Source organism: Micromonospora sp. CA-248212 (genome assembly GCF_050948405.1).
Taxonomy (GTDB): Bacteria; Actinomycetota; Actinomycetes; order Mycobacteriales; family Micromonosporaceae; genus Micromonospora.
The window spans coordinates 1025106-1925462 of record NZ_CP192023.1; the positions used below are offsets into that span (position 1 = coordinate 1025106).

915 protein-coding genes, 8 tRNA genes, 1 other RNA gene, 15 pseudogenes and 1 riboswitch (2 of these 940 running past the window's edge) are annotated in these 900357 nt (G+C 71.6%); of the genes and pseudogenes, 501 read left to right on the forward strand and 438 right to left on the reverse strand.

Annotated elements, in window-relative coordinates:
• A pseudogene (locus ACQP03_RS04835) lies at positions 1-2097 on the reverse strand (SCO7613 C-terminal domain-containing membrane protein); it reaches 2812 nt to the left of the window's first position.
• A gap of 149 nt (positions 2098-2246) precedes the next feature.
• Positions 2247-3674 carry a UDP-glucose dehydrogenase family protein gene (locus ACQP03_RS04840; RefSeq protein ID WP_355048810.1) on the reverse strand — a complete coding sequence of 476 codons (1428 nt, stop codon included), beginning with the start codon at positions 3672-3674 and terminating at the stop codon, positions 2247-2249.
• 250 nt (positions 3675-3924) lie between these two features.
• Here ACQP03_RS04840 and ACQP03_RS04845 point away from each other — a divergent pair, with 250 nt between their 5' ends.
• Entirely contained in the window at positions 3925-5094 is a 1170-nt protein-coding gene (locus tag ACQP03_RS04845; protein WP_357397684.1) for an acyl-CoA dehydrogenase family protein, read from the forward strand.
• A gap of 171 nt (positions 5095-5265) precedes the next feature.
• Here ACQP03_RS04845 and ACQP03_RS04850 read toward each other — a convergent pair whose 3' ends face one another.
• From ACQP03_RS04850 to ACQP03_RS04860, 3 genes are read right to left on the reverse strand one after another with little or no spacing between them, the layout of a single operon-like run.
• Positions 5266-7176 (reverse strand): EAL domain-containing protein, encoded by a 1911-nt coding sequence (locus ACQP03_RS04850; protein WP_357130016.1) that lies wholly within the window; start codon positions 7174-7176, stop codon positions 5266-5268.
• Entirely contained in the window at positions 7173-7751 is a 579-nt protein-coding gene (locus ACQP03_RS04855; protein WP_357130014.1) for an RNA polymerase sigma factor, read from the reverse strand. Before ACQP03_RS04855 ends, ACQP03_RS04850 begins: the two co-directional genes overlap by 4 nt.
• On the reverse strand, positions 7748-7987 hold the full coding sequence (locus ACQP03_RS04860; protein WP_357130011.1) for a hypothetical protein: 240 nt from the start codon (positions 7985-7987) through the stop codon (positions 7748-7750). Before ACQP03_RS04860 ends, ACQP03_RS04855 begins: the two co-directional genes overlap by 4 nt.
• A 335-nt stretch (positions 7988-8322) precedes the next feature.
• On the opposite strand from ACQP03_RS04860, the pseudogene ACQP03_RS04865 reads away from it, so the two are divergent.
• Both ACQP03_RS04865 and ACQP03_RS04870 read left to right on the forward strand, forming a co-directional pair.
• Positions 8323-8430, forward strand: a pseudogene (locus ACQP03_RS04865) (acyl-CoA dehydrogenase family protein); the annotation flags it as partial.
• A gap of 160 nt (positions 8431-8590) precedes the next feature.
• Positions 8591-9040, forward strand: a complete 450-nt coding sequence (locus ACQP03_RS04870) for a hypothetical protein (RefSeq protein ID WP_357130005.1) — start codon at positions 8591-8593, stop codon at positions 9038-9040.
• A gap of 79 nt (positions 9041-9119) precedes the next feature.
• Here the strand turns inward: ACQP03_RS04870 and ACQP03_RS04875 are convergent, their stop codons facing one another.
• A complete protein-coding gene (locus tag ACQP03_RS04875) occupies positions 9120-10310 on the reverse strand; it encodes a hypothetical protein (protein WP_433460367.1) in 1191 nt (396 codons plus the stop codon).
• Positions 10311-10721: 411 nt separating this feature from the next.
• On the opposite strand from ACQP03_RS04875, the gene ACQP03_RS04880 reads away from it, so the two are divergent.
• Positions 10722-11942: a multidrug effflux MFS transporter gene (locus ACQP03_RS04880; protein ID WP_433461133.1), complete on the forward strand. Its 1221-nt coding sequence runs from the start codon at positions 10722-10724 to the stop codon at positions 11940-11942.
• Between the two features lie 53 nt (positions 11943-11995).
• Here ACQP03_RS04880 and ACQP03_RS04885 read toward each other — a convergent pair whose 3' ends face one another.
• Positions 11996-12661, reverse strand: coding sequence for a hypothetical protein (locus ACQP03_RS04885; protein WP_357129996.1), 666 nt, complete (start codon positions 12659-12661; stop codon positions 11996-11998).
• Between the two features lie 23 nt (positions 12662-12684).
• Here ACQP03_RS04885 and ACQP03_RS04890 point away from each other — a divergent pair, with 23 nt between their 5' ends.
• Together ACQP03_RS04890 and ACQP03_RS04895 are read left to right on the forward strand one after the other, a co-directional pair.
• The gene (locus tag ACQP03_RS04890; RefSeq protein WP_355048801.1) at positions 12685-13203 is read left to right on the forward strand and encodes an acyl-CoA thioesterase; all 519 of its coding nucleotides are present in this window, start codon (positions 12685-12687) and stop codon (positions 13201-13203) included.
• A 197-nt stretch (positions 13204-13400) separates the two neighbouring features.
• Entirely contained in the window at positions 13401-15371 is a 1971-nt protein-coding gene (locus ACQP03_RS04895) for an acetoacetate--CoA ligase (protein WP_357129992.1), read from the forward strand.
• 317 nt (positions 15372-15688) lie between these two features.
• Here ACQP03_RS04895 and ACQP03_RS04900 read toward each other — a convergent pair whose 3' ends face one another.
• A complete protein-coding gene (locus ACQP03_RS04900) occupies positions 15689-16378 on the reverse strand; it encodes a TIGR03089 family protein (RefSeq protein WP_433460370.1) in 690 nt (229 codons plus the stop codon).
• 152 nt (positions 16379-16530) lie between these two features.
• Here ACQP03_RS04900 and ACQP03_RS04905 point away from each other — a divergent pair, with 152 nt between their 5' ends.
• Entirely contained in the window at positions 16531-17676 is a 1146-nt protein-coding gene (locus ACQP03_RS04905) for a glycosyltransferase family 4 protein (protein ID WP_357129986.1), read from the forward strand.
• 64 nt (positions 17677-17740) lie between these two features.
• Positions 17741-18832 (forward strand): mannose-1-phosphate guanylyltransferase, encoded by a 1092-nt coding sequence (locus ACQP03_RS04910; protein ID WP_357129983.1) that lies wholly within the window; start codon positions 17741-17743, stop codon positions 18830-18832.
• Between the two features lie 49 nt (positions 18833-18881).
• On the opposite strand, the gene ACQP03_RS04915 is transcribed toward ACQP03_RS04910, so the two are convergent.
• The gene (locus tag ACQP03_RS04915; RefSeq protein WP_396832711.1) at positions 18882-19466 is read right to left on the reverse strand and encodes an NUDIX hydrolase; all 585 of its coding nucleotides are present in this window, start codon (positions 19464-19466) and stop codon (positions 18882-18884) included.
• 338 nt (positions 19467-19804) lie between these two features.
• Here ACQP03_RS04915 and ACQP03_RS04920 point away from each other — a divergent pair, with 338 nt between their 5' ends.
• A complete protein-coding gene (locus tag ACQP03_RS04920) occupies positions 19805-20803 on the forward strand; it encodes an ArsR/SmtB family transcription factor (RefSeq protein ID WP_357129977.1) in 999 nt (332 codons plus the stop codon).
• Between the two features lie 122 nt (positions 20804-20925).
• On the opposite strand, the gene ACQP03_RS04925 is transcribed toward ACQP03_RS04920, so the two are convergent.
• Together ACQP03_RS04925 and cofD are read right to left on the reverse strand one after the other, a co-directional pair.
• Entirely contained in the window at positions 20926-22014 is a 1089-nt protein-coding gene (locus tag ACQP03_RS04925; RefSeq protein WP_357129974.1) for a coenzyme F420-0:L-glutamate ligase, read from the reverse strand.
• Positions 22011-22982 carry a 2-phospho-L-lactate transferase gene (cofD, locus tag ACQP03_RS04930; RefSeq protein ID WP_357129971.1) on the reverse strand — a complete coding sequence of 324 codons (972 nt, stop codon included), beginning with the start codon at positions 22980-22982 and terminating at the stop codon, positions 22011-22013. The genes ACQP03_RS04925 and cofD overlap by 4 nt, the downstream gene beginning before the upstream one ends.
• Before the next feature lie 98 nt (positions 22983-23080).
• On the opposite strand from cofD, the gene ACQP03_RS04935 reads away from it, so the two are divergent.
• The 6 genes from ACQP03_RS04935 (at position 23081) to ACQP03_RS04960 (ending at position 29928) form a co-directional block, all read left to right on the forward strand.
• Positions 23081-24169, forward strand: coding sequence for a hypothetical protein (locus ACQP03_RS04935; RefSeq protein WP_433460374.1), 1089 nt, complete (start codon positions 23081-23083; stop codon positions 24167-24169).
• Between the two features lie 246 nt (positions 24170-24415).
• Positions 24416-26959, forward strand: a complete 2544-nt coding sequence (locus tag ACQP03_RS04940; protein WP_433460376.1) for a bifunctional FO biosynthesis protein CofGH — start codon at positions 24416-24418, stop codon at positions 26957-26959.
• A gap of 158 nt (positions 26960-27117) precedes the next feature.
• Positions 27118-27396 carry a hypothetical protein gene (locus ACQP03_RS04945; RefSeq protein WP_357129962.1) on the forward strand — a complete coding sequence of 93 codons (279 nt, stop codon included), beginning with the start codon at positions 27118-27120 and terminating at the stop codon, positions 27394-27396.
• Positions 27397-27467: 71 nt separating this feature from the next.
• Entirely contained in the window at positions 27468-28862 is a 1395-nt protein-coding gene (locus ACQP03_RS04950; RefSeq protein ID WP_357174882.1) for a DUF4331 domain-containing protein, read from the forward strand.
• Positions 28863-28882: 20 nt separating this feature from the next.
• On the forward strand, positions 28883-29212 hold the full coding sequence (locus ACQP03_RS04955) for a phospholipase (RefSeq protein WP_357129956.1): 330 nt from the start codon (positions 28883-28885) through the stop codon (positions 29210-29212).
• 458 nt (positions 29213-29670) lie between these two features.
• Entirely contained in the window at positions 29671-29928 is a 258-nt protein-coding gene (locus ACQP03_RS04960) for a WhiB family transcriptional regulator (protein ID WP_007455784.1), read from the forward strand.
• 52 nt (positions 29929-29980) lie between these two features.
• On the opposite strand, the gene ACQP03_RS04965 is transcribed toward ACQP03_RS04960, so the two are convergent.
• Complete coding sequence (locus ACQP03_RS04965) at positions 29981-30430, reverse strand: metallopeptidase family protein (protein ID WP_007455785.1); 450 nt, start codon at positions 30428-30430, stop codon at positions 29981-29983.
• A gap of 153 nt (positions 30431-30583) precedes the next feature.
• Between ACQP03_RS04965 and ACQP03_RS04970 the strand changes: the two genes are divergently transcribed.
• The gene (locus tag ACQP03_RS04970) at positions 30584-30952 is read left to right on the forward strand and encodes a DUF3499 domain-containing protein (protein ID WP_355239687.1); all 369 of its coding nucleotides are present in this window, start codon (positions 30584-30586) and stop codon (positions 30950-30952) included.
• A 10-nt stretch (positions 30953-30962) separates the two neighbouring features.
• Here the strand turns inward: ACQP03_RS04970 and ACQP03_RS04975 are convergent, their stop codons facing one another.
• From ACQP03_RS04975 to ACQP03_RS04985, 3 genes are all read right to left on the reverse strand, one after another.
• Entirely contained in the window at positions 30963-32357 is a 1395-nt protein-coding gene (locus ACQP03_RS04975; RefSeq protein WP_357129953.1) for an NAD(P)/FAD-dependent oxidoreductase, read from the reverse strand.
• The gene (locus ACQP03_RS04980) at positions 32342-33688 is read right to left on the reverse strand and encodes an aspartate aminotransferase family protein (protein ID WP_357129950.1); all 1347 of its coding nucleotides are present in this window, start codon (positions 33686-33688) and stop codon (positions 32342-32344) included. Before ACQP03_RS04980 ends, ACQP03_RS04975 begins: the two co-directional genes overlap by 16 nt.
• Before the next feature lie 269 nt (positions 33689-33957).
• Positions 33958-34470, reverse strand: coding sequence for an Lrp/AsnC family transcriptional regulator (locus tag ACQP03_RS04985; protein ID WP_355053574.1), 513 nt, complete (start codon positions 34468-34470; stop codon positions 33958-33960).
• Positions 34471-34684: 214 nt separating this feature from the next.
• On the opposite strand from ACQP03_RS04985, the gene ACQP03_RS04990 reads away from it, so the two are divergent.
• The 8 genes from ACQP03_RS04990 to ACQP03_RS05025 all read left to right on the forward strand — a co-directional run bounded on the left by ACQP03_RS04990 (position 34685) and on the right by ACQP03_RS05025 (position 43676).
• The gene (locus ACQP03_RS04990; RefSeq protein ID WP_357129945.1) at positions 34685-35869 is read left to right on the forward strand and encodes a polyamine ABC transporter substrate-binding protein; all 1185 of its coding nucleotides are present in this window, start codon (positions 34685-34687) and stop codon (positions 35867-35869) included.
• Positions 35870-35874: 5 nt separating this feature from the next.
• Positions 35875-37026 carry an ABC transporter ATP-binding protein gene (locus ACQP03_RS04995; RefSeq protein ID WP_357174875.1) on the forward strand — a complete coding sequence of 384 codons (1152 nt, stop codon included), beginning with the start codon at positions 35875-35877 and terminating at the stop codon, positions 37024-37026.
• Positions 37023-37931 (forward strand): ABC transporter permease, encoded by a 909-nt coding sequence (locus ACQP03_RS05000; RefSeq protein WP_357174871.1) that lies wholly within the window; start codon positions 37023-37025, stop codon positions 37929-37931. Before ACQP03_RS04995 ends, ACQP03_RS05000 begins: the two co-directional genes overlap by 4 nt.
• A complete protein-coding gene (locus tag ACQP03_RS05005) occupies positions 37928-38764 on the forward strand; it encodes an ABC transporter permease (protein ID WP_357129936.1) in 837 nt (278 codons plus the stop codon). The genes ACQP03_RS05000 and ACQP03_RS05005 overlap by 4 nt, the downstream gene beginning before the upstream one ends.
• Positions 38761-40323: an NAD(P)/FAD-dependent oxidoreductase gene (locus ACQP03_RS05010; RefSeq protein WP_363660149.1), complete on the forward strand. Its 1563-nt coding sequence runs from the start codon at positions 38761-38763 to the stop codon at positions 40321-40323. The genes ACQP03_RS05005 and ACQP03_RS05010 overlap by 4 nt, the downstream gene beginning before the upstream one ends.
• Entirely contained in the window at positions 40323-41513 is a 1191-nt protein-coding gene (locus ACQP03_RS05015; RefSeq protein ID WP_357129930.1) for a saccharopine dehydrogenase family protein, read from the forward strand. Before ACQP03_RS05010 ends, ACQP03_RS05015 begins: the two co-directional genes overlap by 1 nt.
• Before the next feature lie 409 nt (positions 41514-41922).
• Entirely contained in the window at positions 41923-42774 is an 852-nt protein-coding gene (locus tag ACQP03_RS05020; protein ID WP_363660148.1) for a hypothetical protein, read from the forward strand.
• Positions 42775-43010: 236 nt separating this feature from the next.
• Positions 43011-43676, forward strand: a complete 666-nt coding sequence (locus tag ACQP03_RS05025) for a hypothetical protein (protein ID WP_357129925.1) — start codon at positions 43011-43013, stop codon at positions 43674-43676.
• 40 nt (positions 43677-43716) lie between these two features.
• Here ACQP03_RS05025 and gabT read toward each other — a convergent pair whose 3' ends face one another.
• Positions 43717-44988: a 4-aminobutyrate--2-oxoglutarate transaminase gene (gabT, locus tag ACQP03_RS05030; protein ID WP_363660147.1), complete on the reverse strand. Its 1272-nt coding sequence runs from the start codon at positions 44986-44988 to the stop codon at positions 43717-43719.
• 3 nt (positions 44989-44991) lie between these two features.
• Positions 44992-46428 carry a gamma-aminobutyraldehyde dehydrogenase gene (locus ACQP03_RS05035; RefSeq protein ID WP_433460384.1) on the reverse strand — a complete coding sequence of 479 codons (1437 nt, stop codon included), beginning with the start codon at positions 46426-46428 and terminating at the stop codon, positions 44992-44994.
• A gap of 142 nt (positions 46429-46570) precedes the next feature.
• On the opposite strand from ACQP03_RS05035, the gene ACQP03_RS05040 reads away from it, so the two are divergent.
• On the forward strand, positions 46571-48010 hold the full coding sequence (locus ACQP03_RS05040; protein ID WP_357129916.1) for an aldehyde dehydrogenase family protein: 1440 nt from the start codon (positions 46571-46573) through the stop codon (positions 48008-48010).
• Here ACQP03_RS05040 and ACQP03_RS05045 read toward each other — a convergent pair.
• Positions 48007-49242 carry an SUKH-3 domain-containing protein gene (locus ACQP03_RS05045; protein WP_357394364.1) on the reverse strand — a complete coding sequence of 412 codons (1236 nt, stop codon included), beginning with the start codon at positions 49240-49242 and terminating at the stop codon, positions 48007-48009. The genes ACQP03_RS05040 and ACQP03_RS05045 overlap by 4 nt on opposite strands.
• A 78-nt stretch (positions 49243-49320) precedes the next feature.
• Here ACQP03_RS05045 and ACQP03_RS05050 point away from each other — a divergent pair, with 78 nt between their 5' ends.
• Positions 49321-49743, forward strand: a complete 423-nt coding sequence (locus ACQP03_RS05050; RefSeq protein WP_357174850.1) for a YbaB/EbfC family nucleoid-associated protein — start codon at positions 49321-49323, stop codon at positions 49741-49743.
• Positions 49740-50072 (forward strand): hypothetical protein, encoded by a 333-nt coding sequence (locus ACQP03_RS05055; protein WP_357129907.1) that lies wholly within the window; start codon positions 49740-49742, stop codon positions 50070-50072. The genes ACQP03_RS05050 and ACQP03_RS05055 overlap by 4 nt, the downstream gene beginning before the upstream one ends.
• 511 nt (positions 50073-50583) lie before the next feature.
• Here ACQP03_RS05055 and ACQP03_RS05060 read toward each other — a convergent pair.
• Positions 50584-51069, reverse strand: coding sequence for a hypothetical protein (locus tag ACQP03_RS05060; protein ID WP_433460387.1), 486 nt, complete (start codon positions 51067-51069; stop codon positions 50584-50586).
• Positions 51070-51694: 625 nt separating this feature from the next.
• On the opposite strand from ACQP03_RS05060, the gene ACQP03_RS05065 reads away from it, so the two are divergent.
• The 6 genes from ACQP03_RS05065 to ACQP03_RS05090 all read left to right on the forward strand — a co-directional run bounded on the left by ACQP03_RS05065 (position 51695) and on the right by ACQP03_RS05090 (position 56658).
• Positions 51695-54175: a toxin glutamine deamidase domain-containing protein gene (locus ACQP03_RS05065; RefSeq protein WP_433460389.1), complete on the forward strand. Its 2481-nt coding sequence runs from the start codon at positions 51695-51697 to the stop codon at positions 54173-54175.
• On the forward strand, positions 54147-54437 hold the full coding sequence (locus ACQP03_RS05070) for a hypothetical protein (protein ID WP_357394360.1): 291 nt from the start codon (positions 54147-54149) through the stop codon (positions 54435-54437). Before ACQP03_RS05065 ends, ACQP03_RS05070 begins: the two co-directional genes overlap by 29 nt.
• 116 nt (positions 54438-54553) lie before the next feature.
• Entirely contained in the window at positions 54554-54934 is a 381-nt protein-coding gene (locus tag ACQP03_RS05075) for a hypothetical protein (RefSeq protein ID WP_357394357.1), read from the forward strand.
• Positions 54935-55073: 139 nt separating this feature from the next.
• Positions 55074-55667, forward strand: coding sequence for a DinB family protein (locus ACQP03_RS05080; protein ID WP_357129898.1), 594 nt, complete (start codon positions 55074-55076; stop codon positions 55665-55667).
• Positions 55667-56323, forward strand: a complete 657-nt coding sequence (locus ACQP03_RS05085; protein ID WP_357174844.1) for a tetratricopeptide repeat protein — start codon at positions 55667-55669, stop codon at positions 56321-56323. The genes ACQP03_RS05080 and ACQP03_RS05085 overlap by 1 nt, the downstream gene beginning before the upstream one ends.
• Before the next feature lie 83 nt (positions 56324-56406).
• Positions 56407-56658, forward strand: a complete 252-nt coding sequence (locus tag ACQP03_RS05090; RefSeq protein WP_357129892.1) for a hypothetical protein — start codon at positions 56407-56409, stop codon at positions 56656-56658.
• Here the strand turns inward: ACQP03_RS05090 and ACQP03_RS05095 are convergent.
• The gene (locus tag ACQP03_RS05095) at positions 56655-56792 is read right to left on the reverse strand and encodes a hypothetical protein (protein WP_363660145.1); all 138 of its coding nucleotides are present in this window, start codon (positions 56790-56792) and stop codon (positions 56655-56657) included. The two genes, ACQP03_RS05090 and ACQP03_RS05095, sit on opposite strands and share 4 nt — an antisense overlap.
• Before the next feature lie 28 nt (positions 56793-56820).
• On the opposite strand from ACQP03_RS05095, the gene ACQP03_RS05100 reads away from it, so the two are divergent.
• The 8 genes from ACQP03_RS05100 to ahcY all read left to right on the forward strand — a co-directional run bounded on the left by ACQP03_RS05100 (position 56821) and on the right by ahcY (position 65529).
• Entirely contained in the window at positions 56821-57474 is a 654-nt protein-coding gene (locus ACQP03_RS05100) for an endonuclease V (protein ID WP_396832639.1), read from the forward strand.
• A gap of 105 nt (positions 57475-57579) precedes the next feature.
• Positions 57580-58638: a hypothetical protein gene (locus ACQP03_RS05105; RefSeq protein WP_433460393.1), complete on the forward strand. Its 1059-nt coding sequence runs from the start codon at positions 57580-57582 to the stop codon at positions 58636-58638.
• A gap of 69 nt (positions 58639-58707) precedes the next feature.
• Positions 58708-60093, forward strand: coding sequence for a phosphomannomutase/phosphoglucomutase (locus tag ACQP03_RS05110; RefSeq protein WP_357129880.1), 1386 nt, complete (start codon positions 58708-58710; stop codon positions 60091-60093).
• Between the two features lie 60 nt (positions 60094-60153).
• Positions 60154-60339 carry a Trm112 family protein gene (locus ACQP03_RS05115; RefSeq protein ID WP_363660144.1) on the forward strand — a complete coding sequence of 62 codons (186 nt, stop codon included), beginning with the start codon at positions 60154-60156 and terminating at the stop codon, positions 60337-60339.
• Positions 60336-61532 carry an SIS domain-containing protein gene (locus tag ACQP03_RS05120; RefSeq protein ID WP_357129876.1) on the forward strand — a complete coding sequence of 399 codons (1197 nt, stop codon included), beginning with the start codon at positions 60336-60338 and terminating at the stop codon, positions 61530-61532. The genes ACQP03_RS05115 and ACQP03_RS05120 overlap by 4 nt, the downstream gene beginning before the upstream one ends.
• 58 nt (positions 61533-61590) lie before the next feature.
• Positions 61591-62598: a cation diffusion facilitator family transporter gene (locus ACQP03_RS05125; RefSeq protein ID WP_357129874.1), complete on the forward strand. Its 1008-nt coding sequence runs from the start codon at positions 61591-61593 to the stop codon at positions 62596-62598.
• Positions 62599-62602: 4 nt separating this feature from the next.
• Complete coding sequence (gene manA / locus ACQP03_RS05130; RefSeq protein ID WP_433460396.1) at positions 62603-63766, forward strand: mannose-6-phosphate isomerase, class I; 1164 nt, start codon at positions 62603-62605, stop codon at positions 63764-63766.
• Positions 63767-64029: 263 nt separating this feature from the next.
• Positions 64030-65529: an adenosylhomocysteinase gene (gene ahcY / locus ACQP03_RS05135; protein WP_433460398.1), complete on the forward strand. Its 1500-nt coding sequence runs from the start codon at positions 64030-64032 to the stop codon at positions 65527-65529.
• A 449-nt stretch (positions 65530-65978) separates the two neighbouring features.
• Here the strand turns inward: ahcY and ACQP03_RS05140 are convergent, their stop codons facing one another.
• Positions 65979-66128 (reverse strand): hypothetical protein, encoded by a 150-nt coding sequence (locus ACQP03_RS05140; protein WP_357134730.1) that lies wholly within the window; start codon positions 66126-66128, stop codon positions 65979-65981.
• 169 nt (positions 66129-66297) lie between these two features.
• Here ACQP03_RS05140 and efeU point away from each other — a divergent pair, with 169 nt between their 5' ends.
• From efeU to hpf, 8 genes are all read left to right on the forward strand, one after another.
• The gene (gene efeU / locus ACQP03_RS05145) at positions 66298-67284 is read left to right on the forward strand and encodes an iron uptake transporter permease EfeU (RefSeq protein WP_357134731.1); all 987 of its coding nucleotides are present in this window, start codon (positions 66298-66300) and stop codon (positions 67282-67284) included.
• A gap of 23 nt (positions 67285-67307) precedes the next feature.
• A complete protein-coding gene (efeO, locus tag ACQP03_RS05150) occupies positions 67308-68441 on the forward strand; it encodes an iron uptake system protein EfeO (protein ID WP_357134733.1) in 1134 nt (377 codons plus the stop codon).
• 25 nt (positions 68442-68466) lie between these two features.
• Positions 68467-69744 carry an iron uptake transporter deferrochelatase/peroxidase subunit gene (gene efeB / locus ACQP03_RS05155; RefSeq protein ID WP_357172804.1) on the forward strand — a complete coding sequence of 426 codons (1278 nt, stop codon included), beginning with the start codon at positions 68467-68469 and terminating at the stop codon, positions 69742-69744.
• 121 nt (positions 69745-69865) lie between these two features.
• Positions 69866-70555, forward strand: coding sequence for an MtrAB system response regulator MtrA (gene mtrA / locus ACQP03_RS05160; protein WP_355052014.1), 690 nt, complete (start codon positions 69866-69868; stop codon positions 70553-70555).
• Positions 70556-70567: 12 nt separating this feature from the next.
• Positions 70568-72319 (forward strand): MtrAB system histidine kinase MtrB, encoded by a 1752-nt coding sequence (gene mtrB, locus ACQP03_RS05165; RefSeq protein WP_357172807.1) that lies wholly within the window; start codon positions 70568-70570, stop codon positions 72317-72319.
• Positions 72316-74133, forward strand: coding sequence for an LpqB family beta-propeller domain-containing protein (locus tag ACQP03_RS05170; RefSeq protein WP_357134739.1), 1818 nt, complete (start codon positions 72316-72318; stop codon positions 74131-74133). Before mtrB ends, ACQP03_RS05170 begins: the two co-directional genes overlap by 4 nt.
• A gap of 4 nt (positions 74134-74137) precedes the next feature.
• On the forward strand, positions 74138-74845 hold the full coding sequence (locus ACQP03_RS05175; protein ID WP_363660142.1) for a ComF family protein: 708 nt from the start codon (positions 74138-74140) through the stop codon (positions 74843-74845).
• A gap of 247 nt (positions 74846-75092) precedes the next feature.
• Complete coding sequence (hpf, locus tag ACQP03_RS05180; RefSeq protein WP_357134743.1) at positions 75093-75719, forward strand: ribosome hibernation-promoting factor, HPF/YfiA family; 627 nt, start codon at positions 75093-75095, stop codon at positions 75717-75719.
• 62 nt (positions 75720-75781) lie between these two features.
• On the opposite strand, the gene ACQP03_RS05185 is transcribed toward hpf, so the two are convergent.
• Together ACQP03_RS05185 and ACQP03_RS05190 are read right to left on the reverse strand one after the other, a co-directional pair.
• The gene (locus ACQP03_RS05185) at positions 75782-76897 is read right to left on the reverse strand and encodes a GNAT family N-acetyltransferase (protein ID WP_433460404.1); all 1116 of its coding nucleotides are present in this window, start codon (positions 76895-76897) and stop codon (positions 75782-75784) included.
• Complete coding sequence (locus ACQP03_RS05190) at positions 76894-78045, reverse strand: GNAT family N-acetyltransferase (protein ID WP_357134747.1); 1152 nt, start codon at positions 78043-78045, stop codon at positions 76894-76896. Before ACQP03_RS05190 ends, ACQP03_RS05185 begins: the two co-directional genes overlap by 4 nt.
• A gap of 168 nt (positions 78046-78213) precedes the next feature.
• On the opposite strand from ACQP03_RS05190, the gene secA reads away from it, so the two are divergent.
• Positions 78214-81141 (forward strand): preprotein translocase subunit SecA, encoded by a 2928-nt coding sequence (secA, locus tag ACQP03_RS05195; protein WP_433460406.1) that lies wholly within the window; start codon positions 78214-78216, stop codon positions 81139-81141.
• A 169-nt stretch (positions 81142-81310) separates the two neighbouring features.
• Here secA and ACQP03_RS05200 read toward each other — a convergent pair whose 3' ends face one another.
• On the reverse strand, positions 81311-81892 hold the full coding sequence (locus ACQP03_RS05200) for an Rv3235 family protein (RefSeq protein ID WP_357134751.1): 582 nt from the start codon (positions 81890-81892) through the stop codon (positions 81311-81313).
• Positions 81893-82105: 213 nt separating this feature from the next.
• Positions 82106-82333 carry a helix-turn-helix transcriptional regulator gene (locus ACQP03_RS05205; RefSeq protein WP_357134753.1) on the reverse strand — a complete coding sequence of 76 codons (228 nt, stop codon included), beginning with the start codon at positions 82331-82333 and terminating at the stop codon, positions 82106-82108.
• Between the two features lie 203 nt (positions 82334-82536).
• Here ACQP03_RS05205 and ACQP03_RS05210 point away from each other — a divergent pair, with 203 nt between their 5' ends.
• The gene (locus tag ACQP03_RS05210) at positions 82537-83046 is read left to right on the forward strand and encodes a DUF6912 family protein (RefSeq protein ID WP_357134755.1); all 510 of its coding nucleotides are present in this window, start codon (positions 82537-82539) and stop codon (positions 83044-83046) included.
• A gap of 15 nt (positions 83047-83061) precedes the next feature.
• On the opposite strand, the gene ACQP03_RS05215 is transcribed toward ACQP03_RS05210, so the two are convergent.
• The gene (locus ACQP03_RS05215) at positions 83062-84153 is read right to left on the reverse strand and encodes a hypothetical protein (protein WP_357394338.1); all 1092 of its coding nucleotides are present in this window, start codon (positions 84151-84153) and stop codon (positions 83062-83064) included.
• 717 nt (positions 84154-84870) lie between these two features.
• Between ACQP03_RS05215 and pruA the strand changes: the two genes are divergently transcribed.
• From pruA to ACQP03_RS05265, 10 genes are all read left to right on the forward strand, one after another.
• Positions 84871-86499 (forward strand): L-glutamate gamma-semialdehyde dehydrogenase, encoded by a 1629-nt coding sequence (gene pruA / locus ACQP03_RS05220; RefSeq protein WP_357134758.1) that lies wholly within the window; start codon positions 84871-84873, stop codon positions 86497-86499.
• Between the two features lie 177 nt (positions 86500-86676).
• Positions 86677-87192 (forward strand): PadR family transcriptional regulator, encoded by a 516-nt coding sequence (locus ACQP03_RS05225; protein ID WP_266249116.1) that lies wholly within the window; start codon positions 86677-86679, stop codon positions 87190-87192.
• Between the two features lie 118 nt (positions 87193-87310).
• Positions 87311-88432 carry a peptide chain release factor 2 gene (gene prfB, locus ACQP03_RS05230; protein ID WP_357134759.1) on the forward strand — a complete coding sequence of 374 codons (1122 nt, stop codon included), beginning with the start codon at positions 87311-87313 and terminating at the stop codon, positions 88430-88432.
• Positions 88433-88550: 118 nt separating this feature from the next.
• Positions 88551-89231: a cell division ATP-binding protein FtsE gene (ftsE, locus tag ACQP03_RS05235; protein ID WP_007455859.1), complete on the forward strand. Its 681-nt coding sequence runs from the start codon at positions 88551-88553 to the stop codon at positions 89229-89231.
• 68 nt (positions 89232-89299) lie between these two features.
• Complete coding sequence (gene ftsX / locus ACQP03_RS05240; RefSeq protein WP_355052001.1) at positions 89300-90175, forward strand: permease-like cell division protein FtsX; 876 nt, start codon at positions 89300-89302, stop codon at positions 90173-90175.
• A gap of 304 nt (positions 90176-90479) precedes the next feature.
• On the forward strand, positions 90480-90959 hold the full coding sequence (gene smpB / locus ACQP03_RS05245) for an SsrA-binding protein SmpB (RefSeq protein ID WP_124775313.1): 480 nt from the start codon (positions 90480-90482) through the stop codon (positions 90957-90959).
• Between the two features lie 104 nt (positions 90960-91063).
• Positions 91064-91439: a transfer-messenger RNA gene (gene ssrA, locus ACQP03_RS05250) on the forward strand.
• 83 nt (positions 91440-91522) lie between these two features.
• Positions 91523-92155, forward strand: coding sequence for a hypothetical protein (locus tag ACQP03_RS05255; RefSeq protein ID WP_357172819.1), 633 nt, complete (start codon positions 91523-91525; stop codon positions 92153-92155).
• Between the two features lie 155 nt (positions 92156-92310).
• Entirely contained in the window at positions 92311-92784 is a 474-nt protein-coding gene (locus ACQP03_RS05260; protein ID WP_357172821.1) for a hypothetical protein, read from the forward strand.
• A 44-nt stretch (positions 92785-92828) separates the two neighbouring features.
• On the forward strand, positions 92829-93788 hold the full coding sequence (locus ACQP03_RS05265; RefSeq protein WP_357128004.1) for a hypothetical protein: 960 nt from the start codon (positions 92829-92831) through the stop codon (positions 93786-93788).
• An 18-nt stretch (positions 93789-93806) separates the two neighbouring features.
• On the opposite strand, the gene mdlC is transcribed toward ACQP03_RS05265, so the two are convergent.
• Positions 93807-95402 carry a benzoylformate decarboxylase gene (gene mdlC, locus ACQP03_RS05270; RefSeq protein ID WP_357396069.1) on the reverse strand — a complete coding sequence of 532 codons (1596 nt, stop codon included), beginning with the start codon at positions 95400-95402 and terminating at the stop codon, positions 93807-93809.
• A gap of 123 nt (positions 95403-95525) precedes the next feature.
• On the reverse strand, positions 95526-96326 hold the full coding sequence (locus ACQP03_RS05275; RefSeq protein ID WP_357127998.1) for an S-methyl-5'-thioadenosine phosphorylase: 801 nt from the start codon (positions 96324-96326) through the stop codon (positions 95526-95528).
• Between the two features lie 172 nt (positions 96327-96498).
• On the opposite strand from ACQP03_RS05275, the gene ACQP03_RS05280 reads away from it, so the two are divergent.
• Together ACQP03_RS05280 and ACQP03_RS05285 are read left to right on the forward strand one after the other, a co-directional pair.
• Complete coding sequence (locus ACQP03_RS05280; RefSeq protein WP_357127995.1) at positions 96499-97089, forward strand: YqgE/AlgH family protein; 591 nt, start codon at positions 96499-96501, stop codon at positions 97087-97089.
• Between the two features lie 87 nt (positions 97090-97176).
• Positions 97177-97249: transfer RNA gene (locus ACQP03_RS05285), tRNA-Ala, on the forward strand.
• A 41-nt stretch (positions 97250-97290) separates the two neighbouring features.
• On the opposite strand, the gene ACQP03_RS05290 is transcribed toward ACQP03_RS05285, so the two are convergent.
• The 7 genes from ACQP03_RS05290 to ACQP03_RS05320 all read right to left on the reverse strand — a co-directional run bounded on the left by ACQP03_RS05290 (position 97291) and on the right by ACQP03_RS05320 (position 105837).
• Positions 97291-98544 (reverse strand): sensor histidine kinase, encoded by a 1254-nt coding sequence (locus ACQP03_RS05290; protein ID WP_357396064.1) that lies wholly within the window; start codon positions 98542-98544, stop codon positions 97291-97293.
• Positions 98541-99197, reverse strand: a complete 657-nt coding sequence (locus ACQP03_RS05295) for a response regulator transcription factor (protein WP_357127985.1) — start codon at positions 99195-99197, stop codon at positions 98541-98543. Before ACQP03_RS05295 ends, ACQP03_RS05290 begins: the two co-directional genes overlap by 4 nt.
• 70 nt (positions 99198-99267) lie before the next feature.
• Complete coding sequence (locus tag ACQP03_RS05300; RefSeq protein ID WP_357127982.1) at positions 99268-100527, reverse strand: cation:proton antiporter; 1260 nt, start codon at positions 100525-100527, stop codon at positions 99268-99270.
• On the reverse strand, positions 100524-101768 hold the full coding sequence (locus ACQP03_RS05305; RefSeq protein ID WP_357396060.1) for a cytochrome P450: 1245 nt from the start codon (positions 101766-101768) through the stop codon (positions 100524-100526). Before ACQP03_RS05305 ends, ACQP03_RS05300 begins: the two co-directional genes overlap by 4 nt.
• 5 nt (positions 101769-101773) lie before the next feature.
• Complete coding sequence (locus ACQP03_RS05310) at positions 101774-102763, reverse strand: alpha-hydroxy acid oxidase (protein ID WP_357127976.1); 990 nt, start codon at positions 102761-102763, stop codon at positions 101774-101776.
• Position 102764: 1 nt separating this feature from the next.
• Positions 102765-104327 (reverse strand): FAD-dependent oxidoreductase, encoded by a 1563-nt coding sequence (locus ACQP03_RS05315; RefSeq protein ID WP_357128044.1) that lies wholly within the window; start codon positions 104325-104327, stop codon positions 102765-102767.
• Positions 104320-105837, reverse strand: a complete 1518-nt coding sequence (locus ACQP03_RS05320; RefSeq protein ID WP_433460416.1) for an aromatic amino acid ammonia-lyase — start codon at positions 105835-105837, stop codon at positions 104320-104322. The genes ACQP03_RS05315 and ACQP03_RS05320 overlap by 8 nt, the downstream gene beginning before the upstream one ends.
• Positions 105838-105900: 63 nt before the next feature.
• Between ACQP03_RS05320 and ACQP03_RS05325 the strand changes: the two genes are divergently transcribed.
• Complete coding sequence (locus tag ACQP03_RS05325) at positions 105901-107439, forward strand: NAD(P)-binding domain-containing protein (RefSeq protein WP_357172830.1); 1539 nt, start codon at positions 105901-105903, stop codon at positions 107437-107439.
• Positions 107429-108811, forward strand: coding sequence for a class I adenylate-forming enzyme family protein (locus ACQP03_RS05330; protein WP_357127967.1), 1383 nt, complete (start codon positions 107429-107431; stop codon positions 108809-108811). Before ACQP03_RS05325 ends, ACQP03_RS05330 begins: the two co-directional genes overlap by 11 nt.
• A gap of 56 nt (positions 108812-108867) precedes the next feature.
• Here ACQP03_RS05330 and ACQP03_RS05335 read toward each other — a convergent pair whose 3' ends face one another.
• Both ACQP03_RS05335 and ACQP03_RS05340 read right to left on the reverse strand, forming a co-directional pair.
• Positions 108868-110166, reverse strand: a complete 1299-nt coding sequence (locus ACQP03_RS05335; protein ID WP_433460419.1) for a hypothetical protein — start codon at positions 110164-110166, stop codon at positions 108868-108870.
• A 150-nt stretch (positions 110167-110316) separates the two neighbouring features.
• Entirely contained in the window at positions 110317-110439 is a 123-nt protein-coding gene (locus ACQP03_RS05340; protein ID WP_030490864.1) for a 50S ribosomal protein L36, read from the reverse strand.
• A gap of 139 nt (positions 110440-110578) precedes the next feature.
• Between ACQP03_RS05340 and ACQP03_RS05345 the strand changes: the two genes are divergently transcribed.
• Positions 110579-111481 carry a lytic polysaccharide monooxygenase auxiliary activity family 9 protein gene (locus ACQP03_RS05345; protein ID WP_357127960.1) on the forward strand — a complete coding sequence of 301 codons (903 nt, stop codon included), beginning with the start codon at positions 110579-110581 and terminating at the stop codon, positions 111479-111481.
• 24 nt (positions 111482-111505) lie between these two features.
• Here the strand turns inward: ACQP03_RS05345 and mgrA are convergent, their stop codons facing one another.
• Entirely contained in the window at positions 111506-112501 is a 996-nt protein-coding gene (mgrA, locus tag ACQP03_RS05350; protein WP_357127957.1) for an L-glyceraldehyde 3-phosphate reductase, read from the reverse strand.
• A gap of 103 nt (positions 112502-112604) precedes the next feature.
• On the opposite strand from mgrA, the gene ACQP03_RS05355 reads away from it, so the two are divergent.
• The 7 genes from ACQP03_RS05355 to ACQP03_RS05385 all read left to right on the forward strand — a co-directional run bounded on the left by ACQP03_RS05355 (position 112605) and on the right by ACQP03_RS05385 (position 120351).
• A complete protein-coding gene (locus tag ACQP03_RS05355; RefSeq protein ID WP_357127954.1) occupies positions 112605-113102 on the forward strand; it encodes a hemerythrin domain-containing protein in 498 nt (165 codons plus the stop codon).
• A gap of 55 nt (positions 113103-113157) precedes the next feature.
• On the forward strand, positions 113158-114402 hold the full coding sequence (locus ACQP03_RS05360) for a histidine kinase (protein WP_357127951.1): 1245 nt from the start codon (positions 113158-113160) through the stop codon (positions 114400-114402).
• Positions 114399-115049, forward strand: a complete 651-nt coding sequence (locus tag ACQP03_RS05365) for a response regulator transcription factor (protein WP_357172851.1) — start codon at positions 114399-114401, stop codon at positions 115047-115049. Before ACQP03_RS05360 ends, ACQP03_RS05365 begins: the two co-directional genes overlap by 4 nt.
• 125 nt (positions 115050-115174) lie before the next feature.
• A complete protein-coding gene (locus ACQP03_RS05370) occupies positions 115175-116251 on the forward strand; it encodes a hypothetical protein (protein WP_357127945.1) in 1077 nt (358 codons plus the stop codon).
• Between the two features lie 66 nt (positions 116252-116317).
• Positions 116318-117814, forward strand: coding sequence for a sigma 54-interacting transcriptional regulator (locus ACQP03_RS05375; protein WP_357172853.1), 1497 nt, complete (start codon positions 116318-116320; stop codon positions 117812-117814).
• A 2-nt stretch (positions 117815-117816) separates the two neighbouring features.
• Positions 117817-119769, forward strand: coding sequence for a vWA domain-containing protein (locus tag ACQP03_RS05380; RefSeq protein ID WP_357127939.1), 1953 nt, complete (start codon positions 117817-117819; stop codon positions 119767-119769).
• Positions 119770-119847: 78 nt separating this feature from the next.
• Complete coding sequence (locus ACQP03_RS05385; protein WP_396832650.1) at positions 119848-120351, forward strand: hypothetical protein; 504 nt, start codon at positions 119848-119850, stop codon at positions 120349-120351.
• Between the two features lie 97 nt (positions 120352-120448).
• Here the strand turns inward: ACQP03_RS05385 and ACQP03_RS05390 are convergent, their stop codons facing one another.
• On the reverse strand, positions 120449-121438 hold the full coding sequence (locus ACQP03_RS05390) for a GlxA family transcriptional regulator (protein ID WP_357172856.1): 990 nt from the start codon (positions 121436-121438) through the stop codon (positions 120449-120451).
• Positions 121439-121457: 19 nt separating this feature from the next.
• Between ACQP03_RS05390 and ACQP03_RS05395 the strand changes: the two genes are divergently transcribed.
• Entirely contained in the window at positions 121458-122813 is a 1356-nt protein-coding gene (locus ACQP03_RS05395; protein WP_357127932.1) for an MFS transporter, read from the forward strand.
• On the opposite strand, the gene ACQP03_RS05400 is transcribed toward ACQP03_RS05395, so the two are convergent.
• Both ACQP03_RS05400 and ACQP03_RS05405 read right to left on the reverse strand, forming a co-directional pair.
• Positions 122810-123520, reverse strand: a complete 711-nt coding sequence (locus ACQP03_RS05400; RefSeq protein ID WP_357396035.1) for an RICIN domain-containing protein — start codon at positions 123518-123520, stop codon at positions 122810-122812. The genes ACQP03_RS05395 and ACQP03_RS05400 overlap by 4 nt on opposite strands.
• A gap of 62 nt (positions 123521-123582) precedes the next feature.
• On the reverse strand, positions 123583-124053 hold the full coding sequence (locus tag ACQP03_RS05405) for an aminoacyl-tRNA deacylase (RefSeq protein WP_357127927.1): 471 nt from the start codon (positions 124051-124053) through the stop codon (positions 123583-123585).
• 93 nt (positions 124054-124146) lie between these two features.
• Here ACQP03_RS05405 and ACQP03_RS05410 point away from each other — a divergent pair, with 93 nt between their 5' ends.
• From ACQP03_RS05410 to ACQP03_RS05425, 4 genes are all read left to right on the forward strand, one after another.
• Positions 124147-125544, forward strand: a complete 1398-nt coding sequence (locus ACQP03_RS05410) for an FAD-binding oxidoreductase (RefSeq protein WP_357172862.1) — start codon at positions 124147-124149, stop codon at positions 125542-125544.
• Positions 125541-126884 (forward strand): class I SAM-dependent methyltransferase, encoded by a 1344-nt coding sequence (locus ACQP03_RS05415; RefSeq protein WP_357172865.1) that lies wholly within the window; start codon positions 125541-125543, stop codon positions 126882-126884. Before ACQP03_RS05410 ends, ACQP03_RS05415 begins: the two co-directional genes overlap by 4 nt.
• A 134-nt stretch (positions 126885-127018) precedes the next feature.
• Positions 127019-127576 (forward strand): helix-turn-helix domain-containing protein, encoded by a 558-nt coding sequence (locus ACQP03_RS05420; protein WP_355051970.1) that lies wholly within the window; start codon positions 127019-127021, stop codon positions 127574-127576.
• Complete coding sequence (locus ACQP03_RS05425; RefSeq protein ID WP_357172868.1) at positions 127569-128438, forward strand: SRPBCC family protein; 870 nt, start codon at positions 127569-127571, stop codon at positions 128436-128438. Before ACQP03_RS05420 ends, ACQP03_RS05425 begins: the two co-directional genes overlap by 8 nt.
• 117 nt (positions 128439-128555) lie before the next feature.
• On the opposite strand, the gene ACQP03_RS05430 is transcribed toward ACQP03_RS05425, so the two are convergent.
• A complete protein-coding gene (locus ACQP03_RS05430) occupies positions 128556-128873 on the reverse strand; it encodes a helix-turn-helix domain-containing protein (RefSeq protein ID WP_357172870.1) in 318 nt (105 codons plus the stop codon).
• On the reverse strand, positions 128870-129235 hold the full coding sequence (locus tag ACQP03_RS05435; RefSeq protein ID WP_357172872.1) for a type II toxin-antitoxin system RelE/ParE family toxin: 366 nt from the start codon (positions 129233-129235) through the stop codon (positions 128870-128872). The genes ACQP03_RS05430 and ACQP03_RS05435 overlap by 4 nt, the downstream gene beginning before the upstream one ends.
• A 98-nt stretch (positions 129236-129333) precedes the next feature.
• Here ACQP03_RS05435 and ACQP03_RS05440 point away from each other — a divergent pair, with 98 nt between their 5' ends.
• From ACQP03_RS05440 to ACQP03_RS05450, 3 genes are all read left to right on the forward strand, one after another.
• Complete coding sequence (locus ACQP03_RS05440; RefSeq protein WP_355232752.1) at positions 129334-129567, forward strand: zinc-ribbon domain-containing protein; 234 nt, start codon at positions 129334-129336, stop codon at positions 129565-129567.
• A 349-nt stretch (positions 129568-129916) separates the two neighbouring features.
• Positions 129917-132172, forward strand: coding sequence for a putative bifunctional diguanylate cyclase/phosphodiesterase (locus ACQP03_RS05445; RefSeq protein WP_357396019.1), 2256 nt, complete (start codon positions 129917-129919; stop codon positions 132170-132172).
• A gap of 50 nt (positions 132173-132222) precedes the next feature.
• The gene (locus tag ACQP03_RS05450) at positions 132223-132981 is read left to right on the forward strand and encodes a MerR family transcriptional regulator (protein WP_357396016.1); all 759 of its coding nucleotides are present in this window, start codon (positions 132223-132225) and stop codon (positions 132979-132981) included.
• A gap of 7 nt (positions 132982-132988) precedes the next feature.
• On the opposite strand, the gene ACQP03_RS05455 is transcribed toward ACQP03_RS05450, so the two are convergent.
• On the reverse strand, positions 132989-134404 hold the full coding sequence (locus ACQP03_RS05455) for a serine hydrolase (RefSeq protein ID WP_357396015.1): 1416 nt from the start codon (positions 134402-134404) through the stop codon (positions 132989-132991).
• Positions 134405-134850: 446 nt separating this feature from the next.
• Positions 134851-136401 carry a gluconokinase gene (locus ACQP03_RS05460; RefSeq protein ID WP_357172884.1) on the reverse strand — a complete coding sequence of 517 codons (1551 nt, stop codon included), beginning with the start codon at positions 136399-136401 and terminating at the stop codon, positions 134851-134853.
• A gap of 138 nt (positions 136402-136539) precedes the next feature.
• On the opposite strand from ACQP03_RS05460, the gene ACQP03_RS05465 reads away from it, so the two are divergent.
• The 6 genes from ACQP03_RS05465 to ACQP03_RS05490 all read left to right on the forward strand — a co-directional run bounded on the left by ACQP03_RS05465 (position 136540) and on the right by ACQP03_RS05490 (position 142096).
• Positions 136540-137688, forward strand: a complete 1149-nt coding sequence (locus tag ACQP03_RS05465) for a hypothetical protein (protein WP_357396010.1) — start codon at positions 136540-136542, stop codon at positions 137686-137688.
• 45 nt (positions 137689-137733) lie between these two features.
• A complete protein-coding gene (locus ACQP03_RS05470) occupies positions 137734-138279 on the forward strand; it encodes a WapI family immunity protein (protein ID WP_357127897.1) in 546 nt (181 codons plus the stop codon).
• Positions 138280-138318: 39 nt separating this feature from the next.
• On the forward strand, positions 138319-139068 hold the full coding sequence (locus ACQP03_RS05475; protein ID WP_357396007.1) for a MarR family transcriptional regulator: 750 nt from the start codon (positions 138319-138321) through the stop codon (positions 139066-139068).
• Positions 139065-139463, forward strand: coding sequence for a VOC family protein (locus ACQP03_RS05480; RefSeq protein ID WP_357172897.1), 399 nt, complete (start codon positions 139065-139067; stop codon positions 139461-139463). Before ACQP03_RS05475 ends, ACQP03_RS05480 begins: the two co-directional genes overlap by 4 nt.
• Before the next feature lie 129 nt (positions 139464-139592).
• Entirely contained in the window at positions 139593-140723 is a 1131-nt protein-coding gene (locus ACQP03_RS05485; RefSeq protein WP_357396003.1) for an epoxide hydrolase family protein, read from the forward strand.
• Positions 140724-140890: 167 nt separating this feature from the next.
• Positions 140891-142096, forward strand: a complete 1206-nt coding sequence (locus ACQP03_RS05490; protein WP_433460431.1) for a hypothetical protein — start codon at positions 140891-140893, stop codon at positions 142094-142096.
• A gap of 30 nt (positions 142097-142126) precedes the next feature.
• Here the strand turns inward: ACQP03_RS05490 and ACQP03_RS05495 are convergent, their stop codons facing one another.
• Positions 142127-142564: a VOC family protein gene (locus tag ACQP03_RS05495; RefSeq protein ID WP_357127883.1), complete on the reverse strand. Its 438-nt coding sequence runs from the start codon at positions 142562-142564 to the stop codon at positions 142127-142129.
• Between the two features lie 108 nt (positions 142565-142672).
• On the opposite strand from ACQP03_RS05495, the gene ACQP03_RS05500 reads away from it, so the two are divergent.
• Together ACQP03_RS05500 and ACQP03_RS05505 are read left to right on the forward strand one after the other, a co-directional pair.
• Positions 142673-143068, forward strand: coding sequence for a type II toxin-antitoxin system RelE/ParE family toxin (locus tag ACQP03_RS05500; protein WP_433460433.1), 396 nt, complete (start codon positions 142673-142675; stop codon positions 143066-143068).
• Positions 143065-143364: a helix-turn-helix domain-containing protein gene (locus ACQP03_RS05505; protein ID WP_357127877.1), complete on the forward strand. Its 300-nt coding sequence runs from the start codon at positions 143065-143067 to the stop codon at positions 143362-143364. Before ACQP03_RS05500 ends, ACQP03_RS05505 begins: the two co-directional genes overlap by 4 nt.
• Before the next feature lie 17 nt (positions 143365-143381).
• On the opposite strand, the gene ACQP03_RS05510 is transcribed toward ACQP03_RS05505, so the two are convergent.
• The 4 genes from ACQP03_RS05510 to ACQP03_RS05525 form a co-directional block, all read right to left on the reverse strand.
• A complete protein-coding gene (locus ACQP03_RS05510; protein ID WP_433460435.1) occupies positions 143382-146465 on the reverse strand; it encodes a DUF3427 domain-containing protein in 3084 nt (1027 codons plus the stop codon).
• Between the two features lie 106 nt (positions 146466-146571).
• Positions 146572-147075, reverse strand: a complete 504-nt coding sequence (locus ACQP03_RS05515) for a flavoprotein (protein ID WP_357172916.1) — start codon at positions 147073-147075, stop codon at positions 146572-146574.
• 84 nt (positions 147076-147159) lie between these two features.
• Positions 147160-147699, reverse strand: coding sequence for an isochorismatase family cysteine hydrolase (locus tag ACQP03_RS05520; protein ID WP_357172919.1), 540 nt, complete (start codon positions 147697-147699; stop codon positions 147160-147162).
• The gene (locus ACQP03_RS05525; protein ID WP_433460438.1) at positions 147696-148796 is read right to left on the reverse strand and encodes a helix-turn-helix domain-containing protein; all 1101 of its coding nucleotides are present in this window, start codon (positions 148794-148796) and stop codon (positions 147696-147698) included. Before ACQP03_RS05525 ends, ACQP03_RS05520 begins: the two co-directional genes overlap by 4 nt.
• A 285-nt stretch (positions 148797-149081) precedes the next feature.
• Here ACQP03_RS05525 and ACQP03_RS05530 point away from each other — a divergent pair, with 285 nt between their 5' ends.
• Positions 149082-150212: an FAD-binding oxidoreductase gene (locus tag ACQP03_RS05530; RefSeq protein ID WP_433460440.1), complete on the forward strand. Its 1131-nt coding sequence runs from the start codon at positions 149082-149084 to the stop codon at positions 150210-150212.
• 98 nt (positions 150213-150310) lie between these two features.
• Here ACQP03_RS05530 and ACQP03_RS05535 read toward each other — a convergent pair whose 3' ends face one another.
• Positions 150311-151189 carry a fibronectin type III domain-containing protein gene (locus ACQP03_RS05535; RefSeq protein ID WP_357395982.1) on the reverse strand — a complete coding sequence of 293 codons (879 nt, stop codon included), beginning with the start codon at positions 151187-151189 and terminating at the stop codon, positions 150311-150313.
• Between the two features lie 130 nt (positions 151190-151319).
• Between ACQP03_RS05535 and ACQP03_RS05540 the strand changes: the two genes are divergently transcribed.
• The 3 genes and pseudogenes from ACQP03_RS05540 to ACQP03_RS05550 form a co-directional block, all read left to right on the forward strand.
• A complete protein-coding gene (locus ACQP03_RS05540) occupies positions 151320-151667 on the forward strand; it encodes a beta/gamma crystallin domain-containing protein (protein WP_357127850.1) in 348 nt (115 codons plus the stop codon).
• A 215-nt stretch (positions 151668-151882) separates the two neighbouring features.
• The gene (locus tag ACQP03_RS05545) at positions 151883-152788 is read left to right on the forward strand and encodes a hypothetical protein (RefSeq protein ID WP_357395978.1); all 906 of its coding nucleotides are present in this window, start codon (positions 151883-151885) and stop codon (positions 152786-152788) included.
• 137 nt (positions 152789-152925) lie between these two features.
• Positions 152926-153060: pseudogene (locus tag ACQP03_RS05550) on the forward strand (hypothetical protein); the annotation flags it as partial.
• Between the two features lie 91 nt (positions 153061-153151).
• On the opposite strand, the gene ACQP03_RS05555 reads toward ACQP03_RS05550, so the two are convergent.
• The 5 genes from ACQP03_RS05555 to ACQP03_RS05575 form a co-directional block, all read right to left on the reverse strand.
• On the reverse strand, positions 153152-153520 hold the full coding sequence (locus ACQP03_RS05555; protein WP_357395976.1) for a DUF4180 domain-containing protein: 369 nt from the start codon (positions 153518-153520) through the stop codon (positions 153152-153154).
• On the reverse strand, positions 153513-153962 hold the full coding sequence (locus ACQP03_RS05560; RefSeq protein ID WP_357172940.1) for a helix-turn-helix domain-containing protein: 450 nt from the start codon (positions 153960-153962) through the stop codon (positions 153513-153515). Before ACQP03_RS05560 ends, ACQP03_RS05555 begins: the two co-directional genes overlap by 8 nt.
• Positions 153963-154070: 108 nt before the next feature.
• Positions 154071-155852, reverse strand: a complete 1782-nt coding sequence (locus tag ACQP03_RS05565) for an ABC transporter permease (RefSeq protein WP_363661172.1) — start codon at positions 155850-155852, stop codon at positions 154071-154073.
• A 1-nt stretch (position 155853) separates the two neighbouring features.
• The gene (locus ACQP03_RS05570) at positions 155854-156567 is read right to left on the reverse strand and encodes an ABC transporter ATP-binding protein (protein ID WP_357127835.1); all 714 of its coding nucleotides are present in this window, start codon (positions 156565-156567) and stop codon (positions 155854-155856) included.
• Positions 156564-157103, reverse strand: a complete 540-nt coding sequence (locus tag ACQP03_RS05575; protein WP_363661173.1) for a PadR family transcriptional regulator — start codon at positions 157101-157103, stop codon at positions 156564-156566. The genes ACQP03_RS05570 and ACQP03_RS05575 overlap by 4 nt, the downstream gene beginning before the upstream one ends.
• Positions 157104-157207: 104 nt before the next feature.
• On the opposite strand from ACQP03_RS05575, the gene ACQP03_RS05580 reads away from it, so the two are divergent.
• Positions 157208-160609, forward strand: a complete 3402-nt coding sequence (locus ACQP03_RS05580; protein WP_363661174.1) for an ATP-binding protein — start codon at positions 157208-157210, stop codon at positions 160607-160609.
• 196 nt (positions 160610-160805) lie between these two features.
• Here ACQP03_RS05580 and ACQP03_RS05585 read toward each other — a convergent pair whose 3' ends face one another.
• The 3 genes from ACQP03_RS05585 to ACQP03_RS05595 all read right to left on the reverse strand — a co-directional run bounded on the left by ACQP03_RS05585 (position 160806) and on the right by ACQP03_RS05595 (position 164347).
• The gene (locus ACQP03_RS05585) at positions 160806-162092 is read right to left on the reverse strand and encodes an IS256 family transposase (RefSeq protein WP_357175977.1); all 1287 of its coding nucleotides are present in this window, start codon (positions 162090-162092) and stop codon (positions 160806-160808) included.
• A 381-nt stretch (positions 162093-162473) separates the two neighbouring features.
• On the reverse strand, positions 162474-163337 hold the full coding sequence (locus tag ACQP03_RS05590) for an ABC transporter permease (protein ID WP_357398770.1): 864 nt from the start codon (positions 163335-163337) through the stop codon (positions 162474-162476).
• On the reverse strand, positions 163334-164347 hold the full coding sequence (locus tag ACQP03_RS05595; RefSeq protein ID WP_363661175.1) for an ATP-binding cassette domain-containing protein: 1014 nt from the start codon (positions 164345-164347) through the stop codon (positions 163334-163336). The genes ACQP03_RS05590 and ACQP03_RS05595 overlap by 4 nt, the downstream gene beginning before the upstream one ends.
• Positions 164348-164521: 174 nt before the next feature.
• Between ACQP03_RS05595 and ACQP03_RS05600 the strand changes: the two genes are divergently transcribed.
• Entirely contained in the window at positions 164522-165037 is a 516-nt protein-coding gene (locus ACQP03_RS05600; protein WP_357127820.1) for a GNAT family N-acetyltransferase, read from the forward strand.
• 24 nt (positions 165038-165061) lie between these two features.
• On the opposite strand, the gene ACQP03_RS05605 is transcribed toward ACQP03_RS05600, so the two are convergent.
• Together ACQP03_RS05605 and ACQP03_RS05610 are read right to left on the reverse strand one after the other, a co-directional pair.
• Positions 165062-166048: an aldo/keto reductase gene (locus ACQP03_RS05605; RefSeq protein ID WP_363661176.1), complete on the reverse strand. Its 987-nt coding sequence runs from the start codon at positions 166046-166048 to the stop codon at positions 165062-165064.
• 83 nt (positions 166049-166131) lie between these two features.
• The gene (locus tag ACQP03_RS05610) at positions 166132-166884 is read right to left on the reverse strand and encodes an SDR family oxidoreductase (protein ID WP_357127814.1); all 753 of its coding nucleotides are present in this window, start codon (positions 166882-166884) and stop codon (positions 166132-166134) included.
• 102 nt (positions 166885-166986) lie between these two features.
• On the opposite strand from ACQP03_RS05610, the gene ACQP03_RS05615 reads away from it, so the two are divergent.
• Entirely contained in the window at positions 166987-167829 is an 843-nt protein-coding gene (locus ACQP03_RS05615; RefSeq protein ID WP_357127811.1) for a helix-turn-helix transcriptional regulator, read from the forward strand.
• A gap of 57 nt (positions 167830-167886) precedes the next feature.
• Here ACQP03_RS05615 and ACQP03_RS05620 read toward each other — a convergent pair whose 3' ends face one another.
• Both ACQP03_RS05620 and ACQP03_RS05625 read right to left on the reverse strand, forming a co-directional pair.
• Positions 167887-168738: an aldo/keto reductase gene (locus tag ACQP03_RS05620; protein ID WP_396832669.1), complete on the reverse strand. Its 852-nt coding sequence runs from the start codon at positions 168736-168738 to the stop codon at positions 167887-167889.
• Between the two features lie 95 nt (positions 168739-168833).
• Positions 168834-169793, reverse strand: coding sequence for a LysR family transcriptional regulator (locus tag ACQP03_RS05625; RefSeq protein ID WP_357127805.1), 960 nt, complete (start codon positions 169791-169793; stop codon positions 168834-168836).
• A gap of 48 nt (positions 169794-169841) precedes the next feature.
• On the opposite strand from ACQP03_RS05625, the gene ACQP03_RS05630 reads away from it, so the two are divergent.
• Together ACQP03_RS05630 and ACQP03_RS05635 are read left to right on the forward strand one after the other, a co-directional pair.
• Positions 169842-170726, forward strand: coding sequence for a serine hydrolase (locus ACQP03_RS05630; protein WP_357127802.1), 885 nt, complete (start codon positions 169842-169844; stop codon positions 170724-170726).
• A 152-nt stretch (positions 170727-170878) separates the two neighbouring features.
• Positions 170879-171853 carry an MBL fold metallo-hydrolase gene (locus ACQP03_RS05635; protein ID WP_363661178.1) on the forward strand — a complete coding sequence of 325 codons (975 nt, stop codon included), beginning with the start codon at positions 170879-170881 and terminating at the stop codon, positions 171851-171853.
• Between the two features lie 33 nt (positions 171854-171886).
• Here the strand turns inward: ACQP03_RS05635 and ACQP03_RS05640 are convergent, their stop codons facing one another.
• Complete coding sequence (locus tag ACQP03_RS05640; protein ID WP_363661179.1) at positions 171887-172426, reverse strand: DUF1697 domain-containing protein; 540 nt, start codon at positions 172424-172426, stop codon at positions 171887-171889.
• 146 nt (positions 172427-172572) lie between these two features.
• On the opposite strand from ACQP03_RS05640, the gene ACQP03_RS05645 reads away from it, so the two are divergent.
• Positions 172573-173859, forward strand: coding sequence for a hypothetical protein (locus tag ACQP03_RS05645; RefSeq protein WP_363661180.1), 1287 nt, complete (start codon positions 172573-172575; stop codon positions 173857-173859).
• A gap of 68 nt (positions 173860-173927) precedes the next feature.
• Here ACQP03_RS05645 and ACQP03_RS05650 read toward each other — a convergent pair whose 3' ends face one another.
• From ACQP03_RS05650 to ACQP03_RS05665, 4 genes are read right to left on the reverse strand one after another with little or no spacing between them, the layout of a single operon-like run.
• Positions 173928-174491, reverse strand: a complete 564-nt coding sequence (locus ACQP03_RS05650) for an SOUL family heme-binding protein (RefSeq protein WP_357172968.1) — start codon at positions 174489-174491, stop codon at positions 173928-173930.
• Positions 174492-174522: 31 nt separating this feature from the next.
• Entirely contained in the window at positions 174523-175260 is a 738-nt protein-coding gene (locus ACQP03_RS05655) for a YqeB family protein (RefSeq protein ID WP_363661181.1), read from the reverse strand.
• A 2-nt stretch (positions 175261-175262) separates the two neighbouring features.
• A complete protein-coding gene (locus ACQP03_RS05660) occupies positions 175263-176063 on the reverse strand; it encodes an ABC transporter permease (protein WP_357127784.1) in 801 nt (266 codons plus the stop codon).
• Entirely contained in the window at positions 176060-176956 is an 897-nt protein-coding gene (locus tag ACQP03_RS05665) for an ABC transporter ATP-binding protein (protein WP_357127781.1), read from the reverse strand. Before ACQP03_RS05665 ends, ACQP03_RS05660 begins: the two co-directional genes overlap by 4 nt.
• A 132-nt stretch (positions 176957-177088) precedes the next feature.
• Between ACQP03_RS05665 and ACQP03_RS05670 the strand changes: the two genes are divergently transcribed.
• The 4 genes from ACQP03_RS05670 to ACQP03_RS05685 all read left to right on the forward strand — a co-directional run bounded on the left by ACQP03_RS05670 (position 177089) and on the right by ACQP03_RS05685 (position 181179).
• The gene (locus ACQP03_RS05670; RefSeq protein ID WP_363661182.1) at positions 177089-178348 is read left to right on the forward strand and encodes a sensor histidine kinase; all 1260 of its coding nucleotides are present in this window, start codon (positions 177089-177091) and stop codon (positions 178346-178348) included.
• The gene (locus tag ACQP03_RS05675; RefSeq protein WP_363661184.1) at positions 178327-179094 is read left to right on the forward strand and encodes a response regulator transcription factor; all 768 of its coding nucleotides are present in this window, start codon (positions 178327-178329) and stop codon (positions 179092-179094) included. The genes ACQP03_RS05670 and ACQP03_RS05675 overlap by 22 nt, the downstream gene beginning before the upstream one ends.
• Positions 179095-179186: 92 nt before the next feature.
• Positions 179187-180599 (forward strand): ATP-binding protein, encoded by a 1413-nt coding sequence (locus ACQP03_RS05680; protein ID WP_357127775.1) that lies wholly within the window; start codon positions 179187-179189, stop codon positions 180597-180599.
• Between the two features lie 88 nt (positions 180600-180687).
• Positions 180688-181179, forward strand: coding sequence for a hypothetical protein (locus tag ACQP03_RS05685; protein WP_357127772.1), 492 nt, complete (start codon positions 180688-180690; stop codon positions 181177-181179).
• A gap of 102 nt (positions 181180-181281) precedes the next feature.
• On the opposite strand, the gene ACQP03_RS05690 is transcribed toward ACQP03_RS05685, so the two are convergent.
• Complete coding sequence (locus ACQP03_RS05690) at positions 181282-182070, reverse strand: D-Ala-D-Ala carboxypeptidase family metallohydrolase (protein WP_357127769.1); 789 nt, start codon at positions 182068-182070, stop codon at positions 181282-181284.
• A gap of 304 nt (positions 182071-182374) precedes the next feature.
• On the opposite strand from ACQP03_RS05690, the gene ACQP03_RS05695 reads away from it, so the two are divergent.
• Together ACQP03_RS05695 and ACQP03_RS05700 are read left to right on the forward strand one after the other, a co-directional pair.
• Positions 182375-183013: a DUF6642 family protein gene (locus tag ACQP03_RS05695; protein ID WP_357127766.1), complete on the forward strand. Its 639-nt coding sequence runs from the start codon at positions 182375-182377 to the stop codon at positions 183011-183013.
• 62 nt (positions 183014-183075) lie between these two features.
• Positions 183076-183540 (forward strand): PPOX class F420-dependent oxidoreductase, encoded by a 465-nt coding sequence (locus ACQP03_RS05700; RefSeq protein ID WP_357393636.1) that lies wholly within the window; start codon positions 183076-183078, stop codon positions 183538-183540.
• Positions 183541-183993: 453 nt separating this feature from the next.
• On the opposite strand, the gene ACQP03_RS05705 is transcribed toward ACQP03_RS05700, so the two are convergent.
• Positions 183994-184635: an NAD(P)-dependent oxidoreductase gene (locus tag ACQP03_RS05705; RefSeq protein ID WP_357127760.1), complete on the reverse strand. Its 642-nt coding sequence runs from the start codon at positions 184633-184635 to the stop codon at positions 183994-183996.
• A 133-nt stretch (positions 184636-184768) separates the two neighbouring features.
• On the opposite strand from ACQP03_RS05705, the gene ACQP03_RS05710 reads away from it, so the two are divergent.
• Entirely contained in the window at positions 184769-185815 is a 1047-nt protein-coding gene (locus ACQP03_RS05710) for a hypothetical protein (protein ID WP_433460453.1), read from the forward strand.
• A gap of 45 nt (positions 185816-185860) precedes the next feature.
• Here the strand turns inward: ACQP03_RS05710 and ACQP03_RS05715 are convergent, their stop codons facing one another.
• Positions 185861-187093 carry a serine hydrolase domain-containing protein gene (locus tag ACQP03_RS05715; RefSeq protein WP_357127754.1) on the reverse strand — a complete coding sequence of 411 codons (1233 nt, stop codon included), beginning with the start codon at positions 187091-187093 and terminating at the stop codon, positions 185861-185863.
• A gap of 83 nt (positions 187094-187176) precedes the next feature.
• Here ACQP03_RS05715 and ACQP03_RS05720 point away from each other — a divergent pair, with 83 nt between their 5' ends.
• The 3 genes from ACQP03_RS05720 (at position 187177) to ACQP03_RS05730 (ending at position 189322) form a co-directional block, all read left to right on the forward strand.
• Complete coding sequence (locus tag ACQP03_RS05720; protein ID WP_357127751.1) at positions 187177-187770, forward strand: pentapeptide repeat-containing protein; 594 nt, start codon at positions 187177-187179, stop codon at positions 187768-187770.
• A gap of 176 nt (positions 187771-187946) precedes the next feature.
• Positions 187947-188912 carry a hypothetical protein gene (locus ACQP03_RS05725; RefSeq protein WP_357127748.1) on the forward strand — a complete coding sequence of 322 codons (966 nt, stop codon included), beginning with the start codon at positions 187947-187949 and terminating at the stop codon, positions 188910-188912.
• Between the two features lie 86 nt (positions 188913-188998).
• On the forward strand, positions 188999-189322 hold the full coding sequence (locus tag ACQP03_RS05730) for a hypothetical protein (protein ID WP_357393640.1): 324 nt from the start codon (positions 188999-189001) through the stop codon (positions 189320-189322).
• Positions 189323-189353: 31 nt separating this feature from the next.
• Here ACQP03_RS05730 and ACQP03_RS05735 read toward each other — a convergent pair whose 3' ends face one another.
• Positions 189354-190088: an MIP/aquaporin family protein gene (locus ACQP03_RS05735; RefSeq protein WP_357127742.1), complete on the reverse strand. Its 735-nt coding sequence runs from the start codon at positions 190086-190088 to the stop codon at positions 189354-189356.
• Between the two features lie 275 nt (positions 190089-190363).
• On the opposite strand from ACQP03_RS05735, the gene ACQP03_RS05740 reads away from it, so the two are divergent.
• Positions 190364-190645: an adhesin gene (locus ACQP03_RS05740; RefSeq protein ID WP_357127739.1), complete on the forward strand. Its 282-nt coding sequence runs from the start codon at positions 190364-190366 to the stop codon at positions 190643-190645.
• Positions 190646-190651: 6 nt separating this feature from the next.
• Here the strand turns inward: ACQP03_RS05740 and ACQP03_RS05745 are convergent, their stop codons facing one another.
• A complete protein-coding gene (locus ACQP03_RS05745; RefSeq protein WP_433460457.1) occupies positions 190652-191695 on the reverse strand; it encodes a beta family protein in 1044 nt (347 codons plus the stop codon).
• A gap of 119 nt (positions 191696-191814) precedes the next feature.
• On the opposite strand from ACQP03_RS05745, the gene ACQP03_RS05750 reads away from it, so the two are divergent.
• The 4 genes from ACQP03_RS05750 to ACQP03_RS05765 all read left to right on the forward strand — a co-directional run bounded on the left by ACQP03_RS05750 (position 191815) and on the right by ACQP03_RS05765 (position 196780).
• Positions 191815-192708, forward strand: a complete 894-nt coding sequence (locus ACQP03_RS05750; protein ID WP_363660976.1) for a sulfotransferase domain-containing protein — start codon at positions 191815-191817, stop codon at positions 192706-192708.
• A gap of 245 nt (positions 192709-192953) precedes the next feature.
• Positions 192954-193346: a cupin domain-containing protein gene (locus tag ACQP03_RS05755; protein WP_355051904.1), complete on the forward strand. Its 393-nt coding sequence runs from the start codon at positions 192954-192956 to the stop codon at positions 193344-193346.
• Between the two features lie 42 nt (positions 193347-193388).
• Positions 193389-195185: a glycoside hydrolase family 15 protein gene (locus ACQP03_RS05760; protein ID WP_363660977.1), complete on the forward strand. Its 1797-nt coding sequence runs from the start codon at positions 193389-193391 to the stop codon at positions 195183-195185.
• A 245-nt stretch (positions 195186-195430) separates the two neighbouring features.
• On the forward strand, positions 195431-196780 hold the full coding sequence (locus ACQP03_RS05765) for a pectate lyase (protein ID WP_357127727.1): 1350 nt from the start codon (positions 195431-195433) through the stop codon (positions 196778-196780).
• A 40-nt stretch (positions 196781-196820) separates the two neighbouring features.
• Here ACQP03_RS05765 and ACQP03_RS05770 read toward each other — a convergent pair whose 3' ends face one another.
• Together ACQP03_RS05770 and ACQP03_RS05775 are read right to left on the reverse strand one after the other, a co-directional pair.
• Positions 196821-198011, reverse strand: coding sequence for a threonine synthase (locus tag ACQP03_RS05770; RefSeq protein WP_357173007.1), 1191 nt, complete (start codon positions 198009-198011; stop codon positions 196821-196823).
• 14 nt (positions 198012-198025) lie between these two features.
• Positions 198026-199075: a DNA polymerase ligase N-terminal domain-containing protein gene (locus ACQP03_RS05775; RefSeq protein ID WP_357173009.1), complete on the reverse strand. Its 1050-nt coding sequence runs from the start codon at positions 199073-199075 to the stop codon at positions 198026-198028.
• Positions 199076-199169: 94 nt separating this feature from the next.
• Here ACQP03_RS05775 and ACQP03_RS05780 point away from each other — a divergent pair, with 94 nt between their 5' ends.
• The 3 genes from ACQP03_RS05780 (at position 199170) to ACQP03_RS05790 (ending at position 201205) form a co-directional block, all read left to right on the forward strand.
• Positions 199170-199958, forward strand: a complete 789-nt coding sequence (locus tag ACQP03_RS05780) for an aldo/keto reductase (protein ID WP_433460461.1) — start codon at positions 199170-199172, stop codon at positions 199956-199958.
• Positions 199959-200084: 126 nt separating this feature from the next.
• Complete coding sequence (locus tag ACQP03_RS05785) at positions 200085-200240, forward strand: hypothetical protein (protein WP_357173011.1); 156 nt, start codon at positions 200085-200087, stop codon at positions 200238-200240.
• A complete protein-coding gene (locus tag ACQP03_RS05790) occupies positions 200240-201205 on the forward strand; it encodes an N-acetylmuramoyl-L-alanine amidase (RefSeq protein WP_357393650.1) in 966 nt (321 codons plus the stop codon). The genes ACQP03_RS05785 and ACQP03_RS05790 overlap by 1 nt, the downstream gene beginning before the upstream one ends.
• 103 nt (positions 201206-201308) lie before the next feature.
• On the opposite strand, the gene ACQP03_RS05795 is transcribed toward ACQP03_RS05790, so the two are convergent.
• Positions 201309-202805 (reverse strand): SulP family inorganic anion transporter, encoded by a 1497-nt coding sequence (locus ACQP03_RS05795; protein ID WP_433460463.1) that lies wholly within the window; start codon positions 202803-202805, stop codon positions 201309-201311.
• A gap of 155 nt (positions 202806-202960) precedes the next feature.
• Positions 202961-204085: a GH12 family glycosyl hydrolase domain-containing protein gene (locus tag ACQP03_RS05800; RefSeq protein ID WP_357127709.1), complete on the reverse strand. Its 1125-nt coding sequence runs from the start codon at positions 204083-204085 to the stop codon at positions 202961-202963.
• Positions 204086-204383: 298 nt separating this feature from the next.
• Here ACQP03_RS05800 and ACQP03_RS05805 point away from each other — a divergent pair, with 298 nt between their 5' ends.
• Together ACQP03_RS05805 and ctaD are read left to right on the forward strand one after the other, a co-directional pair.
• Positions 204384-205490: an FAD-dependent monooxygenase gene (locus tag ACQP03_RS05805; protein ID WP_357173024.1), complete on the forward strand. Its 1107-nt coding sequence runs from the start codon at positions 204384-204386 to the stop codon at positions 205488-205490.
• A gap of 130 nt (positions 205491-205620) precedes the next feature.
• Positions 205621-207378: an aa3-type cytochrome oxidase subunit I gene (gene ctaD / locus ACQP03_RS05810; RefSeq protein WP_357127703.1), complete on the forward strand. Its 1758-nt coding sequence runs from the start codon at positions 205621-205623 to the stop codon at positions 207376-207378.
• Between the two features lie 475 nt (positions 207379-207853).
• Here ctaD and ACQP03_RS05815 read toward each other — a convergent pair.
• The 4 genes and pseudogenes from ACQP03_RS05815 to ACQP03_RS05830 all read right to left on the reverse strand — a co-directional run bounded on the left by ACQP03_RS05815 (position 207854) and on the right by ACQP03_RS05830 (position 213739).
• Positions 207854-209104, reverse strand: a pseudogene (locus ACQP03_RS05815) (MFS transporter).
• 40 nt (positions 209105-209144) lie between these two features.
• Positions 209145-209726: a nicotinamidase gene (locus ACQP03_RS05820; RefSeq protein WP_357173027.1), complete on the reverse strand. Its 582-nt coding sequence runs from the start codon at positions 209724-209726 to the stop codon at positions 209145-209147.
• Positions 209727-209757: 31 nt separating this feature from the next.
• Positions 209758-211044: a nicotinate phosphoribosyltransferase gene (locus ACQP03_RS05825; RefSeq protein ID WP_357127698.1), complete on the reverse strand. Its 1287-nt coding sequence runs from the start codon at positions 211042-211044 to the stop codon at positions 209758-209760.
• 16 nt (positions 211045-211060) lie between these two features.
• Positions 211061-213739, reverse strand: coding sequence for a LuxR C-terminal-related transcriptional regulator (locus ACQP03_RS05830; protein ID WP_357127695.1), 2679 nt, complete (start codon positions 213737-213739; stop codon positions 211061-211063).
• A 197-nt stretch (positions 213740-213936) separates the two neighbouring features.
• Here ACQP03_RS05830 and ACQP03_RS05835 point away from each other — a divergent pair, with 197 nt between their 5' ends.
• The 12 genes from ACQP03_RS05835 (at position 213937) to rdgB (ending at position 223234) form a co-directional block, all read left to right on the forward strand.
• The gene (locus ACQP03_RS05835; protein WP_433460467.1) at positions 213937-214626 is read left to right on the forward strand and encodes a hypothetical protein; all 690 of its coding nucleotides are present in this window, start codon (positions 213937-213939) and stop codon (positions 214624-214626) included.
• Positions 214608-215486, forward strand: coding sequence for a hypothetical protein (locus tag ACQP03_RS05840; RefSeq protein ID WP_433460469.1), 879 nt, complete (start codon positions 214608-214610; stop codon positions 215484-215486). Before ACQP03_RS05835 ends, ACQP03_RS05840 begins: the two co-directional genes overlap by 19 nt.
• 148 nt (positions 215487-215634) lie before the next feature.
• Positions 215635-215925, forward strand: a complete 291-nt coding sequence (clpS, locus tag ACQP03_RS05845) for an ATP-dependent Clp protease adapter ClpS (RefSeq protein WP_039905549.1) — start codon at positions 215635-215637, stop codon at positions 215923-215925.
• Between the two features lie 61 nt (positions 215926-215986).
• Positions 215987-216481 (forward strand): DUF2017 domain-containing protein, encoded by a 495-nt coding sequence (locus ACQP03_RS05850; RefSeq protein ID WP_357128035.1) that lies wholly within the window; start codon positions 215987-215989, stop codon positions 216479-216481.
• 52 nt (positions 216482-216533) lie between these two features.
• Positions 216534-217022, forward strand: coding sequence for a M67 family metallopeptidase (locus ACQP03_RS05855; protein ID WP_357127689.1), 489 nt, complete (start codon positions 216534-216536; stop codon positions 217020-217022).
• A 66-nt stretch (positions 217023-217088) separates the two neighbouring features.
• Entirely contained in the window at positions 217089-217484 is a 396-nt protein-coding gene (locus tag ACQP03_RS05860) for a MoaD/ThiS family protein (RefSeq protein ID WP_357127686.1), read from the forward strand.
• Positions 217485-217495: 11 nt separating this feature from the next.
• Complete coding sequence (locus ACQP03_RS05865) at positions 217496-218461, forward strand: PLP-dependent cysteine synthase family protein (RefSeq protein ID WP_357127683.1); 966 nt, start codon at positions 217496-217498, stop codon at positions 218459-218461.
• 226 nt (positions 218462-218687) lie between these two features.
• Positions 218688-219431, forward strand: coding sequence for an MBL fold metallo-hydrolase (locus ACQP03_RS05870; RefSeq protein ID WP_357393656.1), 744 nt, complete (start codon positions 218688-218690; stop codon positions 219429-219431).
• A gap of 139 nt (positions 219432-219570) precedes the next feature.
• A complete protein-coding gene (locus ACQP03_RS05875) occupies positions 219571-220716 on the forward strand; it encodes a glycosyltransferase family 4 protein (protein ID WP_357393658.1) in 1146 nt (381 codons plus the stop codon).
• Positions 220713-221882 (forward strand): glycosyltransferase, encoded by a 1170-nt coding sequence (locus tag ACQP03_RS05880; RefSeq protein WP_357393660.1) that lies wholly within the window; start codon positions 220713-220715, stop codon positions 221880-221882. The genes ACQP03_RS05875 and ACQP03_RS05880 overlap by 4 nt, the downstream gene beginning before the upstream one ends.
• A 9-nt stretch (positions 221883-221891) precedes the next feature.
• Positions 221892-222620 (forward strand): ribonuclease PH, encoded by a 729-nt coding sequence (gene rph, locus ACQP03_RS05885; RefSeq protein ID WP_357127672.1) that lies wholly within the window; start codon positions 221892-221894, stop codon positions 222618-222620.
• Positions 222617-223234 carry an RdgB/HAM1 family non-canonical purine NTP pyrophosphatase gene (rdgB, locus tag ACQP03_RS05890; RefSeq protein WP_355052054.1) on the forward strand — a complete coding sequence of 206 codons (618 nt, stop codon included), beginning with the start codon at positions 222617-222619 and terminating at the stop codon, positions 223232-223234. Before rph ends, rdgB begins: the two co-directional genes overlap by 4 nt.
• A 61-nt stretch (positions 223235-223295) precedes the next feature.
• On the opposite strand, the gene hutH is transcribed toward rdgB, so the two are convergent.
• The 6 genes from hutH to ACQP03_RS05920 are packed head-to-tail and all read right to left on the reverse strand — an operon-like array spanning position 223296 to position 231108.
• A complete protein-coding gene (gene hutH / locus ACQP03_RS05895) occupies positions 223296-224834 on the reverse strand; it encodes a histidine ammonia-lyase (protein ID WP_357127669.1) in 1539 nt (512 codons plus the stop codon).
• Positions 224831-226015: an imidazolonepropionase gene (gene hutI / locus ACQP03_RS05900; protein WP_357173046.1), complete on the reverse strand. Its 1185-nt coding sequence runs from the start codon at positions 226013-226015 to the stop codon at positions 224831-224833. The genes hutH and hutI overlap by 4 nt, the downstream gene beginning before the upstream one ends.
• Entirely contained in the window at positions 226012-227379 is a 1368-nt protein-coding gene (locus ACQP03_RS05905) for a formimidoylglutamate deiminase (protein ID WP_357173049.1), read from the reverse strand. Before ACQP03_RS05905 ends, hutI begins: the two co-directional genes overlap by 4 nt.
• Positions 227370-228590 (reverse strand): allantoate amidohydrolase, encoded by a 1221-nt coding sequence (locus ACQP03_RS05910; RefSeq protein ID WP_357173052.1) that lies wholly within the window; start codon positions 228588-228590, stop codon positions 227370-227372. The genes ACQP03_RS05905 and ACQP03_RS05910 overlap by 10 nt, the downstream gene beginning before the upstream one ends.
• A gap of 11 nt (positions 228591-228601) precedes the next feature.
• Positions 228602-230251, reverse strand: coding sequence for a urocanate hydratase (gene hutU, locus ACQP03_RS05915; RefSeq protein WP_396832680.1), 1650 nt, complete (start codon positions 230249-230251; stop codon positions 228602-228604).
• 14 nt (positions 230252-230265) lie between these two features.
• Complete coding sequence (locus ACQP03_RS05920; protein ID WP_357173055.1) at positions 230266-231108, reverse strand: MurR/RpiR family transcriptional regulator; 843 nt, start codon at positions 231106-231108, stop codon at positions 230266-230268.
• A gap of 126 nt (positions 231109-231234) precedes the next feature.
• On the opposite strand from ACQP03_RS05920, the gene ACQP03_RS05925 reads away from it, so the two are divergent.
• Together ACQP03_RS05925 and ACQP03_RS05930 are read left to right on the forward strand one after the other, a co-directional pair.
• Positions 231235-231948: a hypothetical protein gene (locus ACQP03_RS05925; protein WP_433460476.1), complete on the forward strand. Its 714-nt coding sequence runs from the start codon at positions 231235-231237 to the stop codon at positions 231946-231948.
• On the forward strand, positions 231894-232532 hold the full coding sequence (locus ACQP03_RS05930; protein ID WP_433460478.1) for a hypothetical protein: 639 nt from the start codon (positions 231894-231896) through the stop codon (positions 232530-232532). The genes ACQP03_RS05925 and ACQP03_RS05930 overlap by 55 nt, the downstream gene beginning before the upstream one ends.
• 7 nt (positions 232533-232539) lie before the next feature.
• Here ACQP03_RS05930 and ACQP03_RS05935 read toward each other — a convergent pair whose 3' ends face one another.
• The 9 genes from ACQP03_RS05935 to ACQP03_RS05975 form a co-directional block, all read right to left on the reverse strand.
• A complete protein-coding gene (locus ACQP03_RS05935) occupies positions 232540-234567 on the reverse strand; it encodes a DUF7657 domain-containing protein (protein WP_433461134.1) in 2028 nt (675 codons plus the stop codon).
• A gap of 16 nt (positions 234568-234583) precedes the next feature.
• Entirely contained in the window at positions 234584-235453 is an 870-nt protein-coding gene (locus tag ACQP03_RS05940; protein ID WP_433460480.1) for a glycosyltransferase family 2 protein, read from the reverse strand.
• Positions 235453-236364 carry a glycosyltransferase family 2 protein gene (locus ACQP03_RS05945; protein WP_357127643.1) on the reverse strand — a complete coding sequence of 304 codons (912 nt, stop codon included), beginning with the start codon at positions 236362-236364 and terminating at the stop codon, positions 235453-235455. Before ACQP03_RS05945 ends, ACQP03_RS05940 begins: the two co-directional genes overlap by 1 nt.
• Complete coding sequence (locus ACQP03_RS05950) at positions 236352-237821, reverse strand: hypothetical protein (protein ID WP_357127640.1); 1470 nt, start codon at positions 237819-237821, stop codon at positions 236352-236354. Before ACQP03_RS05950 ends, ACQP03_RS05945 begins: the two co-directional genes overlap by 13 nt.
• Complete coding sequence (locus tag ACQP03_RS05955) at positions 237818-238912, reverse strand: glycosyltransferase family 4 protein (RefSeq protein ID WP_357173058.1); 1095 nt, start codon at positions 238910-238912, stop codon at positions 237818-237820. The genes ACQP03_RS05950 and ACQP03_RS05955 overlap by 4 nt, the downstream gene beginning before the upstream one ends.
• Entirely contained in the window at positions 238909-239703 is a 795-nt protein-coding gene (locus tag ACQP03_RS05960) for a glycosyltransferase (protein WP_433460483.1), read from the reverse strand. Before ACQP03_RS05960 ends, ACQP03_RS05955 begins: the two co-directional genes overlap by 4 nt.
• A 58-nt stretch (positions 239704-239761) precedes the next feature.
• Positions 239762-241033 (reverse strand): hypothetical protein, encoded by a 1272-nt coding sequence (locus ACQP03_RS05965; protein ID WP_357127634.1) that lies wholly within the window; start codon positions 241031-241033, stop codon positions 239762-239764.
• 138 nt (positions 241034-241171) lie between these two features.
• Positions 241172-242476 carry a sugar transferase gene (locus tag ACQP03_RS05970; protein WP_357128029.1) on the reverse strand — a complete coding sequence of 435 codons (1305 nt, stop codon included), beginning with the start codon at positions 242474-242476 and terminating at the stop codon, positions 241172-241174.
• Between the two features lie 317 nt (positions 242477-242793).
• Entirely contained in the window at positions 242794-243870 is a 1077-nt protein-coding gene (locus ACQP03_RS05975) for an LCP family protein (RefSeq protein ID WP_357173064.1), read from the reverse strand.
• A 215-nt stretch (positions 243871-244085) separates the two neighbouring features.
• Here ACQP03_RS05975 and ACQP03_RS05980 point away from each other — a divergent pair, with 215 nt between their 5' ends.
• Both ACQP03_RS05980 and ACQP03_RS05985 read left to right on the forward strand, forming a co-directional pair.
• Entirely contained in the window at positions 244086-244904 is an 819-nt protein-coding gene (locus tag ACQP03_RS05980) for an MOSC domain-containing protein (RefSeq protein WP_357173067.1), read from the forward strand.
• A gap of 96 nt (positions 244905-245000) precedes the next feature.
• Complete coding sequence (locus tag ACQP03_RS05985; RefSeq protein WP_357127625.1) at positions 245001-246035, forward strand: expansin EXLX1 family cellulose-binding protein; 1035 nt, start codon at positions 245001-245003, stop codon at positions 246033-246035.
• Positions 246036-246058: 23 nt separating this feature from the next.
• Here ACQP03_RS05985 and ACQP03_RS05990 read toward each other — a convergent pair whose 3' ends face one another.
• From ACQP03_RS05990 to bcp, 4 genes are all read right to left on the reverse strand, one after another.
• Positions 246059-246595 carry a GNAT family N-acetyltransferase gene (locus ACQP03_RS05990; RefSeq protein ID WP_396832682.1) on the reverse strand — a complete coding sequence of 179 codons (537 nt, stop codon included), beginning with the start codon at positions 246593-246595 and terminating at the stop codon, positions 246059-246061.
• Positions 246596-246656: 61 nt separating this feature from the next.
• Positions 246657-246730 (reverse strand) — tRNA-Leu (locus ACQP03_RS05995).
• A complete protein-coding gene (locus tag ACQP03_RS06000) occupies positions 246721-247317 on the reverse strand; it encodes an HNH endonuclease signature motif containing protein (protein WP_357127619.1) in 597 nt (198 codons plus the stop codon). Before ACQP03_RS06000 ends, ACQP03_RS05995 begins: the two co-directional genes overlap by 10 nt.
• A 31-nt stretch (positions 247318-247348) precedes the next feature.
• Positions 247349-247825, reverse strand: coding sequence for a thioredoxin-dependent thiol peroxidase (gene bcp / locus ACQP03_RS06005; RefSeq protein WP_357173073.1), 477 nt, complete (start codon positions 247823-247825; stop codon positions 247349-247351).
• A 232-nt stretch (positions 247826-248057) separates the two neighbouring features.
• Here bcp and ACQP03_RS06010 point away from each other — a divergent pair, with 232 nt between their 5' ends.
• From ACQP03_RS06010 to ACQP03_RS06025, 4 genes are read left to right on the forward strand one after another with little or no spacing between them, the layout of a single operon-like run.
• Entirely contained in the window at positions 248058-248777 is a 720-nt protein-coding gene (locus ACQP03_RS06010) for an energy-coupling factor ABC transporter permease (RefSeq protein WP_357127613.1), read from the forward strand.
• Positions 248774-249193 carry a PDGLE domain-containing protein gene (locus ACQP03_RS06015; protein ID WP_357127610.1) on the forward strand — a complete coding sequence of 140 codons (420 nt, stop codon included), beginning with the start codon at positions 248774-248776 and terminating at the stop codon, positions 249191-249193. Before ACQP03_RS06010 ends, ACQP03_RS06015 begins: the two co-directional genes overlap by 4 nt.
• Positions 249194-249207: 14 nt before the next feature.
• Entirely contained in the window at positions 249208-249978 is a 771-nt protein-coding gene (gene cbiQ, locus ACQP03_RS06020) for a cobalt ECF transporter T component CbiQ (protein ID WP_357127607.1), read from the forward strand.
• Complete coding sequence (locus ACQP03_RS06025) at positions 249975-250733, forward strand: energy-coupling factor ABC transporter ATP-binding protein (protein ID WP_433460489.1); 759 nt, start codon at positions 249975-249977, stop codon at positions 250731-250733. Before cbiQ ends, ACQP03_RS06025 begins: the two co-directional genes overlap by 4 nt.
• A gap of 96 nt (positions 250734-250829) precedes the next feature.
• On the opposite strand, the gene ACQP03_RS06030 is transcribed toward ACQP03_RS06025, so the two are convergent.
• The 4 genes from ACQP03_RS06030 to ACQP03_RS06045 are packed head-to-tail and all read right to left on the reverse strand — an operon-like array spanning position 250830 to position 253762.
• On the reverse strand, positions 250830-251909 hold the full coding sequence (locus tag ACQP03_RS06030; RefSeq protein WP_433460491.1) for a hypothetical protein: 1080 nt from the start codon (positions 251907-251909) through the stop codon (positions 250830-250832).
• Positions 251906-252622, reverse strand: coding sequence for a DsbA family protein (locus ACQP03_RS06035; RefSeq protein ID WP_357127599.1), 717 nt, complete (start codon positions 252620-252622; stop codon positions 251906-251908). Before ACQP03_RS06035 ends, ACQP03_RS06030 begins: the two co-directional genes overlap by 4 nt.
• Positions 252615-253139 carry a MauE/DoxX family redox-associated membrane protein gene (locus ACQP03_RS06040; RefSeq protein WP_357127596.1) on the reverse strand — a complete coding sequence of 175 codons (525 nt, stop codon included), beginning with the start codon at positions 253137-253139 and terminating at the stop codon, positions 252615-252617. The genes ACQP03_RS06035 and ACQP03_RS06040 overlap by 8 nt, the downstream gene beginning before the upstream one ends.
• Before the next feature lie 32 nt (positions 253140-253171).
• On the reverse strand, positions 253172-253762 hold the full coding sequence (locus tag ACQP03_RS06045; RefSeq protein ID WP_357127593.1) for a sigma-70 family RNA polymerase sigma factor: 591 nt from the start codon (positions 253760-253762) through the stop codon (positions 253172-253174).
• Between the two features lie 202 nt (positions 253763-253964).
• Here ACQP03_RS06045 and ACQP03_RS06050 point away from each other — a divergent pair, with 202 nt between their 5' ends.
• The 3 genes from ACQP03_RS06050 to ACQP03_RS06060 all read left to right on the forward strand — a co-directional run bounded on the left by ACQP03_RS06050 (position 253965) and on the right by ACQP03_RS06060 (position 257400).
• The gene (locus tag ACQP03_RS06050; protein ID WP_357173082.1) at positions 253965-255629 is read left to right on the forward strand and encodes a copper resistance CopC/CopD family protein; all 1665 of its coding nucleotides are present in this window, start codon (positions 253965-253967) and stop codon (positions 255627-255629) included.
• A gap of 17 nt (positions 255630-255646) precedes the next feature.
• Positions 255647-256378 (forward strand): YcnI family copper-binding membrane protein, encoded by a 732-nt coding sequence (locus ACQP03_RS06055; protein WP_357173085.1) that lies wholly within the window; start codon positions 255647-255649, stop codon positions 256376-256378.
• Between the two features lie 149 nt (positions 256379-256527).
• Positions 256528-257400, forward strand: coding sequence for a hypothetical protein (locus ACQP03_RS06060; protein ID WP_396832714.1), 873 nt, complete (start codon positions 256528-256530; stop codon positions 257398-257400).
• 111 nt (positions 257401-257511) lie between these two features.
• On the opposite strand, the gene ACQP03_RS06065 is transcribed toward ACQP03_RS06060, so the two are convergent.
• Entirely contained in the window at positions 257512-258789 is a 1278-nt protein-coding gene (locus ACQP03_RS06065; protein ID WP_433460495.1) for a glycosyltransferase 87 family protein, read from the reverse strand.
• Positions 258790-258895: 106 nt separating this feature from the next.
• Here ACQP03_RS06065 and orn point away from each other — a divergent pair, with 106 nt between their 5' ends.
• Positions 258896-259453, forward strand: a complete 558-nt coding sequence (orn, locus tag ACQP03_RS06070) for an oligoribonuclease (protein ID WP_234581559.1) — start codon at positions 258896-258898, stop codon at positions 259451-259453.
• A 108-nt stretch (positions 259454-259561) separates the two neighbouring features.
• Positions 259562-259637 (forward strand) — tRNA-His (locus ACQP03_RS06075).
• A gap of 145 nt (positions 259638-259782) precedes the next feature.
• Here the strand turns inward: ACQP03_RS06075 and ACQP03_RS06080 are convergent.
• Both ACQP03_RS06080 and ACQP03_RS06085 read right to left on the reverse strand, forming a co-directional pair.
• Positions 259783-261066, reverse strand: a complete 1284-nt coding sequence (locus tag ACQP03_RS06080; RefSeq protein WP_357173087.1) for a L,D-transpeptidase — start codon at positions 261064-261066, stop codon at positions 259783-259785.
• 249 nt (positions 261067-261315) lie between these two features.
• Positions 261316-262587 (reverse strand): L,D-transpeptidase, encoded by a 1272-nt coding sequence (locus ACQP03_RS06085; protein ID WP_357393682.1) that lies wholly within the window; start codon positions 262585-262587, stop codon positions 261316-261318.
• A 188-nt stretch (positions 262588-262775) separates the two neighbouring features.
• Here ACQP03_RS06085 and ACQP03_RS06090 point away from each other — a divergent pair.
• Together ACQP03_RS06090 and ACQP03_RS06095 are read left to right on the forward strand one after the other, a co-directional pair.
• Positions 262776-262851 (forward strand) — tRNA-Lys (locus ACQP03_RS06090).
• Between the two features lie 221 nt (positions 262852-263072).
• Positions 263073-263303 carry a DUF4326 domain-containing protein gene (locus tag ACQP03_RS06095; RefSeq protein WP_433460498.1) on the forward strand — a complete coding sequence of 77 codons (231 nt, stop codon included), beginning with the start codon at positions 263073-263075 and terminating at the stop codon, positions 263301-263303.
• Here ACQP03_RS06095 and ACQP03_RS06100 read toward each other — a convergent pair.
• Complete coding sequence (locus ACQP03_RS06100) at positions 263293-264162, reverse strand: hypothetical protein (RefSeq protein WP_357127572.1); 870 nt, start codon at positions 264160-264162, stop codon at positions 263293-263295. The two genes, ACQP03_RS06095 and ACQP03_RS06100, sit on opposite strands and share 11 nt — an antisense overlap.
• 172 nt (positions 264163-264334) lie before the next feature.
• On the opposite strand from ACQP03_RS06100, the gene ACQP03_RS06105 reads away from it, so the two are divergent.
• Both ACQP03_RS06105 and ACQP03_RS06110 read left to right on the forward strand, forming a co-directional pair.
• A complete protein-coding gene (locus ACQP03_RS06105) occupies positions 264335-264865 on the forward strand; it encodes a helix-turn-helix domain-containing protein (RefSeq protein WP_357173093.1) in 531 nt (176 codons plus the stop codon).
• Between the two features lie 4 nt (positions 264866-264869).
• On the forward strand, positions 264870-265517 hold the full coding sequence (locus tag ACQP03_RS06110) for a PIN domain-containing protein (protein WP_357173096.1): 648 nt from the start codon (positions 264870-264872) through the stop codon (positions 265515-265517).
• 25 nt (positions 265518-265542) lie between these two features.
• Here the strand turns inward: ACQP03_RS06110 and ACQP03_RS06115 are convergent, their stop codons facing one another.
• Positions 265543-266748 (reverse strand): DUF418 domain-containing protein, encoded by a 1206-nt coding sequence (locus tag ACQP03_RS06115; protein WP_357173099.1) that lies wholly within the window; start codon positions 266746-266748, stop codon positions 265543-265545.
• 167 nt (positions 266749-266915) lie between these two features.
• On the opposite strand from ACQP03_RS06115, the gene ACQP03_RS06120 reads away from it, so the two are divergent.
• Together ACQP03_RS06120 and ACQP03_RS06125 are read left to right on the forward strand one after the other, a co-directional pair.
• On the forward strand, positions 266916-269981 hold the full coding sequence (locus tag ACQP03_RS06120) for a VWD domain-containing protein (RefSeq protein WP_433460502.1): 3066 nt from the start codon (positions 266916-266918) through the stop codon (positions 269979-269981).
• A gap of 128 nt (positions 269982-270109) precedes the next feature.
• Positions 270110-270667, forward strand: coding sequence for a hypothetical protein (locus ACQP03_RS06125; protein ID WP_357393688.1), 558 nt, complete (start codon positions 270110-270112; stop codon positions 270665-270667).
• A 65-nt stretch (positions 270668-270732) separates the two neighbouring features.
• Here ACQP03_RS06125 and ACQP03_RS06130 read toward each other — a convergent pair whose 3' ends face one another.
• Positions 270733-272391, reverse strand: coding sequence for a Na+/H+ antiporter (locus ACQP03_RS06130; protein WP_433461135.1), 1659 nt, complete (start codon positions 272389-272391; stop codon positions 270733-270735).
• Between the two features lie 299 nt (positions 272392-272690).
• Here ACQP03_RS06130 and ACQP03_RS06135 point away from each other — a divergent pair, with 299 nt between their 5' ends.
• Entirely contained in the window at positions 272691-275675 is a 2985-nt protein-coding gene (locus tag ACQP03_RS06135; RefSeq protein WP_433460504.1) for a glycoside hydrolase family 3 C-terminal domain-containing protein, read from the forward strand.
• A gap of 325 nt (positions 275676-276000) precedes the next feature.
• Positions 276001-278691 (forward strand): RICIN domain-containing protein, encoded by a 2691-nt coding sequence (locus ACQP03_RS06140; RefSeq protein WP_357173109.1) that lies wholly within the window; start codon positions 276001-276003, stop codon positions 278689-278691.
• 210 nt (positions 278692-278901) lie between these two features.
• Here ACQP03_RS06140 and ACQP03_RS06145 read toward each other — a convergent pair whose 3' ends face one another.
• The gene (locus ACQP03_RS06145; protein WP_433460506.1) at positions 278902-280092 is read right to left on the reverse strand and encodes a DUF1996 domain-containing protein; all 1191 of its coding nucleotides are present in this window, start codon (positions 280090-280092) and stop codon (positions 278902-278904) included.
• A gap of 154 nt (positions 280093-280246) precedes the next feature.
• Between ACQP03_RS06145 and ACQP03_RS06150 the strand changes: the two genes are divergently transcribed.
• Positions 280247-280543, forward strand: coding sequence for a DUF6582 domain-containing protein (locus tag ACQP03_RS06150; protein ID WP_357173115.1), 297 nt, complete (start codon positions 280247-280249; stop codon positions 280541-280543).
• 67 nt (positions 280544-280610) lie between these two features.
• Positions 280611-280686: transfer RNA gene (locus ACQP03_RS06155), tRNA-Lys, on the forward strand.
• A gap of 417 nt (positions 280687-281103) precedes the next feature.
• On the opposite strand, the gene ACQP03_RS06160 is transcribed toward ACQP03_RS06155, so the two are convergent.
• On the reverse strand, positions 281104-282342 hold the full coding sequence (locus tag ACQP03_RS06160) for a hypothetical protein (protein WP_363661408.1): 1239 nt from the start codon (positions 282340-282342) through the stop codon (positions 281104-281106).
• 168 nt (positions 282343-282510) lie between these two features.
• Here ACQP03_RS06160 and ACQP03_RS06165 point away from each other — a divergent pair, with 168 nt between their 5' ends.
• On the forward strand, positions 282511-283077 hold the full coding sequence (locus tag ACQP03_RS06165; RefSeq protein ID WP_357173121.1) for a hypothetical protein: 567 nt from the start codon (positions 282511-282513) through the stop codon (positions 283075-283077).
• 321 nt (positions 283078-283398) lie between these two features.
• Positions 283399-284073, forward strand: coding sequence for a YdcF family protein (locus ACQP03_RS06170; protein ID WP_357127539.1), 675 nt, complete (start codon positions 283399-283401; stop codon positions 284071-284073).
• Between the two features lie 6 nt (positions 284074-284079).
• Here the strand turns inward: ACQP03_RS06170 and ACQP03_RS06175 are convergent, their stop codons facing one another.
• A complete protein-coding gene (locus tag ACQP03_RS06175) occupies positions 284080-285306 on the reverse strand; it encodes a helix-turn-helix domain-containing protein (RefSeq protein ID WP_363661407.1) in 1227 nt (408 codons plus the stop codon).
• A 370-nt stretch (positions 285307-285676) separates the two neighbouring features.
• On the opposite strand from ACQP03_RS06175, the gene amcA (ACQP03_RS06180) reads away from it, so the two are divergent.
• The 6 genes from amcA (ACQP03_RS06180) to ACQP03_RS06205 all read left to right on the forward strand — a co-directional run bounded on the left by amcA (ACQP03_RS06180) (position 285677) and on the right by ACQP03_RS06205 (position 288807).
• A complete protein-coding gene (gene amcA / locus ACQP03_RS06180) occupies positions 285677-285841 on the forward strand; it encodes a multiple cyclophane-containing RiPP AmcA (protein WP_196921378.1) in 165 nt (54 codons plus the stop codon).
• Positions 285838-286185 (forward strand): hypothetical protein, encoded by a 348-nt coding sequence (locus ACQP03_RS06185; RefSeq protein WP_357127532.1) that lies wholly within the window; start codon positions 285838-285840, stop codon positions 286183-286185. Before amcA (ACQP03_RS06180) ends, ACQP03_RS06185 begins: the two co-directional genes overlap by 4 nt.
• Complete coding sequence (gene amcB / locus ACQP03_RS06190) at positions 286182-287318, forward strand: cyclophane-forming radical SAM peptide maturase AmcB (RefSeq protein WP_357127529.1); 1137 nt, start codon at positions 286182-286184, stop codon at positions 287316-287318. The genes ACQP03_RS06185 and amcB overlap by 4 nt, the downstream gene beginning before the upstream one ends.
• On the forward strand, positions 287315-287497 hold the full coding sequence (amcA, locus tag ACQP03_RS06195; protein ID WP_357127526.1) for a multiple cyclophane-containing RiPP AmcA: 183 nt from the start codon (positions 287315-287317) through the stop codon (positions 287495-287497). The genes amcB and amcA (ACQP03_RS06195) overlap by 4 nt, the downstream gene beginning before the upstream one ends.
• A 62-nt stretch (positions 287498-287559) precedes the next feature.
• Positions 287560-288222 (forward strand): pentapeptide repeat-containing protein, encoded by a 663-nt coding sequence (locus ACQP03_RS06200; RefSeq protein WP_357127523.1) that lies wholly within the window; start codon positions 287560-287562, stop codon positions 288220-288222.
• Between the two features lie 15 nt (positions 288223-288237).
• Positions 288238-288807 carry a kinase gene (locus ACQP03_RS06205; protein ID WP_357127520.1) on the forward strand — a complete coding sequence of 190 codons (570 nt, stop codon included), beginning with the start codon at positions 288238-288240 and terminating at the stop codon, positions 288805-288807.
• 17 nt (positions 288808-288824) lie between these two features.
• Here the strand turns inward: ACQP03_RS06205 and ACQP03_RS06210 are convergent, their stop codons facing one another.
• Complete coding sequence (locus ACQP03_RS06210; protein ID WP_433460511.1) at positions 288825-289274, reverse strand: hypothetical protein; 450 nt, start codon at positions 289272-289274, stop codon at positions 288825-288827.
• A 119-nt stretch (positions 289275-289393) separates the two neighbouring features.
• Between ACQP03_RS06210 and ACQP03_RS06215 the strand changes: the two genes are divergently transcribed.
• Positions 289394-290635 carry an FUSC family protein gene (locus tag ACQP03_RS06215; RefSeq protein WP_357173129.1) on the forward strand — a complete coding sequence of 414 codons (1242 nt, stop codon included), beginning with the start codon at positions 289394-289396 and terminating at the stop codon, positions 290633-290635.
• Here ACQP03_RS06215 and ACQP03_RS06220 read toward each other — a convergent pair.
• Positions 290618-291043: a VOC family protein gene (locus tag ACQP03_RS06220; RefSeq protein ID WP_357127512.1), complete on the reverse strand. Its 426-nt coding sequence runs from the start codon at positions 291041-291043 to the stop codon at positions 290618-290620. The two genes, ACQP03_RS06215 and ACQP03_RS06220, sit on opposite strands and share 18 nt — an antisense overlap.
• Before the next feature lie 136 nt (positions 291044-291179).
• On the opposite strand from ACQP03_RS06220, the gene ACQP03_RS06225 reads away from it, so the two are divergent.
• Positions 291180-293012 carry a glycoside hydrolase family 15 protein gene (locus ACQP03_RS06225; protein ID WP_357127508.1) on the forward strand — a complete coding sequence of 611 codons (1833 nt, stop codon included), beginning with the start codon at positions 291180-291182 and terminating at the stop codon, positions 293010-293012.
• Between the two features lie 9 nt (positions 293013-293021).
• On the opposite strand, the gene ACQP03_RS06230 is transcribed toward ACQP03_RS06225, so the two are convergent.
• The gene (locus ACQP03_RS06230; protein ID WP_357128023.1) at positions 293022-293837 is read right to left on the reverse strand and encodes a DUF72 domain-containing protein; all 816 of its coding nucleotides are present in this window, start codon (positions 293835-293837) and stop codon (positions 293022-293024) included.
• Positions 293838-293969: 132 nt separating this feature from the next.
• On the opposite strand from ACQP03_RS06230, the gene ACQP03_RS06235 reads away from it, so the two are divergent.
• The gene (locus tag ACQP03_RS06235) at positions 293970-294701 is read left to right on the forward strand and encodes a Clp protease N-terminal domain-containing protein (protein ID WP_357127506.1); all 732 of its coding nucleotides are present in this window, start codon (positions 293970-293972) and stop codon (positions 294699-294701) included.
• Between the two features lie 9 nt (positions 294702-294710).
• On the opposite strand, the gene ACQP03_RS06240 is transcribed toward ACQP03_RS06235, so the two are convergent.
• On the reverse strand, positions 294711-295229 hold the full coding sequence (locus ACQP03_RS06240; RefSeq protein WP_124771885.1) for a hypothetical protein: 519 nt from the start codon (positions 295227-295229) through the stop codon (positions 294711-294713).
• A gap of 136 nt (positions 295230-295365) precedes the next feature.
• A complete protein-coding gene (locus ACQP03_RS06245) occupies positions 295366-295551 on the reverse strand; it encodes a DNA repair protein (RefSeq protein ID WP_357127501.1) in 186 nt (61 codons plus the stop codon).
• 170 nt (positions 295552-295721) lie between these two features.
• On the opposite strand from ACQP03_RS06245, the gene ACQP03_RS06250 reads away from it, so the two are divergent.
• Complete coding sequence (locus ACQP03_RS06250) at positions 295722-296384, forward strand: GNAT family N-acetyltransferase (protein ID WP_357127498.1); 663 nt, start codon at positions 295722-295724, stop codon at positions 296382-296384.
• Positions 296385-296619: 235 nt separating this feature from the next.
• On the opposite strand, the gene ACQP03_RS06255 is transcribed toward ACQP03_RS06250, so the two are convergent.
• Positions 296620-298074, reverse strand: a complete 1455-nt coding sequence (locus ACQP03_RS06255; protein WP_433460516.1) for a glycoside hydrolase family 3 protein — start codon at positions 298072-298074, stop codon at positions 296620-296622.
• A gap of 165 nt (positions 298075-298239) precedes the next feature.
• On the opposite strand from ACQP03_RS06255, the gene ACQP03_RS06260 reads away from it, so the two are divergent.
• Positions 298240-299415 (forward strand): ROK family transcriptional regulator, encoded by a 1176-nt coding sequence (locus ACQP03_RS06260; protein WP_357127492.1) that lies wholly within the window; start codon positions 298240-298242, stop codon positions 299413-299415.
• Positions 299416-299499: 84 nt separating this feature from the next.
• Here ACQP03_RS06260 and ACQP03_RS06265 read toward each other — a convergent pair whose 3' ends face one another.
• The gene (locus ACQP03_RS06265; RefSeq protein ID WP_357127490.1) at positions 299500-300513 is read right to left on the reverse strand and encodes an ABC transporter permease subunit; all 1014 of its coding nucleotides are present in this window, start codon (positions 300511-300513) and stop codon (positions 299500-299502) included.
• On the reverse strand, positions 300510-301520 hold the full coding sequence (locus ACQP03_RS06270) for an ABC transporter ATP-binding protein (RefSeq protein WP_433460519.1): 1011 nt from the start codon (positions 301518-301520) through the stop codon (positions 300510-300512). The genes ACQP03_RS06265 and ACQP03_RS06270 overlap by 4 nt, the downstream gene beginning before the upstream one ends.
• A 131-nt stretch (positions 301521-301651) precedes the next feature.
• On the opposite strand from ACQP03_RS06270, the gene ACQP03_RS06275 reads away from it, so the two are divergent.
• Together ACQP03_RS06275 and ACQP03_RS06280 are read left to right on the forward strand one after the other, a co-directional pair.
• Positions 301652-302494, forward strand: a complete 843-nt coding sequence (locus ACQP03_RS06275) for an ABC transporter ATP-binding protein (protein ID WP_355052121.1) — start codon at positions 301652-301654, stop codon at positions 302492-302494.
• A 10-nt stretch (positions 302495-302504) separates the two neighbouring features.
• Positions 302505-303398, forward strand: a complete 894-nt coding sequence (locus tag ACQP03_RS06280; RefSeq protein ID WP_433461136.1) for a ribokinase — start codon at positions 302505-302507, stop codon at positions 303396-303398.
• A gap of 17 nt (positions 303399-303415) precedes the next feature.
• Here the strand turns inward: ACQP03_RS06280 and ACQP03_RS06285 are convergent, their stop codons facing one another.
• Positions 303416-304144, reverse strand: coding sequence for a hypothetical protein (locus ACQP03_RS06285; protein WP_357127484.1), 729 nt, complete (start codon positions 304142-304144; stop codon positions 303416-303418).
• A gap of 90 nt (positions 304145-304234) precedes the next feature.
• Here ACQP03_RS06285 and ACQP03_RS06290 point away from each other — a divergent pair, with 90 nt between their 5' ends.
• A complete protein-coding gene (locus ACQP03_RS06290) occupies positions 304235-305815 on the forward strand; it encodes a dienelactone hydrolase family protein (protein WP_357127481.1) in 1581 nt (526 codons plus the stop codon).
• Positions 305816-305829: 14 nt separating this feature from the next.
• On the opposite strand, the gene ACQP03_RS06295 is transcribed toward ACQP03_RS06290, so the two are convergent.
• The 3 genes from ACQP03_RS06295 to ACQP03_RS06305 form a co-directional block, all read right to left on the reverse strand.
• Positions 305830-306201 (reverse strand): DoxX family protein, encoded by a 372-nt coding sequence (locus ACQP03_RS06295; RefSeq protein ID WP_357127477.1) that lies wholly within the window; start codon positions 306199-306201, stop codon positions 305830-305832.
• Positions 306198-306680 (reverse strand): DUF6232 family protein, encoded by a 483-nt coding sequence (locus tag ACQP03_RS06300; RefSeq protein ID WP_357127474.1) that lies wholly within the window; start codon positions 306678-306680, stop codon positions 306198-306200. Before ACQP03_RS06300 ends, ACQP03_RS06295 begins: the two co-directional genes overlap by 4 nt.
• A gap of 189 nt (positions 306681-306869) precedes the next feature.
• On the reverse strand, positions 306870-307349 hold the full coding sequence (locus tag ACQP03_RS06305; protein ID WP_357127471.1) for a DUF6232 family protein: 480 nt from the start codon (positions 307347-307349) through the stop codon (positions 306870-306872).
• A gap of 98 nt (positions 307350-307447) precedes the next feature.
• On the opposite strand from ACQP03_RS06305, the gene ACQP03_RS06310 reads away from it, so the two are divergent.
• Both ACQP03_RS06310 and ACQP03_RS06315 read left to right on the forward strand, forming a co-directional pair.
• On the forward strand, positions 307448-308221 hold the full coding sequence (locus ACQP03_RS06310; protein ID WP_357127468.1) for an enoyl-CoA hydratase-related protein: 774 nt from the start codon (positions 307448-307450) through the stop codon (positions 308219-308221).
• Between the two features lie 93 nt (positions 308222-308314).
• Positions 308315-309937, forward strand: a complete 1623-nt coding sequence (locus tag ACQP03_RS06315; protein ID WP_357127465.1) for an acetolactate synthase — start codon at positions 308315-308317, stop codon at positions 309935-309937.
• A gap of 48 nt (positions 309938-309985) precedes the next feature.
• On the opposite strand, the gene ACQP03_RS06320 is transcribed toward ACQP03_RS06315, so the two are convergent.
• Genes ACQP03_RS06320 through ACQP03_RS06330 form a run of 3 tightly spaced genes read right to left on the reverse strand, consistent with a single transcriptional unit; the run spans position 309986 to position 311124 of the window.
• On the reverse strand, positions 309986-310402 hold the full coding sequence (locus ACQP03_RS06320) for a PLD nuclease N-terminal domain-containing protein (protein WP_357394078.1): 417 nt from the start codon (positions 310400-310402) through the stop codon (positions 309986-309988).
• Positions 310403-310429: 27 nt separating this feature from the next.
• Positions 310430-310735, reverse strand: coding sequence for a DUF202 domain-containing protein (locus ACQP03_RS06325; RefSeq protein ID WP_357394076.1), 306 nt, complete (start codon positions 310733-310735; stop codon positions 310430-310432).
• Positions 310732-311124: a YidH family protein gene (locus ACQP03_RS06330; protein WP_357127456.1), complete on the reverse strand. Its 393-nt coding sequence runs from the start codon at positions 311122-311124 to the stop codon at positions 310732-310734. Before ACQP03_RS06330 ends, ACQP03_RS06325 begins: the two co-directional genes overlap by 4 nt.
• A 42-nt stretch (positions 311125-311166) precedes the next feature.
• On the opposite strand from ACQP03_RS06330, the gene ACQP03_RS06335 reads away from it, so the two are divergent.
• The 4 genes from ACQP03_RS06335 to ACQP03_RS06350 all read left to right on the forward strand — a co-directional run bounded on the left by ACQP03_RS06335 (position 311167) and on the right by ACQP03_RS06350 (position 314315).
• Positions 311167-311964: a GNAT family N-acetyltransferase gene (locus tag ACQP03_RS06335; RefSeq protein WP_363661404.1), complete on the forward strand. Its 798-nt coding sequence runs from the start codon at positions 311167-311169 to the stop codon at positions 311962-311964.
• 2 nt (positions 311965-311966) lie between these two features.
• Positions 311967-312374 (forward strand): hypothetical protein, encoded by a 408-nt coding sequence (locus ACQP03_RS06340; protein ID WP_357127450.1) that lies wholly within the window; start codon positions 311967-311969, stop codon positions 312372-312374.
• Between the two features lie 187 nt (positions 312375-312561).
• Positions 312562-313341 (forward strand): electron transfer flavoprotein subunit beta/FixA family protein, encoded by a 780-nt coding sequence (locus tag ACQP03_RS06345; protein WP_357127448.1) that lies wholly within the window; start codon positions 312562-312564, stop codon positions 313339-313341.
• A 14-nt stretch (positions 313342-313355) separates the two neighbouring features.
• On the forward strand, positions 313356-314315 hold the full coding sequence (locus ACQP03_RS06350) for an electron transfer flavoprotein subunit alpha/FixB family protein (protein ID WP_363661403.1): 960 nt from the start codon (positions 313356-313358) through the stop codon (positions 314313-314315).
• Between the two features lie 96 nt (positions 314316-314411).
• Here the strand turns inward: ACQP03_RS06350 and ACQP03_RS06355 are convergent, their stop codons facing one another.
• Positions 314412-315239 carry an anti-sigma factor gene (locus ACQP03_RS06355; protein ID WP_357128016.1) on the reverse strand — a complete coding sequence of 276 codons (828 nt, stop codon included), beginning with the start codon at positions 315237-315239 and terminating at the stop codon, positions 314412-314414.
• The gene (locus ACQP03_RS06360; protein ID WP_357127442.1) at positions 315193-315795 is read right to left on the reverse strand and encodes an RNA polymerase sigma factor; all 603 of its coding nucleotides are present in this window, start codon (positions 315793-315795) and stop codon (positions 315193-315195) included. The genes ACQP03_RS06355 and ACQP03_RS06360 overlap by 47 nt, the downstream gene beginning before the upstream one ends.
• 230 nt (positions 315796-316025) lie before the next feature.
• Here ACQP03_RS06360 and ACQP03_RS06365 point away from each other — a divergent pair, with 230 nt between their 5' ends.
• From ACQP03_RS06365 to ACQP03_RS06395, 7 genes are all read left to right on the forward strand, one after another.
• Complete coding sequence (locus tag ACQP03_RS06365; RefSeq protein ID WP_357127439.1) at positions 316026-316856, forward strand: DUF4397 domain-containing protein; 831 nt, start codon at positions 316026-316028, stop codon at positions 316854-316856.
• A complete protein-coding gene (locus ACQP03_RS06370; protein ID WP_433460528.1) occupies positions 316853-317503 on the forward strand; it encodes a class F sortase in 651 nt (216 codons plus the stop codon). The genes ACQP03_RS06365 and ACQP03_RS06370 overlap by 4 nt, the downstream gene beginning before the upstream one ends.
• 107 nt (positions 317504-317610) lie before the next feature.
• The gene (locus ACQP03_RS06375) at positions 317611-318786 is read left to right on the forward strand and encodes a cysteine desulfurase family protein (RefSeq protein ID WP_357173172.1); all 1176 of its coding nucleotides are present in this window, start codon (positions 317611-317613) and stop codon (positions 318784-318786) included.
• Positions 318787-318967: 181 nt separating this feature from the next.
• A complete protein-coding gene (gene mnmA, locus ACQP03_RS06380) occupies positions 318968-320041 on the forward strand; it encodes a tRNA 2-thiouridine(34) synthase MnmA (RefSeq protein ID WP_433460530.1) in 1074 nt (357 codons plus the stop codon).
• Positions 320042-320184: 143 nt separating this feature from the next.
• Positions 320185-321189: a methionine synthase gene (locus ACQP03_RS06385; protein ID WP_433460532.1), complete on the forward strand. Its 1005-nt coding sequence runs from the start codon at positions 320185-320187 to the stop codon at positions 321187-321189.
• 37 nt (positions 321190-321226) lie between these two features.
• A complete protein-coding gene (locus ACQP03_RS06390) occupies positions 321227-321595 on the forward strand; it encodes a VOC family protein (protein ID WP_357127423.1) in 369 nt (122 codons plus the stop codon).
• 31 nt (positions 321596-321626) lie between these two features.
• Positions 321627-322640, forward strand: coding sequence for an ADP-ribosylglycohydrolase family protein (locus ACQP03_RS06395; protein ID WP_357127420.1), 1014 nt, complete (start codon positions 321627-321629; stop codon positions 322638-322640).
• A gap of 156 nt (positions 322641-322796) precedes the next feature.
• On the opposite strand, the gene ACQP03_RS06400 is transcribed toward ACQP03_RS06395, so the two are convergent.
• Positions 322797-323342, reverse strand: a complete 546-nt coding sequence (locus ACQP03_RS06400) for a type II toxin-antitoxin system PemK/MazF family toxin (RefSeq protein WP_357127417.1) — start codon at positions 323340-323342, stop codon at positions 322797-322799.
• 758 nt (positions 323343-324100) lie between these two features.
• Between ACQP03_RS06400 and ligA the strand changes: the two genes are divergently transcribed.
• From ligA to ACQP03_RS06430, 6 genes are all read left to right on the forward strand, one after another.
• Positions 324101-326236 carry an NAD-dependent DNA ligase LigA gene (ligA, locus tag ACQP03_RS06405; protein ID WP_357127414.1) on the forward strand — a complete coding sequence of 712 codons (2136 nt, stop codon included), beginning with the start codon at positions 324101-324103 and terminating at the stop codon, positions 326234-326236.
• A gap of 153 nt (positions 326237-326389) precedes the next feature.
• A complete protein-coding gene (locus ACQP03_RS06410; RefSeq protein ID WP_433460535.1) occupies positions 326390-329254 on the forward strand; it encodes an EAL domain-containing protein in 2865 nt (954 codons plus the stop codon).
• A 123-nt stretch (positions 329255-329377) separates the two neighbouring features.
• Positions 329378-329683, forward strand: a complete 306-nt coding sequence (gene gatC, locus ACQP03_RS06415; RefSeq protein WP_355052147.1) for an Asp-tRNA(Asn)/Glu-tRNA(Gln) amidotransferase subunit GatC — start codon at positions 329378-329380, stop codon at positions 329681-329683.
• Between the two features lie 76 nt (positions 329684-329759).
• Positions 329760-331235, forward strand: a complete 1476-nt coding sequence (gene gatA / locus ACQP03_RS06420) for an Asp-tRNA(Asn)/Glu-tRNA(Gln) amidotransferase subunit GatA (protein ID WP_357394067.1) — start codon at positions 329760-329762, stop codon at positions 331233-331235.
• Between the two features lie 13 nt (positions 331236-331248).
• Positions 331249-332748 (forward strand): Asp-tRNA(Asn)/Glu-tRNA(Gln) amidotransferase subunit GatB, encoded by a 1500-nt coding sequence (gatB, locus tag ACQP03_RS06425; RefSeq protein WP_357127405.1) that lies wholly within the window; start codon positions 331249-331251, stop codon positions 332746-332748.
• Between the two features lie 115 nt (positions 332749-332863).
• The gene (locus ACQP03_RS06430) at positions 332864-335221 is read left to right on the forward strand and encodes a transketolase-like TK C-terminal-containing protein (protein ID WP_433460538.1); all 2358 of its coding nucleotides are present in this window, start codon (positions 332864-332866) and stop codon (positions 335219-335221) included.
• Positions 335222-335227: 6 nt separating this feature from the next.
• On the opposite strand, the gene ACQP03_RS06435 is transcribed toward ACQP03_RS06430, so the two are convergent.
• The 3 genes from ACQP03_RS06435 to ACQP03_RS06445 all read right to left on the reverse strand — a co-directional run bounded on the left by ACQP03_RS06435 (position 335228) and on the right by ACQP03_RS06445 (position 339898).
• Positions 335228-336799: a metallophosphoesterase gene (locus tag ACQP03_RS06435; protein WP_433460540.1), complete on the reverse strand. Its 1572-nt coding sequence runs from the start codon at positions 336797-336799 to the stop codon at positions 335228-335230.
• Between the two features lie 61 nt (positions 336800-336860).
• Positions 336861-338033: a PQQ-dependent sugar dehydrogenase gene (locus ACQP03_RS06440; protein WP_433460542.1), complete on the reverse strand. Its 1173-nt coding sequence runs from the start codon at positions 338031-338033 to the stop codon at positions 336861-336863.
• Between the two features lie 47 nt (positions 338034-338080).
• The gene (locus ACQP03_RS06445) at positions 338081-339898 is read right to left on the reverse strand and encodes a SpoIIE family protein phosphatase (RefSeq protein WP_433460544.1); all 1818 of its coding nucleotides are present in this window, start codon (positions 339896-339898) and stop codon (positions 338081-338083) included.
• 157 nt (positions 339899-340055) lie between these two features.
• Between ACQP03_RS06445 and ACQP03_RS06450 the strand changes: the two genes are divergently transcribed.
• The gene (locus ACQP03_RS06450) at positions 340056-340982 is read left to right on the forward strand and encodes a 2-hydroxyacid dehydrogenase (RefSeq protein ID WP_357173195.1); all 927 of its coding nucleotides are present in this window, start codon (positions 340056-340058) and stop codon (positions 340980-340982) included.
• A 24-nt stretch (positions 340983-341006) separates the two neighbouring features.
• Here ACQP03_RS06450 and ACQP03_RS06455 read toward each other — a convergent pair whose 3' ends face one another.
• Positions 341007-341399 (reverse strand): PH domain-containing protein, encoded by a 393-nt coding sequence (locus ACQP03_RS06455; protein WP_357127387.1) that lies wholly within the window; start codon positions 341397-341399, stop codon positions 341007-341009.
• Between the two features lie 251 nt (positions 341400-341650).
• Between ACQP03_RS06455 and ACQP03_RS06460 the strand changes: the two genes are divergently transcribed.
• The gene (locus tag ACQP03_RS06460) at positions 341651-343996 is read left to right on the forward strand and encodes a GGDEF domain-containing phosphodiesterase (RefSeq protein WP_357127384.1); all 2346 of its coding nucleotides are present in this window, start codon (positions 341651-341653) and stop codon (positions 343994-343996) included.
• 9 nt (positions 343997-344005) lie between these two features.
• Here the strand turns inward: ACQP03_RS06460 and ACQP03_RS06465 are convergent, their stop codons facing one another.
• Positions 344006-345025: a LacI family DNA-binding transcriptional regulator gene (locus ACQP03_RS06465; protein ID WP_357127381.1), complete on the reverse strand. Its 1020-nt coding sequence runs from the start codon at positions 345023-345025 to the stop codon at positions 344006-344008.
• Between the two features lie 151 nt (positions 345026-345176).
• Between ACQP03_RS06465 and ACQP03_RS06470 the strand changes: the two genes are divergently transcribed.
• The 4 genes from ACQP03_RS06470 (at position 345177) to ACQP03_RS06485 (ending at position 352443) form a co-directional block, all read left to right on the forward strand.
• Positions 345177-347615: a glycoside hydrolase family 2 protein gene (locus ACQP03_RS06470; protein ID WP_363661150.1), complete on the forward strand. Its 2439-nt coding sequence runs from the start codon at positions 345177-345179 to the stop codon at positions 347613-347615.
• A gap of 236 nt (positions 347616-347851) precedes the next feature.
• Positions 347852-349207 carry a tetratricopeptide repeat protein gene (locus ACQP03_RS06475; RefSeq protein WP_433460548.1) on the forward strand — a complete coding sequence of 452 codons (1356 nt, stop codon included), beginning with the start codon at positions 347852-347854 and terminating at the stop codon, positions 349205-349207.
• Positions 349208-349240: 33 nt separating this feature from the next.
• The gene (locus ACQP03_RS06480) at positions 349241-351502 is read left to right on the forward strand and encodes a CHAT domain-containing protein (RefSeq protein WP_433460550.1); all 2262 of its coding nucleotides are present in this window, start codon (positions 349241-349243) and stop codon (positions 351500-351502) included.
• Positions 351499-352443 carry a tetratricopeptide repeat protein gene (locus tag ACQP03_RS06485; protein WP_357394062.1) on the forward strand — a complete coding sequence of 315 codons (945 nt, stop codon included), beginning with the start codon at positions 351499-351501 and terminating at the stop codon, positions 352441-352443. Before ACQP03_RS06480 ends, ACQP03_RS06485 begins: the two co-directional genes overlap by 4 nt.
• A gap of 146 nt (positions 352444-352589) precedes the next feature.
• Here the strand turns inward: ACQP03_RS06485 and ilvD are convergent, their stop codons facing one another.
• Complete coding sequence (gene ilvD, locus ACQP03_RS06490; protein WP_357173218.1) at positions 352590-354437, reverse strand: dihydroxy-acid dehydratase; 1848 nt, start codon at positions 354435-354437, stop codon at positions 352590-352592.
• Positions 354438-354567: 130 nt separating this feature from the next.
• On the opposite strand from ilvD, the gene ACQP03_RS06495 reads away from it, so the two are divergent.
• The 5 genes from ACQP03_RS06495 to serA all read left to right on the forward strand — a co-directional run bounded on the left by ACQP03_RS06495 (position 354568) and on the right by serA (position 362644).
• Complete coding sequence (locus ACQP03_RS06495) at positions 354568-356922, forward strand: putative bifunctional diguanylate cyclase/phosphodiesterase (RefSeq protein WP_396833116.1); 2355 nt, start codon at positions 354568-354570, stop codon at positions 356920-356922.
• A gap of 189 nt (positions 356923-357111) precedes the next feature.
• Entirely contained in the window at positions 357112-358992 is a 1881-nt protein-coding gene (locus ACQP03_RS06500; RefSeq protein WP_357127363.1) for an acetolactate synthase large subunit, read from the forward strand.
• A 67-nt stretch (positions 358993-359059) separates the two neighbouring features.
• On the forward strand, positions 359060-359575 hold the full coding sequence (gene ilvN / locus ACQP03_RS06505) for an acetolactate synthase small subunit (RefSeq protein ID WP_355052170.1): 516 nt from the start codon (positions 359060-359062) through the stop codon (positions 359573-359575).
• Between the two features lie 56 nt (positions 359576-359631).
• Complete coding sequence (gene ilvC, locus ACQP03_RS06510) at positions 359632-360645, forward strand: ketol-acid reductoisomerase (RefSeq protein ID WP_357127359.1); 1014 nt, start codon at positions 359632-359634, stop codon at positions 360643-360645.
• A 400-nt stretch (positions 360646-361045) separates the two neighbouring features.
• The gene (gene serA, locus ACQP03_RS06515) at positions 361046-362644 is read left to right on the forward strand and encodes a phosphoglycerate dehydrogenase (RefSeq protein WP_357127356.1); all 1599 of its coding nucleotides are present in this window, start codon (positions 361046-361048) and stop codon (positions 362642-362644) included.
• 112 nt (positions 362645-362756) lie between these two features.
• Here the strand turns inward: serA and ACQP03_RS06520 are convergent, their stop codons facing one another.
• Positions 362757-363113 (reverse strand): hypothetical protein, encoded by a 357-nt coding sequence (locus ACQP03_RS06520; RefSeq protein WP_357127353.1) that lies wholly within the window; start codon positions 363111-363113, stop codon positions 362757-362759.
• Between the two features lie 357 nt (positions 363114-363470).
• Here ACQP03_RS06520 and ACQP03_RS06525 point away from each other — a divergent pair, with 357 nt between their 5' ends.
• The gene (locus tag ACQP03_RS06525) at positions 363471-364493 is read left to right on the forward strand and encodes a hypothetical protein (protein ID WP_433460554.1); all 1023 of its coding nucleotides are present in this window, start codon (positions 363471-363473) and stop codon (positions 364491-364493) included.
• Positions 364494-364663: 170 nt separating this feature from the next.
• Here ACQP03_RS06525 and ACQP03_RS06530 read toward each other — a convergent pair whose 3' ends face one another.
• A complete protein-coding gene (locus ACQP03_RS06530) occupies positions 364664-365506 on the reverse strand; it encodes an FAD:protein FMN transferase (RefSeq protein ID WP_357131255.1) in 843 nt (280 codons plus the stop codon).
• A 224-nt stretch (positions 365507-365730) separates the two neighbouring features.
• On the opposite strand from ACQP03_RS06530, the gene ACQP03_RS06535 reads away from it, so the two are divergent.
• Positions 365731-366762, forward strand: coding sequence for a 3-isopropylmalate dehydrogenase (locus tag ACQP03_RS06535; protein WP_357399338.1), 1032 nt, complete (start codon positions 365731-365733; stop codon positions 366760-366762).
• 164 nt (positions 366763-366926) lie between these two features.
• Complete coding sequence (locus tag ACQP03_RS06540; protein ID WP_357131249.1) at positions 366927-368024, forward strand: branched-chain amino acid aminotransferase; 1098 nt, start codon at positions 366927-366929, stop codon at positions 368022-368024.
• Positions 368025-368085: 61 nt separating this feature from the next.
• On the opposite strand, the gene ACQP03_RS06545 is transcribed toward ACQP03_RS06540, so the two are convergent.
• The 3 genes from ACQP03_RS06545 to ACQP03_RS06555 form a co-directional block, all read right to left on the reverse strand.
• Positions 368086-368832 (reverse strand): tyrosine-protein phosphatase, encoded by a 747-nt coding sequence (locus tag ACQP03_RS06545; protein WP_357392960.1) that lies wholly within the window; start codon positions 368830-368832, stop codon positions 368086-368088.
• Between the two features lie 56 nt (positions 368833-368888).
• Positions 368889-369347 carry a PRC-barrel domain containing protein gene (locus ACQP03_RS06550; protein WP_357131243.1) on the reverse strand — a complete coding sequence of 153 codons (459 nt, stop codon included), beginning with the start codon at positions 369345-369347 and terminating at the stop codon, positions 368889-368891.
• Between the two features lie 129 nt (positions 369348-369476).
• Positions 369477-370007, reverse strand: coding sequence for a carboxymuconolactone decarboxylase family protein (locus ACQP03_RS06555; RefSeq protein WP_357392962.1), 531 nt, complete (start codon positions 370005-370007; stop codon positions 369477-369479).
• Between the two features lie 246 nt (positions 370008-370253).
• On the opposite strand from ACQP03_RS06555, the gene cimA reads away from it, so the two are divergent.
• Positions 370254-371837 (forward strand): citramalate synthase, encoded by a 1584-nt coding sequence (cimA, locus tag ACQP03_RS06560; protein ID WP_357392964.1) that lies wholly within the window; start codon positions 370254-370256, stop codon positions 371835-371837.
• A 162-nt stretch (positions 371838-371999) separates the two neighbouring features.
• Here the strand turns inward: cimA and ACQP03_RS06565 are convergent, their stop codons facing one another.
• Positions 372000-373001: an endonuclease/exonuclease/phosphatase family protein gene (locus ACQP03_RS06565; protein ID WP_363661323.1), complete on the reverse strand. Its 1002-nt coding sequence runs from the start codon at positions 372999-373001 to the stop codon at positions 372000-372002.
• Positions 373002-373296: 295 nt separating this feature from the next.
• Between ACQP03_RS06565 and ACQP03_RS06570 the strand changes: the two genes are divergently transcribed.
• The 9 genes from ACQP03_RS06570 (at position 373297) to ACQP03_RS06610 (ending at position 380595) form a co-directional block, all read left to right on the forward strand.
• Positions 373297-373806: a hypothetical protein gene (locus tag ACQP03_RS06570; RefSeq protein WP_357392968.1), complete on the forward strand. Its 510-nt coding sequence runs from the start codon at positions 373297-373299 to the stop codon at positions 373804-373806.
• Positions 373807-374037: 231 nt separating this feature from the next.
• Positions 374038-375087: an AAA family ATPase gene (locus ACQP03_RS06575; RefSeq protein ID WP_357131229.1), complete on the forward strand. Its 1050-nt coding sequence runs from the start codon at positions 374038-374040 to the stop codon at positions 375085-375087.
• On the forward strand, positions 375084-376109 hold the full coding sequence (locus tag ACQP03_RS06580) for a DUF58 domain-containing protein (RefSeq protein WP_357131226.1): 1026 nt from the start codon (positions 375084-375086) through the stop codon (positions 376107-376109). Before ACQP03_RS06575 ends, ACQP03_RS06580 begins: the two co-directional genes overlap by 4 nt.
• Complete coding sequence (locus ACQP03_RS06585; RefSeq protein WP_357131223.1) at positions 376106-377065, forward strand: VWA domain-containing protein; 960 nt, start codon at positions 376106-376108, stop codon at positions 377063-377065. Before ACQP03_RS06580 ends, ACQP03_RS06585 begins: the two co-directional genes overlap by 4 nt.
• 34 nt (positions 377066-377099) lie before the next feature.
• The gene (locus ACQP03_RS06590; protein WP_357131220.1) at positions 377100-377960 is read left to right on the forward strand and encodes a S1C family serine protease; all 861 of its coding nucleotides are present in this window, start codon (positions 377100-377102) and stop codon (positions 377958-377960) included.
• Positions 377961-378059: 99 nt separating this feature from the next.
• The gene (locus ACQP03_RS06595) at positions 378060-378356 is read left to right on the forward strand and encodes a hypothetical protein (RefSeq protein ID WP_357131218.1); all 297 of its coding nucleotides are present in this window, start codon (positions 378060-378062) and stop codon (positions 378354-378356) included.
• A 34-nt stretch (positions 378357-378390) separates the two neighbouring features.
• On the forward strand, positions 378391-378816 hold the full coding sequence (gene arfB, locus ACQP03_RS06600; RefSeq protein ID WP_357131213.1) for an alternative ribosome rescue aminoacyl-tRNA hydrolase ArfB: 426 nt from the start codon (positions 378391-378393) through the stop codon (positions 378814-378816).
• 112 nt (positions 378817-378928) lie between these two features.
• On the forward strand, positions 378929-379927 hold the full coding sequence (locus ACQP03_RS06605; RefSeq protein ID WP_363661324.1) for an aldo/keto reductase: 999 nt from the start codon (positions 378929-378931) through the stop codon (positions 379925-379927).
• Between the two features lie 74 nt (positions 379928-380001).
• Positions 380002-380595 (forward strand): TetR family transcriptional regulator, encoded by a 594-nt coding sequence (locus ACQP03_RS06610; RefSeq protein WP_363661325.1) that lies wholly within the window; start codon positions 380002-380004, stop codon positions 380593-380595.
• An 8-nt stretch (positions 380596-380603) separates the two neighbouring features.
• On the opposite strand, the gene ACQP03_RS06615 is transcribed toward ACQP03_RS06610, so the two are convergent.
• On the reverse strand, positions 380604-381467 hold the full coding sequence (locus ACQP03_RS06615) for a 3-methyladenine DNA glycosylase (protein ID WP_357173239.1): 864 nt from the start codon (positions 381465-381467) through the stop codon (positions 380604-380606).
• Between the two features lie 34 nt (positions 381468-381501).
• Entirely contained in the window at positions 381502-382983 is a 1482-nt protein-coding gene (locus ACQP03_RS06620; protein ID WP_433460565.1) for a hypothetical protein, read from the reverse strand.
• A 174-nt stretch (positions 382984-383157) separates the two neighbouring features.
• Between ACQP03_RS06620 and ACQP03_RS06625 the strand changes: the two genes are divergently transcribed.
• The 4 genes from ACQP03_RS06625 (at position 383158) to ACQP03_RS06640 (ending at position 384699) form a co-directional block, all read left to right on the forward strand.
• A complete protein-coding gene (locus ACQP03_RS06625) occupies positions 383158-383961 on the forward strand; it encodes a fumarylacetoacetate hydrolase family protein (RefSeq protein WP_357131201.1) in 804 nt (267 codons plus the stop codon).
• Positions 383962-384069: 108 nt separating this feature from the next.
• Positions 384070-384141, forward strand: a tRNA-Gln gene (locus ACQP03_RS06630).
• 135 nt (positions 384142-384276) lie between these two features.
• A tRNA-Glu gene (locus ACQP03_RS06635) sits at positions 384277-384349 on the forward strand.
• A gap of 277 nt (positions 384350-384626) precedes the next feature.
• A tRNA-Glu gene (locus ACQP03_RS06640) sits at positions 384627-384699 on the forward strand.
• Between the two features lie 494 nt (positions 384700-385193).
• Here the strand turns inward: ACQP03_RS06640 and ACQP03_RS06645 are convergent.
• A complete protein-coding gene (locus tag ACQP03_RS06645) occupies positions 385194-385880 on the reverse strand; it encodes an IclR family transcriptional regulator (protein ID WP_091671614.1) in 687 nt (228 codons plus the stop codon).
• Positions 385881-385929: 49 nt separating this feature from the next.
• Here ACQP03_RS06645 and leuC point away from each other — a divergent pair, with 49 nt between their 5' ends.
• The 4 genes from leuC to ACQP03_RS06665 all read left to right on the forward strand — a co-directional run bounded on the left by leuC (position 385930) and on the right by ACQP03_RS06665 (position 391062).
• Complete coding sequence (gene leuC / locus ACQP03_RS06650) at positions 385930-387375, forward strand: 3-isopropylmalate dehydratase large subunit (protein ID WP_357131196.1); 1446 nt, start codon at positions 385930-385932, stop codon at positions 387373-387375.
• Between the two features lie 14 nt (positions 387376-387389).
• On the forward strand, positions 387390-387977 hold the full coding sequence (gene leuD, locus ACQP03_RS06655) for a 3-isopropylmalate dehydratase small subunit (protein WP_357392976.1): 588 nt from the start codon (positions 387390-387392) through the stop codon (positions 387975-387977).
• A 171-nt stretch (positions 387978-388148) separates the two neighbouring features.
• Complete coding sequence (locus ACQP03_RS06660) at positions 388149-388820, forward strand: HU family DNA-binding protein (protein WP_357131190.1); 672 nt, start codon at positions 388149-388151, stop codon at positions 388818-388820.
• Positions 388821-388965: 145 nt separating this feature from the next.
• Complete coding sequence (locus ACQP03_RS06665; protein ID WP_433460569.1) at positions 388966-391062, forward strand: endonuclease/exonuclease/phosphatase family protein; 2097 nt, start codon at positions 388966-388968, stop codon at positions 391060-391062.
• Between the two features lie 168 nt (positions 391063-391230).
• Here the strand turns inward: ACQP03_RS06665 and ACQP03_RS06670 are convergent, their stop codons facing one another.
• The 5 genes and pseudogenes from ACQP03_RS06670 to cofC form a co-directional block, all read right to left on the reverse strand.
• Positions 391231-392109, reverse strand: a complete 879-nt coding sequence (locus tag ACQP03_RS06670) for an NUDIX hydrolase (RefSeq protein ID WP_433460571.1) — start codon at positions 392107-392109, stop codon at positions 391231-391233.
• Positions 392097-393617 carry a CHAD domain-containing protein gene (locus tag ACQP03_RS06675; protein ID WP_396833108.1) on the reverse strand — a complete coding sequence of 507 codons (1521 nt, stop codon included), beginning with the start codon at positions 393615-393617 and terminating at the stop codon, positions 392097-392099. Before ACQP03_RS06675 ends, ACQP03_RS06670 begins: the two co-directional genes overlap by 13 nt.
• A gap of 24 nt (positions 393618-393641) precedes the next feature.
• Positions 393642-395987, reverse strand: coding sequence for an RNA degradosome polyphosphate kinase (locus tag ACQP03_RS06680; protein ID WP_357131178.1), 2346 nt, complete (start codon positions 395985-395987; stop codon positions 393642-393644).
• 54 nt (positions 395988-396041) lie between these two features.
• Positions 396042-396239, reverse strand: a complete 198-nt coding sequence (locus ACQP03_RS06685) for a cold-shock protein (protein ID WP_007456426.1) — start codon at positions 396237-396239, stop codon at positions 396042-396044.
• 23 nt (positions 396240-396262) lie between these two features.
• Positions 396263-396936 (reverse strand): annotated as a pseudogene (gene cofC / locus ACQP03_RS06690) (2-phospho-L-lactate guanylyltransferase).
• Positions 396937-397064: 128 nt separating this feature from the next.
• Between cofC and ACQP03_RS06695 the strand changes: the two are divergent.
• The 5 genes from ACQP03_RS06695 to ACQP03_RS06715 all read left to right on the forward strand — a co-directional run bounded on the left by ACQP03_RS06695 (position 397065) and on the right by ACQP03_RS06715 (position 401978).
• On the forward strand, positions 397065-397799 hold the full coding sequence (locus tag ACQP03_RS06695; protein WP_357131171.1) for a lysophospholipid acyltransferase family protein: 735 nt from the start codon (positions 397065-397067) through the stop codon (positions 397797-397799).
• The gene (locus ACQP03_RS06700) at positions 397796-398803 is read left to right on the forward strand and encodes an NAD(P)H-dependent glycerol-3-phosphate dehydrogenase (protein ID WP_357131168.1); all 1008 of its coding nucleotides are present in this window, start codon (positions 397796-397798) and stop codon (positions 398801-398803) included. The genes ACQP03_RS06695 and ACQP03_RS06700 overlap by 4 nt, the downstream gene beginning before the upstream one ends.
• Before the next feature lie 7 nt (positions 398804-398810).
• Complete coding sequence (locus tag ACQP03_RS06705) at positions 398811-399929, forward strand: cystathionine gamma-lyase (protein ID WP_433460575.1); 1119 nt, start codon at positions 398811-398813, stop codon at positions 399927-399929.
• The gene (locus tag ACQP03_RS06710) at positions 399930-400715 is read left to right on the forward strand and encodes a putative protein N(5)-glutamine methyltransferase (RefSeq protein WP_433460577.1); all 786 of its coding nucleotides are present in this window, start codon (positions 399930-399932) and stop codon (positions 400713-400715) included.
• Between the two features lie 213 nt (positions 400716-400928).
• Positions 400929-401978: an ROK family protein gene (locus ACQP03_RS06715; RefSeq protein WP_357392988.1), complete on the forward strand. Its 1050-nt coding sequence runs from the start codon at positions 400929-400931 to the stop codon at positions 401976-401978.
• Between the two features lie 72 nt (positions 401979-402050).
• On the opposite strand, the gene ACQP03_RS06720 is transcribed toward ACQP03_RS06715, so the two are convergent.
• Together ACQP03_RS06720 and ACQP03_RS06725 are read right to left on the reverse strand one after the other, a co-directional pair.
• The gene (locus ACQP03_RS06720) at positions 402051-402251 is read right to left on the reverse strand and encodes a DUF397 domain-containing protein (protein ID WP_357131155.1); all 201 of its coding nucleotides are present in this window, start codon (positions 402249-402251) and stop codon (positions 402051-402053) included.
• Positions 402252-402258: 7 nt separating this feature from the next.
• Positions 402259-403104 (reverse strand): helix-turn-helix domain-containing protein, encoded by an 846-nt coding sequence (locus ACQP03_RS06725; protein ID WP_357392990.1) that lies wholly within the window; start codon positions 403102-403104, stop codon positions 402259-402261.
• Between the two features lie 274 nt (positions 403105-403378).
• Here ACQP03_RS06725 and ACQP03_RS06730 point away from each other — a divergent pair, with 274 nt between their 5' ends.
• Both ACQP03_RS06730 and ACQP03_RS06735 read left to right on the forward strand, forming a co-directional pair.
• Entirely contained in the window at positions 403379-403597 is a 219-nt protein-coding gene (locus tag ACQP03_RS06730; RefSeq protein WP_088946586.1) for a hypothetical protein, read from the forward strand.
• Between the two features lie 171 nt (positions 403598-403768).
• Entirely contained in the window at positions 403769-404869 is a 1101-nt protein-coding gene (locus ACQP03_RS06735; protein ID WP_357131149.1) for a D-alanine--D-alanine ligase family protein, read from the forward strand.
• A gap of 52 nt (positions 404870-404921) precedes the next feature.
• On the opposite strand, the gene ACQP03_RS06740 is transcribed toward ACQP03_RS06735, so the two are convergent.
• Positions 404922-405602, reverse strand: coding sequence for a DUF3515 family protein (locus ACQP03_RS06740; RefSeq protein ID WP_357131146.1), 681 nt, complete (start codon positions 405600-405602; stop codon positions 404922-404924).
• A gap of 9 nt (positions 405603-405611) precedes the next feature.
• A complete protein-coding gene (locus ACQP03_RS06745) occupies positions 405612-405845 on the reverse strand; it encodes an Lrp/AsnC ligand binding domain-containing protein (protein WP_007456453.1) in 234 nt (77 codons plus the stop codon).
• A gap of 153 nt (positions 405846-405998) precedes the next feature.
• On the opposite strand from ACQP03_RS06745, the gene ACQP03_RS06750 reads away from it, so the two are divergent.
• Together ACQP03_RS06750 and ACQP03_RS06755 are read left to right on the forward strand one after the other, a co-directional pair.
• Positions 405999-406931 (forward strand): thiamine-phosphate kinase, encoded by a 933-nt coding sequence (locus ACQP03_RS06750; protein ID WP_357131270.1) that lies wholly within the window; start codon positions 405999-406001, stop codon positions 406929-406931.
• A 29-nt stretch (positions 406932-406960) separates the two neighbouring features.
• On the forward strand, positions 406961-407422 hold the full coding sequence (locus ACQP03_RS06755) for a GNAT family N-acetyltransferase (protein WP_357173250.1): 462 nt from the start codon (positions 406961-406963) through the stop codon (positions 407420-407422).
• A 93-nt stretch (positions 407423-407515) separates the two neighbouring features.
• Here ACQP03_RS06755 and rpmB read toward each other — a convergent pair whose 3' ends face one another.
• Positions 407516-407707 (reverse strand): 50S ribosomal protein L28, encoded by a 192-nt coding sequence (gene rpmB, locus ACQP03_RS06760; RefSeq protein WP_091671657.1) that lies wholly within the window; start codon positions 407705-407707, stop codon positions 407516-407518.
• Between the two features lie 303 nt (positions 407708-408010).
• On the opposite strand from rpmB, the gene ACQP03_RS06765 reads away from it, so the two are divergent.
• Together ACQP03_RS06765 and recG are read left to right on the forward strand one after the other, a co-directional pair.
• Positions 408011-409624 carry a DAK2 domain-containing protein gene (locus ACQP03_RS06765; RefSeq protein WP_396833113.1) on the forward strand — a complete coding sequence of 538 codons (1614 nt, stop codon included), beginning with the start codon at positions 408011-408013 and terminating at the stop codon, positions 409622-409624.
• Entirely contained in the window at positions 409621-411819 is a 2199-nt protein-coding gene (recG, locus tag ACQP03_RS06770; RefSeq protein ID WP_396833114.1) for an ATP-dependent DNA helicase RecG, read from the forward strand. Before ACQP03_RS06765 ends, recG begins: the two co-directional genes overlap by 4 nt.
• 2 nt (positions 411820-411821) lie before the next feature.
• Here recG and ACQP03_RS06775 read toward each other — a convergent pair whose 3' ends face one another.
• Positions 411822-412079, reverse strand: a complete 258-nt coding sequence (locus ACQP03_RS06775) for a flavin reductase (protein ID WP_363661332.1) — start codon at positions 412077-412079, stop codon at positions 411822-411824.
• A gap of 249 nt (positions 412080-412328) precedes the next feature.
• Between ACQP03_RS06775 and ACQP03_RS06780 the strand changes: the two genes are divergently transcribed.
• On the forward strand, positions 412329-413051 hold the full coding sequence (locus tag ACQP03_RS06780) for an XRE family transcriptional regulator (RefSeq protein ID WP_357131267.1): 723 nt from the start codon (positions 412329-412331) through the stop codon (positions 413049-413051).
• Positions 413048-413521, forward strand: coding sequence for an NUDIX domain-containing protein (locus tag ACQP03_RS06785; protein ID WP_357131132.1), 474 nt, complete (start codon positions 413048-413050; stop codon positions 413519-413521). The genes ACQP03_RS06780 and ACQP03_RS06785 overlap by 4 nt, the downstream gene beginning before the upstream one ends.
• A 145-nt stretch (positions 413522-413666) precedes the next feature.
• Here ACQP03_RS06785 and ACQP03_RS06790 read toward each other — a convergent pair whose 3' ends face one another.
• On the reverse strand, positions 413667-415181 hold the full coding sequence (locus tag ACQP03_RS06790) for a cell wall anchor protein (protein ID WP_357131129.1): 1515 nt from the start codon (positions 415179-415181) through the stop codon (positions 413667-413669).
• 306 nt (positions 415182-415487) lie between these two features.
• Between ACQP03_RS06790 and rsmD the strand changes: the two genes are divergently transcribed.
• From rsmD to ACQP03_RS06835, 9 genes and pseudogenes are all read left to right on the forward strand, one after another.
• Complete coding sequence (rsmD, locus tag ACQP03_RS06795; protein ID WP_357131126.1) at positions 415488-416051, forward strand: 16S rRNA (guanine(966)-N(2))-methyltransferase RsmD; 564 nt, start codon at positions 415488-415490, stop codon at positions 416049-416051.
• Positions 416048-416536 (forward strand): pantetheine-phosphate adenylyltransferase, encoded by a 489-nt coding sequence (coaD, locus tag ACQP03_RS06800; protein WP_357131123.1) that lies wholly within the window; start codon positions 416048-416050, stop codon positions 416534-416536. The genes rsmD and coaD overlap by 4 nt, the downstream gene beginning before the upstream one ends.
• A 247-nt stretch (positions 416537-416783) precedes the next feature.
• Positions 416784-417281, forward strand: a complete 498-nt coding sequence (locus ACQP03_RS06805; RefSeq protein WP_234590503.1) for a hypothetical protein — start codon at positions 416784-416786, stop codon at positions 417279-417281.
• A gap of 111 nt (positions 417282-417392) precedes the next feature.
• Positions 417393-417956: a YceD family protein gene (locus tag ACQP03_RS06810; protein ID WP_355051548.1), complete on the forward strand. Its 564-nt coding sequence runs from the start codon at positions 417393-417395 to the stop codon at positions 417954-417956.
• Positions 417957-417961: 5 nt separating this feature from the next.
• Entirely contained in the window at positions 417962-418135 is a 174-nt protein-coding gene (gene rpmF, locus ACQP03_RS06815; protein ID WP_030335284.1) for a 50S ribosomal protein L32, read from the forward strand.
• Positions 418136-418246: 111 nt separating this feature from the next.
• The gene (locus tag ACQP03_RS06820; protein WP_357131119.1) at positions 418247-419233 is read left to right on the forward strand and encodes a phosphate acyltransferase PlsX; all 987 of its coding nucleotides are present in this window, start codon (positions 418247-418249) and stop codon (positions 419231-419233) included.
• Positions 419230-419946: pseudogene (gene rnc, locus ACQP03_RS06825) on the forward strand (ribonuclease III); the annotation flags it as partial. The gene ACQP03_RS06820 and the pseudogene rnc, both read left to right, overlap by 4 nt.
• A gap of 187 nt (positions 419947-420133) precedes the next feature.
• Positions 420134-420991 (forward strand): bifunctional DNA-formamidopyrimidine glycosylase/DNA-(apurinic or apyrimidinic site) lyase, encoded by an 858-nt coding sequence (mutM, locus tag ACQP03_RS06830; RefSeq protein WP_357393009.1) that lies wholly within the window; start codon positions 420134-420136, stop codon positions 420989-420991.
• Positions 420992-421212: 221 nt separating this feature from the next.
• A complete protein-coding gene (locus ACQP03_RS06835) occupies positions 421213-423432 on the forward strand; it encodes an MMPL family transporter (RefSeq protein WP_357173258.1) in 2220 nt (739 codons plus the stop codon).
• Positions 423433-423512: 80 nt separating this feature from the next.
• Here ACQP03_RS06835 and ACQP03_RS06840 read toward each other — a convergent pair whose 3' ends face one another.
• Both ACQP03_RS06840 and ACQP03_RS06845 read right to left on the reverse strand, forming a co-directional pair.
• Positions 423513-424355 (reverse strand): endo alpha-1,4 polygalactosaminidase, encoded by an 843-nt coding sequence (locus ACQP03_RS06840; protein WP_357131107.1) that lies wholly within the window; start codon positions 424353-424355, stop codon positions 423513-423515.
• 110 nt (positions 424356-424465) lie between these two features.
• Positions 424466-425557, reverse strand: coding sequence for a CAP domain-containing protein (locus tag ACQP03_RS06845; RefSeq protein ID WP_433460586.1), 1092 nt, complete (start codon positions 425555-425557; stop codon positions 424466-424468).
• Positions 425558-425931: 374 nt separating this feature from the next.
• Between ACQP03_RS06845 and ACQP03_RS06850 the strand changes: the two genes are divergently transcribed.
• The 5 genes from ACQP03_RS06850 to ACQP03_RS06870 all read left to right on the forward strand — a co-directional run bounded on the left by ACQP03_RS06850 (position 425932) and on the right by ACQP03_RS06870 (position 433259).
• On the forward strand, positions 425932-426126 hold the full coding sequence (locus ACQP03_RS06850) for a hypothetical protein (protein WP_007456482.1): 195 nt from the start codon (positions 425932-425934) through the stop codon (positions 426124-426126).
• 372 nt (positions 426127-426498) lie between these two features.
• Positions 426499-430113 (forward strand): chromosome segregation protein SMC, encoded by a 3615-nt coding sequence (smc, locus tag ACQP03_RS06855; protein WP_357173264.1) that lies wholly within the window; start codon positions 426499-426501, stop codon positions 430111-430113.
• Positions 430113-430733: an HAD family hydrolase gene (locus ACQP03_RS06860; RefSeq protein WP_357131098.1), complete on the forward strand. Its 621-nt coding sequence runs from the start codon at positions 430113-430115 to the stop codon at positions 430731-430733. The genes smc and ACQP03_RS06860 overlap by 1 nt, the downstream gene beginning before the upstream one ends.
• 313 nt (positions 430734-431046) lie before the next feature.
• Positions 431047-432102 carry a hypothetical protein gene (locus tag ACQP03_RS06865; protein WP_363660826.1) on the forward strand — a complete coding sequence of 352 codons (1056 nt, stop codon included), beginning with the start codon at positions 431047-431049 and terminating at the stop codon, positions 432100-432102.
• Positions 432103-432113: 11 nt separating this feature from the next.
• The gene (locus ACQP03_RS06870) at positions 432114-433259 is read left to right on the forward strand and encodes a hypothetical protein (protein WP_363660827.1); all 1146 of its coding nucleotides are present in this window, start codon (positions 432114-432116) and stop codon (positions 433257-433259) included.
• Positions 433260-433503: 244 nt separating this feature from the next.
• Here the strand turns inward: ACQP03_RS06870 and ACQP03_RS06875 are convergent, their stop codons facing one another.
• The 5 genes from ACQP03_RS06875 to ACQP03_RS06895 all read right to left on the reverse strand — a co-directional run bounded on the left by ACQP03_RS06875 (position 433504) and on the right by ACQP03_RS06895 (position 438447).
• Positions 433504-434025, reverse strand: coding sequence for a DinB family protein (locus ACQP03_RS06875; protein WP_357131092.1), 522 nt, complete (start codon positions 434023-434025; stop codon positions 433504-433506).
• 45 nt (positions 434026-434070) lie between these two features.
• A complete protein-coding gene (locus ACQP03_RS06880; protein WP_355051558.1) occupies positions 434071-434565 on the reverse strand; it encodes a universal stress protein in 495 nt (164 codons plus the stop codon).
• 9 nt (positions 434566-434574) lie between these two features.
• Positions 434575-436185, reverse strand: coding sequence for an MDR family MFS transporter (locus ACQP03_RS06885; protein ID WP_357131089.1), 1611 nt, complete (start codon positions 436183-436185; stop codon positions 434575-434577).
• An 82-nt stretch (positions 436186-436267) separates the two neighbouring features.
• A complete protein-coding gene (locus ACQP03_RS06890; protein ID WP_357131086.1) occupies positions 436268-436708 on the reverse strand; it encodes a MarR family winged helix-turn-helix transcriptional regulator in 441 nt (146 codons plus the stop codon).
• A 26-nt stretch (positions 436709-436734) separates the two neighbouring features.
• Positions 436735-438447 (reverse strand): alkaline phosphatase D family protein, encoded by a 1713-nt coding sequence (locus ACQP03_RS06895; RefSeq protein ID WP_363660828.1) that lies wholly within the window; start codon positions 438445-438447, stop codon positions 436735-436737.
• A gap of 83 nt (positions 438448-438530) precedes the next feature.
• Here ACQP03_RS06895 and ftsY point away from each other — a divergent pair, with 83 nt between their 5' ends.
• From ftsY to ACQP03_RS07000, 21 genes are all read left to right on the forward strand, one after another.
• A complete protein-coding gene (ftsY, locus tag ACQP03_RS06900; protein ID WP_357131081.1) occupies positions 438531-439712 on the forward strand; it encodes a signal recognition particle-docking protein FtsY in 1182 nt (393 codons plus the stop codon).
• Positions 439713-439718: 6 nt separating this feature from the next.
• Positions 439719-440582: an aminoglycoside phosphotransferase family protein gene (locus ACQP03_RS06905; protein WP_357131078.1), complete on the forward strand. Its 864-nt coding sequence runs from the start codon at positions 439719-439721 to the stop codon at positions 440580-440582.
• Positions 440583-440857: 275 nt separating this feature from the next.
• A complete protein-coding gene (locus ACQP03_RS06910; RefSeq protein WP_357131075.1) occupies positions 440858-442267 on the forward strand; it encodes an ammonium transporter in 1410 nt (469 codons plus the stop codon).
• 25 nt (positions 442268-442292) lie between these two features.
• Positions 442293-442631, forward strand: coding sequence for a P-II family nitrogen regulator (locus tag ACQP03_RS06915; protein ID WP_007456507.1), 339 nt, complete (start codon positions 442293-442295; stop codon positions 442629-442631).
• A 17-nt stretch (positions 442632-442648) separates the two neighbouring features.
• Positions 442649-444925, forward strand: coding sequence for a [protein-PII] uridylyltransferase (locus tag ACQP03_RS06920; RefSeq protein ID WP_357173280.1), 2277 nt, complete (start codon positions 442649-442651; stop codon positions 444923-444925).
• A 513-nt stretch (positions 444926-445438) separates the two neighbouring features.
• Entirely contained in the window at positions 445439-446617 is a 1179-nt protein-coding gene (locus ACQP03_RS06925; protein WP_357131069.1) for a sensor histidine kinase, read from the forward strand.
• Positions 446614-447270 (forward strand): response regulator transcription factor, encoded by a 657-nt coding sequence (locus tag ACQP03_RS06930; RefSeq protein ID WP_357131066.1) that lies wholly within the window; start codon positions 446614-446616, stop codon positions 447268-447270. The genes ACQP03_RS06925 and ACQP03_RS06930 overlap by 4 nt, the downstream gene beginning before the upstream one ends.
• A gap of 109 nt (positions 447271-447379) precedes the next feature.
• Positions 447380-448933, forward strand: coding sequence for a signal recognition particle protein (gene ffh, locus ACQP03_RS06935; protein ID WP_357131063.1), 1554 nt, complete (start codon positions 447380-447382; stop codon positions 448931-448933).
• Positions 448934-449012: 79 nt separating this feature from the next.
• Positions 449013-450092: an amidohydrolase family protein gene (locus ACQP03_RS06940; protein ID WP_433460594.1), complete on the forward strand. Its 1080-nt coding sequence runs from the start codon at positions 449013-449015 to the stop codon at positions 450090-450092.
• Positions 450093-450585: 493 nt separating this feature from the next.
• Entirely contained in the window at positions 450586-451992 is a 1407-nt protein-coding gene (gene proS / locus ACQP03_RS06945; RefSeq protein ID WP_357131057.1) for a proline--tRNA ligase, read from the forward strand.
• Between the two features lie 74 nt (positions 451993-452066).
• The gene (locus tag ACQP03_RS06950) at positions 452067-452714 is read left to right on the forward strand and encodes a DUF402 domain-containing protein (RefSeq protein ID WP_357131054.1); all 648 of its coding nucleotides are present in this window, start codon (positions 452067-452069) and stop codon (positions 452712-452714) included.
• 230 nt (positions 452715-452944) lie between these two features.
• Positions 452945-453415 (forward strand): 30S ribosomal protein S16, encoded by a 471-nt coding sequence (gene rpsP / locus ACQP03_RS06955; RefSeq protein ID WP_355051573.1) that lies wholly within the window; start codon positions 452945-452947, stop codon positions 453413-453415.
• A 1-nt stretch (position 453416) separates the two neighbouring features.
• Positions 453417-453650: an RNA-binding protein gene (locus tag ACQP03_RS06960; protein WP_013284588.1), complete on the forward strand. Its 234-nt coding sequence runs from the start codon at positions 453417-453419 to the stop codon at positions 453648-453650.
• Complete coding sequence (gene rimM / locus ACQP03_RS06965) at positions 453650-454207, forward strand: ribosome maturation factor RimM (RefSeq protein ID WP_357131050.1); 558 nt, start codon at positions 453650-453652, stop codon at positions 454205-454207. The genes ACQP03_RS06960 and rimM overlap by 1 nt, the downstream gene beginning before the upstream one ends.
• An 11-nt stretch (positions 454208-454218) precedes the next feature.
• Positions 454219-454992 carry a tRNA (guanosine(37)-N1)-methyltransferase TrmD gene (gene trmD / locus ACQP03_RS06970; RefSeq protein WP_357173285.1) on the forward strand — a complete coding sequence of 258 codons (774 nt, stop codon included), beginning with the start codon at positions 454219-454221 and terminating at the stop codon, positions 454990-454992.
• A 143-nt stretch (positions 454993-455135) separates the two neighbouring features.
• A complete protein-coding gene (gene rplS, locus ACQP03_RS06975) occupies positions 455136-455492 on the forward strand; it encodes a 50S ribosomal protein L19 (RefSeq protein WP_030335223.1) in 357 nt (118 codons plus the stop codon).
• A 181-nt stretch (positions 455493-455673) separates the two neighbouring features.
• Positions 455674-456543 carry a signal peptidase I gene (gene lepB / locus ACQP03_RS06980; RefSeq protein WP_355051576.1) on the forward strand — a complete coding sequence of 290 codons (870 nt, stop codon included), beginning with the start codon at positions 455674-455676 and terminating at the stop codon, positions 456541-456543.
• Between the two features lie 10 nt (positions 456544-456553).
• Entirely contained in the window at positions 456554-457189 is a 636-nt protein-coding gene (gene lepB, locus ACQP03_RS06985) for a signal peptidase I (protein WP_357131043.1), read from the forward strand.
• 55 nt (positions 457190-457244) lie between these two features.
• The gene (locus tag ACQP03_RS06990; protein ID WP_396833371.1) at positions 457245-457760 is read left to right on the forward strand and encodes an NUDIX hydrolase; all 516 of its coding nucleotides are present in this window, start codon (positions 457245-457247) and stop codon (positions 457758-457760) included.
• Complete coding sequence (locus tag ACQP03_RS06995; protein WP_396833364.1) at positions 457754-458566, forward strand: ribonuclease HII; 813 nt, start codon at positions 457754-457756, stop codon at positions 458564-458566. Before ACQP03_RS06990 ends, ACQP03_RS06995 begins: the two co-directional genes overlap by 7 nt.
• The gene (locus tag ACQP03_RS07000) at positions 458563-458886 is read left to right on the forward strand and encodes a DUF2469 domain-containing protein (RefSeq protein ID WP_018218957.1); all 324 of its coding nucleotides are present in this window, start codon (positions 458563-458565) and stop codon (positions 458884-458886) included. The genes ACQP03_RS06995 and ACQP03_RS07000 overlap by 4 nt, the downstream gene beginning before the upstream one ends.
• Before the next feature lie 36 nt (positions 458887-458922).
• Here ACQP03_RS07000 and ACQP03_RS07005 read toward each other — a convergent pair whose 3' ends face one another.
• On the reverse strand, positions 458923-460083 hold the full coding sequence (locus ACQP03_RS07005; protein ID WP_433460599.1) for a sulfite oxidase: 1161 nt from the start codon (positions 460081-460083) through the stop codon (positions 458923-458925).
• A gap of 412 nt (positions 460084-460495) precedes the next feature.
• Between ACQP03_RS07005 and ACQP03_RS07010 the strand changes: the two genes are divergently transcribed.
• The 3 genes from ACQP03_RS07010 to ACQP03_RS07020 all read left to right on the forward strand — a co-directional run bounded on the left by ACQP03_RS07010 (position 460496) and on the right by ACQP03_RS07020 (position 469925).
• Positions 460496-468565 carry a LamG-like jellyroll fold domain-containing protein gene (locus ACQP03_RS07010; RefSeq protein WP_433461138.1) on the forward strand — a complete coding sequence of 2690 codons (8070 nt, stop codon included), beginning with the start codon at positions 460496-460498 and terminating at the stop codon, positions 468563-468565.
• Positions 468566-468598: 33 nt separating this feature from the next.
• Positions 468599-469045, forward strand: a complete 447-nt coding sequence (locus ACQP03_RS07015) for a DUF4240 domain-containing protein (RefSeq protein WP_357131033.1) — start codon at positions 468599-468601, stop codon at positions 469043-469045.
• Between the two features lie 202 nt (positions 469046-469247).
• Entirely contained in the window at positions 469248-469925 is a 678-nt protein-coding gene (locus ACQP03_RS07020; protein ID WP_363660831.1) for a M23 family metallopeptidase, read from the forward strand.
• Here the strand turns inward: ACQP03_RS07020 and ACQP03_RS07025 are convergent.
• From ACQP03_RS07025 to ACQP03_RS07120, 20 genes and pseudogenes are all read right to left on the reverse strand, one after another.
• The gene (locus tag ACQP03_RS07025; RefSeq protein WP_433460600.1) at positions 469846-471027 is read right to left on the reverse strand and encodes an aminotransferase class V-fold PLP-dependent enzyme; all 1182 of its coding nucleotides are present in this window, start codon (positions 471025-471027) and stop codon (positions 469846-469848) included. The two genes, ACQP03_RS07020 and ACQP03_RS07025, sit on opposite strands and share 80 nt — an antisense overlap.
• Positions 471028-471071: 44 nt before the next feature.
• Complete coding sequence (locus tag ACQP03_RS07030) at positions 471072-472115, reverse strand: tyrosine recombinase XerC (RefSeq protein WP_433460601.1); 1044 nt, start codon at positions 472113-472115, stop codon at positions 471072-471074.
• A 128-nt stretch (positions 472116-472243) separates the two neighbouring features.
• Positions 472244-473440: a DNA-processing protein DprA gene (gene dprA / locus ACQP03_RS07035; RefSeq protein ID WP_433460602.1), complete on the reverse strand. Its 1197-nt coding sequence runs from the start codon at positions 473438-473440 to the stop codon at positions 472244-472246.
• Positions 473437-473901 (reverse strand): annotated as a pseudogene (locus ACQP03_RS07040) (ATP-binding protein); the annotation flags it as partial. The pseudogene ACQP03_RS07040 and the gene dprA, both read right to left, overlap by 4 nt.
• An 88-nt stretch (positions 473902-473989) precedes the next feature.
• Positions 473990-474418 carry a hypothetical protein gene (locus ACQP03_RS07045; protein WP_433460603.1) on the reverse strand — a complete coding sequence of 143 codons (429 nt, stop codon included), beginning with the start codon at positions 474416-474418 and terminating at the stop codon, positions 473990-473992.
• Between the two features lie 521 nt (positions 474419-474939).
• Positions 474940-475386, reverse strand: a complete 447-nt coding sequence (locus ACQP03_RS07050; protein ID WP_357131015.1) for a winged helix-turn-helix domain-containing protein — start codon at positions 475384-475386, stop codon at positions 474940-474942.
• 413 nt (positions 475387-475799) lie between these two features.
• Positions 475800-476015: a hypothetical protein gene (locus ACQP03_RS07055; protein WP_433460604.1), complete on the reverse strand. Its 216-nt coding sequence runs from the start codon at positions 476013-476015 to the stop codon at positions 475800-475802.
• On the reverse strand, positions 476012-476338 hold the full coding sequence (locus ACQP03_RS07060; RefSeq protein WP_357131009.1) for a hypothetical protein: 327 nt from the start codon (positions 476336-476338) through the stop codon (positions 476012-476014). Before ACQP03_RS07060 ends, ACQP03_RS07055 begins: the two co-directional genes overlap by 4 nt.
• 20 nt (positions 476339-476358) lie before the next feature.
• The gene (locus ACQP03_RS07065) at positions 476359-476730 is read right to left on the reverse strand and encodes a hypothetical protein (protein WP_357131006.1); all 372 of its coding nucleotides are present in this window, start codon (positions 476728-476730) and stop codon (positions 476359-476361) included.
• Positions 476727-477011, reverse strand: coding sequence for a hypothetical protein (locus ACQP03_RS07070; protein ID WP_357131003.1), 285 nt, complete (start codon positions 477009-477011; stop codon positions 476727-476729). Before ACQP03_RS07070 ends, ACQP03_RS07065 begins: the two co-directional genes overlap by 4 nt.
• 98 nt (positions 477012-477109) lie before the next feature.
• Positions 477110-477751, reverse strand: a complete 642-nt coding sequence (locus ACQP03_RS07075; protein ID WP_357131000.1) for a hypothetical protein — start codon at positions 477749-477751, stop codon at positions 477110-477112.
• 72 nt (positions 477752-477823) lie between these two features.
• Positions 477824-478339, reverse strand: coding sequence for a hypothetical protein (locus ACQP03_RS07080; RefSeq protein WP_433460605.1), 516 nt, complete (start codon positions 478337-478339; stop codon positions 477824-477826).
• 43 nt (positions 478340-478382) lie between these two features.
• Complete coding sequence (locus ACQP03_RS07085) at positions 478383-478715, reverse strand: hypothetical protein (protein ID WP_357130994.1); 333 nt, start codon at positions 478713-478715, stop codon at positions 478383-478385.
• A 17-nt stretch (positions 478716-478732) separates the two neighbouring features.
• Positions 478733-478978: a hypothetical protein gene (locus ACQP03_RS07090; protein WP_357130991.1), complete on the reverse strand. Its 246-nt coding sequence runs from the start codon at positions 478976-478978 to the stop codon at positions 478733-478735.
• Positions 478972-479178 (reverse strand): hypothetical protein, encoded by a 207-nt coding sequence (locus ACQP03_RS07095; protein WP_357130988.1) that lies wholly within the window; start codon positions 479176-479178, stop codon positions 478972-478974. The genes ACQP03_RS07090 and ACQP03_RS07095 overlap by 7 nt, the downstream gene beginning before the upstream one ends.
• 183 nt (positions 479179-479361) lie before the next feature.
• Complete coding sequence (locus ACQP03_RS07100; RefSeq protein ID WP_433460606.1) at positions 479362-479814, reverse strand: hypothetical protein; 453 nt, start codon at positions 479812-479814, stop codon at positions 479362-479364.
• A gap of 3 nt (positions 479815-479817) precedes the next feature.
• Positions 479818-480636, reverse strand: a complete 819-nt coding sequence (locus ACQP03_RS07105; RefSeq protein WP_357130982.1) for a hypothetical protein — start codon at positions 480634-480636, stop codon at positions 479818-479820.
• A gap of 2 nt (positions 480637-480638) precedes the next feature.
• A complete protein-coding gene (locus tag ACQP03_RS07110) occupies positions 480639-480884 on the reverse strand; it encodes a hypothetical protein (protein WP_433460607.1) in 246 nt (81 codons plus the stop codon).
• A gap of 112 nt (positions 480885-480996) precedes the next feature.
• Positions 480997-481266: a hypothetical protein gene (locus ACQP03_RS07115; RefSeq protein ID WP_433460608.1), complete on the reverse strand. Its 270-nt coding sequence runs from the start codon at positions 481264-481266 to the stop codon at positions 480997-480999.
• 1 nt (position 481267) lies between these two features.
• Positions 481268-481471: a hypothetical protein gene (locus ACQP03_RS07120; RefSeq protein ID WP_433460609.1), complete on the reverse strand. Its 204-nt coding sequence runs from the start codon at positions 481469-481471 to the stop codon at positions 481268-481270.
• 91 nt (positions 481472-481562) lie between these two features.
• On the opposite strand from ACQP03_RS07120, the gene ACQP03_RS07125 reads away from it, so the two are divergent.
• Positions 481563-481796 carry a hypothetical protein gene (locus tag ACQP03_RS07125; RefSeq protein WP_433460610.1) on the forward strand — a complete coding sequence of 78 codons (234 nt, stop codon included), beginning with the start codon at positions 481563-481565 and terminating at the stop codon, positions 481794-481796.
• A 58-nt stretch (positions 481797-481854) separates the two neighbouring features.
• Entirely contained in the window at positions 481855-482325 is a 471-nt protein-coding gene (locus tag ACQP03_RS07130; RefSeq protein WP_433460611.1) for a hypothetical protein, read from the forward strand.
• Positions 482326-482399: 74 nt separating this feature from the next.
• Here ACQP03_RS07130 and ACQP03_RS07135 read toward each other — a convergent pair whose 3' ends face one another.
• From ACQP03_RS07135 to ACQP03_RS07285, 31 genes are all read right to left on the reverse strand, one after another.
• Positions 482400-482789 carry a hypothetical protein gene (locus ACQP03_RS07135; protein WP_433460612.1) on the reverse strand — a complete coding sequence of 130 codons (390 nt, stop codon included), beginning with the start codon at positions 482787-482789 and terminating at the stop codon, positions 482400-482402.
• A 20-nt stretch (positions 482790-482809) separates the two neighbouring features.
• Complete coding sequence (locus ACQP03_RS07140; RefSeq protein ID WP_433460613.1) at positions 482810-483103, reverse strand: hypothetical protein; 294 nt, start codon at positions 483101-483103, stop codon at positions 482810-482812.
• On the reverse strand, positions 483096-483638 hold the full coding sequence (locus tag ACQP03_RS07145; RefSeq protein ID WP_433460614.1) for a Panacea domain-containing protein: 543 nt from the start codon (positions 483636-483638) through the stop codon (positions 483096-483098). The genes ACQP03_RS07140 and ACQP03_RS07145 overlap by 8 nt, the downstream gene beginning before the upstream one ends.
• 70 nt (positions 483639-483708) lie before the next feature.
• Positions 483709-483906 (reverse strand): hypothetical protein, encoded by a 198-nt coding sequence (locus tag ACQP03_RS07150; RefSeq protein WP_433460615.1) that lies wholly within the window; start codon positions 483904-483906, stop codon positions 483709-483711.
• A gap of 63 nt (positions 483907-483969) precedes the next feature.
• Positions 483970-484497, reverse strand: a complete 528-nt coding sequence (locus tag ACQP03_RS07155) for a hypothetical protein (protein WP_433460616.1) — start codon at positions 484495-484497, stop codon at positions 483970-483972.
• Between the two features lie 35 nt (positions 484498-484532).
• Positions 484533-485132, reverse strand: a complete 600-nt coding sequence (locus ACQP03_RS07160) for an endonuclease domain-containing protein (protein WP_433460617.1) — start codon at positions 485130-485132, stop codon at positions 484533-484535.
• Entirely contained in the window at positions 485129-485776 is a 648-nt protein-coding gene (locus ACQP03_RS07165) for a helix-turn-helix domain-containing protein (RefSeq protein ID WP_357130945.1), read from the reverse strand. Before ACQP03_RS07165 ends, ACQP03_RS07160 begins: the two co-directional genes overlap by 4 nt.
• Positions 485777-485866: 90 nt before the next feature.
• Positions 485867-486064, reverse strand: a complete 198-nt coding sequence (locus ACQP03_RS07170) for a hypothetical protein (RefSeq protein ID WP_433460618.1) — start codon at positions 486062-486064, stop codon at positions 485867-485869.
• Between the two features lie 62 nt (positions 486065-486126).
• Positions 486127-486522 (reverse strand): hypothetical protein, encoded by a 396-nt coding sequence (locus tag ACQP03_RS07175; RefSeq protein WP_433460619.1) that lies wholly within the window; start codon positions 486520-486522, stop codon positions 486127-486129.
• A gap of 323 nt (positions 486523-486845) precedes the next feature.
• Entirely contained in the window at positions 486846-487028 is a 183-nt protein-coding gene (locus ACQP03_RS07180) for a hypothetical protein (RefSeq protein ID WP_433460620.1), read from the reverse strand.
• Positions 487021-487467 (reverse strand): hypothetical protein, encoded by a 447-nt coding sequence (locus ACQP03_RS07185; RefSeq protein ID WP_433460621.1) that lies wholly within the window; start codon positions 487465-487467, stop codon positions 487021-487023. Before ACQP03_RS07185 ends, ACQP03_RS07180 begins: the two co-directional genes overlap by 8 nt.
• Complete coding sequence (locus tag ACQP03_RS07190; RefSeq protein WP_433460622.1) at positions 487464-487781, reverse strand: hypothetical protein; 318 nt, start codon at positions 487779-487781, stop codon at positions 487464-487466. The genes ACQP03_RS07185 and ACQP03_RS07190 overlap by 4 nt, the downstream gene beginning before the upstream one ends.
• A complete protein-coding gene (locus ACQP03_RS07195; RefSeq protein WP_433460623.1) occupies positions 487778-487939 on the reverse strand; it encodes a hypothetical protein in 162 nt (53 codons plus the stop codon). The genes ACQP03_RS07190 and ACQP03_RS07195 overlap by 4 nt, the downstream gene beginning before the upstream one ends.
• Positions 487936-488115: a hypothetical protein gene (locus ACQP03_RS07200; RefSeq protein WP_433460624.1), complete on the reverse strand. Its 180-nt coding sequence runs from the start codon at positions 488113-488115 to the stop codon at positions 487936-487938. The genes ACQP03_RS07195 and ACQP03_RS07200 overlap by 4 nt, the downstream gene beginning before the upstream one ends.
• 28 nt (positions 488116-488143) lie before the next feature.
• Positions 488144-488446 (reverse strand): hypothetical protein, encoded by a 303-nt coding sequence (locus tag ACQP03_RS07205; protein WP_433460625.1) that lies wholly within the window; start codon positions 488444-488446, stop codon positions 488144-488146.
• A 165-nt stretch (positions 488447-488611) separates the two neighbouring features.
• Positions 488612-488824, reverse strand: coding sequence for a hypothetical protein (locus ACQP03_RS07210; protein WP_433460626.1), 213 nt, complete (start codon positions 488822-488824; stop codon positions 488612-488614).
• Between the two features lie 513 nt (positions 488825-489337).
• On the reverse strand, positions 489338-489595 hold the full coding sequence (locus ACQP03_RS07215; protein ID WP_433460627.1) for a hypothetical protein: 258 nt from the start codon (positions 489593-489595) through the stop codon (positions 489338-489340).
• Positions 489592-490002, reverse strand: a complete 411-nt coding sequence (locus tag ACQP03_RS07220) for a hypothetical protein (protein ID WP_433460628.1) — start codon at positions 490000-490002, stop codon at positions 489592-489594. The genes ACQP03_RS07215 and ACQP03_RS07220 overlap by 4 nt, the downstream gene beginning before the upstream one ends.
• Positions 489999-490421 carry a hypothetical protein gene (locus ACQP03_RS07225; RefSeq protein ID WP_357130915.1) on the reverse strand — a complete coding sequence of 141 codons (423 nt, stop codon included), beginning with the start codon at positions 490419-490421 and terminating at the stop codon, positions 489999-490001. Before ACQP03_RS07225 ends, ACQP03_RS07220 begins: the two co-directional genes overlap by 4 nt.
• On the reverse strand, positions 490418-490666 hold the full coding sequence (locus ACQP03_RS07230) for a hypothetical protein (protein ID WP_357130912.1): 249 nt from the start codon (positions 490664-490666) through the stop codon (positions 490418-490420). Before ACQP03_RS07230 ends, ACQP03_RS07225 begins: the two co-directional genes overlap by 4 nt.
• Before the next feature lie 15 nt (positions 490667-490681).
• Positions 490682-491026, reverse strand: coding sequence for a hypothetical protein (locus ACQP03_RS07235; RefSeq protein WP_357130909.1), 345 nt, complete (start codon positions 491024-491026; stop codon positions 490682-490684).
• 16 nt (positions 491027-491042) lie between these two features.
• Entirely contained in the window at positions 491043-491336 is a 294-nt protein-coding gene (locus ACQP03_RS07240; protein ID WP_433460629.1) for a hypothetical protein, read from the reverse strand.
• The gene (locus ACQP03_RS07245; protein ID WP_433460630.1) at positions 491333-491566 is read right to left on the reverse strand and encodes a hypothetical protein; all 234 of its coding nucleotides are present in this window, start codon (positions 491564-491566) and stop codon (positions 491333-491335) included. The genes ACQP03_RS07240 and ACQP03_RS07245 overlap by 4 nt, the downstream gene beginning before the upstream one ends.
• Positions 491563-491889 (reverse strand): hypothetical protein, encoded by a 327-nt coding sequence (locus ACQP03_RS07250; RefSeq protein ID WP_433460631.1) that lies wholly within the window; start codon positions 491887-491889, stop codon positions 491563-491565. The genes ACQP03_RS07245 and ACQP03_RS07250 overlap by 4 nt, the downstream gene beginning before the upstream one ends.
• Before the next feature lie 2 nt (positions 491890-491891).
• Positions 491892-492134, reverse strand: a complete 243-nt coding sequence (locus ACQP03_RS07255; protein WP_433460632.1) for a hypothetical protein — start codon at positions 492132-492134, stop codon at positions 491892-491894.
• Positions 492135-492155: 21 nt separating this feature from the next.
• Entirely contained in the window at positions 492156-492467 is a 312-nt protein-coding gene (locus tag ACQP03_RS07260) for a hypothetical protein (protein ID WP_433460633.1), read from the reverse strand.
• Positions 492464-492760: a hypothetical protein gene (locus ACQP03_RS07265; protein WP_433460634.1), complete on the reverse strand. Its 297-nt coding sequence runs from the start codon at positions 492758-492760 to the stop codon at positions 492464-492466. The genes ACQP03_RS07260 and ACQP03_RS07265 overlap by 4 nt, the downstream gene beginning before the upstream one ends.
• A 23-nt stretch (positions 492761-492783) precedes the next feature.
• Entirely contained in the window at positions 492784-493188 is a 405-nt protein-coding gene (locus ACQP03_RS07270) for a hypothetical protein (protein ID WP_433460635.1), read from the reverse strand.
• Between the two features lie 98 nt (positions 493189-493286).
• Entirely contained in the window at positions 493287-494147 is an 861-nt protein-coding gene (locus tag ACQP03_RS07275; protein WP_433460636.1) for a hypothetical protein, read from the reverse strand.
• Between the two features lie 28 nt (positions 494148-494175).
• Positions 494176-494991: a hypothetical protein gene (locus ACQP03_RS07280; protein ID WP_433460637.1), complete on the reverse strand. Its 816-nt coding sequence runs from the start codon at positions 494989-494991 to the stop codon at positions 494176-494178.
• A 204-nt stretch (positions 494992-495195) separates the two neighbouring features.
• Complete coding sequence (locus tag ACQP03_RS07285; RefSeq protein WP_433460638.1) at positions 495196-495420, reverse strand: hypothetical protein; 225 nt, start codon at positions 495418-495420, stop codon at positions 495196-495198.
• Between the two features lie 191 nt (positions 495421-495611).
• Between ACQP03_RS07285 and ACQP03_RS07290 the strand changes: the two genes are divergently transcribed.
• The 31 genes from ACQP03_RS07290 to ACQP03_RS07440 all read left to right on the forward strand — a co-directional run bounded on the left by ACQP03_RS07290 (position 495612) and on the right by ACQP03_RS07440 (position 505544).
• Complete coding sequence (locus ACQP03_RS07290) at positions 495612-496067, forward strand: hypothetical protein (protein ID WP_433460639.1); 456 nt, start codon at positions 495612-495614, stop codon at positions 496065-496067.
• Positions 496067-496243 (forward strand): hypothetical protein, encoded by a 177-nt coding sequence (locus tag ACQP03_RS07295; protein WP_433460640.1) that lies wholly within the window; start codon positions 496067-496069, stop codon positions 496241-496243. Before ACQP03_RS07290 ends, ACQP03_RS07295 begins: the two co-directional genes overlap by 1 nt.
• Complete coding sequence (locus tag ACQP03_RS07300; RefSeq protein WP_433460641.1) at positions 496240-496440, forward strand: hypothetical protein; 201 nt, start codon at positions 496240-496242, stop codon at positions 496438-496440. The genes ACQP03_RS07295 and ACQP03_RS07300 overlap by 4 nt, the downstream gene beginning before the upstream one ends.
• The gene (locus ACQP03_RS07305; protein WP_433460642.1) at positions 496437-496592 is read left to right on the forward strand and encodes a hypothetical protein; all 156 of its coding nucleotides are present in this window, start codon (positions 496437-496439) and stop codon (positions 496590-496592) included. The genes ACQP03_RS07300 and ACQP03_RS07305 overlap by 4 nt, the downstream gene beginning before the upstream one ends.
• Complete coding sequence (locus tag ACQP03_RS07310) at positions 496589-496966, forward strand: hypothetical protein (protein ID WP_433460643.1); 378 nt, start codon at positions 496589-496591, stop codon at positions 496964-496966. The genes ACQP03_RS07305 and ACQP03_RS07310 overlap by 4 nt, the downstream gene beginning before the upstream one ends.
• Positions 496963-497109, forward strand: coding sequence for a hypothetical protein (locus ACQP03_RS07315; RefSeq protein ID WP_357130851.1), 147 nt, complete (start codon positions 496963-496965; stop codon positions 497107-497109). The genes ACQP03_RS07310 and ACQP03_RS07315 overlap by 4 nt, the downstream gene beginning before the upstream one ends.
• Before the next feature lie 81 nt (positions 497110-497190).
• The gene (locus tag ACQP03_RS07320) at positions 497191-497364 is read left to right on the forward strand and encodes a hypothetical protein (protein ID WP_433460644.1); all 174 of its coding nucleotides are present in this window, start codon (positions 497191-497193) and stop codon (positions 497362-497364) included.
• Entirely contained in the window at positions 497364-497630 is a 267-nt protein-coding gene (locus tag ACQP03_RS07325; protein ID WP_433460645.1) for a hypothetical protein, read from the forward strand. Before ACQP03_RS07320 ends, ACQP03_RS07325 begins: the two co-directional genes overlap by 1 nt.
• Before the next feature lie 95 nt (positions 497631-497725).
• The gene (locus ACQP03_RS07330) at positions 497726-497923 is read left to right on the forward strand and encodes a hypothetical protein (RefSeq protein WP_357130842.1); all 198 of its coding nucleotides are present in this window, start codon (positions 497726-497728) and stop codon (positions 497921-497923) included.
• Positions 497923-498108, forward strand: coding sequence for a hypothetical protein (locus ACQP03_RS07335; RefSeq protein WP_357130839.1), 186 nt, complete (start codon positions 497923-497925; stop codon positions 498106-498108). The genes ACQP03_RS07330 and ACQP03_RS07335 overlap by 1 nt, the downstream gene beginning before the upstream one ends.
• 3 nt (positions 498109-498111) lie before the next feature.
• The gene (locus ACQP03_RS07340; protein WP_433460646.1) at positions 498112-498531 is read left to right on the forward strand and encodes a hypothetical protein; all 420 of its coding nucleotides are present in this window, start codon (positions 498112-498114) and stop codon (positions 498529-498531) included.
• Positions 498532-498653: 122 nt separating this feature from the next.
• On the forward strand, positions 498654-498848 hold the full coding sequence (locus ACQP03_RS07345) for a hypothetical protein (RefSeq protein ID WP_433460647.1): 195 nt from the start codon (positions 498654-498656) through the stop codon (positions 498846-498848).
• Positions 498845-499018 (forward strand): hypothetical protein, encoded by a 174-nt coding sequence (locus tag ACQP03_RS07350; protein WP_433460648.1) that lies wholly within the window; start codon positions 498845-498847, stop codon positions 499016-499018. The genes ACQP03_RS07345 and ACQP03_RS07350 overlap by 4 nt, the downstream gene beginning before the upstream one ends.
• Entirely contained in the window at positions 499015-499197 is a 183-nt protein-coding gene (locus tag ACQP03_RS07355) for a hypothetical protein (RefSeq protein ID WP_433460649.1), read from the forward strand. The genes ACQP03_RS07350 and ACQP03_RS07355 overlap by 4 nt, the downstream gene beginning before the upstream one ends.
• Positions 499198-499355: 158 nt before the next feature.
• Positions 499356-499613 (forward strand): hypothetical protein, encoded by a 258-nt coding sequence (locus ACQP03_RS07360; RefSeq protein ID WP_433460650.1) that lies wholly within the window; start codon positions 499356-499358, stop codon positions 499611-499613.
• An 8-nt stretch (positions 499614-499621) separates the two neighbouring features.
• Positions 499622-499939 carry a hypothetical protein gene (locus tag ACQP03_RS07365; RefSeq protein ID WP_433460651.1) on the forward strand — a complete coding sequence of 106 codons (318 nt, stop codon included), beginning with the start codon at positions 499622-499624 and terminating at the stop codon, positions 499937-499939.
• A gap of 89 nt (positions 499940-500028) precedes the next feature.
• On the forward strand, positions 500029-500592 hold the full coding sequence (locus ACQP03_RS07370; RefSeq protein ID WP_433460652.1) for a hypothetical protein: 564 nt from the start codon (positions 500029-500031) through the stop codon (positions 500590-500592).
• Positions 500593-500696: 104 nt separating this feature from the next.
• Positions 500697-500900 carry a hypothetical protein gene (locus ACQP03_RS07375; protein ID WP_433460653.1) on the forward strand — a complete coding sequence of 68 codons (204 nt, stop codon included), beginning with the start codon at positions 500697-500699 and terminating at the stop codon, positions 500898-500900.
• A 223-nt stretch (positions 500901-501123) separates the two neighbouring features.
• Positions 501124-501633 carry a hypothetical protein gene (locus ACQP03_RS07380; protein ID WP_433460654.1) on the forward strand — a complete coding sequence of 170 codons (510 nt, stop codon included), beginning with the start codon at positions 501124-501126 and terminating at the stop codon, positions 501631-501633.
• A gap of 98 nt (positions 501634-501731) precedes the next feature.
• Entirely contained in the window at positions 501732-501938 is a 207-nt protein-coding gene (locus ACQP03_RS07385; protein WP_433460655.1) for a hypothetical protein, read from the forward strand.
• A 95-nt stretch (positions 501939-502033) separates the two neighbouring features.
• Complete coding sequence (locus tag ACQP03_RS07390) at positions 502034-502231, forward strand: hypothetical protein (protein WP_433460656.1); 198 nt, start codon at positions 502034-502036, stop codon at positions 502229-502231.
• A gap of 46 nt (positions 502232-502277) precedes the next feature.
• Entirely contained in the window at positions 502278-502592 is a 315-nt protein-coding gene (locus tag ACQP03_RS07395) for a hypothetical protein (RefSeq protein ID WP_433460657.1), read from the forward strand.
• A complete protein-coding gene (locus tag ACQP03_RS07400; protein ID WP_433460658.1) occupies positions 502589-502834 on the forward strand; it encodes a hypothetical protein in 246 nt (81 codons plus the stop codon). The genes ACQP03_RS07395 and ACQP03_RS07400 overlap by 4 nt, the downstream gene beginning before the upstream one ends.
• Positions 502835-503046: 212 nt before the next feature.
• Positions 503047-503232 (forward strand): hypothetical protein, encoded by a 186-nt coding sequence (locus ACQP03_RS07405; RefSeq protein WP_433460659.1) that lies wholly within the window; start codon positions 503047-503049, stop codon positions 503230-503232.
• Positions 503225-503491, forward strand: coding sequence for a hypothetical protein (locus ACQP03_RS07410; RefSeq protein ID WP_433460660.1), 267 nt, complete (start codon positions 503225-503227; stop codon positions 503489-503491). The genes ACQP03_RS07405 and ACQP03_RS07410 overlap by 8 nt, the downstream gene beginning before the upstream one ends.
• Positions 503484-503888, forward strand: coding sequence for a hypothetical protein (locus ACQP03_RS07415; protein ID WP_433460661.1), 405 nt, complete (start codon positions 503484-503486; stop codon positions 503886-503888). The genes ACQP03_RS07410 and ACQP03_RS07415 overlap by 8 nt, the downstream gene beginning before the upstream one ends.
• Positions 503889-504153: 265 nt before the next feature.
• Positions 504154-504543: a hypothetical protein gene (locus tag ACQP03_RS07420; protein WP_433460662.1), complete on the forward strand. Its 390-nt coding sequence runs from the start codon at positions 504154-504156 to the stop codon at positions 504541-504543.
• Positions 504544-504545: 2 nt separating this feature from the next.
• Positions 504546-504809, forward strand: coding sequence for a hypothetical protein (locus tag ACQP03_RS07425; protein ID WP_433460663.1), 264 nt, complete (start codon positions 504546-504548; stop codon positions 504807-504809).
• Complete coding sequence (locus tag ACQP03_RS07430) at positions 504806-505066, forward strand: hypothetical protein (protein WP_433460664.1); 261 nt, start codon at positions 504806-504808, stop codon at positions 505064-505066. Before ACQP03_RS07425 ends, ACQP03_RS07430 begins: the two co-directional genes overlap by 4 nt.
• The gene (locus ACQP03_RS07435) at positions 505063-505368 is read left to right on the forward strand and encodes a hypothetical protein (RefSeq protein ID WP_357130782.1); all 306 of its coding nucleotides are present in this window, start codon (positions 505063-505065) and stop codon (positions 505366-505368) included. Before ACQP03_RS07430 ends, ACQP03_RS07435 begins: the two co-directional genes overlap by 4 nt.
• A complete protein-coding gene (locus tag ACQP03_RS07440) occupies positions 505365-505544 on the forward strand; it encodes a hypothetical protein (RefSeq protein ID WP_357130779.1) in 180 nt (59 codons plus the stop codon). Before ACQP03_RS07435 ends, ACQP03_RS07440 begins: the two co-directional genes overlap by 4 nt.
• A gap of 31 nt (positions 505545-505575) precedes the next feature.
• On the opposite strand, the gene ACQP03_RS07445 is transcribed toward ACQP03_RS07440, so the two are convergent.
• Positions 505576-505773 (reverse strand): hypothetical protein, encoded by a 198-nt coding sequence (locus ACQP03_RS07445; protein ID WP_433460665.1) that lies wholly within the window; start codon positions 505771-505773, stop codon positions 505576-505578.
• 252 nt (positions 505774-506025) lie between these two features.
• On the reverse strand, positions 506026-506790 hold the full coding sequence (locus ACQP03_RS07450; RefSeq protein ID WP_357130770.1) for a GntR family transcriptional regulator: 765 nt from the start codon (positions 506788-506790) through the stop codon (positions 506026-506028).
• Positions 506791-506901: 111 nt separating this feature from the next.
• Between ACQP03_RS07450 and ACQP03_RS07455 the strand changes: the two genes are divergently transcribed.
• From ACQP03_RS07455 to ACQP03_RS07535, 17 genes are all read left to right on the forward strand, one after another.
• A complete protein-coding gene (locus tag ACQP03_RS07455) occupies positions 506902-508770 on the forward strand; it encodes a DUF2637 domain-containing protein (RefSeq protein WP_433460666.1) in 1869 nt (622 codons plus the stop codon).
• Between the two features lie 95 nt (positions 508771-508865).
• Positions 508866-509207, forward strand: coding sequence for a hypothetical protein (locus ACQP03_RS07460; protein WP_433460667.1), 342 nt, complete (start codon positions 508866-508868; stop codon positions 509205-509207).
• 29 nt (positions 509208-509236) lie between these two features.
• Positions 509237-509494, forward strand: a complete 258-nt coding sequence (locus tag ACQP03_RS07465) for a hypothetical protein (protein ID WP_433460668.1) — start codon at positions 509237-509239, stop codon at positions 509492-509494.
• A complete protein-coding gene (locus ACQP03_RS07470; protein WP_433460669.1) occupies positions 509494-509706 on the forward strand; it encodes a hypothetical protein in 213 nt (70 codons plus the stop codon). Before ACQP03_RS07465 ends, ACQP03_RS07470 begins: the two co-directional genes overlap by 1 nt.
• A gap of 140 nt (positions 509707-509846) precedes the next feature.
• Positions 509847-510128 carry a hypothetical protein gene (locus ACQP03_RS07475; RefSeq protein ID WP_433460670.1) on the forward strand — a complete coding sequence of 94 codons (282 nt, stop codon included), beginning with the start codon at positions 509847-509849 and terminating at the stop codon, positions 510126-510128.
• The gene (locus ACQP03_RS07480) at positions 510125-510412 is read left to right on the forward strand and encodes a hypothetical protein (RefSeq protein WP_357130752.1); all 288 of its coding nucleotides are present in this window, start codon (positions 510125-510127) and stop codon (positions 510410-510412) included. Before ACQP03_RS07475 ends, ACQP03_RS07480 begins: the two co-directional genes overlap by 4 nt.
• 20 nt (positions 510413-510432) lie before the next feature.
• Positions 510433-510855, forward strand: coding sequence for a hypothetical protein (locus ACQP03_RS07485; RefSeq protein ID WP_357130749.1), 423 nt, complete (start codon positions 510433-510435; stop codon positions 510853-510855).
• A gap of 3 nt (positions 510856-510858) precedes the next feature.
• A complete protein-coding gene (locus ACQP03_RS07490; RefSeq protein WP_433460671.1) occupies positions 510859-512793 on the forward strand; it encodes a hypothetical protein in 1935 nt (644 codons plus the stop codon).
• Between the two features lie 89 nt (positions 512794-512882).
• Positions 512883-515324, forward strand: coding sequence for a hypothetical protein (locus ACQP03_RS07495; RefSeq protein WP_433460672.1), 2442 nt, complete (start codon positions 512883-512885; stop codon positions 515322-515324).
• Complete coding sequence (locus tag ACQP03_RS07500) at positions 515321-515968, forward strand: hypothetical protein (RefSeq protein WP_433460673.1); 648 nt, start codon at positions 515321-515323, stop codon at positions 515966-515968. The genes ACQP03_RS07495 and ACQP03_RS07500 overlap by 4 nt, the downstream gene beginning before the upstream one ends.
• On the forward strand, positions 515965-516288 hold the full coding sequence (locus tag ACQP03_RS07505; RefSeq protein ID WP_433460674.1) for a hypothetical protein: 324 nt from the start codon (positions 515965-515967) through the stop codon (positions 516286-516288). The genes ACQP03_RS07500 and ACQP03_RS07505 overlap by 4 nt, the downstream gene beginning before the upstream one ends.
• A 234-nt stretch (positions 516289-516522) precedes the next feature.
• Positions 516523-516828, forward strand: coding sequence for a hypothetical protein (locus tag ACQP03_RS07510; protein ID WP_433460675.1), 306 nt, complete (start codon positions 516523-516525; stop codon positions 516826-516828).
• A gap of 66 nt (positions 516829-516894) precedes the next feature.
• Positions 516895-517338 (forward strand): helix-turn-helix domain-containing protein, encoded by a 444-nt coding sequence (locus tag ACQP03_RS07515; protein ID WP_433460676.1) that lies wholly within the window; start codon positions 516895-516897, stop codon positions 517336-517338.
• Positions 517339-517506: 168 nt separating this feature from the next.
• Positions 517507-518709, forward strand: coding sequence for a helix-turn-helix domain-containing protein (locus tag ACQP03_RS07520; RefSeq protein WP_433460677.1), 1203 nt, complete (start codon positions 517507-517509; stop codon positions 518707-518709).
• Between the two features lie 332 nt (positions 518710-519041).
• Positions 519042-519284, forward strand: a complete 243-nt coding sequence (locus ACQP03_RS07525) for a hypothetical protein (protein WP_433460678.1) — start codon at positions 519042-519044, stop codon at positions 519282-519284.
• A gap of 101 nt (positions 519285-519385) precedes the next feature.
• On the forward strand, positions 519386-519514 hold the full coding sequence (locus ACQP03_RS07530) for a hypothetical protein (protein ID WP_433460679.1): 129 nt from the start codon (positions 519386-519388) through the stop codon (positions 519512-519514).
• Entirely contained in the window at positions 519511-519705 is a 195-nt protein-coding gene (locus tag ACQP03_RS07535; RefSeq protein ID WP_433460680.1) for a DUF397 domain-containing protein, read from the forward strand. The genes ACQP03_RS07530 and ACQP03_RS07535 overlap by 4 nt, the downstream gene beginning before the upstream one ends.
• Positions 519706-519946: 241 nt before the next feature.
• Here ACQP03_RS07535 and ACQP03_RS07540 read toward each other — a convergent pair whose 3' ends face one another.
• The 4 genes from ACQP03_RS07540 to ACQP03_RS07555 all read right to left on the reverse strand — a co-directional run bounded on the left by ACQP03_RS07540 (position 519947) and on the right by ACQP03_RS07555 (position 521383).
• Complete coding sequence (locus ACQP03_RS07540) at positions 519947-520120, reverse strand: hypothetical protein (protein ID WP_433460681.1); 174 nt, start codon at positions 520118-520120, stop codon at positions 519947-519949.
• Positions 520121-520364: 244 nt separating this feature from the next.
• Positions 520365-520643 (reverse strand): hypothetical protein, encoded by a 279-nt coding sequence (locus ACQP03_RS07545; RefSeq protein ID WP_433460682.1) that lies wholly within the window; start codon positions 520641-520643, stop codon positions 520365-520367.
• A complete protein-coding gene (locus ACQP03_RS07550; RefSeq protein WP_433460683.1) occupies positions 520643-521026 on the reverse strand; it encodes a hypothetical protein in 384 nt (127 codons plus the stop codon). The genes ACQP03_RS07545 and ACQP03_RS07550 overlap by 1 nt, the downstream gene beginning before the upstream one ends.
• 9 nt (positions 521027-521035) lie before the next feature.
• Positions 521036-521383: a hypothetical protein gene (locus ACQP03_RS07555; protein ID WP_357130719.1), complete on the reverse strand. Its 348-nt coding sequence runs from the start codon at positions 521381-521383 to the stop codon at positions 521036-521038.
• Between the two features lie 89 nt (positions 521384-521472).
• On the opposite strand from ACQP03_RS07555, the gene ACQP03_RS07560 reads away from it, so the two are divergent.
• Positions 521473-521799: a hypothetical protein gene (locus ACQP03_RS07560; protein ID WP_433460684.1), complete on the forward strand. Its 327-nt coding sequence runs from the start codon at positions 521473-521475 to the stop codon at positions 521797-521799.
• On the opposite strand, the gene ACQP03_RS07565 is transcribed toward ACQP03_RS07560, so the two are convergent.
• The 4 genes from ACQP03_RS07565 to ACQP03_RS07580 all read right to left on the reverse strand — a co-directional run bounded on the left by ACQP03_RS07565 (position 521796) and on the right by ACQP03_RS07580 (position 524148).
• Positions 521796-522287, reverse strand: a complete 492-nt coding sequence (locus ACQP03_RS07565) for a hypothetical protein (protein WP_357130713.1) — start codon at positions 522285-522287, stop codon at positions 521796-521798. The genes ACQP03_RS07560 and ACQP03_RS07565 overlap by 4 nt on opposite strands.
• 112 nt (positions 522288-522399) lie before the next feature.
• Positions 522400-522684, reverse strand: a complete 285-nt coding sequence (locus ACQP03_RS07570; RefSeq protein ID WP_357130710.1) for a hypothetical protein — start codon at positions 522682-522684, stop codon at positions 522400-522402.
• A gap of 29 nt (positions 522685-522713) precedes the next feature.
• Positions 522714-523604 carry a hypothetical protein gene (locus tag ACQP03_RS07575; protein WP_433460685.1) on the reverse strand — a complete coding sequence of 297 codons (891 nt, stop codon included), beginning with the start codon at positions 523602-523604 and terminating at the stop codon, positions 522714-522716.
• Positions 523605-523617: 13 nt separating this feature from the next.
• On the reverse strand, positions 523618-524148 hold the full coding sequence (locus tag ACQP03_RS07580) for a hypothetical protein (protein WP_357130704.1): 531 nt from the start codon (positions 524146-524148) through the stop codon (positions 523618-523620).
• Between the two features lie 68 nt (positions 524149-524216).
• Between ACQP03_RS07580 and ACQP03_RS07585 the strand changes: the two genes are divergently transcribed.
• Positions 524217-524753 carry a DUF3152 domain-containing protein gene (locus tag ACQP03_RS07585; RefSeq protein WP_433460686.1) on the forward strand — a complete coding sequence of 179 codons (537 nt, stop codon included), beginning with the start codon at positions 524217-524219 and terminating at the stop codon, positions 524751-524753.
• Here the strand turns inward: ACQP03_RS07585 and ACQP03_RS07590 are convergent.
• Together ACQP03_RS07590 and ACQP03_RS07595 are read right to left on the reverse strand one after the other, a co-directional pair.
• Positions 524750-525484: a hypothetical protein gene (locus ACQP03_RS07590; protein WP_433460687.1), complete on the reverse strand. Its 735-nt coding sequence runs from the start codon at positions 525482-525484 to the stop codon at positions 524750-524752. The two genes, ACQP03_RS07585 and ACQP03_RS07590, sit on opposite strands and share 4 nt — an antisense overlap.
• A 2-nt stretch (positions 525485-525486) precedes the next feature.
• Positions 525487-526608: a DUF5047 domain-containing protein gene (locus tag ACQP03_RS07595; RefSeq protein WP_433460688.1), complete on the reverse strand. Its 1122-nt coding sequence runs from the start codon at positions 526606-526608 to the stop codon at positions 525487-525489.
• A gap of 26 nt (positions 526609-526634) precedes the next feature.
• Between ACQP03_RS07595 and ACQP03_RS07600 the strand changes: the two genes are divergently transcribed.
• Positions 526635-526862: a hypothetical protein gene (locus ACQP03_RS07600; RefSeq protein WP_433460689.1), complete on the forward strand. Its 228-nt coding sequence runs from the start codon at positions 526635-526637 to the stop codon at positions 526860-526862.
• A 14-nt stretch (positions 526863-526876) separates the two neighbouring features.
• Here the strand turns inward: ACQP03_RS07600 and ACQP03_RS07605 are convergent, their stop codons facing one another.
• From ACQP03_RS07605 to ACQP03_RS07690, 18 genes are all read right to left on the reverse strand, one after another.
• The gene (locus ACQP03_RS07605; protein ID WP_433460690.1) at positions 526877-528289 is read right to left on the reverse strand and encodes a hypothetical protein; all 1413 of its coding nucleotides are present in this window, start codon (positions 528287-528289) and stop codon (positions 526877-526879) included.
• A gap of 17 nt (positions 528290-528306) precedes the next feature.
• Entirely contained in the window at positions 528307-529323 is a 1017-nt protein-coding gene (locus ACQP03_RS07610) for a hypothetical protein (protein ID WP_433460691.1), read from the reverse strand.
• Between the two features lie 3 nt (positions 529324-529326).
• Entirely contained in the window at positions 529327-532992 is a 3666-nt protein-coding gene (locus ACQP03_RS07615) for a hypothetical protein (protein ID WP_433460692.1), read from the reverse strand.
• A gap of 33 nt (positions 532993-533025) precedes the next feature.
• Positions 533026-533334 (reverse strand): hypothetical protein, encoded by a 309-nt coding sequence (locus ACQP03_RS07620; RefSeq protein ID WP_357130680.1) that lies wholly within the window; start codon positions 533332-533334, stop codon positions 533026-533028.
• A 101-nt stretch (positions 533335-533435) separates the two neighbouring features.
• The gene (locus tag ACQP03_RS07625) at positions 533436-533993 is read right to left on the reverse strand and encodes a hypothetical protein (RefSeq protein ID WP_357130678.1); all 558 of its coding nucleotides are present in this window, start codon (positions 533991-533993) and stop codon (positions 533436-533438) included.
• Complete coding sequence (locus ACQP03_RS07630; protein WP_357130675.1) at positions 533990-534199, reverse strand: hypothetical protein; 210 nt, start codon at positions 534197-534199, stop codon at positions 533990-533992. Before ACQP03_RS07630 ends, ACQP03_RS07625 begins: the two co-directional genes overlap by 4 nt.
• A 100-nt stretch (positions 534200-534299) precedes the next feature.
• Positions 534300-534797, reverse strand: coding sequence for a hypothetical protein (locus ACQP03_RS07635; RefSeq protein WP_357130672.1), 498 nt, complete (start codon positions 534795-534797; stop codon positions 534300-534302).
• Positions 534794-535120: a hypothetical protein gene (locus ACQP03_RS07640; protein WP_433460693.1), complete on the reverse strand. Its 327-nt coding sequence runs from the start codon at positions 535118-535120 to the stop codon at positions 534794-534796. Before ACQP03_RS07640 ends, ACQP03_RS07635 begins: the two co-directional genes overlap by 4 nt.
• Before the next feature lie 28 nt (positions 535121-535148).
• Positions 535149-535472, reverse strand: a complete 324-nt coding sequence (locus tag ACQP03_RS07645) for a hypothetical protein (RefSeq protein WP_357130666.1) — start codon at positions 535470-535472, stop codon at positions 535149-535151.
• The gene (locus tag ACQP03_RS07650; protein WP_433460694.1) at positions 535465-535911 is read right to left on the reverse strand and encodes a hypothetical protein; all 447 of its coding nucleotides are present in this window, start codon (positions 535909-535911) and stop codon (positions 535465-535467) included. The genes ACQP03_RS07645 and ACQP03_RS07650 overlap by 8 nt, the downstream gene beginning before the upstream one ends.
• Positions 535904-536257, reverse strand: a complete 354-nt coding sequence (locus tag ACQP03_RS07655; RefSeq protein WP_433460695.1) for a hypothetical protein — start codon at positions 536255-536257, stop codon at positions 535904-535906. Before ACQP03_RS07655 ends, ACQP03_RS07650 begins: the two co-directional genes overlap by 8 nt.
• Positions 536258-536268: 11 nt before the next feature.
• The gene (locus ACQP03_RS07660) at positions 536269-536697 is read right to left on the reverse strand and encodes a DUF6093 family protein (protein WP_433460696.1); all 429 of its coding nucleotides are present in this window, start codon (positions 536695-536697) and stop codon (positions 536269-536271) included.
• A gap of 14 nt (positions 536698-536711) precedes the next feature.
• Positions 536712-537122 carry a hypothetical protein gene (locus tag ACQP03_RS07665; RefSeq protein WP_433460697.1) on the reverse strand — a complete coding sequence of 137 codons (411 nt, stop codon included), beginning with the start codon at positions 537120-537122 and terminating at the stop codon, positions 536712-536714.
• Positions 537123-537133: 11 nt separating this feature from the next.
• The gene (locus ACQP03_RS07670; protein WP_433460698.1) at positions 537134-539422 is read right to left on the reverse strand and encodes a glycosyl hydrolase family 28-related protein; all 2289 of its coding nucleotides are present in this window, start codon (positions 539420-539422) and stop codon (positions 537134-537136) included.
• Between the two features lie 32 nt (positions 539423-539454).
• Positions 539455-539940 (reverse strand): hypothetical protein, encoded by a 486-nt coding sequence (locus tag ACQP03_RS07675; protein ID WP_433460699.1) that lies wholly within the window; start codon positions 539938-539940, stop codon positions 539455-539457.
• Between the two features lie 74 nt (positions 539941-540014).
• Positions 540015-540287 (reverse strand): hypothetical protein, encoded by a 273-nt coding sequence (locus tag ACQP03_RS07680; RefSeq protein WP_433460700.1) that lies wholly within the window; start codon positions 540285-540287, stop codon positions 540015-540017.
• Between the two features lie 73 nt (positions 540288-540360).
• A complete protein-coding gene (locus ACQP03_RS07685) occupies positions 540361-540906 on the reverse strand; it encodes a hypothetical protein (protein ID WP_433460701.1) in 546 nt (181 codons plus the stop codon).
• Position 540907: 1 nt separating this feature from the next.
• Entirely contained in the window at positions 540908-541843 is a 936-nt protein-coding gene (locus ACQP03_RS07690) for a hypothetical protein (protein ID WP_433460702.1), read from the reverse strand.
• A 116-nt stretch (positions 541844-541959) separates the two neighbouring features.
• On the opposite strand from ACQP03_RS07690, the gene ACQP03_RS07695 reads away from it, so the two are divergent.
• Positions 541960-543168 (forward strand): RNA-guided endonuclease InsQ/TnpB family protein, encoded by a 1209-nt coding sequence (locus tag ACQP03_RS07695; protein ID WP_433460703.1) that lies wholly within the window; start codon positions 541960-541962, stop codon positions 543166-543168.
• Here ACQP03_RS07695 and ACQP03_RS07700 read toward each other — a convergent pair.
• The 30 genes from ACQP03_RS07700 to ACQP03_RS07845 all read right to left on the reverse strand — a co-directional run bounded on the left by ACQP03_RS07700 (position 543149) and on the right by ACQP03_RS07845 (position 562946).
• Positions 543149-543508 carry a capsid cement protein gene (locus ACQP03_RS07700; RefSeq protein WP_433460704.1) on the reverse strand — a complete coding sequence of 120 codons (360 nt, stop codon included), beginning with the start codon at positions 543506-543508 and terminating at the stop codon, positions 543149-543151. The two genes, ACQP03_RS07695 and ACQP03_RS07700, sit on opposite strands and share 20 nt — an antisense overlap.
• Before the next feature lie 2 nt (positions 543509-543510).
• On the reverse strand, positions 543511-545703 hold the full coding sequence (locus ACQP03_RS07705; RefSeq protein ID WP_433460705.1) for a phage protease: 2193 nt from the start codon (positions 545701-545703) through the stop codon (positions 543511-543513).
• The gene (locus tag ACQP03_RS07710; protein WP_433460706.1) at positions 545703-545969 is read right to left on the reverse strand and encodes a hypothetical protein; all 267 of its coding nucleotides are present in this window, start codon (positions 545967-545969) and stop codon (positions 545703-545705) included. The genes ACQP03_RS07705 and ACQP03_RS07710 overlap by 1 nt, the downstream gene beginning before the upstream one ends.
• Positions 545970-545990: 21 nt before the next feature.
• On the reverse strand, positions 545991-548012 hold the full coding sequence (locus tag ACQP03_RS07715) for a phage portal protein family protein (RefSeq protein ID WP_433460707.1): 2022 nt from the start codon (positions 548010-548012) through the stop codon (positions 545991-545993).
• Between the two features lie 14 nt (positions 548013-548026).
• Entirely contained in the window at positions 548027-550066 is a 2040-nt protein-coding gene (locus ACQP03_RS07720) for a hypothetical protein (protein ID WP_433460708.1), read from the reverse strand.
• A 13-nt stretch (positions 550067-550079) separates the two neighbouring features.
• On the reverse strand, positions 550080-550673 hold the full coding sequence (locus tag ACQP03_RS07725) for an HGGxSTG domain-containing protein (protein WP_433460709.1): 594 nt from the start codon (positions 550671-550673) through the stop codon (positions 550080-550082).
• A 101-nt stretch (positions 550674-550774) separates the two neighbouring features.
• On the reverse strand, positions 550775-551116 hold the full coding sequence (locus tag ACQP03_RS07730) for a hypothetical protein (protein WP_433460710.1): 342 nt from the start codon (positions 551114-551116) through the stop codon (positions 550775-550777).
• A complete protein-coding gene (locus ACQP03_RS07735; RefSeq protein ID WP_433460711.1) occupies positions 551113-551325 on the reverse strand; it encodes a hypothetical protein in 213 nt (70 codons plus the stop codon). Before ACQP03_RS07735 ends, ACQP03_RS07730 begins: the two co-directional genes overlap by 4 nt.
• Positions 551322-551525: a hypothetical protein gene (locus tag ACQP03_RS07740; protein WP_433460712.1), complete on the reverse strand. Its 204-nt coding sequence runs from the start codon at positions 551523-551525 to the stop codon at positions 551322-551324. Before ACQP03_RS07740 ends, ACQP03_RS07735 begins: the two co-directional genes overlap by 4 nt.
• 2 nt (positions 551526-551527) lie before the next feature.
• Positions 551528-551836, reverse strand: coding sequence for a hypothetical protein (locus ACQP03_RS07745; RefSeq protein WP_433460713.1), 309 nt, complete (start codon positions 551834-551836; stop codon positions 551528-551530).
• Positions 551837-551972: 136 nt separating this feature from the next.
• Positions 551973-553079 (reverse strand): hypothetical protein, encoded by a 1107-nt coding sequence (locus ACQP03_RS07750; protein ID WP_433460714.1) that lies wholly within the window; start codon positions 553077-553079, stop codon positions 551973-551975.
• Positions 553080-553397: 318 nt separating this feature from the next.
• Positions 553398-553853, reverse strand: a complete 456-nt coding sequence (locus ACQP03_RS07755) for a DUF6221 family protein (protein WP_433460715.1) — start codon at positions 553851-553853, stop codon at positions 553398-553400.
• 144 nt (positions 553854-553997) lie between these two features.
• The gene (locus ACQP03_RS07760; RefSeq protein WP_357130613.1) at positions 553998-554318 is read right to left on the reverse strand and encodes a hypothetical protein; all 321 of its coding nucleotides are present in this window, start codon (positions 554316-554318) and stop codon (positions 553998-554000) included.
• Positions 554315-554698: a hypothetical protein gene (locus tag ACQP03_RS07765; protein WP_357130610.1), complete on the reverse strand. Its 384-nt coding sequence runs from the start codon at positions 554696-554698 to the stop codon at positions 554315-554317. Before ACQP03_RS07765 ends, ACQP03_RS07760 begins: the two co-directional genes overlap by 4 nt.
• Positions 554699-554724: 26 nt before the next feature.
• Complete coding sequence (locus ACQP03_RS07770) at positions 554725-554991, reverse strand: hypothetical protein (RefSeq protein WP_357130607.1); 267 nt, start codon at positions 554989-554991, stop codon at positions 554725-554727.
• Positions 554988-555323: a hypothetical protein gene (locus ACQP03_RS07775; protein WP_357130604.1), complete on the reverse strand. Its 336-nt coding sequence runs from the start codon at positions 555321-555323 to the stop codon at positions 554988-554990. Before ACQP03_RS07775 ends, ACQP03_RS07770 begins: the two co-directional genes overlap by 4 nt.
• On the reverse strand, positions 555320-555730 hold the full coding sequence (locus ACQP03_RS07780) for a DUF6085 family protein (RefSeq protein ID WP_357130601.1): 411 nt from the start codon (positions 555728-555730) through the stop codon (positions 555320-555322). Before ACQP03_RS07780 ends, ACQP03_RS07775 begins: the two co-directional genes overlap by 4 nt.
• Positions 555727-556128, reverse strand: coding sequence for a hypothetical protein (locus ACQP03_RS07785; protein WP_357130598.1), 402 nt, complete (start codon positions 556126-556128; stop codon positions 555727-555729). Before ACQP03_RS07785 ends, ACQP03_RS07780 begins: the two co-directional genes overlap by 4 nt.
• Positions 556125-556490, reverse strand: coding sequence for a hypothetical protein (locus ACQP03_RS07790; protein ID WP_357130595.1), 366 nt, complete (start codon positions 556488-556490; stop codon positions 556125-556127). The genes ACQP03_RS07785 and ACQP03_RS07790 overlap by 4 nt, the downstream gene beginning before the upstream one ends.
• 4 nt (positions 556491-556494) lie before the next feature.
• The gene (locus ACQP03_RS07795) at positions 556495-556851 is read right to left on the reverse strand and encodes a hypothetical protein (RefSeq protein WP_357130592.1); all 357 of its coding nucleotides are present in this window, start codon (positions 556849-556851) and stop codon (positions 556495-556497) included.
• A complete protein-coding gene (locus tag ACQP03_RS07800) occupies positions 556848-557138 on the reverse strand; it encodes a hypothetical protein (RefSeq protein ID WP_357130590.1) in 291 nt (96 codons plus the stop codon). Before ACQP03_RS07800 ends, ACQP03_RS07795 begins: the two co-directional genes overlap by 4 nt.
• Positions 557135-557566, reverse strand: coding sequence for a hypothetical protein (locus tag ACQP03_RS07805; RefSeq protein WP_357130587.1), 432 nt, complete (start codon positions 557564-557566; stop codon positions 557135-557137). Before ACQP03_RS07805 ends, ACQP03_RS07800 begins: the two co-directional genes overlap by 4 nt.
• 11 nt (positions 557567-557577) lie before the next feature.
• Positions 557578-558192 (reverse strand): hypothetical protein, encoded by a 615-nt coding sequence (locus ACQP03_RS07810; RefSeq protein ID WP_357130584.1) that lies wholly within the window; start codon positions 558190-558192, stop codon positions 557578-557580.
• The gene (locus tag ACQP03_RS07815; RefSeq protein ID WP_357130581.1) at positions 558189-559226 is read right to left on the reverse strand and encodes a hypothetical protein; all 1038 of its coding nucleotides are present in this window, start codon (positions 559224-559226) and stop codon (positions 558189-558191) included. Before ACQP03_RS07815 ends, ACQP03_RS07810 begins: the two co-directional genes overlap by 4 nt.
• Positions 559226-559567, reverse strand: coding sequence for a hypothetical protein (locus ACQP03_RS07820; protein ID WP_357130578.1), 342 nt, complete (start codon positions 559565-559567; stop codon positions 559226-559228). Before ACQP03_RS07820 ends, ACQP03_RS07815 begins: the two co-directional genes overlap by 1 nt.
• A complete protein-coding gene (locus ACQP03_RS07825; protein WP_357130575.1) occupies positions 559564-559761 on the reverse strand; it encodes a hypothetical protein in 198 nt (65 codons plus the stop codon). Before ACQP03_RS07825 ends, ACQP03_RS07820 begins: the two co-directional genes overlap by 4 nt.
• Entirely contained in the window at positions 559758-559976 is a 219-nt protein-coding gene (locus ACQP03_RS07830; protein ID WP_357130572.1) for a hypothetical protein, read from the reverse strand. The genes ACQP03_RS07825 and ACQP03_RS07830 overlap by 4 nt, the downstream gene beginning before the upstream one ends.
• A 5-nt stretch (positions 559977-559981) precedes the next feature.
• A complete protein-coding gene (locus ACQP03_RS07835) occupies positions 559982-561334 on the reverse strand; it encodes a replicative DNA helicase (protein ID WP_433460716.1) in 1353 nt (450 codons plus the stop codon).
• Positions 561331-562002 carry an ATP-binding protein gene (locus ACQP03_RS07840; protein ID WP_433460717.1) on the reverse strand — a complete coding sequence of 224 codons (672 nt, stop codon included), beginning with the start codon at positions 562000-562002 and terminating at the stop codon, positions 561331-561333. Before ACQP03_RS07840 ends, ACQP03_RS07835 begins: the two co-directional genes overlap by 4 nt.
• A 14-nt stretch (positions 562003-562016) precedes the next feature.
• Positions 562017-562946, reverse strand: coding sequence for a hypothetical protein (locus ACQP03_RS07845; RefSeq protein ID WP_433460718.1), 930 nt, complete (start codon positions 562944-562946; stop codon positions 562017-562019).
• 164 nt (positions 562947-563110) lie between these two features.
• Between ACQP03_RS07845 and ACQP03_RS07850 the strand changes: the two genes are divergently transcribed.
• Complete coding sequence (locus ACQP03_RS07850) at positions 563111-563359, forward strand: hypothetical protein (protein ID WP_433460719.1); 249 nt, start codon at positions 563111-563113, stop codon at positions 563357-563359.
• Positions 563360-563579: 220 nt separating this feature from the next.
• Here ACQP03_RS07850 and ACQP03_RS07855 read toward each other — a convergent pair whose 3' ends face one another.
• The 30 genes from ACQP03_RS07855 to ACQP03_RS08000 all read right to left on the reverse strand — a co-directional run bounded on the left by ACQP03_RS07855 (position 563580) and on the right by ACQP03_RS08000 (position 578262).
• Positions 563580-564374: a hypothetical protein gene (locus ACQP03_RS07855; RefSeq protein WP_433460720.1), complete on the reverse strand. Its 795-nt coding sequence runs from the start codon at positions 564372-564374 to the stop codon at positions 563580-563582.
• Positions 564374-564595 carry a hypothetical protein gene (locus ACQP03_RS07860; protein WP_433460721.1) on the reverse strand — a complete coding sequence of 74 codons (222 nt, stop codon included), beginning with the start codon at positions 564593-564595 and terminating at the stop codon, positions 564374-564376. The genes ACQP03_RS07855 and ACQP03_RS07860 overlap by 1 nt, the downstream gene beginning before the upstream one ends.
• A gap of 199 nt (positions 564596-564794) precedes the next feature.
• Entirely contained in the window at positions 564795-565115 is a 321-nt protein-coding gene (locus tag ACQP03_RS07865) for a hypothetical protein (RefSeq protein ID WP_433460722.1), read from the reverse strand.
• Positions 565112-565759, reverse strand: coding sequence for a WhiB family transcriptional regulator (locus ACQP03_RS07870; protein ID WP_433460723.1), 648 nt, complete (start codon positions 565757-565759; stop codon positions 565112-565114). Before ACQP03_RS07870 ends, ACQP03_RS07865 begins: the two co-directional genes overlap by 4 nt.
• Positions 565756-566889 carry a DNA polymerase III subunit beta gene (dnaN, locus tag ACQP03_RS07875; RefSeq protein ID WP_433460724.1) on the reverse strand — a complete coding sequence of 378 codons (1134 nt, stop codon included), beginning with the start codon at positions 566887-566889 and terminating at the stop codon, positions 565756-565758. The genes ACQP03_RS07870 and dnaN overlap by 4 nt, the downstream gene beginning before the upstream one ends.
• A complete protein-coding gene (locus ACQP03_RS07880; RefSeq protein WP_357130538.1) occupies positions 566886-567023 on the reverse strand; it encodes a hypothetical protein in 138 nt (45 codons plus the stop codon). Before ACQP03_RS07880 ends, dnaN begins: the two co-directional genes overlap by 4 nt.
• Positions 567020-567574 carry a helix-turn-helix domain-containing protein gene (locus ACQP03_RS07885; RefSeq protein WP_357130535.1) on the reverse strand — a complete coding sequence of 185 codons (555 nt, stop codon included), beginning with the start codon at positions 567572-567574 and terminating at the stop codon, positions 567020-567022. The genes ACQP03_RS07880 and ACQP03_RS07885 overlap by 4 nt, the downstream gene beginning before the upstream one ends.
• Positions 567556-568095: a helix-turn-helix domain-containing protein gene (locus tag ACQP03_RS07890; protein ID WP_357130532.1), complete on the reverse strand. Its 540-nt coding sequence runs from the start codon at positions 568093-568095 to the stop codon at positions 567556-567558. Before ACQP03_RS07890 ends, ACQP03_RS07885 begins: the two co-directional genes overlap by 19 nt.
• Positions 568092-568400 (reverse strand): WhiB family transcriptional regulator, encoded by a 309-nt coding sequence (locus ACQP03_RS07895; RefSeq protein WP_433460725.1) that lies wholly within the window; start codon positions 568398-568400, stop codon positions 568092-568094. The genes ACQP03_RS07890 and ACQP03_RS07895 overlap by 4 nt, the downstream gene beginning before the upstream one ends.
• Positions 568397-569131 carry a hypothetical protein gene (locus ACQP03_RS07900; protein ID WP_357130529.1) on the reverse strand — a complete coding sequence of 245 codons (735 nt, stop codon included), beginning with the start codon at positions 569129-569131 and terminating at the stop codon, positions 568397-568399. Before ACQP03_RS07900 ends, ACQP03_RS07895 begins: the two co-directional genes overlap by 4 nt.
• Entirely contained in the window at positions 569121-569363 is a 243-nt protein-coding gene (locus tag ACQP03_RS07905; protein WP_357130526.1) for a hypothetical protein, read from the reverse strand. Before ACQP03_RS07905 ends, ACQP03_RS07900 begins: the two co-directional genes overlap by 11 nt.
• Positions 569353-569718 (reverse strand): hypothetical protein, encoded by a 366-nt coding sequence (locus tag ACQP03_RS07910; protein WP_357130523.1) that lies wholly within the window; start codon positions 569716-569718, stop codon positions 569353-569355. The genes ACQP03_RS07905 and ACQP03_RS07910 overlap by 11 nt, the downstream gene beginning before the upstream one ends.
• Complete coding sequence (locus tag ACQP03_RS07915; RefSeq protein WP_357130520.1) at positions 569715-570032, reverse strand: DUF4031 domain-containing protein; 318 nt, start codon at positions 570030-570032, stop codon at positions 569715-569717. The genes ACQP03_RS07910 and ACQP03_RS07915 overlap by 4 nt, the downstream gene beginning before the upstream one ends.
• Complete coding sequence (locus ACQP03_RS07920) at positions 570029-570256, reverse strand: hypothetical protein (RefSeq protein WP_357130516.1); 228 nt, start codon at positions 570254-570256, stop codon at positions 570029-570031. The genes ACQP03_RS07915 and ACQP03_RS07920 overlap by 4 nt, the downstream gene beginning before the upstream one ends.
• On the reverse strand, positions 570253-570621 hold the full coding sequence (locus ACQP03_RS07925; RefSeq protein WP_433460726.1) for a hypothetical protein: 369 nt from the start codon (positions 570619-570621) through the stop codon (positions 570253-570255). The genes ACQP03_RS07920 and ACQP03_RS07925 overlap by 4 nt, the downstream gene beginning before the upstream one ends.
• On the reverse strand, positions 570621-570995 hold the full coding sequence (locus ACQP03_RS07930; protein ID WP_433460727.1) for a hypothetical protein: 375 nt from the start codon (positions 570993-570995) through the stop codon (positions 570621-570623). Before ACQP03_RS07930 ends, ACQP03_RS07925 begins: the two co-directional genes overlap by 1 nt.
• The gene (locus ACQP03_RS07935; protein WP_433460728.1) at positions 570995-571474 is read right to left on the reverse strand and encodes a hypothetical protein; all 480 of its coding nucleotides are present in this window, start codon (positions 571472-571474) and stop codon (positions 570995-570997) included. Before ACQP03_RS07935 ends, ACQP03_RS07930 begins: the two co-directional genes overlap by 1 nt.
• On the reverse strand, positions 571471-571881 hold the full coding sequence (locus ACQP03_RS07940; RefSeq protein WP_433460729.1) for a hypothetical protein: 411 nt from the start codon (positions 571879-571881) through the stop codon (positions 571471-571473). The genes ACQP03_RS07935 and ACQP03_RS07940 overlap by 4 nt, the downstream gene beginning before the upstream one ends.
• A complete protein-coding gene (locus tag ACQP03_RS07945; RefSeq protein WP_433460730.1) occupies positions 571878-572435 on the reverse strand; it encodes an HNH endonuclease in 558 nt (185 codons plus the stop codon). Before ACQP03_RS07945 ends, ACQP03_RS07940 begins: the two co-directional genes overlap by 4 nt.
• A complete protein-coding gene (locus ACQP03_RS07950) occupies positions 572435-572788 on the reverse strand; it encodes a hypothetical protein (RefSeq protein WP_433460731.1) in 354 nt (117 codons plus the stop codon). The genes ACQP03_RS07945 and ACQP03_RS07950 overlap by 1 nt, the downstream gene beginning before the upstream one ends.
• Positions 572785-573666: an exonuclease domain-containing protein gene (locus ACQP03_RS07955; RefSeq protein WP_433460732.1), complete on the reverse strand. Its 882-nt coding sequence runs from the start codon at positions 573664-573666 to the stop codon at positions 572785-572787. Before ACQP03_RS07955 ends, ACQP03_RS07950 begins: the two co-directional genes overlap by 4 nt.
• Entirely contained in the window at positions 573663-574064 is a 402-nt protein-coding gene (locus tag ACQP03_RS07960; protein ID WP_433460733.1) for a hypothetical protein, read from the reverse strand. The genes ACQP03_RS07955 and ACQP03_RS07960 overlap by 4 nt, the downstream gene beginning before the upstream one ends.
• Before the next feature lie 142 nt (positions 574065-574206).
• Positions 574207-575379 (reverse strand): hypothetical protein, encoded by a 1173-nt coding sequence (locus ACQP03_RS07965; protein ID WP_433460734.1) that lies wholly within the window; start codon positions 575377-575379, stop codon positions 574207-574209.
• Positions 575380-575397: 18 nt separating this feature from the next.
• Positions 575398-576456, reverse strand: a complete 1059-nt coding sequence (locus tag ACQP03_RS07970; protein WP_433460735.1) for a hypothetical protein — start codon at positions 576454-576456, stop codon at positions 575398-575400.
• Positions 576453-576668: a hypothetical protein gene (locus ACQP03_RS07975; protein WP_433460736.1), complete on the reverse strand. Its 216-nt coding sequence runs from the start codon at positions 576666-576668 to the stop codon at positions 576453-576455. Before ACQP03_RS07975 ends, ACQP03_RS07970 begins: the two co-directional genes overlap by 4 nt.
• The gene (locus ACQP03_RS07980; protein WP_433460737.1) at positions 576665-577084 is read right to left on the reverse strand and encodes a hypothetical protein; all 420 of its coding nucleotides are present in this window, start codon (positions 577082-577084) and stop codon (positions 576665-576667) included. Before ACQP03_RS07980 ends, ACQP03_RS07975 begins: the two co-directional genes overlap by 4 nt.
• Positions 577081-577425 carry a hypothetical protein gene (locus ACQP03_RS07985; protein ID WP_433460738.1) on the reverse strand — a complete coding sequence of 115 codons (345 nt, stop codon included), beginning with the start codon at positions 577423-577425 and terminating at the stop codon, positions 577081-577083. The genes ACQP03_RS07980 and ACQP03_RS07985 overlap by 4 nt, the downstream gene beginning before the upstream one ends.
• Positions 577425-577682, reverse strand: a complete 258-nt coding sequence (locus ACQP03_RS07990) for a hypothetical protein (protein WP_433460739.1) — start codon at positions 577680-577682, stop codon at positions 577425-577427. The genes ACQP03_RS07985 and ACQP03_RS07990 overlap by 1 nt, the downstream gene beginning before the upstream one ends.
• Entirely contained in the window at positions 577679-577948 is a 270-nt protein-coding gene (locus tag ACQP03_RS07995; protein ID WP_433460740.1) for a hypothetical protein, read from the reverse strand. The genes ACQP03_RS07990 and ACQP03_RS07995 overlap by 4 nt, the downstream gene beginning before the upstream one ends.
• Entirely contained in the window at positions 577945-578262 is a 318-nt protein-coding gene (locus ACQP03_RS08000; RefSeq protein ID WP_357130474.1) for a hypothetical protein, read from the reverse strand. The genes ACQP03_RS07995 and ACQP03_RS08000 overlap by 4 nt, the downstream gene beginning before the upstream one ends.
• A 205-nt stretch (positions 578263-578467) precedes the next feature.
• On the opposite strand from ACQP03_RS08000, the gene ACQP03_RS08005 reads away from it, so the two are divergent.
• The gene (locus ACQP03_RS08005) at positions 578468-578716 is read left to right on the forward strand and encodes a hypothetical protein (protein WP_357130471.1); all 249 of its coding nucleotides are present in this window, start codon (positions 578468-578470) and stop codon (positions 578714-578716) included.
• A 433-nt stretch (positions 578717-579149) separates the two neighbouring features.
• On the opposite strand, the gene ACQP03_RS08010 is transcribed toward ACQP03_RS08005, so the two are convergent.
• The 17 genes from ACQP03_RS08010 to ACQP03_RS08090 all read right to left on the reverse strand — a co-directional run bounded on the left by ACQP03_RS08010 (position 579150) and on the right by ACQP03_RS08090 (position 585393).
• A complete protein-coding gene (locus ACQP03_RS08010; RefSeq protein ID WP_433460741.1) occupies positions 579150-579389 on the reverse strand; it encodes a hypothetical protein in 240 nt (79 codons plus the stop codon).
• Positions 579382-579627, reverse strand: coding sequence for a hypothetical protein (locus ACQP03_RS08015; protein WP_433460742.1), 246 nt, complete (start codon positions 579625-579627; stop codon positions 579382-579384). The genes ACQP03_RS08010 and ACQP03_RS08015 overlap by 8 nt, the downstream gene beginning before the upstream one ends.
• A complete protein-coding gene (locus ACQP03_RS08020) occupies positions 579620-579931 on the reverse strand; it encodes a hypothetical protein (protein ID WP_433460743.1) in 312 nt (103 codons plus the stop codon). The genes ACQP03_RS08015 and ACQP03_RS08020 overlap by 8 nt, the downstream gene beginning before the upstream one ends.
• Entirely contained in the window at positions 579931-580242 is a 312-nt protein-coding gene (locus ACQP03_RS08025; RefSeq protein ID WP_433460744.1) for a hypothetical protein, read from the reverse strand. The genes ACQP03_RS08020 and ACQP03_RS08025 overlap by 1 nt, the downstream gene beginning before the upstream one ends.
• The gene (locus tag ACQP03_RS08030) at positions 580232-580621 is read right to left on the reverse strand and encodes a hypothetical protein (RefSeq protein ID WP_433460745.1); all 390 of its coding nucleotides are present in this window, start codon (positions 580619-580621) and stop codon (positions 580232-580234) included. The genes ACQP03_RS08025 and ACQP03_RS08030 overlap by 11 nt, the downstream gene beginning before the upstream one ends.
• Complete coding sequence (locus ACQP03_RS08035) at positions 580618-580983, reverse strand: hypothetical protein (protein ID WP_433460746.1); 366 nt, start codon at positions 580981-580983, stop codon at positions 580618-580620. The genes ACQP03_RS08030 and ACQP03_RS08035 overlap by 4 nt, the downstream gene beginning before the upstream one ends.
• A complete protein-coding gene (locus ACQP03_RS08040) occupies positions 580980-581582 on the reverse strand; it encodes a hypothetical protein (RefSeq protein ID WP_433460747.1) in 603 nt (200 codons plus the stop codon). Before ACQP03_RS08040 ends, ACQP03_RS08035 begins: the two co-directional genes overlap by 4 nt.
• Before the next feature lie 32 nt (positions 581583-581614).
• Positions 581615-581929 (reverse strand): hypothetical protein, encoded by a 315-nt coding sequence (locus ACQP03_RS08045; RefSeq protein ID WP_433460748.1) that lies wholly within the window; start codon positions 581927-581929, stop codon positions 581615-581617.
• A 292-nt stretch (positions 581930-582221) separates the two neighbouring features.
• A complete protein-coding gene (locus tag ACQP03_RS08050; RefSeq protein WP_433460749.1) occupies positions 582222-582674 on the reverse strand; it encodes a hypothetical protein in 453 nt (150 codons plus the stop codon).
• Between the two features lie 17 nt (positions 582675-582691).
• Positions 582692-582952 carry a hypothetical protein gene (locus ACQP03_RS08055; protein WP_433460750.1) on the reverse strand — a complete coding sequence of 87 codons (261 nt, stop codon included), beginning with the start codon at positions 582950-582952 and terminating at the stop codon, positions 582692-582694.
• Positions 582949-583110, reverse strand: coding sequence for a hypothetical protein (locus ACQP03_RS08060; protein WP_433460751.1), 162 nt, complete (start codon positions 583108-583110; stop codon positions 582949-582951). Before ACQP03_RS08060 ends, ACQP03_RS08055 begins: the two co-directional genes overlap by 4 nt.
• A gap of 5 nt (positions 583111-583115) precedes the next feature.
• Positions 583116-583292 carry a hypothetical protein gene (locus ACQP03_RS08065; RefSeq protein ID WP_433460752.1) on the reverse strand — a complete coding sequence of 59 codons (177 nt, stop codon included), beginning with the start codon at positions 583290-583292 and terminating at the stop codon, positions 583116-583118.
• The gene (locus ACQP03_RS08070) at positions 583289-584344 is read right to left on the reverse strand and encodes a DNA cytosine methyltransferase (protein WP_433460753.1); all 1056 of its coding nucleotides are present in this window, start codon (positions 584342-584344) and stop codon (positions 583289-583291) included. Before ACQP03_RS08070 ends, ACQP03_RS08065 begins: the two co-directional genes overlap by 4 nt.
• Positions 584344-584625: a hypothetical protein gene (locus ACQP03_RS08075; RefSeq protein WP_433460754.1), complete on the reverse strand. Its 282-nt coding sequence runs from the start codon at positions 584623-584625 to the stop codon at positions 584344-584346. The genes ACQP03_RS08070 and ACQP03_RS08075 overlap by 1 nt, the downstream gene beginning before the upstream one ends.
• Positions 584626-584714: 89 nt before the next feature.
• Positions 584715-584987, reverse strand: coding sequence for a hypothetical protein (locus ACQP03_RS08080; RefSeq protein ID WP_433460755.1), 273 nt, complete (start codon positions 584985-584987; stop codon positions 584715-584717).
• Complete coding sequence (locus tag ACQP03_RS08085; protein WP_433460756.1) at positions 584984-585139, reverse strand: hypothetical protein; 156 nt, start codon at positions 585137-585139, stop codon at positions 584984-584986. The genes ACQP03_RS08080 and ACQP03_RS08085 overlap by 4 nt, the downstream gene beginning before the upstream one ends.
• Positions 585136-585393: a hypothetical protein gene (locus ACQP03_RS08090; protein ID WP_433460757.1), complete on the reverse strand. Its 258-nt coding sequence runs from the start codon at positions 585391-585393 to the stop codon at positions 585136-585138. The genes ACQP03_RS08085 and ACQP03_RS08090 overlap by 4 nt, the downstream gene beginning before the upstream one ends.
• A 206-nt stretch (positions 585394-585599) precedes the next feature.
• Between ACQP03_RS08090 and ACQP03_RS08095 the strand changes: the two genes are divergently transcribed.
• Positions 585600-586034 carry a helix-turn-helix domain-containing protein gene (locus ACQP03_RS08095; RefSeq protein ID WP_433460758.1) on the forward strand — a complete coding sequence of 145 codons (435 nt, stop codon included), beginning with the start codon at positions 585600-585602 and terminating at the stop codon, positions 586032-586034.
• Here the strand turns inward: ACQP03_RS08095 and ACQP03_RS08100 are convergent.
• The 3 genes and pseudogenes from ACQP03_RS08100 to ACQP03_RS08110 all read right to left on the reverse strand — a co-directional run bounded on the left by ACQP03_RS08100 (position 586031) and on the right by ACQP03_RS08110 (position 589028).
• Positions 586031-587536 (reverse strand): recombinase family protein, encoded by a 1506-nt coding sequence (locus ACQP03_RS08100; protein ID WP_433460759.1) that lies wholly within the window; start codon positions 587534-587536, stop codon positions 586031-586033. The two genes, ACQP03_RS08095 and ACQP03_RS08100, sit on opposite strands and share 4 nt — an antisense overlap.
• 28 nt (positions 587537-587564) lie before the next feature.
• Positions 587565-588641, reverse strand: a pseudogene (locus ACQP03_RS08105) (YifB family Mg chelatase-like AAA ATPase); the annotation flags it as partial.
• A gap of 27 nt (positions 588642-588668) precedes the next feature.
• Positions 588669-589028, reverse strand: coding sequence for a YraN family protein (locus tag ACQP03_RS08110; protein WP_357173310.1), 360 nt, complete (start codon positions 589026-589028; stop codon positions 588669-588671).
• Between the two features lie 174 nt (positions 589029-589202).
• On the opposite strand from ACQP03_RS08110, the gene ACQP03_RS08115 reads away from it, so the two are divergent.
• The 5 genes from ACQP03_RS08115 (at position 589203) to frr (ending at position 594109) form a co-directional block, all read left to right on the forward strand.
• Positions 589203-590348 carry a hypothetical protein gene (locus ACQP03_RS08115; protein WP_433460760.1) on the forward strand — a complete coding sequence of 382 codons (1146 nt, stop codon included), beginning with the start codon at positions 589203-589205 and terminating at the stop codon, positions 590346-590348.
• Positions 590349-590683: 335 nt separating this feature from the next.
• Positions 590684-591604 carry a 30S ribosomal protein S2 gene (gene rpsB, locus ACQP03_RS08120; protein ID WP_357122240.1) on the forward strand — a complete coding sequence of 307 codons (921 nt, stop codon included), beginning with the start codon at positions 590684-590686 and terminating at the stop codon, positions 591602-591604.
• Between the two features lie 134 nt (positions 591605-591738).
• On the forward strand, positions 591739-592566 hold the full coding sequence (tsf, locus tag ACQP03_RS08125) for a translation elongation factor Ts (RefSeq protein ID WP_357122243.1): 828 nt from the start codon (positions 591739-591741) through the stop codon (positions 592564-592566).
• 162 nt (positions 592567-592728) lie between these two features.
• Entirely contained in the window at positions 592729-593496 is a 768-nt protein-coding gene (gene pyrH / locus ACQP03_RS08130) for a UMP kinase (RefSeq protein ID WP_110562390.1), read from the forward strand.
• Between the two features lie 55 nt (positions 593497-593551).
• Positions 593552-594109, forward strand: a complete 558-nt coding sequence (frr, locus tag ACQP03_RS08135) for a ribosome recycling factor (protein ID WP_204943784.1) — start codon at positions 593552-593554, stop codon at positions 594107-594109.
• A gap of 82 nt (positions 594110-594191) precedes the next feature.
• Here frr and ACQP03_RS08140 read toward each other — a convergent pair whose 3' ends face one another.
• Complete coding sequence (locus tag ACQP03_RS08140) at positions 594192-594635, reverse strand: hypothetical protein (protein WP_357122247.1); 444 nt, start codon at positions 594633-594635, stop codon at positions 594192-594194.
• A 432-nt stretch (positions 594636-595067) separates the two neighbouring features.
• Here ACQP03_RS08140 and ACQP03_RS08145 point away from each other — a divergent pair, with 432 nt between their 5' ends.
• The 3 genes and pseudogenes from ACQP03_RS08145 to ACQP03_RS08155 all read left to right on the forward strand — a co-directional run bounded on the left by ACQP03_RS08145 (position 595068) and on the right by ACQP03_RS08155 (position 599137).
• Positions 595068-596555: a phosphatidate cytidylyltransferase gene (locus ACQP03_RS08145; RefSeq protein WP_433460761.1), complete on the forward strand. Its 1488-nt coding sequence runs from the start codon at positions 595068-595070 to the stop codon at positions 596553-596555.
• A 104-nt stretch (positions 596556-596659) separates the two neighbouring features.
• The gene (gene rlmN / locus ACQP03_RS08150) at positions 596660-597817 is read left to right on the forward strand and encodes a 23S rRNA (adenine(2503)-C(2))-methyltransferase RlmN (RefSeq protein WP_433460762.1); all 1158 of its coding nucleotides are present in this window, start codon (positions 596660-596662) and stop codon (positions 597815-597817) included.
• A 31-nt stretch (positions 597818-597848) separates the two neighbouring features.
• A pseudogene (locus ACQP03_RS08155) lies at positions 597849-599137 on the forward strand (DivIVA domain-containing protein).
• Between the two features lie 87 nt (positions 599138-599224).
• On the opposite strand, the gene ACQP03_RS08160 reads toward ACQP03_RS08155, so the two are convergent.
• A complete protein-coding gene (locus tag ACQP03_RS08160; protein WP_007456591.1) occupies positions 599225-599449 on the reverse strand; it encodes a DUF2631 domain-containing protein in 225 nt (74 codons plus the stop codon).
• A gap of 198 nt (positions 599450-599647) precedes the next feature.
• Here ACQP03_RS08160 and ACQP03_RS08165 point away from each other — a divergent pair, with 198 nt between their 5' ends.
• Positions 599648-601228, forward strand: coding sequence for a Rieske 2Fe-2S domain-containing protein (locus tag ACQP03_RS08165; protein ID WP_357173316.1), 1581 nt, complete (start codon positions 599648-599650; stop codon positions 601226-601228).
• Positions 601229-601418: 190 nt separating this feature from the next.
• Here ACQP03_RS08165 and ACQP03_RS08170 read toward each other — a convergent pair whose 3' ends face one another.
• The 3 genes from ACQP03_RS08170 to ACQP03_RS08180 form a co-directional block, all read right to left on the reverse strand.
• Positions 601419-603014, reverse strand: coding sequence for a phytoene desaturase family protein (locus tag ACQP03_RS08170; RefSeq protein ID WP_363660835.1), 1596 nt, complete (start codon positions 603012-603014; stop codon positions 601419-601421).
• A 122-nt stretch (positions 603015-603136) separates the two neighbouring features.
• Entirely contained in the window at positions 603137-604969 is a 1833-nt protein-coding gene (locus ACQP03_RS08175) for a HAMP domain-containing sensor histidine kinase (protein WP_433460763.1), read from the reverse strand.
• Complete coding sequence (locus ACQP03_RS08180) at positions 604959-605660, reverse strand: response regulator transcription factor (RefSeq protein ID WP_357122268.1); 702 nt, start codon at positions 605658-605660, stop codon at positions 604959-604961. The genes ACQP03_RS08175 and ACQP03_RS08180 overlap by 11 nt, the downstream gene beginning before the upstream one ends.
• A 122-nt stretch (positions 605661-605782) precedes the next feature.
• Between ACQP03_RS08180 and ACQP03_RS08185 the strand changes: the two genes are divergently transcribed.
• Genes ACQP03_RS08185 through ACQP03_RS08200 form a run of 4 tightly spaced genes read left to right on the forward strand, consistent with a single transcriptional unit; the run spans position 605783 to position 609426 of the window.
• Positions 605783-606376 carry a hypothetical protein gene (locus tag ACQP03_RS08185; protein ID WP_433460764.1) on the forward strand — a complete coding sequence of 198 codons (594 nt, stop codon included), beginning with the start codon at positions 605783-605785 and terminating at the stop codon, positions 606374-606376.
• The gene (locus ACQP03_RS08190) at positions 606366-607469 is read left to right on the forward strand and encodes an efflux RND transporter periplasmic adaptor subunit (RefSeq protein ID WP_357398591.1); all 1104 of its coding nucleotides are present in this window, start codon (positions 606366-606368) and stop codon (positions 607467-607469) included. The genes ACQP03_RS08185 and ACQP03_RS08190 overlap by 11 nt, the downstream gene beginning before the upstream one ends.
• Positions 607466-608212: an ABC transporter ATP-binding protein gene (locus tag ACQP03_RS08195; protein ID WP_433460765.1), complete on the forward strand. Its 747-nt coding sequence runs from the start codon at positions 607466-607468 to the stop codon at positions 608210-608212. Before ACQP03_RS08190 ends, ACQP03_RS08195 begins: the two co-directional genes overlap by 4 nt.
• The gene (locus ACQP03_RS08200; RefSeq protein ID WP_357122277.1) at positions 608209-609426 is read left to right on the forward strand and encodes an ABC transporter permease; all 1218 of its coding nucleotides are present in this window, start codon (positions 608209-608211) and stop codon (positions 609424-609426) included. The genes ACQP03_RS08195 and ACQP03_RS08200 overlap by 4 nt, the downstream gene beginning before the upstream one ends.
• Here the strand turns inward: ACQP03_RS08200 and ACQP03_RS08205 are convergent, their stop codons facing one another.
• Positions 609427-610257 carry a YhjD/YihY/BrkB family envelope integrity protein gene (locus tag ACQP03_RS08205; RefSeq protein WP_357122281.1) on the reverse strand — a complete coding sequence of 277 codons (831 nt, stop codon included), beginning with the start codon at positions 610255-610257 and terminating at the stop codon, positions 609427-609429.
• A 51-nt stretch (positions 610258-610308) separates the two neighbouring features.
• Between ACQP03_RS08205 and ACQP03_RS08210 the strand changes: the two genes are divergently transcribed.
• Together ACQP03_RS08210 and ACQP03_RS08215 are read left to right on the forward strand one after the other, a co-directional pair.
• Positions 610309-610857, forward strand: coding sequence for a GNAT family N-acetyltransferase (locus ACQP03_RS08210; protein ID WP_357398589.1), 549 nt, complete (start codon positions 610309-610311; stop codon positions 610855-610857).
• Positions 610858-611266: 409 nt separating this feature from the next.
• Positions 611267-615217 (forward strand): CARDB domain-containing protein, encoded by a 3951-nt coding sequence (locus ACQP03_RS08215; protein ID WP_433460766.1) that lies wholly within the window; start codon positions 611267-611269, stop codon positions 615215-615217.
• Between the two features lie 20 nt (positions 615218-615237).
• On the opposite strand, the gene ACQP03_RS08220 is transcribed toward ACQP03_RS08215, so the two are convergent.
• Both ACQP03_RS08220 and ACQP03_RS08225 read right to left on the reverse strand, forming a co-directional pair.
• Positions 615238-615561 carry a hypothetical protein gene (locus tag ACQP03_RS08220; protein ID WP_357398585.1) on the reverse strand — a complete coding sequence of 108 codons (324 nt, stop codon included), beginning with the start codon at positions 615559-615561 and terminating at the stop codon, positions 615238-615240.
• On the reverse strand, positions 615558-615800 hold the full coding sequence (locus ACQP03_RS08225) for a hypothetical protein (protein WP_357398583.1): 243 nt from the start codon (positions 615798-615800) through the stop codon (positions 615558-615560). The genes ACQP03_RS08220 and ACQP03_RS08225 overlap by 4 nt, the downstream gene beginning before the upstream one ends.
• Positions 615801-615936: 136 nt before the next feature.
• On the opposite strand from ACQP03_RS08225, the gene ACQP03_RS08230 reads away from it, so the two are divergent.
• The 7 genes from ACQP03_RS08230 (at position 615937) to ispG (ending at position 622076) form a co-directional block, all read left to right on the forward strand.
• A complete protein-coding gene (locus ACQP03_RS08230; RefSeq protein WP_433460767.1) occupies positions 615937-616818 on the forward strand; it encodes a helix-turn-helix domain-containing protein in 882 nt (293 codons plus the stop codon).
• On the forward strand, positions 616808-616999 hold the full coding sequence (locus ACQP03_RS08235; RefSeq protein ID WP_357398580.1) for a DUF397 domain-containing protein: 192 nt from the start codon (positions 616808-616810) through the stop codon (positions 616997-616999). Before ACQP03_RS08230 ends, ACQP03_RS08235 begins: the two co-directional genes overlap by 11 nt.
• Before the next feature lie 37 nt (positions 617000-617036).
• The gene (locus ACQP03_RS08240; protein WP_357122305.1) at positions 617037-617495 is read left to right on the forward strand and encodes a hypothetical protein; all 459 of its coding nucleotides are present in this window, start codon (positions 617037-617039) and stop codon (positions 617493-617495) included.
• A gap of 149 nt (positions 617496-617644) precedes the next feature.
• Positions 617645-618286: a Uma2 family endonuclease gene (locus tag ACQP03_RS08245; RefSeq protein WP_357122308.1), complete on the forward strand. Its 642-nt coding sequence runs from the start codon at positions 617645-617647 to the stop codon at positions 618284-618286.
• A 147-nt stretch (positions 618287-618433) separates the two neighbouring features.
• Entirely contained in the window at positions 618434-619645 is a 1212-nt protein-coding gene (gene dxr / locus ACQP03_RS08250) for a 1-deoxy-D-xylulose-5-phosphate reductoisomerase (protein ID WP_357122311.1), read from the forward strand.
• On the forward strand, positions 619645-620895 hold the full coding sequence (locus ACQP03_RS08255; protein WP_357122314.1) for a M50 family metallopeptidase: 1251 nt from the start codon (positions 619645-619647) through the stop codon (positions 620893-620895). Before dxr ends, ACQP03_RS08255 begins: the two co-directional genes overlap by 1 nt.
• An 8-nt stretch (positions 620896-620903) precedes the next feature.
• A complete protein-coding gene (ispG, locus tag ACQP03_RS08260; RefSeq protein WP_357122317.1) occupies positions 620904-622076 on the forward strand; it encodes a flavodoxin-dependent (E)-4-hydroxy-3-methylbut-2-enyl-diphosphate synthase in 1173 nt (390 codons plus the stop codon).
• Between the two features lie 102 nt (positions 622077-622178).
• Here ispG and ACQP03_RS08265 read toward each other — a convergent pair whose 3' ends face one another.
• Positions 622179-622766 carry a PadR family transcriptional regulator gene (locus tag ACQP03_RS08265; protein WP_357122320.1) on the reverse strand — a complete coding sequence of 196 codons (588 nt, stop codon included), beginning with the start codon at positions 622764-622766 and terminating at the stop codon, positions 622179-622181.
• 151 nt (positions 622767-622917) lie between these two features.
• On the opposite strand from ACQP03_RS08265, the gene ACQP03_RS08270 reads away from it, so the two are divergent.
• Positions 622918-623757, forward strand: a complete 840-nt coding sequence (locus ACQP03_RS08270; protein ID WP_357122323.1) for a GNAT family N-acetyltransferase — start codon at positions 622918-622920, stop codon at positions 623755-623757.
• 65 nt (positions 623758-623822) lie between these two features.
• Here ACQP03_RS08270 and ACQP03_RS08275 read toward each other — a convergent pair whose 3' ends face one another.
• Both ACQP03_RS08275 and ACQP03_RS08280 read right to left on the reverse strand, forming a co-directional pair.
• The gene (locus ACQP03_RS08275; RefSeq protein ID WP_433460768.1) at positions 623823-624383 is read right to left on the reverse strand and encodes a hypothetical protein; all 561 of its coding nucleotides are present in this window, start codon (positions 624381-624383) and stop codon (positions 623823-623825) included.
• Between the two features lie 444 nt (positions 624384-624827).
• Positions 624828-625094 (reverse strand): hypothetical protein, encoded by a 267-nt coding sequence (locus tag ACQP03_RS08280; protein WP_433460769.1) that lies wholly within the window; start codon positions 625092-625094, stop codon positions 624828-624830.
• Between the two features lie 151 nt (positions 625095-625245).
• Between ACQP03_RS08280 and ACQP03_RS08285 the strand changes: the two genes are divergently transcribed.
• Positions 625246-628842 (forward strand): ATP-binding cassette domain-containing protein, encoded by a 3597-nt coding sequence (locus ACQP03_RS08285; RefSeq protein WP_433460770.1) that lies wholly within the window; start codon positions 625246-625248, stop codon positions 628840-628842.
• 50 nt (positions 628843-628892) lie between these two features.
• Here ACQP03_RS08285 and ACQP03_RS08290 read toward each other — a convergent pair whose 3' ends face one another.
• From ACQP03_RS08290 to ACQP03_RS08305, 4 genes are all read right to left on the reverse strand, one after another.
• Positions 628893-629960 (reverse strand): NADH:flavin oxidoreductase/NADH oxidase, encoded by a 1068-nt coding sequence (locus tag ACQP03_RS08290; protein WP_357122332.1) that lies wholly within the window; start codon positions 629958-629960, stop codon positions 628893-628895.
• Between the two features lie 66 nt (positions 629961-630026).
• Positions 630027-631322, reverse strand: a complete 1296-nt coding sequence (locus ACQP03_RS08295) for a dicarboxylate/amino acid:cation symporter (protein WP_357175255.1) — start codon at positions 631320-631322, stop codon at positions 630027-630029.
• A gap of 198 nt (positions 631323-631520) precedes the next feature.
• Positions 631521-632189, reverse strand: a complete 669-nt coding sequence (locus ACQP03_RS08300; RefSeq protein ID WP_357175104.1) for a DUF998 domain-containing protein — start codon at positions 632187-632189, stop codon at positions 631521-631523.
• Positions 632182-633147, reverse strand: coding sequence for a glutathione S-transferase family protein (locus ACQP03_RS08305; protein WP_357175107.1), 966 nt, complete (start codon positions 633145-633147; stop codon positions 632182-632184). Before ACQP03_RS08305 ends, ACQP03_RS08300 begins: the two co-directional genes overlap by 8 nt.
• Positions 633148-633254: 107 nt before the next feature.
• Between ACQP03_RS08305 and pcaF the strand changes: the two genes are divergently transcribed.
• The 6 genes from pcaF to ACQP03_RS08335 all read left to right on the forward strand — a co-directional run bounded on the left by pcaF (position 633255) and on the right by ACQP03_RS08335 (position 639605).
• Positions 633255-634460, forward strand: a complete 1206-nt coding sequence (gene pcaF, locus ACQP03_RS08310) for a 3-oxoadipyl-CoA thiolase (RefSeq protein WP_357122341.1) — start codon at positions 633255-633257, stop codon at positions 634458-634460.
• A gap of 151 nt (positions 634461-634611) precedes the next feature.
• Positions 634612-635424, forward strand: a complete 813-nt coding sequence (locus ACQP03_RS08315; protein ID WP_357175110.1) for an SAM-dependent methyltransferase — start codon at positions 634612-634614, stop codon at positions 635422-635424.
• Positions 635425-635428: 4 nt separating this feature from the next.
• On the forward strand, positions 635429-637591 hold the full coding sequence (locus ACQP03_RS08320) for a putative bifunctional diguanylate cyclase/phosphodiesterase (RefSeq protein WP_357122348.1): 2163 nt from the start codon (positions 635429-635431) through the stop codon (positions 637589-637591).
• 85 nt (positions 637592-637676) lie between these two features.
• Positions 637677-638177 (forward strand): DUF456 domain-containing protein, encoded by a 501-nt coding sequence (locus tag ACQP03_RS08325; RefSeq protein WP_357122351.1) that lies wholly within the window; start codon positions 637677-637679, stop codon positions 638175-638177.
• 44 nt (positions 638178-638221) lie between these two features.
• On the forward strand, positions 638222-638854 hold the full coding sequence (locus ACQP03_RS08330) for an MBL fold metallo-hydrolase (RefSeq protein ID WP_357175113.1): 633 nt from the start codon (positions 638222-638224) through the stop codon (positions 638852-638854).
• Between the two features lie 4 nt (positions 638855-638858).
• Positions 638859-639605 carry an MBL fold metallo-hydrolase gene (locus ACQP03_RS08335; RefSeq protein WP_357175116.1) on the forward strand — a complete coding sequence of 249 codons (747 nt, stop codon included), beginning with the start codon at positions 638859-638861 and terminating at the stop codon, positions 639603-639605.
• Positions 639606-639671: 66 nt separating this feature from the next.
• On the opposite strand, the gene ACQP03_RS08340 is transcribed toward ACQP03_RS08335, so the two are convergent.
• Entirely contained in the window at positions 639672-640058 is a 387-nt protein-coding gene (locus ACQP03_RS08340; RefSeq protein WP_357122360.1) for a hypothetical protein, read from the reverse strand.
• 456 nt (positions 640059-640514) lie between these two features.
• Between ACQP03_RS08340 and ACQP03_RS08345 the strand changes: the two genes are divergently transcribed.
• The 7 genes from ACQP03_RS08345 (at position 640515) to ACQP03_RS08375 (ending at position 651219) form a co-directional block, all read left to right on the forward strand.
• Positions 640515-642053, forward strand: coding sequence for an amino acid permease (locus ACQP03_RS08345; protein WP_357175119.1), 1539 nt, complete (start codon positions 640515-640517; stop codon positions 642051-642053).
• A 138-nt stretch (positions 642054-642191) separates the two neighbouring features.
• Positions 642192-643556 carry a glutamine synthetase family protein gene (locus tag ACQP03_RS08350; protein ID WP_357122366.1) on the forward strand — a complete coding sequence of 455 codons (1365 nt, stop codon included), beginning with the start codon at positions 642192-642194 and terminating at the stop codon, positions 643554-643556.
• A gap of 276 nt (positions 643557-643832) precedes the next feature.
• Positions 643833-645188: an aldehyde dehydrogenase family protein gene (locus ACQP03_RS08355; RefSeq protein ID WP_433460771.1), complete on the forward strand. Its 1356-nt coding sequence runs from the start codon at positions 643833-643835 to the stop codon at positions 645186-645188.
• Positions 645189-645193: 5 nt separating this feature from the next.
• Positions 645194-645961 carry a 3-oxoacyl-ACP reductase gene (locus ACQP03_RS08360; RefSeq protein WP_357122369.1) on the forward strand — a complete coding sequence of 256 codons (768 nt, stop codon included), beginning with the start codon at positions 645194-645196 and terminating at the stop codon, positions 645959-645961.
• Positions 645962-645981: 20 nt separating this feature from the next.
• Positions 645982-646764, forward strand: a complete 783-nt coding sequence (locus ACQP03_RS08365; protein ID WP_357175125.1) for a gamma-glutamyl-gamma-aminobutyrate hydrolase family protein — start codon at positions 645982-645984, stop codon at positions 646762-646764.
• Positions 646765-646811: 47 nt separating this feature from the next.
• Positions 646812-647363: a pyridoxamine 5'-phosphate oxidase family protein gene (locus tag ACQP03_RS08370; RefSeq protein ID WP_357122375.1), complete on the forward strand. Its 552-nt coding sequence runs from the start codon at positions 646812-646814 to the stop codon at positions 647361-647363.
• 196 nt (positions 647364-647559) lie between these two features.
• Positions 647560-651219 carry a SpoIIE family protein phosphatase gene (locus ACQP03_RS08375; protein ID WP_433460772.1) on the forward strand — a complete coding sequence of 1220 codons (3660 nt, stop codon included), beginning with the start codon at positions 647560-647562 and terminating at the stop codon, positions 651217-651219.
• 17 nt (positions 651220-651236) lie between these two features.
• On the opposite strand, the gene ACQP03_RS08380 is transcribed toward ACQP03_RS08375, so the two are convergent.
• Positions 651237-651551: an STAS domain-containing protein gene (locus ACQP03_RS08380; protein WP_357122383.1), complete on the reverse strand. Its 315-nt coding sequence runs from the start codon at positions 651549-651551 to the stop codon at positions 651237-651239.
• 95 nt (positions 651552-651646) lie between these two features.
• Here ACQP03_RS08380 and map point away from each other — a divergent pair, with 95 nt between their 5' ends.
• Positions 651647-652504: a type I methionyl aminopeptidase gene (gene map / locus ACQP03_RS08385; RefSeq protein ID WP_357122386.1), complete on the forward strand. Its 858-nt coding sequence runs from the start codon at positions 651647-651649 to the stop codon at positions 652502-652504.
• 55 nt (positions 652505-652559) lie between these two features.
• Complete coding sequence (locus tag ACQP03_RS08390) at positions 652560-653273, forward strand: VIT1/CCC1 transporter family protein (protein WP_357122389.1); 714 nt, start codon at positions 652560-652562, stop codon at positions 653271-653273.
• A gap of 7 nt (positions 653274-653280) precedes the next feature.
• On the opposite strand, the gene ACQP03_RS08395 is transcribed toward ACQP03_RS08390, so the two are convergent.
• From ACQP03_RS08395 to ACQP03_RS08430, 8 genes are all read right to left on the reverse strand, one after another.
• Positions 653281-653991, reverse strand: a complete 711-nt coding sequence (locus ACQP03_RS08395; protein WP_357122392.1) for a nucleotidyltransferase domain-containing protein — start codon at positions 653989-653991, stop codon at positions 653281-653283.
• Between the two features lie 36 nt (positions 653992-654027).
• Positions 654028-654528, reverse strand: a complete 501-nt coding sequence (locus ACQP03_RS08400; protein ID WP_357122395.1) for a nitroreductase/quinone reductase family protein — start codon at positions 654526-654528, stop codon at positions 654028-654030.
• A 74-nt stretch (positions 654529-654602) separates the two neighbouring features.
• Entirely contained in the window at positions 654603-656039 is a 1437-nt protein-coding gene (locus ACQP03_RS08405) for a hypothetical protein (protein WP_433460773.1), read from the reverse strand.
• Positions 655973-657376 carry an FtsX-like permease family protein gene (locus ACQP03_RS08410; protein WP_433460774.1) on the reverse strand — a complete coding sequence of 468 codons (1404 nt, stop codon included), beginning with the start codon at positions 657374-657376 and terminating at the stop codon, positions 655973-655975. Before ACQP03_RS08410 ends, ACQP03_RS08405 begins: the two co-directional genes overlap by 67 nt.
• Positions 657377-657393: 17 nt before the next feature.
• Positions 657394-658128: an ABC transporter ATP-binding protein gene (locus ACQP03_RS08415; RefSeq protein ID WP_396833351.1), complete on the reverse strand. Its 735-nt coding sequence runs from the start codon at positions 658126-658128 to the stop codon at positions 657394-657396.
• Entirely contained in the window at positions 658125-658727 is a 603-nt protein-coding gene (locus ACQP03_RS08420) for a PadR family transcriptional regulator (protein ID WP_357122401.1), read from the reverse strand. The genes ACQP03_RS08415 and ACQP03_RS08420 overlap by 4 nt, the downstream gene beginning before the upstream one ends.
• 52 nt (positions 658728-658779) lie before the next feature.
• Complete coding sequence (locus tag ACQP03_RS08425) at positions 658780-659217, reverse strand: ferritin-like domain-containing protein (RefSeq protein WP_355051637.1); 438 nt, start codon at positions 659215-659217, stop codon at positions 658780-658782.
• Complete coding sequence (locus tag ACQP03_RS08430; RefSeq protein WP_357123341.1) at positions 659214-659741, reverse strand: hypothetical protein; 528 nt, start codon at positions 659739-659741, stop codon at positions 659214-659216. The genes ACQP03_RS08425 and ACQP03_RS08430 overlap by 4 nt, the downstream gene beginning before the upstream one ends.
• A 153-nt stretch (positions 659742-659894) precedes the next feature.
• Here ACQP03_RS08430 and rimP point away from each other — a divergent pair, with 153 nt between their 5' ends.
• The 10 genes and pseudogenes from rimP to ACQP03_RS08480 all read left to right on the forward strand — a co-directional run bounded on the left by rimP (position 659895) and on the right by ACQP03_RS08480 (position 669781).
• Entirely contained in the window at positions 659895-660596 is a 702-nt protein-coding gene (gene rimP / locus ACQP03_RS08435; RefSeq protein ID WP_357393699.1) for a ribosome maturation factor RimP, read from the forward strand.
• On the forward strand, positions 660593-661636 hold the full coding sequence (nusA, locus tag ACQP03_RS08440; RefSeq protein ID WP_357122410.1) for a transcription termination factor NusA: 1044 nt from the start codon (positions 660593-660595) through the stop codon (positions 661634-661636). Before rimP ends, nusA begins: the two co-directional genes overlap by 4 nt.
• Before the next feature lie 16 nt (positions 661637-661652).
• On the forward strand, positions 661653-661985 hold the full coding sequence (locus tag ACQP03_RS08445; protein WP_357122413.1) for a YlxR family protein: 333 nt from the start codon (positions 661653-661655) through the stop codon (positions 661983-661985).
• A gap of 93 nt (positions 661986-662078) precedes the next feature.
• Positions 662079-665095, forward strand: a pseudogene (gene infB, locus ACQP03_RS08450) (translation initiation factor IF-2).
• Between the two features lie 90 nt (positions 665096-665185).
• Positions 665186-665482 (forward strand): DUF503 domain-containing protein, encoded by a 297-nt coding sequence (locus ACQP03_RS08455; RefSeq protein WP_357175144.1) that lies wholly within the window; start codon positions 665186-665188, stop codon positions 665480-665482.
• A gap of 128 nt (positions 665483-665610) precedes the next feature.
• Positions 665611-666036, forward strand: a pseudogene (rbfA, locus tag ACQP03_RS08460) (30S ribosome-binding factor RbfA); the annotation flags it as partial.
• A gap of 73 nt (positions 666037-666109) precedes the next feature.
• A complete protein-coding gene (locus tag ACQP03_RS08465) occupies positions 666110-667168 on the forward strand; it encodes a DHH family phosphoesterase (protein WP_357393703.1) in 1059 nt (352 codons plus the stop codon).
• A gap of 113 nt (positions 667169-667281) precedes the next feature.
• A complete protein-coding gene (locus ACQP03_RS08470; protein WP_357122428.1) occupies positions 667282-667689 on the forward strand; it encodes a hypothetical protein in 408 nt (135 codons plus the stop codon).
• A complete protein-coding gene (locus ACQP03_RS08475) occupies positions 667689-667898 on the forward strand; it encodes a DUF6186 family protein (RefSeq protein ID WP_357123344.1) in 210 nt (69 codons plus the stop codon). The genes ACQP03_RS08470 and ACQP03_RS08475 overlap by 1 nt, the downstream gene beginning before the upstream one ends.
• A gap of 560 nt (positions 667899-668458) precedes the next feature.
• Complete coding sequence (locus ACQP03_RS08480) at positions 668459-669781, forward strand: MATE family efflux transporter (protein WP_357122431.1); 1323 nt, start codon at positions 668459-668461, stop codon at positions 669779-669781.
• 12 nt (positions 669782-669793) lie between these two features.
• Here the strand turns inward: ACQP03_RS08480 and ACQP03_RS08485 are convergent, their stop codons facing one another.
• Positions 669794-670804 carry a hypothetical protein gene (locus ACQP03_RS08485; RefSeq protein ID WP_357393705.1) on the reverse strand — a complete coding sequence of 337 codons (1011 nt, stop codon included), beginning with the start codon at positions 670802-670804 and terminating at the stop codon, positions 669794-669796.
• 11 nt (positions 670805-670815) lie between these two features.
• Positions 670816-671118 carry a hypothetical protein gene (locus ACQP03_RS08490; RefSeq protein WP_357122437.1) on the reverse strand — a complete coding sequence of 101 codons (303 nt, stop codon included), beginning with the start codon at positions 671116-671118 and terminating at the stop codon, positions 670816-670818.
• Positions 671119-671305: 187 nt separating this feature from the next.
• Between ACQP03_RS08490 and truB the strand changes: the two genes are divergently transcribed.
• From truB to dapB, 6 genes are all read left to right on the forward strand, one after another.
• A complete protein-coding gene (gene truB, locus ACQP03_RS08495; protein ID WP_357122440.1) occupies positions 671306-672190 on the forward strand; it encodes a tRNA pseudouridine(55) synthase TruB in 885 nt (294 codons plus the stop codon).
• A gap of 114 nt (positions 672191-672304) precedes the next feature.
• A complete protein-coding gene (locus tag ACQP03_RS08500; RefSeq protein ID WP_357122443.1) occupies positions 672305-673234 on the forward strand; it encodes a bifunctional riboflavin kinase/FAD synthetase in 930 nt (309 codons plus the stop codon).
• Positions 673235-673425: 191 nt separating this feature from the next.
• Positions 673426-673695, forward strand: a complete 270-nt coding sequence (gene rpsO, locus ACQP03_RS08505) for a 30S ribosomal protein S15 (protein ID WP_007456699.1) — start codon at positions 673426-673428, stop codon at positions 673693-673695.
• 226 nt (positions 673696-673921) lie between these two features.
• Positions 673922-676312, forward strand: a complete 2391-nt coding sequence (locus ACQP03_RS08510; protein WP_357122447.1) for a polyribonucleotide nucleotidyltransferase — start codon at positions 673922-673924, stop codon at positions 676310-676312.
• Positions 676313-676359: 47 nt separating this feature from the next.
• Positions 676360-677757 carry a M16 family metallopeptidase gene (locus ACQP03_RS08515; protein ID WP_357175156.1) on the forward strand — a complete coding sequence of 466 codons (1398 nt, stop codon included), beginning with the start codon at positions 676360-676362 and terminating at the stop codon, positions 677755-677757.
• 60 nt (positions 677758-677817) lie between these two features.
• Entirely contained in the window at positions 677818-678570 is a 753-nt protein-coding gene (gene dapB, locus ACQP03_RS08520; protein ID WP_357122453.1) for a 4-hydroxy-tetrahydrodipicolinate reductase, read from the forward strand.
• A 223-nt stretch (positions 678571-678793) separates the two neighbouring features.
• On the opposite strand, the gene ACQP03_RS08525 is transcribed toward dapB, so the two are convergent.
• Positions 678794-680899 (reverse strand): amylo-alpha-1,6-glucosidase, encoded by a 2106-nt coding sequence (locus ACQP03_RS08525; RefSeq protein WP_433460775.1) that lies wholly within the window; start codon positions 680897-680899, stop codon positions 678794-678796.
• Between the two features lie 145 nt (positions 680900-681044).
• Between ACQP03_RS08525 and ACQP03_RS08530 the strand changes: the two genes are divergently transcribed.
• The 4 genes from ACQP03_RS08530 to ACQP03_RS08545 all read left to right on the forward strand — a co-directional run bounded on the left by ACQP03_RS08530 (position 681045) and on the right by ACQP03_RS08545 (position 685387).
• On the forward strand, positions 681045-682031 hold the full coding sequence (locus ACQP03_RS08530) for a LacI family DNA-binding transcriptional regulator (RefSeq protein WP_357122459.1): 987 nt from the start codon (positions 681045-681047) through the stop codon (positions 682029-682031).
• A gap of 25 nt (positions 682032-682056) precedes the next feature.
• The gene (locus ACQP03_RS08535) at positions 682057-683304 is read left to right on the forward strand and encodes a sugar ABC transporter substrate-binding protein (protein WP_357393713.1); all 1248 of its coding nucleotides are present in this window, start codon (positions 682057-682059) and stop codon (positions 683302-683304) included.
• Between the two features lie 75 nt (positions 683305-683379).
• Entirely contained in the window at positions 683380-684501 is a 1122-nt protein-coding gene (locus tag ACQP03_RS08540; protein ID WP_357122465.1) for a carbohydrate ABC transporter permease, read from the forward strand.
• Between the two features lies 1 nt (position 684502).
• Positions 684503-685387 (forward strand): carbohydrate ABC transporter permease, encoded by an 885-nt coding sequence (locus ACQP03_RS08545; RefSeq protein WP_433460776.1) that lies wholly within the window; start codon positions 684503-684505, stop codon positions 685385-685387.
• A 10-nt stretch (positions 685388-685397) separates the two neighbouring features.
• Here the strand turns inward: ACQP03_RS08545 and ACQP03_RS08550 are convergent, their stop codons facing one another.
• Entirely contained in the window at positions 685398-685991 is a 594-nt protein-coding gene (locus ACQP03_RS08550; RefSeq protein ID WP_357393715.1) for a GNAT family N-acetyltransferase, read from the reverse strand.
• A 35-nt stretch (positions 685992-686026) separates the two neighbouring features.
• Here ACQP03_RS08550 and ACQP03_RS08555 point away from each other — a divergent pair, with 35 nt between their 5' ends.
• Entirely contained in the window at positions 686027-687301 is a 1275-nt protein-coding gene (locus ACQP03_RS08555) for a glycosyltransferase 87 family protein (RefSeq protein WP_433460777.1), read from the forward strand.
• On the opposite strand, the gene ACQP03_RS08560 is transcribed toward ACQP03_RS08555, so the two are convergent.
• Positions 687200-687751: a GNAT family N-acetyltransferase gene (locus tag ACQP03_RS08560; protein WP_357393719.1), complete on the reverse strand. Its 552-nt coding sequence runs from the start codon at positions 687749-687751 to the stop codon at positions 687200-687202. The two genes, ACQP03_RS08555 and ACQP03_RS08560, sit on opposite strands and share 102 nt — an antisense overlap.
• An 80-nt stretch (positions 687752-687831) precedes the next feature.
• Here ACQP03_RS08560 and ACQP03_RS08565 point away from each other — a divergent pair, with 80 nt between their 5' ends.
• From ACQP03_RS08565 to ACQP03_RS08585, 5 genes are all read left to right on the forward strand, one after another.
• On the forward strand, positions 687832-689061 hold the full coding sequence (locus ACQP03_RS08565; protein ID WP_357122480.1) for a winged helix-turn-helix domain-containing protein: 1230 nt from the start codon (positions 687832-687834) through the stop codon (positions 689059-689061).
• Between the two features lie 64 nt (positions 689062-689125).
• On the forward strand, positions 689126-689647 hold the full coding sequence (locus ACQP03_RS08570; protein WP_433461139.1) for a DUF2752 domain-containing protein: 522 nt from the start codon (positions 689126-689128) through the stop codon (positions 689645-689647).
• Between the two features lie 558 nt (positions 689648-690205).
• A complete protein-coding gene (gene thyX / locus ACQP03_RS08575) occupies positions 690206-690946 on the forward strand; it encodes an FAD-dependent thymidylate synthase (protein ID WP_210786506.1) in 741 nt (246 codons plus the stop codon).
• A 47-nt stretch (positions 690947-690993) separates the two neighbouring features.
• The gene (gene dapA, locus ACQP03_RS08580; RefSeq protein ID WP_433460778.1) at positions 690994-691920 is read left to right on the forward strand and encodes a 4-hydroxy-tetrahydrodipicolinate synthase; all 927 of its coding nucleotides are present in this window, start codon (positions 690994-690996) and stop codon (positions 691918-691920) included.
• Positions 691921-691972: 52 nt separating this feature from the next.
• Positions 691973-693661 (forward strand): ribonuclease J, encoded by a 1689-nt coding sequence (locus ACQP03_RS08585; RefSeq protein WP_357122486.1) that lies wholly within the window; start codon positions 691973-691975, stop codon positions 693659-693661.
• A 168-nt stretch (positions 693662-693829) separates the two neighbouring features.
• On the opposite strand, the gene ACQP03_RS08590 is transcribed toward ACQP03_RS08585, so the two are convergent.
• Together ACQP03_RS08590 and ACQP03_RS08595 are read right to left on the reverse strand one after the other, a co-directional pair.
• Positions 693830-695389 carry a YbjN domain-containing protein gene (locus ACQP03_RS08590; protein WP_433461140.1) on the reverse strand — a complete coding sequence of 520 codons (1560 nt, stop codon included), beginning with the start codon at positions 695387-695389 and terminating at the stop codon, positions 693830-693832.
• A 95-nt stretch (positions 695390-695484) separates the two neighbouring features.
• Positions 695485-695955: a YbjN domain-containing protein gene (locus ACQP03_RS08595; RefSeq protein ID WP_357393721.1), complete on the reverse strand. Its 471-nt coding sequence runs from the start codon at positions 695953-695955 to the stop codon at positions 695485-695487.
• A gap of 113 nt (positions 695956-696068) precedes the next feature.
• Here ACQP03_RS08595 and ACQP03_RS08600 point away from each other — a divergent pair, with 113 nt between their 5' ends.
• Complete coding sequence (locus ACQP03_RS08600; RefSeq protein ID WP_357393723.1) at positions 696069-698522, forward strand: FtsK/SpoIIIE family DNA translocase; 2454 nt, start codon at positions 696069-696071, stop codon at positions 698520-698522.
• 66 nt (positions 698523-698588) lie between these two features.
• On the opposite strand, the gene ACQP03_RS08605 is transcribed toward ACQP03_RS08600, so the two are convergent.
• Together ACQP03_RS08605 and sugE are read right to left on the reverse strand one after the other, a co-directional pair.
• Positions 698589-698834, reverse strand: coding sequence for a hypothetical protein (locus ACQP03_RS08605; RefSeq protein ID WP_357122493.1), 246 nt, complete (start codon positions 698832-698834; stop codon positions 698589-698591).
• A gap of 73 nt (positions 698835-698907) precedes the next feature.
• Positions 698908-699222 carry a quaternary ammonium compound efflux SMR transporter SugE gene (gene sugE / locus ACQP03_RS08610; RefSeq protein WP_357122496.1) on the reverse strand — a complete coding sequence of 105 codons (315 nt, stop codon included), beginning with the start codon at positions 699220-699222 and terminating at the stop codon, positions 698908-698910.
• Between the two features lie 33 nt (positions 699223-699255).
• A riboswitch (guanidine-III (ykkC-III) riboswitch) is annotated at positions 699256-699327 on the reverse strand.
• 92 nt (positions 699328-699419) lie between these two features.
• On the opposite strand from sugE, the gene ACQP03_RS08615 reads away from it, so the two are divergent.
• The 7 genes and pseudogenes from ACQP03_RS08615 to pspM all read left to right on the forward strand — a co-directional run bounded on the left by ACQP03_RS08615 (position 699420) and on the right by pspM (position 705880).
• Entirely contained in the window at positions 699420-700343 is a 924-nt protein-coding gene (locus ACQP03_RS08615) for an ornithine cyclodeaminase family protein (RefSeq protein WP_357122499.1), read from the forward strand.
• Between the two features lie 80 nt (positions 700344-700423).
• Positions 700424-701932, forward strand: coding sequence for a 30S ribosomal protein S12 methylthiotransferase RimO (rimO, locus tag ACQP03_RS08620; RefSeq protein WP_357122502.1), 1509 nt, complete (start codon positions 700424-700426; stop codon positions 701930-701932).
• Positions 701933-702009: 77 nt separating this feature from the next.
• A complete protein-coding gene (gene pgsA / locus ACQP03_RS08625) occupies positions 702010-702603 on the forward strand; it encodes a CDP-diacylglycerol--glycerol-3-phosphate 3-phosphatidyltransferase (protein ID WP_357175170.1) in 594 nt (197 codons plus the stop codon).
• 137 nt (positions 702604-702740) lie between these two features.
• Positions 702741-703244: pseudogene (locus ACQP03_RS08630) on the forward strand (CinA family protein); the annotation flags it as partial.
• 291 nt (positions 703245-703535) lie between these two features.
• Positions 703536-703994 carry a helix-turn-helix domain-containing protein gene (locus ACQP03_RS08635; protein ID WP_357122511.1) on the forward strand — a complete coding sequence of 153 codons (459 nt, stop codon included), beginning with the start codon at positions 703536-703538 and terminating at the stop codon, positions 703992-703994.
• Positions 703995-704196: 202 nt separating this feature from the next.
• Positions 704197-705069, forward strand: a complete 873-nt coding sequence (locus ACQP03_RS08640; protein ID WP_363660441.1) for a PspA/IM30 family protein — start codon at positions 704197-704199, stop codon at positions 705067-705069.
• Positions 705070-705094: 25 nt separating this feature from the next.
• The gene (pspM, locus tag ACQP03_RS08645; protein WP_363660440.1) at positions 705095-705880 is read left to right on the forward strand and encodes a phage shock envelope stress response protein PspM; all 786 of its coding nucleotides are present in this window, start codon (positions 705095-705097) and stop codon (positions 705878-705880) included.
• A gap of 28 nt (positions 705881-705908) precedes the next feature.
• On the opposite strand, the gene ACQP03_RS08650 is transcribed toward pspM, so the two are convergent.
• Together ACQP03_RS08650 and ACQP03_RS08655 are read right to left on the reverse strand one after the other, a co-directional pair.
• Positions 705909-709562, reverse strand: coding sequence for a hypothetical protein (locus tag ACQP03_RS08650; RefSeq protein ID WP_433460779.1), 3654 nt, complete (start codon positions 709560-709562; stop codon positions 705909-705911).
• A gap of 168 nt (positions 709563-709730) precedes the next feature.
• On the reverse strand, positions 709731-710540 hold the full coding sequence (locus tag ACQP03_RS08655) for a DNA-formamidopyrimidine glycosylase family protein (protein WP_433460780.1): 810 nt from the start codon (positions 710538-710540) through the stop codon (positions 709731-709733).
• A gap of 109 nt (positions 710541-710649) precedes the next feature.
• Between ACQP03_RS08655 and ACQP03_RS08660 the strand changes: the two genes are divergently transcribed.
• A complete protein-coding gene (locus ACQP03_RS08660) occupies positions 710650-711918 on the forward strand; it encodes a hypothetical protein (RefSeq protein WP_433460781.1) in 1269 nt (422 codons plus the stop codon).
• 27 nt (positions 711919-711945) lie between these two features.
• Here the strand turns inward: ACQP03_RS08660 and ACQP03_RS08665 are convergent, their stop codons facing one another.
• Entirely contained in the window at positions 711946-712188 is a 243-nt protein-coding gene (locus ACQP03_RS08665; RefSeq protein ID WP_039905669.1) for a CPCC family cysteine-rich protein, read from the reverse strand.
• Positions 712189-712225: 37 nt separating this feature from the next.
• Positions 712226-713026, reverse strand: a complete 801-nt coding sequence (locus ACQP03_RS08670) for an SAM hydrolase/SAM-dependent halogenase family protein (protein ID WP_357175186.1) — start codon at positions 713024-713026, stop codon at positions 712226-712228.
• 194 nt (positions 713027-713220) lie between these two features.
• Between ACQP03_RS08670 and ACQP03_RS08675 the strand changes: the two genes are divergently transcribed.
• Positions 713221-713829, forward strand: a complete 609-nt coding sequence (locus tag ACQP03_RS08675; protein ID WP_357393733.1) for a hypothetical protein — start codon at positions 713221-713223, stop codon at positions 713827-713829.
• 337 nt (positions 713830-714166) lie between these two features.
• Here ACQP03_RS08675 and ACQP03_RS08680 read toward each other — a convergent pair whose 3' ends face one another.
• Entirely contained in the window at positions 714167-718849 is a 4683-nt protein-coding gene (locus ACQP03_RS08680; RefSeq protein WP_357393735.1) for an Lhr family helicase, read from the reverse strand.
• A gap of 178 nt (positions 718850-719027) precedes the next feature.
• On the opposite strand from ACQP03_RS08680, the gene ACQP03_RS08685 reads away from it, so the two are divergent.
• The 10 genes from ACQP03_RS08685 (at position 719028) to ACQP03_RS08730 (ending at position 729213) form a co-directional block, all read left to right on the forward strand.
• The gene (locus tag ACQP03_RS08685) at positions 719028-719414 is read left to right on the forward strand and encodes a hypothetical protein (protein WP_357122540.1); all 387 of its coding nucleotides are present in this window, start codon (positions 719028-719030) and stop codon (positions 719412-719414) included.
• 149 nt (positions 719415-719563) lie between these two features.
• On the forward strand, positions 719564-722398 hold the full coding sequence (locus tag ACQP03_RS08690) for a Na+/H+ antiporter subunit A (protein ID WP_357122543.1): 2835 nt from the start codon (positions 719564-719566) through the stop codon (positions 722396-722398).
• Entirely contained in the window at positions 722395-722883 is a 489-nt protein-coding gene (locus tag ACQP03_RS08695) for a Na(+)/H(+) antiporter subunit C (RefSeq protein ID WP_357175196.1), read from the forward strand. Before ACQP03_RS08690 ends, ACQP03_RS08695 begins: the two co-directional genes overlap by 4 nt.
• Complete coding sequence (locus ACQP03_RS08700) at positions 722880-724385, forward strand: Na+/H+ antiporter subunit D (protein ID WP_357175199.1); 1506 nt, start codon at positions 722880-722882, stop codon at positions 724383-724385. The genes ACQP03_RS08695 and ACQP03_RS08700 overlap by 4 nt, the downstream gene beginning before the upstream one ends.
• On the forward strand, positions 724382-724978 hold the full coding sequence (locus ACQP03_RS08705; RefSeq protein WP_357175201.1) for a Na+/H+ antiporter subunit E: 597 nt from the start codon (positions 724382-724384) through the stop codon (positions 724976-724978). Before ACQP03_RS08700 ends, ACQP03_RS08705 begins: the two co-directional genes overlap by 4 nt.
• Positions 724978-725241, forward strand: a complete 264-nt coding sequence (locus ACQP03_RS08710; protein WP_357122555.1) for a monovalent cation/H+ antiporter complex subunit F — start codon at positions 724978-724980, stop codon at positions 725239-725241. The genes ACQP03_RS08705 and ACQP03_RS08710 overlap by 1 nt, the downstream gene beginning before the upstream one ends.
• Positions 725241-725624 carry a monovalent cation/H(+) antiporter subunit G gene (mnhG, locus tag ACQP03_RS08715; protein WP_357122558.1) on the forward strand — a complete coding sequence of 128 codons (384 nt, stop codon included), beginning with the start codon at positions 725241-725243 and terminating at the stop codon, positions 725622-725624. Before ACQP03_RS08710 ends, mnhG begins: the two co-directional genes overlap by 1 nt.
• 161 nt (positions 725625-725785) lie before the next feature.
• Complete coding sequence (locus ACQP03_RS08720) at positions 725786-727153, forward strand: hemolysin family protein (RefSeq protein ID WP_357122561.1); 1368 nt, start codon at positions 725786-725788, stop codon at positions 727151-727153.
• Positions 727150-728214 carry a hemolysin family protein gene (locus tag ACQP03_RS08725; protein WP_357122564.1) on the forward strand — a complete coding sequence of 355 codons (1065 nt, stop codon included), beginning with the start codon at positions 727150-727152 and terminating at the stop codon, positions 728212-728214. Before ACQP03_RS08720 ends, ACQP03_RS08725 begins: the two co-directional genes overlap by 4 nt.
• 72 nt (positions 728215-728286) lie before the next feature.
• Positions 728287-729213 (forward strand): sporulation protein, encoded by a 927-nt coding sequence (locus tag ACQP03_RS08730; RefSeq protein WP_357122567.1) that lies wholly within the window; start codon positions 728287-728289, stop codon positions 729211-729213.
• Between the two features lie 125 nt (positions 729214-729338).
• Here ACQP03_RS08730 and leuE read toward each other — a convergent pair whose 3' ends face one another.
• Positions 729339-730010 carry a leucine efflux protein LeuE gene (gene leuE, locus ACQP03_RS08735; protein WP_357122570.1) on the reverse strand — a complete coding sequence of 224 codons (672 nt, stop codon included), beginning with the start codon at positions 730008-730010 and terminating at the stop codon, positions 729339-729341.
• Positions 730010-731251: a bifunctional pyridoxamine 5'-phosphate oxidase family protein/GNAT family N-acetyltransferase gene (locus ACQP03_RS08740; RefSeq protein ID WP_433460782.1), complete on the reverse strand. Its 1242-nt coding sequence runs from the start codon at positions 731249-731251 to the stop codon at positions 730010-730012. The genes leuE and ACQP03_RS08740 overlap by 1 nt, the downstream gene beginning before the upstream one ends.
• 34 nt (positions 731252-731285) lie before the next feature.
• Here ACQP03_RS08740 and ACQP03_RS08745 point away from each other — a divergent pair, with 34 nt between their 5' ends.
• Both ACQP03_RS08745 and ACQP03_RS08750 read left to right on the forward strand, forming a co-directional pair.
• Positions 731286-732626, forward strand: a complete 1341-nt coding sequence (locus ACQP03_RS08745) for an aminotransferase class I/II-fold pyridoxal phosphate-dependent enzyme (protein WP_433460783.1) — start codon at positions 731286-731288, stop codon at positions 732624-732626.
• 252 nt (positions 732627-732878) lie between these two features.
• Positions 732879-733583, forward strand: coding sequence for a UdgX family uracil-DNA binding protein (locus tag ACQP03_RS08750; protein ID WP_433460784.1), 705 nt, complete (start codon positions 732879-732881; stop codon positions 733581-733583).
• 40 nt (positions 733584-733623) lie between these two features.
• Here the strand turns inward: ACQP03_RS08750 and ACQP03_RS08755 are convergent, their stop codons facing one another.
• Positions 733624-733854, reverse strand: coding sequence for a hypothetical protein (locus ACQP03_RS08755; protein ID WP_357175216.1), 231 nt, complete (start codon positions 733852-733854; stop codon positions 733624-733626).
• 88 nt (positions 733855-733942) lie between these two features.
• On the opposite strand from ACQP03_RS08755, the gene ACQP03_RS08760 reads away from it, so the two are divergent.
• From ACQP03_RS08760 to rny, 7 genes are all read left to right on the forward strand, one after another.
• A complete protein-coding gene (locus ACQP03_RS08760; protein WP_433460785.1) occupies positions 733943-734632 on the forward strand; it encodes a TetR/AcrR family transcriptional regulator in 690 nt (229 codons plus the stop codon).
• A gap of 111 nt (positions 734633-734743) precedes the next feature.
• On the forward strand, positions 734744-736348 hold the full coding sequence (locus ACQP03_RS08765; RefSeq protein WP_433460786.1) for an FAD-dependent oxidoreductase: 1605 nt from the start codon (positions 734744-734746) through the stop codon (positions 736346-736348).
• 252 nt (positions 736349-736600) lie between these two features.
• Positions 736601-738022 carry an MFS transporter gene (locus ACQP03_RS08770; protein ID WP_433460787.1) on the forward strand — a complete coding sequence of 474 codons (1422 nt, stop codon included), beginning with the start codon at positions 736601-736603 and terminating at the stop codon, positions 738020-738022.
• A gap of 4 nt (positions 738023-738026) precedes the next feature.
• A complete protein-coding gene (locus ACQP03_RS08775; RefSeq protein WP_357122594.1) occupies positions 738027-738227 on the forward strand; it encodes a DUF3046 domain-containing protein in 201 nt (66 codons plus the stop codon).
• 184 nt (positions 738228-738411) lie between these two features.
• Positions 738412-739458 (forward strand): recombinase RecA, encoded by a 1047-nt coding sequence (recA, locus tag ACQP03_RS08780; protein ID WP_354884861.1) that lies wholly within the window; start codon positions 738412-738414, stop codon positions 739456-739458.
• A gap of 14 nt (positions 739459-739472) precedes the next feature.
• Positions 739473-740165 carry a regulatory protein RecX gene (locus ACQP03_RS08785; RefSeq protein ID WP_357122599.1) on the forward strand — a complete coding sequence of 231 codons (693 nt, stop codon included), beginning with the start codon at positions 739473-739475 and terminating at the stop codon, positions 740163-740165.
• Positions 740166-740748: 583 nt separating this feature from the next.
• A complete protein-coding gene (rny, locus tag ACQP03_RS08790; protein WP_357122602.1) occupies positions 740749-742515 on the forward strand; it encodes a ribonuclease Y in 1767 nt (588 codons plus the stop codon).
• A 107-nt stretch (positions 742516-742622) separates the two neighbouring features.
• On the opposite strand, the gene ACQP03_RS08795 is transcribed toward rny, so the two are convergent.
• The 4 genes from ACQP03_RS08795 to ACQP03_RS08810 all read right to left on the reverse strand — a co-directional run bounded on the left by ACQP03_RS08795 (position 742623) and on the right by ACQP03_RS08810 (position 746068).
• The gene (locus ACQP03_RS08795) at positions 742623-743495 is read right to left on the reverse strand and encodes an amino acid ABC transporter permease (protein ID WP_433460788.1); all 873 of its coding nucleotides are present in this window, start codon (positions 743493-743495) and stop codon (positions 742623-742625) included.
• Positions 743496-743580: 85 nt separating this feature from the next.
• Positions 743581-744237 (reverse strand): amino acid ABC transporter permease, encoded by a 657-nt coding sequence (locus ACQP03_RS08800; RefSeq protein WP_357122608.1) that lies wholly within the window; start codon positions 744235-744237, stop codon positions 743581-743583.
• 82 nt (positions 744238-744319) lie between these two features.
• The gene (locus ACQP03_RS08805; protein ID WP_357398697.1) at positions 744320-745255 is read right to left on the reverse strand and encodes a glutamate ABC transporter substrate-binding protein; all 936 of its coding nucleotides are present in this window, start codon (positions 745253-745255) and stop codon (positions 744320-744322) included.
• Positions 745256-745312: 57 nt separating this feature from the next.
• Positions 745313-746068: an amino acid ABC transporter ATP-binding protein gene (locus ACQP03_RS08810; protein ID WP_357122614.1), complete on the reverse strand. Its 756-nt coding sequence runs from the start codon at positions 746066-746068 to the stop codon at positions 745313-745315.
• Between the two features lie 194 nt (positions 746069-746262).
• On the opposite strand from ACQP03_RS08810, the gene selD reads away from it, so the two are divergent.
• Entirely contained in the window at positions 746263-747252 is a 990-nt protein-coding gene (gene selD / locus ACQP03_RS08815) for a selenide, water dikinase SelD (protein ID WP_357122617.1), read from the forward strand.
• A 240-nt stretch (positions 747253-747492) separates the two neighbouring features.
• Positions 747493-747972: a hypothetical protein gene (locus ACQP03_RS08820; RefSeq protein ID WP_357122620.1), complete on the forward strand. Its 480-nt coding sequence runs from the start codon at positions 747493-747495 to the stop codon at positions 747970-747972.
• Positions 747973-748073: 101 nt separating this feature from the next.
• Here the strand turns inward: ACQP03_RS08820 and ACQP03_RS08825 are convergent, their stop codons facing one another.
• Positions 748074-748328: a DUF2277 family protein gene (locus tag ACQP03_RS08825; protein WP_357398695.1), complete on the reverse strand. Its 255-nt coding sequence runs from the start codon at positions 748326-748328 to the stop codon at positions 748074-748076.
• A 56-nt stretch (positions 748329-748384) separates the two neighbouring features.
• On the opposite strand from ACQP03_RS08825, the gene miaB reads away from it, so the two are divergent.
• The gene (gene miaB / locus ACQP03_RS08830; protein WP_357122626.1) at positions 748385-749884 is read left to right on the forward strand and encodes a tRNA (N6-isopentenyl adenosine(37)-C2)-methylthiotransferase MiaB; all 1500 of its coding nucleotides are present in this window, start codon (positions 748385-748387) and stop codon (positions 749882-749884) included.
• A 46-nt stretch (positions 749885-749930) separates the two neighbouring features.
• On the opposite strand, the gene ACQP03_RS08835 is transcribed toward miaB, so the two are convergent.
• The 3 genes from ACQP03_RS08835 to ACQP03_RS08845 form a co-directional block, all read right to left on the reverse strand.
• Positions 749931-751310 carry a cellulose binding domain-containing protein gene (locus ACQP03_RS08835; protein ID WP_357175231.1) on the reverse strand — a complete coding sequence of 460 codons (1380 nt, stop codon included), beginning with the start codon at positions 751308-751310 and terminating at the stop codon, positions 749931-749933.
• Positions 751311-751654: 344 nt separating this feature from the next.
• Positions 751655-753262 carry a cellulase family glycosylhydrolase gene (locus ACQP03_RS08840; protein WP_355053246.1) on the reverse strand — a complete coding sequence of 536 codons (1608 nt, stop codon included), beginning with the start codon at positions 753260-753262 and terminating at the stop codon, positions 751655-751657.
• A 782-nt stretch (positions 753263-754044) separates the two neighbouring features.
• Positions 754045-755253, reverse strand: a complete 1209-nt coding sequence (locus ACQP03_RS08845) for a DUF349 domain-containing protein (protein WP_357122632.1) — start codon at positions 755251-755253, stop codon at positions 754045-754047.
• 201 nt (positions 755254-755454) lie between these two features.
• On the opposite strand from ACQP03_RS08845, the gene ACQP03_RS08850 reads away from it, so the two are divergent.
• Genes ACQP03_RS08850 through dapF form a run of 3 tightly spaced genes read left to right on the forward strand, consistent with a single transcriptional unit; the run spans position 755455 to position 757977 of the window.
• Positions 755455-756222, forward strand: a complete 768-nt coding sequence (locus tag ACQP03_RS08850; RefSeq protein WP_357122635.1) for a hypothetical protein — start codon at positions 755455-755457, stop codon at positions 756220-756222.
• Positions 756105-757124: a tRNA (adenosine(37)-N6)-dimethylallyltransferase MiaA gene (gene miaA / locus ACQP03_RS08855; protein WP_396832514.1), complete on the forward strand. Its 1020-nt coding sequence runs from the start codon at positions 756105-756107 to the stop codon at positions 757122-757124. Before ACQP03_RS08850 ends, miaA begins: the two co-directional genes overlap by 118 nt.
• Positions 757125-757131: 7 nt before the next feature.
• Positions 757132-757977 (forward strand): diaminopimelate epimerase, encoded by an 846-nt coding sequence (gene dapF / locus ACQP03_RS08860; protein ID WP_433460789.1) that lies wholly within the window; start codon positions 757132-757134, stop codon positions 757975-757977.
• A 145-nt stretch (positions 757978-758122) separates the two neighbouring features.
• Here the strand turns inward: dapF and ACQP03_RS08865 are convergent, their stop codons facing one another.
• Complete coding sequence (locus ACQP03_RS08865; protein ID WP_357393627.1) at positions 758123-759589, reverse strand: NAD-dependent malic enzyme; 1467 nt, start codon at positions 759587-759589, stop codon at positions 758123-758125.
• A gap of 185 nt (positions 759590-759774) precedes the next feature.
• Between ACQP03_RS08865 and hflX the strand changes: the two genes are divergently transcribed.
• Together hflX and ACQP03_RS08875 are read left to right on the forward strand one after the other, a co-directional pair.
• Positions 759775-761229, forward strand: a complete 1455-nt coding sequence (gene hflX / locus ACQP03_RS08870; RefSeq protein WP_396832515.1) for a GTPase HflX — start codon at positions 759775-759777, stop codon at positions 761227-761229.
• A gap of 50 nt (positions 761230-761279) precedes the next feature.
• On the forward strand, positions 761280-762920 hold the full coding sequence (locus ACQP03_RS08875; RefSeq protein ID WP_433460790.1) for a hypothetical protein: 1641 nt from the start codon (positions 761280-761282) through the stop codon (positions 762918-762920).
• Positions 762921-763107: 187 nt separating this feature from the next.
• On the opposite strand, the gene lexA is transcribed toward ACQP03_RS08875, so the two are convergent.
• On the reverse strand, positions 763108-763893 hold the full coding sequence (gene lexA / locus ACQP03_RS08880; RefSeq protein WP_357393623.1) for a transcriptional repressor LexA: 786 nt from the start codon (positions 763891-763893) through the stop codon (positions 763108-763110).
• A 518-nt stretch (positions 763894-764411) separates the two neighbouring features.
• On the opposite strand from lexA, the gene nrdR reads away from it, so the two are divergent.
• Together nrdR and ACQP03_RS08890 are read left to right on the forward strand one after the other, a co-directional pair.
• Positions 764412-764912 (forward strand): transcriptional regulator NrdR, encoded by a 501-nt coding sequence (gene nrdR, locus ACQP03_RS08885; RefSeq protein WP_357122649.1) that lies wholly within the window; start codon positions 764412-764414, stop codon positions 764910-764912.
• A 35-nt stretch (positions 764913-764947) separates the two neighbouring features.
• Entirely contained in the window at positions 764948-767854 is a 2907-nt protein-coding gene (locus ACQP03_RS08890) for a vitamin B12-dependent ribonucleotide reductase (protein ID WP_357122652.1), read from the forward strand.
• Between the two features lie 102 nt (positions 767855-767956).
• Here the strand turns inward: ACQP03_RS08890 and ACQP03_RS08895 are convergent, their stop codons facing one another.
• The 3 genes from ACQP03_RS08895 to ACQP03_RS08905 all read right to left on the reverse strand — a co-directional run bounded on the left by ACQP03_RS08895 (position 767957) and on the right by ACQP03_RS08905 (position 770033).
• Positions 767957-768313, reverse strand: coding sequence for a nitroreductase family deazaflavin-dependent oxidoreductase (locus ACQP03_RS08895; protein ID WP_433460791.1), 357 nt, complete (start codon positions 768311-768313; stop codon positions 767957-767959).
• A 333-nt stretch (positions 768314-768646) separates the two neighbouring features.
• A complete protein-coding gene (locus tag ACQP03_RS08900) occupies positions 768647-768775 on the reverse strand; it encodes a hypothetical protein (RefSeq protein ID WP_433460792.1) in 129 nt (42 codons plus the stop codon).
• Positions 768776-768920: 145 nt separating this feature from the next.
• On the reverse strand, positions 768921-770033 hold the full coding sequence (locus ACQP03_RS08905) for an FAD-dependent monooxygenase (protein ID WP_357393619.1): 1113 nt from the start codon (positions 770031-770033) through the stop codon (positions 768921-768923).
• A 138-nt stretch (positions 770034-770171) separates the two neighbouring features.
• Here ACQP03_RS08905 and ACQP03_RS08910 point away from each other — a divergent pair, with 138 nt between their 5' ends.
• A complete protein-coding gene (locus tag ACQP03_RS08910; RefSeq protein ID WP_357122664.1) occupies positions 770172-771107 on the forward strand; it encodes a DUF2332 domain-containing protein in 936 nt (311 codons plus the stop codon).
• On the opposite strand, the gene ACQP03_RS08915 is transcribed toward ACQP03_RS08910, so the two are convergent.
• Entirely contained in the window at positions 771083-772042 is a 960-nt protein-coding gene (locus tag ACQP03_RS08915) for a MerR family transcriptional regulator (RefSeq protein ID WP_357393617.1), read from the reverse strand. The genes ACQP03_RS08910 and ACQP03_RS08915 overlap by 25 nt on opposite strands.
• Before the next feature lie 50 nt (positions 772043-772092).
• Between ACQP03_RS08915 and ACQP03_RS08920 the strand changes: the two genes are divergently transcribed.
• Positions 772093-772347, forward strand: a complete 255-nt coding sequence (locus ACQP03_RS08920; protein ID WP_357393615.1) for a DUF5522 domain-containing protein — start codon at positions 772093-772095, stop codon at positions 772345-772347.
• 89 nt (positions 772348-772436) lie between these two features.
• Complete coding sequence (locus tag ACQP03_RS08925; protein WP_357393613.1) at positions 772437-772982, forward strand: hypothetical protein; 546 nt, start codon at positions 772437-772439, stop codon at positions 772980-772982.
• 15 nt (positions 772983-772997) lie between these two features.
• Here ACQP03_RS08925 and ACQP03_RS08930 read toward each other — a convergent pair whose 3' ends face one another.
• Positions 772998-773687, reverse strand: a complete 690-nt coding sequence (locus ACQP03_RS08930) for a metal-dependent transcriptional regulator (protein ID WP_357393611.1) — start codon at positions 773685-773687, stop codon at positions 772998-773000.
• A 100-nt stretch (positions 773688-773787) separates the two neighbouring features.
• Between ACQP03_RS08930 and ACQP03_RS08935 the strand changes: the two are divergent.
• From ACQP03_RS08935 to ACQP03_RS08945, 3 genes and pseudogenes are all read left to right on the forward strand, one after another.
• A pseudogene (locus ACQP03_RS08935) lies at positions 773788-774647 on the forward strand (sulfurtransferase).
• Between the two features lie 48 nt (positions 774648-774695).
• Complete coding sequence (locus ACQP03_RS08940; protein WP_357393607.1) at positions 774696-775877, forward strand: acetoin utilization protein AcuC; 1182 nt, start codon at positions 774696-774698, stop codon at positions 775875-775877.
• A gap of 15 nt (positions 775878-775892) precedes the next feature.
• A pseudogene (locus tag ACQP03_RS08945) lies at positions 775893-778428 on the forward strand (GNAT family N-acetyltransferase).
• 13 nt (positions 778429-778441) lie between these two features.
• Here the strand turns inward: ACQP03_RS08945 and ACQP03_RS08950 are convergent.
• The 5 genes from ACQP03_RS08950 to ACQP03_RS08970 form a co-directional block, all read right to left on the reverse strand.
• Positions 778442-778849 (reverse strand): VOC family protein, encoded by a 408-nt coding sequence (locus tag ACQP03_RS08950; RefSeq protein ID WP_357123354.1) that lies wholly within the window; start codon positions 778847-778849, stop codon positions 778442-778444.
• A gap of 90 nt (positions 778850-778939) precedes the next feature.
• Positions 778940-779932 (reverse strand): RNA polymerase sigma factor SigB, encoded by a 993-nt coding sequence (gene sigB, locus ACQP03_RS08955; protein ID WP_357122684.1) that lies wholly within the window; start codon positions 779930-779932, stop codon positions 778940-778942.
• Between the two features lie 468 nt (positions 779933-780400).
• Positions 780401-780823 (reverse strand): D-aminoacyl-tRNA deacylase, encoded by a 423-nt coding sequence (gene dtd, locus ACQP03_RS08960; RefSeq protein ID WP_357393603.1) that lies wholly within the window; start codon positions 780821-780823, stop codon positions 780401-780403.
• The gene (locus tag ACQP03_RS08965; RefSeq protein ID WP_357393601.1) at positions 780823-781011 is read right to left on the reverse strand and encodes a hypothetical protein; all 189 of its coding nucleotides are present in this window, start codon (positions 781009-781011) and stop codon (positions 780823-780825) included. The genes dtd and ACQP03_RS08965 overlap by 1 nt, the downstream gene beginning before the upstream one ends.
• Positions 781008-782492, reverse strand: coding sequence for a DUF7059 domain-containing protein (locus ACQP03_RS08970; RefSeq protein ID WP_357122693.1), 1485 nt, complete (start codon positions 782490-782492; stop codon positions 781008-781010). The genes ACQP03_RS08965 and ACQP03_RS08970 overlap by 4 nt, the downstream gene beginning before the upstream one ends.
• A gap of 95 nt (positions 782493-782587) precedes the next feature.
• On the opposite strand from ACQP03_RS08970, the gene ACQP03_RS08975 reads away from it, so the two are divergent.
• On the forward strand, positions 782588-783172 hold the full coding sequence (locus tag ACQP03_RS08975; RefSeq protein ID WP_357123357.1) for an HhH-GPD-type base excision DNA repair protein: 585 nt from the start codon (positions 782588-782590) through the stop codon (positions 783170-783172).
• A 3-nt stretch (positions 783173-783175) separates the two neighbouring features.
• Here ACQP03_RS08975 and ACQP03_RS08980 read toward each other — a convergent pair whose 3' ends face one another.
• Positions 783176-783487, reverse strand: coding sequence for a hypothetical protein (locus ACQP03_RS08980; protein ID WP_363660806.1), 312 nt, complete (start codon positions 783485-783487; stop codon positions 783176-783178).
• 14 nt (positions 783488-783501) lie between these two features.
• Complete coding sequence (locus ACQP03_RS08985) at positions 783502-783789, reverse strand: hypothetical protein (RefSeq protein WP_282261710.1); 288 nt, start codon at positions 783787-783789, stop codon at positions 783502-783504.
• 104 nt (positions 783790-783893) lie between these two features.
• Here ACQP03_RS08985 and ACQP03_RS08990 point away from each other — a divergent pair, with 104 nt between their 5' ends.
• Positions 783894-784253, forward strand: coding sequence for a DUF3099 domain-containing protein (locus tag ACQP03_RS08990; protein ID WP_357123360.1), 360 nt, complete (start codon positions 783894-783896; stop codon positions 784251-784253).
• A gap of 29 nt (positions 784254-784282) precedes the next feature.
• On the opposite strand, the gene ACQP03_RS08995 is transcribed toward ACQP03_RS08990, so the two are convergent.
• Entirely contained in the window at positions 784283-785185 is a 903-nt protein-coding gene (locus tag ACQP03_RS08995; protein ID WP_357122697.1) for a carbohydrate kinase family protein, read from the reverse strand.
• Positions 785182-786117 carry a pseudouridine-5'-phosphate glycosidase gene (locus ACQP03_RS09000; protein WP_357122700.1) on the reverse strand — a complete coding sequence of 312 codons (936 nt, stop codon included), beginning with the start codon at positions 786115-786117 and terminating at the stop codon, positions 785182-785184. Before ACQP03_RS09000 ends, ACQP03_RS08995 begins: the two co-directional genes overlap by 4 nt.
• Before the next feature lie 88 nt (positions 786118-786205).
• Between ACQP03_RS09000 and ACQP03_RS09005 the strand changes: the two genes are divergently transcribed.
• The 3 genes from ACQP03_RS09005 (at position 786206) to ACQP03_RS09015 (ending at position 789019) form a co-directional block, all read left to right on the forward strand.
• Entirely contained in the window at positions 786206-786424 is a 219-nt protein-coding gene (locus ACQP03_RS09005; RefSeq protein ID WP_007456912.1) for a DUF3039 domain-containing protein, read from the forward strand.
• 40 nt (positions 786425-786464) lie between these two features.
• The gene (locus tag ACQP03_RS09010; protein ID WP_357122704.1) at positions 786465-787106 is read left to right on the forward strand and encodes a trimeric intracellular cation channel family protein; all 642 of its coding nucleotides are present in this window, start codon (positions 786465-786467) and stop codon (positions 787104-787106) included.
• 179 nt (positions 787107-787285) lie between these two features.
• Entirely contained in the window at positions 787286-789019 is a 1734-nt protein-coding gene (locus ACQP03_RS09015) for a DEAD/DEAH box helicase (protein WP_357175252.1), read from the forward strand.
• A 586-nt stretch (positions 789020-789605) separates the two neighbouring features.
• Here ACQP03_RS09015 and ACQP03_RS09020 read toward each other — a convergent pair.
• Both ACQP03_RS09020 and ACQP03_RS09025 read right to left on the reverse strand, forming a co-directional pair.
• Positions 789606-789839 carry a DUF7455 domain-containing protein gene (locus tag ACQP03_RS09020; protein ID WP_433460793.1) on the reverse strand — a complete coding sequence of 78 codons (234 nt, stop codon included), beginning with the start codon at positions 789837-789839 and terminating at the stop codon, positions 789606-789608.
• Positions 789840-790084: 245 nt separating this feature from the next.
• Positions 790085-791683 carry an RNA polymerase sigma factor gene (locus ACQP03_RS09025; protein ID WP_357122711.1) on the reverse strand — a complete coding sequence of 533 codons (1599 nt, stop codon included), beginning with the start codon at positions 791681-791683 and terminating at the stop codon, positions 790085-790087.
• 289 nt (positions 791684-791972) lie between these two features.
• On the opposite strand from ACQP03_RS09025, the gene ACQP03_RS09030 reads away from it, so the two are divergent.
• Positions 791973-792794 (forward strand): inositol monophosphatase family protein, encoded by an 822-nt coding sequence (locus ACQP03_RS09030; protein ID WP_357122714.1) that lies wholly within the window; start codon positions 791973-791975, stop codon positions 792792-792794.
• Positions 792795-792815: 21 nt separating this feature from the next.
• Here ACQP03_RS09030 and ACQP03_RS09035 read toward each other — a convergent pair whose 3' ends face one another.
• A complete protein-coding gene (locus ACQP03_RS09035; protein ID WP_357123363.1) occupies positions 792816-793334 on the reverse strand; it encodes a LytR C-terminal domain-containing protein in 519 nt (172 codons plus the stop codon).
• A 434-nt stretch (positions 793335-793768) separates the two neighbouring features.
• On the opposite strand from ACQP03_RS09035, the gene ACQP03_RS09040 reads away from it, so the two are divergent.
• Together ACQP03_RS09040 and ACQP03_RS09045 are read left to right on the forward strand one after the other, a co-directional pair.
• Positions 793769-794065 (forward strand): DUF4193 domain-containing protein, encoded by a 297-nt coding sequence (locus ACQP03_RS09040; RefSeq protein ID WP_007075406.1) that lies wholly within the window; start codon positions 793769-793771, stop codon positions 794063-794065.
• Between the two features lie 120 nt (positions 794066-794185).
• Positions 794186-794983 (forward strand): hypothetical protein, encoded by a 798-nt coding sequence (locus ACQP03_RS09045; protein ID WP_355053279.1) that lies wholly within the window; start codon positions 794186-794188, stop codon positions 794981-794983.
• Between the two features lie 18 nt (positions 794984-795001).
• Here the strand turns inward: ACQP03_RS09045 and ACQP03_RS09050 are convergent, their stop codons facing one another.
• Positions 795002-795559: a DUF3093 domain-containing protein gene (locus ACQP03_RS09050; RefSeq protein ID WP_357393590.1), complete on the reverse strand. Its 558-nt coding sequence runs from the start codon at positions 795557-795559 to the stop codon at positions 795002-795004.
• Between the two features lie 91 nt (positions 795560-795650).
• Between ACQP03_RS09050 and dut the strand changes: the two genes are divergently transcribed.
• From dut to ACQP03_RS09070, 4 genes are all read left to right on the forward strand, one after another.
• Entirely contained in the window at positions 795651-796148 is a 498-nt protein-coding gene (gene dut / locus ACQP03_RS09055; RefSeq protein ID WP_357122724.1) for a dUTP diphosphatase, read from the forward strand.
• Positions 796149-796173: 25 nt separating this feature from the next.
• Entirely contained in the window at positions 796174-796824 is a 651-nt protein-coding gene (locus ACQP03_RS09060; RefSeq protein ID WP_357122727.1) for a DUF3710 domain-containing protein, read from the forward strand.
• A gap of 116 nt (positions 796825-796940) precedes the next feature.
• The gene (locus tag ACQP03_RS09065) at positions 796941-797321 is read left to right on the forward strand and encodes an OB-fold nucleic acid binding domain-containing protein (protein WP_357122730.1); all 381 of its coding nucleotides are present in this window, start codon (positions 796941-796943) and stop codon (positions 797319-797321) included.
• Positions 797322-797346: 25 nt separating this feature from the next.
• Positions 797347-798030 carry a DUF3159 domain-containing protein gene (locus ACQP03_RS09070; protein ID WP_357122733.1) on the forward strand — a complete coding sequence of 228 codons (684 nt, stop codon included), beginning with the start codon at positions 797347-797349 and terminating at the stop codon, positions 798028-798030.
• Positions 798031-798059: 29 nt separating this feature from the next.
• Here the strand turns inward: ACQP03_RS09070 and ACQP03_RS09075 are convergent, their stop codons facing one another.
• Entirely contained in the window at positions 798060-798749 is a 690-nt protein-coding gene (locus tag ACQP03_RS09075) for a potassium channel family protein (RefSeq protein WP_355053285.1), read from the reverse strand.
• A gap of 3 nt (positions 798750-798752) precedes the next feature.
• A complete protein-coding gene (locus ACQP03_RS09080) occupies positions 798753-799418 on the reverse strand; it encodes a potassium channel family protein (protein ID WP_357122736.1) in 666 nt (221 codons plus the stop codon).
• 163 nt (positions 799419-799581) lie between these two features.
• Between ACQP03_RS09080 and ACQP03_RS09085 the strand changes: the two genes are divergently transcribed.
• The 3 genes from ACQP03_RS09085 (at position 799582) to dxs (ending at position 804997) form a co-directional block, all read left to right on the forward strand.
• A complete protein-coding gene (locus ACQP03_RS09085; protein ID WP_357122739.1) occupies positions 799582-801651 on the forward strand; it encodes an APC family permease in 2070 nt (689 codons plus the stop codon).
• A gap of 124 nt (positions 801652-801775) precedes the next feature.
• Positions 801776-802966 carry a class I SAM-dependent RNA methyltransferase gene (locus ACQP03_RS09090; protein WP_433461141.1) on the forward strand — a complete coding sequence of 397 codons (1191 nt, stop codon included), beginning with the start codon at positions 801776-801778 and terminating at the stop codon, positions 802964-802966.
• An 81-nt stretch (positions 802967-803047) separates the two neighbouring features.
• Positions 803048-804997, forward strand: a complete 1950-nt coding sequence (dxs, locus tag ACQP03_RS09095; RefSeq protein ID WP_433460794.1) for a 1-deoxy-D-xylulose-5-phosphate synthase — start codon at positions 803048-803050, stop codon at positions 804995-804997.
• A 244-nt stretch (positions 804998-805241) separates the two neighbouring features.
• Here the strand turns inward: dxs and ACQP03_RS09100 are convergent, their stop codons facing one another.
• Positions 805242-806411 (reverse strand): hypothetical protein, encoded by a 1170-nt coding sequence (locus tag ACQP03_RS09100; protein WP_357123369.1) that lies wholly within the window; start codon positions 806409-806411, stop codon positions 805242-805244.
• Positions 806412-806831: 420 nt separating this feature from the next.
• Here ACQP03_RS09100 and ACQP03_RS09105 point away from each other — a divergent pair, with 420 nt between their 5' ends.
• The gene (locus ACQP03_RS09105) at positions 806832-808667 is read left to right on the forward strand and encodes a hypothetical protein (RefSeq protein ID WP_433461142.1); all 1836 of its coding nucleotides are present in this window, start codon (positions 806832-806834) and stop codon (positions 808665-808667) included.
• Entirely contained in the window at positions 808667-810457 is a 1791-nt protein-coding gene (locus ACQP03_RS09110) for a hypothetical protein (protein ID WP_433460795.1), read from the forward strand. Before ACQP03_RS09105 ends, ACQP03_RS09110 begins: the two co-directional genes overlap by 1 nt.
• Here the strand turns inward: ACQP03_RS09110 and ACQP03_RS09115 are convergent, their stop codons facing one another.
• The gene (locus tag ACQP03_RS09115; RefSeq protein WP_396832525.1) at positions 810458-812284 is read right to left on the reverse strand and encodes a hypothetical protein; all 1827 of its coding nucleotides are present in this window, start codon (positions 812282-812284) and stop codon (positions 810458-810460) included. It lies immediately after the preceding gene.
• 146 nt (positions 812285-812430) lie between these two features.
• Here ACQP03_RS09115 and ACQP03_RS09120 point away from each other — a divergent pair, with 146 nt between their 5' ends.
• From ACQP03_RS09120 to ACQP03_RS09140, 5 genes are all read left to right on the forward strand, one after another.
• A complete protein-coding gene (locus ACQP03_RS09120) occupies positions 812431-813708 on the forward strand; it encodes a PQQ-binding-like beta-propeller repeat protein (RefSeq protein WP_433460796.1) in 1278 nt (425 codons plus the stop codon).
• Positions 813705-814988 carry a PQQ-binding-like beta-propeller repeat protein gene (locus tag ACQP03_RS09125; protein ID WP_433460797.1) on the forward strand — a complete coding sequence of 428 codons (1284 nt, stop codon included), beginning with the start codon at positions 813705-813707 and terminating at the stop codon, positions 814986-814988. Before ACQP03_RS09120 ends, ACQP03_RS09125 begins: the two co-directional genes overlap by 4 nt.
• A gap of 77 nt (positions 814989-815065) precedes the next feature.
• Complete coding sequence (locus tag ACQP03_RS09130; protein ID WP_355053305.1) at positions 815066-815734, forward strand: response regulator transcription factor; 669 nt, start codon at positions 815066-815068, stop codon at positions 815732-815734.
• A complete protein-coding gene (locus ACQP03_RS09135) occupies positions 815731-816912 on the forward strand; it encodes a sensor histidine kinase (RefSeq protein ID WP_357171251.1) in 1182 nt (393 codons plus the stop codon). The genes ACQP03_RS09130 and ACQP03_RS09135 overlap by 4 nt, the downstream gene beginning before the upstream one ends.
• A gap of 38 nt (positions 816913-816950) precedes the next feature.
• A complete protein-coding gene (locus tag ACQP03_RS09140; protein ID WP_357122758.1) occupies positions 816951-817349 on the forward strand; it encodes a VOC family protein in 399 nt (132 codons plus the stop codon).
• Between the two features lie 70 nt (positions 817350-817419).
• Here ACQP03_RS09140 and ACQP03_RS09145 read toward each other — a convergent pair whose 3' ends face one another.
• Positions 817420-819402, reverse strand: a complete 1983-nt coding sequence (locus tag ACQP03_RS09145) for a M36 family metallopeptidase (protein WP_433460798.1) — start codon at positions 819400-819402, stop codon at positions 817420-817422.
• 154 nt (positions 819403-819556) lie between these two features.
• Between ACQP03_RS09145 and ACQP03_RS09150 the strand changes: the two genes are divergently transcribed.
• Entirely contained in the window at positions 819557-820060 is a 504-nt protein-coding gene (locus ACQP03_RS09150; RefSeq protein WP_357122764.1) for a levansucrase, read from the forward strand.
• 59 nt (positions 820061-820119) lie between these two features.
• Here ACQP03_RS09150 and ACQP03_RS09155 read toward each other — a convergent pair whose 3' ends face one another.
• The 4 genes from ACQP03_RS09155 to ACQP03_RS09170 all read right to left on the reverse strand — a co-directional run bounded on the left by ACQP03_RS09155 (position 820120) and on the right by ACQP03_RS09170 (position 825985).
• The gene (locus tag ACQP03_RS09155; RefSeq protein WP_433460799.1) at positions 820120-820992 is read right to left on the reverse strand and encodes a hypothetical protein; all 873 of its coding nucleotides are present in this window, start codon (positions 820990-820992) and stop codon (positions 820120-820122) included.
• 167 nt (positions 820993-821159) lie between these two features.
• Positions 821160-823220 carry a 3-hydroxyacyl-CoA dehydrogenase NAD-binding domain-containing protein gene (locus tag ACQP03_RS09160; protein WP_357122770.1) on the reverse strand — a complete coding sequence of 687 codons (2061 nt, stop codon included), beginning with the start codon at positions 823218-823220 and terminating at the stop codon, positions 821160-821162.
• On the reverse strand, positions 823217-824413 hold the full coding sequence (locus tag ACQP03_RS09165) for a thiolase family protein (protein ID WP_357122774.1): 1197 nt from the start codon (positions 824411-824413) through the stop codon (positions 823217-823219). Before ACQP03_RS09165 ends, ACQP03_RS09160 begins: the two co-directional genes overlap by 4 nt.
• Before the next feature lie 246 nt (positions 824414-824659).
• Positions 824660-825985 (reverse strand): ribonuclease D, encoded by a 1326-nt coding sequence (locus tag ACQP03_RS09170; RefSeq protein ID WP_357122776.1) that lies wholly within the window; start codon positions 825983-825985, stop codon positions 824660-824662.
• A 210-nt stretch (positions 825986-826195) separates the two neighbouring features.
• On the opposite strand from ACQP03_RS09170, the gene ACQP03_RS09175 reads away from it, so the two are divergent.
• On the forward strand, positions 826196-827398 hold the full coding sequence (locus ACQP03_RS09175; protein WP_433460800.1) for a S1C family serine protease: 1203 nt from the start codon (positions 826196-826198) through the stop codon (positions 827396-827398).
• Between the two features lie 145 nt (positions 827399-827543).
• Positions 827544-828389: a hypothetical protein gene (locus ACQP03_RS09180; RefSeq protein ID WP_433460801.1), complete on the forward strand. Its 846-nt coding sequence runs from the start codon at positions 827544-827546 to the stop codon at positions 828387-828389.
• 31 nt (positions 828390-828420) lie between these two features.
• On the opposite strand, the gene ACQP03_RS09185 is transcribed toward ACQP03_RS09180, so the two are convergent.
• Positions 828421-828993 (reverse strand): DUF3000 domain-containing protein, encoded by a 573-nt coding sequence (locus tag ACQP03_RS09185; RefSeq protein ID WP_357122786.1) that lies wholly within the window; start codon positions 828991-828993, stop codon positions 828421-828423.
• A 136-nt stretch (positions 828994-829129) separates the two neighbouring features.
• Here ACQP03_RS09185 and hemE point away from each other — a divergent pair, with 136 nt between their 5' ends.
• Genes hemE through hemQ form a run of 3 tightly spaced genes read left to right on the forward strand, consistent with a single transcriptional unit; the run spans position 829130 to position 832342 of the window.
• Positions 829130-830227: a uroporphyrinogen decarboxylase gene (gene hemE / locus ACQP03_RS09190; RefSeq protein ID WP_357171268.1), complete on the forward strand. Its 1098-nt coding sequence runs from the start codon at positions 829130-829132 to the stop codon at positions 830225-830227.
• A 7-nt stretch (positions 830228-830234) separates the two neighbouring features.
• Positions 830235-831644 (forward strand): protoporphyrinogen oxidase, encoded by a 1410-nt coding sequence (gene hemG, locus ACQP03_RS09195; protein WP_357122792.1) that lies wholly within the window; start codon positions 830235-830237, stop codon positions 831642-831644.
• Positions 831641-832342: a hydrogen peroxide-dependent heme synthase gene (hemQ, locus tag ACQP03_RS09200; RefSeq protein ID WP_357122795.1), complete on the forward strand. Its 702-nt coding sequence runs from the start codon at positions 831641-831643 to the stop codon at positions 832340-832342. The genes hemG and hemQ overlap by 4 nt, the downstream gene beginning before the upstream one ends.
• 356 nt (positions 832343-832698) lie before the next feature.
• Here the strand turns inward: hemQ and ACQP03_RS09205 are convergent, their stop codons facing one another.
• The 5 genes from ACQP03_RS09205 to ACQP03_RS09225 all read right to left on the reverse strand — a co-directional run bounded on the left by ACQP03_RS09205 (position 832699) and on the right by ACQP03_RS09225 (position 836461).
• Positions 832699-833214, reverse strand: coding sequence for an N-acetyltransferase family protein (locus ACQP03_RS09205; protein ID WP_433460802.1), 516 nt, complete (start codon positions 833212-833214; stop codon positions 832699-832701).
• Between the two features lie 91 nt (positions 833215-833305).
• Positions 833306-834436, reverse strand: a complete 1131-nt coding sequence (locus ACQP03_RS09210) for a lytic polysaccharide monooxygenase auxiliary activity family 9 protein (RefSeq protein WP_357122801.1) — start codon at positions 834434-834436, stop codon at positions 833306-833308.
• Positions 834437-834554: 118 nt separating this feature from the next.
• A complete protein-coding gene (locus ACQP03_RS09215; RefSeq protein WP_357122804.1) occupies positions 834555-835022 on the reverse strand; it encodes a GNAT family N-acetyltransferase in 468 nt (155 codons plus the stop codon).
• 24 nt (positions 835023-835046) lie between these two features.
• On the reverse strand, positions 835047-835976 hold the full coding sequence (locus ACQP03_RS09220) for a DMT family transporter (protein WP_357393567.1): 930 nt from the start codon (positions 835974-835976) through the stop codon (positions 835047-835049).
• A gap of 224 nt (positions 835977-836200) precedes the next feature.
• Complete coding sequence (locus ACQP03_RS09225; protein ID WP_355051720.1) at positions 836201-836461, reverse strand: Prokaryotic metallothionein; 261 nt, start codon at positions 836459-836461, stop codon at positions 836201-836203.
• A 155-nt stretch (positions 836462-836616) separates the two neighbouring features.
• On the opposite strand from ACQP03_RS09225, the gene ACQP03_RS09230 reads away from it, so the two are divergent.
• The 3 genes from ACQP03_RS09230 (at position 836617) to ACQP03_RS09240 (ending at position 838415) form a co-directional block, all read left to right on the forward strand.
• Positions 836617-836892, forward strand: a complete 276-nt coding sequence (locus tag ACQP03_RS09230) for an isoamylase early set domain-containing protein (protein WP_396832533.1) — start codon at positions 836617-836619, stop codon at positions 836890-836892.
• Between the two features lie 109 nt (positions 836893-837001).
• A complete protein-coding gene (locus tag ACQP03_RS09235; protein WP_363660792.1) occupies positions 837002-837748 on the forward strand; it encodes a lytic polysaccharide monooxygenase in 747 nt (248 codons plus the stop codon).
• Between the two features lie 61 nt (positions 837749-837809).
• Complete coding sequence (locus ACQP03_RS09240) at positions 837810-838415, forward strand: DUF305 domain-containing protein (RefSeq protein WP_363660791.1); 606 nt, start codon at positions 837810-837812, stop codon at positions 838413-838415.
• Here the strand turns inward: ACQP03_RS09240 and msrB are convergent.
• A complete protein-coding gene (gene msrB, locus ACQP03_RS09245) occupies positions 838381-838785 on the reverse strand; it encodes a peptide-methionine (R)-S-oxide reductase MsrB (RefSeq protein ID WP_355051724.1) in 405 nt (134 codons plus the stop codon). The two genes, ACQP03_RS09240 and msrB, sit on opposite strands and share 35 nt — an antisense overlap.
• 47 nt (positions 838786-838832) lie before the next feature.
• Between msrB and ligD the strand changes: the two genes are divergently transcribed.
• Positions 838833-839861 (forward strand): non-homologous end-joining DNA ligase, encoded by a 1029-nt coding sequence (ligD, locus tag ACQP03_RS09250; protein ID WP_433460803.1) that lies wholly within the window; start codon positions 838833-838835, stop codon positions 839859-839861.
• Positions 839862-839869: 8 nt separating this feature from the next.
• Here the strand turns inward: ligD and ACQP03_RS09255 are convergent, their stop codons facing one another.
• A complete protein-coding gene (locus ACQP03_RS09255; protein ID WP_363660758.1) occupies positions 839870-840166 on the reverse strand; it encodes a hypothetical protein in 297 nt (98 codons plus the stop codon).
• A gap of 88 nt (positions 840167-840254) precedes the next feature.
• Between ACQP03_RS09255 and ACQP03_RS09260 the strand changes: the two genes are divergently transcribed.
• The 11 genes from ACQP03_RS09260 to ACQP03_RS09310 all read left to right on the forward strand — a co-directional run bounded on the left by ACQP03_RS09260 (position 840255) and on the right by ACQP03_RS09310 (position 852508).
• Positions 840255-840443 (forward strand): hypothetical protein, encoded by a 189-nt coding sequence (locus ACQP03_RS09260; protein ID WP_357393560.1) that lies wholly within the window; start codon positions 840255-840257, stop codon positions 840441-840443.
• A 68-nt stretch (positions 840444-840511) separates the two neighbouring features.
• Positions 840512-841762, forward strand: coding sequence for an HNH endonuclease signature motif containing protein (locus ACQP03_RS09265; RefSeq protein WP_363660757.1), 1251 nt, complete (start codon positions 840512-840514; stop codon positions 841760-841762).
• An 82-nt stretch (positions 841763-841844) separates the two neighbouring features.
• Positions 841845-843071, forward strand: a complete 1227-nt coding sequence (locus ACQP03_RS09270; protein WP_433460804.1) for a hypothetical protein — start codon at positions 841845-841847, stop codon at positions 843069-843071.
• Positions 843072-843130: 59 nt separating this feature from the next.
• Positions 843131-843868, forward strand: coding sequence for a VOC family protein (locus ACQP03_RS09275; protein WP_433460805.1), 738 nt, complete (start codon positions 843131-843133; stop codon positions 843866-843868).
• Positions 843869-843961: 93 nt separating this feature from the next.
• Entirely contained in the window at positions 843962-844420 is a 459-nt protein-coding gene (locus ACQP03_RS09280; protein ID WP_355051731.1) for a DUF2975 domain-containing protein, read from the forward strand.
• Complete coding sequence (locus ACQP03_RS09285) at positions 844420-844635, forward strand: helix-turn-helix domain-containing protein (protein ID WP_355051732.1); 216 nt, start codon at positions 844420-844422, stop codon at positions 844633-844635. The genes ACQP03_RS09280 and ACQP03_RS09285 overlap by 1 nt, the downstream gene beginning before the upstream one ends.
• Entirely contained in the window at positions 844632-844787 is a 156-nt protein-coding gene (locus ACQP03_RS09290; RefSeq protein WP_357122834.1) for a hypothetical protein, read from the forward strand. The genes ACQP03_RS09285 and ACQP03_RS09290 overlap by 4 nt, the downstream gene beginning before the upstream one ends.
• A gap of 108 nt (positions 844788-844895) precedes the next feature.
• On the forward strand, positions 844896-848081 hold the full coding sequence (locus tag ACQP03_RS09295) for an FtsX-like permease family protein (RefSeq protein ID WP_433460806.1): 3186 nt from the start codon (positions 844896-844898) through the stop codon (positions 848079-848081).
• A complete protein-coding gene (locus tag ACQP03_RS09300; protein WP_357171277.1) occupies positions 848078-850774 on the forward strand; it encodes an FtsX-like permease family protein in 2697 nt (898 codons plus the stop codon). Before ACQP03_RS09295 ends, ACQP03_RS09300 begins: the two co-directional genes overlap by 4 nt.
• A gap of 1 nt (position 850775) precedes the next feature.
• Positions 850776-851771 carry an ABC transporter ATP-binding protein gene (locus tag ACQP03_RS09305; RefSeq protein WP_357171279.1) on the forward strand — a complete coding sequence of 332 codons (996 nt, stop codon included), beginning with the start codon at positions 850776-850778 and terminating at the stop codon, positions 851769-851771.
• Positions 851772-851782: 11 nt separating this feature from the next.
• A complete protein-coding gene (locus tag ACQP03_RS09310) occupies positions 851783-852508 on the forward strand; it encodes an ABC transporter ATP-binding protein (protein ID WP_357171581.1) in 726 nt (241 codons plus the stop codon).
• A 495-nt stretch (positions 852509-853003) separates the two neighbouring features.
• On the opposite strand, the gene ACQP03_RS09315 is transcribed toward ACQP03_RS09310, so the two are convergent.
• The 3 genes from ACQP03_RS09315 to ACQP03_RS09325 are packed head-to-tail and all read right to left on the reverse strand — an operon-like array spanning position 853004 to position 856223.
• The gene (locus ACQP03_RS09315) at positions 853004-853456 is read right to left on the reverse strand and encodes a GNAT family N-acetyltransferase (protein WP_357122847.1); all 453 of its coding nucleotides are present in this window, start codon (positions 853454-853456) and stop codon (positions 853004-853006) included.
• A gap of 21 nt (positions 853457-853477) precedes the next feature.
• Positions 853478-855049 (reverse strand): alpha/beta hydrolase, encoded by a 1572-nt coding sequence (locus ACQP03_RS09320; protein WP_357393629.1) that lies wholly within the window; start codon positions 855047-855049, stop codon positions 853478-853480.
• 58 nt (positions 855050-855107) lie between these two features.
• On the reverse strand, positions 855108-856223 hold the full coding sequence (locus ACQP03_RS09325; protein WP_357393544.1) for an ATP-dependent DNA ligase: 1116 nt from the start codon (positions 856221-856223) through the stop codon (positions 855108-855110).
• 135 nt (positions 856224-856358) lie between these two features.
• Here ACQP03_RS09325 and ACQP03_RS09330 point away from each other — a divergent pair, with 135 nt between their 5' ends.
• Both ACQP03_RS09330 and ACQP03_RS09335 read left to right on the forward strand, forming a co-directional pair.
• Positions 856359-856571: a hypothetical protein gene (locus tag ACQP03_RS09330; RefSeq protein ID WP_357393542.1), complete on the forward strand. Its 213-nt coding sequence runs from the start codon at positions 856359-856361 to the stop codon at positions 856569-856571.
• Positions 856572-856705: 134 nt separating this feature from the next.
• Entirely contained in the window at positions 856706-857128 is a 423-nt protein-coding gene (locus ACQP03_RS09335) for an SRPBCC family protein (protein ID WP_357393540.1), read from the forward strand.
• Here the strand turns inward: ACQP03_RS09335 and ACQP03_RS09340 are convergent.
• The 11 genes from ACQP03_RS09340 to ACQP03_RS09390 all read right to left on the reverse strand — a co-directional run bounded on the left by ACQP03_RS09340 (position 857103) and on the right by ACQP03_RS09390 (position 869449).
• On the reverse strand, positions 857103-857597 hold the full coding sequence (locus ACQP03_RS09340; protein ID WP_357122859.1) for a GNAT family N-acetyltransferase: 495 nt from the start codon (positions 857595-857597) through the stop codon (positions 857103-857105). The two genes, ACQP03_RS09335 and ACQP03_RS09340, sit on opposite strands and share 26 nt — an antisense overlap.
• A gap of 71 nt (positions 857598-857668) precedes the next feature.
• On the reverse strand, positions 857669-858589 hold the full coding sequence (locus tag ACQP03_RS09345; protein WP_357122862.1) for a DNA-3-methyladenine glycosylase family protein: 921 nt from the start codon (positions 858587-858589) through the stop codon (positions 857669-857671).
• A gap of 131 nt (positions 858590-858720) precedes the next feature.
• Complete coding sequence (locus tag ACQP03_RS09350; protein ID WP_355051743.1) at positions 858721-859371, reverse strand: COG4315 family predicted lipoprotein; 651 nt, start codon at positions 859369-859371, stop codon at positions 858721-858723.
• A gap of 203 nt (positions 859372-859574) precedes the next feature.
• Positions 859575-860357 (reverse strand): anti-sigma factor family protein, encoded by a 783-nt coding sequence (locus ACQP03_RS09355; protein ID WP_357171286.1) that lies wholly within the window; start codon positions 860355-860357, stop codon positions 859575-859577.
• A complete protein-coding gene (locus ACQP03_RS09360; protein WP_355051883.1) occupies positions 860354-861046 on the reverse strand; it encodes a sigma-70 family RNA polymerase sigma factor in 693 nt (230 codons plus the stop codon). Before ACQP03_RS09360 ends, ACQP03_RS09355 begins: the two co-directional genes overlap by 4 nt.
• A 126-nt stretch (positions 861047-861172) precedes the next feature.
• Positions 861173-862030 carry a spermidine synthase gene (locus tag ACQP03_RS09365; RefSeq protein WP_357393350.1) on the reverse strand — a complete coding sequence of 286 codons (858 nt, stop codon included), beginning with the start codon at positions 862028-862030 and terminating at the stop codon, positions 861173-861175.
• A gap of 12 nt (positions 862031-862042) precedes the next feature.
• Complete coding sequence (locus ACQP03_RS09370) at positions 862043-863008, reverse strand: hypothetical protein (protein WP_357122872.1); 966 nt, start codon at positions 863006-863008, stop codon at positions 862043-862045.
• A 114-nt stretch (positions 863009-863122) separates the two neighbouring features.
• A complete protein-coding gene (locus ACQP03_RS09375; protein WP_357393352.1) occupies positions 863123-865597 on the reverse strand; it encodes an SMC family ATPase in 2475 nt (824 codons plus the stop codon).
• On the reverse strand, positions 865597-866745 hold the full coding sequence (locus ACQP03_RS09380; RefSeq protein WP_433460807.1) for an exonuclease SbcCD subunit D: 1149 nt from the start codon (positions 866743-866745) through the stop codon (positions 865597-865599). Before ACQP03_RS09380 ends, ACQP03_RS09375 begins: the two co-directional genes overlap by 1 nt.
• Before the next feature lie 15 nt (positions 866746-866760).
• On the reverse strand, positions 866761-868512 hold the full coding sequence (locus ACQP03_RS09385) for an ATP-binding protein (protein ID WP_357122882.1): 1752 nt from the start codon (positions 868510-868512) through the stop codon (positions 866761-866763).
• Positions 868513-868702: 190 nt separating this feature from the next.
• Complete coding sequence (locus tag ACQP03_RS09390) at positions 868703-869449, reverse strand: pyrimidine reductase family protein (RefSeq protein ID WP_433460808.1); 747 nt, start codon at positions 869447-869449, stop codon at positions 868703-868705.
• Between the two features lie 150 nt (positions 869450-869599).
• Here ACQP03_RS09390 and ACQP03_RS09395 point away from each other — a divergent pair, with 150 nt between their 5' ends.
• The 6 genes from ACQP03_RS09395 (at position 869600) to ACQP03_RS09420 (ending at position 876280) form a co-directional block, all read left to right on the forward strand.
• The gene (locus tag ACQP03_RS09395; RefSeq protein WP_357122888.1) at positions 869600-870145 is read left to right on the forward strand and encodes a plasmid pRiA4b ORF-3 family protein; all 546 of its coding nucleotides are present in this window, start codon (positions 869600-869602) and stop codon (positions 870143-870145) included.
• 258 nt (positions 870146-870403) lie between these two features.
• On the forward strand, positions 870404-871714 hold the full coding sequence (locus ACQP03_RS09400; protein ID WP_357122891.1) for an ABC transporter substrate-binding protein: 1311 nt from the start codon (positions 870404-870406) through the stop codon (positions 871712-871714).
• 110 nt (positions 871715-871824) lie between these two features.
• Complete coding sequence (locus ACQP03_RS09405) at positions 871825-872811, forward strand: carbohydrate ABC transporter permease (RefSeq protein WP_357122894.1); 987 nt, start codon at positions 871825-871827, stop codon at positions 872809-872811.
• 70 nt (positions 872812-872881) lie between these two features.
• On the forward strand, positions 872882-873727 hold the full coding sequence (locus ACQP03_RS09410; protein ID WP_355051884.1) for a carbohydrate ABC transporter permease: 846 nt from the start codon (positions 872882-872884) through the stop codon (positions 873725-873727).
• Entirely contained in the window at positions 873724-875154 is a 1431-nt protein-coding gene (locus tag ACQP03_RS09415; protein WP_433460809.1) for a GH1 family beta-glucosidase, read from the forward strand. The genes ACQP03_RS09410 and ACQP03_RS09415 overlap by 4 nt, the downstream gene beginning before the upstream one ends.
• Positions 875155-875233: 79 nt before the next feature.
• Positions 875234-876280, forward strand: coding sequence for a LacI family DNA-binding transcriptional regulator (locus tag ACQP03_RS09420; protein ID WP_357122900.1), 1047 nt, complete (start codon positions 875234-875236; stop codon positions 876278-876280).
• 153 nt (positions 876281-876433) lie between these two features.
• On the opposite strand, the gene ACQP03_RS09425 is transcribed toward ACQP03_RS09420, so the two are convergent.
• Together ACQP03_RS09425 and ACQP03_RS09430 are read right to left on the reverse strand one after the other, a co-directional pair.
• Positions 876434-877645, reverse strand: coding sequence for an acyl-CoA dehydrogenase family protein (locus ACQP03_RS09425; protein WP_433460810.1), 1212 nt, complete (start codon positions 877643-877645; stop codon positions 876434-876436).
• Positions 877645-878724, reverse strand: a complete 1080-nt coding sequence (locus tag ACQP03_RS09430; RefSeq protein WP_363661298.1) for a phosphotransferase family protein — start codon at positions 878722-878724, stop codon at positions 877645-877647. Before ACQP03_RS09430 ends, ACQP03_RS09425 begins: the two co-directional genes overlap by 1 nt.
• A 203-nt stretch (positions 878725-878927) precedes the next feature.
• On the opposite strand from ACQP03_RS09430, the pseudogene ACQP03_RS09435 reads away from it, so the two are divergent.
• The 5 genes and pseudogenes from ACQP03_RS09435 to ACQP03_RS09455 all read left to right on the forward strand — a co-directional run bounded on the left by ACQP03_RS09435 (position 878928) and on the right by ACQP03_RS09455 (position 888624).
• A pseudogene (locus ACQP03_RS09435) lies at positions 878928-880719 on the forward strand (alpha-keto acid decarboxylase family protein).
• 142 nt (positions 880720-880861) lie between these two features.
• Entirely contained in the window at positions 880862-881563 is a 702-nt protein-coding gene (locus ACQP03_RS09440) for an amino acid-binding protein (protein WP_357171296.1), read from the forward strand.
• Positions 881564-881653: 90 nt separating this feature from the next.
• Positions 881654-882742, forward strand: a complete 1089-nt coding sequence (locus ACQP03_RS09445; protein WP_357393360.1) for a GNAT family N-acetyltransferase — start codon at positions 881654-881656, stop codon at positions 882740-882742.
• Between the two features lie 282 nt (positions 882743-883024).
• Entirely contained in the window at positions 883025-885919 is a 2895-nt protein-coding gene (locus tag ACQP03_RS09450) for a glycoside hydrolase family 9 protein (RefSeq protein WP_357393362.1), read from the forward strand.
• Positions 885920-886125: 206 nt separating this feature from the next.
• The gene (locus ACQP03_RS09455; RefSeq protein ID WP_357122920.1) at positions 886126-888624 is read left to right on the forward strand and encodes a non-reducing end alpha-L-arabinofuranosidase family hydrolase; all 2499 of its coding nucleotides are present in this window, start codon (positions 886126-886128) and stop codon (positions 888622-888624) included.
• 62 nt (positions 888625-888686) lie between these two features.
• Here ACQP03_RS09455 and ACQP03_RS09460 read toward each other — a convergent pair whose 3' ends face one another.
• The 3 genes from ACQP03_RS09460 to bioB are packed head-to-tail and all read right to left on the reverse strand — an operon-like array spanning position 888687 to position 890435.
• The gene (locus tag ACQP03_RS09460) at positions 888687-889193 is read right to left on the reverse strand and encodes a GNAT family N-acetyltransferase (protein WP_357122923.1); all 507 of its coding nucleotides are present in this window, start codon (positions 889191-889193) and stop codon (positions 888687-888689) included.
• 4 nt (positions 889194-889197) lie between these two features.
• Entirely contained in the window at positions 889198-889434 is a 237-nt protein-coding gene (locus tag ACQP03_RS09465; RefSeq protein ID WP_357393364.1) for a hypothetical protein, read from the reverse strand.
• A gap of 5 nt (positions 889435-889439) precedes the next feature.
• A complete protein-coding gene (bioB, locus tag ACQP03_RS09470) occupies positions 889440-890435 on the reverse strand; it encodes a biotin synthase BioB (RefSeq protein ID WP_357171302.1) in 996 nt (331 codons plus the stop codon).
• Positions 890436-890729: 294 nt separating this feature from the next.
• Between bioB and ACQP03_RS09475 the strand changes: the two genes are divergently transcribed.
• From ACQP03_RS09475 to ACQP03_RS09490, 4 genes are all read left to right on the forward strand, one after another.
• Positions 890730-891866: an 8-amino-7-oxononanoate synthase gene (locus ACQP03_RS09475; RefSeq protein ID WP_357393418.1), complete on the forward strand. Its 1137-nt coding sequence runs from the start codon at positions 890730-890732 to the stop codon at positions 891864-891866.
• 76 nt (positions 891867-891942) lie between these two features.
• Positions 891943-892647, forward strand: a complete 705-nt coding sequence (bioD, locus tag ACQP03_RS09480) for a dethiobiotin synthase (RefSeq protein WP_357393420.1) — start codon at positions 891943-891945, stop codon at positions 892645-892647.
• A 54-nt stretch (positions 892648-892701) separates the two neighbouring features.
• Complete coding sequence (locus tag ACQP03_RS09485; protein ID WP_363661294.1) at positions 892702-894270, forward strand: sensor histidine kinase; 1569 nt, start codon at positions 892702-892704, stop codon at positions 894268-894270.
• Between the two features lie 59 nt (positions 894271-894329).
• Positions 894330-894947: a response regulator gene (locus tag ACQP03_RS09490; protein WP_433461143.1), complete on the forward strand. Its 618-nt coding sequence runs from the start codon at positions 894330-894332 to the stop codon at positions 894945-894947.
• 31 nt (positions 894948-894978) lie between these two features.
• Here the strand turns inward: ACQP03_RS09490 and ACQP03_RS09495 are convergent, their stop codons facing one another.
• The 3 genes from ACQP03_RS09495 to ACQP03_RS09505 all read right to left on the reverse strand — a co-directional run bounded on the left by ACQP03_RS09495 (position 894979) and on the right by ACQP03_RS09505 (position 897635).
• Positions 894979-895767, reverse strand: a complete 789-nt coding sequence (locus tag ACQP03_RS09495) for an ABC transporter permease (RefSeq protein WP_357393370.1) — start codon at positions 895765-895767, stop codon at positions 894979-894981.
• Positions 895764-896696: an ATP-binding cassette domain-containing protein gene (locus tag ACQP03_RS09500; RefSeq protein WP_357122942.1), complete on the reverse strand. Its 933-nt coding sequence runs from the start codon at positions 896694-896696 to the stop codon at positions 895764-895766. Before ACQP03_RS09500 ends, ACQP03_RS09495 begins: the two co-directional genes overlap by 4 nt.
• An 84-nt stretch (positions 896697-896780) precedes the next feature.
• Positions 896781-897635 (reverse strand): polysaccharide deacetylase family protein, encoded by an 855-nt coding sequence (locus ACQP03_RS09505; RefSeq protein WP_357122946.1) that lies wholly within the window; start codon positions 897633-897635, stop codon positions 896781-896783.
• 116 nt (positions 897636-897751) lie between these two features.
• Here ACQP03_RS09505 and ACQP03_RS09510 point away from each other — a divergent pair, with 116 nt between their 5' ends.
• On the forward strand, positions 897752-898045 hold the full coding sequence (locus tag ACQP03_RS09510; protein ID WP_357122949.1) for a hypothetical protein: 294 nt from the start codon (positions 897752-897754) through the stop codon (positions 898043-898045).
• Here the strand turns inward: ACQP03_RS09510 and ACQP03_RS09515 are convergent.
• Positions 898019-899200 carry a cytochrome P450 gene (locus ACQP03_RS09515; RefSeq protein ID WP_396832545.1) on the reverse strand — a complete coding sequence of 394 codons (1182 nt, stop codon included), beginning with the start codon at positions 899198-899200 and terminating at the stop codon, positions 898019-898021. The genes ACQP03_RS09510 and ACQP03_RS09515 overlap by 27 nt on opposite strands.
• 9 nt (positions 899201-899209) lie before the next feature.
• Positions 899210-899878: a class I SAM-dependent methyltransferase gene (locus tag ACQP03_RS09520; protein WP_357393372.1), complete on the reverse strand. Its 669-nt coding sequence runs from the start codon at positions 899876-899878 to the stop codon at positions 899210-899212.
• A gap of 175 nt (positions 899879-900053) precedes the next feature.
• Between ACQP03_RS09520 and ACQP03_RS09525 the strand changes: the two genes are divergently transcribed.
• Positions 900054-900357, forward strand: partial view of a hypothetical protein gene (locus tag ACQP03_RS09525; RefSeq protein WP_433460811.1) — the beginning only. The gene runs 551 nt beyond the window's last position; the window shows 304 of its 855 coding nt (coding positions 1-304); its start codon is at positions 900054-900056; its stop codon lies off the right edge, out of view.

The following is a 900357-nucleotide window of genomic DNA, read 5'->3' on the forward strand; positions in this document are numbered from 1 at the left end:
TCGCGCAGGCTGGCCGGGGTGGGAGTGTCGTCGACGGGGACGGTGGCGGCCACGAACGCGGCCACCGCGCCGGGCAGCGCGAAGGCCGCGCCTCCGGCGGCCCAGGCGGTGACCGTCTCGGCAGCGGCCGAGGCGATCCGGACCCGGGGCGCCAACGCGACCAGCGCGCCGGCCGCGAAGAGGGCGAGCAGGACCGCGGCCGTGAGCGCGGGCCGGGACAGGCCGGCGCCCGCGCCGAACAGGCCCACCACGGCGGCGCCGACTCCGTGGGCCAGGGCGGCCCGGGGGGTACGCGCGGAGAGGCCGATGACACCGATGCCGATCGCGGTGATCACCATCGGCCAGGGGGCGGCCGCCCAACCGAGGCCGAACGACGCCGGCACGGCGAGCGCCGTCAGCGCGGCTCCGGCGACCGCGAACTCGCGGCGGATCTCCGGTGGCAGGGCCAGCATCGCGGCGATGGTGAGCAGGAACGCCGCGGCGGCGAGCTGCCACGTGGTCGGGCCGACGGCGGCGGCCAGCTCGGCGGCGTGCCGGTCCAGGTCGGCGTCCCAGGCGGGCAGTGCTGCGCGGACGGGGGCGACGCCGGCCCGCAGGGCGCCTCCGGCGACCATCAGCCCGCTGACGGTGAGCGCTACCGCCGAGGCGATCTGTGGGCCGCGGCGGGCGGCCTCGGGGATCGCGCGTACCGCGAGGCCGGTCGCCGTGATCACCGCGGCGATCAGCAGCAACGCCTGGCCGGGCAGGGCGACGGAGGCGACCCGGCCGAACGCGCCGATCACGGCCAGGGTGACGATGCCGGCCGCCACGTCGGGCAGCGGTGGGCGGCGCAGCACCAACGCCCCGGCCAGCCCGACGGCGGCGGCCAGCAGCAGCACCAGCCCGGCGCCGGTCGCCGTCGGCACGGCCTGTGCCCGCAGCAGCGCGGTGACCGCGTACGCCAGGGCAACCGCGACGGCCACCGCGTGCAGCGACCAGGTCAGCTCGCGCAGTCCGGGCACCGGGCGGACGGAGGGTGTCGTCGGCGCCCGCGCCAACGTCGACCACCTCGCCGGCCTCCTCCGGGTCGCCCTCCGGTCGGGCCTCGGCGTCGCGCTGGCGCGGCGTCGTCGACGGCCGAGCCGGCTGCGGCAGGTCCTGCCCGGGGGCGCGCTCCACCACGATCGGCGAGCGGGCCAACCAGAGGTCGAGCAGGGCCACCAGGGTCAGCACCAGCGCCCAGCCACCCGGCCCGGTGATCCGGTCGTACGCGAGCAGCGGCAGGACCGGCTGCGCGGCGACCACGGTCGCGAAGCGGGGTGCGCGCAGACCCGTCCAGGCGGCGTAGCCGACGGACACGGCGGCGGTGGCCGCGAAGATCAACCCGGCGAAGACGGCGCCCGAGGTGCCGCTGCCGATCCGGTCCACCGCCCAGAGCGCATAGCCGGCCAGCGGCACGAGCAGCAGACCCACCGCCGAGATCGTCTCCGCGGTGGAGGTGAGCCCGCGTCGCGCCAGCGCCGGCGGGGCGAGCAGCATCAGCGCGGTGGCGAGCAGCAGGACGCCGAGGCGGGCCAGCGCGTCCATCGAGCTGGTCGCCACCGCGGCGAAGACCACCGCGGCCACAGCGAGCAGCAGCGCGCCCAGCCCGAGCGGGATGTTCTGCACCTCCCGGCTGGACGCCTCCGGCGGGTGTTCGGGATCGTCGGCGTCCAGCCAGGACGGCCGGGGCGGGGGCGGCGGCGGGTCCTCCGGAACGGGCGGAGTGCCCTGGCGTGGAACCCGTGGCGGCGGTGCGCCGGTGCCGGTGCCGGGGCTGGCCGTCGGCGGACGGCGACCGGGGCGGCGGCGCAGCACCCGGCGGGGTCGGGTCGCCTGCTTGATCCGTTCCTCACCGGCGTGGGCGAGGATGTCCCGCTGGAAGAGCGCGGCCTGCATCTTGGCGGCGATCTGCCGCTGCTCGCTGGCGATTGCGGCGTCGCGCCTCTTCATCTCCGCGATCGAGCGCTCGATGTCCGCCAGATGCTCGACCCACTGCGGCTGGTCGGCCCCGCAATGGGGGCAGTGCACGGCCGGCTTGATCTCCCGGCCGCACGAGGAGCACTGAAAGGTCGCCACGACACCCCTCCACCCGCACTGTGGACTCCCACTGTCGCAGCATGCCCAAAGCTGGCGCGGATTTCGACACTTGTCGGCGGGTCCGGGGCAAACACATCACCGGCCGGCCGCCAAGGGTGCGTCGCGGCCGGCCGGTGAGTGGTGGATCGTCAGGGACGGCCCATACCCCGGTACTCCCAGCCGGCCTGGGTCCACAGTGCCGAGTCGAGGCAGTTGCGCCCGTCGACGACCTTGCGGCCGCGGACCAGCTCGCCCAGGGCGACCGGGTCGGCGTTGCGGAAGTCCGCCCACTCGGTGAGGACGCAGACCAGGTCGGCGTCGGCGACCGCCTCGTTGATCCCGGGCTCGTAGGTCAGCTCGGGCACCGCGCGGCGGGCGTTCTCGGTGCCCTGCGGGTCGTACACGTGGACGTCGGCCCCGGCCTTCTGCAACAGTGCGGCGACGGCGAGCGCCGGGGCGTCGCGGACGTCGTCGGTGTTGGGCTTGAAGGTCGCGCCCAGCACGGCGATCCGGGTGCCGGAGAAGTCCGGACCGGCCGGCCCGGAGCGGCGGCCGAGCAGGTCCGCCGCGAGCTGGAGCACGCGGGTCCGGCGACGCAGGTTGATCAGGTCGACCTCGTGCAGGAAGCGCAGTGCCTCGCCCGCGCCCAGCTCCTGTGCGCGGGCCTGGAAGGCGCGGATGTCCTTCGGCAGGCAGGCGCCGCCGAAGCCGAGGCCGGCCTGGAGGAAACGGTTGCCGATGCGGGGGTCGTAGCCGATGGCCCGAGCGAGCTGGGTGACATCGCCGCCGCTGGCCTCGCAGACCTCGGCCATGGCGTTGATGAAGGAGATCTTGGTGGCCAGGAAGGCGTTCGCCGCGACCTTGACCAGCTCGGCCGTGGCGAAGTCGGTGACCACCAGGGGCACCTCGCGGTCCTCGGTGGCGGCCAGGTCGAAGACGCCCTTGTGCGCGGCGTAGAGCATGCCGTTGGCCCACTCGCTCTTGACGCCGACCACGATCCGGTTGGGTCGCAGCACGTCGTCGACGGCGAAGCCCTCCTGGAGGAACTCGGGGCTCCACGCCACCTCGACGCCCAGGTCGTCCGGGGTGTGCTTGCCGACGAGCTGCTCGACCCACTCGGCGGTGCCCACCGGCACGGTCGACTTGCCCACGATCAGCGCCTTGCGGGTCAGGTGCTGGGCGAGACCGGTCACCGACGCCTCGACGTACGACAGGTCGGCGCCCATCCCGTCGGCCCGCTGCGGGGTGCCGACGCAGATGAAGTGCACGTCACCGAAGTCGGCGGTCTCCGCGATGTCGGTCGAGAACCGCAGCCGGCCGGCGGCGAGGTTGCGCTTGAGCAGCTCGTCCAGGCCGGGCTCGTGGATCGGCACCTCGCCGGCGTTCAGCATCGCGATCTTGTCCGCGTCGACGTCGAAGCCGAGCACCTCGTAGCCCAGCTCGGCGTAGCAGATGGCGTACGTCGCACCGAGGTAACCGGTCCCCAGGAACGTCACCCGCGGCCGAGACGCGCCCGAGGGCGGCGTCACCGCGGCGATGGCGGGGGTCGGCTGGATGGTGGGGTAGGGGATCGTCACGCCTGTCTTCTCCGCTCGCACTGGCGGCGCGTCGTCGCGTCGCATTCTGCTGCGGCGCCTGGGCGGGCACCGGAGGGGTGGCTCACTGTCTGCCTTCCATCATCGCCCAGCGGCGCGGGTGCTCCGTCATGCCCATACCTACGCGCCGGTAACATCACCTGAACTGCAGTCGCTATCCTTCAGTCTGCGCGGTCGGCGGTCAGGGGAGGCCACAGACTGCGCATGATAGCGGTGAAGGGGAGGGGCCGACATGGCCGCAGGGGAGTCGTTCGACGTCTACCGGTTGCCCGAGGAGCACGAGGCGATCCGGGAGGCGGTCCGGGAGGTCTGCGCCGCCAAGGTGGCGCCGCACGCCGCCGAGGCCGACGAGACCGGGGAGTTCCCGAAGGCGTCCTACGACGCGCTGCGGGCCGCCGACTTCCACGCCCCGCACATCCCCGAGGAGTACGGCGGCGCGGGCGCGGACGCCCTGGCCACCGCCATCGTGATCGAGGAGGTGGCGCGCGCCTGCGCGTCCTCCTCACTGATCCCGGCGGTGAACAAGCTCGGCACGATGCCGCTGCTGCTGGCCGGCTCCGACGAGATCAAGCGCCGCTACCTGACGCCGGTCGCGGCGGGCGATGCCATGTTCTCGTACTGCCTCTCCGAGCCGGAGGCCGGCAGCGACGCCGCGTCGATGACCACCCGCGCGGTGCGTGACGGGGATCACTGGGTGCTCAACGGTGTGAAGCGGTGGATCACCAACGCCGGCGTCTCCGAGTTCTACACCGTCTTCGCCGTCACCGACCCCGCCGCCCGCTCCCGGGGCATTTCGGCGTTTGTGGTCGAGAAGTCCGATCCGGGGGTGAGCTTCGGCGCGCCGGAGAAGAAGCTCGGCATCAAGGGCTCGCCGACCCGCGAGGTCTACCTGGACAACGTGCGGATCCCCGCCGACCGGATGATCGGCGCGGAGGGCACCGGCTTCGCCACCGCCATGAAGACCCTGGACCACACCCGGGTCACCATCGCCGCGCAGGCCGTCGGGATCGCGCAGGGCGCGCTCGACTACGCCAAGGGGTACGTCGCCGAGCGCCGGCAGTTCGGCAAGGCGGTCGCCGAGTTCCAGGGCATCCAGTTCATGCTCGCCGACATGGGCATGAAGCTGGAGGCGGCCCGGCAGCTCACGTACGCCGCCGCCGGCAAGTCCGAGCGGGGCGACGCCGACCTGACCTACTTCGGCGCGGCGGCGAAGTGCTTCGCCTCCGATGCCGCCATGGAGATCACCACCGACGCGGTGCAGTTGCTCGGCGGCTACGGCTACACGCGGGACTACCCGGTCGAGCGGATGATGCGGGACGCCAAGATCACCCAGATCTACGAGGGCACCAACCAGGTCCAGCGGATCGTCATGGCGCGGCAACTCCTCGCCAACGTCGTCTAGGACCTGCCTCGGGTCCCTGGCCGGCCTGTCCGCGCCCCGGCCTGTCCGCGCCTCGGCCTGTCCGCGCCTCGGCCTGTCCGCGCCCCGACCGCCGCGCCCCGACCGCCGTGCCCGGACGCGGCGGTCGGTGGCGCTGCCGATCCGTCCCGCGACGGTCGCCGGTGCGGCCCGTCATCCGATCGCCGTTCGCAACGCGGCGCCCAGCCCGGCCGTCTCGATCTCGGCGGAGTCCAGCAGGGCCCGGTGCGGGTTGCCGACCGGGGTCGGCTTGCCGACGGCGTAGCCCTGGGCGAAGTCCACCCCGTAGTCGCGCAGCAGGCGCAGGGTGGCCTCGCTCTGGACGAACTCGGCGGCGGTCCGGATCCCCAGCCCCCGGCACATGTCGACGAAGGACTGGACGATCACCTGGTCGGGACGGGACTCCTCGATCTTGCTGATGAAGTCGCCGTCGATCTTTACCAGGTCGATCGGGAAGTACTTCAGGTGCGTGAATGTGCCGTATCCGGAGCCGAAGTCGTCCAGGGCCAGCCGACAGCCGATGTCCCGGATCCCGCAGGCGAAGTCGATCGCCTGCGTCAGGTTACCGATCAACGCCGTCTCGGTGATCTCGAAGGTGACCTGGGAGGGGTCGATGACGTGCCGCTTCATGACCTCGTGGACATGCTCCAACAGGTGCGGATCGCCGAGCGACCGGCCCGAGACGTTCACCTGGTAGTGCGAGGTTCGTGGTCCGTGGGCGATCAGCTCCATGGTGTGGTCGATGACCCAGCGGTCTATCGGCCAGATCTCGTCGACCCGTTCGGCGACGTCCAGGAACGCCGACGGCGGTACCGGCTGGCCCGTGCCGTCGAGGACGCGGAGCAGGATCTCCTGGCGGGTGATCTGGTTGAGGCTGAGGTCGAGAATCGGCTGGGCGTAGAGCGTGAAACTGTTGCCGGCGACCGCCGCCCGGATTCGGCTCCGGCAGGTCTCCTGCCGGTCCTCGGGACGGGCCGGCTGTCGCAGCACGGTCAGTGGCACCTGCTCTCGCTTGGCCTGTCGCCAGGCGCTCTCCGCGTCCACCAGCAGGTCGAAGCCGCTACTGTCGTCGCCGTCCTGGTACCGGACGAGACCGCCCCAGGCGTCGAGGCGTACCCGTTCCCGGTCCTGGCCGACGACGAACGCGTGACTGCGCAGGCTGTCGATGATGCTCTCCGCGATGGTCGTGGCCGACCTCATCGTGGTGTTCTGTAGCAGCACGCCGAACTCGCCCGGGCCGACGAGCCCGCACACGGCGGTCCGGCGGGCCACGTTCTTCACCACACCGGCTATCGCGGCGGCGAGCCGATCCTGGGTCGCGTGGTCGTGCCCGGAGATCGGTAGGTTCAGTGGCTCGGCGGCCACCACGAGCAGGGCCCCCGACCCGCCGCGTTGGGTCCGGTCAACCTCGTCGGCGAAGCGCGGGCGGGTCAGCAGGCCGGTGGCCGGGTCGCGGCTGATCAGTTCGGTGCGTGCGGTCTCGCACCGGCGGGCGAGCCGGTCCCGCTCCTGGCGGGCCAGCTCCAGGTCGGTGACGTCCTGACCGGTGCCGATGATGCCGTGCGGCCGGTCGAACCGGTCGATCAGGACCTCGATGTAGCAGTGCACGTACCTGGTCGCCCCGTCCGGTCGGACCACCCGATACGTCGTCTCCTTGACCGTCTGCTCCCGCCACGCCAGGTGGATGGTCCGACGAACGGCGTGCGCGTCCTCGGGATGGACCAGCTCGAACAGCAGATCGGCGGAGGGTCGGATCGTGCCGGGGGCACAGCCGAGGATCAGTGACATCTCGTCGGACCAGGAGATCTCTCCGGTGGCGGAGATCCAGGTGATGGTGCCCAACTTCGCCAGCTGTGCCGCGCGGGCGATCCGGGCGGCTTCGTCGGCGTCGGCGTCGGCGTTCAGCGGGTCGTGCGGGTCGACATCCACGACGAGATCCCGCCCGGCCGTCACGGCGTGGGCGTAGGCCTGCTGGATCTGCCGGCTGGCGCGTCGGGCGCGCGCGCGTTCGAGGGGGGTGGGAGCACGTTCGGCCGCGAGTGCCAGGACGTCGTCGAGGTTCACGATGACCTCCCCGTGGGCTTGTTGAAACCGGCCTGTTCCGCGAGGCGCTGCAGATGCTGACGCGCCTGCTGCTTGTAGGCGCGAACGGTGGTGTGGGCGAGACCCAGCATCCTGGCGATGTCGAGGTCCCGCCAGCCGTCGAAGAAGAGGACGAACACCTCCGCCTGCCGGGGCGGCAGTTGCTGCAGCCACGCGACGAGCAACTCGTCCGCCTCCCGAGGGTCGGTCGGCTGGGTGAGGAACTCGGGGGGCACCTCGTCCAGGTTCGTCGTGGTAGTGCTGGTCCGGCTTCGCCGGCTCTGCTGCCCCTGGAGCTTGTGCCGCGCCGTCTTGAGCACCCAGGCCAGGGGCTTCTCGAAGGTGCGGATCTGCGCCCACTTGGCCCGAGTGGTGATGAATGTCTCCTGGACCGCCTCGTCGACGAGGTCCCGATTGGCGCAGCGGGCCCGCAGGAAGCGCTCGACACGCAGGAAGTTGTCGTCGCAGAAGGCCGTGAAGGACGCCTCCAGCTCGGCCGGGGTGGGTTCGGGCGAGCGGGTTGCGGCGCGGGCCGCGGCAGAACTGTTCCGGTTCACGCCGCCTCCTTGTCGCTGGTCTGTCGAGGTCCACGTAGCTCCACGACGCGGTGCCCGTCACGGTCCCGCTCGTCGACCGTGATGTTCTCGTGGCGACCGCTGACCAGGGTGATCAAGCCCGCCGCCCGGGCCGCTGTCCGTGCGGACAGCTCCCGCTCCGCGTGGAGCCGGGTGCGGTGCCGGAGGTAGGCGCGGACCAGCCCGATCACCGCCCCGGCCACCAGTCCCAGAACCACTGCGGTCGAGCTGTCGGGAACAAGCCCTCGCAATTGATCGATCATCCTCGCCTCACGCATCCGTAGTGGCCTTTCCGCATATAACTCTCTGTGGAAGGGCGGAATGTAGATGGGGATGCTCGTGGAATCTGTACGCATGATCGACTCATGGCTCTGAGCTGTATCTATTCCACCGTTCGGCCACAATAGAGGGTCCGTTCGGGCGCGTGACGGCGGAAACGCGAATATAGCGCTCTGTAGTCGAGCTGCGGCTGATGGTGCTCGACCGGAAATGGGAATTGCATTAAGCGAAAATCGCGACTCGGTTAATCCCGATGCCTTCCCCGACTCGGGGCGACTACCCGGTCGAGCGGATGATGCGGGACGCCAAGATCACCCAGAGCTACGAAAGCGCCAACCAGGTGCAGCGGGTCGTCATGGCGCGGCAACTCCTGAAGGGCTGACAGCGCCGATCAGCCGGCCCGGCGACGCGGTACGCGGTTGTTCGGCGTTGTGCGGGATTGATTGATCGGTGCCTTCGTCAGCGGCGATCAACTTCGCTCTTCCGTAGAAGTTGACGGCGGGACGGCTCTCAACCAACCCCGTCCCGGAGGAGTGGAAGTCATGATGCTGCGCAAGGCGTTCGGAGCGCTGCTGGCGTTGCTGACCTTCGGCACGGTGCTGGTCGTCACGGCAGCCCCGTCGCAGGCGGCGGTGGCCTGCTCGGGCACGGTCACCTACAGCTACGCGTACCCGCCGAGCAAGCCCGTTGCCGAGCTGGTCATCTACTACAACAGCACCAACGGCGGCACGAACAGCGCCTGCATGTACCACCGCGGCGCGGCGTACGGCTCCTCGGCGCGGACCTCCGTGCAGATCGCCCGGTGCGCGGAGACCTCCGGCACCGGCTCGTGCACCGCCACCGCGATCTCCACCAAGGACAACGCCGACTACCTGTACTACGCCGGTCCGCGCGGAGTGACCGGCACGGCGAACAACTGCGTCGACGCGTACGGCGAGATGGACTGGGCCGGCACCACCTACTGGATCCACTCCGGTCGCCAGGGCTGTTGAGTTCGGTGACGCCGAACCGGTGGCCCGGTGGGATCCGTCCCGCCGGGCCACCGGTGGTGTCCGTCCGCGTACGCCCCCGTCAGGGGTAGAGGCAGGCGGTACGGCGGGCGGCGAGCCTCTGGTCGGCGGCGAGCGGCAGGGCCTCGGCGGTGCTGGAGCCGTCGGGGCGGGCCACCCGCACGTCGAGCACGTCGGTCGGCGCGCCACCGCCGAGACAGGCGACCGCGGCCACCGGGATTTCGGCAGTGGATCCGGGTTGCCCGGACCGGCGGTCGAGCTTCCAGACGAGGTCGAACGGCGGGGCGGCCAATCCGGTCATTCCGATCTGGTGCCAGCGGCGCTCCGCCGGCAGCGCGGGGTCGTCCGCGTAGTAGGCGGCGAAGCCGACGATCTCCACGTGCGTGCCGGTCGCGCTCAGCCGCCACCCACCCGGGCCGGTCACATCGGGGGCGATCGCCAGGGCGATCGCGGCCGGCCCGGGTCGGTCGCCCCGGCAGCGGGACGGTTCCAAGCCCGGGGGTGGGTTGCCGTGCACCACCCCGGAGGCGATCAGTCCACCGTCGGCCAGGGTGAACCAGCGGATGTCGGGGGTCTGGGAGGTGGAGTCGGCGATCCGCTCACCCAGGCAGTAGCCGGTGAGCCCGATCACGCAGCCGGGCTGAATGGTGTAGAGGATGCCCTGGTCGCGGCGGGGCTCGCCCCGGACATGCACGCCACTGCCGTAGGTGACGGCGGTGAAGGCGGCGTCCGTGGTGGTCGCCGGGCAGGCTGTGGTGGTTGTCGTGCCAGCCGCCGTCGCCCCGCTGGCCGGCCATTTCAGCTGGGTCATCGGCACCACGGCGACCGTACCGGCGAGGCTGGCGACCGCCACCGCCGCCAGCACCAGTCGCCGTCGGAGTTTCCGGTGCCGCGGGGGGCTCGCGGGCCGGTCGTGGGTCGGTCCGGCTGCGCCGCTGGCGCCGGTTGGCTCACCGGTAGCCGGGGCGGGTGCATCCCCGGCAGGCACAGTGGACGGTGACTCGGCGAGAGGCGTCGCGATCGGCCCGGCCGGCGTCGAGTCCGGTGTCGCTGCCCTCGCCGGGTCTGCTGGTGCGCCGGCCGAACCGGCGGCCCGCAGCTCCTCGTCCAGTTCAAGCCAGCGCTGCCTCCACTGGGCGGTGTCCCCGCCGCAGGCCCCGACGTACGCGAGCAGCACGTCGAGGCTGGGTTGCCGGATTCCGCTGGCCGCGGCGGAGAGGGTCGAGGCGCTGTAGCCGGCGATCTCGGCCAATCGCCGGTAGGTGGGGTTGCCGGCTTCGACACGTAACTTTCGTAGCTCATGGGCGAAAGACGACAACGGTCCAGCGGTCGGATCTACGGGCCGCTCGTGCCGAGCCATGCCGCTCCCTTGTCTCGGTAAGTCGTCCAAAGTAGGGAATGATATTGAATTCCTCGATCGGCAGACGACGGCTACCAGGGTGCGGGGGTGGCCTGGGGACCGGGGCCTGATCGACCCGGTGCGGGCCCGCTCCCCCGGGTACGTGAGCGCCGCGCGGGAATCTTGATCCACCTCCATGGCGTTGCAGCCGGGAGAGTCACCCCGCCCCGGCCTCGTCGACCTCGATGACGGCGCTTCCGCACCCGGAGAGAGATCAAGTTGGCGAAGCCCACCCCCGAGCAGGACGCGCTGCCCGGCGACCTGATGACCAACCGCCAACGCACGCAACTCGTGCTCGTGCTCGGTGCGTTGATCGCCATCGGCCCCCTGACCATCGACATGTACCTGCCGGCGCTGCCGGCCATCACGACCGGCCTGCAGACCACCGAGACCGCCGTGCAGTTGACGCTCACCGGCACGTTGATCGGCCTCGCGCTGGGCCAGTTGCTGATCGGGCCGGTCTCCGACGTGGTCGGCCGACGCCTGCCACTGCTCGCCGGCCTCGCCGCGCACATCGTGGCGTCCGTACTGTGCGTCGTCGCGCCCAACATCGCCGTGCTCGGCGCACTACGCGTCCTGCAGGGCCTCGGCGTCGCCGCCGCCACCGTGGTCGCCACGGCCGTCGTCCGCGACCTGTTCAGCGGCGCGTCGTTCGCGCGGATCTTCTCCCGGTTGATGCTGGTCATGGGTCTCGCCCCGGTCCTCGCGCCGACGCTGGGCAGCGGGCTGCTGCGCTGGACCGAGTGGCGCGGCGTGTTCGCGGCGTTGGCCGTACTGGGCGCGTTGCTGATCGTCGTCGCGGCCATGAAGCTGCCGGAGACCCTCGACGTGTCACGCCGCCGGCACGGTGGTGTCGCGGCGACCCTGCGGGACTACCGAGGACTGGTGAGCGATCGGGCCTTCGTCGGTCTGGTGCTGGTCGCCGGGCTGGCCATGGCGTCGCTGTTCGCGTACGTCTCCGGGTCGTCCTTCGTCCTCCAGCGGGAGTACGGCCTCGACGAGCAGCAGTTCGGCCTGGCCTTCGGCGCCGGCGCGGTAGGCCTGATCGGGGCCACCCAGTTCAACGTCCGGCTGCTGCGGCGCTACACGCCACAGCAGATCCTCGTCCTGGCCCTGGTCGCCGGGACGGCGGCCGGCCTGCTGCTGGTGCTGTTCGCCGCCACCGGCATCGGGGGCCTGGGCACCCTGCTCGCGTCGCTGTGGCTGGTGTTGGCCGCGGCCGGTCTGGCCCTGCCGAACGCGCCGGCGCTGGCCATGAGCCGGCACAGCGAGGCCGCCGGTACGGCCGCGGCGCTGCTCGGCGCCGTCCAGTTCGGCGTCGGCGCGCTGTCCGCGCCCCTGGCCGGGCTGTTCGGGACGGGGAGCGTACCGATGGCGATCGTCATCGCGGGCGGCATGGCCGCGGCGCTGGCGGTCATGGTCCTGGTCGTGCCCCGCGCCACCCTCGGCGCGGTCGACCCGGACCTGGCCGTCGCCGTGCACTAGTCGCGTTCGCGCGGGTCTGGTCGGGCGGGCCGGGTTTCCGGCCCGCCCGACGGTCAGCGGATCTCGGTGGTGTCCTCGGGCCGCGACTGACCGCGCGGCGGCGCGGACCACGGCGATTCGCCGCCCACCCGGCGCGGCAGCGGCTCGGTCGGCGTCGGATCGGCCGGGTAGCCCAGGGTCAGCGGCGCGGTTTCGCGCTCCGCCGGTTCGGACGACGACCAGTCGGTCAGGGTGAAGTCGTCGCCGCGCGGTGCGTCCACCGGGGCCGGGGCGGCGGCCGGCACGGTCACCGGCTGCGGCCACCGCCGCCAGCGTTGACCGCTGAACGTCGCCATCAGCAGCAGCAGACCGATCAGGAAGAGCGTGCCGTTCTCGACCGGCAGCCGCAGCGGCAGCGGGTCACCGAACACCTTCCACTCGTGCGGGATGGCGTCGCGCACCTCGAACGGTGCCACGAACATCCCGATGTACGGGGTGACCAGCAGCAGCCCGGCCAGCAGTGGCCCCGCCGGCGAGAAACGCAGTGTGCCGAGCAGCCCGAGCAGGACACCGCCGACACCGAGGTACACGGCCGGTTCGATCAGGTTGGCGGTGTTGAAGGTGCCGATCTCCACCCAGCGGTCGACCGTCCGGCTCGACCCGTCCTGCCCGAGCGTGACAAGCACCCACGTGATGGGTGCCACCACCAACCCGGCGAGGAAGCTCCAGAGATGTCGCATCCGCGCACCGTACCGTTTCCGGCATGACCGAGCACCTCTCCGCCGCTCCGACCGGCAAGCCGACGTCGTACTCCCGGGTCACCCTCAGCAAGATCATGACTGCGGTGGACGTCAACCTCTACGGAACCGTCCACGGCGGGGTCCTGATGAAGTTCGTCGACGACGTGGCCGGTGCCGCTGCCGCCCGGCACAGCGGCGGGACGGCGGTCACCGCGGCGATCGACGAGATCGTCTTCTCCGAGGCCGTCCGGGTCGGTGACCTGGTGCACGCGCACGCCCAGGTCAACTGGACCGGGCAGACCTCGATGGAGGTGGGGGTGCGGGTGGTCGCCGAGCGGTGGGACTCGGCCGAGGACGCGCCGGTCCGGGTCGCCACGGCGTACCTGGTCTTCGTCGGGGTGGACGTCGGCGGCGCGCCGCGCACGGTCCGCCCGGTGCTGCCGGAGACGCCGGACGACGAACGCCGGTACCGGGAGGCGGAGATCCGCCGCGAGCACCGCCTGGCCCGCCGACGGGCCATCCAGGCGCACCGGGCCGGCTGAGCTCGAAGGAAGGGCCCCTTCCTAACGCTAAGCGTTAGGAAGGGGCCCTTCCTTCACCCACATGGGTTGGCGCGGTGGAGTGTGGGCCGGGCACGCGTCGATCGGCCCACCCGGTGCGCAGAATGGCGCTTCGAGGTAGGGCAAGATGGCGCCACGGCCCATGCACAGTGTCGTGCGGCCGGGGGGAGGGTGGAGCAGTGGGTGACGTGCTGTGGACGCCGCCGGCGGACGTGCTCGAGCGGTCCCGGATCGGCGGCTACCTGCGCTGGCTGCGGGAGCACCGCGGGCTGGACTTCGCCGACTACGACGCGCTGTGGCGCTGGTCCGTCACCGACCTGGACGGGTTCTGGCGCTCGATCTGGGACCACTTCGAGGTCATCGCGCACACCCCGCCGACGGCCACCCTGGCCGAGCGGACCATGCCCGGCGCCCACTGGTTCCCCGACGCCACCCTCAACTACGCCGAGAACGTGCTGCGCATGCCGGGCCGCGCCGACGACGACCCGGTCGTCATCGCGCACAGCCAGACCCGACCGCCGGTCACCCTCACCGCCGCCGAGCTGCGCGAGCAGGTCCGCCGGGTGTCGGCCGGTCTGCGCCGGCTCGGCGTCACCGCCGGGGACCGGGTGGCGGCGTACGCGCCGAACATCTCCGAGACGTACGTCCTGCTGCTCGCCACCGCCAGCCTGGGCGCGGTCTTCTCGTCCTGCGCGCCCGAGTTCGGCACCCGCAGCGTCACCGACCGGTGGCAGCAGATCGAGCCGACGGTGCTGGTCGCCGTGGACGGCTACCGGTACGGCGACAAGCCCGTCGACCGGCGGGCCGAGGTCAAGGCCATCCGGGCCGCCCTTCCGTCGGTACGGCACACCGTCGGCATCGCGTACCTCGACCCGAACGGCCCGACGCCCGACGGCGTCCTCGACTGGGCGGACCTGGCCGCGCCCACCGACGAGCCGTTGACGTTCACGCCGGTCCCGTTCGACCACCCGCTGTACGTGCTCTACTCCTCAGGCACCACCGGGCTGCCCAAGCCGATCGTCCACGGCCACGGCGGCATCCTGCTGGAACATCTGAAGATGCTCGCCCTGCACCACGACCTCGGCCCGTCCGACCGGTTCTTCTGGTTCACCACCACCGGCTGGATGATGTGGAACTTCCTGGTCTCCGGGCCGGCGGTGGGCGCGGCCATCGTGCTCTTCGACGGCAACCCCGGCCACCCCGACCTCGGCGGGCTGTGGCGACTGGCCGCCGAGACCGGCACCACCTACTTCGGCACCTCGGCGCCGTACCTGCTGGCCTGCCGCAAGGCCGGCGTGGTGCCGCGCGAGATCGCGGACCTGTCCGCGCTGCGCGGCGTCGGTTCCACCGGCGCGCCGCTGCCCGCCGAGGGCTTCCAATGGGTGTACGACACGGTCGGCGACCAGGTGCAGCTCCAGTCGCTGTCCGGCGGCACCGACGTGTGCACGGGCTTCGTCGGCGGAGTGCCGCTGCTGCCCGTGTACGCCGGAGAGATCGCCTGCCGTGCGTTGGGCGCCAAGGTGGAGGCCCGCTCGGCCGACGGCACCCCGGTGATCGGTGAACTGGGCGAGTTGGTGATCACCGAGCCGATGCCGAGCATGCCGGTGGGCTTCTGGAACGACCCGGACGGCGTCCGCTACTCCGAGGCGTACTTCTCGGTCTACCCCGGTGTGTGGCGGCACGGCGACTGGATCACCATCAACGACCGAGGCGGCTGCGTGATCACCGGACGCTCCGACGCCACCCTCAACCGCGGCGGCGTACGACTCGGCACCGCCGAGTTCTACTCGGTGGTCGAAGGGCTCGACGAGGTCGTCGACTCGGTCGTCGTGCACCTGGAGGACGACGAGGGCGGCGCAGGCGAGCTGCTGCTCTTCGTCGTGCTGGCCGACGGCCTGGAACTGGACGACGCGCTGCGCACGAAGATCAGCCGTGAGCTGCGTACGGCGCTCTCCCCCCGGCACGTCCCCGACGAGATCCACCAGGTGCGCGCGGTACCCCGAACCCTCTCGGCCAAGAAGCTTGAGGTACCGGTCAAGAAGATCCTCACCGGCACCCCGGTCGACGACGCAGCGGCGAAGGGCGCCCTGGCCAACCCCGAGTCCCTGACCGCCTTCGCCACCTTCGCCCAGTCCCGCCCCCACCCCTGACCCGGGGCTCCGGACGCCCGACCCCCGCCCCCACATCGCCCCCACCCCCACAGGCCCCGGCTCCGCGCAGGGCTCCCGCCCCCGCACGCGTCGATCATGGAGTTGTGGTGCCCCGTAAGGGGTGCATATCCCTGCCATTCGGCCACCACGACTCCATGATCGACCCGGCCTGGCCCTGGAGCCCCGCGATCTTGCTCTTTCTGTCGCCGCCTAAGGGGCATTCCACGCGTATCGGCAACCGAAACTGCAAGATCGCGGGTGCGGGTGCGGGTGCGGGTGCGGGTGCGGGGGGTGTGGGGGCGGGGTGCGGGTGCGGGCTACGGGAGGGAGTGGGTGACCTTTTCGCTGGACAGTCGGGTAGCCAGACGGGTTGGGTCCAGGTTGGCGCAGAGGACCACCGTGGCGGCCCGGGTCAGCGGCGCGAGGAGCCAGTCGACCGGGTCGGGGTAGCGGGCGGCGTCGACCAGGAGACGCGCGCCCCGCTCGATGCCCAGCTCGTCGGCGCGGGCCTCGGCTCGGCTCAGCAGGTGCGCGTCGGTGGGGCCCGGACCCGGCTGTGGGGTGAAGTGGTCGCCGTGCCCGCGTACCTCGACCACATAGTCGGCGAAACCGGGCGGCGCCTGCCGCAGTGGGGCGGCGAGCGGGGCGAGGCCCAGGGCGTAGCGCTCGTCCGCCGGCCAGGACTGCGCCTCGTCGAACCGGTCGGCGGCGGCGAAGAGGACGTCCACGTTTCCCGGCGTGTCGAGGACGCTCAGCTTGGCCGACCAGCAGCCCAGCAGCACGGCGGCGGTCTGCCAGTGCGGAGGGAGCAGGACGCCGGCCGGTGTGCCCGGCGCGAGGCCGACCTCGTCGACGAGGAGATTGGCGGTCTTCGACACCCAGTTCGCCAGGGTCGCGCCGGAGAGTTCGGTGCGGTCTCCGGTGGAGTCGTCGTACCAGGTCAGCAGCGGTCGAGTCGGGTCGGTCGCGATCGCGTCGGCGAAGACCCGGGCAATGTTGTCGGCCATCGGCGCGAACGATACGCCTCCGCGCCCCGTACTCGATGACGATGACAAGTCGGCGTACGGTCGGGTCGCAGTCAGCGTCCGCCCCGTACTCCGGCGTAGGCTTTACCCCCGGAGTGTTGTTCCCCACAGACCCACCCGCAAGGAGTCGCCCCGTGACCGCCGGTCGCCCGCCCCGCGTGCTCATCGACGCCACGAGTGTCCCCGCCGACCGTGGTGGTGTCGGTCGATACGTCGACGGTCTGCTCGGCGCCCTCGGCAAGGTGTGCGGGTCGGGGGTGGAGCTGGCCGTGGTGAGCCTCCGCACCGACCAGGAGCGTTACACCCGGATGCTGCCCGGCGCGGAGATCATCCCCGCCCCGGCGGCGGTGGCGCACCGCCCGGCCCGCCTCGCCTGGGAGCAGACCGGCCTGCCGCTGCTCGCCCAGCAGGTCGGCGCGCACGTGCTGCACTCGCCCTTCTACACCTGCCCGCTGCGGGCCGGGTGCCCGGTGACGGTCACCGTGCACGACGCGACGTTCTTCACCGAGCCGGAGCACTACGACAAGTCTCGCCGGACGTTCTTCCGCAGCGCCATCAAGACGTCGATGCGCCGCGCCGACCGGGTGATCGTGCCCAGCAAGGCCACCCGTGACGAGTTGATCCGGCTGCTCGACGCCGACCCGACCCGCATCGACGTGGCCTACCACGGCGTCGACCACGCCGCCTTCCACGCGCCGAGCGAGGATGAGAAGGCCCGCGTACGTGCTCGGCTGGGGCTGGGCAACAGCAGCTACGTCGCCTTCCTCGGCGCCAAGGAGCCGCGCAAGAACGTACCCAATCTGATCCGGGGTTGGGCTCGCGCGGTGTCCGAGCGGACCGACCCGCCGGCGCTGGTGATCGCCGGCGGGCAGGGGCACGACGACGACATCGACCGCGCGGTGGCCGAGGTGCCGTCGCACCTGCGCCTGCTGCGTCCCGGTTATCTGCGGTACGCCGACCTGCCCGGCTTCCTCGGCGGTGCGCTGGTCGCCGCCTACCCGTCGTACGGCGAGGGGTTCGGCCTGCCGATCCTGGAGGCGATGGCGTGCGCCGCCCCGGTGCTGACCACGCCCCGCCTGTCGCTGCCCGAGGTGGGTGGCGACGCGGTCGCGTACACCTCGGAGGACCCGGACCAGATCGCCACCGACCTGGCCGCCCTGCTGGACGACGAGCAGCGCCGGTTGTCGCTGGCGAAGGCCGGCTTCGACCGGGCCAAGGAGTTCACCTGGGAGTCCAGCGCCGAGGTGCACATCGCTGCGTGGAGTCGTGCCCGTTCGTGACCGTTCGGGCGCCCTCGTGGTGACCCGTGCCACTGCGGGACGATGCGTCGGGCATGATGTGCGGATGCTTTATGCGGTCATCCCGGCAGGTGGCAGCGGCACAAGGTTGTGGCCGTTGTCCCGCGCCGGCCACCCCAAGTTCCTCCACCCGCTGACCGGCACCAGTTCCTCGCTGTTGCAGGCGACCGTGGAGCGGCTCGCGCCGCTGACCACGCCGGATCGGACCCTTGTGGTCACCGGCGCCGCGCACGTCGCGGCGGTCGCCCGGCAGCTCACCGGGCTGCCGGAGGAGAACATCCTGGTCGAGCCGTCCCCCCGGGACTCCTGCGCGGCGATCGCGCTGGCCGCGGCGGTGATCGCGGTCCGCGATCCGGAGGCGGTGATGGGCAGCTTCGCGGCCGACCACCTGATCCGTGACCCGGACAGCTGGGTGCGTACGGTCCAGGAGGCGGTCCGGGGCGCCGAGCAGGGCATGCTGATGACCGTCGGGATCACCCCGACCAGGCCGGAGACCGGGTACGGCTATCTGGAGACCGACGAGGCCACCGACGGCGCCCCGTGGCGGCAGGTGGCCGAGTTCAAGGAGAAGCCGGCAGCCGAGGTCGCCGAGGCGTACGTCCGATCGGGTCGACACCTCTGGAACGCCAGCATGTTCGTCTGGCGGGTGGACGTGTTCCTCGCCGAGCTGGCCCGTCAGCAGCCGGCGCTGCACGCTGGGGTCACCGCGATCGCCGCTGCCTGGGGCACGCCGGAGCAGGACGATGTCCTCGGCACGGTGTGGCCGACGCTGCCGAAGATCTCCGTCGACTACGCGGTGATGGAGGGCGCGGCCACCGCGGGCCGGGTGGCCACCGTGCCGGGTGACTTCGGCTGGAACGACGTCGGCGACTTCCACACCCTCGGCGACGTGCTCCCCGCGGATGACGCGGGCAACGTGGTGCTCGGTACGGACGCCAAGCCGGGCGTGCTGCTGCGGGACACCGCCGACCTGGTCGTGGTGCCACAGTCGGGTCGGCTGGTGGCGGTCATCGGTGTGCGTGACCTGATCGTGGTGGACACCCCGGACGCGGTGCTGGTCTGTCCGCGCGAGCGGGCCCAGGACGTCAAGCTGCTGGTCGACGAGCTCAAGGAGCGCGGCGAAGAGGGCTACATCTGACGTCCGGTGCGTGACGCTGGCGACGGGAACTCCCGTCGCCAGCGCTGCGTCACCACCTTTGGAGGGCGGTGAGGGCCGGCTCGACGAGTTGTGCGGTCCCGCCGGCCAGCGGCTCGGGCAGCCGGTCGGGCGGGAACCACCCCAGCGCCTCGGACTCGTCGCTGACCTGCTCGACCGCGTCGGCCGGGGCGACCACGGCGAACCGGATGTCGTAGTGGCGCGAGCCGCCCTGGCACTGCACCTCGTGCACGTCGATGTCGATCGGCACCGGGTCGATGCGCAGCCCGGTGATGCCGGATTCCTCGGTGGCCTCGCGCAGCGCGGCCCCGACAAGGGTCCGGTCGACCGGCTCACAGTGCCCGCCGAGCTGCACCCACCGGCTGAACTTGGCGTGTAGGCAGAGCAGTACCCGCGCCCCGGTCGGGTCCAGCACCAGCGCGCTCGCGGTGACGTGGCCGGGGCGGTGTTGTCGGCTCATCGCGATCGGCCCGGCGGCGAGCAATGCGAGGGTGCGATCCCGTGCCTCGGCCGACGCCGAGCTGGTCGGCTGCCAACCTTCGAGCAGCGCGACCGCGTCGGCGTGCAGTGCCGCGAACGTCGTGGGATCGATGGGGTCGACGGTGGGTCCGGTCATCGCGGTGTCGGGCATCCCGTCACTCTACGAGCGGTCGGCTCTCGGCCTGGCCGGCGACGCGTACCACGGCGGCGGGGTGACCGGACGACACCTCTGCGGAGCAAGGGCCGCAGACCCTCGTGGTGCCGCCCGATCACCGGTCCTCCCCAGTCCCGGTGCCCCGGCGTCGAACGCGTCAAGGACGCGTCGGTGCCGTGCGCGGGCACTGGAAGCATGCCTAACCGTCCCCGAGGGCGTCGAGGTTTTTCAGTCCAGGCTTAAAGATGGAGATAACTGCCGGCCAGGTAGAGTCGAAATGGCCGTCCGGCATCCCTCTGCCGGCGGCACGGGAGTGCTCCATGCTGAAGATCCACTTTTCCGGCGAGGACATCCTCCGGACCCGGGTGGCACCGGCGGCCGACCCGGTCTGGGAGTTGGTCCTCAGCCTGCACGCGTTGCAGAGCCGCAACCGCGACCCGCTGACGTCGGCGTGGCGGCACACCGTGACCCGCGGGCTACGCCGGGACATCGCCTCCGACCAGCTCCGACTGCTCTTCGCCCTGAATCCGCCGCGCGGCTACTTTCCCGACTTCCTCACCCCGTACGCCAGTGTGGAAGGTTTCGAGGCAGGCTTGGAAGCGGTTCGCAGCACGCCGATCGAGGTGCTCCAGCGGGACCTGACCCTGGTGGCCGCCGAGAACCCGCTGCCCGCCTCGGCCGCCGCGCTGGCCCGTGGCGACGTGGCGACACTGCGGCACCTCGCGGATTCGATGGAGCAGTACCGGGCGTTGGCGATCGGCCCGTACTGGAGCCGGATCCAGGCCGCCGTCGCGGCGGACCGTAACCGTCGTGCGCGCGCCCTCCTCGACGGCGGCGTCGAGGCCCTCCTGACCAGCCTGCGCCCGACCATGCGCTGGTCGGGCGGGGTGCTCGAGGTGCGTGACTACCCGCACAGCCGCGAGTTGCACCTGGACGGGCGAGGGCTGCTGCTGGTGCCGTCGTTCTTCTGCGCACCCACGCCGGTCGCCCTGCTCGACCCGGCGCTGCCGCCCGTCCTGGTCTATCCCGTGGACCGGCTGGGCGGCCTCGCCGCCGCCGACGGCGAGGCGTCGGCCGCGACCGGTACCGGCCGTGACTCGCTGGCCGCGCTTCTCGGCCGGACCAGGGCCGCGGTGCTACAGGCCAGCGACGACGGCTGTACGACGGGTGAGATGGCCCGTCGGCTCGACATCTCCCCGGCGGCGGCGAGCCAGCACGCCACCGTGCTGCGCAACGCCGGCCTGCTCGTCAGCCACCGCGACCGCAACACCGTGCTGCACACGCTGACCCCGCTGGGCCGAGCCGTCCTGGAGGCCTAACCCCACCCCACCCGATTCATCATGAAGTTATTGCCCGGACACGCCGAGGCAGCGGGTAATAACTTCATGATCAATGCCGAGGTCGGCCGGGCCGGGCGGGGCCGGGCGGCCGGGTGGCGGGATTACAGGGCTAGGGCGGCGCTTGCTGGGCTGCCGGCGGGTGGGGGCAGCAGCGTCGAGCCGACGCCCTCGGCGGCCAGGGCGATGCGCAGCCGGTGCAGGTCGGCGCCGAAGCGGACCAGGTCCATCGGGTCGACCGGCGCCGGGGCGGTGCCGAGTACCAGCGCGGTGGCGTCGGTGGGCCAGCCGGGCACCTCGGCGACCAGGCCGGCGCGTACCTCTGCCTCGTCGACGAGCGTGAAGACCGTGCCCGGGGTGACCACCTCGGCCACCGCGTCGAGCGCCCGCCGCACCGTGGCGGGGTCGATCGGCTCGGGGCCGACGGTCTCGACGAGGGTCGCGGCGTCGGCCAGCCCGGCGGCCCGGGCCTCGGCGGTGCCCAACGAGAAGAGGTCCTGCGCGGCGTCCCGGACCAGCGCACGCGCGCCACCGGAGTCGTCCGCGCCGGTGGCGGTGAGGTAGCCCCGCACCACTGCCACCGGGACCTGGTCACACTTACCCTTGATCAACTCGCCGGCGCCCGCCAGCTCGTCCACCACGGCCATCTGGGTGAGCTGGAGCTCGTTGCCGTACGGGTCGACCTCGCCCCGGTGGTCGCGGATGGCCGGCATGCCGGCGACCCCGAGCGCGACGTCGGTCAGCCCGTTCCGCCAGGGCCGGCCCATGGTGTCGCTGACGATCACCGCGACGTCGAGGTCGTACCGTTCCCGGAGCGCGGCGCGCAGCTCCCGTGCCGACGCGTCCGGGTCCACGGGTAACAGCACCAGCCGGGTCTTGTCGACGTTCGACGCGTCGATCCCGGCGGACGCCATCACGAACCCGTGGTGGGTCTGCACGATCCGGGTCGCGCCCCGGCTGGCCACGACCCGCGCGGTCTCGGCCGCCAGCACCTCCTCGCGTGCGGCGAGCCGCTCGGGCCCGTCCGCCGGGACGTCGACCAGGCGCCCCTCCGCCTTGGAGACGATCTTGCTGGTCACCACCAGCACGTCGCCGTCGCGCAGCCACGGCGCGGCGGTGGCGATCAACGCCGCCAGGTCGTCGCCCTCGGTCACGTGGCCGATGCCCAGCACCGGCAGGATCTCCAGCCTCACGTCAACTCCACCGCGGCGCGGACCATCGCCGCCGTCGCCGCCTCGTCGGTCATCCGCAGCGGCACCGCGCGGACCGTCACCTCCGGCACCAGCGTGTCGGCGTCCTCCTCGGCGACCAGCCAGCCGTCCAGCAGGCCGCCGGCCGACCGGCCACCGTACAGGCGGCCCACCCCCGCGGCGCTGCACTCAACCCCGAGCACCTCGAGACAGCGGTCGGCCATCCCGCGTACCGGCGCGCCGCCGATGATCGGCGAGACCCCCACCACCGGCGCCGGGCCGTCCACCACGGCCTCACGCATCCCGGGTACGGCGAGCACGGGCGCGACGCTCACCACCGGATTGCTCGGGGCGACCAGCACCAGGTCGGCCGCCCCGATGGCGTCCAGCACACCCGGTGCCGGCTTCGCCGTCTCCGCGCCCACGAACACGAAACGGTGGGTCGGGATGTTCGCCCGGTACCGCACCCACCACTCCTGGAAGTGGATGGCCCGCTGGCCCTGGTCGTCCTCGGCAGCGGGCTCACCGCCGCCGCTGACGATGGCGTGGGTCTCCAGCCGGTCGTCGGTCGCCGGGAGCAGGCGTACGCCCGGTTGCCAGCGGCTCGCCAGCGCCTCGGTGACCGCGCTGAGCGGGTAACCACCGTTGAGCATGGTGCTGCGGACCAGGTGGGTGGCGATGTCCTTGTCGCCGAGGCCGAACCAGGTGGGCTCGACGCCGTACCCGGCCAGCTCCTCCTTGACCGTCCAGCTCTCACCGACCCGGCCCCAGCCCCGCTCCGGGTCGGCGCCGCCGCCGAGGGTGTACATGACGCTGTCCAGATCGGGGCAGATCTTCAACCCGTGCAGCCACAGGTCGTCGCCGACGTTGACCACGGCGGTCACCTCGGCGTCGACCTCGCGGGCGTACGCCCGGACGCCGAGCAGGAACCGGGCGCCCCCGATGCCGCCGGCCAGAACCACGATGCGCATGTCGACCATCCTCGCGTACGTGACGCCTCCGGTCCGCCGGTGCCCGGGGAGACTAGGCTCACGTGCGCCCTGTCCGTCAATGCCCCGAGGGGGAGCTCGTGACCAGCCCCGCCGAGCCCGCGTCCGCCGACGCGACGCAGGCCCGCCAGCTGACCAAGCCACTGCGCGAACTGGGTGCGCTCGCCCTGCTCGGCGCGAACGCCGTGTTCCTTTTCGTGGGGCTGCTCCGGTTGCTCATTCCGGCCGACTACACCGACTTCACCGGTCGGGCGGGCAGTTCCTTCTTCTCGTTCATCGGGGTGGAGGCGGTGGTCCTGCCGTTGCTGGCCGTGCTGCTGGCGACCCACGTCGCGCCGGTGCTGCCGAAGGCGAAGCTCATCACGCAGGTGGCGCTCGGCGAGTACGCGGTCAGCGCGCTGTTCGGCACGCTCACCATGCTGATCTGGACGGTCGGCCGGCTCGCCGAGGCGGAGATCCTCGACGCGCTGCTCGGCGTGCTGACCCGCTTCGCCTGGCTGGTGATCTTCGCGGTGGCCGCCTGGGTGGTGTTCACGATCTGGCGGGCGTTCTACTACGTGCCCAAGCCCAAGCCGCAGCAGGGCGTCTACGGGCAGCCGCCGCAGGGCTGGCCGCAGCAGCCCGGTGGTTGGCCGGCCCCCGGTCAGCCCGGTGGTCAGCCGCAGGCCGGTTGGGCCGCCCCCGGCCAGCAGGGCGGCTACCCGCAGGCGGGTCAGCCGGGCGGCTACCCGCCGGCGCAGTTCCCGGGCCAGTACGGCCAGCCGTCGCCGCCGTTCCAGGCCCCGCAGTCCGCGCCGCCGTTCCCCCAGTCCGCGCCGCCGCACCCGCAGTCAGCACCGCCGTTCCCGCAGTCCGCGTCGCCGGCCAACCCGGGCCCGCAGTCCGCGCCGCCGGCCCACACCGGCCCGCAGTCCGCCCCGCCGTTCCCGCCGGCCAACCCGGGACCGCAGTTCGCGCAGCCCGCGCCACCGTTCGGGCAGCCGCCGTCGGCCGACCCGACCCAGGCGATCCCGCGTCAGTCGGCCGAGCCGAGCCCTGCCGACCCGACCCAGGCGATCCCGCGTCAGTCGGCCGAGCCGAGCCCTGCCGACCCGACCCAGGCGATCCCGCGTCCGGCGAACGAGGACAACGACCGCACCCAGCACATCAACCCCGAAGGCCCGCGCTGACCTGCACACCGCCAACCTCGCGCCGATCTTGCACTTTCGGTTGTCGGTTCGCGTGAAATACCCCAGGTGCCACCACAGAAAGTGCAAGATCGGCGAGCGGGTGCCGATCTTGCACTTTCTGTTGTCGTTATGAGTGCGATGCCCCTCGTGTCGCCACAGCAACTGCAAGATCGGCGAGGGCCGGGGTCGCGGGCTGTCGGGGCGGGGGTGGGTTGGGTGGGGGTTTGGGGCGCATAGGGTGAGCGGATGGTTGATCGCACCCAATCCGGCCCCAGCGAGGCGAGCGTGCGGCGGGCCCTGGGTCGGGCCGCCGCCGGCCGGGCGCTGGACCTTGACGAGGCGACCGCGCTGCTCGCCGCCCGTGGTGAGGCGCTGGACGAGCTGCTCCGGGTGGCCGGTCAGATCCGCGACGCCGGGCTGCGGGAGGCGGGGCGGCCGGGTGTCGTCACGTACTCGAAGAAGGTCTTCATCCCGCTGACCCGGCTCTGTCGGGACCGCTGCCACTACTGCACCTTCGCCACTGTGCCGCACCGCCTGCCGGCGCCGTTCCTGGACCGCGACGAGGTGCTGGCCATCGCCCGCGAGGGCGCCGCGCAGGGCTGCAAGGAGGCCCTGTTCACTCTCGGTGACCGGCCGGAGGAGCGGTGGCCGGCGGCCCGTACGTGGCTGGACGAGCGCGGCTACGACTCCACCCTGGACTACCTGCGCGCCTGCGCGGTGGCCGTGCTGGAGGAGACGGGCCTGTTGCCGCACCTCAACCCGGGGGTGCTGTCCTGGTCGGAGCTGCAACGGCTCAAGCCGGTCGCGCCGAGCATGGGCATGATGTTGGAGACCACCGCGACCCGCCTGTGGTCCGAGCCGGGCGGCCCGCACTACGGCTCACCCGACAAGGAGCCGGCGGTCCGGCTGCGGGTGCTCGACGACGCCGGGCGGGTCGGGGTGCCGTTCACCACCGGGCTGCTCATCGGCATCGGCGAGACGCCGGCCGAGCGGGTGGACGCGCTGTTCGCGATCCGTCGCGCCCACCGCGAGTACGGCCACCTCCAGGAGGTGATCGTGCAGAACTTCCGCGCCAAGCCGGACACGGCGATGCGGGGGATGCCCGACGCGGAGCTGCACGACCTGGCCGCCACGGTGGCCGTGGCCCGGCTGCTGCTCGGCCCGAAGGCCCGCATCCAGGCCCCGCCGAACCTCATCGCCGGCGAGTACGACCTGTTGCTGCGGGCCGGTATCGACGACTGGGGCGGCGTCTCGCCGCTCACCCCGGACCACGTGAATCCGGAGCGCCCGTGGCCGCAGATCGAGGAGCTGGCCCGGCACACCGAGTTGGCCGGGTTCACGCTGCGGGAGCGGTTGACGATCTACCCCGAGTACGTGCGGGCGGGTGACCCGTGGCTCGACCCGAGGCTGCTGCCGCACGTGTCCGCCCTCGCCGACCCGGCGACCGGCATGGCGGTCGAGTCGGCCCTCCCGCAGGGCCGGCCCTGGCAGGAGCCGGAGGAGGTGTTCGGCGGGCGGACCGATCTGCACGCCACCATCGACACCACCGGCCGCACTGACGACCGGCGCGGTGACTTCGACAGCGTCTACGGCGACTGGGCCGAGGTCGCCGGCAAGGTGACCCCGGAGGCGGCAGCGCAACGGGTCGCCGTACCCCCGATGACGGCCGGCAGTGGCGCGGACCGCGACCTTACGGCCGGGTTGCGGCTCGCGGCCGACGACCCGGCGGCGCTGCTCGACCCGGCCCACACCGACGCGGCGTTGGCGCTGTTCGCCGCGGACGGGCCGGCGCTGGACGAGCTGTGCCGGCTCGCCGACGACGTGCGCCGGGACGCGGTCGGCGACGACGTGACCTACGTGGTCAACCGCAACATCAACTTCAGCAACGTCTGCTACGTGGGCTGCCGGTTCTGCGCGTTCGCGCAGCGTGAGCGGGACGCCGACGCCTACCGGCTCTCCGTCGACCAGGTCGCCGACCGGGCCGAGGAGGCATGGGCGGCCGGTGCCAGCGAGGTCTGCCTCCAGGGCGGGATCGACCCGAAGATGCCGGTCACCGGGTACGCCGACATCGTCCGCGCCATCAAGGCCCGGGTGCCCGAGATGCACGTGCACGCCTTCTCCCCGATGGAGATCGTCACCGCCGCCGCCAAGGCGGGCGTGCCGGTCCGCGAGTGGCTGACCCAGCTCCGCGAGGCCGGGCTGGACACCATCCCGGGCACCGCCGCGGAGATCCTCGACGACGACGTGCGCTGGGTGCTGACCAAGGGCAAACTGCCGGCCGCCGCCTGGGTCGAGGTGGTCAGCACGGCCCACGAGCTGGGCATCCGGTCCAGCTCCACCATGATGTACGGCCATGTCGACCACCCTGGACAGTGGCTCGCGCACTTCCGGGTGCTGGCCGGTGTGCAGGACCGTACCGGTGGGTTCACCGAGTTCGTGGCGCTACCGTTCGTGCACACCAACGCGCCGATCTACCTGGCCGGCATCGCCCGTCCCGGGCCGACCTGGCGGGAGAACCGGGTGGTGCACGCGATGTCCCGGCTGCTGCTGCACGGCCGGATCGACAACATCCAGTGCTCCTGGGTGAAGCTCGGCGACGAGGGCACGGTGGCGATGCTCCAGGGCGGCTGCAACGACCTGGGCGGCACGCTCATGGAGGAGACCATCTCCCGGATGGCGGGGTCCGGCAACGGTTCGGCGCGTACCGAGGAGCAGTTGCGGGCCATCGCGACGGCGGCCGGGCGGCCGGCGCGCAAGCGGACGACCGCATACGGTCACGCTCGGCGCTGAGGTCGAACCTTTTCCCGCCGTCGGCCGTACCAAGCGGTGCCGGCGGCGGTCGCGGCGAGGGCCGCCGCCGGTGTTCCCCCAGGGGCCCGGCGACGTCGGTCGGCGGCACCGGACCCGTCACCGCGGGCGCGTGCGCGCCGCCGCCGGAAAGGTTCCCCATGACCACTGATCAGCGGAAGCGGCCCTGGCCGCGACTGACCCGCCGGCAGACGTTGACCGCCGCGGCCAGCGCCACCCTCGGCGCCGCCGCGCTCACCGTGCCGGGCCTGTCGGCCGCCCAGAACGCGCCGGGCGCGGCGGGTCGGGCCGACGAGCCGATCGTCGTGCACCTGCGCGACGCCGCGTCGGGAACGATGGACGTCTTCGTCGGTGAGTCCCGGATCGAGGTACGCGACCGCGGCCTCGCGGACCGGCTGCGCCGCGCCGCCAAGCGCTGACCAGCGCCTTCGCCCGGCGCTGACCAGCGCCCCGTCCGCCAACAGTCCCCGCCCAGTGAGGTTGGTCCGCCATGTCTTCCCACCGCGAGGCCCCGGAGATAGCCAAGGATCCGGTCGCCGACAGCTCCGACCTTTACGCGTTCGTGAGCCCCGACAAGCCCGACACGGTCACGCTGATCGCCAACTACGTGCCGTTGCAGCTTCCGTCCGGGGGGCCGAACTTCTTCGAGTTCGGCGACGACGTGCGTTACGAGATCCACATCGACAACAACGGTGACGGTCATCCCGACGTCACCTACCGGTTCGAGTTCACGACCGAGATCACCAACCCGAACAGCTTCCTCTACAACACCGGGCCGATCGAGTCGCTCGACAGCAAGAACTGGAACCGCCGGCAGTTCTACAGCCTGACCCGGATCACCGACGGCAAGGAGCACCGGCTCGCGCACAAGCTCCCCTGCCCGCCGTGCAACGTCGGACCGCTGTCCACGCCGAAGTACGCCGACCTCGTACGCCAGGCCACGTACACCCTGTCGACGGGGGAGCGGGTTTTCGCCGGGCAACGCGCGGACGGCTTCTTCGTCGACCTGGGAGCGATCTTCGATCTCGGTACGCTGCGGCCGTTCCAGCAGTTGCACGTGGCCGGCAAGAAGATCTTCAAGGCCGAGGGGGAGCCGGTCAACGCCACCGACCGGATGAACGTGCACAGCATCGCCCTGCAGGTGCCGCTGAAGCAGGTACGTCGTCGCGCCAACCGGTACGGTCCGGCGGACGCCGCGTCGGTGCTGGGGGTGTGGACGTCCGCGTCGCGCCGGCAGGTCCGGGTGCTCGGCGACCGGGGTGGGGCGGACACCTCCACCGGTCCGTTCACCCAGGTCTCCCGGCTGGGCAATCCGCTGTTCAACGAGGTCATCGTGCCGATGTCCAAGAAGGACCTGTGGAACTCGCTGCCACCGTCGGAGGACAAGCGGTTCGCCCGCTTCGTCGAGCAGCCCGAGTTGGCCGCCCTGCTGCCGGCCCTCTACCCGGACGTCTTCCCCAACCTGGACAAGCTCAACAAGTCCAAGAAGGCGCGGGCCGACCTGGTGGCGATCCTGCTCACCGGCGTACCCGCTGGTCTGATCGACGGCTTCACGAACGCCACCGGCGAGGTGCAGGCCGACATGCTGCGGTTGAACACGGCCATCGCGCCGAACCGGCGGCCGGACCGGTTCGGGGTGCTCGGCGGCGACCTGGCCGGCTTCCCGAACGGGCGGCGGGTCGGTGACGACGTGGTCAGCATCGCGCTGCGGGCGATCGCCGGGGTGACCGTACCGTTGGTGGACAAGACGTTCCGCCCGGACGCGGCGGCCGGCGCGGTCACCCCGGGGCTCAGCGCCGCCGACGTGACGGCGCCGTTCCTGGCGAACTTCCCCTACCTGGGTACGCCGTACGACGGGTTCAACAACCCGCCGGCGTCGTCCTGACGTCGGGCGGGGGAGTGGCGATGCACGAACACACGTACGGTCCGTCGGAGACGGGGAGTGTCGTCCTCGACCTGGGCGGCGACACCGGCGCCCTGATCATCTACACCGGTCGGGATCTGCACGGCCGGGAGATCGAGATCAGCCGCGGTGACGATCGGCGGGTCCACTCGGCGGTCCGGGAGCGCCGGGTCCGGGACGGCTCGTTCCACAGTGCGGTCTACCCCGATCTGCCCGAGGGCATGTATACCGTCTGGTGGGATGAAAACACGTCAGCGGGGACGGTTTCTGTCCATGGTGGAGCAATAGCCGAGTTCGCCTGGCCGAGCAGCGGTTTTGGGGCTACCGGCTGACCTCGACGGACCCTGTTTCCCCTCGCACCCCGTCCACATTGTGGGCGGGGTGCGAACGCTGTCCACGGCTGGACGGGCGGTCTGCGTCGCGCCGCGTTAACCTGTCCCCCACCAAGATCAGCTTTGCGGAGGGGGTACCCGTGCTCCACGGTCGGCGGGCCGTCCGGGGGAGCGCCACGGCAGAAAAGTCGGGCAACTCGCCGGAGAGGGCGTTACTCGGCCGGGGTCTGAATCGATAGGGCAGGTTGCGAGGCTGGACGGTCCTGGTGGCCGGCCAGGGTTGTCGGGAGGGCGACTCCATTATCAAGTTTGGCTTGACGGCGCACGCATTACACGCGTGTAATTTGAATGGGGTTGTTCGCACGGAACGCAACAAAACGGGACCGGACGGACACGCACGCCTTTCGCGTGGGGGGTTGCAGCGGCGATGACGCCGGTGCGCGACAAGGAGGCATTTGATGGACGGCCAGCTTGAGGTGGCCGACCTGCTCGGAAACGCGCCGGAGTGGCAGGAGCGGGCCTTGTGCTCGCAGACCGACCCCGAGGCGTTCTTTCCCGAGAAGGGCGGCTCGACCCGCGAGGCGAAGCGAATCTGCTCGCGCTGCGAGGTCAAGACCGAATGCCTCGAATACGCTCTCGGCCACGACGAGCGGTTCGGTATCTGGGGTGGGCTCTCGGAGCGGGAACGGCGCAAGTTGAAGCGGCGCGCCGCCTGATCGGTACGGCGTCGGGGGTGGTGCGGAGTCGAGGCGGTGGGGGCCGCCCGGCTCAGGCCAGCTCGTCGGGGTCGACCCCGAGCAGGTTCGCCACCTGCTCGATGATCACGTCATGGACGAGGTCGGCGAGATCTTCGCGGTCCATCGCCCGGAACTCCAGGGGTCGGCGGTACAGCACGATCCGGGGCGGCACCTCCTGGCGGCCGGGGCGACCCGGCAGCAGCCGGGCCAGCGGCACCTCGCCGTCCTCCAGCACATCCGAGTCGTAGACGTTCAGGTCCGGCGGGACGTCCTCGACCGCGAACTCGACGCCGGCCAACTCCTTGGCGAAGCGTCGCTCCAACGTCTCGACGGTGTCCAACACCAGGTCGTCGAAGACCTCCGCCTTGGTCCGCGCCAGCGGCACCGTCGCCGGCACCAGGCGCCCGCGCAGGCCACGCCCGTGCCGGTCGCGGTGCGCACGCCGGCCGGGGCCGGGGCGGCGGTGTTCCGGGCTCGTCATGAGGCAAAGGGTAGCCCCCGTGCCGGGTCGGCCAGCGGCACCGCCGCCAGCGTGGCGCGGCGCGACCCGAACCGCGAATTGTGATCACCGCGACGGGCGTGTCGCAACGCGAACCGGTGCGCCGGACCCGGTAATGGGGATACCCTGCCGCACGTGAGGTCACCACGGCGCTGCTCCCGTAACGGCTGCCCCCGGCAAGCGGTCGCCACATTGACCTATGTCTACAACGAGTCCACCGCCGTGGTCGGCCCGTTGGCGGCGTTCGCCGAGCCACACACGTACGACCTGTGTGAGCAGCACGCCCGCAGCCTCACCGCGCCGCGCGGCTGGGACGTGGTCCGGCACGAGGGTGAGTTCGAGCCGCCCCCGCCCACCACGGACGACCTGGTCGCGCTGGCCGAGGCGGTCCGGGAGGCGGCCCGCCCGGCGCCCCGCCCCCCGGAGCCCGACCAGCCCCGCCCGGAAAACCCCCACCAGACCGGCCGCCGAGGCCACCTCCGGGTAATCCCCCCCAACCATTGAGCCGCAGCGGTTACTGGCCCAGGAGGCGGGCGAGGGTTTTGGCGCTTCGGCAGGGGCGGTCGGTTCGGGTTTCCTTGGCGTCGGCGCTGGTCATGAGGCGCAGGGCCGCGTTCATCGCCAGCCAGCGCAGGGGTTCCGGTTCCCAGTTCGGGGAGCGGTGGCCTACCCAGGGCAGGCTGGTCAGCTCGGTGCGCTCGCCGCGGATCAGGTCGGCCAGGGTGCGGCCGGCGAGGTTGCTGGCACCCACGCCGTCCCCGACGTAGCCCCCCGCCCAGGCCAGCCCGTTGGCCCGGTCGAACCCGACCGAGGCGGTCCAGTCCCGGGCCACCCCGAGCGGTCCACCCCAGGTGTACGCCACCGGAACGTCCGGCCCGAGCACCGGGAACAGCTCGCCCAGGGTCCGCCGCAGCGCCGCGAAGACCCGTGGCTCCCGGTCGTGGCCGGGAGAGATCCGGGACCCGAAATGGTACGGCGCTCCGCGCCCGCCGAAGGCCAACCGCCCGTCGGCCGTCCGCTGGCCGTAGATGATCACGTGCCGGTGGTCGGAGAACGTTTCCCGCTCCGCCAGGCCGATCCGTTCCCAGGCGTGCTCCGGCAGCGGCTCGGTGGCCACCATCAGCGAGTACACCGGTGCCACCGTGCGACGCAGGCCAGGCAGCATGGGCGTGTACCCCTCGGTGGCCCGGACCACCACCGACGCCCGCACGCTGCCCGCCTCGGCGACCGCCGCACCGGCCCGGATCGCGGTCACCGTGGTCCGCTCGTGGATCCTCACCCCGAGGCGTTCCACCGCCCGCGCGAGACCACGCACCAGCTTCGCCGGGTGCACGGTCGCGCAGTGCGGGGTGTACGTCCCACCGCGTACCCCCTCGGCGGCGCAACGGGCGGCGGCCTCGCCGGGGCCGAGGAGCGTCAGGTGGTCGTCGCCGAAGCCGAACGCGCGGGCCTCGTCCACGGCGGCCCGGGCCCGGACGAGCTGCGGACCGGTCCGGGCGAGCGTGACGGTGCCGCCGTCCGCCCAGTCGCAGTCGATGCCCTCGGCCGCGACCACCCGGCCCACCGCGCGGACGGTGTCATGCAGCGCCCGCTGCATGGCGACCGCGGCGTCGCGGCCGTGCCGGCGGGCCAACCCGGTCAGCGACGTGGGCAGGAGCGCGGAGCACCAGCCGCCGTTGCGCCCGGACGCCCCGTACCCCGCGATCTCCTTCTCCAGGACGACGACCCGCAGCGTCGGGTCGGCCCGAGCCAGGTGGTACGCCGTCCACAGCCCGGTGTAGCCGCCGCCCACGATCGCCACGTCGGCGTCCGCGTCGCCGGGCAACGGGGGCCGAGGCGTCAGCGGCTCGTCCAGGCTGGACAGCCAGTACGACAGCTCCTGGTAGCGCACGGTCAGAGCCGTGTCCACGCCTCGGTCAGCACCGTGCGGAGGATCTGCTCGATCTCGTCGAAGTGTCGCTGCTCGGCGATCAGCGGCGGGGCGAGCTGGATGACCGGGTCACCCCGGTCGTCGGCCCGGCAGTAGAGGCCTGCCTGGAACAGCGCGGTGGACAGGAAGCCGCGCAGCAGCCGCTCCGACTCGGCTTCGTCGAAGGTCTCCCGGGTGGTCTTGTCCTTGACCAGCTCGATGCCGTAGAAGTAGCCGTCGCCCCGGACGTCGCCGACGATCGGCAGGTCGTGCAGCTTCTCCAGGGTGGCGCGGAACGCGTCCTCGTTGGCGCGTACGTGCCCGACGAGGTCCTCGCGGGCGAACACCTCGAGGTTGGCCAGCGCCACCGCGCAGGACACCGGGTGCCCGCCGAAGGTCACCCCGTGGGCGAACATGCCGGTCTCGGTCAGGAACGGTTCCATGAGCCGGTCGCTGGCGATCATCGCGCCGAGCGGGGCGTACCCGGAGGTGATGCCCTTGGCGGTGGTGATGATGTCCGGCTGGTAGCCGTAGCGGACCGCCCCGAAGTACTCGCCGAGCCGACCCCACGAGCAGATCACCTCGTCGGAGACGAGCAGCACGTCGTACGCATCGCAGATCTCCCGGACCCGCTCGAAGTAGCCGGGAGGGGGCGGGAAGCAGCCGCCGGAGTTCTGCACCGGCTCCAGGAAGACGGCGGCGACGGTGTCCGGCCCCTCGCGCTCGATGGCCCGGCCGATCTCGTCGGCGGCCCAACGGCCGAACGCCTCGGGATCGTCGCCGTGCTCCGGGGCCCGGTAGAAGTTGGTGTTCGGCACCTTGATCCCGCCCGGCACCAGCGGCTCGAAGTCGCTCTTGATGCCCGGCAGACCGGTGATCGACAGCGCGCCCATCGAGGTGCCGTGGTAGGCGATGTAGCGGCTGACAACCTTGTACTTGTTGGGCTGGCCGGTGCGCTTGAAGTACGCCCTGGCCAGCTTCCACGCCGCCTCGACGGCCTCGGAGCCGCCGGTGGTGAAGAAGACCCGGTTCAGGTCGCCCGGGGTGAGCGAGGCGATCTTCTCGGCCAGCTCGACGGCCGTCGGATGGGCGTACGACCAGAGCGGGAAGTACGCCAGCTCACCGGCCTGCTTGGCGGCGGCCTCGGCCAGCTCGGTGCGGCCGTGACCGGCGTTGACGACGAACAGTCCGGCGAGCCCGTCGAGGTAGCGGCGACCCTGCGCGTCCCAGATGTACGCGCCCTCGCCGCGCACGATGGTCGGCACCTCGCCGGCGGAGTAGCTCGCCATCCGGGTGAAGTGCATCCAGAGGTGGTCGGTGGCGTCGGCCATGTCAGCCCCATCGATCGTCGGGCCGGTCAAGGGGTGAAGCCGGCCGCTCTGCCCACGGTTATCGCACAGTCCGGTGCCCTTCGGCAAGTGTTATCAGTGGCCTAGATGCCCGAGTGCGACGGAATCAGCGAGTGACGGCAGTCTGGGCAACGGATTCCGCATCGACGCGCGGGGTCGGATCAGGGCACTCGGGTTCCCGGAAGCCGGGGCCATCAGAGCGGCGCGGACACCCCGACTTCCTGCAACCCGGGTCGATCAACCGAGAGTCGTCAGGCCGTACCCCAGGTGTAGGTCTGTTTGCGGAGCTTGAGGTAGACGAACGCCTCGGTGGAGAGCACCCCGGGCACCGCGCGTAGCCGTTGCAGGATCTCCAGCAGGTGGTCGTCGTTGCGGCAGACGACCTCGGTGAGCAGGTCGAACGACCCGGCGGTGATGACGACGTAGTCGACCTCGTCCAGTTCGGCGAGCCGGTCGGCGACCGCCTCCAGGTCGCCGTCGGTACGCAGCCCGATCATCGCCTGGCGGGGGAAGCCGAGCTGGAGGGGATCGGTCACGGCGACGATCTGCATGACGCCGGAGTCGAGCAGTCGCTGTACCCGCTGGCGGACCGCCGCCTCGGACAGGCCGACCGCCTTGCCGATGGTGGCGTACGGCCGGCGGCCGTCCTCCTGAAGCTGCTCGATGATCTGCTTGGCCACGTCGTCCAGCAGAGCGTGGTTGGCACCTTCACGCACAGCGACACGGCGACCGCCGCCGCCGCTCTCGTGCTGCCGGTTCGTCATCGTGCGCTCCCCATGTCCCGAATCGTGATGTCGCGCGTGTGTCCCCGCGCAGTCTGGCGTATTTCGTCGTCAACTGCTAATCCCGCAACGGAATCCCTTGTAAGGGAGGTTTCCTCATGTCAGGATCAGTGCTCCCTGGCACTCGACCCTCCCGACATTCCCGCCGGCGTGCCTCCCCCGTCCCGCCGCCGACGATGACCCCCTAGGAGTCGTCATGCGTACTCCCCTCCGGCCCCTCTCCCGGCGTGGACTGCTCACCGGCACCCTCGGTTCGGCCGCTCTCCTCGCCGCGGGCGGCAGCCTCGCCGGCTGTGGCACCAAGGGCGCCCAGCAGACCGAGGCCGGCTGCGTCAGCGAGGACCTGTCCGCTACGGAGAAGAAGCTCGCCTTCTCCAACTGGCCGCAGTACATGGACGTCGACGAGAAGGACGAGTCCAAGCGGCCGAGCCTGGACGAGTTCATCACGAAGACCGGCATCCAGGTGACCTACACCGAGGACATCAACGACAACAACGAGTTCTTCGGCAAGGTGCAGAACCAGTTGGCCGCCTGTCAGAGCACCGACCGCGACATCATCGTGCTGACCGACTGGATGGCGGCCCGGATGATCCGGCTCGGCTGGATCCAGAAGCTCGACCCGGCGAAGATCCCGAACGTGGCGGCGAACCTGCTGCCGTCGCTGCTCAAGCGCCCCTTCGACACCGAGAACCGGATCTCGATCCCGTGGCAGTCCGGCCTGGCCGGGCTGGCGTACAACGGCAGCGTCACCAAGGAGCTGCGGACCGTCGACGAGCTGCTGACCCGCCCCGACCTCAAGGGCAAGGTGACGGCGCTGAGTGAGATGCGCGACACGATGGGTCTGCTGCTCGGCTCCAACGGTCACGACCCGTCCAACTTCACGGCGGCCCAGTTCGACGACGCGCTCAACAAGCTCAAGAAGGCCGTCGACTCCGGGCAGATCCGCAAGTTCACCGGCAACGACTACGCGCCCGACCTGGCCAAGGGCGACATCGCCGCGTGTATCGGCTGGTCCGGGGACGTCATCCAGCTCGCCAGTGAGAACGAAAAGGTGCAGTTCGTCGCGCCCGACTCCGGCGTGATGCTCTACAGCGACAACATGATGGTGCCGAACAAGGCCGCCCACCGGGGCAACGCCGAGGCGCTGATCAACTACTACTACGAGCCGGCCGTCGCCGCGAAGCTCGCCGCGTACGTCAACTACATCTGCCCGGTCAAGGGCGCCCAGGCCGAGATGGAGAAGATCGACCCGGATCTGGCCGCCAACCCGCTGATCTTCCCGGACGACGCGCTGCTGGCGAAGTCCAAGGTCTTCATGGCCCTGGACGAGAAGCAGGAGAAGGAGTACGAGGGCAAGTTCCAACAGGTCATCGGGGCGTGACTCCGATGACGCGCGAGACACCCGCCGGCGATCTGCGCCTGGCCGACCTCACCAAGCGGTTCGGCATCTTCACCGCCGTCGACGACCTCAGCCTGACGATTCCGCAGGGCTCGTTCTTCGCGCTGCTCGGCGCGTCCGGCTGCGGCAAGACCACCACCCTTCGGATGATCGCCGGGCTGGAGGAGCCGACCAGCGGTCAGGTGCTGCTCGGCGACACCGACATCGCCCGGCTGCGGCCGTACAAGCGGCCGGTCAACACGGTCTTTCAGAGCTACGCGCTCTTTCCGCACCTCACCATCTTCGAGAACGTGGCCTTCGGGCTGCGCCGACGCGGCATCCGCTCGGTCGACGACGAGGTGCGGCGGATGCTGTCGCTGGTGCAGCTCGACGGCTTCGGCCCGCGCCGCCCGGCCCAGCTCTCCGGCGGCCAGCAGCAGCGGGTCGCGCTGGCCCGCGCGCTGATCAACAAGCCGCAGGTGCTGCTGCTCGACGAGCCGCTGGGCGCGCTCGACCTGAAGCTGCGCCGGCAGATGCAGATCGAGCTGAAGCGCATCCAGACCGAGGTGGGCATCACCTTCGTGCACGTCACCCACGACCAGGAGGAGGCCATGACCATGGCCGACACCGTCGCGGTGATGAACGCCGGCCGCATCGAGCAGCAGGGCGCCCCGGCGGACATCTACGAGTTCCCGGCCACCGCGTTCGTGGCGAACTTCCTCGGCCAGTCCAACCTCCTCGCCGGCGAGGCCGCCGGCACCAGCGGCGGCGAGGTCGCGGTGACGGCGCACGGTTCGCGCTTCACCGTGCCCGCCGGCCGCTCACGCGCCGACCGGGGTCCGGTCCACCTGGGGGTACGCCCGGAGAAGCTGCAACTGGTCGGCTCCGCCGACCAGGTCCCCCACGGACACCAACTGGTCACCGGTGTGGTCACCGACGCCTCCTACGTGGGCGTCAGCACGCAGTACCTGCTGCGCACCGGCTGGGGCACCGAGTTGTCGGTCTTCGCCGCCAACAGCGGTGCCGCGACCCAGGTCCCGGTCGGCGGCGAGGCCGTGGCGTACTGGGATCCACGGCACGCGTTCCTGCTGCCGCGCGACGCCGCCGACACCGACCGGACATCGCCGGTGCTCGACGAGCCGGTGGGTGCGTCCTCGTGACCCTCCTGGCGCCCACCAAGGCGGGTCAGCCGCCGCCCACGGCACCGGCAGCCCGGTCCGGGCGGTACCGCCTCCTGCCGTACCTGCTGCTGTTGCCCGGCGCGGCCTGGCTGCTCGTCTTCTTCGGTGTGCCGCTGCTGCAGCTCGCCGCCGCGAGCCTGTACGACCCCGGCGGCTCGCTCTCCACCGGGTACGCGATGACCTGGGCGTTCGGCAACTACCCGGACGTGGTGCAGGCGTACTGGCCGCAGCTTCTGCGCTCGTTCGGCTACGCCGGGCTGGCCCTGGTGGTGGCGCTGCTGCTGGGCTACCCGTTGGCGTACGCCATCGCGCAGAAGGCGGGCCGGTGGAAGAACCTGCTGCTGGTGTGCGTCGTCGCGCCGATGTTCACCAGCTTCCTGGTCCGTACGTTGGCCTGGAAGACGATCCTGTCGGACAACGGCGCGCTCGTCGGGCTGCTGCGCGACGTGCACCTGCTCGCCCCCGACGGCCGACTGTTGGCCACGCCGTTCGCGGTGGTGCTCGGCCTGACGTACAACTTCCTGCCGTTTCTCGTGCTGCCGCTGTACGCGAGCCTGGAGCGGCTCGACGGGCGGCTGCTGGAGGCGGCCGGCGACCTGTACGCGAGCCCGGCGCAGGCATTCCGCCGGGTGACCCTGCCGCTGTCGATGCCCGGCCTGGTCGCCGGCACGCTGCTGTTCTTCATCCCGGCCAGCGGCGACTACATCAACGCCGAACTGCTCGGCACCCCCAACGAGTACATGGTCGGCAACGTCATCGACTCGGCGTTCCTGGTCCGGCTGGACTACCCGCAGGGCGCCGCGCTGTCGTTCTTGCTGATGGCGGCGATCCTCGCGGTGGTCTTCGGCTACCTGCGGCGGGCTGGCACGGAGGAGGTGCTGTGAGGATCTCGCGCTGGCTGGCGGACCGCTGGGTGATGATCGTGGCGCTGCTGGTGCTCGGCTACCTGTCGCTGCCGATCCTGGTGGTGGCCGGGCTGTCGTTCAACCGCCCGTCGAGCCGACTGTCGTACGACTTCAACGAGTTCACCCTCGACAACTGGCGGCAGCCCTGCGCCACCTCGGACATGTGCGACGCGGTCGTCCGCAGCGTGCAGATCGGCTTCATCGCCACGGTCGTGGCTACCGTACTTGGCACGCTGATGGCGTTCGCGCTGGTCCGGCACCGCTTCCGGGGTCGGGCCGGCGTCAACGTGCTGATCTTCCTGCCGATGGCGACGCCCGAGCTGGTGATGGGCACGTCGCTGCTGGCCCTGTTCGTCTCGGCCGGGGTGCCGCAGGGCTTCTGGACCATCGTCATCGCGCACGTCATGTTCTGCGTGTCGTTCGTGGTGGTCACCGTGAAGGCGCGGCTCGCCGGGATGGACCGGCGGCTGGAGGAGGCCGCCATGGACCTCTACGCCAACGAGTGGCAGACCTTCCGGCGGATCACCCTGCCGCTGGTGCTGCCCGGCATCGTGGCCGCCGCGCTGCTCGCCTTCTCGTTGAGCTTCGACGACTTCATCATCACCAACTTCAACGCCGGCACGACGGTCACGTTCCCCATGTACGTCTGGGGCGCCGCCCAGCGGGGCATCCCGCCGCAGGTCAACGTCATCGGCACCGCGATGTTCGCGATCGCGTTGCTGCTGGTGGGGCTCAGCTCGCTGCGCGGGCGGCGGGAGCGCCGCGCCAACCTGCTGGCCGTTCCGACACCGCAGGCGCGGCGGCCGTCATGACGCCCGCGCACGTCGGCCGGGCGCTGGCCGACGCGGCACCCGTGCCGTACTGGCTCGACCGCAGGGAGCGCCCCGACCCGCTGCCGCCGCTCACCGGCGCGCAGACCGCCGACCTGCTCGTCATCGGCGGCGGGTACGGCGGGCTCTGGGCCGCCCTGGAGGCCAAGCGCGCCGACCCGGAGCGGGACGTGCTGCTCGTCGACGCGGGCACCTGCGGGTGGGCCGCCTCCGGGCGCAACGGCGGGTTCTGCGCCGCCTCGCTCACCCATGGTCTCGCCAACGGCGTCGACCGGTTCCCCGACGAGGTCGGCGAGCTGGAACGCCTGGGCCGGGAGAACCTGGACGCGATCGCCGCCACCGTCGCCGAGTTCGACATCGACTGCGACTTCGAGCGCACCGGTGAGCTGGCCGTCGCCGTCGAGCCGTACCAGCTCGACGGGCTGGTCGCCGACGCGGAGCTGGCCCGCCGGTACGGCCACCGGGTGCGGTTGCTCGACGCCGCCGAGGTCCGCGCCGAGGTCAACTCGCCGACCTACCTGGGCGGGATGGTTGACGCCGACCGGGTCGCCATGGTGGACCCGGCGAAGCTGGCCTGGGGACTGCGCCGCGCCTGCCTCGCCCTGGGCGTACGCGTGCACGAGCACACCCGGGTCACCGGGCTGCGCGCCGACGGCGTCGCGTTACGGGCGGACACCCTCGGCAGCGATCCCGCCGACCTGGCCCGCTCTGCCGCACCTGCCGGCCTGGCCCGCTCTGCCGCACCTGCTGGCCTGGCCCGCTCTGCCGCACCCGCCGGCCTGGCCCGCACTGCCGCACCTGCCGGCCTGGCCGGCTCTGCCGTAGCCGCCCCGGGCCGCCCCGGCGTGATCCGCGCCCGACGGGTCGTGCTCGCCACCAACGCGTTCCCGCCGCTGCTGCGCCGGCTGCGCGCGTACGTGGTGCCCGTCTACGACCACGTGCTGATGACCGAACCGCTCAGCCCGGCGCAGCGCGACGCGATCGGCTGGCGCAACCGGCAGGGGCTCGCCGACACCGGCAACCAGTTCCACTACTACCGGATCACCCGCGACGGGCGGATCCTCTTCGGCGGCTACGACGCCGTCTACCACTACGGCAACCGGGTCGCCCCGAAGCTGGAACAGCGCCCAGCCACCTTCACCACCCTCGCGCAGCACTTCTTCACCACGTTCCCGCAGCTCGCGGACGTGCGCTTCAGCCACCGCTGGGGCGGCGTCATCGACACCTGCACCCGGTTCTGCCCGTTCTACGGCACCGCCTTCGGCGGTCGGCTGGCGTACGCGGCCGGGTACACCGGTCTCGGCGTCGGCGCGACCCGCTTCTCCGCCCGGGTCCTCCTCGACCTGCTGGCCGGCGGAAACACCCCGCTGACCCGGCTCGACCTCGTCCGCCGCAAGCCCCTGCCGTTCCCGCCGGAACCCGTCCGCGCGGTCGGCATCAATCTCACCCGCCGGTCGATGGCCCGTGCCGATGCGCGTGGGGGCCGGCGTGACCTGTGGCTCCGTACTCTCGATCGTCTTGGTTTGGGGTTTGATTCCTGATGCGTGTCCTGCTCGTCGGCGCCGGTGGCGTCGGCTCCGCCGCCGTAGCCATCGCCGCCCGACGGGCCTTCTTCGAGACGATGGTCGTGGCCGACCACGACCCGCAGCGCGCGGCCCGCGCGGTGGCCGCGCACGGCGGCCGTTTCGTCGCCGCCCAGGTCGACGCCTCCTCGGCCGACGCGATCACCGCGCTGTGCCGGGAACACCGGATCACCCACGTGCTCAACGCCGTCGACCCGCGCTTCGTCATGCCCATCTTCGACGGCGCGTTCGCGGCCGGCGCGGACTACCTGGACATGGCGATGTCGCTCTCGCACGCCGACACGGGCGTGCGGCTCGGCGACGAACAGTTCGCGCAGGCCGACGCCTGGTCGGCGGCCGGTAGGTTGGCGCTCGCCGGCATCGGCGTCGAACCGGGACTGTCCGATGTGTTCGCCCGGTACGCCGCCGACGAGCTGTTCAGCGAGATCGACGAAATCGGCGTGCGGGACGGCGCGAACCTCACCGTCGACGGCTACGACTTCGCTCCCTCGTTCTCCATCTGGACCACGATCGAGGAATGCCTCAACCCGCCGGTGATCTGGGAGGCCGACCGCGGCTGGTACACCACCGAGCCGTTCAGCGAGCCCGAGGTCTTCGACTTCCCGGAGGGGATCGGGCCGGTCGAGTGCGTCAACGTGGAGCACGAGGAGGTGCTGCTCATCCCGCGCTGGGTGAAGGCCCGCCGGGTCACCTTCAAGTACGGGCTCGGCGAGGAGTTCATCGACGTCCTGAAGACGCTGCACAAGCTCGGCCTGGACGGCGTCTCCCCGGTCCGGATACGCGGGGTCGACGTGTCCCCGCGCGACGTGGTGGCGGCCTGCCTGCCCGACCCGGCCACCCTCGGCGCGCGGATGCGCGGCAAGACCTGCGCCGGCACCTGGGTCCGTGGCCTGGGCCCGGACGGCCAACCCCGGGAGGTCTACCTCTACCACGTGGTCGACAACGAGTGGTCGATGAGCGAGTACGGCCACCAGGCGGTTGTCTGGCAGACCGCCGTCAACCCGGTGGTGGCGCTCGAACTGCTCGCCACTGGCGCGTGGACCGGCGTGGGGGTGCTCGGGCCGGAGGCGCTGCCCCCGGTGCCGTTCCTCGACCTCCTCACCGCCTACGGCTCACCATGGGGGACACAGGAGCGCTCAGCAGCGTGAGCTGCCCGCCCCGCGCCCCTGCGTCCCGATCGCCAGCGACGTCGACTGCGCCGGCGGCCGCGGCAACGGCCCGGCCTACGTCAGCGGAGTAGTCAAGGTGATCGGCGAAGACGTCTACGACCTGGACCGCGACAACGACGGCTACGGCTGCGACTAACCCCCGCCCCGCCCAGTCGCGCCCCGCCCAGTCGCGCCCCGCCCAGTCGCGTCGATCATGGAGTTGTGGTGGGCAGAAGAAGCCGATTCGAGGCTTCCTGGCGGCACCACAACTCCATGATCGGCCCCGTTGGCGAGTCAGGGCATAGCACGTTTGACGCTTTTTTGGGGGTTTTGCACAGGGCTGGACTTTATCCACAGAGGGCTGGGGTGGGGTGGAGGGTTCGGGGCTCGGTGACGCAGATTCCGCGGTATGGCGGAGCGTCTTTATCGATACTCGGAGCTACTCAGCGCCGGCCTCAGTCGCGAGCAGGTGCGCAAGATCGTTGGGCTATCCCAGCTGCACCGGCTGTCGCGGAGTATCTACGCGCCATCGGCCTACCGCAGTGGGCACCTGCCGGCGATCTTCCGGCGTTTGCCGGACACTGCTGTGGTCGGATATCACACCGGCGCACAACTACACGGTTTCGGCGACCTCCGCAGCCCCGACGTGCACGTCATCGTTCCAGCGGGGGAGCGCGTGCCACACATTCGGGGAGTCGTGGCCCACGAGTCGGTGTTGCCCGTAGGTGATCCGGTGCTTCTGGATGGTGTGCCCTGTGCACCCGCTGCTCGATGTGCCGTGGATCTGGCGCGATCGGTGCGCCGAATGGACGCGATGCCACTGCTGGACCTGTGTCTTCGGGTCGGCGCTTGCCAACCTGACGAACTCCTGGTCGAAGTCGCTCGGCACGAGCGCCTGCGGGGGATCTGTCAGGCGCGCGAACTCGTCAGCCACGCCGATCCCCGGGCGGAGTGCCGACAGGAAAGTCAGCTTCGCCTTGTGTTGATCGACGGCGGCCTGCCACCGCCGGAGCCTCAGCTGTGGGTGTCGGACAACAACGGGATACCGCTCTACCGCCTGGACCTTGGCTACCGGCAACACCGGGTCGGTGTTGAGTACGACGGCGTGTCCCATCTGGACCGCGCCCGCCTCCAGGGCGATCGCTCTCGAATGAACTGGCTCGCCGACAACGGGTGGCAAATGCGCTATTTCACCGATCTTGACCTCTACCGTCGCCCCGCCCACATCATCCAAACCCTGGCCCCCCTCCTCCACCCCTAGCGTCCCCGCCCCCCAGGCCCCTGACCCCAGGCCCCAGGCCCCAGACCCCAGACCCCAGGCCCCGTCGATCATGAAGTTGTGGTGCTCCTGAAGAAGTGCAAACCAGCGTGTAACGCCCACCATGACTCCATGATCGACGGGGTCTGGGGTGAGGCGCGGGGGGCGCGGGTGAACGGTTGGGGGGTGGTTTCCGTATCAGGGGCTGACGGACATTGGCTAGGGCGGGAGTTTCGGCGATGAGGGTGCAGCGGAAGCATGTGCTGGCGGCTACCGTGGCGGTGGTTGCCGCCGCAGGGGTGGCGGTGGGGACCGGGTTCGGGTTCGCCGACACCGCCCCGGCACGGTCGTCCGTCTGCTCCGGCTCGGTGACGTTCTCCGCGGAGGCCGGTGCGCCGGCGGCGACCAGCGACCGGTTCCCGGTGGGTACGCGGCTGCGGGTGACCAATCTGGACAACAACCGCGCGGCCACGGTGACGGTGACCGGCCCGTCGGGGAGTTGTGTGCTGCTCAACGCCGCCGCCATGGAGTTGGTGCGGGAGCCGGGCAAGAACGTGATCCGCCGCAACGTGGTGGAGCGGCTGGACGGCGTGGCAGCCCAGCCCGCCCCCGGTGGCGTACGCCCCGGTGCCGCCTCGCCCGCCGCGCCGCGCCCGGTGCCCGGCTCGGCCTGCTCCGGCGCGATCACCTTCTTCGCCGAGAACGCCGCGCCGGCGGCGACCAGCGGGAAGTTCCCCGTCGGCACGCGGCTGCGGGTGACGAATCTGGACAACAACCGGGCGACCACGGTGACGGTGACCGGCCCGTCCGGGAGCTGTGTGCTGCTCAACACCGCCGCGATGGACCAGATCCGCGAGCCGGGCAAGAACCTCGTGCGCAACAACACGGTCGAGGTGCTGCGCTGACGGAAGGTGCAGGGGCCCGACGCGGGCCCCTGCACCCACGTCAGGCGAACGCCGCGTCGAGGATGTCGGCGCCCCGGGTGAGCTGCGTGTCGGAGATGACCAGCGGCGGTAGAAAGCGCAGCACGTTGCCGTACGTGCCGCAGGTCAGGGTGAGCAGGCCGGCGGCGTGGCAGGCCGCCGAGATGGCGGCCGTGGCGCTCGGGTCGGGGACGAGCGACCCGGGCTGGACCAGTTCGACGGCGAGCATCGCGCCCCGGCCGCGTACCTCGGCGATCCGGGGATCCCGCTCGGCGATGGCCCGGAGGCGGGGTGCCAGCACGGATTCGATCCGGCGGGCCGCACCGGCCAGGTCCAGTTCGTGCATGGTCTCGATGGTGGCCAGCGCGGCGGCGCAGGCGATCGGGTTGCCGCCGTACGTGCCGCCGAGCCCGCCGACGTGCACCGCGTCCATCAGCTCCGCCCGACCGGTGACCGCCGCGAGGGGCAGCCCGCCGGCGATGCCCTTGGCGAGGGTGACCAGGTCGGGTTCGACGCCCTCGTGCTGGCAGGCGAACCAGTCGCCGGTCCGGCAGAAGCCGGTCTGGATCTCGTCGGCGACGAAGACCACCCCGGCCGCCGTCGCCCACTCCCGCAGCGCCGGCAGGAAACCCGGCGCGGGTACGACGAAACCGCCCTCACCCTGGATCGGCTCGATGAGCAGCGCGGCGACGTTCTCGGCACCCACCTGCTTCTCGACCACCTCGATGGCCCGCGCCGCCGCCTCCGCGCCGGTGAGCCCGCCGTCGCGCAGCGGGTACGACATCGGCACCCGGTAGATCTCCCCGGCGAACGGCCCGAACCGGTGCTTGTACGGCATGTTCTTCGCGGTCAACGCCATGGTCAGGTTGGTCCGGCCGTGGTACGCGTGGTCGAACACCACCACCGCCGGTCGTCCGGTGGCGTGCCGCGCGATCTTGACGGCGTTCTCCACCGCCTCGGCACCGGAGTTGAACAGCGCCGAGCGCTTCTCGAATGCGCCCGGCGTCAACGCGTTGAGCTGTTCACACACCGTCACGTACGACTCGTAGGGCGCGACCATGAAGCAGGTGTGGGTGAACCGTTCGACCTGGGCGCGGACGGCCTCGACCACCCTCGGCGCGGAGTTGCCGACGCTGGTGACGGCGATGCCGGCGGCGAAGTCGATCCACTCCCGTCCGTCGACGTCGGTGAGCGTGCCGCCCGACGCGGCGTCCACATAGGAGCTGATGACGCTGCCCACGCCACGGGCGACGGCACCACTGCGGCGCTTGTGCAGTTCTTCCGAGGACGGCAAGGGTCAGCCCTCGATGTTGTGCATGACGTGCTTGATCCGGGTGTAGTCCTCCAGGCTGTAGACCGACAGGTCCTTGCCGTGCCCGGAGTGCTTGAAGCCGCCGTGCGGCATCTCGGAGACGAACGGGATGTGCGTGTTGACCCAGACGCAGCCGAAGTCGAGCCGTCGCGTCATCCGCATCGCCCGGCCGTGGTCGCGGGTCCAGACCGACGCCGACAGGCCGTAGTCGACGCCGTTGGCCCAGCGCACCGCCTCGTCCTCGTCGGAGAAGCGCTGCACGGTGATGACCGGACCGAACACCTCGTCCTGGATGATCTCGTCGGCCTGCCGCAGCCCGGACACGACGGTGGGCGTGTAGAAGTAGCCGCGCTCGCCCTGCCGGGAGCCGCCGGTCTGGATCGCCGCGTGGTCGGGCAACCGGTCGACGAAACCGCTGACCCGGGCGAGCTGGTTGGCGTTGTTCAGCGGGCCGTAGAGCACGTCGGCGTCGTCCGGCGCGCCGGTCTTCGTGGCGCGGGCCTGCTCGGTGAGCGCCGCCACGAAGTCGTCGTGGACGCCGGGACCGGCCAGTACCCGGGTCGCCGCCGTGCAGTCCTGCCCGGCGTTGAAGTAGCCGCCGACGGCGATGGCCTCGGCCGCCGCCGCCACGTCCGCGTCGTCGAAGATCACCACCGGGGCCTTGCCGCCCAGCTCCAGGTGGGTGCGCTTCAGGTCCGGGGCCGCCGCGGCGGCCACCTCCATGCCCGCGCGGGTCGAGCCGGTGATCGACACGAGCTGTGGGGTCGGATGCGACACGAGGGTACGACCGGTGTCGCGGTCGCCGCAGACCACGTTGAACACCCCCGGCGGGAAGAACTCGGCGGCGATCTCGGCGAGCAGCAGCGTCGACACCGGAGTGGTGTCCGACGGCTTCAGCACGACCGTGTTGCCGGCGGCGAGCGCCGGGGCGATCTTCCAGATCGCCATCATCAGCGGGTAGTTCCAGGGGGTCACCTGGGCGCAGACCCCGATCGGCTCGCGCCGCACGTACGAGGTGTGCCCGGCCAGGTACTCCCCGGCCGAGCGCCCCTCCAACAGCCGGGCGGCCCCGGCGAAGAACCGGAACTCGTCCACCGCCGGGGGCAACTCCTCCTCGGCGGTCAGTTGGCGGGGCTTGCCGGTGTTGCGTACCTCGGCGTCGACCAGCTCGGCGGCCCGTGCCTCCACGGCGTCGGCGAGCTTGAGCAGTGCCCGCTGCCGCTCGGCGGGGGTGACCTCCCGCCAGCTCTCGAAGGCGGTGGCGGCGGCGTTCATCGCCGCGTCGACGTCGGCGGGGCCGGAGACCGGCGCCTGCGCGAACACCTCCCCGGTGCAGGGGTCGACCAGGTCGGCGTAGCCGCCGTCGGCCGGGTCGACGTAGGAGCCGTTGACGAAGTTGCGCAGCTGCTGCTGGTCACTCATGACGGGATCACTCCGAGGGGGCCGGGGGTGAGGTCTGCGGCGGTTATCGCAATCTTCCTGCCATCTTCACTACTGAATCCGCAGCAGACAAGGGCTGCGGCGACTGTTTCCGTCGACTGCTGACTCGTCTACGCTGCACGGCGTGGAGCCCGCACCCTTCTTCGTCGCCTCCCGTCCCGCCTCCGGCACGGGCGAGTTGACCGTCCACCACCCGTACGACGGTCGCGCGGTGGGGCGTACCACCTTTGCCACCAGTGACCAGGTCGAGGCCGCTGTCGCGGCAGCGGCCGGGGTGTCCGCGCAGGCCGCGGCCCTGCCCGCGCACGCCCGCGCGGCGGCCCTGGACCACGTGTCCCGGCGGCTCGCCGAGCGTGCCGACGAGGTCGCGGCGCTCATCACCGCCGAGAACGGCAAGCCCGTGAAGTGGGCGCGCGCCGAGGTCGGACGGGCGGTGTCCACCTTCCGGTGGGCCGCCGAGGAGGCCCGGCGCTTCTCCGGTGAGCTGCAACGACTCGACACCGATCCGGCCGCCACCGGCCGGATCGCCCTGGTCCGACGGGCGCCCCGAGGGCCGGTGCTCGGCATCGCGCCGTTCAACTTCCCGCTCAACCTGGTCGCGCACAAGGTCGCCCCGGCCATCGCGGTCGGCGCGCCGATCATCGTCAAGCCGGCCCCGGCGACGCCGCTGTCCGCGCTGCTGCTCGGCGAACTGCTGGCCGAGACGGACCTCCCGGCCGGCATGTTCTCGGTGCTGCCGCTGCCCAACGACCGCGCCGCCGAACTGGTCGCCGACCCCCGGCTGCCGGTCGTGTCGTTCACCGGGTCGGGGCCGGTCGGCGCGGCGATCCGGCGGCAAATACCGGAGAAGCACGTGACGCTGGAACTGGGCGGCAACGCGGCGGCGGTGCTCTGCGCGGACTGGACCGCCGACGAGGACCTGGACTTCGCCGCGCAGCGCATCGCCACGTTCGCCAACTACCAGGCCGGCCAGTCGTGCATCGCCGTGCAACGGGTGTACGTGCACCACGCGCTGCACGCCGGCTTCCTGCCCCGGCTGGTGGCGGCGGTACGCGCGCTGCGCACCGGCGACCCCACGTCGGAGCTGACCGACGTCGGACCGATGGTGTCCGAGGACGCGGCCCGCCGGGTCGAGACGTGGGTGTCCGAGGCGGTCGCGGCCGGCGCCACGGTCGAGGTGGGCGGCGTCCGCAACGGTGCTACGTACCCCCCGACGGTCCTCACCGGCGTGCCGGCGGACGCCAAGGTCGTCGCCGAGGAGGTGTTCGGGCCGGTGCTGGTGGTCACCCCGGTCGCCGACGACCAGGCCGCGTTCGCCGCGGTCAACGATTCGGCGTACGGGTTGCAGGCGGGCGTGTTCACCCGGCGGCTGGACGTGGCCTTCGCCGCCGCGCGAGTCCTGGAGGTGGGCGGCGTGATCGTCGGCGACGTGCCGTCGTACCGGGCGGACCAGATGCCGTACGGCGGGGTGAAGGGCAGCGGCGTCGGCCGGGAAGGGCTGCGCAGCGCGATGGACGACTACACCGAACCGCGTGTGATGGTGCTGACCGGGCTGGCGCTCTAGGACCAGGTGCCGTCGTCGCGAACCCGGGCGGGGGCGCGGCCGAGCAGCAACGTGGTGAGCGCCGCGTCGACGCTATCGCCGAGGAACCAGTCGCCGGCCTGGTCGAGGGCGAAGACCCGGCCCCGCTCGTCGACGGCGAGGATGCTGTCCTGCTGCTCGGTGCCGATCGGAAAGAGCCGGACGCCGAGGACCGCGCCGAAGTCGGCGAGCGTGTCGGCGGTGTGCGCGATCAGGTGCGGACGGATGTCGAAGCGGGAGATCCACACCTGCTCGCCCGGGCCGCGCCGGGCGCCCACCAGGCTCGGGAACGCCGTCAACGCCTCCACGGCGGCGGGGAAGGCCTCGTGTCGATGCGTCCTCCCGGGCACGGCGGTGACGTCCCGTACCCCGGCCGCCGCCATGATCTGGTCGCCGATGTGCGGACGCCATCCCGCCGCCACCAGCGCGTTCGTCACCTCGGGCGGAAAGCGCCCCGGGTCGGGGTCGGGCGCGGCCGGTGCCCGCCACGTCTCGGTGTAGGCCCGCGCCGCCTCCGGCAGGACGTTGGCGCGCACCAGGAACGTGATGCACGAGTCGCAGGGCAGCTCGGCGACGCCGCCGGCCGGATCACCCGGCTCACGGATCCGGAAGATCTCGAAGCGGGCGGCGTCCAGCAGGGCCGCCGCCTCGGCCCGACCCATCGGCTCGATACCCTCGGCGGCCCGTCGGTGGTCGTACTCGTGCAGCACGTCGGAGACCACGATCAGCTCGGCGTGACATTCGACGCCGCGTACCAGCTCGCCCGGCTGCCTCTCGTCCAGGTAGGCGCGCACGAGCGGATGGTGGTTCAGGGTCGCGGGGCCTCTCGTGCCCTGGGCCGTCCAGATGCGACCGTCGAGGGTCAGGTGCGCCACCGTGTTCGGCGTCGGACCCCGGTGGATCTCCCGGATCAGCAGGCTCGACGCGTCGATCGTGCGCGGCGCGGTCGGCCCGCTGGGCTGACTACGCCGGTACAGGTCCGCCACGACGGCGCTCGGCACCCGGGGCCAGGTGGTGACCTTTCCGGTGCGTTTGTCGATGACGGTCGTCGGCAGGTCGCCGGGGATCGCCCGCACTCCGCTCGACACGATCGAGGTGACGACGAAGCCCAGGTCGAACTCGTCGACCAGCGGGGTGCACTCGTGGCCGAGGCGCTGTGAGTCGCGCCGAGCCCAGGCGGACGCGAGCTGCTCAGCCTGCTGACGGTCGATCACACACCGAAACTACCGGACTACGCGGATCGATGGCGGCCGGTATGGTCCTGGATACCGACGGTGACGGGAGGAGTGGCGGTGAGCGAACGCGCGGACCGGGACGCCAATCGCGAGCTACGAGCCCGATTCGACGACGTGTACGGCCAGTACCAGCAGCTCAGGTCCGGTTTGGACACTCTGACGGCACGGCTCGCCGAGCTGCGGGTGACCCGCCGCTGCGCCGATGGGCACGTCACGGCGACGGTCGACGCGCAGGGCCAGGTCATCGAGGTCGTCCTGGCGCCGGCCGCCTACCGGGCCCGGGACGCCGAGGCGCTGAGCCGGAAGATCACCGAGACGATCCGGGCCGCCGTGGCCGCCGCCAGCCAGGCCACCCAGGCCCTGGTCGCCGAGACCATGCCGGCCGGCTCCGGCTCGGCGGACTTCCTGCGTACCGGCGACTTCGGCGCGTTACTCGGCCGCGCCGACGCCGTGCTCGGCCGCCGCGAGGGGTCGGCATGACCGACGGGCAGCTCTGGCTGGACGCGTCCCGTGCGCGGCGTGGCGGCGCCGACCTGGCCCTGTCCGGCGAGGCGGTGACGGCCCGTCGCGCGGCGGAGGGCGGCGAGATCGAGGCCGCCAGCGGCGCCCGTCCGTGGGGGCGCGACGACATCGGCGCGGCGTTCGAGCGGAGCTACCGCGGCATCGAGCAGACCGTGCTGCGCGCCTGGGCGGGCGTCGGTCAGCGGCTCACCGAGTTGGGCGTCGACGTGGTCAGCGCGGTCGACGCCAGCGTGCAGACCGACCAGAGCAGCGCCGCCCGGCTCGACCGCGCCGCCGACCAGCGCTGACGGCGGGGCGATCCCGATGAGCGTGCTGCCCAGCCCGATCCCGCACCCACTCGACTACGCGCCCTGGGACGTACCGGGCTGGATCTACGAGGCCCTCGACTGGGCCGTCGGTGTGCAGTGGCCGGAGGGCAACGAACGGGCCGTCTGGGACGTCGCGGACCAGTGGTACGCGGTCGCCTCCGTCCTCGCCGGCCCGCACGCCGACGCCGCGGCGGCCGCCACCGAGGTACGCGGCGGATACGGCGGCGTGGGAGCTGTCGACGCCGCGTTCGAGGCGGCCTGGCGCGGCATCGCCGAGGGCGCCGACGCACCCCTGCCGGTGCTGCTCGCGGTCACCGCCGACCTCGGCCGCCTGGTCGAGGAGTGCGGCTGCGACATCGAGGGTGCCAAGATCGAAGTCTGGATCGAGCTGGGGATCCTGGTCGTCGAACTGATCTCGGTGGCGGTGGCGGCGTTGCTCACCGCCGGGGCGGCGTCTCCGGCGGCCGGCGCGGCCGTCACCGCGACCCGGCTACTCATCCAGCAGATCTTCAAACGCCTCATGGGGCAACTGGCCAGTAAGGCGCTGCGGCGCGGGCTCAAGGAGGCCGGCGAACGCGCGGCCAAGGAGGTCGCCAAGGGCGGCGTACGTGGGCTCGCCAAGCGCGCCACCCGGGAAGGGTTGGAGGAGGCGGCCGAGGAGTCCGGGATCAGCCTCGCCACGCAGACGTACCAGAACTCGACGGGCCGGGCACACGGCGTCGACCTGACCGATCTGGGCGCTTCGGCGGTCGGCGGGCTCGCCGGCGGTGCGGTCGCGCCGCTGGCCGCCCTGGGCCGCCACGTGACCGGCCGCGCGGCACGTATCGGCGAGCACCTCGGTCGGGAGATGACCGGCGAGATGCTGGCCGAGAGCGCCGCCAGCGTCGCCACCGGGCAGGGCATGGCCTCGGTCGACGACGTGGTACGCGCCGCCGCGTCCGGCGTCACCGGCTCGACGACCGCGCAGACCGACCACGCTCTGCAGGCACGCCTTCGCGCACAGGCCGACGCTCTGGCCGGAGCGTCCCTCGCCGGCCCGTCGCTTCCGATCCCGCCCCCACCACCGGAACTCGCGACGTCCACGCCCGTGTCGTCTGGGCCGGTTTCGCCAGGGCCGGCCACTGGGACGGTGTCTTCCGGGCCGGCGGGCTCCGGGGCGGTGTCTTCTTCGTCGGGTCTGACGGGGAATGGCGCGGACGTCGCCGATTCGTCGGTGTCGGCAGCAGCCGGCGCGCCTGGGCTGCCAGCCGACGGGCCCGGGGCGAGTGCAGCCCGGCCGGCGGTGGGGGGTGATGTCGGGCTCGCGGGCGTCGCGGAGCCGGGACCTCACGCGGCTGCGCCCCGCTCCCGGGGTCACCGCGCCCGTCGCCGGTGTCGTCGACCCGGCCGGCGGCCCAGGGGTCGGCGTCGCCCCGGCGGTCGCCCCGGCGGTCGAGCCGGCCGGCGTCGCCCCGGGCGTCAGCGGCCCCGTACCCTCGTCGACCGGTCTGCCCGGGTCCGCCGCGGCCGTGTCGTCGCCGGTTTCGGCAGCATCCCCGCCCACGGCGCTCGGGCCGTCGTCGGGCCCGCTGCCTTCGTCGGTCGGGTCCTCGTCTACTTCCGTGACCCCGACGACCGGGCCGGTGCCGGCCGTGGGGGCGGTGCCTCCGGTCGGCCCGGCGGCGAGCACTGCCGGGCTTCCGACGCCGACCGCTTCCGCCGTCCCCGCCCCGGCCATCGCGCCTCCGCTGGCGTCCCCGTTCACGTCCACCGGGCCGACGGCCGGCGCGTCCCCCGACGTCGCCGGCCGGCACGGCGCAGCCCTGACCCCGGCAGACGGGAGCACGGTGGTCGCGCCGACGGGCCGGCACTCCGCACCCGAGTCGACCGCGACGCGGGAGTCGATCGCGCCACCCCGCGTACCCCGGCAGAGGACCGCCGGTCGCACGTCGGCGCCGGTCGACGTGGTGGCGTTCGGCGATCCGATGGAGTCCACGGCCGACGTCGACGACTGGTACGCGGCCCAGTGGCTCGCCGAGGCGGAGGCCGCCGAGCGGCGGCGCTACCAGGGCCACTTCGAGGCACAGCGGATCGGCTTCGAGAACAACCGCAGGCAGGCCGAGGCCGTCCGCCTGCGGGCGCGGGCGGCGGAGCACGACCGCCGGGCTGTCGAGTACGCCAACTACGCCCGACAGTTGCACCAGACCGGCCACCGGCAGTGGGCCGACGGCTGGCAGCGGGCGGCGAACGACGAGACGCGCGCGTACGCCCACTGGCGTGACCTGGCCAACGACGTACTGGCGGGCATCACGGCGCCGCCGGTCGTCGACCTGGCCGACGGGGCCTTCGCGCACGCCAACAGCGACGTGGGCGCTCTGGCGCTCGGCGCGGTGGAGACCGGCGGCCCGTCCCGGCTCACCGGCGACGACGTCCCCCCGCCGATCGACGACTCCCGCCCGTACGGGCAGCCGGGCGGGCTCCGGCCACCACTGGCGCTGCACCAGGTCGACGTCGAACGACAGATGCCGCGCGAACGCGACGGCACCGTCCGACGCACCGCCGATCCGCGCCGGGGCGGCTGGTTCCGCCTCCTGAACGACGGCGGCCCCCAGGCCGACGCCACCCGTGGCATCAACTGCCTGGACTGCACCCTGTCGCTTTTCGAGACGTGGGTGCACGGGCGACCGCGGGTGTCCGCGCCGCGTACCTTCGACGGCTACCTCGACGGCGACATCCGACGCCCGATCCGTGGTGAGGCCGGTGGCCCCGGCCGGGTGGAGGACGCCACCGGCGGCCGCTTCCAACGCGTACTCACCCCCGGTCAGCCGTCAGACCCGGCGCAGGCCCGGCAGGGGTATGCCAATCTGCACGACCAACTGCTGCTGGGCGGCCACGGCAGCTACGCGTTCCTGATCACCGAGTGGGCCGGTGGTGGCTCGCACGCCTGGGTGGCACTCAACCAGAACGGCACCGTCCTCTACGTCGACCCGCAGACCGGCCTCGTCCGCGACCATCCGCTGTATCCCGACGTGGTCGGCATCGACGCGCTCGTCCTGGGCGGAGACGGCCGGCCGATGCCGCTGGGCGGACTGCCCCGGGGCCGGTTCAGTGAACGCCCCGACCTGCCGACCCACCCACCCGGGTACGACGACGGCGGCCACGGCGACCCGTACGTCAACCGCATGTACCTGTTGCTGGACGGCCCCGGCTCGACGGATGCGAGCGGCGGAACTCCGTCAACACCAAGGCAACCAGCGCTCCCAGTCACCGCCCGGCTCACACCAGCGGAGTTGGCTACGCTGACCGAGTTGCACGAGAGCGCGCTGGCAAACGCGGACCGAACCGAGGGCTCCCTGGTTCAGGTCGCGCGACGCGTGACCAACACACTCGGCCTCAGCGCGCCGATCGAGTTGCGGGAGCGCGAGTCTCGCGTCAAGCCGCTCGATTCGCTGATGCGGAAGTATCTCGACGAGGCAAGCATCGACGGCAAGGACGTGACCGATTTTGCGGCGAGCGTCAACGACGTCCTCCGCTTTTGCTTCGAGCTTCCATCGGGGCAGCAGTACAGCCAGGCCGTTGACTTGGTTCTTGCGGGATTGGTCGACGCCGGCTACTCGGTCGCACCCTCGGCCTGCAAGAACTTCTGGCGGCAGGGTAACCGCTTCTACGGAGTTAACTGCACCCTCCGATCAACGGACGGGATGTTGATCGAGTTGCAGCTCCACACTCCCGCATCTCGAGAAGTGTGGTTAGCGACTCATGAGGATTACGAGGTTGTCCGGCGCCCCTCGAACAGTCCACAGCGACGAGTGGGGGCGCTCTTGAGAATGCTGGCTGCGAATCGGGCCAGAGGCCTGCCGGAGGCGCTGCCAGCGGAGCTCGATCTACGTTTCCCACCCAAGGACGCGACGTTCGCGAAGTGGGTGAGTCGGAACAGCGGAGTGTGGCACGAGTACTTGGCTTGGCTGGCTCGCGAAGGAGAGGATTTCGCGGGCGTAGTGCGAGAGTTGGGGCTGGCGCGTCGGGACTTCCCCGTAACGCCACAGGTTGTCGGAGAGTTGGAGCAGGGGTTTGTTGAGCTACTACGTGATCTACCGGAATGACGAACACAATGAGCCGTCGGGTCTCTTTGTCGTGGATGCGGGCATCGGCGATGCCGTTCTGTGGGATCACCGCGCTGGAGAGTGGACGTATAACCCCGACCTCGTGGTGCGCTTTCTCGACGACTACCGGAACGCGGACCGCTACAGGAACGTAAGCCGTGCTGCCGCTGAGGCGGTTGCGCCCACGGTGACGGGCAACGGCGAGTTGCCGGACGAGAGTTCGATCCGTGCCATGTTTGTCGGTGGCGCCGATGATCGCTGATTGGAGCATGTGCCGCGCTGACGGCAAGTGTCTAGCGATGCGAAAAGCGCTCCGGTGTGCGCCTAATGGCTGAGGGTCTGGTGCTCCCGTCCTACTACCTCTACCACCAGGCACCGGTGAAGATCGTGGAGACACCCGATGGTGGTGCCCGGGTCTGGCGAGTTGCCATCGACACGGGGGGATGGCAGGCCAAGCCCAGCCTCTTCACCGAGATCATGCTTGCGGTCGGCGGGGACATCTTTCGCCGTTCCGAGGCGGACTTCGTTCAGGAGGTAGAGGCGTTCCGGGCCTACTACCTGGAGGGCGACGGGCCGATCTTCGCGCTGTACGAAACGGTGCGATCGATTGAGGATCTGGCAGCCGCCGAGGGGCGGCACCTGACGCCGCGCGAGCAGGCTCTCATCCGGGGGATCCGGCAGCGGTCGTTCGTGATGTTCGAGGAGCAACTTCGTGCGGCCGGCGATCCGGGTGCCGATCCCGATCTGGCTGCCCGCTAGTTGCGGATCATCGCGCTCGTCGCGGGCCCGCACGGGGGTGCGCCGCCGGCTCTCCTGTCACGGTGTCCCGCTGACCGGCGCGGGCGACCGAGTGGGTTCCCGGTTGCCGGTGTGGGCGGGTATCGACGAGAGTCGTCGTATGGCTGATTCACGCGCCGAGGCGGCGACCTCCGGCGGCGAACCCACGCGGACCTTCGGTTGGTCGTACCTGTTCGTCCATCCGGACGACGACCCACGCTCGGACGGTAACTTCGCCGACGAGCGGGCCGTTCTCGTCGAGTACCTGCGCGACCAACGCCTCACCTTCGAGTTGAAGTGCGACGGCCTGAACGCCGAGCAGTTGGCCCGGCGGTCGGTGCCACCGTCGACGATGTCGCTGCTCGGGTTGATCCGTCACCTGGCCGAGGTGGAGCGCGGCTGGTTCCGCAGGACGATGGCCGGCCAGGTCGCGCCCCAGCGGTACTGCTCGGACGACGATCCGGACGGCGACTTCGACGGCGCGGTCGCCGATCCGACGGTGGTCGACGAGGCGTACCGGGCCTGGCGTGCGGAGGTGGCGTTCGCCGAACAGTTCGTGAGCGAGGCTGCGGATCTCGACGTGCAGGGGCGGCAACGCGACGGCAACGTCATCGTTCTGCGCAGGCTTCTGGTGCACATGATCGAGGAGTACGCGCGGCACAATGGCCACGCCGATCTCCTACGCGAGCGTATTGACGGAAGGGTGGGTCAGTGATGGCCGAGGGGTTCGACGTCCGGTTGACGCGGGCGCAGGAGCGCTACGAGCAGGCGGTCTTCGGTGGTGACTCGACGTCGTTGGACGAGGCCGAGCGGGATCTCGTCGCGGTGGAGGCGGACACCGCCCTGGCTCGTGGACGGCTGTTGCACGCCCGTTTCCTCGAGACCGGCACGGAGGACGCGGCCGAGCTGCCGCTCTTCGAGCGGGCGGCGCAGCTCTACCGCGAGGTGGGCGACGCCCGTGGCGAGGGTGAGGCGCTGTTCTGGGTGGGCACGGTCCACCAGGTGATCCGGCAGGACCAGGCCGCCGCCGACCCGGCCTTCGCGCGGGCGCGTGAGCTGGCGACGGAGGCGGGGGACGAGCTGACCCTCTCGTACGTGTTGCGGCACCTCTGCTTCGGCGAGCAGGCCGCCGGCCGGGTCGAGGCGGCGCGGGAGTTGCTGGAGGAGTCGACGCGGTTGCGCCGGAAGGTGTCCTTCACGCCGGGGGTGGCGGCGAATCTGATCGGTCTGGCGGACCTGGCGGCGAGCGACGGTGACCGGGACGCCGCCCGTGGCTTGCTCGACGAGGCCACGTCACTGGCTACCGGCAGCGGCGCGTACGGCATCGTCCGGTGGATCGACGAGGCCCGCGACGAGCTGAAGCTCGCCTGAGCATCCTGTGGGCGCACCGGTGCGCGGCGCGGCCCGCTCCGTAGCGCCGAACGGCGGTTGACCGTGTTTATTAACATCGCTCCATGGCGAGATCCACTACGGGCAGCAGCAGCTCCGGTTTCTGGGCGTGGGCGGTCGGCCTCCTGTTCGGCCTGGCGATCGGTATCCCTTCGTTCGGCCCGAAGGGAGGGGTGGCGTTCGGTGTCGCCATGGCCGTCGTCGTCGGTGTCGCGTTCGGTGCTACCCGGAGGCGGGTCGACGACGGCGCCGATGGGGAACCTGTCGAGGCGTCGACTCCAGCCGAGGACGGCGATGCGAGCCGGTCCTCCCGCTAGAGCAGGTCGGGCGTCAAGGTGACCGGTATGCCGGCGCCGAGCGTGATCGACTCGACATCGCCGATGTCGGGCTGTCCGGGGGCGCGGGATACCGCGACGTCGCCGAAATCGAGTGGATCAAGGGCGGCGCTCACCCGGACTCCACGTTCGGTCGCCGAGGCGGTGGCCGTACAGGAGGAGTTGCGGCCGCTGGTCGACCTGGTCGGGCCCGGCCCGCTCGCGCCGGACACGGTGGCCGGCCTGGACGTGGCGTACGCCGAGAGCGGTGACCTCCTCGCGGCGGCCGTGACCGTGTTGGATGCTCGGACGCTGACCGTGGTGGATTCGGCGGTCAGCGTCGGCCGGCCCGCGTTCGACTACGTGCCGGGGTTGTTCGCCTTCCGCGAGGCGCCGGCTCTGCTCGCCGCCCTCGACGCGGTGAAGACCGTCCCGGACCTGCTGGTCTGTGACGGGCACGGGCTGGCGCATCCGCGCCGGTTCGGGCTGGCCTGTCACCTCGGGGTGGTCACCGGCCTGCCCGCCATCGGAGTGGGGAAGACGCCGCTGGTCGGCGAGTGGGAAGCCCCGGCCGCCGAGCGGGGCGCCTGGTCGGCGTTGCGCGACGGGGGTGAGGTGCTCGGTCGGGTGGTGCGTACCCGGGACGGCGTCAAGCCGGTCTTCGTGAGCGTCGGGCACCGGATGAGTCTGGAGAACGCCACTGCCCGGGTGCTCGCGTTGACTCCGCGCTATCGCCTTCCCGAGACGACGCGCACCGCCGACCGGCTCTGCCGCGACGCTCTCGCCCGGGCCGGAGACGGCGGCGGACGCGGGGCGTAGACCGTAACGCCGCACACATACCGACCGCTCTATGACCGGTGGTGGGAGTGGCCCGGTAGTAGCCTGTCCGGCGGACCCCACCCGGGGAGGAACGGTGAGGTGATCATGACGCTGCGTCGACGTGCCGCACGGCTCGCGACGGTCTGCGGTCTGTTGGTCGGCCTGGTGATGCTCGGTGCGTCACCCGCGCTGGCCGACGAAGACTCGGTCCGTGTGGGTGCGGCCAGCAGCTTCGCCGCCGGAGGTTCCCCTCAGGGAGTGAACGTCGCGGTGCGCAAGCGCTCCGAGGGATGCGTCCTGCTGCGTACCGCTCTGGGCCTGAGCCTTGAGGGTCTTCAGCCGGATCAGGTGGCGGTCCAGGTCAACGCGGGCGGGCGCTGGTTTCCGGTGGGCGTGTCCGGCGGTGGTGGCAGCGTGACGACCGCGCAGACCTCGCCGGCCAAGCCGACGCTGTGCAAGGGCAAGGGCATCACCGTGCGGTACCGGGTGGCGTTCGCCGCCGGTACGCCGGGTGGTCGGCTCTCCGTGACCGGTGTGGGTCTCACCGCCGCCGGACAGCAGTTGGGGCAGGGCAGCGACACGGCCAAGGTCGCCGGGCGACTTTCCCCGTCGCCCACGCCGACGCCGTCGAAGAAGCCCACCCCGACCCCGACCCCGACCCCGACCGAGGTCGCGGCGGCGGGCGAGGTGGTGGACCCGGCCGCACTGGGCCCGGCCTCCGTCGCACCCTCGACGACGGCGGTGGCCGCCGAGTCCGGTGGTGGTGGTTCGCCGATCATGTTCTTCGGCATCGCGATGGTGGCGGTGGGTGTGCTGTTGATCGTGCTGCTGGTCCGCCGCTCCCGGCAGGACCGCACGCCGACCGACGAGCCCGGCCCGCTGCCGGGCAACCCCGGTGGGACCACCTACCGCGCCGGTGGTGGGTCGCCGGCCGTGCCCGGTCACCCCGGCCCGGTGTACGGCCAGCAGCCACCGGCGGTGCCCGTTCCGCGACCCGCCCCCGGCGGCGTCTACGGGGCACGACCCGCCACGCCCTCGCCGGACGCCACTCAGGTCATGCCGGACGCCACTCAGGTCATGCCGGGCGCACCCGCCGATCCGGGTGCTCGGCCCCGGCCGGACGACGGCGACCACACCGTGTTCATGCCCCGGCTCCCCGGCTGAGCGGGGCGCGGCCCGGTCGCTCCGATACGCTCAGGTTCGTTGGAAACCTGCGGCCAAGGAGCGGAACTAGTGTCTGATCTGTCCCAGATCGTGAAGGCGTACGACGTCCGAGGGACGGTGCCGGACCAGTGGGACGAACGGGTCGCCGAGGCGCTCGGGGCCGCCTTCACCCAGCTGCTCAACGCCACTGACGAGCCCGGTGACGCCGTCGTCGTCGGGTACGACATGCGGGCCAGCTCGCCCGGCCTGGCGGCCGCCTTCGCCGCCGGGGTACGGGCCGAGGGGCGCTCGGTGATCGAGATCGGGCTCGCCTCCACCGACCTGCTCTACTTCGCCTCCGGCTCGCTCGGCCTGCCCGGGGCGATGTTCACGGCCAGTCACAACCCGGCGCAGTACAACGGCATCAAGATGTGCCGCTCCGGCGCGCGGCCGATCGGCCAGGACAGCGGCTTGGCGGAGATCCGTGACCGGGCGCAGGCGATGCTGGACTCGGGGGCGTCCCGCCCGGCGGGCGAGCCGACCCGGCCGGCCGAGCGGCGCGACCTGCTCCCCGACTACGCCGCGTACCTGCGCAAGCTGGTCGACCTCTCCGGCATCCGGCCGCTGAAGGTGGTTGTCGACGCCGGAAACGGGATGGGTGGCTACACCGTCCCCACCGTGCTCGGCGAGGCCGCCCTGTCGGCCCTGCCGCTGGAGATCGTGCCGCTCTACTTCGAGCTGGACGGTAGTTTCCCCAACCACGAGGCGAACCCGCTGGACCCGGCGAACCTGGTCGACCTCCAGCGTGCCGTCGTCGAGCACGGCGCCGACATCGGCCTGGCCTTCGACGGCGACGCCGACCGGTGCTTCGTGGTCGACGAGCGCGGCGAGCCGGTCTCGCCGTCGGCGATCACCGCCCTGGTGGCGGCGCGGGAGCTGGCCAAGCATCCAGGCTCCACCGTGATCCACGGTCTGATCACCTCCAGCGCGGTCGCGGAGATCATCCGTGAGCATGGTGGGGAGCCGGTGGTGGCCCGGGTCGGGCACTCCTTCATCAAGGCGGAGATGGCCCGCACCAACGCCGTCTTCGGCGGGGAGCACTCCGCCCACTACTACTTCCGGGACTTCTGGTTCGCCGACACCGGGATGCTCGCCGCGATGCACACGCTGGCCGCCCTGGGCGAGCAGTCGCTGCCGTTGTCCGTGCTGGCCGGCGAGTACGAGCGCTACGTCGCCTCCGGCGAGATCAACTCGACGGTCGCCGACCAGGCCGCGGCGGTGGCCGACGTGCGGGCCGCGTACCCGGACGCGACGACCGACGAGATGGACGGGCTGACGCTGCGCTTCGAAGACGGCGCGTGGTTCAACCTGCGTGCCTCCAACACCGAGCCGCTGCTGCGGCTCAACGTCGAGGCGCCCACCCGCGAGCGGATGGTCTCGCTCCGGGACGAGGTGCTCGACCGCGTTCGCCGATAAGATCGCCTGCGCCGGTCGGCACCGCCGTCGGTGACCCGCACTCGTGGAAGGAGCCGTGCCATGGCCCTGGATCCGCAGTTGCTCGAGATCCTCGCCTGCCCGGACACGCACCACGCCCCGCTGACCTACGACGCGGAGGCGCAGACGTTGACCTGCACGGAGTGCGGTCGGATCTTCGAGGTCCGCGACGATGTGCCGGTGCTGCTCCTCGACGAGGCGCGTGGCGGCCCCGGGCAGCAGCCATGATCGACGGTACGGCCGGGGTGAGCGGTCGGCGCGACGCCGACGAGGCCCTGCTCGACAACCCGAACGCGCTGGCCGAGCACGACCCGGGCGACATGCTGCGACACACCGCCTCGGGTGGCGCCCAGGTACGCGAGAGCGCGGCGCTGGCCGCCGAGGCGAACCTCGCGGTGCTCGCCGACGACGGGCGGCCCCGGGCCGTGGTGATCGCCGGCATCGGCACGGCCGGGCGTACCGGTGACGTGCTGGCCACGGTCGCCGGGCCGCGCTGCCCGGTCCCGATCATCGGGCACCGCAGCTCGGGCGTACCCGGTTGGGTGGGCGCCGCCGACGTGGTGATCGCGGTGAGCGCGTCGGGTCGCAGCCCGGAGGCGCTCGGCGCCGCCGAGGCCGCGCACCGGCGCGGCGCTCGACTGGTCGCGGTGGGCGCACCGGACTCGCAGTTGCAGTCGGTGGCCGAGCGGGCCCGCGCGCCGTTCATCCCGGTGCCCCGACGGGCGCCGGCCCGGGCCAGCCTCTGGGCGCTCACCGTGCCGGTCCTGCTGGCGGCGCGGTCGCTCGGCCTGGTGAAGGTCAACGAGGCGGACCTGGCGGAGACGGCGGCCCGGCTCGACGCGGACGCCGACCGCTGCCGGTCCACCGCCGAGTCGTTCGTCAACCCGGCCAAGTCGTTGGCGCTGGGCCTGGCCGGCTCGATCCCGATCGTGTGGGGCTCGTCGCCGCTGGCGACCGTGGCGGCCCGCCGGTTCGGCGACACCCTGTCCGCGAACGCCCGCTACCCGGTGGTCACCGGGGCGCTGGGCGAGGCCGGGCGGGGGCGGGTCGGGCTGCTGGACGGCGTCTTCGGCGGCCTGGCCGAGGGGGAGCGGGACATCTTCGCCGACCCGTCGGAGGACGACGGCGAGGGCACCCGGCTGCGGCTGGTGCTGCTGCGCGACGGTGGGCTCAACGCCGACGACGACACGGACGAGCCGCTCGCCGTCGAGGAGCGCCGCGCGGACGCGGTGCAGACCCTCGCCGAGCGCCGTGGCGTGCGGTGCGACGTGGTGACCGCCGAGGGCGGGTCGGCTCTGGAGCGGCTGGCCTCGCTGATCGCCGTACCGGACTTCGCCTCGATCTATCTTGCTCTGGCACATGGGTTGGACCCGATGGCCGTACCGGCCATCACCGAGATGAAGGAGCTGTCGAACCAGTGAACGAAAGCAGGGGGCGGCGCGGCACGAATGTCACCACGACGCGAAGCGGAGTGGCGGCGTGAGCGCGAACGGCGGGACGAAGGCGATCGTCGCCGCCCTGCTGGCCAATGTCGGCATCGCCGTCACCAAGTTCATCGCGTTCCTGCTCTCCGGGTCCTCGTCGATGCTGGCCGAGGCGGTCCACTCGGTGGCCGACTCCGGCAACCAGGGTCTGCTGCTGCTCGGTGGCAAGCGGGCGAAGCGCGCGGCCACGCCGGAACACCCGTTCGGGTACGGCCGGGAGCGCTACATCTACGCGTTCATCGTGTCGATCGTGCTGTTCAGCATCGGTGGCCTGTTCGCCCTCTACGAGGCGTACCACAAGTGGTCGGATCCGCACGGCATCACCGAGTGGCAGTGGCTTCCGGTGGCGGTGCTGCTGGCGGCGATCGCCATGGAGTCGTTCTCCTTCCGGACGGCGATCAAGGAGTCCAACCACATCCGGGGCAAGCAGTCCTGGGTGCGTTTCATCCGGCGGGCCAAGGCGCCGGAGTTGCCGGTGGTGCTGCTGGAGGACTTCGGCGCCCTGGTCGGTCTGGTCTTCGCGCTGTTCGGCGTCGGCATGACCCTGGCCACCGGCGACGGTCGGTGGGACGCCGCCGGCACCGCGATGATCGGCGTCCTGCTGGTGGTCATCGCCATCGTGCTGGCCATCGAGACCAAGAGCCTGCTCCTCGGTGAGGGTGCCGAACAGCAGGACCTGGCGGCCATCGAGCGGGCCATCACCGAGGGCCCCGAGGTGGAGCGGATCATCCACATGAAGACGCTCTACCTGGGCCCGGAAGAGCTGATGGTGGCCGCGAAGATCGGCGTACCGGCCTGCGAGAGCGCGCACGACCTGGCCCGCGGCATCAACGCGGTCGAGGCGCGTATCCGTACCGCCGTGCCGATCGCCCGGGTGATCTACCTGGAGCCGGACATCTACAGCGTCGCCGCCGCCAAGGCGGGCACCGGCGCCGCTGCCGACACCGCCGTACCGCAGCCGGAGGAGTCCGCGGGCGAGGCGGTCGGGCGGCCCGGGGTCTGAGACGGTGGAACCGCTGTACGGACCGATCCGGGACTACGCCTGGGGGTCCCGCTCCGCCATCGCGCTGCTGCAGGGGCGACCGGTGCCCAGCCCCGGCCCGGAGGCGGAGCTGTGGTTGGGCGCCCACCCGGGCGCCCCGGCCAGCGTGGAGCGCGCCGGAGCCCGGGTGAGCCTCTGTGACCTGGTACGCGACGAGCCGGGGCAGTGGCTGGGCCAACGGGTGGCCGGCCGTTTCGGCAGCCGGCTGCCGTTCCTGCTCAAGGTCCTCGCCGCCGACTCGCCGCTGAGCCTGCAGGCCCACCCGGATGCCGAGCAGGCCCGGGCGGGGTTCGCGGCGGAGGCGGACCTCCCGGCGGGGGAGCGCAACTACTCCGACCCGCATCACAAGCCGGAGTTGTTGGTCGCGCTCACCCCGTTCGAGGCGCTGTGCGGCTTCCGCGATCCGGTGGAGTCGGCCGAGGCGCTCGCCGCGTTCGGCGTACCCGAGTTGGGGCCCGTGGTCGACGCGCTGCGGATCGGGCCGGCGGGCCTGCGCACGGCGGTGGCCACGCTGCTCGGCTGGCCGGTCGCGGAGCGCGACGGGCTGCTGCGGGCCGTCCTGGCGTCGGCGGCCGACGGCCCGGACTCCGAGTTGGCCCGCCGGCTGGCGAAGGCCTATCCGGGCGACCCGGGCGTGCTGGTGGCGCTACTGCTGCACCATGTGCGGCTGGTGCCGGGCGAGGCGATCTGGATGCCCGCGGGCAACCTGCACGCGTACCTCAGCGGCTGTGGCGTCGAGATCATGGCGGCCAGCGACAACGTGCTGCGCGGCGGTCTCACGCCGAAGCGCGTCGACGTGGACGAGTTGGTGCGGGTGCTGCGCTTCGAGGTGCTCGATGATCCGGTGCGCGCCGCCCGGCACGTCGCCCCGGGGGTGGACTGCTGGGCGGTGCCGGTGGACGACTTCGCGCTGCACCGGGTGCGGGTCGGCGCGGACGTGCCGGAGGCCACGCTGGCCCTGCCCGGTCCCCGGGTGGTGCTCTGCGGCGCGGGCTCGGTGACGGTCGATGACGGGGCGGGCGCTCTGACGTTGACGTCCGGCACGGCGGCGATCGGCACGGCGGCCGGCGAGCCGCTGCGGATCAGCGGCGACGGCGAGGCGTACGTGGCGACGTCGGGCCTACGCTGACTCGACACAAGTCCGACTTTCCCGGAATAGCTTGACTCAGCTTTGCCTGAGTGTGACTCTATGAGTACGCAGCGTTATCGCGACGACGGTCCGACAACGTGCGGGGAACCAAACCGGGGGGATGCGCGGGGCGGGCGGAGGTGGGCAGCGGGTCTGTCCACCACCGACCGCCCCGTGCGCTGTCCGCCGCCCGTCCCCCGGCGGACGTCGCTGGCGCGCGTAAGGTGGAGGATCGGCGCAGACATCGTTCGACAGGAGCTTTCATGACCAGCACCCTCCCGGCGGCCGCCAGCGGTACGCCGTCCGAGGCCCGGCCGAGCACGCTCGCCGAGGGCGACTTCAAGGTGGCGGATCTGTCGCTCGCCGAGTTCGGGCGCAAGGAGATCCAGCTCGCCGAGCACGAGATGCCCGGTCTGATGGCGATCCGGCGGGAGTTCGCCGAGGCGCAGCCGCTCGCCGGCGCGCGGATCACCGGCTCGCTGCACATGACCATCCAGACCGCCGTCCTGATCGAGACGCTGGTCGCCCTCGGGGCGCAGGTTCGCTGGGCGTCCTGCAACATCTTCTCCACCCAGGACCACGCCGCCGCCGCGATCGTCGTCGGCCCGGACGGCACCCCCGACGCCCCCGCCGGCGTCCCGGTGTACGCCTGGAAGGGCGAGACGCTGCCCGAGTACTGGTGGTGCACCGAGCAGGTGCTCCTCTGGCCGGACGGGCAGGGCCCGAACATGATCCTCGACGACGGCGGTGACGCCACCCTGCTCGTGCACAGGGGCGCCGAGTTCGAGAAGGCCGGCGTCGTGCCGCCGGTCGAGTCCGCCGACTCCGAGGAGTACGCGGTCATCCTCGAGCTGCTGCACCGCTCGCTGGGCGAGGCCGGCCAGCGCTGGACTCAGATCGCGGCCGGCATCAAGGGCGTGACCGAGGAGACCACCACCGGCGTGCACCGCCTCTACGAGATGCACCGTGCCGGCACGCTGCTCTTCCCGGCTATCAACGTCAACGACTCGGTGACCAAGAGCAAGTTCGACAACAAGTACGGCTGCCGGCACTCCCTGATCGACGGCATCAACCGGGCCACCGACGTGCTGATCGGCGGCAAGATGGCCGTGGTGATGGGCTACGGCGACGTGGGCAAGGGCTGCGCCGAGTCGCTGCGCGGTCAGGGCGCCCGGGTCGTGGTGACCGAGGTCGACCCGATCTGCGCCCTGCAGGCGGCGATGGACGGCTACCAGGTCGCCACCCTGGACGACGTGGTCGAGCAGGCGGACATCTTCATCACCGCCACCGGCTGCTTCGACGTCATCACCAACGAGCACATGGCCCGGATGAAGCACCAGGCCATCGTCGGCAACATCGGCCACTTCGACAACGAGATCGACATGGCCGGCCTGGCGAAGCGCTCCGACGTGGAGCGGGTCAACATCAAGCCGCAGGTCGACCTGTGGCGCTTCGCCGACGGGCACGCCGTCATCGTGCTGTCCGAGGGGCGCCTGCTGAACCTGGGCAACGCCACCGGGCACCCGAGCTTCGTCATGTCGAACTCGTTCGCCAACCAGACGATCGCCCAGATCGAGCTGTTCACCAAGACCGAGGAGTACCCGGTCGGCGTCTACGTGCTGCCCAAGCACCTGGACGAGAAGGTGGCCCGGCTGCACCTCGGTGCGCTGGGCGCGAAGCTGAGCACGCTCACCAAGGAGCAGGCCGCGTACCTGGGCGTGTCCCCCGAGGGCCCGTTCAAGCCGGACCACTACCGCTACTGATCAACATCTCCTGAACCGGGCCGGCTGCGAGCAGCCGGCCCGGTTCGTCGTCTCCACCCCACCCACTCCGTCCGGCCCCGCCCCGCCCCGCCCTCGCCCCGCCCCGCGATCTTGCAGTTTCGGTTGGGGATTTGCGCCTTCTGGACCGCTATGTCACCACCGAATGTGCAAGATCGCGCGGGCTGTGGGCGGGCGGGGCGGGGGATGGCAGCAACCTCGGGGATGTTGCTGCCTCCCGCGTGGCGGATGCAGCAACATCCCCGAAACTGTGACGATCTTGGGCGCGGGGCGCGGGGCGCGGGGCGCGGGGCGCGGGGCGCGGGGCGCGGGGCGCGGGGCGCGGGGCGCGGGGCGCGGGGCGCGGGGCGCGGGGCGCGGGGCGCGGGGCGCGGGGCGCGGGGCGCGGGGCGCGGGGCGCGGGGCGCGGGGCGCGGGGCGCGGGGCGCGGGTTAGTTGCGGCGGCGGGTGGGGCGTAGCCAGGTCCAGGCGCACCAGGCCAGCCAGGCCAGCGACACGACGGTGGCCAGGGTTCGCTGGCGTAGCGCGCTGAGCAGCATCACCACGGCCAGCACCGCAAGCCACGGCAGGAAGGCTTTCACGACGGGGATCCTCGCACGGCCGGTCGGTGAACGGCGTGCGGCGGGGCGTCGAAGGCCAGGTCACGGGAAGAGTGAGCTTGCCATGAACAACTTGACGAGGCTGCTGAACTGGAGGAAGGTATGGCTGCCCTAAGTTAGTGAAGGCGTGCCTAATGAACACGGAGCGGGGATGTTCGCCACCTACCTGATCGGCCTGCGGGAGGGCCTGGAAGCGACCCTGGTGGTCAGCATCCTGGTCGCCTTCCTGGTGAAGTCGCAGCGCCGGGACCGGTTGCCCCAGGTGTGGGCGGGCGTCGGCCTGGCCGTCGCGCTCTCCGTGCTGTTCGGCTGGCTCATCGAGTACACCTCGACCTCGCTGCTGGCGCGTTCCGAGGATCGCGAGCTGTTCGAGGCGATCACCTCCGTCGCCGCCGTGGTGTTCGTCACCTGGATGATTTTCTGGATGCGCAAGGCGGCCCGCACCATCGCGGGTGAACTCCGCGGCAAGTTGACCGAGGCGCTCGCCGTCGGGTCGCTCGCCGTCGCCGGGATGGCCTTCCTCGCCGTGATCCGCGAGGGCCTGGAGACCGCGCTGATCTTCTACTCCGCGGCTCAGGGCGCGGCCGGGGACAGTGGGCCGCTGCTCGCGCTCATCGGCGGCATCGTGACCGCCGTGGTCCTCGGCGTGCTGCTCTACGCCAGCGCCCTCAAGATCAACCTCAGCAAGTTCTTCACCTGGACCGGCGCGCTGCTGATCCTGGTCGCCGCCGGCATCCTCAAGTACGGCGTGCACGACTTCCAGGAGGCCGGTGTCCTGCCCGGCCTCGGCGACCTGGCGTTCGACATCACCGCCGTGCTCGACCCGACCACCTGGTACGCGGCGCTGCTGGCCGGCATGTTCAACGTGACCCCCGCGCCCACCGTGCTCGAGACCATCGCCTGGATCGGGTACGCCGTACCCGTCCTGCTGCTCTTCCTTCGCCCGACCCGCCGTACCCCGGCATCGGGCGCGGCCACGACGGGCCCGGCGGCGCCCGCCACGCCGGCGCCGGCCGCGGCCTCGGGGCCCGGTGTCGAGGCGTCCGAGCGCACGTCGCCGTCCACCACCACCGTCACCGAACGCGGGGCCGACACCGGCGCCGAGGCAGAGGCGGCATCCGCGCCGCAGCGTGCCTGACCCCACGAGGAGAGACAGCACAGATGCGTACCACCCGATTCTTCGCGCTGGCCGCTGCCGGCGTGCTGGCGACGGCCGGCGTCGCCGCCTGTTCCAAGGCCGACAGCGATAAGTCGGACGCGGCGGGCGGCCCGATCGTGGTCAAGGCCACCGACACGGCCTGCGACGTCGCCACGACCGACCTCGGCGCCGGAACGGCCACCTTCAAGATCACCAACTCGGGCGCGAAGGTCACCGAGTTCTACGTGTACGCCTCCGGCGACCGGGTCATGGGCGAGGTGGAGAACATCGCGCCCGGGTTGAGCCGTGAGCTGCACGTCGAGCTGCCCGCCGGCACGTACGAGACGGCCTGCAAGCCGGGCATGAGCGGCAAGGGCATCCGGGGCGCGCTCAAGGTCAGCGGGTCCGCGCAGCCGCTTACCGCCGACGCCGCCCTGGCCGGCGCCACCGACAACTACCAGCGCTACGTCAAGAGCCAGACCGGGGCGCTGCTGGAGAAGACCGAGGATTTCGTCGCCGCCGTGAAGGCCGGCGACGTGGCGAAGGCCAAGACGCTGTACCCGGTCGCGCGCACCTACTGGGAGCGGATCGAGCCGGTGGCGGAGATCTTCGGCGACCTCGACCCCAAGATCGACGGCCGCGAGGAGGTCATCGAGGAGGGGATGGAGTTCACCGGCTTCCACCGGATCGAGAAGGACCTCTGGCAGTCCGGCGACATCAGCAAGGACGGTCCGATCGCCGACCGGCTGCTGGCCGACGTCAAGGAGATCGTGGCGAAGGCCAACGCCGAGAAGCTCTCCCCGTTGCAGCTCGCCAACGGCGCGAAGGAGCTGCTCGACGAGGTTGCCAGCGGCAAGATCACTGGCGAGGAGGACCGCTACTCGCACACCGACCTGTGGGACTTCGCCGCCAACCTGGAAGGTTCCAAGGCGGCCCTTTCGGCCCTTCGGCCCGCGCTGGAGCAGCGTTCGCCGGAGCTGGTCAAGCAGCTCGACACCGAGTTCGCGAACGTCGAGGCGCAGCTCGGCAAGCACCGCGACGGCGACGGGTGGAAGCTGCACACCGCGTTGAGCAAGGCCGAGCTCAAGGAACTCTCGGACGGCATTAACGCGCTCGCCGAGCCGATCAGCAAGGTCGCCGCAGTCGTCGCGAAGTGACCGGGACGCAGGGGGAGTCGAGTCGATGAGCGTACGCAGGTTGACCCGTCGGCGGGCTATCACGCTCGCCGGCGCCGGGGTGGCCGGAGTCGCGGGCGTCGCCGCCGGCGCGGGCGCGCTGGTCGGCGACTCGCGTGGTCCGGCGGCGGCCAGCGACCACCCGGCGGGCGCGGTGCCGTTCTTCGGCGAGCACCAGGCCGGCATCGTCACCCCCGCGCAGGATCGGCTGCACTTCGTCGCCTTCGACGTCATCACGAAGGACCGGGCCCGCCTGGTCGCGATGCTCGAAGAGTGGACGGCCGCCGCCGCCCGGATGACCGCCGGCCGGGACGCCGGTGTCCTCGGGGCGGTCGGCGGGATGCCCGAGGCCCCGCCGGACGACACCGGCGAAGCGCTCGGCCTCCCGCCGTCGCAGCTCACCCTGACCATCGGCTTCGGGCCCACGCTGTTCCGCGACGCGGACGGGCGGGACCGGTTCGGTATCGCCGACCGCCGCCCGGCCGCGCTGGCGGAGCTGCCGAAGTTCCCCGGCGACGCGTTGCAGGCCCCGATCTCCGGCGGCGACCTGTGTGTGCAGGCGTGCGCCAACGATCCCCAGGTGGCGGTGCACGCGATCCGCAACCTCGCGCGGATCGGCATGGGTGTGGTCAGCGTCCGCTGGTCGCAGCTCGGCTTCGGTCGTACGTCGTCGACCTCCCGCGACCAGGCGACCGCGCGCAACCTGTTCGGCTTCAAGGACGGCACGGCCAACCTCAAGGCCGAGGAGACCGACCTGCTGCGCGACCAGTTGTGGGTGCAGCCCGGCGACGGGCCGGACTGGATGACGGGCGGGTCGTACCTGGTCACCCGCAAGATCCGGATGCTCGTGGAGACCTGGGACCGGACCTCCCTGGTCGAGCAGGAGGAGATCGTCGGCCGGACCAAGGGCAGCGGCGCCCCGCTGGGGCGCAGCAAGGAGTTCGACGAGCCGGACTTCGCGGCGCGCGGTGACGACGGCAAGCCGCTGATCGCCGAGCACGCCCACGTCGCCCTCGCCCATCCGAGCCGCAACAACGGCGCGCACCTGCTGCGCCGGGGCTACAACTTCGTCGACGGCTCGGACGGTCTCGGCCGGCTCGACGCCGGTCTCTTCTTCATCGCGTACCAGCGGGACCCGCGCAAGCAGTTCGTGCCGATCCAGACCCAGTTGGCCCGCCACGACGTGATGAACGAGTACCTGCGGCACGTCTCCAGCGGCCTGTTCGCCTGCCCGCCCGGCGTACGCGACGGTGGCGACCACTGGGGCCGGGTGCTCTTCGGCTGACCGGCGACGCGACCCGTCCGAGCTGTGGTGGCGGCGGACCGCGTCGAGGGGGGATCATGAGGCTGTCCGTGCCGGGTGACGCCGGTCCCACCGAACTGAACGGGGATGCAATATTAATCCCATGAGAGCCCGGGTCCTGGTGGTCGACGACGACCCCGCACTCGCCGAGATGCTCGGCATCGTGCTGCGCAGTGAGGGTTTCCTGCCCTCGTTCGTGGCCGACGGCGAGCGGGCGTTGGCCGCGTTTCGTGACAGTCGTCCGGACATCGTCCTGCTCGACCTCATGTTGCCCGGAATGAGTGGTATCGACGTGGCCCGGTCGATTCGTGCCGAGTCCGGCGTGCCGATCGTGATGCTGACCGCCAAGAGCGACACCGTGGACGTCGTCCTCGGGCTCGAATCCGGCGCCGACGACTACGTGGTCAAGCCGTTCAAGCCCAAGGAGCTGGTGGCCCGGATGCGGGCCCGGCTGCGCCGTGGCGAGGACGTCGCACCGGAGATGCTGACCATCGGGCCGCCCGGCAACCAGATCAGCATCGACGTGCCCGCCCACACCGTCAGCCGCAACGACGAGGAGGTGAAGCTGACGCCGCTGGAGTTCGACCTGCTGGTCGCGCTCGCCCGCAAGCCGCGTCAGGTCTTCACCCGCGAGGTGCTGCTGGAGCAGGTCTGGGGCTACCGGCACGCGGCCGACACCCGACTGGTCAACGTGCACGTGCAGCGGCTGCGCGCCAAGATCGAACCAGATCCGGAGCGGCCGGAAATCATCCTCACCGTGCGGGGCGTGGGCTACAAGGCGGGCACCGGATAGCCTGGTCGCACTGTGTCGACCTCGCCGCCCCCGCAGAACACCACAGCCCGCCGGCTCGCTGCCGGTCGGGAGGTCTGGCGTGTGCTGAGCGGCCGGGTCGCGCGGCTGCTGGCCCGGGCGCACCAGACCTGGCGGCGTTCACTCCAGGTCCGGGTGGTCACCATCACGTTGGTCGCCTCCAGCCTGCTGGTGGGCGGATTCGCGTACCTGATCGCTGACAAGATCACGACGATCCTGCTCGACAACGCGCGCACCGACGTCCAGCTGCGTCTCAAGGGCGGCGCCGGGTACGCGGCCAAGCAGGTCTCCCTCTACGGCCAGCCGCAGGAGGCGCAGCTCCAGGAGACCATCGAGGGCACGGTCAACTACCTGGCCGGGGGTGACCCCCAGCAGACCAGTGGCGTGGTGGTGGCCATCACCGCCGCCGACTACCCGACGATGATCCAGACCCGCACCGCGCCGGCGGCCAACGTCCAGCCCCTGATCAGCAAGGAGTTGCGGGCCGCGGTCGCCAGCGGCAAGGTGGCCAGCCAGATCCAGACCGGGCGGCTCACCGGCGAGCCGACGAAGTACCTGGTCTACGGCTCGCCGGTGCCGACCCGCTTCGGGCAGATCGAGCTCTACTACCTGGTGCCGCTGACCCGTCAGGACGACACCGCCGCCGACGCCCGGGCGACCGTGGTCGGCACCGGCATCGCCCTGGTGATCCTGCTGGGGCTGCTCGCCGCACTGGTCACCCGGCTGGTGGTCAACCCGGTCCGGGTCGCCGCGCGGACCGCCCAGCGGCTCTCCGCCGGCCTCCTCGACCAGCGGATGGTGGTCAACGGCGAGGACGACCTCGCGTTGCTGGCGGCCTCGTTCAACCAGATGGCGACGAACCTGCAACGGCAGATCCTGCGCCTGGAGGAGATGTCCCGGTTGCAGCGCCGCTTCACCTCCGACGTGTCGCACGAGCTGCGGACCCCGTTGACCACGGTCCGGATGGCTGCCGACCTGATCTTCGCGGAGCGCGACGAGTTCGATCCCGCGGTGGCGCGCAGCGCCGAGCTGCTCCAGGCCGAGTTGGACCGTTTCGAGGAACTGCTCACCGACCTGTTGGAGATCAGCCGGTTCGACGCGGGCTTCGCCATGCTGGACGCCGAGCCGACCGACCTGGTGCCGGTGGTGCACCGGGTCGTCGACCGGTTGGCCGGGCTGGCCGAGCGGGTGGGCGTGGAGATCGAGCTGGACCTGCCCAGCACCCCGGTGATCGCCGAGGTCGACCCCCGCCGGGTGGAGCGGGTGCTGCGCAACCTGGTCGGCAACGCCGTCGAGCACGGCGAGGCCCGGCCGGTGCTGATCACCCTCGGCATCGACGAGACCGCCGTGGCGATCACCGTCCGCGACCACGGGGTGGGGCTGAAGGTGGGCGAGGAGAAGCTGGTGTTCAACCGGTTCTGGCGGGCGGACCCGTCGCGGGCCCGCCAGACCGGCGGCACCGGGCTGGGCCTGTCGATCAGCTTGGAGGACGCCCGTCTGCACGGTGGTTGGCTGGAGGCCTGGGGAGCGCCCGGTCAGGGCGCCCAGTTCCGGCTCACCCTGCCGGCCCGCGCCGGCGACCGGCTCACCACCTCGCCGCTGCGGCTGGTGCCCGCCGACGCGGCGCTGCCGTTCGGCGGCCCACGCGACGGCGGCCCCCTGGCCATCGGACCGGGCAGCGGCGGAGCGTTGGCGATCGGCCCGGCGCCGACCGACAGCGGCGAGCGGGAGGAGGTGCGATCGTGAGGGCTCGACCACTGCTCGGCGCTTTCGGCGCGGCGCTGCTCCTCAGTGCCGGTTGCGGCATCCCGGCCTCTTCCGACGTGCGGGTCGACGGCAAGGCCGGCACCGCGACCGAGGCCGGATCGAGCAACGGCCGCAGCAGCGAGCCCCCGTCGCGGGCCGCCAGCGGCAGCGACAACGCGGCCTTCGTGCGCAACTTCCTGTCCGCCGCCGCTGGCGAGCCGGACCGGGCGTACGAGCGGGTGAAGGCGTTCATCGCCCCCGAACACCGGCCCCGCCTGCAGGACAAGAAGGGCAGCGAGGTCGCGCTAAACGTGGTGCGGCTGCGCGAGACCGTCTTCACCTTCAACAGCGACTCCACCACGACCGTCAAGATCACGGTGCAGCAGATCGGCGTGCTGCGGACCAACGGCACCCTGGCGCCCCCGGTCGCGACCGAGACCCAGTACGAGTTCCGGCTGCGCAGCGCGGCCCTCGGCGGCGCCGGCAGCGACGAGCGCGCCGGCCAGTACCTGCTCGACCCGCCGAGCGTGCTGCTGCTCAGCGACGTCGCCCTCCAGCAGTACTACCAGGACGAGTCGATCTACTTCTGGAGCTCCGACCGCACCCGGCTCGTGCCCGACCAGCGCTACCTGCCGTACGCGGTGCCGGACGAGCGCCGTGTCAACGAGGTCGTGCGGTGGCTGGTCGGCGGCCCGTCCGACTGGCTGCGGCCGGGTGTCGTCGGTCTGCCGGACGGCACCGAGCTGATCAACAACGCCACCGGCGCGAACAACCGGTGGGAAGTCAACCTGGACATGTCCGGCGACGACCAGAGCCGGATCGACCAGGTGATGACGCAGCTCGCCTGGTCGCTGGGTGACCTGCCGGGCGAGCTGGAGCTGAAGATCAGGAACAACTCCCAGCCCGTGCGGGACCTCGACGAGCTTCGGACGGCCCAGCAGCTCTACCCCGTCCGGGAGGAGCCGCAGCGGTACGGCGTCTACGAGGGCGCGATCCGCCCGCTCGACTTCGCCGGCGAGCCCAGCGGCGCGGTGCCCCTCACGCCGGAGGTCAACCGCGGCATCGTGTCGGCCGGTCTCGCGCGGGGCGTCAACCGGGTGCTCGCCGCGCTGGTGGTGACCGGGGGCAAGGACCGGCAGCGACTCGCGGTGGGCACGGGGGCGGACACGGTGGCCACCCTCGGCCGCAGCGCCGGGGAGTACGCCTCGATCGGGCGCCCGGTCTGGCTGCGTACCGTCGACACGCGTCCCGCGCAGGGGCTGGTGGTGGCCGACGGTCGCCTCTACCGCTTCGACGAGGCCGCCGGGATGGCCGAGGTGCCGCTCAACCTGCCCTCGCCGGAGGTCACCGCGGTCGCCTCCGCGCTGGACGGTCAGCGGGTCGCGTTGATCGCCGGTGGGCGGCTCTACGTCGCGGCGCTGAACCTCGACGGCTCCGGCAGCGGGGTGTCGATCGGCCCGCCCCGGGCGCTGGTCACCTCGTTGACGAACCTGACCGCGGTGGACTGGATCGGGGAGGACCGGCTGGTGGTGGCCGGCTCGGCGGGCCAGCCGGCGATCTACGAGATCAGCGTGGACGGCGCCCTGGAGACGCCGCTGCGCACCGATGTCGGCGCCAAGGTCAACCATTTGACGGCGTACCCCACCAACCGGAGCGTGCGCGTGCCCACCGGGTCGTACATGTACGAGGCCAACAAGGTGGCCTACCGCAGCAGCCCGTTCGAACGGATCGCGCCCGAGCAGGTCCGCGACGTTCCCACGCCGCCGGCCGGCGTCCGCCCAAGCAACCCGTCGGCCCCGTTCTTCCTCTACTGACGTCGTGCGCGGGCTCTGGGCGGACCTCGCCGACCTGGTCCTCCCCGCTGACTGCGCCGGCTGCCGGGAGCGTCGCCAACGGATGCGGCAGGGGGTCTGCCCCTCCTGCGTCGCGGCGCTGAGCGCGCTGCGTCCCCGGGTGACCCGCCCCACCCCCGCCCCGGCCGGCCTGCCGCGCTGCGTCGCCCTCGGCCCGTACGACGGTCCGCTCCGGGAGGCGCTGCTGGCGTACAAGGAACACGGCCGGCACGGTCTGGCCCGTCCGCTCGGCGCGCTGCTGGCCGAGGTGGTCGCGGCGGCGGTCGGCGAGGTGCGTCCGCTGGCGCTGGTGCCGGTGCCGGACACCGCGGCTGCGGCGCGTGGCCGCTACGGCGACCACCTGGACCGGCTGGCCCGGCACTGCGCGGCCCGGCTGGGCCGGTGCGGCTGGCCCGTACGGGTGCACCGGCCGTTGCGTGCCCTGCCCCGGCCCGACTCGGTGACCCTGGACAGCGCGGGCCGTGCGGCGGCCGCCGAGGCGGCGTTCCGCCCCCGTTCCGGCGCGTCCGCCAAGCCCGGCCACCCGGGCGGCGAACCCGTCGTGGTGCTGCTCGACGACATCGTCACGACCGGCGTGACACTGGCCGCGGCGGCCCGGGTGCTGACCGCGACCGGCTGGCGACCGGGTGTCGCCGCGGTTCTCGCCGCAACCGAGAAAAGACTCCGTTTGTAACAGACCGTGTTTCCGTTTCACCCGTTGGTGTATGAGGTGCGAAAAATACCGGGCGGTCTTGGCAACAAGGGGTGACTGCCGGGCGAACAGGAGTTAGCGTTTCGCTGTCGGGGGTAGGAGGTCGTTCCATCCCGCCCCGGGCGGTGAGAGGAGGCGTAGCCGTACTGACCGGTCGACGCCAGCGGGTCTTCCTGAGGCGCACGACCGGGAGAAACCGGATCGAAGACGTCCGAACAAAGGAGGTCACGTGGACATCGTGGTCAAGGGCCGCAACGTCGAAGTGCCGGACCATTACCGGGTACACGTAGCCGAGAAACTCGCAAAGGTCGAACGTTACGACCACAAGATTATTCGCATCGATGTCGAGCTGTTTCACGAGCGCAATCCGCGCCAGGCCGACCACTGCCAGCGGGTGGAGATCACCTGCGTCTCGCGTGGTCCGGTAATCCGGGCCGAGGCCTGCACGAACGACTTCTACAGCGCGCTCGACGCCGCCATCGCGAAACTCGACACCCGGCTACGCCGCGCGGCGGACCGCCGGCGCGTACACCGTGGTCGGCACGCGCCGATCTCCGTGGCCGCCGCCACCGCCGACCTGCCGGTCACCGACCTGGTGGCCGCCCCGCTGTCCGCGTCGAACGCCCGCGCCGGCACCGCCGTCGCGGAGCGCGTCGAGGAGGAGTACGACCAGCCGTGGCACCTCGCCCGGGAGAAGGTTCACCCGGCCGAGCCCATGACCATCGACGACGCGTTGTTCCAGATGGAACTCGTCGGCCACGACTTCTACCTCTTCCAGGACAAGGAGACCGGCCGCCCCAGCGTCGTCTACCGACGTCACGCCTACGACTACGGCATCATCTCCCTCGACACCTGAGGCGGTTCGACCCGTCGAGCGCGGGGGTCGTGGCGGTCGTCCGTCACGGCCCCCGTGCTCCGTCAGCCCAGGTCGGCGGGGAGCAGGGCGAAGGTCAGGTCGTCGAGGCGAGTGCCCGCCAGGCCGGGCAGACGCCCCCGTTGCAGGCCCTCGCGCTGGAAGCCGACCCGCTCCAGCACGCGGTGCGAGGCGGTGTTCTCCGGCACCGTGCCGGCCGTCAGCCGGGCGAGGCCGGCCGGCCCGAACGCCCAGGCCGCGAGCAGCCGGACCGCCCTGGTGGCGTAGCCGTGCCCCCGCCACCGGGGGAGCAGCGCGTAGCCGATCGACCCCTCCCCGCTGGTCACCTCGGTGTACAACAGTCCGCAGCTGCCCGCCGGTTCGCCGGTGGCCACGTCGACGATGAGGAGCCGGGCGATGTCGCCGGTCAGCCACGCGCTCTCGGCCAGCCGGCAGCGCCGCTCGATCGACTCCCGCGTCGGCGGCACCGGCGGCGCCTGGTTGGCGACCACCTCCGACCGGCTGTGCAGCCCGTACATCATCTCCGCGTCCTGCGGCGCGAGCCGGCGCAGCGCCACCACCTGGTCGGTGAGCATCCCGTCGGGCAGGTCCGGCAGCAGCCGAGGGGTCGGGCCGGGCGGATCCTCGGCGAGGCGTACCCACGTCAGCAGGTCGTACCGTCTGCCGTTCCGGTCCTGACCGGCGGACCGCCGCAGGCCCTCGTAGCGGAAGCCGGCGGCCAGCGCGACGCGCTGGCTGGCCGCGTTCTCCGGCTCGGTGTGCAGCTCCAGCCGCCGCGTTCCGGTGTCGAAGGCGTGCTCGCTCAGCGCGCGGGTCGCGGCGACGGCCAGTCCGCGTCCCCGCGCGGCCGGCCGCAGCCAGTAGCCGATGTCCGCCTGACTCCGGGCGGGCATCGGGTTGCTCAACCCGGTAGCGCCGAGCAGCCGGTCGGTGGCCGGGTCCGCGATGGCGTACGCGGCGCCGCCGCCGGCCCAGACCGCCGGCGCGCCGGCCTCCACCCACGAGCGGGCGTCGACCTCGGTGTACGGGGACGGCATGGTGGACACGAACCGCTGGCTGAGCGGGTCCGCACACCCGTCGACCAGGTCCGCGATGTCGTCGGCGCGGAACGGCCGCAGCCGTACCCCGTGTGCCTCGACGACCGGCGGCGGGACCGTCACGTCAGGTCCTCGGCGAGCAGCGCGGCCACCCAGGCGTCGATCCGTTCACCTCGGTGCTGGACCCCGCCCCGGGCGGTCCCCTCGAAGGTGAAGCCCGCCTTTTCGGCGGCCCGCCGGGAGGAGGTGTTGCCCACGTTCGCCTTCCATTCGATGCGCGCCAGGCCGAGGGCCGTGAAGCCCCAGGCGCTGAGCGCGAGGAGCGCGGCCGGCAGGTACCCCCGCCCGCGTGCCGCCGGGGCGACCATGAAGCCCACGTCCCCGAGTAGCGGGTCGGCGGGGGAGAGCCGCAGGTCCAGAGTGCCGACGTAGGTGTCGTCCGGGTCGGCGATCACGAAGCAGGCGGAATCTCCCCGTGCCCAGGCATCCTGGGCGTAACCCCGGTAGCCCTGCGCGTCGGAGAGGTCGTACGGGTCCGGAACCGTGGTCCACCGGATCGTCTCCGGGTCCCGGCAGGTCTGCACCACGGCGTCGAGATCGCGCTCCTCCATCGGTCGGAGTCGTAGCTCGTTGCCGGCCGAGGTGGCGAACAGCGTCGGCTGTGGGCGACCGAAGACAGCGGCCCGGCGTGCCGCCAGGGTGCCTCGGGCGGCCGGCCCGGTCGACCCTGCTTCGGGTACCTCGCCGGGCAGCAGTGTGCCGATCCAGCCGTCCACGCCGCCCTCCGGCGCCGGGTTCGCCCGCCGTACCCGGCCGTCGATCCGGAACCCGGCCCGCAGCGCGACCAGCCGGGAGGCGTGGTTGCCCACCTCCGCCTGCCACAGCAGCCGGCGCAGCCCCAGCTTCTCGAAGGACCAGCGGGACACCGCCCGGGTGGCCCGCACGGTCACCCCCCGGCCGCGCGCCCACGGGGCCGTCCAGTAGCCGATCTCGCCGGTGCCGGCGTCGTCGATGGAGATCAGCCCGCACGAGCCGAGCAGGTCGCCGTTGGCCGCGTCGCAGACGGCGAACGGCGCCCTGATGCCGTCCGCCCATGCTCGCGGGCTCAGCCGCGTGACGAAATCGTGGGCGTGTTCGCGAAGGTACGGGCGCGGTACGGTGGTCCAACGCTGAATGTCCCGGTCCTGGCAGGCGCGGTAGACGTCGTCGGCGTCCGCCTCCCGCCAGGGCCGCAGCAGGACGCCGTCCTCGATGATCTCCACAGGCTCCACCCGTGCATCGTGCCGGAACGTTCGCCCTGGGCGTAACCGGATAACGTCCCGGGCGCGGCCCGTGCGCGTGTTATGTCGGGTTCGGCGGAGCGGACCACCGCCACCAGTGACCATCGCGCCGATGTTGCGCCTACGATGGTTCGAGACTGTCTAGGGGAGCGTTGATCCGTGTCGATTCTGGAAAAGGTCCTTAACGCGGGCGAGGGCCGCATGGTGCGCCGGCTCAAGGCCATCGCCGCCGCCGTCAGCTCGATCGAGGACGACTACGTCAACCTCACCGACGAGGAGCTGCGCGGCATGACCGAGCAGTTCCGCGAGCGGCTCGCCGACGGTGAAACCCTCGACGACCTGCTGCCGGAGGCGTTCGCGGTGGCCCGTGAGGCGGCCGCCCGGGTGCTCGGCCAGCGGCCGTACGACGTCCAGGTGATGGGCGGCGCGGCGCTGCACTTCGGCAACATCGCCGAGATGAAGACCGGTGAGGGTAAGACGCTGACCTCGGTCATGGCCGTCTACCTCAACGCGCTCTCCGGCGACGGTGTGCACGTGGTCACCGTCAACGACTACCTCGCCCAGCGCGACGCGGCCTGGATGGGTCGCGTGCACGAGTTCCTCGGGCTGACCGTCGGCGTCGTGCTGCCCAACCGGCCGGCCGCCGAGCACAAGGCCGCCTACGAGTGCGACATCACCTACGGCACCAACAACGAGTTCGGCTTCGACTACCTGCGCGACAACATGGCCTGGTCGAAGGACGAGCTGGTGCAGCGGGGCCACAACTTCGCGGTCGTCGACGAGGTCGACTCGATCCTGATCGACGAGGCGCGCACCCCGCTGATCATCTCCGGCCCGGCCGAGCACTCGGCCCGCTGGTACGGCGAGTTCGCGGGCGTGGTGGCCCGGCTCCAGCCCGGCACGGATGGCGAGGGCGACTACGAGGTCGACCACTCCAAGCGCACCATCGCGGTCACCGAGCGCGGCGTCGCCAAGGTCGAGGACCGGCTCGGCATCGACAACCTGTACGAGTCGGTGAACACCCCGCTGGTCGGCTACCTCAACAACGCCATCAAGGCCAAGGAGCTCTACAAGCGCGACAAGGACTACATCGTCAGCGACGGTGAGGTCCTGATCGTCGACGAGTTCACCGGTCGCATCCTGCACGGCCGTCGGTACAACGAGGGCATGCACCAGGCGATCGAGGCCAAGGAGGGGGTGGAGATCAAGCAGGAGAACCAGACCCTGGCCACCATCACCCTCCAGAACTACTTCCGCCTCTACAACAAGCTGTCCGGGATGACCGGTACGGCGCAGACCGAGGCGAGCGAGTTCAACAAGGTCTACAAGGTCGGCGTCGTGAGCATTCCGACGCACCGCCCGATGGTCCGTGAGGACCGGCCGGACGTCATCTACAAGACGGAGAAGGCCAAGTTCAACGCCGTCATCGAGGACATCGCCGAGCGGCACCAGATGGGCCAGCCGGTGCTGGTCGGCACCGTCTCGGTGGAAAACTCGGAGATCCTCTCCCAGCTGCTGCGCCGCCGGGGCATCCCGCACAACGTGCTGAACGCCAAGTTCCACGCCCGCGAGGCGGAGATCGTCGCCCAGGCCGGGCGCAAGGGCGCGGTCACCGTCGCCACCAACATGGCCGGCCGCGGCACCGACATCCTGCTCGGCGGCAACCCCGAGTTCCTGGCGGCCAACGAGCTGCGCCAGCGCGGTCTCGACCCGCTGGAGAACGAGGAGGACTACGCCAAGGCGATGGAGGAGGTCCTGCCTACCTGGAAGCAGGCCTGCGACGCCGAGGCGGACGAGGTCGCCGCCGCCGGTGGCCTGTACGTGCTGGGCACCGAGCGGCACGAGTCCCGGCGGATCGACAACCAGCTGCGCGGTCGTGCCGGCCGGCAGGGCGACCCGGGCGAGTCCCGGTTCTACCTGTCCCTGCAGGACGAGCTGATGCGCCGCTTCCGGGCCGGCGCGGTCGAGGCCGTGATGGAGCGCTTCAACATCCCGGAGGACGTGCCCATCGAGTCGAAGATGGTCACCCGCCAGATCAAGAGCGCCCAGGCCCAGATCGAGGGCCAGAACGCCGAGATCCGCAAGAACGTTCTGAAGTACGACGAGGTGCTCAACAAGCAGCGCCAGGTCGTCTACGCCGAGCGGCTGCGGGTGCTCAACGGCGAGGACCTGTCCGACCAGGTCCGCAACATGATCGACGACACCGTCGAGGCGTACGTGCGGGGTGCCACCTCGGACGGCTACGGCGAGGACTGGGACCTTGAGCAGCTCTGGTCCAGCCTCAAGCAGCTCTACCCGGTCGGCGTGACGATCGAGGAGTTGGAGGAGGAGGCCGGCGGCTCGCGGGCCGGCATGGACGCCGACTTCCTCGTCGCCCGCCTCAAGGATGACGCCAACGCCGCGTACGACCGCCGCGAGGAGCAGCTCGGCACCGAAGGGGTGCGCCAGCTCGAGCGGATGGTGCTGCTCCAGGTCATCGACCGCAAGTGGCGCGAGCACCTGTACGAGATGGACTACCTCCAGGAGGGCATCAACCTCCGGGCGTACGCCCAGCGCGACCCGGTGGTGGAATACCAGCGCGAGGGCTTCGACATGTTCGCCACCATGATGGAAGGCATCAAGGAGGAGACCGTCGGTTTCCTCTACAACGTGGACGTCCAGGTCACCGAGCCGGAGCCCGAAGCCGACTCGGAAGAGGTCACGCTGCTCGACAAGCCGGTGGAGATCCGGGCCAAGGGTCTGAACCGCGCGCCGCAGCGGCAGGGTCTGCAGTACTCCGCTCCGACCATCGACGGCGAGGCCAGCCCCGGTGCTGTCGCCTTCGAACAGGAGCAGCAGCAGGCGCCGGCGCTCGGCGTGGGCCGCCCGCCCCAGGGCGCTCCGGCGGCACCCGGGCAGGGCGCACCGTCCGCCCCGCAGCGGCCGGCCTCGGGGCTGCGCGGCCCGACGCTCCCGTCGGCGGGGTCCCGGCGTCCGGCCGCCAACCAGGCCGACGCCGGCAACGGCCCGTCCCGCAACGCGCCGTGCCCGTGCGGTTCGGGTCGCAAGTACAAGCGCTGCCACGGCGCACCCAACGGCGGCAACTGACCGACACCGCGTCCCGATGGGCCCCGGCCGACAAGGCCGGGGCCCATCGGCGTCTCCGGCCCCGGTCGGCGTCTGGCCCGGGAGTGAGATCGACTCCGCTTCCGGGAAGTCGGTGTGTCAGCGGCCGGTTGATGCCGCGCTTTCCCGGACGTCGAGCTGATCAACGCGGTCAGAGGACCTGCAGGGCGGTGCACAGCCAGCGGCCCCGCCGGTGCTCCAGGCGTACCGCCATGGCCCAGCTGCGGCCACCAGGGCCACTCACCACGGCGGCTGCCTCCACGGCTGCCTCGCGAGGTTCGCAGACCCGCAGCCGGGTGAGCCGCAGTGCCGGCCGGGTCGCCCGACGCCGCGCCGGCCCGGCCCGCCCGCTGGCCCGAGCGAGTTCGGTGAGCAGGTCGGTCGCCCGGCCCGGGTCGAGCAGAGGGCGTACCTGTGCCGGCGAGCGGTAGCCGTTGACCACCTCAAGGCAGGTGCCGACGAAGCGGTGCGCGGCCCGGGTGGCCTCGGGCGCCGTCGTCGGGGGCAGGGGAGTGCCCGGCTGGTTGGCCGGATGCGCGGGCGTACGGCGTGGGGCCGTGCGGCGCACCGCGGGCCGGACGGGATCCGGTCGTGTCGAGGCGAAGAGGTCGAGGGCGAGCTGACCGTGGGTCGGCCCCGGCCAGTACGTCTCGTCCTGGTACGGCGGGTCGATGGGCGGGACGGGACGCAGGCGCACGGGTGGTCGGGAGACTCCGGGTCGCCGCTCGCTCATCGCTGCCTCCCGTGATCTTGCGTTTGCCTTCGTTTGCCTCCGACTAACTAGATTCTCGGACATGGAGTGGCCCCGGTCAATGGCGCCTGCGGCGAATGGGCCGCGCACCTCGCATGATCGACTCGGGTTCGCGGAGGTGGTGGTATCCCGGCCGATCGAACGTCGCGACATCGGTGATCTGGAGTGGATCACCGAGCGGAGGGCCGGGCGTGGCTACTCGGGGTCGCGGTCGACGAGGGGGTTCTCGCGTACCCAGTCGGCGGTCTCGGCGTACTTCTGCGCGATGTACTCCTCCAGTCGGGCCCGCTCGACCCGCCACTGACCGCGCCCACCGACCTTGATCGCCGGCAGCTCCCCGCTGCGGACCATGTGGTAGACCTGCGAGTCCGACACGTTCAGCTCGGCGGCCACGTCGGAGAGCAGCAGGAACCTCGGCTCCACAGGAACTCCCGGGGTTGACGTCGTTTGCCTCAGTTTGCCACCGACAGGGCTCACCACCCAACATCGCCGCAGCCATCGGTGGCGGACACACCGGCGGGAAACTTCCACCGGCCGGAGGCGAGGTGTATGACGGTCACGGCGTGCGGCATGATCTGCGCCCGTGCCGGCTACCGCCGGCACGGAATCGAGCGGGGAGACGACCGGTGACCGACGAGCTTGTCCGGGTGTACGTGCCGGCGACCGTACCCATGCTGGCCCGCCTGCGCGAGGAGGGGCTGACCGCCGACACCGCGCACGCGGTGACGCCCGCGCTGCGCGAGTGGTACGCCGAGGGCGACGAGGAGGAGTTGGAGTACGTCGCGTTCACCCGGGCCGCCCAGGACGCGCTGCACCTGCTCCGGGAGGATCCGGCCGCGCCACGCCGCCGCGTGGTCGTCTCGGTCGACCTGTCGCCCGCCGCGCTCGGTCGTGGCGACGGCGAGCTGGGCTCCAGCCTGGTGACGTTGACCGACACCGTGCCGGTGGGGGCTGTCGCGGCGATCCACGTGGACGGCACGGACGCCGTCGAAGAGGTCGCCGCAGCGGCCGACGTGGTGACCGAGGCCGCCGCCGGTGACCCGGACGCGCAGTTCACCGTCGACGGCGCCGAGGATCACGAGCTTGAGTGGTACGACGTGACGGAGTTGGACATCCTGCTGCGCGCCGCCGGCTGAGCAGCCGCACGCGTCTCAGCGGGCCGGGTCGGCGTCCGCCTCCCGGACCACCGTGTCCGGCTCGTCCTCGTCGACGTCGCCGGTGGCGCTCGCGGTGGTCGCCGGCCCGGTGCCGGGTCGGCCGGTCGAGGCCGGCTCGTCGTCGATCTGTGCTGGGCCGAGCGTTCGGCCGAACGCCACGAGCGCGGTCAGCGCCCCCACGAACAGCACCCAGATGCCGTTGTCCACCCGCGAGGTGCCCAGCGACGTCTGCGCCACCGCGTCCGCCTCGCTGAGCGCGCTGGCCAGGTCCAGCAGTGAGCGGCCGCCGATCCGGATGATCACTTCGGCGAGCAGCAGGAGCAGGCCCGGTCCGGCGCCCGCGAGCAGGTACGCCGGCCAGCGCAGCGCGCGCGTCTGCGGATCACGCCGCAGGGCTCGACGCCGCGCCCAGGTGAGGTAACCGAAGGCGAGTAGTCCGGCGACCAGGCCGCCGAGGAGCGACTCGGTGCGGGACACCCACTTGGCCGCGTCGACGAGCGACTGCTGGGTGTCGCCCGCGCCGAAGAGGTCGAACAGCGGGTCCCGGGCACGGCTGAACGCCACTACGAAGACCAGCGTGCCCAGCGCGGCGGTCACCACCGCACCGACCGCCGGGGCGGTCCGGGCGCCCGCGATCGCCCCGCCGATGATCGCGGCGGCCGCGGTGGTGCCGGCGATCACGTTGGTGGTCGAGGTGTCGAAGTAGGTGAGGTTGATCGCCACCGCGGCGAGCAGCCCGACCACCATCCCGGCCCCGATCGCGCCGACGAAACGCAGCGTGGTCCCGTCGCCGTACCGGCGGGACAGCAGGTTGCCGAAGGCCAGCGCGGTGGCCGCGCCGGCCACGAGCGCGGCCGAGATCACGCCGGGCAGGGCGAACGCGGACAGGCTGATCGCGGTGATGCCGGCCGCCGCCGAGGTGATGGCCTGCCGGGTCGACCAGAGCATGGCGGCCAGCCAGCCGAGCGCCAGCAGCGCGAGGACCGCCGCTCCGGGCGCCGGGAGGGACCGGCCGGTCGGGCTGGTCGCGTCGACCGCCGGCTGGTCCGACTCCGCGGCTGAGTCGCGGCCGGGCTGCTTGGTCATCGTCTCCCCTTCGAGGCGCCAGGTCACCGACCATTCAGGGTACGCGGACCCCCACGCCCCGCAGAGAACGAGCCACACCCCCCGGGGTACGCCGGCCCGCCACAGCCGACCATTGGGACCAGTCGAGCCATCAGGACAAGTCGAGCGCCGTCGAACGCCCCAGGGTTAGGGCACGGCTGCAGCTCCGCAGGACGGGCGGCGCGTCGAATTCGCAGGATGGGCAGCGCGTCAAGGCGTACCCCAGGGCTCGTCAAGGCGTACCGCAGGGCTCGTCAAGGCGTACCGCAGGGCTCGTCAAGGCGTACCCCCGAAGAACAGCGACGGGCGCGCGGACGGCGACCAACGTCGGGGCTGGGGCGAGCGTCCCCGGCGGAGGGATCAAGCCTGACCGCCCGGAGCCGGGGACGGTCGCCCCAGCCCCACCACAGCGAGCCGCACAGCGAGCCGCACAGCGAGCCGCACAGCGAGCCGCACGGCGAGCCGCACGGCGAGCCGCACGGCGAGCCGCACGGCGAGCCGCGACCGGTAAGGAGAGAAGGGCCAGTCGGTCCTGAGCCAGGCAGTGACGGCGGCGGCAGGGCCAGCACCGACGCGTGAAACAATCGCGGGAGGTCCCGCCGCTGCTCGGCTACCCCGCGCGGCGTCCGGTGTCCGACTATCCGGTCGGTGCCCGCGGGTCCGGTTTCGCCACCGCTGTCGAGATCGCCAGGAGCCTTGATGGATGCCGTGTTCTCCGTTCCCGAGCCGCGCAACGAGCCGGTCCGCAACTACGAGCCGGGCAGCGCAGACCGGGAGCGGCTGCGGCGGCGGCTGACCGAGCTGGCCGCCGAGCGCATCGACCTGCCGATGACCATCGGCGGGCAGCAGCGGATGGCGGCGGGCGACCCGATCAACGTGGTGCAGCCGCACAAGCACGCGCACGTGCTGGGCGTGACCGCGCACGCCTCGCACGACGACGCCCGAGCCGCGATCAAGGCGGCCAAGGACGCCGCGCCGATGTGGCGGGCGCTGCCGTTCGAGGAGCGCGCCGCGATCTTCCTGCGCGCCGCCGAACTGCTCGCCGGCCCGTGGCGGGACACCCTCAACGCCGCCACCATGCTCGGCCAGTCGAAGACCGCGATCCAGGCGGAGATCGACTCGGCCTGCGAGTTCATCGACTTCCTGCGCTTCAACGTGCACTTCGCACGGCGTCTGCTCGAGGAGCAGCCGGCGTCGTCGCCCGGCGTGTGGAACCGCTTCGACCACCGGCCCCTGGAGGGCTTCGTCTACGCGGTCACCCCGTTCAACTTCACCGCCATCGCCGGCAACCTGCCTTCCGCGCCGGCGCTGCTGGGTAACACCGTGATCTGGAAGCCGGGCCCGACCCAGCAGTTCGCCGCGCACTTCACCATGCGGCTCTTCGAGGCCGCCGGCCTGCCGCCCGGCGTGATCAACATGGTGACCGGCCGGGGCGAGGAGGTGTCCGATGTCGTGCTCGCCGACCCGGACCTGGCCGGTATCCACTTCACCGGTTCGACGAAGGTGTTCCAGCACCTGTGGAAGACCGTCGGCGACAACATCGCGCGCTACCGGGGCTACCCGCGGTTGGTCGGCGAGACCGGCGGCAAGGACTTCGTGGTCGCGCACACCAGCGCCGACGTGGACGCCCTGCACACCGCGCTGATCCGCGGCGCGTACGAGTACCAGGGTCAGAAGTGCTCGGCCGCCTCGCGGGCGTACGTGCCGCGCTCGATCTGGGAAGGTGGCCTGCGTGACCGTCTGGCCGCGACCGCCGACTCGCTGACCTACGGCGACGTGGCCGACTTCGGCAACTTCGGTGGCGCGGTGATCGACGACAAGGCGTTCGCCCGGCACACTGCGGCGCTGGAGCTGATCAACGGTGACGACAGCTGCCGGGTGCTGGCCGGTGGCACGGCGGACGACTCGGTCGGCTACTTCGTCCGGCCGACGCTCTTCGAGTGCTCCGACGCCGCGCACGAGACGTTCACCACCGAGTACTTCGGGCCGATCCTCGGCGTCCACGTGTTCGACGACGCCCGCTTCGACGAGGTGGTCGCGCAGGCCGAGTCGATCGCCCCGTACGCGCTGACCGGGTCGGTGTTCGCCACCGACCGCCGGGTCGTCGACGCGGTCGGCGAGCGCATGCGGTACGCGGCCGGCAACTTCTACATCAACGACAAGCCGACCGGCGCGGTCGTCGGGCAGCAGCCCTTCGGTGGGGCCCGTGCCAGCGGTACCAACGACAAGGCGGGCTCCTGGCTCAACCTGGTGCGCTGGGTGTCGCCGCGCACGATCAAGGAGACCTTCGTGCCGCCGACCGACCACACGTACCCCCACATGGGCTGAAAGGAAGGGCCCCTTGTTAACGCCTGGTGCATAACAAGGGGCCCTTCCTTTCACCGGTGGTCCATCGATAGTCCTCTACGGACAGTCTGTCGCCGACAGTGCACTTAGGAAGTCCTTCTTGGGTGGCAAACCGCCAAATCCTGGACGCCGGCAGCGCAAAGTGGCAGCGTAACGGGCATGGCGGAATCCGGAGTCAACCCCACGGCGGCGGCCCTTCTCGGGCTGCTCCACGAGGGTCCCATGACAGGCGGCCAGTTGATGGCCGCCGCAGAGCGCCGGCTGGCGCCCTACTGGTCGATGACCCGTAGTCAGGTCTACCGCGAGTTGCCGGTCCTGGCCGAGCGGGGCTACGTACGGCTCGGCAAGCCGGGCCCCCGAATGAGCCAGCCGTACGCGCTCACCGCCAGCGGGAAACGGACGTTCTCCCGTTGGCTGGCGGAGAACCCGGGGCGGGACACCATCCGCAACCCGATCGCGCTCCGGATGGCCTTCGGCAACCTCCACTCGTCCAGCCAGCTCAAGAGCCTGTACGCCTCGGCCAACGAATACCACACCGAGGCCCTCGCCCAGGTCCGGGAGCAGGTCAAGAACGCCAAACGGGACGGCGAGACGTACGACGCCAGCGCGCTGGAGTTCGCCGTCGCCTACCACCGGGCGGCCCTGTCCTGGCTGAAGTCCGCCCCCGCCGGGTGACCGTCGGCGGTTTCACGGACACCGAACGGGCCGCGGCTTCCGGAACGCGGAGTTTATTTGGCGCGGACCTGCGGGGCTCGCAAGCTCACTCCTCGTCCGCGCAGTACGCTTGTCTGTCGTGACCGCTGCCGATTACGCCGAACAGCTCAAGGAACTCGACGCGACCCTGCGCAACATCGAGGCCGTCCTCAATCTGGACCGGCTGCACGAGGACAAGGCCCGCCTGGAGCAGGAGGCGTCCGCCCCCGACCTGTGGGACGACCAGGCCAAGGCTCAGCAGGTGACCTCGCAGCTGTCGTACGTCAACGGCGAGATCAGCAAGCTGGGCAGTCTGCGCTCCCAGCTCGACGACGCCCGGGTGCTGCTGGAGTTGGCCGAGGCCGAGTCCGACCCCGGTGTGCTGACCGAGGTCGAGGCGGAGATCACCGGGCTGACCAAATCCATCCAGGAGATGGAGGTCCGCACCCTGCTCTCCGGCGAGTACGACTCCCGGGAGGCGCTGGTGGCCATCCGGGCCGGCGCGGGCGGTGTGGACGCGGCGGACTTCGCCGAGATGCTGCTGCGGATGTACCTGCGCTGGGCCGAGCGGCACGGCTACCCGACGGAGGTCTACGAGACCTCGTACGCCGAGGAGGCGGGCCTGAAGTCGGCCACCTTCGCCGTCAAGGTGCCCTACGCCTACGGCACGCTCAGCGTCGAGTCGGGCACCCACCGGCTGGTCCGGATCAGCCCGTTCGACAACCAGGGCCGCCGGCAGACCAGCTTCGCGGGCGTCGAGGTGCTGCCGGTCACCGAGCAGACCGACCACATCGACATCCCGGAGAACGAGGTCCGGACCGACGTCTACCGCTCCTCGGGCCCCGGTGGGCAGAGCGTCAACACCACCGACTCGGCGGTCCGACTCACCCACATCCCCACCGGCATCGTGGTGACCTGCCAGAACGAGAAGTCCCAGCTGCAGAACAAGGCCTCCGCGCTGCGGGTCCTCCAGGCACGGCTGCTGGAGCGCAAGCGCCAGGAGGAACAGGCCAAGCTGGAGGGCCTCAAGGAGAACGCCGCCGGCTCGTGGGGCGACCAGATGCGCTCGTACGTCCTGCACCCGTATCAGATGGTGAAGGATCTCCGAACCGAGCAGGAGACCGGCAATCCGAGCGCCGTCTTCGATGGCGAGCTGGACGGTTTCATCGAGGCCGGTATCCGTTGGCGTAAGCAGCGGCAGCTCGCCAGCGACAGTGCGTAACGATGCGTGGGCGGAGCGCGTCATCGATCTCCAGGTGAGAGCCTGATTCGACGACGCGCGCCCCAACTGCGGGGCGTGGGGCTTGGCTCAGTTGTTACACCGCGTAGACTCACCACCCGTGATTCAGCTTGAGCAAGTGACGAAGACGTACCCGAAGGCGTCCCGGCCTTCGCTCGACAACGTGTCCGTCTCGATCGAGAAGGGCGAGTTCGTCTTCTTCATCGGTCCATCCGGCTCCGGCAAGTCCACCATCATCAAGATGCTGCTGCACGAGGTGACCCCCAACAAGGGACGCGTCATCGTCAACAGCAAGGACGTCACGTCGATGCGCTCCTGGAAGCGACCCCACTTCCGGCGTTCGATCGGCTGCGTCTTCCAGGACTTCCGGCTGCTGCCGAACCGCACCGCCTACGAGAACGTGGCGTTCGCTCTCGAGGTGATCGGCAAGACCAAGGCGGTCGCCCGCCGGGTCGTGCCGGAGGTGCTGGAGCTGGTCGGGCTCGGTGGCAAGGAGCATCGCTATCCGCACGAGCTCTCCGGTGGTGAGCAGCAGCGGGTCGCCGTCGCCCGGGCGTTCGTGAACCGTCCGCTGATCCTGCTGGCGGACGAGCCGACGGGAAACCTGGACCCGGACACCTCGATCGAGATCATGCGTCTGCTGGACCGGATCAACCGCACCGGCACGACCGTCGTGATGGTCACGCACGACTCCAACATCGTGAACCAGATGCGCCGCCGCGTCATCGAGATCGAGAGCGGCCGCATCGTGCGTGACCAGGCCCGCGGCGTCTACGGGTGAGCCGGCGCTTCACCCCTTTCGCAGCCTGACGACGAACACCTCATGCCGGAGACCCGGAGGAAATCCCGATGCGCGTGAAATACGTCCTGTCCGAGGTACTGGTCGGACTGTGGCGCAACGTGACCATGACCGTCGCGATGATCATCACGATGGCGGTCTCGCTGACCATGCTCGGTGCCAGCGGTCTGATGTACCGCCAGGTTGACGACATGAAGGACCTCTACTACAAGAACATCGAGGTCTCGATCTTCCTGACCCAGGAGGTGAGCGAGCAGCAGCGCACCGACCTGAACGACAAGCTGAAGAACGACCCCCTGGTCAAGGACGTCATCTACGTCAACAAGGACGAGGCGTACAAGAAGTTCCAGGAGATGTACCAGGACGCGCCGGACCTGGTGAACGCGGTCAAGCCGGATCAGCTTCCGGAGTCGTTCCGGCTCAAGCTGAAGAACCCGGAGCAGTACAAGAACATCTACGACCAGTACAAGGAGACCGAGGGCGTCGACGAGATCGTCGACCAGAGCCGGCTCCTGGACAAGATCTTCGACGTGCTCACCGCGATCCAGAACATCGCCCTGGCCGCCGCGGTCGTGATGGCGATCGCCGCGCTGCTCCTGGTGGCCAACACCATCCAGGTCGCCGCGTACAGCAAGCGGCGCGAGGTGGCGGTCATGAAGCTGGTCGGCGCGTCCAACTGGTTCATCCAGGCGCCGTTCGTGCTGGAGGCCGTGGTAGCCGGTCTGATCGGCGCACTGCTCGGTCTGGTGGCCCTGGTGGCAGCGAAATATCTGCTCTTCGACGGGTCACTCAAGGCGTTGCAGGGTCTGCTGTCGCCGATCAGCTGGGGCGACATCCTGGTCATCTTCCCGCTGATGGCCTTCGTCGGTGGCCTGGTCAGCGCCGCCACCGCCTGGATCACCCTGCGCTTCTACCTGCGGGTCTAGGTCCTGTTTCACAAGAACTGGTCGGCCTGCGGCGGGCCCGGACGACGACCGGCGGCGTTGCGGTGGTGTCCGGATACAACACCGGTATCCGGACACCACCGCGCCTTGCCGGATCGCCGCCCGGACTCCGCCTCGGCTCGACCGCCCTTATGAAACAGGACCTAGTCGAGTTCGTCGTCTGACAAGGACCCTCCCGCGGCCGGAAATAAACGGCGCGGGAGGGTCCTTGTTACTCCGGTAGCATGATCGGTTGTCCGGCCGGGGTGACCCGCGGTCGGACGAACCAGGGAAGGGGGTGGCGCCGATGCCACGGGAGAAGGGGCGCAAGGTGGTCGCCTCCAACAAGAAGGCGCGCCACGACTACGCGATCCTCGACACGTACGAGGCGGGCATGGCGTTGACCGGCACCGAGGTCAAGTCGCTGCGGGCCGGGCGGGCGTCGCTGGTCGACGCGTTCGCCCAGGAGCGCGACGGCGAGCTGTACCTGCACGCGATGCACATCCCGGAGTACACCCAGGGCACCTGGACCAACCACGAGCCACGGCGTACCCGCAAGCTGCTGCTCAACCGTGGCGAGATCGACAAGCTGGTCGGCAAGACCCGGGAGGGCGGTCTGACCATCGTCCCGTTGCAGGTCTACTTCTCCGACGGTTGGGCCAAGGTGGAGATCGCCCTGGCCAAGGGCAAGAAGTCGTACGACAAGCGGCAGGACCTCGCCAAGCGGGACGCGGACCGGGAGATCGCCCGGGTGTCCGGTCGACGCGGCAAGGGAATGGACGACTAGTTCATCCTGTTTGTCCGGGTCGGCGTGCCGCCCCGGGGCTCGGGATGAAAGCGGTTGCGGCAGGCGTTAGGCTTGTCAGTGCCACCACATCGGTGGCCTGTCGAGGGGGTGACTGGTTTCGACTTCGTACGCAGCGACAGGGGAAGCGAGCCGAGGAAGCCGACGTCGTCTCGAGAATCGGTCGTCGGAAACTTATAAGCGCCAAGAACACTCGCGCTGACTTCGCTCTCGCCGCCTGAGGCGAGTAGCTAAGTCTGTCGGCCTGGGAACGCCTTCGTCCCAGTAGCCGGCATCAGCTAGAAGGCTGGCCAATCGGACCCGGTCGCGGGGTCCGTGCGGCGAGATCAATCAGCGACTGGGCCCGTCACACCAACTTGCTCGCGTGAGCGGTGGGGCCGAGTAGAGGCACAGCGAGCTGCGCTCGGAGAAGCCCTGACAAACCGGCGAAGGACCCGGGTTCGATTCCCGGCACCTCCACCACCTCGAAACGATGCGCCCCGGCCCACCGGCCGGGGCGCATCGTCGTATGTGACGAGTGGGGCTTCGCCGCCTACGCTGCGGCTGTGGCGAACCAGGGACTGCGTCTGTCGGTCGGCGCGTCAGCCGGTCAACGCACGCTCGCGGTGGTGACGGGGGTGCTCGTCGCGGCGGTCGGGGTGGCATTCGTGCTGGGGCCGGTGATCGCCGGCGGGCTGCTGCGTCGCCTCACCGGCCCCGGGGACGGGTTCGCCACCTACGAGGAGGCCCGCGATCTGCCGCCCGGCATGCTGCCGCCCGCGCTGCGGGAATCCGGAGGCGGGTCGGGGCGGGGGCTGTTCCTCGGGCTGTGTGGGCTCCCGTTCGTCCTGCTCGGTGTCTACCTGGTGCTGCGGGTGCTGCGGACGGCCGCGTGGTTGGACGGGAGCCGGGTGCACGTGCGAGGTGCGCTGCGCAGCCGAACCGTCGATCTCGCCAACGTACGCGTCGACCCCGGGCCGTACCGCGACCCGGAGGGCCGTGGTGGTCCTTCGGCCATCGTCGTCACCGATCGGGTCAGCGGGCAGCGGGCTACGATCCCGCTTCGGGGCATGGGTCTGCCGGTCCTGCCGCCGCCCGAGCTGCGCGCGCTGGCCGACGCGTTCGTCGCGGGTGGGCCCGAGGCTGCACCCGACGCTCGCGCCGTCGCCGCCCAACTGTGCCGACTGGCGGACGCCTGAGCTGCCGCGACCGGTGCCGGCGCTGCGACATCCGCGACCCCTGGGCCACGAGTGGGCCTTGTGACTGATGAGGTGGATGAGCACCAGAAGGACCCTGGACAGGGCGAACGGGCGGGTTCACCATCACGGTACGGGGTAGCGGCGCGGGAGGTGCCATGGTCACCGGTGGAGTCCAGCAGCCGTCGGGCGCGACCCGTCCGCATCCGTCCGACCTCGCCGCCGGGCCGATTTCCGCCGGGCTCGCCGCCGACCTGCACGCCCTGACCCGGGCCGTCGCCGTCGTAACGACCGAACCTCGTTGGCGCGATACCGTGCTGCTGCGCCTGCGTCCGGTCCGGCGGGACTTCGCCGAGCACGTGCGGGTCACCGAGGGGTCGGCCGGCCTCTATCGGGAACTGCTCACCCACTCGCCCCGCCTCGACCACGGCATCCGGCTGCTGACCCGGGAGCACGCCGCGATCGTCGCCGCGATCCTGGCCGTGCAGCGGGTCGCGGAACGGCCCGAGGCCAGCCCCGACGAGCTACGCCACTTCACGGGTCACCTGCTGGGGGTGCTCGCCCGGCACCGGCGTCGTGGCGCGAACCTGCTGTGGCAGGCGTACCAGACGGATCTGGGTGGCGAGACCTGAGCCGACGCCGGAACCGACGCCGCGGCGGCACCGTCGAACCCGGCATGCGTCGACCGGTCCTGCTGCTCGTTCTGCCCCTGCTGTCCATGGTGGCCTGCGCCACGCCCGGCCTCGGCCCCGCCGCCGATTCCGCCGTCGGCCCCACCGCGTCGACCCACCGTGCGTTCGACGACCGGGCCGCCGCGGTCGCTGCGGCCTGGCGGCCCGGTCCCGGTTGGATTGACGGGTACGTCCCTCTCCAGGCCCCGACCGTGCTCACCGGCGATCCGCGTTTCACCCCGGACACCGAGACGGCCTTCCGATCCGGCTGGTACCGCGCGCAGGTCGCCATCCCGTCGACCGGTGTCAGTGGCGAGATCCGTTTTCCGGACGGCCGGTTGACCCTGCCGCTCATCAGCGCCGCCGAGGCGTACCGGCAGCTCGCCCAGGGCGACCCGCTGCCCTGCCCGGGTCGGCCGAAGCGGCCCGGACTACCGACCCCCGGCGGTCCCACGGTCGAGCCCGGGCCGGACGGTTGGGCCACCAGCACGACGCAGACGGCCTGCCTCCCGCTGACCGTCACCGGGGTGACCCTCGGCACCGTGCCCGTCCGTACGAGTCGGGGCGAGGCGCAGGTCCCGGCGTGGCTGTTCACGGTGGAGGAGTTGGCCACCCCGGTGGCCCAGCTCGCCGTCGCGCCGACGGCGGTCACACCGGTCCCCTCGGTGTCCCCACCGACGCAGCCGCCACCGGACGGCGTGGTCGCCGCACAGGACCTCGTGGCGGTGGACGGCGCACGACTGACCGTCCGCCTGGGCGTCGGCTCCTGTGACACGGGCATCAGCCCGCTGGTGTCGGAACGGCCGGACGTGGTGGTGGTCGGCGGCACGGTCACCCGCTCCACCGGCGTCTGCAACGCCATGCTCAAGCTGCAGCCGGTCACCGTCACCCTGGACGCGCCGCTGGGGGCACGGCCCGTGCTGGATGTCGTCAACGGCGCTCCGCTGTCGATCGCCCCGCGGTGACGACGCCCCGTACGCCGGTCAGAGGATCGTGGGCACGTCGGTGCTGATCGGCACCGGCAGTACGGTGGGACCCCCGGCGCGCAGCCCGGCCGCGAGGGCCGCGCCGAACTCGTCGGGGGTTCGCACCACCTCGGTGGCGCAGCCGTAGCCGGCCGCGATGGCCGTGACGTCCAAGCCCGGCAGGTCCAGCCCGGGCACCCCCGGTGTGTCCTTCAGCTCGGCGAACGCCTTGAGGATCGCGTACTGCTGATTGATCGGCACGACGACCACGACGGGCAGGGACAGGCGCGCGGCGGTCCAGAGCGCCTGTACGGAGTAGTGGAACGAGCCGTCGCCGATCACCGCGACCACCGGCCGGCCGCGCCCGGTGTCCCGTTCGGCCAGGGCCACCCCGATCGCGGCCGGCAGGCCGTAGCCGAGGCCGCCGCTGGCCATCGTGAAGTACGACGCCGGTCGGGTGATGCGCAGGTTGCGGCGCAGCGCGGCCAGGTTGGACGGTGACTCCTGGACCAGCACGCCGTCGGCCGGCCAGTGCGCGGCCAGCGCGGCGAACATCGCGTCGGCGCTCAGCGGCACGGTGACCGCCGGCGGCGGCGGGACGGACCGGGGTGCCGGCGGCTGCCGGCCGGCGGCCGGCACCAGGTCGAGCAGGGCGGTGAGGGCCAGTCCGGGGTCGCTGAGCAGGCTGTCCCCGACCGGGGCTCGGGCGGCCTCGTCCGGGTCGTCCGTGACGTGCAGCAGCCGGGCGCCCTCCGGCAGGTGGTTGCCCGGCACGTGCGGGTAGTAGCGGAACACCGGGGCGCCGACGACCAGGACGGTGTCGTGCCCGTGCAGCGCCTCGGCGAGCGGCCCGATGGCGAACGGCAGGACGCCCCGGAACTGTGGGTGGTCCTCCGGGAAGACGCCCCGCTCCGGTGCCGGTGCCGACCAGACCGGTGCGGCAAGTCGCTCGGCCAGCGCGACGGCCGCCGGCCAACTGCCGGAGCGGTCCACGCCGGGGCCGAACACCAGGACCGGGTCGCGGCTGTCGGCCAGCACCCGGGCGAACATCTCCAACCGCTGCGGGTCCGGCCCGAAGCGGGTCGCCACCGAGCGCGCCGCGGGCGGCGTCTCGGCGGGCTTGGCCCAGTCGTCCATCGGCAGGGAGAGGAAGACCGGACCGACCGGGGGCTGTACGGCGGTCGCGTACGCCCGCAGCAGCGCCGCCGGGATGTCCTGCGCGCGGACCGGCTCGTAGCTCCACTTGACGTACGGCTCGGGCAGCTCGACGGCCCGTCGGTTGGTCAGCCGGGGCTCCAGCAGCAGCATCTCCCGGGTCTGTTGACCGGCGGTGACGATCAGTGGCGTCTTGTTGTGCCAGGCGGTCACCAGGTTGCCCATCCCGTTGCCCATGCCCGGCGCGGTGTGCAGGTTGACGTGCGCGGGCCGGCCGGCGGCCTGGGCGTACCCGTCGGCCATCGCCACGGCCGTGGCCTCGTGCAGCGCGTGGACGTAGTGGAAGTCGGCCGGGAAGTCCTGCAGGAACGGCTCCTCGGTGGAGCCGGGGTTGCCGAAGACGGTGGTCATGCCCAGGGTGCGGAGCACGTCGTACGTCGCGTCCCGGACCGTTGCCATCGTCGCCTGCCTCCGCTCGCGCGCAGGGGCGACCGTGGGCCGCCCTCCCGATCAGCCGAATCTATCGGGATGTGACAGACCTTTCGGGCTTTTCCGGCGTCCGGGGAGGTCGTCCGGGAGCGCTCAGGGGAGCGTGAAGGGCAGTTTGATGCCGTCCAACGCCCGACCACACGCGCAGTCCTGCTCGGCGGGGAGCGCGGCCAACGCGTCCAGCAGCACGTCCCGCAGCCGGTCGGTGTTGGCCGCGAACACCCGGAACACCTCCTCCTGGGTCACCGTCTCGCCCGCCTGCACCCCGGCGTCCAGGTCGGTGATCAGCGCGATGGAGGAGTAACAGAGCGCCATCTCCCGGGCGAGCACCGCCTCCGGGTGGCCAGTCATGTTGACGACAGTGCCGCCGATCGACGCGTACCAGCGGGACTCGGCACGGGTGGAGAACCGGGGGCCCTCGACCACCACCACGGTCCCGCCGTCCACCGCCGTGACGTCCCGCCCGGCCGCCGCCGTGAGCAGGGCGTGCCGGCCCTTCGGGCAGTACGGGTCGGCGAACGGCACGTGCACCGCGCCCTCGTCGTAGTAGGTCTGCACCCGTCCGCTGGTGCGGTCGACGAGTTGGTCCGGCACCACGAACGTGCCCGGGCCCAGCTCCGGGCGTAGCCCGCCGACCGCGCACGGCGCCAACACCTGTCGTACGCCGAGCGAGCGCAGCGCCCACAGGTTGGCCCGGTACGGGATTCGGTGCGGTGGGAACCGGTGGTCGGAACCGTGCCGGGGCAGGAACGCGACCCGTCGCCCGGCCACCTCCGCGATGGTCACCGCGTCCGACGGTGGGCCGTAAGGGGTGCCCAGCTCATGGGGGGTGCCGTCGAGGAGCGCGTACAGCCCCGAGCCGCCGATCACCGCGAGGTCCGCCGTCGGTGCCATAGAACCTCCGTCGCAACTGTCCGATCACCCGCCGCTCAGACCTTAGCCAGCGCCCGGGACGCAGGCTATGGTGCCAGGCATGGCGTTGACAGCGCGGCTGATACCGATGCACCGTGCGGAGGCGGCGGATGACGGATCCCGGGTGCGGGCTCACGGCTGACGGGTAGGTGGGATGCAGGGAGAGGGCCAGGCGATCGGCGGACGAGCGATGGAGTTGATGACCGGGCGGCTGCTGGTCGCGACTCCGGCGCTCAAGGACCCGAACTTCGACCGTACGGTGGTGCTGCTGGTCGCCCACGAGCCGGGCGGCGCGCTCGGCGTCGTCCTGAACCGGGCGACCGAGGTGCCGGTGGCCGAGGTGCTGGGCGACTGGAGCGACCTGGCTCGCCACCCGGCGGTGCTCTTCGAGGGTGGCCCGGTGCAACCCGACTCGGCGATCTGCCTGGCCCGGATGCGGCAACCGCTACGGCGACTCAAGGGCTTCCACCAGGTGTCCGGGGCGGTCGGCACGATCGACCTCTCCGTCGACCCGGAGAAGCTGCGCGAGAGCATCGGAGGCATCCGGGTGTTCGCCGGCTACTCCGGCTGGGGCAGCGGCCAGTTGGAGCAGGAGATCGCCGACGGGTCCTGGTTCGTGCTGGACGCCCTGCCCGGCGACGCCTTCGTCGACCGCCCCGACGACCTGTGGCCGATGGTGCTGCGCCGGCAGGGCGGGATGATGGCCGCCGTCGCCCACTTTCCGCCGGACGTGGCGCTGAACTGACCCGGCCCCGGTGGGGACCCCGCGAGATGACCATGCGGGCGGGTCTGTGTATAGTTTCCCAGTGCCCGGGCGACCGGGGCGAGGCAAGGGGCCGTGGCGCAGCTGGTAGCGCACCACACTGGCAGTGTGGGGGTCAGGGGTTCGAGTCCCCTCGGCTCCACCCTTGTTTGTGCAGCTCAGCGGCTTGGTCGGGGATACCGATCAGGCCGCTGAGCTGTTTCGCGTGGTACCTCGCCCGATCGGGGCGCTCAGGGGAGTCTGCGGCGGAACTGTCGGTAGCCGGACGATGAAGGTCGCCCCGGCGCCGGGCCGGCTGTCGGTGGAGATCGTCCCGCCGTGGCTGGTGACCACCTCCTTCACCAGGGCCAGGCCCAGACCGAAGCGGCGGTCCGCGGCCCCGGCGCCGCGGTGGAAACGGTCGAAGAGGTGTGACGCGTCGGCGGGGTCGAAGCCGGCTCCGCTGTCCATGACCACCAGGTCCGCGCTCCGGCGCGAGGTGTGCAGTGCGACGTCGATGCGACCGCCGGTCGGGGTGTGGGTGAGGGCGTTGGCGAGCAGTTCGCCGACCACGCGGCGCAGGGCCGAGGCGATGCCGCAGACGAGAACCGGGGTGTCCGGGACGGTCATGTGCAGCTGGACGCCCTGCTCCCCGGCGCGGTCGGCCTCGCAGTCGACGGCCTGGGCGGTGAGGAGGGCCAGGTTGACGGGCTCGGCGGGGTGCCGGTCGACCGGGGTGGCGGCGAGGCGGGCAGAGAGCAGGAGCTCGTCGACGATCTCACCGAGCCGGCCGGTGGTCTCGATCAGGCGGTCGTAGTCGGCACGGTCGGCGCCGGCGCGGCGGGCCAGGATCTGGGCGCGGGTGTGTACCTGAGCGATGGGGGTGCGCAACTCGTGGCTGGCGTCGGCGACGAACCGGCGTTGCCGGCCGAGCGCCTCGGCGAGCGGCGCCACGGCTCGGCGGCCCACGGCGATGCCCGTGAGCGCTGCCGCGGCGAGGCCGACGATCGCGGCGAGGAGGAAGGCGGCGAGCAGGTGACGCCGGTCGGATAGCTGGAAACGCGCGTCGAACACCGCTTGCACGACTCCCGTGCCGCGGGGCTGGGTGCGGACGTAGTAGGTCGTGCCGTTGCGGTCGACCTTGTCGCTGTGGACCTGGCCGTCGAGGGCCGCCGCGTCGATGGCGGACCGCAGGGGGAAGCCCGGCGGGGGCGGGTTCCGGCCCAGGTCGATGCGGCCGCCGTCGGACAGGATGATCCAGCTGCAGGCCGGCGGTCCGTTGATGGTGCCGTGGACCACGCCGTAGCTGAGCTCGCGTTCGATCTGTTCGTGCTGGTTGTGCAGCAGAGCGACGTAGGAGATGGCGGCGCCCAGGGCGAGTAGCGCCGTCATCGTGAGTCCGACGAGCAGGCTGACCCGAGCCCTGGCCCGGCGCAGCATGGTGTCCTCGAAACTCACAGGGTCCCCAGCTTGTAGCCGAGACCGTGGACGGTCCGGATCACCGAGCGGCCGAGCTTGCGGCGCAGGTAGTAGACGTACGTGTCGACCAGGGACGCCGCGGCGGCCTCGTCGAAGACCCGGCTGCGCAACTCGGAGCGGGAGTGGACGGTGAGCGGCCGGGCCGCGAGCACCCGGAGCAACTCGAACTCGCGTGCGGAGAGGGCGACCCGGGTGCCGTCGGGCAGGACGGCGTCGCGGGCGGAGAGGTCGAGCTGGCCCGACCCGAATCGCAGCACCTCGGTGGAGTCGGTGGTCCGGCGGCAGAGTGCCCGGATTCGGGCGCTCAGCTCGTCCAGGTCGAAGGGCTTCGTGAGGTAGTCGTCGGCGCCCGCGTCGAGGCCGGCGACCCGGTCCTCGATGGTGCCGAGCGCGGTCAGCAGCAGCGCCCGGGCGGCCACCGCCCGGGAGCGCAGCCGCACGACCAGGTCCAGCCCGTCGAGGGCGGGTAGGCGTCGGTCGATCACCATCACGTCGTACGGCCGGGTGAGCCCCAGGTGCAGACCGCGCTGGCCGTCGGGGGCCTGGTCGACGACGTATCCCTCGCCGGTCAGCGTCTCGGCCACCATCCCGCGTAGCTCCGAGTCGTCCTCGACGAGCAGGAGTCGATTCATGTATAGATAGTGACACCGGCAGATCGAGATGTCTCTATGTCTCGGAAAACTTGTCGTCGCAAACAACAATCTACGGGGTTCCGGCGGTGACGAGCGAGGGCGCAGCGGCGCGAGTGCGGGCCTCGCGCCGCTCGATCCAGCTCAGCAGCGGTGTCGTCATCAGCGTCGTGATGAGCGCGACCAGCACCAACACCGTGAAGAGCGACGGGTTGACGATGCCCGCCTCCAGACCCACGTTGAGCGCGATCAGCTGCATCAGGCCACGGGCGTTCATCAGGGCGCCGACGCGCAGGGCGACCCCGTTCGGCTCACCGCGCATCCGGGCCGCGGCCCAGCAGGCGCCGTACTTGCCGGCGATCGCCACGGCCACACACGCGGCGGCGAATCCGAGGACGGCGGGATTGCCCAGCAGCGCGAACTCGGTGCGCAGCCCGGAGTAGGTGAAGAACAGCGGCAGGAACACCGTCGCGGCGATCGGCGACAGCGTGTCGACCACCTTGTCGGTCTGCTCGGAGCGCGGCATCACCACGCCGACCGCGAAGGCGCCGAAGACCGCGTAGAGCCCGATCTCGTCGGTGTACCAGGCGACCAGGAAGAGCAGCGCCACCGTGCCGAGCAGCCGCGCGCGGTCGCCCGGGAACCCCATCACGTAGCCGGTCACCCGCCGCCCACCCAGCCACAGCGCCACCCCGAACAGCACCGCGCCACCCGCGGTGACCAGGGCCGGGCCGGCTTCGCCCGAGGCGAACGCCAGCACCACCGCCAGCATGATCCACGCGACCATGTCGTCGATCGCGCCGCTGGCCAGGGCGAGCATCCCATGCCGGGTACCGGTCTGGCCGCGCTCGGTGATTATCCGGGCAAGCATCGGAAAGGCCGTGATCGCCAGTGCCACGCCGACGAACGCCGCGGACACGCCGAGCGACACGTCGTCCGCACGGATCGGTACGAAGCCCGCCACGCCCAGGACCAGCAGGATGCCCAACACCAGCGGCGCGGTGACACCCGCGAGCGACACCGCTCCCGCCGTGCCGGCGAGATTGTTCAGCCGGTGGGAGGTGAAGGCGTATCCGGCCTGGAACATGAACAGCACCAGGCCGACCTGGCCGACCACGTACAGGATCGGCAGCAGCGGCGCGGGAAAGAGCGCGGCCTGCGCGCCCGGCCAGAGCAGGCCGAGCAGCGACGGGCCGAGCAGCACCCCGGCGAGCATCTCGCTCACGACGGCGGGCTGGCCCACCTTGCCGAGGAGCCAGGCGACCAGCTTGCAGAAGAGCAGGATGACCGCGACCGCGATGAAGAACCGCGGGGCGAGTTGAGTGGGCGTCACGAGCCGACCTCCTCGAAGAATCGGGTGCACAATTTCTGTCGTCGGGCGTCGACGACCATCCACGTCCCGCAGACCAGTTGCTTCACCGAGCGGCCCACGTCGAAGAGCCGGTCGCGCTGCCGCATGAGAGCGAGCCGCTTGCGGCCGGGCCCCGGAAGGCCCCGGGGCGTCAGGTACGCCGGACCGCGACTGGGCAGCGACCGGGTGTGCGCTGCCGACGAGCTGACCGAGAAGCGCCGTAGCACCTCCCGGGTCGCCGCGCGGAGCTGGACCGGTGCCGCGCCGCGCGCTGGACAGGCCCGGTTGGCGTTCACGCCGTACGGGATGAAGTGCGCGTCCTGCCGACGCAACGACAGCCAGCGGTCCGGGTCGAACTCGTCGTCGGCGGCGGGACCGGTGCGTTGGTACGCCGGGTAGTTGAAGAGCAGCACCGATCCGGTGGGGAGGGCGTGATCTCCCACGGTGATAGGTCCGGAGGTGATCCGGTGTGCGATACCGAACAGCGGATACACGCGGAGCGTCTCGTCGATGATCCGGTCGAGGGAGTCGTCCGACGTGTCCTCGACGGACCGGGCGCACAGCAGGATGTGTGTCATGGCCTCCGACATCTGCACCACGGCCGTGTTGAAGAACGCGCCCTGCAGGTACCAGGCGGTCTCCAGGGCGGTGAAGGGCGGCGGCAGCACGACCGGGCACGTCCCCGCGTCGATCCGGTCCAGCAGGTAGCGGGTCAGCCGATCCCGCCGGGACATGTGCCGCAGACCCATCCCCTTCAGCGCGGTGACCACGTCGTCCGCGTTCGCCACGACGAGGTCCCGCACCTCGCGCGGGCAGGCCGCGCCGAACACCAGCTCGTACGAGACCTCGGCCCAGATCGGCATCATCAGGTCCCGGAGCCGTACGTGGCTGATCCGGTCGGTCGGAAGAGCGTCGAGGATCCGCCGGGTCGCGGCCGTCGCCAGTTCGTCGGAGCGCGGGTGGGGGACGGCCAGCACCTGACGTGTCGTCCGCGCGACCGTCTTGTACCGCTCACCGGGCTCAAGGTGCTCCTGATGCATGTGCGGGCCGGGCGCGAGCCAGTACCAGAACAGGTCCGACAGGCCCGCCCCGCGGCTGCGCCCGTCGGCGGCCGGGTCGCTGTAGACCCGCTCGAAGTCCTCCGGCCCCACCAGCGGCCCGGGGATGGGAACGCCCTCGGTCCCATTGACCCGTTGGAAGATCCACTCTCGGAGGTCGACCACGGCCTTCACCGGGTCACCACCACATCCGGCGTCAGGTCGGCCGGTCGCCGCGCTCCGGCCAGGGCGAGGGCATGATCCAGCTCGCCTGTGATCCGTTCGAGCACCTCCCGTACGCCCACCGACCCGGCCGCCGCGAGCCCCCGCACCACCGGCCGCCCCACCAGCACCGCCCGCGCTCCGAGCGCCAGCGCGACCACCACGTCGGTGCCGCCGCGCACACCCCCGTCGAGCAGCACCGGAAGCTGCCCCTGCACGGCTGCCACCACCGCGGGCAGCGCGTCGAGCGTGGGAACCGTCCCGTCGAGCTGTCGTCCGCCGTGGTTGGACACGATCACACCGGCGGCACCGTGCTGGACCGCGAGGCGGGCGTCCGCGGGATGCAGGATTCCTTTGAGCAGGATCGGTAGTCCCGTGACACCGCGCAGCCACCCGATCCGGTCCCACCCCGCCGTCGCGTCCATCGCGATCGAACGCACCCGCCCTGTCGCGTCGCGCATGTTCTCGCAGGCGTAGCCGGGCGGCAGGTCCGTGAAGCCGTTGCGTTGGTCACGCTCGCGCCTTCCGAACACCGGAGAGTCCACGGTCACCACCAGCGCCTGGCAGCCCGCCGATTCGGCGCGCTTGACCACGTACTCCGTGAAGTCGAGGTCGGGTTGCGGGTACAGCTGGAACCACAGCGTCCCGCCGGCCGCCGCGATCTTCTCGACCGGTTGGGTGGCGGCCATGCTCACCACCATCGCCGTGCCGGCCGCCGCAGCCCCCCGCGCGGTGGCCACCTCGCCCTCGGGATGCGCGAGCCGATGGAAGGCCGTCGGAGCGACCAGCACCGGTGCGGCCAGCGACGTACCGGCCACCGTGGTCCGCAGGTCGCGCTCGCCGGTCGCCCGGAGCACCCGGGGCACGAGCCACCGTCGCGCGAAGGCCTCCTCGTTGCCGGCCAGGGTGCGCTCCCGCCCGGCGCCGCCCTCGAAGAAGTCCTGGTGGACGGGGTCCATGTCAGCCCTCGGCACCGGACAGGCAACGGCGGAGGAACTCCTCGAGTGGCCCAACGTGGACGTCCGGCCGATCCCACCGGTTCTCCAGGTTCTCGGCAAGGTGGTGGGTGCTGATCAACTGGCCATCGCGGTGGTAACGGACCACCGGGTGCAGGTACGCCGCGTCGTGCGCCTGCCCCACGACATCCTGGGCGACCCGGGACACGGTGATGTCGAACGGGTCGACCTGGTCGTGGTCGGGCCCGTACTCCAGCGTGACGACGAATGCCTGGTCGTACTCGTGGTCGGCGGTGTGCAGGCCCGTCGACACGAGGTAGTCCACCGGCACCTCCTCGTGGTACCGGGCCTCGTCTCCGGCGACGGTGAGCACGTCGGCGAGGAACCCGAACTGCTGCCACAGGGCCGAGCTGCGGTTGACCCTTGCGATGACGGCCGCGGTCATGGCCGCCGGCTCGGCGGCGAGCCTGTCCGACGGCCAGTCCGTGGCGTCGTACCGGCGGGAGAGGATCCGGTGCAGAGCGCGTACGGCGTAGCGGAAGCCGTGCACGAAACCGCTCGTGGACTTCTTGAAGTCGCGTACCTGCGAGATCGTCCCGGCGAAGAACAGCCCCGGCACGTTCACCGACTCCCACGCTTCGGTCTGGGCCGGGAATCGGTCCCTGATGGCGAGCTGGGGTCGGGCCGAGGAATCGAAGATCGAGGCATCGAACCGGAATCCGGTACACGCCAGCACCCGGTCGTAGTGCAGTTCCTTCACGACCTCGTTGGCCCGGGAGAAGCTGAACGTGACTTTGTACCCCGTACCGTCGCGCTCGATGCTCTTGATCGTGCCGTCGAGGATCGCGTTCGCGGACTTGAGCTGATAGGTGTCCAGGAAGTTGTTGTTCACCGCGCGCAGGTGCCCGACGTAGTGGGTACGCCACGCCATCCGGACCGAGCTGGGCCCTGCGACGTGGATCAGTGTCGTGGTCTCCATGAGGCTGTCGGCGGTCTCGAAGGCGGAGTTGCCCTTGCCGATGATGAGAACCTTCTGGTCGAGATAGTCACGCGGCTCGACGCTCATCACGTCGTACCCCTCGGCCAGCTCGAATCCGGCGATGTCCGGCTCGTAGGTCTTCGAGACGCCGGTGGCGACGATCACCGCGCGGGCCTCCCAGCGCCGCTCGCCGGCCTCGACCGTGAAGACGTCGTCGTGCTTGGACACCCGGGTCACCCGGGTGCCGTACCTGACCTTGACGCCCGTCTTCGCGGCGAAGTCCGCGAGGTAACGCACCATCACGTCGGCATCCGGGAAGTACCGCTCGGTGTACTGCGTGAACAGCAGCGCCGGATCGTCGGTGAGCAGGGAGTTCCAGTCGAGCCGCAGATTCAGCTCAGGATCGTCCGTGCCGGTGTGCGGCTTGTTGATCGAGATGAGTGTCCGGTGCCGCGGATAGGTGGCGAAGAATGCCCCCGGCCCGTCGGCGCCCTCCAGCACCAGATAGTCGCGCGTGCCGTCGGCTTCGAGCAGGGCGGCGAGCTGAAGACCGGCCGGACCGGCCCCGATGATCAGGTAATCAAGCATCACGGCGCTCACCGTACGAGTCGGAAATCAGAGATTTTTCAAGCTCTTCCAGAATCGCGACCGCCGTTCGTACGTCCCCGTCGAGTGGTCGGTCCGGGTCGACCGGGGGTATCGCCTCCTCCAGGGCCCGCAGAGCACGGTCGCAGCCCACCGCCGTCGGGCGGCGCGCTCCGACATGCACCGCCTGGCGCAGACCCAGTCCGAGCGAACCGGTGATCAGGCGCAGGAGTTCCGCCTGGTCCAGGGCGCGGAGCGCGGCCTGGGTGCCGAGCGGGATGACGTCCTGGTTGTGCAGGTTGGTGGGGAGGCTCTGCGCGCTCGCGGGCACGGTGTCCCGTCTGATCTCGGTGATGAGCGCCGTCGACGCGAGCTGGACGCCCTGTAACCCGTGCTGCTGCCCCGGCCCCGCCGCGAGCATCGGCGGCAGCCCGCCGTTGCGACCCGGATCCACCAGCAGGTCGAGCTGGCGCTCCGCGAGGTTGCCGATCTGGGCGATCACCATGGACAGGACGTCGGCGGCGAAGGCGGCGGGCTGACCGAAGAAGTTACCGCCGTGCACGACCTTGTCGTCGTCCGGAAAGAACAGCGGGTTGTCGCTCACCCCGCCGAGGTCGGCCGCCACGACGCCGTCCACGTAGCGCAGGGCGTCCTCGGCCGCTCCGAGCAACTGCGGCGCGCAGCGGATGCTGTACGGCTCCTGCAGGGGTCTGCTGCCGGACGGCCGCAGCCCGGCACAGGTCGCCCGCATCGCGGCGCCGACGTCGATGGCGCCGGAGTGGCCGTAGGCGGCCAGCAGGGCGGGGTCGAGGAACTGCGGGTCGCTGCCGAGCAGGTCCGCGAGGAGGCACGTCAGCGTCTGGACCACACGGTGCGCGGTGCGGACCCGGGCCAGGGCGAGGGTCAGCGCCGCGGTGGTCAGCGACGTGCCGTTGACGAGCGCGAGCGCGTCCCGGCCGTCGAGCGGCAGCGGCTCCAGCCCGGCCTTCGTCAGCGCGTCCCCGGCAGGCATCCGGACGCCGTCCACATAGGCGTGTCCACGGCCGCGCAGCGCCTGGGCGGCGGCACCGAGCGGGATCAGATCGCCGCTGGCGCCCACCGAGCCGAGCCGGGGCATCGCCGGCGTGAACGTCGTGCCGAGCATGGCCGCGAGCGCGTCGATCACGTGCGGCGAGACCCCGGACGCGCCCCGGGCCAGGGACCAGGCGCGGACCAGCAGCGTCGCGCGTACGACATCCGGGGCGAGGTCGGGTCCCTGACCCGCGCCGAGGTGGGCGAGGGTGTTGTCGGCCTGGTCGCGTTGGTCGGCTCGGCCCGCGTACCCCACCAGCGCCCCGAAGCCGGTGGTGGCGCCGTAGATGGCCCGGTCGTCGCCGAGTGCCTTGCCGAGGAACGTCCGGCCGCTCGTCACCCGGCCGCGCACCTCGTCGCTGATCACGAGCGCGACCGGGCCGGCCGCGAGGCGCAGGTCGGCGGGGCGCAGCGGTGCTGCCAGATCCACCTGAATCGTCATGGAACCGGATGCTAGAAACAGTTTCTCAGAGCGCTCTGAAATCGCCTCAGTACATTTCGCCGCATGACGCACGATTGCCTGATCATCGGAGCCGGACCGGCGGGTTTGCAGCTCGCGGCCCTGCTCGAGCGCGACGGTCACGACTATGTGGTGCTGGAGGGCGGCCCCCGTCCGGGCATGTTCTTCGAGACCTATCCCCGGCACCGCCAGTTGATCTCGATCAACAAGGTGTGGACCGGCTCGGCGGACCCCGAGTTCAATCTACGGTCGGACTGGAACTCGCTGCTGTCCGACGATCCGGCGCTGCTGTTCAAGAACTACAGCACGCGTTACTTCCCCGCCGCTGAGGATCTGGTGCGTTATCTCGCCGACTTCGCGCGAGGTCTGCGCGTCCGTTACGACACCCGGGTAACGGCGGTGTCGAAGACCGGTGACGTGTTCACGGTGCAGGCCGGCGACCAGGTCTTCAAGGCCCGCAGAGTCGTCGTCGCCACCGGCGTCTCCCAGCTCTACGTGCCGCCGATCGAGGGCGTGGAACTGGTCGAACGCTACGACACGGTGAGCGTCGACCCCGCCGATTTCGTCAACCAGCGGGTGTTGATCGTCGGTAAGGGCAACTCGGCATTCGAGACCGCTGACGCGCTGATCGAGACCGCCGCGACGATTCATGTCGCCGGACCGCACTCCATCAGGCTGGCCTGGCAGACCCATTACGTCGGTCACCTGCGCGCGGTGAACAACAACTTCCTGGACACCTATCAGTTGAAGTCGCAGAACGCCGTCCTGGACGGCACGGTGGAGCGGATCAGTCAGCGGGAGGGCGGCGGGTACCGGGTGCTCTTCCGGTACGCCCGGACGGTCGAGAATCTGCGCGAACTCGAGTACGACCGGATCATCCTCTGCACCGGGTTCCGCTTCGACGCGTCCCTCTTCGCCGAGTCGGCCCGGCCGGAGTTGGTCATCAACGATCGGTTCCCGGCGCAGACCCCGGCCTTCGAGTCGGTGAACGTTCCCGGCCTCTACTTCGCCGGCACCCTCAGTCAGCAGCGTGACTTCAAGAAGTCCACGAACGGCTTCATCCACGGCTTCCGCTACGCCACCCGGGCACTGCACCACATCATCCGCGAGCGGCACCACGGTGAGCCCTGGCCGTCCCGGCAGGTCGCGCTGACGCCGGAGGCGATCGCCGCCTCGATCATCGCCCGGATCAACGTGACCTCGGCGCTGTGGCAGCAGTTCTCGGTGCTCGGCGACGTGATCACGGTCGAGGGCGAGGCCGCCCGCTACCGGCAGGAGGTGCCGGTCGCCTATCTGCGGGACGCGGAGCCGGACGTGTTCGCGCTCGTGATCACCCTCGAGTACGGCCCCGACCACGACCACGTCGACCCGTTCGACATCACCGTGCCGCGCCCGGCCGAGAACGACGCGACGGCCGCCCAGGACGCCACCTACCTCCACCCGGTGGTGCGGGTGTGGCGCGACGGGCAGGTCGTCGCCGAGCACCACCTGGCGGAGAACCTGGAGAACACCTGGGACCTGCCGACCGTGCATCAGCAGCCCCTTGAGGTCTTCGTCAAGGGTGTCCTCGCCGATGCCCGCTGACGTCTGGCCGCAACCAGTCCTGGACCTCCTGAGCGCCGGCGGGGACCGGCCGGTCTTCGAGGACGGGCCGGTCGTCACGACCGCGTCGGAGATGGCGGGGCTGATCCGGCGTATCGCGGCCGGGCTGCGCTCGTGCGGCGCGGGGCCGGGCGTGGGTGTCACGCTCGACCTGCCGGTCACCGCTGCGGCCTTCGCCGCCACGGTTGCCGCCTTCGCCGTGGGCGCGCGGGTGTCCGGGTGGCGTGCGGACCTGAGCCCGGCACAACTGTCCGGCTCCCTCGTGGTCGACCCGACTCGGCTGGCCTCGTTCACCGAGCAGCCTGACGACGGGCTGGCACTCGTCGCGGCGGGACGGGACGAGGATCCCGCACGGATCATCTGGACCAGTGGGAGCACGGGAACACCGAAGGGCGTGGTCCAGACCTACGCCGCCATGTCGGCGTCCTGGGTCCCGTACCCGGACCGGTGGCCCCCGGCCGTCGCCGAACTGGCCACCCGGATGCAGCGCTACCTGGTCTTCGGCTCGCTGGCCAGTCAGGTGATGCTGGAGTACGGCATCCTCTCCCTCGTGGCGGGCGGCACCCTCGTCGTGGCGCCCCGGCCGGTCTTCCCGGACGCCCTGGTCGAACACCGGGCCACGGCGAGCGTGATCACGGTCGGCAAGCTGCACCAGTTGATCCGGGACCAGCGCTCCCACCCGGTGGACCTGCGTCACCTGCGGGCGCTGATGGTCTCCGGCTCGCCCCTCGCGCCGGGCCGACTGGCCGAGGCGCTCGACGTGCTGGGTCCGGTGCTCTTCCACGGCTACGGCCAGACCGAGACGTCGATGATCGCGATGGTGACCCCCGCCGAGATGCTGACCGACCCCGCCACCCTCGCCACGGTCGGCCGCCCGGCCGTGGAGGTCGCTCTTCGCGACGGGGAGATCTACGTCCGCACACCCGCGCAGGCATCGTCGTACTGGCAGGACCCGGACGAATCGGCCGAGGTGTTCGTGGACGGCTGGGTGCGGACCCGTGACCTGGGTGAACTCGACGCCGACGGTTACCTGCGGCTGCTCGGGCGCACCCGGGACGTGATCATCATCAACGCGCAGTTGGTCCATGCTGGAGCGGTGGAGCGGGCGCTCGCCGCTGACCCCACGATCGCCGAGGCGTACGTCGTCGGCGATTCGGACGAGGCGACCGGCGAGGCCGTGCACGCCTTCGTGGTGCCGGCGGCCGGGAGGACACCCGATCCGGACCTGCTGCGCAAGCTCGTGGCCGCACAGGTGGGCGACCTCGCGGTGCCGCGCACCGTCACGGTCATCGACCGGGTCCCGCTCGCCGCCAGCGGCAAACCCGACAAGAGTCAACTCCGACAGCTCCGGTAGCGGAGTTGCGCGAGACGCCCTGACCGAGGCGGCGGTCAGGGCGTCTCGCCGTCGGGCTACTGGCCGAAGCGCGCCCGGATGTCGTACTCGTAGGACGCCTTCTGCCAGATCACCGAGAAGCGGCCGGTCGGGCTGGACGCCGGCTGCGCGTACCGCCCGTCGGGGGCGATGATCTCGTCGGTCCCGAACGTGCCGTCCTGGCCGACCGTCCGGGCGTGCACCTGCGTGGTGGAGACGTCCGGGCCCCAAGCCTGCCAGGTGACCAGGCCGTCGCCGTCGTCGTCCAGGGCGACCTTCGGCCAGTCGCCGACGCCGAGCCGGGTGACCGTGCCGAGCACTCCGGTGGAGGAGATCGAGCGGGCGAAGACCTGGATACCCTCGGGAGTCCAGCGGCCCCAGGTCAGCACCGCGTCGCCGTCGAGATCGCCGGCGAGTTCGTCGAAGAGGCTCAGCTCGTGGGCGGCCGGCGAGACGCTGAGGACGCTGCCCAACGTGTCGGCGTGGCTGTAGTGCCGGGCCCGCAGGCGGGGCGGCTCACCCGCCTTGGACCACCGGTAGCTGATCACCGCATCGCCGTCCCGGTCCACGGCGAGCGAGACGCTGGCGTACCTAACATCGGTGGCCCGTCCGGCGATGACGCGCAGCGGCGCGACCCCCTCCGGGCGGACCCGACGCGCGACGACGCGCTCGTAGCTCTCCGTCCAGGCGACGACGGCGGTCCCGGCGCGGTCGACGCCCACTACCGGCTGGTCCACGCCGACACCGAGGGTCAGCTCGGGGCCGAGGGAGCTGTCCGCGCCGAAGTAGCGGGCCTTCGTCGTGTACGCGCCGTCGCGGATCTCGGTCCAGGTGACCAGCGCCAGCCCTGACGGGTCGACCGCGACGGCCGGACTCACCCCGTGCCACGTGGCGATCATCTGCAGCGGACCCAGCTCGCCGGTGGCGGACACCCGCCGGCCGGCCACGAGGCCGTCCTGCGTCCACACCACGGCCGAGTCGCCGTCGTCGTCGGACGCGACCTTGGGCCAGAAGGCGGACGCGCCGAGCGGCGAGAGCGTCTGGACCGGGCCGGCTGTGCCGTCGACCGAGACGAGCTGCGCCTTCACCTGGTCGTTGCAGCTACTCGCGTTGTTGTCGCAGCCCGCCCAGGCGAGCAGCGAGTCGCCCTGCCGGTCGACCGCCACGAAGGGCTGGTCCAGCCCGCTCCAGCCGGGCTCCGACACGACCTGGATCGGCGACCAGGTGGCCGCCCACGCGGGTGCCGGCACGGCCGCCAGGGCCGCCAACACGCCGACCACGCCGGCGGTGAACTGTCGTGTACGCCGTCGGGTCGCTGTTCTGTCTGGTCCGTGCACCGTCGCCCCCTCGATCGATGAACATCCTTGATCAGGAGGGATGATGCCATCGAGTCACGCGCACCGCTCGTCGAGAACGGCTACGCGAAACGCCCCGACCGGATGGTCCCGGTCGGGGCGTTCTCGACTGTATGTCCGCTAAGAGGCGTATCAGCCCTGGCGGCTCTTCCACTGCGGGTTCGCGCGGTTCACCACGACCACCCGGCCGCGACGACGGACCACCACCGAACCGGGCTTCTGCTTGAGCGCACGCAACGAGCTACGTACCTTCATCTCTGCCTCCTCGGCCTGGGGGTCTGGCCTGAAATCCGTACCGGTTATCGGAACGCCGGTGCCCGCCGCGTGATTCCCAGGCCCCGGGCGTCGAACCTTTGACCTCCCGCGCCCGTACCAGTGGCGGGAGGTTCAAGCCATGAGGGTGCGTCGGATGCTCGTCGTGGTGCTCGTCGTCATGGCGGCGGCACCACTGGGCGCGGCGCCCGGCTGGGCGCACGGCGCCCCCACCGACCCGGTCAGCCGGGCGGCGGCCTGTGGGCCCGAGGGCCGGTACGCGTCGACCAGCGCCTGCCGGGCGGCCGTGGCGGCCGGCGCGGCGGTGCGCGAATGGGACAACGTACGCGTCGCGGCCATCAACGGTCGGGACCGGGAACGAATCCCGGACGGGGAGCTGTGCAGCGGAGGGCTCTCCGCGTACCAGGGGCTGGACCTGCCCCGGACCGACTGGCCGAGCACCCGGTTGACCACCGGCGTGACGTTCACCTTCCGGTACCGGACCACCATCGAGCACCGGGGCACCTTCCGGCTCTACGTCACCACGCCCGACTACGACCCGCGTAAACGGCTCACCTGGGCAGATCTGGAGCCGCGTCCGTTCCTGACGCGGACCGACCCGCCGGTGCGGGCCGGCGCGTACCAACTGGCCGGTCGGCTGCCCACGGGGCGTACCGGCCGTCACCTGATCTACACGATCTGGCAGAACTCCAACACCCCGGACACCTACTACTCCTGCTCCGACGTGGTCTTCGCGGCCCCGGGCGGGACCGGGACGCGCGCGTCGGCGAAGGCGTCGGCGCGTACCCCCGCGAGCCGGCCGGTCGCCAGCGAGTCGGCGGTGGCGGCGGCGGCCGACCCGGGCGTGCCGGTGGCGTCGGTGCGCGACCTCGACGGCCGGTGGCCGGTGCTGGCCGGCGCGGCCGTCGTGCTGGTCCTGGCGGTACTGGTCGGCGTGGGTCGACGGCGACGCGACCCCGTCGCGCCGACGGGACCACGGTGCGAGGTGCGCAACCACCGGGCCGGGCGGCGCCGGATCTGGTGACCCGGCCCGCCCGCGATCCGGCGGTCAGCCCAACAGGCGGTCGATCTCGGCCAGGTCCTCGGTGCCCAGGTCGAGGTTGTGCACGGCGGCGACGTTGGTCTCCAACTGCTCGACGCTGCTCGCCCCGATGATGAGGCTGGTCATCCGCGCGTCGCGCAGCGCCCAGGCCAGCGCGAGCTGGGCCAGGGACTGACCGCGCCGCTCGGCGACCGCGCCGAGCCCCCGGATGGTGGCCATCTTCTCGTCGCCGAGGTCGCTCTCGTTGAGAAAGACGCTGGTCCGCACCCGCGAGTCGGCCGGGATGCCCTTGAGGTAGCGGTCCGTCAGCAGGCCCTGCGCGAGCGGGCTGTACGCGATGCAGCCGGCGCCGACCTGCTCCAGCGTGTCGAGCAGGCCGTCGTCCTCGGTCCAGCGGTTGAGCATCGAGTACGACGGCTGGTTGATCAGCAGCGGCGTGCCCAGGTCGCGCAGGATCGCCGCGGCCCTCGTGGTCTGCTCCGAGTTGTAGTTGGAGATGCCCACGTAGAGGGCCTTGCCGGAGCGGACGATGGCGTCCAGCGCGCCCATCGTCTCCTCCAGCGGGGTGTCCGGGTCGAACCGGTGCGAGTAGAAGATGTCGACGTAGTCGAGGCCCATCCGGCCCAGCGACTGGTCCAACGACGAGATCAGGTTCTTACGCGAGCCCCACTCGCCGTACGGGCCGGGCCACATCAGATATCCGGCCTTGCTGGAGATGACCAGCTCGTCCCGGTACGCCTTCAGGTCGGTGGCGAGCATCCGGCCGAAGTTCTCCTCCGCCGAGCCGGGCGGCGGGCCGTAGTTGTTCGCCAGGTCGAAGTGGGTGACGCCGAGGTCGAACGCGCGCCGGACGATGTCCCGCTGGCGCTCGTACGGGCGGTCCGGGCCGAAGTTGTGCCACAGGCCGAGAGAGACGGCGGGCAGCCGCAGGCCACTGCGTCCGCTGCGCCGGTAGGTCATGGTGTCGTAGCGGTCTTCCGCGGCGAGGTAGGTCACGATCATGAGCCTAGCCCCGGTCCGGCGTGCCCGAGATCGGGCGTGGAAAGCCGGACATCGGGGTAGTTTCGACCCGACGACCGGCCCAGCACCGCGGAAAGTGAGCGACGTGGACGACATCACCGCACTGATCCTGGACGACCACGCCGCCTTCCGGCGCGGCTTCGCCCGCCTCGACGACGCCCGCGACGAGCAGGAACTGCTGGCCATCTGGGACGCCCTCGCCCTGCACCTGGACATCCATGCCGAGGCGGAGGAGGCGATCCTCTACCCGCACCTGGTCAAGCACGGCGACGACGGCGAGGACGAGACCGCCGACGCGATCGGCGACCACAACAAGATCCGGGACGCCATCGCCGAGTCCAAACTGCACCCGGTCGGTTCGAAGCCCTGGTGGGAGGCGGTCGGCACGGCCCGGCGGGAGAACAGTGAACACCTGGCCGAGGAGGAGGACGAGGCGCTGCCCGACTTCCGCCGGCACGCCGGCTTCGAGCTGCGCGCCGAGCTGGGCCAGCGCTGGCTGACCTTCTACGGCGAGCACAAGAACGGCCGTGACCTGCCGTTCCGCGACAAGGACCCGCAGGGGTACGTGGCCGACCACCGCTGAGATCTCCCCGCTGCGGGGGAGTCGCGCACCCGGTCCACGCCAGCAGAATGACCGGATGACCCTCCGCGCGGCGCTGGCCCCGCTGGTCGCCGGCAGCACCTGGCGACGCGGCGTGTACCTGCTGCTCGGCGGCGTGCTGGCCCTGCCGTACGGGGTCCTCGCGGTGACCTTCGCGCAGATGCTCACCGACTCGGAGATCCCCCGCCCGCTGGTGTACGTCCTGCTGGTGGTCGCGGCGCTGATCGCCGTGGTGCCGCTGCTGCTGGACGGCAGCCGGGCCCTGGAGATCGCCGCCGTACGGGCGCTGCTCGGCGTCGACCTGCCCGACCCGGCCCCGGGACACCGGGGCGACCGGGAGAGCCGCCTGCGCAGCGCACTCTGGATCGCCACGCATCTCATCGTCGGCGCGCTGGTGATGACCGCGCTGTTCAGCGCCCTGCCGATGGCGCTCGCGTTCATCGCGCAGCAGTTCGGTGTGGGCGACGAGCTGACCAGCCGGGAACGGTTCGGGCCGCTGGACGGGCGGGACAGCGGCTGGCTCACCCTCGCCGGGGTCGCCCTGCTGGTGGGCCTCGGCTACGCCGTGGCCGGGCTCGGCGCGCTCGCCGTCTCGATGGCCCCGGTGCTGCTCGGACCCGCCCAGGCCGAGCGGATCGCCGCCCTGGAGGCGCGGGCCACCCGGCTCGCCGAACGCAACCGGCTGGCCCGCGAACTGCACGACTCCGTCGGTCACGCGTTGACCGTGGCGACCCTCCAGGCCGGCGCCGCCCGTGAGGTGCTGGACACCGACCCGGAGTTCGTCCGGCGCGCGCTGACCGCCATCGAGGACGCCGGCCGGACCGCGATGGACGAGCTGGACCACGTGCTGGGGCTGCTCCGCGAGACCGGCGGCGGCCGGCCCTCGGTGGCGCCACAGCGTACGCTCGCCGACCTGGACCGGCTGGTCACCGACGCCCGCGCGGCCGGGCTGACGGTCTACGACAGCCGCGCCGGCGATCCCGCGGCGGTGCCCGCGGTCGTCTCCCGGGAGGGTTACCGCATCGTCCAGGAGGGACTGACCAACGCCGCCCGCCACGGCCACGGGCCGGTGACGCTGCGGCTCGACCTGCACCGCGATGCCCTGGAGTTGGAGATGGAAAATGCCCTCGGCCGACAGCGCCGCTCCGATCCGGGTCGGGGCGGGCGGGGCCTGGACGGCATCCGGGAACGGGTGCTGCTGCTCGGCGGCCGGCTCACCGTCGGCCCGGACGGCGACCGGTGGCTCGTCCGAGCCCGCCTGCCGTACGAGGACGCCCGATGACCACCGGCGTGCTGATCGTCGACGACGACGAGCTGATCCGGGTCGGCCTGCGAGCCATCATCGACGCGCAACCGGACCTGCGAGTGCTCGCCGAGGCCGCCGACGGGGCCGAGGTGCCGCCCCTGGTCGCCCGGCACCGCCCGGACGTGGTGCTGATGGACGTGCGGATGCCCGGCATCGACGGCATCCAGGCCACCCGCCACCTGCTGGCCACCTCCGCCGACCCGCCCCGGGTGCTGGTGATCACCACGTTCGCCAACGACGAGTACGTCTACGAGGCGCTGCGCGCCGGCGCGTCCGGCTTCCTGCTGAAGCGGGCCCGCCCGGCGGAGGTCATCGAGGCGGTCCGCGTCGTGGCGGCCGGGGAGTCGCTGCTGTTCCCGGCGGCGATCCGCCAGCTCGTCGGAGCGTACGGGCCGGTGGGCGGGGACCGCCTGCAGGCCGCCCGCCTCACCGAGCGGGAGGCCGAGGTGCTGCGGCTGATGGCGACCGGCCGGTCCAACCCGGAGATCGCCGCGCACCTGGTCGTCGGGGTGGAGACGGTCAAGACGCACGTCGGCAACGTGCTGGCCAAGCTGGGCGTCCGCGACCGTACCCAGGCGGTCATCGCCGCGTACGAGTCCGGCTTCGTCACCCCGTCCGGCTGATCCCCCGGCCGAGGGCTCCCGGCCGTTCCCCCGGCCGAGGGGCTCCCGGCTGATCCCTCGGCCGGGGGAGCGGGTTCACCGCCGCCCGGGAGGGAACCGGTCGCCGATCGGTCGAGGCTGAGAGCATGACGACGATCAATGACCTTCGAGCCCGTACCGAATCCCGCTGGCCCGACCGGCTCGCCCCGCTCGCCGCCGGTTGGCTCGGCCTGTGGGGCGTACTCGCCCTGCTCGGCACGCTCACCGGCGCCGGCTACCCGTTCGGCCCGAACGACCTCCACGGCGGTGACGTCAGCCTGCTGCGCCTGGTGCCGGTGGACGTGGCCACCCCGCTCTTCGCCGGAGTCCTGCTGACCGCCGCCGTGGCCGCCCTCGCCATGAGCCGGCCAGCGGTCCGGCCACCCGGCCCGCTGCGGGCACTGCTCGCCGGCTACGGCTGGGCGGTCGTGTTCCTGCTCGCCGTGGTCGTGCCGGACGTCCGCGTGCTGGTCATCCTCGGCTACCTGCCGATCCTGATCGTCGGCGCGCCGTTCGGCTGGCCGCCGGTCGACTACTCCGACATCTTCAACTGGGCCCTGTTCGGCCGCTTCGCCGCGCTGCTCGGCGGGCTGCTGCTGGCCGGGGCGGTGCTCGCCTGGCAACGCCGTACCGCCGCAAGCTGCGTCTCCTGCGGGCGGGACGGCACCGACCGTGGCTGGACCACCCCGGCCGCCGCCGCCCGCTGGGGTCGGTGGGCCGCCGGCATCGCGGCGATCATCCCGTTGACGTACGCGGCGATCCGGTTCGCCTGGACGGCGGGCATCCCGCTGGGCATCTCCCGGGAGTTCCTGACCGAGATGCAGGACAGCGGGCTGGTCTGGGCCGGGTTCGGGCTGGCCGCCTTCGCCACCGCCGGCGCGATCCTCACCCTCGGGCTGGTGCAGCGTTGGGGTGAAACGTTCCCCCGCTGGATGGTCGGGCTCGCCGGTCGTCGGGTGCCGGTGAAGCTGGCCGTGGTGCCGGCGACCCTGGTCGCCATCTCCGTCACCGCGGCGAGCCTCGGCCTGCTCAGCAACCCCCAGTTCTGGGAGCTCACCGGCGGGACCAGCCTGACCGGGGCGCCCATGCTGCTCTGGCCGCTGTGGGGCGTGGCGCTCGGCGCGGCCACGTACGCGTACCACCTGCGCCGCCGGGGCGCCTGCCGGCGCTGCGGCCAGGGCTGAGGGTGGCCGTGGGGGTGCCACCCGAAGCCGGAGGCGCCCCCGAAAATGTGAGCTAGCGTTACTCGGGTGACTGCGCCTACCCCGGTAATCCCGGTTCCACCGGCCGACCTGCCCGGCACGCTCGGCGCGCTACGGGCGGCCGGTCACCAGTACCGCACCGTCAAGCAGGAACTCCGCGACAACCTCCTCGCCCGGATGCGCTCCGGCGAGACCCGTTTCCCCGGCATCGTCGGCTACGACGACACCGTCCTGCCCGAGGTCGAGCGTGCTCTGCTCGCCGGGCACGACATGGTGCTGCTCGGCGAGCGCGGCCAGGGCAAGACCCGACTGATCCGCGCCCTGGGCTCGCTGCTCGACGAGTGGACCCCCGTCATCACGGGCTCGGTCCTCAACGAACACCCGATGCGCCCGCTCACCCCCGCCTCGGTCGCCCAGGTCGCCGAGGCCGGCGACGACCTGCCGATCGGCTGGCTGCACCGCTCGATGCGCTACGGCGAGAAGCTCGCCACCCCGGATACCAGCGTCGGCGACCTGATCGGTGACGTCGACCCGATCCGGATCGCCCAGGGCCGCACCCTCGGCGACCCGGAGACCATCCACTTCGGGCTGGTGCCGCGTACCAACCGTGGCATCTTCGCCGTCAACGAGCTGCCCGACCTGGCCGAGCGCATCCAGGTGGCGCTGCTCAACGTGTTGGAGGAGCGCGACATCCAGGTCCGCGGCTACCAACTCCGGCTACCGCTGGACCTGCTCCTGGTGGCCAGCGCCAACCCTGAGGACTACACCAACCGGGGTCGCATCATCACGCCGCTCAAGGACCGGTTCGGCGCGGAGATCCGTACCCACTACCCGGTCGACCTGGAGTTGGAGCTGGCGTTGATCCGCCAGGAGGCGGATCTGGTCGCGGCCGTCCCCGAGCACGTGCTGGAAGTGCTGGCCCGCTTCGCCCGCGCGGTGCGGGAATCCCCGTCGGTGGACCCGCGCTCCGGAGTCTCCGCCCGGTTCGCGATCGCCGCCGCCGAGACGGTGGCCGGTGCCGCGCTGCGTCGTGCCGGCTTGCTCGCCGCCTCCGCCGACGTGTTAGGAGGGGCCCCCTCTACAACCGCAAGCGATAACAAGGTGCCCTTCCTTGCACCGGAGGCGGCGGTGGCCCGCGTTGGTGACGCGGTGTCGGTGACCAGCACGCTGCGCGGCAAGGTGGAGTTCGAGAGCGGCGAGGAGGGACGGGAGGTCGAGATCCTGGCGCACCTGCTGCGGACCGCGACCGCCGAGACGTTCCGCGCCCACCTGGCCGGCCTCGACCTGTCCGGGTTCACCGCTCTCGTCGAGGACGGGACGGCGATCGAGACCGGCGAGCTGGTCGGCTCCGCCGAGCTGCTGCGCCAGGTGGGCACGGTGCCCGGTCTGGCCAAGGTGCTCGACCGGCTCGGCCTGGGCGACGCGCCCACCCCGGAGGAGGCCGCCGCGGCCGTGGAGTTCGTGCTGGAGGGGCTGCACCTGACCCGCCGGCTCGGCAAGGACGTCACCGAGTCCGGGCGCACCGTCTACGGCGGCCGGGGCTGACTGTGGCCGGCAACCGGTTCCGGTACGGCCAGTGGAACGGCGGGCCCGATCCGCTGGCACCCCCGTACGACGTGCGTGAGGCGGTGGACGCGGTCGGCGCCGAGGTGCTGGCCGGCGGCAGCCTGCGGCAGGCGCTGCGCGATCTGCTGCGCCGTGGCCCGCAGGGGCGGGGCGGGCTGGACGACCTGGCGGCTCGGGCGCGACGGCTGCGCCGCGAGGCGCTTCGTCGCGGCGACCTCGACGGCGCGGTGACCCGCGCACAGGCCCTGCTCGACCAGGCTCTCGCCGCCGAACGTGACGAGCTGCGGAGCCGCGACGACGACGACGCGCGGTTCGCCGAGTCGGTGCTGGACAATCTGCCCCGCTCCACGGCCCGTGCGGTCGAGGAGCTGGCCGGCTACCAGTGGGCCAGCGAGGACGCCCGTCGTTCGTACCAGCAGATTCTCGACCAGCTCCGGGACGACGTGCTCGGTCAGCGGTTCGCGGGCCTGCGGGACGCGGTGCGCGCGTCCGCCGATCCGGCCGCGCAGCAGCGGCTCGCCGAGATGATGCGGGACCTGAACGACCTGCTGGCCCGGCACGGCCGCGCGGAGGACACCACCGACGCGTTCGCCGAGTTCATGCGCCGGCACGGCGACTTCTTCCCGGAGCAGCCGGAGACGGTCGACGAGCTGATCGACGTGCTGGCCCGCCGTTCGGCGGCCGGTGAGCGGCTGATGAACTCGCTGTCCGAGCGGCAGCGCGCCGAGCTGGCCGGTCTGATGCAGCAGTCCCTCGGCGACCGGCTCGCCGGTGAGCTGTCGGCGCTCGACGCGAACCTGCGGGCGCTGCGGCCGGATCTGCGCTGGGGGCGCGGCGAGCGGGTCCGGGGCGACCAGCCGTTGGACTACGCCGACGCGGCCGGCGCGCTCGGCGAGATCGGCGAGCTGGACGACCTGCTGGATCAGCTCGACCAGGAACACCCCGGGGCCACGCTTGACGACGTGGACGTCGACGCGGTGGCCCGGACGCTGGGCCGGGACGCGGCCGACGACGTCCGCCGGCTGCGCGAGCTGGAACGCGAGCTGCGCCGGCAGGGCTGGGTGGGCCGGGACGCGGACGGGCTCACGCTCAGCCCGAAGGCCCTGCGCCGGCTCGGCGGCACGGCGCTGCGGCGGGTCTTCGCCGACCTGACGGCCGGTCCGCGCGGTCAGCACGACCTGCGTTCGGCGGGTGCGGCCGGCGAGGTCAGCGGGGCGTCCCGCCCGTGGGAGTACGGCGACGAGCAACCGCTGGACGTGGTTCGTACGCTCACCCGGGCGGTGCGCCGGGCCGGGCCGACGGTTCCGCTGCAACTCGAAGCGGACGACTTCGAGGTGGTGGAGACCGAGAAGCGTGCCTCGGCGGCGGTGGTGCTCTGCGTGGACCTGTCGTACTCGATGATCTCGCAGGGTCGTTGGGGGCCGATGAAGCAGACGGCGCTGGCGTTGGCGCACCTGATGGAGACCCGTTTTCCACAGGACGCCCTGCAGATCGTGGGCTTCGGTCGGGAGGCGACGACGCTCACCCAGCAGGAGTTGGCGGCCGTGGAGCCGGACCTGCAACAGGGGACGAACCTGCAACACGCGCTGCGGTTGGCCGCTCGGCACCTGCGCCGCCATCCGGATGCCGAGCCGGTGGTGCTGGTGGTCACCGACGGGGAGCCGACCGCCCACCTCGACCCGGACGACGGGGAGGCGCTGTTCCACTGGCCGCCGCTGCCGGAGACGATCGAGGCGACGGTCCGCGAGGTGGACCGGCTCAGCCGCTACGGTGCGACCCTCAACCTGTTCATGCTCGGCGATGACGAGGGCCTGCGCCGCTTCATCGACGCGGTGGCGAGACGCAGCCGTGGCCGCATGTTCACCCCCGACACCGACGACCTGGGCGAGTACGTGGTGTCGGACTACCTCCGCTCCCGCCAGTCCCGCCGCTGAACGGACCACCCCGTCGATCATGGAGTTGTGGTGGGTGGCAAATGCCGCTCGTCCGGGTGAATCGGGCACCACAACGCCATGATCGACGGGGTGGGGCGGTGGGGTGGGGGTGTGGTGGTGGCGAGTGGCGGGTTGCGGCGGGCTTATGACTCGGTGTTTGCCGAGATCGACGGGGTTTCTTTTGGGGCTGCCCCTCGGGGGCAGTTGAGCGCCGAGCAGATCGTGGCGCACCTGGTGGCGAACGACGAACTGATGATCCAGGCCAGCGAGGCGTTGCTCGCGGGGTCGCCGTTCGCCTACTACGAGCTGGAGGAGGACATCCACCGTCCGCAGCTCGACGCGTTGGTCGCCGAGCAGGGCGGTCTGCGCGGCCTGGCGGCGTTGCTGCACGGCACCAGCGAACGGCTGTGCGGACTGGTCGACCAACTCGGCCTGGCGGCGGAGGCGCCGGTGGAGACCCACCTGCGCGAGGGCTTCGACCTGATCGTCGACGAGCCGCTGCCCTGGTCCCGCACGCTGGACCTGCACGCAAGGGTGCACCTCCCCAAACACCAGGCCCAGCTCCACCTACTCCGGACCTGACCGCCCCCCACGACCCTCGTCGATCTTGCACTTTCTGCGGCGACAAAGGGGCGCGTAACGGGCATCTCGACGACAGCAAGTGCAAGATCGCGGGGGGTCAGGCGCGGGTCAGCTCCTCGCGGGGGTGGAAGGTGCGGCGGTAGGTGGACGGGGCCACGCCGATGCGTTGGTGCAGTTGTTGACGTAGGGCTGCCGTCGTGCCGAAGCCGCAGCGGCGGGCGATCTGGTCGACGGTGAGGTCGGTCGTCTCCAGGAGGAGTCGGGCGTGGTCGGTCCGTTGCCGCAGTAGCCACTGCGCGGGGCTCAGTCCCGTCTCCAGCCGGAAACGTCGGGTGAAGGTGCGGACGCTCATCCGGGCCTGCTCGGCGAGGTCGCGCAGGGCGATCGGCTCGTGCAGGCGCTGTCGGGCCCACTCGCGGGTGGCGGCGGTGCTCGCATCGGTGGCCCGGGGGACCGGCTGTTCGATGTACTGCGCCTGCCCGCCGTCGCGCCACGGCGGCATGACACAGCGTCGGGCCGCCCGGTTGGCGATGTCGCTGCCGTGGTCGAGGCGGATGACGTGCAGGCAGAGATCGATGCCGGCGGCCACTCCGGCCGAGGTGAGCACCCGGTCGTCGACGATGAAGAGCACGTCCGGGTCGAGGTCCACCCGGGGGTGCAGGCGGCGGAACCGCTCGGCGTACGCCCAGTGGGTCGTCGCCCGGCGTCCGTCCAGCAGGCCGGCCGCGGCCAGCACGAACGCGCCGGTGCAGATCGACATGATCCGGGCGCCCCGTTGGTACGCCGACCGCAGCGCCTCGGCCACCTCCGGCTCGACGGTGCCCGAGGTGAGCGCCGCGCCGGCGTGGATGCCCGGGACGATCACCGTGTCGGCGGTGTCGAGCAGCTCCAACCCGTGGTCCGGGAGCACCTGGAAGCCGGCGGTGCTGCGGACCGGCCGGCCGCCCGGGGTGCACACCCGGACGTCGTAGCGGTACGCGTCGTCGGCGCCCCGGGCGGTGCTGAAGACCTGGGACGGGGTGCCGAGGTCGAGGCCGACGACCTGGTCGAGGGCGAGGACGGCGATCCGGTGCGGGCCACTGCTCATGGCCCGATTATTGCGTACGATGGCTTTCCGGCCACTCGTCCTAGCCGGAGGCGCGGCCCAGACTGGTCGCGTGAGCAAGAATCGTCGCCTGCACCCCGCCTGGCTCGTGGCCGGTGTCGCCTTCGTGGCGCTCGTCGGCGCGGCCGGGTTCCGCGCCACGCCGTCGGTGCTGCTGCACCCGCTGCACGCGGAGTTCGGCTGGCCGCTGGCCACCATCTCCGCGGCCGTCTCGGTCAACCTGCTCCTCTACGGGCTCACCGCGCCGTTCGCCGCCGCGCTGATGGACCGGTTCGGCATTCGCCGGGTCGTCTCGGTGGCGCTGCTGCTGGTCGCCGCCGGCAGCGGTCTGACGGTGTTCATGACCGCGAGCTGGCAGTTACTGCTGTGCTGGGGCGTCCTCGTCGGCCTGGGCACCGGCTCGATGGCGCTCGCCTTCGTGGCGACCGTCACCGGGCGCTGGTTCGTCCGTCGTCGGGGCCTGGTCACCGGCGTGCTGACCGCGGGCGGGGCCGCCGGGCAACTGATCTTCCTGCCGCTGATCGCCGTGCTGGTACGCGACCACGGCTGGCGCACGGCGGCACTCGTCGTGGCCGGTGCCGCCCTGGCTGTCGTACCCCTGGTGGTGTGGCTGCTGCGCGAACACCCGGCGGATCTCGACCTGCCCGCCTACGGCGCGACCGAGGTCGTCGCGGCGCCGCCGCCGGCCGGCGGCGCGGCGACGCGGGCGCTCGGCGCGTTGGCCGCCGCGGCCCGGACGCGGCCGTTCTGGCTGCTGGCCGGCGGGTTCGCGATCTGCGGAGCGACCACGAACGGCCTCGTCGGGACGCACTTCGTGCCGGCCGCGCACGACCACGGCATGGCCGAGACCACGGCGGCGGGACTGCTCGCGCTGGTGGGGCTCTTCGACATCGTCGGCACGATCGCCTCCGGCTGGCTGACCGACCGGGTGGACAGCCGGCTGCTGCTCGGTGCCTACTACGCGCTGCGCGGGCTGTCGCTGCTGGTGCTGCCCAGCCTGTTCGCGGGTACCGCCGAGCCGAGCATGCTGGTGTTCATCGTCTTCTACGGCCTGGACTGGGTGGCCACGGTGCCGCCGACCGTTGCGCTGTGCCGCGAGTACTTCGGTGGCGCGGGCGCGGTCGTGTTCGGCTGGGTGTTCGCCGCCCACCAGTTCGGGGCGGCGCTCGCGGCCACCGGCGCGGGGCTGGTCCGCGACCGACTCGGCGACTACGCGGTGGCCTGGTACGTGGCCGGTGCGCTGTCGATCGGCGCGGCGGGGCTGTCGCTGCTGCTGCGCCGACGGCCGGGTCGACCGGTGCCGGAGGCCGTCCTCGTCGCCGCGACCGCACCCCGCGCCTGGAGCTACCGCGGTTAGCCGACCGTCCACTGTTGGGCGGGCCGGCCGTCGCAGGGCCGCTGCCGGATGTCGTCCCCGGCCTCGACGCCGTCGTCGTCGGCCTGCGCGCACTTACCGCTGTGCACCGCGACCAGCAGCAGGGGGCCGGCGCCGGTGGGGGTCAGCCGCCACTGCTGGTTGGCCTGACCGTGGCACGGGAACTGTTGCAACCGCGCGCCGTCGTCACCGCTGCCGCCCTCGACATCGAGGCACTGCCCGTGGGCGGCGTTGGTCATCGTCACCGCTCCCGTCGCTACCGCGTTGACCACCCACTGCTGCTCCGGGCCGCCGGTGCAGGCGGCCAGTTCGGCCTCGGCCTTCTCGTCGTCGCCGTCGAGCCCGAGGCAGAGCCCGGTGGGCGACCGCAGCACGTGGGCGCCGCTGGTGGGAACGGCCGGGGTGGCCGACGGGGTCGGCGACGGCTCGACCGAGGGCGTCGGGGTCGGCTCGGCCGCCGGGGTGGTCGGCTCGGCGGCGCTGGACGGCGTGCCGACGGCCGCCGGCACCACCGGCTCGTCGTCCCCGTCGAGCAGACCGGTGGCGAAGACCACACCGAGGAGTACGCCCACCAGCCCGACCGCCAACGCCACCCGCAGCAGCGGGTCGGCCAGCGGGCCCGAGTTGGCTCGGCGTCGGCCGCCGTAGACGGTGCCGACGGGGTCGGGGCGTTCCTCGGGGGCGGGCATAGCCGCCATCCTCACCCACGGCGGCGGGCCGGAGCCAGCCGGACGACGGCAGCGGCGGAGTTTCAGCGGGTGGGCTGCGGGTCGGTGACGTCGGCCACAGTGGCGTCGAGGGCGGCGATCGCGGCGTCGGCGTCGACCGCCACGGCGAGACCCCGCTCGCCCGCGCCCAGGGTGATCTGCCGGCCCCGTAGCCGCTCGTCGGCGATCACCGGCCAGGCCGTGCTCGCGCCGAACGGGGTGATGGTGCCGCGCTCGTACCCGGTGGCGGTCAGCGCGCCCGCCGCGTCCGGCATGGAGATCCGCTGCACCCCGAGCAGGGCGCGCAGCTTGGGCCAGGAGATGACCCGGTCACCAGGGGTGAGCACGAACAGGTGGTCGTCCGCGCCACGGCGGACGACGATCGTCTTGACCACGTCCGGGATGGCCACACCACGGGCGGCGGCGGCCTCCGCGAGGCTGCCGACCGCGCCGTGACTGACCAACCGGTACGGCAGTCCGGCGGAGTCCAGGGCGGCGATCGCGGGCGACGGCATGTCCGCCACGGTAACCGCCCGGCCTGCTGTCGGACGGGAAACGGCAGGCGAGGACATCCCACGATTTCCCGGGTGCAGGCGTAAGGTGATCACATGCGCGCTGAGCGTGTGGATCACCCAATTGACCATGATCAAGCGGTGGACACGTTGCGGCGGTCGTACGCCGCGGTGCCCACGGGCGAGCCTGTCCGGCTGGCCAAACGCACCTCCAACCTGTTCCGCCCCCGATCCGCTCCCCGCACCCCGGGCCTCGACGTGAGTGGCCTGAACGGGGTGCTCTCGGTCGATCCGGCCGGGCGTACGGCCGACGTGCAGGGCATGTGCACGTACGAGGACCTGGTCGACGCGACGCTGCCGCACGGGCTGATGCCGCTGGTGGTGCCGCAACTGCGCACCATCACCCTGGGCGGCGCGGTGACCGGCCTCGGGATCGAGTCGACGTCCTTCCGCAACGGACTGCCCCACGAGTCGGTACGCGAGATGGACATCCTCACCGGCTCCGGCGCGATCGTCACCGCCCGTCCGGACTCCGAGCACGCCGACCTGTTCCGCGCGTTCCCCAACTCGCTGGGCAGCCTCGGCTACGCGACGAGGCTGCGCATCGAGTTGCAGCCGATCGGCCGGTACGTGGCGTTGCGCAACATCCGGTTCACCCAACTGGAGGCGCTCACCGACGCGATCGCCGAGGTGAGCGCCACCCGGTCGTGGGCCGGCCAGCCGGTCGACGTGCTGGACGGCGTGATGTTCAGCCCCGGTGAGGCGTACCTGGTGCTGGGGACCTTCACCGACACCGCCGATCCGCCCAGCGACTACACCGGCCAGGCGATCTACTACCGGTCGCTGCGTCAGCGCACCCGCGACGTGCTGACCGCGTACGACTATCTGTGGCGCTGGGACACCGACTGGTTCTGGTGCTCGGCGGCGTTCGGCGCGCAGCACCCGGTCGTGCGCCGGCTCTGGCCGGCGCGCTACCGGCGCAGCGACGTCTACCACCGACTGGTCCGCCTCGAACACCGGCACCAGGTGGCGGCCCGGATCGACCGGCTGCGGGGCCAGCCGGCCCGGGAGCGGGTCGTGCAGGACGTGGAGATCCCGCTGGACCGCATGGCCGACTTCCTGCGCTGGTTCGCGGCCGACGTGGGGATGACCCCGGTGTGGCTCTGCCCGCTGCGGTTGCGCGAGCCGGAGGGGCCCGGTTCCGCGCGGTCGTGGCCGCTGTATCCGCTCCACCCGGGGCAGGACTACGTCAACATTGGTTTTTGGGGGAGCGTGCCGATCGCGTCCGGCGCCGCCGACGGCGACGTCAACCGCACGATCGAACGCAGGGTGTCGGAGCTGGGTGGGCACAAGTCGCTCTACTCCGACGCGTACTACGACCGGGACGCCTTCGATCGCCTCTACGGCGGCGAGACCTGGCGCGCGGTGAAAGACCGCTACGACCCGGACCACCGGCTGACGGGACTGTACGAAAAGGCGGTAGCACGAGCATGAGCCTGACCGACCGAGATCAGGGGGCGGCGAGCGTCCCCGCCACCCCGCCGGCGGGGGGCCGGCGCACCGGCCCGACCGTCGCGGACGTCGTCCGCGCGGTCACCGCCGGGCCGTTGCCGATCCGCATCACCGGGTACGACGGCAGCGCCGTCGGCCCGACCGATGCCGGCATCACCCTGGCGATCCGTACCGAGCGGGGTCTGTCGTACCTGCTCACCGCCCCCGGCGACCTGGGCATGGCCCGGGCGTACGTGAGCGGCGACCTGGCGTTGCAGGGGGTGCACCCGGGTGACCCGTACGAGGCGTTGCGGGTGCTCAAGGACGAGTTGCGGCTGCGCCCGCCGTCGGTGGCCGACGGCGTCGCGCTGGTGCGGGGGTTGGGTTGGGAGCGGCTGATGCCGCCGCCGGCGCCTCCGCAGGAGGCCCAGCCGCGCTGGAAGCGGGTGATGAACGGGCTTCGGCACTCCCGGGTCCGCGACAGCACGGCGATCTCGCACCACTACGACGTCTCGAACGCCTTCTACGAGAAGGTGCTCGGCCCGTCCATGACGTACACCTGTGCGGTCTTCCGGTCCCCGAGCGACACCCTGGAGCAGGCCCAGGCGGCGAAGTACGACCTGGTCGCCGGCAAGCTGGCACTCAAGAAGGGCATGCGGCTGCTGGACGTGGGCTGCGGTTGGGGCGGCATGGTCCGGCACGCCGCGCGCGAGTACGGGGTCAAGGCGCTCGGGGTGACCCTGTCGAAGGCGCAGGCGCAGTGGGCGCAGGCCGCGATCGAGCGGGAAGGGCTGAGCGAGTTGGCCGAGGTGCGACACCTCGACTACCGGGACGCGCCCGCGGAGCAGTTCGACGCCATCTCCTCGATCGGGCTGACCGAGCACATCGGCGTGCGCAACTACCCGTCGTACTTCGGGGCGCTGCGGTCGCGCCTGCGCACGGGTGGACGGCTGCTCAACCACACGATCACGCGCGCCGACAACCGGGCGCCGCACCGTTCGGGCGCGTTCATCGACAGGTACGTCTTCCCGGACGGCGAGCTGGCCGGCCCGGGTCGGCTGATCAGCGAGGTGCACGACGCCGGGTTGGAGGTGCACCACGAGGAGAACCTGCGCCAGCACTACGCGCTGACCCTCGCCGCCTGGTGCCGCAACCTGGTGGAGCACTGGGACTTCTGCGTCTCGGAGGTCGGCACCGGGACGGCCCGGGTGTGGGGTCTCTACATGGCCGGTTCGCGGATGGCGTTCGAGCGCAACGGCATCCAACTGCACCAGGTGCTGGCCACCCACAACGGCCCGGACGGCGTGAACGGCTATCCGCTGCGACCGGACTGGTTGCCCTGATCATCCGCTGAGCGTCGCCTGAGGGTGAGCGTCGCCTGAAGCTGAGCGTCGCCGGAAGCCGCGTCGAGAAAGTCGGCGCGGCTTCTCGCGAAGCGATTGACAAACAAGTTTTGTACGTACAAACTGATTTTGCCATGAGAGACGTCCTGTACCTGGAGCAGATCGAGCAGGCCGAGGTCCTGCTCAAGCCGCAGCGCGTGGAGGTGCTGCGGCAACTGGCCGAGCCGCGCACCTGCACCGAGGTCGCGGCCCGACTCGACCAGACGCCGCAGCGCGTCTACTACCACGTCAAGCAGCTCGTCGCGGCCGGCCTGGTCGAGCTGGTCAACGAGCGCAAGGTTCGCGGGATCACCGAGGGCATCTACCAGGCCGCCGCCCGGTCCTACTGGCTCTCGCCGCGGCTGGTCGGCCGCATCGGGCTGCGCCGGGCCCGCGACGAGCTGAGCCTGGGCTACCTGCTCGACCTGATGGAGGAGGTCCAGGCCGACATCGCCGCCCTGGACCGGGCGGCGCCCGAGCTGCCCTCGATCGGGGTCTCCGGCGAGATCCGGGTGCCCGCCGAGCAGCGCCAGGAGTTCCTGCACGACCTGCAAACCGCACTTCAGGACCTGTTCACCCGCTACGGCGGCAGCGAGGGAGATGCCTTCAAGCTGGCCGTCGCCTGCTATCCGAAAGGGAACGACAATGAGTGAACCGTTGAAGGTGCAGGCCCGCCTGACCGCCCCCGTGGCGCGCGTCCGCCAGGCCCTGACCGACCCGACCGAGCTGCGCCTCTGGCTGGCCGAGCACGCCGAGGTCGAGCTGCCCGAGCGGTACGAGTTCTGGGGCCGCTACACGCCCGAGGGTGACGCCCCGCACCAGCGGCTCCTGCACGCCGACGACGACTCGCTGCGCTTCGGTTGGCTGCTCGACGGGGTCGAGACCACCACCGAGTTCCAGCTCGCCGCCGATGGCCCGGACGCCACGGTGCTCACGCTGACCCAGAGCCACTTCGACTTCGCCGAGGCGATGGACGGCTCCAGCATTCGGGGCGTGCTCCAGACGTACTGGGCGCTGTCCATCGCGAACCTGGCCTCCCACCTGGAGGGCAAGCCGCTGCTGCCGCGCACCGACTTCACCTCCGCGGAGCTGCGCGGCGAGCTGGTCATCGCGGTCCCCGCCGACAAGGTCTGGGAGTCCCTGACCGACTCCGAGCAGGCCAGCGCCTGGTTCGGCTACCCCATCGGGATCGAGCCCTGGGTCGGCGGCCGGTACGCCATGGGTGGCTTCGAGCACGGCTACGCCGCCAAGATCGTCGACCTGGAGCCCGGCCGGCGGATGTCCGTCGACTGGGGACCGACCGGCGTCACCAGCTGGGAGCTGGCCGAATCCGGTGGCCGTACCACGCTGACCTTCGTACAGAGCGGCTTCGACGAGACCAACCCGCCGTACGCTGCCTGGTCCGGCTCGGTGGCCGGCCTGTTCGAGCTGCGCCGCTTCCACGAGATGGCGGCCTGGCAGCCGATCTGGCTCGCCGAGGAGGTCCCCGGCCTGGAGCCCCAGCCCACCCTCTGACCGTCCCGCCGTGATCGTGCTCGATCAAGGATTTAGTGGCCTCGTTCGCACCTCGAAGGCACTACATCCTGGATCGAGCACGATCTTGTGCGTGGGGAGAGGGTGCTGCCCGCACGCTCACGCGATGGCTGCGATATCACCGTCGTCGAAGTAGATGGCTTGGTGCAGTCGACCGCCGAGGGCGACGGCGTATCGGGCCACCACCTCCTGGCCGGAGATCCGGCCCTGCTCGATCTGGGACACCCGACCCTTCGTGACACCCATGCGCTCGGCGATCTGCTGCTGAGTGAAGCCGCGGGCTCGTCGTACCTCGGCGAGTCGGTGCCCGACGACCTGCGCGAGCAGTTCCTGCTTTCCGGCTTCGACGGCCTCCTCGCCACCGGCCCGCTGTACGTACTCCGACCGAATGTCCGACCACCGCACATGCCCACTCATCGTTGGCCCCCCTCCTGCTGCGCGCGTTCCTTCAAGTAGATCTCGTAGCGTTGCTCGGCGAGCGGGATGGCCTGTTGATACCAGCTCTGCCACTGGCCTGCCTTGTCGCCCGCGACCAGCAGAATGCTTGCGCGCCAAGGGTCGAAGACGAAGAGGATGCGGACGGTGCCAGGTCGCAGCTCCTTGAGGTTTGCCAGTGCCGACCCGCTGATCGTGTCGACCAGAGGGCGGCCCAGTCCGGGTCCTGCCTCGGCGAGCGCGTCGATCGCCTGGACGACCCGGACGAAAGTCGCCTCGTCCAGGCTGTCGATCCAGGCGCGGACCTCGTCGACGACGAAGACCTCCCACTCATCCTGCGGCATCCGGGGAGTATATCAATCGCTATACCGCCTTGTGCGGATCTTGCAGCTCGTGGGGCGGGTTCGGTGACTTTTCGGGGTGGAGTGGGTACTGCCGTGCGATGTTCCTCATCTTTGGTCTGCGTACCAAGGTCGACCGGTCCGGTGTCGTGCAGGAGGTCTGCCGTCACTGCGGCAACCACGCCGCACAGGTGATCACCCGCCGGTCGACGAAATTCACCCTCTTCTTCATCCCACTCATCCCGATCCGCACCCGGTACGCCCAGCAGTGCACGTTCTGCGGCGCGGAGTACGAGATCGCCAAGTCCGACGCCCAGCGTCTCCCGGTCGGCTGAGCCGCAGATGGCCCGCTTCCTGTGCTGGCTGATCGGCCGACCCCCGTCGGCCGGATCCGTCGTGTACACCGCCACCCGCCCGCCGTGCACTCCCGGCCGGCGTAAACGGCGACCCGTCCGCCGTCCGCTGGCCGGCACCGCCTTACCCCGCTCACCCTGGAACCGCTCCGCCGGCCGCTGACCCGACCTGTCGCCGGCACCGGACACCGACCGCCAGGACAGCCCGGGGAGACCGCATCGGCCTGGATGTTCGGCCCTGGCGGCGTTCCCGGGCGCTGGCTAGGCTTTCGAGGTTTGCCGTGGACCGGTCCGCCCGACTGTGCACACCCGACGAAGAGCCGGAGCGACCGTGTCGCGACAGGACGTGAAGCAGGCCGCGGGGCAGCTCAAGCCCATCGGCCCGATCGTCGCGATCGCGGTCCTGGTCGTGGAGGCCGGCTGGTTGGCCGCCGCGCTGCCCGGCGCGGCGCTGGTCAGCGACGTGGGCGCGCTCCTGGTCGCCGGCTGGGCGACAGTCGCCTGTGCCGGCGTGGCCCGTCGACACCCGGCCCCGTTGCGCCGGTTCTGGACGCTGCTCGCCGTCACCATGGCGCTCGCCGCGCTGGGTCGGGGAATCTGGACGGCGCAGCGGCTCGTCGGCGACGACCTGCCGCACAACGCGCTGATCGGGGTCGTCTTCAGCGCCGGCATCCTCACCGGCACCGCCGCGCTGCTCAGTTCCCCGTCCGGACCGCGGACGGCCGTCGGGCGGGCCCGGACGCTGCTGGACGGCGTGATCGTCGCGCTGGCGCTGGTGCCGGTCGGCTGGGTGCTGGTGTTCCGTGGGGTTGCCGCCGCCGAGTTGGCCGATCCGGCGCGCACGCTGGGGCTGCTCTACCCGATGTTCGACCTGATGCAGCTCACCATCCTGGTGGCGGTGGCCGGTCCGGCGCGGCCCCGGTGGCGGCCGATGCGCGTGCTCGCGGCGAGCCTGACCATCCGGGTGGTGGCCGACGTGGTGTACGTCTCGCTGGTCGCCCGGGGGGACTACGCCGCCGGCCACCCCATCGACCTGTGCTGGCCGCTGAGTTACCTCCTGATCGGGCTGGCCACCGCCAGCCGACCGCCGCCGGACTGCGACGGCACCGACGAGACCGCCGAATCCCCGCTGCCGCCGTGGTGGCGGGTGGCGCTGCCGTACCTGCCGGTCGGCGGGGCGATCATCGCGGTGCTGCTGGCCCGCCGGCCGACCGGCCAGACTCCACCGCTGGTCTTCGTGACCATGATGACCCTGCTCGCCGCCCTCGCCGTACGGCAGGGGCTGGCCGCCAACGAGAACCTGCGCCTGGTGGCGCGACTGCGCCGGCTTGCGTACGGCGACCAGCTCACCGGGCTGCCGAACCGGCTGCTGTTCAACCGACTGCTGCGGCTGGCCCTGCGGGACGGTCGGCCGGTGGCCGTCCTGCTGCTCGACCTCGACGGGTTCAAGCAGGTCAACGACCGGTTCGGGCACGCCACCGGCGACGCCCTGCTGACCGGGCTGGCGGCTCGGATGCGGGCTGCCGTGGACGGCGACGGCACGATCGCCCGCCTCGGCGGCGACGAGTTCGCGGTGCTGGTCGAGGGGGACCGGCCGGTGTCACCGGAGCACCTGGCCGAACGCCTGCTGGACGCGCTGCGCCCGTCCGAGGGGGAGGAGGACGTGGGTGTGCACCCGTCGGCGAGCATCGGCATCGCCGAGTACGGGCCGCAGCACGCCTCCCACTCCGACCTGCTGCGCGACGCCGACATCGCGATGTACGCGGCGAAGGCCGCCGGCAAGTCCGCGTACCGGACCTGCACCCCGGCGCTGCGTGAGTCGGCCGTGACCCGGGCGGAGCTGATCGCCGATCTGCGCCGGGCCGTCGACGAGGAGCAACTGCACCTGGAGTTCCAGCCGATCGTCGACCTCGCCACCGGTGCGGTACGCAGCGCTGAGGCGCTGGTGCGCTGGCGGCACCCCCGACTGGGGATGTTGCCCCCGGCGCGGTTCCTGCCGCTGGCGGAGGAGACCGGCCTGATCCTCCCGATCGACCGTTGGGTGATCCACGAGGCGTGCCGGGCGGCGGCGACCTGGCGGGCCCGCGCGCCGGAGGCGACGGTCGCGGTGAACATCGCCGCCGCCCACCTGCGCCGGCCGGACCTCATCGCCACGGTCACGGCGGCCACCGCCGGCGCCGGGCTGGCACCCCGGGCGTTGACGCTGGAGCTGACCGAGTCGGCGTTGATCGAGGGGACCGACGCCGTGCTGGAACGGCTGCACCAGCTCCGGGAACTGGGCATCCAGATCGCCATCGACGACTTCGGCACGGGCTACTCGTCGCTGAGCTACCTGCACCGCATCCCGGCCACCGAGTTGAAGATCGACCGTTCGTTCGTGGCCCGCCTCGGCACGGACGACCGGGCGTACGCCACGGTGGAGATGGTCACCCGGCTGGCCGGCGCGTACGACCTGGCGGTGATCGCCGAGGGGGTGGAGACCGAGCGCCAGCACGACGCGGTCACCGCCATCGGCTGCCCGCGCGGGCAGGGCTTTCTGTACGGGCGTCCGGACAGCCCCGCCACGGTGGGTCAGAATCGGGCTTGACCCTGACGTAGCGGCAGGTAGGAGCCTGGTTTCCGGAAGGGAGGGGAACCATGGCGTACACGGTGGGTCAGGTGGCGAAGATCGCCGGCGTGACGGTACGGACGCTGCACCACTACGACGAGGTCGGTCTGCTCTCGCCCAGCGGGCGTACCTCGGCGGGTTACCGCCGCTACGACGACGCGGACCTGCAACGGTTGCAGCTCGTCCTGTACTACCGCGAGCTGGGTTTCCCGCTTGAGGAGATCACCGCGATCATCGACGACCCGGCGGCCGACCCGGCCGCGCACCTGCGCCGGCAGCACGAGTTGCTGACGGAACGGATGAAGCGGTTGCAGGAAATGGTCACGGCGATCGAGTTCGCGATGGAGGCGAGCAAGTTGAACATCCAACTCACCCCGGAAGAGCGGTTCGAGGTCTTCGGTGACTTCCGACCGGAGGAGTACGAGGCCGAGGCGGAGCAGCGTTGGGGAGGCACCGACGCGTACCGGGAGTCGAACCGCCGGGCCTCCCGTTACGGCAAGGAGGACTGGCTGCGGATCAAGGCGGAGAACGAGGACTGGGGTCGACGGATCGTCGCGCTGATGGCCTCGGGCGCGCCGGCCGACGGCCCGGAAGCGATGGACCTGGCCGAGGAGCACCGGCAGATCATCAGTCGCTGGTTCTACGAGTGCTCGTACGAGGTGCAGACCGGGTTGGCCGACATGTACATGGCCGACGAGCGGTTCACCGCGTACTACGAGAAGATCGCCCCGGGGTTGGCCGCTTACATCAGTGAGGCGATCCACGCCAACGCGATCAGCCGGGCCTGACCGGGGCTCACTCCTCGACCGCGCCGTCGGATGGCGGGACCAGGAAGTCGTAGACGGTCCTGGCCATCCGGCGGACGGTCTCGTCCCCGGTCACCATCGGCCCGGCGGTGAGGAACGCGACGGCGGTCTCCGTGCCGGGGATCAGGTAGTAGCCGACGTCGTGGGAGGCGTCCGGCAGGTCACCGGTCTTGTGGGCCACCGGGACGCCGGGTGGCAGCGCCGCCGGGATCTTGGTGTTCAGGGTCTGCTCCCGCATGAAGCCGATCATCAGGTCCCGGGAGGCCGGGGTGAGGACCTCGCCGTCCCAGACCGCGCCGAGCAGCGACACGACGTCGTCCGGGCTGGTGTAGTTCTCCTCGCCGCGCTGCGCTGCCGCGCTGTCGAGCATCCGCCGGGCCAGGATGGTGGAGCGCTGGTTCATCGAGTCGATCAGCGCGTTGACCGGGGCGAACCCACCCAGGTAGGTGATCAGCACATTGGCCGCGACGTTGTCGCTGTACTTGATCAGATAGCGTGCGAGCCGGTACAGCGTGACCACCTGCGGGAACGTCTCGAACTGGAGCTGGCCGGTGCCGCCCACCACGTCGGCCGGCGTGACCAGCACGCCGTCGTCGAGAGACACCTGTCCACAGTCGACCCGGCGCAGGAGTTCGACCAGGATCCAGAGCTTGATGACGCTCGCGGCCTTGGGACGCAGCGACCCGTTGACCGAAACCTGCTGGTCCCCGTACCGGCCGGAGAGGTCCCGGACGGTTGCGCCAGCGGGGTTGAGGCTGGCGTCGGCGACCACCCGGGCGAGCTGTCCGCTGAGCGGGAACAGCCGTGCTCCCGCGACCGGGTCGGTGGGCGGCTGCGGGCTGGTGACCACCACTCCGGTGAGCGTCGTCGGCGGGCGGTGCCGCTGGATCACCTCAAGCGTGCCCTCGCTGCGCCCGACCAGCGGCACCCGGTAGCGGTAGGCGGTCCCTTCGACGACGACCGCCCCACTGGCCACCCCGGCGGCGACCCGCATGTCCGGGTCGGCGACCCGGCCGGTGTCGCCGTCGCAGGCCCGGTACCGCACGGTGTGCCCGAGCGAGTCCACCGCGAACGCCCCGCCAGGGAACGACAGCCAGGACACCTCGCTGGTCGGCGCCCGCTCCGGCGTCGGCTCCACGCCCGGCTCGTCGCTCCGCCCGCCCGTGTCGTTCGGCCCGCCCGTGTCGCTCCGCCCGCCCGTGTCGTTCGGCCCGTCCGTGTCGCTCGGGCCGTCCGTGTCCTTCGGCCCGGTGTCGGCGGTGGGTCCGTCGGCTGCGTACCCCAGGGTCGTTCGGTGGTTCGGGCCGGGACCGTCGGCGGTGGCCGGGCCGGTCGTCGCCGCGACGACCAGCGCGATCGCCGCCGCAAGCAGGGAAGATGAGCGCTTCTTGTCGCTTTTCCTCACGTTTGTACGATAAGAAGCGTTGGCGGCGGATGGGGCTGCCGGGGCGTGAGTCACCCGTCCGGGAGACCGCGCCCGCGAGAGCGTGATGCCTCAGTGGCATCAAGATGACTCACCGGCATCACGCTCAACACCGAACGGCCAGCCCCGCGCCGAGCCGGTCGCCGGTCGCGTCGCCCGCCGGTCGAGCCGGTCGCCGGTCGCGTCGCCCGCCGGTCGAGCCGGTCGCCGGTCGCGTCGCCCGCCGGTCGAGCCGGTCGCCGGTCGCGCCGGTCGCCGGTCGCGTCGCCCGCCGGTCGAGCCGGTCGCCGGTCGCGTCGCCCGCCGGTCGAGCCGGTCGCCGGTCGCGCCGGTCGCCGGTCGCGTCGCCCGCCGGTCGCGTCGCCCGCCGGTCGAGCCGCCAGCCGGTCGAGCCGCCAGCCGGTCGAGCCGGTCGGCGGTCGAGCCGGCTACATCGGCGGTCCCGGGGTGGGTGGCTCGGCGGGCAGGCCGGGTGCCAGGCGACGCATCGACGTGAAGGTCGGCACCAGCGCCTCGTACAGCTCGGCGAAGAGGGGCAGCAGCGCCGCGTAGGTGGCGGCGGCGGCCGGGTCGGGACGGATGGTCTCCTCCATCTGGACCAGGTCGGCGGCGACGTCGATGCTGGGGATCAGGCCCAGCGCCTGCATGCCGAGCAGCGCCGCGCCGAAGCTCGACCCCTCGCGTCCGGCGGGGAAGCTCACCGGCATGCCGAGCACGTCGGCGAGCATCTGTCGCCACAGGCCACTACGGGCGAAGCCGCCACCGGCGCGGATCTCGCGGACCTCGTTGCCGGCCGCGCGGACCGAGGTGAGGACCAGTGCGAGTTGCTGGCAGACCCCCTCCATGGCGGCCCGGACGAGGTGTTCGCGGCGGTGCCCGTGGGTCAGCCCGACGTACGCGCCGCGGGGCAGGGCGCTCCAGTGTGGAGCGCGCTCGCTGTGCAGGTAGGGCAGCATGATGAGCCCGCCCGAGCCGACCGGCGCCCGGGCTGCCAGGGCGACCAGGTCCTCCTCGGGATGCTCGCCCAACTCCGGCGCGAGCGCGGCGCCCGCCCACTTGAGGACGATGCCGCCGTTGTTGATCGCGCCGCCGACCGCCCAGCGGTCCTCGGTGAGCGCGTAGCAGAACACTCCGCCCAGCGGGTCGACGCCGGGGCGCTCGACCATGACCCGCATCGCGCCGCTGGTGCCGATCGAGCAGGCGACCATGCCGGGGTGCACCGCGCCCAGACCCAGGTTGGCCAACGGCCCGTCGCCCGCCCCGACCACCACCGGCGTGCGCCGCGGCACGCCGATGGCGTCGGCGGCCCGCGCGGTGAGGCCGGGCAGGACGGCGGTGGTGGCGACCAGTCGGGGCAACCGCTCCCCGGTGACGCCGGCGATGGTCAACGCCTCGGCGTCCCACTCGAGGGTGTGGATGTCCATCAGGCCGGTGGCCGAGGCTATCGAGTGGTCGGTGACCAGTTCTCCGCAGAGTCGCAGCAGCACCCAGTCCTTGATGCCGACCCAGTGCGTGACGCGTTCGAAGAGCTTGGGTTCCTGCTCGGCGAACCAGAGCAGCTTGGGCAGGGGCGACATCGGGTGCATGGGCGTACCCGTGCGCCGGTGCAGCGCCAGCCCGGACGGCACCGCCCGCAGCCGCTCGGCCTGCCGGGTGGCCCGGGAGTCGGCCCAGGTCACCGACGGCGTGAGCGGGTTGCCGGCCGCGTCGAGGCCGATGAGGCTGTGCATGGCGGAGCAGAACGCCAGGCCGGAGATCGGTGCGGCCAACTCGGCCACCACGGTCCGGAGCGACTCGACGACGGCGGCGAGGATCACGTCCGGGTTCTGCTCGGCGTACCCGGGGTGCGGGTCGTCGAGGGGATAGCCGACGAAGTGGCTGGCGATCAGCCGCCCGTCGGTGTCGTACGCCATGGTCTTGGTGCTCGTGGTGCCGATGTCGATCCCGATCACCACACCGGGCGGGGTAGCTGGCGGCATGACCGTCAGTATCGCCCTATCGTCCGGGTTGATCCGCCGTTCGGGTAGTTCGCCCGTCTTGGCGTGTCCCGGCCGACCGTCACAACTGTTAATCCGAGTGCACCCCAGATTGGTGGCCTACGCGGCGAAGGAGTCGGCGTGGCAAAGACTGATTCGACGGGTTCCACATGGCGGTACCGCTGGGCGCAGCGGCAGAACGTGCGGCGGATCAGCACGTACCGCGGCGCGGAGACGGCCTGGCGGCGACGCGACGACGAGTTACGGCGGCTGCGCGCCCTGGCCGCCGACTTCCACGGTTCCGCCGCGGCCGGCGCGGGCCTTCCACTCGAACTCGTCGACGACGAGGTGGTGCTGTGGGCGCTGCCCGCCGCGCAACTGGTCGAGGTGCGACACACGGCCGTGCTGCCCGCGCCGGACCTCACGGTCGCCGTGCCGGCCGCGCCGCTGCGTCCGCGCCGACCCGACGGCGTACGCGTCACCGACGCCGGCATGGCCGTCATCACCAGCCGCCGGTTGGTGCTGCTCGGCGGGCGCGGTCGGCGCGACTGGGCGTACGGCCGGATCACCGGCCTGACCCACGACCCGGTGGGGCCGGTGACCCTGATCCAGGTGCTGGACCGGCGTCGTACCTCCGGACTGTTGCTGCCCACCGACGCGGCGGCGGACTTCCGGTTCAAGCTGACGCTGGCCTTCGCCGACTCGATCGAGCAGCGAGCCGCGGTGCTCGCCCAGCTCGACGAGTTGATCGCGGAGCACGACCAGCTCAAACCGTTCCGGCCGGCGGTGGCCACCCCGGCGCAGGCCCGGCTCTCCGCGCTCGTGCCCGGCGGTCGCCGGTCCATCGCGGTGGCGGCGGCGGTCGCGCTGCTCGTACCGGCGGCGCTCTTCGAATCGAACCCGTCGGACCCGACCGGGGGCGCGGAGGTCGCCGTGGCGGCCACGCCGGCACCGGCCGCCAGCGGGCCTCCCGCGCTGCTGCGGCCGGCGGTCCCGCGGCCCGCGCCCACCACCACGCCCAAGCGGAAACCGTCGCCACGCCCGTCGTCGAGCGCGACGTCCGGGCCGCGCTGCGGGGCGCCGGAGAACCCCCTGGGGTACGACTTCTGCGGCGGGACGAGGGTTCGCCGGCCCGCCGTCGAGGTGTGCGACTGGTTCGACTGCGTGCCGCAGTTCTGGGCGGGCCGGGGCTACCTCGTGCAGTGCCGGGACGGCTCGGTCAGCCTCGCGGGTGGCCGGGCGGGCGCGTGCGCTGACCACCGGGGCGTCCGGCGGACCGTCACGAAGTAGCGCATTTTGACCCGAACGCTCGTTCAGGTCAGTCAGAATGATCGAGTGGAGATCCGATCCGACGACGGTGCCCGGGTGCGGATCCGCCCGGTCGGCTACCAGCCCGGCATCGACCCGCCCGACGACCCCGAGCTGGCGGCGCCGGGCTGGCAGGACTGGCTGCTCATCGAGGTGGACGCCCGGACCGCCGACGGTCAGACCTGGTCACATCACTACCCGAGCCTGCTCGTCGAGGAGGCCCGCGCGCTGGGCAGTTGGCTGCACGGCCAGGCGGCGGCGGCCGGCGGTCCGAACCCGCCACCGGCGATGGTCCGCTTCACCGAACCCAACCTGGCGCTGCGTACCCGGGTGATCCGTCGACGTCGGCTGGAACTGATCGTCGAGTTCTCCGCCGAGTCGCTGCCCCCGTGGATGCGCCGGCCGGCCACCGCCATCTACCCGCTGGTCCTCACCGTCTCGGCCGACGCTCTCGCCGTCGCCGCGGCCCAGTGGGTCGGGCACTGCGAGGCGTACCCGCCGCGTACGCGATCGCGGTTCCCGGCCGACGATCCGCTGCTCGGCTCCCTGTCGCGTCGGCGACGAGCGGGCTGACCCCTATTACATCAAATCAGTTTGATGTAATCTACGGGAGTGAGGTCATCCGGCACCAGCGCGCCACCGGGGTTCGTGACCGCCGCGGGGCACCCCGTGCGGTGGGGCCTGCTCAGCGAACTGGCCCGTGGTGACCTCGCCGTACGCGAGCTGACCGCCCGTCTTGGCCAGCCGCAGAACCTCGTCTCGTACCACCTCGGCAAGCTCCGTAGGGCCGCGCTCGTGACCGCCCGGCGCAGCAGCGCCGACGGGCGAGACACCTACTACTCGCTCGCCTTGGCCCACTGCGCCGGCCTGCTGTCGGACGCTGGCGCGGCCCTGCATCCCGGGCTGCGGCTCGCCCCGCCGTCGCCGGCCACCTCGGTGACCGGCCGGGTGTTGTTCCTGTGCACCGGCAACAGCGCCCGCTCGCAGATGGCCGAGGCGCTGCTGCGGGAACGCACCGCCGGCGCCGTGCAGGCGTACAGCGCCGGGAGCCGACCGAAGCCCGTCCACCCGCACGCGGTGACCGTCATGTCGGCGCGCGGCATCGACCTGCGCTTGGCCCGACCCACGCACCTCGACGAGTTCACCGGTCAACCGTTCGACGCCGTGATCACCCTCTGCGACCGGGTCAAGGAGGTCTGCCCCGACTTCCCCGGAGGCCCGCACAGCGCGCACTGGAGCATTCCGGACCCGGCCGCGGACCCCGACGGGCTACCCGCGTTCGAACGGGTCGCCGACGACCTCGCCCAGCGGATCGACTTCCTGCTGCACACGCTCGCCACCCCAGGAGAGAGGGCATCATGACCAGCCCCATCGATGACAGCACGGTCAGCGTGCGGTACCTCGTCGACGACGTGGCCGCCGCGATCGACTTCTACACCGTCCACCTCGGCTTCACCTCGGCCAGCGCCTTCCTGCCCGCGATCGCCGACGTGCGGCGCGGCAACCTGCGGCTACTGCTCTCCGGTCCGGCCAGCTCGGCGGGCCGGGCCCTGCCCGACGGCCGCCGTCCCCGGCCGGGTGGCTGGAACCGCATCCACCTGATCGTCGCCGACCTCGACGCCGAGGTTGCCCGGCTGCGTACGGCCGGAGTGGGTTTTCGCAGCGACGTCGTCAGCGGCCCGGGAGGCCGGCAGATCGTCCTGGACGACCCCTCCGGCAACCCGGTCGAGCTTTTCGAGCCCGCTCAGGTACGGTGATCCCCGTCAGCGACGAGAAGGAGGTGAGCCCCGTGAACACCCGTTGTCACGCCTGGGCGCCCTTCTCGTCCGTCCCCCTCAGCTGACGCCTTCGGGTCGGGGAGTGCGCCCTCCCTTATCGGAGGATCAATGTCTGTCTCCCCGTTCCGCATCGACGTGTCCGATGCGGTCCTCGATGACCTGCGGGCTCGACTGGCCCGCACCCGCTTCACCGACCGCAGCGGCCACCGACCGTGGCAGGGCGGCGTCGATCCCGACTACCTGCGGGACCTGGTGTCCTACTGGCACGACGGGTTCGACTGGCGTGCCCGGGAGGCCGCGCTCAACGCGTACCCCCAGTATCTGACGCTCGTCGGCGGCCGGAAGCTGCACTTCGTGCACGTCCGCGCGGACCGTCCGGCGGGTACGCCCGCACCGCCGCCGTTGCTCCTGAGCCACGGCTGGCCCAGCAGCTTCGTCGAGATGCTGCCCCTGGTCGACCGGCTGACCAGCCCGCTCGGGGGCGCGTTCGACGTGGTGGTGCCGTCCCTGCCCGGCTTCGGCTACTCGGAGCTGCCCGACGAGCCGCTGACCCGGGCGGTCCTCGCCCGGACGCTGCACGAGTTGATGACCGACGTGCTCGGCTACGAGCGCTACGGTGCCTTCGGCGGCGACGTCGGCGGGGTCGTCACCGGTTGGCTCGGTGCCCGGTATCCGGAGCGGGTGGCCGGCATCCACATGATCCATCCACCGTTCCCGGCCAGCTTCGACGACCGACCGCTGTCGGCGGCCGAGCAGGCGTTCCTGGACGCCGAGGCCGCGTACGACGAGACCGACGGCGGCTACAGCGCCATCATGGGCACCCGTCCGGACACCCTGGCAGCGGCGCTCGCCGACTCACCCGCCGGGCTGGCCGCGTGGCTCGTCGACAAGTACCGGGACTGGAGCGACAACCACGGTGACCTGGCGAACAGCATCGACCGGGACACCCTGCTCACCATCATCACGCTGTACTGGGTGACGGGCACGATCGGCTCGTCGTTCCGGCAGTACGCCGACTTCGACCACAACACGCCACGACCCGACATCACCGTGCCCGCCGCGTTCACGGTGAGCACCGAACCCTCGCAGGCGAACTTCCCCCGTTCGATCGCCGAGCGGGCCTGCACCGACATCCGGCACTGGAGCGAACCGGGCCGGGGCGGGCACTTCATGCCGCTGGAGGAGCCCGATCTGCTCGCGGCTGAGCTGAGGGAGTTCTTCACCTCTCTGCGGCCGTAGTGCTGTCTCGGCGGCTGCTCCGGTTCTCTGCCGGAGCAGCCGCCGGCAGCGGGCTACGCGCTGCGTTCCGTCAATACTCTTCTTTCGGGCGCAACGGGATACATCGATCCCGGTCGCGTTGCCTGTCACGTACGTGAGCGGTTGTAACGCGTGTGACCGTGACCTCTGTGGCCCACGTCCCCTGGCGGACCGCCTGGGCCGAGCGCGAGAACGAGCGCCGGCAGCGCGCGTACCGGCACGCCATCGACGCCTGGCAGCGCCGCGACGACCACCTGGTCCGGCTCCGCATCGAAGCCGCCAGCTTCATCGGGTGTACGCAGCCCCGCACCGGCCTGCCGGTAGAGCTCGATGACGACGAACTCGTCTTGCGCGTCCTTCCCGTCGCCACGCTTGTCGAGGCCGAGGCGCGGCACGTCCCCGGGCTGCCCACGCCGGGTTCGTGTTCCTTCGCTGAGCCGTCTTCGGAGGCGCTGCCGCCGGGCCTGCGGGCGGTCGACACCGGCATGGCCGTGGTGACCAGCCGACGGGTGGCCTTCGGCGGCCGGGAGCACCGGCGCGAGTGGCGGTACGACGACCTGGTCGGCCCCGCCCACCACCCCGACGTCCCGGTCACCCTGCTGCCCGACCGCGGCCGACTGGACGGGCTGCTGGTCCCGTCCGGTGCCGTGGTGAACTTCCGCTTCTATCTCACCCTCGCGACCAGCGAGGATCGCGCCGCTGTCGTCGCCCAGATCGACGAACTGCTGACCGCCCACCGGGCCGCTCCGCCCGCGCCTCCTCTGGGGGTGGGGCCCGACGACGCGCCGCTGAAGGCGGTACGCCTCGACCGGCGCGCGGTCGGTGCCGCCGCCGTCGCCGCAGTGGTGTTCGTGACGCTCGGACCGGGTGCTCTGGGCCCTGGAGCGTCAGGTCCCGTCGGCCCGGTGCCCTCGGCGGAGATCGTCGCGATGGACCTGCCGAGGGCTGGGGCGGTGTTCGTGCCGCTCGGGCCCGTCGGGCCGGTGCCAGCCAGGACGCGGCTCGGCTCGGCCGTCAGTGCCGTATGGACCGCCCCGCCCGCCTCGACTGTCCGGCCGTCGGCCCCGACAGATGTCTCTACAGCGGTGCCCCCTGTCGTAGCGGTGGCCCTGCCACCGGTCGCCGCGCCGCCCGTCGTCCCGACCCGTTCGCCGAGTCCGGTGCCGACGCCGGTCCCCAGCACAGACCCGCCCGCGTCAGCCCTGCCGACGCCGCCCGTCGCGTCGGCCTCACCGACGCCGACCCCGACTCTGACGGCTACGCCCTCACCGAATCCCGAGTTGCTGGCTGTCTGTCTGGACCCTCTTCAACTGCCGGTGCTGGACCCGCTGCTCTGCCCGTCCCCGGCACCATGATCGGCGTCTTGGCTGTTTGCCGCCGCTTGCTCAGTCCATGGCGCTGAAGTCGGGGACGGTGAGGGAGCCGTCCTCCGCAAGGGCGAAGCCCGGGTTCCAGGCGATCTCCCACAGGTGACCGTCCGGGTCGGCGAAGTAGCCGGCGTAGCCGCCGTAGAAGGTCTCCTGGGCTGGTTTGGTCACCGTCGCGCCTGCCTTGGTCGCGGTGGCGATCACCTCGTCGACCTCGGCTTGTGAGCGGACGTTCTGGGCGAGGGTCACCCCGCCGAAGCCGTCGGTGCCCGGGTCGTCGATGCCCGCGTCGGCGGCCAGCTTGTCGCGGCCCCAGAGGACGAGGGCCAGGCCGCCGGCCTGGATGAAGACCGTCCCCTCGACCTCCTGGCCCCGCCAGCCGAGGTGCTCGTAGAACGCCTTCGCGCGGGCCACGTCCGCGACTCCCAGGGTGATGAGGCTGATCCGCTGTTCCATGGTCTTCAACCTAACGCGCAGTTCCGCCGCCGGTTAGGCAGGCGGCCCCGACGATGTGGCCGCCCGAGCGGCCAGGGCAGCACCGAAATCATCGCCAACACGCGTTTGATGGAGTTCGGTGAGATCGACTTAACCCATAGCATCGATGCTATGGGTTGGGGTAGCGTGGAGCTGGAACCAGAGGTCCGAGACTGGCTGGAGGAACTATCAACTGCCGACTTCGCTCGAGCGGCGTTCTACATCGATCTTCTGGCCGGCCGAGGCGTCTTGCTCGGAGAGCCGCACAGCAGACAGCTTGACGGCAAGCTGCGTGAGCTGCGGTTTTATCTGGAGCGCGACGCAGTCCGCGTGACCTACTGGATTGCCTCCGACCGGAGGATCATCCTGCTCACGGTGTTCCGCAAGACGCGGATGCGGGAGGACCGGGAAGTCGAGCGGGCTCGCCGCGCATTCGAGCGATGTGTGGCGGAGCGGCACATCGTGGACGAGAGGGCAGAGCGATGAGTGATCGCCTGGACTGGAACGACCTGCGTGAGCACCGGATGGCGGAGCCGGGGGCGGCCGAGACGTACGAGGCCACCCGGATCGCCTTCGAGCTTGGCCAGGAGGTGCGCAACCTGCGCGAAGGGCACGGCTGGAGTCAGAGCCAGTTGGCGCAGGCCGCGGGCATGACGCAGTCCGCGGTGGCACGCTTCGAGGCGGGCGGGACTGTGCCGACCCTGCCGGTCCTGGAGAGGTTAGCCCGGGCTCTGGATCGACGGCTGGACGTCAGGTTCGCCTCAAACGCGGACGCAGCTTGACCAACCGCCGGTGAGGGCTAAGCGGCGATTGTTCGGGCGGTGGCGTAGACGTCGGCGGGTAGGGCGTGGTGGAGCTGCCACAGGACACGCATCGGCCGGTCACCGGTGTGCGACTCGTACGTCATGGTGCCGGCGTAGAGGTACGGCGGTGCGCCCAGGTCACGGTCGGCGATACGGGTCTCCCGAATGAAGAGGTGCACTGTCGAGCCGCCCGTCGTATAGCGCCGCCCGGTCGCCGACGCCGCCGACGTGGTGCTCTGCGACTCCCACTGGAACAACGTGTCGGTGATGGCCCGGTCGGCGTACATGGTGGTGGGGGAGTAGTGCGCTTCGGACTTGACCAGGGTGACGAAGAACAGGTCAGCCTGGGCGTCCGGCAGCCACTTCACACCCTCGCGCAGCGAGCCCGGATTGGGCATTCCGAAGGCGGCGCACGCCTCGTTGCGGCTGTACCGGGCGTGCACCCGCAGCGGCACCGCCCCCGCCGCGAGCGCGGGCGTGACCCGGTGGATGCGGTCCCGCAGCACCTCGGCGACCTGCCGCAACTCGGCGCAACGCGCCGGCTCCTTCCACAGTTGTGCCAGCCGTTCGCCGCGGGTCGCCAGCGGGGCGTTCGGCCCCCAGAGGCTGAAGTGCAGCATGTCCAGTAGTCGGCTGCTGCCCGCGTACCCCTGCTGACCTGGCGCGGGTGGTCCGGCCGTGACCTTCGTTAGTAGCTCTAGCCGGTCGGTGTCGTCGATGTGCAGCATGCGACCGATGGCGCGGCCCAGCTCGCGGTCGTCGGGGCCGGGCGCGGTCGTCTCGACGCCGGCGAGCCGCCGCAGGCCGGTCCAGCCACCGACGCTGGCCGATCGGTACACGTCCTCGATCTCCAAGCCCGTCTCGCGCAGGAACGTCGCCAGAGTGACGTCGCCGAGTTGCCGCAGCTCAGAGACCAGGCCGGTCTTCGAGGTGGGCAGTGCGCTTTTCAGGTTGGCGAGGACGAGATCCTTTGCCACCCGGTCCAGCTCGACGTGGCAGCCGCTGGGCAGACTCGGGAAGTCGTCGCGAACCGCCTCGGTGATCGCCCGCCGGCTCACCCCCGTCAGGGCACGCCAGCGCAGGTCGAAGCGGAAGTTGGCGTTCTGCCCGCCGATGAAGTCGAGCACGGTCAGGCAGGGCTTGTCGTCGTCCAGTCGCAGACCACGGCCGAGTTGTTGCAGGAAGATCGTGGCGCTCTCGGTGGGTCGCAGCATCAGGATCGTGTCGACCATCGGCAGGTCGACGCCCTCGTTGAATAGGTCCACGGTGAAGAGCACCCGCAGCTTGCCGGCCTTGAAGTCCCGCAACAGCGTGGCCCGATCAGTGCCGGCTCGCGACGTCACTGCCGCAGACGGCACGCCGTGGTCGTTGAACCACCTGGCCATGAACTCGGCGTGCCCGATGCTCACGCAGAACCCGAGTGCCCGCATCCGCCCGACGTCCACCTTGTCGCTGACCGCACGCAACACCGACCGCGCCCGTGCGTGGTTGCCGGTGTAGACGACGTCCAGGTCGGCCGGGTCGTAGCCTTGGCCGCGCTTCCAGGCGAGGTGCGACAGGTCCACGTCGTCGTGCAGCCCGAAGTACTGGAACGGCGACAACAACTGCCGCTCCAACGCGTCCCACAGGTGCAGCTCAACGGACGCGCGCCCGTCGAACCACCGGCGCACGTCGCCGCCGTCGGCCCGGTCGGGGGTCGCGGTCAGTCCGAGGAGTACGCGGGGACGCAGCCGCTCCAAAAGCCGGGTGTACGTGGGCGCTTCAGCGTGGTGGAACTCGTCCACGATCACCATGTCGTACGCCTCGGGGTCGACCTCCCGCCGGTGCAGCGACTGGATGGAGGCGAAGACGTGCTTCCAACCGTTCGGCTTCTCGCCCGCGACAAGCGTCTCGCCGAAGCTGCCGTCCCCCATGACCTGCCGGAACGTAGACAGGCTCTGCCGCAGAATCTGCTCCTGATGCGCTACGAAGAGCAGCGAGTCCGCTCGCTTCGCCCTGTGCAGTCGGCGGTAGTCCAGGGCGGCGACGACGGTCTTGCCGGTGCCCGTCGCCATGACCACCAGATTGCGCCAACGCCCGTGCACCAGCCGTTCGGCGTCCAGGTCGGCGAGGATCTCTGCCTGGTACGGGTACGGGCGCACGTCCAGGTTCGAGATCTCGGTGGGTGTCTGATCGCGGCGTTCCCCGCTCAGCGCATGCCGAAGCCGCTCGGCGTCCCTGGTCGCGTCGTACGCCTCGAACGCCGGGTCGTTCCAATAGTCCTCGAACGTGGCCGTGAACGTGTCGATGACGTGCGGCTGCTCGATGTTCGAGATGCGCACGTTCCACTCGACGCCGTCCACCAGTGCGGTCTTCGACAGGTTCGACGAGCCGACGTACGCGGTGGTGGTGCCGTTGTTACGGCGGAACAGCCAAGCCTTGGCGTGCAGGCGAGTGGTCCGCGTCTCGTAGGACACCTTGACCTCTGCGCCCAGCTCTTTGAGCCGGTCGAGCGCTCGCTGATCGGTCGCGCCAAGGTAGGTGGTGGTGATGACCCGGACCTTGCCGCCTCGGTCGATCAGGTCGCGGATGGCGTGCTCAACGATGCGCAGGCCGTACCACTTGATGAACGCGCAGAGCAGATCGACGCTCTCGGCCGAGGCCATCTCGTGGTTGACCTCGTGGCCGATTCGGGGCTGGTGGCGGCCGTTGACCAGGAGTGCGCCGGTGGAGAGGGGCGTGGTGGGACGGTCCGGAAAGCTCGGCTGCGCGGGTGGCGTTGGCGGGGCGGCGATGGCATGGAGCAGGTGCTTGGCGTCGGTGACCTGGTCCTGTTCCGTTGCTGCCTTGGGACTCAGGGTGGTGATGGCGTCAGCGATCTGGTTCGCCATTGCGATCTGGTGGTGGAGCTTGTCGTCGCCATTGGGGACGGACTGCAGGGCTCGGGCGGCCAGGGTGGCGATGTGCCGGGCGAGGGCGGTGTGCGCGTCGGCCGGGTCGAGGTTGTGGTGCTGAACCAGGGCGGGGTCGACATGCTGGAGGCGATCAGCCAGCTCACGGGTGATCAGGTGCTCGTACACACCCCGCTCAAGATCCGTCATTCGAGCTACCTAACCACACGTTCCGTCTATGGATGGGGCGCGGCGACCGGTCGCATCGGCAGAACTTGTCGCGCAATCGGCGAGGCCACCTCACCCGACTGGCGACTCATGCAACGCGCACCGCCCGCAGCGCCTCGACGACCACGCCCCAACGTCCCGGCCCGTTCACCGAGTTCAGCGGCTTTCCGTCCGCCACGATCACGCCGGCAGCGCGCAGGACCGTCAGGTGACCCGCATAGGCGGGATGCGCGGCCAACTCATCCTTGGTGTGCGGGAACGCGATGATCGGCAGCCCCGCGCCCAGCGACTCGTTGAGGACGCCGAGCGCCAACGTGTCGTTGATGCCCAACGCCCACTTGGTCACCGTGTTGAACGTGACCGGGGCGGCCACCACCACATCGGCGGGCGGATGGGGCTCGGGGTCGCCGGGCATCCGCCACTCCACGCGTACCAGATAGCCGGTCTTTTCTTGCAACGCCGCTCGATCGAGCCACGGCGCGGCGGTCGGGCTGACGATCATGCAGACCCGCCACCCATCGACTAAGAGCAGATCGACGAGCTCGTCTATGTGTTCCGCCGGACCCGCGGCGCAGACGACCAGATACAGCACTGGGTGTTCCGTCATGCCCGCAGTTTGCCCGAGTCGGGCGATGTGCAGTGGAGCCGATGCTGAACTGAGCCGTCGCCGCACCGCTCAGACTTCGACGCCCACGTCGTCGGTGCTGATGAGCTGGTCGGCGCCGATGAACCGGCGGGCAACGAGCAACCCAGCGTCGTGTGCGGCTTGTCCACCGTGACTGGCGGACGCGTCGGTCACGAGCCAGGGCGTTAGGTCGCGCTCGAAGGCATCGACCGCGGACTTCAGTACGCAGCTCTCCGTCGCCACTCCGCAGAACACCAGGTCGGTCCACCCTTCCTGCGACGTCAAGGCGTCCCCCTCGAAGGAGAAGTACGAGTAGATCTTCTTGTCGATGACGGCTCGGGCGCGGCTCGCGTGCTGCGCCAGCTCAGGCACGAGCTCCGTCTCGGGTGGGTGCTGCACCGAGGTCCAATGGATCAGTCGCTCGAATGGGCTGCCGGGGTAGTTGTGGTAGCGAGTGAAGACCACTGGCCGTCCGGTCGCCTCCCAGCGATCGACGAGCTCAACGACCTTCGGGATGACGCCTCGGCTGCGGTTGTTGATGAAGCCGTTCTGCATGTCGATGACGATCAGGGCAGCGCGCTTCTCGCTCATGTGTCGACTCTGCCACTCAACCCGGCGGTCTCGCGAAGGGCAGTCTGGGCCTGCATCAGGCGTTCCGGGAGGCCGCTCGTTGAGAGCGTCGCCTCGCGCATCATGCAATGCTGCGAAGTCTCGCGTGCCCTGGCCGTCGTCAACCGCGAGTACGCAGCACGGAGGAAGCGCCAGCCGAATTCGGGTGGCATCGCAGGATCATCTCCGTCCTCGACCTGCCGCTGGATGTGACGGCAGTAGGCCCAGAGCATCTGCACGTCGATCTCACAGGACACCAGGTCATCAATCATGAGGGCCTGCTCGGGGGAGAGCGCGTGGTACGCCAGACCCGCCCAACTGGCGTAGCCCACGGAGAGTCCGTGCACTCCGAACGACTGGATTGACGGCTGATCGAAGCCTTGGGCTAGCAAGCGGCGTTCGACGTGATCGCGGACCGGTTCAGGTGAGGGGTGTGCGCGCCGGTTGACCAGTGCAGACGGCAGGCTCATGAGGCGTAGTGCGGTCTCCAATTCGGCGCCGGTCCAGGCCGGCTCTTCCAGGATGTACATCGACAGGACGTATTCGGGCGCGCCGCGATCGGATGACGGGACGGGCGAGCTGAGCCGCGCCACTTGTTCGGCCGCCCATGGCAGGTCCTGCTCGTAGCTGGCATACCGCCAAGCGGCGAGTAAGGCCAACGTGCGGAAGTACAGCTCTTGCCTGAGGTGCAACACCACGACACCGCAGGCGAAGACGTGCGCTGTACAGCTCCCTTCCGCATGAGGTACCCCAGCGGTCGAAACCTCTAGCCACTCGTGTGGTCGCGAGTGAAAGCCCTCCTGCGCAGCGAGTTCCGCAGCCGCCGCCGCACCTGTGTATACCGGTATGAACTTGTGCGACTGGACCTTGTACAGGTCGCCGACGCGGTTGGCATCGAGGTCAGTCCTGCTAGTGGCGGCGATGAAGCGATCTGCTGCCTCACCTCCGGCTCTGCTGAGCGCGGTGTCGAGCGCCGCCTGCATCTCCGGCCGAGGATGCACCGCGTCTCGGCCCGCTTCCCATTTGGAGACGGTCCGCTCACTAACGCCTAGGTTCTCCGCGAAGTCGCGAATGCTCATGCGTAGGGCTTGTCGCAGCGCACGGGTTTCGCGGCCTGTCCACGCCTGGACAGTAGGCAAGGTTAGCCCCCGATCACGTCGTGGCAGCTCCGGTCAGCCTAACGACTTCGATGCAGCATAGGTACAGCGCAAGTACAGAGAGTGGTCATATCGCGGCATCAGATGCTTGAACAGGATGGATGCATGGCCCGGGGCGGGTGTTCGGCCTCGGAGTTGCGCCGGCCCTCATCGGCGCAGCTCTTCCCGCCCCGGTGCCAGCCCACGATTCGACGACTTGGAGCCGGTATGCCCACCGTGATCGACGACGACCTCCCGGCCCGCGTGAGCCTGGCCGCCGCCTGGGAGTCGGTCGACGTGCGGGCCGCCGGCGACTTCTGGTGCACAGTCGAAGACCGCCGGACCGGGCTGCTCCCACACCGCGACGCGCCGCTGTTCTTCACCGCGTTGGGCCGCCTCCTGGTCGGCGGCGACGTCCCGGCCAACCGGGCGGCGCTGCTCCAGGTGCTCGGCCACGCGTACCGTCACTTCGACCTGCTCCCGCACGCCACCACCATCGGCGACGCGTTGCTCGCGACGGTGGCCCGTCACGCCCAGCCGGTGTGGACGTCGCAGCTCACCGTCGTCGCCGAGCGCGCCCTGTGCCGCGCCACGCAGGCCATCCGCCGCGCCGCCGCGCTCGCCGGCGACGGCCGGGCCTGGTGGCACGTCGAGGTGATCGGGCACGATCGGCCGTCGCCCGACATCGCCATCCTGACGGTACGTCCCTTGCGGCGACTGCCGTTGCAGCCAGGTCACGCCGTGCCGGTCTGCACGCCGCGTCTGCCGGGGCACTGGCGCTGGCTGTCGCCGGCCAACGCCCCACGCCCAGACGGCACCGTCGAGCTGCACGTCCGCGCCGTACCCGCCGGCACCGTCTCCCACCGCCTGGTTCATCGGGTACGCCCCGGCGAGCTGCTCTGGCTCGGCCCACCCGTCGACACCGGGCTGAGTCTCGACCCGGCGCGTACCGATGATCTGCTGCTCGTCGCCGGTGGCACCGGGCTGGCGCCGCTGCGCGCCCTGGTCGAGCAGGTCGCCACCGCACCGGACGGTCGGCGGGTGACGCTTGTCGTCGGTGTGCGCACGTTCACCGACCTGTACGACGCGATCGCCCTCGACAAGCTTCAGTGCGCCCACGACTGGCTGACGATCGTGCCGGCCCTCTCCGACGACCCCTGCGCCGAGCCGGGCGAGCAGGGCGACGCTGTGACCATCGCCCTCGACCATCACCGGCCCGGCCAGGACATCTACGTCTGCGGCCCACCCGCGATGGTGGCCGGCGCCCGGGCGCGGCTGCTGGCCCTCGGCATACCGAACGCCAGGGTCCACATGCCCCAGAGCTTCGGCCGACGCGCCAGCGGACCGTGTGGTCCCTGAGTGGGTGATGCCGGTGAGTCATCAAGATGACGCACAGGCATCAGGCTCGTCAGGCCGGGGCCGACCGGCGCCGCCTGCGGACCGGCCTCCCGCGCGTGTCAGGTGTTCGTGTCGCCGAACTCGCGTACCCCGTCGACGTCGAGCGTGATCCGCCCGTTCTCGGTCCACTGGCCGGTGGCGGCGAGCCAGCTCGGGTCGTCGCGCTCGTCGATGTCACTCCAACTGTGCCGGTGGTGCCGGAGCTGGATCGGCCCGGTCGACTGGCCCGGCGCGAGCGTACCGTCGGTGAAGGTCAGCTCCACCCAGCCGGGGACGGCAGTGCCTGGCTGGGGATTGGGCGGCGCCGGCGTCGACAGCCCGGCCGGCCCGCCTGGTGGTACGAAGAACTGCACGGTCTGCCGGATCCGTTGGCAACCCAGCGCGGCCCAGTCGCAGTTCGGCACCAGTGAGGTGTTGCCGCCCTCGAAGCGCAGGTGGTAGCGCACCCGCACCGTGCTCAGGTCCAGCGGCGCGGTGCCAGTGTTGGTGACCGTCAGGAGGTGCTGGATCTGGTTGTTCGTCGGTGACCAGTCGAGGTTGAGGTAGCTGACCGTCGCGCGACCGCTGGCGGTGCGCACGGTCGTCGTGGGCGAGGTGTCGGAGTAGCCGCCGAGCGCGCGGGCGGCAACCGCGATCCGGTACGTCGTGCCGGGTGCCAGGTCGGTGAGAGTGATCGTGGTGTCCGTGGTGGAGCCGAGGAAACGGTACGTGTTGGGCCCCAGCGGCACCTGCACCTCGTAGTTGATCGGCTGCTCCGCCCCGGGCTCGACCCAGGCGGAGGGCGCCCAGCTGAGCGTGAGCCGATGCGGCTCGTTGGCGACAACGGTGGGGGTGCCGGGGGTGCTGATGGCCGGGCCGTCGGCACGGGCCGCGCCGACGGTGAGCAGGCTCGCCAGCGCGGCAAGGGCGATGGCGGCGGTGACGCGGCGAGCGGGCATAGCCGAATGGTAGCCCCCATCTATCAACATCAATAAATATCTCCCTCGGAGGTGAACCACCGGGTCGTCCCGGGCGTAGTGGTGGCGCGCACGACACCACTCCCACCGGAACAGAAAGGACCCCGCGTAGATGAAGACGCGCGTCAAGAAGATCGCCCTCGGTGCGGTGGCGGGCCTCGCCCTGACCATCGCGCTCCCGGCCAGCCCTGCCCTGGCCATCAACTCGGTCGGCTGTGGCACCCGGACGGACTTCCTCAAGCTCGACATCACGCTCGGCACCGTCGGCATGTCCAGGTGCTTCGCCAGTCGGGGCGTCACGGCCGTGAACATCGGCGGCGTCCACCACTACACCTCGGGCAACAACAAGGTGACTGTCAACTACGAGGCCGGCGGCCAGTACCACACGAGCACTGTCGACAAGTGGTACGGAGTGGACTTCGGCCGCACGGTAAGGGTGTACGAGGTGCGGATCTGGTGACCACTTGCCGGCCACGCCGGTCGCGTCCGTGATCGGGGGGCGTCCTCACCGCACGTCAGCGCGGCGGAGGGCACCCCTCATGGTCCGCTACGCGACGTAGTCGGCTTGGAGATAATGCCTGGTCAGGTGGCTACCTAGCGTGAACCCGTCATCACGAACGGCCTCGACGTCGGCGTCGCACTGCCGCCCCGTCCGGCCTCAGACGGGAGAAACACATGCGTACTCAGAACACGGCCCGCCGGTTCGGCGCTCGCGCGTCCGTACCCGTGCTCATTCTTCTCGCGACCGGAGCGGTGCTCGCCCCGGCGAGCCCGGCGTCCGCCGCGGTCCCCGGCCTGGTGCGGATCGCCGCGACAAGCGTCAGCGACTCGGCCGACTTCCACAGCGTCACCGCGACGTGCCCGGTCGGGAAGGTGCTCACCGGCACCGGTTACGAACTCAACGGCGTCACCGGCGAAGGCGTCGTCGACGACCTGCGCCCCAACGGCGGTGTCGCCACGGCACCGACAGCGGTCACCGTCGGCGCCTACGAGACCGAGGCGTTCGCCGGAAACTGGTCGGTGACGGCGTACGCGATCTGCGCCAATCCGCTGCCCGGCCTGGTCCGGGTCAGCACGGCCGGCGTCAGCAACTCGGCCGACTACCGCAGCGTCACGGCCACCTGCCCGGTCGGGAAGGTGCTGACCGGCACCGGTTACGAACTCAACGGCGTCACCGGCGAAGGTGTCGTCGACGACTTCCGCCCCAACGGCGGTGTCGCCACGGCACCCACAGCGGTCACCGTCGGCGCGTACGAGTCGGACGCCACGACCCTGAACTGGTCCGCTACCGCGTACGCCATCTGCGCCAACCCCCTCGCGGGCCTGGTGCGCGCCTCCACGGTGGGTGCCAGCACCTCGGCCGACTTCCGCAGCGTCACGGCGACCTGCCCGGTCGGGAAGGTGCTGACCGGCGCCGGCTACGAACTGAACGGCGTGACCGGTGAGGGCATCGTTGACGACTTCCGCCCCAACGGCGGCCCCGCGACCGCCCCGACGTCCGCCGCGTCCGGCGCGTACGAGGAGGACGCCTTCGCCGGCAACTGGTCCGACACGGCGTACGCCATCTGCGCCACGCCGTAACGGCCACGTGCGGTGGCCGTCCCGAAGGCAGGGGCGGCCACCGGCGTGTTCGTTCCCCCCATATGGAGTCAGCGGGCTGTCGTCGGTGTGCCTCGGCCATAGCGTCCGGACAGGGACGCGAGTCGAGGGAGGCCACCATGACGGGACTGCCACCTGATGCCTGGCCCGACGCCTTCCCGGCGAGCGGCGAGGTCTGGCGGCGCGACGTCTTCGCGGTGGCCGAGGCGTGCCGTGCTGGTGCCGCGAGTCCGCGCCACCCGCTGGCGGCCGTACTGGCCTGGGCCTACGGCCCCATCGGGTACGGCCCATGGCGCGTCACCAGGTCGCGGTGGAGATGGCGGTCAGGCCCGACCGGTGAGCTGGCTATCGGGCGGCGCGCAGTCGATCGTCGAGGGCGTCCAGGTCCGGCACAAACCAGATCTGTTCGCCCCGGTTCGACTCGTGCACCAGGGCGCGCAGCGCCGAACTTCCCGCGAGCTGCGTCGAGATGTCGCCGACCACGGCGAGCCGCAGCCGGTAGTTGACGAACTTCTGCATCACGTCACCGGCGAAGCGGGTGCCGAGCGAGAAGAAACGGTCGTCGAGCCGGTGGGCCGGCACGGCCACCACCTGGGCGCCGAGGAAGGCCGCGCCGATCAGGTCCAGCGCGTCCTGCTCGGTGGCGATCGGCGGGCCGGCCGGGTCGCAGACCAGCACCGGCACCCCGGCGCGTTCCTGGATCTCGTCAGGCATCGTGGACCTCCCGGTCGAGCAGGCCGTTGTCGGCGTTGAGGACGGCGTCGAGCAGGTGCAGCACCTCGGCGGTGCCGGCGGGATCACCGAGGATGATGATCTTCAGGCGGCGGCGGTCATCGTCGTGCACGGTCTGCACCCGCAGCGGCCGGGCCGGGTCGTGCCCGGTGTTGACGCTGGCCAGTACGAGCGTGCCGAGCCGGTCGGCGGCGGCCCGGTCGACACCGTCGATCTGCACGATGCTCGACACCTCGGCGTGCCCGGCCACGACGGCGGCGGGCGGCCGTCCGGTGAGCGCGTCGAGATCGCTGGCGGCGATCCGATACTGCTTGCCGATCCGGACGGCGCGCAGCCGGCCGGCGCGGATGTAGCCGCGCACCGTTCGTACGTGTAGGCCGAGCCGGTCGGCGACCTGTTCAACCGAGTACATGTCTTCCGTCATCGTTCCTCATCCTACCTTCATAGGGAAGGATGAGGACTAATAGGGGTGACCGCAGCAGCGTCACTGGAATCAGCGTCAGGTGGTGACCGGCCATCGGCCGTGGTCAGGTCACCCCGCGGAGCGGATGATGTCCGCGACCGGGCGGCGTGCCGCGGCGACGGCGGGAATGGCGGTGACCATGGCGACCGCGAGCAGGACTCCGAACGCCGTGGTGAGCGTCCAGGCAGCGGGTGGGTATCGCTCGCCATCGAAGAACAGGTAGAGGCCGATGCCGAACGGGATCCCGAGCGCGACGCCGGGCACGGCGGGGAGGAGTTGTGCCACGGCCAGGCCCAAGCCGGTCTGGGCGGGGGTCGCGCCGAGCGCGCGGGCGACCGCCAGCGGTTGCCGGGTGTCGAGGACCGCCGTCCACGTGCTCACGATGGTGTTGAGCAGCGCGAGGAAACAGGCCATCCCGGCGACGATCAGCATGGCCTGGAGGGTTCGTTCGTTGCGGGGGTCGGGGAGTTCCGCGTAGCCGAGATTCAGCGGATCGTCGTCCTGCGCCAGGATCGTGAGCACCGCGGCCAGGGCGGCCGTGGTGATCAGGGTGTTCACGGTGACGAGCCGGGCGCGGTGTGCCCGCCGCGCGTTGATGCGTACGCCGATCAGGAGGGCGGTGGGCAGCCGGCGCGACAGCCAGATGGCCCAGCGCCGACGGCGCGGTGGCGTGGGCGCGTCGGCCAACGCGTGCACGGTGGTGGTGACGGCGGCGCGGAGCACCGGTGCCAGGGTCGCCGCGACGGCGATCGAGAGGGCGAGCGCGGTGCTGGCGATCACCACGCGCAGCGGCGGGCTCATGACGCCGACGCCGACGAATCCGGCGCTGGTGCGGAACAGCAGAGGTGCCGCGATCCAGCCGGCGGCCAGGCCGGCCCCGGCGGCGGCGAGCCCGATCACGAGGTATTCGGCCAGGTGGACGGCGGCGATCACGGCGGGCCCGGCGCCGACGGCCTTGAGTAGCCCCACCCGGCGGCGGCGGGCGATGACGCGGCCCGCGACGATACCCGCGACGCCGATCACCGCGAGGCCGGTCAGCAGCCAACTGCCGACCACCAGGGCCGTCTCGGCCTGCCCGTTCTGGCGACCACTGCTGTCGGCGATGTCCCGCGCCGAGCGGAAGCTCCAGCCGCGGTAGTAGGGATTGCTGCCCGAGGGGTCGACGACGCCGGCGCCGACCTCCGGGTCGGCCAGTTTGAGGTTCAGCGTGTACGACAGCGGCTGGTCCCCGGCGATGGTGGCGATGTCACGACGATCGACCCAGACCAGGCCGCCCTTCTCCACCAGGTTCGAGCCCGGTAGGTGCCAGTGGACCTGCGGGTACACCGGCCGGGCGGCGGTCACCGCGAATCCGGTCACGTGCAGGGGGTGGCCGCCGACGCTGACCGTCTCGCCGAGGTGAATGCCGAGCGCGTCGGCGAAGGTGCGCTCGACGACCACCCCGTCGGGGCGTACCCAGGTGCCGTCGGTCACGGCCGGTCGGTTGACCGCGGCCGGCGTGCCGTCGCGGCCCTCGACGATGACCCGGACGGTTGTGTCGCGGGCGGTCAGCGCCAGGAAGGCCAATGGATACGGTCCGCTGTGGTCGGTGACGCCGGGCAGGGTGGTCAGTGGCGCGAGCGCGTCCAGGGCCCGCGGACCGGGGAAACCCGTCTCCACCACGAGGTCCGGGCCGGCGGTGGCGTCCCGGGTCCGCTCGTACGGGCGGGTCACGAGTTCGTTGAGTGTGAGGCCGAGGGTGAGTGTCGCGGTCGCGGCGGTGATGGCGACCAGCAGCAGCACGGTCTCCGTCCGGTGCCGACGCAGGTCCCGCACCAGCAGTCGCCACACGAGCAGCAGGCGGCCCGCCACGTCAGCGCACCCCGTCGTGGACGCCGGCGAGCATGCTGTCGTCGGCGAACGCCCCGTCACGCATGGAGATCACCCGGTCGGCGACCGCCGCGATGCGGGCGTCGTGCGTAACCACCACGAGGGTCTGCCCGGCGCTGCGCAGGTCCTCGAAGAGCCGCAGCACCTCCAGGGTCGCGGCGCTGTCGAGGTTGCCGGTGGGTTCGTCGGCCAACACGACCTGCGGTTCGTTGCTCAACGCGCGGGCGATGGCGACGCGTTGACGCTGACCGCCGGACAGCGCCGAGGGCAGGTGCGTGGCGCGGTCGGCCAGCCCCACCTGGTCGAGCAGGTGCAGGGCGCGTCGGCGGGCGCGGCCAGGCGACCGACCGGCCAGCAGCGCGGCCATCTCGACGTTCTCCACGGCGGTGAGTTCGTCCATCAGGTGGAAGGACTGGAAGACGAGACCGATGTGGTCGCGCCGCAGCCGCGCCAGGGCGCGCTCGCTCATCGTGTCGATCCGGTGGTCGGCCAGCCACACCTCGCCGTCGGTGGGACGCTGGAGCCCGCCGAGCAGGTGCAGCAGGGTCGACTTGCCGCATCCGCTGGGGCCCATGATCGCCACCGCCTGGCCGGCGGGCACGTCCAGATCCACCTCGTCGACCGCGCGGACCAGCGCGTTGTCCCAGCCGTACCACCTGCTCAGCCCGCGTGCCCGCAGCGCCAACGACCCGTTCATGCCCCCGCCTTCCGTTCCGCGCGACCGCGCTCGGTCCACATGCGTTCGCACGCCTCCAGCCACTCCAGGTCAGCCCGCAGCCTCAACGCGACGCCCTCCAGCAGCAATCCGGCGACCGGATCCACCGACCGCTCCAACGCCGCCCGTTGGGCGTCGCGCAGCCGGCGCAGCACCTCGCGCCGCTGGGCGTCCACCAACGCGATCGGATCGGCCAGCCGGGCAGCCGCGGCGGCCACCAGCTTCAGGTGGAACTCCGCGAGGTCCGGCTTCGGCCAGCTCACCTCGGTGAGCCAGCCGGCGACCCGCTGCTGCCCGGCCGGGGTCAACGCGTAGACCCGGCGGTCCGGCCGATCCGGTAGGCCGTCGGCCCGCTCGGAGGTGACCAGGCCGGCCTTCGCCAACCGGGCCAGCGTCACGTAGATCTGCCCCGCGTTCATCGTCTCGCCGAGGGGGCCGAGCGCACCGCGCATCCGGTTGCGCAGCTCGTACCCGTGCGCCGGCTCCTTGGCCAGCATGGCCAGCACCACGTCCTGCACTCCGGCACGCCCCTTGAGATAGACCGCTAATAGATAACCGCTAGCTATGGCACTGTCAAATCTCGACGCTCAGCGTCGGTGGGGTCCAGTACCGTCTGGGAACCATGGACGCGCGCGTCGGCGACGCCATCATCGGGCGGGATCATCCCGCGGGTCTGCTGCGCGCCGAGCTGGACCGGGCGGCCACCAGCCACGGCGGTCTCGTTCTGGTCACCGGCGAGCCGGGCATCGGCAAGACCACCCTCGTCACGTCGGTGGCGCGCGAGGCCCGCCGGCGCGGCGCGCTCGTGCTCGGAGCGGCCTGCTGGGATTCCGACAGCGCCCCCGGCTACTGGCCGTGGGTGCAGGTCCTGCGGGCCCTGCGCCGCTCCGCCGACGACTGGGCGCTCGCCCGACCGGACGCCGAACCCGCCCTCGCCGCCCTGCTCGGCGAGAGCGGCACCGGTGACGTACCCGGCCTCGCCGCGGCCTGGTCGGCCCGCGACGGCCAGGACGTCGCCGAGCAGGAGGCGTTCGCCCTGTACGACGCGGTGACCGCGGCACTGGTCGCCGTCTCCGCGCGCCGGCCGGTGGTGGTCGTCCTCGACGACCTGCACTGGGCCGACCCGGCCTCGCTGCGGCTGCTGGCGTTCGCCGCCCAGCACACCTGGTTCGAACGCCTGCTGCTGATCGGCACGTACCGCGACGCGGAGGTCGAGGCCGGCGACCACCCGCTGCGCCCGCTGCTGCTGCCCCTGGTCGCCAAGGCCACCACGATCACCCTCACCGGCCTGGCCCGCGACGAGGTGGCCGCGTTGATGGCGCGTACCGCCGGTCGGGAGCCCGCCCCCGACCTGGCGGACGAGGTGCACCGCCGCACCGGCGGCAACCCGTTCTTCGTCGAGGAGACCGCGCGGCTGTGGCACGCCGACGGCACCACCGGCACGATCCCGCCCGGCGTACGGGAAGCGGTGCGACAGCGGCTCGCCCGGCTGCCCGCCCCGGTGGTCGAGGCGCTGACCGTCGCCGCCGTGCTGGGGCGTGAGTTCCACCGGCAGGTCCTGGCGGCCAGCGCGGCGATACCGGTGGCGTCTGTCGACCGGCTGCTCGACGACGCGGTGACCGCCCGGCTCGTGGCCGCCCGGGGTGCCGGCCGGTTCACCTTCGCCCACGACCTGGTCCGCGAGACCCTGTACGACGGGCTCACCACCGACGACCGGCAGGCCCGCCACGCCGCGGTGGTCCGGGCGGTGGATCCGCCGACCGCGCTCACCGACCGGCTCATCCCGGCGGATCTGGCCCGCCACGCCTACCTGGCCGGCGCGGCGCTGGACCGGACCCGGGCCGGCGAGCTGCTGGTCGCCGCCGGGCGGGACGCGTTCGCCCGGCTCGCCGCCGACGAGGCGGGGGTGCACTTCCGCCGGGCACTGGAGATCGTCGAGGACCCCGCGCAGCGGATTCGCCTGCTCGTCGACTTCGGCGAGGTGCAGTACCACCACGCCGGCCGATCCGAGGCCGCACGCCTGTTGGCCGAAGCCGCGACGCTCGCCCGTACGCTCGACGACCCGGTGCCACTGGCCCGCGTCGCGCTCACCGTGCACCGCGCCCGGCAGGTGGACACCACCATCGCCGTTGACACGACGGACCTGGTGCGCGAGGCGTACCAGCGGTTGATCGGCGAGCCCGCCCCCACCGCGTCGACGGGCGCGCTGGTGGCGGACCTGATCACCGCGACGGAGACCATCGCCCGTCGTGGTCGCGACGACGAGGCGCTCACCTTCAGCCTGTGGGCCCGCCACGACACCACCTGGGGGCTGGGCACCGCGGCGGCACGGGCCGCGCTCACCGCCGAGATCCGGGACGTGGCCCGCCGCTCGGGCGACCGGGAGACCGAGCTGTGGGCCACCTCGCTGCGCTGGGTGGCGTTGCTGGAACTGGGCGACCCGCGCTTCATGGAGGAGTTCACCGCCTTCGTCACCGTGGGTCAGCACCGCGAGCTGGCCCGTCCCCGGATGGCGGCGGCCGTCGACGGCGGGATCATCGCGGCGTTCCGGGGCGACTTCGCCGAAGCGGACGAGCGGTTCCGCGTCATCGTCGACCTGTCCGACCCGGGGCACGCCGAGTTCGCCTTCATGGGCCACCACCTGCGCTGGGCCCGGCTGCTGTTGCAGGGGCGCTTCGACGAGATCGACACGCTGCTGCACGAGTGGGCGCCGACCGACTACCCGTACCGGGAGCTGCTGTCGGCCATCACGGCGGCCGAGCGTGGCGACGACGAGCAGGCGGTGCGGTTGACGGCCGGCATCGAGGCGGCCGGCATCCACTACCCGCGTCCGATGTCGCCGCTGTGGCTGCGGCTGCGCGCCCAGGCCGCCGCCGCGTCCCGCGATCCACGGCGCTGCGACGACGCGCGGGCCGCGCTGGTTCCGCACCGTGGGCAGTGGGCGGTGGGGCTGTTCGGCTGCGACATCAGCGGGCCCATCGACCACTGGCTCGCCGTGGTCGACGCCGCGCAGGAGCGTTGGGACGACGCGGTCACCGGATTCACGGCGGCCCGTGACGCCGCCGACCGGATGGGCTCCCGACCCTGGTCGCTCATCGCCCGCGCGGGGCTGGTGAACGCCCTCGCCGGCCGCGACCAGCCGGGCGACGCCGCCACGGTTGCCCAGTTGCGCGCGAGCACCGTCCGGGACGCCGCCGCCCTCGGCATGAGGCAGGTGCTCCTCCGGCTCGCCGACCCGGACCCAACCCACGCCGAGCCGGACCAAGGCGGGCTGGCTCACGCCGTGTCGGGGCCCGCCGTGTCGGGCCACGCCGTTTCGGGGCCCGCCGTTGGGTGGGCCGAGGGCAGCGTGCTGGGCGATGTCGCGCTCGCCGGCCAGGCCGGCGGGAGAGGCCACGCAGGCGAGGGCGACCAGGTCGTCGGGGGCGGCCCGGCCGTCGGCCGGCGTCAGGTGACGCCGCCCGACCCGACGATCGAGGGGTACGCGTTTCGACGCGACGGGCCGGTCTGGCGGCTCGCCTACGCGGGCGTGGTGGCGCACCTGCCCGACGCCAAGGGCCTACACGACCTGCACCTGCTGTTGAGCCGCCCCGGCGGCGACGTCCCGGCGGTGGAACTGCTCGACCCCGCCGCCGGGCCGGTGCTGGTGGCCGCCCGTCGGATGGGCGGCGACCCGGTCCTCGACGACGAGGCGAAGGCCCGCTACCGGCGGCACCTGACCCGCCTCGACGACGAGATCGACCGGGCCGTTGCCCGCGACGACACGGCGAAGGTGTCCGCGCTGGACGCCGAACGCGGCGCGCTGCTCGAGGAGCTGCGCGCCGCGGCGGGATTGGCCGGCCGGAGTAGACGGCTGGGCGACGAGGCCGAACGGGCCCGCAAGACTGTCACCGCGCGAATCCGCGACACCCTGCGCAAGCTCGACGAACGCCATCCCACGCTCGCCACTCATCTGCGCGATTCGGTCTCCACCGGCGCCACCTGCCGCTACCTCCCACAAACCCTCCCACCCTGGCACCTCTAACCCCCGCCCCCGCCCCCCGCCCACGCCCGCGCCCCGCCCGCGCCCCGCCCACGCCCGCGCCCGCGATCTTGCCCGCGCCGCCCACGCCCCGCCCACGCCTTGCCCGCGCCGCGATCTTGCACTTTCGGTTGTGGATCTGGGTGCTCTCGTGGCTTTTGTGGGGCTGTCTCGCTAACGGTGTTTCCGGCGATCTTGGTTAGTAGGTTTCAGCGGCTGGGAAGCGGTCGCTGAAGGTGATGGCGAAGGCGTTCAACGCGGGTTTCCAGCGCATCGTCCATCGGGTTCTGCCTGTTCCGGTGGGGTCCAGGGATCGGGTCACCAGGTACAGACACTTCAACGCGGCCTGCTCGTTGGGGAAGTGGCCGCGGGTTTTGATCGCCCGTCGGTAGCGGGCGTTCAACGACTCGATCGCGTTGGTCGAGCAGATCACCCGCCGGATCTCGACGTCGTAGTCGAGGAACGGGATGAACTCCGCCCAGGCGTTGTCCCACAGCCGGATCACCGCCGGATACCGCTCGCCCCACTTCTCTGCCAGGTCCTCGAACGCGGCCCTGGCCGCCGCCGCGTTGACGGCGGTGTAGATCGGTTTGATGTCGTGCTTGAGCGCGTCCCAGTACTTGCGGGAGGTGAGCCGGAACGTGTTGCGGATCAGATGGATGATGCACGTCTGCACGATCGTGCGGGGCCACACGTTCGTGACCACCTCGGGAAGACCTTTCAGGCCGTCGCAGACGAGGAAGAACACGTCCTTCACGCCCCGGTTACGCAGGTCGGTCAGCACGCTCATCCAGAACTTCGCACCCTCACCACCCGAGCCGGCCCATAACCCGAGGATGTCCTTCTCCCCGTCGAGCGTGACCCCGATAGCGGCGTAGAAGGGCCGGTTCGCGACCTGCCCGTCGCGGACCTTGACCACGATCGCGTCGATGAACACGGCGGCGTAAATCTCATCCAACGGGCGGTGCGACCAGTCGGTCATCTCCTCGATCACCTTGTCGGTGATCCGCGAGATCGTCTCCTTCGACACCGAAGCCCCGTAGATCTCCGCGAAATGCGCCGAGATCTCCCCGGTGGTCAAACCCTTGGCATACAACGACAACACGACTTCGTCGACCCCGGACAGGCGCCGCTGCCTCTTCTTGACGATTTGGGGCTCGAAGGTGCCGGCCCGGTCCCGGGGCACATCGATCTGGACCGGCCCCGTGCTATCGGTCAGCACCGTCTTCGCCCTGGTGCCGTTGCGGACGTTGCCCGACTCCACCCCAGCCGACTCATGTTTCTCATAGCCCAGATGCTCGGTCATCTCCTCCTTCAGCGCCGTCTCCAGGACCGTTTTGGTCAGCTGCTTGAGCAGCCCGTCCGGGCCGGTCAGCGACAGCCCTTGTTCCTTCGCGGCCCGGACCAGCTCGGCGGCGGCCTTCGCCTCAGCCGACGGCTCGGGCCGCTTCTTACGTCCGGTCTGGTCGTTCAGTGTCGCGGTCATCACGGCACCCTCCTCACCAGGCACAACGCCCGATGGGTCAGGCCGGAAACACCCTTAGATGCACAGACCCGCTTTTGTCGCCACAGAAAATGCAAGATCGCGGGGAAGTCGCCATCAGGTCCTGTCGATCATGGAGTTGTGGTGCCTGGTTTGAGCATTTACAGGCCGCTTTGTCACCCACCACAACTTCATGATCGGCGGCCCGGGTGTGGGGGGCGGGGAGCGGCGGCGCGGGTGTGGGGCGGCGGCGCGGGTGTGGGGGTGGGGGAGCGGCGGCGCGGGTGTGAGGGCGGGGAGCGGCGGCGCGGGTGTGGGGGTGGAGGGGCGGGGAGCGGTGGCGCGGGGGTGGGTGGGGCGGGGGTGGTAGGTGGGGGGTGGGGGTTAGCGGCGGTTGTAGCGGTGCATGGTCAGGGTGCCGAAGACGATGACGAAGCCGGCGCTCCACACCAGGAGCCACATGGTGGCGGAGGCGTCCGAGTGGCCGGACATGACGGCGCGTACCGCGGCCACCAGCTGCGTCACCGGGTTGACCTTCACGAACGCCTGGAGCCAGCCGGGCATGGTGCTCGGCTCGACGAAGACGTTGCTGAGGAACGTCAGCGGGAACAGCACCATCATGCTGACCCCCATCACCGACTTCTCGCTGCGCAGGATCAGCCCGAAGAACGTCCACACCCAGGAGAACGCGAACGAGAAGACCACCAGCAACCCGATCCCGGCGGCCACCCCGGCGACGCCGCCGGTGGGCCGGAAGCCGAGCGCCAGCCCGACGCCGAGGATGACCAGGGCGGCGAGGATGTAGCGCAGCACATCGCCGAAGATCATGCCGACCAGCGCGGCGGGCCGCCAGACGGGCAGCGTCCGGAAGCGGTCGAAGATGCCCTTCTCGATGTCGGTGTTGAGGCCGACCCCGGTGTACATGGTGATCATCACGACGCTGGTCACCATGATGCCGGGCAGGAAGAACTGCAGGTAGTCACGCGGGCTGTCGGCGAGAGCGCCACCGAACAGGTACGTGAACATCAGCACCATGATGATCGGGAACGCGGTCACGTCGAAGAGCTGCTCCGGCACGTGCTTGATCTTCAGCAGGGCCCGCCAGCCGAAGGTGAGCGACGCGCCCAACGCGCTCGGCCGGGCCGGTCGGGCGCCCGGCGCGAGGACGGTCGCCAGCGCCTCGGCGGACGGTACGTAGACCGACGGCGCCCGCTCGGCCGTGCCGGCGGTCGTGGTCGTGTCACTCATCGGGCTGCCTCCAGCTCGTCGTCGCGCTCGTCGGCCGACACGGCCGGATGGTCGGTCAGGGCCAGGAAGACCTCGTCCAGGCTGGGCTGGCCGAGGGAGAAGTCGTCGACGACGATGCCGGCGCGGGCCAGGTCACCGAGCGCACGCGCTGCCTGCGCGCTGGCGTCCAGGTCGGTGCCGGCCTCGCCGACGCGGGCGGTCAGGGCCACCGGATCGGCGGCGAGCTGCACCGGCACGTTCAGCGCCTCCCGGAGCACCTGCTCGGCCTGGGGCCGCTGGCCGGGGTCGCGCAGTCGCAGGTGGACGGTGCCGGAGCCGACCGACGACTTCAGTTCGCCCGGCGTGCCCTCCGCGATCACCCGGCCGTGGTCGACGACCGCGATCCGCCCGGCGAGCTGGTCGGCCTCGTCGAGGTACTGCGTGGTCAGCAGCACGGTCGTACCGTGCGACACCACGGCCCGGACGATCTCCCACACCTGGTTGCGGCTGCGCGGGTCGAGGCCCGTCGTCGGCTCGTCGAGGAAGAGCAGGTCGGGAGTGTTCAGGATGCTCGCGGCGATGTCGATGCGCCGTCGCATGCCGCCCGAGTACTTCTTGACCTGGCGGTCGCTCGCCTCGGTCAGACCGAACGCGGCCAGCAGCGCCGCCGCGCGGTCGCGGGCTTCCGGCTTGCGCAGGCCCAGCAGGCGGGCCAGCAGCACCAGGTTCTCGGTGCCGGTGAGGTCCTCGTCGACCGAGGCGTACTGGCCGGTGAGGCTGACCCGGCTGCGGACCTTGTCGGCCTCGGTGACCACGTCGTGCCCGAAGACCCGCGCCGTGCCGCCGTCGGGACGTAGCAGCGTCGCGAGCACCCGGACCGCCGTGGTCTTACCCGCCCCGTTCGGGCCGAGCAGGCCGTAGACGGTGCCGGCGGGCACCCGCAGGTCCATGCCGGCCAGCGCCCGGGTCTCCCCGAACGTGCGGGTGAGCCCTTCGGCCTCGATGGCCAGGCCGGTGGCGCGTCTGTTCATCATTTCTACCTCTCGTCCGATGGCCGGCGACGTCGTGGTCGGTGTGACCAACGACCCCGCCGCCCTACAGGCGCGAGGTGAAGACCCCCGCCCGCTAGATCGGAACTAGCGGGCGCCGTTCCGGGACGAAATGTCGGTGGGACCGGCTTGACTGGAGTCGACGAGGGGGACGGGATGACGCAGGTACGCATCGAGCCGTGGCACGAGGATGATCTCGAGCTGCTGCGGCAGCTCAACTCACCGGACACGCGCCGACACACCGGCGGCCCGGAGACCGACGAGCAGGTGCTCGCCCGGCACAACCGGTATGTGCACTTCGCCGAGGGTGGGCAGGGGTGCATGTTCACGGTGGTGCTGCCGGACGGCACGCGGGCGGGCAGCGTCGGCTACTGGCGTCGCGAGTGGCGCGACCAACCGGTGTACGAGTTGGGCTGGGCGGTGCTGCCCGCGTACCGGGGGCAGGGGCTGGCCACCGCCGCGGTGCGGGCGGCTCTCGACGTGGCGCGCGCCCGACGGGACCGGCGTCACGCGCACGCCTACCCGTCCGTCGACAACCCCGCCTCGAACGCGGTCTGCCGCAAGGCGGGCTTCACGCTGCTGGGTGAGACGAATTTCGAGTATCCGCCCGGGCACCTGATGCGGGCCAATGACTGGCAGTTCGACCTGACCGCCCCGCCGGCCGACGGGTGAGGTCGGCGGGACGGCCGTCGCAGGTCACCAGGTGGTGTCGAGACGCTGCCGCTGCTCGGCGGTCAACTCCAGCTCCACGGCGGCCAGGCTCTCCTCGAGTTGGGCCACCGAGGAGGCACCCACCAGCGGAATCGTCGGCAGGTCGCCGCCCAGCAACCAGGCGAGCACCACCTGGTTCACCGTCGCGCCGGTCTGCCCGGCGACCTCCTCAAGGGCGGCCAGCCGCCGGGGCGCGCTGGGCAGGTCGTACGCGGCGCCCAGCGGCACATCCGGCCGGCTGTACGCCCCCCTGAGCAGCGGCGAGTACGCCACCAGGGTCAGCTCCGGTTCGGCGCGCAGATAGCTGAGCAGGTCTCCGCCAACACCGCCCAGGTCGCCGTCCGGGTCCAGCTCGCTGGCCACGTCGGTGCGTCGGGCCAGGTAGCTGTGGCGGTACTGGAGCACCTCGTACCCCGGGAGGCCGGCGGCTGCGGCGAGCGCGCGGGCCCGTTCCACCCGCCAGGCGCGGTGGTTGCTCGCGCCCAACAGGCCCACCGTCCCCTCGGCGACCAGCTCGGCGAACCCCTCCACGGTCTCCGCGAGCGACACCGTCCGGTCCTCGATGTGTGCGTAGAGCAGGTCCAGTCGTTCCACGCCGAGCCGGTCACGGCTGCGCTCCGCCGACTCGCGGATGACCTTCGCCGACAGCCCTTCGGCGTTGTCCAGATAGCTGGTGCCGGGGGCCAGTGGACGGGCGCCCAGCTTGGTGGCGATGACGATCTCGGTGCCGATGCCCCGGCTGCGCCGCCACCGCCCCAGCAGCTCCTCACTCTGGCCGCCCTGTGAGCCGTCGACCCAGAACGCGTAGTTGTCCGACGTGTCGATGAAGGTGCCGCCCGCCTCGACGTACCGGTCGAGGATCGCGTACGAGGTGGCCTCGTCGGTGGTGCTGCCGAACAGCATGGCCCCGAGGCTGAGCACGCTGACCTCGCGCCGGGTCGCCGGGTCGGTGCCGATCGTGCGGTACCGCATGGGATCTCCTTCCGGGCGTCCTGCCGGCGGGCGCCCGAAGACCACCCTGCTACCTGGAGCGCGCTCCAGGTCAAGCGTCCGTCTCACCAGGGGAGGACGCCGTACCCACCGCCGGCGTCCATCTGGAAGCCCCAGAGCAGACCGCTCGGCCCGTCCGCCGGCAGGGTCGCCAGGTGCACGCTCACCTCGGCGCCCTGCTCGGGCGTACGGAAGCCGCTGTTGCCGTTCAGGTCGGTGGCGCAGTAGCCGGGGTTCGCCGCGTTCACCTTGATCGGGGTATCCCGAAGTTCCTTGGCGTACATGGCGGTGAGCATGTTCAGCGCCGCCTTCGACGACGGGTACGGCACGGAGGTCAACTCGAACAGCGCGCCGTCCGGGTCGGTCATCACCGCGATCGAGCCGACCTCGCTGGAGACGTTGACGATCCGCGCCGCCGGTGCCCGGCGCAGCAGCGGGAGCAGCGCGTTGGTGACCGCCACCGGGCCGAAGACGTTCGTCTCGTACAGCCGGCGCATCGTCGCCACGGTCGTCTCGCTGGGCAGCCCCCGCGTACCGTCGGCGAGCACGATGCCGGCGTTGTTGACCAGCACGTCGAGCCGGTCGTACTCGGCTTCGACGAATTTCGCGGCGGCGGCCACTGACGTCGCGTCGGTGACGTCCAGCGGCACGAACACCGCGTCCGTGCCGCCGTCGCGCAGCTCCCGCTCCGCGGCGCGGCCCCGCTCGGCGTCCCGCGCGCCGAGCAGCACGGTCATCCCGAGGCCGCCGAGCTGACGGGCGGTGGCGAGGCCGATTCCCTTGTTGGCCCCGGTGACCAGGGCGATCATGTTCGTCATGCCGTCGAGCCTGTGCCCGACGACGGCCGGTGGGGAGAGACGCCGCGAGGCTGGGACCGGCGGTACCACCCTGATCGATGCCTCCCGGGGCATCCTGGGCACATGACGAGCAGCGGCCTGCGACGTGACGAACTGGCGGCGTTCCTGCGCGCCCGCCGCGCCCGCCTGCGGCCCGCCGAGGTCGGCCTCCCCGACGGGGTACGGCGGCGTACGCCCGGACTGCGTCGGCAGGAGGTCGCCCAGCTCGCGGGCATGTCGATCGACTACTACATCCGGTTGGAGCAGGGCCGGGGCCCGCACCCGTCCCGGCAGGTGCTCGCCGCTCTGGCGCGGGCGCTGCTGCTGAACCGCGACGAGCGGGAGTACCTGTTCCGGATCGCGGGGGAGAACCCGCCGTCGGCCGTCGGCCCGAGCCGCGAGGTGCCGCCTGGGCTGCGGCACCTGCTCGACGCCATGACCGAGACTCCGGCGTACCTCGTCGACGCCGCGTACCACGTGCTGGCCTGGAACCGGCTGGCCACGCACTTCGTGGGGGATCTCGCGGCCGTGCCGCACGCCGAGCGCAACATGATCCGCTGGACCTTCCGGCAGCCGATGACCGACGCGCACTGGTCCGATGCCGACGCGCGACGGTTCGTGCACACCACGGTGGCGGACCTGCGGGCGGCCTACGGCCGCTTCCCGGCCGACCCGGCGATCCGCGAGCTGGTCACCGAGCTGCTCGGCACCTCGCCGCACTTCGCCCGGCTGTGGGCCGAGCACGAGGTCGGGGAGCGCCGTCCCGTCGTGAAACGGGTGGCCCATCCCGAGCTGGGGCCGCTGGAGTTCGAGTGCCGCGTGCTGCTGGTGCCGGAGACCGAGCAGCGGCTGATCGTCTACGTCGCCACGCCCGACACACCGACCCAGGCGGTGTTCCGCCGGCTTGCCGAGCGCGTCGACGGCTGACCCGGCCGCGAACAGCACGCTGCCCCGGAGTCGTCGCTCCGGGGCAGCGCGCGCAGGTCAGCGGGGCACGTAGGCGAAGGTGTCCGGGTTCGGACCCTGCCGCCCGGCCTCGCCCTTGTCCAGGCCGGTGATCCGCTCCATCGCCGTGTCGTCCAGCTCGAAGTCGAAGATCCCGGTGTTCTCCTCGATCCGCTTCGGCGTGGTCGACTTCGGGAAGATGATGTCGCCGCGCTGCACGTGCCACCGCAGCACCACCTGCGCCGGGGTGCGACCCACCTGATCGGCGATGTCGACCACCGTCGGGTCGTCCAGCACCTTGCCCTGCGCGATCGGCGACCACGCCTCGGTGAGGATGTTGTGCTCGCGGCCGTACGCGCGGACCTCGTCGTTGGTGAAGTACGGGTGCGCCTCGATCTGGTTGACCGCCGGCACCACGCTCGCCTCGTCGGCCAGCCGCCGCAGGTGCGCCACCTGGAAGTTCGACACGCCGATCGAGCGGGCGCGGCCGTCGCGCTGGAACTCCTCCAACACCTTCCAGGTCGAGACGTAGTCGCCGTCGTACAGGGTCGGCAACGGCCAGTGGATCAGGAACAGGTCAATGTAGTCCATCTTCAACGCCGACAGCGTCGAGTCGAACGCCTTGCGGGCGTCGTCCGGCCGGTGAAAGCCGTTGTTCAGCTTGCTGGTCACGTACACCGAGCCGCGGTCGAGGCCGGACGTGCGGATGGCCTCGCCCACCTCGGCCTCGTTGCCGTACATCTCGGCGGTGTCGATGTGCCGGTAGCCCACCTCGAGCGCCGTGGTCACCGCCGCGGCGGTGTCCTTCGGCTCGATCTGGAACACCCCGAAGCCGAGCTGCGGAATCGTGGTGCCGTCGTTCAGGCTGATGTCAGGAATCGTGAATGCCACTGCGGCTCCTTCGCGTCTTCGTTACCCGTCATCCATACCCGGGCGGATGGACGATTCACGCTTGGAACGAGTGACGGACGCAACGGCGGTCCGGTTCACCCGGTCGTGTCGAACAACACCGGCCAGGGCCGCGCCGCCGGACCCGGGGGCGACGTGGGTGGCGTCGGCTCGGCGGCGGCCAGCACCTCGGCGGCGAGCTGCCCGACCATCGCCGCCGCCGGGTGCGCCGACCGCTTCGGCCAGGCCGCCGACGTGCGCTTGGTCAGCGCCGCGTCGGCGAGCGGTCGCCAGGCGATCCGTGGTTCCCGGCGGGCCAGGGTCGCCGGCTCCACGGCGACGCCGCCGCCGGCCAGCACCAACCCGAACAGGAACTCCGGGTTGCGCGCCGGCCGCACCCGCGCCGGCCGCCACCCGTGCTGTCGGCACACTTCCAGCAGGTGGTCGTGCCAGCCCGGCGCGGTGGCCCGGGGTGCGGTCACCAGGTCCAGGCCGGCGAGCGCGGCGAGCGGCACCTCCCGCCCGCGTGCCAGCGGCGAGGTCCGCGGCAGCAACACCCCCAGGGGTACGTCGACAGGGGCGCCGAAGCGCAGCCCGTCCGCCTCGACCGGATGGTGCACGAGCCCCACGTCAAGGCTCCGCTCGCTGAGCATCCGCACCTGCTCGGCGGTGGTCAGTTCGTGCAGCTCCACGTCGAGGCCGGGCGCGTGGGTGGCGAGCTGGTCCAGCAGAGCCCGCAGCGTCACCGCCGGTGTCTCCGGCGGCACACCGGCGCGCAACACGCCCAGCTCGCCCGCGCGGACCTGGCCCATGAGGTTGCGCAGCCGGCCCTCGCCGGCGAGCAGCTCCTCGGCCTCGGCGAGCAGCAGACCGCCGGCGGTGGTGAGCCGCACCTGGCGGCGGGAACGGTCGAACAGCTCGACGGCCAGCTCCCGCTCCAACCGCTGGATCGACTGGCTCAACGGCGGCTGGGCCATTCCGAGCAGCTCGGCCGCCCGCCCGTAGTGCAGCTCGTGGGCGACCACCACGAAGTGCCGCAGATGTCGGAGCAGGTCCACGGCCGGACCCTACGGCAGCGACGGAGTGTCACTGGATACCGTGCCGGGGTGGACGTGGGGGAGCGGATCGAGGCCATCTTCGCCGACGCCGGGGTGACCGGCAGCCTGCACGTCGTGGACCTGGGCGCGGCGGACCGGGAGGTCGGGCTGCGGGCCGACGAGCAGGTGGTGATCGCGTCGATCTTCAAGATCCTGCTGGTGCTGGAGTTCGCCCGGCAGGTCGAGGCGGGCCAGGTCGACCCGACCGAACGTGTCCTGGTCACCGCCGCCGACCGGCTCGGCGGGTGGGGACTGGCCGGCTGCGCCGACGACGCCGAGGTGTCGTTGCGGGACCTCGCGTACTTCGCCATGTCGGTCAGCGACAACACCGCCGCCGACGTGCTGCTGCGCCGGGTCGGTCCGGACCTGCTGCCGATGCTCGCCGCCGAGCTGGGCCTTCGCCGAACCCGCGTTCTCGGCGGCCCACGGGAGCTGGTCGAGATGATGCTCGCCGACGTGGGGGCGCGTACCGAGGCGGAGTTCGCGCGGATCTTCCCTACCCTGCCGGCGGACCAGGTTCGGGCCATGCGGGTCTTCGACCCGCAACGCACCACCTCCAGTACGGCGCGGGACATCACCCGGTTGCTCACCCTGATCTGGCGGGACGAGGCCGGGCCGGCATCGGCGTGCGCGATGGTCCGCGCCTGGATGGCCCGGCAGCTCTTCTGGACCCGCCTGGCGGCCGGTTTCCCGCCCGCCGTGCGGGTGTCCGGCAAGACCGGCACCCTGCCCGGACTGCACCTGGAGGCCGGAGTCGCCGAATACCCCGACGGCGGCCGGTACGCGATCGCCGTCTTCGCCCGCGCCGAGGATCTCGCCCCGCGCCGGATCGACGTGGACCTGGCCATCGGGCGGGCCGCTCGTACGGCCGTTGAGGCGTTACGCGGCGACTGATTTTTCGCCGTGTCGAGCGACGGGACAGCACCGTCGAGCAGGCCTGATATGCGCTGGCGTATCGGAGGCGACAGCGTTCGATCTTGGACCTGGGCCCGAGGGCGCTGGTTGGCTCGGGTCGACCGATCAACCGACACGGGGAGCAGATCCGTATGTCCCACCTCGACCGCCGTCGCTTCCTCCGCGACGCCGCAGCCACCACCGCCCTGGTCTCGGCCGGCGGACTCGCCGCCTCGACCACCCCGGCCCAGGCCGCGCCCCCGGCCGCCGCGCCCACGCCGACCACCCGCGCAAAGGGCGCGGTCAGCTTCCGCTGGTGGGGTACGGCCGGCTGGCGCATCGACATCGCCGACCGGACCATCCTGGTCGACCCCTTCCTCAGCCGGATCGACACCGGCCTGTTCGCCGGCGCGTTCAAGACGGACACCCCGTTGACCGTGCGCACCGACGTGATCGACCAGCGCGTCGAGAAGGCCACGACCGTGCTGGTCACGCACACGCACTGGGACCACTTCATGGACGTGCCGTACATCGCCGGGCGGACCGGCGCGCGGGTGTTCGGCACCCTCACCGCGTACCACCTGGGACTGGCGTACGGGGTGCCGTCGGCGCAGCTCAGCGCCGTGAAGGGCGGGGAGGTGCTCGACTTCGGCGACCACACCGTCGAGGTGGTCGGCTCGCTGCACAGCCGCAACGCGTCGTACTCGGTGGCCTTTCCCGGGGTGCGGGTGAGTCAGCCGGCGCGGCCGGCGACCATCGCGGACCTGCCGGAGGGCGACACGTTGGGCTACCTGCTGCGGGTCGCGGGCGGCCCGTCGGTCTACCTCACCGGGGCCAGCGACGTCGCCGAGCGCAACCTCACCGGCCTGGCGCCGGACGTGGCGATGGTGGCCATGCAGAGCGCCACCACCACCGCCGACTACCTGCCCCGGCTGCTGGCCGGTCTGGACTATCCGAAGGTCGTGGTGCCGGTGCACTGGGACAACTTCGAGACGCCGTTGCGGAACCCGCCGGTCGTCGCGCCGGCGGACCGCGCCCGCCTCGACGAGATGGTCGCGGCGGTGCGTCGGATCTCGCCGCGCAGCCGGGTACTGGTGCCCGAGTACGAGACCGCGTACCACTTCTGACCGGTCCCGGGCGGGCGTCGCACGCCCGCCCGGTCAGCCGGCCGCCAGCTCCGCCAGGGTGCGCACCGACTTCCAGTTGCGGGTGGTGCCCACCACGCCGAGCTGCTTCTCCAGGTACGCGTTGGTGAACTTCGTCCGCCCGTAACCGCCGTCGGGGAAGTGCAGGAAGACCTCGCGGCCGGTCACCGTGAACGCCACGTTCTCGCCACCGGGCACGGTGAGCGCGTCGACAAGCGACTTCTTCGGAGCGGTCGCGAGGAAGGCCACCAGCAGCCGCTTCGGGTCGTCGTCGAGCTCGGCGTACGGGTTGCCGCCGGCCACCGCCGCCAACTCCCGGCCGCTGCGCACCAGCACCGGCACGGTGAGCCCCAGCTCGTCGGTGAGCGCCCGCTCGATGCCGGCGGCGAGCTTCTCCGCGTCGCGCACCGTGCTGCCGAAGACCACGTTGCCGCTCTGCAGGTACGTCGTGACGTCGTCGTGGCCGAGGTCGGTGACGATCCGGCGCAGGTCGGCCATCGCGAGGCGGGCGCTGCCGACGTTGACCCCGCGCAGCAGGGCGACGTACCGGGTCATGGCTCCTCCGTCCACATGGGTACGACGTCAGCCTAGCGGGGTGGACGTAGCTGTCGGACCCGATCGGTAGGCTCCCACTGCCGGCCGCCACGAAGCGAATCGCCGGTCCTTCCTGGAGGTCAGCTTTGATCCGTTCCCGTTTTGCTGTGGCGGTCGCCGTCGCCGCAGCGACCGCGATCGTGGGGCTTCCCGCGACCGCACACGCCGACGAGATTCCGATCGTCACGTCCGCGCACAGCGACTACGACCTCGATCTGGGGACGTTGCTGGTGTCCATTACGTCACCGAGCGACGTCACCGACGTCCGTGCGCACATCCGGGAGTACAACACCGGGTCAGAGGTCGCCGTTCAGGAGGACTTCTACCTACAGTCCGGCACCGAGCGTGACGGGGTGTGGCGATCCAACCCGATCATCCTCGACAAGCTCGGTTACTACCGGGTCGACGTGGAGGTCACCGACGAGGCCGGTCACCACGTCACTCAGACCGATGCCGGCGACCTGAACTACTCGGTGGTCACGTTCTTCGAGAACGTCACGCTGAACCGCACCACGGTGACCTACGAGAACCGCAACGTGACAGTGCGGGGATGGCTCAAGGGTCGCTGGCCGGGCAGCGGCGAGATCAGGTCCCTGGGGAGGTTCCCCATGTCGGTGAACGCCGACTCTAGTTGGGAAGCGGTCACCACCAGGGCCGATGGTTCCTTCACCGGCACGGTCACGATCGGTCGCAAGGACGAGATGGTGTACGCGGCCTACAGCTACGACAACGACCATCTCTTCCACGGCTCGTCGCGGTCGGGCGAGACCACCATCGCGATCAACAAGCGGCCGATGCGGATCACCATCGAGGCGGATCGACCCAAGATCCTCAAGGATGAGACCGTCACGGTTAGCGGCCAGCTGACCTGGCGGACGCCGGAGGGTTGGGTGCCGGTGCCTGGTGCGCAGCCGGGGGTTTCCCTCTGCATGAGCGCCGACTACTGCGGCACGTTCCTCGGCTCTGCCACCACGGCCGCGGACGGTCGTTACTCGCTGACCACCTCGCCGTACGAGTCCGGCCGCCTCCAGGTCGGTTACTCGATGAACGACGAGTTCGTCAGCCCCGCGATCGCCAGCACGAACATCTCCGTGCTCCAGCCGGCCGCCTTCCGGAGCTTCTCGGCGGTCCGGGAGAACGCGACGACCGTGACCCTCAGCGGTGAGATGGAGTTCACCGGTGGGTTGTCCCCCGGGACGGTGCCACTGAAGGTGCAGTTCTCGGCCACCGGCGAAGACGGCACTTGGGCTACGCCGGCCACCATCTATGCGGGCGGCAGTTACGACTTCGCCACGTCGATCTACAAGAAGACGGCCGGTTACTGGCGTGTCGTCTATCCCGGCACATCGACCGACTTCCAGTCGGCGACCAGCGCGCCGGTGTACGTCAGCTGATCTTAGTGAGCGCGGGAGCGTCCGGACCGGATGCTCCCGCGCCCAAGACCGTAGGCAGCCCACTCAGCTCACTCGACGACCGGCAGCACGACCTCGTTGCGGCGCAGGAACCACGGCTTCCACGGCGGGTCGAAACGCGCGTACCGGATGGCGCCGGTGGGCTGCAGCCCGGCGGCCGTCACCGACCGGCCCAGCATGGTGGCCCGTTGGCTGAACGCCCGCTCCGTCCACCGGCCGGAGAACCGCATCGCCGCCGCCAGTTGGGCCGGGACCTCGTGGATCCGTACCCGGGCGTCCACCGGCTCGGGCACCGTCGCGGCGGTGACGGTGGCCGGCAGAACGAACTGGATCAGGTACGCGCCCGGCCACTCGCCCTCGACCTGGACGACCGGCAGCGTCATCGGGATCTTCGTCGCGCCGTCGGCCGTGGACGTCGCCGGCAGCGCCGACCCGACCGGCTGTCGGGCCCGGTTGGCGCCCCCGACGTACGCGGCCAGCGGCCGGAACGCCTCGATCGGCGCCCGGGTGAACGACGCCTGGATCCGCATCTCGGCCACCAGGTGAGCCGGATAGCGGCGCAGCTCGAAGCCGGGGTGTCGGGACACCACCCGGTACGGCTGCTGCTCGGTCATCGCGCGCTCCCAGGATCTGCTGGAACAGACGCTACCGCCCCTCCGGCTCCCGCTCTGCCGAAGTCGACTGTCCCGCCCGCCGGGCGACGGTCCGGCAGTACTGGCGTCCGCCCTCGTCGCGCAGCACCACTCCGAGCCGGCCGAGTTCGCGGCGCAGCTCCCGTACGTCGTCGCGGTGGTCCCGTCCGAGAGCCCGCTCCCGGGCGCGCAGCAGAGCGTCCGCGCCGACCGGCAGCCCCGGCAGGTCGGGCACCCACAGCCGGTACGCCGAGCGGTGCGGATCGTCGTCCGTCCAGGCCCAGCCGTGCGCGCGGAACGCCGCCGCCAGGTGGGCCGCCGGGAGGTCCGTCGACTCCCGGACGAGTTCCGCGCCGTCGCCGTCGAGCAGCACCAGGTGCTTGTCGGCCAGGAAGGCGGCCCGGGTGTCGGCCCGTGCGACGGTGCGTACCTGGTCGGCGCGGCGCAGCCGGACCTGCGTGGAGTCCACGGTGACGATCAGCCGTTCGGCGGTGCCGACCCCGGCGACGACCAGGCCGCCCAGGACGCCGACGGCCATCGCGCCGAGGGTCGCCGGCGGCTCGGGCAGCCGGTCCAACCACCTGATGAGGTCGCCGAACGGCACCCACGACAGCCGGGCCAGCCATCCCGTCGACGCGGCGAGGAGCCAACCGGCGCCCGCGCCGAGCAGCGGAAAGCCACCCCACAGGACGACCAGTTCCAGCGGACCACCGGTGACCACTGTGCGGGGGCGGTAGTCGGCCGCGTCCATGGTCAGGACACCTCGCGGCGCAGCGTCCGGACCAGGCCGGCGGCCAACGGAAGGACCATCCAGACGAGCAGGGACACCGCCAGCCGCCCCCACTGTTCGCCGGTGAGCGCATCGCTGCTGAACAACGGGTCCATGGTCCGGCTGGTGTCCAGCCACCCGGCCGGACCGCGCAGGGGCCGGACCATCTCGCCGAGCACCGACCAGAGGGTCGGCAGCAGCAGGTAGCCGACGATCGCCAACGGCGGGTTGAGCAGCAGCAGACCGAAGGCGGCACCCATCAGCACCACGGCCACCTGGACGATCACCCCGTTGACGATCAGCGTCGCGCCGACCTGCCAGGTGCCCGCACCGCCCGTGGCCGACGCCACGAGCGTCCCGATGCTGGCGACGGCGAGGGCGACCAGCACGGAGGCGATCGCGGCCAGCACCACCGCGATCAGCTTCGCGGTCACCACCCGTTCCCGCCGGGGGACCAGCGCGTACGTGGTGAGGGCGGTGCGCTGGGACCACTCGCTGGTGATCGACAGGATGCCCAGCACCGGCAGGAGCACGTTGGCGGGCAGCAGCGAGGTCACGAAGAAGGTGCCGAAGGTCTGTTCGGCGTCCTCCGCGTAGATCAGCAGGAGGGTGACGACCGCGACGACGACGAGGCCGATGGTGATCAGCAGCCAGCGGCCGGCCCGGGTGTCGACGAGCTTGCGCAGTTCGACGGCGGTGAGCCGGAGCAGTGACGGTCGGCGTACCGGGGAATGGTGCCGGGGCGCGACGGCCCCGGCGGTGGGTGCGGCGGTGGTGGTGGTCATCGGACGGCCTCTCGGGTGGATTCGCCGGCGGTCAGGGTGAGGAAGAGCTGTTCGAGGCCGCCGCTGCCGGCCGGGCGCAGCTCGGCCAGCGCGACGCCGGCGTCGGCCGCGGCCTGGCCGACCGTCTCGGCGTCCGCCGGCACGAGCAGGCCGTCGGGGCTGTCGGTGGGGGTCAGGTCGGCCGCCTCCAGCGCCCGACGCAATGCCCCGTCGTCGCGCGCCCGCACCACCGTGCCGCCGCCGGCCAGCAGCTCGTCCTTGCGGCCCTGGGCCACGATCCGGCCACCCCCGATCACCACCAGCCGGTCCGCGACCGCCTCCACCTCGCGCAGCAGGTGGGAGGAGAGCAGCACCGTGCCGCCCCGGTCGGCGAAGTCGCGCAGCAGACCCCGCATCCAGAAGATCCCCTCCGGGTCCAGGCCGTTCGCCGGCTCGTCGAGGATCAACACCCGGGGGTCGCCGAGCAGCGCCTGCGCCAGGCCGAGCCGCTGACGCATGCCCAGCGAGTACGCCCGTACCCGACGCTTCGCCGCCACCGCGTTCAACCCGACCAGGTCGAGCTTCGCGGCGACCTCGCGCCTGCTCAAACCCAGGGTGTACGCGGACAGCGTCAACGCCTCGCGGCCCGTGCGGCCCGCGTGCTGGGCGGAGGCGTCCAGCAGGACACCGACCTCCCGTCCCGGGTTGGGCAGCTCCCGGTAGGGGTGCCCGGCGACGGTGGCGCGACCCGCGGTCGGTGTGGTGAGCCCGCAGATCATGCGCATGGTGGTCGACTTGCCGGCCCCGTTGGGACCGAGGAAGCCGGTGACGGTGCCGGGCTCGCACTGGAACGACACGTCGTCCACCGCCGGGTGCGGCCCGTACCGCTTGGTCAGGTTCTCCACGGTGATCATGCGGTCGAGCCTGCCGCCGCCGGCCGGCCATCCGCTGCGGCCGCTGGTCGGTGCCGCAGCTACCTTGGTCGACGCCCGGGTCGAGACTTTGGTAGCTGGTTGTCCGGGCCGGTAGCTGCCTAGCATGGGCGCGTGACCAGCATCGCCGTCCCCGAGCACCCCTGGCTGTTGCCCGGGGAGCTGGTGGTGCCGGCGGAGCCCGAGCGTGCCCGTCCGCGTCGCACCACCCGGGACTGGGTGGTGGACAGCCTGGCCTTCCTGATCAGCCTGCTCTGGGTGCTGTTCGCCACCGTCGACAGCCTCTCGCCCACCCCTGAGGCGGCCGTCCCGCTTCCGCACGACTGGATGGTCGGCGTGGATGCGCTGATCGGGCTGGTCTGCTGCGGTCTGCTCTGGGTGCGTCGCCGGTGGCCGCTGGGGTTGGCGCTGGCCACCCTGCCGCTGAGCATGTTCTCGATGGCCGCCGCGATCCCGCTGGTGATCGTGTACTTCACCGTGGTGGTGCACCGCCGGACGGCCGTCGCGGTGGCGGTCACCGGTGTCGGCCTGCTCACCAACCTGGTCTTCAGCTGGGCGCGTCCCGATCCGGCCATGCCGTACTGGCTCACCGTGTCCTGGGGCGCGGTGATCACCCTGGCCGTGCTGGCCTGGGGGATGTTCGTGCGGGCCCGCCGGCAGTTGATCGTCTCGCTACGCGAACGCGCCGAGCGGGCCGAGGCCGAGCAGCAGTTGCGCGTCGCCCAGGCCCGCCACCTCGAGCGCACCCGCATCGCCCGGGAGATGCACGACGTGCTGGCCCACCGGATCTCCCTGCTCAGCCTGCACGCGGGAGCGCTGGAGTTCCGCCCCGACGCGCCCGCCGACGAGGTGGCCCGAGCCGCCGGGGTGATCCGGGGCAGCGCCCACGCGGCCCTGCAGGACCTGCGGGAGGTCATCGGGGTGCTCCGGGCCGAGGGCGACGGCGACGGCGCCGGCGACGCGCCCGAGCCGCCCCAGCCCACCCTCGCCGACCTTCCGGCCCTGATCGACGAGTCGCGGACGGCCGGCGTGCGGGTCAACGTCAGCGACGGTGTGGCGCGGCCGGCGGAGGTGCCGGCGGCGCTGGGCCGGGCCGCCTACCGGATCGTGCAGGAGGGTCTGACCAACGCCCGTAAGCACGCGGCCGGCGCGGTCGTCACCGTGGACGTGACCGGTGGTCCGGGCAGCGGGCTGACCGTGGCGATCGCCAATCGATGGCCGGTGGGCACTCCGGTCGGCGGCACGCTCCCGGGCGCGGGCACCGGCCTGGTCGGCATCAGCGAACGGGTCGCCCTGGCCGGCGGCCGGCTCGCCTACGGGCGGGACGACACCGGCGACTTCCGACTGGCGGCCTGGCTGCCGTGGCCGGCGTGACCGCACAGCCCAGCGGTCCCGGCTCTCCTGACGTGCCCAGCGCCCACGACGCTGGTCCGACCGCCGGGGCGGGGCCGAAGCCGGTGCGGGTGCTGATCGTGGACGACGACGCGTTGGTCCGCGCGGGGCTCTCGATGATCCTCGGCGGCCTGCCGGACCTGCGGGTGGTGGGCGAGGCGGCCGACGGCGGCGAGGTTCCCGCCGCGGTCGCCGCGTACGCCCCGGACGTGGTGCTGATGGACATCCGGATGCCCCGGGTGGACGGGCTGGCCGCCACCGAGGCGCTGCGCGGGCAACCGAACCCGCCCGAGGTGCTGGTGCTGACCACCTTCGACGCCGACGAGCAGGTGCTCCGGGCATTGCGCGCCGGAGCGGCCGGTTTCCTGCTCAAGGACACCCCGCCGGTGGACATCGTGCACGCGATACGCCGGGTCGCCGGGGGCGAGGCGATGCTCTCCCCGTCGGTGACGCGCACGCTGATCAACCACGTGACCGCCGCCAACCCGGGCCCGCCCGGCCCCGATCCGCGACGCGAACGGGCGCTGCGCCTGCTCGCCGCGCTCAGCGAGCGGGAACGGCAGGTCGCCATCGCCCTGGGCAGGGGCTACACCAACGCCGAGATCGCGGGGGAGTTGTTCATGAGCGTGGCGACGGTGAAGGCGTACGTCTCCCGGCTGCTGACCCGACTCGACCTCAACAACCGGGTCCAGGTGGCCCTGCTCGTGCACGACGCCGACCTCGTCTGAGCTTGCGAGCTGGCTCGCGCCACTGTCGTTGATACACTCATTTTTGAGTGTTCCAAAAATGACAGCATCAGGGGTGGTTCATGGACGGTTTCGTGGGACGAGAGCGAGAGCTGGCCTTGCTCGACGGAATGCTCGCCCGGGTAGCTCGCGGTGGCCGGGCTGGTCGGCCGGGGCGCGCGCTGCTCATGCGCGGCCGCCGCCGGGTCGGCAAGTCCCGGCTCGTGGAGGAGTTCGTCGAGCGGGCTGAGGTCCCCCACCTCTTCTTCACCGCCTCCGCGCAGCCCTCTGCCGCCGCCGACCTCGCCCTCTTCGTGGAAGCGGCGGCCGCCTCCACGTTGCCCGAAGCGCAACTGCTGAGCGAGCAGCAGCCACGGACCTGGGACGCCGCGCTCACCCTGCTCGTCGCCGCCCTGCCGACCGATCGGCCGAGCGTCGTCGTCCTGGACGAGATGCCGTACCTCATCGCGAGCGATCCGGGTTTCGAGGGCACGCTGCAGAAGGTCTTCGACCGCGAGCTGTCCCGGCGGCCGGTCCTGCTGATCTGCGTCGGCTCGGACCTGGCCATGATGGAGGCCTTGAACGACTATGGTCGGCCGTTCCACCAGCGGGCCACCGAGATGGTCGTCCCTCCGCTGAGCCCGGCCGATGTCCGCGACATGCTCGACCTCTCCGCCGCCGACGCGTTCGACGCCTACCTGGTGTCCGGGGGTCTGCCGCTGATCCTCGACGAGTGGCCGACCGGTGCGTCGGTGCACGACTATCTGGCCGACGCGGTACGCGATCCGACCTCGGCCCTGCTGGTCAGCGGCGAACGCGCGCTCGCGGCGGAGTTTCCACCCCAGTCCCAGGCAGGTCTGGTGCTGCGGGCCATCGGCTCCGGTGAACGGACCTTTACGCTGATCTCCCGTGCGGCGGGGGACCTACCGCAGGCGTCCCTGAACCGTGCCCTGGGTCTGCTGACCCAGAAGCGGGCCGTGGAGGTCACCGTCCCGCTGTCGACCAAGCCGTCACGGGAAACGAGGTATGCGGTGGCTGACCCGTACTTGCGTTTCTGGCTGTCGTTCCTGGGGCCCCACCTGGCCGAGATCGAGCGTGGGCGAGGTGACCTGACCCTGCAGCGGATCCTGCGATCGTGGACGTCCTGGCGGGGTCGGGCGATCGAGCCTGTCGTCCGCGAGACGATGCGCCGGCTGCCCGGAGACACGCTGCCGGCCGAAGCGTCGGCGATCGGCGGCTATTGGACGCGTACGAACGACCCGGAGATCGACATCGTCGGTGCCGATCGGGGGCCGGTCGCTGAGCGCATCTGCTTCGTCGGCTCGGTGAAGTGGCAGGAGAACCGGCCCTTCGACGCCCATGACCTGGGCCGACTACTTCTTCACCGGTCCCGGCTACCCGGAGCGGACGAATCGGTACCGACCGTTGCCGTGTCGCGTAGCGGCACCGCCGTCGATGGGCTCCGTGTGCTATCGCCGGAGGATCTGCTTACCGCGTACCGGAATTGAACCTTCGTCCGATGCCGGCCGTACCACTGCCCGAGGATGTCGGTGCGGTCAGTCCGCCGTACCGCTGCCGAGCTGCGGGAGGCCTGCCGTGCGTGTTGGTGAGCAGTCGACGGATCCCATCGACCAGGTGCTGGGTGAGGTGCCGATGCCGGCGCCACTGACCCCCGAGGATGTCCGGCTCGCGGTCCGGGCGGTGGTCGTGCACACCGCCGAGGAGTGGCCGACCGGACCGCTGTGCCGCAACGACGGCGCGTCCTACCCGTGCCGCCTGCACCGCTGGGGGCGTCGGGTCCTGGAGGCGCACGGGCTCAACGAGCGGCAGATCGAGGCGTTGATCCGGCACGGCAACCCGTTCGTGCACGTGCCGTTCCCGTTCACGGCGACCGGGCCGTCGTCCGCGCGCCCCGCCGGCGTCCGGCCGGCCACGCCCCCCGGCTATCCGGCGCCGGCCCCGGGCCGGGCCGGACTGCCCGCGCGACACCAGGCCGCGCGGGCCACCCCCACGGGGGTACGACCCGCGCCTGCCAGCCGCCCGGTGAGTCCCGGTGTCACCGCGCCGCGCTGGCCCCGGGCGAGCTGAGCGGCGTCACCCCACGGCCCGCTCTGCCCGGGGCGACAGGGCGTCGGCCCGGCGCGGAGGTTTCCCCACCGCGCCGGGCCGACGTCACGCCGACCGGCTGGTTCAGTCGTTGCCAGCGCCGATCCCGCAGTCCGGCGCGGACCAGTTCGTCGTGTTCGAACTGCCGTCGCTGTTGTTCTCGCGCCGTGAGTCGACGTGCACGTGGTCGTCGTGGTCGGGGTAGCCGGGCCCGTAGATCCCGCTGAAGCCGTGGTTACGGGCGTCCCGCGCGACCGTGCACAGGGACGACGTCCGTGAGGTGACGTCGGCCGCGTGGCCGTACAGGTGCTGGCTGTCCGACGCGCCGCCGACCTGGTTGTTGCAGGCACGGCTGCGGAAACCGCTCGTCACGTTCAGCGGCTTGTCGCCGAGGCTCTTGCGCAATGCCTCCAACTTCCACATGGTGCGCAGCGCGTTCTGCTTGGTCTGGGCCGCCGACAGCGGACCGCCGCTCCACCCGCTGCCGCCGCACCCGTTGTCCAACTCGTTGTAGCTGAAGTGCGCGGGCGTGCAGTCGTTGTCCTGGAGCTGGTACAGCTTGGCGTACGTCTGCGGGCCGGCGATGCCGTCGGCGCGCAACCCGTACGCCTGCTGGAACCGCTTCACCGCGGCGGCGGTCTTCGGTCCGTAGCGGCCGTCGTTCTCGACGATGTCCCGGTTGCCGGCCCAGCCAGCGACCCGGATCTGCAGCTGACGGACGTCGTCGCCCGAGCGCCCCTGGTAGAGGTTGCGGTTCCAGGTGTAACAGCCGTCCGCGTACGCTGCCGGCGCGGCGACCACCGAGGCGATCGCTGCCCCGGGCAACGCCAGGGCGAAAGCGACAGCAACTCGCTTCAAGGTGTTTACGCGCACAGAAGTCCTCCCGTTAGGAGAGCGAATGGGGTGGCTCTGGGACATCGACCGGGACGTCCCGCGATTTCCACCTTCGCACTGATCAGTGCGGTTGGCGGCAATAACGAGAATTGTCCTCACGATTCGCCCGTTCCTGGGCAGCGCCTGTGAATTCGGCTGATTTGCGAAACAGCCATTTCCCCCGATCGGCCCGGGAACGCGGGAACGGCACCGAACGTCGCATTCAGTCGCACCCAGGGTGATGTTCCACTCCACTGGGCGGGCGGTAACGTCAGGCCCGGGTGGCGAACTGGCGGAGGTGCGCGTGGCACGCGGTGGCGTCTTCTGTGTCGAGGGTCAGTGGCACCGTGACCTCAACGAACGCGGTTCCGTGCTGCCCACCCTCGAACTGCTGGAGCGACTAGGCAAGATCCGCTTCATCCACAAGGACGCCGCCACCCGCGACGAGTTGTTCTACTTCCTGGACCGCTGGCTGCTCAAGCAGTACGCCGATCACCGGGTCGGCTTCTTCGCCATGCACGGTGAGCCGAGCCGGCTCTGCCTCACCGACTGGCAGTCGGTGGAGCTGAACGAGGTGGCCGAGTTGATGGCCGGCCGCTGTGAGGGGCGGCGGCTCTACTTCGGCAGTTGCTCGGTGCTGCGCGCGTCGGACGCGGTGCTGCGCGAGTTCCTGGAGGTCACCGGCGCCGCCCTGATCTGCGGTTTCACCCGGGACGTCGACTGGGTTGAATCGGCCGCCTTCGAAACCGTCCTGCTCGACGTGCTGGCCAACGGGCAGCGGCACAACGCCGCCGAACTGCGGATGGGCTCCGCGCACTGGGCGCCACTCGCCTCGTACCTCGGCTTTCGGGTGATCTATGCCAACGGCCGGGCGTGGCGCCCGGCCGGTCGGCCTCGCGTGCCCACCCAGGCGGTGCACCGGACCGCCGCCGACCCGCGCTGACCTCCACCGCCCGCTGACCCCCACCGCCCGCGGACCCGCCGCCGGCCTGGTAGGAACGAGTGATGGCACGCAGCATCGCGAAGAACACCCGGGTCGACCGGGACACCCTGCTCGACTTCCTCCGGCCGCGACACCGCGTCGTGCTGATGACCACCCGAGCCGACGGCCGGCCGCAGTCCTCCCCGGTCTCGGCCGGCATCGACGGCGAGGGTCGCCTGGTGGTGTCCACGTACCCCGAGCGGGCGAAGGTGACCAACATCCGCCGCGACCCCCGGGTTTCGGCGTGCGTCCTCTCCGACGACTGGAACGGCCCGTGGGTGCAGATCGACGGCACGGCCGAGGTGCTGGACCTGCCCGAGGCGCTGGAGCCGTTGGTCGAGTACTTCCGCAGCATCTCCGGCGAGCACCCGGACTGGGACGACTACCGGGCGGCAATGGTGCGCCAGGGCAAGTCGCTGATCCGAGTGACCATTGATACCTGGGGTCCGATCGCCACCGGCGGTTTCCCGGCCCGCCTCGCCGACTGAGCGCGCGCTTCGAACGCGTCCGTACCCGCCAGCTGTTCGTCCGCTGTCGAGCTGCCCCGGATGTGGGGCGGCGGTGGTGGTGGGGCGGTCGCGGTGGTGTGGGTTGGCCGTCCAGGGGTGGGGCGCTGTCGAGTTGCCCCGGATGTGGGGCGGGCGGTCGTCGTGGTGGGTTGGCCGTGCAGGGGTGGGGCGCTGTCGAGCTGCCCCGGATGTGGGGCGGCGGGCGACGACGGTGCCGTTCGATCCGCCGGGTGCGGGTGCGGGTGCGGGTGCGGGGGTGCGGGGGTGCGGGGGTGCGGGGGTGCGGCGCTGTCTACCGCAAGCTGTTCTTCCGCATCTCGCTGCGTCTGCCCCATATCTGGAGCAGCTCGACAGGGGCTGAGGGGGAGGTCGGCCCGACCGCCGACCGCCGAGCGCCGAGCGCCGAGCGCCGACCGCCGACCGCCGTGCCGGTCAGTACGCGGCGGTGAAGCGCGCGTTCATGTGTTGGGGCTGCTCGATCTCGTCGACGATCGCTACCGCGAGGTCCTCGTAGGTGAGCACCGACCGGCCCTGGTCATCGGTGACCGGCTCGTCGGTGCCCGTGCGGTAGTGCCCGGTGCGGTCGCCGGGGTGGAACTCCAGCGGCGGCGGCGAGACGTAGGTCCAGCGCACCCCGTCGGCGGAGCTGCGGTAGTAGTCCAGAGCGTCGGCCTGGCCCATCGCCGAGTCCCGGTACTGCTCGGGGAAGTCGGGCTCGTCGAGGAAGCGGGTGCCGCGCGGGGTGAGCAGGGTGGACCCGCCACCCAGATGGATGATCCGGGGCGCGGCCGGCATGGGCCGCAGGGCGGTCACCAGGGTCTCGGCGGCCGTGCGCCAGAGCCCGCGCTCGCCGCCGCCGATCGCCACCACCAGCGCGTCCGCGTCCGGCGCCAACTCCCGGACACTGCGCTCGCTGGTGGCGTCGCCGGTGACCGTCCGTACCCCGTCCGGCAGGTACGAGGTCGCCTCCGGGCGACGGACCGCGGCGATCACCCGGTGTCCCCGGTCGACGGCCTCGGCGGCGATCCGCGACCCGGCGGTGCCGCCCGCGCCAAACACGACGATGGTGCTCACCAGCCCAGGCTAGGGCCGGCTCGCCCCGGAGATGCCGTTATGACGAACCCGGCCGGGCGTTCAGGGGAGCGACCGACTGGCATGGGCCCACTACGGTGAGCCAAACAAGATCCATTGACTGAACGGGGAATCCATGAAGCACCTCTCCGCCCGTCGCCGGCTGCTCGCCTGGACGGTGCCTGCCACCCTGGCGCTCGCCGTCGTCCCGGCCCTGCCGGCCCAGGCCGCACCGGTCCACACGCCGACCACCGCCGTCACCGGCCCGGTCGACAAGGACCTCAACGGTGACGGCGTACCGGACCTGGTGACCGCCGGCGGCACCACGACGGGCCTCGACTCCGGTGTCTGGACGGCGCGGGGCCGGATCAACGCGACCACCGGCGTCGGCACCGGCCGGGTGAAGGTCCCAGCGGTGAACATCGGTATCTACGGCAACGGCGTCACCGGCAATGAATCGCCGGCCGACTTCGACGGCGCCCAGATGATCACCGGCACCTTCTGGGGCACCGCGAACCAGGACTTCCTGGCCTACTACCCGGGCGGCGACAACGCCGGTGGCGGCGTCATCATCAAGGGTGTCGGCGACGGAACGATGGCAAAGCCCTACAGCGCCTCGGTCAGCCTCGCGCGCGAATTCCTGGCCGACGACTACGGCAACTCCCCGATCCAGCTCGTCAGCGGGTACGTGGCGGACGGCGTCGGCGACTACATCCCTGACCTGGTCGGGATCGTCGGCGACACGACGAACGGTTACCGACTGGCCTACTACCCGAACGCCTGGGCGGTGGGCCTCTACCTCCGGGTGGCGTTGAACACCGCCACCCCGACCGGCGGCAGCGACTGGCAGAACTGGACCCTGGCCAGCACCGAGTTGGCTTCGGGCGTGGCCCTGGTCCTGCGCAACGCCACTACCGGCGACCTGTACCTGTGGCAGGGCGTGACGATGACCGACAACGGCGACGGGACCGGCGCGCTCGCCTACACCCAGTACCGGCTCGCCTCGGGCTGGAACACCGGCGTGGCAGTCAGCAGCCTCCTCGCCGCCGACCTGAACGCCGACGGCGTGGCCGACCTGTGGGCGGTGTTCCCCGACGGCAGCGTGCGGGCGTACCTGATCTCGAACCTCTCCGTCAGCAAGCCGGCGAAGATCCGCGCGATCCAGGCCCAGCAGCTCGGCTGAGCTGCGGTGTGGGGTCCGTCAGCCGTGGGCGACGGACCCCACCCCTCAGTCGATGAGCGCGGAGTAGACGAGTTGGCGCAGCTGGGAGCGGAGGGGATAGGTGCTCGACGGCAGGAGCTGGGTGAAGAGCAGCGCGGTGATCTCCTCGGTCGGGTCCACCCAGAACGCGGTGCTGGCGACCCCGCCCCAGTAGTACTCGCCGACGCTGCTCGGCACCCGGCTCGGGACCGGGTCCTCGACGACCGCGAAGCCGAGGCCGAAGCCGACCCCGTCCAGGGTGCTCTCGGCGAAGCCGCCGGTGGACAGGGTGCCCAGGTCCTGCCCGCCGGGCAGGTGGTTGCGGGCCATGAAACGCACCGTGCGTGGCCCGAGCAGACGTACGCCGTCCAACTCGCCGCCGCGCAGCAGCATCTGGGTGAAGCGGTGGTAGTCGGCGGCGCTGGAGATCAGGCCGCCGCCACCGGAGAGCAGGCCGGGCTTGTGGTGCGCCAGGGCGCCGAGCCGGTCGTAGCGGAACGCCTGCCCGCTGCGCGGATCCGGCGCGTAGAGCGCGGCCAGTCGTTCGGCCTCGTCGCCCTCGACCCACCAGCGGCTGTCCGTCATGCCCAGCGGGGCGAAGATCCGGTCGGCGAAGAAGGCATCGAGGCTCTGCCCGGAGACCACCTCGACCAGTCGACCGAGCACGTCGGTGGCGACCGAGTAACCCCAGGCCGTGCCGGGCTCGAAGAGCAGGGGGAACTCGGCGAAGGCCGCGCAGGCCGTGGCCAGGTCGACGCCGGGCGGCGGGTACATGTCGTAGCCGGCGGCCCGGTAGAGCCCGTCGACCACCGACGTCTGCATGAAGCCGTACGTCAGGCCGGCCGTGTGGGTGAGCAGGTGCCAGACCCGGATCGGCTCGGTCGCCGGCACCGTGTACGGCTTGAGCGTCGAGCCCTTCGAGTAGACCCGCAGGTCGGCGAACTCGGGCAACCAGCGGCTGATCTCGTCGGTCAGCTCGAAGCGACCCTCCTCCCACAGCATCATCGCCGCGACCGAGGTGATCGGCTTGGTCATCGAGTAGATGCGCCAGAGCGTGTCCGCCCCGACCGGCGCACCCGACTCGCGGTCCCGCAGGCCGTACGTCGAGGAGTGCGCCACCTCGCCGCGGCGGGTGACCACCACCTGCCAGCCGGCGAGCCGGCCGTCGTCGACGTACCTGCCGAAGTGTTCGTCGATCCGGGCCAGCCGTTCCGGGTCGAAGCCGATCTCATCCGGGTCCTTGCTCCGCGCCACACTCACGCCGCCGAAACTACTCGCCGGTACGCCGCTACCGGAAGGGGCGGCTCCCCGGTGGTGTCGGTCGGCGGCACTAGCCTGGCCGGATGCCGGAGTTGACCGAGGACGTGACCTTCCGCCACGAGGACTGGTACGGCGAGGAGTTGACCGACCGGCAGTTCGTCGCCTGCGAGTTCTTCGACGTGGATTTGACCGAGGCGGTCACCCGGGGCGCGGTCTTCACCGGATGCACGTTCGGCAACGTACGGTTCAACGCGTCCCGGCACCTCGACTCGGCGTTCACCCGCTGTGTCTTCAAGCGCTGCAACTTCTTCGAGGCCGAGTTCACCGGCTGCAAGCTGGTGGGCAGCACCTTCGTCCAGTGCGAGCTGCGCCCGTTACGCGTCGACGGCGGTGACTGGTCGTTCGTCGCGCTGCCCGGCGCGGACCTGCGCGCTGTCCGACTGAGCGACGTGCGGATGCGCGAGGCCGACCTGACCGGCGCGAACCTCACCGGGGCCACCGTGACCGGCGTCGACCTCTCCGGAGCGCAACTTCAGCGCTGCCGCCTCGGCGGCGCCGACCTGCGGCGCAGTGATCTCACCGCGCTCGACCCGACGTCGGTCGAGCGGGCCGGCGCGCTCGTGGACGTCGAGCAGGCTCTCGTCATCGCGCAGGCGCTCGGCTTCCGCATCGGCTGAGCCGGGGTGACCACCGGAGGGTGAGCCGGCCGTCCCATACCGTCCCGATCCGGACTGGACACGTCATGCTGTCCCGATTTAGCGTGTCGACCACGCCGGTGCAATCGTGAACGACCCACAGTGGACGGTCGATCCGTCACGTGCGGTGGCGGTCGGGCGGCAACGTGGAGGAGTCGGTGGCGGACGAGGACCGTACGCGGGATGGTTCGCGGGTCGGGGACGAGTCGGCCGCTCGACCCGCGTCGCACCGGCCGCGATCTGCCGCGGCCGGACTGGGCCACCGAGCGCTGCGCCGGCTCGCCCGCGCCCGGCAGCGGCGGCGCTGGGCACTGGAAGGGGTCGGCGCGGTCGTCTGTCTCGTGGTGCTCGTGGCGTACCTCGGCACGCGGTCCGGTCCCGATTCGGGCGACGCGACGGTCGGCGGCCCGGGCGGCGTGCCCGCCGGCGCCGCCCGTCCGACGGGCCTGCCGGGCGCGGACGGACGTACCAGCGAGGCCGGCCCGGCGCTGCCGGGTCTGCGGCCCCGGCAGCGGCCACCCTCACCCGAACCGACCCCGTCGACCAGCCCACCGGCCCCCGAGTCGGCGAAGCCGGCCGCGCCGCTGCTGTCGCTGACCCGCGCCGAGGTGCCCGCCGAGGTCGACCTGACGGCCGTGGGCACCCGGGACTGGATGCACTGGGGGCAGCGCGGCGGCAACTCGACGGTCCGCAAGCAGTCCGGCTCCGGGGAGATCGTCGACGGGGGCGGGAAGGGTCGCCGGATCGGCTGGGACGGCAACCAGGAGGTGGTCCGCTGGTCCGACGGCGCGCCCGACCGGTGGGACCGGGGCACCTCCGACGGTGTCTACACCTGCGGTGTGGGCAACGGGTTCAGCCTGACCGTCGTCGGCAGCGATGCGCCGCGCACGGTCCAGGTGTACGCCGGAATCTGGATGGCGCGCGGTCGGCTCGACGTGCGGTTGTCGACGGGCGGGCCGGTCAGCACCCTGCGCCTGGAGGACCCGTACACCAGTCAGAGCGCCCAGTTCGTCATCCGGTTCGCGGCGCCGAAGGACGCCCGGCTGGTGGTGAGCTGGACGGTCGAGAAGGTCTACACCGAGCACTGCGGGAACGTCGGCCTGCAAGCCGTCGCGCTGCGCTGAGCGGGACAGTTTGTCCGTCGCCCTCCGTCGGTGAGGACGTAACTTTCTGCTGTCCCCGTCCACCTTCCATTGTGGAGGCAGCGCAGATGAGCAGCAGTACCGCCCACCGCGTCCGTCCTGCCGTTTCTCCCGGCCTCGACGAGCCGGAGGTGCTCCGCGACATCCCCCTGCCGCCGTACGTGACGGGCGAGGATGCCCAGTTCGCGGTACGCGCGGTGGTGGTACACGCGCCCCGGCGCTGGTCCGGTGGGGTGGTCTGTCGCAACGACGCCAGCCCTCACCCGTGCCGGCTGCACCGGTGGGGCACCCAGGTGTTGACGCTCCGCGGGCTGCATGCCGCCGAGATCGCCGCGCTCATCGAGCGCGGTGATCCCGCGGCGGTACCCCCCACACCGAACCGCCCCGCCTGACCCGCGTCCTGCTCTCAGCAGGTGACGAGGCTTATTGCCCTTCGCGATGTCCCGGTCGGCCGAGCCCTCGTTCGTGGCCGCCCCAGTAGTGCCGTTGCCCGCCCATCACCAGCGGGGCCACCAACGCGGCGAGCGCTCCGCCGAGCAGCGGAAAGACGATGAACACCCAGAGTTGGCGGAGCGCCACCCCGCCCTCGAAGACGGCCGGACCGAAGGCGCGGGCCGGGTTGACCGCCGCGCCGGTCAGCGTCACGCCGACGAGTTGGGTCGTGGCCAGGGCCAGACCGATGGCAACCCCCGCGATGCCGGGGTTCTCGCTGCGACTGGTCACGACGAGCACGACCAGGACGAAGAGGAAGGTCAGCACGATCTCCAGTACGGCCGCGCCACCTCGGTTGATGTGGGCGCCGTACCCGTTCGAGCCCAGCGCCCCGGTCTGGTCCGCGACGTCACCCCACCGGGTCAGTGCCCAGAGCAGGAAGCCGGCCACGGTCGCCCCGGCGAACTGCGCGATCCAGTAGGCGACTGCGCCGATCACCGAAATCTTGCCGGAGAGCAGGACGCCGAGCGTCACCGCCGGATTGACGTGACTGCCGGAGAGCGGGCCGATCGTGTAGACGAGGGCCAGCATGACGAACCCGAAGGCCAGCGCGACGACCACGACGCCCCCCTGGACCCGCGCGGCGACGGCGGCGCCTACGCCGAAGAAGACCAGCAGCAGCGTGCCGAGGAATTCGGCAGCCGCACGGCGGGCGTCATCCATCATTTACTCAGCGTAAGGATAGTTCCGCTCGCTGGTGGGCAAATCAGGGCCGTGACCAGCGCGGAAGCGAGAGCGGGACTGATCCGGCTCTATTTGACGTATCGCTCGGTAACGGGCACCGTGGGCTGGGAAGGGGCCCGTCAGCCGCCCCGATTCGACGCGACGGCGATGACCGTCCGTACCTCCCGTCGCCTCCCACGCGTGCTCGTACGCGGGTCGTTTGTCCGCCTCTGCGTGACATCAGGCCGCGAGCCGAGAAACCACGAGGAGTTCCACCAATGCTCACCATGACCGACAACGCCGTGCTCGTCATCCGTGACCTCGCCAACCAGCAGGACGTGGCCCAGGACGGTGGCGTGCGGATCGCCGCCGACGCCGACGCCGGATCGCTCACCGTTGAGCTGGTGCCCGAGCCGGAGCAGGGTGACCAGGTCGTCGACAACCAGGGCGCACGGATCTTCCTCGACCCGGACGCCGCCGACCTGCTCGGCGACGCCTCGGTGGACGCCACGGTCGACGACGAGGGCATCATCCAGTTCGGCTTCACCGAGCAGCAGTAGGGGCTCTCACCGGGGCGATCGCCCCCGCTGCGGTGGCCCCGGCCGGGAGTCCCAACCCGACCGGCCGGGGTCGTCGGGTCGCAGCAGTGCGGCGAGCACGTGCGCCACATGGTGCGACGTGCTCCACGCCGTCCAGTTGGCGGCGGACCCGGCCCCGGCACCTCGCCGTGCCCGGCGTAGCAGCTCGTGGTCGCCCCAGGAGAACGCCGCGCCGACGCTCGACCAGTGTGGTGCCGTCACCAGCGTCCGGCAGAGGTCGGCGAAGCGGTCGTCGCCCCGGCCGCCCCGGCGCGACCAGCGGTAGACCCACCAGCCGTCGTCGGCGGTGTACCGCACGGTGGGTAGCCGGTCGCCGGGGTCGCCCGCGTCGGGTAGCGCCGGACCGACGCCGTAGTCGCCGTAGTCGACTCCGAGGTCGACCAGCCGCTGCCAGAGCTGCCAGTCCCAGCGTTCCAGCCGTACCGGCTCGTCGGCGGGCAGCCGGGACAGCGTCGGCGGCATGCCGCCCGCCGCCACCGTCGCCGAGCGCCAGGCGTGGCGACGGGCCCAGTCCAGCAGCCGCCGTACCCGGGGCTCCGCCACCCGTACGTCCGCCGGGCAGCAGACGTCACCCGCGTCCACCAGCAGGTCGCACTCCTCCGGCGCGAGGCCGGTGTACCGCCAGATCCGCTCGACGGCGGTCGTGTCCGCGTCCGGGCCCGCCCGGTCGTGCGCGGCCCGCACCCGCACCAGCGCCCGCCGGGTGTACGCCCGAGCCGCCGCGCCGTGCGCGACGAGCCGCCGCTCACTCTCCGCGAGGCCGATGACAGGCATCAGCGGTACGCCCCACCGGGCCAGCTCCGTATCGACCGAGTCGGGTTGGGCGGTCACGTCGACGGCCGGCAGCAGGCCGGCCGGCAGTCGGCGCAGACCGTCCCTCGTGGAACGGTCGACGGCGTTGACCACCAGGATCGGCGCGACGAGCGGGGCGGCCGCGAGATCGAGGTGGGTCAGGGCTTCCAGCTCACCGCGTCGGCGGCTGGTGAGGATGGGGCGGTAGACCGGCGCCACTGCCCGGCCCCCGTGGGCGGGCACCATACTTCAATCTAGTCAGGCATTCGCATGCCTCCACACTTTCTGGTACCGAAAATCCGCTGTCCGGCTGTCGGTTCGGCGACTACGCTCGCCCGATGTCCGCGTCGCCGTACCGTTACCGCTCCACCGACGAGGACAGCGCCCGCTGGCTCGGCTTCCCGTTCCGCGATGGCGACATCGTGATCAGCACCCGCTCCAAGAGCGGCACCACCTGGATGCAGATGATCTGCGCGCTGCTGGTGCTGGGCACTCCGGAGCTGCCGGCGCCGCTGTCCGAGTTGTCGCCCTGGCTGGACTGGTTGGGCGAGCCGCGGGACGTGGTGTACGAGCGGTTGGCCGCGCAGTCGCACCGCCGGTTCATCAAGACGCACTCCCCGCTGGACGGGGTACCGCTCGACCCCCGGGCGCACTATGTGGTGGTGGCGCGGCATCCACTGGACATGGCCGTCTCCCTCTACCACCAAGCGGGAAACCTGGACCGGACCCGAGTCGCGGAGCTGACCGGCCAACCCGCGCCGGCGGGACCGCCGCGTGTCCGTCCACCGCTCGGGCAGTGGCTGGCGAGCTGGGTCGACCACGAGGTCGACCCGCGCGTCGAGCTGGACTCGCTGCCCGGGGTGTTCGGGCACCTGCGGGACGCCTGGGCCCGTCGGCACGAGCCGAACATCGCGCTGGTGCACTACGACGACCTCCGCGCCGACCTGGGCGCACAGATGCGACTGCTGGCCGACCGCTGGGGTGTCGAGGTGCCCGCCGGACGGTGGCCCGCGTTGGTCGAGGCGGCCACGTTCGACCGGATGCGCGAGCGCGCCGACCAACTCGCCCCGGACACGCTCGGCGTGTTGCGGGACCGCCAGGCGTTCTTCCGTCGCGGCGGCTCGGGGCAGGGGCGTGATCTGCTCGACGCGGCCGCGCTGGCCCGCTACGAGCGGCGGGCGCGGGGGTTGGCCCCGCCCGACCTGCTCGCCTGGCTGCACCGCGACACCTGAGTCGTACGCGCAAACGAGCGCGCGGCGCCGCTGCGATCGTGGTCGCAACGTCGCCGCGCTCTGGCCGTCTCCCACCACCGCAGCCGTTCGGCGGTACGCCAGCGGGGACCTGGCTCGACCGGCCGTTCGCGCCGGTCAGCGTTGTCGATCCCCGCTCGGCGCGGATCCAAACCTGCCGACCGTGGGGAATTCCACCATCCGCCAGTCCCGGCGTGACGCGGGACCGAACGGGGTATGAGCGGGCCATGGAGCATTTCACGATCGCGACCGTCGCCGAGAAGAGCCCGGACTTCCGGCGGGTGCTGTGGACCGGCGAGCACACCCAGTTGGTGATCATGACGATTCCGCCGGGCGGGGAGATCGGCGAGGAGGTGCACGAGGGCATCGACCAGATCCTGACGTTCGTCAGCGGGACGGGCGAGGCCCGGGTCGCCGGCGAGAAGCGGGAGGTCGTCGCGGGTGACCTGGTCGTCGTGCCGTCCGGCACGAAGCACAACTTCGTCAACACCGGTCCGAATCCGCTGGTGCTCTACACCGTCTACGGCCCTCCGGAGCACGCCGACCAGGCGGTGCACCACACCAAGGAGGAGGCCGACCGGGCCGAGGAGGCCGGCGAGGACGAACCGCCGACCGCGTGACGGCGTCGGCCTGAATCGGGCCGATCCGGGTACGCGCGGCTGGTGACACAGCCGCCGATCTCCGACTACGGGTTCCTCTCGGACTCCCGTTCCGGCGCGCTGGTCGGCGTCGACGGCTCGATCGACTGGTGGTGTCCGCACCGGTTCGACGGCGCCTCCGTCTTCGGCAGGTTGCTCGACCCGGACGGTGGGCACTTCCGGTTGGCGCCGGTCGGTGCCGGTGGCCCCGGTTACCGGGTCGAGCGCGCCTACCGGCCGGACACGCTCATCCTGCGGACGGTGCACCACACGCCGCACGGCAGCGTCTCGGTGACGGACGCGCTGGCCGCCGAGCCCGGTGCCCGCGCGCACGAGTTGGGCGTGAACTCGCCCGCCGTACTCGTGCGCGTGGTCGAGGGCCTCACCGGGCGGGTCAGGATGGCGCTGGACTTCGCCCCCCGCCCGGAGTACGGCCTGCTCACGCCGTACCTGCACGAGCGGCCCGGCGGCGCGGTGGTGGCCGGCGCCGGCCCGGTGGTGCTGGTGTTGCGGGCCGGGGGCATGCCGCTGCGGGCTGGCCGGGACCGGGTGACCCACGAGTTCGAGGTCTCCTCCGGCCAGGTGGTGGGGATCGACGTGGCGTTCGGGCAGACGTACGGCAAACCACCGGTCCAGATGGACCCGCTGGCCGCCCTCGCCGACACGACCCGGGCCTGGGAGGCGTTCCGGGAGACGCACACGTACTCGGGCCGGCACCCGGAGCTGGTGCGGCACAGCGCGACCGTGTTGGCCGGTCTCACGTACGCCCGCAGTGGCGCGGTGGCGGCGGCGCTGACCAGTTCGTTGCCGGAGCGGATCGGCGGCGACCGTAACTACGACTACCGGTACTCCTGGTTGCGGGACTTCTCGTTGACGATGCGGGCACTCTGGGTGGCCGCCTGTCCGGACGAGGCGTCGCGACTGTTCGCCTGGGTGTCCCGGTCGATCGGCCAGTTCGGCGACGAGCCGGTGCCGGTGCTCTTCGGGTTGGAGGGCGAGCGTGACCTCTCCGAGCACCACTGCAATCACCTGCGCGGATACCGCGACAGTCGCCCGGTGCGCATCGGCAACGACGCCTGGAAGCAGCGGCAGCTCGACGTGCCGGGTGAGGTGCTGTCGGCGGTGTGGCGACTGCGCGATTACCTCGGCACGACGTTCGAGTCGGAGCTGCGGGAGATGGTGCTCGGGCTGACCGAGCAGGTGGCGGCGACCTGGCACCTGCCGGACCGGGGCATCTGGGAGACCCGGGACGAGGAACGGCACTACCTCTCCTCGAAGGTCTCCTGCTGGTTGGCCATGGATCGGGCGGTGGGGCTCGCCGACCGGTTGGGTGAGCGGGCCGACCCGCGTCGCTGGGCCGGCGTCCGTGACGAGATCCGCGAGACGGTGCTGCGCGAAGGCTGGAACGACCGGATCGGCGCGTTCACCGGCTCGTTCGGCTCGGCGGAGCTGGACGCCTCGGTGCTCGCCCTGCCGGTGGCGCACTTCCTGCCGGCCACCGACCCCCGGATGCGCTCGACCATCGCGATGGTGGAGCGTGAGCTGGGCACGGAGGACGGGCTGGTCCGGCGCTGGACGAGCGACCCGGCCGGCTTCCTGCTGTGCTCGTTCTGGCTGGTGGAGTGCCTGGTGATGGCGGGTGAGCCGCAGCGGGCCGAGGAGCTGTTCGAGCGCGTGGTGGGTCGCGCCAACGACGTGGGCCTGTTCAGCGAGCAGATCGACCTGACCACCGGGGCGCAGCTCGGCAACATGCCGCAGGCGCTCTCCCACATCGGGCTGATCAACGCGGCCTGGCGGCTGACCGAGCCGAACAGCTTCTGAATCCCGCGCCGAAATCCTGCAACAGACCTGCAAGCGTCAGGCATTGACGCTGATATGTGCGTAGTCCTAGCCTCGGAGAGACGGGAAAGCCCTTTCCCACGGCTTTCGTCCCGCTTCACCCCGCTGTCGGATCCGGGCGTCCGACGGGGCACACCGATCCCGCTCTCGCGTCAGCGCGCCGTGCCGGCACGTCCCCGCGCGTCCGTGTCCCGGGATCACCACCACCCGCGTCAAGGAGGACAACCGTGCACAGGAGACGACGACCACTGGTGCTGGCGGTGTGCGCCGGCGTGACCGTGGCGGCCCTCGCCGCCAGCATGACCTCGGCCTTCGCGGCCACCATCTTCACCGACACCTTCAGCGACGGCGACGCCTCCGGCTGGTCCAAGTCCGGTGGCACCTGGACGGTCGACGGCGCGGGCGTGTTCCAGCAGTCCAACACGGGCAGTGAACTGGCCCGGCAGTTCGCCGGCGACACCGGGTGGACCGACTACGCCGTGCAGGCCCGCGTCCGGCCGGTGAGCTTCGGCTCGTCCAGCGCTCTGGTCGGGCTCGCCGCCCGCTCCACCAGCAGCACCAGGATGTATCGCCTCGCCCTGCTCGGCTCCGGCCGGGCCGAACTCCAGGCCGTCAACGGCAGCAGCGTCACGGCGATCGGCTCCGCCCCGCTCGGCGTCACCACCGGCACCTGGTACACCCTGCGTGTCGAGGTCATCGGCAGCACCATCCGCGGCTTCGTCAACGGCGCGCAGATCGCCTCCGGCAGCAACAGCCTGGCCGGCGCCGGGCGGATCGGGCTGGTCACCGCGTACGCCAGCGGCGGCTTCGACGACGTGGTCGTCGACTCCTCCGGCGGCGGCGCCCCGACCACACCGCCGGCCACCAGCACGCCGCCCACCACGTCGAGCCCGACCGCCCCACCACCCTCCGGGTGGCCGACGCCGACCGGCAGCCAGAAGGTGGACGCCACGATCCCGGTGTCCGGCACCTTCGACGGCGGGCTGAGGCGCTACTACGGCATCGGCGACGGTGGGCAGAGCGAGAGTCAGGACCCGATGTTCGAGCTGGCCGCCGGCGCCACCCTGCGCAACGTGATCATCGGCGCGCCGGCCGGTGACGGCGTGCACTGCGAGGGCGACTGCACCCTGGTCAACGTCTGGTGGGAGGACGTGGGCGAGGACGCCGCCACCTTCCGGGGCGGGACCACGTACACGGTCGACGGCGGCGGGGCGCGGTCGGCCAGCGACAAGGTCTTCCAGCACAACGGCGCGGGCACTGTCTACATCAGGAACTTCCGGGTGGAGAACTCCGGGAAGCTCTACCGGGCCTGCGGCAACTGCTCCACGTCGTACCAGCGGCACGTGGTGATCGACAACGTGGTCGTCCGCGACACCGACACGATCGCCGGCATCAACACCAACTGGGGCGACACCGCCCGCTTCAGCCGCGTCACCATCGTCGGCGACCCGGACCGGGAGACCTCGATCTGCGTCAAGTACAAGGGCGTACCCAAGGGCAGCGAACCGACCAAGATCGGTGAGGGCGCCGACGGCGTCAACTGCCTCTACTCGCCGTCCGACATCACCTACCGGTAGGCGCGGCACGCCGGCATCCCGCGCCGCGCGGGATGCCGGCTCAGGCCAGCACGGGTACGCCGGAGACGTCGACCGTCTCCGGATACTTCAACCCCGCGCCGGTGTTGAGCACCACCACCCGTTCCCCGGCCCGAATCCAGCCACCGGCGCGTAGCTGGCGCGCGGCGGTCAGGCAGGCCGCGCCCTCCGGGCAGAGCAGCAGCCCTTCCCGGGCCGCGAAGTCCCGCAGGTCGGTCAGGATCTCGGCGTCGTCGACGGCGACGGCGGTGCCGGCTGATGCCCGCAGCGCCGCCAGGATCAGCTCGTCACCCAGCGGCGACGGCACGGTGATGCCGAACGCCACCGTGTGCGCGTCCGCCCACGGGCGGGCCCGGGACTCACCGGCGGCGAAGGCCCGCACGATCGGCGCGCAGCCGGTCGACTGCACCGCCACCAGCCGGGGCAGCTTGTCGCCGACCCAGCCCAGCTCGCGCATCTCGTGCAGCGCCTTGTGGATGCCGATCAGGCCGACCCCGCCACCCGTCGGATAGATGATCACGTCGGGCGCCTGCCAGCCGAGCTGCTCGACGATCTCGTACCCCATCGTCTTCTTGCCCTCGAGCCGGTAGGGCTCGCGCAGCGTGCCGGCGTCGAAGATCGCGCCGTCCGACTCGGCGACCAGCTCGGCCACCCGCCGGCCGGCGTCGCTGATCAGCCCGTCCACCAGGCGCAGGTCGGCGCCGGCGGCCACGCACTCGCGCCGGCAGATGGTCGGCGCCGCCAGCGGCATGACGATCGTGGCGCCCATTCCGGCGCGCGCCGCGTAGGTTGCCCAGGCCGACCCGGCGTTGCCGTTGGTGGGCATCGCGATCCGCTTGATGCCCAGCTCGCGGGCCCGGCTCACGCCGACCGCCGCGCCCCGCGCCTTGAACGAGCCGGTCGGGATCAGCCCTTCGTCCTTGACCATCAAATCCGCGATGCCGATCTCGGCACCGTACGAGGGAGCGCGCAGCAGCGGCGTCCAACCCTCGCCGAGCGTGGTGACGTGCCGGGGGTCGGCGACCGGCAGCAGCTCCCGGTACCGCCACAGGTCGGCTGGGCGCAGGCCGAAGCGCTCCGGGGTGACCGCCTTCGCGACCGCCGGCAGGTCGTACCGGGCCAGCAGCGGCGAACCACAGTCGCAGAGGTTCTGTACCTCGTCGGCGGCGTACTCCAAGCCGCAGCGCGGGCAGTCCAGGTGGGTCAGGTACACGTCGCTCCTCGCCGTCAGGCCGCGTCGACACTCAACCAGCGCCGACTGCGTACGCCCGGCTCGTAGACCGAGTCGAGCCGCTTGGCGACCACACCGGGCAGCCCCTGCTCCCGCCCGGTGCGCAGGGCCTCGTCGCCGGCACCGGAGAACCACGGCGGAGTCTGCCAGTGCGTACCGGCCAACGCCAGCCCATCGAGCAGTTCGCGGCGTTGCGCGTACGGGACGTCGACGCTGCTCACACCCTCCAACCACAGCAGGTCGACGAGCAGGAACTGCGCGCCGGTCGGCACCCGGCCCCCGCTGGTCGGGCGTGCCGGACGCACCCGGCCCGATCCGTCGATGCGCACCAGCACGCCGTCGAGCACCGCCTCGGTCGGCGCCAGGGCCTCGGCCATCGCGCGCAGCCACGGGTACCCGCCGGTGATCTCCTCGTCGGTCTCGGAGAGCAGCCGTAGCCGCCCGCCGGAGACGTACGCCACCGCGCGTACCCCGTCCCAACGCAGCTCGTACCCCCATTTGCCGGCGTCGCGCGGCAGCCCGGCGGCGGGGGTGGCGTGCATCGGGCGGACCAGTTCGGGCATCGGCGTCCAGCCCGGCGGCGCGGGATCGGTGCGGCGGATCATCCAGTCCCGGCCGCCGGTGGCGAACAGCGCGTACCGGCCCTCGGTGCGCGCGCCGGAGAGCGTCACGATGACCTCGTCGTCGCGCCACTTCTCGCAGCGGTACGTGCCCCGGTCGTGGATGATCATCCGGCCGCCCCCGTACTCGCCGGCCGGGATCTCGCCGGCGAAGTCGAGGTACTCCATCGGGTGGTCCTCGGTATGGACGGCGAGGTGGTTGCGGCCCGGGTCGCGGGGCAGGCCGCGCGGCACCGCCCAGGACGCGAGCACGCCCTCGTGCTCCAACCGCAGGTCCCAGTGCAGGCTACGGGCGTGGTGCTGCTGGATGACGAAGCGGGCGCGGTCGCCGTCGTCACCGGCCGGCCGGGGCGTCGCCCGCGGCACGGGTTCCGGGGTGCGGGCCGCGTCGCGCCGGCGTCGGTACTCGTCCAGCCGGTCCGTCACACCCGCATTCTCCGGCAAAACGGGCCCTTGTGCGGGCCGCCGGAGTGTCCGATTCGCTCGGCGGCCGGGCATGAGGCGGGGTAAAACGGACTTCATGGACCTCCGTGACCAGCCCACCGCCCTCCTTCCGGGTGACGTGCGAATGCCCCTGCTCGGCTTCGGCACCTGGCAGGCCACCGGCCAGGCGGGCTACGACGCCGTGCTGGCCGCGCTCGACACCGGCTACCGGCACCTCGACACCGCCACCGTGTACGGCAACGAGCGGGAGGTGGGTCGGGCGGTCCGGGAGAGCGGGCTGCGTCGGGAGGACATCTTCCTCACCACGAAGCTGCCGCCGGACCGGATCGGCCGGGAGCGCGAGACCCTGGGGGCCAGCCTCGAGGCGCTCGGCGTCGACCAGGTGGACCTCTGGTTGATCCACTGGCCGCCGTCGTCGGCGGCCGACAGCATCCCGCTGTGGCGGGAGTTGCTGGCCGCCCGGGACGAGAACCTGACGCGGGCCGTCGGGGTCAGCAACTACAGCACGAGCGAGATCGATGAGCTGATCCAGTCGACCGAGGAGAACCCGGCGGTCAACCAGATCCGGTGGAGTCCCGCGCTGTACGACCGGCAGCGGCACGCCGAGCACCGGGACCGGGGCGTCGTGCTGGAGGGGTACAGCCCGTTCAAGGCCAGCGATCTCAGCGATCCGGTGCTGACCAGGATCGCCGCGGCGCACGGCGTCTCGCCGGCGCAGGTGGTGCTGCGGTGGCACATCGACCACGAGATCGTGGTGATCCCCAAGTCGGTGACGCCGGAGCGGATCACCGCCAACTTCGACGTCTTCCACTTCTCGCTGACGGCGGAGGAGATGCGCGACATCGACGCGCTCGGCGACGCCTGAGTCGGCGGAATCCTTCAGGCTTCGGGTGGCAGGTGAAGGGTATCGACATTGACGCGTGTGACGGTATAGCGTGCCGTCATCACGTCCATCGATCCGTTCCCCACCCGCCTCAGCTGGAGGATCGCCATGGCCCGACCACCGTCCATTCGTCTGCGCCGTCGTGGGGTGCTCGGCATCCCCGCCCTGGTGGCCGCCGCGCTGACCACCCTCGCCGTCCGACCCGCACCGGCGAGCGCCGCGCCGAAGGTCGAGTGCCTGGCCGACCTGCTGCAGGACTCCTGATGGCGACCATCCCGTGGCTCGTGGACGTGCTGCGCGCCGCCGGGGTCCAGGTCGTCGTCGAGGGCGACTGGCTCAACCGGATGCGCCCCGGCTCCTTCGACCCGATCGGGGTGCTCTGGCACCACACCGCCTCGACCTCCAGCGCCAGCAACCCGCACCCGGCGCTGGGCATCTGCATCAACGGTCGCTCCGACCTGGCCGGCCCGCTCTGTCAGGCCCTCGTCGACTACAACGGCGTCTTCCACGTGATCTCCGCCGGCCGCTGTAACCACGCCGGCGTCAGCGGCGGCAGCGGACCCATCCCCGCGGGTGACGGCAACACCCTGATGATCGGGTGGGAGATCGACTACAACGGCGTCGACCAGCAGATGACGACCGCGCAGTACAACGCGTCGATCGCCGCCACGGCCGCCGTGCTCACCCGGCTGGGTCGGGACAGCAGCTATGCCCGCGGTCACCGGGAGACCAGCACCACCGGCAAGATCGACCCGTCCTTCATCGACCTGAACGTGATGCGGGCCGACGTCGCCGCGAAGATGGCCGGCGGGAGCACGGCCTGGTCGTCGATCGTGGACAACACGACCTCGGGTCGCTTCACGGCCAGCGCCAGCTGGGGTGTGTCGACGTTCTCCACCCAGCGGTACGGCGCCGACTACCGCTACGCCGATCCCGTCGCGGCCAGCGACCCGGCCTGGTACCGGTTCAACGTTCCGGCGACCGGCAACTACCGGGTGGACGCGTGGTGGCCGACGAACAGCGGCTACAACAGCGCCACCCCGTACATCGTCGCCACCACCACCGGCAACCGCACGGTCTACGTCGACCAGCGGGCGACCGGCGGGCAGTGGCGCGTTCTCGGTACGTTCACCCTGCCCGCCGGAGACGCCAACCGGGTGGCGGTGAGTCGCTGGAGCAACGCGACGGGCCTGGTCATCGCCGACGCCGTACGCCTCACCCGGGTCTGACCCGCGTGACGCGCCCCGCCCCGGCTTGATCGACTCGACTTCCCGGATGTCGGGGTGTCCCTCGTACGAGGATGCCCCGACGTCAAGGATCCCGAGTGGACCATCACCCCGACGGGTGCGGGGTCGGCCCCTGCGCCTCCGCAGACCGACGACCCCGAGTCACGCAGAGAGCGGTGCGTTTGCCGGTGCCGAGCCCGTCGGTGCCCGCCCGATGGAGCCACGAGCCGTGCACCTCGCTGACCTGCGCGCTGCCACCGGACCGTGTGTAGGACACCTGCCAGTCGCGGATGGTCTGGTAGGCGCCGTGGTCGAGATAGTCGAGGTGCAGCTCGACGTCGACGTGCTGCCCCGGGGGCAGGGCGGTGAGTCGGCGGGTGAGCCGTCCGCAGGCGACGAAGGCGAGCGTTCCGGTAATCGACACGTGCCAGGCGCCGGGGTTCGGCTCGCTGACGTGGATGTCGCAGCGGGCCAACCGCCACAACATGAACAGCGCGGCCGTCGCCATGCCCAGCCCGACCCCGATCAGCAGGTCCGTCGCGGCCACGCCGAGCGCGGTGACCACGTAGATGGGCAGCTCCCGGTGTCGGGCGTACGTACGGATCTGGGCGAGGCTCACCAACCGCAGGCCGACCACCACGAGAACGGCGGCGAGGGCGGCCATCGGGATCATCTCCAGCAGCGCGGAGCCGGCCAGCACGAACCCGGCGATCCAGACGCCGTGCAGGATGGCCGACGCCCGGGTGCGTGCCCCGGCGGCGACGTTGGCCGAGCTGCGCACGATGACGCCGGTCACCGGGAGGCCGCCGAGCGTTCCGGACACGGCGTTCGCGGCGCCCTGGGCGATGAGCTCCCGATCGAGGTTCGCGCGTGGGCCGTGGTGCATGCGGTCGACGGCCACCGCCGAGAGAAGAGACTCCACGCTCGCCACCAGGGCGATGGTGACGACTGCCGGGAGGACCTCCCACGGCGGCGAGTCGGGCCAGCGGGGGAGGGCGAGCGCGTTCAAGGGGTTGGCGGGCAGATTCACCCGCTCCACGTCGGCGCCGAGGACCGTCGCCACCACGGTGGTGACCACCACCGCCACCAGGGTCGCCGGCAGCATGGTGGTCTTGACCAGCCGGGACCAGACCAGCAACAGCCCGATGGTCAGCGCGCCGAGCAGCACGGACACGCTGTGGTGGTCGGCGACCTGGCCGGGCAGGTCACGTAGGTTCGCCCACGCGGAGCTCTGGGGCGCGCCGCCGAGCGCGACGTGCACCTGGCTCAACGCGATGACCAGGCCGATGCCGGCCAACATTCCGTGTACGACGGTTGGCGACAGCGCGAGCGCGGCCCGCCCGAGGCGGGTGATGCCCAGCAGGATCTGCAGCAGTCCGGCGACGGTCACGATCGCGGCGGTGCCAGCGAAACCGAACTCGGCGATGGTGCCCGCGACGATCACGGTGAGCCCGGCCGCTGGTCCGCTGACTTGAAGCGGCGCTCCGCTGAGCGCGCCGGCGACCACCCCGCCCACGACGGCGGCGATCAGTCCGGCCAGCAGCGGTGCTCCGGAGGCGGCGGCGATGCCCAGGGACAACGGGATGGCGATCAGGAAGACCACGATCGACGAGGGGATATCGTGTCGAAATGACGCTAAAGTCGACATCTTGCGAAAGCTACCGAGATAATATTAATGCATAGTTAAGCGTGATTCTTTCACCCGGGACACGAACGGGGCGCGACCGCTCGGTCGCGCCCCGCCGTTGTGCCGTCGACTCAGTTACGCGTACAGCTCCTGCCGTTCAGCGAGAAGCTGCTCGGGGACGAGTACGACCCGTTCAGCGTCCCCTGGTAGCCGAAGCTGGCCGTGCCGCCGGGGGCGAGCGACCCGTTGTGGCTCACGTTTCGGGCGGTCACCGCGGATCCGCTCTGGCTGACCGTCGCGTTCCAGGCGTTGGTGACCGTCTGCCCGCCGGGCAGGTTGTAGTTCAGCGTCCAGCCGTTGATCGCGCTGGACCCGGTGTTGGTGATCTGCACGTCGGCGGTGAAGCCGTTGTTCCACGAGTTGGCCGTGTACTTGACCGCGCAGCCCGAGGTGCCGCCCGGCGGCGGGGTGGTCGGCGGCGGGTTGGTGGGGTTGCCGCCGCCGTTGACGTTGGCCGAGAACGAGGTCACCGCGAGCCCGACGCCGCCCTGCCACGGCTCGAAGCCGGCCTGGATGCTCGTCAGGTACCAGGAGTTCGTGATCGCGCCCCGGTTGCGGGTGTCGTTGACGAAGTCCATGACGCTGAAGTTCAGGCTGGAGGTCGTGGACTGCGCGACGTACGAGATGACGTTGTTGGAGCCGTTGCTGCCGCGCCAGACCTCCCAGGTCCGGCCGGCCAGGTTCGTCGTGCCGACCACCGAGCCGATGGGCTGGATCGGGCCCTGGCGGTTGAGCCAGATCATGATCTCCATCTGGTTCACGCCGTCCCGCTTGGGTGACGGGTCCAGCCAGATGTCGTACGAGGCGTTGTAGGTCGCGCCGCTCACGTACCGGTAGCTGATGCTGCTGGTGGCGCTGCTGATCTGCGACACCTGGATCGGCAGGTTCGTGCCGGGGGAGCAGTTGGTGTAGTGACAGCCGAAGAAGATCGAGGGGTACGCCGTGGGCGCGCCATTGGTGGGGCTGCTGCCGTTCAGCGTGGTGATCTCGAAGCCGTTGCTGGTGGCGTTGATGCACTGCTGGGCGGTCGTGCCCCACCGGTTGTTCTGCACCACGTAGCGGCCCTGGATCACGGTGGAGCCGTACTGCTCGCAGATCAGGGTGTCGGCGGAGGCGCTGCCGCCGAAGGCCACGGCCACGAGGGAACTGGTGAGCAGCAGCCCGGCGGCGGCCAGGGCTCGAAGGTGACGCTTCATGACGCTCCTTGACTCGGCGCAAGCTGGGCGCCGGCTGTGGTGGGGTGGTGCGGGAGCGCTCCCACGCTCAACGACACATTTACATGTCTGAAACTGTGGCGCAACCGCATGCGTCAAACTGGCGAATTGTGAGGATTGCCATGCCCCTCCGGTCGGCTGTCAGCCCACCTCCCGGTCAGCGGCAGCGGCCGACGGCGAGCGGTTCGCGCCGGGCCGATCGGCTCTGGTGTGCGTCGATCGCTCCGAGTAGCGTGTTGCCTCCAACGCGTGCCGTTCCCCTCCGGAGGCGTACACCACCATGCGTAGCTCCCCCCTGCGCATCCTCATCGTCGGCGCGGGCATCGCCGGCCTGGCCGTGGCCCGGGCCCTGCGCCTGGCGGGCTTCCGGCCGGATGTGACCGACAAGCTGCCGGCGGGAGAGTCGACCGATGTCGGCCTCTACCTACCCGGCAACGCCGCCCGCGCGCTGCACCGGCTGGACCTGCACGATCCCGTCCGCCCGCTCGGGCAGGTGATCCACCGGCAGCGCTTCTTCGACGCCTTCGGGGCCCCGCTCTGCCAGGTCGACCTGGACGCGCTCTGGGCCGGCGTCGGGGAGTGCCGGGCGCTGCCCCGGAGCGACCTGCACCGGGTCCTGCTCAGCGGCGCCGGCGGCGCCGTCCGCCACGGCGCCGAGGTCCGCACCCTGGAGCTGCTGCCGGGCGCCGTCGGCGTCACCTTCACGGACGGCACCCGCACCGAGTACGACCTGGTCATCGGCGCCGACGGACCGCGATCGTCGGTCCGGACCCTGGCCGCGCTCGGCGGGCCACCCCGCCCGGCCGGGCACGTCGTCTACCGGGCCGTCCTGCGCGACGGTCCGGCCGTCACCGACTGGACCGCGCTGCTCGGGCAGCGCTGCGGCCTGCTGCTCGTGCCGATCGGGGAGGGCCGGCTGCACTGCTACGCCGACGAGGTGGGCACCGAGCCGCCCGCGGACCCGCTGGCCCGGCTGCGGGAACTCTTCGCCGACTACCGGGGCCCGGTGCCCGAGGTGCTCGACACACTCGACCGGGTGGACGTCGGGATCACCGACGAGGTCGAGCTGGGTCGCTGGCACCGGGGGAGGGTGCTGCTGGTCGGCGACGCCGCCCACGCCACCGCGCCCACCCTGTCGCAGGGCGCGGCGATGGCCCTCGAGGACGCCGTGGTGCTGGCCGAATCACTGCGCGCGGCCGGCAGCGTCGAGGCGGCGCTGATGGCGTACGAGAGTCGTCGTCGCCCGCGTACCCGATGGGTGGCCGACCGGACCCGGGACCGCAACCGGACCCGGGACGTCCCGCCGGCGCTGCGCGACCCGCTGCTGCGCGGACGCGGCGGCCGGATCTTCGGGGAGCACTACCGGCTACTGGTCGGCCCGCTGTAGGCCCGTTGTAGATCGTGTCACGCCACCCCACGCGGCGCTGCGACCTGCCGGGGACTATCCTCCTTGCGGATGACGGCCCGCCGATAAACAGCGTGAGCCGAGCGGGACAACCGAGAACCGGAGGCCACTCGTGACCACCGTCGCACCCAAGCCGGTCGTGACCCGGCCCTGGCCGGTCCGGGAGCCGGTCAAGGGGTCGGCCATCGCGCGGCTGCTGCGAACCACGGACGCGAAGCAGATCGGGATCATGTACATGATCACCGCATTCGTGTTCTTCCTGATCGGTGGCGTGATGGCCCTGATCATGCGGGCTGAGCTGGCCCGACCCGGGCTGCAGTTCCTGTCGCCCGAGCAGTACAACCAGCTCTTCACGATGCACGGCACGATCATGCTGCTGTTCTTCGCGACGCCGATCGTGTTCGCCTTCGCGAACTACATCGTGCCGATCCAGATCGGCGCGCCCGACGTCTCTTTCCCCCGCCTGAACAGCTTCGCCTACTGGCTGTACCTGTTCGGCGGCACGATCGCGACCGCCGGCTTCATCACCCCGGGCGGCGCCGCCGACTTCGGCTGGTTCGCGTACTCGCCGCTGAGCAGCGTCGAGAACTCGCCCGGCGTCGGCGCCAACATGTGGATCATGGGTCTGGCTATCTCCGGCCTGGGCACGATCCTCGGCGCGGTGAACATGATCACCACGGTGCTCACCCTGCGCGCGCCCGGCATGACCATGTTCCGGATGCCGATCTTCACCTGGAACATCCTGGTCACCAGCCTCCTGGTGATCCTGGTCTTCCCGCTGCTGGCCGCCGCGCTGTTCGCGCTCGCCGCAGACCGCATGATCGGCGCCCACGTGTACGACCCCGCCACCGGCGGGCCGATGCTCTGGCAGCACCTGTTCTGGTTCTTCGGGCACCCCGAGGTGTACATCGTCGCGCTGCCGTTCTTCGGCATCATCAGCGAGATCATCCCGGTCTTCTCCCGCAAGCCGATCTTCGGCTACAAGGGCCTGGTCGCCGCGACCATCTCCATCGCCGCGCTGTCGATGAGCGTCTGGGCGCACCACATGTTCGCCACCGGCCAGGTGCTGCTGCCGTTCTTCAGCTTCCTGAGCTACCTGATCGCGGTGCCCACCGGTATGAAGTTCTTCAACTGGATCGGCACCATGTGGCGGGGCCAGATCAGCTTCGAGACGCCCATGCTCTGGGCGGTCGGCTTCCTGGTCACCTTCCTCTTCGGTGGTCTCACCGGCGTGCTGCTGGCCAGCCCGCCGCTCGACTTCCACGTGTCGGACTCGTACTTCGTGGTGGCGCACTTCCACTACGTGCTCTTCGGCACCATTGTGTTTGCGGTTTTCGCCGGCATCTACTTCTGGTTCCCGAAGATGTTCGGCCGGATGCTCGACGAGCGCCTGGGCAAGGTGCACTTCTGGCTCACCATGATCGGCTTCCACACCACCTTCCTGGTGCAGCACTGGCTCGGCGCCGAGGGCATGCCCCGTCGGTACGCCGACTACCTGCCCGGCGACGGGTTCACCACGCTGAACACGATCTCCACGATCGGCGCGTTCATCACCGGTATCTCCACGCTGCCGTTCATCTACAACTGCTGGAAGTCGTACAAGACCGGTCCCGTGGTCGAGGTGAACGACCCCTGGGGTCACGGCAACTCGCTGGAGTGGGCGACCAGCAGCCCGCCGCCGCTGCGCAACTTCGACCGGATGCCGCGCATCCGCTCCGAGCGGCCGGCGTTCGACGCGAAGTTCCCGGAGCTGGCCGCCGGCCAGAGTGTGGCCGGCCCGCCGGAGGGTGGCGCCAAGCCGCTCACCAGCGAGTCGGACGGCGGCGCCACCTACACCGAGGACACCGCCAGCAACCTCGACCGGCACTGACGCTCGACCGAACCAGCACGACGGGCGCCGCCCCCCGGGACCACCGGGAGCGGCGCCCGTCGCGTTACCCCCCAGCCCCGCGCACTCCGCGCGTCGCTCGGCCCAGCGCACCCGCGCCGCACCCCGCTCCGCGCCGATCTTGCACTTTCTGTCGCGGCCCAAGGGGTGAAGTGGGCAAAACGGCGACAGTTTGTGCAAGATCGGCGCGGGGAGGGGCAGGGCTTCCTGTTCGCGAGCGCACTCAAGGGCAAGATCCGCGCAACATCAGGGATGTTGCTGCTTCCCGCGCTCTCGAAGCAGCAACATCAGGTAAGTTGCGCGGATCTTGGTGCCGGGGTGCCGGGGTGCCGGGGTGCCGGGGTGCCGGGGTGCCGGGGTGCCGGGGTGCGGGGTGCCGGGCGTGCGGGGTGCCGGGCGTGCGGGGTGCCGGGGTGCGGGGCGTGCGGGGGTGCCGGGGTGCGGGGGGTGCCGGGTGCTAGCGGGTTGTGGCGGCTAGTTCCTGCTCGGTTGGTGTCGTCGGGGGGTGGGTGGTGGCGTTGCGACGGCGGCGCAGCTCGATGGGGAGCACGATCAGGGTGACCAGCGCGCCGAGCGCCCCCGTCACCACGAAGCCCCACAGTGGCGCGCTGGCGTCGATGACCGCGCCGGCGAGTGGCGCGCCGACCGCGATGCCGACGGTGACGGCCGAGCCGTGCAGGCCCATCGCCTCACCGCGTACCTCGGCCGGGGCGAGCCGGCTGACGGCGTCGGCGGAGGCCGCGATGGTCGGCGCGCAGAGCGCGCCGGCCGGGATCAGCGCGAGAGAGAGCAGCCACCAGTGTGCGCCGCCCAGCCCGACCGGGATGGTGCAGAGCGCGAGCGCCGCGGTGAGCGCCAGCGGCGACAGCGAGCGGTGCACGGCCCCGTAGGCGAAGCCGCCGATCAGCGAGGCGATCGCCCAGCCGGCCAGGACGACGCCGGTCCAGCCGGCCTCGCCGCTGGCCCGCAGGACGGCGACCACCGCGACGTCGGTACCCCCGAGGACCAGGGTGGCGGCGGTGCTGAGCGCCAGTACGGCGAGCAGCCGGGGCGTCAGCCACTCCCGGCGGGACACCTGGCGTTGTGGGCCGACCGGCTCGGCCGCGCCCCGAATCGGCGGGTTCAGCAGCCACAGCGCGGCCCCGGCGGCGACGATGCCGCCACCGACGAGTTACATGGTGGTCTGCGCCGAGATCGCGGTGACCAGGGCCACCGCCAGCGCCGGACCGATCATGAAGGACAGCTCGACGGACATGGAGTCCAGCGCGTACGCCGGCCGCCGTTGATCTTCCGGGACCAGCGCGGCGATCGACTGGCGGACCACTGAGAAGATCGGCAGGGCCAGTGAGCCGGCCACGAAGGCGGCCGGCAGCAGCAGCGGGTACGCCAGCGAGGGCGCGGTGACCCAGAACACCGCCTCGGCGATCCCGGTGAGGACCAGCACCGGACGCAGGCCGCGCCGGTCGACCAGGCGGCCGAGCAGCGGGCCGCCGATCGCCGCGCCGATCGTGATGGCGGCGCCCACCAGGCCCGCCGCGCCGTAACCCCGGTCGAGGTCGAGCACCACGTGGAAGGTCAGGGTGACCCCGGTGGCCGTGAGCGGGATGCGGGCGAGGACGGCGACCAGCAGCAGCGACCGCAGGCCGGGCAGGGCGAGCGCGGTCCGGTAAGGCTTGATGTTCACGTTGGTCCGTACCTCCGGCGACATCCTCGACGGGTCGCGGACCGTTGGCCAACCAATTAGCGCCTCATGCGGCCCTGATCACAGGCTCACCGTGCAGGACCACGCCGGCGCCGTCCATCGCGCGCAGCGCCACGTCGGTGGTCTCCGGGGCGACCGCGGCGGTCAGTTCCAGCAGGACCGTGGTGGCGAAGCCCTCCCGGGCGGCGTCGAGCGCGGTGGCGCGGACGCAGTGGTCGGTGGCGATGCCGACCACATCGACGGTGTCCACGTCGTGCCGGCGCAGCCAGTCGGCCAGGCACTCGCCGTCGTCGGCGTGGCCCTCGAAGCCGGAGTACGCGGCGGCGTGCTCGCCCTTGTGGAAGATCGCCTCGACCCGTCCGGTCTCCAGCTCCGGGTGGAACTCCGAGCCGCTGGTGCCGACCACGCAGTGCCGCGGCCAGGACTCCACGAAGTCCGGCGGATCGCCGAAGTGCGCCCCCGGATCGACGTGGTAATCCTTCGTGGCGACCACGTGCCGCCACCGGCCCGGCTCGCTGGCGAGCAGCCGGGAGATCCCGGCGGCCACCCCGGCCCCACCCGGGACGGCCAGCGAGCCGCCCTCACAGAAGTCGTTCTGCACATCCACGATGATCAGCGCGTTGGCCATCGGGGGTCCCTTCGAGGTCGGATCGGCGGGCTCAGCCGGCGGGTACGACGGTGACCGGCACGGCGGGGTCGCCGGCGGAGAGCTTCAACCCCTCCCACGGGATGGAGATGAGGCACTCGCGCAGGTGTTCCCGGGACTCGTCGAGGGTCGGCAGGGCCACGGGCTCGCCGTCGACCACGTACGAGCGCTGGAGCACCCGGTCGTTGGCCTGCCGGTCGGGCACGCCCTGCGGGACGATGATCTCTTCCGTGGCGGTGCCGGTGGGCTTGTGTCGGCGAACCGCCACCTTGCGCCCCCCGATGGTGGCCTTGTGCTCGGACCGCTTCACCACCGGCCGGCCGTCGACCTCGACGAGCTTGTAGACCAGCCCTGCCGTGGGCGCTCCGGAGCCGGTGACGACGGCCGTACCCGCGCCGTACATGTCGACGGGCTCGGCGGCCAGCGCCGCGATCGAGTACTCGTCCAGGTCGCCCGAAACGATAATCTTGGTCTCGGTCGCGCCCAGGGAGTCGAGCAGTTCCCGGGACTGCTGCGCGATCACCGCCAGGTCACCCGAGTCGATCCGGACCGCCCGCAGCTCCGGTCCGGCCACCGCGATGGCGTTGCGGATGCCCTGCGAGATGTCGTACGTGTCGACCAGCAGCGTGGTGTCCTTGCCCAGCGTGGCGACCTGCGAGGCGAAGGCCGCCCGCTCGTCGTCGTGCAGCAGCGTGAACGCGTGCGCCGCCGTACCCGCGGTGGGGATGCCGTAGCGCTCGCCCGCGGCGAGGTTGGAGGTGAACCGGAAACCGGCCAGGTACGCGGCGCGCGCCGCCGCCACGGCCGCCTCCTCGTGGGCCCGACGTGACCCCATCTCGATCAGGGCGCGGCCCCGGGCGGCGGTGACCATCCGCGCCGCGGCGGCCGCCACCGCGCAGTCGTGGTTGAGCACGGAGAGCGCCACCGTCTCCAGCACTACACACTCGGCGAAGCCGCCGGAGACGGTCAGGATCGGCGAACCGGGGAAGAACAGCTCACCCTCGGCGTACCCGTCGATGTCGCCCGTGAAGCGGTAGTCGGTGAGCCAGGCCGCCGCCGCGTCGTCGACCACCCCGGTGCGACGCAGGAAGTCGACCTCGGCCGGGTCGAACCGGAAGTCGCGGATCAGCTCGATCAGTCGCGCGGTGCCGGCGACCACGCCGTAGCGTCGGCCGCTGGGCAGCCGGCGGCTGAACACCTCGAAGACGCAGCGGCGGTCGGCGGTGCCGTCCTTGAGTGCCGCGCTGACCATGGTCAGCTCGTAGTGGTCGGTCAGCAGCGCGGGGCGGAGGGTGCTCACCGTCCCAGCCTAAGGTTCAGGCCGAGTCGTCGCCCTCGTGGCCCGGGATCGACCGCAGCGCGGCCCACAACTCGGCCCGGCCGGTCACGCCGAGTTTGGTGTAGATCCGCTGGAGGTGGTTCTCCACCGTGCGGGCGGAGAGGTACAGCCGTTCGGCGATGGCCCTGCTGGTCGCGCCGTGCACGGCGAGGCGCGCCACCTGCCACTCGCGTTCGGTCAGCACCGGCGCTCCGGCCCGTAGCGCCGGCGTCCGGATCAGGTTGCACCGCCCGAGCAGCCCCGCGAGCCGTTCGCGTGCCTCGCCGGCCACCACCGAGTGCTGCTGACGCAGCCGGTGCAGGGCCTGGGCGGTGGCCTCGGCGGCGTACACGGTCAGCTCCAGCGCGGCGTAGTCGTCGGCGACCGACAGCAGGTCCGCCGCCGAGTCGGTCACCGCAGCACGGGCGTGCCGGGCCAGCAGCGGCGGCAACACCCCGTCCACCCGCTCGGACAGTTCGGCGAGGCGCTGCGCCACGGTCCGCCGCCCGCCGTCGGAGCAGGTGGGGCCGATCGGCGCACCGGCCTGGTCCAGCCGGACCAGATCGTGCAGGACGTGCACCTCGTGCCCGGCGAAGCCGTCGGCGCGAAGCCGGTCGGCCAGGTCGCCGAGGTGCTTCACCGCGCCCGGCAGGTCACCCGACACGGCCAGCACCGCGCCCCGGGCCTGTTCCAACCACGGGTAGAGCACCGCCATCCCCGGCGCGTGGGTGCGGTCGGCCTCGGCCATCGCCTCGGTGGCCTGCGCCGCGTCGCCGCGCAGCGCCGCCGCCTGGGCCCGTTCGGCCTGGGCCAGGCCCGCGTAGACCCGGCTGGTGGCCAGCACCGCGCAGGCACCCAACGAGGTACGCATGGCCGCGTCACTCTGACCCCGCAGCCGCGCGGCGTACGCCGCCAGGATCGCCAGATAGCCGGTGCCGAGCCGGAAGTCACCGGCCCCCGCGAGGTCGGCGAACTCGTCGGCCACGATCGCGTCGATCCCGACGAGATCGCCGGTGAGCATGAGCCGGGTGCCGCGCGCCAACTCCAGGGCCAGTTGCAGGTACGGCATGTCGGTGCGCCAACTCGCCGCGGCCGAGTGCACCTGCGCGATGGCCGCGCCGCTGCGCGTCAGCTGACCCTCGGCGGCCTGGACGTACGCGATGGTGCTGCGGGCCAGCTCGCGGGCGGCGATGCTGGCCGCGGGCCGGTCGAGCACGGTCTGGCTGAGCCGTACGGCGGTTGCCGTGTCCAGTCGGTGCAGCCGCATGATCGCCTCGAAGGCGTGCACCCGGGCCCGGTCGGCGGAGTCGCCGAGTTGCTCGACGCGGCTCGCGATCTCCTCCACCGTGGACTCCCGACTGAGCCCCCAGTAGCTGACCATGCCGCGGACGGTCAGCCATCGGCAGAGGCGGCGCTCGTCGCCGGGCTCCAGGGTCACCGCGTCGAGAACGCTGAGCGCCTCGTCCGGTCGGTCGGCGAACATCAGGATGGTGGCCAGCAGCTCCGCCGCGTCCGAGCCGCCGTCGGCGTGCAGCGCGGCCCGGGCCAGGCGGGTCGCCAACGGTACGTCGTAGCGGGTGAACGCCTGCATCGCGGCGTCCACGAGCAGGGCGGCGTCCTGCGCGGTGCCGGAGTCGAGCCGCCAGACCGCCACCCGCAGCAGGTCGTCGCGGCGGCGCTTGCCGACCTGCTCCAGCAGTTCGGCGAGGTGCGCCTGGAGGCGTCGGGTGCGGCTGACCGGGCATCGGCGGCGCATCACCTCGCCGTAGAGCGGGTGCGCCAGGCGTACATTCGTCCGCCGGTCGTGCTGGACGACGGTGATCAGCCCACGCTCCTCGGCGCACTCCACATCGGACTGCTCGGCGGCCTGGTTGAGCAGGTGCAGGCCGAGCGGCTCGCCGAAGGCGACCAGCTCGACGACCGTACGGACGCCGTCGGTGAGCTGCCCGACGCGGGTGTCGATCAGATCGGTGAGGCTGGGCGCCAGCTCCAGTCGCCCGGTCCACTTCCAGAGGCCGTAGGTGCGCTTCAACTCCTCGCTGCCGTTGGCGGCATGCACCAGCTCGCGCAGCAGCAGCGGGTTGCCGGCCGACAGCCGCCCGAGCCGGTCGGCGGAGTTGGCGTCGACGGGCCCGCCCAGGATCGCGGCCAGCAGGCCGGCGGTCTCCGACGGTGGCATCGGGGTCAGCTCGACGTGCTCGACCAGGTCGTCGGTCCACAGCGCGCGGATCGGCAGGGGGATCTGCTCGCCGTCGCGCAGGGTGCCGACCACGGTGGCGTTGTCCGCGCGGGCGACCAGGTGCACGAGCGCGGCGGACGGCGGGTCGAGCAGGTGCGCGTCGTCGATGGCGAGCACGATCCGCCGGCCGGCGGCCTGCTGTTGCAGCACGCCCAGCGCCCAGCGCAGGATGCCGGCGGGGGAGAGCCCCTGTGGCTGCTCCGCCGGGAGGACCTGCACCAGCCCGCCGAACGGCAGCGCCGCGGTGGTGGCGCTCGCGGCGATGGACCAGATGGCGTACCGGTCGGTGGGCAGGGTGTTGACGCCCTCCCGCAACAGCCGGCTCTTGCCGATGCCGGCGCTGCCGCTGAAGAAGAGCCCTCGGCCGGCCTCGCCGGTAACCGCCGCCAGCAGGCGGTTGAGTTCATCGGTCCGGCCGACGAACTTCCATCGACTCATCCGCGCAGCATATCCATCGAGTTCGGTCCGCGCCCGCACCGTCACGCACCGAAGTTGAGTAGTCGCACAATTACCGGTGAGTACCTGCGGTATTCCGCCTGGTCGGCGGGCCACACGTACTCTTCGGGCATCCGGGTAGTGTCACCGGAATTTCCATCCGACCGGCGTGCCGGTCGCCAGCTCCGGGAGGCCACCCGATGCAGCAGGGCCCTCTCCCCTCGCTCGACTCGCCCGGCGACATGGCCAGCTCAGCCGACCCGCCGAGTTGCGCCCCGTTGCCCACCGAGCTTGAGGTTTCCAATCCCCGGTCGGACGAGCCGCTCGGCGTCGTCGCCGTCGGTCCCGCCGGCGCTGACCGGCGTGCCGTGCTCGCCACCCTCGTCGGACTCGACCCGGTGATGCTCACCGTGCCGGCCGGCAGTTGGCTGGTGGTCCGGCACGCCAAGGTGCCGACGCGGGCGGCGTTCGTCCCGGGCTACCGCCAGCCGCACTCGTACGGCGCGGACCGGGACGCGGCCGGCCCGGCACTGGCCCGCCCGCCCCGGCGGGTCGAGCTGAGCGTGCCCGAGCCGCTGCTGCGCCACTTCACCCTGATCGACACGCCGGACACCGGCGCGCTCGGTGTGGCCGGCGTCCGGGTGCTGCGTGACGCCGTCGGCCGGGCCGGCGCGCTGCTCTTCGTGATCGCGGCCGACCAGGCGTTCACCGCCCAGGAGTTGAACCTGCTCGCCGAGGTGGCCGCGGCCCCGGTGGAGGTCGTCTTCGCGGTGACGCCCGGCACGGCCGGTTGGGCGCCGCTGGCCGACGGCACGGCGACGACGGAGGACACGGGGGCGTCCGTCCCGCCGGCGGCCGGCCGTTCGGGGAGGTGGACCCGGTCGCGGTGACCGTCGCGGCGCACCGCGCGGCGCTGCTGGCCGCCGTCCCCGACCTGGCCGCCGCCCGCTGGTTCCCGGTCGACGGCGTCGACAGCGCGGCCGACCTGCGCCGGGCGTTGGTGGGGTGGTCGGCGACCGAGGGGTTGCAGCGGGCCAGCGCCGAACCGCCCGTGCTGCCGGGGCAGCACGACCGCGTGGCGGTGGCCGCCGACCCGGGCGACTGGTCCGAACGGCTCGACCGGCAGGCCCGCTCCTGCGCCCAGCGGATCCGCCAGCACCTGGCCCTGGAACTGGCGAACATCCATCTGCGGGCCGTTCAGGAGATCGTCTTCGGGGTCGGCTGCGCCGGCCTTCCCGATCTGCTCGACCGGGAGATGGCGGCACTGTCGCTGCTGGCCACCGCGCAGTGCGACCGCGCGGTGCGGGGCATCGTGTCGGACACCACCGCCCAGGTGCTCGGCACGCCGCCCACGGAGGGCGTACGTCGGCGGATCGCCACGGCCGTCCAGTACGGCCTGGCCGACCACCGCACGGGACGCGACCTGGACCGGGTTCTGCTGGTCACCAGTACGGCGGGAGTGGCCGGACTGACCGGCGTCGAGGCGATCGACGCACTCGCCGGTTATCCGACGGCAACCCGTGACGAGGTGCTTCCGCCGATCGCGGTGGGGCTCTCCGGCGGATGCTGGCAGCAGTGGCGTACCCCGGGAAACGACGACCACAGCGCGGCGCGGGCCTGGTCGCAGCGGGCGCTTCGGGAGGTCGAGTTGGAGCTCGCCCGCGAGATCTCCCGGCGGTTCGAGGTGATCCGTCTCTCGCTGGGCGTGGTGCTGTCCGATGCGATCGACCACGGCATCCTGCTTGCCTGAGAGCGTGCCCGCCGTGCGGCTCGACCTCGCTCCGCGTCTCGCCTCCGCCGAGGTGCGAGGCGGCTTCGTGGCGGGCACGACGGGCGATCCGGATTCGTCCGGCGTTCCGGTTCCTCGGTTCCGGGAAACCGGTGGCACGATGGGGGGCATGGCGGCTCCACAGGTTGCACCGGTCGAGACGCCGGCCACTGACGACGTGCCGGCGCCCGACCGGCAATGGGTGACGATCGTGTGGGACGACCCGGTCAACCTGATGACGTACGTGACCTGGGTCTTCCAGAAGCTGTTCGGCTACAGCCGGGAGAGGGCGGAGCAGCTCATGCTGGACGTGCACCACAAGGGCCGCGCCGTGGTCTCGACGGGCGCCCGCGAGCGCATGGAGCACGACGCGTCGCAGCTGCACGCGTACGGGCTCTGGGCAACGGTGGATCGCTCGTGAGCGCGAGGAGTGAGCCGGGGTTGCGAGCCCCGCAGTCGCGAACCGGGCTGGCATCGTGAGCATGTTCCGGCGGCAGGCGGGCCGCTACGTCGCCACCTTCGCCGTCGACGAGGTGCGGGTGCTGCGCAAGGTCGCCTCCGAGGTGGTCGGTCTGCTCACCGACGGCTTCGACCACACCGACCCGGTCGTCGGCCGGCTGTTCCCGGCGGTGTACCCGGAGGACGCGGCCAGCACGTCGGAGTTCCGCCGCTACACCGAGGGTGACCTGAAGACCGCGAAGATCGACCAGGCCGGGGCGATCCTGGCCGCGCTGCCCGACGATGCCGGCGGCGAGGTGCGGTTGGACGCCGAGGCGGCCGAGGCGTGGCTAAGGGCGCTCAACGACGCACGGCTGGCGATGGGTGTGCGGCTGGAGATCAAGGACGGCACCGACCTGGGCGAGGAGTTGGACGACGCGGTGACCGAGGATCCGGGGTCGAGCCGGGTGTTCCAACTGTCGGTCTACGCGTATCTCGGATATCTCCAGGAGTCGCTGCTCAACGCCTTGATCGACTAGGCGTGACCCGCGCCACTTCAGGCCCTGCCTGGGAGGCGTTAGGCTGGTACACGTGCTGAGCATCGACCGGTCGATCATCGACGCGATCGTCGCCCACGCGCGCCGGGACCACCCCGACGAGGCGTGCGGCGTCGTCGCCGGTGCCGTCGGCAGCGACACCCCGACCCGGCACATCCCGATGGACAATGCCGCGCGGTCGATGACCTTCTACGAGTTCGACTCGATGGAGCACCTGCGCGTCTGGCGGGAGATGGACGACCGCGACGAGGAGCCGGTGGTCATCTACCACTCGCACACCGCGACCGAGGCGTACCCGTCGCGTACCGACGTGTCCTTCGCCGGCGAGCCGAACGCGCACTACCTGCTCGTCTCGACCCGCGAGCCCGACTCGGAGGAGATCCGCTCGTTCCGGATCGTCGACGGCGTGGTGGCCGAGGAGCCGGTCCAGATCGTGGAGGCCGGGGTCGACCCGCACGCCGTGCAGTCCTACATGTTCGGGCAGAGCCCGGCGACGGTCGACTACGAGTGTTCCGGCCGCTGACCCGTCAGCGTCCGCACCCGTTTCCTCCCGTCACCGTTGGCACACCCGATCAAGGAGCACGACATCATGGCCATCGAAGTTCGCATCCCCACCATCCTGCGTAGCTACACCGGCGGCGCCAAGGTCGTCGAGGGCGCCGGCGACACGCTGGCGGACCTGCTCACCGACCTGGACTCCCGGCACGCCGGCCTGCGCGGCCGGCTGGTCACCGACGCCGGCGCGCTGCACCGCTTCGTCAACGTCTACGTCAACGACGAGGACGTGCGCTTCCTCGGCGCGCTCGACGCCAAGCTCTCCGACGGCGACAGCGTGACCATCCTGCCGGCCGTGGCCGGCGGCGCGTTCGGCTTCGCGGCGGCAGCGGCGATCAGTTCGCACAGCGCCGCGGCAGCGGCGATCAGTTCGCACAGCATCAGCCGGGACAGCGCGGCAGCGGCTCGCGACGCCGTCGCCGCTCACTGAGGGCGGCCGTCGTGGCGCGGTACGACAGCCTGCTCGACGCGTGCGGAGGTACGCCGCTCGTCGGGCTGCCCCGGCTCTCCCCGACGGTGCCCGACGGGGCGCCGCCGGTGCGGCTCTGGGCCAAGCTGGAGGACCGGAACCCGACGGGCAGCATCAAGGACCGCGCGGCGATGTTCATGGTCCGCGCGGCGGAGGAGGCGGGCCGGCTCCGGGCTGGTGACACCATCCTGGAGCCGACCAGCGGCAACACCGGTATCTCGTTGGCCATGGTGGCGAAGCTGCGTGGGTACCGGCTGGTCTGCGTGATGCCCGAGAACGTCTCGACCGAGCGGGTTCAACTACTCCGCATGTACGGGGCGGAGATCATCTTCTCGGAGGCGGCGGGCGGCTCGAACCAGGCCGTCGCGACGGCCAAGCAGATCGCTGCCGACCACCCGGACTGGGTGATGCTCTACCAGTACGGCAACGAGGCCAACGCGCGGGCGCACTACGAGACGACCGGCCCGGAGCTGCTGCACGACCTGCCCACTATCACGCACTTCGTGGCCGGACTGGGCACCACCGGCACCCTGATGGGTACCGGGCGCTACCTGCGCGAAAAGGTCGAGGGCATCCAGGTCGTGGCGGCCGAGCCGCGCTACGGCGAGCTGGTCTACGGGCTGCGCAACATTGACGAGGGGTACGTGCCGGAGCTGTACGACGCCTCGGTGCTGTCCCGGCGTTTCTCGGTCGGCACGCGGGACGCGGTGCTGCGCACCCGTCAGCTCGTGGAGGTGGAGGGCATCTTCGCCGGGTTCTCCACGGGCGCGATCCTGCACGCCGCGCTGGCGGTGGCCCACGAGGCGGTCCGCGCCGGCCGCCGTGCCGACGTCGCGTTCGTGGTGTGCGACGGCGGCTGGAAGTACCTGTCCACCGGCGCGTACGGCGGCACCCTCGGCGACGCCGAGGACGCGCTGGAAGGTCAGCTCTGGGCCTGAGGGCCGGGTCCCTGCGCGAACGGGCCGTCGGCGTACGCGTCGATGGCCCGTCGCGCCTCGCGGCTCGCCGTGAGCGTGTGTCACGTTCGTGACAACTTCCAACGGATGATTCTTGTCCTCGGGTACCCCGGCGTAGGCTGCGCAGCGTGGCGTACGCGTCGGTAGAGATCATGGCCGGTACGACCGCCGGCAGAGATACTACCGACAGTGACAGTGAGAAAACCCGATGCGACTGACTGTCCTTGGGTGTGCCGGCAGCTTCCCGGGCCCCGAGTCACCGTGCTCCGCCTACCTCGTCGAGGCGGATGGTTTCCGGCTCCTGGTCGACTTCGGCTCGGGGTCGTTGTCCAGCCTCCAGCGGTACGTGGGGCTGCACGCTCCGGACGCGATCCTGCTGACCCACCTGCACTGTGACCACATCCTCGACGCGGTGACGTACGTGGTGGTCCGCCGGTACGCCCCCGAGGGCCCCTACCCGGCGCTGCCGGTGTACGCACCGGCCGGCGCCCCGGACCGGCTCAGCGCCGCCTACGGCGACGACGGCACGGTCGACGACGTCTACCAGTTCTACGCCCTCCAGCCGGGCACGTTCCCGATCGGGCCGTTCACGGTCACCGTCGACCGGGTCAACCACCCCGTCGAGACGTACGGCGTGCGGCTCGAGCACGGTGGGCGGTCGCTGTGCTACTCGTCGGACACCGCCGAGTGCGACGCGTTGCTACGGCTGGCGCAGAACGCCGACGTGTTCCTGTGCGAGGCCAGCTACCTGGACGGCGTGGACAATCCGCCGGATCTGCACCTGACCGGCCGGGAGGCGGGTGAGATCGCGACGAAGGCGGCGGTGGGTCGTCTGCTGCTGACCCACCTGGTCGCGGCCTGGGGCAGCGAGGCGCACACGCTGGAGTCGGCGGCCGGCGCGTACAACGGGCCGCTCGAAGTGGTCCGGGCGGGCGCCAGCTACGACATCTGACCGCCTCGCGGCCACCCGGCGCTTTCGTGGGCGTCGTCGATGGTCCGGTGTGTCGATGGCCCGGTGTTGTGCCGTACTGTTCGCCGGCCGGTCAGCGGCTGGTCGTCTGGCGCACCCGTGGCACCCGCACGGTGTGGACATGCGGATCGCCATCGTGACCGAGTCGTTCCCGCCGGACGTCAACGGCGTCGCGCACTCCGTGGTGCGTACGGCCGAGCACCTGCTGGCCCGTGGCCATGAGCCGGTCGTCATCGCACCCGCGCCCGCCGGGGCGGACCGGCGGGGCGTCGACCGTCTGGCGTACCCGGTGGTGCGTATCCCCAGCGTGCCGTTGCCCCGCTACCAGGGTTTCCGGCTGGGCGTGCCGACGGGTACCCGGCTGGCGGGGGCGCTGCTGTCGGCGGCGCCGGACGTGGTGCACCTGGCGAGCCCGTTCGTTCTCGGCGCGCGGGCGGCCACCCTCGCCGACCGGTATGGGCTGCCGATGGTGGCGGTCTACCAGACCGACGTGGCGGCCTACGCCAGGGCGTACCGGGTGAGCTGGGGTGAGGCGGCCGCGTGGCGGCGACTCCGGGAGATCCACAATCTGGCCCAGCGGACGCTCGCGCCGTCGACCCGGGCTGCGGCCGATCTGATCGCCAACGGGGTGCAGCGGATCTGGTTGTGGGGCCGGGGCGTCGACGCCGTCCGGTTCGACCCGGCCAAGCGCTGCGCCGACCTGCGCCGTCGGCTGGCCCCGGGCGGGGAGCTGCTGGTCGGCTACGTCGGCCGGTTGGCCCCGGAGAAGCGGGTGGAGCTGTTGGCGGCGACGTCCCGGCTGCCGGGCGTACGGGTGGTGGTGGCCGGTGACGGCCCGGCCCGTCGTCAGCTCGAGCGGGCGTTGCCGGGGGTCACGTTCCTGGGGGTGCGGCACGGCGAGGACCTGGCACGGCTCTACGCCAGCCTGGACGTGTTCGCGCACACCGGTCCGCACGAGACGTTCGGCCAGACCGTGCAGGAGGCGTTGGCGTCCGGGGTGCCGGTGGTCGCCCCGGCCAGCGGTGGGCCGGTCGACCTGGTCGACTCGGGCCGGACCGGGCTGCTGGTGCCGCCCGGCGACGGGGACGCGCTGGCCGCCGCCGTGGCCGAGCTGACCGGGGACGCCGACCGGCGGCGGGCGTACGGGGTGGCGGCCCGCGCCGCGGTGCGCCGGCGTAGCTGGGCGGCCGTCGGCGACGAGCTGGTCGGGCACTATCACGCGGTACGCGCCAACGCCGCCACCGTCGGCCTGCCGGCCGCGTCGTGACGGCGACAGCCGGTGGGCTGCGGATCGTCCGGCTCGCGAACTTCGTGACCGAGCGCTCCGGTGGCCTGCGTACGGCGCTGCGGCACCTCGGCGAGGGCTACCGCGCGGCGGGACACGATCCGGTGCTGGTGGTGCCCGGCCGACGGAACACCCACGAGTGGCACCCGTGGGGTCGGGTGGTCACCCTGCCGGGTCTGGAGCTGCCGGGCACGGGTGGTTACCGGCTGCTGGCCGGCCGGCAGCGGCTGGCCCGGGTGCTCACCGAGCTGACGCCGGACCGGCTGGAGGTGTCCGACCGGTCCTCGCTGCGCTGGACGGGGGCCTGGGCGAAGGCGCACGGGGTGCCGTCGGTGATGGTCTCGCACGAGTCGCTGACCGGCCTGCTCGGCCAGTGGGGAGTGCCGGACGTGCTGCGCCGGCCGACCGCCGACCGGCTCAACCGGGCCACCAGCCGGGCGTACGACCGGATCGTGTGCACGACCCGGTGGGCGGCCGAGGAGTTCGCGCGCATCGGGGCCGACAACGTCCACCTGGTGCCGCTCGGCGTGGACCTGGACACCTTCGGACCGGAGCGGGCCGACCCGCGGCTGCGGGAACGCTACGCCGACCCGACCGAGCTGCTGCTCGTACACTGCGCGCGGTTGTCTCCGGAGAAGCGGCCGGAACTGGCGGTCGAAGCCCTCGCCGAGCTGCGCCGGGCCGGTGTGCCGGCGGTGCTCGTGCTGGCCGGGGACGGCCCGCTGCGCGCGTCGCTGGCCCGCCGGGCGGCCGGCCTGCCGGTCACGTTCACCGGCTTCCTGCCCGACCGTGCCGTGGTGGCCGCGCTGCTCGCGAGCGCGGACGTGGTGCTGGCGCCCGGCCCGGTGGAGACCTTCGGCCTGGCCGGGCTGGAGGCGCTGGCCTGCGGCACTCCCGTGGTGGTGAACGCCGCGAGCGCGTTGCCCGAGGTGGTCGGCTCGGCGGGGCTGGCCGCGTACGGCTCCGGGGCGTCGCTGGCCGAGGCCGTGCTGCGCCTCGTGGCCCGTCCGGAGGCGCAGCGGCGGCGGGCCGCTCGGGCGCGGGCCGAGGAGTTCGGGTGGCCGGCGGCGGTCGCCGGATTCCTGGCGGCACACGGCGCGGACGTGCCGCAGGGCACCCGGGGCGAGGTGGATCCCCGCACCGCATAGGGTGCAGGGATGGCGCGACCTGACGGGCGAGGGCCCTCTCAACTCCGACCGGTGACCCTGACCCGAGGCTGGAGCACCCACCCGGAGGGGTCGGTGCTCGTCGAGTTCGGCGGCACCCGGGTGCTCTGCACGGCGAGCGTCACCGAGGGCGTGCCCCGCTGGCGCAAGGGCTCCGGGCTCGGCTGGGTGACCGCCGAGTACGCGATGCTGCCCCGGGCCACCAACACCCGCTCCGACCGGGAGAGCGTCAAGGGCCGGGTCGGTGGGCGTACCCACGAGATCTCCCGCCTGATCGGTCGCAGCCTGCGCGCCTGCATCGACCTGAAGGCGCTCGGCGAGAACTCGATCGTGCTCGACTGCGACGTGTTGCAGGCCGACGGAGGTACCCGGACCGCCGCGATCACCGGCGCGTACGTGGCGCTGCACGACGCGGTGGGCTGGTTGGCCGCCCGCAAGGCCCTCGCCGGCAAGCCGGAAAAGGTCATGCACCGCTCGGTGGCCGCCGTCAGCGTCGGGATCATCGCCGGCGAGGCGCGCCTGGACCTCTGCTACGAAGAGGACGTGGCCGCCGAGGTGGACATGAACGTGGTGTGCACCGGCACGGGCGACTTCGTCGAGGTGCAGGGCACCGGTGAGGCGGGCGTGTTCGCCCGGGACCAGCTCGACAGCCTGCTCGACCTGGCCGTGGCCGGGTGCGCCGAGTTGGCCGAAGCCCAGCGGAAGGCGCTTTCCTCATGAACAAGGTTTTGCTGGCTACCCGGAACCGGAAGAAGCTGGTGGAGCTTCAGCGGATCCTGGACGGCGCGCTCGGCGCGCACCGGATCGCCCTGCTCGGCCTCGACGACGTCGAGGAGTACCCGGAGCTGCCCGAGACCGGCCTCACCTTCGGCGAGAACGCGCTGATCAAGGCGCGGGAGGGCTGCCGCCGGACGGGGTTGCCGACGATCGCCGACGACTCGGGCATCGCCGTGGACGCGCTGAACGGGATGCCCGGGGTGTTCAGTGCCCGGTGGGCCGGTAAGCACGGCGACGACCAGGCCAATCTCCAGCTCGTGCTGGACCAGATCGCCGACGTGCCCGACGAGCACCGGGCGGCGTCCTTCGTCTGCACGGTCGCGCTGGTGCTGCCCGGCGGCAAGGAGCACCTGGTCGACGGCCGGCAGCCCGGTCGGGTGCTGCGCGCGCCGCGTGGCGACGGCGGATTCGGGTACGACCCCATCTTCCTGGGCGACGGCCAGGACCGGACCAACGCCGAGCTGACCCCGGCCGAGAAGGACGCGGTCAGCCACCGGGGCAAGGCGCTGCGCGAGCTGGCCAAGCTGGTCGCCAAGGTCCTGCCGCCCGCCGCCTGACCGGCGCGAGGTCCTGCCGCCCGCCGCCTGACCCGCGGCGGACGACAGCGACCCGTGAAGGTCAGCCCAGCGGGCCGACCTCCCGCTCGATGGCGGCGCGCAGCTCGGGGCCGGCGACGACCGCACGGGCCGCCTCCATCACCGGGGCGAGGAACACGTCCGGGCCGGGGTCGCCGGCCGCCGCACCGAGCGCGGCGACGGCGGCCCGACCGGCCGGCGACGGCACCAGCGGTTCGCGCAGTTGCAGGCCACGTACTCCGGCCAGCAGCTCCACCGCGAGCAGGCTGGTGAGGTTGTCCAGCACGGTGCGCAGCTTCTTGGCCCCCGCCCAGCCCATCGAGACGTGGTCCTCCTGCATGCCGCTGGTGGGCAGCGAGTCCACCGACGCGGGCGCGGCCAGCCGCCGGTTCTCCGCGACGATCCCGGCCGCCGTGTACTGGGCGATCATCAGCCCGGAGTTGACCCCGGCGTCGGGCGAGAGGAACGCCGGCAGCTCCCGGGAGCGGGTCACGTCGAGCAGCCGGTCCACCCGCCGCTCGGCGATCGCACCCACCTCGGCGGCGGCGATGGCGAGGAAGTCGGCGGCGAAGCCGAGCGGTGCGCCGTGGAAGTTCCCGGTCGACTCGACCCGACCGTCCGGCAGCACCACCGGGTTGTCCACCACGGACACCAGCTCCCGGCCCGCGACCGTGCGGACGAAGTCCAGGGTGTCGCGGGCCGCGCCGGCCACCTGCGGCGCGCACCGCATCGAGTACGCGTCCTGCACGGCGTGCGCCAGGTCGTCGCGGTGCGAGTCCATGACCCGCGAATCCTGCAACAGCCGGTGGATGTTCGCCGCCGACGCCGCCTGACCGGGATGCGGCCGGATGGCGTGCAGCTCGGGCAGGAACGGCCGCTCCGAGCCGAGCATCGCCTCGATGGCCAGCGCCGCGGTCACGTCCGCCATCGCGAAGAGGTGCGCCGCGTCGTGGATGGCCAGCAGCAGCATGCCGAGCATGCCGTCGGTGCCGTTGATCAGCGCCAGCCCCTCCTTGGCGGCCAGCTCGATCGGCTTGAGCCCGTTGGCGGCCAGCACGTCGGCCGCGTCCTGCCGCTCGCCGGCCGGGCCCAGCACCCAGCCCTCACCGAGCAGCACCAGCGCGCAGTGCGCCAGCGGCGCCAGGTCGCCGGACGCGCCCAGCGAGCCGTGCTCCGGCACCCACGGGGTGATGTCGTGGTTGAGCAGGTCGACGAGGGCCTCGGCGACCAGCGGCCGGACCCCGGAGCGGCCCAGGGCGAGCGAGCGTACGCGCAGCAGCATCATGGCGCGGACCACCTCGCGGGGCATCGGTGCGCCCACCCCGGCGGCGTGCGAACGGATCAGCGCGTGTTGCAGCTCGGCCCGCCGCTCCGGCGCGACGAAGGTGTTCGCCAGGGCCCCGAACCCGGTCGAAACGCCGTACACCGGTCGTCCGGCGGCCTCGATCCCGTCCACGATCGCGCGGCTGGTCGCCATCGCGTCCCGGGCGGCCGGAGCGAGGACCACCGTGGCGGTGCCGCGGGCCACCGCGAGCACGTCGTCGGCGGTGATCCCGGTGGGTTGGATGGTCACGTGCGTCATTGCGGAACTCCGTTGCGAATTACCTGGCGGATCAGGGGGACACCGGGCCGGTAGGCCAGATGCAGGTAGGACGGCGCGTCCAGGACGACGAGGTCGGCCCGCGCGCCGGGGGTGAGCACGCCGAGGTCGTCGCGGCGCAGCGCCCGCGCGCCACCGGCGGTGGCGGCCCAGACCGCCTCCGCCGGGGTCATCCGCATCTCGCGGACCGCGAGGGCGATGCAGAAGGGCATCGACGAGGTGTACGACGAACCGGGGTTGCAGTCCGTCGCCAGGGCCACGGTCACACCGGCGTCGAGCAGCCGGCGGGCGTCCGGGTACGGCGAGCGGGTGGAGAACTCGGCGCCCGGCAGCAGGGTGGCGACGGTGGTGGTCCCGAACCCGTCGGTGTGGGCCGTGCCGGCCAGCGCGTCGACGTCGGCGTCGCTCAGGTGGGTGCAGTGGTCGACGCTGGCCGCTCCCAACTCCACCCCGAGCTGCACGCCCGGCCCGGGGCCGAGCTGGTTGGCGTGCAGTCGTACGCCCAGCCCGGCGGCCTGGCCGCAGGCGAGGATGGCGCGGGCGTGGTCGACGTCGAAGGCGCCCCGCTCGCAGAACACGTCGATCCACTTCGCGTGCGGCGCGGCGGCGGCCAGCATCGGCCCGCAGACCAGCCCGACGTAGTCGTCCGGCCGGTCGGCGTACTCGGCGGGCACCACGTGCGCGCCCAGGAAGGTGGTCTCGGAGCTGGTCTCGGCGGCGATCCGCAGCGAGCGGGCCTCGTCGGCGACGTTCAGCCCGTACCCACTCTTGATCTCCATGGTCGTGGTGCCCTGGCGCAGCGCCTCCCCGCGCAGCCGGCGCACGGTGGCCCGCAGCTCCCCGTCGGTGGCGGCCCGGGTCGCGCCCACGGTGGTCCGGATGCCGCCGCCGGTGTACGGCTCGCCGGCCATCCGCGCGGCGAACTCGGCGGCCCGGTCCCCGGCGAAGACCAGGTGGGCGTGGCTGTCCACGAAGCCGGGCAGTACGGCGGCACCGCCGACGTCGATCCGGTGGTCGGCGGCCGGCGCGTACGCGGCCGGCCCGACCCAGGCCACCCGGTCCTCCTCGACGAGCACGGCCGCCCTGCGGCGGATGCCCAGCGGGTCCGCGCCGACGCCGTTGGTGACCAGCTCCCCGATGTTGTCGACAAGCAGACTGCTCATGCTGGGGTCACCGCCTCGATCGACGCCGACAGCTCGGCCGGCACGTCCACGCTCAGGTGCCGGCCGTCGGCCACCACCACGCGACCGTCCACCATGACCTGGTCGACGTCCGCCGCGCCGGCCGCGAAGAACACCCCCACCGGCGGTACGCCGGCGGTACGGGCGGTGTCGAGTCGTACCGTCACCAGGTCGGCGCGGGCGCCGACGGCGATCCGCCCGGCGTCGGCCCAGCCCAGCGCGGCGTGCCCGGCGGCGGTGGCGGTGGCGAACAGGTCGACCGGGGTGAAGTGGCCGCGGCGGCGGGTGCGCAGCCGTTCGTCCAGCTCCACGGCGCGGGCCTCCTCGAACATGTCGACCACGGCGTGACTGTCGCTGCCCAGGCTCAGCCGGATACCGGCGTCGGCCATCCGGCGGGCCGGTCCGATGCCGTCGGCGAGATCCCGCTCGGTGGTGGGGCAGAGGCACACGCCGGTCCGGCTGTCGGCGAGCAGGGTCAGGTCGGCGCTGGTCGGATGGGTGGCGTGGACGGCGGTGGTGTCCGGCCCGAGCACGCCGTGGTCCGCGAGCAGGGCGGTGGGCGTACGCCCGTGCACGGCCCGGCACTCGTCGTTCTCGGCGGGCTGCTCGGAGAGGTGCACGTGCAGCGGAGCCTGCCGGTCGCGGGCCCAGTCGGCGACCGTGCGGAGCTGGTCGGCGGGGACCGCCCGCACCGAGTGCACGGCCGCGCCGACCCGCGCGTGCGAGTCCGTCGGCTGAAACGCGCCCGCCCGCCGCGCCCAGCCGGCCGCGTCTCCGTCGCCGAAGCGCCGCTGCGGTCCGGCGAGCGGCCGACCATCCACAGTGGAGGCGAGGTAGCAGGTGTCCAGCAGGGTGAGTCGGACCCCGGCGTGCGCGGCCGCCTCGACCAGTGCCGCGCCCATCGCGTTCGGGTCGTCGTACGCGCCGCCGTCGGGCCGGTGGTGCAGGTAGTGGAACTCGCCCACGCAGGTGATCCCGGCAAGCGCCATCTCGGCGTACACCGCCCGGGCCAGCGCCAGGTAGGTGTCCGGGTCGAGCCGGTCCGCGACCGCGTACATGCGCTCCCGCCAGGAGAAGAAGTCACCCCGCCCGCCGTGGGTGCGCCCCCGCAGGGCCCGGTGGAAGGCGTGCGAGTGCGCGTTCGCGAGGCCCGGCAGCGTCAGGCCGGGCAGCGGCACGGCGTCGGCGTACACGTCGACCCCGGACGGCGGCCGGCTCCCGGGGGTCAGCGGCGTCACCGCGCTGATCCGACCGTCCTCGACCTCGATCAGCACGTCGGGCGTGGGCTCGGCGTGCGCGGGCAGCCAGGCGTACTCGGCGAGCCAGCGGGTGGCGGTCAGCGGCATGTCAGCTCCTCAAGCACGCGGGCCAGCGCGCGCACCCCGGCCGCGCAGTCGTCGTCGCTCGCGGACTCGGCGGGGGAGTGCGACACCCCGGTCGGATTGCGCACGAACAGCATCGCCGTGGGCAGGTACGCAGCGAGCACCCCGGCGTCGTGTCCCGCGCCCGTGGGCAGCACCGGCGCGTCGAGCAGCGTCGCCAGCCGGGCGGCCAGGTCGCCGTCGAAGGCGACCAGCGGGGTCACCGACTCCTCGGTGACCAGCACCTCCGTGCCGTCGCGGCGGGACCGCTCGGCGAGCTTGGCCCGAACCGCGTCGACCAGCCCGGTCAGGGTCTCCGGGTCGGCGGCGCGCGCGTCCAGCCAGCCGGTCACCCTCGACGGGATCGCGTTGGTGGCGTTGGGTTCCACGGCGACCCGACCCACGGTGGCGTGCGCCCCACGCAGCCGGGCCTCCTTGTTCGCGGCCAACACCCCGAACGCGTAGGTGAGCATCGGGTCGCGGCGGTCGGCCATCCGCGTCGTACCCGCGTGGTTGCCCTCGCCGACCACGTCGAAACGCCAGCGGCCGTGCGGCCAGATCGCGCTCGCCACCCCCACCGGCGCGTCCGCGTCCGCGAGCGCGCGGCCCTGCTCGACGTGCAGCTCCACGAACGCGCCGAACCGGCCGAGCAGCTCCGGTCGGGCGCCCGCCGGCCGCCCGCCGAGCGCGTCGGCGAAGCTCACCCCGGCCGCGTCGCGCAGGCCGGCCGCGCGGTCGGCCGCCAGCACGCCGGTGAGCAGCCGCGACCCCAGGCAGGGTACGCCGAAGCGCGCGCCCTCCTCCTCCACGAACGCGGCCACCACCAGCGGCCGGACCGGGGTGACACCGGCGGCGCGCAGCTCGTCCACGGCGAGGAACGCGCTGACGATGCCGAGCGGGCCGTCGTACGCCCCGCCGTGCGGCACCGAGTCGAAGTGGCTACCGGTCAGCACGGCGTCCGCGCCCTCCGGGTCACCCCAGTGGGCGAACAGGTTGCCGTTGCCGTCCTCGGTGACCGGCAGGCCGCGACGGTCGGCCTGTGCCCGGAACCAGGCCCGCAGTTGGTGTTCCGGCTCGGTCAGCGCGTACCGCAGGTAGCCGCCGCTGCCGGCGTCCCGCCCAACCGGCGCGATCTCGTCCCACAGCGCCCGGAACCTGAAAGGAAGGGCCCCTTCTTCAACAAAATCCGATAACAAGGTGCCCTTCCTTACTGCTCGGTCATCGGGACGCGGACGCCGGTGCGGTCGGCGACCTCGCGGGCGCTGTCGTAGCCGGCGTCGACGTGCCGGATGACGCCCATCGCCGGATCGTTGGTGAGCACCCGCTCGATCTTCTGGCCGGCCAGGGCGGTGCCGTCGGCCACGCAGACCTGCCCGGCGTGGATCGACCGGCCGATGCCCACCCCGCCGCCGTGGTGGATGGACACCCAGGACGCCCCGCTGGCGGTGTTGACCAGCGCGTTCAGCAGCGGCCAGTCCGCGATCGCGTCGGAGCCGTCGGCCATCCCCTCGGTCTCCCGGTACGGGCTCGCGACGCTGCCGGTGTCCAGATGGTCCCGGCCGATCACCACCGGCGCGGAGAGCTCACCGGAGGCGACCATGTCGTTGAACCGCACGCCCGCCCGGTCGCGTTCGCCCTGGCCGAGCCAGCAGATCCGGGCCGGCAGGCCCTGGAACGCGACCCGCTCACCGGCCAGCTTGATCCAGCGGGCCAGGGACTCGTTCTCCGGGAACAGGTCCAGGATGGCCCGGTCGGTGGCGGCGATGTCGGCCGGGTCGCCGGAGAGCGCCGCCCACCGGAACGGTCCCCGGCCCTCGCAGAACAGCGGGCGGATGTACGCGGGCACGAAGCCCGGGAAGTCGAACGCCCGCTGGTAGCCGCCGAGCTGCGCCTCGCCCCGGATCGAGTTGCCGTAGTCGAAGACCTCGGCCCCGGCGTCGAGGAACCCGACCATCGCCTCGACGTGCCGTGCCATCGACGCGCGGGCCCGATCGGTGAACTCGGCGGGCTTCGCCGCTGCGTAGTCCCGGGCTTCGGCCAGCTCGACGCCCACCGGCAGGTACGCCAGCGGGTCGTGGGCGCTGGTCTGGTCGGTCACGATGTCGATCTCGACGCCTCGGCCCAGCAGCTCCGGGAAGACCTCGGCCGCGTTGCCGACGACCCCGACGCTCAACGCGCGCCGGTCCCGCTTCGCCGCGCGGACCCGCGCGACCGCGTCGTCCAGGGAGTCGGCCACCTCGTCCAGGTAGCGGTCGTGCACCCGGCGGTCCAGACGGGTGCGGTCGACGTCGACGATCAGGCAGACGCCGTCGTTCATGGTGACCGCGAGGGGCTGCGCGCCACCCATCCCGCCGCACCCGGCGGTGAGCGTCAGCGTCCCGGCCAGGGTGCCGCTGAACCTCTTGGCGGCGACGGCGGCGAACGTCTCGTAGGTGCCCTGGAGGATGCCCTGCGTGCCGATGTAGATCCACGAGCCGGCGGTCATCTGCCCGTACATGGTCAGGCCGAGCTGTTCCAGGCGACGGAACTCGGGCCAGGTCGCCCAGTCGCCGACCAGGTTGGAGTTCGCCAGCAGCACCCGGGGCGCCCACTCGTGCGTACGCATCACACCGACCGGTCGCCCGGACTGCACCAGCATCGTCTCGTCCGCGCGCAGGTCGGTCAGCGTACGCACCAACGCGTGGTACGACGGCCAGTCCCGCGCCGCCTTGCCGGTCCCGCCGTAGACCACCAGGTCGTCGGGGCGTTCGGCCACCTCCGGATCGAGGTTGTTCATCAGCATCCGCAGGGCGGCCTCCTGCTGCCAGCCACGGGCGGTGAGCTGGCTGCCCCGTGCGGCACGGATGGGCTGGGTCATCTCCGGTCTCCTCCTCATCCGAGGAACAACTGTCGGCGGGCCGCGGAGGCTTCGAACGCCTCCAGGCGGCGCTGGGTGTCGGCCGGCGCGGCGTCGCAGATCGCCTGCAACAGGACCATCGCCAGGGTCATCGGGGCGGTGTGCAGGTCGAAGACGAGTTGGGCGCCGACGGCGGCCGGCAGCACCACGTCGGCGTGTTCGGTGGCCGGGCTGACCGGCGAGTCGGTGATCGCCACGACGGTCAGCCCGGCGGCACGCGCGTCGCGCAGGGCGTCCAGGGTTTCCCGGGGGTAGCGGGGCAGCACGAAGGCGAGCACGGCGGACGCCCCGGCCTCGGCGGCCTGCTCCAGCCGGTCGGTGAGCAGGCTGCCGCCGTCGTTGAGCACCCGCACGTCCGGGTGGACCTTCGCGGCGAAGTAGGCGAAGTACGCGGCCAGCGGCGCGGCGGCCCGCAGGCCCAGCACCGGCAGCGGCCGGCTGGACGCGAGCAGCCGCCCGGTCTCGGCGATCCGGCCGGTGTCGGCGAGCTGTCCGGCCAACCGGTCCAGGTTGCCCATCTCGGCGCGTACCGCCTGCTGGAGTTCGTTGGCGGTGTCCGCCGGGCCGCCGGTCGTGCTGGCGGTGAGGTCGCGCAGGCGGCGGCGCAGCGCCGGATAGCCGTCGTGGCCGAGCGCGACGGCGAATCGGGTGACCGAGGGCTGGCTGACCCCGGCCAGCTCGGCGACCTCCGCGGCGGAGAGGTACGCGACGGTCGGCGCGTGCTGCACGAGACAGTGCGCGATCCGGCGCTGGGTGGGGGTGAGCCGTACCCCGTCGAACAGGTCGAGGACCTGCTCGGCCGTCGCTCCTTCATTCACACCGTGACTCTATGCATGAAAACTTTCAGTAGGCAAGGGCGCCGCACCCTGCCGCTCCGCCGGCGGGCGGCACGCTGAGATGGCGACACCTCTGTAGGATCCACGGCGGTTGAGCTAAGGAGTGGCATGCAGCCGGAGAGCCCCTACAGGTACACGCACATGCTGGGCGCGTGCCAGGTTGGTAAGGCCTGGGCCGCAGTGGACGGGCAGGGTCAGTTCGCCACCGTGGCGGTGCTGGACGGCGTGGCCGCGTCCGACGAGCGCTGGCGGGTGGCCTTCGGCAACGCGGCCAACGCGCTGGCGCAGGCCGTCGGCGGTCACCGCTACGCGGACGCCGACCTGTCCGCCGCCCACCCGTGGGTGGCCTACCGGGCCGAGGAGGGGCACGCGCCGCAGCGGCTCTTCCAGAGCCTCGGCATGGACTACCAGCCCGTGCCCGACCTGCCGGTCTCCGCCCCGCCCACGTCGGCCCCGCCTGCCTCCTCCCCGCCCGTCTCCGCGCCGCCGGTGTCCGGTGTGCCGCAGCAGGCCAGCGGACCGCCGAGCCCGGTCTCCGGCGCTCCGGAACTCCTGGCGTACCCGCCGCAGCTGCCGTGGGCGGTGCACGCCAACCCGGTCTCCGGGCAGCCGGTGTCCGCGTCCCCGCAACCGGTGTCGGCAGCGCCGGCCTCCCCGCGCCGACGCCGGCAAAGGCCGCGCCGCAGTCCCCGGCGTACGCCTCCAACGCCGCACCGATCCCGTCGTTCGATCCGCTCTCGTCCTCGGGCGGACGGCGGATCGCCCCGGTGGCGCGCCCGCCGCGGAGTCGGACCGGCCTGTGGGTCGGTGCCCTCGTCCTGACCGCGGTGGTGGCCGCCGGCGCCGGGCTCCTCGGTGGCGGTGCCCTCGGTGGTGACACGAAGCCCGAGACGCAGCCTGCGGCCAGCCCTCCGGTGCCGCTGTTCGAGAAGACCCAGTACGCCCTCAACAAGGCGAAGTTCGACCCCGATCTGGTGCCGCTCGCCGAGCCCTGGCTCGCCCGGATGGGCGACTGCGCCTCGGACCGGGAGGCCGGCGGTCCGAAGCTGCCGAAGGACGAGAAGCGGCATGTCTTCTGTCGGTACGGCAACGTGTTCGTCCACTTCGCACTTTTCGAGTCCACGACGACGAAGGACGCCGCACGCGCCTACCGTGAGCAGCTCGCCTTCCTCGCCGGCACCCTCTCACCGGGGATCAGGCAGGGCGCGCGGACCACGGGTGGCTCCAGCGGAGCAACCGGCAGCTACGTCGAGTACGCCGGCGACCCCGGGAACGGGCCGGTCATGTGCGGCATCTGGTGGGACCGGGACGACCGGCTGGGCGCGGTGTACTTCGAGACCCCGTGTGAGGCCGGGATCGCCGGCAACTGGGACGCGTTGCGCGATCTGTGGCATCGGAACAGCTGACCGCCGTTCACCAGAACTCGTAGATGAGGAACGTGGCCTCCGGATAGCGGACCGTGGCCCGCAGCTTCAGGCACGACTCGTTGATCTCGGTGCCCGTCACGAGGTACTTGACGCGATGCTGGCGGAGGAAGGGGCCGCACGGCTCGGTGTTGACCCGGAAGTGGTCCGGCGCCGTGAGGGTGAAGGTGGTCGTCGACATGACGGCGGGGTTCCGGTCGAAGGTGAACCAGACGTGCGCGTAGCGGTTGACGATGTACTCCTGCTGGCCCTGCTGGTCGGCGGTCCGCCACAACGTCAGCTGCGGGTACGCGTAGACACCGGACAGTGACCGGGCGCCGTTCATGGTGGGGAAGTTTTGGACGATGCCCACCTCCGCCGCCCACACGGCATCCGGATCCTCGGCGGCGATGGCCCGGATGGATCGGGACAGCGGCGTCTGGGTCAACGTGGCGGTGCCCCGGTAGAGCGGATGGATGAAGGCCGTCATGGCCACCGAGAACGCCAGGAGAACCGATGTCGCCCAGACGAAGCGGCGGCGCAGTGCCAGATGGACGACCAACGGCACGGGGACGAGGGACAGGACGAAGCCGCCGAGGCCCAGGAAGCCGGGGGATGTCTGCGCCACGTGCAGGCTGAGTAACGCCTGGACGAGCAGGAGCGCGAGTGTGTAACCGATGATGACGGTGCGCCCCGGCAGAGTCGACCGCTGGTCGCGGAGCCGCCGGACGAACAGCACCAGCCCGATGAAGTTGAGCAGGCCGATGCCGATGAGCAATCGCGTGTGCGGCACCCGGTCCAGATACAGCAGCCTGCCGAAGAAGTCGAGATGGGGTACGAACAGCCGGACGAGTGCTCCGAGGAATGCGAGGTTGACGAGCAGCAGCGGCCAGTCGACGACGCGTCTGGCGCGGTACGACTGGTACAGCAGATAGAGGCACGGCACGCACAGGTACGGGAGCATGAGCAGGAAGTTGGAGTTCTCGCTCTGGTTGGTCAGCCCCTTGTCCGGAATGCTGTATTGCGCCGCTGATCTGCCCGACTCCAGGCCGAAGCTGGTGTGTCCAGAGAGCAGGTGGGCCAGGTCGAAGCCGCCGCTTCGGGTGAGCCGTTGCCCCGGGTAGGCGGTGTGCAGCACCGCGTTGATGGCGTCCAGCCGGGTGCCGACGAAGAGCCCGACCAGGAGGCCGGCGACGAGGAGCGCCGCCGCCACGAAGGCCAGCGGGCGCAGCATGGGACTTCGTGGCACGGTGTACCGCTCGACGAGATGGCCCACGCAGAACGCGGCAAGCGCCAGGGCACAGGGAATCTGGAAGGGCGGATAGAGGACCAGCGCGAAACACGTGAGCAGGTACGCCAGTAACGCCGCCCAGGCGACGGTGGCGAGCAGGCGGGTCGACCGCAGCAGAAGGACGAAGACCGTCGCGATGAACAGTGCGTAGTACAGCGGCCCGAGGGTGATGTACTGGTACCACCAGTGCAAGAACGGGCTGAAGAAGAGTGTCGACGAGAGACCGGCGGCTAGCCAGTGCTGGCCCGGCATCAGCACCAGGACGAAGAAGTAGGCGCTCAGGATGAGCAGCACCGCCATCAGCCACCACTTGAACGCGAAGGCGTAGTCGAGCGGAAGAACCAGGAACGCGAGGTTGTGCGGCTTGAAAGCCGCCGACCAGTCCCGGTACGGCACGTCCACGACCAGGGAGACGTCCGCGCCCTGACCCATGTTCGGGTTTATCCGGGGGTAGCCGGCGGCGTCCTGGGCGATGGTCAGCTGGGTGTTGACGGCCCACTCGTCCGATCGGATCGGCTGCGGTGCGTTGAGCAGCAGGTTCGCGTCCGGTTGCGAGCCGTACAGCATCGACTGGTAGACGCCCATCGACGACCCGCTGATCTGCAGGACGGTCAGCAACGTCAACAGGACGGTGAGCAGGGCCGGAAAGAACCAGATGCCGCGGACGAAGCTCCGGCCGAGCCGCGCGACCCGGTCGCGGCTGCCGGGCGGGACCGCCCAGGTGTCCCGAGCGTCGGCGGTGGTCACTGCCAACGCGCCCCCTTCAGGTCGTCGCCCGCTGGCCCGGCGCGTTCACCGGCTGGGCCGCGCTGTCGTCCACGACCGGCACCGGCGAACCGACCAGCCGCGCCGCCTGCCGATGCCGGCGTGGTGCCGGCGGCAGTCCCGTCAGGAACTCCGGAAACATGCCGAAGAACGTCCGGGCGCTGCGCAGTTCCAGGGTGTGCGCCCGGGACCAGCGGAACGAGTTCGTCGCCCGGCCCCAGTGGTGTGTCCACCGCACGTCGCCGAGCAGCGCCACAGGGAGCCCGTTGCGCCAGGCGCGCAGACCGAGCTCATGGTCCTCGTAGTAGAGGAAGAACCTCTCGTTCCAGCCGCCCAGGTCGATGAAGTCGGTGGTCCGTGCGGCGACCGCGGCACCCATGACCCAGGCCACCCAGACCGCCGTGCCCGGTTCGGCCGTCATCCGGTACGAGGCGTGCAGCCGGGACAACGGCCACAGTTTCCGGTTGCCCAGCTTGGCGGTGGCGTAGGGGAAGCCACGGCCGTTGGGCTGAACGACGCCGTCCGAGGAGAGCAGTTGCGGCGCGGCCAGGCCGCCGTGCGCGTCGAGGTGCCGCCGCAGCACCTCGAAGCCCTCGGTCGAAGTGATCTCGAGGTCAGGGTTGGCGAACAGGACGTACTCGCCCGCCGCTTGGCGCAGACCGATGTTGTTGGCGCGGGAGAAGCCGACGTTCTCCGGCAGGCGGATGACCTGGGCGCCCATCTCCTGGGCTACGCCGGCCGAATCGTCGGAGGAGCAGTTGTCGACGACGATCCACTCGTACGGCCGGGCATCGCCGCGCCAGCACGCGCGCAGCGTCTCCGCCGAGTTGTAGGTGACCGTCACGACACTCCAGCGACGTCCTGTCATCACGCTCTCCGAACTGTCAAGTAGCTGAACAGGGCGGCGAAACCGAACCGGTCGCCCTGCCACTGGCGTCGGGCGCGCAGCCCTCCACGCAGGCCCTCGCCCATTCCCCGCAGGAAGGGCCGCAGCAGGCCCTGTCGTGCCCGGCGTACGGCCAGCGCGAGGTGCGCCAGGGCCAGCACGGGTGTCGCGACGATCATCAACGGCCAGGTGAAGGTGCGCGCCGCGACGATGAGCCGGTTGCGGGCGAGCAGGAAGGCGCGGAACGCCTGGAGCTTGTGGTCGCCCTCGACGCTGTGGCCTCCGGCGTGCGGCAGCACCAGCTCCGACCGACGTGTGCGCACGCCGGACGCGTAGAGACGGAAGGCGAGGTCGGCGTCCTCACCCCAGGCGAACAGCTGCTCGTGGAAGCCGCCGAACCGACGGAACAGCTCGGTCGGGAAGACGGCCGCGCCACCCGACGGACCCAACGGCCCCCGTACCGCGGATGCCGGGCGATCGATGAACAGCGAGATCGGGTTCAGGTCGATGCCGACGTACTCGCCGCCGTGCATCGCCAGACCGACCGCGATCGGCAGCGCGGGCGTCTCGGCCATGGCGGCGCAGATCCGCTTCAGCGCGTCCTCGGGCAGCCAGACGTCCGGATTCAGCAGGAGGACGTGGCTCGTGGCAGTCTGCGCCACCGCCCGATTGCAACCGGTCGCGAAGCCTGGGTTCGAGGCGTCGGGCAGGTAGTCGTAGCGGTCGTCGTCCAGGCAGTCGGCGATGACCTTCCGGCAGCCGTCCTCCGGCGAGTTGTCCGCGAAGAGGAACCGCACCGGGAGACGGTCGGCACTGCGTACCCAGGTCGGCAGCGTGTCGGCGAGCATGCCGGCGGACCGGTAGAGCACCGTGACGACGGTCAGCGTTTCCATGTCGGCATCACCACCTTGGGCCAGGCCGGCATCGCCAGCCTGGACGGGTTGCTGACCAGGTAGAACGCCACGATGCCGGGCACGAGAGAGAGCCAGAACGGCTGGATGACCGGGTAGAACTCGTAGATGCCGAAGGTGGCGTAGTAGATGAGGAAGGCGCGTCCGATGTGGTGCGCCGGGCTGTTGGTGTCGCTGAGCCGACGCTCGGCGAAGCCGACGACGAGCCCGGTTAGGGCCAGCACGAGTCCTGCGCCGACCGGCCCGAAGTCCATCAACGGCACCGCCACGAAGGTCGCGGTGTTCATGTAGAACGGTTGACTGAGCCCACCGGTGATCTTGTAGAGGTCGACCGGTCCGAGGAGTCGCTCGCCCACCGAGCCGGTGAAGGTCAGCGAGTAACGACCCCATGCCGGGTCGTACTCCTCCCGGTGTTCCCAGAGCCGTCCGAACGTCTCCACCGAAGAACTCAGCGACAGGTCCAGAGATCCGACGCTCGTGTAGATCGGGTTGCCGCCGTACTGGGCCCGAAACTGGTCCTCGAAGGTGCCGGTGCCGGCCAGGGTGCGTTGCCCGCCGAGGTAGACCGCGCCGCCCACCACGCCGAGGCCGACCAGGACCACCACCAGAGCAGCGACCTGCCGCTGACGGGCACTCATCCCGCCCGACTCGCGCCGGGTGGAGAGCGCGGCGACAAGTGCCGGCACGATTCCGACCAGGACCGAGTTCTTGCTGGCGCCCAGAGCCGCCCCGAACGTGAAGACCACGACCAGGAGCAGGTAGCGCCAGCGGGCCTCGCTCCTGCCGTTGAGCGCCCGAAGCAGTGAGATCGCCATACCGAGCGTCCACGCCTCCGCGAGCAGACCCACCACGATGTTCGACCGGAGGCCCAGTTCGGCTCGGGCGACGTCCGGGTTCTCGGCGAAGAGTGGAGGCACCTCACCGCCGAACTTCAGCGCGCCTCCGATGATCGCGATGAGCAGCACGACCAGCAGGAAGCCGGTCAGGCGGCGGTCGGCAGGCCACTGCAGTGTCGGCCGGGTCGACCGGTTCGCGCGGCCGAACGAAGGGCTGGCGAGCCGGTCCTGCCCCGCTGGTTGGATCCACCACAGTGGCGGCCCCGCCGGCGGCTCCACGGCGGCGGCCGGCCGGCCCCGCTCGGCCAGCCGCCGACCGGCGTACCAGGCGGCGAGGAAACAGGCGACGAAGACCCCGAGCACCGGGATGACGGCGCGGCCCGCCGGGGAGTCGTACGGCCCCGGGACCGTGATCACCGCGAGGAAGACGAGCGCCCACGCGGCGGAACAGACCGCGAGCCACATGGCCGACCGCACCGCGATGACCGCGACGGCGGCGAACGCCGCCACCACCCCGGCTGCCGGGTTGACCAAAAAGAGCGGTACGACGACGGCGACCGCGGCCGCCCAGAGCCCGACGGTCAGGTACTTCTGAATGATCATTTTGCGTTCCTCGTGAGGAGTGACCGGTACAGGCTCTGCCACCGCTGGACGCACCTGTCGAAGGCGTACTCCTTCGCGTACCAGTCCGCGACGGCGCTCCGCTGCTCCGCAGTCGTCGCTCCGACGGCATGGCGGATCGCGGCGGCTATCGACGAGGGTGTGAGATCGCTCTGGAACGCCAGCGTTCCGGCCGCGTGTCGGGTGACCTCGGCCAAACCTCCCGCGCCCGAGTGGACCACCGGTACGCCCAGGGACATCGCCTCGAGAGCGCTCAGGCCGAAGGCTTCGACCCGGGACGGTACGACGAGGCAGTCGATCTGGCGGAGGAAGTCGGCGGCATCGACCCGGCCGACGAGTTCCAGGTTCGGTCGGGGAGCGAGCGCCAGCGCTCCGCTGCCGGCGACCTGGAAGGTGGCGTCCGCCATGAGCGACGCCACGTCGGGTATCAGGTCGACGCCCTTCTCGGGCTCCACCCGGCCCAGGTAGCCCACCACGAGCGGACGGGTTCCCTCCGGCATCCGTGGCGGTGCAGACGCCGGCCAGGTCGCCGGGAGGGGGTTGGGGATCAGGTGGACGTCCTGGACCTGGCCACGGTTGCGCAGCTCGTCAGCCTCGAACTCTGAGACGGCCACGCTCGCGTGCGGACGCAGACGACGCATGACGAGGTCGAGGGTGATGTTGGATTGGATGCTGGCCTTGCGCTTCAGCGAGGGTGCCGTGTCGCGGAACTGCCACAGGCTGGTGTGCATGGTGACCACCAGAGGCGTACCGCGGCGCTCGGTGGCCAGCGCCGCCCGGCAGTGCATCGCCGCGGACAGCAGGTGAGCACAGACCACGTCGGGCTTGACCTCGTCGACGAGACGCCGAAGCGCCCGGGCGTACCCCAGGTCGACCCGACTGGTCGCGCTGATGTCGACCCACGGAACTCCGGATTCCCGCAGGGAGGCGCCCACCTCGTCGTCGGAGGTGGCGGCGATGACGTCGACTCCGGTCCGCGCGTGCGCGGGGATGATCTCCGTCAGGATCCGTTCGGCGCCGCCGAACTGACGCCGGCCGGAGCCGCCGGTGGTGCAGACGAACAACACCTTCATCGGGAACGTAGTCCTTCGACAGCGCCCCGGGCGATGGCTCGGCGCACCGGATTCGGCCCGACGGCCGCCCGCAGCAGCACCCCCACCACGAAGGCGGCGCTGGCGACCCGACCCCGCCAGCCGGCCATCTGCCGGGTGGCCCGGATGAACTCGCGCGTCCGTCGCTGGGAGATCTCCTCCTCGGTCCAGCGCCGCTTGGCGGTGGCGTCGTCCTCGTGCATGATTACCGCGTCGGGCCGGTACGCCAGGCGCAGGCCCCGCTGCCGCACCGCCCAGCAGAGGCGCATGTCCTCGCCGTAGAAGAAGGACGTCTCGTCGACGCCGCCGATCGCGTCGAGGGTGCTTCGCCGCAGAGCCACGAACGGCCCGGTCAGCCAGTCGGCCTTCGCGGGCTCCGCGATGATCCGCAGGTTCGGCAGGACGAAGCTCAGGCCGGTGGCGTGCGCGAGCCCGACGGGCACGCTCAGAAAGCGACCGCCCTCCGTCTGCGCGACGCCCGACGGGGTGACGACACCCGGGAAGGCCGCACCCACGGCTGGATCGTCCAACGCCTCCAGCAGGCGCTCGACGGCGCCCTCGTGCACGATGATGTCGTTGTTCGACAGGATGACGTTCGTCCTGGTGGTGTGCCGGACGCCCAGGTTCATCCCTCTCGCGTAGCCGAGGTTGCTGCCGGATTGCACGTAGCGGACGCCCTTTTGCGCGCAGAACTCGCTCAGCGCCTGTCGGATACCCTCGGAGCTTCCGTTGTCGACGACGACGATCTCCGCCTCGCGGGGCAGAGACAGCACGCAGGCACGTGTGCGGTCGTAGTCTTCCCAGGCGAGGACCACAATGGAGACATCCAACTCAAACCGTCCCAGGACTTCGCGGCCGCGACCGGCGCAGGCTCGCACGAGAGATGAAGGCGTGCACGCCGTAGGCGAGCGATGAGGCGAGCGCGGCTCCCACCACGCCACCCCAGGGGATGACCCCGAAGTAGGCGGTGATCGCGACGGCCAGCGTGCTGACCGCCGCGACCGTCGTCGCCTTCTCGCCACGCTTCTTCAACAGCAGGGAACTCCAGGTCTTGCCGGCCGCGGCGGCCAGCGTCCCCGGCAGGAGGCAGAGCCCCAGGATCCAGGCGTACCGGTACTCCGGCCGCAGGAAACCCAACACGGCCAGCGCGGCCACGGCCGCCAAGGCCACCGGGACCGCCGCCCGGACAACGGGGCCGGCCCGGTGTGTCGTCGCGTCGACGTCCCGCTCGGCGAGGATCCGCTGGGCGCGCACCACCGCACCGGCCTGTGCGAACTCCAACGCCGCGACGGCCAGGGCGTACACGCCGAGCGGACCGGCACCGACGAACCTGGCCACCAGGATCTGGTTGAACCGCAGCGTCATCATCTGCGCGAAGATTCCGGTGTGCAGGTTGCCGACCGCGCGCAGGTCGGAGCGGTAGTCCAGAGCGTCAGCCGTCGGTGCCGGCGCGGGGCCGACGCGCCGGACCATCCCCAGCACCAGGACGCACACGGCGAGCGCGCCGACCCACTGGACCGCGAGCCAGACCATGCTCCACAGGTCGCCGTCGAGGCGCCCGGCGGCGTAGAGCGCGAGGTAACCGCCGACCAGGACCGCCCCGCTTGCCGCCCGCATCGAGTAGACGACAAGGAAGCCCTTCTGTCGCAACGCGATCGACGAGACCGTGTTGAACACGGTCAGAGCCGCGGCGGAGCCCACGCCGATCAGGTAGCTGCCGATTCCGCCCAGAGCCGTCAGCAGCGCGGCGGCGACAGCGGAGAGAAGCACCGAGATGACGAGCATCGCGAGGACCCAAACGCGGCCACGGGAGAGGACCCACCCGGCCGGACGGGACAGCAGGAAGGTGTCCAGCGACAGCCCGCCGACGGCCGCGCCCAACGTTGCGCTCACCATGTTGGCGGAGAGTTCGCCGCGCTCGGCGGCGGGTAGCGCCACCGACACGACCGCCGCCAGGCCCGTGAGCCCCAGTGCCGCGATGTAGAGGCGCTCCGGTGCGAACAGCCGCCGGAGCAAGCCGGGTGCGGGTACGTTGGGGGAGCGTTCCGGGTCGGGGTCGTTCGGCGACGACCGCTCGGCGTGAAACGACGAAACGCTTTTCACTCGTCTCCCCAGAACGGTGTGCCGCGCAGGCGGGTACGACGAGGTCCACGCCGCTGGCATTGTCTACCCGAACGGTTCGGCACCCGCAACCGCCGTACCGGCGTCGACCGGAGACCCTCCGGCGTCAGGCTCGGCAGATCACCTACCGCCGCCACGGAACACCTCCGCGACCGTCCGCAGCACCACCTTGACGTCCAACCAGAGCGACCAGTTCTCGATGTAGTAGTTGTCGAACCGCGCCCGGTCAGAGATCGGCGTGTCTCCGCGCAGGCCACTGACCTGCGCGAGTCCGGTGAGGCCCACGGGGACGCGGTGGCGTGCCGCGTACGTCGGGTACTCGGCGGAGAACTTCTCGACGAAGTGCGGCCGCTCGGGCCGGGGACCCACCACGCTCATGTCGCCGCGCAGGATGTTCCACAGCTGCGGCAGTTCGTCGAGCGAGGTTCGGCGCATGAACCGACCGATCGGCCCGACCCGCTGGTCGTGGGCGATCGACCAGTTGGTCTGCGACTCCTGCTCGTCCACCGGTCGCATGGACCGAAACTTGATGACCTTGAACGGCTTGCCGTACCGGCCGATCCGCTCCTGGTGGAAGAAGATCCCCGGGCCGCCGTCGACGAACGTGGCGATGGTGCAGAGCAGCAGCAGCGGGCTCAACAGGAGCAGGGCGACCGCGGCGAACAGTATGTCCGATGCGCGCTTGATCGCCCAGCGGGGACCAGTGAGGGAGATGTCCGCGATCTTGACGATCGGGAACGCGCCGATGTGGTCCGGATAGCCGCTGTGCGATCGCGATCCCCACAGGCGCGGCACCGCCCAGAGGTCACAACGGGAACTACGGGGACGCAACAGCGTCTCCATGAGCGTGGACTCCGGACAGTCCGGGTCGGCGATGACCAGCACCTCGCACTCCAACAACCGGACGAGGTGATCGAGGTCCGAGAGCGTGCCACTCAACGGAAGCACCCCGCTGCCCGCACGCGACGGCGCGTCGACGCAGCCGACGAACCGCAGACCGTACTGCGGGTAGCGGCGCAGCAGCCGAGCGAGCTCGACACCGATCGGCCCGCCGCCGACGATTATCGCGTTGTGCTCGATCCAACGACGGCTGCGCGACAGGACGATGAACGCCCGGCTGGTCGCGCGCCCGAGGATAACGAGCCCCGCCGACAGCGCGACGCCCCGCATGAAGCCGCCCACGTACGCCACCGAGGAGTGGCGTTCCGCCGCGATGATCGCCACCACGGCCGCGGAGGCCAGTAGCCGCCCGCACAGGCCGGGCAGCTCGTCGAGGATGCTCACGTGCCGCCGGGGTCGGTAGAGGCCGCCGGCGGCGAAGAAGGCCACCGTCAGGACGGCGTTGGCGAGCGTCCCGCGCCAATAGGTGTGGCTCAGCAACAGCGGTGCGACGAGCGCCACGGCATCCACCGGCGCCGTCATCATCCACGCGCGCGCCCATCGGATGCGCGACGACGTCCGGGACCGGGCGTAGGGCAGCACGGCGGTGGTGCTCGACCCGGTTGCCTCCGGCTCGCGGGTGTGCGGGACTGGCGGGGCGCCGAAGAGCCGGGCGCCGTCGCCCGGCAACTCGAGCGGCCCCTCGGCGACCGGCGGCGTTGGCGTACGGCTTGTCGCCGGTTGGCCTGACACTGTGGACCTCCCCCGTGAACGCCCCAGTCACTTCCCACGACCAGAACGGCGACCGAAATCTACGATCGGTCGGGACGCGCCACCATGGTCGGCAGATGAACGTCGATGTCCTACTGTGCCGAGGACAGGATCTCCGGCACGTTGTCGCTGCGCACCGCCCCGAAGACCCTTGCGGCCTTCTCCTTGTCGGCCAGCACCACGCTCTCGCTGCCGATCATGCCGGTGCCCTTCGTGGGACAGGTCAGGAACGTCAGGTTGCCGCTGCGCAGATCGCGCAGCTCGGATGCCAGGTCGAGCAGGTTCAGCGACTTGTCCACCGCCACCGCGTCCGCCGTGGCCTTGACGAACGAGTTGAGCTTGGCCGGGTTGGCCAGCGTCCCGCCGGATGCCGCCTTGTCCAGGATCGCCTTGATGACCTGCTGCTGGTGCCGGATCCGGGCGAAGTCGCCGTCGGCGAAGGCGTGGCGTTCTCGTGCGTAGTCGAGCGCCGCGGCACCGTCCATCCGCTGCCGGCCCGCCTTGAACGTACGGCTGCCGTTGAGCGCGTAGAGCGTCGTGAAGCCCTTCTCCACGTCCACGTCGATGCCGCCGAGGGCGTCCACGATCTCCTTGAAGCCACCGAAGTCGACCATCGTCACGTGATCGACCCGTACGCCTGTGAACTTCTCCACCGTCTGCACCATCAGCGGAACGCCACCCCAGGCGAACGAGGCGTTGATCTTCGCGTCGCGGCCGCCCCGCCCCTGCGCCGACTTCGGGATGCTCACCCACGTGTCGCGAGGAATGGAGATGAGCTGCGCGCTGGACCGGTCCTTCGGAAGGTGGGCCAGGATGATCGTGTCGGTGCGGGAGCCGTCGTCGCTCTCCGGGTCACGCGAGTCGCTGCCGAGGATCATGATGTTCATGGCGCCCTTGGCCTTCTCGGCCACCTGGGGACGCTCGGCCTCGGGCACACCGTCGAACGCGTCGACCCGTTCGATCCCGTTGTTGATCGATCGGTAGTAGAGGCCTCCGGCGACCGCGCCGCCACCGACGACAAGCGCCAGAACCACGAGCGTGATCAGGGCGATCTTCTTCCACCTGCGACGCTTCGGACGCGCCTCTTCCGTCGGCTCAGTCGGCTCGGTGGGTGACTGCGCCGCGATCTGCTGAGTCTCGGGTTCCGCGTACTCCTGGCGATACTGCATGGGCGCGATGCTACTGATTTCACGTTCCAGCCATGTACCCCCAATGGTGCCTATCCGGGTCCGTTTGGCGACTGAAAGTTTTTTCTCGACAGGCAGTGGCCCAACCTGGTGCGAAGCAGCCGTGGACGCAACGAAGCTCCGACGGGCCATCGCCTGCGAGAGCCCCTCCGACCACCGGCATCCCGGCGACGGCATCGGCATGTCATGGTTACCGGGTGCGGCTGACCTCGATCCACACGTACCCCGTCAAGGGTTGTCACCGGCTCGACCACGACGGCGCGTTCGTGCAGCCGTGGGGCCTGGCCGGCGACCGACGCTGGATGGTGGTGGACGCCGACGGCGTCGGCGTCACCCAGCGGGACACGACCCGCCTGGTCGGCCTGCGGGCCAGCGTGCGCCCCGGCGGCCTGGTGTTGCGCGCCGACGGCAGGCCCGACCTCGACGTGCCGGAACCGGCCGGCGGCGAGCCGGTGCGGGTGCGGACCTTCCGCAGCCGGACGACCTCCGTCCCCGCGCTGCACGCCGGCCCGGCCGCTGACGCCTGGCTCGGCGCGCTCCTCGGCCGTCCCGTCCGGCTGGTCTGGATGGCCAGTCCGACGCGACACCTGCCCGCCGCCGGGCGCGAGTACGACACCGGCGACCAGGTCAGCTTCGCCGATGCCTACCCGCTGCTGCTGACCAGCACCGGCTCCCTCGACGCCCTCAACGGCTGGCTCGCCGACGCGGGGGAGGAGCCGGTGCCGATGACCCGATTCCGGCCCAACCTGGTCGTCGACGGAGCGCCGGCCTGGGCCGAGGACGGGTGGGCGGGCCGGTCGCTGCGCGTCGGCGACGTGCGGCTGCGCGCCGCCGGGCCGTGCGACCGCTGCGTGGTCACCACCACCGACCAGGAGACCGGGGTACGCGCCAAGGAGCCCCTACGCACCCTCGGCCGCCACCGCAACATCCGCCAGAAGCTCCTGTTCGGACTGAACGTGGTGCCCGTCGACAGTGGACCGATACGGATCGGCGACCCGCTCGTCGTCGAACCCTGACCGGCCAGCGGCGGGCTCGTCACCGTCCGTCGATGCTCTCTTAGCTTTCGCTTAGCCGCCTTGTCCGGCCGTACGCCGTTCCGGCAGCATCGCGACGTGACCGACGGAAGCGCTCCCGGCGGCGTCGAGGATCCCGCCCTCGCCGTCAAGGACGTCGACATCGACCTCGACCTGGACCGCGTTCCGGACGACCGGCCCGCGTCCTCGTCCGGCCCGATGCCCTGGCTGGTCGCCACCGGCGTCACCGTGCTCGCGGCGGCCCTCGGACTCACCCTGACCCTGCGGTCCGGCTCCACCCCGGCCTGCGCCGCCGGGCGGACCCTCGCCGCCGCGCCACCCACCGGCACCGCCACCCACAGCGGCAAGGCCACCTTCTACGACTCCAAGGGCGCCGGCGGCAACTGCTCGAACCCGGCCGCGCCGGCCAACCGGCTCTACGTCGCCCTCGGCCCCACCGAGTACGCCGCAGGCGCCGCCTGCGGCGGTTTCCTCGACGTCACCGGCCCGAAGGGCGCCGTCCGGGTCCTGATCATGGACCAGTGCCCGGAGTGCGAGCCCGGACACCTCGACCTGTCCCGGGAGGCGTTCGCCCGGATCGCCGACCCGGTCCAGGGGCTCGTCCAGGTCACCTACCGCGCGGCCGTCAACCCGCCGCTGCCCGGCCCGCTGACCTTCCGCATCAAGGAGGGCGCGTCGCAGTTCTGGTTCGCCGTCCGGATCGGCAACCACGGCAACCCGCTGCGCGCCGTCGAGGTGCGCCAGGGCACCAGCGGCCCGTGGCGGGCAACCGCCCGGCAGGACTACAACTACTGGCTGCTGGCCTCCGGCGCGGGCCCCGGCCCGTACAGCGTGCGGGTCAGCGACGTGTACGGACACCGGGTCACCGTGTCCGGCATCCGCATGACGCCGGGCCAGGTGCAGACGAGCGTGGTGCGAATGTACGAGCGCGGCGTCGTCGCCGCGACCACGCGTCCGCCTACGACGACCCGTCCGCCGGTCGCCCGACCCAACGGCACGCCGACACCGGCCCGCCGCGCCGACAAGGTGGCCGTGGCGAACGCGCCGGCCACCCCGGCCGCCGACGGGCCCTCCACGCGACCCGCCGGGGCGACCGCCCGCTGGTGCGGCTGAGCCCTGCGCGGCGCTCCGGTCCCTCAGTCGGTCGGGGTCAGGTCCAGCCACATGAGGATCTCGTCCCGGTCGTCGCCCGGCGCCACCCGCAGCGCGCCCGGCAGTCGGCCGATCTCCCGGTATCCGAGGCGGCGGTAGAACCCGTCCAACCCCAACCCGTCGCGCACCGTCACGTGCAGCGCCTCGTGGCCCATCTCGCGGCCCAGCCGCGCGGCCTCGCGCATCAGCGCCGACCCGCAGCCCGTGCCCTGCTGGTCCGGGTGGACCATCACCCGTTTCAGCACACACCAGTGCGCCTTGAGCCCGAACCGGTTGTCGCGGAAGACCAGCACCGCGACGGGCCGGTCACCGTCGTATCCGACCAGGAGCCGGTCCGGCCCGTCGGCGACGCCCGCGAACGTCGGGTCGGCGATCGTACGGACGTCGGTGGCGGTCACCGGTGGCACGAAACCCACCGCGCCGCCGGCGTTGCTGACGTCCACCCAGAGGGCGACGATCTCGGCGCGCAGCCGAGGGGTCAGCTCGGGATCCAGGACGAAGCGCAGAGTCACGGCGCCCATCCTGACCGGTCGACCGGGCTCGTGGCCCACCACCGTGACGCGGTCGACAACCGATCTGTTGTGGGGCCGACGGGATTCGAACCCGCACTGGTGCGGACCTAAACCGCATGCCTCCTGCCGTTGGGCTACGGCCCCTTGAAACTGAACTCCACCGGCGTCCACGGCCATTCTGGTCGACGAGGTAGTCGTCGGCCTATCCGAAAACCCGTTGGAGTAACCGCCTCAGGATCGTAGACCACCTCGGGCGCGATGGGTGCAGCCCGTCGTTGCCCAGCGTAGGTGGAGGTCTGGCTGTGGCAGTTCGGGCATAGCAGCCGCAGGTTGCAGGGCCGGTTGTCGAGGAAGTCGCCGTTGATGTGATCGACGTGCAGTGTCAGTGGTCGTCCCTGCCATGACGATCCTGTCCCGCACATCTCGCAGGTCTCGGGAAGGCCGATTGTCGCCAGGGCGCGCTTGAGGCGGAACCCAGGGATCCGGCGAGAGCCATCGGGTAGTACGACCATCAGCTCGACGGGGGACAGCCGCCGCCACCGCACGCCTCGGTTGTGCGCCTGGCCCGTGAAGTGCGACGTGTCGATGCCGAACTTCTTCAACTGGCGGCTGATGTGCGCGTGCGAGCCGCCGCTGACGCGTACGCCGAGCATCCGCATCACCTCGGTGATGTTGCGGGCGGCGGCGGCCGCCTCGGCGAGCAGCTCCGGTGTGTATTTGTATCGGACCATTGACGCACGGTAGCGGTCCGGTGGGACAGTCTCAGTCGAGCCCGAGGTCGCGGCGGAGCTTGGCGACGTGCCCGGTGGCCTTGACGTTGTAGAGCGCCCGCTCGATCTTGCCGTCGCCGTCGATGACGAACGTGGAGCGGATCACGCCGGTGACGGTCTTGCCGTACAGCTGCTTCTCGCCGTACGCGCCGTACGCGGTGAGCACCGCCTTGTCCGCGTCGGACACCAGCGGGAACGTGATCGCGTCGCGGTCGCGGAACTTGGCCAGCTTCGCCGGCTTGTCGGGGGATACGCCGACCACCTCGTAGCCGGCCGCCTGGAGCGAGGCGAGCGAGTCGCGGAAGTCGCAGGCCTGCTTGGTGCAGCCGGGGGTCATCGCGGCCGGGTAGGCGTACAGGACCACTTTGCGGCCGCGCAGGTCGGCCAGGGAGAGCTGGTCGCCGGTGTCGGTGGGCAGGGTCCACTCGGGCGCGGGGTCACCGGGGGAGAGACGATCGGGCGCGGTCATGGCCCTGACCCTACCGCCGGGCGTGCGCGCCCCGCGTCGCCGGCGCGCGCCGGCTCGTGTTCCTGGAAAGCGCGGTGTCCCCGAGCCGCGGACACCGCGACATCAGGGAAACCGGGGTCGACCGAAGTGATCAAGACCATGCGTTGTTGCCAGAGTCTGGCAACAACAAGTCGTAGGAAATAGGCTGACCCCCGCCGGGTCCGGACGGGTCCGCTGACGCGTGGGAGGTCGCGTGGAAACACTGGCGATGCACATCTCGAACGGGATCATCGACGGTCCCGTGGCGGCGATCTTCGCTGCGCTCGCGCTCGTCGCGCTCACCTACTGCGTCCTGCGTGGCCGGCGGGACCTGGACGACCGGCTCGCCCCGATGGCCGGCCTGGTGGCGGCGTTCATCTTCGCCGTGCAGATGCTCAACTTTCCGATCTTCACGGCGGGCGTGAGTGGTCACCTGCTCGGTGGCGCGCTCGCCGCGATGCTGGTCGGCCCGTGGGTCGGTGCGCTCTGCGTGGCCGTGGTCCTCGTCGTACAGGCCCTGATCTTCGGTGACGGTGGGGTGGCGATGCTCGGCCTCAACATCACCAACATGGCGCTGCTCGGCACCGCCGCCGCGTACCTGTTGATCTCGGTCCTGCTGCGGGTGCTGCCCCGCACGCGGGCGGGCCTGGCGGTGACCGCGTTCGTCGCGGCCCTGGTCAGCGTGGTGGTCGCGTCCCAGGGCTTCGTCGTGGAGTACTGGCTGGGCGGCACCACCGACCTGGGCAACAACCTGGCCGGTCTGGCCGGCACGATGGCCGGCGTCCACGTGCTGATCGGCATCGGCGAGGGCCTGATCACCGCGACGACCGTGCTCACCGTCGCGAAGGTCCGCCCCGACCTGGTGTACGCGCTGCGTTCCCTGCGTACCCCGACCACCACCCCCGCCGTCCCGGTCACCGGAGGTGTCCGATGAAGAACCGTTCCTGGGCCTTTCTGGCCGGTGGCCTGCTGGTCGCCCTGCTGCTCGCCGGCGTGGTGAGCAACTACGCCTCGTCGCACCCGGACGGGCTGGACTCCTCCCTGCTCAAGGGCTGCACCGTCGACGCCGACGACAACATCGTCGGTGGCAGCTGCCCGGCGCAGCAGGCCAGGGACCACGAGTTGGGCGACAGCCCGCTGGCCGACTACGGCGTACGGGGGGTGGAGAACAGCTTCCTCTCGACCGGTCTCTCCGGGGTGCTCGGCGTGTTAGTGACCTTCGCGATCGGCCTCGGCGGCTTCTGGCTGCTGCGCCGCCGGGACACCGCGCCGGCCACGGGCGACGGGGGCACGTCCGCCGAGGGCGCGGCGGTCGCCGTTGGGCACGGCCGCACCGGCACGAGCGACTGAGCAGGGGGTACGCGATGGGCGCCGGTCACGGGCACGTGCTGTACCGCGAGTCGGCCTCGCCGGTGCACCGGCTCCCACCCGAGGTCAAGATCGTGGCGATGGTGGTCTTCACGATCGCCGTGGTGGCCACTCCGCGCGAGGCGTTCTGGGCCTTCGGGGCGTACGCCCTGTTGGTGGCGCTGGTGGCGGCGCTGGCCCGGGTGGGGCCGCGCTGGCTGCTCAGCCGCGCGTTGATCGAGGTGCCGTTCGTGCTGTTCGCGGTCGCGCTGCCGTTCCTCGGTGCGGGCGAGCGGGTCGAGGTGCTGGGTCTGCGGCTGTCCGAGGACGGCCTGCACGGCGCGTGGAACATCCTGGCCAAGGGCACCCTCGGCGTCCTCGCCTCGCTGCTGCTGGCCGCGACCACCACCACCCGCGACCTGATCGTCGGGCTGGACCGGTTGCACTGCCCGCAGATCCTCACCCAGATCGCCACGTTCATGCTGCGCTACCTCGACGTGTTGGTCGGCGAGGCGCGGCGGATGCGGGTGGCGCGCATCTCGCGGGGCGACGACCCGCGCTTCCTGTGGCAGTTGCGTGGCTTCGCCGCCGGCATCGGCGCGCTGTTCCTGCGCGCTTTCGAACGCGGTGAGCGGGTCTACCTGGCGATGCTGTCGCGGGGCTACACCGGGCGGATGCCCGCCGTGTGGCAGGGCGACGGCGCGGCGACCGCCGGTCAGTGGCTGGTCGCGGCGACCGTGCCGGTGGTGGCGGCCTCCATCGCCGCGACCGCCGTCGTGCTGACATGATCGGAGTCGTGCAGACCGCCCTCTCGCTGGACGTTCGTGGTGTTCGGTACGCGTACCCGGACGGGCACGTGGCGCTGCACGGCGTGGACCTGGCGGTGCCGCGCGGCGACCGGGTGGCGCTGCTCGGTCCCAACGGCGCCGGCAAGACCACGCTGGTGCTGCACCTCAACGGCATCCTCACGCCCACCGAGGGCAACGTGAGCGTCGGCGGGCTGACGGTCACTCCGGACCGGGCGACGCTGGCCGAGGTGCGCCGCCGGGTGGGCATCGTCTTTCAGGACCCGGACGACCAACTCTTCCTGCCCACGGTGGCGGAGGATGTGGCGTTCGGGCCCGCCAACCTGGGGTTGCGCGGGGCGGAGTTGGCGGCCCGGGTCGACGAGGCGCTGGCCGCCGTGGGGATGAGCGAGCACCGCGCCCGAGCCCCGCAGCACCTCTCGTTCGGGCAGCGCCGACGGGTGGCGGTGGCGACCGTGCTGGCCATGCACCCGGAGATCCTGGTGCTGGACGAGCCGTCGTCGAACCTGGACCCGGCGGCCCGCCGTGAGCTGGCCGAGATCCTGCGGGGCCTGCCGGTGACCCTGCTGATGGTCACCCACGACCTGCCGTACGCGGCGGAGCTGTGCGAGCGCTCGGTGATCCTGGACGGCGGCCGGATCGCGGCGGACGCCCCAACCCGCACGCTGCTCGGTGACGCCCCCCTACTGGCGAAGCACCGCCTGGAGCTCCCGTACGGCTTCACCCCACACCTCTGACCCCCGCACCCCGGTCCCGCGATCTTGCACTTGCTGTCCCGACAGATGCCGCGAATGCCGGTACTTCGGCGACACAAACTGCAAGATCGCGGGAGGTCAGGGGGTGGGGGTGAGGGCGGCGGCCCGGGAGGCCGCGTGTAGGCGTAGGACGCCGGCGGCTGTTGCGCCGACGCCGGTGATCAGGAACGCCGCCACCATGACCCGAGCGACCCCGGGCGACCAGGGCACCGGGGCGACGGACCGGGCGAACACGGCGGCGTTCGCCACCCCGGCGAAGAGCGCCAGGCAGGCCCCGGCCAGCGCCACCGCGAAGTCAGCCGCGGGGCGGCTGCGCAGCGCGTACCAGCCGGCGGCGACCGCGCCGAGGCCGGTGAGCAGCGACCAGATCTGCCCGGACAGCAGCCCGGACAGCACCCCACCGACGCCCTGGGCGCCCGCGTCGATCTCCCGTCCCACCGGATAGCCGACCGCTACCGCGCCGCCGACGACGAGCAACGCGCCGAGTACGGCTAGCGCCCGCGCCCCGGCGGTGGAGGCGGCGGCGAACAGGCCGAGCGCACCCACCGCGAGCAGGCCGACGATGCTCACCGCCCACCAGGTGTATGCGTCCGGCGGCGGCACCCAGTCCAGGGTGCCGCCGATCGTCAGCGGGTCGGTGCCGTCGCGCAGCGGCACCGTCCAGTCCCGGACCCGGTGCTCGCGCTCCGGCGCGGCGCGTACCTCCGCTGGCGGCGTCGACTCCGGCCACAGTGCCCGCTGGTCGTGCCAGCGTGCCGTGGTCCCGTCGGCGATGCGCCGCCAGGACGGTGCGGCGGCCGGGTCGGCGTCGGCCGGAAGCGCGGTGTCGCCGGCGAGGGTGCGGTTGAGGTACGTGGCGGGGGAGCGGGTGTTCTCGAAGACACCGTCGGGACCGATCCGCAGGTACGGCTCGCCGGAGTAGCCGATCACCTCGACCGCCCGGCCGGTGCGGTTGGTCAGCTCCAGGCGTGCGCCCGCCTCGATGACCCGGACCGTCAGACCGGGCCGGGCCGGCGTGACGCCGGTGACGCGGGCGCGGTAGTCGGTGCCGTCCGGGGCGTCCGCGCCGTGTGCGGCGGCGGGCGCCGCGCCGAGCAGCGTCGCCGCGCACGCGGCGGCGGCGATCAGGCCGGCGCGCGCCAGGACGGTACGGATCACTTGCCGGCCGCCGCCACGGCTGCGGTGAGGCCCTGCGGGGTGCGGTCGGCGAGTGGCTGACCGTTGACGAGGATGGTGGGCGTGCCGGTGACGTCGCTGCGGCTGGCCTCCTCGGTGACGTGCTCGGTCCACGTCTTGTACGTGCCGTCCTTCACGCAGCCGCCGAACGAGCCCCGGTCCAGCCCCACGCCGACGCCGATGTCGATCAGTTCGTCGTCGCTGAGCCCGGCGCTGTCCTCGGGTGGCTGCTTGGCGAAGAGCGCTTTGGCGTACTCGCGGAACTTGCCGCCGGCCGCCGCGCAGCCGGACGCGGCCGACGAGCGGGTGGAGTACTCGGTGCTGGAGAAGCGGTTGAGGTAGGCGACCGGGTGGTACACCACCTTCGCCTTGTTCTCGGACGCCAACTGCTCCAACGTCGCGCCGCTGCTCTGCTCGAACTGGTTGCAGACCGGGCAGAGGAAGTCCTCGTACACGTCGACGGTGACCGGGCCGCCGCCGGTGACGATGCCGGTGCCGGGCCCGTTGGCGCCGGGCGGCGTGGTGAAGCTGTCCGAGCGCTGGTTGGACCAGACGCCCCAGCCGATCAGTCCGGCGATGACCAGTACCGCGACGGCGGCGGCGGACACCCAGATCGTGCGGCGGCGACGTCGTTCGCGGGCCAGTTGCTCGCGGACCACCCGGGCCGCGTCCCGCTGACCCTTGCGACTACTCATCCTCGTCCTCCATGGCGGGTTCGGCGGACAGCCAGCCGTCCACTGATACGGGCGTACGCGGCCACACCACCAGAAATCCGGCCAGTACCAAGAATCCCAGGTCCCGCAGGATCTCCGGGAGGTAACTCGGGGCCTGCCCCTCGGCGAGCTGCCCGCCGCTGCCGAAGCAGCCGCAGTCGATGGCCAGGCCACGCGCCCAGGCCGAGGAGATTCCCGCGATGAAGACCAGCAGCAGGGCGGTCGAGATCGCCGCGGTGAGCCGGGAGGCCAGACCGAGCAGCAGGAGCACGCCCAGGGCCAGCTCGACGAAGGGCAGCGCCGCGCCGATCACGGTCGCGGCGTCGTACGGCAGCACCTGGTACGCGTTCACGGCCCGACCCGAGGCGGCCAGGTCACCGACCTTCGACGCCCCGGCGACGAGCCAGACGGCGGCGAGGCCGAGGCGGGCCGCCGTGCCGAGCCAGGGCCGGACAGCCGTCCAACGGCCGACCCGCGTGGGGGGTGCAGTCACGCTCATTTGTCGTTCCGTCTCAGCCGGAAGTTCCCGGCTCAGCCGGTGCGGGCGTCGTCGACCGCCGCGACCAGCTCGTCGCGGGCTCGGGCGACCCGGGAGCGGATGGTGCCCACGGGCACTCCCTCGACGGCGGCGGCCTCGGCGTACGAGAGACCGAGCAGTTGGGTGAGCACGAACGCCGCCCGTCGCTCGGGGCTCAGCCGCCGCACGAGGTCGTCGGCGCCGAGCTGCCCGGCGTGGTCGGGGTGCGGACGGTCGGTGTGGGCGTTCGCGACCAGTCGCTCGTCGAGGCGACGTCGGCGGACCACCGTGCGCAGGTGGTCGGCGCAGGCGCGCCGGGCGATGCCGAGCAGCCAGGTGCGGGCGCTGGACCGGCCCTCGAACGCCGGCAGGGCCTTGAACGCCCGCAGGTACGTCTCCTGGGCGAGGTCGTCGGCGCTGTCCGGGCCGACCAGGGCGGCGGTGAAGCGCCAGACCTCGGCCTGGGTCAACCGCACGAACACCGCCTGGGCGGTGGGGTCGCCGTCGCGCGCGGTCAGGGCCGACTCGGTCGCCGGGTCCGGGCCGGCGTCACCGGACGGACCGGTGGGGCCGGCGGGGCCGGTGTCGCGCGGGACGGGGATCACGACAAACCAGGTTACGCGGCGTCGGGTGCGGCGTCAGGGTCCTTCGGCCCTTGGATGGTCTGCGACACGTCGGGAACTTTTCCCCGTCGTCAGCCGACTACCTGCTCATGACACGCGACCTCTCCCGCGCGGCGATGGCGGCTGAGCGGAATTGAGCCGTTCGCCCGACTCGGTTCGCCGAGATCCACTGGGGTCGGCGACCATGGCAGGCATGACTGTCGCCCCCCGCCGCTGGGCCGCCCGGTTGGCTGCCGCCGCCGGCCTCCTGGTCACCGTCGTCGCCCTGTTGATCGCGCCAGCCACCCCGGCCAGCGCCCACGCGGTGCTGTCCAGCAGCAGCCCGGCCGCCTCCTCGGTGGTGCCGAACGGCCCATCCGAGGTGGTGCTCACCTTCAGCGAGTCGGTCCGCAAGGTCCCCGACAAGGTTCGGGTGATCGCTCCGGACGGCTCCCGGGCCGACCGGGGTGAGCCGTCGTTCGCGGGCGCGGTGGTGACCATTCCGGTGGATCCGGCCGCCGGGCGCGGCACCTACCTGGTGAGCTTCCGGGTGATCTCCGCCGACAGCCACCCGGTCTCCGGCGCGTTCACCTATTCGGTCGGCGCGCCCTCGACGCCGCCGGTTGACTCCGGCAACGACAGCCGCGCCAACCCGGTGGTGGGCACCGCCGTGAAGGTGGCCCGGTTCCTCGGGTACGCCGGTCTGGTGCTGCTGGTCGGGCCGGTCCTGGTGCTCGCCGCGCTCTGGCCCCGGCGGCTCTCCCGGCGGGGGCCCGCCCGGCTGGCCTGGGCCGGTCTCGGCCTGACGGCGCTGGCCACTCTCGCCGACCTGTGGTTGCAGGTGCCCTACACCGCCGGTGGTGGCCTCTTCGACGTGACCGGCGCGGGGTTCGGCAGCGTCTTCGGCAGTACCTTCGGCGCGGCCCACCTGGTCCGGCTCGGCCTGCTGGCCGCGGCGGCGTTCCTGCTGCGGCCGCTGCTGGAACGTCCGGCCGGCCGTACCGACGCGATCATCCTGGCGCTGCTCGGCGGGGCGGCCCTGCTGACCTGGCCGCTGGCCGGGCACCCGGCCGCCTCCCCGGCGCCGGCGGTGTCCGTGGTGGTCGACGCGGTCCACCTGGGCAGCATGGCGGTCTGGTTGGGCGGCCTGCTCATGCTCGCGGTCTTCCTGCTGCGCCAGGCCGACGAGCGGGAGTTGGGCGCGATCCTGCCCATCTGGTCGCGCTGGGCCGCGCTCGCCGTCGCGGCCCTGCTGCTGGCCGGCACCGTGCAGGCGCTGATCGAGGTGGCGACCCTCGACGCGCTCTTCAGCACCACCTACGGGCGGCTGCTGCTCGCCAAGATCGGGCTGTTCGCGATCGTGATCGCCGTGGCCGCGTACTCCCGGCAGTTGGTCCGTCGGCGGGTGGCCGCGCAGCGACCGGCGCCGGTGCGCCGGGCGGTCCTGGTGGAGTTGGCCGTCACCGCCGTGGTGCTGGCCGTGTCCGCGACCCTGGTGCAGACCGCGCCCGCGCGGACGGCGGCGGCCGACTCCTCCGGCGTCGAGGCGGGCCTCTTCTCCACCACCCTGAACAGCTCGCTCTTCTCGATGCAGGTCGAGTTGAGCCCGGCCGAGCGGGGCAACAACTCGGTGCACCTGTACGCGTACAGCAAGGACAACCTGCCGCTGCCGGTGGTGGAGTGGCGGGCGACCGCCGCGCTGCCGTCGGCCGGTATCGAGCCGATCGACGTGCCGCTGCTGCCGTTGACCGACAACCACGCGTACGGCGACATCAGCCTGCCGGCCGCCGGCGAGTGGCAGTTGAAGATCACCGCTCGCACGACCGACATCGACCAGGCCACGGTGACCGCCACCGTGCCCATCCGTTAGAGAGGTCCACGACACCCATGACCCGACTCCGGCGTACCGCATCCGCCGCTGCCGCCCTGGCGCTGACCGCCGTCGCCACCGCCGTGCTCGGCTTCGCCGGTCCGGCCTCCGCCCACGTCACGGTGAACCCGAAGGAGGCGACCCAGGGCGGCTACGCCCGGGTGGCGTTCCGGGTGCCCAACGAGAGCGACACCGCCTCGACCACCAAGCTCGAGGTGGTGCTGCCGGAGAACGCCCCGGTCGGCTCGGTGTCGACCATCCCGGTGCCGGGCTGGACGGTGGCGACGGAGAAGCGCAAGGTGGAGCCGCCGATCGAGGTGCACGGCAGCCAGCTCACCGAGGCGGTCTCCAAGATCACTTGGACGGCCACGGGTGACGCGGCCGTCAAGCCGGGGCAGTTCCAGGAGTTCGGCGTCTCGATGGGGCCGCTGCCGAAGGTCGACACGATGGTCTTCAAGACCCTCCAGACGTACTCCGACGGCAACGTCTCGCGCTGGATCGACGAGCCGCAGCCGGGCGGCGAGGAGCCGGAGAAGCCCGCCCCGGTGCTCACCCTCACGGCTGCCGCGCCGACGGCGTCGGCCGCCGCGCCGTCCGCCGTGGCCGTCGCCGACAAGGACGACGACGACGAGGGCGACGGCGTCGCCCTCGGCCTCGGCGTCGCGGGTCTCGTCGCCGGCCTGGCCGGCCTGGCACTGGGCGGCCTGGCGTTTGCCCGGACCCGCCGGGAGCCGGCCGCCAAGTCCTGATCCCGTCGCTCACCCGCTGGCCCGCCGGAAATCCGGCGGGCCAGCGTGCGTCCCGGGCCGGGAGCGGCCGTGCCGTGGATATCCCCTGATCAGCGGGCGTACGTCGGTAAGGTCGGCCGGGTATCTGGCTACGGAGGGGGACAGTGCGAATGCGGTTCGTGCGGGTGATCGCCGGAATGCTGCTGTTGGTCATCGGGATTCCGGCGCTGCTCGCCGGCGGCGGACTGTGGCTGGTCGCCCGGCACACCGATCCCGGTGGGGCCTACGCCGCCCGGTTCGAAACCGTCCGCACACCGGGCCACGCGGTCGTGGTCACCGACCTCGACCGGCTGCTGCGGCGGGAGGCGCCCTTCGCGCGCGGCACGCAGACCCGTCTGCGGCTCGACGCCCGGACGCCCGATGGCCCGGCGTTCGTGGGGCTCGCGCCGACCGCCGAGGTGCGCCACTGGCTGGAGTCCGTGCCGTACGCCTCGGTCCGCCGGGTGGCGCTGGCCCGGGGGCCGCTGCCGGTCCGTCTGGAAGCCGCGGTCCCACCCGTGGCCCCGGCCGTCGATGCGGTCCGCCCGCCGCTGGGCCTTCCGTTCTGGGTACGCGAGGGCATCGGCACCGTCGAGTGGAGCGCCGACGACCTCGCGGGCGAGCCGATGAGCCTGGTGGTGATGCGCCCGGACGGCCGTGCCGACCTGACGCTGGAGCTGCGCGCCGAGCTGCGGGCCGGCTGGGTCGGCCCGGTCGCCTGGGGACTGCTGGTGGCGGGGGTGTTGCTGGTGGCGTGCGCGGTGCTGCTCCTGCTGCGCCCACCGCGTCCGCGTGAGGTGGTCTTCGTGGTCGAACCGGACCAGGTGCCCGTCCTCGCCGGCCGGCTCGGGGTCACGTCGCTCAGCGGCCTGGGCGTCCGCGATCCCCATCCCGTCCGGTCGGTGCCGGCCGTACGACAGCTCGCCCCGGTCGGCTCCGGCGTGTCCGAGTGGTCCCGGTCGGCGATCGGCGCGGAGCCGGCCCGGCCGACGCCGGAGGACTGACGTGGCAAGTGGCCCTTCGCGCTGCCGACGCGAAGGGCCACTCTCACCGGGGGAGCGGTGCTACCCGAGCGACGCTTGAGGTAGATGGGTTCAGATTAGCGGCGATGGACATTACTGGGGACTTGTGTCCATTTGGCGCGAATTTTCCTCCGTGCGGACCGGGCGGTACACGCGCACCGGCAGCGCCACCAGCAGCAGCAGACTGAGCAGGACGTAGGGGTTCTGCAGGACGAAGTCGACCGGATCGTGGGTGCGGACCGGCGCCGTACCCCATTTCTGGAACGTCACCACGCCGTAGACGATCACGGCGGTGGTGCCCACGGCGAGCGCGGCGGACCACCACCGCTGGCGTACCTCGTCCGGGCGTTTCGCACTGAGCGCGGCGTCGGCGAGCAGCACCACCGCCGGCACGAACCAGTAGATGTGGTGGGTCCAGGTGATCGGACTGATCAGAGCACCGACCAGGCCGGTCAGGGTCAGGCCGGTCAACGCGTGACCAGCCCGCGCGGCCCGGGCAGCCCGCCACAGTCCGTAGCCGGCCACCGCCGCCACGATCACCAACCACAGCAGCCGGTCCGGCTTCTCCGGCGCGGTGAACCGGCTCAGCAGACCGAAGACCGACTGGTTGCCGACATAGTCGGTGCGTCCCACCCGGTCGGTGTCCCACAGCTCCTGCGTCCAGAACCGCCAGGAGTCGCCGGGCGCGACCGCCGCCGCCAGCAGGGTCGCCGCCGCCGCCGTCACGCTCGCCACCGCGGCGGCCCGCCACCGGCGGGTGGCCACCAGGTACACGATGAAGATGCCCGGGAAGAGCTTGAGCGCCGTCGCCAGCCCGATGCCGACCCCGGCCCAGCGCCGCGCCTGCGGTACGGCGAACAACAGGTCCGCCAGGATCAGCACGACCAGCAGCATGTTGATCTGCCCGAGGGTGATCGTCTCGCGGGTGATCTCCACCGCCAGCACCAGCAGCACGGCGGCCGTCACGGTGAACGTGCGGGGCAGGTCATGGCGGACGATCACGGGCATCACCAGCCACCGGGTGGTCAGCACCACCGCCGCCACCGTGAGCACCGTGAAGATCGTCACGGTGACGCCGAGCCGGAGCAGTCCGAACGGCCACAACAACAGGGCGCTGAACGGCGGGTACGTGAAGTACAACTCACCCTGCACCCGGTCCGGCTGGACGTAGTCGTAGAGCGGGTGACCGGCCGTCCACCAGTCCATCGCCGACATGTAGATCTTCAGATCGAAGAAGTTGTGCACCAGGTTGCGCAGGTAGAGCGCGGGCAGCACGGCGACCAGCGCCACGATCGCGACCAGCCGACGGACCGTACGGCCACCGGGATCGTCGTCGGTGACGGCGGGCGGTGCGATGGGTTCGGCTGGCACTTGAGAAACCCTAGCGGTCCACCCCCTGAAGAGCGCGCAGCAGCGGGGCGTGGGCTGCGCGTAGGCTGTCCCGGTGGCTGACCTCCTCGTCTGGATCGACTGTGAGATGACCGGGTTGGACCTCGGCAGTGACAAGCTGATCGAGGTCGCGGCACTGGTCACCGACCCCGACCTCAACGTGCTCGGTGATGGTGTCGACGTGGTGATCCACGCCGACGAGGCGGCGCTGGAGGCGATGCCGGAGATCGTCCAGACGATGCACGCCAAGTCGGGCCTCACCGAGGAGGTCCGTCGGTCGGCGGTCACCCTGGCCGAGGCCGAGGACCGGGTGCTGGAGTACGTGAGCACCTTCGTGAAGGACCCGCGTACCGCGCCGCTGTGCGGCAACTCGATCGCCACCGACCGCGGCTTCATCGCCCGGGACATGCCCCGCCTCGACGCGCACCTGCACTACCGCATGATCGACGTGTCGTCGATCAAGGAACTCTGCCGCCGCTGGTACCCCCGTGTGTACTTCGGCCAGCCGCAGAAGGGCCTGGCGCACCGGGCGCTCGCCGACATCCGCGAGAGCATCCGCGAGCTGGAGTACTACCGGCGCACCATCTTCGTGCCGCTGCCCGGCCCGGACGTCGAGACCGCCAAGGGCATCGCCGCCGAGCTCTGATCCGGCGCCGCTCGGCCGGCGGGGAACCCGCTGGACGCCGTGCGCGGTGGTGGGGCTATTATTGGTCCGCACGACGCCCGGGGCGACAGACCGAGTGTCGGAGGCATGGTGGCTGTAGCTCAGTTGGCAGAGCACCGGGTTGTGGTCCCGGTTGTCGTGGGTTCAATTCCCATCAGTCACCCCAATAGTCAGGCCCCCTCCTCGGAGGGGGCCTGAGCTGTTTGTGCGGGCCGCGCGCCTGGCTGATCCACTCCAGGTCGCCGATCTGCGGGTATCCAGCCGCCCGGACACCCCGACATCGCCGACCTGGAGTGGATCAGCCTCTCGGCTCAGCTCGTCGGCGTCGGCGATGGGGTGCCGGCGGCGTCCGGGGCCGCCGGGGCGTCCGGGTCGTACGGCAGGGCACTGCCCTTGACGTACTCGTCCCAGCTCATGTTCCAGTCCGTCCAGCCGTTGCCGTTCTGGAGCTTGCGTTCGGTCCCCTTGACGGTGATCGGGTCACCGACCTCGGTGTTCTTGAACAGCCAGTCGCCGTTCGCCATCGACACGTTCACGCACCCGTGCGAGACGTTGACGCTGCCCTGCTGACCCTCGGACCAGGGGGCCGCGTGGATGAACTCGCCGCCCCAGGTGAGGCGCTGCGCGAAGTCAATCTTGGTGCGGTAGCCGTCCTCGGGGCCCAGCTCCTCGAACGTGTCGAAGACCGTCTTGCGCAGCTTCTCGATCACGATCATGGTGCCGCTGGACGAGGGGGTGCTCTTCTTGCCCAGGCTGACCGGGATCGTCTTGATCACCTTGCCGTCGCGGGTCACCGTCATCCGCTTGGTCTTGTTGTCGACCGTCATGATCAGCTTGGGGCCGATCTTGATGTCGACCGACAGGTCCGCGCGGCCGTAGTAGCCGTCGCCCATCGGCAGGCCACCCGCCTGGACGCGGTACGAGACCTTGCTGTTCGCCTTCCAGAACTCCTTCGGCCGGTACCGGACCTCGGTCGGGCTGACCCAGTGCCAGATGCCCGGCTGGGCCGGCGTCGAGGTCACCGTCATGCGGCGCTGCACGTCGTCGCGGTAATCCTCCGGGATGTCCCGGCTGAACTTCACGATCAGCGGCATCCCGACACCGACCTGCTGGTTGTCGCCGAGGAAGCTGCTCACCCGGACCTGCTTGTCGGGCTTGGCCATCGTGGTGAAGGTGCTGGTCGCGGTGGCCGGCCGACCGTCGTCGCCGGTGGCCGTCACCGTGGCGGTGTAGCTGGTGCCGTACGCCAGGGCTTCGCTCGGCAACCACGACTTGCCGTCCGCCGCGAGGGTCCCCTTGACCGCCTTGCCGGCCGCGTCCTTGAGCTCGACGGCGGTCTCCTGGGCATCCTGCGTGGTGAAGGTGATGCCGGTGGAGGCGGGGACGTCCTTGGCGTCGGCCGCCGGTTCGGCGATGGTCGCCGACGCCTTGGGCGCGGGTGTTTCGGCCCCGCCCTGCCACGAGGACGGCTTGCCGCCACCGCCGTCGCCGTCGGTGCAGCCGGCGGTGAAGGCCAACGCCACGGCGAGGAGTCCCGCCGCGAGCACGCGGCGTCGCCCGCGGGGCGGGATCAGCTGGTCCTGGCTAGCTCGCATGATGTCCTCACAGTCGTGGTCGCTGACCCATCGTCTCCTAAAGACGTGTCAGAACCGGTCCTGGTTGCCGCGGGTGGGCAGGAACACGCCGCGCACGATGTCGGATTTTTGTTACTATCCGGCGTTTCGTGATTAGGGTTCGTCTTCCTGTCGAAGCCGAAGGGTCGCCGCCGCCGTCACGTCGCGGGCAGTGCAAGGGTACGCGCCGGCCCGTGCCATCGGCAGGGCCGGCGCGACGACGCCGGACGCTCAGAGCGCCGGGCCGGATCCACCCTTGGGTACCGGCAGCGCGCTGCCCTTGATGAACTCCGACCAGCTCAGACTCCACGCCGTCCAGCCGTTGCCGGCGGCGATCTTGCGCTCGGTGCCCTTGATGGTGATCGGGTCACCGATCCGCGTCTTGTCGAACAGCCACCTGGCGTTGGCCGTCGACACGTTCACGCAGCCGTGCGAGACGTTCTGCCGTCCCTGCACGTGCTCCGACCAGGGCGCGGCGTGGATGTACTCGCCGCCCCAGGTGAGCCGCTGGGCGAACTGGATGTCGGTGACGTAGCGGTTGGCCGGATCGGGATCGTCACGGGTGTCGAAGACCGTGGCTTCCTTCTTCTCCATCACGACCATCGTGCCGCTGGACGACGGGGTGCTCTTCTTGCCCAGGCTCACCGGGATGGTGCGCGTCAGCGCGCCGTTCTCGTACACCGACATCTTCTTCGTGGCGTTGTCGACCTTCATCACCAACGACCGGCCGATCTTGGCGGTCGCCTTGCGGTCGATGTCGCCGTACCTGCCGTTGCTCAGCGGCACCCCGGCCAACGCGATCCGGACGCTGATGGTGGTGCCCGGCTTCCAGTACTCCGGCGCCCGGTAGTACGCCTGCGTGCCGTTGTCGACCCAGTGCCAGGCGCCCGGCTGCGGCGGGTCGGTCTTGACGAACATCCGCTTCTGCACCGCCGCCCGATCCTTCTTGGGGATGCCCGGGTGGAACTCGGTCACCACCGGCATCGCGACGCCGTAGCTCTTGTCGTCGAAGAGGTACAGGCCGGACCCGATGGTCGACTTCGGCTTGGCCATCGTGGTGAAGGAGCTGGTGCCCTGGCTGTTCGTGCCGTCCGGCGTGCTCGCCGTCACCGTGGCCGTGTACTTCGTACCCCACTTCAGGGGCGCGGACGGCACCCAGGCCGAGCCGTCGGCGCGGAGCTTGCCCTCCACGGTCGCGCCGCTGGCCGCGGTCAGGGTGACCGCGGACACCTTCCCGCCGCTCGGCAGCTTGGCGCTGATCTCCGTACTCACGGGCTTGTTCTTCGTGCCGTCGGCCGGGCTCAGCGTCAGCGCCGGCCCACTGGGCGCGCTGGGCTCGCCGCTCGTCGACGGGGCGGCCGAGTCGGGTGCGGTACCCGCATCCGCCGACGTCCCGCCGACGAATTCCGGTTTCTTCTGCTCGTCGCCGCACCCGGTCAGTGCCAGCGACGCCGCCAGAGTCAGAGCGCCCACCACCGCCCCGGCTCGCGTGAACCGTGCCATCCCCACCTCTGTTCTCGCGTACCTGGCGGACATCGTGCCGTATCAGTGGCCCGACCTACGCCCCCGTCCCAGGCCCGAGGGCTGGTTTGTGGCTGTATGCCCGTTAAGCTCGACCGAAGGGGGGAGTCGGGTAACCGGATTGGAGCCCGCCTTGGCGGGGTGCTAATGTTCTCTCCGTTGCCGAACGAGCGCCGCTAGCTCAACTGGCAGAGCAGCGGACTCTTAATCCGCGGGTTCGGGGTTCGAGTCCCTGGCGGCGCACCAAACGAGCAAGGCCCTGACCGGGTTGATTTACCGGGTCGGGGCCTTTTTCGCGTGCGACGGGCGGTGGGCACGGGTCGAAAAGTCGAAGGACCGGAGCGACCGACTTTCCTCGAGCATTCTCGCGAGGGCCGGGTGTTGACGATTACGGTGGTGGCGTGGGGGGACGTCGGCGGGTTCGCGTGCGGGGAGACCTCTACCACCCGGTTGTGCCGCCTGGCGCCGTGTACGTCGGACGGCAGGGGTTCGGGTTGCGACGTTCTCCGTGGGCCAATCCGTTCAGCCTGCGGCAGCATGATCGGGCGGAGGCGTTACGCCTCTATCGGCAATGGCTTGTGGGGCAGCCTGCTCTTGTTGATCGAGCGCGGCGGGAACTCACGGGGAAGCAGTTGGCGTGCTGGTGCCGCACTGAGGACCCGTGCCATGCCGACGTGCTGGCCGAACTCATCGGTTGACGTGCGATCGGTGTCGAGCTGCGGGCCGTCTCGGTGCGTAGACACCGCCGATGCTGAAGGATTGCGGTCGTGCCGCCTGGTTGCCTACGTAGAAGGCGACGTCGCGGTCAGCCCCGCAGAGTTGGGTGAGGAACTTGTCTCTCAGCTGCTCCGCAGCCTCCGCGTCGGTGAGTCGGTCCAGCCTGCGTTGTAGGGCGACGAACTCCCAGTCCCAGAGGGTCTGCTGGTGGCCGCGGCAATGGCGGTCCGCGCAACGGTAGCGGTACGCACCAGTGAAGCGTGGTGCTTGAAGTGCGCTGCGCTTGGTCGGTTCCAGCAGATCGAGCTGGTTGAGGTAGCCCTCGATCTTCTTGCGGTCCTCCGCTGACCAGCCGGGATGTCGCTTGACCTGTAGAGCTGAGATGTCAACCGCGCGAATCAACGCGATCGATCGTCCGCTCGGATCCTCACGGATCTGCTTGTTGAGCCGGCACATGGAGTCTTCGACGAGTGGATCGAGGAGACTCCGACGCGATTGCCGACTGGCAAGATGCCGCTCGGTCGTGATCGTGTCCACGATCGGCTTCCAGCTCTCGCGCCGCTGGTCTTGCCTGGCTGGCAGCGCCTCAACGTGGATGACGTCGTACTTGTGGAACTTGCTGTCGTCGTCGAGATCCCGGTAGTGCACGGGATAGAGGCGGATCCACCCCGTCCAGGGCGGGTCCAGGCCCAGTGCCCCGACGCAAACCGTCTCCCCGTACCGGGCGGAGGGGTTGGGGGCCGCCTTCACTGTGATCAGGAGGCGAAGTCTTGCTGGTCGTGCCAGGACTGGCTTTGGCTCGTCGTCGGTGCTCGGTCCCCACAACGGAAGCTGTTCCATCGAAACCACCTACATCGCTAGATGTAGCTATAGGAACGCACTGAGTTACATAGACAGTCTCATGTTCGGCGGATCTGGCGCTAGTCCATCGCGGGTTGCCCTCGGCCTGTCTCATCCGTTTCGTGGACGAAAGAAACGAAGGTGGTTACGATGATTTCGACTAGGAGGCGTCATGACTGCGGCTGCACTGAAGGAAGAGACGTACCTGCCAGAAGCTGATGGGCAGGTTGCCCAGGTCCACGACTTCATCCAGGCCCACGAGCGGACGGGACGGGGGCCGGTCGCACCACGTTACTTCCTGGCCGGAGCCACCCCAGGTGACCGCGTCGAGCTTCCAGCCGAGGTCTACGGGGCGCTTCGCCAGGTTGTCGAGGCGCTCCAGCAGGGGTTTGCGGTGACTGTGGCTCCGCGGACGCTGAAGCTGACAACCCAGCAAGCCGCCGACCTGCTCGGAGTCAGTCGACCGACGGTCGTCAAGTTGCTTGACGAGGGCAAGGTTCCGTTTGAGCGATTGGGGACTCACCGACGCATCCTTCTCCCCGACCTGCTTGCGTACCGGGCGCAGCGCAGGGCTGACCAGTACGCCGCGCTTGAAGCAACCTCAGTGGACATTGATGACGAGGAAGACCTCGACGCGTTGACGCGGCGACTGCGCGAAACGCGTCGCGCAGTCGCACGACGCCGCAAGGGCCTGACAGAATAGGCCAGTGTTCACGGCCCTTCTCGACACCTGTGTTCTCTGGCCAGACCTGCAACGCGACTTTCTTCTATCCCTTGCGATCGAGGGCTTGTATCGGCCTGTGTGGAATTCGGTCGTGCTCGAGGAGTTGGAATACGAGCAGAGAGCAAAGTTGATCGAGCGAGGGCATGAAGCTGACGAGGCCGCCAAGCGCATCGAGCAGATCAGACAGCATTTCGACGATGCGGAGGTCGGTGGGTGGGAGGGTCTGGAAGGTACCTACGGCCTGCCCGACCCCGACGATGAGCATCTCGTTGCTGCCGCGGTTGTCGCCAACGCCGGCGCTGTCATTACGCTTAACGTGCGAGACCTGCCTCCGGGTAAGTTGCCTCGCGGGTTGCAGGTGCTCTCGCCCAAAGAGTTCGCAGCCAATACCGTCTCCCTTGATCCGGTTAGAGCCTGCGCTGCCGTGGCTGCCATAGCCAAACGCTCCGGCAGACTGGGTCGGGTTCAGGCCGAAGAGGACATCTTGGAAATTCTCGACCGCCGCTACGGGATGACGTCTGCGGTCGAGATGATGCGACAGGCGGCGGTCGATCTGCTGGTGCCGCCTCCGCAACCTCGGGTCGGCGAGCCGGCGACGCGCTTTGACGCCCGCGGATCGGCTGCGAAGTGACCAAGCAAGGCGCGAGTACCGTCCGTCATACGTGGTCGGCGACTCGCAACCGTGGCCACTGCTGCTCGGTCCAGGCCCGCAACAGCCACTCCGCCGGCCCGTACCGGAACCGTGCCATCCACGCCGCGCTGGCTGCGACCTGCACGCCATAGATCGCGACCGCGACGAGGAGCACGACCGGGGGCGCGACGGCACCGGCGAGGCCCAGGCCGACGCCGGTGAAGACCAGTACGCAGAGCACCGACTGACCCAGGTAGTTGGACAGGGACATCCGTCCGGCCGGCGCGAGCACGGTCACGACCCGTCGTCCCCGGTCGGTCGCGAAGAACTCCAGGAGCGTGGCGGCGTACGCGGCCGCGAGCAGCGGCGCGGTCAGGACGCCCACCGTCACTCCGGTCAGGTTGCCGGTGCCTCCACCCGAGGCGAAGACCACGGCGCCGGCCAGGCCGACCGGATAGCCCACGCGCTGTACCCGGCGTAGGAGCTGCCGGTTCCCGGCGATGTCGGTGAGGAGCCGGCGACGCCCCGCCGCGTACCCGAAGAGGAACGCCGAGAGGGCGAGCGGCCCCTGCACGAGGAGCGTGCCGACCATCGCCGGCAGTTGGCGTACGTGCTCGGCGATCACCGATCCGAGCCCGCCCTGTAGCGCCTCGGTGGACCGCTGCCCCGCGGCGAGCGCCGCCGCCGGGTCGGTGACCAGTTCGGTTCCGCCGACGGCCGCGAGCGCGAGGACGAAACCGATCCCGGCGGTCAGCAGTACGGCTGCGCGCAGCGCGGTTCCGACCGCGACTCGTCGCATGGCGAGCAGCACCAGGCCGAGAAGCGCGTACGTGGTCAGGATGTCGCCCTGGAACAGCAGCACCGCGTGCAGGACGCCGAGGACGAAGAGCCCGGCCAACCGTCGCCGGAACCGGGGGACGATGTCGACGCCGCGCCGGGCGGCGGAGTCGAGCTGGAGGGTGAAGCTGTAGCCGAACAGGAAGGCGAAGAGCAGATACGCCTTCATCGCGAACAGCAGCTCGACCGACCACAGTGCCGCCTGGTCACCCCATGAGTCGTGGGCGGGATCGGGAACCAGGTGGAAGGGGTAGCCGGAGGCGAAGAAGGCGATGTTGACGAGCAGGATGAGCAGCAGTGCCACGGCGCGCAGGGCGTCGACGTCGGCGATCCGGGAGGACGTCCCGGGCAGCTCGGCGAGCACGACTGGCGGGTCTTTGCTGGAGAATTTCACGACTACCCCCGTAAGCGACAGAGAACCTGTTCGCAGGCTATGAAGCGGCCGGTCCAGGTGACAGCCGGTGAGCGGGACTGTCGCCGGTGGGGCAGGCCCTACCTCCACGGCGACCGGTCCCCGACAGAGCGCGGGAATCCCGTCGCCGCGCCCCTACAGTCCCCACCATGAGGTGGACGCTTCGATCGGCTACCGGACTCGCCGTACTCGTGACGGCCCTGGTGGCCGGGGCGGCGAGCGCCGCCGCGGCGCCCGACGGCGACGGCCTCGGCCTGACCCTGCGGCCCGAGCAGGCGGACTACCGCGCCGGTGACCAGGTCCGCCTGGACCTCACCGTCACGAACTCCACCGGGTCGGCGTGCGCGCTGCCCACCACGGCCGTCGGCACCGTCCAGATAACCGGGGTACGCCGGGACGGGCGCGATCTCACGCCCACGCTCGCCCGCAGCTTCCACGACGACGGGATCGCCGCGGCGGCCACCGCCGGTCTGACCACTGTCGAGCCCGCGGCGACGGCGACCGTGACGCTCACCGGGATCCGGCTGGGTGACGCTCCCGGCGAGGTCGTGCTCCGCTCGGTGGCGGCCACCGGGGACGGCGGCGGTCTCGACTCGCTCTGGCCGGTCGGCGCTCCCGGCCGGTACGAGGTGACGGCCGGCTACGTGCCACTGCCGGTCACCGGCGCGGTCGACCCCTGCACGGGCGCGACGGCCCTGCGGAGCACCACGTTCACGGTCGGCGACGGCGGCGCGTCCGGTCGCCGCTGGCTCTGGCCGGCGGCCGGCGTACTGCTGCTGGTGCTGCTCCTGGCCGCGCTGGTGATCCTGCTGCGGGTACGCCGCCGGCCGACCGCCGCCACCGTGGTCCTGCTGCTGGTGGCCGTCGGTGCGCTGGTCGGCGGCGGGGCCCGCCCGGCGCGGGCCGACTACTCGGTCGACCCGACCTCCGGTGTGCCGATCAAGGGCGTCGACTTCCAGGCCGCCGTGGACGGCTGTCTGAGCGGGTTCGCCGCGCCGGGCGGGGATCCGTCCGGCATCCTGCCCCGGCTGAAGGACAAGAAGAGCCCGAAGGTGCGGATCATCCCCACCCCGGGCGGCTCCGGCGCGTTCGAGACGCCGGACAGCCCCGACGGCAAGGGCTCGTCCACCGTCACCTGGAATCCGACCTCCACCGACCCGTACGAGGACGGCGTGGCCCGCGATCCGTGCGCCGCGCTCTACCACGAGCTGAACCACGCCGACGACATCTCCCGCGACGCGGTGCCACCGGGCGAGTGCGGAAGCACGGGCATTCCCACCGCCGAGGTGCGGGCGACGTTGGCGGAGAACCGTTACCGGGCGGCGAAGGGCCTGCCGCCGCGCAAGGACTACAAGGGCAAGCCGCTGCCGAAGAGCCTGGACGAGTGCAAGAAGCCGCCGAAGAAGACGCCCCCGCCGAAGGGGCCGGTGAAGATGTGTGAGGACGGCGCCGACTGCGGCGGCAGCAACGGCGACCCGCACCTGGTCACGTTCGACCGGGTCGCCTACGACTTCCAGGCCGTCGGCGAGTTCACCCTGGTCGCCGCGACCGAAGGTGACCCGCTGGAGGTCCAGGTCCGGCAGTCGCCGATGACGGGCTCCCGGTCCGCCTCGGTCAACTCGGCGGTCGCGTTCCGGATCGGCGTCCACCGCGTCGCGCTCACCCTCACCGACGGCGCCACCCGGGTGCACGTCGACGGCACGCCGGTCGCCGCGCCACCGGAGCGGACCGACCTGGCCGGCGGCAACCTCACCCGCCGCCCGTCCGACACCGGCGAGACCGACGGGTACGACGTGACGTGGCCGGACGGCTCGGCGGCGGCGGTGGACCAGATCGGCCGTTACGGCTACCGGGTGCTCGTCCGGCTCGCCGACGGCCGGGCCGGGAAGGTACGCGGCCTGCTCGGCGACTTCGACGGCGACCCGGCCGACGACATCGCCCCCGCCGGCAGCGCGGCCCTCGCCCAGCCCGTGCCGTTCGCCACGCTCTACCCGTCGTACGCGGACAGTTGGCGGCTCACCCAGGACCGCTCGCTGTTCCCGTACGGCGACGGCGAGGACACCGGCACGTTCACCGACCGGACCTTCCCCGAGCGGGAGGTGACCGTCGCCGACCTCGACCCGGCCCGGCGTGCCGCCGCCGAACGGATCTGCCGGTGGGCCGGCGTCACTGCGGCGGGCCCGCTCGCTGACTGCGTCTTCGACGTCGCCGTCAGCGGGCGTGGTGAGTTCGCCGTCGCCGGGGCCACCACCGAACGGATCGCCCCGCCGATCGCCCCGCCGATCAGCGCCGTGCCGATCGCCACGGCCAGCCTCACCCCGGGCGGCGAGCCGCTGACGTTCAACGGGCGCACCGGGGACGCCGTCTTCGTCGACGTCACCGCGCCGGGGATGGCCGACCGCTGCTCGCCGTACGTGCTCACCGACCCGACCGACCGGCTGATCGGAGCCGGCTGCGCCATCGGCGGCGTCGGGTACATCGACCGCGTCGACCTCACCACCACCGGCACGTACGCCGTGCGGGTCACCGCCGCCGCCGGCGACACCGGACGAGCCGTCGTCCGGGTGTACGTGGCCCGGGACGTCGACGGCACGCTGCAGGCGAACGGCCCGGAGGTCACCGCGACCCTGGAGCAGCCCGGCGCGTGGGCCCGGTACCGGTTCGCCGGGCAGCAGGGCGAGCGCGTCTTCGTCGAGGCGCCCACGAGCACACTGCCCAACCAGTGCACCCCGCTGGAACTGCGCGACACCGAAGACCGGCTGCTGAGCAGCGGCTGCGTGATCAACGGCGTTGGCGAGATCGACGGCACGCTGTTGCCCGCCGACGGGACGTACACGGTGGTGGTCGATCCGACCGGACGCACCACCGGCACGACCACACTGCGGCTGGTCAGCAGCCGCGACCGGGCGGCGACGATCACCGTTGGCGGTCCGCCGGTCGTCGCCACCGTGGACCGGCCGGGGGCGGTGACGAGCTACCGGTTCACCGCCGCCGCCGGGACGTCGGTGAGTCTGACCGCGACCGCCTCCGACCTGCCCGACCAGTGCGGTGTGCTGGAGCTACGCGCCCCCGACGGCAGCCCGATCACCAGCGGATGTGTGATCAATGGGGCTGGTGACATCGACCGGACGACGCTGCCGGCCGCCGGCACGTACACGGTGCTGGTGGACCCGTCCGGGGTCGCGACCGGGCAGGTCACGTTGACGCTGCGGTGATGCGGTGATCGGTGGCGGCTGGGCGACACCACACGCCGGGCGGCGCGCTGCTGAGCAGCCACCGATCGACCCCTCGGGCGGCCCGGGTCTAGGTTCTTCCCGGTTGGTATCGACGACGGGGGTACGGGGTGGGCGACGAGAAGCTCGACGATGCGGGCATCAGGGACGGGTTCGACCTGCTGGTCACCCCCGACGTCCGGTACACGCGGTTGCGGCGACGGGATCTGCGGCGGATGAGTTTGCTGTTCGTCATCTCGGGGCTGCTGTTGTCGATCACGAGTCTCGGTACGTTCTCGGCCGATGGTGGCTGGCTCCTCGCCGGGCTGTTCGGCCTCCCGTTCGGGGTGGTCTGGTTCGTCGTGGGGCTGATCAACGGCTCGGCGTACCTGCGAGGCCACGCCGAGTTGAGCGCGCCGGTGCGGTACGTGTTCACCGCGGAGGCCATCGAGTGGCACGCCGCCCATGCGACGTTGCGGTTGCCGTGGACGGCGATCAGGCACGCCGTTCGGATGCGGGAGGCGTACCGTCTGGACTGCGCAGACCAGCAGCCCCGCTACCTGTGCCGGACAACACTGACGCCGGCTGAGGACGCGCGGGTGACGGCGTACCTCGATGAGCGGTTGGCCGCGCGGCTGGCCACCGAGGCGTCCGTGCGGCCGATGCCACCGGTCGGTGCCGGCTCGTAGTCGGACCGGCCGGGCGAGGTCCGGATCCGTTGGCCGACCACCGGTGCGCCCCCATCGGTGCGAACCTACTGCCGCTTGGGGAGCAGCAACTCCTCGTGGTCGAGTTCCCGCTCCAGGACCCGCAGCTCCTCGTCCGGGAGCCGCCCGGAGTCACGCCAGCGCACCAACTCCTCGCGCTGGGCGTCGAGCGCGGTACGGCGGACCCGCAGCGCCGTCTCGTACTGCGGTGACGTGGGGATCTCCGACGATCCACTCTGTTCGAGCAGGTCGAGCCGGCCGCGGTAACGCGCGAGGCGGGCCAGCAACTGGGTACGCGTGGTGTTGACGGCCACCGCGCTGTCCGGTTCGGCGGCGGCGACCTCGTCGAGACGGGCCAGAGCCGCCTCGACCGCCGCGGAGCGGGCCTCGTTGCGTACCCGGGCCTGGTCGGTTTCGTTGGCGCGCAGGCCGAGCATCCGCACGAGCGGTGCGAAGGTCAGACCCTGACCGACGAGCGTCACGAGCACGACCACGAAGGTGCAGAACAGCAGCAGGTCGCGGTCGGGAAAGGGTGACCCGTCGTCGGTGGTCAGCGGCAGGGTGAAGATCGCGGCCAGGCTGATGACGCCGCGCGTGCCGGACCAGCTCAGCGCCACCACCTCGCGGGAGGTGAGTCGGCGGGCGTTGCGGTCGGCCCGCGCGACCTGTCGGGCGGTGTTCGGCTCGTCGGCGTCGTCCTGCTCGGAGATGCCGCCGAGGCGGGTGTGCAGGGACCGGGGGAGCGACTGGGTCAGCACCAGCCACGCGGGACGCAGGAGCAGCACCACACCCACGGAAACCGCGACGGCGATGACGATCGTCGACGTGTCGTACTGGCGCAGTCCCTTGACGACCTCGGGGAGCTGCTGGCCGATCAGCAGGAAGACGAAGCCTTCGAGGAGGAAGTCGACGAGCCGCCACACCGCGCTGGTCTGGAGCCGGGCGGCCCCGGACCCGACCTGGGGCGTCTGGTGGCCGACGATCAGCCCGGCGATCACCACGGCGAGTACGCCGGAGACGTGCAACGCCTCGCCCAGCAGGTAGGCCACGAACGGTGTCGCGAGCGAGATCGCGTTGGACAGCAGCGGGTCCGCGGTGAGCGGGCGGGCCAGTCGTTTCGCCCAGGCGACGGCGACGCCGACGGCGACCCCGCCGACCGCCGCCAGCACGAACTGGGCCACGGCGGCGGGGAACGAGAACGTGCCACCGACGGCGGCGGCCACCGCGACGCTGAGCATCGTCAGCGCTGTCGCGTCGTTGAGCAGCCCCTCGCCCTGGATGATCGTGACCATCTTCGGCGGCAGGTTGACCCGGCGGCCCACCGCGAGGGCGGCCACCGGGTCGGGCGGGGCGATGGCGGCGCCGACCGCGATGCCGGCGGCCAGGGTCGCGCCCGCGACGAACAGGTGGAACCCGAGGCCGACGAGCAGCCCGGTGAGGAGCACCAGCATCACCGAGAGGCTGACCACGATGCGCAGGTTCCGGCGGATGTCCAGCAGTGAGGAGTCCAACGCCGCGCTGTAGAGCAGCGGCGGCAGCACGACCATGAGCACCAGCTCCGGGTCGAGGCCGATGTTGGGGCCGGGTAGCAGCGCGTACACGATCCCGATGAGCGGCAGCAGCGCGGCCGCCGGCAGGCCGGTACGGGACGCCACCCACCGGACGGCGACGATGACCGCCACGGCGGCGAGCACGAACAACACCATCGAATGGGCGCTCACCTGGTGACGTCCCCCCGGATCGGCGCGTGGGTCTCGGGGTCGACCCTACCCGGCACCGGACCGTACGGAATCGTCGTGGACTCGGCGCGCGAGCGTCCGGCCTTGCCCATCAATTGGTGCGCTTCTATAGTTGCGCGATCACCACATTCATGGCCGTGGTTACGCGGCCGGGTCGTCGAAGCGCTTCGACGATTCGTCGTTCAGGCCCGTCAGCCGGGTGTCGAGCCTGGCCACGCCGGTCTTGGCGCTGAATCGCGCCTGTCGTACGACATGAGGAGAATCGCATGCGGAAGTGGCGCCTTCGGCGCGGAATCACCGCGCTCGCGCTCGCCCTGCTCGCCCTGCCGACCGTCCCCGGCGCGGCACACGCCGACCCCACCTACCCGTTCCGTGACCCCAGCCTGCCCGTCCAGGTCCGGGTCGACGACCTGCTCGGCCGGCTCACGCTGGACGAGAAGATCTCCTGGCTGCACCAGTACCAGCCGGCCGTTCCCCGATTGGGCATCGGCCTGTTCAAGACCGGCACCGAGGCGCTGCACGGCGTCGCCTGGTCGACCGACATCGACAACAACGGCGCGGTGGTCAAGGCCCGCGGCACGTCCTTCCCGCAGCCGGTGGGCATGGCGAGCACCTGGAACCCCGACCTGATCCAGCGGGTCGGGTCGGCCGTGGGCGACGAGGCGCGCGGCTACCACGCGCAGAACCCGCGGGTCTGGGGTCTCAACCTCTGGGCGCCGGTGGTCAACCTGCTCCGCGACCCGCGCTGGGGTCGCAACGAGGAGGGCTACTCCGAGGACCCGCTGCTCACCGCGAAGATCTCCACCGCGTACGGCTCGGGGATGACCGGGGGCGACCCGGACCACCTCAAGAGCGCGCCGACCCTCAAGCACTACCTGGCCTACAACAACGAGGTCCGGCGCGACGTCACCTCGTCGAACGTCCCGCCGCGGGTGCTCAACGAGTACGACCGGGCCGCCTTCAAGCCGGCCATCGCGGCCGACGCGGCGACCGGCGTGATGGCCTCGTACAACCTGGTCAACGGCCGCCCGGCGACCGTGGATCCGGACCTGGCGACGGTGGTACGGAGCTGGACCGACCAGCCCCTGATGAACGTCACGGACGCCTGGGCGCCGAACAACCTCGTCGCCTCGCAGGGCTACTACCCGACCCAGGCGCAGGGGAACGCCGCGATCGTCAAGGCCGGCCTCAACAGCTTCATCACCGACGACACCAACGCCCAGCCGACCGTCAGCGCCATCAAGCAGGCCCTCGCCGACGGCCTGCTCACCGAGGCGGACATCGACGCCCGGATCGCCGAGATCCTGAGCCTGCGCTTTCGCCTCGGTGAGTTCGACCCGGGCGGCGGCCGGTACGGCGGCATCACCCCGGACGTCATCAACAGCCCGGAACACCAACGGCTGGCCCGTCAGGCCGCCGGCGAGGCGATGGTGCTGCTCAAGAACTCGCGGCAGGCGCTACCGCTGAACCCGGCCCGGACCCGCAAGGTGGCCGTGCTCGGCCCGCTCGCCGACACCCTCTACACCGACTGGTACGGCGCCGACCTGCCGTACCAGGTGACCGCGCTGGACGGCATCCGCGAGCGGTTGGGCAGTTCGGCGAGCGTCGACGGGCTCGACGGGGCGGACCGGATCGCCCTGAAGGACCCGTCCACCGGCCGGTACGTGACGGCCACCGGCACCACCGACGCGGACCCGGTCGCCGCCACCGGCGCCGACGCGTCGCTCGCGGCCCAGTTCGACAGCGTCGACTGGGGACAGAACGTGGTGACGCTGCGCAACGCCGCGAACGGCCGTTACCTCGGCTACAACTGGGGGCCGTTCGTCACCCGGGACGAGCAGCCGAACGGTTGGTACGTCCAGCAGCAGTTCACGCTGGAACCGCAGGCCGACGGGACGGTCGCGTTGCGCTACGCCGGCTACGAGACGACGGAGAGCTGGTTCGGCGTCAACACGTACGTCACGGTCGGCGACGACGGCGCGCTCAAGCTCGGGGCGTCCACCGCGGCGGACGCGACCCACTTCCAGCGTGAGGTGATCAGTAGCGGAGTCGACCGTGCCGTGGCGGCGGCGAAGGCGGCCGACACCGCCGTCCTGGTCGTCGGCAGCAACCCGTTCATCAACGGGCGCGAGGCCCACGACCGCACCTCGATGGCGTTGAGCGCGGGCCAGGAGGCGCTGGTCAAGGCCGTGACGAAGGCCAATCCGCGAACGGTGCTGGTGTTGCAGACCAGCTACCCGGTCACGATCGGGTGGGAGCAGGAGCACGTGCCGGCGATCGTGTGGACCACCCACGCGGGCGCGGAGACGGGTCACGCCGTTGCCGATGTCCTGTTCGGTGACCGCAACCCGTCCGGCAAGCTCACCCAGACCTGGTACCGCTCGGACCGGCAACTACCGCCGGACCTGCTGGAGTACGACATCATCTCGTCCGGGCAGACCTACCTCTACAGCACCGCCAAGCCGCTCTACCCGTTCGGCCACGGGCTGTCGTACACCGGGTTCCGGTACGGCCAGCTCCGCGCGGACGACCGTTCGGTCGCGGCGGACGGCACCATCACGGCCCGCGTCGACGTGACCAACACCGGTAGCCGGGCCGGCTCCGAGGTCGTCCAGCTCTACAGCCACCAACGCACCTCGCGGGTGAAGACGCCGATCCGGGCGCTCAGGTCGTTCCAGCGGGTCGACCTCGCCCCCGGGCAGACCCGCACCGTCACGCTGCGGGTGCGCGCCGCCGACCTCGCGAACTGGGACGTCACCCGGAGTCGGTGGGTGGTCGAGTCGTCCGCGTACGACCTGATGGTCGGCGCGAGCGCCACGGATGTCCGGGGCCGCACGGCGGTCACGGTCCGCGGTGAGACGATCCCGGCCCGGGACCTGACCCGGACGACCCGCGCCGAGAATTTCGACGGGTACGCGGGGGTCCGGCTCGTCGACGAGACGAAGGTACGCGGTACGGCCGTGGGCGCCACCGCAGCCGGTCAGTGGATCTCCTTCGGGAAGTCCGCCCTGCGCCCGGGCGGCCACACCTTCACGGCGCGGGTCGCCAAGGCCACGGCGGGCACCGGCACGATCCAGGTTCGGCTGGGTTCGCCCACCGGTCGACTGCTCGGTACGGCCACCGTGCCGAGCACCGGCGACGACTACCGGTACGTCAGCGTCAGTGCCGAGGTTGCCCGGGTTGCCGGGACCCACGACGTCTACCTGGTGTTCGACTCTCCACTGCGGCTGGCGGACTTCTCGCTGCGCTGATCCGGACGGCTCGGGCCGGGGTGTTGGTGTCCCTCGGCCCGAGCCGATTCCGAATTCATCGGATGATCGACGATCAAGCATTGTGCTGCTCGTCTGCTTTGCGCTTTTGATAGGCATTTAGACATAGATGGGACCCAATCTCGTATTGCATTCGTCACACGTCTGACATACGCTCCGCCCAAGACTTCGTAGCGATTGGCAAAAGAGTGTGGTCGGGCCGCACCACGCGCCCCCCGCCGATCCTTGGTGGCGTCGCTGTTCCCTGCTTGTCGCTCGATGCACGTCCCAGGCACCAACGTCGACGACAAGTGAGAGAGGACAGCACGTGAGACCAGCCGCATCCACCACCCGCACGGCACTGCTCGCGGCGGCGCTCGTCGCCGCCACGCTGCCGGCCGTGGTGATCAGTCAATCGCCCGCCTCGGCCGCGGTTCAGGAGACGTACTACGTCGCCCCGGACGGTAACGACTCCAACGCAGGCACGCAGGCGTCACCGTTCAAGACGGTGCAACGCGCGCGGGACGTCGTCCGTACTGTTAACGCGAACATGTCCGGCGACATCAACGTCTACCTGCGTGGCGGCAGATACCCGGTCACCAGCACCGTCGAGTTCGGCGCCAGCGACTCCGGCACCAACGGGTACCGGATCAGCTACGCCGCCTATCCCGGCGAGACCCCCATCCTCGACGGCGGCGTCCCGGTCACCGGCTGGACCCAGCACAGCGGCAACATCTGGAAGGCGCCGCTGGATCGCAGCACCAAGCTGCGCACGCTGTACGTCAACGACAAGCGGGCGCAGATGGCGACCAAGACCGTCAGCTCGGGCGGGTGCTACGGGACGTACAACGTCACCGCCGGTCAGGCGTCCTGGGCGTGGGAGTCGGGCTCCCAGTGCGACGGCGCGAAGTACAGCCAGAACGACTTCCCCGCCATCCCCCGCAACCAGGACGACATCGAGATCGAGACGGGCACGACCTGGACCACCGCCATCGTCGGGGTCCGCCAGGTGACCACCGACGGCTCGAACCGGGTCGCCCTGTTCCAGCAGCCGGGCGCGGCCATCGCGCAGGGCGCGTTCAACGGCAACGCCCAGGTCGGCGGCAGCCACAAACTCATGAACGCGTACGAGTTCCTGGACGCCCCCGGTGAGTTCTACTTCGACAAGGGCACCAAGACGGTCTACTACTACAAGGCCAGCTCCGAGGACATGACGAACGCGTCGGTGTACGCGCCGAACAACGTCACCACCGTGCTGCGGGTCGCCGGCACCTCGACCACCAGCCACGCGCGCAACATCACGTTCTCCGGCCTGACCGTGCAGCACTCCGACTGGAACCTGTTCAACGTCGCCGGCTCGTCCTTCAAGCAGGCGCAGCAGGGCAACCTCGGCGCGCAGGCGTACGCGAAGGGCAACTTCCACGTCTACTACTACCGCAACGTGGACGTCACGCCCGGCATCGTCCAGGTGCAGAACGCCGACGGGATCCTCCTGCAACGCAACCGGGTCCAGCACACCGGCGCCGACGGCATCAGCATGGTCAACGACGTGCAGAACTCGCAGTTGATCGGGAACTACACGAACGACGTCGCCGGCTCCGCCATCGACGTCGGCCATCCCCAGCACGTCTACATCGGAGACGGCACGTCGAGCAACCGGGAGAAGTACCTCCCGCAGGTCGAGGGGTTGCCGAAGAACATCGAGATCAAGAACAACTACCTGTACGACAGCGCGGTGCTGTTCAACGGGCACAGCCCCATCTCGGCGTACTTCGTCGACACCCTGACGATCCAGCGCAACCGGATCGAGAAGGCCCCCTGGTCGGGCATCACGATGGGCTGGGGCTGGTGGAACTTCGACGGGTCATCCGGCTCGATCGCGCCCAACCGGCCGACCACGACGGCGCGGAACAACACCATCAGCTACAACCACATCATCGACACGGTCCAGCGCCTCAGCGACACGGCGCCCATCTACACGCTGGGCAGCCAGCCCGGGACCACGATCACCAACAACTATTTCCAGGGTGTGCCCTCGGGCCACAAGTACGGACTCCACCCCGACGAGGGCTCGGCGTACATCACCTTCCGGGACAACGTCCTGAGCATCGACAAGAACGTCACCTGGATGATCAACTCCGACGACTTCGGTCGGAAGCACGATCTGAGCATCACGCAGATCTACGGCCCGATCAACAAGGTGTCGAACAAGAACCTGCCGAACAGCACGGTCGCCGACATCCTCGTCTCCTCCGACTACGTCTGGCCGGCGGCGGCGTACGGCATCGCGGCCAGCTCCGGTCTTGAGGACGCCTACCGGGACATCATCCCGGCCAGCAGGTTCTCGGTGTCCAACTACGTGCTGCCGGCCAGCACGTACGTCACCAGCGCCACGGCGACGATCCCGATCCGGAGCACCGGCGACGCCGGCAAGTCGGTCTGGCTGGCCCCGTTGGGCACGACCACCTTCACGGCCGGGGCGACGATGACCCGGGCGGCCGGTAACGCCACGTCCATCGCCGTGCCGTCGACCCAGGGCGAGTACCGCCTCTACGTCGTCGACGCCCAGGGCAACCGGTCGGCGGAGTCGATCTCCCTCGTCCGGCAGCAGAGTGGCGGCGGCACCCAGCAGGGCGGCCAGCTCGTGGGCGGCCAGTCCGGCCGCTGCGTCGAGGTCCCCAACTCCTCGACCACCAACGGCACCCAGGCGCAGCTCTGGGACTGCGGCAGCGGCACCAACCAGCGGTGGACCGCCACGTCCAGCAAGCAGCTGATGGTGTACGGCAACAAGTGCCTGGACGCGTCCGGGGCGGGCACGGCCAACGGCACCCAGGTCATCATCTGGGACTGCCACGGCGGCGCGAACCAGCAGTGGAACATCAACAGCAACGGCACCATCACGAACGGCCAGTCCGGGCTCTGTCTCGATGCCAACGGCGCGGCCAGCGCCAACGGCACGAAGATCATCCTCTGGTCGTGCAACGGCGGCGCCAACCAGCAGTGGACGCTGCGTAGCTAAGGGCCTGTTTCATAAGAACTGGCCGGCCTGCGGCGGGCCCGGACGACGACCGGCGGCGTTGCGGTTTCGTCCGGATACAACACCGGTATCCGGACGAAACCGCGCCTTGCCGGATCGCCGCCCGGACTCCGCCTCGGCTCGACCGCCCTTATGAAACTGGCCCTAGGCGATCGTCAGTCGGGGCCGGGCCGTTCTCCGGTCCGGCCCCGACTACTTCTGGTAGCCGTAGTTGTCGCAGGTCCTGCGCCCCAGGACGCAGTTCTTGGTGCGCTTGTTCATGGTGTTGACGTCCCACACCACGAACGCGTCGCCGTGCATCGACGAGGCGCTCTTGCCCGCCTTGTCGGAGGAGAGGTAGTAGCCCGCCGGGGTGCCCTTGGCCGGGTACTGGATGTCGAAGGTGATCGCCGGGATCCGAACCGGGTGGCCGGGCGGGCAGGTACCGCCGCTGCCGTACGCCACATGGTCCTTGTGGTTGGGGCTGTCCAGGTGCTTGCCGTCCCAGCAGTCCGGGAACTGCAGCATGAAGTGCAGCGTGGCGGTCCCGCCGCAGATCGGCCAGTTGCCGTTGGTGCTGCGGGCGACGCCGTCGAGGTCGCCGGGACCGTAGAAGGCGCAGTAGAACTGGCCGGTCGCGCCGCGCGGTGTCGGCTGCTTCTTCTTGGCATCCCCGGAGATCATGCGCAGGCCGTTGGGCATGGGCATCTGGCCGTTCGAGTTCTTCGCGAGCGAGCGGTAGTAGACCCGGAAGCCGGTGGTCTCGACCGGCTTACCGGTCGCGTTGTCGTAGAGCGTGGGCACCCAGTACGCGGAGTGATCCTGGATCGGCTTGCAGGACGTGGCCGTGAACTTCGTCAGGTCTCCGGCGACGGTGTTCGCGTCGACGGCCTTGTTGCCGACGAAGGAGTGCATGTGTGACGCGCCCGGGAGGCCGGGGGCGACGATCGGGTCGTCCGGCAGTCGGTGGCTGTACTGGCAGTCCGCCCGGAACTCCGGCAGGTCGCCGACACCGGCCGGGGCGGGGTCGATCTTCAGCGCCTGGTACGCGTCGGCCTGCGCCTTCCAGGCCGCCCGGTCGATCGGAACCCAGCCGGTGGTGGGAACCTTCGGTGCGGCAGCGGCCGACGGCGTCGCGCCGGTCGACGGAGTCGCGGAGACCGAAGGTGTCGCCGGGGCCGACACCGCCGTTCCGGACGACTCCGGCTGCCCGGCCGACGGCGACGGGTACTCGGCGGCGTTGGCCGCGTTTGACGGCTCGGACTGCGCGGCGCCGTTGCCCAGGTACACGGCGCCGGCCGCGACGACGAGCACGACGGCCGCGCCCGCGGCGACGCTCAGTCTCTTGTGGGTGGCCCACCCCGGGGGACGATGACGGGACGGCGGCGGGCCTTCGTACGACACGGGTCACTCCCAACGAACACACGACAGGCTGACCCGAACGGTCACGGCCGCCGTATGGTAGGCATTCGCCGCGCGTGCCGGACAGGGTCTTTAAACACTCTTAATCAAGCCGGTCCGGGCGTACGTCTGGACGAAAAATGGGTAATGGTGAGCGATGAAGTCGACCTGGAAGCCCCACGAGAAGCACGGCGGCCTGACCGACAAGGACAAGCGCGAGCTGCCGGAGACCGTCTTCGCCTTCCCCGGCAAGCGCAAGGAGCCGATGACCGACGCCAGCCACGTCCGCAACGCCATCGCCCGCTTCGACCAGGTGCAGGGCGTCACCGACGCGGACCGCGACCTGGCCTTCCAGAACATCCTCGCCGCCGCCAAGCACTACGGCGTGGACGTCGCCGAGACGAACTGGAAGCAACTCGGCAAACTGCCGCACACGCCCAACCCGGCGCACTGAACGCGGACCGGGGATGGGTTGCGAGGTCGGTTCGCGCACGTGTTAGCGTGCTCGTCGTTGTCAGCGAGCGCCGCTAGCTCAACTGGCAGAGCAGCGGACTCTTAATCCGCGGGTTCGGGGTTCGAGTCCCTGGCGGCGCACCAACGAGATAGGCCCTGACCTGGTGGTTCACACTGGGTCGGGGCCTTGTTCGTGTCCGGCCGTGGCGGGTGGTCAGGAGCATCGGGGGCGGTAACGGTGGGATGCGGCGGGCTGCTCTAGGACACCGCTCCGTGGCTGCTGCGCACGATGGTCGGGTGGTCGGGGGCTGCGGCAGTCGGCGGTTCTTGATCGGTTCGGGGGGCGAATCCCGAATGGGCTCGGAGCCGAGGTCCGGCGATCTAGGGCAGAACGCGGTAGCCGGGCCGCAGTAAGGGGTGTAGGAGCCGCAATGCATTCGGCGCCCTGAGGGGCAACGTCGGCCATATGAAGCAACTGCCCCTGCCCGAATTGAGTCCGTTCGCTGAGGCGACAAACGTGGCCGACGAGCGCTCGGGCGATTAACGCAACAGGCTGCTCAGCTACCGAGCACCGCCGACTAGAAACGGCAGGAACGCGATGTGCATCTCGCGGGCAGGGTCACCGTTCGCGTGGACCACGAAGTCGTACCGCTCGTCCGAGGCGGTCGAGCCACGCCGCTTGAAGTTCGGATGCGCCTCGAACGCCGCGACGGCCTTGCCGATCACGCTGGTGACGTCGCGGTCCCGGATGAACAGCAACAACGCGGCCTTGGTGTCGCGCCAGGTCAGGTAGCCCAAGAGTTGATCGATCGTGTCCGTAATCTTGGTGGCGCCGTCCTTGGGTCCGAAGATCTTGCACTCCCCGATGAACACGTTGGCGTCCTTCTCGCGGATAAGGATGTCGGTCTTGCCGCCGCAGTTAAATAGTTCGCCGCCAGCTCTGCCCTCGAATTGAGCGTTCAAGAGGATCAGCAGCAGATCACGGATGAGTTCTTCGCCGAGCTTTTCGGTCAGCGATGGACTGCGCTCGAACGCGTTACGCGCGTTACGCAGGACCGCGAGTGCATCTTCGTAGCTTGCTTTTTCAAGGGCCGGCTCGGGCTCAAAGGGATTAGCCTGGGCCCGGCTCGACTGCGTCGTGCGGGTGACGAGGCGACGCCGCTGTACCGGCAGTGCGTAGACGTTGGCGTCAGCCCGCCGCCGGATCGGAATGCCGATACTGGCATGGACTTGCCGCGCCGCGAGCAGTCGTGCGCGGCGTTGGGCCACCCATTGCGGCATCTGGTTAAGTAGGTTGCTGTTATGGGCGTTGATGTCAGTGCGAGCGAAGCCCAGACCCTTCTCGATGCGATCGATTCGTGTGCGAAACCACTGTCTGACTGCCTCCGGATCGGGGCGGGTTCCCTCCCAGACGATCACCAGCTCGCTGGCCTTCTCGTCGACCTTAGCCTCTATCGGCGCAATGAAGTACTGACTTGCTTTCATCGTGAACGGAGCCGGGTGGCCGCTGAAGGGGATCCGGACTGTGTACTGAACGACTCGTTCGCGTACGCGCTCTCCGAACATATTGACCACCGAGCGCTCAGCCTCGGTGGGCCTCTCGTCCATGTACCACTCGTCCGGATGCAGCGCCGGGCATTCGACGGCGCCGACGGCGACGAGCTCGGTGATGAGGTCGGCGTCGGTGCGCGCCAGGAAGTCGTCATCGTTCCAGGCGTTCAGGGCGTCCATGACCTGCTTGAGGTTGGTGCCCAGGTCTGCCGCTAATTCGCGGCCGTTGAATAGATGGTTGCTCGCCACCCGGCTACTTTACGGGGCAGGTCTGACATCTTCTCTGGTCGACTGCTGCAAGCTCGTGCGGCTGGCATTTTTTTGCGTGCAGTTGTTCGCATACGTCCCATCTGATGCTGCGCGAGGCTGGGGTTCTGACGAACTCTCCTATCGTAGTCAGTCGCTACGATGTTGGTCATGCCTGACTGGGGAAATGCTCCTGAATGGGTGGCCGCAGCGATCGCGGCCGCCGCTGCACTGTTCGCGTGGCGTTCGTATGTGGCCTCGGCAGAGTCAGCAGCGACGGCTGCGAAGCTGCTCCAGCAGCAGCAAGCGCCGCAGTTCACTGCTGAGGTGGAGAACCCTAACGGTGATGAGACCGGCCACCATGGTTGGCACAGGCTGATGATTGGCGTCGCAGCGTCGCCAGCTGGCCCACTTGATGAGCTGCGAGTCGATCTGCTAACCGATGGCGTCTCGTTCACCCCCGGCATCAACGGAGTCGAGCCGGGGGAGCCGCGGTTCACTGCGGTGCATGCGTACGAAGGGGTCAAGCCGGCCGGGCTGGATGTCGGCGACCGGGCACATTGGCGGGTGGAGTTCGCGGAGAGCGATGCTGGTATGCCTACCCTCGATCAGGTCGAGATCCGCGTAACGGCGACTCGCGGCGGACACAGCTGGACCAGCAAGTTGCACGCGGACGTCGCAGCGTGCCGGACAGAGCGGGAAGCGCTGCGAAGTTGGCGTCGTTCGGATCGGAGCTGAAAACACCAGTCCGGGTCGCGAAACTACAAGCGCCTCGCCCTACCGAGGCGCTCATCTGCCGCAGATCGCGTGGGCTCGCTCCGTGCGCGGTGCGGCCGTCCGCGAGGCTGGCGAGATGGCGTTGTGGGTTCAGGTACGCGAGCGGGCACCGACGGAGGGAGCGGCTGCCGATGGCGCTGATGGTGTCGGCCCTACCTGAATGCCCCCCGCTGGACAGACGTGCTGTAGCTGATCTGCGTCGCCCGGCCTGCCCTACGCTGACATCATGAGTAAACGGGGCGTGAACCAAACTCCAGCGCTCGCCCTACCTGGCGGGCGCTGATGGAACGGCAGACCGAAGTGCCGACTCACGTGCTCTCAGACGAAGTCCGTGCTCACGTGGCGACGCTGTGGCGATACCACGACATGCACCACGAGCTACGCCCGTGCGACGTGGGCATCGGGCTGGGCAGCCATGACCTCGGCGTTGCAGTGGTCGCATCGCGCCTGTTTCAAGCAGGCCTGTTCCCATGGATTGTTTTCACCGGTGCGAACGCCCCGACCACGGTCGAAAGGTTCCCGCGTGGAGAGGCGGTGCACTACCGCGAGTACGCCGTCGAGCAGGGTGTGCCCCCGGAGGCGGTTCTCGTGGAGCCGCGTGCCACGAACACCGCCGAGAACCTCGAATTCTCCCGTGCGCTCCTGGCCGAACGCCAGATCCCGGTGAAGTCGGTGCTGATCATGTCGCGGCCCTACCAACAGCGTCGGGCCTACGCCACCTGCAGGCTGATCTGGCCGGAGGTCGATGTGGTGTGCGCCTCAAACCCGCTCGAGCTGGACGACTACGTGCGCAGCATCGGCGACCCGCGGCGGGTGGTGGACATGCTGGTGGGCGACACGCAGCGGATCGAGGTGTACGCCGAGCGCGGGTTCGCTATCCCCCAGGAGATGCCGGACGAGGTGCGGGCGGCCTTCGAGCGCCTGGTGGCGGCTGGCTACACGAGCCGGTTGATCTGAGCCCAGCTACCAGCGGGGGCCTCCCGTCCGGACGCCCATTCGGTCGCTGAGTTCGACGGCCAGTCGTGGTGGCCGGGGGCGGGTGAGGATGTCTCGGACGAGGTCGCGGGAGAGCTGGTGGTAGCGCACCTGGTCGGGCCCGAGGGTCTCGGCGTCTAGGAGCGCGGCGAGCGCGTCGTCGATGCGGTTCCACCGGGCGAGGGCTCGGGCGGTTTCGATGGCGTGGCGAACCTGCCGCTCGACGGGCACGGTGCTGGTGTCGAGTGGGGCGCCGATGGCGATGGCGCGTTGCACATCGCCGAGTTCCATCGCCACGGTCGTCTTGTGGATCGATACGTTGGTCGGCCCGAACGCGGTCCACACGTGGTTGCCGTCGGCGCCGAGCCGCTGTGCGGCGGTATCGGCTTCGTTGATATGGGTGTCGGCGGAGGCGCGGTCGTCGTCTCGGGCGGCGGCGAGCGCGCAGACGAGGTGCAGGCTGCCGTAGACCGACAGCAGCTGCGGAGTCGGCCTGACGAGCCGGGGTTCCAGGAACCGCGCCGCCGTGGCGGCGAGGCCCAGGGCTTGGGCGTACTCCCCGATGGAGGCGAGCGAGTGCGCGGCGGAGCGGCTGAGTGAGCCGATGACGACGTGGTCGTGGCTGGCGTTGGCGGCGGCCAAGCCCCGGCTGGCGGCGGTCCACGCGAGGTCACCTTCGCCGAGCTTGGTGAGGAACAACGCGGCGAGCTGGTGGGCGTAGGCGGTCATCGCGTGCGCTCGCTGGCCATCGTCTCCGTCGTACGCCTCGGTGGCGGTGAGGCAGTCGTGGATGAGGTAGGGCAGCCGGCGGGCGAGGGTGCCGTATCGCGAGTGCTGGTAGGCGGTCCAGATCTCGGCGACGTCGTTCTCGATCTCGCGGAGGGCGGGGGCCTCGACGTCCCCCGTGCTGGCCAGCGTCGGCGCGAGGTGACGATAGTCGTGAAGCGCGGCCCGCAAGGCCGGGATGGTCTCGCGCCCTGAGTCGTCCGACCACTCGAACAGGCTCGGTGCATCGATCAGGTCGCCGAGGGACACGTCGAGGGCTTTGGCGATCGCGCGTATGACCGATAGCCGATCGAGGTCAGCCCGGTTCGTCTCGACCTTGCGTAACCACTCCTGGGTCTTGCCAACCAAACCGGCCAGCACCTCCTGGGAGAGCCCTCGTCGACGCCGGTAAAAGGCGACGCGCTGGCCGGTGGTCATGTCTTCCGTCATCCCTCGCACACCATCACCCTGCCCGCTGAAGACCGCCGGACCCGGTACGGATTTTCCCGGTCCTCCGTACGGACCGCCCCTACGTTCAGTTCACCCCAGATCACCGGCGCGTGTCGATGCCGGTGTCGGGGATGACTAACAGGGAGCTGCAGATGGAGGGATCGATGAGCGGCGCACCACACCACGGCTTGGGCCGCTGGCTCGGCCCGTCCTGGAACGAACTGTCTCGGTGTTCTCCCCGCCTGCGTACCGCCATGAGGGCTGCGTGGGTGGGTGATCGGCGGCCTGCTCCCAGCCGCCGTGATGCGGCGGCGGGCTCGCCATTCCCCCGGCGAGCCCGCCGCTCATCGATCCTGGCGGGGGTGGAGGCATGACGGTGTACGTATCGCGTAACGCGATAGCCAGCCAGTCCCGGCGCCCCGAGCCCAGGTGGACGTCCTCACAGGGTCAGGTGCGGCGCGCTGATCCTCCGCTGCTCACCTTCGTGTGGCGTCGGCTGTTCGAGCAGCAGGCCCGCGAGGGCGGTCGCCGGTGACCGGGCAGCAGCGCCGTCTGGCGGCGAACGGGCTCGCGCCAGCCGAGGTGGAACATCTGCCGATGCGCCCGCTGTGGCTGTGCCGCCGGTGCGGGCAGCCATGGCCCTGCGGCGCGGCGAAGCTCGCGCTCCTCGCCGAGTACCGGGAAGAGCCGGTGAGCCTGTTCCTCTACCTGGCCGGCTGCCTGCACGACGCGATCGACGACCTGCATCGGCTCAACCCGAGCGTCACAGGCAGCGCCGCCGACATGTTCGACCGGTTCCTCGGCTGGCCCGCCCGCCACACCCACGCCTACCGCGTCAGTACCACCACGGCCGCCAGCATCGAAGAGGCCTCCTCGTGAACGGCATCGGCCTCATCAACGCTACCGGCCAGCCGGCGGTCGCCGGCAGCTTCCACACCCTGGTCGTGCAGCCGACGAGCTTTTGCAACCTCGACTGCACCTACTGCTACCTGCCCGACCGGAGATCCCTCCGCCTGATGAGCAGCGCAGTCGCGCAGGCTTGCGCCGAGTCGATCGCGCAGCAGAACAGCGGCCATCCGGTGAGCGTCGTGTGGCACGGGGGCGAACCCACCGCAACACCCACCGGGTTGTTCCGGGATCTACTAGACCCATTCGAGGAGCTCCGCCGCGCGGGGATGGTGCGTCACGAGATCCAAACAAACGCGACGTTGATCAACAGGCAATGGTGCGAAGTTTTCACCGCTCATGGGTTCGAGGTCGGGGTCAGTATCGACGGACCGGGCGCGTTGAACCGGAACCGCCTCGACCGGGCCGGCAACCCGACGGACGCCCGAACCCTGCGCGGCATACAGACCCTGGCCGAGGCAGGGCTGAGGTATTCGGTGATCTGTGTTGTCACCCCGGAAACCATCGACCACGCGGAAGCCCTCATCGACTTCTTCACCGGCCTGCCCGGCTGCGAGTCGGTGGGCTTCAACATCGAAGAGCAGGAGGGCGCTGACCGGGCACCGGTGTCGGAGGACGCCGCGTACCGGTTCTGGCAGGGCCTTATCGAACGTCGCGTCGGCGGCAGCCCGCTCCGGATCCGCGACGTGGACCGGCTGGCCGACTATCTCGCCGCCACCCGCGCTGGCCGCGTCGACCACGAGCCGTACGAGCCGATCCCGACCGTCTCTTGGGATGGACAGGTGGTGCTGCTGTCACCGGAACTGCTCGGCATCACCGAGCCGCGATACGGCGACTTCATCGTCGGCAACGTCCTTCAGCAATCCATTTCCGCCATGCTTGCCGGCGCCGGCGACCTGGGCTACGTCGCCGAGTTCATTACGGCCCTCAACGGCTGTGCCGACCACTGCGCCTTCTACGACTTCTGCCGTGGCGCCCAGGCCGGCAACCGCTACTTCGAGCACGCGACGTTCACCGCCCGAGAGACGACCTACTGCCGGACCACCCGACAGGCCCTCGTTCGCGCCGCCGCGGACCACCTCACCCCTCAAGGAGTAGCACCATGACCAATGCTCTCGCGATCCTCGTCAACGCCGCACCCGAGCAACTCGCTCGCCTCGGCGTCGACCCTGAGCGGTCAGTAGCGTCGATCGACGCGGCGAAGTTCGACAACCGCCCCGCCTGGGCTAACAAGGGTAAGTTCGACAGCCGACCCGGCTGGGACAACTGGAACAAGAAGAAGTAGCCCCAACCACGGGAATGCGCGGGGTGGCGTGCCCACCCCGCGCCTACACAGGTTGAGGACACATGCGCACCACCACGATCGGCGACGTGAAGGTCCTGCTGCCGGACCTCGAACCGGACGACCTCGACATCACCGCGGACCTCGCCGGCGGCCTCACCGAGGCTCTCGTCAACGGCGCAGCGTGGCACGGCTCGCACCTTGAGGACGCCCGCATCCGCAGCAGCCTGATCACCGGCGTGGACCTGAGCGAGAGCACCTGGGAGGCCGGCAGCCTCTACGGCTGCGAAATCACCCGCACCGACTTCTCCGGCGCGACCCTGACCGGCATCACCATCGAACGCTGCGCCATTACCGGCTCCCGGTTCACCGGCACCAGGCTCACCGACGTACGCCTCAAGGACGTCCTGTTCGACGGCTGCCGCTTCGACTACGCCACCTTCCAACGCGTCACCGCCGCCGGCTCGGTCGCCTTCACCGACTGCACTCTCACCAACGGCGCGTGGTCCTCCTGCCGACTACCTCGCATCGCGCTGCGGTCATGTGACCTCGCCGGACTGGAATTGGACTCCTGCCAGCTCGACGGCACCGACCTGCGGGGCAGCCGGCTCCAGGGCCTCAAGACGCCGCTGGACAACCTGCGCGGCGTCACCCTCGGCGAGGACCAGCTTCCTGACCTCACCCAGCTGACCGTCGCCGCCCTCGACCTCAGTGTCCGCAACGACTGAAGCCGAGGAGGCATCGTGCTCGCTGAACCCACTGGCAGCCCGGACACGATCCTCGTCTGCATCCGGGGCAACTCCGGCTCCGGCAAGAGCAGCATCGCCCGCGAGCTACGACGCCGGCACGGCCGGGGCTGCGCCCTGGTCGAGCAGGACTACCTGCGCCGCATCCTGCTGCGCGAACGGGACAAGCCCGGCGGCATCGCGCCTGCGCTGATCGCGCAGACCGTTCGGTTCGCGCTTGACCACGGCTATCACGTGGTGCTGGAGGGCATCATGCACAGCAGCCGCTACCGAAGCATGTTGACCGCGCTGCGGGACGACCACCGCGGCCGGTCGCTGTTCTGCTATCTCGACGTGTCGCTGGCCGAGACCCTGCGCCGGCACCTCACTCGCCCGCAGGCCAGTGAGTTCACCGCCGAGCACATGAGCGGCTGGTACGCCGCTCATGACGTCCTGGGCTGGCCTGACGAACTCGTCCTGCCGGAGACGACCGGCCTGGACGAGGCCGTCGAGGCCATCGCCGCTGCGTCCGGGCTACCCCAGAGCGGATGCGACGACGACCTGCTGCCCGGCCGGCCGTACTCGTGAAGGTGCCCCGAACGCTCTCAGGCCTTGGCGAACCTCGTGGTGAGTCGTGCGGTTGCCTTGACCTCGTACTTCAGGTGGTAGCCGGCGGCGATCACCATCGCCTCGGCGACCTTCGCCGCGTGCTCGTGGCCCTTGACGGCGGCGTTGGCGGCCAGGTCGACCGGCTGCCCGGTGGCGAGGCTGCCGGCCAGGGCGAGCAGTCGTTGGTCGTCGGCGGACAGGTGCTCGACCGCCGGTAGCGCGAGCAGCGCCGCCCAGTCGCGGATCACCGCCACCTGGATGTCGTGGCCGTCGTCGTACTCGGGGATCTGCACGACCTCGACCAGGTCCGCGAAGCCGGGTTGGTCCGGGAACTTGGTGAAGGTCAACAGGTGTACGGCGGCCTTCTCGGTGTCGGAACGGCCGACCCAAGCGCCGGCGCGGATCAGCGTACGGAGGGCGTCGGGGCCGAACTCGGAGGTGGACATGGCAGTGCCTCCTTCGCCGAGGGAATCCTCGTGTCGAGTACAGCAGACGTCGACAAGCATGGATCCCAAGCGATTGGCGCAGCCGGGATAGGTTTGCGCGCTCCGGGTAAGCGGCGCGGATGTGTGCCCACCAGGAGTCGGCGGCTGTCGGCGAGCCGGCGGACCACCGGGAGGCCCGGTTCGACCGCCTGCGGGCGTGGGCACAACGGGCGCTGCGCTCGCGTGCCTGGCGGCTGCGTCTGTTCGGTCTGCTCGCGGTGCAGGCCGGCGTCGCCGCCGCGATCGCCTGGTTCGTGGCGTACCAGTTCTTGGACAATCCGTCCCCGGTCCTGGCGCCGACGACGGCGGTCGGCATCGTGGCGGCCTCGATGGGGTCGCGCCTGCGGCGCACCATCGAGCTGCTGGTCGGGGTGACCCTGGGGCTGGCCGTCGGCGACGTGCTGATGCCGTTCTTCGGCATCGGGTTCTGGCAGACCGGTGTGGTCGTCGTGCTGGCGATAACGGTCGCCATCCTGCTCAAGGGGGGCGGTTCGCTGCTCACCCAGGCCGGCGGCACGGCGGTGCTGATCGCGACCCTGGAGCCGCCGCTACGGGACCTGTCCGTCCCCCGCTTCGTCGACGCGGCGGTCGGGGGGCTGGTCGGGCTGGGGGTCGGTCTGCTCCTGGTGCCCATCCATCCGCAGCGGACGCTGCTGCGGCTGGCCGAGCCGGTGGTCGGGCCGGCAGCCGACATCATGCATGACCTGGCGACGGCGCTACGTAAGCGCGATCTCGGGGACGCCGAACGGAGCCTGCGCGGGTTGCGCGAGCTCGATCCCCGCCTGGCCGCTCTCAACGACGGGCTCAGCGCCGCCCAGGAGGTGACGCGGCTCGCGCCCCTGCGGTGGCGCGACCGTGACTCCTTGGCCTTCCACACCACGGCGATCCGGCACCTGGAGCGGAGCCTGCACGGTTGCCGTTCACTGTGCCGGCGACTGACCACCGCGCTGAAGGACGACGAGCCGATTCCCGAGGAGTTTCCGCAGGCTATCGACCTGCTGGCCGACGCGATGCCAACGCTGCGCCGAGCTGTCCAGGTCGGTCGGGAGCCTCAGGAGACCCGCGACCAGATCCTGGCGGGCGTCGAGCTGGTCGGGCGGGCGCAGGGAGCCGTCCGGGACTCGACCCGCCCGCACATCCATCGTCTCGGCTATTCGGGTTTGGTCGCGGTGGGGGAGTTCCGGGCGGCCGCCCACGATCTGCTGATCGCCAGCGGAATCGAGACCGTGCGGGCGGCGGCCCTGGTGCGGCAGGCGGTGGATGAGGACTACCAGGATCGAGCGGCGGAAACGGGGACGCCGAGCTCAGGCCGCCCGGAGTGAGGCGAGGATGTCGAGGTAGTGCGGGTTGGTCATGACGCCCAGCACGTTGCCGAAGGGGTCCACCACCGACGCCGTCACGAAACCAGTGTCTCCGCGAGGCGTGATCGGTTGGTACTCGGTGGCGCCCAGGGCCAGGAGCCGTTCCACGGTGGCGTCGAGGTCGTCGACGTGCCAGTGCATGACCGCCCCGCCAGGCCCGCTCGCCGCGCCCGGGGGCGCGTACCGGCGGTCGATGATGCCCAGCTCCGCCTGGTAGTCGCCGAGGCGGAACTCGGTGTAGGCGGGACGCCCGTCCGGGCCGGGTCGCGAGAAGTAGGCCTCCTGGCCCAGGAACCGGGCGTACCAGTCGGTGGCCGCCGCCACGTCGTCGGCCCAGATGTTGAGGGTGGCGAATCCGCGCAGGCTCATCCGGTGTCCTTTCGTCGATGTCGTCGAACGGTCACGCTATCGGCGGCCACCGACACCCTCGCCGGATCTCGGGGCTGCGTTCGTGTAGCGACGGGTTTCCCGGGTAGTCGCCGTCAGCCTGACGAGGGGGGTCAGTGTGCAGACGCGATATCCGGGGATCGAGGAGCACGGCCTGATCGGCGACCTGCAGACCGCCGCGCTGATCAGTAGGGACGGAACGGTCGACTGGTTCTGCGCGCCGCGCTTCGACTCGCCGAGCGTCTTCGCCGCCCTGCTCGACCGCGACAAGGGCGGGCACTTCCAACTCTCGCCCGACGAGATCGAGTATTCGAGCAAACAGCTCTACCTACCCGGCACGCCGATCCTGATCACCCGCTTCCACAGTGCCGACGGCGTGGGCGAGCTGTTGGACTTCATGCCCGTAACGGGCGAGCAGGCCACCGACCGGCACCGGCTGGTCCGGCTGGTCCGGATGGTTCGGGGAAGCATGCGGTTCCGCTTCGACTGCCGGCCCCGGTTCAACTACGGGCGCGACCCGTACGAGTTGGAGGTCCATCCGGAGGGCGACGTCTTTCGCAGCTCGACCCTCTCGCTCACCCTGACTGCGTTCAAGGACGCGAAACGGCTTGTCGACAACGGGGCGATCCACCGGGACGCGGAGGGCGTCTGCGTCCGTTACGAGTTGCACGAGGGCGACATCGGTGGGGTCGTGCTGGAGACGGCCTGCCCCCACCCACCCCGGGCTCTCACCACGGAAGAGGCCTGCGAACTGCTCGCCGAAACCCGGGACTACTGGCGTCGGTGGGCCCTGCGAACCTCCTACACCGGTCGCTGGCGGGAGATGGTCGAAAGATCGGCCATGACCCTCAAGCTCATGACGTACGCCCCGACAGGCGCCCTGGTCGCCGCGCCGACGGCGGGGTTGCCGGAGCAGATCGGCGGCCCGCGGAACTGGGACTACCGCTACACCTGGATCCGCGATGCCTCGTTCTCGGTGCACGCGCTGCTCAGCGTCGGTTTCACCGATGAGGCCCAGAAATATCTGTCGTGGCTCGAAGCGCGTATCCAGGAGGCCCACGACGGCGGCCTGCCACTGCAGATCATGTACCGCATCGACGGCTCGCCGGACCTCCCCGAAGAGGTGCTGCCGCACTTGGAGGGGTATCGCGGGTCGGCGCCGGTGCGGATCGGCAACGGCGCGGCGGGCCAGCTGCAACTGGACATCTACGGCGAGGCGCTGAACTCGCTGCACCTCGCCGACCAGAGCGGGCTGATGACGTCGTACGAGGGGTGGCGCAAGACGGCCGGCCTGATGGACTGGCTCTGCGACCACTGGGACCAGCCCGAGGACGGCATCTGGGAGACCCGGTCCGGCCGGCAGGACTTCACCTACGGGCGGATGATGTGTTGGCTCGCGTTCGACCGTGCCATCCGCATCGCGCACAATCGGGGGCGTCCCGCGAGCATCACCCGGTGGGCGGACCAACGCAACGCCGTTTACGAGCAGGTCATCGCACGGGGATTCCATCCGGGACGGCAGGCCTTCGTGCAGCACTACGGGAGCGACATCACCGACGCCTCGCTGCTCGCGATGCCCGGCGTCGGCTTCATCGCGCCGAACGATCCGATGTGGCTGTCGACGTTGCGGGCGATAGACAACGAGTTGGTGTCGGACAGTCTCGTCTACCGGTACGACCCGAAAGCCTCGCCCGACGGGCTCGTCGGCTCCGAGGGCACCTTCAGCATGTGCACCTTCTGGTACGTCCAGGCTCTCGCCCAGTCCGGACGGCTCGACGACGCCCGGTTGACGTTCGAGAAGATGCTGACCTACAGCACGCCGTTGGGGCTCTACTCGGAGGAGATCGCCCCCACCGGCGAGCAGATCGGCAACTTCCCGCAGGCGTTCAGTCACCTCTCGCTGATCAGCACCGCCCATCACCTCGACGCGCTGCTCGACCGACAGCCGTGACGTGGGTGCTCAGAAGAGGGTCAGCGGCTCGACGGAGATCGGGTCGGGCAGCGGGTCGAGACCCGGCACGTGGGCGCGTACCTCGTCGTGGAACCGCCGGGCGAGCCGCGGCGCGTCGGCGTTGTCCGGCGTGTGGACGAACATGGTGGGGGAGCGCCCCTCGCGCAGCCAGCCGGCGGTGACCTCGACCCAACGCCGCCACCCCTGCACGGTCCGGGTGTCGTCGTCGCGGCCCAGGTAGCGCACGATCGGGCGGTCGGTCAGCGCGACGGACCGCAGCGGCACCCGGGGTTTCTTCATCCAGGCGTCGCGTTCGGCGTCACTCGTCGGCGGGCGGCTGAAGAACGCGGTGGTGTCGAAGGGGATCCATTCGGCCGACGCCCCGGTCAGGGTCTCCTCGAGCAGCCGGGTCGCGCGGGGCTCGGTGAAGAACGCGGGATGGCGGACCTCCACGGCGTAGCGGTGGGAAGCCGGGAGCTGCGCGAGGAACCGGCCGAGCGTGGGTACGTCGGCCGGCGCGAACGACCCCGGTAGTTGAATCCAGAGGGCGTGGACGCGTGGGCCGAGGGGCTCGATCGCGTCCAGGAAGGCGTGCAGCGGTTCGTCGGCGTTGGTGAGCCGACGTTCGTGCGTGACGACCTTGGGCAGCTTGAGGACGAATCGGAAGCCGGCGTCGGTCTGCGCCGCCCAGGATGCCACGGTGTCCTGGGTCGGGGTCGCGTAGAAGGTGGTGTTGCCCTCCACGGCGTCGCACCAACTGGCGTAGTGCCGGAGGCGTTCTCCGGACGGCAGCGAGTGCCCCGGCCACGACCGGTGACTCCACATGGCGCACCCCACGTGCAGACGCATGCCGGCCCCTCCTCCGCTGTGCGGCCGCGCCCACCCTAGCGGGCGTCTCGCGACTGATGTCGTCAACCAGTGGTTGACGGAATGCGGGCGTCAACCTATGGTTGACGCATGACCGAACCTTTCCAGATGAGCAACCCCGTCAAGCTCGACGACCTCATCCAGGCGATCAAGAAGGCGCACACCGACGCGCTCGACCAGCTCACCGACGCGGTGATCGCCGCCGACCATCTCGGTGAGGTCGCCGACCACCTGATCGGGCACTTCGTCGACCAGGCCCGGCGCTCGGGAGCGTCGTGGACCGACATCGGCCGCAGCATGGGGGTCAGCAAGCAGGCCGCCCAGAAGCGCTTCGTGGCCAAGGGCTCCACCGAGGCCGCGGCGCTCGATCCGAACGCCGGCTTCGGCCGGTTCACCCCGCGAGCCCGCAACGTGGTGATGGCCTCGCAGGAAGAGGCCCGCGCCGCCGGGAACCCCGAGATCGGCCCCGCGCACCTGGTGCTCGGGCTGCTGGCCGAGCCGGAGGGGTTGGCCGCCCGGGTGCTGGTCGGTCGGGGTGCCACCCCCGAGGCAGTGCGGGAGGCCGTCGGCGCCGTCCTACCGCCGTCGGTCGACCAGGTTCCGGACCTCATCCCGTACGACGCGCGCGGCAAGAAGGCGTTGGAGCTGACCTTCCGGGAGGCGCTGCGCCTCGGGCACAACTACATCGGCACCGAGCACATCCTGCTCGCCCTGCTGGAGCAGGAGGACGGTGCCGGCGTGCTCACCGACCTAGGCCTCGACAAGGCGGCGGTCGAAGCCGACCTGTCCGCCGCCCTCGCCGCCGCCGTCGCGCAACAGTAGGAACCGGGGTCAGGACGCCTCGGGGAAGCCGTAGCGCAGGGCGTGCTCCGGATCGGCCGGGTCGATCTGGCGTACGCCCGCGTCCGCGAGCCGCTTGTTGACCTCGTCGAGCTGCTCGCGGACCAGCCGGGCCTCCTCCTCGGTGACGCGGCCCCGGTGCGGCTTGCCGGCGTGCTCCAACGTGCCGTAGTCGATCTTTTCGGCGCTCTTGCGGGCCTTGGGCGGGCGGACCCGTTCGGCCGTCTTCAACAACTGCGCCATCGGGACGTCGGTGGCCATCGCGTCGAACTCGCTCGCGGTGAGGACGACCCGTCGGGGCTCGCCCCCGCCGTGCCGGTCGTGGATCTCGACCACCGCCACGTCAAGCGCGGCGTCGTCGATGTTCTCCACCTCGCCCGGGGTGGCGTCGAGCTGCACGGGCCCGGCGACCAGGTCCGGGTGCTCCAGGACGACGACACGAACCACCTCGTCGTCCTGCTGCAGAACGGTTCCGGTGAAGTCGGAGACGTGGATCGTCTTCTTGCCCATGCGCGGAGCTTCTCCTGTCGTAGGCCGGGTGCCGGACCTGGAAGAAATTACCCGACAGGTGTGCGAATGCCGTCGCTGGTCCTCCTGCGGTGTGTCGTCCCCGACGCTGTCCGTCGTAGCTGACGCGTCGGTGTGTTCAGCGCCGGTTGAGGCCGTGCCGGCTGGAGCTGGCCGGCAGCTCGTTCAGCGCCGCCCAGGGCAGCCCGCCCGTCGCACGGACCACCCGGTACCCCGCCTGGGTGGGGGTGCCCTCGGCGGTGCCCGCCGCTCGCCAGAGTCGCGCGGGGTGCTGGTGGAAACGGTCGTTCGGCTGAATCGGCATGCCCATACCGTGGCAGAGAAAGGTGTCCAGATAGGGAAATGCCTATGACGGTCGATGTCGCGAGCTGATTCCCGGATCTCGGGCAGCGTCCCACCCTGGCGCGATGGTCCGCCCGGTCGAGCCGCCCGGGCGTACGGTGATCACGACGTGTGGGGCGACGGGAGGTACGCATGCTGGACCGGCGGTTGCAGCTGCACCTCGCCTCCTGGCTCGGCCAGTGGCCGGCCGGACCCGGGCTGCACGTGGTCGCCTCGCGCCGGCGGGCACTGCCGGCCTGGGACGGCCGGCTGCGTCCGGCCCTCGCCGTGGACACCGGTCGGAGCGCGGTGCTCTCCGTCGCGCCGGACCGGGCCGCCGCTATCCGGGCGTTGGTCGAGCGCACGCCGGAACGGCTGCTCGCCGCGCTGCCGGAGGCTGTCGGGCACCCCGCCTTCTGCGTGCACGACGGCCCCTTCCGCTGGACTCTCTCGCCCGCGCCCCTGCCCGACGCGGGCGAGTGGGTCGCCTCGACGACCCCTGGGCTGCCGCCCTGGCTGCGGCTGTTCGACCGGCCGGTGCTCGTGGTGCGCGATGCCGACGGCGGCTACCTGGCGGGCGCCGCCATCAAGCGCCACGACGCGTACGGGCACGAGCTTGCCGTCGGCACCGCGCCGGCGGCCCGCGGCCGTGGCCTCGCACGTCGGCTGGTGGCGCAGGCGGCGCGGCGGGTCCTGGACGAGGGCGCGGTGCCGACCTACCTGCACGAGCGGGACAACCAGGCCTCGGCCCGGGTCGCGGAGGCGGCGGGTTTCCCGGACCGGGGTTGGCGGGCGTACGGGGTGTATCCGCGCTGAGGTGGGCTCAGTGCGCGGACCGTGGATCCCGGGCCGGATCCACGGTCCGCAACCTGCCCCCAGGCCCCGGTTCGCTCCGATCGGCCGTGCCACTGACACGCCGATCCGATATCGATCACGCTACGTATCGAAACTGCAAGCTGCAAGATGCGAGCAGTCGGGTCGGAGTGTCGAATTGTGGACTTGACCTGCGACGAAGCGCGGTGACGTTGGCGAGCCGATCAGTAACGCAGGGTCAACCCGCGAGGCCGAGCGCCTCCGCCGCCGCCCGTCCGTTGGCGTGGCTCGCGCCGTACGTGGTGACGAACGCCCGTGCGCCGGACGGTCGCCAAGCCCCCGGCCAGCCCATCTCCACGACGGTCACCGGATGCGCGGCGGCCAGCGCGTCGACCAGTTCCGGGCCGCCGGGCAGCCGATGCAGGTGCCGCCCGACCAGCACGATCGGCCGGTCCCCGGCCAACTCGCGGACGGCTGCCTGATCGGTCTCGCTGGCCACGACGCGGATCTCGCGTCCACCGTCGAGGTGTGGGCCGAGGCCCCACGGCACCCGGCCCTCGGCCATCGTGGACTCGGTGTGCAACTGGACCACCAGCGGCTGGTCCAGGTCGGTGAGCAGCCCCTCCACCCGCACCGCCCGGCGTGCCACCGCGTACCCCAGGTCGGGGTCGGGGTTGGCCGACGACCGGCCGGCGGCCCGGGTCCAGGCGGCGAGCGCGGCGGCGCGGCCGGCCGCCTCCTCGACCCGGGCGACCGGCAGCCGGCCGTCGGTGGTCGCCGCGGCGATCTCGGCGGCCACGCGCTCGACCAGCGCGGCGTCGACCTGCGCGCCGATGCAGAGCAGGTCGGCGCCGGCCGACAGCGCCCGTACGGCGGCCGGCCCGACGCCTCCGGCGGCCACCGCCGCGCCCTTCATCTCCAGGGCGTCGGTGATCACCGTGCCGGTGAAGCCGTACTCGGCGCGCAGCAGGTCGACCAGGACGGCCCGGCTGAAGGTCGCCGGACCGTCGCCGGTCAGCGCCGGCACCCGGATGTGCGCGGTCATCACGGCCTGCGTGCCGGCCGCGACGACCGCGGCGAACGGCGGCAGGTCGCGCTGGCGGAGCAGTTCCAGCGGTACGTCCACCGTGGGCAGCTCGTGGTGGGAGTCGGTGACCGTCGCGCCGTGTCCGGGGAAGTGCTTGGCGCAGGCGGCCACACCGGCGGCCTGGAGGCCACTGACGGCCGCGGCCGAGTGTGCGGCCACCCGCAGCGGGTCGGCGCCGAACGAGCGGGTGCCGATCACCGGGTTGTCGTCGGCGGTGTTCACGTCGACGGTGGGGGCCAGGTTGACGGTGACGCCCAGCGCGGCCAGCTCTGCGCCGATCGACTGGTAGACCCGGCGGGTGAGCGCCACGTCGCCGACCGCGCCGAGGGCGGCGTTACCGGGGTACGGGCTGCCGGTGGCGTGGGCCAGCCGGGTCACGTCGCCACCTTCCTCGTCGATGGCGATCAGCACGTCCGGCCGGCCGGCGCGCAGCGCCGCCGTGCTCGCCGCCACCTGCGCGGGGTCGTGCACGTTCGTGCCGAACAGGGTGTGCCCGGCCAGGCCGTCGGCCACCAGGTCGACCGCCCAGCGCGGCGGGACCGCTCCCGGGTACGCGGCGAGCAACGTGCCCAGCGCGAGCCGGCGCAGTCCTGGATCGAGCCCCACGAGATTTCCCCCTTCGCTTCCCGTGGATACGAACGTGTACCCGCGGTGGTCGTCGCCCTGCCGGGTTGGCCGAGCACTCTGCCTCGGGGTGACCGTTACGCTACGGCTACCCGTTCGCAGGTCGGTTTACAGTTAGCAAAGTTTACTAAAACTAGAGGACGTGGCATGAGTGCGACCCGGCTGCCCGGCACCCCCCGCCTGTTGCGGGCGCTCAACGACCGTGCGGCGCTGGAACTGCTCCTCGAGCGGGGACCGCTCACCCGGGCCCGGCTCGGCGAGCTGACCGGCCTGTCCAAGGTCACCGCCTCGCAGCTCGTCGAGCGCCTGGAGGAACGTGGCCTGGTCAGCCGGGTCGGCGAGCAGGCCGGCGGGCGAGGGCCGAACGCCCAGCTCTACGCCGTACGCGCGAGCAGCGCGCACGTCGTCGGGGTGGACGTCGGGCCGGACCGGGTGGTGGCCGCCTGCGCCGACATCACCGGCGCCGTCATCGGCCGGGTGGAGCAGTCGACGCGGGACACCGACGATCCGGTGGGCGTGGTGCACAACGCCGTGGTGCAGGCCGCCAGCAGCGCCCAGGCGCAGCTCAGCAGCGTCCGACGGATCGTGCTCGGCACGCCGGGCCTGGTCGATCCGCAGACCGGCGACATCACCTTCGCCTTCAACCTGCCGCGCTGGCACAGCGGTCTGCTGGCCGCGCTGCGGGACGACCTGCACACCCCGGTGGTCTTCGAGAACGATGTCAACCTGGCCGCGGTGGCCGAGGCGCAGTCCGGCGCCGCGCAGGGAGTGGGGGACTTCGTCCTGGTCTGGGTGGGTGCCGGTGTCGGCCTGGCGATCATGTTGGGTGGGCGGCTGCACCACGGCAGCAGCGGAGCGGCGGGCGAGATCGGCTACCTGCCGGTGCCCGGCGCGCCCATCCCACGCGATGTCTCGCGGCGCGCGAAGCCCGCCTTCCAGCAGGTGATCGGCGGTGACTCGGTGCGCTCGGTGGCCCGTGAGCACGGCTTCTCCGCGTCGGACGCCGCCGGCGCGGTGCGTGCGGCGGTCGAGGCCGGCGCCGCCGGTGGCCCGATGCTCGACGAGTTGGCCCGCCGGCTCGCGCTCGGCGTGGCCAGCACCTGCGTGGTGCTCGACCCACCGTTGGTCGTGCTGGCCGGCGAGGTCGGCCAGGCCGGCGGCACGGCGCTCGCCGACCGGGTGCAGCGGGAGGTCGCCGCGATCACCCTGGTCCGGCCGCGGGTGGTGCCCACCGGCCTCACCGAGGAGCCGATCCTGCGGGGTGCCCTGCGTACCGCGTTGAACGCCGTCCGTGACGAGGTGTTCGGCTCCACCGTCGGCTGAGCCCGCTGCGGCGGTCATGTGAAGGAATATTTCACCGCTGGCCGCCCGGCTGCAAGCTCTTGCCACCGGGCGGCCATTGCCACCTCAGTTCAGATCACGGCGGCGGAAGGCGGCGAAGGCCAACACGGTCAACCCGCCGGCGACCGCGAGCAGCACCGCCAGCGACGGTCTCCAGGTGAGGGTGTAGAAGCCCTCGCAGGACGTGCCGCTGAAGTTTCGCCGACAGAGCTGGGAATCCCAGATCCGTACCTCACCGCTGAGCCACGCCCCGACGTACGTGGAGAGCATCATCTGTTCCGGCCGCCGGGCGTCGACGATCGCCAGCACCAGCCGGGCGCCCAGCTCCCACACCACCGCGTACGCGGCGACCACTCCGAGCGCCGCCGACGTGTGCCGACCCAGCGTCGCGATGGCGAAACCCGACGCGGTGGCCAGCAGCACCAGCACCAGGCCACGGCCGTGGATGGCGCCCAGCGAGCTCCAGAAGTCACCGTCGAGCCGACCGGCAAGCCCGGCGGTCTGCCCGATCACCCAGAAGGTGGCCAGGTAGGCCACCGAGGCCACCACCGCCAGCGCCAACATGGCAGCCAGCAGGGTGCCCAGCTTCGTGCCCAGCACCGTCAGCCGGCGTGGCCGCCACAGCAGCAGGTTCACCACCCCACCGGAGTTCAGGTCCGCCCCGATGTACGAGGCGCCGACCAGGAAACCGAACAGCACCAGGAACGCGATGAGGAAGAACAGCAGCGGTTTGGCCTGCTCGGCGAAGTTGAACACCCCCGACAGGTAGTCGGACGCGATCGGCAACCGGTCCTGCTGGGCCGGGTCCATGTCGGAACAGTCGGCGGGCAGGTAGTCCTGGGTGTCGGGGGTCGAGATCCCGTCCCGCCGGGCCAGGCACTGCTGGTAGCTGACCTCCATGCTCCGCCGCGCCTCGATGGCCTGCTGCCGCGCCGAGGAGAGTTCCTGGGCGCTCGGCTGATGCGACCCGGCCAGCGTGGTCGCGGCCGTGATGCCGAACGCCAGCACCAGCAGGACGATCATGAGCTGCACGAAGCGGCGTGCGGAGAGGCGCTCCAACTCGGCCCGGACCAGGTTCACGCGTCCACTCCCCGTACGTCGAGATCGATCACCGGCGCGCCGTCGGCGTCGATTGGTCGTGCCGCCTCGTCGACCTGGCGGGGCACCGAGGGGTGCTTCCCGGCCCCGGTCAGCTCCAGGAAGACGCTCTCCAGGTCGGGTCGCAGCGGCGTCAGCTCGGCGACCCACAGCTCCTGTTCACCGAGGACGCGGCTGATGATCGTCGGGTCGGTCGCTCCGCTCACCACCAGCGTCTCGCCCTCGACGGCGGTCGTCAGCTCCGCCGCACGCAGCACGTCGGCGGCGCGCTCGGGCTCGGCCACCCGGACCAGGAACTCGTGCCGGTCGTGACCCGCCAGCACCTCGTCCACCCGGCCGGCCGCCACCCGCCGCCCCTGCGAGATGATCGTGACGTGGTCGCAGATCAGTTGGATCTCGCCCAGGATGTGGCTCGACACCAGCACGGTCACCCCCGCCGCGGCGAGTGACCGCATCAGGTCGCGCATCTCGCGGATGCCCGCCGGATCGAGGCCGTTCGCCGGCTCGTCGAGGATGAGCAGACGCGGATCCTTCAGCAGCGCGGACGCCACCGCGAGGCGCTGCTTCATGCCCAGCGAGTAGCCCTTCACCCGCTCGTCGCCCCGGTCGCGCAGGCCCACCAGCTCCAGCGTCTCGTCCACCCGCGAGATCGGCACCCCGCCGGCGCGGGCCAGCAGTCGCAGCGTACGACGACCCGTGAAGTTGCCGAAGAACTGCGGACTCTCCACGATGGCGCCGACCTGCCCCGCCACCCGGGGCAGCAGCTCCGGCGACGGCTGGCCGAACACCGTCATCCGGCCGCTGTCGGCGCGGACCAGCCCGAGCAGGGCGCGCAACGTGGTGGTCTTACCCGAGCCGTTGGGCCCCAGGAAACCGTGGATCTGGCCGGCCTCGACCAGCAGGTCGAACCCGTCGACCGCCACCCTCCTGCCGTTGCGCAGACTGCGGAAGGTCTTGCGCAGACCCTCGATCTCGATGACCGCGCTCATCCGCGCGGCGCCAAACCTCGACCGGGCATGGGCCGTCCCTGGGGTGTGGTGATCAACGACACGGTGCCTCACCCTATGGCCAGAGCGCCGCCCGTGGGGGGCACGCCACTCCTGCGTGGTTGGATGGTCGGGTGACTGGTGACCTGATCCCCGGCGCTGCCGGCGCCGCGCCTGCCGCCGCACCCGTGGACCCGGATCTGGTGGTCAGCCTCGACAGCGTGGGCGTACGCCGCTCCGACAACGCCCTGTTGCAGGACCTGACCTGGCGCGTCGAGCTGGACGAGCGCTGGGTGGTGCTCGGCCCCAACGGCGCGGGCAAAACCACCCTGCTCAACCTGGCCGCCGGCCGGCTGCACCCCACCACCGGCGTCGCGTACGTCCTCGGTGAGCGGATCGGCCGCACCGACATCAACGAGCTGCAGACCCGCATCGGGCTCACCACGGCCGCGCTCGCCGCGCGGGTGCCCGCCGACGAGCAGGTCAGCGACGTGGTGGTCACCGCAGCCTGGTCGGTGGTCGGACGCTGGCGGGAGAGCTACGAGCACGGCGATGTGGCGCGGGCCAGGGCGCTGCTCAGCCAGCTCGGCGTCGGCAACCTCGCCGAGCGCCGCTACGGCACCCTCTCCGACGGCGAACGCAAGCGCGTCCAGATCGCCCGGGCGCTGATGACCGACCCGGAGCTGCTGCTGCTCGACGAGCCCACCGCCGGGCTCGACCTCGGTGGCCGCGAGGACCTGGTCGGCCGGCTGGCCGAGCTGGCGTACGACCCGGACGCCCCCGCCATGGTGCTCGTCACCCACCACGTGGAGGAGATCCCGCCCGGGTTCACCCACGCGCTGCTGCTGCGCGAGGGCGCGGTCGTCGCCCAGGGCCTCCTGGCCGAGACGTTGACCGGCGACAACCTCTCCAAGACCTTCGGTCTGCCGTTGGTGGTCGAGCGCTCCGGCGACCGCTACACCGCGCGCGCCGCCTGAGCGGGTGACCATGTCGCCGACGCGGGTGGTGGTGGGCAGCGCCAACATGGACCTGGTCGCGATGGCCCCCGCGCTGCCCCGGCCGGGCCAGACCATGCTCGGCACCGACTTCGTGATGGTGCCCGGCGGCAAGGGCGCCAACCAGGCCATCGCCGCCGTCCGGGCCGGCGCCTCCTGCACCTTCCTGGGCGCGATCGGCTCCGACGCGTTCGGCGTGACGCTCCGCGCCCGCATCACGGCGGCCGGCGTGGACACCGGTCACCTGCGGGTGGCGTACGGCACGTCCGGCGTGGCGCTCGTGATGGTGAACGGCCAGGGGGAGAACGCCATCGTCGTCACCCCCGGCGCGAACGACGCGCTGGTCGGCCTCACCGAGGAGGAGTTGGTCGCGGTACGCGAGGCGGACGTCCTGGTCGCCCAGTTGGAGATCCCGGTGCGCACGGTGACCGCCGCGGCGCTGGCCGCCCGCGCCGCCGGCACCCGGGTCGTCCTCAACGCCGCACCGGCCCGGGACCTTCCTCCGGAACTGTTCGAAGCCGTGGATTTGCTCGTCGTCAACGAGGGTGAGGCGCAGGCGTTCACCGGCCGGGGCCGGGACTACCCGAGGGCGCTGCTCGACCTGGTGCCCCGCGCGGTACTCACCCTCGGTGACGCGGGGGCCTGGTACGTCGACCGGGAGGGCGTCGAGGTGCACGTGCCCGCCGTCAGAGTTGACGTGGTCGACTCCACGGCGGCCGGCGACGCGTTCACCGCCGCGCTGGCGGTCGGCTGGGGCGAGGGACGGGACGTCGTCGACGCCGTACGCTGGGCGGCGGCGGCCGGCGCGGCCTGCGTACGCAAGCTCGGCGCCTCGGTGGCACTGCCGCAGCGGGCCGAGATCGACGCGCTGTACGGGCCGGGCTGACCGCCCTTCCCGCGCGGTCAGTCGACCGGTTCGTCGCTCAGTTTCTCGCCCCGTCGGCGCAGCATGCCGAGGCCGGGGATGCCGGCCACGGCGAGCTTGAGGTCACGGGTGACATCGAGCAGGTCGTGCAGGTCGGGCCCGACCCGGTCCAGGGTCGCGAGGATCGGCAGGATGTCGGCGGTCAGGTGCTCCTTGAGCTTGGGCAACTCGTCGATCAGGTGGATCGCCGCCGTGATCTCCTCGTGGCTCAACTCCGCCACGAACCTGTCGGCCATCGGCGCGGCCCGGCGCAGCGCCGGCTCGTACGCCGCCAGCAGTTCGGCCGCCGTGGCCGCGGCCCGCGCGGCCGTGTCCACGGTGACCGCGGCGTTGCCGGCCACCGCGTCGGCCCCGGTGACCACCGTGCCCGCGAGGCGTGCGACCTTGTCGGCCTCGTTCACCACCACGGCGGCTGCGGCGGCCACCTCGGTGGCCGTGTCGACGGCGGTGGTCGCGGCGGCGCTGATCACCGCCACCTCACGGACCGCCGTCTCGGCGTCGGTGAGCACCCCATCGGTCCGGTCCAGGGTCGTCTCGATCCGATCGACCACGCCGTTGATCCTGGCCAGCAGCGCTTCCACCCCGTCCAGCACCGCGAACGCGCGGGCGGGCACGGCGGCGAACGAGGCAGCCGAGCCGAGCGCCTGGTCGAGGGCGGAGCGGGTCAGGCCGACCACCGCGGTTGGTGTGGGGAGGGGGAGCGCCATGGGGTCAAGTGTGCGTCGGTCCTGCCACAACCGCTCGTTCGCGGCTGTCGGCCCGGTCCGGGACGGGGTGCTCGGCGGTAGGGTGCCGGCATGTCGGCCGTACCGCCGCGCCACCCACCGAGCACCCGGACCGCCGTCCTGCTCGCCGTCCTCGCGGCGGTCACCGCCGCGCTCGGCACGGCGGTGCTGGTACGCGCCGACGCCGGCCTCACCGTGCGGCAGATCACCGTCGACGGGGTGCCGATGACCGAGGTACGCGCCGGCCCGCCGAACCCGGACGTCCGGCGACCCGGCGTGGTGATCGCACACGGCTTCGCCGGCTCGGCACGGCTGATGCGTCCGATCGCCGACACCGTCGCCCGTCGCGGAGCGGTCGCGCTGGTGTTCGACTTCGCCGGGCACGGTGCCAACCCGGCCCGACTCGGCACCGGCATGTCGCCCCCGACGCTCGCCGCCGACCTGGACATCGCCGTCGGACACCTGCGTTCCCAACCGGACGTGGACCCGACCCAGATCATGCTGGTCGGCCACTCGATGGGCGCCGGCGCGGTGACCCGCTACGCGGCCGGGCATCCCGAGATCGCCCGGACCGTGGCGATATCGCTGCCCGAGGCCGGCGAGCTGCCCCCCGGTCGGCCGACCGACCTGCTGCTGATCGTGGGCGGCGCGGAGTTCCCGGGGTTCCGCCGAGCAGCCGACGACGCCGCACGGCGGGGCGCGACGGTGGGTCGCCGACCCGCCGTCGTGGTGCCGGGGGTGGAGCACATCTCGGTGCTCTTCGCCCCGCGTACCCACGAGGAGATCGCCCGCTGGCTGCCCAGTGTGGACGGGGACGCCCCACCCCGTCCGTTCGCCCGTCTCATCGGCGCGGCGCTGCTCGTGGTCGCGTTCGCCGTCGGACTGGTCCCGCTGGCCGCGCTGCTCCTGGGCCGGCGGGCCGCCGTGACGCTCGCACCGGCACGGCCGCCTGCCGTGACGCTCTCGCCGGCGCACTCCGCCGGGCGGCGGACGGCGGGGGGATCGGCGTCGGCGCTGCGGGTTCCCGTCCTGTTCGGGCTGGCCGTCCTCGCCAGCGGGCTCGCTGCGGCCGTCGCGGCGATCCTGCCGACCAACCGCCTGCCGCTCGCGGTCGGCGGTTACGTCAGCGGATTCCTACTGGTCACCGGCATCCTGACGGTCGGCGGTCAACGCTGGCTACCCGCCGCGACACGCGTGCCGGAGATCGCCGACGAGCCGGTCGGCAGCCGGACACCGATACGGATCACCGGCGCGGTGCTGGCGCTGACGGCGTACGCGATTCTCGCCGTGGCGCTGCCGATCCACCTCGGGCTGACCTCGGCGCTGCCGGTCGGCGCCCGCTGGTGGCTCCTTCCGCTGGTCATGGGCGCGTGCCTGCTGTTCCTGCTCGGCGTCGAGCTGGTGGCGGTCGGCCGGACGTGGCGGCGTCTGCTCGTCGTCGCGGTCACCGTGGTGGTGCTGAGCACGTCGGCGGTGGTCGGCCTGGCGCCCGGGTTCGTGCTACTGGTGGTAACGCTGTTCGCCGTGCTGCTCGGCTGGCACGTGCTGTGGGCCGCCGTCCTGCGTCGCTACGCGTCACCGCGTTGGCTGCCGGCCGTCGTGGGCGCGGCCCTGCTGGGCTGGCCGATCGCCACCACCCTGCCGCTGACGTGACCGGCGGCTGGGCTCTATCGAGTGGCGCGTGCGACGCGCAGCGCCCACCAGATCAGTGGTACCTGTAGAGGCACCCGACCGTAGGCGATCGCCCGTCTCGTCGGCCGGCGGTGTCGCCAGTCCACGGCCATCTTCACGTTGGCCGGCAGGACGGCGACGAACAGCGCGGCGGCGGCTCGACCGCCGGCCCGTCGGCTGGCCGGGTGCGCGACCGCTGCCGCCACCGTCAGTTCCGCGACGCCGCTGGCGTACGTCCAGAGGCGGGCGGGACCGGGCAGCGTACGAGGCACGATCGGGTCGTAGTAGCCGGGGCGCAGCAGGTGGGTGACGCCCGCCGCGGCGAGCAGCCCGGCCAGGGCGACGGCCTCGCCGTGTCGGCTGGTCATCGATGGTCCCCCTGCTGTTCGACGGCGCGCTGCACCGCCCGGTAGATCTGCCCGAACCGTAGCGCGTCCGGCGTACGCAGGAGCAGGTGTTCCTGACCGTGGTGCTGGACCCACAGTTCGTGCACGTGGCTGCCGCGCTCGTAGGAGCGGTCCAGCCAGCCGAGGGGGATCTCCAGGAAGGGCGCCAACGCCAGCGCCCCCACCGCGCAGGCGGCGAGGATGATCAGCGCCAACTGCCAGTTGCCCCGGTCCTGGGCCGACCACGCCAGCGACACCACGCAGACCAGCGCGACGAGGGGCGGCAGCGACAGCAGCAGGACCAGCACACCGCGACCCAGCACCCGGCCGCGTACGGCGAGCGTCTTCGGCCCCCGTTGGTGCCAGACGAACGTCACGTCGGGCAGGGCGATCACCTGACCGCCCGCCCGGATCGACTCGGATGTCACCTGCACCGCGTCGTCCCGGTAATAGAGGGTCATCACTAAGCCTAACCACCCGCAGGCAAACCCGCGCCTCCTGCGCCCGTCCCGCCTCGCGCTGCCCTCCGCCCGTCCCGCCTCGTCGATCTTGCACTTTCTGTTGTGACATAAAGGGCATGAACGCCCATATTGACAACAGGAAGTGCAAGATCGGCGGGAGAGCGGCGGAGGGCGCCCGCGCGGGGTGGGCTAGCGGCGGGCGGCGGGGCGGACGGGCTGGCTGGCCTCCATGGCCCGCTGGACCGCCCGGTAGATCTGGCCGAAGCGCAGCGCGTCGCGGGTGTGCAGCAGGCGCACCGGCTGGCCCCGCCAGCGGGCCCAGATCTCCAGTTGGCGACTGCCCCTGGCGTACGAACGGTCCAGGTGCTCGAAGAGGAAGTCGGCGACCGGGCCGACGGCCAGCCCGACCAGCACCGAGGCGCCCACGATCGCGATCGTGACGGTGGGTGAGCGGTGCAGCCAGACGGCCACGCCGATGCCGATCACCGCAGCGACCAGTGGACCGGCCAGGGCGGCGCCGATCGCGCCCCGGCCGGCGAGCACCCGCCAGGAGCGGCTGCCACGGCGGTGCCAGACCATGGTGATCTCGGCCAGGGGGTAGCTGCGCCCGTCGACCTGGACGGCGGTGGAGGTGACCCGTACCGACCTGTCGTCGTAGAAAGTGATCATGGCTGGACTCCCGCCCGCGGGGCTGACACCACACTACTTACCCCAACGACCCGGGTCGTAAGGTTGGCACGCGACTTCGACGAGGAAGTGAGGGCAGCGTGGGCGAGTTCGTTCGGCTGGAGACCAGGGACGGCATCGGCACCATCCGGCTGGAGCGGCCGCCGATGAACGCGCTCAACACGCAGGTGCAGGAGGAGTTGCGCGCCGCCGCCACGGCGGCCACCGTCGATCCCGAGGTCCGTGCCGTCATCGTGTACGGCGGGGAGAAGGTCTTCGCCGCCGGTGCGGACATCAAGCAGATGGCCGACATGTCCTACGTGGACATGGCCGACCGGGCCGCGGCCCTGTCCAGCGCGCTCGGCGCGATCGCCCGGATCCCGAAGCCGGTAGTGGCCGCGATCACCGGGTACGCGCTCGGCGGCGGCTGTGAGCTGGCGTTGGCGTGTGACTGGCGGGTGGTCGCCGAGGACGCCAAGCTCGGCCAGCCGGAGATCAAGCTGGGCGTCATTCCCGGCGCGGGCGGTACGCAGCGGCTGGCCCGTCTGGTGGGTCCGGCGCGGGCGAAGGATCTGATCATGTCCGGGCGGATGGTGGACGCCCAGGAGGCGCTGCGGATCGGTCTCGCCGACCGGGTCGTACCGGCCGCGGAGGTGTACGACGCGGCCGTCGCGCTCGTCACGCCGTACCTCAGGGGTCCTGTGCAGGCCCTGCGCGCCGCGAAGCTGGCGGTCGACGGCGGCCTCGACATGGACCTCAACTCGGGCCTGGCCTGGGAGAGTCAGCTCTTCGCGGCGCTGTTCGCGACTGACGACCGGCGCGAGGGGATGGCCGCGTTCGTCGAGAAGCGCAAGCCGGACTTCACCGGTCGCTGATCGGTCGGGCCGACGGCAAACCGAGAGCGGTTCACATTCTGCCTACCGGCCAGTAACGTGTGACGTCGGCCATCTGCGACCAAAGGAGCGGCGATGACGGAGCGGATCGAGGGTCACGGCGGCGAGTTGGCGCTCGCGGCACTGCGCGCGCACGGCGTACGGGAGATGTTCACGCTCTCCGGCGGGCACGTCTTTCCGCTCTACGACGCCGCGCACAAGACCGACTTCCCGATCTACGACGTCCGGCACGAGCAGTCGGCGGTCTTCGCGGCCGAGGCGGTGGCGAAGCTCCAGCGCCGACCCGGCCTCGCCGTGCTCACCGCCGGCCCCGGTGTCACCAACGGCATCTCCGGCATGACCAGCGCGTTCTTCAACGCCTCCCCGGTGCTGGTGCTCGGTGGTCGCGCGCCTGCCTTCCGGTGGGGCTCGGGCAGTCTCCAGGAGATGGACCACCTGCCGCTGGTCGCCCCGGTCACCAAGCACGCCGAGACGGTGTTCAGCACCGACGACATCCCGCGCGCGGTCGGGGCCGCCCTCACCGCCGCGCTCACCCCGCACCGTGGCCCGGTCTTCCTCGACTTCCCGCTGGAGACGGTCTTCTCGGTCGCCGACGCGGACCTGCCCACGCCGGCCGGCGTCGACGCGGTCGAACCCGACCCGGACGAGGTGAGCCGGGCCGCCACCCTGATCGCCGGCGCGCAGCGGCCGGTCATCATCGCCGGCTCGGACGTGTACGCCGGTAACGCCGTGGCCGCGCTGCGCGAGGCTGCCGAGGCGTTGCAGGTGCCGGTGTTCACCAACGGCATGGGCCGTGGCTCGCTGCCGCCGGAGCACCCGCTCGCCTTCGCCAAGGCCCGCCGCGCCGCGCTCTCCGGCGCCGACGTCGTCGTGGTGGTCGGCACGCCGCTGGACTTCCGGCTCAGCTTCGGCGACTTCGGTGACGCCAAGGTGGTGCACATCGTCGACGCTCCCAGCCAGCGCGCCACGCACGTGCAGCCGGCCGTGGCCCCCGCCGGTGACCTGCGGCTGATCCTCTCGGCGTTGGCCGACCACGCCGGTGACCGGGCCGACCACGCCGACTGGATCGCCGACCTGCGGGTCGCCGAGGACGCGGCGAAGGCCCGGGACGCCGCCGAGATGGCCGCCGAGACCGACCCGATCCGGCCGGCCCGGATCTACGGCGAGCTGCGCCGGGCGCTCGCCCCCGACGCCATCACCATCGGTGACGGCGGTGACTTCGTCTCGTACGCCGGGCGCTACCTGGAGCCGTCGCAGCCCGGCACCTGGCTGGACCCGGGCCCGTACGGCTGCCTGGGCACCGGCATGGGCTACGCGATGGGGGCCCGGGTCAGCCACCCGGACCGGCAGATCTGCGTGCTGATGGGCGACGGCGCGGCCGGCTTCTCGCTGATGGACGTCGAGTCGCTGGTCCGCCAGAAGCTGCCGGTGGTGATCGTCGTCGGCAACAACGGCATCTGGGGGTTGGAGAAGCACCCGATGCGGGCCATGTACGGGTACGACGTCGCCGCCGACCTCCAGCCGGAGCTGCGCTACGACACGGTGGTCAGCGCGCTGGGCGGTGCGGGGGAGACGGTCGCGAAGGCCGCCGACCTTGCGCCGGCACTGCAACGGGCCTTCGACTCCGGGGTGCCGTACCTGGTCAACGTGCTCACCGACCCGACCGACGCGTACCCCCGCTCGTCGAACCTGGCCTGAGTCGAGCCGGCAGCCGCCGTCGTCCCGCGCGGGGCGACGGCGGCGCTGTCACACCTCCGGCCGGTCGCCCTCGCGGGGCGGCTCACCGTCGCGGCGGCGCAGGTCGTCCTCACGCCGCCGCAGGTCCTCCTCCCAGCGGCGGAAGAGTTCCTGGTCCTGCTGCTTGGCGCGGTCCTGCACCGAGCGGAGGAACTCCGGATCGTCGTCGGGAGCGAGCGGGCGGCGTGGCTGCCGCTCGGCTGCGCTCGGGCCACCCGGCCACACCGTGCGGCTCGCGGTGCCGGGCTCCCGCCCGGCGACGAACCAGGCGATCGACCCGACCAGGGGGAAGAACAGGATGATCAGCACCCAGGCGATCCGGGGCAGGGCACGGATCTGACCCTCCTCGGCGGACAGGCAACTGATCAGCGCGCAGACGGCGAGGACGACCTGCGCCAGGAAGAGGAGAACGTACAGCCGGGCCATGCACCCATCATGGCGCACGGCGTCCCGTCAGCGTAGTCCGCGAACTGTCAGCAGCACGCCGAGCAGCGCGAGCCCGACCGTGCCCAGCGCGACCAGCGGCAGCGTCCGGCCGCCGGTACGGGCCGGGCCGACGCCGGTGGCCCGCGGCCAGCAGAGCACGAGCAGGCCGCCCCAGACGAGCACGGCCGCGCCGACGACGAGCGCGCCGAACGGGCCGCCGTTCGACGCCAGCCGGACCGCCAGCGCGGTCACCACGGTCAGCGTCAGCAGGGTGCGCCGCCAGGCCAGCCGGGTCCGCTCCGGTTGCAACCCCGGGTCGCGTACCGCGCTCACCGTTCCCCGATCGCCCGGACCAGGACCGCGAGGACCAGCAGGATCGCCCCCGCGCCCACGGCGAGGGCGAGGATGGCGGGGAAGCGGGAGGCGGGCAGCTCCTGACCGAGCCGGATGGCCCGTTCGGTACGCGCCCAGTGGTCCACGGCGCGGATGGCGACGGCGCCACCGAGCAGCAGCAGCGCGACCGCGATGACCTCCCGCAGGTGACTCATTGGCAGCGGCGGCAGGAACTGCGCGGCGGCCAGCCCGCCGCCGACCAGCGCGAGACCGGTGCGCAGCCAGGCGAGGAAGGTCCGCTCGTTGGCGAGGGAGAACCGGTAGTCCGGTCTCTCACCGACGGTGCGCGCCTCCGCCGGGTCGAACCATCGCCTGATCGCTTCCCACACGCTGGGAGATTATCCGCTTCCCTCGCCGCTTAGCCTGGTCAGGTGACCGATCTTGATGTGAACACGCTGCGCGCCGCCTACGACAACCAGATCCGCCCGGAGATCCCCGACCCGGTTCCGGCCGGCGTGACCGTCGAGCGGGATGGTCCGCTCGTGCGGATCATCGGGCTCGACGCCGGCGGCTTCCTCACGTACCGCGACCTGGGCGGGCTGACCGGCGACGCGTTGGACGAGCTGATCGCCCGGCAGGTGCGGTTCTTCCGTGAGCGCGGCATGTCGGTCGAGTGGAAGCTCAACGAGCACGACGAGCCGGCCGACCTGGCGGACCGGCTGCGCGCCGCCGGGTTCGTGCCGGAGGACCGGGAGACCGTCGTGGTCGGGCCGGTCGCGCCGCTCGCCGCCGCGCTGCCGGTGGTTCCCGAGGGGGTACGCCTGCGTGAGGTGACCGCCCGGGAGGACCTGGAGCGGATCGCCGCCATGGAGGAGGAGGTCTGGCGCGAGGACCGCTCGCACCTGGTGACGGGTCTGGCCAAGGAGATCGACGCCGACCCGACCTCGATCACGGTGGTGGTGGCCGAGGCGGACGGGACGGTGGTGAGCGCCGGCTGGGTGCGGTACCTGGCGAACACCGGCTTCGCCACCCTCTGGGGCGGCTCGACCCTGCCGCAGTGGCGGCGCAAGGGCATCTACCGGGCGTTGGTCAACTATCGGGCGCGGCTGGCCGAGCAGCGGGGTCGGACGCTCGTGCAGGTCGACTGTTCCGAGGACAGCCGGCCGATCCTCCAGCGACTCGGACTCGTAGCCGTCACCACCACCACGCCGTACGTCTACACTCCGTGATCATGGAGCAGCGGTTGACGGACGAGGAGCGCCTGACCCTCAAGACGGGCGCGTTCGGCGCGGTCTTCCTGGTCTCGAACGCCGACCCGGGGATGCTGGGCGTGATCCGGGAGAGTGTGGCCGCCTCGGGCGCGCTGGCCGACGCGAGCGGCGTGGTCAAGGACGCGCTGACCACCGGCCCGCTGCCCCGCCTGCCCCGGGACTCCCAGTTGGAGATCGAGGCGGTGGTGCTGCCGGCGCTCGGCCGGGCGGTACGGATCCTGCGGGAGAAGTCGCCGGCCGACGTCGAGGCGTACCGGTCGGTGGTGTTGAACGCCGCGGACCGGGTGGCCCACGCACACGACGGGGTGGCCCCCGCCGAGGCCGCGGTCATCGACCGGATCCGGGGCGCGCTGGCCGAACCCGTCTGACCTGCGCCACGCCGGTGACCTGTGTCACTCTGCGTGCCCGGCAGCGGTAACCTACTGGCAGGTAACATTGCTGCGTGGGCAACTGCACAGCAGCCCGCGGTTGACCGGGCGTCGACCGACACGCGAGGCTGCGGCCCAGACCGGGCGAGCCAATCGCAACACCACACAGGAGGGTCGTCGAAGCGCGATGAATATCGTCGTACTCGTCAAGCAGGTGCCTGATTCGGGCGCGGACCGCAACCTGCGCAGTGACGACAACACCGTCGACCGCGGTTCGGCGAACAACGTGATCAACGAGATGGACGAGTACGCCATCGAGGAGGCGCTGAAGATCAAGGAGGCGCACGGCGGCGAGGTCACCATCCTGACCATGGGTCCGGACCGGGCGACCGAGTCGATCCGCAAGGCGCTCTCCATGGGTCCCGACAAGGCCGTGCACGTCGTGGACGACGCCCTGCACGGTTCCTGCGCGGTGGCGACGTCCAAGGTGCTCGCCGCCGCCCTCGGGCAGCTCAACGCCGACCTGGTGATCTGCGGCGCGGAGTCCACCGACGGCCGGGTGCAGGTCATGCCGCACATGATCGCCGAGCGGCTCGGCGTCGCGGCGCTCACCGGCGCGCGCAAGCTCACCGTCGACGGCGCGACGCTGACCGTCGAGCGGCAGACCGAGGAGGGGTACGAGGTCGTCACGGCCGCCACCCCGGCCGTGGTCTCCGTCTGGGACACCATCAACGAGCCGCGCTACCCCTCCTTCAAGGGCATCATGGCCGCGAAGAAGAAGCCGGTGCAGACGTACTCCCTGGCCGACCTGGGCGTCGCGCCGACCGAGGTGGGCTTCGACGGCGCGACCAGCGCCGTCGTCGAGCACACCAAGCGCCCGCCGCGTTCCGGCGGTGCCAAGATCACTGATGAGGGCGAGGGCGGCGTCAAGCTGGTCGAGTTCCTCGCCACCGAGAAGTTCGTGTGAGAGGGGGATCTGACATGTCTGAGGTTCTCGTCGTCGTCGAAGCCACCAAGGAATTCGGCGTCAAGAAGGTCACCCTCGAGATGCTCACCCTCGCCCGTGAGCTGGGCACCCCGAGCGCGGTGGTGCTCGGCGGCGCCGGCGCCGCCGAGGCGCTCAGCGGCAAACTGGGCGAGTACGGCGCCCAGAAGATCTACGCCGCCGAGGGTGACGACATCGACGGCTACCTGGTCGCCCCCAAGGCGAGCGTGCTGGCCGAGCTGGTCCAGCGGGTACAGCCGGCCGCCGTGCTGCTGGCGTCGGCCCAGGAGGGCAAGGAGATCGCCGCCCGCCTCGCCGTCAAGCTCGACAACGGCATCCTGACCGACGTGGTCGGCCTGGACGCCGACGGCACCGCCACCCAGGTCGCCTTCGCCGGCTCCACCATCGTCAAGTCCAAGGTCACCAAGGGCCTGCCGCTGGTCACCGTGCGGCCCAACTCGGTCACCCCCGCCCCGGCGGCGGCCACCCCGACGATCGAGCAGCTCACGGTGTCGGTCACCGACACCGACAAGCTGGCCCGGGTCGTCGAGCGGGTCGCCGAGCAGAAGGGCTCGCGGCCCGAGCTGACCGAGGCCGGCATTGTCGTCTCCGGCGGTCGTGGCGTCGGCAACGCCGACAACTTCAAGCTGGTCGAGGAGCTGGCCGACCTGCTCGGTGGCGCCGTTGGCGCGTCCCGCGCGGCTGTCGACTCCGGCTTCTACCCGCACCAGTTCCAGGTGGGTCAGACCGGCAAGACCGTCTCTCCGCAGCTCTATGTGGCGCTGGGCATCTCCGGTGCCATCCAGCACCGGGCCGGCATGCAGACCTCGAAGACGATCGTCGCCGTCAACAAGGACGGCGAGGCGCCGATCTTCGAGCTGGCCGACTTCGGCGTGGTGGGCGACCTGTTCAAGATCGTTCCGCAGGCCGCCGAGGAGATCCGCAAGCGCAAGTGAGCGTGTGACGCAGAAAGTGGCCGCCCGTCGTGACGGGCGGCCACTTTTTCGGTGGGGAGCTGATCGGCGGGCCGGGGAGCTGAGCCGGCCCGCCGATCAGCCCGTCAGGGTGCCCCTCAACAGGCTGTCGCCCGAGTGGCGGGTGTTGTTGTCGTACTGCTCGGCGGACACGTCGACCACCGAATAGCTCTTGAGGTCGACGTTCGGGGGCAGGGGCAGCAGAGCGTCCGCGTCGCCACCGAGGGTGCCGATCGAGAACATCTCCATGGTCGTCGGGTTGATGAGCCAGACCTCGTAGTACCCCGGCACGCGCGGGAGATTCGCCACATGCAGATGTAGTTGGCCGCCCTGCAGGACGCGCGCGTCGCCCTGGGCCGACTTCGGCGTCGAGCCGAACGCCGCCAGTGGCGCGCTGGCCAGCACCGTCGGCGTTTTCGCCGGCTCCGGTTCGGTCGGCTTCAGCACCGAGACCGTGCCCAGCACACCGATCGCCGCCGCCGCGACGGCGGTCACCGCCGTGGCCGCCCAGCGGGACCAGCCGCGACCCCGGTGGGGCCGGCGCGTCGGGTCCAGCCGGGTGACCGTCGCGGAGGTGGTGCCGCCGTCGGCGTCCTCGGCCGCCGTCCCGTGCGCCTGCGCGGGCACCTGCTGCCGGCCGGCTCCGGTCAGCACGGCTACGGGCGCGTGGACCGCGGTGCCCTCGGCCGCCCGGATCTCGGCTTCGATGCCCTGCCAGATGTGCTCCGGCGGGTCGGGCAGGTCGCCGAGGCCCTGCGTCTCGGCGCCGAGCCCGGCCACCTGCCGCAGGGTCGTCAGCTCCGTCCGGCAGTGCGCGCAGGTGTCGAGGTGGGTGCGCTCCCCGTCGTCCGCGTCGCTCTCACCGAGCGCCAGAAAGACCAGCCGCTCGTGCTCCAGGTGCTGCACCATCCACCTCCCATCTGCGTTTCAAGCTCGCCATGCCGCGCCGGATGTGACTCTTCACGGTGCCCAGCGGCACCCCGGTCACCGCGGCGATCTGCTGGTGTGTCAGGTCGTCGTAGAAGGCCAACTCCAGCATGCGCCGCTGGTCGTCCGGGAGTCGTGCCAGCTCGTCGGCGATCACCAGCCGATCCACCACCCGGTCCGGGTCCGGCCCGGTCTGCGCCGGCTCGGGCAGTTGCCGGACCGTCTCCACCACCCGGGTTTCCCGCGCCGAGGCGCGCATGCGGTCGATCACCTTGCGCCGCCCGATGCCGAGCAGCCAGCCGACCAACGAGCCCTTGGCCGGGTCGAAGGTCTCCCGGCCCAGCCACGCGCCCACGAACGTCGCCTGGGTCACGTCCTCGGCGTCGGCCCGGTTGGCCAGCATGGTGGTCGCCAGGTGCAGGACGGCGCGGCCGTAACGCTCGTACGCCGTACGCAGCGCCGCCTCGTCCCCGGCCCGGAACCGGGCCGCGAGGTCGTCCGCCGGTGGGTCCGGTTGCGGTGGCAGCGCCGTCACGGGGCGGCCCGCCTTCGATGGGGCATGCCCGACTGTAGCTGCCACAGCCCTCGCCCCACTCTCCCGGTCAAAGTCATCTCACCTGCTCTTCGGCCGCTGACGGTGATCTGGATGCGGCCGGAACCGAGAAAAAGAAACGCGTCGAGAGCGCATCCGCCCGTCGCGGAGCCGGCGTAACCCGTTCTGCAAGCCAGGCCTGACGAATCAGCACCAATCACCAGGAGGCAGACATGCAGCTCTCGTACTTCCGTCGGGTCGCCGCGGGCGGCGCGGTCGCCGCGCTCGCCTTCGCCGGTGTCGGCGCGTTCACCGCCACGCCCGCGTACGCCGCCACGTCGAAGGTCTCCGTCGTCCACGGCATCCCGGACACCCCGGTCGACGTCTACGTCAACGGCAAGAAGACGCTTGACAACTTCAAGCCCGGTGACGTCGCCGGTCCGCTGAACCTGGCCGAGGGGGAGTACGACATCGCCCTCACCAAGCCCGGTGAGCCGGTCGGCAGCGCGATCCTCAAGGTCGACGACGCCAAGGTGCCGGGCGGGGCGAACATCAGCATCGCCGCACACCTCGACGCCGCCGGCAAGCCGAAGATCACGCCGTTCGTGAACGACGTCTCCAAGGTCGACGCCGGCAAGGCCCGTCTGATCGTCCGGCACACGGCGGCCGCCCCGGCGGTCGACGTACGGGCCGGCGGCACCCCGGTCTTCAAGGGCCTGACCAACCCGAACGAGGCCAAGGGCGACGTCGACGCCGGCGCGGTGAAGGCGGACGTGGTGCTGGCGGGCACCGACACCGTGGCCATCGGCCCGGCGGACCTGAACCTCAAGGAGGGCACCGCCACGATCGTCTACGCCATCGGCTCCGCCGAGGGCAAGAACCTCGACGTGGTGGCCCAGACGATCACCGGCCTGCACTCCGCGCCGGGCGGCGTGCCGAGCGGTGACGGTGGTCAGGCGGGTACCGGCGTGGGCACCTGGTGGTACGTGCTCACCGGTGCCGGCGTACTCCTGCTGGTCGGTGGTGGGGCGCGGATGGCGACCGCGCGGACCGGCCGCAAGTGACGGTGCGCAACCGCGGCGCGCTGGCGGCTCTGGCCGCCGGCGCTGCCGCGCTCACCGTCGCCACCCTGGTGGCGTGCAACTCGCAGCCGGCCGGAATCGTCGGTGCCGAGGAGGCGACCGCGCTGGCCAGCGCCACCCCGACCACGGCCGTCCCGTCGGTGCCGGTGACCGGCGGTGACCTGCCCGCCGGCGTTCAGGCCGTCCCGCCGGTCCGGCTGGTCATCCCGGGAATCGGTGTCACCGCCACGGTCAACGCGGTCGGCATCAACGAGCGCACCAACGAGTTCGAGGTGCCGCCGAGCGTCGACGAGATCGGCTGGTACCGCTACGGCCCCGGCCTGGAGGCCGACGCCGGATCGGTGGTCATCGCCGGGCACGTGGACAGCGCCAGACAGGGCAAGGGCGCGTTCTACCGGCTGCGCGAGCTGGACCGGGGCGACACGCTGACCGCGACCGGCAGTGACGGCACGGCGCGGCGGTACCGGGTCGTCGCCCGGGAGGAGTACGCCAAGACCAAGATCCCGTTGGACCGCTACTTCGCCCGGGACGGCAAGCCGCGGCTGACCCTGATCACCTGCGGTGGGCCGTTCGACGCCAAGGCCCGCAGGTACCGCGACAACATCGTCGTCACGGCGGTGCCCGCCTGAGCGGGCCGCGTCCGCTTCGTGCCGGGGTGGCCGTCCCACCCCGGCGCGTCGCGCGCAGGCCACTCCGCCCTCAGGTCACTGGCCGGTCGGCCGTACGCTGAAGGGTGATGGCTTACCTGGATCACGCGGCTACCACCCCCATGCTCGACGAGGCACTGGAGGCGTACGTCGCCACCGCCCGCGAGGTCGGCAACGCGTCCTCCCTGCACGCGGCGGGTCGTCGTGCCCGTCGCCGGGTCGAGGAGTCGCGCGAACGGGTGGCCGCTGTGCTGGGCGCCCGACCGTCCGAAGTGATCTTCACGGGCGGTGGCACGGAGAGCGACAACCTGGCGGTCAAGGGCCTCTTCTGGGCCCGCCGGGACGCCGTCGCCGACCGTCGGCGGGTGGTCTCCAGCGCCGTCGAACACCATGCCGTGCTCGACTCGGTCGACTGGCTGGCCGAGCACGAGAACGCCGAGGTCGGCTCGCTGCCGGTGGACCCCACCGGCCGGCTCGACCCGGAGAACCTGCGCGCCGAGCTCAGCGCGCACGCCGACCGGGTGGCCCTGGTCACCGCGATGTGGGCCAACAACGAGGTCGGTACCGTGCAGCCGGTGGCCGAGCTGGCCGCCGTCGCCGCCGAGTACGGTGTGCCGTTCCACACCGACGCCATCCAGGCCGTCGGCCAGGTGCCGGTCGACTTCGCCGCCAGCGGGGCCGCCGCGCTGACCGTCACCGGTCACAAGCTGGGCGGCCCGATCGGGGTGGGCGCCCTGCTGCTCGGCCGGGACGTGGCCGCCGTACCGCTGCTGCACGGCGGCGGTCAGGAGCGCGACGTCCGTTCCGGCACGCTGGACACCGCCGGCATCGTCGCCTTCGCGGTCGCCGTCGAGACGGCGGTCAAGGGCCAGCAGGAGTACGCGGCCCGGGTGGCCGCCCTGCGCGACGACCTGATCGAGCGGGTCCGCCGGGCGGTGCCCGAGGTGATCTACAACGGCGACCCGACCGACCGGCTCCCCGGCAACGCGCACTTCTCCTTCCCGGGTTGCGAGGGCGACGCCCTGCTGCTCCTGCTCGACGCCCAGGGCATCGCCTGCTCGACGGGCTCGGCCTGCTCGGCCGGGGTCGCCCAGCCGTCGCACGTGCTGCTGGCGATGGGCGCCGACGACGACCGCGCCCGATCGTCGCTGCGCTTCACCCTCGGCCACACCAGCACCCAGGCCGAGATCGACGCCCTGGTGTCGGCCCTCCCCGCAGCCGTGGAGCGAGCCCGGAGAGCCGCCGCCCCCCGAACCCCCCGCTAACCCCCCCGCCCCGAAACGCCCTCGCCCGCGCCTCCGGTGCGGTCGATCATGAAGTTGTGGTGCCCGGAGTGTGGGGTTCAGAGGCCTTTGTCAACCACCACAACTCCATGATCGACCCGGTAAGGCGGGGTGGGGGTTTGGCGGGGTGGTGGTTAGGGTTGGTGGGGAAGGGGGTTCGCTGGTGAGAGTTCTGGCGGCGATGTCGGGCGGGGTTGACTCGGCCGTGGCGGCGGCGCGGGCGGTGGCGGCCGGGCACGACGTGACCGGCGTGCACCTGGCGTTGGCCCGTAACCCGCAGACATACCGGACCGGGGCGCGCGGCTGCTGCACGCTGGAGGACTCCCGGGACGCCCGCCGGGCTGCCGACGTCATCGGCATTCCGTTCTACGTGTGGGACATGGCGGACCGGTTCCACGAGGACGTGGTGGACGACTTCGTCGCCGAGTACGCCGCAGGTCGTACGCCCAATCCGTGCCTGCGGTGCAATGAGAAGATCAAGTTCGCGGCGGTGCTGGACCGGGCGATCGCGCTGGGCTTCGACGCGGTGGTCACCGGTCACCACGCCCGGCTCGGCCCGGACGGGCTGTTGCGCCGCAGCGTCGACATCGCCAAGGACCAGTCGTACGTGCTGGCGGTCCTCACCCGCGAGCAGCTGGACCGCTCGATGTTCCCGCTCGGCGACTCGACCAAGGCGCAGGTCCGCGCGGAGGCCGCCGAGCGCGGCCTGGCGGTGGCCGACAAGCCGGACTCCCACGACATCTGCTTCATCGCCGACGGTGACACCCGTGGCTTCCTCGCCGGCCGGCTCGGCGAGACGCCCGGCGACGTCGTCGACGCGAGCACCGGCGCGGTCGTCGGCAGCCACACCGGGGCGTACGCGTACACGGTGGGCCAGCGTCGCGGCCTGCACCTGGACCGGCCCGCCCCCGACGGCCGCCCGCGTTACGTGCTCTCCATCACGCCCACGACCAACACCGTGACGGTCGGTCCGGCCGAGGCGCTGGAGGTGTCCGAGGTCCGGGCCGTCCGCCCGGTCTGGACCGGCGGTCCGCGCCCGGACGCGCCGGTCGAGTGCGAGGTGCAGCTCCGCGCGCACGGGGACGTGGTGCCGGCGACCGTCGACCTCGACGGCGACGCGCTGCACGCCGAGCTGCGCCGACCGGTCCGCGGCGTCGCCGCCGGCCAGGCCCTGGTGGCCTACCGACCGGACCCGGCCGGCGACATCGTCCTCGGCTCGGCCACGATCTCCGGCTGAGCGGGCGGCTGCTGGCCGGCGACCGACGTCGGGATCGGCACGGCACCCAGCCGATCGGCGTGCACGTCTGCTGGTCGTTGGCGCGGCGTGCAGGTCGGGCGGTCGTCGCACGGCCGGCAGGGGCGCCGGGATAGCCTTCGGCCGTGACAGATCAGGCGTGGCCCTGGCCGGCGGGCGCGGCGACCGGCATCGGTTCGCTGCCCGGCACCGACATCGCCGAGGCCCAGCGGGTGGTTCTCGGCGAGCTTCCCGACCTGCCGCACCTGCCCGAGCTGCCGGCCCGAGGCCCCGGAGCCGACCTCATCGGGCGCAGCGCCGGGCTGCTGGTCGAGCTGCCCGTCGAGCTGTACACCGGGCGTTGGCGGGTCGCCCCCCGCGCCGGCCGTGACCTGCGCCGGGCCCGGGACCTGATGGAGCGTGACCTGGACCAGCTCGCCGAGCAGGCCGAGGGGTACGCCGGCCCGATCAAGGTGCAGGCCGGCGGCCCGTTCACCCTGGCCGCCGCGCTGGAGCTGCCGATCGGTGGCCGGCTGCTGCGCGACCCCGGTGCCGTGCGCGACCTCACCGGCTCGCTCGCCGAAGGGCTGCGCGAGCACGTGGCGGCGGTCGCGCGACGGCTGCCCCAGGCGTCGGTGCTGCTGCAACTGGACGAGCCGTCGCTGCCGACCGTGCTGGCCGGACGGGTGCCGACCGAGAGCGGGCTCGGCGCGTACCGGGCGGTGGAGTCGGCCGACGCGGCTGCTCTGCTGCGCACGGTCGTCGACGCCGTGGGCGTACCCACGGTGGTGCACTGCTGCGCCCCGGACGTGCCGTTGGAGCTGATCCGCTCCACCGGGGCCGTCGCGGTCGCCCTCGACCTCGGTCTCGTCACCGACCTGGATCCGCTGGGCGAGGCGATCGACGCCGGCCTCGGGCTGTTGGCCGGCGCCGCGCCGACCCGGCCGCCGTCGGCCGGTGGCGCGCCGACCTCCGGGCAGATCGCCGACCGGGTACGCCACATCTGGGACCGCCTCGGCTTTCCCCGCCGGCAGCTCGCCCAGCAGGTGGTCGTCACCCCGGCGTGTGGCCTGGCCGGCGCCACCCCGCAGTACGCCCGGGAGGTACTCGCGGCCTGCCGGGACGCCGGCCGCCGGTTCACTGAGGAGTGAGGTTTTTCTGTCGTACCCGCTGGGCAGGATGACCGCCATGATTGGACAGCTACGTTCAGTGGTGATCGACTGCCCCGATCCGCAGGCGCTGGCCGCGTTCTACTCCGAGCTGCTCGGCATCCCCTTCGCCGAGGGCGCCTCCGAGGACGACGACTGGGTGGTGCTCGGTGGCCCGCCCGGCCACCAGCCGCGACTGGCCTTCCAGCGAGCGCTCAACCTGCGTACGCCGTCCTGGCCGGATCCGGAGCGCCCGCAGCAGTTCCACCTGGACGTGACCGTGGACGACATCGAGAGCGCGGAGAAGGCGGCGCTCGCGCTCGGTGCGCGGCGGCTGCCCGGCGACGGCGAGGGTTTCCGGGTCTACGCGGATCCGGTCGGCCATCCGTTCTGCCTCTGCTGGGACTGACCGCGCCCGACGGCGGTCGCGGCGGCCGGGCATGATGGCCGCCGTGACCTCCACCGCCGTGCTGCGCGCCTCCGGTTCGCTCTTCGGTCTCGCCTACGGCGACGCGCTGGGCAAACCCACCGAGTTCCTGACCGTCGCCGACATCCAACGCCGCTATGGTCCGACCGGCCCACGTGAGCTGACCGGCGACCCGGCGCTGGTCACGGACGACACGCAGATGGCGCTGGCGGTGGGCTGGGCGCTGCACGAGGCCCCGACGTTCACCCCGGACGCGGTGGAGCCGTTGCTGCGACGCCGCTTCGTGGCCTGGTCGGTCAGCCCGGATAATGACCGCGCCCCCGGGATGACCTGCCTACGGGCCTGCGCCGACCTGGATCGGGGGCTGCGCTGGCAGCAGGCGACGGTCGCCGGTTCGAAGGGCTGCGGCGCGAACATGCGCGTCACGCCCGTGGGGCTGTTGGACGTCGACCTCGACACGATGGCCGGTCTGGCCCAGTTGCAGGCCGGGCTGACCCACGGCCACGCGACCGGTCTGGCCGCCAGCGAACTCACCGCGTACGCGGTCGTCGCCCTGCGCGGTGGCGTCACGCTGCCCGAGCTGCCCGCGATCCTCACCGAGCGGGCGCGATCCCAACGCCAGGTCTACCGGCAGGACTGGCTGGGCGACCTCTGGCGACACCCGGGGGTCGACACGCCGGAGAGGTTCATCTCCCACGGTTGGGACGAGTGCCTGACGGCGCTGCGCCGGCTGACGACCGCCCTGGATGCGCCGGACGACGGCGGCGATCCGTGCCGGGCCACCGGGCAGGGTTGGGTGGCCGAGGAGGCGCTGGCCACCGCGCTGTTCTGCGCCGTACGCCATGCCGACGATCCGGTCGCGGCGCTGGCCCGGGGCGCGACCACCGCCGGCGACTCCGACTCGATCGCCGCCCTGGCCGGCGCCTTCGTGGGCGCGGCCAGCGGCCTGGCCGCCTGGCCGTCCGAATGGGCCGAGCGCATCGAGTACGCCGATCAGCTCGCCGCCCTCGGCGAGAGCTGGGACTGACCGCGCGGTCCGCATGGCGCTGCCGGTCCGGCCCGGCTGCCCATGATCGACTCGATTTCCTGGAAGTCGGGGTGCTACCGACAGGTAGACAGGACGCTTTCCTGAAAGTCGAGTGGATCATGGCCTGCGGTCGGGGTGCCTTCGGCTCGGCCGGCCTCAGCCGGTGGGTAGGTGGCGCAGGCCGCGGACCTTGCGCCACAGGTCGGCGTCGCAGCGGCCGGCGCGGTCGGCGAAGTCGGCCGAGCTGATCCGGACCGGCTCGGTCAGGCTGAGGTAGCTGTCGTGCTCGGCGCCGGGATCCCAGTCCCGGGTGGGAATCCGGACGTGGTCGTCGCGGTCGCTCTTGTCCTGACTGGTGATCTTCAGGACGTCGGCGCCCCGCGAGTCGGTGCGTAGCACCAGGCAGGGGCGAATCTTCGAGCCGCTGCCGTCGGCGTACGGGACGTCGGCCCACCAGATCTCGCCCGCCGCCGGAGCATCGGTAGCCCGATCGGTGTCACGGGAACGGGGCGTCCCGCCCGGCCGATCGGTGCCGCGTGGCCTCGGGGGCGCGGGACGACGCCCACCCGCGCGGGTCGTGGCACCCGGACCGGTTCGGTTGGTCGGTCGGCGCGTGGCCGCCCGGTGCCGCCAACTGTTCCACGCCCAACCGGCGGCCACCGCGAGCAGGATCGCCACCGCCCAGAGCAGCGTCTCGTTCATCGCCACCTCCGTGTCAGGCGGCACGCCGGCCGCATCGTCCGGCGATCCTCGCACGTCACCGCCCCCGCCGCCCGTCGACGACACCGCCGCTCGTGCCGCCAGCCAGCGTCCCCACCCGCCGGGGCGGTCGATCCCGCGCCCGTGCCGCCCGAGCCCGCGCCCGTGCCGGCCGATCCCGCGCCCGTGCCGGCCCAGCCGCACCCGTGCCGGCCGATCCCGCGCCCGGCCGACCCCGCGCCCGTGCCGGCCCAGCCGCGTGCCGGCCGATCCCGCGCCCGCGCCCGGCCGACCCCGCACCTGCGTCGATCTTGCACTTTCTGCTGCGACATCCGGGGCATCCCACCCCTATCGACGACCGAAACTGCAAGATCGCCGGGAGGTTGGCAGCGGGCCCGCCTCTGCCTTTCGGGGGCACCGCCGCCGGAGTGGCCGGTGTCGCCGCGAGGCCGGCGTTTATCCCCGCTGGCGGCACCTCCGCCTGGGTCGCGCGGACGGTCCCGCCGGGTCCGCGCAGTTGCGGGGCCTTGATCCACTCCAGATCGCCGATGTGGGGGCATCCGGGGCATCGGGACACCCCGGCATCGGCGATCTGGAGTTGATCAAGACTGCGGGTTCGGTGGCTACGTGCCGCGGGGCCTGGGGCCGGGCGCGCGGGGTATCACCGTCGGCGCGGGTGGGCGGCGGATTGTCAGCCCGGACCGATACCGTGCCTTAGTAGCGTGATCAGGGAGGTCACAGGCGTGTCCGAAGGTGGCGGGGTGTCCGAGGAGCAGATCGGTCAGCGGGTCAGCCCGGCTCAGGAGGCGGCGGCCGGCGCGGAGCCGACGCCGCAGGCGCGGGAGCGGCACGCCACGCTGAGTGGCGAGCTGACCGAGCATCAGTACCGCTACTACGTGCTGGATTCGCCGATCATCACCGACGCCGAGTTCGACAAGCAGCTGCGCGAGCTGGAGGCGTTGGAGCAGGAGTTTCCCGCGCTGCGCACGCCGGATTCGCCGACCCAACGGGTGGGTGGCACCTTCTCCACCGACTTCACCCCGGTCACGCACGCCGAGCGGATGCTCTCGCTCGACAACGCCTTCGCCGACGAGGAGCTGGCGGCCTGGGCCGAGCGGGTCGAACGGGACGCCGGCGGGCCGGTGCCCTACCTCTGCGAGTTGAAGGTCGACGGTCTGGCGATCAACCTGACCTACGAGGCCGGTCGGCTGGTCCGGGCCGCCACCCGGGGCGACGGCCGTACCGGCGAGGACGTCACCGCCAACGTGCGCAGCATCCGGGACGTGCCCGTCCAGCTCACGCCGTCCGCCGAGTTCCCGACGATCCCCGAGCTGCTGGAGGTCCGGGGCGAGATCTACTTCCCGGTCGCCGCGTTCGCCGACCTCAACGCGGGCCTGGTCGAGCAGGGGCGCGCGCCGTTCGCCAACCCGCGCAACGCCGCTGCCGGCAGCCTGCGGCAGAAGGATCCGAGGGTCACCGCCTCCCGGCCGCTGCGTCTCGTGGTGCACGGCATCGGCGCGCGTCGGGGGTTCCAGCCCGCCGCGCAGTCCGAGTCGTACGCGGCGCTGAAGGCGTGGGGGCTGCCGACCAGTGACCGGTGGCGGGTCGTACCGGACCTGTCCGGCGTCGCGGAATACATCGCCTACTACGCCGAGCACCGGCACGACGTCGAGCACGAGATCGACGGTGTGGTGGTCAAGGTCGACCCGGTCTCCATCCAGGGCCGTCTGGGCTCGACCAGTCGAGCCCCACGCTGGGCGATCGCCTTCAAGTATCCGCCGGAGGAGGTCACCACCAAGCTCCTCGACATCGACGTCAACGTGGGGCGGACCGGCCGGGTCACCCCGTTCGCCGTGCTCGAGCCGGTGCGGGTGGCCGGTTCCACGGTCGCGCTCGCCACCCTGCACAACGCCCGCGAGGTCGAGCGCAAGGGCGTGCTGATCGGCGACACGGTGGTGCTGCGCAAGGCCGGCGACGTGATCCCCGAGGTGCTCGGTCCGGTGGTCGACCTGCGGCCCGCCGACGCCCGCCCGTTCGTCATGCCGACCACCTGTCCGTCCTGCGGCACCCCGCTCGCGCCCTCCAAGGAGGGCGACGTCGACATCCGCTGCCCCAACACCCGCAGCTGCCCGGCCCAACTCCGCGAGCGGGTGTTCCACCTCGCCGGCCGTGGCGCGTTCGACATCGAGGTACTCGGCTACAAGGGTGCGGCAGCGCTGCTCGACGCGGAGATCATCGCCGACGAGGGTGACCTCTTCCAGCTCGACGCCGACCAACTGTCCCGGTCGCCGTTCTTCGTCAACAAGGACGGCAGCCTCGGCAGCAACGCCGTCAAGCTGCTCGACAACCTGGCCGTCGCCCGGGAACGTGACCTGTGGCGGGTGCTGGTGGCGCTCTCCATCCGGCACGTCGGCCCCACCGCCGCCCAGGCGCTGGCCCGGCACTTCCGATCCATGGAGGCCATCGACGCGGCCAGCGAGGAGGAGCTGTCCTCGGTCGACGGCGTCGGGCCGACCATCGCGGCCAGCATCCGGGAGTGGTTCGCCGTGGACTGGCACCGCGAGGTGGTCCGCAAGTGGGCCGACGCGGGCGTACGGATGGCCGAGGAGGCGGTCGACGAGGGCCCGCGTCCGCTGGAGGGGTTGACCGTCGTGGTGACCGGCACCCTCGCCGGCTTCTCCCGGGACCAGGCCGCCGAGGCCGTGCAGACCCGGGGCGGCAAGGTCAGCGGGTCGGTCTCCAAGAAGACGAGCTTCGTCGTCGTGGGGGACAACCCGGGTTCCAAGGCCGACAAGGCCGCCAGCCTCAAGGTGCCGGTGCTGGACGAGGAAGGGTTCCGGCTGCTGCTGGACGCGGGTCCGGACGCCGCGCGGGAGGTCGCCCGCGTCGAGGGCTGACGCCGCCACGTTCCCGAGGTGGCCGCCGCGTATACCAACTTAATTACGACTACTACCGATTCGTGACTGTCATACCGGGAAACTCGGGGCTGAGGGCGTTTCATTGGGTGACGACGTTCTCACCGACACGTCGACAGTTCCTCGGGAGGTGTGATGGAGGTCGCCGACCCGCGCAACTCCCTCCCACCTGGGCGGGTGGCGCCGTTCGCCACCTTCGTCGTCGGCATCCTGGTGGTGGCGGCGCTGACCGTCGCTGGTCCACTCACGACGCTTCCCGGGGAGCTGTCCCGGCTGCCGGTGGCGTTCTGGACGATGGCCGCGCTCGCGGTGATCTGCGACGCGCGTCCGTTCGTCCCGCCCGGGCGACGGCAGACCTCGGCGGTCTTCCCGTCCACCTGTTTCACCTTCGCGATCCTGCTCGGTTGGGGGCCAGGCCCGGCGGTGGCGGTGCAGGCCCTCGGGGTGATCGTCTCCGGCTGGCGGATGGGCAACGCCGCCTGGCGGACGGCGTTCAACGTCGGCCAGTACGCCTGCGCGCTCGCCGCCGCGTACGGGGTCGTCCAGCTCGGACCGGGCACCATCTTCTCCGGGGGACGCCTGCACTGGACCGACGTGGTCGCCGTCGGCGGCGCGACGCTCGCCTGGTTCTCGGTGAACTACGCGCTGGTGAGCTGGGCCGTACGACTGCGCTTCGGCGGCCGCTGGTGGCCCACCGTCCGCCAGGGCGTCGGCTTCGAACTGCTCTCCACCGGCTCGCTGCTGCTGCTCGCGCCGGTCCTCGTCGCCGCCGCCCGGCTCAGTGCGGCGCTGATCCCGCTGGTGCTGGTGCCGCTGTTCGCCGTGTACCGGATGGCCCGGTTGACCGTCGAACAGCAGCACCTCGCCGCCGCCGACCCGCTGACCGGTCTGCCGAACCGAAAGGCGCTGCTGGCCGAGGTGGCGGAGCAGGTCCACCTGCACGCCGAGCGGACCGCCCGGGGCGAGCCCGGCGGACATCTGGCGCTGCTGCTCATCGACCTGGACCGCTTCAAGAACGTCAACGACGCGCTCGGGCACGCGGTGGGGGACCGGCTGCTGGTCGAGGTCAGTGCCCGACTCGCGGACGTGGAGCCCCGACCGCAGATGATCGCCCGGCTGGGTGGGGACGAGTTCGCCATCGTGATGACCGGGCTGTCCGACGTCGGTCAGGCGCGTGAGCTGGCCGACCGGGTGGTTGGGGCGTTGGCCGAGCCGGTGCCGTTGGACGGGTTGCCGCTGGACGTCGGCGGCTCCATCGGGATCGCCCTCTTCCCCGAGCACGGTGAGGACTTCGCCACCCTGATGCGCCACGCCGACGTGGCGATGTACGACGCCAAGCACCGCAACGACACGGTCGCCGTGTACGCCCCGGAGTCCGACCACAACTCGGCCGAGCGTCTCGGGCTCCTCGCCGACCTCCGACGGGTGCTCGAATCCGGCTCACCCGCCGTCGAGGCAGATCCCACGGTCGAGGCGGGCGACGCGGTCGAGGCGGGCGACGCGGTCGAGGCGGGCGACGCGGTCGAGGCGGGCGACGCGGTCGAGGCGGGCGACGCGGTCGAGGCGGGCGACGCGGTCGAGGCGGGCGACGCGGTCGAGGCGGGCCACGCGGCCGAGGTAGATCACGCGGTCGAGGCGAGCCACGCGGGCGAGGCAGGTCACGCCGACAGGGCGGATCGCGCGGTCGAGGCAGGTCACGCCGACAGGGCAGATCACGCCGACGAGGCGGGGCATGCCGTGGACGCCGCGCGGGCCGTATCAGCGGGCGAGGCCGCGCCTGCCCGGCACGCCGAGCGGGGTGGGTCGGAGCGGACGGCAGACGTACCCCTCGCGGTGGAGGCCGAGGTGCGCGGCGGTGACGGCGCCGCGCTGCCGGCCGGGACCGCGCCGGTGATCGCCGCGCCGTCGGTGACCGGCGGGCGGTGGTGGGGTCGCCGTCGGCGTGCCGGCGACGAGGTGGCGCACGCCGATGAGTTGATCAATCGGATCACCACCGGGGCCGATCCGATCCGGGGCCGCAACAGTCGCGCGACGATTCCCGGTACCCGGCCCGGTCCGAGCCGGGACCGGCGTTCCGGCGGTCACGGGCGGCGCTCGCCGAACGGTGGCGCGCTGTCCGCGGTGGGCGACCGCCGTCCGGGGCGCGACGGCGGGTCCGCCACGGGCGGGCGGACGATCGGGCCGACCGGGTGGGCGCGCGACGGTGGGCCGGTCGACGACGCCGGTGAGATCACCATGTACTACCAGCCGCAGATCGCCATCGCGACGGGCGAGGTGGTCGGCGTCGAGGCCCTGCTGCGCTGGCGGCATCCCCGCCGGGGCATGGTCGACCCGGAGGAGCTGATCCGGGTCGCCGAGCAGAGCGCGGTGATGCGGCTGCTCACCCGGCGGGTCGTTGACGACGTGGTGGAGCAGCTCGCCAAGTGGTCGGCGGCCGGCATCGGGCTGCGCGCCGCGCTCAACGTCAGCGTGCGGGACCTGCACACCGGCGAGATCGCCGACCAGATCGCCGACCGGCTGGCCCGCTACGGGGTGCCGGCCGAGCGGCTGCAACTGGAGATCACCGAGGGCGCCCTGATGGCCGATCCGCGTCGGGTGCTGGCGACGATCACCCGGTTGCACCAGATCGGGGTGGCCATCGCGCTCGACGACTTCGGCACCGGCTACTCGTCCCTGCAGCACCTGCGCCGGCTGCCGCTGTCCGAGGTGAAGGTGGATCGCTCGTTCGTGCTGGGCATGGCCGAGGACGCCGACGACGCGGCGATCGTCCGCTCGACGATCGAGCTGGCGGGGGCGTTGGGCCTGCGGGTGGTCGCGGAGGGGGTGGAGGACGAGCGGACCTGGCGGATGCTGTACGCAGCCGGCTGCGACGCGGCCCAGGGGTGGTTCTACGCCCGTCCGATGCCCGCCGAGGAGCTGGTCACCTGGCTGGCCCGCTACCGGCCGGTGCGCCCCAGCGGCGGCCCGGAGACGGATGCCGGCCGCCGGCTGACGCGCTGACCCACCCGAGCAGTCGGCGCGGGGCGCGGAACAATAGACTCGCTCCGGTCACCGCGCGTCACGCTGCACCCGCCGCGCGGCCGGCACACCGCCCGACCAGCAGGACATCAGAAGGGGGCACGGATGGCCGCCATCTCCCGCGAGGAGGTCGCGCACCTGGCGCGCCTGTCGCGGCTCGCCGTCACCGAGGAGGAGCTGGACACGTTCGCCGGCCAGCTCGACGTGATCCTCCAGGCGGTCGCCCAGGTCGGCGAGGTCGCCGCCGCGGACATCCCGCCGACCTCACACTCGGTGCCGCTGACCAACGTCTTCCGCGAGGACGTCGTCACGCCGTGCCTGACCCCCGAGGAGGTGCTGTCCGGTGCGCCCGACGCCGAGGAGCAGCGGTTCCGCGTACCCCGGATTCTGAGCGAGGACGTGGCGTCATGAGCGAGCGTCAGCGAGCGAATCATCGGTGCAGTGCCGTGGTGTCTCGTGACGTCACGGAGCGAAGCGGAGTGACGGCATGAGCGATTTGACCAGAATGACCGCGACGGAGATCGCCGCCCTGGTTGCCGGCGGGGAGACCTCCGCCGTCGAGGTGACCCAGGCGCACCTGGACCGGATCGCCGCGGTCGACGACCGGGTGCACGCGTTCCTGCACGTGGACAGCGAGGGCGCGCTCGCCGCCGCCCGTGCCGTGGACGAGCGCCGGGCCGCCGGTGAGGAGTTGGGCCCGCTCGCGGGCGTGCCGGTCGCGGTGAAGGACGTGCTCGCCACCCGTGGCGTGCCGACCACCGTCGGCTCGAAGATCCTCGAAGGCTGGCGCCCGCCGTACGACGCGACGATCGTGCAGCGACTGCGCGACGCCGGCACGGTGATGCTGGGCAAGACGAACATGGACGAGTTCGCGATGGGCTCCTCCACCGAGTACTCGGCGTACGGCCCGACGCACAACCCGTGGGACCTGAGCCGCATCCCGGGTGGTTCGGGTGGTGGCAGCGCCGCCGCGCTGGCCGCGTACGAGGCGCCGCTGGCGATCGGCTCGGACACCGGTGGCTCGATCCGCCAGCCCGGCGCGGTTACCGGCACCGTCGGGGCGAAGCCCACCTACGGCGGGACCTCCCGGTACGGCCTGGTGGCGTTCTCCTCATCGCTGGACACCCCCGGCCCGTGCGCCCGTAACGTGCTCGACGCCGCCCTGCTGCACCAGGTGATCGGCGGGCATGACCCGCGCGACTCGACGTCGATCCCGCAGCCCGTACCGGACGTGGTGGCGGCGGCGAAGCTCGGCGCGACCGGCGACCTGACCGGCGTACGACTCGGCATCGTCAGCGAGTTCGTCGGCGAAGGCACCGAGCCGGGCGTGATGACGGCGTTCCGCGAGTCGGTGGACGCGCTGACCAAGATGGGCGCCGAGGTCGTCGAGGTCTCCTGCCCGACGTTCGCGTACGCGCTGCCGGCGTACTACCTGATCGCCCCGAGCGAGTGCTCCTCCAACCTGGCCCGGTTCGACGGCGTCCGGTTCGGCCTGCGGGTCGGCGACGACGGCAACCGGTCGCTGGAGGAGGTCATGTCGCTGACCCGCGAGGCCGGCTTCGGCCCCGAGGTCAAGCGCCGGATCATGATCGGCACGTACGCGCTGTCGTCGGGCTACTACGATGCGTACTACGGGCAGGCGCAGAAGGTCCGTACGCTGATCACGCGGGACTTCACCGCCGCGTTCGAGCGGGTCGACGCGCTGATCTCGCCGACCACCCCGTTCACGGCCTTCCCGATCGGTGCGCGCACCGCCGACCCGTACCAGATGTACCTGGCCGACCTGTTCACCATCCCGACCAACCTGTACGGCGGGCCGGGCATCTCGGTGCCCTGCGGCCTCTCCGAGGGGCTGCCCGTGGGCCTGCAGGTGATGGCCCCGACGATGGCCGACGACCGGATGTACCGGGTCGCGGCCGCGCTGGAGTCCGCGGTCGGCACGTTCACCCCACCGGCACTGTGAGGCAGGAGCCCAGATGACGACGACGCTGCCCGCGTACGACGAGGTCGTCGCGCGCTACGAACCGGTGATCGGCCTGGAGACCCACGTCGAGTTGGGCACGAACACCAAGATGTGGTGCGGCTGCCCGACCGACTTCGGCGGCGAGCCGAACACCCGGGTCTGCCCGGTGTGCCTGGGCCTGCCCGGGTCGCTGCCGGTGGCCAACAAGGCCGCCATCGAGGCGATCATCCGGATCGGCCTGGCGTTGAACTGCTCGATCGCCGAGTGGTGCCGGTTCGCCCGGAAGAACTACTTCTACCCGGACATGCCGAAGAACTTCCAGATCAGCCAGTACGACGAGCCGATCTGCGTCGACGGTTACCTGGACGTCGAGGTGAACGGCGAGACGGTGCGGATCGAGATCGAGCGGGTGCACCTGGAGGAGGACACCGGCAAGACGCTGCACGTCGGCGGTGCCACCGGGCGGATCCACGGCGCGACGGAGTCGCTCGTCGACTACAACCGGGCCGGCATCCCGCTGGTCGAGATCGTCACCAAGCCGATCACGGGCACCGCTGCGCTCGCCCCCGACGTGGCCCGAGCGTACGTCGCCGAGCTGCGCGACGTGATCCGTACGCTCGGTGTCTCGGACGTGCGGATGGAGGAGGGTTCGCTGCGCTGCGACGTGAACACCTCGCTCAACCTGCCGGGGCAGGAGTGGGGCACGCGCACCGAGACCAAGAACGTCAACTCGCTGCGGTCGGTGGAGCGGGCGGTCCGCTCGGAGATGCTGCGGCAGGCGTCGGTGCTGGACGCGGGCGGCCGGATCACCCAGGAGACCCGGCACTTCCACGAGGACACCGGCGACACCACGCCGGGGCGCTCGAAGGAGACGGCGACCGACTACCGCTACTTCCCCGAGCCGGACCTGGTGCCGGTCGCCCCGGATCCGGCCTGGGTGGCTGAGCTGAAGGCCGCCCTGCCGGAGCTGCCCCGGGTGCACCGGCGTCGGCTCCAGGAGCAGTGGGGCCTGTCCGACCTGGACATGCAGTCGGTGCTCAACGCGGGCGCGGTCGAGCTGATCGAGGCCACCGTGGCCGCCGGCACCACCCCGGCGGCAGCCCGCAAGTGGTGGTTGGGCGAGTTGTCCCGCCGCGCCAACGAGAGCGGTGTGGAGCTGGCCGATATCGGTGCCACCCCGGCCCAGGTCGCCGAGCTGCAGGGCCTGGTCGACGCCGGCAAGCTCAACGACAAGATGGCCCGCACGGTGCTGGAGGGCGTGGTCGACGGTGAGGGCTCGCCCACCGAGATCATGTCCAGCCGGGGCCTGGAGGTCGTCTCGGACACCGGCGCGCTCACCGCCGCCGTGGACGAGGCCATCGCCGCCAACCCGGGCATCGCCGACAAGATCCGCAGCGGCAAGGTCGCGGCGGCCGGCGCGCTCGTCGGCGCGGTGATGAAGTCGACCCGTGGTCAGGCCGACGCCGCCGCCGTCCGCACGCTGATCCTGGAGCGCCTGGGCGTCCAAAGCTGATACCCGTTGTTAGGAAGGGCCCCCTCCTATGCACCAGGCGTTAGGAAGGGGCCCTTCCTTGCACCCCTCTGCACCTTCTGCTGCGGCGTCAACGGCGACGCCCGAATGGAGCACCGTGAACGAGCACGACCTCGATGTCCTCGACGAGATCCAGCGGCGGGTGCTCTGGCTCGCCACCCGGATCGTGGATGCCGCCAACCACGACCGGGCCACCGGCGACGGCGTGAAGGTCGGCGGCCACCAGGCGTCCAGCGCCTCGCTCGTCACGGCGATGACCGCGCTCTGGTTCGCCCACCTGGACGCCGAGGACCGGGTGGCCGTCAAGCCGCACGCCTCCCCGGTGTTCCACGCCATCCAGTACCTGCTGGGCAACCTGGACCGGTCCTACCTGCCCCGGCTGCGGGCCCGTGGCGGCCTCCAGTCGTACCCGTCGCGCACCAAGGACCCGGACGAGGTGGACTTCTCCACCGGGTCGGTCGGTCTGGGCGCGGCGGCGCCGCTCTTCGCCGCCGCCACCCGCCGGTACGTCGACGCGCACTTCGGCGCCCGGCCGCACTCCCGGTTCGTGGCGTTGATCGGCGACGCCGAGTTGGACGAGGGCAACATCTGGGAGGCGGTCGCCGACCCGGCCACCACCGGCCTGGGCAACGTCATGTGGCTCGTCGACTTTAACCGGCAGTCGCTGGACCGGGTGGTGCCCGGCATCCGGATCAACCAGTGGCGGGGGCAGTTCGAGGCCGCCGGCTGGCACGTCGTGGAGGTCAAGTACGGCCGTCGGCTCGCCGAGGCGTACGCCCGGCCCGGCGGCGGGGCGCTGCGCGACTGGATCGACGCGATGCCCAACGAGCAGTACCAGTCGCTGTTCGGACTGGCCGGCGACACGTTGCGCAAGCAGTTCCTGGACGGCGCGCCGGCCGGCATCGCCGAGCTGATCGAGGGCGTCACCGACGAGGACCTCGGCCCGCTCGTCACCGACCTGGGCGGGCACGACCTTCAGGCGATGCTCGACGCCTATGCCCAGTGCGACGCGGTGACCGACCGGCCCAGCGTCGTCTTCGCGTACACCGTCAAGGGTTGGGGGTTGCCCATCGCCGGCAATCCGCGTAACCATTCCGCGCTGCTCAGCACCGAGCAGGTCGACACGCTGCGCGCCGCGCACGGGTTGACCGCCGAGACCGAGTGGGACCGCCTCGACCCGGCGTCGCCGGCCGGCGTCCGGGCCGGCGCCCGCCGGGAGGCGCTGTCCCGCGCGCCGCGCGAGCGCGCGCTGGGGGTCACCGTTCCGGAGGGCACGGGAGTACGCGCCAACAAGCCCATCTCCACCCAGGAGGTGTTCGGTCGGGTGCTGGTGGACCTGGCGCGGGACCGGGAGGTCGGCCGTTACCTGGTCACCACCGCCCCGGACGTGGCCACCTCCACCAACCTCGCCGGATTCATCAACAAGACCGGCGTGTTCGCCCCCACGGAGCAGCGTTCCTGGACCGAGGACCGGATGCTGCGCTGGACCGAGAGCCCCACCGGGCAGCACATCGAGCTGGGCATCTCGGAGATGAATCTGTTCCTGCTGCTCGGTCAGCTCGGCCTGTCGTGGGACCTGTCCGGTCAGCCGCTGCTGCCGGTGGGCACGGTCTACGACCCGTTCGTGCTCCGGGGCCTCGACGCGTTCCTCTACGGCACGTACTCGGGTTCGCGGTTCGTGGTGGCCGGCACGCCGTCCGGCATCACCCTCGCCCCCGAGGGCGGCGCCCACCAGTCCACGATCACCGCGTCGGTCGGCCTGGAGCTGCCCGGGGTCACGTTCGTCGAGCCGGCGTACGCGGGCAGCCTCGACTGGCTGCTCTGCGACGCGCTCGGGCAGATCGCCGGCGGGGCGACCCCGGCCGCGACCGCCGCCCCGGCAGAGGACGGCGCGTACTACTTCCGCCTCAGCACCCGTCCGCTGGACCAGACGCCGTTCGAGGCGGCCCGGGCCCGGCTCGGTGACGCGGTGCTGCGCCGGCAGGTGGTCGCCGGGGCGTACCGGCTCGTCGACGCGCACCAGGCGTACCCACACCTGGCCGACGCGCCGGTGGTGCAGCTCGCCGGTTCCGGCGCGGTGCTGCCCGAGGTGTTGGCCGCCGCCGCCGAACTGGCCGAGGAGGGCATCGCCGCGCACGTGGTGGATGTGACCAGCCTGGACCGGCTCTACCGGGCCTGGCAGCGCACCCTGCGACAGGGCGTACGCACCGCCACCGTGCCGAGTGTGCCCGGCGCGCTGCGGTCCGCGTTCGCCGACCGGGTGCCGGTGGTGACCGTGCACGACGCGGCGTCGCACGCCATGGCCTGGCTCGGGTCGGCGCTCGGCGCGCCGGCGGTGCCGCTCGGGGTGGACGAGTTCGGCCAGTCCGGCAGTGTGGCCGACCTGTACGAGCTGCACGACCTGCTGCCCGGCAGCATCGTCAACGCCGCCCTGGCCGCCCTCGCCCTGCGCTGACCGGTCTCAGCGGGTCGGCGTCGGGGTGACCGAGGCGGGCGCGCCGGCGCTCGGGTCCTGCACGATGTGGCGTTCCAGGTTGACCTGGGCCTGACCGGTGCCGCCGACGGTGATGTCGTCGTACGCCTGGAGCATCTTCTGCTGGTCGAAGTAGAGCACCGTCATCGACAGCGGGGTGGGCTTCTCGCCCTCCAGACCGCGCAGCCCGGCCCCGCCCGTGGAGCCCTCCACGAACAGGGCGGTCGGCTGCTGGCCGGGGGCCTGCGGCAACTTGGAGACCTGCCGGGCGTGCGTGTGCCCGGCCAGCACCAGTGGGCAGGTGCCGGCGAGCGGCCCGGCCGACGCCGGGTCGTGCACGAGGGCGATGTTGACCGGCCGCGGCGAGTTGCGGATCGTCGCGGCGAGCTGCTCACCCGCGCCGATCACCTGGTCGGCCACCTCCTGGGTGAGCCCGCTGCCGGCCGGTGAGGTGTTCTTGTCCGGGGTGAAGCGCGGGTCGCCGATGCCGGCGATGGTCAGGCCCGCGACCGTGGTCGTCGAGTTGTTCAGCACGATCGCGTTCGGCTGGCGGGCCACGGCGGCGCCGGTCTTGCCCGAGTCGTGGTTACCCCGGATGAACACGTACGGCTTCTTGAGCAGGCTGATCGAGCCGACGAACGACGCCTCCGGCTCGCTGCCCCAGTCGGTGATGTCGCCGGTGTCGACGACCACGTCGATGCCGAACTGCTCCACCACCGTGCGGATGAGCTGCCAGCCCGTCGGGTTGAGGTGCATGTCGGAGACGTGCAGGACCCGGGTGGTGCCCGGCGCGGGATCCAGCACCGGCAACGCGGACACCGTCGTGTAGAGCTGACTGACGTTGCCGACGATGCGTTGCAACTGCTCGGCGTACTTGGTGTAGTCGTTGGCGATGCGGCGGGCGTCGCCGACGATCGCCGGCGCGTTGACCAGCAGGCCCTCGTAGCGTGGCTCCTCGATCGCCTGCGGGCGCAGCGTCGCGGCGGCCGTGCCGAGGCTGCCGGCGGTGACCAGCAGCGCCAAACCGCCGGCCCAGGCCGTACGGCGCACGTCCCGGAAGACCAACGCGGCCAGGATGAGGGTGACCAGCACCGCCGAGGCGAGGGTACGCAGACCGAGCCGCATCACCCCGGAGCGCACATCCTCCACGGCGCTCTGGCTGGCCCGACTGATGCTCGCCGGGTCGTCCAGCAGCGCCTCGGTGCGCCCTTGGTCGAGCGCGCCGAGTCGCACGGTGAGGTGCGTCGGCCCGCTGTGGCTGTCGAGCAGCAGCGCGCCCAGCGGCGGCACGTCGATCGTCGTCCCGCCGTCGGTGGCCGGCGAGAGGGTGAGGTTGGCCCGGAACGGCCCGATGTCGGTGTTCACCCGACCGCCGGCCAGCACGCCGAGCGCCGCCCCGGCCAGGGCCACCACCAGCACGGCGAGGATCATGCCCGTGCGCCGCACCGGACCGCCGGGGCGGCCGATCCGTCGGCGGGCCGGGCGCGACGGCTCGCCGCCGGTCACCGGGTCGTCCCGGCCGTCGGCGTCGCCGTGCTGCTCGTCGCGTTGCCCGTCCATGCTCAGATTCTGACCTGCCCGTCGAAGGATCTTGGCAAACCTGGGCGGAAGGTGACGCAGGTCAGCTGCGGCCGCCGTCGCCGCCGGCGAAGACCACCCGCAGGAGGCGGTCGTCGTCGGCCGCCGGGTCACCCCGCCCGTCGTGGTTGGAGGTGCTCACCCAGAGCGAGCCGTCGGGCGCGGCGGCCACGGCGCGTAGCCGCCCGTACCGGTTGGTCAGCAGCTCGCTCGGCTGCCCGAGCAGGGTGCCGGTGTCGGTCAGCTCCATCACCCACAGTCGCTTTCCGCGCAGGCAGCCGGTGACGAGCAGCCGGTCCGTCGCGGCCAGCCCGGAGCAGGACGCGTCGGACGTCGCCCACTGCGTGATCGGGTCGGCGTAGCGCCTGTCGCCGGCCCGCCCCTCGACCTCCGGCCAGCCGTAGTTGCCGCCCTTGGTGATCTGGTTGATCTCGTCCCAGGTGTTCTGGCCGAACTCGACGGCGTACATGCGCTTGGCCGCGTCCCAGGCGAAACCCTGCACGTTGCGGTGGCCGAAGGACCACACCGGCGAGCCGGGGAACGGGTTGCCCGGCGCGGGCTTGCCGTCGGCGGTGATCCGCAGGATCTTGCCGCCGAGGCTCTTGGTGTCCTGCGCGTTGGGCCGCTCTCCCGCGTCACCGGTGCTGACGTAGAGCTGCCCGTCCGGCCCGAACCCCAGCCCGCCGCCGTTGTGCACGTTCGCCTTCGGGATACCGGTGAGGATCGGGGTGGGCTGCCCGCCGATCTGCAGGCGGGCGACCCGATTGTCCTGCTCGGCGGTGTAGTAGACGAAGACCGTCCGGTCCTTGGCGTAGCCGGGGGACACGGCGATGCCGAGCAGGCCGCCCTCACCCGCCGCCGCCACGTCGTTGATCGTCTGCACGACCCGGACCCGCAGCCCGTCCGGACCGGACTCCGGGCCCACCTGGAGAATCCGGCCGGTGTCCCGCTCGGTGACCAGCGCGCCGCCGTCCGGCAGGAACGCGATGGCCCACGGCACCCGCAGTCCCTTGGCCAGCACGGTGGTCACCGCCTGCTGGCCCGCGCCGCCGGCGTTCGGCGACGCCGACGGGGTCGGCAGGTTGGGTGGCTCGCCCGCCGGATCGGGGTCCGGCTCGCCGAAGCTGCAACCCGAGGCGAACAGCAGCGCCGCGCAGGACGCCGCGAGGACCGCCCGGAGGCGGCGGACGCGAGGGTACGGGGGACGGGCTCTCACCCGGCCCAGGGTAGCCCGCCGGAAGGTCCGGCCGAGGTCCACCGCTCTCAGCGGGCTCGGACCGCCAGCAGCGCCGTATCGTCCTCGCGGTGGTGGATCGACGCGAGCAGCAGGTCGCACAGATCGTCCAGGGGCATCGTGTCGGTGCCGGTCAGCCGGCCCACCAGCTCGGCGAGCCCGTCGTCGATGGACCGGTCCCGACGCTCGATCAGCCCGTCGGTGTAGAGCAGCAGCGTGTCTCCGGTGGCCAGGCCGGTCGAGTGGCTGGTACGCGGCGTGGGCCGGGCCAGGCCGAGCAGCGGCTCGGGAATCGCGTCGAGGACTTCCACCGCACCGCCGGCGCGGACCATCAGGGCCGGTGGGTGCCCGGCGTTGGACCACGTCAGCTCACGGACACCGGAGCGTTCGGGGCCGATCCGCACCAGCGTGGCGGTGGCCGCGATGGGCAGCCGCAGACCGCGGATCGCGTCGTCCAGGTGGCGCACCAGCGCCCCGACCTCGTCGTGCCGGCCGAACGCGTTGCCGCGTACCAGGTTGCGGAGCTGACCCATGGTCGCAGCGGCCTCGATGTCGTGCCCGGCCACGTCCCCGATCGCCGCGATCAGGTCGCCGTCGGGCTGCACGAAGGCGTCGTACCAGTCGCCGCCGACCTCCACCCGCTCGGCGGCCGGCTGGTAGCGGGCCGCCAGCTCCAGCTCCGGCACGAGCGGCAACCGCGGCAGCATGCTGTGTTGCAGGACCTCCGCGACGTGCCGCTGTTCCCCGTACATCGAGCTGTTTCCGATGGCCTGCCCCGCGCGGCGGCCGATGTCCACGGCGGTGAGCAGGTCGCGGTCGTCGAACTGTTGGCGGCCCGGACTGTTGACCAGGGTGATGGCGCCCAGCACGGTGCCCCCGGCGGCCCGCACCGGCACGCTGAGGTACGAGGCGATGCCCAGCCGCTCGGCGATCACCGGCAGCTCCGGGTCCGTGGTGCCCCGGGCCACGTCGGCCGGCGACGCCACCCCGCCGAGCCGGGGCTGGCCGGTCCGCAGCACCGCGCGGATCGCCGACTCCTGGTTCAGGCCGGTCCGCAGCAGCGCGGCGAAGCGGTCGACGTCCGGCGTCCGGGCCTGGTCCTGGTGCGCCGCGACGACCTCCCGGGGCTGTCCCGTGGGCCCGGCGAGGATGAGCAGGCACCAGTCGGCGAGCACCGGCACCATGGCGTCGGCGAGCCGGCGCAGCGACGTGCCCACGTCCAACGTGCCGGCCAGGGTCTCGCTCACTCCGGCCAGCAGTTCCAGGCGCTCGTGCGCCTGCACCACCCGACGACTTGCCTCCTGGGCCCCGTCCAGCGCGATCCGCAGGCGCAACTCCGACGAGCAGGCCGCCGCCAGGTCGGACAGCGTCCGCAGTTGTCGGGCGGTCCACGCCCGGGGCTTGTTGTCGATGGCGCAGAGCGAACCGAGCACCCGGCCGGAGAGGTCGGTCAACGGCATCCCGGCGTACGCGACGACGCCGAGGTCGTCGATGGCGAGGTTGTCGCGTACCCGGGGGTAGAGCCGGGCGTCCGGCAGCACCATGGGCACCTCGATGTCCACCACGTGCTGGCAGAACGAGTGGCTCAACGGGGTCTGCCGCCGCTGCGACCACGGCTCCGGCAGACCGACCGCGCCCGGGAAGAACTGCCGGTCGGCGGAGACCAGGGAGACCAGCGCGACCGGCACCTCCAGCAGATCGCTGACCAGCCGGGCGAACCGGTCGAACGCCTCGTCCGGGGCGGCGTCCAGCCCCGTGTCGGCGAGCGCGCGCAGCCGCGCCGCGTCGCCGAGCGCTCCGGGTGGAGCGGTCGATCGCCGCGCGCTGGCGGGGGAGCCGTCGGTCATCGAGCACCTGTCTGCCTAGGCGGAGGCCGACCTGCCCTCCGATCCGTGGTTTATACCTCGTCGCTGCCGGCCGAAAACCGGTGTGTTGCGTCTCGCCCGGGGCGCGGTTCCGGCGTGCCCGCGCCGGCCGCCGTGGCGACGGCTATCGTCGGCGGACGTGAAGGTATGGATTCCGCACCACGCTGGCCTGGACCTCGTTGGCGAGCTGCCGCCGGGCGTGACGGTGGAGGTCGCCGAACGCGCCGACCGCCTGCCGTCCGCCGTGGCCGACGTCCGTTTCTGGGTGCCGCCGTTCCTGAGCGGTTCGGATGCCACCGCTCTGTTGGGTGAGCTGCCCGACCTGGCGGTGGTGCAACTGCTCTCCGCCGGGGCCGACGCCTGGGTGGGTCGGGTGCCCGACGGGGTCACGCTCTGCGACGCCCGAGGGGTGCACGATCCCTCCACCGCCGAGTGGGTGGTCACCGCGATCCTGGCACAGCTCCGGGCGTTTCCCGCCTTCGCCCGCGCCCAGGGACAGCGGCGGTGGGCGTACGACGGCAACGCGCCGACCGACGAGCTGACCGGCAAGCGGGTGCTGATCGTCGGGGCCGGCTCGATCGGCACGGCGGTGCGCGACCGGCTCGCGCCGTTCGGGGTGAGCTTCACCCTGGTCGCCCGCAGCGCCCGGCCGGAGCAGTCGGTGCACGCCGTCGCGGAGCTGCCGAGACTGCTGCCCGACGCCGACGTGGTGGTGGTGCTGGTGCCGCTCACCGACCAGACCCGTGGTCTGATCGACAAGGATTTCCTGGCCGCGATGCCCGACGGGGCGCTGCTGGTCAACGCGGCCCGAGGTCCGGTGGCCCGTACCGACGCGCTGGTCGCCGAGCTGGCCACGGGCCGGATCTCGGCCGCGCTGGACGTCACCGACCCGGAGCCGCTGCCCGCCGAATCTCCGCTGTGGACGATGCCGAACGTGCTGCTCACGCCGCACGTGGCAGGGTCGGTGCGGGGGCTGCTGCCGCGTGCGTACCGGCTGGTCGGCGAGCAGGTACGGCGGTTCGCCGCCGGTGAACCGCTCGTCAACACGGTGGTCGACGGCTACTGAGCGCCGGCGGGCGGGAGCGGCCGCCTACGCGCCGGGCGTCTCGGCGGCCTCGTCCGGCATCCTCTGGCCGGTGGCGGAGACCAGGCGGGGCAGGTCGGTGCCGCGTACCGCCGGCAGGACGACCTGCTGGCCGTCGTCGAGCCGGGCGACGGCCCGTCCGCGTGCGTCGGTGGCGAACTCGACGACGTGGTCCCAGCCGATCCGGCGTTGCCCGAACAGCGCCCGCAGGCGCAGCTCCCGGGGGTCGGCGTCGGTGCCGGCCCGCCAGGCCCACACCCCGACGCCCAGCGGGACGAGCAGCACCGGCAGCAGGTACGCCCGGGCGTTCGCCAGCGGCAGGGCGCCGATGAAGGCGATGACCGAGGCGACCAGGATGGCTTGGTTGAAACGGAAGCGGACCGTGTCGCGCGTACTCACCCCGCGATGATCCCACCCCTGGTCGGGCGGGGTCGCGGCGGGCGGTGTCACGGGTGCCCGCACGCGTACAGTGACACGGGTCACTGCTTCGTGCCGATGGCGGATGCGTAACCAATCCGGTCGCCGGTCGTTTCCCAGTGTTGGGCAGCGGACTCGCAACATCCGCCGCCCATGCCACCGCAGCACCATCCGCACCATCCGCACCGCCGCACCGCCGCACCGCCCCGTGCCCCCTCACGAAGGCGACCGCCGTGCTCCTCGCGTACCCGTTCCGTTTCCTCGTCCCCCGCCGGGCGGCCCCGGAGGCCGCCGTGTCCACGGCCGTGGCGCTGCTCGTCCTCGCCGGTGTGGCGGGGATGGTCCCGACCCCGGTGGTGATCGCGTTGGCCGGTGGCGCGGGCGCCACCCTGGCCGGCGTACGACTCTCCCGGCTGGCCGCCGGTCGGCCCGCACCGCCGTCGGGCGGCTCCCCGGGCCGGGCGGGGCTGGTCCTGCTCGACGCGGCGGTGGTGGCGGCCGGCTGGTTCGCGGCCGCCCTGCCGCTGGTCGACACCCGGCAGCGCGCGGTCGCACTGCTCGGGTGGCTCACCGTCGCGGCCCTGTCCGTGGCCGGGCTGCGCGGGCTCCCGGCACGGACGCCCTCGCCGACCCGATTGCGGGAGTTGGTCGAGGCGACCGGACCGACGATCGGTCTGACCCTTGCCGGGTGGTTGCTCCTGCCCGTGGACACTCTCCCCGCCCCGGCCCGGCTGCTCGCGGCGCTGGTGTTGGCCGGGTTGGGCATCGCCGCGCTCAGCGCGTTCACCGGCGCCGGGCGGCGCTCGGGCCACGCGATCTGCCGGGGCGGCCTCCTGCTCACCCTGGTCGGTCTGGCGCTGTTGACGATCCTGCCGCCCGCCTCGTCGGGGCGCGCGCCACTCCTGGCGGTGCCACCGCTGGTGCTCGGCATGCTGCTGACGGCCCTGGGCGCGACATCGGCGGTACCGTCGGCCAGCTCGACGCCGCCGTCCGGTTCACCGGCCACGACCTGGCCACGGGCGGTTCTCCCGGCCTCGGTGCTGCTGCTCGCGGCGGGCCTGCACCTCGGCTCCGGTCGCACTCCGGACCGGACGAGTCTGTTGCTCGCCCTGGCGGCGGTGCCACCTCTGGTCCTGCGGGAGCTGCTGCGCGGCGCTGACGGTGGCGTCCCCGAGCGGCCCGCCGCGCACCGCCGGGCGGCCGACCACACGGTCCGCCGCCGGGAGTCGCAACCGCCGTGGCAGGCCCCGACGACCGATTCGTGGACTCCTGCGGCCGACGTCGACGCGACCTGGCCCGAAACGGGTGTCTCCTGGTCGCGCCACGGTTTCGGCCCGGCCGGCGAGGGGCCGGGGGACCGGGCGGCCCTGCTCGCCGCCCTCGCCGCGATCGGCGACGTGCCCGCCCCGGCCGGTGCGCTGCTGCTGGTGGAGCTGCACGGCATCGAAGGGCTCGGCCCGGTGGCCCGCGAGGACGCGCTTGCCGAGGCCGCCCTGCGGGCACGGGCGGTGGTCGCGTCCGGCGATCTGGTGACCGCCTGCGCCGGCCACGGTTTCGCGGTGGTCACCGGCGCGGGGCCCGTGCTGGCGTACGCGCTGGGCACCCGGCTGCTGAGCACGCTCACCTCGCCCTACCGGTTGGCCGGGTCGGTGCTGCGCGTGCAGGCGAGCATCGGGCTGGCCGAGGTCAGTGGCGCGGGGCCGGCCGACGTGCTTCGTCAGGCCGAGCTGGCCCGGCGGCGGGCGGTGCAGCTGGGCCGGGACCGGGTCGAGTGGTACGACGCCTTCCTGGAGGAGCAGCTGGTCCGTCGGCTCGACCTGGAACGCGAGTTGCCGGGCGCGGTCGCCCGGGGCGAACTGGACCTGGTCTACCAGCCGGTGCTCGACCTGACCGACCGTCAGCCGGTGGGCGCCGAGGCGCTGCTGCGGTGGCGTAGCCCGGTGCTCGGCACGGTGCTCCCGGGCGAGCTGCTGCCGGTCGCCGAGGACCTGGATCTGGTCGGCGAACTGGAGTGGTGGGTGCTGGACCGGGCCTGCCGGCAGTTGGCGGCCTGGTCGGCGGGCCCCCGGGAGCTGTGGATGGCCGTCAACGTGACCACCCGCGAGCTGACCACGCCCGACTTCGTGCAGCGCGCCGCGGCGGTCCTGGCCGCGTACGGGGTGCCACCCGAGCGTCTGGTGGTGGAGGTGGCCGAGCCGAGGGTCGCCGCCGACCTGTCGACGGTGGTGGCCCGGCTGGCGGGCCTGCGGTCGTTGGGCGTACGCACCGCGCTCGACGACTTCCGGCCCGAACACGCCTCGCTGGCCCACCTGCGCCGGCTGCCGATCGACCTGCTGAAGGTGGGGCCCGATCTGGTCGGGGCCGAGCCCACGGGGCAGCCGCCGCTGATCGACGTGGTGGTCAACGTCGGTGAGCGGTTGGGTGTGGAGATCGTGGCGGAGGGGTTGGAGTCGCCCACCCAGGTCGAGGGTGCCCATCGGGCCGGCTGCCGTTACGGGCAGGGTTTCGCGCTGTCCCGTCCGGCGACCGCCGAGCGCGTCGAGGCGTACTTCGAGGAGTTTCCCTCGGCGTACCGGTGATGAACCGGTTCACCTGTCCCGGGGTGGTGCCGTGCTGCCGCGCGGGGTCAACTGCGGTGTCTCGTCCCGCAACCGGGTCGCCGGCTCGCCCGCGATAACGCCGAGCAGGTGGCGGGCCGCGTGCGCCCCGTACGCGGAGATGTCGCGGCCCAGGGCCGTCAACGGCGGGTGCACCAGCCGGCACAGCGGCGAGTCGTCCCAGGCCACGATGGACAGGTCGGCCGGCACGGTCAGGCCCATCTCCTGGGCCACCGAGAGTCCTGCGATGGCCATCACGTCGTTGTCGTAGATGACCGCGGTGGGCCGGGAGGTGGCGCTGAGCAGTCGTCGGGTGGCCCGCCCGCCCTCCTCGCCGGTGTAGTCGGAGAAGACGGTGACCGTGTCGGAGAGGCCGAGACGCCGGCACACCGCCGCGAAGGCGTCGGTACGGATCTGGGTGTGCCGCAGGTCGGGCAGGCCGCCGACCCGGGCGATCCGGCGGTGCCCGAGCGCGACCAGGTACTCCACGGCCTCGGTCAGCGCCGCAGCGTCGTCCGAGAAGAGGCTGGCCAACTCCCCGGTGCCGCCCGGCCCGCCGATGACCACGGCCGGCAGGCGCAGTTGTTCCAGGGCGGGGATGCGCTCGTCGTCGGTGCGCAGGTCGCAGACGAGGACCCCGTCCACCCGGCGCTCGCCCCACCACCGCCGGTAGACGGCGATCTCGGCGTCGTGATCGGCCACCACCTGCAACGTCAGCGCGTACGAGCGGGCCGACAGTTCGGCCTCCACACCGCTGATCAGCGCCATGAAGAACGGTTCCACGCCCAGCGTCCGCGCGGGGCGACACAGGGCCAGGCCGACGGCCCGGGCGGTGGCGGCGGAGAGTGCCCGCGCGGCGCTGCTCGGACTGAACCCGATCTCGGTGGCGATGGCGAGGATGCGCTGCCGGGTGGCCTCGGAGACGCCGGGCTGCCCGTTCAACGCGTACGACACGGCGCCCTTGGACACCCCCGCCCGTCGGGCGACGTCCGCGATTGTCGGCCGCTTCACCGCGTGCTCCTTAGCGGTTCAAGGGCTTTGACACCCCGGAGGTCGGATCGTACGGTGGCTGAGCTTATCCGGTTCAGCTAACGTCTCGATCACGAAGGTGCGGTGAATCGTGAGCCGACAGGCCCTGCACGACGGCTGGACGCTGCGGGCGATGTCCGACGTGGACGTGCCCGCGGAGGTCGCCGACCGGACCGTACCGGCGACCGTGCCCGGGTGTGTCCACACCGACCTGCTCGATGCCGGGCTGATCCCCGACCCGTACCTCGACGACAACGAGTCGTCGCTGGCCTGGATCGGCCGCGCCGACTGGCGTTACCGGACGACCTTCCGTCCGCCGGCCGGCGACCACGACCGGATCGACCTGGTCTGCGGCGGCCTGGACACCGTCGCCACCGTCAGCGTCAACGGCGTTGAGGTCGGCCGCACCGAGAACATGCACCGCGGCTACCGGTTCGACGTCCGCGCGCTGCTGCGCGCCGGCGACAACGAGCTGACCGTCGCGTTCGACTCCGTGTACCGCTACGCCGAGGCGCAGCGCGACCGACTCGGCGACCGACCCAACGCGTACCCGGAGCCCTTCCAGTTCGTCCGCAAGATGGCCTGCAACTTCGGCTGGGACTGGGGGCCGACACTGGTCACCGCCGGAATCTGGCAGGACATCGGCCTGCACGCCTGGTCCACCGCCCGGCTGGCCAGCGTCCGTCCGCTGGTCACCCTCGACGGCCGCGACGGCCGGGTCGAGGTGCACGTCGAGGTCGAGCGGGTCGCCGACGTCCCGCTGACCGTCCGGGTCGCCGTCGGCGGCGTCCGCGCCGAGGCCGTCGTCGAGGCCGGCCAGCGCACGGCCGTGCTGACCCTCGCCGTCCGCGAGCCCACGCTCTGGTGGCCCCGGGGGTACGGCGAACAGGCCCGCCACCTGCTGGACGTCACCCTGCACGCGCCGGACGGCGACACCCTGGACACCTGGTCCCGGCGGATCGGCTTCCGCTCCGTCCGACTGGACACCACGCCCGACGAGCACGGCACCCCGTTCGCGCTCTCGGTCAACGACGTGCCGGTCTTCGTCCGGGGCGTCAACTGGATCCCCGACGACGCGTTCCCCACCCGGATCACGCGCGACCGGCTCGCCGACCGGTTCGACCAGGCCGCCGCCGCCAACGTCAACCTGCTGCGCGTCTGGGGTGGCGGCCGGTACGAGTCGGAGGCCTTCTACGACCTGGCCGACGAACGCGGCCTGCTCGTCCAACAGGACTTCCTCTTCGCCTGCGCCGCGTACCCCGAGGAGGAGCCGTTCGCCACCGAGGTGGCCGCCGAGGCCGCCGAGCAGGTGACCCGCCTGACGCCGCACCCGTCGCTGGTGCTCTGGACCGGCAACAACGAGAACATCTGGGGCTGGCACGACTGGGGCTGGCAGGAAGCCCTGGCCGGGCGCACCTGGGGACGCGGCTACTACCTCGACGTACTGCCCCGCACCGTCGGCGAGCTGGACCCGACCCGCCCGTACTGGCCGGGCAGCCCCTGGTCGGGAAGCGAGACCATCCACCCGAACGACCCGGCGCACGGCACCACCCACATCTGGGACGTGTGGAACACCGACGACTACCCGAAGTACCGCGAGTACGTGCCGCGCTTCGTGGCCGAGTTCGGCTACCAGGCGCCGCCCACGTACGCCACGCTGCGACGCGCGCTCAGTGACGAACCGCTCGCACCCAACTCGCCGGGCATGGCCCACCACCAGAAGGCGGCTGGCGGTGACGCCAAGCTCCAGCGGGGCCTCGACGCCCACCTGCCCGTACCGGCCGACTTCGACGACTGGCACTACCTCACGCAGCTCAACCAGGCGCGGGCCATCCAGCTCGGGGTGGAGCACTTCCGCTCCCACCGCGACGTCTGCGCCGGCACGATCGTCTGGCAGCTCAACGACTGCTGGCCGGTGACCTCCTGGTCGGCCGTCGACGGCGACGGCCGCCGTAAACCCCTGTGGTACGCGCTGCGCCACGCGTACGCCGACCGCCTGCTCACCGTGCAACCCCGCGACGGCGGGCCGGCTGGTGGCGGTGTGCTGGCTGGTGGCGGTGGGTTGGCGCTGGTCGCGGTGAACGAGACCGGCGAGGCGTGGACCGTGCCGGCCACGGTCACCCGCGTCACCCTCACCGGGGAGCCGAGGGCGAAGACCTCGGTCCACCTCGACGTCCCGGCGTACTCCTCGGTCGTGCTGGCGCTGCCGGCGGACCTGGCGCGGCCGGACGAGAGCCGCCGTGAGCTGCTGGTCGCCGAGGCCGGCGGCACGGCGGAGCGTGCGCTGTGGTTCTTCGCCGAGGACCGGGACGTGCCGTGGCCGACGGCGGCCTGGGACGCGACGGTCGAGCCGGTCGACGGCGGCCAGCGGGTCCGGGTGACCGCGCGCACGGTGCTGCGCGACCTGACCCTCTTTCCGGACCGGTTGGACCCGGCGGCCACTGTGGACGAGGCCCTGGTCACTCTGCTGCCGGGTGAGTCGGCCACGTTCACCGTCCGGTCCGAGGCGCCCCTGGACCCGGCGTCCCTGACCACCCGCCCCGTGCTCCGCGCGGTCAACGACCTGACCTGACCTGACCCCGGTCCCACCCCACCGTCCCGCCGATCTTGCGGTTTCTGTTGTCGACATGGGGTGAGATACCCCTTGTGTCGGCACCGAAAGTGCAAGATCGCGGGGAGTGACGGTCCCGGTGGCCGCGGTGGCGGGCACTGGTGTCGGATCCTGGACTGTCCTGGCGGCAGCGGGGGTGGCGTTCAGCACCAAGAATGGTGACCATCCATCGGCGGACGGGCCCGGGAGGTGCTGGGTTGACGGACGGACCACACCCGGCGGCCGACGCCCGGCCGGCCGGGCAACCGGGGTCGCCGACGCAGACGGTCGCCCGGTGGGCGGAGGTGCACCGCCTGGCAGTGGCGGGCCGGCAGCCGGAGATCGCCCGGGACGTCGGTGACCTGGTGTCGAGGGCGTGGGTGCGCCGGTCGCGGTTCGCCGACGTGGCGGCGCTGGCGACGGCGACCCTGACTCTCGGCCCGGACGCCGACGCCTACTACCACCTGGGGCACGCGCAGTACGTGACGGGACAGCCCTGGAAGGCCCTGGCCAGTCAGGAGCAGGCCCTGCACCTGTACCGCGAGGCCGGCGACCGGAACGACGAGGCGGGCACCCTCAACAACATCGGCGCCACGTACGACCGGCTCGGGGACGGGGAGCGGGCGCTGGCCCACTACGAGGAGGCGCTGGCGATCGCCCGCGAGGTGGGCGACCGGGACGGCGAGGCGGGCACCCTCAACAACATCGGCCATCTGCACGACCGGCTCGGGGAGTGGGACGACGCGCTGTCCTACTTCGGGCAATCCCTACCCATTCAACGCGAGGTCGGCAACCGAGAGGGCGAGGCGGCCACCCTCAGCAACATCGGCTTCGTGTACGACAACCAGGGCGATCGGGAGCGGGCGCTGGCCCACTACACGCGTGCCCTGCCCATCCAACGCGAGGTTGGCGACCGGGTCGGCGAGGCGGTCACCCTCAACAACATCGGCTACGTGTACGCCCGGCGCGGGGACGGGGAGCAGGCTCTGATCCACTACGCGCAGGCCCTCCCCATTCGGCGGGAGGTCGGCGACCGCAACGGCGAGGCGGCCACCCTCAACAACATCGGTCTCGTGCTCTCCGATCGGGGGGATGGGGACGGGGCGCTGTCCTACTACACGCAGGCGCTGCCCATCGCCCGTGAGGTCGGTGACCGGTTCGGCGAAGCGAACACCCTCAGCAACATCGGCCTCGTGTACGCCCGGCGCGGAGACGCGGAGCGGGCGCTGTCCTACTACGGGCAGGCGCTGTCCATCGCCCGTGCGATCGGTGACCGGCTGGGCGAGGCGAACACCCTCAACAACATGGCGTCGATTCGCCTCCAACAGGGCGATCTCGTTGGCACGAAAGACATGTTCAGCGAGGTTCTCGAGACCCTCCGCATCGTCGGCGACCGTAGGTCCGAGGCGACGGTCAGCGCGAACATGGCCCTCCTGCTGCTGAAGATGGCGCACGTGGACCAGGCCACCGGGTACCTGCGTCGCGCGGTCGTTCTGGCCGAGCAGACGAATCATCCAGAGCTGGACCGGTTCCGAATGATCCTCGCTCAGATAGCGCAGACCGGAGCACGGTGAGCGATGGGGACTGCGGCTGGGAAGGAGACCACTGTGGCGGGTGACCTGAACACCCATGAGCTGGAGATCTTCGAGCGGACATCGGACTACTCGGAGTTGCGGCTGTCGACCGGTGGGGAGCGGCCCAAGACCCGTGGGCTGGACCAGGCCGCCATCGACCAGTTGATCGAGCGCGTGGATCGCCACTACAGCCAGCACTCAATCGTCCAACAGGTCTTCGGCTCGCCGCAGCTTCGCGATCTCGGGACGCGGCTTGCCACTCTCCTCGACGGTGACGAGCGGTGGTTGACACCGATCCTCCAACAGCCTCCCGGCGCCACGCTGCGGATCACCGGCGCGGGACGACTACGGCACCTGCCCTGGGAACTGCTCGCCGCGGACGGTGCGCACCTCGCCATCTCCGGCTCGGCGCCGCTGTTGCCGGTGCGGGCCGCGGGCAACGACACCGTCCGCAGGGGCCTGATCGGTCCGGCCAACCGGCCTCTGCGCGTGCTGTTCATGGCCACCTCCCCCGAGGGCGTCGAACCCGAACTGAGGTACGAGGCCGAGGAGGCCGCGATCCTGGAGGCCACCGCCCGCACCGGCGCCGAACTGGTCGTCGAGGAGAGTGGAACGCTGGAAGGGCTGCGCCTGCTCACCCGGGACTACGGCGCGGGATACTTCGACGTCCTGCACCTGAGCGGCCACGCCACGATCAACCTGGATGGCAAGCCCGTCTTCCTGATGGAGGACGAGTTCGGCGCGCGCGTCGACGCCAACGCCGACCAGATCGTCCAGGCGATGGCCGGGCACTGGCCCCGCCTGATCTTCGTCTCCGGCTGCCTGACCGGGAACGCTCCCCAGTCCGGCGCGTTCCCCTCGATGAGTGAGAGCCTGGTCGACGCCGGCGCCCCCGCCGTGCTGGGATGGGCGCTGCCGGTGAGCGACCTCGCCGCCACCGAGTTCGCCGCCGAGCTCTACCGGTCCCTGGCGGACGGGGTGCCCCTCGACCGGGCCATCGTCGAGGCCCGGCAGCAGCTGTACGCGCGCCAGCACGGTAACTGGCACCTGCTGCGCGTCTACGCCGACCGATCGCCACTCGCCCCCGTGGTCACGCCCCTGCACACCAGGGGGCGTGCGCGGACCCGGATCCGCCCCGCCGAGCAGGATTTCCTGGACCCACAGACCCACCTGTCCCGGGTCGCCCCCCGCGCCGCTTTCGTCGGACGACGGCGCGTCATCCAGCGCTGCCTACGTACCCTCAGAAGCCCTACGGGCAGCGCGGGCGCGGCCCTGATCCTGCAGGGCATGGGTGGTCTCGGCAAGAGCAGCCTCGCCTCCCGGCTGCTGGAACGCATGCCCAACCACCAGCGTGCCGTCTGGTACGGCCGGGTCGACCTGACCAGCTTCCGCGACCTCGCCACCAAGGTGTCATTCCCCACCCTGGAACAACAGGTCGAGGCGGACCGGCTGCTGGCCAACGACGAGGCGCCCCTCGTCGTACGCCTCCGGCACCTGCTCGACGTCGACGGGCCACTCGGGCAGACCGCCTGCCTGTTCGTCTTCGACGACTTCGAGGAAGGCAACCTCGACGAGCGCGACGGCGGGCACGTGCTCTCGGCCGAGCTGGCAGAGATCCTTCCGGCCTTGCTCAAGGCCATTCGCGAGACCGGCAGCCCCAGCCGAGTGGTGATCACGAGCCGCTACCGCTTCCCGACCCCGGCCGGAACCGCCGTGGTCGAGTCGCTCGAAACCCTCAACCCGACCGAGCAGGCCAAGAAGCTCGCCAACCTGCCGAACCTGCGTCCGCGATCCTCCATCGACCCGGACATCCGTGAGCGCGCCGTCCAGGCCGCGGCCGGCAACCCTCGCCTGCTCGACTGGCTCGACCTGATCGTCGGCGACGGCACCCTCGACGTCGACGGTCTCATCGGTGCCATCGAACGGGAGACCGACAAGTTCCGCCGCGAAACCATCCTCGCCAAGAACCTGCTCGGCTCGCAGGACCGGGAACTGCAACGGATGCTCGCCAAGGTCAACGTCATCGAACTGCCCGTACCCGCCGAGACCGTCCGGGCCGTCCACGACCACCCCGACGCCGACCGGCACGTCGAGCGTGCCGTCCAACTCGGCCTGCTCGAAGAGGGCACCGACCCGGAAACCAGTCATCCCCGGTACTTCGTCTCCAACGTCCTGCGCCCGCTCATCCGTCCTCTGCTCACCGACGACGAGTACACCCAGGCCTGTGCCGCCGCGGCCCGCAGCCTCTACAACATCTGGGTCGTCGACGCGGCGGCATCCGGGTCCACGTCGTGAACACCCGGTGGGTGGAGGTGCACCGGCTCGCGGTGGCGGGCCGGGAGCTGGCCATCGCCCAGCACGTCGGCGATCTGGTGTCGAGGGTGTGGCTGCGCCGGTCGCGGTTCGCGGACGTCGCGGCGCTGGCCAGCGCGACGCTGACTCTCGGCCCGGACGCCGGTTCGTTCTACGACCTGGGGTGGACGCAGGCCGCGACGGGGCAGCCCCGGCAGGCCCTCGCCAGCTACGAGCGGGCCCTGCGCCTGTATCGCAAAGCCGGCAATCGCGGCAACGAGGCGGCCACGCTGAACAGCATCGGCGTCGTGTACGACAGTCTCGGGAACAGGGACCGGGCGCTGACCTACTACGAGCAGGCTCTACCCATTCAACGGGAGGTGGGAAATCGTGCTGGCGAGGCGGCCAACCTGAACAACATTGGCTACCTGTATGACAGGAGCGGGGATGGGGAGCGGGCGTTGGGCTACTACGGGCAGGCGCTACCCATCCGACGCGAGGTGGGCGATCATGCTGGCGAGGCGACCACTCTGAACAACATCGGTGCCGTGTATGACAGTCGCGGCGATGGGGAGCGGGCGCTGGCCTACTACGCGCAGGCGCTGCCCATCCGGCGCGAGGTGGGCGATCGTGTCGGTGAGGCGGCCACTCTGAACAACCTCGGCTTGGTGTATTACCAGCGTGGGGATGCCGAGCAGGCGCTGGCCTACTACGCGCAGGCTCTGTCTCTCCAAGTGGAGGTGGGCGATCGTGCCGCCGAGGCAGTCACCCGATTCAACATAGGGATGATCCATCGGGCGGTGGGGAACCTCGACGCGGCGATCCGTGAGCTCGAACTCGTCGTCGACCTCGACCGCCAGGTCGACCACCCGGATTTGGCATCCGACACCGCCATGCTCAATCAGCTACGCGAGCAACGCAGCGGGGCACAGGACGGGACCTGACGCGATCTTGCGAAGGGGCGTGCGGTGTGTCCGCGGCCTTGATCGACACGAGATCGCCGATGTCGCGGCATCCCGTCGACAGGGATACCGCGACATCGGCGAAGTCGAGTTGATCAAGCAGCCGAGCCGCCGAGCCGCCGCGCGGCTTACTCGGGGACGCGGCGGTAGGCGCCGTCGCTGGCCGAGGTGGCCATCGAGGCGTACGCGCGCAGCGCCGCCGACACCGGACGCTGGCGATCGGTCGGGGTGTACGGCCGGTCGCGCTTCTCCTCGGCCACCCGTCGTGCCTCCAGCTCGTCCTCCGGCACGTTCAGCTCGATCGACCGGGCCGGGATGTCGATGACGATCTCGTCGCCCTCGCGGACCAGGGCGATCAGGCCGCCGGAGGCGGCCTCGGGGGAGGCGTGCCCGATGGAGAGGCCGGACGTGCCGCCGGAGAAGCGGCCGTCGGTGAGCAGCGCGCAGGACCGGCCCAGCCCGCGACCCTTGAGGAACGAGGTGGGGTAGAGCATCTCCTGCATGCCCGGGCCGCCCTTGGGGCCCTCGTAGCGGATCACCACGACGTCCCCGGCGACGACCTCCTTGGCGAGGATCGCGGTGACGGCGTCGTCCTGCGACTCGTACACCTTCGCCGGGCCGCGGAACGTCAGGCAGTCGTCCGGCACGCCGGCGGTCTTCACGACGCAGCCCTCCGGGGCCAGGTTGCCGTGCAGGATGGCCAGGCCGCCGTCGGCGGAGTACGCGTGCTCGCGGTCGCGGATGCAGCCCTCGGCGGCGTCGGTGTCGAGTGACGACCAGCGGTTGGTGGTGGAGAAGGGCTCCACGGTACGCACCCCGCCCGGCGCGGCGTGGAACAGCTCGACCGCCTCCGGCGTCGGCGAGCCACCGCGCACGTCCCAGTCGGTCAGCCACTGGGCCAGCGAGGGGGAGTGCACGGCGTGCACGTCCCGGTTGAGCTGCCCGCCCCGGTCCAGCTCACCGAGGATCGCCGGGATGCCACCGGCGCGGTGCACGTCCTCCATGTGGTACTTCGGGGAGTTCGGAGCCACCTTCGCCAGGCAGGGCACCCGCCGGGAGATGGCGTCGATGTCGGCGACGCCGAAGTCGAGTTCCGCCTCGCGGGCGGCGGCGAGCAGGTGCAGCACCGTGTTGGTGGAGCCGCCCATGGCCACGTCGAGGGCGACGGCGTTCTCGAAGGCGGCCTTGGACGCGACGGTGCGGGGGAGCACCGACTCGTCGTCGCCGTCGTACCACCGCTTGGCGATGTCGACGACGGTCCGGCCGGCCTCGACGAACAGCGACCGGCGCGCGGCGTGGGTGGCGAGGGTCGAACCGTTGCCGGGGAGCGCGAGCCCGATGGCCTCGGTGAGGCAGTTCATCGAGTTGGCGGTGAACATGCCGGAGCAGGAGCCGCAGGTCGGGCAGGCGGAGCGCTCGATCTCGCCGAGCTGCGCGTCGGTGACCGCCTCGTTCGAGGACGCGACCATCGCGTCGATCAGGTCGATCTTGCTGTGCACGATGCCCTCGATCGCCGCCGTCTTGCCGGCCTCCATCGGGCCGCCGGAGACGAAGACGGTCGGGATGTTGAGGCGCAGCGCGGCCAGCAGCATGCCTGGAGTGATCTTGTCGCAGTTCGAGATGCAGACCAGGGCGTCCGCGCAGTGCGCGTTGACCATGTACTCCACCGCGTCGGCGATCAACTCGCGGCTGGGCAGGGAGTAGAGCATGCCGCCGTGGCCCATCGCGATGCCGTCGTCGACCGCGATCGTGTTGAACTCCCGGCCGACGCCGCCGGCCTCGGCCACCGCGTCGGCGACCAGGCCGCCCATGTCCTTGAGGTGTACGTGACCCGGCACGAACTGGGTGAAACTGTTGGCGATGGCGACGATCGGCTTGCCGAAATCGTCGTCGGTCATCCCGGTGGCCCGCCAGAGGGCCCGGGCGCCGGCCATCGTCCGACCGTGTGTGGACGTCCTCGATCGCAGCTCAGGCATGCGTACCAGCATGACACCGCCGCCGCGCGGGACCCCGCGGTAGAGGGCCCGTGTCCCAACAGATGCACATCCGGTCTCCCGCGACGTGCGCTCATCCGGCACTCTTGTTGTCGTGCATCTCCCCCCGGGCATGGTCGCCGTCGCGGCGCTGAGCGGGCTGGTCGCGGCCGTGGCCACCGCGCTGCTCACCATGGTCGTCGGGCAGCGGACCGGGCCGCGCCGACCGGCGCACGTGCTGCTCGCGGGCGCCGCCGGGGTTACCCTGGTCAGCCTGCTGGCCGGGGTGGTGGCGGTGCTCTCGGCGAGCGACCACTGGGCACACGAGCAGGGCCAGCGGACCGGATGGGCCACCGCCACGGCGATCGGTACGGCGCTGGCCGGGCTGGCCTTCGCGGCCGGTCTGCTCCGGCTGCCGGGCGTCGCGGCCACCGCCGCGGGGACCGCCCGGCTCGCGCTGGACGGCGTCACCGTGGCGGCGGCGCTGTGGTTCGTCGGCTGGGTGCTCTTCTCCGAGCCGACCCGGCTGCTCGGCGCCGCCACTCCGATGGCCTGCCCGGCGATCCTGGTGACGACGGTGAGCGCCGCGCTCGGGGCCGGCCTCGCCGTGATCGTCGTCTTTCGGGCCGCCGCGCCGCGTCGCCGGCTGGCCGTGCTCGCGACCGGCATCACCGCGGTGAGCTGCGGCGGGCTGGGCCTCAGCGCGGGGCTCTGCCAGTCCGGGCCGACCATGGCGCTCGCCGGCGCGGCGCTGCTGTCGGCCGGCCTGCTGGCCGTCGCGCTCGAGGTGCGCCGGGCCGATCAGCCGGGGGAGGTCGCGCTGGACCTCATCGGTCGGGACGGTGAGTACGCCCTCGCCCCGATGCTGGCGATGGCGGCCTCGGCGATGTACCACCTGCTCCAGGACGGCCGCTTCACCGCGCCGGGCATCCTCGCCGGCAGCGTGGAGGGCTTCGCCCTGGTGGCGCGGCAGTACCTCACCCTCAAGGACGTCCGGGACTACGCCGGCCGCCTGGTCGAGCGGGAGGCGCACTTCCGTGAGCTGGCGCACACCGACCCGTTGACGTCGCTGGCCAACCGGCGCGGGCTGCTGCGGGCGCTGCACGACGGCGCGGCGGCGGGCACGCCGTGCGTCCTGCTCGGTCTGGACCTGGACGGCTTCAAGAACGTCAACGACATGCGCGGCCACGACGTGGGTGACGCGGTGCTGGCCGAGGTGGGCCGTCGGCTGCGCGGCAACCTGCGTCCGGGCGACGTGGCGGCCCGGCTCGGCGGCGACGAGTTCGCCGTGCTCATGCCGGCCCGCCCCGCCGAGGCGGACCGGGTGGCCGAGCGGCTGCTCGGGGTGCTGAACCGCCCGTACGACCAGCCGGAGGGCCCGGTCTTCCTATCCGTGAGCATCGGCGTGGCCGGGTGGGCCGCCGAGCCGGACGTGGAGTTGCTGCTGCGCCACGCCGACCTGGCGCTGCGCTACGCCAAGCAACGCGGCAAGAACCGGATCGAGCGCTACGACGCGGCGTACGACCAGTTGTTGCGCCGCCGTACCACCGTGGAGCACGAGTTGCGGGGCGCTATCGACCGCGACGAGCTGCGGCTCGCCTTCCAGCCGGTGGCGTCGCTGCCGTCGGTCCGGCCGGTCGGCGCCGAGGCGTTGCTCCGCTGGCACCACCCCGAGCTGGGCAACGTCCGCCCGGACGAGTTCATCCCCCTCGCCGAGGAGTGCGGGATGATCTCCACACTCGGCGCCTGGGTGCTGCACCAGGCCTGCTACCAGCTCTCCCGCTGGCTGGCCGACGGGCACGACGTGTGGGTCTCGGTGAACGTCTCGCCGCGCGAGCTGCACGCCCCGGAGTACGTGGTCCAGGTCGCCGAGGCCCTGCGCGCCCACCACGTACCGCCGCAGCGGTTGGTGCTGGAGGTCACCGAGCACGCGGTCGCCACCGATCTGGACGAGCTGATCCGGCGGTTGACCGCGCTGCGGCTGACCGGCGTACGGATCGCGCTGGACGACTTCGGCGCCGGGTACTCGTCGCTGGGGCAGCTACGCCGGCTCCCCATCGACATCCTGAAGATCGACCACAGCCTGGTGGCCGAGCACGAGCCGGTCCGCCCGGTGGGCAAGGACGGTCCGGCGTTCGCGCCCATGGTCGACATCGTCATGCGGCTGGGCCACCAGCTGGGCATGGAGGTCATCGCCGAGGGCGTCACCACGCCGACGGAGCTGGCCGCGGTGGTCGCCGCGGGCTGCCGGTTCGGTCAGGGAGCGCTGTTCGGCTGGGGGGTGCCCGCGGAGCACCTGGAGGCGATGCTGGAGGCGGCCACCTCGCCGGGCGCGCGGCCCGGTCCGGTGCCCGTCCAGCGCCGCGCACCCGGCGGGTCCGGGCAGGTCATGCCCCCTGGCGGCGGCGCGGCGTCGGCCGACGCGCCGCCGTCCGTTAACCAACATGTGGGATCAGTTGACTCATCGCGTGAGATGCGTCAGGCTTAGCCGCATGTCGTCGTACCGGTCGCTGCGAGTACTTATCTGAGCGCACTCTCCTCCGTCGAGAGTGCGCTGGCCCCGTGCATCTGCACGAGGGCCGTTTTTATTGCCGTCGGAACCTGTCGCGACGGGCCCCACGCCCACGTCGCATCGCTGAACAAGCCCCAGCCACTCCAGCCGAAGGCCAGAACCACCATGACGAGACCAACGCCCGAGACCCTCGCCCACACCGCCCGGCGGGCCCGCGCGACCGCCGACCCGGCCGGCGCCGCCGACCCCGCCACCCGCGCCGCGGCCACGCCGGCAGTCCCGGCCGTACGGACATCCGCCCCGGCAGAGGTCTCCGGTGCCGGCTCGCTGGTGCGGTCCCTTGAGGCGCTCGACGTCGACGTCGTCTTCGGCATCCCGGGCGGCGCGATCCTGCCGGCGTACGACCCGCTCTACGACTCCACCGTCCGGCACATCCTGGTCCGCCACGAGCAGGGCGCCGGTCACGCGGCGACCGGGTACGCGCAGGCCACCGGCAAGGTCGGCGTCTGCATCGCCACCTCCGGCCCGGGCGCGACCAACCTGGTGACGCCGATCGCCGACGCGTACATGGACTCGGTCGCGATGGTGGCGATCACCGGGCAGGTGGCTCGCCCGTCGATCGGCACCGACGCCTTCCAGGAGGCGGACATCCAGGGCATCACGCTGCCGATCACCAAGCACAACTTCCTCGTGCAGACCGCCGAGGAGATCCCGCAGGTGCTGGCCGAAGCGTTCCACCTGGCCAGCACCGGCCGGCCCGGCCCGGTGCTGGTCGACATCCCCAAGGACGTGCTCCAGGCGTCGACCACCTTCACCTGGCCGCCCACGCTGGACCTGCCCGGCTACCGGCCCACCCTGCACCCGCACGGCAAGCAGATCCGCGAGGCGGCCCGGTTGCTGGCCGGTGCCCGGCGGCCGGTGCTCTACGTGGGCGGCGGGGTGCTCAAGGCCGGCGCCACCGAGGGGCTGCGTCGGCTCGCCGACCTGACCGGCATCCCGGTCATCACCACGCTGATGGCGCTCGGCGCGTTCCCCGACTCGCACCCGCAGCACCTGGGCATGCCCGGCATGCACGGCACCGTCGCCGCCGTGTACGGCCTCCAGAAGGCCGATCTGATCGTCGCGCTGGGCGCGCGGTTCGACGACCGGGTCACCGGCAAGCTCGACTCGTTCGCGCCGGACGCGGCGGTGGTGCACGCCGACATCGACCCCGCCGAGATCGGCAAGAACCGGCACGCGGACGTCCCGATCGTCGGTGACGCCAAGCACGTCATCGACGAGCTGATCGCGGCGGTCACCGTCGAGCGTGCGGCGGGGCGGGTCACCGACCTGAAGGATTGGTGGACCCAGCTCGACGACCTGCGTAACCGTTATCCGCTGGGCTACGACGAGCCGTCCGACGGCACGCTCTCCCCGCAGTACGTGATCAAGCGGTTGGGAGAGATCGTCGGCCCCGACACGATCTTCGTGGCCGGGGTGGGGCAGCACCAGATGTGGGCGTCCCAGTTCATCTCCTACGAGAAGCCGTACACCTGGTTGAACTCCGGCGGCCTCGGCACCATGGGCTACGCGGTGCCGGCGGCCATGGGCGCGAAGGTCGGCAAGCCGGACGCGGTGGTGTGGGCGATCGACGGTGACGGTTGCTTCCAGATGACCAACCAGGAGTTGGCGACCTGCGCGCTGGAGGGCATCCCGGTCAAGATCGCCGTCATCAACAACGGCAACCTCGGCATGGTCCGGCAGTGGCAGACGCTCTTCTACAACGAGCGCTACTCCAACACCGAGCTGGGCACGCACAAGCACCGGATCCCCGACTTCGTCAAGCTCGCCGAGGCGCTGGGCTGCGTCGGGCTGCGCTGCGAGACCGCCGAGGACGTGGACAAGACCATCGCCGCCGCCATGGAGATCAACGACGTCCCGGTGGTGATCGACTTCGTGGTCGGCAAGGACGCCATGGTCTGGCCGATGGTCGCTGCCGGCACCAGTAACGACGAGATCATGTTCGCCCGCGGCGTCCGCCCGGTCTTCGACGAGGATGACATCTGACCATGAGTGAGCGAAGCGCACGAATCATCAAGGCCGATGCCCCGACCGAGCGAAGCGAGGTCGTGGCATGACCATGCACACTCTGTCCGTGCTCGTGGAGAACAAGCCGGGCGTCCTCGCCCGGGTGTCCGGCCTGTTCTCCCGCCGCGGTTTCAACATCGACAGCCTCGCCGTCGGCGAGACCGAGAACCCGGACGTCTCCCGGATCACCATCGTGGTGAACGCGGACTCGTCCCCGCTGGAGCAGGTCACCAAGCAGCTCAACAAGCTGGTCAACGTACTCAAGATCGTTGAGTTGGATCCGCAGGTCTCGGTCGCCCGGGAGTTGCTGCTGGTGAAGGTCCGCGCCGACCGGGCCGCCCGGTCCCAGGTGCTGGAGACCGTCAACCTGTTCCGGGCCCGGGTCGTGGACGTCGCACCGGACACGCTGACCATCGAGGCCACCGGCACGCCGGACAAGCTCGACGCGCTGCTGCGCGACCTCGAGCCCTTCGGCATCAAGGAAATGGTCCAGTCCGGGCTGGTGGCCATCGGGCGCGGCTCGCGTTCGATCACCGCCGGTCCCGCGCTGCGGGCCGCCTGACCCATCCGCAAAGACCACGACGGGCACTCAGGCCGTCGTACGAAAGGGAAGTTCTCATGAGCGTTGAGGTGTACTACGACGACGATGCCGACCTCGGCCTGATCCAGGCCAAGAAGGTCGCGGTGATCGGCTACGGCAGCCAGGGGCACGCCCACGCGCTGTCGCTGCGTGACTCCGGCGTCGACGTGGTGATCGGTCTGCCGGAGGGCTCGAAGAGCCGTCCCAAGGCCGAGGAGCAGGGCCTTCGGGTGCTCACGCCGGCAGCGGCCTCGGCCGAGGCGGACGTGATCATGGTGCTTGCGCCGGACACCGCCCAGCGCAAGATCTATGCCGAGTCGATCGAGCCGCACCTGGCCCCCGGCAAGGCGATCTTCTTCGGCCACGGTTTCAACATCCGGTACGGCCTGATCAAGCCGCCGGCCGAGGTGGACGTGGCCATGGTCGCCCCCAAGGGCCCCGGCCACCTGGTGCGTCGCCAGTACGTCGACGGCAAGGGTGTGCCCTGTCTGGTCGCCGTCGAGCAGGACGCCACCGGCACCGCGTTCGCCCTCGCCCTCGCGTACGCCAAGGGGATCGGCGGCACCCGGGCCGGCGCGATCAAGACCACCTTCACCGAGGAGACCGAGACCGACCTCTTCGGCGAGCAGGCGGTGCTCTGCGGCGGTGCCTCGGCGCTGGTGCAGACCGGTTTCGAGGTGCTCACCGAGGCGGGTTACGCCCCGGAGGTCGCCTACTTCGAGTGCCTGCACGAGCTGAAGCTGATCGTCGACCTGATGTACGAGGGCGGCATCGCGAAGATGCGGTACAGCATCTCCGACACCGCCGAGTACGGCGACCTCTCCCGGGGCTCGCGCATCATCGACTCCCGCGTCAAGGATGAGATGCGCAAGATCCTGGGCGAGATCCAGTCCGGCGAGTTCGCCCGTGAGTGGGTCGCCGAGGACGAGGCCGGCCGCCCCAACTTCACCAAGTGGCAGGCCGAGGGCGCGGCGCACCCGATCGAGGAGACCGGTAGGAAGCTGCGCGGAATGATGAGCTGGGTCGACCGCCCGATCACCGAAACCGCCTGACGCCACCCCGAAAAACGGATCACCCAGCCCCGGGCCGCGCTCTCCCCAGCGCGCGCCCGGGGCTCGCTCCGAGCCCTCGTCGATCTTGCACTTTCGGATGGCGATTTGTGGGGGTTGGCCCCGTAGGTCGCCGCAGAAAGTGCAAGATCGCGGGGACGGAGGGGTGTAGGGGGGCGGGGTGGGTGGGGTTTCGGGGTGGTGAACGGTTGATGTCGGTCGCTTGTCCGGGCGTGTGAGGGCACTCACCCCGCAGACCGGAACACGCCGGCCAGCGCGGCCCCTACGATCGCGGGTAGGTGCGCTGAGCCGGCACCTGACGGCCACGGCACGGATCAGCACGGGGTGCAGTGCGGCGCCCCGCCACCCGCGCCGATCGCAAACACGACCTCTACGAGGACCGATGAATCCTGTCGTACTGATCGCCGAAGAACTCGCCCCCGCCGCCATCGAGGTGCTCGCCCACGACTTCGACGTCCGTCACGTCGACGGCACCGACCGTCCGGCCCTGCTCTCGGCGCTCTCCGAGGCCGACGCCGTCATCGTGCGCAGCGCGACCCAGATCGACGCCGAGGCGGTCGCCGCCGCACCGCGGCTCAAGGTGGTCGCCCGCGCGGGCGTCGGGCTCGACAACGTCGAGGTGCCGGCGGCCACCGCGCGGGGCGTGATGGTCGTCAACGCACCCACCTCGAACATCGTCTCCGCCGCCGAGCAGGCCGTCGCACTGCTGCTCGCCGTCGCCCGCAACACCGCCAGCGCCAGCGCGGCGCTCAAGGCGGGCGAGTGGAAGCGGTCCAAGTACACGGGCGTCGAGGTGCAGGGCAAGACCGTCGGTGTGGTCGGGCTCGGCCGCATCGGGGTGCTCTTCGCGCAGCGCATCGCCGCGTTCGGCACCCGACTGATCGCGTACGACCCGTACATCCAGCCGGCTCGGGCGGCGCAGCTCGGCGTACGGCTGGTCGGGCTGGAGGAGCTGCTGCGCGAGAGCGACTTCATCTCGATCCACCTGCCGAAGACCCCGGAGACGGTCGGCCTGATCGGCGAGAAGGAGCTGGCGCTCGTCAAGCCCAGCGTCCGCATCGTGAACGCCGCCCGCGGTGGCCTGGTCGACGAGCAGGCGCTCGCCGACGCCATCGCCGAGGGGCGGGTCGCCGGCGCCGGCGTCGACGTGTACTCCAAGGAGCCCTGCACCTCCTCGCCGCTGTTCGCCTTCGACAACGTGGTGGCCACCCCGCACCTGGGCGCCTCGACCCACGAGGCGCAGGACAAGGCCGGTCTGGCGGTTGCCAAGAGCGTGAAGCTGGCGCTGCAGGGCGAGTTCGTGCCGGACGCCGTCAACGTCCAGGCCGGCGGCGTGGTCGCCGAGGACGTCCGCCCGCTGCTGCCGCTGGCCGAGAAGCTGGGCCGGGCCTTCACCGCCGTCGCCGGTGGGGTCGCGGCCAACGTCACCGTCGAGGTTCGCGGTGAGGTCGTCGGCCACGACGTGTCGGTGCTCAAGCTGGCCGCGACGAAGGGCCTGTTCAGCTCGGTGGTCGAGGACCAGGTCACCTACGTCAACGCCCCGCACCTGGCCGCCGAGCGCGGCGTCGAGGTCACTCTGGACAGTCAGGCCGAGACCGCCGACCAGCCTCTCCTGGTCACGGTGCGCGGTGCCCTGCCGGATGGCCGGGCGGTGAGCGTCTCCGGGACGGTCACCCACGCGGGCAGCCGCGACGTCCCGCGGCTGACCGAAGTGGACGGCTTCGACGTGGAGATCGCCGCGGAGGGCATCCTGCTGTTCCTGCGGTACGCGGACCGCCCGGGCGTCGTCGGCACCGTCGGTACGCTGCTCGGCGAGTCGGGCATCAACATCGCCGCGATGCAGGTGGCCCGGCGCGAGGCGGGCGGCGAGACGCTGATGACCCTCACCGTCGACCAGGCGCTCGGCGCCGATCTGCTGACCTCGGCGGCCGACTCGATCGGCGCGACCGCCGCCAGCGCGGCCGACCTGCGCGACGAGTAGTTAGCGGCCGCCACGCGACAGGTGGCGGCGCGGACGACAGCACCACGGGGGGCCCGGCGACAGCGCCGGGCCCCTTCGTCGTACGCCGGGAGGTGTTCCGCCCCGGGAGCGGTCAGTTCGGCAACCGGACCGGGGGCGGGTAGACCGAACCGTCCTGGGCGTCGAAGAGCATCAGCCCGTGCTCGCCGGCCAGCCGCTCGATGTCGAGCAGCACCTGGTCCGGGCAGGTCGGGTGCAGGTTCAGCTCGACGTGATCGTGGGCGGCGTGCAGCGGCGCGACCGCCCACGGGCTGTCCGGGCCGGGGTGACGGTCCGGATAGGACGCGGTGATCGCCCGGTAGAAGCCGACGACGCGCGGGTCCGGGTATCGGTCCACGTGCCGCCCCTGCCGGCAACCCTCGACCGCTGCCCGCACGTCCTCGGGCGTCGCCCCGTCCTCCAGGGCCCACACACTCAGATCGAAACTCACGGCGGACAGCGTGCCATCCGTCGTTCACCATGTCGAAACTGCCTCACCGCCGGCCAATCGCCGAACCCGTGCGGGCGGCGTCCGAAGGCGTCCGCTGTGGAGACTCTTGCGTCGAGTTGCGTCGATTCGCTAGCGTACGACTGCGGTTACTGGCCGCCAGGCCGTGGCGCCGGCCCGTCTTCGGGTGGCGCGGTCGACGTCCGGCCCGACCGGTCCGCACCCCTCGATTGTGCGAGCCACGCGCACTCGTCGCTGATCGGCCCCCACAGCCGTTGCCGAGGCCGTGGGGGCCGATCGCAATTCAGGCGCTCTGCGGGTCACCCCGTCTGACGTGCGACGCGGCTATGATCGGCCGCCGTGACAAGCGCCCAGTTGTTCAATGGCGGTGGCCGCCGGGTCGCCCGGCCGCGGCGACCTGCGCCGCCACGACGAGCCCTGCGGTCGACGCGGCTCCTCGCGGCCCTGGTGGCGGTGCTCGTGCTGGCCGGCTGTTCGCCCGATCCGACCGGCTCGCCCGCTTCGCGCGACCCGTCGTCGGCTCCGGGGACCGCCGAGCCGCGGTCGACGAGTGGGCTCGGCCCGGCCGGGGGCCGGCAACCCGGCACGGGCAGCGCGGACGAGGCCCAACGCCGCCGTTTCGCGGCGGCGGCCACCCTCCTGAAGAGCAAGCCGGGGGTGCTCGGAATCCTGGTACGGGACCGGCGCACCGGCACTTCCTGGCGGGCGGGGACCACCGATCATCCGATCTGGACGGCCTCCACCATCAAACTCGCGATGGTCGTCGGGCTGCTGGAGCGCTCACGGGCGGGCGAGATCAAACTCGACAGCGCCGCCCGTCGACAGATCGCCGACATGCTGAACTTCTCCTCCGACGACGCGGCCACCGCTCTGTGGAACCGCTACGGCCGGGACGGACAGCTCAAACGCTTCCAGCAGCGCTACGGCATGACCGGGCTGACCACCGTCGCCGGCTACGCGCGCTTCTGGGGTCACCTCAAGTGCACGGCTGAGGATCTGCAGCGGTTGATGTCGTACGTGCTGGACGACCTCGACCCGACCGACCGGGCCTACATCGTCGGCGCGATGCGTTCGGTCGGCTCGATCCAGCGTTGGGGTGTCTGGGCGGCCGGCAGCGACAAGCACCCCGGCACCAAGGACGGCTGGTCGATCGAGCCGGACCCGGGCGGGGAGCACTGGGTCACCAACACCGTGGGGTTCGTCGGCGACGACCAGCGCTACGTCGTCGCCGTCATGTACCAACTGCCACCCGGCAAGGGGATCGATGTGGGGGTGCACGCGGTGAGCGATCTGGTCGCCACCGTCTTCGGGGCACGGACCCCGGCGCGGGTGACCGTGCCGGACCCCAGCACGGGACGCTAGGGCCTGTTTCATAAGAACTGGCCGGCCTGCGGCGGGCCCGGACGACGACCGGCGGCGTTGCGGTTTCGTCCGGATAAAACACCGGTATCCGGACGAAACCGCGCCTTGCCGGATCGCCGCCCGGACTCCGCCTCGGCTCGACCGCCCTTATGAAACAGGCCCTCGGGCCCTCAGCGCCGGTGGGCGAAGAGCGCCCGGTACTCGGAGCCACCCCGGAACCAGGCCAGGCCCGTGGGGCCGGCGGCGTAGAGCGCGGTGGCGTACGCGTCGGCGACCGTCAGGTCCGGGCCGACGACGGTCGCGGCGATGAGGTGGTTGGCCGGCTCGCCAGTGTGCGGGTCGACGACGTGTCCCCGCCGTCCGGACACCCCGGAGGTGCCGACTGCTCCCGAGGTCATCTCCAGCATCAGTGGCGCGCGGTCCGGCGCCGTCGGGTGGTGTACCGCGACCCGCCACGGTCCGCCGTGCGGCGCGCGGCCCCGGACCACGAGGTCGGCGCCGGCGAGTACGGCGTAGTCGTGCACGCCCGCCGCGCGCAGCCGGGCGGCGGCGCGGTCCACGGCCCAGCCGCCCAGTAGGCCGCCCGGGTCGAAGCCGCCGGGGACCGCCCAGGCGTCGAACCAGCCGTCGGTGGCGGCGCGCATCGCCGTACAGCGGTCCACCAGGTCAGCCAGCGGCGCGTACGACGCGGGGCTGATCTCGCCCCGGCGCAGCCTGGAGACCAGGCTCTCCGGACGGTTCGGGCCGTAGGTCAGGTCGATCGCGCGCAGTTCGGCGACGCTGTCCCGCAACGCCTCGCCGACGCCCCGGCGGCCGAGCCCCTCGGGGGCGTTGAGCAGCAGGGTGTACTCCGCCGTGGCGGTGCGGACGGTGTGCTGCACGGCGATGCGGCCCTGGGTGGCGGCGGCCGGGTCGAACCGGCGACGGCGGCTGCCGAGGCGGAGGTCGGGCCGGCGGTGCCGGAACGCCGACAGGTCCGGCCAGCGGGTCCGCGGCTGCTCGTCGATGCGCATGGCGCCTGCCCCCTCGCAGTTGACGTCGCGTCGTCACGACCACCGTTCGCGGGCCCCCTGACCCGCTGTCCCTTACCGTAGGCAGCGCAGATGATCGCTACATGAATCCCAGCTGAGAGGGTGCTGTGCATCCTCCTGTCTCAGATGCTGGAAGCTTCGTACCGGGAGTCGGGACGGCGACGTACCGTTGCCGGACAGGGCAGTCGAGCGTGGGGAGAGCGGGCGTGACGCGGATCGCGGTGGTGGCCGGGGACGGCATCGGGCCCGAGGTGGTCGCGCAGGCCCGCAAGGTCCTCGACGCGGTGCTTCCCGGTGTGCAGGCCACCGAGTACGACCTCGGCGCCGCCCGCTGGCACCGTACCGGAGAGGTCCTGCCCGACTCGGTGCTGACCGAGCTGGCCGGGCACGACGCGATCCTGCTCGGCGCGGTGGGTGACCCCACGGTGCCGCCGGGTGTCCTGGAGCGCGGCCTGCTGCTCAAGCTCCGGTTCGCCTTCGACCAGTACGTCAACCTGCGCCCCTCGCGGCTCTGGCCCGGCGTCGCCGGTCCGCTGGGCAACGTGAAGCCGGGCGAGGTCGACCTGGTGGTGGTCCGCGAGGGCACCGAGGGGCTGTACGCCGGCGCGGGCGGGACGTTGCACCGCGACACGCCCGCCGAGGTCGCCACGGAGGAGAGCCTCAACACCCGGCACGGCGTGGAGCGGGTGATCCGTGACGCGTTCGCGCGGGCCGGTCGTCGGGAGCGGCGCAAGGTCACGCTGGTGCACAAGACCAACGTACTGACCCACGCCGGGTCGCTGTGGTCGCGCGCCTTCGCGGCGGTCGCCGCCGAACACCCGGACGTGGCGACGGAGTACCAGCACGTCGACGCGGCCGCGATGTTCCTGGTGACCCAGCCGCAGCGCTACGACGTGGTGGTCACCGACAACCTCTTCGGCGACATCCTCACCGACATCGCCGCCGCCGTCACCGGCGGAATCGGGCTGGCCGCCAGTGGCTGCATCAACCCCGAGGGCGCGTACCCCTCGATGTTCGAGCCGGTGCACGGCTCGGCGCCGGACATCGCCGGGCAGGGCGTCGCGGACCCGGTGGCCGCGGTGCTCTCCGTGGCGCTGCTGCTGGAGCAGCTCGGGCACGCCGAGGCGGCGGCCCGGGTCGACGCGGCGGTCGCCGCCGAGTTGGCCGGCCGTACCCCGGGCGCGACGCTGCGCACCGCCGAGGTCGGCGACCGGCTCGCCGCCCACGCCGTAGCCTGACCGCCCCGGGCCGCGTCGCGGCCGGGGGCGGTCTTCGCCTGTCCGGGCAGTCCACCCGGTCCCGAGCGGCGCTACCTTCTGAACGGTCGTTCGGGGTAAGTTTCTGGCACAGCCATGTCGGTGTGCGATCCCGCATGCCGTTGTCCCGCAGGGAGGTCAGCGCGATGAGCGGTGGTGACAAGCTCGACTTCGAGATCCGTCCGAATCCCACGCCGGTATCCGCCGCCGACCGGGCTGCCCTGCTGGCCAACCCCGGATTCGGCCGCGTCTTCACCGACCACATGATCACGATCCGCTACGCGGAGGGCAAGGGCTGGTACGACGCCCGGGTGGAGGCGCGGGCGCCGATCCCGATGGACCCGGCCAGCGCGGTGCTGCACTACGCGCAGGAGATCTTCGAAGGGCTGAAGGCCTACCGGACGGCCGACGGTGGCGTGACGATGTTCCGGCCGGACGCCAACGCCGCCCGCTTCGTCGACTCGGCCAAGCGGATGGCGATGCCGGCGTTGCCGCCCGAGGTGTTCGTCGACTCACTGCACAAGCTCATCGAGATCGACCGGGAGTGGATCCCGACCGGCGAGGACGGCAGTCTCTACCTGCGGCCGTTCATGTTCGCCAGCGAGGTCTTCCTCGGCGTCCGTCCGGCCAACGAATACCTGTACATGGTGATCGCCTCGCCGGCCGGCGCGTACTTCACCGGTGGCGTCAAGCCGGTCACGATCTGGGTCTCCCCGGATTACACCCGGGCGGCGCCCGGCGGCACCGGCGCGGCCAAGTGTGGCGGCAACTACGCCACGTCGCTGGCGGCCCAGGCGGAGGCCATCGAGGCCGGCTGCGACCAGGTGGTCTTCCTCGACGCCGTGGAGCGCCGCTTCGTCGACGAGTTGGGCGGCATGAACGTCTTCTTCGTCTACGACGACGACACGGTGGTCACCCCGCCGCTGACCGGCACGATCCTGCCGGGCATCACCCGCGACGCGATCATCACGCTGGCCGGCAAGGCGGGGCACCAGGTGCAGGAGCGGCCGGTCTCGTTCGCTGACTGGCAGGCCGACGCGGCCAGCGGCCGGCTGCGCGAGGTCTTCGCCTGCGGCACCGCCGCGGTGATCACCCCGATCGGCGGGGTGCGCTTCCCCGACGGCGAGTTCCTGATCGGTGGCGGCGAGCCCGGCCGGGTCACCATGTCGCTGCGTCAGCAGTTGGTCGACATCCAGCGCGGCAAGGCCGCCGACCCGCACGGTTGGGTGCACCAGGTCTTCTGACGTCCGTCGGCCGACCGGCCCGTCGAACGGGCCGGTCGGCCGCGGCGCTGGGACACACGCCCTAACCCTCGTCGAGCAGGTGGTCGCGTAGGGCGGCGAGCTGCTTGTCGGTCACCCCGGCATGCCGCAGGTACGCCTCGATCGAGCCGTGCCCCTCACGCAGTTCGTCAAGGAACATCTGCATGGCCTCGGCGGGCGACGCCAGGAACGGCGCCGGCACCTCCGCGGCGTCCGGCATGGTGGCGGCCAGCCAGGCGCTGAACCGGGCCGACGCCTCGGTGCTCAGCGCGTAGTCGGCGGTGATGTCCGCGTCGTCGACGCCCAGCACGGCGAGGGTCAGGGCGCACACGATGCCGGTGCGGTCCTTGCCGGCCACACAGTGCACGACGACCGGGGCGTTCGCCGAGTCGGCGATCAGCCCGATCGCCTCGCCCAGGCCCGCGGTGCCGGTCTGGGCCAGGTCGGCGTAGCGGTCGGCGAGGTAGCGCGCCAGGTCGGTGCCCTTCTCGTGCGGCGTCAGCGCCCAGTCCTCGTGCTCCGGGTGGATGTGCCGGTACGTCAGCCCCTGGTAGGCCGGCACCCGACCGTCGCGCTCCACCTCGGTGGGGCGGCGCAGGTCGACGACGGTGCGGATGCCGATGGCGGCGAACGCGTCGCGGTCCTGCTCGTCGAGCCGGTGCAGGGAGTCGGAGCGGTAGAGGCGACCACGGCGCACGGTACGGCCGTCGTGGCCGAGGTAGCCGCCGACGTCGCGGAAGTTGAAGGTCGCGGGCAGCGTGATGTGACGTTCGTCGTCGATGGCGTCCACGTGCACACGGTAACGGCCGGCGGGCTCATGTCCCACCGGCCGTCGGGTCGGATCGGTCAGCGCGCGGTGCCCGGGGGAAGCGCGCCGTACGTCTCGTCGTAGTAACCGCCGAGCTGATCCCGGTACGCCGGGTCGCTGTGGCTGGCCTCGTCGTACTCGGGGGCGGCCTTGATCTGGTCGCGGGTGCGGTCGACGGAGACGGTGCGCTGGTCGTGGTCGACCAGGTTGACCGTGCCGGCGGGCAGCATCACCTTCTTGCCGAAGACCCACGGCCCGGTGTCCACGACCAGGTAGCTGCCGCCGACCTCGTGGCTGGCGCTGTCGATTTTGCCGACACCGCCGTCGCTGGCCTCGACCTTGTAGCCGACCAGGTCGGCGTCGGCCACGCCGGCGGTGTCGCGGTAGCGCCACGGGTCGAACGTGCCGGCCGGCGCCCCGCCGGCCACGGCGCCCTGGTCGCCGCCGCGCAGCGGGTCCGGCCCGGCGTGGGCGGCGTGTGGGTCGATCCTGTCCATGCCGTTCGCTCCTGACTGTCGCCGACGTCCCGGGCTGTCGTGCCCGCCCCTGAGGAGCTACCCGGCTGCGGGGGCCCGGAAACGGCGACCGGACCGGAGCGCCGGCCGGTCCGGGCCGCACGAGGGGCCTCAGGCCAGGGCGGCCTCGGCGTCCAGCGTGACCGCCGCCGCGTGGACGACGGCGGAGATCCGCAACGCCTCGTGCACCTGCTCCCGGGGGACGCCACGACGGCGCAGCGCCTTCTCCTGCGTCTGGAGGCAGATCTCGCAGCCGATGATCGCGGACACGCCGAGGCACCACAGCTTGAAGTCGCTCTTGTCCACGCCGGGTCGGGCGACGAGCTGCATGCGGAGGCGGGCCGGTATCGAGGCGTACTCCTCGTCGCCGATGAGATGCGTGGCGCGGTAGTAGATGTTGGTCATCGCCATGACGGCCGCCGCGCCCTTGGCCGCCTCGACGCCGTCCGGCCCGAGGGGGTCGAGCGCCTCGGCGGCGATCTCGCGCAGTACCAGCGGGTTGCGCGCGGCCACCGCGCAGGCCAGCGCCGTGCCCCACGTCCGCGCCGGGGTCAGCGTCGCCGCGCCGATCGTCGAGTCGAGGTTGTGGGCGATGTCCGTGGCGTACGCGGGCAGGGCCGCCCGGATCGTGTCCAGTCCCACGGGTCAGTCCTCGGCGGGTGGGGTGTCGGTGTCGAGCGACACGGTGCGCACGGGGCCTCCTTGTGGGCGGGATGTCCCACCATGTGGATTGTCTCTCCCAAAAGCGGGAGCGGGTGGCAAAGTAGCGATCGTGACCTGCACCGCCCTGATTATTGCGACCTAGCGCGCCGGCTCTCCCCTCCGCCGAGCGCGCAGACCTCCCGCATCCCGCGGGGGGTCTTTTTGTTGCTCCGAGAAAGGATCCTGATGACGTTCCAGGTCTTCGACACGACGTTGCGAGACGGCGCCCAGCGCGAGGGGCTCACCTACTCGGTGGTCGACAAGCTGGCGGTGGCCCGGCTGCTCGACGAGTTCGGCGTCGGGTTCATCGAGGGCGGTTGGCCGGGCGCGGTGCCCAAGGACACCGAGTTCTTCCGCCGCGCCCGCACCGAGCTGACCCTGCGTCACGCCGTGCTGGTGGCGTTCGGCGCCACCCGCAAGGTCGGTGTCGCGGTCGCCGACGACCCTCAGGTGCGCGGCCTGCTGGACGCGCAGACCCCGGCGGTCGCCCTGGTCGCCAAGGCCGACATCCGCCATGTCGAGCGCGCGTTGCGCACCACCGGCGCGGAGAACCTGGCGATGATCCACGACACCGTCACCCACCTGGTCGCCGAGGGACGCCGGGTCTTCGTCGACGGCGAGCACTTCTTCGACGGCTACCGCCACGACCCCGCGTACGGCGCCGCCGTGGTGCAGACCGCGCTCGCCGCGGGCGCCGAGCGGATGGTCCTCTGCGACACCAACGGCGGGATGCTGCCGTCCCAGGTGACCGCCGCGATCCACGACCTGACCGGCCGGCTCGGGGTCGACGCCGCGCTGTTCGGCATGCACGCCCAGAACGACACGGCCTGCGCGGTCGCCAACACGATCGCCGCCGTCGAGGCGGGGGTCCGGCACGTGCAGGGCACCGCCAACGGGTACGGCGAACGCCCCGGCAACGCCGACATCTTCGCCGTCGTCGCCAATCTCCAGCTCAAGCTGGGTATGCCCGTCCTACCGGAGGGATGCCTGGCCCAGATGGTGCGGGTCTCGCACGCCATCGCCGAGATCGCCAACATCGCCCCCGACACCCACCAGGCGTACGCCGGGGCCGCCGCCTTCGCCCACAAGGCGGGGCTGCACGCGAGCGCGATCAAGGTCGACCCGTTGCTCTACAACCACGTGGACCCGTCGGTGGTGGGCAACGACATGCGGATCCTGATAACCGAGATGGCCGGCCGGGCCAGTGTCGAGCTCAAGAGCCGCGAACTCGGCCTGGACCTGGCCGGCCGTCCGGAGGCGCTGACCCGGGTCACCAAGCGGGTCAAGGAGTTGGAGGCGGGCGGGTGGTCCTTCGAGGCCGCCGACGCCTCGTTCGAGCTGCTCGTCCGCTCCGAACTGCCCGAGGGCGGCCCGGCGCGGCCGTTCACCCTGGAGTCGTACCGGGTGCTGGTCGAGCACCGCGAGGACGGCGCGGTCGTCTCCGAGGCGACCGTGAAGATCCGGGTACGCGGCGAGCGGGTCATCGCCACCGCGGAGGGCAACGGCCCGGTCAACGCGCTGGACGAGGCGCTGCGGGTCGGGCTGGCGCGGCACTACCCGCAGTTGCGCGACTTCGAGCTGGCCGACTACAAGGTGCGCATCCTGGAGGGCAGCCACGGCACGGGCGCGGTGACGCGGGTGTTGCTGGAGACCGCCAACGGCACCGGCCGGGACTGGACGACGGTGGGCGTACACCCCAACGTCGTCGAGGCGAGCTGGCACGCCCTGGTAGACGCCCTCACCTACGGCCTGGCTCCCGCCCCGGTCTGACCGCAGACCACCGCGGCGCACATCGCCGTCGGTCCGGCGCGGCGGCGGCGGCGCACCTCGCCGGACGGGAAGCGGGGAGTCGGTTGCGGGTGATGCCGGTGAGTCATCTAGATGACTCACCGGCATCACCCGCACCGGGGTGCGCGCCCCCGCACCGGTGGGTTACCGGGTTGGGAGGGTGACGGTGGCCAGGACGGGGCGGTGGTCGCTGCCTGGTAGGGCCAGGACCTTTACCTTGTCGACGGCTATCCGGCGGTCGACCAGCACGTGGTCGATGGTGACCGGGGGGATGAGGTCGCCGTCGTACGGGCCCCACGTGCCGGTCAGCCCCTTGCCGGTCGCGTCGGCGGCGTCGACGTAACCGGTGCGCAGCAGCGCCCGCAGCGGCCCGTGGTCCAGGGTGGAGTTGAAGTCGCCGGCGAGAATCCGCAGCTCACCGTCGGGCGTGGCGGGTGGTTGGGCGGTCAGGTCGGTACGCCACGCGTCGACCTGGTCCAGCGCGGACGGCGCCGACGGGTGGGCCGACTCGACGCGGACCGGTGGCGCCCCGGGGACGGCCACGGTGCCGTACGCCTGGGTGAACCCCCAGCCGCCCTGGCCCCGGTTGTTACGGATGCCGACGTCGCTGATCGGCCAGCGCGAGTAGAGCCCCGAGCCGGACGTCCCGACGTGCGCGTTGAGCTGCCGGTGGGGGAGCAGTCGGTCGAGCCCGAGCCGGTCCAGCGCGGCCTGCGCGTCGGGTGTGAACTCCTGCACGGTGAGCACGTCGACCCGGTGCCGCCGGACCAACTCCACGAGCGCCGACGCGTCGGCGGCCCCGGCGAGCAGGTTCGCGGTGAGCAGCCGGATCGTCGGGCCGGTAGCCGTCGGCTGCGGCGCGGCCAGGGCCCGGGGCGCGACCACGCCGAGTAGCGCCACGGCGGCCAGGGCCGCGACCGCCGCCGGCCACCAGCGCCGCAGGGCGACGCTGAGCCCGAGCGCCAGAACGCTCACTCCGGCGACGTACGGGGTGAAGGCGAGCGCCTGCACCAACGGTCCCCGGTCCAGCCCGGCCAGACGTACGGCGGCCCAGGTGGCCGTAGGCCCGACGACCACCCAGCAGAGGGCGGTGCGGATCAGATTTCGGCGGCGGGTCGGCGCGGGCGGGTCGTCGGTGACGATCATGGCGCTCAGCCTAACCGGGGTCGCGGCCGAGCAATTTCGTGAATGGTTCTCCGTTCACCTTTCACAATTATCTGACGGCTGGATGACAGGTCGATAATGCGAGATCAACTATTGACCTGCGGCTTTTGGCGGTGCTACGTTCCATCTGGTTGAAACGACGCAACTCTGAGTAGTAATCCCAGCTCAGAGCGGGTTAATCTCACCGAGTAATCAACCGTCCAATTCATTGTTGGCAGTTATCCGTCCCGCCCCGCGGGTCGGCCGAATTCGCACGGTCACACAAGGGGGACCTGTCATGAGTACATCCTTCCGACGTAAGGCGGCAGCGATCGGGTTCGCGGTCGCGGCACTCACCCTGGCGGGTGGGGGCATCGCCGTCGCCCAGCCGTCGGCGAAGGCGCCGCAGGCGGCCGTCCAGCCGGCGGCGAAGCGGGTAGGCGACCAGCCGCCGGTCACGGCCGAGTCGGCACGGTCGGCCAAGGCCGCGCTGAAGGCCAACGGCGCCAGCACCCTGGCCACGGCCACCTACTACACCGTCGTCAACGCCAACGGCACCAAGGTCCGCGGCACCGGCACCCTCATCAAGTACGGCCCAGGCCAGTATGAGGTGCAGTTCGGCGTGAACGTCTCGACCGGTGCCTACCTGGCGACCATCTCGAGCGCCAACTCCTGCTGCGTCCCACCCGCCGGCGAGGTCTCGGTCGCCCCGCGCCTGAGCACCCCGAACGCGGTCTTCGTCCAGACGTACAACTCGTCCGGCGTGCCGGCCGACCTGGGCTTCACGCTGCTCACGCACACCTTCTGAGCGAGGTGACACGACCCGGCCCCCGCGCACCCGCGCGGGGGCCGGATCGCATGTCGGGCCCTCGGCCGGCGTGCCCTCCTGGTCGCCCCCCGTGGGTGATTCGACCCCGTGCGGCCGGCTCGCGTGGCTCGTCACTCTTTCGCGCGGCCCGTGCCCGTTGCGGGTGCTCCCGGCCGGTCCGGCCCGCACAATCCCACGTTTGCCGGGGGTCCCGGCCGGGAAGCAAGCACCGTGACGGACATCTCGGACACCCTGGCCAGCATGCCCACCTCGGTCGATCCCGAGCCGACCGGCGCCGACCTGGAACAGACCCTCTTCGAGGTCAAACGCGTGATCGTCGGGCAGGATCGGCTCGTCGAGCGTCTGCTCACCGCACTGCTCGCCAACGGGCACTGCCTCCTGGAGGGCGTGCCCGGCGTCGCCAAGACCCTCGCCGCGCAGACCCTCGCCACCGTGGTCGGCGGCACCTTCTCCCGCATCCAGTTCACCCCGGACCTGGTCCCCTCCGACATCGTCGGCACGCGGATCTACCGGGCCTCGAAGGAGACCTTCGACATCGAGCTGGGTCCGATCATGGCCAACCTGGTGCTGGCCGACGAGATCAACCGGGCGCCCGCCAAGGTCCAGTCGGCGTTGCTGGAGGCGATGGCCGAACGGCAGGTCTCCATCGGCGGGCGCAGTTGGCCCGTACCGGTGCCGTTCCTGGTGCTGGCCACCCAGAACCCGATCGAGTCCGAGGGCGTCTACCAGCTCCCCGAGGCGCAGCGCGACCGGTTCCTCATGAAGGTGGTCGTCGACTACCCCGGCGACGCCGACGAACTGGCGATCCTCTACCGGATGAGCAGCGACCGGCCCACCGCGCGCCAGGTGCTCGACCCGCAACGGCTGCGACACCTCCAGGGGCTCGCCGAGCGGATCTTCGTCCACCACGCCCTGGCCGAGTACGTCGTCCGGCTGATCCTCGCCACCCGAGACCCGGGCCGGTTCGGCCTGGCGGAGATCGCGCCGCTGCTCGCGTACGGCGCCAGCCCCCGGGCCACGCTGGGCCTGGTCGCCGCCGCCCGAGCGCAGGCGCTGCTGCGCGGGCGGGAGTACGTGTTGCCCGAGGACGTCCGGGAGTTGGCGGTGGACGTCCTGTCCCACCGACTGGTGCTCTCCTTCGACGCCGTGGCCGACGGGGTCTCGGCGGAGAGTATCGTCCGGCGACTCGTGGAGGCGGTGCCCCCGCCCCGGGTCGCCACCGGGCACCCCCAGCAGACGCCCGACCTGGCGGCGGCATGAGACGCGCCGCCCGTGAGTCGGTGCGCACGGCACCCGATCCCGGCCTGGCCGAGCTGACCCCCGACCAGCGTCTGCGCCGACTCGAACTGACCGTCACCCGGCGACTCGACGGTCTGCTGCACGGTCAGTACCGTGGCCTGCTGCCCGGGCCGGGTAGCGAACCCGCCGGCAGCAGGGAGTACCGGCCGGGGGAGGACGAGGTCCGCCGGATGGACTGGGCGGTGACGGCCAGGACCGCGGTGCCGCACGTCCGCCAGGTCGACGCCGACCGGGAACTGACCACCTGGCTGCTCGTCGACTCCAGCGCCAGCATGGAGTTCGGCACCGCCGAGCTGGACAAACGGGAGCTGGCGGTGACCGCGGTGGCGGCCGTCGGCTTCCTGACCGCAGGCGTCGGCAACCGGTTGGGCGCCCAGGTGTTGAGCGCCGACGGGATGCGACGCTTCCCGGCCCGCTGCGGGCGTACCCATCTGCTCGGTCTGCTGCGGGCGTTGCTCGCGGCCCCGCGTGCCAGCGCGCCCACCCATGGGCCGGGGCAACGGTCGACCGCGCCGGCTCCGGAGCTGGCCGACGGGCTCGACGCGTTGCAACGGGTGGCCAACCAGCGTGGACTCGTGGTGGTGGTCTCCGACTTCCTCGACGGCCTTCCGGACGACCCCGCCGACCCGCCGCCCTGGGAGCGGACCCTGCGCCGGCTGTCCGCGCGCCACCAGGTGCTGGCGATCGAGGTGACCGACCCCCGTGAGCTGGAACTGCCCGACGTCGGCCTGATCACGCTCGTCGACCCGGAGACCGGCCGTCGCCGCGAAGTGTGCACATCGGACCGTCGCCTGCGGGAGCGCTACGCCGCGGCAGCCGCCGCCCAGCGGGATCAGGTCCGAGCGGCGTTGCGCCGCAGTGGTGCGACACACCTGGGGCTGCGTACCGACCGCGACGTCAGCGCGGACATCGTCCGCCACGTGCACGCCCAGCGACGGATGGCCGCCGCGCCGGCCGGGGCCGCCCGGGGAGGTGCCGCGTGAGCTGGGAGTCCCCGCTGCGGCTCTGGCTGCTGGTGGGCGTGCTCGCGCTTGTCGTCGCGTACCTGGTGGTGCAGCGCGGACGCGCCCGCTACGCCGTCCGCTTCACCAACCTGCGGCTGCTGGACCGGGTGGCGCCCGAACGGCCGGCCTGGCGTCGGCACGTACCCGCCGGGCTGTTTTTGGCCATGCTGGCGTTGCTGGTGGTCGGCTTCGCCCGGCCCACCGCCGAGGTCCGGGTGCCCCGCGAGCGGGCCACCGTGATGGTGGCCGTCGACGTGTCCACCTCGATGCTCGCCACCGACGTCGAGCCGGACCGGCTGGCGGCGGCCAAGCAGGCGGCCCGACGGTTCGTCGAGGGCCTACCCGACGAGTTCAACGTGGGGCTCGTCGCGTTCGCCGGCAGCGCCGCCGTCCTGGTACCACCGGGCACCGACCGGGACGCCCTCGACGAGGGCATCGGCCGGCTGGCCGAGGGGGTGACCGGGGTCCAGGGCACCGCGATCGGCGAGGCCATCAACACCTCGCTCGGAGCGGTCAAGAGCCTGGACAGCGAGGCCGCTAAGGAACCACCGCCGGCCCGGATCATCCTGCTGTCCGACGGGGCCAACACCTCGGGAATGGACCCGATGGAGGCGGCGGCGGAGGCCGTCGCGGCGAAGGTGCCGGTGCACGCGATCTCCTTCGGCACCCCGTCGGGGTTCGTGGACCGGGGCGGACGGCCGATCCAGGTGCCGGTCGACGGGCAGACGCTCAGGGCCGTCGCCGACGAGACCGGCGGGATGTTCCACGAGGCCAGCACCGTCGACGAACTGCGCGCCGTCTACGACGACATCGGCAGCTCGGTCGGCTACCGCACCGAACGCCAGGACGTCTCGGCGCGGTTCATCGGCCTCGGACTGGTGTTCGCGATGGGGGCCGCCGCCGGATCGATGCGCTGGTTCTCCCGACTGCCCTGACCCGTAGCGCCGACGTCGACCGTGAGGAGTACGCATGGCAGTGCAGACCGGACTGGGCGAACCGCGCGGTCCCTGGTTCATCTCGCCGGACCTCGACCCGGACGGGCGAGGGTGGTGGGACGCTCCCGGCTCGGGCCGTGACCCCGGGGGGCGGCGATCCGGTCGGTTGCTCGCCGCGCTGGCGATCGTGGCGGTCTCGGCCGTGTCGGGCGCGCTCGCCGGGGGCGTGGTGGCCAGCCGGGACGGTGCCGGCGGGCCGGCCGCCGCGTCCGCCGCGCCGGTGCCGGCGGAGCTGGTCACCGCCGCCGAGCGGACGGTGCCCGGTGTGGTGTCGGTGCTCGCCGGCGGCGCGAACGGCGCGTCCGCGACGGGCTCGGGATTCGCCATCGACGACCAGCAGCACCTGGTCACCAACGACCACATCCTGGCCAAGGGCGGCGGCGGACCGGTGACGGTGGAGCTGCCCGACGGCCGCCGGTACGAAGCCGAGGTGGTCGGCCGGGAGGCCGGCAGCGACCTGGCGGTGCTGAAGGTGCCACCGTCGGCCGGACTCGCCCCGCTGCCGCTGGCGAAGCCGGGCGCGACCCGGGTCGGTGAGCCGGTGCTGGCGGTGGGCTCACCGCTGGGCCTGTCCGGGACGGTCACCGCCGGCATCGTCAGCGCGCTGGACCGTCAGGTGCGGTTGGGCAACAACCGGCACCGCGCGGTGCAGACCGACGCGTCCATCAACCCGGGCAACTCCGGCGGGCCGCTGGTCAACGCCCGGGGCGAGGTGGTCGGAGTGAACACCGCCATCGCCACCATCGACGGCAACGGCTCGATCGGAATCGGCTTCGCCATCCCCATCGAGCAGGTCCAGCAGACCGCCGACACGATCATCGGCAAGGGTGGCTGACCTGCCCGAACGGCCCTGCCGGCCGCCTCCAGTGTCGGATATCCGGCCCGAGGCCATCGGAGGATGGAAATATGACGCTCGGTCTGGATACTGGCTCAGGTGGAGCGTCCTCTTCTTACGGTCCTCCTGCTGGTGGGCCTGGTCATCGGATGGGCGGTGGGGTCGGCGTACGCCCGAGCACGGCGCGGGTGGACCGACTACCAGGCCGCGAAGAAAGCGGTGCCCGGCGCTCGCCGTGGCGCGTGGTCGCTGGTCCGCGGGATCGCCGTGAAGGCCGCGGTCGTGGGGTTGCTGCTGTTCGGCGCGGTGGCGTACGCCGCGGTCGGTTCGGACGACGAGACCGCCGGCCCGGCGCCCACCTCGTCCACGACGCAGGGTGAGCCTGCACACCGGTGACCCGGTGCGACTCCCGGCGGGTTAGCCTCGGGGCGTGGACGACGGACTGCGGGTGACCGACCGGTGGGTCGTCCCCGCCGGGGAGCTGCGGGAGCGCTTCTCCCGTTCGTCGGGCCCCGGTGGGCAGGGCGTGAACACCGCCGATTCCCGGGTCGAGCTGAGCTACGACCTGGCGAACTCGCCGGCCGTGCCCGAGTCGCTGCGGGCGCGGGCGTTGGCGCGCCTCGCCAACCGCCTCGTCGACGGCGTGCTGACGATCGCGGCCAGCGAGCACCGGGCGCAGCTCGCCAACCGGGAGGCGGCCCGCGAGCGAATGGCCGCGCTGCTGCGCGAGGCGGCCGCCCCGCCCCCGCCGCCGCGCCGGGCGACCAGGCCGTCGCGGGGCGCGAAGGAGCGCCGGTTGGCCGAGAAGAAGCGCCAGTCGCAGCGCAAGCGCGACCGCCGCGTGGACGGCGAGTAGCGGATCCCGACGTCATCTCGATGGGCCTCGTGCCGCCCTGGGTGACAGAATCTGGAATCTGTCAGTCGATCGGTGTACTGTCATTTGGGTACCCCACGTGAGAGGAAGACCGATGGACACCCGCACCCTCGGCAGCAACGGCCCCACCGTCTCCGCCCTCGGGCTCGGCCTGATGGGCATGTCCGACCTCTACGGCCCCGCCGACGAGGCGGAGAGCATCGCCACCATCCACGCCGCCCTGGACGCCGGCGTCACCCTGCTCGACACCGGCGACTTCTACGGCATGGGCCACAACGAGATGCTGCTGCGCGACGCCCTGCGCGGCCGCAACCGCGACAACGCCGTGATCAGCGTCAAGTTCGGCGCCCTGCGCGACGTCGACGGCAACTGGATCGGCCACGACCTCCGACCCGTCGCGATCAAGAACTTCCTGGCGTACACGCTGCGCCGACTCGGCACCGACCACGTCGACATCTACCGTCCGGCGCGGCTCCCGTCGGACGTGCCGGTCGAGGACGTGATGGGCACCCTGGCCGACCTGGTCACGGCCGGCCACATCCGGCACATCGGCCTGTCCGAGGTGAGCGCCGAAACGCTGCGACGGGCACACGCCGTGCACCCCGTCGCCGACCTTCAGATCGAATATTCGTTGATCTCCCGTGACCCCGAGGCCGCGATCCTGCCCACGGCCCGCGAGCTGGGCATCGGCATCACCGCGTACGGGGTGTTGTCCCGGGGCCTGATCAGCGGTCACTGGACGCCGCAGCGCCAGACGACCGCCCGCGACTTCCGCACCGACCTGCCCCGGTTCACCGGCGCGAACCTGGACCGCAACCTCGCCCTGGTGGACGCCCTGCGTGCCGTCGCCGAGGCGCGGGGCGTCACCGTGGCGCAGATCGCCATCGCCTGGGTGCTGTCCCGGGGCGAGACCATCGTGCCCCTGATCGGCGCGCGTCGCCGGGAGCGGCTGACCGAGGCGCTCGGCGCGGCCACGGTCACCCTGACCGAGATGGACCTGGCCGCGATCGAGGCCGCCGTGCCCTCCGACGCGGTGGCCGGCAGCCGTTACGGCGACGCGCAGATGGCGATGCTGGACAGCGAGCGGGCATGACCGCTCCGTCGTGGCGCGACAGCCGGGCCGGGGGTCGCGCCACGACCGGCGACGTCGTCAGGGAGGCTGGGACGATGAGCGACGCCACCGCCCTGACGGCCGACCGCATCCTCGACACCGCCGAGGAGGTGCTGCGCCGGTACGGCCCGGCGAAGGCCACCGTGCTCGACGTGGCCCGCGCGCTGGGCGTCAGCCACGGCAGCGTCTACCGGCACTTCGCCAGCAAGGCCGCGCTGCGCGAGGCGGTCGCCGAACGCTGGCTGGCCCGGGTGTCGACCCCCCTGATCGACGTCGCCAGCGCAACCGATCCGGCCTCTGAACGGCTGCGCCGGTGGCTGGCCGAACTGAGCGGCACCAAGCGGCGGATGGCCCGCGAGGACCCGGAGCTGTTCGACAACTTCCACCAGCTCGCCACGCTCTCCGAGGGAGCGGTCGCCAACCACCTGGAGGTCCTCGCCGGTCAGCTCAGTCTGATCGTCGCCGACGGGGTGGCTGCCGGCGAGTTCACCGTGCCCGACCCGGCGGTCGCCGGCCGTGCGCTGCTCCAGGCCACCGCACGCTTCCACCACCCGTCGCACCGGACGGAGTGGGACGAGCCGGGCCTCGACGACGACCTGAACGCGGTGGTCGCGCTGCTCCTCAACGGACTGCGGGCCCGCCCGCGCTGACAAGGCGGCTAGGGGACCGCCGCGAGCAGCCGGTCGCGGAGCACCGCCGCGCGGTCGGCGAACCCGCGCTGCGCCGTCGCGTACTCGGCCCGACCTTCCGGCGTCTCCACCCGCACCGGCGGATGACCGAGCGCCGCCAGGTCGTACGGGCTGGCCCGCATATCCAGCGTGCGGATCTCGCGGGCCAACTCGAAACAGTCCGCCACCAGCTCGGACGGGACCAGCGGCGACAGCTTGTACGCCCACTTGTAGAGGTCCATGTTGGCGTGCAGGCAGCCCGGCTGCTCGTTCGCGTGCTGCGTCTCGCGCGTCGGGTTGAGCAGGTTCAACGGCCGGGCGGGCGGGGTGAAGAACCGGTACGCGTCGAAGTGGCTGCACCGCACGCCGCGCTCCTCGACGACCTCGGCGGTCCGCTCCGGGGCCAGCCGCAGCGGCCAGGCGTTGTGACGCAGCTCCTCGCGGGTCTGCCGGTACACCATCGCCCACTCGTGCATCCCGAAGCAGCCGAAGTGCGGCGTCCGGCCCGCCGTGGCGGCCAGCAGCGAACGGATCCACGCGATCGAATCGCCGCGTCTGAGGCGTACCCCCTCGGTGTCGAGGGTGACCCCGGCGGACGTGGCACGGTAGTCCCGGCCGAACTCGGCCGGGTCGGCGTCGCGTAGCTCGACGCCCGCGCCGGGATGCCAGCGGCGGAGCTGGGCCGGCCGGTGCGAGTAGTAGGTGAAGAGGAAGTCCTCCACCGGATGCCGCTCGCCCCGATGACGCCGCGCCAGGTGCGGCGTCAGCCAGGCGTCCGCCCGCTCCTCGTGGGCCCGGCGACGGGCCTGCCAGGTCGCCACGTCGAGCACGGCGGGGGCGAGGGCGGCGGTCACGGAACCCAGGGTACGACCGCCGCCCGCGCGCCGGTCAGGGCATCTGCACCCGGACGCCCGCCGAGAACACCCCGCTGCGCAGCTCCAGCTGCCGGGGCGGGTCCCGCCCGTCGACGGTGAAGACCAGCGGAAGCACCACCCGACTGCCGGCGGCCACCGGGTTGGCGAAGACGTCCCGCCCCAGGTTGGCCGCCCGGGTGGCCGACTCGTCCGTGCTCACCCAGCGGTTGCCGGGCAGGTAGGCGCGTTGCAACTGGCCGTGCCAGGGCTGCTGGGACCCGGTGAGGTTGCGCACACCCACGGTGGCCTGACAGCTCCGCGCGCCCGGCGGTGGCGCGCTGGCCCCCGGGGCGGTGGCCGCGCTACCCGCCGCGCCGCACGTCATCCGGTAGACGGTGAACTCGAACGCGGACTCCCGCAGCGGCACGCCCATCGGGCCGGAGACCCCGCTACCCCGCCACGCGCCACTGGTCGGCTGCTTCTGGGTGTCGATCGACGAGACCTGCCGGGTCGCCGTCCAACCGGCCGTGCCGATCACCCCGGCCAGGACCACCGCCGCGGCGCCGACCAGCAGCCAGACCGGCGGCGTACGCCGGCGTCGGCTCGGGCTCGGCGTCGCCGGGCGGGGATAGATCGTTCCGTGCCCACCGTCCGCCAGGGCGGCCGCGGTTATCCGTCGTCCGCGGCGGCCCCGCCGTCGACGCCATACCCACGCCACGGCGGCGCTGATCAGCAACAGGATCCCCAACCCGGCCAGCAGCACCGGGTACCGCCGCCACGGCGGCGCCTCGGTGGCCTCCGCCGCCGGGGCTGCGGCCGCCGCCTGCCAGGTGGCGGTGGCGCAGTCGTACGGCCGGCTGCCGTCACTGGTGAACGCGCACGCCGGTGCGGTCAGCGGCTGGCCCGGCGCGGTCGCGGTCAGGGCCGTGCCCAGCGTCGTGCTGCTGTGGGCCGGCAACCGCAACCGCCACGTCACCTCGGCCGTCGACCCGCCGGACCGGCTGGACCGGCCGCCCGCGCTGATCGCGGTCGCCGACGATCCGGACGGCAGTTCCTGCCGCACTGTGGTGTCGACCGGCGAGTTGCCCACGTTGCGGACGTGGATCCGGTAACGCGGCGCCGGACTGCTCTCGGGCGCTACCGCCACCGTGACCGGAGGCGGGGGCGCCGGCGCGACGGCCCGCGTGGGCGTCGCCACCGCCGGTGGCGCCGAGGGCGGCGTGGGCTCCGCGCTGGTCGCCCGCGCGGCCACCGGCACCGGCGGCCCGATCGCCGTCGGACCGGTCGTGGGCGTCGGCGCGGCCGGTTGTGGTGTGCCGCTCGCCGGTCGTGGCGCGGCCGGTTGTGGCGTGCCGGCCGCCGGTCGTGGCGCGGCTGGCGGTGGCGTCACGGCCGCCGGTCGTGGCGCGGCCGCCGCCTCCGGGGCCGCCGCGGGCAGGGCCGGCACGGCGGCGAGGATGCCGAGGCAGTGTACGAACACCGCGAGGGCTCTGTGGTGTCGTGTCGATGCAGGCATACGAACGAACCTCCGGAGCCGACGCTAGGGCTCCCCGGCCTCCGTGCGGGTACGAAGTGCGGAATCCCGCCTCGGCCGTCCCGACCTGCGCTAAAGTGCCCCAACACTGACGGGTTGCGCACACCCGCCGGGCGTTGTGGCCGGTGGACGCGTCGGCGGGGCTAGATTGGCCGGGTGCGTATCGCTCGTTTCGCTCATGCCAAGGGAATGTCGTTCGGAGCCGTCGAGGGCGAGCCGGAGGCCGGGCCGCAGGGCCTGACCATCGCCGAGATCGAGGGTCACCCGTTCGGCCAACTCTCCTTCAGTGGGGCCCGCTGGGCCCTCTCCGACGTCCGGCTGCTCTCGCCGATCCTGCCCAGCAAGGTGGTCTGCGTGGGCCGCAACTACGCCGACCACGCCGCCGAACTCGGCAACGACGTGCCCAAGGAACCGTTGCTCTTCCTCAAGCCGTCCACCTCGGTGATCGGGCCGCGCGACGCGATCCGGCTGCCGATCTTCTCCAAGCAGGTCGAGCACGAGGCGGAGTTGGCCGTCGTGATCGGCGCTCCGGGCGCCCGCCGGGCCGACCGTGCCGCCGCCGAACGCGCCATCTTCGGCTACACCTGCGCCAACGACGTGACCGCCCGGGACCTTCAGCGCTCCGACGGGCAGTGGACCCGGGCCAAGGGCTTCGACTCGTTCTGCCCGATCGGGCCGTGGATCACCACCGGGCTGGACGTCTCCGACCTGGAGATCCGGTGTGAGGTCGGTCGCAACCCCGACGAGATGGAGGTACGCCAGCTCGGCCGGACGAAGGACATGGTCTTCGACGTGCCCGGCCTGGTGTCGTACATCTCGCACGTGATGACGCTGCTGCCCGGCGACGTGGTGCTCACCGGCACCCCGGCGGGGGTTAGTCCGCTCGTCGAGGGGGATACGGTCTCCGTGCGGATCGAGGGCATCGGCGAGCTCAGCAACCCGGTGGTCCCCGTCGCCTGATCGGTCTGATGCCCCTGTTTCCGCAGCTCAAGGGTGTTTCGGGGGGATCGGATTTGGCCTGCCGGCACCGGGAGGGTAATGTTCACTCCCGGCGCCGCAAGGGGCCGATGGGGTATGGGGTAATTGGCAGCCCGACTGATTCTGGTTCAGTTAGTCTAGGTTCGAGTCCTGGTACCCCAGCGCAGCTGGGATTCGCGAGAATCCCGGACGCTGGATTCTGACGGAGATCGACTCCGTCCCTACGGGGGCGGAGAGTGGTCTCCGGTGGAGTGCAGCTCCTCCGCCCGATGAGGGTGGGGGAGCGAAAGTTGTTCTGGCCCCGTCGTCTAGCGGCCCAGGACGCCGCCCTCTCAAGGCGGTAGCGCCGGTTCGAATCCGGTCGGGGCTACATCGTGCACAGCCCGTCTCACTGCGGTGAGGCGGGCTGTTTCGTGTCCGCCGCCTGCCCGCCGGTCGCGGCCTGCCGGTCGCGGCCTGGCTTGATCGACTCGGCTTGCATGAAATCGTGGTGTCCTGAGCCGGCTGACAGCCCGACTTCACGAAACCCGAGTCGATCTGGGCCGCCGGACGTGCGGCCGTTGCCCGTACCCGGTTCTCGTCCTCGAGGGCGGTGCCGCTAGACTACAAGCCGTACCGCCCGCGAGGGCGGTGAACAGGAAAGTTCTGGCCCCGTCGTCTAGCGGCCCAGGACGCCGCCCTCTCAAGGCGGTAGCGCCGGTTCGAATCCGGTCGGGGCTACAACCAAAGGCTCATCTCGCTCCGCGAGGTGAGCCTTCTCCATGTCCCCCCGCCCCACCCGCATCCACCCCACCCACCCCACCCGGCCCACCCGGTCCGTCCCGTTGATCAAGAGGTTTGCGTCATCGGGATCGGCGTGTCGTGACGCAAACCTCTTGATCACCCGGGAGTGGGCGGGCGGGTCGGCGGGCGGGGTTGGCTGGACTCGGTCTGGGGGTCTCACACCCGCCCCCGGCTGCGCTCCGGCCCGGCTCCGTCCCGTCCCGTCCCGTCCCGGCTCCGTCCCGTCCCGTCCCGGCTCCGGCCCGGCCCGTTGATCATGAAGTTATTGCCACGCGCGGCGGCGTGTCGGGACAACAACTTCATGATGAACGGGCGACGGGCGACGGGCGACGGGCGACGGGCGACGGGCGACGGGCGACGGGCGACGGGCGACGGGCGACGGGCGACGGGCGACGGGCGACGGGGGCGCGGGCGCGGGTGCGGGGGTTGGGTTAGAGGCCGGAGAGGCGTTGGCCGGCTCGCACCACGGCCATGGCGTGGCGTTCGCCGGGGCGGCGGCCGAGGCGTTCGATCGGGCCGGAGATGCTGATCGAGGCGATCACGCGGCCGGTGCGGTCGCGGATCGGTGCGGAGACGCTCGCCACACCGGCCTCCCGCTCGGCGACGCTCTGTGCCCAGCCGCGGCGGCGTACCTCGGCCAGGGTGCGGCCGGTGAACTTGCTGCGTGGCAGCAGCGGCATCACCGCCTCCGGCGGCTCCCAGGCGAGCAGGATCTGCGCCGCCGAACCGGCCGTCATGGGCAGCACCGAGCCCACCGGGACGGTGTCCCGCAGGCCGCTGGCGCGCTCCGCGGCGGCCACGCAGATGCGCTCATCGGCGCGGCGCAGGTAGAGCTGGGCGCTCTCACCGGTGGCGTCGCGCAGCGCGGCGAGCAGGGGCTCGGCGGCGGTCAGCAGGACGTCCGGTGCGGCGTTGGCCAGCTCGCCGAGCCGAGGCCCGGGGCGCCAACGGCCCTGGGTGTCCCGGACCAGCATCCGGTGGATCTCCAGGGCCTGCGCCAGCCGGTGTGCGGTGGCTCGGGGCAGCTTGGTGCGTTCAACGAGTTCGGCAAGGCTGGCGCCGTCGACACAGGCGGCCAGGATGACCACCGCCTTGTCGAGAACGCCGACACCGCTCATACTGTGTCCCACAAGCCGAAACTTACCTCCCAGAATTTAGGATGTCCAGATGGTGGGAGTCACTCCTGAGCCGAGGACCCTGGCCGAGAAGGTCTGGGACGCGCACGTCGTACGGTCCGCCGCTGGTGAGCCGGACCTGCTCTTCATCGACCTGCACCTGCTGCACGAGGTGACCAGCCCGCAGGCGTTCGACGGGCTCCGGCTCGCCGGGCGTCGGGTGCGTCGTACCGACCTGACCCTCGCGACCGAGGACCACAACACCCCGACCGGGTACGCCGATCCGGCGTTCCGCCTCCGCCGTGGTGACCTGCTCACCATCGCGGACCCGACGTCGCGTACGCAGATCGAGACGCTGCGCCGCAACTGCGCCGAGTTCGGGGTGCGCCTGCATCCGCTCGGCGACGACAACCAGGGCATCGTGCACGTCATCGGCCCGCAGCTCGGGCTCACCCAGCCGGGTCTGACGATCGTCTGCGGCGACTCGCACACCGCCACCCACGGCGCGTTCGGGGCGCTCGCCTTCGGCATCGGCACCAGCGAGGTGGAGCACGTGCTGGCCACCCAGACGCTGCCGCAGAGCCGGCCGAAGACGATGGCCGTGAACGTCACCGGCCAGCTCGCGCCGGGCGTCACCGCCAAGGACCTGGTGCTCGCGCTGATCACCCAGGTCGGCACCGGCGGTGGCCGTGGGCACATCGTGGAGTACCGCGGCGAGGCGATCCGCAACCTCTCCATGGAGGGGCGGATGACCATCGCCAACATGTCCATCGAGTGGGGCGCCAAGGCCGGCATGATCGCGCCGGACGAGACGACCTTCGCGTACCTCAAGGGTCGGCCGAACGCGCCCCAGGGCGCCGACTGGGACGCGGCGCTCGCCTGGTGGCGGACGCTGCCCACCGACGAGGGCGCGCGCTTCGACGCCGAGGTGACGCTGGACGCCAGCCGGATCACGCCGTTCGTCACCTGGGGCACCAACCCCGGCCAGGGCGCACCGTTGAGCGCGCCGGTGCCCGACCCGGAGGAGTTCACCACCGACGCGGAGCGCGCCGCCGCACGCCGGGCCCTGGAGTACATGGATCTGCGCCCCGGCACCCCGCTGCGGGAACTGCCCATCGACGTGGTCTTCGTGGGCTCCTGCACCAACGGCCGTCTGGAGGACCTGCGGGCCGCCGCCGACGTGCTGCGCGGGCACCGGGTCGCCGACGGGGTACGGATGCTCGTGGTGCCCGGCTCCGCCTCCGTACGCGAGGCTGCCGAGGCCGAGGGGCTGGACAAGGTCTTCGCCGACGCGGGCGCCGAATGGCGGTTCGCCGGCTGTTCCATGTGCCTGGGCATGAACCCGGACACGCTCAAGCCGGGCGAGCGCTCCGCCTCCACCTCCAACCGCAACTTCGAGGGCCGGCAGGGCCGGGGCGGACGTACCCATCTGGTGTCCCCGCCGGTCGCCGCCGCCACCGCCGTGGTCGGCCGGCTGGCCGCCCCCGCCGACCTGTAGAAGGGACCGACGAGATGGACAAGTTCACCACCCACACCGGTACGGCCGTGCCACTGCGGCGGTCCAACGTGGACACGGATCAGATCATCCCGGCCGTGTACCTCAAGAGGGTGACCCGTACCGGCTTCGCCGACGGGCTGTTCAACGCCTGGCGGGAAGACCCGGCATTCGTGCTCAACGATGAAACCTATTCTGGGGCGTCGATCCTCGTCGCCGGACCGGAGTTCGGCACCGGATCCTCGCGTGAGCACGCGGTCTGGGCGCTGCGGGACTGGGGCTTCCGGGCGGTCGTGTCGCCGCGCTTCGGTGACATCTTCCGCGGCAACGCACTCAAGGAGGGCCTGCTGCCGGTCGAGTTGGAATTGAAAGCCGTCGAGGAGTTGTGGGATCTCGTCGAGGCCGATCCGACCACGCCGGTGACCGTCGACCTGACCGCCCGACAGCTCCGGGCCGGGGACGCGACCTGGTCGTTCCCGCTGGACGACTTCAGCCGCTGGCGGCTGATCGAGGGCCTGGACGACATTGGACTCACCCTCCGACACGCCGCCGACATCGACTCCTACGAGGCCAGCCGACCGCCGTTCCTGCCCTCCGTGGCATAGCCGTAGGCGCACCCCACATCGGATTTCGCCCTCACCGGTCCAACCGGTGGGGGCGAATCCGTTACGACACAAGGGCTTTTTTCCGCCGAATGTTTGTGTCCAGGCACTACAGGGCATACGGTGCGCGCAGAATGGCTCGCGTCGAGTCAGTTGCACAATCGGGAGGAAGTCGTGAACAAGGCCGAGCTCATCGAGGCGCTCGCCGTTCGCCTGGGGGACCGGAAAACGGCGACGGCCGCGCTCGACGCGGTCCTCACTGAGGTCCAGGCGGCGGTCACCAAGGGCGAGAAGGTGGCGATCACCGGATTCGGAGCATTCGAAAAGCGTGTCCGTGGCGCACGAACAGCGCGCAACCCGCGTACCGGCGAGGCGGTGAAGGTCAAGAAGACGTCCGTCCCGACCTTCCGTCCCGGCGCCGGGTTCAAGGAGATGGTGGCCAGCGGCAAGGTGCCGAAGGCCACGGTGGCGGCGAAGAAGACGGCGACCACCACGGCGAAGGCGGCCGGCGCCAAGGCGACGGGCACCAAGGCCACCGCCACCAAGGCCACCGCCACGAAGGCCACCGCCACGAAGGCCGCCAGCAAGAAGACGGCCCCGGCCAAGGCGAGCAAGACCACCACGGCCACGAAGGCGGCCAGCAAGAAGACCGCCCCGGCCAAGGCGAGCAAGACCACCGCGACCAAGACGGTCGCCAGCAAGAAGACCGCCCCGGCGAAGAAGAGCGCCGCGGCGACCAAGTCCGCCACGGCGAAGAAGACCACTGCGGCGGCGAGCAAGAGCACGGCGGCCAAGAAGGCTCCGGCGAAGAAGGCTCCGGCCAAGAAGGCGGCCAGCAAGCGCTGACCGACCGAGCTGCGAGGGGCGTCCACCGCGTGGTGGACGCCCCTCGTGCGTGTCGGAACCGTTGACCCGACCCGGCGGTACGCGCAGAATCGCCGTGCCGGCTCCCCCCTTTCGAGCCGGTCCGTCGACGGGAAGTGGGGCGCCGGTGCGCTACCGCCAGCTCACCACCTCATCGCTCGCGCTGGGCGTCATCCTGCTCATCGACGTGCTGCGCGTCTGGTTACCCGGCATCATCACCATCTTCGGGCAGGCCGCTTCCACTCCGGCCGAGCTGATGGGCGCGTTCGCGCTCGGCTGGTTCGTCCTGGCGTTGGCCGCGCCGGCACTGGTCCGTCGGCTCGGTACCCGCCCGGTGACCGTCGCCGCGGCCGTCGTGCTGGCCGTGGCCCGGCTCGCGCTCACCGCGACCCCTGGTGGCCGCCCGCAGCTCTGGTTGGCCACCGTGGGCCTGATGGCCGGGCTGGTGTGGCTGGTCGGCGTCGCCGCCGGCACCGACCGCCCGGTGCCGGGGCTGGCGCTCGGGCTGGCGGTCAACGCCGTTGGTCACGCGCTGCTGGACACCTACGACCTCGTCTGGCGCGGCGGCTGGGCGGCCTGGCTGCTCAGCGTCGTCGCGGTGGCGCTGTTCCTGCTCGACGCCGCCCTGCCCGCCGCGCCGCCCGGCCCCGGCGGGGCCCGAGCGTGGCTGCTGTTCGGGCCGACGCTGCTGCTGTCCGGCATGGTGGCCCTCGCGCCGGCTCTGGCACAGGCCGGGATGTCGTACCTGCAAGCGGATGGGGCCGTCGCCCGTTCGCCGCTGTTCGGCCTGGCGCCGGTGCCGGTCGCGGTCGCCGGTTTCCTGCTGGCCGCGCTGGCCGGCTCGACCCGGCCGTGGACCCGCCCGCTGGGTCCGGTGGCCCTGCTGGCGGGCGCGGTGCTGTTCGCTCTCGACCGTGGCGATCTGCTGGTCGCGGCCATGCTGCTCAGCGCCGTCGGCCTCGGCGCCTGCCTGGCCCTCACCGACAGCGCGGGCCGGATCGACAGCGCGGGCCGGATCGACAGCGCGGGCCGGATCGACAGCGCGGGCCGGATCGACAGCGCGGGCCGGATCGACAGCGCGGGCCGGATCGACAGCGCGGGCCGGGCCGACAGCGCGGGCCGGGCCGACAGCGCGGGCCGGGCCGACAGCGCGGGCCGGGCCGACAGCGCGGGCCGGGCCGACAACGCCGGCCCCGACCGGGTACGGGCGGACGAGGCGGGCGATGGACCGCGGGCGGCGGCCCGCCGGGGGTACGCGCTGGCCGCCGGCATGCTCGTCTTCGTGGTCGGTTCGATCGGCTACTACTCCGCCTACGACCTCGGCTACCCCAACGCCGCCGTGCCGGTGGTGGTGGCCGCGGTGGTCGCCGTGGTGGCGGTGACGGCCCGTCCCCTCCGCCGCCGGCTCCCCGGACCGTTGTCGCCCCTGCCGACCACGGCCGTGGTGACCGTGCTGGCCCTGCTCGCGCCGCTGGTCAACGAGGAGCTTCCGGTTGCCAGCAACCGGGAGGGCCCGCCGGAGCGGTTGCGGGTGGTGGCGTACAACATCCGGATGGGCTTCGGCCTGGACGGCCGGTTCGACCTGGCCGGACTGGCCACCGCGATCGACCGGCAGCGACCGGACGTCGTGCTGCTCAGCGAGGTGGACCGGGGCTGGCTGCTCAACGGCGGCCACGACACGCTGGACCTGCTGTCCGATCGGCTCGGCATGCCGTACGTCTTCGGGCCGGCCGCCGACCCGGTGTGGGGTGACGCGGTGCTCAGCCGCTGGCCGGTGACCGCGCCGGAGTCCCTGCCGTTGTCGGCCGTCGGGGCGCCGACCGGCGCGCAGGCGCTCGCCGTGACCCTCGACCTCGGCGACGAGGTGCGTACCGCCGTGGTGAGCACCCACCTCCAGCCGCCGCCCGGCCGGGGACCGGTGGTCCAGGCCCGTGCGGTCGCCGACTTCGCCATCCGGTACGCGGCGGGCCGCCCGCTCGTCGTGGCCGGCGACCTGAACACCGAGCCGGGTGACGAGGCGTTCGGCCAGTTCACGGGGGCGGGTCTGGTGGACGCGTTGGCGGCCGCCCGGCCGCTGGCGACCAGCCCCGCCGACGACCCCCGGCAGCAGATCGACCATGTCTTCGTCTCACCCGGTTTGACGGCGGCGGACCCGGTCGCGCCGCGTGGCGAGGCCAGCGACCACCTGCCGGTGGCGGTGACCGTCACGCTGCCGCCGCGCTGAGCCGGTGCGCCGGGCCGACGATGCCGTCCTGACCCGCTGCGTCGGGCCGGCGAAGCCGCGCTGAGCCGGTGCGTCGGGCCGGCGAAGCCGCGCTGAGCCGGTGCGTCGGGCCGGCGATGCCGCGGTGGCCGGTGTGTCGGTTGACCGGTACGGATCAGCGCCCAGGCGTCAGAGGCGATCGGTGGCGAGCAGTCGATCGCCGACGAAGGCGAGCAGCCAACCGCCGCCCTTCGGGGTGGTGAAGTCCTCCTCGGCGCGGCCGGTCAGCCGCTTCAACGCGCCGGGTAGCACCTTGCCCTGGCTGCACACCGTCACCTGCCCGCCGGCGCAGGCCAACTCCAGCACCCGCGCGGCGGTCGCCAGCACCCGCTCGTCCTGCTGCTGGCCGGGATGCGGCTCGTCCAGGTCGCCGCAGACCTCGATGGGCAGGTCGAGCAGCGCGGCGGCCGGGTCCAGGGTCTGCACGCAGCGGCGTGCCGACGCCGACAGCAGCCGGGCCGGCCGGACCACGGCGATCAGCGGCGCCAGCGCGTACGCCTGGGCCCACCCCTCGTCGTCGAGCGGCCGGGCGGTGTCCGGGCCGGTCCACGTGGCCCGCTTGCCCGCGTGCCCGTGCCGGACCAGCGCGATCGTCGCGGTCACCGACGGCAGCTCCGCGAACGCGGCCAGCACCTCGGCGTCGTGCGGGTAGCTGACCAGCCGGATCGCGTCGTCGACGGTCAACCACCGGATGTCGTCGACCTCGGTGCCCGGCTGGAAACCCCCCTCGGCGACGGCGAGCATCGACCAGTAGTCGACCAGTTTGGCCTGTCCTTCGCTGCGGTAGCGCACCGACGGCAGTCGCACCTGCGGTACGCCCCGCACGTCGGCCTCCTCGGCCACCTCGCGGACCGCCGCGACGAGCGGGTGTTCGCCCGGTTCCAGCTTGCCCTTGGGCAGCGTCCAGTCCCCGTAGCGCGGGCGGTGCACCACGCAGACCCGTACGCCGTCGTCGGTCGGTCGCCAGCAGACCCCGCCGGCGGCCCGGATGCCCGTCACGGCAGCCATCTGGTCCGCCGTCGCCGGGTCGCCCGGTGCCACGCGTCGGGGAACCGGGCCCGCATCCGACGGACCGTGTCGCGTTCCCGCTCGGCCAGCCGCCCGGCGGTGACCGCGATCTCGTGGTCGCCGGGACGCTGGGCGGCGAGGGCGAGCCAGGTCTCGGCGGCCACCGCGGCGTCCTGGTGCTCACCGAGCACGTCCTGAACGCGAGCCAGCGCGCGGGCCAGCCGCCGTGCGTCCCGGCCGACCGCCGGGAGGACGGCGGTGACCGCGTACCGGGCCTGTTTGCCCTGCTTGCGGACGGCGTGCCAGCGGTCGTCGGGCGCGAGCGGGTCGAGCCCGTCGACGCCGTCCGGGCCGGTGAGCTGCCGCCATGGTCGGGCCACCAGCTTCGGTAGCGTCCGGGCCGCCGGGGTGGCCGCCCGCCGGGTGAGCCGGGGCGCGCGGGCGGCCAGCACGAGGGCGTCCAACAGGGCCAGGTAGCGCGGGGAGCGCAGCGCCTCGTCGATGGCGGCGAGCGCCTGCCGCTGCCGCTGCGCGAGCGCGTCGTCGAGCCGGTCCACCGCGTCCGCGTCGAGTGGGCTGAGCGGGTCGGCGGTCGCGGTGCGCCGCAGCCGCTCGCGCAGCACCTCGGCGTCGCGCGCCCCGCCGAGCACCCCGGCCAGCCAGCGCAGCTCGTCGCGCAGGGGACGGGCCCAGCTCCGACGTACGAGTGGACGGAAGGTCCGCAGGTCGCTGCGCAGCCGTCGGCAGGCCACCCGCATCTGGTGTACGGCGCTGTCGCCGTCGCCGGTGGAGGTGTGCAGCCGGACGAGGGGATCGTGCGCCAGCAGCCGGCGTACCTCCTTGCGGACCGCCTCGGTGACCACCTCCCCGGCGCTCGGGTCGTCGGTCAGCTCGCCCGGTGCGACCAGGTCCGGTTCGGCCTGTGCCGCCGCCCCCAGCGCCCGTACGTGCTTCGGGGTGAACGAGCCGGCCCGCGCCCCGGCGTCGCGCAGCACCGCGCCGATGCGGCCCAGCAGGTCGCGGTCGCCGGCCTTGCGCTCGACCTCCACCTCGCGGAACTCACCCGTGGTGGCGCCGGCGTCGTCGAGGACACTCACCCGGTCGTCCACCACCTCGGCGAGCACCGTGCCGTCCCCGGCGCGCACCTCGTGGGCGTGCCGGACGGTACGCACCACCGTGACCGGTGCCAGGGGCGTACCCCGGTGCAGGGCGGTGACCAGCTCGACCAGCTCCGGCGGCGGCTGACCGGCCGGGCCGGGACGGGAGATCTCGTGCCGGACGCCGGGCGTGCCGGTGGGCAGCTTCACCGTCCACGGCGGCTCGTCCCCGTCACGGTGGCGAAGGGACGCCCCGGCGCGGGCCAGCCGCAGGTCGACCGTGTCGAGGTAGCGGGCGACGAGCGTCACCGGCGGCAGCGCCCGGACCCGGCCGCCGACCGGTGCGATGGCGGACAGGTCGGGTATCACGAAGGTGTCGTCCACCTCGTACTTCTGCTCCTCCTCGACCATCAGCTCAGCCTAGGCGGTGATCGCTCAGCCGGCCGTGCCACCGACGCGGCGCAGCAACAGTTCCTGGAGATGGACGCGGGACGTCTCGTCGCCGCCGGCGCGCCGGGTCCAGGTGCCGTCGCCGGCCAGCTCGAACGCGTCGACGTCCGGGCTCATCGCGGCGGTCAGCACGTGGTCCAACTCGGCTCGGGCGATCGGGTCGCTCACCTGCACCAGCGCCTCCACCCGCCGGTCCAGGTTGCGGTGCATCAGGTCCGCCGAGCCCATCCAGAACTCGGCCTCGCCGTTGTTGCCGAAGCGGAAGATGCGGGAGTGCTCCAGGAACCGGCCCAGGATCGAGCGGACCCGGATGTTCTCCGACAGCCCCGGCACCCCCGGACGCAGCGTGCACATACCCCGGATGAGCAGGTCGACGTGGACGCCGGCCTGGGAGGCCCGGTACAGCGCGTCGGTCACGCCCTCGTCGACCAGTGAGTTGACCTTGAACTGGACCAGGCCGGGCATGCCGAGGCGGACGTGCGCGATCTCCCGCTCGATCCGTTCGATCAGTCCGCTGCGGATGCCCTGGGGGGCGACCAGCAGCCGCCGGTACGCGGTCTGCCGGCTGTAGCCGGTCAGCACGTTGAACAGGTCGGTGAGGTCCGCCCCGATCTCCGGATCGGCGGTGAGCATGCCGAAGTCCTCGTACAGCCGCGCGGTCTTCGGGTGGTAGTTGCCGGTGCCGATGTGGCAGTACCGGCGGATCTGGTTGCCCTCCTGCCGGACCACCAACGCGGTCTTGCAGTGCGTCTTGAGCCCCACCAGCCCGTACACCACGTGACAGCCGGCGCGTTCCAGGGTCCGGGCCCAGCCGATGTTGGCCACCTCGTCGAAGCGGGCCTTCACCTCGACCAGCACCACCACCTGCTTGCCGGCGGCGGCCGCGTCCACGAGCGCGTCCACGATCGGCGAGTCACCGCTGGTCCGGTAGAGCGTCTGCTTGATGGCGAGCACGTTCGGGTCGGCGGCGGCCTGCTCGATGAATCGCTGCACGCTCGTCGCGAACGAGTGGTAGGGATGGTGCACCAGGATGTCCCCGTCGCGCAGGGTGGAGAAGACGCTGCGCGGCACCTCGCCCTCGGTGAGCCGGGGGTGCGTGGCCGGTACGAACGGCGGGTCCTTCAGGTCCGGGCGATCGGCCTCGCCGTACACCTGCCAGAGCGCGGACAGGTCCAGCAGGCCGGGCACCCGAAGTACGTCCTGGTCGTCCATGTCCAACTCGCGGACGAGCAGTTCCAGCATGTGGTCGGAGATGGACGCGGCGACCTCCAGCCGCACCGGCGGACCGAACCGGCGGCGGGCCAACTCCCGTTCCAGCGCCTGGAGCAGGTCCTCGTCGCGGTCCTCGTCGACCTCCACCTCGGCGTTACGGGTCACCCGGAACAGGTGACACTCGACCACCTGCATGCCGCTGAAGAGCTGACCCAGGTGCACCGAGATGAGGTCCTCGACCGGCAGCATCCGTACGCCCGGCTGGTCCCGGTCGACGCGTACGAACCGCGGGACGTTGTTGGGCACCTTCACCCGCGCGAACAGCTCGGAGCCGCCGTCCGGGTCGCGGACGGCCACCGCCAGGTTCAGCGACCGTCCCGAGATGTACGGGAACGGGTGCGCCGGGTCCACCGCGAGCGGGGTCAGCACCGGAAAGATGTGCTCCCGGAAGTAGGTGCGCAGCCGCTCCCGTTCGCCGTCGCCCAGATCGCCCCAGCGCAGGATGCGGATGCCCTCGTCGGCCAGCTTGGGCAGCACGTCGTCGACGAAGCAGGCCGCGTGCCGGGCGCCCAGCTCGGCGGTCCGTTCGGCGATCAGTTCGAGCTGCGTGCGCAGCGGGAGGCGGTCGCCGCCACGTACCGGCAGGCCAGCGGAGAGCCGCCGCTTCAGACCGGCGATCCGCACCATGTAGAACTCGTCCAGGTTGCTCGCGAAGATCGCCAGGAACTTGGCCCGCTCCAGCAGGGGAGTGCGCTGGTCCTCGGCGAGGGCGAGCACCCGCGCGTTGAAGTCGAGCCAGGACAGCTCGCGGTTGAGGAAGCGGTCCTCCGGCAGCGGGGGAGGGGTCGGTGCCTGCTCGTCGTCCCCGGCGGATGGCGACCCCGGCTGGACCCCACCGGCCGCCGGGCCGTCCGTCTCGGTGGTCGTGACGGCGGGGTCGAGGACCTCATCCAGCCCGGAGGAGGCGCCCCCCGGGTCGTCGGCGAGCGTGTCGGCGCGGGCGGCGCCGGCCCGTTCGGCTCGGGACGGGCGGAAACGGCCGTCGGTGCCGCGGATGCGGGCGCCGTTGCGGGGGTCGGTGGCGGGCGGGGTGACCGGGTGCTCGCGAGGGGTGCTCACCCGCTCATAATCACCCGATTCGAGTTAACGCAAAATGAACTTGGCCCTGCCAGCTCAGTTCATCGTCGGCAATGTCACCCGGACGACCTCGCCGTCGGGATCGGTGTCGATGCGGACCCGCTGGCCGAGCCGGAGCAGCCGCAGGCCGGAGGCGTCGAACGCCCGGGCGGGAAAGCGCAGCTCGGTGCCGTCGTCGAGCAGCAGGACGCCGCTGCGCGTCGCCGCGTCGTAGCTGGCCACCGTGCCCTGCATGCTGGCACCGTACACCGGCGGGGTCACCCCGGTGCTGCGCGGCCGGCACCCTCAGGCGTGGCGCGCGCCGGGCGGACCGTGGCGAGCAGCGCGGCCGTGCGCGGCCCCAGACCCAGGCGGGCGGCCTCGGCCAGGTCGTCCGCGGTGTCCACGTCACGTCGCAGACTCGGCCAGTCGCCGGTCAGCGGCACCGCTCCGCTCGCCTCGTGCGCCGCCGCCGAGTCGATCCCGAACCGCGGATCGAGGTCGACGCCCGGCGGGGCGGTGAGCAGCACGGTCCCCGTACCGGGCGCGTCCGCGACGAACCGGCGTACCCCTCGGGCCCGCGCCGCGCCGCGAGCAACGCGGCGGCCAGGTCCTGCGGGCGCAGCGCCGGCAGGTCGGCGGTGAGTCCGGTCACCCACCGCGCCTCGGTCTGTGCCGCGCCGTGCCGGAACGCCGCGTTCAGGCCGGCGTCCGGCAGGTCGGCGAGGGTGCGCGCGCCGAGGGCCCGCGCCGCCCGCGCCACCCGGTGGTCGTCGGTCACCACCAGGGCCTCGGCGACCGCCGGGCAGGCCAGCACCGCGCGCAGGGTGTCGGCCGCCAGCGCCAGCGCCAGCTCCTCATGGGGTACGCCGGGCAGCGCGCCCCGCAGCCGGCTCTTGGCTTCGGTCAGACGCTTCACCGGCACCACGACGGCCCACCTCGGCTGACTCACGTCCGCAATCCTGCCAGCCGGACGACGGGACCCTCGCTGGCCGTACCGGGGGCGAGCAGGCATGATTTCCGCTGCGGGTGTCGCGGGTGGGGCGCGCGCGTGTGGTCGGGGCGCGACGAGGAGGCACAGTGGCACGGCGGAGGCTGGGGTTCTGGCAACGGTTCGCCGTGGGGCTGGTCAAGCCGGTGATGACCGTCTGGACCCGGCGGACCTGGCGCGGCCAGGAACACCTCGCCGGTGACGGCGGTGTGATCATCGTGCCGAACCACATCTCGCACGCCGACCCGTTGGTCTCCGCGCACTTCGTCTACGACTCCGGCCGGTGGCCGCAGTTCCTGGGCAAGGCCAGCGTGTTCCGGGTGCCGGTGGTCGGCTGGATCCTGCACCGCTGCCGGCAGATTCCGGTCGAGCGGGGCAGCGTCGAGGCGGTCCGCTCGCTGGACGCGCTGGTCGCCGCGCTCGACGAGGGCGGTGCGGTCGTGATCTACCCGGAGGGCACCACCACCCGGCAGCCGGAGCTGTGGCCGATGAAGGCCAAGACCGGTGCCGCCCGGCTGGCGCTGGCCACCGGCGCGCCCGTGGTGCCGGTGGTGATGTGGGGGCCGGAGCGGATCTTCGACCCGCGTACCAGCCGGCTCAACCCGCGCCCCCGGATCCCGGTGACCGTGGTCGCCGGCGCCCCGGTCGACCTCAGCCGCTGGGCGGACGCGCCGCCGACCCGGGAAACCCTCGAAGAGATGACGGACGCCATCATGCTGCGGCTGCGGGACATGCTCGCCGAGATCCGGGGCGGGACCCCGCCACCCCTGTGGGAACGGCCGGTCCGACGGTCCGTCGAGCGGCCTGAGGGCGAAGCGGCATGAGCGGCCACGTCGCGGTGCTCGGTGCCGGCTCCTGGGGCACCGCCTTCGCCAAGATCCTGGCCGACGCGGGCCGGGACGTGACGGTGTGGGCCCGCCGGGCCCCCGTTGCCGAGAGCATCCGTACCGAGCGTCGCAACCCCGAGTACCTGCCGGACCTGCTGCTGCCGGCCCGGGTCACCGCCACCACCGACGCCGCCGAGGCGATCACCGGCGCCGAGGTGGTGGTGCTCTCCGTGCCGTCGCAGACCCTGCGCGGCAACCTCGCCGAGTGGGCCCGGCACCTGCACCCGGACTCGACGCTCGTGTCGCTGATGAAGGGCATCGAACTCGGCACCACCAGGCGGATGAGTGAGGTCATCGTGGAGACCGCCGGGGTGGCCGCGGACCGGGTGGTGGTCGTCTCCGGCCCGAATCTGGCCCCGGAGATCGCCGCCGAGCAGCCGGCCGCGACGGTGGTGGCCGGCACGAACGCCGACCGGGCCACGCTCGTGCAGTCGTCGATCCGGACGCCGTACCTGCGCCCGTACACCAACGACGACGTGATCGGCTGCGAGCTGGGCGGCGCGGTCAAGAACGTGATCGCGCTGTCCTACGGCATCGCCACGGCGATGGGCTTCGGCGACAACACCCGGGCCATGCTGATGACCCGGGGGCTGGCCGAGACGGCCCGCTTGGGCGTGGCGCTCGGCGCGGACCCGATCACCTTCGCCGGCCTGGCGGGCATGGGCGACCTCGTCGCCTCCTGCTCGTCGCCGCTGGCCCGGAACCGCACCTTCGGCGAGCACCTGGGTCGGGGCGAGACCCTGGAACAGGCCCAGGCGGCCACGCGACAGACCGCCGAGGGCGTCAAGAGCTGCCTCGCGATCCGCGACCTGGCGCGGGCGCACGGCGTCGAGATGCCGATCACCGAGCACGTCGAACGGATCTGCCATGAGGGGATGGACCCGCGTCTCGCCGTCCAGGCGCTGATGAGCCGCACCGCCAAGCCCGAGTCGTACGAGTGAGGACCTGATGAGCGAGTGGGGAGACGGTACCCGCTGTGTCCGCGCCGGCCTGCCGGAGCCGGCACCGGGTGACCCGTTCCTGCCGGGGCCGGTGTTCGCCGCGCCGTACCACCTCGACCCGCGGCAGGGGCCGGACGCGTCGCCGAACGGCTACGGCCGCCCGGACAACCCGACCCGGCGGCTGCTGGAAGCCGCCGTAGGCGAGTTGGAGGGCGGGGACTGCCGCGTCTTCGCCAGCGGTCAGGCCGCCATCACCGGCGCGCTGTTCACCCTGCTGCGCCCGGGGGACGCCGTGGTGCTGCCCTCCGACGGGTACTTCCCGGTGCGGGCGTTCGCCACCGCCGTGCTGGAGACGATCGGCGTACGGGTGCTCTTCGTGCCGACCGTCGGCCCGTACCCGTCGTTCGAGGGCGTCCGGCTGGTGTTGGTGGAGACACCCGCCAACCCGGGCCTGGACGTGGTCGACGTGGCCGCCCTGGCGGAGCGGGCGCACGCCGCCGGCGCCCTGCTCGCGGTCGACAACACCACGGCCACCCCGCTCGGGCAGCGTCCACTGGACCTCGGCGCCGACCTGGTGGTGGCGTCCGGCACGAAGGCGCTCACCGGCCACTCCGACCTGCTGCTCGGCTATCTGGCCAGCCGGTCCGCCGAGGTGGTGGAGGCGGTGACGCTCTGGCGTACCAGCACCGGTTCGGTGCCGGGCGCGTTCGACGCCTGGCTGGCCCACCGGTCGCTGGCGACCCTCGACCTGCGGCTGGCCCGGCAGAGCGCGAACGCCGCCGCCGTCGCCGACCTGCTGGCGGCCCGTCCGGACGTGACCGGGCTGCGCTGGCCGGGGCTGCCGGACGACCCCGCGTACGCGGTGGCCTCGACGCAGATGCGCCGGATGCCCGGGGTGCTGTCGTTCGACCTGGGCGACGCCGATCGGGTCGCCCGCTTCGTCGAGGCCGCCCGGCTGGTGGCGGCCGCCACCTCCTTCGGCGGATTGCACACCACCGCCGACCGACGGGCCCAGTGGGGCGACGACACCGCGCCCGGTTTCGTCAGGCTCTCCTGCGGCGCCGAGGACACGGCCGATCTGGTGGCCGACATCGCCGCCGCGCTGGACGCCAGCGCGGGGGCCTGAGTGAAGTCACCGCCGATCGACCGGTCGGCCCTGGTGGGTCGGCTGCGCGCCGCCGGCTGTGTGTACGCCGAGGACGAGGCCGAGCTGCTGCTCGCCGCCACCGACGATCCGGTGGCACTGGCCGAGCTGACCGACCGCCGGGTGGCCGGTGAGCCGCTGGAGTACGTGCTCGGCTGGGCGGAGTTCTGCGGCCTCCGGATCGGCGTCGACCCGGGCGTCTTCGTGCCGCGCGGCCGGACGGCCCTGCTGGTCGAGGTGGCGGTCGAGCTGACCGGTCCCGCCCCGGCCGTGGTCGACCTCTGCTGCGGCTCCGGGGCTGCCGCCGTCGCGCTGGCGCACCGGCTCGCGCCGCGCTGGCTGGCCGCCGCCGACATCGACCCGGTGGCGGTGGCGTGCGCCCGGCGCAACCTCGCCGGGCTGGCCGCCGAGGTGTACGAGGGTGACCTGTTCGCCCCGCTGCCCCAGCGCTGGCGGGGGCGACTCGATCTGGTGGTCGCCAACGCGCCGTACGTGCCGACCGACGCGGTGGCCCTGATGCCGCCGGAGGCACGGCTGCACGAGGCCCCGGTGGCGCTCGACGGCGGGCCGGACGGGCTGGCCGTGCTGCGCCGGGTGGGCGTCGAGGCGGCGACCTGGCTGGCCCCGGGCGGTCACCTGGTGGTCGAGGCCGGCGAGACGCAGGTGGACGCGCTGTGCGCGGCCCTCTACGCAGCCGGCCTGACCCCCGCCGTCCACCACGACGAAGACCGTGACGCGACAGCGATAACAGCCCGCCGCCCCCGCTGACCCCACTGACCCCGCTCGCCCGCTCCCCCGCTCGCTCGCCCGCTTCCCGCGATCTTGCACTTTCGGTGGTCGAGATGTGGCTATACGTGCCCTTTGTCGCCACAGAAAGTGCAAGATCGCGGGGATCCGGGGTCGGGAGGGGGAGTGACGTGGCGGGGGAGCGGGGTTGGCACTAGCCTCGGCTCACACTCATGAGGGCGGGAGGCGGTTGCGGTGGGCAGCGCAGGGGTGCCGGTGGTCGTCGGCCTGGACAACGGCGGCACCAGCAACAACGCCACCGTGCTGACGGTGGACGGCCGCTTCCTGGTCGACGGCCTGCTGGAGATCCCCAGCGAGGTGCAGGCCGGCCCGGAGGCGGCGATCGAGGCGCTGGCGCGGGCGCTGGACGGGGCGCTGGCGCAGACCGGTGTTCCGCGCGAGCTGGTCCGGGCGGTCGGGCTCGACACCCCCGGACCCGCGAGCGCGACCGGCGTCATCTCGTCGCGCGGCTCGACCAACTTCTCGCAGCCGGCCTGGCGTGGCTTCGACGTCCGGGGCGCGTTGGAGCGTCGGCTGGGCCTGCCGGTGATCTACCACAACGACGGCAACGCGGCCGCGCTCTACGCCCACCACGTGTACTTCGGTGACGAGGCGATGACCCGGTCGTCGGTCTCGGCGATCGTCGGCACGGGCCTCGGCGGCGGGGTGGTCGAGAGCGGCCGGGTGATCGCCGGCGCAGCCGGCATGGCCGGCGAGTTGGGTCACGTGCACATCCCGCTGGGCGGCCTGCTCGGCGCGGAGCAGTCGGAGCCGACCTGCGCCTGCGGCTTCACCGGCGATGTCGAGAGCATCGCGTCGCTGACCGGCATCGAGCGCAACCTGCTGCCGTACTGGCTGGCCCGGTATCCCGACCACCCCCTCGCGGCCGAGCCGGTGGCACGGGCGGCGAAGCTCGTGCGGGGCTACGGCGAGCGGGGTGACGCGCTGGCCCGGGACCTCTTCACCCAGCAGGCGATGGCGCTGGGCCGCCTGTTCACCCTGGCGGCCAACTTCACCGACCCGCACGCGTACTTCGTCGGTGGCGGTGTGGTGGAGGCCGCGCCGGCATTCCGGGACTGGTTCCTGGCGACGGTCCGCGAGCACACCGTGCTCCGCGCGGAGCAGGCCGCCGTCGCCACCTTCGCGCTCGTGCCGGACCGCGACATGGCCGGCGCCCGTGGCGTGGCGATCGCCGCCCTGGAGGCCGTACGTGCCGCGCCGGAGCCCCGCCCGCTGGTCGCCTGACCCCACCCGGCCGCGCCCCGCGTTCCGGGCTGTGTCCAGCCCGGTCGGCGGGGCGCGGGTCCTACTGAGTGGTCAGCGGCGCGGTGGGGCCTGGGCGAAAGTGGCCCAGGCCGCCGGGGGGAACAGCAGGGCCGGGCCGGCCGGGTCCTTGGAGTCGCGGACGGCCACCAGTCGGGGGATCGCGGCCACCTCCACGCAGGCTCCCTCGTCGCCGCTACGGCTGCTCTTGCGCCACGCCGCCGTGGCCAACGCCGCTGAGATCGTCGGTGTCATCGGTCTCCTACCGTCCCTTCAGGACTGACAGGAGCATCGCCCGGCTGTCCGCCGGACTGAGCGCCACGCTGCGCAGATGCTCCATGATCTTGGTGCAGGTACGCGTCTCGCCCGCCCGGTCGAGGATCATCTGACCGGCGACGGTCTCCACCGACGCGATGATCGGGTCCTCCGGATCGGCGAACTCCAGGATGTGCAGCGAGCCACGGGTGCCCCGGTGGTAGCCGGCGGAGAGGGGAATCACCTGGACGGTGATGTTCGGCAGCTCGGCCATCTTGACGAGGTGCCGCAGCTGGCCCTCCATCACCGACTCGTCGCCGACGGGGCGCAGCAGCGCGCCCTCGTCGATGATCGCGTCGAGGATGGGTGGGGTGTCGGCGGTGAGCCGCTGCTGGCGGTCGAGCCGGATCTTGACCCGTTGCTCGACCAGCTCGTCGCTCAGGGTGTGCGGGCCGCCGCGCATCACTCCGCGGATGTAGTCGGCGGTCTGCAGCAGGCCGGGCACCACCGACGGCTCGAAGTTGGAGATCGCGGTGGCCTCCGCCTCCAGGGCGATGAAGTCGATGGTGCGCGGGTCGAGCAGGTACGAGTACGACACCCACCAGCCCGGTTTGCGGGCGTCCTTGGCGAGTTGCACCGCGGCGGCCACCTCCTCGGACGTCACCCCGTACGAGGTGAGCAGGGCGCGCACGGTGGCCGGGCTGATCAGCGTCTGGGCGTTCTCGTAGCGCGAGAGGGTGCTGCGGGTGCTGTTGATCTCGTCTGCGGCGGACTCCAGCGTCAGCCCGGCGGCTTCCCGGAACTGGCGTAGGGCGATGCCGAGTCGGCGGGCACGGGCGGTCTTGGGGGACATGCATCGATGGTCGCACACATTTATGGGAACGGGTACATGAGAGATGGCCGATGAGAGTTGCATTCATGGCTGTAGACGTGTCAATCTGTTATCGCGTCCTCACCGCCGGTTGTCGTGGCGACGGTGGTGGTGAGCGACCGGAGGGGATAGGGCGCGCGGCGATCGGGTTTCTCCCCCGTACCCGATCGCCGCGTGCCGCCCGTGCCCGACCGCCGGAAGGGGACGACGTGCGTACCGGTCCGAAGTCTCCGCCCCCGCGCCCCGGGGTTCGGGGATGACCCGCTTCCTGGTCGTGCTCACCGACGTGCGTCCCGTCGAGGGCATCGACCGCAACGAGCGGGTCGCCCCCGAGCGTCGCCGCCAGGTCGTGGGCGCGAGCAGCAGGGAGGCCGCCGACCGGATCGCCGGCGCCTTCATGGCGCTGGGCATGGTCCGGGCCGGCCGGCAGCGGGTCAAGGTGATCGCGGTCGGTCGCCGGCACTCCCGGGACTGATCGACCCCACCATTCCGTCACACACCGTATATGCTCTGTTGACCGAATGCCGTGTCGCGTCGTGGCTCGCCGGGTATCGCCGCGCCTGATCGCCACGCACAGTAAGGTCAACCGGGTGAGCGCCACCGGCGAGCACGACCAGCCGCAGCCGCGTACGAAGAGGTGACCGGAGTGACCACCCCAGGCAAGACCCGCGTGGCGATCGTCTTCGGCGGCCGCAGCCCGGAGCACGGCATCTCCTGCGTCAGCGCCGGCAGCGTGTTCGGCGCCCTCGACCCCGACGAGTACGAGGTGGTGCCGGTCGGCATCACCCGCGCCGGCCAGTGGGTGCTGACCAGTGGCGATCCCGCCCAACTCGCCATCGACGCCCGCCAGCTCCCGGAGATCACCGCTGAGTCCGGCGCGGACATCGTGCTACGGGCCGATCCCACCGGCAACGGGCTGATGGTGCTCGACCCGACCGAAGGGCCCCGGGCGCTGGCCGACGTGGACGTGGTCTTCCCCGTGCTGCACGGCACGTACGGCGAGGACGGCACCATCCAGGGCATGCTCGAGATGGCCGGCATCCCCTACGTGGGGGCGAACGTCTTCGCCTCCGCCGCCGCGATGGACAAGGAGTTCACCAAGAAGCTCTGCGCCATCGAGGGCATCCCGGTCGGCGCGTACGCGGTGCTGCGCAACGGGATGACGCTGAGCGAGCAGGACAAGAAGCGGCTCGGCCTGCCGGTCTTCGTGAAGCCGTCGCGCGCGGGCTCCTCGTTCGGCATCACACGGGTGACCGACTGGGCGCAGCTCGACGAGGCGGTCGCCACCGCCCGGCAGTTCGACCCCAAGGTCATTATCGAGGCCGCGATCGTCGGCCGCGAGATCGAGTGCGGTGTGCTGGAGGGCGAGGCCGGTGGCACCCCCGAGGCGTCCGTGTTGGCCGAGGTGCGTGTCGTCGCCGACCACGACTTCTACGACTTCGAGGCCAAGTACCTCGACGACTCCTGCGAGTACGACATCCCGGCCGGCCTGCCCGACAAGGTGACCCGCCAGGTGCAGGAGTACGCGGTCCGCGCGTTCACCGCGCTGGACTGCGCCGGCCTGGCTCGGGCCGACTTCTTCGTCACCCCGGACCTGGACGTCTACCTCAACGAGATCAACACGATGCCCGGGTTCACCCCGACGTCGATGTTCCCCCGGATGTGGGCGGCCTCCGGCCTGGAGTACCCCAAGCTGGTCAGCCGGCTGATCCGTACCGCCCAGCGGCGCGGCGTCGGCCTGCACTGAGCCGAGGACGTCCTCGACGCGTGGCCCGTCGTACGGGCCACGCGTCGGCGCGTCAGCCCTGGCAGCCGGCGGGGACGGCGCCGCCCGAGGGCACCGACGCCACGATGGCGCTGGAGATCGGGGCGGCCCACTGCAGCGGCTGCGGGTAGGAGCGCGGGATCCGGACCGTCACCGGCGTCTCCCGGTCGACGGTGGTGAGCACCGTCATGTCGGTCCCCTCGACGGGGTGCCAGCAGACCCGGTTGACCACCCAGACCTCGTCGGTGGCCGGAATGGTCGGCTCGGCGCCGCCGCAGGCCACGGTGAGCGCGGGGTCGCCGTACGCGGCGTTCTGCTCGGGGCCCGCCGTGACCGGACGCTGGGTCAGGTCGCGGATGGTCTGCGGGAGCTGGGAGAGCAGCGCCCGGCAGACCGTGGCCGGGCGCTCGGCCAGCGCCGGCGCGGCCATCTCGACCGGCGCGCTGGACTGTGCCCGGGTCGTGCTCGCCGACGGGCTCGGCGCGGCGGTCGGCGTCTCCGGGGCGAGTTTGGCAAAGGCCAGCACGGCCACCAGCAGCGTGACCGGTAGTGCGATCACCGTGGCGAGCAGGGCCGCTCCCCGGACGGTCCGGTCCCGGCCGGCCGGCGCGTCGACGGCCGGATCGGCGTCCGCGTGGGTACCTTCAGCCGGCTCGGGCGCGGTGTCCGCCGGCTCCCGCTCGCCGTCGTCCCGAACCGCCGAGGGGGTCGTCATCTCGTCCACTTACAGCCGCACCACCGAACACGTGAGGGTGCGGGTGATGCCGGGCACCATCTGCACCTTGCTGACGATGAGTTTGCCGAGCTCGTCGACGGTGTTCGCCTCGGTGAGGACGACCACGTCGTACGGCCCGGTGACGGCGTCGACGCGTACCACGCCGGCGATGTCCGCGATGAGACCCGCCACGTCCCGTGCGCGGCCGACCTCGGTCTGGATGAGGATGTACGCCTGTACCACGACTCGACCTCCGTCCGTCGCCGCCCGAAGGCGGCCCGAAGGGTGAAACTACCTTACGGACCAGGTCTGATCCCTATCGGTGGTCAAGGAGCAGCGGTGAGCGAGCGCGGCGGTGCCGGGCAGAACGGGTCGAACGCCGGCAGTGCCGCCAGCGTGGCCGGGATCGGCGAGTTCGGGCTGATCGGGCGGGTCACCGCCCGCCTGGCGATGGGCCCGACGACGGTGCTCGGGCCGGGTGACGACGCGGCGGTGGTGGCCGCGCCGGACGGCCGGGTGGTCGCCTGCACGGACGTGCTCGTCGAGGGGCGGCACTTCCGGCGGGACTGGGGGTCGGCGCGCGACGTCGGTCACCGGGCCGCCGCCGCCAACCTGGCCGACGTCGCGGCGATGGGCGCCGTCCCGACCGCACTGCTGGTCGCCCTCTGCATGCCCGCCGACCTCGAGGCGAGCTGGGCGGAGGAGCTGGCCGACGGGTTGGCCGCGGAGGCCGCCACGGTCGGCGCGAGCGTGGTGGGCGGGGACATGTCGTCGAGCCCCACCCTGACCATCGCGGTGACCGCGCTGGGCGACCTCGGTGGCCGGGCGCCGGTGGTGCGCTCCGGCGCCCGTCCCGGCGACGTGCTGGCCCTGGCGGGCCGCATCGGGTACGCGGCGGCCGGGCTGACCGTGCTCAGCCGCGGCTTCCGCACTCCCCGGCTGCTGGTCGAGGCGTACCGGCGACCGAACGTCCCCTACCCGGCCGGGCCGCAGGCCGCCCAGCTCGGCGCGACCTCGATGATCGACGTCTCGGACGGGCTCCTCGCCGACCTGGGGCACGTGGCGCGGGCCAGCGGTGTGGCGATCGACGTGCGCCGCGACGCCTTCGAGGTGCCCCGGCAGATGGCGGATGCCGCGCAGGCGCTCGGTGTCGACGCGTACACCTGGATCCTGGCGGGTGGCGAGGACCACGCGCTGGCCGCGACCTTCCCTGCGACGGTGGCGTTGCCGCCGCAGTGGCGGCCCATCGGCACGGTGACGGACGGTGTCGGGGTGACGGTCGACGGCGGTGCCTACGACGGGCCCCGGGGCTGGGACCACTTCCGCTGAGGCGATGTGGCGGCCGTACCCTGGATACCGTGAGTGAGATCGAGATTCGGCTGGTGCGGTTCGACGCGCCGGTGGCGCAACAATTGATCAAGGCCGCGTTGGCTGACCTGGCCACCCGGTACGGGGGCACCGGCGACGACACCCCGGTGGCGGCGAGCGAGTTCGAGCCGCCGGACGGCGCGTTCCTCGTCGCCTACCTGGCCGGTGAGCCGGTCGGCTGCGGCGGCTGGCGCAGCCACGGCACGGACACCGCCGAGCTGAAGCGGATGTACACCGCCCCGACCGCGCGTGGACGCGGCGTGGCGCGGACGGTCCTCGCGGCCGTCGAGCGCTCGGCCCGGGAGCACGGCCGCAAGCGGATGGTCCTGGAGTGCGGGGACAAGCAGCCCGAGGCGATCGCCATGTACGCGTCCGCCGGTTATGACCGGATTCCCAACTTCGGGTTCTACCAGGACGCGGAGGGCTGCGTCTCCTTCGGCCGCACGCTCTGAGCGGCCGGCGTCAAGCCGGGTGCGGACACGACAGAGCCGGCGGGCCGCAGGGCCCGCCGGCTGAGCCGAACGAGAAGAGTTGGTGCTGCCGCGTCAGGCGCGGGTGACCTTGCCGGCCTTGATGCACGAGGTGCAGACCTGCAGCTTCTTGGTGTTGCCACCACCGGCCGGGGTGCGCACCGACTGGATGTTCGGGTTCCAGCGGCGGTTGGTCTTCTTCTTGGACCAGGGCACGTTGTGGCCGAAGCCCGGTCCCTTGCCACAGACGTCGCACACGCTAGCCACGGGATACTCCTGGGATTGAAACGTTCATGAGGTCGCCGGCAGGTGCTGCCCGGGCAACCGCGTCAGCCTACCCGATGCCCCGCCGAGGTGACCAACCGCCCTGACCCGCGGAGCAGCCGCCCCACCGCTCAGTGGCTGGTGGCCGGCCCGCCGGGTGACGGGGGTGGTTCCGGCGGCAACTGTACCTGGCGGGCTGATCCCGCTCGTGCGGGCCGGGAGGGTGGGGGCCCGTCGGGCGTCGGCGCAACCGGACACGCCGGACGAGTCCGACGTGTGTCGGCGCGCGCCAGTAGGCTTCTGCCCGTGCTGGACACCCTCGACGCCGCCACGGTCCGCCGCTGGTGCGCGAGCGGGCTGGTCGCGCTCAAGCGTCACCAGGGCGAGATCGACCAGCTCAACGTCTACCCGGTGCCCGACGGCGACACCGGCACCAACCTGGTGCTCACCCTCACCTCGGCGCAGCAGGCCCTGTCGATGGACCTGGACACCCTGCCCGACAGCGGCCCGACCGCCCACGGGCACGCGCTGCGGCTGATGGCGCAGGGCGCGCTGCTGGGCGCGCGGGGCAACTCGGGCGTCATCCTCTCGCAGATCCTGCGCGGGTTCGCCGACGCGGTCGTCGGCGTGCCGGCGGTGCGTGGGCGGGCCCTGGCCGCCGCGCTGCGGGCGGCGACCACCGCCGCGTACACCGCGGTCGGCCGTCCCGTCGAAGGCACCCTGCTCACCGTCGTCGCCGCCGCGGCCACCGGGGCCGAGCAGGCGGGCAGCGACGACCTGGCGGTGGTGGCCCGGGACGCGGCGCGGTGGGCGGCCGAGGCCCTGGCCCGTACCCCCGAGCAACTGCCGGCCCTGGCCCGCGCGGGCGTCGTCGACGCCGGCGGGCGCGGGCTGTGTGTCCTGCTCGACGCCCTGGTCGAGGTCCTCACCGGGGAGAGCGCCACCCCACCCGCGCCGCCGCCGCGCACCGCCCGTCCGGCGGCCACCGTCGCGCGCGAGACCGGTTCCGAGGAGTACGCCTACGAGGTGCAGTACCTGCTCGACGCACCCGCCGACGCGGTGGCCGCGCTGCGCCGCACCCTGGACGCGCTGGGCGACTCGCTGGTCGTCGTTGGTGACGGCCGCGAGCCGGACGGCACCTGGACCGTCCACGTCCACGTCAACGACGTCGGCGCGGCGGTCGAGGCGGGGATCGCCGCCGGCCGCCCGTACCGGATCTCGGTGACCCGCTTCGCCGATCAGCCGGAGCCGTCCGGCGGTCCGACCGAGGACGGCCGGGCCGCCGTGGTGGTGGCCACCGGCGCCGGGATCGCCGAGCTGTTCGCCGCCGAGGGCGCGACGGTGGTGCGCGGCAACCCGTCCATCGGTGACCTGCTGGCCGCGGTGCGCGGCACCGGGGCGGCCCGGGTGGTCGTCCTGCCGAACGATCCGAACACGGGGGCGGTCGCCAGCGCGGCGGCCCGCGAGGCGCACCGGCACGGCGTCAAGGTGAGCGTGGTGCCGACCCGTTCACCGGTGCAGGCGCTCGCGGCCCTCGCGGTCCGCGACGGCACCCGCCGGTTCGAGGACGACGTGATCGCGATGGCCGAGGCGGCCGGCGCGTGCCGCTACGCCGAGGTCTGCCACGCCAGCCGCGAGGCGCTCACGGTCGCCGGCCCCTGCCGCCCCGGTGACGTGCTGGCGCTGGTCGAGGGCGAGGTGCACCTGATCGGCACCGACCTCACCGACACCTGCGCCGCCGTCGTCGACCGGATGCTCGGCGGTGGCGGGGAGCTGGTCACCCTGCTCGCCGGGGTGGACGCCCCCGCCGGGCTCACCGATGCCGTCCGCGCGCACGTCGCGCGACGCTGGCCGTTCGTCGAGGTGCAGGCGTACCCGGGCGGTCAGCCGTTCTATCCGCTCCTGGTGGGGGTCGAATGAGTGAGCCGGCCACGGTGGACACGCCGCTGAAGAAGCTCGTCGGCGACAAGACGGCGAAGGCGCTGGCCTCCCAGCTCGACCTGCACACGGCGGGCGACCTCATCTACCACTTCCCGCGCCGCTACGACGAGCGGGGCGAGCACACCGACATCCGGTCGCTGGACGTCGGCGAGCAGGTCACCGTACTGGCCCAGGTGCAACGCACCGCCGTACGGCCGATGCGGCAACGTCGGGGCAACCTGCTCGAGGTGACCGTCGGCGACGGCTCCGGCGGTGTTCTGACGCTGACGTTCTTCGGCAACCAGGCGTGGCGCGAACGGGAGCTGCGGCCCGGCCGGTGGGGGCTGTTCGCCGGCAAGGTCACCGAGTTCCGGGGCAAACGGCAGCTCAACGGCCCGGAGTACGTCCTGCTCGGCGAGGGCGGCGAGGGTGAGGCGGCGGTCAACGACGAGATCGAGGAGTTCGCGGGCGCGCTGATCCCCGTGTACCCGGCCGCCGCTGCCGTACCGACCTGGGTCATCGCCCGCTGTGTACGGGTCGTCCTGGACACGTTCACCCCGCCGGACGACCCGCTGCCGGCCGCCGTCCGGGCCAGCCGCAACCTCGTCGACCTGGGCGCGGCGCTGCGCGAGATCCACCGACCGTCCACGAAGGAGGCCCTGCACCGGGCGCGACGGCGGCTCAAGTGGGACGAGGCGTTCGCCGTCCAGTTGACGCTGGTGCAGCGCAAGCACCGGGCCGCCGACTGGCCGGCCCGGCCCCGGCCGCCGCGCGTCGATGGGCTGCTGGACGCGTTCGACGCCCGGCTGCCGTACGAGCTGACCGCCGGCCAGCGCGAGGTGGGCGCGGAGATCGCCGAGGACCTGGCCGCCGCGCACCCGATGCACCGCCTCCTGCAGGGCGAGGTGGGCTCGGGCAAGACGGTGGTGGCCCTGCGGGCCATGCTCCAGGTGGTCGACGCGGGCGGGCAGGCCGCGCTGCTGGCCCCCACCGAGGTCCTGGCCGCGCAGCACTACCGCGGCATGCTCGACCTGCTCGGGCCGCTGGGCCGGGCCGGTGAGCTGGACTCCGCCGACCACGCCACCCGGGTCGAGCTGGTCACCGGCTCGCTGGGCGCGGCGGCCCGTCGCCGGGCGCTCGGTGAGGTGGCCAGCGGTGCCGCCGGCATCGTGCTGGGCACCCACGCGCTGCTCTACGAGGGCGTCGACTTCGCCGACCTGGGTCTCGTGGTGGTCGACGAACAGCACCGCTTCGGGGTGGAGCAGCGCGACGCGCTGCGCGCCAAGGCCGACCAGCCGCCGCACACGCTGGTGATGACGGCGACGCCGATCCCGCGAACGGTGGCGATGACCGTCTACGGCGACCTGGAGGTGTCCACCCTCTCCCAGCTGCCCCGGGGACGGTCGCCGATCGCCTCGCACGTGGTCCCGGCCGCCGAGAAGCCGGCCTTCCTCGACCGGGCCTGGCGTCGGCTGCGCGAGGAGGTGGCCGCCGGCCACCAGGCGTACGTGGTGTGCCCGCGCATCGGGGACGGCCCGGTGTCCGACGAGGAGCCGCCGCCCGAGGACGACAACGGCCGGCGGCCTCCGCTGGCGGTGACCGAGGTGGCGCCGCTGCTGGCCGAGGGACCGCTGCACGGGCTGCGGATCGGGGTGCTGCACGGTCGGCTGCCCGCCGACGAGAAGGACGCGGTGATGCGCTCCTTCGCGGCCGGCGACCTGGACGTGCTGGTGGCGACCACGGTGATCGAGGTCGGCGTGGACGTGCCGAACGCCACGGTGATGATCGTGCTGGACGCCGACCGCTTCGGCGTCTCGCAACTGCACCAGCTCCGGGGCCGCGTCGGCCGGGGCGCGGCCGCCGGGCTCTGCCTGCTGGTCAGCGAGGCGGCCGAGGGCTCGTCGGCGCGGGAGCGGCTGGACGCGGTGGCCTCCACCAGCGACGGTTTCAAGCTCGCCGAACTGGACCTCGAACAGCGTCGCGAAGGCGACGTGCTCGGGGCCACCCAGTCCGGGCACCGCTCGCACCTGCGGCTGCTGTCCCTGCGACGCGACGCCGACCTGATCCGCGACGCCCGCGCCGAGGCCATCAGCCTGATCGGGGACGACCCGGAGCTGACAGGCAATCCGGCCCTGGCCGCGTCGGTGGCCGCGCTGGTGGACGAGGACCGCGCGGAGTACCTGGAGAAGGGCTGACGTCACTGCGGCGGCTCGTCGCGCAGGGCCGGTGAGCGCGGCCAGGCGAGAAACCGCGAGTGCAACAGCCCGGACGGTGTAAGCGGCAGGTCGGCGCACGCCTGTACCAGGTAGGCGGACAGATACAGCAGCAGCGATATCCGCGCGCCGGCGAACTCCTCGATGAGCTGCCGTTTCCTGGTTCTGCACGGCCACGGTGCTCCGCACACCGTGCAGGTCCACTGCGGCCGTACCGGCTGATGCGCAGACAACAGTCCCACCACCCTCCTGGATAGTTTGGAGAGGGGGAAGAGGCCCTCCGGGGGAGTCGAGGACCCCTTCCCCCTGGCGCTCGCCAGCCCGGCGAATCTGCCGCAAGCGGACCGGCGAGGCACTGCCGCTGAACCTAAGAGCCGGCCCACGGCACCCCAACGTCCCGATAGACACCATGCCGGACACTTCCACGCCCCTGATGCGTCCCGACGTGTCCACTACCGTGGGGCGGTATGAGTCACCGCCTCCGCGCGGCCATGCTCCGCGCCCACCTCGACTCGGCCGCTCTTGCCACGGCTGTCGGTGTCGATGTCAAGACCGTCACCCGGTGGCTCGCCGGCCGCGTCCCGCACCAGCGCACCCGGCTCGCCGTCGCCGACGCCCTCGGCGAGACCGAAGCAGACCTCTGGCCCCAGACCCGTCCCGACCAGGCGCCCGGCGCGGAGGCCACCGCCGAGGTCGTCGCCGCCTACGCCCACCGCGCCGACATCCCGCACCATGTCTGGGCCGCGCTGCTCACCGGCGCGACCACTCGGATCGACCTGCTCGGCTACGCCTACCCGTTTCTGCTTGAGTTGCTGCCCAACACGATGCAGCTCATCTCCGACAAGGCTGCGGACGGCGCTCAGGTCCGGCTCGCGTTCGCCGATCCCGACTGCCCGCACGTCGCCGAACGCGACGCCCTCGAACAGATCGGGGGCACACTACCTGGCCGGATCCGCAACGCCCTCAACTTCTGCGCACCCCTCCACGACGTGCCCGGTGTGGAGATCGGCCTGCACGCCGTGCATCTGTACAACTCGGTGTTCCGGTTCGACCACCAGATGATCGTTACCCCGCACCTGTACCGCGCACGCGGTTACCAACACCCCGCCCTGCACCTGCGCGAACTCTCGCCGCACGGCATCTTCGCCGCCCACGCCGACCAGTTCGAGCAGGTATGGCAGACCACCACCGCCTACCCGAGGGAAGCCCGGTGACCGGCCGGCGCGACTATTACCACGACCCGCAAGCACCGGTCGCCAACAGTCTCGTCCCCGCCGCCGCCGCCGTCGTCACCGACCAGTACGGCCGCGTGCTGCTCCAGCGGCGTAGCGACTCCGGCAACTGGTCCCTACCCGGCGGCGCAATGAACATCGGCGAAACCCTGCAACAGTGCGTCGTCCGCGAGGTACGGGAGGAGACCGGCCTGGACGTCGAGGTCACCGGTCTGCTGGGCATCTACAGCGACCCTGCGCACGTCATCGCCTACCCCGACGGCGAAGTCCGCCAGGAATTCACGGTCACCTACCGCGCCCACGTCATCGGCGGCACGATCAGCATCAGCGACGAGTCGACGGACGTCCGCTTCATCGACCCTGCCGAATTCCCTCACATCCCCATCCATGACACCGTTCGACTCCGCCTCAAGCATCACCTCGAAGGCCGTGACACTCCCTATCTCGGATAGCGTCGATTCCTTGGCGCGCTGACGACCCTCTCCTGCTTGCGGAGGGCGGGACCGCTGACTGCACCGCAGATGCTGTCAACGCACAACGACCGAGGGCGCGTCGACCGGGTGGTCGACGCGCCCTCGGGCTTCAGCTCAGGTCAGGTCAGGCGGTGAAGGTCACCCGACGCCGACGGGCGATGACGAAGAGCACCGCGCCCGCGATCAGCAGGGCGACCGCGCCGGCGGCGATGCCGCCCGCCGCCGCACCGGTGACCGGGAGACCCGGCTCGTCGTCGCCGCCACCGCCGCCGCTACCGCCGCAGTTGCCCTCCGGCGTGTAGACAGCTTCCAGCTCCAGGTCCAGGTCCGGCAGGGCGACGAGCGCCGACTCGGCCTTGCCGGCCTTGAAGGTAACCGTCTCCGAAGCGCCGGCCGCGACCGTACGGGTCTCGGTCTTGTCGCCGTAGGTGAAGGTGGTCTTCACCGGCATGCCGCCCTCGGGGTTGGTGACGGTGAGGGCGAACTCCTTGCAGTCGGCCTTGGTGGTGACGGCCGGCAGCGGGCAGTCCTCGGGGCGCGCCCACGAGTAGGTGCCGTTCTCGATAACCTTGCCGTCGACCAGGACCTCGATCTTGCCGGCGTCGGCGGCGGGCACCACGATGCTGGTGTCGGCCTTGCCGGGCGCGACGGAGACCTTCTTGGTGAAGCCGTTCTCGCCCTTGACCTCGAACTCGACGGCGTACTTGCTGATCTTGCCGTCGTTGCTCAGCGACACGGCGACCGAACCGTCGCAGTTGGACGCGAAGGTCGAGGCCGGGGTGACGCAGCTCTTGCTACCGCCGTTGTACCAGCCCTGCGGGCCCTTGGAGCGGTTGCCCGGGGTGCCCGGCGAGCCGAGCTTCTTGTTGTCGTAGCGCTTGCCGCCGTCGACGATCTCGTCGATGACCTGGTCCTTGTCGCCCCAGATGAGGTCGACCTGGGTGTGGCAGTCCGGGATCTCGACGTTCAGCGTGATCTCGGTCTGGGTGGCGCTGACGAAGTCGCTGTCCGGCGTGCCGTACACGTACTGCGGGGTGGCGAACTGCGGCCGCGGCGCGAAGTACGACACCAGCGTGAAGTACTGCTTGCCCTCGCCGCAGAGCGGCAGGTCACCGTCGAGCTTGACGGTGGCGGTGCCCTTCGGGCCGTCGAAGGTGTGGCTGTACTTGGCCTTGTCGAGCTCGACGCACTTCGGGGCCGGAGCGCAGGACTGGTCGGCGGGGATGGTGATGCTGCCGTCGTTGGTGGCTTCCTGGCCGTTCTTCTTCCACTTGCCGAACACCACGAGCTTGGCGCTGGCGGTGTTGCCCGGCACCCGCTGGACGGCCTGCACGGAGCCGGCCTTCTTGATGACGTAGCCCTGCAGCGGCACCGCCTTGGCGCCCTCGACGGGCACGGTCACCGGCGTCGCCGGCTCCGCGGTCACCCGCTGGAGCGTCACGGCCTTGTCGCGCTCGCTGTTCTCCACGTTCCACGTGATCACGCGCTCGCCGGTCTGCTGGTCGCAGTCGACGGTGGCCTTGATCGTGGTGTGGTGCGCGCTGGCTGGGGCGGCCACCGCGACGACCCCGGTGAGGCCGACGATGGCGGCTCCCAGGATGGCCAGCGGTCGCCGGAGCGACAGCTTGGGACGGATCACGGGTACTCCTGGAGTGCTGAAGCGTCAGGGGTGTGGCACGGGAGAGACGGTGGACGGTCACCGCACGTCCGATTCGGAGAGGCGCCCTCCCGAGCCGTGGGCCGGCGGGTTGTCGCCGGCACCCGGCAGACCCTAGCGATATCGCCTCGCGTGAGACAGTGCTCAGGATTTGCTAAGACTGATGTTATGAACTTGAGATCATTGATATACGAGAAGTGATCACATGGTCCGCTTGGTGGTACCGACCGTGTCGGCCGTCGGGTCCGGCTGATCGCGTAGCGTCCTGGTCATGAGCAGGAGGAGACGGTGACCCGGATCGTGGCCGGGACGCTCGGGGGCCGGCGGATCGCCGCACCGCCCGGCGCCGGCACCCGGCCCACGTCCGACCGGGTTCGGGAGGCGCTGTTCAGCGCCGTCGAGTCCGAGGTCGACCTCGACGGCGCGCGCTTCGCCGACCTGTACGCCGGCTCCGGCGCGGTCGGGCTGGAGGCCCTGTCCCGGGGCGCCGGGCACGTCCTGCTGGTGGAGTCCGACCCGCGCGCCGCCCGGGTGATCCGGGAGAACGTGGCGACCCTGCGGGCCGGCTCGGCCGTACGCCTGGTGGCCGGCAAGGTGGCGACGGTGCTGGCCGCCGGTCCGGACGGCGGCGGGTACGACGTGGTGTTCGCCGACCCGCCCTACGCCGTGCCGGACGCGGAGATCACCGCGCTGTTGACGACGCTTGTCGACGGCGGCTGGCTGACGCCCGACGCCCTGGTGGTGGTGGAGCGGTCGCGCCGGACCAGGGACTTCGAGTGGGTGCAGGGGATCACCCCGCAGCGCAGTCGCCGGTACGGCGAGACCACCCTTTGGTACGGTCGCCGATCATGAGACGTGCGGTCTGTCCCGGCTCGTTCGACCCGGTCACCAACGGACACCTCGACATCATCGGCCGCGCCAGTCGGCTGTTCGATGAGGTGATCGTCGGCGTACTGGTGAACCAGTCCAAGAGCGGCCTGTTCACCGTCGACGAGCGGATCGACATGCTCCGCGAGGTGACCGCGTCGTACGAGAACGTGCGGGTCGAGTCGTTCCGCGGACTGCTCGTCGACTTCTGCCGGGCGCAGCAGGCGAGCGTCCTGATCAAAGGGCTGCGGGCGGTCAGCGACTTCGACTACGAGCTGCAGATGGCGCAGATGAACATCGGGCTGGCCGGCGTCGAGACGCTCTTCATGCCGACCAACCCGCTCTACTCGTTCCTCTCGTCCAGCCTCGTCAAGGACGTGGCCAAGTGGGGCGGCGACATCTCCGCGCACGTCCCCGACCCGGTCCGCGAGGCCCTCCAGTCCCGCCTGGGCCCCCCACCCCGGACCTGACCCCGGCCCTTCTCCCTCGCGCCGATCTTGCACTTACTGTTCCCGGATCGCCCCGTTTCGGGACGCTTTGCCGCGACCGAAAGTGCAAGATCGCCGCAGCAGGGGCGGGGAGTGACCATGTCGCGACGCGCCGGGTTGGGGTGGTGGGGGCTCGGGTGGGGCGGGCAGGCCATGATGGGCGCAGCGGGAAACCGGCCGTAGCCCGCATCATGGAGGTCGGCCGACGAACGACAGGGGTGAGGTACCGGTGGACCCGCTCGATCGCATCGACGAACTGATCGCCATGGTGGAGCAGGCGCGCTCCGTCCCGATGTCGCGGAACAACTGCATGGTCGACCGGGGCGAAATGATCGCCGCTCTGGACGAGATGCGCGCTGACCTCCCCGCCGACCTGCGTCGCGCCGCCGCGCTCCTGGAGGAACGCGACAAGATCATGGACGCGGGCAAGCGCGAGGCGGACCGGATCATCAGCGAGGGTGAGGCAGAACACGCCCGCCTCGTGTCGGTGAACGAGATCACCGTGTCGGCCGAGCACGAGGGCGCCCGGATCATCGCCGAGGCCCGTGCCGAGGCGCAGCGCCTGCGTGAGGAGGTCGACGACTACGTCGACACGGCGCTGGCCAACTTCGAGCAGTTCCTCACCCGGGCCCTCGCCTCGATAGAGCGTGGCCGCGACAAGATGCACGCGCTGCGGGAGATCGGCACCTTCGGTGGGGATGAGGCGGAACGCCCGCTACCCTTCTGAGCGGCACCTCACCAGCCGACATTCGCGCCTCAGGCGTCGCCCCCGGTTCGACGGCCGGGCGGTCGCCCAGGTAACCTTTTTTGTCGGCCTCTCACCGGCCGGAGTCTTACTATGCCCAAGCACTCGCCATCGACACTCGACCCCAGGTCGCCGCTGGTCCTCGACACGAGGGACCTGCCGCGCCGCCCTGGTGCGTTGCGTGAGGTCCAGCGGGTCGTGCCGGCACCGGTGGACCTCGGTGTGGAGTTGATCGCCGTACCGGAGGGCGCGGACCTCGACCTCGATCTGAGGTTGCAGTCGGTGTCCGAGGGTGTGCTCGTCTCGGGGACCATCACCGGTCCCGTCCGGGGCGAGTGCGGGCGCTGCCTGCGTGAGATCAACGAATCGATGGCCGTGACGATCCAGGAGCTGTACGCGTACGAGAACAGCACCACGGACGCCACGACCGACGAGGACGAGGTGGGCCGGATGCAGGGCGATCTGATCGACCTGGAGCCGGCGCTGCGGGACGCGTTGGTGCTCACGCTGCCGACCAACCCGCTCTGCCGGGAGGACTGCCCAGGACTGTGCCCCGACTGTGGGGCGCACTGGGACGATCTGCCGGCCGACCACAGTCACCAGCAGATCGACCCGCGTTGGGCGGGCCTGTCGCAAATGACCGTTACAGAGGAGTAAGAACCGTGGCCGTCCCGAAGCGCAAGATGTCGCGCAGCAACACCCGGTCCCGCCGGGCGAACTGGAAGGCGACCGTGGTCGCGACCGTCGCGTGCCCGCAGTGCAAGTCCCCGAAGCTGCCGCACGCCGCCTGCTCCGTCTGCGGCACCTACAACGGCCGCCAGGTTCTCGAGGTCTGACCTGGACGCCGAGTGACGCCCCCGACCCCAGGTCGGGCGGCGCGCGCATCCTGGCATTCGCCCGGTGCCCCGGCTCCCTCCGACGCCCGGCCCACTCCGGCCGGCGTACCGGTGGAGCCGGGCACCGCGCGGATCGCCGTTGACCTCCTCGGCGGGGACGACGCTCCCGCCGTCGTGGTTGACGGCGCTCTGCGGGCCATGCGCGCCGACCCTGACCTGCACCTGCTGCTCGTCGGTCCGACCGAGGTCGCCGACGGGCTGATCGCTGCCCTCGCCCCGGCCGAACGGGCCCGGATCACGGTCCGGCCGGTCCGCGCCGCCGTCGGTATGGCCGACCATCCCAGCGCCGCCCGCTCGGAGAGCACCGTCCGGGCCGCCGTCACGGCCGTCCGCGACGGCACCGCCGACGCCCTCGTCTCCGCCGGCGCCACCGGCGCCACGGTCACGGCTGCCGTGCTCGGCCTCGGGCGCTGGTCGGAGATCCGCCAACCCGCCCTGGTCGCCACCCTGCCCGCGGTCGCCGGGCCGGTGGTCCTGCTCGACGTGGGCGGCTCACTGGAGCCCCGCCCCGCCACCCTCGCCCGGCACGCCGTGCTCGGCGCCGCGTACGCCGCGGTGGCCCACTCGATCGCCGCGCCGCGGGTCGGCCTGCTCTCGGTGGGCACCGAGGCCGGCAAGGGCGATCGGGTACGCCGGGCCACCGACCCCCTGCTCGCCGTCGAACCGCTGCCCGGCGGGGCGCGCTACGTCGGGCTCGTCGAGGGGTACGACGTGGCCGTCGGCGCGCGCGCCGATGTGGTGGTCACCGACGGCTTCACCGGTAACGTGCTGCTCAAGGCGATCGAGGGCGCGTACGCGATGGCCGGCGGCCCACCCGCCGAGGGTGGCGCTCCCCGCGCGGCGGCCCTGCTGGGCGTCGCGGGGACCGTCGTCGTCTGTCACGGCTCCGCCCGGGCCGCTGACGTCGCCTCCGGCATCGCCCTCGCCGCTCACCTGTGGCGGCGGCGTGCCACCGATCTGGTCTCCGCGTTGCTCGACGGCGACGCCGCGACGGACCGCACCGACCGCCCCACCGACACCGAGGTACGCACATCATGAGCAACGACAAGCGGCGGCGGGCGTCCGTCGGTCACCTGGAAGCCGCGTTCGGCGTCAGCCTGGAGCCGGACCTGCTGCAACGCGCGCTGACCCACCGCTCGTACGCGTACGAGAACGGCGGCCTGCCGACGAACGAGCGACTGGAGTTCCTCGGCGACTCGGTGCTCGGCGTCGTGATCACCACCGCCCTGTTCCACAACCATCCGGACCTGCCCGAGGGGCAGTTGGCGAAGCTCCGGGCGAGCGTGGTCAACATGCGGGCGCTCGCCGACGTGGCCCGTGGCCTCGGCCCGGACGGTCTCGGCGCGTACCTGCTGCTGGGCAAGGGCGAGGAGACCACCGGTGGCCGGGACAAGGCGAGCATCCTCGCCGACACCCTGGAGGCGCTGCTCGGCGCGATCTACCTGCAGTACGGGCTGGACACCGCCGGGATCGTGATCCACCGCCTCTTCGACCCGCTGATGGCCGAGTCGGCCGGCCGGGGCGCCGCCCTGGACTGGAAGACCAGCCTGCAGGAGTTGACCGCCGCGCTCGGCCTGGGCGTGCCCGAGTACCGGATCGAGGGCACCGGACCGGATCACCTCAAGACGTTCACGGCCTGGGTCGTGGTGGCCGGCAACCGGTACGGCGGCGCGGAGGGGCGCAGCAAGAAGGAGGCCGAGCAGCGCGCCGCCGAGGCGGCCTGGCGGATGCTCTCGAACGAGCACGAGCAGGCCGACCAGGACAACGCGGCCGACCGGGACGCCTCGGCCCAGCACGAGCAGGCCGACCACGGCACGGCCGACCAGGGCGACGCGGCCGGGCCGTTGGAGCGCGCCGATCAGGCGACCCTGGCCGAGGAGGCCGACCACCTGGCGCAGGTCATGCCGGCCGACGTGGCGCAGGAACAGGGGTCCGGTCGTGCCTGAGTTGCCCGAGGTGGAGACCGTCCGGCAGGGGCTGGCCCAGTGGGTCACCGGCCGACGGATCGCCTCGGTCGAGGTCCGGCACCCGCGTGCCGTCCGGCGGCACGTACCCGGCGGCGCGCACTTCGCCGACGTGCTCGCCGGCCGGGCGATCCTGGACGTCCGGCGGCGCGGCAAGTACCTGTGGCTTCCGCTGGACAGCGGTGACGCGGTGGTGGGGCACCTCGGCATGTCGGGTCAGTTGCTGCTCCAGCCGCCCGGCACCCCCGACGAGACCCACCTGCGGGTCCGGTTCCGGTTCGCCGACGACGGACCCGAGCTGCGCTTCGTCGACCAGCGCACGTTCGGCGGGCTCGCGGTGAGCGAGGGCGGCGCCGACCTGCCGGCCGAGATCGCGCACATCGCGCGTGACCCGATGGACCCGGAGTTCTCCGACGCGGCGTTCGTGGCCGCGCTGCGACGCCGGCGGACCGAGGTGAAGCGGGCCCTGCTCGACCAGACGCTGATCTCCGGGGTGGGCAACATCTACGCCGACGAGGCGCTCTGGCGTGCGCGGTTGCACGGCGCCCGACCGACCGACGCGCTCACCGGTCCGGCCGCCCAGCGCCTGCTCGGCCACGTCCGTGACGTGCTCGCCGAGGCCATCAAGGAGGGCGGCACCAGCTTCGACGCCCTCTACGTCAACGTCAACGGCGAGAGCGGCTACTTCGACCGCGCGCTGAACGCGTACGGCCGCGAGGGCGAGCCGTGCCGGCGCTGCGGCACGCCGATCCGGCGGGAGTCGTTCATGAACCGCTCCTCGTACAGCTGCCCGCGTTGCCAGCCCCGGCCTCGGGGTGCCCTTCGGGGATGACCCGGAGCCGGCTCCGGGTCGGTGCCGGCGGGTCGCGGCCGGACGCTCCGGGTAGTTCCCCGGCGTACGTCCGAATCGCGGGTTGATGCCCGCCCGGCGGACCCGCCGCCCCCGGTCGGACGATTCCGGGGCGGGCCGGGGCCGTTCCCCGATGTGACCGCCTCGTCACCCCCCTAACGTCAGCACGGTCGGCAGGGGGTCGACGTGACAGGGGGGCACTGATGGGCAGCAGACCGGTGACGGTGCGGATGGCGCGGTGGAGCGCCGAGCATCCGTGGCGGGCGATCGCGATGTGGATCGTGTTCGTGGCGGTGTGCTTCGTTGGGGGCAACGCCGCCGGCCTCAGCGAGGCCACCAGCGGTGACCAGGCGATCGGCGAGGCCGGGCGGGCGAGCCTCATCATCGACGGCGGGGCCTTCGACGACCCGGCCGTGGAGAACGTCCTCATCACCTCCCGGGGCGGCGCCCTGGACCCGGCCGTGGCGAAGGCGGCCGCCGACGATGCCGCCGCCCGGCTGCGTACGGTCACCGGGGTTGCCGAGATCGGCGCACCCGTCACCGCGCGGGACGGGTCGGCGCTGCTGCTGCCGATCACGATGTCCGGTGACCCGGAGACGGCGTCCGACCGGGTGCAGCCGTTGCGGGACGCCACCGCCGGGGTGCAGAGCGCGCACCCCCAGGTACGCGTCGAGCAGGTCGGCGGGCCGTCGATCGGTCAGGCGCTCGACGACACCCTCGGCAAGGACTTCGAGCGGGCCGAACTGCTGAGCCTGCCGGTGACCCTGGCCATTCTGATCATCGCGTTCGGCGCGTTGATCGCGGCCAGCGTGCCGGTGCTGCTGGCGCTCTCGTCGGTCGCCGCGGCGATGGGTCTGTCCACGCTGGCCTCGCACCTGGTGCCGGCCACCGACACCACGTCACCGGTGATCCTGCTGATCGGCATGGCGGTGGGGGTCGACTACTCGCTGTTCTACATTCGCCGGGAGCGGGAGGAACGCGCCAAGGGCCGCTCCGGCCTGGACGCCGTGGAGATCGCCGCGGAGACCTCCGGGCATGCGGTGGTGGTCTCCGGGGTCGCGGTGATCATCGCGATGGCCGGGCTGTTCCTCGCCGGCGACGTCGTCTTCTCGTCGCTGGCCGTGGGTTCGATCCTGGTGGTGGCCGTCGCGGTGACCGGTTCGCTGACCGTGCTGCCCGCCCTGCTGGCCCGGCTGGGCCGCTGGGTCGACCGTCCCCGGGTGCCGCTGCTGTGGCGCCTCACCGCGCCGCGCACGGGACGGCACGGCGAGGCGCGTACGCCCCGGCTCTGGCCGACGGTGCTGCGTCCCGCGCTGCGGGCGCCGGTGGCGACGCTCGTCATCTCGGTCGGTCTGCTGCTCGCCTTGGCCGCGCCGGCGCTCGGCATGAAGCTGAAGTTCCCCGGCATGGAGGACCTGCCGCGCACCACCCCGGCCATGCAGGCGTACGACCGGCTCACCGCAGCCTTCCCGAGCACCGGCACCAATCACGTGGTGGCCGTGCGCGCGCCGGCCGACCAGGCCGACCGGGTGGGCGCGGCCCTCACCGACCTGGCCGCCCGCGCCTCCGCCGATCCGCTGTTCGCCCCCACCGAGGCGGACGGCCCGAAGATCAAGGTGTCGGCCGACCGGCGGGTGTCGGTGCTGGACGTCGCCACCCCGTACGCCAGCCGCGACGACCGGTCGGTGCAGTCGCTGGAGAAGCTGCGCGCCGACCTGGTCCCGGCCGAGCTGCGGGGCATCCCCGGCATCGAGTACGCGGTGGGCGGCAGCGTGGCCGACAGCGAGGACTACGCGGCGCACGTCCGCGACAAGCTGCCGCTGGTGATGGGCTTCGTGCTGGCGCTCACGTTCCTCGTTATGACGCTCACCTTCCGCTCGGTCGTGGTGGCGGCCAGCTCGATCGTGCTGAACCTGCTCTCGGCCGGCGCCGCGTACGGGCTGCTGGTGCTGGTCTTTCAGGGTGACTGGGCCGAGGGACTGCTCGGCTTCACGTCGATGGGGGCGATCGTCTCCTGGCTGCCGCTGTTCCTGTTCGTGGTGCTGTTCGGCCTCTCGATGGACTACCACGTGTTCGTGGTGAGCCGGATCCGCGAGGGGGTACGGGCCGGGATGTCCAACCGGGACGCGGTCTCGTACGGCATCACGTCGTCGGCCGGGGTGGTGACCAGCGCGGCGATCGTGATGGTCGGGGTGTTCTCGATCTTCGCCACGTTGAGCACGATCGACATGAAGCAGCTCGGCATCGGTCTGGCGGCGGCGATCCTGCTGGATGCCACGATCATCCGGGGTGTGGTGCTGCCGGCTCTGATGACCATGCTCGGTGACGCGAACTGGTGGGCGCCGCGGTTCCTGCGCCGGCGTTCGGAGCCTGCGCCCACCGACCCGCCGACCTCCGCCCCGGAGCTGGTGCCCGTCTCCTGAGCAGCAGATCGTTCCCCGTGCCGGGCCGCGACTCGCGGCCCGGCACGTGCCTTACCGGCGTGCACGGGGGCGCCGGGCGGTCACGGCAGCGGGCAGGGCTCCCGCCAGGCGTCCAACTCCCGGTCCTTGCGGATCGACGCGAAGCCGTAGCCGACCGTGGTGACGCAGAAGTCGTCGGTCGTGCCGACGTACTCGACGTGGAAGACCGGTTTGCCGGCGTCCGCGAACGGCAGCAGCTTGGCGCACTGGTCGAGCCGGACGCACTCCTCGTTGACCACGAAGTCGAAGTCGGGTGCCAGGGCCGCGAGCTGCGGCACGTCGTTGACCAGCCCGGGGGAGAGGTCCAGCGAGCGGGCCAGGCGGGCCAGCCGGCGGTTGAACAGCAGTTGATCGTCGAACGCCAGGGGGAAACCACTGCGGTGCGCGTACCCGTCGGCGTCGGCCAGCGCCACCGCGCCGAAGCCCTTGCCCCGGCACAGCCGGAACCGGTCGGTCAGCACCGGCTCCAGCGCGTCCCAGGCCCGTACGTCCAGCCACCGACTGCCGGACTGTCGACCGGGAGCGCCGAGCGCGACGGCGGGCAGTCGGCTGGCGTCCGGGTCGGTCGGGCGCACCGTGCCGACCGCCACCTGGCAGATCAGCCGTCGGTCCCGGGCGCGCAGCTCGGCCGTCTGCGCCGCCGTGGTCGCCACCGGGTCGAGCAGGAAGACGTCCGCGTCCACCGTCTCGTCGAGCGGGCCGTCGAGTTGCCACTGCCACTGCCAGTGGCGGGACTGGGCGGCCGGCCAGGGGGTGGGCGCGCCGGGCGGGGTCAGCTCGCGCCGGCAGCCGTACGCCGGCAGCACCAGGACGAGCGCGACGGCGGCCGACGCGATCCGGCGTAGCGGGCGTGCGGCGCGACGTCGCCGCGGCCGGATCCGCATCGGCAGCTCCCGGGTCCCGGGCGGCCCGTCGCCGCCCCCACCGGCACGCCGCCGTGTACCCCGGCGTACCCAACCGGGTCAACGAGCGCGGGGGCGCGGACGACGCGCGGTCAGCGCGGCGCCGCGAAGACCTGCGTCCAGTACGGCCCGTCGCTGCTGGCGATGCCGACGCCGATCTCGGTGAACGCGCAGTTCAGGATGTTGGCGCGGTGCCCGGAGCTGTTCATCCAGGCATCCATCACGGCGGCCGGCGTCTTCTGGTTCCACGCCACGTTCTCGCCGTAGGTGCGCCACGCGTAGCCGACGCGGTCCAGCCGGACGCCCGTGTCGCTGCCGTCGCTGCCGGTGTGCGTCATCTTGCTGTGGTCGGCCTGGTCCTGGCTGTGCCGCTGCGCGGCGGTCATCAACTTGTCGTCGATGCTGAGCGCCTTGCAGCCGGCCTTGGCCCGCTCGGCGTTGACCAGGTCCACCACCTCGCGGGCCTGGTCGCTGACGGTGCCGCTGGCGGTGCTCGGCGCGGTGCTGCGATCGACGCTGCGGCGGGACGTGGCGGTGGTCCGCGACGAGGCGGGGGTGGGCTTGACGACCTTGCTCGGCGACGGGCTCGGCCGTGCCGGGCTGGGCGAGCTGGTCGCCGACGGTGGGGCCGGGGTGTCGCTGGTCGCCTGCTCGGTGGGGACCGCGGGCGCGGCGGCGACGGTGTCGTCGACGGCGGTCGGCTCGTCGGCCGTGCCGTTGCCGCCGGGCATCGCGAGCGCGCCGACGCCGATGCTCACCACGAGGGTGGCCGTCGCGGCCGCGCCGCCGATCATGAGCGGGCGACGCCAGTTCCGCGGCGAGCGGTGCCGTCCGGTGCCGGTCCGCCCGTCGCCGGCGGCCTGCGTGTTCCGGCCTCCGGTGGGGTACGCGTCGGTCCCGGCGCGCCACCCGTCCGTGACCTCAGTCGCCCGGGTGTCACCGGTCGGTTCGTCGCCTCGGGCGTGTCCCGGCCAGCTCGTGGTCGGCGCGTCCACGGGGGCGGCTTCCCAGCGGGGGGAGGGCTCGGCGGCGTGCCACTCGTCAGCGGGCTGGTCGGGGTCGTCCCCGAACAGGTACGCCGAGCGGGGCTCCGGGCGGTCTGTCAGCCAGTCCGGCTCGTCGGTCGGCCGCTCGGCGCGCCGGGCGGCGCCGTTCGGGTCCATCGGGTCGGTCCAGCCGTACACGCCTCTGCCTCCACGGGGTCGGTTGTGGGCCCGGGTGACGCTACGACTCGCCCGCGACCTGCGGCAACGTGGCTAAGGAAGAGTTAAGAGGAAGTCGGACGCCAAGGCGGTGACTTCCGGGAATACGGGCGTACAGTGAAGGCGTCCGGACAGAGCGTGTCCGTGCCTTGCGGCAGCCCCCCCGACAAGTGGACAGGTCGACGTGGAGATGATCTACGGCCTGCGAGAACTTGACGAAGGAGGGGTTTGCGGCTCAATATATAGGTGTCGCCAGTCGCGCCCGGTCATGCCCAGATACACCTGGAATGACAGCCGCGTACTTAATGGGCGCGCGCTTGGCCGGCCTTTCCGGCAGCGCATATCAAGGAGTCAGCATGGCGAAGGCCCTCTACGGCCACGTAGGTGCAGCGCCCGACCGGCGTCTGCTCGACGAGGTCACCCGACTGCGTGCCAGGGTTCAGGCACTGGAGTTCGAGATCACGCGTCTGCGTGCCGACAATGATCGGCTCGCGGCGGCTGCGGCGGAAGCGGACGACCTGCTCCGTCTCGCCGAGCCGGCGCTGACCTGATCTTCGGGGTTGGAAAACTGAATCGCAGCACCACCGCAAAAATGCGCGCCGACACTCGTGTGCCGGCGCGCAACGCTGTCCGGCCCCTTTCACGGCCGACGATTTATGATCTTGTAACTGGCTCGCTCTCAAGCGCTCCCGCAGTTTCGACAGAACGCCGGCTGGCACCTTTCGATCATGAGCGGTGTTTGTCTTTCCGCCACCGCCGCGACGAGACCAGGGCCACCTCCCGCCTGACGGGGAGCGCGGGTCGTCGCCCCGGCCGGGGCGGGTCGCGTGCCGGGCGGGTGCCGTCACCGGGTTAGTCTGCGGGTTCACCCAGGTCCCCGCAGCCGGCGACGGTACGGCGGCCACCGGACGAGGATCGAGAAGGTGTATCTCAAGAGCCTGACGGTGAAGGGCTTCAAGTCCTTCGCCTCCGCCACGACGTTGAAGCTGGAGCCCGGGATCACCTGCGTGGTGGGCCCGAACGGCTCCGGCAAGTCGAACGTCGTCGACGCCATCGCCTGGGTGCTCGGCGAACAGGGCGCCAAGGCGCTGCGCGGCGGCAAGATGGAGGACGTCATCTTCGCCGGCACCGCCGGCCGTGCCCCGCTGGGCCGCGCCGAGGTCACCCTCACCATCGACAACACCGACGGCGCGCTGCCGATCGAGTACACCGAGGTCTCCATCACCCGCCGGATGTTCCGCTCGGGCGAGAGCGAGTACGAGATCAACGGCAACACCTGCCGACTTCTCGACATCCAGGAGCTGCTGTCCGACTCCGGCATCGGCCGGGAGATGCACATCATCGTCGGGCAGGGCCGCCTGGACGGCATGCTGCACGCCAAGCCGGAAGACCGCCGCTCGTTCATCGAGGAGGCGGCTGGCGTCCTCAAGCACCGCAAGCGCAAGGAAAAGGCGCTGCGCAAGCTCGACGCGATGCAAACCAACCTGAACCGGCTCACCGACCTCACCGCCGAGCTGCGCCGTCAGCTCAAGCCGCTCGGCCGGCAGGCCGAGGTCGCCCGCCGGGCGGCCGCCATCCAGGCCAACCTGCGCGACGCCCGGCTGCGGCTGCTCGCCGACGACCTGGCCACCCTGCGGACCACGCTCGACCGGGAGATCGCCGACGAGACCGCGCTGCGGGAGCGTCGCGAGCAGATCGAGGGCGAACACGCCGAGGTGCAGGGCCGGCTCGGCGAGTTGGAGGCCGCCCTCGCCGAGGACGCGCCGCTGCTCGCCGCGGCGCAGGACACCTGGTACAAGCTGTCCGCGCTGCAGGAGCGGTTCCGCTCGATCGAACAGCTCGCCCGGGAGCGGCTGCGGCACCTCAGCGCCAGCGGCGACGACGAACGGCCCGGCCGCGACCCCGACCAGTTGGAGGCCGAGGCCGAGCGCGTCCGCGAGCAGGAGGAGGAGCTGCGCGCGGCGCTCACCGACGACCAGATCCGGCTGGCCGAGGCGGTCGAGCACCGCCAGGAGCTGGAACGGCAGCTCGCCGCCGCCGAGCGCGAGCTGGTCGCCGCCGCCAAGGCCATCGCCGACCGACGCGAGGGCCTGGCCCGCCTCACCGGCCAGGTCAACTCGGCCCGCGCCCGGACCACCAGCGCCGGTGAGGAGATCGAACGCCTCGCCGTCGCGCACGCCGACGCGCTGGGTCGCGCCGAACAGGCGCAGGCCGACCTGGACGAGGTCGCCGCCCAGTCCACCGAGGCGGACCGGGACAACGCGGACCTGGACGCCCGGCACGCCGAGGCGCTCGCCGTCCAGGAGCGCGCCCAGGCGGCCGTCCGGTCGCTTGCCGACGCCGAGCGGGCCGCGGAAAAGGACGCCGCCACCTGGAAGGCCCGCGAGGAGGCCCTGGCGCTGGGCCTGCGGCGCAAGGACGGCGCCGGGGCGCTGCTGGCCCGCGCCGGGGACGTACCCGGCCTGCTCGGCAGCCTGGCCGGGCTGCTCACCGTCGCGCCCGGACACGAGGCCGCGTTGGCCGCCGCGCTCGGCGGTCTCGCCGACGCGGTCGCCGTCAGCGGGGTGGACGAGGCCGTCGAGGCGATGCGGCTGCTCAAGATCTCCGACGCCGGGCGGGCCGGTCTGCTGGTCGGCAGCCCCGCCGGGCCCGGCATGACCGGATCGGCCGATGCGCTGCGCCCGAAGCTCCCCGACGGCGCCCGCTGGGCTCCCGACCTGGTGGAGTGCGCGCCCGACATCCGGCCGGCGGTGCACCGGGCGCTGCGTGACGTGGCGCTCGTCGACGATCTCGCGGCGGCGGCCGAGCTGGTCGCCGGCAACCCCGAGCTGCGGGCCGTCACGCCGGACGGTGACGTGGTCGGGGCGTACGCGGCGGCCGGCGGGTCGGCCAAGGCGCCCAGCTACATCGAGGTGCAGGCGGCCGTCGAGGAGGCCCGCGCCAACCGGCTCACCGCCGAGCGGACCGGCGCGGAGCTGCGCGACCAGCTCGTCGAGGCGCGCGCCGAGGTGACGACCGCGAAGGAGGCCGTGCAGCACGCCGCCGCCGAGAAGCGGGAGGCGGAGAGCCACCGCAACGCCGCCGCCCGCCGGCTCGCCGAGCTGGGCGCGGCCGCCCGTTCCGCCAAGGCGGAGACCGACCGGCTCGGCGAGTCCCACGCGCGCGCCGAGGCCGCCCGGCAGCGGGATCTCGCCACGCTCGACGAGCTCCAGGAGCGGCTGCGGCTGGCCGAGGAGACCCCGGTCGACGCCGAGCCCTCCACCGAGGAGCGGGACCAGCTCGCCGCCATGGTGCCGCAGGCCCGGCAGAACGAGATGGAGGTCCGGCTCGCGGTGCGTACCGCCGAAGAGCGCGTCTCCTCGATCGCCGGCCGGGCCGACTCGCTCGCCCGGCAGGCCACCGCGGAACGTGCCGCGCGCGAACGCGCCGCCGCCCGGCGGGCCGCGCGCGCCCGGGGCGCGGGCATCGCCCGGGCCGTGGCGGGCGGAGCGCGCGCGGCGCTCACCCGGCTCACCACGTCGATCGCGACGGCCGAGCAGCACCGCGACGCCGTCGCGCGCGAACGCGCCGCCCGCGAGGCGGAGCTTCAGGAGGTACGCGGAGCGGCCAAGCGCCTCGGCGCCGAGCTGGAGCGGCTGACCAGCCAGGTGCACCGCGACGAGGTGGCCCGCGCGGAGCAGCGGCTGCGGATCGAGCAACTGGAGGCGAAGGCCGCCGAGGACTTCGGGCTGGACGTGGAGACCCTCGTCGCCGAGTACGGCCCGAGCCAGCTCGTCCCACCGACCCAGGTCGACGTGGCCGCCGCCGAACGCGACGGTCTGCCGGTGCCCGAGCCGGTGCGCTACGAGCGGCCGGTGCAGGAGAAACGGGCCGCCAAGGCGGAACGCGAACTCGCCCTGCTCGGCAAGGTCAACCCCCTCGCGTTGGAGGAGTTCGCGGCGCTGGAGGAGCGCTTCAAGTTCCTCTCCGAGCAGTTGGAGGACCTCAAGGCCACCCGACGGGACCTGCTCACCGTCGTCAAGGACGTGGACGAGCGGATCCTGGAGGTCTTCGCCAGCGCCTTCGAGGACACCGCGCGCGAGTTCCAGCAGGTGTTCACGGTGCTCTTCCCCGGCGGCGAGGGCCGGCTCATCCTCACCGACCCCGAGGACCTGCTCACCACCGGCGTCGAGGTCGAGGCCCGCCCGCCGGGCAAGAAGATCAAGCGCCTGTCGCTGCTCTCCGGTGGCGAGCGGTCGCTGACCGCCGTGGCCATGCTCGTGGCGATCTTCCGCGCCCGGCCCAGCCCGTTCTACATCATGGACGAGGTGGAGGCGGCCCTGGACGACGTGAACCTGGGCCGGCTCATCACGCTGCTGGCACAGTTGCGGGAGAAGAGTCAGCTGATCGTCATCACGCACCAGAAGCGGACGATGGAGATCGCCGACGCGCTCTACGGGGTGACCATGCGCAGCGGGGTCACCCAGGTGATCAGTCAACGGCTCAACCGAACCGACGAGGACGACCAGCGGCCCGGCCGCGGCGAGGAGAACGGGTAGTGGCTCGGGAACGCGCGAAGGCGCTCCTGCTGGACTTCGACGGCGTACTGCGCCGGTGGGACCCGGCGGTGGCCGCCGACGTCGAGCGGGAGTACGGCCTCTCCGAAGGGGTGCTCACCGAGATCGCCATGCAGTGGGGGAGGCTCCAGCCGGTGCTCACCGGCCAGGTCAGCCACGCCGACTGGGTGAGCAGCGTGGCCGACGCGCTCGCTGAGCCGGCCGGCGGGCCGGACCGGGCCCGCGCGGCCGTCGAGCAGTGGCAGCGCTACCGGGGCGAGGTGGACACCGAGGTGCTCGACTTCGTCCGGGAGGTGCGCGCCGCCGGCATTCCCGTCGGCCTGGGCACCAACGCCACCGACCTGCTCGACGCCGACCTCGCCGTGCTCGGCCTGGTCGGCGAGTTCGACGTGGTGGTCAACTCGTCCACCCTCGGCGTGCACAAGCCCGCTCCGGAGTACTTCCAGGCCGCCTGCCAGGCGCTGGCCACCCCACCGGCCCGGGTGCTCTTCGTCGACGACGAGGACTGGGCGGTACGGGGCGCCCGCGCCGCCGGGCTGTCGGCCCACCGCTGGGGCGGCCACGCCGACCTGCGCTACCTGCGGGCCGCGCTGGCGGCGTGAGGAACGATCAGCGCAGGCCGGGGACCTGGGTGACCGTGAACGGCCGGGCTGGACTGGGCGCGTGGAGCTGACTGTTCCCAGTGCAGACGGCCGGCGGTGGTCGGTGACTGCGACCGGCCCCCTCCAGCGGTCAGCCCGGGTACGTGTCCGGGCACGCCGGCAGGAACGGCCGTAGCTCCCGGCCCCGCATTGATTCGACTTGACCCGGTGACGCGGTGAACTTTCGTGATGGGCGCACCGTAGGGGAGTTGGACCCGGCCACCCGTACGAGAGGAGCAGAAACATGCCCCGACGCCCCAGAGCTTATGATCCGATGGCCTACGACGAGGTCATCGCCGACCCTGGCGTCGCCGATGCCCGCCTCGTGATGGCCTGGGCACACGCCTCCGGCAGATTGAATCCCAAAACCAGGAAATACACTGACCTGAACCAGAAAGTGTTGGACGACTTTGCCGATTCTCACGGGCTCCCCTCCGGCTACTACACACTGAAGCGGAAGGGTTCCGAACACCTCCTGCAGGACCATCCTGAGCGTGCCCCTGGCGGCGTCAACCTGGGAGCTGTGGCAGCTCAGCGAATTCGACCGCCCGCCGGATGGGGGCGTGTTTTCACAGCGGCGGCGTATCAGGAGGTCATTGATTTACCTGGGCTCGCCGATCCCCTGCTAGTAGCGGCCTGGGCGCATGAAACGGGTCGTCTGTCCCGCTTGGACATAGCCAGGGTGACTCCGGGGGTGGTGAACGATTTTGCCACCGCACACGGGCTACCCGCAGGCTCGTACACCCTCATCTACAGCGGCGAAGGCTCGGTCTACTCGCCGAAGTCTTACCGGCTGCAATCGAACCCGGATCTTTTTCCCGGCGGCGCGGACCCAAATTCTGCGGCACCCATCAGGATCCGCCCACCCGACGGCTGGGGGCGAAATTATGAAAGGCTGGCTTACGATGAGGTCATCGACAACCCAGAAGTCGCCGATGTCAAACTCCTCGTAAGATGGGCGCGGGCGACCGGCCGACTCCCCGCTTCGGGAACAATCGACAAAGTCGGCCGGGACATGTTGGTGGACTTCGCCGCCGACCACGGGCTCCCCCCGGCCTCATACACCCTCACCTACGACGGTCGCGGCAGCGCCGTATCGACGAAGTCATATCGGCTGCGGGCACACCGCGAGAATTTCCCCAACGGTGCCGATCGAGCGTGGGCAGCGGCGAAGAGGATGCAGTTTTCCCTCGCGGGGGAAAACCCTATGCGCCGGCCGCCTACCTGGACGTCATATTCAGCCCCGGCATCGTCGACGGCCGGCTCGCCTTGGCCTGGGCGCGGGAGACCGGCCGACTCGCTGACCCGAAATCTGGACTGGCGAACTTGAGACAGGGGGTGTTGAACGACTTCGCCACTGCCCACGGATTGCCCAACGGGTATTACACTCTCGCCAAAGTGGGTCGTGAATATTTCGTGGAGTCACACCCGGACCGCGCGCCCTATGGTGCCGACATGACCCAGGCGGCAGCTCAAAAAATTCCCCTGCCCGCCGGCTGGGTGAGAACCTTTACGCCCGCCGCCTACCAGGAAGTCATCGACAATCCATGCATCGTCGATGACCGACTCCTGCAAGCCTGGGCTCGCGACACCGGCCGGCTCGCCCACGCCAGCAGTTCAAACATGACCGTGGCTGTGTTGAACGATTTCACCGATGCCCATGGACTCCCCAGAGGTTCGTACACCCTGCCCAGAGAGGGCGGGAACTGCTTCCTACAGTCACACCCCGACCGCTTCCCCTATGGTGCCAACCCGGAACAGGCGGCGGCGGCCAGGATCAGTCTGCCGGCGGGCTGGCGACCGGGCGTTCCCGCCGAGGCCCGCCAGCACGACCAGGTTCTCGACCCGCTTGGCAACCGGCTGCCCGCACCAGGAGCACCCGCCCTTGCCTATTCGGCGCCCTCCGGGCAGTACGCCGCCGACCCTGCGCCGCAGGGCGACTATGCGCAAAATCCGTACGAGTTTGCGTCCTCGGCGCAATTCCAGTACGCCGGTCCAGGACCGGCAGGACCGGATCTGAGGTACCCGAGCGTAAATCCCTATGCGGTCGAGGCCCAGCCGCCGCTCGCGCTCCAACGATCCCATCCCTCCCACGACGTCAGTGGGTACACATCTGACTACGGGACGAGCGCGTCCTACGGCTTCAACCAGCCCACCACCGATGCCTCCCGATACACCGGATACTCCGAGAGCGGAGGTCCCAACCCTTCCTCCGCCGGCCCGAGCCTGTCCAATTACCACGACTACGCCCGAGTCGTCAGCGCGCCGAACTATCAGTACGGCAGCAGCAGCGTCAACCAGGAAGCCATCAGCTACACGACACAACAGATGGACTCCATGAGCATCACGACCAACAGTTGGCAGCATGACGTGGCAGGCGTCCAGTCATCAGCGCGCCCGGCGAACCAACAGGCCGACTACAGCTTCGACGAAGTGCGGCCACCGACTCCCGAACAGGGGCGCAGAAAACACCGCCGACGCCGTTAGCTGTCGAAGACCGTCGCAGGCGCACCCTGGCGCGGTCAGACGCGCGGCGGCGAGGTCGGGGCTACCCGGCCCCGACCTGGGCTGTCCCGCCGCCCGGACTCCGCCTCGGCTCGACCGCCCTTATGAAACAGGCCCTGGAAGCGGGTGGCTGGGCCCGCCTGGTGCCGACCTACCCGACCCCGCCGGTTCGTCGGTGCTGCCTACGCCGCTGGGCGCGCACACGCTGGCGGCCGGGCGGATGGGGTCACTCGCCGGTGACGCCGTCGATGCGTTCCCGGATCAGGTCGGCGTGGCCGTTGTGCCGGGCGTACTCCTCGATCATGTGCACGTACAACCAGCGCAGGTTGAAGGTGCGCTTCTTGCTGCCGACCTCGATGAACGTCTCGTCGAGGGAGTGCCCGGCGGCGACCGCGCGGGCCAGTGCCACCTCCCGGTGGAAGGTGGCGAAGTCCGCCTCGGCGTCGGCGGCGCTCACGTCGTGGTCGGCGTCCGGGTTCTCGGGCGTGAAGTACGGGTAGTCGACCCGCTCGCCGGCGAAGCACTCCCGGAACCACCACGCCTCCACCTCGGCGAGGTGCCGGACGAGGCCGAGCAGGGTCAGCCCGGACGGCTCGACGCTCGGCGTGCGCAACTGCTCCTCGGTGAGGCCCGCGCACTTGAGCAGCAGTGTCTGCCGGTGGTAGTCGAGCCAGCCGTCGAGCATCGTGCGCTCGTCGCCGACGTACGGTTCGGGGGTCCGGGTGAGCTCCGGTGCGGTCCACGTCATGGCGCGCATCCTGCCCGGGACGTGGGACAACACGCGACGGGTTATTCAGGGCACCACGACGACGGGCCAGTGCCCCTTGCGAACCAGCCGGGTGGCGACCGAGCCGACCAGCCGGTGCCCGGCCTGTTCGGACGCGCCCACCACGACCATGTCGGCCCGGAACTCGTCGGCCGCCGCACACAGCTCGGCGTACGCGTCGCCGCGTCGGCACAGCAGCGTCACCGGAATGCCCAGCTGCTCGGCCCCGCGTCGGCACTCCCGGCGCAGCTCGTCGGCCAGCTCGTCGTGGGTGCGCTGGACCGCGCCGGCGTCCATCCCGGGCACCAGGGAGGTGAGGCCGCTCGCCGAGCTGACGAAGACCACCACGAGCGCGGCGCCCTGGCGGCGGGCCAGCCCTGCGGCGTAGGAGCCGGCCCGCCCGGAGGTGCGGGTGCCGTCGACGCCCACCATGATCACCCTCGGGCCGTCGGTGCCGCGCTCGAAGGGAAGCGAGCTGACCCGGGGGCCGTACTCCTCGCGGTCCGGTGCTCCCACGCCCATGGCTCTACCTCACCTCTGCTCACCGGCGGGCACCGCGCCAGCGCCTACGACAGGATTCGATTCCCGCTCGCCCCCGCCGGAAACCGGGCTGCCGTTGTGCTGCCGCAGCGGCACTTCCTTGATGAAGAGCACGGCGATCAACGCGATCAGCGCGAACGGGGCGGCGGCCAGGAAGATGTCACCGGCGCCGTGGCCGTACGCGGCCTCCACCACCACCCGCAGCGGGCCGGGCAGGGCGTGCACGTCGGGCAGGGTGCCGCCGCTGCCGGAGCTGGACGCGGGGATGCCGAGCTGGGACAGTCCGTCGGCGGTGTAGTCCTTGACCTTGTGGGCGAGGACCGCGCCGAGGGCGGAGACGCCGATCGCGCCGCCCAGGCTGCGGAAGAACGCCACCACCGAGCTGGCCGCGCCGAGCTCGTGCGTGCCGACGGTGTTCTGCACGGCGAGGACGAGGTTCTGCATGGTGAGGCCCAGGCCGACGCCGACCAGCAGCATGTAGACGCTGAGCAGGGCGTAGCTGGTGTCCGCGCGCAGCGTGCCCATGAGCGCGAAGCCGACGGTGAGCAGCGCCGAACCGGCTACCAGGAACCGCTTCCAGCGGCCGGTCTTCGTGATGATCCGTCCGCCCACGGTCGAGGCGACCAGCAGGCCGAGGATCATCGGCAGGGTCATCAGGCCGGCCATCGTCGGGGACTCGCCCCGGCTGATCTGGAAGTACTGGCCCAGGAAGATCGACGCGCCGAACAGGCCCACGCCCACCGCGACGCTGGCGACGACGGCGAGGGTGATCGTCCGGTTGCGGAACAGCCGCGGCGGGATCATCGGCTCGGCGGCGCGGGTCTCCACCCGGATGGCGAGCGCGCCGAGGAGCAGGGCGCCGAGCACCATGGCGACGGTCTGCCAGGACGCCCAGGCGAACTGGTCGCCGGCCAGGGAGACCCAGATCAGCAGCACCGAGACCGCCGCCGTGATCAGGGTGGCGCCCCACCAGTCGATCTGTGCCCGGCGCTTGACCACCGGCAGGTGCAGGGTCTTCTGGAGCACGACGAGCGCGGCGATGGCGAACGGCACGCCGACGTAGAAGCACCAGCGCCAGCCGAGCCACGAGGTGTCGACGATCACGCCGCCGATCAGCGGGCCGCCGATGGTGCCGACGGCCATCACGGCGCCCAGGTAGCCGCTGTAGCGGCCCCGCTCGCGCGGCGCGATGATCGTCGCCAGGATCACCTGGGCCAGCGCGGTGAGGCCACCGGCGCCGACGCCCTGGAGCACCCGGCAGGCGATCAGCTCGCTGGTGCCCTGCGCCAGGCCGGCCAGCACCGAGCCCAAGACGTAGATGCCCAGGGCGAGCTGGACCAGTGTCTTCTTACTGGTCAAATCGGCTAGTTTGCCCCAAATTGGGGTGGTCGCGGTGGTCGCGAGCAGCGCCGAGGTGACCACCCAGGTGTAGGCGGACTGACCGCCGTGCAGCTCCGTGATGATCCGCGGCAGCGCGTTCGAGACGACCGTGGAGGAGAGGATCGCGACGAACATGCCAAGCAGCAGCCCGGAGAGGGCCTCCAGGATCTGCCGGTGGGTCATGTCGACGGCGGGCGCTCGGGACGCTGTCGCCTGGGTCATCGTGTGGTGCCTCCAGCCTTGACGCTTTGGTTGCCTCAAGCAACAACTGGGGAGAAGGTGACAACATTCCCCACGTCACGGGTCATCTCCAGGAATCGTTGAACCGGCCGAGGAGCCGAGCGAACTCCTCCACGTCCCGGGCCGGCCAGTCGTCCAGCGCCCGCAGGAACTCGCCCAACCGGGCGGACCGGGCCACGTCGAACCGTCGCTGGCCCTCCTCGGTGAGGCTGATCTGCGCCGCCCGCCGGTCACTCGGGTCGGGCTCGCGGTGCACCAGGCCGAGTGCCTCCAACCCGTTGATCTGCCGGCTGAGCGTTCCCTTGCCCACGCCGAGCCGCGCCGCCAGCTCGGTCAGCCGGATCGACCCGCTGCGCCGCAACCAGAGCAGCAGCCCGTAGGTGTTCGGTTCGAGGGTCGGGTGCACCTCGCGGGCGATCTCCCAGGAGACCGCCCGCCCGCGACGCAGCAGCGCGGTCAGCTCGTGCTCGACGGCCCGGATCGGTTCCGGCTGATGCTCGCTCACGGCCTAGAGAGTACGGCGAGGCCCGGTCACCCGTCGCCGGAGAGGCGGCGGCTCATCACCGGGCGTAGGTGCCCGTCGCTGGTCGTACCCTCGATGATCACCTCAGCCTGCCGGCCCCGGTGGGTCAGAGTGGCGACCGCATTGCCGAAGTAGGGCCCGGCCAGCTTGCGCCAGCGCACCCCCGGCCGCCGGACACCCGCCGAGCGGGCCAGCGCCCGGGTGGCCCCCGCCGGGCCCGACGACCAGCCCATCTTCATCAGCGGTCGGATGCCGGCCGGCACCTGGTTGTGGATCGGCGAGCAGGTGAGCTGGTGCACCGGCGTGACCACCGCGGGGTCGGCGAACCGGGCCCGGGCCACGTACGAGTGGTGCACGTCCCCGGAGAGCACGCTGATCGACGCCGGTGGGGCGTACGCCGGGCCGGCGCCGACCCGTGCGCCGGGCGCTCTCGGCGTGCCGGTGCCGATCCGGGCGAACGTCTCACCGAGCGCCTCGAAGGACCGTCGGAACGCCGCCCAGTGCTCCAGATCGAGAGCCCGGCGCAGCTTCTCGGCCGTCCGGGCCACCCACGGCCGGCGCGAGTCGGCCAGCTTCTCGTTCCACGCCTCGATGTGGTGGATGCCCTGGGGCAGCAGCCAGGGCAGCGAGGCGCCCACCACGAGGTGGTCGTAGACGCCGTGGGCCTGGTCCAGGAACCACGACCACTCACCCGGCGGCAGCATCGCCCGGCTGCCCGGCTCGAGCACCCGGCTGCACCTGTTGTCGAGCATGACCAGTCGGGTACGCCCCAGGTCGAGCGCGTAGCTCCACTGGTACTGCACGGCCCGCCAGCGCTCGGTGTCGTGTGCCAGGTCGGCCTCCTGGTCGACCCGGTGCCCGAACTCGCGCAGCACGCCGGTGGCGTCCTCGGCGGCGACGACCTTGGCGAAGACCGGGTCGGCGGCGATCTCGTCCGGCGCGAGGTTGCCCAGGTGCTGGTAGACCCAGTACGAGGCCAGCCCGCTGCCGATCCGTTCGGCCCACCACGGCTGCTCGCGCATCTCGGCACGCCACGACGCCGAGGTGTTCCAGTCGTCGATGATCTCGTGATCGTCGAAGATCATCACGCTGGGCACGGTGGAGAGCAGCCAGCGGATCTCCGGATCACGCCACGACTCCAGGTAGAGCTTCGTGTACTCGTCGAAGCTCACCACCTGGTCGGCCGGAGCGCCCTTCGGCCGCCGACGGCGTCGGCGCAGCAGCCGACGCACGGTCGGTGAGGTGACATCGGCGTACACCTGGTCACCGAGGAGCACCAGCAGGTCCGGCAGCGGGTTCGACTCCGGGTCCGCCATCGACCGCCGGGCGTACGCGTCCAGGGCGTCCGGCGGGAGCTTGCGGGTGGTGGCGTGCTGGGTGGTCTCGCGACACGAACCGAAGATCAGGTTGACCGGCTGGTCCAGGTCGTCGACCGCCCGGGTACGGATGACGCTGGGCGGGAAGCCGCTGCTCTCCACGGGCCACACCAACTCGTCGTCGACCAGCACCTCGTACGTGGTGGTGCTGTCCGGGGTGAGGCCCTCCACCACGACGAGGGCGTAGTGGTGGTCGTACGCCGAGAAGGTGGGCGCGGTGCCGGTGGCGCCGTCGGCGGTGCGGACGGTGACCACGGCGGGCGCGGCGGTCTCCACCCAGATCGTCGCCCGAGTGTCGACCACTCGCCGCAGAAGTGGGCCGATCAGGAGGTGTGCGGCGGGCATGACGCGAGCCTACCGCCGGTTTCCGGACACCGGCCGGGTGCGGTGGCTGGGACGGCGTCGCCGGCATCTGACAGGATTCCGGCATGGCCGAATATCTCGTCCTCGCTCTGGTCCTGCTCGGTGTGCTGATCGTCGGCACAGTCGGGCTGGTCGTGCCCCGTCTGCGGCGGCGGCCCGAGCCTCCGCTGCCGCGCACCGAGGTCGACACCCGGGCCGAAGAGGATCTCGCCGGTCCGCCGGTCGAGGCACCAGAGTCCGATCTGTCCACCGGTGTCCTGGTCGAGCCGCCGCCGGTGCTCGAACCGCAGGTCGAGGTCCCCGAGCCGACCGCCGGGCGGCTGGTCCGGCTCCGCTCCCGCCTGTCGCGCTCGCAGAACGTGTTCGGCAAGGGCCTGCTCGGCCTGCTCGCCCGCGACCACCTCGACGAGGACGTCTGGGAGGAGATCGAGGACAGCCTGATCACCGCCGACGTCGGCGTCGACGCGACCCGCGACATCGTCGACCGGCTGCGCGAGCAGACCCGCGTGCTGGGCACCCGCTCGGCCGGTGAGCTGCGCGCGCTGCTCGCCGCCGAGCTGGTCAACGCCCTCGACCCGAGCATGGACCGTTCGCTGCGCACCGCCCCCAAGGACGGCGTGCCGGCGGTCGTGCTGGTCGTCGGCGTCAACGGCGCCGGCAAGACCACCACGTGCGGCAAGGTCGCCCGGGTGCTGGTCGCCGACGGCCGTACCGTGCTGCTCGGCGCCGCCGACACCTTCCGGGCCGCCGCCGCCGACCAGTTGCAGACCTGGGGCGAACGGGTCGGCGCGGAGACCGTGCGGGGCCCCGAGGCGGCCGACCCGGCCAGCGTGGCCTTCGACGCCGTCAAGCGGGGCATCGACACCGGCGTGGACACGGTGCTCATCGACACCGCCGGTCGCCTGCAGAACAAGGTCGGCCTGATGGACGAGCTGGGCAAGGTCAAACGCGTCGTGGAGAAGCAGGGACCGATCGACGAGACGCTGCTCATCCTCGACGCCACGACCGGCCAGAACGGTCTGGAGCAGGCCCGGGTCTTCACCGAGGTGGTCAACGTGACCGGCGTGGTGCTGACCAAGCTCGACGGCACCGCCAAGGGCGGCATCGTGATCGCCGTACAGCGCAAGCTCGGCATCCCGGTCAAGCTCGTCGGTCTCGGCGAGGGCAAGGACGACCTCGCGCCGTTCGACCCGGCGCAGTTCGTCGACGCGCTGCTGGGCACCGAGCCCGCTGGACGGGACGCGTAGTCTCGGGTGACCAGTGACGATCGCGCGTACGCGGGCTGGCGTGATCCCGGCCATTCCTCGCAGCGCCTCGGGAGACCGTACGTGACTTCGCAGGAGATCCCGCTGCACGGCGGGAACGTGAGCACCGTGGTCCGGGTCGGCGACACGGTCCGTCGCAACGCCGGGCCGTGGACCCCGTCTGTGCACGCCCTGCTCCGGCACCTGGAGTACGTCGGCTTCACCGGCGCTCCGCGGGCGCTCGGGATGGACGAGCGCAACCGTGAGGTGCTGTCGTACCTGGAGGGGGAGTGCGGGGAGTACCCGCTCGCCCCGCACTGGGTGACCGACGAGGCGCTGGTCACCGTCGCCACCATGCTGCGGATGTTCCACGACGCGCAGTACGGCTTCGCCCCGCCGACGGGGGCCGTCTGGCGCTCGTTCGGCCCTCCGCCGCCGGACACCGAGGTGATCTGCCACCACGACGCCGCCCCGCACAACGTGATCTGGCGTCCGGACGGCACCCTCGGGCTGATCGACTTCGACCTCGCCTCGCCCGGCGCGCGGATCTACGACGTGGCGTACGCGGCGTGGACGTGGGTGCCGATCTTCGCCGACCGGGACTCGATCACCCTGGGCTGGAAGCACCCGGACCGCCCGCGCCGGCTGCGTCTGTTCGCCGACGCGTACGGGTTGATCCCGCGGGACCGGCACCGACTGATCCGCACCATCCGCAAGCGGATCGTGGATCACGTCGAGGGCATCCGCCGGATGGCCGCCGCCGGTGAGCCGGCGTTCGTCCGGATCGTGCACAAGGGGCACCTGCGGCGTCCGATGCGCGACCTGCGGCTGCTCGACTACGAGCGGCACGCTCTGGAGAACGCCCTCCGCTGAGCGCGGACCGGTCGATGCTCGGCCGGGCCCGTCAAGCGGACCGGTCGATGGGCCTGGCCGGTCAGCCATCGACGTGCGCCGTCCGAACGATCCACCATTGTCCATGCCGCCGACTGTGCGGACTCCGTGACACGTACGAAACAAGCCGTCACGAATTGGAAACCCGCACGGGACCCTGGGTGAAACAGCCGGCAACAAAGCTTCCGCGCAACCGGCCTACGGGCGACGCTGCCCCGGAAAGCCGCGAAGGAGGACTTCACCTTTAGGAGGCCAGCGTGCCTGAAGCACCGACGATCGACGGCGCCAATACTACGTGGCTGCTGGTTTCGACCGCGCTCGTGCTGCTCATGACCCCGGGACTGGCGCTGTTCTACGGCGGCCTCAACCGGGCCAAGGGCGTACTCAACATGATGATGATGAGCTTCTCCGCCATCGGGCTCATCTCTATTCTGTGGTGGTTTTACGGCTTCAGCGTCGCCTTCGGGACCGACGTGAACGGCTTCTGGGGCGACCCGGGCGCGTACCTCGGCACCAAGACCTTCCTCGCCGAGACCGACCTGTGGGGCGCGACGACGGAGAACCCCAGCGGCATCGGCATTCCGCTCTACGTGTTCATGGCCTTCCAGATGGTCTTCGCCGTGATCACCGTCGCGCTGATCAGCGGTGCCATCGCCGACCGGGCCAAGTTCGCCGGCTGGCTGCTGTTCGCGTTCGGCTGGGCCACCCTGGTCTACTTCCCGGTCGCCCACTGGGTGTGGGGCGGCGGCATCATCGGCGGTGACATCCACGCGCTGGACTTCGCCGGCGGTACCGCGGTGCACATCAACGCCGGTGCGGCGGCCCTGGCCGTGGCACTGGTGCTCGGCAAGCGTCTCGGCTGGCCCCGCGAGGGCATGAAGCCGCACAACATCCCGCTCGTCGCGCTCGGCGCCGGTCTGCTGTGGTTCGGCTGGTTCGGCTTCAACGCCGGCTCGGAGCTGACCGTCGACGGGGTCGCCGGTCTCGCCTTCATCAACACCCAGCTCGCCACCGCCGCCGCGGTGCTCGGCTGGATCGCGGTCGAGTGGGTCAAGGACCGCAAGCCGACCATGGTCGGTGCCTCGTCCGGCGCGGTCGCCGGCCTGGTCGCCATCACCCCGGCCTGTGGCTTCATCGCCCCGTGGGCGTCCGTCCTGCTCGGCATCGTCGCCGGCATCGTGTGCGCGCTCGCCGTCAGCCTGAAGTACAAGCTGGGCTACGACGACTCCCTCGACGTGGTCGGCGTGCACTTCGTCGGTGGCTGGATCGGCTCGCTCTGGCTCGGCCTGTTCGCCACCAACTCGGTCAACGCCGCGATCAGCGACGTGGTCGGCGCCTCCGACGGCCTGTTCTACGGTGGCGGCGTGACCCAGCTCGGTCGGCAGGCCCTGGCCGGCCTGATCGTCACCGCCTGGTCGTTCGGCATCGCCTGGGTGCTCGCCTTCGTCATCGAGAAGACGATCGGCTTCCGCGTCAAGAACGAGGCCGAGGTCGAGGGCATCGACATCGCCGAGCACGCCGAGAGCAGCTACGACCTGTCCCCGTCCGGCGGCGGCACGGGTGGCGCGTTCGCGATGGCCGGCATCGGCACCCCCGGTGGCGCGCCGAGCACCGCCGCTCCCGAGACCGACTCCACCGAGCCGGTCAGCGCCAAGGTCGCCGGTTAACGTTCCTTAGATGGAGGGGTTGGACATGAAGCTGGTGACCGCGGTCATCAAGCCGTACCAGCTGGACGCGGTGAAGGAGGCTCTGCACGCCCTGGGCGTGGCCGGGCTGACCGTCAGCGAGGTCCAGGGGTACGGACGGCAGAAGGGGCACACCGAGGTCTACCGGGGTGCCGAGTACACGGTCGAGTTCCTGCCCAAGATCCGGGTCGAGGTGCTCACCGACGAGATCGACGTGGAAAAGATCGTGGACGCCATTGTCGGCGCCGCCCGTACGGGCAAGATCGGCGACGGCAAGGTCTGGGTCACCGGTGTCGAAGAGGTCGTCCGGGTACGTACCGGCGAACGCGGCCTCGACGCCCTCTGATCCGGACCACGACTGACATGACCTCGTTGATCAAGAAGAACGCGTCAGGAAACGCCGAGAACGGTGACGCGAACCTCTTGATCAACGAGGTCGTCGGCGTACCCGGGGGGATCGGGGAGGCCGCCCGAGTGGGGCGGGCGGCCGCGTACGACGAGTTCCTGCGTGGGCTGCTGCCCGTGCGCGACGGTGTCGCGCTGATGGCCGTCGGGGGCCTGGGGCGGCGGCAGTGCGCCCCCTACGGCGACCTCGACCTGGTGCTGCTGCACGCCGGAGTGCCCGGCACGGACGAGTTGGCCGCCTCGGTCTGGTATCCGATCTGGGACGCCGGACTGCGCCTCGACCACTCCGTGCGGACCGTCTCCGAGGCCCTGTCGGTGGCCCAGGACGACGTCAAGGTCGCCCTCGGGCTGCTCGACGCCCGCCTGGTGGCCGGCGACCAGGCCCTGGCCGACGCCCTGACCCGCACCGCCGCCGACCACTGGCGACGGACCGCCGTGCGGCAGCTCCCGGGGCTGCGTGAGATCACCGTCGCCCGCTGGCAGGCGCACGGCGAGCTGGCCTTCCTCCTCGAAGGCGACCTCAAGGAGGCCGCCGGCGGGCTGCGCGACGTGGGGTTGCTGCGCGCGATCTCCGCCGCCGGGATCACCGACGCGCTGCGTCCCGCCGTCCGCGCCGCCCACCTGCGGCTGCTGGACACCCGTGACGCCCTGCACCAGCAGGTCGGCCGCCGGGTCGACCGACTGGTCGCCCAGGAACGCGACGGCGTCGCCGCGCTGCTCGGTCTGGAAGACGGCGACGCCCTCCTGCGGCGGGTGGCCGGGGACGCCCGCACGGTCAGCCACGCCCTCGACGACGCCTTCCGCGCCGCCGACCGGCTGCGCTCGGGCCGCTCCCGGGGTGGGAACGGCAGCCCGGTACGTCGGCCCGTGGCCCGGGACGTGGTCGAGCACGACGGCGAGCTGGTGCTGGCCCGGACGGCGATCGGCGCGCGCCCCGACCCGAGCCTGTCCCTGCGGGTGGCCGCCGCGGCGGCCACCACCCGACTGCCGATCGCGCGGGCCACCTGCGAGTGGCTGGCCGCGTACTGCCCTCCGCTGCCCGCGCCCTGGCCGGCCGAGGCCCGGGCCGCGCTCACCACGCTGCTGGGCGCCGGTCCCGGCCTGGTGCCGGCCTGGGAAACCTGCGACAGGTACGGGCTGGTGGACGGCTGGCTGCCCGAGTGGACCCGGCTGCGCAGCCTGCCCCAGCACAACCCGGTGCACCGATACACCCTCGACCGGCACCTCGTGCAGGCCGCCCACGAGGCCAGCCGGCACGCCCGCGAGGTGGACCGTCCCGACCTGCTGCTGCTCGGCGCCCTGCTGCACGACATCGGCAAGGGCCTGCCCGGCGACCACAGCACCGTCGGGGTGCCGCTCGCCGAGACGGTGGCGACCCGCGTCGGGCTGCCCGCCCCGGAGGTGGCGCTGATCGGCACGCTCGTCCGGCTGCACCTGCTCCTGCCGGACGTGGCCACCCGGCGGGACCTCGCCGATCCGGTGACCATCGCGTCGGTCGCCGAGGCGGTGGGCGACACCGGCACGCTCGACCTGCTGCACGCCCTCGTCCGCGCCGACGCCGCCGCCACCGGCCCGGCCGCCTGGTCGGACTGGAAGGGCCGACTCGTCGCCGAACTGGTCGCCCGCGTCCGTACCGCCCTGGACACCGGTGTGCTGCCCGAGCCCCCGGCCCCGGACCCGGCGCTGCTGGCCGGGCCGCTGCCGGTCGTCCACCTCACCGGAGACCGGGTGGCGGTGGCCGCCGCCGACCGGCGGGGACTGCTCGCCACGGTGGCCGGCTGCCTCGCCCTGCACCGACTGGAGGTGCTCTCCGCCGACGCCTCGGTGGTCGACGGCCGAGCGCTCGTCGAGTGCCGGGTGCAACCCCGCTACGGCCTACCGGCCGACCCGGTCCCGCTCCGTGCCGACCTGCGCCGCGCGGTCGCCGGCGACGTGTCCGTCACCCAACGGCTGCGGGGTCGTGCGCTCGCCGCCCGGGGCAGCGGCGCCGCACCCCGGGTCGTCTGGCACCGCGAGGCGGCCACCGACGCCGTCCTGCTCGAACTTCGCGCGGCCGACGCCGCCGGGCTGCTCTACCGGGTGGCCGGCGCGCTCGACGAGGCGGGTGCCCTGGTCCGGGCCGCACGGATCTCGACCCTCGGCGCGGACGTCGTCGACGCCTTCTACCTCGTGGGCGGCTGGCCGGACGACGCCACCCGGGCCCGCCTGGAGGCCGCGGTCCTGGCCGCCGTCTGACCAGCGATGCGCGCCGTGCGACGGCCCGCGCTGGCCGTGTTGGGCCCGCGCTGGCCGTGTTGGGCCCGCGCTGGCCGTGTTGGGCCCGCGCTGGCCGTGTTGGGCCCGCGCTGGCCGTCGTGGGTCGGCGCTCGTCGTGGGCCCTGCGAAGCCTTGGGATGCCCGCGGCCCGCATGCGCCACTTCGCGGCTGATGACTCAGTGGCATCAAGATGCCACCGAGTCATCACGCTTGTTGCAGCGCCCGCTCCACACACTCCGGCCGCCATACGCCGCGCCCGCTCAGACGCTGCCGGCCCCTCGGGCGCCTGCGGCGTCGCCGCGCTACCGCCACCGGCGGCATCCGTGCGTCGTCGGCTGTCGGCATCTGTGCGTCGCCGGCTCGCGGGCCCACTCGGCGGCTGGGGCCGGGATTACCTGGGCGAGGTGAGGTCGTGGCTACGTTCGGGGACGTAGCGGCGGTGCCGCTCGTGGACGCACGTCAGGAGACGTCTGCGCGGGCAGAATGACGGCCATGCGAGGGAACGGGTGGCGTGGGCGGGACGCGGTGTCGGACGCCGTGCTTGCCCTCGTGCTGTTCGGGTTCGGACAACTCGCCACCGGGCTGGCCGGGGACAACCAGCCGGGCTCGATGCCGGTTGACGCCCTCTGCCGGGCACTGATCGCACTCGCCGCGCTCGCCCTGCTGCTCCGACGGCGTGCTCCCGTGGCGACTCTCGTCGTGGTTACGCTTGCCACCTCGACGTACCTGGTGCTCGGCTACCCGTACGGGCCGATTCTGCTCGCGTTCCTGCTCGCGGTGTACACCGTGGCGGTGCGACTGCCGGTGCGTCCGGCGGCGCTCGCCGGCAGCGGCGCGTTCGTGGTGCTGCTGGCGCATGTCTTCGCCTCGCGCGGCCCCGCGCCGGGCTGGACCGGAGTGCTGCCCGCGTCGGCCTGGGTGGTCGTACCGTTCGCGGTGGGTGTGGTGGTGCGGGTCAGCCGGGAGGCGGCCGCCCGTACCCGAGCCGAGGAGGCCCGTGAGCGTGCCGAGCAGGGTCGGCGGCAGGCCGACGAGGAGCGGCTGCGCATCGCCCAGGAGGTGCACGACGTGGTGGGGCACGGGTTGGCCGCGATCAGCATGCAGGCGGACATCGCCCTGCACCTGCTGCCGAAACGGCCGGAGCAGGCGGAGATCGCGCTGACCGCCATCAGCCGCACCAGCCGGGAGGCGCTGGACGAGCTGCGGGTCACGTTGGGCGCGGTGCGGCGGGGCGCGGAGCGTGAGCCCGTGCCCGGTCTGGCGCGGCTCCCCGCACTGCGCGACCGCCTGGCGGGCGCCGGTCTCGCCGTCGACCTGCGCCTGGCCGGTGACCCACGGGAGTTGCCGGCGGCGGTCGACCTGGCCGCGTACCGGGTGGTGCAGGAGGCGTTGACGAACGTGCTGCGGCACGCCGAGGTGGCGCGTGCCGAGGTGACCGTGACCTACCGGGCCGACGAGGTGACGGTCGAGGTCACCGATCGGGGCGTCGGCGTCCCGGGCCGGCTCGACGCGGCCGGCGACCTCGAACCGGCCGACGGCCGGTCCGGCGGGCACGGGCTGGCCGGCATGCGGGAGCGGGTGACGGCGTTGGGCGGGCGGCTGAGCGTCGGACCGCGCTCGGCCGGCGGGTTCCGCGTGTGGGCCCGGCTGCCGGTGGAGCCGTCCCCATGATCCGGGTGCTGATCGCCGACGACCAGGACCTGGTCCGCCTCGGGCTGCGGGCGCTGGTGGAGAGCGAGGACGACCTGGCGCTCGCCGGTGAGGCCGCCGACGGGTTGCGGGCGGTCGAGCTGGCCCGGCGGGAGCGGCCGGACGTCGTCCTGATGGACATCCGGATGCCGGGCATCGACGGGATCGAGGCGACCCGGCGGATCGTCGCCGATCCCGACCTGACCGGTACGCGGGTGGTGGTACTCACCACCTTCGAGCTGGACGAGTACGTCTTCGACGCGCTGCGCCACGGCGCGAGTGGGTTCCTCACCAAGGACACCCGGCCGCCGGAGCTGCTGCGGGCGATCCGGCTGGTCGCCGAGGGGGAGGCGCTGCTGTCGCCGTCGGTGACCCGCCGGGTGGTGCGGGAGTTCGCCACCCGGCCGTCGCGGGCACCCCGTCCGCACCCCCGACTGGACACGCTCACCGACCGGGAACGCCAGGTGGTGGGCCTGGTCGGTGAGGGGCTGAACAACGAGGAGATAGCCGCCCGGTTGGTGGTCAGCCCGGCGACCGCCCGGACACACGTCAGCCGGGCGATGGGCAAGCTGGCAGCCCGGGACCGGGCCCAGCTCGTCGTCTTCGCGTACCAATCGGGCTTGGTTCCGGGGTGAGGCCGGGCCGCCAGCGGCCGTGCGGCCGGGCGGCTACCCTAGCGGTGGCCGGACTCCGCAGTGCCGGCCGCGTTGTGCCCGCCGGAACACTGACAAACGGGATGTTCGCGTGTTTGACACCTTGAGTGACCGCCTGTCCGGGATCTTCACCAAGCTCCGCGGCAAGGGACGGCTCACCGACGCCGACATCGACGCCACCGCGCGTGAGATCCGCCTCGCGCTGCTGGAGGCGGATGTCGCGCTGCCGGTGGTCAAGGGCTTCATCGCGGCCGTCAAGGAGCGCGCCCGCAGCGCCGAGGTCTCCCAGGCGCTCAACCCGGCCCAGCAGATCATCAAGATCGTCAACGAAGAGCTGATCAACGTGCTCGGCGGCGAGGGGCGACGACTCCAGTTCGCCAAGCAGCCGCCGACCGTGATCATGTTGGCCGGCCTCCAGGGCTCGGGTAAGACCACCCTCGCCGGCAAGCTGGCCCGCTGGCTCAAGGGTCAGGGCCACCAGCCGCTGCTGGTCGCCGCCGACCTCCAGCGCCCCAACGCCGTCGGGCAGCTCCAGGTGCTCGGTGGTCGGGCCGGGGTCGAGGTGTACGCGCCGGAGCCCGGCAACGGCACCGGCGACCCGGTGCAGGTGGCCCGCGCGTCGATCGAGCACGCCAAGCGCGCCGCCCGGGACATCGTCATTGTCGACACCGCCGGCCGGCTCGGTATCGACGCCGAGATGATGCAGCAGGCCGCCGACATCCGCGACGCCGTCTCCCCGGACGAGGTCATCTTCGTCATCGACGCGATGGTCGGTCAGGACGCCGTCCGCACCGCCGAGGCGTTCCGCGACGGCGTCGGCATCACCGGCGTGGTGCTCTCCAAGCTCGACGGTGACGCCCGTGGTGGTGCCGCGCTGTCGGTTCGCGAGGTCACCGGGCAGCCGATCCTGTTCGCGTCCACCGGTGAGAAGCTGGAGGACTTCGACGTCTTCCACCCCGACCGGATGGCCAGCCGGATCCTCGGCATGGGCGACGTCCTCACTCTGATCGAGCAGGCCGAGCAGGCCTTCGACTCCGATCAGAAGGAGAAGATGACCGCCAAGCTGATGGGCGGCGAGCAGTTCACGCTTGACGACTTCCTCGACCAGCTCATCGCGGTACGGCGGATGGGTCCGATCGCCAACGTGCTGGCCATGATGCCGGGCATGGGTCAGATGAAGGACCAGCTCGCCGAGTTGGACGACAGCCACTTCGACCGGGTCACCGCGATCATCCGGTCGATGACCCCGGGCGAGCGCAACAACCCGAAGATCATCAACGGCTCCCGCCGGGCGCGTATCGCCAACGGTTCCGGAGTCACCGTCATGGACGTCAACCAGCTGCTCAACCGCTTCGCCGACGCGCAGAAGATGATGAAGCAGATGGGCGGCATGATGGGCCTGCCCGGTGCTGGCCGCCGCAAGGCGACCAAGTCGCCGAAGAACAAGCGCAAGGGCACCAAGGGCGGCGGTCGTCCGCGTACCGGCGCCGGGATGCCGGCCGGCTTCCCGGGTGGCATGCCGCAGCTCCCGCCGGGGATGGACCCGAACGACCTGGCGGCTGGCCAGGGCCTCCCGCCCGGCTTCAAGCTCCCGAAGATCGACTTCAACAAGCTCGGCAAGGGCGGCGACAAGGGCCCGCGCTGACGCGGACCTGCCCGCGCTGACCAGCCGGAAGAACGACCTGCTCGCCCCCGAGGGGGAGTGATCGGGTAGGACTGTGCGCATGGCCCTTCATGTGCGCGGCGTGCTGCTCCCCGACGACGAGGTCCGGGACCTCTGGCTGGTCGGCGACCGGGTGACCTTCACCCCGGTCCCCGACGCGGAGACCGTCGTCGACGGCGGGTTCGTGCTGCCGGGGCTGGTCGACGCGCACTGCCACCTCGGCATCGCCCGAGGTGGGGCCCCGATCACCTCGCTCGACCAGGCCCGCGAACTGGCCCACATCGACCGGGACGCCGGGGTGCTGGCGATCCGGGACGCCGGCTCGCCGTACCCGTACCCCGAGTTGGACGACGAACCCGACCTGCCGCGACTGGCCCGCGCGGGCCGGCATGTCGCCCCGCCGAAGCGCTACCTGCGGGACATCGGCGTCGAGGTCGACGCCGCCGATGTGGCCGCGACGGTGGCCGCCCAGGCCAAGGCCGGCAACGGCTGGGTCAAGCTGGTCGGCGACTGGATCGACCGTGGCGTGGGCGACCTCGCGCCGGCCTGGGACGCCGACACCCTGACCGCCGCCGTGCGGGCCGCGCACGACGCCGGGGTACGCGCCGCCGTGCACACCTTCTCCGAGGCCGCCGTCGAGATCATGGTGCGCGCCGGGGTGGACTCGGTCGAGCACGGCACCGGCCTGAGCCTCGACCTGATCGACGAGATGGCCCGCCGGGGCACCGCGCTCGTCCCCACAATGATCAACATCGCGACCTTCGGCGGGATCGCCGAACAGGCGCAAGCCAAGTTCCCCGGGTACGCCGAACACATGCTCGCGCTGCGCGACCGCTTCCCCGAGGTGGTGCGGGCCGCCCACGAGGCGGGTGTGCCGATCTACGTGGGCACCGACGCCGGCGGCGGCATCGACCACGGGCTGGCCGCCGAAGAAATGCTGCTGCTGCACGAGCGGGCCGGCATGCCCGCCGAGGACGTACTCGCCGCCGCCTCCTGGGGCGCCCGGGAATGGCTCGGCTTTCCCGGGCTGGTCGAGGGCGGTCTCGCCGACCTGACGGTCTACCCCGAGGATCCCCGCCGCGACCTGCGGGTCGTCCGTGCCCCGTCCCGCACGATCCTGCGCGGCCGAGTGGTGCGCTGACCCGTCTGCGCTGGGCCGTGCTGGGCCGTGCTGGGCCGTGCTGGGCCGTGCTGGGCCGTGCTGGGCCGTGCTGGGCCGGGCTGGGCCGGGCTGGGCCGGGCTGGGCCGGGCTGGGCCGTGCTGGGCCGGGCTGGGCCGGGCTGGGCCGGGCTGGGCCGTGCTGGGCCGGGCTGGGCCGGGCTGGGCCGCGCTGGGCCGCGCTGGGCCGCGCTGGGCCGCGCTGGGCCGCGCAAGATCCTCACAGCATCAGGGATATTGCTGCTTCCGGCGTGGCTGAGGCAGCAACATCGGTGATGTTGTGAGGATCTTGGCGTGGGCTCACCACGAGTCGGACGATCGTCGGCGGCGAAGGCCAGCGCGGTCGGATCCGCGCCCGGCAGGCGGTCGCCGGCCCAGCCGAGCAGCGCTTGCAAGGGGCGCCATGCCGCCACGCGGAGGGCGTGACGCCTCCCGGGCGCGGTGACGCCTCGCCCGGCGCATAGGATGTGCGGTCATGGCACGCGTGCTCACTCCCCGTGCGGAGGACTTTCCCCGCTGGTACCAGGACCTGATCGCCAAGGCGAAGCTGGCCGACAACGGCCCGGTCCGGGGGACCATGGTCATCCGACCGGCCGGCTACGCCATCTGGGAGCGGATGCAGGCCGAGATGGATGACCGGATCAAGGCGGCGGGCGCGGAGAACGCGTACTTCCCGCTGTTCATCCCGGAGAGCTACCTCAAGCGCGAGGCCGAGCACGTCGAGGGCTTCTCGCCGGAGCTGGCGGTTGTCACCCACGGTGGTGGCAAGCAGCTCGCCGAGCCGGTGGTGGTGCGTCCCACCAGCGAGACGGTGATCGGCGAGTTCATGGCCAAGTGGATCGACTCGTACCGGGACCTGCCGCTGCTGCTCAACCAGTGGGCGAACGTGGTCCGGTGGGAGCTGCGTCCGCGGATCTTTCTGCGGACCAGCGAGTTCCTCTGGCAGGAGGGGCACACCGCGCACGCGACCCGCGAGGACGCCCGCGCCTACGCGCGGCGGATCCTGCATGAGGCGTACGAGGACCTGATGGTCAACGTGCTGGGCATCCCGGTGGTGGTGGGCCTGAAGACGGCCCGTGAGCGGTTCGCCGGGGCGACCGCCACCTACACCTGCGAAGGCATGATGGGCGACGGCAAGGCGCTCCAGCTGGGCACCAGCCACGAGTTGGGGCAGAACTTCGCCAAGGCGTTCGACATCAGCTACTCGGCCAAGGAAGGCGGCCGGGAGCACGCCTGGACGACCTCCTGGGGCACGTCGACCCGGATGCTCGGCGGCCTGATCATGGCGCACGGCGACGACAACGGCCTGCGCGTGCCGCCGCGGCTGGCGCCCATCCAGGCGTACATCATGGTTGTCAAGGACGGCGAGGGCGTCGCGGAGGCGGCGGCCAAGCTGCGCGACGGCCTGCGCGACGCCGGTGTCCGGGTCGCGCTCGACGACCGGACCGACACCGCGTTCGGCCGCCGGGCCGTCGACGCCGAGCTGCGCGGTTATCCGGTACGCGTCGAGGTCGGTCCCCGCGATCTGGCCGTCGGTAACGCGACGGTGGTTCGTCGTACCGACGGATCGAAGTCTCCGACGCCGGTGGCCGACGTGGTCGGCGCGGTGCTGGCGGCGCTGGAGGCCGACCAGCAGGTGCTGCACGACCAGGCGCTGGCCCACCGCACGTCGCGCACGGTGGAGGTGTCGACCCTGGCCGAGGCCATCGAGGCGGCCGCCACCGGGTGGGCCATGGTGCCGTGGTCGGCGGTCGGCGTGGCCGGCGAGGCCGAGGCGAACGGCCAGGGCGTGACGGTGCGCTGCCTGCTGCGGGCCGACGGCTCGGTGCCGGACTCGGAGGACGAGCCCGACCTGGTGGCCATCCTCGCCCGCGCCTACTGAGACGTTAGGAAGGGCCCCTTCCTACCGTCTGCGGTAGAGGAAGGGCCCCCTGCTTACAGTCCGGAGGTGTTGCCGTGCGGTTTGCACCGGGTCGGCTGATCATGCACCGCAACGTGCGGCACGGCCGGATCGGCTGGGTGCGCCCGGGGCGGGTGGTCAGCGACGACGAGCGTGGCCTGCTGGTGTGGATCGCCCGGGACTCGCCGGTGGCCCACGAGGTCACCGAGGCGGGGCTGAACATGCGGGCCATGCCGTTCGCCCAGTGGGTCTCGTCGTCGTACCGGTTGGCGCACGGCCACTGGAACGGTCCGCCGCTGTTGAAGTTCCTGCCCACGGGCGCGGCGCATTCGGTGTGGTGGTTCCGGGACGCGCAGGGTCGGTTCGCCCACTGGTACGTCAACCTGGAGGAGCCCGGCGTCCGCTGGGACGACGGCTCGGTGGCCGGCGTCGACGTGGTGGACCAGGACCTCGACGTGGTGGTGCGTCCGGACCTGAGCTGGCAGTGGAAGGACGAGGACGAGTTCGTCGAGCGGCTCGCCTTCGGCGACGACTACTGGGTGACCGACGAGAAGGCGGTCCGGGCCGAGGGGGAGCGGGTGATCGCGCTCGCCGAGGCCGGCGCGTTCCCGTTCGACGGCACCTGGGGTGACTTCACCCCGCCCGCAGATTGGGACGTGCCGGACAAACTGCCCCTAGGGTGGGATCGCCCGCCGGTGCGCTGAGAGGTGTTCCGGATCACCGGTGACGTGGTGTCCGGGTCCGATGCGAACGATCGGCGTCGGATCTGGCAGAATGGGTCGCTGGTATCCGGCGCGCGTCCGGCGCCCTCTAACCCGGGCACGTCGCCAGTCCACCGAGTAGTCTCCGGCCCAACCCCACTGTGCCGGTCGGCGCTCACCCATGCACACCGCCCGTAGTGGGCCGGTGAGATCGCAACAGGAGCGAAACAACTGTGGCCGTAAAGATCCGGCTCCTGCGGATGGGCAAGATCCGCAACCCGCAGTACCGCATCGTCATCGCCGACTCGCGCACCAAGCGTGACGGCCGGGCGATCGAGTTCGTCGGGGTGTACCAGCCGAAGGAGGACCCTTCGGTCATCGAGGTCAAGTCGGAGCGGGTCCAGTACTGGCTGTCCGTCGGCGCCCAGCCGAGCGAGGCGGTGCAGCGGCTGCTGGAGCTGACCGGTGACTGGCAGAAGTTCAAGGGCCTGCCGGCCCCGCCGCCGCTGAAGGTCGCCCCCGAGCGGGCCGACCGCAAGGCGGCGTACGAGGCCGAGGCGAAGGCCGCTGCCGGGCTGGCCCCGGAGACCCCGGCCAAGCCGGCCAAGAAGGCCGCCAAGGCCGCCGAGGCGCCGGCCGCTGAGGCCCCGGCGACCGAGGCTCCGGCCGAGACCCCCGCCGCCGACGCCGGTGAGCAGGCCTGACATGCCGCTGCGTCCCGCCTTGGAGCACCTGGTCAAGGGCATCGTCGACCACCCGGACGACGTCCGGGTCCGGATGGTCGATTCCCGTCGGGGCAAGCGGCTGGAAGTCCGCGTGCACCCCGAGGACCTCGGCACGGTGATTGGGCGGTCCGGTCGGACCGCCAAGGCGCTGCGTCAGGTGATCGGCTCCATCGGTGGGCGCGGAGTACGCGTCGACATCGTCGACTCGTACTGATGCAGCTCGTCGTCGGAAGGATCGGCAAGCCGCACGGTGTCCGCGGTGAGGTCACCGTGGAAGTGCGGACGGACGAGCCCGAAGCGCGGTTCGCCCCCGGTACAGTGCTGCGCACTGAGCCGGGGGCGGTTCCGCCGCCCGCGCCGGCGGACGGGCCGGGCGTGGTGTTCCGGGTTCCGGCCGAGCTGACCATCGAGGAGTCCCGGTTCCACCAGGGCCGGATGCTCGTCGCGTTCGACGGGATCCTGGACCGCAACACCGCCGAGGCGCTGCGCGGCACCCTGCTCGTGGTGGACAGCGCCGACGTCGAGCCTCCGGAGGACCCGGAGGAGTTCCACGACCACCAGTTGGTCGGTCTGGCGGTGGTCACCCCGTCCGGCGAACGTCTGGGCGAGGTCGCCCGGATCGACCACGCGCCCTCGTCCGACCTGCTGGTGCTGCGGCGGCCCGAGGGGCGTACCGCGCTGATCCCGTTCGTCCGGGCGATCGTCCCGGAGGTCGACCTGGCCGGTGGACGCGTGATCGTCGACCCGCCGGCCGGACTGCTCGATCTTTAGGACCACCGCGCATGCGCGTCGACGTCGTGTCGATCTTCCCGGAGTACTTCGCCCCGCTGGACCTGTCGTTGATCGGCCGTGCCCGGGCCAACGGCGTACTCCAGCTCGCCGTGCACGACCTGCGGACCTGGACCCACGACGTGCACCGCACGGTCGACGACACCCCGTACGGCGGCGGCCCGGGGATGGTGATGAAGCCGGAGCCGTGGGGTGCGGCGCTGGACGCGCTCGCCCCGGCCGGGGCCGCGCCGCCCCGGCTGCTGGTGCCGTCGCCGGCCGGCGTGCCGTTCACCCAGGCCCTGGCGCACGAGCTGGCCGCCGAGCCGCACCTGCTCTTCGCCTGCGGCCGGTACGAGGGGATCGACCAGCGGGTCCTGACGCACGCCGCCACCCGCATGCCGGTCACCGAGGTGTCGCTCGGTGACTACGTGCTCTTCGGCGGCGAGGTCGCCGTGCTGGTCGTCCTGGAGGCGGTCACCCGACTGCTGCCCGGGGTGCTGGGCAACGCCGGCTCGCTGGACGAGGAGTCGCACGCGCACGGGCTGCTCGAGGCGCCGATCTACACGAAGCCGCCGAGCTGGCGCGGCCACGACGTGCCGGACGTGCTCCGCTCCGGCGACCACGGCAAGATCGCCCGTTGGCGGCGCGAGGAAGGGCTGCTGCGCACGGCGGCCCGACGTCCGGACCTGCTGGCCGCGCTGCCCCCCGAGCGGCTCGACAAACGGGACATCGCGGCGCTGGAACAGGCCGGATTTCAACCACCGCCGGGGGATGTGGCAAAGTAGAGGGGTTGCCGCATCCGTCCGCGCCCGCGGGCGGCTGCGAGGATCCCCGACCGGGGTTGGCCCGCCGACCACCACCCGGGAATCAGAATCACCCATCCGCGCATCGAGTGACGGTGCGCCGTGAGCCTTACGAGGACGCAGCGATGAACATCCTGGACGCCCTTGACGCCCAGTCGAAGCGGACCGACCTTCCCGACTTCCGTGCCGGTGACACCGTCAAGGTGCACGCGCGGGTCGTCGAGGGCAACCGGTCCCGTGTCCAGATCTTCCAGGGCGTCGTGATCCGCCGCCAGGGTGACGGTCTGCGCGAGACCTTCTCGGTCCGCAAGGTCAGCTTCGGTGTCGGTGTCGAGCGGACCTACCCGCTCAACGGCCCGGGCATCGACCGCATCGAGGTCGTGACCCGCGGTGACGTGCGTCGCGCCAAGCTCTACTACCTGCGCGAGCTGCGCGGCAAGAAGGCCAAGATCAAGGAGAAGCGGGAGAAGCAGCCCAGCTGACTTCCCGCTCGCCACGCCGCCTGAGCTGCGCGTATGCCGTACCGACCGGACCGCACTACCCTGGTCGTACGGGCGCAGCCAGGCGGTGGCCCCGCCCACGAGGCGGGCAGCCGTCCACAACCGCCCGTGGAGCCTCGACGAGGCTCCCGGGCGGTGGTGTTTCTGCGGACCGGGGAGTGGCGTGGTGCAGACGCTTGACGAGGACGGCACTGTCGATCCGTGGCGGCGGCGGGTTCGCCGCACCCGGCGTCAGATGCCCCTCTGGCAGGAACTTCCACTGCTGCTGGTGGTGGCCTTCTGCCTCGCGGTGTTGATCCGCACGTTCCTGCTCCAGGCGTTCTTCATCCCGTCCGGCTCGATGGAGGACACTCTCCTGATCGGCGACCGGGTGCTGGTCAACAAGGTCGTCTACGACGTCCGTGACCCGGTGCGCGGCGAGGTGGTGGTGTTCCGGGGCACCGACCGGTGGGCGCCGCAGGTCGACCAGCAGCCCGAGCCCGGGTTCGCCGGCAAGCTCGCCCGGACCGTCGGGGACCTGGTCGGGGTGAGCCGCCCCGGCGAGAAGGACTTCATCAAGCGGGTGATCGGCGTGCCCGGCGACCGCGTCAAGTGCTGCGACTCGCAGGGCCGGGTCACCGTGAACGGGACCCCGCTCGACGAGTCGTACGTGCTGCGCGACTCGCCACTGGACCTGCCGCCCAACCCGCAGGAGTGCCGCTCGCGGCGCTTCGACGAGGTGGTCGTACCCCCGGGTCAGATCTTCGTCATGGGCGACCACCGTGAGGTTTCCCAGGACGCGCGCTGTCAGGGGCCGGTGCCCATCGACAACGTCGTCGGCCGGGCGTTCATGGTGGTCTGGCCCTCGTCGCGCTGGGCGGCGCTGTCGGTGCCGGCGACGTTCGACGACGTGGCCGCGCCGGCCACGGCCTCGTCCGGTGTGCCGCCGACCCGCCCGTCCCCGCAGGGCGGTGTGCTGCTGATACTCCCGCTGACGGTCGCGCTGAGGGGTTCCCGCGCGTTCCGGACGGTGACGTCCGGTCCGGCAACGTAGGCTCCTTGGCGTGATTGACGAGCAGACCGACAAGCCGCGTAGCTCCTTCTGGAAGGAGCTGCCGATCCTGCTGGGTGTGGCGATCCTGGTCGCGGTGCTGGTCCGCGCCTTCGTGCTGCAGACCTTCTTCATCCCGTCCCCGTCCATGGAGAACACTCTCAAGATCGATGACCGGGTGTTGGTCAACAAGCTGGTCTACGACTTCCGGTCACCGCACCGCGGCGAGGTGATCGTGTTCAAGGCCCCCACCGAGTGGAGTGGCAACCCCGACGGCGAGGACTTCATCAAGCGGGTGATCGGCGTCGGCGGCGACCACGTGGTCTGCTGCGACCCGCAAGAGCGCCTGATGATCAACGGCAAGTCGCTCGACGAGCCGTACATCTTCTCCATCGACGGGGTCCAGGACAAGGCGGCCGACCAGGAGTTCGACATCACCGTGCCGAAGGGTCGGCTGTGGGTGATGGGCGACCACCGGTCCGCCTCGGGTGACTCGCTGGAGCACTGGCAGCAGTCCAACCAGAACATCACCGAGGCCACGATCCCCGAGAGCGAGGTCGTCGGGCGGGCGTTCACCGTCTTCTGGCCCGTCAACCGGGCCACCTGGCTGACGGTGCCCGACCAGTTCGACGGCATTCCCAAGCCGTAGAACTGGTGGGGGCGTGGGCGATCGGCCGCCCGTCTGGCAGGCTGGTGCGGTGACCGTGAGGAGTGGGCTGACGAGCCCCACAGACGCGAACGGTGCCGACCGCGTCTACATCCCTCGACGCGCGGCGCGGGTGCTGCTGGTCGACGCGGCCGGCCGGGTCCTGCTGTTCCACGGCTTCGACCCGGCCCGCCCGGAGCACCGCTACTGGTTCACCCCGGGCGGCGGGCTCGACAGGGGTGAGTCTCCGGCGTCCGGCGCGGTGCGGGAGTTGGCCGAGGAGACCGGGCTGCGGGTCGATCCTGCCGAGCTGGGTGAGCCGGTCTGGTCCGACGCCACCGAGTTCCCGTTCGACGGCGACTGGTACCGCCAGGAGCAGGACTTCTTCCTGCTCCGCGTCCCGTCGTGCGAGGTCGACACCGTCGGCTTCAACGACGTCGAGCAGCGCAGCATCGCCGGTCACCGCTGGTGGCTGCCCACCGAGTTGGCCGCCAGCGGCGAGCGGTACTACCCACCGGAGCTGCCCGACCTGCTGGCCCGGCTGCTGCCGCCGGCTGCCGAGGCGTCGTGCTGACCCCGCCGCGTACCGTCGTTCGTCGGGAGGCCGGGCTCTACGCGCTGGAGCGGGCGTTGCAGCGGCGCGGCTTCCGGCACGTGGCCGGCGCCGACGAGGCCGGCCGGGGCGCGTGCGCCGGGCCGTTGGTCGCCGCCGCGGCCGTGCTCCCGGAGGGGCGGCGCGGCGAGATCGACGGGCTCGCCGACTCCAAGCTGCTCACCCCGGCCAGCCGGGAACGGGTGTACGCCGAGGTCGTGGACCGTGCCCTGGCGTACGCCGTGGTGATCATCCCCGCCGATGAGGTCGACGCCCGAGGGCTGCACGTGTGCAACCTGGCCGCGATGCGCCGGGCGCTCGCCTCGCTCAGCACCCGACCGGAGTACGTGCTGACCGACGGCTTCGGCGTGGACGGCCTGGGAGTGCCGGGGCTGGCGGTGTGGAAGGGCGACCGGGTGGCCGCCTGCGTGGCGGCGGCCAGCGTGCTCGCCAAGGTCACCCGGGACCGGATCATGGTGGAGTTGGACGGGGTGTACCCGGCGTACGGCTTCGCCGAGCACAAGGGCTACATCACCCCGGAGCACAGCGCGGCGCTGCGCGAGCACGGGCCGTGCCGGGAACACCGCTTCTCGTACGTCAATGTCGCGACGGTCTCCGGCCGCGACGGCCGGCCACCGCGCGCCCGGCGACCGGTCGACCCGGGCTCGGACGAGCCGATGGGGCACTCCGGGGCGTCAGGGGGTACCGTCGGCGTGGCGTTGGGCGAGCAGCCTCGGCCTTCGACGCCCGTGGGGGAAGATGTGGTCATGGAAGGCGGAGTGCGATGAGCGCGGAAGATCTCGAGAAGTACGAGACCGAGATGGAGCTGCAGCTCTACCGGGAGTACCGCGACATTGTCCGCCAGTTCTCCTACGTGGTGGAGACCGAGCGTCGGTTCTACCTGGCCAATCAGGTCGACCTGCACGTGCGCAACTCCGACGGCGAGGTCTACTTCGAGGTCGAGATGCACGACGCCTGGGTATGGGACATGTACCGCCCTGCCCGCTTCGTGAAGAACGTCCGAGTGATGACCTTCAAGGACGTCAATGTCGAAGAGCTGGAGAAGCCCGACATCTCGCTGCCCGCCGACTCCGGCTTCGGCAACTGACCGGACCGTCGCGCCCCGGGCCCCCACCCGTGGCGGTCACTCGGCGGGCACCACGACCTCGACGCGCTGCACCAGGTTGTTGGCGAAGCCACCACGATTCCACGGCTGCTCGACCGGCTGGGTCCGCCCGGACGCGTCGGTCGCCCGTGCGCTGAGCACGTACCGGCCCGGCGTCGCCGTCCACTCGTACCGCCACCGTCGCCAGGCGAACTCCCCGCCCGTCGCCGGGTCCAGCTCGGCCTGCGCCCAGCTCGCCACACCGTCGACGCTCACCTCCACCGCCACCACCGGCGCGTGCCCCGACCAGGCCCGACCGTCCACCGTGCACGGTCCCGCCGGCAGCACCCGGCGGCGCGTCATGAAGTCGGGAAAGCCCGGTGGGCGCACCAGGGCACGCGGCTCGATCCGGGTAACCGGCTCGCCCGGATCGTCCGCGTCACGGCGCAGCCGGTAGGCCACCGCGTTCTGGTAGCCGTCGAACGGCGTGGTCCGCACCTCGATCGAGTGCAGCCACTTGACGTGTGCCATGCCGTACCAGCCCGGCACGATCAGCCGTAGCGGAGCGCCGTGCTGCGGCAGCAGGGGAGCGCCGTTCATCTCGTACGCCAGCAGCACCTCCTCGCGCAGCGCGTCGGCCACCGGCAGCGCCCGCTGGTAGTCCTGCTCGACCCCCCGCTCGACGCCGTGATCGGCGCCGGTGAAGACCACGTCCACGGCGTCCGGGCCGAGGCCCGCCTCGCGCAGCAGGGGCGCCAGCGGCGTACCCGTCCACTCGGCGTTGCCGACCGCCTCGACCAGCCACGGCTGGCTCACCGGCCGGGGGTGCAGCAGGGCCCGGCCGTTGCCGGCGCACTCCAGGGTGACCCGGTGGGTGACCCGGGGCCGCTCGCGCAGCTCGGACAGACCGACGGTCAACGGCCGCTCGACCGCCCCGCCGACGGTGAGCGCGTGCGTCGCCGGGTCCACCTCCGGGATGTCGTAGTGGATCAGCAGGTAGTGCAGCCCGGCGGGGGTGACGTCGTAGCGCAGCGCCTCCAGCGGCAGGCCGTGGTTGCGGGCCGCCAACTGCAACTCGTCGGCGCTGATCGCCTCGTCCCGCTCGGCGAGCCGGGACGGGCCGCTCACGTCCGCCACCGTCGGGCCGGAACCTTCGGCGCCGTCCGCGCGGGACGTCGTCCGATCGTCAAGAGTGGTCATGCCGGCCTCCCCGGTACAGACGGCGGCACCCGCCGTACGCGGCCCAGCGTAGGCCTTCCGCCTGCGCCGGAGGACGGATCACCCCCGGGGGAGCGCCTAGCCCAGCGGTGGATTCGCCGGGCCAGTGACAAACATCATCGACGGTGGGGCTTGCCGATCGGCGGCTGCCGTGCGTGCGCGGATCTCGAGCGCCGGGTTCGGTCCGCCCGGCCGCCGTCGACCTGCGCAACATCCTTCTTGCGTGTTGCGTTGCCTGGGATTCCCAGACTGCGGCTTAACGTCCTTTTAGGAGCGTTATCGGCGAGCGAATATCCATGATCCGACCTGGCGTCAAGACATTGAAAGCTGTTAACCGCCTTCGTACGCTCCGCTCGCTCACAGAGAGCCAGGAGCGGGGGAGGGTGTCGTGCCGATGCACCGACAGTCACGCGTGTTCATCACGTTGGCCGGGGAGGGCTGCGCGGCGTGGGTTCGTCGCCTGTCGATCTTCTTGATCCTGGCCCTGGTGGCCACGATGGCGGACGTGCCCACCCGCCCGGCGCCGCCGGCCGCCGCCGCGGCGGCACCGACACCCGCACCGAAGCCGAAGTGTCCCGACGACCGTGCCGACGAGGTGTCGGCGGCGATCGCGGCCAAGCTCTGTGCTTCCCGGGTCGAGGTGAAGAACCGCCGGACCGAGACGACCCAGGTCTTCGCCAACCCGGACGGCACCCTGACCGAGGAGCAGGCACTCGCCCCGGTGCGGGTGCGCCGGGGCGACCAGTGGGTGCCGGTCGACCTCACCCTGCAGCGCCGGTCGGACGGCTCGGTGGCGCCGATCGCGCATCCCCTCGCGCTGACGTTCGCGGGCGCCACACCGGGTACCGGCGAGCACGAGGTGGTGAAGATCGGTGAGGGCGCGGACCAGGCAGGGCTGGCCTGGTCCGGCGCGCTGCCCGAGCCGGTGCTCGACGGACGCACGATCACCTACCCCGACGTACGACCGGGTGTCGACCTGGTGTTCCACGCGCACGCCACGGGCTACGAGCAGCACTTCGTGGTCAAGGACCGGGCCGCGCTCGCGCAGGTGCGCAAGCTGTCGGTGCCGCTGCGTACCGGCCAGCTCACCGCCGCCACCGACGGCATGGGGGGACTGCTGCTGAAGGACCGGCGCGGTCGGCAGGTGGGCCGGGCCCAGACGCCGTTGATGTGGGACGCCGAGGTGGCCCCGCAGTCCGGCGAGCGCCTCAACCACGCCCGGGTCGCGTTGCGCGCCGTCGCGGCCGGCAAGGGTCGTACCGTCATGGAGCTGACGCCGGACGCGACGTTCCTGGCACGGCCGGACCTGACCTTCCCGGTGACGATCGACCCACCGACCTCGCTGTCGCCGTCGTTCGACGCCTTCGTGCAGAACACCTACTCCAGCGACCAGTCCGGCTCGGCGGACCTGAAGCTGGGCTACTCGAACGACGGTGGCTCGTTCACCGCCCGCTCCTACCTCCGCTTCAACACCAGCGGTTTCGCCGGCAGCCGGGTGATCTCGGCGAAGCTGCGACTGTGGAACTACCACTCCTGGTCGTGCACGGCGGCGTCCTGGGAGGCCTGGCGCACCGACCTGGTCGACTCGTCGGTGCGGTGGACGGCCCAGCCGACCGCGCGGGCGAAGGTGGGCACCTCCACCGAGACCCGCGGTTACAGTTCGTCCTGCGGCGACGGCTACGTCTACGTCGAGGTCGGCGGGGCGCTGCAGTACGCGGCGGACACCAGCGCGTCCAGCGCGAGCGTGATGCTGCGGGCCACATCCGAGACCTCGACCTCCGGCTGGAAGCGCTTCGACTCGGCCGAGGGCACCCACCCGCCGCTGGTCTCCATCACCTACAACAGCGCGCCGTCGGTGCCGTCGGCACTGGCCGCCGCACCCTGCTACACCGCCTGCGGATCCGGCGCCCAGACTTCCTCGCTGCGGCCCACCCTGTCGGCGAAGCTGACCGACGCCAACGCGGGGCAGACCCTGCAGGCCGAGTTCGTGGTGCGGAACAAGACCACCCAGGCCGTCGTCTCGTCGTCCGGCCTGCGATCGGGCAGTCCCGCCTGGACCAACGGCTCCACCGCCTCCTGGCAGGTGCCGGTCGACCTGGTCAACGGCGTCCAGTACGAGTGGCAGGTCCGGGCCAAGGATCCGTACGCCTACGGCACGGCGACGGCGTGGACCCCGCTGACCGTGGACACCACGAAGCCCGGTGTTCCCTTCGTGGCGGCGACGATCTACCTCAACGACGCCCAGCCGCACGGCGGCGCGGGCCAGGCGGACACCTTCACCTTCACCCCCGCCTCGGGCAGCACCGACCTCGCCGCATTCGTCTACAAGTTCGACTACGACACGGCCGCGACCACGGTGGCCGCGACCGGGGCGAAGTCGGTCACGCTCAGCCCACGCGACGGGCACCGCACCCTGTCCGTGCAGGCCAAGGACTCGGCCGGCAACCTCTCCGACCTCAACCAATACGTCTTCGACGCGGGTAACGCCGCGCTGGCCGAACCGCTGCCGGGCGCGACGATCGTCAAGCGGACCAAGTTGCGGATCACCACCCCGGTCTCCGGCTACACCCGGACGTACTTCGAATATCGTCGGGGTCCGGGCGGTGCGATCCTGCCGGTGCCCTCGGCGAACCTGACCTCCGCCACCGGGGCGCCGATCACCGCGACCTCCGCCAGCCCTGTCGGCCTGTCGGCGCTCGGCGGATACGCGATCTGGAACGCCACCGACACTCTCGGCCTGACCGGTGGTGTCGTCGAGGTGCGAGCCCATCTCTACACCGCAACCGGCACGACGCCGGCGTACACCATCCCCTGGGTGCGGGTCTCCGTCGACTCGAGCGGCGACGGCGCCGCCGACGACGAGATCGGCGCCGGTTCAGTCAACCTCCTCACCGGCGACTACTCCATCTCCTCGACGGACGCTGACGAACTGGGACTCTCGGTCGCCCGGGCCACGTCGTCGCGGGACGGGGCCGCCGGCTACCAGCCGATGGCGCAGCGGTTGACCGCCAACCAGCAGCAGATCTCCACCGACCTGACCGGCTTCACCGTGCCGTCCACCTCGTCGGCGGCGCGTTCCACCGCACGTGGCCAGGGCGAGACCAGCCCGGCCGACTCGTTGGAGATCACCCCGGTCACCACCACGAGTAACGACACCTACGTGGCGGTCGGTGGCGACGGTGGGGCGATGCGGCTGAACATGGCCGCCGGCCGGACGTACCGGATGACCGGGTGGATCTTCGTGCCGGGCGCGACCGGGCTGGTGCCGGCCTACGCCCAGCGTGGCCTGCGGATCGTCGGCCTCACCAAGACCGGCAGCACCTACACCGAGACCTCCTCGGCGATGGCCGCCTACACCGACGGCTGGCAGGAGCTGTCGCTCGACATGACCGTCCCGGCCGGCGCGTCCGAGGCGTTCTTCCGGCTCTACAACGGCATGCAGGGCGGCTCCGGCCGCAAGGTCTACTGGGACAACCTGTCGTTCACCGAGATCATCGCCCCATTCGGCCCGGCCTGGACCGGCGGCGCGACCGGCGGCGCAGCGGACATCGAGTACAGCACCGTGACGCTGCCCGAACCGTCATTGGCCAGGGTCAACGGCATCGGTGGCGGCTGGATCACCTTCGCCAAGAACACCGACGGCGTGACCTTCACACCGGAGCCGGGCTCCGAGGGGATGGTGCTGACCAAGGTCGGTACCACCGCCTACCGGCTGTCGGAGTTGGACGGCACCGTCACCGAGTTCACCTCGCAGGGTGGGGTCTGGGCGGCCACGTCGTCCTGGACGCCGGAGTCCGACACCACCTCCCGCTACATCTATGACACGACCGGCAGCCGATTGCTGCTCAAGAAGGTGATCAACCCGGCCGAGCCGGGCGTCGACGACACCAACCACTGCACCACCGCCGTACCGGCGCGGGGCTGCGAGGTCCTGGAGTACGAGTACGCCACCACCACCTCATCCGGACTGAGCCAGACGGTGTTCGGCGACTACACCGACCGGGTCTCCGGAGTGAAGCTCTGGGCCTGGGACCCGGACACCTCGGCGACGACCGCCACCCAGGTCACCCGATACGCGTACGACGACCTCGGCCAACTCCGTGAGGTGTGGGACCCCCGGGCCACCCCGGCGCTGAAGACCACCTACGAGTACGGCGGCGGCCGGGTCACCAAGGTCACCCCGTCCGGCGAGCTGCCGTGGAACTTCGACTACGGCAACCCGGACGTCGACTCCGCGGCACTGCGCTGGGACCTCGACGCCGGCTCGGGCACCGCCGTCGCCGACTCCTCCGGCAGCGGCCGCAACGGCACCATGGCCAGCGGTGTCTCCTGGGGGCAGGGCAACGACCCGGACAACCCGGCCGACCGGGCCTCGGTGTTCACCGGCGGCACCGGCCAGCAGATCAGCGTCGCCGGCACGGCCCTGTCCAACACCGCCTCCTACACCGTCTCCGCCTGGGTGCGGATCAAGGACAAGTCGGTCAACCGCACCGCGGTGTCCAAGGACGGCTCCCGGACCAGCGGCCTGTTCCTGAACTACGTCGCCGCCGAGGACAAGTTCGCGTTCTCGCGGGTGACCTCGGACAGCGACAGCGCGACCCCGGTTCGGGCCATCGCGAACAGCACCGCCGTGGCGGGCAAGTGGACCCACCTGACCGGCGTCTACGACACCGCCAGCGCCAAGATGAAGCTCTACGTCAACGGCGTGTTGCAGAGCACCACCGCGGCCACCGGCGGCTGGAACGCCGGCGGCGCCTACGTGATCGGCCGGGCCAAGTGGGCCGGTGCCGCCTCGAACATCTGGGACGGCGAAGTCGATGACGTCCGCGTCTACGGGAAGGCGCTCACCGACCAGCAGGTCACCCGCCTCTCCGGCGACGAGAACACCGGACGGCTGCTCAAGGTCCGCCGGGCCGCGCTCCAGCAGGGCTCCAAGACCGCCACCGACGGTGAGGTCGCCACGAACGTCGTCTACAACGTGCCGTTGGCCAGGTCCCTCGGCGGTCCGTACGACCTGAACTCGGCGGCCATCTCCACGTGGGGCCAGGTCGACCTGCCCACCGACGCGACCGCCGTGTTCGGCCCCGAGGACAACCCCGGCCGCAACGCCGCCACCCCGGCCAGCCCGGGTAGCAACGGCTACCCGTACGCCACCGTGCACTACCTCAACGCCGGGGGACAGGAGGTCAACACGGCCAGTCCGGGTGGCCACCTCGACACCGCCGAGTACGACAGGTTCGGCAACGTGGTCCGGAGCCTGGAGGCCACCGACCGGGAACTGGCCCTCGGCACGTTCCAGGGCTCCGCTCGCTACCTCGACGAGTTGGGCCTGGCCGGCTCGGACACCGCCAGCAGAGCGCTGGCGCTCTCCACCATCAACACGTACAGCACCGACGGTGTCGACCTCCTCGAATCCGTCGGGCCCACCTCGACGGTGGTACTGGAGAACCCCCTCGCCGATCCGGACGGCACCGGCCCGCTGGAGGCGATCCCGGCCGGCGCGACGGTGATCGGACGGTCGCACGCCGTCAACAAGTACGACGAGGGCAAGCCCGACGGGGCCACCTACCACCTGGTGACCACGGAGAGTGAAGGCGCGCAGATCGTCGGCTATCCGGACGCCGACGTGCGGGTGTCGAAGAACGCTTACGACGCGGAGTACGGCGGCGTGTCCGGCTGGACGTTGAAGTCCCCGACGAAGGTGATCGCGGACGCCGGAGCGGGCGGGCAGAACCTGACCGCGTACGTGGTCCGCAACGCCAGCGGTCAGGTGCTCAAGTCCTGGGGCATCGGCTCCACCGGCTCGGACGCGATGGCTACCGAGGTCATCTACTACTCGACCGGGGCCAACGCTCAGGACGGCGCGTGCGGCAACCGGCCCGAGTGGGCCGGCGAGCCCTGCGTCACCCGGGCGGTCGGAGCCGTCACCGGGCACGATCCGGCTCGGATGACCACCAACCTGCCGGTGCGGAGGATCAACTCCTACACCCGGTACGGCGACGAGGCCGTGGTGTCCGAGACGTCGAACGGCAAGACCCGCACGACCACCACCCAGTACGACGCGGCCACCCGCGTGATCAGCACGCAGGTCAGCTCCGACGAGGGCGCACCGGTGCCGGCGGTGACCACCGCCTACAGCCCGACGTCCGGCGACGTCACCGTCACCACGATGGGCACCTCGACGGTCACCCGCGAGTACGACCTGCTCGGCCGGCTGGCGTCCTACACCGACGCCGACGGCGGCACGACGACCAACGAGTTCGACAGGTTCGGCAAGTCGGTGAAGGTCTCCGACCCCACCGGGTACTCGACCTTCGCCTACGACCGTGCGGCGGAGCCCCGCGGCCTGCTGACCAGCGTCACCGACAGCGTCGCCGGCACGTTCTCGGCGAAGTACTCCCCGGACGGCCAACTCACCGAGCTGAAGTACCCGGGCGGGCTGACCCGGACCGACCGGCTCGACGCGAACCTCCAGCCGGTGGAGCGGACCTACACCCGCGACTCCGACAACGAGGTCATCTACTCCGAGTCGGTCCAGGAGAACACCGCCGGTCAGTGGGTGAACCACACCTACACCGGTGGCAGTAAGGCCTACCGCTACGACCGGCTGGGCCGACTGACGCGTGCCCAGCACGACAGCGCCATCACCGACGGCTGCGTCACCCGCACCTACACCTACGACGACCGGACCAACCGGACCGGGAACTCGCGGTACGCGCCGGCAGCCGACGGTACGTGTGACGAGACCGGCACCCCGGTGTCCGGCACGCACAGCTACGACACCGCCGACCGGCTCACCGACGCCGGCTACGTCTACGACGCCTTCGGGCGGACCACCACCATGCCGGACGGCCTGACGAACGCGTACTTCGCGAACGATCTGGTGCAACGGCAGCAACTCGGGGACTCCCGCCAGAGCTGGACGTTGGACCCCGCGCACCGGTTCCGGGCGTTCACCACCGAGACCATGGTCGACGGCAACTGGGTCAACGCCACCTCCAAGCTGAACCACTACGGCGACGACTCCGACGAGCCCCGCTGGATCATCGAGGACACCACGCTGGGCAGCTACACCCGCAACGTGTCCGGCCCCGACGGTGACCTGGCAGCCACCACCTCCGACGCGGGAGACGTCCGGCTGCAGCTGTTGAACCTGCACGGCGACGTGGCCGCCACGATCGACACGGCGTTGCTGGAGCCCGAGTTCCTCGACTACGACGAGTTCGGTGTGCCGGTGGCGGGGCAGGCCGACCAGCGGTACGGCTGGCTCGGCGGCAAGCAGCGCTCCGGCGACGCGGTGGGCGACGTCATCCTCATGGGTGTCCGCCTCTACTCGCCGGGGATCGGGCGGTTCCTCCAGGTCGACCCGGTCGACGGCGGAAACGCCACCGCCTACGACTACTGCGCCGGGGACCCGGTCAACTGCACCGACCTGGACGGCAAGTTCGGCTGGGGCAGCATCAAGAAGGGCCTGTCCAAGGTCGCCAAGGTCGCGTCCTACGCGTCGATGATCCCGGGGCCGATCGGCACCATCGCCGGGGTGGTCTCCGCGGTCTCGTACGCCGCCACCGGCAACTGGCGGGAGGCTGCCTGGGCCATCGGCGGCGCGCTGGCCGCGACCGTGGGGGCGGGCGCGGCGGTCCGCGGAGCCCGCTTCGCCGTCGGTGCCGCGAGGGCCGCCCAGAAGGCCCGCAAGGCCAGCCGGGCACGACGGTTGTACAAGGGCAGGCATCGAAGTCGCTGTAACTCCTTCACGCCGCAGACCCAGGTGTTGATGGCGGACGGGTCATCGCTGCCCATCTCGGACGTTCAACTGGGCGACTGGGTCATGGCGGTCGATCCCACGACTGGCGTGGCCGAGGCCAAGCCCGTCCTCGCCGTGATCGACGGCGTTGGCGCGAAGCACCTGATCGACATCGACCTCGACGAGGGTCAGGGCGGGGCGCTGGAGGCTACGGCTGAGCACCCGCTGTGGGTGGAGGGCGTGGGCTGGACGTTCGCCGAGAAGGTGCGGGCCGGCGATCGGCTACGCGCCGCCAACGGAACGACGGTGCAGGTGGCCTCTGTTGTGGACCGTGGCTGGGTGCCGGCACAGACCGTGTACAACCTCAACGTCGGGGATGTGCACACGTACGCTGTCCGGGTCGACGGTGTCGACGTGTTGGCGCACAACGTCAGCGCGTGCGGTAAACACGGCAACTCACTCGACTGTTCCTGCCCCCACTACGTCTACCGAATCGACAAGAACGGCGAGGTGTACAGGTACGGCGAAGGAAAGGGTGACCGGCTTCCGAAACAGCTCAGGAAGCTCAATCGCAAGAATCCGAATGACAAGTACACCGCTAAGTACCTGCGGCGCGGCATCCCGGGTAAGCGGCGGGCAAAGGCTATAGAAACACGACTGATCAGAGGCTTCTTCCGGATCTTCGGAAAACGCCCTGACGGAAACAAGAACTGGCACTAGTTCGACCTGGTCGACGATTGGTTGAGGATTTCGATGCTTGCAGACGAGGAATTCTGGCGGCTCGTGGCGGTGCTCGGCGGCCAGCCCGAAGTCCAGGACGACCGGCCGTACGAGCGGTTGACCTCCGTGCTGTCGGACGAGCCGGTGGAGCGGATCATCGATTTTGCTGAGACGCTCGCCTTCAAGCTCTATCAGTTGGACCGTCGGGTGCTCGCTCAGGCGGTCCCACCGGGCGCTGATCAACTGACTGAGGACGGCTTCCTGTACGCGCGCTGCGCGGTGGTGGTGGCGGGGCCCGCGGCATTCGATGCCGTGTTGGCCGATCCGGCGGCGTTCACCCGCTTCACCACCGTCGAGGCCGCGCACGCGGATTCGATCCTCGACGTCCCCTCGAACGCCTATCAGAAGCTGACCGGGGTGGAGTGGGACCACGTCGAGGAGTACGACTACGAAACCGGTTCCAACGAACAGTGGTGGTGAGCTGACCCGGGCTCGTCCGAGGATGTCGGGTAGGTGAAAGGGCCTACCCGACGCCTCGGCGAGCCCGGCACGCACAGCAGCTCCCCAGCGCGGCATAGCAGATCATCGGCGCCTCCGGGTGGTCGTCCACAGGGCCGTCTGTTGTCCACAGCTTCGCTGGCCGGGCTGGCGGACGACCCGGCCCCGGGCCGAGGCTGCCGGCATGCGATCGCCATCCGCCACCCGTCTCGGCTCGAACCTCCGTACCGTGCTGCTCTGCGCGGCGTTCCCCCTCGCTCTGATCGTGCAGCTCTGCGGTTTTGCGGTACTTGTCGCGTCGGTGCCCGGTCTGCCACCGACGCCGACCGTGCCGATCGCGTTCGAGCCTCCCGCTCCCACCGAGCGCTTCCGCTGGCCGCTCGACGGGCCACCGCGACTGGTGCGCCGCTTCGACCCGCCACCTGAGCCGTGGCTGTCCGGCCACCGGGGCGTCGACCTGGCCGCCTCGGCTCAAACCGTGGTCCGCAGCGCCGGGCCGGGCACCGTCCTCTTCGTCGGTCTGGTGGCCGGCCGACCGGTGGTCACCGTGGGGCATGCCGGAGGGCTGCGAACCACCCACGAGCCCGTGCGACCCGGGGTACGCCCCGGTCAGGCGGTCGCCGCAGGAGCGCCGCTGGGCGAACTGCTGCCCGGCCACCCCGGTTGCCCGGCCGACGCGTGCCTGCACTGGGGCCTGCGCCGAGGTGCGGAGTACCTGGACCCGCTCGCCCTGCTCGGCCTCGGCCCGGTGCGGCTCCTCCCGCTCGACCCGGTGCGCGGGGTCAGCGCTGGGCGAGCAGCGCCGGCAACCGGGTGGCCAGCCGCTCGTACTCGTCGGCGGCGTTGTAGACCTGGCCGGTGAGTCGCAGCCACCCACGGCCGTTCCAGCTCATCACCGCCACCTCGGCGGCGAGCCGCTCGCCGATGCGCGTCTGCAACGCCCGCGCCGCGTCGCTCGTGGTGCCCGTCCCGGCCGGCAGCGGGATGAGACGCAGCGACACCCCCGGTCCGCCGGGGTCGGGCAGTTGGGCGGGGGGCACCCCCAGAGCGTCCCCCACCACCCGCTGGCCGTACGCGGCGAGCGCGGCGTTGTGTTCCCGTACCCGGTCGACACCGAGGCTGCGCAGCGTGAACAGCCCGGCGGGGGCAGCCAACCACGAGGTGTAGTCGAGGGTGGCCTGCCATTCGATCCGGGCCGGGAAGCCGGACTCCTGCTCCCACGACACCACCAGCGGCTCGATCCGCTCGCGCCACTGCGGGGCGACCGCCAGCAGGGCGGTGCCGCGCGGCGCGTACCCCCACTTGTGCAGGTTGCCCGCCCAGAAGTCGGCGCCGATGCTGGCGACCGTGGTGGCGAGCATCCCGGGGGCGTGCGCGGCATCCACCAGGACCGGCACACCGTTCTCGTGGGCCACCGCCACGATGGCGACCGTCGGGAAGAGCTTTGCGGTGGCCGAGGTGAGCTGGTCGACGACGAGCAGCCGGGTCCGTCCCGGGCGCAGGCCGGCCCGGATGGTCTGCACGATCTGCTCGTCGCCGGCGTCCAGCGGAATCGGCAGCACCCGGCTGACCGCGCCGGTGCGGCGGCACTCCCGCGCGATGGCCAGACTCACCGCCCCGTACCCGTGGTCGGTGCTGACGATCTCGTCACCGGGTCGCAGGCCCATCGACTGGAGCACCACGGCGACGCCGGTGGTGGTGTTGCCGATCAGCGCGCTGCCCTGCGGGTCCGCGCCGAGGAACCCGGCGAGGTGCCGCCGGGTGTGCGCGAGCCGGTCGACGAGCCCCTGGGTGAAGAAGCGCAGCGGGTTGGCCTCCATCTCGTCGCGCAGTCGCTGCTGGGCGCGCTGCACGCCGATCGGCACCGCGCCGAACGAGCCGTGGTTGAGGTGGCTGACCGCCGGGTCCAGGGAGAACAGCAGGCGGGCGCCCGGAATCGGCTCGGGAGGCTGCGGGACGCTCACCGAATGATCGTAACCGTCGGGCGGTCCGGCCGGCCCGCCAGTGATCAGGCGCGGGGGTGCGCCTGGCGGTAGGCGGCGCGCAACCGCTCTACCGACACGTGGGTGTAGATCTGCGTGCTGGCCAGCGACGAATGCCCGAGCAGTTCCTGCACGGCGCGCAGGTCCGCGCCGCCCTCCAGCAGGTGGGTGGCGGCGGAGTGGCGCAGCCCGTGCGGGCTCGTCCGGGGCAGGCCGGCGGCCTCGGCGTACCCGCCGACGATCTGACGCGCCGTGGTCGGGTTGAGCCGACCGCCGCGGGCCCCGAGTAGCAGCGCGTCGCCCGAGTGCGGGGCGACCAGCGCGGGGCGGCCCCGCCGCAGCCACTCGTCGAGCGCCCGCTGCGCCGGCACGCCGTACGGCACCGACCGCTCGCGGCGGCCCTTGCCGAACACCCGGATCACGCGCCGGGCGTGGTCGACGTCCTCGACGTCCAGCCCGCACGCCTCGCTGACCCGTACGCCGGTGGCGTAGAGCAGTTCCAGCAGCGCCCTGTCGCGCAGCGCCACCGCCGCGTCGGTGGTTCCGTCCGTCGTGGGCTCCCCGCCGGGGGCGGACCCCGTCGCGGGCGTGCCGTTTGCGGGCGATCCTGTCGTGGGCGTGCCGGGTGCGGTTGCCGGGTGCCGGGTCGGCGCCTCCAGCAGCGCGGTGGCCTGGTCGGCGCGCAGGACGCCGGGCAGCTCCCGGTGCGCGCGAGGGCTGGCCAGCGCGGCCCCCACGTCGGCGGCGAGCAACCCGGCGCGGTGTGCCCACGCGCTGAACGCCCGTGCCGAGGCGGCTCTGCGCGCCAGCGACGTACGGGCGGCGCCGGTGGTCCGCTGCCGGGCCAACCAGCTCCGCAGGACCGACAGGTCGACCTCGCCCAGGTCGCGGCAACCCATCCGCACCGCGTGGTCGAGCAGCGCGACCACGTCGGTGACGTACGCGCGGACGGTGTGCGCCGACCGGTTGCGAACCTGGGAAAGGTGCCCGGCGAAGTCGTCGACCGCGTCCCGCAGCGGCGGTGGCAGGTTCTGATGAGTGGCCCGGGTGCCCCGGGCGGACCGGCTCACGGCCGCCGCGCCTCTCGCGGCGTCACCGATGCGGTCCGCCGAGCGGCACGCGCACCTTCGCTGGCAGCAGGCACGGCACCAGCGTACGGCCGAGGACCGTGCTCCGCCGGCCACGTCGGCGTCCGCGTTTACCGGCGGTCGGCCGGTCCCTTGGGTTTGTCGACCGGGGCGAGGGCGTAGCCGTCGTCACGTCGTACCACCATGGACAGTTCTTCGAGCAGGGACAGTTTGCGTAGCGCGGTACGCACGTCCAGACCGGCGCGGGCGGCGAGCGTGTCCACCCCCCGTGCGCCCCGGCGGGGCAACGCCTCCAGCACCGACCGGGCATCGTCGTCCAGGTCGTCGGTCGGCCGCTGCGGGCCGCGGGCCGGCGGGGCCAGGTCCGCCCCGATCCGGCCCACCTCCTCGAGCACGTGCGCGACGCCGGTGACCAGCCGGGTCTTGTCGTTCTCGCGCAGCAACTCGTGCGCGCCGACGGACATCGCCGAGGTCACCGGCCCGGGTACCACCATTGCCACCCGACCGGTGTAGATGGCCCGCCGGGCGGTCTGCGTCGCTCCGCTGCGCGCCGACGCCTCCACCACGACGGTGCCCAGCGTGCCGCCAGCGATCACCCGGTTGCGGATCAGGAACCGGGGCCGCAGCGGCTCGGCGCCCGGCGGCCATTCGCTGACCAGCAGCCCGGTGTCGGCGATCCGGTCGAAGAGGGCGGTGTTGCCCATCGGGTACGGCCGGTCCACCCCGCAGGCCAGCACCGCCACGGTGCGGCCCTCGGCGTTGAGGGCGCCCCGGTGGGCGGCGGCATCGATCCCGAACGCGCCACCGGAGACGACCGTCCAGTCCCGCTCGGCCAGCCCGTACCCGAGGTCGGTGGCCACGTGCTGGCCGTAGGCCGTGGCCGCCCGCGCGCCGACCACGGCCACCGAGCGCTCCAACGCCTCACCGAGCGGCCACGCGCCGCGCACCCAGAAGCACAGCGGTGGGGCGGTCTCCACGTCCACGCGACGGGTCAGGTCGGGGAGCCGCAGCGTGCCGAGATCAGCGACCCGGGCCGGCCACTCGTCGTCGTCCGGGGTGACCAGACGCGCGCCGAGTCGATCCGCCCGGTCCAGGGCCTCGGCCGCCGCCGCGCGGGCGTCGCCGGCCGACATCCGGGCGGTCACGGCGGAGGCCAGCCGCCGGTCGGGGCTGCCGCCGTCGAGCAGCAGATCCAGCGTCGCCACCGGCCCCAGCTGCTCGACCAGCGCGTGCACCACGCGGGTGCCGGGCTCGGCCAGCCAGGTCAGCGCCACCCGGGCCAGCCTGCTCTGCTCGTCGGCGCTCATGCCGTCTCTCCTGTCCGTAGCTGGGTCGCCTCTCGGACGTCCTCACGGTCGGGCCGATCCCGACCGTCCAGGTCCGCGATGGTCCAGGCCATCCGGATCACCCGGTCGAAGCCGCGCGCCGAGAGCGAGCCGGAGTCGAGCCGGGCGCGCAGTTCGGCGGTGACCAGCGCCGGTAGTCGCCAGGGCGGGCGGCGCAGGAACGGGCCGTCCACCTCGGCGTTGAGTCGCCGTCCGAGGCCGGCCCAACGGGTGGCCGCCGCGCCGCGTGCCGCCGCGACCCGGGCGGCGACGGTGGCCGAGGACTCGACGTCACCTCCGGACGCCATCAGCTCCGCCGCCCGTACGGGCATCAGCCGCACCTGCACGTCGATCCGGTCGAGCAGCGGCCCCGACAGCCGGCCCAGGTAGCGGCGGCGGGCCACCGGCGTGCACTCGCAGTACGCGTCGCCGGACGGTTTAGCGTGTGTCGACCTGAGGGGTACTCACTGAACAAGGGAGATACAAAGGCGGGGCCAGGTCACCCTAGCCCCGCCGCACCCTCCGAACAGATCAGCTCTGACGGCGCCGCTGACCGCCGATCGCAATCACCTCACCGGTGTCACCCTGCTGCGCCTCCCGCAAGGTGGCAGCGATGCCCTTCCACCGGCCCGTCTCCTGAGCGGCGGCAAGCGAAGACTCGGACACCCGGTCGAGCCGGTCGTTGACGGCGGCGAACCGCATCTCAACGAGATCGCAGAGGCGCTGCACGGCTCGGTCCGCCACGCACTGCACGATCTTCACCGCAGCGAGCAGGCCGACGCCGGTCGTCCACACCGGTGTCAGGCCGATCGACGGCGTGGGCAGCGTGCCGGTGGTGTACAGCGCGAAGTAGAAAGCGAACACGGCGGCGAGGACGGCGGCGGCGATTCCGCAGATGTTGGCGGCGCGCACGTAGCCCGGTGCGGCGTCTGTCGGTTGTGTCTTCCATTCATGGCTCATGAGCGGCTTTGCTCCGATTCGTCGTGGGGAGGGGTCGGAGACGACGTCGCTGGTGGTGGCGTCTCCCCGCCGCGGTCGTCCCGACCGGTGGGGTGCGGCGGTTGGCTCGTGTGCGGTGAGGGCACGCGTGCCGGGCTGGCTTGGGGGTCAGCCTGGTGGTGCGGTGGGCAGCAGGAGGCGTGGCCTTCGTCTGGACTGCGTGGGTGGTGCCATGGCTTCCTCCCCGTGGATGCCGGTGGTAGTACGTGTTACCTGTCGTTCACGTTCTCAAATTGCTTGCTGTGGGAACTATCCGGTGTGCGGGTGGTGCTGTTGCCTTAAAGATCCCTTAAGTCGTGTCCGTTCGGTTGACGGCTGTTCGGGGGTCACGCACGCTGTGACCAGCACCAGTGAGTAGTTGATGTTGCTTGTTTGAGTAGTCGATGCTGCCCGAATCGACGCAGCAAGCAACCCCCGCATGTACGGACATGCTCATGGTGAAAAGGTTCCATGAACGCATATCCCGCCGACGGGACTACTCGTTAGCGTTGCTCACGATCCTGCGCAGGTCCGGGCAGCATCCACCTGTCGCCCGGCAGCAGCTCCGGCGAGTCCACAGCCGAGCGCCACACCACGAACACGGGCACACCCTCACCCATGCCGTCCGGCAGCACATCGTCCAGGCGTTCCCGCTCCGGCGCCGTCGGCATGCGCGTCTCGATCCTCACCACGCTGGTGAGGTCGATCGGGCGCTTGTCGTACACGGGCCGCACCCTCGAAGTTTGGCCCTGACGGGTGACAACCAGGCCCTCGTTGCGGAGGGTGGCGACGGCGAGGCGCACCAGGGCGCGGGACACCCCGTGGGTTTCGCGTAGCCACCGCTCGGAGGGGACGCGGGCTCCGGGGGCTAGCTGCCCGGACATGATCTGTTCACGTAGGACACCCGCCAGCTCCTCTGAGCTGATGTCCGGGGGATCCCGCCTGATCACGTCGGGATTGTGTGTCAACCGCCCAGTGGGGCAGCGGCCGGGCATGTACGGACAAGTTGCCGCAGCTCACGGCCGGGTTGTCGCGGCGGTAGGTATCGGCGGTGAGTGGGCTGCGGAGGCCGTCGAGGTAGGCGGCCAGGAGCCGGGCGTGGTGGTCGCCCGGCTGCGGCGCGGCGGCGAGAGCGGTCACGGCTGGGTCTCGCCCTCAAGTGCGTGGCCTTCAACGTTGTCGTAGTCGACGGAGCATAGGTAGCCGTCGCGGGTGGTGGCGAACAGGTGCTCGCCACAGAACGGCTCACGGCAGCCCTGCCCGGTCGGACCGTCACATCGAAGGTCAGTTTGAGCCGAGCACTCCGGATCTGTGCAGGTGTCCATCTCGCTTCTCCTCTGTTGATCTCGTCCGTAAATGGGAGTTATCGGGTCTGCTCTGCGGACTGGCGGTGACCCTCAGCCACAAGTCGGAACAGCTTCTGCGCGGACTCCCGTGACGGAGTGGTGGTGTTGCCGGCGGCGTGGCAGCCCTTCACGGTGCAGTGCCACGACAGGTACCAGCCGCGCTTGCGTTGCTCGTCGCGGACGATCTCCATGTCGTGGTCGTCCGACTGCGGCACGGCGGCGGGGGCGGTCACGGCTGGGCCTGAACCGCGCGGTCGTGGGCGAGGATCGCCTCGGGTGTCCAGCCGTTGATCCGCAGCTTTGGGGCCGCCTCGTATGCCAAACGGACAGCCGTCTTCTCGTCGAAGCGGTGCGCTGCCTTCCACTCGTCGGTGCGCTCCGACGGGATGGGCTCAAGCTCCCACGTGCCGTCAGCGCCGAGGCAGAGGCGACCACGCAGCACAGCCCACGACCCGGGGCCCCGGTACGCGACCTCGATGGTGAACATGCCCGCGTCGATGTGGTCCTCGGGCAGGGCGCACACGGAGTACTCCGTGGTGCGAACGTCGATCTCCATGGCGGATCTCCTTCGGTGGGTCAGGCGGGCAGGTTGACGGTGTCGGCGAACTCTGCGCACTGCGATGGGGACAGCCGCGACCGTAGGCGTGCCGCGATCTGCGCCCGGGTGGGTTCCGTCCAGCCGTGCCAGCTTTTGCCGGGCACCCACAACTGCGGATGCTCTTGCTTGGCGACACCACACCAGCGGCAACCCATCGGGGAAGGCGCGGACGGGTGCCGCAGCCGCTGGACACGCGCGTTACCCGGCAGGATGCTCGGTGCCGTGTCGCACGGTGACGCCAGCCCGAGCACGTCATGCGGTGGGACAGTGCCGTCCGGCTGGATCACGTCGGGCCGCCCGAAGGCGTGGCAGGCGTTGTCACCCTGGCTGAGGTCGTTGAGGGTGGTCATCGACCCCTCCGCTTCGACGGCTTCACGAACCGTCCGGCACCCGGCCGTTTGAACTCGGCGCGGGTGCCGTGCCCGTTGCGTCCCTGGCAAAGGCAGCCGATCGGACCCCACCCGCCCGTCTCGCGGCGGCAGCCGGGGCAGAACAACTGCACGCAGCACCGGAATCCGCACACCACCCGCACCTCGAAGTGGTTGCCTTTGCGGTCGTCCAGGACGGTGCCGCAGTCGTGGCGGTGGGGCTGGTGCATCAGCCGGTGGAAGCTGTCGCTGGCGCGCTTCATCTCCCCGGTCATACGGCACAACTCGTGGCACTCGTGGGGGAGCGCAGGCCGAGGGGCAGACTCGCACTCCGCGCATCCAGCGACAATCTCAAGGCAGGTCATCGTCCTACCCCCACAGCGGCGTCCAGCAGGTCACGAGCGGCGGTTACCCGTGCGAAAGCTTCAGCGTCGCCGCCGTGGTCGGGATGGGTCCGCCGTGACGCCTGCCGAAACGCGGTCCGGCGCACCTCAGCGTCAGACAGCACCCGCTCAGCGGTCACCCCGGCGTCGGCGTAGCCGGCGAGCAGCCGCGCCGCATCATCGGCGGTCATCTGCCCGTCGGGGGAGCCAGCCGGCAGGGCGTTCCAACCTCGGTACTGTTCGCCCGACTTCGACACCCCGTACCGGTCCACTGCGCGCAGCGCTTGCAGGGAAAGGGCCACCGCGCGGACGTTGGCCTGCCAGTGGGCGTACTCGTCGGTGGCGTACGTCAGCGGGCCGTGCTTCGACTCGAACGACACCTTGACGCCGGGGAAGTTCACCTTGGCGTTGGCGCGGAGCATCCCGTCGCGGCGCAGGTCCGCTTCGGTGGCGTCCACCTGAATGACAACCAGGCGAGCACCCAGCAGCACGGTTTCCCGTGCGATCAGGTCGAGAGTTGCCGACCATGGGGCGCGGAAGGCTGAGCCGGACTGGCGGTTGCGGGTGACAGGTCCGATCCACGGACCAAGGGGGCGTATCTCGTAGCGCTGGTCTGCCATGTTGGGACTCCCTGGTGGTCTGGTCGGCTGCCGCTCGCGCCGGACACGGGTTCCGGTGCGGCGGTACGCCGGTCAGGCCGTGCGGGCGTGCTCCCACGCGGCGTCGTCGTCCAAGAACGCTTCGTCGTCCAGGAAAATCGGCTCAACGAACGTCCGCCCCCGGTTGTAGTGCGGGATCGGGTCACCGCCCCGACGCGGCACCAGCACGCGTTCGCCGCCGCTGTGCTCGTTGCCAGCCTTGTCGTAGTAGCGGTCCTCCCACGAGTCGTCGAAGTCGCCGGCCGGGGCGTCCGGCTGGGTGACGCCCAACTCACGCATGTCATCGACACTGAGGTCGCTGTAGGTGCACTCCACGGCCGCGGTCACGTCGTAAACCTCGGGGTGGTCGAGGTGGTTGTAGGCGGTGTGGATCTCGTTGAGGCACGCCACCATGCGTTCCTGCCAGTCGACGGGCATCGACTGCATGAGGGAGCGGTTGAGGACGAGGTAGTTAGAGTAGGTCAGCTCGAACCAGCCGTGGACGGGGCCGTTGAGGCGGGCGTTCTGCTCCTCGGGGCTGATGCTGGTGGTGGTCTGCTGGTCGGTCATGCGGTGCTCCGTTCGTGTGCTGGCGGGTAGTTGAGTACGCCCATCAGGCCGGGTGCGGTCCGGGCACCTGGCACGACACGTACACGGTGCGACCCAGCCAGCGGCCGTACACGCTGCCCTCCGCGTTCGTGCCGTACTCGTGGAACGGGTCACCTTCGGCCGGGGTGTAGGTGATGTCGCCGTAGCCGACGGTCGCGCCGACGTGCGCCGCCCACCGGTCGACATCGGCGGGGGTGTTCAGCCCAAGGTTGACGAACGGGCCGTGGTTGCCGTGGTTGGCACCGACGGTTTTCCGGGCGGGTTGCGGCAGGCCGTCGGCGACGGCGGTGTTGATGGCGGTTTCCACCTCGGCGAGGGTGGCTGCGGTGTCGGTCATGTGGTGTCTCCGTTCCGTCAGGTGGCAGGAATGGCGATGTTGCGGGCTGCGGCGTACTGGGCCAGGTCGAGGCGCAGGAACGCGACAGCCTCCCGGATTTGCTGGTGGGCGGCGCGAACGTCCCGGCCCGACTCGATGGGCACGTCGTGGTGCTCGCGCACAAGTCGGTCGATCTGGTCGGTGCGGTCGTAGCGGGCGAGCCGGTCAAGCTCCCCGTCGATCAGCCGGATGGCGGTTTCGGTGATCTCCTGGTCGGTCAGCATGCGGTACCTCCGTCCGTCGGTTGGGTGCCGCCCTCACTGGCGGCGTTGGTCTTGTCGGCGAGCAGTTGCGTCAGCCAGCGCACCTCGGCGTTGGCCCTGGCGGCAGCCTCTTGGGCTTTGCGCAGGTACGCGGCGACGGCCTCCGGGGCGGCGTACTCGGCGAACGCTGCCCGGTTCTTGATCACCGGCATGTCAGGCACGCCTCGCCCGCACGTCGTCCTTGTGCTGCCTGTGCCACCGCTTCCGGGCGTTCGCGCCATGCAGCACCTCGGACTGCTCCCCGCACGAACAGACGGCAGGTCCGCAGCAGGCCGAGCCACTGTTGTAGTTGATGCGGCCCTCATTGGGGAGGGTGTGGCCGGCAAGTCGATTCGACTTCATGGTCAGTCCCACGTCTCGTCGTACACCTCGGCCGCAGCCTTGTACCCGGCCGACTCGGCGGCGCCCACGTCCGGGGCGTCAACGACCCGCTCCCAGCGGTGCGACAGCATCGACTCGTACCGGCCGTGCACCGTGTGCTCCCCGGCAACAACAGCGCGCACGTCGTGGGTGGCGCACACACCGTTGGTGGCGGTGCCGATGACCGTCCACCGGTCGACGACGATCGGCGGGCCGTTGTTGGGGTCGCGGTTGGTGGCGATGTTGCCGGCGATCCGGAACGCCTCACGGACCACGTCGAATGCGGCGTCAGCCGTGTCGGCGGTGACGGTGGCGGCGTGGATGCCGAACCCGGCGACGTCGGCGCGGCCCTCGATGGCGGCGAATGGGTGACCGGTGCAGGCGTCGTTGAGGCCACCAAGGCGCTCAACGGTGGAGATCACAGTCCAGGTGGGCATCGGTTAGTCCTCGTTATCGGGCAGGGCGGCAACCGCGCGGGTTGATGTCGGGGCGTACCTTTGATGGACATCGTCGGGAATGTTCAGGCAGTGGTGCGGCAGGTTGACGGTCTTCCCGTACCGGGCGGTCGCCTCGGCGAGCACCACCAGCGCGTTGGTGGACTCTTCGATACCGAGCAGGTGGAAACCGGTCAGGCGGACGTTGCCGACCCCCGCCTCAGCCCACCGTTCGGTCAAGCCGCAGTAACCGCACGTCATCGCACCCGTGCCAGGGTCGATCTCGAACTCCCCGTCGGCCAGTTCGGGTTCCGGCCGGGGCTCCGGTCGACGGGTGCACTCAACCGGCCAGCGACCGGTGTGGTGTCGCCACTGCCCGTCAGCGTGAATCCTCGGCTGCCGGCAATCAGGGCAGGCGTCCGCACCGGTGATGGCGGCCACCTCGTACCGCACACCGGGGTTGGGGTGGGACCGGTAGAGGTCGGCGGTCAGCGCCTCAGCCTCGGAGGGGGTGCCGCAGGTGGTGTGGATCGACCTTCGGGTGCCGGCGGCCCGCACCTTGGCGGCACTAACGTACGCCTCGTCTCGGCGCTGCACGCCGATGTGACGGTGCCGCTTCGGCCACGCCGCGAGCTGGGTGTCGCCTTCCACCTCGATTGCCTTGGCCCACAAGTTGGGGTCCTCAACGATCCACAGGACGACGTGCGAACCCAGGCGCTCATCGACCGGGCGTCCCGTGTCGGCGTAAACCTCACGGCCGTCGTGCTCGTAGGTGCGGGCCTGTCGACGGGGTGCGGTCCAGTTGCCGGGCAGGGTGACGTTCATGGTCAGTCCTCCGGGTCGCAGATGACGCAGTCGACGGCTGCGGTGGTCGGGTGGTTGACGCACACCATCAGCGTTTCGATCGACGGCCGGGCGGGTGCGTGGGCGGCCAGGATCCGCTCCATGGCTGCGTAGCCGTACGGGTCTTTGGTGGTGTCGACGTACTCGACGAACACGCTGTTGACGAACACGGCGTAGGGGGTGCCGGCCATACCGCAGGCGTCCTGGTGGGCGAAAGGCTGGCGGGTCACTTCCGCCGCCGATTCGACAGCCAGTAGTACCAGCGGCCAGTGCGCGTCCACCGCCAGCGCCAGCCGATCGGGCTCGGCTTGCCGGCCGGGTACCAGTAGCAGCGTTCGATCTTCATGAAGCCTCCTTGGCGGTGCGGGCGATGGAAGCCAGCACGTCGAGCTGCGCGGCGACGGTCAGTGCCTCGCCAGTCAGGTCGTTGATCTCTTGGACGATCTGGGTGTAGTCGTCAATCGACTTGCCACCGTCCATGGACTTGGCGATCCGATCGCCTTGCTGCTGGATGCGCTCGATGAGTCGGCGCAGGCGTGCGCGCACGCCGTCAATGCCGGTGAACCGAGCGGCCTGGGCCACCCGATCGAGGTCTTCTGCGGCTAGGGCCATGTCAGGCGGCCTCGACGTCGGCGAGGGCGTCCCAGTGGGCGACGAGCGCGGCGTGAGCGGACTCGGCGGCTCCCTTGGTGGCCCAACGGGTGGTGCCGTCGAGGGTGACACCGGGGCTGGTGCTGCGGACGGGGATCCCGTGGCACTTCTCGACCTGCTGGCCGCCAAAGTGCCAGCCCTTGCACGCTCCGCAGTAGATCGCCATCGAGGCTCCCGACTAGACTCGTTATGTGGACTCCACTTATAGTATCGCAGGGAGGTGAAATGTGGAAGCCACAACGTGCCAGACTGATCAAATGCCCGACCGCCACCGCGACCCGACCGTCACCGCGCGCCCGACGCAAGAGGTGAAAGACGCTGCGGGGGACGCCCTGGATGCTCACGGGTGGACCATTGCGGAGGCGGTCATTGCCGCACTTTCGTGGATCATCGAGGACCCGGGCAGGGCAATCGCGCAGCTTGCGCCGTTCCGGCCGCCACCCAAGAAGTCGGGCCGCCCACCGAAGAAGCGCGACCAGTCGCCTACCTGACACCGCCGTATCCGGTCGGCGGGTGCCCAACGCGTAACCAACTCACCACCATGACCGGGTGAGCAAACTGAATCAGAAGCAGAAGATCGGCCTCGGCCTCGCCGCACTCGTCGGCCTGTGCTGCTGCGGCTCCGGCATCGGCAACGCACTCGGCGGCAACGAGCCCACCGCCAGCCCGAAACCGTCCGCGACGGTGCGTGTCGATCAGCTCGCCGACGTCCCCACCGCCAGTCCTGACGCTCCCACGCCCACTGATGTGGCGGTCGCGCCCACCTCAACGCCGCCCCGCAAGCTGTCGCCGAAACCGTCCGCCACGTCCAAGTCGCCGACACGGCCCGCACCGGCGAAGACAACGAAGCCGCCCACCCGCAAGGCGTCCCCGACACCCACCAAGGCCAGCGTCAGGCAGGGCGTGCACCCTGGGTCGTTCTGCACGCCGCAGGGGGCCCGAGGTGTGACCGTCACCGGCAAGGCGATGGTGTGCACCACCACGGCAGCGGACGACAAGAAGCGGTGGCGGGCCGCCTGAGCGTGGACGCGACAGAGCCCCAGGCGGTCGAGTCGGTACGCCTGGGGCTCTAAGTGATTAAACGACGGGTGTCGCTACCTGGTTGCGGCAAGGATCGACGCGAACAGCTCCGACCCGTCCACGAACACGACCCGCATGCCGCCCGGCTTCGAACTGCCGCCCCACTGCGCGTACGTCTCCGCAGACTTGATGCGCGGCATGCCCACCTCGGCGACGGTCCGGACGATCGCCTCAGCCCAACCCACCGGGTCGGTCGGGGACGCGTCCACGCTCGGGACGACACCCACGTCGGCCGGGTCGAGCGGAGCGGCTTTCTGATCCCCGCCGACGAGTTGCAGATGCACCCGCCCAGCCAGCGTCAGGCCCACGGGTTTCGGCCCGCCACCGGTCGACCAACGGGCCACCTGACCCGCCCACGGCTGCGCGCCCAGCACCCCGGCGAGCCAGCCCTCAAACTCGCGCACGATCATCTACGCCCCCGGCTTCATGTTGGCAGCGACAGCGGGACGATGCTGTTGCACGCCACCGTCCGCTCCCGTTCGTGAACGAAATACGAGCACACCACCACCGTGTCGTCGCGCAGCGACAGCGGCACATGCCCCCACCACAGGTTGTCGAAGCCCTGCTCCCGGCGCACACCTTGGAAGGGATCTTCGAAGCGGGACAGCACCCACGCCGTCACCAGGTTGATCAAATCTTGGTCGGGGTCGAACTCGGAAATCCACAGGTCAAGGTGCCGGTCGAAGCCGCGCAGCACCCACAAGGTCGGGTCAGGCACCCGCCGTCATCCTGGCCCGCAGCACGTCAACGCTGTCCAAGTCACCCGGCTGGTGGGCGGCGGACGTCTCGTACAGCCAGTCCCGTACCTGAACGGTGTCGAACGCCGGCCCGTCGACCGCCGCCCCGGCGGTGCGGAAGTAGTCGCGGATCCAGTCGTGGCGGATGGCGACGCTGCCGCCGGGGGATCTGCTGGTGTTCGCCAACTGCCACGGCGTCTCACTGTGGGTGAGGTGTTCCAGGTCGTTGCCGGTGAGGTTGCCGTAGCGGGAGATGACGTAGCCGATCGTGTTCAGCTCGGCCTCACCAAGGCGCGCGTCGACGACGGGAATGTCCCCGTCTTTCTCCTGCCGCCACAGGGCGCCGACGACGGGGCCCATGTCCCAGGCGGCGATCGTCTCGCCGAACAGGGGTCGGTCGAAGGTCGCCAGGTGGTGCCCTTGGCAGTAGTAGAGCAGTTTGTGCAGCTTCTTCGTGCCGAGGTCGGGGAGGCGTCGGCGAAGTTCGGCGGCGATGCTGTGGGCTGTGGCGGCCATGCGCCCAGTCTACGAGCAGGGCGGACATTCATGGCAGGGCGAAACGGGTCGACTGCTGGTTGAGGTGCGGTCAGCAGTGCTCTAGCGGCAGTTGGTCGTCGTCTGCCGGCCATTCGAGGACGACATGCACGATCGGGTCGCCGTCGGCGCGCTTGCGCTTGCGGCGGGCGGACTGCTTGGCGGCGGCGATGGTGCTGCTGCGGCGGCTAGCCCACACGTGGTAGGGCACGACATACCGGAATCCATCGGTGCGCGTCTCCGTCGCCATGCGTTGATTGTGCGACTACAAGAAGGCTTTTGTCTATTTCTGAACGCTGCTAGCTGCCCGCAGTCAGCGACCGACCCGGCGGGCCGCGACCAGCATCACCATCGCGGACGGAATCAGACACGCCAACACCACGAGAAGTAGAACGCCGTGCACCACCGGCGGGCCCATGCCCTCAATCGCCATGATCGCCTCCGCGCCAATGGCGCCCGAGGCCACAAACCCGAGTATGGCTGCCACCCGGAACCGGTTCTTCTGCCACCACGACCGCTGATGGTGGTCGACGGCCGCGGCGAGCAGCCTGCGCGCCGGACCTGGCTTGGGCTCCACGTCGAGGCGGGTGTTAGCCCGCCACACTCGGGCGGCGTCGCAGACCGTTTGCGCTGCCGCATCACCACCGCCACGGTTCGCCCGGACCGCACCGATCAGCCGCAGATCGGCACCGGTGGTGTGCCCGGTCGCAGCCTCGTCGGGCTGGTCGGCGACCGCCCACAGCAGCGCCGCAAGACGCACGTCCTCAACGGTGGTGGGCTTTCCGGTCTCCACCTTCGCCATGATCACTCTAAGGCGGTGATCCAGGTCGTCGATCCGCACAGGTGTCACCTCGCACCGGTCAGGGGCGGTCAGTGTTACATCGGCGGGAGGGTCAACGGTTCCCCTTGTTGACTGGCAGGTAGCCCGCCGGTCGGACCGGGGGTGGTCAGTCGCTTGTGGGCTTCATGCAACGGATGGGCTGGGTCACAGATCCGGCACTTGCACGGCTGAGGCCATTTGGCGACCTTCCGACGGTGCACGGCCTCAACGAGCTGCCGGCGGGCCGGATCGGTCGGGTCGCAGCCGGCACGGGCAAGGTAGGCAACTGCGGCCGGCTGCCACCACGCAAGGTCAGGGTCGTGAGCCCGCCAACCCCACAACTCCAACTCACCCAACCAGCCATTGCAGCCGGAGCACAGCAGGCCGCGCACACACCGGCCGCAGGCACTGCGATGGTCGATACAGCAAACGTGGTCGTGGTCGACGAACAGGGGCGCAGCGTCCCAACCACGCAGGTTTCCCCGACCGCAGATGCCGCACACCCCGTCTTGGGCGTCGCGCAGCTCCCGATACCGCTGAGGGGTGAGCCGGTGCCGGGTGAGCGCTTTGCGGGGCAGTTCGATGCAGCACACATCCCACGCCGGCACGTCGCCGAACCCCGCGATGAACCGGACGCCCGGCGCGACGCCGGTCACCGGTGGGCGCTCTCCAACCTCTGCGCGGCGCGGATGGCTTCCCGAACCTGGCCGATCAGCATCCTCGCCTCTTCCTCCAACGCGGCCTCCATGTCCGCTCGCCTCGCGGACATGTGGGCCACCAGCAGCCCTTCCGCTTTCGCCGGCAACCCGGCCTCCAACACCACAGTCACTTCTGGTGTCCCACCGATAGGCGGGTTTGACAGTTCAACCGGCTCGCCGCCGTCGAGGATGCTTTGGATGCTGCCGGCGTCCCACTGCAACGCCCGCTCCAACGTGGCGGCGGTGCGGGACGTCAACGCCCCCGGGTGGGCGTTCTCCACCTTCGCGACGGTGCGCAGGGCGATTGGCCCACGGTCGGCGAGTTGCCGCTGGCTGAGCCCCAACGCGATCCGCCGTTTCCGGGCGCCGCGACTCAGCAGCACCGACGGGTCGGGCGGTGCGGGCTGTTCGGCGGGATCTGGTGGGGGGATGGCAACGGCGGGGCAGGGGAACGGCACGGGGGTGAGTGGCCGGCCTTCGGGGCTGTAGGAGCAGCCGCGGCAGATGAGTGTGGTGGTGTTGGGGAAGTCGTGGGGTATCCACGGGTCGTGAAAGGGCGGGGCGGAGTGGGCGGGTGGTGCGCTGCGGTTTCTGCGGACCATAGGCCACCCCCGAACATCCGTTGATCAACGAACGGCCAGGTTAGCGCCTTGTGAGCGGTGGCGACAGGTTCGTTCGGGCTGCACGCCCGGTCAGTCGTCGGCGGCGGGCACCTCAACGTCCCGCCAGTGCAGGTGGTTGAGGGTGAGGCCGAGGATGCGCACCGCCGCGCTGACCGGGATCGCCCAGTAGACGCCATGGAACGCCGGGTACATGCCGGCGAGGATGACGGCGGTAGCACCACCCCACCCGATGCCGGTCTGAACGGGTTTGCTGTCGGCGCCGGCCATCCGGTGTCTCCTCACGTGGGGGAACGTCTCGGAGACACACCGTAGGCGGTTGGTGCCGGTGTTCAGGTCAGCGACTTGGTTGTGTCCGCCTGGCCGTCAAGCTGGTTGCGCAGGTCGTTGATGGTGCGCACGAAGTCTTCCACCGGGTGCGTGTCGAGGTGGGCGCGGCAGGCGTCGTCGTCGGCTTGGGTCGCGGCGGCCATGGCGGCGCTGACGTCGAATCCACGGCGATCTGGGGCAAGCTGAATGAGGTGCCCGAACTGGTTGGGATCGGTGCGCACATGATCCCAGCGGCAGCCTTCGACCGGGCAGTGCATGACCTCGGTTGCAAGGCCGCGCGTCGCCCGTTCCACGATCCGCCTGGCCGTCTCATCGGACACGCCAGCACGTGCGGCCACCGCCTCGGGGGTGCCCAGCGACGACGCGGCGATCAGACGCTCAATGGGCAAGTCAGTCATGAGTTCCCCGAAACTCGGGGCGCGTCGGGTACAGCCACCGCTTCGGCTCGCGGTCGTTCGGGAACCAGCCCTCAGCCTCTCGGCCTGGCAGCATCCGATCGTGCCACCACTGCGGGCGTCCGTTGAGCCAACTGTCCGCGTCGGCGCAGACGAGGCACGTCCAAATCTCGACGGGCACCGGAACTGACTCGTCGACGTACCGGACTCGGGTGGCGCGTCGACCGCAGGGGCAGCCAGCTCGGCGGACGCGTCGATTGCGCTTCCGCTGCCGCCGGTCTTGCGTGGACCTCGTGAGCGCTTGCGTCAGACGCTCGACCGGGGAGTTAGTCACAGCGATCCTCCGGGCTGGTCGTGTGGAGAACTACCGCCCGGTTCAAACGGGCCATCGCCCGAGCGATCGTCTCGCCTGGCAGCACCTCGTCCGCTTCAACGGTTGAAGCGATCACCACCACGTCGGACGGCACGTCAGACAGGTGGATCAGACGCTCAATGGGGGAGTCAGCCACGGTGCCACTCCTCATCCGGAACGGGGAAGTCGAAGAACGGCACCTGGCGGATCGAAGCTCGGGGAATCTCGAACATGATCACGCGGGGTGTTAGTTCGGTGATGGTGCCGTCCGCGATGAGCATCCTGGCGGGATCGTAGGCAACGATCGGTAGCCCCAGCGCCGGGCGGGGGAGCCCTGGGAAGTCCCAGCTCGCGATGTTGTCGCCCGACCGGCCGTAGATCATCGGGTCCTCGTCGCTGTGCTGGCCGAGGTGGAGGACGTTGACGCGCAGCGGCCCGACACGATCAGGTCTGGGAGGCTGCCAGCCGCGCCGGATCAACTCGTTGAGAATGCGTCCGGCAGCCACGTCGGGGCGCGCGTCTGGTGCGGCAACGAGCAGGCTGCCGACGGCTTCTTGTTCGCCGAGTAGCCCTTGGATGCTGAGGCGACTGGTCACGGCAGTGTCTCCCGTCCGGGGTCGGGCAGGTACGCCACGCGCACCATCGCCATGCCTTGCGGTGACGTGCCGACGGCGGCCGGATGGTTCGGCTTGCAGAGGCAGCACACGCGCGGTTGGTCGGGTCGGATCTTCACTTCGGCGGGACGGGACTCGCGCCACCAGTGCCCGCAGCCGCCGAGCACGAGAACGCGGACCGGTTCGTCGCCTGTTGCGTCGGCAGTTCTGACGGCGTCGCCGATGGCGGTAACGGCCTTGCCGAGGGTGGTTGCTGCGGTGGCCACGGCCAGGGCGTCGCGAGGTGATGGCGTCATGCGGCGAGTCCTTCCCGGATGAGTGGCGTGTCGGCGTGCGCCTTGTCGTTGAAGTTGCCGGCGACGATCAGGTAGCCGCAGGCCGCGCATTCGAGCACGGCATTGTCGGGTGGGGCGTCGAACCAGACCAGCGGGCCGGGGCACGGGGCGTCGGTCATGTCAGGCTCCCGTTGCAGGTGAGGCTGTGCGCCTTCAGCTCGATCATGTCGCCGAGCACGGTCGCTTGCAGCTCGCCATCGTCGGCCCGGCCGGCAACCTCAGCCCACACGGTAATCGGGAGCGGTGTGTTGCAGTCCGGGCAGGACACGATCACTTCGACGGTCGGCGCGGTCACGGCCGCACCTCTTGCAGGCCGCCTACCATCACGCCAGCATCAACCGCGATGGTGCGCTGTTGCGGCACGGCCAGTCCGGTGGCTCAGTTTCGTAGCCCTCCGAGTCGCAGCCGCGACACACCCAGCCGAAGATCCGATCGCCGACCTGATAGCCGTCGGTGGGTGCGTGCAACTCAACGAGGGCGCGAACAACACCGCTGGTGGCGGCTCGCAGCGCGACGTAAGGCGGGTGTGCCTCGGAAGGCAGCTTCGGCGGTGGTCGCCGGGGTGTGTCGAACGGGACAGGCGTGCGCATCGCCTGCCGGATGAACGCTTCGACGTTGTTGGTCATGGCACCCCTGTCCGGGTCAGTCTTCGTGCTGGTCGCGACGTAGGTCCCGCTTCAACTGCAACCGCACCTGCCTACCGGATCGTTCCCGCGACACGCAGTCCGGGCCAGGTGGTTTGCGGCAGGTCGGGCACCACGGCGGGTGCGCCCTACCGGGCATGCGGGCCATCACCAGCGCCGCCGTTTCCTCGGCGGGCTGTCCGGGTCGAGGATGTGCCCCACAGCCCCCATCGCAAACAACGCCAGCACGCCATAGACGCCAACCTGAATCTCGCCGTCGGACACGCCGTCGCCGGTGAACGCTGCGCCGATGAAGAACACGAAGAGGGCGGCGATGAGCAGGAGCATCGCGATTTGCAGCCACGTCAGAAACTCCTGCAATCTGCCACCTGGGCGCCGATTCCCGGCGGTCATGCTTCGTCCGCCTTCCGTTCCGGGTCGTCGGGGTGCAGTGCTGGGCGTCCCGCATTCGCGATAGCTTCTCCGGCGATCCGACCCCAGATGACCGCGGCCAGAACCGCGAGCGCGGCGGCAGAAACGATGCCGGCTCCAATGAGCCAGTCAGCCCAATCAAGCACGGTGGTATCCCTTCGGTCGGTCACTCTTGGCTGCGGCTTCGAGAACGCACCGCACGCCTCGCGGATGCTCAGGGTGGGCGGCTTCCGTGCACTGGTAGCAGCACAGCTCGGACGGCGGCTCACAGTGCACGTTGTGCATGTCGCAGCACGGTTCCACCCGCTCCCCGAGCAGCGCCCGGTTCGCTCGGCTGCGCGCAGGGGTGAGGTCGGCGTACTCGGCGGCCAAGTCGTCCCACACACCCGGGTCGGTGGCCTGTGGTTGCAAGCGGGCAACGGCGGCTTGAAGTCGCGTCCGATCGTTCATGGCCGTCTCCGCTCAGTTGGGGGTGATGGCGTGCCCGAGTTCCCTGCACCGGAACGTAACCGGCGCGGGGTGGCAGTGCTGGCAGACCGGCTCGCCAGCAGGGGAGACGATGGTGCGCCGGTAGCCGGCGTTGAGGATGGCAAGTGCCATCGACCAACTGACGGATCCGATGCCGCGCATCCGGGCGTCGGTGATGACATCGAGGAGGGCCATCACCTCGTCGTCGCTGTGAGGGGTGGGGATTGTGGGGGTCGGCCGCAGATCGCTCATCGCGCAGCCTCCGTCCGGTCGTGGGTGCGGGGAAACAGCAGGAACGTGTTCCGGTCTTCGATCAGTGTCGTGTACCGGCCCGGCGCCGCACACATGCGCACGGGTGTGCCCGTCTCCCACCAGCGGCGCAGCACGGTCACGTACTCGTCCCAGTTGGCTTGCGGCATGCCGGGCAGCCACGCGGTCACCGCGGCGGTGCTGACGCGGGCGTTGGGGTCGCCGGGCGGGAACGTCTGCTCGCCGCCGGTGGTGTCGACGAACCGGCCGAACCCGTCCACCAGGTCGACGCTGAGGCTGCGGGTGTTCGCGTCCACCCCGACGCGGGCGACGGTCAGGCCGTCCACGTCGGCGTCAAGGCCACGGTCGCCTGGCCTTGCCACCAAGGCGAGGGCGGGATGGCGGCTCACCGTGTCGCCTCCTGTCGCTGCTTCACGATCTCGTCGACCAGTGCGGCGATCACGACACGAGGGTCGCCGGCAGGGCAGGTGCACGCCTGCGGCAGACCGGCATCGCACGTCCCACACAGCTCCATCCAAGGTGCGACCTCCGCCAGGTCGAGGGGCACCCGTTCGGCCGCGCCCGGGTCGACGATCGCGAAGTAGGCGGCCCGTAGCCGCTGACGCACCACGTTCCCGTCGGAGACGACACAGCCTTGCTGGATGCGGCCGTGGGGGATGAGGCGGAGTGCTTGCAGCATGGGCAGGGACAGGTTGCGGCGGATGCGCTCACGCTCATCACGGCGGATTTGCTCGTCACGGGCAGCGTCGACCGGGGGGCCGGCGTTGGCGATGGCGGTCGTCCACGTGGGTGGGTAGTTGCCGGTCATCGTTGAGCCTCCGCGTCGTTGTCAAGCTGCGGAATGGCGGCCAGCAACGCCACCTCCGCCACCCGCACCGCCAGGTCCAGACGCCCGAACCCAGTCAGTTGCTTGAGTGCGTCGACGGTGTTCCGCTGCCCCCCGATTGCCGCCCCCGGGAGGTTGGCATATTCGGCGAGGAAGTCGTTGACGGCTTGCACGGCAGCTTGCATCGCCGCGGTGGGGATCACGGGCGCAGGTGCTGGGTCGGTCATGGTCATCTCCTCGGGTTAGCCGTTGCCGTCAATGCAGGGGCAGTCCGGGTTATCGGCCCAGTGCGCTTCCATCACCCGCTGCATGTCGGCCTGCCGCATATCCTCATCGGCGCCGCGATAGATCGTCGGTGCCCACCTGTCGCCAGGCAGTTCGGCGGACGACACGTTGTCCATAGCGAGCCGCAGACGATTGACGGCTCGCAACGCCTCATCGACTGCCTTTACTGGCGGGAACGACTTCGGATAGGCGTCGGACAGTTCAGAGGCGAGGTGCATGAGGTAGTCGCGGGTTTGTAGCAGGTTGCCACCGATCTCCACGTGAACGCACGCGGGCAGGTGGTGGGCGTATCTGGTGGACACGGTTGTTCTCCGTTCGTCAGGTGTGATCGGTGGGCGGATGCCACAGGGTGAGGCGCGACGGTTGCAGCGGCTCGTCCAGCAGGCGCATGAACTCATCGTGTCGGCGGTTCTCGTGTCGGCGGTACAGCCACACCGACGCGCCCATACCGCACAGGGAGATCACGCCCACGGCGACGATGACGACGGCCTCAGTGCCGGTGGTTTCGCCGCCGGTGGCTGCGGTGGTGATGCTGACGGCTGCGGTGAGGCCGAACCAGGCGTAGATGGAGGCGAGGAATGCTGCGAGGGGGTGACGGCGGATGAGGTTCATCGCCGCCCCTGCGTTCCGTCGACACGCACCAGCGCCGACGTTTCGATGCCGTGCTCCACCCGGCCGCCGTCCCAGCGCACCGACGCCCGCCAGTACGGGTCGGCGAAGTGCCCGAGACGGTCGCACGCGATCACGATGCCGATGGTGTGAGGGTCGCGCCAGGTGGTGACGCGCTCGTTCAGCTCGGGTTCCCACTCCCGCAGCGGGGTCGGGTCATGGTCGATGGTCACCGCTGACCCTCCATCCACGCGTCGACCTCCGCCGGGTGGCAGGTTTGGCTGGCCGGCACGAAGCAGCAGTGACCGGGGTGGGTTGGGGAGATCGCCGCCCGGGACTTGTGACACTGGCAGGGGGCGGGCACCTCCGTGTGGTGCTTGAGGAAGTAGTCCAGGTCGGCGACACCCACACCCTTGTCGTCGCGGCCGGGCCACGACGTCTCGTACCGGACGTTGGGCTTGCCGTTGATCGTGGTGATGCCGGTGATGGTGAATATCCGGCTGTCGCTGCCGGCCCACTGGCTGTTGACCTGCGGGGGCGTCGTCGTGTCAGTCATGGTCACGCCCCGTCCCGGACGGTGGCAAGGGTGGCGTGGACCTGGGCGAGCGCAGCCACGGCGTGCATCTCCCGGAACATTCCGGCGTGGACCTCGGGGGACAGGCCGCCGTTTCTGCGGGTGGCATCCTGGGCCATCTGGTAGATGCCCTGCGCGGTTGCCGCCAGTTCGGCGGCCCGCTCGTTGTGCTGCCACGAAGCCGTCAGCGGCTCCGGGGATGTGGGTGCTGATGTCGTGTCGGTCATGGTCGTCTCCGTTCGTCGCGGTCAGGATGCGGTCGGGTTGGCGGCAACCCACCGGTCGTGGGCGGCGCGCACATCGGCGGTCAGCTCGCGCTCACCACGGCGCAGGCGGGCGATGTACTCCTCACCCGCGATGCCCAGCAGGAAGCGGGACACCATCTCTGCCACGTCGTCGCGGACCTCGGTGTCTGTCCAGCCCCACGACTTCGCGGTGCCTGCGATTGACGGGTCGGCTTCAAGGACGGCGGCCAGAATGCGCGGGTCGATCTCGCCGAGGCCCACATGGTGGAGGGCTTCCTGCGCGCCGGCGATGTCATCCGGGTCGACGGTGGTCACTTCGCCTGCTCCGTCCACGCGGTCTGGAACGCGGCCAGCGGGTCCATCCGGAACACCCCGTCGCCGTCCTTCTCCGCGAGGTTGGAGAACTCGCGCACCTGCTCGTGGCGGACGATCGCCGTACCCGCGCTGAACCTGCCCGTGATCCAGGAGAACAGGTCGAGCTGGAAGCCGTCGTCGTCCACGGTGGTCACAATGCCGACCGGGCAGCGGCCGTCAGCCAAGCCGGCGGCGAGGACGTCACCGGGGCGCAGCGGCATGTTGGCGTTGGTGGCGGTTTCTTCTGCGGTCATGGCGTTCTCCGTTCGTCGTTGGGTCAGCCGCGCTCGGCGGCGGGCAGGGTCAGGCGCCGGTCCTTCGAGTCCCCGTTGCCCCGCCCAGCGAGGTAGCCGGAGTTCGACAGCGTCATGTCAATGTCCATCAAGGCCATCGCCACGAACCTGTCGTAGGTGAGCTTCCAACCCGGGCCGTCGTCGTCGTTCCGCATCGCGTCGGACACGTGACGCTCGTACCACTCGTTGGGGCGGAAGTCGATGATCAGACCGTCGTCGTCGGCGGCAGCGGCAAGAGCGTCGGCAACGGATTCCATAACCAGCGACTCAACGGCAAGCCCGGCCTGCTCAACGCCGTGCAGCCACTCGCCGGGGCCGACGAAGCGGGCACCGTTGCGGTAGCTCCACCGGTCGGCGTCGGTGGTGAAGTCGTCAGCAGTGATCGTCATGGTCGTTCTCCGTTCGTCTTTGCTGGCAGGTGCTGTAGCACTTGCTATGGCGTTTGCTATCGGGTTGCTGCGGGGTTGCTAGCCGCGAGACACGGCAGTCAGCGGCGATGGTGGGTTACGGCTCGCTCTACCGCGTCCACTTGATCACCCAAGCCAAGACGTACGGCTACGATGGAAGTCCACTCGCGCCGCATGTCGTCGCTAACAACGGCGGCGAGAACGGGTGCCATCTCTCGCAGCGCCCCTACGCGCCCGTCGACCGTGGTCAGGTCATAGGTCTCTTCGAGGCGAACCAGGGTGCCGCGCAGGTATCCCACACCGGGGTTGACTTTGGCCCTTACTGGCTTGGGACGCGGGACTGGCGTCGCGCCTGACTCGCCGTGCTCGAACCGCGCCGAGCGGGCAGCACGGTAGGCGGCGTCAACGTTCGCGTAGAGGGCGAGGTCGTCGGAGTCGGCGGCTTCGGCGAAGTTTGCACGGACCTCGGCGGTGACCTCCGGCGATGAGGCCAGAAGCGACCGAACCTGCCAGAGGACGGCTAGCCCAATGGGCTTGATCGTGCTGTGCTGCGTGAAAAACATGTGCTGGATCATGATGATGTCCTGGTTGACGGCCGACAGCCTGGGATGGCAGTAGGTCTGCCCAGGCTTGGGGATCGGACCAAGGACAAGAACGCCAGGACGGATCTGGCTTTGGTCGACTACTGGGAGGTCGACTGCGGCAACGAGCATTCGCAGGAGGTCGGCATGGCCTACCTTGCCCTTGACCTCCACCCATTGATCAGAATCCGGCAGGTAGAAGTCCGGCAAGTAGCGGTCGCCGGTGGACAGGGTGTATCCCTCGGTCTCGTACTGCCACTCGATGTTGAGGTGGTCGAAGAACACCGCCCATCGGGCTTCGAGGCGCGACCGGAAGCGACACCCGGCGTACTGGGTTTCGATGGGCTTGATCTCGGTCATTGAGTGACCTCCGTTGCAACCGATCGGTTCATGCTCGTTCCAAGTCCCAGCGGGCAAGCCACGCGTCGACTGCCGCTTCACCGCCGCGTTCGTGGATCGCTTCGAGGTATCTGCCCGGCCACTGTCTCGCACCGTCGGGCATCCGCTGCATCGCCTGGTAGAGCGCGTGGGCCGGATAGTGGCCTTCCTTGCCTGCTTTGCCGCCGGTGGAGTACACCTGTTCCGTTCCGAGGATCTTGGCGAAGCAGTCGAAGTCTTCGGGGCGTCGGTCAACCCAGCCGCTGGGGCGGGGTGGTACGGCTTCGAGCGTCAGTGTCGGGTGATCTTCGGTTTCGTCGCCGGCCCCGGAGGGAGCGAAGCGACCGGAGGGGGAGCACTCCACTTCACTTCCCTCCACTGTTGTTTGATCTGTCTTCTTAACCGTCTTTGTCACCGTCTTCTTAGTAATGGACCGGCCGCCCGACGTCTCGGTGCCCCGACGGTCCGGTTGCCCGACGGTCCGGTTAACCGACGTCTCGGTAGACCGACGGTCCGGTGCCCCGACGGTCCGGTTTCTGGTACGTCGGGCGTCGGGTTCGGGCTGCGGCACATCGCAGACGGACATGACCGTGGACCAGTGGCCCTTCTCGTCCATCTCGCGGATGTACCGGACGTAGCCGATCTCGGCCAGCTCGGCGACCGCCTTACGCATGGCCGCTCGCCCCTCAGTGGCGTCACCGTGCTCACGTGCCTGAGCTACTAGCTTGTCGACGCTGGTGTCCCAGCCGTCGGGGTACGACAGCAGTTCGCCGAGCAGTCCCCGTGCGCGCCAGCTCAGCCGGTAGTCGCGGTGCGCGGTGTTCACGATGCCCGTCCACCCCTCTTCGGGCATGGTGCGGCGGACCCTCACCCGTGCACGACCTTGATCGCACACCAGTTCGGCGTAGCTACAGTGGTACTTTCTTGCACAGCCCAGGGCCTCTCTGGGTTAGGGCCGGGAGCCCAGGTGTTTGCCCACCTGCCCGGCCCGAACTTGTATCTACGTGCGGACGCTGTTGTGCGCGTTCTTCTAGGTCATGGACCGGCCGAGGTGCCGGTAGACCGTCTTCCTCTCCACGCCGAGCCGGGCCGCAAGGTGGGCGATGGGTACGGCGTCGCCTTCCTTGTCTGCGAGCTTCCCCAGCTTCTCGCGGTACTTCGTGTCGATCTCTTGGAGCTGGTTGTAGAGGCTGACGACCTCGTCGATGCGGTCGGCAACGTCGCTGGTGGGCGGGCTGTACTTCCCTCGCGGCATGCGCTGAGGGTACGTGGTGGCTGTTCCCATACGTCCCATCCTTCCCTCGTTCATTATCTGAGTCAATAGTAAACATGTTCCCGCTTGACACGCAAACCGCGAGGGTCTAGCGTCGTAGTTGTAAGGCAACAGAGCGGCACCGCCGGTGGGGCAAAACACCGGAGGAGCCCTGATCGGGAGAGGTCCCCGATATGAGCAATGCTGTCCTCAGCGACCCCGTGACCAGGACTTTCGGGTCGGTCACCATCACCGCGAGCCTGCCCGTGGACGGCGGCTACGCCATCAACACCTTCGTCGGCCCGGAGCGCGTCTCCGCTCTCAGCTTCACCACCGCCGACCGGGACACCTACCGCGCCGCCTACGCGCTCATCCGTGAGGGTGGACGCCGCCGCATGCACTCGGACGACATCGCCGCCGCACTGGTCGCGAAGCTCACCGACATGCTGCACGAGGTGCAGCGCCGCCGGGACACCCCGAGCCGGGCGCGGGCGAACGAACTGAACGACGTGCTGGACCGGCTGACCGGCCCGCAGGACGCGGCGCGGCTCGCCGACATCGCGCAGACGATCTCCCGCCCGCAGACGTTCCGTGAGCTTCGCGACGCGTACGCCCGGGACATCCGTAACCAGCGGGCGGGGGTGGCGTGATGGGCAAGACCACTGTCGAGTACGACCCCGAGTCAGCGTGGTGGCCGTTCTACTACCCGAAGTGCGACCGCTCCGGCTGCCCACTCCCGGAGGGTTTCAGCCACAGGGACTTCAAGGACGCGCAGGCCGAGGCGAAGCGCCACGACAAGCTGCACGCGGACGGGGTGATCAAGTGACCTCGGAGGCGAACACCAACACCCCGAAGGCGCAGATCGCGCGGGTGCGGCGCCGCAACAACACGCTGCACGTGACGTACACGGACGGCCGGAAGGTGACCGTTCCGCAGGCGGTGAACGGCCCGTTCGAGTCGCGGGTGTCGTACGGCTTCGACCAGCGGACAGGCGCGTACGGCGCGCAGGCGGTGTCGTCGTGACCCGGCTGCGCAGGATCCTCGGCCTGCACGGTGCGCACCGACCGGGTGTGGTCCGGCCGCTGTCGGATGTTCGGCCCGCCCAGGATCCGTGGGCTGCGGGTGAGGCGCTGCACTGGTCGACGGACACGATGCTGCTGGCGGTGATCCCGTGAGCTTCTTCGACCGCTGGAACGCCGGCCACAAGGCGCGCAACGACTCGCCCGCCTACGACGACTACAAGCCGCAGGTAGACAAGCTGCCCGCCGACTACGGACAGCACCCACTGTGGTGCCGCACCGTCGGACACGACGGACCATGCCAGGTGTCGACCGCGGCCATCGGTGAGAACGGTGTGCGGTTCGCGGTGACGGTCACCTACAACCGGACTGCCGAAAATCCCCGCCCGCAGACGGTGGTGGAGGTGGGCGGCGAGTCGACTCGGCTCGACTCTGACGAGGCCGCCCCGGTGTTCGGTTTGGCCGGGTCGTGGCTGGCGCTGATGTCGCTGCCCCGCCCGAAGCCCGCCGAGGTGGAGCCGCAGTCGTGAGCGCGGAGGTGCGGTCGCTGGCCGCGCAGCGTGACCGCAACCGGCGGGCCGCCGACAACCAGTTGCTTGACGCGGTGAACGAGGTTCGCGCCGACCTGGACAGGCCGGCCCCGCGCAGCAGCCAGCGCAACAACCGCAAGTAGCTCCACCCGCCGGCCCCGTCGAGGGGGCGGGGCCGGCACACCCATCCAAGCCTGTTTCATCCTGATCTAGGGAGAAGTGTCATGGTCGCGAAGTCGACGACCCGCCGTCTCGCCCGCGCCACCCGCACCAGCATCGCCGTCGAGATCGCCGACGAGGCCGGCACCGTCACCACGTACCGGCCCGCCCGCCGACCGGCCCGCCGCAACATCGAGCAGGCCGCCATCCGTGCCTCGCAGATGGGGCTGAGCTTCTGATGGCCGGCGACCTTCCCAACCTGACCGGCCCGCAGCACGTCGAAGAGGCCCTGCGTCTCGCCGACCTCGCCGAGCAGCCCACCTGGGATGGCGTCAACCGCCCGTCCGATGAGCAGCGGTACCGCCTGCTGATGCGCGCCCACCTGCACGCCGACCTGGCCCGCACTGCCGCCATGGTCGACGCCCAGTGGTACAGCGACGGCACCGAGAGCCGCAGCGACACCGATCGCGACGCCTGGCACAACGCCTTCTCCGTCAAGCCGTAACAGCAGCCTGCAAGTGAGCCTCCCGGGCTCGGCCAGCACGTCCGAGCCCGGGTGCGGGGTCATCGCAGACCAGCAGCCAACAGCAAGGAGAACCCATGGACATGAACACCGTCGACGTCGCCATCACCGTCACCGTGAACGGCCAGAAGATCACCAAGAAGGCCAGCGGCGGCAGCGCCGACAATCCGTACCGGCTCGCCGAGGGCATCACCCAGTCCGTCCACGCCGAGATCGGAAAGGCGCTGTCCGACCCGCGCTTCAAGTGGGACCAGCAGCAGAAGCGTGACCGCTGATGCCCGGCCACACGAAGCGATACCGCGACCTGTCCAGCGGCGACCAGATCGTCACCGACGACGGCGCGTGGGACCGGGTCCACGGCGTCAACCACGAAGACGGACCGCCGGGGAAGGTGCTCGTCACCACTGACCGGGCCCGCCACGTCGAGTACGACGCCGACGCTCGCGTCGAAGTGGTGTAGACGGTGACCGCCGACGACTTGCTTGCGCTGGCGGCAGCCGACGACGAGGACGTCGCGGACGTGCTCGCCGAGCTGCGGGCCGCCGACGTTCGCCGCATCCACGACGGCCACCTGACCGCCGACGAAGCCGCGGTGCTCGCCGCCATCGCCGATGGTGACGTGGTGCGCCGCGACGGCCGGTGGGTCACCTCGGTCAACTACACGGCCGGGCTGCTGGCCGACGCCGGCATGGCGTGGGTGCAGGTCGACCCGGACGGCGTCGAACATCTGACGCCCACTGTTGAGGGCGAGATCGCGCTACGGCAGCAGCCCGACGTTCCGGCCGCGCGCGTGTGGCCTGCCTGGCTGCTGTGGCTAGTCGGTGTGATCTGCGCCGTCGGTGTGACCGCTGGTGCGCTGCTGGCGGTGCGGCACCTGCGATGAGACGGCGGGGCGCGGAGCCCTTCGACAAGCCGCCGCGCCCCGCCCTGATCCCCAACCACGAGGATCCACCCCGAAGGCGTCGGAAGCGCCAGGGGTGGGCCAACCCCCGAAGGAGGCCGACCATGGCCAGTTTCTCCCAGCGAAGGCGGGAATTCCAGGACGCGCAGGCGTTCGCGAACGCCAACCCGCAGGACCGTAACGCCCAGCGGGCGCTGGCCGACGCCGCGCAGACGTTGCGGGAGTCCCCGGAGGTCGGGCGTGCACGTGACGCTCACCGCCGGCAGGCGCAGCAAACCCCGATCGGGCGGCGCCGATGACCGCCCCGCAGCGTCCCGACCCGGTCGAGGCGAACCGTCGAGCCGCCGCCGTGTTCGGTGCGATGGCCGCGGGCGCGTCCGGCCGCCGATCCACCTACGACCGGTCCGACGGCACGTGGACCACCGAACACGGCCGCGACAACAGCGGCGGCGGGTCGGGGCGGACGTGAGCCGCATCCTCGTCAGCAACGACAAACGCTCCGTCCGGGCCGAGTTGCAGTGCGACGGCGACGGCAGATGGACGGGCAAATGTGAGCTGGGGGATTGGGTGTCGTTCCCCGGCCGCTGGTACACCCTGGCCGACCTGGCCGAGGACGCCGGCATTCACATGGATCAGGCGCACCGATGACCGTCAGCGACCAGAGCGCGAGGGCGGACGTCACCAGCCGCCCCCGCGCCATCCGTCCCGTCGACTACGAGCCGGCCCCCACCATGCCCCGCGTGTCTCACCGACCAGTCCACCGACGTGTGCCCCACCAACTGCCCGACCCGAAAGGACCGCCAACGATGACCCCTCCCACGTTGACCGCCGCTCCCGCCCGCATCCATCGGCGCCGCATCCCGCCGCCGCCCAGTCGGGTGCATGCTGCCCAGGCCGACGAGATCCGCCGGCAGCTCGCCGCCAACGAGGTCGTCACCGTGGAGGTGGTCGGCAGGGGCAAGGGCTGGTTCGTCACCTTGGTCGGTGACGGCACGTACGAGGTGTGGCGGGACCGTTCGTCGCAGACCGTGGCGTGGACCGACGTGCCCGCCGGCAGCATCTGAGGTTCGCCGTGCCGCTGCGCCCACACCACACCCTGTGCTGGATTGTCACCGTCGAGGACTGCGCGGGAGAACTGCACGACTTTCACCGCGACACGCTCGAATCGTGGCTGCCGGGGATCGCCCGGGTGTGGGCGCAGTTCCCGGACCGGCCTCCGTTGGTGCCGTGGCAGCACGACACACGCTGCCTGCTGGTGGTGTGTTGCGGTTGCGGGAACGCGGTGAGGGACGGGGAGCATTTCGCCGACGCGGAGCACGCGTGGCGGGCTGCGGACGACGACGGCTGGCAGGCGGACGTGTGCCCGTTCTGCCAGCCGTCTTCGTTGTAACCCAAAAAACTCCGTATGCGCTATTGACGTGGACCAGGCGGGAGGGTAACTTAGTATGCATAACGCATACTGAGATAAGGGAAGTGACCATGACCGCGAAGCGTCAGACCCCAACTCCGAACCAAGCCCGCGCCCTCGTGGCAGCGATCGTCGACCACGCCGAAAGCGGACGCGACTACGCGTACCTGATCGGAGTGCGCCTGGACATGGTCAAGCGGATGTATGCGGCGGGATGGGTGAGCACACCCGACCGGAAGGCGTACGTCACCGACGAAGGCCGCGAGTCGGTCGCCCCGATCTTGCAGGAGCGTGCGGAAGTCGCCCAGAAGGCCGCCCTGATTGCTGAGCTGAGCGCTGACCCGGAGATCAAGGCCGAGGCGATTCGGTTGATGAAGGGCGGCTTTCGCGACCCGTGGGTCATGGCTCGCAACAACGTCGAATCCCGCCGGGTGAAGGCGGCGGCCGTTCGGCAATCGACATGGCCGACTGTCGAAGAGGTTGGGGCGAACGAAGTCGGCGACGGGTACCAGTGCGCCGACTGCGGACACTACTTCGACCGCAATCGCATCGTGGATATCAACGGCGAGTACTACTGCCGTGACGGCATGGGGCACAACACGTTGGGCAGCCCTGTCGGGAAGGCTGGGGGGTGACTGGGGTGGCCTACTCTGGTGGCGTTAGCGCACACCGAGTTTTGGGGGCACCTGTGGGAGACATGCCGTTCCTTGACCGCGCTCGTGTTGCGGAGATGGGCGGGGTGAAGCCCAGCACGGTCAAGCAGTATCAGGTGGACTCGAAGCCCGGCGGCCGGTTCGAGAAGGACCCGTTCCCCGAGCCCGACGGCCGGGTGAACCGTGGTCCGTGGTGGCGGGTGGAGCGTGAGCAGGAGATTCGGGAGTGGTTCGCCCGGATTCAGGATCGGTCGGGTGTGGGTGGTCGGCCCCGGAAGAACCCGACCTAAGAAACTCCGTATGCGCTATTGACGTGGTGGATGCAAGCGCCTAACCTAGTATTCGTAAGGGACACGGAGTTAAGTCCACACACAACACCAGAGCGTGGCCCCGCTCCCGTAGGGATCGGCCGGCTGGGGGGTCACAGCCCCAACCAGCGCCGGTCAGACTGCGGGCTTCCGAAGCTCCCTTGGGGAGCGGGACCACCCGACTGCCGACACCGAGGAGCCTGACGTGACCGCACCGAAGCTTTCCAAAGCCGCCATCCGCGCGCTCCGCGCCGCCGCAGACGGCACCCTCGGTCGCAACAACAACGGCAGCGTCACCATCGGCCTCGGCGGCGCCACCGTCAAAGACCTCCACGTGCGGCAGCTCACCGACCTGGGTTACATCACCGACGGTGCCGTCACCCGCTACCGGCGGATGTACGTCATCACCACCGACGGCCTCGCCGCGCTACCAGCCGACGCCGATGCTGTCTGCCCCGGTTGCAACACGCCCCTGAACGCTCCCGGCGTCACCCCCAGCCGCAAGCAGCAGGGCTGGTGCGACATGTGCGCCCCCGACCACGCCAATCACCTGATGCTCGCCGGTGACTTCACCACGTTCTGCGGTAAGCCGATGCGTGACATCACCGCCGACCCGGACGCCGGCACCACCGTTTACGACGCCCTGTTCGGCTCGAACAACACCAACTGCCCCGACTGCGCCCGCAGCCTGCGCTACCGCAACCGCAACCACTGAGCATCCCGCCGGTCGGCCGCAGGAGGCCGCGCAGCCCGGACGTCATGATCCGGACCGGCGACAACACCAAAATCGGACCAGTAGCAGGGAGAACCGTGATGCTCATTCCGACCGGCGCCGGAAAGTGGCTCAGCCAAGATGCGAATTACGAAGTCACCCACCGCCCCGGCGGCCACGACGACTACCAGATCGTATGCCTGGCCGCGCCGAACCGGTGGAGTGTCGCCGGCACTCTGATCGAGGCCGACCAGCGCATCAACGGCCACCGTCTGTCGAACGGGACGAACTGGAACCCGCGCCCCTGAACACCACCCAGCCTCCGCAGTCACGCCGTGAGGGTGCCGCATCGAATGCGGCCGGAGGCACCACACCGACCCGACCAGCAGCAGGGAGTACCGAAATGAGCACCTTCCCGACCAAGCCGGCCGCCGACCTCAACCCCGGCGACGTGGTGAAGATCGCCGACGGGGACTGGCGCACCGCTGCCATCGTCACCACCGAATCCGGCGCTGTTCGGGTGTGGTGGAGCGGACACATCAACAGCACCGTGTTCCCTGCCGACCAGACGTTGACCCTCGCTCAGCCCTTGTACGCCTGACCCCCACCGGCCACGCACGCGCCGACCATCAGCAGGGAGAACCGAGATGAGCAAACAGGCTTCCAGTTTCGGCCGGCAACTGCTGGCCACCCTCGTACGCGAGCGCGCCACCAACACCGAGGTCCAACAGCTACGTGAAGAGGTCGCCCGGCTCAAGCGTGAGCTTGCCCGCAAGACCGCATGGGGTGAGCGCTACCGCGACATGCACGACCGGGCCGCGCAGGACCTGTCCGCTGAGCGAGTCAAAGCGATGAAGGTCGCCACAGTGAAGTGCTGGACCAACGAGGACGGCAAGCGGTTCGTGTTCGTCAGTGATCTGCAAGAGGCGATGGGCGTGCCCACCGACAAGGAAGGGCAGTGACGATGCCGTTCGAGACGAAGACTGCCAAGGATCTGCCCGTCGGGGCCGAGGTGCAGACGTTCTGGACCACCTGGACCAAGGGCGACGTCAACGCGTGGACCAACGGATTAGGCGACACCATGACTGACGCCGAAATCGACGGCCTGCTCGGCAACGGCGGGATGCTCACCCGTGTGCCCGTCGGACCGCAGGCGAAGCGGGAAGCCGCCGAGCGGATCGCGGCAGACAGGCAGGAGAGGTGAACATGGAAATGCAGTACTTGACCGGTCGGTGGGCTTGTCGCTTCTGCCGGCACGACCAGTACGCCCACAACCTGATCCGGGGGTGTGTTTCGTGCTGGTGTGCTGCGACCCCGGGTGAGGCCGCACCTCGAACTGATGCGGAGATGGCCGCTTCGATCTTGCCCGACGGGCAGTACCTCCCCCGCTATACGCCAGACGAGCACGGTCAAACGATGTTGGTGCGCCGAGCCAGCGACGCCACCGAAGACCCGCAGCTCGCCATCGCCCAGCAGGCATTGCGAGACCTGCTGGCGATGGTCGACCAGTTCGACACGCCCCGCGACCTGGGCCAGATGTCCGCGTTCGTGACCGACGTGCGGCGGGTGGCGTTCCGGGGGCTCGGTGGTACCCGTGGCTGACCGCAGCATCATCGACCGGGCCGCCGACATCATTGAGCCGCATATCGCCACCCGGTTCAAGCGGCGACTCCTCGCCGAGGGCAACGCGCAAGACCTCGCCCGCGCTGGGCTGCTGGTAGGCGGGCACAGCACCAGCACCGTCACCATCCGCGCGCAGGCCGAGGCCGTGTTGCAGTGCCGGCAGGACTGGCCGACCGCCGAGAAGATCGCCGCCGAACTGGACGCGGCTGGACTGCTGAAAGGGGCTGGCTGTGCCTGAGCAGACCGACGCGCAGCGTCTCGCCGACGTCAACGAAACGCTCATCGGCATCGTCGAGAACGGGCCGTGGGTGCTGATCGCCGACCCCGCACTCCGCAAGGTGGTCGGTGAGTACATCGCCGACGCCTGCCACACGATCGCGTTGGACGCCGGCCTGGACAAGGCGATGGAGGTTGCGCACCACGCCAGCCCGCAACGGCTGGACGCGACAAGCCGCCTGGTTGCCCCGGACGCGCGTGAACGCCTCGCCCGGCACCTGTTCCTGCGCAACAGCCCCGCCGACTGGCGTGACCACGACGCCCTGCGTTGGGACCAGCGCTCCGAAACCATCGACTTCGACGCCGTGTACGCGGAGGCAGACGCGCTGCTCGCTGTCATCACCGGAGAGGCGAACTGACCATGTGTGGATGCGCTGGCAGCGAGGTATGCGGCACCCATACCGGCTCTGGGCATATGTCGGCGTGGGTCTGCTGGTCTGCGGCTTCTGTGTGTCGGCGAATCCGCGTAGCTGGATCGCGTGGCTGTTCGGGGTGGTGTTTCTGCTGGGGATGATCGGGCGGTCTGGCCGGTAGGCGCGGTGGCATAGGTCGATGGTTGCTAGCGTTTGGCTAGTGCGCTAGCATAGGGCTAGTAGAAGTGATGGAGACGAAGGAGCGCCACCCATGACCGAACAGGACTGGATCCGCGAAGGCGCGACCGTCGTCGAGTACAGCCACCAGTTCAACGCCCCCGACGGCATCACCCGCGCGAAGGTCGCGAAGCTGACCAAGACGCAAATCGTGCTCGACAACGAGCGGCGCTACCGGCGTAACGACCTGCGGCTTGTCGGCCAGGTCCACAACTACTCCGGCTACAACGAGCTGGTTCCGCCCAACGACCCGCGCATCCGCGACGTGATCGCCGAACGGAAGCTGCGGGCACTCGTCCATCGGATCGAGCAGATTCCGCGCACCGCCTATGGCAAGGGGGCGGACGGAGTGCTTGCCGCGCTGGACGAGATGGAAAAGGGCATCCGCGCCACCCGCGCCGCCATCACCGGCAAGGAGGCGTGACCATGGCCGACAAGAAACTGACCCCCGTGCAGCTCGCGGTTCTCCGGGCCGCCGCAGACGGCAACCTGTACCGCAGCGAGTCGATCAGATCTCTGTACAAGTCGTTCCGCTCCGACACCCACGCCAACGTCACCCGGCAGGCCGATGCACTGGCCGACCTGAACCTCATCCGCATCGGCGAGCAGCGGGGCGCCCAACGGCCGTGGCACATCGAGCCGGACGGGTTGAAGGCACTCGCCGACTACGACGCGCAGGTGCAGCAGTGACCAAGGATGAGGCGCTGTCCGACCTGGCCGCGCACCGCACCAACACCGCCCCCGAACGCGCCCAGCTCGAACGGGAGAAGCAGCGCCTCGACGCCCTCGACATCGAGCATGTGGCGGCCTGCCGGAACGCCGGGGTGACGTGGCAGGCGATAGCCGACGTGTTCGGGGTGGCGCAAGAGACCGTGATCAAGAAGTACAAGCCGAAGCTGACCACCGAGACGCGAGTACGGCCCAAGACCAGCAAGGAGGCAACATGACCGACTCGACCGAGCACGCCGCCACCGCCCGAGCCCACGCCGCCGCCTGGTTCGACAAGCACTTCACCCTCAACGGGTTCACCCCCATGAGCCCGGCCGAGCTGGCGCGACGTGCCGAGTTCATTCGCGCCGCCGAGCCCCGCCCCGGTGCGACAGTGCCGCCGATCGCCACTACCTGCGACTCGTGCGGGCACAGTCAGATCGAGGAACTGAAGTGGCTCGGCGAGAGCGGTGCGACGGCCCTGTGTATCGACGCTCTCGCATGCAAGCAGCGGAAGGGCAGCAACGGGGGGACGTCGTGACCATGTGGAAGAAGCTGAGTTTCAGCGACCGCCTGTTCTGGACCGGCATCGTCGCCCTCGTGATGTGCCTCGCCGCGGCCGGGCACCCGCGAGTGCAGAACGGGTTCGCGGCGGCCGGCATCGTCCTGCTCCTCGCCCACGCGTGGACGAAAGGCACCTCCGGCCCACGGCGTTGACCGCCCAGCCATGATGCGTGGGATGGGCGACTCACTCGCAGCCGTCGACCGCGCCCCGCTGATTCGCCTCGCAGCAGTCCGCCCGATGCTCGTACACCGGCAGATCCTCGCCCCGCCGGTTGGCCCGCTCACCGGTCCGCTCGTACAGGCACGCGCCGGCTACGACCGTTTCCCCGCCGTCGTCGATCACGCGACCGTCGGCGGGACCATGCCTGAGCAGCACCTTCACGCACGTGAGCGTAGCTCGGTCATCGCCCCGTACCCGGATGCAGGCTCCGCTTTGACTACCTGCAATCGCACGGCCGGCCGACCCGGCAACGCGGGTGGAATCCTCGAACAGGGCAAGAGGTGCGTTCCCGCCACGGTAGGAGGAGCCGACACGACGAAGCCCCGGACGGATGACCGTCTGGGGCTCAGTGCAACTTTGGCGGCTGCACGACCGGTCTACGGCAGCAGCGCGTCCCGCCACCGCCACACCAACTCACAGCGGGATGTCGTACTCCAACTGCACCCCATCGCCCGGATACACGATCTCCCGGGCCACCTCCACCACCCTGTCCCCAGCCAACATCCGTCGAGTGATCGCCAACACCGGGCCGGCGGACATGCGCAACACCTCCGCCTCCCTCGGTGTCGGCATCCGTGACTCTACGGTCTCCTTCACCTGAGTCACCGTCACCCCCAGCGACGCCAAGTGTCCGATCGCCCCGCCCGGCGCCGGCTCCGACCCTGGCCCGGCAACGGGTGTGCCGTCGACCATCTCCGCCAGGTAGTAGGACGTCGACATGTGGGTGGGCCAGCCGTCCTTGCGGAACACCAGATCGCGCCGCACCACGGGTGTTCCAGCGGGAACCTCGAACAGGTCGGCAACCTCGGCTGGCGCGTCCTCGCGGGTGATGACGAAGTCCGGCTTGTGCTGCTCCCACGTCAACCCGTAGTCGTGGGTCACCGACGTTTGAGGGGCCTCCGGCGTTGACTGCTGGTCCGCCCGGTATCGGGACGACGCGACCCGGCGGGGTTCGACGCGGGGGCGAACGTAGGAGCCGCGGCCTTTGATGGTGTGGATGCGACCCTTCGCCCTGAGGACGTCGAGGGCTTGCCGGATGGTGTTGCGGGCGACCTTGAACTCTGCGGACAGGTCGTGGTCGGAGGGGAACGGCATGCCATTGCCGATGATGCCCGCGTCTATTCGCCGCCCGAGTTCGTCTGCGATTTGGGCGTAGCGGGGGCGCGGGTCGTCTGGCATGCAGGTCACCTTACTGACCGATCTTGCAAGATTCGCATCACCTGTAAGGACACCACGCCACACCATCCCCTGTCTAGACACGCCAGCATAGTCATGTGTATGGTCGATGGCGTGACCCAAACGGCCAGCATCACGTTCATCCCCGACCCGGGGGAGTCGGTCTACACGACCGTGCCCAGCACCCCGGCGCCGGAGACAAGCGGCTGGGTTGACGGCGTCAACCTCTGGCTCGGCAACACCTTCCCCGCCTGGGTGTGGCCCCTCATGTGGCTCACCACCGCCGGCCTTCTCTTCGCATCCCTGCTCGTCGTACTCGGACGGCTCCGCAAAGCCCACCGCGCCAACCCGCCCGGAACCGGAGCGTCAACCAAGAAGCTCGGCGCCCTGTTCGGCGTCGCCGTCGGCTTCGCCATGCTCCTGTGGGCGGGCGTCCTCATCGGGTCCGGCAAGAACCTGATCGGCTGGGCGCGCGACACCCTCGAATGGCGTGACGGTTGGGACTGGCTGGTGCCGGCCACCCTCGACGGTGTCGCCATCGCCTTCGCCATCCTCATGTTCGCCGCAGTCCGAGCCGGACGGCCTGCCAACCGCGCCTACCGGGTGGTGTGGACCGCCACCATCGCCTCGGCCGCCATCGGGTTCTCCCACGAATACGACGGCACCACCAAGACGATGCTCGCCGCGATCTACCTGGGCCTGCTCGCTTTGGGTGCGATGGCGATCCTGCACGAACTGTTGGATCTGTTCCGCTCGCACACCGAGAAGAAGGCGGCCCGTGTCAGCCCGGTGTTCGGGCTGCGGTGGGTCACCTACACCCCCAACACGGTGTGCGCGTGGCTGGCGTGGCAGAACCACCCGCCGCGTCCGCTGTCCGCCCACCCCACCGACGAGCAGATCGTCTGGTACGGGTCGGTGCGCCACGCGGTCGCCCACCTGGAAACGGTGCGGCGCGCGAAGCGCATCGCCCAGTTCCGCATCGACGAGCAGACCCGCACGACCGGCGCTCCGGTGTGGCTGGTGAAGGTTCCCGCCGTTCGCAAGCTCACCGCCACCGTCACCGTCCAGCAGGCGGAGATGGCGGAGATGTCCGCGCGCCTCGACAAGGTGGCCGCCGACTTCACTGCGGAGAAGGCCCGCGCCGACGCGGCGGTGCAGCGCGCGGAGGAGCAGGCCCGCAACGCCGCCCGCGCCCTCGCGGAGAAAGCCACCGCCGAAGGTAAGGCCGCCGACGCGCTCCGGCAGGCGGAGAAGTCCCGCACCGACGCCGCCGCGACCGTGCACCGCACCGAGAGCATCGCCGACCGCCGAGTCACCGCAGCCCAGGCGGAGCTGGCGCACAGCGCCGCCCGGCTCGACCAGATCGAGCGGCAGTGGATCGCGGCGAAGCAGGAAGCCGCGGTTCTCGCCCGGCAGCTCACCGACGCGCAGTCGGAGACGCACACCGCCCGCCTCACCGCCGACCGTGCGGAGAAGACGGCGGCGGCTCTCCGGTCGGCTCTCACCGAGGCGGCGGAGAAGCACGCCGCTGAACTCACCGAAACCACGAACCGGCTTCGCACCGAGATGGCGGAGAACGAGGCTCGCATTCGCGCGGAGATGGGCACGGTGAACCTCACCGCCTACCGCGCCGGAGAGCGGAGGAAGCCCAGCACCGGGCAGCGGAGCAAGCCTTCGGAGAAGAACACCGCCCCGTCGAACGCGGCGCGGATGAGTGACGAAGAGGCAGTTCAGGCGTTGTTCTCCGCCGACATGGACCCCGACCGCGTCTGGAAGCAGGACGAGGTTCGTGGCGTCACCGGTGCGGGCTTCGGGCGCATTCCCCGCCTACTCAACGCTCTCGCGGAGTTTCACCGCACCGACGAGGCGGAGCGCCTGCGGAGTGCTGCGAGGCGATCGACGGCGGAGGGCACGGAGATGGCCGGAGGAAACGTGAGTGGAGAGGGGGCGGAGATTGCTCGACCTGTCGCACATGCCGGATGACGTTCACCGTGACGCGCTGGCCTACCTGCGGGCGTTGTGGCCCGAGTACCCGAAGACCCCACACCGACTGATCACCGAACCGGAGGAGGAAACCGATGAGCACCGAGACCCTGCCCGCCCGCACCACCCGGCCGACGATCGCCGTCCAGCTCGACGAGGCACCCGCTCCGTCGTCCGGTGAAGTGCTGGAACACGCCCATGTCCAGCGGCAGTACCGGGACTGGCGGCAGACCGGAACCAACCTGGCGCTCGCCGTCGCGGCACCCGCCGCCGCTGGCAGCGTCTTCCTGTTCGCCGCCGACCGGCACCTGCTGGTGGCGAAGGTGCTGACGGTCATCGCCGGGCTGCTCGCGCCGACCGCCCTCGCGCTGCACCGCGACTTCACCGCGTCGACCCGCCGCCTGTGGGTGTATGTGACCGACCCCGACACGCCCTGACCTGCGCAAACACTGAAGGAGACAGTCAGATGCCGAAGACGTACGAGCTGCGGGTGTTCCAGGGCCGCCGGGAGGTTGACACCCCCAACCGGCTCCGCGACGTCCTCGACCTGGACGACGCGCGGGGCACGAACGTGCGGCTCACCGGGCATCTGCTGGCTGCCGCCGAACGTGCCGGTCACGGCCGGGACCGGGCGCACCTGTTCCACCTGGACGTGCACGAGGTGCGCGGCGAGCGGGCCGAAGGTCGGGCGTTGTTCCAGTTCAGCGTGCCGGTGGTGGCGTGATGTCCGTCCGAGCGTTGAACCGCGCCGCCGACAACCGGGCCACCGCGAACACCTTGAAGATCGCGCGGGCGGTGTCGCCGTACGAGCGGCTGCGGCACGCCTTGGAGTGGGTGATGGCCGAAGCCCGAGCCATGAACCGGGACGACGTGCCCGCCCTCGCCGACCGCATCAGCGGGGTTGCCCGCGAGCTGAACGAAAGGAGCCGTCCGTGACTGAGAGTGTTGTGGCACTGCCACATGGCAGTGCATCACGGGGGGTTGACAGCCCGCGCGCGTCTGGGCGCGCGAGGGTCAACGAGAGTGTAACCCGCCGTGATCGGCTTCGGGCTGCGGGGGCGGTCCGTCCGGTCGCCGTGACCCGCCGGATCGGCCGGGTCATGTACCTGGACGCCGCCGATTCGTGGATTGTTCGCGAAGCCACGCCGTCGATCCGGCAGGTGTGGGCCACCGACTATGCCGCCCTGGCGAAGATCGACTACCTGCCGTTCCGGCTGTGGTGCCGGGGCTACCGGTATGCGGCGGTGTCGTCGGCGGCTGTCCTCGACGGCGTGAAGTGGATGCTGATCCACCCCGTCCGCGGACCCCTGTTCCTCACCGCCACCGGTGCCGGTGTGGGGGCGGTGGTGTGGGGGTGAGCGCCATCGGATCGTTCCTGCTGAACTTCCTGCACGACCTCAACACCCTGGCGACCATCGCCGGGGCCGCCGCAGGCACGTTCCTCACCACCACGAACGCCACCCGCCTACTGCGGTGGTACGTGGAGCGCGTCGAGAACAGCCCGTGGGTTGACCGCTGGCGGCTGCACGCCGTCCGCACCTTCTTCCGTCTCGCGGTGGGTGTGACCTGCCTTGTGGTGTTCGGCCCGAACGCGGTCGCGCTCGCCGCTGACATCCTCCACGACCTGACCACCGTCATCTGACCTCTCGAAAGGAGCAAGCCATGGAATTCGGAACCCGAGCAGGTGCGGTGGTCATCGCCGCCGCCCTGCTGTTCTGTGCTCTGCGTTTCCACAAGTCAAGCAACCCGAAGGGCAAGAAGATCGGCACGGCGTTCGCGTTCGTTGCCGGGCTGGCCACCCTCGCGGCGGTCGTCGGTGACTGGATGGGTGTTCTGTCGGACTTCTGGGCCAGCGTCATCGTGGCGTTGATGTTCATCGCCTTCGTTGTGCTCGTCGTCGACTGGGCGATGGACAAGCGGCCCGACAAGCCGGCGTTCTGGGCTGCGTACGCCCTGCCGACGTTGCTGGTGGTGGGGATCGTGCAGATCCCCGCCGTCGGTAACCAGATCGGTGACGGCGGTAAGCAGGTCGCCGACCAGATGTCGAAGGTCGGCGACAAGCCGGCCGGCAAGTCGGGGAAGTAGCCGATGATCTCGATGATGATCGGCGCGATGATCCTCGCCCTGTGGGTGAAGGTTGCCGCGGAGACTGCCGGCGACCTGGTGACCACGTTGCGGGCGTCGAAGGCCGGTGAGTGGTCGCTGATCGACAAGCAGCGTGACCGTAAGGCCGCCAAGGCGCAGTCCCGCCGGGAGGCCATGTCGAAGGCGTGGCAGTCGACCCGGGCGGCCCGGAACAGGAAGGCCGGCGGCACGGGCCAGTACCGGCCGGGTATGGCCGCCTACCTGGGCGACGTCTACCACGGGGTGTGGGAAGACCAGTTGGAGAAGCGGAAGGCGAAGCGCGCCAGCCGCCCGCAGGTCGGCCCGGATGGGAAGCGTCCCGCGCCGTCGCGGATGGACCGTGCGGTGGAGGGCAAGGTTGAGGCCCAGCGGACGAAGACCGGCTACACGGGTCGGATCAAGCAGGCAGGGCGGCTGCTGATCGACCCGGTGGGGGAGGGTCGGCAGCCGTCGGGGGTTATGCCACCACCGGCCAGCCCGCCGCCCGCTCCCGCCCCTGTCGCCGACGGTCCGCGTACCGCCTGCCAGGTGTGCGGGGACAGCCTCACCGAACGCGACGGCGTGTGGTCGCACCCGGCCGAGTCGACGTGCGAGACAGCCCGACGGCCCGACGGCGGCTACCACGTGCCGTGGCCGGTGAAGCAAGCCGCACCCGAGCTGTACCGGCTCAACCGGGCCGAGGGGCGCAGCGGCGCACTGGGGGAGACGCAGACCGCCCGGGACCTGCGGGGCATGTTCGGGGACCGGTACCCGCAGCACGTGTACGAGCAGGCCGCCGCTGACGCCACCCACACCCCGGCGCCGGAAGGCGGCTGGATGCCGGACCACGACAAGGTGACCCAGGTCGCCCTAGACGCGCTCGCCGACGCCGACCCGGACGGGCACCGCCGGCCGAAGAACCTGGACGACGCGGAAGCGGCGATCGCCCGGATGTTCCCGCGACTCCACCCGGAGGTCATCGCCGAGGCGATGGCCCTCGCCGACAAGGTGCACGGCTGCAACTCGTGCGGCCGGCGGCGCGGGGCAAAGCCGCCGTGTGTGCACCAGCAGGCCGCCGAGAACCGGCTGCGTGAGGCGCGGGCCCGCATGGCCACCACGAACGTTGCAGGCCGGATGTCCGCCGACATGGCCGAACAGCGCAAGCAGCACGGTGCGTGCTCCCGATGCGGAGACGAACCCAACCTGCCCGGCCGAACCGTCGGCGCCGCCTGCGCCCACATCCTCGACCAGCTCGGCACCGCCGCCGAAGCCGAGTGGGCCCGCCTTGACCCGAACCACACCGGTGACTCCCGGCAGGTCGGGCGGGCCGTGTTCGACGCCCTGGCCGCGAACAACACCCACGGGTGGACCCGCGCCGAGATCCAGAACGCGGTCAAGTACTACAAGCACCGCCCGGCTGACCACCTCACCACTGGAACCGAATCAAGCAACGGAGGAACCACCATGAACACAGGAACTGCCGACCTGGTCGACTACAACACTGCCGTCGCCGAACACGAGCGCGCCCTCGAAACCCTGCGGGAGCAGCACGCGCAGGCTGTCGCGTTCGAGCAGCACGCCGCCGGGCTGCTCGCCGCCGTGGAGGCGATGGACGCCAACCGCAGCGAGGTCGCTACCGCGCTCGCCCCCCTGTCGGAGGGCATGGAGGGCAGCCGGTTCGGGGCCGACGCCACGCAGGGTTCGGCTGAGGCGGTATCCGCTCTGACGGCCGGGTCGATCGCTGAGGTGCAGGAGAACATCGAGGCCGCCGTACTGCGCAACGAGCAGTGGAAGGCGGAATTGGCGGAGTCGATCGAGGGCGTGCAGGGGTCGTTGCAGCACGTCAAGTCGCAGTTCGGGGAGCTGGCGGCTGGGGTGCAGGAGACGGGCATCGACGGGCGGGCGTTGGAGGAGCACTGAACTTCCGACGCCACCGGTGCGGGCTGGGCTACGTGCCCGGCCCGTGCCGTGAACGCCGGAGGTTCGGCCTGTGAGGGGAGATGACGACCATGACGTTGAAGACTGAGATGAGGCCGACTCCGCTGCCGCGCCGGGAGTGGAGGGGTAAGGGCCCGCGTCCGCCGGAGGGTGCGGACGGGTGGTCGACGCTGTGGCTGGACGCCAGCGGGATGCCGCAGCACAGCCCGTATCCGGTGCCGGTGGACGAGGACAATCGGCGCACAGCACATGAGCGGTTCGCCTGCTCCCGAGGCAAGATCGAGATTGAGGTTGAGGTAGACGGCAAGCCCGTCAAGCAGGTTGTGGCGTGCGACCAGACGATGTGGCTGTTGCCCGGCGAGAAGACCCGTTTCTGCCCCGACCACGGCTGTGAGATGAGCGCCGAGGCGACTTCCGCGAAGACGTCCGGATTGCCGTGGGGCAAGGTGTGGGACGTCGCCGATGAGCGCGTTCGGGTCGCCGCGGTGACCGCCGCCGCCGGTGTGGTCGGTGCGGTGGATGATGTCGCGGATCTGCCGTGGTGGGGTGACGCCGCAGAGTTCGCGGCGATGCCTGCCGTGGTGTGGTCGTCGTGGTGGCTGACCCGCTGGTGGTTGACGCGTGCGGAGGCGAAGAAGCCCGGCTTCGACCCTGACGATCAGGTGGCGGGAGCCCGCCGCCGTCGGAAGATCGCACGTCGTGCCCGTATCGCCGCCTACGCGGCCGGTGCCGCTGTCGGTTGGGAGCGCATCGCCGACCTGGCCGACTGGACCACCACGTCCGGTCGGGCCGTCGTCGGCATGGCCGCGCTCGCAGGACTGGGTGTGGTGTGCTCCCGCCCCTACCGGGCGTACGTGGACGGCCACCGCAAGACCACGCCCGTTGTGGAGGACGCCCCCGCTGTGGAATCCGCGGCACCGAGCACCCCGCCGGGGATGCGCGCGGCAGCACGGTGGGTTGCCGACGATCCGAACGGGGCGGTGCCGAACACGATCCTGCTGCCCGAGTCGTACCGGCAGGTGGTCGGCGGGTGGGGCATCATCATCCGCGCCACCAAGCCCGGCGCGGTCGCCATCGACATGCTCACCGACCAGTCCGCGAAGGGACGCCTGCGGGTCATTGCCGGCACGTTCGGCGTCAACCGCAAGTACTTCAACTTCGTGGAGCAGGACGACCCCAACGATGTGCTGATGCTGGTGCAGCCGAACCCGCCGCTCGCTCAGGCGAAGGTGTGGGCGGGGCCCGAGTCGATCGACGTCGACAAGGGTGTCGCGTTGACCGGCTACTACATCGATGGCAGCCCCATGTTCGAGCCGTTCTACAGGTATGGGTGGGGTGCCCCGTCGAAGATCGTCACCGGCACCACCGGGTCGGGCAAGTCGGAGAACCTGCGCAAGCAGCTCGTCATCGAACGCTACTTCGCCTACGACGACCCGGGCACCGGGCAGAAGCGCGGCCTGTATGCGAGCTTCCTGCACGACTTCAAGCAGTTCGAGTCGTACGGGGAGTTCCGGCGGGCGGTGCACGCCGCCGGCTCCACCGTCGAAGACGCGTACATCATGAGGGACGCGCTCATCCGTGAGATGAACCGCCGCTACGACATGCTGGCCTCCCATCAGTGGGTCGACAAGAAGGGTCGGCAGCGTGAAGGCGGCATCTGTTGGGATCCGCGCGTTCACGGCCCGATCTTGTCGTGGACGATCGACGAGTTCCACGAGATCGCCAAGGACAAGGAGTTCATCGGCCCGCTGGAGTTGATGGCCCGCAAGCAGCGCGCCTGCGGTATCCGCATTGTCATCGGCACCCACATGGGCACCCTGGGCGACACGGGGTCGCGTGGCCTGCGGGACATGCTGGCCGGCGGGTACGCCCTGTTCGGACGGACCACTGACAGCCTGACGTCCGTTGTTACGGGTGGCACCCTGACGGCGGATCCGCGTCAGTTGCCGAAGCTGCCCGGCATGTGCTTGGTGGCCGATGGTGAGCAGCAGACGATGCACGCCCGGCAGTCGTACATTCCGTCGGACGAGGACGCCCCCGTCAACGTGTACGACCTGCTGTTCGACGACAACAACGAGCCCATCGGCTTCCCGGCGGTGTTGCCGCCGGAGACGTTGGAGGCGTTCGGCCCGGAGTGGGTGGCGTGGGCTGAGGCGGGCAAGCAGTTGGGTGGACGCCCTGCCGGCAATTGGGCGTCGGGTGCCACGGCTGAGGCGGTGCAGACGGCAACGGCCGGTGACGCGGATGTGAAAGGCGCGAAGGAGGCGGTGGCGTCGATCCTGCTTGCCAACGGCGGCCCGATGGATATTGACGCGATCGACGAGGCGTTGAAGCCGTTGCGTGCCCGGGGTGTGAAGTGCTCGACGTCGATGGCGCGGAAGGTGCTGCGGGAGTTGGTGGAGAAGGACAAGTTCGCGTTCAAGCCGAAGCACGGCTCCTACCAGATCGTGGAGCATGTGCAGGAGGATCTGCTTTCGCAGGCCGCCGAGGCTGCCGAGGACGCCGAGCAGTGACCGCGCAGCCTTCGATGCCGGGCACGGACCGCCGTGACTGCGCCCTGTACCGCTTCTGGGTGCGCCACCCGACCATGGGTCGAATCGTCCTCGGGTATGTGGGGGAGACGGTGCGGATGCCGTTCGTGCGGCTGATGGAGCACATCTACGACCAGCCGTGGTCGGACACGATCGTCCGGTGGGAAGTCGACTCGACCGTTTACGCGGGCAAGGCTGCCGTGTTGGCCGCGGAGAAAGCGGCGATCGAGTCGGAGCGCCCGCTGTACAACGTCGAGTGCAACATGGGGAACCCGCTGCGGATCAAGCCGTGGGAGGCGGTGGCGCAACGGCAGGCACGTGAGCCTGGCTGGCAGCCGCCGGTGCGGGGCGCGCGGGTTCCCCGCCAGCGTCGTACCGCCACGGCAGCGAGCACCCCCACGGCCGTCGCCGCCTGGGCTTGGGAGTGGACACCGGAGCGGATCAAGGTCGCGGCGTGGGCTGGCGGCTGGCTGGCGGTCACCTGCGTGGTGGGATGGCAGGCCGCCTCCGGGCCGGTCGCTACCAGTTGGGATGGGATCGCCTACGGCGCCGGCATCGCCACGAGCGCGGTTGGCCTGCTGCTGCCGGGGAAGCGGCGCCGCCGCCGCCGCAGGTCCCGCCGGTGACTGCCGTGGCGTGGTCGTGGCAGGTGCTGGACGGGCGCGGCGAGGTCCAGACGTTCGGCACCGTCGACATGTGGGGGACTGTCGACGAGCAGCGACGACTGGCCGGACGGTGGGCGGCCGACAAGATGGCGTTGCTGCTGTACGACGTGGAGCCGCGGTGGGAACGCCTCACAGGCTGGCGGGTGCGGGTGTGGTCCGACGTGCACCGTGCTGAGGTCGTGTCGGAGGCGGAGGAGTGGTTGTCGGTGCTGCGGGGTGGGCCGTTGGCGCGCATGTCGGACAGGGTGGAGTTGCTGCCTCGGGCTGCTGGGCGGCGCTAGCCTGCGGTTATGCACCCGCCGCACCCGTTGACGCCCGGCGTGACGGTAATCGTCACCCGGCACCTAGGCCCGTTCAAGCGGTGCGCGCGTGGGGGTTGGTCGACTTGGTGGACGCGGCACGGCAGTCGGCGACGCTTGACCGGCGGAGTCACTTGCATTTCCTAAAATAGGAAGCTAGGCTTTGGTTGTCAGGTCAGGGGAGCAGCCCCAGACCACACCGGAAGGAACCGGCCAATGCCCAACTTCGTCGCCGCCCTCACCAACGTCTCCGACTGTGTCGTCGGCGACTACTGCGACGTCAGCGTCATCACGTCCGAAGTCGTCGGCTACCGCGAAGACAGCGAAGGCAACGAGATCCCCGAGTACGGCATGACGGGCGACGTGGCCATGGAAGCGATCGAGACCAACGTTCGCACCGACGGCGACATCGGCGACGCCCTCACCGAGGCCGACGCCATTCTCCGTAACGCCGGCTGGGACCGGGTTGGCGAGTGGGAGCCCAGCCAGAACGCCTACTACGCCGACGTGCGGCGCTCCTGACCTACCCCATCACCCTCAGCGCGGCCCGGTGCGTCTGGGCCGCGCTGATGCGCAAGGAGGCACGCGGTGACCGAGTACACCGACCCAACCGATATGCCCGAGGACGAGCGCATGACTGACGCCGAGTTCCGGGTCGTCCGCGAGCACCTCGGCCTCACCGGCGATTGGCTTGCCGGCCACCTCGGCGTTTCCGCCCGCACCGTTCGCCACTGGGAGCAGGGTAAGTACCCGATCCCCGACGGCGTCCGGCTCGCCATGGAGGGACTGGAAGCGGAAACTGCGCAGTTCGTCACGGCAATCGTGGGAACGCTGCTCGCTAGCAACGAAACCGACCTGGTAGTGCTCACCTACCGAAGTGATGCCGACTATCGCGCCGCCCACCCCGATCTGGACTGGCCTGCGTCATGGCATCGGGCTGTTGTCGCCAGGGTGGCGCAAGAGGTGCCAGCCCTCTCGATCGCCTACGCGCCCGCCGCTGCGATGTCCGCGTCGAGAGAGGCCCGTGCCTGATCGCCAGGCCCCGGAAACGGTGAAAGCCCGGCGGGCAGGCCGGGCTTCCACAAACGACGCGTCGTTGCCACGATGGTAGCAGCCAGCAAAGGCGGCGAGTACCGTCAGTGAGACTGGTCGCGCTCGGGCAGGAGTAGCGACACAACACCCCTCGGGCAGGAGGGCACCATGGCACGCACCGACTACATAGGGCTCCGGGTCGCACGCTGGCGGGACATCGCCGGCCTCACCCAAGAACAGTTGGCCGAACGGGTCGGCTATTCGAACGCCTACATCTCGATGATCGAGAACGGGCAGCGGATCGTCACCAAACGATCCCTGCTAATCGCTCTCGCCACCGCCCTCGGAGTGTCCGTGAACGACCTCACCGGCCAGCCGGAACGCCCACGCTCCCGCGACGACCTGGCCGTGTATTCGGCGGTGCCGTTGTTGCGGGGAGCGTTGGACGACGACCCGGACAGTGCGGACCCGGTCAACGTCGACCAGCTCACCGCCGACGTGGACCGGGCGATGCGAGCCCGCATGATGTGTGACTATCCGACGCTCGCCCGCATCCTCCCCGGGGTGCTCGCCGAGTCGCGGCGACTCTCCGACGGCGGCGACCCGACCGGGCTGGCCCTGTTTGTGCGGGCCGCCGTGTGCGGCGCCCTGGCGATCAAGCCGTTCGGCTATGTGGATTTGGCCGCTCGCTTGTCGGAGCGCGCCGAACATGCCGCGCGCATGCTGGAACGGCCCGCCGAGCTGGCGGCAGCCCGGTTCGCCGCCGCGCAAACCGCCCTCGCCTCGGGCACCGTGGGCGGGCAGCACCGGTCGCTGCGCACCGCGTCCGCCGCCGCCGTTGAGGTGGGCGACAGCGGCGGCGATGACACCACCGCCTGGTACGGGATGCTGCACCTGCACGCAGCCCTGTCGGCGGCGTCCATCGGAAGGGTAGGGGATGTCGCCACCCACCTTGGGGAGGCACGTGCGGCAGCGGGCCGGGTTGCCTCGGATCCGTGGCGGATGGAGTTCACACCCGCGAATGTGGGCGTGTGGCAGGTGGGTGTGGCGGTGGAGAACGGGGAGCCGGAGCGGGCACCCGAGCATGCCCGCCATGTGGACCGCAGCCAGTTGCGCACCGCGAACCGGCTCGTTCGCCTGCACATCGACGCCGGCCGGGGGCACTATGCCGCTGGTGACCATGACCGGGCGGTGCGCCAGTTCCTGGCCGCCGATGAGGTGTCCGCGCCTGAGCTGCGGTCGCGTACGACGGTGCGAGAGATCGTCGCCCAGTTGGTGCGTGACGCCCGCCGGGGCGGGTCGGATGAGCTGCGGGATCTGGCGGTGCGTGTGGGTGTAGACCCGCTCGACCCGGACCACGCCCTGACCTGAGTTAACAGGCTGTGAAGCTACTTGTACTGACATGTTCGTAGGGTCGGAGGGGAAAGGCGCAGCCGCCCGCAGACGGGACGTCGAGGGTGGTTGTAGCCGACCCGAGGTGTGGCGGCCGGGGCAGTCCCCCAGCCTGACCGGCCGCCACCCCCACCCAGCAGGGGGCGTGTCGTGGACATGTGGCGGATGCACAACGGGCGCATAGTGCGCGGCAGCAGTCCGGCGCCGAGAGGCGCAGGCACGAACGCCCGCTTGGACGCCGATCACCTGTTCGCGTCCGGCACGGCGTGGGTTGCCCGCAACCGCGGCCACCGCTACCCGAGGCGGCTGCGGTGATCGTTGAAGCGGACGTGCCGCGCGGCACCCGGCTGATTCTGCTCTCCCACGAGTTCGAGCCCAACCCGACGAACCGGGATGAGGTGGTGTGGGCGGTGGCGGTGCATCGGGAAGCCGACGGGATGGCGACGTTGCGCGGCCATGTGTGCGGCCCGGACGGGGAGTGCGCCGCCGGCTGGTGTTTCGAGGCGCAGGTGACGGTGGCGTCGATCCGCGCGAACCTTGACGGCGCCCGGTGACCGCGCCGACACCCGAGCAGGTGGCCCGCTGGTGGCGGATCCTCGACGAGCATCAACCGCGGTACGGCAGGTGTCCCATCTGCGGCACCCGTAGGTGTTGGGTGCGGGCGGGTGCGCTGGCTGACCTGATCGCCAACGACGTGTACTACCTCGGCGCGTTCAACTCCACCCCCGTGGATACGTCCGGCGGCAACCCGACCGTCGGCGAAGTTGAGGGAGCACGGTCGTGAAACAACCTAAGGGTGTGTGGTTCAAGTCCAGCAAGTCCGGGCCGAACTGCGACAACTGCGTGGAGGTCCGTGACGGCCAGGTGGTCGACGTGCGGGACACGAAAGACCGTCAGGGTCCGATGCTGACGTTCTCGCCGGCCTCGTTCGCTGTGTTCGCGGAGGCTGTCGCTGGCGGACAGTTCGCCCGCTGAGCGATACTCCACCCGACGGAACCGGCCCGAACTCTCCCCCGTTGAGTCCGGGCCGGTTCTGTTTGTGCAGGTCACGGGTATATAGCAGTCGTGGATCGTGAGCATTGGCGGGCGCTCGCGGCACGGCACGGACGCTGCGACGCAGAACCTCGCCGATGCCGCGACTGCTGGGCGGCTTGGCCCTGCCACTACCGGCTGCGCGCCGACAATGAACTCGGGGACCAGTCGCAGGCCGGCAGGTTCAGCGGCCGTTGACCCTCCGCCGCTGGCTGGCGTTGCGCAGGATCACATCCTCAGCCAGACGCTCCACACCTCGCGCCCGCTCCGCCTCCACCTCGGCTGCCCGGCGTGCGCTCGGAGGCTTGCAGGCTTCCCACATCGCGGCCAGGAAGTCACGCCAGATACCACGTGTCATCGTGGACCTCCCAACGGTTACTTGCCTGCCTGCAACGATAGTTGCGTACACGTGCGACTTTCAGTTCCGCAGGTCGATGCTGTCCGTACGGCCCCACCCTTTGACCGCCCCGCTCGACCAACACAGAAAGAGGCCGCCCCAGCTTGTCCTGCCCGCGCGGCGGCGGGGCATACGGACAAGCTGGGGCGGCCAGTCGGTGCCGCCGCTGGGGAGTAGATGCGGCACCAGATCGTGGGGCGGAAGGTCAGACGCGGTCCGGCCAATGCCAACTGCCACCTGCGTCAGGGTGGTCGATGTCCTGGCAACCAGACCCCTCCTTGCATCCGCCACCGTCGGCCAGCGGGTGGAAGAACAGGCCGGTCGGGTTGGCGACCATCAGGCCCACACGGTTGAGGTCGGCGTTTGCGCCATTCGGGTCGTCAACCTCGGTGATCGTGGCGGCACGGCAGCGCTTCGGGAACCTGCCGTCCGCGCTTCCACGCGCAACGTAGTGGACCATCCGGCCCACGCTCGGCTGCTGCATCAGACCAGCCGCTCCGTGGTGGTGCCGTCAATGACCTTGCTGCGAACCACGCCGCCCTGGATCGCCGCCTGCTGCATCCGGGTTTCCTTAAGCAGGCCGACGTAGAAGACGACGGCGAGGCCAAAGTTCACCAGCGTCGCGTAGGCGGCGTCCGCGAAGTTGAACGCCACGTGCGCGTCGAGCGCGAGAAGCCACGCTTCGAGGAACGTCTTCACCGCCGCCACCGCGTACAGGACGAGGCCCTTGCGGAACGCCGACCATGTGGTGCGCATGAACAGGGCGGCGATGATCGGCAGCAGGAACGTGAGCGCCAGCGACAGAACGCCCGCCAGGGTGGGGGCGAACAGGTAGGTGGGCAGTTCGGGCAGGATGACAGAGTCCATGACCCCTCCTCAGGGTTCGGGTGTGATCTCGATGAGGGCACTGCGCGGCCCCGGATAGTGCTCGTTCGCCCAGCCCTGCGGTTGGATCTGAAAGTCGATCGGCAGGCCGGTCATCTGCTGGCCGAGCGTGGCGAACGCGAGGGTGACCGCGCCGAGCTTCGGGTTGGTCTCGCTGCTGGCGTTCTTGCCGAACAGGACGGCGAACTCGTCGTCCGGCAGGATCAGCCGCACGTCAACGTCACGCCACTGCTTCGAGTTCAGCGACGATCCGACCTGGTAGGGGACGTGGCCGAAGTAGTCGCGGACGATCACGCCGAACTTCGTCAGCCAGATCCCGGCCGGCATGCCCGTGCTCATGAAGCCCTCCGGGGATCTTGGATGTAAAGGAAACCGCCCGAACCTTTAAATCGGGTCGGCGGAATGAAAGCCGCCCTACGATCGGCGGCGTGGCAGACGACGGCGAGCGCGTAGACCCGTGGCTGCTCACCGGCCTGCGACGGCTACGCCGCTGGCAGCACGGGCACACCGCCGGATACGGAGCCCGGCATCTCACCCTCGGACAGATGGGCGACGGTCGGTGGCTGGTTGAAGACTCCGACACCGCGCGTGAATCCCGCGCCTACCTCAGCCGGGAGCGCGCAGAACGGCAACTAGCCGAACTGATGTGGGACGGCGACTGGCAGGAAGTGCCCGCCGTCATCGACGCCCGAGGGAGCGCCGACGGGTGGGTGCGGCGGGGCGGCGCGTGGATGCGCGACGATCCCGCCAGCTAGCAGGACTGCGACGGGGGAGGCGGCACCGGATTCTGCCGACGCGCCACATCGTTACGCGCCCGGATGGCGTTGTTCTCCACCCGCGCCGACGCCGACTCCGCGCGCACCTGGGCGACCTCCGTCCGCACCTTCAACAGGTCGCGGAACGCCGCCTGCGTGCCCGCCTCATCACTGCGGGCCATCGCCATCAACACACGATCCAAGGCGTCATCAGCGCGGGCCGCCGCCTCCCGATCCCGGTCGTTGATGCGCCGGTCCGCCTCATCAACCGCACGGTCCTCCGTTGCTGCCTGCGCTCTGGCGGCCGTCGACCGGGCCGAAGCGTCCGCGTACTGGGCGAGACACGAACTGACCCGGGCGTACCCGAACACGAGCGCCCCGATCAGCAGCGCATACACCACCATGCCGGCGGTGATGGCCCGCACCGACCCGGGAGTGCCCAGCCACCTCCACACCCGGCGGGGGGCGAGAGCTTCCGGCACCGTCATCGGGGATCTCCTTGCTGCCTCGTGGTGTGCAGGTAGGCGCGGCGTACAGCCCACCCGATCGCCCAGTAGACGCCTGCGCTGGCTGCGGCGAGCAGGACATAAACGGCCGGGGTCACGGCGCTGACTCCGAGGGTTGCGGCGGCTGCGGCGGCTGCGGCGGGGTGGGTTCCACGGGGCTACCTGTACCCGATCCTGGGCGTGTCCATGGCGTGTACAGCGCCGAATAGGGGGCGAGTGGGATGCCCCAGAACCAGAACGGGGGGAGGCTTTCGAGGACTTTCGCCCCGGAGAGGAACAGTTGGGTCACGGCCGCGCCCGCGTAGATCACCCAGATGGCCAAGACCAGCATCATGATCAGGTCGCGGACCTGCTCGGGCCGGCTGCGGGCGGTGGTCACGCGGGCCCCCGTATGAGTAGTTGGGCTAGTTACTCGGCGACCAGACGTCGGGCGAGTTCGTCGGCGACCTGCCGGGCGATGCTGGGTGGGATCGCGGCGGCGATCTTCTCCGGTGTTAGCGACGCCAACACGCCCTGCACGATGGCGTCTTCGTCGGTGAAGTCCTTCCCGGCGAGCCCCGTCAACAGGGTCTGCACGGCGGTGAGCTGCTTACCGAGCGCCGTCAGCGACGGGAACGTCTGCTGGTGGTCCTTGCCGAAGACCTCGTCGGTGCCGTTGGTCAGCCGGGTGTAGACCTGTCCGATCGGGTTCCGGCCGTCCAGCACCGTCAGGTTCTTGTGCACCGTGGCCAGCCAGTTGTGTTCCTCGGGGGTCATGTCGTCGTCCTCCGTCGGGAGTCCCAGCGCGATCGAAAGGATGCGCTCCATCAGGGCTTTGTTCCGGCAATGCCGGCGGTCAATCGTCAGGTGCCAATGCCAGAGGTGACTACTGTCGGAACTGGCCGCCCGGTCGGCGACGTTGTCCCACCCGTCGACGATCCGGTCGCCGTCGACGTTGCCGTAGAACTCGCGGACCTCGTCCAGCCGTCCGGCCTTCATCGCCGCCAACAGCCGCTTGCACTGGGCGATCATCTGCATGTCGGAGCCGGGCGTGAAGTCCAGGCCGGCGACGTGCCGCTTCTGCTCGGCCGTCAACCCCGACTGCACGGTGTAGGTGCGGCTGGTGCAGTACCGCGACCGCTCGATCCACTCCTGCGAACGGTGGGCGCCGCGCAGATGCGCGTTGTCGCCCTTCGACCCGAACGCCGTGCGGGGCCGGTTCGTGCGGCGGCACAGTTCGTCACCCAACCAGTCGATCTCGTCGGTGACGATCTCCCGCGTCCAATACGACTCGGCCTGCAACTGGGCGTACGTGGCCATTGGCGGTGCCTCCTTAGAGCGGGATCACCAGCACGGACAGGTTGGTGTGCACGTTGTCTAGGCGGATGTCGCCGGTGCTGCCGGTGGGGTACACCCGCTGGGCCTGAAGCTTGAACACGTGGTTGCCGGAGCCGGACAGCAGGCCGGAGGTTTGCTGGCTCTTACCGCCACGCGGCGATCCGCTGGCCGCAGCCACGTTGCCGGGGTTCCAGATCGCCTGGGCGGTCTGGGCGACGGTGTCGACAACAAGCTGACAGATGGCGGTGATGTTGCCGGCGGTCATCAGTTGACCCGCCATCGTCCACGACGCGAAGTACACAGCGGCCGACGTCGGAACGTTGATCGTCACCGTGGTACCGGCCAGGTCCGTCTGGGTGTTCGTCAACGTGTACAGCGACGACAGCGCGCCGTTGCCGACCAGTGGGCGGCGGACCAGCATGGCGGCGTCGACCGCTTCGGCGAGCTGCTGACCGAGCAGCGGCCCGTTGGGCGCGTCGCTGTCGGTCTGGTAGGGGAACGCGAAGTTCGCGGTGGTGCCGGGCATGCGCGCCTCCTGAGACGGGTGGTGGGGGTGGGCTACCGTCGACCCCGAGGCGATCCCGGGGGGTGACAGTGAGGCGAGTCGTTGCGATGGGCGTGATAGCCGCACTGCTTGCGGCTGCTGCCGCCGCCGCCTGGCTGAATGTGCTCGCCGGACAACCCGCCGACGCCGCCGAGCAGGCCGTATACAAGCCGCCGGCCGTGGAGATCGACCAAGGGGTCGGCGTCACGCACGCGCAGGTGGCGGCCGAAATAGGGCGGATCGTCAACGACCGCCGTGCCTGGCACGCCGACTTCGATCAGTGGACGCTGCGGATCGTTGAGCCGGGCATCGGCGGCACGCAGGGCCTCGGCGGGCACATCGGCATGGCCTACCGAGACGACCACCTGGCCTTGATCACCGAGGACGCGTGGATGACCCTCGGCCCGAGGTTCGCGAAGGTCGGCGGCACCCTCACCGACCAGCGGGCCTGGATCGTGCTACACGAACTGGGGCACCTACTCGGCCACGCCCACCAGGAATGCCCCGGATCAGGGCCGGCGCCGGTCATGCGAGCCATCAACTACCAGCTCGGCGGGTGCGCCTACAACGTGTGGCCGAACCCTTAGAGCGCGAACACGGCTATTTCCCGCTCGCGGAACGACACCGTCGGGGTGCCCGAGCCGGTGACCGTGTACATCCGGTACTTCATGGTGAACGTGTTCGAGCCCGGGGTAAGGCCGGTGAACAGGTGATGCTTCGACGCGGTGAACGTTTCCGCCTCGTTGACCGGGTTAACGTCATGCCCGACGCCCCACTGCGGGCTGGCGCTGATTACCGTCGCACCGGATACGGCGACGGATGCGTACGCGCCGAGGCCGTCCGGAACCGAGCCAGCCCACGCTGTCTCCACACCGAACATGACCAGGGCTTTGCCGCTGCTGCTGATGTTGACCGTCACGGACGGTCCGGCGCTGACACCGGCGAGGTCGGTGTACACAGGGGTCGGTGCGGTGAGGGTTCCGGTCGAGTTGTCGACGGCGGCGACGATCCGGGAGGACACCAGGCGCAGGGCGGATGCGGCTTCGGGGGTGCCGGGGATGGTGAGCCTGCCGAGGACCGCCCACGAGCCGACGGCGCTGCCTGCGGCGAGGATGCTCACCACGTCGCCGGCCGCCAGCTGGGCGGCTTCGTTGGTGTTGAGGACGGGCAGGTTGTCGACGAGCACGCCAGACACCTCGACCGTGTTCTCCGCTGTGGTCTGGTTCCAGGCGCGGACGATGCCTTGCCGTAGTGCCAGTCCCGTGGTGGGTTGCGGGGCGAGAACCGGGGTCAGGTCGTCGGAGCCGTAGGAAGCCACGCCTACACCTCCCCAAGAAGTACGGCGGCCTGTTCGCGGGTTGACGCCGTGAGGGCGTCGGCGACTGTCAGGGGGATGCTCAGGCGGTCGATGACGTGCAGTTCCGACCGGCCCGGGTAGGTGACGCGGATCGGGTCGTCGGGCTCCAACGCGGGGTTGGGGACGGCCGTCAGATCAACGCTGTAGGGCAAGCCGACCATCCGCGCCAAGGTGGTTGCGGCGGCGGCGCGGGCGCGGGAGACGCTGGTCAGCAGCGGCGAGTTGTAGAAGTAGGGCACCTTCCCGAACGGGCCGCCCCAATAGGTGGGGGACAGGGGGTTGGTGTCGACGACAACAGCACGGGCCGGGTAGGCGGTGTCCGCCCCTTCCCCGGTGGCCACGACGGCGTTGTATGCGCCCTCACGGGTGAGACGCCGGCCCATCTCAACGAGCACCCCGCTGGCCCCGTGGTTGACCTCCCACACGGGGCGGCTGGCGGGGGTGGAGGTACGAATCACGAGGACGCCCCGGTGATCCCACCACCACGTTTTGCCCGCACTGGTGACGACCTCGTTGCAGACGGCGTAGCGGTCTTCCTCGGCGATGACCTGCCTGCCGATCTGATCATCGCGGGCGGCCACGTCGTCCCATTCGATGCTCGCCCACGGGTAGATCTCGGCCACGAGGGCGGTGAGCAGCGCCCCCCGAGTGGTGGCGGCGGGGAAAGGGCGCGGTGCTGTCAGGCGGCCGTCGACGATGCCGGACATGCGGTCACGGGCCGAGATCCGAATGGGTCCTGACGGGGCGTCGTCCTGTTCGGCGGTGTTGATGCGGTGGTATCCCAACGACACCCATTCGGTGGTGCCGTTGCCGAAGGCGATGCCGCGGCGAACGAACACTTCGTTGCCGTAGGGGGCGAGCAGGGAACCCGACCCGGTGGGCCACATGCCGGTGCCGTCGGTGGTGAGTTCGAGGGTGGAGCGAACGTCGGCGGTGCCGTCGAGCTGCACGTCGCCGTCGAGGATGGTGATGGTGGTGCCGTTGGGGTCGACGCCTGTCTGCCCGGGGGTGACGATTCGGGCTTCGAACACGGCCCGGTGGCTGCCCCGGACGGTGCGCAGGAACGCGTCGGTGACCGGGCGCACGGGTACCTCCCCGTACGATCAGTGACGTGACCGATGTCAGCTCGCCGAACCGGCCGACCCGATACGTGGTCGCCGGGGACGTGGTCCGCGAGGCGCACGCCTGCGAGTTCATTGCCGTCGAAACGGCTGAGTCCGTGCTCTACAGGTGCCAGAAGACTTTCGGCGACGGAACAGCGTGCGGATCGATCTCCGACTACTGGCCGGTGGAGGCCACCAGCTTTCGCGTGTATCGGTTGGCCAACGCGCTGGCTTGAACTACTGGACGGCTCTAGCTGACGATCACCTCAGTGCCGTCGCCGATGAGTTCTTGCAGATCCGCCCACGTCGGGTGCGCGGCCAAAACCTCAGCCCACGTCGCGTAAGCATTCAACACCGACTGCCAGGTTGAGGTGGTGCCCACAACGTCCGGGCCAGGTGCCGCGACCTCCGTCAACGGCAGCGAGAACACCCGCCATTCCAGCTCGGCCGTCGGCGGTGTCGCTTCCCGGCTGTCACCGACCAGAACATACCCGCTCGGCACCGCCGAGATCCGGCCCGCGTTAGGCGGCACCTGCACCAGCAGCACGTCACCCGAGGCGAGCAGCAAGTCCAGGCCGGAACGCTCCTTATCGCTGTACGTGTTGACGTCCAACGTCCACTGCCGGGAACCCCGCACATCGGTGACGGCCACCGGCAGCGATCGGCCTTTCACGTCGAACACGCCAGCCCGGGACCGGCGGCCGACGTCCGAGTAGTCCCGCACCACTACCTGCCGGTTCAGGAACGGCCGGGCCAGCGACTTCAACCAAACCCCAGCGGGCGGCGGCACAATCGACCCCGAGAACAGGTTGCCCACCCGGTAGTAGTTCACCGTGTCAGGCGTGAACTCGTAGTCGTCCAAGCGCAGCACGCCAGCGTCGGGCACCATCTCGAACCCGCCGCGCACAGTCGTCCACCGGTTCTGGTCCGTGGACCGCTGCACCGTCAACGTCGGGATCACCGTCAGGCCGTCGTACTGCACCGCCACCGGCAGCGTGTTCGTGTTCCCCGGCGGCAGCAGCGACGCCACCGTCACCGCACCCGACGGATGCGACGCGTCGGTGACCTCGACCTGCCAGTTCAGTGGCGGGGTCAGCCCATCGCGCCACACCTTCGCCCGCAACTGCGACCCGCGGGTCTGGACGTCGAACACGAGGGCGGTGCCTGGCACGTGGGTCTGCCCCGTCGCCGCCGCCTGCAACGTGCTCTCCACGCCGCCCAGAACGCGGATGAGCATCAGGTCGATCGCGCCGGAGGTTTGGATGTGCACCCGGGCCGCGTAGTAGTTCAGGGCGTCGACGAACCGGAAGTCAACCTGGTGGCGCAGGTACAGGCCGGTCGGGCTCACACTGACCTTCGCGAGCATCAGCAGGTCAAAGTCGGCGTAGTCCACGTCCAGGCGATCACGGAACAACGTGTTCAGGGCATTCACCGAATGCTGCGCGACGCTACCGGTGACCGAGTGCTGGGCGGCGGTGCCGTCGGTCACCGACCACACCTGGCCCGTGTCGGCGGTACCCCACCCGGCGGACACGGTGCGGCCGAAAGCGTCGGTGGCGCGCAGACCAGACAGGTTGATCCGCACCCGCGACAGGACCGGGTCGTACACCAGCGGGCCCGTCGTCGGCGGGGCCAGCGGAATACTGCCAGCGGGAATCGGCACAGCTCACCGCCTTCCGGTCACGTGAGCTGGGTCCAGCCGGTGTTGCCCGTGCCGGAGCCCTTCACCCACAACTGCCCATTCGACCCGTCCGTGCGCATGTACAGCGACCCCACCGGCGCCGTCACCACCGACTGCGGGCTGCCACTGCCCGACCGGATCGTCGGCGCGGACGCACCCGTCCCGACATAGATCATCCCGGCCAGGTGCGTACCACCGGCGTTGTCGATCCACCAAATCGGCACCAACCCGGCAGCGTCCGAGTACACGATCACCGAGTTCTCCCACTTGCCGGTGATCCGCACCGCCTGCTGCAACTGGTTCGCGCCCGAGGCGTTCGAGATCGTCACGCCGATGGTCTGCTTGCCCGTCGGCGCCGCGTTCGGCACCAGATCCACATGCAGGCCCTGAAGCGACGCCGCCACGTCCGCCTGAAGCCGGAAGTGCCCACCCCACAGATTGCCGCCCGCAGCACCCGACGGCGCGGTCACGTCGCCGATGAACAGCCCCGCCTCGCCCGGACCGCGGTGCACGATGCTCGCCCAGTGCGCGTCGATGTTCCCGTCGCCCGTCTTCGTGGCCGTGCCGCCGAACATCTTGCTGTACAGGATGCTCGGGGTGCTTGCGCCGGACGCGTCGTCCCAGCTGTCCACCGCGTACACCGAATCCCAGTAGCCGTACCGGTACGGCCGGCCCGGCTCCCACTGCGGATCCACCACGGCGAACGGGCCGTCGAAGCGGGCGTTGTTGTCCGCGTCGACCGGCCACACCGGGCCGTCCTCGCCGACGCGCACCCACACCCGGTCAGCGCCGTCGGGGAACCAAAACGGCGGCAACTGGCCGTAGCTGTCGGTGATGACCTGCGAGTTGAGGATCGCCCCACCCGGCGTGGAACTACCGTCGTAGGTGCGAATGTCCGCGAGGACCGTCCCGGCGGCGTTCGCGTACACCACTGCGGTCGCCTCCGCAGCCGGCGTGCCGTCCTCGAAGTGCTGCGCCTGGCGGGAGCCCGCATCCGGGCCAATCAGCCGAGCCATGCTCTACCTCCCCGCCCCGGCGCCCACACGCCGTTTCAAATCCCGGTCGCGGTCGCGGACAACCCGCACGATGCGGCCTTCCAACTGCTGGCCGTCGATCTCCACATAGACGTGGGTGTCGCCTTGGCTGACCTGCACCTGGCTACCGCCACCGGACTGCTGGTAGGGCTGCCCGGTGATCGCCGAGCGGGGCACCACGGCCATGCCGTGCCACTCCATGGCCCGCCGGCCGATGCTGATTGCCCGGTCCCGGTCGCCGACCTTCGGGATGAACGCCTCACCCTGCGTTTCGGGTTCGGCGATCATGTACCGGCCGGGGTTGCGGGGCGTGAACACGGCCGCTTCCCGCAGCAACCCTGTCGCCGCCTTCGCGTACGGGCCTTCGTGAACGCCGCCCCACCGGTCCCGGCGTATGGTGCCGCCGGGAACCTTCAGGTCGCCGCTGCTGGTCCACCGCACCGAACCCTCGACGTAGATTTTCTGATTCTTCAGTTCATCGATCTTCGCCTTGAGGACGGCGATGGCCGCTTTCGCCTCTTGGACGTCAGCCCTGAACGGAACCGTCTTGCTGGGCGGCACCGTCTTCACCACAAAGTTGAAGTCCTCCACTTGCTTCTTCGCCGCCGCAGCCCCCGGCGCCGACACTGCTGTCTGCTTCAGCGGTGGCATCTTCGCGAACGTGTCCAACAGCACGTCGATTTCGGTGTCTGTCAGGCCCGTCTGGTCGAGCACCTTTCGAAGCGCGTCAATGTGCCCGTCGTAGGCGGCGGTCGCGTCCTGGATCGACTGTGTCTCGTCGTACCGTTTCTGAGCGGCGTCGGCGGCGGCCTGCGCGGCCTTTCCGACAGCGATCCGGTTCTCGATAGCTGCCCGCGAGTTCCCGGAGACCGTGTCCTTGTTCCGCTTGAACGCCTCACGCACATCATCGATGGCGTCGATGGCGGACAGGGCGGCCTCGTCGGCGTCCAACTGGACGCCGTTGAGGGTTTGCCACGCCCGCGTGTACGACCCCATCGTGGTGAGGGCGTCTTCCATGCTGCCGTTGAGCAACTGCTGTTTCGCCCCGACCGACCCGGCGGCCATGTCGGCGTCCTTCAACGCCTGCTCGTAGGCGGGGAACAATTTGATCAGCTCGTCGGCGTTCATGCCCGACTCGGACAAGATCCGATTCCACGCCTCGAACGACGCCGTCTTGCCGGAGGTTTCCACCAGCCGGGCCAGCGACTCGTCCAGCGCCTTCACGTTCTCGGCTCCGCCGGTCCACGATCCGCCCCAGAACACCTCGTTCAGCTCACGCGCACCCGGCATGATCGACTCGATGGCGCGGCCCAACTTCGGGAACCACGAGTCCGACGCGGCGTTCACGTCCTGGCCCACGTCGCCCAGGTTGTCACCGAAAATGCGGGTGGCCTCGCCGGTGACCTTGCCGCTGACCGCGTACTCCTGCAACGCCTTCGTCAACCGCTCCACATCGGGCGCGGCAGCACGGAACTGGTCGAACACCACACCGGCTGCCTGCAAGGCGATGAACGCGCCAGCCGCCCGACCAGCCCACTTCGTGGTGGACTCCAACCCGCGCCCGGCCACAGCACCCGCCGGACCGAGCCCGCCGAGCTTGCCGCTGAACTTACCCACGGCGTCCTGCGCCCGACCAAACACCGTCACCACACGGCTACCCAGAATGGTCAGGGCGGCCCCGGCAAGGATCACCGCCTGCACCCCGTCCGGCAGGTGGCTGAACAGTTCGGCCAGCTCGCCGACCGTCTGCGCGCCCACCTTCAACACGTCGAAAAAGAGTTCCACGGCGGCGCGGGTACCCGGGTCAGCCAGGGTCTCACCGAGGGTTTCCCCGAGCACCAGCAGCACCTCAACGGTGCCCTTGATCGCCGCATTTCCGGTGGCGACGATGCCCTCCACCGAGCGCATGTCGTGCGCTTCGTCGTTGAACTTCGCCACCGCGTCAGCCATGTCCCGCAGCAGCATGGAGCCCTGCCGCATGCCGCCGATCCGCCCCACAAGGACGAACACCTCACGTGTCAGATCAAGCAGCGCGTCAGCCTGCTCGGCGGCGTCAGCGAAGAACGCCTCCAGGTTGCCGTTACGGGCCGACCGGTCCACCCACGCGTTGAAGTCGTCCACGTACTGCAACAGTGAGTCACCGAAGGCGTCCACAAACGGGGCGCTGCCCGTGAACAGGTGCGCGAGTGCCTGACCTGTCGCCGGGATCCGGGCATTCACCTTGTCGAAGAACCGGTCCGACGACGCCAGCGCCGCATCCAGGCCGGTCAGGAACCGCTTGTCCCGGCCCAGGCGCAGCACCTGCGTGAACGTGTCGTTCCACGTGTCACCGAACCGGATGACCTGCTTGCGGGCGAACGGCAACGCCACCTGCGCGGTGTCCCGCAACTCCGTGTTCAGGCCGGCGAATACCCGATCCTGGGCGAGCTGCTGCAACCCCACCAGTTGGGGCTTGATCCGGGCGATCTCGTCCACGAACAGTTTCGCGTTCTTCGACAGCTTGTCGTAGGCGGTGGCCGCTGCGGCGGCACCACCTGACGCGCCGCCGCCGGCCGCTGCTGCCGACTCCCGCGCGGCAGCCAACGCGTCGGTGGCGTCAATGACTGCTTCGGCGGCGTCCTGCTGCCGGCGCAGGGCGGACTGCACCTGCTCCGATCCTTCAACACCGGCTTTCGCCGCCGCCGACTGATCCTCGCGCAGATCCTTCGCCCGAACCGACACCTCCGTCATCGACTGAACGGCCTCGTCGTACGCCAACTCCGCCCGCCGCATGTCACCCTCAGGCACCAGGCCGGGCGATTCGGCGTTGACCTCCCGCAGGTGGTTCAGTTCGGCCTGCGCCTCTTCCAGCGACAGGGCAGCCTCACGCTCATCCAACGCGACCCGGCCGAGGGCGATGCGCATGTCCCGCAGTTCGCGGGTGGCTTCCCGGCGGGCCCGGTTCACATCCAGTTGGGCTAGCCGGGACTCACGCTGGGCATGAGCCAATCCACGTTCGGCGGAGGCGATAGCGCGTGCGTTCGCCGCGCTGTTGTCCCTACCACCGCCACCGCCGCCCCCACCCCCGCCGCCGCCACGGGCGGGAGGGTTGAACACCTCCCCGATCGCCGACCCGACACCCACCCCGCCGAGGGCGAGCGTGGCGAGCGATGCCGCAGCACCAGCGGCCAGACCGGGAATCGCGGCGAGACTCCCGCCGATCGCCGTCAAGACCGGCGGGACACCCTGCAACGCGGCCGAAGCGGCCGAAGCGCCGCCAGCAAGGATGAGGAACGCCCGGCCACCCGAAGACACCGACCCGAGAGAACCGGCGACACCGCGGCTTGCTGAAGAACCCAGCCGCCGCCCTTCGGAGGCGAACCGCCCGTCTGCCGAACGCAGCCGACCCAACGCGTCACGAGTGAAACTGTCACCGAACACCCGACCGCCAGCCTGCCCGGCTGCCGCGAACCGGCCCCGGGCCTTACGTAGCCTGCCGTCGGCCCCGCGCACCAGACCGTCACCGAGTCGCCGTCCGGCATCATCGCCCGCCCTGCCGAGGGCGCTGACCTCCGCCTGGGTGGCTTTGGCTTCGTCGCGCATGCGGCGGACCTCGGTCGCCCCGTCGCGCATGTCCCGCTTGAACTTGGCGAGTTCGGCGACGAACTGCACCGCGATCCGCCGCACCCCGCCACCCCCGCCCGATCAGATGGCGTTGCTGGGTTTCGGGGAGCCCCGGCGCACGCGCACCACCCTCGGGATGAGGGCGCGCTTGTCCTCCGGGTCAGGCTTGTGCAGGCGCATAGCCGTGGTGACCGCGCATTCGGCGGGAGTGATCGGCCAGTAGATCCACTGGGCGCGCGGGTTGTTGCGGTCGGCGTCCTTCGACTGGCACACCTCGGACGGGCCGCCGCAGTGGGGGCACACGTCAGCGTCATATTCGGCCAGCGCGAGCATCCACCCGCGCTGCTGCTCATCCCACGCCGACTCCACCCACTCCGTGGAGCGCACCATATTGCCGTCGGTGTCGTACTCGTATTCGGTGACCCGCTCGGGGGTCCACCCGTCGAATTCGCGCAGCGTGATGTGCTGCCGTCTCGCGGCACGTACCCGAGCTAGGAGGCCCGGGTCTGCCGTGAGACGGCGAACGAGTTTGGGACGTCAACCTTGCGGACGTTCAGGGCGAGCGCCGTGTTTTGCAACTGGGCGAACTGCCATTCCGTGATCCGCTCATCGAGCAGATCTGCCCACGTCTCATCGTCCAGGTCGTCGGGGCTGTACGTGCTGGCCCGGATCAGGGCGACCATGAACGTGTCGACGTTGTAGCCCAACTGCTGGTCTTCGTCGTTGTCCTTACGCGGCGGATGCTGCTTGATCAGCTCAGCCCACACCTTGCGGGACAGGGCGCGCATGCGGAACACGATGGTGTCGGCGCGCATCTGGTCCTGCACGGCGGTGATCTGCTCACCGATGGCCTTCACGGCAGCGTCACCGGCAAGGCGCTTGTCCTTCGCCGCCGCCATTTCGGCGTCCGCCAACTGGCGGTGCAGATCCTCCCACTCGGCTTGCAGGTCACCGCGCAGGCAGATGTCGACAGTGCGTTCGGGGAGTTTCGCCGCCGCCAGCCGGTCCTTCGTGCTCGGCGGTGGTGCCGCCTTGGTGGCTCTGGTCACGACAGTCCCTCCACCGCTCGCACGATCGCGTCCGGAAGTTCGGTCCGCACGGACTCGGGCATGAGTACCAAGCCCAGTACCGGACGGTTGTTCTCCCACGTGATGCGCAAACTGTCCGCTCTCACGGCAGCAGAGATGTCGACGCCGTTGACGATCAGGCGGTATTCACCGCGCTCGCCAAGGGGTGCAATCACGATATTTGACATGGTCAGCCCTTTTCGTTCAGCCCTTGGACATGGTTGAAGGCGGTGTGGGCTAAGGGCTGAAGAAAGCCCACACCGCCAGATCAGGGGAGTCGCGGGAGGGTTAGACGACGACGGCGTCTTGCACGACCGGGCCGGTGATGAACGGCTTCTGCGTCACCGTCAGCACCGAGTTCGACGTGCCCGGGTTCTTGCGCCGCCAGCCCATCTTCGCCGGGTAGACATCGACGATGTCCCCCGTGGCAACGGCCTGGTCGAACGGCACACCCACGCGAGCCACGAAGAAGCCCGTCGTCAGCCGCGTCAGGGCGAGGTACAGCTCGTTGTCCGCCGGGGAGTCCGGGTTGTGCACGTACGACACGTTCAGGCTGTGCTGAAGGCGTCCCGGCTGCTCGTACGTCGACACGGAGCACAGGCGCTCATCGGCGACAGTCTGCTCATCCGTTTCGGGCGACCAGCCCTCGGCGGTCAGGTAGCACGACGCGTCGATGACGGACCCGGAGGTCAGTTCGGCGACGGTTGGGTGTTCGGGGTCCGCGAGGACAGGCACCCACCAGACGGCCTGGTTACCGTCCGCAGGCACGCTCGCCGGCTGGGTCATTGCTGCTCCTTGCTGGTGTCAGCCGGCACATCCGCCGGGGTGCTGGGGGTCTTGCGCTGGCGGGTGGAGCGCTCACCACTGTTGGTCTGCTCCCCGTCGGGCACCTGACTGGTGTCGACCTCACCGCCGTCGGAGGTCGCATCCGGGCTGGGGGTCCGGGCTCGCCCGCCCTTCCCGACGAACGGTTTCGCCGGGCGCGGCCCCACCCGGGGGCCCTCGATGTCCGGCCACCGTTCCGGGTCGTTCACCGGCTCCACACCACGACGGCGGGCCAGCGCGCTGGCCTCGATATCGAAGGTGTGGCTCGTTTCGGTGTCGCGCACCCTGATCCACTTCGGCACGGCAGCCCCCTCAGCGCTTCGTCACGATGCGAGTCACGGTCGTCGTCGACGACCACGTCAGATGCGCCAGCCGATCCGCCGGATCCCGGTACACGTCCAGCAGTGGAATCGACCACAACTGGCCCGCCGGGATCGTGAACGCCTTGTCCGGCGCCGCCACCCCGTACGTGGTGTTGCCCGGAACGGCGATCGTCAGCGTGATCGACGACCCGGAGCCGTTGTTGACCAGCAGCGAATAGCCGGAACCGCACTTCGCGGTGTCACCGGAGGCTGCCGCAGCGAGCGCAAGGTTGACACCCTCGTAGGAGGGCGTTCGGACAGGAATCTCAGCCATCGGGGCTCCGTGATGAGTGCAGAGTGAACAGGGCGAACGTGAAGTACGGGGCGTGGCCGTCGGGGGTGCGTGCCTGCTCGTCCCGCTGTGGTTGTGGTGGCCCGGCGGCTTCCGGCTGCTGGGTGATCAGCGAGCAGCGTCGGCCCTCGATGACGGGTCGTCGGCGGTGCAACATGGCGGACGCCCGATCTAGGGCCGTGATCGCCTCGCGGGGATCACGGCCCACCGCCGTCAACTGGGTGGTGGTGGTGACCTCACCGCCGTACCCGTTCAACGTGACCGTCGGCCGGGTGGCGGGGGGTGGCCACAGGATCAGGTGCGGATACTCAAGCGGCCCGTCCACCTCGTCGACCTGGCCGATGAACAGCCGGTACGGGAGCGGTTCGAGTAGGCCCGCCAGCCCTTGGGTGTGCGCCCAGCCAACATCGGTGTCAGCCATCGAGAACCCGCCCGACGATCAGTTCAGCGCGGGCGTAAAATTCGGGCTCGACGGCGTTCGCAGCCCGATCCATAAACGGGTTCGGCGCTTGGCGGCTCGTCCCGTTATGCACCCAGGCGTCGTACCGGACATCAGGCCCGGTTTCGCCGGTGATCGTGTTCGCGCCCGACCCGCCGTCAAAGTCCTCAGTGATCGACGACTTCAGGCGGCCCGTGCGTACTGGCGCACCAGCCCGCCCCAACAGCCCGGTCCGCTTGGTCGCCCAATGCACCATGTCGTGGGCGTCACGGCCGAGTTTGTCGCCGCCGCCGTCCATGTCGTCGGCCAGTCGGTCAAAGTCGTCCACCGCTCACCCCCTCACCGGGTGGTGGGCTGCCTCAACTGGCAGGTCAGGTCCCGCTGCCACGAGATGGACGACCCGGACACGGCGGTCACCGACAGGCCACGGCCCACAAGGTCAGGGTTCGTGGCAGTCGCCGTCAGCGTCACCTGGTCGTTGGCCTGATACACCACCGAGCCCACGGGCAGAGTGATCCGCACGTCGGCCAGCGGGGTGGTGGTGTCGGCTACGACCGGCTGCCCGGCGGCCGACAGGTACTGGTAGCGGCACGGACCCTCGTACAGCAGCTCCGGCGGCGGGTACACGTTCTTGCCTGCCTGGTCGTCCCACAACGCCTGCTGCGCGGGCCGCTCCACCCGGCACTCGGCGGTGGCCTGCCGCTCCGCTACCGGCCGGTGATGCTCCTCGAACCTGGGGTGAATCAGTCGAGTGTTCGGTAGCGGCATGTCAGCACCGCCTGTCACAGGTACGAGTCGCCCCACAAGACGGGAGCCGGAAAAGCGTACAGAGGTAGCAGCCCCTGAGTGGGGTCGAGGCCGCCGTCGGATCGGTCCTTGGCTGCCTGCTCACGCAACGCTTTCGCCTGCGCTCGAAGTTCGGCGGCCACCGCCGGCCCGTCAGTGGACAAATCCTGCGTGCTGATCTTCTTCGAAATCAGCACCTCGGACCGGGCGATGACCTCCAGAGCCGCCGCAGCCGCCAGCTTGACCGTGCCACCCTCCAACGTCAGCAGACCGTCAAGCTGCTCATCGCTGAACAGTTGGTCCGCCGGCACCGTGGAGGTATCCGCGATCAGCAGCCGCAGCATGCCGATCGGCTGGGTGAGGTCATCGCCGGGGACAAGATCGTCACCGCCAGCGGGTATCGGCATGGGGCCGCCTCCTACCGGGTGAACCAGTTGGTGCCGTTGGTGTAAACCGCGGCCCGCGCATAGGCGGTGTTGAGGACGATGCTGGCCGCGCCGTCGATGGTGCCGGCGGTCGGCGTGACCGTGATCGTGCGGGTGCCGTCGCACAGCCCCGTCTCGTCCTTGACCGTGAACTCCTGCCCTGCCGGGAGGCTCGGCCCCTGCGCCGGGAGGGTCACCACCCGGGCGGCGGTCAGCGACGTGTACGCCACCACCGAGTCGGCCGTGGTGACCGTGGTGGGGGTGTCGGCGACCGCCCGGCGGCTGCGGGCGAACCCGCCCGCCGCTTGCAGGCGCAGATCGGTGTACACGCCGGTGACCGTGTTCGGGTTGAAGCTGTTCCCGGAGGTGGAGGCGATGCGCGGCAGGCTGATGATGGTCCGCAGGCAGAACGGCGGACCCACGGAGAAGATGTCGTTGTTGCTGCCGTTGTACGCCACGTTGATCGCGACGAGATGGCAGGGTGTGCCCGCTCCGGCGCCGGTCACCGAAATGTAGACGTTGCCGCGCGCCGTGTTGGAGCTGTTCAGGTCGATGCCCATGAGGGTCAGCGGCGACGAGTGGACGTGGCGCATGACGACGCCGTCTTCGGCGTTGAACGTGCGGACCTGCACGTCGGAGATCGTCGTTGACGGGCCGGCGGTGCCGCCGACTTGGAAGTCGTAGAACATGCCCGGGTTCTCGGACCTGATGCCGGTGATTTTCGCTTCCTGCGACACAACCCGGTACCGCTTGTAGTCGACGACGTTGGTGCTGAAGTCGCCGCCATGCATGGCGAGGAAGCCACCGTCGGCGTACACCCCAGCGAACGACTCGTATACCGACAGCCCGTACGCCCAGTGGTCGAGGATGTCCGCGCTCACCGAGTTGCCAACCGCCACACCTGCGCGGGCCGCACGGGACACCACGCACGCCGACACGGTCGACTGCGCGACGTCCAGGTCGGGGGAGCCGGGGTGGTCGGTGGCGATGCTGATGCCGTTGAGCATCCGCGCCGCCGACGCCGGCTGGATCCGCCCCGCCAGCGCGGCGTTGGTAAACGCGGTGGGGACTGGGTCGGCGATCGTCGCCGTGTACGTGACCACAGCATCCCCGGCGGTGTGCGTTGTCGCGGTCAGGTCGGGGCCGCGCCCACGGGACACCGTCAGGGTGGTGGTGGTGCCGCCAGCGGACACGTACATCCGCTCGGTGCCAACGCGGATGGTGAAGCCGCTGGACGGCGTACCCGACAGCGGCGCCGACAGAGTGATGGTGTTCGCGGTGGTCGTGGTGACATCCGCCGCGAGAGTGCCGGAGATGATGCCCACCGACTGGATCGCGGTCACCAACGGCTCCGGCAGGTTCAAGACGATACTGCCGCCGACGTCCCCGGCCGCGAACGCCGCCTGCGCCGAGTAGAGGGTGGTGCTGCCGGCCGTGCACGCGAGGTCGAACGCCCGCCGGTAGCTGCCGTTGCAGGACACGTTGAGGTGGTCGAACAGGAAGCCGTGCACCGAGCCGACGTCGCCGATGGTGGTGACGTGCACGGCGTGCTGGATCCGGGCCGTGCCGATCACCTGAAACGACAGATCCTGGATGCTGCCGAGGTTGCACGACTCCATGCGCAGCAGCTCGGTCGCGGTCGCCGTGCTCGTGCGGATCCGCGACCCGTTGCCGCCTCCCCGCAACGTGACGTTGATGCGGTTGCTGACCGTCAAAACCGCCCCGTTGACGTCCACCTGATTACACAGGTACGTGCCCGCAGGGAAGTAGATCGTTCCGCCGCCCACCTGGTTGCCCTGCGGTGCCTTCAACTCGGCGATGGCCGCCCGGATCGCGAGGGTGTCATCAACGATGCCGTTACCAACCGCCCCATAGTCTTTGACGTTGACCCAGTAGTCGCCTTTGCTGGCCTTACCGCCCAATGCGGACTCAACGTCGGCGACCCGCTGGGCTTGCACGTCAAGTCGTTGGTCGGCGTCGCAGAAAACGCGGTACAGGCCGCCCGGGTTGGCGTTCGTGCCGACCTGCACGTACACCCAGTCGTTGCCGACGCCGAGGTCCCACACCGCCGGCCACATGCTGTCGGCTTGAACGGTCAAGGTGTTCGTGCCCAAGGGCGGGCCGGGAACATCCGGGGTGTCAGGCAGGTAGTCGCCCAACTGGACCGGGTCGGTGCCGTCCGCGTCATACCAGAAACGGGCGATGCGACCGGACGCTTGGAACCTGCCGGTCGCCTGATCCCACACGGCGCGGGTGTTCGGGTCGGAGTAGCGGTACGGCACTGACCCTCCTGACGGGTGCTGCGGGGGCCAGGTCAGGCAGCCTGAATGGCGAGCAAAGGTCCCGGCCCGGTGGCGCTGGCCATGGTGAACGTGCCGGGGAGCGCGCCGGTCACACCTGACTGCGTCGCCATGCCATGCCCGAACGTGGCGGCGGCGGCCGTCGTGAAGTCGCGGTACTCGGAGACCGGGTACAGACCGATCATGGTGACGGTGTTCGCACCCTGCGCGGTGACCGACAACCAGATCGGAACACCCGTCGCCGCGCCCGCCGGCACCGTCAACGTGATCGGGAGGGACTTCGCGCCCGCCGAGTCGGCGGCGATCGTGCCCGCGTCCAGCAGCAGCGTGCCCGGCAGGCCGTTGTTGTCGGAGCGGACACCCATGCGCAGGTCCGTGGACGCGGCGACCGCACCCACGTAGCAGGCGATGGCCTGAAGTTGCAGGCCAGGCGGCAACCACAGTAGTTGCGCCCGCTCGACGCTGACCGTCGCCGACGCGGTGACTGTGGCACCTGGCACCGACCGCCACCGCCCCGACGCCAGAGGGCGGACAGCATTCGGCGGGGAAGGGTAGAAAGCGCGGGCGGATCCGGTCACCGCACACGCACCGACACTCGGGGGGTGCCGGCGGAGATGAGCCGCACCTCACTGTTGCCCGTCGTCTCGTCGGCGACTTCCAGACTGTTCACGGCCGCCGGCAGCAGGTGACAGTTCGTGCCACCCACGGTCGGGTTGATGCCGTCGGCGCGGAAGTACACCTCGGCAGCCCCGTCCACGTTCAACACCTCAACCGTTGACCCGTTGGTGGCGAAGGTGAGCGTGTTGACGGTGTTGGCGACAAGGGTCGCGTGCTGAACGAACGCCACAGCGGTCGCCTCCGATCGGGGGTGGGTCCGGCCGCCCGCGCCAAGGGTTCACGGGCGGCCGGAGTCCGAAGGGTCAGGACTGGCGGGACTTCGCGAGCTTGATCAGCTCGTCCTTGTCCTGCTTGACCAGGTCGTCGTAGTTGCCGCCCTGGGCGACGTGGTATTCCACCCACACGTCGTGGCCGTTCTGCGTCTTCGGCATCGACCCGTCCGTGGGCAGCTTCTCCCGCGCCGCGGCGCGGCGCGTCGCCACCTCGGGATCCTCGCCGGGCGGGTTCGCGGCCTTGTCGATGGCACCCTCTTCGGTGACCACGTCGGCGACCTGCTCGGACACGTCCGACTGCGGGCGCTCATCCTCGGCGGGCTTCTCGCCGCGCAGCACATCCGAGGTCACCGAATCCGCGCCCGAGCGCGGATCCTGCTCCACGGCCGCGTTCGGGGCCACCGACGTGTCGCCCTCTTCGGCGACGAACCCGCCGTCGAGGAGGAACTTCAACCGCTCCGGCTCCACGTCGTCGGGCAGGAACGCGCCCTTGTACAGCAGCACCTGCGACCGGACGCCCGTCGTGGACGTGGTGACGTGCGCGCACTCGGCCACTACCTGATAGCGCTTGGCCATGTCAGGTACCCGAAATCTTCCGACCGGCCAGCGGGTCGGTGACCACGGGGACGGTGATGCGCCGCGCCCACATGTGCCACACGTCGCGCTCGGCGACACGGCGGGTCTGCACCTGCACACCGTTCTCCGACGTCGCGTACCCGGGGTCGACCTCAGTCTCGTCGGCCATGCCGCCGAGGGCGTTGCTGTCGAGGACGTACACGTCGTCGGCCTGGCCGGGCATGTTCGCGATCGGAGTGGTGATGACCTTCAGGCCGGCGATCGTCTCGATCTCACCCCCGTAGACAGGGTTGTCGGACGTCTCCCGCTTGCGCAGGGTGGCGATCTTGTCGTCGGACACCATGTACGCGTACTTGGTGTTCGTCATCAGGACCGTGTCGGCCTTGTAGCCCATCTCCTGGCCGTCGACGGCAGCCTTCGCCAGTTCGAGGTCCCGCAGGATCGTCGCCGACGAGTTCCAGGCAGCACCGGCGGTGATCGGCGTCGAGTTGATGGCCGACGCGACGGCGGCGATGGCGAGGCGGTCGATCTTCTGCACGACCGTGTTGATGACGATCCGCAGCGCCCAGTCGAGCGCCGAACCCATCGGCACGGACCGCTTGATCCGCTCGTCGGTGAGTTCGGTGGCCTGACCCCACTTCGACACGTTCGCGAGGGCGGCGGTGCCGGACTGCGGGAGGGCGCGCGGGTACTCGGAGCCCGGCGACACGGCCGTGACGCTGCGGTTCGTGAACAGCGGCTGGTCGTTGATCTCGTAGCTGACCGCGCCACCGGAGGTGCGGTACTTGGCCAGCAGCAGCCGGTCGGCGATGAACTGGATGTTGTCGAGCTGGCGCAGTCGCCGCTGGATGACCGCCGGGTTGGCGAGCATCCGGTTGATGGTGATCAGGTCACCCGACAGGCTCGCGGGAGCCGGCGGGTACGTCTGGAGAGGCATCAGCCTGTCCCCTTTCGCCCTGCGTGTGGGCATGAAAAAACCCCGCACGCAGGGCGCCGGGGAGGTGAATTGAATTCCGGTTAGTCGCTTAGATGGCGAGCTGATATTGTCTAAACGTGCACCGGTCGTTCCGATATCGCTTTTATCCAGACGCAGCGCAGGCTGACTTGCTGGAGCGGACCTTCGGGTGTGCTCGGTACGTTTGGAACTGGGCGCTAGAGCGGCGGGTCGCCAAGTACCGCGAAGATGGCACCAGGCTCACTTACGTTGACCTGAATCGCCAACTGACGATCCTTAAAGCCGATCCAGCGCTTTCCTGGCTTCACGAGGTTTCGGCTGTCGCACTACAAGAATGTCTGCGTCATCAAGAAGGTGCCTTCAGGAATTTCTTCAGGCGCACCTCGCGATTCCCGCGCTTCAAGTCGAAGCGCAAGAGTCGGGACTCGGCCACGTTCACTAGGTCTGCTTTCCGCATCAAGGCCGGCGAGCTTTGGCTCGCCAAGATGGTTAAGCCGTTGGCGGTGGTGTGGTCGCGACCGCTCCCCGAGGCGGCAGACCCGACCACAGTCACAGTCACCCGTGACGCTGCCGGACGCTGGTTCGTGTCGGTCCTGCTCAACGACAACTCTGTAGGGCCACTTCCTGTAGAAACCGCCAGCGTCGGGCTCGATGTCGGTGTTACCAGTTTGGTAACTCTGTCGTCGGGCGAGAAGATAACCAACCCGAAGCCTGAGAGACAAGATCGGCGCAAGCTGGCAAGCGCCCAACGGTCCCTCAGACGTAAGCAAGCAGGGTCAGCGAACCGCGAGAAGGCACGTCTGCGTGTTGCTCGCATCCACGCCCGTATCGCCGACCGACGGCGCGATCACCTGCACAAGCTCACTACTCGTCTCGTCCGCGAGAACCAAACGGTCGTGATCGAGGACTTGGCAGTTCGTAACCTCTTGAAGAACCACAGTCTTGCCCGCGCGATATCCGACGCCTCTTGGCGGCAGATGCGAGTCATGCTTGAGTATAAAGCCGCATGGTACGGGCGAGAGCTGCTTGTTGTCGATCGTTGGTTCCCGTCATCCAAGTTGTGCTCGGCTTGCGGAGTGCTGACCGAGAAGATGCCGCTCGGATCGCGGTCGTGGACGTGCAGATGCGGCACCACACACGACCGCGACCACAACGCAGCCAAGAACATCCTCGCCGCTGGATTGGCGGAGAGGTTAAACGCCTGTGGAGGGACGGTGAGACCCGAACCGCGAAAGCGGGGACGGCGCGTCCCCGAGAAGCAGGAAGGCTCCCCTCATGGAGCCAAGATCAACACTCCATCCACGTGACGAGGGCCGTATCGGCGGCGGTGGTGAGGGCGATGCCGATGTTCCCGACACCGGCGGTCGCCGACGCGACGTTCCCGGACGCGGCCGAGTTCAGGCGGGCGGCAGCGGTGATCGCACCAGCAGCCACGGACACGTGCACCTGACCGCGGGCGTGGTAGGTGACGTTCGTACCGGACGCGGCGTCGAACGCGGCGATACCGACAACAGCGTTGGAGTCGGCGGTGGCGGTGGAGATGGTGCCGTTGCCGTTGACCATGACGGCCTTGCCGCCGACGATCGCGCCGGACGCGACACCGGTGATGACGTCACCGGGCATGTAGAGCGGGGCGTAGTCAGCCATGATCAGGCACCAGCCTTCTCGCCGAAGAAGTGGGCGTAGTCGGCGTCGAACGGGTCAACACCCTGGGCTTCGGTGTCGCCCGTGTAGCCGGACGCCGCCACGGGAACCGCCGTGTTCGGGGCGATCGACGCCAGGATCTCCGTGATGACCTCAGGCGCGCGGTCGTAGCGGGCCTCCCAGCCGTCGCGCTCGGCCGGCTTCAGCTTCCCGGCGCGAACAGCCGCGTCGAACAGGGCCGTCTTCGCATCGGCCGCCGCACTGGCGTGGATCTTCGCGAGTTCGCCGGACAGGCGCTCGATCTCGGTCTTCATCTCGTCGCGGGCCGCAGCCGACGCGGCGACCTGCTCGGCGCTGGGCTGCTGGTCGGCCTTCGACTTCAGCTCGACGAGCGCGGCCAGAACCGCGTTGTCGTCGGCGTCGTCCGCGAGGCCGAGCCGCGAGCGCACATCAGTGCTCAGAGTGGACACAGGGTCCTCTCCTTTCGGTTCGGTTGATGGTGCGGGCTCCGGCTCGGCGGCCGGGAGTTCGGGGGTCGGCTCCGTGGGGGCCGATTCGGTGGGCGCAGGCGCGGCCGGAACAGACGGTTCACCGGCGGGCACCTCCGGGTCGGGACGGGACTCGTCGCGGGAGGCGTACACGGCCACCGATGCGGCCACCGTGTCGGCGGGCACATAGTCCAGGGCCACCGGGACCGGCTCCCCGAACGTCACCTCGTCGCCGTTCACGGTCACCGGCACGCGGCGGGTGCTGCGGTCCGTCTCGTCCATGACGATCACGTCGGAGGCGCGGACCTGCACGATGTACTGCTGCACCGGCGCCGACTTGTTCCAGGCGGCGCGGATCCGGTCCGCGTCGGCGGGCTGAGGGTTGGGCATGGTGTCCTCTCCTGGCGTGTGCGCCGAGGCGGCGGTTTTGCGGTGGCGTCGGTCGCCCGGCCAGTAGCCGAAGTGCTCGTGGAACCACTCGGAGGCGATGCGCTTGGCCCGTTCGCTGCCGACGTGCTTGCGCAGGTGCCGGTACAGCGCCGTCCACGGGTGCGCGCTCGTGGCCCACTTCTTGAGTCCGGGTCCGGCCAGCCAATACCGCTTGAGGTTGTTGTCGTCCCCGTCGGCGGCGGCAACATCGGCGTCCGGGTCTTCGACGGGCTCGGGGTCGCCGATGAGTGGGATGTCGATGTGCTGGCCGGCGAACGCGATCCGCAGCCGGTCGAACGACACCGGGCCAACACGGTCCACTAGGTGGGCGAGCGTCGACAGGTCGTCGGTGTACGTCAGCGACAGGTGGCAGTGCCACGGGCTGTGCTGCTGCGGAATGCCCGCACCCGAGTAGGCGAGGGCATCCCCAACGAGGGTGTGCGCGGCGTCGAGCAGGTCACCCGACAGGCCAAGGACGATGCACGTGTCCCGGTCCGGCTGGGCGTTGCCCGGGTTGAACACGTTGAGGGCGAACCCGTCGGTGTCGATGCGGGGCATGCCGTTGATCGCCGACGACACGCCGTCGATGATGTCCTGCCGGGTTGCGTCCGACAGGTCGGCGGCCTCACCGAGGTAGGCCAACGTCACGTGCAGCTCGTCGGCCGGCTCGCCACCCTCAACAGCCAGCCGTTCGGCGTCTTCGGTGGTGGGGATGAGGGCAACCATTGCCCCCGTGTGCACCTCCGCAGCGGCGCGCAGTGACGCGACGATTCGCACCTCACCCTCACTCGCCACCCCGTCGGACGCGGCGAGCCCGAACAGGGCCTTCACGTCGTCGAGACTGTTGAGGGGGGCCAGCGTCGCCACCCCGGGCGGGGTGACGCCGAGCAGTGACACTGCCGTCAACACGAACGGATGCGTGTGGCCCAAGCCGCACCGCTTGTTGTAGGTGCCCTCGATGGACCGGTTCGGCCACGCGGCGGCCTGAACGTCGGTCAGCCACGAGGGGGCGACCTGATCGCCGACGAGCGTGTGTCCGCCATCAGCGATGCGCAGGTTGTCGTACCAGCCGATCGCCGGTTCGCCGTCGCCGGGCGTGAACCGCGTGTCCGTGTGCCCGATCTTCACGATGGGCTTCTGGATGGCGGGGCAGGTCAGGGAGGCGACGGCGGCGGTGAGGTCGCCGGGCGCGGCATCCCACGTTCCGCTTGAGAGCGCCCACGTCCCGGTGCGCACCAGTTCGACGCCTTCACGGCGGGCGAGCACGGCAGTGTCAGGCATCAGCCCTCCCGTTCCGGCCAATGCCACGTGCCGCCCCGGTGTCCGCCGTCCGAGTCCGATTGGAGGACAGACCGGTTGAAGAACATGCCCTCCGGGTTGAGCACGCACAGGCTGACGTGGCCGATGTGCTGCCCCCCGTCGTTCACCGCTGGGGTTTGGTAGTCGTCGACTGCGGTGACGATTGCCGCCCGGCACACGCTGGGGTATTCGCCGCCCGGGGTTCCGTAGCTGGTGTAGTGAACGATGCGGCCAACGGTCGGCTTCATCCCGCCACCGTCCTTCCGAGGCTAGTCGGTGATCGGGTAGAAGAAGCCCCGACAGCGGTCGCGGCCTTCACACTTCGGATGACGTCCGGTCGGGCGGGCCTTCAACGCGGCGGTCAGCGACGGGAACTCCTGGTTGTCGGCCTCCCGACATGGCCCGCACCGCGCCCGGTCGTTGACCTCCGACACCTTGAAACGGGTACCTGCCGGCAGCCGGTAGAACACGTCTTCCCGGCCCACACCCTGCGCGGTGCCCACGGCGGCAGACACGTGCCCCGCCACCAGCCCGGACGTTTTCGCCTGCGACAGGTCGGCGAGCGCGTCCGTCACCGCGGCCTTGACTTGCTTGCCGTCCGCGCCGGCCAAACCGAGCGCGACCCGGGACGCCGCCGACTGGTAGCCGGCCACGATCAGATCAGTGGTTGCACGGCCCAGGTCGGCAAGCCGATCCCGGGCATCGTCGCTGAGCTGGTTCGCCACAAGGGCGGCCCCAGCGGCTTCGACTGCGGCACGTCGTGCAGCCTTCTCCGCAACGTCCACCAGCCCGGCCGTCACCACACCCGCCAAGGATGACACCGCGGCCGTCGGCACGGCGAGGGCCGACAAGCCGGCGAGCGCGCCGCCGACAACCTCAGCGGCCACCGCAGCGGACAGAGCGGCCACCAGCGGACCGGACGCGGCGGCCCAACCCTCGGTGACCTCGGTGACCGTCTCGGCATGATCAGTGGACAACCCCTGAGCGTCCACGGTCGGAGGCGGTGCGGCGGCGGCAGTCACCTCGGTCGGCTCCGGTCGGCGCGGCGAACCACCCCGGGCCGTCGGCGCCGGAGCCGGTGCGCCTTCACGCTCCGGTAGCCGGTACTCGCGGCGTACCCACGCCTCAAGCCCCGGATCCGCTGCGAGCGCGCCAGAGCTGAGCAGCAGTTGCAGCGACTCGGCGGTCACCTCACGCCGCGAGCCGATACCCGACACGACGACGCGGGGGACGGGTTCGTCTTCGCCCCAGTTCCAGTCAACGATCCGCGCCGCGCCCTGCCGGGTGATCGTGTCCGCGATGGCTTCGGCTTCCGACTCCAACGCCAGGGTCCACGAGTCCAGGAACACTGTGCCGAGCGCCCGTGATCCTGTCTCGGTGTTGCCCAGGTCGAGGTGTGGCATCAGCGCCGACTGTGCGATCTCCTGGTTCAGGAACCGGATGAACCCAAGCGTGTCGGGGATGCTGCCGGACAGGCCAACGATGTCCAGCTTGAAGCCGGGCGGCATCGACGCCCCAGCCTGATCGCCGGCGCGTGCCGCTGATGCGAGACGCTGCGCCTCCTGCATCTGCCCCGTCGTCGGATTCGTACCCGGAAGCGCCTGCGCGACCGGCACCCCGGCGCCCCACCGCCGGTTCGAGATCGCGGCGACACGCAGCATCTCCCGCTTGAGCAGCCACGGGGCGTACGCGGCGCGGATCAGGGAAGTGCCCTGCCAGCCGTTGCCCTCCCGGTTACGGGAGTAGAAGACCAGCCGGTCAGCCTCGATCTGCGGCGACTTGTCCCGAGCGGTGATCAATTGGTCGATGCCCAGCAGCGCGCCCGTCTTCGGGTCCGCGTGGATCGTCGTGATCGTTGCCGGGATCCGCTCCGCCAACGTCGTCAGGCGGGCCCGGCCGTCAGAGTCGATGGCGGCTTCCATCTCGAAGCCGTAGTGCCCCCACACCTGCGACAGCAGAGCCGACCGCAGGTGGTCATTCCACGACACACCTCGACGCCGCGCACCCGACGCCTTGTCCACGCCCACCACGTTCAAGCCCAGGCAGTCGGCGACGAACTGCGTCACCTCGGGCCGGCAACCGCTACCGTCCAACTGCCACTGCGCCCGCCGGAGCTGCAAGCCGTAGCCGTCGAGGATCGAGGTCAACCGGCTATCACGGCGCATCTCCGCATACACCTGCACCGAATTCGGGTACAGCAGCGCCGGGATGTGCTCGTACACGTCGGTGACGATCGACCCGAACTGGAAGTCGTTGACCGAGCCGACAAGAGACGTGGGGGCGGTCATCATCCACCCCCGACCAGCTACAGCGGCTCGTTGTGCCAGTCCACGTCCCGAACTCCATCGTCAGACCCAACCGACGGCGATGCCTGCGCCATGACAGGCGGCGGCGCCCACTGAGTCGAACCAGCAAACACGGCCATCGCCAGGCACGTCACGGAACCCTCGAACCGGCTGTTCGGGAAGGCTAGAAACTCCGACGTGAACTGCTCCCGCCACGGCGCCGTCGAGGGAATCCACACCCGCCCACCCGTCACCGCCGCCGATGCGGGCAGCGCGCGCGCCAACCGGTCCGGTTCGATGTCCAGCGGCATCACTGACTGGCCCGGCAGAAGAAGCCCCGCCCTGACGAGAAGCGCATGCTGCTTGCGGGTCACATACGTCACGTCCACCGGCCAGCCCCGAATGGCGTCTGCCACGACCGTCATCGGGTTGCTCTCCCCGACGCGGCGCCGGACACGATCCAACAAGATCAGGCCACCGTCGAGATCCCGACCCCACACCGACGCGACCGTAAAGTCGGTACCCGCGTCCTCGCCGACGGCGACATGAGCAGTAGCGAACAGCCACATTGATGCCAGCGGCCACGACCGACTACCGCAAGACACGACACGATCCGACCCGCCGTGTGGCGCCCACGACCAGTACCGCCAATGAAGCCGACGGAACAGGTCGGAGCCGACCGGAGCTGTCGCGGTCAGCATCAACGCGTCAGCCCGGTCCGGCGACGGCATGCCACGCTTGCGCATGTCGTCTTTCGACTCGATCTGAATCTGCCCACGCGACGTGTACCGGTACTTGATCGCACCCAACTGGGCGGCAAGGTCATCGTCGGCAGGGTCAAGGTCGATGTCTTCGTCCTCGAAGCGGGTCTTCAACGCCCAGTACCACTCGGCGCGGGCATTCAGGAACCGCTCCCGGTCCGTGGCTGCCGCACCGGCCTGCATGTCCAGCACGCCGAAGCCCTGCTCGGTGAGCTGGTCCACCACCCCAGCGCCGACACCGACGCCGTCAACGCGGATCTCGTCCGCGCCAGTCTCCTTCTTCGCGGCGACGACCCGGCCGGTGGTTTCGGTGGTGGCCTGCTTCGAATACTCGCCTACGATGCGGGCAACAGGGCCGCGGCGGAGGTAGATGACGGTGCGGTCGGATCCGAACCGCGCCACGTCCACCCCGAGGATCCCCCGACCCTCTGGGGTCAGCGAACGCTGACGGGCGGCCTCGATCGCCGCCGGGGAGATCAGGACGTCTTCGCCGATCTCCGGGAACTCGCCGAGCACCTTCGAGATGTAGCGGGGGGAGTCAACGCCCCACCGCTTCTTGTCCTCCACCCAGTCCGGGTCGAGCATCAACGGGCGCAGGTTCTCCGGGAACGGCTCGTCGGTGAAGTTGGGGGTGTCGAACGCGGAGATGCGGATGACGTTCCACCCGGACCCGGGCTTGCACACGTCGGCGAACTCCGTCGACGGATCGTCCGGGTTGCCGATGGCGAGGATCCGGCAGTCCCGGTTCGTGGTAATCGCCTCAACGGCCGTCCACAACTGGCGGGGGATACCGCACGCCTCATCGAGGATGACGAGCACGTACCGCCGGTGGATGCCCTGGAATCCGTGCTCGTCGGTGTCGGCTGGCTTACGCCCCCACCCCACCAACGTGCCGTCGTCGAGCTTCCACTCATCGGACTGCAATACCCGGCCGGGTACCGCGTTGCCGAGCTTCGCGGACGCGCGGGCGGCTTTGCGGATCTCCTCCCATAGGATCGCGTGAACCTGCGGATAGCTGGGCGCGGTCGACGCGACGAACGCCTCACCGGGAGGGTGGGTAGCGACCCACCACGCGGCGATCCGGGACGCGATCCACGACTTGCCGGCGTTGTGGCAGGACTTCACGGCGGTCCGCCGGTTCGTCACCACCGACTCGGCGATAGCCCGCTGCTTGCTCCACAGGTGCTCGCCTAGTTCGTTGTTGACCCAGCCGACCGGGTCATGAAGGTAAGGCGACACGGGGGCGGGCTCGAACTGCCGCGCGGCTGCCTCCCACGCCGAAACGGGGGCGATCGTCACGACGCCACCCCCGTCAGGACACCGCCCGAAGATGACGAGGAACAACCTCGCCGACAAGCGCTGTCTGCTCCGGCGACAGGTTCAGATCCCCGAGGATCCGACGGATCACATCCGCCAACAGTGCGCCCTGCGACTCGGCCAGGCGCACCCGGCGTTCCTCAATGCCCGCCTGCAACGCCTTCGCGCACACATCCACCAGGTGCTTACGCTCCCGCTGGTACAGGTCCAGCAGCACGTGCGGGGCCGCGGCCTCGGTGGTGTCAACGCCGGGGAACTCGCCGCCCTCTTTGTCGACGATCGAACGGACACCCCACGACAGGGCGGACGCCTCCAACTCCTGCACGCGCGCCCGCAGCCACGCGACGTGCCCGGCAGTCCACTTCACCTCGTCCAACAGGGCTTCGGTGGGGGACACGTCCAGCGCGAGGCCGTACGTGGCGACGGCTTCGGCGAGGGCCCGTTCCTGCTGCTGGCGCTCAACCTTGCGCAACACCTGCGGGCTGGCGCCGCCGTGGAGCCGGCAGCGTGTGGCGCCGGGGACGGGGGAGCGTTTGCAGCCGTGGCCGGTGGACCGGGCTTTCGCGCCGCACCGCTTGTCGTCGTCCATGGGGTGATCCACCTCCCCTGGGCGTTGTTGGGGTGGTGGCCGGTGGCCCCGGGTGGCGCGCTGGGGACGACGCCTACCCGGGGCCGGTCTTGCCGGTGGGGTCAGCGGAAGGTGTCGGTGCCGGGCTCGGTGGGCTCGTCGGGGGTGGGCGGGGTGTCGGAGCCGTCGGCGTCGCCCACACGGGCGTCCGCATCTGCGACGGCGGCCTTCAGCTCGTCGAACACGGCCTGCGCAGCCGGGTCGAGCTGGCCTTGAGCCTGAAGGAGCTGGTCGAGCTTCGCGTCCACGTCGGCACTGAAGTCGGTGAAGGCGGCCTTGAGATCGGTGAGCTGTTCGGCGGCGTTCGCCATGGCGGTCTCCATTCGGGTGACTTGATCGTGCAGGGTGTCGTCTCGCAGGTTGGAGCGCACCCAGTCCCAGAGGGTGTGGCGGGGCTCGGTCATTGGTTGCCTCCCGGCCGCTGGCGGTGTGGCTCGCGTTGTTCCCGGCCGTCCAACGAGTGGTGGATGACCAGCCAACCCATCGCCCCGTCGCCGTCGGGAACGGGTTCGACGGCAGGTCCGCAGGGGCAGTCTTCGCCGTCGGTGATGTGGGCGATGAGGTCGTTGACGGGTTCGACGTGCACGGTCTGCGGCACGGTCACCGCCTTCACGGATCGACCTGTGCCTGCCTCACCTGCGATGCGGTGAGCAACGACGCCGATTCGATGATGATCGCGAGAAACGAGAGGCCGAGCACGACGGGCGGCTCATCCTTGGCCCACCAGAATGCGCACAGCGGCCAGCCGACGATCAAACCGACCAGCAGGATCCACGCGGCGATTGTGCGGGCTCGGCGCATCCGGTCAGCCACAGTCAGCCAACCCGTACGTCCGAGTCGGACGGCTTGCGGTTGAGTGCGTCCCAGTCGCGGATGGCCCGCGGCTTGCGGTAGGAGCGGGGGGACCGGCGTGTCGCTGACTCGGCTTTGGCCCCGTCGAGGTAGCGGAACAGGCGGTGGCCTTTCCAGTTGCGGCCCACCTCGGGCAGGTAGACACGCTCCCCGTTGGTGAGGTAGCCGTCGGTGTGCCATGTGTTGACGAGCTGGGGGGTGACGCCGAGGGCGAGGGCGAGTTGCGCGGCGGTGAGCTTCGCGTCGGGGTTGGCTCCGGGGCGCACCGTCACCCCCTGTCGGGTACACGGGAAAGCCCCGCGCCGTGTGGGCTGCGGGGCTTCCTATGGTGTTTGTGGGCAGACTTCGCCACCCGCAACGATAAAGGGTCGTGATCGAGTTGACCAGTGCGGGTGCGTGACACGCCGATCACACGGCGGCGGGTTGCTTTTTCCGCCTCGCGGTGGGGGTGATTTCCTTCAAATGGTCCCGGTATTGGGTGGCGGTGAAGATGCGCCGGCAGTCCGGGTTCTGGCATTCGATGTCACCGGTGCCGTCCTGGCGGCGGTACAGCATGCGCAGGGTGCAGGCGGGGCAGTCAACGCCGTCGCACAGTTCGGCCTGGGGGTCGAAGTCGCCGAGGGCGCCCATGAGGGTGCCGCGGATGCTGCTGAGCATGTCGGCGAACGCGTCCATGGCCGGGTAGTTGTCGCATGCCCAGTCGAGGCGTTTGGTGAGCCAGCCGACAAGGTTGTTGATGGTGGGGGTGGGCCGGTAGCGGCTGCCGGGTGCTCCCGCGTCTGCCCATGCCCGCATTTCTTGGTCGAGGATTTGGGCGATGGGGACGGCGCCGATCTGGTCGCCTGCGGGGATCATCACCTTGTACCCGTTGGGGTCGCGGCGGGCTTGCCGGTCCATCACGGTGAGTTGTTGGCGGTGGTGGTGGAAGTCGCGGTGGAAGGTGACCGCGATGGTGCCGTCTTCGTTCTCTGTTTCTTCGCGCCGCTCGGTGACTTCGAAGCGGGTGTAGTTGACGGCGACAGGGGTGAGTCGGCTGGCGGGGATCCAGTTGTCGCCGGTGGTGTCGATGGGTCGGCCGCCGTCGCGGATGACCGGTCCGAGTAGGTCGTGTGCGTGCAGGTCGAGAGGCACGGGGGCTTCGTGCCCACCCCCCGTAACGATGATGTCCGGGGCGATGGAGGGGGCGGGCCCGGCGGTGCGGCGGATGAGGTGGTGTGCGGTCCAGCCGCCGTGCCATTTCCCGGTGGGTGAGTGGTCGTGTTCAGGGTGGCCGGGGTGGCGGGGGGTCTGACCGGCAGGCACGGTGAGGTGGCAGGTGCGGCAGATGAGCACCGCTGCGGTGGTGCTGTCGTCGGCGGGGATGAGGTCGTCAGTAAGCCGGACGGTGAGTTCGAGCAGGCTGGTGAGGGCGACGGGTAGCCAGCGACGGCAGGGTTCGCAGATCAGCCCGTATTCGGGGTCGCGTCGGTGGCAGGCGTTGCACGCACCTTCGGGGGCATCAGTGTCTTGGTGCATGGTGGCTGGTCTCCGATCTGCGTGGCTACGCTGTGGCGGAGACTCCGGGGGATTTCGGGGTGGTGGGATTGGCGGCGGCTTGGATGGCAGTCCGGGCCGCTGCTGCCGTTCTGGCTACAGTCGGTCGCAGAACGAGTGGATGCCGTCGGCGATGTCATCAATGGCGCGGGCGATCGGTTCGGTGCCCGCACGACAGAAGTCGATGAGCCAACTCAAGACCCGGGTCGTCATTCGTTCAGCCACCCCACCCGCCAGCGTCGTGCGCCAACTGCTCGTCTTCGTCGATCTGCCCGGTCAGCCACTCCATCCGGTCGTCGGTCACGCCTTCCACGCCTCCTGGTAGTCGGAGTGGGCGGTGAATGGCAGGGCGAGGGCCAGCAGCGTCGGGCATTCGTCGATCTGATGCATGGGCAGCCCGATCGGGTCGAGGCCGCAGCCAGCGCAGTCGCCGCGCCCGTCGTCGTGGTGGATGTCGAGGATGACCCGCTTGGAGGCCAAGTCGTCAAACACGTACTGTGGGTCGTTGTCGGCAATGTGTTCGCCGTGCGACTCGAAAAGGTAGTCGTAAGGGCCGACGACGATCGCCCCTGGGTGGCGGCTCTCGTCGCTCGGGTAGATGCCGCTATCGGAGGAGCGCCACATGGGGCCTTCGGCTGCGGCGGCTTCCGCCTTCTGCTCGCGTTCGTCGTACCGGGCGCGCAGGAAGACCGCGAGTGACAGCGTGTCACTGTCCATCGAAGTGCGTTGGTCTGGACCCGGGGTTTCGCTCGTCACTAGCCCTCCTTCGATGACGCTGCGTACATTCTGCCTGATCACCGACACCACCTGCCGACCTGCCGCGCCCGCAGCCGCCGTCGGTACAGCCGCCTGTGCCAGTTGACGATGACCGCGTGCCGCCACCGGGCCGCCTCATCTCGCTCACCCATCGGCCAACCCCCGTCGCCGCTGTGCCGCCCGCACGGCTTCGTCTTCGTCGTCGGTGCGCTGCCGGCACACCACGTTGCCCGGCGACTCGATCACGGCGGGCTCCTTCCGTTGCTGCTGGTTGAGCAGGTCGAGCAGAGTCGGCCCGTCTTGCCCGTTGTGGTGGGGCCGGACGATGGACGGGGCGGTGATGCCGTGCTCACGTGCGCAGCCCGAGCCGAGGCCCGCCACCAACGGCCCCTTGGGCACAGCTCGGCCGCAGGACTGGCAGGTACGGGGCTCGGGCGGGCCGGGCAGCAGCGGCAGGGTCATCACGGCGTCGAGTCGGGCATGGCCACCGGGATCACGGCAAGGTGCGGGTGGTTCATCGCCAGCTCGTCCAGCGGGTTGATTCGGGTGTGAGCGTCAGCCGGCAGAGGCTGAACCTCTCGGTGGGTGCCGTACCGGTCGGTCTGCTCGGCCAGCCACGACCACACGTGCGCCTCGTCGCGGAACTCCGGCGGCTTGACGTCGGCAAGGTCGGGGTGCTGTCGCAGTAGTTCCGGCTTGCACTCGTCGGCGGCGCGCGGCAGTTGGTGGGTGAACAGGGTGTCGCCGGTCATGTAGTCGAGCAGTTCGTGAACGGCGCCGAAGCCGTCGGGGGTGACGAGCTTGTCTGCGGTGAGGGTGAGAATGGTGCCGAGGTGAGTGCGCACAGGGTTGTTCCTTTCGGTGGGGCCGCTCAGCGCGGCTGGCTCCTCTGGTTCGGGATCTTGTTGGGCTTCGGCTTCTGGCCGCGCCCGTTGTGCTGGAATCCGGCCTTGCGCAGGTCCCGGCGCAGCGCATTCAAGCTGTTGGTGTCGGATGCGCTCGACGGGGTGGTGGTGACCAGCAGGCCGCTCGGGTTCCAAATCTTGACGTGGCCCGACTTGGCGAACTCCACCCGCCAGCGGGCACGCCGCAACGCCCGGAACAGGCGCAGGCGGTCCGCACCGTCACGGTTACTCACCGACCCACCCCGCCCGGACTTCGACGTCGCAGGCGACGCCACAGGGTGCGGAACAGGGGCGGCGCTGAGACGTCCATGGTGGTGATGAATCCGGTGACCACCGGCACGCCCATGTTTTGCCGCGCCACCCACTGGTTGTGCACGTCGGCGATGTGCTCGGCCAGCTCGCGGGTCATCACTAGGTCGGCGGCCATCCTGCCCCCATCAAGCGGGCCGAGGCCGTTGGTGGTGACCGCCCACCCGCCGATCTCGTCGTTGACCACGGCAGACCACCGGGCGGTGAGGGCTTCCGTGTTGTAGGCAACCTCGACAGTGCTGGGCTGCCCGGTCATAACGGCACCCCCGGCCCAACCCGGTCACCGATAACAAGATCGCCGCCCTGACCTTCGTCGGAAAGATCCACCACAAATCGACCGAGTTGCGCCGGCGGGCTGTCAAGGGCGAGGGCGGCCCGGTTGAACGGGCAGCCGAACAAGCCACCGTTTTGGCGGCAGGCCAGCGGGTGCTGTATGCACCAACCTTCGTCGCGGAATTCCGCGATATGGCGGGGGTCGTCGTCTGCGGGGGCGAGGCGAGCGGCGGCGGCGAGAGCGGCCAGCGCGACCTTCGCGTCGTGGTTGTCTTCCCGGGACCCGCAGCGGCACTCGGCGATCAACCCGTCGTAGAAGGCCACTGCATGTTCGTCCCACGCAGCCTCAATGAGGTTAACGTCGTCGTCGGTGTACGGCCGCCCAGTCACGATGTTTCCTCCACGGTCGCCCACGGGGTGGTGTGCTGGTAGCGGTGAATCATTTCCGCCGAGCCACGCCACCCCGGGTCGACCGCGCGGTGCGCCTCGTGGCTTTGGATCATGATCCGCGCCTGCTCCCGAGTGGCTGGCTCCTCCGACATCACCACACCGTCACGGCGGATGCGGATGCCCGGCTGCTCCACCGTCTCCGTCCCTGCGGGCAGCAGCCGCCCGGCCGTCGCGAGGGCGTCCAGCACGGCGCGGGCCGCAGCCTCGTACTGGTGCTGCTTCTCTTCTACCTCCCACGACCCGGACGAGTCGTCGAAGAACGCGTCCTTCATCCCGGTCTCGCGTAGCTCGCCAGCGATCAGGCTGACGTCAGCGTCGGTGTACGGCTGGTCGGTCACGGCCGCTGCCCCTCATCTGTGGGTGCGGTCACCCACGGGCCGCCGTCCCGGCACACGACCTCGGCATACTCGCCCATGCCCGCCGCGCGTTGCAGGGCAACGGCCTCGGTGAACGGGATGCCGTCAACGAACCCATCTGCGTAGCGCACCGACCATTCGCGGTTGCCGCCGGAGGCAAGCCGGTCGGCGAGGTCGCGCAACGCCGCCCGGATGGCGGGCACGTCTTCGTCAGTGGCGGCCAGGTGCGAGTGCAGCAGCTCGTGATCTTCGTAGTCGGCACGCAGCAGGCGGGCCGCGAAGTTGAGCGCGGCGCGCTCAGGGTTGAACGGCGGGGCGACGACCACGCGCGGGGTGTCGATCACAGGGTCACTCACCGGGCCACCGCCGTGACTTGGTGATGCGACGGCGACGGCCATCCGCCGCCTCAGCGAGGTACGGGTACAAGTCGTCCATCGCGATGCACGCTTCGACGACCTCGAAGAGGACCGCCGAGTCCTTGGGGATCTGCGTGTCGCGCCCCATGTTGGCGTCCACGCGACCGGCCATCGTGCCGCGCACGTACCCCATCACGGCGGCTTCGCGCACTAGCCGCCGCTCGTATGGGCGAAGTGTGGACAGTGCCCGGCTGACGGCGTCGGCGCGCTCCTGCCGACGGACCTCGAAGTATCGGATCAACTCCGGGGGCAGTGTGGGCGACGCCTCGGCCGCCGGGATGTCGGTCATCGTGTCACCGGCTTCTTCGGCGCGATCTGGTCTGCGGTCGCCCGCAGAATGTCCCCGGCGAGCTGCGGCAGGACGGTCGCCGAGATGACCCCGACGGGGGCGGCGGCGTCGGCCTGCCGGTCGCGCACGCTCGGGTGGACGTCGTGCTTCACGACGTTGATCTCGTAGTAGGGCTCGGTCATGGTCGTCTCCTCGAAGTCGGGGTTGTTCGGCTGGTACCGCTCGCAGCGGCCGTCCACGTGATCCGGCTCGGCCTGGCCGCAGAAGAAGCAGGGGCGTTTGCTCACGCCGCCTCCCGACGGTTGCGCTGCACCCGCTCGATCAGGGCGTCCGGGTTCATGCCGTACTCGGTCATCCACTCTGCTGGCAGCTCGTACGGACCAGACCCCTCGTCCCAGGTCGACCAAATCTGCTTTGCTAGCCGGTCACCCAAGCTGGGGGGCAACTCGCGCAGCACGTACGCCAACGCCCACTCCGCGTTGAGGGCGCACGACGAGTGGGCGAAGGCGGCCGGGTTCTGCACGCTGAGCCCGGTGAAGTTGAGGGCACCTCGTTCGGTGGCGTGGCAAACCAACCACCGGGTGAGGCTGTCCGCGTTGACGTCTTCCAGCCGCTCCGGGAACGCGGCTGGGTCGGCCGGGCTGGACAGGTCGTCGGCGTCGGGCATGCCGGGCAGCGGCACATCCTCGATTACAGGCGCGGTCGTGTCGGTCATTGGTGGCCTCCTCAGGCTTGAATCAACGGTTGGGGTCGGTTCGGGTACAGCAGGTCGGCCAGCCGGTCAGGGCTGGGCAGGGACGTGGTGCGGGCTTCCGGGTTGATGAGGATCACCGGCAGGCGCAGTTGGTGGGCCTTCTTCACCGCCGAGAACGTGCCCCCGCCACGCTTCGACGGACGCCACACCGCCAGCACCGCGCCGTCGGCCTCGGCGGTCGCGGCCAACATGCCGTCGTTGCGCTTGTGCAGCAGCGACACCGCCACCCGCTTACGGGCATGCACGGCTAGGCCGGCGAGGTCCCCGTACGGCACCACGTCGGCGGCCAGGGCGCGCAGACGATGCCACTCGGCCACCGCCTGCGGGTTCGACTTCCGCCACGGGTCCGCTTGCTGCGGGAACGGAATGTGCGCCACGAACGGCACTGCCGCCCGGTGCAGCGAGTCCGCCCACCACATGTCCGACCCCAACGCCATGCCGGTAATGCCCGTGGTCATGCCGCGCTCGTCGCGCAGCCACACCGCCGCCGCGTCCAACCGCTCCCGCACCCAGCCGTGGGCGTCGTCGGGGATGTCCTGCGGGCGGTGGCCGGTCACCATCACCGTCGGCCACACGGGGGCGGTCACAGCAGCCCACCTCCCCGCCGCGACTTGTTCTCCCACAGCAGGTCGGCAGCGATCGGGGACAGAGACGAGCCGCCACCAGAAAGGTCGCCACCCAGACACACCCCACGGCCCCGATAGCCGCAGTCGACGCTGGGGCGGGCGTACGCGCCTTCATTGCCGGCCAACTCCACCCGATGCCAGCACGGCACGTCCTGCCGGAAACCCGCCGGCCCGTGCAGCCCCGTGCACAACGGTCCGGCCGTGCACTCGACCCGCTGGTCGGCGGGCATGCCGTGCTGCTCGTGAATGAACCTGATCCCCGGGCATGAGGCGAGACGCGCGACGTCCGGGTTGTCGACGAGCCGGCCGGCTCGCTCGTACTCCTCGGCAGCGCCCCAACAGGCGGCACGGCCCGCGTGGAACGTCGACCCCGGAGCGCCCGGAACGAACCGGGACTCCTCGGGGAACGTCACCGTCTTCTGCCGGGTCGAGATCGGCTCAAGGCAATGCGCGCACACGCCCGGCTGGGCGGTCGCCATCAGCCGATCCATCTTGCGCATCTGGTGTTGGGCAAGCACCTGCTGATCCCGGTCCTGGCACGGCCACGGATGCCCGTGACACGAGCACGTCTGATACGGGCCCGGCAGCCGATGCCAGTCGTTCTGGCGCGGCCACGACGTGAAACTGACCTCACGGGTGCCGTCGTGCAACCGGATGAACCCGCGCTCCTCACCCGGCTTGATGATCAGCGGCCCGGCCTGGTGGCGCAGCACGATGTGGAACGGCCGGTTCTTGAACAGGGCGAGTGCCCGCTTTTCACCCGACAGGCGGCCAACCGACGCGACCAGCTTCGCCCGCTGCTCATCGGTCAGGTCGGCGTCGGGAATGGGGCGGATCTCGTGGACCAGCCACGCCGCGTACCGCCACGCCACCACGTCGCCTTCCTCGGGGTGGGTGCAGCCGTACGGGTCACGGCGGTTCCCCAACGCCGGCGCCCACCGGTCGGGGTCTTGTGCGCCGTTGTTGTGCAGGCTCGGCAGGGGATTTTCTTCCATCACGACGCCTCCCCGTCGTACAGGGCCAGCGCCGTCTTCGCTGCCTCACCGTGGGCGACGTCCTCCAACAACACCCGCCGTACCTTCGCCAGCATCTCGGCGAACTCGGGCGCGGTCGGGTCCGTCGGCACCGGCCACCAACCCTCATCCGTGCCAGGGCGGGCCATCCGCACAGCATCGCGGCGGCGCGCGTACACCGTGAACCCGGCCGCTTCGAGGGCCGCCACCATGCGGTGGCCGTCGTTCGCCTCAACGCCGGGGCACTCCCGGCGCAGCGTTGCAGGCTGCCCGTAATGCTCGTGCCGGCCGTGCGGATCAGTGTTCGTGCACGCCTCGCTCATGCCGCAGCCCTCCGGTTCGAATCGCTGTTCATCGGGAACACGAACACGTCGCCGAGCTGGGCCACATGCTGCTCAGCCGACCCCCGGTGCACCTCGCACACGTAGCGGGTCATCCCGTCGCCGGGGAAACGGCCCGACGACACCTCCCAGCGCGCAGGCTCGTCCGTGGCAAGGCCGCAGTAGTCGCAACTCATGCCGCCAACCCGTCCGTGTCATGGCGCTCGCCCGACCACCACGCCCAGCCCGTGAACCAGATGTGCCCGCGCGGGCAGACGTAGTCGGCGACCACGCCCGTGCCGCGTTCGTTCTCCCGAACCATCAGTGGGGGTAGCGGAGTTCGGTTGAACCGGCAGCGCGGGCAGCAGTCCGAGTACGGCGGTCGGTCGGCGGCGTTATCCACCAGGCTCATCCCGCTCACGGCATCGCCATCGACACGAAGCGGTTCAGGTGCAGTTGCGCAGCCACCTCAACGGTGCCGCGAGCGCCACCACGGTTCTTCTCCACGATCAAATCCGCCTCGCCGAGGCGCTTCGTCTTGTCGAACTGCTCGTCCCGGTGCACGAAAATCACCACGTCGGCGTGGGCTTCGATGCCGCCCGACTCCTTCAAGTCCGTCAGGACGGGCCGCTTGTCGGCGCGCTGCGCGTACGCCCGATTCATCTGCGCCAGCAGCACCACCGCGAGGTCTAGTTCACCGGCGAGGTTCTTCGCCGACCGGGCCATCTCGTCGATCTGCTGGTTGCGGGGCGCGCTGGTCGCTGACTCGATCAACCCCAGGTAGTCGATGACGACCAGTTCCAGGCCGTGCTGCTGCTTCAACCGGCGGGCACGCACCCGAATGTCCGCCATCGTCAAACCCTTGGTGTCGTCGATCCACAGGGGCGCGTCTTCGGTCTCCCCGCACACCCGGGCGATGGCCGTCCAGTCGTCGGTGTCCAACGTGCCGTCGGTGACCTTCTTCGCTGGCACGCGGGCGGCGGCGCAGATCAGCCGGTTGAACAACTCCTGCTCGGTCATCTCCATCGAGAACACCCCCGTCGGGCGGCTGTGCGCGAACGCCGCCGACCGCACGAAGTCGCCGGCGCCCAACGTCGACTTGCCGCCGCCCGGGATGCCAGCCACCACGTACAGACGCTGCTTTTGCAAGCCGTGGATCAACTGGTCCAGGTCGGGGATGCCCGTCGGCACTCCCGGCGGGCCGGTGCCTTCCTCAGCGAGTTCGATCGCGTCCAGGCCGGGGCGGATGATGTCCCGCCACCGCCTCGGGCCGCCGTCACCAGCAGCGCGCATCCCTAGGTCGGAGATCATCACCCGAGTGCGTTCCAACAGCTCAGCGGGATCGCTCGCACTACCGGACCGAATGTCGTCACGGACCTTCTCAAGCCCGGCGTCGAAGTCCCTCAGCAGGGCCTTGGAGGCGACCGTCCGCGCGTGATAAATCGCCTCACCGACCGGGGCGGCAACCGGGACCACCGCCATCAGGTCGTTCAAGTACAGGGCGCCACCCGGCAGGCGGGTGAGTAGCTTCTCGTCCGCCAGATACCCGGCCACGCTCGTCGGGTCCGTCTTGCGGCCCTTCTCCCGCAGCGTGGTGATCGCCTTGAACAGCAGCGGATGGCACGGCTTGTGGAACGATGCCGCCGACACCAACGCCTCCACCTCGCCGATGACCAGCGGGTCGCGGAGCATTGCCCCCAACACCACCTGCTCGGCTCCGTGGTCGTAGAACACGGTCACCGGGTCGGCGCGATCCAGGGTGTCCGTCACGGCAGGTCACCGCCGCGGCGCCGATCCGAACCCTTCAACCCGACTTGCACGCTGGTGGACAGGCGGGACACCACCCGCTCGTCCACGTCGGCCCGCAGGCCGGCGGCGTCGAGGTTCGTGGTGGTGATCGTCGGCAGTTGGTTCGCCCAGCGGGTGTCCATCAGCCGGTACAGGGTGTCCTCCGTCCAGTCGGTGGACTTGCCCGCCCCCAAGTCGTCGAACACCAGCAGATCCACCGTCTGAAAGTCAGCCAGGGCGCGCAGATGCCGGTCGTCGAGCTGCGGGCGCATCGCCGCGTTGAACTCGGGGTGGCTGGTGATCGTGTACGTCATCCGCCGGCAGCGGCGGGCCGACTCCAACACCACCCGCCGCAGGGCGCCGAACGCCTGGTGACTCTTGCCAGTGCCCACCGGTCCGAGCAGCAGCAGGCCGGGGCAGTCCGCTGGGCCACGCAGGTACGCGTCCACCCACCGGCGCACGAACGGGTGGTCCGGTTCGGCGTTGCGGAACCGGGGCGGCAGGATCAGGCTCAACGTCGCCTCGGCCTGCTCGGTCAGATGGTCGGCGAGGTCAAACCCGGGCCGTGGGGGGACGGTGGTCGGGTCAATGCCGTGCCGTTCCATCACTTCGCGGGCGAGGCCGCCGAGGTCGGTGCTGCTGATGTCCACTGGCCCTCCTTCCGTTAGAGCTTCACGTCGTAGCGGTCTTGGTTCTCGTGGCTGTTGCGCAAGATCCGGGGGTTGGCGGGCTTCATGCCGCCGTCCATCCGCCCGTTCTGCTGGTTCCGCAAACGGGTCAAGGCGCGGTCGAGACTGGCGGTGCTGGGAATGCCTTCGCCGGTGGCCACGAGTCCACGTTTCACCTCGTCGTCGGTGTAGCCCTTCTTAAGGAAGGGCTCGATCAAGTTGCGCAGCTTGTGCAGGTCCAGGTTTTCGCCCTTGCCGGCAACGACGATGGGGGTGCCCTGCTTCTCGCGGAAGTCGGACCACTGGCGGGCAAGCCCGAAGGCGCGCTGAGTCTCAGTCGGGTCGCCCGTTGACTGCTTCGGCTTGGTGCGGGACTTGGTCTGCGATGCCGGCTGCTCGAACAGCGCAGCTTCGTCGGCAACCTCCGAAGGAGGTTGTATATAGGTCGGGTCGGGTCGGGTCGGGGGGACCGTGACGGCGGGCGTGACATCGCCGTGAGTGTCGGCGTCAGTCACGCGTGAGTCACGCCGTGACGGTGCAAGGTTCTGCCCCTCTTCATCCCGCTTTTCTTTGGCCCGATCACGCGCACGCTTCTGCCGGAGCGCAGCGGCGGCCCTCTCGGCGAGAACCTGCTCGCGGGTCGGTTGGTGGTCGGTCCACTCGTGGAACTGCCACCCTTCTTCACCGTCACGCGTGACGCGATTCCATAGGGCTGCTCGCTCTAACCGCTTGGCGAGCTGCTGACCGATCCCCGGGGCGAGGTAGTCGATCACGTCGTCCGGAATCCAGCCGTCGGTGAGTTCGTCAGACGACCAGGAGCCAGCAGTGGTCCACAAGCCGAGCGCGGCGAAGCCCTCGATGTCGAGGCCGCATCGGATGCGCTTTCGGTGCTTGTGGAGGCCGTCATCGACCTTGAACCAAGTCATGCAGGGGTCCTGATCTGTGCGTGGGTGGAACCGTGCTGGCGACTTGCAGCGCTCGTCACGGGCTCTATCTTGTCACATCCATGTGGCCTACACTAGGTGGCATGACGGATTTGATGTCGGTGCCATCCCTCGTAGGCCACATGCACATCTGCGACACTTGCCCCATGACCGACGACCGGGTGGGCGAGGCGCTGCGCGCGTACCAACGCGCCCGTCTGACTGCGGAGCGCCGCAGGTCGGAACTGGCCAACGCGATCGGTCAAGCCGTCGTCGACCGGGGCGTCCGGCAGGCCGACATCGCCCGCCAGACCGGCTACACCCGCGAGCACGTGCGCCGCCTGTGCAACGACTACGTGGAGCGGAAGGCGAAGGCTGAGGCCGAGGCGCGCGCTCAGCAGCCCGTAACGCCCTGACGTAGCACGACCGGCACTCATGCCACTTCACCCGACCCCTTCGCGGTGTCGGGCTTTCGTGCTGTCCCCGGCGCGCACTCGTCGCACCGCCACCCGCACGCATACAGGCGGGCAGGCTCAGCCCCACACGCTTTGACCCCGGCGGCGCACGGCTTGGTGGGCGGGGCCGGTCGGACAGCGGAAGTCCGGCGTCGGGAGTTCAGGTCGATCACCTTCGCGGTCATGGGGTCACCGGCTGACGTCGCGCTGTCTTACGCTGCCGATCCCGCTCACGCTCCACCGGCCCACACAACTCGCACGGCCGCTCACTGCGGCTTCGATGCCGACGCGCCGCCGCCGGAGTCCCACACGGCTGCACCTCGCGCCGGTTGTTGCGCCGGTCCGGGCGCTGCGCTAAAGCTCGGCGGGGCGTCTCGTGTTCCAACCACCACCGCAGGCATTCACGCCGGGCAACCTGCAACCGCCGGTTGAACGCCGACAGGTTCACACCGAGCGAACAGGCCGCGGCGTCCCGGTCCGTGTGCCCCGACCAACGTCGCCCGCAATGCCCGCAGTCATGCTCGGTGACCACACGCACATGTTCGTTGCCGGCGTGCGCGGCCAACGCGACGATGGCCTGCCGGTACGGCTCACCGAGGGCGGCCAGCAGCCGGGGCAGGGTGTGCTGTTCCACGATCAGGCCCTCGGGGCTGGGTGTTACTTGCCGCTGCCCCAGCCAGTAGGCGCAGAAGCGGGGCGCCGACGCCACACCCGCATCCCATTCGCGGTCCCGGTAGCCGTAGACGGTGCGGTGGGCGCGCACGATCGCCCAGATGGCGGCCCGCCCGGCGGCCAGCAGGTCGTGTTCGGACGGCCAGTGTTCGGCGGTATAGATGTGTTCGGCGATGGCCGACCATGCGGCGTCGTGCAGGTCGCGGTGGTCGGCGGCCATGGTGCGGTTGGTGCCGGCGGACTGCCGGGCGAGGCGGGCAATGTCGGACAGCCGCCACCCGTGGGCTAGTTCGTGGTCGTGCATCAGGCCACCTCCGGTAGGTGCGTGTCGGTGATGGGCCGCCCCTGGTAGGTGGGGCCGGTGGGTTCGCCCGGGGTGGCGTTGACGTCGAGCGGGTTGGCTGCGGCGTCCGCGTCGGCGTCTGCGCACTGCTGGTGGTCGGTGCACCAGTGCATGCCGGCGAACGTGATGCCCCCTGGCTGGAACGCGGCGGCGGCGAGGGCGCGCGCGAGGGCGTTGAACACCTTCGCCGCTTCACCCTTCTTTCCGCCGCCGTACTGCACAACACGTCGCCCCGGTGGGCGACCTCGTCTACGCCCTCTGCGGCCCAGCGATGTCGGATGCTGTCGCGTACGCGGGTGGGGAGTTGGGCGAGGTCGAGGATGTGCAGGGGCACGGCGGCTTCGAGTGCGGTCGTGAGTAGGGGTCCAGGCCTGGTGTCCATCACGCCGCCGCCCGCACCGGCTCGGGCACGTCGAACAGGGGAAGTTGCACGACGACGACAGCCGGGGCAACCCGGGGTGTGGGCTCGGTGTGCTGCTGCTCCCGGCAGGTGCGGGCGATCAAGTCCTGGTTGAACTTGATCGTCACCCGCCATTCCTCGAAACGGCTGCGCTGCCGATCACGTACACCAGCAGCGCTCATGTCGTAGGGGGTGCCCGAGCCGCAGGCGATGCCCAACGTTCGGGGGAGCCGGTAGTCGAGCCACCTGGCATGTTGGGCGCTGCACGGCTGGCAGAGTGGGGCGGGCCCGATTCCGGTCATGTGACGGCACCTGTCGTGGCGGTCGCTCGGGCTTGCCGCATCTCGGCGGACCGGTTGTTGTGCGCGACTCGGCACGCCTCATCCACGGGTTCGTTGCGCCGCTTGTGCCGGCGGTAGGCGGCGTACGTTCCGCACGGCTTCACTTCGCTGTCGGGCCGGTTCAGGCCACCGCCGTTGGTCCAGGCGCTGGCGATGTTGTGCCGCTCCCGACACGTTTTGACCTTCCCGATCGGCCAGTTGAGGCGTTCGCCTATCTGCCGGTCGGTGAGACCGTCGGCGGCCATGCGGGCGATGGCGTCCCGGTCGTCGTTGATGTTCCGGCCGTCGGGTGCGGTGGTGCACCGGTCACAGCGGGCGTGGTGCGGCTGGTCGGGTACGCAGTCGAAGCCGCAGGATCGGCAGGCGCGCGGGGTTCGCCCGGCGGCGATGCGCCGCCGCTCCGTCTCGGTGTAGCCGCCCCACAACCCCCACGGCTCGTCCGTTTCGAGGGCGAGGGTGAGGCAGTTGCCGCGGGCCGGGCAGCCTTTGCAGCCTGCCTTGGCGTCGGCTTCGCGGCTGCCGTCGTACCAGAGTTCCGGGTCGGCGGCGCACGGCAGAACGGTGGTGCGACGGGACGGTATGAGGGTGACGGCGACGGCGGTCATCGGTTCACCCGGATCGGCATGATGAGGTAGCGGTGCCCGTCGACCGGCTGCCCGTCGTCGTCGGCGCCGGAAATCACGGCGGGCTTGAACGCGTCAACGAAGCCGATGTGGGCGTGTTGCGTGCCGAGGCTGTGCAGCCCGTCGATGAGGTACTGCGGGTTGAAGCCCACCGTGAGCGTGTCCTGACCGGCGTACGAGCTGATGCCGAGGGCTTCGGACGCGCGGGCTTCCTCCACCCCACCGGCCTCCACGGTCAGCGTGTCGGACCCGTCGGCGAACGTGAGCAGAACGGGTGTGGTGCGTTCGGCGACCAGGGCGACCCGCTTCACGACCTCGATGAGGGAGGCGACGGGCACGACCGCGGCCGACGGGAACTCGGCCGGGAACAGGGTGCGGACGGGCGGGTAGTTGGCCCCGTCGAGCAGCCGGGTGGTGGTTTTGCGGTGCCCGGACGCGAACCCGACAAGGCCGTAGCCGTTGGGGTCGTAGCTCACATCCACGGTTCCGCCGCCCCACGTCTTCGCGGTTTCGGCGAGGGTCTTCGCCGGAATGAGCACGTCGGCGGTGAGGTTCGGGTCGGCGGGGTCGATGGTGATGTCGCGGTGGGCGAGCCGGTACCGGTCCGTGGACAGCAGGGACAGGGTGGTGCCCCGGAATTCGAGGCGAACGCCGGTCATCATGGGCAGCGTGTCGTCCCGGCCGGCGGCCACACCGACCTGCGCGACGGCCTGGGCGAGCAGCCCCGCGTCCACGGTGGCGATGGTGGCGGGCAGTCCGGGCAGGGTGGGGTAGTCCTCCACCGGCATTGTCGGCAGCGTGAACCGGGCGCTGCCGCACACCAGTTCCAGGTGGGTGCCGACGGACGCGAGGTTGACCGGCTTGTTCGGTAGCGACTTCGTGATCTCCGCTAGGAGACGGGCTGCGACCACCACCGTGCCCGGGTCGGTGACGGTGCCCCGCGCCCACCCTTGGTGGGACACCTCGTGGTCGTAGCCGGACACAGTGACACCGTCGTCGGCGGCGACCAGCTTCACCCCGGCGAGGATCGGCACAGACGGACGCTGCTGGGCGGCTTTCGCGGCGGTGGCGACAGCCTCAACGAGGGCGTCACGCTCGGCAGTGAGTTTCATACGGCAGCCCCTCTGTTGCGGCGCCGCTCGGCCCGGTTCGGAACGGTGCGCGGCTGGTCGGGTTGGTCGGTCCACACGCGGATGCCCCAGCGGCGGCCGAGGCGTTGCAGGGCGAGCTGGTCGGTGATGTTCATGCGGCGGCTCCTTGCCAGGCGGGAACAACAGTCAGGTCGAGCACCCCGCCCAAGGCGCGGGTGTGGCGTTGCAGGGTCGACACCAGCAGCCGGTCCGGCTCGGATTCGCGGCGCGACACCGCCGACTCGGAGCAACCCATCCGCGTGCCGACCTGGGCGAGCGTCAAACCCTGCGCCCGGCGAATACGAGCCAGGTTGTTGACAAAGATCCGCAGGTCAAGGCGGTCTTCGGCGGTTTCACTCTCGGGCTGCGACGCCTCGTACAGGGCGGCGATCGGGTCGCCGTCGTCGGGCACGACCAAACCCCGAACGGTCAGGTTGAGGCGGCTGTCGAGGACCCGCGCCCACGCCTGCACGGTGGGGATGAGCCACGACCGGCGCAGCTCCATGTGGGAGAACGCGTACTCGTTGCAGCCGAACCGTTCACCCGCGTCGGCTTGGGACAGGCTGCGGGCTTCGCGGATGGTCCGCAGGTGGTGGGCGAGCACGTACCGGGCGGCCGTGTCGTCGGGGTGCAGGTCGGGGATCGTCTTCACGAGACGTGCCGCCACGTCTCGCCCGTCTTGACCCGCAACACCGTCGCCTTAGCGACCCCGTACTCCCGGGCGACGCTGCCGCTTCCCTCGCCGGCCGCCAGCCGCCGCCTGATCTCCCGCACGTTGTCTTCGGTGAGCCGGGCGGTGTGGATGCGCTCACCGCGGTACGCGCCCTGTGGCAGCCGTCGGGCGGCGGCCTCCGGGTCGGGGGCGAGGAACACGGGTCGGGTGGGGGACGGGCCGTGCTGTTCGTACCGGTTGGCGAGCCACGCCCGTCCGGCGTCGGTGATCTGCGGCGCCACGCCCGGGGCGAGAGTCACCCAGCCCTTCTCCGGGGAGGCGGCCTCATAGGTGGCTTCGTCCATGTCGGTGCCGTTCGCGGCCCGGTACCGGTAGTCGCGTGGGTCGAGGCGAACGGTGCCGTTGCGTACACCGATGAGGAGCCGTTCAAAGGTGCGGTTGCTGGTCATGCAGCGCTGTTCCTCGGGTGCGGGGCCCGCCCCGATGGTGGGGCGGGCCATGGTGCTGGCGGTCATTGGGCGGTCCGCAAAACACGGAGGCCGCCGCGGCGCTTGACGGCGCGGCGTTCGTCTTCGGACATCCCGCCCCAGACGCCGTGGTCAATACCGCCGTCGAGCGCAAATTGCAGGCACTCGTCTTTCACGGAGCACGGACGGCATACGACCTTGGCCTGCTCGATCTGCAACAGGGCCGGACCGGATGTGCCGATCGGGAAATGCAACTCCGGGTCGGTGTCACGGCAGGCAGAGCGCTTACGCCAGTCGTCGGCGGGCTCGGAGTCCACGCGGGTGCTGACGAAGCGGGAAGAGTGGCGGGTCACGAGATCACCCGCTGCGGGCTGTGCTCCGAGCACGGCTCCGACTCCACCGGCATCCCGCAGATCCCACCCGGCATGTCCGCCATCGGCACCGCACACACGAACCCACCCGGTGGCACCGACGGGTCGAACGTCACCGGCGGATTGCCCTCCACACAGCCGTCGGCGTGCTCCTCACGGATCGACTGGCAGCACGGCCACGGCACGCACTTGCCGCAGAACCCGAACCCGACCGGCTCACCCCGGCGGTGCCCCCGGAACCAGCAGCGCCACACGTCGCGGGACACCCCGAGGATGTACGACCGGGAACCACGGAACCGGACACCGGTGACGCAGCCGTTGTGGCCGTCGCCGTACGTGTTGCCGCCACCGCCGGTGACACCGAGGCTGTAGGCGCGGCGCTCCAACCAACTGGTGATGCGCCACGCCCGCCACCCCCAGTGACGGCACTGCATTTCCAGACGCTCGGCCTCAGCCTGCTTCACCCACGCACACTGGAAGCAGGGCACCCCGTAGTCGTCGCGGTCGTGCACCCACAGCAGGTGGCGGGGCTCGGCGTCGCAGTCGACCAGTCGCAGGCCGGGAACGGCGGTGGGGGCGTGGTCGGGGCACGGCCGGTCGTCCACGGGCGTGTCGCAGATGTTGCAGGCGAAGGCGGTGCCGGCGGGGCCGGTGTACTCGTCATCGTCGAGCACGAACCGCTCCTGGTAGGCGAGCATGATCTCAGCAGCCATGGGTGGCCTCCGTTCGGGTGTGGTTGGGGGTGCCGCCCGCCCGCAGCTCGCCAACATCGGTGGCGGCGCGGGCCAGGGCAGCGGACAGTTCCAGGGCCGACGCCCCGGTGATCTCTCGGGAGGTCAGGTAGATGCGACCCCGGGACACGGCGACGGTTTCGCCCTCAGGGGACACGTACGGCAGGACGGGGCGGGCGGCGATGATGTCCGCGACCGTCAGGTCAGAGGTCATAGCCGGCCACCACCCGCCCGCGCCGCAACGCCCGCAACTCCTGCTCGATGCGGCCGGACTGCCAGTCGCGCGGCTTCCACACCGCCACGTCCGCGCCGGCTTCGGTGAGCCATTCGGCCCAGTTCCGCTGGTCGGCGGTTCGGGATCCGGTTGCCGACTTCAACTCCCGGAACAGCACCCCGCCCGGCCCGACGATGGTCAGGTCCGGCCAGCCCTTGCCATCGCCGGCGACAGCGGTACGCCACTTGCCGGTTTGGGTGAGGCCGGGCCGGAAGTGCGCGGTGTGCAGGCCGAACAGCTTGCACAGCTTGAGGATGTCCCGTTGCAGGTCTTCTTCCGGCTTCCCGCGCGTCATTGGCCCTCACCCGCTCGCAGCGCCTGCCGCCGGGCACTGGTGATGGCACCCATCTCGCGAACGTCGATGGCCTTCGCGCCCAGCCGGATCGCCTCATCCCGCTTGGCGTCCACTACGTCAAAGTGCCAGTGGGGACAGGGCTGACCCTCGGGCGAGCACTTCCGCTTGCACGTCTGGAACCACGACGGTCGCAGCCCAAGACGGGCGGCGAACTCGTTCAGTTCCTCCACCGTGTCGGCGGTGAGATGCGACCAGCGGCCCTTGATGCGGCGGACGGTCGCAGGGATGCGGGCGTTGTCGACGTAGACGGTCACAGGCCCGCCGCCGTCTTGAACTCCAACCGCAACACGATCACGTCGTCACCCGCGTGCAGGCTCATCCAGTCCGACGGCGGCTCGGCGGCGGCGTCAAGTCCGTGAACACGCTTGTACTCGGCCAGCGCCGCCGTCCACGCCTTGTCGAACTCGGACACGTTCGTGCCGGACGGGACGAGGTATTCGACGGTGCGGGTGGTGAACTCCCGGCGGTCGGCGATCATGCCGTCACCGCCGCGTCAAGCTCACGGTTCTCGGTTTGCCAACCCCACGGGGACGCCTCGCGGACGGCAACCAACCGCAGCCAGCGGTCTTCCGGCACGAACTGCATGCCGTCCAACCACCACACCCAGCCGCCGGCCGCCTTCTGCAACCGGTCCAACTCGGGCATGTGTTCGGTGATGTCGCCTGGGAACTCGGAGCCTGGCGACCAGTAGGCGCGGCCGGTCGCACGCCAGTCGGTCAGCGCCTGCCACAGGACCCATTCGGTGCCGCGCATCCACCCGGCGGCGTACACCTCCTGCGAGATGTCGCTCATGTGCTCGCCGAGGGCGTTCGCGGCGGGGCTGTGGGCAAGTTCGGCGGCCATCAGTTCTTCACCGCCTTGCGGGCTTCCTCGATCGCCTCGGCCCACACGCCGTCACCCTCATACCAGCCAATCGACTCCGCGTGCGACTCGATCGCGTCGGCGGCGGCCTTCACCCCGGCGTTGAACGCGTCGGTCACGGCCGGGTCGTCGGCCCGGTACAGGCGCACCACCCGCCACCCCTTGTCGGTAGCAAGCTCTAACACCTGCACCCACGTGTAGGCGTTGTCGCGCGTGAACCAGTGGTCGACCTCGCCGCCGCGCTCGGCGTCCTCGGTGTCGTCGCGCTCCAAGACGATCGGCAGGTCACGGCCAGCGGGGTGGAACAGGCCGACAAGGGCGCGGTCCGGGGGCTCCGGCATCATCTCGGCGACCATCAGGCGTTCACCTGCCGCGCGCGCTCACCCTCCGGCACGACACCGGCGGTGCGCCTGACCGCGTCGATCAGCGCCTCCAACGCCTGGTTGGCCTCCGCCGGCCGCATCGCCGCCCACCGCTCGGCCTCGTCGACTGCCTCACCAGCCAGGTAGGCAAGGTTGTTCCGCAGGCGGGCGTTCTCGCCGATGAACGCCTGGTTGGCCCGGCGCAGCGACTCGTTGTCACCGCGGACACGGCCAGCCTGAACGCACGTCACGTGCTCGGCGGGAGCGGGCCGCGCGGCGGGAGCGACGAAAGCGGACAGGCTGATCGCGTCCGCCTCGTCGAGCTGCACCGAAGGGCCATCGTTGCTACCGGGCGGGGCAATCCACCCGGACAGGCGACCGTCGTCAGTTCGCTCCACGTTGAGTGTGGCCCCAGACGGGTCGGTGACGGTGAGGGCGGTGAACGTGTCGTCGCGCACGAGGTGGGCGGTCACGCCGGCACCCGCGCCCAAGCGAAACGGGCCAGGGCCTCAAGGTCACGGGCGTAGAGCGGGTGCCCGTCGATTACGTTGAGAATCCCGTCGCCGAACTCGGTGATGTAGTCGCGGACACGCTCGGCGGCGGCGGACGGCTCGGGCAGGTCGCGGCTGTCGTCCTCGATGCCGTCGGGCTGCTCGGGGATGACGGTGACCTCGGACAGGTGCACGTGGCGGTCGTATCCGGTCACGCCGACGATCGCCCGCATGTCATCGCCCCGGCCCACGACGATCGCCTCGCCGATGGTCTGGCCGTACCGCACGCGCCCGTCGACCTTGAAGCTGACCCAGTAGCCGGGCAGGCAGGTGTTGTTGAAGTCGCGCACCGCGTCCAACTGCTGACGCTCGCTGTCGGTGTAGTTCATGCCGATACCTCCGTCGTGGCGTGGTCGTGGTTGGGGGAGCAGAAAGTCATCGAGCCGTCGTCGGCGAGCAGCACCAGACGGCCGCGGTACAAGGCAGGGCACTCGGCAGGGCGCTGCCACTCCTCAAGCGCCCACCCCACGCTCGGGGCCTTCGACGCCTCCGGGTTGTTCGTCACGAAGTCGTGGCAGCGGCGGCACGCCCACATCAGGTTCGACAGCCGGTCATGCCGGGTCTTCGCCTCACCGTGCCGGCCACCCGACTTCTGGCTGACGCGATGGCTCGGGTCGGTGCCCTGCCCGAAACAGCCGAGACGTTGGATCTCGCACCACCCGGCAGCACGCTCGATCAGGGAGTCACGGACAGCCGGGGGCACGGCGGGACGCTTACGTGACGGCTTCGCCGGCTTCCGGTCCAGCGACGCCATCCGGCCACCCGCGGCACGGTTGAGCGGCGCCCCAGCCGACAGCGTGGAGAACGGGTTGGTGTTGCCCTGCTCGGCCAACTCCTGGCGGCGCTTCTGCGACATGCGCGCGATCGGCGTCCGACGCTCCATCACCGCTCCCCAACCCCGGCCGTCGCATACATGGCCCGCATCGACGCGCCCACCGACTGCAACGCCCGCAGCTCGTTTTCCAGCGCCTTCGCCTGACGGTCTGCGTACCGGTAGGCGGCGTCCGCGACGTCCCGCGCCTCACGCTCGGCGGCCGTCTCCAACTCGGCGGCATACCGACGCTCATGGGCGGCGCCGGTGTAGGCCATGTAGGCGCGGGCGAATGCGGCGTCGTACGCCCGGTCGGCGGCGAGGAACGCCCGGTAGCGGGTGTCGCACACCATCACCCCATTGGCGATCCGGCCCGACACCTCCCGGATGGCGTCCTCCACCGCAACCGGGTTGATGACCGTCATCGGGCACCACCAAACGGGCGGATCGGCCAATCGGTGGTTACGCCGTCGGCACGCTGCCGCAGTTCCTCAGCGTCCGCCAGGGCGGTCGACCGCTCGGCCTCGTCGGCAGCATGGCGGGCCTGAAAGTCCAGCTCGTTCGCCTGACGCCGCCAGTACTGGGCGAGCCCTTCCGCCTGCTCCGCATACCAGCCCACCTGCGCCGCGTGCACCTCAGCGAGCGTCAGCTTCCCGAACTCCTGGAAGCCGCGGACGATGCGGTCCGGGTACCGCCGGTCGGCGTATAGGCCAGCGACCGCGTACGGGTCAGCCAGCGCCTGCTGCGCCCGCTGGCCCAACCGGAACGCCACCCGTGCCGCCGCCAGCGCATCCGCCGTGCAGTCGTGCGCGTCGGTGATCCGAGCCCCGTAAGTGGCGCACAGGTCGGTGAGCTTCCGCTTGCCGGGCCGGTACCGGTCCAACGCCTTGTCGATGCACATCGGGTCGATGACCGGGCCGATCGGCTGACCGTTGAGCCGGTCGGTGAGGGTTGGCAGGTTGTGGCGGCGCAACTCCCGGTCGAGCAGTGTCAAGTCGTAGGGGGCGTTCGCAATGATCAGCGGAACGCCGTCGGCGAGCGCGGCGGCCAGTTCGTCGGCGATCCAGTCCAGTTCGACGGCCGGCGGCTTACCCGCCGCCCGCACCCGCTCCGTCGTCCACCCGTGCACCTCCGCCGCAGCGTCAGGCACCTCCACGCCCGGGTCGATGACGGTGGAGCGGACCAGCGGCTCACAGGCCGGCTCGATCCGCACGACGGCGGACGTGACGATCCGGTCGGACTCGACGTCGACACCGGTGCTCTCCATGTCGAAGGCCAGCATCTTGTCAAGGTGAAAACTCATACCAACGCCTTCTTTCTCGCGCGGGCCATCGCCGCCCAAAGTCGCTCGCAGGTGCGGCACCGCCGCTTGCCCTGCCGGTCGATGCGCGTGTTCTCAGGACTGTGCGGATGGCCCGCTGCGCACGTCTGCCGAACGGCCATAGGTCGGCGGTTCTGGCGCTGCTCCTGCGGGGTTGCCCACCGGCAGTTCTCTGGCGAGTAGCCAGCATCGTTGTCTTGACGGTCCAGGCTGCGACCCCGCGGGCGCTCACCCATATCGGCAAAGAAGCTCTCGAACGTCATCCACCGTTCGCAAACGGTGATTCCACGGCCGCCATAGTCGGCAAACCTCGCGTGGTTCGGATAGGTGCATCGGCGCACCATGTCCTGCCAGATTCGATAAATCTTGGTGTAGGACATTCCGTGAGTGCGAATTGATTCGCAACCGCCAGTGCGGATGGTTACACCGTTGACTCGTGCTACCACGACGTCACCAGCCCGATGGTGGACGTAAGGCCGCGCGACTCGCAGTCCCAGGCGACCATGACGCCCTGATGCCACGTCACGCGATCACCCCGCTCTGAACCTCGGCGAGGAACGTCGCCATGTGGAAGCCGTTGATCTCATCGGACGACTTGTTGAACCGGGCAGTGATGCGCTCCTCAAGCGCCGCCGCGTTCCACTTCCGCTGCCCGGCGACCGCCTGAATCTGCACCCACAAGGCGTCCGGGTTCGGCTCTACCTCGGCATCCACCGGCTCGCCAGCAGCCAAGGACTGCGGCGCAGCAGCCGGGGCGGCAGGCTTCGGCGGGTCCAGCTCGGCGGCACGTGCCTTCAACGCGTCCTTCGCCGCATCGGTCAGTGCGCCGTCCTTGCCGGCGGTACTCCACAACTCCTGCAACTGCGGGATTGTCGACACCCGCTGCGCGGCGTCGATGACCTGCGCCTCCGTCAACTTCTCCGGGTCCGCCTGCTGCTCCGGTGCGGCGCCGATCGCCGCTAGGTGCTGGGCGACCATCGCCTGACGGGCGGCCTGCCCGATCTGCCCGCCGAACGCCTGCGCCGGGGTGACGAACTCGAAGTGCAGCACCGGCACCATGAACGTCCGCGACTCGATCTGCTCGTTCTGCGGCCTGCCCGGGTGGAACAGCTTCTTCTCCCGGTGCTGCAACTCCAACCGAGCGGGGATCGGCTGGGCGGCGGTGGCGATGGACTCGGCGAGCATCGGCAGTTCGGCGGCAGCGTTCCAGCCATGCGATTCAAGCTTGAACGTGCCCAGCGTGGGGATCTCCGCCAGCATCAGGGACATGCGGGTTGTCGGCTTGCACACGTCGCCCGGCTTGAGGTCACGGCCTGCGGCCTGCGCGGCAGCCCGCACCGGGTCACACAGGCACGACGCGTTGCGGATCTTCTCCGTCTCCCCGTCGCAGTGCCGCGACTTGAACCCGTTACCCCACAGCTCGTAGTTCGGGTCGATCTGCTGCGGCGGCACCAGCACCGGGATCGTCTTCGCGTCGGTGACCACCTCGAACTGCGGGCCGGTGGTGTGCTGCCACGGCTTTACCTCGCCGCCGTACTTCGCGGTCACCGCCTCGATCAGAGACCGGGACGGCGATGTGAACCGCAGCGTCTCCAACTTGGCCGGGTACTCCTTGCCGCGCTGCGACAGCCGCTTCTCACCGAGCCGGATCACACCAACCTGCGTCAGGCGTCGCTGCAAAGTCTTGATAGGCATATGTGTTCTCCTCAGATTTCAGGCGGCGGCCGGGGCCGGCTCAGCGGCAGGAGCGGGTGCGGCATCCTTTGCGGCCTTGCGGGCGCGGGCGGCGATCGTCTCGGGCAGCACGAATGAATTGCGGCTTACTGCGGCCGGCCCGGACTCGATCAGCCACTTCGTCAAAGCCAGCGCCGGCAGGAACCCGTCGCGGTACGTTTCCTCACTGGTGACGACCATCCGCACAGTCACGCCGTCGGGACGGAGCTGAACCAACATGCCGCCGTCAGTGGCAGGCATCGGCTCCTCAACGTCCGAGTTCTTGATGCGGATGATCGGGGCGTGCCGGTAGCCCGTGACCTGCAACGCCTGCTCGGGGTAGAACTTCGGCTCCTCACCCTCGCGGGTCTTGAAGTCGATGATCAGCAGGATTTTCAGGCCGAGCTTCTTGGCCTTGCGCCACGACACCCCAGTCACCCTGGACACCAGCTTGGCGGCGGCGACCGTGGCGGAGGCGTCGATCTCGACGATGCCGTCGCAGGTGCCGGCGTAACCGGCTTCCCGGTTGACTACCAGCGCTTCCGACACCTGGAACGAGTCGGGGGTGAGGCCGTAGTCGGCGATGAACGCCTGGAACGCCTTCACGTACGGGGCGATGTCCTCATCGTGGGGCTTGATCTCACCCGTGTACGACCACCACTCCACGACGTCGTGGACAGCCTTGCCCTCGTCGGACCGCCGCTTGGTGTGCACCGAGTGGCGCCGGGCGATCCAGGCGGCCATGCACGCCTTGCACTCGCCGCACGCGCACCGCGCGCACCGTTCGGTGTGGTCGTGCCCGCCTTCACCGGCGCACTTGCTGCCGGTGTTGCCGCACGGCTTGATGCGGGACGCGATGACGACGGACGGCAGTTCGGCAAACGCAGCCTGGGCGGCCAAGCTGGCAGCCCAGCGCACGAGCGCTTCCTTCTCGATGACACCGGTCGCGGTGGTGACGGAGATGAGCCGCAGGTCGCCGATGAGGTAGAAGCGTTGGTCTTCCACCGTGTCGACGCCGTGAAAGATGGGCGCGGCGGGCCGCTCGGCGGCGATCGTCATGCGTCGCTCCTCGCATCGATGGCGGCGTCGTAGTCGGCGTCAGCGGTCAGGCACGCCGGCTTCCAGCAGGCGGCCAGCAGCGACGCCACCGGGTTGCCGCACGTCGGGCACGTGGCCTGCTGGTTGGGCGGCGGCATCGGGTGCGGAAACGGCACGTCCGGGGCGGGCTGCGGAACGGGCAGCGTCGGGGCGGCCAAGGCGGGCGCGGTCATCGGCCCACCTCGTCGACCAGGAACCCGCACGGCGGCAGGTCGTGGAGTACGCAGCCGTCCGTGTTGCGGGCACCGTCCGGGTCGATCGTGCAGGTGCACAGCCGCGTGTAGCGGCGAGCGAGAGTCAGCGCAGCGCGGTGCCGCTCGTCCGACCAGTCGTACTCGGCGAACGTGTCCAGCAGGTCCGCGACCCCGAGAGCGGACATCGGATCCCACGACGCGATGTGCTGGGCGTCAGCGGTCGAAGGCCAGCCGCACTCGTACGCACCGACCGACGCCACCACCCGCCCCCGGCAACCAGCCGGTGCCTCGATGCTGCGATTGTTGATCGCCGTCCATGGGCTCGGCGTGGCAGCGGCAGCCCGCTCACGCATCAGCCGGGCGGCCTCGCGCAGCAACTCCACCTCGGCGGTCACAGCAGATCACCTGCCACGGCAGCGTCGTAACGCGCGGCGGCTTCCGCATCACCGAAGACCTCAGCCCTCACCCACGCCACGTACTCGCGCGGGTCGAACGCGATGGCCTCAATCCACGTCCGCCGCGCCTCCGCGATGGCCTTCTTTCGCCAGCCACGGGCGAACGGACGCTCGTGACGCTCGCCGTCAGTCCACGAGTCGCCGCAGCCACAGCACGACCATGTGGTGCCGTACCAGGGGGCGTCGGAACCGGCGAACGGGCGGGGACGTTCGCAGACCGGGCAAAGGATGATGCGGCGGAGAAGGAACACGGCTGGACGGCACACGGTCGCGGCGGGCATCAGCGCTCACCGCCCAGGTTGACGCCCTCACGCTTGAGGTATGCGGCGATGTACTCGGCGGTCGCGTGGTACGAGAAGGTGACCGTTCCGCCGGTCGGCAGAGACGCCTCGAAGCGCCAGTCGTGCTCGGGAAGATTCGGGAACATCTCGGCGGCCTTGTCCGCGCCGTACATCTGCCGCGCGTCCTCGGCGGCGTCGATCAGACGCATCGGGACGGGCATCTGCCAGTCTTCGGGCTTCGTGTCGAAGTCGGTCACAGCCGCTCACCGCCGCCCGTGCCCTGAATGGCGCGGTCGAGGTAGGCGCGCACCGCCGGGTGGGCTGACTCGCCCGCGTCGTAGGTGATGTCCCCGGCGTCGATGACGGCCTGGGTCAGCAGGCCAAGCGAGCTGGGGCTGTCGCGGTGGGGGAGGAGCTGAATACGCAGCGCCTCAAGCGCGAGGGAGTTGAACTCCGAACGCAGGGCAGCAACCAGCGCGACGTACGACGGGCTCTGCGTCTCGGCGGTGTTGAGGGCGGTCACTTGCTGGTCCACGTGTGAAGGAAGTCGAGCACCTGCCGCCCGGCATCCGTCAGCTTCCGCTGCGTGTAGTCGCACTCCACGCAGCCGACCCCGGCGGGCTCCGGCTCGCGGTCCTTAAGCTCGCGGTAGGTGGGGCTGTTCTTCCACGCGTCTGCCACGCCCCACGACAGGTCGTAGGTGAGGGCGAAGCTCTCGTAGGCGGCCTGCTCCTCGTCGGACCATGCCTTGTACTCGGCAGCCGCTCGCTTATGCGCCTCTTCGGTGGCGCAGTGCGGGCACGGCATGTCCAGCGGCGGCAGGATGATTTCGGGCATGCGTCATCGACTCCAAAGGTTGGAGGTGATCGTTTGGTTGGCTTGTGCGCCGTCCCGGCGGAGGCAGTCGGTGCGGGCGGTATGCCTGCGGGTGCCGTACCGCCGGGACCGGCGGGTGGTGAGGTGGTCTGGTTGACCCCTCGACACCACTAACTCTACCCTGAACCTTAAGGTTGGGCTAGTGTTTCGGCTTAAGGAGTTGCCCGTGTTTCGTCCCGCGCCGGCCGAGCAGTACGGCCAAACACCAGCCGCGCTGTACGATCCCGGCGTGGCGAACACCGAACGGTTCGGCGTGGAGGCAGTGCGCAAAGTGCTCGGCCAGCGACTGGATGAGGGCGAGAAGACCGGCGTCCACACGATCATTGGCAAGCGCGGAGCCGACCGGGGCGCGCTCGTGCCCATGGACTGGTACCGCCGCGCCCGCGAAGCCCTCGGCGACCCCACCGACCTGTAGTCGTTCACCGTGCGCTCGCCATCTCGGCAGCCCACCCGGCCAGCAGCCCACGCCGCTCCGCCAACCAGCCCACACACGACGGGCACCACGACAAGCCGTCCGGCGGCACCAACGGCATCGGGTCCAAAATGATCGGCTCCGACCGGCGGCCAGCCCAACCACCCGTGCCACACAACCCCTGCCGACCCGCGAATGGCCCGTCCTCACGCATGACGTGAAGGCGGGTGACACGCCGCGACTGGTAGCCCCGATAGAAGGCTCGGCTCACGACGGCTCACCCGACCGACGTTCCCGCCACACGGCGAGCAGCCCGGACAGCGCCGTGCCCAACCCGAATCCAACCAACGCGCGCCCGGCATCGGCCAGCCGGCGACGGCAGCAGCCACGCCGAACGCGATGAGCGCCCCACCGACTACCAGTCGATCGGTGGCGTTCACCGCAGCTCACCCCGCCAGCGCCGAGCCCGTTCCCGGATCCGCTCCATCGCGGCCTGCTGCCGTTCCGCCCGCCCCGGGTCCGCCGCGTCCAGCTCGGCTTCGCGCCGCAGGGCGGCATGCACGATGTTCAGCAGATGCTCGCGCGACTCCTCATCCAGATCGCCCGCCACGCGCACCGACGCGACCACCTGGCCGTCGTCGTCAACCAGCGGCACACACCGCTCCCGATCAGCCACGGCGCACCTCGCGAAGGCGTTTCGCCGCATGGGTCTTGCAGTCCAGGTAACCGGCCCGCCAACCGAACTGACTCGCCGCCTGGCGGGCACAGGCAAAACCGACGACAACCAGGAACCAGAAGAGGGTGTCGTACCCGAACAGCGCGAACGGGACGGCGACGGCGAGGCAGTAGTGGCCACGCCGCCGCCAGCGGTCGCCGTTCTCCTCGGCCTGTGCCGGAGTTCGCGTCTCAGCCACGGCGCACCGCCCGCTGCCGGGGAACACGCGACATGACCACGGTCGCGTCGGGTTCGTCCGCGCACAGCGTGAACAGCTCCGTCACCGGCTCCGGGCGAGGCGCACCCTGCGACGGATGCCATGGTTGCGGCACTCGCGCCACACCCGACGCGGGGGTGATCTCAGCGACCGCCTCGGCGTGAGCCTGCCGGGCCGAGAAGCTGATGCGGCGGCCAACCGCCCGACACAGCATCACCCAGCCCACGCAGACAGCAGCGCCGCCGGCCACAATCCAGAACGGGCCAGGGTTGAACAGCGTCCCCATCACCGGCGTGACTCCGCAGGCTTGACGACCACCGTGTCGTCGTCCGAACGGCGGTACACAGGACCGTGCAGGGTGCCCGTACGCGGACCCGAACGGCGCCGCACCGACTCCGGCAACTCCTGCGTCTCCGCCGACTCCCACGAATCCGTGTCGGCGGGTGGCGGCTCGCACTCACCGCCCTGCGAGAACACCCACGCCCCGAGGGCGGCAGCAGCGAGCGCGAGAACGAACCCCAACCCAACGGCGACCAGATAGTCGGCGGCGGTGATCGTGGCCACCTCGATGGGCGTGGCAGTGAACTCAACGGACACGGGTGGCCTCCTCAGGCTGGGCGGAAAACGTGGGGGCGAGCAGGGCGCGCAGCTCGGCGGCCAAGTCGTCGGGCAGGCGGTCGGCGAACCGGTGCGCGGCCCCAAGACGCTGGGCCTGCCTGCTGTTCGTCGCCTCAAGGTGCCGGTTCAGCTCGATCAGGGTTTGGTTGCCGGCGTCCAGCGACTCGGCTTCACGCCGATGGGAGGCACGCTCGGTGGCCAGCTCGGCGCGGCGCATCTCCGCCTCAAGTTCCCGGCAGGCTTTCTCCCGGCGCAGCAACGCCACCAGTCGATCCGAGCGGGCTTCCAGGTCGACGACCAGCGCCGCCAACGTGGCCTGGTTCGACAGGAAAGCCCGCAACCACCGCCACCACGTCACCGGGCACGCTCCACCAGCAGCACCGGCGCCTCAACGTCGGTCACCCACCAGTGCATCGGCAGCGCACCCGGGGCCCGACCGAGGTCCACCGCGCGGCGCCGGGCCTTCGCGGATCCGAACGCGGCACGCGCGTACGACACCCACCGGTCGGCGTCGACCTCGACCGTGACCCGGTATTCCATCCGGTCGCAGCGCAGCAGGTGCGAGGTCAGGCCGAGTTGCGCGCGGGTCGGCACCTCAAGGTCCGTCAACCAAATCAGCTTCCGGCCGTCAAGCTGCGGCTGCGCGAACGCGCGAAGCCGGCCGCCCTGACGGATCAGCGGCGCCGCATGCGAGCAGGTGAAGTGGTAGAGGCGGATCATCGGGCACCGTCCGACGGGACGACAGGCAGGAACTGCGTCGCCTCACTGTTCGCCGCGGCACGCACCCGGCCATGCAGCACGTCATTCCGGTCACGGATCTGCTCATCGAACGGCCGATTCACCGACGCCTTACCCGACGCCCGGTCCAGTACATCCCACGGCAGCCGGGCCGGCATCACCCCAACCTCCGGCGCCCGTTCGAGGTTCAAGCCGGCGGCGAACTCCTGCTCGGCGATCTCCCGCACCTCGCCATCAGTCAGATACGAGCGGGCCGCCAAATGCCGGGCCACATCGCGGGGCGACCATCCGACCGTCGGCGTGTGCCTTCCGCCCGGAACCGCGAACCGGTCACCGCCGGACACCTGCTCCCGCAGCACCGACCACGTCAGCCCCCACCACACCGCCAGCCGTGACGGCAGACGGGGATGCGACGCCGGGAACATCGTCGTGCCCGCACCGCACGACTCCTGCCATGCCTGCGCCTGCCACAACGGCAACCGATGCTCCGCACCGATCTGCTCATTCGCGGCCCGGTGCTCGCGGCCCTCCAACACGAACTCGCGGGCAACCAGCACAGCCAGCGCGAGCAGCGCCGCCAACCCCGACGTGTACCCGGCGACCTCCCACCCGTTCACCGCGACGCCCCCACCGGCAGGTACGCGGCCTCGATCAGCGGCGCCACCTCAGCAAGGTCGGCCAGCTCGGCGACGAGGCCCGACCACGCGCGCATCTCGGAGTGGATGACGTACGCGCCGTCCCGCCCGCCCGGGTAGTCCTCCCGCTCGTGCAGGGGACGTCCCGGCGGCAAGCCGAGCAGGTCGACGTGTGTAGCCGTGCCGATGGCGCGGACACGGGCCAGCAGCGGGGCCGGGTTGGTGAACAGGACGGCGGCGGCGATCAGCAGGCCACCCAACAGCAGCGCGTACACGATCAGGTCGGCGGGCATCTCAAGCCACCCGCTGACGGGCGAAACGGGCCGGCATCGTGTTCATGTCGGGGGCACGGTGACGGCCGATCACACCCTCCGGCCGCACATACGCCGTACCAGCGTTCACACCGGGCTGACCGGGCCGCAGGAGACGGACCGTTGGACCGTCCACCTCCCGGGCGCGGGGCATGTTCCCCAACGGCACCCGGGCGCGACCCACCACGGGGGCCGGGCGGCGGCGGGTTGCGAGATGCAACTTGCCGGCCAAACGAGTCAACAGGTTCATGTCGGGCTCCCCTCGAAGGGACGGTCAGGGATGAGAAACGGCCGCAGGCAGCGAGGTGCCCGCCGCCGTGGTGGTGGTGGTGTCGTTCTTGCGGTTGATCGACGCCCAGTCAGGGCGGTCACCGGTGTCAGGCAGCAGCCGGTCGTCGTCGGCCCACCGCGACCCGTGGGCGGACTCCCACCACTGGGAGCGCTCGTCCTCCAAAGCGGCGATCCGGGCGTCTTTGCGCTCACCCTCAGCGCGCAGGTCGGTGATCTCGGCACGCAAACGCAGCACCACCGTTCGCCGATCCGCGCGGGTGCGGCGACCAAACAGCCACGCCAGCACCGGGGTTTGCGCCACCCACACCGCGACGATCGCCTGCACCACCGCCGCCTGCGGATCCCAATACAGGTCCAACACCGCCGACCCGGCCAGCAGCACCGCCACCGTCGCGGCCACCAAGAACACGCCCGCGGCCAAGGCGACAGCAGCCACGCGGGCGAGACGGCGACTCACGACCGCCCCCGGGCACGCAGCCGCATCGTCGCCGCCGGATCCCGCAACACCGACGGCTCTGCAACCTCCGCGACCGTCGGCAACTGCTCACGGGTCAACGGGTTGACGCAGTGCAGCCGGTTCGGGGTGTGCAGCCACCGCGACGGTGCGACCTTCCCGTCAACGCGCAGACGGACAACCGGTTCCGCGCAGTTCGCGCACGGACCGCCGCACTCGTAGCGGGCGCCCAACGGCGGCTTCGACAACTGGCGGGTCACCGGGCACCGTCCTCGGCGGGCACGATCTCCACCCGGCGCCGACCCGACCGCACCGACTCCTCAACCGCGAACCGGTCACGCAACCGCTCGGCCGCCTGGGCGTCACCCGGACCGAACGGCACCACCACCGGCCCAGACGCGCGCTCAATACGCAACACCCCGGTCACCGCACCTCACCGCCCGACAACGCGAGCAGCGCCGACACCAACACCGCAGCGGCCACCAGCCAGCAGGCGGCAATCCACCACCACTGGCGGCGCGACTCCAGCCGGCGCGACTCCTCACGGGATGCGCTGGACTCCGCCATCGACGGCACCGAGTCACGGAAACGGGCGGTCACGACGCCACCTCAAGTAGCCCAGCCGAACGCAGAAGCTCCCCGAACGCGTAAGCCGCCTGCTGCGGCACCACGCCGTTACCAAGGCACTTGAGCGCCCCATTGCGGGGAACGTGGCCCGTCCCCCAGCCCGCCGGCAGGCCCATCAACCACTCGACGAACAGGGGCGACAGCCGAGGCTGACCCTTCGTGCCGGGTTCGGTCGGGCTCGGTGCCTGCCTGCCCGTGACCAACTCCCAGCGAGCAATCGCCGACGCGTACGGGCCCCACTGGCCAGGGGTGCTGGCGGAACCGCCTGTGCCCCGCTGGTTCGGGCCACCTTTGGTCCCGTCGGTGGCACGCGGGGTCGGCAGCAGGGCTACCCCGTTTGCTCCAACCCCAGCAGCACCTGCGACAGCGGCGGACGGAACCCTTCCGATGCCCGACGCCCCGGTGTGCCCGTGTCCGACGCCCTGGGCGTCGGCAGCAGGCCAGGCTGCGATGAAGACCCGCTTCCGCCGGTGCGGTGCCCCGACGTCTGACGCGGGAACAGTGATCCATTCCGCATCGAACCCGAGGGCGGCAAGGTCTGCGAGTACGGCTCCGAGTGCCCGCACCACAAGGTCAGCCGGGATGTCTCCCAAACACCACGGGCAGGGTTCCACGTCGCTATCGGATCGGCCACTGAGCAGTCCCTCCACGTTCTCAAGGAGCACCAAGCGCGGCTTGAGCACGCCAATGCCGTAAGCGATGTGCGACCAGATGCCCGTGCGGGTGCCCGGCTTGAGCCCGGCACGCTTGCCCGCCGCGGACACGTCCGTGCACGGGAACCCGGCAATCAGGACGTCAACTCGCGGCAGGGTGGCCCAGTCGACGGCGGTGAGGTCACCGAGGTTGGGCACGTTCGGCCAGTGCGCGGCACACGCCTGGGCGGCGTACTGCTGAACAGGCTTTCCGCTGGTCGTGGTGGCCGGGTCGAACTCGGCGTACCACAGGCGCTCCATCGGCCCGAACAGCATTTCGGCGGCCATCTCCAACCCGCCGTAGCCCTTACACAGGGCGCCGGAGGTGAGCATCAGACGTTCACCTCGTGACGGACCGGCGACACCAGGGCGTCCTCTCGCCACGTCTGCTCTGCGGACGGGTTCCGGTAGGTGACCGTCGCGTCCACGCACCCGCCGTACGGGCAGCCGTGCTGCGGCACCGGGTGGGCGAGGGTGTGCGCCACCTCATCCACGGACGTACCGGCGAGGCCGGCGACCAGCGGCACCGTCCACGCCTGCGAATCTGACGAGCCGGGCAGAACGCGGGCCGTGTCGTCCGTTCGGACGATGGTGTGCTGTACTAGTGGAGTCATCAAGTCCGATGTCCTCTCATCCAGGTATCGGGTTGTGGTGACAGAGCGACGAACGCCTACCGGTGGGCCCCGGTGGGCGTTCAGCTCTTTCAGGGGGAGTGGAAGCTGTCGCCTGCCGTGACTTCGCAGGTCACGGCTTCGCGCGCCCACCCGGCTATGGGGGCGGCAAGGCCGGGCGTCGGCACCTCACCCGACGGGAGGATGCGGGTGGTCTTCGCGGCGACCCGCGCGTCGAGCACGTCGTAGGCGCGCTCGCGGGTGGGCGTCCACGTCGGGAACTGGTCACCCATGTCGACGACCCAGCCGCCGGACAGGGCCAGGCGGGCGGTGCCGGCGGGGTGGCTGATCGTAGTGGCGCTCATGCGGCCCGCCGTTCGGGCGCTGTCGGCGCGGACTCGGGCGCCGCGTGCTGGCGGTCCTTCGCAAGCACCAGCCGCAGGCGGTCGATCTGCTCGGCGACCAGTTCGGGGGCGGCTTCGGCGGTGGCCTGGACGATCCAGGCGGGGACCGTCACTGCTCGCCCCGCTGGAATGCCTCGGCGAGCGGCCAGCCGATGAGGTCGCAGAAGTCGGCGGCCTGGTTGAGGCTGATCGGGTAGTTGCCGCTCAGAAGGCGGAAGAAGCTGCGCCGGGAGATGCCCATGTGCTGAGCCACCTCTTCGTACTTGGTGAAGCCGAGCACTGTTTTCGCTTGGTTGGCGGCTGCCTTGGTCAGCCGGTAGCCAGTGCCAAGGTCTGCACTTGACTCACGGGTAAGGGTGCCGTTCATGACACCTAGCTTGCCAGGTGCCACGTATGGCACGCAAGAGTTGACGCGAGGTAAGTCAAATCGTCTTTATCGATGTATGGTGAGCGGTGCGTGTTCATGTTTGTGCGGGAGAGGCGGCCAACATGACGGGGCGGGCTGGGGGCCACGTGCGGCACGTAGGGGAGAGGGTGCTCAGGAGTGCCACATCGGGCACTTATGGTTGCGGCGTGCCAGTCAGCCAAGACGACCTAAAGCGACTCGCCACCCTCATCAAGGATGGGCGAGCAGCAGCCGGATGGCGGCAAGAAGACCTCGCCGACGCAACCGGCATCGGCCTGCGCACACTCAAGCGCTACGAGAACGCCCAAAGCGACAAACCCGACCGCGAACACCTCATCGCGATCTTCCAAGTGCTCAACCTGGACCGTCGGGAACTCGCCGCCATCCTCGGCATCCTCAGCCGCGACGAACTCGCCCTGCCTCCCGAGCCGGCGCGCATCATCAGCGCCCGCACACAAGAACTACTCGACCTGATCGAAAACCCCGACCTGCCCGACCACGAACGCGAGGCGTACACCGAGATGCTTCGCGCACGCCTGCGGGGTCGACGCCAGCGAGCCAGCAACCCCGAGACGCGCCGCGACGCCCAAGGCACCGGCTAAAGAACCACGCCATTGCGGCGCCACACCTGGCCCCACGTCTGCGAATCGCCCTGCCAGCGTGACTCGGCGAGCCGCTGATACGACCACCGGCCAGCCTTTCCGACCTGCGATAACACAACTTCCGCCAACGTCATGATCACGAGGCGGCGTTCACCCACCGGATAGTCCGTCCACCTGTCCGCCAGATCGTGCGGGTCGTAGCCACGCAAGGTCGCCGGGGTCTGCAACTGGCGCACCCTCGCGTCAGCGGCCTCGATCTGCGGGCGCAACTTGCGCGCTGCGGCCATCAGGAAATCCAGACCCTCACCGTCGGGCTGCGACGCTGCGTCCTCCAACTCGGCCAGCCGCTTCTTCAACGCCGCCAGATCGGCCCGCGCCTGATCCAACCCGGGGCCGCCCGTTATCGGCGTAAACGCGGCGGCGGCATCCGGCATTCGCAGGCGGGCCCTGATGAACTCGTCGACAACGTCGTCCATCTCCCGCACCCCCGCCGACACGGCCATGCAACCGCGGTGCAGGCACTGGTAGCGATGCCGGCCGTTCGCCTTCTTGGGCCGCAACGGCCGCCGACACACCCCGCACAGGGCTGCCCCGCTCAACTGGTAGGCAAGTGACGCGTCAGCGTGGTTGAGGCGGCCTGGCTGTTCCAGCATCGCCCGCAGTTGGCTTGCCGTCTCCGAATCGAGGATGGCGGGCCATGCGCCCGTGGTTGCCAGCTTGTCTCGGTGGATGCGATGCCCCTCGTAGCCGGGGTTGCGGAGCATCCTGTTGATGTGCCCTCCGGTCCACCTGCCCTCACCGGATGGGGTGGGTACCCCGGCGTCGTTCAACAGGATCGCCTGCCGCTGCAAGGGAATGCCTGCGAGGGTGTCTGCGGCGAGCCGTCGGACGATCCGGGCTTCGTCCTCGTTAATGACCTGCTTCACGGTTCGGCGCTTATGCCCGGATGCCGTGACGCTGTCACTGGTGGGTGCGCCATAGACCCGCGCGTACCCGTAGAGCAGGGGGCCCGGGGGTCGCCCTTGGTGGGCGGCGTCGTCGATGCCTTCCCTCACGCGGGCCCGCAGCTTCTCAATTTCACCTTCGGCTGCCACGCCTTCTTTGAGCAGGAACTCGCGGTCGCGCCATCGGCGGGGGTCGTAGGTGGCCGGATCTTCGTCGCCGAAGATGCGGATGAACACTCCGAGGTCTCGGCAGAGATCCAGGAAAGCCACCCACGGGCCCATCTGCCGGTCGGCCCGTGTCACCTCCCACAGGGAGATCATTTTGCAGTGTCGTGAGCGGATGTGGTCTAGCAGTTCTGCGTAGTCGGGCCGTTCTTTGCGCCCGTACCGACTGGCGGAGAAGTTCGGGTCCACGAACACGCGGCCAGGTTGGACGCCGAGGTCGAGGCAGTCGGCCAGCCATCGTCGCTTTTGGCGGGCGACACTGCGGCCTTGGTCGGATGAGCTTTTGCGGGCGTAGAGGTCGGCTACATCCACGGCCGATGCGGGCAGCAGCATGCACGACAGCCTATTCGCGGAAACCCCTCATGTCAGCACGCACTTTCGCGCACGGGCACGGGTTGGCGGCCAGCACCAGCTGCGTCCGGGCCGGGTACTCGGTGCCGCCACCGCTGCGGCTGAGCTGGATGCGGCCGTGCTCCAGCGGCTGGCGCAGCGCCTCCAACGCGCCCTTGCTGAACTCGGGGGCCTCGTCGAGGAAGAGCACCCCGCGGTGGGCGAGCGACACCGCGCCGGGGCGGGCCAGCCCGGAACCGCCGCCGACGAGCGAAGGGACGGTCGCCGTGTGGTGCGGCGCCTGGAACGGCGGACGACGCAGGAGCCGACCACCCGGTGGCAGCAGCCCGGCGACCGAGTGCAGGGCGGTCACCTCCAGCGCCGCGTCGTCGTCCAGCTCCGGCAGGAGCGACGGCAACCGCTCGGCCAGCATGGTCTTGCCGGCCCCCGGCGGGCCCAGCAACGCGAGGTGGTGCCCGCCCGCCGCGGCGACCTCCAACGCGCGCCGGCCCATCTGCTGTCCGGCGACCTCGGCGAGGTCGGGGCCGCCGGTGATCGGCGCCGGGGTGTCCGTCGGTGGCTCGATCAGCGGGCTGCCGTCACGGACGAAGGTGACCAGCCGGTGCAGCGTGTCCACCGCCCGTACCCGGACGCCGGGGATGACGGCGGCCTCGGCGGCGTTGTCGGTCGGCACGATCACGCGCTGGATACCCGCCCGTGCCGCCGCGACGACCATCGGCAGCACGCCGCGTACCGGCCGGACCGTCCCGTCCAGGCCCAGCTCGCCGAGGATCACCACGTTCTCCAGTGGCAGCAGTGGCAGCTCGCCGGAGCCGCCCAGCAGCGCGGCGGCGATGGCCAGGTCGAATGCCGAGCCGAACTTCGGCAGCGTCGCGGGCAGCAGGTTCAGCGTGATGCGCCGGTTGGGCCACCGTTGACCGGAGTTGACGACGGCGGCCCGGACCCGGTCGCGGGCCTCGTGCAGGGCGGTGTCCGGCAGGCCGGAGATCACCACCGCCGGCAGGCCGGCGGCGAGGTCCGCCTCGACCTCGACCAGGTGGCCGGTGACGCCGACCAACCCCACGCAGAGCACCTTCGCGTAGCTCATGACGCGTCCCCCGTTCGTCGGCGCATCTCAGAACGCGCCCTTGAGGTGGTCGACCCGCGCGGGACCGGTGTCGGGCAGACGTACCGACACCACGTCGAACCGCACCTCGTCGGCGCTCGTGCCGGTCTCGGCGAGCCAGCGTGCGGCGAGACCGCGCAGGCGGCGGGCCTTGGCGGGTACGACCGCCTCGGCCGGTGAGCCGAACGCGTCGCCCCGACGCGTCTTCACCTCGCAGAACGCGAGCACCGGCCCGTCCCAGGCGATGATGTCGATCTCGCCTTCCGGGCAGCGCCAGTTCCGGACGATCGGGCGTAGTCCCGCCTCGCTCAGGTGCCGGGCGGCGCACCGCTCGCCGTACGCGCCGACCGCCTGGTTCCGCTTCGTCATGGCCGCGACGGTGCCCCTCGGGGCACGAGGGCCGCGACCCCGAGAGCGCCCGCCTGTGGATGACGGTCGCTCTGTGGACGACCGGACGATCAAGCCCCTGCTGTGCTACGGCGCCAATTGGTGTCGATCAACCCGGCCGGGGCCAAATGGCGCGGGCCTGGCCCGTCGCATACGGTGCCTGACGTGGACGGACGACGGAGCTTTCCGGAAGATCAGGAGTCGCGCTGGTACCCCGACGAGCGGGGGCGCGGGTACGGCGAGCCCGAGTGGCGCGGCGCGGGTGAACCGCGATACCGCGACGGCGAGATCCCCGAGCAGCGCGGCGTCGAGGACGCCCGCTCCGTCGAGGACACCGGAGTCGGCCGACGCCGCGAGCCCGACCCGACCCGCCTGGGCGGCGCGTCAGAACCGGACTCGGGTCGTTTCGGCGCGGTGGACGCGGTCCGCTTCGGGGGTGCCCCGGAACCGGACTCCGGGCGGTTCGGTGTCGTCGACGCGCAGCCGGGGCGGTTGGGGGTCGGCGGGGCAGATTTCGGGCGTGCCCCCGATCCGCTGGGTGACGTCCGCACGGACGCGGACGGCTACCGGCCGACCCGCTCACGCAGGGCGGATCGGGACCCCTCGGAGATCTCCGGTGAGCTGCCCGGCCGCCGGGCCGCCCGAGAGCCACTGACCATGACGACGCCGGACACCGCCCGAGACGCCGGAACGGCCAGCGCCCGGGACGCCGGGCTGGTGACCGGCAGCAACGTCGGCCCGGCCCCCACCGCGGACGTCGGGCCGGCGGTCGCGCTGCTCGGTGGCCCCGGCCTGCCCGGGGAGCAGAGCCAGCCCGTCCCGCTGGCCGAGCAGAGCCGGCCCGCCCCGCTCGCCGGCTACCCGATCGTCGAGCCGACCCGGGGCGGCAGCGGGGAGCACCCGCATCCGTTGGATATGCCGACCGGCCCGATGCCGGGGATCGGCCCCCGCCCCGACCTGGGTGGGGGAGACGCGCCGGCGTACCCCCCGGCTCCGGACGGGGTCTACCGGACCCGCCGGCCGGCGTTGGCGGCCCTCTTCGCCCTGCTGACGTTGATCTTCGAGATCCCCGCGCTGCGGGTGTTGCTGGCCGGTGTGACGGGCGACCCGGTGGACGCGGGCAACGTCGTGGTGGGTATCTGCCTGGTCGCCGGGCTGCCGATCTTCGCAACCGGGCTGTACGGGCTCAGGACGGGCGGACTCGCGCTCTCCGACAGCGGCCGGGGTTGGCTGCGCCCTCCCACGGCGTACCTGACCGTCGGCCTGGTGCTCTTCGTCGCCGCGGCGCTCGCCGCCGGCTGACCCGCCGCCGTCCGCCCGGCGCGGCCGATGATCCACGCAACAACCAGGAAATAGTGGCCTCTGGTGACGCGGAGGCCACTATTTCCCGGAACTAGCGCGATCTTGTCCGGCGGCGCGGCACCCCGGCACGCCGAAACCGGGGAGGGGCGTACACTGGCCAACTGGCGACCGCCTCGCGCGGTCGACCTCGCGCGCCCTCTTCACGAATCGTCGTGTAGCGACGGCCTCCCTGGTCCCGATCTTGGTCGGGTCCACCATGGGCCGGCGACCAGGCGCCAGGACGCCCGGCCACCGGCCGGGCGTGACAACCAGGGATCTTGAGGAGTACCCACACCATGGCCGTCGTGACCATGCGTCAGCTGCTGGAGAGCGGTGTCCACTTCGGGCACCAGACCCGGCGCTGGAACCCGAAGATGAAGCGCTTCATCATGACCGAGCGCAACGGCATCTACATCATCGACCTGCGCCAGACTCTCGACTACATCGAGAAGGCGTACGAGTTCGTGCGTGGGACCGTCGCGGAGGGTGGCAGCATCCTCTTCGTCGGTACCAAGAAGCAGGCCCAGGAGGCCATCGCCGAGCAGGCGACCCGGGTCGGTCAGCCGTACGTCAACCACCGCTGGCTCGGTGGCATGCTGACCAACTTCCAGACGGTGTACAAGCGGCTCCAGCGGATGAAGGAGCTGGAGGCCCTTGGTGACCTGAGCGGCACCGCCGCCGGTTACACCAAGAAGGAGACCCTGCAGCTCTCCCGCGAGAAGATCAAGCTCACCCGCACGCTGGGTGGTCTGCGGGACATGCAGAAGCTGCCGGCCGCGGTCTGGATCGTCGACACCAAGAAGGAGCACATCGCCGTCGACGAGGCCCGCAAGCTGGGCATCCCGGTGATCGCCGTCCTCGACACCAACTGCGACCCGGACGAGGTCGACTTCCCGATCCCGGGCAACGACGACGCCATTCGCTCGGCCGAGCTGCTGACCAAGGTCGTCGCCGCCGCCGTCGCGGACGGTCTGATCGCGCGTTCCGGCCGTCGCCGGGGCAACGACGAGAAGCCCGAGGGTGTCGCGAGCGACGAGCCGCTGACCGAGTGGGAGCGCGAGCTGCTCGAGCCGAAGAAGGCTGACGAGTCGGCCGCCCCGGCCGAGCAGCCGGCCGCTGCCGCCGCCGAGCAGCCCGCCGCCACCGAGCAGCCGGCCGCCGCCGAGCAGCCGGCGCAGGCCGCCACCGAGCAGCCGGCGGCCGCCGCCGCGGAGTGATCGCATCGTCGCCGCCCTGCCGTCCGTTTTCGCGGACGGCGGGCGGCGACGGTACGACGGGCACGTTCGGCCCGATTCCGGGTAACCGGCACCTCTGACCATCCACACGCCGACTCAACACCGAAGAGAGAGCCATGTCCCAAATCACCGCCGCGGACGTCAAGAAGCTCCGCGACCTCACCGGCGCCGGCATGATGGACAGCAAGAAGGCGCTGACCGAGGCCGAGGGCGACTTCGACAAGGCCGTCGAGATCCTGCGCGTCAAGGGCGCGAAGGACGTCGGCAAGCGGGCTGGCCGTACGGCCGCCAACGGTCTGGTCGCCCACTCCGGCAAGGCCCTGCTCGAGCTCAACTGCGAGACCGACTTCGTCGCCAAGACCGAGTCGTTCATCGCGCTGGCCCAGCAGCTGGTCGAGCACGGCGAGCGTTCCGGCGTGACCAACGCCGAGGAGCTGCTCGCCTCCGAGCTGGACGGCAAGGTCGTCGCGGACCTGATCCAGGAGCAGTCCGCCAAGATCGGCGAGAAGCTGGTGCTCAACCGGTTCGCCACGGTCGAGGGCACCACCGCGGTCTACCTGCACCGCAAGGCGCAGGACCTGCCGCCGGCCGTCGGCGTGCTGGTGTCGTACACCGGCAAGAGCGACGAGGCGGGCGACGCTGACGCCCGCGGCGTCGCGATGCAGATCGCGGCCATGCGGCCGAAGTACCTCAGCCGTGACGAGGTTCCGGCCGACGTCGTCGAGTCCGAGCGGCGCATCGCCGAGCAGACCGCCCGCGAGGAGAACAAGCCCGAGGCGGCCCTGCCGAAGATCGTCGAGGGCCGGGTGAACGCCTTCTTCAAGGACTACGTCCTCGTCGAGCAGGCGTCGGTGGCCGACAACAAGAAGTCGGTGAAGCAGGTGCTGGCCGAGGCCGGCATCGAGGTGACCCGCTTCGTGCGGTTCGAGGTCGGCCAGGCCTGAGCCGCCACCGGGCGCCACGCGCGCCCGTGGGCAGGAGACGTCGAACGAGGAGGCCGCCGGTGTACGTGACAGGCACCGCGGCCTCCTCGTCACATAGGGTCGGCAGCGGCAGGTTCGCGGTAACGCGTCGCCCGGGGCGTGCGCGTGGGGAAGGCGGGGCGGATGACGCAGGTTGTGAGTGACCGGACGCTGGCGATGGACGATCCGACGGCACCGCCGCCCGGACGGGCCCGCCGGGTGGTGCTGAAGCTCTCCGGTGAGGTGTTCGGCGGGGGCGCGATCGGCGTCGACCCGGACGTCGTGCAGGCCATCGCCCGCCAGATCGCCACCGTGGTCCGCCGCGGCGTGCAGGTATCGGTGGTGGTCGGAGGGGGCAACTTCTTCCGCGGCGCGGAGCTGCAGAAGCGCGGGATGGACCGCGCTCGCGCCGACTACATGGGCATGCTCGGCACCGTAATGAACTGCCTCGCGTTGCAGGACTTCCTGGAGAAGGAGGGCATCGAGACGCGGGTGCAGAGCGCCATCACGATGGCCCAGGTCGCCGAGCCGTACATCCCGTTGCGGGCGATCCGGCACCTGGAGAAGGGCCGCGTGGTCATCTTCGGCGCGGGCGCCGGCATGCCGTACTTCTCGACCGACACCGTGGCCGCCCAGCGGGCGCTGGAGATCCGCGCCGACGTGGTGCTCATGAGCAAGAACGGCGTGGACGGCGTCTACACGGCCGACCCGCGGATCGACCCGACCGCCAGCAAGCTCGATTCGATCACCTTCTCCGAGGTGCTGCGCCGCAACCTGCGGGTGGCCGACGCGGCCGCGTTCAGCCTCTGCATGGAGAACGGCCTGCCGATGCTGGTCTTCGGCGCGCAGGGTGACGACACCATCATCCGCGCGGTGGGTGGCGACAAGATCGGCACCCTGATCACCGCTTGAGCCTGACGACTTTCAGCAGAGCCCACGACGAGCACAGAAGGAGGCGAGGAGACCGGTGATCGACGACACCCTCCTCGAGGCCGAGGAAAAGATGGAGCGTGCTGTCGAGCACGCCAAGGAGGAGTTCGGCGCCATCCGCACCGGTCGCGCCAACGCCGCCATGTTCTCCAAGGTCATCATCGACTACTACGGCACGCCCACGCCGCTGACCCAGATGGCGTCCATCGCGGTTCCCGAGCCGCGGATGGCCATCATCAAGCCGTACGACAACTCGCAGATCAACGCGATGGAGAAGGCGATCCGCGACTCGGACCTCGGGGTGAACCCGAACAACGAGGGCAACCAGCTGCGCATCCTGCTCCCGCAGATGACCGAGGAGCGCCGCCGCGACATGATCAAGGTGGCCCGGCACAAGGGCGAGGAGGCCAAGGTGGCGATCCGCAACGTTCGCCGCCGTGGCAAGGAGGAGCTGGACCGGATCGTCAAGGACGGCGAGGCCGGCGAGGACGACGGTCGCCGCGCCGAGAAGGAACTGGACGACCTGACGCAGCGCTACGTCGCCAACATCGACGACCTGGTCAAGCACAAGGAGACCGAGCTGCTGGAGGTCTGAGGCCCGACCCGGCGTCCGCCGGATGAGCAGCCGATGCGAGGCCCGCCCCCGATCCGGGGACGGGCCTCGCGCCGTCCGAGCGTCAGCGGGGGATCCGGACGGTCCGGGTCGTCTCGGTCAGGGTCGTTCCGACGTACGCGTCGTGCAGTTCGAAGCGCACGGTGGCCCGACCCGGATGCAGTACCGGGTCGGCCCGGTAGAAGCCCATCGAGATGCTGGCGGTGCCGCCGTCGCAGACGATCTCGCCGGCGCCGAGGCCGCCGGTGGCCCAGAAGGTCGGCAGGCCGTCCTGGGTCAGCGACGCCGACAGGAAGTACACGCCGGTCGGGCAGTTGCGCACCTCTCCCCGGGCGGTGGCGGCCGGGAACGCCGGCCCGGTGCCGTCGGGACTTCCGTCGTACAGGTAAATCTCGCTGGTGCGGTGGTCGATCCTGATGCTGGCGTTCGGTGTCGCCGCGGTGGCCGGTGAGGCCGCCGTCAGGACGAGGGCGGCCATCGTCAGCACCGCCAGGCTGATTCTGCGCACGAACGTTCCTTCCCCGCTGCTGTGGTAGAGACCGCCGGCGGACGCCGGCACCCCGACAGCCGACCACCGACGGGTGTTGCGGGTCATCCCCTGTTCGCCCGGATGCTCGGTCGGATAGGCGTCGATGCGTCTGCGGCGGGCGGGGTTGCTCAGGCCGCCGTGCGTCCGCCGCCGTCGTGGCAGCACGGCGACGCGACTCGCGGGCCCTTGCGCACCGTGACCCGGAGGGGCCCGGCGGTCACGGGTGCCATCGTCCGCCTCGCCCCGGCGGCGGGTGCAGTAGGCTCGTCAGGATTCCCGGCCACCAGCCGGTGCGCACCGGGAATCGACCGACCATCGGGGCGGTCGAGCCAGCGGAACACAGTCGCGCGTGTAGGGGATGCTTGTGGCCTTGCGTCATGTGGTGGTACTCGTGCCGCGTCGCGGTGCGTGATGTCCCACCCCGACCCCTACACCAACGAGCCGCGCGGCTGGGACCGGCCCGAGCGCCCGGCTGCCCTGCCCTGGCCCGAGCAGGAGCTTGAGGCGGGCCAGTGGAGCCGCCGGCCGGCCGCCGGGCCCGAGTTGTACGCCGAGCCCCGCACCCGGCCGTACGCCGATCCGCACCCGGCGGACCCGTACGACGAGCGCGGCCGGCCGGTCCTCCCGGACGACCGCGACCGCTTCGACGACCGGGATCGGCGCGACCGCTTCGACGACCGGGATCGGCGCGACCGCTTCGACGACCGGGACCGGCGCGACCGCTTCGACGACCGGGATCGCTACGACGACGATCGGAACCAGCCCGACCCGTACGACGACCGGGGTCACCCCGGCCGCTACGGCGACGGCCCGCCAACGGGTGACGCGGTGCCACGTTATGCCGACCCCGGCGCCGGTCAGCGTTACGACGACGGTGACGTGCCACCGCGTTTCGACGACCGTGAGGTTCCGCCCCGCTTCGACGACGCTGCCGGTTTCCCGACGGCGCAGCTCGCGCCCATCGGCGCCGAGATCCTGCCGGACGACGACCCGATCACCGACCCGGAGCCGCCGGTGGGGCGGCGACCGAAGGGACGCCGACGGGCCAGCGTCGACCGACCGGCGACGCAGCAGGTGGGTACCGGACGAGCCGGCCGCAACCTGCCGGCGGCGATCGGTGTCGGCCTCGCCCTGGGCGCGCTGATCGTGGTGCCGTTGGCCGTCTATCCGCCGGCGTTCCTGCCGGTGATCGCCGCCGCCGTCGCCATCGGTATCTGGGAGATGGCTCGGGCGGTTCGGCGCAGCGGCGCTCACCCGCCGCTGGTGCCGCTGCTCGCCGGTGGTGTCCTGACGGTGGGTCTGGCCTGGTTCGCCGGCCCGGACGCGCTCAGCCTCGGGCTGTTGGTGACGGTGCTCGGCACGATGATCTGGCGGTTGGGTGACGGCCCGGCCGGCTTCCAGCGGGATCTGACCGCCGCCACCCTGATCGCCGTCTACGTGCCGTTCCTCGCCGGTTTCGCGGCGTTGCTGGCGGCGGCCCCCGACGACGGTCGGCTGCGCATCCTGGCCACGCTGATCGCGGTGGTCCTCTCCGACACCGGTGGGTACGCGGCCGGCGTCTCGTTCGGCCGGCATCCGATGGCCCCGTCCATCAGCCCGAAGAAGTCCTGGGAGGGGTTCGCCGGCTCGGTCACCGCGGCGGCGCTGGGCAGCGCCCTGCTGCTGTGGCTGATGTTCGACCTGGCCCCGTGGTGGGGCGCGGTGTTCGGGGTGGCCGTCTCCTGCGCGGCGGTCCTCGGCGACCTCGCCGAGTCGATGATCAAGCGGGATCTCGGTATCAAGGACATGAGCAACCTGCTGCCGGGGCATGGTGGCCTGATGGACCGGCTGGACTCGATCCTGTTCGCGGTGCCGACCGCCTACCTGTTGCTGGTGATCTTCGTGCCGGTGGCGGGGTGAGGCATGCGTCACCATGGCCGGAGCGCTGCCGACCGACGCTGGGGGCCGGTTCGACGCCTCCGGACGGGTGCCGAACGCTGCAGGCGTGACACACTGGACCGGCCATGACGAGTCTGCCGCTGATCCCCGCCATCTCGGACGCCCCCACCGCACGCCGGGCCTCCATGCCACCGCAGCACCTTGCTGACCTGGACCTGGCCGGCCGCCAGTCGCTGGTCGCCGGGCTGGGCGAGCCCGCGTTCCGTGCCAAGCAGATCTCCAACCACTACTTCGGGCGGCTGGTACGCGACCCGCAGGCGATGACCGATCTGCCGGCCGCGACCCGTGCGCGCCTGGCCGACGAGTTGCTGCCCACGCTGCTCACGCCGGTGCGTGAGTTGGCCTGCGACGACGGCGCGACCCGCAAGGCGCTCTGGAAGCTGCACGACGGCGCGTTGGTGGAGAGCGTGCTGATGGGCTACCCGGACCGGGTCACGGTCTGCATCTCCAGCCAGGCGGGCTGCGGCATGGCCTGTCCGTTCTGCGCCACCGGCCAGGCCGGGCTGACCCGCAACCTGTCCACCGCCGAGATCGTCGACCAGGCGGTCTACCTGGCCGGGGTGGCGGCCTCCGGCGCGGTCGCCGGCTCACCGCCGCGGCTGTCGCACGTCGTGTTCATGGGTATGGGCGAACCGCTGGCCAACTACAACCGGGTCATCGCGGCGATCCGTCGGCTGGTCAGCCCCGCGCCCGAGGGGCTCGGCCTGTCCCAGCGGCACATCACCGTTTCCACGGTCGGCCTGGTTCCGGCCATCCGCCGACTGGCCAGCGAAGACCTCTCTGTGACCCTTGCGCTGTCGTTGCACGCGCCCGATGATGATCTGCGCGACGAACTCGTGCCGGTAAACCAGCGCTGGAAGGTAGCCGAGGTGCTGGACGCAGCGTGGGACTATGCCGCCCGGACGGGCCGTCGCGTGTCCATCGAGTACGCAATGATCAAGGACGTGAACGACCAGCCGTGGCGAGCTGACCTGCTCGGGCGGCTGTTGGCCAGCAAGTTGACGCATGTGAACCTCATCCCGCTCAATCCGACCCCGGGCAGCCGCTGGGACGCGAGCCCGAAGCCGGTCGAGCGGGAGTTCGTCCGGCGCTTGCGCGACGCGGGAGTCTCCACCACCGTACGGGACACCCGGGGTCGCGAGATCGACGGCGCGTGTGGCCAGCTCGCCGCCGCCGAGGACACCGACACCTTCACCGACCGCGCCGACGAGGCACCGGCGTGACCGGGCGTGGCGAACGACACCAGGAGACATAGTGGCGAGTCAGGGTCAGCGTTTCCGGCGCAAGGCGGTTCGCCGGGGATACAAGGTCGACGAGGTGGACGCCTTCCTCGACCGGGTCGAGGCGACGCTCGACGGCCGACAGGTCGGTGCGCCCGTCGCCTCGCAGGAGGTCCACGACGTCGTCTTCCGGGTCCGCTTCAACGGCTATGACGAGTGGCAGGTTGACCTGCACCTGGACCGCGTCGAGCGACAGCTGGCCGAGTTGGAGGAGCGCAACAGCGCCGGACGCGGCGGCGATCCTCGGATGGGTGACCGGATGGGTCCCCCGGACCGGATGGGTCCGCCGATGCGCGACGACCGTGGCGGCATGGTCCCGCAGCCGATGCCTCCCCGCCCGATGCCCGCCCAGGCCGGTCCGCCGGCCGACCGCTACGGCCGGTACGACGAGCCCACCGGCGCCTTCGCCGGCGGGTACGACGCCCCCCGGGGTGGCTACGACGCGCAGCGCGGCCCTGGCCCTGGTGGCCCCGGTCCCGGCCCGGGGGTCCCGGCCAGATGGGGCCCGGCGGCCCGATGGGTGGGCACGGCCTGCCGCCGCGTGGCCTGCCGGCCGGTCCGGGTGGGTACGGCCCGCCGGACGACCAGCGGATGCCGGGTGGGTACGGTCCGCCGGACGATCAGCGGATGCCCGGTGGGTACGGTCCGCCGGACGATCAGCGGATGCCGGGTGGGTACGGTCCGCCGGACGATCAGCGGATGCCCGGTGGGTACGGTCCGCCGGACGATCAGCGGATGCCCGGTGGGTACGGCCCGCCCGACGGTCCGCGAGCGCCCGGTGGCTACCCGCAGCCGGACGAGCCGCGCTTCGACGGCTTCGAGGCCGGCCGGCGGGCCCGCGCCGACATGACGGCCGAGATCCGGATGCCCGAGCGTGACCTGCGTGACCTGCGGCGCGGCCCGGGCGGTCCGCCCCCGATGCCACAGCAGGGCATCGGCGGTCCGCCGATGGCCGGCCCGCCCGCCGTCGCCGGTCCGCCGATGGGTGGTCCGCCGATGGCCGGCCCGCCCGGTAGCGACCTGTACCGGGTCGACCAGATCCGCCGCCGGTTCCAGGTCCGTCGATTCGGCAGCGGGTACGACCCGGACCAGGTGGACCAGTTCTTCGATTCCCTGCTCGGCGGCATGCAGCGTCGCAACCCGATGCCGGTCGACCCGAAGGACCTGGACACGCTCCGGTTCGGTCTGGTGCCCGGCGGCTACTTCGAGGCCGAGGTCGATGCGGCGCTCAAGGACGTGCAGGACATCCTGTTCGGGCGCTGAGCCGGAGGCGTACACGAACGAGGGCCCGTCCCCAGGTGGGGGCGGGCCCTCGACGTTTTTCGGCCGGTCGACCGGCGGACGGCTGGGTCAGGAGCGCAGACCGTTGCGGCGCAGCACGGCATCGCCGATCACGATGACCAGCAGCAGCGCGGCGAGGCCGACCAGCCAGATGTCCTCGACCCTGCCTTCGTGGTTGCCGCAGAACGCCATGACGACCAGCGCCAGCGCGGACAGCACGGCGCCGATGCGCCCCGACTTGCGGTGCCCGGGCTTGTGCTGGTCCGGCGACGTTACCGGCTCGCTTCCTGCCACTGTCGGTCCTTCCCTCGCGATCGGATCTTTGGTTAGTCTGGCACGCCTCCCGCCCGGGGCGGTGCGGTGGGGGTTTCCCGGCCGTACAGCCCTGCCCGCCCAGGCCGGACGGCTCTACGGGCGTCGAGGGGTGGCGGTCAGACTCACTCCGGTAGCGTTTGGCGTACACCTGATTGTCTGTTTGAGGGGGACTGTGCGGTGCGAGTGACCGGAACCGGGCACGCCAGCATGCGGATCGACACGGCCGCGGGCAGCATCCTGTGCGACCCGTGGGTCAATCCGGCCTACTTCGCCTCGTGGTTCCCCTTCCCGGACAATTCGCTGCTCGACTGGGAGACGCTGGGCCAGGTCGACTACCTGTACGTCTCCCACCTGCACCGGGACCACTTCGACGCGAAGCACCTGCGGGACCACATCTCGAAGGACGCCACGGTTCTGCTTCCCGAGTTCCCCACCTCCGAGATGGAGGACGAGTTCCGGGCGTTGGGCTTCACCAAGTTTCTGAAGGCGCCGAACGAGCAGGTCGTGGAGCTGCCCGGCGGCCTGAAGATCATGATTCAGGCGTTGACCAGCCCCACCGACGGCCCGATCGGCGACTCGTCGCTCTGGGTTGAGCACGACGGGGTGCGGCTGCTGAACCAGAACGACGCCCGCCCCACCGACCTGAGCGTCTTCGCCGAGCTGGGGCACGTGCACGCGCACCTGCTGCAGTTCTCCGGGGCCATCTGGTACCCGATGGTCTACGAGCTGCCGCAGGCGGCGAAGACCGCGTTCGGCAAGCAGAAGCGCGACCGGCAGTTCGACCGGACCTGGCGCTACATCGACGACCTGAAGGCCGATCACGTCTTCCCGATCGCCGGCCCGCCGTGCTTCCTCGACGACGAGCTGTGGCAGTTCAACGACATCTTCGGCGACGAGGGCAACATCTTCCCCGACCAGTCGGTGTTCCTGTCGGAGTACGCCAAGGTCGGCGGCACCAACGGGATCGTGTTGCTGCCGGGCAGCGTCGCCGAGGTCACCACCGAGGGCGCCAGCACCACCCACCCGGTGCCGGTCGAGGAGTTCTTCGCCAACAAGGTCGCCCACCTGGAGGAGATGCGGGAGCGTAAGCGCCCGATCATCGAGGCGGAGAAGGCATCCTGGCGGCACCCCGAGGTGGACGTGCTCGGCGAGATGAAGCGCCGGATCGAGCCGCTGCTCGACGAGTCGATCTACCTGGCCAAGGGGGTCGGCGGTCCGGTCCGTTTCGACCTGGTGGGGTACGACGGCGAGAGCGTCGAGTCGATCGTGGTGGACTTCCCGGGCAAGGAGGTCCGGCCGTACGCGGACGAGAAGGTCCGGTACCGGTTCCGGACCGAGCGGTCGCTGATCGAGCACCTGCTCTTCATCGACGAGGTGGACTGGGTCAACTCGCTCTTCCTGTCCTGCCGGTTCTCGGCGGCGCGGATCGGCCAGTACAACGAGTTCGTCTACGCGTTCTTCAAGTGCCTCTCCGAGGAGCGTCTCCAGTACGCCGAGGGCTGGTACGACGAGCACGAGCGCAGCACCGACGCCGAGGACATCACGTTGGGCGACTGGGTGGTGCAGCGCCGCTGCCCGCACCTGAAGGCGGATCTGACCCGCTTCGGCATCGTCGATGGTGACCAGCTCACCTGCCAGCTGCACGGTTGGCGCTTCGACCTGCCCAGCGGCCGCTGCCTGACGAGCGTCGGCCACAAGGTGAGAGCCCACCGCGTGGACGCGGAAACCCCCGCCCCCGCCGGCGAAGCCCTGAGCTAACCCCGCCCCCGCCCCCGCCCCCGCCCCCCGCGTCGATCATGAACTTGTGGTGCCCGTTTCTCCCCATTAAGTCGTCTCTGTTCACCACCACAACTACATGATCGACGCGGCCGGCCGGCCGACGCGGCCGGCCGGCCGGGGGCGGGCGCGGGGGTGGGCGCGGGCGGCGGGGGTGGGCGGGTAGGGCTGGTTAGTGCCCCAGGTCTTTGAGGATCTTGCGGGCGGCGTTGTGGCCGGCGGCGCCGATCACGCTGCCGGCGGGGTGGCAGCCGGCGCTGCCCGCGTACACGCCGTCGATGCCGGTGGCGTAGGGCATCCGGTCGGTGAACGAGACGGTGTTGTCGACGTGGTGGATGTGCCCGCCGGTGATGCCGAAGTGCGCCTCGATGCCCGGCGGGGGCAGCGGCACCGCGTCGGCGATCAGGTCGGCGGTGCCGGGGGCGTACCGTTCGACGATCTCGACGAGTCGGTCGACGTAGCCGGGCAGTTCGGCGTCCCAGGTGGTGCCGGTCAGCGCGTAGGGCACCGACTGGACGAACAGCGCCGACGAGTGGTGCCCGGCGGCGTCGGAGAGCGACGGGTCGACGGTGGTGTGCAGGTACCACTCGATGGTCGGCTCGGCCGGCAGCCGCCCGGCCTGCACGTCCGTCCACATGTCGCGCAGCGCGGTCATCGGCGATGGGGCGTCGCCGCCGACCAGCGACGCGGAGCCGGGCAGCAGGTGGATGGTCGACCCGAACGGGCTCGGCGCGTCGGCCGGCAGGCAGGAGAAGCGCGGCAGGCCGCGCAGCGCCAGGTTGAGCTTGAGGGTGGTGCCGGGCCGGCGGACCGCCGCCATCCGTTCGCCGAGTCGCGCCGGGAGCGCGCCGTCGGGCAACAGCTCCATCAGCCGGTACGGATCACACGCGCCGAGCACCACGCGGGCGCTGACCTGCCGACCGTCGGCCAACACCACTCCGCTGGCCGCGCCGCCGTCCAGGGTCACCGCGCTCACCGGCGTACCGGTCAGGATCCTCGCCCCGGCGGCGCGGGCGGCGTCGGCGAACGTCCGCGAGACGGTGCCCATCCCGCCCTCGGCGATCATCCAGGTGCCACCCGAGCCGGGTAGCCGGCACATGTTGTGCACGAGGAAGTTGTGGCCCGTCCCGGGGTCGTCGGGGCCGGCGTTGAGGCCGGAGAGGCCGTCGGTGACGGCGTACATGCTGACCAGCAGTTCGGAGCGGAACTCGAAGCGGGCCAGGTAGTCGGCGACCGACCCGCGGACCAGGTCGACGAAGACCTGCCGCAGTGCCGGGCGGACGTGCCGCTCGGCGGTCTCCTCGACGCTCAGCGGCTCGGCCAGCCAGGCGGGGGCGAGGTCCTCGCGTAGCGCGGCCAGCTCGGCCTGCATGGCGTCGTCGGCGGCCACGTCGGCGGGGGAGAAGAACTCGGTGAGCTGCGCCCGGGTGGCGGCGGTGTCACTGCCGAAGAGCAGGTACGGCGAGCCGAGGCCACCCGGTGTGGGCAGGAAGTAGTGCGGGTCGCGGCGCAGCACCGGGATGCGTACGTCGAGGGTGGCGAGCAGTTCCGGCGGCATCAGCCCGAGCAGGTACGAGCCGGTGGAGTGGCGCAGCCCCGGCACCTTCGGGAACGGGTTCTCGGTGCGGGTCGCGCCGCCGATCACGTCGGCGGCCTCGACCACGAGGACGTCCAGACCCGCGCGCGCCAGCAGAACCGCAGAAACCAGACCGTTGTGCCCGCTCCCAACGACGACGACGTCCGCCCGAGCCGGAATCTCACCACTCATGCCGCCGCAGCCTAGTCCCACCACCCCACCACCGCCCACCACCGCCCGCCACCGCCCGCCGCAACCCGGTGATCAAGAGGTTCGCGTCAGGAAACGCCGTCCGGATGACGCGAACCTCTTGATCAACTGGGGTGGGTGGGGAGGTGGACCGTGAAGGTTGAGCCTTTTTCGGGGGTGCTTTGGGCTTGGACCGTGCCTTGGTGGGCTTCCACCAACTTGCGGACTATGGACAGGCCCAGGCCGCTGCCGCCGGTCTGCCGGCTGCGGGACTTCTCCGCCCGCCAGAAGCGGTCGAACACCCGGGGCAGATGCTCGGCGCTGATGCCGCTGCCCGTGTCGGCGACGGCGATGGTCACCTTTCCGCCGGCCGCCCCGGCGCTGATCGTGACGCGGCCGCCGGCCGGAGTGTGGCGTACCGCGTTGGCGACCAGGTTGCCGACGACCTGACGCAGTCGCACCGGGTCGGCGTACACCTGCGGGTCGGCGTCGAGGAGCACCGACAGTGTCACGCCGGCCAGGTCGGCCTGCACGCGGTACGCCTCGGCCACCTGGCCCAGCAGGTCGGCGAGGTAGACCGTCTCGGGGTGCAGCCGCAGCGCGCCCGCCTCCGCCTCGGCGAGATCCTGCAGGTCGGCGATCACGTGTTGCAGCAACGTCGCCTCCTCCAGCAGCGACGACACCAACCTCCGGTCCAGCGGCGCGATGCCGTCCTCGGCGGCCTCCAACCAGCCCCGGATCGTGGTGACCGGGGTGCGTAGCTCGTGGGCGATGTCGCTGACCATGGCGCGACGGAGCTGTTCGAGGCGTTCGCGCCGCTCGGACATGTCGTTGAACGCCTCGGCCAGCCGGGCGATCTCGTCCCGGCCGGTGACGCGGACCCGGGCCGCGCCGTCGCCGTCGCGCATCCGCTGGGCGGCGCCGGTCAGCGCGTGCAGCGGACGGGTCAGCCGGACACCGGCCAGCACCGTGACACCGACGGTCACCAGCAGCACGAGACCGGCGACCGCCACGATCCGGGCCTGGTTGACGCGGGACAGGTCGAAGGTCGTGGTGGGCCGACCACCCGGGTCGGAGACGAACAGGGTCGCCGCCGGGGCGACGTACGGGAGAAGCTGTTCCCTGCGGCTGGTGCCCAGACAGGCGTTGACCGCCTGGCTGTGGTCCTGGTCGGCCTCGGTGACGTCCGCGCGGCTGCTCCGCGTGGGGGCGGGCTGCGTCTTCCACGTCCAGTCCAGGTCGACGCTCACGGGCGCCAGTTTGCGACGGGCCAGGCAGGTGTTCACCAACGCGTTGAGCTGGGCCAGGCCCTTGCGTTCGGTGGCCGTCGGAGTCGCCAGGTCCGCCCGTGGCTCGGCGCAGACGGGGTTGTCGCTCAGGTCGGCGCCGGGGGTCTCGATCCGGGGGCGGCCGGTGGGCTCCTCCCGCACGACGGCCGCGATCCTGGGCCGTACCCGCAGGCACAGCACGGCCTGGTCGGCCCGGTCGAGCAGCGTGCGGCGCTCGTCGGGCGGGAGCAGGTACGGGCCGGCGGCGCGGGGGTCGATCCGCGCGGCGTCGACGACCCCGGGGGAGCCCAGGGTCAGCGTGGTGTCGACGGCGAGCGCGTCGATGGTCGCGGAGGGCTTGGTGGGCAGCGGACCGGCCTGCGGCGCCGAGTCGGCGAGCGGCGTACCCGACTCGGTGGTCAGGGTGATCCGCCGGCCCACCTGCTCGGCGAGCGGTCGCAGGGCGGTGTCGACACCGGCCCAGCTCGGGTGGGTCGCCGCGTAACCGATCAGGGTGTCGTAGATGCGGGCGTCGTCGGCGAGCGCCTGGCCCTGTTCCTGCCGGATCGCCCCGGTCGTGGTGCGGACGGCCAGCCAGGCCGTGGCGGCGATCGAGCCCACGGCGATGAGGACGGCCAGCGCGAGCAACCGGAGCAGCAGGCTGCGGTGCAGCGGCACCTCACGCCGCATGGTGGCTCGCCTCCGCCAGCTTGTAGCCGACGCCGTAGACGGTCAGCAGGCGGACCGGTCTGCGCGGGTTCGGCTCGATCTTCCGGCGCAGGTTCATGACGTGGACGTCGACGGTCCGGCCGGTGATGTATTTGTCGAAGCCGTGCAGGTGGCCGAGGAGCTGGTCCCGGGTAAAGGCCCGTCCCGGCTGGGCGGCCATCGCCTGGAGCAGGTGGAACTCGCCCGGCGTGCAGTCGACGCGTCGTCCGTCGACGCGTACCTCGTGGCGGATCGGGTCGACGTGCAGGTCGCCGACCCGCAGCACGGGGTCGGTCGGGTGCGTCGTCCGCTGGCCCCGGCGCAGCAACGTCCGTACCCGGGCCACCAGCTCGCGGGGGCTGTACGGCTTCGTCAGGTAGTCGTCGGCGCCCAGGTCGAGGCCGAGCAGCAGGTCGTCCTCGGTGGCGCGGGCGGTCAGCATGAGCACGGGCAGGTCGGATTCCCGGCGCAGGATGCGGCAGACGTCCAGCCCGTCGACCTTCGGCATCATCACGTCGAGGATCAGCAGGTCCGGCGGGCGTTGGCGCAGGTGCTCCAGGGCGGCCCGCCCGTCGCCGACGACGACGACCGTGTGCCCCTCCCGCTCCAGGTAGCGGCGGACCAACTCGGCCTGCTTCTCGTCGTCCTCGGCTATCAGCACCCGCGCGGTCACGGCAGCGACTGTACGTGTCGCGGGCCGTCCTGAACCGCCCTCGGCGACGCCCGTGAGCTGGGGCTACCGGATGAGGACCGCTTCCTGACAGGTCTCTGACAACTGTTCGTGAGGCTGCCGCCATGACGAACGCACCACGACGAGTCGGGCTCGCCGCGCTCACCCTGTTCGCCACGGTCCTCGCCGGCTGCGACGGTGCGAAGCCCGCAGCCGAGGGCGCCGCCGACGTCGCCTCCCTCGCCACGACGTCCGCCACGCCGAGCGCCGCCACGTCCGGCGCGGCCACGATCGGTCGGCCGCAGTTGCGGCTGGACACGACCGACGAGGAGGAGAACCGGCTCTGGTACGCGTACCACCTCTGCCTGCGGGACAACGGCGTGAAGGAGAACAAGGGCCGCTCGGCCGGTGCTACCGGAAGCGGACCGGGCATCTCCCTCGACCAGAGTGGCGAGCCGAAGGCGGCGTACGTGGCGTGCGCCAACAAGCTGCCGCTTCAGCCGCCGGAGCTGGACGAGAAGAGGAACCCGAACTACGAGAGCCAGTGGAACGACTACGTGCAGTGCCTACGTGGTCGCGGTATGAAGATCCACTCGCTGCCGGACGGCTCCGGCTGGACGTACGACGACGGGGTCGCCGACCCGTCGGGCGGCTTCGACGGTCCGGCGCTCTCGAAGGTGGAGCGCGAGTGCACGATGGAGGCCTTCGGTGGACGGTAGGCCGAAGCGGCGAACCGCGATCGTCGTGGCCCTGGTGACCGTGGTGGTCGCCGTCGGCGCGGGCGTCACGGCGCTGACCCTGCGACGGCACGACGACGGTACGGCGAGCGCCCCTCCGCCGGTGACGACGGCCACGGTGACCCGCACCGACCTGTCGGACAGCCGCTCTCTCGACGGAACGCTCGGCTTCGGCCCGGAGCGGGTGGTCAAGGGCACCGGCGAGGGCGTCGTCACCCGCCTGCCCAAGGTCGGTGACACGGTGGCCCGTGGCAAGCCCCTGTACTGGGTCGACGACCGGCCGGTGCCGGTGCTGTTCGGCGGCACCCCGCTCTTTCGTACCCTCGACAAACCCGGCCTGGTGGGCAGCGACGTGCTGATCGTGCGGGACAACCTGAAGGCCCTCGGGTACGCCGTCGGCACGCAGCCGACCCGCGCGAAGGACGGCACGAAGATCGGCTCGGGTCGGGCCCTGCTCACCGACACGCTGGTGGCCGCGATCAAGAAGTGGCAGCAGGCGCTCGACCTGGAGCCCACCGGCCGGATCGAGGTCGGGCAGGCGGTCGTACTGCCGGGGCCGGTCCGGGTGAGCGCGGTGAAGGCCCTGCCCGGTGACCCGGTCGGCGGTGAGTTGGTGGCCGTCACCGAGAAGGTCAAGCTGGTGACCGTCGCGGTCGAGGCGACCGAGGTCGGCAGCATCCGGGTGGGCGCCACTGTCGCGATCACCCTGCCCGACACGACCGAGGTCCCCGGTCGGGTCGCCTCGATCTCCCACACCGTGCAGGGCGCAGGCGCGGACGCGGGGACCGGTCAGGCCGGCCCGCCCAAGGTGGACGTCCTCGTCACGCCGGCCAAGGCGGCGGACGTGGGGAAGCTGGACGCGGCGTCGGTCCAGGTCACGTTCACCACGAGCGCCCGCCGGAACGTGCTGGCCGTACCGGTCGGCGCGCTGGTGGCGCTCCGCGAGGGCGGGCACGCCCTCCAACTGCCCGACGGCGGGCTGCTGGCCGTGCAGACCGGGATGTTCTCCCGGGGGCTCGTCGAGGTCAGCGGGGACGGTGTCACCGAGGGGCTCACGGTGGTGACCGCCGCGTGAGCACGGTCATCCCCTTCCCGTTCCGGGACGCGCCGACCGAGGTGATCCCGGCGTACACCGAACCGGTCCTGCAGCTCGACGGGGTGAGCCGGACGTACCCGGGCGACGTCACCGCCCTGGACGACGTCTCGCTGACCGTACGCGCGGGAGAACTCCTCGCCATCGTCGGACCGTCCGGGTCCGGCAAGTCGACCCTGCTGAACATCATGGGCACGCTCGACCTGCCCACCAGCGGCCGGGTACGCGTCGCCGGGCAGGAGGTGACGGACCTGTCCGACCGGCGGCTCTCCGCGCTGCGGGGCCGGTGGCTCGGCTTCGTGTTCCAGCAGTTCCACCTCGTCGGAGGGCTCGACGCCGCCGAGAACGTCGCCACCGGGCTGCTCTATGCCGGTGTACCCCGTCGTCGCCGTCGCCGCACGGCCATCGACGCGCTGGCCCGGGTCGGCCTGGCGCACCGGGTCGACCACCTGCCGCACCAGCTCTCCGGCGGGGAACGCCAGCGGGTCGCCATCGCGCGGGCGCTGGTCAACGACCCGGCGCTGGTCCTGGCCGACGAGCCGACCGGCGCCCTGGACACCGCCAACGGCGAGGCGGTCCTGGCGCTGCTGCTGAGCCTGCACGCCGAGGGCACCACCATCGCCATGATCACCCACGATCGGGACCTCGCCGCCCGTACCCCTCGGCAGGTGGACATCCGCGACGGGCGGATCGTCTCCGACACCCTCGACAGGACCCACCGATGAGCACACCGACAGCGGCACCCGGCGGCCGGCCGCCCCGGCTCGCCCCGAGCGACGTACTCCGGCTCGGCCTGCTCGGGCTGACCAGCCGGCGGATGCGGGCGGCGCTGTCCGCCCTGGGCATCTCCATCGGCATCGCCACGATGATCGTTGTGGTCGGCATCCCGGCGTCCAGCCAACGCGACCTGATGGACCAGCTCTCCGCTCTCGGCACCAACCTGCTGCGCGCCGAACCCGTGCCGGACCAGGACCCGCCCGTGCTGCTGCCGGCGGAGTCGGTGGCGATGGTGGACCGGATCGGACCCGTCGAGACGGTGAGCGCGGTCGCGAACACCCACGTCGCGGTCCGCCGCAACGACCTGGTGGACCGCTACGACACGTCGGGACTCACGACCCTCGCCGCGCGCCCGGATCTGCTGGACACCGTCAACGGACGGGTCCGCGTCGGCCGGTTCCTGGACGACGGCACGGCCCGGCTGCCGACCGCCGTCCTCGGCTACGTGGCCGCGAGCCGGCTCGGGTTCGCCACCGTCGACCCGGCCCGGCCGCCCCAGGTGCTCGTCGGTGAACGGTGGTTCACCGTGATCGGCGTACTCGATCCGCTGCCCATCGCCCCCGACCTGGACCGGTCGGTGCTGGTCGGCTGGGACGCGGCCCGAAACCTGCTCGGCTTCGACGGGCATCCCACGGTCGTGTACGTGCGGGCCCGCGAGGCCGCGCTGGAGGACGTGCGTGCCGTGCTGCCGGCCACCCTCGACCCGCAGTTGCCCGGGTTGATCCAGGTCAGCCGCCCCTCGGACGCGCTCGCCGCCAAGCGGGCCACCGAGAACACGTTCTCCGCGCTCTTCCTCGGGCTGGCCGCCGTGGCGCTGCTGGTCGGCGGGATCGGGGTCGCCAACACCATGGTCATCTCGGTGCTGGAGCGCCGCCGGGAGATCGGTCTACGCCGGGCGCTCGGCGCGAACCGGGGGCAGATCCGGGTGCAGTTCCTCACCGAGTCGGTGCTGCTGTCCGTGCTCGGCGGAGCCGCCGGAGCGGTGCTCGGCGTGCTCGCGACGGTCGGGTACGCCAGCTACCAGGGCTGGCCGCCGACGATCCCGGTGACCTCGGTGGCCGGTGGCATCGGCGGCGCGATGCTGGTCGGGATGGCGGCGGGCGTCTACCCGTCGATCCGCGCCGCCCGCCTCACCCCCACCGAAGCGCTCGCCAGCGCGTGATCAGCTCGGCCGCTGGGCACGCCACCGCGAGAGTGCCAGGGTCGCGGAGTAGCCGGCCAGGACGATCACGTGGAACACGTACAGCCACAGCAGCACGGCCACGCCCGCGCCGATCGGGTCGAACCCGCCGAACGGCACGCCGAGGTCCAGCGGCAGGGACGCGAACAGCACGAAGCCGTGCAGGAACCCGGAGAGGTTGGCCGCCGTGAACGAACCGATCGCCAGGGTGGAGAGCCAGTCCGGCGACGCCGGCCCGACCACCCGGAACACCCACACCAGCACCGGTGTGAGCACCAGCCAGACCGCCAGGAAGGACAGCACGATGCCCAGCGCGCCGACCCAGCCGCCCTGGCGGACCAGGCGGGTGGTGAGCGGTAACGCCAGCAGGATCGACAGCAGCAGCGCGGGCGCCGGCGCGAGCAGCGGCAGCAACAGCAGCCGACCCCGCCACCCCACCAGGTGCTCGTCGGTGCGTGGCGCCGCCACCGACACGAACGCCCGGCGCAGCCCTTCGCCGTACAGCGACGCGGGCAGCAGTGAGGCGAGGGCCAGCAGCGGGGTCAACTGCACCCCGGCGTCGACCAGCGCGGCCACCGCCCGGGGCGCGCCGATCGCTGTCGGCAGGGCCTCCACGGCGTACGACGTGAGCCGGCGTACCCGATCGGCGCCCGCGACCAGCGAGGTGAGCCAGAGGGCCAGCAGCGCCACCGGGACCACGGCGATCGCCCCGTAGAAGGTGATCGCCGCGGCGTGCAGCGACAGGTCGCGTCCGCGCACCGGACGGAACGCGGCACTGGTGATCCGTTTCGCGCGCTGCCAACCGCTGCCCATCGGCTTCTCCTTCCCTGTCGTCGGGACGGTCACTCCTTAAGATCGCCGGTCATGACTGTTATCACCACCGAACGCCTCATCCTGCGCGATTGGACCGACGAAGCGGCGGACCTGGCTCGGATCTACGACATCTACTCGCGGGCCGACGTCACCCGATGGTTGAACGTGGTCGGCCTGCCGATGAGCGACCCGTCGCAGGCAGCCGAGCGGCTGCGGTTCTGGCAGGAGCGGCACGCCGGCGACCAGGGACGGTACGGCACCTGGGCGATCGAGGTACGGGAGACCGGCGTCGTGGCGGGTACGGCGCTGCTCAAGCCGCTGCCGGGGCGCGACGAGAGTCAGCTCACCGACGACATCGAGGTGGGCTGGCACCTGCACCCCGACTCGTGGGGCCACGGCTACGCCACCGAGGCGGCGCGTGCGCTCATCGTCCGGGAGTTCGCAACCGGCACCTCCGAGATCTACGCGGTCGTGTCGCCGGGCAACGAGCCGTCGATGGCGGTCTGCCGGCGACTCGGCATGGAGCACGTGGGCCAACGCACCGACTGGTACGGCGGTGAGGTGCTGGAGACCTTCGTCCTGGCGGCCCCAGCGGCCTGATCGTTCCGGAATCACCTGACGCAAGATCCGTACAGCTTCGGGGAAGGTTTCGCCTCCATTCGTCGGGGGTGGCGCCTTCCCTGATTTGTGCGTGGATCGAGGTGCGCCAACAGTGGGCAACTCCGTCAATAGTCACGGTGGTCGAAGTATTGACGCTCTCGTAGCACGTCAGTAACCTTTGGTCAAAGTTACGCAAGAACTAGACAAACGCGTGCACGATTCTGTGCATGCTCGCGGAAGATTCAACGGGCCTCCTGGGGAGGCCCGTTGATGGTCGTACCCCTCGAACGCCGGCCCGCCTCACCGGTCGGCGACGCACCGCCACCCACCCCACCGTGGTCACCCCCGCCCGCGGCAACCGTCCCCCGACGACAGGACAGTCATGAGACGACGAGCGACACTGTTCAGGATGGTGGCGGCGACAGTCGCGACCACGCTGATCGCGACCGCCCTCGCGAACCCGGCCCTCGCCACTCCGGCCTCCGCCGCCCGCCCCGCCGACCAACCGGCCGCCGCCAGCAGCGCCGTCGCCGCGGCGGCCACCAACCTCGCCCAGGGTCGTCCCACCCAGGAGAGCGGGCACGCCGACGTCTACGACTCGTCGAAGGTCGTCGACGGCAACGCGGGCAGCTACTGGGAGAGCGTCAACAACGCGTTCCCCCAGTGGGTACAGGTCGATCTCGGCTCGTCACAGTCGGTCAACCAGGTCGTGCTGAAGCTGCCGACCTCGGGCTGGGGCACCCGCACCCAGACGTTGAGCGTGCGGGGCAGCGCCGACGGCTCGTCGTTCACCGACCTGGCCGGGTCGCAGACGTACACCTTCAACCCGGCGAGCGGCAGCACCGCCACGATCAACTTCAGCGCCACCGCCACCCGCTACGTCCGGATCACCATCACCGCCAACAGCGGCTGGCCGGCCGGGCAGCTCTCCGAGCTGGAGGTGTACGGCAGCGGCGGCACCACCCCCGACACCACCGCGCCGAGCGCGCCCGGCAACCTCTCGTACACCCAGTCGGGCACCACCATCAGCCTCGCCTGGGTCGCGTCCACCGACAACTCCGGCGGTAGCGGTGTCGCCGGCTACGACGTCTACCGCAACGGCGCGTTCCTCCAGTCCGTCGGGACCGTGACCACGTTCAACGACACCCAGCCCACCACGGCGACCGTGTCGTACTACGTCCGGGCGCGCGACGCCGCCGGCAACGTCTCCGGCACCAGCAACACGGTGACCCGCACCGGCAGCGGTGACACCACCGCGCCGAGCGTGCCGGGGACGCTGTCGCAGAGCACGTCGGGCAGCACGATCACGCTCACCTGGGGTGCCTCGACCGACTCCGGTGGCAGTGGCCTGGCCGGCTACAACGTCTACCGGGGCGGCAACCTGATCGCGACGCTGGGCGCGGTCCTCACCTACCAGGACACCCAGCCGGTGACCGCGACCGTCTCCTACTACGTCCGCGCCCGCGACGGCGCGGGCAACCTGTCCGGCAACAGCAACACCGTCACCCGGACCGGGAGCAACCCCCCGGCCTGCACGAACGTGGCGCAGGGCAAGAGCATGACGGCGAGCGGCTCCACCTTCACCTTCACCCCCGACAAGGCGAACGACGGGCAGCTCGGCACCTACTGGGAGGGTGCGGCCAGCTACCCGCAGAACCTCACCGTGGCGCTCGGCGCGAACCACTCGATCTCCGGCGTCACCGTCAAGCTCAACCCCGACTCGTCCTGGGGCACCCGTACCCAGACGATCCAGGTCCTCGGCCGCGACCAGGCGTCGTCGTCGTACACCAGCCTGGTGCCGGCGGCGGCCTACCAGTTCGTCCAGGGCGTCAACACGGTGACCATTCCGGTCAGCGCGACCACGGCGGACGTGCAGTTGCGGTTCACCGGCAACACCGGCGCTCCGTCCGGCCAGGTGGCCGAGCTGGAGGTCTGCGGCACCCCGGCCCCCAACCCGGACCTGGTCGTCAGCTCGCTGTCCTGGTCGCCCACGTCGCCCAGCGAGGTCTCCGCGATCACGCTCTCGGCCGTCGTGCAGAACATCGGCACCGCCGCCGCGGCGGCCACCACGGTGAACTTCAGCCTGGCTGGGACGCTCGTCGGCAGCGCCACGGTGGGCGCGCTCGCCGCCGGTGCCTCGACGACCGTGTCGTTCAACGCCGGTACGCGACCGATGGGCAGCTACGCCGTGTCGGCGGTGGTCGACCCGACCAACACGGTCGTCGAGCAGAACAACGGCAACAACAGCCTCACGGCGGCGTCGCCGCTGGTGGTGGCGCAGGCCCCGGGGCCGGACCTGCAGGTGCTGAGCATCGCCTCGAACCCGCCCAACCCGGCCGTCGGGGCGTCCGTCACCTTCACCGTGGCGGTCCGCAACCGGGGCACCACCGCGACCGGCGCGACCACCGTCACCCGACTTGTGGTGGGCGGCACCACGCTCAACACCAACACCGCCTCGATCGCCGCCGGCTCGACGACCACCGTAGCTGTCAGCGGTAGCTGGACCGCCACCAGCGGCGGCGCGACCATCACCGCCACCGCCGACGCCACAAACGTGGTCGCCGAGACCAACGAGAGCAACAACACCTTCAGCCAGTCCATCGTGGTCGGACGCGGCGCGGCGGTGCCGTACGTCTCGTACGAGGCGGAGTCCGGCCGTTACTCGGGCACGCTGCTGGAGGCCGACCCACTGCGCACGTTCGGGCACACCAACTTCGCCAGCGAGTCCTCGGGCCGCAAGTCGGTACGCCTCACCGGCACCGGCCAGTTCGTCGAGTTCACCTCGGCCAACCAGGCCAACGCCATCGTGGTGCGCAACTCCATCCCGGACGCGCCCGGTGGTGGCGGCATCGAGGCGACCATCAGCCTCTACGTCAACGACGTCTTCTCCCGCAAGCTGACCCTGTCGTCGAAGCACAGCTGGCTCTACGGCGACACCGACGGGCCGGAGGCGCTGACCAACACCCCGCAGGCCGACGCCCGACGGCTCTTCGACGAGTCGAACGCGCTGCTGTCGCAGTCGTACCCGGCGGGCACCCGGTTCAAGTTGCAGCGCGACTCGGGCGACACCGCCTCGTTCTACGTCATCGACATGATCGACCTGGAGCAGGTGGCCCCGCCGCTGAGCCAGCCGGCCGGCTGCACCTCGATCACCCAGTACGGCGCGGTCCCGAACGACGGGCTCGACGACACCGCCGCCATCCAGCGGGCGGTGACCGACGACCAGAACGGCGTCATCAGCTGCGTCTGGATCCCGGCCGGGCAGTGGCGGCAGGAGCAGAAGATCCTGACCGACGACCCGCTGAACCGGGGCATGTACAACCAGGTCGGCATCAGCAACGTCACCATCCGGGGCGCCGGCATGTGGCACTCGCAGCTCTACACGCTGACCGAGCCGCAGAACGTGGTGGGCGGCATCAACCACCCGCACGAGGGCAACTTCGGCTTCGACATCGACAAGAACACCCAGATCTCCGACATCGCCATCTTCGGCTCGGGCCGGATCCGCGGCGGTGACGGCAACGCCGAGGGCGGCGTGGGTCTGAACGGCCGGTTCGGCACCGGCACCAAGATCAGCAACGTCTGGATCGAGCACGCCAACGTGGGCGTCTGGGTGGGCCGCGACTACGACAACATCCCCGACCTGTGGGGGCCGGCCGACGGGCTGGAGTTCAGCGGCATGCGGATCCGCGACACGTACGCCGACGGCATCAACTTCAGCAACGGCACGCGCAACTCGCGGGTGTTCAACTCGTCCTTCCGGACCACCGGCGACGACGCGCTCGCCGTCTGGGCCAACCCGTACGTCAAGGACCGCAGCGTCGACATCGCCCACGACAACCACTTCGTCAACAACACCGTCCAGCTGCCCTGGCGGGCCAACGGCATCGCCATCTACGGCGGCTACGACAACTCGATCGAGAACAACCTGATCTACGACACCGCCAACTACCCGGGCATCATGCTGGCGACCGACCACGACCCGCTGCCGTTCTCCGGCACGACGCTGATCGCCAACAACGGGCTCTACCGCACCGGCGGCGCGTTCTGGAACGAGGACCAGGAGTTCGGCGCCATCACGCTCTTCCCCTCCACCCGGGACATCACCGGCGTCACCATCCGGGACACCGACATCGTCGACTCGACGTACGACGGGATCCAGTTCAAGAACGGTGGCGGCAACATGCCGAACGTCGCCATCACCAACGTACGGATCGACAAGTCGAACAACGGTGCCGGCATCCTTGCGATGAGCGGCGCGCGCGGTAACGCCAACCTGACGAACGTGACCATCACGAATTCGGCCGACGGTAACATCGTCATCCAGCCGGGCTCGCAGTTCGTCATCAACGGCGGCTGACCCGCCAGTTCCGCGCTTGATCAACACGTTTTCGCCGAAGTCGGGGTGTCCGCGGACTGCGGACACCCCGATTTCCACGAACCCGAGTCGACCGTCGCCGCGCAGGGTCCGCCGTGGGCATCGGGTCGCCGGCACCGGCCGGCCTCGCCCAGCCGGGCGTCACAGAACACTCGGGTACGCAGGAACTGCGCGTCCTCCTCGCTGAGCGTGGTCTCCCCGAAGTCGACGACGGCGAGGTGACCGAGCGAGTCGCGCAGTGCCACGGCCAGGGCGGTCACCTCGTCGAGGCTGGTCAGCGTGGTCGGCAGGTGGATGATCCAGCGGGGCTCGGTTGCGACGCTCATGGCAGGACCACCGTTCCGCCGTCCACCAGCGTCTGGATCTGGCCGTCGGTCAGCCCGCGCTGGTGCAGGACGCGACGGCCCCAGCGGTGCAGCCGACACGGGTGCCGGGCGTCGTCCCTGCGGCAGCGCTCGCCGTCCGGTCGCCGCACGGGGGCGTGCACGCTGACCGCCCGCAGCGCGAACACGACGTCCTCTTTGGTCACGTAGGGCGGCAATGGCAGGTCGTCGGTCGTTTCCATGGCCGTCCTCCGGTGGGATTTTCGCGGTCGCCGTCATCAATGAGGGTCATTCCACTGATGGTTCAACACAATGTTTCGGAGCAGAATCCGGACCGAGGGACGAGGCGGCTTACGCGACGACAGCCAGGGAGATGACGTGGACGACTCCGGCAGCACGGTTCCACGCAGGCAGCTCGGCAGATATCTGAGAGAGCTTCGCGAAAACGCGTACGTGACGGTTACCGCCGCGGCCAAGGAATTGGAATGGTCGGCACCCCGGATCTGGCGGTACGAGACCGGCCAGGTCTCTATGCACCCGAACGACGTGGCGGCCATGTGTCGCGTCTACGGCGCGTCCCCGGAGACGATCGAGACGATGCGGGCGCTTGCTCGGGAGACCAAGGCGCACGGTTGGTGGCACAGCTACGGCGAGGCGATCAAGGACTGGTTCAAGCTCTACGTCGGCCTGGAAGCCGCCGCCACCCGCATCCGCAAGTACGAGGCGGACCTCATCCCCGGGTTGTTGCAGACGGTCGAGTACATGACCGAGCTGATCGCCATCGACCAGCCGCAGTTGAGCGAGGTGGACCGCCAGGCGAAGGTGGACGTGCGGCTGCGCCGGCAACGGTTGCTGGCCCGTGCGATACCGCGCGCCCCGCGCCTCGACGTCATCCTGAGCGAGGCGGTGCTGCGCCGGCCGCTGCGGGATCGCGCGGCGATGGCCCGGCAACTGGATTCGCTGGTGGTGTCGTCACGGCAACACAACATCGCCGTCCGGGTGCTGCCGCTCGACGCCGGCCTGGTGCGCTGGGCGCAGGCCGGCACCTTCACCATGCTCGACTCCCCGTCCGACGTGCGCGAGCCGGAGCCGACCACGATCTACATGGACGGCCCGTGCGGCGCGGTCTACCTTGACAAGACCCACGAGATCGAGATTTATGAGGACGCCTGGCGCTCCCTCGGTGAGCGGGCGCTCAGCGCCGACGAGTCCCGCGAGCTGATCGCGGCCATAGCGAAGGAGATGACCGATGGAGCGTGACGGAGTCTGGCGCACGTCGACCCGATCCGGCAGCGAGGGCGACTGCGTCGAGGTGGCCGGCTTCGCTGAGTCGGTCGGCGTACGCGACAGCAAGGACCGGCAGGGACCGACGCTGACCTTCACACCCTCGGCTTGGGCCGCGTTCGTCCAGTTCACGGCGGTGCACCAGCCCGTGCAATGATCACGGCCGGCTCGCTCGCGGGAGGCTGAGAATCACGATGGGTGTCGTCGCGACCGGGCTCTGCCTCGCCGTCCCCGCTCTGTTCGTGCTCTGGCTGTGGGGCGGACCTCTGCTCACCGGCAGGTGGAAGACCCCGGGCTGGTTCGTCGCGACGGCCGGGCTTTCGATCGCTGCCGCCGTCGTCACCTGGTTCGTCGGGGCGTTCGCGGGTTCCTCCATGAGCTCGGAGGAGTCCTGCCGACAGGCCGGCGTCAGCTACGACAGCGCCTACCGCGCCGTGCACTGGCGTGAGTCGTCGCGATGGTTCCCCCTGCACGATCGATGCAATGCCACCTACGACCTGGTGCCCGTCTGGGTCAACCCGGCCCTGGTGCTGCTGTCCCTGCTGGCCGTCTCCTGCATCGGCGCAGCGTTCTGGCTGGCCGTCGTACGGCACCGGACCACGACGAGCCCGGGGTCGGCCCGCAGATCTTGGAAAGTTTCCGTTCGGCCATGACGGAAAGTGTCCAAGATCTGCACCGCCACGCGCGGAGGCTGCGGTGCGGTCATTTCGGATAGACGGACCATGTGTGCGGCGACGCACATCGTGGGCGGCGGTGGCTAGGCTGACCTGAGCAGGATGGTCCGCTGAGGGGGTGAGCCCGAATGGCCCAGGCAGCGTTCGCGCCGGAGCCGGCGCCGCAGCACACCGAGCCGTCGTTCGACGTGCTGCGGTGGCACGACGAGCCGTGGACCGCGCAGCTCGCCCTCGACCTGTTGCCGGAGACCAACGGCCCGAAGGTTGAGGTCCTGAGCGGAAGCGTGATCGTGACACCACATGCGGGGATCGACCATCAGTCGGTCGAGCGGGAACTGCCCTACGTGCTCCACCGTGCAGCGCGAAAGGCTGGCTTCTGGGTCTATCCGGAGATCAACGTCCTCTCCGGGGATGATCTCTTCATTCCAGACATCGTTGCGCTGCGCAGCTCCGGGGGTGGCCGCACGACGGTACCCATCGCCGAGGCGGTACTACTCGGGGAGATCGTTTCGCCGGGCAACCGACGCAAGGACGTGATCGACCGGCCCCGGGAGTACGCGGCTGCTGGAGTTCCGTTCTTTCTCCGAGTGGACCTGCGCAATCGGGTACCGACGCTGGCTCTGTTCGAGCTGGTCAACGGGGAGTACCGGCCGATGGCCGCCGCAGCAGCGGGCAGCACCTTCGCGATGCGCGAGCCCTTCGAGTTCTCCATCGATCCGGCCGAACTGCTGGACGAGGAATCGGTCCCAGACGAGTCCGGCACCGCTTGATCGACACGGGTTCGGTGACGTCGGGGTGTCCGGGAGCTGCGGATACCCCGAGATCGGCGAACTCGTGTGGATCAAGGCCGGCGGCGGCGGGCGGGGTGGGCTGAGGCTCCCAGCGGGCACACAGCGGCGGTGGGGGAGAATGGCCCGGTGACTTCCCCCCGCGATCTTGTTCTGCTCGGGTCCACCGGTTCGATCGGCACACAGGCCATCGACATCGTCCGGCGCAACCCGGACCGGTTCCGGGTGGTGGCGATCGGGGCGGGTGGCGGCAACGTCGAACTGCTCGCCGCGCAGGCCCTCGAGCTGGGCGTCGAGGCGGTCGGGGTGGCCAAGGCGTCCGCCGCGCAGGACCTGCAACTCGCGTTCTACGCCGAGGCGAGCCGGCGCGGCTGGGCCACCGGGGACTTCAAGCTTCCCAAGATCGTGGCCGGCCCGGACGCCATGACCGAGCTGGCGCAGTGGCCGTGCGACGTCGTGCTGAACGGGGTGGTCGGCTCGCTGGGCCTCGCTCCTACGCTGGCCGCGCTGCGCGGTGGTCGTACTCTCGCGTTGGCCAACAAGGAGTCCCTCGTGGCCGGCGGCCCGCTGGTCAAGGCCGCGGTGACGCGGCCGGGGCAGATCGTTCCGGTCGACTCGGAGCATTCGGCGCTCGCGCAGTGTCTGCGGTCCGGGTCGCGCGGTGAGGTGCGGCGGCTGGTCGTCACGGCCAGCGGCGGCCCGTTCCGGGGGCGGCGGCGCGACGAGTTGACGCAGGTCACACCCGAGCAGGCGCTCGCGCACCCGACGTGGAACATGGGGCCGGTCGTCACGATCAACTCGGCGACCATGGTCAACAAGGCGCTTGAGGTGATCGAGGCGCACGAACTGTTCGACGTGCCCTACGCCGACATCACCGTCATGGTGCACCCGCAGTCGGTGATCCACTCGATGGTCGAGTTCGTGGACGGGTCGACGATCGCCCAGGCCAGCCCACCGGACATGCGGCTGCCGATCGCGCTCGGCATCGGCTGGCCGGACCGGGTGCCCGAGGCCGCCGCCGCCGTCGACTGGACGGCAGCGCACAGCTGGGAGTTCGCGCCGCTGGACGACGAGGCGTTCCCGGCCGTGGCGCTCGCTAAGGCCGCCGGGGAGGCCGGACGCTGCCGCCCGGCGATCTACAACGCGGCGAACGAGGAGTGCGTGGCGGCGTTCGTGGCCGGACGGCTGCCGTTCCTCGGCATCGTCGACACCCTCGAGCGCGTGTTGGAGGACGCTCCGGACTTCGGCGAACCAGGTACCGTCGAGGACGTGCTCGCGGCCGAGTCGTGGGCGCGCGCGCACGCGCAGGAGATCATCGCGGGTTCGGTGGAAGGAGCTTGATGTCTAACCTGCTCGGGGTGGTCCTCTTCGCCCTGGCCATTCTCATCTCGGTCAGCCTGCACGAGGCGGGTCACATGCTGACCGCCAAGGCGTTCGGGATGAAGGTCACGAAGTACTTCGTCGGTTTCGGCCCCACCATCTGGTCGTTCCAGCGGGGCGAGACCGAGTACGGACTCAAGGGCATCCCCCTCGGCGGCTTCTGCAAGATCGTCGGGATGACGCCGAACGACGACGACGTCGACCCGGCCGACGAGCCGCGCGCGATGTGGCGGTTCCCGGTGTGGAAACGCACGATCGTCATGTCCGCGGGCTCGATCACCCACTTCGCGCTGGCGCTTGTCACCATCTGGCTGGCGGCCGTCACCCTCGGCCTGCCCAATCCCAAGTTCCCCACGAACGACGCGCAGGTCCGGCAGGAGCCGGCGGTGATCGCGCTCTCCGACTGCGTGATGCCGAAGATCGACCAGCGCGCCTGCGCGCCGGGTGACCCGGCCAGCCCGGCAGCCCAGGCCCAGCTTCGCGACGGCGACCGGATCACCGCACTCAACGGCAAGCCGGTGAACAACTACGGTGAGATGCTCACCGGCCTGCGCGCGCTGAAGCCGGGCGAGACCGTGAAGATCGGGTACGTCCGCGACGGCCAGCCCGGCGAGACCAGCACTGTGCTGGCCCAGACGGAGCGTCCGCCGCTCGACAACCCGAAGGGCACCGTCGGTCCGGTCGCCGCGCTCGGCGTCGGGCTCACCATCACCACCCCGAACCTCGTCACGTACGGTCCGGTCGCCGCGTTCGGCGCCACCGGCGACTTCACCCGCGGGCTGGCCGTCGGCACCGTCGACGCGTTGCAGCGGCTGCCGCAGAAGGTCCCCGCGCTGTGGACCGCCATCACCGGCGGCGAACGTGACGTGGACACCCCGATCAGCGTGGTCGGGGCCAGCCGGCTCGGCGGCGAGGCGGTCGCCCACGGGGCCTGGCTGATGTTCGTCTTGCTCTTCATCTCGCTGAACTTCTTCATCGGCGTGTTCAACCTGCTCCCGCTGCTCCCCCTGGACGGCGGCCACATCGCCATCGCCTGGTTCGAGCGGGCCCGCTCCTGGCTCTACGCGCGGATCGGCCGGGCCGACCCGGGTCGGGTGGACTATCTCAAGCTGATGCCCTTCACGTACGCGGTGATCCTGATCGGTGGCGTGTTCACGCTGCTGACCATCACCGCGGACGTCGTCAACCCGATCACGCTCTTCCCAAGGTGAGTGCTGAAGTGACCGCTATCAGTCTCGGCATGCCCGCTGTGCCGCCCCCGCCGCTCGCACCCCGCCGGGCCAGCCGCCAGATCATGGTCGGCTCGGTGCCGGTCGGTGGCGGCGCGCCGGTGTCGGTGCAGTCAATGACCACGACCCTCACCTCCGACGTCAACGCGACCCTGCAGCAGATCGCCGAGCTGACCGCGTCCGGCTGCCAGATCGTCCGGGTGGCGGTGCCGTCCCAGGACGACGTCGAGGCGCTGCCCGCGATCGCCAAGAAGTCGCAGATCCCGGTGATCGCCGACATCCACTTCCAGCCCAAGTACGTCTTCGCCGCCATCGACGCCGGCTGCGCGGCCGTCCGGGTCAACCCGGGCAACATCCGGCAGTTCGACGACAAGGTCAAGGAGATCGCGCGCGCGGCGGGGGACGCCGGCGTGCCGATCCGGATCGGCGTCAACGCGGGCTCGCTGGACAAGCGGCTGCTCACCAAGTACGGCAAGGCCACCGCCGAGGCGCTCGTCGAGTCGGCGCTGTGGGAGTGCTCGCTCTTCGAGGAGCACGGCTTCCGCGACATCAAGATCTCGGTGAAGCACAACGACCCGGTCGTGATGATCCGGGCGTACCGGCAGCTCGCCGAGCAGTGCGACTACCCGCTGCACCTCGGCGTCACCGAGGCCGGGCCGGCCTTCCAGGGCACCATCAAGTCGGCGGTCGCCTTCGGCGCGCTGCTCGCCGAGGGCATCGGCGACACCATCCGGGTGTCGCTCTCCGCCCCGCCGGTCGAGGAGATCAAGGTCGGCAACCAGATCCTGGAGTCCCTCGGCCTGCGCGAGCGCGGCCTGGAGATCGTCTCCTGCCCGTCCTGCGGCCGTGCCCAGGTGGACGTCTACAAGCTCGCCGAGGAGGTCACCGCCGGCCTCGAAGGGCTGCCGGTGCCGCTGCGGGTCGCCGTCATGGGCTGCGTCGTCAACGGTCCGGGTGAGGCCCGCGAGGCCGACCTCGGCGTCGCCTCCGGCAACGGCAAGGGCCAGATCTTCGTCAAGGGGCAGGTCGTCAAGACCGTGCCCGAGGGCCAGATCGTGGAGACGCTTATCGAAGAGGCGCTGCGCATCGCCGACGAGATGGGCGCCGAGCTGCCCGAGGAGCTGCGCGGGCTGGTCACCGGCCCGACGGTCACCGTGCACTGAGCCAGTTCCACGAAAGCGGGCCGTTCCCCCTCGGGGAGCGGCCCGCTTTCGTTGCGGCGCGCCGTTCCCCTGGGGAGCGGCCCGCATTCGTTCTGGCGGGTCTCACTCGGATTCGGCGAGGATCGCGTACAGCTTGCGTCGGGTCTCGTCGAGAACCTGGGCGGCCCGCTCACGCTGGTCGTCGGTGCCGTGCATCATCACCTGCCGCAGGGCGTTCATCGCCTGCGCGCCGGAGTCGCGGATGTCGTGCCAACTGCTCACGGTGTCCTGGGCGACGTCCGCCCAGGGCGGCGTCTGCGCGGCGGCGGTGGCCTCGGCCTGACCGGCCTCGGTGACGGTGAACCGCTTCCGTCCGCCGCTGGGCTCCTCGGCGCTGGCGGCGATCACACCCTCGTCCTCCAGGAGCTGGAGCGTGGGGTAGATCGAACCCGGGCTGGGCCGCCAGGCCCCGCCGGTACGGGAGTCGATCTCCTGGATCATCTCGTAGCCGTGCATCGGCCGCTCGGTGAGCAGGGCCAACACCGCGCCGCGGACGTTGGGGCGTCGCCCTCTGCCGCGGCCGTGCCCGCGACCACGGCCGCGCCCGCCGTGCTCGTGGCCGTGCTCGTGAGGGCCGGGCGGGACCGGCGGGAAGCCGAAGCCCCGCATCCGGGCCTCGTGCATCGGGTGGTGCTGTCGATGGAACCGCATCGGGTTCTCCTTCTCTACGTACTGTCGCTGATGCATCAACGATATATCGGCAATGCATCGCCGACAAGTAGCGGCGAGCAATTCGGCCCTTTGCGGTCCGCCTCGCCACTCGGCCGGCGGGGCGAGGGGTCGATCTGGCAGGCTGGTAGTCGTGCTTACGGTGCCGGTACGGCAACTGGGGGAATCGGAGCGCCGCGCGGTCGAGCGCCTGCTCGACCGTGACCCGTTCGCGGGCGCGCAGGTCGCCGAGCGCATCGCCGCGCGCGGACTGTCCTGGTGGCGGGCCGAAGGGCGGATCCTGGGGTACGGCGCCCGCCGCAACCTCGAATCACTGTGCTGGCTCGGCGGCAACCTGACGCCGGTGCTCGCCAACGACGCCGCCGTCTCCGCCTTCGCCGACCTGCTCGCCGGGGAGGACCGGCTCTGCTCCTCGATCGTCGGCCGCGCGGACGCCGTCCTCGCCCTTTGGGACCGGCTCTCCCACACCTGGGGTCCGGCCCGCGACGTCCGCCCCAACCAGCCGCTGCTGGCCACCGACACGACGCCGGCCGTACCGGCCGATCCAGAGGTACGCCGCGTCCGCTCCGGCGAGGTGGACCGACTCTTTCCGGCGGCGGTCGCCATGTACACCGAGGAGGTGGGCGTCTCCCCGCTCGCCGAGGACGCCGGCCGCAGCTACCGACGCCGGGTCAACGACCTGGTCCGCGCCGGCCGCGCGTACGCCCGGTTCGTCGACGGCAAGGTCGTGTTCAAGGCCGAGTTGGCCGTCGTGACCAAGCGGACCGCCCAGGTCCAGGGCGTCTGGGTCGCCCCGGAATGGCGGGGCCGCGGCATCGCCGCCGCCGCCATGGCCGCCGTGGTGCGCGACGCGCTGGCCCGGGTCGCTCCCACGGTCAGCCTGTACGTCAACGACTTTAACCTCCCGGCCCGCCGAGTCTACGAACGCTGCGGCTTCCAACCGGTCGGCACGCTCGCCACGGTCCTCTTCTGAAGCATCTTGCTGAAGGTACGGCGATGGCCGGCACCCGTTGTCGGGGTGCCGGCCATCTGTGTGTGTTAGCTGTTCCAGTTGTGGGCGACCAGGTCGGTGGCCTGCTGCTCCCACTGGGCGTAGGCGTCGGGGTAGGCGGAGACCTGTACGGTCTGGGCGGCGTCGGTCAGGGGCATGTCCTGCCAGCCGTCGACCTGCTTGAGGCCCTTGAGGAACGCGGTGGTGGAGTACTCGGGGTTGGTGATCTGCTCCGGGGTGCCCCAACCGCTGGTCGGGCGCTGCTGGAACAGGCCGAGGGAGTCGTGGTCGTTGGCGTCGCCGAGGTGGCCCAGGTTTTCCAGCTTGGACTCCTGCAGGCTGGTGGCGATGGAGATGACCGCGGCCCGTTCGGGCAGGCCGGCCTTCTTGGTGGCGGCGATGATGGCCTTGGCGTTGGCGGTCTGCTCGCCGTTGAGGTCGATGTGGGACTGGTCGCCCTGCGGCTTGGGTGCGGTGGTCTGCACCGCGGCGGCGGCGGGCTTGGCGTCGACCGGGTTGGCGTGGGCGGCGATGGGGCCGGCGAAGACGCCACCGGCGAACGCGAGACCAGCGATGGACAGCATGCTCTTGCGGAAGATCGTGTTCATGGGGGTTGCTCCTTCGGGGGTAGGAAACATCCACCTGTCACCGTTCGGGGGATCAGGTGACGGGGGTGTCAGCACCTCGTCCGGGCGCTCAAAGACTGGGGGGCGGCCTACGAGCGGGGGGGGGGCTCGTGGCGGCCGGTCCGGGTGTAACGACCCGGGGGGCGGGGCCATTCCCCGGGGGGCTGACGATCCGCGGTGAGCGGGCTCGCCGTGCCGGGAGGGTGTGTAACGACCTGCGGTCCGGGGCCATTCCCGGGGGCTGACGATCCGCGGTGAGCGGGGCTCGTCGTGCCGGGACCGGGTGTAACGACCTGCGGTCCGGGGTCATTCCCGGGGGCTGACGATCCGCGGGGAGCGGGGCTCGTCGCGCCGGGACCGGGTGTAACGACCCGGTGGCCGGGGCCATTCCCGCAGGCGGGGGGCTCGGCCGTGATCCTGCGATCGTCAGGCTGTGTAACGACCTGCGGCCCGCCACGATTCCAGCCCAGCCGTGCGTCCGGTCACCCCCGCGAAGACCCCGTGAACGGACATATCGCCCAGCGGGCGCGATCGGCGTGGCGGGTGCCAAAGCATCCGGGTGGTGATCGACTCGACATCGCCGAAGTCGGGGTATCCGAGGCCGGATGACACCGCGATATCGGTGATGTCGAGTTGATCATGGCCGTCCGGGGCCGGTTGATGCCCCTGGATCGGCGATGTCGAGTTGATCATGGCGGTCCGGGGGCGGGCAGGTCTCGCGCTCCCGTTGTCGGCGCGCCGGGCGATCGGGGATGACCTGCTCAGGGCGGGTAAATCGGTTGAGGGGACCGGGGCGCTGCCGGCACGCTGGGTGTTCCGCCACCCACGTCCGGAGGAACCTCCCATGCGCCTGCTCCGTGATCTGTGGGCCACCTCGCCACGCCGTATGACGCTCGTGGCCATCCTGATCGTGCTGGGCGCCGCCGGTCAGGCGGGCGCGTCCGCGCTGGCCGGCGCGGTGCTCGTACACCGGTCGGCCGTTTCCTTCACGGTCCTCGCCGCCGCGTTGGCCGCCGTGGTGCTCAGCGACCTGGTGGTGAGCCTGGTGATGGCCGGGCTGACCGCCGACTGGTCCGCCGACGTCCGTCGGCGGCTCTGCCGGGTCGCGCTCGGGCAGGATCTGCCGAGCCTCGAGACCACCCCGGTCGGCGAGCTGCTGGACCGCATCGACGGGGATGTCTACCAGGTGGCGTCGGCGGTTCGTAACCAGGGTTCGCGGCTCGCCCAGGGGCTCTGCGTCGGTCTGCTGTCGATGGTCGTCGCGCTCGCCGTGTGGTGGCCGGCCGGCATCGCGATGCTGCTGCTGACCGTGGTGCTCGGGGTGGGGCTGCGCCGACCCACGGCACGGATCGGCCCGGCCCGGATGATCGAGGAAGAGGCATGGTCCGACCTGGCCGCCGTGATGGAGGAGGCGGTGCACGGCCAGGACGACGTGCGGACCAGCCTGGCCCAGCCGTACGTGCTGCGGCTCTATGCCCGGCGGGCCGCCACCGTGCTGTCCCGCGGCCATCGGGTCTGGGTGCTCTCGGCCAAGGTGGCGACGGTCGCCACCGCCACGATCCGGGTCGGCGTCGGCGCGGTGGTGCTCGGCGGGGCCTGGGCCCTGGCCACCGGCCGGGTCGACGCCGCCCGGCTCACCGCCATCTGGCTGCTCGCCCTGGCCTTCGGGGCCACGGCGGAACACGTCGGCCGGATGGTGCCCGAACTACAGGAGGCCCTCGGCGCGTGGGCCCGCGTGCAGCTGCTCCAGAAGGTTCGGCAGGAACCGGTCGGCGGGGCCACCCCGGTCGAGGGCGACCTGCGCATCCGGGACCTGACGTTCGGGTACGAGGTGAGCGGCCCGGAGAGTGGACGAGGTCCGGCCCTGCGCGGGCTCAGCCTCACCTTCGCGCGGGGACGCTCGTACGCCCTGATCGGGCGTACCGGGTCGGGCAAGTCGACCCTGGCGAAGGTGCTCACCCGGGCCGTGGACGTGCCGCCGGGCACCGTCTTCCTCGGCGGCACCGACCTGTGCGACCTCGACGTGGAGGAGTTGCGCCGCTGGGTGGCGCTGGTGCCGCAGCGCACCGAGATCGTGGCCGGCACGCTCGCCGAGAACGTCGCGCTCTACGACCCGGACCTGCTGGACGCCGCCGCCCGAGCGCTCGACGAACTGGGGCTGGCCGGCTGGATCGCCGAGCTGCCCGACGGATTGGCGACCCGGCTGGGGGAGGGCGGGCACGTGCTCTCCGCCGGGCAGGAACAGTTGGTGGCGTTCGCCCGGATCCTGGTCCGGGACCCGCACGTGGTGATCCTCGACGAGGCCACCGCGCGGTTGGACCCGGTGACCGAGGCGCGGGTGCAGCGGGCCACCGAGCGACTGCTGCGCGACCGGATCGGCATCGTGATCGCGCACCGACTCTCCTCGGTGCGCCGCTGCGACGAGGTGGTGGTGCTCGCCGACGGCGCGGTGGTCGAGGCCGGTCCGTTGGAGACGTCCACGCGGTTCGCCGAGTTGCTGGCGACCAGTCACGCCGCCGTCTACGCCGGCGGGGCGGCGACGTCCCGCACCGGCGGCGGCACCGACCTCCTGACCGGCCCGAGCACCGCCGGCACCGACCTGCTGGCCGACCCGAACACGGCGGGCACCGACCTGCTGGCCGGTCGGGACAGGGCCGGCCCGAACACCGCCGGTCGGGACACCGCTGGCTCGGTTGAGGCGGCGGTGGCGGGGGCCGGGTCGGCGTCGGCGTCGCGTACCGACCCGCCGCCGTTGCCGCCGACGCCGCCGGCGCGGACCTTCCGGGAGATCATCCGGCTCTGCACCAACGATCCCCGGTACGGAGCCGCCGCGATCGCCCTGTTCCTCGGACTCAGCCTGCTGGGGCTGGACGGTCCGCTGCTGCCGTGGCTGTGGGCCGACCTGGTCGACGGCTCCGGCAGTCCGTACCTGCCCGCGTTGGGCATCGTGGCCGGGCTGCTGGTCACCCTGCCGCTGCCGTTCTACACGCACGTGTGGTTTCCGCACTGGTGGGTGCGGCAGATGCTGCGGATCGGCCTGCGGCTGGTGCACGGCCAGACCGGCCCTCGCCGGGTCAGCTCGCACAGCCCGGCGGAGGTGGTGGCCCAGGGCGGCGACACCGAGCGGGTGGTGCAGCTCGCCGACAACGTGTTGGACCAGACCGTGGCGGTGGTGCTGGTGGTGGCCATGACGGCGGTCACCGGCAGCGTCGTACCGGGGCTGTTCTTCCTCGGCACGATGGTGGTCTCCGGCCTGGCCGCGACGTTGTTCGGGCCGAAGCTGGAGCGCGCGGCGCGGGCGACCGTCGCGGCGCGGGCCGCCTTCGCCACCGCGTTGGTCTCCGCGCTCTCCGCGGCGCGGACGGTCAAGCTCGCCGGCGCGACGTCAGCGGTGCTGCGTCACCTGTCCGACCTGGACGTGCTGCGCAGTGACCGGCAGCGCCGGGAGATCGCCGTGCAGGTGTGGTCCCGGTCGACGCCGGCGGTGGTCAGCGGGCTGCTGCCGATCGGCGCGTGGGCCCTCTACCTGGGCGGCGAACTGTCGGCCGGCACGGTGCTGGTGGCCGTCTCCACGCTGGGCGCGGCCCGGTGGTTCGCCTGGACCACCGCGTCGTTGATCTCCCAACTGCCGTCGGCGCGGGTGTGGACCCGGCGGACGGTGGCGATGACGGGCGTGGGGGCGTACTCGGTGGGGGTGCCGGCGGTCGACCTGGCCGGCGGCACCGCGCCCGCGCCGACGCCGCCGCCGCGCCGCCCGCTGCGCCGACTGGAGCTGCGCGGCTTCTCGGTGGTGCACTCCGACGGCACGGTCGCCGTGCGCGACGTGGACCTGACGGTTCAGCGCGGGCAGTTGGTGCTGGTCGTCGGGCCGGTCGGAGCGGGCAAGTCCTCGCTGCTGCGGGCCCTCGCGGGCATCGTGCACCACACCGGCGAGCTGCGGTGGAACGGTGACACGGTCACCGAGCCCGAGCTGTTCCTACGCCCCAACCAGGTCGGTTACGTCGGTCAGCTACCCCGGGTGCTCTCCGGCACGGTGGTCGAGAACATCGCGCTCGGCCACCAGGTGGACGCGGCGGACGCGGTCAGCACGGCGCAGCTCGACCACGACCTGGCCGCCGCCGGGGGTGGGCTGGGCCTGCTCATCGGGCACAAGGGCACCCGGCTCTCCGGCGGGCAGCTCCAGCGGCTGGCCCTGGCCCGGGCGCTGGCGCCGCGTACCGAACTGCTGGTCGCGGACGACGTGTCGTCGGCGCTGGACGTCACGACGGAGCTGGCGCTGTGGCAGGCGCTGCGGGCGCACGGCGTGACCGTGGTGGGGTCCACCGCCAAGCGTGCCGCGTTGGTCCGGGCCGACCACGTGGTGGTGTTGGGGGAGGGCACGGTGGCGGCCCAGGGGACCTGGCGCGAGCTGGAGGGCGACTGGTCGCACCTCGCCGGCTGAGAGCCGGGGTCGGGCGGCTGCCGGGAACGGCAGCCGCCCGACGAGGCTGATCAGGCGCGGGCGTACTGGGCGGGACCGCTGTACGCGACGCCGAGCTTGCCGGCGGCGCGGCGCGGCCAGTACGGGTCGCGCAGCAGCTCCCGGCCGAGGAGCACCAGGTCGGCCTCGCCGCTGGCGATGATCTGCTCGGCGTGCTCCGGCTCGACGATCAGGCCGACCGCGCCGGTGGGTACGCCGGCCTCGCGGCGGATCTGGGCGGCCAGCGGCACCTGGTAGCCGGGGCCGAGCTGCGGGATGCGCTGCTCGGTGCTGACGCCCCCGGAGGAGGTGTCGACCAGGTCGACGCCGACGGCGGCCAGCTCCCCGGCGAGCACGACGCTGTCCTCGACGGTCCAGCCGCCCTCGACCCAGTCGGTCGCGGAGATCCGGGTGAGCACCGGCACGCTCTCGCCGACCGCGGCGCGTACCGCGCGGGCGACCTCCAGGGTGAGCCGCATCCGGCCGGCCCGGTCACCGCCGTAGGCGTCGGTGCGGTGGTTGGTCAGCGGCGACAGGAACTCGTTGAGCAGGTAACCGTGCGCGGCGTGCACCTCCACGGCCGCGAAGCCGGCGGCGAGGGCCCGCTCGGCGGCGGCGGCGAACGCGTCGATGACGCCCGCGATGCCCGCCGCGTCGAGTGCGGTCGGCGTCCGGTAGCTGGGGCTGAACGGCTCGGCGCTCGGGGCGACCGGCGTCCAGCCGCCCTCGGCGTCCGGCACCCCGCCGTTGCCCGACGCCCACGGCCGGTAGGTGGAGGCCTTGAACCCGGCGTGCGCGAGCTGAACGGCCGGCACCGCGCCGTGTGCGGCGACGAAGGCGGTCACCGGCCGCCAGGCGTCCACGTGCGCGCCGGACCACAGCCCGGTGTCCTGCGGGGAGATCCGACCCTCGGGGAGTACGGCGGTCGCCTCGGTCAGCACCAGTCCGGCCCCGCCGATCGCGCGGGTGCCGAGGTGGACGAGGTGCCAGTCGGTGGGCAGGCCGTCCGGGCCGGCCGAGTACTGGCACATGGGGGCCATGGCGATGCGGTTGGGCAGGGTGATCCCGCGCAGGGCCAGCGGTGTGAACAGGGAACTCATGTGCTCATCCTCTCGGTACGGCGACGGACCCCGCTGTCGAGGGGTCCGTCGCCGTGGAAGAACGGGTCAGGCGGGTACGGGGTTCAGCTCCGGGCGGGTGTCGGCGGCCACGGTCTCCGGCTCGGTGAGGTCACGGCGGCCGGCCGACTCGTACGCGGCCCGGTCGAGGGTGCCCTCCCGGGCGGCGACGACGGTCGGCACCAGCGCCTGCCCGGCCACGTTGGTGGCGGTGCGCATCATGTCCAGGATCGGGTCGATGGCGAGCAGCAGGCCGGCCCCGGCCAGCGGCAGGCCCAGCGTGCTCAGGGTGAGGGTGAGCATCACGATCGCGCCGGTCAGGCCGGCGGTGGCCGCCGAGCCGACCACCGAGACGAAGGCGATGAGCAGGTAGTCGGTGAGGCCGAGCTGCACGCCGAACACCTGGGCCACGAAGATCGCGGCGAGTGCCGGGTAGATCGCGGCGCAGCCGTCCATCTTCGTGGTGGCGCCGAACGGCACCGCGAACGAGGCGTACTCGCGGGGGACGCCGAGGCGCTCGACGGAGCGCTGGGTCACCGGCATGGTGCCCACCGAGGAGCGGGACACGAAGGCCAGCTCGATCGCGGGCCAGGCCCCGGCGAAGAAGCGCAGCGGGTTGAGTCGGCCGGCGAGGATCAGCACCAGCGGGTAGACCACGAACAGCACGATGGCGCAGCCGACGTAGACGGCGGTGGTGAACTTCGCCAGCGGAGCCAGCAGGTCCCAGCCGTACGAGGCGACGGCGTTGCCGATCAGGCCGAGCGTGCCGATCGGGGCGAGCCGGATGACCCACCAGAGGGCCTTCTGCACGATCTCCAGCAGCGAGCGGTTCAGCGCCACGAACGGCTCGGCGGCCTCACCGACGAGCAGGGCAGCAGCGCCGATGACGACGGCGAGGAAGACGATCTGCAGGACGTTGCCCTCGACGAACGCGCCGACCGGGTTGGTGGGCACGATGCCGGTGAGGAAGTCCGTCCACGAGCCGGTCTTCTTCGGTGCGGCCGCGCCGCCCAGGTCGAGGGTCACGCCCCGGCCCGGGTCGACGAGCAGGCCGAGGCCGAGGCCGATGCTCACCGAGATCAGCGCGGTGATGCCGAACCACATGAGGGTCTTGAGGGCGAGCCGGGCGGCGTTGGCCACGCCGCGCAGGCTGACCACGCTGACCACGATGGCGGTGAAGACCAGCGGCGGTACGGCCAGCTTGAGGAGCTGGACGAAGAGGGAGCCGATGGTGTGCAGGGTGCTGGTCAGCCAGCTCACGTCGTTGGCGCGGGCCAGGAAGCCGAGCGCCACGCCGAGGACGAGGCCGAGCAGGATCTGTACGGAGAAGGGGATTTTGCGCAGGCCGAAGGGCATGGGATGTCCAAGTGAGGTGGTCTGGTCGGGGTAGGCGAGTGAAGGACGGCTACGCCGGACAGATGCCGCTGGCCTGCAGTCGGAGATCGACATACAGGCGGACGGTAAGGCCCCAGACATTGGTCATCGTTGGTCGACGATACGCCGATAAGTTCGATCTGCAAGGTGTGATGCGCGTGACGCTCCTTACAGGCTTCGGTGTCGGCAAGTCAGGGCCAGGGCCGTGCCGGTGGCCACGCCCCACAGCACGGCCAACGCCAGAACCACCCGTTCCACCACGCCGACCAGCGAGCCCCGGCCGACCACGAGCATGGCCAGGCCGATCGTGGCGCACAGCGGCAGGGCGAGCGCCGCCGTCACCGCCGCCAGCCGGCGTACCACCGGTCCGGCCGGCCCGGACACCGCCAACGCCACCATGGCGAGGACCACCGCCGCCGTCGCCGCGATGCTCGCGCCGCCGTGCACCAGATCGGCCACCGTGGTCCGCTCGAACGGCGGTAGCGGGCACCCGGCGGAGCAGGTCACCGCCCCGGAGACCGCCGTGAGCACCGCGCCGCTGGCGAGCAGCGCCGGCGCGACCCGGACCCCGGGCGGCAGCGCCGCGGCGATCAGCAGCAACGCGCCGGCAAGAGCCAGAACCCCGATCCGGTACGTCACGGCGTGCGCGCTGCCGGCGATACCGGCCTCGCTCACGTACCCGGTGAAGCCCGGACCGGGACCGGCGACCACCGCGACCGTCACCGCGACCGCCCCGGCCACCGCGCAGCCGGCGGCGGCCGACCCGGCGACCCGGCGGGCCCGGCCCCCGTGTCCGCGAGGCGTCGTGGCGGTGCCGGCCCGACCCGGCTCAGCCACGTCCGTGCGGCGTCGTCCAGCCGGACTCGTCGGGCCCCAACGGCACGATGCCGGTCGGGTTGATCTCCCGGTGGGTGCCGTAGTAGTGCCGCTTGATGTGGTCGAAGTCCACCGTCTCGCCGAAACCCGGCGTCTGGAACAGGTCCCGGGCGTACGCCCAGAGCACCGGCATCTCGGTCAGCTTGTTCCGGTTGCACTTGAAGTGCCCGTGGTACGCCGCGTCGAAGCGGACCAGCGTGGTGAACAGCCGCACGTCCGCCTCGGTGATCGCGTCCCCCATCAGGTAGCGCTGCCCGGCCAGCCGCTCGGAGAGCGCGTCCAGCCGGGCGAACAGCGCCCGGAACGCCTCGTCGTACGCCTCCTGGGAGGTCGCGAAGCCGCACCGGTAGACGCCGTTGTTGACGTCGGTGTGGATCCCGGCCATCAGCGCGTCCATCTCGGGGCGCAGCGCGACCGGGTACAGATCCGGGGCGTCGGGGGCGTGCAGTGACCGCCACTCGATGGAGAAGTCGAGGGTGAGCTGCGGGTAGTCATTGGTGACCACCCGACCGGTCAGGGTGTCGACGAGCGCCGGCACGGTCACCCGGCCGGTGTAGTCCTCGTCGGTGGCCAGGTACGCCTCGGAGAGGAAGCGGACGCCGAGGACCGGATCGAAGCCGTCCGGGTCGAGCGCGAACGCCCAACCCCGCTCGTCCCGGATCGGGTCGACGGTGCCCAGCGAGATCGCGTCGTCCAGCCCGAGCAGGCCACGCACGATCCTCGCCCGGTGCGCCCACGGGCACGCGCGGCACCAGACGAGCCGGTACCGGCCGGCCTCCAACGGCCAGCGGTCCTGCTCGTCCGGACCGCCGCCCGGGGGCGAGGTCGAGTCGGCGGTGACCCGACCGGTGAACCGGTTGGGCTGACGGACGAACGCGCCGCCACGGCTGGTCTCTGCGCTGAACTGGGCCCGGGCCATGCCGTCAACCTATCCGTTGCCGGCGTGGATATCCTGGCGGCCGGCAGCCCCCCGCGATCCGGTGGGCCTGCCCCACCCCCGCCGTCTGCACCCCTGAAGGACTCGCGATGACCGTGGCATACCTGGTGGCCGGTGTCCGTACCCCGATCGGCCGGTACGCGGGCGCGCTGGCCGGCGTCCGCCCCGACGACCTGGCCGCCCACGTGATCCGCGAGTTGGTCGCCCGGCACCCGTCGGTGGACTGGGCCCGCGTCGACGACGTCGTACTCGGTTGCGCCAACCAGGCCGGCGAGGACAACCGCAACGTGGCCCGGATGGCGGCGCTGCTCGCCGGGCTGCCCGAGGAGGTGCCGGGCAGCACGGTCAACCGGCTCTGCGGCTCCGGTCTGGACGCCCTCGCCACCGCCGCCCGCTCCATCGTGGCGGGGGAGGCCGAGCTGGTGATCGCGGGCGGGGTGGAGAGCATGAGCCGCGCGCCCTTCGTCGTGCCGAAGGCGACCTCGGCGTACTCCCGCTCCGCCGAGATGTACGACACCACCCTGGGCTGGCGGCTGGTCAACCCGCTGATGCGCGACGGCTGGGGGATCGACTCGATGCCCGAGACGGCCGAGAACGTGGCCGCCGAGTACGGCGTCGACCGCGCCGAGCAGGACGCCTTCGCGTACCGCTCGCAGCAGCGCGCCGCCAAGGCGCAGGCCGACGGCCGGTTCGCCGAGGAGATCGTCCCGGTGTCCGTTCCCGCCGGCCGTCGGGAGACCCGACTGGTCGAGGTCGACGAGCACCCGCGCGAGACGTCGCTGGAGAAGCTGGCCGCGCTGCCCACCCCGTTCCGCGACGGCGGCACGGTGACCGCCGGCAACTCGTCGGGCGTCAACGACGGCGCGGTGGCCCTGCTGGTGGCCGGCGAGGCCGCGGTGCGACGGTACGGCCTCACCCCGCTGGCCCGCGTCGTCGGCGCGGCGACGGCGGGCGTGCCGCCCCGGATCATGGGGATCGGCCCGGTGCCGGCCACCCGCAAACTGCTCGACCGGACCGGCGTCGACCTGGCGGCGGTGGACGTCGTCGAGCTGAACGAGGCGTTCGCCGCGCAGTCCGTGGCGGTGCTGCGCGAACTGGGACTGCCCGTGGACGCCGAGCACGTGAACCCCAACGGGGGCGCGATCGCGCTCGGGCACCCGCTGGGCGCGAGCGGTGCGCGGCTGGCGCTCACCGCCGCACTGGAGCTGCGCCGCCGGGGCGGCCGTCGGGCGCTCGCCACCATGTGCATCGGTGTCGGTCAGGGCATCTCGCTGCTGCTGGAATCCGCCGCCTGAGTGCGGAAAGTTACGTGAGGGGATCTCCCGTACGCGGTGGCCGGCGGCCTAGAGTGGTCCACACCACACGACCCGCGGGGTCGGCCGGCGGCCGCGTACGCCCGTCGACGCCGGTGCCTCGCGCTGCGGCGACGAACTGGGGGGCACACCGATGCCGGACGCACTGCCGACCGAGATTGACCTGACCAGGCCGAGCGCGGCCCGGGTGTACGACTACTTCCTGGGCGGGGCGCACAACTTCGAGATCGACCGGCAGCTGGCCGAGCAGATCGCCAGCATGACCCCGAACCTCGCGGCCACCATGCGCTCCGGCCGCGATTTCCTGCGCCGCGCCGTCCGGGCGCTGCTCGACGCCGGTATCGACCAGTTCCTCGACATCGGCTCCGGCATCCCGACCGTCGGCAACGTGCACGAGGTGGCTCAGGCGGCCAACCCGAAGGCCCGGGTGGTCTATGTCGACATCGACCCGGTGGCGGTCGCGCACAGCCGGGAACTGCTCGCGGGCAACGACCTGACCGGAGTGATCCACGCCGATCTGCGCGAGCCGGAGCGGATTCTCGCCGAGACCCGACAGCTCGGGTTGATCGACTTCGAGCGTCCCATGGGCATCCTGCTGGCCGGGGTGGTGCACTTCGTTCCGGACGCCGACCGTCCCGACGAGATCCTGGCGACCCTGCGGGCCGCCGCCGCGCCGGGCAGCTTCCTGGTCGTCTCGCACTCCACCTTCGAGGACCAGCCGCAGGAGATGCTGGACGCCCAGCGCCTCTCCTCCCGAACCGACACCGAGATCACCCTGCGCTCCCGCGCGCAGGTCACCGGCTTCTTCGGCGACTGGACGGTGCTCGAACCGGGCGTCGTGCACATGCCACTGTGGCGCCCCGACTCGCCCGAGGACGTCGACGAGCACCCCGAGCGGTTCGGCGCCTTCGGCGGCGTCGCCCGGTACGACCAGCCCGCCGGCTGACCCCATGGCCGCCGTCCCGGACCCCACCGGGGTCGACGTCGGCCGGACCGGTGTCGAGGCGTACGCCGCTGACTGGGCCCGTGTCGTACGCCGCATCGGTTTCGTGCCGCACAGCGCGGCCGAGACCGAGCGGCTGCTGCTGCTGCACACCGTCCGGCTGGCGGAGATCGTGCGAGCCGAGCCGTTCAGCGCCCGTCCCGCCGAGGAGGTGGGGCGGGCCCTGGTGGAGGCGCACCTGACCGAGCCCCGGGCGTTGGAGTGGTCGCTGCGCGCGCTCGGTGACGACTTCCCCGCCCGGGTGCTGGCGGCCGACGGTCGACCCGCCGATCTGGGCGACCGGATCGCGGCGACGCAGGGCGCGCTGGCGGCCGGGTTCGCCCGCGCCCTGCGCGACCGCACCTTCGCCCAGCAGGAGCGCATCGCCCGTTCGGCGTGGCAGGCGCGGGACGAGGTCGAGCAGGCGTTGCGCGACAGCGAGGCGCGGTTCCGGGCGGTCTTCACGGGCGCCGCCATCGGTATCGGCATCGCCGGGGTGGACGGGCAGATCATCGACGTCAACACGGCCTTCGCCGAGATGCTCGGCTACTCGATCGAGGAGCTGCGCCGGATCAACGTGGCGACGCTGTTCCACGCCGACGACGCCGCCGGCATGTGGGAGCTGTACCAGGAGCTGATCGAGGGCAAGCAGGACTCGGCCCGGGTCCAGAAGCGCTACTACCGCAAGGACGGCAGCGTCGTCTGGACGGATCTGGCCGTCTCGCTGATCCGGTACGACGACGGCCGGCCACGGTTCACCGTCGCGATGATCGAGGACATCACCGAGCGGTACGAGCTCCAACAGCGGCTGCGCTTCCAGGCGCTGCACGATCCGCTCACCGGGCTCCCCAACCGGACGTTGTTCTTCGAGACGTTGGGCCGGGTCTTCGACACCGCCGCCCCCGGCCAACGGGTCGGGGTGTGCTTCCTCGACCTGGACGGCTTCAAGACCATCAACGACAGCCTCGGCCACGACCTCGGCGACCGGCTGTTGGTGACGATCGGCCGGCGGCTCGCCGAGTGTGTGGCCGACCGGGGTCACCTGGTCGCCCGGATGGGCGGCGACGAGTTCGTCATCCTGGTCGACGGCGGCGGTGACGTCGAGGACGCGGTGGCCGTGGCGGAGGCCGCGCTGGCCGCCGTCGCCGCGCCCGTACACGTCGGCGACCAGCAGTTGGCGGTCTCCGCCAGCGTCGGGATCGTGGACTGCCCGGCCGCGGAGACCACCGCCTCGGAGCTGATGAAAGCCGCCGACACGACGCTCTACTGGGCAAAGGCGGCCGGGCGGGGTCGGTGGGCGGTGTACGACCCGGAGCGCAGTGCCCGTGACCACGCCCGGTCGGCGCTGGTCGCCGGACTGCCCGCCGCGCTGGACCGGGGTGAGTTCGTCCTGCACTACCAGCCGATCGTGTCGCTGCTGGAGGGCACCATGCTCGCCGTGGAGGCGCTGGTCCGCTGGGAACACCCGGAGCTTGGTCTCATCGGCCCGGATCACTTCATCGGCCTCGCCGAGGAGACCGGTCTGATCGTCCGGCTCGGCGAGTGGGTGCTGCGGCGGGCCTGCCGCGACGCCGAACGGTGGTGGCGGGAGTTCCCCGAGGCGCGGGTCGTGGTCAGCGTCAACCTGGCCGCCCGGCAGGCCGACGACCCGGCGATCGTCGCGACGGTGGCCGACGCGCTCGCCACCAGCGGTCTCCCGGCGGAGCTGCTGCAACTGGAACTGACCGAGAGCGCCGTCATGGGCAGCGCGGGCGAGCCGCTGCGCAGCCTGCACCGGCTCGCGGCGCTGGGCGTCCGACTCGCGGTCGACGACTTCGGCACCGGCTACTCCAACCTCGCGTACCTGCGGCGGCTGCCGATCCACTGTCTGAAGCTGGCCGGCCCGTTCGTCGAGGGCATCCGCGCCGACGGTACGGACGAGGCGGCGGACCACCGCGACGAGCGGATCGTCGACGCGTTGGTCAGGTTGGCGCACGCGTTGGAGCTGTGGGTCACGGCCGAGGCGGTGGAGACCGGCGTGCAGGCCGAGCGGCTACGGGCCCTGCGCTGCGACACCGGGCAGGGGCGGTACTTCGGCGCTCCGGTGCCCGCGCAGGACATCACGGCCCGGCTCCGGCAGGCTACGGCGTGAGGCACGCGGGCTGGCCGGCGACGGACGGCGACGGCGTGAGCGGCGGGCCGGTCCGGTCCGCGTGGTGCCGACGGAAGGCGACGGCGTGAGCCTGAACGACTCGCAGACGGTGGTGACCGTGGTGGCCGCGCTGGCCATCGTGGCCGGGCTGGCGGGTGTGGTGGTGCCCGGCCTGCCGGCGCTCCCGCTGTGCTGGGGCGGGGTGCTGGTCTGGGCGATCTTCGGCGGGGCCGGCCCCGCGGGTTGGGCGGTGTTCGCCGCCGCCACGCTCGTCGCGGTCGGCGGCATGGTCGTGAAGTATCTCTGGCCGGGGCGGAACCTCAAGCGGACCGGTGTGCCGACGTCGTCCCTGCTGGCCGGGGGCGCGCTCGGGCTGGTGGGGTTCTTCGTGATCCCCGTGGTCGGCCTGCTGCTGGGTTTCGTCGTCGGGGTGTGGGCGGCGGAGCGGCTGCGGCTGGGCAGCAACCGGCTCGCCTGGCCGTCCACCGTGCAGGCCCTCAAGGCGGTCGGCCTGTCCATGCTGGTGGAGTTCCTGGCCGGCCTGACCATCGGCGCCCTCTGGGTCGGCGGCCTCCTGCTGACCTGATCCACCGGGCTTCGACGCGTTCCGTTGAGCCGTAGGGTGAGGGCGTGCGACTGGTCAAGTTCACGCATGCCTGTGTCCGCCTTGAGGACGACGAGCGCCGACTGCTGATCGATCCCGGCGTCTGGACCGAGCCGGAGGCCTTCGACGGGGTCACCGACATCCTGGTGACTCACGAGCACGACGACCACTTCGATCTTGAGCGGGTCGCCGAGGTGTCAGCCTCTCGTCCGGTGCGGCTCTTCGCGCCGGAGCCGGTTCGAGAACTCGCCGTGCGGGGCGGATTGGCGGAGGCGGTCACCGTGGTCACGGCGGGTGCGGAGTTTCGTGCCGGCGGCTTCCGGGTGGCGGCGGTCGGCGGTGAGCACGCGGAGATCTACGACGGACTGCCGGGCTGCGTGAACCTCGGCTATGTGGTCGAGGGCGTCTACCACCCCGGCGACTCGTACTTCGTACCTCACCAGCGGGTGACGACGCTTCTCGTGCCAGCCGCAGGCCCTTGGGGCAGGCACCGCGAGGCCATCGACATGACGCGGGCGATCGCCCCGGAGCGGGCGTTTCCCATCCACGATCGGGCACTGTCGGCGGACGTCGGCTATGAGAACCTCGACGGCTGGATGGAGTACAAGGGCGCAACCGAATACCGGCGGATCCCCGTCGGCGACAGCGCGACCCTGTGATCGCGTGCGCATCGTGGTGCTCGGCGGTCTCGGCGCCTGGCCCTCGGCCGACCAGGGCTGTGCCGGCTTCCTGGTCGAGCGCCAGGGTTTCCGGCTGCTGATCGATCCCGGCTACGCGACCCTGCAACCGCTGCTGACCCGGCTGCCCGCCTCGGCGGTCGACGCCGTGTACGTCAGCCACGGCCACCCCGACCACTGCGCCGACCTGCAGCCACTGCTGCGGGCCAGGGCGTTGGCCGACCGACCCGCCCCGGCGCTGCCGGTGTACGCGCCCACCGGCAGCCTCGATGCGCTGCTCGCGATCGACGATGCGGGGCTCGTCGACACGGCGTACGAGCTGCACGAGTTCACCCCCGGCGACACCTTCGACATCGGTCCGTTCACCCTGCGGACCTGGTCGTTGCCGCACTGGGTGCCCAACGCGGGAGCCCGCATCACCGCCGGCGGGACGGCGCTGGCGTACACCGGGGATACCGGCCCGAGCCCGATGCTGGCCGAGCTGGCCCGCGACGCCGACCTGTTGATCGCCGACGCGACGTACGTCGACGAGATCCCGGACCGGCAGGTCGGATTCCTGTCGAGCGCAGCCGAGGTGGGCCGTCACGCCAGTACGGCACGCGCCAGAGCGGTCCTGTTGACCCACCTGTGGCCCGGCACGGACCCGGAGGCGGCGATCGCCGCGACGCGGCAGGCGTACGCGGGGCCGGTCGCCGTGGCCCGACCGGGCGTGGTGCTCGATCTGCCCGGCTGACGTCCGGGCCCGGCGGGACAGGGGGTGCCCGGTCAGCCGACCGGGCACCCCTCAGGGGCGTAGGCCCTAGTAGTCCTGGTAGGCGGTATACCGGCGGCTGCCCGTCGTGCCGTCCTGCACCCACACGGTCACCCGGACGGTATCGCTCAGCTTCGGCGTGGGATAGGCGTGGTTGCCCTCGTCGCAGGTGTCGTTGAAGCCGTCGGCGTCCTCGGCGGTCGCGATGACCTTGCCCGTGGTGAGGTTCCGCATCTCCGCCCGCGCACGGTAGCCGTCCTTCTTGTCGTCGCAGACCGACAGCTCCCAGGCGTTGTAGACCTCCAGGTACGCCGTCGCGGAGTCGTTCGTGGTCTCCACGGCGATCTCGTAGAGGGCGGCGGTCCGCGCGGCAGCGGTGCCCGCCTGGGCCGCCGTCGCGCCGACGGGCAACAGCATGAGCGTGGCCAGAGCCATGGTTGAGATCCTTCGCAGCACTGTTCGTCCTCCCGGTCGTGTGCCGGCCGGAATCAGGTCGGCCGGATGACTCCACGATGGGGAGGCCGGATCAACCGGGGCAACGGTGGACGGCGTTCGGGACGGATCCGAACAGCCCTGCCGGGGCCGGGCGCGGCGGCGCGGGGCACCTTCGTCGGATACGGCGGGAGGCCGTACGGGAGAGAGAGGCGGCGCCCCGCGCCACCGTGTGCCGGACGTTGCCGAGCGCCCGGCGGAGCCCGTCGCGATCGGGCCTGGTCACGGGTAACAGCATGCGGTCGTCAAGCGTGCGGTGGCAACGGGATTAGCGGGACGGTACCCGCGACGTATTGACCGCCCCTGATCATCGGGACGACACTTTGCGCACTCGTTGACGGAACCACCTCAGGGAGGTGCGCAGTGGCCACGACGCCCGTTCCGACCGCAGAGCAACCGATGGACGACGACGCCCGGCGTCTCGCCGAACTCGGCTACAAGCAGGAACTGCGCCGCAAGTGGAGCGGCTTCTCCAACTTCGCCATCTCGTTCTCGATCATCTCGATCCTGGCCGGCTGCTTCACCACGTTCGGCCAGGCGTGGAACAACGGCGGACCGGTCGCCATCTCCTGGGGCTGGCCGCTGATCTCACTGTTCATCCTGATCATCGGTTTCTGCATGGCCGAGCTGGTGTCGGCGTACCCGACGGCAGGCGGCATCTACTGGTGGGCGGCGACCATGGGTCGTCCGGCGCACGGGTGGTTCACCGGCTGGTTGAACCTGATCGGCCTGGTCGCCGTCACCGCGTCGGTCGACTACGGCTGCGCGACCTTCCTCAACCTCACCCTGTCGGCGCTCTTCGACGGCTGGGCCGGGACGCTGCGGCAGGCGTTCATCCTGTTCGTGATCATCCTGGCGCTGCACGGCCTGATCAACATCTACGGGCACCGGATCATCGACGTACTCCAGAACGTCTCGGTCTGGTGGCACGTGGCCGGCGCCGCCGTCGTGGTGGCCATCCTGGTGTTCGTCCCCGACAACCACCAGAGCTTCCAGTTCGTGTTCACCGAGCGGTTCAACAACTCGGGCTTCGGTGACGGTGACACCGGCGGCCTGACCTTCTGGTTCTACGTGCTGCCGCTGGGCTTCCTGCTCACCCAGTACACGATCACGGGCTTCGACGCCTGCGCGCACGTGTCCGAGGAGACCCGGGGCGCGTCCCAGGCCGCCGCCAAGGGGCTCTGGCAGTCGATCTTCTACTCGGCGGTCGGCGGCTGGATCCTGCTGCTGGCCTTCCTGTTCGCGGCCACCGACGTCGAGGCGGTCAACGCCGCCGGCGGCTTCTCCGGCGCCATCTTCGAGTCCGCGCTGACCCCGGTCTTCTTCAAGGTCGTCATCATCATCTCCACCATCGGGCAGTTCTTCTGCGGCATGAGCTGCGTGACGTCGATGAGTCGCATGGCGTACGCGTTCAGCCGTGACCGGGCCGTGCCGGGCTGGCGGCTCTGGTCGAAGGTCGACCGCAACGGCACCCCGGTCAACGCGATCATCGGCGCCACGGTCGCCGGCCTGGTGCTCACCCTGCCGGCGCTCTACGAGAGCTCGGCCGGTATCCCGATCGCCTTCTACGCGGTGGTCTCCGTCGCGGTGCTCGGCCTCTACCTGTCCTTCCTCATCCCGATCGCGCTGCGGCTGCGCATGGGCGACCGATTCGTGCCCGGTCCGTGGACGCTGGGACGCAAGTACAAGCTGTTCGGCTGGGTCGCGGTCATCGAGATCGCGGTCATCGCCGTGTACTTCGTGCTGCCGATCGTGCCCGCCGGGGTGCCCGGCGACGACGAGTTCACCTGGTCCGCGGTGAACTACGCGCCGCTGGCCGTCGGCGGGGTGCTGCTGGTGGTGGCCGTCTGGTGGTACGCCTCGGCCCGGAAGTGGTTCACCGGCCCGGTCCGTACCGTCGAGGAGCGGTCCGCGCGTACGCCCGCCGAAGGCTCCTGACCCCCCTGCGGTGTAAGGAAGGGCCCCTTGTTCAACAAAATCCGATAACAAGGGGCCCTTCCTTGCATCCGGGGCGGTGCGCGGGGGCATTGACGGTGATCCGGTTTGCCAGTAGACCTTGGTGATGGAGGCCCGCTCATGAGGAATGCGCCGCTCACGCTGGAACAACTGCGGGTCGCCGTCGACGATGGCGAGATTGACACCGTGGTGCTGGCCCTGGTCGACATGCAGGGCCGGTTGCAGGGCAAGCGGTTCCACGCGCCCTTCTTCCTCGACCAGGTCGTCGAGGGCGGCAGCGAGGGCTGCAACTACCTGCTGGCGGTGGACGTCGACATGAACACCGTCGACGGGTACGCGATGTCGAGCTGGGAGCGCGGCTACGGCGACTTCGCCATGGTGCCGGACTTCGCCACCCTGCGCCGGGTGCCCTGGCAGCCGGGCTCGGCGATGCTGCTGGCCGACCTCGCCTGGCTGGACGGCTCCGGTGACGTGGTCGCCTCGCCCCGGCAGATTCTGCGCAAGCAACTGGACCGACTGGCTGAGCACGGGCTGACCGCGTACGCCGGCACCGAGCTGGAGTTCGTGCTGTTCCGCGACTCGTACGAGGACGCCTGGCGGCGCGGCTACCGCGACCTCACCCCGGCAAACCAGTACAACGTGGACTATTCCCTGCTCGGGACCGCCCGGGTGGAGCCGCTGCTGCGTCGGATCCGTACCGAGATGGCCGCCGCCGGGCTCACCCCGGAGAGCGCCAAGGGCGAGTGCAACCTCGGCCAGCACGAGATCGCCTTCCGGTACGACGAGGCGGTGGCCTGCGCCGACCACCACGTCATCTACAAGAACGGCGCGAAGGAGATCGCCGCCCAGGAGGGCATGTCGATCACCTTCATGGCCAAGCCGAACGAGCGGGAGGGCAACTCCTGCCACATCCACTTCTCGCTCCGGGACTCGTCCGGCTCGTCGGCCATGCTCGGTGACGGGCCGGCGCACCTGAGCGAGACCGGGCAGCGGGTGCTTGCCGGGTTGCTCGCCACCATGCGGGAGTTCAGCCTGCTCTTCGCGCCGAACATCAACTCGTACAAGCGCTACCAGCCGGGCTCGTTCGCCCCGACGGCGCTTCGCTGGGGTGTCGACAACCGCACCTGCGCGCTGCGGGTGGTCGGGCACGGGCAGGGCATGCGGGTGGAGAACCGGGTGCCCGGCGCCGACGTCAACCCGTACCTGGCGATCGCCGGGCTGGTCGCGGGCGCGTTGCACGGCATCGAGCAGGGGCTGGAGCTGGGCGCGGAGTGCGCCGGCAACGCGTACGACGACCCGGACGCCGAGCGCGTCCCCAGCACGTTGCGCGACGCCCTGACCCTGTGGGAGGCGTCCGAGGTGGCCCGCGAGGCGTTCGGCGACGAGGTGGTGGCCCACTACGCCAACCAGGCAAAGGTGGAGCTGAAGGCCTTCGACGCGGCGGTAACGGACTGGGAGCTGACCCGTGGCTTCGAACGCCTCTAGGGCCTGTTTCATAAGAACTGGCCGGCCTGCGGCGGGCCCGGACGACGACCGGCGGCGTTGCGGTGTCGTCCGGATACAACACCGGTATCCGGACGACACCGCGCCTTGCCGGATCGCCGCCCGGACTCCGCCTCGGCTCGACCGCCCTTATGAAACAGGCCCTAGGGCCTGCCTCCGCCGCGATCTTGCACTTTCTGTCGTTGGTTTGGGGCGACTCGCGGCTTATGTCGGCACAGAAAGTGCAAGATCGCGCGGATTGGGTGAGGGGTGGGACGCGTGAGCGTGCTTGTTGATCCGGCTTCCGGGGTGGGGTTTCGGGAGGTTACCGGGGCCTCGGTGGGGGAGGTGGATGCTGCCATCTCGCGGGCCGCGACGGCGTTCGAGACGTGGCGGGAGGTGGCGCCGGGGGATCGGGGGCGGCTGTTGCGGCGGTTCGCCGCCGTCGTCGACGCGCACCTGGACGAGCTGGCCCGGTTGGAGGTGCGCAACTCCGGGCACACCATCGGCAACGCCCGCTGGGAGGCCGGCAACGTCCGCGACGTGCTGGACTACTACGCCGGTGCGCCGGAGCGGTTGACCGGCCGGCAGATCCCCGTACCCGGTGGCCTCGACGTCACCTTCCACGAACCGCTCGGCGTGGTTGGCGTGATCGTGCCGTGGAACTTCCCGATGCCCATCGCCGCCTGGGGGTTCGCCCCGGCCCTCGCCGCCGGCAACACGGTGGTGCTCAAACCCGCCGAGCTGACCCCGCTCACCGCGCTGCGCCTGGCCGAGCTGGCCCGCGAGGCCGGCCTGCCCGAGGACGTGTTCACCGTGCTGCCCGGCGAGGGCGCGGTGGTGGGGGAGCGGTTCGTCAGCCACCCGGCCGTTCGCAAGATCTGCTTCACCGGCTCCACCGAGGTCGGCACGCGCATCATGGCCGGCTGCGCCGCCCAGGTGAAGCGGCTCACGCTGGAGTTGGGCGGCAAGAGCGCCAACATCGTGTTCGCCGACGCCGACCTGGAGACCGCCGCCGCGACCGCGCCCGGCGCGGTCTTCGACAACGCCGGCCAGGACTGCTGCGCACGGTCGCGGATCCTGGTCCAACGACCGGTGTACGACAGGTTCCTGGAACTGCTCGAACCAGCGGTACGCGCCGTCCGGGTCGAGGACCCGTCCCGCGACACCGCCGAGATGGGCCCGCTGATCTCGGCGGCCCAGCGGGACCGCGTCGCCGGTTACGTGACCGGCGCGAAGGTCGCCTTCACCGGCTCCTGCCCCGACGGCGCCGGCTTCTGGCACGCGCCGACCGTGCTGCTGGCCGATTCGCCCGCCGACCGGCACTGGCGGGAGGAGATCTTCGGGCCGGTGGTCTCGGTGCTGCCGTTCGACGACGAGGCCGACGCGGTGCGGCTCGCCAACGACACCGAGTACGGCCTCTCCGGCTCGATCTGGACCCGGGACATCGGGCGCGCGCTGCGGATGGCGCGGGCGGTCGACTCGGGCAACCTCAGCGTCAACTCGCACTCCTCGGTGCGCTACTGGACCCCGTTCGGCGGGATGAAGCGCTCCGGACTCGGCCGTGAGCTGGGCCCGGACGCGCTGCACTCCTTCACCGACGTCAAGAACGTGTTCATCGCGACGAAGGAGTGAGGCCAGTGCAGGGTCGGTTGCAGGACCGGGTGGCCGTGGTCACCGGAGCGGGCAGCGGCATCGGGTTGGCCACCGTCCGGCGGTTCGCCGCCGAGGGGGCGCGGGTGGTCTGCGTCGACATCGACGCGGCGGCGGGCGAGAAGGCCGCGCAGGAGTGCGGCGGCGAGTTCGTCCGCGCCGACGTCGCCGACGAGGCGGCGGTACGTGACCTGTTCGACGGGGTGGCCGACCGGCACGGTCGGGTGGACATCGCGTTCAACAACGCCGGCATCTCCCCGCCGGACGACGACTCCATCCTGGACACCGGCCTGGACGCGTGGGAGCGGGTGCTGCGGGTCAACACCACGAGCGTCTACCTGTGTTGCAAGTACGCGATTCCGCACATGCGGCGGCAGGGCAAGGGGTCGATCATCAACACGGCCTCGTTCGTCGCGTTGATGGGAGCGGCGACGTCGCAGATCGCGTACACCGCGAGCAAGGGCGGCGTGCTGGCGATGACCCGCGAGTTGGGCGTGCAGTTCGCCCGCGAGGGCATCCGGGTCAACGCGCTCTGCCCCGGCCCGGTGGCCACCCCGCTGCTGCTGGAGCTGTTCGCCGCCGACCCGGAGCGGGCCGCCCGCCGGCTGGTGCACGTGCCGATGGGTCGGTTCGGTGAGCCGGCGGAGATCGCCGCCGCGGTGGCCTTCCTGGCCAGCGACGACGCCTCGTTCATGACCGCCGCGCAGTTCGTGGTCGACGGCGGTATCACCGGCGCGTACGTCACTCCGCTATGAGCGCGAGGAGTGAGCCGGGTTTGCGAGCCCCGCAGTCGCGAACACCAGCGGCTCCGCGGCGGCCCCTGATCGGGATCAGCGCGTACGTCGAGCCCGTCGACTGGGCCGTCTGGCGTGGTGTGCGGGCGGTCCTGGTGCCCGAGGCGTACGTGCGGGCGGTGACCGCCGCCGGTGGCCGGGCGGTGGTGCTGCCCCCGGACGACGTCGACGCCGACGTGCTGGCGGTCCTCGACGGGCTGCTGCTGGCCGGGGGCGCCGACGTGGGCCCGGGGCGGTACGGCCAGCAGCCGCACCCGCGGACCGAGGACCGGCCGGACCGGGACGCCGGTGAGTTGACCCTGCTGGCGGCTGCCCTCGCCGCCGACCTGCCCGTGCTCGGGGTCTGCCGGGGGATGCAGCTGCTCGCCGTCGCCTACGGCGGCACCCTGCACCAGCACCTGCCGGACGTGCTCGGCTCCGAGGCGCACCGGCCGGCGCCGGGCGTCTACGGCGCCCACCCGGTGCGCTTCGCGCCGGGCAGCCTCGCGGCGCGGACCCTGGCCGGGGTTCAGCAGGTCAACTCGTACCACCATCAGGCGGTCGCCACCGCGGGCCGGCTCACGGTGACCGGCTGGGCGGCCGACGGCGTGATCGAGGCGGTGGAGGATCCGGCCCGTGCGTTCGTGCTGGGCGTGCAGTGGCATCCGGAGAACGAGCCGGACCCGCGCCCGATCACCGCGCTGGTCCGGGCCGCCCGGGGGTCCGGCCCGCCGGTGAGTGACCACGACGAGGGGGTACGCGTGGCCGGATCACCGGTGCTGTGACGCAGGTCGCCCCCGTCGCATGGGTCGGGCGGTGGGAGGATCAGCGCATGGGCAAGGTCTATCCGGAGATCGACGGTCGTCTGCGGGAGTTCATCGCGGCCCAGCAGGTCTTCTTCGTGGCTACCGCGCCGTCCGGTCCCGAGGGGCATGTCAATGTCTCACCGAAGGGCATGACGGGCACCTTCGTGGTCCTCGGCCCGCACCGGGTGGCCTACCTCGACTATCACGGCAGCGGGGCGGAGACCATCGCCCACCTGCGGGACAACGGCCGCATCACGCTGATGTTCTGCGCCTTCGACGGGCCGCCGAAGATCGTGCGCCTGCACGGCAGGGGCCACACCGTGGCGGTGACCGAGGCGGGCTTCGCCGACCGTCTCGCCGAGTTTCCCGCTCCACCGGACGTGCACGCCGTACGGGCCGTCATCACCGTCGACGTGCAGCGGGTCAGCGACTCCTGCGGCTACGCGGTGCCGCTGATGGACTACCGCGCGGAACGCGACCTGTTACTCACCTCACACTCCCGTCGCACGGCCGATGATCTGGTGACCTATCGCGCCACCAAGAACGCCGCGAGCATCGACGGATTGCCGGTCTTCTGAGTGCTCAGGACACGTGTGCGCCCCCGTCGGTGCGCCGCGTCCGCCCCCGTGCCGTCGGGTCGGCGACCACCGGAGTGCACGTAACCAGCGTCCACGGGTCGTCATGCGTTACGTTGCTGGTCCGCCGGGGTACAAGTCGGAGCACGGCGCGTGGAGATCAACGGCTGAGGGGTACGGCCGAAGCGGGGGAGGCTGCATGAGCTCGGCCCAGGGGGGCGCGGACGCGGGGCGTTCCTTCGCGGACGGCCACGAGATCCCCCCGCTGTTGGCCGCCGCCTTCGCGAACGGCGGTGAGCTGGGCGAACGGCTCCGCGCCCTCGACTGGTCCACCGCGCCGCTGGGCGGGCCGTCCCGCTGGCCGGTGGCCCTGGCCAGCGCGGTCGGCATGATGCTCTCCTCCAGCGCGCAGATCGTCATGTTCTGGGGCGACGACCAGCTCGCCTTCTACAACGACGCGTACCGGCCGACCATCGGCAGCAAGCATCCGCACGTGCTCGGTCAGCCGGCCCGACACCACTGGGCCGAGACGTGGGACGTCCTCGGCCCGCTGCTCGAAGGCGTCCGCAGCACCGGGCTCTCCTACCGGGGCGCCGACCACCCCTTCCTGCTGGACCGCTCCGGCTTCGTCGAGCAGACCTACTTCGACGTCTCGTACGACCCGATCCGCGGCGCCGACGGCTCGGTCAGCGGCGTGTACTGCATCGTCAACGAGACCACCGGCCGGGTGGTCGGTGAACGGCGACTGCGGGCGTTGTCCGAACTGGGCGCCGAGCTGGCCGACGTGAACAGCTCCGGCGAGCTGGGCCGGACCGCCGCCGACGTGCTCGGCCGGCACTCCGCCGACGTACCCTTCGCGCTCATCTACCTCGCCGACGACACCGGTGAGTTCCGGCTCACCGGGGCCAGCGGCGTCGATCCGGCGGCGGTCGACGCTCCACCGGCGACGTTCGCCGACCTGGTCGCCGAGGGCGCCTCCGCCACCGTGCGGGTGCGCGACCTGGTCGCGCGGCGACCGGCCGACGCCTCCGACGTGGCGCTCGTGCTGCCCGTGAAGGCGACCAACGAGACCGTCGGCGCGCTGGTCGTCGGCGTGGCCCGCCTGCTGCCGCTCGGCGACGAGTACCGCGACTTCCTCGACCTGGTGGCCGCGCAGGTCTCCCGGGCGGTCGGCACCCAGCGGGCGTACGAGCAGGAGCGCGCCCGAGCCGCCGAGCTGGCCGCGCTGGACCGGGCGAAGACCAACTTCTTCGCCAACGTCAGTCACGAGTTCCGCACCCCGTTGACGCTGGTGCTCGGCCCGCTGGAGGACATGCTGGCCGACCCGGAACTGCCCGCCGCCTACACCGACCGACTCGTCGTGATGCACCGCAACGCGATGCGGCTGCTCAAGTTGGTCAACACCGTGCTCGACTTCTCCCGGTTGGAATCCGGCCGGCTCGCGGCCCACTACCAACCCACCGACCTGGCCGACTACACCGCCCGACTGGCCAGCACCTTCCGCTCGGCCACCGAACGCGCCGGCCTGCGGCTGGTCGTGGACTGCCCGCCGCTGCCCGCGCCGGTCTTCGTCGACCGGGACATGTGGGAGAAGATCGTCCTCAACCTGGTGTCGAACGCCGTGAAGTTCACCTTGGACGGCGAGATCCGCGTGCGGGTCCGGGCCGACGGCGATCTCGCCCGGCTGGATGTCGTCGACACCGGCGTCGGGATCGTCCCGGACGAACTGCCGCACGTCTTCGAGCGTTTCCACCGGGTGCCCGGCGCGCGCGCCCGTACCCATGAGGGCACCGGTATCGGGCTGGCGCTGGTCCGCGAGCTGGTCGAGATGCACGGCGGTACGGTCGGCCTGACCAGCCAGGTCGACGAGGGCAGCACCTTCACGGTGACCGTCCCGTTCGGGTCCGATCACCTGTCCGCCGACCGGGTGGTCGCGTTCGCCCCCCTGCCGACGGGCGAGCCCGAGCAGGCCCGGCTCTTCGTGGCGGAGACCGCCCTGTGGGCCGCCGAGGACGGCACCGGTGAGGCCGGCCAGCAGCCGACCGCACTCGCCCCGAGCGGCCGGATCCTGGTCGTCGACGACAACGCCGACCTGCGTGAGCACGTCACCCGGTTGCTCTCGCCGACCTGGGAGGTGGTCACCGCCAGCGACGGTCGGGCGGCCTTGACGCTGGCCCGCGAGGGCGGGTTCGACCTGGTGCTCAGCGACGTGATGATGCCCCGGTTGGACGGGTTCGGTCTGGTCGGCGCGCTGCGCGCGGACCCCCGTACCCGTGATGTGCCGATCGTGCTGCTCTCCGCCCGCGCCGGCTCCGCGGAGGCGGTCGCCGGCCTCGCCGCCGGCGCCGACGACTACCTGACCAAGCCGTTCTCCGGGCAGGAGCTGATCGCCCGGGTCCGGGCCAACGTCGAGCTGGGTCAGCTACGCCGCCAGATCATCCGTCGTCTGCGGGCGCTGGCCGACGCGGCGGTGGCGGTCAACACAGCCCGGTCCACCGCCGACGTGCTCCAGGTCGCCGCCCGGCACGCGCTCAGCCTCGCCGAGGCGGCCCGGGTCGTGGTCAGCGCGGCCGGCTCCCGGTTCGAGGCCGACGCTGGCGGTGAAACGGCCGCCGATCCGACCTTCGTGGCCCCGCTCACCGGGACCAGCCGCGAACAGCTCGGCGAGCTGCGGGTCTGGCGGGCCGCCGACGACGACGCGCAGGCCGACGAGGCCGCGCTCACCCAACTGGCCCGGCTGGTCGGCGTCCGACTCGAGAACGCCCAGCTCTACGAGGCCGAACACCACATCGCCACCACGTTGCAGCACAGCCTGCTGCCGAGGACGCTGCCCCAGCTGCCGGGCGCGGTCGTCGCGAGCCGCTACCTGCCGGGCAGTGCCGACGTCGAGGTCGGTGGGGACTGGTATGACGCGCTCGCGCTCGACGCGGACAACCTCGTGCTGGTCATCGGCGACGTGGTCGGCAAGGGCGTCCAGGCCGCCGCGGCCATGGGCCAGCTGCGCAACGCGCTGCGGGCGTACCTGCTGGAGGGCTTCGACCCGGGCGAGTCGCTGACCCGGCTCAACCGGCTGGTCGTGTCCACCGAGGAGTCGTCGTTCGCGACGGTGGTCTGCCTGCTGTTCAGCCCCCGCACCGGTCGCCTGCGCTACGCCAGCGCCGGTCACCCGTCCCCCCTGCTGATCCGAGGAGACGACGTGGCGTTCCTGCACGACCGTGCGCTCGGCCCGCCGGTCGGCGCCATCCCCGGCACCACCTACCGGACCGTTGAGGGTGAGCTGCCCGCGGGCAGCCGACTGCTGCTCTACACCGACGGGCTGATCGAGGACCGTCACCTCGGCATCGACGCCGCGCTGGCACAGTTGCGGGTCGACGCGGCCGCGCCGGGCCACCATGTGGCGGATCTGGTCGACACGGTCGTCGAGCGGGTGACCGGGCGACCACGTCGCGACGACGTGGCGGTGCTCGCCGTGGAGGCGGCGGAGCTGAACCGGTTCGCGTTGCGACTGCCGGCCGACCCGACCCGACTGAGCGTGCTCCGCAAGCGCCTGGAGGACTTCCTCGTCGCGCACAACGTCGGCGAGACGGACCTGTTCGACCTGACCGTGGCGGTCTCGGAGGCCGCCGCGAACGCCATCGAACACCCCGTCCAGCCCGCCGAGGCGGTGATCACCGTGGAGGTGGCCATCGAGGACCGGACGGTGATCGCCACCGTGCGTGACACCGGCCAGTGGCGGGAGTCCACCGACTCCGGCTTCCGGGGGCGCGGACTGTCGCTGATCAAGGCGTTGGGTGACCTGATGGTGCGGCGTACCGACGGGGGGACCGAGGTGACGCTGCGCCGGCAGTTGCAGGGCTGACGGGGCGCGGCCGGGTCTCAGACCGGATCGAGCCAGGGCTGATCGCCCAGCCCGGAGATCTCCAGCACGCGGCGTACCTGCCGGGACGGCAACACGGTGAGCGTGCCGGAGAACCGCTGGGCGAGCCGGACCACCGCGTGGATGGCCGCCGAGTCGAAGAAGGTCACCGCCCGCAGGTCGAGGGTGAGCCGGCTGGCGGGCTCGCGTAGGGCGGTCTGCGCCATCGTGTCGGCCGTCGCCATGTCGACCTCGCCGGTCACCACCACGTGGAGGTGCTCTCCGTCGATCTCCGCGCGGGCGGAGAAGACGGGTGGTGCTCCCCCTTGATCCACGCAGACACGATGGCACAGCCGACCAGGCAGGGCAACAACCGGTACCGACCGGCCGTGGCACGGGTCACGGCGTCAGCGACGATAGGCTGGGGGGCATGACCGTCCGTGCGCCGCTGACCCCCGGCACGCTGTCCCCGACGCGACCGGTGCCCGCCCACATTCCCCGCCCGGAGTACGTGGGTAAGAAGGCGCCGCAGCAGTGGCGCGGCTCGCACGTGCAGACGCCGGAGACCATCGAGAAGATGCGGATCGCCAGCCGCCTCGCCGCCCAGGCGACGCAGCTCGCCGGCGAGCACTGCAAGCCCGGCGTCACCACCGACGAGATCGACCGCGTGGTGCACGAGTTCCTCTGCGACCACGACGCGTACCCGTCGACGCTCGGCTACCGGGGCTACCCCAAGTCCTGCTGCACCAGCCTCAACGAGGTCATCTGCCACGGCATCCCGGACTCCACGGTCCTGGCCGACGGCGACATCATCAACGTCGACGTGACCGCGTTCATCGGCGGTGTGCACGGCGACACGGATGCCACCTTCTGCGTCGGCGAGGTCGACGAGGAGGCGCGGCTCCTCGTCGAGCGCACCCACGAGGCGATGATGCGCGGCATCCGCGCGGTCGCGCCGGGTCGCCAGATCAACGTGGTGGGCCGCGTCATCGAGTCGTACGCCAAGCGGTTCGGCTACGGCGTGGTCCGCGACTTCACCGGCCACGGGATCGGCGAGACCTTCCACAGCGGCCTCTACGTGCCGCACTACGACAGCCCCCGGCCGACGGACGTCATGGAGCCGGGAATGACCTTCACCATCGAGCCGATGATCACCCTCGGCACCTACCAGTACGACATGTGGGACGACGGGTGGACCGTGGTCACCAAGGACCGCAGGTGGACCGCGCAGTTCGAGCACACCATCGTCGTCACCGACGACGGCCACGAGATCCTGACCCTGCCGTGAGCGCGAGGAACGCGGCGAAGCGGAGTCCCGCAGTCGCGAACGAAGGGCGGACGCCGTGACCGAGACCCCCGCCGCCCTGCGCGAGGCGCACCACGCGGACGTCTCCGGTGGCTGGCTGCGCCCGGCGGTCTTCGGCGCGATGGACGGCCTGGTGACCAACATCGCCCTCATCGCCGGCGTCGGCGGCGGTGGCGTCTCGCCGCACAGCATCGTGCTGACCGGCACCGCCGGCCTGGTGGCCGGCGCGATCTCGATGGGGCTCGGCGAGTACACCAGCGTGCGCTCGGCCAACGAACAGGTCGCCGCCGAGGTCGCCAAGGAGCGGCGCGAGCTGGAACGGCACCCCGAGGCGGAGGCGCGCGAGCTGGCCGACGCCTGGGTGGCCCGGGGCCTGCCCCGCGACCTCGCCATGCAGGTCGCCGAGGCGGTACGGCGCGACCCGGAGGAGGCGCTGCGGGTACACGTCCGCGAGGAGTTGGGCGTCGACCCCGACGATCAGCCGAGCCCGTGGGCGGCGGCGATCTCCTCCTTCGTGTTCTTCTCGCTGGGGGCGCTGGTCCCCCTGCTGCCGTACCTGTTGGGCGCCACCGACCTCTGGCTGGCGCTCGCCGTCGGCGGGCTCGGGCTGTTCGCCGCCGGCGCGGTGGTGGCCCGGTTCACGAACCGACCCTGGTGGACCAGCGGCCTGCGTCAACTCGTACTGGGCGCCGCGGCGGCCGGGGCCACCTACCTGGTCGGTTCGCTGATCGGGGTGCAGGGCGGGCTGTGACGCCCGGTCAACCGCCGAGCAGATCGTCGATCGTGCCGTCGACCGGGCGGCCGCGCGCCGCCAGCTCCTCGGCCTGCCGGGTCAGTACCGCACCGACCTCGGTCATGTCCGCGCCGGCCAGACCCGTACGCCGCACCGCGTCGCCCGGATCGCGGAAGTAGGTGCGGCCCAGCAGGCCGGTCACGGTCGCCGCGGCCAACCGCGCCTCACCGAGCATCAGCAGCGCCTGGTCGGTCTCGTACCACTCGGCCAGTCGGGCCGCCCGCGCGTGCGCGGCGCTGCCCCGGTACCAGGCCTGCCGCGCCGCCGTGCTGAACTCCGCCGGCCGGGCCCGGGCGAGTCGGCCGAGGTGCTCGTCGCGCAACGTCCGCAGCCAGCCCGTCGGGTCGAACAGCGACCGGGTGGTGACGTACCGGTCGGCCGTCAGCGGCCACAACGGAGAGAGCATCCGGGCCTGTCCGAGGTAGTCGTCGGCGGCGGCCACGGTCAGGTCGACCAGCACGCCGTCCACCCGCCGGGTCGCCGGCGGCGGCCCGCCCCCCGGCCGGTAGGTGACCACCAGCATCCCCACCTCGCCGTTCCCGCCACCGTCGTCGTCGCCGTGCGCGAGGGGCCCGTGGACGGCGATCGCCAGCACATCGGCCGGGAAACGTCGCTGGATCGCCTCGGCCACCCGCTCCGCCACCGACCACCGTCGGTCATCACCGAGCGCGCTCACGGGTCCACAACCTCCCCTGGGGCGACTGGCGTCAGCCTAGCCAGCCGACGGCGGGCTGGCCGGCCCGCCGCGCCCGGTCGGCACCAGCCGGAAGATGCGGATCTCACGGCCCCCGGCCCGCTCGACGTACGTGCGGTACGCCGGCCACTGGGCGACGAGCAGGTCCCACAGACGGTCCCGCTCGGCCCCGGACGCCGGCTCGGCCCGCACCGGGAGCCGGCGGCCCTTCACGTCCACCTCGGCGGCCGGGTCGGCGAGCAGGTTCATCGCCCAACCGGGCTGGTGGGTCTGCCCCCAGTTGGAACCGATCACCACGTACGCGTCGCCGTCGGGCACGTAGAGCAGGGGGTTGCTGCGCGGTTTGCCGGACCGGCGGCCGGTCGTGGTGATCACCAGGGACGGCAGTAAGCCGAGCGCGACCACCCGTCCGCGGGTGAGCCGGCCGACGATCCGGTCGGCGGGTACGAGCAAGCGGGCGGCGGTCCCGAACCAGCGGTGGTGGCCGAGTCGGCGGGTGAGGGTGGTGAGGGCTGACACGCGGATCAGTCTGCCGGTTGCCCGGCACCGGCGGCACCCCCGGACGGTCCGCTTCCGATGGTGCGGTCAAGGCCTCAGTCGAGGCGACGTTCGATCGGCAGCCGGGCCCGGGTGAACAGGCCCGCGCCGAACATCGCCACCACCGGCACCAGCACCAGGACGCCCAGCGCCGGCCACGGCACCAGGTACGGGTACGGCTCCATCGCCGGCCAGGCCGTCGCGTACTCCCGGTTGGCCGAGAACAGCACGATCGCCGCGGTGCCGAGACCGGCCACGATGCCGAGCGCCGAACCGAGTCCCGCGATCACCCCGGCCTGACAGATCGCCAGCAGCCGGCGTACGGCGGGGGCCGCGCCGACCGCCGCGAGCGTGGACAGCTCGGCGCGGCCCTCGGCGGCGGCGAGCGCCGTGGCGATCCCGGCCGCGCCCATCGTGATCACTCCGGCCGCGGCGGCGAGCAGCAGCAGCAGCGGCGAGTCGTCACGGGGGGCGGCACCCTGCTCCACCTGGAGGGAGAACGTTCCGAAGCCCCGCAGGTCGGCGGTGAACCGGTCCTGGCGATGTTGGCTGGGCGGCGTCGACGTATTGATCACCCAACCGTTCGAGACCGGCTTCAGGGCGAGCTGCCGGGCTGCCGTCGCGGACAGCAGGAGGCGAGGCTGGCCGCGTGTCGGCGTCAGGGCGTACCCGGGCAGGTCCCATCGCGTGGTGGTCACCTCGTCCCGGCCGGCCCGTACCTCGTTCACCTGCACGGTCACCAGGCCGTCGTGCAGGTAGCGCGGATCGGTCACCACCACGCCCCCGGCGTGCAGCACGGCGGTCGCGGCGGTGGTCGCCGCCGGGTCGGCGCCGGTGAGGAGCGGCAGCGCGCTGCCGTCGTCCACGAGCGTCTGCACGTAGCTCCCGAAGTAGTCCGCCGCGCGGTCCCGGCAGCGCGGGTCGGCCAGCGCCTGCCGACGTTGGGTCGCGGACAGGTTGTCCCCGGGCTCAAAGGGGCAGGCATGATCCGCCGGGAGTTCCGGTACGACGGAGCAGTAGCTGGCCGGGCCGCCCACCGACGGGCAGGCCGTGCCCTGCACCAGGGCGACGGCGCTGGCGCCGAGGTGGTGCCGGGCGGCGGTGCTGACCTGCTCCAACGACGGTTCCGGCCGCAGCGCCGGATCATTGCGGTTGACCAGGACGTGACCGGTGGGCAGCAGCGGCTGATAGGTGCGGGCGTCGCGGACCGCGTCGCTGGCCAGGTAGCCGCCGAGCGCGACGCTGCCGGCCACCGCCGCCATCACGGCGCAGATGGCCGGCGCTGCGGCGGCCCGGTTACGGCTCGCGTCGCGCAGCGCGATCCGGGGCGCCGGCGGCAGCAGCCGACCGAGCCGGGCGAGCCCGCCGATCAGGGTGGGTGTGCAACAGACCAGGCCCAGCTCCCCGAGGATCAGACCGGCCAGGATCACCGCGGGGGACGTCCGACTGGCCCCGAACGCCGCGAGCGCCGCCCCGCCGACGACCAGCGCCAATCCGCTGACGAGCGCCCGGGCCCGGGGCGGGGAGGGGTCCGTCGACCGGCGAGCCCGGCCATCACGTCCTGCCGGGCCGCCGTCCAGGCCGGCGCCAACGCCGCCAGCACTCCGGCCAGCACCGCGACCCCGCCGAGCACGACCAGGGCCAGCGGCCAGCAGCGGTACGCGCCGAAGCGGGTGCCGAACACGTACTGCTCCATGACGGGACGTCCGGCGAACGCCGCGCCGACGCCGAGCAGCAGCCCGGCCACGGCGCCCAGCACCCCCAGCACCACCCCGTCGGCGAGCACGACCCGGCGTAGGTGGGCCGCGTCACCGCCGGCCACCGCGACCAGGGCCAGGTCACGGCGTCGACGGCGGACCCCGACGGCGAACGCCGGCCCGACCAGCAGCACCACCTCCAGCAATCCCAGCCCGGCGATCAGCACCATCGTGCTCAGGTCGCTGGTGTTGGCGGGCCCGACGTACCCGATGAAGCTCCGGGAAGACGTCATCGAATCCGGCACGTGGCGGCGCGCCACCACCACTCCGCGTTCGTTGAGCCGGGCGACCATCGCCGCGTCGACGGTGCCGGGCACGTCGATCAGCCACCTGCTGTCCGGCTGCGCATCGGCCCGGCCGACGGCCGCCGGGTGCAGCGCGATCACCGGGCCGAGGTCGTCGGGGAACTCGACCACACCGACCACCGTGTACGTCCGGGTCCGGTCGGCGGTGGGCACCGCCTCGCCGAGGCGTCCGTCCAGCCGGCGCAGCGCCGTCGGACTCAGCGCGACCTCTCCGGGTTGCTGCGGCGCCCGCCCCGAGCGGAACCGCACCAGACCGCGGGCCAGCGGGTCGGTGAGGTCGAGAATCCAGGCCTGGAGGGTCTCGTCGCCGCGCGGGCCCCGCACCGTCACCGGGCTGCCGGCACGTATCTCGGTGACCCGGCTGCCGGGGCCGAGCAACGCGGTCACCTCGTCGGCCGTGGTCGGACGACTCATCGCCGATTGGCCGTCGTCACGGGGATACCAGGTGTCGCCCCACTCGTCCTGAACGACCGGGGTGTCGGCGAACCACCGCAGCTCCGCGTCGGCGACGCCGAGCCGGCGGTCGAGCTGCTCCTGCGGTGTCAGCTCGGCCATGTCGTAGCTCGCCGCCAGAAAGGCCAGCACCAGCACCGGAAGCGCGATCATCGCCAGCACCAGGGCGGTACGCCGTCGCGCCCGTCGCGACTCCCGGCGAGCGATCCGCAGCGCCGCCCGCCACGAGCCGGTCAGTTCGGCGAACCGTCGCCGCCGCCCGGGTTCGAGCGGTGTCGGCGGCCCGACCGGAGGGTCGGCGCTGCCGCGTGTCACCGGCGTCCGGCGCAGGGTCAACGGTCGCTACCGGAGAGGAGTTGCTCGACGCTGCCCAGCGGCGCGGTCGTGTCGACCAGCACGCCGTCGCGCAGGAACACCACCCGGTCGGCCCAGCCGGCGTGCCGCGCCTCGTGGGTGACCAGGATGCCGGCCGCGCCCGCGTCGACCCGGCGGCGCAACAGGTGCAGCACCGCCTCACCGGTCTGCGAGTCGAGCGCCCCGGTGGGTTCGTCGGCGAGCACCAGCCGGCGCTCGCCGACCAGCGCGCGGGCGATGGCCACCCGCTGCTGCTGGCCGCCGGAGAGTTGATCGGGGAAGCGGTCACCCAGCGCGGGCAGGCCCACCTCGGTCAGCGCGGCCAGGGCGGCCGCCCTGGCCCGCCGGCCGCCGACGCCGTCGAGTTCCAGCGGGAGCGCGACGTTCTCCAGCGCGCTCAGGCTGCCGAGCAGGTTGAGGTGCTGGAAGATGTAGCCGATGCGGCGTCGGCGTAGCTGCGCCAGCCCGCGGCGGTCCAGCGCGCCGAGCGGCTGCCCCTCCACCCGGACGTCGCCACGGGTCGGGCGGTCGAGGCCGCCGGCGAGGGCCAGCAGCGTCGACTTCCCGGAACCGGACGGACCCATCACGGCGACCAGCTCGCCCGGCCGAACGACGAGGCTGACACCGCGCAGCGCGTGCACCGCCGCCGGGCCGACCCCGTGGGTGCGGTGGACGGCGCGCAGGTCAAGCACCGCGTCGCCCGATCCGCTCACCGTCGCGCCTCCTCATCGGCCCACCGTGCGGCGTCGGACGCGTCACCAGCGCCCGGTCGGGGCGGGTGCGGCGGCGGTCCACCCGGCCGGTGCCGCACCAGACTGCTCTCGCAGTGGTCCAGCCAGCGCACCTCGGCTTCGGCCTGGAACACCATCGAGTCCAGGACCAGCCGCCACGGCAGGTCCTCCGGCCGGTCGCTGCCGTACTTCAACCGGGTCAACTCCTGCAACGCGCGCATCGTCGCGCTGCGCTGGGCCTGCACCACCGAGCGGACGTCCACGCCGGGCGTGGTGAGTGCCAGGGCCAGTTTGATCGCCAGCTCGTCGCGCGGCCGGTCGGTACGGCTGATCGGCGTGGCGAACCACAGGGTGAGGTCGGCCCGGCCGGCGTCGGTGATCTCGTACGGGCGCTGGCCGGCCTCGCTCTCCGGCAGCGGGCGCACCAGGCCGTCCCGTTCCAGCCGGGCCAGCGTGGTGTAGACCTGCCCGATGTTCAGCGGCCAGGTCGAGCCGGTCGACTCCTCGAAAGCGGCGCGCAGCTGGTAGCCGTACATCTGGCCGCGTTCGAGGAGGGCGAGCAGCCCGTGACGGATGGACATGGCAACGGAGTATGCATACCTGGTATGGGCTCCGCAACCGGGGCGGATCGGTTCAGCTCGGGCGGCCGGGAAATGCGACAGTCGGTGGGGCCACCCCGGCGGCCTTGCGCCACTTGGTGGCCCGCACGGCGTACTCGACGAGGGCGGCCAGCGCCTGGTCCCGGTCGGCGCCGGTGGTGGACGCCAACGCGGCACGCCAGTGCGCCGCGGTGCGCTCCTCCACCTCGATGGCCAGCCGGAGGGCGCTCGCCCGGTTGGTGACCGGGAACGGCAGCGCGTAGCCGGCCCGGCCTGGTGGAACGGTGCCCCCGGCGGCGCTCAACTGCACCACCACCGCGTCGCGTCGGCGTCGGTGCGCGGCCTCCGCCTGGTGGGCGGCGTCGCGGACCGCGCCGGTGAGTCGGACCCCGATCCGCCCGTACGCGTAGATGGCCGCGTACTCGGCGGTGAGCGCGGCGGCGAGGGCCTCCTCGGCGGTGGGCTGCTTCACTTCAGTGCCTCCTGGTGGGTGGCCCGCGCCGCGGCGATCGATCCGAGCAGCGCGGCCCGTGCGGCGGGCGCGGCGGCGCAGGCGGCGGTGGCGGACTGCTGGGCGGCCTTCTCCCGCGCGCGAAGGTCGGCGAGCGCGCCCGCCGGCTCGGTGGCCGCGGTGGCGCTCGGGTCGACGGCGGGCGCGGACGGCAGGGTGATGCCGACGACCCGGGCGAGTTCGGTGGCGTGCGCGGTGTGCGTCTCGGCGATGGGATTGAGGCGGTCGGCCAGGTCCGGGTGGGCGGCGGCGCTCGCCCGGTACGCCGTGGCGAGGCTCAGTGACTCGTCCACCATCGACCGCAGCGGGTCCGGCGGTGGCGTCGGCTCGTCGTCACGGTCGAAAAGATCACAGCCTGTCAGCGGCGCCACCGCGCCGCCGAGTGCCAGGAGAGCGCCGGCCCGGAGGAGCTTTCGCCGAGATTGCCCGAATACTTCGTCGCGCTGAGTCGTTCTGCCGATCCCCACCGGGCAAGTCAACACCATCGGGTCGGGTCCGGGCGTCACCGGCGTCGGTGCGCCGCCCGGCCCGTCGCCCGGCAGGCGCGTTACGCTCTGCGCAGCCACCGGCGCGTCCGCTCCGGTGGCGTGCCGGCATGGCGGGACGACGTCCCGATCGACCAGGGAAAGGGTGCGTACATGACGCAGCGTGGCCGTACCACCAGGTCGACGGGTCGACCCCGCGACGGCGCGGGCCCCCGCGCTCCACGCGGCGGCGGTGATCTCGCGGCCCGCCGTACCCGGTTGCGGACCGTGATCGAGCCGGTGGTCAACGGCGTGGGCTACGACCTGGAGGACCTGTCGGTCTCCCGAGCCGGACGCCGGCACGTGGTGCGGGTGATCGTGGACGCGGACGGCGGGATCGACCTGGACGCCGTCGCGGACGTCTCCCGCGCGGTCTCGAAGGCGCTGGACGCGGCCGAGGAGGCCGACGGCGACATCGTCGCCGGGGAGTACCAGCTCGAGGTCAGCTCGCCCGGCGTGGACCGGCCGCTCACCCTGCCCCGGCACTGGCGACGCAACGTAAGCCGACTGGTCAAGGTCACCGTCCGGGGCGCCGCGGCGCTGCCCGGCCAACGCGGCGAGCAGCCCTCGGGGGACCGTCAGGTGACCGGCCGGGTGCTCGGGGCCGACGACGAGGGCGTACGGCTGGAGACCGACGGCGGCGAGGTCCAGTGGGCATACGCCCAGCTGGGCCCGGGCCGGGTGCAGGTCGAGTTCACCCGCCTCGCCGAGCTGGGTGAGCCGGACGAGTTCGACGACGCGGACGAGACCGACGAGTACGACGATGCAGAAGACATCGACGACGACGATGATGATGTGGAGGACGAGGAGAGGTGAACATCGACCTCGCGGCGCTGCGCGCACTCGAGCGCGAGCGGGAGATCCCGTTCGACACGATTCTCGCGGCGATCGAGACCGCGTTGCTGACCGCCTACCGGCACACTGACGGCGCTGAGCCGCACGCCCGGGTGGAGATCGACCGTAAGTCCGGCGCGGCCCTGGTGTACGCGCAGGAGATGGACGAGGACGGCTCGCTGGTGCGGGAGTGGGACGACACCCCGCACGACTTCGGCCGGATCGCCGCCATGACCGCCAAGCAGGTGATCCTTCAGCGCCTGCGGGAGGCCACCGACGAGGTGCACTTCGGCGAGTACGTGGGTCGCGAGGGTGACCTGGTCACCGGCGTGGTGCAGGCGCACGAGACGCGTACCGAGAAGGGCATCGTCAGCGTCGACCTGGGCAAGCTGGAGGGCGTCCTGCCGCAGTCCGAGCAGGTGCCCGGCGAGCGGTACGCGCACGGTGAGCGCGTCCGGTGCGTGGTGGTGCACGTGGCCAAGGGCATGCGCGGGCCGCAGATCACCCTGTCCCGCTCCCACCCGGCGTTGGTCAAGAAGCTGTTCGCGCTGGAGGTGCCGGAGATCGCCGACGGCACCGTCGAGATCGGCGCGATCGCGCGTGAGGCAGGTCACCGTACGAAGATCGCTGTCCGCTCCACCACCCCCGGCGTGAACGCCAAGGGCGCCTGCATCGGTCCGATGGGTCAGCGGGTGCGCGCCGTGATGAGCGAGCTGCACGGCGAAAAGATCGACATCATCGACTGGTCGGATGACCCGGCCACCTTCGTCGGAAACGCGTTGTCGCCGGCCAAGGCGCTACGGGTCGAGGTCGTGGACCTGGCTGGCCGGGCCGCCCGGGTGACCGTTCCTGACTTCCAGCTTTCGCTCGCCATCGGTCGCGAGGGGCAGAATGCCCGCCTTGCTGCCCGCTTGACCGGTTGGCGGATCGATATTCGGTCCGATGCGGAGCAGCCGGCTCCGGCCGCGCGCGGGGCCGTGGATCAGGTGCGGGAGCCGGGCGGCGCGATCTCGGGCAGCTAGGGGTAGACTTCTTCCAGTGGTACGACGCACTCAGCCGGAGCGCACCTGTGTGGGCTGCCGGCAACGTGCGCCGGCCAGCGAATTGCTGCGGGTCGTCGCGATCAGAGACGAGGCTGGTCACAGCCTCCGGCCTGATCCGCGCCGCAGGCTGCCGGGTCGGGGAGCGAACATGCACCCGGATCCGGCCTGCTTCGCGCTGGCGGTGCGGCGCCGCGCCTTCGGGCGAGCGCTGCGCATCACCGAGGTCCTCGACCACGGTGTGCTGGCAGAGCACGTCGATGCGCCAACCACTACGTCCGGTCAGCCCGACCGGGCGAGGGTCGCTAGCAGGGTAGGACGACCGACATGAGCACACGATGAAGTCCCTGAAATGACCAGGCTTCAAGTGCACGAGTGAGGTCGCTGCGGGTGCTGCCCGCACGACCTCGGAGTGAGGAGTGCAGTGGCAGGCAAGGCCCGCGTACACGAGCTTGCAAAAGAGCTCGGGGTCGAGAGTAAGACCGTTCTCGCCAAGTTGAAGGAAATGGGCGAGTTCGTGAAGTCCGCGTCCAGCACCGTCGAGGCGCCCGTCGCCCGGCGACTGCGTAACGCGTTCGTCGCGTCCGCCGGGTCCCCGGCTCCGGCCGCCCCGTCGGCGCCCGTGTCGACGCCGGCTTCCAACCCGACCCCGACGCCGTCACCGACCCCGGGCGCGCCCCGGGTCTCGGCCAAGCCGATGCCGCCGCGGCGGCCGGCTGCGCCGGTACCCGGTCCGAAGCCCAAGGGTCCGGTGCCCGGTGCGCCGCAGTCGGCGGCCCCGGTCGCCAAGCCGGCGAGTGCCCACGACATCGAGGTGGCGGCCGCGGAGGCGCGCGCCGCCGCGCTGAAGGCTGAGCAGGAGGCCGCGGTCAAGGCCGCGCAGGCCGCCCGCCAGCAGCAGCGTGACAACCCCGTCCGCCGGGAGCCCCCGGCCGACGGCAACCGGCCCGGTCCTCGGCCGGGTCCTGCGGCGATGCCGCCCCGTCCCGGTTCACCGGCAGCTCGTCCGAACACGCCGGCTCCGGGTCCGGGTGCCCGCCCCGGCGGTCGTCCGCCGGCGCGTGGCGCCGGTAACAACCCGTTCGGCATCCAGGGTGGCCAGCAGCAGCAGCGGCCCCGGCCGCCGGCGCGGGTGGCCCCCGGCCGAACAGCCCGGCGGGTATGCCGCCGCGGCCGAGCCCGAACTCCATGCCGCCGCGGCCCAGCCCGGCGTCCATGCCGAGTCAGCGTCCGGCCGCCGGTCGTCCCGGCCCCGGTGGCGCGGGTCGCCCCGGTGGCGGCGCGGGCCGTCCCGGTGGCGGTGGCGGCGGGTTCCGTGGCGGTCCCGGCGGTGGCGGTGGTGGCGGCGGTGGTTACCGCGGCGGCCCCGGTGGCGGTGCGGGTGCCGGCGGTGGCGGTGGCTACCGTGGCGGTCCCGGCGGCGGTGGCGGTGCTCCCGGTGGCGGTTTCCGTCCGGGTGGTCCGGCCGGTGGCGGCGGTCGTCCGGGTGCGGGCGGTCGTGGCCGTGGCGGCGGCGCCGCGGGTGCCTTCGGGCGTCCGGGTGGTCGGCCGACGCGCGGTCGCAAGTCCAAGAAGCAGCGCAGACAGGAGTTCGACAACCTGTCGGCTCCGACCATGAGCTCGGGTGCTCCCCGGGGTCAGGGTCAGGTCGTCCGGCTCTCCCGTGGCGCCTCGCTGTCGGACTTCGCCGACAAGATCAACGCCAACCCGGGTTCGCTGGTCCAGGAGATGTTCAACCTGGGCGAGATGGTCACCGCGACCCAGTCCTGTTCTGACGACACCCTGCACCTGCTGGGTGAGCACCTGGGCTTCGACATCCAGATCGTCAGCCCGGAGGACGAGGACCGCGAGCTGCTCGCGCAGTTCAACATCGACCTCGACGCGGAGGTGGCCGAGGAGCGTCTGGTCAGCCGTGCGCCGGTGGTGACCGTCATGGGTCACGTCGACCACGGTAAGACCAAGCTGCTCGACGCCATCCGTAAGGCGAACGTGGTGGCCGGTGAGGCGGGTGGCATCACCCAGCACATCGGTGCGTACCAGGTCCACGTCCCGCACGAGGGCGAGGACCGGGCGGTCACGTTCATCGACACCCCGGGTCACGAGGCGTTCACCGCCATGCGTGCCCGTGGTGCCCAGGTCACGGACATCGTGATCCTGGTCGTCGCGGCCGACGACGGCGTGATGCCGCAGACCATCGAGGCGTTGAACCACGCCAAGGCGGCCGACGTGCCGATCGTGGTCGCGGTCAACAAGGTCGACAAGCCGGACGCCAACCCGGACAAGGTCCGCCAGCAGCTGACCGAGTACGGCCTGGTCGCCGAGGAGTACGGCGGCGACACCATGTTCGTCAACGTGGCCGCGAAGCCGGGCATCGGCATCGAGGAACTCCTCGAGGCCGTCCTGCTCACCGCCGACGCGTCGCTGGAGCTGACCGCTCCGATCGACGGGCCGGCACAGGGTGTGGCCATCGAGGCGCACCTGGACAAGGGCCGCGGTGCGGTGGCGACGGTGCTGGTGCAGAAGGGCACCCTGCGGGCGGGCGACTCGATCGTCGCCGGTGGGGCGCACGGCCGGGTCCGGGCCATGCTCGACGAGAACGGCAACCAGCTCTCCGAGGCTGGTCCGGCGCGTCCGGTCATGGTGCTGGGTCTGACCGCGCCGCCCGGCGCGGGTGACACGTTCCTCGCCGCGGCGGACGACCGTACGGTGCGGCAGATCGCCGAGCAGCGCCAGGCACGGCGGCGGGCGGCGTCCTTCGCCAACTCCCGTGGCCGGGCCACTCTTGAGACGCTCATGGAGCAGCTCAAGGAGGGCGAGAAGACCTCGCTCAACCTCATCCTCAAGGGCGATGTCTCCGGTTCGGTGGAGGCCCTCGAGGACGCGCTGTTCAACCTCGACATCCCCGAGGAGGTCCAGCTCAAGGTCCTCGACCGGGGCGTCGGCGCGATCACGGAGAGCAACGTCATGCTCGCCAGCGCGTCGTCCGAGCCGGTCACGATCATCGGCTTCAACGTGCGGGCCTCGAACAAGGTCCGCGAGATGGCCGACCGCGAGGGCGTGGAGATCCGGTACTACACCGTCATCTACCAGGCCATCGAGGAGATCGAGGCGGCGCTCAAGGGCCTGCTCAAGCCGGAGTACGAGGAGGCCGAGCTGGGCACCGCGGAGATCCGCGACGTGTTCCGCTCGTCCAAGATCGGCAACATCTCCGGTTGCATCGTCCGGTCGGGCATCATCCGGCGCAACGCGAAGGCTCGGCTGCTTCGGGACGGGACGGTCGTGGCGGACAACCTCACGATCACCTCGCTCAAGCGGTTCAAGGACGACGCCACCGAGGTCCGCGAGGGCTTCGAGTGTGGTCTGACCCTGGGTGGTTACAACAACGTCCAGGTCGGCGACGTCATCGAGACCTTCGAGATGCGGGAGAAGGTTCGCGCCTGATCCGGCAGTGACACGCTGATCAAGGGGTTTACGCCGGCCGGCGTAAACCCCTTGATCATGCGGGGTGGGGTGGCGGTATCGTCCGGGGCGATGTTCACCGGAACCGCGGTCTTCGACCTGCTGCTGCCGGGCGACTCCCGGTCGCTCAAAGCCAAGAGATCATATGTACGGCCGATCGTGGCGGCCCTGCGCCGCTTCGAGGTGTCGGCCGCCGAGGTGGGAGCGCTCGACCTACACGGTCGAGCCCAGATTGCGGTGGCCGTGGTCGCCGCCGAGGCGGCGCACGTCCGCGAGGTGCTCGACTCCTGCGAGCGCCTGATGGCCGCCCGTCCCGAGGTCGAACTGCTGTCGGTTCGACGCCGGCTGTACGGCGTGGACGACGACTGACCCACGGGGCCGGCGGTGCCCGGCGACCGGCGCCGCCGCGAAGGTAGTGTTCGAGATGTTGGCCGGTCGGCCGGCGGCCTCCAGGGCCGCCGGGCCGGCCGGGAGCGGGACGCCGTGGAGGTGGCGAGATGTCTGATCCGGCCAAGGTACGCCGGCACGCGGAACGAGTGCGTGAGCTGGTCGCTTCGGTGGTGCGGAGCCAGATCAAGGATCCGCGCCTGGGCATGATCACCATCACCGATGCCCGGATCACCGCCGACCTGCGCGACGCGACGGTCTTCTACACGGTGCTGGGTGACGCGGTGGCCCAGGCGGACACCGCGGCGGCTCTGGAGAGCGCCAAGGGGTTGCTGCGCAGCACGGTCGGTAAGGCGCTCGGGCTGCGGCACTCGCCCACGCTGACGTTCGTTCTCGACGACGTGCAGGACCAGGTCAAGCACATCGACGACCTGCTCGCCGCCGCGCGCAACGCCGACGCGGAGGTGCAGCGGCTCGCCGCGCGCGCCGAGTACGCGGGCGACGCGCAGCCGTACCGCGTCGAGGACGAGGACGAGGACGAGGACGAGACGGACGAGGAGGCCGACGCGGCCGCCGACGCCACGGAGACCCCCGGGGTGGGGCGGCGCGGTGACGGGCGCCGCCGGTGCCCAACTCGCCGCGACGGTCGACGGCGGCCCGTCCGAGGCGGACTGGGCGGCGGCCGAGGCGCTGATCCGTGCTCTCCCGTCGACCGGCCGGGTGTTGCTGATCTGCCACGTCAACCCGGACGGTGACGCGCTGGGCAGCATGCTCGGCTTCGGTCTGGGCCTGCGTCAGTTCGGCGTACACCGGGTGCAGGCGACCTTTCCCGGGCCGCCGGAGGTGCCCGAGCCGTTGCGGGGTCTGCCCGGGATGGAGCTCCTGGTCCCGGCGGGCGACGCCGACCCCGCGCCGGACCTGGTGATCTGCTTCGACGCGGCCAGCGAGTCGCGCCTCGGCGCGCTGGCCGACCGGCTGTCGACGGCCGGTGCGGCGCTGGTGCTCGACCACCACGCCTCGAATCCGGGCTTCGGCACGGTCAATCTGATCGACCCGGGTGCCGCCGCCACGTCGGTGGTTGCCGATCGGCTCCTGGCGCGGCTGGGCGTGACGACGGACCGGGCCATCGCCGAGTGCCTGTACGTGGCGCTGACCACGGACACCGGCTCGTTCCGCTTCGAGGCGACCACTCCGGCCGTACACCAGATGGCCGCCCGGTTGCTCGCCACCGGCATCTCGCCCGGTGACATCTCCCGGCGCGTCTTCGACACCCGACCCTTCGGAGCGGTTCGGCTCTTCGGCGAGGTGCTCGGCCGTGCCCGTCTGGAGCCGGCCGCCGCCGACGGTCGGGGCCTGGTGTGGACTACCGCCACCCTCGATGACTTGGCCCGCCACGACCAGCCGCCGTACGTGCTGGAGGCGCTCATCGACTCGGTGCGGTGCACCGCCGAGGCGGACGTGAGCTGCGTGCTGAAGCAGACCGCGCCCGACGAGTGGGCCGTGTCGATGCGCAGCAAGGGCGCGGTGGACGTCAGCCGCGTGGCGGTCGCGATGGGCGGGGGCGGCCACCGGTTCGCGGCCGGGTTCACCGGCCGGGGGAGCGCCGAGCAGGTCGTCGAGGCGATCCGCGGCGAGTTGGGCGCGGCGCTGGTCTCCGGCATCGGCTGATCCCCGGCGGCCCGCCCGCTGCGGTGGCGCTGGTGGTCGGCACGGCAAGTTCAGGGTCAGCTCCGGGGAGTGTTGGCCTTCCCGCGCTGGGTGAGACCGGGAAGAATTGCGGGATGGAGCAGCCGCACGATCTCACCGTGGAGGCCCCCCGAGCCTGGGACCGGCCCGCCGTCTCCGTTCCGGTTCTCCTCTGCCTGTCCCTCGTTGGGGGGCGGTTCGCGTCGTTCTCCACGGAGGCGAATCTCTACACGCTCGGCACCGGCGGGGTGTTGATCTGGCTCGGTCTGAGCAACCGGGTGCCCCGGCGTCCGGCGCCGCCCCGGCTGCGCGCGGGGGCGGCCTGGTGGGCCCTGCCCGTCGTGATCTTCGGTGTCTTCGAGGGCGCCACCTTCGTGCTCGCCGTGGGCGACGACTTTCCCACCTTCTCCCGGCTCGCCGACCCCCTGCTGGAAGATCATCTGACTCGGTCGGTGGCGTGGTTCGCCTGGTTGGCCGCGTTCTGGGGATTGGTGCGGCGATGATGCGGGCCCTCGCGATCGGCGGTTTCCTGGCCGCGCTCGTGCTCTTCGCCGTCATCGAGGTGCTGGCCCGCCGGGAGGGCTCCCGGATCCCCACGATGAGCGACGTGTGCGCGTACGTGATGCGCTACGAGGTCGGCCCGGTGCCGGTGGGCAGGATCGGTCTGTTCGGCTTCTGGTGGTGGCTGGGCTGGCACTTCCTGGCCCGGTGAGGCGGGCTGCCGAGAGTCCAAATGGCGGGAACCGTGGGCAACATATGGACCTGAACGATAACTTGGGAAGTGGCCGGCATCACGGTGTGGTGCAGGTCGTGGGTGGTGGTGCCACACCTCGCGCCGCCTCCCTCCAGGGTCGGACCGACCCGGGCTCGCTGCCCAGTCGGCTGCTCCGGTAACCCCGGACCGCCGTGGGGCGCTCAGCACGACCGCCCGTGAGGGCCGCCGCGTGCCGGTGGCTCGCACCCTGGAAGGAGCGCCACCATGCCGAACAAGCCCAAGCCCGAGACCACCGACGACGCCCGCGAGCAGGCCCGCCGCGCGCTGCAGACGTCGATGGACACCCGTCAGTGACCCCCTGGTAGAACAGCGCACTCAAGCACCCACCCGGTCTGCCGATCTTGCACTTGCGGTGGTGACAAAGCTGGTCGACAGGCGCATTTCGCCAGCACAAAGTGCAAGATCGACGAGGTTGGGCACCGCTGCTGGCTCGGTGCGGGGGGTAAGCCTCTGACGCGCTTGTGCTCCTTACCGCGCTCGTGTCAGGATCGTCGGCGATGAGCCAGACCGCCACCGTCGACCGATCCGCCTCGCCACGTCGGATCGCGAGCCTCGCCCTGCCGGCGCTCGTGGTGCTCGCCGCCGAGCCGCTCTACGTGCTCGTCGACACGGCCGTCGTCGGGCACCTCGGTCGCGTACCGCTCGCCGCGCTCGCCGTCGGCGGCACGGTGATGACGCTCACCGCCTGGCTCGGAACGGTCGTCGCGTACGGCACCACGGGGCGTTCGGCCCGTCGCTTCGGCGCCGGCGACCGAGCGGCGGCGGTGGCCGAGGGAGTCCAGTCGTCCTGGCTGGCGCTCGGCGTCGGACTGCTGGTCGCGATCGGCATGCAGATCGGCGGGGGCGCGTTGGCGCGTACCCTCGCCGGAGGTGGTGGCGACGTGGCCGGCGCCGCCGCCGCGTGGCTGCGCGTCGCGGCGCTCGGCGCCCCTGGCCTGCTGCTCGCCGCGGCCGGCAACGGCTGGCTGCGCGGCGTGCAGGACACCCGTCGCCCGCTGTACTTCGTGCTCGGCCCCAATCTGGTCTCCGGCCTGCTCTGCCCGCTGCTGGTCTACCCCGCCGGCCTGGGGCTGACCGGCTCGGCGGTCGCCAACGCGGTCGCGCAGACCCTCTCTGGCGTGCTCTTCGCCGGGGCGCTGGTCGCCGAGCGGGTGTCGCTGCGGCCCCGGCCGCGCCTGATCCGCGACCAGTTGGTGCTCAGCCGGGACCTGCTGATCCGGGGTCTGGCGTTCCAGGCGAGCTTCCTCTCCGCGACGGCGGTCGCCGCCCGCTTCGGCGCCGCCGCCGTCGGCGCCCACCAGATCGCCCTGCAACTGTGGTTCTTCACCGCGCTGGTGCTCGACGCGCTCGCCATCGCCGCGCAGTCCCTCATCGGCGCCGCGCTCGGGTCGGGCGACGCGGCGGGCGCGCGGGCGCTGGCCCGCCGGATCGGACTGCTCGGCGGCGTCTGCGGCGTCGCCTTCGCCGTGGTCATCGCCGCCGGCGCGGGCGTCGTGCCGTCCTGGTTCAGCTCCGACGGGCAGGTACGGGAGCAGGCAATGGTCGCCTGGCCCTGGTTCGTCGCCATGCTGCCGCTGGCCGGTGTCGTGTTCGCGCTCGACGGCGTGTTGATCGGCGCCGGTGACGTCCGTTACCTGCGCAATCTCACCATCGTGGCGGCGCTCGGCGGCTTCCTGCCGGCCATCTGGCTGGCGTACGTGCTCAACCTGGGACTCGGTGGCATCTGGGCGGGACTCACCCTGTTCGTGGTGATCCGACTCGTCGCCCTGTTGCTGCGGGTCCGCTCCGGCGGCTGGGCGGTCGTCGGGGCGGTTCGCTGACCCGCCCGCCGGTCAACAGCGGACGGTGGTCGGCGGGGGCGCGTCGAGGTCGAAGATCGTGCCCGGGTCGCCCGCGGGTATCCGATCCCCGTGCGTGTCGGCCACCCAGAACTGCTCCTGCACCCAGCCGTCACGGAGCTTGCCGCAGTCCGCGTTCCAGGTCACCACCTTCGCTGAGACGATCCGCAGGCCTTGAGTGGAAGCCGGCACGTCCTCCGGGTGCGGCACCTGCCACACCACACGGTCACGCAGCGCCACCACACTGGCGCCGGCCGGCGCTCGCAGGTCCACGTCGAAGGGGTACGCCCACACGAACTCCGTGGAGACCTCCAGCATCCGGGTGCCGTTCTCCGTGGTGGCCCGGTAACTGACCCGTCCGTCGGCCCGGATACCGAGCTCCCAGTCCGAGGGCGACGCCATCCGGGTCGCGTACCGCAGGAAGGCGTTGCCGGTGAAGTCCGACCTGAGCTGCTCACGAATGTCCGGGGCGAGCAGCCGGAGGAACGGTTCCGGGTCGCCCGAGAGCATGGACGTGTCCAGTCGGCTCTCGATCAACCCTTTACGCACCGTCTCCAACGCCGCCCCTACCTGGGCCTCGGTGAAGGGCCCGGTGGCCTTCGCCGTCGGCATCCGCACGGCCTGTTCACCGGGGGCGAAGGAGGCTGCCGGTGAGCCGGCGAACAGGTCCCGCGGTTCGCCCACTCTGCTCACCGCTGCGGTGCCGCTCGGGGTGGGAGTCGCCGAGGTGGACGTGCGGACGTTGTCGGCCAGCCGGTCGACGATCACCAGGCCTCCGCCGACCATCGCCACAGCCAGCAGGAGTCCAAGTCCCAGCATCAGCGCGCCGTTGTGCCGGGCGGAGAAGAAGCGGACCCGATCCCAGCCGGCGGGCTGGTGCTCGGTCCGCGCCGAGTTCATCCACTCCGGGAGCGCCACCGGGTTGACCTCCGCGACGGCGGCCGGCGGCGAGGGCGGATCGGTCGGGCCCGGGGGTGTGGGCTCGTTCGGCGCAGTCTGCGTCATGGCTCTTCCCGTCAGTAATCGCCGCTGGCGGCCAGCGCGAGCAGATAGTAGGCGCCCGTCACCAGAGCGGTGCCGAGGACACCAGCCGCGATGAAGGACAGCACGGCGACGAGGTGTGGATGCGTCTCGCTCCACCGAGCCCGGTCGCGCCGGTGCCACATCGCGCGGCGGGCCGTGCGCAGCGGCGGCGACCGTTCGATCAGATCGTCGACGTAGCGTGCCGGGGTTCGCCGCTTCGGTGTCGGCTGCCGCATCCACTGCGGCAGATCGACCCGAGCGCGGTGCTCGTGGGCCGGACGGCGGTCGGGGGTCATCGGAGTCCTGGTCCTCGTCTACGGGTGCGGGCGGATGATCTTCGCATCTTCGAGAGGACGTTGGCCGACCCGTGGGACAAACCGACCGAACCAGCGAATCGGCCGGACCTGCGCAAGCGGAGGCTCCGGTCACGGCGGGCGTGCCCACGCAGCGCGCGGTCCGGGTCGTCTGGCAGGCTTGGCCGACGTGAGCACCGATGGTCTGATCGTCGTCGACAAGCCCGGCGGCATGACGTCGCACGACGTGGTGGCGCGGATCCGCCGACTGGCGAAGACCCGGCGGGTGGGACACGGCGGCACCCTCGACCCGATGGCCACCGGCGTACTGGTGATCGGCGTCGGCCGTGCCACCCGGCTGCTGACCTACGTGATCGGTGCGGGCAAGAGCTATACCGGCACCATCCGGCTGGGGCAGGCCACCGTCACCGACGACGCCGAGGGCGACGTGATCGCCACGACCCCGGCCGGTCACGTCACCGACGAGGCCGTCCACGCCGCGCTGACCGCGCTGAGCGGCGAGGTCGACCAGGTGCCGAGCGCCGTCAGCGCCATCAAGATCGACGGACAGCGGGCGTACAAGCGGGTCCGCGACGGTGAGAGCGTCGACCTGCCCGCGCGTCGGGTGACCATCTCCCGGCTGGAGGTGCTGGCGATCCGCCGCGGCGAGCCGGACGTGGTGGACGTGGACATCGACGTGACCTGCTCCTCGGGCACGTACATCCGGGCCATCGCCCGGGACGCGGGCCTGGCCCTCGGTGTCGGCGGGCACCTCACCGCGCTGCGCCGGACCGCGGTGGGTGGCTTCGCCCTCGCCGAGGCGGCCACCCTCGAACAGCTCGAGGAGCGCGCCCCGGAGGTGGTGAACCTGCCGCTCGACGCGGCGGCCGACCGGTTCTTTCCCCGCCGTGACGCGACCCCCGACGAGGCGAAGGTGCTCGGCCACGGCGGGCCGCTGGACCCGGCCGGCATCGCCGGGCCGTACGCCGTGTTCGGCCCCACCGGAGGTCTGATCGCTATCGTCAGCGAGCGGGACGGCCGAGCCCGCGCGGAAATCGTGCTCGCCCCGGCCTGACAGCCGGCGCTGGCGCATCGCTCTGCGCACGGCGCGCGTCGATCAGCGTTAACAAGGTGCCCTTCCTATGCACCAGGCGTTAGGAGGGGGCCCTTCCTTACGGAGAGGAACGGCATGCAGCGGTGGCGGGGGTACGACGCGGCGCCCGGAGGATGGGGGCGCTCGGTCGTCACCATCGGCGTCTTCGACGGCGTGCACAAGGGGCACCAGGCGACCATCGGACACGCCGTGGCCCGTGCCCGGGAGCTGGGCGTGCAGTCCGTGGTGGTCACGTTCGATCCGCACCCGGCCGAGGTGGTCCGCCCCGGCTCACATCCCGCGATCCTCACCGAGCCGGGCCGCAAGGCCGAGTTGATCGAGGCCCTCGGCGTGGACGTGCTGTGTGTGGTGCCGTTCACTCCCGAGTTCTCGCGGCTGCCGCCCGAGCAGTTCGTGCACGACATCCTGGTCGAACACCTGCACGCGGCGCTGGTGGTGGTCGGCGACAACTTCCGCTTCGGGCACCGCGCGGCCGGCGACGTGGCACTGCTGGAGCGGCTGGGCCAGACCTTCGGCTTCGGTGTGGAGGGCAGTCCGCTGATCGCCGCGGCCGGCACGGTCTTCTCCTCCACGTACATCCGCTCCTGCGTCGACGCGGGCGACGTGGGCACGGCGGCGGACGCGCTGGGGCGCGCGCACCGGGTGGAGGGCGTGGTGGTCCGTGGTGACCAGCGCGGCCGGGTGCTGGGCTTCCCCACCGCGAACCTGCTCTGCCACCGGTACGCGGCGGTGCCCGCCGACGGGGTGTACGCGGCCCGCATGATCCGCCGGGGCCAGCCCGAGCCGCTGATGGCCGCGGTGTCGGTCGGCACCAACCCGACCTTCTCCGGCCGGGAGCGGCGGGTCGAGGCGTACGCGCTGGACTTCTCCGGTGATCTCTACGGCGAGCGACTGGCGCTGGACTTCGTGACGCACCTGCGCGGTCAGGTCCGGTACGACTCGATCGAGCCGCTGATCGCCCAGATCGAAGAGGACGTCGAGCGCACCCGACGCGCGCTGGGCTGACCATCCGGGGGGCCACGCGGGGCCTTGGCCGGGTGTTACCGGCGGGTGCTGGTAGTCTTGCGGAGACGTCGGGTGACCGGCGTGGGGCCTCGCGTGCCTGCTCGACGCCGCGGGTGCGAGGAACCGGTCCGTTCCCGGTCTCATCGGGACGACGGACACCTACTTGATCAACCCACCGAAACAGGGAGAACATGGCGCTCGACCAGGAAGCCAAGGCCAGCATCCGCGCGGAGTACGCGACCGCCGAGGGCGACACCGGTTCGCCGGAGGTCCAGGTCGCGGTCCTCACCAAGCGGATCGCCGAGCTGACCGAGCACCTGAAGGTGCACAAGCACGACCACCACAGCCGCCGAGGGCTGCTGCTGCTGGTCGGCCGTCGCCGTCGGCTGCTCAACTACGTCCAGAAGAAGGACATCGCCCGCTACCGGACGCTCATCGAGCGGCTCGGTCTGCGCCGGTGACGTGACGGGGGAGCGGCCGTACGGCGGCTCCCCCGACCCGCGTCCCACCTGAAAGAAAACGGGCCGCGCGACCACCCGAGAGGGAGCCGGTCAGCGTACCGGTCTCCGGTAGTGGCCCCCGGGAACCCGGCAGCACGCCGGCCACCCGGGCGCTTCGATCGAAGACCGGCCGGCTGAGCAGCTCCCCGACGTCGTGGGCCCACGACGCGAAGGAGCACGACAGCACATGACCGAGACCAAACTCGGCACCGAATCCCGCACCGCCGTGATCGACAACGGGGCCTTCGGCACCCGCGAGATCACCTTCTCCACCGGTCGGCTGGCTCGCCAGGCCGCCGGTTCCGTCATCGCCCAACTGGGCGAGACGGTCGTCCTCTCCGCCACCACCGCCGGCAAGCAGCCGAAGGAGCAGTTCGACTTCTTCCCGCTGACCGTCGACGTCGAGGAGCGGATGTACGCCGCGGGCCGCATTCCCGGCTCGTTCTTCCGCCGCGAGGGCCGGCCCAGCGAGGACGCCATCCTCACCTGCCGCCTGATCGACCGGCCGCTGCGCCCGTCGTTCGTCAAGGGCCTGCGCAACGAGGTCCAGGTCGTCGAGACCATCCTCGCGCTCGACCCGGCGCACCCGTACGACGTCGTGGCGATCAACGCCGCCTCGATGTCGACCAAGCTCTCCGGTCTGCCGTTCTCGGGCCCGATCGGCGCGACCCGCGTCGCGCACATCGACGGCCAGTGGGTCGCCTTCCCGACCCTGGAGGAGCTGGCTCGCGCCACCTTCGACATGGTCGTGGCCGGCCGCACCCTGGAGGACGGCGACGTCGCGATCATGATGGTCGAGGCCGAGGCCACCCCGAACGCCGTGACCCTGATCGCGGGCGGCGCCACCGCGCCGACCGAGGAGGTCGTCGCCAGCGGCCTGGAGGCCGCCAAGCCGGCCATCCGCGAGCTGTGCCGGGCGCAGGCCGAGCTGGCCGAGGTCGCCGCCAAGCCGGTCGCCGAGTTCCCGGTCTTCCTGGACTACCAGGACGACGTGTTCGACGCGGTCGCCGACGTGGCCCGCGCCGAGGTCGCCGAGGCGATCACCATCGCCGGCAAGGCCGACCGCGAGGAGGCCCTGGACCGGGTCAAGGCTCGGGTCGCCGAGGAGCTGGGCGCTCGGTTCGAGGGTCGGGAGAAGGAGCTGTCCGCTGCCTTCCGGTCGCTCACCAAGTCCGAGGTGCGCAATCGCGTGCTGCGCGAGCAGGTCCGCATGGACGGGCGTGGCCCGCGCGATATCCGGGCGCTGACCGCCGAGGTCGGCGTGCTGCCCCGGGTGCACGGTTCGGCGCTGTTCGAGCGCGGCGAGACCCAGATCCTGGGCGTCACCACGCTGAACATGCTCCGCATGGAGCAGATGGTGGACACGCTGTCCCCGGAGAACCGCAAGCGCTACATGCACAACTACAACTTCCCGCCGTACTCGACCGGTGAGACCGGCCGGGTCGGCTCGCCGAAGCGGCGCGAGATCGGCCACGGGGCGCTCGCCGAGCGGGCGCTGATTCCGGTGCTGCCGTCGCGCGAGGAGTTCCCGTACGCCATCCGGCAGGTCTCCGAGGCGCTCGGCTCCAACGGCTCCACCTCGATGGGCTCGGTCTGCGCGTCGACGCTGGGCCTGCTCTCCGCGGGTGTCCCGCTGAAGGCGCCGGTCGCCGGCATCGCGATGGGGCTCATCTCCGACGAGGTGGACGGCAAGACCCAGTACGTGACGCTGACCGACATCCTCGGTGCCGAGGACGCGTTCGGTGACATGGACTTCAAGGTCGCCGGCACCCCGGAGTTCGTCACCGCGCTGCAGCTCGACACCAAGCTCAACGGCATCCCGTCGGACGTGTTGGCCGCCGCCTTGCAGCAGGCCAACGAGGCCCGGCAGGTCATCCTCGGTGTCATGAAGGCGGCGATCGAGGCTCCGGCCGAGATGTCCGACTACGCGCCGCGGGTCACCACCGTCAAGATCCCGGTCGACAAGATCGGCATGGTGATCGGCCCGAAGGGTCAGACCATCAACGCGATCCAGGACGAGACCGGCGCCGAGATCTCCATCGAGGACGACGGCACGATCTACGTCGGCGCCACCAACGGCCCGTCGGCCCAGGCGGCTGTCGACCGGATCAACGGGATCGCCAACCCGACGCTGCCGAAGCAGGGCGAGCGCTTCCTCGGCACGGTGGTCAAGACCGCCGCGTTCGGCGCGTTCATCTCGCTGCTGCCGGGCCGCGACGGCCTGCTGCACATCTCCAAGGTGGGCGACGGCAAGCGGGTCGAGCGGGTTGAGGACTTCCTCAACGTCGGCGACCGGGTCGAGGTCGAGATCGCGGACATCGACGCCCGCGGCAAGATCTACCTGGACAAGGTCCGCCCGGAGGGCGCCGAGGCGCCGGCCGCTGGTGAGGCCGCGGGTGGCGACCGCCCGTCCGGCCGGGACCGGGGCGACCGGGGTCCGCGTGACCGGGGTGACCGCGAGCGTGGCGGCGACCGGGGCGGGCGTGGCCCGGAGCGTGGCGGCGAGGGCGGCAACGGCGGCGGCGAGGGTGGTGGCGACGGCGGCGAGCGTCCGCGTCGCCGGACCCGGCACAGCTGACCACCAGCACCTGTAACACCCACCCCTCGTCGAACCGGGAGCACCACGTGAGTCGGGCCTTCAGTGCGCCGTTTCCACCGGATCGACGGGGGGTGGCACCGTCTCGGGACACCGTGGCGGGCCGCTCCGGCGGCACCGCCCGCGCGGTCACGCGGACGCTCAGCGACGACCCGCTGGGCGGCACGATACGACGTACCGTGCTGCCCAGCGGCCTGCGCGTGCTCACCGAGGCGATCCCGGCGATGCGCAGCGTCTCGTTCGGCATCTGGGTGGCGGTGGGCTCGCGGGACGAGACCCGTCCGCAGGCCGGCGCCGCGCACTTCCTGGAGCACCTGCTCTTCAAGGGCACCCACAAGCGGACCGCGCTGGAGATCTCCTCGCAGATCGAGGCGGTCGGTGGTGAGACGAACGCCTTCACCACGAAGGAATACACCTGCTACTACGCCCGCGTGCTGGACGAGGACCTGCCGCTGGCGATCGACGTGATGTGCGACCTGGTCGCCGACTCCCTGCTGGAGCCGGCCGACGTGGAGACCGAGCGTGGCGTGATCCTCGAGGAGATCGCCATGCACGACGACGAGCCCGGTGACGAGGTGCACGACCTCTTCGCCCAGGCCGTCTACGGTGACCACCCGCTGGGTCGGCTGATCTCCGGTACCGAGGAGACCGTCACGCCGATGACCCGCCGGCAGATCCAGACCTTCTACCGGGGTCGCTACACGGCGCCGCAGATCGTCATCGCCGCCGCCGGCAACCTCGACCACGCCGCCGTGGTCAAGCTGGTCCGGCAGGCAGTGCGGGGCACCCCACTGGACAGCGACCCGGCCGCGCCGGCCGCACACCGCGCGGCGACCCCGGCGGTACGCACCAAGCCGGCCACCACCGTGGTCGAGCCGAAGGAGACCGAGCAGGCGCACGTCATCCTCGGCTGCCCCGGCATCGACCGGCTCGACGATCGACGTTTCGCCCTCGGGGTGCTCAACAACGTGCTCGGCGGCGGCATGTCCAGCCGCCTCTTCCAGGAGATCCGCGAGCAGCGCGGCCTCGCGTACTCCGTCTACTCCTACGCCAGCCAGTACGCCGACAGCGGCCTGTTCGCCGTCTACGCCGGTTGCGCCCCGGGCAAGGTGGACGAGGTGCTGGCCCTGACCCGCGCCGAGCTGGCCCGGGTGGCCGCCGACGGGTTGACCGAGGCCGAGGTGGCCCGGGGCAAGGGGATGAGCAAGGGGTCGTTCGTGCTCGGCCTGGAGGACACCGGCTCGCGGATGAGTCGACTGGCCAAGGGGGAGCTGCTCTACGGCGACCTGATGCCGGTGGACGAGCTGCTCCGCCGGGTCGACGAGGTCACCGTCGAGGACGTGAACACCCTCGCCGCCGAGTTGCTGAGCCGGCCGATGTCGCTGGCCGTCGTCGGTCCGTTCGGCGAGGGCGACTTCTCCGGCTGAGGCCGGTCGGGATCTGTCCCGGCCGGAAGGACACGTCCCGATTGGGATAGGTTGTGCCCCGTGACTGACGAGCAGGAGAAGACCCGGGTCGGCGTGTTCGGTGCCCGTGGTCGGATGGGCGTCGAGGTCTGCAAGGCCGTGGACGCCGCTGACGATCTCGAACTGACCGCCGCGGTCGACCAGGGCGACGGTCTCGACGCCGCGTCCGCCGCTCGGGTGGTCGTCGACTTCACCACGCCGGACGTCGTCATGGACAACCTCCGGTGGTGCATCGCGCAGGGCATCCACGCGGTCGTGGGCACCACCGGCTTCACCGAGCAGCGGCTGGCGCAGGTGCGTGGCTGGCTGGCCGACAAACCCGAGGTGGGCGTGGTCATCGCCCCGAACTTCGGTATCGGCGCGGTGCTGATGATGCAGTTCGCCGCGCGGGCCGCCCGGCACTTCGAGTCCGTTGAGATCATCGAGCTGCACCACCCCGGCAAGCTGGACGCCCCGAGCGGCACCGCCACGCACACCGCCCGGCAGATCGCTCAGGCCCGCGCCGAGGCTGGCCTCGGCCCGGTTCCGGACGCGACGAAGGACGAGGTGCCGGGCGCGCGGGGTGCCGACATCGACGGGGTACGCGTGCACGCGGTACGCGCCACCGGTCTGGTCGCCCACCAGGAGGTGCTGTTCGGCGGCACCGGCGAGACGCTGACGATCCGGCACGACTCGTACGACCGGGTGTCCTTCATGCCCGGCGTGCTCCTGGCCGTCCGCGCCGTCCGCACCCGCCCCGGCCTGACCATCGGCCTGGACCCCCTCCTCGCCTAACCCCCCAGCGCCGACGCTCCTCCGCGATCTTGCAGTTCCGGTCGCGACAAAGGCGGCATCCCCGCCCATCTCGGCAACACAAACCGCAAGATCGCGCAGGACTGGGGGCGGCCCTCGCCGCCCCGTCGGCGTCGATCATGGAGTTGTGGTGCCCCGTATTTGGGGCAGGTGTGGAGCTTTCGCCCACCACGACTCCATGATCGACGGGCTGGGAGGGGCGGGGTTAGCTCGGGAGGGGGGATCGGGGGGTGCGTTGGGTGGGGAGGATTGGGGCGGTTAGGGGGGTGGGGAGGCCGGTTACCTCGGCTTCGCCGACGTGGTTGACGGTGACACTCACCGGGGTGCCGGCTACCCGGAGGTTGGTGGCGCGCACCGCGCCGAAGTCGGGGCCGGCCAGGGGGGCTACGCGGACCGTGCCGCCCGGCACGTCCGGGTAGAGGCCCGTCGCGGCCTGAAGGAGCAGGACCGCGCCGGCCGCGGACCACGCCTGTGGACGGCAGGCCGCCGGGTACGGCACCGGGCGGCGCAGCAGCGTCCGGTCGTCGCCGCCGTACAGTTCGGGCATCCGGTAGTCGAACGCCTCGGCCGCCGAGAGCAGCCCTTCGGCCAGGCCGAGCGCGGCGTCCCGATGCCCGCCGCGAGCCAGCCCGGCGAGCACGATCGCGGTGTCGTGGGTCCAGATCGAACCGCAGTGGTACGACAGCGGGCTGAAGCCGGCGTCGTCGGTGGACATCGTCCGTAGCCCGAAACCGCCGGCCAGCGTGTCCGTGGTGAGCAGGCGGGCGATCTGCGCCTCCTCGTCGGCGTCGAGCAGACCGGTGCCGAGCAGGTGACCGATGTTGCTGGTCAGCGAGTCGACAGGGCGCTTGTCCCGGTCGAGGGCCAGGGCGGGCTGCGGGCCGTACCGGCCGTCGACCCAGAAGCTCTCCCGGAACCGGCGGGCCAGGGCGGCGGCGTGTTCGCGCCAGCGGTCCGCGCCGGGGCGGCCGAAGGCGTCCAACAGTGCCGCGCCGTTCACCGCCGCCTCGTGCGCGTACGCCTGCACCTCGGCGAGCACGATCGGCGCGGTGGCCAGGCTGCCGTCGTGGAAGCGTACGGCGTCGCCCGAGTCCTTCCAGCCCTGGTTGGACAGTCCGTGCCCGGTGGTGTCGATGTACTCGACCAGGCCGTCGCCGTCCGGGTCGGCGTGGTCGCCGAGCCAGCGCAGGGCCGCCTCAAGGTGCGGCAGCAGCGGGGTGACCTGCTCGGCGGGCAGGCCCCAGCGCCACGCGTCGTGCAGCAGGTTGATCCAGAGCATGGTGGCGTCGACGGTGCCGTAGTAGGCCGGCGGCAGCCGGAGCCCGTCGTCGGGCAGCGTGAACTCGTGGCGGCGCAGCTCGTGCAGGATCTTGCCGGGCGCCTCCCCGGTGCTCGGGTCGACGCGGGTGCCCTGGCGGCGGGCCAGGACGCGCAGGGTGCCGGCGGCCAGGTCGGTGCCGAGCGGCAGCATCATCCGGGCGGCCCAGAGGCTGTCCCGGCCGAACAGGGTGAGGAACCAGGGGACGCCAGCGCCGAGGAAGACGTCCCCGGGAGCGCCGGTCTCGGCCAGTCGTAGCCCGCGCAGGTCGTCGAGGCCGCGGTCGAGGAGACGGACCAGCCGTCGGTCGTCGGCGGTCACCTCCGGTCGGGCCCACTCCGGCTCGCCGGTCGGGCCGACCACCACGGCGCGGGGGTCCGCGACGGCCAGCCGCCAGCGCAGCACCGTCTCGCCGCGCGGAGGCAGGTCGATCGGCCAGGTCAGCCGGGGCGCGGTGGCCCGCTCGTCGGTGGCGAGCACGGCGGCGTCCGGCGCGGTGACGGTGACGGTGATCCCGTCGGCGGCCCAGGTGAGCAGGCCCGGCTGGCCGGTCTTGGCCTCCAGTGGCGCGGCGGCGCCACCGGACTTGACCACCTCGATGGGCGCCAGGTCGCAGGCGAGGTCGACGCTGACGGTGGCCCGTACGCCGACCGTGGCGGTCGAGACGATCCGCAGCTCCTCGGTGAGGCCGTTGTGGGTGGCCCGGCGGGAGCGGTCGACGCGGACGGTGGGGTCGGGAGTGGGATCGCCGAGCCAGCGGGCCAGAGCCACGAAGCGGGCGCCGTGTGGGCCGTCCTCGCCGTGGGTGAGCCCCTCCAACTCCTGGTCGTCCACGCGCAGCTCGGCCCGGGAGAGCACGCGGGCGTCGGCGTGGAAGACCCCCTGGACGCCGGTCGGGCGGATCTGTCCGGTCGCGTCCCCCAGCGCGCTGGTGGGGGCGAGCACCACCCCCACCAACTCGTGCAGAAGGGGTTGCAGCTGGCGGTCGGTCACGGTGCGGCTCCAGATCATCGGGGTGCGGGGCGGATGTCTTGACAACGCGCCCCGGGCGGTGCAAAGTGCGAAACATTCCAGAAACTTGAACGATCTAATCCTGCACTATCCGAATTGGATCGTTCAAGACGGCGAGAGGGATTAAGTGCCTGAAAAGGTAACCATCGCGACGGTGGCCCGGCACGCCCGAGTGAGCCGCCAGACGGTCTCCAACGTGCTCAACACCCCGCACATCGTGCGCCAGGAGACCCGGCAGCGAGTCGAGGACGCGATCGCCGCGCTCGGCTACCGGGCCAACCAGGCCGCCCGGCAGATGCGCACCGGCCGGTCCCGACTCATCGCCGCCCGCATCGAACCCACCCGCGACGGCATCAACGGCTCCGTGCTCGACCGCTTCCTGCACGGCCTCACCGAGACCGCCGACGCCGCCGGCTACCGGGTGCTGCTCTACACCGCCACCGACGACGAGCGGGAGATCGCCACCTACGACGACCTGCTCGGCACGTACGAGCTGGACGCGTTCGTGCTGGTCGGCACCAAGTACGGCGACCCGCGTACCGCCTGGCTCGCCGAGCGGGAGGTGCCCTTCGTGACGTTCGGTCGGCCATGGGACGCGCTCGACGTGCATCCCTGGGTCGACGTGGACGGCGCGGCCGGCACCGCCGCGGCCACCCGGCACCTGCTGGACGCCGGGCACCGGCGGATCGCCTTCATCGGCTGGCCGACCGGTTCCGGCGTCGGCGACGACCGGCGTGCCGGCTGGCGCGACACGCTGCACGCCGACGGCGTCGACCACACCGGACTGCACCGGGAGACCGAGGACGGTGTCGCCGAGGGGGAACGCCTCATGCGCGACCTGCTCGCCGCCGAGACGCCGACCGCCGTGGTCTGTGCCAGCGACTCGCTCGCGCTCGGTGCCCTGCAGGCGATCCGCGACCTCGACCCGCCGGTGTCGGTGATCGGCTTCGACGACACGCCGGTGGCCGCCGCCATCGGCCTGTCCAGCGTCAGCCAACCACTCGGCGAAGCCGCCGCCCGCTGCGTGGACCTGCTCACCGGCGTCCTCGACGGCAACCAGACACCCACCCCTGTGCTGCTCGCGCCCTCGCTGGCCCTGCGGCACACCGCGTAACCCACCCCCCCACCAGGAGAAACCCATGGCACCCAGAACCCTCACCCGGGCAGCGGTCGCCGGCCTCGCCGCCGTCGCGCTGCTCGGCTCCGCAGCCTGCGGCAGCGGCTTCGACGACTCCGGCGACGCCGCCCAGTCCAGCGGCCCGGCCAACCTGCAGATCCTCATCGGCTCCTCCGGCGACGCCGAGACCAAGGCCGTGCAGGACGCCGCCGCGAAGTGGGCCAGCAGCTCCGGCAACAGCGCGACGGTCACCCCGGCGCAGGACCTCACCCAACAGCTCGGCCAGTCCCTCGCCGGCGGCACCCCGCCGGACGTCTTCTACGTCGACGCGGCCCGCTTCGCGGACTACGCGAGCGTGGGCGCGCTCGAGCCGTACGGCGACAAGCTCGCGGACAAGGGCGACTTCTACGAGAGCCTGCGCACCACCTTCACGTACGACGGCAAGCTCTACTGCGCTCCGAAGGACTTCTCCACCCTCGCCCTGCAGATCAACACCGACCTGTGGGCCAAGGCCGGGCTGACCGACGCCGACGTGCCGACCACCTGGGACCAGCTCACCGTGACCGCCCAGAAGATCAAGGCGAAGGGGCAGGTGGCCCTGGCGCTCGGCGACACCCGGGACCGGATCGGTGCCTTCCTGGTGCAGAACGGTGGCTGGCTGATGAGCGAGGACGGCAAGCAGCCCACCGCTGACAGCGCGAAGAACCTGGCCGCCCTTGAGTACGTCAAGACCCTGCTCACCTCGGGTCTGGCCAAGTACCCGAAGCAGCTCGACTCCGGCTGGTCCGGCGAGGCGTTCGGCAAGGGCAAGGCCGTGATGACGATCGAGGGCAACTGGATCAAGGGCGCCATGCAGAACGACTTCCCGAACGTGAAGTACAAGGTGGTGGCGCTGCCGGCCGGGTCGGGTGGTCAGGGCACCCTCTCCTTCACCCAGTGCTGGGGCATCGCCGCGAAGAGCAAGTACAAGGACCAGGCGATCAAGTTCGTCGAGGCGATGACCAGCGGCGAGCAGCAGCTGACGTTCGCCAAGGCGGTCGGCGTCATGCCGTCCCGGCAGTCGGTGCGCGACCAGTACACGGCTGCCTTCCCGGCCGACAAGGTCTTCATCGACGGCGCCGCGTACGCCCAGGGCCCGGTGAACGCGCCGAAGATGGACAGCGTCCTCAAGGACCTCGACACCGGCCTGCAGGGCCTCGCCAACGGTGACCCGAAGACCGTGCTGCAGAACTTCGACAAGAACGCCAAGGCCGCGCTCGGCGGCAGCTGACTCGTTAGGAAGGGCCCCTTCCTATGCACTAGGCGATAACAAGGGGCCCTTCCTTCAGTAAAGGGGGTGAGGACGATGGCAACCGAGACACTGACCGCCGCGGTCACCGCGCCCGGCGCGGGCCGCCGCCGACGCCGTCGTGGCGTTCGCGGCAACGAGAACCTCGCCGGCTGGCTGTTCGTCGCGCCGGTGATCGTCATCCTGGGGCTGTTCCTGCTGCTGCCGATCCTGATGGCGTTCTGGGTCAGCCTGACCGACTGGAACGGCCAGGGCAGCCCGTTCACCGGCGACGTCCCGTTCGTCGGGGGGCACAACTACACCCGGTTGTTCACCGAGGACGGGCTGGCTCGCCGCGACTTCATGACCAGCATCCGCAACACCATCTACTACGTGGCGATCGTGGTGCCGGCGCAGACCGTGCTCGCGCTCGGGTTGGCGCTGATCGTCAACAACCGGATGCTCCGGGGCAAGAGCTTCTTCCGCAGCGCCTTCTACTTTCCCTCGGTCACCAGCTCGGTCGCGATCAGCGTGGTGTTCCTGTTCCTGTTCGCCAACTCGGGCGCGGTTAACGCGCTGCTCGGCTTCGTCGGGATCGACGGACCGGAGTGGTTCGCCGACTCCCGGGGCGTCCTGCACCTGCTGTTCGGCGCGGTCGGCGTCGACACGCCCCCGACGGCGCTGACCGGCGGCGGCCCGTTCGGGCTGAGCTGGTGGGACTGGCTGGCCGGCCCGAGCGTCGCGATGACCTCGATCATCACGCTGGTCGTCTGGTCCACCTCCGGCACGTTCATGTTGATGTTCCTGGCCGGACTGCAGAACGTCCCGGTGACCCTCGACGAGGCGAGCACCCTCGACGGCGCGTCCCGCTGGCAGCGCTTCCGTCACGTGACGCTGCCGATGATCAGGCCGACCACCTTCCTGGTGCTCACCCTCGGCCTGATCGGCTCCTGGCAGGTCTTCGACCAGGTGTACGTCATGAGCCAGGGCGACCCGGCCAAGACCACCCTCACCCCGGCGTACCTGTCGTACCGGACCGCCTTCCGGGACTTCGACTACGGCTCCGGCGCGGCAATCTCGTTCGTGTTGTTCCTGATCATCATCGTGCTCACGCTGGTCCAGCGCCGCGTGCTGGCCGAGCGGGACACCGACCGGCCGCGTCGCGGCCGGTGGCGTCGGCGCGTACCGGAGAGGTCCTGAGATGGCCGTGCTCACCGACCGCCCGGCGGGGCCCGCGCGCGGTGACCAGCGCGGGGCCCGCACGCTGGCCACCCGCTTCCTGGGGTACGCGACGCTGGTCTTCTTCGGGTTGGTGTTCCTCTACCCGTTCGTCATCCAGATCGCCAGCTCGCTCAAGACCGAGCCGGACGCGGCGGCCAACCCGCTCTCGCCGTTCCCGGACCCGCTCACCCTGGCCGGCTTCGAGCGGATCTTCGCGGGCACCAACTTCCCGCTCTGGCTGGGCAACTCGCTGCTGGTGACCGTGCTGGTCACCCTCGGGCGGGTGTTCTTCGACTCGCTCGCCGGGTACGCCCTGGCCCGGCTGCGGTTCGCCGGGCGCGGCGGGTTGTTCGCGGCCGTCATCGCGGTGATGGCGGTCCCCGGTGTGGTCCTGCTGATCCCGAAGTTCCTGGTGCTCAACCAGCTCGGCATCTACAACAGCTACGCCGGGCTCGTGGTGCCGCTGCTGGCCGACGCGGCGGGCGTGTTCATCATGAAGCAGTTCTTCGAGTCGATCCCGGTGAGTGTGGAGGAGGCCGCCCGCATCGACGGGGCGAGCATCTTCCGCACCTTCTGGTCGGTGGTGCTGCCGATGGCGAAACCGGCGCTGATCACCCTGACCATCCTGTCGTTCCAGGGCTCCTGGAACGAGTTCCCGCACAGCCTCGTGTCGGTGCAGGACCCGGACCTGTTCACCCTGCCGCGTGGCCTCGCCGACCTGGTCAGCGGCTCGCTGGGCAGCGGCAACCAGTACCCGCTGAAGCTGGGCGCGGCGCTGCTCGCCACCATTCCCGTGGCGATCATCTTCGTGGTGTTCCAGCGCTACTTCGTCCGCGACGCCAACGACGGTTCGGACAAGGGCTGACCCGGCCGGGTCACTCGCCGGGGCGGTCCTCGGCGAGTGGCTCGGCCGGTACGGCCACGTGCAGGCGCACCTGAGGCACCAGCATGTCGTCGACGTCCAGCGCCCGCGCGGCGCCGTCGGGTTCCCAGCCGGTGCTGGTGAGGAACTTGCGGGTCGCCTCGTCGCCGTCGAACGCCCAGGCCACCGCCCGAGCCATCCCGTCTTCGCGCCACAGGTCGACGGTGGCGGCGAGCAGCCGGCTGCCGTGCCCACGCCGACCCCAGCGCGGTTCGACCAGCAGGTCGGTCACCGCTGCCACGTCCGGGCCCAGGGCGTCGGCCGGCTCACCCGGCGCCAACGCCTCGCCGTCGGCCGGGCCGGAGGCGGCGAACCCCACCAGATACGATTGCTCGGCCTGTTCGACGGCGACCAGCACCCGGTGCGCGCCCGAGGGCGGCTCCAGCACCGCGGCGCTCCACCGCCGGGCGAGGAACGCCTCGTCCAGGTTGTCGAGCACATGCCGAGGCAGGATCCGGCGGTACGCGACCCGCCAGGTCGCGAGCTGGATGCGTGCGATTTCGCCGGCGTCCTCGGGACGCGCCGGGCGGACGTACCCGAGAGCCATGGGACGGAAGCCTACGCAGGGCGGGGGAGGCGGCGGTGGCGCAGGGTGCCAACAGGACGGCCGTGCAGGTCGTCGGGGTGGTGGTGCTCGCCGCGGCGGTCACCGCGTTCCTCTCCGTCGCGGCCGTACGGCACGGCTTCTTCGACCTGAAGGTCTACTACGGCGCGTTGACGTGGTGGGTGCACGACGGTGGCGAGATCTACGACTACCTCAAGCCCAGCACCCAGTACGGCTTCACCTACCCGCCGTTCGCCGCGCTGGTCATGCTGCCGATGGCGTACCTGCCGTGGACGGCCGCGATCGTGGTGAGCGTGCTCGCCAGCGTGGCCACCACCACCGTGCTGATCTGGTGGTTCGTCGACCCGATCGCCCGGCGGGCCGGGTGGACCCGCTGGTTCGCCCTCGCCGTGGCGCTCTGCCTGGCCGCCGCCTTCGAACCGATGCGCGAGACGATCAACTTCGGGCAGGTCAACACGCTGCTGCTCTTCCTGGTCGCGGTGGACCTGCTCCGGCTGCTGCCCGCCGGCAACCGGTGGGCGGGCGTGGGCATCGGGCTGGCCACCGCGATCAAGCTGACCCCGGGCATCTTCATCGTCTACCTGCTGGTCACCGGGCGGTGGCGGGCGGCGCTCACCGCCAGCGGCGCCGCCGCCGCGGTGACCGTGCTGGCCGGCGCGCTCTTCCCGGACGCGTCCCGGGAGTTCTGGACCGAGGCGCTGTGGAACACCGCTCGGGTCGGTGAGTTGGCCTTCGTCTCCAACCAGTCGCTGCGCGGCGTGGTCGCCCGCCTCGACCCGCGGCACCCGAGCACCCTGCTCTGGCTGCTGCTGGTGATCGGCACCCTGGCGCTGTGGGCCTGGCGTTCCCGCGCGGCCGTCGCGGCCGGCGACGAGGCGACCGGCCTGGCCCTGACCGGCGCGGTGATGTGCCTGGTCAGCCCGGTCACCTGGGTACACCACCTGGTCTGGCTGCTGCCCGCGCTGATCCTGCTGGTCGACAACGCGATGGCCGCGCCGGCCGGCCGCCGCCGGCGCGTCCTGCTGATCGCCGCGACCATCGGGTACGTCCTGCTGATCAGCCGGACCGTCTGGTTCTGGGAGAAGGACTTCACCGGCGTGGACGGCTTCCTCGGCAGCAACGCGTACGTCTGGATCAGCCTGGCTCTGCTGGCCTTCCTGCCGATCCGCCGGTGGCTGACGCCGGGCGGGTCAGTCGTCGAGGCGTCCGGCGTACCGCAGCTCGACGAGCCCGACCGGCCCGCGCCCGCCGGCGAGCGGCACCTGGTAGGTCGACCGCTCACCGTCCGGTGACAGCCCGGCCCGTTCGTAGAACCGGCGGGCCCGCCCGTTGTCGGCCAGCACCCACAGCCGGTAGCCGGTCCAGCCGCGCTCGATGAGCCCGGCGCGGGCGGCCGCGAGCAGCGCGGTGGCTGTCCCGTCACCCCAGAACGCCGGCTCGACGTAGAGCGCCAGCACCTCGCCGACGCTCGGGTCCAGGTCGTCCCGGTCCTGGTTGCGGCGGTACGGCCCGAAGGTGGTGAAGCCGATGGCCAGCCCGTCCACCTCGCCGAGGAGCGTGGTGAACGGGTGCTCCGGATCGGCGGTGCCCACCTCACGGCGGCGCTGCGCCCAGGCCGCCACGTTGAGCCGGCCGAGGACCTCGTCCGGCATGACACCGGCGTAACCCGACTGCCAGCCGTGCACGTGCACCCGGGCGATCGCCTCGGCGTCGTCCGGCTCCTCCCGGCGGATGGTCAGCATTGCACCGTTCTATGCCCCCGTGACGGTCGGAGTCCAGCTTCCCGCACCGACGTCGTACCGATGATTTATCGTCGCCGACGATGGCCGCACCGGATTCACTCTCGCTCGCGCAGGCCCGGCGGGTGGCGCTCGCCGCCCAGGGCTTCGCCGACCCGCCGCCGACCGGCGTGCCCACCCGCCGGCACCTGCGCCGGGTCCTCGACCGGGTCGCCCTGATCCAGATGGACTCGGTCAACGTGCTGCAACGGGCGCACTACCTGCCGCTCTACAGCCGACTCGGTCCCTACCCGACGACCCTGCTCGACCAGGCCGCCTACCGCCGCCCGCGCGACCTGTTCGAGTACTGGGGCCACGAGGCGTCCCTCGTGCCGGTCGGGCTGCACCCGTTGCTGCGCTGGCGGATGGCCCGGGCCCGCAGCGAGGCCTGGGGTGGCATGCGGCGCATCGCCCAGGAACAGCCGGACCTGGTCGCCTGGGTGCGCGACGAGGTGGCCGCCCGGGGTCCGCTGACCGCCGCCGAGATCGAGCACGACGCGCCCCGGCAGACCGGCAACTGGGGGTGGAACTGGTCGGCCGTCAAGCAGGCGCTGGAGTTCCTGTTCTGGGCGGGTGAGGTGACCGCCGCCGAGCGCAGCACGTCCTTCGCCCGCCGCTACGACCTGCCCGAGCGGGTGCTGCCGGCGTCCGCGCTGGCCGCGCCCACACCGACCGCCGCCGAGGCGTACCGCGGTCTGGTGGCCCTGGCCGCGCGGTCGCTCGGGGTGGCCGCCGAGCCGGAGCTGCGCGACTACTTCCGGCTGCCGGTCGCCGGCGCCCGCCAGGCGGTCGCCGAGCTGGCTGAGGCCGGCGAGCTGGTGCCGGTCACCGTGGCGGGCTGGCGGCAGCCGGCCTGGCTGCACGCGTCGGCACGGCTGCCCCGCTGGGTCCGGGGCAACACGCTGGTCAGCCCGTTCGACCCGCTGATCTGGGAACGTGCCCGCACCGAGCGGCTGTTCGGCTTCAGCTACCGGATCGAGATCTACGTGCCGGCGCCGCAGCGGGTCTACGGCTACTACGTGCTGCCGTTCCTGCAGGGCGACCGGTTCACCGCCCGGGTCGACCTGAAGGCCGACCGCAGGGCCGGGGTGCTGCTGGTGCCGGCCGCCTGGCTCGAGCCCGGCGCCGACGCGGGGGACACCGCCGTGGCGCTCGCCGCCGAGCTGTACCGGCTGGCCGGCTGGCTCGGGCTGGACGCGGTCGCCCCACCCGCCGCCGGTGACCTGGCCGGTCCGCTCACGGCCGCCCTGGCGAGCGTGTCGGGTGTACCGTGAACGCGTGACGAGCGTTCCCGGACCGGTCGACCAGTCACCGCCCACCGTCGGCGCCGTCCACACGGTGCCCGCCCCCGATGCTGCGCAGAACGGATGGTCGGCGGAGCCGCCCGTCGGTTACCACTACCCGACGCCCGAACCCGACCGGCTCACCCGGCTCGTCCTGCGGATCCACCAACGTTCGCCGCGCTGGGCCGTGCCACTGGCCGCGGTCGGCTGCGTCGGGCTCGGCATGGCCTACGCGCTGGTGAGCAACCCGACCCACGCCGACCCGGACGCCGCGCCCACCTGCATTCTCAAGCTGACCACCGGGTTCGACTGCCCGGGCTGCGGCGGCACCCGCGCGCTCTGGTACGTGCTGCACGCCGACCTGCCGGCCGCCGCCCGACACCACTTCCTGTTCGTCTTCTCGCTGCCCTTCCTGGCGTACCTCTTCGTGGCCTGGGCGGGCAACCAGGCGTTCGGCTGGCGGCTGCCCGAGCTGCGGATCAGCCCCAAGGTCATCAGCGGCTTCATGGCCGCGTGGCTGGCATTCACGGTGGTGCGCAACCTGCCCTGGGCGCCGTTCACCTCGCTCTACGTCTGACCGCAGGGCTCTTGCGTCTGACCGCAGGGCTCTTCGTCTGACCGGGCTGCTCTCACGTCTGGCGCCGCTGCTGCCCGACGCGGCCCTGCCCCGACCCGTTCGCCAGCGGGAGGCAGGACGTGGTGGTGTGCCCCTGTCGAGCTGCCCCAGATGTGGGGCGCCAGAGGACGGTAGCGGCGGCACCCCAAGCGAGGGGTGGCGCTGCGGGGTGTGCGCTGTGGGCGTGCGCTGCGGGGTGTGCGTTGCGGGCGAGCGCTGCGGGGGCGGGGCTGCGGCCTGTGCGCTGCGGGCGGGCGCTGTGGGGTGGCGCTGCTTCGGGGGCGGGGCTGCTCCGGGATCGGCGCTGTGGGGCCGGTGCGCTGTGGGTGCCGGTTCCGTCGGCGGGAGAAAGCCCTTGGCCGTGCGGCTCCTGCCCCAGATTTGGGGCAGCTCGACAGGCCACGAGGGAGACCCACGGTTCCGCGGAGCCCTGGCACGGCTGTCGAGATCTTGGACACCAACGGCCCCCGGTGATTCGGGAAGGGGCCGCCGGCCACTACAGTCCCAGGCATGCCGGAGATGGTGCAGCCCCAGGTCAAGTTGATCGCGTGGACCCAGTTCGCGGCCCCGGACGACGTGCCGTGGTCGACCGACGCCGAGGGCGGCCAGGCGCTGGCTGAGTTCGCCGGGCGGGCCTGCTACCAGTCCTGGAAGAAGCCGAACCCGGCCACGGCCACCAACGCCGGCTACCTGGCGCACATTCTCGAGGTGGGCCACCTGAGCGTGCTGGAGCACGGCTCGGTCACCTTCTACTTCACCGGGGTGTCCCGCTCCTTCACGCACGAGCTGATCCGGCACCGGCACTTCTCGTACTCCCAGCTCTCGCAGCGGTACGTCCCCGAGCGGGACGCGGCCATGGTCGAGCCGGCGGTCATCGCCGACGACCCGGAGCTGCACAAGAAGTTCGTCGAGGCCGCCGAGGCGAGCGTGCGGGCGTACACGGAGCTGTTGGAGGGTCTGGAGCAGCGCTTCTCCGACGAGCCGAACCCGACGCTGCGCCGCAAGCAGGCCCGGCAGGCCGCCCGCGCGGTGCTGCCGAACGCCACCGAGACCCGGATCGTGGTCTCCGGCAACTACCGGGCCTGGCGGCACTTCGTCGCGATGCGGGCCACCGAGCACGCCGACGTGGAGATCCGCGAGCTGGCCGTGGAGTGTCTGCGTCAGCTCCAGGGGGTCGCCCCGAACGTCTTCGCCGACTTCGTGATCACCACGCTGCCGGACGGCACCGAGGTGGCGGCCAGCCCGCACGAGGCGTCCTGAGCCCTTCCCCGGCGGGCTCCGGCTGGTCGTCCGCTAGGTTGGAGGGTATGACGCAGGACCACCCCGACGCCGCCGCCCGACCGGTGTCCCGCCCCTTCGGGCGGGTGCTCACGGCCATGGTGAGCCCCTTCACCGCCGACGGCTCACTCGACCTCGACGGCGCCGCCCGGCTGGCGAGCCACCTGGTCGACGAACAGGGCAACGACGCGCTGGTGGTCAACGGCACCACCGGCGAGTCGCCGACCACCACCGACGCGGAGAAGGAACGCCTGATCCGGGCCGTGGTCGAGGCCGTCGGTGACCGTGCCCGGGTCGTAGCCGGTGTCGGCACCAACGACACCCGGCACACCATCGAGCTGGCTGCCGCCGCCGAGAAGGCCGGCGCGCACGGTCTGCTGGTGGTCACGCCGTACTACAACAAGCCGCCGCAGAGCGGGTTGCTGCGGCACTTCACCGCCGTGGCCGACGCCAGCGGACTGCCGGTGATGCTGTACGACATCCCGCACCGCTCCGGTGTGCCGATCGACACCGAGACACTGGTCCGACTCGCCGACCACGGCCGCATCGTCGCGGTCAAGGACGCCAAGGGCGACCTGATCGCCACCAGCTGGGTGACCAGCCGGACCGGCCTCGCCTACTACAGTGGCGAGGACGCGCTCACCCTGCCGGCGCTGGCCGTCGGATGCGTGGGCGTGGTCGGCACCTCCACGCACTTCACCGGGGCGCTGACCGCACAGATGATCGAGGCGTACGACGCGGGGGACATGCCCACCGCGCTGGCCCTGCACCGGCGGCTGCTGCCGCTGTTCACCGGCATCTTCCGCACCCAGGGCACCATCCTGGTGAAGGCAGGTCTGGCATCGCTGGGCCTGCCGGCCGGTCCGGTGCGACCCCCGCTCGTGCACGCCACCAACGACGAGATCGCCCAGCTGCGCGCGGACTTCGCGGCAGCGGGCCTGGAGCTACCCGAATGATCGAACGACACGACGGACGCCGAGTGACGGCGTCGCAGAATGAGGTGGACGCGTGACCGAGGCGCACATCGAGGCGGAACTACCCCCGCCGCTGCCGGAAGGTGGCCTGCGGATCATCCCGCTCGGCGGGCTCGGCGCCATCGGTCGGAACATGACCGTCTTCGAGTACGACGGCAAGTTGCTGATCGTCGACTGCGGGGTGCTCTTCCCCGACGTCGAGCAACCGGGCGTGGACCTGATCCTGCCCGATTTCGGCCCGATCCTGGACCGGCTGGCCGACGTGCAGGCGATCGTGCTGACCCATGGCCACGAGGACCACATCGGCGCGGTGCCGTACCTGCTGGCCCACAAACCCGACATCCCGCTGGTCGGCTCGCAGTTCACCCTCGCCCTGGTCGAGGCGAAGCTGGCCGAGCGGCGGATCCAGCCCTACACGCTGACCGTGCGCGAGGGTGGCCGCGAGCGGCTCGGGCCGTTCGAGTGCGAGTTCTTCGCGGTCAACCACTCCATCCCGGACGCGCTCGCGGTGGCCATCCGTACCCCGGCCGGCCTGGTGCTGCACACCGGCGACTTCAAGATGGACCAGCTCCCGCTGGACGGCCGGATCACCGACCTGGCCGGTTTCGCGCGGCTCGGCGCCGAGGGCGTCGACCTGCTGCTCTCCGACTCCACCAACGCGGAGATCCCCGGCTTCGTCACCCCGGAGCGGGAGATCGGGCCGGTGCTCGACTCGATCTTCGCGAAGGCGAAGGGTCGGATCATCGTGGCCTCGTTCGCCTCGCACGTCCACCGGGTGCAGCAGGTCTTCGACTCCGCGCTGGAGCACGGTCGCAAGGTCGCCCTGATCGGCCGGTCCATGGTCCGCAACATGGGTATCGCCCGCGACCTCGGCCTGCTCAACATCCCGGCCGGCCTGGTCATCGGGATCGAGGAGGCGACGACGCTGCCTCCGGACCAGATCGTGCTGATGTCCACCGGGTCGCAGGGCGAGCCGATGAGCGCGCTCGGTCGGATGGCCAGCGGCGACCACCGGCACATCACCATCGCCCCGGGGGACACCGTGGTGCTGGCCTCCTCGCTGGTGCCGGGTAACGAGACCTCGGTCTACCGGGTCATCAACCGGCTCGCCCGCGCCGGGGCGGTGGTCGTGCACAAGGACGTCGCGAAGGTGCACGTCTCCGGGCACGCGCCGGCCGGCGAACTGCTCTACCTGCTCAACGTGGTCCGGCCCAGCAACCTGATGCCCGTGCACGGCGAGTGGCGCCACCTGCGGGCGCACGCCCGGCTGGGCATCGAGTCCGGGGTCGCCCCCGACCGGGTGGTGATCTGCGAGGACGGCGACGTCGTCGACCTGGTCGAGGGCCGCGCCAGCCTGGTCGGGCACGTGAAGAGCCGGTACGTCTACGTCGACGGCCTCGCCGTCGGTGACGTCAGCGAGTCGCTGCTCACCGAACGGCGGATCCTCGGTGACGGCGGGTTCATCGCCACGACCGTCGTCGTCGACTCGGTCACCGGCAAGGTGGTCGCCGGTCCGACGTTGTCCGCGAAGGGCTTCTCCGAGGACCCGGAGGCGTTCAACCCGGTGATCCCGCTGGTCACCGAGGCGCTCAACCGTGCCGCCTCGGACGGCATCACCGACCCGCACCAGCTTCAGCAGATCGTCCGGCGGACCGTGGGGCGGTGGGTCAACGACGCGTACCGACGGCGGCCCATGATCGTGCCCACCGTCGTCGAGGTCTGACGCACGCGTGACCGGGCCGGTCGCCGACGTCCCCCGTGGATGTCGGTGGCCGGCCCGGATTCTGTTGCGGACCACGGCGGTACCACAGCCGTTGCGCACGTCCGGTTGCGCGCTGTCGGATGTCGCACAGTCACCCGTCGGGCCGCAACCTTCGGGCCCGCTCGCGGGTCAGGGCAGGGCGGCGACGGCCTCCGCGTACGCGACGCCGGTGGCGATGGCGGCGTCCACCAGCACCCGCAACTGCGCCGGCGCGACCCCGTGCGCCAGGTCGGTGGCCGCGTCCCCGGCGAGCACGATCTCGCTGTCGAGGTCGTGCGCGTACGCCTTGGGCAGCAGCCGGTCGTGGTTCCACGCGTTGCAGAAGGCGTACGCCTCGGACCGCCGCGTGGCCGGCAGCCGCCGGTCGGCCATCGCCCGGGTGTGCAGCACCTCGCCCCGCTCGCCAGCCCGTCGGAACTGGATCACCGCGGCGCCCCACCGGCCGACCACCGTGCCGTCGTCGTCGATCAGGTACCGGTCGCCGCGCCGGTCCAGGGTCGCGGTGATGAGGTCGGCGGTGAGCGCCATCAGCTCCCGCTCGGACTCCCCGTCCGGCCCGGGACCGGCGTCGTCCTCCTCGTCGGCGACGTCGCCGCCATCCGGCAGCGGCACCGCCGCCGCGGCGGGACGTTCGGCCAGCCAGGCCGCGATCCTGCCGGACTGGTGACCGGTGCCGTTGCGGGCGTCGAAGCTGCCGGCCAGGTCGGTGGCGAGGCCGAGCAGCAGCGCGCCGAGCGTCGACACGTCCAGTTCGGTGGCCGGACGCTCGCCGTACGCCGGGCGGCGCACCCGTCGCTCGCCCAGCCCCGTCTCGTCGGCCAGCCCGCAGACCAGCGCCCCCGCCGCGGCGAACTCCATGGCGGCGAGGTCGTCGGTGGGCCGGTCCAGCCGGGGCAGCTGCTCGGTCAGGATGGCCAGCCCGCGCTCCAGATGCCCGCCGAGCGCGCAGAACCGCAGGTGGGTCGCGAGATGCCCGAACGCGGCGCGCTCGCGCCGGTGCCGCCGGTACGCCCGCACGTGCGCCGCCGCGGCCTCCTCGGCCGCGCCGAGCCGTAACCGTGGCAGCAGTCCGGCGACCAGCGCCCGCTCGGGCTGGTCGGTGCAGGCCGGGGCGTCGGTGTCGTACGCCTCCAGCTCGGCGCGGGCCTCCCGCCACTCGCCCCAGCCGGCCAGCAGTTCCGCGCGGCGGGCCGGGGCGCAGCCGGGGCACCCGCCGGCCGGACCGCCACGCGTACCCGCCCACTGCCGGTAGAAGTGCCGGGCGGTGGGTTCGTCGCCCAGGTGGTCGGCGATCCGGCAGCGCAGTTCGGCGACGGTCGGCCCGTCGAGCCCGCCCGTCCCCACCCGCTCGGCCAAATCGGTCAGGAGTAGTCGGGTCTGGTCCAGCCCCACCCGGGGGGTGCCGAGCAGCGCCTCCACCGCGTACCGCTGGTAGCGCGTCAGCAGCACGGTCTCGGGGTCGCCGAGCAGCGTGGGCCACCGGTCGGCGGCGGCCCGGCAGCGCCGTACCGGCTCGACGATCCGCCACCGCTCGCCGTGCAGCAGGTACGCCTCGATGAGCGCGAACCTCGCGTCCAGCGCGGACCGGGCGTCCGCGGCGGCGTCGGCGCGCTCGGCGACCCGTTCCAGCGCGGCCAGCCGGCCGGACCCGTCGGGCAGGTCCCGGGCGTCGGCGAGCGCGGACACCAATGCCGGGACGCGCTGCCCGACACCCCGGCCGCCGTCTCCGCTGGCGGGCGCGTGCGCCCGGTCGGTACGGCTGCCCGTGGTCTCCTCCCGGCCGGTCACGTCGACACCGCGCCGGGCAGGCGACCGACCGCCACGGCGAGTTGGCAGCCGGTCGTGATGCCGCAGTCGAGCAGTCGGTCGAGCTGGTGGGGCGTGACGCCACGTTCCAGGTCGGTGATCACCTCACCGTGGATCCGGGCCCGGCCGGCGTCGTCGACGTGCACGAACGCCTTCGGCCAGAGCCGGTCGTGGTTCCACGCGTTGCAGAAGGCGTACAGGTCGGGCACCCGTTCGATCCCGAAGGTCGGCGCGACCATCGTGCGGACCTGGAGCAGCTCGCCATCGGCGCCGAGGCGCAGGAACCAGATCAGGTTGTCGTCGAAGCGTCCCACGAGGTCACCGTCGGGGGCACGGCCGAACGGGCGGCCGCGCGCGGCGAGCACCGCGGCGATCAGCTCGCCGGTCAGCGGGCGTACCGCACCGGGGTGCCCGGCCAGCGGATCGTCCTCGATTCCCGGCGACGCCATCGGGCATCCCTTCTGAGGCGGATATCACGACCGGCGGCGGGGTCCGTGCTGCGACGCGCGGACACGACCCGGAAAAGCGGCGATCTGCCCGGCCCCACCGTTACCGTGACTCTATGGCGGGCCGTACCTCTCAGGCGAGCCGGCGACGCGGCGCGTCGCCGCGCGGTGGCACCAACAGCCGTGCCCGTCAACCGGCGAAGAAGACCCGGGCACCGGTACGGCGACGCACCACACCCGCCCGTCCGGGCCCCGCCGTCTACGTGGGCCGCGCTGTCGGTGCACTGTGGATGGGGCTGGCGCACGGGATGGGGTGGGCGGTGCGGGCCGCCGGCCGGCAGGCCGCCTCCGCCCGCGACCTGGACCCGGAGCACCGCCGTGACGGGGCCGGACTGCTGCTGTTCGGGCTGGCCCTGCTCAGCGCCGTGGCGCTGTGGTTCTCCGGCGCGGGCCCGGTGGGCGCCCGCCTGGCCGACACGGTCCGGCTGTTCCTCGGCGCGATCTCCGTCGTGGTGCCGGTGCTGCTGATGATCGGGGCGTGGCGGCTCATGCGTCAGCCGATCGATCCGGAGCACCGGGGTCGAGGGCTGATCGGGTGGGGTTCGCTGCTGGTGTCGACCGCGGCGCTGCTCCAGATCGGCCAGGACCCGGTGGACACCGTGGAGCGTGACTTCGCCGGTGGCCTCGTCGGCGCCGGCGTGGGCGGGCTGCTGGAACGGGCGGTCACCGCCTGGGTGGCCGTACCCCTGCTGGTCCTGCTCCTGCTCTTCGGCCTGCTCGTGGTCACGGCGACGCCGATCAACAAGATCCCGGAGCGGCTGGGCCTGCTCGCCGGAGGGCTGGTCGCGTCTCCGGAGACCACCGAGGAGGACGACGAGCCGGTCGCGCGGCCCGCGCGCAGGCGTCCGTCGAAGCGGATGCCGCCACCGATCGACCCGGACGACTTCGAGGACACCGAGGGCGCGGACCTCCAGGAGACCATGGTGCTGCCGCGCAAGGCCCCGGCGAAGGTGCCGGCCAGCCGCAAGCCGGCCGAGCCGCCCGAGCACTCGCCCGCGCCCACCCGCGCCGAGCAGCTCGCGTTGACCGGCCTGGCCGGCGACTACACCCTGCCCCCGGCGAACATGCTCAGCGCCGGTGCTGCCGCGAAGACCCGCAGCAAGGCCAACGACGAGGTGATCGCCGCGCTCACCGGCGTCTTCGACCAGTTCGACGTGGACGCCGCGGTCACCGGGTTCACCCGGGGCCCGACGGTCACCCGCTACGAGGTGGAGTTGGGGCACGGCGTCAAGGTCGAGCGGATCACCCAGCTCTCCCGCAATATCGCCTACGCGGTGAAGTCGCCGGACGTACGGATCCTCAGCCCGATCCCGGGCAAGAGCGCGGTCGGCGTGGAGATCCCGAACACCGACCCGGAGAACGTGGCCCTCGGCGACGTGCTGCGTTCGCGGGCGGCGACGAGCGACCACCATCCGATGGTGGTGGCGCTCGGCAAGGACATCGAGGGCGGCTACGTGGTGGCCAACCTCGCGAAGATGCCGCACATCCTGATCGCCGGGGCCACCGGCGCGGGCAAGTCGTCCTGCCTCAACACCCTGCTGGTCTCCGTGCTCACCCGGGCCACCCCGGACGAGGTGCGGCTGCTGCTGATCGACCCGAAGCGGGTCGAGATGACCGGCTACGAGGGCATCCCGCACCTGGTCACGCCGATCGTCACGAACGCCAAGAAGGCGGCCGACTCGCTGGACTGGGTCGTCCGCGAGATGGACATGCGCTACGACGACCTCGCGGCCAACGGCGTCCGGCACATCGACGACTTCAACCGCAAGGTGCGCAACGGCGAGATCAAGGCGCCGCCGGGCAGCGAGCGGGAGATGCGCCCGTACCCGTACCTGCTGGTGATCGTGGACGAGCTGGCCGACCTGATGATGGTCGCGCCGCGCGACGTGGAGGACTCGGTCGTCCGGATCACCCAGCTGGCGCGGGCCGCCGGTATCCACCTGGTGCTGGCCACCCAGCGGCCCTCGGTCGACGTGGTGACCGGTCTGATCAAGGCGAACGTGCCGTCCCGGCTGGCGTTCGCCACGTCGTCCCTCGCGGACTCGCGGGTCATTCTCGACCAGCCCGGCGCGGAGAAGCTGCTCGGGCGCGGTGACGGTCTCTTCCTGCCGATGGGGGCCTCGAAGCCGGTCCGGATCCAGGGCGCCTGGGTCACCGAGCGCGAGATCGCCGACGTGGTGAAGTTCTGCAAGGACCAGCGTGAGCCGGAGTTCCGGCCGGACGTGCTGGCCCCCGCCAAGGACAATCAGAAGAAGATCGACGAGGACATCGGCGACGACCTCGACCTGCTGGTGCAGGCGGTGGAGCTGGTGGTCACCTCGCAGTTCGGCTCCACCTCGATGCTCCAGCGCAAGCTGCGGGTCGGTTTCGCCAAGGCGGGCCGGCTCATGGATCTCATGGAGACCCGTGGGGTCGTCGGGCCGTCCGAGGGGTCGAAGGCGCGCGACGTGCTGGTCAAGCCGGACGAGCTGGAGGAGGTCCTGGTCGGTCTGCGCGGCGACGTCGACTGACCACTCGCGACCCCGGACACCCGACGGGCCCGCCGGATACCGGCGGGCCCGTGACGTCGGGGTGGGTCAGTTGTTGATCAGAGCCGCGACGACCACCAGGCCGATGATCGCGGCCACGCCGCTGGCCGCGGCGGCGTACCAGCCCAGCGGCTTGTCACCCAGGACCGCGCCGACGATGCCGGCGATGATGCCGAGCACGCCGAAGATGATCGGGTTGAGCAGCAGGGCGAGCACCGCGAACACGAAACCCACGATGGTGAGGATGCGGGCGGCGTTGCTGCGCGGGCGGGCGGTGGTGGGGATGTCGGCCATGTCGTCCTCCGGATGAGAGCCTGTCGTGACGAACCGATCACTACCCACTGTGGGCGCTCGCCACGCGTGATCGTCAATGGAAGATCTTCAGGCCGACCACGCCGGCGACCACCAGCAGCAGGCAGAAGACCCGGGGCAGGCTCACCGACTCGCCGAGCGCCACCATTCCGACCAGCGCCGTGCCCACCGCGCCGATGCCGACCCAGACGGCGTAGCCGGTGCCGACCGGGATGTCGCGCAGCGCGTACGCCAGGCCGCCCATGCTCAGCGCCAGGGCCACCACGAACACCACCGAGGGGAGCAGCCGGCTGAAGCCGGCGCTGCGGTCCAGGGCGACGGCCCAGGCCGTCTCCAGCAGCCCGGAGATCACGAGTACGAGCCAGGCCATCGTTCACCTCACGAGGACGAGTCGGGTCAGTCTGCTGGGGCGTCTTGGCCTGACCGGGTACGCCCACCGCTCGTCCGGAGTGACCACCGCGTCCGGGGCCACCACGGCCGACGCTAGCACCGGCTGGCGGCCCCGGACGGTGACCCACGCCACCACGCATTGACCTCTACTTCGCTTCAACTTGCACTATGGCGGGCATGGCCCTGCTCTATGCCGACCCCGAGGTCGCCGCCGCCCTGGACGCCGCCACCACCGTCGACGCCATGCGGGCCGCCCTGGTGGCCGCGTACGAGGGGCGCCTGGTCGCCCCGCCCCGGGCCGCCGCCCCGCTCGGTGGCGGGCGGATGGTGCTCACCGCCGGGCACCTGGTCGGCCAGTGGTACGGCTACCGCTCGTACGACACGTTCGGCCACCCTCAGGGCGAGCAACTGGTCGTGTTGCACGACGCCGCCACCGGGGCGGTGCGGGCGGTCGCCGTCGGCGAGGAGCTGGGCTCCCGTCGCACCGGTGGACTGGGCGGCGTCGCGGTGGACGCGCTGGCCCGGCCGGACGCGACCACCCTCGGCGTGATCGGCTCCGGGCGGCAGGCCTGGACCCAGGTGTGGGCCGCCGCGGCCGTGCGCCCGCTGCGCGAGGTGGTGGTGCACAGCCGTTCGACCGCGCGCCGGGACGCCTTCGCCAGCCGGGTACGCGCCGAACTGGGCGTGCCGGCCCGCGCGGTCGCCGACCCCGGCGCGGCCGTCACCGGCCGGGACATCGTGGTGCTCGCCACCACGAGCCCCACGCCGGTGCTGCGCGCCGCCGACGTGAGCCCCGGCACGCACGTCAACACGGTCGGCTTCAAGCAGCACGACCGCAGCGAGTTCGGCACCGACCTGCTGGACGCCGCCGACCTGCTGGTCACCGACTCGCCGGCCCAGGCGGCGGACTACCAACCGCCGATGCTCGCGGCGCTGCCCGCGTACGCCGGACGGCTGCGGGACCTGGGCGGCATCCTGGCGGGCGCGGTTCCCGGCCGGACCACGGCGGACCAGGTCTCCGTCTTCTGCTGCACGGGCCTGGCCGGTACCGAGGTCTTCCTGCTCGACGCCCTGACCCGGGCGACCGCCGTGACCCGGTGACCGACGCCCGCACGTGGTGTGATCCCGCCGGCCGCCGTGCCCGCGTGCGCGGGCTACCGCGAGCGGCCCGGTACCCTCGGATGGTGTCTGCCACCTCTCCTTCCGCTTCCGACAACGCCGAGGGCCGTCGCGTCGCCCTGCTCACCCTGGGCTGCGCCCGTAACGAGGTCGACTCGGAGGAGTTGGCCGCCCGGCTGCACGCCGACGGCTGGCAGGTGAGCACCGACGGCGAGGGTGCCGACGTGGTGGTCGTGAACACCTGCGGCTTCGTGGAGAAGGCCAAGCAGGATTCCATCCAGACGCTGCTCGCCGCCGCCGGGACGGGCGCGAAGGTGGTGGCCGCCGGCTGCATGGCCGAGCGGTACGGCAAGGAGCTGGCCGACAGTCTGCCCGAGGCGCAGGCGGTGCTGAGCTTCGACGACTACCCGGACATCGCCGCCCGGCTCAACGCCGTGGTCGCCGGTGAACAGGTCACCGCGCACACCCCGCGGGACCGCCGGGAGCTGCTGCCCCTGACGCCGGTGAAGCGCCGCGACAGCGGGGTGTCCCTGCCCGGGCACGGCACCGTGGCGCGTGCCGCCGTCGAGACCGACGAGCACACCCCGGCGCACCTGCGTCAGGTGCTGCGCCGTCGACTCGACACCGGCCCGGTCGCGTCGTTGAAGCTCGCCAGTGGCTGTGACCGGCGCTGCGCGTTCTGTGCCATCCCGGCGTTCCGTGGGGCGTTCGTCTCGCGAACCCCGGACGAGCTGCTCGCCGAGGCGGAGTGGCTGGCCAAGACCGGCGTACGGGAGCTGGTGCTGGTCAGCGAGAACTCGACCTCGTACGGCAAGGACCTGGGCGACCCGCGCGCGCTGGAGAAGCTGCTGCCGCAGCTCGCCGCGGTGTCCGGCATCGTCCGGGTGCGGGTGAGCTATCTCCAGCCGGCCGAGACGCGGCCCGGGCTGGTCGAGGCGATCGCCGGTACCCCCGGGGTGGCCCCGTACTTCGACCTGTCGTTCCAGCACTCCAGCGAGCCCGTGCTGCGCCGGATGCGGCGTTTCGGCTCCACCGACCGGTTCCTGGAGCTGCTGGCCAGCGCCCGGGCGCTGGCTCCGGAGGCGGGCGCGCGGAGCAACTTCATCGTCGGCTTCCCCGGCGAGACCCGCGCCGACATCGACGAGCTGACCCGGTTCCTGACCGAGGCCCGGCTCGACGCGATCGGCATGTTCGACTACAGCGACGAGGACGGCACCGAGGCCGCCGGACTGCCCGGCAAGGTGTCCGCCGCGACCATCAAGCGGCGGTACGACCGGCTGAGCGCGCTCGCCGACGAGCTCTGCTCCCAGCGGGCCGAGGACCGGCTCGGCTCGACCGTCGAGGTGCTGGTCGACGCGATCGTGGACGGCGTGGTGGAGGGCCGGGCCGCGCACCAGGCGCCGGAGGTGGACGGATCGACCACCCTGGTCGCGCCGGTCGACGGCGGGGTCGACCTGAGCGCACTGCGCCCGGGTGACCTGGTGCGGGCCACGGTGACCGGCACCGAAGGGGTGGATCTGCTCGCGGTGCCGGATGAGATGATCTCGGCGGCGCCCGGCGCGGCACGGTGACGGCGGGTCCGGACGGAGCGGGGGAGCCAGGTGGTGCGGTGTCGGGAACGCCACGGCGGCCCGAGCGGAGCGAGACGGTGACCGGGGCGACGGAGTCGACGCCGGCCCGGGTGGTCGCGCGGGTGCCCGTGCTCAACGCCGCCAACGCGCTGACCGCCCTGCGGCTGGTGCTGGTGCCGGTCTTCGCCGCCTCGGTGATCGTGTCGGGGATGACCCACGCCGGCTGGCGGATGGCCGCCTGCCTGATCTTCGCGGTGGCCTCGGCGACCGACCTGGTGGACGGTTGGATCGCCCGCCGGTTCGGGCTGGTCACCTCGGTCGGCAAGGTGGCCGACCCGATCGCCGACAAGGCGCTCACCGGCGCGGCTCTGGTGCTGCTCTCCTGGTACGACCGGCTGCCCTGGTGGGTGACGGCGCTGATCCTGGTCCGCGAGCTGGGCATCACCGGGCTGCGGTTCTGGGTGATCCGGCACGGGGTGATCGCGGCCAGCCGTGGCGGCAAGATCAAGACCGCGCTGCAGATCCTGGCCATCGCCTGGTACCTCTGGCCGATGCCGGCCGCCCTCGCCGCCGTCGGCCCCTGGATCATGGTTGCCGCCGTCCTGGTCACGGTGGCAACCGGCTTCGACTACATCCTCCAGGCCCTCCGCCTCCGCCGCCCCCACCCCTAACCCGCCCCGAGCCCGTCGCCCCGGCGCGTGATCATGACGTTGTTGCGGTTCGGGCCGGCGTGTCGAGGCGATAACTTCATGATCCACGGGGTCCGGCCGGGAGGGTTGGGGGTTGGCGGGTGGGGAAGGACGGGATCATGCAGCGGGACGAGAACGCGACGGGGAGCGCGGCGGCGGCTGTCGTGCACAGCCTTTCGCAGCGGCACGAGACCCTCGCCACCGTCGAATCGCTCACCGGCGGGCTGCTGGCCGCGTCGATCGTGGAGATCGCCGGGGTCAGCCGGATCTACCGGGGCGGGCTGGTCGTCTACGCCACCGAACTGAAGGCCACGCTCGCCGACGTGCCGTCCGACCTGCTGGCCGAGCGCGGACCCGTCGACCCCGACGTGGCGGCGGCGCTCGCCGAGGGCGGTCGGCGGCGCTGCGGGGCGGACTGGGGGCTCGCCACCACCGGGGTCGCCGGCCCGGAGCCGCAGGACGGCAAGCCCGTCGGCCTGGTCTACGTCGCGGTCGCCGGCCCGACCGGCGTCGAGGTCCGCGAACTCGACCTCGACGGGGGGCGGGACCACGTACGCTCGGCTGCCGTGATCGAGGCGTTGCGGCTGCTCGCCGAACACATCCACGCCGCCGACGAGGCCGCCATCGAGGGCCTGGAGACAACGGACGTGGCTGCCCCCGCTGGCGAGAAGACGGCCGCCGGGGTCGCCGGGAACGGCTCGGGAGCGGCCGCCGAAAGCGTCCGGGACGGTCTGGGCGCGGCCGGCCTGGGGCGTCCGTGAGCCGTCCCGCCAGGATCCGACGGGCGGGGTGGGATGTCGCCGGGGCGCGCAGCGGGTACGGTTGCGGGAAGGCTCCGACGCTCGGAGCCGGCGCGGTCCGCCGCGGCCGGCTGCCCGACGCCGGGCGTGAGGTATCCCTCAGGGGGAGGTGCGATGGTCCTGCTACGCCGGGTGATCGGTGACGCACTGCGGGCGCGCCGGCAGGGACAGCAGCGCACACTGCGTGAGGTGTCCACCGCCGCCAACGTCAGCCTCGGTTACCTCTCCGAGATCGAGCGGGGGCACAAGGAGCCGTCCAGCGAGCTGCTGGCCGCGATCTGTGACGCGCTCGGCGCCCGCCTTTCCGAACTTCTCCGCGAGGTGAGCGACACCGTGGCGCTCGCCGAGCAGATGCCCGCCGGGGTGCTCGTCGGCATGCAGGACGAGCCGGCCGAGGCCGCGCCCGTCGCGCCGGCCGCCGTGCGCAAGGCCGCCAACCGGGGCGTCCGCCAGGTCACCTCCGACGGCAAGGTCGCGGTGTCGGTCCGGCAGGATTCCCCGCTGCGGGCGACGCTGCGCAGCACCCGGGTCCGGCCCACCGAGCGCGACCGGGACGTGGTCTGCGCCGCCTGAGCACCGTGCGTCCGTTGCCCATGGGCGAGGTGGCCCCGGCCGCGTAGGGTTGCCCGCAGGAGCCGACGGTGCCCGTCGTGCGCCCGGTACGGATGCCGCGCTGGCGTTCGGCTGGGACGATGGAGACCGGCCGGGTCGCGGTCGGTCGGCGCAATCCGGCCCGACCGCGGTGCAGCGACGCTACTGAGGGGATACCGCGGAGATGGCGAACCCGTTCGTCAAGGGCTGGAACTACCTGATGGCGCTCTTCGGCGCGAAGATCGACGAGCACGCCGACCCGAAGGTGCAGATCCAGCAGGCCATCGAGGATGCCCAGCGGCAGCACCAGGCGCTGGTCCAGCAGGCGGCCGCCGTCATCGGCAACCAGCGTCAGCTGGAGATGAAGCTGTCCCGGCAGATGTCCGAGGTCGAGCGGCTCCAGGGCAACGCCCGGCAGGCCCTGGTGCTGTCCGACCAGGCCCGCGCCAAGGGCGACGAGGCCGAAGCGGTGCGGTTCGAGCAGTCCGCGCAGGCCCTGGCCACCCAGCTGGTCTCCGCCGAGCAGGCCACCGAGGACCTGAAGACCCTGCACGACCAGGCGCTCGGCGCGGCCGCGCAGGCCCGCCGCGCCGTCGAGAACAACTCGATGATCCTCCAGCAGAAGCTCGCCGAGCGCACCAAGCTGCTCAGCCAGCTGGAGCAGGCCAAGATGCAGGAGACCGTGGCCCGCTCGTTGGAGTCGATGTCGACGCTCACCGCACCCGGCACCACCCCGTCCCTGGACGAGGTGCGGGACCGGATCGAGCGGCGGTACGCCAACGCGATGGGCCGCGCCGAACTGGCCGGCAACTCCGTCGAGGGTCGGATGCTGGAGATCCAGAAGGCGACCATCGACTCGGCGGGCTCGGCCCGGCTGGAGCAGATCCGTTCCAGCATGGTGGGGGAGCAGCTCGGCGGCACGGCGCAGCGCCCGGCGGTCCCACAGGGCGAGCAGGCGGGCTCGGGCAGCGACCCGGCCGCCGCCGCCCGGCTGGACGAGCTGCGCGCGAGCATGGCCCGCGAGCGGGGCACCGGCGACCCGACCGCCGCCGGCTGAACGACCGGTCCGAGGGGGTCTTTCGGTGGCAGACGAGCGGACACGCTACTTCCGTCAATTGGGTCGGCTGCGCCGGTCCGCCCGGCGGTGGAGCGTACTGGCCGGTGGGCTCGGCGGGGCCACGGCGGTGCTGACGCCGTACGCCGGGCTCGGTCTGCCGGATGCGGCCTGGGCCGGCGCCGCGGGCAGCGCGCTGGCGTTGGCCGCCTGGCGCTGGATCGACCTGCGGGCGCTGGCCGCCCGGCCCGCGCCCCCGGCGCTGGACCCGGCCGAGGCCGCCGCCCGGTCCCGGGCCCGGCTGGTGGCCGCCGTGGAGCGACTGCCGGTCGGCTCGGGCGTGCTGGCCGAGGTACGCCGGGTGCGCGGCCGGGTCGCGCTGCGTGGCACCACCGCCGGCCAGCAGTGGGCGCGACTGGACCGTGCCTCGCTCACCCTGGCGGGGATGGCGCCCCGGCTCACCGGGCTGGCCGAGCCGGCCGTGCTGGAGGCCGCTGCCGCCGACCGGTCGCTGCGGGAACTCGCCAACCGGGTGGCCAGCGTCGAACGGGCCCTGCGGCTCGCGCCGACCGACGCCCGGCCGCCGCTGGCCGACGCGCACGCCGCGTTGACCGCCCAGTTGGAGAGCGGGGTGGCGGCATACGAGCGGTTGGTGGTCGCCGCCGCCGGCTACCTCGCCGAGGACGCCCGCCCGGAGCCCACCCACCCGGCCGCCGACCGGCTCACCGAGGCCACCGACCTTCTGCACGGCGTGGCCTCGGCCCTGGCCGAGCTGCGCGCCGGCGGCGCCGGCCTGCGCGCGCCCACCCGCTGAGCCGCACCCCACGCGCCGCGCCCGCCCGTCACGGTGGCGTCGTGACCGGGATCGGACCGGTGTACGGCGAGCTGCCCACCACGTTGAACGACCGGATCCGGTAGTGGTAGGTCACGCCCCGGGCCAGACCCGTGTTGGTGAAGCCGCGACCGGTCACCGTGAAGGTCGCCACCTCGTGCGCGAACGTCGGGTCCAGCGCCCGCTGCACGATGAACCCGGAGCCCGGGCCGACGGGGGTGTTCGCCGTCCAGACCAGCACCACCGTGGCGGTGTCCGGGCCCGGCGCGCTCGCGGTGGCGTTCACCTCGCCGGGGGTGCTCGGCGCGGGCGGAGTGCTCGCCGCGGCCACCGTCGACCACGCCGAGGCGGCGCCCAGGTACGTGGTGCGGACCCGGTAGTAGTACGTGGTGTCCGGCGCGGCCGTGGTGTCCAGGTGGTTGTCGCCGACCCCGATCGCGGTGGTGCCCGGCCCGCTGGTGAAGGTCGGGTTGGTGGCCCGCTGTACGTCGATGCCGGTGGCGAAGGAGCGGTTCGTCCAGCGCAGCGCCACCCGCAGCGGCGCGGCGGGTGGGATCGCCGCGATCAGGCCGCCCGGCGCGGCGAGGTGCACCGAGGCGGGCACGCTGTTCGACCAGGACGAGTAGCTCACCTCGTTCTCCGCCCGGATCCGGTAGTGGTACGTGACGCCGGGGGTGACCGTCGCGTCGATGTAGCGGGTCGCGGTGGCCGCGACGGTGATCGTGGTGACGTCGCCGCCGAAGGACCCGTCGGTGGCCCGTTGCAGCAGGTGACTCGTCGCGGGCGGGCGACCGCCGTTGCCGGTCCAGGTCAGGGCGATCGCCGGTAGGGCGGTGGCCGAGCCGGGCACGGGTGTGGCGGTGAGTCCGGTGGGCGCCCGCGGCGTCACCCGCAGCACCAACGGTCGGCTCATCCCCAGGTCGCGATGGCCGGCGAGCTGGCTGTGCCAGCGGTACTCCCAACCCAGGTTGACCATCTGGTTGACGACCACGGCCGGTCGCCCGTCGGTCGGGCTGACCGGCGTCGACCCGGTCCGCGCGCCGGCCGGACGTCCGGGGTCGAGCAGCCGCACGCTGTCGCCCAGCTTGAACGGCAGGGCCGGGGCCACCGGACGCAGCGCCACCACCACGTCCTCGCGGGGGTTGACCCGGACGATCTGCTTCCAGCCCAGCTCCGCCGGGTGCGGGGGGCGCTGCGTGCCGTCCCAGCCCACCCGGTTGACGATCTGCACGTCGCAGCCGCCGAAGCGCAGCGGCTCGGTCTGCCGTACGTTGCCGCTGATCCGCCAGAGCTGCGTGCCGTCGGTCGGGGCGCCCACCGGTATGGCCGGGTCGGCCGCGAACAGCACCTCGGTCACCGGATCGGTCGACCCGAGCGGCAGGGTCGCCGGGGCGAGCGGCCCGATGTGCGGATGACCGACCCCGAGACGCCCGGCCAGCCGGCCGTGACCGGGCTCGAAGACCTGCTGCGCGGCCTTGACCTCGATCGGCAGCGTCACCGGACCGGTGCCCGCGAGCGGCGTGAACGTCACCGTGTCGGCGTGCGCGGAGACGACCGTCTTGGCCGTGGTCCGGCTGCCGAACGCCGGGTCGTACGCCGGCTGCGGCACGATCGGCGGGCGCTGGCTGGCCGCGTACGCCGCCGGCAGCCGCTCCCGCAGCCGGTCCACGTCGTACGGCCCGTCGGGCGTGCCGGCCACCCGGAATTGCAGCAGGGTACGGGTGTTCGGGCCGTACCCCGGTTCGGTGGGCGGCGGACCGCCCCCGGCCGTGCGGTCCGGCGCGTCGGTGTGCTGGTCGTAGCGCTCATCGAAGCCGGGCAGCGGCGCCGGGGCGTCGTTGTAGAGGATCAGCGTGCTGCCCGGTTCCACGCTGGAGAAGTCGACGAGCACGTCGGCTGCCTCACCCGGGGCGAGCAGGAGCGTGTGCCCGTCGACGTTCAGCACGGTCGGGTCGAGCCGGTCGTAGCGGTAGCCGATCGGCCGGTTCGGCAGCACCACCGGGGCGGGCAGCAGCCCGGCCTCGTTGCCGATCTGGACGAACTCCGGGCCGGCGGCGCGCGGGTCGGGCACACCGCCGTCACGCCCGTCGCTCGGCCAACCGGCCGGCCGGTCCGCCGACCGCACGGCGGGCACCATCGGCACCTCGCCGGCGTCCGCGTCGGCCAGGCTGCCGTCGTCGGCCCACATCGACGCGTCCGAGCAGGCCCGGTAGAGCTGGAGGTTGAGGCTGCGGTCCAGGCAGGCGTTGAGGATGCGCAGGCGGTACACCGTGGGGCGTACCCGCAGGTACGGGTACGCGACACCGTTGACCAGCGGGGTATCCCCGTACGCCGCGGGCACCGCCGACGGGTGCGGCACCCCGGGGCGCAGCGGTGGTTCGGCGTCACCGCCGACGGGGTCGTGGTGCGGGTTCGGCACCGGCCCCGGACCGGTCAGCGGCGGCTCGCCCGCGATCCGTTCGGCCATCGGCCAACCGTCCACGGTGGGTCCGCTGTCGTCCCGACCGCCGTCCGGCGCCGGACGGCGCGACCAGGGGCCGTAGTCCCACCGACCGGTGGGGTTGCGTCCGCCGGACCGGTACGGGTTCTGCCGGGGCTGGTAGACGTGGGGGTACCACAGGCTGCCGCGAGCCCCCCAGCGTTCCCGGTCCCAGGTCGGATCCTCGGCGGCCAGCTGGGTGTCGTCCGGCACGAACGTCTTGTCCTCGATCACCAGGGGCACCTGCTCGGCCGGCAGCACCCCCTCGGCGACAAGTTCGTCCTCGACCGGGTCGGTGAGCAGGTACGGCGCGAGCTGCCCACCGTAGACGGTGAGCCGGGCCAGCCCGAGGGTGTTGTCGTGGAACGACAGCAGCCGGCCGCTCTGCTCGTTGGGGAAGTAGAGAGTGGTGGCGCCGGAGCCGGGCGTCGGCATGTCCGGCACGGGCGTGAGGCCGGTCCCCGTCGGGTACGGGGTGATCTCCCCGGCCGGGGTGATCCAGTGTCCCGGGTTGCCCGCGCTGGTCCACCCGGTCTGCGCCCCGGCCAGGTGCAGCACCGCCCGGTTCTGCGGGTACGGCGCCGGGCCGTCCAGCGGCCCGAGCCCAGCACCCTCGACCGTCTCGTCGACCGGCAGGAACAACTCGCCGGCCCGGCCGGTGGGAAGCTGGTTGATGAACTTCACCCGGACCGGTCGGCCGCGCCGAGCGCGGATCATCGGGCCGAGGTGCCAGGGCCGCTCCGGTGGCGCCACCGTGTTGTGGCCCGACGGGTCGGTGCCCAGGTTGAGCTGTCGGTAGCCGCGCAGCCGGGTGACCGGCAGATCCCGGTGCAGGCGTTGCGCGTACTCCTGGAGCCCGATCTCGTAGTAGTCGCAGCCCGGGTAGCTGATCGTGTCGGGCACCGCCACCGGCAGCGCCTGCTCGCCGGGTACGGGCAGCGCGTCGACGAACTTGCGCAGGCCCGTGCCCGGCACCGGCCGGCCATCGGGGTCACGCGTCGGGCGGGGACTGTACGCGACGTTCGGCACCGTTCCGAAGCAGCGTGGCTCGGCGGACGGATCCAGACTCGCCGTGGGCGCGGCCTCCTCGGCGGTACGCGCCGTGGGAACGGACGCCGTCCGACCGAGGCCGTCAGGGGCGGTCCGGTAGAAGAAGGTGGAGCGGAGTCTGCGGAAGATCGCCATGACTCTCCCCGGGGTCGGGGCACGAGGAAGAACACCACCCCGGCGTGGCGGCCCTCGGCACTCTGCTGACAGGCGGTGAGCACCCAACCGCAGCATGCGACGTCGAGGGGTCGGTTAGGAATTACCCAATCGTCCGTATCTGGGATGACCTCGATCCACAACGCCCGGTCAGCCCGGTGGCGGGCTTCCCGGCCGCTCGGGCTGGCACACCGGGCACCAGTAGGTGACGCGCTCGCCCAGCTCCTCCTTGCTGATGGCGGTGCCGCAGCGGCGGCACGGCTGGGCGCGGCGGCCGTACACGTAGCTGGTCTGCCCCCGGTGCAGCGAGCCGGTGGTGCTCTGCGTCCAGCGTCCACGGTTGGCGGCCAGCAGCCGCTGCGCGAGGGCGACCATACCCGGCAGATCGGGTACCGCCCGCACGGACGTCCACGGTGACACGCCCCGCAGGAACAGCACCTCACACTTGTAGAGGTTGCCCACCCCGGCCAGGTTGCGCTGGTCGAGCAGGGCCTCGCCGATGGTCTGCTCCGGATGTGCGCCGAGGCGGTGAACCGCCTCGGCGGCGTCCCAGTCCGGGCCGAGCAGGTCCGGCCCGAGGTGGCCTACCAGGGCGTCCTCCTCGACGGTGGGCACCAGGGTCAGCTCGTGCAGGTGGTAGCCCACCGCCACCGCGCCGGGGCTGCGCAGCACCACCCGGATCAGGTGCGCGGGCCGGCCGCTCCACCGTTCGCCCGGCGCGTACGCCCGCCAGGCGCCGTCCATCCGCAGGTGGGAGTGCAGCGTCCACGGCGCGTCGTCCGGGGCGGAGAGGCGGAGCAGCAGGTGCTTGCCCCGGCTGGCCGACTCGCGGACGGTCCAGCCGGTGAGGTCGGTGGTGGCCAGCCGGGGCACCCGGAAGTCGGAGCCGGACAGCCGCGCGCCGGCCAGCGCGCGGTGCAGCACGCGGGCGGTGTTCCAGACGGTGTCACCTTCGGGCACGCTGCCATCCTCCCTCTTTCGAGCATGATTCGCATGTGTCGCTATTTGTAGCCAGGTTCCTCATGATCTCCGGACATGCGATGGTCAGGGGGTTCTGAGGAGAATGCCCATGAGACGACCTCATTGTCTTATCCGACCCTCCACGCTCGCCGCCATCCTCGCTCTCGCGCTCATCGCAGCCCTGGTGCCCGTCACCAGCGCCGCCCGGACCACCGTCCCCGCGACCGCCGGATCGCTCACCCTGACCGCCGCCGCACCGGCCGGGGAACGGTGGAGCGCCGACCTGTCGGTCGTCGACCGGGACGATGTCAACGTCCGCCGTACCGCCGCCGGACTGCGGCTGCGCGAGGCCCGCGCGGGCGGACGCAGCCCTCGCAGCCCGCACAGCGCGCTCGCCGAAGGCATGCTCCTCAGCGCCCCACGCACCCTCGCCCGCCCGGCCACCCGGGTCCGCGCCGAGATCGACGCGGACGTCCCCGCCGGCGCGAGCGCGGAGGCGCAGGTGCGCGGATGGCGGCTCAACGGCTGGACCGAGTGGCGGGCCGCGACCGCCGGCGCGACCTTCGACCGCCCGGTCAGCCGCGTACAGACCCGGGTGGTGCTGACCGCGCGGGCCGGCGGGGCCACCGCGACGGTACGCGCCGTCCAGCTCACCGCCGACGCGACCGCCGCCGTCTCCACCGCCACACCCGGCCTCACCTACCGGGTGTACGCCACCCGGATCGGACTGGTCGGCGAACTGACCGCCAACGGCCGCACCGTACAGCCGCGCGACCACTTCGTGGCCCTACCGTCGCGCCGGGGCCTCTCGCCACTCAACAGCGGCGACTACACCGTGCGGGTCTGCACCACGACGGGCGCGCGCTGCGAGTACGCCCCGGTCTGGGACGTCGGGCCCTGGAACACCCGGGACGACTACTGGAACCCGTCCGCCGTACGCGAGAACTGGAAGAACCTGCCGCAGGGTCGGCCCGAGGCGCAGGCCGCCTACCAGTCCGGCTACAACGGTGGGCGGGACCAGTTTGGGCGTACCGTGCTCAACCCGGCCGGCATCGACCTGGCCGACGGCACCTTCTGGGACGGTCTGCAACTCACCACCAACGCCTGGGTGGACGTCGCGTACCTGTGGACCGGCGGCGGTCCGCGCGCCGTGGTGGGCGACGGCCCGCTCAACATCCGCAGCGGGCCCGGCACCTCGTACGCGATCCGTGGCCTCGCCGCGCGGTTCGCCAACGTGCCGGTCCAGTGCTACGTCACCGGCCAGTCGGTCGCCGGCCCGTACCGCACCACCACCAGGTGGAACCGCCTGGCCACCGGGCAGTACGTCAGCCACGCGTACGTCGCCACCGTCTACGGCGGTACCGTACCGGTCTGCTGAGACGACCTCGCTTCGGCGGGCGCCGCGTCAGGGGCGCTCGTCGGGGCGGGCGGGACGCACCATGTCCTGGTAACGCGGGTGGCTGGCCCCGTAGACGGCGTAGTTGAGCCGGGCGTGCGACAGGCTCAGGTCGCCGTTGGCGCCGCCCCGCACCGCGTCCGCGTCGGCGTCGCTCTGGCCGTCGTCCGTCCAGAAGCAGACCGGGCAGGTCCCGCCGCCGGTCCGGGAGGCACAACAGGGACAGCCCACGGGAACTACGTGTTCACCCACCGGTTCACCCACCGGGGCAGCATTCCACAGTCGAATGTCACCCGGCCACCCGCAGGAGGTCACCCGGGCGTACGCCGAGGACGTCCACGGCCCGACCGCCGTTGACCGCAACCGCCACCAGGTCGGCCGAGTCCACGTACACCACCAGGGCCTGCTGCGGCGCGTCGCCGAACGTCCGTCCGTGTACCGCCGCGTGGGACGGCGTCGGCCCGGGCGGGCCGACCCGGACGGTGGCCGCGAGCGCGCCGAGCACCTCGCCGGGCGCGGCGAGCTGCACGTTGCCGAAGTGGTCGACGGTCAGCACCTCGGCGGTGAAGCCGTCGGCGTCACGGATCATGACCGGTGCTGGCAGCCGGACCAGTTCGCCCGGGTCTACGGCTGGACCGGCTTCGGCGAGTGACGCCCCGAGCGCCAGGCGTGCCGCCACCGGGGCGAAGACGTCCCGGCCGTGGAACGTGCCGGACACCCGGGCCGCCAGCCATCGTGGCGCGGTCAGCTCCACGGCGGCGCTGACCCCGCCGAGCGCGGTGGCCGCGTCGAGCAGCAACCCGTTGTCCGGGCCGACCAGCAGCCCTCCCGGGGTGGCCAGCGCGATGCCCCGTCGGGCGGTGCCGACCCCCGGATCGACCACGGCCACGTGCACGCCCACCGGCAGGTACGGCACGGTCTGCGCCAGCACGGCGGCACCGCGCCGGACGTCCGCCGGCGGCACCAGGTGCGTCACGTCGATGACCCGGGCGGCGGGAGCGATCCGGGCGATCACCCCGTGGCAGGCGGCCACGAAGCCGTCGTCGAGGCCGTAGTCGGTGGTCAACGAGATCCACGGTGTGCCGGACACCCCCGCAGGCTAGCGCCCCCGCCCCCCGCGCGTCCCGCGCCCAACGCCCCCCGCGCGTCCCGCGGGTGGTGGTCGGATCGGGCCGTATCGGTGCGGGCGACTGGCAACCCGGCTGACCCTGCTGGCAGATAGCGGACAGCGTGCTGGCCGACCGGCCCCTCCCGCCACCCAGCGTGGTTGGGCAGACTTCGCCTGTGACACTTCGGAGCCTGCCCGCCGTCGGGGTCCTGCTGGTCGCCGCTGCCGTCGTCGCCGGCTGCGGCCGTGGTGACGATCCCGCGCCGTCGAGTGCCGTCCCCGGTGTTACGTCCTCGACCGTCCAGGCCACGGATCTGCCGAGCGTGCCGAGCACCTCGGCGGGCCCGTCCCGCACCGACGGCGCTGCACCGCCGCCACCACGGTCCGTCGCGCCGTCCACCGTGCCGTCGGCGCCACCGCAGGGACCGGTCGAACGCCGGCCGGCCAGTCCGCCGCCGGTGGTACTGCCCCAGCGCCCGGCGGGCGCTCCCAGCGCCCGGCAGGTCATCGACGCGTTCCAGGCCGCCGGTCTGCGGGTCACGCACCCGAAGGACCGCTCGGTCGACTGTGGTCCGGACGGTCTCGGGCTGGGCTGCTCCGAGATCGTCACCACGGACGGCGTCACCGTCTTCGTGTTCCCCGACGAGACCAGCGCCGGCGACATCGCCGAGACGTGGGGCGGCCAGTCGTACCGGCGTGGGGCAGTGGTGCTCAACTACCTCGAGGCGAAGACCCCGGCAGCCGACCGCGTGCGCTACGAGAAGGTTCTCAACGGCCTCCGCTGAGGCTGCTCCCGCTGCCTCGCGGCCGCGTTGTCCATCAGGTGGCGGCCGGGGCACAACCTTTGGCTGTGATGCCTGTGAGTCATCAAGATGACTCACAGGCATCAACGTCGCAGAGGTGGTCGACGGTGCCTGGCACGGGAGAGCTACCAGATCGCGTGTGGATACCGCGCGAGAGCGGATCGGCCCCACCAGTGGTCGTCACGCAGGACAGCCCGCGACACCTTCGGAGGCCGGACGCGCGGTCGGCCAGGCGCGCAGGCAGGGGCTGAGCCACGCGTGCGCAGGCGGACGCTTCCACGGGTTGAGCGACCGGCAGACGTAGGCCGCGCGGGTCGGGTCAACCGCGTAGGCGTAGGCCGCGCGGGGTGGCCCGGAAGCCGGCGGCGGTCAGCGCGTCACGCAGTGGCGACGAGTGCACCGCCTCGCCGTCGGCCCGTTCGACCGACATCGCGCCCAACGCTCCGGAGTGGACGGCGTCGGCCAGCGCCTTACCGGCCGCCGCGAGCGTCTCGGTGTCGTCGGTGAAGGAGAGCAGGGTCCGGCCACCGCGTTCCACGTACAGCACGAGGTCGCCGCCGACCTGCACCACCAGGGCACCGGCCTTACGGCCCGCCCGGTGCCCGGTCGCGGCGGTGGCCCCGTCGCCGGAGTCGACGACGCGGTCCGGCCAGGGGAGTGCCGCACCGTACGGGTTGGCCGGATCGGTGGCCGCCAGGACGGTGGCCGGCCCGCCCCGACCCCGGGCGCCGTCGGCGGGCTCCGCCAGGGCGCGTAGCCGGTCCACCGCGCCGGGAACCGCGAACTGGGCCGCGCCGAGACCTTCGACGAAGTAACCCCGGCGGGCCGCGCCACGCTCCTCCAGCGCCGACAGCACCGGGTAGACCGCCGAGAACCCACCGACGACCTGCTCGGCCATGACCGCGCCCCGGGTGACGACCCCGTGCCGTTCCAGCAGGACGTCGGCGAGGGCGGCGGCCCGCCTGGTCGGGTCGAGATCCCGATCCGGAAGCCGCGACCAGCGGCCGGCGACGGTCGGTGGGCCGCTGCGGGTGGGCAGCGCCACCCGGCCGGGCCGCCGGTAGCGGGTGCGCGGCGCGGACGGGCGCGACCGGTGCGCTCCACCCGCGCCGAGCACCGCCCGCAGCGGGGCGAGGGTGTCGTTGGTGAGGTGCCCGGCCCAGACCAGATCCCAGATGACACCGGTCAGCGCGGCATCGTCGGTGGCGCCGACCCGGTCGGCGAGCGCGCGGAAGAACAGCGCCTGCCCGTCGCCGAGGGCGTCGAGCACCGCGTCGTGCAGCGGGGTACGCGTCAACGCCTCATCAGGCGGCGGAAGCAGCAGCGGCGCGGCGTCCGCGTACGCCAGGGTGACCCAGCCGTCGCCTCCGGAGATCGCCCCGGAACCGGCCCAGAGCACCTCCCCGCTGGCACACAGCTCGTCGAGCTGGGCGGGGGAGTAGTCGGCGACCCGGCCGGGCAACACCAGCCGTTCCAGCGCGGACGCGGGCACGGCAGCGCCCTGCAACTGCTCCACCGTGGCGGCGAGCGCCTCCACACCCCGGGCGGACGAGCCGACCTGCTGCCAGCGGGGCAGGAACGTGGCGAGGGCCCGCGGTGGCACCGGCTCGATCTCCCGGCGCAGCGCCGCGAGCGAGCGGCGGCGCAGCATCCGCAACACCTCGGCGTCGCACCACTGCGCGCCGGCCGTGTCGGGCGTGAACTCGCCGGAGACGACGCGGCCGGTGGCGGCCAGGCTGCGCAGCGTCTGCTCGACCACGAAGACGCCGAGCCCGAAGCGAGCCGCGCAGGTCGCGGCGGCGAACGGGCCGTGGGTGCGGGCGTACCGGGCCACCAGGTCGCCCAGCGGGTCGGCCACCGGCGCGAGGTACGCCTCGGCCACCCCGACGGGCAGCGCCACGCCGAGCGCGTCGCGCAGTCGGGCGGCGTCCTCGATGCCGACCCAGCGCTGCTCGCCGGCGATCCGTACCCGCAGCACCCGGCGGGCGGCCTCCAGCTCGCTCAGCCAGCCCTCCGGCACGCCCCGCTCGGTCAGCTCGACGTCGCTGAGGTCGCCCAGCACCCGCAGCAGCTCGACCACGTCCTCCGCGTCGCGCGGGCGGCGCTGCTCGGTCAGCCAGCGCAGTTGCCGGTCGGTCTCGGCGAGCACCTCCGGATCCAGCAGCTCGCGCAGGTCGACCCGGCCGAGCAGCTCACCGAGGAGCGTGGAGTCCAGGGCCAGGGCGGCGGCCCGGCGCTCGGCGAGCGGGGCATCGCCCTCGTAGAGGAACGCGCCCACGTAGCCGAAGAGCAGCGACCGGGCGAACGGCGACGGCGCGCTGGTCTCCACCTCGACGAGGCGGACCTTGCGGGCCGCGAGGTCGCGCATCAGCTCGGCCAGCGCCGGTTGGTCGAAGACGTCCTGCAGGCACTCCCGGGCCGCCTCCAGGGTGACCGGGAAGTCGGCGTACTCGCGGGCGACGTCGAGCAGTTGCGCGGCGCGTTGCCGCTGCTGCCACAGCGGCTGGCGGCGGCGCGGGTCGCGGCGGGGCAGCAGCAGCGACCGGGCGGCGCACTCCCGGAAGCGGGCGGCGAAGAGCGCCGAGGTGCCGACCGACTCCTGCACGAGCTGGGCGATCTCGTCGGGTTCGAAGACGACCACGTCGGCGCCGGGTGGCTCATCGGCGGTGTCCGGGAGGCGTACCACGATTCCGTCGTCGGAGGGCATGACCTGGGCGTCCACCCCGTACCGCTCGGCCAGCCGGCGACCCACGGCGAGAGCCCAGGGCCCGTTGACCCGCGCGCCGAGGACGCTGTGCACGGCGAGTCGCCAGTCGCCCAGCTCGTCACGGAAGCGCTCGACGACGACGGTCCGGTCGTCGGGCAGGGAGCGGGTGGCCGTCCGCTGGTCGCGCAGGTAGGCCATCAGGTTGGTGGCGGCCCAGTCGTCCAGGCCGCCCTCGCGCAGCGTGGCCAGCGCCGCCTCGTCGCTCTGGCGCAGCAGGGCGCGGACCCGCGCGCCGATGGCCCGGCCCAGCTCCACCGGGCGGCCGAGCTGGTCGCCCTTCCAGAACGGCATCCGCGCGGCCTGACCCGGCGCGGGGGAGACCAACACCCGGTCGGGGGTGATCTCCTCGATGCGCCACGAGGACGAGCCGAGCAGGAAGACGTCGCCGACGCGCGACTCGTAGACCATCTCCTCGTCCAGCTCGCCGACCCGGGCGGCCCGCTCCGCACCGGCCAGGAAGACCCCGAACAGCCCTCGGTCCGGGATCGTGCCGCCGCTGGTCACCGCCAACCGTTGCGCGCCGGGACGGCCGGTGAGCTGGTCGCTGGCCCGATCCCAGACCAGTCGGGGACGCAACTCGGCGAACGCCGTGGACGGGTAGCGGCCGGAGAGCATGTCCAGCACGGCGTGCAGGGCCGAATCGGGAAGCTCCGCGAAGGGCGCCGCCCGCCGGACCAGCACCGCCAGGTCGCCGACCTGCCACGGCTCCAGGGCCACCATCGCGACGATCTGCTGGGCCAGGACGTCCAGCGGGTTACGCGGGTAGTGCAACTCCTCGATCGCGCCGTCGGTCATCCGCTCGGCGACAACCGCGCAGGACAGCAGGTCGCCCCGGTGCTTGGGGAAGACCACGCCCCGGGAGACCGCGCCCACCTGGTGCCCGGCCCGCCCGACGCGTTGCAGGCCGGCGGCGACGCTCGGCGGGGCCTCGATCTGCACCACGAGGTCGACCGCGCCCATGTCGATGCCCAGCTCCAGGCTGGAGGTCGCCACCACCGCCGGGAGCTGGCCGGACTTGAGCGCCTCCTCGATGTGCTTGCGCTCCTCCCGCGAGACGCTGCCGTGGTGCGCGCGGGCGATCACCGGCGCTGCCCCGGCCGCCGCGCCGGACTGGGCCATCACCTCGGCCGGCGCGCGACTGCTGCCCGGGCCGGCGGGGCCACCCCACCGCTGCGCGCCGCTCGCCGGGCCGTCGTCGGCCGCCGGCTTATCGCCCGACGACGACCCCGGGGGTACGACGATCGCGCCCTCGCCCGACGCGGAGGCGATCGCGGCGGTGGCCACCTCCTCGGCGGCCAGCTCGTTGAGCCGTGCGCACAGGCGCTCGGCGCTGCGGCGGGAGTTGGTGAAGACGATGGTGGAGCGGTGCTGCCCGATCAGCGAGAAGACCCGCTCCTCGACGGCCGGCCAGATCGAGGCGCGGCGTGGCCCAGGCCCGCCGAGGGAGTCCTCGGGAGGCTGCTCCTGCTCGTCGAGGCGGGTCATGTCCTCCACCGGCACCTGCACGCTGACCTCGATCGTCTTCGCCGTGCGCGGCTGCACGACGTCGACCGGCCGGGCGCCGCCGAGGAACCGAGCGCAGGCGTCGATCGGCCGGACGGTGGCGGAGAGGCCGATCCGTTGTGCCGGCGTGGGCAGCAGCTCGTCGAGGCGTTCCAGGGAGAGGGCGAGGTGGGCCCCGCGCTTGCTGCCGGCCACCGCGTGGACCTCGTCGACGATCACCGTCTGGACGCCGCGCAGCGAATCCCGAGCGGCCGAGGTGAGCAGCAGGAACAGTGACTCGGGTGTGGTGATGAGGATGTCGGGTGGGGTGCGGGCGAAGGCCCGTCGCTCGTCGGCCGGCGTGTCACCGGTGCGCATCCCGACGGTGATGTCGGGTGGTGGGACGCCGAGCCGGGTGGCCGCCTGCCGGATGCCGGCCAGCGGCGCGCGTAGGTTGCGTTCGACGTCGACGGCGAGGGCCTTGAGCGGGCTGACGTAGAGCACGCGGCACCGCTGGCGAGCCTCGGTCGGCGCGGGCTCGCGGGCCAGCCGGTCCAGCGACCAGAGGAAGGCCGCGAGCGTCTTGCCGGAGCCGGTGGGCGCCACGACCAGGGCGTTACGGCCGGCCGAGACCGACTTCCAGGCGCCGGTCTGGGCGGCGGTGGGCGCGGCGAAGGCGGCGTCGAACCAGGCGCGAGTGGCGGGACCGAACCCGTCCAACACCTCGCCCTTGCCCGTGTCTGCCCCGCTCACCGGTCCATCGTGCCCCGTCGGTACGACAACAACGAACGACCCACGGCGGATCGTGCCGCGCTGTGTGGAAATTGCGCGTGATGCACCTTTAATACGTTAAGTCTCACTTAACTGCTTGCTTGTAAGGAGCAACATAAAGTAACTTCACCCGCAACGCGAATCGGGTGGGAGGGATCGGATGACCGGCGAGCCGCGACACGTCGAGCCCGGCACCGATGTGCTGATCCGCAAGGTCGACAGTCACCTCGCCACGCTCCGCGGCGGTCTGCACGGGCCCGAGCTGGAGCTCGCCGAGCGTCTCGCCGGCTGCCTGCGGGAGCTGGTCGTCTCCACCGCCCAGGCCAGCGCCGCCGACCGGGGGCAGGTCCGCGTCGCGGTGCACTACTTCGTGCTGCGCCGGGAGAGCCGGGGCCGCCTGCTCTCGATGCGGTCCCTCGCCGTCGCGGAGCGGGTCGTCGCCAAGGTCGCCCGCCAACTCGGTCGCGTCGACCTGCTGGCCGACCTGCGCCGAGGTCACCAGGATCTCGACGACGCGCTGCCGGTCGGCGACGCTCTGCTGCGCTGACCGCCGCCGCTGGCGCTCGCCGTTGATCGCACATTGAGCCCTATGGCGGGGCAATTCCGGTAAAACCGCCCGAGGCTCGGGGATCTGGCGTCTGATCGCTGAAGACACCACCGCTGTACGGGTGTCGGCCACCTCGATCGGGAGCGCGAGTGCTGGTACTGCTCATCCTCCACCTCGTGGCGGCCCTCGTCGCGCCGCTTCTCGTCCGGTGGTGGGGTCCGCGCGCGTGCTATCCGCTGGCGCTCGCGCCGGCCGCCGCGTTCGGCTGGGCGCTGGCCCGTACCCCGGCCGTCGCGCACGGCGGCGCGGTCGTCGAGACGTACCCGTGGATCGGGCAGTTGGGCCTCGACATCGCGCTGCGCGTCACCACGCTGTCGTGGCTCATGACCCTGCTGGTCGGCGGCGTCGGCGCGCTCGTGCTGGTCTACAGCGCCCGGTACTTCGACGCCGGCTCCCCCGGGATGGCCCAGGTCGCCGCCGTCCTGGTGGCCTTCGCCGGCGCGATGCTCGTCCTGGTGTTCGCCGACGATCTGCTGCTGCTCTACGTCGGCTGGGAGTTGACCACGATCTTCTCGTACCTGCTGATCGGGCACAGCACCGAACGCCGGGCCAGCCGCTGGGCGGCGGCGCAGGCGCTGACCGTCACCACGCTGGGCGGGCTCGCCATGCTGGTCGGGTTCATCCTGCTGGGCGAGCACGCCGGGAGTTACCGCTGGTCCGAGATCGCCGCCCACCCGCTGCCCGGAGGTGGCTACCTCGTCACGGCGGTGCTGCTGATCCTGGCCGGGGCGCTGTCCAAGTCGGCGGTGCTCCCGTTCAGCTCCTGGCTGCCGGTCGCGATGGCGGCGCCCACCCCGGTCAGCGCGTACCTGCACGCGGCGGCCATGGTCAAGGCCGGCGTCTACCTGGTCGGGCTGCTCGCGCCGGTGCTCGCCACGGTGGGTCCGTGGCGACCGCTGGTCCTCATCGCCGGGGTGGCGACCATGCTCGTCGCCGGTTGGGCGGCGCTGCGACAGAACGACCTCAAGCTGCTGCTCGCGTACGGAACGGTCAGCCAGTTGGGCCTGCTGGTCGCGGTGACCGGCTCGGGTACACCGGACGCCGCGCTGGCCGGCACGGCGATGCTGCTGGCGCACGCCCTGTTCAAGGCGGCGCTGTTCCTGGTCGTCGGCGTCATCGACCACGGCGCCGGGACCCGTGACCTGCGCGAGTTGTCCGGGCTGCGCCGCTGGTCCCGCCCGTTGTTCGGGGTCGCGGTGCTGGCGGCGGCGTCGATGGCGGGCGTACCGCCGCTCGTCGGGTTCGTCGCCAAGGAGGCGGTGTTCGCGGCGTTCACCAGCGATCCGGTGGTCCTCGCCGGGCTGGTCGCCGGAACGGTGCTCACCGTCGCGTACAGCGCCCGCTTCCTCTGGGGCGCGTTCGCCGACCGGCCGGGCGTCGAACCGGTACCACCCGGGCCGGTCGCCGCGTCGATGCTGCTCCCACCGGCGGTGCTCGCCGTCGTCGGGCTGCTCGCCGGTCCCGCCGCCGGCGTGCTGGACGGTCTGCTCAGTCCGTACGCCGAGCTGCTGGGGACCCTCGACGCGCACCTGACGCTCTGGCCCGGACCCACCGCGGCGCTCGGTCTGTCCGTGTTGGCGCTTGCCGGCGGCATCCTGCTCTTCGCGCTGCGCGGGCCGCTCGCCCCCGCGCTGGCCCGGCTCCGGTCGCCGGTCGGCGGCAATCAGGGGTACGAGTGGGTCGTGGGCCGGTTCGACCGGTTCGCCATCGGGGTCACCGGCGCGACCCAGCGCGGCTCGCTACCGCAGTACCTCGGCATCATTCTCGTCACCCTCGTGCTGCTGCCCGGTGGGGCGATGCTCGCCGCCGCCCCCTGGCGGGCCCGGCTCCCGCTCTGGGACAACCCGCTGCAACCGGTGGTCGTGGTGGTCATCGCGGTGGCCGCGCTGCTCGCGGTCGGCGCTCGTCGGCGGTTGACCGCGATGCTGCTGGTCGGCGTCACCGGCTACGGCACGGCCATGCTGTTCATCCTGCACGGCGCACCTGATCTGGCGCTCACCCAGTTCCTGGTGGAGACCGCGACCATCGCGGTCTTCGTGCTGGTGCTGCGCCGCCTGCCGCAGCGGTTCTCGGCCCGACCGCTGCGCCGCAGCAGATGGACGCGTCGGGCGATCGGCGTGGCGATGGGCGTGGTGGCGGGCGGGCTCGCGCTCGTCGCGGCCGGCGCCCGCCGCGCGCCGGACATCTCCACCGTCTTCCCGGCCCTCGCGGTGGGCGAGGGGTACGGCCGCAACGTGGTCAACGTGACCCTCGTCGACATCCGAGCCTGGGACACCATGGGCGAGGTGTCGGTGCTGGTGGTGGCCGCGACCGGGGTGGCCAGCCTGATCTTCGAGCGGTCCCGTACCGGGCCGAGGCCGCGCCGGCCGGAGTCCGCCGAAGGGGCCGCCCCGCCGCACCGGCCCGTCTGGTTACGGGGTGGCCCGACCCTTTACGACGAGCAGCGCTCGCTCGTCCTTGAGGTGGTCACCCGACTGATCTTCCACACGGTGGTGCTGTTCTCGCTCTTCCTGCTCTTCTCCGGGCACAACGCGCCGGGCGGCGGATTCTCGGGCGGCCTGGTGGCCGGGCTCGCGCTGGTCGTCCGCTACCTGGCCGGCGGCAGGTACGAGCTGACCGACGCCGCCCCGGTGGGCGCCGGCCTGATCCTCGGCGCGGGGCTGGCCCTGGCGGTGGGTACGGGCGCGGTGGCGCTGCTGGCCGGCGGATCGGTGCTGCAGAGCGCGAAGCTCGACGTGTCCCTACCGCTGGTCGGCGACGTCCACCTGGTCACGTCGCTCTTCTTCGACATCGGCGTGTACCTGATCGTGATCGGGTTGCTGCTGGACATCCTGCGCAGTCTCGGCGCGGAGGTGGACCGGCACATCGAGGCCACCGGTACGGAGAGCGGCGGCCTAGCCATCGACAAGGGCGGACGGCCGTGACGGCGGGTGGCGCCGGGCCGACGCTGGTGCTGGTGCTCGCCGTCGCGGCGCTCGTCGGGTGCGGGGTGGTCCTGCTGCTGGAGCGCAGCCTCACCCGGATCCTGCTCGGCGTCATCCTGCTCGGCAACGGCGTCAACCTGCTGATCCTGCTGGGTGGCCGATCGGGTGGCGCTCCCGTCGTGGGCACCGGCCCGGTGGACCGGATGAGTGACCCACTGGCGCAGGCGATGGTGCTGACCGCCATCGTGATCACGTTCGGGTTCACCGCGTTCCTGCTCGCCGTGGCGTACCGGAGCTGGTATCTCACCGGCGACGACGAGGTGCCCGACGACCTGGAGGACCGCCAGATCATCCGTCGCGCGGAGGACCACGGGGTGGGCGCGGTCGACCGTGGCGGGGAGGGTCCGAACGGCGATCCGGAGCAGGTCGACCCGGAGCCGGCCCGCCGCCGACTCCGACGTGGCCAGCAGGACGACGCGTCGTGAGCCGGCTCCTGCCCCTGCCGGTGGTGGTGCCGCTGCTCGGCGCGGCGCTGACCCTGTTGCTGGCCGACCGGCCCCGGGTGCAGCGTACGGTCAGCGTGCTCTGCCTGGCGGTGACGTTCACCGTTGCGCTGGTGCTGCTGGTGCAGGCGTACCGGCACGGGCCGGTGGTGCTCGCGGTCGGTGGGTGGCCGCCGCCGGTCGGCATCGTGCTGGTGGCCGACCAGTTGGCCGCGCTGATGCTGGTGGTGTCCTCGGCGGTGACCCTGTGCGTGCTGGTGTACTCGATCGGGCAGGGCCGCAGCGAGACCAGCGAGAGCGCGCCGGTGGTGATCTTCCACCCGACGTACCTGGTGCTCACCGCGGGCGTCACCAACGCGTTCCTGGCGGGTGACCTGTTCAACCTGTTCGTCGGCTTCGAGATCCTGTTGGCGGCCAGCTTCGTGCTGATCACGCTGGGCGGCACCGAGACGCGCATCCGCACCGGCTCGACGTACGTGGTGGTCAGCGTTCTCTCCTCGATGATCTTCCTGACCGGCGTGGGGCTGGTGTACGCGGCCACCGGCACGCTCAACATGGCGCAGCTCGCCCAGCGTCTCGACGACCTGCCGGACAACGTCCGGGTGACCCTGCAACTGATGCTGCTGCTCGCGTTCGCGATCAAGGCCGCGGTCTTTCCGCTGTCGGCCTGGCTGCCGGACAGCTATCCCACCGCTCCGGCCCCGGTGACCGCCGTGTTCGCGGGGCTGCTCACCAAGGTGGGCGTGTACGCGATCATCCGTACCGAGACGTTGCTCTTCCCGGGTGGCCAGGTCGACGACCTGCTCATGGTCGTCGCCGGGTTGACCATGGTGGTCGGCATCCTCGGCGCCGTGGCGCAGTCGGACATGAAGCGGCTCTTCTCGTTCACCCTGGTCAGCCACATCGGCTACATGATCTTCGGGGTGGCGTTGAGCACCGCGGCCGGGCTCGCCGGGGCGATCTTCTACGTGGTGCACCACATCACCATCCAGACGACCCTGTTCCTGGTCGCCGGGTTGGTCGAAGAGCGCGCCGGCAGCACCGACCTGCGTCGTCTCGGCGGACTGGCCCGGGTGGCGCCCCTGCTGGGCGTCCTCTTCTTCGTCCCGGCGATGAATCTCGCCGGGGTGCCCCCGTTCTCCGGGTTCCTCGGCAAGCTCGGGCTGCTCCAGGCCGGGGTGGCGGCCGGCGGCGCGCTGCCCGCGACGTTGGTGGCGGCCGGGACGCTCACCAGTCTGCTCACCCTGTACGTCGCCTCCCGGGTGTGGAACATCGCGTTCTGGCGGGCGCCCCGGATCGCCACCGACGAACCCGTCGTCCGGCTGCCCGCCCTGACGGTCGGCGCGACCGTCGCCCTGGTCGCCCTGGGGGTGTCGCTGACCGTGCTGGCCGGCCCCCTGTTCGACGTCACCGCCGACGCGGCCACCGACCTGCTCTCGCGTACGCCGTACGTGCGCGCTGTTCTGCCCGGCGGCGTGCCGTGACGGGCCGACGCGGCGCACCCCCGACGGACGCCGCTAGGGAAGGTCGGCTCGGGCGTTGGCGGGACCAGACGCTGGCGCTGAGCTGGCTGGTGCTCGTCTGGAACCTGCTCTGGGGCGAGATCAACCTGGCAAACATCATCGGTGGCCTGCTGGTGGGAGGCTCGGTCCTGCTGTTCTTCCCGCTGCCGGCGGTCACCTTCGGCGGGCGGCTGCGCCCGGGGGCGCTGCTGGCGTTCGCCGGTCGGTTCGTCGTCGAACTGGTCAGCGCGAGCCTGCACATCGCCCGGATCGCCGTGCAACCCGGTTACCGGCCCCGTGGCGCGATCATCGCCGTCCGGTTGCGGGTGCGTACGGATCTGATCCTGGCGCTCACCGCCGAGGCGGTCTCGCTGGTGCCCGGCACGCTGGTCCTCAAGGTGGACCGTGAGCCGGGGGTGCTCTACCTGCACGTGCTGGACACCCACGGCCCGGCCGACCTGGCGCTCGCCCGGGACCGCACCCTCGACGTCGAACGACGCATCGTCCGGGCGGTGGGCAGCGCGGACGAACTGCGCCGCGTGGAGCCCGGTCCCGCCGAGAAGGGATTCGCCTAATGATCACGTTCCTGGCCGTCGTCCTCACCGTCCTGCTGTCGGTGACCGCGCTGCTCGTGCTGATCCGGCTCTACCGGGGGCCCTCGCTGTTGGACCGGGTGATCGCGGCGGACATGCTGCTCGCCACCATGGTCGGCGCGGTGGGCGCGGAGGCGGCGGTCAACCGGCACGCCACCACGCTGCCGGTGCTGGTGGTGCTGTCCCTGCTCGGCTTCGTGGGCTCGGTCTCGCTGGTCCGCTTCGCCGTCCGGGAGCGTTCCTGATGCCGGGCGTGCTCGCGACGATCGCCGACTGGCTCGGGGCCGTCTGCCTGGTCGCCGGCGCGCTGCTCGCGCTGTGCGCCGGCATCGGTGTGCTGCGCTTCCCGGACGCCCTGTCCCGGATGCACGCGGCCACCAAGCCCCAGGTGCTCGGCGTGCTCCTGCTGCTGCTCGGGATCGCGCTGCGGCTGCGGTCCCGGGCCGACCTCGGCATGATCCTGCTGGTCGGGGTCTTCCAGTTGGCCACCGCCCCGGTCGCCGCGCAGATGATCGGCCGGGCCGCCTACCGGTCCGGCCGACTCGACCGGGGCCTGCTCGACGCCGACGAGTTGGCCGGGACCGAGTCGACCGGTGGGCGCGGCGAAAGCCGGTCCCGGCCGGGCTGAACAGGACGATCGACTCCTTCGGCCCACCCCCAGCGGAGTCCCAGGCAACGCCGATAAAATGACGGCATGATCGACTCCTCTGCCCAGGAGGGCAGCAGTAGCCAGCCGGGTCGTGCCCGGCGTATCCCCGTCCCGACGGCCCCGGGAGCCCTGAGCGTCCCGTGTTGATCGTCGTCGGTCTTCTTCTCATCATCGTGCTCACCGCCGCCACCGGTTACTTCGTGGCGCAGGAGTTCGGCTACGTCGCCGTCGACCGGGGCAAGCTGCGCCAGCTCGCCGACGACGGCGACCAGGCCGCCGCCCGGGCCCTCGCCGTCACCAGCCGGCTCTCCTTCATGCTCTCCGGCGCGCAACTCGGCATCACCGTCACCGCGCTGCTGGTCGGTTACGTCGCCGAGCCGTACCTCGGTGGTGGCCTCGCCGACCTGCTCGGCGTCGCCGGCGTCAGCGAGTCCGTGAGCCTGCCGCTGTCGGTGGCGCTGGCCCTGGTCATCGCCACCGTCGTGCAGATGGTCCTCGGCGAGCTCGCGCCCAAGAACCTCGCCATCGCCCGGGCCGTACCGCTGGCCCGGGCGCTGAGCCGGTCCACGCTCTTCTACCTGGCCATCGCCGGTCCGGTGATCCGGCTCTTCGACCGGGCGTCGGTCCGGCTGCTGCGCCGGGTCGGTATCGAGCCGATCGAGGAGCTGCCCAGCGGGGCGACCCCCGCCGACCTGGAACAGATCATCGCCGAGTCACGTGAGGAGGGCAGCCTGGACGCTGAGATGTCCACGCTGCTCGACCGGGGGCTCGACTTTCGTGAGCTGACCGCCGGCGAGGCCATGGTTCCCCGGGTCGACGTGCACATCGTCCGGGGGCACGAGCCGGTGAGTCGGGTGGTCGAGCTGCTGGACACCGGCCACTCCCGCTTCCCGGTTCGTGGCGCGGAGGGTGTCGACGACCTGCTCGGCATCGTCGGCATCGCCGACGTGCTCGGCGTACCCCCCGCCGAACGGGCCACCACCCCGGTCAGCGCGGTGGCGGGCCCGCCGCTGCTCGTACCGGAGACCCTGCCCCTGCCCACGGTGCTGGACCGCCTGCGCTCCGGGCACCGGCAGATGGCCTGCGTGGTCGACGAGTACGGCGGTTTCGCCGGCGTGATCACCCTGGAGGACATCGCCGAGGAGCTGGTTGGTCCGATCCGGGACGAGGACGACCCGCCGGAGCGGGCGCCCGCCCGCCAGGACGACGGCTCCTGGGTGGTGCCGGCCCGCTGGCGGATCGACGAGGTCGCCGACAGCACCGGCATCGCGCTGCCCGAGGCCCCGGAGTACGACACGCTCTCCGGGCTGGTCATGCGGGAGCTGGGCCGGGTGCCGGAGGTCGGCGACCGGTTGGAGATCAGTCTGCTGCCCGAGGGCGTCGAGGCCGACGAGGGCGAGGCGGAGCCCCGGGCGCTGGTCGAGGTGCTGGCCGTGGACCGGCACGTCGCCGACTCGGTCCGGCTGCAACTCACCGACCGTGGCGAGCGGCGCGAGGTGTCTGCATGAGCCCCGGCATCGCGTTGATCAGCTCCGGCGTCCTGCTGGGGCTGAACGGGTTCTTCGTGGCCGCCGAGTTCGCCCTGGTGGCCAGCAAGCGGTACCGGCTGGAGCAGGCGGCGGCCACCGGTGGCCGGGCGGCGCGGGCCGCGCTCGACGGCGTCCGCGAGCTGTCGCTGATGCTGGCCGGTGCGCAGCTCGGCATCACCCTGTGCACCCTGGGGCTCGGCGCGCTGGCCGAGCCGGCGATCGAGCACCTGGTCAGCCCGCTGCTGCACGTGGTGGGGCTGCCCGACGCGGCCAGTCACGTCATCGCCCTGGTCTTCGCCCTCGGGTTGGTGACCTTCCTGCACCTGGTGGTGGGGGAGATGGCACCGAAGTCGTGGGCGATCACCGACGCCGAACGGTCGGCGACGCTACTCGCGCTGCCGTTCCGGGCGTTCGCCCGGGTGTCCCGGCCGGTGCTGTCCGCGTTGAACGCGCTGGCCAACGCGATCCTGCGGCTGGTCGGGGTCAACCAGCAGGACCAGCTGGCCCAGGTGCACGGTCCGGACGAGCTGCGGATCCTGCTGGAACAGTCCCGCGAGCACGGGCTGCTCGGCGCCGAGCAGCACCAACTGCTCACCAGCATGCTCGAGTTGCAGGGCACGTCGGTGGCGCAGGTGATGGAGCCGTTCGCCACCATGGTCACGGTCCGGCGCGACGACCCGGCCGAGCGGATCGAGCAGGTCAGCCGGGACAGCGGCCGGTCACGGCTGGCCGTGCTGGACGCGGGCGGCGACGTCTGCGGTCTGGTGCACGTCCGGGAGGCGGTACGGGCGGTCACCACCGGCCGGGCCGCCGTGGCCGGGGAGCTGATGACACCGGCGTTCACCCTGCCGGCGACGTCCTCGGTCACCGAGGCGGTGGCCGCGATGCGCGCCCGGCAGTCGCAGCTCGCGCTGGTCCGCAACGGCGGTGGCCCGGCCCGCCCGATCGGCTTCGTCGCCCTGGAGGACCTGTTGGAGGAGGTCATCGGCGAGTTCGACGACGAGACCGACACGGTGCCGCGCGGTCGGCGACTCCGCTAGGAGAATTCCCGCAAGTTCCGGGTGACCCCCCGCCGGGTCCGCGACAGTTGAGGTGACCTGGCGGGGGGCGCGATGCGGTTGACGGGGGTGTCTCGGGAGTCCGGCTGGACCGGGCTGTCCGTACAGACCACGCTGGGAAACCCGAGCACCCGTCCGGGCCTGCGCCTGCCCGGGCGGGTGACTCTCGCCGCCGGGCCGGACGACGTGCTCGTACGCCACATCCGGCTCGGCCTGGTCACGACGGTCGAGCCGGACGACCCGGCGGCCCCGCGACGCCTCATGCAGTTCTTCCAGCTCCCGATCGCCGGGCGGTTCGTGGTCCCGGCGGGCCGCCGCCGGGCCGTCGACTTCGCGTTGCCGCTGCCGTGGGAGACCCCGGTGACCACCTTCGGTGGGGTGCCGCTGCTCAGTCTGCGGATGGGTCTGCGGACCGAGGTGTCCGTCGACCCGGACCTGGACCAGGGCGCCATGGTGCCGGTCTTCGTGCACCCGGTCCCCACCCAGCAGCACGTGCTGGCGGCGCTGGACACGCTGGGCTTCTCGATCCGCCAGGCCGGGCTGGTGGAGGGCGGCCTGCCCGGGGTGGAGCATGCTCTACCGCTGCACCAGCGCTGGGGCTACTGGGTGGGGCCGCTCTACGCCGGCCCGATCACCGAGCTGGAACTGATCTTCGTGACGAACTCGGCGGGCCTCGAGGTGATCACCTGGGTGGACCGCAAGCTGGCGCTGGCCGGGATTACCCACCAGAGCATCAGCCGGTTCCGGATCTGGCACGCCGACGCCGGGCAGCGGGACTGGGTCGCCACCGTGGACGGCTGGCTGCGCCACGCCATCAACCGCCACGCGGCGGCCGCCGCCCACGCCGACTGGTCCGCGCAGATCGGCCATTCCGCCCACGTCAGCCGCCACCCCGACGCCCCGATCAAACCCGGCTACGGACTGGGCGGCACAGCCGGAGGAGCCGGGGTCGGCGGCGGCGGAGGAGGCGACGGCACCTGACCCCCCGCGCCGATCTTGCACTTACTGTCGCCGTAGAGCGGTGCGAAAGGCGCAAAAAGACAGCACAAAGTGCAAGATCGCGGAGAGCGGTGGGGTCGGGTGGGCGACGAGCGGTGGGGTCGGGGTCAGCCGGCGCTGGCGGTGGCTAGTTTGAGGCTGAAGGCTAGGAAGAGCGTTGCCACCGCCGTGGTGCCGCCCACCGCGAGACGACGGCGGCGGCGGAACTGGGCCGCCAGGAACGTCCCCGCGAAGATCAGCGCGGTCAGGTAGAGCGCGCTGCTGACCTGGGCGATCAGGCCGAGCAGCAGGAACGACAGCGCCGGCCACGCGTACCCGGGGTCGACGAACTGGATGAAGAACGAGATGAAGAAGAGGATCGCCTTCGGGTTCAGCAGGCTGATCACCAGCGCCTTGCGGAACGGGCTGCGCAGCTGCGCCGGCTCCGCGGCGTCGATCAGCCGCGGCGTGGTCGGGTCGTTGCGGTCGCGCCAGCGCCGCCAGGCGCCGCGCAGCATGGTCAGCCCGACATAACCGAGGTACGCCGCGCCGGCGTACTTGATCACCAGGAACAACGGTGGGTACGCCTTGAGCAGCGACGCCACCCCGGCGGCGGAGAGGATCATCAGCACCCCGTCGCCGACGAACACCCCGCCCGCGGCCCGGTAGCCGGCCCCCACGCCCCGCTTGGCGGCGGTGGAGAGCACGAAGAGCGAGTTCGGTCCGGGCAGCAGGATGATGGCCACGGTGCCCAGCACGTACGTCCAGATGTCGGTGATCCCCAGCACGCCCGCCATCATCACGCCACCGACGCCGTACGGCGAAGGCTTTTCCGCAGCGTGGCCTGTGCGTTCGGCCACTCGTCGACGGTCATCGCGTACTGCACCGTGTCCCGCCATGAGCCGTCCGGGCGCTGGCGGTGCATCCGCAGCACCCCCTCCCGGGTCGCGCCGAGCCGTTCGATGGCCGCCTGGGACCGAACGTTGCGGATGTCGGTGTGCCAGGCGACCCGTACCGCGCCCAGCTCGTCGAAGGCCCGGCCGAGCAGCAGCAGCTTGGCCTCGGTGTTGATCCCGGTACGCCACCACGGACGGCCGAGGAAGGTGTGCCCGATCGCCACCGACCGCCGCTCCGGGTCGATCTCGTAGTACGAGGTGCTGCCGACCACCGTCCCGGTCGCCGCGCAGCGCTGCACCCAGGGCACCCGCTCGCCGCGCTGCTGGGCGGCCAGCGCGGCGGCGATCACCTCGGCGGTCCCGGCCGGCTCGGTGGGCCGTGGAACGGTCAGGTGCCGCCAGACGTCGTCGTCGGCGGTGGCGGCGTGCAGGTCGTCGGCGTGCGCCAGGTCCAGCGGTTCCAGCCGGACGTGCTCGCCGCTCAGCGGCGCCGGGTCGTGCCAGGGCGTACGGATCGTCCGCAGGTACGCCGGCAGCGGCGCGGCGACCCCGGCGGCGGGCTGCGGCAGCCCGGCGGTCAGCCGTAGCGGCAGGACGCCGGCCCAGTGCGGCAGGTGCAGGTCGGCCTCGTCCTCGCGGACGCCGCCGGTGCGCGACCGGACGGACACCTCGCGCAGCGGCAGCGCCAGCACGGCGGTCTCGGCCAGTTCGCGCCGGTTCGGCGGGCGACTGTCCGTGCTGCGGCCCGCGCCCACCTTCTCGACGAGCGCGGTGAGCATGGCGCTCTTCTCCGTGGCGTCGGTGACCAGTCGGGCGGTGCCGTGTCCGACCACCGAGCGGTAGTTGGCGCTGTGGTGGAACTGGGAGCGGGCGTACACCAGCCCGTCGAGCAGCGTGACCGCGACGCAGACGGCCAGACCATCGCCCCGGGCGGCGAGCAGGGGGCGACTGCCGGTGGAGCCGTGCAGGTAGAGGGTGTCGCCGACGCGGACGTGCAGGGTGGGCAGTACGCGGGGCTCGCCGTCCACGGTGAAGCCGAGCGCGCAGTGGTACGCCTCGTCGAGGACGGCGTGTGCCGCCTCGCGGTCGTAGCTCATCCGCTCGCGGGAACGGGTGGCGGTGGTCCGGGCGGTGGGTGGGTACATGCGCGCCCCTTTGTTCTAGTACAATCTTTTGTTTGTGTCAGCACGCTATCAGTTCACCGGGACGACGGCCGCCACGATTTTGGCCAGCATCGAATCGGGCATCCGTACCGGCGCTCTGCCACCCGGAGCGGCCCTGCCGCCGGTGCGGGCCCTCGCCGCCGACCTCGCCGTCAGCCCGGCGACCGTCGCCCGCGCCTACCAGGAGCTGCGCCAGCGCGGCGTGCTCACCACCGCCGGCCGGCACGGCACCCGCGTCCGCCCACGGCCACCGGTGGCCGCCCGTCGCTCCGCGTTGCGCCCCGCGCCCCTGCCCGGCGCGCGTGACCTGTCCCGGGGCGAGCCCGACCCCCGGCTGCTGCCCCCGATCGGTCCGCACCTCGCCGCGCTCGCCGCCGACGCCGGCCCACCGATCGGCTACTCGCAGGCCGGAGTGCTCCCGGAGCTGGCCGAGTTCGCCCGCGCCCGGCTGCGCGCCGACGGCGTACCCGCCGACGACCTCACCCTCACCGGTGGCGCGCTGGACGGCATCGAACGCCTCCTCGGCGCCCACCTGCGCCCCGGCGACGCGGTTGCGGTGGAGGACCCCGGCTGGGCCAACCTGCTCGACCTGGTCGCCGCCCTCGGGCTGCGCCCGATCGGCGTACCGGTGGACGACGAGGGGCCGCTCACGGCCGGGGTGGCGGCCGCACTGACCGCTGGCGCGCGGGCGCTGGTGGTCACCAGCCGCGCCCAGAACCCGACCGGCGCGGCCGTCTCCGCCGCCCGCGCCGAGGAACTGCGCGCGCTGCTCGCCGGGCGACGGGACCTACTGCTCATCGAGGACGACCACGCCGCCGAGCTGGCCCGCGTACCCCTGCACCCGCTTGCCGGCACGACCGCGAGCTGGGCCTTCGTGCGGTCGGTGAGCAAACCCTTCGGCCCGGACCTGCGACTGGCGGTGCTGGCCGGCGACGAGACCACCGTGGCCCGGGTGACCGGCCGGACGCGGGTCGGCGCGGGCTGGGTGTCCACCGTGCTGCAACGGCTGGTGCTGGCCCTGTGGCGGGACCCGGCGGTCGACGACCTGGTGGGCCGTGCGGCGCAGAGCTACGAGCTGCGGCGCGCGGGTCTGGTGGCCGCGCTCGCCGAGCAGGGCCTGACCGCCCACGGCCGCAGCGGCATCAACGTCTGGCTGCCGGTGCCGGACGAGACCAGCGTGGTCACCGCGCTACGTGACGCGGGCTGGGTGGTGGCGCCCGGCGCCCTCTACCGGATCGCCGCCCCGCCCGCCGTGCGCGTCACCGTCAGTTCCCTGGCCGTGGCGGACCTGACGCCCCTGGCCGCCGCGCTGGCCCGCGCCATTCGTCCCGATCCACCGTCCGGTTTCGCCACCTGACCCGTGGCGACCGGGTCGGGAGGTTTGCCGGGTCCGTGGTGGGTATGCGCGCCGGTGGAGGTGGCTGACATGGCTTCAGGCGGCAATCGAGGGCTCTGGATCGGGGTCGCGGTCGCGGTCATCGTGATCATCATCGTGCTGATCGCGCTCGCGTCGTGTGGTGGCGGTGGCGGCGGGTACTGACGGGGGACCGTCGGATCTCACCTAAGGCAGATCCGGCAGGGCCGGCCGAAAAGGTATATAACAGTCGGCATGGCCGAGCAGACCGACGCCGCCCCCGGCGCCCAGCGGTTCATCCCTCCCGAGGCCGACACCATCGAGGGGTTGCGGGCGGCCTCGGGCGACTGTCGTGGCTGCGAGCTGTACCGGGACGCCACGCAGACCGTCTTCGGGCGGGGTGACGAGAGCGCCCGCGTGGTGCTCGTGGGCGAGCAGCCCGGCGACATGGAGGACCAGAAGGGCCTGCCCTTCGTCGGTCCCGCCGGTCGGCTGCTGCGCAGGGCCGTCGACGACGCCGGCCTCGACCCGGCCGCGCCGTACCTCACGAACGCTGTGAAGCATTTCCGTTTTGAGGTGCGCGGCAAGCGGCGCATCCACCAGACGCCGGACCGGATCCACATCGCCGCCTGCCGTCCCTGGCTGGTCGCCGAGTTCGCCCGGCTCGACCCGGCGATCGTGGTGGTGCTCGGTGCCACCGCCGCCAAGGCGCTGCTCGGCCCGTCCTTCCGGGTCACGAGGCAGCGCGGCGAACTGCTGCCCTGGCCCGCGGCGGCCCAGCGCCCCGAGGACTTCCAGCGGGTCCCGGTGGACAGCGCCGGCGCGCTGGCCGACGCTCCGCCGACCCGGCTGCTGGCGACCATCCACCCGTCCGCGGTGCTGCGCGCCGACGACCAGGACGCCGCGTACGAGGGGCTGGTCGCCGACCTCACCGTCGCCGCCCGCGCCCTCGCCGGATAGCCGCGCGGCGCCGTCGCGCCCGCTCGCGTCGGGCCGGGCGTCAGCCGGCGGTGTCGGAGTAGACCTCGACGTCGTAGAGCAACTGGACGTTGCGGCGGCCGTTCGTGACGCCGACGAAGACCGGCTCCCCAGCCGGGGTCCGGCCCTGCCGCCACGCCTGTTCCCGGGCCGCCTCCCGCGACTCGTGATGGCTCCTGCCCTCCTGGTGCAGGTGCAGGACGCGCCGAGCGGTGCTCCGGTCGGTGTCGACGTGGACTCGCAGAAGAGGCATGAGGGGACCTCCGTGCGGTGGTCGGTGTACGGATGTTCAGCTAGCTTACCGACGTTAAGTTTCCTGTCCACCGTATTAGGGTGACGGCATGACAGAGCGCCGTTCTCCCTCGTCGGTGTGGCTACGCCCGGAGCCCTCCCGGACGCAGCGCCGGCCACCACTGACGATCGACCGGATCGTGGGCGCGGCGGTCGACCTGCTCGACGAGCGCGGCATCGACGGCCTCACGATGCGCAGCCTCGCCCAGCGCCTCACCGTGACGGCGACCGCCCTGTACTGGCACGTGCGGACCAAGGACGACGTGCTGGACCTGGCGATGGACCAGATCTTCGGCGACGTGCCGATCCCCGACGCGACCGACGACTGGCCGGGGGACGTCCGCGTCCTCGTCCGCGGCTGGCGCTCCGCCATGCTCCGGCATCCCTGGGCGCCGGGCCTGGTCGGGCGTCCGATGCTCGGCCCCAACGTGTTGGCCCGCACCGAGTTCCTCCAGGCGGCGCTGGTACGCGGCGGCTGCCGTGGCCGCCACCTCGCGGTGGCCACGCGAACACTGGCCAACTACGTCATCGGCGCCTCGCTCACCGAGGCCACCTGGCGCAGGAGCGCCGACCCGGACGCGCGGGCCGCCGCCCGCGACCATGTCACCGCCCACGCCGAGGCCTACCCGACTCTCAACGCCTCCGGCCACCTCGACGACTCCCGGTGGGGCGACGACCTGCTGTTCGAGGAGGGCCTGGACGGCATTCTCCGCTCGGTGGCGCGGCACCCACCGTCCTGAGGGTCGCCACGGTATTCAGAAGACCGGATACCTACTGGAAACCGCGTTGCGTGAACGGTGTAACACGCCCTCCACAGACTCACGTGAGTCGATCTTGTAGGGGAGGCGTTCATGAGTGATCAGACGCAGTCGACGGTGAGCCGGCGTGGATTCCTGCGCGCGGTCGGGGTCAGCGGCGGGGCCGGCGCGATGCTCGCCACGATGGGCGCCATGGGTCTCGCGCCCAGCGCCGCCGCGTCGCCGACGCCGGCCTTCCGGGCGCCGGAGCCGTCCGACTTCACGCTGTCCGGGCGGCCGGGCGCCAGCGTCGTGGTGCTGGGCGGCGGCATCGCGGGGCTCACCGCCGCGTACGAGCTGGGCAAGGCGGGTTACCACTGCACGGTCCTGGAGGCGCGGCACCGCGTCGGCGGGCGGAACCTGACCATCCGTGGCGGCGACGTCGAGACCGACCTCGACGGCCACACCCAGCGGGCCGGCTTCTCCGACGGCGTCTACTTCAACGCCGGGCCGGGCCGGATCGCACAGTGGATGGTCACCATGGACTACTGCCGGGAGCTGGGCGTACCCGTCGAGGTCTTCACCAACCAGAACGCCGACGCCTGGATCTACAACGAGTCCGCCGGGATGACCGAGCCGGTCCGCTACCGCACCGCCAAGGCCGACGTCTACGGCTACGTCTCGGAGATGCTCGCGAAGGCCACCGACCAGGGTGCGCTGGACGCGCGACTCACCACCGAGGACCGGGAGCGGCTGCTGTCGTTTCTGCAGAGCTTCGGCGCGATCGGCGGGCGTGCCAGCGACTGGGCGTACACCGGGACCAGCCGACGCGGCTTCTCCACGTACCCCGGCGCGGGTAACGACGTCGGCAGCCTGCTCGGCGCGCCGCCGGCGCTCTCCGACGTCTTCGCCAGCAACGTGGGCCGGTACTTCTCCTTCGAGTTCGGCTACGACCAGGCCATGCTGATGTTCCAGCCGGTCGGCGGGATGGACCAGATCCCCCGCGCCCTCGCCAAGGCCGTCGGCGGGCACCGGATCCGCCTCAACGCCGAGGTGACCGGAGTGACGGACCGGGGCAGCCGGGTCGAGGTGACCTATCGCCAGGGCGGCCGGCTGGCGCAGATCACCGCCGACTACTGCGTGGCCGCGCTGCCACCGCACCTGATGGCCCGGGTGCCGCACAACCTCGGCGTCGACGTGACCGCCGCCCTGGCCGACTTCCCCGTCACCGCCGCCGGCAAGATCGGTCTGGAGTACCGCAGCCGCTGGTGGGAGACCGACCAGCGGATCTACGGCGGCATCACCGAGACCGACCTGGACCTGTCGCACATCTGGTACCCGTCCTACGGCTTCCACGGCAAGCGGGGTCTGGTCGTCGGCTACTACAACACCGGGGCGAACGCCCGGGCCTACAGCGGGCTCACCCCCGAGCTGCGCCAGGAGCGGGCGGTCAGCCAGGGCGTGAAGATCCACGGCGACAAGTACCGCAGCGAGCTGGTCACCTCGTACTCGCACGCCTGGGACCGGACCCGCTACATCGAGGGCGCCTGGACCTCGCCCCGGTACGGCACCGCCGGATACGACCGGCTGCTCCAGCCGGCCGGGCGGGTCTACTTCGCCGGGGACTGGCTCAGTCACGAGGTGGCCTGGCAGCACGGCGCGTTCGTGGCGGCCCGCGCGGCGGTGTCCTCCCTGCACCAGCGGGTGATGACCGGCTGACCGACGGACCCGCGCGAAGATCGGTGCCGCGAAGATCCGCGCAACATCGGGGAAACTGCTGCTTCCCGGCGCGCCGAGACAGCAACTTCCCTGTTGTTGCGTGGATCTTGCGGTCGTGACGGGCGCGGCGGGCCAGGGCGCGGCGGGCCAGCGCGCGGCGGGCCAGCGCGCGGCGGGGCGGGCGCGGGGCGCGGGGCGTCGGGGTCCGGGGTGGGTGCGCGAGGATGGGAACCCCGTCCTCGAGGAGCGCCGATGGCCACCGACCTGACCGAGCCGCGTACCGCCGCCCGACTCGACGTCGCGCCGATTCAGCGGCGCACCATGCGGCTGCTCGTCACCACCCAGATCATCGGTGGCATCGGCGTGACCATCGGCATCTCCGTCGGCGCGCTGCTCGCCGCCCGGGTGGCCGGCACCGCGCTGGCCGGCATCGCGCAGAGTGCCGGGGTGGTCGGCGCGGCGCTGCTCGCCGTCCCGGTCACCCGGATCATGGCCCGGCACGGTCGCCGGCCCGGCCTGGTGCTGGCGTACACGGTGGGCGCCGTCGGTGGCGTCCTCGTGGTGTTGGCGGCGGCCACCCGCTCGGTGCCGCTGCTCCTTCTCGGCATGCTGCTGTTCGGTGGCGGCACCGCCGCCAACCTCCAGGCCCGCTACACCGCCGTGGACCTCGCCGAGCCGGCCCGTCGAGGTCGCCAGCTCTCATTGATCGTCTGGGCCACCACCATCGGCGCGGTGGCCGCGCCGAACTTCGCCGCCCTGGCCGACCGGGTGACCACCGGCTGGGGGCTGCCCGCGCTGGCCGGTCCGTTCGCGTTCAGCGCGGCGGCGTTCGTGCTGGCTGCCGTCGTACTCCTCGGCCTGTTGCGGCCCGACCCGCTGCTCACCGCGCGGCGACTCGCGGCGGCCGACGCCGCATCCGTGCCCGACGGTCCCGGGCCGGTCGCCGCCGTGCCGCCGGGCGGTGCGGCGGCGGCGACCGCCCCCGCCGCCGGGACCGCCGGGTCGCCGACGGGCGGTGGCGGCGGGCCGGCCGCCGCGCCGGTCGGTGCCCGCGCGCCGCGCGGCGCCGGGATGCGGGCGGCCTGGTCGGTGGTACGCGCTCAGCCCGCCGCCCGGCTCGGCATCGCCGCGGTGGCGGTGGGTCACCTGGTGATGGTGGCGGTGATGGCGATGACCCCGGTGCGGCTCGGTGAGTCGCACGCCGACGCCGACGTGCTGCGGCTGGTCGGGATCGTGCTGAGTCTGCACATCGCCGGCATGTATGCGTTCTCCCCGGTCGTCGGCTGGCTCACCGACCGGCTCGGCCGGCGGGCGGTGATCCTGGGCGGGGTCGGACTGCTGCTGGCCGCCTGCGCGGTGGCCGGCACCGCAGGGCACCACACGCCTCGGCTCTCGGTCGGTCTCGTCCTGCTCGGGCTGGGCTGGTCGGGGACGATGGTGGCCGGCTCGACGCTGCTCTCCGAGTCGGTGTCGGCCGATGTGCGGCCGAGCGTCCAGGGATTCTCGGACCTGATCATGGGGTTGGCGGGCGCGGGTGCCGCGGTGCTCAGCGGGTTTGTCATGCAGGTGGCCGGTTATCCCGTGCTCACCCTGCTCGCGGCGGTCGCGACCGTGCCCCTGGTGGCGCTAGCGTTGCGCCCGGTGCCGACCGGGGCGCCGGGTGAGGAGGATTGATCACGTGCGGCTGACCGACTTCTGGGCGCGGTTGGAGGAGGCGTTCGGGCCGGGTTACGCGGCCAGCATCGCCCGGGATCAGGTGCTGTCCCAGCTTGACGGCCGGACCGTCGAGCAGGCGTTGGCGGCGGGGGAGCGGACGAACGTGGTGTGGCGGGCGGTCTGCGCCGCGTATCCCGACCGCGTGCCCGCGCGACTACGCTGAGCAGCCTTTTCGTCGGGTCCGCGTGTCGCTTGTCGAGTCGTACACCTGTTCGGCTATTGTCCACAGCGGGGTGCTCGTCCACAGCTCGCGGCCCGTCGGCTGGTTTTCTGTCGGACCTAGCGCCTAGCGTGTCCGCGTGACGCGAAGCTCAGCAAAGACGCCGGCGAAGGCAGGGGTGGCAACCATGGCAGCAGGGCCTGACCGGGAGAAGGCACTCGACCTTGCTCTCGCTCAGATTGACAAGCAGTTCGGCAAGGGCTCGGTGATGCGGCTGGGAGAGCGGCCGGTCGTCCAGACCGCCGTGATCCCGACCGGTTCCATCGCGCTCGATGTGGCGCTCGGCGTGGGCGGCCTGCCGCGCGGCCGGGTGGTCGAGATCTACGGCCCCGAGTCCAGCGGTAAGACCACGGTGGCCCTGCACTCGGTGGCCAGCGCCCAGCGGGCCGGCGGCATCGCCGCCTTCATCGACGCCGAGCACGCGCTCGACCCGGAGTACGCGAAGGCCCTCGGCGTCGACACCGACGCGATGCTGGTCTCCCAGCCGGACACGGGCGAGCAGGCGCTGGAGATCGCCGACATGCTGATCCGCTCGGGCGCGATCGACATCATCGTGATCGACTCGGTGGCGGCCCTGGTGCCGCGCGCCGAGATCGAGGGCGAGATGGGCGACAGCCACGTGGGTCTGCAGGCCCGGCTGATGAGCCAGGCGCTGCGCAAGATCACCGGTGTGCTCAGCAACACCGGCACCACGGCGATCTTCATCAACCAGCTCCGGGAAAAGATCGGCGTGATGTTCGGCAGCCCGGAGACCACGACCGGTGGTCGGGCGCTGAAGTTCTACGCCTCGGTCCGGCTCGACGTGCGCCGCATCGAGAGCCTCAAGGACGGCACCGACGTGGTCGGTAACCGCACCCGGGTCAAGGTCGTGAAGAACAAGGTGGCCGCGCCGTTCAAGCAGGCCGAGTTCGACATCATGTACGGCAAGGGCATCTCGCGCGAGGGCTCGCTGATCGACGTCGGCGTGGAGCAGGCGATCATCCGCAAGTCCGGCGCGTGGTACACGTACGACGGTGACCAGCTCGGCCAGGGCAAGGAGAAGGCCCGGGAGTTCCTGAAGGAGAACCCGGACGTGGCCGCCGAGATCGAGAAGAAGATCCTGGAGAAGCTCGGCGTCGGGGTCGGCGCGGGCGACGCCGCCGGTGGCCCGGAGCTGCCGCCGGTCGACTTCTGACCGGTCGCTGACCGATGGCAGGACGACGCGCCCGTACGGGGCGGGGCTGGGATGCCAGTCCGCCTCGTACGGGCGATGACGCCGCTCCGCCGCGCCCTCGCCGGGGCGGCCGGCGGGCCGAGTCGCCGGCCGACGAGCAGGCGTCCACACCGCGCGACGAGTCCGAGCTGGCGCGCGAGATCTGCCTGCGCCAACTCGCCGTGCGACCGCGTACCCGCGCCGAGCTGGCCGGGGCGCTGGCCAAGCGGGGCATCTCCGAAGAGGTGTCGGCCGACGTGCTCGACCGGTACGACGAGGTCGGCATCATCGACGACGCCGCGTTCGCGCGAGCCTGGGTGTCGAGTCGACACTCCGGGCGCGGTCTTGCCCGCCGGGCGCTCGCCAACGAGCTGCGCCGCAAGGGCGTGGACGGCGAGGTGGCCACCGAGGCGTTGGGCGAGTTGGACGAGGAGACCGAGGCGGAGACCGCCCGTGCCCTCGTGGAGCGCAAACTGCGTACCGCCCGGGGTGAGCCGGACGCGGTCTTCCGCCGGCTGGTGGGCATGCTGGCCCGCAAGGGTTACCCGCCCGGCGTGGCCATCCGGGCGGTGAAGGACGCGCTCGCCGCGCAGAGCGCCGAGGCGGCCGAGTTCGCCGAGCAGATCGACGCCGACGCCCTGGCCGACGCCGAGGGCGAGCTGGAGCGGGACAACCGCCCGATCGACTGAACGGCACGATCCCGCGCTGACCCAGGGACGGGTGCGACGGGCCGACGTCGGGTCGCGGGTGTCACATTGACGGCCCGTCGGCGGACCTGTGCGGTCGCTGAACAGGCACGACGGTCGAATCGAGGCGTCGGCTCGCCGCCTTTGTCCTGCCGTGTCCGACACGACATCAGCTTTGCGTGACGCTGCAACTTCTCTCCGTTCGGGGGGTTTGATCATGAGTCCTTGACCAGACCGCCCTCGGAGACCTAGCCTCGCCATACAGGCTCACATTGCCCGACCATTGCAGGCTAAGCGCACAACATAGATCTCGTAACAGAACAGCATCACTTTGGCCGGCTCCACGGCCTTTGGCGGCAGTTCCGGACTGGCCGGTCCGGGACGTCGCGACAACTGCACCCGGTCGCCGACGATGCCCGAGGGCACCGCCGGCGGAGAGAGCTATCTACGGCCAGCCGCTCCGGTCGGGCGTCCACAGCCGCAGGAGTGTGCCCTGGGCACAGTCGCTGCGGTCATGACGTTCAGGGGAGGCGGCCATGGCGGGGCGGCGGCACAGGCGCACGGATGGACCTCGCGGGGTTCCGGCATGAACGCCCTCGACGTGGTGCTCCTCGCGGCCGTCCTGATCCTCGCCGTGGTCGTGGTCGCGGCGGTGCTGGTCGGCATCCGGACGCTGCGCCGGATCGGCTCGACATCCGCCCCGGAGGATCCCGCCTTCATCGCCGAGAAGGACCGTCAGGAGCAGTCCCTGGCCGCCCTGCGCGACGCGGCCGACCAGGCGAACAGCACGATCGACGTGGCAAAGTCCGCCGCCTCCGCGGCCCGCGCCGAAGCGGCGGCGGCCAAAGCCGAGGCGAAGGCGGCCCGGGCCGAGGCCCGGCGAGTGCTCGACGACGCCCGCGCCGAGGCGGACACCGTGCTGGAACGGGCGCACAAGCAGGCCGAGGCGGACGCCGAGCAGCTCCGCACGGCCGCGCGCCGCAGCGGCGAGCGGGAGGTCGCGGTGCTCGCCGCCACGACCCGCGAACAGGCCGCCGAGGTGGAGCGGCGGGCGGCCCGGATGGACGAGCGGGAGCGGCTGCACACCGAGGAGGTGGAGCGGTTCGCCGAGCGGGAGCGGCAGCTCACGGCGGCGGGCGCCGCCCTCGCCGCCCGGGAGTCCGCGCTCGCCCAGCGCGAGACCGAGCTGGCCGAGGCCGAGGAGCTGCGCCGCCGGGAGCTGGAGCGGGTGGCCGGCCTCACCGCCGAGTCCGCCCGGCTGGAGCTGATCGAGGCGATCGAGACGTCCGCCAAGCGGGAGGCGGCGCTCCTGGTGCGCGACATCGAGTCCGACGCGCGCAACACCGCCGAGCAGCGGGCCCGGCACATCGTGGTGGACGCGATTCAGCGGGTCGCCAGCGAACAGACCGCCGAGAGTGTGGTGAGCGTCCTGCACCTGCCCGGGGACGAGATGAAGGGCCGCATCATCGGCCGCGAGGGCCGCAACATCCGGGCCTTCGAGTCGGTCACCGGCGTCAACCTGATCATCGACGACACCCCCGAGGCCGTGCTGCTCTCCTGCTTCGACCCGGTGCGCCGCGAGGTCGGCCGGCTCACCCTCGAGAAGCTCGTGCTGGACGGGCGGATCCACCCGCACCGGATCGAGGAGGTCTACGACCTGGCCCGCCAGGAGGTGGAGCAGCTCTGCCTGCGCGCCGCCGAGGACGCCCTGGTCGAGGTGGGTATCACCGAGATCCACCCGGAGCTGGTGACCCTGCTGGGCCGGCTGCGCTACCGCACGTCGTACGGCCAGAACGTGCTCAAGCACCTCGTGGAGACCGCGCACATCGCCGGCATCATGGCCGCCGAGCTGCGGCTGGACGTGCCCACCATCAAGCGGTCGGCGTTCCTGCACGACATCGGCAAGGCGCTCACCCACGAGGTCGAGGGCAGCCACGCCATCATCGGCGCCGACCTGGCCCGCAAGTACGGCGAGCACGAGGACGTGGTGCACGCCATCGAGGCGCACCACAACGAGGTGCCCCCGCAGACCATCGAGGCCGTCCTCACCCAGGCGTCCGACGCCTGCTCCGGTGGTCGGCCGGGCGCGCGCCGGGAGAGCCTCGAGGCGTACGTCAAGCGGCTGGAGCGGATCGAGGAGATCGCGGCCGGCAAGCTCGGCGTGGACAAGGTCTTCGCCATGCAGGCCGGCCGGGAGATCCGGGTGATGGTCAAGCCGGACGACGTCGACGACATCGGGGCGGCCGTGCTGGCCCGTGACGTGGCCAAGCAGATCGAGGAGGAGCTGACCTACCCGGGTCAGATCCGGGTCACCGTGGTCCGCGAGTCCCGGGTCACCGAGATCGCCCGCTGACCCTCCGACACGATCACCACGAATTCAGCAATATCGGGGTGTCCCCTCAATGGGGACACCCCGATATTGGCGAAACTGGGTCGATCACACTCCAGGCGGTCGTCCGGTCAGATCATCGCCGTTGAGTCTCGACCGAAGTCCTGGGACGGCACTATCTTGGCCGCAGTTCGCGGCATGCGGCCCAGCCGCCGCTGCAACCACCACGCGAAGATCGACAGCAGCCCGCAGATCGTGATGTAGACGGCCGCCACGATCAGGTACGTCGGCACGTACGGCAGCCCGAACGGCAACCGGCCGCCGATCTGCTTCCCGGCGAACAGCAGCTCGGGGTACGTGATGATGAAGCCCAGCGCGGTGTCCTTGAGCAGCACGACGAGCTGGCTGACGATCGCCGGGAGCATCGACCGGACGGCCTGCGGCAGCAGGATGAGCCGCAGTACCTGGTTCTTGCGCAAGCCGACCGCGTACGCGCCCTCGGTCTGCCCGTACGGCACCGCGTTGATGCCGGCGCGGAAGATCTCCGCGAGCACCGAGCCGTTGTAGAGCATCAGCCCGATGACCAGCGCCCACAGCTTGTCGATCGACCAGCCGTACTGCAGCGGCACGTAGTAGCCGAAGAAGATCAGGATCAGCAGGGGGATCGCGCGGAACAGCTCCACCACGAACGTCGACGGGGCCCGCAGGACCCACTTGTCGCTGAGGCGGCCGCTGGCGAAGATCGCGCCGAACAGCAGCGCCAGGACCGCGGCGATGCCGGCGGCCTTCAGCGTCGCCCACAGGCCGCCGAGCAGCTCGCGTTGCACCGAGGCGTACTGGAACTGCTCCCACTTGCGAGCCTCGAACTGCCCGGTGTCGGCGAACTTGTAGCCGATGTAGGCGAGCAGGGCGATGATGCCGGCGGTGGAGACGACGCCCAGGATCGCGTTGCGCCGCTTGGCGCGGGGACCGGGCAGGTCGTAGAGGATCGACGCCTGGCTCAACTCAACCACCCTCCGTTCGCGACTGCGGGGCTCGCAAGCTCACTCCTCGCGCTCACCGCGCACCTTTCGTTCGCCGTAGCCGGGCTCACCGTGCCACCCGCCACTTGCGTTCGAGGAACCGTTGCAACGCCACCAGCGGCAGGATCAGGATCAGGAAGCCGATGGTGATCCAGAGCAGGACGGCGAACTGCGGCTCGCCCCGCTCGGCCATGTACGCGGGGATCGCGCCCGCTTCCAGCACCGAGAAACCGGCGGCGATGGTGGTGTTCTTCAGCATCGCGATGAACACGCTGACCATCGGCGGGACCATCGCGCGCAGCGCCTGCGGCAGCACGATGAGCGTGAGCACCTGACCGAAGGTCATGCCCAGGGCGCGGGCCGCCTCGGCCTGCCCGGCGGCGACCGTGTTGACGCCGGAGCGGATCACCTCGCAGACGAACGCGGAGGTGTAGACGGTCAGCGCGATGGCGGCGCTGGTGTCGTAGTCGAAGTTGACGTCGAGCTTCGGCACCGCGAACACGAGGAACGCGAAGACCAGCGTCAGCGGGGTGTTGCGCACCAGGTTGACGTACGTGGCGCCGAACGCGCGCAGGGCCGGCACGGGCGAGACCCGCATCGCGCCGAGCAGCGTGCCGAGGACGAGGCTGCCGACCGCGGCGATCAGGAAAAGTTTGACGGTGTTGGTGAACCCGTCGACGAACAGTTGCCCGTTGTCCGTCAGTACGCGGAAGAACTCGCCCATGCCTCGCTCTCAGTCCCTCTCCACGGGCGCCGGACGGGGACGAACCCCGCCCGGCGCCGCTACTCGTGTCGAGCCGGGTCGATCAGTACCGCTCGACCTTCGGCGGGGTGCCGGCCGAGCCGGAGAGTCCGAGCGTGCCGTCGTAGATCTTCTGCCAGGTGCCGTTGGTGAAGGCGGCCTCGATCTGGTCGTTGACGTAGTCGCGCAGCGCCTTGTCATCCTTCGGCAGGCCGATGCCGTACTTCTCGGTGCTGAACGGCTGGCCGACCACCTTGAGTCCGTCCGGGTCCTGCGCCGCGTAGCCCTTGAGGATCGCGTCGTCGGTGGTGACGGCGTCGACCTTCTTGTCCAGCAGCTGCGAGACGCACTCCGAGTAGGTCTTGAACTCGACGATGTTGTTCGCCTCGGTCAGACCCTCGTCGCGGACCCTCTGGATCGGCGTCGAGCCGGTGGCCGAGCAGACCTTCTTGCCCTTGAGGGTGTCCTTGCCGGTGATCGACGACTCGTCCTTGCGGACCAGCAGGTCCTGGCCGGCGACGAAGTACGGGCCGGCGAAGGAGATGTCGTTCTTGCGCTTGTCGGTGATCGAGTAGGTGCCGACGTAGTAGTCGACCTCACCACCCTTGATCGCGGTCTCCCGGTTGGCCGACGCGATCTCCTTGTACTGGATCTTCGCGGGGTCGATGCCGAGCGTGCTCGCGACGTACTGGGCGATCTCGATGTCGAAGCCGCACCGCTTGCCCTGGGCGTCCTTGTAGCCGAGGTTCGGCTGGTCGAACTTGACCCCGACGGAGACCGTGCCGGCCGTCTTGATCTTTTCGAAGGTCGGGCTGCCGGCGACGGCAGCGTCCGACTTCGGGGTGAAGGTCGCGCCGGAGCTCTTGCAGGTGTCTCCCTGGGCGGCGCCGGAGGCGTTGCCACCGGCGCTCGGCGTCGGCTCACCCTCCTTGCCGCAGGCCGCGGCGGAAAGGGCGAGGGAGGCCATCATGGCGACCGCCGCCACGCGCGTCATACGCATACTCTTCTCCTTCTTCGACGGAGCCCGCCCTTGTGCGGCGCGCTCCACTACGGACGCCTAGTGCGTGAGGATCTTGGAGAGGAAGTCCTTGGCCCGCTCGCTGCGCGGGTTCTCGAAGAACTCCGCCGGGGAGGCGTCCTCGACGAGCCGGCCGTCGGCCATGAAGATGACCCGGTTGGCGGCGTGCCGCGCGAAGCCCATCTCGTGGGTGACCACGACCATGGTCATGCCGTCGCGCGCCAGCGAGGTCATCACGTCCAGCACCTCGCCGACCATCTCCGGGTCGAGGGCGCTGGTGGGCTCGTCGAACAGCATCGCCTTGGGCTGCATGGCCAGCGCTCGGGCGATGGCCGCCCGCTGCTGCTGGCCGCCGGAGAGCTGGGCGGGGAACTTGTCCGCCTGGTTGGCGATACCGACCCGGTCGAGCAGGGCCAGACCGCGCTCGCGGGCCACGGCGGGCTTCTCCTTGCGGACCTTGACCGGCCCGAGGGTGACGTTCTCCAGGATGGTCTTGTGGGCGAAGAGGTTGAAGGACTGGAACACCATCCCCACCTCGCTGCGCAGGCGAGCGAGGGGCTTGCCCTCGGCCGGCAGTGGCTGACCGTCGAAGGTGATGGTGCCGGAGTTGATCGGTTCCAGTCTGTTGATGGCGCGGCACAGCGTCGACTTGCCGGAGCCGGACGGGCCGATGACCACGACCACCTCGCCCCGACCCACCGACAGCGAGACGTCGTCCAGCACGTGCAGCGGTCCGAACCACTTGTTGACCGCGTCCAGCACGATGAGCGGTTCGCCCGTCGTCACGTCGTCCACCGTCCCTGTCGTCTCCCCGGATCGGGGTCGGTCGACCCCCGGTTGGGCAACTGTAGGCGGCATGATGTGGCGGAACGCAACCCAGTTGGTCACGGAGCGGTAACACCGGTCACGATCGGCTACGGGGGTCCGGTTTCGGTCACCGGTGGGCCGCGACGGTGGCGGTGGCACGGCGTTGCCGAAATCATGGGGGGATGACCGAACCCGTACGGCTGACCCGTTACGCGCGCGGCGGCGGCTGCGCCTGCAAGATCCCGCCGGGCGAGTTGGAGGCCATGGTGGCCGGTCTCGGCCCGGCCACCGGCACCGCCGAGCTGCTGGTCGGCCTCGACCACGGCGACGACGCCGCGGTGGTCCGCCTGGACGAGCGTACGGGCCTGGTCAGCACCGCGGACTTCTTCACCCCGGTCGTCGACGACGCGTACGACTGGGGGCGCATCGCCGCGGCCAACGCGTTGTCCGACGTGTACGCGATGGGCGGCATCCCGCTGGTGGCGTTGAACCTGCTCTGCTGGCCGCGGGACGTGCTGCCGCTGGAACTGGCGCGGGAGGTGCTGCGCGGCGGCCAGGACGTGGCCCGGGAGGCGGGCTGTCACCTGGCCGGCGGGCACAGTGTGGACGACGACGGTCCGAAGTACGGCCTCGCGGTCACCGGCACCGTACGCCCCGAAGAGCTGATCACTCTGGACGCGGGCCGGGCCGGGATACCGCTGTCCCTGACCAAGCCGCTCGGTGTGGGCGTGCTCAATACCCGACACAAGTCCACCGGCGAGAGCTTCCCGGAGGCGGTCGCCTCGATGAGCGCGCTGAACCGGGACGCGGCGCGCGCCGCGGTCGCCGCCGGCATCCGGTGCGGCACCGATGTGACCGGGTTCGGTCTGCTGGGGCACGCCTCGAAGCTGGCCCGCGCCAGCCGGCTGACGGTGGCCATCGACACGGCCCGGGTGCCGTACCTGGCGGGCGCAAGGGAGGCGCTGCGCGACGGGTACGTCAGTGGCGGGAGCCGACGCAACCTGGAGTGGGTCACCCCGTGGACGGACTTCGGCGCGGCCGACGAGGGAGAGCGGCTGCTGCTGGCCGACGCGCAGACGTCCGGCGGTCTGCTGGTCGCGGGTGAGCTGCCGGGCGCACCGGTGGTGGGAGAGCTGCTGCCCCGCGGGGAGCACCTGGTCGTCCTGCGCTGACCCACGGCCCACCGAACCGCTACCGATGGTGCCGGGACACGCTGGCCCGGTGGTTCGGCTGGCGCACGATACCCGATAAACTGTCACCTTCCCGCTACTCCGAGCAATGCCGCTCAGGGAAATTTTGCCCGGAATGGTCACAGACCGGTAACTTGCCCCCGGCTGAGGTCATATGCCCCCCACCATCGTCAGTAAGGCCCGATCCGGAGGCCGGTGGGACGAACGCAGCGAGGAGGCGGAATGACCGAGCTGTGGAACTGGAGAATCGACCGGGTCCGACCCGTGGAGGTCTACCCGGCGCTGGCCGAGGCGCTCGGTCGGGTGGTGATGCCGCTGGCCGCGGCGGACCCGGCGCGACTGCCCGCGTACGCGGTGGTGTGTGACGTCTGGCAGGCGCCGGGCGAGTTCCCGACGGTGATCGACTGTTACGGAGTGCCCGAGCGGCTCTCCGAGCACGCCAGCATCGCCGCGCTGGCCCGGCTGCTGGGCCGGGACTGCCTGCTGCGGGACGACACGTTGGACGCCAGCCGGCACCTGCTCGTCGCACCGGACGGCACGGTCCGCCCGGTGCACTTCGACGTCCGGGACACCGACGACGGCGAGGTGCTCAGCCGGCGACGGCTCTGCTCGTTGGGTGACCCGGGCTGCCGGGGTTGGTCGCAGTGTCACCGCTCCCGCTGGGCGCCCGACACCGTCGCGCCGGTCCTCGCCGCAGCCTGACCGCCGCCGAGCCGGCCGGGCCTACTCACGCCGGGCCGGCCGGGCCTGACCGCCAGCGAGCCGGCCGGGCCCGCTCGCGCCGAGCCGGCCGGGCCGGGGCGTCAGCCGCGCCCCGGGGCGGTGGCGGCCGGCCGGTCGGCGGCGTTCGACCCACCCCGCACGACCAACTGGTCGAGCAGGGTGCGGGTGGCTTCGGTCACGGCGGCCACGGCGGCCTCGAAGGCGGCGGCGTTGTGCGCGGCGGGCGCCCGGAAGCCGGAGATCTTGCGGACGTACTGCAACGCCGCCGCCTCGATGTCCGCGTCGGTCACCTGCGGGGTGAACGGCTCCCGCAACGTCTTGATGCTTCGGCACATGTCGGGTGCTCCTCGGTTCGGGGTGATCCGGCCGACCCGGATACGCTGTCCAGGTCATGACTACCGCAGCGGCGGGCAGCCCGCGCACCTACCAGGTGCGCACCTACGGCTGCCAGATGAACGTGCACGACTCCGAGCGCATCTCCGGCCTGCTCGAACAGGCCGGCTACGTGCGCGCGCCCCAAGCCGACGACACCCCGGACATCGTCGTCTTCAACACCTGCGCGGTGCGGGAGAACGCCGACAACCGGCTCTACGGCAACCTCGGTCATCTGCGCCCCGTGAAGGACAAGCACCCGGGGATGCAGATCGCCGTCGGTGGTTGCCTGGCGCAGAAGGACCGTGGCGAGATCGTCCGCAAGGCGCCCTGGGTGGACGTGGTCTTCGGCACGCACAACATCGGCGCGCTTCCGGTCCTGCTGGAACGGGCCCGGCACAACGCCGCCGCCGAGGTGGAGATCCTGGAGTCGCTGGACGTCTTTCCGTCCACGCTGCCGACCCGCCGCGAGTCGACGTACGCCGGCTGGGTCTCGATCTCGGTGGGCTGCAACAACACCTGCACGTTCTGCATCGTGCCCTCTCTGCGCGGCAAGGAGAAGGACCGGCGCCCCGGCGACATCCTCTCCGAGGTGCGCGCCCTCGTCGACGAGGGCGTGCTGGAGGTGACCCTGCTCGGGCAGAACGTCAACTCGTACGGCGTCGAGTTCGGCGACCGGTACGCGTTCGGCAAGCTGCTGCGCGCGACCGGTGAGATCGACGGCCTGGAGCGGGTCCGGTTCACCAGCCCGCACCCGAAGGACTTCACCGACGACGTGATCGCCGCGATGGCCGAGACCCCGAACGTGTGCCACTCGCTGCACATGCCGTTGCAGTCCGGCTCCGACGACGTGCTGAAGGCGATGCGCCGGTCGTACCGCTCCGAGCGGTACCTGGGGATCATCGAGAAGGTCCGGGCGGCGATGCCGGACGCGGCGATCACCACCGACATCATCGTCGGCTTCCCCGGCGAGACCGAGGCCGACTTCCAGCGCACGCTGGACGTGGTGCGCGAGGCCCGCTTCTCGTCGGCCTTCACCTTCCAGTACTCCAAGCGCCCCGGCACCCCCGCCGCCACCATGGACGGCCAGCTGCCCAAGCAGGTCGTGCAGGAGCGTTACGAGCGGCTGATCGCCTGCGTCGAGGAGATCACCTGGGCGGAGAACAAGCGCCTGGTGGGGGAGACCGTCGAGGTGCTGGTCGCGGTCGGCGAGGGGCGCAAGGACGAGCGGACCGGGCGGCTGTCCGGGCGGGCCCGCGACGGTCGTCTCGTGCACTTCGACGCCGGCAGCTTCGCCGGGTCGATCCGGCCCGGCGACATCGTGCACACCGAGATCACCTACGCCGCGCCGCACCACCTCAACGCCGACGGCGCGCCCCTGTCGCACCGCCGGACCCGGGCCGGTGACGCCGCCGAGGCCGGGCGCTCCCCGCGTACCCCCGGGGTGTTGCTCGGACTGCCCACGGTCGGTGCCCCGGCGGTCGCGCCCGCGCCCGCCGGCGGCTGCGCCGCGCACTGACGCAGGTCGGGGCCCGCCGGCACGGCGGACCCCGACCGACCCACGGTCAGACCGTGATGCGACCGGCGCCGGCGCCGCCCGTCACGATGGACTTGACGTTGCTCGCGGTGTCCAGTTGGTACGAGTACGGGATGCTGGCGACGCTGCCACCGGTCTGGCCGGCGGGCGAGTTGACGAAGTGGTTGTTGCGGGCCACCAGCCGGCCCGGCCCGGAGTCGGCCTCGCCGAGGTGGTACGTGTCGGGGACGTTCTCGAAGTAGTTGCCCTCGACGAGCACGCCCGCGTTCTCGGTGGAGGCCACGCCGTAGCCGGTGTTGGCCCGGTAGTAGTTGTTGTAGACGTGCACCGGGTTGCCGAAGCGCACCCGGGGGTTGCGCTGCTTGCTGCCGTCGAACCAGTTGTGGTGGTACGTGACCCGCAGGTGCCCGGTGTCCTGGGCGCCGTTGTCGTCGCTGTGCCCGAGCAGCATCGTCTTGTCGTGGTTGAAGACCCGGTTCCACGACACCGTGACGAAGTCCGAGCCGCGCTTGATGTCGACCGCGCCGTCGTACCCGTTGCTGAAGGTGTTGTGGTCGATCCAGATGTTGGTGGCCGACTCCTGCACGTTGATCGCGTCGTCGTTCCAGTCCCGGAAGGTCAGATTCCGGATGATGACGTTGCGGTCACCGCTGACGTTGAGCCCGCAGCCGACGATCGTCGCGCCGGAGTTGCCGAGGATGGTCTTGTTGGACCGCACCCGCAGCATGCCCGAGCAGGAGATGGTGCCGGACACCCGGATCACCGCCGACCCGGTCGCGTTCAGCGCGCTGGTCAGCGCCGAGGCGTTCGTGACGGTGGTCGCCGGTGCGCCGCCACCGCCGGTGGTGCCGCCGTTCTGGGTGGCCCAGCCGACCAGGCCCGTCTGCGGCGGAACGCTCGGCGGCGGATCGCTGGGAATCGGCGGCGTGGTGGGCGGGTTGGTGGGCGTGCCCGGGGTGGTCGGTGGGGCGATGGTCGGGGTGGTGGTGCCGCCGGTGCAGGCCACGTTGTTCAGGGTGAAGCTGGTCGGCGCCGGGTTGCTGGAGTTCCAACTCGCGTTGAAGCCGAACGAGGCGCTGCCGTTGGTGGCCAGGTTGCCGTTGTAGTCGACGTTGGCGGCGGAGACCTGGCTGCCGCTCTGCGTGACGGTGGCCCCCCACGCCTGGCTGACCTGCTGGCCGGCCCCGTATGACCAGCGCAGCGTCCACCCGGAGACCGGGTCGCCGAGGTTGGTGACCGTGACGTTGCCGGTGAACCCACCCGGCCACTGGCTGGCGACCGAGTAGGCGACCTGACAGCCGGCTGCCGCCTGGGCCGACACGGCCGTCAGGAGACCGCCGGTGACCAGCGCGGCGGTCGCGGCGGCGGTGGTGGCGAGCAGCGTCATCCGACGCTGTGTTGTGCGCATGCTGCTTCCTTTCGATGAGGCGGACACACTGTCGCGACGCCCATGCCCGTGGGCGGCTAGGTGATCCGGGATCTCAGGTCCCGGGTCCGCCGGTGCGTTTCGGTGCGAAGAAGCGGCTCCCGCGTTCGCGCCGGCCGCAGCGAAGGCAAGCGCTTTCCCGATGGAAGCATAGAAGAACCTTGATGTAAATGCTCCGTGCGGCCCTGGTCCGCCACCCTACGGAGGGCTCGGTGTGCGCCTGCCCTGGCCTGGCCCGGCGTGCGCCCGGCTCTCGGCCCGGCACGACGTGCGCCCGGCCCGAGGTGGCCGACGCCCTCGGCGTGGGCGTCGACCACCTCGGTTGCTCAACAGCTCGCGCCGTTGAGCTTCACGGTCGCCGGGGCGCTGGCCGTACCGTTGGCGGTGAAGCCCACGGTGACCGAGGCGCCCGCCGCCAGAGACGGCGCGTGGCTGGGCGCGGCGGCCGTGACCGTCGTACCGGACTGGGTGACGGTGGCGTTCCACCCGCTGCCCAGCGTCACGCCGGACGGCCAGGTCCAGGTGGCCGACCACGGATTCACTGCGGCAGTGCCGGTGTTCTTCACGGTCAACTCACCCTGGAAGCCGCCCTGCCAGGCGTTGACCTGCCGGTAGGTGGCCGTGCAGGCGCCGGGGGGCGCGCTCGTCGGCCCGCCGGTCGGCCCGCCCGTGGGGCCGCCGGTCGGCCCGCCGGTGGGTCCGCCGCCGCTCGGCGCGATCAGGTACGGCTGCAGGATCGCCTGCTTGGTGGTGTTGATGTTGGTCCAGTCGTCCAGCGCGATGCCGCCGGTGTCACCCGAGTTCGGGTTCCACGACCAGTAGGTGAACGACATCCCGGTCACGCCGGTGCCGGTGTACGCCATCAACTTCTCCAGCCACACCCGGTCCTTCGGGTCGGCCAGGGTGCTGCCGAACTCACCCATCATGATCGGGGCGATGTTCTGCTTGTAGAGGTAACCGAAGTACTTGTCCCAGATCGCCGGCATGTTCGCCGGGTAGTCCGGGGCGTCGAACCAGGTCTGCCGGTACACCGACGTCGCGTACTCGTGCGGCGAGTAGACCAGCCGGTTCGCCACGTTCAGCCGGACCGGGTACTGACCGGCCTTCGACAGGTTGCCGCCCCACCAGCCGCAGTCCTCGTCGTTGCTCGGGTCGTTGTCCCACACGTTGGAGAGACCACCGCTCGGGCAGCTCACCCCCTCCACGAAGATCAACCAGTTGGGTTGCACGCCGAGAATGGCGTTACCGGCCCGCTCCGCGGCGAGCCGCCAGTCCCGCGCCGTGTCGCCGCAACCCCAGCACGCGCCGGTGGCCGCCGGGTTCGTACCCTCGGCGTGCGGCTCGTTGTGCAGGTCCGCGCCGATCACCGTCGGATTGCCCGCGTACCGCTGGGCGAGCATCTTCCAGTCGTTGATCCAGGTCGCCTCGGAGACCGTCGACGTGTACCACAGCGGCGACTGCCCCGCCGACGTCGGCCGGTGCCGGTCCAGGATGATCCGCATCCCCTTGCTGCCGGCGTAGGCGATCACCTTGTCCAGGATCTGCAACGGCGACAGCCCCACCAGGTCCGGGTTGACGAAGTCGTTGATCCCGGTGGCGGTCGCGCCCGCCTTCAGCGCGTCGTTCGAGTACGGCACCCGCAGCGTGTTGTAGCCCAGCCGGGCCATCGTGTCGAGCTGACCCCGCCACGGATTGCTCGACCAGAGCCCGTGGAAGGTCTTGTTGTCGGTCTCCATGCCGAACCAGTTGATGCCGGTCAACCGGACCGTGGCCCCGGTGCTGTCCACGATCTGGCTACCGTTCGTGTGCAGATAACCGGTTCCGGTACCGGCGGCGGAAGCCGGGGTGGTGCTGACGGTGGCGGCGAGGAACACGCCGGCCGCGGCGGTGGCGAGCGCGGTCAGCGCGCTGCCGAGAGCTTTCGTACGGGTCATTCGAGCTCCACTTCGGACGCACGACGCCGTCCATCGACGACGTCGGCAGGCGGCCGTGCGCACATCACGGCCCCTTCGGGGGTACGCGGACAGTGCGCGACGGCCCATGTCACGCGGACGGGAAACTCGCGGCAGCTCACCGGCCGATCCTCGACGGCGATGCTCGCCGTCGGCGCCCTCGGCCCGGTGGCCCTACCTGACTCCGTCGCCCATTCTCATCAGCCCACCTCAATGCGTCAACTGCACACCCGGTCCCGCCCCCGCCCCGGTCCCGCCCCGGTCCCGCCCCGGTCCCGCCCCCGTCCGGCCCGGTCCCGCCCCCGCGCCGCCCCCGCGCCGCCCCCGCGCCGCCCGGTGGCGGCAAGATCGTGCTCGATCCTGGAAGTAGTGGTGTCACCGCGTTGGATAGCCACTGGATCCAGGATCGAGCGCGATCATGTCGATGGGCAGACGCCCGAGGCCTGACTCCCGCGCCCCCCGCGCTAGCCCGCTCCAAGATCCTCACAACTTCGGAGAAGTTGCTGGTTCCCGCGCGTCCGAGGCAGCAACTTCGGGGATGTTGTGAGGATCTTGGCGTGCGTGCGTGCGTGCGTGCGTGCGGGCGTGCGGGCGTGCGGGCGTGCGGGCGTGCGGGCGTGCGGGTGTGCGTGTGTGCGGGTGTGCGGGCGGGCGTGTCGGATGAGGTGGGGATGCGCGGCTAGGTGGTGCGGAGTGGACGACCCCGGGACGCGCGCGAGCCCCCGGTCCCGCGCGGGGACCGGGGGCTCGCGAATTGCGTCGGGTCAGCCGGCCTGCTCGGCGAGCTGGAGGAACTGTCGCTTGGAGGCGAGGGCCTGCTCGGCCTCCTTGATGCGCCGGGCGTCCCCGGCACTCTGCGCCCGGGACAGCCGCTCTTCGGCCTCCGCCACCTGGGCCCGCATCTGGGCGAGCAGCGGGTTGTCCTCCTTGGTGGTACGCCGCCACGCGGAGTCCATCACCTCGCGGACCTTGTCGTCGATGACGCGCAACCGGCGCTCCAGGCCGGCGGCGGCCTCGCGGGGCACCCGGCCGGCCTCGTGCCACTGTGCCTGGATCTCGCGCAGCTTGGCCTGGGCGCCCTTGGGGTCGGCGTCGATGTCCAGGGCCTCGGCCTCGGCCAGCAGGGCCTGCTTACGCTCCAGGTTGCCGCGCTGCTCGTTGTCCCGTGCCGAGAAGACCTCGCTGCGCCGGCTGAAGAAGGCGTCCTGGGCGGCCCGGAACCGTTCCCAGAGCTTCTGCTCGGCCTCCTTGGAGGCGCGGGGCGCGGCCTTCCACTGGGTCATCAGCTCCTTGAGCTGGTTGGCCGTGGCGGCCCACTCGGTGGATTCCTTGATCTTTTCGGCCTCGGCGACCAGCTCTTCCTTGACGGTCTGCGCCTGCTTGCGCTGCGCGTCCAGGGAGGCGAAGTGGGCGCCGCGGCGTCGGGTGAAGCCGTCCCGCGCGGCGGCGAAGCGCTTCCACAGCTCGCCGTCGGCCTTCTTGTCGACCCCGCGAATGGTCTTCCACTCGTCGAGGATCTCCTTGAGGCGGTCACCGGCCGTCTTCCAACCGGTCGACTCCGCGGCGAGCTTCTCGGCCTCCTCGACCAGGGCGGTCTTGCGGGCCAGGGCCTCACCGCGGGCGGCGTCCCGGGCGGCGCGCGCCTCGGTGGCCTTCTCCTCGGCGAGGGTCGCCAGCTTGTCCAGTCGGGCGGTCAGGGCGTCGATGTCGCCGACCACGTGGGCCTCCGGCAGCGTGGCGCGGATCCGCCGGATCGTGCTCAACGAGTGCCCGGCGTCCGCCGCGCCCGAGTTGAGCCGCGCTTCGGTCAGATCCACCTCGGTGACCAGGTCGGCGAAGCGGCGCGCGAAGTGCGCGAGCCCTTCCTCCGGCGCTCCTGCCTGCCAGGATCCGACCACCCGCTCGCCCTCGGCGGTCTTGACGTAAACGGTGCCGTCCGCGTCCACCCGTCCGAAGGCAGTCCAGTCGCTCATGTGCCCATCCTCGTTCTCCCGGCGTCGAGGGAGCAGTCCCCCGTCGCCGCCACGGCGCAGCCAAGTTGCTTCCGGCATTGTCACAGGTCCGACCCGGTCCGCGTCGAGCGCCTATCGCCGACCGTGACCATACGGTGTCCTAGGGCCTGATTGACCGGATCGCGGCGGAGACGCACCGGGGATTCCCGCTACGGTGAACGGGTGCCACTGGTCGCCGCCGCCGTCTGCCCACATCCGCCCCTGCTCGTGCCCGAAGTGGCCGGTGCCGCCGCCAGCGAACTGGACGACCTGCGGTCGGCCTGCGATCTCGCCGTCGGCCGGCTGCTGGCGACCGGCCCGGAGGTGGTGGTGCTGCTCGGCGTCGGCCCGGTGACCGGCCCGGTCCAGCCCCCGGCCACCGGCTCGCTCCAGCCGTGGGGCGTCGACCTGGACGTGCCCCTGGTCCCCGGCCAGCCGGACCGCGGCGCCGTGCTGCCGTTGAGCCTGACCATCGGCGCGTGGCTGCTGTCCCGGCATGGGCCGACGACGGCCGGGCAGGCGACCGCGACGCGGGTGGCGGCCGGGCCCGAGACCGCAGCGCAGGTGACCGCCGTTCAGGTGGCCGCCGACGCCGGGCCGGTCGAGGTGGCCGCGCTCGGCGCCCAGGTCGCCGCCGCCGGCGACCGGGTGGCGCTGCTGGTGCTCGGTGACGGGTCGGCCTGCCGGGGCCAGCAGGCTCCCGGGTACGACGACCAGCGCGCTCTCCCGTACGACAAAGGGGTCGCCACGGCCCTGGCCGAGGCGGACCTGGACGCCCTGCGCGACCTGGACCCCGGTCTGTCGGCGCAGTTGAAGGTCGCCGGCCGGGCGGCGTGGCAGGTGCTCGCCGACGCGGCCCGCGTCGGCGGCGGCGGGTGGCGCGGCGAGTTGCTGCACGAGTCGGCGCCCTACGGGGTGGCCTACTTCGTGGCGTCCTGGGAGCGGATGTGACAGTCGTCGCGGTGGTGGGGCCGACGGCGGCGGGCAAGTCGGCGCTGAGCATCGCGCTCGCGCACGCCCTCGACGGTGAGGTGGTCAACGCCGACTCGATGCAGCTCTACCGGGGCATGGAAATCGGCACCGCGAAGCTGACCGTCGACGAGCGGGACGGCGTGCCGCACCACCTGCTCGACATCTGGGAGGTGACCGAGCCGGCCAGCGTCGCGGAGTACCAGCGGCTGGCCCGTGCGGCGGTGGACGACATCCTGTCCCGGGGGCGGGTGCCGCTGCTGGTGGGTGGCTCGGGGCTGTACGTGCGGGCGGTGCTGGAACGCTTCGAGTTCCCGGGCACCGACGCGGCGCTGCGGGAACGGCTGGAACGCGAGTTGGCCGAGGTCGGGCCGGCGCCGCTGTACGCCCGGCTGCGTGCCGTCGACCCGGTGGCCGCCGAGGGCATCCTGCCGGGCAACGGCCGGCGGATCGTCCGGGCGTTGGAGGTGATCGAGCTGACCGGCGCGCCGTTCGCCGCGTCGCTGCCGCAGCCCACCCCGTACTACCCGTCGGTGCAGCTCGGCGTCGACCTCGACACCGGCCTGCTGGACGAGCGGATCGCGCTGCGGGTGGACCGGATGTGGGCCGACGGGCTGGTCGACGAGACCCGCGAGCTGGTCGGCCGGGGCCTGGCCGAGGGGCGGACGGCGAGCCGGGCGCTCGGCTACCAGCAGGTGTTGCGCCTGCTCGACGGCGAGCTGACCGAGGAAGAGGCGCACGACGAGACGGTCCGGGCCACCCGGCGGTTCGTCCGCCGGCAGCGGTCCTGGTTCCGGCGTGATCCCCGCATCCAGTGGCTCGACTCGGCCGCGCCGGACCTGATCGAGGCCGCCCTGCACCTGGTGCCGGCTGCTGCGCGATGATGGGATCGTGGAGTTCACCAAGGGGCACGGCACCGGCAACGACTTCGTCCTCCTGCCCGACCCGGACGGTCAGCTCGGCCTGACCCCGGAGCTGGTCGCGGCGCTCTGCGACCGGCGTCGCGGCATCGGCGCGGACGGCGTACTGCGGGTGGTCCGCGCGGCCAAGCATCCTGACGGCGCCGGCCAGGCCGGCGAGGCCGAGTGGTTCATGGACTACTGGAACGCGGACGGCTCGTTCGCCGAGATGTGCGGCAACGGCGCCCGGGTCTTCGTGCGCTACCTGCTCGACACCGGGCTCGCCACGCCCGTCGGCGCGGCGTTGCCGGTGGCCACCCGCGCCGGCGTCGTGCGCGCGCTGGTCGAGGGCGGCGCGGTCTCCGTCGAGATGCGCAGACCCCGGATGTACGACGAGTCGGCCGCCACCCTGGGTGGTCTGACCCTGTCCGGCACGGTCGTGGACGTCGGCAACCCGCATCTGGTGTGCGTCCTGCCCGGTGGCGTGGAGTTGTCCGCGCTGGACCTGACCGTCGCGCCCGAGTTCGACCCGGCGGTCTTCCCGGCCGGCGTGAACGTCGAGTTGATCGTGCCGGGCGACCCGGTCGGCGACACCGACGGGCACAGCCTCATGCGGGTGTACGAGCGCGGCAGCGCCGAGACCCTGTCCTGCGGCACCGGCGCCTGCGCGGTGGCGGCCGTGGTCCTGCGTGACGCCGGCCGGGACACCGGTGTGGTGGCGGTGGACGTCCCCGGCGGCCGCCTGACCGTAACGGTCACCAAGGACTCCTGCTGGCTCTCCGGCCCCGCAATCCTGGTAGCAACCGGCCAGGTAACCCTCCCCACCCCAACCCCCTAACCCCCCCACCCCCCCTGCCTCCGGGCCCTTCGCACGTGTTGATCAAGAGGTTCGCGTCAAGAATCGCACCGATTCTGACGCGAACCTCTTGATCACCGGGGTGGTCGAAGCGGGGGCCGGGCGGGGGAGGGGGCTAGGTGGGGGTTTAGGGGGTGGCGCTGGCGGTGGCGGCGATTTCGGGGAGGTCCGCCGGGCCGGGGTCGGCTGCCGGCAGGGGGCTGGGGTTGTGCGCGGCGGCGCGGACGGCGGCGGCGACCGCCGGGGCCACCCGGGAGTCGAAGACGCTCGGCACGATCACCGTCGGGTTGATCTTTTCCTCGCCGACCACGTCGGCGATGGCCCGCGCCGCGGCGATGGCCATCTCCTCGGTGAACTCCTCGGCGTGCGCGTCCAACATGCCGCGGAACACCCCGGGGAAGGCGAGCACGTTGTTGATCTGGTTCGGCTGGTCCGAGCGGCCGGTGGCGACCACCGCGGCGTGCTTGCGCGCCTCCCGCGGGTCGACCTCCGGGTCGGGGTTGGCCAGCGCGAAGACGATCGCGTCCTTCGCCATGCCGGCGATGTCGTCGCCGGTGAGCAGGTTCGGGGCGCTGACCCCGATGAACACGTCGGCGCCCCGGATCGCCCCGGGCAGATCGCCCGAGTAGTTCTCCTTGTTGGTGTTCTCCGCCAGCCACTGCCAGGCCGGGTTGAGGTCGGTCAGGCCGCGGTGCAGGGCGCCCTGGCGGTCGTACGCGATGATGTCGCCGACGCCCTGACGCAGCAGCAGCTTCATGATCGCGGTGCCGGCCGCGCCCGCGCCGGAGACGACCACCCGGACGTCCGAGAGCTGCTTGCCCACGACGCGCAGCGCGTTGGTCAGCGCGGCCAGCACGCAGATCGCGGTGCCGTGCTGGTCGTCGTGGAAGACCGGAATGTCCAGCGCCTCGCGCAGCCGGGCCTCGATCTCGAAGCAGCGCGGCGCGGCGATGTCCTCCAGGTTGATCCCGCCGTACGCGGGCGCGATCGCCTTGACGATCTGCACGATCTCGTCGGTGTCCTGGGTGTCCAGCACCACCGGCCAGGCGTCGACCCCGCCGAAGCGCTTGAACAGCGCGGCCTTGCCCTCCATCACCGGCAGCGAGGCGGCGGGGCCCAGGTTGCCCAGGCCGAGCACCGCCGAGCCGTCGCTGACCACCGCGACGGTGTTGCGCTTGATGGTCAGCCGCCGGGCGTCCGCCGGGTTCTCGGCGATCGCCATGCAGACCCGGGCCACCCCCGGGGTGTACGCGCGGGACAGCTCGTCACGGTTGCGCAGGGCGACCTTCGAGGTCACCTCGATCTTGCCGCCGAGGTGCAGGAGGAACGTCCGGTCGGACACCTTGCGCACGTCCACGCCGTCCAGCGTCCGGAGCGCGTCGACCACCTGGTCGGCGTGCTTGGCGTCGGCGGTGTCGCAGGTCAGGTCGACGATCACGTGGGTCGGGTCCGAGTCCACCACGTCCAGCGCCGTGACGATCGCTCCGGCTTCGCCGACGGAGGTGGTGAGCCGACCGATCGAGGATGCGTCCGCGGTCACGGCGATCCGGATGGTGATCGAAAATCCGGCGCTCGGCAGTCGGGTGATGGCCACGGGATCCCTCCGTCACGGCTGTGCGGCCGGTCGGCCGCCGCCTGAGCATTTCTACCGGGTTGTGGAGGTCGACTGGTATTCGCCCCCGCTTTTGGCGACCTCCAGCACGGGCATATAGCAGGTGCGCTGGGCGTTGTGACGTGTCAGGATTACGTTCTACTTATCAAAACGGACAGGAGAACCGCTTGCGAGACCAGGAGAACTTCGTCCCTGTCGAGGACGAGTTCGACGATGTCACCACCGGCGAGCTGGACCTGTCGGAGCGGCAGTCTCTCCGGCGCGTCCCAGGCCTCTCCACCGAGCTCAGCGACGTCACCGAGGTGGAATACCGCCAGCTGCGGCTGGAGCGGGTGGTCCTGGTGGGCGTCTGGACCGAGGGCACGGTGACCGACGCGGAGAATTCCCTGACCGAGCTGGCCGCGCTCGCCGAGACGGCGGGTTCGCAGGTGCTCGAAGGGCTGATCCAGCGTCGTACGCGACCCGACCCGGCCACCTACATCGGTCGCGGCAAGGTCGACGACCTCGGCGCGGTGGTGCTCTCCACCGGCGCCGACACGGTCATCTGTGACGGCGAGTTGTCCCCGTCGCAGCTGCGCAACCTGGAGCAGCGCACCAAGGTCAAGGTCGTCGACCGCACGGCGCTGATCCTCGACATCTTCGCCCAGCACGCCAAGAGCAAGGAAGGTAAGGCGCAGGTCGAGCTGGCCCAGCTCGAATACCTGCTGCCCCGGCTGCGCGGTTGGGGTGAGACGCTGTCCCGCCAGACCGGTGGTTCCGGTCGCGGCGGCGGCGCCGGCGGCGGTGTGGGTGTCCGTGGTCCCGGTGAGACCAAGCTGGAGACCGACCGGCGGCGCATCCGCCACCGCATCTCCCGGCTGCGTCGCGAGATCAAGAGCATGAAGACGGTACGCGTCACCAAGCGTGCCCGTCGTACCCGCAACTCGGTGCCCGCCGTGGCCATCGCCGGCTACACCAACGCCGGCAAGTCCAGCCTGCTCAACCGACTGACCGGCGCGGGCGTCCTGGTGGAGAACGCGCTGTTCGCCACGCTGGACCCGACGACCCGCAAGGCCACCGCCTCGGACGGGCGGCTCTACACGCTCTCCGACACGGTCGGCTTCGTACGGCACCTGCCGCACCAGATCGTCGAGGCGTTCCGCTCGACGCTGGAGGAGGTCGCGGAGGCCGATCTGGTGGTGCACGTCGTCGACGGCACCCATCCGGATCCGGAGGAGCAGGTGCGGGCGGTGCACGAGGTGCTCGCCGAGGTGGGCGCGGACCGGCTCCCCGAGCTGCTGGTGGTCAACAAGACCGACGCCGCCGACGAGGACACGCTGCTGCGGCTCAAGCGCCTCTGGCCGGACGCGATCTTCGTCTCGGCGCACTCCGGTCGGGGCGTCGACGGGTTGCGCGCGGCGATCGAGGAGCGGCTTCCGCAACCCGCCGTGGAGGTGCGGGTCGTCCTGCCGTACGACCGGGGGGACCTCGTGTCCCGGGTGCACCGTTCGGGCGAGGTGCTCAGCACGTCGCACCTGGCGGAAGGCACTCTGCTGCACGTCCGGGTCAGCGCGGCGCTCGCCGCCGAGCTGGCGCCGTACGACGTGGCGCCCAAGGGCGAGGCGGTCGGCAGCCGGCCTTGAGCGGCCCCGGCGTCATCCATCGGAAACGCGCGGCATGCGACACTGGCCGAATGCGCCGCGTTGTTTCCTCGGTCACGGTTGCCCTCGGCCTGTTCGGGGCAACCGTGGCGCTGGCCGGAGTCGCCGTAGCCGCTCCCGCTCCCGTGTCATCCCAGCCGCTCGCCGCGGTCGCCGGCAAGAAGCGCTGTACGGTCACCGACGAGCGCCTGCGGGAGCTGTCCGGCCTGGTCGCGACCAAGAGCGGTTACATCGTCATCAACGATGGCACCGAGGTCGACTCGCGGAAGCGGATCTTCTTCCTCGACAGCAAGTGCAAGGTCGCCAAGGATGCGGTCCGCTACTCGGGTTCGGGGCCGTTCGACACCGAGGATCTCGCCGTCTCGCCGAAGGGCGACACCCTGTGGATCGGTGACATCGGCGACAACGCCACCAGCAAGGAGCGGCGGACGCGGATCGCGGTCTGGACGATGCCGATCGCCGGTAACAAGCAGCCGGTGCTGCACCGGCTCTCCTACCCGGAGAACAAGCCCCGTGACGCGGAGGCGCTGCTGGTGGGGGCCGACGGCCTGCCACTGATCATCACGAAGGTGGCGAAGGGCAACTCGGAGATCTTCACCCCGTCGGCGAAGCTGAACAACGGCGACACCCCGCCGGTGCCGATGAAGAAGGTCGGCGAGATCAAGCTGCCGAAGACCACCACCGAGAATCCGCTGAGCGTCTACGGGCGGCTCGCGATCACCGGCGCCGCCCGATCGCCGGATGGCACCCGCGTCGTCGTCCGTACCTACGCGGACGCCTTCGAGTACGACGTCACCAACAACGACATCGTGGGAGCGCTCACCACCGGTAAGCCACGGGTGACGGCGCTGGCCGACCCGTTCGGCGAGGCGATCTCCTACACCCCGGACGGCAAGTCCTTCGTGACGGTCTCCGACGCCGGTCAGTTCGCCGCCGACGAGCCGGTCGACATCCTGAGCTACACGCCGTCCACCAGCGCGGCCGAGCCGTTGGCGGCGACCGCGGGCGACAAGCCGGCGGCCAAGAAGTCGTGGATGGACGGGCTCAGCTTCACCGATATCACCTATCTGGTGGGCGCGGTCGGCGTACTCGGTCTGCTGCTCGTCGGCGCCGGCATCTTCGGCATCGTGCGCGCCCGCCGTCGACCGCCCGCCGCCGACGATTCGGCGGACGACGCCGACGACCGCGCTGGCACGCCCGGGGCCGACCGTGTTCCGCCGGGCGGCGGCCGTCCCAACGCCGGCGTGTACGGCGGCGCAGCAGCCAGCGGCGGGGTCTACGGCGGCTCCGGCCGGGGTGGTCCCGCTCCCGCTGGCGGTGCTGTCTACGGCGGCGGAGGCGAACGCCCCAGCGGCGGGGTGGACGTCCGGCCGGTGCCGGGGGTGGGCGTCCAGCCGGCCCGGCAGGAGGCAGTTATGGCGCTGCCCGGCCCGGTGGGGGTGGCGGCGCTCCGGCCGGCGGGGGTGTGTACGGCGGCGGCCGTGCCGGCGGTCCCGGAGGGGCCGGCCCGGTGGCGGTGGTGGCCGGCCGGGCGGCGGTGTGTACGGCGGCGGTGGTCAGCCCGGCGGCGGTCAGCCCGGCGGTGGTCGAGCCGGTGGCGGTCGGGCCGAGCCGCCGCGCCGCGGTGGGCAGGAGCCGGACTACCGGGCTCAGCGGCCCGGTCGCCGACGTGACGATGACGCGCCCGTCGACCCGTACGGGCAGTATCCCGGCGGCGGTCGTGGCCCTCGGGGCGACCGCTACTGACGCGATCGGCGTCACCTGGCCGCACTGCGACGGTCCTGCCGGATTGCCCGGTCAGCAGGGGGCGAACAGTCGAGCGACGCGGGTGAGCGCCGACGGCACCCACCCGCGTGTCGGTCAGATCCGGCGGAGTACCGCGACGACCCGGCCCATGATGGTGGCGTCGTCACCGGCAATCGGGTCGAAGGCCGGGTTCTGCGGCATCAACCAGACGTGCCCGTCCCGGCGACGGTAGGTCTTGACGGTCGCCTCGCCGTCGAGCATGGCGGCCACGATCTCACCCGAGTCGGCGGTCGGCTGCTGTCGTACGACGACCCAGTCGCCGTCGCAGATCGCCGCGTCGAGCATCGAGTCGCCCTTGACCTGGAGCATGAAGACCTCGCCCTCGCCCACCAGCTCGCGGGGGAGAGGGAAGATGTCCTCCACGGCCTGTTCGGCGAGGATCGGTCCACCGGCGGCGATCCGGCCGAGCATCGGCACGTACGCCGGGGTGGGCCGTTGGGCGCGGGACAGCTCGTCGTCGATGGCTTCGCTGGGCGCGCGGACGTCCACGGCGCGCGGTCGGTTGGGGTCGCGTCGCAGGAAGCCCTTCTTTTCCAGCTCCTTGAGCTGGTAGGCGACGCTCGACGGGGACACCAGGCCGACCGCCTCGCCGATCTCCCGGACGCTCGGCGGGTAGCCGTGCCGCTCCACCCAGTTGCGGATGAATTCCAGGATGCGGCGCTGGCGGGCGGTCAGGTCGACCGTCGCCGGGTCGGGGAAGGCGCTGACCACCGGTGTGACCGGGCGCACGGCGGGCTGACCCGTCCGGCTGCGCGCGGCGGTGCGGCGTCGGGTGGCCGGCGGGCCCGCCTCGGTAATCTGCTGCGGGCTCTTCGGCCGGCTGGCCCGGTCCTCGGTCACGTCCGTCCTCCCTGGTCGGCGCTGGGTGCCTCGTCGGCTCGTGGTGCGTGCGGTTGTTCCTGACCGTATAGGTGAGATCGGTCATTTTCAAACATCTGTACGACCTCTCACCGGCGTGTCGGGGTGAAAAACCACTCTCCTCGTACGGATGTTCTGATAAATGGTACGTCGAGTAGCACGCGTGTTCGATTGTTGGCCGATTCCGGTCGCGCTCTGGGTGGGTGGCCGGTAACCCGGGCGGGGTGTCGGCGTTGGTCTCGCGGGGGGTGGACGACGCCGATGGTCCGTGACGCGCCGGACACGCCGGTCAACTTGACCCGGGTTCGTCGGCGACATACCGTCGACCCCTAGATGTAGTAGTGACACGGGCGTAAGTTGCCCACAGGTTGGGTCTGACTACCGACCGCACTCCCGTAGGGTCGATCACAGCGGGCGCCATGAGCGCATGGCACCGTTGCGGCGGCCTGTGCCCGGGTGTGTCCGGTACGACGCGATTGATCATGATTAGGGGGTCCGCGATGCGGTGTCCGTACTGCCGGCACGCCGATTCCCGGGTGGTCGACTCGCGGGAGGCCGACGACGGTCAGCTCATCCGACGGCGGCGTTCCTGCCCGGAGTGCGGCAAGCGGTTCACCACGGTCGAGGAGGCGGTCCTCGCGGTCGTCAAGCGCAGCGGGGTGACCGAGCCGTTCAGCCGCACGAAGATCATCGGCGGGGTGCGCAAGGCGTGCCAGGGCCGGCCGGTGGACGACGACTCACTCGCGCTGCTCGCGCAGCGGGTGGAGGAGACGGTCCGGGCCAAGGGGGCCGCCGAGATCCCCAGCCACGACGTGGGCCTGGCGATCCTGGGCCCGCTGCGCGACCTGGACGAGATCGCCTACCTGCGGTTCGCCAGCGTCTACCGCTCCTTCGACTCGCTCGCCGACTTCGAGCGCGAGATCGAGACGCTGCGGGCTGCGGCGCGAGCCCGGGAGCAGGGTCGGGCCGACGCGGTCGAGGCCGCCGGCCGTGCCAACTGAGACTTCACTGTTTTTCCGAGAGATCAGGACGCGCGGTGGGTGACCGCGCAGACGAGGGGGGCGACGGCGTGACAACGAGCCGTTCACGGAACAAGGCAGGCGCGGGGCTGAAGATCGAGCGCGTGTGGACGACGGAGGGGGTCCACCCGTACGACGAGGTCTCGTGGGAGCGCCGGGACGTCGTGATGACGAACTGGCGGGACGGCTCGATCAACTTCGAGCAGCGGGGCGTGGAGTTCCCGGAGTCGTGGAGCGTCAACGCGGCGAACATCGTCACCACGAAGTACTTCCGGGGCGCGGTGGGGACCCCGGAGCGGGAGTGGTCGCTCAAGCAGCTCATCGACCGGGTGGTGAGCACGTACCGCACCGCCGGCGAGGAGTACGGCTACTTCGCCAGCCCGGCCGACGCCGAGATCTTCGCGCACGAGCTGACCTGGATGCTGCTGCACCAGGTGTTCAGCTTCAACTCGCCGGTCTGGTTCAACGTCGGTACGCCGTCGCCGCAGCAGGTCAGCGCCTGCTTCATCCTGGCCGTCGACGACTCGATGGACTCCATCCTCGACTGGTACAAGGAGGAGGGGCTGATCTTCAAGGGCGGCTCCGGCTCCGGCGTCAACCTGTCGCGCATCCGCTCGTCCCGTGAGCTGCTCTCCTCCGGCGGCAACGCCTCCGGCCCGGTCAGCTTCATGCGTGGCGCGGACGCCTCGGCCGGCACCATCAAGTCCGGCGGTGCCACCCGGCGCGCGGCCAAGATGGTCATCCTCGACGTGGACCACCCGGACATCCAGGAGTTCGTGGTCACCAAGGCGCGCGAGGAGGACAAGATCCGCGCGCTGCGCGACGCCGGGTTCGACATGGACCTCGGCGGCTCCGACATCGTCAGCGTGCAGTACCAGAACGCCAACAACTCGGTCCGGGTCTCCGACGAGTTCATGTCGGCGGTCGAGAACGGCAAGGGTTTCGACCTGCGCGGTCGGCTGGACGGCGCGACGATCGAGACCGTCGATGCCAAGAACCTCTTCCGTGCCATCTCCCAGGCCGCCTGGGAGTGCGCCGACCCGGGCCTGCAGTACGACGACACGATCAACGACTGGCACACCTGCCCGGAGACCGGGCGGATCACCGCGTCGAACCCGTGCTCGGAGTACCTGCACCTGGACAACTCCTCGTGCAACCTGGCTTCGCTCAACCTGATGAAGTTCCTCCGCGCCGACGGTGGCTTCGAGGTGGAGAAGTTCGTCAAGTCCGTCGAGTTCGTCATCACCGCGATGGACATCTCGATCTGCTTCGCCGACTTCCCGACGGAGAAGATCGGCGAGACGTCGCGGGCCTACCGGCAGCTCGGCATCGGCTACGCCAACCTCGGCGCCCTGCTGATGGCCACCGGTCTGCCGTACGACTCGGAGCAGGGCCGCTCGGTCGCCGCCGCGATCACGTCCCTGATGACCGGTACCGCGTACCGGCGCTCGGCCGAGCTGGCCGGGGTCGTCGGCGCGTACGACGGCTACGCCCGTAACGCCGAGCCGCACAAGCGGGTCATGCGCAAGCACGCCGCCGCCAATGACGAGATCAAGCCGACCAGCCCGGTGGCGACCGCGATCGTCCGCGAGGCGACCAAGCAGTGGACCCAGGGCAACAAGATCGGTGACAAGAACGGTTGGCGTAACGCGCAGGCCAGCGTCCTCGCCCCGACCGGCACGATCGGCTTCATGATGGACTGCGACACGACCGGCGTGGAGCCGGACCTGGCGCTGGTCAAGTTCAAGAAGTTGGTCGGCGGCGGCTCGATGCAGATCGTCAACCAGACCGTGCCGCGCGCCCTGCGCAGCCTCGGCTACCCCGAGGAGCAGGTCGAGGCGATCGTCGAGCACATCGCCGATCACGGCCACGTGGTGGACGCCCCCGGCCTGAAGCCGGAGCACTACCCGGTCTTCGACTGCGCGATGGGTGAGCGGACCATCGCCCCGATGGGCCACGTGCGGATGATGGCGGCCATCCAGCCGTTCGTCTCCGGCGCCATCTCCAAGACGGTCAACATGCCGGAGGCGGCCACCGTCGAGGACGTTGAGAAGATCTACTTCGAGGGCTGGAAGCTCGGCCTCAAGGCCCTGGCGATCTACCGGGACAACTGCAAGGTCGGCCAGCCGCTGTCGGTGGCCAAGAAGAACAAGGCCACCGAGCCGGCCGCCGTCGAGACCACGACCGCCGCGCCGGCCGCGGTGGAGAAGGTCATCGAGTACCGGCCGGTGCGCAAGCGCCTGCCGAAGAAGCGCCCGTCCGAGACGGTCAGCTTCTCCGTCGGTGGTGCCGAGGGTTACCTGACCGCGTCGTCCTACCCGGACGACGGCCTCGGCGAGGTCTTCCTCAAGATGTCCAAGCAGGGCTCGACCCTGGCCGGCGTGATGGACGCCTTCTCGGTGGCCATCAGCATCGGCCTGCAGTACGGCGTGCCGCTGGAGACGTTCGTCAGCAAGTTCACCAACATGCGCTTCGAGCCGGCCGGCATGACCGACGACCCGGACGTGCGGATGGCGGCCTCGGTGATGGACTACATCTTCCGTCGCCTGGCACTGGACTTCCTGCCCTACGAGCGCCGCGCCGAGCTGGGCATCTTCACCGCCGGTGAGCGGGCCGCCCAGTTGCGGGCCGAGGCCGACGCGGAGGCCGCCGCCGTCACCGGTGCGGACCTCACCGCCATGGCGTCCTCCGCGCCGGTGGAGGCTCCGGCCAAGACCGAGGCGGTCGCCCAGCCGGCCCAGGAGATGGCCGACGTGGCCGCCGCCAAGCCGGTGACGAGCGTGGGTTCCAGCACCGAGCTGCTGGAGGCCGTGATCGGCAAGGCCGCCGACGCGCCGCTCTGCTTCACCTGCGGTACGAAGATGCGCCCGGCCGGTAGCTGCTACGTCTGCGAGGGCTGCGGCTCCACCAGCGGCTGCAGCTGACGTACGCCCCAGCGCTGCCCCGGCCTCCTTGGTGGAGGTCGGGGCAGCGCTGTTTGCGAGGCTCAGTTCCGGTTCGGGAGATGTCCGCGAAGTTGGGCGTTGTCAGCCGAATTCGATCTCCACCAGAGGGCTTCCGGCGATCCAGCTTCCCAAGCTTCCGGCCCAGTCCAGGGTCGGAACGATCTCGCCGAGCACGAGTGCCCGCTCGTCCGGGTCGGTCACGGGACGCCCCCGCACCTGCACCTCCAGGCCGGCCAGATGCAGCGTGAACTCGGGATGCGCGAGTACGTTGGCGTACCAGTCACGCGCCCCCGGGCTCCCCGTGAGCCAGTAGCGGCCGCCGGCTTGGTAGCGCCATATCTCCGTCCTTCTCGGCTGACCGCTCCGCCGCCCGGTCGTCGTGATGTCCACAGTGCGCTGCCGCTCCAGCGCCTGTCGCGTGTCGTTCAGCACCGTCATGCACCCATGCTCGGACCTTGAGCGAACTTGAGGTCAAGGCGGTGGGCACGGAGGTTAGTTGCCGGCCGGGGAGATGCGTGTCGGCAGTTACGGGCCAACGGCGCGACAGTCGAGTCGGTGATCTGTGCGATCGACCGCGAGCAGGGCGGGCGGGAGAATCTGGCCGCCGAAGGGTTGCGGTTGCGCGCCGCCCTGACCCGTCGCGATCTGGAACTCGCCCTGCCGGGCTGAGTGGCCTGACAAGCCGGCTGCGTGAGCCAGTTCCTGCTCAGAACACCGGCACGATCATCTGATGCTGACCAGTCGCAGCAGCTCGGCCACGACTGGTCAGCATCAAGGGATCATGCCGAGGGGCGCTGCCCGCGCGCCGTCCATCGCGCCCGCCACGGCAGACGGCACGACGCCGACCACCATACCGGTCGCCACCGCGGCGAACGCCCAGCTCGTCCACTGTCTGCGCACTGGCTCCACTCCCCGGATCCGCTGCTGCCGGCCGTGCCTGGCGACCGTCCACCCTGCCTGGTGAGCCGGGCGCGGTGGCGGCTGAACGGGTCGTGGAATCCGGGCGAATGATCGTGGAATGTGCCCCGACCGATCCGAGGGGGGGTCAGGGCTGGGCGAACAGCGGACCGTAGTTCGAGCGGAACATCTGCTCACCGAGGCGGCGCATCACCAGGTCGCGCAGCGCGGGCGGGAGGCCGGTGGCCTTGTCCCGGCGGTGGGTCTGGCTGAGCACCCAGTTGGTGCGGGGGCGTCGCCGCGCCTCGTACCCCCGTAGCGCCTCGGGGAGGGAGTCGGCGGCGGCCAGCGACGAGGCGAGCACGACCGCGTCCTCCAGCGCCATCGCCGCGCCCTGGGCCATGTTCGGCGAGGTGGCGTGGGCGGCGTCGCCGATCAGCAGCACCGGCCCGCGGGTCCAGGAGTCGAGGACGACCTCCTGGTTCGGGCCGGCGTGCAGGGTGCTGTCGTCGTGGTCGAGGGCCTTGAGCATGGTCGCCGCCGGCTCGGTGAACGACGCGGCCACGTCGTCGCGCCAGCCCGGCCGGTCGGCCACCGGGCCGTCGTTGTAGTAGCAGTACGTGTGCTCGGCGCTGATCGGGATGGTCAGGAACTGCCGGCCCCGCCCCAGCTGCACCGACCAGAACGGCTCGTCGTCGATCCGGGGAGCGACCCAGCGGTACGCGTACTGGCCCAGGTCGCGGGCCGCCTGACCGGCGAAGGCGAGCCGGCGCACCGTCGAGTGCACCCCGTCCGCGCCGATCACCAGGTCGTACCGTCCGGTGCTGCCGTCGTCGAACTCGACGGCGACCCGGTCGCCCTCCGGGTCGAGCGCGACCGGGTGGCGACCCCAGCGGATCGGGGCGTCTCCGACGCCGGCCGCCAGGGCCCGGTGCAGTCGCGCCCTCGGCAGCGACACGCACGGGCCGACGCCCTGCCACAGCGCGGTCACGTCGATGTCGAAGAGGCGACGTCCCTGCTGGTTGGCGCTGCGCTGCCGGGTGATCTCCACGGCGACGTCGGCGACCGGCTCGCGCAGCCCGAGGACGTCGAGCATGCGGGTCGCGTTGCCGGTGAGGTAGATGCCGGTGCCGGAGTCGGTCGGCCCGGGTGCCCGCTCGACCACGTCGACCGTCGCGCCCCACGGACGCAACGCGGCGACCGTCGCCAGCCCGGCGATGCCCCCGCCGACGATGAGTACCCGGACATTGTCACCCCGCACGACGTGTTCCCTTCCGCTGCGCCGGCCGGCTGAGCTGCTGCTCAGCGGTTTGGCCGCGGCAGCACTCTAGAAGGTGGGTGAGCCAGCGCACGGGTCCGGGGGCTGAATTTCCGGCCAATGGGCTGCGACGATCAGGGCATGACAACCGCCGAGGCGTACGTCGAGTTCGCCCGCCGCGAGGCGTACGGGGTCTCACCCACGTACGAGCGGCTGTCGTACGCCGTCGCCGACGACCACGCCCTGCTCGCCCTGCTCGACGGGCTCCCGCCGGCTAAGCGCCAGCCGAACCTGCTGTACGGCGTGGTCCGCTGGCTGGGCGGCCCGGTCGACGACCCGACCGCGTTCCACGACTACGTGCTGGCCCACTGGCCGGCAATCGACACCGAGCTGAAGCGCAGGGCCACCCAGACGAACGAGGCGGGCCGGTGCGCGGTGCTGCTGCCGGTGCTCGCCGCGCTGCCGCAGCCCCTCGCCCTGCTGGAGGTCGGCGCGTCGGCCGGGCTGTGCCTCTATCCCGACCGGTACGCCTACCGGTACGGCGAGCACGAGGTCGGCGACGGCGGGCCCGTCCTGGAGTGCGCGGCCAGCGGGTTGGTGCCGCCTGGGCGCGTACCCCAGGTGGTGTGGCGGGCCGGCCTCGACCTGAACCCGCTCGACGTGCGCGACCCCGACGACGTGTCCTGGTTGGACGCCCTGATCTGGCCGGAGCACGCGCACCGGCGGGCCCGGCTGCGCGCGGCGGCGGCGGTCGCCGCCGCCGACCCGCCGCTGCTGGTCCGGGGCGACCTGGTGGACGACCTGCCGGCACTGGCGGCCCGCGCGCCGGCCGACGCGACGCTCGTGGTCTTCCACACGTCCGTGCTCTATCAGGTGCCCGCCGCGCGCCGGGACGCGTTCGTGCGGCTGGTCGGTGAGCTGCCAGGGCACTGGATCGCGAACGAGGCCCCGGAGGTGCTGCCCCACGAGGGGCTACCCGACTCGCCGAACGCGGCGTTGCACAACGTCCTCGCGCTGGACGGCAAGCCGTTGGCCTGGACCCGGGGCCATGGTCAGGCGATGACCTGGTTCGGCTGAGACCGAGCCTCCACCGGCATCCGGACGCGCAGCGCTCGGACGAACCAGCCCACGGCCGGCGCGACCGCGCCCCCACCCGACCAGCCGTTGATCACCGACAGCAGGTCGAGGTAGCGGTCCCGGCGGGGGTCGTTGGCCAGGACCAGCCGGTCCAGCATCCGTCGGCGCAGGTCGGCGTCGTCGGCGAGGCCGTGCAGGCGGGCGTACCGGCCGGTGACCGCCGCGACCACCGGATCGGCCTCGGGCCCAGCCGGATCGAGACCGGCGGCCAGGGCAGCCGCCACCCCGTCCCGGACCAGGGCGACGGCGTCCGGGCGGGGGAGTCCGGGCACCTCGTTGTCGGCGGCGTGCTGGCGGGCGAGCCGCCGCATGCTCGTCCGGAAGGTCGGGTCGCGGCACAGCTCGGCCAGCTCCAGCCACGCCTGCACCTGCTCGGCCGTGGGGTCGTCGGGCAGCTCCGGCGTCATCGAGACGAGCACACCCGGGTACATCGGCGGATCGCCGGTGCAGACGCTGTCCAGGAAGTCGTCCACCAGGTGCGCCCGTTCGTGGGCGGTGAGCTGGGCCAACCGGCGCAGGTCGTCGACCTCCGCCGGGCCGGCCCCGCGCCGTGCGGCGACGGTCAGCACCGCCTGGCGCAGTCGTAACACGCGGATCTGCGCCGCCAAGGCCTGCGCGTGGGTGGCCGCCACCTCGCGCAGGGGTGCCTCGCGGTCCACCACCCGACGGATGGCGGCCAGGTCGACGCCCAGGTCACGCAACGTCCGGACGAGTTCCAGCCGGGCGACCGCCGCGGCGTCGAACAGGCGGTAGCCGGCGGAGCTCCGGTCGGTCGGCGGGACGATCCCGCTGTCGGCGTAGTAGCGGATGGTCTTGACGCTCAGGCCGGTGCGCCGGGCCAGGTCGCCGATCGTGTACCGCTCGTCACCGCTCATGCCCCCACCCTCGCGTCTCCCCCCGGTGGAGACTCAAGCAGACTGGCCCGGTGAGCGGAGAGCGACGACCCCTGGCCGGCCGGCCGCTCACCGAGCCGCACCCGTCCCGCCTGCCGCCCGAGCACCCCGACCGGGCCCGGATCCTCGCCGCGCACGACGCCGCGCTGGCCGCCGGAGAGGCCGGTTACCCCGATCCGGCGACGGGTCTGTTCGTGCTCAGCGCCGCCTTCCTGGCCCGTCGTGGCACGTGCTGCGGACGGGGTTGCCGGCACTGCCCGTACGTGGGCGATCCACCCTCGGAATGAGGACTTCCGCCGGACCCGGACACCCCGTACGGTGTCCGACGGACATCCGGCGGGGCCTCTTCCGCCGTCGGTCGGCGAGAGGGTGGAGCGTGCGCGGGCGGATCGTGGTCGCCGGGCTGGCGGGCCTGCTGGTGAGCGGCTGTGCCGCTGAGGCCGAGCCGGTGGCGGTGCCACCACCGGCGCCGGTGGCGCTGGACGTGGCGGCGGCCTCGTCGGGCGGGGCGTGCCGGCTGCTGGACTTCGCGGTGATCGAACAGATCGTCAAGGTGCGCTTCGACGTGGCGGCGGCCAGCGACCGGAACGACACCCACACCTGCGTGGTCCGGGCCGAGCGCGCGGCGCTGCCGGAGCTGATGCTCAGCGTGTCCGAGACCAGCATCGACAAGACCACCTTCGGCGCGGACGTGGTGCCCGACAAGGCGACGAAGGTCACCGGCCTGGGTCAGCAGGCGTACCGGCGGACGGCCGCCGCGAGCGGCGGGCACGGGCCGGTCGCCGAGGTCGGTTGGCTGGCCACCGACGGCCGACTCGCCACCCTGACCTGGACCGGCGCCCGGGGCGAGCGCACTGCTGCGGACAAGCTGGCCGCTGAGCTGATCGCCGTGGCCAAGAAGGTCGACACCCGGGCGCTGTGACCGCCCGAGTCCCGGTCAGCTGGCGGCGACGAAGACCCGGGAGGCGACCTCGCGGGGCAGCCGTACCCGGTCACCGGAGCGGTCGATCGACACCCCGTCGCGCTCCTGGGCCACGGTGACCGTGGCACCCGGGTCGACGCCGGCGGCGTGCAGCTGGCGCAGCACGTCGGAGTCGGTCTGCACGCTCTCGCAGATCCGGCGGACCACGACCGGCCCGGACAGCCCGGGGAAGGCCAGGTTGCGCTCGCCCTCGCCGGCCTCGCTGGCCGGGGCCCCGGGGGAGCCCAGCTCCTCCAGGCCCGGGATCGGGTTGCCGTACGGCGAGCGGGTCGGCCGGTTGAGCAGGTCGTACACCCGCTTCTCGACGGCGTCGCTCATCACGTGCTCCCAGCGGCAGGCCTCCTCGTGGGCCTCCTCGTAGGGCATCCCGATGACGTTGACGAGCAGCAGCTCGGCGAGGCGGTGCTTGCGCATCACGGCCACCGCGCTGCCCCGGCCGAGCGCGGTGAGCGTCAGGTGCCGGTCGCCCTCGACGGTGAGCAGGCCGTCGCGCTCCATCCGGGCCACGGTCTGGCTGACGGTGGGGCCGCTCTGCTTGAGGCGTTCGGCGATCCGGGCGCGCAGCGGCGGCACTCCCTCCTCCTCCAGCTCGAGGATGGTGCGCAGGTACATCTCGGTCGTGTCGACCAGATCGTGAGACTTCATAAGGTAAGCGGCCCTCCGATGCACGATGCTACCCTGCCGCGCGCCGAGCGACCGCTGCCGAATCGCACCGTGCTGACCCGGATGGTGTTGGATGGTCGCCATGTCCGGTACCGAGGAGCTGCTCGTCGAGGTGGACCGGCTCGCCACCGAACTCGACCACGCCGACCCGCCCACCCTGCTCGACGTCCGCTGGCGGCTCACCGGCCCGCCCGGCCACGACGACTACCTGGCCGGCCACCTGCCCGGCGCGGTCTTCGTCGACCTGGACACCGCGCTGTGCGGGCCGCCCGGCGTCGGCGGCCGGCACCCGCTGCCCGACCCGGGCGCGCTGCGGGGGTGCTGCGGGCCGCCGGCGTCCGTTCCGGTCACCCCGTGGTGGTGTACGACGGCGGCGACGGCCTGGCCGCCGCCCGCGCCTGGTGGACGTTGCGGTGGGTCGGGCACCGGCCGGTGCGCCTGCTGCACGGGGGCTTCCCGGCCTGGGTCGCCGCCGGCCGACCGGTCTCCACCGAAGCGCCCACCCCGCGCCCTGGCGACGTCGAGGTGCGCCCCGGTGCGCTCCCGGTGCTCGACGCCGGGCAGGCCGCCGCCCTGGCCTGCGCGGACGACGCCGTGCTGCTCGACGTGCGCGCGGCGCCGCGCTTCCGGGGCGAGGTCGAACCGATCGATCCGGTCGCCGGTCACGTGCCGGGCGCGGCGAACCTGCCCGCCGGCGAGTACGTGGGCGCCGACGGGCGCTTCCCGGCCGCCGAGGTGCTGCGGGACCGGTTCGCCGCCGTCGGCGTCCAGGGGGCGCGGGAGGTCGGGGCGTACTGCGGTTCCGGTGTCACCGCCGCGCAGGCGGTCCTCGCGCTGCACCTGGCCGGCCGGCCGGACGCCGCGCTGTACGTCGGGTCGTGGAGCAACTGGGTCGCCGACGCGTCCCGGCCGGTCGCCACCGGGCCGACACCAGAGCGCTGACCAGCGCGTGCGACGGGCCGACGACGGTCCTCGTGCGACGATGGGCTCATGTCCGACGACACGGTGGTGGTGTGGGACCCCGCGCTGCTCGCCTACAACCTGGGTGACCATCCGCTCGACCCGGTCCGGGTGGAGCTGACCGTCGCGCTCGCCCAGGAGTTGGGCGTCCTGACCCGACCCGGGGTGCGCGTGGTCAAGCCGGAGCCCGCCGACGACGCCCTGCTGACCCGCGTGCACGACCCGGCCTACCTGGCCGCCGTACGGGCCGCGCCGCGCGACCCGCTGTTCGCCGGGTACGGGCTGGGCACCTCCGACAACCCGATCTTCGAGGGGATGCACGAGTCGAGCGCGTTGATCGCCGGCGCGACGGTTGCCGCCGCGGAGGCGGTCTGGCGGGGAGACGCCCGTCGGGCCGTCAACGTGGCCGGTGGCCTGCACCACGCGATGCCCGCCCGGGCGTCCGGTTTCTGCGTCTACAACGACCCGGCGGTGGCCATCGCCCGGCTGCTCGACCTGGGCGCGGAGCGGATCGCGTACGTCGACGTGGACGTGCACCACGGCGACGGTGTGCAGGACATCTTCTGGGACGACCCGCGGGTGCTCACGGTCAGCCTGCACGAGACGCCGCTGGCGCTCTTTCCCGGTACCGGCTTTCCCGACGAGACCGGCGGGCCGGGGGCCGGGGGCAGCGCGGTGAACATGCCGCTGCCTCCGGGCGTCGACGACGCCGGCTGGCAGCGGGCGTTCCACGCGATCGTGCCGTCGGTGCTGCGCGCGTTCCGCCCGCAGGTGCTCGTCACCCAGTGCGGCGCGGACGGGCACCGGCTGGACCCGCTGGCCGACCTGAACCTGACGGTGGACGGGCAGCGCGCCACCTACCTCGCGCTGCGGTCGCTCGCCGACGAGCTGTGCGAGGGCCGCTGGGTGGCGACCGGCGGTGGCGGGTACGCGCTGGTCGAGGCGGTGCCCCGGGCGTGGACGCACCTGCTGGCCGTGGCGACCGGCGACCCGATCGACCCGGCGACACTCACCCCGCTCGCCTGGCGGGAGTTGGCGGCGGCCCGTCGACCGGGCCGGGAGATCCCGCTGCGGATGACCGACGACGCCGACCCGTCGTACGAGCCGTGGCAGCCGACGGGCGAGCCGAACGCGGTGGACCGGGCCATCGCGGCGACCCGCAAGACCGTCTTCCCGCTGCTCGGGCTCGATCCGTACGATCCGCGGGACTGAGCCGGGCCGTTTCCGGTGACGAATGTGGACCAACCCGCCGACGTGCTGCTCAGCGATGGCAGCACGGTCCAGTTGCGACAGATCGACCCGACGGACGCGCCGGGCGTGGTGGCGATGCACAGCCGGTTCTCCGAGCGCACCCGCTACCTGCGGTACTTCTCGCCGTACCCGCGCATCCCGGAACGCGACCTGATCCGCTTCGTCACGGTCGACCACCACGACCGGGAGGCGTTCGTGGTGCTGGCCGCCGACCAGATCGTCGCGGTTGGCCGGTACGAGCGCCTGGGCCCGCAGGCGCCCGAGGCGGAGGTGGCCTTCGTGGTGGAGGACGCCTTCCAGGGCCGGGGCATCGGCTCGGTGCTGATGGAGCACCTGGCCGACGCCGCCCGGCGCAACGGCATCATGAGCTTCGTCGCCGAGGTGCTGCCGGCCAACGGGACGATGCTGCGGGTCTTCGCCGACTTCGGCTACCAGGTCCAGCGCGCGTACGCCGACGGCGTGGTGCACCTGAGCTTCCCGACCGCCCCGACCGAGGCCACCCTGGAGGTGCAGCGCGGCCGGGAGCACCGCACCGAGGCGCGTTCGATCGCCCGCCTGCTCGCGCCGCGGGGCATCGCCGTCTACGGCGCGAGCGCCACCGGGCAGGGCGTCGGCGCGGCGGTGCTCGGGCACCTGCGCGACGGCGGGTTCACCGGCGCGGTCGTGCCGGTGCATCCGAGCGCGTCCACGGTGGCCGGGCTGCCCGCGTACCCGAGCGCTGTCGACGCCCAGGTGGCGGTGGACCTGGCGGTGGTGGCGGTCCCGCCGGAGGCGGCGACCGCGGTGGTCGCCGACGCGGCCGCCGCCGGCGTGCACGGCCTCGTCGTGATCTCGGCCGGCTTCGCCGAAGCCGGCGGCGAGGGCGCGGCCACCCAGCGGTCGCTGGTCCGCGCGGCCCACGCCGCCGGCATGCGCGTGGTCGGCCCGAACTGTCTGGGCGTGGCCAACACCGATCCGACGGTACGCCTCAACGCCACGCTCGCGCCCGCGCTGCCGCCGGCCGGTCGGGTGGGGATCTTCAGCCAGTCCGGCGCGTTCGGGGTGGCGCTGCTCGCCGAGGCGGACCGGCGTGGCCTCGGCCTGTCCAGCTTCGTCTCCGCCGGCAACCGGGCCGACGTGTCCGGCAACGACCTGTTGCAGTACTGGCAGGACGACCCCGGCACCGACGTGATCATGCTGTACCTGGAGACGTTCGGTAACCCGCGCAAGTTCGCCCGGCTGGCCCGGCGGATCGGTCGCGCCAAACCGGTGGTGGCGCTCGCCTCGCCGGCCCGCCCGCCCGGGGTCGGTGACGCCGCCGGCCCGGACGAGGTGGCGGTGGCCGCGCTCTTCGCCCAGTCCGGGGTGATCCGGGTGGACACGGTGGCGGAACTGCTCGACGTGGGGGTGCTGCTGGCCAACCAGCCCCTGCCCACCGGCGACCGGGTCGGCGTGGTCGGCAACTCGTCGGCGCTGACCGGGTTGGCGGCGAGGGCGTGCGTCGCGCAGGGCCTGACCGTGGCCGACGGCTACCCCCGTGACGTCGGGCCCAGCGCCGGGGCCGCCGAGTTCGCCACCGCCCTCGCCGAGACGGCCGGCGACGACCGGGTGGACGCCCTCGTGGTGGTCTTCGCCCCACCGCTGCCCGGTCAACGCACCGACGTGGACGCCGACGTCACCGCCGCCCTTCCGGCGGCCCTCGCCCTGGGCAAACCGACCGTGGCGACCTTCCTGGTCGGCCGGCTGCCCGCCGGGGTGCCCGCGTACGGCGGCGTGGAGGAATCTGTCCGCGCCCTCGCCCGGGTGCACCGGTACGCGCGGTGGCTGGGCCGCCCGTCCGGCGTGGCACCCGAGCTGCCCCGCATCGACCGGGACGCCGCGCAGGCCGCGCTGCGCGCCGACCCCGTCGACGCGGGGGCGCTGCTGGCCGCGTACGGCATCGGGACCGTGCCGTCGACGCTCGTGGACACGGTCGACGCGGCGGCCGAAGCGGCGGCGCGGGTGGGTCTCCCGGTGGCGCTCAAGGCCGCCGATCCGGGGCTGCGGCACCGGCTCGACCTGGGAGCGGTCCGTCTCGACCTGCGCGACGAGGCCGGCGTCCGCCGCGCGTACACCGAGATGGCCGCCGGCTTCGGCGCGGACGTGCTGGTGCAGCCGATGGTCCCGCCCGGGGTGGCCTGCGTGGTGGAACTGGTGGAAGATCCGGCGTTCGGCCCGGTGGTCGGCTTCGGCCTCGGGGGAGTCGCCACCGACCTGCTCGGGGACCGGGCCTGGCGGGCGGTGCCGCTCACCGACACCGACGCCGCCGAACTGGTGGACGAGCCCCGCGCGGCGCCGCTGTTGCGGGGACACCGGCGCGGCCCTGGCCGACCTGCTGCTGCGGGTCGGTCAGCTCGCCGACGAGCAGCCCCGGGTACGTTCGGTCACCCTCAATCCGGTGCTCGCCCGCCCGGACGGCATCTCGGTCCTGCACGCCCAGGTACGCGTCGGCGGCGTGGCCGCCCGGCCGGACACCGGCCCCCGCCGCCTGTGAGGGCGCGCGTCGGTCAGGCGCGGCTGGAGATCTGCTGCACGCCCCAGGTGTTTCCGTCCGGGTCGGCGAAGAAGACGAAGCCGACATTGTCCAGCGGGTCGGGCACCGGTCGGGGGTTGACGCCCACCACCTGGATCTCGCTGACCCGCACGCCCCGCTCGACCAGCTCGGCGTGGGCCCGCTTCAGGTCGGGCACGACCAGTTGCAGGCCCCTGAGCGAGCCGGGCGGCATCTCCGGGACGACGCCCTTGCCGACCACGATCGAACAGCCGGAACCGGGCGGGGTCAGCTGCACGATGCGCGCGTCGTCACCGATCACGGTGTCGTGGTCGACGGCGAAACCAAGCTGGTCGGCGTAGAAGCTCTTCGCCCGGTCCACATCCGACACGGGCACGATCACGACTTCCAGCGTCCAGTTCACGGGTGGCCTCTCGTCGGGTCTCCAGTCAACCATCGCGGCAAGGGGGAAGGCCCCGGCGAACCGCCAGGGCCTTCCACAACTTCGGGCGCGTCAGCAGGCGTACGCCTCCAGGCGCTGGGCCCGCTCCGGCGCGCGCAGCTTCAGCAGCGTCCCCTTCTCGATCTGCCGGATACGCTCGCGGGACAGGCCGAACTCCCGGCCGACCTCGTCCAGGGTGCGCTGCCGGCCGTCGTCCAGCCCGAACCGGAGCCGGATGACCGCCTGCTCCCGCTGCGACAGCGTGGCCAGCACGACACTCACCTCGTTACGCAGCTCGCCCTGCGCGGCCCCCTCGCCCGGGTCGGTACGCGGGTCCACCGCGGCCACGAAGTCACCGAGCGCGCTCTCCCCGTCGTCGCCGACGGCCTGGTCCAGGCTGACCGGCTCCCGGTCGTACGAGATGAGTTCGATGACCTGGAACTCGGGGATCTCCAGCGCCCGTGCGATCTCCGCGACGCCTGGCTCGCGGCCCAGCGTCACCGCCAGCTCGCGGCGGGCCCGGACCATCCGGTTGACCTGCTCGACCATGTGCACCGGGATACGGATGGTGCGGGCCTGGTCGGCCATGGCGCGGGTGATGGCCTGCCGGATCCACCAGGTGGCGTACGTGGAGAACTTGTAGCCCTTGGCGTAGTCGAACTTCTCCACCGCCCGGATCAGACCGAGGTTGCCCTCCTGGATGAGGTCGAGGAAGGCCATCCCGCGTCCGGTGTAGCGCTTGGCGATGCTGACCACCAGCCGCAGGTTCGCCTCCAGCAGGTGGTCCTTGGCCGCGCGGCCCTCGACGACGATCAGCTCCAGGTCGGCCCGCAGTTCGTCCGAGACCGGAGTGCAGGTGGCGAGCTTCTCCTCGGCGAACAGTCCGGCCTCGACCCGCCGGGCCAGCTCGACCTCCTGCGCGGCCGTCAGCAGCTTCGTCCGGCCGATGCCGTTGAGGTACGCCCGGACCAGGTCGGTGGAGATGCCGCGCTCGTCGGTGGCGTCCAGGTCGGTGAGGGCCTCGGTCTCGGTGCTGGTGGCCGGGCGCGTCCGGTGTTCCGTCATCTTCGTCTCCCCGTATCCCACGTCTGTGCCGTGTCTCCGGCCCAGTGGTGCCGGTGTGAGACACAGCTTGGCGGGCGGGACGTGAAACGGGAGTGAGCTGATCGCGGACCCGACAGCAATCCCGCAGGATCGCCACAAAAAACTGTCACCAGCCCGCTTGCCGCCCCCCCCCGGGCCCCCCGACGCTCCCGGCGCTGTCGACGCTCCCGGCGCTGTCGACGCTCCCGGCGCTGTCGACGCTCCCGGCGCTGTCGACGCTCCCGGCGCTGTCGGCGCTGTCGGCGCTGTCGGCGCTGTCGGCGCTGTCGGCGCTGTCGGCGCTGTCGGCGCTCCCGGCGCCCCCGACGCTCCCGGTGATCAAGAGGTTTGCGTCAAGAATCGTGCGGAATTTGACGCGAACCTCTTGATCGACGCGGGGAGGGGGGAAGGGGAGAGGGAGGAGGGGAGGGGGGAAGGGGAGGGGAGGGGTTAGAGGTCTAGGAGGATTGTTTTGGGGCCTGTGTTGGTGCTTTCCACGAGCATGTGGGTGCGGAAGCGGCCGGTCTCGACCTTCGCGCCGCGTTGGCGCAGGGCTTCCACCACCGCCGTCACCAGGGGTTCGGCCATCTCGGCGGGGGCCGCTGCTGTCCAACTCGGACGGCGGCCCTTGCGGGCGTCGCCGTAGAGGGTGAACTGGCTGACCACCAGGATCGGCGCCCCGACGTCGGCGGCGGACCGCTCGTCGTCCAGGATGCGCAGCTCGTGCACCTTGCGGGCCATCGTCGCGGCGGTCTCGGCGGTGTCGGTGTGCGTCACGCCGAGCAGCACCAGCAGGCCGTCCTCGATCGCACCGACGACCTCGTCGTCCACCGTCACGCTGGCCCGCCCGACCGTCTGCACCACGGCCCGCATCAGCGCACCACCGCCGCTGTCGGCACCAGCGCCGCCGCTGTCGGCACCAGCGCCGCCGCTGTCGGCACCAGCGCTGCCGCCGTCGGGGGCACCAGCGCCGCGGGTGTCGGCACCAGCGCCGCCGCCGTGGGCACCGCTGCCGCCGCAGGAGTCGGCGGTAGCGTCGCCGCGCCGGTCCGCGGCATCACTCGGTCACCGGCTGGATGAAGCCGCGCTCGACCAGGTGCGCGACGATCGGGCCGGCGGCCTCGGCCATCTCGGCGGGTTCGACGTCGTGGGCGGCCGCGAGCAGGGCGAGCTGGTCGCGGAGCGGTAGGCGGCCGTCCGCCCCGCCGACCAGCGCCAGCACCAACGGGTCGATCTCCTCGGTCCAGCGCAGGCCGTGCGGCATCGCGAGCACCTGCCGGTCGACCGCCCAGCCCTCGTCACCCATGGTGGCCTCCTGGCGGAGCTGGAGACCGTCGGCGGCCCGGTAGCGTTCGGCGAGCAACGCCTCCGTGTCCCGTACCCGCAGGAAGTCCTGGCGGTCGAACCACGCGCCGATCTGGTCGCCCAGCGGCGGCTGGACCCGCTGGCGCAGGTCCTCCACGCGGACCACCGGATCGGCGTGGCCGCCGCGGCGCAGGGACACGATCCCGAAGCCGATCGCCTCGATCTTGTGCTGGTCGAACCAGTCCAGCCAGACGGCCGCCCGTTGCGGGTCGGCGCCCTCACCGACGTCGGTGAGCCACAGGTCGACGTACGCCATCGGATCGGCGACCTCGCGCTGGATCACCCAGGCGTCCAGGCCGGTTCCCGCGAACCAGCCGGCCACCCGCTCGTCCCACTCCTCACCGGCGACGTGCACCCAGTTCGCGAGGTACTGCATGGTGCCGCCCTCGGTGAGCAGGCCGGGGGCGGCGGCGGCGAGCTCGGCGGCGATGGCGTCACCCACCCGACCCGAGTCGCGGTAGACGTGTGTGGTGGTGCCCGGGCCCACCACGAACGGTGGGTTGCTCACCACCAGGTCGAATCGACGGCCGGCCACCGGCGCGACCATGTCGCCGCGCAGCAGCTCCCAGTCCTGGCCGTTGAGGGCGGCGTTGGTCGCCGCGAAGCGCAGGGCCCGCTCGGAGAGGTCCGTGGCAGTCACCGTGTCGGCGTGGGTCGCGAGGTGCAGGGCCTGCACGCCGGAGCCGGTGCCCAGGTCCAACGCGGCGCCGACCGGCCGGCGTACGGTCGCCCCGATCAGGGTGTGGGTGGCCCCGCCGATACCGAGCACGTGTTCGGCGTGCAGGGGTCGACCGGGCCGGGCCGAGGCCGGCACGTCGGCGAGCACCCACCAGTCGTCGCCGTACGGTTCCAGGTCGACGCCCGCGCGCAGGCCCTCGTCGTACCGCTCGACGATCCCGCCGGCCAGCGCCTCGGCGAGCCCCAACGGTGCCAGCGCGGCGGCGACGGCAGTCTCCGGTTCGGTCTGGTCGCAGATGAACAGCCGGATCAGCGTGGCGAGCGGATCGCGGTCCTCGGTTGCGCGCAGCGCGGCCCGGTAGTCGTTGCGCGCGACCGAGGCGGTGGCCTGCGGGCCGAGCCGTTCGGCGATGCCGTTGCTGGTGAACCCGGCCCGGGTCAGCGCGGTCCGCAGGGCGTCGACGCCGGCGGGGGAGAGCAGCATGTCGTGTTCGTCCACGTCGCCATCCTGCCCCGCGTCGCGTCCCGGGTCGGCGGCACCCGCCGACGGACGTCGGAGCGTCGGTGTCCGACCGGGTCGGTGGGCGGGGCACGATGGTGGCCATGACGCTCGTGCTTCCCATCGGCCCCGAGGCCAACCGACTGCTGGAGCGCAGCCCGCTGGCCCTGCTCATCGGCATGACCCTGGACCAGCAGGTGCCGATGGAGAAGGCCTTCTCCTCGCCGTACGTGCTGGCGCAGCGGCTCGGTCACGACCTGGACGCGGCGGAGCTGGCCGGCTACGACACGGACGCGCTGATCGCGCTCTTCGCCACTCCGCCCGCCCTGCACCGGTTCCCCAAGGCGATGGCGACGCGGGTGCAGGAGGTCTGCCGGGTGCTCGTGGAGCGCTACGACGGCGACGCGGCGCTGCTGTGGTCGGGCGTCGCCGACGGGCCGGAGCTGCTGCGGCGCGTCGCCGACCTGCCCGGCTTCGGCAGGCAGAAGGCGCAGATCTTCGTGGCGCTGCTGGGCAAGCGGTTCGGGGTGACCCCGCAGGACTGGCGGACGGCGGCCGGCGGGTACGGCGACCCCGGCGCGTACCGGTCGGTGGCGGACGTCACCGACGCCGACTCGCTGCGCCGGGTGCGGGAGTACAAGCAGCAGATGAAGGCGGCGGCGAAGGCCGATCAGGGCTGACGTTCAGGCGGCGGTGGGGTGCGCCAGGGAGGCCAGCGCGCGCCGGACGTCGGCCAGCGAGACGGTGGCCGAGTCGTCGAGGTCGGCGAGGCCGGCCTCGATCCACTGCCGCATCAGCGTGGTGACCCCGATGCCCCGGGCGTCGGCGGCGGCGCGGACCCGCTCGTAGGTCTCCAGCGGCAGCCGGACCGACCGGCTGACCATCGGCACGTCGGTGTCGGGTGTGGGCAGGTCCACCGCGGGGCTCTCGTCGATCAGCTCGGCGAGCCGGTCGTCGCCGCTGTGGAACTGCTTCGTCGCGTCGTTGCGGTGCATCGTCACGGCCCCCCTCATCGGCGATCTCTCCGCACGGCCTCGTCGTAGCGCTTGGACTCGGCGTCGCTCAGCTCGCGGGCGGAGAGGATGTCCCAGTCGTTGTCGGTGCCATCGGCCTCGGCGAGCAGCACCGCCAGGCGACGGCCCCGGCGGGCGGCGGCGTAGACCACCATCACGTCGTCGCCCAGGTGGCGGATGACCCGTCGCGCGCTGTGCAGCGCCTCCCAGACTTCCCCGGGCGTGACGTCGTAGACCCTCAGGTTGGCCAACGCCTCGTCGGTGAAGCTGAACCTGCTGCCCACGTCGCGCAGCGTACCACGCGCGTAACACGTACCGGGATGACTCGATATTCGCTGATCACGGCTTCGTGGTGACAGGATGGGGCGTAATCCCCTCGAGGAGGTCCCTGGTGAAGCGTCAGGCGTACGAGCCGATTCTGATCACCGATGCCTCGCGCAGCCAGCACGATCAGCTCACGAGCCGTCAGCGCCGCTATGTCCTCATGATGGGCATCCGGGTGGCCTGCATCGTCGCCGGAGCGATCCTGGTCGGCGCGAACGCTCCCCTGCTCTGGCTCTGGCTGCCGCTGTGCGCCCTCGGCATGGTGCTCATCCCGTGGCTAGCCGTGCTCCTGGCGAACGACCGACCGCCCAAGGAGGAGCACCGGCTGTCCAACCGGTTCCACCCGCGGCGGCGGGTCGAGACCCCACCCATGAGCCTCACCGCCGAGGAGCGCCCTCACAAGATCATCGACGTCGAGCCCTGACCCGCCCCGCGGGCCAGGGCTCCGACGTCTCAGGCCGGTGGTCGGGCGCCGACGCTGGAGACGGCCAGCGCCCCCAGTTCGGTCGCGCGGTCCAGGGCCGCGGTCGCGGTGGCCCCGCCGAGCCAGGCGGTCAGCAGCCCGGCCGCGAAGGCGTCGCCGGCCCCGGTGACGTCCACCACCGCCACCCGCCGGGCCGCTGCCACGCTGACCGCTGCCGGGCGGCCCTCGACCCACACCGCCCCCGCCGCGCCACGTTTGACCACCACCCGCCGGGCCGTCGCCGACAACGCCCGCCCCTGCGCCGCCGGGTCCAGACCGCCGGCCAGCACCGTGGCCTCGTCCGCGTTGACCAGGAGCAGGTCGACATCGCGTACCCAACCCAGGAAGGCCCGCGCGCCGACGCGCCGCAGCGGCCCCGCGGAGGCCGCGTCGACGCTGGTGGTGAGCCCGCGCTCGCGGGCGGCGGCCAACGCCCGCAGCCCCGCTGCGCGCGACGCGGCGTCCAACAGGGTGTACGCGGACAGGTGCAGATGCCCCGCGTCGGGCGCCGCCGCGAGGGCCTTGTCGACGTGCTCGGCGCTCAACCGCAGGTTCGCGCCCCGCGACGTGATCATGGTCCGCTCGCCGTCGCCGGTCAGCACGACCACCGTGCCGGTGGGTACGCCCGGCACCCGATCGAGGACGCAGTCCACGCCCGCGCGGGCCAACTCGGCCGCCCGGTCGCGCCCCGCGTCGTCGTCGCCGACCGCGCCGACCAGCGTGACGGCCAACCCCTGGGCGGCCACCCAGGCGGCGGTGTTGGCCGCCTGGCCGCCGCCGCCGAGGCTGATCCCGGCCTCGGTGTCCGTGCCCGCCGCGAGCGGCCCGGTGAGCACCGCGACCACGTCGGTGATCACGTCTCCGACGACGACCACCCGGGTCCCAGGGGTCATGCCGGGACGGCGGAGGCGCGGGCGACCGTGGCGACCGCGATGCGCGCGGCCAGGTCGGCGTTGCGCAGGATGATCCGGATGTTGACCGCGAGGCTCGCGCCCTCGGTGGCCGAGTGGAAGTGCGCCAGCAGGTACGGCGTGACGGCCTTGCCGGTCACCCCGTCCCGCTCCAGCAGGGCCAGGCCGTCGGCGAGAGTCCGGTCGTGCAGCTCGGGGTCGAGCTGCTCGTCGACCGGCAGCGGGTTGGCGACGAGCAGCGCGCCGGTGTGCACGGCGTGCTCGTCCCTGGCGGCCAGTACGGCGGCGACCTGCTCCGGCGAGTCCACCGACCAGTCCAGGTCGAAGCCGGCGTCGGTGAGGTAGAAGCCGGGGAACCGTCGGGTGCGGTAGCCGAGCACGGCGACCCCGAGGGTCTCCAGGCGCTCCAACGTCGCGCCCACGTCGAGGATCGACTTGACTCCGGCGCAGACCACCGTGATCGGCGTCTGGGCCAGGGTGACGAGGTCCGCCGACTCGTCGAAGGTGTGCTCCGCCTCCCGGTGCACCCCGCCCAACCCACCGGTCGCGAACACCCCGATCCCGGCCGCCGCGGCCACCGCGCTGGTCGCGGCCACGGTGGTGGCGCCGTCCGCGCCGGCGGCCGCCGCCACGGCCAGGTCCCGCACCGAGAGCTTCGTCACACCATCGACGGTGGCCAGTCGGGTCAGCTGCGCGTCGTCCAGGCCGACCACCAGATCGCCACGGATCATGCCGATCGTCGCCGGCACCGCCCCGGCGTCCCGGACCGCCTGCTCGATCTCCCGCGCCACCCGCAGGTTCTGCGGGCGGGGCAGGCCGTGCGAGACGATGGTGCTCTCCAGGGCGACGACGGGTCGGCCGTCGCGCAGGGCTGCGGCGACCTCGGTGCCGTAGCTGATGCGAAAGTCAGTCACCCGGGCACCGTACGGGGTCGGACGTCGGCCGGCCTCAAGTGGACCCGGCCGTGATGACCTGCCAAACTTGTCGGTTGGAGGTGCAGACGTGAGCACAGAGGTTCTCGAGCGTCCGGAGCTGAAGGACGCCGACACCGGTCCGGAAATGTTCCACTACGTCCGCAAGGAGAAGATCGCCGAGAGTGCCGTCATGGGCACCTTCGTCGTCGCGCTCTGCGGAGAGACCTTCCCGGTCACCAAGGCGGCCAAGCCGGGCTCCCCGGTCTGCCCCAAGTGCAAGGAGATCTACGACTCGTACCGCGAGTGAACCCCGGCCGGTCCTTCGGCCGGCGACGTAGCCTGCGGCGGTGACCACCTCCACCGCCCTGCTCCTCGCCGACCTGACCGGGGTCGCGGTGTTCGCCGCCTCCGGGGCCTCGGCCGCGGTGGCCAAACGGCTCGACCTCTTCGGCGTCGCGTTCGTCGGCTTCGTGGCCGCGCTCGGCGGCGGCATCTTCCGCGACCTCGTCATCGACGAGGTGCCACCGCTGGCCTTCGCCGACTGGCGGTACGCCGCGACCGCCGCGATCACCGCGGTCGCCGTGTTCTGGCTGCACCCGCAACTTGCCCGGCTGCGCACCACCGTGCTGGTGCTCGACGCGGCGGGCCTCGCGTTGTTCACCGTGACCGGCACACTCAAGGCGCTCGACGCCCGGGTGCCGGCCGTCGGCGCCTGCCTGATCGGCATGCTGACCGCCATCGGCGGCGGGCTCGGCCGCGACCTGCTCACCGCGGAGATCCCCGTGGTGCTGCGCCGGGAGATCTACGCGGTGGCCGCGCTGGTCGGATCGGTCGCGGTCGCTCTGCTCCACCTGACCGGCCAGACCGGCCCGGTGCCGCTCACCGCCGCCGCCGTCGGCGTGTTCGGGTTGCGCCTGGTCGCGCTGCGCCGACGCTGGTCCGCGCCGGTGGCGACCCTGCGTCCACCGCACACCGGCGACCCCTGGTGAGGCCCGTCGCACCGCCGTTGCCAATGTGACCAGCGTGGCGTCGCCTGGGCCTGCGGGCGCGCGCTGGTTATGCTGAGTCGGCCTTCGCGGCAGCTACTGCGCGGAGGCGTTTTCATGGGCGGCGGTACTCGTGGCCCTCGCCCGGTGTCCGCCCTGGTGCGGTCGGAGAGGAGCTTCGCGTGGCAGCCCGGACGCCGGTGCTCGAGACGTTCCCGGCACTGCGAGCCTGGCAGCGCAAGGCCCTGGTGGAGTACCTGCGCCGGCGTACCGACGACTTCACCGCGGTCGCCACCCCGGGCGCCGGCAAGACCACCTTCGCCCTGCGCATCGCCGCCGAACTGCTCGCCGACGGCACCGTCGAGGCGGTCACCGTGGTGGCCCCGACCGAGCACCTGAAGACCCAGTGGGCCGAGGCCGCGGCCCGGGTGGGCATCCAGCTCGACGCCGCGTTCCGTAACGCCGACGTGCACTCCGCCGCCGACTTCCACGGCGCGGTGATCACCTACGCCCAGGTCGGCATGGCCCCGCAGGTGCACCGGCGACGCACGATGACCCGTCGCACCCTGGTCATCCTCGACGAGATCCACCACGCCGGTGACTCCCGCACCTGGGGCGACGGTGTCAAGGCCGCCTTCGAGCCGGCCGTACGCCGGCTCATGCTCACCGGCACGCCGTTCCGCTCCGACGACAACCCCATCCCGTTCGTCGAGTACGAGCGGGGCGGTGACGGGCTGCTGCGCTCCCGCGCCGACTCGGTGTACGGCTACGCCGACGCGCTGCGCGACGGGGTCGTCCGGCCGGTGCTCTTCCTCGCGTACTCGGGGGAGACCCGCTGGCGTACCAACGCCGGGGACGAGCTGGCGGCCCGCCTCGGCGAGCCGATGACCCAGGATCTGGTGGCGCAGGCGTGGCGTACCGCCCTGGACCCGGCGGGGGACTGGATGCCGCAGGTGCTGCGTGCCGCCGACGCCCGGCTCACCGTGCTGCGTAACGCGGGGATGCCCGACGCCGGTGGCCTGATCATCGCCACCGACCAGCAGACCGCACGCTCGTACGCCAAGCTGATCGAGCAGGTGACCGGTGAGAAGGCCGCCGTGGTCCTCTCCGACGACCAGGGCGCGTCCGCGCGGATCGCGACGTTCGCGGCGTCCGACCAGCGGTGGCTGGTCGCGGTGCGGATGGTGTCCGAGGGCGTCGACATCCCCCGGCTCGCCGTCGGCGTCTACGCCACCAGCGCCAGCACCCCGCTGTACTTCGCCCAGGCGATCGGCCGGTTCGTGCGGGCCCGCCGCCCCGGTGAGACCGCCTCGGTGTTCCTGCCCAGCGTGCCGCACCTGCTCGGGCTGGCCAGCGAGATGGAGAACGAGCGGGACCACGTCCTGGGCAAGCCCAAGGAGTCCGACGGCCTCGACGACGACCTGCTGGAACGCGCGCAGCGCGACGACCAGGCCAGCGGGGAGCTGGAGAAGCGGTTCGCCGCGCTCTCGGCCACCGCCGAACTGGACCAGGTGATCTTCGACGGCGCGTCGTTCGGGACCGCCGCGCAGGCCGGCACGCCCGAGGAGGAGGAGTACCTGGGCCTGCCCGGTCTGCTCACCGCCGACCAGGTCTCCCTGTTGCTGACCAAGCGGCAGGCGGACCAACTGGCCGCCCAGCGTCGCCGTACCGCCGAGCGGGCCGCTCAGCCGGCCGCTGCGCCCTCGGCGGCGCCTCCGGTACCCCTGAGTGCCGCCCAGCGTCGTGTGGCGCTCCGGCGCCAACTCAACGCTCTGGTGGCCGCCCGGCACCACCGCACCGGCCAGCCGCACGGCAAGATCCACGCCGAGCTGCGCCGGCTCTGCGGTGGGCCGCCGAGCGCCCAGGCCACCATCGAACAGCTCGAGGAACGCATCGCCACCGTGCAGACCCTCTGACCCCACGCACCCCACGACCCCGGCACGGACGCACGGCGGGCATCCGGCGCCTCCGCAACCCGGGCACCCCCGGGTTGCGGAGGCACCCCGCGCATTCGAGGCACCCCGCGTATTCGACGCACCCCGCCCCCAGGCCCCCGCGCCCTCAGGTGTCGCGTGCCCTCAGGTGTCGCGTGCCCTCAGGTGTCGCGTGCCCCCAGGTGTCGCGTGCCCACCAAGATCGTGCTCGATCACTGATGTAGTGGTGTCACGGTCTGTGAGGCCACTACATCCTGGTTCGAGCACGATCTTGGTCGGCGCGGCGCGGCGCGGCGCGGCGCGGGGCGGGGCGCGCGGCGCGGCGGGGCGCGGGGCGCGCGGCGCGGCGCGGCGCGGCGCGGGGCGCGCGGCGGCGCGGGGCGCGGGGAGGGCCCGGTGCCCAAGATCTGCGCAACTTCGGGGATGTTGCTGCCTCTCGCGCGTCGGAATCAGCAATATCCCCGAAGTTGCGTGGATATTGGCGGGCGCTGGGCAGGGCTGGGCAGGGAAAAGCCGACCGGAGGCACCCCGTGTGGGGTACCTCCGGTCGGCTATGTCGGTCGCGGACTTAGTTCGCCATCAGATCGGCGCCACGCCAGGTGAACTCGGGGTCCGTCGCGAACCGAACGGTGATCTTCACGAGATCCTCCGCGTACTTGTTCGCGTGGTGCCCACAGAACACCAACTCGCTCCCACCCGAGAGAGTGATTCGGAGCTTGCCGGCAGCATTGCAGCGGTCGCACCGTTCATCGGCGGCTGGGGGAGCCACCGTCTCGGGCGGCGGCGTGAGGGTCGGGGTCATCGCCTTCCTCCTCTGGTCGTCACCGATGAACAATCTCTTCGGTCGTTGCTCACCTATCGTGCAACACCCGTGCTGGGCCTTGCCTTCCCTGTGTGCCCGCGGGGGACCGAGGTCACACATGGCAGGGACAGTGTGCCGTGAACCCAGGGTGCCACGTCAACGATCACATTCGTGTATCCGGACGATCACCACCTGGCGTTGCACGCCAGGTGGTCAAAACGACACGTTCGGTTGACGAAACAGGCTCAGTCCAGGTAATCCCGGAGAACCTGTGACCGGGACGGGTGTCGCAGCTTGGACATCGTCTTGGACTCGATTTGGCGGATCCGCTCCCGGGTCACCCCGTAGACCTGCCCGATCTCGTCCAGCGTCCGCGGCTGACCGTCGGTCAGGCCGAAGCGCAGCCGTACGACGCCCGCCTCACGCTCGGAGAGCGTCTGCAGCACCTGCTGGAGCTGGTCCTGCAGGAGCGAGAACGAGACGGCGTCGACGGCGACCACGGCCTCGGAGTCCTCGATGAAGTCACCGAGCTGACTGTCGCCCTCGTCGCCGATGGTCTGGTCCAGCGAGATGGGCTCCCGAGCGTACTGCTGGATCTCCAGCACCTTCTCGGGTGTGATGTCCATCTCCTTGGCCAGTTCCTCCGGAGTGGGCTCGCGGCCCAGGTCCTGGAGCAGCTCACGCTGTATGCGGCCGAGCTTGTTGATGACCTCGACCATGTGCACCGGGATACGGATGGTGCGGGCCTGGTCGGCCATGGCGCGGGTGATGGCCTGCCGGATCCACCAGGTGGCGTACGTGGAGAACTTGTAGCCCTTGGTGTAGTCGAACTTCTCGACCGCCCGGATGAGACCGAGGTTGCCCTCCTGGATGAGGTCGAGGAAGGCCATGCCGCGTCCCGTGTACCGCTTGGCCAGGGACACGACCAGACGGAGGTTCGCCTCGAGCAGGTGGTTCTTGGCGCGCTCGCCGTCGCGGGAGATCCAGCCCAGGTCGCGGACCATCTCCCGGGCGAGCTTCTCCTCGCCCTCGTCGGCCGCGCGCAGCTGCTCGGCGGCGTAGAGCCCGGCCTCGATCCGCTTGGCCAGCTCCACCTCCTGCTCGGCGTTGAGCAGCGGGACCTTGCCGATCTGCTTCAGGTACGCCCGCACGGAGTCGGCGGAGGCGGTCAGCTCGGCGTCGCGCCGAGCCTGCTTGAGCGCCTCGGACTCCTCGTCGTCCCACTCGAAGTCGTTGTCGGTGGCCGACGCGGCGGCGTCGGTCTCGGCGGCCTGGGCCAGCTCGGCCGGCTCCTCGACCACCACGTCCTCGATGGTGGCGGCGAGCTCCTCCGGGTCGATTTCACCCTCGGCGCCCTCGCCCTTGCCGGCTGCCTTGACCGGCTTGGCGCCGGCCGCCGCGGCCACGGTGGCCTTGGTCGCGCGGGTGGACTTGGTCGCCTTGGCCGGGGTGGCTGCCGCGGCGGCGACCCCGGCGGTCTTGCGAGCGGCCACCTTGCGCGGGGCGGGCGTCGCCGCCGCCTCGTCGGAGGCGGGCGCCTGCTTCGGGGCGGGCGCGGCGGCCTTCTTGGTCGTCTTGGCGGTGGTGGCTCGGGACGCCGGGGTCGTCGAGCGAGCTGCGGCGACCCGGCGGCGGGTGCTGGCCGAGCCGTCCACCACCACGGTCACTCCCGCCTCGGAGAGCGCCCGCAGGATCTTCTTGGCCTGGGCCGGAGTCACCTCGGCGGTCTCGACGGTGCGCGCGAGCTGAGCCGACGTGAGCTGACCGCCAGCGCTCTGCGCATGGGCGATCAGGGTGTCGGTGAGCGAGCGAACGTCGGCGCCGGGCTGGCGGGGTTCTGTCACGAATGACCTTCCGGAGGCGAAGAGCGGGCACGGCCGGGTCGTCCGGCACGGCGGGTCAACCGGGCCGGGCGATGTGGTTGAGGAACCCCCGTGTCCCGGGCCGGCCGGTGGTCTCGGCGGCCCGCGGCGCGTGGGTAGGGGTGAATTGTAACGCCGTCTGCGGCGATCATCCTGCGCCGCACGGCGTAACGGCGGCGGGACCGCCGATTCGGCGCAGATGTGGACTTTGTAAGGATGATACTCGCGCACGGCCCGCAACGCCCCGGTCGTGCCGGAAGGGGACCCTGGAATGGACCGTTCGGCACCGTTAACGCGGGAATTGTTGGCGATCGCGATCGAGGTGGCGCGGGACGCCGCGTCGACCGCGTACCGGATGCGGGTCGAGGGAGTTTCCGTGGCGGCGACCAAGAGCACGGTCACCGACGTGGTCACGGCCGCCGACCGGGCCGTCGAGCGCCAGGTCCTCGACGCCCTGCGCCGGCTGCGACCGGGGGACGCGGTCCTCGGCGAGGAGTACGGCACGACGGACACCGGTCCGGTGGCACCGGGCGGGGTGCGGTGGATCGTCGACCCGATCGACGGCACCGTGAACTACCTCTACGGGTTGCCGTACAGCGCGGTGTCGCTGGCCGCCGAGGTGGACGGGACGGTGGTCGCCGGCGTGGTGCGCAACGTGCACACCGGTGAGGAGTGGACCGCCACGGCCGGCGGCGGGGCGTGGCGCGACGGTGTCCGGCTGCGCTGCTCGGGTGAGACCGACCTGGGGCAGGCGCTGGTCGGCACCGGTTTCGGCTACGACGCCGGCCGTCGGGCGCACCAGGCGTCGGTGGTGGCCGGACTGATCGCCTCGGTACGTGACATCCGTCGCCTCGGCGCCGCCGCGCTGGACCTCTGCATGGTCGCGGAGGGGCGGCTGGACGCGTACTTCGAGAAGGGGTTGTCGGCCTGGGACCAGGCCGCCGGAGGCCTGGTCGCCGCCGAGGCGGGCGCCCGGGTGGCCGGCCTGGCCGGGCGCCCGGCGGGCCCGGACCTGGTGATCGCGGCCCCGCCGGCCCTCTTCGCCGGGCTGCACGACCGGCTGGCCGCCCTGGACGCCTCCGGCGGCCCCTAGGTGGGACTGCCGGTCAGGCCGTCACTTCTTGGGGCCGGGGGACGGGCAGGAACCCGGCGGCGCGACCGGCGGGCCCAGGTCGCCGAGGGACTGGTTGACCTCGGTGGTGGTGGCGAGCTGCTGGAAGCCGTTGCCCAACACCACGTCCACGGTGTCGTCGGTGCGCTTGGGGTCGTAGACCGGATCGGCGTTGTCCAGGAAGTACGCCTTCAGCAGGTGGGCGGAGCTGACACCCTTGGGGCCGAACTTCAGCACGGCCACGTCGTCGATGCCCTTGGGCGCGTTGCCGACCTTCTTGACCTGGAACTTGCGGTTCCGGAAGTCGTCGGCGACGGCGCTCGCCCGGCCCGGCTCGTCGGTCGCGTTCAGGACGTTGATCTTGACGTCCTTGGTCTCGTGCAGGGTGACGTCGGCCAGCGGCCAGCCGTCCGGGCAGCTGCCCGCCGCGCCGGCCTTGCCCTGGCTGTCCCGGACGATCGCGGTGATCACGAACGCCAGCGCCAGGACCCCCAGCAGGCCGACGACGACGAGTGCTCGCACTCGCGCAAAACTCATCTGGGCGCTCCCCGGAGCTGAGGTGGGTGGTGGCGGCCGCCAACGATCGCGCTGACCGCCGGCCGTCGAATACGCCGCTGAGGTTAACGGTTGTCCGGCCGTCGCGTGGAAACAGTCCGACATGCCGGCGCGCCGACCGCGAACCGGGTACTACTACCCCTATCTTCGTGTCGCCTGAATCACATTGGGAACAACTTCGCGTGCGGGGGCGTACATCTCAGCCGCAAGGGCGGTATACATGCCTCGCCCAAGGGGGGGTAAGGTTCCGCGCTCGCAGGGGAGTGGCCCCAGCGGTCCCGACCCGTACGGTCCGCGGGTCGGGTGCCCGACACAAGTGGTTGCCGGCCAGCGGAACCGAAACAGCGTCGTCCGGCGTTACAACCGGAAGCGACAACATCGATATGGGAGAGTGACATCCGATGGCCACCGACTACGACGCCCCGCGTCGCGACGAGGTCGACCTCGGCGAGGACAGCCTGGAAGAGCTCAAGGCCCGGCGCGTCGACTCACAGTCGGGCGCGGTGGACGTCGACGAGGCCGAGGTCGCCGAGAGCTTCGAGCTGCCCGGTGCCGACCTGGCCGACGAGGAGCTCACTGTCAAGGTGCTACCGATGCAGCAGGACGAGTTCCGTTGTGCCCGCTGCTTCCTGGTCCACCATCGCAGCCAGCTGGCGGTCGAGCGCAACGGCGAGCTGATCTGCCGAGAGTGCGTCTGACACGCACGACACCGGCGGCGGCCTCCTGATCGGGGCCGCCGCTACCGGTGTAGGCGTGCGACGCCGGTGGGTACCTGCTTGACTCGTAGCGGGTAGCCACAGCACCGGGAGGTTCCACCCATGAGCGATCGAGGCGACACCACCGACGGCGGCGCGGACGACCTCGGCGCCACCGTCGCGGCGTTGACCGAGGACGACATCGCGCCGGCCCGGCGACGCCAACTACTCACCCGGATGGTGTCCCAGGCCCGCAGCCGGGGCATCTCCGACCTGTTCAAGCCCCGTGCCGCGGTGCGCTGGATGGTCGACACGGTGGCCGAGATAGCCCCGCACGTGCCGGTCCGGGACCTGGCCACCCTGCGTCGACACTTCCCCGGCCTGGACGACGCCGCCCTGGCCGAGCGACTGATCCGTAACGCCTCCCGCACCACGGCGGGGATCGGCGCGGCCGGCGGGGGAGTCGCCGCCGTCGAGTGGACGGTGGCGCCCACGCTGCTCTCCGCGCCCGTGCTGCTCGCCGCCGAGACCGTCGCCGTCGTGGCGGTGGAGCTGAAACTGATCGGTGAGCTGCACGAGATCCACGGCGTGTCGTTGCCCGACGCCGGCAGTCAGCGGGCGGTGGCCCTGGTGCACTCCTGGGCCACTCAGCGCGGGGTCAACCCGATGGTGCCCGGCGTGGGGGTCGGCGCGGTGCTCGGCACCGCCGCCCGCAAGGAGATGCGGGACATGCTGCTGCGGCGCTTCGGCCGCAACCTCACCACCCTCGGGCCGTTCCTCACGGGCGCGGCGGTGGCCAGCTTCCTGAACCGCCGGGCCACCCGCCAGATGGCCGACCAGCTCCAGGCGGACCTGCGTCGTCGCGGCATCGCCCGGCCGGCGCCACCGCCGGCCCTGCCCGGCCCGCCCACGGGCACCTGAGCGGGCCCTGGGCGGCGTTCAGCCCGGCTCGCCGGCCGTGGTGTCGGCGGGCCTGGTGTCGGCGGGCCTGGTGTCGGCGGGCCTGGCGGCGTCCCGCGCGGCCAGCAGCGCCTCGGCCAACTCGACCGGACGCCGGCTGCTCACCACCCAGAACGGGGTCGGGTCGGCCGGGTCGTCGAGCACCACCTGCACCGCGCCGCTGATCCACGGCCGCTGCACCACGAAGGCGAGCGGGTCCGCGCCCACGCCCAGCACCTCACGACGCCCGGAGGCGTCCAACGGGACCACGTCGGCCACGAAGCGCGCCGGCAGCCGGGCGTCGTCCACCCGTAGCTCGCCGTCGACGACCGCCACCCCGATCCGGCCCAGCCACCACAGCCCGACGGCGGTGACCGGCAGCAGCACGGCGAAGGGCACCCAGGCGCGGGCGCCGGAGCCACCCATCCAGATCTCGACCGCCAGCAGTCCGGCGGCCACCAGGCTGATCAGCCACAGCCACCAGGGCAGGTCCAGCCGTTCGGCGTACGCCGGGCGGGCCGGAACCCCTGGCCGATCGGCGGACGGGGAGGGCGACATGCTCACTCCTGCGAGGGTACGGCGCACGGCGGGCCGGCCAACCGGCAGGATGGCAGGGTCACCGGAGACAACCGGACCGAAGAGGGGACCCGTGACCGACGTCGTACCCGTGCCCGTACGGCTGCTCGATGCCGAGCTGCCGATGCCCACGTACGCCCATCCCGGCGATGCCGGGGCCGACCTGGTGGCCGCCGCGGACGTGGAGCTGCCGCCCGGCGGCCGCGCCCTGGTGCCCACCGGCGTGGCCGTCGCCCTGCCGGACGGCTACGTGGGCCTGGTCCATCCCCGGTCCGGCCTGGCGGCCAGGCTCGGCGTGACGGTGCTCAACGCGCCCGGTACGGTCGACGCCGGCTATCGGGGTGAGATCATGGTCAACCTGATCAACCATGATCGGGACACGCCCGCGAAGATCTCTCGCGGGGACCGGATCGCCCAGCTCGTGATCCAGCGCGTGGCACGGGCGCGGTTCGAGCCGGTGGCCGAGCTGCCCGGGTCCACGCGTGGTACCGGCGGGCACGGTTCGACCGGTGGGCACGCTCAGCTGGTGCCGTCGCCGGCCGGCGGGCAGACGGAAGAAGTGGCAGGGTGATCGTGAACAGCGGAGGGTGGGCGCAGTGATCTTCTCCCGAAAGCGGGCCGACGCCGGGCGGCACACCCGCGACGAGCGGGGCACCGAGGTCCTCGACGAGGGCGGCGCGGCGGCGGCGCTGGTGCGCGGGCCGTACGACATCTCCGAGGTTGACGACGAGGTGCAGCGGCTCGACCTGGGCAGCCTGCACATTCCGGCGGTCGCCGAGGTGGAGGTGCGGGTGCAGGCCGACCCGCAGGGCGTGATCCAGCAGGTCGTGCTGGTGCACGGGGACAACGCGTTGCAGCTCGGCGTCTTCGCGGCCCCCCGGTCCGAGGGGATCTGGGACGAGGTGCGCGAGGAGATCCGGCAGTCGCTGCTGCGGGACGGCGCCTCCGCGCAGGAGGTCGACGGCGAGTACGGCACGGAGTTGCACGCCCAGGTACGGACCCCGGACGGCCCGACCAACCTGCGGTTCGTCGGCGTCGACGGGCCGCGCTGGATGGTCCGTGGCGTCTTCCAGGGGCCGGCGGCCACCGATTCGGCCAGCTCGGGCCCGCTCGCCGAGTGCCTGGAAGGCCTGGTGGTCGACCGTGGCCAGGAGGCGAAGCCGGTCCGTGAGCCGTTGCCGCTGCGACTGCCCCGCGAGATGGCCGACCAGGCCGAGGACGCGTCCAGCGAGCCCCGCCAGGTCTGAACGACCGCGTCCCGGCCCGCCGGAACCGACCCCGTCGGCGTACGCTGGCGGGACGGTTCCGGCGTCGCCGGAGCCGGGCTGGTCCCGGCGAGCGTGGAGAGGGTGACGCGGAGGTCATGACGACCGACGAGAGCAAGGTGTCGCTGCGGCGCATCCTGCAACGGTTCACCGCCAGCGAGGCCGAGATCGACGCGCAGGAGCTGCGGCAGGAGAGCGCCGAGTGCGGTGGCGTCCTGGCCCAGCAGTGCTCCCGGGGCCAACTGGTCTCGGTCGCCGGTCGGCTGCGCACCGTGGTCTACACGCCGCGCACCAACCTGCCCACACTGGAGGCCGACCTGTACGACGGCAGCGACGTCGTCACCCTGGTCTGGCTGGGCCGGCGGCACATTTCCGGGATCGAGCCGGGGCGGCACCTGACCGCTCGTGGCCGGGTGGCGATGCGCGACGACCGCAAGGTCATCTACAACCCGTACTACGAGCTGGACTCGCCGAAGTGACGGCGCCGGGGACGGAAGGCCGGTCATGACGACGGGACAGGACCGGGCGGCACAGCCGGAGACTCCTGCCGAGGACGACGAGGCGCTGCCGACGATCGCCGAGCAGATGGCCGACCAGCTCGGCGGCTGGCGTGGGCTGGTCGAGTCGAGCATCCCGGTGGTCGTCTTCGTGGTCGCCAACATCATCGGTGACCTGCGGCCCGCCGTGATCGCCTCGGTGGCCGTCGCGCTGCTGATCGCCGGGTTGCGGCTGGCTCAGCGCCGGCCGATCCGACATGCGGTCAACGGTCTGTTCGGCGTCGGCATCGGCGCCGCCATCGCGTGGCGTACCGGCGATGAGCGCGACTTCTACCTGCCCGGCATCCTGTACGGCATCGGCTACGGCATCGCCCTGCTGATCTCGGCGGCCGTCCGACAGCCCCTCGTCGGTTGGATCTGGTCGGTGCTGGTCGCCAAGGGCCGTTCCGAGTGGCGGACCGACCCGAAGTTGGTGCGCATCTTCACCCGGCTGACCGTGCTCTGGGGCGTGGTGTGGCTCGCCAAGGTGGGCGTGCAGGCCGGGCTCTACCTGGCCCACCAGGACACCGCGCTGGGCGTGGCCCGGTTGGCGCTGGGCTATCCGCCGTACGCGCTGTTGCTGCTCATCACCGTCTGGACGGTGCGCCGGGTCACCCGGGAGCCGCAGCCCACCCCGCTGCCCGGCGCCTGAGCAGGGCCGGCGCCGGGGCCGGGGCCGGCTCAGCGTGAGCCGCGGGTCCGCTCGACGCTGTCCGGGCCGAGGATGACCGCGCGCACGTCGTCCTCCACCTCGGCCGTACAAACGAAGATCAACTCGTCGCCGGCCTCGATGGGGTCGTCCGGGCTGGGCACCAGGACACGCTTGCCGCGCAGGATCGCCACCAGGGCGGAGTCGCGGGGCAGCGGCACCGCGTGCAGGGGCTGACCGACGTACGGGGCGGTCGGCGGCAGGGTGATCTCGACCAGGTTGGCCTCGCCCTGCCGGAACGTCATGAGCCGGACCAGGTCGCCGACGGTGACCGCCTCCTCGACCAGGGCGGCCATCACCCGGGGCTTGCTCACCGCGACGTCGACGCCCCACTGCTCGGTGAAGAGCCACTCGTTCTCCGCCCGGTTGACCCGGGCGACCACGCGGGGCACCGCGAACTCGGTCTTGGCCAGCAGCGACAGCACCAGGTTGGTCTTGTCGTCGCCGGTGGCGGCGACCACCACGTCACAGCCGGCGACGTTCGCCTCCTCCAGGCTGGCCACCTCGCACGCGTCGGCGAGCACCCACTCGGCGGCGGGCACCCGGTCCGGTCGGAGCATCTTCGGTTGACGCTCGATCAGCATCACCTGGTGGCCGTTCTCGATCAGCTCCTGGGCGATCGAACGGCCCACGTTGCCGGCGCCGGCGATGGCGATCCGCATGGCTCAGTGCCCTCCTTCCGGCGGCGTCGCCGCCACCGCCGTGACCGCGGCCACGATGTCGTCGCTGACCAGCATGAACACCTGGTCACCCTCCTGCACGAGGGTGGACGCGGTGGGCAGCGTTCCGATGCCGAAGCGGATCAGGTAGGCGACCCGCGCACCCGAGGACTGCTCCAGCACGTGCACCGGGTGACCGATCCACTCCCGGTGCACCGGGACCTCGACGATCGACACGGTGCTGGTCGGGTCGCGGAAGATCTCCACGTTGCCCTCGGGCACCAGGTGCCGCAGCATCCGGTCGGCCGTCCAGCGCACCGTCGCCACGGTGGGGATGCCGAGGCGCTCGTACACCTGCGCCCGGCGCTGGTCGTAGATCCGGGCCGCGACCCGGGACACGCCGAAGGTCTCGCGGGCCAGGCGGGCCGAGATGATGTTGGAGTTGTCGCCGCTGGAGACCGCCGCGAAGGCGTCCGCCCGCTCGATGCCGGCCTGGCGCAGCACCTCGCCGTCGAAGCCCGCCCCGGTCACCGTGATGCCGGCGAAGTCGGGGCCGAGCCGGCGGAAGGCGTCGGCGTCCTGATCGATCACCGCCACCGAGTGTCCCCGGGACTCCAGGCTGTGGGCGAGGGTCGACCCGACCCGCCCACATCCCATGATCACGACGTGCACGCTGTCCCTCCCAAGGTGCGTACCGTTCCCGCTACCGGTGGCCTTCGAGTGCGAGCCTGCCACGTCCCGGTCGAGAGCGGGGACCGACCGTACCCCGCCGCCGTGCACGGCGATGATCGCCCACCCCCGCGTTCGCACCGTGGTGGTCGTACTCTTGGCGTTCGTGGCCAGTCCCACCTCGCTGCTGAAGCGGCTGCTCCTCGGTCGACCGTTCCGGTCCGACCGCCTGCAGCACACCCTCCTGCCGAAGCGCATCGCGCTGCCCGTGTTCGCCTCCGACGCGCTGTCCAGCGTCGCGTACGCGCCTGACGAGATCCTGCTGACCCTGTCGATCGCCGGGGCGTCGGCGTTCGTGTTCTCCCCGTGGATCGCCTTCGCGGTCGTCGTGGTGATGCTCACGGTGGTGGCCAGCTACCGGCAGAACGTGCACGCCTACCCCTCCGGCGGCGGCGACTACGAGGTGGCCACGGTCAACCTCGGCCCCAAGTTCGGCATCGGCGTGGCCAGCGCCCTGCTGGTCGACTACGTGCTCACGGTGGCCGTGTCCGTCTCCTCGGGGGTGGCCAACCTCGGCTCGGTGGTCCCGTTCGTGGCCACCCACAAGGTCATGATCGCGGTCCTCGCGGTGATCCTGCTGACCGCCGTCAACCTGCGCGGGCTGCGCGAGTCGGGTACCGCCTTCGCCATCCCCACCTACGGCTTCGTGATCGTGATGGGCGGAATGCTGCTCACCGGGCTGTTCCGCGTCTTCGTCCTGGGCGACGACCTCCGCGCGCCCAGCGCCGACCTGGTCATCCAGGCCGAGCACAGCGTGACCGGCTTCGCGCTGATCTTCCTGCTGCTGCGGACGTTCAGCTCGGGCGCGGCCGCGCTCACCGGCGTCGAGGCGATCTCCAACGGCGTCCCCGCGTTCAAGGCGCCGAAGAGCCGCAACGCCGCCACCACACTGCTGCTGCTGGGCGCGATCGCGGTGAGCCTGCTCGTCGGGATCATCTGGCTGGCCCGGCTGACCCACCTGCAGTTCGTCGAGGACCCCGCCCTGCAGATCGTCTCGGGCCCCGAGGGGTACGTGCAGAAGACGGTCACCACCCAGCTCGGCGAGACGGTCTTCGGCGCCGGCTCGATCCTGCTCTACGTGGTGGCCGGGATGACCGCGCTCATCCTCTTCCTGGCCGCGAACACCGCGTTCAACGGCTTTCCGGTGCTCGGCTCGATCCTCGCCCAGGACCGCTACCTGCCCCGCCAGTTCCACACCCGGGGCGACCGGCTGGCCTTCTCCAACGGCATCACGTTCCTCGCCCTCTTCGCGATCGTCCTGATCGTCGGCTTCCAGGCCGAGGTGACCCGGCTCATCCAGCTCTACATCGTCGGGGTGTTCGTCTCGTTCACCGTCTCCCAGGCCGGCATGATCCGGCACTGGAACCGGCGGCTGCGCACCGAGCGGGACCCGGAGGCCCGCAAGCGGATGCACCGCTCCCGGGCCATCAACACGTTCGGCATGGGCCTGACCGGCACGGTGCTGGTGATCGTCCTGATCACCAAGTTCCTGCTCGGCGCGTGGATCGCGATCGCCGCGATGGCGGTGATCTACGCGCTGATGCTGGCCATCCGCCGGCACTACGACCGGGTCGCCGCCGAACTGACCCCGCCGGACGAGAGCCGGGGCGTGCTGCCCGCCCGCAACCACGCGATCGTGCTGGTCAGCAAGCTGCACCAGCCGACGTTGCGGGCCATCGCGTACGCCCGGGCCACCCGCCCGGACACGTTGACCGCGGTGACCGTCAACGTGGACGAGAAGGACACCCGCGACCTGCAGGCCGACTGGGAACGGCGGGAGATGGCGATCCCGCTCACCGTCGTCGACTCGCCGTACCGGGAGATCACCCGACCGATCCTGGACTTCGTCGCCTCCACCCGCCGTACGTCGCCGCGCGACGTGGTCACCGTCTTCATCCCCGAGTACGTGGTGGGGCGCTGGTGGGAGAACCTGCTGCACAACCAGAGCGCGCTGCGCCTCAAGGGCCGGCTGCTCTTCGAACCGGGGGTCATGGTGGTCAGCGTGCCGTGGCAGCTCGCCTCGACCGCCAGCAAGAACCTGGACCGGCTCGACGCCACGCTCTCCAACACGCCGGCGCGTGGACCCCGGGGCACCGTGCCGGCGGCGGTGGCCGCGCCGCCGCCCGGCGAGGCCACCCCGGCGGGCGGCGAGACGCTGGGAGAGAGCCGTGACTGAGCGTACGACCGCGGGTGCGGCTGCGGCTGCGGCCACGGCCCCGGCCCCGGCCTCGGCATCGGCATCGGCATCGGCCTCGGTTTCGACGGCCGAGCGGGGCCTCGGCGAGGCGGAGCGGGTCGAACTGACCGTCGACGCGGTGGCCCCCGGCGGGCACTGTGTCGCCCGGGTGGAGGGGCAGGTGGTGTTCGTCCGCCACGCGCTGCCCGGGGAACGGGTGATCGCCGAGGTCACCGAGGTGCACCGGGGGTTCGTCCGGGCCGACGCCGTGACCGTGCTGGACCCCTCGCCGGACCGGGTGCAGCCGCCCTGCCCGTACGCGAAGCCGGGCGCCTGCGGCGGGTGCGACCTGCAACACGTCGCCCCGGCCGCGCAGTTGGCCTGGAAGACCGCCGTGGTGCGGGAGCAGTTGGCCCGTCTCGGCGGGCTCACCGACGTCGAGCTGGATCGGCTCGGCGTGCAGGTGGAGGCGCTCCCGGGCGGACCGCTCGGCTGGCGTACCCGGGTCCGCTACGCGGTTGACGCCGCCGACCGGGCGGGCCTGCTCAAACACCGCTCGCACGAGGTCGTGCCGATCGACCGTTGCCGCATCGCCCACCCGGCCATCCAGCAGCTTGCGGTGCTCAGTCCGGCCGGTGCGCGCTGGCCGGCAGCGGAGGCGGTGGAGACCGTCGTCAGCGGCGGCGGGGACGTGAGCGTCGCCGAGGTCCGCGACGGGGTCGTCACCCCGGTGAGCGGGCCCACTGAGGTCCGTGAGGTGGCCGCCGGGCGGGACTGGGCGCTGCCCGCGTCCGCGTTCTGGCAGGTGCACCCGGCGGCGGCCGACACGCTGAACACGGCCGTGCTGGAGCTTCTGGACCCCCGACCGGGCGAGGTCGCCTGGGACCTCTACGGGGGCGCCGGGCTGTTCGCCGCCGGGCTGGCCGCCCGCGTCGGCGCGTCCGGTCGGGTGACGTTGGTGGAGGCCTCCGCGCAGGGTGTCGCCGCCGCCCGGGAGAACCTGGCCGACCTGCCCCGCGTCGAGGTCGTGTCGGCGCGGGTGGAGACCGCGCTGGCCCGCCGACGGATCACCGGCCCGGTCGACGTGGTGGTGCTCGACCCGCCGCGCTCCGGCGCCGGCGCCCCGGTGGTGCGCGCCCTGGCCGCCGCCGGTCCACGGGCGGTCGCGTACGTGGCGTGTGATCCGGCCGCCTTCGCCCGGGACGTCCGCACCTTCGCCGAGATGGGCTGGCGGCTGACGGCGCTGCGCGGCTTCGACCTGTTCCCGATGACCCAGCACGTCGAGTGCGTCGGACTGCTGCTGCCGCCAGCCTGACCAGGTGCTCAGCGGGCTGCTCCGCGGCAAGCGGCTCGGGCCAGGCTGCGGAGTACCGGGCGGCCGATAGACTCTCCGGTCATGAGCGTTGAAGAGGACACGGCCAACCACGGTCGGCTGCTGGAGACGGTCCGAGGTCCGCAGGACGTCAAGCGGATGTCCGGCGAGGAGCTGGATGTGCTCGCCGCCGAGATCCGGGACTTCCTGATCGCCAAGGTCTCCCGCACCGGCGGGCACGTCGGGCCCAACCTCGGCGTGGTCGAGCTGACGCTGGCCATGCACCGCGTCTTCGACTCCCCCCGGGACCGGCTCCTGTTCGACACGGGCCACCAGGCGTACGTGCACAAGATCCTCACCGGGCGGCAGGCCGGCTTCGACAAGCTCCGCCAGCGCGGTGGCCTCTCCGGCTACCCCAGCCAGGCCGAGAGCGAGCACGACCTCATCGAGAACTCGCACGCCTCCACCGCGCTCTCCTACGCCGACGGGCTGGCCAAGGCGTACGCCCTGCGCGGTGAGCAGCGCAGCGTCGTGGCCGTGGTCGGCGACGGCGCGCTCACCGGCGGCATGTGCTGGGAGGCGCTGAACAACATCGCCACCGCCGGCAACTCGCTGGTCATCGTGGTCAACGACAACGGCCGGTCCTACTCGCCCACCATCGGCGGGCTGGCCGACCACCTCTCCTCGCTGCGACTCAACCCGGGCTACGAGAAGGTCCTCGACACGGTCAAGGACGCCCTCGGCTCCACCCCGTTGGTCGGCAAGCCGATGTACGAGGTGCTGCACGCGGTCAAGAAGGGCATCAAGGACGCGGTCGCCCCGCAGGCCATGTTCGAGGACCTGGGCATCAAGTACGTCGGCCCGGTGGACGGGCACGACGTGGCGGCCGTCGAGTCGGCCCTGCGCGCGGCGAAGAACTTCGGCGGCCCGGTGATCGTGCACGCCGTGACCCGCAAGGGGTACGGCTACCGTCCGGCCGAGGAGGACGAGGCGGACTGCCTGCACGGCCCGAGCAGCGCCTTCGACGTGGAGACCGGCACGCTGCTGGCCGCACCCTCGGTGAAGTGGACCCACGTCTTCGCCGACGAGCTGCTGGCCATCGCCGACGATCGGCCCGACGTGGTGGGCATCACCGCCGCCATGGCCGAGCCGACCGGCATCGCCAAGCTGGCCCGCAAGTACCCCGAGCGGGTGTACGACGTGGGCATCGCCGAGCAGCACGCCGCCACCTCGGCGGCCGGCCTGGCGCTCGGTGGCCTGCACCCGGTGGTCGCCGTCTACGCCACGTTCCTCAACCGTGCCTTCGACCAGGTCCTGCTGGACGTGGCGATGCACAAGCTGCCGGTGACCTTCGTGCTGGACCGGGCGGGCATCACCGGCCCGGACGGCCCCAGCCACTACGGCATCTGGGACATGTCGGTCTTCGGGGTGGTGCCCGGTCTGCGGATCGCCGCTCCCCGTGACGCCGTCACCCTCCGCGAGGAGCTGCGCGAGGCGGTCGCCACCGACGACGGCCCGACGGTCCTGCGCTTCCCGACCGGCGCGGTCGCCGCGGACCTTCCGGCGCTGCGCCGGGTCGGCACCGTCGACGTGCTGGCCGAGTCGGCGCGTACCGACGTGCTTCTCGTCGCCGTCGGTTCCTTCGGCCAGATGGGCATGGAGGTCGCCGCCCGGGTCGCCGAGCACGGCTACGGCGTCACCGTGGTCGACCCCCGCTGGGTGCGTCCGGCCCCGGCCGAGCTGGTCGACATGGCCGCCCGCCACCGCCTGGTGGTCACCGTCGAGGACGGCGTCCGCGTCGGCGGTGTCGGCGACGCTATCGGCCAGGCGATGCGCGACGCCGACGTCCGGGTGCCGCTCAAGGACCTGGGCGTACCGGCCGACTGGCACCCGCACGGCACCCGCGCGCAGATCCTCGCCGACCTCGGCCTGACCGCGCAGGACGTGGCCCGTGACGTCACCGGCTGGATCTCCCGCCTGGACGCCACCCCGGACCACCTGACCCCCACCAGCAACACGGCCGCCCAGAACTAGCCCCGGCTCCACCGACGGCGGGCGCCCCCAGGGGCTGCCCGCCGTCGTGCGTCCGCGCCACCCCGGCCGCGTCCCCGCGCGACCTCCCGCCCTCCCGCCACCCTCCCGCCCTCTCGCCGCGCGCCGATCTTGCACTTTCGGTTGTCGAAGCGCACCCTTTTGCGCCTTATGTCGCAGCAGAAAGTGCAAGATCGCCGGGGCGGGCCGGGGTGGGCCGGGCGGGGTGGGGCGGGCGGGGTGGGGGTTAGCGGTGAGGGCTTACTGAGCGGTAGTGGGTTTTGTCGGTGTTGGCGAGGCTGTAGGTCTGGGTGTGGGACGGCTCCGGCACGACCACCAGGCCGGGGCGTTCCACCAGCAGCGGGGTGCCCGGCGGCACGGAGAGCGAGCTGTCCCGGGTGGCCCGCCAGCTGAGCACCAGCAGCGGCTGGTTGGGGATCGGAAGCTGGTACGTCTGCAACGGGGTGGCCCGGTCGGCCGGCGACACCACCGGGGCGCTCCCGTCCGCCGGCCGGTAGACGACGGCGGTCATCGTGCCGGCGTCGGTGTCCCAGCTGAGCTGCTGCAACTCGGCCGGCTCGCCGCCGCCGAGCGCCACCTCGCCGAGCGACCGGACCGAGAGCTTCGCCATCGGCCAGGACGTCGGTACGGACTTCGGCGCGTCCCGGTCGCCGATCCGGCGCGGAATGCTGCCGAAGGGGCCCCGCTCGCCGGCCAGCACACAGGTGTCCAGGCCGGTGAGCGCGCGGCGGCCGGCGCCGGACTCGTCCCGTACCAGCGGATAACGCGGGTCGGTCGTGCCGGTGCCCAGGTCGAGCAGCCGGTCGGCGGCCCGCCCCCGGGGCAGTGACTCGGTGGCGCGCAGGGTCGCCGTCACGCCGACAGCGGTGCAGGCTGGCACGTCGACCGGGGCGCTGAGGCCGTCGGTGACGGCCAACGCCCGACCCTGCGGCCCGAGCAACTGCTGCACCCGGGCCGAGACCAGGTAGCGCCGACCGCCGGCCGTCTGGACCGGCAGCACGTCGGAGTAGACCAGGTAGCCGGGGTCGGTGTACTCGGTGGCGCGGCTGATCGCGTACCGGCCGCCGTCACCGGTGAGTTGCAGCAGCCAGGACGCGCTCTCGCCCGGCACGTCGGCCGCGACCAGGGCAACCGGGGTCCCGTCGACGCGTCCGGAGAAGAGGATGCCGGACGATGGCAGGTGCGCCCGGTCGTCGTCCGGTGACCGCCAGTCGCGTACCGCCTCGGTGACCGCCGTCGTCGCTGCGGCGTCGCCGGACAGATCGCCCCGGGGCGGCCACACGGCCAGCGTGCCGTCGAGGCTGTCGTACCCCACCCGCAGGTCGCGAGGCGCGCGGTCCGCGACGGGACCGCACGCGGTGCTGACCAACAACGCCGTCAGCAGGGCGGCGAGCATCCTGCCGTGCCGGCGGCCCGGAGTCACCTGATCCGCCCCCGATCGCCTCGCCGTCGCTGTCGGAAAGCGCCATAGTACGAGATGTCCGATGCGACGCCGCCGCTGGCCGGTTCCTCGTCCGCCACAATGGACATCACCGGGGCTTTAGTGCCCTTTTCGCCACTCGGGTAGACTCCGCCGACTGTGACGCCTGCCGAGTCCCGCGCCCTCGCTTCCCGGGCCAGGTCCGTCGGGGCGCCCGGCGACTCCGCCGCCCTGACCGACCGGGTCGACACCGCCCCGGCCCCGGTGACCTCGACCGCGCCCGAAACAACCGCGCCGGCCCAGGCCGTGCCGCACGAGGTCGCGGTGGACCAGGCCGCGCTGGCCCAGGCCGCGCCGGCCCAGGCCGTGCCGCACGAGGTCGCGCTGGACCAGGTCGTGCCGCACGAGGTCGACCGGGACGAGACCGGGGCGGCGACCACCGCGCCGGACGGGACGGTCCCGGCGTCCGGGCCGAGGCGGAGCCGTTGGGCCCGCTGGACCCGACGGCGGCAACACCTGGCGGTCGGGGCGCTGTTCCTGCTCGCCGCCCTCTGGGTGACCAGCCGGCTCTGGCTGGACCCGGCCGGCCGGGTGGCGTCGCTCTACACCGGTGACCCGGCTCAGGTGCAGTTCTTCCTCGCCCACTCGGTACGGGTGGTGCTGCACGGTGAGTACCCGTTCTACACCGAGCAGTTCAACTACCCCGACGGCGTCAACCTGATGGCCAACACGGCGGTGCTGGCGCTGGGCATCCCGATGGTGCCGGTGACCCTGCTGTTCGGTCCGGCGGTGTCCTTCGTGGTGCTGGTGACGCTCGGCCTCGCCGGCACCGCCATGGCCTGGTATCTCGTGCTCCGCCGCCACCTCGTGCGTACGCCGCTCGCGGCGGCCGTCGGTGGCTGGTTCTGCGGCTTCTCCCCGGCGATGCTCTCGCACGCGAGTTGGCACCCGAACATCATCAGCCAGTTCCTGCTGCCGTTCATCGTCTGGCGGGTCCTGGTGTTGACCCGTTCGCGCCGGCCGGTCCGCGACGGCGCCCTGCTGGCTCTGCTCGTCACCGCGCAGGCGTTCATCAACGAGGAGATCCTGCTCTTCACGGCGCTGGCCTGCGGGATCTTCCTGATCGCTGTGGTGGTCCAGGAGCCGGACCGTTGGCGGGCGGCGTGGCGACCGCTGGCCGCCGGTCTCGCCGCCTGCGCGCTGCTGGCCGGGGCCCTGCTGGCGTACCCCCTGTACGTGCAGTTCGTCGGGCCGATGGCGTACCACGGGCTCAGCGACGCGGTGCAGGACTACGGCAACGACATCGCCGCCTTCTTCGCGCCCGGCTCGGCCACTCTCGGCGGCAACCAGCGGGCCAACGTCAATCTGGCGCCCAACTACTCGGAGGAGAACGCCTTCTTCGGCTGGAGCCTGTCGATGCTCGCCGTCGGCGTCGTGGTCTGGCTGCGTCGGGAGATGCTCGTCCGGGCGCTCGCCGTGACCGGCGCGTTCTTCGCCCTGCTCTCGCTCGGTGAGCAGATCTCCTGGTGGGACCGGGACCTGGTCACCGGGCCGTGGGAGCTGCTGGTGCACCTGCCCCTGCTGGACGCGGTGGTGCCCACCCGGTTCGGTCTGATCACCACGGTGGTCATCGGTCTGCTGCTCGCGATCGCCGTCGAGCGGGCCTGGGCGCTGCGGCCGGCCGACCGACGTACCGTCCGGACGCTCACCGCCGCCGGCCTGGCGTTTGCGCTGCTGCCGATCGCTCCGATGCCGCTGCGGATGGTCTCCCGGCCCCCGGTGCCGGAGTTCATCACCGCCGACCGGTGGCGGGCGTACGTCGGTCCGGACCAGACGCTCGTGCCGATCCCGGTGCCCAGCATGGGCAACACGCACGGCATGCGCTGGGCGGCGGCCACCAACCTCGACTTCAAGATCCCGGGTGGCTACTTCCTCGCCCCCCGCAACGGCAACACCGGTGACCCTGGCCGGTTCGGCGGACGACCCAGCGGAGTGGGCCAACTGCTGGAGGAGGTGGCGACCACCGGTCGTACCTCCAAACTGGACGACCGGCAGCGCCGGCGCTTCACGGACGAGCTGCGGCACTGGCGGGCGGCGATCCTCGTACTCCCGGTCCGTCAGCAGAACGCCGAGCCGTTGCGGCGTACCGTCGAAGAGCTGGTCGGCCCCGGCCGCCAGGAGTTGGACGTCTGGGTGTGGGATGTCCGGACGCTGACCGACCGCTCGGTCTGATGACCACGGGAACGGCGCCGTCGACGACGCCGGCCGATTCCCCGACCGCGCGCCCGCCACGAGCGGCGTGGCTGCCGGACGCGCTGGTGGTCGCGGGCTACCTGACGCTGGCCGCGGTGCTGACCAGCCGGCAGTGGGGCCATCCTCAGCGGCTCTTCCACCAGGCCGGTGACCAGGTGCTCTTCGAGTGGATGCTGGCCCACGCGGCGCACGCCGTGGTCGCGGGGGAGAACCCGCTCTTCAGCGCCGCCCTGAACGCGCCGTACGGCATCAACCTGATGGCGAACACGTCGGTGCTCGGCCTGGGCGTGCCGCTGGCCCCGGTCACGCTGCTGTTCGGCTCGCAGGTGGCGTTTTGTGTGGCGGTGGTCGGCTGCCTCGCCGGCACCGCCACGGCCTGGTACGCGCTGCTGCGCCGTCGGCTCGTCTCCGCCCGTTCCGCGGCGGCGCTCGGCGGGCTGGTCTGTGGATTCGCCCCCGGCATGGTCGCCCAGGCCGGCGCGCACCTGCACGTGGCCGCCCAGTTCCTGCTGCCGGCGATCCTCGCCCTGGTGTTCCGGGCGGGCACCGGCCGGTCGGCGGTGTGGCGGCCCGGTGTCGGCCTCGGGCTGCTGCTCGTCTGGCAGGTCTTCATCGGCGAGGAGGTGCTGGTCTTCCTGGCGCTCGCCGCCGGGGTGTTCGCGCTGGGCTACGCCCTGGCCGATCGAGCCGCGGCCCGTCGTCTCGCGCCGGCCCTCCTCGGCCGGCTCGCGGTGGCGGCGGTGGTCGGCGCGGTGCTGCTGGCGTACCCGCTGTGGTTCCAGTTCCACGGCCCGCAGCACTACACCGGGATGGCCTTCGCCGCGCACGGCTTCCAGCTCGACGCGGCGTCGTTCACCGCCTCGGCCCGGCAGACGGTGCTCGGGGACGACTGGCTGCCGGGTCTGCTCTCACCGAACCCGACGGAGGAGAACTCGTTCTTCGGACCCGGGCTGCTGGTCCTCGCCGTCGTGGTCGTGGTCTGGCTGTGGCGACGACCGCTGGTCCGCGCCCTGGCCGGCTGCGGTGTGGTCTTCGCCCTGCTGTCGCTCGGCACCGACCTGCGGGTGGACGGCAGCGCCACCGGGATCCCGGGCCCGTACCGGCTCGTCGCCGGGCTGCCGCTGCTCGACCTGGCGGTGCCGGCCCGGTTCGCGCTGGTCTGCGTGCCGGTGCTCGGCGTCCTGGTGGCGCTCTTCGTGGACCGCGTCGCCGGGGCCCGCCGGACGGCCGTGCCGGGCCTGCCGGTACGGCTGGTGTGGGCGTCGGCGGTGGCCGCCGCGTTGCTGCCGCTGACGCCGACACCGATCCGGGTTGTTCCGGTCCCGCCGGTGCCGGCCTTCGTCGCCGAGGGCCGATGGCGGACGCTGGTGCCGCCCGGACGGACCGTGGTGGGCCTGCCTCCGGTCACCGGCGCCGCGCTGAGCCCGGTCATGCTCTGGTCGGCGCGCGCCGGGCTGTCGTTCGACGCCCCCGGCGGGTACTTCATCGGGCCGAGCGGGCCGGACGACCCGGCGGCCCGCTGGGGCGCCCCGGACCGGCCCACCGCCCTGCTGCTGCGCCGGGGCGCCGAGACCGGCCTGACACCGGTGCTGAGCGCGGCCGACCGCCGCCAGGCCGTCGAGGATCTGCGGCACTGGCGAGCGGCGGTCGTGGTACTCGGCCGGCTGCCCAACGGCGACGCCGTCCGGCGGACGGTCGACGACCTGATCGGCGCGGGCCGCCCGGTCGACGGCGGGTGGATGTGGGACGTGCGGCCCCTCGTCGGTTGATCAGCCCACCAGGGCGCGGACGTCCCAGACCCAGACGTCGTCGACCCGCTGCGGCGGCCCGAGCAGCGCGGTGACCAGCTCGCGCAGCACCGCCTCGCGCGGGTGGGCGCCGAGCACCACCACCGACGCCCGCCAGAACCGCAGGTCCTCGACGGCCTGCCGCCGGTTCTCGTCGGTGAGCGGGGGCAGGACTCCCGCGTCCATGGTGGAGTAGATGAGGCTGCTGGTCGGTCGGTTCGGCGCGCCGAAGACACCTTCACCCAACTCGTTCGGGCCGATGAAGTAGCCGCCCGGAATGGGGAACTCCTGCTCGGTCAGGGCACTCCAGCGCAGCGTCGGCAGACCGTGCACGTTGCTCGGGATCGGCACCGGCACGAGGGTCCGGCCCGCCGGCACGTACGGTCGCCAGCCGCCCGCGGTGATGAAGTGCGGCGGCGGGTCGATCTGCTGCGCGGGCAGCGGCCGGGGGAACAGCGGCAGCAGGGCGACGGCGACCGCCGCATACCCCAGGGGTCGCAGCCACCGTCGGCGCGGCGCGACCGGCGCGGCGGCCGGCTCCCCGGCGCGCGGGGCCGGCGCGAGGCCCGCGCGGGCCTGCCGGGCCGCCGCGTCGCAGAACAGCGCCAGCAGTACGCCCACCGCGGCGGCGACCACCAGCGCCAGCCGGGTCGGCATCATCATCTCGACCAGCGGCAGATCGTCCGACACGTACGACCACGGGCCGGGGATGTCGGTCTCCACCCCGTCGAAGCGCACCCACGGCCCGATCGAGGCCACGGTGAACACCACGACGAGCACCGCGACGACCCGGGCGGCGAGCGAGCGGCGTACCAGCAGCGCCAGGGCCACCAGCGAGAGCAGTACCAGCGGCCAGCCGAACCAGGTGTTCTGCTCGGTCAGCCCGATCGTCTTCTCGATCGCCGGGTCACCCGCCCAGGTGTCCCGGGCGAAGGAGACGAAGGCGACCAGATCCTCGCCCCAGTTGTGGAAGACGCCACCCTGCAGGCCCCGGTAGGACTGGGGGCCGTCGAACTGGAACCAGATCGGGTACGCCGTGAGCGTCAGGGCCAGCCCACCGGCCACCCCCATCCCGGCCAGGAAGGTGCCGGCCATGGCGCGGGTGGCCCGGGGCCGCTGTACCGCGTACGCCAGCACGACGACGAGGCAGGCCAGCGCGGTGAGGAGCAGCATCTCCTCGTTGATGAAGATCTGGTACGCCACCAGCGCGCCGAGCGCCAGCCCGTTGCGCCGCCACCGGCCCGGCTCGCCGAGGCGCAGCACCCGCACCACGATCAACGGGAGCAGGAAGTTGGAGACGAAGTTGGGTTGGCCGTTGGCGTGGTGGATGATGCCCGGCGCGAAACCGAGGAAGGCCCCGCCCACGAAGGCCGCCGCCCGCGAGCGCACCAGGTGCCGCGAGAGCATCCAGTACGCGGTGCCGGCGGTGGCGGCCAGGGCCCCGCCCAGGTAGAGGGCGTACATCACCTGCGGGCCGAGCAGCATGGTGAGCGGGGCCAGCGGCAGCGTCACCCCGAGCAGCGAGGTGTTGGCCATCATGTTCACCCCGTCCGGGGCGTTCTGCCGGGCCGTGAACAGCGGGTTCTCCAGGTGCCGCAGCGAGTACGCGCCGTGCGCGAACAGCCACTCGAACCAACTGTGGTCGGTGGGCAGGTGCGACGAGACCCGACCGGTCACGTCCCCCCAGTAGTTGAGGCAGACGAAGACGCCCAGCACCACATAGGCTCCGAGGGCCAACAGGTCGGCTCGGGCCGGGCGACGTCGAGGCCGCCGTGTCGGCTCGACCTCGGCCGACGTGGGGTCGGTCACGGAATTCAGCGAGGGGTCTACCACCGGCACAGCCACGACGCGCCATCGTACAGGCGAGGATGCGTCGCTTTTGCCGGGCCGGTACGCCCACGGCCGGTTTGCCGGGCCGCACCCGGTCGGTTGCGCCGGCGATGGAGGGACGGTCCTTGTCGATCATCGAGCTGGGCGAGATCCGGGACGAGCCTCCGTCGCTGCCGCCGGTCCGCCCGCCGCGCGCCGCCGGCCGCCCCCTGCGTACCGTGGCCGTGCTGCTGCTTGCCCTGGTCACCCTCGCTGGCGCGACACCGGTCCGGCACCGTGCCGTCACGTCGGTGCCGACCACGCCGGGCGCCTCGGCGTACCTCACCGAGGATGGCGTCGTGGTGGTCGACGCGTCCACGCCCACCGGGGACCGGTACCTGAGCGTCTACGACCAGGCCGGGCCGGCGGGCGGAGACGGCGTACGGCGTCGGTGGCGCGCGGCGCTGGAGCGCAGCGGTGACTACGTGACCGTGTGGATCCAACGCGGAATGCTGCTGGCGGTGGGTGTCAGCGTCGCCAGCGGTGTGTTGGAGACCACCGCCTACGACGCGCAGACCGGCCAGCGGCGCTGGCGTCACCCGGGGATCGCCCAGCGGGCGACCGACGGGGGCATGCTCCTCGCCAACGACACGGGCGACGCGCTGGGCACGGTGAGTCGGGTGACGCCCGACACCGGCCGGCTCCTGTGGTCGGTGCCGGTTCCGTTCGGTGGCACCGAATTCCACCGGCGGGGCGGGCAGGTCGACCAGATCGTGTTCGTCCAGCCGACCGGTGAGGTGCAGGTGTACGACGCCCACACCGGGGACCTGCGACACAGCGTCGACACGTTGCCCGGTGATCGCTCGGCGTTCCAGCGGGTGCAGGTCGTGGACGACCTGGTGCTGCTCGTACCACCCGGCAGCACCGAGCTGGTCGCCTTCCGGCTGCCCGCGATGGAACGGGCCTGGACATCGCCGGTGCCGCTGGTGGCCTGGGCGGTACCGTGCGCGGATCTGCTGTGCGCGGTCCAGCAGACCGGCGGCATCCAGACCATCGAGCCCGCCACCGGCGCGGTCCGCTGGTCGGACCCGGGGCCGGACATGCTGGTGGACGTCCGGCGGGACAGGCTGCTGGTGGCCACGTCCGAGCAGCAGTACGCGGTGCGCGACGCGCGGACCGGACGGGAACGCGCCGAGTTGGGCCGGTGGCAGCTCGTGAACCAGGTACGCAGGGAGGACGCGCTGCTCGGCGTACGCCCGACGTCCGACGGTCGGCTCGTCGTGGCCGAGCTGGACCTCACCGCCGGCCGGACGCGGATTCTGGACGTCCTGCCGGAGGTGGCGGGCGGGTGTCAGTCGGCGCGGCCCGTCCTGCTCTGCCGACGGCTCGACGGCTCGACGGCACTCTGGAGGTTGTCCCGGTGAGCGATGCGGTGATCGACCTCGGGGAGCTGCGGGACGGGTCGGACCCCGATCCGCTGCCCCGCCCACCGTGGAGGAGGGGGCGTCGGACCCGCACCGCGCTCGTCGCGCTGCTGGTGCTCGTCGGCCTCGCCGCGTCGACGCCGACCGCCCCGCGTGAGGTGGTGACGCTGCCGGCCGGGCCGGGCGCCGACGCGCTGGTCACTGACGATCTGCTCGTCCTCGTGGAACCGCTGTCCGAGCCGGGACAGCGGCAGGTCCGGGCCACCCGCCTGCCCGGCGGCGAGCTGGCCTGGCGGGCGTCCCTACCGACCGAGGGCCGGTACTGGGGGGTCGCGCAGCAGGGCGAGACGCTGCTGGTCACCGGCCACGAGGTCGGCGCGGACGGGCAGGGGACGCTCACCATCGCGTTGGACCGCCAGACCGGGGCGTACCGGTGGCAGCAGCCCGGCAACGCCACCGGGCTCTCCGGCGGCGGCCTGCTGCTGTGGTCGGCGGGCGAGGACGGTGGCGCGCTGCGCGCCGTCGATCCGTGCTGCGGCACGGTGCGCTGGCAGATGTCCGTCGATCCCGGCGTCGACCTGTCGTTCCACGAGGGTGGGTACGGGGTGGACCGTCTGGTGCTGCGCCACCCCGACGGGCCGACCGAGATCCGCGAGGCGGCCACCGGCGTCGTCCTGGCCCGTGCCGACGTCCGCCCGCCCGGCGGTTCGGGCGCCGTGTCCGTGCAGCCGCTGGGCGACCTGCTCGTCACCATCGGTGGCCGTACCGCCATGATCACCGCGTACGGCCTTGACGACCTGCGGCAGCGCTGGAGCGTCCCGTCCGGCGAGGCGATGTTCGCGAGCGACTGCGGTGTCGTCATCTGCGTGCAGACCCGCTCCGGCGGCGTACGGACGATCGACGCCGCGACCGGTGCGCCGCGCTGGAGCGACGACCGCTGGGGATGGGTCTGGCCGTCCGCCGGTCGGCTGCTCGCCAGTTCGGTGGGTAGCTCCCCGCCGGGCGTCGAGAATCTCGTCGTGCTCGACGCGCCGACCGGCCGGGTGCTCGCGGAGCTGGGACGGTGGGAGGTGGCGCAGTACGCCTCCGACGGTCCTCTGATCGGTGTACGCCGACACCCCGGCGGCGGGCTGCTCGTCGCCCGGCTGGACGTCCGTGCCGGCACCGTGCGCACGTTGGACGTGCTGCCGGGGGCGGGCGGGGAGTGTCAGACCCTCACCGGTCAACTGCTCTGCCGGCGGCGGGACGGCGACTTCGGGTTGTGGCGGTTGCCAAGCTGACCACCGGCGGCCCCACGAGGGAGGATTGCTTGCCCGCCGGCACTAGGTTGTCGGTGGTCAGCAGCGAGGAGGCCGGGATGCGGGTACTGGTGGTCGAGGACGAACGCAACCTCGCCGACGCGATCGCGCGCGGGTTACGCAAGCGGGGCATGGCGGTCGACGTGGCGTACGACGGTGACGCCGGCCACGAGGCGGCGTTCGTCACCCGCTACGACGTGGTGGTCCTCGACCGCGACCTGCCCGGCGTGCACGGCGACCAGATCTGCGCCGACCTCGCCGCCTCCGGGGCGCTGACCCGGGTGCTCATGCTGACGGCGAGCGGCACGGTGGCCGACCGGGTGGAGGGGCTGCAACTCGGCGCGGACGACTACCTGCCCAAGCCGTTCGCGTTCGACGAGCTGGTCGCCCGCGTGCAGGCGCTGGGTCGGCGGGCCACCCCGGCCGCGCCGCCGGTGCTCGAACTGGCCGACCTGGTGCTCGACCCGGCCCGCCGGGTCGCCACCCGCGCCGGTGTGCCGGTGGACCTGACGAACAAGGAGTTCGGCGTGCTCAGCGAGCTGCTCAAGGCCCGCGGCGCGGTGGTGTCCAGCGAGGAGCTGCTGGAGCGGGTCTGGGACGCCAACACCGACCCGTTCACCACCATCGTCCGGGTGACCGTCATGACCTTGCGCAAGAAGCTCGGCGATCCGCCGTTGATCGAGACGGTGGTGGGGGCGGGCTACCGCACCGCCGAGGTGCTGCCGTGAGCCGGCCGGCACGGCTGCGGCCCACCCTGCGGCTGCGGTTGACGCTGCTCAACGGCGTACTGCTGGTCGGCGCGGGCGCGATCCTGGTGCTGCTGGCCTGGCTGCTGGTGCGCGACGCGCTGCGGCCCACCGATGAACTGCTGCCCGGCACGACCGTGCTGCTTGCCGACGGCGGCGAGTTGGACGCCGCCCAGTGGCAGCGTCAACTCGTCGACTCCGCCTCCGGGGAGTTGCTGGCCAAGGGCCTGGTCGCGCTGTTGGCGATCAGCGTGGTGGGGGTCGCTGGCGCGTACGCGGTGGCCGGCCGGGCGCTGCGACCCCTGCACCAGGTCACCGCGACCGCCCAGCGGCTCGGTGAGGCGACCCTGGACCAGCGCATCGGCTACTCGGGCGCGGACGACGAGGTGGCCGAGCTGGCGAAGACGTTCGACGCGATGCTGGACCGGATCGCGTCCGCGTTCGAGGCGCAGAAGCGATTCGTGGCGAACGCCTCGCACGAGCTGCGTACCCCGCTCGCCGTCATGCGGACCGAGATCGACGTGACGCTCAGCGACGACGACGCGGACGCCGCCGAGTACCGCCGGATGGCGACCGTGGTGCGGGACGCCTCGGAGCGCGCGAACAGCCTGGTGGACGCGCTGCTGGTGCTGGCCCGCAGCGAGGCCCAGGCCGGGGGTCGGCTGGGCCGGCGCAGCGAGTGCGACCTGGCCACGGGCACCGCCAACGCGCTGTCCGCGATGCGCCGCGAGGTCGACCGGATCGGCCTGCGGGTGCAGACGTCACTGGAGTCCGCCCCGGTGGTCGGCGACCCGGGGCTGCTGGACCGGTTGGCCGGCAACCTGATCGAGAACGCCGTCCGCTACAACCACCTGCACGGCCGGCTGTGGGTACGGACGGGCACCGACGGCGACCGCTCGTGGCTGGTGGTGGGCAACACCGGTTTCGAGGTGGACCAGGCCGACGTGCCGGGGCTGTTCGAGCCGTTCCGGCGCGGCGGCCGGGAACGTACCGGCGCGCGCGGCTCCGGCCTGGGGCTGTCCATCGTCCGCGCGGTCTGTCAGGCGCACGGCGGAACGGTCCGGGTGGTCGCCCAGCCCGGTGGCGGCCTGGAGGTGACCGTCACCCTGCCGGCGGTGGACGCCCCGGCGGTACCGGGCCCGGTGGCCATCAGCGGCTGAGCGACGATTGCGCGACATCACCCTCGTGGAGGACCACTGTGAGTTCGACGATCCACAACATCAGCATCGACTGTGCCGACACGTACGCCCTGGCCGGCTTCTGGTCGAAGGTCTTCGACTGCCCGATGCAGCCGGACGACCTTCCCGGCGACCCGGAGGCGATGCTGCTGCCGCCGGGCGGCCCGGAGGTGCTGTTCATCGCCGTGCCCGAGGGCAAGGCGGTGAAGAACCGGCTGCACCTGGACCTGCAACCCGCCGACCGGACCCGGGCCGAGGAGGTTGAGCGACTGCTCGGCATCGGCGCGACCCTCGTCGACGATCAGACCAGGCCGGACGGCGCCGGCTGGGTGGTGCTCGCCGACCCGGAGGGCAATGAGTTCTGCGTGCTGCGCAGCGCCGCCGAGCGGGCGGCAACCCCGGCGGGGCCGGCGGGCTAGACGCCGTCGGCCTGGTGCCGTACGGCGGGACGCCGCAGTCGCGACGCCCCGCCGTCCCCATGCCGGCGCGTCAGCGCCGGGGCACCGAGAAGTCCTCGGTCGGAGTGGTGTCGCTGGCGCCGTCCGTACTCGCGTGCACGCCCATGCCACGCGCGGCGAAGACCCGCCAGATCTCCCGCTGCCCGCGACCGTGGTTCACCACCCGGTCCGCCAGCAGGATCGCGTCGCGCATGTCCAGGTAGGACGGGTCCGACGGCGACAGCTCCATCGCCCGGGTGATCAGCGAGCGGGCCATGCGGCTGCCGATCGCGGCACGCAGGTCCCAGAGCGTCTGTGCCCAGATCTCACCGTCGGCGTGGATCTCCGGCTCGGTGGTCCCCGGCACGGTCGACGAGTTGCGGATCTTGCCGTAGTCGCCGTACGTGTAGCCGCCCGTGCCCGCGGCGGGGTTGCCGGCACACACCGGCTCGGTGCTGTGCACCGGGCAGTCCATCGCCTCGCTACGCACCGAACGACCGCCCAGGATGTAGTCGCCCTCGCGGACGTCACCGTCGACGGCGTCGTCCCGCTCGAGACCGCTGTCGACCAGGTAGTCCAGGCCGTACCAGTCGCTCCACGCCTCGTACATCGCCTGCGCCTGGGCGCTGATGAGGGTCGAGTTGCCGTTGGCGTCGACCACCAGCCGGTCGGACAGTCCGTGGGTGTACTCGTGGTAGAGGATGTCCGCGGTGTCTCCCGAGTTGCCGGCGAGAACGCTTGCCGACTTGACGAACAGGTACATCTGCATGCGCGGCGCCATGCCGTCCGGCGGGGTCGTCATGTTGGCGTTGTTGGCGTGCTTGCTGTCCGGCAGGCCGTTGGCGGTGTCCGCGCCGTCCATCGCCTCGGCGACGACCGCATCGCCGTCGACCGCCTCGAAGTTGCCGGCCGCCCGGGTGAAGCCGATCGGTGCGGCCGCGAGGTGGTCGTGCCAGGTGCCGAGGAAGGAGAAGAGCTGCGCGGCGTTCTGCTCGCGGTTGGTCTGCCAGGAGTACGGCACCGCCGGATTCCACGAGCACTGCCGTTGCGCCGAACACGGGGCGCCGACCTGGTCGGAGAAGTTCGTGAACGGGAAATCGAAGCTGCTCGCGGCGTTCGGCGCGACCTCTTCCGACGCCTGGGCGACGTTGTCGGCGTTCACGTCGGAGTAGACGTGCCCGACGTTGCCCTCCAGCCGGGTCGCGTTCGGCGGCAACCACCTGTTCAGGTCGACCGTGCGCTGGCTTCCGCCGACCGGGGCGCCCGGGTAGTTCTGCCACGTCGTCGCGTGGTGGTTGGCGACCATGCTCCGCTGGAAGAGAACGCTGCCGTCGGCCGCGTCCACCACGCTGAGGTAGCCCCCGGCCATGTCGATCACCTCCCAGGCCAGTCTCGGGCCGGCCTTCGTGTTGAAGACGACCTGGCGGGCGCGACCGCCGTCGGAGAAGGTCGCGGACGACGTGGTCCGGGAGCGCACGGCCGCGGCCGGCACGCCCGACACGGTGCGTACCGCGGCTCGGTGGGCGGCGACGGCGTCCACGCGCGCCGCGCCGAGCGTGGCGGGCAGCCCGGCCAGCGGCACGCCGTCGACCGCGATCAGGCGGCCGTCCCTGGTGACATGCGCCTTGAGGCCATTGCCGACGACGTCGACCCCGTCCACGCGCTGTACGAAGCTCAGATGGTGGGTGCCTTCGATGTCGACGTAGTCCTTGCGCAGCCGCAGGGCGGCGATCTCGGCGACGGTCAGGCCGACGGCCGAGCGATGGGCCGCCAGATACTCGCGGGCGATCCGCTCGGGCGCGGCAGCGCTCGGCCCGGTCAGGTAACCGTCGAGCCGGGCCAGTCGCCGCAGCGTCGCGGTGTCGCGGTCGATCTCGACGATGCCCTCCGCGCCGAGACTCGCCCGCAGCGAGTTCGCCGCCTCGGCGACCCTGGCGCCGGGGGGAGCGGCCTGCGCGTTGATCGGCAGCAGCGCGGACGCGAGCAGGACGCCCGCCGCCGCGGCGACACCGCGTCGGATGATGGTTGAGCCCACTCTCGTACTCCAATACTTATGCAGGCATCAATGACGCGACAGACGCTAAAGGTCCGTAATGGACATCCACTTGATCGGCGATCATGGCAGTGGCGGGGTGCGCGCCCGGTGCTGTTAGATGAGCGGCCACAGCAGGGTGAAGGGTGTGTGGCGGATGGATACGACGGCGATGGAGCCGGTGCAGGCGTACCTCACCGCGACCGGTGACCGGCTGCGGGCCGACGGTTGCGAGGTGCGGATCGAGGACTGGGGTGGCACGCCGGTGCTGATCGGCTACCGGGGCGACTTCAGGATGCGGTGGATGGCCACCAAGCTGCACCTGTTCACGATCGCCGCGCCGACGATGCGGGTGACGGCCGACGTCCTGGAGGCGTTCAGCACCTCGGCGATGGATTACGTGCTGGCGCGCAAGGGGCAACTGCGGGGCTTCCAGAACGGGGTGGCGGTGCTCCCCGCCCTGGTCGGCCTTGAGGTCGAGCCGGCAGCCGCGGCGTGGGCCCAGGAGAAGCAGCGGCTGAAGTTCGCCGCGCTGGCCCGTCCGGTGGCCGTGGACGCCCGTACCGGCGTCGCCGCCGCCTTCCGAGGGAGCCCCACGCTCGGCTTCATCTACGCGGCTCACCTACGCGGCAAGCTCGACGCGTACTTCCCGGTCGCCTGACGGCGGTACGGCGGGGCCCCGGTCACCCTCGGGTGGCCGGGGCCCGGTCGTGCGTTCGTTCAGGATCGCTGCTCGATCTGACCCCGGACGCCGACGAACTCGGCCTTGGCCTCTGCGGCGGTCTTGAAGTACATGACCACCAGGCCCACGCTGCCCCGGTCGGCCCAGACGCAGACGCCGAGGGGGACGCTCTCGGCCTTGCCGTCGCCGCAGCGCGCGTCGCCACCCAGCGGCCCCGCCTCGACCGCCGCCATGTTGGTCACCGACAGCTGGCTGGCGAGCCCGGTCACCGCCTCGTCCAGCTCCTTCTTCGGGTCGGCCATCACGCCGGACACCGCGGCGATCAGGACGAGGTCCTGCTTGGTCGGATCGCCGTAGAACGCGCCGACCGTGCTGGTCTCGTTCTGCACCTCGGTCTTCATCTGGGTGACCATCTGGTCGGCGACCGTCTGCAACTGCGGGTCGGTGTTCTTGGCCCGGCCGGCGAGGGCGGCCGGCGCGACGACCCGGGTCTTGGTGGCGTCGACGACGTCGCCCACCTCGTCCTTGACCGCGAACCAGGTGATCGCCGCGCCGCCGAGGCAGAGCACGAGCACGACGGCCAGCACGATCAGGAGGATCTTGCCGACGTTCGACTTCTTCGGCGGCGGGCCGGCCAGGTGCGGGCCCCCGTAGGGCTGCCCCGGCTGCGGGGGCGGGAAGCCCTGCTGCTGCGGCCAGCCACCGGGCTGCTGCGGGGGCGGGAAGCCCTGCTGCTGCGGCCAACCGGGCTGCGGCGGGCCGGGCTGCTGCGGCGCTGCCGGCTGGCCCGGCTGGTACGGCGCTGCCGGCTGGCCCGGTTGGTACGGCGCTGCCGGCTGGCCCGGCTGCTGCGGCGGGAGGGGGGAGTCGTGCGGCGGCGGCCCGAAGGGGTTGGCCGGTGGCTGGGACATCAGTCAGCTCCAGGATGGGGTGCGAAACGCGTGATCGTAACCCGGTCAGGGCACCCGTGTGGTACCGACCGGGTCCCGCGGGCCACCACGACCGCCCGCAAACGGTCGCGGTGACCGGCCCGGTCCACGAGGGACGGTCCGGCCACCGCGACGGAGGAGCTGATCGGTCAGGCGGGCAGGCTCGCCGCCCCGCGCGGCAGGAACCGCCGGCCGGTGACCCGCTCGGAGGTGCCGGTGCGGTCCAGGTACGGCGTGACACCGCCCAGGTGGAACGGCCAGCCGGCGCCCAGGATCATGCACAGGTCGATGTCCTGTGCCTCGGCGACCACACCCTCGTCCAGCATGAGCCGGATCTCCTGTGCGAGCGCGTCGAGCGCGTTCTGCCGTACCTGCTCGGCGGTCAGCGGCTCATCGCCCACCACCAGCAGCTTCGCGACCTCAGCGTTGATCTGGTCGTCGACGACGAGCGGCTGACCCGAGTCGGCGATCCGCTTCAGGTTCTCGCTGACGTCGTACCGGTCCGGGTACGCGGCGTGCAGGGTGCCGCCCACGTGGTACGCCACGGCCGGCCCGACGAGCTGGAGCAGGGCGAGCGGTCGCATCGGCAGGCCCAGCGGGTCCAGGGCGCTGTCCGCGACGTCCAGCGGGGTGCCGGCGTCCACGGCGGCGAAGACGGTACCCAGGAAGCGGGTGAGCAGCCGGTTCACCACGAACGCCGGGGCGTCCTTGACGAGCACGCTCGACTTCTTGAGCTGCTTGCCGACCGCGAACGCGGTGGCCAGGGTGGCGTCGTCGGTGCGCTCGCCCCGGACGATCTCCAGCAGCGGCAGCACCGCCACCGGGTTGAAGAAGTGGAAGCCGACCACCCGCTCCGGGTGCTCCAACTCCGCCGCCATCTCGGTGATCGACAGCGAGCTGGTGTTGGTGGCGAGCACCGCCTCCGGGGAGACGATCTTCTCCAGCTCGGCCCACACCTGCTTCTTGACGCCCAGGTCCTCGAAGACCGCCTCGATGACGAAGTCAGCATCGCTGAAGGCGCTCTTGTCGACCGTGCCGCTGACCAGGCCGTACAGCTTGGCGGCCGTGCCCTTGTCCATCCGGCCCTTGGTGACGGCCTTCTCGATCTGGGTGTGCACGTAGCCGACGCCCTTGTCCACCCGGGCCTGGTCGAGGTCGGTCATGACGACCGGCACCTGGAGGCGGCGGGCGAACAGCAGCGCCAACTGGCTGGCCATCAGGCCGGCCCCGACGATGCCGACCTTGGTGATCGTGCGAGCAAGGCCCTTGTCCGGTGCGCCGGCCGGGCGCTTGGCCCGCCGCTGCACCAGGTCGAAGGCGTACAGGCCGCTGCGCAGCTCCTCGGAGAAGACCAGGTCCGCGAGGGCCTCGTCCTCGGCGGCGGTGCCGGCGGCGAAGTCGCCGTCCTTCGCGATCTCCAGCAGGTCCAACGCCTTGTACGCGGCCGGTACCGCGCCGTGCAGCCGCTGGTTCAGCGTCTCCCGGGCGAAGTAGAGCACGCCCGCCCACATGTCCTTGTCGACCTCGGGCCGGGTCACCGTGACCTGGCCGCGCACCACACCGGCGGCCCACTCGAGCGAGCGCTCCAGGAAGTCGGCCGGTTCCAGCAGCACGTCCGCGATGCCCAGCTCGGCGGCCTGCTTCGGCTTGAGCATCTTGTTCTGCATGAGCGGGTTCTGGATGATCACCTGCGTGGCGGCGGGGATGCCGATCAGGTTCGGCAGCAGTTGCGTGCCGCCCCAGCCGGGCACCAGACCGAGGGAGACCTCGGGCAGGGCCAGCGCGGCAGCGCCGCCGGAGAGCGTCCGGTAGTGGCAGTGCAGCGCCAACTCCAGGCCGCCACCCATGGCCGCGCCGTTGACGAACGCGAACGTGGGCACGCTGCTGTCCTTGAGCCGGGCGAAGACCCGGTGACCGAGCCGACCGATCTCCAGCGCCTGCGCGCGGTCGGCGAGCTGCGGCAGGCCGACGATGTCCGCGCCCACGCAGAAGATGTACGGCTTGCCGGTGACCGCGATGAACGCCGGGTCGGCGGCGAGCGCGGCGCTGATCGCCTCGTCCAGGCTCGCCAGCCCACCAGGGCCGAACGTGTTCGGCTTGGTGTGGTCGAAGCCGTTGTCCAGGGTGATCAGGGCGGCCGGACGGTCCAGCCCCGGCACGTTCACCTGACGCAGCAGCGCCCTGGTGACGACCTCGTTCGGTGCCTTCACTTGTCGCCACCTTCCCAGTTCGGGTTCTCCCAGATGACCGTGCCGCCCATGCCGATGCCGATGCACATCGCGGTCACGCCGTAGCGGACCTCGGGGTGCTCGGCGAACTGGCGGGCCAGCTGCGTCATCAGCCGTACGCCGGACGAGGCGAGCGGGTGGCCGATGGCGATCGCGCCGCCCCACGGGTTGACCCGCGGGTCGTCGTCGGCGATGCCGAAGTGGTCGAGGAAGGCGAGCACCTGTACGGCGAACGCCTCGTTCAGCTCGAACAGGCCGATGTCGTCGATGGTGAGCCCGGCCAGGCGCAGGGCCTTCTCGGTCGACGGGATCGGGCCGACGCCCATCACCTCCGGCTCCACCCCGACGAAGCCGAACGACACCAGCCGCATGGCGACCGGCAGGCCCAGCTCGCGGGCGGTCGCCTCGTCGGCGAGCAGGCTCGCGGTGGCGCCGTCGTTCAGGCCGGCCGCGTTACCGGCGGTGACCTTGCCGTGCGGGCGGAACGGGGTCTTCAGGGTGGCGAGCTTCTCCATCGAGGTGTCCCGGGGAGCCTCGTCCACTCCGGCCAGACCCCAGCCGCCCTCGGCGTCGCGGATGGACATCGACACCAGGTCGTCCTGGAGCTTGCCGTTGGCGTACGCCTTGGCGGTCTTCTGCTGCGAGGCGAGCGCGAACGCGTCGGTGCGTTCCTTGGTGATGTGCGGGACCAGGTCGTGCAGGTTCTCCGCGGTCGCGCCCATGACCAGCGCCGACGGGTCGACCAGCTTCTCGGCGATGATGCGCGGGTTGGGGTCGACGCCCTCACCCATCGGGTGGCGGCCCATGTGCTCGACGCCGCCGGCGATGGCGACGTCGTACGCGCCCATGGCGATGCCGCTGGCCACGGTGGTCACGGCGGTCATCGCGCCGGCGCACATCCGGTCGATGGCGAAGCCGGGAACGGTCTTGGGCAGGCCGGCCAGCAGCGCGGCCGTACGGCCGATGGTGAGGCCCTGGTCGCCGATCTGGGTGGTGGCAGCGATGGCGACCTCCTCGACCCGCTCCGGCGGGAGCTGCGGGTTGCGGCGCAGCAGTTCCCGGATGCAGCGGATCACCAGGTCGTCGGCGCGGGTGTTGGCATACATGCCACCCGCCTTGCCGAATGGGGTACGGACGCCGTCGACGAAGACGACATCCCGAACTTCACGGGGCACTTGAGCCTCCTAATCGACCACAATTCGGCCTCCGCACCGCTGGGCGGCGCTCCGGACCGAACGAGCGTCGGCCGGGCGGGGCACGTCACCCCGAATGCTACTCGCCAGTAACCAACCCCGTCCCCACGCCCCACTGTGGCCCACCCCACACCCCCCGTCCCACCTCGCTGCTCATGAAGTTGTTGTCACGACACGCCGATGGCGATGGCGATAACTTCATGATCAACGGCGGGGGGAGGGGGTGGGTCAGGGGATGGGGTTGGGGGCCAGGGCCTCGGTCAGGTGTGCGTTGAGCAGGCCAATCTGCCACTCGCGGGCGTTGAAGCCGCGGAGCGCCTCTGCCACCGTGGCCTCGGTGATCTCCTCCGGAGGAGTCCAGGCCAGCCGACGTACCGAATCCGGGGTGATCAGATTTTCCGGGGGCAGGTTGTGCTCGCCCGCGAGACGGACCACCACCTCCCGGCAGCGGGCCAGGCGACCGGCCGCCACCGGGTCCCGCTCGGCCCAGCGGTGCGGTGGGGGTGGCCCCTCCACCGTCGGGGTGACCGGCAGGGCGTCGTCCGGCAGCTCCCGGGCGTCGTCGAGCGCGGCCAGCCAGGTACGGGCCAGCCGGCGGACCGATCGGCCGCCGAAACCGGGCAGTGTCAGCAGCGTCTTCTCGTCCTTCGGGTCCAGCTCGGCCGCCGCGACGATGGCCGAGTCGGGCAGCACTCGACCGGGCGCGGCGTCCCGTCGGGCGGCGATCTGGTCCCGGGCGTACCACAGGGAGCGGACCCGGGCCTGAGCCCGCGCCCCTCGCACGCGGTGGATGCCGGACGTGCGCCGCCAGGGCTCGGCACGCACCCGGGGCGGGCGTGCGCCGGTACGGACCAGGGCGGCGAACTCCTCGGCGGCCCAGGCCGACTTGCCCTGCCGTGCCAGTTCGGCGTCGAGCGCGTCGCGCAGATCGGTGAGCATCTCCACGTCGAGCGCGGCGTAGGTCAGCCACGACTCGGGCAGCGGGCGATTTGACCAGTCGGCCGCCGAGTGGTGCTTCTCCAGGGTGTAGCCGAGTAGCTGCTCGGTCAGCGCGGCCAGGCCGACCCGCTCGAACCCGGCCAGCCGTGCGGCCAGTTCCGTGTCGAACAGCCGGCGTGGGCGCAGCCCCACCTCGGCCAGACACGGCAGATCCTGGCTGGCCGCGTGGAGCACCCACTCGGCGTCGCCGATCGCCGCGTCCAGCGTGCTGAGGTCGGGCAGCGGCAGCGGGTCGATCAGCGCCGTGCCGGCGCCCGCGCGGCGTAGCTGCACGAGGTACGCGCGTTGGCTGTAGCGGTAGCCCGAGGCGCGTTCGGCATCGAGGGCAACCGGGCCGGTGCCCGCCGCGAAACGGGCCACGACCTCGGCGAGTTCGGCCGGGGTGGCCACCGGTTCGGGGGTGCCGTCACGCGGTGCGGTCAGCGGAACGGGCCCACCGTCGGTCGGGTCGGGCCCCTCGCCCGCCGGCTGCGGCTGGGCCGACGGCGGGTGCTGGGGTGCGTGTCCCGGAGGTTCTGCGGTGGGCCGACGGCGCAGGGGTGGTTCGTCGGTCACCTGCCAACCCTAGTGCGCGCACCGATCCCGCGTGCGCAGCCGGTCCGGCGTGTGTCGACCAGGTGTCCGCAAGGCGTCCTTTCGGATGCCGGACATCGGGGGAGACAAAGCCCGTTCGCGCAGGTACGGTCCATCGAGCCGTCGGCCCCGATCGGGTGACATCCGGGATGACGGCCGCACGGGGAGATCACGGGGAAGGGCAAGACGATCATGACGGCTGGTTTCGGTGCGGGCGACGGGCGACCGATGGGCGCCGACCCGGACGGCATGAGCGGTTCAGCCGCCGAACGGCCCGGTCCGCTGCCCCCGCGCATCGAACCGCATCCACCGGTCGGCGCCACCTGGTCCGGCACGCCGGGCGGCACCGAGCAACCCATGGCCGTCCCGACGCCCCGCACCGGTTGGTCGGCGCCGCCCAACAGCGGGCAGTGGGGTCAGGGTCCGGTTCCGGCCGGCCCGCCCGCCGCGCCGCCGGGACAAGCGCCCTACCCGGCGGGGCCCGCGCCGTACGCCCCGGTCGCTCCCGCGTCGTACGGCGGTGGTTACCCGCCGGCCGGAGACCTGGCCAGCGCGCCGCCGTACCCCGCCGGCCAGCCCGGTTGGCCGGGTGTCACCCCGCCGCCGGTGCGACCCACCCGACGCCGCTGGCCGGTCGTGCTGGCCACGGTGCTCGTCGTCGCGTTGGCCGCCGTGGTCGGTGTGCAGGCGTACCAGCTCGACCGCCTCGGTGACCGGCTCGCCGCCACCGACGGCCGGCTGGCGCAGGCCCAGGACGGCGACGGCGCCCGCCTCGACGGCCTTGAGAAGCGCGCCGACGCCCTGGAGAAGCAGGCCGGCGCCGCGTTCAACCCGGAGGCGGTGGCCAGCGCCGTACTGCCCAGCGTGTTCCGGGTACGCGCCGGCCAGTTCACCGGCAGCGCGTTCGCGGTGGGCAAGCCGGCGGCCGGCGGCGGCACCAACCTGTTCACCAACTTCCACGTGGTCGAGTCGGTGTGGGAGGGCGGCGGACGCGAGGTCTTCCTGGAGCGCACGGACCAGCGCTTCCCGGCGACCATCGTCAAGGTCGACAAGACCAACGATGTGGCGCACCTGCGTACCACCGGCAAGTTCACCGGCCTGGTCACCGCGCCCACCGCCGTGAAGTCCGGCCAGCAGATCGTCGTCGTCGGCGCTCCGCTCGGCCTGGAAGACAGTGTCACCACCGGTGTGGTGAGCGCGTTGCGCGCCGCCCAGGGTGGCTCCGGCCCGGCCATCCAGTTCGACGCGCCGATCAACCCCGGCAACTCCGGCGGCCCGGTGATCAACGGCAGCAAGCAGGTGGTCGGCATCGCCACCGCCAAGGCTCGCGACGCCGAGGGCATCGGGCTGGCCGTACCGATCAAGGTCGCCTGCGACGGTTTCAAGATCTGCTGACCCGCGGCCTCGGCCGCTCGCGCCACCCCACGGCCCTCCGGGCCGTCCCCCACCCCGTCCGGGTCCTCGGCCCCGGACGATCCCGACGCTGCATCCGGTCCGTCGCGCCCACCAGCGGAGGACCCGCTCACCTGGAGGAAGAAACATGTCCCAGCCACCGACCGGCCCGGAGGGCACCCCGCCCGCCGCGCCGACGCCGCCGGCCGCCACCCCGCCGGCCGGTGCGCCCGACGCCGACGCGACGGTGCCGCACGCGGCGGTGCCCCAGCCGACCGGCACCGAACCGACCGCGCAGTACCCGACCGGTCAGCCCGCCCCGCAGCAGTACGCCCCGGGCCAGGCGATGCCGCCGCAGCAGTACGCGCCGGGCCAGGCCGCCCCGCAGTACGGCGCCGGCCAGACGACCGCCTACCCGGCCAGCGCCCCGCCGTACGCCGGGCAGCCCATGTCGGCCCCGCCGGTCTCCGGCCCGGCGTACGGGCAGCCCATGTCGGGCCCGCCGGTCTCCGGTCCCGCGTACGGGCAGCCCATGTCGGGCCCGCCCGGTATGGCGCCGTACGGCGCTGCGCCGGCCCCGCGGCGCAGCCGCGCCGTGCTGGTGCTGGCTCTGGTGGCCACGCTGCTCTTCCTCGTAAGCGGGGTGATGACCGGGCTGTTCGTGACCAAGAGCAACGAGCTGAACCGGACCGAGAAGCGCCTCAACGCCCAGGTCAGCCAGCGCGACGGCACCATCGCGGCCAACACCACCGAGATCGGTCGGCTCAAGACCGAACTGCAGGTCATGCAGGACAAGCTCGACAACACCGAGCAGGATCTGACCGGTACCCGGAACGACCGTGACGAGCAGACCCGGCAGAAGAAGGTCATCGCCAGTTGCCTGGACAAGCTGACCACGGCGCTGGGCGCGGCGGCCGCCGGCAACAAGAGCAAGTACGACGCGGCGATGAAGGGCCTCGACAAGGTCTGCGACGAGGCGGAGAACTACCTCTGATCCGCCGCGCCGCCCGCCGCCACCCCCGCCCTCAGGCGGTGGCGGCCGGGCGGCGGTCGGCGAGCGCGGTGACCCCGGGCGGGGGCAGACCGGCCGTCGAGGCGAGCAGGGTGCACCACCCGAGCAGGTGGGGGGCCAGGTTGTCGTCGACGGGTGTCCAGGAGGCGCGGATCTCGATGTCGCCGGCCGTCGGTGGGCCGGCCAGGTCACCGAACCGGGTCGACATGGTCTGGGTGACCGTTCCGCCGATCGCGCGGTGACGGGCGTCCTGCGTGTCGAGGGCGTCGGTCAGCCACGTCCAGCCGACCCCGGGTAGCAGCGGGTCGGCGGCGAGGTCGACCTCCAACTCGGCCGTCACATAGGTGACTAACCGCAGGGTGCCCTGCCACGCCTCGTGCCCGGCGGGATCGTGCAGCAGGATCAGCCGCCCGGTGGCCACCTCGTCGCCGTCGCGCAGCACCGTCGCGGAGAGCGCGAACGTGTACGGCGCGAGTCGTTGGGGCGCGCCGACCTCCTCCAGGGTGATCTCCGGCCGGGGCGCCGGCGACCGGAGCCCGGCGACCGCGCGGGCGAAGGTCTCCGGGAGCGCGATCGGGGGGGCCATGTCGGCAGCCTATGCCGCCGTGTGGTCGCCCGCTTCGACGGCGCGCCGACACTCGCGAGAGGCGTCCGGGTGTGGAACGTGCCCTTCCTCTCACCCCCACCCGGTCCGAGGTGGGCGGCGTGGCACGATTGCGGCGATGACCACGGATACCACGGGCACTGCCGCCCGAGACGGACACCCGCGCCCCGGCGGCCCGGCCGACTCGCCCTTCGTCCGGGCGTGCCGGCGTCGGCCCGGCCCGCACACCCCGGTCTGGTTCATGCGCCAGGCGGGACGCTCCCTTCCGGAGTACCGGGAGATCCGGGCCAACGTGCCGATGCTGGAGTCGTGCCGCCGCCCGGAGCTGGTCACCGAGATCACCCTCCAGCCGGTTCGCCGGCACGGGGTGGACGCGGCCATCCTGTTCAGCGACATCGTGGTGCCCGTCGCCGCGGCCGGGGTCGACCTGGACATCGTGCCGGGCACCGGCCCGGTGGTCGCCGAGCCGATCCGTACCGCCGGCGACGTCGAGCGGATCCGTCCGATCAGCCGCGACGACGTCCCGTACGTGGACGAGGCCGTCCGGCAGCTCGTGGTCGAGCTGGGCGACACCCCGCTGATCGGCTTCGCCGGGGCGCCGTTCACGCTGGCCAGCTACCTCGTCGAGGGTGGCCCGTCGCGGACCCACGCCAAGACCAAGGCCCTGATGTACGGCGACCCCGAGCTGTGGCACGCGCTCTGCGCCCGGCTGGCCGAGGTGACCCTGGCCTTCCTGCGGGTGCAGATCGAGGCCGGGGTGTCCGCCGTACAGCTCTTCGACTCGTGGGCCGGCGCGCTCTCCGAGGCCGACTACCGCCGTTACGTGCTGCCGCACTCGACGGAGGTGCTCAGCGGGTTGGCGGACGCCGGTGTGCCGCGCATCCACTTCGGGGTGGGCACCGCCGAGCTGCTGGGCGCGATGGGTGAGGCCGGCGCGGACGTGGTCGGCGTCGACTGGCGTACGCCACTGGATGTGGCCACCGGCCGGATCGGGCCGGACCGGGCGGTGCAGGGCAACCTGGACCCGGCCGTGCTGCTCGCGCCGTGGCCGGTGGTCGAGGCCGAGGTACGCCGCATCGTCGAGCAGGGCCGGGCCGCCCCCGGGCACGTGTTCAACCTCGGCCACGGTGTGCTGCCGGAGGTCGACCCGGACGTGTTGACCCGGGTGGTCGCGCTGGTGCACGAGGTGTCCAGCCGCCGGGCCGACCAGGGCTGAGAAGGCGATGCGGCAGCCCTGGCGGGTGGCGGTGGTCGGCGGCGGGATCGCCGGGTTGGCCGCCGCGGTCCGCTTGCGCGACCGCGCGCCGGAGGGCGCCGAGATCACCGTGTACGAGCAGTCCGGCGCGCTCGGTGGCAAGCTGCGCACCGGCACGCTGGCCGGTGGACCGGTGGAGTTCGGCGCCGAGTCGTTCCTGATGCGCGACCCCACCGGGGCCGAGAGCGCGGCGGTGGCGCTGGCCCGCCGGCTCGGGCTGGCCGAGAAGATCGTGCACCCCACCGTCGGGCAGGCCGCGTTGGTGGTCGACGGGGGGCTGCGCCCCATCCCGGGCGGGACGCTGGTGGGCGTACCCGGGGATCTGGATCGGGTGGCGGCGGTCGCCCGGCCGGCGGCGGACGCCGACCTCGACGGCGGTCGGCCGCTGGTCGGGCCCGACGCGGACGTCTCGGTGGGCGCGCTGGTCCGCTCCCGCTTCGGTGACGAGGTGGTCGACCGGCTGGTCGACCCGATGCTCGGCGGCGTGTACGCGGGCCGCGCCGACGACCTGTCCCTGGTCACCACGATGCCGGCGCTGGCCCGCGCGGCGCGGGTGGAGCACACCCTGGTCGGCGCGGTCCGGGCCGCGCAGGCCGCCGCCCCGCGCGCACCCGGCGCCCCGGTCTTCGGCACCCTGGCCGGCGGGCTGGGCACCCTCATCGAGGCGGCGGTGACGGCCAGCGGCGCGACGATCCGACGGGACGCCGCCGTGCGCGAGGTGACCCGGACCGACAGTGGCTGGCGGCTCACCGTCGGCCCGACCCGCGATCCGCAGAGCGTCGACGTGGACGCCGTGGTGCTGGCGGTGCCGGCCCGGCCGGCGGCCCGCCTGCTCGCCGGCCCGGCCCCGCAGGCCGCGTCGGTCGTCGGCGAGCTGGACTACGCGAGCGTCGCGCTGGTCACCCTGGCGCTGCCGCAGCCGCCGCTGCCCGAGCTGTCCGGCTTCCTGGTGCCGAGCACCGAGGGGCTGCTGATCAAGGCGGCGACGTTCTTCACCACGAAGTGGGGGCACCTGCGGCGGCCGGACGGGCTGGCGCTGGTGCGCGCCTCGGTGGGCCGCTACGGCGAGGAGGCGCAGCTCCAGCGCCCGGACGCCGACCTGGCCGCGACGGTGCACCGGGAGCTGTCGGCCGTGCTCGACACCCCGCTGCCCGCCCCGGTCGACGGGCACGTGCAGCGGTGGGGCGGCGCGCTGCCGCAGTACACCCCGGGGCACGCCGACCGGGTTGCCGCCGCGCGGACGGCGCTGCGGGCCGCGCACCCCACCCTGGTCCTCGCCGGCGCCGGCTACGACGGTGTCGGCATACCGGTCTGCGTCCGCTCCGGCGAGACGGCGGCCGACGAGATCATCACAGCACTGGGAGGATCGGCGAGATGAGCGAGCAGACCAACGCGGCCCGGCTACGCGAGCTGAACGACAGCATCCGCTACACGATGTGGTCGGTGTTCCGGGCCAGCGGAACGCTGCCGTCGCTGCGGGACAACGTCACCGGTGAGGTCGAGTCCCTCTTCGACGAGCTGGCCGGCAAGGACGTGGTGATCCGGGGCGTGTACGACGTGGCCGGCCTGCGCGCCGACGCGGACGTGATGATCTGGTGGCACTCGGCGTCGAGCGACGCCCTCCAGGACGCGTACCTGCGGTTCCGGCGCACGACGCTGGGCCGGGCGCTGACCCCGGTGTGGTCGCAGATGGCGCTGCACCGGCCGGCCGAGTTCAACAAGAGCCACATCCCGGCGTTCCTGGCCGGCGAGGAGGCCCGCCCCTACCTGTGCGTCTACCCGTTCGTGCGCTCGTACGAGTGGTACCTGCTGCCCGACGCCGAGCGGCGTGAGCTGCTGGCCGAGCACGGGAAGATGGCACGCGGCTACCCGGACGTACGCGCCAACACGGTCGCCTCGTTCGCGCTTGGCGACTACGAGTGGATGCTCGCGTTCGAGGCCGACGAGCTGCACCGGATCGTCGACCTGATGCGGGACCTGCGCGCCTCCGGGGCCCGCCGGCACGTCCGCGAGGAGGTCCCGTTCTACACGGGCCGCCGCCGCTCGGTCGCCGAGATCGTCAACTGCCTGGTCTGACCCTCGCCGCCCGCCGCCTCACCCCCGCCCGGGTGCGCCCACCCCAGCCCAGCCCCCTGCCCGCCCCCTGCCCCTGCCCTGCCCCGCCCCCTGCCCTGCCCTGCCCCGCGATCTTGCACTTTCTGTCGCGACGAAAGGGGCATAGGCCGCGATCTGGCAACCGAAAGTGCAAGATCGCCGCACCGGCTGCCCGATCTCGTCGATCATGGGGTCGTGGTGCCTGGTTTGCCCGCCCGTGGGTGCTTTGTCGACCACCACAACTCCATGATCGACGCGGCGGGACGGGGGGTGACCGCGGCGCGGGGTGACGGGGCGGCGCGGGGGCGCGGCGGGCGCGGGGTGACGGGGGTTGTTGGTTAGTGCGAGGGGGTGGGGCGGAGGGGGCGGAGGGGGCGGAGCATGATCTGTTCTCGGCGTATGCCGTCGGGCATGAGGTCACCCGGCTCGTCGGTCAAGCGGAAGCCGGCGCGGTGGTAGAGGGACTTGGCGCGCGCGTTGTCCACCCTGACGCAGAGCCGTAGCCGCTCCGCGCCGCGCTTCTGGGCCCAGTGCGCCACCTCGTTCACCAGGCGGTCGCCGACACCGCTGCCGCGAGCGTCGGGATGCACCCACATCGAGATCAGGTCCCGCGTCAGCGGGTCCGACGTGGGTACGCCGCTCGACATCCCGACCGGACGCCCGGCCAGGGCGGCCACCAGGTTGAGTGAGCCGGGGATGCTCAACCGGTCGCGCCAGCGCTGCTCGCGATCGCCGTCACCCTGCCAGTCGGCGAGCCGTGAGCCGAACGCGTCCGGCGCCTCGGCGAGGGCGGCCAGCCGTAGCTCCCGCCAGGTGGGCCAGTCGTCGGGGGTGAGCACCAAGATGTCGATCATGCGGAGATGGTGCCCGGACGGATCGCCGGGCACCATCGCATTCCCGCCGTCCGGCGCCGCGCCCCCGCCCGGGTGCGGCACCGGACGGGGATCAACTGGTCGCCGTGCAGGAGACCAGCGGAACCGGGTTGCTGCCGTTCCACGAGCCGAGCAGACCGAATGTCGTACTCGCTCCGGCAGCCAGCGTGCCGTTGTAGTTGACGTTGCGCGCGGTGACCAGCGTGCCGTTCGTGGTGACGGTGGCGCTCCACGACGAGGCGACCTGCTGGCCGTTGTTGTAGTTCCAGCTCACCGACCAGCCCTTGGTGGGTGAGCCACCGGCGGTGACCTTCACCTCGGCCTGGAAGCCGCCGGACCACTGCCCGGTGATCTGGTACGTCGCCGTGCAGGCCCCGGCCGGCGGCGGGGTGCTCGGCGGGGGAGTCGTCGGCGGGGGAGTGGTGGGCGGCGGCGTCGTCGGCGGGGGCGTGGTGGGCGGCGGAGTCGTCGGCGGGGGCGTGGTGGGCGGCGGGGTGCTGGTGCCGCCACCGAAGTCCACGTCACTGCACAGGTAGTACGACTGGTCCAGGTGGCTCGCCTGCCAGATGGTGTAGACGATGTGCCGCCCGGTCCGTCCCGGTGCGCTCACCGGGATCTGGATGGAGACGCCGCCGGTGTCCTTGTCCCACTGCGACGCCGGGGTGTTGCCGATCTGACCGGCCAACTCCAGGTCGTTCCAGCCCAGCGGCTGGGTGGCCGAGTTGAAGCCCTGCTTCGTCACGTACACCCGGATGTAGTCGGCGCCGTGGCTGGCCTGGTCGAAGAAGCGCAGCCGGAAGTTGTTCGCCACCGAGGTGGTCTTCCAGGCGCCGACCGTGTCCATGGCGTTGTAGCGGCCGTTCTGGGTCCGTCCGCCGCTGCACAGTTGGCCGTTCGGGATCGCGCCCTGGTGGTTGCCGGCCACACCCTCCCGGAACAGGCCGTTCCAGTTCCACATGGCCTGCGGGTCGGCCTGCCAGGCCTGCCAGCACATCGGGTCCTCGGTGGCCATGCGCGGGTTCTGGAAGTCACCACCCCAGCGCTGCCAGCAGCTGTAGTTACGCGAGGGTGGGTCGACGACCGAGCCGTGCGCGGAGGCGGATGGGACCAGCGAGACGCTCAGCGCCGTGGTCAGCAGGAGCGTGGCGGCTGCCGCGATGGCGAGCGGCCGGAGCACGCGTGGTGTTCGGGCGATTGTGGACATGGAGCCCCCGGGGGGATGAGGTCGGACGACGACACCCGGACTGCCGGGAGTTGCCCGCTCCCGTGCCTACTCGCTGGCTCCCGCGATGGCTCTATCCGGCACGATGCCAGGTTGATCGTCAGACGTCAATGGCTGCCGGTCGCGCGTCTCGGCGCATCGGGGTGTGCGGGATGCCGTCCTCGACGTACTCCGGGCCGCTGACCGTGAAGCCGTGTCGGGCGTAGAACGCGACCAGGTGCGACTGGGCCTCCAGCACGCATGGCTGGTCGCCGACCAGGTCGAGCGCCGCCGCCATCAGCCGGCCGGCGTGCCCGCCACCACGGGCCGCCGGGGCCACCACCACCCGGCCGATCCGGGCGACGCCGTCCGGGTCGGCCAGGATCCGCAGGTACGCCATCAGAGCGTCGCCGTCGGTCAGCCAGACGTGTCGGGTACCCGGCTCGACGTCACGCCCGTCGAGTTCCGGGTACGGGCAGTTCTGCTCCACCACGAACACATCGATGCGCAGCTTGAGCAGGTCGTGAAGGGTGCGGGCGTCCAGGTCGGCGAAGAGCGCGGTTCGGATCTCGGTGGTCTGCTGGGGCATCCACCGATGGTAGGTCGGGCTGGTTCACCCGATGTTCGCGCGCTCGGGTGCGAGGTAGGTGGCGGCCACGGCGGTGAGCAGCAGAACACCGCCGACGATCACCGGCAGGGGGAGCGGTTCGTGCAGCAGCGCCACCGACAGGGCGGCGGCGGTGAGCGGTTCGAGCAGGGTCAGCACGGCCGCGACGCTGCCCGGCGTGGTGCGCAGCCCGGCGTAGAACAACGCGTACGCAACCGCGGTGGTGACCACGCCGAGGTGCAACAGCAGTGCCACGGTGTCGAGGCGTACCGGCACGCTGACCCCGGCGACCAGGGCGAACGGCGCCAGGGTCAGCGCACCGACCACGGTGGAGATGGTGGTGAGTGTCATCGGCGCGGTGCGCTGCGACACCTGGCGGCTGATCAGGGTGGTCACCGCGTACCCGAGGCCGGAGCCGGCCGCCGCGAGCAGGCCGAGCAGTGGGGCGGGCGCCGCCGTGCCGGGCTGCTCGGTGGCGGCGGTGATCAGGACGAGGCCGGCCACCGCCGCGACGAGCGTGCCGAGTCGCAGCGGCCCGGGGAGCCGACGGGCGCGCGCCGACTCCCAGGCCGCGGCGAGCACCGGGGCCAGGCCCAGACTGACGATGGTGGCCACGCTGACTCCGGCCAGCGCCACGGCGGCGAAGTAGAGCGCCTGGTAGACGCCGAGGCCGACGCCGGTGAGCAGCAGCGGTACGGGTGCGACGCGCAGGGTGGCCGCGATCGTGCGGAGCCGGCCGGCGGCGCACGCCAGCAGCACGAGCGCGGCGATGGCGAGGCGGTGAAAGCCGATGCTCACCGGGCTGAGCCCGGTGCCCTCGCGCAGGAGTTGCACCGCCACGCCGGTGGTGCCCCACAGCACGCCGGTGACGGTGATCTGGAGCAGGCCGCTGCGGGCGGCCGAGGCGGCCGGCAACAGGGTACGGGTGGTCGACACGGGGGCGCTCCGAAGGGTGAGCCGTTGACGGGACGACGTCGACGGAGCGCGTACGACAGAGTGGCCGAGCGGGGTCAGGTCACCCGGTCGGCGAGAGGCGCGGCGCTCCGGTCAGGAGCGCGGCGGGGGCAGGACGCCCAGGAATGGCCGCATGGCGACGACCGTACCCCAGCTTGGCGGTCCGGTTGGCCCACGGCCGGGCCGACCCGATCAGGCCGACCCGGTCAGGCCGGGCGCGCGCCGACGGCGTCGCGGATCTCGGCGCCCTCGGCGCCCTCGACCGCTCGGGCGCAGTGCCCGCAGCAGAAGAATCGCCCGTTGACCTCGACGCCGTGTCCGACGATCTTGACCTGGCAGTGTTCGCAGATGGGCGCCATGCGGTGGATCGCGCACTCGAAGGAGTCGAAGGTGTGCACGTCACCGCTGACGGTGTGCACCTCGAACGCCATCCAGTAGTCGTTGCCGCAGACCTCGCACGTTGCCACAGGAACCCCCCGTATCAGGACATGTGTTACCACACTGCCTCAGGGTGGGGCGGCGACGGGCGAATTACCGCCAGCCGGCCTCGCTGGACGGCGTGTCGGCGTCGGCGTGTCCTGCGTTAGGCCAGGTGAACCGCCGTGACCCCCGGAGGATCACCATGATCAAGCGCAACAAGCTCTTCGGCAGCCAGACCCGGGTGACCTTCTGCCTTCCGCGGGACGCGCCGCCCGGCCCGGTGAGCGTCGTGGGCTCGTTCAACGACTGGGAGCCCGGTCGGCACGAGCTGGTGGCGCGGCGCGACGGCACCCGCACGGTGACCGTGAAGCTCGGTCCGGGGGAGTACCGCTTCCGCTACCTCGCCACCGGCGGCGTCTGGCTCGACGACGAGAGCGCCGACGGCGTCGACGACAACGGCAGCCTGCTGCGACTGTGAGAGGTCAACTCGTCACCATCGATGTATTTATCGATGATGCTCTTTACTGTTAATAAAGTTTAAATTACCTTGGGGGCACCTCACCGCACCTGCCGAAGGAGCTGCCCCCATGCGCCGAAGAATCACCGTCCCGCTGGTGGCGGCGGGCGCTGTCGCCGCCACCCTCACCGTCGCCGCGCCAGCCCAGGCGCACGGCTACGTCTCCGCCCCGCCCAGCCGGCAGGCGCTCTGCGCGCAGGGCAAGGTGCCCGACTGCGGGCAGATCAAGTACGAGCCGCAGAGCGTCGAAGGGCCCAAGGGCCTCAAGAGCTGCAACGCCGGCATCACCCAGTTCGCCGTCCTCAACGACGACAGCCGGGGCTGGCCGGCCACGTCGGTCGGTAACTCGCTGACCTTCACCTGGTTCAACACGGCCCGGCACGCCACCAGCAACTGGGAGTACTGGATCGGCAACACCCGCGTCGGCGTGGTCAACGGCAACGGGCAGCAGCCCGGCGCGACGGTCTCGCACACCGTCAACCTGGGCGGTTTCTCCGGGCGGCAGAAGATCCTCGCCGTGTGGAACATCTCCGACACCGCGAACGCCTTCTACTCCTGCATCGACGTGCAGATCGGCGGCGGCGGGTCGACCCCCACCCCGACGCCGACCACCTCACCCACGCCGCGACCGACGACCAGCCCCACCGCCGCGCCGACGACCCCGCCCCCGGCGGGCGGCAGTTGGACGGCCGGCCGGGCTTACCAGGTCGGCGACCAGGTCACCTACGGCGGCCGGACGTACCGCTGCCGGCAGGCGCACACCGCGATCGCCGGCTGGGAGCCGCCGAACGTACCGGCGCTCTGGCAACAGGTCTGACCGCGCGGGTGCGGTACCGGCCGCACCCGCGTCGCCACCCCCACCCGATCGGAGCCCCGGCATGCCCCGCGCAACCCACCTGGCGTGGTTGGTCGCCGCGTCGCTGCTCGCCGGCTGCGCCGGGCCGTCCCCGCGCCCGCCGGCTCCCGCGTCCCCGGTGGTGGCCGACTCCGCGCCGGCCGCCGCCGAGCTGAGCGGCATCGACGTGGTGTTCCTGAGCACGATGGCCGGGCACAGCGAGCGCACCCTCCAGATCGTCCGGCTCGCCCGGGACCGGCTACGCGACGACGCGCTGAAGACACTGGCCGCCGCCATCGAGGTGACCGAGGCCGACGAGCTGTCGACCATGCGCGGCTGGCTGCCGACAACCGGGCCGGGCGTCAGCGCCGCCGCCGGGCACGACCACGCCGGGCACGGCGACGACGCGGCGCTCGACCGGCTGCGGGCCGCGTCGGACGCCGACGTCGACCGGGTGCTGCGCGAGGTCCTCGCCGACCACCAGCGAGCCGCCGCCGACCTGGCCCGGGCCCAGGTCGGCGTCGGCCGCGACGAGCGGGTCCGCGACCTGGCCCGGCGGATCGAACAGTCCCGGTCCGCCGAGGTCCAGCTGCTCAGCGGGTACGACGATCAGGTCAGCGGGGTTCCAGGCGCACCGAGATCGAGTTGACGCAGTGCCGGGTGTCCTTCGGCGTGAAACCCTCGCCGTGGAACACGTGCCCGAGGTGACTGTCGCAGCGGGCGCAGCGGATCTCCGTACGGGCCATGCCGAGGCTGCGATCCTCGATCTCCTTGACCCGGCCCGGGATGGCGTCGTCGAAGCTCGGCCACCCGCAGTGCGAGTCGAACTTCGTGTCACTGGAGAAGAGTTCCAGACCGCAGGCCCGGCAGTGGTAGACGCCCGACGTCTTGGTGTCCACGTACTCGCCGGTCCACGGACGTTCCGTTCCGTGCTCCCGCAGGACGTGGAACTCCTCCGGGGTCAGGCGGACGCGCCACTCGTCCTCGGTCTTGGGCAGGTTGTTGTCGTCAAGACTCACCCGTCAACGGTACGTCGAACGTCGGGGGCGTGGCATAAGGTCGCGGGATGGGTGGCACCAAGGCAGTCGCCGAGGTCGAGGTGGCCGGGCACACCGTACGACTCAGCAGCCCCGACCGGGTGATCTTCCCCCAGCGGGGCTTCACCAAGGCGGACGTCTTCCACTACTACCTCGCCGTCGGCGACGGGATCATGCGCGCCCTGCGGGACCGGCCCACCACGCTGCAACGCTTCCCCGAGGGCGTCGAGGGTGAGGCGTTCTTCCAGAAGCGGGTGCCCACCCGGGGCGTGCCGCCCTGGATCACCACCGCCGACATCACCTTTCCGAGCGGTCGCGGCGCGGCCGAGCTGTGCCCGGCCGACCTGGCCCACGTGGCCTGGGCGGCGCAGATGGGCACGATCGTGTTCCACCCGTGGCCGGTGCGCGCCGCCGACACCGACCGCCCCGACGAACTGCGCATCGACCTCGACCCGCAGCCCGGCACCGACTTCGCCGACGCCGGCCGGGCCGCCGCCGAGGTGCGCGCTGTCCTCGACGAGCTGGGCGCGATCGGCTGGCCGAAGACCTCCGGCGGGCGCGGCGTTCACGTCTACCTGCGCATCCAACCCCGCTGGACGTTCACCGAGGTCCGTCGCGCCACCATCGCCCTGGCCCGTGAGGTCGAACGCCGCAACCCCGACCTGGTGACCACCGCCTGGTGGAAGGAGGAGCGCGGCAGTCGGGTCTTCGTCGACTACAACCAGATGGCCCGGGACCGGACGATCGCCTGCGCGTACTCGCTGCGCGCCAACGCCCGGGCCACCGTCTCCACTCCGGTCACCTGGGACGAGCTGCCCGACGTCGACCCGGACGACTTCGACCTGCGGACCGTGCCGGCCCGGCTCGCCGAGCGCGGCGACCCGCACGCCGGCATCGACGACGCCCCGTGGGACATCACGCCCCTGCTGGAGTGGGCCGACCGCGACGCCGCCGCCGGCCAGGGCGACCTGCCGTACCCGCCGGACCACCCGAAGATGCCCGGCGAACCCAAGCGGGTGCAGCCCAGCCGCGCCAAGCGCACCCCCGAGGACGGCTAGGTCCGTCGTCACGAGGGCGGCCGAGCCGTCCACGCCACAAACCTGTCGAACAGCTCCCGAGGGTCGGGTACCGCGTCCGGGTTCAGCTTGAGCAGGTCGGCCGTCGCCTCGAACAACTGGCTCGCCAGGTAGACCGACAACCCCACCCGATCCCGCCGGTACTGCATCGTCAGCAGCAGTCGGGCCGGCGGGCACGGCCAGGCGGCCGCGCAGACGCGGCACAACCACAGCGGGCGCATCGGCGTGTGCGGGCGGATCGCTCTCCGCTGGACGTACGGGACCGGCGGCTCGTTCGGCGAAGGCATCACCCCATCGTGGGTGATGCTGTTGCCGGTGTCAACAGCCTGCGTAGTTGTCGGAGTGGGCGGACAGCGCCGCTGTCATCGTCAACGTGTGGACTTGGTTGGCGTAGCGGAGATCCGGGTGATGCTCGGGAACGTGTCGCGGCAGCGCGCGTCGGTCATCGCCAACCAGCGCAACTTCCCGGAGCCGGTCGCCGTGCTGGCGATGGGCAAGGTCTGGCGGAGGTCGGACGTCGAGGCGTGGATCAGGAAGTACCGTCCGGAGTCCACGACCAGTTGACCGATCGGCGGCGCACGTCGCGAACGCGGCGGCGCGTTCTTGTCGTACACCTGTTCTAGAATTTGCCTGTGCTCGATGAGCTGGCGCGGGCGGACCGGGCGGTGGCGGCGTGTGCCGACACCGCCGTCTGGGCCCTCGCTGACCACGATCTGATCGCGGCGCTCGACGCCAGCCACCGGCTGACGCAGCGGCTGGCGGCGGTGCAGTTGGCGGCGATCCGTGAGTTGGACGGTCGGGGCACGGCTGTCGCGCAGGGGGCGTCCTCGACGGCGGTTTGGCTGCGTGAGCGGCTGCGAGTCGACATCGCCGCCGCGCGCCGGCTGGTCGCCCTCGCGGCCTCGGTCGACGTCGCGCCGCCAGGTGTGCGCCAGGCGCTGACGGACGGCACGGTCAGCGTGGAGCAGGCCCGGGTCATCGCCGACACGGCCGCCACGGTGTCAGCCGTGGCGGGTGCGGAGGTGGCCGACAAGGCGGTCGGGGTGCTCGTCGAGTGGGCGGGGCAGTTCGATCCGACGCTGCTGCGGCGGATGGGCACCCGCATCCTCGATCACGTCGCTCCCGGTCTAGCCGACGCCGCCGACGCGGCAGCCCTGGCCGCCGAGGACGCCCGGGCGGCCCGCGACCGGCACGTCACCGTCTCCGAGCAGACCGGTGGGCGGCTCCGGCTCAGCGGCATCCTCGACGCCGAGGCCGCCGCGCTGCTCCGCGCCGCCATCGACCCGCTGAGCGCGCCCGCCGGGCCGGACGACAACCGCTGCGCTGGTCAGCGTCGCCACGATGCCCTCGCGGACGTGTGCCGACTGGCGCTGCGCACCGGCGAGCTGCCCGAGACCGGCGGCGACCCCGCGCAGCTCGTCGTCACCACCAGCTTCGACGGGCTGACCCGGCAGTTGGGCGCGGGCACGCTCGACGTCGGCCTGCGGCTCACCCCCGACACGGTGCGGCGGCTGGCCTGCGACGCCGCCATCCTGCCGGCCGTACTCGGCGGTGGCGGTCAGGTCCTCGATGTCGGCCGGCAACGACGACTCGTCACCGGGCCGCTGCGCCGGGCACTGGTGCTGCGCGACGGGGGCTGCGCGTTCCCGAGCTGCGACCGGCCGCCGCGCTGGTGCGCCGCCCACCACATCCGCCACTGGGCCGACGGCGGACCGACCAGCCTCGACAACGCCGTCCTGCTCTGCGGCCACCACCACCGGCACGCCCACCAGACCGACTGGGTGGTGCGACTCGGCGACGACGGCCACCCGGAGTTCGTGCCGCCGGCCTGGCTCGATCCCGACCAGCTCCCGCGCCGCAACGAATTCCACCGCCGCACATAGTCCGCAGGGTGGCATCCGCACCGGCCGAGCCAGTTGACATTGTCGATACCCTGCAAGGCGCTGGTCGGGGGAGAGGTGGCTGATGCTCACGGATGTCACGTCGGTACGGGTGCTCGCCTACTTCCCGTGTCAGCTCTCCGCGCCGGCCCCGGCCGAGGGTGACGTGCCCACGGGGTGGAGCGTCACCGACGGCCTCGACGACCTGGCGTTGCAGCCCTACGGTCAACGGCTCCTCGACGACCTGCTCGGCAGCATGCCCCGGCCGACGATGGAGATCAGCGGTGGCGAGGAGATCCTGCGGACCGCCGGGCAGGAGATCGATCCCGCGCTGTCGCCCACCACGGAATCCGGCGCGTGGCAGGTGGTCTCGGCCCGGATCAGCCTCTGGAACGTCGACTGTGGCCTGGTCTGCGTCACCTACCAACTGCCGGACGGCATCGTCAGCGGCGTCGACGACGTGGTTGCCGAGGTCGCCCCGCCGGTGCAGCGGATGCTGCCCGCGGTGACGCGGCTCCTGCGCGCCGTCCTGCCGGCGCCGGCCGGTACCGACGAGGTGTTCGTCCTCTGGGCCAACACCACCTTCGCCGTCCGGGTCGATCCGGACTGCGATCCAGCACGCCGACGGGCCATCGCCGAGCGGTTCAGCCCGGACGGCGTGGACTGCACGCCCGACGGCATCTCCGACGGCGTTCTGCGGGTCGGCTCGCACACCACGGCCGTGGTCAGTGACTTCGGGTCGCGCCCGGCCCTGCTGTTGGCGCGGCTGACCGGGGTGCATCACGTCTGCTGGGCTGCGGCCCTACGCTACGACGCGGTGCTCTCGGCGGAGCTGTCCCAGATCGACCCCGGGCGTGGCGGCCTGTCCATGAGCGCTCTCGAAGACCAGGCCAAGCGCATTCTCGGCGGCTACCACCGCATCCGCCTGTTCCGGCTCGGCTATTCGTCGGTGGAGGCGCACCTCGACGCGGCCGGCGGCACCGTGTGGAACGCGCTGGAGCAGCAGTGGAAGTTCCGGCTCGTCCTCACCACGCTGGACGAGCGGCTCGACTTCGTCCGGACGCTGCACCAGCAACTGGTCGGCCGCCTCCAGGACCGCCGGTCCCGCCTCCTCAACGAACTGGTGCTGGCCTTCACCTTCCTGAACATCTTCGCCATCGTGCTCGCCGCCCTGACTTTCGTCGCGCTGCCGAGCCTCGACGTCGGGCTCCTGGCCTCGGCGATCGGAGTGGTGATGCTGCTGGCGAACCTGACCGCGTACCTCGCGTTCCGTCGCCAGATGAACGACCCGGGTCGGGCCTCCGGCGCGTGACCGGCGGTCGACCTGAATAGGGCTGCATAGGGCGCGCGAGCATCGATAGCATCGCCGCCATGGCGACGCGGCTTGTGCAGATCAACATGAAGGCTCGGGACGAGGTGGCACTCGGCCAGTTCTGGGCCGAGGTGCTCGGCTGGGAGATGTCCAGCGAGGGGCCCGGGGTGACCAACCTCGAACCGAAGGGCATCGGCTATCCCGATCCCGTCGCCGTCTTTATCGACATCGTCGTCTCCGACGAGCCCAAGACGGGAAAGAACCGCGTGCACGTGGACCTGGCGACGACCTCGGCGGCGCACCAGGCCCAGGTCGTCGCGCGCCTGAAGGAGCTCGGCGCGACGCCCGTCGACGTGGGTCAGGGGGACGTGTCGTGGATCGTCCTGGCCGACCCGGAGGGCAACGAGTTCTGCGTGCTGGACTGGCACGACCCGGACCAGGACACCGGCCCGATCGCCTCCGTGGTGGTCGACTGCGCGGACCCGAGAGCCATGGCCCGTTTCTGGGGCGAGGCGACGGACTGGACCGTGCACAAGGTGACCGACGACAGCGCGGTCCTGCGCTCGTCCCGGGGCGTGGGTCCGTACCTGCAGTTTCTGCGGACGCCCGACGTCAAGACGGGGTGGAACCGTGTCCACCTCGACGTACGCCCGTACCCGAACGACGAGATGGAGGCCGAGGCGGCGCGACTGCGGGCTCTCGGCGCGACCCCGATCGACCTGGGCGACAGCACGATTCCGTGGAAGGTCTTCGCCGATCCGGAGGGCAACGAGTTCTGTCTCCTCACCCCGATGTGATCCGCGTGGCACCGCCGCACGTCAATCGCCGCACCGATTGACTTTCGATAGGTTACGAGCGAGACTCGATGCATGTTTGTTGAACGTCGAGCGGTGTCCGCTCTCCGAGTGTTCCTCCTGGTGCTGTTCGGGGTCCTGGTCCTCTTCCAGACCCTCTCGCTGCCGGGGCAGTTCGCGCACATGGCGCAGGAGTCGCCACAGGACGCGTACCTCCGGTGGCCGGCGACGATCGTGACGGTCTTCTGGGTGCTCTGCGTCCAGGTGGTGATCGTCGCGACGTGGCAGCTGCTCAGCCTGGTCAAGAACGACCGCATCTTCACCGAGGCGTCGCTGAAGTGGGTGGACGCCATCGTCTGGGCCATCGCCGCCGCGTGGCTGGTGCTGGTGGGCGTCTTCCTCTACGTCGGGTTCAACGCCGACGACCCCGGACTGCCGCTCCTGCTGTTCCTGCTGACGGTGGGCGTCACCGTGCTGGGCCTCCTCATGGTGGTCATGCGCGCCCTGCTGCGGCAGGCCACCACGCTACGGACCGACATGGAAGCGGTGATCTGATGCCCATCGTCGTCCGGATCGACGTCGAGTTGGCCAAGCGGAAGATGAGCGTCGGCGAGTTCGCCGAGCGCGTCGGGCTCACCCCGGCGAACGTGGCGGTGCTCAAGAACGGCCGCGCCAAGGCCGTCCGCTTCAGCACCCTCGAAGCGATGTGCCGGGTGCTCGAATGCCAGCCCGGAGACCTCCTCGAATGGGTCGAGGAGGAGACCGCATGAGGTACGTCGTCGCCATCGCGGCCGTCGCCCTCGGCGTCACCGCCGTCGTGTACGGAGGGGCCGACGACTCGCCGGGCCTCCAGCTCATCGGCGCATTGCTCGTCGTGGGCGCGATCGCCTTCGCCGTACGGGCGGCCCGACGCGGCGCGTGACCGCGCCGGCCGTTCTCGTAATAACGATCATGTAACGGGCGCGAACCTTTCCCCGTAGGTGACCTGTCTTGAAGGTCGTCGGCCCACCAGGGCCAGGGGAGGCGTCGGATGAAGCTGGTGTGGAGGCGGGCCCGCGAGGCGCGGGGACTGCTGTTTGCCGCGGTGCTCGCCGCCTTGGTCGCCGTAGCGTTGGTCACCGGCCTGTCGGACTACAACCGACGCGCGGTGGACGCCGGACAACGCGCGTTGGTCGCGGCGTCGCCGGTCGAGGAACGCGGCCTGTTGGTCAGTGGGTCCGGCGGCCGCGACGCCGCCGAGTTCGCCAAGCGTGACGGGGCGGCGCGGGCACAGTTCGCCGACGGGCTCGCCGGAGTGCCGGTCGCCGTCTCCGCCGCGCGGTACGGCACCGGCCGGGAACTGACCGGCGATCTCGGCTCGGTGCCGCGCAAGGGCACCGATCCCATCTTCGCGAACCTGGCCACTCTCGAGGGCCTGACCGCGCACGCCGAGCTGACCAACGGGGCCTGGCCCCGCGCCGGAGCGAAGCCGGCCCAGGTGAGCCTGCCGGAGCGGGTCGCCACGACACTCGGCCTGACCGTCGGCGCGCGGATTCCGCTGCGGGACCGCGCCACCGAGAAGGCCAGCGCGGTGGTGCTCGCCGGCACCTGGCGGCCCCGCGACCCGACCGAGGCGTACTGGCTGCTGGCCCCCGGTGTGGGTACGGGCAGCGTCGGGTCCGGTACCTCGTACGGGCCGTTCGCGCTGGACCCGGCCGACTTCACCACCCTCTTTCCGGGCTCGGTGACGGCGTCCTGGCTGGCCGAACCGGACCTCGGCGGTGTCGACGCCGCCGACCTGCCCGCCGTACGGGCCTCCGTCAGCGCGGCCGCGGTCGCGGTGCCCGAGGCCGCCGAACTGGGCAGCTCGGGGCAGGTCACCACGAAGATCGACCAACTGCTGGACCGGATCGCCCGAGCCGACCTGGTGGGCCGCTCCGCGTTGGCTACCCCGCTGCTGCTCATCCTGGTGCTCGGCGGCTACGCGCTGGTGCTGGTCGCCGCGCTCCTGCACGAGGACCGTCGTCCGCAGACCGCGCTGCTGCGCGCCCGTGGTGCCGCCCGCCGCCAACTGGCCGGCCTGGCCGCCCGCGAGGCGACCCTGGTCGTGGCCCCGGCCGCCCTGCTCGGGCCGGTGATCGCCGGAGAGGCGCTGCGGTTCGTCCGGCCCGGCGGCGCGGCGGAACTCTCCACCGCCGGCGGTAACACCACCCTGATCTGGGCCGCGGCCGCCGCGACGGCCGCCGGCTGCCTGGTCGCCATGGTCGCGCCGACGCTGCGGGGCTCCGGCACGTACGTGGCCGACATGGCCGCCCGATCCCGCCCGAACCGGTCGGCGAGCATCCAGCGCGCGAGCGTCGACCTGGTGCTCGTGGCACTCGCCGTGCTCGCCTGGGTGCAGCTCCGCCGGTACGCCTCGCCGCTCGCCGGCTCGAACGGCCGGCTCGGACTGGACCCGCTGCTGGTCGCCGCCCCGACCCTGGGTGTGCTGGCCGGGGCGGTGCTGGCACTGCGGGTGCTCCCGCCGCTCACCCGGTTCGCCGAACGGTTCGTCGACCGGCGACCGTGGACCGCCACCATGCTGGGCATGTGGCAGGCCGGCCGGCGTCCCCACGCCGGGCCGGTGCTGCTGCTCGCCCTCGCCGTCGGCGGCAGCACGCTCGCCTGGTCCCTGGTCAGCACCGGGGAACGGTCCCAGGTCGAGCAGGCCGGCCACACGGTCGGCGCGGACCTGCGGGTGACCGAGCGCGGCGGCGCCGCCCCGGTGACCCGGGCCGGTGAACTCGCCGCGCTGCCGGGCGTGCGCCGGGCGCTGCCGGTGTGGCGCGACGAGATGCGCGTCGGTCGCGGCGACCTGCCCGTCACCGTGATCGGCTTCGACGCGGCCGGCGCGGGGGGCGTCGTCCGGCTCGCCGACCGGCTGAGCGCCGATCCGGCGTCGACGCAGTACCAGCGGATGATCGCGGCCCGGGGCGCTCCCGGCGGCCTCGAACTGCCCGCCGGCACCCGAGCGATCACCGGTACGGCTCGCACGCCCGTCAACGGGCTCTCCCGCCCGCTGAAGGTCACCGTGTCGCTGCTGGTCACCAGCAGCGACGGGTCGGCCTACCGGCTGCCGGCCGTCGACGCCACCAGCGACGGACGGGAGACGCCGTTCACCGTGCGGCTACCCGACGTGGGAGACGCGCGACTGCGACTGGCCGGATTCGAGGCCGACGGCGGAGCGGACGCCGGAAACTCGTACCGGCTCCAGGTGGACGGGTTGACGTTGGTCGGCGCGGACGGCGCCAAGCGGCCCGCCGAGCTGACCGGGGCCTGGAACACCACCGCCGGCGGTAACCCGCCCATCCCGGCCCGGTCCAGCGCGCGGGGCGTCGTCGCCGACTATCCGGTGGACTCGATTCCCGATGGACAGTACGCATTCCATCCGCCCACCCGTTTCGCCATCGTGCCCGCCGGGCAGATCGCGCCCGTTCCGGTCCTCATGACGCCCGCTGTGCGCGACGCGATGAGCCTGCACACCGGCGACACCTTCACCCTGGCCCTTGCCGGCGCGTCCGTGCCGGCCCGGCTGATCGGTGAGCTGAGCTCCGTGCCGACCACCTCGGGGGAGGGCGTACTGCTCGACCTGCCCGCAGCGGTCGAGGCGCTGGTCCGCGGTGGTGGAACCGTCCGGAACACACCCGAGTGGTGGATCGGCGCCGACGACCCGGCGGCCGCCACCCGCGCCGCCGGTGAACTGGCCGGCGTCACCGTCCTCGACCGGCGCGCCGAGATCGCGGCCGCCGCCGACGACCCGTACTGGCGGGGCTCACGCACCGGGATGCTCGCCGCCGCGCTCGGCGCGGTACTGCTCGCCCTGGTGGGCCTCATGGTCGACGTGTGGGCCACCGCACGGCGTCGGCTGAGCGAGTTCGCCGTGCTGACCACCCTCGGCGCGACGCCCCGGCTGCTGGCCCGGGCGCTGCTGGCCGAGCAGACCTTCCTGGCCGGTATCGGCGTCGGCGTCGGGCTGCTGCTCGGCGCCGTGGTCGGGGCCACCATGGCTCCGCTGGTCATCCTCACTCCGGCCGCCGGCCGGCCGGTGCCCCCGGCGGCGTTCGCGCTGCCCTGGGTGCCCATCGGCCTGACCGCGGTCGGCCTGCTGCTGGCGGCGCTCGCCTTCAGCGCGTTCATCGCCACCGGCATCCGACAGCGGGTGGCGGCGGTGCAGCTGCGAATCGGGGGAGAACGATGAGCGTCGGCGCGGCCGCCCGCCGGGTCCGGGCGTACGGCGGGCAGTTCCTGCTTCTGGCGGTGCTGACCCTGGTGGTCACGCTGCTGGTCAGCGGGGTGCCCCGACTGGTCAACCGGCTCGCCGAAGAGGGCCTGCGGGCGCAGCTCAACAGCGAGTCGGCTGACCGCCGGGATCTCAACTACGCCACCGGGGAGGTCGACACCGCTGCGGCACCGGTCATGCCCGGAGCCCGCAAGCAGTTCGACAGCCTGGTCGAGGAGATGCCACCGCAGCTACGGTCCGCCGTCACCGAGCGCTGGTTCAGCGTGGACACCACGCCGAACCTGGTGGTCGGTCCCGACCTGAAGGCCCGCAACCTGCTGGTCCACCTCGGTCTGCGCGCCATGCCCGGCATCCAGCAGGAGAGCACCCTCGTCGAGGGCGCCTGGCCGAACGAGACCTACGTCGCCGGCCGACCCATCGAGCTGGCTCTCGACGCGGACGTGGCGCGCAAGCTCAACCTGCGCGTCGGTAGCCGACTCGACCTGGGTCAGCCCGACGACGGCGGCAAACCGACACCCATGGTGGTGGCCGGGCTGTTCCGACCGGTCGACCGCGCGAGTGGCGCCTGGGGCGGTCTGCCGCAGGTGCTCCAGGTCGTCGAACCGGAGGGCGACGGCCAGCCCTTCATCGGCGTCGGCGTGGTCGCCCCGGTGGTCCTCGACAAGGGGGCCGCGGCCGGCTGGCCGGTGCGTACGCAGTGGCGTTACCGGCTCGGCGTGGATCGGATCAGCGCGCGCCAGCTCGACCAGATGATCGAGGGCCTGCAACAGTTGCAGCGACACGTTCCGCCCGGTCTCACGTTGACGCAGGCGGTCGACATCCCGCTGCGCGCGTTCGCCGCCCAGGTGAACTCCGCCCGGACCCTGCTCGCGGTGGTCGGTGCGGGCGTCCTGGCCACCCTGGCCGGGCTGATCCTGCTCGCGGCGACCCTGTCCACCCGCCGACGCCGCTCGGAGTTCGCCCTCATCCGGGCCCGTGGCGGCGCGGCCACCGCCGGCGCGCGCCGCAGCCTCGCCGAGTCACTGCTGGTGGTGCCGGTCGCCGCGGCGGTCGGCTGGTGGTTGGGCACCCTCTTCCCCGGTACGCCCGACCCGACCGCGCCGTACGCCGCCGTGGTGACCCTGCTGGTCACCCTGGCCCTGCCGTTGGCGACGCTGACGGTGCAGGGCGTCGGCGCGGCCCGCCGGGACCTGGTCCGGATGCGTCCGTCGACTCGCCGGCTGACCGTCGAGGTCTTCCTGCTGGTGCTGGCCGGGCTCGCCGCCGTGCTGCTGCGCCGGCGCGGGCTCACCCTCGGCGAGGTCGACCCGCTGCTCGTGTCGGTGCCGGTGCTGCTCGCGGTCGCCGCGGCGGTGCTCGCGCTGCGTGCGTACCCGTGGCCGTTGTTGCTGGTCAGTCGGCTCGCCGCGCGTACCCGCGGCAGCGTGACCTTCCTCGGCACCGCACGGGCCGGCCGGTCGGCGGTCGCCGCGCCGCTGGTCGTCGTGGTCCTGGCGATCGGCACGGCGGCCTTCTGCGCGGTCGTCGCCGGCGGCGTCGACGCGAGCCGGGGCCGGGCCGCCGAACAGGTCGTTCCCGCCGACGCGCTGATCCGGGGGGAACGCTTCGCCCCGGACACGGTCGACGCGCTGAACGGTCTGCCCGGCGTCCAGGCCGCCACACCGGTGCTCATCGAGCCGGACCAGCGGCTGGCGGCCGACGAGGTCGGCACCGACGCGCGGATCGGCCAGACCACCGTGCTGCTCGTCGACGGTCCCGGTCTGGCCACGGTGACCGGTGAGTCCGGGGTGGACGTCCGGGTGCCGGAGCCGTTGCGCACCGCCCACGCCGAAGCGGGGGCGCTGCCCGCGATCGTGTCACCGGCCGTCGCCGCCGACCTGGCGCGGACGGGTCTGCGGGACTCGGCGTTCGTCTCGGTGCAGGGCCAGCGGTACGAGTTCCGGGTGGCCGGCGCGCAGGACGGTTTCCCCCTGCTGCCGGCGAGCACCAGCCGGTTCGTGATCCTGCCCTGGCAGGCGCTGCCGCAGCGGGCCACCCAACCGGCGCCGACCAGCCTGCTCGTCGCCGGCGACCGGCTCGACGCGGAGGCGCTGCGGCAGGCCGGTGACGAGGGTCAGTTGCGCTTCCAGCAGCAGGGGGCGGTCACCGGTCGGGCACGGCCACTGGGAGTCACCGTCGACACCCGGGCGGGCGTACGACACCAGCTCGCGGACGGTGGCGCGAACGGCGTCCTGGCCTTCGGGTTCGTGGGCGGCGCCGCCGGCGGGACGGTCCTCGGCCTGCTGGCCATCGCGTTCACCGTGCTGGCCGGGGCGCGGGCCCGGGGGCAGGTGCTGTCCCGGCTGCGCACCCTCGGGCTGTCCCGCCGGCAGTGGCGGGGGCTGCTGCTGGTCGAGCTGACCCCGCTGGTCGGGGTGTCGGTGCTGACCGGAGCGCTGGTCGGCGCGGTGCTCCCCCTGGTGCTCAATCCGGTGCTCGGCCTGTCCGCGTTCACCGGCGGAGTGCCGGTCCGGGTGGCGTTCGAACCCGGGCTGGTCGTCGCGGTGGTCGCGCTCGGCGCGATCGCCCTTGGCTTCGCGGTCGCCGTCGAGGCCCTGAACAACCGCCGGTTGCGCCTCGGCGAGGTGCTCCGGCTCGGAGAGGAGAGCTGAGATGACCGTTACCGCCCAGAGTGCCCTGGTGCCCGATTTGGCTTCCCTGCAGCAGCGGGCCGCGCAACGCGCCGCCGAGCGGGCCGGCGGGCAGGACCGCCTGCGTGGCCACATCGTCTGCGACGGTCTGGTGCGCATCTTCAAGACCGAGGGGGTGGAGGTGGTCGCCCTACAGGGGCTCGACCTGGTCATCGACCGGGGTGAGCTGGTGGCGATCGTCGGCGCGTCCGGCTCGGGCAAGTCGACCCTGCTCAACATCCTCTCCGGCCTCGACACGCCGACCGCCGGCATCGCCCGGGTGGCCGACTACGACCTGCTCTCGCTCTCCGCGAAGCGTCGGTTGAGCTACCGACGGCAGTTGGTCGGGTTCGTCTGGCAGCAGACCGGCCGCAACCTGCTGCCGTACCTCACCGCGCAGGAGAACGTCGAACTGCCGATGCAGTTGGCGGGCAAGCGTTCGGCGCGGGCCCGCCGGGAACGGGCCCGGGAACTGCTCGACCTGGTCGGCGTGGGCTACGGCGCGCAGCGGCGGCCCGGTCAGCTCAGCGGCGGCGAGCAGCAGCGGGTGGCGGTGGCGGTGGCCGTGGCCAACGACCCCGAGGTGCTCTTCGCCGACGAGCCGACCGGTGAGCTGGACGAGGCCACCGGCGCGGAGGTCTTCGGGGCGCTGCGCACGATCAACGCCGAGCTGGGCGTGACCATCGTGGTCGTCACCCACGACCACGCCGTCGCCACCCAGGTCCGCCGGACCGTCGCGATCCGCGACGGTCGAACCGCTTCCGAGGTACGCCGGACCGCGCGCGTCGACGCGGACGGCAACACCGAACTGGTCAGCGAGGAGTACGCGGTGCTGGACCGCAACGGCCGGATGCAACTGCCGGCCGCGTTCGTCGACGCGCTGTCGCTGAAGGAGCGGGTCCGGCTCGATCTGGAGCCCGACCATGTGCAGGTACGGCCCGGTGACCGGGTCTCGGAGGAGCGGGAGGCACGGGCGTGAACTATCAGGACATGGCGGTCGCGGGAGCGGCCTCGACTGCTGGCGGGCCGGGTGTGCCGCCCGCCGAGGTGGTCCGGGTCAGCGGGGTGAGCCGCACCTTCGGCCGTGGTGAGCACGCCGTGCACGCGGTGCGGGACGTCTCGTTCACCGCCAACCGCGGCGAGCTGATCGCCATCCGCGGTCGCTCGGGTGCCGGCAAGACCACGTTGCTGAACCTCATCGGCGGGCTGGACCGGCCGGACAGCGGCCAGGTGGTGGTGGCCGGGCACGAGGTGACCTCGGCCGGGGAGGCCGAGTTGTTGCGGCTGCGCCGGGGCACGGTCGGGTTCGTCTTCCAGACCTTCGGGCTGGTGCCGATCCTCTCCGCCGCCGAGAACGTCGGCGTGCCGTTGCGGCTGGCGCAGGTGCCGGCCGCCGAGCGCGAAGAGCGCGTCGCGGTGCTGCTCGAACTGGTGGGCCTGGGTGGGCACGCCGCCCAGCGCCCGTACGAGCTCTCCGGCGGCCAGCAGCAGCGGGTCGCCCTCGCCCGTGCGCTCGCCAACGAACCGGACCTGCTCATCGCCGACGAGCCCACCGGTCAGCTCGACTCGGAGACGGGACGGTCCATCATGGACCTGCTTCGCGCGGTGGTGCACGCGCGAGGCATGACAGCCCTGGTCGCCACGCACGACCCGGCCCTGATCGACCTCGCCGACCGGGTCCTCGTCCTGCGCGACGGCCGGCTAGTCGACGGCTGACCAACGCCCGCCGCCCGCAACGGCCTGCTGAGCGGCGGTCTGAGCCGGCCGCCGGCCGCCGGCCGCCGGCCGCCGGCCGCCGGCCGCCGGTGGCTGGCAGCCGGTGGCCGGTGCCTGGTCGCCGGTGCGCTGGGCCGTCGACTCGGTCAGGGCGGACCACTAGGTCTGTCCGCTCCCTGTCGAGCTGCCCCAGAAATGGGGCGCGCGGTTGGCGTGCGGCGGGTGCCTGTGCCAGCCATTGTGCGTCAGCGGGTGCCGGGTCGGCCGTGATGTGGTTGGCGTTGGTGGGTGCTGTGTCGGCGGTTGATGTGGTTGGCCTAGGTGAGTGCCGGGCCAGGCCGTCGGCGTGGATCGCTGCGCCCCACATCTGGGGCAGCTCGACAGGCGTCCAGTGGCAACCTGGGGCCCGAGCCGTCGACCACCTGTCAGGGGCCCCCGCCCTGCCGGCGCTACCGGCGGGGCGGCGTAGGCGGGCGGCCCGGCGTCTCGGGCGGGTCAGAGCGGAAGCTTCATGCCTTCGTGGCTGGCTCTGAAGCCGAGGCCCAGATAGAAGCGGTGCGCGTCGGTACGGGACTTGTCGGTGGTGAGCTGGACCAGGGCGCAGCCCCGCCGCCGGGCCTGGTCGATGACCCAGGCCATCATCTGCCGGCCGAGCCCTTGCCCGCGCCGGTCGGAGCGCACCCGGACCGACTCGATGAGGGAGCGCTCGGCACCGTGCCGGCCCAGCCCCGGGATGTAGGTGATCTGTAGGCACCCGACCAGGTCGCCGTCCTGCTCGGCGACGATCAGGAAGTTGCGCGGGTCGGCGCTGATGTCGGCGAACGCCCGTTCGTACGCCTCGTCGACCTGGGTGAAGTCACGAGCCTTGCCCAGGACGTCGTCGGCGAGCAGGGCGATGACGGCGGGCAGGTCCGCGCGGACAGCCTCCCGGAAGATCATGTCGCTCATACCGGTCAGCCTGGCACAACGTCACTTGGCCGGGCAGCGCAGGCCCTCGCGGGGAACGGTCAGGTCGAGCAGGTACGCGTCGACGGCCTGGGTGATGCAGGAGGTCTGCGGGTACGCGGTGTGCCCCTCGCCCTCCCACGTGAGCACCCGGCCCACGCCCAGCATCGAGGCGAGCCGGCCGGTCTGCTCGTACGGCGTCGCGGGGTCGCCGGTCGTGCCGACCACCACGATCGGTGGCGCGCCGTTGGCCCGCCCGGTCGGGTACGGGTCCCGGCCGCCCGGCCACTCGACGCAGCTCAGCATGCCGACGGCGAGCGCCGGACCGAACAGCGGGTACTTCGCGCGCCACTGCGACTGCAACTGGCGGATCTGCTCCCGGCTCGGCTTCTCGGTCTCGTCTGCGCAGTTGATGGCGAGGTTGGCGTCGAACAGGTTCGAGTAGTGCCCGTCGCTTTCCCGCCCGGCGTACGAGTCGGCGAGCCGGAACACGTCCTTCGGGTCGCCCTCGGCCAGCCGGTCGATGGCCCGTGCCAGCTCCTGCCAGCCGGACTCCGTGTAGAGGGACGAGATGACCGCGTAGAAGACCCAGCCCGCGGTGGCCTCCCGCCCGTCGTCGCCCCGGACGGGGGAGACCTTGGCCTTGTCGATGGCCGAGGTCACGGCGGCGCGGGCGTCGGGAGCGATCGGGCAGCGCGGGGCGTTGGCGGCGCACCATCGGGTGAAGTTGTCGAACGCCCGCTCGAACCCGCGGGCCTGGCTCTCCGAGCCGGCCACCAACCGCTGCTGCGGGTCGACGGCGCCGTCGAGCACCAACGCGCGTACCCGCTGCGGGTAGAGCTGGGCGTAGATGGCGCCGAGCAGCGTGCCGTAGGAGTAACCCAGGTAGGTCAGCTTGTCGTCACCGACGGCGGCGCGGACGGCGTCCATGTCCCGGGCGGCCTGCTCACTGCCGTACAGGGGCAACTGGTCGCCGTAGCGGTCCCCGCAACCACGCCCGATCCGCTGGCTCAACCCGGCGAAGCCGTCGAACGACGCCTGGCTCTGCGGGTCGGGGTCGTAGCCGAAGCTCGTGTCCAGGTCGGCGTCGGAGATGCACTTGACCGGACTGGAGCGGGAAACGCCGCGCGGGTCGAAGCCGACGATGTCGAAGCGCTCGGTGATCGAGGTGGGCAGTCCACCGAACTGGGTGCCGAACGAGAGGTAGACGGCGGTGTCCACACCGGAGCCGCCCGGTCCGCCGGGGTTGACCACCAGGGAGCCGATGCGGTCGCGCTGCCGGGTGGACCGGGCCCGCAGCAGAGCGATCTCGAAGGTCTGCCCGGCGCCGGGTCCGGCGGTGGCCCCGCTGCCGGTGCCCCAGTCCCGGGGCACGGCGATCCGCGCGCACTCGTAGCGCATGTCCGGTGCGCCCCGCCCCACCAGATCCTCGGCCACCTCCGGGCACGGCCGCCAGGTGGCCGACGAGCCGGCCGGGGCCGCCTCACCCTGCACCTCGGTGCGCGGCGCGAACGCCGGTAGCGTGCAGCCGGCGGTGAGCAGGGCCGCCACGGCGAAGGCGACGAAACGGTGACGGACCCGGCGACCGGGTGCCATCCGAGGGTGGTCGGCGGTGCGGCTCACGTGATCCTCCGGAGTCGGGTCGACGGCCAGGCTACGCCGGACCGGTGGCGGCCCGATCCAGGGTGACCGCCGGATCGCCGCGCAGCACCTGGTCCACGTCGAAGCGGATCGGACGGTCGAGCTGGTCGTAGCGGCAGGAGCGGGGATCGCGGTCGGGTCGCCACCGGACGAACTGGGCGGTGTGCCGGAAGCGGTCGCCCTCCATCGCGTCGTAGCCCACCTCGACGACCAGTTCCGGGCGCAGCGGCTCCCACTCCAGGTTCTTGGTGCCGGTCCACCGGCTCACCCCGCCCGGGATGCGCTGACCGCGTTCGTGGTCGCCGTGCACCCACGGGTGCTCGCTGCCGGTGTCCCGGTAGGGGGCCAACTCGTCGAGCAACTCGGCCCGGCGGGCCATGCTGAACGACGCGCTCACCCCGACGTGGTGCAGGACGCCCTCGTCGTCGTAGAGGCCGAGCAGCAGCGAGCCGACCACCGGGCCGGACTTGTGCCAGCGGAAGCCGGCCACCACCGCGTCGGCGGTGCGGGCGTGCTTGACCTTGAACATCAACCGCTTGCCCGGCTCGTACGTCAGGTCGGCCGGCTTGACGATCAGGCCGTCCAGCCCCGCGCCCTCGAAGACGTCGAACCAGCGGCGGGCGGTCTCCGGGTCGGTGGTGACCTGGGTGACGTGCACCGGCGGGCGCACCTCGGCCAGGGCCTGGACCAGCCGCTCCCGGCGGCGCGGGTACGGCTGGTCGAGCAACGCCTCGTCACCGACGGCCAGCAGGTCGAAGGCGACGAAGTCGGCGGGCGTGGTCTCGGCCAGCAGCTTGACCCGCGACGCCGCCGGGTGGATGCGCTGGGCCAGCAGCTCGAAGTCCAGCCTCGGCTGACCGGATGGCCCGTCCCGCCGGATCACGATCAGCTCGCCGTCGACCGCGCACCGCTCGGGCAGCTGCCGGCGGGCCTGCTCGACCACCTCGGGGAAGTAGCGGGTCATCGACTTGCCGCCCCGGCTGGCCAGCTCGACCTCGTCGCCGTCGCGGAACACGATGCACCGGAACCCGTCCCACTTGGGCTCGTACGTCACACCGGGCGTGGTGGGTAGCTTGGCGACGCTCTTGGCCAGCATCGGCTCGACCGGAGGGTTGATCGGCAGGTCCACGGCGACCAGTCAATCAGACGGCACCGACAGCCGTGAGGCAGATCACCGCTGGTGCGGCGGTGGCGTGTCCGCCCGCGCGCCCCTCGTCCCCCACGGGCGAATCAGATAACCGCAGGTCAGAGCTAGTTTCGCGGGATGGCCGAGTGGGTCTGTGACTGCTGCGGGCGGTGGCGGGTCAGCGTCGAGCTGGTCCGCGGCCGCTACCGCTACCGGCTGGCCCGTCGATATCCACAGCGGTTCGGTGGCGGCCGGGACGTGCTCGGCGAGGTCGCCACGGTGTCCGAGCTGGAAGAGCTGCTGCGGCGTCGTACCCCGTTGAGCCTGGCCGACCTGCGCGAAGCCGCCTGATCCCGCGCGGCCGGCGGACCCACGGCCCGATCGATGATCGGACCGCCCGGTGGATGCCGCGGTGACGGTCCGCCGGGCAGCGTCGTCGGCAGGAGGTGGCGGAGCCGGACGGCGCCACCGGGGGAGGGGACGCGATGCGGTTCGCAGCGAACACCGAGATCGGCGCCGACGCCGAGCGGGTCTGGGCGGTGCTGGTGGACGTGGAACGGTGGCCGGAGTGGACCGCCTCGGTGACCCGGGCCGAGCGGGGTGAGCCGGGGCCCCTCGCGGTCGGCGCGACCGCCCGCCTGACCCAGCCGAAACTGCGCCCGGCGGTCTGGCGGGTCGTCGAGCTGACCGAGGGGTGGGAATTCACCTGGGTCTCCGACGTCCCGGGTGTGCACACCCGTGGCGAGCACCGGTTGGTGCCGTTGCCCGACGGACGTACCCGGGTCGACGTGGCCATCGACCAGAGCGGACCGCTGGCCGGTCTGATCGGCCGGCTGTACGGCGGCCTGCTGCGCCGCTACGTCGGGCTGGAGGCCGACGGGCTCAGGCGTCGCTGTGAGCGGAGCTGACGGCCGGTTTCTCCAGCACGGCCAGCGGGGTGCCGTTCGGGTCCGGACGGTGCGCCACGACCCGGTAGCCGTACCGCTGGTAGAGCGCGAGGGTGCGGGCGCTGTCCGCGCCGGTGAAGAGGGTGAACCGGGCCGCGCGGCCGGCGCAGGCCTCCTCGATCGCGACCAGCAGTCGCGCCCCGAGACCCCGCCCCTGCTGGTCGGGGGCGACCGAGAGGCGTCCGACCTGTGCGGTGTCGCCGGCCAGGTGGGCGCGCACCGAGCCGACCAGCCGGTGCCCCGAGCGGGCGACGAGCACGATATCCGGGCCGGCCAGCACGGCCGCGACCTCGTCCAGGGTCTCGGTCAACGGCGGCAGGAAGGGCTCGCCGTAGTGTTGCGCCTCGCTCAGGTACGCGGCGCGCTGGACGGTCAGGATCTCGCCGGCGTCCGCGACAACCGCCGCAACGATGCTCACCTCGACGCTCATCGGGGCAGCACAACACAGCCGGCGTTGCCGAACCCGGGCGGCCCGGCCGCTGCCCGGCAGCCGGGAAACGCTCAGAAGCGGGCGAACGAGCGGATCGGCGCGCGCGGGCCGTACTTCGGCGCCTGGATACCGGCGGCCTCCAGCAGCACACACACCCGACCCCGATGCCCCCGGAACGGCTCCAGCAGGGTCAGCATCCGCGCGTCGTCGCCCCTCGGTTCGCCGGCCAGGGCCCAGGACACGGTGTTCGGGATGTGGTAGTCGCCGACGCTCACCGCGTCGGGGTCGCCGTACGCGATCCGGACCACCTCGGCAGCGGTCCACGGCCCGATGCCCGCGATGGCGGTCAGCCGGCGGGTCGCCTCCGCCGCGTCGACGCAGCGCTCCAGACGGTCGGCCAGCGCGGCGGCCCGGCGCAGCGTGTCGGCCCGGCGCTGCTCCACGCCGAACGGGTGGAACACCCAGTACGGGGTGGCGGCCACCGCGGCGGCCTCGGGTGGCAGCAGCAGCGGCTGAAGCGGGCCGGGCGCCGGCTCGCGGAAGTGCCGCACGGTCGCCGCGTACGCCCGGTACGCCTCCTTGCCGGTGACCTTCTGCTCGAAGACCGCCCGCAGCAGTCGGGGGAAGACCTGCCCGGTGGTGGGCATGCGCAATCCCCGGTGCTCCCGGGCCAGCCGGGCGACGAGCGGGTGCGCCGCCGCCAACTCGGCGAAGCCGGTGAGGTCGTCGCGCAGCCCGGCGATCCCGTCGGCGTGTGCCACCACATGCTCGGCGCCCGGCCCGTACCCCTCGGCGAGCAGATCACCGCCCGTCGGTCGCAGCGCGAGGGTGGCCGGTCCCTGCGGGGTGCGGGTCGCCCACCAGAAGGTGCCGGCGGCGATCCGCGCGCACGGGTCGTACGGGCTGAAGGTCAGCGCGCGGACCGACGCGGCCAGCCGGTATCCGACCGGCGGGTGCAGCACCCGGGTCGCGGCGGGTTCGGTCTCGGTCACCCTGCCACTCTGCCAGGTCACGCGGCGGTGCCGGTCGCCGCCGTCCGCCGACGTGCCACCGGGTACGACGGTGGCCGGTCGCGCCCGCTGCGGCTGCGACCGGCCACCGTCGTACCCCGGCGGTGCCGGGATCAGTACGAGTAGCCCGAGCCTCCGGCGTCGCTCGACCCGCTGTCCGCCGGCGGCGCGACGGCCTTTGGCGTCGAGGTGGGCAGGCAGGTCAGGTTCTTCTTGCCGTTCTGGTCGACCACGAACCAGGTGCCGCCGACGGCCTGACCCTTCCACTGGCCGGGCTTCTTGTCGCCGATGTAGCGGTAGACCGGCCAGCCGCCGATGGTGAGCTGGCGGGTGCCGTCCTGGCGGGTGACGCTGCCGACCTTGTCGTCGGAGAGGCCGGTGAGCTGGGGGTTCCCGTCGGTCAGCGCGGGCGGCCACACCTGCGCGCACTTGTCGACGCAGTTCGACGCGGGCGGGTCGGCGGTGTCCTTGTCGAAGCGGTACAGGACCCAGCCGTCCTGGTCCGTCACGACGTTGCCCATCCGGGCGATCTTCTTGCCGATCAACTGCTCGGTCAGGTCGACGTCCGCGGCCGGCGGCGCGTCGGCGACCGGCGCCTCCGCGGATGCCGACGCCTCGGGCTCCGCCGACGCGCTGGGCTCGGCCGCGGCGACGGCGACCGGCTCGGCCGCGCTCGAGTTCGCCCCGTCGTAACCCGCGGGAGCGCAGGCCGTTAGTGCGACCATCGCGCTCGCGACGATGACGGTCCGCTTCATCTGTGCCACGTGCCCTCCTCATTCTTGGCAGTTCACCCATAGGTACGGCGAGCGGGCTGTCAAGGTTGAAGAAGTAACAGTGGTCAATTTCACGGGTTTTGATTGAACCGTAGCGAACGATGATGCGTACGGCCCCACGCGGAATTTTCGACGGAAACAAAAATCGACGCCGGCCATTGGACAATGGCCGGCGTCGACGATGGTACGCGACCCTACATGGGCACCGTGACCAGCGGGCTCGCCACACCGTTACGGTCCACCGACTGCACCTGGAGCTGTTTGATGTCGCGCGTCAACGCCGACGTCGACGCGCTCAGCTCAAGACCCTGCGGGCGGCTGTTGGTGCCGTAACCACCCTCGGGCACCGACCACGTCGAAATCACCTCCGTGGTGGCGTTGTCGCGCACCACCACCAGTCGGCAGGTCCGCGGGCCGGGCAGTTTCCGCAGGCTGAAGTTGATGCGGGTGCCGTACTCCCGCTCAAGGAGGAACATGGTCGTCTGGACGCCGGTCGTCGGGTCGGTGGCGTCGACCTGGTCGCCCTCCTCCTCGGTGCCGCCGACGCCCGGTCCGCTCGGCGGCGCGGTCGGCGCGCTCGTCGGCGGGTCGTTGACGCCGGCGCTCGTCGACGGCTCCGCGAGATTGCCCGGCGTCTCGTCCCCGGCCACACTCACGAAGCCGTAACCCGTCAACCCGCCGAAGACCACCACCGCCGCGGCGGTCGCGAGCAGCTGACGAAACCTGGTGCGCCGCCGGTCGGCCCGGACCGCGACCAATGTCCGGTCCAGCAGCGCCGGATCCGTGGCGGTCTGCTCCAGGGCCATCATCGTCTCGCCGTCGATGCCGGAGAGCAGGCCCACCACCGGCACCATCGTCTCCAGCTCGGCCGCGCACGCCCAGCAAGCGGCGAGATGCTCCTCGAACCGCTCGGTGTCCTGCTCGTCAAGCACGCCGAGCGCGTACGCGGCGACGTCCATGTGGTCCGGCCGGCTCATTCTGTCACCCCCCGCTCCTGCAGAGCCGTGCGCAAGGCGCGCAGCGCGTAGTAGACCCGCGACTTGGCGGTGCCCAACGGAAGCCCCAGCTCCTCCGCCGCCTCCGGCACCGTCCGCCCCCGGAAGTACGTCGCGATCAGGATCTCCCGATGCGACTGACTCAGCGTACGCAGCGCGTCCGCCACCGTCATCGTGCGCAGCACCCGGTCGGTGCTGTCCGCCTCGGCGAACGCCGTCAGGTCCCGGTCGTACGTCTCCGGCGGCCGGGCCTCCTGGCTGCGGTGCTCGTCGATGGCGATCCGACGTGCCACGGTGACCAGCCACGGCCGCAGGGAACCCTGCCCCTGTGCGCCGAGGCGGTGCGCGTTGCGCCAGGCCCGCAACAGCGTCTCTTGGACGATGTCCTCCGCGCGCTGCCGGTCCCCCCCGGTGAGCCGCATGACGAACATCAGCAACGGGCCGGCGTGCTCGGCGTAGAGCAGCCGGATCAACTGGTCGGAGTGGCTGGCCTCGGTTGTCGTCGCCTGGTGGCGCCCGGGCGCCGGTCGGGGCGTCACCGGACCATTTTGGCGAGACGTGGCTCGGGCGTCGACCCCCCGGGCAGACGAGGTCGACCGTGACGACGACCGCGCGGACAACCAGTCCGCGCCAACCGCGTCGCCATGCCAACCGGCCGCCACCGCATGCATGCAGACCTCCGGGATGTCCGTGACCAACGCCGCCCCCACAAGGCGGGCCGCCCGGTGGTACGCAGCCACGCCCCGAGCGGATCAACGAACAACGAAAAAAACTTCGGCGGCGTCACCGGTGACCGGTCAACGGCGGACGGAGAACAGCCCCGGCGGTGGCGGGTCCGAGCCGGTGGCGTCGACGTCGCGCACCACCGCCGCCCCGCCGGCGAAGCGGTCCAACTCGTCATCGGCCACCACCCGGCCGGGAAACCAGTCGCCGGCCGCCCGCCGGGTCAAGCCGGGCACCGGGGGAGTGGTCCGCCCGGCGACCAGCACCAGATTGCCGTACCGGCGACCACGCAGCACCCCCGCGTCGCCGACCAGGCACGCCTGCGGCAGCACCGAACGCACCGTGGCGACCTGACTGCGGGCGTACCGCAGCGGCGGGCCGTCGGCCAGGTTCGCCAGCAACCAGCCCGCCGGACGGAGCACCCGCGCGACCTCCGCGGCGTACTCGACCGACGTGAGGTGCGCCGGGGTGCGGGCACCGGCGAAGACGTCGGCGACCACCACGTCGTAGCTGGCGTCGCGCGTCGAGGTCAGCACGGCCCGCGCGTCCTGCACGCGGACCCGCAGCCGCGCGTCCGCAGGCCAGGGCAGCATGCGCCGCACCAGCTCCACCAGGGCGCCGTCCACCTCGGACACCCGCTGGGTCGAGCCGGGCCGGGTCGCCGACACGTACCGGGGCAGGGTCAACGCGCCGCCGCCCAGGTGCAGCACCCGCAGCGGCTCGCCCGGGGGCGCGATCAGGTCCAGCGCGGCGGCCAGCCGTCGGACGTACTCGAACTCCAGGTGGGTGGGGTCGCTCAGGTCGACGTGCGACTGCGGCGCGCCGTCCAACAGCAGCGTCCACGAACCGGGCCGGTCCGCCGACGGCACCAGCTCGGCCAGACCGGTGTCCACCCGCTCGACCACCCGGTCACCCGCTCGTTTACGCCCCACCGCGACCCCCGCTCAGCGACCGACACGTGCCGCGGCGGTCAACGCGCGGTGCAGCAGCCGGGAGTCGCCGAGCAGCGCGCGTAGGCGGCGCTCCAGGCCGGCGATCGGGATGAGGTTCTGCGGCGCCCGTGGGTCCTTGTACGGTGTCGACGCGAACCGGGGCAGCGTGACCAGCGACAGGTCGGCCAGGTCGATCGCCGCCTCGACGGGCAACTCGGTGGAGCACTCCACCCGGACGATGCCGGCCCACGGCGCGCCCACGGCCACCGGCAGCCGCAGATACCACGACCAGCCGCCCCAGGGCGTGCGGAGCCGGAACACCGGCGACCGCTCGCCCGGCGCCAGGCCCGTCACCACCGCCGTCAGCCGGGCGTCCAGGTACTGGCTGTGCTGGGTCTTGATGTAGCCGAGCGTGCGCGGCAGATGGTGCCGACTGCGCAGCGGACCGTCCACCACCAACAGATCGCCGTCGACCCGGGCGGCGTCGGACACCGCCACCTCCAACGCCGTCAACGGGCCCTGCACGGCCGCCGGCAGCTTCGCCAGCTCGCCGGTGCCGCCCACCCGGTGCACCGGATAGCGGATCGCGCCCGCCACCACGTCCCGGGCCGACGGGCTCGCCGTGAACAGACCCCGGCCCACCTGCGTGCCGGCCAACTGCGCCGCGCCCCGACCCAGGTCGCAGCGCACCACCCCGGCCGCGTACGACGCCGCGAGCCCCGGAAACGACCCGCCGTCCTCCTCCGCCGTCCAGATGCTCGCGTCGACCCGGCGGACCCCGTCGACCAGGAGCACCACGTCCGGCGCCCGCACGTCGGCGCGTACGCCGATCGCCCGCCAGTCGACGGCCGGCAACTCCACGTCGACCTCGACCTGGGTGCTGCTCGGGGTGGCCGGCCCGGAGGCGGACGCCTCGAACGACGCCCCGTACGACGGGTCCCACGAGTCGACGAAGAACGCCGCGTCGCCCACGCTCACCGACCCGACCTTTCGTTCGCGACTGCGGGGCTCCGCTGCGCTGCACTCCTCGCGCTCACCGGCCGGACCTTTCGTTCGCGACTGCGGGGCTCCGCTGCGCTGCACTCCTCGCGCTCACCGGCCGGTCCGTTCGACGCGCGCCGAGCGGGCGTCCTTGCGTACCTCGAAGCGGACCGGGATCCGCTCGGCCAGCGCCGCGACGTGGGTGACCACGCCGACCATCCGGTCACCCCGGGCGGCCAGGTTCTCCAGCGTGGCGGCCACCGTGTCCAGGGTGGCCGCGTCCAGCGTGCCGAAACCCTCGTCCAGGACGATCGACTCCAGACTCGCCGCCGTCGTCGACATGCCGGCCAACTGCTCGGAGAGCGCCAACGCCAACGCCAGCGACGCCTGGAACGTCTCGCCGCCGGAGAGCGTCCGTACGCCCCGGCGCAGCCCGGCGTCGTGGTGGTCGACCACGAAGAACTCGCCCTTGTCGTGCACCAGCTCGTACTGACCCGAGGACAGTTCCCGCAGGATCCCGGACGCGCCGTCGACCAGCAGGTCCAGCGCCTCCGCCAGCAGCCACCGCTCGAAGTTGTTGGCCCGCAGGTGGCCCGCGAGGGCCCGCGCGACCTGCGCCTCGCGCTCGTGCCCGGCCCGCTGCTCGCGCAACGTGCCGGCCTGTTCGCGGCGCTCGTGCAGTCGACGCCGGTCGGCCTCGGCCCGCTCCACTGCGATCGTCGCGGCGTGTACCGGATCATCGCCGACCGGCACGTCGGCGGCGGCGAAGATGTCGGCGATCCGCCGCTGCACCTCGTCGGCCGCCGCCTCGGCCTCGGCGACGACGGTAACCCGGCCGGCCCGGTCAGCACGACGACGCTCCGCCTCGGCCGTCGCCCAGTCGGTCAACGCCGCCCAGGAGGCCGCCACGTCGTCCCGGTCGGCGGCCGGCGGCCCGAACCGGGCCAGCCCGTCGCGGGCGGTGTCGAAGCCCCGCCAGGTCGCCCGCAGCCGCTCCTGCGCCGCGTCCACCCCGGCGCGGGCCTGGCGCGCGCTTTCCCGGCCCGCCCGGACGGCGGTCGCCGCCTCGTCCAGAACCCGTCGCAGCCGGGCGTGCTCGGCCAGCTCCCGGCGCAGCACCGCGGGCTCGGCCGCGCCCGCGAGCTGCCCGTCCAGTTCGGCCAGCCGGGCGTCCACCTGCTCCTGCCGGGCGCGGGCCTGCACCAGCAGCCGTTCCAGGTCACGCGCCGCGGCGTCCCGCTGCTGCACCGCCGCCTGCGCCGCCTTGGTGGCGGCCCGCGCCGCCTTGCCGGCCGCCGTCGCGGCGGCCACCGCCGAATCCGCCGGGACGGCCGGCACCCGCGTCACCGGCTGCTCGCACACCGGGCAGGGCCTGCCCGGATGCAGGTGCGCCCGCAGGCCGACCGCCAGGTCGGTGGCCTTCGCCTCCTCGTGCGCCCGGAAGGCCGCCTCCAACTCGGCGTCGGCCCGCTCGGCCTCGGCGCGGGCGGCGGCCACCGCCGCCACCGCCGTCGTGTGCTCCTCGTCCGCCGTACGCACCGCCGCGCGGACCGTGTCGGCCTCGCCGGTCAGCCGATCCCGATCGTCGTACGCCCGCAGTTGCAGCCGCAGCGCGCTCTCGTCACCGGCGCCGGCCAACTCACCGCGCAGCTTCTCCTCCCGCTCCTCGGCCAGCGACACCGCCGCGACAGCCGCGTCGGCCTCGGCGCGCGCCGCGGCCACCGCGTGCGCCACCTCGGCCACCCCGCGCGGGGCGCGGACGGCGGACAGCACGCTCAGCTCGTCGTCGAGCGCGGTCAGGGCCACCGCCGCCTCCCGCGCGCGGTCCCGGGCCGCCGCCAACTCCGGCATGGCCCCGGTCACCGCGCCGGCCAGCTCAACCATCTCCTCGACGAGGGCGTCGGCCTCGGCCACCGCCTCGTCGTCCACCCCGGTCAGGCCGGCGAGCACCTGGTCGACCGCGTCCAGCTTGGCCTCCGCCTGCGCCGCGCGGGCCGTGGCCCTCTTCTGCACGTCCTCGTAGACGCCGAGGCCCAGCAGGTTGACCAGGATCTGCTGCCGGGTGGCCGGCTTGGCGTGCAGAAAGTCGGCGAACTGCCCCTGCGGCAGCACCACGCAGCTGGTGAACTGCTCGTACGGCAGCCCGACCGCCTCCAGCACCGCCTGCTCCATCTCGGCGGGCGTACCGGCGACCACCTCACCCAGGTCGTCCGGGCTCAACCCGGTGTCGAGCTTGGTCACGTCGAAGCCGGCCGGCATCACCTGCAACCCGGCGTTCGCGGTCTTCACGTTGCCCCGGCCGTCCCGGCGCACCACCCGGGTCGCCACGTACCGGGCGCCACCGGACTCGAAGACCAGCCGCACCCGGGCCTCGGTCGCCGACGGCGCGAGGGCGTTCGCCAACCCCCGCGCGCCACCCCAACGGGGGACCGTGCCGTAGAGGGCGAAGCAGATGGCGTCCAGCACTGTCGACTTGCCCGAACCGGTCGGCCCGATCAACGCGAAGAAGTCGGCGTCGGTGAAGTCGACCGTCGTGGAGTCCCGGAAGACCGTGAACCCGGCCATGTCGAGCCGCATCGGTCGCATCAGTGATCGACCTCCTCGAAGAGCTCGTCGAAGAGTTCCCGAACGCCCTCGTCGTCGTGGCCCCGGCTGTCCAGGTAGTCGCCGAACAGCTCCCGGGCGGAACGCCCCGACCGCTGCGCGATCCGGGTGCCGCTGCCCGGCGTCGCCAGCAACTCCGGGTCGATCCGGATCTCCAACGCGCGGGGGAGCAGCTCCTGGACCTCCTCGCGCAGGCCCGCGCGGGGGTGCTCCCGCACGAACACCCGCAGCCAGGCGTCCGGCGCCTCGATCTCGGCGAGCTGGGCCAGCGTGCCGCGGACCGTCCGCAGCGCGCTCGCCGCGGTCACCGGCACCTCCCGCACCCGGGCCGCCGTGCTGGCGGTCACCTCGACGACCGTCACCGACGGCACGTTCTCCTGCTCGCCGAAGTCGACGGCGAGCGGGCTGCCGCTGTACCGGACCGGGCAGGGGCCCTCGACGCGCTGCGCCCGGTGCAGGTGGCCCAGCGCCACGTAGTGCGCCGTCGCCGGGAAGACGGTGGCCGGCACCGCGTAGCCGAGCACCGTGTGCGCGTCCCGCTCGCCGCCGCCGGCCGCCGCGCCGATCACCGTCAGGTGGGCGGTTACCAGGTGCACCCGGTCCGGCTCCGAGAAACCCTCGGTGAGCCGGCCCAGCACCCGACCCAGGTGGTCGGCGTACGTCTGGTTGGCCTCGGCGGCGGTCAGCTCGTACATCTCCAGCGCGCGGATCGCGTACCGCTGGGACAGGAACGGCAGCGCGGCGAGCTGCCACCGCTCACCGCCGGCCGTGGTGCCGTCGATGACGTGCTCGGCCGGATTCTCGCGTACCCCGCCGCGCAGCGTGATGCCCGCGGCCTCGGCCCACGGGCGCAGCGCGTCCAGCGCGGGCCCGTTGTCGTGGTTGCCGCCGATCGCGACCACGTCCGCGCCGGTACGACGCAGCGCGGTCAACGCCCGGGTGACCAGCCGGGTCGCCTCCGAGGTCGGTGCGGCCGTGTCGTAGAGGTCACCGGCGACGATCACCAGGTCGGGCTGCTCGGCGCGGGCGATGTCGATCACCCCGGCCAGCACGGCCGTGTGCTCCTCGGCCCGGGACTGCCCCTTGAGCACCTTGCCCACGTGCCAGTCGGAGGTGTGCAGGATCTTCATAGGTGTGCCGGCCCCCTAGAACGGGATGTCGTCGTCGCTGCCGCCGCCGGAGCCCACCACGGCGAACGGGTCGGCGGACTGGGTGATCGAGCGCAGCGTCTCCGAGGGGGCCCGACCCGCCTCGGAGACCCGGGTGGCCCACGCCGGGAACGGGAACTCCAGGCAGAGCGGCACCGGGATGTCCGGCTGGTTGACGAACATGGTGCCCGGCTTGGCGAGCAGCGCCCGCTGTCGCTGGGCCGGCGGCAGGAAGCCGTACTCGGGGCGGGACGCCTCGGCCGGGTCGAGCCGGCCGACCACCCGGATCGCCGAGTTGGTGACGATGCGCCGCTCCACCTCGCTCGCCGTCTGCTGGGCCCCGATCAGGATGACCCCGAGCGAGCGGCCGCGCTCGGCGATGTCGAGCAGCACCTCCTTGATGGGGGAGGAGCCCTCCCGGGGGGCGTACTTGTTGAGCTCGTCGAGGACGACGAAGAGCAGCGGCTTGGCCGTGCCGGCCTTCTCCTTGCGCTCGAACTCGCTCTTGAGCGTCACACCCACCACGAACCGCTGCGCCCGGTCGGGGAGGTTGTGCAGGTCGACGACGGTCACCTGCGCCGACTCGCTGGTGTTGATCGAGTGCGGGCGACGGACGGCCAGGTCGCCGCGGATCAGCCGGGCCAGGTCCTTCTTGCTGCCGATCAGCCGGCGGGCGAACGCGTTGACGGTGCCCAGTCCGACCGCGCTGCCCGCCCAGTCGGAGCGGGTCTCGTCGTTGTTGAGCGCCTCGACGATGTGGTCGACCAGATCGCCGTAGGACCCGAGCCGCACCCCGTCGATGCTCACGCCCCCGTCGGCGGGCTGGGCGTACCGGGCCAGGTGCGCGGCCACCGAGTGGACCACCATCGTGTACTGCTGGCGCTCGTCGTCGGCGTCCGCGAAGACGTACGGCAGCAGGCGGTCGGAGCAGAACTCGCTCAGCGTCCAGTAGAAGGCGTCGACGCCGGTCAGCCGGCTGCTCACGTCCGGCGTGCCGGCCGCGTCACCGACCCGGGGCGGGGCGTACACCCGCACGTCGGGGAAGGCGCCGGCGCTGAGGCCCAGCTTCGCGTACGCCGCCCGGGTCGGCTCGTCGAGGCGCGTGTTGGGGTGGTCGAGGAACAGCAGGTCCTCGCCCTTGACGTTGAAGATGAGCGCCTTACCGTTGACCGCGTCGCCGCCCAGGACGCCGGAGCGGAACACCGAGTAGAGCAGGAAGGTGGCGAAGCTCGTCTTGGTGGCGACCCCGGAGATGCCGGAGATCGAGACGTGCGCGCCCCGGCTGCCGTCGAGGAAGTCGGCGTTCAGGTAGACCGGCACGCCGTCGCGGCCCATCCCCATCGGGATGCGCCGCTCCATCCGGTCGAAGTGCAGCGCGCGGGCCCGCGCGTCGCCCTCGGCCCGGTGCACCACGGCCCCCGGGGTCGGCGGCACGTACAGCTCCGGGTCGACCCGCGTGGTGGTGACCTCGGCCGCCTCCTGGACCTGGGCGGGCAGGGTGCCGTCGGCGATGGCGAAGACGTCCGAGTCGAACTGGGCGCCCTCGTGCCGGGCCCGGACCTGCGTGACCACACCGGCGATCGTCACCGGCTCGCGGTTGGGCAGCTCACGACGGGTGACCACCACGTCGTCGAGCTGGAGGTAGCTGCCGGGGGCCACCGCCGTCCAGAACTGCAACGGCGTGGCGTCGGCGGTGCCCAGCACCCGGCCGACCAGCTCGCCCGGGCTGTCGAGGTCGGCGTCGGTCATCGGACGACTCGGGTCGGGCGGGCAGCGCGGTCGGGAAGCATGAGGTGCATCCTGCCCGAGGAGTACGACAGGTCGCCACGCGACGCGGCGGACGACACCATGGTCGGTCACACCCGCGACGCTGGGTGGGTGACCGGGCGACGGCCCGTCACGCGTCGGTGAGTGGCGGGCCGCCTCCAGGGCGCGGCCGTCAGTCGCGGGCGTGGCGGAGTAGCAGGACGCCGTCGTCGGCGGCGAGCACGTGCCGCAGCGGCAGGCGCGTCGGCCCGGTGGCGTCGCCGGCGGTGATCCGCCCCGGCCCCGGCCCGGCGAGCAGCGGCGCGACCGTGAGGCACAGCTCGTCCACCAGGTCGGCCGCGGTGAGCGCGCCGAGCAGGTGCGGGCCGCCCTCGCAGAGCAGCTGCGTCAGTCCGCGTCCGTGCAGCTCGGCCAGGGCGGCGGCGAGGTCGACCCGGCCGGTACCGAAGCGCAGCACGTCGGCGACGTCGGTGAGGCCGGGGGGTGGCTCGGCGTCGGAGTGGGTGAGCACGATCGGCCGGACCGGCGCGTCGGCGAACGCGGCCTGCGCCGGGTCCAGGTCGAGGGCGCCGGAGACGACCACCAACGTCGGGTACGCGGCCAGCCCGTTCGCCCTGCGCCAGGCGCGGCGGCCCTCGTCCAGGCGGACGGCCCGGTACCCCTCGTGCCGCAGGGTGCCGGCGGCCACCACGAGGGCGTCGCAGACCATCCGCAGCAGGCCGAACACCCGCTTGTCCGGTTCGCCCGACAGCCCGGCGGAGAAGCCGTCGACGGTGACCGCGCCGTCCAGGCTGGAGACGAAGTTGACCCGCAGTCGGGGCCGGTCGGCGCGGCCGTAGAGGGCGGTCAACGCCGCGTCGTCGAGGGGCTCGACGGACGGCTCGGGCCACAGCCGCCGGATCGGAATTCCGACCGTCATTCGCCGGCCGGACCGGTGACCGGAGGGGTCGGTTCAGCGGTACGGTGCTGGCAGTCGCACCAGTTCCGGCCCGGGCAGTCGTCGTGCCGCCGGGCCCGGCACGCTCGGCAGATCATGGTCGCAGCCTAAGCCGCGGGAGGACAGGACAGCATGCCGCGTCAGATCTTCCAGCTGAAGATGTCCCTCGCCGGCGTGCGCCCGATCATCTGGCGTCGGGTGCTCGTCCCGGCCGGCTACACGCTGGACCGACTGCACCGGGTCGCGCAGCACGCGATGGGCTGGCGGGACTGCCACCTGCACTCGTTCGAGATCGACACGGTGACCTACGGCGAACCCGTCCCGGACGAGGGCCTGGGGCTGCACGACGAGCTGGACGTCCGGCTGGACGCGGTGCTCGGCAAGGGCAGCAGGTTCTCCTACACGTACGACTTCGGCGACTGGTGGGAGCACGACCTGGTCGTCGAGGACGCACTCACCGCCGACCAGGACGAGCGGTACCCGGTCTGCCTGGACGGGGAGGGCGCCTGCCCGCCGGAGGGAATCGGTGGTCCACTGGGCTACCAGACGCTGCTGGCGGCCCTGGCCGATCCGGCTCATCCGGAGCGGGCTCTGCTGACCGGCTGGGTCACCGGCGGCTTCGACCCGGCGCTCTTCGATCCCGCCGTCGCGACCACGCTGCTGCGTCGCTTCTGCTGAACGGGCTGGTCAGGCTGGCGTCGATGCCTCGTGTGCCGGCCTGAAACAGGGCGGTAACGATCTGGGAACGCTCCCAATGGTCTATTGACACCCTGGTAGCGCCCCGGCAATCTCATGGGAGCGCTCCCGGGGGAGTGGCGGAAGTCTCCTTCACAGCTCTCCCCAGGCGTCCACGGCCACCGGCTGAGCGGCGCGGGGCGCTACAGCACCCCCCACCACGTACGACACACCAAGCCTCACCACTTGAGAGGGGTCAGGATGAGCGTCACCTCACGTCGCCGCTTTGCGGCGATCGCGCTCGCGTCCGTCGCCGTGCTTGCCGCGGCGACCGCCTGCGGCGACGGCGACTCGTCGTCCGATTCGGACGGCGGCAAGGTCACTCTGGTCGTCGACGTCTTCGGCGACCAGGGCTTCGGCTACGAAGATCTCTACAAGCAGTACCAGACGGAGCACCCGAACGTCACGATCCAGGAGCGCGGCAAGGGCCTCGGCCTCGGTGACTACAACACCCGGCTGACGCAGCAGATCACCGCCGGCGCCGGTGCCGGTGACGTCGTCGCCCTCGAAGAGGGCACGATCGTGCAGTTCTTCGCGCAGGCCGACAAGTTCGTGAACCTGGCCGACCACGGCGCCAACGACCTCAAGGGCAACTTCCTGCCGTGGAAGTGGGAGGGTGGCCTCACGCCGGACGGCAAGGTGCTCGGTCTCGGCACCGACGTCGGCGGCATGGCCGTCTGCTACCGCAGCGACCTCTTCAAGGCCGCCGGTCTGCCGACCGACCGCGAGCAGGTCGGCGCCCTCTGGCCGACGTGGGACGCGTTCATCGAGCAGGGCCAGAAGTTCACCGCCGCCGACAAGAAGCACAAGTTCGTCGACTCGGCCACCAACTTCTACAACATCGTGCTGATGCAGACGGCGGGCGCCGGCAACGGCTACACCTACTTCGACAAGAGCAACAAGCTCGTCGTCGGCGAGAACCCGGACGTGCAGACCGCGTTCCAGCAGACCACCAAGATGATCAGCGCGGGTCTGTCGAACAACCTGCGGAGCTTCTCGAACGAGTGGAACGCCGGCTTCAAGAACGGCAGCTTCGCCACCATCGGCTGCCCGGCCTGGATGACGGGTGTCATCAAGGGCCAGGCCGGTGACGCGGCGGCCGGCAAGTGGGACGTCGCCAAGGCGCCGGGCAACGGCGGCAACTGGGGCGGTTCCTGGCTGGCCGTGCCGAAGTCCAGCAAGCACCAGAAGGAAGCCGCTGAGCTGGCCAAGTTCCTGACCAGCGCCAAGAGCCAGACCGAGGCGTTCAAGAAGGTCGGCAACCTGCCGTCGTCGCCGCAGGCCCTCGAGGACCCGGCCGTGCTCGCCGCCACCAACGAGTACTTCAGCGGCGCGCCGATCGGCAAGATCTTCGCCGCTGGCGCCAAGGAGCTGAAGCCGGTCTACCTCGGCCCGAAGAACCAGGCGGTCCGGGACGCGGTCGAGAACGCGCTGCGCAGCATCGAGCAGGGTAAGGCCGCCGACGCCGCTTGGCAGGACGCGGTGAAGAACGGCCAGGCAGCAGGCAAGTAACGGCTGCGACGCGCTCACGGGTGGTGCCGCTCCGGCACCACCCGTGAACCCGCGTCAACACGCCCTGCCGCGGCGCCCCACGAGGCGCCGCCGAGTGTGAAGGACCGCTCATGAGCTCCCTGAAGACCCCCGCGCCACCGGACGCGTCGGCCCGCGGGCCGCGCCCGGCGCCACGGCACTCAACGGCGCGCCGCCGGCAGCTGAACCGGCTGGACCTGCGCTTCACCCCGTACGTCTTCGTCCTGCCGTTCTTCGTGCTCTTCGCGATCTTCGGCGTCTACCCGATCGTCTACACGTTCTGGATCGCGATGACCGACCGGTCACCGATGAACGCGACGATCAGCTTCGTCGGCCTGGACAACTTCGTCGAGCTGTTCACGAACGACCCGCAGTTCTGGAACGCGGTGGTGAACACCTTCGGGATGTTCGCGCTCTCCACCATCCCGCAGCTGCTCATCGCGCTGATGCTGGCCAACGCGTTGAACCGCCGCATCCGCGGCCAGATGTTCTTCCGGCTGGCCATCGCGATGCCGATCATCACCTCGACCGCCGTGGTGGCGCTCATCTTCTCGATGATCTACGCCCGGGACTTCGGCCTGATGAACTGGCTGCTCGACCTGGTCGGTCTCGGCCCCATCGACTGGCGGGCCAACCGCTTCGCCTCCTGGGTCGCCATCGCCACCATGGTCGACTGGCGGTGGGTGGGCTACAACGCCCTCATCTACCTCGCCGCGATGCAGTCGATCAGCAAGGACGTGTACGAGGCGGCCGCCCTCGACGGCGCCTCGCAACGCCGCCAGTTCTGGTCGATCACCATTCCGCAGCTGCGCCCCACCATCATCTTCACGCTGATCATCTCGACCATCGGCGGTCTGCAGCTCTTCACCGAGCCGCTGATGTTCACCAGCGGCTCGGGCGCGCTCTCCGGCGGCACGGAGGGGCAGTTCCAGACGATCACGATGTACCTGCTGGACGTCATGAACCAGCGGTTCCGGTGGGGGTACGCGGGCGCCGTCGCCCTGGTGCTGTTCCTGCTGATCGCGTCCGTCTCGTTCATCAACTACCTGCTGGCCCGCCGCATCAGCTCCGACAAGTGAGGGTGGCCCACCCATGACCAGTACCACTCTGCGACCGCCGTCGGTCCGGCCACCGGCCGAACGCAACGGCATCCGCCACAGCGCGGAGAAGCTCTGGACGGCCAGCCCGCTCACCTGGTTCGGGCTCGTCCTCGGCGTCATCCTGTCGCTCTTCCCGTTCTACTGGATGATCGTCATCGCCTCGCGGACCAGTGACGCCGCGAACTCCTGGCCCCCGCCGTTCCTGCCGGGCGGCAAGCTGGGCGAGAACATCCAGCGGGTGCTCGACAACGGCGACGCGAACATCGTCAAGGGCCTGATGAACTCGTTCCTGGTGTCGGGCACGATCACGGTGGCGACCGTGTTCTTCGGCTCGCTCGCCGGATTCGCGTTCGCCAAACTGCGTTTCCGCGGCAAGAACGCGCTGCTGCTCATCATCCTGGCCTCGATGATGATTCCCATCCAGCTCGGTGTGCTCCCGCTGTACATCCTCATGGCCAAGCTGGAATGGCTGAACACGATGCCGTCGGTGACGGTTCCGTTCCTGATCGGCGGCTTCGGCATCTTCATGATGCGCCAGTACGCCGAGCAGGCGGTGCCCAACGAGCTGATCGAGGCGGCCCGCGTCGACGGCTGCTCCACCTGGCGTGTCTACTGGCACGTGGTGGTGCCGGCGCTGCGGCCCGCGGCGGCCGTGCTCGGGCTGCTCACCTTCATGGAGCAGTGGAACCAGTTCTTCTGGCCCTTCGTGGTGCTCGCCGACCCGGCCAACCCGACCGTGCAGATCTCCCTGCGCAGTCTGAACACCGCGTACTTCGCGGACAATTCTCAGATTTTCGCGGGTACGCTCATCGCTACCCTTCCGCTGTTCATCGTCTTCGTTCTGTTCGGCCGCCAGATCATCGGCGGGATCATGGAAGGTGCCGTCAAGTCGTGAGCAACCCCGCCAGCCCATCCGCCGTCGACCTCGACGAGCGTTCCGGGCTGACCTTTCCACCCGGCTTCCTCTGGGGAGCCGCGACCGCGGCATACCAGATCGAGGGGGCGGCGGCCGAGGACGGCCGCACCCCGTCGATCTGGGACACCTTCAGCCACACCGAGGGCCTGGTGGTCAACGGGCACACCGGCGACGTGGCCTGCGACCACTACCACCGGCTCGGCGACGACGTCGCGTTGATGGCCGAGCTGGGCCTCAAGTCGTACCGTTTCTCGGTCTCCTGGCCCCGGGTGCAGCCCGGTGGCACGGGCGCGGCCAACCCGAAGGGCCTGGACTTCTACCGGCGGCTCGTGGACGAGCTGCTGGCCCACGACATCGAGCCGTGGCTCACCCTCTACCACTGGGACCTTCCCCAGGAGCTGGAGGACGCCGGTGGCTGGCCGTCGCGGGACACCGCCGCCCGCTTCGCCGACTACACGACGCTCGTCGCCGACGCGCTCGGCGACCGGGTGCGCTACTGGACCACCCTGAACGAGCCGTGGTGCTCGGCGTTCCTCGGGTACGGCTCCGGCGTACACGCCCCGGGCCGGTCCAACGGCGCGGACTCGGTGCGCGCCGGCCACCACCTGATGCTCGGGCACGGCCTGGCCGTGCAGGCCCTGCGGGCCGTCCGGCCCACGGCCGAGGTGGGCGTGACCGTCAACCTGTACCCGGTCGACGCGGCCACCGACGCTCCCGCCGACGTGGACGCGGCCCGCCGGATCGACGGGCTGGCCAACCGCTTCTTCCTCGACCCGCTGCTGCGTGGGTCGTACCCGGAGGATCTGGTGGCCGACCTGCGCGAGGTCACCGACTTCGACCACGTCCGCGAGGGTGACCTGGCGACCATCTCCACGCCGCTGGACCTGGTCGGGATCAACTACTACAGCCGGCACGTGGTCGCCGCGCCGATCGAGGGCGCCGAGCCCGAGCCGTACTGGCGGGCACCCTCCTGCTGGCCGGGCAGCGAGGACGTCCGGTTCGTCACCCGGGGCGTTCCGGTGACCGACATGGACTGGGAGATCGACGCCCCGGGCCTGGGGGAGACGCTGCGGCGGGTGCACGAGGAGTACACGGACCTGCCGCTGTACGTCACCGAGAACGGCTCCGCGTTCGTCGACACCGTCGTCGACGGGCAGGTCGACGACGTCGACCGGCTGGCCTACTTCGACGCGCACCTGCGGGCCTGCCACGAAGCGATCAACGCCGGCGTGCCCCTGCGGGGATACTTCGCCTGGTCATTGATGGATAATTTCGAGTGGGCCTGGGGTTACACCAAGCGCTTCGGCATGATCCACGTCGACTACGACAGCCAGCTTCGCATCCCCAAGTCCAGCGCCAGGTGGTACGCCTCGGTGATCCGACGCAACGGTCTGGCCGCACAATAGGCTCGGGCCAGCCATCAGGGCGGTCCCGGCGTCCACTCTCGCGTGGCGCCGGGTCCGCCCGCCGTCGGAGGAGCAGACGATGACAACGCAGCGCACCCGCTCGCTCGGGCGCCCGACCCTCGATGCGGTCGCGGCGCGCGCCGGCGTGGGTCGGGGCACGGTCTCGCGCGTGGTCAACGGCTCGCCCCAGGTCAGCCCGGAGGCCCGGGCCGCGGTCCAACAGGCGATCGCCGAGTTGGGGTACGTGCCGAACCGCGCCGCCCGCGCGCTGGTCACCCAGCGGACCGACTCCGTCGCCCTGGTGGTGTCCGAATCCGGGGAGCGGGTCTTCACCGAGCCGTTCTTCGCGGCGATCGTGCGGGGGATCAGCTCCGGCCTGCTGGAGACGCCCATGCAGCTCTGGCTGGCGATGGCCCAGTCGCCGGTCGAGCGTGAGCGCGTCGAGCACCACCTCACCAACCAGCACGTCGACGGCGTACTGCTGCTGTCGTTGCACGACTCCGACCCGCTGCCCACCCTGCTGGAGGAGCGCGGCCTGCCCGCGGTGCTCGGTGGCCGACCGGCCCGGATGCTGCAACCCGGGGCCCAGCCGGCGTGGTTCGTCGACGTGGACAACGTTGGCGGCGCACGGCAGGCGGTGGAGTACCTGACCAGCCAGGGGCGGCGACGCGTCGCCACCATCGCCGGACCGCAGGACATGGGCGCCGGCCTGGCCCGACTGGCCGGCTACACCGAGGCCGTCAAGGCCACCGGCGTCGGCGTCAACCCCGACCTGATCGCGTACGGCGACTTCAGCGAGAGCAGCGGGGCGACCGCCATGCGCCGCTTGCTGAACGCCTGCCCGGACCTGGACGCCGTCTTCGTCGCGTCCGACCTGATGGCGTTCGGCGCGTTGCGGACCCTGCGCGACGCCGGCCGGCGTGTCCCGGAGGACGTCGCCGTGATCGGCTTCGACGACGCGCCGGTCGCCCGCCAGGCGGACCCACCGTTGACGAGCGTGTTCCAGCCGGTCGAGGAGATGGGCCGGCAGATGGCCCGGCTGCTGGTCGCCCGCATCCGCGGCGACGACCTACCCGCCCCGCACATCCTCCTGGACACCCAACTCGTCCACCGAGCCAGCGCGTAACCTCTCCCGCGCGCTCCCCGCCCCCTCTCCCGGCCGATCTTGCACTTGCTGTGGCGACATACGGGATTTTCCGCGTGAACTGTCGACAGAAAGTGCAAGATCGCGTGCTGGGGGGCGGGCGCGGGGCGCGGGGCAGGGACGGGGTGGGGGGTTTTAGGGGAGCCAGCGGCGGAGTTCGCGTTTGGCCAGGGAGTTGCGGTGGACCTCGTCGGGACCGTCGGCGAGGCGCAGGGTGCGGGTCTGTGCCCAGAGGGCGGCCAGCGGGGTGTCCTGGCTGACGCCCGCGCCGCCGTACCCCTGGATGGCCTTGTCGACCACCCACTCCGCCATCGCCGGTGTGGCGATCTTGATGGCCTGGATCTCGGTGTGCGCGCCCTTGTTGCCGACGGTGTCCATCAGCCAGGCCGTCTTGAGCACGAGCAGGCGGGCCTGTTCGATGCGGACCCGCGATTCGGCGATCCACTCCCGCACGACGCCCTGCTCGGCGAGGGGGCGACCGAACGCGATCCGTTCGTTGGCCCGGCGACACAGCAGCTCCAGTGCCCGCTCGGCCATTCCGATCAATCGCATGCAGTGGTGGATGCGCCCCGGGCCGAGTCGCGCCTGGGCGATGGCGAAGCCGGTGCCCTCCGCGCCGATCAGATTGGCCGCCGGCACCCGTACGTCGGTGAAGTCGATCTCGGCGTGCCCGCCGTGCGTACCGTCTGAGTAGCCGAAGACGTGCATGCCCCGGCGGACGGTCACGCCCGGCGTGTCCCGGGGGACGAGCACCATGCTCTGCTGGCGGTGCCGGTCGGCGTCCGGGTCGGTCTTGCCCATCACGATGAGGATCTCGCAGCGCGGGTCCATGGCGCCGGACGACCACCACTTGCGGCCGTTGACGACGTACTCGTCGCCGTCGCGGGTGATCCGGGTGGCGATGTTGGTCGCGTCGGACGAGGCGACCTCCGGCTCGGTCATGCAGAAGGCCGAGCGGATCTCGCCCTCCAGCAGCGGCACGAGCCAGCGCTCGCGCTGGGCGTCCGAGCCGAACTCGGCCAGCAGCTCCATGTTGCCCGTGTCCGGCGCCGCGCAGTTGACCGCCTCGGGCGCCAGGTGCGGGCTGCGCCCGGTCAGCTCGGCGAGCGGCGCGTACTGGAGGTTGGTCAGGCCGGCGCCGTAGCGCGGATCGGGCAGGAACAGGTTCCACAGGCCGCGCTTGCGGGCCTCCGCCTTCAGCTCGGCCAGCACCGGGGTACGCGACCACTCCTCGCCGGTGGCCGCCTGCTCGGCGTGCACCGGCTCGGCCGGGTAGACGTGCTCGGTCAGGAACCGGGTCAGCTCGTCGCGCAGCTCCTCGGTCCGGGCGTCGTACGCGAAGTCCATCACCGCTCCCTGGCAGCGGTCAGCCCGTGCGCGACCAGCGGTGCCACCATGTCGCCGATCCGGTCGAAGCCCTCGCCGAGCGTCTGCCCGAGCGTGTGGCGGTAGTGGATGCCCTCGCAGATGACGGCGAGCTTGAAGCAGCCCAGCGCCACGTGCCAGTGCAGCGGCCCGACGTCGACGTCGCTGCGCCCGGCGTACCTGTCGATCAGCTCCGCGCCGGTGGGGAAGCCGGCGCGCGGGCCGAGGCCGTCGGCGACGGGATTGCCGGCGGCGGTGTCGCTGTCGCCCAGCACGTCCCAGTACGTCAGCAGCAGCCCCAGGTCGGCGAGGGGATCGCCGAGGGTGGCCATCTCCCAGTCGAGGACGGCGTGTACGGCCACCGGGTCGGCCGAGGCGAGGAGGTTGTCCAGCCGGTAGTCGCCGTGCACGATGCGGCCGGCGTTCGCGCCCTCGGGGGCGGTCGCGGCGAGCAGGTCGCGCAGTTCGTCGATGCCGGGCAGGTCGCGGCTGCGCGAGCGGTCGAGCTGCCCGGCCCAGCGGCGGACCTGCCGGGCCAGGTAGCCCTCGGGGCGGCCGAAGTCGGCGAGCCCGACGGCGGCCGGCTCGACGGTGTGCAACGCGGCGAGGGTGTCCATCATCGCCATGGCGAGGGCCCGGCGTCGTTCGTCGCCCAGCGGGTCGGTCTGGGCGCGGGTGCGGAACACCTCGCCGGGCATCCGTTCCATCAGGTAGAACGGTGCGCCGAGAACCTCGGTGTCGGTGCAGAGCAGCAGCGCGCCGGGGACCGGCACCTCGGTGGGCGCCAGCGCCGAGATGACCCGGAACTCGCGGGCCATGTCGTGCGCGGTGGCCAGCACGTGCCCCAGCGGTGGGCGGCGCAGCACGACCTCCCGCTCGCCGAAGCGCAGCAGGTAGGTGAGGTTGGACTTGCCGCCCGCGATCAGGTGGGCGCGCAGCGGCCCGGCGGTCAGCTCGGGTCGGTGCGTCGCCAGGTAGCTCGCGAGGCGATCGAGGTCGATCCCGGCGGGGGCGGCCGGAACAGCGCCCGGCCGGAGCGCGCTGGCGGCCGGATCACTCATCCGACTAGTTGATGGCAGCCCGTTCACGTTGTCAAGGTCAGGTACGCCTGACGTGCCGTGGTCAGCGCTTCGGCCAGGTGAGGTGGCGTCGCCGGCGGTCGAGCCAGTCGACGGGCGATCTCCCCTTCTTGCGACATTTGCCCAGATATCGTCTCTTGATGGGCGGACCGCGGCAGTGGTCTCCGGAGCGGTGGGGGGCGATCGTGGCGAAGGCGAGCGAGGGTACGACGACGGTGGGCGAGCTGTTGCTCAGCCGGCTCTACGACCTCGGAGTACGCCATGTCTTCGGGCTGCCGGGCGACTACAACATGGACTTCCTCGATCAGATCGAGGCGTTCGACGGGATCGAGTGGGTCGGCAGTTGCAACGAGCTCAACGCCGGCTACAGCGCCGATGGATACGCCCGCCTCGCCGGTGTGGCCGCGATCCTCACGACGTTCGGTCCCGGCGAACTGTCGGCGGTCAACGCCCTCGCCGGGGCCATGGCGGAGTCGGTGCCGATCGTCTCGATCGTCGGCGGTCCGACCGCGGAGATCATGCGGCAGCGCACCTCCATGCACCACTCGCTCGCCGACGGCGACTTCGACCACTGGGTACGGGTGGCACGCGAGGTGACGGTCGCCCAGACCTCGCTGACGCCGCAGAACGCGCTGGACGAGGTCGACCGGGTGCTCACCGAGTGCTGGTCGCAGCAGCGTCCGGTCTACGTCCGGATGCCCGGCGACGTGGTCCACGCCGAGGTCGCCGAGCCGGGGCGACCGTTCACCCGCCCCGAGCCGGTCGTCTCACCCGGGCAACTCGACGCCTTCGCCACCGCCGCCCGGCGGCTGCTCGCCGGCGCCGAGCGGCCCGCCCTGCTGGTGGGGAACCTGCCGATCCGCCTGCACCTCGGCGCTGCCGTCACCGCCCTGGCCGCCGAACGGAACTGGCCGGTCGCCGCGCAGTCGCTGGGACGGGGGCTGCTGGACGAGTCCGACCCGCACTACGTGGGCGCCTACAACGGCGGTGACAGCGTCGACGAGGTCCGCGCGGTCGTGGAGGACGCGGACGCGCTTGTCTGTGTGGGCGCAACGTTCTTCGACTGGGACGGCCTGTTCACCGCCGACATCAAGGTCGACCGGGTCATCAGCCTGCACCGCGACGCCGCCGTCGTCGGCGGCACCCGCTTCGCCCCGGTCGCCCTGCCGGCAGCGCTGCGGTGCCTGCACGAGATCGCCCCGAACCGTACGGCGCAGTGGTCACGCGCGCCGTTGCTCGCGGCCGACCCGCCCGCACTCGACCCGTCGAGCAACGAGCCGATCCGGCAGGCACGGCTCTGGCCGGCGATCCAGCGGATGCTGCGCGAGGGGGACATCTTCGTCCCGGAGACCGGCACCCCTTCCTTCGGCGCGGCGACGATGCGCCTGCCCGCCGACGTCACCGTCGTGTGGCCGCCCATCTGGGGCTCGATCGGCTACGCCACCCCGGCCGCCTTCGGAGCCGCGGTGGCGGCACCGGATCGACGGTCGACCTGCTGCCCCGGCTCTGGCGACCGGCCGGCGCGCCGTTCACCCCGCTCGCCGAGGAGGCCGGACGGTGCTGGTCACCGGCGACGGATCACTGCAGCTGACCGTGCAGGAGATCAGCCGGATGCTCGCCACGAACCAACGCCCGATCATCATCGTGGTCAACAACGGCGGCTACACCGTCGAGCGGGCGGTCGACGGGCGGCACCAGCCGTACAACGACATCGACAACTGGCGGTACACGGATCTGCCGGCGGTGTTCGGACGGGACCGGGGCTTCACCGCGCACGTCGCCCGTACCGAAGCCGAGCTGGCCGCCATCCTGGCCGGCATCGACGGCCCTCCGGCCCAGTTGACCCTGATCGAGGTGGAGACCGACCCACTGGACCTGCCCACCGGCATGCCCCAGTGGGGTCGGGAGACGTCCGCCGCCGACTACCACGCACAGCTCGCCTCCACGCCGGTCCTGCCCCTGGGTGGGCTCCCCTGAGCGTCAGCGTCCGGTTTCGCCCCGTAATCGGCCGCCGGAATTTCCGCTCGGGATATGCCTCTGCAACAGGGGCGAAATGGTCACCCGGCAGGCTGTGAGCAGCCCGCCGGCCGTCGCCGGCCCGCCGAGCGGAGGGACAGACATGTTGCTGCGAGTTCGGGTCACCCTGCCGGACCGTCCGGGCACCCTCGGTCAGGTCGCCCGCACGCTGGGTGTCTCCGGCGCGGACATCGTGCAGGTCGTGGTTCTGGAGCGCCTCGGCGGGCGCGCGGTGGACGACTTCACGGTGGTGTGGCCCGGCGCGGCACGGGTCGAGCGTCTGCTGGCCGGTCTCGCGGCGATCCCGGGCGTACGGGTGGACGGTGTGTGGCGGGCGATCGGCGCGCCCACCACCACCGGCCAGGACGCGGAGCTGCTGGCCCAGGTCGCGGCGAACCCGGCCGACGGACTGGCGACCCTGGTGGACGCCGTACCGGGCCTGCTGGCGGCCGACTGGGCGGTGGCGGCCGTGGTCCCGGTGGACTGGGCGTCGCGTACGGGGGGTGGCGGGGCCACCGTCGGTCACGCGAGCTGGCGCGCTCCCGTACCGCCGCGGTTGCCGGAGGTGACTCCGCTGCGCGGGCGGTCGATGACCGCCCCCGACGGCACCCACTACGGGATCGCCCCGTTCGGGCGGGCGGGTCTGGTGCTGGTGGTGGCCCGCGAGCACAACGAGACCCTCTGCGCCGCGGGTTTCCACAGCACGGAGGTCGACCGGCTCACCCAACTCGTCCGGGCCAGCGCGGTCATCCTGGGCGACCGACTGGACCTGGTCGGTGCGCCTCCGGTGGTCGCCGGTCCCTGACCAGCGCGAGGAGTTCCCGGGTCGACACCGGCGAGCAACCGGGCGGCAACAGCCGCGGACGAGGCTCTGGGTGGGGAAGGGAGCCAACCCATGACGTTGTGGCGGATCCGAGCGACAGTGGACGACCGGCCCGGCTATCTGTCGGTCCTCACGGCGAGCCTCGCGCTGCGCGGGGTCAACATCCTCACGGTGCAGGTGCAGCCCACCGAGCATGGCGCGGTCGACGACTTCCTGGTGGACGCGCCGGACACGCTCGACGAGACCGAGCTGATCGCCGCCGTCGAACGAGGGCGCGGGCGGGACTGCTGGGTGGCGCGCAGCGAGGCGCGCGGCCTGGTCGACCAACCGACCCGGGTGCTCGGCCTGGCCAACCGGCTGGTGCGCGATCCGGACGCGACGGGTGAGGCGTTGCGTACGCTGCTCGGCGCCGACTCGGTGAGCTGGCGTCCGGCGGCGACCGGTACGGACCGGGGCAGCACCGGCACGAGCATGGTGCTGGCCGACCCGGCGGGCGGCACGTTCGCGCTGAGCCGGACGGCGCCCGCCTTCACTCCGGCGGAGTACGCCCGGGCACGGGCCCTGGTCGAGCTGGCCGCCACCGTGGCTCGGCGGGCCGCCGAGCAGGTGACCCTGGTGCTGCCGGACGGCGTCGAGGTGGCGGTGCGACCGGCGTGCGCGGACGACCTGGCGGGTGTGGTGGAGCTGCACGAGTCGTGCTCCCCGCGCAGTCGGGAACGGCGCTACCTGAGTGGGGCGGCGCTGCCGCGACCGGCCCGACTGCGTCGACTGTTGGAGCCGGCTCGGGGGCTCACCCTGGTCGCGACGACCACCGACACCGACGGCGCGGTGGTCGCCATGGCGAACCTGCTCGGCGAGGGCGACGAGGCCGAGGTGGCGCTTCTGGTCCGCGACGACTGGCAGCGGCGTGGGCTGGGCTCGGCCCTGCTGCGCCGGCTGGTGTCGCACGCCGACCGGGCCGCCTACGCGGCGTTGGTGTTGCACGTGCGGGCGGACAACGCGCCCATGCTGCGGACGCTGCGTCGACTGGACCGGCCCAGCTCGGTGCAGCGGGACGGCGGTCTGCTCGCGCTGACCGTACCGCTCGGGGTTCCGATGCCGTCCGAAACGACCACAACCGGCCACCAGGGGATGTCCGGGACCGGCCGACGGCCTCGGTAGATCGGGCTGAGCTGGGACGACGTCTCGGACGGACCTGGCGGCCGGGTCGACTTTCCGCGCGGTGGCACGCGTGTCGCCGTAACGTCGGCGAGCGCGATGGCGCTGTGGCGCGGCGTGGGCTTCCCATTCGACGTGGCGCACATTACATTGTCGGATATCCATGGGAGCGCTTCCACGCCCGTGGCCACACCGCCACCCCCGCTGTCGCCGGTGGCCGTGCCGCCCCCACGCCGTCCCGCGTCGGTGCGACCGCCGGCGGCGCCTGGCTAACAGGAGCCCTTCATGCGCCACCTGACCCGGCCGTCCACCGGCCACCCCGGCCGGTCGCCCGTCGACCAACCGTGGCCCCGGCGGCTGCTGGCCGCCGGCGTCGCCCTGCTCACCGGCGCGGCCCTCGCGGTCGCCGCGCCGACGCCCGGACCGGCGTCCGCCGCGCCCACCTTCAACTACGCCGAGGCGTTGCAGAAGTCGCTGCTGTTCTACGAGGCGCAGCAGTCCGGCCAACTGCCCGACTGGAACCGCGTCTCCTGGCGCGGCGACAGCGCGCTCACCGACGGCGCCGGTACGGGAGTCGATCTGACCGGCGGCTGGTACGACGCCGGCGACCACGTCAAGTTCGGCTTCCCGATGGCGTTCAGCGCCACCATGCTCGCCTGGGGCGCGGTGGAGTACCGCAGCGGCTACAGCGCCTCCGGCCAGTTGCCGCACCTGCTGAACAACCTGCGCTTCGTCAACGACTACTTCATCAAGGCGCACCCGTCGGCGAACGTCCTCTACGGACAGGTCGGCAAGGGCGACGACGACCACAAGTGGTGGGGCCCGGCCGAGGTGCTGCCGATGGCGCGGCCCGCGTACAAGATTGATGCGAGCTGTGGCGGCGCGGACCTGGCGGGGGAGACGGCGGCGGCGATGGCCGCGTCCTCGATGGTGTTCCGGCCCACCGATGCGACCTACGCGGACAAGCTGCTCACCCACGCCCGGCAGCTCTACACGTTCGCCGACACCGTGCGGAAGGCCTACAGCGAGTGCATCACCGACGCGGCCGCGTTCTACAAATCGTGGAGCGGCTACCAGGACGAGCTGGTGTGGGCCGCCATCTGGCTCTACCGGGCCACCGGCGACGCCAGCTACCTGACCAAGGCCGAGAGTGAGTACGACAAGCTCGGCACCGAGCCGCAGTCCACGACCCGTTCCTACAAGTGGACGATCGCCTGGGACAACAAGCAGTTCGGCGCGTACGTGCTGCTGGCGAACCTGACCGGCAAGCAGAAGTACGTCGACGACGCCAACCGCTGGCTGGACTACTGGACGGTCGGGGTGAACGGGCAGCGGGTGCCGTACTCGCCCGGTGGGATGGCGGTGCTCGACTCCTGGGGCGCACTGCGCTATGCGGCCAACACCTCCTTCGCCGCGCTGGTCTACAGCGACAAGACCACCGACACCACCCGCAAGGCGCGGTACCACGACTTCGCCGTCCGGCAGATCAACTACGCGCTCGGCGACAACCCGCGCAACTCCAGCTACGTCATCGGGTTCGGCGCCAACGCGCCGAAGAACCCGCATCACCGCACCGCGCACGGGTCCTGGTGGGACAGCCAGACCGTGCCCGTCGAGACCCGACACACCCTCTACGGCGCGCTGGTCGGCGGCCCGTCCTCGGCCAACGACGCGTACACCGACAGTCGGTCGGACTACGTGATGAACGAGGTGGCCACCGACTACAACGCCGGCTTCACGTCCGCGCTGGTCCGGCTGACCTCCGAGTACGGCGGCACCCCGCTGGCGAACTTCCCGGTCGCCGAGACGCCGGACATGGACGAGATGACCGTGGAGACCACCGTCATGCAGGCCGAGCCGCGGGCCACCGGGCTCAAGGCGATCGTCTACAACAAGTCGGCGTTCCCGGCCCGCGCGCTGACCAACGGCAAGTTCCGGTACTACTTCCGGCCCGACGGCAGCGGCCCGGTGCAGGTCACCTCCGGCTACACCCAGGGCTGCCCGTCGCCGACCACCGCCAAGCAGTACAGCGGCGACATCTGGTACGTCGAGGTGGACTGCACCGGCTACACCATCGCCCCGGCCGGACAGTCGGCACACCGGATGGAGGTCCAGTTCAAGATCGGTGTGCCGGAGGGCGGCACCTGGGATCCGACCAACGACCCGTCGTACCAGGCCACCGCCGGGCCGAACCGCAAGGTTCCGCTCTACGCCGGCAGCACCCGCGTCTGGGGTGACGAGCCGGGGCCGGTCGTGCCGGACACCACCGCGCCGAGCGTCCCGGGCAAGCCGGTGGCGTCCAATTTCGCGTCCCGCTCGGTGACCCTGACCTGGTCGGCGTCCACCGACAGCGGCGGTAGCGGGCTGGCCGGCTACAACGTCCGCGAGGTCCAGGTCAACAGCGACACGGTCGTCGTCCGGCCGGTCACCGGCACGACGCTGACCATCTCGACGCTGCTGCCGGCGACGTCGTACGAGTTCACCGTCGTGGCCCGCGACGGCGCGGGCAACACCTCGGCGGCCTCGCCGGTGCTCACCGTGACCACGCCGCCGACCGGCTCCACCGACACGACCGTGCCGAGCACGCCCGGCACGCCGGTCGCCTCGGCGGTCACCGCGACCGGCCTCACCCTGGCCTGGACACCGTCGACCGACAACGTGGGCGTCACCGGCTACCGGGTCTACCGCGAGGCCGGCGCGACCGACGCGCTCATCGGGTCGCCGACCGGCAGCACCCTCGCGGTGACCGGGCTGACCGCCTCCACGGCGTACCAGTTCTACGTGGTGGCCGTCGACGCGGCCGGCAACACCTCCGCGGCGTCCGCGCCGGTCGCGGTGACCACGGCGGCGCCGCCGGTCGGCGGCACCTGCTCGGTCGGGTACGCCACGACGGACTGGAACACCGGCTTCACCGCGACGGTGACGATCACCAACACCGGCACCGCCGCGATCAACGGCTGGGCACTGCGGTTCAGCTTCCCGGGCGGGCAGACCGTCAGCCAGGGCTGGTCGGCGACCGTCAGCCAGGCCGGCGCGGCGGTCACCGCGACGAACCTGTCCTACAACGGCACGATCGCGCCGGGCGCGTCGGTGAGCTTCGGCTTCAACGGCACGCACAGCGGCAGCAACCCGAAGCCGACCGCCTTCACCGTGAACAACACCACCTGCGCCGTCGCCTGACTCGTTGACGGGTCGTGGCGTGGCCGGCGCCGAACTCTGGCGACCGGCCACGCCGCGCAGGGCCAAAACATTTCCGAAACATTTCCGAAAACTCCATTGCCCGGACCGGTGCGTGGTTAGCATCGACTGAGTTAGATGTCTCAATCGATACATCCGGTCGTCCTCGCCCTCGGCGGCCCGGGTGTTGGCCCTTTAAGGAGGCCGAGATGGCAGTGCGCCCATCCGTTCATCGCGGCGGCACTCGGCGACGGCGATCGCCCGTCTTCCGAGCGCTGCTCGCTGGCGCGTTCAGCGTCGTGACCGTGGCCGCCGTCGCGGTCATGATGCCCTCGGCGAACGCCGCCGCGAGCACGCTCGGCGCGGCCGCCGCGCAGTCGGGCCGGTACTTCGGCACCGCCATCGCGGCGGGCCGGCTCAGCAACTCGCAGTACAGCACGATCGCGGCACAAGAGTTCAACATGATCACGGCCGAGAACGAGATGAAGCCGGAGTCGACGCAGCCCCAGCGGGGCCAGTTCAACTTCAACTCCGGTGACCAGATCTACAACTGGGCGACCCAGCGCGGCCTGAAGGTGCGTGGGCACACCCTGGCCTGGCACGCCCAACAGCCGGGGTGGATGCAGAGCCTGAGCGGCAGCGCCCTGCGTCAGGCGATGATCGACCACATCAACGGCGTGATGGGCCACTACCGGGGCAAGCTCGCCGCGTGGGACGTGGTCAACGAGGCGTTCAACGAGGACGGCAGCCGCCGCAGCTCCAACCTCCAGGGCACCGGCAACGACTGGATCGAGGTGGCGTTCCGCACCGCGCGGGCGGCCGACCCGTCGGTCAAGCTCTGCTACAACGACTACAACATCGAGAACTGGTCGTACGGCAAGACGCAGGGCGTCTACCGCATGATCCAGGACTTCAAGTCCCGCGGCGTGCCGATCGACTGCGTCGGGTTGCAGACCCACTTCACCGGTGGCAGCTCGCTGCCGAGCAACTTCCAGACCACGCTGTCCAGCTTCGCCGCGCTCGGCGTGGACGTGGCGCTGACCGAGGTCGACGTCACCAACGCCTCCACCACCCAGTACGCCGGGCTGACCCAGGCGTGCCTGAACGTGCCGCGCTGCATCGGCATCACCGTCTGGGGCGTACGCGACAGCGACTCCTGGCGCTCCAACGAGAGCCCGCTGCTCTTCGACGGCAACGGCAACAAGAAGGCCGCCTACAACTCCGTCCTCAACGCGCTCAACGCGGCCCCGCCGACCTCCAGCCCGACCGCGAGCCCGACGGTGAGCCCGACCGTGAGTCCGACGGTGAGTCCGACCACGAGCCCGCCGCCGAGCGGTGGCGCCGGCCGGATCGTCGGAGTGCAGTCGGGTCGGTGCATCGACGTGCCCAACTCCACGCAGACCAACGGCACCCGGGTCCAGCTCTACGACTGCCACAGTCAGTCGAACCAGCAGTGGACGTACACCAGTGGCAAGCAGTTGCGGGTCTACGGCAACAAGTGCCTGGACGCGAACGGCGCGGCCACCGCCAACGGCACCGCAATCATCATCTGGGACTGCGGCAGCGGGGCCAACCAGCAGTGGAACATCAACTCCAACGGCACCATCACCGGCGTGCAGTCCGGTCGCTGCCTGGACGTCTGGGGCACCGGCAACGGCCAGCAGGTCCAGCTGTACGACTGCCACGGGCAGACCAACCAGCAGTGGCGGACCGACTTCGGCGGCGGCACCACGCCGGCCCCCACCACGCCGGCCCCCACCACGCCGCCGCCAACCACCACGCCGCCGCCGAACAACGGCTGCGCGCTCCCGTCGACCTACCGGTGGTCGTCGACCGGCGCGCTGACGAGCCCGAAGAACGGCTGGCTCTCGCTCAAGGACTTCACCAACGTGGTCTACAACGGCCAGCACCTGGTCTACGGGTCATACGTCAACAGCAGCGGCCAGTACAGCTCGATGAACTTCGGCACGTTCACCAACTGGTCCGACATGGCCTCGGCCAGCCAGAACGGAATGAGCCAGGGCACCGTGGCGCCCACCCTGCTGTACTTCGCCCCGAAGAACATCTGGGTGCTGGCGTACCAGTGGGGACCGACCTCGTTCAGCTACAAGACGTCGAGCGACCCGACGAACGCCAACGGCTGGTCCTCGGCGCAGACGCTGTCCACGGCCACCCTCTCGGACGCGCCGTACGGTGTGATCGACCAGACCCTCATCGGTGACGACCAGAACATGTACCTGTTCTTCGCCGGGGACAACGGCAAGATCTACCGGTCGAGCATGCCGCTGGGGAACTTCCCGGGCAGCTTCGGCTCGAGCTACACGACGATCATGACCGACTCGTCCAACAACCTGTTCGAGGGCGTCGAGGTCTACAAGGTGGCGGGCCAGAACCAGTACCTGATGCTCGTCGAGGCGATCGGAAGCCAGGGGCAGCGCTACTTCCGGTCGTTCACGTCCACCAGCCTGGGCGGCTCGTGGACCCCGCAGGCCGCCACCGAGAGCAACCCGTTCGCCGGCAAGGCCAACAGCGGCGCCACGTGGACCAACGACATCAGCCACGGTGACCTGGTCCGCACCAACCCCGACCAGACCAAGACCGTCGACGCCTGCAACCTGCAGTTGCTGTACCAGGGCAAGGACCCCAACGCGAGCGGCGACTACAACCGGCTGCCGTGGCGGCCGGGTGTACTGACCCTCCAGCGCTAGGCGTCAGCCAGTTCGAGGAACGCGTGCCCGGCACCCGTGCGGTGCCGGGCACGCCCTTGGGTTCAGTCCGTCAGGTCGTCGGCGAGCAGGTCCATCAGCAGGGCGTCGTGCCAGCGGCCGTCCTCGCCGCGCTCGTACCGCCGCATGATGCCCACCGGGCGGAAGCCCACCTTCGCGTACGCCCGGATCGCGGCGGTGTTCGCCGCCGCCGGGTCGATGGTGAACCGGTGGTGGCCGTACTCGTCGATCAGGTGCCGGGCCAGGGTGCGGATGGCGTCGCCGCCGAGGCCCTCGCCACGGGACGCCGGGTCGAGGAACACGTCCAGGCTGGCGTGTCGGTAGTCCGGGTCGGACTCGGCGTACCACTGGATCGCGCCGATCACCCGGCCGTCGTGCTCGATGGCGTACAGCGTCAGGTCGTCGTCACCGAGGTCGGCGTGGACCGCGCCGGCCAGGTCGTCACCGCCGCGCCACCACCGGCGTACCTCGGGGTGCGCCCGGATGGCCGCGAGGGCCGGCACGTCCGCGACCGTCGCCGGTCGCAGGGTCACCGCCCGCCCGCGCAGCATCGGCTCAGCCCCGGATCTCGCCGTGCTCGACGCAGACCGCCGACCAGCCGACCGGCAGGACCTGCACCTTCATCCGGCGTCGACAGCGCGAGCAGTAGCGCGGCGGCTCCAACTGCCGGGCCGCCGCGCAGCCCGGGTGGGCGTCGTCGGCCGCCGCCTCGCCGCACCTGTCGCACCAGGGCACGGCCGCCGACGCCGGGCCGCCGCTGCGGGTCGGTTCGGCGTCGGAGGTCGTCGTCATGGTCGTCACAGCGTGGCGGAGAGGGCCTTGACCGGCATCTTCAGCTCGTCCAGCAGGTCGAGGTCGGCGGTCGCCGGCCGGCCCAACGTGGTCAGGTAGTTGCCGACGATCACCGCGTTGATGCCGCCGAGCAGGCCGTCGCGGGTGCCCAGGTCACCGAGGGTGATCTCGCGGCCGCCCGCGTACCGCAGGATGGTGCGCGGCATGGCCAGCCGGAACGCGGCGATGGCCCGCAGCGCGTCCTTGCCCTCGACCACCGGGCGGTCGCCGAGCGGGGTGCCGGGGCGCGGGTTGAGGAAGTTCAGCGGCACCTCATGCGGGTCGAGTTCGGCGAGCTGCGCGGCGAACTCCGCCCGCTGCTCGACGGTCTCGCCCAGGCCGAGGATGCCGCCGCAGCACACCTCCATGCCGGAGTCGCGGACCATCCGCAGCGTCTCCCAGCGCTCCTCCCAGGAGTGGGTGGTGACCACGTTGGGGAAGTACGACCGGCAGGTCTCCAGGTTGTGGTTGTAGCGGTGCACACCCATGTCGACCAGGTCGTCGACCTGCTCCTGGCTGAGCATGCCCAGCGACGCGGCGACCTGGATGTCGACCTCGGCCTTGATGGCGGCGACGCCCTCGCGCATCTGCTTCATCAGCCGCGCGTCCGGGCCGCGCACGGCGGCCACGATGCAGAACTCGGTGGCCCCGGTCTTCGCGGTCTGCTTCGCGGCCTCGACCAGCGACGGGATGTCCAGCCAGACCGAGCGCACCGGCGAGGTGAACAGGCCCGACTGGGAGCAGAAGTGGCAGTCCTCCGGGCAGCCGCCGGTCTTCAGCGAGACGATGCCCTCGACCTCGACCTCGGGGCCGCACCACCGCATCCGCACCTCGTGGGCGAGTTGCAGGGCGGCGGGCAGGTGCTCGTCGGGCAGGGTGAGCACGGCGAGGACGCCGGCCTGGTCGAGGCCGACGCCGTCACCCAGGACCTGGGTGCGGGCCTGGTCGAGGATCTCTGGCATGGCTCGTACCCTACAAGGCCCCGGTCCGGCCGGGTACGACCTGCCGCCGGGGTCGACGCGAACCGGCGGGGCCGGGCCCGATCGCCGGCCGTGCGGGTCGGGCGACGCACCGCGCCTGCGGCAACCATCCGTGACGACGTTACGACGGTCCGTGGTGGCCGGTCTCGCTGCGGCTACGTTCGCCGCCGCCGTGCCTCGCGTACCGAATGGATTCGTCTGCTCGATGGTCGCGGGTGGTAATTTCGCCCGGCGGACGTCGGCGTGACCGGCGCGGACGGCGGTGAAGGGGTGACGGTGGCGGACTGGCTGGCGGCGCTCGATCGTCGCGCGCAGTTGAGGGCGAAGGCCGGATTGACCCGGCGGCTGCACCCGCGTCCCGCCGACGACCGGATGACCGACCTCGCCGGCAACGACTACCTCGGCCTGGCCACCCACCCGGAGGTCACGGCCGCGGCCACGGCGGCACTGTCCGCGTACGGGCTGGGCGCGACCGGTTCGCGTCTGGTGCGCGGCTCGACCGACGCGCACCACGCCCTGGAGGACGACCTGGCGCGGTGGCTGGGCACCGACCGGGCTCTCGTCTTCTCCTCCGGCTACCTGGCGAACCTGGGCGCGTTGCGGGCTCTCGTGCAGCCCCGGACCCTGCTCGTCTCCGACGCGCACAACCACGCGTCGCTCATCGACGGCTGCCGGATCTCGGGCGCCGAGACGGTGGTCAGCGCGCACGCCGACGTGACGGCGGTGGCCGCAGCGCTGGCCGTGGCGCCGGGACGCCCGGCGGTGGTGGTCACCGAGTCGGTCTTCTCGGTCGACGGCGACCTCGCACCGCTGGCCGAGTTGCACGCGGTGGCCCGCCGCTACGGCGCGCTACTGCTGGTCGACGACGCGCACGCGCTCGGCGTCACCGGTCCGTCCGGAGCGGGCGCGGTGGCCGCCGCCGGTCTGGCCGGTCAGCCGGACGTGGTGGTCACCGCCACCCTGTCCAAGGCGCTCGGCGGGGCGGGCGGGGTGGTCGCCGGTCCGGCCGAGTTCGTCCGGCACCTGGTCGAGACCGGCCGTACGTTCATCTTCGACACCGCGCTGCCGCCGGCCGTGGCGGCCGGGGTGCACGCCGCGCTGGGGCTGGCCCGAGCCGGTGACGACCTGCGCGCCGAGATCGCCGACCGGGTGACGCTGGCGGTCGGTCGACTGCGCGCGGCCGGGCTGGCCGTCTCCGCGCCGGACGCGGCGGTGATCTCGGTGACGGCGCCCGGTCCGGAGGCCGCGACGGCCTGGGCGGCCGACTGCCGGGACCGGGGCGTCGCGGTGGGGTGCTTCCGGCCCCCGTCGACCCCGGACACCCGCTCCCGGCTGCGCCTCACCATCAGCGCGGGGGTGCCGCGGGCGGACTTCGAGCGGGCGCTGGACGTCATCGTGGACGGTGCCCCATGAGCGCGAGGAGTGAGCCGGTTTTGCGAGCCCCGCAGTCGCGTACAGAGCTGGTGCCGTGAGCGCGTGGGAGGGGCCGGTGCTGGTCACCGGCACCGACACCGAGGTGGGCAAGACGGTCGTCACGGCGGCGATCGCGGCGGCGGCGCAGGCCGCCGGCCTGCGGGTGGCGGTGGTCAAACCGGGCCAGACCGGCACGGCCAGTGGTGAGCCGGGTGACGTGGACGCGGTCAACCGGTTAGCGGCCCCGCTGACCGGTCGTACCCTGGCGAGCTTTCCGGACCCGCTCGCGCCGCTGGCCGCGGCCCGGGTCGCGGACCTGCCCCCGTTGGAGCTGTACACGGCGGTGGACGCCGTCCGCGCGGAGGCGGACAAGCACGACCTGGTCCTCGTCGAGGGGGCCGGCGGTCTGCTGGTGCCGATGGGGCTGCGCCCGTCCGGTGAGCCGTGGACGATGGCCGACCTGGCGGTGTCCCTCGGCGCGCCCGCGGTCGTGGTCGCCCGCGCCGGGCTGGGCACGCTCAACCACACGGCGTTGACCCTGGAGGCGCTGGACCGTCGGGCGGTACCGGCCGGAGTGGTGATCGGGGCCTGGCCGGCGTCGCCGGAGCTGGTGCACTGGACGAACCTGACCGACCTGGTGCCGAACCTGCTGGGCGCGGTGCCGGCCGGGGCGAGCGCGATCGATCCGGGGGTGTTCCGGCGGTCGGCGCCGGGGTGGCTCACTCCGGCGCTGCACGGGGTGCTCGACGACTGGCGCGTCTGGGCCGAGGAGAGCAGCTGAACACCTGACTTTCGTCGGTGTCCGGGCAGGTCGTGCGTGGGTAGCGTGGCCGCCGTGAGGATCCTGGAGCCGTCCGTGCGCGGGGCGCCCCGGTGGCGGCGTCCACTGCGGGACGTGTCGCTCTGGGCGCTGGTGGCCGCGCCGATCGCGGCCGCGCGGGTGACTCCGCCGTACCCGCGTTTCGGGGTGGCGCTGTTGTTCGGCTCGCTGGCGCTGCTCGCGGTCGCCGTCGCGTCGGCGCGACGGTGGCCGCTGGTGGGGTTGCTCCTGGTGGTGCTCGGTTCGCTGGTGGACGGCAACTTCGTCTTCGCCATCCCGGTGTTCAGCTATCTGAGCGGCCGGCGCAGCGCGACGGCGACGCCGGCGGCCGTGCTCTTCGGCGTGATCGCCGTCGGCGGCACGGTGCTGAACCTCGGGTTGCTCGGCACCGGGGCGGCGACCTGGTTCCTGTTGGCGTCGGTGCTGCTGTTCGGCGGGGTGTTCCCGTGGCTGGTGGGTCGGTACCGCCGGCAGCAGCAGGCGCTGACCGACGCCGGCCGCCGGCACGTCGAGGCGGTGGCGCGCGAGCGGCGTGGCGTCGCGGAGCGGATCCGGCTCCGCGAGCGGGCGCGGATCGCCGAGGAGATGCACGATTCGCTGGGTCACGATCTCAGTCTCATCGCGGTGCGGGCCGCCGCGTTGGAGCTGGCCGACGACCTCGCTCCGGCGCACCGGACGGCGGTCGGGGACCTGCGGGCCAGCGTGGCGGCGGCGACCGAACGGCTGCACGACATCATCGGGGTGCTGCGGGAGGAGGGCGGCCCGGCCGCTGTCCGGCCGGTGGGGGAGACCGTCGTCGACCTCGTCACCGGGGCTCGTGAGGCCGGGATGGCGGTACGCCTGGACGCGCCGCCGGACACCCTGCGCCTGCCCGGCATGACCGGGGCCGCCGCCCACCAGGTGGTGCGGGAGGCGCTCACCAACGCGGCCCGGTACGCCCCGGGCGCCCCGGTGACAGTGCGCCTGGCGTCCGACCTGGACGGGGTCGAGGTGCGGGTGCGCAACGCCCCGCCGCCGGCCGGTCCGCTGCCCCGACCGGCCTCCTCGGGTAGTGGTCTGGTCGCGCTCGCCGAGCGGGTACGCCTGGCCGGCGGCGTCCTGGACGCCGGCCCGGCCCCGGACGGCGGATTCGCGGTGCGGGCCCGGCTGCCGCTCGTCGCCGAACCGGGGCTGTCAGCGGTGGCCGCCGCCAGCGGGACGTTCGAGGACGTCCCCGCGTCCGGGGGCGTTTCGGAACGGCCGCTCGACGCCGAACGCCGGCTGCGCGAGGCTCGTCGCCGGGCTCGACGGAGCCTGCTGACTGCGCTCGCGGCTCCGGCCGGCTTCGGGCTGGCCCTGTCGCTGGTCTACTACCCGTTCGCCACGGCCGGCACGGTGCTCGACGAGTCGACGTACGACCAGATGCGGCCCGGCACGGCACGGGCCGACCTACCCGGGCTGCCGCGCCGGCAGCTCGCCCCGCCGCTCGGTGTCGCGGCGCCGGGCTGCGAGTACTACACCGACGGCAACTTCCCCCTCGCCGAGGCGACGTGGCGGCTCTGCTTCACCGACGGCCGACTGGTCAGCAAGGAGCGCATCGCGTAGTGGACACCGACACGGTTCCGACCGCGCCCGTCCGGGTGGTCCTGGCCGACGACGAGGCGATGATCCGGGCCGGGGTCCGGGCCATCCTCGCGGCCGACCCGGGTATCGAGGTCGTCGCCGAGGCCGCCGACGGCCGGGCGGCGGTGGAGCTGGTCCGCGCGCACCGGCCACGGGTGGCGTTGCTGGACATCCGGATGCCCCGCCTGGACGGCCTGGCCGCGGCGGCCGAGATCCACCGGTTGGCGCCGGCCACGGCGACGGTGATGCTGACCACCTTCGGTGAGGACGACCACGTGGCTCGGGCGCTCGGGCACGGCGCGAGCGGGTTCCTGCTCAAGGCCGGCGATCCACGGGAGTTGATCGCCGGGGTGCACGCGGTCGCCGACGGCGGGGCGTACCTGTCGCCGCGGGTGGCACGTCGGGTGATCGAGCTGGGCGCCGGGCGGTTGGCGCGCCGGCCCGCCGCGCGGGACCGGACGGCCGGGCTGACCGAACGGGAACGCGAGGTACTGGCGCTGGTCGGCGCGGGGCTGTCCAACGCGGAGATCGCTCGCCGGCTGCACCTGGTGGAGGGCACCGTGAAGAGCTATCTGACGAGCATCTTCACCCGGTTGGAGGTGCGCAACCGGGTGCAGGCGGCGATCCTCGCGTACGAGGCGGGGCTGGTCGAGCGGTGAGCGGGGGCCGGGAGAGCCCCCGCTCACCGCCTCAGGCGTCGCGACGGCGGAGCATGGCCCGACCGAGCAGCAGTGCGGCACCCGCCCACCCGGCGAGCAGCAGCAACCCGACCACACCGGGGTACGGGTCGGTGTCCCCGGCGAGGAAGTGCCCGCCGGCCACGCCGGGAAACACGTCGGCGATCCGGTTCAGGACGGTGATGTCCGGCTCCTGGAGCGACAGCGGCACGATCGTCAGGGTGGCGAAGAGCACGATGATCGTGAGCACCGCGCTGCGGAGGGCCGCGCCGAGGCCGAGCGCGAGGACGCCGACCAGGGCCAGGTAGGTGGCGACCGCCACGACGTCGCCGATCGTGTCGGCGGTGGGCGCGCTGCCCCAGTCGCCCAGCACCGGGCGGGCGACGAGGGCGCCGACACCGCCGAGCAGCAGCCCGAGGGCGAAGGTGACGGCGCCCGTCACGACGGCCTTGGCCAGCAGCACCCGACCGCGTGCCGGGGTGCACTGGAGGGCCGTCCGGATGGTGCCGCTGGTGAACTCGGTGGTGATGGCGAGCAGACCCACCGCCAGTACGGCGTACTGGGTCAGCTCGATCGCGTCGATCAACACGGTGCCGACGGTGACGATGCCGGCGTCGTCGGCGGGGTCGTCGTTGGTGTTGGAGTTGGCCGCGTAGATGGCCAGCTGTCCGGCGCTCGCGGCCATCACGAGCAGCCCGGCCACCATCGTCCACCAGGTGCTGCGTACCGAGAACAGCTTGGTCCACTCGGCGGCCAGCGCGCCGGGGAAGGGACGGGTAGGCGTGGCGGTCCGCGTGCTCATCGGGCGTCACCTCCGGTCGGCCCGCCGGCGTACTCGACGCTCTCGGCGGTCAGCTCCATGAACGCCTGCTCCAGCGACGCGCCGTGCGGGCTCAGCTCGTGCAACCGCACCCCCAGCTCGTACGCCAGGTCGCCGATCCGGTCCACGGTGCTGCCGGTGACGCTCAGCTCGTCCGGTCCGGCCCGCTCGACGGTGCCGCCGGTCGCGGCGAGACGGGCGGCGAGGGTGGCGAGCCCTTCGCGGTGCGGGCTGCGGACCCGTACGACGACCGCGCTGCTCGCGATCACGTCGCCGACCGGGGCGTCGGCGAGCAGCCGTCCCCGGCCGATCACGACGAGTTGGTCGGCGGTGAGCTGCATCTCGCTCATCAGGTGACTGGAGACGAAGACCGTCCGGCCCTCGTCGGCGAGCGAGCGCGTGAGCTGACGTACCCAGCGCACCCCGTCCGGGTCGAGACCGTTCACCGGCTCGTCGAACATCAGCACGGGCGGATCGCCGAGCAGCGCTCCGGCGATGCCGAGCCGCTGTCCCATGCCGAGGGAGAGGGCGCGACCCGGCTTGCCGGCGGCACGCCCGTCCAGCCCCACGGTGTCGAGCACCTCGTCGACGCGGCGGGCGGGGATGCCGTTGCTGCGGGCCATGGCCAGCAGGTGCGCCCGTCCGGACCGGGTGGGGTGGATGGCTCGGGCGTCGAGCAGGGCCCCCACCTCGTGCAACGGCCGTCGCAGTTCCCGGTACGACCGCCCGGCGACGAGCGCCTGCCCGGCGGTGGGCCGGTCCAGGCCGAGGATCATCCGCATGGTGGTGGACTTGCCGGCGCCGTTGGGGCCGAGAAAGCCGGTGACCCGGCCGGGCGCGACGTCGACGGTCAGGGCGTCGACCGCGACGGCCGACCCGAACCGTTTCGTCAACCCACGTAATGTGATCATGAGTTGACGCTAGGCGTCGGCCGCCCCGGCTCGCCGCGCCCGAACGGCACCCACCAGCACTGACTTTCGTCAGGTCGCCCCGGGTCAGCGGAGGTAGTCCTCCAGCAGCGCCGGGGTGAGTCCGGCCCGGTGGATGGCCTTCAACGCCGCCAGGAGGTCGTCCATCAGCGCCGGCCGGAAGTGCATCAGCAGCACGTCGCCGGGCTGGACCACCTTCTCCGCGGTCTGGTAGCGCACCTTGCCCTCGTGGACCGTCTCGGACCAGTGCAGGACCGCCTTCGCGCCGCAGTCCCGCGCGGCCCGGAGCGTGGTGCTGTCGTACTCGCCGAACGGTGGGCGGAACAGGGTCGCCCGCTGGCCGAACAGCGTCTCAAGTTTGTCCGCCGCTCCGCAGATTTCCTGCCTCTGGTAGTCGTACGACCGGCCGGCCAGCGAGTTGTGCCGGATGGTGTGGTTCTCGACGACCCCACCGGCGACCTGGATCTGGCGGAAGTAGACGTCGTGCTCCTGGGCCGCCGGTGAGTTCAGGAACATGGTGACCGGGATGTGCGCGCGGGCGATGAAGTCGGGCACCGCCGGCGGGCGGGCCAACCCGCCGTCGTCGATGGTGATGAAGGCGACCTTCTGGTCGGTCGGCAGACGGTGCCAGAACGGGATCGCACCGGTCACCGGCAGCGGCACCGGTTCCGGAGGTGGCGCTGCGGGGAAGGTCGGCGCCTGCGACACGTACCAGTCCAGGGTCCCGCGTGCCGGCGGGGCGGTCGGCGACGGCGAGGCCGACGGGGACGGCGTGGTGGACAGGATCGGTACGGCCGACGGGCTCGGCTGGGCCGCGATCTGCCGGGCGTGGAACGCGGGTCCGGCTGCGCAGGCACTCAGCGCCAGCAGGGCCAGAAGCGTTACCACTGCGGAGATGCGGCGCGGGTGGGCTGATGACACGCCCGGAAACATAGCGGGTCACGGTCGGGTTCCGCGTCCCGTGGCGATCTTCCCGGACGGTCTTGCCTGGCCGGCCTAGCCTCGGATCGAGTCGATTCGACCTGCGGAGGCGGCCCATGGCGCGGTGGATCCTGCAAGTGCTCGCCGTCGTCGGCTTCGGCGCGCTGCTGGGGTTCATCGGGCTGACGATGACCTGCAACCTGTTCGGGTTTGTCGACGCCGAGGCCCGCCGGTTGTCGAGGAACCTGTGGAATCGCCAGTGGGGGATTCCCGACCGTGATCCGGCTGAGTTACGGCACGGCGTCGGCTTCGCCGCCGTGCGGTTCCTCGTCGGCGGCGCCCTCCTGCTCCTCGGCGCCGCCGCGGTTATCGGGGGCATCGTGCTACTGGTCAGCGGGCCGCTCGACTGACCGCACCACGAAGGCGTCCGGCATCCGGAAGGTGAGATTGTCCGGGCACCACGGCGGACGGATCACCGTCACCCCGTCCAGCAGTGGCGCGGCCTCGGCCACCACGACGGCCGCCTCCATGCGGGCCAGAACGTCGCCGACGCACCGGTGCGCCCCCGCCCCGAACGCCAGGTGCCGCCGCGACCCGCGCTGCCCGGGAACGAAATCGTCCGGCGCGTCGACGACCGCCGGGTCGCGACCGGCGCGGGCCAGCCACAGCACGATGCTGGTGCCCGCCGGCACGGCCGTGTCGCCGAGAACGCCGTCCGCCGCAGCCACGCGCCGCCAGGTGACGATGGGCGGTTCGAGGCGCAGGCCCTCCTCGACGACGTCGGCCACCGCGACGTCGCCGGCGCGCAGCGCGGCGCGTACCGCCGGTTCGCCGGCCAGCCGGTGCAGCAGCAGGGTGAGGAACTGCGAGGTGGTCTCCTGTCCGGCGACCAGCAGGAAGAAGAGCGCGCCGACCACCACGTCGGGCGGATGCCCGGCGGCGCGCAGTTCGGCGGCCAGGCCGCCGCCGGTGGCCGCGAACTCCCGCAGTACGTGGTGGAAGCGGCCCACCTCGGCGGCGAGCGCCACCTGCCGGTCGTCGTCCAGCGGCGCCCAGAACAGCTCCAGCGCCGCCCGCGCGAACTCCTTGACCGCGCCGACCGGCGCGTCCGGCAGGTCGACCAGCCGGGCCAGCACCAGCAGGGGCAGGTCGGCCGCGAGGTCCGCGTACAGGTCGACCGGCGCGCCGGCGTCGAGGGTGGCCCGTAGCCGGGCCACCCGCTCCCGGACCAGGGCCGTGAGCCAGGGGCGCTGCGCGGCGACCTTCGCGGGGTGCAGCGCGTCCGCCACGATGCCCCGGATCTGCGGATGGCTGGCTCCGGCGTTGTTCGCCAGGGTCGGCGGCAGCCGGAACCGGTGCCCGGCGAGCACCCGCAGCGCGGTCACCGGCATCGGGGTCACCGCATCCAGGGCGTTGTCCGGCCGGTAGCGCTCCGGGTCGGCGAGGACCTGGCGGACCAGCGCGTGGCGGGTGACGACGAGGTGGCGTACGCCGACGTGGTCGGTCACCTCGGCGACGTCCGGCCAGGGTGCCTCGACCGCGGACGCCCAGCCGGAGAAGAGCACGCCGACACGCTAGCCGGCGGCTCCGGGCAGGCCCGGGCGCAACCGCCAGACGGTGGTGCGCTTCACCCGTACGCTCTCCAGGGCCTCCGGCACCGGCACGTCGTAGCTGGCCAGCTCGTCGAAGCGATCCCGGCGCAGGAACGCCCGGCCGGGGTCACCGACCAGGGCCGGCGCCCCGGCCCGGGTGGCGCGCAGCAGGAACCGCAGCACCCGGCGGGCCATCGCGTCACTGTAGAAGACGTCCCCGGCCAGCACCACCTCGGCGTCGCCCGCGTCGCCGTCGAGGATGTCGGCGAACTCGGCGTCGACGCGTACCCCGTTGGCTTCGGCATTGAGCGCGACGGCCGCGACCGCCAGTTCGTCGACCTCGACGGCGCGCACGGACGCCGCGCCGGCCCGGGCGGCGGCGATGGCCACCAGGCCGGAGCCGGAGGCGAGGTCGAGCACCCGCCGGCCGGCGACCAGCTCCGGATGGTCGGTGACGTAGCGGGCCAGCGCCTGCCCGCCGGCCCACGCGAAGGCCCAGAACGGCGGCGGCCGGTCGGTGGAGAACTGGCCCTCGGTCAACTCCCAGAGCCCGATCGGCTCATCCGCCTGGTGCAGACGCACCTCGGGGACGAAGGGGACCGGGGTCAGCCGGGCGTGCAGCCGGACGAACGTGCTGGAGAGCTCGGACACCCGCCCGATTGTTCCAGCGACCCGACGCCCGGCGTGTCGCGGGGCAGTGGTGACGGGTTCACCACTGTCGGTGAAATGACCCCTCATCCTTGTCGTCCGGTGCGAAGACACCCCTCTGTGTGATCCGCCCGTTTCCTCCTAGCGTTTCCCTACAGGGACGAGAAGGAACGAGGTGGTGGTGATCGTGTGGCGGTACGCGCTGCGGCTCGGGGCGTTGGTTGCCGGCAGCGCCGGGGTGGTGCTCACCCTGGCGGCGCCGGCGCAGGCGGCGTTCGCCACCGAGATGGGCGGCCTGCCGGCCCGGTTCACCGCCGGCGACCAGGTGCGCACGATCTCCGCGGTGGTCTCGCAGACGGACCGGCGCGGCGGCTGCGCGAAGGTGCGCTGGTCGATGGTGCTCCGGGTGCAGGGCATCCGGCTCGACCAGGTGAAGATGGACCGGGTGGAGGAGAACGGCGACTTCCCGGTGGAGATCCGGA

Bases quoted from the DNA above. Each gene is read 5' to 3' on its own strand.
- miaB (WP_357122626.1), top strand. From the start codon at position 748,385: ATGACTACCGCAGCGGCGGGCAGCCCGCGCACCTACCAGGTGCGCACC.
- ACQP03_RS08875 (WP_433460790.1), top strand. From the start codon at position 761,280: ATGCGCCGCGTTGTTTCCTCGGTCACGGTTGCCCTCGGCCTGTTCGGG.
- ACQP03_RS05010 (WP_363660149.1), top strand. From the start codon at position 38,761: ATGACGCCCGCGCACGTCGGCCGGGCGCTGGCCGACGCGGCACCCGTG.
- ACQP03_RS06175 (WP_363661407.1), bottom strand. From the start codon at position 285,306: ATGACGGAAGACATGACCACCGGCCAGCGCGTCGCCTTTTACCGGCGT.
- ACQP03_RS09150 (WP_357122764.1), top strand. From the start codon at position 819,557: ATGGATACGACGGCGATGGAGCCGGTGCAGGCGTACCTCACCGCGACC.
- ACQP03_RS07060 (WP_357131009.1), bottom strand. From the start codon at position 476,338: ATGGAGATCGACGTTCGCACCACGGAGTACTCCGTGTGCGCCCTGCCC.
- ACQP03_RS05405 (WP_357127927.1), bottom strand. From the start codon at position 124,053: ATGCCGTCGCCCGCGATCGCCGCCCTGGACTCCGCCGGACTGCCGTAC.
- ACQP03_RS06375 (WP_357173172.1), top strand. From the start codon at position 317,611: ATGGCTTACCTGGATCACGCGGCTACCACCCCCATGCTCGACGAGGCA.
- ACQP03_RS07610 (WP_433460691.1), bottom strand. From the start codon at position 529,323: ATGGCTCGGCTGATTGGCCCGGATGCGGGCTCCCGCCAGGCGCAGCAC.
- ACQP03_RS07725 (WP_433460709.1), bottom strand. From the start codon at position 550,673: ATGGACGACGACAAGCGGTGCGGCGCGAAAGCCCGGTCCACCGGCCAC.
- ACQP03_RS08765 (WP_433460786.1), top strand. From the start codon at position 734,744: ATGAGTGATCAGACGCAGTCGACGGTGAGCCGGCGTGGATTCCTGCGC.
- ACQP03_RS09050 (WP_357393590.1), bottom strand. From the start codon at position 795,559: ATGTCGCCCTCCCCGTCCGCCGATCGGCCAGGGGTTCCGGCCCGCCCG.
- ACQP03_RS08725 (WP_357122564.1), top strand. From the start codon at position 727,150: ATGAGCCCCGGCATCGCGTTGATCAGCTCCGGCGTCCTGCTGGGGCTG.
- hutU (WP_396832680.1), bottom strand. From the start codon at position 230,251: ATGACCCAGCCCATCCGTGCCGCACGGGGCAGCCAGCTCACCGCCCGT.
- ACQP03_RS06875 (WP_357131092.1), bottom strand. From the start codon at position 434,025: ATGACGTGGACCGCACCGGAGCTCACCCGGACCCCCGAACCGTACGTC.
- ACQP03_RS05615 (WP_357127811.1), top strand. From the start codon at position 166,987: ATGACGAGCAGCGGCCTGCGACGTGACGAACTGGCGGCGTTCCTGCGC.
- ACQP03_RS06315 (WP_357127465.1), top strand. From the start codon at position 308,315: ATGACGGAGCGGATCGAGGGTCACGGCGGCGAGTTGGCGCTCGCGGCA.
- ACQP03_RS08710 (WP_357122555.1), top strand. From the start codon at position 724,978: ATGATCACGTTCCTGGCCGTCGTCCTCACCGTCCTGCTGTCGGTGACC.
- gatC (WP_355052147.1), top strand. From the start codon at position 329,378: ATGGCCGCCATCTCCCGCGAGGAGGTCGCGCACCTGGCGCGCCTGTCG.
- ACQP03_RS07665 (WP_433460697.1), bottom strand. From the start codon at position 537,122: ATGCCGATACCCGCTGGCGGTGACGATCTTGTCCCCGGCGATGACCTC.
- rpsO (WP_007456699.1), top strand. From the start codon at position 673,426: ATGGCGCTCGACCAGGAAGCCAAGGCCAGCATCCGCGCGGAGTACGCG.
- mgrA (WP_357127957.1), bottom strand. From the start codon at position 112,501: ATGATCGTGACCTACCTCGCCGCGGAAGACCGCTACGACACCATGACC.
- ACQP03_RS08740 (WP_433460782.1), bottom strand. From the start codon at position 731,251: ATGTACCCACCCACCGCCCGGACCACCGCCACCCGTTCCCGCGAGCGG.
- ACQP03_RS07250 (WP_433460631.1), bottom strand. From the start codon at position 491,889: ATGACTGACACGACGACGCCCCCGCAGGTCAACAGCCAGTGGGCCGGC.
- ACQP03_RS06885 (WP_357131089.1), bottom strand. From the start codon at position 436,185: ATGACCCAGGCGACAGCGTCCCGAGCGCCCGCCGTCGACATGACCCAC.
- ACQP03_RS07170 (WP_433460618.1), bottom strand. From the start codon at position 486,064: ATGGCCGGCGCCGACAGCAAACCCGTTCAGACCGGCATCGGGTGGGGT.
- ACQP03_RS05780 (WP_433460461.1), top strand. From the start codon at position 199,170: ATGGACCTCCGTGACCAGCCCACCGCCCTCCTTCCGGGTGACGTGCGA.
- rny (WP_357122602.1), top strand. From the start codon at position 740,749: ATGAACGCCCTCGACGTGGTGCTCCTCGCGGCCGTCCTGATCCTCGCC.
- ACQP03_RS06035 (WP_357127599.1), bottom strand. From the start codon at position 252,622: ATGAGTAGTCGCAAGGGTCAGCGGGACGCGGCCCGGGTGGTCCGCGAG.
- ACQP03_RS04915 (WP_396832711.1), bottom strand. From the start codon at position 19,466: ATGACCGGACCCACCGTCGACCCCATCGATCCCACGACGTTCGCGGCA.
- ACQP03_RS08020 (WP_433460743.1), bottom strand. From the start codon at position 579,931: ATGGGGACGCTGTTCAACCCTGGCCCGTTCTGGATTGTGGCCGGCGGC.
- ACQP03_RS07945 (WP_433460730.1), bottom strand. From the start codon at position 572,435: ATGGAGCGTCGGACGCCGATCGCGCGCATGTCGCAGAAGCGCCGCCAG.
- trmD (WP_357173285.1), top strand. From the start codon at position 454,219: ATGCGCGTCGACGTCGTGTCGATCTTCCCGGAGTACTTCGCCCCGCTG.
- ACQP03_RS07940 (WP_433460729.1), bottom strand. From the start codon at position 571,881: ATGAACTACACCGACAGCGAGCGTCAGCAGTTGGACGCGGTGCGCGAC.
- ACQP03_RS05805 (WP_357173024.1), top strand. From the start codon at position 204,384: ATGCGTAGCTCCCCCCTGCGCATCCTCATCGTCGGCGCGGGCATCGCC.
- ACQP03_RS09395 (WP_357122888.1), top strand. From the start codon at position 869,600: ATGCCGCGTCAGATCTTCCAGCTGAAGATGTCCCTCGCCGGCGTGCGC.
- ACQP03_RS05925 (WP_433460476.1), top strand. From the start codon at position 231,235: ATGCAGCCGGAGAGCCCCTACAGGTACACGCACATGCTGGGCGCGTGC.
- ACQP03_RS06150 (WP_357173115.1), top strand. From the start codon at position 280,247: ATGAAGTCGACCTGGAAGCCCCACGAGAAGCACGGCGGCCTGACCGAC.
- ACQP03_RS07230 (WP_357130912.1), bottom strand. From the start codon at position 490,666: ATGACCGACCCAGCACCTGCGCCCGTGATCCCCACCGCGGCGATGCAA.
- ilvC (WP_357127359.1), top strand. From the start codon at position 359,632: ATGAGCGTTGAGGTGTACTACGACGACGATGCCGACCTCGGCCTGATC.
- ACQP03_RS08280 (WP_433460769.1), bottom strand. From the start codon at position 625,094: ATGATCAACTCGACATCGCCGATCCAGGGGCATCAACCGGCCCCGGAC.
- ACQP03_RS08315 (WP_357175110.1), top strand. From the start codon at position 634,612: ATGCCGGACGCACTGCCGACCGAGATTGACCTGACCAGGCCGAGCGCG.
- ACQP03_RS09285 (WP_355051732.1), top strand. From the start codon at position 844,420: ATGCCCATCGTCGTCCGGATCGACGTCGAGTTGGCCAAGCGGAAGATG.
- ACQP03_RS04885 (WP_357129996.1), bottom strand. From the start codon at position 12,661: ATGCGACATCTCTGGAGCTTCCTCGCCGGGTTGGTGGTGGCACCCATC.
- ACQP03_RS05105 (WP_433460393.1), top strand. From the start codon at position 57,580: ATGACGCTGCGTCGACGTGCCGCACGGCTCGCGACGGTCTGCGGTCTG.
- ACQP03_RS07850 (WP_433460719.1), top strand. From the start codon at position 563,111: ATGACCGACGACCGGGTGGGCGAGGCGCTGCGCGCGTACCAACGCGCC.
- recG (WP_396833114.1), top strand. From the start codon at position 409,621: ATGAGTGAGCCGGCCACGGTGGACACGCCGCTGAAGAAGCTCGTCGGC.
- ACQP03_RS07425 (WP_433460663.1), top strand. From the start codon at position 504,546: ATGGCCGACAAGAAACTGACCCCCGTGCAGCTCGCGGTTCTCCGGGCC.
- ACQP03_RS05945 (WP_357127643.1), bottom strand. From the start codon at position 236,364: ATGGAAACGCTGACCGTCGTCACGGTGCTCTACCGGTCCGCCGGCATG.
- ACQP03_RS05545 (WP_357395978.1), top strand. From the start codon at position 151,883: ATGCGTACTCAGAACACGGCCCGCCGGTTCGGCGCTCGCGCGTCCGTA.
- ACQP03_RS05085 (WP_357174844.1), top strand. From the start codon at position 55,667: ATGGCCGAGGGGTTCGACGTCCGGTTGACGCGGGCGCAGGAGCGCTAC.
- ACQP03_RS06850 (WP_007456482.1), top strand. From the start codon at position 425,932: ATGGCGAAGGCCCTCTACGGCCACGTAGGTGCAGCGCCCGACCGGCGT.
- ACQP03_RS09290 (WP_357122834.1), top strand. From the start codon at position 844,632: ATGAGGTACGTCGTCGCCATCGCGGCCGTCGCCCTCGGCGTCACCGCC.
- pcaF (WP_357122341.1), top strand. From the start codon at position 633,255: ATGACCGTGGCATACCTGGTGGCCGGTGTCCGTACCCCGATCGGCCGG.
- ACQP03_RS06295 (WP_357127477.1), bottom strand. From the start codon at position 306,201: ATGACCAGCCGACACGGCGAGGCCGTCGCCCTGGCCGGGCTGCTCGCC.
- gatA (WP_357394067.1), top strand. From the start codon at position 329,760: ATGAGCGATTTGACCAGAATGACCGCGACGGAGATCGCCGCCCTGGTT.
- ACQP03_RS07960 (WP_433460733.1), bottom strand. From the start codon at position 574,064: ATGTCCTACACCAAGATTTATCGAATCTGGCAGGACATGGTGCGCCGA.
- ACQP03_RS07470 (WP_433460669.1), top strand. From the start codon at position 509,494: ATGTCCGTCCGAGCGTTGAACCGCGCCGCCGACAACCGGGCCACCGCG.
- ACQP03_RS06060 (WP_396832714.1), top strand. From the start codon at position 256,528: ATGCGGTTCGTGCGGGTGATCGCCGGAATGCTGCTGTTGGTCATCGGG.
- ACQP03_RS07905 (WP_357130526.1), bottom strand. From the start codon at position 569,363: ATGACCTCTGACCTGACGGTCGCGGACATCATCGCCGCCCGCCCCGTC.
- ligD (WP_433460803.1), top strand. From the start codon at position 838,833: ATGGGTGGCACCAAGGCAGTCGCCGAGGTCGAGGTGGCCGGGCACACC.
- rlmN (WP_433460762.1), top strand. From the start codon at position 596,660: ATGACGAGTCTGCCGCTGATCCCCGCCATCTCGGACGCCCCCACCGCA.
- ACQP03_RS08595 (WP_357393721.1), bottom strand. From the start codon at position 695,955: ATGGCGTCGCCGGGAATCGAGGACGATCCGCTGGCCGGGCACCCCGGT.
- ACQP03_RS06245 (WP_357127501.1), bottom strand. From the start codon at position 295,551: ATGCCGATTCAGCCGAACGACCGTTTCCACCAGCACCCCGCGCGACTC.
- ACQP03_RS08170 (WP_363660835.1), bottom strand. From the start codon at position 603,014: ATGAGTGGTGAGATTCCGGCTCGGGCGGACGTCGTCGTCGTTGGGAGC.
- ACQP03_RS08255 (WP_357122314.1), top strand. From the start codon at position 619,645: ATGTCTAACCTGCTCGGGGTGGTCCTCTTCGCCCTGGCCATTCTCATC.
- ACQP03_RS06280 (WP_433461136.1), top strand. From the start codon at position 302,505: ATGTCGCCGACGCGGGTGGTGGTGGGCAGCGCCAACATGGACCTGGTC.
- dapA (WP_433460778.1), top strand. From the start codon at position 690,994: ATGACGCAGGACCACCCCGACGCCGCCGCCCGACCGGTGTCCCGCCCC.
- ACQP03_RS09355 (WP_357171286.1), bottom strand. From the start codon at position 860,357: ATGAGCCGGCCGGACCACATGGACGTCGCCGCGTACGCGCTCGGCGTG.
- ACQP03_RS07700 (WP_433460704.1), bottom strand. From the start codon at position 543,508: ATGGCTGACTACGCCCCGCTCTACATGCCCGGTGACGTCATCACCGGT.
- ACQP03_RS07335 (WP_357130839.1), top strand. From the start codon at position 497,923: ATGCCCGGCCACACGAAGCGATACCGCGACCTGTCCAGCGGCGACCAG.
- ACQP03_RS09455 (WP_357122920.1), top strand. From the start codon at position 886,126: ATGGCAGTGCGCCCATCCGTTCATCGCGGCGGCACTCGGCGACGGCGA.
- ACQP03_RS09380 (WP_433460807.1), bottom strand. From the start codon at position 866,745: ATGAAGATCCTGCACACCTCCGACTGGCACGTGGGCAAGGTGCTCAAG.
- ACQP03_RS08825 (WP_357398695.1), bottom strand. From the start codon at position 748,328: ATGTGCCGAAGCATCAAGACGTTGCGGGAGCCGTTCACCCCGCAGGTG.
- ACQP03_RS07005 (WP_433460599.1), bottom strand. From the start codon at position 460,083: ATGACCACTCTTGACGATCGGACGACGTCCCGCGCGGACGGCGCCGAA.
- ACQP03_RS05870 (WP_357393656.1), top strand. From the start codon at position 218,688: ATGCGACTGACTGTCCTTGGGTGTGCCGGCAGCTTCCCGGGCCCCGAG.
- ACQP03_RS05820 (WP_357173027.1), bottom strand. From the start codon at position 209,726: ATGGCCAACGCGCTGATCATCGTGGATGTGCAGAACGACTTCTGTGAG.
- ACQP03_RS09215 (WP_357122804.1), bottom strand. From the start codon at position 835,022: ATGCCCCAGCAGACCACCGAGATCCGAACCGCGCTCTTCGCCGACCTG.
- ACQP03_RS07865 (WP_433460722.1), bottom strand. From the start codon at position 565,115: ATGACCGGAATCGGGCCCGCCCCACTCTGCCAGCCGTGCAGCGCCCAA.
- ACQP03_RS08685 (WP_357122540.1), top strand. From the start codon at position 719,028: ATGACCGGCGAGCCGCGACACGTCGAGCCCGGCACCGATGTGCTGATC.
- ACQP03_RS07795 (WP_357130592.1), bottom strand. From the start codon at position 556,851: ATGACCGACATCCCGGCGGCCGAGGCGTCGCCCACACTGCCCCCGGAG.
- ACQP03_RS06250 (WP_357127498.1), top strand. From the start codon at position 295,722: ATGCTGGACCGGCGGTTGCAGCTGCACCTCGCCTCCTGGCTCGGCCAG.
- ACQP03_RS06085 (WP_357393682.1), bottom strand. From the start codon at position 262,587: ATGGCACGGTTCACGCGAGCCGGGGCGGTGGTGGGCGCTCTGACTCTG.
- ACQP03_RS04955 (WP_357129956.1), top strand. From the start codon at position 28,883: ATGCACGAACACACGTACGGTCCGTCGGAGACGGGGAGTGTCGTCCTC.
- ACQP03_RS07385 (WP_433460655.1), top strand. From the start codon at position 501,732: ATGCTCATTCCGACCGGCGCCGGAAAGTGGCTCAGCCAAGATGCGAAT.
- ACQP03_RS07705 (WP_433460705.1), bottom strand. From the start codon at position 545,703: ATGCCTGACACTGCCGTGCTCGCCCGCCGTGAAGGCGTCGAACTGGTG.
- ACQP03_RS08820 (WP_357122620.1), top strand. From the start codon at position 747,493: ATGACCGAGCTGTGGAACTGGAGAATCGACCGGGTCCGACCCGTGGAG.
- ACQP03_RS07950 (WP_433460731.1), bottom strand. From the start codon at position 572,788: ATGACGGTCATCAACCCGGTTGCGGTGGAGGACGCCATCCGGGAGGTG.
- ACQP03_RS06580 (WP_357131226.1), top strand. From the start codon at position 375,084: ATGAGACGCGCCGCCCGTGAGTCGGTGCGCACGGCACCCGATCCCGGC.
- ACQP03_RS05410 (WP_357172862.1), top strand. From the start codon at position 124,147: ATGCGCGCTGAGCGTGTGGATCACCCAATTGACCATGATCAAGCGGTG.
- ACQP03_RS09500 (WP_357122942.1), bottom strand. From the start codon at position 896,696: ATGATCACATTACGTGGGTTGACGAAACGGTTCGGGTCGGCCGTCGCG.
- ACQP03_RS07175 (WP_433460619.1), bottom strand. From the start codon at position 486,522: ATGACTGACTTGCCCATTGAGCGTCTGATCGCCGCGTCGTCGCTGGGC.
- ACQP03_RS07075 (WP_357131000.1), bottom strand. From the start codon at position 477,751: ATGGCAGACCAGCGCTACGAGATACGCCCCCTTGGTCCGTGGATCGGA.
- ACQP03_RS05905 (WP_357173049.1), bottom strand. From the start codon at position 227,379: ATGCCGCTGACCGCCACCCGCTGGCTCGCCGAGTACGCCTGGCTGCCC.
- ACQP03_RS05435 (WP_357172872.1), bottom strand. From the start codon at position 129,235: ATGCCGCAGGATGAGTGGGAGGTCTTCGTCGTCGACGAGGTCCGCGCC.
- ACQP03_RS05055 (WP_357129907.1), top strand. From the start codon at position 49,740: ATGACCGACGGGCAGCTCTGGCTGGACGCGTCCCGTGCGCGGCGTGGC.
- ACQP03_RS09400 (WP_357122891.1), top strand. From the start codon at position 870,404: ATGAGCGTCACCTCACGTCGCCGCTTTGCGGCGATCGCGCTCGCGTCC.
- ACQP03_RS08200 (WP_357122277.1), top strand. From the start codon at position 608,209: ATGAGCACACCGACAGCGGCACCCGGCGGCCGGCCGCCCCGGCTCGCC.
- ACQP03_RS07900 (WP_357130529.1), bottom strand. From the start codon at position 569,131: ATGGCTGCTGAGATCATGCTCGCCTACCAGGAGCGGTTCGTGCTCGAC.
- ACQP03_RS06135 (WP_433460504.1), top strand. From the start codon at position 272,691: ATGCGGAAGTGGCGCCTTCGGCGCGGAATCACCGCGCTCGCGCTCGCC.
- ACQP03_RS07565 (WP_357130713.1), bottom strand. From the start codon at position 522,287: ATGACGGTGCCGGAAGCTCTCGCCCCCCGCCGGGTGTGGAGGTGGCTG.
- ACQP03_RS06050 (WP_357173082.1), top strand. From the start codon at position 253,965: ATGGCAGGCATGACTGTCGCCCCCCGCCGCTGGGCCGCCCGGTTGGCT.
- ACQP03_RS08500 (WP_357122443.1), top strand. From the start codon at position 672,305: ATGCAGCGGTGGCGGGGGTACGACGCGGCGCCCGGAGGATGGGGGCGC.
- ACQP03_RS07580 (WP_357130704.1), bottom strand. From the start codon at position 524,148: ATGCCCGGCACCACCGCGAACTTCGCGTTCCCCTACCAGACCGACAGC.
- ACQP03_RS09235 (WP_363660792.1), top strand. From the start codon at position 837,002: ATGCGCCGAAGAATCACCGTCCCGCTGGTGGCGGCGGGCGCTGTCGCC.
- ACQP03_RS06040 (WP_357127596.1), bottom strand. From the start codon at position 253,139: ATGAGCGTGACTGCACCCCCCACGCGGGTCGGCCGTTGGACGGCTGTC.
- ACQP03_RS07345 (WP_433460647.1), top strand. From the start codon at position 498,654: ATGGCCAGTTTCTCCCAGCGAAGGCGGGAATTCCAGGACGCGCAGGCG.
- ACQP03_RS09310 (WP_357171581.1), top strand. From the start codon at position 851,783: ATGGCGGTCGCGGGAGCGGCCTCGACTGCTGGCGGGCCGGGTGTGCCG.
- ACQP03_RS09375 (WP_357393352.1), bottom strand. From the start codon at position 865,597: ATGCGACCGATGCGGCTCGACATGGCCGGGTTCACGGTCTTCCGGGAC.
- ACQP03_RS08550 (WP_357393715.1), bottom strand. From the start codon at position 685,991: ATGGCTCTCGGGTACGTCCGCCCGGCGCGTCCCGAGGACGCCGGCGAA.
- ACQP03_RS05535 (WP_357395982.1), bottom strand. From the start codon at position 151,189: ATGCCCGCTCGCCGCGTCACCGCCGCCATCGCCCTTGCCGCGCTGGCG.
- ACQP03_RS09275 (WP_433460805.1), top strand. From the start codon at position 843,131: ATGGCGACGCGGCTTGTGCAGATCAACATGAAGGCTCGGGACGAGGTG.
- ACQP03_RS05570 (WP_357127835.1), bottom strand. From the start codon at position 156,567: ATGAACGGGTCGTTGGCGCTGCGGGCACGCGGGCTGAGCAGGTGGTAC.
- ACQP03_RS05310 (WP_357127976.1), bottom strand. From the start codon at position 102,763: ATGGACCCCGTCCACCAGGACTTCTTCGAGGGCGGCGCCGGGCGGGAG.
- ACQP03_RS07550 (WP_433460683.1), bottom strand. From the start codon at position 521,026: ATGGACTCTGTCATCCTGCCCGAACTGCCCACCTACCTGTTCGCCCCC.
- ACQP03_RS07880 (WP_357130538.1), bottom strand. From the start codon at position 567,023: ATGAACATCACCGACCAGCTCGCCCTGCAACGCCTCGGCCGCCGCTGG.
- ACQP03_RS07360 (WP_433460650.1), top strand. From the start codon at position 499,356: ATGACCCCTCCCACGTTGACCGCCGCTCCCGCCCGCATCCATCGGCGC.
- ACQP03_RS07255 (WP_433460632.1), bottom strand. From the start codon at position 492,134: ATGACCGACACGACATCAGCACCCACATCCCCGGAGCCGCTGACGGCT.
- ACQP03_RS08075 (WP_433460754.1), bottom strand. From the start codon at position 584,625: ATGACTCCACTAGTACAGCACACCATCGTCCGAACGGACGACACGGCC.
- ACQP03_RS07125 (WP_433460610.1), top strand. From the start codon at position 481,563: ATGCCCGACCGCCACCGCGACCCGACCGTCACCGCGCGCCCGACGCAA.
- hemE (WP_357171268.1), top strand. From the start codon at position 829,130: ATGACCACGGATACCACGGGCACTGCCGCCCGAGACGGACACCCGCGC.
- ACQP03_RS06300 (WP_357127474.1), bottom strand. From the start codon at position 306,680: ATGACCCTCTATTACCGGGACGACGCGGTGCAGGTGACATCCGAGTCG.
- ACQP03_RS08110 (WP_357173310.1), bottom strand. From the start codon at position 589,028: ATGACGAAGCGGAACCAGGCGGTCGGCGCGTACGGCGAGCGGTGCGCC.
- ACQP03_RS07325 (WP_433460645.1), top strand. From the start codon at position 497,364: ATGGCCGGCGACCTTCCCAACCTGACCGGCCCGCAGCACGTCGAAGAG.
- ACQP03_RS06610 (WP_363661325.1), top strand. From the start codon at position 380,002: ATGAGCGACGCCACCGCCCTGACGGCCGACCGCATCCTCGACACCGCC.
- ACQP03_RS07150 (WP_433460615.1), bottom strand. From the start codon at position 483,906: ATGGCGACGGAGACGCGCACCGATGGATTCCGGTATGTCGTGCCCTAC.
- ACQP03_RS08090 (WP_433460757.1), bottom strand. From the start codon at position 585,393: ATGAACGGCACCCTTACCCGTGAGTCAAGTGCAGACCTTGGCACTGGC.
- ACQP03_RS07485 (WP_357130749.1), top strand. From the start codon at position 510,433: ATGGAATTCGGAACCCGAGCAGGTGCGGTGGTCATCGCCGCCGCCCTG.
- ACQP03_RS06240 (WP_124771885.1), bottom strand. From the start codon at position 295,229: ATGGGCAAGAAGACGATCCACGTCTCCGACTTCACCGGAACCGTTCTG.
- ACQP03_RS06570 (WP_357392968.1), top strand. From the start codon at position 373,297: ATGAGTACATCCTTCCGACGTAAGGCGGCAGCGATCGGGTTCGCGGTC.
- ACQP03_RS08235 (WP_357398580.1), top strand. From the start codon at position 616,808: ATGGAGCGTGACGGAGTCTGGCGCACGTCGACCCGATCCGGCAGCGAG.
- ACQP03_RS05940 (WP_433460480.1), bottom strand. From the start codon at position 235,453: ATGACAGGACGTCGCTGGAGTGTCGTGACGGTCACCTACAACTCGGCG.
- ACQP03_RS06320 (WP_357394078.1), bottom strand. From the start codon at position 310,402: ATGGCCCGGCTGTACGTTCTCCTCTTCCTGGCGCAGGTCGTCCTCGCC.
- leuE (WP_357122570.1), bottom strand. From the start codon at position 730,010: ATGATGGCGGGCGTGCTGGGGATCACCGACATCTGGACGTACGTGCTG.
- ACQP03_RS06400 (WP_357127417.1), bottom strand. From the start codon at position 323,342: ATGAACGAGACGCTGCTCTGGGCGGTGGCGATCCTGCTCGCGGTGGCC.
- mtrA (WP_355052014.1), top strand. From the start codon at position 69,866: ATGAGAGCCCGGGTCCTGGTGGTCGACGACGACCCCGCACTCGCCGAG.
- ACQP03_RS07710 (WP_433460706.1), bottom strand. From the start codon at position 545,969: ATGAAGCCGACCGTTGGCCGCATCGTTCACTACACCAGCTACGGAACC.
- ACQP03_RS08565 (WP_357122480.1), top strand. From the start codon at position 687,832: ATGGCCGCACCGGATTCACTCTCGCTCGCGCAGGCCCGGCGGGTGGCG.
- ACQP03_RS05390 (WP_357172856.1), bottom strand. From the start codon at position 121,438: ATGAGCAGTGGCCCGCACCGGATCGCCGTCCTCGCCCTCGACCAGGTC.
- ACQP03_RS08475 (WP_357123344.1), top strand. From the start codon at position 667,689: ATGCGGGCCCTCGCGATCGGCGGTTTCCTGGCCGCGCTCGTGCTCTTC.
- ACQP03_RS06290 (WP_357127481.1), top strand. From the start codon at position 304,235: ATGTCGGCCGTACCGCCGCGCCACCCACCGAGCACCCGGACCGCCGTC.
- ACQP03_RS06390 (WP_357127423.1), top strand. From the start codon at position 321,227: ATGATTGGACAGCTACGTTCAGTGGTGATCGACTGCCCCGATCCGCAG.
- ACQP03_RS07520 (WP_433460677.1), top strand. From the start codon at position 517,507: ATGGCACGCACCGACTACATAGGGCTCCGGGTCGCACGCTGGCGGGAC.
- ACQP03_RS05540 (WP_357127850.1), top strand. From the start codon at position 151,320: ATGAAGACGCGCGTCAAGAAGATCGCCCTCGGTGCGGTGGCGGGCCTC.
- ACQP03_RS05590 (WP_357398770.1), bottom strand. From the start codon at position 163,337: ATGAGTGACACGACCACGACCGCCGGCACGGCCGAGCGGGCGCCGTCG.
- ACQP03_RS05090 (WP_357129892.1), top strand. From the start codon at position 56,407: ATGGCGAGATCCACTACGGGCAGCAGCAGCTCCGGTTTCTGGGCGTGG.
- ACQP03_RS06530 (WP_357131255.1), bottom strand. From the start codon at position 365,506: ATGCGCATCGACGAGCAGCCGCGGACCCGCTGGCCGGACCTGTCGGCG.
- ACQP03_RS06055 (WP_357173085.1), top strand. From the start codon at position 255,647: ATGACCCGACTCCGGCGTACCGCATCCGCCGCTGCCGCCCTGGCGCTG.
- ahcY (WP_433460398.1), top strand. From the start codon at position 64,030: ATGACCAGCACCCTCCCGGCGGCCGCCAGCGGTACGCCGTCCGAGGCC.
- efeU (WP_357134731.1), top strand. From the start codon at position 66,298: ATGTTCGCCACCTACCTGATCGGCCTGCGGGAGGGCCTGGAAGCGACC.
- ACQP03_RS05600 (WP_357127820.1), top strand. From the start codon at position 164,522: ATGACGCAGGTACGCATCGAGCCGTGGCACGAGGATGATCTCGAGCTG.
- ACQP03_RS08770 (WP_433460787.1), top strand. From the start codon at position 736,601: ATGGCCACCGACCTGACCGAGCCGCGTACCGCCGCCCGACTCGACGTC.
- ACQP03_RS08975 (WP_357123357.1), top strand. From the start codon at position 782,588: ATGGTGGCCATGACGCTCGTGCTTCCCATCGGCCCCGAGGCCAACCGA.
- ACQP03_RS09360 (WP_355051883.1), bottom strand. From the start codon at position 861,046: ATGCATGCGGTGGCGGCCGGTTGGCATGGCGACGCGGTTGGCGCGGAC.
- ACQP03_RS07270 (WP_433460635.1), bottom strand. From the start codon at position 493,188: ATGACGATCACTGCTGACGACTTCACCACCGACGCCGACCGGTGGAGC.
- ACQP03_RS09510 (WP_357122949.1), top strand. From the start codon at position 897,752: ATGGCGCGGTGGATCCTGCAAGTGCTCGCCGTCGTCGGCTTCGGCGCG.
- ACQP03_RS07225 (WP_357130915.1), bottom strand. From the start codon at position 490,421: ATGACCGGCAACTACCCACCCACGTGGACGACCGCCATCGCCAACGCC.
- ACQP03_RS04910 (WP_357129983.1), top strand. From the start codon at position 17,741: ATGCTTTATGCGGTCATCCCGGCAGGTGGCAGCGGCACAAGGTTGTGG.
- ACQP03_RS05315 (WP_357128044.1), bottom strand. From the start codon at position 104,327: ATGCTTGATTACCTGATCATCGGGGCCGGTCCGGCCGGTCTTCAGCTC.
- ACQP03_RS09495 (WP_357393370.1), bottom strand. From the start codon at position 895,767: ATGAGCACGCGGACCGCCACGCCTACCCGTCCCTTCCCCGGCGCGCTG.
- ACQP03_RS08995 (WP_357122697.1), bottom strand. From the start codon at position 785,185: ATGACCCCTGGGACCCGGGTGGTCGTCGTCGGAGACGTGATCACCGAC.
- ACQP03_RS06930 (WP_357131066.1), top strand. From the start codon at position 446,614: ATGATCCGGGTGCTGATCGCCGACGACCAGGACCTGGTCCGCCTCGGG.
- ACQP03_RS09450 (WP_357393362.1), top strand. From the start codon at position 883,025: ATGCGCCACCTGACCCGGCCGTCCACCGGCCACCCCGGCCGGTCGCCC.
- ACQP03_RS07265 (WP_433460634.1), bottom strand. From the start codon at position 492,760: ATGACCGCAGAAGAAACCGCCACCAACGCCAACATGCCGCTGCGCCCC.
- ACQP03_RS07930 (WP_433460727.1), bottom strand. From the start codon at position 570,995: ATGGTCGCCGAGATGATGCCGGAGCCCCCGGACCGCGCCCTTGTCGGC.
- ilvD (WP_357173218.1), bottom strand. From the start codon at position 354,437: ATGCCTGAGCTGCGATCGAGGACGTCCACACACGGTCGGACGATGGCC.
- cimA (WP_357392964.1), top strand. From the start codon at position 370,254: ATGACGTTCCAGGTCTTCGACACGACGTTGCGAGACGGCGCCCAGCGC.
- ACQP03_RS06000 (WP_357127619.1), bottom strand. From the start codon at position 247,317: ATGGTCCGATACAAATACACACCGGAGCTGCTCGCCGAGGCGGCCGCC.
- hutI (WP_357173046.1), bottom strand. From the start codon at position 226,015: ATGAGCAGTCTGCTTGTCGACAACATCGGGGAGCTGGTCACCAACGGC.
- ACQP03_RS07825 (WP_357130575.1), bottom strand. From the start codon at position 559,761: ATGAGTTGCGACTACTGCGGCCTTGCCACGGACGAGCCTGCGCGCTGG.
- ACQP03_RS05320 (WP_433460416.1), bottom strand. From the start codon at position 105,837: ATGACGATTCAGGTGGATCTGGCAGCACCGCTGCGCCCCGCCGACCTG.
- ACQP03_RS05415 (WP_357172865.1), top strand. From the start codon at position 125,541: ATGAGCCTGACCGACCGAGATCAGGGGGCGGCGAGCGTCCCCGCCACC.
- ACQP03_RS05265 (WP_357128004.1), top strand. From the start codon at position 92,829: ATGCGTCGACCGGTCCTGCTGCTCGTTCTGCCCCTGCTGTCCATGGTG.
- ACQP03_RS07555 (WP_357130719.1), bottom strand. From the start codon at position 521,383: ATGAGCACGGGCATGCCGGCCGGGATCTGGCTGACGAAGTTCGGCGTG.
- ACQP03_RS06700 (WP_357131168.1), top strand. From the start codon at position 397,796: ATGAGCGGCCACGTCGCGGTGCTCGGTGCCGGCTCCTGGGGCACCGCC.
- ACQP03_RS07085 (WP_357130994.1), bottom strand. From the start codon at position 478,715: ATGACCGACACCGCAGCCACCCTCGCCGAGGTGGAAACCGCCATCAAC.
- ACQP03_RS06540 (WP_357131249.1), top strand. From the start codon at position 366,927: ATGAGCGGTGGTGACAAGCTCGACTTCGAGATCCGTCCGAATCCCACG.
- ACQP03_RS04960 (WP_007455784.1), top strand. From the start codon at position 29,671: ATGGACGGCCAGCTTGAGGTGGCCGACCTGCTCGGAAACGCGCCGGAG.
- ACQP03_RS09100 (WP_357123369.1), bottom strand. From the start codon at position 806,411: ATGCTCGCCGCCCTGCTGACGGCGTTGTTGGTCAGCACCGCGTGCGGT.
- ACQP03_RS05330 (WP_357127967.1), top strand. From the start codon at position 107,429: ATGCCCGCTGACGTCTGGCCGCAACCAGTCCTGGACCTCCTGAGCGCC.
- ACQP03_RS07490 (WP_433460671.1), top strand. From the start codon at position 510,859: ATGATCTCGATGATGATCGGCGCGATGATCCTCGCCCTGTGGGTGAAG.
- ACQP03_RS09175 (WP_433460800.1), top strand. From the start codon at position 826,196: ATGACGGCTGGTTTCGGTGCGGGCGACGGGCGACCGATGGGCGCCGAC.
- ACQP03_RS05610 (WP_357127814.1), bottom strand. From the start codon at position 166,884: ATGACGAACATGATCGCCCTGGTCACCGGGGCCAACAAGGGAATCGGC.
- ACQP03_RS08430 (WP_357123341.1), bottom strand. From the start codon at position 659,741: ATGGTGTTGACTTGCCCGGTGGGGATCGGCAGAACGACTCAGCGCGAC.
- ACQP03_RS07910 (WP_357130523.1), bottom strand. From the start codon at position 569,718: ATGACGCGCGGGAAGCCGGAAGAAGACCTGCAACGGGACATCCTCAAG.
- ACQP03_RS08045 (WP_433460748.1), bottom strand. From the start codon at position 581,929: ATGCCCGCCGACCTGATCGTGTACGCGCTGCTGTTGGGTGGCCTGCTG.
- mnhG (WP_357122558.1), top strand. From the start codon at position 725,241: ATGCCGGGCGTGCTCGCGACGATCGCCGACTGGCTCGGGGCCGTCTGC.
- ACQP03_RS07460 (WP_433460667.1), top strand. From the start codon at position 508,866: ATGAGCACCGAGACCCTGCCCGCCCGCACCACCCGGCCGACGATCGCC.
- ACQP03_RS07540 (WP_433460681.1), bottom strand. From the start codon at position 520,120: ATGACACGTGGTATCTGGCGTGACTTCCTGGCCGCGATGTGGGAAGCC.
- ACQP03_RS09065 (WP_357122730.1), top strand. From the start codon at position 796,941: ATGACGACCGACGAGAGCAAGGTGTCGCTGCGGCGCATCCTGCAACGG.
- ACQP03_RS07630 (WP_357130675.1), bottom strand. From the start codon at position 534,199: ATGTCAAATATCGTGATTGCACCCCTTGGCGAGCGCGGTGAATACCGC.
- ACQP03_RS08470 (WP_357122428.1), top strand. From the start codon at position 667,282: ATGGAGCAGCCGCACGATCTCACCGTGGAGGCCCCCCGAGCCTGGGAC.
- ACQP03_RS05275 (WP_357127998.1), bottom strand. From the start codon at position 96,326: ATGGCACCGACGGCGGACCTCGCGGTGATCGGCGGCTCGGGGCTGTAC.
- rpsB (WP_357122240.1), top strand. From the start codon at position 590,684: ATGGCCGTCGTGACCATGCGTCAGCTGCTGGAGAGCGGTGTCCACTTC.
- ACQP03_RS05730 (WP_357393640.1), top strand. From the start codon at position 188,999: ATGAGCAGCAGTACCGCCCACCGCGTCCGTCCTGCCGTTTCTCCCGGC.
- ACQP03_RS09445 (WP_357393360.1), top strand. From the start codon at position 881,654: ATGACGTTGTGGCGGATCCGAGCGACAGTGGACGACCGGCCCGGCTAT.
- ACQP03_RS06340 (WP_357127450.1), top strand. From the start codon at position 311,967: ATGGAGCAGCGGTTGACGGACGAGGAGCGCCTGACCCTCAAGACGGGC.
- ACQP03_RS06365 (WP_357127439.1), top strand. From the start codon at position 316,026: ATGCAGCTCTCGTACTTCCGTCGGGTCGCCGCGGGCGGCGCGGTCGCC.
- ACQP03_RS09340 (WP_357122859.1), bottom strand. From the start codon at position 857,597: ATGAGCGTCGAGGTGAGCATCGTTGCGGCGGTTGTCGCGGACGCCGGC.
- ACQP03_RS05560 (WP_357172940.1), bottom strand. From the start codon at position 153,962: ATGACGGAAGACATGTACTCGGTTGAACAGGTCGCCGACCGGCTCGGC.
- ACQP03_RS08660 (WP_433460781.1), top strand. From the start codon at position 710,650: ATGAGACGACCTCATTGTCTTATCCGACCCTCCACGCTCGCCGCCATC.
- ACQP03_RS07120 (WP_433460609.1), bottom strand. From the start codon at position 481,471: ATGGCGATCTACTGCGGAGCGTGCAAGGGCTGGCACTTTGGCGGCCAG.
- ACQP03_RS05750 (WP_363660976.1), top strand. From the start codon at position 191,815: ATGTCCGCGTCGCCGTACCGTTACCGCTCCACCGACGAGGACAGCGCC.
- ilvN (WP_355052170.1), top strand. From the start codon at position 359,060: ATGACCATGCACACTCTGTCCGTGCTCGTGGAGAACAAGCCGGGCGTC.
- ACQP03_RS07970 (WP_433460735.1), bottom strand. From the start codon at position 576,456: ATGACGATCGCCGCCGAGCGGCCCGCCGCGCCCATCTTTCACGGCGTC.
- ACQP03_RS08980 (WP_363660806.1), bottom strand. From the start codon at position 783,487: ATGCACCGCAACGACGCGACGAAGCAGTTCCACAGCGGCGACGACCGG.
- clpS (WP_039905549.1), top strand. From the start codon at position 215,635: ATGGCGGCTCCACAGGTTGCACCGGTCGAGACGCCGGCCACTGACGAC.
- hemG (WP_357122792.1), top strand. From the start codon at position 830,235: ATGCGGCAGCCCTGGCGGGTGGCGGTGGTCGGCGGCGGGATCGCCGGG.
- ACQP03_RS06470 (WP_363661150.1), top strand. From the start codon at position 345,177: ATGTCCGACGTGGACGTGCCCGCGGAGGTCGCCGACCGGACCGTACCG.
- ACQP03_RS07390 (WP_433460656.1), top strand. From the start codon at position 502,034: ATGAGCACCTTCCCGACCAAGCCGGCCGCCGACCTCAACCCCGGCGAC.
- ACQP03_RS05530 (WP_433460440.1), top strand. From the start codon at position 149,082: ATGCCCACCGTGATCGACGACGACCTCCCGGCCCGCGTGAGCCTGGCC.
- ACQP03_RS08535 (WP_357393713.1), top strand. From the start codon at position 682,057: ATGGCACCCAGAACCCTCACCCGGGCAGCGGTCGCCGGCCTCGCCGCC.
- ACQP03_RS06895 (WP_363660828.1), bottom strand. From the start codon at position 438,447: ATGCCCGCCGCACACCTCCTGATCGGCCCACTTCTGCGGCGAGTGGTC.
- ACQP03_RS07405 (WP_433460659.1), top strand. From the start codon at position 503,047: ATGTTGGTGCGCCGAGCCAGCGACGCCACCGAAGACCCGCAGCTCGCC.
- ACQP03_RS06130 (WP_433461135.1), bottom strand. From the start codon at position 272,391: ATGGTGTTGTTCGTGCTCGCCGCCGTGGCGGTCATCGTCGCCGTCCGG.
- ACQP03_RS09390 (WP_433460808.1), bottom strand. From the start codon at position 869,449: ATGACGGTCGGAATTCCGATCCGGCGGCTGTGGCCCGAGCCGTCCGTC.
- ACQP03_RS07645 (WP_357130666.1), bottom strand. From the start codon at position 535,472: ATGGCTGAGATTCCTGTCCGAACGCCCTCCTACGAGGGTGTCAACCTT.
- ACQP03_RS05450 (WP_357396016.1), top strand. From the start codon at position 132,223: ATGGCGTACACGGTGGGTCAGGTGGCGAAGATCGCCGGCGTGACGGTA.
- rimP (WP_357393699.1), top strand. From the start codon at position 659,895: ATGACGCAGCGTGGCCGTACCACCAGGTCGACGGGTCGACCCCGCGAC.
- ACQP03_RS05710 (WP_433460453.1), top strand. From the start codon at position 184,769: ATGAAGCACCTCTCCGCCCGTCGCCGGCTGCTCGCCTGGACGGTGCCT.
- ACQP03_RS05115 (WP_363660144.1), top strand. From the start codon at position 60,154: ATGGCCCTGGATCCGCAGTTGCTCGAGATCCTCGCCTGCCCGGACACG.
- ACQP03_RS07205 (WP_433460625.1), bottom strand. From the start codon at position 488,446: ATGACCAACAACGTCGAAGCGTTCATCCGGCAGGCGATGCGCACGCCT.
- ACQP03_RS08340 (WP_357122360.1), bottom strand. From the start codon at position 640,058: ATGGCTCTGGCCACGCTCATGCTGTTGCCCGTCGGCGCGACGGCGGCC.
- ACQP03_RS06395 (WP_357127420.1), top strand. From the start codon at position 321,627: ATGATGGCCGCCGTGACCTCCACCGCCGTGCTGCGCGCCTCCGGTTCG.
- ACQP03_RS09300 (WP_357171277.1), top strand. From the start codon at position 848,078: ATGAGCGTCGGCGCGGCCGCCCGCCGGGTCCGGGCGTACGGCGGGCAG.
- ACQP03_RS08845 (WP_357122632.1), bottom strand. From the start codon at position 755,253: ATGAGCGACTGGACTGCCTTCGGACGGGTGGACGCGGACGGCACCGTT.
- ACQP03_RS07660 (WP_433460696.1), bottom strand. From the start codon at position 536,697: ATGCCGCTACCGAACACTCGACTGATTCACCCCAGGTTCGAGGAGCAT.
- ACQP03_RS08545 (WP_433460776.1), top strand. From the start codon at position 684,503: ATGGCCGTGCTCACCGACCGCCCGGCGGGGCCCGCGCGCGGTGACCAG.
- ACQP03_RS04845 (WP_357397684.1), top strand. From the start codon at position 3,925: ATGGCCGCAGGGGAGTCGTTCGACGTCTACCGGTTGCCCGAGGAGCAC.
- ACQP03_RS06105 (WP_357173093.1), top strand. From the start codon at position 264,335: ATGACTGCGGCTGCACTGAAGGAAGAGACGTACCTGCCAGAAGCTGAT.
- ACQP03_RS06925 (WP_357131069.1), top strand. From the start codon at position 445,439: ATGCGAGGGAACGGGTGGCGTGGGCGGGACGCGGTGTCGGACGCCGTG.
- ACQP03_RS06025 (WP_433460489.1), top strand. From the start codon at position 249,975: ATGATCGGAGTCGTGCAGACCGCCCTCTCGCTGGACGTTCGTGGTGTT.
- ACQP03_RS05495 (WP_357127883.1), bottom strand. From the start codon at position 142,564: ATGGAACAGCGGATCAGCCTCATCACCCTGGGAGTCGCGGACGTGGCC.
- ACQP03_RS05950 (WP_357127640.1), bottom strand. From the start codon at position 237,821: ATGATCATTCAGAAGTACCTGACCGTCGGGCTCTGGGCGGCCGCGGTC.
- ACQP03_RS06410 (WP_433460535.1), top strand. From the start codon at position 326,390: ATGGAGGTCGCCGACCCGCGCAACTCCCTCCCACCTGGGCGGGTGGCG.
- ACQP03_RS08485 (WP_357393705.1), bottom strand. From the start codon at position 670,804: ATGACGCAGACTGCGCCGAACGAGCCCACACCCCCGGGCCCGACCGAT.
- ACQP03_RS06260 (WP_357127492.1), top strand. From the start codon at position 298,240: ATGAGTGCGACCCGGCTGCCCGGCACCCCCCGCCTGTTGCGGGCGCTC.
- ACQP03_RS07920 (WP_357130516.1), bottom strand. From the start codon at position 570,256: ATGATCGCCGACCGCCGGGAGTTCACCACCCGCACCGTCGAATACCTC.
- amcA (WP_357127526.1), top strand. From the start codon at position 287,315: ATGACCAATGCTCTCGCGATCCTCGTCAACGCCGCACCCGAGCAACTC.
- efeO (WP_357134733.1), top strand. From the start codon at position 67,308: ATGCGTACCACCCGATTCTTCGCGCTGGCCGCTGCCGGCGTGCTGGCG.
- ACQP03_RS08265 (WP_357122320.1), bottom strand. From the start codon at position 622,766: ATGCGGTTCCATCGACAGCACCACCCGATGCACGAGGCCCGGATGCGG.
- ACQP03_RS09330 (WP_357393542.1), top strand. From the start codon at position 856,359: ATGGCCGAGTGGGTCTGTGACTGCTGCGGGCGGTGGCGGGTCAGCGTC.
- ACQP03_RS05700 (WP_357393636.1), top strand. From the start codon at position 183,076: ATGGCACGCAGCATCGCGAAGAACACCCGGGTCGACCGGGACACCCTG.
- ACQP03_RS04940 (WP_433460376.1), top strand. From the start codon at position 24,416: ATGGTTGATCGCACCCAATCCGGCCCCAGCGAGGCGAGCGTGCGGCGG.
- ACQP03_RS07715 (WP_433460707.1), bottom strand. From the start codon at position 548,012: ATGATGACCGCCCCCACGTCTCTTGTCGGCTCGGTCAACGACTTCCAG.
- ACQP03_RS04880 (WP_433461133.1), top strand. From the start codon at position 10,722: ATGACCAACCGCCAACGCACGCAACTCGTGCTCGTGCTCGGTGCGTTG.
- mdlC (WP_357396069.1), bottom strand. From the start codon at position 95,402: ATGGCAACGGTCCGGGACGCGACGTACGACGTGCTCCGCACCCTGGGC.
- sigB (WP_357122684.1), bottom strand. From the start codon at position 779,932: ATGACGGAACACCGGACGCGCCCGGCCACCAGCACCGAGACCGAGGCC.
- ACQP03_RS08345 (WP_357175119.1), top strand. From the start codon at position 640,515: ATGGACGACGACGCCCGGCGTCTCGCCGAACTCGGCTACAAGCAGGAA.
- ACQP03_RS07290 (WP_433460639.1), top strand. From the start codon at position 495,612: ATGAGCAATGCTGTCCTCAGCGACCCCGTGACCAGGACTTTCGGGTCG.
- ACQP03_RS05955 (WP_357173058.1), bottom strand. From the start codon at position 238,912: ATGAAGGTGTTGTTCGTCTGCACCACCGGCGGCTCCGGCCGGCGTCAG.
- ACQP03_RS08910 (WP_357122664.1), top strand. From the start codon at position 770,172: ATGACAACCGCCGAGGCGTACGTCGAGTTCGCCCGCCGCGAGGCGTAC.
- ACQP03_RS07165 (WP_357130945.1), bottom strand. From the start codon at position 485,776: ATGGTCCGCAGAAACCGCAGCGCACCACCCGCCCACTCCGCCCCGCCC.
- dnaN (WP_433460724.1), bottom strand. From the start codon at position 566,889: ATGAAACTCACTGCCGAGCGTGACGCCCTCGTTGAGGCTGTCGCCACC.
- ACQP03_RS07975 (WP_433460736.1), bottom strand. From the start codon at position 576,668: ATGACCGCGCCCGCCTTGGCCGCCCCGACGCTGCCCGTTCCGCAGCCC.
- ACQP03_RS09045 (WP_355053279.1), top strand. From the start codon at position 794,186: ATGAGCGATCGAGGCGACACCACCGACGGCGGCGCGGACGACCTCGGC.
- ACQP03_RS07650 (WP_433460694.1), bottom strand. From the start codon at position 535,911: ATGGCTGACACCGATGTTGGCTGGGCGCACACCCAAGGGCTGGCGGGC.
- rph (WP_357127672.1), top strand. From the start codon at position 221,892: ATGGCGCGACCTGACGGGCGAGGGCCCTCTCAACTCCGACCGGTGACC.
- ACQP03_RS05655 (WP_363661181.1), bottom strand. From the start codon at position 175,260: ATGGACGCGGCCGACTACCGCCCCCGCACAGTGGTCACCGGTGGTCCG.
- ACQP03_RS07100 (WP_433460606.1), bottom strand. From the start codon at position 479,814: ATGCCCACCTGGACTGTGATCTCCACCGTTGAGCGCCTTGGTGGCCTC.
- ACQP03_RS09490 (WP_433461143.1), top strand. From the start codon at position 894,330: ATGATCCGGGCCGGGGTCCGGGCCATCCTCGCGGCCGACCCGGGTATC.
- ACQP03_RS06015 (WP_357127610.1), top strand. From the start codon at position 248,774: ATGAAGAACCGTTCCTGGGCCTTTCTGGCCGGTGGCCTGCTGGTCGCC.
- ACQP03_RS07890 (WP_357130532.1), bottom strand. From the start codon at position 568,095: ATGACCGCCAGCACCATGGCCCGCCCCACCATCGGGGCGGGCCCCGCA.
- ACQP03_RS07495 (WP_433460672.1), top strand. From the start codon at position 512,883: ATGACGTTGAAGACTGAGATGAGGCCGACTCCGCTGCCGCGCCGGGAG.
- serA (WP_357127356.1), top strand. From the start codon at position 361,046: ATGAATCCTGTCGTACTGATCGCCGAAGAACTCGCCCCCGCCGCCATC.
- ACQP03_RS06645 (WP_091671614.1), bottom strand. From the start codon at position 385,880: ATGAGCGGTGTCGGCGTTCTCGACAAGGCGGTGGTCATCCTGGCCGCC.
- ACQP03_RS07620 (WP_357130680.1), bottom strand. From the start codon at position 533,334: ATGGTGCGCTCCACGGAGTGGGTGGAGTCGGCGTGGGATGAGCAGCAG.
- ACQP03_RS08000 (WP_357130474.1), bottom strand. From the start codon at position 578,262: ATGCCCGAAATCATCCTGCCGCCGCTGGACATGCCGTGCCCGCACTGC.
- ACQP03_RS06880 (WP_355051558.1), bottom strand. From the start codon at position 434,565: ATGGGCGTGGGAGCACCGGACCGCGAGGAGTACGGCCCCCGGGTCAGC.
- ACQP03_RS06495 (WP_396833116.1), top strand. From the start codon at position 354,568: ATGGTCGCCGTCGCGGCGCTGAGCGGGCTGGTCGCGGCCGTGGCCACC.
- ACQP03_RS06565 (WP_363661323.1), bottom strand. From the start codon at position 373,001: ATGATCGTCACCGACGACCCGCCCGCGCCGACCCGCCGCCGAAATCTG.
- bcp (WP_357173073.1), bottom strand. From the start codon at position 247,825: ATGACCGCGCCCGATCGTCTCTCCCCCGGTGACCCCGCGCCCGAGTGG.
- ACQP03_RS08320 (WP_357122348.1), top strand. From the start codon at position 635,429: ATGGCCGCCGTCCCGGACCCCACCGGGGTCGACGTCGGCCGGACCGGT.
- ACQP03_RS05585 (WP_357175977.1), bottom strand. From the start codon at position 162,092: ATGACCGCGACACTGAACGACCAGACCGGACGTAAGAAGCGGCCCGAG.
- ACQP03_RS05480 (WP_357172897.1), top strand. From the start codon at position 139,065: ATGACCAGCCCCATCGATGACAGCACGGTCAGCGTGCGGTACCTCGTC.
- ACQP03_RS08510 (WP_357122447.1), top strand. From the start codon at position 673,922: ATGACCGAGACCAAACTCGGCACCGAATCCCGCACCGCCGTGATCGAC.
- ACQP03_RS06230 (WP_357128023.1), bottom strand. From the start codon at position 293,837: ATGTGGAGTCACCGGTCGTGGCCGGGGCACTCGCTGCCGTCCGGAGAA.
- ACQP03_RS04870 (WP_357130005.1), top strand. From the start codon at position 8,591: ATGATGCTGCGCAAGGCGTTCGGAGCGCTGCTGGCGTTGCTGACCTTC.
- ACQP03_RS07195 (WP_433460623.1), bottom strand. From the start codon at position 487,939: ATGACCGACGCCCCGTGCCCCGGCCCGCTGGTCTGGTTCGACGCCCCA.
- orn (WP_234581559.1), top strand. From the start codon at position 258,896: ATGACCGGGTTGGACCTCGGCAGTGACAAGCTGATCGAGGTCGCGGCA.
- ACQP03_RS05970 (WP_357128029.1), bottom strand. From the start codon at position 242,476: ATGATGACGGCGCCGGTGGATGCCGTGGCGCTCGTCGCACCGCTGTTG.
- ACQP03_RS07815 (WP_357130581.1), bottom strand. From the start codon at position 559,226: ATGGAAGAAAATCCCCTGCCGAGCCTGCACAACAACGGCGCACAAGAC.
- ACQP03_RS09405 (WP_357122894.1), top strand. From the start codon at position 871,825: ATGAGCTCCCTGAAGACCCCCGCGCCACCGGACGCGTCGGCCCGCGGG.
- hemQ (WP_357122795.1), top strand. From the start codon at position 831,641: ATGAGCGAGCAGACCAACGCGGCCCGGCTACGCGAGCTGAACGACAGC.
- ACQP03_RS08930 (WP_357393611.1), bottom strand. From the start codon at position 773,687: ATGAAGTCTCACGATCTGGTCGACACGACCGAGATGTACCTGCGCACC.
- ACQP03_RS08305 (WP_357175107.1), bottom strand. From the start codon at position 633,147: ATGGCCCGGGCCCAGTTCAGCGCAGAGACCAGCCGTGGCGGCGCGTTC.
- ACQP03_RS05340 (WP_030490864.1), bottom strand. From the start codon at position 110,439: ATGAAGGTACGTAGCTCGTTGCGTGCGCTCAAGCAGAAGCCCGGTTCG.
- ACQP03_RS08220 (WP_357398585.1), bottom strand. From the start codon at position 615,561: ATGAGCGTCGCAACCGAGCCCCGCTGGATCATCCACCTGCCGACCACG.
- ACQP03_RS06080 (WP_357173087.1), bottom strand. From the start codon at position 261,066: ATGCGAGCTAGCCAGGACCAGCTGATCCCGCCCCGCGGGCGACGCCGC.
- ACQP03_RS07115 (WP_433460608.1), bottom strand. From the start codon at position 481,266: ATGGCCCTAGCCGCAGAAGACCTCGATCGGGTGGCCCAGGCCGCTCGG.
- ACQP03_RS05850 (WP_357128035.1), top strand. From the start codon at position 215,987: ATGTTCCGGCGGCAGGCGGGCCGCTACGTCGCCACCTTCGCCGTCGAC.
- ACQP03_RS05835 (WP_433460467.1), top strand. From the start codon at position 213,937: ATGCAGCAGGGCCCTCTCCCCTCGCTCGACTCGCCCGGCGACATGGCC.
- ACQP03_RS09335 (WP_357393540.1), top strand. From the start codon at position 856,706: ATGCGGTTCGCAGCGAACACCGAGATCGGCGCCGACGCCGAGCGGGTC.
- ftsY (WP_357131081.1), top strand. From the start codon at position 438,531: ATGGCCGAATATCTCGTCCTCGCTCTGGTCCTGCTCGGTGTGCTGATC.
- ACQP03_RS04995 (WP_357174875.1), top strand. From the start codon at position 35,875: ATGACGCGCGAGACACCCGCCGGCGATCTGCGCCTGGCCGACCTCACC.
- ACQP03_RS05295 (WP_357127985.1), bottom strand. From the start codon at position 99,197: ATGAATCGACTCCTGCTCGTCGAGGACGACTCGGAGCTACGCGGGATG.
- gatB (WP_357127405.1), top strand. From the start codon at position 331,249: ATGACGACGACGCTGCCCGCGTACGACGAGGTCGTCGCGCGCTACGAA.
- ACQP03_RS05635 (WP_363661178.1), top strand. From the start codon at position 170,879: ATGTCCCACCTCGACCGCCGTCGCTTCCTCCGCGACGCCGCAGCCACC.
- ACQP03_RS06620 (WP_433460565.1), bottom strand. From the start codon at position 382,983: ATGCCTGCATCGACACGACACCACAGAGCCCTCGCGGTGTTCGTACAC.
- ACQP03_RS05120 (WP_357129876.1), top strand. From the start codon at position 60,336: ATGATCGACGGTACGGCCGGGGTGAGCGGTCGGCGCGACGCCGACGAG.
- ACQP03_RS07015 (WP_357131033.1), top strand. From the start codon at position 468,599: ATGCTTGCAGACGAGGAATTCTGGCGGCTCGTGGCGGTGCTCGGCGGC.
- ACQP03_RS08785 (WP_357122599.1), top strand. From the start codon at position 739,473: ATGGCAGGACGACGCGCCCGTACGGGGCGGGGCTGGGATGCCAGTCCG.
- ACQP03_RS08240 (WP_357122305.1), top strand. From the start codon at position 617,037: ATGGGTGTCGTCGCGACCGGGCTCTGCCTCGCCGTCCCCGCTCTGTTC.
- ACQP03_RS07925 (WP_433460726.1), bottom strand. From the start codon at position 570,621: ATGGCCGCCGAACTTGCCCACAGCCCCGCCGCGAACGCCCTCGGCGAG.
- ACQP03_RS09385 (WP_357122882.1), bottom strand. From the start codon at position 868,512: ATGACCGACGCCGACCTCGACAGCCCGGGCGAGCTGGTCGGCCGGGTG.
- pruA (WP_357134758.1), top strand. From the start codon at position 84,871: ATGGATGCCGTGTTCTCCGTTCCCGAGCCGCGCAACGAGCCGGTCCGC.
- ACQP03_RS06435 (WP_433460540.1), bottom strand. From the start codon at position 336,799: ATGGACGGGCAACGCGACGAGCAGCACGGCGACGCCGACGGCCGGGAC.
- ACQP03_RS08070 (WP_433460753.1), bottom strand. From the start codon at position 584,344: ATGCTCACCTCCGGCGCCCTGTGTAAGGGCTACGGCGGGTTGGAGATG.
- ACQP03_RS05385 (WP_396832650.1), top strand. From the start codon at position 119,848: ATGATCGACGGGGTGGGGCGGTGGGGTGGGGGTGTGGTGGTGGCGAGT.
- ACQP03_RS05500 (WP_433460433.1), top strand. From the start codon at position 142,673: ATGGAGTTCGGTGAGATCGACTTAACCCATAGCATCGATGCTATGGGT.
- ACQP03_RS08455 (WP_357175144.1), top strand. From the start codon at position 665,186: ATGTTCACCGGAACCGCGGTCTTCGACCTGCTGCTGCCGGGCGACTCC.
- ACQP03_RS05460 (WP_357172884.1), bottom strand. From the start codon at position 136,401: ATGCCGCCAGCTACCCCGCCCGGTGTGGTGATCGGGATCGACATCGGC.
- ACQP03_RS05790 (WP_357393650.1), top strand. From the start codon at position 200,240: ATGGCGACCATCCCGTGGCTCGTGGACGTGCTGCGCGCCGCCGGGGTC.
- ACQP03_RS07285 (WP_433460638.1), bottom strand. From the start codon at position 495,420: ATGCCGCGAGGGAAGTACAGCCCGCCCACCAGCGACGTTGCCGACCGC.
- ACQP03_RS09155 (WP_433460799.1), bottom strand. From the start codon at position 820,992: ATGTCCCAGCCACCGGCCAACCCCTTCGGGCCGCCGCCGCACGACTCC.
- ACQP03_RS08750 (WP_433460784.1), top strand. From the start codon at position 732,879: ATGGCCGAGCAGACCGACGCCGCCCCCGGCGCCCAGCGGTTCATCCCT.
- ACQP03_RS04920 (WP_357129977.1), top strand. From the start codon at position 19,805: ATGCTGAAGATCCACTTTTCCGGCGAGGACATCCTCCGGACCCGGGTG.
- ACQP03_RS05735 (WP_357127742.1), bottom strand. From the start codon at position 190,088: ATGATGGATGACGCCCGCCGTGCGGCTGCCGAATTCCTCGGCACGCTG.
- ACQP03_RS07320 (WP_433460644.1), top strand. From the start codon at position 497,191: ATGGTCGCGAAGTCGACGACCCGCCGTCTCGCCCGCGCCACCCGCACC.
- ACQP03_RS08840 (WP_355053246.1), bottom strand. From the start codon at position 753,262: ATGACCCGTACGAAAGCTCTCGGCAGCGCGCTGACCGCGCTCGCCACC.
- ACQP03_RS05640 (WP_363661179.1), bottom strand. From the start codon at position 172,426: ATGACCCGGTACGTCGCCCTGCTGCGCGGGGTCAACGTCGGCAGCGCC.
- ACQP03_RS08285 (WP_433460770.1), top strand. From the start codon at position 625,246: ATGCGCCTGCTCCGTGATCTGTGGGCCACCTCGCCACGCCGTATGACG.
- ACQP03_RS05595 (WP_363661175.1), bottom strand. From the start codon at position 164,347: ATGAACAGACGCGCCACCGGCCTGGCCATCGAGGCCGAAGGGCTCACC.
- ACQP03_RS07420 (WP_433460662.1), top strand. From the start codon at position 504,154: ATGACCGAACAGGACTGGATCCGCGAAGGCGCGACCGTCGTCGAGTAC.
- ACQP03_RS07370 (WP_433460652.1), top strand. From the start codon at position 500,029: ATGACCGCGAAGCGTCAGACCCCAACTCCGAACCAAGCCCGCGCCCTC.
- selD (WP_357122617.1), top strand. From the start codon at position 746,263: ATGACCGAACCCGTACGGCTGACCCGTTACGCGCGCGGCGGCGGCTGC.
- ACQP03_RS07090 (WP_357130991.1), bottom strand. From the start codon at position 478,978: ATGCTGACCGACCAGGAGATCACCGAAACCGCCATCCGGCTGATCGAC.
- ACQP03_RS07020 (WP_363660831.1), top strand. From the start codon at position 469,248: ATGCGATCGCCATCCGCCACCCGTCTCGGCTCGAACCTCCGTACCGTG.
- tsf (WP_357122243.1), top strand. From the start codon at position 591,739: ATGTCCCAAATCACCGCCGCGGACGTCAAGAAGCTCCGCGACCTCACC.
- ACQP03_RS08275 (WP_433460768.1), bottom strand. From the start codon at position 624,383: ATGAACACGATCTTCCGCAAGAGCATGCTGTCCATCGCTGGTCTCGCG.
- ACQP03_RS05020 (WP_363660148.1), top strand. From the start codon at position 41,923: ATGGCGGAGCGTCTTTATCGATACTCGGAGCTACTCAGCGCCGGCCTC.
- sugE (WP_357122496.1), bottom strand. From the start codon at position 699,222: ATGGCCTGGCTCGTACTCGTGATCTCCGGGCTGCTGGAGACGGCCTGG.
- ACQP03_RS07985 (WP_433460738.1), bottom strand. From the start codon at position 577,425: ATGCCCGCCGCGACCGTGTGCCGTCCAGCCGTGTTCCTTCTCCGCCGC.
- ACQP03_RS04985 (WP_355053574.1), bottom strand. From the start codon at position 34,470: ATGACGAACCGGCAGCACGAGAGCGGCGGCGGCGGTCGCCGTGTCGCT.
- ACQP03_RS05975 (WP_357173064.1), bottom strand. From the start codon at position 243,870: ATGCAGTATCGCCAGGAGTACGCGGAACCCGAGACTCAGCAGATCGCG.
- dtd (WP_357393603.1), bottom strand. From the start codon at position 780,823: ATGCGGGCCGTGGTGCAGACGGTCGGGCGGGCCAGCGTGACGGTGGAC.
- ACQP03_RS08650 (WP_433460779.1), bottom strand. From the start codon at position 709,562: ATGGCGATCTTCCGCAGACTCCGCTCCACCTTCTTCTACCGGACCGCC.
- ACQP03_RS06725 (WP_357392990.1), bottom strand. From the start codon at position 403,104: ATGTCCCCCAAGACCGCCCGTGCCCGCCGACTCGGCATCGCCCTACGC.
- ACQP03_RS08635 (WP_357122511.1), top strand. From the start codon at position 703,536: ATGGTCCTGCTACGCCGGGTGATCGGTGACGCACTGCGGGCGCGCCGG.
- hutH (WP_357127669.1), bottom strand. From the start codon at position 224,834: ATGACGCACGTGACCATCCAACCCACCGGGATCACCGCCGACGACGTG.
- ACQP03_RS07830 (WP_357130572.1), bottom strand. From the start codon at position 559,976: ATGAGCCTGGTGGATAACGCCGCCGACCGACCGCCGTACTCGGACTGC.
- ACQP03_RS07190 (WP_433460622.1), bottom strand. From the start codon at position 487,781: ATGACGCCATCACCTCGCGACGCCCTGGCCGTGGCCACCGCAGCAACC.
- ACQP03_RS09075 (WP_355053285.1), bottom strand. From the start codon at position 798,749: ATGCGGATCGCCATCGCCGGCGCCGGCAACGTGGGCCGTTCGATCGCC.
- ACQP03_RS05035 (WP_433460384.1), bottom strand. From the start codon at position 46,428: ATGAGTGACCAGCAGCAGCTGCGCAACTTCGTCAACGGCTCCTACGTC.
- ACQP03_RS07350 (WP_433460648.1), top strand. From the start codon at position 498,845: ATGACCGCCCCGCAGCGTCCCGACCCGGTCGAGGCGAACCGTCGAGCC.
- ACQP03_RS07870 (WP_433460723.1), bottom strand. From the start codon at position 565,759: ATGACCGCCGTCGCCGTCACCCTCATACCGTCCCGTCGCACCACCGTT.
- ACQP03_RS08080 (WP_433460755.1), bottom strand. From the start codon at position 584,987: ATGAGCGCCACTACGATCAGCCACCCCGCCGGCACCGCCCGCCTGGCC.
- ACQP03_RS07635 (WP_357130672.1), bottom strand. From the start codon at position 534,797: ATGACCCAGCCGGCGAGCGTGCCTGCGGACGGTAACCAGGCCGTCTGG.
- ACQP03_RS05520 (WP_357172919.1), bottom strand. From the start codon at position 147,699: ATGAGCGAGAAGCGCGCTGCCCTGATCGTCATCGACATGCAGAACGGC.
- ACQP03_RS08420 (WP_357122401.1), bottom strand. From the start codon at position 658,727: ATGTCCATCCGTCACGGGCTGCTCGCCCTCCTCGAACGCGGCCAGATG.
- bioB (WP_357171302.1), bottom strand. From the start codon at position 890,435: ATGCCAGAGATCCTCGACCAGGCCCGCACCCAGGTCCTGGGTGACGGC.
- ACQP03_RS05660 (WP_357127784.1), bottom strand. From the start codon at position 176,063: ATGACCACCACCACCGCCGCACCCACCGCCGGGGCCGTCGCGCCCCGG.
- ACQP03_RS05345 (WP_357127960.1), top strand. From the start codon at position 110,579: ATGAGGGTGCGTCGGATGCTCGTCGTGGTGCTCGTCGTCATGGCGGCG.
- ACQP03_RS07685 (WP_433460701.1), bottom strand. From the start codon at position 540,906: ATGGCCAAGCGCTATCAGGTAGTGGCCGAGTGCGCGCACGTCACCACG.
- ACQP03_RS05025 (WP_357129925.1), top strand. From the start codon at position 43,011: ATGAGGGTGCAGCGGAAGCATGTGCTGGCGGCTACCGTGGCGGTGGTT.
- ACQP03_RS09425 (WP_433460810.1), bottom strand. From the start codon at position 877,645: ATGGACTTCGCGTACGACGCCCGGACCGAGGAGCTGCGCGACGAGCTG.
- ACQP03_RS07010 (WP_433461138.1), top strand. From the start codon at position 460,496: ATGCACCGACAGTCACGCGTGTTCATCACGTTGGCCGGGGAGGGCTGC.
- ACQP03_RS05440 (WP_355232752.1), top strand. From the start codon at position 129,334: ATGTTCCTCATCTTTGGTCTGCGTACCAAGGTCGACCGGTCCGGTGTC.
- smpB (WP_124775313.1), top strand. From the start codon at position 90,480: ATGCCACGGGAGAAGGGGCGCAAGGTGGTCGCCTCCAACAAGAAGGCG.
- ACQP03_RS06100 (WP_357127572.1), bottom strand. From the start codon at position 264,162: ATGGAACAGCTTCCGTTGTGGGGACCGAGCACCGACGACGAGCCAAAG.
- ACQP03_RS09240 (WP_363660791.1), top strand. From the start codon at position 837,810: ATGCCCCGCGCAACCCACCTGGCGTGGTTGGTCGCCGCGTCGCTGCTC.
- ACQP03_RS05650 (WP_357172968.1), bottom strand. From the start codon at position 174,491: ATGACCGAGCAGCAGCCGTACCGGGTGGTGTCCCGACACCCCGGCTTC.
- ACQP03_RS06445 (WP_433460544.1), bottom strand. From the start codon at position 339,898: ATGACCGACGGCTCCCCCGCCAGCGCGCGGCGATCGACCGCTCCACCC.
- coaD (WP_357131123.1), top strand. From the start codon at position 416,048: ATGAGACGTGCGGTCTGTCCCGGCTCGTTCGACCCGGTCACCAACGGA.
- ACQP03_RS06685 (WP_007456426.1), bottom strand. From the start codon at position 396,239: ATGCAGGGCACGGTGGCCAGCTACGACGCGGCGACGCGCAGCGGCGTC.
- ACQP03_RS06270 (WP_433460519.1), bottom strand. From the start codon at position 301,520: ATGAGCGCGGTCATCGAGATCGAGGGTCTGCGCAAGACCTTCCGCAGT.
- ACQP03_RS08210 (WP_357398589.1), top strand. From the start codon at position 610,309: ATGACTGTTATCACCACCGAACGCCTCATCCTGCGCGATTGGACCGAC.
- ACQP03_RS05605 (WP_363661176.1), bottom strand. From the start codon at position 166,048: ATGCGGTACCGCACGATCGGCACCGACCCGGCGACCCGGCGCGAGGTC.
- rimO (WP_357122502.1), top strand. From the start codon at position 700,424: ATGGTGTCTGCCACCTCTCCTTCCGCTTCCGACAACGCCGAGGGCCGT.
- ACQP03_RS05420 (WP_355051970.1), top strand. From the start codon at position 127,019: ATGAGAGACGTCCTGTACCTGGAGCAGATCGAGCAGGCCGAGGTCCTG.
- ACQP03_RS05555 (WP_357395976.1), bottom strand. From the start codon at position 153,520: ATGCCTGACGAGATCCAGGAACGCGCCGGGGTGCCGGTGCTGGTCTGC.
- ACQP03_RS05395 (WP_357127932.1), top strand. From the start codon at position 121,458: ATGGCTTTCCGGCCACTCGTCCTAGCCGGAGGCGCGGCCCAGACTGGT.
- ACQP03_RS09295 (WP_433460806.1), top strand. From the start codon at position 844,896: ATGAAGCTGGTGTGGAGGCGGGCCCGCGAGGCGCGGGGACTGCTGTTT.
- ACQP03_RS08755 (WP_357175216.1), bottom strand. From the start codon at position 733,854: ATGCCTCTTCTGCGAGTCCACGTCGACACCGACCGGAGCACCGCTCGG.
- proS (WP_357131057.1), top strand. From the start codon at position 450,586: ATGGCACGCGTGCTCACTCCCCGTGCGGAGGACTTTCCCCGCTGGTAC.
- ACQP03_RS04990 (WP_357129945.1), top strand. From the start codon at position 34,685: ATGCGTACTCCCCTCCGGCCCCTCTCCCGGCGTGGACTGCTCACCGGC.
- ACQP03_RS07435 (WP_357130782.1), top strand. From the start codon at position 505,063: ATGACCGACTCGACCGAGCACGCCGCCACCGCCCGAGCCCACGCCGCC.
- ACQP03_RS05400 (WP_357396035.1), bottom strand. From the start codon at position 123,520: ATGCCCGCCCCCGAGGAACGCCCCGACCCCGTCGGCACCGTCTACGGC.
- ACQP03_RS05665 (WP_357127781.1), bottom strand. From the start codon at position 176,956: ATGATCACCGTGGAGAACCTGACCAAGCGGTACGGGCCGCACCCGGCG.
- ACQP03_RS06120 (WP_433460502.1), top strand. From the start codon at position 266,916: ATGAGGTGGACGCTTCGATCGGCTACCGGACTCGCCGTACTCGTGACG.
- pyrH (WP_110562390.1), top strand. From the start codon at position 592,729: ATGACGCAGGTTGTGAGTGACCGGACGCTGGCGATGGACGATCCGACG.
- ACQP03_RS08640 (WP_363660441.1), top strand. From the start codon at position 704,197: ATGGCGAACCCGTTCGTCAAGGGCTGGAACTACCTGATGGCGCTCTTC.
- ACQP03_RS05360 (WP_357127951.1), top strand. From the start codon at position 113,158: ATGACCCTCCGCGCGGCGCTGGCCCCGCTGGTCGCCGGCAGCACCTGG.
- ACQP03_RS06285 (WP_357127484.1), bottom strand. From the start codon at position 304,144: ATGGCGCTCCCCCTCCCCACACCAACCGCGGTGGTCGGCCTGACCCGC.
- ACQP03_RS07465 (WP_433460668.1), top strand. From the start codon at position 509,237: ATGCCGAAGACGTACGAGCTGCGGGTGTTCCAGGGCCGCCGGGAGGTT.
- ACQP03_RS07965 (WP_433460734.1), bottom strand. From the start codon at position 575,379: ATGCCTATCAAGACTTTGCAGCGACGCCTGACGCAGGTTGGTGTGATC.
- ACQP03_RS05325 (WP_357172830.1), top strand. From the start codon at position 105,901: ATGACGCACGATTGCCTGATCATCGGAGCCGGACCGGCGGGTTTGCAG.
- ACQP03_RS06590 (WP_357131220.1), top strand. From the start codon at position 377,100: ATGGCAGTGCAGACCGGACTGGGCGAACCGCGCGGTCCCTGGTTCATC.
- ACQP03_RS05280 (WP_357127995.1), top strand. From the start codon at position 96,499: ATGCAGGGAGAGGGCCAGGCGATCGGCGGACGAGCGATGGAGTTGATG.
- ACQP03_RS05430 (WP_357172870.1), bottom strand. From the start codon at position 128,873: ATGAGTGGGCATGTGCGGTGGTCGGACATTCGGTCGGAGTACGTACAG.
- ACQP03_RS04900 (WP_433460370.1), bottom strand. From the start codon at position 16,378: ATGGCCGACAACATTGCCCGGGTCTTCGCCGACGCGATCGCGACCGAC.
- thyX (WP_210786506.1), top strand. From the start codon at position 690,206: ATGGTGCAGCCCCAGGTCAAGTTGATCGCGTGGACCCAGTTCGCGGCC.
- ftsX (WP_355052001.1), top strand. From the start codon at position 89,300: ATGCGCGTGAAATACGTCCTGTCCGAGGTACTGGTCGGACTGTGGCGC.
- ACQP03_RS06720 (WP_357131155.1), bottom strand. From the start codon at position 402,251: ATGACACCGACGATCTCAGCGGCGTTGGCCACGGCGGCGTGGCGCAAG.
- ACQP03_RS04945 (WP_357129962.1), top strand. From the start codon at position 27,118: ATGACCACTGATCAGCGGAAGCGGCCCTGGCCGCGACTGACCCGCCGG.
- ACQP03_RS08225 (WP_357398583.1), bottom strand. From the start codon at position 615,800: ATGGAAACGACCGACGACCTGCCATTGCCGCCCTACGTGACCAAAGAG.
- ACQP03_RS06235 (WP_357127506.1), top strand. From the start codon at position 293,970: ATGACCGAACCTTTCCAGATGAGCAACCCCGTCAAGCTCGACGACCTC.
- ACQP03_RS05225 (WP_266249116.1), top strand. From the start codon at position 86,677: ATGGCGGAATCCGGAGTCAACCCCACGGCGGCGGCCCTTCTCGGGCTG.
- ACQP03_RS05200 (WP_357134751.1), bottom strand. From the start codon at position 81,892: ATGAGCGAGCGGCGACCCGGAGTCTCCCGACCACCCGTGCGCCTGCGT.
- ACQP03_RS08290 (WP_357122332.1), bottom strand. From the start codon at position 629,960: ATGAGTTCCCTGTTCACACCGCTGGCCCTGCGCGGGATCACCCTGCCC.
- ACQP03_RS08730 (WP_357122567.1), top strand. From the start codon at position 728,287: ATGCGGTTGACGGGGGTGTCTCGGGAGTCCGGCTGGACCGGGCTGTCC.
- ACQP03_RS05510 (WP_433460435.1), bottom strand. From the start codon at position 146,465: ATGACGGATCTTGAGCGGGGTGTGTACGAGCACCTGATCACCCGTGAG.
- ACQP03_RS08895 (WP_433460791.1), bottom strand. From the start codon at position 768,313: ATGACGGTGCTGAACGACACGCGACAGGCGCTGGAGCGGCAGCGCACT.
- ACQP03_RS09070 (WP_357122733.1), top strand. From the start codon at position 797,347: ATGACGACGGGACAGGACCGGGCGGCACAGCCGGAGACTCCTGCCGAG.
- ACQP03_RS06705 (WP_433460575.1), top strand. From the start codon at position 398,811: ATGAGCGAGTGGGGAGACGGTACCCGCTGTGTCCGCGCCGGCCTGCCG.
- ACQP03_RS06915 (WP_007456507.1), top strand. From the start codon at position 442,293: ATGAAGCTGGTGACCGCGGTCATCAAGCCGTACCAGCTGGACGCGGTG.
- ACQP03_RS04965 (WP_007455785.1), bottom strand. From the start codon at position 30,430: ATGACGAGCCCGGAACACCGCCGCCCCGGCCCCGGCCGGCGTGCGCAC.
- ACQP03_RS05485 (WP_357396003.1), top strand. From the start codon at position 139,593: ATGTCTGTCTCCCCGTTCCGCATCGACGTGTCCGATGCGGTCCTCGAT.
- ACQP03_RS08490 (WP_357122437.1), bottom strand. From the start codon at position 671,118: ATGACCCCCGACCGCCGTCCGGCCCACGAGCACCGCGCTCGGGTCGAT.
- ACQP03_RS09180 (WP_433460801.1), top strand. From the start codon at position 827,544: ATGTCCCAGCCACCGACCGGCCCGGAGGGCACCCCGCCCGCCGCGCCG.
- ACQP03_RS05080 (WP_357129898.1), top strand. From the start codon at position 55,074: ATGGCTGATTCACGCGCCGAGGCGGCGACCTCCGGCGGCGAACCCACG.
- ACQP03_RS07805 (WP_357130587.1), bottom strand. From the start codon at position 557,566: ATGACCGACACGACCGCGCCTGTAATCGAGGATGTGCCGCTGCCCGGC.
- ACQP03_RS05425 (WP_357172868.1), top strand. From the start codon at position 127,569: ATGAGTGAACCGTTGAAGGTGCAGGCCCGCCTGACCGCCCCCGTGGCG.
- leuC (WP_357131196.1), top strand. From the start codon at position 385,930: ATGGTGGGAGTCACTCCTGAGCCGAGGACCCTGGCCGAGAAGGTCTGG.
- ACQP03_RS09230 (WP_396832533.1), top strand. From the start codon at position 836,617: ATGATCAAGCGCAACAAGCTCTTCGGCAGCCAGACCCGGGTGACCTTC.
- ACQP03_RS09315 (WP_357122847.1), bottom strand. From the start codon at position 853,456: ATGAGCGACATGATCTTCCGGGAGGCTGTCCGCGCGGACCTGCCCGCC.
- ACQP03_RS06605 (WP_363661324.1), top strand. From the start codon at position 378,929: ATGGACACCCGCACCCTCGGCAGCAACGGCCCCACCGTCTCCGCCCTC.
- leuD (WP_357392976.1), top strand. From the start codon at position 387,390: ATGGACAAGTTCACCACCCACACCGGTACGGCCGTGCCACTGCGGCGG.
- ACQP03_RS06960 (WP_013284588.1), top strand. From the start codon at position 453,417: ATGCCGCTGCGTCCCGCCTTGGAGCACCTGGTCAAGGGCATCGTCGAC.
- ACQP03_RS09185 (WP_357122786.1), bottom strand. From the start codon at position 828,993: ATGGCCCCCCCGATCGCGCTCCCGGAGACCTTCGCCCGCGCGGTCGCC.
- ACQP03_RS06675 (WP_396833108.1), bottom strand. From the start codon at position 393,617: ATGGTCGAGGAGGAGCAGAAGTACGAGGTGGACGACACCTTCGTGATA.
- dprA (WP_433460602.1), bottom strand. From the start codon at position 473,440: ATGAGCGCCGACGAGCAGAGCAGGCTGGCCCGGGTGGCGCTGACCTGG.
- ACQP03_RS08560 (WP_357393719.1), bottom strand. From the start codon at position 687,751: ATGCTGACCATCCGCCGGGAGGAGCCGGACGACGCCGAGGCGATCGCC.
- efeB (WP_357172804.1), top strand. From the start codon at position 68,467: ATGAGCGTACGCAGGTTGACCCGTCGGCGGGCTATCACGCTCGCCGGC.
- ACQP03_RS05365 (WP_357172851.1), top strand. From the start codon at position 114,399: ATGACCACCGGCGTGCTGATCGTCGACGACGACGAGCTGATCCGGGTC.
- ACQP03_RS05860 (WP_357127686.1), top strand. From the start codon at position 217,089: ATGGCCATCGAAGTTCGCATCCCCACCATCCTGCGTAGCTACACCGGC.
- ACQP03_RS09040 (WP_007075406.1), top strand. From the start codon at position 793,769: ATGGCCACCGACTACGACGCCCCGCGTCGCGACGAGGTCGACCTCGGC.
- ACQP03_RS05370 (WP_357127945.1), top strand. From the start codon at position 115,175: ATGACGACGATCAATGACCTTCGAGCCCGTACCGAATCCCGCTGGCCC.
- ACQP03_RS06810 (WP_355051548.1), top strand. From the start codon at position 417,393: ATGCCCAAGCACTCGCCATCGACACTCGACCCCAGGTCGCCGCTGGTC.
- ACQP03_RS09320 (WP_357393629.1), bottom strand. From the start codon at position 855,049: ATGGCACCCGGTCGCCGGGTCCGTCACCGTTTCGTCGCCTTCGCCGTG.
- ACQP03_RS08375 (WP_433460772.1), top strand. From the start codon at position 647,560: ATGAGCTCGGCCCAGGGGGGCGCGGACGCGGGGCGTTCCTTCGCGGAC.
- ACQP03_RS07330 (WP_357130842.1), top strand. From the start codon at position 497,726: ATGGACATGAACACCGTCGACGTCGCCATCACCGTCACCGTGAACGGC.
- rdgB (WP_355052054.1), top strand. From the start codon at position 222,617: ATGAACAAGGTTTTGCTGGCTACCCGGAACCGGAAGAAGCTGGTGGAG.
- ACQP03_RS07070 (WP_357131003.1), bottom strand. From the start codon at position 477,011: ATGAAGCGCGCCAGCGACAGCTTCCACCGGCTGATGCACCAGCCCCAC.
- ACQP03_RS08480 (WP_357122431.1), top strand. From the start codon at position 668,459: ATGAGCCAGACCGCCACCGTCGACCGATCCGCCTCGCCACGTCGGATC.
- ACQP03_RS07450 (WP_357130770.1), bottom strand. From the start codon at position 506,790: ATGCCAGACGACCCGCGCCCCCGCTACGCCCAAATCGCAGACGAACTC.
- ACQP03_RS06305 (WP_357127471.1), bottom strand. From the start codon at position 307,349: ATGATCACTTTCTACGACGACAGGTCGGTACGGGTCACCTCCACCGCC.
- ACQP03_RS07215 (WP_433460627.1), bottom strand. From the start codon at position 489,595: ATGAGCGATCTGCGGCCGACCCCCACAATCCCCACCCCTCACAGCGAC.
- ACQP03_RS09440 (WP_357171296.1), top strand. From the start codon at position 880,862: ATGTTGCTGCGAGTTCGGGTCACCCTGCCGGACCGTCCGGGCACCCTC.
- ACQP03_RS06920 (WP_357173280.1), top strand. From the start codon at position 442,649: ATGACCTCGTTGATCAAGAAGAACGCGTCAGGAAACGCCGAGAACGGT.
- ACQP03_RS06350 (WP_363661403.1), top strand. From the start codon at position 313,356: ATGTCTGAGGTTCTCGTCGTCGTCGAAGCCACCAAGGAATTCGGCGTC.
- ACQP03_RS06210 (WP_433460511.1), bottom strand. From the start codon at position 289,274: ATGTCCACCTCCGAGTTCGGCCCCGACGCCCTCCGTACGCTGATCCGC.
- ACQP03_RS07045 (WP_433460603.1), bottom strand. From the start codon at position 474,418: ATGAGCCATGAATGGAAGACACAACCGACAGACGCCGCACCGGGCTAC.
- ACQP03_RS06500 (WP_357127363.1), top strand. From the start codon at position 357,112: ATGACGAGACCAACGCCCGAGACCCTCGCCCACACCGCCCGGCGGGCC.
- amcA (WP_196921378.1), top strand. From the start codon at position 285,677: ATGACGGTGTACGTATCGCGTAACGCGATAGCCAGCCAGTCCCGGCGC.
- ACQP03_RS06780 (WP_357131267.1), top strand. From the start codon at position 412,329: ATGCTCCGCGCCCACCTCGACTCGGCCGCTCTTGCCACGGCTGTCGGT.
- ACQP03_RS06670 (WP_433460571.1), bottom strand. From the start codon at position 392,109: ATGGCTGCCGTGACGGGCATCCGGGCCGCCGGCGGGGTCTGCTGGCGA.
- ACQP03_RS09130 (WP_355053305.1), top strand. From the start codon at position 815,066: ATGCGGGTACTGGTGGTCGAGGACGAACGCAACCTCGCCGACGCGATC.
- ACQP03_RS05720 (WP_357127751.1), top strand. From the start codon at position 187,177: ATGCCGGAGTTGACCGAGGACGTGACCTTCCGCCACGAGGACTGGTAC.
- ACQP03_RS06940 (WP_433460594.1), top strand. From the start codon at position 449,013: ATGGCCCTTCATGTGCGCGGCGTGCTGCTCCCCGACGACGAGGTCCGG.
- ACQP03_RS09430 (WP_363661298.1), bottom strand. From the start codon at position 878,724: ATGAGTGATCCGGCCGCCAGCGCGCTCCGGCCGGGCGCTGTTCCGGCC.
- ACQP03_RS08145 (WP_433460761.1), top strand. From the start codon at position 595,068: ATGTCCCACCCCGACCCCTACACCAACGAGCCGCGCGGCTGGGACCGG.
- ACQP03_RS08940 (WP_357393607.1), top strand. From the start codon at position 774,696: ATGTCCGACGACACGGTGGTGGTGTGGGACCCCGCGCTGCTCGCCTAC.
- ACQP03_RS05505 (WP_357127877.1), top strand. From the start codon at position 143,065: ATGAGTGATCGCCTGGACTGGAACGACCTGCGTGAGCACCGGATGGCG.
- map (WP_357122386.1), top strand. From the start codon at position 651,647: ATGACCGTCCGTGCGCCGCTGACCCCCGGCACGCTGTCCCCGACGCGA.
- ACQP03_RS07750 (WP_433460714.1), bottom strand. From the start codon at position 553,079: ATGCACCAAGACACTGATGCCCCCGAAGGTGCGTGCAACGCCTGCCAC.
- ACQP03_RS04950 (WP_357174882.1), top strand. From the start codon at position 27,468: ATGTCTTCCCACCGCGAGGCCCCGGAGATAGCCAAGGATCCGGTCGCC.
- ACQP03_RS07000 (WP_018218957.1), top strand. From the start codon at position 458,563: ATGAGCGCGGAAGATCTCGAGAAGTACGAGACCGAGATGGAGCTGCAG.
- ACQP03_RS07240 (WP_433460629.1), bottom strand. From the start codon at position 491,336: ATGAACCTCATCCGCCGTCACCCCCTCGCAGCATTCCTCGCCTCCATC.
- ACQP03_RS08175 (WP_433460763.1), bottom strand. From the start codon at position 604,969: ATGCGGCGTGAGGTGCCGCTGCACCGCAGCCTGCTGCTCCGGTTGCTC.
- cbiQ (WP_357127607.1), top strand. From the start codon at position 249,208: ATGGGCGCCGGTCACGGGCACGTGCTGTACCGCGAGTCGGCCTCGCCG.
- ACQP03_RS08615 (WP_357122499.1), top strand. From the start codon at position 699,420: ATGGCCCTGCTCTATGCCGACCCCGAGGTCGCCGCCGCCCTGGACGCC.
- ACQP03_RS05785 (WP_357173011.1), top strand. From the start codon at position 200,085: ATGGCCCGACCACCGTCCATTCGTCTGCGCCGTCGTGGGGTGCTCGGC.
- ACQP03_RS07080 (WP_433460605.1), bottom strand. From the start codon at position 478,339: ATGACCGACCAGCAGACCACCACCAGCATCAGCCCCGAGGAGCAGAAC.
- ACQP03_RS06835 (WP_357173258.1), top strand. From the start codon at position 421,213: ATGGGCAGCAGACCGGTGACGGTGCGGATGGCGCGGTGGAGCGCCGAG.
- ACQP03_RS05800 (WP_357127709.1), bottom strand. From the start codon at position 204,085: ATGAAGCGTCACCTTCGAGCCCTGGCCGCCGCCGGGCTGCTGCTCACC.
- ACQP03_RS05015 (WP_357129930.1), top strand. From the start codon at position 40,323: ATGCGTGTCCTGCTCGTCGGCGCCGGTGGCGTCGGCTCCGCCGCCGTA.
- ACQP03_RS09210 (WP_357122801.1), bottom strand. From the start codon at position 834,436: ATGTCCACAATCGCCCGAACACCACGCGTGCTCCGGCCGCTCGCCATC.
- nrdR (WP_357122649.1), top strand. From the start codon at position 764,412: ATGCGGTGTCCGTACTGCCGGCACGCCGATTCCCGGGTGGTCGACTCG.
- ACQP03_RS07955 (WP_433460732.1), bottom strand. From the start codon at position 573,666: ATGAGTTTTCACCTTGACAAGATGCTGGCCTTCGACATGGAGAGCACC.
- ACQP03_RS06345 (WP_357127448.1), top strand. From the start codon at position 312,562: ATGAATATCGTCGTACTCGTCAAGCAGGTGCCTGATTCGGGCGCGGAC.
- ACQP03_RS06200 (WP_357127523.1), top strand. From the start codon at position 287,560: ATGCGCACCACCACGATCGGCGACGTGAAGGTCCTGCTGCCGGACCTC.
- ACQP03_RS07105 (WP_357130982.1), bottom strand. From the start codon at position 480,636: ATGAACGTCACCCTGCCCGGCAACTGGACCGCACCCCGTCGACAGGCC.
- ACQP03_RS08350 (WP_357122366.1), top strand. From the start codon at position 642,192: ATGAGGAATGCGCCGCTCACGCTGGAACAACTGCGGGTCGCCGTCGAC.
- ACQP03_RS07575 (WP_433460685.1), bottom strand. From the start codon at position 523,604: ATGGCCACGTACGCCCAGTTGCAGGCCGAGTCGTATTGGACGCGGGAG.
- ACQP03_RS06220 (WP_357127512.1), bottom strand. From the start codon at position 291,043: ATGAGCCTGCGCGGATTCGCCACCCTCAACATCTGGGCCGACGACGTG.
- ACQP03_RS07690 (WP_433460702.1), bottom strand. From the start codon at position 541,843: ATGCCTCTCCAGACGTACCCGCCGGCTCCCGCGAGCCTGTCGGGTGAC.
- ACQP03_RS06730 (WP_088946586.1), top strand. From the start codon at position 403,379: ATGACCCGCTTCCTGGTCGTGCTCACCGACGTGCGTCCCGTCGAGGGC.
- ACQP03_RS05580 (WP_363661174.1), top strand. From the start codon at position 157,208: ATGGACGCGCGCGTCGGCGACGCCATCATCGGGCGGGATCATCCCGCG.
- ACQP03_RS07545 (WP_433460682.1), bottom strand. From the start codon at position 520,643: ATGCAGCAGCCGAGCGTGGGCCGGATGGTCCACTACGTTGCGCGTGGA.
- ACQP03_RS07845 (WP_433460718.1), bottom strand. From the start codon at position 562,946: ATGACTTGGTTCAAGGTCGATGACGGCCTCCACAAGCACCGAAAGCGC.
- ACQP03_RS06215 (WP_357173129.1), top strand. From the start codon at position 289,394: ATGTGTGCCCACCAGGAGTCGGCGGCTGTCGGCGAGCCGGCGGACCAC.
- ACQP03_RS07730 (WP_433460710.1), bottom strand. From the start codon at position 551,116: ATGACCGAGCCCCGCCACACCCTCTGGGACTGGGTGCGCTCCAACCTG.
- ACQP03_RS06840 (WP_357131107.1), bottom strand. From the start codon at position 424,355: ATGCGGATCCGGCCGCGGCGACGTCGCGCCGCACGCCCGCTACGCCGG.
- ACQP03_RS07395 (WP_433460657.1), top strand. From the start codon at position 502,278: ATGAGCAAACAGGCTTCCAGTTTCGGCCGGCAACTGCTGGCCACCCTC.
- ACQP03_RS08370 (WP_357122375.1), top strand. From the start codon at position 646,812: ATGGGCAAGGTCTATCCGGAGATCGACGGTCGTCTGCGGGAGTTCATC.
- ACQP03_RS09420 (WP_357122900.1), top strand. From the start codon at position 875,234: ATGACAACGCAGCGCACCCGCTCGCTCGGGCGCCCGACCCTCGATGCG.
- ACQP03_RS08760 (WP_433460785.1), top strand. From the start codon at position 733,943: ATGACAGAGCGCCGTTCTCCCTCGTCGGTGTGGCTACGCCCGGAGCCC.
- ACQP03_RS07065 (WP_357131006.1), bottom strand. From the start codon at position 476,730: ATGACCACCCTCAACGACCTCAGCCAGGGTGACAACGCCTGCCACGCC.
- recA (WP_354884861.1), top strand. From the start codon at position 738,412: ATGGCAGCAGGGCCTGACCGGGAGAAGGCACTCGACCTTGCTCTCGCT.
- ACQP03_RS05525 (WP_433460438.1), bottom strand. From the start codon at position 148,796: ATGAGCATTCGCGACTTCGCGGAGAACCTAGGCGTTAGTGAGCGGACC.
- ACQP03_RS08215 (WP_433460766.1), top strand. From the start codon at position 611,267: ATGGTGGCGGCGACAGTCGCGACCACGCTGATCGCGACCGCCCTCGCG.
- ACQP03_RS05740 (WP_357127739.1), top strand. From the start codon at position 190,364: ATGCTCACCATGACCGACAACGCCGTGCTCGTCATCCGTGACCTCGCC.
- ACQP03_RS06550 (WP_357131243.1), bottom strand. From the start codon at position 369,347: ATGGACAGGATCGACCCACACGCCGCCCACGCCGGGCCGGACCCGCTG.
- ACQP03_RS09020 (WP_433460793.1), bottom strand. From the start codon at position 789,839: ATGACCCCGACCCTCACGCCGCCGCCCGAGACGGTGGCTCCCCCAGCC.
- ACQP03_RS08035 (WP_433460746.1), bottom strand. From the start codon at position 580,983: ATGATCCGCCTCTACCACTTCACCTGCTCGCATGCGGCGCCGCTGATC.
- ACQP03_RS09110 (WP_433460795.1), top strand. From the start codon at position 808,667: ATGACCACGGGAACGGCGCCGTCGACGACGCCGGCCGATTCCCCGACC.
- ACQP03_RS07775 (WP_357130604.1), bottom strand. From the start codon at position 555,323: ATGACCGGGCAGCCCAGCACTGTCGAGGTTGCCTACAACACGGAAGCC.
- ACQP03_RS06865 (WP_363660826.1), top strand. From the start codon at position 431,047: ATGGCCTACGACGAGGTCATCGCCGACCCTGGCGTCGCCGATGCCCGC.
- ACQP03_RS07145 (WP_433460614.1), bottom strand. From the start codon at position 483,638: ATGGCCGCCACAGCCCACAGCATCGCCGCCGAACTTCGCCGACGCCTC.
- ACQP03_RS08540 (WP_357122465.1), top strand. From the start codon at position 683,380: ATGGCAACCGAGACACTGACCGCCGCGGTCACCGCGCCCGGCGCGGGC.
- ACQP03_RS08605 (WP_357122493.1), bottom strand. From the start codon at position 698,834: ATGGCCGACATCCCCACCACCGCCCGCCCGCGCAGCAACGCCGCCCGC.
- ACQP03_RS06165 (WP_357173121.1), top strand. From the start codon at position 282,511: ATGCCTGACTGGGGAAATGCTCCTGAATGGGTGGCCGCAGCGATCGCG.
- ACQP03_RS04980 (WP_357129950.1), bottom strand. From the start codon at position 33,688: ATGGCCGACGCCACCGACCACCTCTGGATGCACTTCACCCGGATGGCG.
- ACQP03_RS07295 (WP_433460640.1), top strand. From the start codon at position 496,067: ATGGGCAAGACCACTGTCGAGTACGACCCCGAGTCAGCGTGGTGGCCG.
- ACQP03_RS06170 (WP_357127539.1), top strand. From the start codon at position 283,399: ATGGAACGGCAGACCGAAGTGCCGACTCACGTGCTCTCAGACGAAGTC.
- ACQP03_RS08600 (WP_357393723.1), top strand. From the start codon at position 696,069: ATGGCGGGCCGTACCTCTCAGGCGAGCCGGCGACGCGGCGCGTCGCCG.
- ACQP03_RS08800 (WP_357122608.1), bottom strand. From the start codon at position 744,237: ATGGGCGAGTTCTTCCGCGTACTGACGGACAACGGGCAACTGTTCGTC.
- ACQP03_RS08245 (WP_357122308.1), top strand. From the start codon at position 617,645: ATGGCCCAGGCAGCGTTCGCGCCGGAGCCGGCGCCGCAGCACACCGAG.
- cofD (WP_357129971.1), bottom strand. From the start codon at position 22,982: ATGCGCATCGTGGTTCTGGCCGGCGGCATCGGGGGCGCCCGGTTCCTG.
- ACQP03_RS07510 (WP_433460675.1), top strand. From the start codon at position 516,523: ATGCCCAACTTCGTCGCCGCCCTCACCAACGTCTCCGACTGTGTCGTC.
- ACQP03_RS08835 (WP_357175231.1), bottom strand. From the start codon at position 751,310: ATGCGCACAACACAGCGTCGGATGACGCTGCTCGCCACCACCGCCGCC.
- ACQP03_RS08100 (WP_433460759.1), bottom strand. From the start codon at position 587,536: ATGCTGCTGCCCGCATCGGCCGTGGATGTAGCCGACCTCTACGCCCGC.
- rimM (WP_357131050.1), top strand. From the start codon at position 453,650: ATGCAGCTCGTCGTCGGAAGGATCGGCAAGCCGCACGGTGTCCGCGGT.
- ACQP03_RS08185 (WP_433460764.1), top strand. From the start codon at position 605,783: ATGACGAACGCACCACGACGAGTCGGGCTCGCCGCGCTCACCCTGTTC.
- ACQP03_RS04890 (WP_355048801.1), top strand. From the start codon at position 12,685: ATGACCGAGCACCTCTCCGCCGCTCCGACCGGCAAGCCGACGTCGTAC.
- ACQP03_RS05260 (WP_357172821.1), top strand. From the start codon at position 92,311: ATGGTCACCGGTGGAGTCCAGCAGCCGTCGGGCGCGACCCGTCCGCAT.
- ACQP03_RS09270 (WP_433460804.1), top strand. From the start codon at position 841,845: ATGCTCACGGATGTCACGTCGGTACGGGTGCTCGCCTACTTCCCGTGT.
- ACQP03_RS09030 (WP_357122714.1), top strand. From the start codon at position 791,973: ATGGACCGTTCGGCACCGTTAACGCGGGAATTGTTGGCGATCGCGATC.
- rplS (WP_030335223.1), top strand. From the start codon at position 455,136: ATGAACATCCTGGACGCCCTTGACGCCCAGTCGAAGCGGACCGACCTT.
- ACQP03_RS05875 (WP_357393658.1), top strand. From the start codon at position 219,571: ATGCGGATCGCCATCGTGACCGAGTCGTTCCCGCCGGACGTCAACGGC.
- ACQP03_RS07275 (WP_433460636.1), bottom strand. From the start codon at position 494,147: ATGACCGAGATCAAGCCCATCGAAACCCAGTACGCCGGGTGTCGCTTC.
- ACQP03_RS06740 (WP_357131146.1), bottom strand. From the start codon at position 405,602: ATGACGACCCCCTCGGCGGTTCGGGACGACGGCGAGCGGGAGCCGGCG.
- dxs (WP_433460794.1), top strand. From the start codon at position 803,048: ATGAGCGTTGAAGAGGACACGGCCAACCACGGTCGGCTGCTGGAGACG.
- ACQP03_RS07855 (WP_433460720.1), bottom strand. From the start codon at position 564,374: ATGCACGACCACGAACTAGCCCACGGGTGGCGGCTGTCCGACATTGCC.
- ACQP03_RS09465 (WP_357393364.1), bottom strand. From the start codon at position 889,434: ATGACGACGACCTCCGACGCCGAACCGACCCGCAGCGGCGGCCCGGCG.
- ACQP03_RS08915 (WP_357393617.1), bottom strand. From the start codon at position 772,042: ATGAGCGGTGACGAGCGGTACACGATCGGCGACCTGGCCCGGCGCACC.
- ACQP03_RS08205 (WP_357122281.1), bottom strand. From the start codon at position 610,257: ATGGGCAGCGGTTGGCAGCGCGCGAAACGGATCACCAGTGCCGCGTTC.
- ACQP03_RS07820 (WP_357130578.1), bottom strand. From the start codon at position 559,567: ATGAGCGAGGCGTGCACGAACACTGATCCGCACGGCCGGCACGAGCAT.
- ACQP03_RS05830 (WP_357127695.1), bottom strand. From the start codon at position 213,739: ATGAGTCGATGGAAGTTCGTCGGCCGGACCGATGAACTCAACCGCCTG.
- ACQP03_RS05755 (WP_355051904.1), top strand. From the start codon at position 192,954: ATGGAGCATTTCACGATCGCGACCGTCGCCGAGAAGAGCCCGGACTTC.
- ACQP03_RS09255 (WP_363660758.1), bottom strand. From the start codon at position 840,166: ATGCCTTCGCCGAACGAGCCGCCGGTCCCGTACGTCCAGCGGAGAGCG.
- ACQP03_RS05215 (WP_357394338.1), bottom strand. From the start codon at position 84,153: ATGACCAAGCAGCCCGGCCGCGACTCAGCCGCGGAGTCGGACCAGCCG.
- ACQP03_RS08805 (WP_357398697.1), bottom strand. From the start codon at position 745,255: ATGCGTATGACGCGCGTGGCGGCGGTCGCCATGATGGCCTCCCTCGCC.
- ACQP03_RS09460 (WP_357122923.1), bottom strand. From the start codon at position 889,193: ATGCTGCGCGGGCGGGCGGTGACCCTGCGACCGGCGACGGTCGCGGAC.
- ACQP03_RS05990 (WP_396832682.1), bottom strand. From the start codon at position 246,595: ATGGGCGCCGTGACTCTGCGCTTCGTCCTGGATCCCGAGCTGACCCCT.
- ACQP03_RS09205 (WP_433460802.1), bottom strand. From the start codon at position 833,214: ATGATCGACATCTTGGTGCTCACCCCCGACGACTGGCCCACCTGGCGG.
- ACQP03_RS09305 (WP_357171279.1), top strand. From the start codon at position 850,776: ATGACCGTTACCGCCCAGAGTGCCCTGGTGCCCGATTTGGCTTCCCTG.